The 677,931-nt window shown below is 68.1% G+C and carries 593 protein-coding genes, 1 tRNA gene, 6 pseudogenes and 1 riboswitch (1 of these 601 cut by a window edge); of the genes and pseudogenes, 293 read left to right on the forward strand and 307 right to left on the reverse strand.

Going from position 1 to position 677,931, the window contains the following annotated elements:
• Both AC3A5T_RS00775 and AC3A5T_RS00780 read left to right on the forward strand, forming a co-directional pair.
• Window positions 1-216, forward strand: partial view of a hypothetical protein gene (locus tag AC3A5T_RS00775; protein ID WP_487626915.1) — the 3' portion only. Its footprint begins 120 nt before the window's first position; the window shows 216 of its 336 coding nt (coding positions 121-336); its start codon lies beyond the left edge, outside the window; it ends in the stop codon at window positions 214-216.
• A gap of 6 nt (window positions 217-222) precedes the next feature.
• Window positions 223-477 carry a YkgJ family cysteine cluster protein gene (locus AC3A5T_RS00780; protein WP_487626916.1) on the forward strand — a complete coding sequence of 85 codons (255 nt, stop codon included), beginning with the start codon at window positions 223-225 and terminating at the stop codon, window positions 475-477.
• 266 nt (window positions 478-743) lie between these two features.
• Here AC3A5T_RS00780 and AC3A5T_RS00785 read toward each other — a convergent pair whose 3' ends face one another.
• The 3 genes from AC3A5T_RS00785 to AC3A5T_RS00795 form a co-directional block, all read right to left on the reverse strand.
• Window positions 744-920, reverse strand: coding sequence for a CsbD family protein (locus tag AC3A5T_RS00785; protein ID WP_232133980.1), 177 nt, complete (start codon window positions 918-920; stop codon window positions 744-746).
• Between the two features lie 115 nt (window positions 921-1,035).
• A complete protein-coding gene (locus AC3A5T_RS00790) occupies window positions 1,036-1,875 on the reverse strand; it encodes an SDR family oxidoreductase (RefSeq protein ID WP_487626917.1) in 840 nt (279 codons plus the stop codon).
• Window positions 1,876-2,052: 177 nt separating this feature from the next.
• The gene (locus tag AC3A5T_RS00795; RefSeq protein WP_487626918.1) at window positions 2,053-3,285 is read right to left on the reverse strand and encodes a GAF domain-containing sensor histidine kinase; all 1,233 of its coding nucleotides are present in this window, start codon (window positions 3,283-3,285) and stop codon (window positions 2,053-2,055) included.
• Window positions 3,286-3,418: 133 nt separating this feature from the next.
• Between AC3A5T_RS00795 and AC3A5T_RS00800 the strand changes: the two genes are divergently transcribed.
• Together AC3A5T_RS00800 and AC3A5T_RS00805 are read left to right on the forward strand one after the other, a co-directional pair.
• Complete coding sequence (locus AC3A5T_RS00800; protein ID WP_332079167.1) at window positions 3,419-4,201, forward strand: transglutaminase family protein; 783 nt, start codon at window positions 3,419-3,421, stop codon at window positions 4,199-4,201.
• 166 nt (window positions 4,202-4,367) lie between these two features.
• Complete coding sequence (locus AC3A5T_RS00805) at window positions 4,368-5,087, forward strand: alpha/beta fold hydrolase (RefSeq protein WP_487626919.1); 720 nt, start codon at window positions 4,368-4,370, stop codon at window positions 5,085-5,087.
• Window positions 5,088-5,130: 43 nt separating this feature from the next.
• Here the strand turns inward: AC3A5T_RS00805 and AC3A5T_RS00810 are convergent, their stop codons facing one another.
• From AC3A5T_RS00810 to AC3A5T_RS00820, 3 genes are all read right to left on the reverse strand, one after another.
• Window positions 5,131-6,261: a DNA glycosylase AlkZ-like family protein gene (locus tag AC3A5T_RS00810; RefSeq protein ID WP_487626920.1), complete on the reverse strand. Its 1,131-nt coding sequence runs from the start codon at window positions 6,259-6,261 to the stop codon at window positions 5,131-5,133.
• 50 nt (window positions 6,262-6,311) lie between these two features.
• Window positions 6,312-7,421, reverse strand: a complete 1,110-nt coding sequence (locus AC3A5T_RS00815; RefSeq protein WP_487626921.1) for a catalase family protein — start codon at window positions 7,419-7,421, stop codon at window positions 6,312-6,314.
• Between the two features lie 169 nt (window positions 7,422-7,590).
• The gene (locus tag AC3A5T_RS00820; protein WP_487626922.1) at window positions 7,591-8,415 is read right to left on the reverse strand and encodes an alpha/beta fold hydrolase; all 825 of its coding nucleotides are present in this window, start codon (window positions 8,413-8,415) and stop codon (window positions 7,591-7,593) included.
• Between the two features lie 247 nt (window positions 8,416-8,662).
• Between AC3A5T_RS00820 and AC3A5T_RS00825 the strand changes: the two genes are divergently transcribed.
• Window positions 8,663-10,825, forward strand: coding sequence for a TonB-dependent receptor (locus tag AC3A5T_RS00825; RefSeq protein WP_487626923.1), 2,163 nt, complete (start codon window positions 8,663-8,665; stop codon window positions 10,823-10,825).
• 160 nt (window positions 10,826-10,985) lie between these two features.
• On the opposite strand, the gene AC3A5T_RS00830 is transcribed toward AC3A5T_RS00825, so the two are convergent.
• Window positions 10,986-11,696, reverse strand: a complete 711-nt coding sequence (locus AC3A5T_RS00830) for an outer membrane protein (RefSeq protein ID WP_332079161.1) — start codon at window positions 11,694-11,696, stop codon at window positions 10,986-10,988.
• Between the two features lie 263 nt (window positions 11,697-11,959).
• Window positions 11,960-13,054 (reverse strand): ABC transporter substrate-binding protein, encoded by a 1,095-nt coding sequence (locus AC3A5T_RS00835; protein ID WP_487626924.1) that lies wholly within the window; start codon window positions 13,052-13,054, stop codon window positions 11,960-11,962.
• 127 nt (window positions 13,055-13,181) lie between these two features.
• Here AC3A5T_RS00835 and AC3A5T_RS00840 point away from each other — a divergent pair, with 127 nt between their 5' ends.
• Complete coding sequence (locus tag AC3A5T_RS00840; protein WP_487626925.1) at window positions 13,182-14,024, forward strand: class I SAM-dependent methyltransferase; 843 nt, start codon at window positions 13,182-13,184, stop codon at window positions 14,022-14,024.
• Between the two features lie 12 nt (window positions 14,025-14,036).
• Here the strand turns inward: AC3A5T_RS00840 and AC3A5T_RS00845 are convergent, their stop codons facing one another.
• Window positions 14,037-14,360, reverse strand: coding sequence for a DUF3817 domain-containing protein (locus tag AC3A5T_RS00845; RefSeq protein WP_487626926.1), 324 nt, complete (start codon window positions 14,358-14,360; stop codon window positions 14,037-14,039).
• A 120-nt stretch (window positions 14,361-14,480) separates the two neighbouring features.
• Here AC3A5T_RS00845 and AC3A5T_RS00850 point away from each other — a divergent pair, with 120 nt between their 5' ends.
• On the forward strand, window positions 14,481-15,431 hold the full coding sequence (locus AC3A5T_RS00850) for a GAF domain-containing protein (RefSeq protein WP_487626927.1): 951 nt from the start codon (window positions 14,481-14,483) through the stop codon (window positions 15,429-15,431).
• Between the two features lie 15 nt (window positions 15,432-15,446).
• Here AC3A5T_RS00850 and AC3A5T_RS00855 read toward each other — a convergent pair whose 3' ends face one another.
• A complete protein-coding gene (locus AC3A5T_RS00855) occupies window positions 15,447-16,556 on the reverse strand; it encodes an aldo/keto reductase (RefSeq protein WP_487626928.1) in 1,110 nt (369 codons plus the stop codon).
• Between the two features lie 113 nt (window positions 16,557-16,669).
• Between AC3A5T_RS00855 and AC3A5T_RS00860 the strand changes: the two genes are divergently transcribed.
• Window positions 16,670-17,563 carry a LysR family transcriptional regulator gene (locus AC3A5T_RS00860; RefSeq protein WP_487626929.1) on the forward strand — a complete coding sequence of 298 codons (894 nt, stop codon included), beginning with the start codon at window positions 16,670-16,672 and terminating at the stop codon, window positions 17,561-17,563.
• Window positions 17,564-17,692: 129 nt separating this feature from the next.
• Window positions 17,693-17,923, forward strand: coding sequence for a hypothetical protein (locus AC3A5T_RS00865; protein ID WP_487626930.1), 231 nt, complete (start codon window positions 17,693-17,695; stop codon window positions 17,921-17,923).
• Window positions 17,924-17,949: 26 nt separating this feature from the next.
• Here AC3A5T_RS00865 and AC3A5T_RS00870 read toward each other — a convergent pair whose 3' ends face one another.
• From AC3A5T_RS00870 to AC3A5T_RS00885, 4 genes are all read right to left on the reverse strand, one after another.
• Complete coding sequence (locus AC3A5T_RS00870) at window positions 17,950-18,450, reverse strand: hypothetical protein (protein ID WP_487626931.1); 501 nt, start codon at window positions 18,448-18,450, stop codon at window positions 17,950-17,952.
• Window positions 18,451-18,589: 139 nt separating this feature from the next.
• Window positions 18,590-19,687, reverse strand: a complete 1,098-nt coding sequence (locus AC3A5T_RS00875; RefSeq protein ID WP_487626932.1) for a peptidoglycan-binding protein — start codon at window positions 19,685-19,687, stop codon at window positions 18,590-18,592.
• A 63-nt stretch (window positions 19,688-19,750) separates the two neighbouring features.
• Window positions 19,751-20,251, reverse strand: coding sequence for a hypothetical protein (locus tag AC3A5T_RS00880; RefSeq protein ID WP_487626933.1), 501 nt, complete (start codon window positions 20,249-20,251; stop codon window positions 19,751-19,753).
• A gap of 135 nt (window positions 20,252-20,386) precedes the next feature.
• On the reverse strand, window positions 20,387-21,502 hold the full coding sequence (locus AC3A5T_RS00885; RefSeq protein WP_487627426.1) for an MBL fold metallo-hydrolase: 1,116 nt from the start codon (window positions 21,500-21,502) through the stop codon (window positions 20,387-20,389).
• Window positions 21,503-21,622: 120 nt separating this feature from the next.
• Here AC3A5T_RS00885 and AC3A5T_RS00890 point away from each other — a divergent pair, with 120 nt between their 5' ends.
• The gene (locus tag AC3A5T_RS00890) at window positions 21,623-22,240 is read left to right on the forward strand and encodes a TetR/AcrR family transcriptional regulator (RefSeq protein ID WP_487626934.1); all 618 of its coding nucleotides are present in this window, start codon (window positions 21,623-21,625) and stop codon (window positions 22,238-22,240) included.
• 40 nt (window positions 22,241-22,280) lie between these two features.
• Here the strand turns inward: AC3A5T_RS00890 and AC3A5T_RS00895 are convergent, their stop codons facing one another.
• Window positions 22,281-22,661, reverse strand: a complete 381-nt coding sequence (locus tag AC3A5T_RS00895; RefSeq protein WP_332079149.1) for a hypothetical protein — start codon at window positions 22,659-22,661, stop codon at window positions 22,281-22,283.
• A gap of 514 nt (window positions 22,662-23,175) precedes the next feature.
• Between AC3A5T_RS00895 and AC3A5T_RS00900 the strand changes: the two genes are divergently transcribed.
• The 3 genes from AC3A5T_RS00900 (at window position 23,176) to AC3A5T_RS00910 (ending at window position 25,334) form a co-directional block, all read left to right on the forward strand.
• Window positions 23,176-23,379 (forward strand): hypothetical protein, encoded by a 204-nt coding sequence (locus AC3A5T_RS00900; RefSeq protein WP_487626935.1) that lies wholly within the window; start codon window positions 23,176-23,178, stop codon window positions 23,377-23,379.
• A gap of 71 nt (window positions 23,380-23,450) precedes the next feature.
• Window positions 23,451-23,990 carry a pyridoxamine 5'-phosphate oxidase family protein gene (locus AC3A5T_RS00905; protein WP_487626936.1) on the forward strand — a complete coding sequence of 180 codons (540 nt, stop codon included), beginning with the start codon at window positions 23,451-23,453 and terminating at the stop codon, window positions 23,988-23,990.
• A 198-nt stretch (window positions 23,991-24,188) separates the two neighbouring features.
• On the forward strand, window positions 24,189-25,334 hold the full coding sequence (locus AC3A5T_RS00910; RefSeq protein WP_487626937.1) for an extracellular catalytic domain type 1 short-chain-length polyhydroxyalkanoate depolymerase: 1,146 nt from the start codon (window positions 24,189-24,191) through the stop codon (window positions 25,332-25,334).
• Window positions 25,335-25,400: 66 nt separating this feature from the next.
• On the opposite strand, the gene AC3A5T_RS00915 is transcribed toward AC3A5T_RS00910, so the two are convergent.
• Window positions 25,401-26,009 (reverse strand): hypothetical protein, encoded by a 609-nt coding sequence (locus AC3A5T_RS00915; protein ID WP_487626938.1) that lies wholly within the window; start codon window positions 26,007-26,009, stop codon window positions 25,401-25,403.
• Window positions 26,010-26,158: 149 nt separating this feature from the next.
• Here AC3A5T_RS00915 and AC3A5T_RS00920 point away from each other — a divergent pair, with 149 nt between their 5' ends.
• Window positions 26,159-26,494 (forward strand): hypothetical protein, encoded by a 336-nt coding sequence (locus AC3A5T_RS00920; protein WP_487626939.1) that lies wholly within the window; start codon window positions 26,159-26,161, stop codon window positions 26,492-26,494.
• 10 nt (window positions 26,495-26,504) lie between these two features.
• Here AC3A5T_RS00920 and AC3A5T_RS00925 read toward each other — a convergent pair whose 3' ends face one another.
• The 5 genes from AC3A5T_RS00925 to AC3A5T_RS00945 form a co-directional block, all read right to left on the reverse strand.
• Window positions 26,505-27,713: a serine hydrolase domain-containing protein gene (locus AC3A5T_RS00925; protein ID WP_487626940.1), complete on the reverse strand. Its 1,209-nt coding sequence runs from the start codon at window positions 27,711-27,713 to the stop codon at window positions 26,505-26,507.
• A 318-nt stretch (window positions 27,714-28,031) separates the two neighbouring features.
• Entirely contained in the window at window positions 28,032-28,532 is a 501-nt protein-coding gene (locus tag AC3A5T_RS00930; protein ID WP_487626941.1) for a CIA30 family protein, read from the reverse strand.
• Window positions 28,529-29,509, reverse strand: coding sequence for an NAD(P)H-quinone oxidoreductase (locus tag AC3A5T_RS00935; RefSeq protein WP_487626942.1), 981 nt, complete (start codon window positions 29,507-29,509; stop codon window positions 28,529-28,531). The genes AC3A5T_RS00930 and AC3A5T_RS00935 overlap by 4 nt, the downstream gene beginning before the upstream one ends.
• A gap of 90 nt (window positions 29,510-29,599) precedes the next feature.
• On the reverse strand, window positions 29,600-29,929 hold the full coding sequence (locus AC3A5T_RS00940; protein WP_487626943.1) for a hypothetical protein: 330 nt from the start codon (window positions 29,927-29,929) through the stop codon (window positions 29,600-29,602).
• A gap of 189 nt (window positions 29,930-30,118) precedes the next feature.
• The gene (locus tag AC3A5T_RS00945) at window positions 30,119-32,029 is read right to left on the reverse strand and encodes a putative bifunctional diguanylate cyclase/phosphodiesterase (protein WP_487626944.1); all 1,911 of its coding nucleotides are present in this window, start codon (window positions 32,027-32,029) and stop codon (window positions 30,119-30,121) included.
• A gap of 309 nt (window positions 32,030-32,338) precedes the next feature.
• Here AC3A5T_RS00945 and AC3A5T_RS00950 point away from each other — a divergent pair, with 309 nt between their 5' ends.
• The gene (locus tag AC3A5T_RS00950) at window positions 32,339-32,887 is read left to right on the forward strand and encodes a DUF805 domain-containing protein (protein ID WP_487626945.1); all 549 of its coding nucleotides are present in this window, start codon (window positions 32,339-32,341) and stop codon (window positions 32,885-32,887) included.
• Between the two features lie 24 nt (window positions 32,888-32,911).
• Here the strand turns inward: AC3A5T_RS00950 and AC3A5T_RS00955 are convergent, their stop codons facing one another.
• Both AC3A5T_RS00955 and AC3A5T_RS00960 read right to left on the reverse strand, forming a co-directional pair.
• The gene (locus AC3A5T_RS00955; protein WP_487626946.1) at window positions 32,912-33,259 is read right to left on the reverse strand and encodes a hypothetical protein; all 348 of its coding nucleotides are present in this window, start codon (window positions 33,257-33,259) and stop codon (window positions 32,912-32,914) included.
• A 65-nt stretch (window positions 33,260-33,324) separates the two neighbouring features.
• On the reverse strand, window positions 33,325-35,547 hold the full coding sequence (locus tag AC3A5T_RS00960) for a DUF5916 domain-containing protein (protein ID WP_487626947.1): 2,223 nt from the start codon (window positions 35,545-35,547) through the stop codon (window positions 33,325-33,327).
• A gap of 222 nt (window positions 35,548-35,769) precedes the next feature.
• Here AC3A5T_RS00960 and AC3A5T_RS00965 point away from each other — a divergent pair, with 222 nt between their 5' ends.
• The 3 genes from AC3A5T_RS00965 (at window position 35,770) to AC3A5T_RS00975 (ending at window position 37,925) form a co-directional block, all read left to right on the forward strand.
• The gene (locus AC3A5T_RS00965; protein WP_487626948.1) at window positions 35,770-36,966 is read left to right on the forward strand and encodes an FAD-dependent monooxygenase; all 1,197 of its coding nucleotides are present in this window, start codon (window positions 35,770-35,772) and stop codon (window positions 36,964-36,966) included.
• A 159-nt stretch (window positions 36,967-37,125) separates the two neighbouring features.
• Window positions 37,126-37,359, forward strand: a complete 234-nt coding sequence (locus AC3A5T_RS00970; protein ID WP_487626949.1) for a hypothetical protein — start codon at window positions 37,126-37,128, stop codon at window positions 37,357-37,359.
• Between the two features lie 233 nt (window positions 37,360-37,592).
• Window positions 37,593-37,925 carry a hypothetical protein gene (locus AC3A5T_RS00975; protein WP_487626950.1) on the forward strand — a complete coding sequence of 111 codons (333 nt, stop codon included), beginning with the start codon at window positions 37,593-37,595 and terminating at the stop codon, window positions 37,923-37,925.
• Window positions 37,926-38,134: 209 nt separating this feature from the next.
• Here the strand turns inward: AC3A5T_RS00975 and AC3A5T_RS00980 are convergent, their stop codons facing one another.
• Together AC3A5T_RS00980 and AC3A5T_RS00985 are read right to left on the reverse strand one after the other, a co-directional pair.
• A complete protein-coding gene (locus tag AC3A5T_RS00980; RefSeq protein WP_487626951.1) occupies window positions 38,135-38,431 on the reverse strand; it encodes a hypothetical protein in 297 nt (98 codons plus the stop codon).
• A gap of 278 nt (window positions 38,432-38,709) precedes the next feature.
• Window positions 38,710-39,021 (reverse strand): annotated as a pseudogene (locus AC3A5T_RS00985) (NAD(P)H-dependent oxidoreductase); the annotation flags it as partial.
• A gap of 44 nt (window positions 39,022-39,065) precedes the next feature.
• Between AC3A5T_RS00985 and AC3A5T_RS00990 the strand changes: the two are divergent.
• The 3 genes from AC3A5T_RS00990 to arsB are packed head-to-tail and all read left to right on the forward strand — an operon-like array spanning window position 39,066 to window position 40,981.
• Entirely contained in the window at window positions 39,066-39,389 is a 324-nt protein-coding gene (locus AC3A5T_RS00990) for an ArsR/SmtB family transcription factor (RefSeq protein ID WP_487626952.1), read from the forward strand.
• 36 nt (window positions 39,390-39,425) lie between these two features.
• Window positions 39,426-39,917, forward strand: coding sequence for an arsenate reductase ArsC (locus AC3A5T_RS00995; RefSeq protein ID WP_487626953.1), 492 nt, complete (start codon window positions 39,426-39,428; stop codon window positions 39,915-39,917).
• Window positions 39,914-40,981, forward strand: coding sequence for an ACR3 family arsenite efflux transporter (arsB, locus tag AC3A5T_RS01000; protein ID WP_487626954.1), 1,068 nt, complete (start codon window positions 39,914-39,916; stop codon window positions 40,979-40,981). The genes AC3A5T_RS00995 and arsB overlap by 4 nt, the downstream gene beginning before the upstream one ends.
• 8 nt (window positions 40,982-40,989) lie before the next feature.
• Here arsB and AC3A5T_RS01005 read toward each other — a convergent pair whose 3' ends face one another.
• A complete protein-coding gene (locus tag AC3A5T_RS01005; protein ID WP_487626955.1) occupies window positions 40,990-41,166 on the reverse strand; it encodes a hypothetical protein in 177 nt (58 codons plus the stop codon).
• Between the two features lie 350 nt (window positions 41,167-41,516).
• On the opposite strand from AC3A5T_RS01005, the gene AC3A5T_RS01010 reads away from it, so the two are divergent.
• The 3 genes from AC3A5T_RS01010 (at window position 41,517) to AC3A5T_RS01020 (ending at window position 45,851) form a co-directional block, all read left to right on the forward strand.
• Window positions 41,517-41,777 (forward strand): hypothetical protein, encoded by a 261-nt coding sequence (locus AC3A5T_RS01010; RefSeq protein WP_487626956.1) that lies wholly within the window; start codon window positions 41,517-41,519, stop codon window positions 41,775-41,777.
• 488 nt (window positions 41,778-42,265) lie between these two features.
• Window positions 42,266-43,597: a putative bifunctional diguanylate cyclase/phosphodiesterase gene (locus AC3A5T_RS01015; protein WP_487626957.1), complete on the forward strand. Its 1,332-nt coding sequence runs from the start codon at window positions 42,266-42,268 to the stop codon at window positions 43,595-43,597.
• A 166-nt stretch (window positions 43,598-43,763) separates the two neighbouring features.
• Window positions 43,764-45,851, forward strand: a complete 2,088-nt coding sequence (locus tag AC3A5T_RS01020; protein WP_487626958.1) for a hypothetical protein — start codon at window positions 43,764-43,766, stop codon at window positions 45,849-45,851.
• A 281-nt stretch (window positions 45,852-46,132) separates the two neighbouring features.
• On the opposite strand, the gene AC3A5T_RS01025 is transcribed toward AC3A5T_RS01020, so the two are convergent.
• From AC3A5T_RS01025 to AC3A5T_RS01040, 4 genes are all read right to left on the reverse strand, one after another.
• A complete protein-coding gene (locus tag AC3A5T_RS01025) occupies window positions 46,133-46,279 on the reverse strand; it encodes a hypothetical protein (protein ID WP_487626959.1) in 147 nt (48 codons plus the stop codon).
• 735 nt (window positions 46,280-47,014) lie between these two features.
• The gene (locus tag AC3A5T_RS01030; RefSeq protein ID WP_487626960.1) at window positions 47,015-48,403 is read right to left on the reverse strand and encodes a serine hydrolase domain-containing protein; all 1,389 of its coding nucleotides are present in this window, start codon (window positions 48,401-48,403) and stop codon (window positions 47,015-47,017) included.
• Between the two features lie 103 nt (window positions 48,404-48,506).
• Window positions 48,507-48,902, reverse strand: a complete 396-nt coding sequence (locus tag AC3A5T_RS01035) for a hypothetical protein (RefSeq protein ID WP_487626961.1) — start codon at window positions 48,900-48,902, stop codon at window positions 48,507-48,509.
• A gap of 55 nt (window positions 48,903-48,957) precedes the next feature.
• Entirely contained in the window at window positions 48,958-49,695 is a 738-nt protein-coding gene (locus tag AC3A5T_RS01040) for a PIN domain-containing protein (protein WP_487626962.1), read from the reverse strand.
• Between the two features lie 339 nt (window positions 49,696-50,034).
• Between AC3A5T_RS01040 and AC3A5T_RS01045 the strand changes: the two genes are divergently transcribed.
• Window positions 50,035-51,399, forward strand: coding sequence for a sensor histidine kinase (locus tag AC3A5T_RS01045; RefSeq protein ID WP_487626963.1), 1,365 nt, complete (start codon window positions 50,035-50,037; stop codon window positions 51,397-51,399).
• Window positions 51,400-51,495: 96 nt separating this feature from the next.
• Here AC3A5T_RS01045 and AC3A5T_RS01050 read toward each other — a convergent pair whose 3' ends face one another.
• The 3 genes from AC3A5T_RS01050 to AC3A5T_RS01060 all read right to left on the reverse strand — a co-directional run bounded on the left by AC3A5T_RS01050 (window position 51,496) and on the right by AC3A5T_RS01060 (window position 64,178).
• The gene (locus AC3A5T_RS01050) at window positions 51,496-55,188 is read right to left on the reverse strand and encodes a hypothetical protein (RefSeq protein ID WP_487626964.1); all 3,693 of its coding nucleotides are present in this window, start codon (window positions 55,186-55,188) and stop codon (window positions 51,496-51,498) included.
• Window positions 55,189-55,202: 14 nt separating this feature from the next.
• Window positions 55,203-63,095: a DUF7507 domain-containing protein gene (locus AC3A5T_RS01055; RefSeq protein ID WP_487626965.1), complete on the reverse strand. Its 7,893-nt coding sequence runs from the start codon at window positions 63,093-63,095 to the stop codon at window positions 55,203-55,205.
• Between the two features lie 426 nt (window positions 63,096-63,521).
• Complete coding sequence (locus AC3A5T_RS01060; protein ID WP_487626966.1) at window positions 63,522-64,178, reverse strand: response regulator transcription factor; 657 nt, start codon at window positions 64,176-64,178, stop codon at window positions 63,522-63,524.
• A gap of 350 nt (window positions 64,179-64,528) precedes the next feature.
• Here AC3A5T_RS01060 and AC3A5T_RS01065 point away from each other — a divergent pair, with 350 nt between their 5' ends.
• From AC3A5T_RS01065 to AC3A5T_RS01080, 4 genes are all read left to right on the forward strand, one after another.
• The gene (locus AC3A5T_RS01065; RefSeq protein ID WP_487626967.1) at window positions 64,529-65,158 is read left to right on the forward strand and encodes a GntR family transcriptional regulator; all 630 of its coding nucleotides are present in this window, start codon (window positions 64,529-64,531) and stop codon (window positions 65,156-65,158) included.
• Window positions 65,159-65,400: 242 nt separating this feature from the next.
• Entirely contained in the window at window positions 65,401-65,541 is a 141-nt protein-coding gene (locus AC3A5T_RS01070; protein WP_487626968.1) for a hypothetical protein, read from the forward strand.
• Between the two features lie 26 nt (window positions 65,542-65,567).
• Complete coding sequence (locus AC3A5T_RS01075; protein WP_487626969.1) at window positions 65,568-66,275, forward strand: lasso peptide biosynthesis B2 protein; 708 nt, start codon at window positions 65,568-65,570, stop codon at window positions 66,273-66,275.
• The gene (locus AC3A5T_RS01080) at window positions 66,275-68,026 is read left to right on the forward strand and encodes an asparagine synthase-related protein (RefSeq protein ID WP_487626970.1); all 1,752 of its coding nucleotides are present in this window, start codon (window positions 66,275-66,277) and stop codon (window positions 68,024-68,026) included. Before AC3A5T_RS01075 ends, AC3A5T_RS01080 begins: the two co-directional genes overlap by 1 nt.
• Here the strand turns inward: AC3A5T_RS01080 and AC3A5T_RS01085 are convergent.
• Window positions 68,023-70,125 carry an Atxe2 family lasso peptide isopeptidase gene (locus AC3A5T_RS01085; protein WP_487626971.1) on the reverse strand — a complete coding sequence of 701 codons (2,103 nt, stop codon included), beginning with the start codon at window positions 70,123-70,125 and terminating at the stop codon, window positions 68,023-68,025. The two genes, AC3A5T_RS01080 and AC3A5T_RS01085, sit on opposite strands and share 4 nt — an antisense overlap.
• Before the next feature lie 70 nt (window positions 70,126-70,195).
• Window positions 70,196-72,532 (reverse strand): TonB-dependent receptor plug domain-containing protein, encoded by a 2,337-nt coding sequence (locus AC3A5T_RS01090; protein ID WP_487626972.1) that lies wholly within the window; start codon window positions 72,530-72,532, stop codon window positions 70,196-70,198.
• A 327-nt stretch (window positions 72,533-72,859) separates the two neighbouring features.
• Here AC3A5T_RS01090 and AC3A5T_RS01095 point away from each other — a divergent pair, with 327 nt between their 5' ends.
• The 4 genes from AC3A5T_RS01095 to AC3A5T_RS01110 all read left to right on the forward strand — a co-directional run bounded on the left by AC3A5T_RS01095 (window position 72,860) and on the right by AC3A5T_RS01110 (window position 74,528).
• Window positions 72,860-73,273 (forward strand): helix-turn-helix domain-containing protein, encoded by a 414-nt coding sequence (locus AC3A5T_RS01095; RefSeq protein WP_487626973.1) that lies wholly within the window; start codon window positions 72,860-72,862, stop codon window positions 73,271-73,273.
• Window positions 73,274-73,377: 104 nt separating this feature from the next.
• The gene (locus tag AC3A5T_RS01100) at window positions 73,378-73,662 is read left to right on the forward strand and encodes a helix-turn-helix domain-containing protein (protein WP_487626974.1); all 285 of its coding nucleotides are present in this window, start codon (window positions 73,378-73,380) and stop codon (window positions 73,660-73,662) included.
• Window positions 73,663-73,870: 208 nt separating this feature from the next.
• On the forward strand, window positions 73,871-74,068 hold the full coding sequence (locus tag AC3A5T_RS01105) for a hypothetical protein (protein ID WP_487626975.1): 198 nt from the start codon (window positions 73,871-73,873) through the stop codon (window positions 74,066-74,068).
• A gap of 223 nt (window positions 74,069-74,291) precedes the next feature.
• Window positions 74,292-74,528, forward strand: a complete 237-nt coding sequence (locus AC3A5T_RS01110) for a hypothetical protein (RefSeq protein ID WP_487626976.1) — start codon at window positions 74,292-74,294, stop codon at window positions 74,526-74,528.
• 69 nt (window positions 74,529-74,597) lie between these two features.
• On the opposite strand, the gene AC3A5T_RS01115 is transcribed toward AC3A5T_RS01110, so the two are convergent.
• From AC3A5T_RS01115 to aceE, 5 genes are all read right to left on the reverse strand, one after another.
• Complete coding sequence (locus AC3A5T_RS01115; RefSeq protein WP_487626977.1) at window positions 74,598-75,638, reverse strand: ComEC/Rec2 family competence protein; 1,041 nt, start codon at window positions 75,636-75,638, stop codon at window positions 74,598-74,600.
• Window positions 75,616-76,302: a hypothetical protein gene (locus AC3A5T_RS01120; RefSeq protein ID WP_487626978.1), complete on the reverse strand. Its 687-nt coding sequence runs from the start codon at window positions 76,300-76,302 to the stop codon at window positions 75,616-75,618. The genes AC3A5T_RS01115 and AC3A5T_RS01120 overlap by 23 nt, the downstream gene beginning before the upstream one ends.
• 6 nt (window positions 76,303-76,308) lie before the next feature.
• The gene (locus tag AC3A5T_RS01125) at window positions 76,309-78,393 is read right to left on the reverse strand and encodes a sensor histidine kinase (protein ID WP_487626979.1); all 2,085 of its coding nucleotides are present in this window, start codon (window positions 78,391-78,393) and stop codon (window positions 76,309-76,311) included.
• A 3-nt stretch (window positions 78,394-78,396) separates the two neighbouring features.
• Window positions 78,397-79,692 (reverse strand): hypothetical protein, encoded by a 1,296-nt coding sequence (locus AC3A5T_RS01130; protein WP_487626980.1) that lies wholly within the window; start codon window positions 79,690-79,692, stop codon window positions 78,397-78,399.
• Window positions 79,693-79,827: 135 nt separating this feature from the next.
• The gene (aceE, locus tag AC3A5T_RS01135) at window positions 79,828-82,518 is read right to left on the reverse strand and encodes a pyruvate dehydrogenase (acetyl-transferring), homodimeric type (RefSeq protein WP_487626981.1); all 2,691 of its coding nucleotides are present in this window, start codon (window positions 82,516-82,518) and stop codon (window positions 79,828-79,830) included.
• Between the two features lie 201 nt (window positions 82,519-82,719).
• Between aceE and AC3A5T_RS01140 the strand changes: the two genes are divergently transcribed.
• Genes AC3A5T_RS01140 through AC3A5T_RS01150 form a run of 3 tightly spaced genes read left to right on the forward strand, consistent with a single transcriptional unit; the run spans window position 82,720 to window position 85,347 of the window.
• Window positions 82,720-84,534, forward strand: coding sequence for a sensor histidine kinase (locus tag AC3A5T_RS01140; protein ID WP_487626982.1), 1,815 nt, complete (start codon window positions 82,720-82,722; stop codon window positions 84,532-84,534).
• A 1-nt stretch (window position 84,535) separates the two neighbouring features.
• Complete coding sequence (locus tag AC3A5T_RS01145; protein ID WP_332079108.1) at window positions 84,536-84,976, forward strand: response regulator; 441 nt, start codon at window positions 84,536-84,538, stop codon at window positions 84,974-84,976.
• A 5-nt stretch (window positions 84,977-84,981) separates the two neighbouring features.
• Window positions 84,982-85,347, forward strand: a complete 366-nt coding sequence (locus tag AC3A5T_RS01150; protein ID WP_487626983.1) for a response regulator — start codon at window positions 84,982-84,984, stop codon at window positions 85,345-85,347.
• A gap of 363 nt (window positions 85,348-85,710) precedes the next feature.
• Here AC3A5T_RS01150 and AC3A5T_RS01155 read toward each other — a convergent pair whose 3' ends face one another.
• The 7 genes from AC3A5T_RS01155 to AC3A5T_RS01185 form a co-directional block, all read right to left on the reverse strand.
• Complete coding sequence (locus AC3A5T_RS01155) at window positions 85,711-87,369, reverse strand: phosphoethanolamine transferase (RefSeq protein WP_487626984.1); 1,659 nt, start codon at window positions 87,367-87,369, stop codon at window positions 85,711-85,713.
• The gene (locus tag AC3A5T_RS01160) at window positions 87,366-88,121 is read right to left on the reverse strand and encodes a phosphatase PAP2 family protein (protein ID WP_487626985.1); all 756 of its coding nucleotides are present in this window, start codon (window positions 88,119-88,121) and stop codon (window positions 87,366-87,368) included. The genes AC3A5T_RS01155 and AC3A5T_RS01160 overlap by 4 nt, the downstream gene beginning before the upstream one ends.
• Window positions 88,118-88,474: a diacylglycerol kinase gene (locus tag AC3A5T_RS01165; protein ID WP_487626986.1), complete on the reverse strand. Its 357-nt coding sequence runs from the start codon at window positions 88,472-88,474 to the stop codon at window positions 88,118-88,120. The genes AC3A5T_RS01160 and AC3A5T_RS01165 overlap by 4 nt, the downstream gene beginning before the upstream one ends.
• Before the next feature lie 492 nt (window positions 88,475-88,966).
• Window positions 88,967-91,252 carry an NADP-dependent malic enzyme gene (locus tag AC3A5T_RS01170; RefSeq protein WP_487626987.1) on the reverse strand — a complete coding sequence of 762 codons (2,286 nt, stop codon included), beginning with the start codon at window positions 91,250-91,252 and terminating at the stop codon, window positions 88,967-88,969.
• A gap of 114 nt (window positions 91,253-91,366) precedes the next feature.
• Window positions 91,367-92,848 carry an OprO/OprP family phosphate-selective porin gene (locus AC3A5T_RS01175; RefSeq protein WP_487626988.1) on the reverse strand — a complete coding sequence of 494 codons (1,482 nt, stop codon included), beginning with the start codon at window positions 92,846-92,848 and terminating at the stop codon, window positions 91,367-91,369.
• Between the two features lie 43 nt (window positions 92,849-92,891).
• Window positions 92,892-93,914: an alpha/beta hydrolase gene (locus tag AC3A5T_RS01180; protein ID WP_487626989.1), complete on the reverse strand. Its 1,023-nt coding sequence runs from the start codon at window positions 93,912-93,914 to the stop codon at window positions 92,892-92,894.
• A 51-nt stretch (window positions 93,915-93,965) separates the two neighbouring features.
• Window positions 93,966-95,321, reverse strand: a complete 1,356-nt coding sequence (locus tag AC3A5T_RS01185; protein WP_487626990.1) for a dicarboxylate/amino acid:cation symporter — start codon at window positions 95,319-95,321, stop codon at window positions 93,966-93,968.
• Window positions 95,322-95,562: 241 nt separating this feature from the next.
• Between AC3A5T_RS01185 and AC3A5T_RS01190 the strand changes: the two genes are divergently transcribed.
• Together AC3A5T_RS01190 and AC3A5T_RS01195 are read left to right on the forward strand one after the other, a co-directional pair.
• Window positions 95,563-96,738, forward strand: coding sequence for an OprO/OprP family phosphate-selective porin (locus AC3A5T_RS01190; protein WP_487626991.1), 1,176 nt, complete (start codon window positions 95,563-95,565; stop codon window positions 96,736-96,738).
• 59 nt (window positions 96,739-96,797) lie between these two features.
• Entirely contained in the window at window positions 96,798-99,443 is a 2,646-nt protein-coding gene (locus tag AC3A5T_RS01195) for a hybrid sensor histidine kinase/response regulator (RefSeq protein WP_487626992.1), read from the forward strand.
• Between the two features lie 172 nt (window positions 99,444-99,615).
• Here AC3A5T_RS01195 and AC3A5T_RS01200 read toward each other — a convergent pair whose 3' ends face one another.
• On the reverse strand, window positions 99,616-100,257 hold the full coding sequence (locus tag AC3A5T_RS01200) for a response regulator transcription factor (RefSeq protein ID WP_332079097.1): 642 nt from the start codon (window positions 100,255-100,257) through the stop codon (window positions 99,616-99,618).
• A gap of 134 nt (window positions 100,258-100,391) precedes the next feature.
• Here AC3A5T_RS01200 and AC3A5T_RS01205 point away from each other — a divergent pair, with 134 nt between their 5' ends.
• Window positions 100,392-103,532, forward strand: a complete 3,141-nt coding sequence (locus tag AC3A5T_RS01205; protein WP_487626993.1) for a diguanylate cyclase domain-containing protein — start codon at window positions 100,392-100,394, stop codon at window positions 103,530-103,532.
• 134 nt (window positions 103,533-103,666) lie between these two features.
• Here AC3A5T_RS01205 and AC3A5T_RS01210 read toward each other — a convergent pair whose 3' ends face one another.
• Window positions 103,667-104,911 (reverse strand): peptidase MATCAP family protein, encoded by a 1,245-nt coding sequence (locus AC3A5T_RS01210; protein ID WP_487626994.1) that lies wholly within the window; start codon window positions 104,909-104,911, stop codon window positions 103,667-103,669.
• A 293-nt stretch (window positions 104,912-105,204) separates the two neighbouring features.
• Window positions 105,205-106,362 (reverse strand): ribosome small subunit-dependent GTPase A, encoded by a 1,158-nt coding sequence (gene rsgA, locus AC3A5T_RS01215; protein ID WP_487626995.1) that lies wholly within the window; start codon window positions 106,360-106,362, stop codon window positions 105,205-105,207.
• A gap of 150 nt (window positions 106,363-106,512) precedes the next feature.
• On the opposite strand from rsgA, the gene AC3A5T_RS01220 reads away from it, so the two are divergent.
• From AC3A5T_RS01220 to AC3A5T_RS01235, 4 genes are read left to right on the forward strand one after another with little or no spacing between them, the layout of a single operon-like run.
• Window positions 106,513-107,781, forward strand: a complete 1,269-nt coding sequence (locus tag AC3A5T_RS01220; protein ID WP_487626996.1) for an aminotransferase class I/II-fold pyridoxal phosphate-dependent enzyme — start codon at window positions 106,513-106,515, stop codon at window positions 107,779-107,781.
• The gene (locus AC3A5T_RS01225; RefSeq protein WP_487626997.1) at window positions 107,778-108,398 is read left to right on the forward strand and encodes an SGNH/GDSL hydrolase family protein; all 621 of its coding nucleotides are present in this window, start codon (window positions 107,778-107,780) and stop codon (window positions 108,396-108,398) included. The genes AC3A5T_RS01220 and AC3A5T_RS01225 overlap by 4 nt, the downstream gene beginning before the upstream one ends.
• Window positions 108,395-109,111 carry a class I SAM-dependent methyltransferase gene (locus tag AC3A5T_RS01230; RefSeq protein ID WP_332079090.1) on the forward strand — a complete coding sequence of 239 codons (717 nt, stop codon included), beginning with the start codon at window positions 108,395-108,397 and terminating at the stop codon, window positions 109,109-109,111. The genes AC3A5T_RS01225 and AC3A5T_RS01230 overlap by 4 nt, the downstream gene beginning before the upstream one ends.
• The gene (locus tag AC3A5T_RS01235; RefSeq protein ID WP_487626998.1) at window positions 109,108-109,644 is read left to right on the forward strand and encodes a hypothetical protein; all 537 of its coding nucleotides are present in this window, start codon (window positions 109,108-109,110) and stop codon (window positions 109,642-109,644) included. Before AC3A5T_RS01230 ends, AC3A5T_RS01235 begins: the two co-directional genes overlap by 4 nt.
• Before the next feature lie 69 nt (window positions 109,645-109,713).
• Here AC3A5T_RS01235 and AC3A5T_RS01240 read toward each other — a convergent pair whose 3' ends face one another.
• On the reverse strand, window positions 109,714-110,490 hold the full coding sequence (locus AC3A5T_RS01240) for a polysaccharide deacetylase family protein (RefSeq protein ID WP_487626999.1): 777 nt from the start codon (window positions 110,488-110,490) through the stop codon (window positions 109,714-109,716).
• Between the two features lie 117 nt (window positions 110,491-110,607).
• On the opposite strand from AC3A5T_RS01240, the gene grxD reads away from it, so the two are divergent.
• The 7 genes from grxD (at window position 110,608) to AC3A5T_RS01275 (ending at window position 119,181) form a co-directional block, all read left to right on the forward strand.
• Window positions 110,608-111,537, forward strand: coding sequence for a Grx4 family monothiol glutaredoxin (gene grxD, locus AC3A5T_RS01245; RefSeq protein ID WP_487627000.1), 930 nt, complete (start codon window positions 110,608-110,610; stop codon window positions 111,535-111,537).
• Window positions 111,538-112,619: 1,082 nt separating this feature from the next.
• Window positions 112,620-116,072, forward strand: a complete 3,453-nt coding sequence (locus tag AC3A5T_RS01250; protein ID WP_332079084.1) for a hybrid sensor histidine kinase/response regulator — start codon at window positions 112,620-112,622, stop codon at window positions 116,070-116,072.
• Between the two features lie 95 nt (window positions 116,073-116,167).
• The gene (locus AC3A5T_RS01255; RefSeq protein ID WP_332079083.1) at window positions 116,168-116,308 is read left to right on the forward strand and encodes a hypothetical protein; all 141 of its coding nucleotides are present in this window, start codon (window positions 116,168-116,170) and stop codon (window positions 116,306-116,308) included.
• 43 nt (window positions 116,309-116,351) lie between these two features.
• Window positions 116,352-116,972, forward strand: coding sequence for a DsbA family protein (locus AC3A5T_RS01260; protein ID WP_487627001.1), 621 nt, complete (start codon window positions 116,352-116,354; stop codon window positions 116,970-116,972).
• A gap of 113 nt (window positions 116,973-117,085) precedes the next feature.
• Entirely contained in the window at window positions 117,086-118,024 is a 939-nt protein-coding gene (locus AC3A5T_RS01265; protein WP_487627002.1) for a DegV family protein, read from the forward strand.
• A 127-nt stretch (window positions 118,025-118,151) separates the two neighbouring features.
• Window positions 118,152-118,493 carry a hypothetical protein gene (locus tag AC3A5T_RS01270; RefSeq protein WP_332079080.1) on the forward strand — a complete coding sequence of 114 codons (342 nt, stop codon included), beginning with the start codon at window positions 118,152-118,154 and terminating at the stop codon, window positions 118,491-118,493.
• Window positions 118,494-118,515: 22 nt separating this feature from the next.
• The gene (locus tag AC3A5T_RS01275) at window positions 118,516-119,181 is read left to right on the forward strand and encodes a Dph6-related ATP pyrophosphatase (protein WP_487627003.1); all 666 of its coding nucleotides are present in this window, start codon (window positions 118,516-118,518) and stop codon (window positions 119,179-119,181) included.
• 24 nt (window positions 119,182-119,205) lie between these two features.
• Here AC3A5T_RS01275 and AC3A5T_RS01280 read toward each other — a convergent pair whose 3' ends face one another.
• The 11 genes from AC3A5T_RS01280 to yihA all read right to left on the reverse strand — a co-directional run bounded on the left by AC3A5T_RS01280 (window position 119,206) and on the right by yihA (window position 131,098).
• Window positions 119,206-120,261, reverse strand: a complete 1,056-nt coding sequence (locus AC3A5T_RS01280; protein ID WP_487627004.1) for a L,D-transpeptidase — start codon at window positions 120,259-120,261, stop codon at window positions 119,206-119,208.
• Between the two features lie 78 nt (window positions 120,262-120,339).
• Window positions 120,340-120,867: a GNAT family N-acetyltransferase gene (locus AC3A5T_RS01285; RefSeq protein ID WP_487627005.1), complete on the reverse strand. Its 528-nt coding sequence runs from the start codon at window positions 120,865-120,867 to the stop codon at window positions 120,340-120,342.
• Between the two features lie 2 nt (window positions 120,868-120,869).
• Window positions 120,870-121,706 (reverse strand): S-formylglutathione hydrolase, encoded by an 837-nt coding sequence (gene fghA, locus AC3A5T_RS01290; protein ID WP_487627006.1) that lies wholly within the window; start codon window positions 121,704-121,706, stop codon window positions 120,870-120,872.
• Window position 121,707: 1 nt separating this feature from the next.
• Window positions 121,708-122,040, reverse strand: coding sequence for a DUF3658 domain-containing protein (locus AC3A5T_RS01295; protein ID WP_487627007.1), 333 nt, complete (start codon window positions 122,038-122,040; stop codon window positions 121,708-121,710).
• Window positions 122,040-123,149 (reverse strand): S-(hydroxymethyl)glutathione dehydrogenase/class III alcohol dehydrogenase, encoded by a 1,110-nt coding sequence (locus AC3A5T_RS01300; RefSeq protein ID WP_487627008.1) that lies wholly within the window; start codon window positions 123,147-123,149, stop codon window positions 122,040-122,042. The genes AC3A5T_RS01295 and AC3A5T_RS01300 overlap by 1 nt, the downstream gene beginning before the upstream one ends.
• 23 nt (window positions 123,150-123,172) lie before the next feature.
• Complete coding sequence (frmR, locus tag AC3A5T_RS01305; protein ID WP_487627009.1) at window positions 123,173-123,448, reverse strand: formaldehyde-responsive transcriptional repressor FrmR; 276 nt, start codon at window positions 123,446-123,448, stop codon at window positions 123,173-123,175.
• 52 nt (window positions 123,449-123,500) lie between these two features.
• Window positions 123,501-125,252, reverse strand: a complete 1,752-nt coding sequence (locus tag AC3A5T_RS01310) for a GGDEF domain-containing protein (protein ID WP_487627010.1) — start codon at window positions 125,250-125,252, stop codon at window positions 123,501-123,503.
• 197 nt (window positions 125,253-125,449) lie between these two features.
• Window positions 125,450-126,082 carry a glutathione S-transferase family protein gene (locus AC3A5T_RS01315; RefSeq protein ID WP_487627011.1) on the reverse strand — a complete coding sequence of 211 codons (633 nt, stop codon included), beginning with the start codon at window positions 126,080-126,082 and terminating at the stop codon, window positions 125,450-125,452.
• Window positions 126,083-126,154: 72 nt separating this feature from the next.
• Window positions 126,155-128,878 carry a phosphoenolpyruvate carboxylase gene (gene ppc / locus AC3A5T_RS01320; RefSeq protein ID WP_487627012.1) on the reverse strand — a complete coding sequence of 908 codons (2,724 nt, stop codon included), beginning with the start codon at window positions 128,876-128,878 and terminating at the stop codon, window positions 126,155-126,157.
• Window positions 128,879-128,925: 47 nt separating this feature from the next.
• Window positions 128,926-130,290, reverse strand: coding sequence for a glutamate--cysteine ligase (locus tag AC3A5T_RS01325; RefSeq protein ID WP_487627013.1), 1,365 nt, complete (start codon window positions 130,288-130,290; stop codon window positions 128,926-128,928).
• 175 nt (window positions 130,291-130,465) lie between these two features.
• Window positions 130,466-131,098, reverse strand: a complete 633-nt coding sequence (yihA, locus tag AC3A5T_RS01330; protein ID WP_332079067.1) for a ribosome biogenesis GTP-binding protein YihA/YsxC — start codon at window positions 131,096-131,098, stop codon at window positions 130,466-130,468.
• A 129-nt stretch (window positions 131,099-131,227) separates the two neighbouring features.
• Here yihA and AC3A5T_RS01335 point away from each other — a divergent pair, with 129 nt between their 5' ends.
• The 4 genes from AC3A5T_RS01335 (at window position 131,228) to AC3A5T_RS01350 (ending at window position 134,593) form a co-directional block, all read left to right on the forward strand.
• The gene (locus AC3A5T_RS01335; protein WP_487627014.1) at window positions 131,228-132,163 is read left to right on the forward strand and encodes a c-type cytochrome; all 936 of its coding nucleotides are present in this window, start codon (window positions 131,228-131,230) and stop codon (window positions 132,161-132,163) included.
• Window positions 132,164-132,305: 142 nt separating this feature from the next.
• Window positions 132,306-132,959, forward strand: coding sequence for a thiol:disulfide interchange protein DsbA/DsbL (locus tag AC3A5T_RS01340; RefSeq protein ID WP_487627015.1), 654 nt, complete (start codon window positions 132,306-132,308; stop codon window positions 132,957-132,959).
• Between the two features lie 41 nt (window positions 132,960-133,000).
• Window positions 133,001-133,795, forward strand: coding sequence for a thiol:disulfide interchange protein DsbA/DsbL (locus tag AC3A5T_RS01345; RefSeq protein WP_332079065.1), 795 nt, complete (start codon window positions 133,001-133,003; stop codon window positions 133,793-133,795).
• Between the two features lie 12 nt (window positions 133,796-133,807).
• On the forward strand, window positions 133,808-134,593 hold the full coding sequence (locus tag AC3A5T_RS01350) for an endonuclease/exonuclease/phosphatase family protein (RefSeq protein WP_487627016.1): 786 nt from the start codon (window positions 133,808-133,810) through the stop codon (window positions 134,591-134,593).
• A gap of 341 nt (window positions 134,594-134,934) precedes the next feature.
• Here the strand turns inward: AC3A5T_RS01350 and AC3A5T_RS01355 are convergent, their stop codons facing one another.
• The 5 genes from AC3A5T_RS01355 to purT all read right to left on the reverse strand — a co-directional run bounded on the left by AC3A5T_RS01355 (window position 134,935) and on the right by purT (window position 142,566).
• Window positions 134,935-137,808 carry a TonB-dependent receptor plug domain-containing protein gene (locus AC3A5T_RS01355; RefSeq protein WP_487627017.1) on the reverse strand — a complete coding sequence of 958 codons (2,874 nt, stop codon included), beginning with the start codon at window positions 137,806-137,808 and terminating at the stop codon, window positions 134,935-134,937.
• Between the two features lie 117 nt (window positions 137,809-137,925).
• The gene (locus AC3A5T_RS01360; protein ID WP_487627018.1) at window positions 137,926-139,041 is read right to left on the reverse strand and encodes a PLP-dependent cysteine synthase family protein; all 1,116 of its coding nucleotides are present in this window, start codon (window positions 139,039-139,041) and stop codon (window positions 137,926-137,928) included.
• An 85-nt stretch (window positions 139,042-139,126) separates the two neighbouring features.
• A complete protein-coding gene (locus tag AC3A5T_RS01365) occupies window positions 139,127-140,305 on the reverse strand; it encodes an amidohydrolase (RefSeq protein ID WP_487627019.1) in 1,179 nt (392 codons plus the stop codon).
• Window positions 140,306-140,333: 28 nt separating this feature from the next.
• Complete coding sequence (locus AC3A5T_RS01370) at window positions 140,334-141,131, reverse strand: sulfite exporter TauE/SafE family protein (protein WP_487627020.1); 798 nt, start codon at window positions 141,129-141,131, stop codon at window positions 140,334-140,336.
• 241 nt (window positions 141,132-141,372) lie between these two features.
• Window positions 141,373-142,566: a formate-dependent phosphoribosylglycinamide formyltransferase gene (gene purT, locus AC3A5T_RS01375; protein ID WP_487627021.1), complete on the reverse strand. Its 1,194-nt coding sequence runs from the start codon at window positions 142,564-142,566 to the stop codon at window positions 141,373-141,375.
• A 180-nt stretch (window positions 142,567-142,746) separates the two neighbouring features.
• Here purT and AC3A5T_RS01380 point away from each other — a divergent pair, with 180 nt between their 5' ends.
• Both AC3A5T_RS01380 and AC3A5T_RS01385 read left to right on the forward strand, forming a co-directional pair.
• The gene (locus tag AC3A5T_RS01380) at window positions 142,747-144,717 is read left to right on the forward strand and encodes a lytic transglycosylase domain-containing protein (protein ID WP_487627022.1); all 1,971 of its coding nucleotides are present in this window, start codon (window positions 142,747-142,749) and stop codon (window positions 144,715-144,717) included.
• Between the two features lie 5 nt (window positions 144,718-144,722).
• Window positions 144,723-145,946 (forward strand): multifunctional CCA addition/repair protein, encoded by a 1,224-nt coding sequence (locus tag AC3A5T_RS01385; RefSeq protein WP_487627023.1) that lies wholly within the window; start codon window positions 144,723-144,725, stop codon window positions 145,944-145,946.
• 17 nt (window positions 145,947-145,963) lie between these two features.
• On the opposite strand, the gene AC3A5T_RS01390 is transcribed toward AC3A5T_RS01385, so the two are convergent.
• The 5 genes from AC3A5T_RS01390 to AC3A5T_RS01410 are packed head-to-tail and all read right to left on the reverse strand — an operon-like array spanning window position 145,964 to window position 149,900.
• Window positions 145,964-146,800 (reverse strand): DUF72 domain-containing protein, encoded by an 837-nt coding sequence (locus tag AC3A5T_RS01390; protein ID WP_487627024.1) that lies wholly within the window; start codon window positions 146,798-146,800, stop codon window positions 145,964-145,966.
• Window positions 146,801-146,828: 28 nt separating this feature from the next.
• A complete protein-coding gene (locus AC3A5T_RS01395) occupies window positions 146,829-147,182 on the reverse strand; it encodes a bleomycin resistance protein (RefSeq protein ID WP_487627025.1) in 354 nt (117 codons plus the stop codon).
• 18 nt (window positions 147,183-147,200) lie between these two features.
• The gene (locus tag AC3A5T_RS01400; protein ID WP_487627026.1) at window positions 147,201-148,229 is read right to left on the reverse strand and encodes an aminoglycoside phosphotransferase family protein; all 1,029 of its coding nucleotides are present in this window, start codon (window positions 148,227-148,229) and stop codon (window positions 147,201-147,203) included.
• 50 nt (window positions 148,230-148,279) lie between these two features.
• Window positions 148,280-148,705 carry a VanZ family protein gene (locus AC3A5T_RS01405; protein ID WP_487627027.1) on the reverse strand — a complete coding sequence of 142 codons (426 nt, stop codon included), beginning with the start codon at window positions 148,703-148,705 and terminating at the stop codon, window positions 148,280-148,282.
• Window positions 148,706-148,715: 10 nt separating this feature from the next.
• The gene (locus AC3A5T_RS01410) at window positions 148,716-149,900 is read right to left on the reverse strand and encodes a class I SAM-dependent methyltransferase (protein WP_487627028.1); all 1,185 of its coding nucleotides are present in this window, start codon (window positions 149,898-149,900) and stop codon (window positions 148,716-148,718) included.
• Between the two features lie 237 nt (window positions 149,901-150,137).
• On the opposite strand from AC3A5T_RS01410, the gene AC3A5T_RS01415 reads away from it, so the two are divergent.
• On the forward strand, window positions 150,138-150,869 hold the full coding sequence (locus tag AC3A5T_RS01415) for a pteridine reductase (protein ID WP_487627029.1): 732 nt from the start codon (window positions 150,138-150,140) through the stop codon (window positions 150,867-150,869).
• 43 nt (window positions 150,870-150,912) lie between these two features.
• Here the strand turns inward: AC3A5T_RS01415 and AC3A5T_RS01420 are convergent, their stop codons facing one another.
• The 11 genes from AC3A5T_RS01420 to tsaD all read right to left on the reverse strand — a co-directional run bounded on the left by AC3A5T_RS01420 (window position 150,913) and on the right by tsaD (window position 161,047).
• On the reverse strand, window positions 150,913-151,746 hold the full coding sequence (locus AC3A5T_RS01420) for a DUF6159 family protein (protein WP_487627030.1): 834 nt from the start codon (window positions 151,744-151,746) through the stop codon (window positions 150,913-150,915).
• A 109-nt stretch (window positions 151,747-151,855) separates the two neighbouring features.
• Window positions 151,856-153,118, reverse strand: coding sequence for a glycosyltransferase (locus AC3A5T_RS01425; RefSeq protein ID WP_487627031.1), 1,263 nt, complete (start codon window positions 153,116-153,118; stop codon window positions 151,856-151,858).
• Window positions 153,103-153,684 carry a hypothetical protein gene (locus tag AC3A5T_RS01430; protein ID WP_487627032.1) on the reverse strand — a complete coding sequence of 194 codons (582 nt, stop codon included), beginning with the start codon at window positions 153,682-153,684 and terminating at the stop codon, window positions 153,103-153,105. The genes AC3A5T_RS01425 and AC3A5T_RS01430 overlap by 16 nt, the downstream gene beginning before the upstream one ends.
• On the reverse strand, window positions 153,674-154,828 hold the full coding sequence (locus AC3A5T_RS01435) for a glycosyltransferase family 2 protein (RefSeq protein ID WP_487627427.1): 1,155 nt from the start codon (window positions 154,826-154,828) through the stop codon (window positions 153,674-153,676). The genes AC3A5T_RS01430 and AC3A5T_RS01435 overlap by 11 nt, the downstream gene beginning before the upstream one ends.
• On the reverse strand, window positions 154,825-155,787 hold the full coding sequence (locus tag AC3A5T_RS01440) for an NAD-dependent epimerase/dehydratase family protein (RefSeq protein ID WP_487627033.1): 963 nt from the start codon (window positions 155,785-155,787) through the stop codon (window positions 154,825-154,827). The genes AC3A5T_RS01435 and AC3A5T_RS01440 overlap by 4 nt, the downstream gene beginning before the upstream one ends.
• Entirely contained in the window at window positions 155,766-156,632 is an 867-nt protein-coding gene (locus AC3A5T_RS01445; RefSeq protein WP_487627034.1) for an MBL fold metallo-hydrolase, read from the reverse strand. The genes AC3A5T_RS01440 and AC3A5T_RS01445 overlap by 22 nt, the downstream gene beginning before the upstream one ends.
• A 1-nt stretch (window position 156,633) precedes the next feature.
• Window positions 156,634-157,638, reverse strand: coding sequence for a 3-oxoacyl-[acyl-carrier-protein] synthase III C-terminal domain-containing protein (locus tag AC3A5T_RS01450; protein WP_487627035.1), 1,005 nt, complete (start codon window positions 157,636-157,638; stop codon window positions 156,634-156,636).
• Window positions 157,638-158,141, reverse strand: coding sequence for a 2-amino-4-hydroxy-6-hydroxymethyldihydropteridine diphosphokinase (gene folK / locus AC3A5T_RS01455; protein ID WP_487627036.1), 504 nt, complete (start codon window positions 158,139-158,141; stop codon window positions 157,638-157,640). The genes AC3A5T_RS01450 and folK overlap by 1 nt, the downstream gene beginning before the upstream one ends.
• Before the next feature lie 67 nt (window positions 158,142-158,208).
• Window positions 158,209-159,531: a mechanosensitive ion channel family protein gene (locus AC3A5T_RS01460; protein ID WP_487627037.1), complete on the reverse strand. Its 1,323-nt coding sequence runs from the start codon at window positions 159,529-159,531 to the stop codon at window positions 158,209-158,211.
• Window positions 159,532-159,587: 56 nt separating this feature from the next.
• A complete protein-coding gene (folB, locus tag AC3A5T_RS01465; protein WP_232136250.1) occupies window positions 159,588-159,944 on the reverse strand; it encodes a dihydroneopterin aldolase in 357 nt (118 codons plus the stop codon).
• A 68-nt stretch (window positions 159,945-160,012) separates the two neighbouring features.
• Window positions 160,013-161,047, reverse strand: a complete 1,035-nt coding sequence (gene tsaD, locus AC3A5T_RS01470) for a tRNA (adenosine(37)-N6)-threonylcarbamoyltransferase complex transferase subunit TsaD (protein ID WP_487627038.1) — start codon at window positions 161,045-161,047, stop codon at window positions 160,013-160,015.
• A gap of 183 nt (window positions 161,048-161,230) precedes the next feature.
• Here tsaD and rpsU point away from each other — a divergent pair, with 183 nt between their 5' ends.
• The 6 genes from rpsU to AC3A5T_RS01500 all read left to right on the forward strand — a co-directional run bounded on the left by rpsU (window position 161,231) and on the right by AC3A5T_RS01500 (window position 166,336).
• The gene (gene rpsU / locus AC3A5T_RS01475; protein WP_101926061.1) at window positions 161,231-161,446 is read left to right on the forward strand and encodes a 30S ribosomal protein S21; all 216 of its coding nucleotides are present in this window, start codon (window positions 161,231-161,233) and stop codon (window positions 161,444-161,446) included.
• A gap of 144 nt (window positions 161,447-161,590) precedes the next feature.
• The gene (locus AC3A5T_RS01480; protein ID WP_487627039.1) at window positions 161,591-162,037 is read left to right on the forward strand and encodes a GatB/YqeY domain-containing protein; all 447 of its coding nucleotides are present in this window, start codon (window positions 161,591-161,593) and stop codon (window positions 162,035-162,037) included.
• On the forward strand, window positions 162,034-162,531 hold the full coding sequence (locus tag AC3A5T_RS01485; RefSeq protein ID WP_487627040.1) for an N-acetyltransferase family protein: 498 nt from the start codon (window positions 162,034-162,036) through the stop codon (window positions 162,529-162,531). Before AC3A5T_RS01480 ends, AC3A5T_RS01485 begins: the two co-directional genes overlap by 4 nt.
• Before the next feature lie 105 nt (window positions 162,532-162,636).
• Window positions 162,637-163,620, forward strand: a complete 984-nt coding sequence (locus AC3A5T_RS01490) for a YihY/virulence factor BrkB family protein (protein WP_332079038.1) — start codon at window positions 162,637-162,639, stop codon at window positions 163,618-163,620.
• Window positions 163,621-163,755: 135 nt separating this feature from the next.
• Window positions 163,756-165,483 carry a DNA primase gene (gene dnaG / locus AC3A5T_RS01495; RefSeq protein WP_487627041.1) on the forward strand — a complete coding sequence of 576 codons (1,728 nt, stop codon included), beginning with the start codon at window positions 163,756-163,758 and terminating at the stop codon, window positions 165,481-165,483.
• Window positions 165,484-165,700: 217 nt separating this feature from the next.
• A complete protein-coding gene (locus AC3A5T_RS01500) occupies window positions 165,701-166,336 on the forward strand; it encodes a hypothetical protein (RefSeq protein ID WP_332079036.1) in 636 nt (211 codons plus the stop codon).
• A 385-nt stretch (window positions 166,337-166,721) separates the two neighbouring features.
• Here AC3A5T_RS01500 and cyoE read toward each other — a convergent pair whose 3' ends face one another.
• Genes cyoE through AC3A5T_RS01520 form a run of 4 tightly spaced genes read right to left on the reverse strand, consistent with a single transcriptional unit; the run spans window position 166,722 to window position 170,182 of the window.
• Entirely contained in the window at window positions 166,722-167,654 is a 933-nt protein-coding gene (gene cyoE / locus AC3A5T_RS01505; RefSeq protein ID WP_487627042.1) for a heme o synthase, read from the reverse strand.
• Between the two features lies 1 nt (window position 167,655).
• Window positions 167,656-168,855: a COX15/CtaA family protein gene (locus AC3A5T_RS01510; protein ID WP_487627043.1), complete on the reverse strand. Its 1,200-nt coding sequence runs from the start codon at window positions 168,853-168,855 to the stop codon at window positions 167,656-167,658.
• Complete coding sequence (locus AC3A5T_RS01515; protein ID WP_487627044.1) at window positions 168,855-169,451, reverse strand: hypothetical protein; 597 nt, start codon at window positions 169,449-169,451, stop codon at window positions 168,855-168,857. Before AC3A5T_RS01515 ends, AC3A5T_RS01510 begins: the two co-directional genes overlap by 1 nt.
• Window positions 169,448-170,182 (reverse strand): SURF1 family protein, encoded by a 735-nt coding sequence (locus tag AC3A5T_RS01520; RefSeq protein WP_487627045.1) that lies wholly within the window; start codon window positions 170,180-170,182, stop codon window positions 169,448-169,450. Before AC3A5T_RS01520 ends, AC3A5T_RS01515 begins: the two co-directional genes overlap by 4 nt.
• 65 nt (window positions 170,183-170,247) lie before the next feature.
• Here AC3A5T_RS01520 and AC3A5T_RS01525 point away from each other — a divergent pair, with 65 nt between their 5' ends.
• Window positions 170,248-170,466, forward strand: a complete 219-nt coding sequence (locus tag AC3A5T_RS01525; RefSeq protein WP_159681651.1) for a twin transmembrane helix small protein — start codon at window positions 170,248-170,250, stop codon at window positions 170,464-170,466.
• 54 nt (window positions 170,467-170,520) lie between these two features.
• Here the strand turns inward: AC3A5T_RS01525 and AC3A5T_RS01530 are convergent, their stop codons facing one another.
• The 5 genes from AC3A5T_RS01530 to coxB are packed head-to-tail and all read right to left on the reverse strand — an operon-like array spanning window position 170,521 to window position 174,793.
• Complete coding sequence (locus tag AC3A5T_RS01530; RefSeq protein ID WP_332079031.1) at window positions 170,521-171,402, reverse strand: cytochrome c oxidase subunit 3; 882 nt, start codon at window positions 171,400-171,402, stop codon at window positions 170,521-170,523.
• 49 nt (window positions 171,403-171,451) lie between these two features.
• Window positions 171,452-172,066: a cytochrome c oxidase assembly protein gene (locus AC3A5T_RS01535; protein WP_487627046.1), complete on the reverse strand. Its 615-nt coding sequence runs from the start codon at window positions 172,064-172,066 to the stop codon at window positions 171,452-171,454.
• A gap of 8 nt (window positions 172,067-172,074) precedes the next feature.
• Entirely contained in the window at window positions 172,075-172,218 is a 144-nt protein-coding gene (locus tag AC3A5T_RS01540) for a hypothetical protein (RefSeq protein WP_487627047.1), read from the reverse strand.
• The gene (gene ctaD / locus AC3A5T_RS01545) at window positions 172,218-173,843 is read right to left on the reverse strand and encodes a cytochrome c oxidase subunit I (protein WP_487627048.1); all 1,626 of its coding nucleotides are present in this window, start codon (window positions 173,841-173,843) and stop codon (window positions 172,218-172,220) included. The genes AC3A5T_RS01540 and ctaD overlap by 1 nt, the downstream gene beginning before the upstream one ends.
• A 20-nt stretch (window positions 173,844-173,863) precedes the next feature.
• On the reverse strand, window positions 173,864-174,793 hold the full coding sequence (gene coxB / locus AC3A5T_RS01550; protein WP_487627049.1) for a cytochrome c oxidase subunit II: 930 nt from the start codon (window positions 174,791-174,793) through the stop codon (window positions 173,864-173,866).
• Between the two features lie 290 nt (window positions 174,794-175,083).
• On the opposite strand from coxB, the gene AC3A5T_RS01555 reads away from it, so the two are divergent.
• The 3 genes from AC3A5T_RS01555 (at window position 175,084) to AC3A5T_RS01565 (ending at window position 180,012) form a co-directional block, all read left to right on the forward strand.
• On the forward strand, window positions 175,084-175,710 hold the full coding sequence (locus AC3A5T_RS01555; protein WP_487627050.1) for a hypothetical protein: 627 nt from the start codon (window positions 175,084-175,086) through the stop codon (window positions 175,708-175,710).
• A gap of 91 nt (window positions 175,711-175,801) precedes the next feature.
• Entirely contained in the window at window positions 175,802-178,978 is a 3,177-nt protein-coding gene (gene putA / locus AC3A5T_RS01560; protein ID WP_487627051.1) for a bifunctional proline dehydrogenase/L-glutamate gamma-semialdehyde dehydrogenase PutA, read from the forward strand.
• Window positions 178,979-179,097: 119 nt separating this feature from the next.
• Window positions 179,098-180,012 carry an AEC family transporter gene (locus AC3A5T_RS01565; protein WP_487627428.1) on the forward strand — a complete coding sequence of 305 codons (915 nt, stop codon included), beginning with the start codon at window positions 179,098-179,100 and terminating at the stop codon, window positions 180,010-180,012.
• A 142-nt stretch (window positions 180,013-180,154) separates the two neighbouring features.
• Here AC3A5T_RS01565 and AC3A5T_RS01570 read toward each other — a convergent pair whose 3' ends face one another.
• Window positions 180,155-181,501, reverse strand: a complete 1,347-nt coding sequence (locus AC3A5T_RS01570) for an OmpP1/FadL family transporter (RefSeq protein WP_332079023.1) — start codon at window positions 181,499-181,501, stop codon at window positions 180,155-180,157.
• A 226-nt stretch (window positions 181,502-181,727) separates the two neighbouring features.
• Here AC3A5T_RS01570 and AC3A5T_RS01575 point away from each other — a divergent pair, with 226 nt between their 5' ends.
• The 11 genes from AC3A5T_RS01575 (at window position 181,728) to AC3A5T_RS01625 (ending at window position 198,569) form a co-directional block, all read left to right on the forward strand.
• Window positions 181,728-182,426: a rhomboid family intramembrane serine protease gene (locus AC3A5T_RS01575; protein ID WP_487627052.1), complete on the forward strand. Its 699-nt coding sequence runs from the start codon at window positions 181,728-181,730 to the stop codon at window positions 182,424-182,426.
• 21 nt (window positions 182,427-182,447) lie between these two features.
• Window positions 182,448-182,771 (forward strand): DUF1820 family protein, encoded by a 324-nt coding sequence (locus tag AC3A5T_RS01580; protein WP_332079022.1) that lies wholly within the window; start codon window positions 182,448-182,450, stop codon window positions 182,769-182,771.
• Window positions 182,772-182,893: 122 nt separating this feature from the next.
• Entirely contained in the window at window positions 182,894-184,579 is a 1,686-nt protein-coding gene (locus tag AC3A5T_RS01585) for an electron transfer flavoprotein-ubiquinone oxidoreductase (protein ID WP_487627053.1), read from the forward strand.
• A gap of 100 nt (window positions 184,580-184,679) precedes the next feature.
• Entirely contained in the window at window positions 184,680-185,195 is a 516-nt protein-coding gene (locus AC3A5T_RS01590; protein ID WP_332079020.1) for a c-type cytochrome, read from the forward strand.
• A gap of 84 nt (window positions 185,196-185,279) precedes the next feature.
• Window positions 185,280-186,986, forward strand: a complete 1,707-nt coding sequence (locus AC3A5T_RS01595; RefSeq protein WP_487627054.1) for an ExeM/NucH family extracellular endonuclease — start codon at window positions 185,280-185,282, stop codon at window positions 186,984-186,986.
• Window positions 186,987-187,055: 69 nt separating this feature from the next.
• Window positions 187,056-187,724, forward strand: coding sequence for an alpha/beta hydrolase (locus tag AC3A5T_RS01600; protein WP_487627055.1), 669 nt, complete (start codon window positions 187,056-187,058; stop codon window positions 187,722-187,724).
• A 46-nt stretch (window positions 187,725-187,770) separates the two neighbouring features.
• On the forward strand, window positions 187,771-188,964 hold the full coding sequence (gene zapE, locus AC3A5T_RS01605) for a cell division protein ZapE (RefSeq protein ID WP_487627056.1): 1,194 nt from the start codon (window positions 187,771-187,773) through the stop codon (window positions 188,962-188,964).
• Between the two features lie 294 nt (window positions 188,965-189,258).
• Window positions 189,259-191,889: a TonB-dependent receptor plug domain-containing protein gene (locus AC3A5T_RS01610; protein WP_487627057.1), complete on the forward strand. Its 2,631-nt coding sequence runs from the start codon at window positions 189,259-189,261 to the stop codon at window positions 191,887-191,889.
• Between the two features lie 101 nt (window positions 191,890-191,990).
• A complete protein-coding gene (locus AC3A5T_RS01615; protein ID WP_487627058.1) occupies window positions 191,991-194,573 on the forward strand; it encodes a M14 family zinc carboxypeptidase in 2,583 nt (860 codons plus the stop codon).
• A 443-nt stretch (window positions 194,574-195,016) separates the two neighbouring features.
• Entirely contained in the window at window positions 195,017-196,036 is a 1,020-nt protein-coding gene (locus tag AC3A5T_RS01620) for a LysR substrate-binding domain-containing protein (protein WP_487627059.1), read from the forward strand.
• Window positions 196,037-196,103: 67 nt separating this feature from the next.
• On the forward strand, window positions 196,104-198,569 hold the full coding sequence (locus AC3A5T_RS01625; protein WP_487627060.1) for a mechanosensitive ion channel family protein: 2,466 nt from the start codon (window positions 196,104-196,106) through the stop codon (window positions 198,567-198,569).
• Window positions 198,570-198,582: 13 nt separating this feature from the next.
• On the opposite strand, the gene AC3A5T_RS01630 is transcribed toward AC3A5T_RS01625, so the two are convergent.
• Window positions 198,583-199,377, reverse strand: a complete 795-nt coding sequence (locus AC3A5T_RS01630; RefSeq protein ID WP_487627061.1) for a hypothetical protein — start codon at window positions 199,375-199,377, stop codon at window positions 198,583-198,585.
• Between the two features lie 392 nt (window positions 199,378-199,769).
• Window positions 199,770-199,983, forward strand: a riboswitch (cobalamin riboswitch).
• A gap of 188 nt (window positions 199,984-200,171) precedes the next feature.
• Between AC3A5T_RS01630 and AC3A5T_RS01635 the strand changes: the two genes are divergently transcribed.
• The 7 genes from AC3A5T_RS01635 to mntR all read left to right on the forward strand — a co-directional run bounded on the left by AC3A5T_RS01635 (window position 200,172) and on the right by mntR (window position 206,602).
• Complete coding sequence (locus AC3A5T_RS01635; protein WP_487627062.1) at window positions 200,172-202,676, forward strand: ribonucleoside-diphosphate reductase subunit alpha; 2,505 nt, start codon at window positions 200,172-200,174, stop codon at window positions 202,674-202,676.
• Window positions 202,677-202,863: 187 nt separating this feature from the next.
• Window positions 202,864-203,913: a ribonucleotide-diphosphate reductase subunit beta gene (locus AC3A5T_RS01640; protein WP_487627063.1), complete on the forward strand. Its 1,050-nt coding sequence runs from the start codon at window positions 202,864-202,866 to the stop codon at window positions 203,911-203,913.
• Window positions 203,914-203,958: 45 nt separating this feature from the next.
• A complete protein-coding gene (locus AC3A5T_RS01645; protein ID WP_487627064.1) occupies window positions 203,959-204,759 on the forward strand; it encodes a hypothetical protein in 801 nt (266 codons plus the stop codon).
• A 7-nt stretch (window positions 204,760-204,766) separates the two neighbouring features.
• Window positions 204,767-205,261 (forward strand): flavodoxin, encoded by a 495-nt coding sequence (locus AC3A5T_RS01650; protein WP_487627065.1) that lies wholly within the window; start codon window positions 204,767-204,769, stop codon window positions 205,259-205,261.
• Window positions 205,233-205,577 carry a thioredoxin family protein gene (locus AC3A5T_RS01655; protein ID WP_159680995.1) on the forward strand — a complete coding sequence of 115 codons (345 nt, stop codon included), beginning with the start codon at window positions 205,233-205,235 and terminating at the stop codon, window positions 205,575-205,577. The genes AC3A5T_RS01650 and AC3A5T_RS01655 overlap by 29 nt, the downstream gene beginning before the upstream one ends.
• Window positions 205,577-205,990 (forward strand): acyl-CoA thioesterase, encoded by a 414-nt coding sequence (locus AC3A5T_RS01660; protein WP_487627066.1) that lies wholly within the window; start codon window positions 205,577-205,579, stop codon window positions 205,988-205,990. The genes AC3A5T_RS01655 and AC3A5T_RS01660 overlap by 1 nt, the downstream gene beginning before the upstream one ends.
• 144 nt (window positions 205,991-206,134) lie before the next feature.
• On the forward strand, window positions 206,135-206,602 hold the full coding sequence (gene mntR / locus AC3A5T_RS01665) for a manganese-binding transcriptional regulator MntR (protein WP_487627067.1): 468 nt from the start codon (window positions 206,135-206,137) through the stop codon (window positions 206,600-206,602).
• 430 nt (window positions 206,603-207,032) lie between these two features.
• Here the strand turns inward: mntR and AC3A5T_RS01670 are convergent, their stop codons facing one another.
• Together AC3A5T_RS01670 and AC3A5T_RS01675 are read right to left on the reverse strand one after the other, a co-directional pair.
• Window positions 207,033-207,824, reverse strand: coding sequence for a MipA/OmpV family protein (locus AC3A5T_RS01670; RefSeq protein WP_487627068.1), 792 nt, complete (start codon window positions 207,822-207,824; stop codon window positions 207,033-207,035).
• 657 nt (window positions 207,825-208,481) lie between these two features.
• Window positions 208,482-209,375, reverse strand: coding sequence for a fructose bisphosphate aldolase (locus AC3A5T_RS01675; RefSeq protein WP_487627069.1), 894 nt, complete (start codon window positions 209,373-209,375; stop codon window positions 208,482-208,484).
• A gap of 175 nt (window positions 209,376-209,550) precedes the next feature.
• Between AC3A5T_RS01675 and AC3A5T_RS01680 the strand changes: the two genes are divergently transcribed.
• From AC3A5T_RS01680 to AC3A5T_RS01715, 8 genes and pseudogenes are all read left to right on the forward strand, one after another.
• On the forward strand, window positions 209,551-210,558 hold the full coding sequence (locus tag AC3A5T_RS01680; protein ID WP_487627070.1) for a methionine ABC transporter ATP-binding protein: 1,008 nt from the start codon (window positions 209,551-209,553) through the stop codon (window positions 210,556-210,558).
• Complete coding sequence (locus tag AC3A5T_RS01685) at window positions 210,555-211,232, forward strand: methionine ABC transporter permease (protein ID WP_487627071.1); 678 nt, start codon at window positions 210,555-210,557, stop codon at window positions 211,230-211,232. Before AC3A5T_RS01680 ends, AC3A5T_RS01685 begins: the two co-directional genes overlap by 4 nt.
• Window positions 211,233-211,443: 211 nt before the next feature.
• Window positions 211,444-212,247, forward strand: coding sequence for a MetQ/NlpA family ABC transporter substrate-binding protein (locus AC3A5T_RS01690; RefSeq protein WP_487627072.1), 804 nt, complete (start codon window positions 211,444-211,446; stop codon window positions 212,245-212,247).
• A gap of 17 nt (window positions 212,248-212,264) precedes the next feature.
• Window positions 212,265-212,618: a hypothetical protein gene (locus AC3A5T_RS01695; protein WP_487627073.1), complete on the forward strand. Its 354-nt coding sequence runs from the start codon at window positions 212,265-212,267 to the stop codon at window positions 212,616-212,618.
• Window positions 212,619-212,733: 115 nt separating this feature from the next.
• Window positions 212,734-213,138, forward strand: a complete 405-nt coding sequence (locus tag AC3A5T_RS01700; RefSeq protein WP_487627074.1) for a DUF2946 family protein — start codon at window positions 212,734-212,736, stop codon at window positions 213,136-213,138.
• A 112-nt stretch (window positions 213,139-213,250) separates the two neighbouring features.
• Window positions 213,251-215,482: a TonB-dependent receptor gene (locus AC3A5T_RS01705; protein WP_487627075.1), complete on the forward strand. Its 2,232-nt coding sequence runs from the start codon at window positions 213,251-213,253 to the stop codon at window positions 215,480-215,482.
• Window positions 215,483-215,484: 2 nt separating this feature from the next.
• A pseudogene (locus tag AC3A5T_RS01710) lies at window positions 215,485-216,126 on the forward strand (PepSY-associated TM helix domain-containing protein); the annotation flags it as partial.
• Window positions 216,127-216,260: 134 nt separating this feature from the next.
• Window positions 216,261-216,884: a PepSY domain-containing protein gene (locus AC3A5T_RS01715; RefSeq protein WP_487627076.1), complete on the forward strand. Its 624-nt coding sequence runs from the start codon at window positions 216,261-216,263 to the stop codon at window positions 216,882-216,884.
• Window positions 216,885-216,900: 16 nt separating this feature from the next.
• Here AC3A5T_RS01715 and AC3A5T_RS01720 read toward each other — a convergent pair whose 3' ends face one another.
• The 12 genes from AC3A5T_RS01720 to AC3A5T_RS01775 form a co-directional block, all read right to left on the reverse strand.
• On the reverse strand, window positions 216,901-217,074 hold the full coding sequence (locus tag AC3A5T_RS01720) for an oxidoreductase-like domain-containing protein (protein ID WP_487627077.1): 174 nt from the start codon (window positions 217,072-217,074) through the stop codon (window positions 216,901-216,903).
• 2 nt (window positions 217,075-217,076) lie between these two features.
• Window positions 217,077-217,943, reverse strand: coding sequence for an acid phosphatase (locus AC3A5T_RS01725; protein WP_487627078.1), 867 nt, complete (start codon window positions 217,941-217,943; stop codon window positions 217,077-217,079).
• Between the two features lies 1 nt (window position 217,944).
• Window positions 217,945-218,919, reverse strand: a complete 975-nt coding sequence (locus tag AC3A5T_RS01730; RefSeq protein WP_487627079.1) for a transaldolase — start codon at window positions 218,917-218,919, stop codon at window positions 217,945-217,947.
• Between the two features lie 33 nt (window positions 218,920-218,952).
• On the reverse strand, window positions 218,953-220,143 hold the full coding sequence (locus tag AC3A5T_RS01735) for a CaiB/BaiF CoA transferase family protein (RefSeq protein WP_487627080.1): 1,191 nt from the start codon (window positions 220,141-220,143) through the stop codon (window positions 218,953-218,955).
• Window positions 220,144-220,269: 126 nt separating this feature from the next.
• Window positions 220,270-222,174 (reverse strand): glycoside hydrolase family 127 protein, encoded by a 1,905-nt coding sequence (locus AC3A5T_RS01740; protein ID WP_487627081.1) that lies wholly within the window; start codon window positions 222,172-222,174, stop codon window positions 220,270-220,272.
• On the reverse strand, window positions 222,171-224,393 hold the full coding sequence (locus tag AC3A5T_RS01745) for a formylglycine-generating enzyme family protein (protein ID WP_487627082.1): 2,223 nt from the start codon (window positions 224,391-224,393) through the stop codon (window positions 222,171-222,173). Before AC3A5T_RS01745 ends, AC3A5T_RS01740 begins: the two co-directional genes overlap by 4 nt.
• Before the next feature lie 25 nt (window positions 224,394-224,418).
• A complete protein-coding gene (locus AC3A5T_RS01750) occupies window positions 224,419-225,363 on the reverse strand; it encodes a ribokinase (RefSeq protein WP_487627083.1) in 945 nt (314 codons plus the stop codon).
• The gene (locus AC3A5T_RS01755; protein WP_487627084.1) at window positions 225,360-226,592 is read right to left on the reverse strand and encodes a serine hydrolase domain-containing protein; all 1,233 of its coding nucleotides are present in this window, start codon (window positions 226,590-226,592) and stop codon (window positions 225,360-225,362) included. Before AC3A5T_RS01755 ends, AC3A5T_RS01750 begins: the two co-directional genes overlap by 4 nt.
• A 123-nt stretch (window positions 226,593-226,715) precedes the next feature.
• On the reverse strand, window positions 226,716-228,941 hold the full coding sequence (locus AC3A5T_RS01760) for a TonB-dependent receptor (protein WP_487627085.1): 2,226 nt from the start codon (window positions 228,939-228,941) through the stop codon (window positions 226,716-226,718).
• Between the two features lie 258 nt (window positions 228,942-229,199).
• Window positions 229,200-230,099, reverse strand: a complete 900-nt coding sequence (locus tag AC3A5T_RS01765) for a LysR family transcriptional regulator (RefSeq protein ID WP_332078982.1) — start codon at window positions 230,097-230,099, stop codon at window positions 229,200-229,202.
• Between the two features lie 146 nt (window positions 230,100-230,245).
• Window positions 230,246-232,723, reverse strand: a complete 2,478-nt coding sequence (locus AC3A5T_RS01770) for a sodium:solute symporter family transporter (protein WP_487627086.1) — start codon at window positions 232,721-232,723, stop codon at window positions 230,246-230,248.
• Entirely contained in the window at window positions 232,720-233,598 is an 879-nt protein-coding gene (locus AC3A5T_RS01775; protein WP_487627087.1) for an HpcH/HpaI aldolase/citrate lyase family protein, read from the reverse strand. Before AC3A5T_RS01775 ends, AC3A5T_RS01770 begins: the two co-directional genes overlap by 4 nt.
• Window positions 233,599-233,861: 263 nt before the next feature.
• Between AC3A5T_RS01775 and AC3A5T_RS01780 the strand changes: the two genes are divergently transcribed.
• Window positions 233,862-234,593 carry a response regulator transcription factor gene (locus AC3A5T_RS01780; RefSeq protein WP_332078977.1) on the forward strand — a complete coding sequence of 244 codons (732 nt, stop codon included), beginning with the start codon at window positions 233,862-233,864 and terminating at the stop codon, window positions 234,591-234,593.
• Between the two features lie 45 nt (window positions 234,594-234,638).
• Here AC3A5T_RS01780 and AC3A5T_RS01785 read toward each other — a convergent pair whose 3' ends face one another.
• Window positions 234,639-236,003: a sensor histidine kinase gene (locus AC3A5T_RS01785; protein ID WP_487627088.1), complete on the reverse strand. Its 1,365-nt coding sequence runs from the start codon at window positions 236,001-236,003 to the stop codon at window positions 234,639-234,641.
• Window positions 236,004-236,166: 163 nt separating this feature from the next.
• Here AC3A5T_RS01785 and AC3A5T_RS01790 point away from each other — a divergent pair, with 163 nt between their 5' ends.
• From AC3A5T_RS01790 to AC3A5T_RS01810, 5 genes are all read left to right on the forward strand, one after another.
• Window positions 236,167-239,757: a YadA-like family protein gene (locus AC3A5T_RS01790; protein ID WP_487627089.1), complete on the forward strand. Its 3,591-nt coding sequence runs from the start codon at window positions 236,167-236,169 to the stop codon at window positions 239,755-239,757.
• A gap of 47 nt (window positions 239,758-239,804) precedes the next feature.
• A complete protein-coding gene (locus tag AC3A5T_RS01795) occupies window positions 239,805-241,757 on the forward strand; it encodes a S8 family serine peptidase (RefSeq protein WP_487627090.1) in 1,953 nt (650 codons plus the stop codon).
• Between the two features lie 118 nt (window positions 241,758-241,875).
• Window positions 241,876-243,174 (forward strand): amidohydrolase, encoded by a 1,299-nt coding sequence (locus AC3A5T_RS01800; RefSeq protein ID WP_487627091.1) that lies wholly within the window; start codon window positions 241,876-241,878, stop codon window positions 243,172-243,174.
• Between the two features lie 167 nt (window positions 243,175-243,341).
• The gene (locus AC3A5T_RS01805) at window positions 243,342-244,358 is read left to right on the forward strand and encodes a 3-oxoacyl-ACP synthase III (RefSeq protein WP_332078971.1); all 1,017 of its coding nucleotides are present in this window, start codon (window positions 243,342-243,344) and stop codon (window positions 244,356-244,358) included.
• Between the two features lie 42 nt (window positions 244,359-244,400).
• On the forward strand, window positions 244,401-244,652 hold the full coding sequence (locus AC3A5T_RS01810) for a hypothetical protein (protein WP_487627092.1): 252 nt from the start codon (window positions 244,401-244,403) through the stop codon (window positions 244,650-244,652).
• Between the two features lie 72 nt (window positions 244,653-244,724).
• Here the strand turns inward: AC3A5T_RS01810 and AC3A5T_RS01815 are convergent, their stop codons facing one another.
• Together AC3A5T_RS01815 and AC3A5T_RS01820 are read right to left on the reverse strand one after the other, a co-directional pair.
• Window positions 244,725-246,446 carry a GAF domain-containing protein gene (locus AC3A5T_RS01815; protein WP_487627093.1) on the reverse strand — a complete coding sequence of 574 codons (1,722 nt, stop codon included), beginning with the start codon at window positions 246,444-246,446 and terminating at the stop codon, window positions 244,725-244,727.
• Window positions 246,443-247,030: a biliverdin-producing heme oxygenase gene (locus AC3A5T_RS01820; RefSeq protein WP_487627094.1), complete on the reverse strand. Its 588-nt coding sequence runs from the start codon at window positions 247,028-247,030 to the stop codon at window positions 246,443-246,445. Before AC3A5T_RS01820 ends, AC3A5T_RS01815 begins: the two co-directional genes overlap by 4 nt.
• Window positions 247,031-247,253: 223 nt before the next feature.
• Here AC3A5T_RS01820 and AC3A5T_RS01825 point away from each other — a divergent pair, with 223 nt between their 5' ends.
• Complete coding sequence (locus AC3A5T_RS01825; protein ID WP_487627429.1) at window positions 247,254-248,096, forward strand: alpha/beta fold hydrolase; 843 nt, start codon at window positions 247,254-247,256, stop codon at window positions 248,094-248,096.
• Window positions 248,097-248,192: 96 nt separating this feature from the next.
• On the opposite strand, the gene AC3A5T_RS01830 is transcribed toward AC3A5T_RS01825, so the two are convergent.
• Window positions 248,193-248,627, reverse strand: coding sequence for a YkgJ family cysteine cluster protein (locus tag AC3A5T_RS01830; protein ID WP_487627095.1), 435 nt, complete (start codon window positions 248,625-248,627; stop codon window positions 248,193-248,195).
• Between the two features lie 137 nt (window positions 248,628-248,764).
• Complete coding sequence (locus tag AC3A5T_RS01835; protein WP_487627096.1) at window positions 248,765-249,235, reverse strand: YiiD C-terminal domain-containing protein; 471 nt, start codon at window positions 249,233-249,235, stop codon at window positions 248,765-248,767.
• Between the two features lie 66 nt (window positions 249,236-249,301).
• Here AC3A5T_RS01835 and AC3A5T_RS01840 point away from each other — a divergent pair, with 66 nt between their 5' ends.
• A complete protein-coding gene (locus tag AC3A5T_RS01840; protein WP_487627097.1) occupies window positions 249,302-250,078 on the forward strand; it encodes a uroporphyrinogen-III synthase in 777 nt (258 codons plus the stop codon).
• Between the two features lie 85 nt (window positions 250,079-250,163).
• Entirely contained in the window at window positions 250,164-251,450 is a 1,287-nt protein-coding gene (locus AC3A5T_RS01845; RefSeq protein ID WP_487627098.1) for a heme biosynthesis HemY N-terminal domain-containing protein, read from the forward strand.
• A gap of 275 nt (window positions 251,451-251,725) precedes the next feature.
• On the opposite strand, the gene AC3A5T_RS01850 is transcribed toward AC3A5T_RS01845, so the two are convergent.
• Window positions 251,726-252,301 carry a hypothetical protein gene (locus AC3A5T_RS01850; RefSeq protein WP_487627099.1) on the reverse strand — a complete coding sequence of 192 codons (576 nt, stop codon included), beginning with the start codon at window positions 252,299-252,301 and terminating at the stop codon, window positions 251,726-251,728.
• A 17-nt stretch (window positions 252,302-252,318) separates the two neighbouring features.
• Window positions 252,319-253,596, reverse strand: a complete 1,278-nt coding sequence (locus AC3A5T_RS01855; protein WP_487627100.1) for an acetyl-CoA C-acetyltransferase — start codon at window positions 253,594-253,596, stop codon at window positions 252,319-252,321.
• 92 nt (window positions 253,597-253,688) lie between these two features.
• Here AC3A5T_RS01855 and AC3A5T_RS01860 point away from each other — a divergent pair.
• Window positions 253,689-254,406: pseudogene (locus tag AC3A5T_RS01860) on the forward strand (hypothetical protein); the annotation flags it as partial.
• Window positions 254,407-254,899: 493 nt separating this feature from the next.
• On the opposite strand, the gene AC3A5T_RS01865 reads toward AC3A5T_RS01860, so the two are convergent.
• The 5 genes from AC3A5T_RS01865 to AC3A5T_RS01885 all read right to left on the reverse strand — a co-directional run bounded on the left by AC3A5T_RS01865 (window position 254,900) and on the right by AC3A5T_RS01885 (window position 259,806).
• A complete protein-coding gene (locus AC3A5T_RS01865; protein ID WP_487627101.1) occupies window positions 254,900-255,532 on the reverse strand; it encodes a superoxide dismutase family protein in 633 nt (210 codons plus the stop codon).
• A gap of 101 nt (window positions 255,533-255,633) precedes the next feature.
• On the reverse strand, window positions 255,634-256,185 hold the full coding sequence (locus AC3A5T_RS01870; RefSeq protein WP_487627102.1) for a superoxide dismutase family protein: 552 nt from the start codon (window positions 256,183-256,185) through the stop codon (window positions 255,634-255,636).
• A 45-nt stretch (window positions 256,186-256,230) separates the two neighbouring features.
• Window positions 256,231-257,652, reverse strand: a complete 1,422-nt coding sequence (gene ntrC, locus AC3A5T_RS01875) for a nitrogen regulation protein NR(I) (protein ID WP_487627103.1) — start codon at window positions 257,650-257,652, stop codon at window positions 256,231-256,233.
• Window positions 257,649-258,731 (reverse strand): two-component system sensor histidine kinase NtrB, encoded by a 1,083-nt coding sequence (locus AC3A5T_RS01880; RefSeq protein WP_487627430.1) that lies wholly within the window; start codon window positions 258,729-258,731, stop codon window positions 257,649-257,651. The genes ntrC and AC3A5T_RS01880 overlap by 4 nt, the downstream gene beginning before the upstream one ends.
• A gap of 268 nt (window positions 258,732-258,999) precedes the next feature.
• Window positions 259,000-259,806: a rhomboid family intramembrane serine protease gene (locus AC3A5T_RS01885; protein WP_487627104.1), complete on the reverse strand. Its 807-nt coding sequence runs from the start codon at window positions 259,804-259,806 to the stop codon at window positions 259,000-259,002.
• Between the two features lie 134 nt (window positions 259,807-259,940).
• Here AC3A5T_RS01885 and AC3A5T_RS01890 point away from each other — a divergent pair, with 134 nt between their 5' ends.
• Window positions 259,941-261,137, forward strand: coding sequence for a GGDEF domain-containing protein (locus tag AC3A5T_RS01890; RefSeq protein WP_487627105.1), 1,197 nt, complete (start codon window positions 259,941-259,943; stop codon window positions 261,135-261,137).
• A 12-nt stretch (window positions 261,138-261,149) separates the two neighbouring features.
• Here the strand turns inward: AC3A5T_RS01890 and AC3A5T_RS01895 are convergent, their stop codons facing one another.
• Window positions 261,150-262,109, reverse strand: a complete 960-nt coding sequence (locus AC3A5T_RS01895; RefSeq protein ID WP_487627106.1) for a TerC family protein — start codon at window positions 262,107-262,109, stop codon at window positions 261,150-261,152.
• 246 nt (window positions 262,110-262,355) lie between these two features.
• On the opposite strand from AC3A5T_RS01895, the gene AC3A5T_RS01900 reads away from it, so the two are divergent.
• Together AC3A5T_RS01900 and AC3A5T_RS01905 are read left to right on the forward strand one after the other, a co-directional pair.
• Window positions 262,356-263,525, forward strand: coding sequence for a class I SAM-dependent rRNA methyltransferase (locus tag AC3A5T_RS01900; protein ID WP_487627107.1), 1,170 nt, complete (start codon window positions 262,356-262,358; stop codon window positions 263,523-263,525).
• Between the two features lie 9 nt (window positions 263,526-263,534).
• On the forward strand, window positions 263,535-265,640 hold the full coding sequence (locus AC3A5T_RS01905) for an NHL repeat-containing protein (RefSeq protein ID WP_487627108.1): 2,106 nt from the start codon (window positions 263,535-263,537) through the stop codon (window positions 265,638-265,640).
• Window positions 265,641-265,647: 7 nt separating this feature from the next.
• On the opposite strand, the gene AC3A5T_RS01910 is transcribed toward AC3A5T_RS01905, so the two are convergent.
• Window positions 265,648-266,139, reverse strand: a complete 492-nt coding sequence (locus AC3A5T_RS01910) for an Lrp/AsnC family transcriptional regulator (RefSeq protein ID WP_332078949.1) — start codon at window positions 266,137-266,139, stop codon at window positions 265,648-265,650.
• A gap of 300 nt (window positions 266,140-266,439) precedes the next feature.
• On the opposite strand from AC3A5T_RS01910, the gene AC3A5T_RS01915 reads away from it, so the two are divergent.
• The 5 genes from AC3A5T_RS01915 (at window position 266,440) to AC3A5T_RS01935 (ending at window position 273,811) form a co-directional block, all read left to right on the forward strand.
• Window positions 266,440-268,692 (forward strand): TonB-dependent receptor, encoded by a 2,253-nt coding sequence (locus AC3A5T_RS01915; protein WP_487627109.1) that lies wholly within the window; start codon window positions 266,440-266,442, stop codon window positions 268,690-268,692.
• A gap of 76 nt (window positions 268,693-268,768) precedes the next feature.
• Entirely contained in the window at window positions 268,769-270,229 is a 1,461-nt protein-coding gene (locus tag AC3A5T_RS01920; protein WP_487627110.1) for an amidase family protein, read from the forward strand.
• Window positions 270,229-270,861 (forward strand): FMN-binding negative transcriptional regulator, encoded by a 633-nt coding sequence (locus AC3A5T_RS01925; RefSeq protein ID WP_487627111.1) that lies wholly within the window; start codon window positions 270,229-270,231, stop codon window positions 270,859-270,861. The genes AC3A5T_RS01920 and AC3A5T_RS01925 overlap by 1 nt, the downstream gene beginning before the upstream one ends.
• A complete protein-coding gene (locus AC3A5T_RS01930) occupies window positions 270,858-271,841 on the forward strand; it encodes an alpha/beta hydrolase (RefSeq protein WP_487627112.1) in 984 nt (327 codons plus the stop codon). The genes AC3A5T_RS01925 and AC3A5T_RS01930 overlap by 4 nt, the downstream gene beginning before the upstream one ends.
• On the forward strand, window positions 271,838-273,811 hold the full coding sequence (locus tag AC3A5T_RS01935) for an alpha/beta hydrolase family protein (RefSeq protein WP_487627113.1): 1,974 nt from the start codon (window positions 271,838-271,840) through the stop codon (window positions 273,809-273,811). Before AC3A5T_RS01930 ends, AC3A5T_RS01935 begins: the two co-directional genes overlap by 4 nt.
• A 27-nt stretch (window positions 273,812-273,838) precedes the next feature.
• On the opposite strand, the gene AC3A5T_RS01940 is transcribed toward AC3A5T_RS01935, so the two are convergent.
• Window positions 273,839-274,501, reverse strand: a complete 663-nt coding sequence (locus tag AC3A5T_RS01940; protein WP_487627114.1) for a LysE family translocator — start codon at window positions 274,499-274,501, stop codon at window positions 273,839-273,841.
• 148 nt (window positions 274,502-274,649) lie between these two features.
• On the opposite strand from AC3A5T_RS01940, the gene AC3A5T_RS01945 reads away from it, so the two are divergent.
• A complete protein-coding gene (locus AC3A5T_RS01945) occupies window positions 274,650-275,798 on the forward strand; it encodes an aldo/keto reductase (protein WP_487627115.1) in 1,149 nt (382 codons plus the stop codon).
• A 21-nt stretch (window positions 275,799-275,819) separates the two neighbouring features.
• On the opposite strand, the gene AC3A5T_RS01950 is transcribed toward AC3A5T_RS01945, so the two are convergent.
• The 5 genes from AC3A5T_RS01950 to AC3A5T_RS01970 all read right to left on the reverse strand — a co-directional run bounded on the left by AC3A5T_RS01950 (window position 275,820) and on the right by AC3A5T_RS01970 (window position 278,499).
• Window positions 275,820-276,356 carry a nucleoside 2-deoxyribosyltransferase domain-containing protein gene (locus AC3A5T_RS01950; protein WP_487627116.1) on the reverse strand — a complete coding sequence of 179 codons (537 nt, stop codon included), beginning with the start codon at window positions 276,354-276,356 and terminating at the stop codon, window positions 275,820-275,822.
• Window positions 276,357-276,426: 70 nt separating this feature from the next.
• Window positions 276,427-277,551, reverse strand: coding sequence for an alpha/beta hydrolase family protein (locus tag AC3A5T_RS01955; protein ID WP_487627117.1), 1,125 nt, complete (start codon window positions 277,549-277,551; stop codon window positions 276,427-276,429).
• 53 nt (window positions 277,552-277,604) lie between these two features.
• A complete protein-coding gene (locus tag AC3A5T_RS01960) occupies window positions 277,605-278,003 on the reverse strand; it encodes a VOC family protein (RefSeq protein ID WP_487627118.1) in 399 nt (132 codons plus the stop codon).
• Window positions 278,000-278,242, reverse strand: coding sequence for a DUF1653 domain-containing protein (locus AC3A5T_RS01965; RefSeq protein WP_487627119.1), 243 nt, complete (start codon window positions 278,240-278,242; stop codon window positions 278,000-278,002). Before AC3A5T_RS01965 ends, AC3A5T_RS01960 begins: the two co-directional genes overlap by 4 nt.
• Window positions 278,243-278,268: 26 nt before the next feature.
• A complete protein-coding gene (locus AC3A5T_RS01970) occupies window positions 278,269-278,499 on the reverse strand; it encodes a hypothetical protein (RefSeq protein WP_487627120.1) in 231 nt (76 codons plus the stop codon).
• An 82-nt stretch (window positions 278,500-278,581) separates the two neighbouring features.
• Here AC3A5T_RS01970 and AC3A5T_RS01975 point away from each other — a divergent pair, with 82 nt between their 5' ends.
• A complete protein-coding gene (locus AC3A5T_RS01975; protein ID WP_332078936.1) occupies window positions 278,582-280,033 on the forward strand; it encodes a DNA recombination protein RmuC in 1,452 nt (483 codons plus the stop codon).
• 149 nt (window positions 280,034-280,182) lie between these two features.
• Window positions 280,183-280,728 carry a glutathione peroxidase gene (locus tag AC3A5T_RS01980; protein WP_487627121.1) on the forward strand — a complete coding sequence of 182 codons (546 nt, stop codon included), beginning with the start codon at window positions 280,183-280,185 and terminating at the stop codon, window positions 280,726-280,728.
• A gap of 407 nt (window positions 280,729-281,135) precedes the next feature.
• Here AC3A5T_RS01980 and AC3A5T_RS01985 read toward each other — a convergent pair whose 3' ends face one another.
• The 6 genes from AC3A5T_RS01985 to AC3A5T_RS02010 form a co-directional block, all read right to left on the reverse strand.
• On the reverse strand, window positions 281,136-282,218 hold the full coding sequence (locus AC3A5T_RS01985) for an MlaA family lipoprotein (protein ID WP_487627122.1): 1,083 nt from the start codon (window positions 282,216-282,218) through the stop codon (window positions 281,136-281,138).
• A gap of 38 nt (window positions 282,219-282,256) precedes the next feature.
• Window positions 282,257-282,544 (reverse strand): STAS domain-containing protein, encoded by a 288-nt coding sequence (locus AC3A5T_RS01990; protein ID WP_487627123.1) that lies wholly within the window; start codon window positions 282,542-282,544, stop codon window positions 282,257-282,259.
• Window positions 282,544-283,206: an MlaC/ttg2D family ABC transporter substrate-binding protein gene (locus AC3A5T_RS01995; RefSeq protein WP_332079681.1), complete on the reverse strand. Its 663-nt coding sequence runs from the start codon at window positions 283,204-283,206 to the stop codon at window positions 282,544-282,546. The genes AC3A5T_RS01990 and AC3A5T_RS01995 overlap by 1 nt, the downstream gene beginning before the upstream one ends.
• A 5-nt stretch (window positions 283,207-283,211) precedes the next feature.
• Window positions 283,212-283,766, reverse strand: coding sequence for an outer membrane lipid asymmetry maintenance protein MlaD (mlaD, locus tag AC3A5T_RS02000; protein ID WP_332078933.1), 555 nt, complete (start codon window positions 283,764-283,766; stop codon window positions 283,212-283,214).
• A 69-nt stretch (window positions 283,767-283,835) separates the two neighbouring features.
• The gene (locus AC3A5T_RS02005; protein WP_487627124.1) at window positions 283,836-284,579 is read right to left on the reverse strand and encodes an MlaE family lipid ABC transporter permease subunit; all 744 of its coding nucleotides are present in this window, start codon (window positions 284,577-284,579) and stop codon (window positions 283,836-283,838) included.
• Window positions 284,576-285,373, reverse strand: coding sequence for an ABC transporter ATP-binding protein (locus AC3A5T_RS02010; RefSeq protein WP_332078931.1), 798 nt, complete (start codon window positions 285,371-285,373; stop codon window positions 284,576-284,578). Before AC3A5T_RS02010 ends, AC3A5T_RS02005 begins: the two co-directional genes overlap by 4 nt.
• A 285-nt stretch (window positions 285,374-285,658) precedes the next feature.
• Here AC3A5T_RS02010 and AC3A5T_RS02015 point away from each other — a divergent pair, with 285 nt between their 5' ends.
• The 4 genes from AC3A5T_RS02015 (at window position 285,659) to recD (ending at window position 297,585) form a co-directional block, all read left to right on the forward strand.
• Entirely contained in the window at window positions 285,659-288,247 is a 2,589-nt protein-coding gene (locus AC3A5T_RS02015) for a hypothetical protein (protein ID WP_487627125.1), read from the forward strand.
• Between the two features lie 98 nt (window positions 288,248-288,345).
• Complete coding sequence (gene recC, locus AC3A5T_RS02020) at window positions 288,346-291,741, forward strand: exodeoxyribonuclease V subunit gamma (protein ID WP_487627126.1); 3,396 nt, start codon at window positions 288,346-288,348, stop codon at window positions 291,739-291,741.
• On the forward strand, window positions 291,738-295,355 hold the full coding sequence (locus AC3A5T_RS02025; protein ID WP_487627127.1) for a UvrD-helicase domain-containing protein: 3,618 nt from the start codon (window positions 291,738-291,740) through the stop codon (window positions 295,353-295,355). The genes recC and AC3A5T_RS02025 overlap by 4 nt, the downstream gene beginning before the upstream one ends.
• A gap of 292 nt (window positions 295,356-295,647) precedes the next feature.
• The gene (gene recD / locus AC3A5T_RS02030) at window positions 295,648-297,585 is read left to right on the forward strand and encodes an exodeoxyribonuclease V subunit alpha (protein ID WP_487627128.1); all 1,938 of its coding nucleotides are present in this window, start codon (window positions 295,648-295,650) and stop codon (window positions 297,583-297,585) included.
• Between the two features lie 72 nt (window positions 297,586-297,657).
• Here recD and AC3A5T_RS02035 read toward each other — a convergent pair whose 3' ends face one another.
• Window positions 297,658-299,451 carry a hypothetical protein gene (locus tag AC3A5T_RS02035; protein WP_487627129.1) on the reverse strand — a complete coding sequence of 598 codons (1,794 nt, stop codon included), beginning with the start codon at window positions 299,449-299,451 and terminating at the stop codon, window positions 297,658-297,660.
• 231 nt (window positions 299,452-299,682) lie between these two features.
• On the opposite strand from AC3A5T_RS02035, the gene AC3A5T_RS02040 reads away from it, so the two are divergent.
• From AC3A5T_RS02040 to AC3A5T_RS02075, 8 genes are all read left to right on the forward strand, one after another.
• Window positions 299,683-300,561, forward strand: a complete 879-nt coding sequence (locus AC3A5T_RS02040) for a hypothetical protein (RefSeq protein WP_487627130.1) — start codon at window positions 299,683-299,685, stop codon at window positions 300,559-300,561.
• Window positions 300,562-300,643: 82 nt separating this feature from the next.
• Window positions 300,644-300,937, forward strand: coding sequence for an excalibur calcium-binding domain-containing protein (locus tag AC3A5T_RS02045; protein WP_487627131.1), 294 nt, complete (start codon window positions 300,644-300,646; stop codon window positions 300,935-300,937).
• A 75-nt stretch (window positions 300,938-301,012) separates the two neighbouring features.
• A complete protein-coding gene (locus AC3A5T_RS02050; RefSeq protein ID WP_487627132.1) occupies window positions 301,013-302,056 on the forward strand; it encodes an N-acetyltransferase in 1,044 nt (347 codons plus the stop codon).
• The gene (locus AC3A5T_RS02055; protein WP_487627133.1) at window positions 302,028-302,420 is read left to right on the forward strand and encodes an ASCH domain-containing protein; all 393 of its coding nucleotides are present in this window, start codon (window positions 302,028-302,030) and stop codon (window positions 302,418-302,420) included. The genes AC3A5T_RS02050 and AC3A5T_RS02055 overlap by 29 nt, the downstream gene beginning before the upstream one ends.
• A gap of 227 nt (window positions 302,421-302,647) precedes the next feature.
• On the forward strand, window positions 302,648-302,911 hold the full coding sequence (locus AC3A5T_RS02060; protein WP_487627134.1) for a hypothetical protein: 264 nt from the start codon (window positions 302,648-302,650) through the stop codon (window positions 302,909-302,911).
• 91 nt (window positions 302,912-303,002) lie between these two features.
• Window positions 303,003-303,368: a hypothetical protein gene (locus AC3A5T_RS02065; protein ID WP_487627135.1), complete on the forward strand. Its 366-nt coding sequence runs from the start codon at window positions 303,003-303,005 to the stop codon at window positions 303,366-303,368.
• 52 nt (window positions 303,369-303,420) lie between these two features.
• Window positions 303,421-305,241 (forward strand): HEAT repeat domain-containing protein, encoded by a 1,821-nt coding sequence (locus AC3A5T_RS02070; RefSeq protein WP_487627136.1) that lies wholly within the window; start codon window positions 303,421-303,423, stop codon window positions 305,239-305,241.
• Window positions 305,242-305,384: 143 nt separating this feature from the next.
• Window positions 305,385-305,921 carry a hypothetical protein gene (locus AC3A5T_RS02075; protein WP_487627137.1) on the forward strand — a complete coding sequence of 179 codons (537 nt, stop codon included), beginning with the start codon at window positions 305,385-305,387 and terminating at the stop codon, window positions 305,919-305,921.
• A gap of 38 nt (window positions 305,922-305,959) precedes the next feature.
• On the opposite strand, the gene AC3A5T_RS02080 is transcribed toward AC3A5T_RS02075, so the two are convergent.
• The 4 genes from AC3A5T_RS02080 to AC3A5T_RS02095 all read right to left on the reverse strand — a co-directional run bounded on the left by AC3A5T_RS02080 (window position 305,960) and on the right by AC3A5T_RS02095 (window position 309,654).
• On the reverse strand, window positions 305,960-306,217 hold the full coding sequence (locus tag AC3A5T_RS02080) for a hypothetical protein (protein WP_487627138.1): 258 nt from the start codon (window positions 306,215-306,217) through the stop codon (window positions 305,960-305,962).
• 128 nt (window positions 306,218-306,345) lie between these two features.
• A complete protein-coding gene (locus tag AC3A5T_RS02085) occupies window positions 306,346-307,428 on the reverse strand; it encodes a DUF1615 domain-containing protein (protein ID WP_487627139.1) in 1,083 nt (360 codons plus the stop codon).
• Window positions 307,429-307,521: 93 nt separating this feature from the next.
• The gene (locus AC3A5T_RS02090) at window positions 307,522-308,712 is read right to left on the reverse strand and encodes a vWA domain-containing protein (RefSeq protein WP_487627140.1); all 1,191 of its coding nucleotides are present in this window, start codon (window positions 308,710-308,712) and stop codon (window positions 307,522-307,524) included.
• A gap of 72 nt (window positions 308,713-308,784) precedes the next feature.
• Window positions 308,785-309,654: a type II toxin-antitoxin system RelE/ParE family toxin gene (locus AC3A5T_RS02095; protein ID WP_487627141.1), complete on the reverse strand. Its 870-nt coding sequence runs from the start codon at window positions 309,652-309,654 to the stop codon at window positions 308,785-308,787.
• Window positions 309,655-309,933: 279 nt separating this feature from the next.
• Here AC3A5T_RS02095 and AC3A5T_RS02100 point away from each other — a divergent pair, with 279 nt between their 5' ends.
• Complete coding sequence (locus AC3A5T_RS02100) at window positions 309,934-311,604, forward strand: hypothetical protein (RefSeq protein ID WP_487627142.1); 1,671 nt, start codon at window positions 309,934-309,936, stop codon at window positions 311,602-311,604.
• Window positions 311,597-312,229 carry a hypothetical protein gene (locus tag AC3A5T_RS02105; RefSeq protein WP_487627143.1) on the forward strand — a complete coding sequence of 211 codons (633 nt, stop codon included), beginning with the start codon at window positions 311,597-311,599 and terminating at the stop codon, window positions 312,227-312,229. The genes AC3A5T_RS02100 and AC3A5T_RS02105 overlap by 8 nt, the downstream gene beginning before the upstream one ends.
• An 88-nt stretch (window positions 312,230-312,317) precedes the next feature.
• Here AC3A5T_RS02105 and AC3A5T_RS02110 read toward each other — a convergent pair whose 3' ends face one another.
• Window positions 312,318-312,764, reverse strand: a complete 447-nt coding sequence (locus AC3A5T_RS02110; protein ID WP_487627144.1) for a DUF3597 domain-containing protein — start codon at window positions 312,762-312,764, stop codon at window positions 312,318-312,320.
• Window positions 312,765-312,937: 173 nt separating this feature from the next.
• Between AC3A5T_RS02110 and AC3A5T_RS02115 the strand changes: the two genes are divergently transcribed.
• Window positions 312,938-313,189 (forward strand): hypothetical protein, encoded by a 252-nt coding sequence (locus AC3A5T_RS02115; RefSeq protein WP_487627145.1) that lies wholly within the window; start codon window positions 312,938-312,940, stop codon window positions 313,187-313,189.
• Window positions 313,190-313,230: 41 nt separating this feature from the next.
• On the opposite strand, the gene tam is transcribed toward AC3A5T_RS02115, so the two are convergent.
• Both tam and AC3A5T_RS02125 read right to left on the reverse strand, forming a co-directional pair.
• Entirely contained in the window at window positions 313,231-313,992 is a 762-nt protein-coding gene (gene tam / locus AC3A5T_RS02120; RefSeq protein WP_487627146.1) for a trans-aconitate 2-methyltransferase, read from the reverse strand.
• Window positions 313,993-314,379: 387 nt separating this feature from the next.
• Window positions 314,380-314,520 (reverse strand): hypothetical protein, encoded by a 141-nt coding sequence (locus tag AC3A5T_RS02125; RefSeq protein ID WP_487627147.1) that lies wholly within the window; start codon window positions 314,518-314,520, stop codon window positions 314,380-314,382.
• A 277-nt stretch (window positions 314,521-314,797) separates the two neighbouring features.
• Here AC3A5T_RS02125 and AC3A5T_RS02130 point away from each other — a divergent pair, with 277 nt between their 5' ends.
• The 3 genes from AC3A5T_RS02130 to AC3A5T_RS02140 all read left to right on the forward strand — a co-directional run bounded on the left by AC3A5T_RS02130 (window position 314,798) and on the right by AC3A5T_RS02140 (window position 316,635).
• Window positions 314,798-315,346 (forward strand): YdeI/OmpD-associated family protein, encoded by a 549-nt coding sequence (locus AC3A5T_RS02130; protein WP_487627431.1) that lies wholly within the window; start codon window positions 314,798-314,800, stop codon window positions 315,344-315,346.
• 141 nt (window positions 315,347-315,487) lie between these two features.
• A complete protein-coding gene (locus AC3A5T_RS02135) occupies window positions 315,488-316,132 on the forward strand; it encodes a hypothetical protein (RefSeq protein WP_487627148.1) in 645 nt (214 codons plus the stop codon).
• A 110-nt stretch (window positions 316,133-316,242) separates the two neighbouring features.
• Entirely contained in the window at window positions 316,243-316,635 is a 393-nt protein-coding gene (locus tag AC3A5T_RS02140) for a barstar family protein (protein ID WP_487627149.1), read from the forward strand.
• A 4-nt stretch (window positions 316,636-316,639) separates the two neighbouring features.
• On the opposite strand, the gene AC3A5T_RS02145 is transcribed toward AC3A5T_RS02140, so the two are convergent.
• Genes AC3A5T_RS02145 through AC3A5T_RS02155 form a run of 3 tightly spaced genes read right to left on the reverse strand, consistent with a single transcriptional unit; the run spans window position 316,640 to window position 319,336 of the window.
• Window positions 316,640-318,040, reverse strand: coding sequence for a hypothetical protein (locus tag AC3A5T_RS02145; RefSeq protein ID WP_487627150.1), 1,401 nt, complete (start codon window positions 318,038-318,040; stop codon window positions 316,640-316,642).
• Window positions 318,041-318,092: 52 nt separating this feature from the next.
• The gene (locus tag AC3A5T_RS02150; protein WP_487627151.1) at window positions 318,093-318,599 is read right to left on the reverse strand and encodes a nuclear transport factor 2 family protein; all 507 of its coding nucleotides are present in this window, start codon (window positions 318,597-318,599) and stop codon (window positions 318,093-318,095) included.
• The gene (locus AC3A5T_RS02155; protein ID WP_487627152.1) at window positions 318,599-319,336 is read right to left on the reverse strand and encodes an SDR family oxidoreductase; all 738 of its coding nucleotides are present in this window, start codon (window positions 319,334-319,336) and stop codon (window positions 318,599-318,601) included. The genes AC3A5T_RS02150 and AC3A5T_RS02155 overlap by 1 nt, the downstream gene beginning before the upstream one ends.
• 109 nt (window positions 319,337-319,445) lie before the next feature.
• Between AC3A5T_RS02155 and AC3A5T_RS02160 the strand changes: the two genes are divergently transcribed.
• Window positions 319,446-320,342, forward strand: a complete 897-nt coding sequence (locus tag AC3A5T_RS02160) for a LysR family transcriptional regulator (protein ID WP_487627153.1) — start codon at window positions 319,446-319,448, stop codon at window positions 320,340-320,342.
• Window positions 320,343-320,517: 175 nt separating this feature from the next.
• On the opposite strand, the gene AC3A5T_RS02165 is transcribed toward AC3A5T_RS02160, so the two are convergent.
• The 4 genes from AC3A5T_RS02165 to dbpA all read right to left on the reverse strand — a co-directional run bounded on the left by AC3A5T_RS02165 (window position 320,518) and on the right by dbpA (window position 324,307).
• Window positions 320,518-320,991, reverse strand: a complete 474-nt coding sequence (locus tag AC3A5T_RS02165) for a hypothetical protein (RefSeq protein WP_487627154.1) — start codon at window positions 320,989-320,991, stop codon at window positions 320,518-320,520.
• A 94-nt stretch (window positions 320,992-321,085) separates the two neighbouring features.
• Window positions 321,086-321,661, reverse strand: coding sequence for a hypothetical protein (locus AC3A5T_RS02170; protein WP_487627155.1), 576 nt, complete (start codon window positions 321,659-321,661; stop codon window positions 321,086-321,088).
• A gap of 26 nt (window positions 321,662-321,687) precedes the next feature.
• On the reverse strand, window positions 321,688-322,884 hold the full coding sequence (locus AC3A5T_RS02175) for a glycosyltransferase (RefSeq protein WP_487627156.1): 1,197 nt from the start codon (window positions 322,882-322,884) through the stop codon (window positions 321,688-321,690).
• A gap of 31 nt (window positions 322,885-322,915) precedes the next feature.
• Window positions 322,916-324,307: an ATP-dependent RNA helicase DbpA gene (gene dbpA / locus AC3A5T_RS02180; RefSeq protein WP_487627157.1), complete on the reverse strand. Its 1,392-nt coding sequence runs from the start codon at window positions 324,305-324,307 to the stop codon at window positions 322,916-322,918.
• 384 nt (window positions 324,308-324,691) lie between these two features.
• Here dbpA and AC3A5T_RS02185 point away from each other — a divergent pair, with 384 nt between their 5' ends.
• Window positions 324,692-325,048 carry an endonuclease domain-containing protein gene (locus AC3A5T_RS02185; RefSeq protein ID WP_487627158.1) on the forward strand — a complete coding sequence of 119 codons (357 nt, stop codon included), beginning with the start codon at window positions 324,692-324,694 and terminating at the stop codon, window positions 325,046-325,048.
• 175 nt (window positions 325,049-325,223) lie between these two features.
• On the opposite strand, the gene AC3A5T_RS02190 is transcribed toward AC3A5T_RS02185, so the two are convergent.
• Both AC3A5T_RS02190 and AC3A5T_RS02195 read right to left on the reverse strand, forming a co-directional pair.
• Window positions 325,224-326,405, reverse strand: coding sequence for a glutathionylspermidine synthase family protein (locus AC3A5T_RS02190; RefSeq protein ID WP_487627159.1), 1,182 nt, complete (start codon window positions 326,403-326,405; stop codon window positions 325,224-325,226).
• A gap of 1 nt (window position 326,406) precedes the next feature.
• Window positions 326,407-326,940 (reverse strand): DUF1190 domain-containing protein, encoded by a 534-nt coding sequence (locus tag AC3A5T_RS02195; RefSeq protein ID WP_487627432.1) that lies wholly within the window; start codon window positions 326,938-326,940, stop codon window positions 326,407-326,409.
• 136 nt (window positions 326,941-327,076) lie between these two features.
• Between AC3A5T_RS02195 and AC3A5T_RS02200 the strand changes: the two genes are divergently transcribed.
• The 3 genes from AC3A5T_RS02200 (at window position 327,077) to folE (ending at window position 329,664) form a co-directional block, all read left to right on the forward strand.
• The gene (locus AC3A5T_RS02200) at window positions 327,077-328,480 is read left to right on the forward strand and encodes a serine hydrolase domain-containing protein (protein ID WP_487627160.1); all 1,404 of its coding nucleotides are present in this window, start codon (window positions 327,077-327,079) and stop codon (window positions 328,478-328,480) included.
• Window positions 328,481-328,611: 131 nt separating this feature from the next.
• Entirely contained in the window at window positions 328,612-328,986 is a 375-nt protein-coding gene (locus AC3A5T_RS02205; protein ID WP_487627161.1) for a hypothetical protein, read from the forward strand.
• Between the two features lie 66 nt (window positions 328,987-329,052).
• Window positions 329,053-329,664, forward strand: a complete 612-nt coding sequence (gene folE, locus AC3A5T_RS02210; protein WP_232148388.1) for a GTP cyclohydrolase I FolE — start codon at window positions 329,053-329,055, stop codon at window positions 329,662-329,664.
• 19 nt (window positions 329,665-329,683) lie between these two features.
• Here folE and AC3A5T_RS02215 read toward each other — a convergent pair whose 3' ends face one another.
• A complete protein-coding gene (locus AC3A5T_RS02215; protein ID WP_487627162.1) occupies window positions 329,684-330,475 on the reverse strand; it encodes a sulfite exporter TauE/SafE family protein in 792 nt (263 codons plus the stop codon).
• Window positions 330,476-330,762: 287 nt separating this feature from the next.
• On the opposite strand from AC3A5T_RS02215, the gene argS reads away from it, so the two are divergent.
• The 6 genes from argS (at window position 330,763) to AC3A5T_RS02245 (ending at window position 336,217) form a co-directional block, all read left to right on the forward strand.
• The gene (argS, locus tag AC3A5T_RS02220; RefSeq protein WP_487627163.1) at window positions 330,763-332,463 is read left to right on the forward strand and encodes an arginine--tRNA ligase; all 1,701 of its coding nucleotides are present in this window, start codon (window positions 330,763-330,765) and stop codon (window positions 332,461-332,463) included.
• A complete protein-coding gene (locus AC3A5T_RS02225; RefSeq protein WP_487627164.1) occupies window positions 332,463-333,248 on the forward strand; it encodes an SPOR domain-containing protein in 786 nt (261 codons plus the stop codon). The genes argS and AC3A5T_RS02225 overlap by 1 nt, the downstream gene beginning before the upstream one ends.
• Window positions 333,249-333,562: 314 nt before the next feature.
• Entirely contained in the window at window positions 333,563-333,934 is a 372-nt protein-coding gene (locus tag AC3A5T_RS02230; RefSeq protein WP_487627165.1) for a hypothetical protein, read from the forward strand.
• Window positions 333,935-333,973: 39 nt separating this feature from the next.
• Entirely contained in the window at window positions 333,974-334,537 is a 564-nt protein-coding gene (locus AC3A5T_RS02235) for a methyltransferase family protein (protein WP_487627166.1), read from the forward strand.
• A gap of 57 nt (window positions 334,538-334,594) precedes the next feature.
• A complete protein-coding gene (locus AC3A5T_RS02240; RefSeq protein ID WP_487627167.1) occupies window positions 334,595-335,368 on the forward strand; it encodes a UPF0149 family protein in 774 nt (257 codons plus the stop codon).
• A 96-nt stretch (window positions 335,369-335,464) separates the two neighbouring features.
• Entirely contained in the window at window positions 335,465-336,217 is a 753-nt protein-coding gene (locus AC3A5T_RS02245) for an SDR family NAD(P)-dependent oxidoreductase (RefSeq protein WP_487627168.1), read from the forward strand.
• 324 nt (window positions 336,218-336,541) lie between these two features.
• On the opposite strand, the gene AC3A5T_RS02250 is transcribed toward AC3A5T_RS02245, so the two are convergent.
• A complete protein-coding gene (locus AC3A5T_RS02250) occupies window positions 336,542-337,498 on the reverse strand; it encodes an MBL fold metallo-hydrolase (protein WP_487627169.1) in 957 nt (318 codons plus the stop codon).
• Window positions 337,499-337,616: 118 nt separating this feature from the next.
• Between AC3A5T_RS02250 and AC3A5T_RS02255 the strand changes: the two genes are divergently transcribed.
• Window positions 337,617-338,162, forward strand: a complete 546-nt coding sequence (locus AC3A5T_RS02255) for an EF-hand domain-containing protein (RefSeq protein ID WP_487627170.1) — start codon at window positions 337,617-337,619, stop codon at window positions 338,160-338,162.
• 12 nt (window positions 338,163-338,174) lie between these two features.
• Here the strand turns inward: AC3A5T_RS02255 and speA are convergent, their stop codons facing one another.
• Both speA and AC3A5T_RS02265 read right to left on the reverse strand, forming a co-directional pair.
• Window positions 338,175-340,064, reverse strand: coding sequence for an arginine decarboxylase (gene speA / locus AC3A5T_RS02260; RefSeq protein ID WP_487627171.1), 1,890 nt, complete (start codon window positions 340,062-340,064; stop codon window positions 338,175-338,177).
• Between the two features lie 82 nt (window positions 340,065-340,146).
• A complete protein-coding gene (locus tag AC3A5T_RS02265) occupies window positions 340,147-342,024 on the reverse strand; it encodes a M48 family metalloprotease (protein WP_487627172.1) in 1,878 nt (625 codons plus the stop codon).
• A 156-nt stretch (window positions 342,025-342,180) separates the two neighbouring features.
• Between AC3A5T_RS02265 and speE the strand changes: the two genes are divergently transcribed.
• A complete protein-coding gene (speE, locus tag AC3A5T_RS02270; RefSeq protein WP_487627173.1) occupies window positions 342,181-343,032 on the forward strand; it encodes a polyamine aminopropyltransferase in 852 nt (283 codons plus the stop codon).
• A gap of 79 nt (window positions 343,033-343,111) precedes the next feature.
• Here the strand turns inward: speE and AC3A5T_RS02275 are convergent, their stop codons facing one another.
• Window positions 343,112-343,450 (reverse strand): P-II family nitrogen regulator, encoded by a 339-nt coding sequence (locus tag AC3A5T_RS02275; RefSeq protein ID WP_232136472.1) that lies wholly within the window; start codon window positions 343,448-343,450, stop codon window positions 343,112-343,114.
• A 217-nt stretch (window positions 343,451-343,667) separates the two neighbouring features.
• Between AC3A5T_RS02275 and ubiK the strand changes: the two genes are divergently transcribed.
• The gene (gene ubiK, locus AC3A5T_RS02280; protein WP_332078869.1) at window positions 343,668-343,958 is read left to right on the forward strand and encodes a ubiquinone biosynthesis accessory factor UbiK; all 291 of its coding nucleotides are present in this window, start codon (window positions 343,668-343,670) and stop codon (window positions 343,956-343,958) included.
• A 10-nt stretch (window positions 343,959-343,968) separates the two neighbouring features.
• On the forward strand, window positions 343,969-345,468 hold the full coding sequence (locus AC3A5T_RS02285) for a YifB family Mg chelatase-like AAA ATPase (RefSeq protein WP_487627174.1): 1,500 nt from the start codon (window positions 343,969-343,971) through the stop codon (window positions 345,466-345,468).
• Here AC3A5T_RS02285 and AC3A5T_RS02290 read toward each other — a convergent pair whose 3' ends face one another.
• Entirely contained in the window at window positions 345,469-345,954 is a 486-nt protein-coding gene (locus AC3A5T_RS02290; protein WP_487627175.1) for a hypothetical protein, read from the reverse strand.
• 165 nt (window positions 345,955-346,119) lie between these two features.
• Between AC3A5T_RS02290 and AC3A5T_RS02295 the strand changes: the two genes are divergently transcribed.
• The gene (locus AC3A5T_RS02295; protein ID WP_487627176.1) at window positions 346,120-348,213 is read left to right on the forward strand and encodes a S9 family peptidase; all 2,094 of its coding nucleotides are present in this window, start codon (window positions 346,120-346,122) and stop codon (window positions 348,211-348,213) included.
• A gap of 56 nt (window positions 348,214-348,269) precedes the next feature.
• Here the strand turns inward: AC3A5T_RS02295 and AC3A5T_RS02300 are convergent, their stop codons facing one another.
• The 3 genes from AC3A5T_RS02300 to aceB all read right to left on the reverse strand — a co-directional run bounded on the left by AC3A5T_RS02300 (window position 348,270) and on the right by aceB (window position 351,795).
• A complete protein-coding gene (locus tag AC3A5T_RS02300) occupies window positions 348,270-348,581 on the reverse strand; it encodes a hypothetical protein (RefSeq protein WP_487627177.1) in 312 nt (103 codons plus the stop codon).
• Window positions 348,582-348,741: 160 nt separating this feature from the next.
• Window positions 348,742-350,073: an isocitrate lyase gene (gene aceA, locus AC3A5T_RS02305; protein WP_487627178.1), complete on the reverse strand. Its 1,332-nt coding sequence runs from the start codon at window positions 350,071-350,073 to the stop codon at window positions 348,742-348,744.
• Between the two features lie 102 nt (window positions 350,074-350,175).
• Entirely contained in the window at window positions 350,176-351,795 is a 1,620-nt protein-coding gene (aceB, locus tag AC3A5T_RS02310) for a malate synthase A (protein ID WP_487627179.1), read from the reverse strand.
• Between the two features lie 123 nt (window positions 351,796-351,918).
• Here aceB and AC3A5T_RS02315 point away from each other — a divergent pair, with 123 nt between their 5' ends.
• Window positions 351,919-352,887 carry a LysR family transcriptional regulator gene (locus AC3A5T_RS02315; protein WP_487627180.1) on the forward strand — a complete coding sequence of 323 codons (969 nt, stop codon included), beginning with the start codon at window positions 351,919-351,921 and terminating at the stop codon, window positions 352,885-352,887.
• A 610-nt stretch (window positions 352,888-353,497) separates the two neighbouring features.
• Here the strand turns inward: AC3A5T_RS02315 and AC3A5T_RS02320 are convergent.
• The 3 genes from AC3A5T_RS02320 to AC3A5T_RS02330 all read right to left on the reverse strand — a co-directional run bounded on the left by AC3A5T_RS02320 (window position 353,498) and on the right by AC3A5T_RS02330 (window position 356,685).
• Window positions 353,498-354,061 carry an alpha/beta fold hydrolase gene (locus AC3A5T_RS02320; RefSeq protein WP_487627181.1) on the reverse strand — a complete coding sequence of 188 codons (564 nt, stop codon included), beginning with the start codon at window positions 354,059-354,061 and terminating at the stop codon, window positions 353,498-353,500.
• A 156-nt stretch (window positions 354,062-354,217) separates the two neighbouring features.
• A complete protein-coding gene (locus tag AC3A5T_RS02325) occupies window positions 354,218-356,395 on the reverse strand; it encodes a glycoside hydrolase family 3 N-terminal domain-containing protein (RefSeq protein ID WP_487627182.1) in 2,178 nt (725 codons plus the stop codon).
• A 104-nt stretch (window positions 356,396-356,499) separates the two neighbouring features.
• A complete protein-coding gene (locus tag AC3A5T_RS02330) occupies window positions 356,500-356,685 on the reverse strand; it encodes a hypothetical protein (RefSeq protein ID WP_487627183.1) in 186 nt (61 codons plus the stop codon).
• A 148-nt stretch (window positions 356,686-356,833) separates the two neighbouring features.
• Between AC3A5T_RS02330 and ku the strand changes: the two genes are divergently transcribed.
• The 3 genes from ku to AC3A5T_RS02345 all read left to right on the forward strand — a co-directional run bounded on the left by ku (window position 356,834) and on the right by AC3A5T_RS02345 (window position 361,057).
• Complete coding sequence (gene ku / locus AC3A5T_RS02335) at window positions 356,834-357,769, forward strand: non-homologous end joining protein Ku (RefSeq protein ID WP_487627184.1); 936 nt, start codon at window positions 356,834-356,836, stop codon at window positions 357,767-357,769.
• A gap of 1 nt (window position 357,770) precedes the next feature.
• Window positions 357,771-360,386 carry a DNA ligase D gene (gene ligD, locus AC3A5T_RS02340; RefSeq protein WP_487627185.1) on the forward strand — a complete coding sequence of 872 codons (2,616 nt, stop codon included), beginning with the start codon at window positions 357,771-357,773 and terminating at the stop codon, window positions 360,384-360,386.
• Window positions 360,387-360,448: 62 nt separating this feature from the next.
• A complete protein-coding gene (locus AC3A5T_RS02345) occupies window positions 360,449-361,057 on the forward strand; it encodes a hypothetical protein (RefSeq protein ID WP_487627186.1) in 609 nt (202 codons plus the stop codon).
• 6 nt (window positions 361,058-361,063) lie between these two features.
• On the opposite strand, the gene AC3A5T_RS02350 is transcribed toward AC3A5T_RS02345, so the two are convergent.
• Together AC3A5T_RS02350 and AC3A5T_RS02355 are read right to left on the reverse strand one after the other, a co-directional pair.
• Window positions 361,064-362,500 carry an ABC transporter permease/substrate-binding protein gene (locus AC3A5T_RS02350; RefSeq protein WP_487627433.1) on the reverse strand — a complete coding sequence of 479 codons (1,437 nt, stop codon included), beginning with the start codon at window positions 362,498-362,500 and terminating at the stop codon, window positions 361,064-361,066.
• A 35-nt stretch (window positions 362,501-362,535) separates the two neighbouring features.
• Complete coding sequence (locus AC3A5T_RS02355) at window positions 362,536-363,273, reverse strand: ATP-binding cassette domain-containing protein (protein ID WP_487627187.1); 738 nt, start codon at window positions 363,271-363,273, stop codon at window positions 362,536-362,538.
• Between the two features lie 107 nt (window positions 363,274-363,380).
• Here AC3A5T_RS02355 and AC3A5T_RS02360 point away from each other — a divergent pair, with 107 nt between their 5' ends.
• The 3 genes from AC3A5T_RS02360 to AC3A5T_RS02370 all read left to right on the forward strand — a co-directional run bounded on the left by AC3A5T_RS02360 (window position 363,381) and on the right by AC3A5T_RS02370 (window position 366,871).
• Window positions 363,381-363,986 (forward strand): hypothetical protein, encoded by a 606-nt coding sequence (locus AC3A5T_RS02360; RefSeq protein ID WP_487627188.1) that lies wholly within the window; start codon window positions 363,381-363,383, stop codon window positions 363,984-363,986.
• A gap of 50 nt (window positions 363,987-364,036) precedes the next feature.
• Complete coding sequence (locus AC3A5T_RS02365; protein WP_487627189.1) at window positions 364,037-365,731, forward strand: M28 family peptidase; 1,695 nt, start codon at window positions 364,037-364,039, stop codon at window positions 365,729-365,731.
• Between the two features lie 99 nt (window positions 365,732-365,830).
• A complete protein-coding gene (locus AC3A5T_RS02370; protein WP_487627190.1) occupies window positions 365,831-366,871 on the forward strand; it encodes a patatin-like phospholipase family protein in 1,041 nt (346 codons plus the stop codon).
• Between the two features lie 431 nt (window positions 366,872-367,302).
• Here AC3A5T_RS02370 and AC3A5T_RS02375 read toward each other — a convergent pair whose 3' ends face one another.
• From AC3A5T_RS02375 to coaBC, 4 genes and pseudogenes are all read right to left on the reverse strand, one after another.
• Window positions 367,303-368,175: a DNA ligase gene (locus tag AC3A5T_RS02375; protein ID WP_487627191.1), complete on the reverse strand. Its 873-nt coding sequence runs from the start codon at window positions 368,173-368,175 to the stop codon at window positions 367,303-367,305.
• Window positions 368,176-368,507: 332 nt separating this feature from the next.
• On the reverse strand, window positions 368,508-370,844 hold the full coding sequence (locus tag AC3A5T_RS02380; protein WP_487627192.1) for a phosphomannomutase/phosphoglucomutase: 2,337 nt from the start codon (window positions 370,842-370,844) through the stop codon (window positions 368,508-368,510).
• Window positions 370,845-370,856: 12 nt separating this feature from the next.
• Window positions 370,857-371,330: a dUTP diphosphatase gene (dut, locus tag AC3A5T_RS02385; protein ID WP_232136500.1), complete on the reverse strand. Its 474-nt coding sequence runs from the start codon at window positions 371,328-371,330 to the stop codon at window positions 370,857-370,859.
• Window positions 371,327-372,543: pseudogene (gene coaBC, locus AC3A5T_RS02390) on the reverse strand (bifunctional phosphopantothenoylcysteine decarboxylase/phosphopantothenate--cysteine ligase CoaBC). The gene dut and the pseudogene coaBC overlap by 4 nt, the downstream one beginning before the upstream one ends.
• Before the next feature lie 173 nt (window positions 372,544-372,716).
• On the opposite strand from coaBC, the gene radC reads away from it, so the two are divergent.
• The 4 genes from radC (at window position 372,717) to AC3A5T_RS02410 (ending at window position 375,720) form a co-directional block, all read left to right on the forward strand.
• Entirely contained in the window at window positions 372,717-373,391 is a 675-nt protein-coding gene (gene radC, locus AC3A5T_RS02395; RefSeq protein ID WP_332078844.1) for a RadC family protein, read from the forward strand.
• A gap of 100 nt (window positions 373,392-373,491) precedes the next feature.
• Window positions 373,492-373,890, forward strand: coding sequence for a YchJ family protein (locus AC3A5T_RS02400; protein WP_487627193.1), 399 nt, complete (start codon window positions 373,492-373,494; stop codon window positions 373,888-373,890).
• Window positions 373,891-373,978: 88 nt separating this feature from the next.
• Window positions 373,979-375,244: a lytic murein transglycosylase gene (locus AC3A5T_RS02405; protein ID WP_487627194.1), complete on the forward strand. Its 1,266-nt coding sequence runs from the start codon at window positions 373,979-373,981 to the stop codon at window positions 375,242-375,244.
• 248 nt (window positions 375,245-375,492) lie between these two features.
• The gene (locus AC3A5T_RS02410) at window positions 375,493-375,720 is read left to right on the forward strand and encodes a hypothetical protein (RefSeq protein ID WP_487627195.1); all 228 of its coding nucleotides are present in this window, start codon (window positions 375,493-375,495) and stop codon (window positions 375,718-375,720) included.
• An 86-nt stretch (window positions 375,721-375,806) separates the two neighbouring features.
• On the opposite strand, the gene AC3A5T_RS02415 is transcribed toward AC3A5T_RS02410, so the two are convergent.
• Window positions 375,807-376,247: an I78 family peptidase inhibitor gene (locus tag AC3A5T_RS02415; protein WP_487627196.1), complete on the reverse strand. Its 441-nt coding sequence runs from the start codon at window positions 376,245-376,247 to the stop codon at window positions 375,807-375,809.
• A gap of 102 nt (window positions 376,248-376,349) precedes the next feature.
• Here AC3A5T_RS02415 and AC3A5T_RS02420 point away from each other — a divergent pair, with 102 nt between their 5' ends.
• Window positions 376,350-378,065: a M28 family metallopeptidase gene (locus tag AC3A5T_RS02420; RefSeq protein ID WP_487627197.1), complete on the forward strand. Its 1,716-nt coding sequence runs from the start codon at window positions 376,350-376,352 to the stop codon at window positions 378,063-378,065.
• 237 nt (window positions 378,066-378,302) lie between these two features.
• Here the strand turns inward: AC3A5T_RS02420 and tyrS are convergent, their stop codons facing one another.
• Window positions 378,303-379,520, reverse strand: coding sequence for a tyrosine--tRNA ligase (tyrS, locus tag AC3A5T_RS02425; RefSeq protein WP_487627198.1), 1,218 nt, complete (start codon window positions 379,518-379,520; stop codon window positions 378,303-378,305).
• A gap of 174 nt (window positions 379,521-379,694) precedes the next feature.
• Between tyrS and AC3A5T_RS02430 the strand changes: the two genes are divergently transcribed.
• Both AC3A5T_RS02430 and AC3A5T_RS02435 read left to right on the forward strand, forming a co-directional pair.
• Window positions 379,695-381,161 (forward strand): M23 family metallopeptidase, encoded by a 1,467-nt coding sequence (locus AC3A5T_RS02430; RefSeq protein ID WP_332078835.1) that lies wholly within the window; start codon window positions 379,695-379,697, stop codon window positions 381,159-381,161.
• Window positions 381,162-381,230: 69 nt separating this feature from the next.
• Window positions 381,231-382,364: an anhydro-N-acetylmuramic acid kinase gene (locus AC3A5T_RS02435; protein WP_487627199.1), complete on the forward strand. Its 1,134-nt coding sequence runs from the start codon at window positions 381,231-381,233 to the stop codon at window positions 382,362-382,364.
• A gap of 58 nt (window positions 382,365-382,422) precedes the next feature.
• Here the strand turns inward: AC3A5T_RS02435 and AC3A5T_RS02440 are convergent, their stop codons facing one another.
• Genes AC3A5T_RS02440 through AC3A5T_RS02450 form a run of 3 tightly spaced genes read right to left on the reverse strand, consistent with a single transcriptional unit; the run spans window position 382,423 to window position 384,826 of the window.
• Window positions 382,423-382,689 (reverse strand): hypothetical protein, encoded by a 267-nt coding sequence (locus tag AC3A5T_RS02440; protein WP_487627200.1) that lies wholly within the window; start codon window positions 382,687-382,689, stop codon window positions 382,423-382,425.
• Window positions 382,686-384,011 (reverse strand): AmpG family muropeptide MFS transporter, encoded by a 1,326-nt coding sequence (locus tag AC3A5T_RS02445; RefSeq protein WP_425497260.1) that lies wholly within the window; start codon window positions 384,009-384,011, stop codon window positions 382,686-382,688. The genes AC3A5T_RS02440 and AC3A5T_RS02445 overlap by 4 nt, the downstream gene beginning before the upstream one ends.
• Window positions 384,008-384,826, reverse strand: a complete 819-nt coding sequence (locus tag AC3A5T_RS02450) for an exodeoxyribonuclease III (protein ID WP_487627201.1) — start codon at window positions 384,824-384,826, stop codon at window positions 384,008-384,010. Before AC3A5T_RS02450 ends, AC3A5T_RS02445 begins: the two co-directional genes overlap by 4 nt.
• Before the next feature lie 83 nt (window positions 384,827-384,909).
• Here AC3A5T_RS02450 and AC3A5T_RS02455 point away from each other — a divergent pair, with 83 nt between their 5' ends.
• The 4 genes from AC3A5T_RS02455 (at window position 384,910) to AC3A5T_RS02470 (ending at window position 387,636) form a co-directional block, all read left to right on the forward strand.
• Entirely contained in the window at window positions 384,910-385,422 is a 513-nt protein-coding gene (locus tag AC3A5T_RS02455; RefSeq protein WP_487627202.1) for a GNAT family N-acetyltransferase, read from the forward strand.
• The gene (gene pyrE, locus AC3A5T_RS02460; protein WP_487627203.1) at window positions 385,419-386,078 is read left to right on the forward strand and encodes an orotate phosphoribosyltransferase; all 660 of its coding nucleotides are present in this window, start codon (window positions 385,419-385,421) and stop codon (window positions 386,076-386,078) included. Before AC3A5T_RS02455 ends, pyrE begins: the two co-directional genes overlap by 4 nt.
• Before the next feature lie 34 nt (window positions 386,079-386,112).
• Window positions 386,113-386,763 carry a hypothetical protein gene (locus tag AC3A5T_RS02465; RefSeq protein ID WP_487627204.1) on the forward strand — a complete coding sequence of 217 codons (651 nt, stop codon included), beginning with the start codon at window positions 386,113-386,115 and terminating at the stop codon, window positions 386,761-386,763.
• A 78-nt stretch (window positions 386,764-386,841) separates the two neighbouring features.
• Window positions 386,842-387,636, forward strand: a complete 795-nt coding sequence (locus AC3A5T_RS02470) for an undecaprenyl-diphosphate phosphatase (RefSeq protein ID WP_332078828.1) — start codon at window positions 386,842-386,844, stop codon at window positions 387,634-387,636.
• 4 nt (window positions 387,637-387,640) lie between these two features.
• Here AC3A5T_RS02470 and AC3A5T_RS02475 read toward each other — a convergent pair whose 3' ends face one another.
• Window positions 387,641-388,429, reverse strand: a complete 789-nt coding sequence (locus AC3A5T_RS02475; RefSeq protein ID WP_487627205.1) for a TatD family hydrolase — start codon at window positions 388,427-388,429, stop codon at window positions 387,641-387,643.
• Between the two features lie 146 nt (window positions 388,430-388,575).
• Window positions 388,576-390,336: an endonuclease gene (locus tag AC3A5T_RS02480; protein ID WP_487627206.1), complete on the reverse strand. Its 1,761-nt coding sequence runs from the start codon at window positions 390,334-390,336 to the stop codon at window positions 388,576-388,578.
• Window positions 390,337-390,428: 92 nt separating this feature from the next.
• On the opposite strand from AC3A5T_RS02480, the gene hrpB reads away from it, so the two are divergent.
• Both hrpB and AC3A5T_RS02490 read left to right on the forward strand, forming a co-directional pair.
• Complete coding sequence (hrpB, locus tag AC3A5T_RS02485; protein WP_487627207.1) at window positions 390,429-392,981, forward strand: ATP-dependent helicase HrpB; 2,553 nt, start codon at window positions 390,429-390,431, stop codon at window positions 392,979-392,981.
• 355 nt (window positions 392,982-393,336) lie between these two features.
• Complete coding sequence (locus tag AC3A5T_RS02490) at window positions 393,337-393,693, forward strand: hypothetical protein (protein ID WP_487627208.1); 357 nt, start codon at window positions 393,337-393,339, stop codon at window positions 393,691-393,693.
• 77 nt (window positions 393,694-393,770) lie between these two features.
• On the opposite strand, the gene AC3A5T_RS02495 is transcribed toward AC3A5T_RS02490, so the two are convergent.
• From AC3A5T_RS02495 to AC3A5T_RS02505, 3 genes are all read right to left on the reverse strand, one after another.
• Window positions 393,771-394,916 (reverse strand): hybrid sensor histidine kinase/response regulator, encoded by a 1,146-nt coding sequence (locus AC3A5T_RS02495; RefSeq protein ID WP_332078821.1) that lies wholly within the window; start codon window positions 394,914-394,916, stop codon window positions 393,771-393,773.
• A 118-nt stretch (window positions 394,917-395,034) separates the two neighbouring features.
• Window positions 395,035-395,571 (reverse strand): pseudouridine synthase, encoded by a 537-nt coding sequence (locus tag AC3A5T_RS02500; protein ID WP_487627209.1) that lies wholly within the window; start codon window positions 395,569-395,571, stop codon window positions 395,035-395,037.
• A gap of 101 nt (window positions 395,572-395,672) precedes the next feature.
• On the reverse strand, window positions 395,673-396,527 hold the full coding sequence (locus tag AC3A5T_RS02505; RefSeq protein WP_487627210.1) for a class I SAM-dependent methyltransferase: 855 nt from the start codon (window positions 396,525-396,527) through the stop codon (window positions 395,673-395,675).
• A gap of 181 nt (window positions 396,528-396,708) precedes the next feature.
• Here AC3A5T_RS02505 and AC3A5T_RS02510 point away from each other — a divergent pair, with 181 nt between their 5' ends.
• Together AC3A5T_RS02510 and AC3A5T_RS02515 are read left to right on the forward strand one after the other, a co-directional pair.
• Window positions 396,709-397,659, forward strand: a complete 951-nt coding sequence (locus AC3A5T_RS02510; protein WP_487627211.1) for an aldo/keto reductase — start codon at window positions 396,709-396,711, stop codon at window positions 397,657-397,659.
• Window positions 397,660-397,741: 82 nt separating this feature from the next.
• Window positions 397,742-398,764: an NADP-dependent oxidoreductase gene (locus AC3A5T_RS02515; RefSeq protein ID WP_487627212.1), complete on the forward strand. Its 1,023-nt coding sequence runs from the start codon at window positions 397,742-397,744 to the stop codon at window positions 398,762-398,764.
• 673 nt (window positions 398,765-399,437) lie between these two features.
• On the opposite strand, the gene AC3A5T_RS02520 is transcribed toward AC3A5T_RS02515, so the two are convergent.
• Window positions 399,438-400,490 (reverse strand): LysR family transcriptional regulator, encoded by a 1,053-nt coding sequence (locus tag AC3A5T_RS02520; protein ID WP_487627213.1) that lies wholly within the window; start codon window positions 400,488-400,490, stop codon window positions 399,438-399,440.
• A gap of 381 nt (window positions 400,491-400,871) precedes the next feature.
• On the opposite strand from AC3A5T_RS02520, the gene AC3A5T_RS02525 reads away from it, so the two are divergent.
• From AC3A5T_RS02525 to AC3A5T_RS02545, 5 genes are all read left to right on the forward strand, one after another.
• Window positions 400,872-401,702 (forward strand): SDR family NAD(P)-dependent oxidoreductase, encoded by an 831-nt coding sequence (locus tag AC3A5T_RS02525; protein WP_487627214.1) that lies wholly within the window; start codon window positions 400,872-400,874, stop codon window positions 401,700-401,702.
• Window positions 401,699-402,883 carry an efflux RND transporter periplasmic adaptor subunit gene (locus tag AC3A5T_RS02530; protein WP_487627215.1) on the forward strand — a complete coding sequence of 395 codons (1,185 nt, stop codon included), beginning with the start codon at window positions 401,699-401,701 and terminating at the stop codon, window positions 402,881-402,883. The genes AC3A5T_RS02525 and AC3A5T_RS02530 overlap by 4 nt, the downstream gene beginning before the upstream one ends.
• 167 nt (window positions 402,884-403,050) lie before the next feature.
• The gene (locus AC3A5T_RS02535) at window positions 403,051-406,230 is read left to right on the forward strand and encodes an efflux RND transporter permease subunit (RefSeq protein WP_487627216.1); all 3,180 of its coding nucleotides are present in this window, start codon (window positions 403,051-403,053) and stop codon (window positions 406,228-406,230) included.
• An 85-nt stretch (window positions 406,231-406,315) separates the two neighbouring features.
• On the forward strand, window positions 406,316-407,065 hold the full coding sequence (locus AC3A5T_RS02540) for an SDR family oxidoreductase (protein ID WP_487627217.1): 750 nt from the start codon (window positions 406,316-406,318) through the stop codon (window positions 407,063-407,065).
• Window positions 407,065-408,531, forward strand: a complete 1,467-nt coding sequence (locus AC3A5T_RS02545; RefSeq protein WP_487627434.1) for an efflux transporter outer membrane subunit — start codon at window positions 407,065-407,067, stop codon at window positions 408,529-408,531. The genes AC3A5T_RS02540 and AC3A5T_RS02545 overlap by 1 nt, the downstream gene beginning before the upstream one ends.
• Window positions 408,532-408,829: 298 nt before the next feature.
• Here AC3A5T_RS02545 and AC3A5T_RS02550 read toward each other — a convergent pair whose 3' ends face one another.
• From AC3A5T_RS02550 to htpG, 3 genes are all read right to left on the reverse strand, one after another.
• Complete coding sequence (locus AC3A5T_RS02550; RefSeq protein WP_487627218.1) at window positions 408,830-410,218, reverse strand: phospholipase effector Tle1 domain-containing protein; 1,389 nt, start codon at window positions 410,216-410,218, stop codon at window positions 408,830-408,832.
• Window positions 410,219-410,242: 24 nt separating this feature from the next.
• Window positions 410,243-410,872 (reverse strand): hypothetical protein, encoded by a 630-nt coding sequence (locus AC3A5T_RS02555; RefSeq protein ID WP_487627219.1) that lies wholly within the window; start codon window positions 410,870-410,872, stop codon window positions 410,243-410,245.
• Window positions 410,873-411,473: 601 nt separating this feature from the next.
• Window positions 411,474-413,375 carry a molecular chaperone HtpG gene (htpG, locus tag AC3A5T_RS02560; protein ID WP_487627220.1) on the reverse strand — a complete coding sequence of 634 codons (1,902 nt, stop codon included), beginning with the start codon at window positions 413,373-413,375 and terminating at the stop codon, window positions 411,474-411,476.
• A gap of 554 nt (window positions 413,376-413,929) precedes the next feature.
• Here htpG and AC3A5T_RS02565 point away from each other — a divergent pair.
• Entirely contained in the window at window positions 413,930-416,719 is a 2,790-nt protein-coding gene (locus tag AC3A5T_RS02565; RefSeq protein ID WP_487627221.1) for a TonB-dependent receptor, read from the forward strand.
• A gap of 73 nt (window positions 416,720-416,792) precedes the next feature.
• Here AC3A5T_RS02565 and AC3A5T_RS02570 read toward each other — a convergent pair whose 3' ends face one another.
• The 9 genes from AC3A5T_RS02570 to AC3A5T_RS02610 form a co-directional block, all read right to left on the reverse strand.
• A complete protein-coding gene (locus AC3A5T_RS02570; protein ID WP_487627222.1) occupies window positions 416,793-417,212 on the reverse strand; it encodes a DUF1801 domain-containing protein in 420 nt (139 codons plus the stop codon).
• 54 nt (window positions 417,213-417,266) lie between these two features.
• Complete coding sequence (locus AC3A5T_RS02575) at window positions 417,267-417,854, reverse strand: cytochrome b (protein ID WP_487627223.1); 588 nt, start codon at window positions 417,852-417,854, stop codon at window positions 417,267-417,269.
• Window positions 417,851-418,933 (reverse strand): catalase family peroxidase, encoded by a 1,083-nt coding sequence (locus AC3A5T_RS02580; RefSeq protein ID WP_487627224.1) that lies wholly within the window; start codon window positions 418,931-418,933, stop codon window positions 417,851-417,853. The genes AC3A5T_RS02575 and AC3A5T_RS02580 overlap by 4 nt, the downstream gene beginning before the upstream one ends.
• A 93-nt stretch (window positions 418,934-419,026) precedes the next feature.
• A complete protein-coding gene (locus AC3A5T_RS02585) occupies window positions 419,027-419,476 on the reverse strand; it encodes a hypothetical protein (RefSeq protein ID WP_487627225.1) in 450 nt (149 codons plus the stop codon).
• An 83-nt stretch (window positions 419,477-419,559) separates the two neighbouring features.
• Window positions 419,560-419,889, reverse strand: a complete 330-nt coding sequence (locus tag AC3A5T_RS02590) for an energy transducer TonB (protein ID WP_487627226.1) — start codon at window positions 419,887-419,889, stop codon at window positions 419,560-419,562.
• Between the two features lie 96 nt (window positions 419,890-419,985).
• Window positions 419,986-420,390 carry a hypothetical protein gene (locus AC3A5T_RS02595; protein ID WP_487627227.1) on the reverse strand — a complete coding sequence of 135 codons (405 nt, stop codon included), beginning with the start codon at window positions 420,388-420,390 and terminating at the stop codon, window positions 419,986-419,988.
• Between the two features lie 112 nt (window positions 420,391-420,502).
• Window positions 420,503-421,165 (reverse strand): hypothetical protein, encoded by a 663-nt coding sequence (locus tag AC3A5T_RS02600; protein ID WP_487627228.1) that lies wholly within the window; start codon window positions 421,163-421,165, stop codon window positions 420,503-420,505.
• A gap of 25 nt (window positions 421,166-421,190) precedes the next feature.
• Window positions 421,191-421,553, reverse strand: coding sequence for a GFA family protein (locus AC3A5T_RS02605; protein WP_487627229.1), 363 nt, complete (start codon window positions 421,551-421,553; stop codon window positions 421,191-421,193).
• Window positions 421,554-421,582: 29 nt separating this feature from the next.
• Window positions 421,583-421,801: a polyprenyl synthetase gene (locus tag AC3A5T_RS02610; protein WP_310147598.1), complete on the reverse strand. Its 219-nt coding sequence runs from the start codon at window positions 421,799-421,801 to the stop codon at window positions 421,583-421,585.
• 256 nt (window positions 421,802-422,057) lie between these two features.
• On the opposite strand from AC3A5T_RS02610, the gene AC3A5T_RS02615 reads away from it, so the two are divergent.
• Window positions 422,058-422,735 (forward strand): hypothetical protein, encoded by a 678-nt coding sequence (locus AC3A5T_RS02615; protein WP_487627230.1) that lies wholly within the window; start codon window positions 422,058-422,060, stop codon window positions 422,733-422,735.
• Between the two features lie 35 nt (window positions 422,736-422,770).
• Here AC3A5T_RS02615 and AC3A5T_RS02620 read toward each other — a convergent pair whose 3' ends face one another.
• The 14 genes from AC3A5T_RS02620 to AC3A5T_RS02685 all read right to left on the reverse strand — a co-directional run bounded on the left by AC3A5T_RS02620 (window position 422,771) and on the right by AC3A5T_RS02685 (window position 434,566).
• Window positions 422,771-423,442, reverse strand: a complete 672-nt coding sequence (locus AC3A5T_RS02620) for a hypothetical protein (RefSeq protein WP_487627231.1) — start codon at window positions 423,440-423,442, stop codon at window positions 422,771-422,773.
• 50 nt (window positions 423,443-423,492) lie between these two features.
• Window positions 423,493-424,032 (reverse strand): DUF1697 domain-containing protein, encoded by a 540-nt coding sequence (locus AC3A5T_RS02625; protein ID WP_487627232.1) that lies wholly within the window; start codon window positions 424,030-424,032, stop codon window positions 423,493-423,495.
• A 69-nt stretch (window positions 424,033-424,101) separates the two neighbouring features.
• Window positions 424,102-424,677: a DUF3833 family protein gene (locus AC3A5T_RS02630; RefSeq protein WP_487627233.1), complete on the reverse strand. Its 576-nt coding sequence runs from the start codon at window positions 424,675-424,677 to the stop codon at window positions 424,102-424,104.
• 183 nt (window positions 424,678-424,860) lie between these two features.
• The gene (locus AC3A5T_RS02635; RefSeq protein WP_487627234.1) at window positions 424,861-425,136 is read right to left on the reverse strand and encodes a hypothetical protein; all 276 of its coding nucleotides are present in this window, start codon (window positions 425,134-425,136) and stop codon (window positions 424,861-424,863) included.
• A 226-nt stretch (window positions 425,137-425,362) separates the two neighbouring features.
• Window positions 425,363-425,704, reverse strand: a complete 342-nt coding sequence (locus AC3A5T_RS02640) for a YciI family protein (protein ID WP_487627235.1) — start codon at window positions 425,702-425,704, stop codon at window positions 425,363-425,365.
• Between the two features lie 103 nt (window positions 425,705-425,807).
• On the reverse strand, window positions 425,808-426,059 hold the full coding sequence (locus AC3A5T_RS02645; protein ID WP_487627236.1) for a hypothetical protein: 252 nt from the start codon (window positions 426,057-426,059) through the stop codon (window positions 425,808-425,810).
• 150 nt (window positions 426,060-426,209) lie between these two features.
• The gene (locus AC3A5T_RS02650; protein ID WP_487627237.1) at window positions 426,210-426,641 is read right to left on the reverse strand and encodes a hypothetical protein; all 432 of its coding nucleotides are present in this window, start codon (window positions 426,639-426,641) and stop codon (window positions 426,210-426,212) included.
• A gap of 93 nt (window positions 426,642-426,734) precedes the next feature.
• Window positions 426,735-427,016: a hypothetical protein gene (locus AC3A5T_RS02655; protein WP_487627238.1), complete on the reverse strand. Its 282-nt coding sequence runs from the start codon at window positions 427,014-427,016 to the stop codon at window positions 426,735-426,737.
• 1,348 nt (window positions 427,017-428,364) lie between these two features.
• Window positions 428,365-428,730 (reverse strand): hypothetical protein, encoded by a 366-nt coding sequence (locus AC3A5T_RS02660; protein ID WP_487627239.1) that lies wholly within the window; start codon window positions 428,728-428,730, stop codon window positions 428,365-428,367.
• 462 nt (window positions 428,731-429,192) lie between these two features.
• Entirely contained in the window at window positions 429,193-429,642 is a 450-nt protein-coding gene (locus AC3A5T_RS02665) for a DUF6794 domain-containing protein (protein WP_487627240.1), read from the reverse strand.
• Window positions 429,643-430,311: 669 nt separating this feature from the next.
• Window positions 430,312-432,465, reverse strand: coding sequence for a peptidyl-dipeptidase Dcp (gene dcp / locus AC3A5T_RS02670; RefSeq protein ID WP_487627241.1), 2,154 nt, complete (start codon window positions 432,463-432,465; stop codon window positions 430,312-430,314).
• A gap of 200 nt (window positions 432,466-432,665) precedes the next feature.
• Complete coding sequence (locus AC3A5T_RS02675) at window positions 432,666-433,274, reverse strand: 1-acyl-sn-glycerol-3-phosphate acyltransferase (protein WP_487627242.1); 609 nt, start codon at window positions 433,272-433,274, stop codon at window positions 432,666-432,668.
• Window positions 433,275-433,306: 32 nt separating this feature from the next.
• Window positions 433,307-433,717, reverse strand: coding sequence for an alternative ribosome rescue aminoacyl-tRNA hydrolase ArfB (gene arfB, locus AC3A5T_RS02680; RefSeq protein WP_487627243.1), 411 nt, complete (start codon window positions 433,715-433,717; stop codon window positions 433,307-433,309).
• A 159-nt stretch (window positions 433,718-433,876) separates the two neighbouring features.
• The gene (locus AC3A5T_RS02685) at window positions 433,877-434,566 is read right to left on the reverse strand and encodes a pseudouridine synthase (RefSeq protein ID WP_487627244.1); all 690 of its coding nucleotides are present in this window, start codon (window positions 434,564-434,566) and stop codon (window positions 433,877-433,879) included.
• A gap of 84 nt (window positions 434,567-434,650) precedes the next feature.
• On the opposite strand from AC3A5T_RS02685, the gene AC3A5T_RS02690 reads away from it, so the two are divergent.
• Window positions 434,651-437,374: a M16 family metallopeptidase gene (locus AC3A5T_RS02690; RefSeq protein WP_487627245.1), complete on the forward strand. Its 2,724-nt coding sequence runs from the start codon at window positions 434,651-434,653 to the stop codon at window positions 437,372-437,374.
• A gap of 287 nt (window positions 437,375-437,661) precedes the next feature.
• Here AC3A5T_RS02690 and AC3A5T_RS02695 read toward each other — a convergent pair whose 3' ends face one another.
• From AC3A5T_RS02695 to AC3A5T_RS02710, 4 genes are all read right to left on the reverse strand, one after another.
• Window positions 437,662-438,159 carry a hypothetical protein gene (locus AC3A5T_RS02695; RefSeq protein WP_487627246.1) on the reverse strand — a complete coding sequence of 166 codons (498 nt, stop codon included), beginning with the start codon at window positions 438,157-438,159 and terminating at the stop codon, window positions 437,662-437,664.
• A 66-nt stretch (window positions 438,160-438,225) separates the two neighbouring features.
• A complete protein-coding gene (gene panE, locus AC3A5T_RS02700; RefSeq protein ID WP_487627247.1) occupies window positions 438,226-439,182 on the reverse strand; it encodes a 2-dehydropantoate 2-reductase in 957 nt (318 codons plus the stop codon).
• A 52-nt stretch (window positions 439,183-439,234) separates the two neighbouring features.
• Window positions 439,235-440,044 (reverse strand): ABC transporter permease, encoded by an 810-nt coding sequence (locus AC3A5T_RS02705; RefSeq protein WP_332078781.1) that lies wholly within the window; start codon window positions 440,042-440,044, stop codon window positions 439,235-439,237.
• A complete protein-coding gene (locus tag AC3A5T_RS02710) occupies window positions 440,041-441,003 on the reverse strand; it encodes an ABC transporter ATP-binding protein (protein ID WP_487627248.1) in 963 nt (320 codons plus the stop codon). Before AC3A5T_RS02710 ends, AC3A5T_RS02705 begins: the two co-directional genes overlap by 4 nt.
• Window positions 441,004-441,272: 269 nt before the next feature.
• On the opposite strand from AC3A5T_RS02710, the gene AC3A5T_RS02715 reads away from it, so the two are divergent.
• From AC3A5T_RS02715 to AC3A5T_RS02745, 7 genes are all read left to right on the forward strand, one after another.
• Window positions 441,273-441,980 carry a ferredoxin--NADP reductase gene (locus tag AC3A5T_RS02715; protein WP_487627435.1) on the forward strand — a complete coding sequence of 236 codons (708 nt, stop codon included), beginning with the start codon at window positions 441,273-441,275 and terminating at the stop codon, window positions 441,978-441,980.
• 10 nt (window positions 441,981-441,990) lie between these two features.
• Entirely contained in the window at window positions 441,991-443,193 is a 1,203-nt protein-coding gene (locus AC3A5T_RS02720; RefSeq protein ID WP_487627249.1) for a site-2 protease family protein, read from the forward strand.
• An 89-nt stretch (window positions 443,194-443,282) separates the two neighbouring features.
• Window positions 443,283-443,858: a hypothetical protein gene (locus AC3A5T_RS02725; RefSeq protein ID WP_487627250.1), complete on the forward strand. Its 576-nt coding sequence runs from the start codon at window positions 443,283-443,285 to the stop codon at window positions 443,856-443,858.
• Window positions 443,859-443,868: 10 nt separating this feature from the next.
• The gene (locus AC3A5T_RS02730) at window positions 443,869-444,069 is read left to right on the forward strand and encodes a helix-turn-helix transcriptional regulator (RefSeq protein ID WP_096296798.1); all 201 of its coding nucleotides are present in this window, start codon (window positions 443,869-443,871) and stop codon (window positions 444,067-444,069) included.
• Complete coding sequence (locus AC3A5T_RS02735; protein ID WP_487627251.1) at window positions 444,066-445,592, forward strand: alpha/beta fold hydrolase; 1,527 nt, start codon at window positions 444,066-444,068, stop codon at window positions 445,590-445,592. Before AC3A5T_RS02730 ends, AC3A5T_RS02735 begins: the two co-directional genes overlap by 4 nt.
• Window positions 445,593-445,638: 46 nt before the next feature.
• Window positions 445,639-446,385: an ABC transporter ATP-binding protein gene (locus AC3A5T_RS02740; protein ID WP_487627252.1), complete on the forward strand. Its 747-nt coding sequence runs from the start codon at window positions 445,639-445,641 to the stop codon at window positions 446,383-446,385.
• Window positions 446,382-447,563: an ABC transporter permease gene (locus tag AC3A5T_RS02745; RefSeq protein ID WP_487627253.1), complete on the forward strand. Its 1,182-nt coding sequence runs from the start codon at window positions 446,382-446,384 to the stop codon at window positions 447,561-447,563. Before AC3A5T_RS02740 ends, AC3A5T_RS02745 begins: the two co-directional genes overlap by 4 nt.
• 666 nt (window positions 447,564-448,229) lie before the next feature.
• Here the strand turns inward: AC3A5T_RS02745 and AC3A5T_RS02750 are convergent.
• The 5 genes from AC3A5T_RS02750 to rpmH all read right to left on the reverse strand — a co-directional run bounded on the left by AC3A5T_RS02750 (window position 448,230) and on the right by rpmH (window position 453,190).
• Entirely contained in the window at window positions 448,230-449,297 is a 1,068-nt protein-coding gene (locus AC3A5T_RS02750; RefSeq protein WP_487627254.1) for an energy transducer TonB, read from the reverse strand.
• Window positions 449,298-449,441: 144 nt separating this feature from the next.
• Window positions 449,442-450,779, reverse strand: a complete 1,338-nt coding sequence (mnmE, locus tag AC3A5T_RS02755; protein WP_487627255.1) for a tRNA uridine-5-carboxymethylaminomethyl(34) synthesis GTPase MnmE — start codon at window positions 450,777-450,779, stop codon at window positions 449,442-449,444.
• Between the two features lie 66 nt (window positions 450,780-450,845).
• Window positions 450,846-452,558 carry a membrane protein insertase YidC gene (yidC, locus tag AC3A5T_RS02760; RefSeq protein ID WP_487627256.1) on the reverse strand — a complete coding sequence of 571 codons (1,713 nt, stop codon included), beginning with the start codon at window positions 452,556-452,558 and terminating at the stop codon, window positions 450,846-450,848.
• A 13-nt stretch (window positions 452,559-452,571) separates the two neighbouring features.
• Entirely contained in the window at window positions 452,572-452,988 is a 417-nt protein-coding gene (gene rnpA / locus AC3A5T_RS02765; protein ID WP_487627257.1) for a ribonuclease P protein component, read from the reverse strand.
• Between the two features lie 61 nt (window positions 452,989-453,049).
• Complete coding sequence (gene rpmH / locus AC3A5T_RS02770) at window positions 453,050-453,190, reverse strand: 50S ribosomal protein L34 (protein WP_047138036.1); 141 nt, start codon at window positions 453,188-453,190, stop codon at window positions 453,050-453,052.
• A 207-nt stretch (window positions 453,191-453,397) separates the two neighbouring features.
• Between rpmH and dnaA the strand changes: the two genes are divergently transcribed.
• The 10 genes from dnaA (at window position 453,398) to AC3A5T_RS02820 (ending at window position 464,801) form a co-directional block, all read left to right on the forward strand.
• Window positions 453,398-454,735: a chromosomal replication initiator protein DnaA gene (dnaA, locus tag AC3A5T_RS02775; RefSeq protein WP_487627436.1), complete on the forward strand. Its 1,338-nt coding sequence runs from the start codon at window positions 453,398-453,400 to the stop codon at window positions 454,733-454,735.
• 254 nt (window positions 454,736-454,989) lie between these two features.
• Window positions 454,990-456,090: a DNA polymerase III subunit beta gene (dnaN, locus tag AC3A5T_RS02780; RefSeq protein WP_487627258.1), complete on the forward strand. Its 1,101-nt coding sequence runs from the start codon at window positions 454,990-454,992 to the stop codon at window positions 456,088-456,090.
• Between the two features lie 138 nt (window positions 456,091-456,228).
• Entirely contained in the window at window positions 456,229-457,326 is a 1,098-nt protein-coding gene (gene recF / locus AC3A5T_RS02785) for a DNA replication/repair protein RecF (protein WP_487627259.1), read from the forward strand.
• Window positions 457,327-457,547: 221 nt separating this feature from the next.
• The gene (gyrB, locus tag AC3A5T_RS02790) at window positions 457,548-459,986 is read left to right on the forward strand and encodes a DNA topoisomerase (ATP-hydrolyzing) subunit B (protein WP_487627260.1); all 2,439 of its coding nucleotides are present in this window, start codon (window positions 457,548-457,550) and stop codon (window positions 459,984-459,986) included.
• A gap of 108 nt (window positions 459,987-460,094) precedes the next feature.
• Window positions 460,095-460,904, forward strand: coding sequence for a M48 family metallopeptidase (locus AC3A5T_RS02795; protein ID WP_332078767.1), 810 nt, complete (start codon window positions 460,095-460,097; stop codon window positions 460,902-460,904).
• A 109-nt stretch (window positions 460,905-461,013) separates the two neighbouring features.
• Window positions 461,014-462,264, forward strand: coding sequence for a tetratricopeptide repeat protein (locus AC3A5T_RS02800; protein WP_487627261.1), 1,251 nt, complete (start codon window positions 461,014-461,016; stop codon window positions 462,262-462,264).
• A gap of 135 nt (window positions 462,265-462,399) precedes the next feature.
• Window positions 462,400-463,065 carry an energy transducer TonB gene (locus tag AC3A5T_RS02805; protein ID WP_487627262.1) on the forward strand — a complete coding sequence of 222 codons (666 nt, stop codon included), beginning with the start codon at window positions 462,400-462,402 and terminating at the stop codon, window positions 463,063-463,065.
• A gap of 100 nt (window positions 463,066-463,165) precedes the next feature.
• Window positions 463,166-463,915: a MotA/TolQ/ExbB proton channel family protein gene (locus AC3A5T_RS02810; protein WP_425497257.1), complete on the forward strand. Its 750-nt coding sequence runs from the start codon at window positions 463,166-463,168 to the stop codon at window positions 463,913-463,915.
• A 37-nt stretch (window positions 463,916-463,952) separates the two neighbouring features.
• Complete coding sequence (locus tag AC3A5T_RS02815; protein WP_159681207.1) at window positions 463,953-464,375, forward strand: ExbD/TolR family protein; 423 nt, start codon at window positions 463,953-463,955, stop codon at window positions 464,373-464,375.
• 15 nt (window positions 464,376-464,390) lie between these two features.
• Window positions 464,391-464,801, forward strand: a complete 411-nt coding sequence (locus AC3A5T_RS02820) for an ExbD/TolR family protein (protein WP_159681208.1) — start codon at window positions 464,391-464,393, stop codon at window positions 464,799-464,801.
• A 247-nt stretch (window positions 464,802-465,048) separates the two neighbouring features.
• On the opposite strand, the gene AC3A5T_RS02825 is transcribed toward AC3A5T_RS02820, so the two are convergent.
• The 3 genes from AC3A5T_RS02825 to cls all read right to left on the reverse strand — a co-directional run bounded on the left by AC3A5T_RS02825 (window position 465,049) and on the right by cls (window position 467,891).
• Complete coding sequence (locus AC3A5T_RS02825) at window positions 465,049-465,810, reverse strand: pyridoxine 5'-phosphate synthase (RefSeq protein ID WP_487627263.1); 762 nt, start codon at window positions 465,808-465,810, stop codon at window positions 465,049-465,051.
• Window positions 465,807-466,088 (reverse strand): hypothetical protein, encoded by a 282-nt coding sequence (locus AC3A5T_RS02830; RefSeq protein WP_487627264.1) that lies wholly within the window; start codon window positions 466,086-466,088, stop codon window positions 465,807-465,809. Before AC3A5T_RS02830 ends, AC3A5T_RS02825 begins: the two co-directional genes overlap by 4 nt.
• 360 nt (window positions 466,089-466,448) lie before the next feature.
• Window positions 466,449-467,891, reverse strand: a complete 1,443-nt coding sequence (cls, locus tag AC3A5T_RS02835; RefSeq protein ID WP_487627265.1) for a cardiolipin synthase — start codon at window positions 467,889-467,891, stop codon at window positions 466,449-466,451.
• A gap of 299 nt (window positions 467,892-468,190) precedes the next feature.
• On the opposite strand from cls, the gene AC3A5T_RS02840 reads away from it, so the two are divergent.
• The 6 genes from AC3A5T_RS02840 to AC3A5T_RS02865 all read left to right on the forward strand — a co-directional run bounded on the left by AC3A5T_RS02840 (window position 468,191) and on the right by AC3A5T_RS02865 (window position 474,053).
• A complete protein-coding gene (locus AC3A5T_RS02840; RefSeq protein ID WP_487627266.1) occupies window positions 468,191-468,712 on the forward strand; it encodes a hypothetical protein in 522 nt (173 codons plus the stop codon).
• Window positions 468,712-469,329, forward strand: a complete 618-nt coding sequence (locus AC3A5T_RS02845) for a hypothetical protein (RefSeq protein ID WP_487627437.1) — start codon at window positions 468,712-468,714, stop codon at window positions 469,327-469,329. The genes AC3A5T_RS02840 and AC3A5T_RS02845 overlap by 1 nt, the downstream gene beginning before the upstream one ends.
• A gap of 53 nt (window positions 469,330-469,382) precedes the next feature.
• Window positions 469,383-470,975 carry an adhesin gene (locus AC3A5T_RS02850; protein WP_487627267.1) on the forward strand — a complete coding sequence of 531 codons (1,593 nt, stop codon included), beginning with the start codon at window positions 469,383-469,385 and terminating at the stop codon, window positions 470,973-470,975.
• 184 nt (window positions 470,976-471,159) lie between these two features.
• Window positions 471,160-471,855, forward strand: a complete 696-nt coding sequence (locus AC3A5T_RS02855; RefSeq protein WP_487627268.1) for a C39 family peptidase — start codon at window positions 471,160-471,162, stop codon at window positions 471,853-471,855.
• A gap of 13 nt (window positions 471,856-471,868) precedes the next feature.
• Window positions 471,869-472,627 carry a hypothetical protein gene (locus tag AC3A5T_RS02860; RefSeq protein ID WP_487627269.1) on the forward strand — a complete coding sequence of 253 codons (759 nt, stop codon included), beginning with the start codon at window positions 471,869-471,871 and terminating at the stop codon, window positions 472,625-472,627.
• A gap of 37 nt (window positions 472,628-472,664) precedes the next feature.
• Window positions 472,665-474,053 carry a transporter family protein gene (locus tag AC3A5T_RS02865; protein ID WP_487627270.1) on the forward strand — a complete coding sequence of 463 codons (1,389 nt, stop codon included), beginning with the start codon at window positions 472,665-472,667 and terminating at the stop codon, window positions 474,051-474,053.
• A gap of 94 nt (window positions 474,054-474,147) precedes the next feature.
• Here AC3A5T_RS02865 and AC3A5T_RS02870 read toward each other — a convergent pair whose 3' ends face one another.
• The gene (locus AC3A5T_RS02870; RefSeq protein ID WP_487627271.1) at window positions 474,148-475,470 is read right to left on the reverse strand and encodes a sigma-54 interaction domain-containing protein; all 1,323 of its coding nucleotides are present in this window, start codon (window positions 475,468-475,470) and stop codon (window positions 474,148-474,150) included.
• Window positions 475,471-475,668: 198 nt separating this feature from the next.
• Here AC3A5T_RS02870 and AC3A5T_RS02875 point away from each other — a divergent pair, with 198 nt between their 5' ends.
• The 3 genes from AC3A5T_RS02875 to AC3A5T_RS02885 all read left to right on the forward strand — a co-directional run bounded on the left by AC3A5T_RS02875 (window position 475,669) and on the right by AC3A5T_RS02885 (window position 478,341).
• Window positions 475,669-476,763, forward strand: coding sequence for a PA0069 family radical SAM protein (locus AC3A5T_RS02875; protein WP_487627272.1), 1,095 nt, complete (start codon window positions 475,669-475,671; stop codon window positions 476,761-476,763).
• 127 nt (window positions 476,764-476,890) lie between these two features.
• On the forward strand, window positions 476,891-477,910 hold the full coding sequence (locus AC3A5T_RS02880; protein WP_487627273.1) for a sensor histidine kinase: 1,020 nt from the start codon (window positions 476,891-476,893) through the stop codon (window positions 477,908-477,910).
• Window positions 477,907-478,341, forward strand: coding sequence for a response regulator (locus AC3A5T_RS02885; protein ID WP_332078752.1), 435 nt, complete (start codon window positions 477,907-477,909; stop codon window positions 478,339-478,341). Before AC3A5T_RS02880 ends, AC3A5T_RS02885 begins: the two co-directional genes overlap by 4 nt.
• 909 nt (window positions 478,342-479,250) lie before the next feature.
• Here the strand turns inward: AC3A5T_RS02885 and AC3A5T_RS02890 are convergent.
• Window positions 479,251-479,955: a 2OG-Fe(II) oxygenase gene (locus tag AC3A5T_RS02890; RefSeq protein ID WP_487627274.1), complete on the reverse strand. Its 705-nt coding sequence runs from the start codon at window positions 479,953-479,955 to the stop codon at window positions 479,251-479,253.
• A complete protein-coding gene (locus AC3A5T_RS02895; RefSeq protein ID WP_332077732.1) occupies window positions 479,952-480,986 on the reverse strand; it encodes a class 1 fructose-bisphosphatase in 1,035 nt (344 codons plus the stop codon). The genes AC3A5T_RS02890 and AC3A5T_RS02895 overlap by 4 nt, the downstream gene beginning before the upstream one ends.
• 169 nt (window positions 480,987-481,155) lie before the next feature.
• Between AC3A5T_RS02895 and AC3A5T_RS02900 the strand changes: the two genes are divergently transcribed.
• Complete coding sequence (locus tag AC3A5T_RS02900; RefSeq protein WP_487627275.1) at window positions 481,156-482,361, forward strand: amino acid aminotransferase; 1,206 nt, start codon at window positions 481,156-481,158, stop codon at window positions 482,359-482,361.
• Window positions 482,362-482,505: 144 nt separating this feature from the next.
• On the opposite strand, the gene AC3A5T_RS02905 is transcribed toward AC3A5T_RS02900, so the two are convergent.
• The 3 genes from AC3A5T_RS02905 to AC3A5T_RS02915 are packed head-to-tail and all read right to left on the reverse strand — an operon-like array spanning window position 482,506 to window position 484,725.
• Window positions 482,506-482,754 (reverse strand): hypothetical protein, encoded by a 249-nt coding sequence (locus AC3A5T_RS02905; protein WP_487627276.1) that lies wholly within the window; start codon window positions 482,752-482,754, stop codon window positions 482,506-482,508.
• Window positions 482,751-484,268 carry a carotenoid oxygenase family protein gene (locus AC3A5T_RS02910; protein ID WP_487627277.1) on the reverse strand — a complete coding sequence of 506 codons (1,518 nt, stop codon included), beginning with the start codon at window positions 484,266-484,268 and terminating at the stop codon, window positions 482,751-482,753. Before AC3A5T_RS02910 ends, AC3A5T_RS02905 begins: the two co-directional genes overlap by 4 nt.
• A 25-nt stretch (window positions 484,269-484,293) precedes the next feature.
• Window positions 484,294-484,725 (reverse strand): DUF2141 domain-containing protein, encoded by a 432-nt coding sequence (locus tag AC3A5T_RS02915; RefSeq protein ID WP_487627278.1) that lies wholly within the window; start codon window positions 484,723-484,725, stop codon window positions 484,294-484,296.
• Window positions 484,726-484,774: 49 nt separating this feature from the next.
• Here AC3A5T_RS02915 and AC3A5T_RS02920 point away from each other — a divergent pair, with 49 nt between their 5' ends.
• From AC3A5T_RS02920 to AC3A5T_RS02935, 4 genes are all read left to right on the forward strand, one after another.
• Window positions 484,775-485,977: a sensor histidine kinase gene (locus AC3A5T_RS02920; RefSeq protein ID WP_487627438.1), complete on the forward strand. Its 1,203-nt coding sequence runs from the start codon at window positions 484,775-484,777 to the stop codon at window positions 485,975-485,977.
• Window positions 485,974-486,612 carry a response regulator gene (locus AC3A5T_RS02925; protein WP_487627279.1) on the forward strand — a complete coding sequence of 213 codons (639 nt, stop codon included), beginning with the start codon at window positions 485,974-485,976 and terminating at the stop codon, window positions 486,610-486,612. The genes AC3A5T_RS02920 and AC3A5T_RS02925 overlap by 4 nt, the downstream gene beginning before the upstream one ends.
• A gap of 310 nt (window positions 486,613-486,922) precedes the next feature.
• Window positions 486,923-487,378, forward strand: a complete 456-nt coding sequence (gene azu / locus AC3A5T_RS02930; RefSeq protein WP_487627280.1) for an azurin — start codon at window positions 486,923-486,925, stop codon at window positions 487,376-487,378.
• Window positions 487,378-489,504, forward strand: coding sequence for a TonB-dependent receptor family protein (locus tag AC3A5T_RS02935; RefSeq protein ID WP_487627281.1), 2,127 nt, complete (start codon window positions 487,378-487,380; stop codon window positions 489,502-489,504). The genes azu and AC3A5T_RS02935 overlap by 1 nt, the downstream gene beginning before the upstream one ends.
• A gap of 264 nt (window positions 489,505-489,768) precedes the next feature.
• Here the strand turns inward: AC3A5T_RS02935 and phhA are convergent, their stop codons facing one another.
• Window positions 489,769-490,671 (reverse strand): phenylalanine 4-monooxygenase, encoded by a 903-nt coding sequence (gene phhA / locus AC3A5T_RS02940; protein ID WP_487627282.1) that lies wholly within the window; start codon window positions 490,669-490,671, stop codon window positions 489,769-489,771.
• A 128-nt stretch (window positions 490,672-490,799) separates the two neighbouring features.
• On the opposite strand from phhA, the gene AC3A5T_RS02945 reads away from it, so the two are divergent.
• The 6 genes from AC3A5T_RS02945 to AC3A5T_RS02970 all read left to right on the forward strand — a co-directional run bounded on the left by AC3A5T_RS02945 (window position 490,800) and on the right by AC3A5T_RS02970 (window position 496,459).
• Window positions 490,800-491,273, forward strand: a complete 474-nt coding sequence (locus tag AC3A5T_RS02945) for an Lrp/AsnC family transcriptional regulator (RefSeq protein ID WP_487627283.1) — start codon at window positions 490,800-490,802, stop codon at window positions 491,271-491,273.
• Window positions 491,274-491,438: 165 nt separating this feature from the next.
• Entirely contained in the window at window positions 491,439-492,848 is a 1,410-nt protein-coding gene (gene glnA / locus AC3A5T_RS02950; protein WP_487627284.1) for a type I glutamate--ammonia ligase, read from the forward strand.
• A gap of 279 nt (window positions 492,849-493,127) precedes the next feature.
• Window positions 493,128-493,832 carry a TorF family putative porin gene (locus tag AC3A5T_RS02955; protein ID WP_332077750.1) on the forward strand — a complete coding sequence of 235 codons (705 nt, stop codon included), beginning with the start codon at window positions 493,128-493,130 and terminating at the stop codon, window positions 493,830-493,832.
• A gap of 28 nt (window positions 493,833-493,860) precedes the next feature.
• Window positions 493,861-494,199 (forward strand): P-II family nitrogen regulator, encoded by a 339-nt coding sequence (locus AC3A5T_RS02960; protein WP_159681228.1) that lies wholly within the window; start codon window positions 493,861-493,863, stop codon window positions 494,197-494,199.
• A gap of 19 nt (window positions 494,200-494,218) precedes the next feature.
• Window positions 494,219-495,592 (forward strand): ammonium transporter, encoded by a 1,374-nt coding sequence (locus AC3A5T_RS02965; RefSeq protein WP_487627285.1) that lies wholly within the window; start codon window positions 494,219-494,221, stop codon window positions 495,590-495,592.
• Between the two features lie 162 nt (window positions 495,593-495,754).
• Window positions 495,755-496,459 carry a response regulator transcription factor gene (locus AC3A5T_RS02970; RefSeq protein ID WP_487627286.1) on the forward strand — a complete coding sequence of 235 codons (705 nt, stop codon included), beginning with the start codon at window positions 495,755-495,757 and terminating at the stop codon, window positions 496,457-496,459.
• Here the strand turns inward: AC3A5T_RS02970 and AC3A5T_RS02975 are convergent.
• Entirely contained in the window at window positions 496,443-497,795 is a 1,353-nt protein-coding gene (locus AC3A5T_RS02975; RefSeq protein ID WP_487627287.1) for a sensor histidine kinase, read from the reverse strand. The two genes, AC3A5T_RS02970 and AC3A5T_RS02975, sit on opposite strands and share 17 nt — an antisense overlap.
• A gap of 226 nt (window positions 497,796-498,021) precedes the next feature.
• Here AC3A5T_RS02975 and AC3A5T_RS02980 point away from each other — a divergent pair, with 226 nt between their 5' ends.
• From AC3A5T_RS02980 to AC3A5T_RS03000, 5 genes are all read left to right on the forward strand, one after another.
• Window positions 498,022-501,948, forward strand: coding sequence for an ESPR-type extended signal peptide-containing protein (locus AC3A5T_RS02980; RefSeq protein WP_487627288.1), 3,927 nt, complete (start codon window positions 498,022-498,024; stop codon window positions 501,946-501,948).
• Window positions 501,949-502,028: 80 nt separating this feature from the next.
• Entirely contained in the window at window positions 502,029-503,888 is a 1,860-nt protein-coding gene (locus AC3A5T_RS02985; RefSeq protein WP_487627289.1) for a S8 family peptidase, read from the forward strand.
• Window positions 503,889-503,937: 49 nt separating this feature from the next.
• Entirely contained in the window at window positions 503,938-504,240 is a 303-nt protein-coding gene (locus AC3A5T_RS02990; protein WP_487627290.1) for a hypothetical protein, read from the forward strand.
• Window positions 504,241-504,289: 49 nt separating this feature from the next.
• Window positions 504,290-504,550 (forward strand): hypothetical protein, encoded by a 261-nt coding sequence (locus tag AC3A5T_RS02995; RefSeq protein ID WP_487627291.1) that lies wholly within the window; start codon window positions 504,290-504,292, stop codon window positions 504,548-504,550.
• 44 nt (window positions 504,551-504,594) lie between these two features.
• Complete coding sequence (locus tag AC3A5T_RS03000) at window positions 504,595-505,347, forward strand: N-acetylmuramoyl-L-alanine amidase (RefSeq protein ID WP_487627292.1); 753 nt, start codon at window positions 504,595-504,597, stop codon at window positions 505,345-505,347.
• Between the two features lie 216 nt (window positions 505,348-505,563).
• Here AC3A5T_RS03000 and AC3A5T_RS03005 read toward each other — a convergent pair whose 3' ends face one another.
• The 8 genes from AC3A5T_RS03005 to AC3A5T_RS03040 form a co-directional block, all read right to left on the reverse strand.
• Entirely contained in the window at window positions 505,564-505,689 is a 126-nt protein-coding gene (locus AC3A5T_RS03005) for a hypothetical protein (RefSeq protein ID WP_487627293.1), read from the reverse strand.
• Window positions 505,690-506,039: 350 nt separating this feature from the next.
• Entirely contained in the window at window positions 506,040-508,271 is a 2,232-nt protein-coding gene (locus tag AC3A5T_RS03010; RefSeq protein WP_487627294.1) for an NADP-dependent isocitrate dehydrogenase, read from the reverse strand.
• Window positions 508,272-508,546: 275 nt separating this feature from the next.
• Window positions 508,547-509,011 carry a hypothetical protein gene (locus AC3A5T_RS03015; RefSeq protein ID WP_487627295.1) on the reverse strand — a complete coding sequence of 155 codons (465 nt, stop codon included), beginning with the start codon at window positions 509,009-509,011 and terminating at the stop codon, window positions 508,547-508,549.
• A gap of 25 nt (window positions 509,012-509,036) precedes the next feature.
• The gene (locus AC3A5T_RS03020; protein WP_487627296.1) at window positions 509,037-509,201 is read right to left on the reverse strand and encodes a LysM peptidoglycan-binding domain-containing protein; all 165 of its coding nucleotides are present in this window, start codon (window positions 509,199-509,201) and stop codon (window positions 509,037-509,039) included.
• 111 nt (window positions 509,202-509,312) lie between these two features.
• Entirely contained in the window at window positions 509,313-510,146 is an 834-nt protein-coding gene (gene queF, locus AC3A5T_RS03025) for an NADPH-dependent 7-cyano-7-deazaguanine reductase QueF (protein WP_487627297.1), read from the reverse strand.
• A gap of 190 nt (window positions 510,147-510,336) precedes the next feature.
• A complete protein-coding gene (locus AC3A5T_RS03030) occupies window positions 510,337-511,650 on the reverse strand; it encodes a M20 family metallopeptidase (protein WP_487627298.1) in 1,314 nt (437 codons plus the stop codon).
• A 122-nt stretch (window positions 511,651-511,772) separates the two neighbouring features.
• Complete coding sequence (locus AC3A5T_RS03035) at window positions 511,773-512,084, reverse strand: DUF4156 domain-containing protein (RefSeq protein WP_332077763.1); 312 nt, start codon at window positions 512,082-512,084, stop codon at window positions 511,773-511,775.
• A 146-nt stretch (window positions 512,085-512,230) separates the two neighbouring features.
• Complete coding sequence (locus AC3A5T_RS03040) at window positions 512,231-515,101, reverse strand: M16 family metallopeptidase (RefSeq protein ID WP_487627299.1); 2,871 nt, start codon at window positions 515,099-515,101, stop codon at window positions 512,231-512,233.
• 467 nt (window positions 515,102-515,568) lie between these two features.
• Here AC3A5T_RS03040 and AC3A5T_RS03045 point away from each other — a divergent pair, with 467 nt between their 5' ends.
• The 3 genes from AC3A5T_RS03045 (at window position 515,569) to AC3A5T_RS03055 (ending at window position 517,650) form a co-directional block, all read left to right on the forward strand.
• A complete protein-coding gene (locus AC3A5T_RS03045; RefSeq protein ID WP_487627300.1) occupies window positions 515,569-516,273 on the forward strand; it encodes an SDR family oxidoreductase in 705 nt (234 codons plus the stop codon).
• 34 nt (window positions 516,274-516,307) lie between these two features.
• On the forward strand, window positions 516,308-516,772 hold the full coding sequence (locus AC3A5T_RS03050; protein ID WP_487627301.1) for a tRNA (cytidine(34)-2'-O)-methyltransferase: 465 nt from the start codon (window positions 516,308-516,310) through the stop codon (window positions 516,770-516,772).
• 299 nt (window positions 516,773-517,071) lie between these two features.
• A complete protein-coding gene (locus AC3A5T_RS03055) occupies window positions 517,072-517,650 on the forward strand; it encodes an outer membrane beta-barrel protein (RefSeq protein WP_332077767.1) in 579 nt (192 codons plus the stop codon).
• Window positions 517,651-517,919: 269 nt separating this feature from the next.
• On the opposite strand, the gene AC3A5T_RS03060 is transcribed toward AC3A5T_RS03055, so the two are convergent.
• From AC3A5T_RS03060 to AC3A5T_RS03075, 4 genes are all read right to left on the reverse strand, one after another.
• Window positions 517,920-518,930, reverse strand: a complete 1,011-nt coding sequence (locus tag AC3A5T_RS03060) for an NAD(P)H-dependent glycerol-3-phosphate dehydrogenase (protein WP_487627302.1) — start codon at window positions 518,928-518,930, stop codon at window positions 517,920-517,922.
• A gap of 2 nt (window positions 518,931-518,932) precedes the next feature.
• Complete coding sequence (gene secB, locus AC3A5T_RS03065; RefSeq protein WP_487627303.1) at window positions 518,933-519,460, reverse strand: protein-export chaperone SecB; 528 nt, start codon at window positions 519,458-519,460, stop codon at window positions 518,933-518,935.
• Window positions 519,461-519,538: 78 nt separating this feature from the next.
• Window positions 519,539-519,976 (reverse strand): rhodanese-like domain-containing protein, encoded by a 438-nt coding sequence (locus AC3A5T_RS03070; RefSeq protein WP_232136658.1) that lies wholly within the window; start codon window positions 519,974-519,976, stop codon window positions 519,539-519,541.
• 88 nt (window positions 519,977-520,064) lie between these two features.
• Window positions 520,065-520,508 carry a hypothetical protein gene (locus tag AC3A5T_RS03075; RefSeq protein WP_487627304.1) on the reverse strand — a complete coding sequence of 148 codons (444 nt, stop codon included), beginning with the start codon at window positions 520,506-520,508 and terminating at the stop codon, window positions 520,065-520,067.
• 78 nt (window positions 520,509-520,586) lie between these two features.
• Between AC3A5T_RS03075 and oleC the strand changes: the two genes are divergently transcribed.
• The 5 genes from oleC to ubiB all read left to right on the forward strand — a co-directional run bounded on the left by oleC (window position 520,587) and on the right by ubiB (window position 525,951).
• Window positions 520,587-522,260, forward strand: coding sequence for an olefin beta-lactone synthetase (oleC, locus tag AC3A5T_RS03080; protein WP_487627305.1), 1,674 nt, complete (start codon window positions 520,587-520,589; stop codon window positions 522,258-522,260).
• The gene (gene oleD, locus AC3A5T_RS03085) at window positions 522,257-523,252 is read left to right on the forward strand and encodes a 2-alkyl-3-oxoalkanoate reductase (protein WP_487627306.1); all 996 of its coding nucleotides are present in this window, start codon (window positions 522,257-522,259) and stop codon (window positions 523,250-523,252) included. Before oleC ends, oleD begins: the two co-directional genes overlap by 4 nt.
• Before the next feature lie 72 nt (window positions 523,253-523,324).
• Complete coding sequence (locus tag AC3A5T_RS03090; protein ID WP_082387634.1) at window positions 523,325-523,483, forward strand: DUF1328 domain-containing protein; 159 nt, start codon at window positions 523,325-523,327, stop codon at window positions 523,481-523,483.
• A gap of 138 nt (window positions 523,484-523,621) precedes the next feature.
• Window positions 523,622-524,266 carry a ubiquinone biosynthesis accessory factor UbiJ gene (locus AC3A5T_RS03095; protein WP_232136666.1) on the forward strand — a complete coding sequence of 215 codons (645 nt, stop codon included), beginning with the start codon at window positions 523,622-523,624 and terminating at the stop codon, window positions 524,264-524,266.
• On the forward strand, window positions 524,263-525,951 hold the full coding sequence (ubiB, locus tag AC3A5T_RS03100; protein ID WP_487627307.1) for a ubiquinone biosynthesis regulatory protein kinase UbiB: 1,689 nt from the start codon (window positions 524,263-524,265) through the stop codon (window positions 525,949-525,951). The genes AC3A5T_RS03095 and ubiB overlap by 4 nt, the downstream gene beginning before the upstream one ends.
• A 73-nt stretch (window positions 525,952-526,024) precedes the next feature.
• Here ubiB and AC3A5T_RS03105 read toward each other — a convergent pair whose 3' ends face one another.
• From AC3A5T_RS03105 to AC3A5T_RS03115, 3 genes are all read right to left on the reverse strand, one after another.
• Window positions 526,025-527,305: an RNA polymerase sigma factor gene (locus AC3A5T_RS03105; RefSeq protein WP_487627308.1), complete on the reverse strand. Its 1,281-nt coding sequence runs from the start codon at window positions 527,303-527,305 to the stop codon at window positions 526,025-526,027.
• A 104-nt stretch (window positions 527,306-527,409) separates the two neighbouring features.
• Entirely contained in the window at window positions 527,410-527,817 is a 408-nt protein-coding gene (locus AC3A5T_RS03110) for a VOC family protein (protein WP_487627309.1), read from the reverse strand.
• A gap of 34 nt (window positions 527,818-527,851) precedes the next feature.
• Window positions 527,852-528,265 carry a VOC family protein gene (locus tag AC3A5T_RS03115; protein ID WP_487627310.1) on the reverse strand — a complete coding sequence of 138 codons (414 nt, stop codon included), beginning with the start codon at window positions 528,263-528,265 and terminating at the stop codon, window positions 527,852-527,854.
• Between the two features lie 163 nt (window positions 528,266-528,428).
• On the opposite strand from AC3A5T_RS03115, the gene AC3A5T_RS03120 reads away from it, so the two are divergent.
• On the forward strand, window positions 528,429-529,253 hold the full coding sequence (locus AC3A5T_RS03120) for a DUF4377 domain-containing protein (RefSeq protein ID WP_487627311.1): 825 nt from the start codon (window positions 528,429-528,431) through the stop codon (window positions 529,251-529,253).
• A 142-nt stretch (window positions 529,254-529,395) separates the two neighbouring features.
• Here the strand turns inward: AC3A5T_RS03120 and AC3A5T_RS03125 are convergent, their stop codons facing one another.
• The 13 genes from AC3A5T_RS03125 to AC3A5T_RS03185 form a co-directional block, all read right to left on the reverse strand.
• Window positions 529,396-530,013: a YbhB/YbcL family Raf kinase inhibitor-like protein gene (locus AC3A5T_RS03125; protein WP_332077783.1), complete on the reverse strand. Its 618-nt coding sequence runs from the start codon at window positions 530,011-530,013 to the stop codon at window positions 529,396-529,398.
• A 21-nt stretch (window positions 530,014-530,034) separates the two neighbouring features.
• Window positions 530,035-532,107 (reverse strand): tetratricopeptide repeat protein, encoded by a 2,073-nt coding sequence (locus AC3A5T_RS03130; RefSeq protein ID WP_487627312.1) that lies wholly within the window; start codon window positions 532,105-532,107, stop codon window positions 530,035-530,037.
• A gap of 325 nt (window positions 532,108-532,432) precedes the next feature.
• Window positions 532,433-533,494: a YheT family hydrolase gene (locus AC3A5T_RS03135; protein WP_487627439.1), complete on the reverse strand. Its 1,062-nt coding sequence runs from the start codon at window positions 533,492-533,494 to the stop codon at window positions 532,433-532,435.
• Window positions 533,495-533,553: 59 nt separating this feature from the next.
• Window positions 533,554-534,357 carry a lysophospholipid acyltransferase family protein gene (locus AC3A5T_RS03140; RefSeq protein WP_487627313.1) on the reverse strand — a complete coding sequence of 268 codons (804 nt, stop codon included), beginning with the start codon at window positions 534,355-534,357 and terminating at the stop codon, window positions 533,554-533,556.
• An 88-nt stretch (window positions 534,358-534,445) separates the two neighbouring features.
• A complete protein-coding gene (locus tag AC3A5T_RS03145) occupies window positions 534,446-534,862 on the reverse strand; it encodes a hotdog fold thioesterase (RefSeq protein WP_487627314.1) in 417 nt (138 codons plus the stop codon).
• 119 nt (window positions 534,863-534,981) lie between these two features.
• Window positions 534,982-535,155: a hypothetical protein gene (locus tag AC3A5T_RS03150; protein ID WP_487627315.1), complete on the reverse strand. Its 174-nt coding sequence runs from the start codon at window positions 535,153-535,155 to the stop codon at window positions 534,982-534,984.
• 55 nt (window positions 535,156-535,210) lie between these two features.
• Window positions 535,211-535,375 carry a hypothetical protein gene (locus tag AC3A5T_RS03155; RefSeq protein ID WP_332077788.1) on the reverse strand — a complete coding sequence of 55 codons (165 nt, stop codon included), beginning with the start codon at window positions 535,373-535,375 and terminating at the stop codon, window positions 535,211-535,213.
• A 29-nt stretch (window positions 535,376-535,404) separates the two neighbouring features.
• On the reverse strand, window positions 535,405-535,569 hold the full coding sequence (locus AC3A5T_RS03160; protein WP_332077789.1) for a hypothetical protein: 165 nt from the start codon (window positions 535,567-535,569) through the stop codon (window positions 535,405-535,407).
• Between the two features lie 38 nt (window positions 535,570-535,607).
• Entirely contained in the window at window positions 535,608-535,754 is a 147-nt protein-coding gene (locus AC3A5T_RS03165; RefSeq protein WP_332077790.1) for a hypothetical protein, read from the reverse strand.
• A gap of 343 nt (window positions 535,755-536,097) precedes the next feature.
• The gene (locus AC3A5T_RS03170) at window positions 536,098-538,044 is read right to left on the reverse strand and encodes a phospholipase D family protein (RefSeq protein WP_487627316.1); all 1,947 of its coding nucleotides are present in this window, start codon (window positions 538,042-538,044) and stop codon (window positions 536,098-536,100) included.
• Entirely contained in the window at window positions 538,044-538,640 is a 597-nt protein-coding gene (locus AC3A5T_RS03175) for a YceI family protein (RefSeq protein WP_487627317.1), read from the reverse strand. Before AC3A5T_RS03175 ends, AC3A5T_RS03170 begins: the two co-directional genes overlap by 1 nt.
• Window positions 538,641-538,678: 38 nt before the next feature.
• Window positions 538,679-539,155, reverse strand: coding sequence for a SixA phosphatase family protein (locus tag AC3A5T_RS03180; RefSeq protein ID WP_332077793.1), 477 nt, complete (start codon window positions 539,153-539,155; stop codon window positions 538,679-538,681).
• Window positions 539,156-539,231: 76 nt separating this feature from the next.
• The gene (locus tag AC3A5T_RS03185) at window positions 539,232-539,864 is read right to left on the reverse strand and encodes a ParA family protein (protein WP_332077794.1); all 633 of its coding nucleotides are present in this window, start codon (window positions 539,862-539,864) and stop codon (window positions 539,232-539,234) included.
• Between the two features lie 116 nt (window positions 539,865-539,980).
• On the opposite strand from AC3A5T_RS03185, the gene AC3A5T_RS03190 reads away from it, so the two are divergent.
• Entirely contained in the window at window positions 539,981-541,465 is a 1,485-nt protein-coding gene (locus AC3A5T_RS03190) for an AAA family ATPase (RefSeq protein ID WP_487627318.1), read from the forward strand.
• A gap of 79 nt (window positions 541,466-541,544) precedes the next feature.
• Here AC3A5T_RS03190 and AC3A5T_RS03195 read toward each other — a convergent pair whose 3' ends face one another.
• Window positions 541,545-542,366, reverse strand: a complete 822-nt coding sequence (locus tag AC3A5T_RS03195; protein WP_487627319.1) for a hypothetical protein — start codon at window positions 542,364-542,366, stop codon at window positions 541,545-541,547.
• Between the two features lie 119 nt (window positions 542,367-542,485).
• On the opposite strand from AC3A5T_RS03195, the gene AC3A5T_RS03200 reads away from it, so the two are divergent.
• A complete protein-coding gene (locus tag AC3A5T_RS03200; protein ID WP_487627320.1) occupies window positions 542,486-543,268 on the forward strand; it encodes a hypothetical protein in 783 nt (260 codons plus the stop codon).
• 36 nt (window positions 543,269-543,304) lie between these two features.
• On the opposite strand, the gene AC3A5T_RS03205 is transcribed toward AC3A5T_RS03200, so the two are convergent.
• From AC3A5T_RS03205 to AC3A5T_RS03220, 4 genes are all read right to left on the reverse strand, one after another.
• Window positions 543,305-544,348: a hypothetical protein gene (locus tag AC3A5T_RS03205; protein ID WP_487627321.1), complete on the reverse strand. Its 1,044-nt coding sequence runs from the start codon at window positions 544,346-544,348 to the stop codon at window positions 543,305-543,307.
• A gap of 106 nt (window positions 544,349-544,454) precedes the next feature.
• On the reverse strand, window positions 544,455-544,688 hold the full coding sequence (locus AC3A5T_RS03210; RefSeq protein WP_487627322.1) for a hypothetical protein: 234 nt from the start codon (window positions 544,686-544,688) through the stop codon (window positions 544,455-544,457).
• A 53-nt stretch (window positions 544,689-544,741) separates the two neighbouring features.
• Window positions 544,742-546,454 carry a gamma-glutamyltransferase gene (gene ggt, locus AC3A5T_RS03215; RefSeq protein ID WP_487627323.1) on the reverse strand — a complete coding sequence of 571 codons (1,713 nt, stop codon included), beginning with the start codon at window positions 546,452-546,454 and terminating at the stop codon, window positions 544,742-544,744.
• A gap of 160 nt (window positions 546,455-546,614) precedes the next feature.
• Window positions 546,615-547,319 (reverse strand): helix-turn-helix domain-containing protein, encoded by a 705-nt coding sequence (locus AC3A5T_RS03220; protein ID WP_232136699.1) that lies wholly within the window; start codon window positions 547,317-547,319, stop codon window positions 546,615-546,617.
• A 176-nt stretch (window positions 547,320-547,495) separates the two neighbouring features.
• Between AC3A5T_RS03220 and AC3A5T_RS03225 the strand changes: the two genes are divergently transcribed.
• The 17 genes from AC3A5T_RS03225 (at window position 547,496) to AC3A5T_RS03305 (ending at window position 570,230) form a co-directional block, all read left to right on the forward strand.
• The gene (locus tag AC3A5T_RS03225) at window positions 547,496-549,520 is read left to right on the forward strand and encodes a serine hydrolase domain-containing protein (protein WP_487627324.1); all 2,025 of its coding nucleotides are present in this window, start codon (window positions 547,496-547,498) and stop codon (window positions 549,518-549,520) included.
• 64 nt (window positions 549,521-549,584) lie between these two features.
• The gene (locus tag AC3A5T_RS03230) at window positions 549,585-550,595 is read left to right on the forward strand and encodes a dipeptide epimerase (RefSeq protein WP_487627325.1); all 1,011 of its coding nucleotides are present in this window, start codon (window positions 549,585-549,587) and stop codon (window positions 550,593-550,595) included.
• Window positions 550,592-551,854 carry a peptide MFS transporter gene (locus AC3A5T_RS03235; RefSeq protein WP_487627326.1) on the forward strand — a complete coding sequence of 421 codons (1,263 nt, stop codon included), beginning with the start codon at window positions 550,592-550,594 and terminating at the stop codon, window positions 551,852-551,854. The genes AC3A5T_RS03230 and AC3A5T_RS03235 overlap by 4 nt, the downstream gene beginning before the upstream one ends.
• A gap of 31 nt (window positions 551,855-551,885) precedes the next feature.
• The gene (locus tag AC3A5T_RS03240) at window positions 551,886-553,595 is read left to right on the forward strand and encodes an N-acyl-D-amino-acid deacylase family protein (RefSeq protein ID WP_487627327.1); all 1,710 of its coding nucleotides are present in this window, start codon (window positions 551,886-551,888) and stop codon (window positions 553,593-553,595) included.
• A 102-nt stretch (window positions 553,596-553,697) separates the two neighbouring features.
• Window positions 553,698-556,025 (forward strand): TonB-dependent receptor, encoded by a 2,328-nt coding sequence (locus AC3A5T_RS03245; protein WP_487627328.1) that lies wholly within the window; start codon window positions 553,698-553,700, stop codon window positions 556,023-556,025.
• Between the two features lie 20 nt (window positions 556,026-556,045).
• Window positions 556,046-557,086: an N-acetyltransferase DgcN family protein gene (locus AC3A5T_RS03250; RefSeq protein ID WP_487627329.1), complete on the forward strand. Its 1,041-nt coding sequence runs from the start codon at window positions 556,046-556,048 to the stop codon at window positions 557,084-557,086.
• Window positions 557,083-558,198 carry a YkvI family membrane protein gene (locus AC3A5T_RS03255; protein WP_487627330.1) on the forward strand — a complete coding sequence of 372 codons (1,116 nt, stop codon included), beginning with the start codon at window positions 557,083-557,085 and terminating at the stop codon, window positions 558,196-558,198. Before AC3A5T_RS03250 ends, AC3A5T_RS03255 begins: the two co-directional genes overlap by 4 nt.
• A gap of 32 nt (window positions 558,199-558,230) precedes the next feature.
• A complete protein-coding gene (locus AC3A5T_RS03260; RefSeq protein ID WP_487627331.1) occupies window positions 558,231-559,814 on the forward strand; it encodes a serine hydrolase in 1,584 nt (527 codons plus the stop codon).
• Window positions 559,815-560,218: 404 nt separating this feature from the next.
• Entirely contained in the window at window positions 560,219-560,641 is a 423-nt protein-coding gene (locus AC3A5T_RS03265) for a hypothetical protein (RefSeq protein ID WP_487627332.1), read from the forward strand.
• Window positions 560,642-560,689: 48 nt separating this feature from the next.
• Window positions 560,690-561,367: a hypothetical protein gene (locus AC3A5T_RS03270; RefSeq protein ID WP_487627333.1), complete on the forward strand. Its 678-nt coding sequence runs from the start codon at window positions 560,690-560,692 to the stop codon at window positions 561,365-561,367.
• A gap of 82 nt (window positions 561,368-561,449) precedes the next feature.
• Window positions 561,450-563,009 (forward strand): peptidoglycan-binding protein, encoded by a 1,560-nt coding sequence (locus AC3A5T_RS03275; protein ID WP_487627334.1) that lies wholly within the window; start codon window positions 561,450-561,452, stop codon window positions 563,007-563,009.
• 107 nt (window positions 563,010-563,116) lie between these two features.
• Window positions 563,117-564,058 carry a Tle-like phospholipase domain-containing protein gene (locus AC3A5T_RS03280; RefSeq protein ID WP_487627335.1) on the forward strand — a complete coding sequence of 314 codons (942 nt, stop codon included), beginning with the start codon at window positions 563,117-563,119 and terminating at the stop codon, window positions 564,056-564,058.
• Window positions 564,059-564,108: 50 nt separating this feature from the next.
• Window positions 564,109-564,831: an ankyrin repeat domain-containing protein gene (locus AC3A5T_RS03285; RefSeq protein ID WP_487627336.1), complete on the forward strand. Its 723-nt coding sequence runs from the start codon at window positions 564,109-564,111 to the stop codon at window positions 564,829-564,831.
• A gap of 330 nt (window positions 564,832-565,161) precedes the next feature.
• Window positions 565,162-566,826 (forward strand): Tle-like phospholipase domain-containing protein, encoded by a 1,665-nt coding sequence (locus tag AC3A5T_RS03290; RefSeq protein ID WP_487627337.1) that lies wholly within the window; start codon window positions 565,162-565,164, stop codon window positions 566,824-566,826.
• Window positions 566,827-566,940: 114 nt separating this feature from the next.
• Window positions 566,941-567,603, forward strand: a complete 663-nt coding sequence (locus tag AC3A5T_RS03295; RefSeq protein ID WP_232148251.1) for an ankyrin repeat domain-containing protein — start codon at window positions 566,941-566,943, stop codon at window positions 567,601-567,603.
• Window positions 567,604-567,712: 109 nt separating this feature from the next.
• Window positions 567,713-569,362, forward strand: a complete 1,650-nt coding sequence (locus tag AC3A5T_RS03300; protein ID WP_487627338.1) for a Tle-like phospholipase domain-containing protein — start codon at window positions 567,713-567,715, stop codon at window positions 569,360-569,362.
• 109 nt (window positions 569,363-569,471) lie between these two features.
• Window positions 569,472-570,230, forward strand: a complete 759-nt coding sequence (locus tag AC3A5T_RS03305) for an ankyrin repeat domain-containing protein (RefSeq protein WP_487627339.1) — start codon at window positions 569,472-569,474, stop codon at window positions 570,228-570,230.
• Between the two features lie 296 nt (window positions 570,231-570,526).
• On the opposite strand, the gene AC3A5T_RS03310 is transcribed toward AC3A5T_RS03305, so the two are convergent.
• From AC3A5T_RS03310 to egtB, 5 genes are all read right to left on the reverse strand, one after another.
• Window positions 570,527-571,162: a tetratricopeptide repeat protein gene (locus tag AC3A5T_RS03310; RefSeq protein ID WP_487627340.1), complete on the reverse strand. Its 636-nt coding sequence runs from the start codon at window positions 571,160-571,162 to the stop codon at window positions 570,527-570,529.
• A gap of 153 nt (window positions 571,163-571,315) precedes the next feature.
• Entirely contained in the window at window positions 571,316-571,933 is a 618-nt protein-coding gene (locus tag AC3A5T_RS03315; protein ID WP_487627341.1) for a DUF938 domain-containing protein, read from the reverse strand.
• Window positions 571,934-571,969: 36 nt separating this feature from the next.
• The gene (locus tag AC3A5T_RS03320) at window positions 571,970-572,257 is read right to left on the reverse strand and encodes a DUF3253 domain-containing protein (RefSeq protein WP_487627440.1); all 288 of its coding nucleotides are present in this window, start codon (window positions 572,255-572,257) and stop codon (window positions 571,970-571,972) included.
• A gap of 1 nt (window position 572,258) precedes the next feature.
• Window positions 572,259-573,242 (reverse strand): L-histidine N(alpha)-methyltransferase, encoded by a 984-nt coding sequence (gene egtD / locus AC3A5T_RS03325; protein WP_487627342.1) that lies wholly within the window; start codon window positions 573,240-573,242, stop codon window positions 572,259-572,261.
• Window positions 573,239-574,540, reverse strand: a complete 1,302-nt coding sequence (egtB, locus tag AC3A5T_RS03330; RefSeq protein ID WP_487627343.1) for an ergothioneine biosynthesis protein EgtB — start codon at window positions 574,538-574,540, stop codon at window positions 573,239-573,241. Before egtB ends, egtD begins: the two co-directional genes overlap by 4 nt.
• 305 nt (window positions 574,541-574,845) lie before the next feature.
• On the opposite strand from egtB, the gene AC3A5T_RS03335 reads away from it, so the two are divergent.
• On the forward strand, window positions 574,846-575,049 hold the full coding sequence (locus AC3A5T_RS03335) for a hypothetical protein (protein ID WP_487627344.1): 204 nt from the start codon (window positions 574,846-574,848) through the stop codon (window positions 575,047-575,049).
• A gap of 184 nt (window positions 575,050-575,233) precedes the next feature.
• Here the strand turns inward: AC3A5T_RS03335 and AC3A5T_RS03340 are convergent, their stop codons facing one another.
• The 4 genes from AC3A5T_RS03340 to AC3A5T_RS03355 all read right to left on the reverse strand — a co-directional run bounded on the left by AC3A5T_RS03340 (window position 575,234) and on the right by AC3A5T_RS03355 (window position 579,375).
• On the reverse strand, window positions 575,234-575,872 hold the full coding sequence (locus AC3A5T_RS03340; protein WP_487627345.1) for an HAD-IB family hydrolase: 639 nt from the start codon (window positions 575,870-575,872) through the stop codon (window positions 575,234-575,236).
• Window positions 575,869-576,264: an MAPEG family protein gene (locus AC3A5T_RS03345; protein ID WP_487627346.1), complete on the reverse strand. Its 396-nt coding sequence runs from the start codon at window positions 576,262-576,264 to the stop codon at window positions 575,869-575,871. The genes AC3A5T_RS03340 and AC3A5T_RS03345 overlap by 4 nt, the downstream gene beginning before the upstream one ends.
• A 309-nt stretch (window positions 576,265-576,573) precedes the next feature.
• On the reverse strand, window positions 576,574-578,271 hold the full coding sequence (locus AC3A5T_RS03350; RefSeq protein ID WP_487627347.1) for a M28 family metallopeptidase: 1,698 nt from the start codon (window positions 578,269-578,271) through the stop codon (window positions 576,574-576,576).
• Window positions 578,272-578,631: 360 nt separating this feature from the next.
• Complete coding sequence (locus AC3A5T_RS03355; RefSeq protein ID WP_332077828.1) at window positions 578,632-579,375, reverse strand: DUF4097 family beta strand repeat-containing protein; 744 nt, start codon at window positions 579,373-579,375, stop codon at window positions 578,632-578,634.
• Window positions 579,376-579,479: 104 nt separating this feature from the next.
• Between AC3A5T_RS03355 and gpmI the strand changes: the two genes are divergently transcribed.
• From gpmI to AC3A5T_RS03375, 4 genes are all read left to right on the forward strand, one after another.
• Window positions 579,480-581,030 carry a 2,3-bisphosphoglycerate-independent phosphoglycerate mutase gene (gene gpmI, locus AC3A5T_RS03360; protein WP_487627348.1) on the forward strand — a complete coding sequence of 517 codons (1,551 nt, stop codon included), beginning with the start codon at window positions 579,480-579,482 and terminating at the stop codon, window positions 581,028-581,030.
• A gap of 2 nt (window positions 581,031-581,032) precedes the next feature.
• Window positions 581,033-582,280 (forward strand): murein hydrolase activator EnvC family protein, encoded by a 1,248-nt coding sequence (locus AC3A5T_RS03365; protein WP_332077830.1) that lies wholly within the window; start codon window positions 581,033-581,035, stop codon window positions 582,278-582,280.
• A 345-nt stretch (window positions 582,281-582,625) separates the two neighbouring features.
• Window positions 582,626-583,003, forward strand: a complete 378-nt coding sequence (locus AC3A5T_RS03370; protein ID WP_487627349.1) for an endonuclease domain-containing protein — start codon at window positions 582,626-582,628, stop codon at window positions 583,001-583,003.
• A 264-nt stretch (window positions 583,004-583,267) separates the two neighbouring features.
• Window positions 583,268-584,941, forward strand: coding sequence for a S41 family peptidase (locus tag AC3A5T_RS03375; RefSeq protein ID WP_487627350.1), 1,674 nt, complete (start codon window positions 583,268-583,270; stop codon window positions 584,939-584,941).
• Window positions 584,942-585,290: 349 nt separating this feature from the next.
• Here the strand turns inward: AC3A5T_RS03375 and crcB are convergent, their stop codons facing one another.
• Both crcB and AC3A5T_RS03385 read right to left on the reverse strand, forming a co-directional pair.
• Complete coding sequence (gene crcB, locus AC3A5T_RS03380) at window positions 585,291-585,686, reverse strand: fluoride efflux transporter CrcB (protein ID WP_487627351.1); 396 nt, start codon at window positions 585,684-585,686, stop codon at window positions 585,291-585,293.
• Window positions 585,687-585,819: 133 nt separating this feature from the next.
• Window positions 585,820-585,896: transfer RNA gene (locus tag AC3A5T_RS03385), tRNA-Arg, on the reverse strand.
• Between the two features lie 188 nt (window positions 585,897-586,084).
• On the opposite strand from AC3A5T_RS03385, the gene AC3A5T_RS03390 reads away from it, so the two are divergent.
• Entirely contained in the window at window positions 586,085-586,708 is a 624-nt protein-coding gene (locus AC3A5T_RS03390; protein ID WP_487627352.1) for a phosphatase PAP2 family protein, read from the forward strand.
• A gap of 62 nt (window positions 586,709-586,770) precedes the next feature.
• Here AC3A5T_RS03390 and AC3A5T_RS03395 read toward each other — a convergent pair whose 3' ends face one another.
• The 13 genes from AC3A5T_RS03395 to AC3A5T_RS03455 form a co-directional block, all read right to left on the reverse strand.
• On the reverse strand, window positions 586,771-587,886 hold the full coding sequence (locus tag AC3A5T_RS03395) for a DUF1972 domain-containing protein (RefSeq protein ID WP_487627353.1): 1,116 nt from the start codon (window positions 587,884-587,886) through the stop codon (window positions 586,771-586,773).
• A gap of 10 nt (window positions 587,887-587,896) precedes the next feature.
• Window positions 587,897-588,985 carry a glycosyltransferase gene (locus AC3A5T_RS03400; RefSeq protein WP_487627354.1) on the reverse strand — a complete coding sequence of 363 codons (1,089 nt, stop codon included), beginning with the start codon at window positions 588,983-588,985 and terminating at the stop codon, window positions 587,897-587,899.
• Window positions 588,986-589,669 carry an acyltransferase gene (locus tag AC3A5T_RS03405; RefSeq protein ID WP_487627355.1) on the reverse strand — a complete coding sequence of 228 codons (684 nt, stop codon included), beginning with the start codon at window positions 589,667-589,669 and terminating at the stop codon, window positions 588,986-588,988. It lies immediately after the preceding gene.
• A gap of 11 nt (window positions 589,670-589,680) precedes the next feature.
• Window positions 589,681-590,445, reverse strand: a complete 765-nt coding sequence (locus tag AC3A5T_RS03410; protein WP_487627356.1) for a glycosyltransferase — start codon at window positions 590,443-590,445, stop codon at window positions 589,681-589,683.
• 83 nt (window positions 590,446-590,528) lie between these two features.
• Window positions 590,529-591,554 (reverse strand): O-antigen ligase family protein, encoded by a 1,026-nt coding sequence (locus AC3A5T_RS03415; RefSeq protein WP_487627357.1) that lies wholly within the window; start codon window positions 591,552-591,554, stop codon window positions 590,529-590,531.
• Window positions 591,555-591,882: 328 nt separating this feature from the next.
• Window positions 591,883-593,196, reverse strand: coding sequence for an oligosaccharide flippase family protein (locus tag AC3A5T_RS03420; RefSeq protein ID WP_487627358.1), 1,314 nt, complete (start codon window positions 593,194-593,196; stop codon window positions 591,883-591,885).
• Window positions 593,197-593,234: 38 nt separating this feature from the next.
• Window positions 593,235-594,401, reverse strand: coding sequence for a nucleotide sugar dehydrogenase (locus tag AC3A5T_RS03425; RefSeq protein WP_487627359.1), 1,167 nt, complete (start codon window positions 594,399-594,401; stop codon window positions 593,235-593,237).
• A 102-nt stretch (window positions 594,402-594,503) separates the two neighbouring features.
• Window positions 594,504-595,889, reverse strand: coding sequence for an undecaprenyl-phosphate glucose phosphotransferase (locus tag AC3A5T_RS03430; protein WP_487627360.1), 1,386 nt, complete (start codon window positions 595,887-595,889; stop codon window positions 594,504-594,506).
• A gap of 270 nt (window positions 595,890-596,159) precedes the next feature.
• Window positions 596,160-598,298, reverse strand: a complete 2,139-nt coding sequence (locus AC3A5T_RS03435) for a YjbH domain-containing protein (protein WP_487627361.1) — start codon at window positions 598,296-598,298, stop codon at window positions 596,160-596,162.
• Window positions 598,295-599,068 (reverse strand): capsule biosynthesis GfcC family protein, encoded by a 774-nt coding sequence (locus tag AC3A5T_RS03440; RefSeq protein ID WP_487627362.1) that lies wholly within the window; start codon window positions 599,066-599,068, stop codon window positions 598,295-598,297. The genes AC3A5T_RS03435 and AC3A5T_RS03440 overlap by 4 nt, the downstream gene beginning before the upstream one ends.
• Window positions 599,069-599,073: 5 nt before the next feature.
• On the reverse strand, window positions 599,074-599,748 hold the full coding sequence (locus AC3A5T_RS03445) for a YjbF family lipoprotein (protein ID WP_487627363.1): 675 nt from the start codon (window positions 599,746-599,748) through the stop codon (window positions 599,074-599,076).
• A 9-nt stretch (window positions 599,749-599,757) separates the two neighbouring features.
• On the reverse strand, window positions 599,758-600,855 hold the full coding sequence (locus AC3A5T_RS03450) for a polysaccharide biosynthesis/export family protein (protein WP_487627364.1): 1,098 nt from the start codon (window positions 600,853-600,855) through the stop codon (window positions 599,758-599,760).
• 96 nt (window positions 600,856-600,951) lie between these two features.
• Window positions 600,952-601,404 carry a hypothetical protein gene (locus tag AC3A5T_RS03455; protein ID WP_487627365.1) on the reverse strand — a complete coding sequence of 151 codons (453 nt, stop codon included), beginning with the start codon at window positions 601,402-601,404 and terminating at the stop codon, window positions 600,952-600,954.
• A 197-nt stretch (window positions 601,405-601,601) separates the two neighbouring features.
• Between AC3A5T_RS03455 and AC3A5T_RS03460 the strand changes: the two genes are divergently transcribed.
• The 4 genes from AC3A5T_RS03460 (at window position 601,602) to AC3A5T_RS03475 (ending at window position 607,628) form a co-directional block, all read left to right on the forward strand.
• Window positions 601,602-602,039, forward strand: coding sequence for a low molecular weight protein-tyrosine-phosphatase (locus AC3A5T_RS03460; protein WP_487627366.1), 438 nt, complete (start codon window positions 601,602-601,604; stop codon window positions 602,037-602,039).
• Window positions 602,040-602,084: 45 nt separating this feature from the next.
• A complete protein-coding gene (locus AC3A5T_RS03465) occupies window positions 602,085-604,328 on the forward strand; it encodes a polysaccharide biosynthesis tyrosine autokinase (RefSeq protein WP_487627367.1) in 2,244 nt (747 codons plus the stop codon).
• A 201-nt stretch (window positions 604,329-604,529) separates the two neighbouring features.
• Window positions 604,530-605,450 (forward strand): 4-hydroxybenzoate octaprenyltransferase, encoded by a 921-nt coding sequence (gene ubiA, locus AC3A5T_RS03470; RefSeq protein WP_487627368.1) that lies wholly within the window; start codon window positions 604,530-604,532, stop codon window positions 605,448-605,450.
• A 408-nt stretch (window positions 605,451-605,858) separates the two neighbouring features.
• Entirely contained in the window at window positions 605,859-607,628 is a 1,770-nt protein-coding gene (locus AC3A5T_RS03475) for a putative bifunctional diguanylate cyclase/phosphodiesterase (protein ID WP_487627369.1), read from the forward strand.
• Window positions 607,629-607,631: 3 nt separating this feature from the next.
• Here the strand turns inward: AC3A5T_RS03475 and AC3A5T_RS03480 are convergent, their stop codons facing one another.
• Window positions 607,632-608,372 carry a ComF family protein gene (locus AC3A5T_RS03480; protein WP_487627370.1) on the reverse strand — a complete coding sequence of 247 codons (741 nt, stop codon included), beginning with the start codon at window positions 608,370-608,372 and terminating at the stop codon, window positions 607,632-607,634.
• Between the two features lie 49 nt (window positions 608,373-608,421).
• Between AC3A5T_RS03480 and bioB the strand changes: the two genes are divergently transcribed.
• Genes bioB through bioC form a run of 6 tightly spaced genes read left to right on the forward strand, consistent with a single transcriptional unit; the run spans window position 608,422 to window position 613,767 of the window.
• A complete protein-coding gene (gene bioB, locus AC3A5T_RS03485; protein WP_332077857.1) occupies window positions 608,422-609,498 on the forward strand; it encodes a biotin synthase BioB in 1,077 nt (358 codons plus the stop codon).
• Complete coding sequence (locus tag AC3A5T_RS03490; RefSeq protein WP_487627371.1) at window positions 609,495-609,857, forward strand: hypothetical protein; 363 nt, start codon at window positions 609,495-609,497, stop codon at window positions 609,855-609,857. The genes bioB and AC3A5T_RS03490 overlap by 4 nt, the downstream gene beginning before the upstream one ends.
• Entirely contained in the window at window positions 609,847-611,082 is a 1,236-nt protein-coding gene (gene bioF / locus AC3A5T_RS03495; RefSeq protein ID WP_487627372.1) for an 8-amino-7-oxononanoate synthase, read from the forward strand. Before AC3A5T_RS03490 ends, bioF begins: the two co-directional genes overlap by 11 nt.
• Window positions 611,079-612,083: a multidrug resistance efflux transporter family protein gene (locus AC3A5T_RS03500; protein WP_487627373.1), complete on the forward strand. Its 1,005-nt coding sequence runs from the start codon at window positions 611,079-611,081 to the stop codon at window positions 612,081-612,083. Before bioF ends, AC3A5T_RS03500 begins: the two co-directional genes overlap by 4 nt.
• Window positions 612,084-612,106: 23 nt before the next feature.
• A complete protein-coding gene (bioH, locus tag AC3A5T_RS03505) occupies window positions 612,107-612,868 on the forward strand; it encodes a pimeloyl-ACP methyl ester esterase BioH (RefSeq protein ID WP_332078710.1) in 762 nt (253 codons plus the stop codon).
• Window positions 612,865-613,767, forward strand: coding sequence for a malonyl-ACP O-methyltransferase BioC (gene bioC, locus AC3A5T_RS03510; RefSeq protein ID WP_487627374.1), 903 nt, complete (start codon window positions 612,865-612,867; stop codon window positions 613,765-613,767). Before bioH ends, bioC begins: the two co-directional genes overlap by 4 nt.
• Window positions 613,768-613,788: 21 nt before the next feature.
• Here bioC and AC3A5T_RS03515 read toward each other — a convergent pair whose 3' ends face one another.
• The 3 genes from AC3A5T_RS03515 to AC3A5T_RS03525 form a co-directional block, all read right to left on the reverse strand.
• A complete protein-coding gene (locus AC3A5T_RS03515; protein ID WP_487627375.1) occupies window positions 613,789-615,228 on the reverse strand; it encodes an amino acid permease in 1,440 nt (479 codons plus the stop codon).
• Between the two features lie 146 nt (window positions 615,229-615,374).
• The gene (locus AC3A5T_RS03520) at window positions 615,375-616,166 is read right to left on the reverse strand and encodes an IclR family transcriptional regulator (protein ID WP_487627376.1); all 792 of its coding nucleotides are present in this window, start codon (window positions 616,164-616,166) and stop codon (window positions 615,375-615,377) included.
• A gap of 67 nt (window positions 616,167-616,233) precedes the next feature.
• Window positions 616,234-616,908 carry a hypothetical protein gene (locus AC3A5T_RS03525; protein WP_487627377.1) on the reverse strand — a complete coding sequence of 225 codons (675 nt, stop codon included), beginning with the start codon at window positions 616,906-616,908 and terminating at the stop codon, window positions 616,234-616,236.
• Window positions 616,909-617,105: 197 nt separating this feature from the next.
• On the opposite strand from AC3A5T_RS03525, the gene AC3A5T_RS03530 reads away from it, so the two are divergent.
• The 7 genes from AC3A5T_RS03530 (at window position 617,106) to AC3A5T_RS03560 (ending at window position 623,640) form a co-directional block, all read left to right on the forward strand.
• Window positions 617,106-618,347, forward strand: a complete 1,242-nt coding sequence (locus AC3A5T_RS03530) for an MFS transporter (protein ID WP_487627378.1) — start codon at window positions 617,106-617,108, stop codon at window positions 618,345-618,347.
• 23 nt (window positions 618,348-618,370) lie between these two features.
• Window positions 618,371-618,574, forward strand: a complete 204-nt coding sequence (locus AC3A5T_RS03535) for a tautomerase family protein (protein WP_332077866.1) — start codon at window positions 618,371-618,373, stop codon at window positions 618,572-618,574.
• Window positions 618,571-619,350, forward strand: coding sequence for a fumarylacetoacetate hydrolase family protein (locus AC3A5T_RS03540; RefSeq protein ID WP_332077867.1), 780 nt, complete (start codon window positions 618,571-618,573; stop codon window positions 619,348-619,350). Before AC3A5T_RS03535 ends, AC3A5T_RS03540 begins: the two co-directional genes overlap by 4 nt.
• A gap of 69 nt (window positions 619,351-619,419) precedes the next feature.
• Window positions 619,420-620,364, forward strand: coding sequence for an acetaldehyde dehydrogenase (acetylating) (locus AC3A5T_RS03545; RefSeq protein ID WP_487627379.1), 945 nt, complete (start codon window positions 619,420-619,422; stop codon window positions 620,362-620,364).
• Complete coding sequence (dmpG, locus tag AC3A5T_RS03550) at window positions 620,361-621,407, forward strand: 4-hydroxy-2-oxovalerate aldolase (protein ID WP_487627380.1); 1,047 nt, start codon at window positions 620,361-620,363, stop codon at window positions 621,405-621,407. The genes AC3A5T_RS03545 and dmpG overlap by 4 nt, the downstream gene beginning before the upstream one ends.
• On the forward strand, window positions 621,404-622,192 hold the full coding sequence (dmpH, locus tag AC3A5T_RS03555; protein ID WP_487627381.1) for a 2-oxo-3-hexenedioate decarboxylase: 789 nt from the start codon (window positions 621,404-621,406) through the stop codon (window positions 622,190-622,192). Before dmpG ends, dmpH begins: the two co-directional genes overlap by 4 nt.
• Before the next feature lie 65 nt (window positions 622,193-622,257).
• On the forward strand, window positions 622,258-623,640 hold the full coding sequence (locus tag AC3A5T_RS03560) for a DcaP family trimeric outer membrane transporter (RefSeq protein ID WP_487627382.1): 1,383 nt from the start codon (window positions 622,258-622,260) through the stop codon (window positions 623,638-623,640).
• A 70-nt stretch (window positions 623,641-623,710) separates the two neighbouring features.
• Here the strand turns inward: AC3A5T_RS03560 and AC3A5T_RS03565 are convergent, their stop codons facing one another.
• The 4 genes from AC3A5T_RS03565 to AC3A5T_RS03580 form a co-directional block, all read right to left on the reverse strand.
• Window positions 623,711-625,753 carry a TonB-dependent receptor gene (locus tag AC3A5T_RS03565; protein WP_487627383.1) on the reverse strand — a complete coding sequence of 681 codons (2,043 nt, stop codon included), beginning with the start codon at window positions 625,751-625,753 and terminating at the stop codon, window positions 623,711-623,713.
• Window positions 625,754-625,817: 64 nt separating this feature from the next.
• Window positions 625,818-627,077, reverse strand: a complete 1,260-nt coding sequence (locus AC3A5T_RS03570) for an ABC transporter permease (RefSeq protein ID WP_487627384.1) — start codon at window positions 627,075-627,077, stop codon at window positions 625,818-625,820.
• On the reverse strand, window positions 627,074-628,513 hold the full coding sequence (locus AC3A5T_RS03575; RefSeq protein ID WP_487627385.1) for a DUF3526 domain-containing protein: 1,440 nt from the start codon (window positions 628,511-628,513) through the stop codon (window positions 627,074-627,076). The genes AC3A5T_RS03570 and AC3A5T_RS03575 overlap by 4 nt, the downstream gene beginning before the upstream one ends.
• A complete protein-coding gene (locus AC3A5T_RS03580) occupies window positions 628,510-629,232 on the reverse strand; it encodes an ABC transporter ATP-binding protein (protein WP_487627386.1) in 723 nt (240 codons plus the stop codon). The genes AC3A5T_RS03575 and AC3A5T_RS03580 overlap by 4 nt, the downstream gene beginning before the upstream one ends.
• Before the next feature lie 205 nt (window positions 629,233-629,437).
• Between AC3A5T_RS03580 and AC3A5T_RS03585 the strand changes: the two genes are divergently transcribed.
• The 3 genes from AC3A5T_RS03585 (at window position 629,438) to AC3A5T_RS03595 (ending at window position 631,360) form a co-directional block, all read left to right on the forward strand.
• Window positions 629,438-630,124 carry a YitT family protein gene (locus tag AC3A5T_RS03585; protein ID WP_425497221.1) on the forward strand — a complete coding sequence of 229 codons (687 nt, stop codon included), beginning with the start codon at window positions 629,438-629,440 and terminating at the stop codon, window positions 630,122-630,124.
• A 107-nt stretch (window positions 630,125-630,231) separates the two neighbouring features.
• Window positions 630,232-630,843, forward strand: coding sequence for a hypothetical protein (locus tag AC3A5T_RS03590; protein ID WP_332077873.1), 612 nt, complete (start codon window positions 630,232-630,234; stop codon window positions 630,841-630,843).
• 199 nt (window positions 630,844-631,042) lie between these two features.
• Entirely contained in the window at window positions 631,043-631,360 is a 318-nt protein-coding gene (locus AC3A5T_RS03595) for a hypothetical protein (RefSeq protein WP_487627387.1), read from the forward strand.
• 18 nt (window positions 631,361-631,378) lie between these two features.
• Here AC3A5T_RS03595 and AC3A5T_RS03600 read toward each other — a convergent pair whose 3' ends face one another.
• The 3 genes from AC3A5T_RS03600 to AC3A5T_RS03610 are packed head-to-tail and all read right to left on the reverse strand — an operon-like array spanning window position 631,379 to window position 633,412.
• Window positions 631,379-631,795 (reverse strand): ketosteroid isomerase-related protein, encoded by a 417-nt coding sequence (locus AC3A5T_RS03600; RefSeq protein ID WP_487627388.1) that lies wholly within the window; start codon window positions 631,793-631,795, stop codon window positions 631,379-631,381.
• Window positions 631,792-632,415 (reverse strand): YdcF family protein, encoded by a 624-nt coding sequence (locus AC3A5T_RS03605; protein WP_487627389.1) that lies wholly within the window; start codon window positions 632,413-632,415, stop codon window positions 631,792-631,794. Before AC3A5T_RS03605 ends, AC3A5T_RS03600 begins: the two co-directional genes overlap by 4 nt.
• Before the next feature lie 16 nt (window positions 632,416-632,431).
• Window positions 632,432-633,412: a threonine ammonia-lyase gene (locus AC3A5T_RS03610; protein ID WP_487627390.1), complete on the reverse strand. Its 981-nt coding sequence runs from the start codon at window positions 633,410-633,412 to the stop codon at window positions 632,432-632,434.
• 140 nt (window positions 633,413-633,552) lie between these two features.
• On the opposite strand from AC3A5T_RS03610, the gene AC3A5T_RS03615 reads away from it, so the two are divergent.
• From AC3A5T_RS03615 to AC3A5T_RS03625, 3 genes are all read left to right on the forward strand, one after another.
• Complete coding sequence (locus AC3A5T_RS03615; RefSeq protein ID WP_487627391.1) at window positions 633,553-634,320, forward strand: hypothetical protein; 768 nt, start codon at window positions 633,553-633,555, stop codon at window positions 634,318-634,320.
• A gap of 383 nt (window positions 634,321-634,703) precedes the next feature.
• Window positions 634,704-636,593, forward strand: coding sequence for a tRNA uridine-5-carboxymethylaminomethyl(34) synthesis enzyme MnmG (gene mnmG, locus AC3A5T_RS03620; RefSeq protein WP_487627392.1), 1,890 nt, complete (start codon window positions 634,704-634,706; stop codon window positions 636,591-636,593).
• Window positions 636,594-636,747: 154 nt separating this feature from the next.
• On the forward strand, window positions 636,748-637,113 hold the full coding sequence (locus AC3A5T_RS03625) for a hypothetical protein (RefSeq protein WP_487627393.1): 366 nt from the start codon (window positions 636,748-636,750) through the stop codon (window positions 637,111-637,113).
• A 24-nt stretch (window positions 637,114-637,137) separates the two neighbouring features.
• Here AC3A5T_RS03625 and AC3A5T_RS03630 read toward each other — a convergent pair whose 3' ends face one another.
• The gene (locus tag AC3A5T_RS03630) at window positions 637,138-638,379 is read right to left on the reverse strand and encodes an acyltransferase family protein (RefSeq protein WP_487627394.1); all 1,242 of its coding nucleotides are present in this window, start codon (window positions 638,377-638,379) and stop codon (window positions 637,138-637,140) included.
• Window positions 638,380-638,532: 153 nt separating this feature from the next.
• Here AC3A5T_RS03630 and AC3A5T_RS03635 point away from each other — a divergent pair, with 153 nt between their 5' ends.
• Entirely contained in the window at window positions 638,533-639,408 is an 876-nt protein-coding gene (locus tag AC3A5T_RS03635) for a LytTR family DNA-binding domain-containing protein (RefSeq protein WP_487627395.1), read from the forward strand.
• A 6-nt stretch (window positions 639,409-639,414) separates the two neighbouring features.
• Here AC3A5T_RS03635 and AC3A5T_RS03640 read toward each other — a convergent pair whose 3' ends face one another.
• A complete protein-coding gene (locus AC3A5T_RS03640) occupies window positions 639,415-641,379 on the reverse strand; it encodes an esterase/lipase family protein (protein ID WP_487627396.1) in 1,965 nt (654 codons plus the stop codon).
• Window positions 641,376-642,398 carry an Lnb N-terminal periplasmic domain-containing protein gene (locus AC3A5T_RS03645; RefSeq protein ID WP_487627397.1) on the reverse strand — a complete coding sequence of 341 codons (1,023 nt, stop codon included), beginning with the start codon at window positions 642,396-642,398 and terminating at the stop codon, window positions 641,376-641,378. Before AC3A5T_RS03645 ends, AC3A5T_RS03640 begins: the two co-directional genes overlap by 4 nt.
• Window positions 642,399-642,563: 165 nt before the next feature.
• Here AC3A5T_RS03645 and xth point away from each other — a divergent pair, with 165 nt between their 5' ends.
• From xth to AC3A5T_RS03660, 3 genes are all read left to right on the forward strand, one after another.
• Entirely contained in the window at window positions 642,564-643,355 is a 792-nt protein-coding gene (gene xth / locus AC3A5T_RS03650; RefSeq protein ID WP_487627398.1) for an exodeoxyribonuclease III, read from the forward strand.
• A gap of 168 nt (window positions 643,356-643,523) precedes the next feature.
• Complete coding sequence (locus tag AC3A5T_RS03655) at window positions 643,524-644,246, forward strand: response regulator transcription factor (RefSeq protein ID WP_487627441.1); 723 nt, start codon at window positions 643,524-643,526, stop codon at window positions 644,244-644,246.
• A gap of 94 nt (window positions 644,247-644,340) precedes the next feature.
• Window positions 644,341-644,838 (forward strand): YciE/YciF ferroxidase family protein, encoded by a 498-nt coding sequence (locus AC3A5T_RS03660; RefSeq protein ID WP_332077889.1) that lies wholly within the window; start codon window positions 644,341-644,343, stop codon window positions 644,836-644,838.
• Window positions 644,839-644,953: 115 nt separating this feature from the next.
• On the opposite strand, the gene AC3A5T_RS03665 is transcribed toward AC3A5T_RS03660, so the two are convergent.
• A complete protein-coding gene (locus AC3A5T_RS03665) occupies window positions 644,954-647,302 on the reverse strand; it encodes a Tex family protein (RefSeq protein WP_487627399.1) in 2,349 nt (782 codons plus the stop codon).
• Window positions 647,303-647,403: 101 nt separating this feature from the next.
• A complete protein-coding gene (locus tag AC3A5T_RS03670) occupies window positions 647,404-647,757 on the reverse strand; it encodes a putative signal transducing protein (protein ID WP_487627400.1) in 354 nt (117 codons plus the stop codon).
• An 80-nt stretch (window positions 647,758-647,837) separates the two neighbouring features.
• Here AC3A5T_RS03670 and AC3A5T_RS03675 point away from each other — a divergent pair, with 80 nt between their 5' ends.
• From AC3A5T_RS03675 to AC3A5T_RS03705, 7 genes are all read left to right on the forward strand, one after another.
• Entirely contained in the window at window positions 647,838-649,172 is a 1,335-nt protein-coding gene (locus AC3A5T_RS03675; RefSeq protein WP_487627401.1) for a hypothetical protein, read from the forward strand.
• 194 nt (window positions 649,173-649,366) lie between these two features.
• Window positions 649,367-650,368, forward strand: coding sequence for an acyl-CoA dehydrogenase family protein (locus tag AC3A5T_RS03680; RefSeq protein ID WP_487627402.1), 1,002 nt, complete (start codon window positions 649,367-649,369; stop codon window positions 650,366-650,368).
• On the forward strand, window positions 650,356-651,135 hold the full coding sequence (locus tag AC3A5T_RS03685; RefSeq protein WP_487627403.1) for a PIG-L deacetylase family protein: 780 nt from the start codon (window positions 650,356-650,358) through the stop codon (window positions 651,133-651,135). The genes AC3A5T_RS03680 and AC3A5T_RS03685 overlap by 13 nt, the downstream gene beginning before the upstream one ends.
• Entirely contained in the window at window positions 651,132-651,734 is a 603-nt protein-coding gene (locus tag AC3A5T_RS03690) for a class I SAM-dependent DNA methyltransferase (protein ID WP_487627404.1), read from the forward strand. The genes AC3A5T_RS03685 and AC3A5T_RS03690 overlap by 4 nt, the downstream gene beginning before the upstream one ends.
• The gene (locus tag AC3A5T_RS03695; RefSeq protein ID WP_487627405.1) at window positions 651,731-652,459 is read left to right on the forward strand and encodes a glycosyltransferase family 2 protein; all 729 of its coding nucleotides are present in this window, start codon (window positions 651,731-651,733) and stop codon (window positions 652,457-652,459) included. The genes AC3A5T_RS03690 and AC3A5T_RS03695 overlap by 4 nt, the downstream gene beginning before the upstream one ends.
• Entirely contained in the window at window positions 652,449-652,718 is a 270-nt protein-coding gene (locus AC3A5T_RS03700; RefSeq protein WP_487627406.1) for a hypothetical protein, read from the forward strand. The genes AC3A5T_RS03695 and AC3A5T_RS03700 overlap by 11 nt, the downstream gene beginning before the upstream one ends.
• Before the next feature lie 153 nt (window positions 652,719-652,871).
• Window positions 652,872-653,138 (forward strand): hypothetical protein, encoded by a 267-nt coding sequence (locus tag AC3A5T_RS03705; RefSeq protein ID WP_487627407.1) that lies wholly within the window; start codon window positions 652,872-652,874, stop codon window positions 653,136-653,138.
• A 115-nt stretch (window positions 653,139-653,253) separates the two neighbouring features.
• On the opposite strand, the gene AC3A5T_RS03710 is transcribed toward AC3A5T_RS03705, so the two are convergent.
• On the reverse strand, window positions 653,254-655,377 hold the full coding sequence (locus AC3A5T_RS03710; protein ID WP_487627408.1) for a catalase: 2,124 nt from the start codon (window positions 655,375-655,377) through the stop codon (window positions 653,254-653,256).
• A gap of 119 nt (window positions 655,378-655,496) precedes the next feature.
• On the opposite strand from AC3A5T_RS03710, the gene AC3A5T_RS03715 reads away from it, so the two are divergent.
• Complete coding sequence (locus AC3A5T_RS03715) at window positions 655,497-658,025, forward strand: excinuclease ABC subunit UvrA (protein WP_487627409.1); 2,529 nt, start codon at window positions 655,497-655,499, stop codon at window positions 658,023-658,025.
• Window positions 658,026-658,210: 185 nt separating this feature from the next.
• On the opposite strand, the gene AC3A5T_RS03720 is transcribed toward AC3A5T_RS03715, so the two are convergent.
• The 3 genes from AC3A5T_RS03720 to AC3A5T_RS03730 form a co-directional block, all read right to left on the reverse strand.
• Entirely contained in the window at window positions 658,211-661,264 is a 3,054-nt protein-coding gene (locus AC3A5T_RS03720; protein ID WP_487627410.1) for a TonB-dependent receptor domain-containing protein, read from the reverse strand.
• Window positions 661,265-661,842: 578 nt separating this feature from the next.
• Window positions 661,843-662,892, reverse strand: coding sequence for a FecR family protein (locus tag AC3A5T_RS03725; RefSeq protein WP_487627411.1), 1,050 nt, complete (start codon window positions 662,890-662,892; stop codon window positions 661,843-661,845).
• The gene (locus AC3A5T_RS03730; protein WP_487627412.1) at window positions 662,870-663,454 is read right to left on the reverse strand and encodes an RNA polymerase sigma factor; all 585 of its coding nucleotides are present in this window, start codon (window positions 663,452-663,454) and stop codon (window positions 662,870-662,872) included. The genes AC3A5T_RS03725 and AC3A5T_RS03730 overlap by 23 nt, the downstream gene beginning before the upstream one ends.
• A 260-nt stretch (window positions 663,455-663,714) precedes the next feature.
• Here AC3A5T_RS03730 and AC3A5T_RS03735 point away from each other — a divergent pair.
• Together AC3A5T_RS03735 and AC3A5T_RS03740 are read left to right on the forward strand one after the other, a co-directional pair.
• Window positions 663,715-664,077: pseudogene (locus AC3A5T_RS03735) on the forward strand (cyanophycinase); the annotation flags it as partial.
• A gap of 462 nt (window positions 664,078-664,539) precedes the next feature.
• Window positions 664,540-665,529, forward strand: coding sequence for an isoaspartyl peptidase/L-asparaginase family protein (locus AC3A5T_RS03740; protein ID WP_487627442.1), 990 nt, complete (start codon window positions 664,540-664,542; stop codon window positions 665,527-665,529).
• Between the two features lie 272 nt (window positions 665,530-665,801).
• Here the strand turns inward: AC3A5T_RS03740 and AC3A5T_RS03745 are convergent, their stop codons facing one another.
• The 4 genes from AC3A5T_RS03745 to glyQ form a co-directional block, all read right to left on the reverse strand.
• Window positions 665,802-669,749, reverse strand: coding sequence for a translocation/assembly module TamB domain-containing protein (locus tag AC3A5T_RS03745; protein ID WP_487627413.1), 3,948 nt, complete (start codon window positions 669,747-669,749; stop codon window positions 665,802-665,804).
• A 1-nt stretch (window position 669,750) separates the two neighbouring features.
• Window positions 669,751-671,565 carry an autotransporter assembly complex protein TamA gene (locus AC3A5T_RS03750; protein WP_487627414.1) on the reverse strand — a complete coding sequence of 605 codons (1,815 nt, stop codon included), beginning with the start codon at window positions 671,563-671,565 and terminating at the stop codon, window positions 669,751-669,753.
• A 133-nt stretch (window positions 671,566-671,698) separates the two neighbouring features.
• Window positions 671,699-673,816: a glycine--tRNA ligase subunit beta gene (glyS, locus tag AC3A5T_RS03755; RefSeq protein WP_487627415.1), complete on the reverse strand. Its 2,118-nt coding sequence runs from the start codon at window positions 673,814-673,816 to the stop codon at window positions 671,699-671,701.
• 158 nt (window positions 673,817-673,974) lie between these two features.
• The gene (gene glyQ, locus AC3A5T_RS03760) at window positions 673,975-674,883 is read right to left on the reverse strand and encodes a glycine--tRNA ligase subunit alpha (protein WP_332077909.1); all 909 of its coding nucleotides are present in this window, start codon (window positions 674,881-674,883) and stop codon (window positions 673,975-673,977) included.
• Window positions 674,884-675,157: 274 nt separating this feature from the next.
• Here glyQ and AC3A5T_RS03765 point away from each other — a divergent pair.
• Together AC3A5T_RS03765 and AC3A5T_RS03770 are read left to right on the forward strand one after the other, a co-directional pair.
• A pseudogene (locus tag AC3A5T_RS03765) lies at window positions 675,158-676,795 on the forward strand (GspE/PulE family protein); the annotation flags it as partial.
• A gap of 192 nt (window positions 676,796-676,987) precedes the next feature.
• Entirely contained in the window at window positions 676,988-677,719 is a 732-nt protein-coding gene (locus AC3A5T_RS03770) for a glutamine amidotransferase (protein ID WP_487627416.1), read from the forward strand.
• The last annotated feature ends 212 nt before the right edge of the window (window positions 677,720-677,931 follow it).

Raw genomic sequence — 677,931 nt, forward strand, 5'->3', positions numbered from 1 at the left:
TCGCGCCGCGCGGGCCTGCTCCGCTTCACGTTGCTGCTGCTCTCCAATCTTCTGGGCATGTTCGGCTGGCCGTTGTTGCAGATGCACGTCGTCAACGCCGCGATGTCGGCGGCGCAGGCGCAGATGACCTTCGCGCTGCTGACGGTGCCGCTGGCGCTGCTGGATGCGGCGGGCCTGGTGCTGCTGGCGATCGCGATCGTGCGCGGCGCGCGTTGATCCCTCGTGGAATGCCGGGACGGCTGCGCGGCCTGCTGCATCGCGCCTTCGATCACCTCGCCGATTCCGGGCATGCCCGATGGCAAGCCGGCCGGCGTGGCATGCGTGCAGCTCGATGATCGTCTGCGGTGTCGTCTATTCGGGCGACCGGAGCGGCCAGCGTTCTGCGGATCGCTGCGGCCTGCGATCGAGATGTGCGGGCGTTCGCGCGTTGCGGCGTTCGCGATGCTGGAAGAACTCGAGCGGGTGACGGCGCCTTGAGCGCGGACAGGCACGTCTAACGACGCACACGCTTTCTCGGGATCGTTTTGCACGGTTGACGGACCCTCACCCGACGCGCTTCGCGCGTCGACCCCGGATCAGGTCCGGGGCAGGCTCTCTTCCTCAGGGAGAGGTGCTCAAATCTCGCGATCTGAACAGTGACGCCCGTATCGAGCGGTGGTTGGTCATCCCGAAACAGCGGCACTCCAGACCGCACACACGAAAAGGGCGGCCGAAGCCGCCCGTCCGTGGCACCTGCCGGTGCTTCAACGGCCCTTGCGGGCGTCGTCGTTGGCCTTGCCGACTGCGCTCTGGACCTTGCCGGCGGTCTTCTGTGCCTTGCCGGCCACTTCCTTGGAGGTGTTGCCCGTGACCTTGCCGACGACTTCCTTCGCGGTGCCCTTGACCTGGTTCTTGATGCCTTCGCTGCGATTCTTGTCCACGTGATGTCTCCGGCCTGCTGGATTGCAGGGTGGGAACGATATGCACCGCAATCCGCAATGCCCGGGTGAAGAAATCGCGCGTGGCGCGGCGCCGTTTCGGAAACGCTCAGCTGGATCAGAGGATCGGCGCGCCACCCGTCACTGCATAGCGGCCGCCGCTCATGTAGCTCGCCTCGTCCGATGCGAGCAGCACGTAGATCGGCGCGCATTCGGCCGGCTGACCGGGACGCTGGAGCGGCACCTGCGATCCGAACGATGCCACGTCGTCCGGCGGCATCGTCGATGGAATCAGCGGCGTCCAGATCGGACCGGGCGCGACCGAGTTCACCCGGATGCCCTTGTCGGCCAGCAGCTGCGCGAGGCCCGCGCTGAAGTTCGCGATCGCGCCCTTCGTCGCCGCATACGGCAGCAGCGTCGCCTTGGGCTTGTCGGAATTGATCGAGCTGGTGTTGATGATCGAGGCGCCGGGCCGCATGTGCGGCACCGCAGCCTTGCACAGATGGAACATCGCGCTCACGTTGACCTGGAAGGTGTAGTCCCACATGTCGTCGGGAATCTCGTCGAGCGCGTCGTAGCTCATCTGGTAGGCGGCATTGTTGACGAGGATGTCGATGCGGCCGAACACGTCGACGGTCTTCTGCACGATCGCGCGGCAATGCGCGGGATCGGCGATGTCGCCGGGCATCAGGGTGCAGCGCTGTCCAGCGTCTTCGACCAGGCGCTGCGTCTCGCGCGCGTCCTCGTCTTCGTTGAGATAACTCACCAGCACGTCGGCGCCTTCGCGCGCGTAGGCGAGTGCGACCGCGCGGCCGATGCCACTGTCGCCACCGGTGATGATCGCGACCTTGCCCTGCAGTCGGCCACTGCCGCGATAGCTGTGTTCACCGTGGTCGGCGGGCGGATCGAGTTTCGTCTCGACGCCGGGGACGTCCTGCTGCTGCGCGGGCTGGCTCATCGGGATCTTCCTGTGTGCGGGGGAGCTCCACGCTCGCGCCTGCATCGTCGCCCGGCCGTGAATCCATGGACCTCGCTGGGATGCGTGATGCCGTCCGGCCGATTCTCTCGCGCCGACGCCGACGCCGACGCCGCATTCGGCTAATGCCTGCTTACGCGCGACGCGCGATGCTGGCTTTCAAACCGCCGCGATGGCGTTCGACGTCGCGACAGGCATCACGTCCTGCAACGCCTGCAAAGGCATCGCGAACGACAGCCGGGTGCCGCCCGGCGCCGGGACGACCGAGATACCGCCCGAATGCGCGCGCGCGATCTCGCCGGCGATGAAGAAATCCCACGCACGCGGCTCGCGCACCATGCCGGGGCGGCGCGTGATGGGGCCCGCGACGCTGTCGAGCGCGTCATCCGGCAGCGCCAGACCGGGCGCTTCGACGGCGAGCCGCAGCTCGCCGGCCGTCGTCGAGGCGTCCAGCGATATCGTCACGTCCGACGCCACGTGCCGCAGCACGTTGATCGCCAGGTTCACCATCAGTTGGCCGAGGCGCGCCGGGTCGCAATCGACATCGGCGTCGATCCGTACGTGCGTCACCAGTGCGCGTTGCGGATATGCACTCACGACCTGCGTCAGCACGCGCTGCAGTTCGCCGGCCAGGGTGGCGGCCGGGGTGCGCGCCAGCGGCGCACCCGTGACCAGCTTGTCGTGGGCGAAATCCACGATGCCGCCGACCAGCGCCGCCATGCGCCAGAGATTGGTTTCCATGTCGGCGACGCGCGCACGGGTCTGGGCGTCGAGCCCCGGTGTCGTCTTAATGAGATAGGCGTCCATGACCAGCGCCTGGATCGGTTCCTTGAGATCGTCGCTGACCTCGTTGATGAAACGCTCGCGCATCTTGGCGACGTTCAGCGCGGTGTGCAGCGCAGCCTGGCTCAGCGCGTGGCGTTCGTCGCTTTCGAGCTGGGCGCCGATGAGTTCGGCGAACAGCTCCATCATCTGCAGCGTTTCCGGCGATTCGACCCGCGACGGCAGGGGATCGATCGCACACAGCGTGCCGAAGAACTCGCCGCTGGACCGATGGATCGGCACCGAGATGTAACTCTCCAGCCCGTAAAGCCGGGGCGTCTGGTGATCGGCGAACTGCGGATTTTCGCTGGCATGACCGAACACGACCGGCTGGCGGTGCTGACGGACCTCGTTGCAGATGGTCGTGCGCAGTTCCAGTTCGCCGCCCGGCTGCAGACCGAATGCGATCTCGTCGCGTACCGCGCAGGCCGTCCACCGGTTATCGGTCACGCGCGCGACGGCGGCGAAACGCAGGCCGGTGGTGCGGGTGATGACCTCGAGGATCTTGGGGACCGCGGCGATGCAGGCGACGGCTTCGACGTCACGCTGCGCCTGGTTCGAATCGTGCATGGACGCATGTAGCCGACTGGAATGCGCGTCAGCCTACGCCCATGGGCCGGGGGCCGCCAGCGCGCAGGTCCGCCGCGACACCCGCTACACGCCGCGACGCCCACGCTGCGTCTTTCCCTCTCCTGGATGCACGATGCGCCTGCTGGCCGGTTGCGAACTCGTCGTCGAAGCGGAGGTGGACTGCGCGGTCGTGGCCATGCTCCGTCCCCGCAGCGGCGAGGCCCAGTGGCTGGTCAGCGAGCACTACGCGTTCGATCCCGATGTGCGGCCCACGGAATTCGTCGATTCCTTCGGCAATCTGTGCCAGCGCTTCGTCGTGCACAGCGGACGCATGCGCATCCGCACCGAACTGGAAGTGGAGACCGAACGCGACATCGCGGTCGCGCCGTGGACCGCACCGATGCCACCGGCCGCCCTGCCCGACCACACGCTGCAATATCTGCTGCCGAGCCGTTACTGCCCGAGCGACCGCACATTCGAGCGTGCGCTGGAGATCGTCGACGAGGCGGGCCCGCGTGCCGGTCAGGTCGGCGCGATCGTCGCGTGGATCCGGCGCCATATCGAATACCGCTACGGCGTCAGCGATGCGACCACCGATGCGCTCGACACGATGGGGCACGGCGCCGGCGTCTGCCGCGACTACGCGCACGTGGGCATCACCCTGTGTCGCAGCCTGCGGATTCCCGCGCGCATGGTGGTCGGCTATCTGCATGGTCTGGAACCGATGGACCTGCACGCCTGGTTCGAGGCCTATCTCGACGGCCGCTGGTACACCTTCGACGCGACGCAGTCGGCGCCGCGCGGCGGACGCATCGTCGTCGCCTACGGACGCGACGCGGCCGATGTGGCGTTCCTGACCAACTACGGCCTGCTGCAGACGGTCGAGATGCAGGTCTGGGTCGGCGAGAAGCCCTGACGCCGCAAACGCGCACGCCGTCACGACTGGCCGAAGGTCCAATGCCGCGCGTGGCGCGTGCGTGCTGACATCCGGCCACTGGCCCTCTCCCCCACACGGCCGGTGCGCGACCGGCGCCGTCGGCCGCGCCACCCGAGTGCGGCCTGCGGGCCGTGGGAAATGTCCGATGCTCCGATCCTCCGATCGCCGCGACACGCGGCTGCTGCGACTGCTGCTGATCCTGTTGGTCGCCTTCTTCGCCTCGGCCGCGCAAGCCGCATGCCGCGACGCCGTGGTGCTGGTGCACGGCAATGCCGGCACGCCCCCGCATTTCGACAACACCTACGTGGAACTGCGCGCCCGCGGGTGGACCGATTTCGAAATCCTGCGTCCGAACTGGGGCAGCAAGACCTGCGCCGCGTGCAACGACCACAGCGGCAGCGAGGAGACGCCGGTCCTCGACGCGCTGGTCGAGGCGATCGCGCGCTCGTGCACCGGCAGGATCGACGTCATCGGCCACTCGATGGGCGTCACCCTGGCGGCCAAGCAGATCGTCAACTACGGCCTCGCCAACGATGTCGCGACCTTCGTCGGCATCGCCGGTGCGTATCGCGGCCTGTGGAGCTGCGGCACGTATCCGTGGAATGTCGTCACCTCGACCTGCGGCGCGCAGGGTCTGTCGATCAACAGTCCGCTGCTGGCATCGCTGGCCGGCAAGCCGCTGGGCATGAAGACGTACTCGATCAAATCCTGGATCGACCAGATCGTCTGCTACGGCGGCGTCTGCACCGTCGCCGGCGTGCACAGCTCGACGCTGCCGGGCGAGACCGGGAGCCACACCCTCGCGACCGGACACTTCGGCCTGCTGACCGACACCGCAGTGCTGCAGGTGAACCTGATCCAGTAAACCGTTGCGTGCGTGCGACGCGCCACGGGCTGCGTCGCACGCGTCACGCCAGACCGAGAAACACCCGCATGCGTTCGAGTTCGGCGTCGAGTCCTTCGCGGAACGCCGCGTCGCGCGGCGCCGTGCCGTCGACGTAGCCGAAGCGCGCGTGCAAGGCGCCACCGACCACCGACACATTGCCCCAGCCGATCACGCGATCGCCCCACAGCAGCGGCAACGCGTAATAGCCGAGCTGGCGTTTCGGCGCCGGTGTGTAGGCCTCGAAGCGGTAGCGCCAGTGCCACAGCAGTTCGAAACGGCGCCGGTCCCAGACCACGGGATCGAACGGTGTCAGCAGCCGGACACCGGCATCGGGACGCCAGCGTCGGCTCTGCGGCGATTCGTCGGCGGGCCAGATCCAGTCGACACCCTCGATGCGCGCGCCACCGAGGCGTGTCCGCGCACGTGCGAGCGTCGCCGCGCGCTCGGCATGCCATTGCGGCACGCCGCGTCCGAGATACGACATCAACTGGCGCAGGCTGGCGTCGGGCAATGGCGCGTACTTGTGCACCAGCAGATCGAGCATGCGATCCAGGCGGCGGTCGATTTCGTCGGCATCCGGTGTCGCGGCGTCCGGCTCGCGCAGCGCATACACCCGCGTGCCGCCATCGCGTCGTGCGACCCGCAGCAGGCCGCGATAGTGCATGCCGTCGAGCAGCTGGGTGCTGGCATTCGACGAGCCGCCGAACCAGTTGGTGACCTTGCCGTGGGCGAAATGCGCGTCGACCTCGCGCGGATGCACGGCGCCGCGTTCGGCGATGAAATCGCGCACGGCCTGCGCCTGTCGCCAGCGCGCAGGCGTCCAGCTCTCACGCGCGATGCGCGGATGCATCAGCGCCTGTGTCTCGCGCGGCAGGAAGCCGTAGTTGACGAAGAAATCCTCTTCCAGCGCCAGTCGCGGATAGCGGCGCTCCAGATCACCGGCGCGATAGTCGATGACGCGATGGCGCAGCGTCAGATCCTGCGCGCGCGCCGGTGCGCGGATCGGATCGGCCTGCACGAAGCCGAGCCGTGCGACCGCGCGCATCAGCGTGGTCGGCTTGAACAGCGAACGCGCCACCGCGTGGTGGCGCAGATGGTCGATCGTCAGCGGCGGCATCGCCGCATGATGCCAGCGGGCGGCCGGCATCGACATCGGGTCATACGGAACAGAATGCGATGTCGCTCAGGCGCCACACCGACACGTCACGCCCGCGAACCCGCGCCGGCGAACGGACATCCGCGCTGCAGCGGCTGTCCGTTGTGCTGCGCGCGGAACCGGTGCGAGGCCTCGTACGCCGGCTTGCGCAGACGCATGATCTCGCCCAGCGGACGATGCGCGGCCAAGCCGTGCCACGGACTGAAGCCCACGCCATCGTCGATCTCGCGGCTCAGGGCCTGCGTCCAGGCCGCCTGCGGTCCGGCCACCAGACGCGCCACGGTGCGGAACGGGCTGCGCGCCTCGTCCCATTCCGCCGATGCATCGTCGACCGGCATGTCGGCCAGCGACGTCGACAGCTGCGCGCGCAGTTCCCACTCGGCGGTGTTGGCGCCGAAGAACGCGACCACCGCATCGCGGATCGCGTCGTCGTCCTTGAGGTCGAGGCGCACGTCGGTCAGCGCGCGCAGCGACGTGGATACCGGCACCAGCTGGTATTTGGCGATGTAGTCGCCATGCCGGATCGGCAGCTGGGTGAAGAAGGTCTCGCCGAGAATGTGGTGCGGCGGCTCGCCGCCCATCGCCTTGAGCGTAGTGCTTTCGCCGCCCATCGCTTCGAGGCCGCGCTCGGTGCCGCGCAGGATCGCCGAGATCACGCGTTTGGTGCGGTCCATGCGATCGGTGGTCCTGGCCAGCAGCTTGAGATTGCGCAGGAAGGCCTTGCCGTTGGGCGCGTTGAAGGTCGGCCCGTTGACCAGGATGAATTCCTGCACGGCCATGTCTTCGCTGCCTTCCAGACGCGCACCTTCGACGCCGCAGATCCGCATCGCGACCCCGCGCGGCGTGGACACGCGATCCGACAGCAGATCGCCGGGCGTCGTCGACAGGCGCAGCACCGTGTCGTAACGCCCGGGTTGCGCGAACAGGCCCTGCGCGAGTTCCGGCGCCAGGCCGTCGTCGACGTGCAGCGTGGCCTGCAGCAGGCCGTGGCTCTTGGCATGAACGGCGCGCAGGCCATGGCCTTCGTCCTCCAGGGTGATCTGCTGGATCGACTGCAGCACCTCGACCAGATCGGCCGCCAGCGCCGCTTCCTCGGGGCCGGGGGTGGCGAGGCGCTCGTCGTAACGGGCGAAGGTGTCGGGGGTCGGAACGGACATGGCGTGGCTTCCGGTTCGGGGGCTGGGTGCAAAGTGCGTGCGTTGGCATGACGCGGTCGTCGACGCGGCCGGCCATGGGCCCGCTGGCGAGCGACGATTCAGTGAGCCGGACAGACGAAGGCCGCGTCGGGATGGACGCGGCCTTCGAAGTCGTCTCGGTGTTGAACCCTTACTTCTGCAGGAACGCGATCAATGCACGATTGAACGCATCGGCGTGACTGGCGTTGAAGCCGTGCGGCGCATCCGGCACCACGACGGCCTCGCTGCCGGCGATCGCCGCGTGCGTGCGCTTGCCCGAACCTTCGTACGGCACAGTGCCGTCGCTGTCGCCGTGCAGCACCAGCGTCGGCACGGTGACCTTCTCGAGATCCTGGCGGAAATCGGTGGTGCCGAACGCTTTCATGCAGCCGAGTGCAGCGGTCTGGTCGGACTGCTTGCACAGCGCGATCGCTTCCTGGCGCGTCTTCTCGTCGACCTTCAGTTCGCCGTTGGCGCTGAAGAAGTCCTGGGTGAAGCCGTCGAAGAAGGTGTCGCGGTCCTGCTTGAGGCCGTCTTCCATTTCCTTGGCCTTGTCTTCGGTCAGCGGACCGTCCGGATTGTCGGACGTCTTGAGCATGTACGGCGGCACCGCGGCGGCGAACACGACGCTGTGCAGGCGGTCTTCGCCATGGTTGGCGATGTAGCGCGCGACTTCGCCGCCGCCCATCGAGAAGCCCACGAGGGTGACATCGCGCAGGTCGAGATCCTCGAGCACGCCGGCGAGATCGGCGGCGAGCGTGTCGTACTCATACCCGGTCGGCGGCTTTTCCGAGCGACCGAAACCACGGCGGTCATACGCCACGACGCGATAGCCGGCATCGCGCAAGGGACCGGTCTGCGCCTTCCAGGATTCGGCGGACAGCGGCCAGCCGTGGATCAGCACGACCGGGCGACCATCGCCTCCGGTGTCGTCGATGTGCAGGCGGACGCGGGGCGTGGCGTTGACTGAAGACATGGTGATTCCAGTGCGGGGGTTGGGCGGCCATCAGGCCCGGCGCGCCATGGCGCAGCCGTGAAACCGCCCGGGACAGGCAGGCGTCCGGTCAGCCCCCGTGCTGACACGTGGAGGCGAAGTCACGACGTGACGACACGGCATTTCCTATATCGCGCACGCCCCTTCGGCGCGGTTCTTGTTTTCGAGAATGATTCGCATTAGCATGCGCGCCAATCCGGCCGTCGGCCGTATTCATCCAGGAATCCAAGTGACCGATCTCTCCGGGGGCGCACCGCGCCCCGCACGTCGCGTGCTGTCCGTTTGCCTGTCGCTGGCGATGCTGCCGGCCGCCGCGCAGGTGCCGCCGCCGTCCGCCACCACCCTCGATACCCTCGTGGTGACCGCCGACGTGCTCGACCGCGACGACAGCCGTCCGGGCACCGTGTCGACCGCGACCAAGACCGCGCTAGATCCCAAGGACGTGCCGCAGACGATCAACACGCTGGAGATGAGCAAGTCCAAGGTCTACGGCCTCAACGACCTCAGCGTGCTGCTCGACGGTACGCCCGGCGTGGACACCAGTTACGACATGCGCGGCGATGGCATCCTGCTGCGCGGGTTCGAGGCCGATTCCAACGACATCTACCGCGATGGCGTGCGCTCCGCCGGCCAGGTGCGTCGCAGCACCGCGAACGTCGAGCGCATCGAGATCGTCAAAGGCCCGGCGTCGGTGCTGTACGGTCGCGGCCTCGGCGGCGGCATGGTGAACCTGGTCAGCAAGCAGGCGCGCTTCGATGGCGTGAGCAGCGCCAACATCCGCTTCGGCAGCTGGAACAACCAGGGCGGCACGCTCGACATCAACGAAGTGCTGTCGCCGCAGTGGGCCGTGCGCCTGACGGCCGATTACGAGGAGGCCGACAGCTTCCGTCGCGGCATCGCCAACGACAACCGCATGATTTCGCCGAGCGTGCTGTTCGACAACGGCAACGGCCTGACCTGGCTGGGCCAGTACACCTACGACAAGATCCATCGCATTCCCGACCGCGCACCGGCCTACGACGCGCTACCGGCAGACGTGTCGCACCGCATCGCCTATGCGCATCCGGACGACTTCGTCGAAGACACGATGCGCATGGCGCGCTCGGTGCTCGACTACCGCATCGCCGACGACTGGTCGGTGAAGTGGACCGCCGCGCTGAGCGAGGTCAGCCAGGACTTCGACCATCTCTATGCCGGCACCTACTGCGGTCTCGACGGCCGTCTGCTGAGCACGGGCCGCGCCTGCAACACGCGCGGCCTGATGACCTTCACCCGCGCCTGGCAGGACACCGAAAACCGCACGCTGAGCAACACCGTCGATCTGACCGGCCGCCTGCGCACCGGCGCGATCGAACACGACCTGCTGGTCGGCATCGAGGACAGCCGCGAGCAGCGCAATCCGGATCTGTCGACATCCGCGGCCACCTCCGATCCGTCGCTGGCGTATCCGTTCGGCGTCGATCCCTACAATCCGCAGTGGGTCGCACCGAAGACGCCGCGCGGCGCGGCGCGCACGTCCAACCGTCACCGCGCGGAATCGCAGGCGCTGTACGTGCAGGACCTGATGGCGTTCGGTGATCACTGGAAGGTGCTGGCCGGCGCGCGCTTCGACCGCTTCGACTTCCGCACGACCAACCGCATCACCAATCAGACGCGCAGTTACGACGGCACCACCCTGAGCCCGCGCGTCGGCCTGATCTGGCAACCGGTCGACGCGCACAGCGTCTACGCGTCCTACAGCAAGAACTTCGCGCCCTACGGCGGCCGCGGCCTGATGAGCGTGGCCGTCGCCGAGAACGCGGTGTTCGACGAAGAACCGCAGTACTCGCGCCAGCTCGAAACCGGCCTCAAGAGCGACTGGTTCGATGGACGTCTGTCGTCGCAACTCGCGGTGTACGAGCTCGAGCTCTACAACGTGCGCTACCGGCCGGATCCCGAGAACGATCCCTTCACCTTCGCGGTGCGCGGCAGCGAGCGCTCGCGCGGCGTCGAAGCGAGCCTGACCGGCCGCCTTGCACGCGACTGGTATCTGCGCAGCGGGTTCGGCCTGCAGGAAGCCAAGGTGGTCGAAGACAAGATGACGCCGGCGAACGAGGACAAGTACCGCATCGGCGTGGCGCGCAGGACCGGCAATGCGTTCATCCGTTACGCACCGGACGGCGCGTTCTACGGCGAGGTGGGCGTGACGTATCACGGCCCGGTGTTCAACAACGCCGCCAACACCAGCGAGCGCGCCGGCTACACGCGCTGGGACGCCTCGCTCGGCTGGCGCGTGATGCCGTGGACGGTGACGCTGGCGGTGACCAACCTCACCGACACCGACTACTGGCGTTCGACCAGCATGCCCGGCGCGCCGCGCACCGCGCTGGTCAGCATCAACTACGTGTTCTGAGCCGACGGACCACATCTGTAGGACGGGTAGAGCGCAGCGAAACCCATCGTTGCTGATTTTTCGAGAGATGGCCGCGCTCTACCCAATCTACGAACGCGACGCAAAAAAACGGGCGCCCTTGGGGCGCCCGTTCTCATTGCAGCAGATCAGGACCGCTGGATCAGAACGTGTACTCGGCCTGCAGGCCCAGCAACGCGGTCGAGCGCTTCGGACCTTCGAAGCGCGCGCCCGAGACCGGATCACGCACGTCGCCGGCCTTCGCGCGGTAGTAGTCGTAATGCACGCCGACGCTGAAGTTCTCGGTGGCGTTCCAGCCGGTGCCGACGCCGGCGTACCAGCTGTTGCGGCCATCGCTGCCACCGCTCTCGAGGCCGAGATCCTGGCCGACCGAGTTGTAGTAGTCGACGTTGTTGTCGGAGGCGCGGAAGAAGCCGCCGCGGCCGCTGACGTACCAGGCCGGGGTGACGTTCAGACGCGCATTGCCGCCGACCTGCCAGCCACGCAGTGCATTGCGGTCGGCGCGCTGGTTCACGTCGTCGCCGTTGTTGATGTTGCGCACTTCGATGTTGCCGAGGTCCGCGTAGCCACCCTCGACGCCGAGGCCGAAGTTCTGCGACAGCTTCCAGCGGTAGCCGCCGACCAGGCCATAGCCGGTCTTGCGACCGTCGCGGCTTTCGAACACGTTGAAATCACCGGTGCCGAAACGGCCGGCGGTGCCGCCGTCAGTGCGGCCGACGTTACCGGCCACGAAGGCATTGCCCTGGCCGACCTGCAGGTCGGGACGGTAGGTGTCGCCGCCGGTGCTCTGGGCGAAGGCAGTGGGAGCGCACAGCGCAGCCGCGATTGCGGCGGGAATCAGGAGCTTCTTCATCGGAGCCATCCTTTCTTGGTCTTGGACGCGCTCGATCGATGACTCGATCGCGCGTCTGCGGGGGAAATTCCGCAACGCCAAGGGGGCGTCGCGGGCCGCAGTAAAGACCTTCAAGGCTGAAGCGCACACAAACCTTCACACGTCCTGCACGCATTCGGCACCGGCGCGTTCAAGTTCCGTTTACGGCAATGAGGAACCCGACGCCGTCAAAACGGTCGCGGCATGCGGGTCCACATGCCGCGTCACCGACACATTGCGGAAATTCAGGGTGCAGTCACCGCTTCCACGACCGGCGCGTCGACGCCGTCGATGCGCGCTTCGACTTCGAACATGCCCGATCCGCCGCCCAGGCTTTCGACACGCACCTCGTAGCGTCCCGCAGCGAGCTGCGTCGACAGGCGTGAATTCGTGCCCGAACCGCCATCGTCGTCTTCGAACGTGCCGCCCGGACCGTCGACGTGCAGCACGGTGTCGAACTCGTCGGAACGCGCTTCGAAGCTCACCTGCGCCGCATTCGGCACGTCGAGCACGAAGCGACGTCCGCTGCCGCCCTCGACGCGCGCGACCGCGACCTGGCCCGAGACCAGCGCCGTGCCGTCACGCGTGACCATGCCGCCGGGCAGCGGTGCATAGCGCACGGCGAGATTGAAATCACCGCGACCTGCGTCTTCGAGCGCAGCGGCATTCAAGGTGTAGGTGCCCGGCTCCAGGAACAGGCGCAGCATCGAATCGGTGCCGCCACCGCTGTCGTCGTTCTCGGCCTCGACGTTCGGGCCACGCACGCGCAGCACCGGATCGAACGCGCTCGACGCGAGGGTGATCGTGTACAGCCCCGGGCGCTCGACCTGCAACGTGTAATCCTGCGCACTGCCGGTCAGCCAGTCGATGACTTCGCCCTCGCCCGCCAGCGGCTTGCCGTCGTAAGCGGCAATGGTCTTCGCGCCCAGACGGAACGGGCCGAACGCCTCGGCGCCGCGGCCGCTGACCGCGACCAGATAGTCGCCTGCCGACTTCGCACGGAACGCGAGACCCGGACCTTCGCCCTGCGCGATCAGCTGATCGCCGTCGAACACCGCCAGCGTGCCGGCCAGCGCGCCTTCCAGCGTCAGCGACACGGCCTGACCTTCGGTCAGCGGCAACGAGAAGCGCTGGTAGCGGCTGCCGTCGCTGTAGTTGATGCCACTCGACGAGGTGATCTCGCCGGCCACCTCGCCGTCGAGCGCCAGCGCGGTTGCGCTGTCGTCCGCCCTTGCGGTCGACGCGGCGCCGCCGCCATCGCCGCTTCCCGACACGTTGAATCCACACCCCGACAGCAGCAATCCGGCCGAGACGGCCAGGCTCAAAGCGGCAACGCGCATGCGACGACTTCCGATGAGGGGACGAGATCCGTCCGGAGTCGCGATTCTCGTCGAAGCGCGGCCAATCGGACAGCGGCGCAACGCGGACCGGTTACGATGCCGGCCCGATCCGTCACCCGATCCCGCGATGCCCCACGTCACCGGCCCCCTGCTGACCCGCGACACCGCCGACGCGATGCGGGCCGCGCAACGCGCTGGCGCGGACGACTGGACGGGCTCGCTCGATCTGGGCCGCAACGTCGACACGGTGACCTTCGAAGGCGATCACTGGTCGTGGCGCGGCCGCGCGTATCCGTGGCCGGGCCCGTTGAAGGACCGCACGCTCTATGTACTGGACGGCGACGACTGGACCGCGGTGTCGCGCTACGGGCGCGCGTTGATCAAGCTCGTGCCGACCGACTGGGGTCCGCCGACGTTCGAGATCGACGGCATCAAGATGCTGGTGTCAGCGCGCATCTCGCCGATCGAGGACGCGCGGCAGAAGGTCGCGCTGGTCGCGCCGCGCGGCAAGACCGTGCTCGACACCTGCGGCGGCCTCGGCTACTTCGCCGCATGCTGTCTCGAATCGGGCGTCGCCAAGATTCTCTCGTTCGAGAAGAACGAGGACGTGCTGTGGTTGCGCACGCTCAATCCGTGGTCGCCCGATCCAGACGCGCCGGAAACGGGCGGCCGCCTGCACCTCGCGCACGCTGATGTCTCGCAGGCGATCGTCGACATCCCCGACGCGAGCGTCGACGCGGTGCTGCACGACCCGCCGCGTTTCGGTATCGCCGGCGAACTCTATTCGCAGGTGTTTTACGACCACCTCGCCCGCGTCCTGCGCCGCGGCGGCCGCCTGTTCCATTACACCGGCGCACCGAACCGCCTGACCAGCGGCCGCGACGTCCCGCGCGAAGTCGCGCGGCGCCTGGAGAAATCGGGTTTGAAAACCGAACGCGCGCTCGACGGCGTGCTGGCGGTCAAGCGCTGAGGCTGGCCACGCTCAGTCGCGTGACGCCGACAGCAGTCCGCGGCGCCGGAACCACATCTCCACCGGAATGGTCACCAGCGGCGGGATCGCGGCGAGCAGCGCGACCAGCACCGCCCACAGCGGCCAGCGCAGCCGGATCCACGCGAACAGGCTGACCGCGAGGTAGACCAGGAACGCAACGCCGTGCAGTCGGCCGAAGAACCACACACCAAGGTCGGTGGTCTGCGTGCCGTACTTGAGCAGCATGCCGATCAACAGGCCGGCCCAGGTGAGCGCTTCGAAGAACGCCGCGGCGGCGAAGATGCGACCGGTGGTGGACAACGGACGAGGCGGCATGCGGCGTTCCGTGAGCAGGGCGTCGCAGTGTAAGGGCGCGTCGTCGCGTGATGCTTTTCGATGCTCATTTTTAACGTGCATCTGCCTAGGCATTTTGTCCCGCACCTACGACGCGCGACCATGACGGCCATCGCCACGCCGCCCCTCGACGAAGCCACGCGCCAGCGCGCGCTCGATGGCTATCACGTCCTCGACAGCCTGCCCGACGGCGCTTTCGACGACATCGTGCAACTGGCCGCCACGCTGTGCGGCACACCGACCGCGCTGATCACGCTGATCGATCGCGATCGTCAATGGTTCAAGGCGCGCACGGGATTCGACGAGACCCAGACCGACCGCAGCGCCGCCGTCTGCGATCACGCCATCCGTGCGCCGGACACGCTGATGGAGATTCCGGACCTCGCACGCGATGCGCGCTTCGCCGCGAATCCGTTCGTCAACGGCGAACAGGGCGATGCACGCTTCTACGCCGGCATGCCGCTGGTCACGCCGGACGGCGCGGCGATCGGCACGGTCTGCGTGCTCGACGACATGCCGCGCCATCTGACCGATGCGCAGCGCGCGGCGTTGCAGTCGCTCGCGCGGCTGACGATGACGCTGCTCGATGCCCGCGCCCGCGAACGCACGCTCGAAGTCGAATCTTTCGTCGCGACCGCCGCACCTGCGCCTGCACCCGCCGAGACAGGCGTTGCCGTGGAAGATCCCGGCTACACGCTGGCGCTGATCGAGCTGCAGGACCTCGCCGGCACCGTCGCGCGCGTCGGCGAACGCGGCACCGAGAAACTGTTGCAGGAACTCGACGCTGCGCTCGAATCGGGCCTGCCATCCGGCGGTGCCGATGCGGTAAACCGCAGCAGCGGCAGCGGCGAATATGTCGCGGTGCTGCACGGTGCCGATGCCGCACGCACGCTCGAACGCCTGCAGACCGAGATCGCCACGCGCACCGCTGCGCACGGCCTGCGTTTCCTTACCGGCACCACGCAGGGCGCGGCGAGCGAGCACACCGGCATGGTGTTCCTGCGCGCCGAAGCCGACCTGCTCGACCGCAAGGCGGCGCAGGGCGCGCATTGACGCTGCGATCGAACGTCAGCGCGCGGCCCACCCGCTCGCGTGCTCGACACCGAACAGCATCTGCGGTGGCAACTGGAAGATGAAGTAGGGATTGATCGACGGCGGCACGCTCGCAGCGTCCAGCCGCGCCTGCTGCGCCGCGGTGAACTCGATATCCAGCGATGCGATGTTCTGGTGCAGCTGTTCGACGCGGCTCGCACCGACCAGCACCGACGAGACGCCAGGCCGGCGCGCCGTCCACGCGAGTGCGACCTCGGCCATCGATCGGCCGATCTCCTCGGCGACGTCGCGCACCACATCGACGATGTCGAAGTTGCGTTTGGTGAACAGCATCCCGCCAAACGGATTGTCACCGTCGAGGCGGCCGTCGTCCTCGCTGCGTTGACCGCCGTCGCCGCTCGCATCACCCGGCAACCGGGAGGCACGCGCGGCATCGGCGAGCTTGTCGCGACCGTATTTGCCGGTCAGCAGTCCGCCACCGAGCGGGCTCCACGGCACCAGACCGAGGCCGAGCGCATTGCCGGCCGGCAGGATCTCGAGTTCGACGCCGCGATCGAGCAGCGAATACTGGTACTGCAGGCCGATCGGCACCGGCAGGCCATGGGCCTGCGCCAGCGTCGCCACACGCGCGACGTACCAGGCGGGTGTGTTCGAGAAACCGTAATGCAGGATGCGGCCGGACCGCACCGCATCGGTCATCGTCTGCAGTACTTCCTCGGGCGGCGTCAGCCGGTCCCAGACGTGCATCCAGTACAGGTCGATGTAATCGGTGCGCAAACGCGTCAGCGAACTGTCGAGCGCGGTCCGGATGTTCTTCGCGCCGTTGCCGCCGCCGTGTGCGTTGCCCTGCACGCGCGGGAAACCGGACTTGGTCGCCAGCACGATCCGGTCGCGCAGGCCGGCATCGGCGACGAAGCCGCCCAGCATCTCCTCGCTGCGCCCGGCCGAATACAGATCCGCGGTGTCGACGAAATTGCCGCCGGCCTCGACGTAGGCGTCGAACACGGCGCGCGACGCGGTGGCATCGGTGCCCCAGCGCTCGGTCCCGAAGGTCATCGCGCCCAGCGCGAGCGGGCTCACCAGCAGGCCGGAGCGGCCGAGGCTGCGGTAATGGGTCAGGTCCATGGCGGTCTCCAGTCGTGTCGCCGCGGGGGTGGCGCTCTGCATACAGGCTAGGCGCGATGGCCGCGCAGGATTAGCCGTTGCCGGCCGCATGGGCTTGTGAGCACACTGCAGCAATGCAACGAGGCGAACTCAACGATCTGCTGGCCTTTGCGGCCGTGGCCCGCGCGCGCAGCTTCACGAAGGCGGCCGGCACGCTGGGCATGTCGCCGTCGGCGCTGAGCCATGCGATGCGCGGCCTGGAGACCCGGCTCGGCGTGCGCCTGCTCGCGCGCACCACGCGCAGCGTCGCGCCGACCGAGGCCGGCGAGCGCCTGCTGCGTTCGCTGACCCCGGCGCTCGCGGAGATCGAGCACGGACTGCTGGCGCTGGGCGACTGGCGCGATGCGCCTTCGGGCACGGTCCGCATCACGACGTTCGCCTACGCCGCGCAGATGGTGCTCGAACCGAAACTGCCGGCATTCCTGCTGGCCAATCCTGACGTGCGCGTGGAAGTGAGCATCGACAACGGCCTGACCGATCTCGTCGGCGAAAGCTTCGACGCGGGCATCCGCTTCGGCGAACACGTCGACCGCGACATGATCGCCGTGCGCGTCGGTCCCGACCTGCGCACGATCGTCGTCGGCACGCCGGACTACTTCGCCCGTCATGCGCCGCCGGTCTCGCCCGGGGATCTCGATCGCCACGCCTGCATCGGCTACCGGCTCAAGAGCACCGGCGGCCTGTTGCCCTGGGAGTTCGCACGCGACGGACGCGACTACAACGTGCGCACCCAGGGCCCGCTGGTCGTCGACGAAGTCCCGCTGACGCTGGCCGCGGTGCGCGCCGGCGTGGGCCTGGGGTACGTGATGGACCATGAGGTCGCCGACGATCTCGCCGCCGGGCGCCTGGTGCAGGTGCTCGATGCCTGGTGCCCGACGTTTCCCGGCTACCACCTCTACCACCCGAGCCGTCGCCAGACGCCACCGGCGTTGCGGGCGCTGATCGATGCCTTGCGGCACGTCGACTGACGCGTCGCCGCTGCGCAACGGCGGCATCGCGCGGTGCGCACCGCGTGTTCCCGCGGCATGCGGCAGGTCACGTGCGGCTCACCGCAGCCTCGCCACCCTGTCGATCCCTACCCGATCGATGGAGCCGCCATGAAGATGTTGAGGATCGTTGCCGCTGGCGCGGCGAGCTATTTCGCATTCCGCGCGTGGAAGCGCAAGCGTGACGCGCAGACCGCCCTGCCGCGGCAGGAGGTGCGGTCGTTGCCCGACGACGGTGCACGCACTGCCCCGCACGGCGATCCACTGATCGCCGAAGAAGATCTCGATACGTCCCTGCCGCGCAGCACCTCACATTCGAGCCCGGGCTTCGGCGCGCCCTGAGCCGCGGGTGCGCGCGTGCAGTGGCGTCAGGGCAGGTAGATCCAGTTCTGCGCCTCGCCGCCGTGATCGCGGACCCGCCAGAACGCGCGAGAGAGATGGCCTTTCGCACGCGTGCGTGACAGCAGTCGACCGCCGATCTTCGCGGTCGATGTCGCCTCGACCAACGCCCGGCGACCACCCGGCGCCAGTTCGATCCGGGTGATCTCGTAGGTGATGTCCACCGCCAGCAGTCCGCCGGTATGCGCCGACACCGACTGCAGGGCCGCCAGACCGTCCCGTGCATTGCGGCACGTCTCGTCGCGCCGGGTGTCCCGCCGCTCGTGGGTGCCGGCGACGTAGTACACGCCCTGCAGGCGATAGTCCTTGGCCATGGAATCGCAGAGCGCATCGCCATCGAACCGGCGCGTCGCCTCCAGCTGTGATTGCACGTGCGCACGCACGTCCGATTCGGAAATGCGATGACCGTGCTCGTACGCCAGCACGCCACCGACGACCAGGGCCATGCCCAGCAACAGGATTCTGATCACGTTCGAGTCCTTTCGAAGATCCAGTGTGCGTCCCGCGGGACGCCATTCGCACCGACGTGTTCCGTGTGGTGCCTGGCCGGAATCCTAGATCAACGCTGCGGCGTTTTCCATGGCCCGCACACCGGGACGCGGGGCGCTGTCACAGCCCGCGGGCGCCGCCCTCCGGCGTCTGCTCGGGACCGCAATGCAGCTGCGCCGTCGCGCGGCCCGACGCGTCGTCCATCTGCCGCTGCCACTGCTGACCCACCTTCGATTGCTGCAGGCGCGCCAGCGCCTCGCGAAGCGAATCGCCACCGGTGTGCAACGCATCCAGCAGCGCCTCGACCGGTGCACGCGGCGTTTCCCCGGTGCGGGCCTCCAGCTGCAGTGCGATGGACGCCAGCGTCTTCGGCCCGGCGATACCGTCGACATCGAGCCCCTCGTCGCGCTGATACATGCGCACCGCGTGCGCGGTGTCCGGTCCGAGGCGGCCGTCGACCGCGAGCGGCCGACCGTCCTGCCCGACGTAGTCGAGGCGTGCGAGATCCGCCTGCAGTGCGCGAACGGCCTCCCCTGTTGCGCCCTCGCGGAGCAGCCCGTTCGACCGCAGGCGTTCGCCGTCTGTTCGCGCAGGCGCTGCCGTGGCGTGGATCCGGGTCTCGGAATCGATCATCGTCGCCGCCCGCCAGTCCGCATCGCGCGACAGACCCTGCGCCTGCGCACGTGCATAGGCCTCACGCATCCGGTCGAGTGCGTCGGCACTCTGTTCGAGCGTGATGTGCGCCCGGTTGGCGCCGCCGTAGTGGCTGCGCCCGTCCTTGAACGGATCGCCGAAGCTGGCCCATTCGCGCGCCAGGCCGAGCTGCGCCTGCTCACGTGTCACGTTCGATGCGCCCATGATGTAGTCGCGTACTGCAGGCTGCTTCTCGCGCAGCAGGTAGTCGGTGAAGATGCGGTCCTGCAGTTCGGGTGTGAACGGCGTATCGCGCGTGATGCCGAGGCGAGCCACGGCGGCATCCATCGTCGAGGGAATGATCTGGTATTTGCCGACCGCGAACACGCGGTCCGGATCGTGTCGCGGCAGATGCTGCAGGTCCTGCAGCTCGCCCACCGTGAGCCTGGCGAAGTCGGTCGGCGGTTCGCCGGGGCGGATGCGCTCACGCCCGCCGGCATCGACATAGGCCCCTCGGTTGAAGGCGTTGTAACCGGCGGCGCCGGATTCGCCGCGGTACATCAGCGCATGGATCGGATTGCCCATCGTCGTACTCCCGTCCGTGGAAAGTTCCGGCCGTCCTGGCCGTGCGTGTGATCGCGTGCGATGTCACGGCGTGGGCGCAGGCACGAAGTCCCATGCCGTGATCTGCAGACCGGCGTCATCGCCTGCATCCCGCCAGGCGTCGACCTCCCCATATGCGCGCGCTTCGAGATCCTGCGCGCTGCCCGCGTGGCCGAAGCGCACCAGGCAGCGTGCGTCGCCGCTGCAGGACTGCAGCTCCGGAAGCGCGTCGCAGATGCGACACGCGATGAGCTGCGGGTTGCGCGCGCACACGGCGGCGGCATCGTCGCCGACCATGTCCGCCCGGCACGTCGCGCTGGCGCGGGGCGTCCAGCCGTGCGCGAGCACGCGTTCGCGGAAATCGGCGTAACCCATGCCCGCGTGCAGATGGGCGACGACCGCCTCGACGTTCGCCTCCGATGACAGCGGCGCATCCACAGTCGCGGCCGTCGAAGGCGCGACCGGTGCATCCACGTTGCCGCATGCAGCCAGCAACGCGATGAGTGCGAAGGCGACGACACGGGCCGTCCGGTTGGGTCGATGCATCCCTGCGACTCCCGCGGGCGGAGCGCCCGTTCCATGCGCTCGATCCTCTACCCCGCGCGCGCGTCACTCAAGCCGATAACTCCGAAATCCGTGTCGGTGGCATCGGCCTGGCGCTTTGCACCTATCGATGCGGCATCACTCGCGCCGCATCTCCCGCCACCAGGCGCTGCCCGGCTGCGGCGCGGTCAGGTCGACGCGTTCGCCCATGCGCGGGGTCGCGAGGCGCACGCCCTGCTCGGCCGCGATCGCGCTGACGCGTTCGAACGGGTCGTCCCAGGCATGCATTGCCAGGTCGAAGGTGCCGTTGTGCACCGGCAGCAACACGCGTGCCTGCAGGTCGAGATGCGCCTGCACGGTCTGCTCGGGCTGCATGTGCACGAAGGCCCAGCGACGGTCGTAGGCACCGGTTTCCAGCGCCGCGACATCGAACGGCCCGAAGCGGCGGCCGATCTCGGCGAAGCCGTCGAAGTAGCCGGTGTCGCCGCTGAAGAAGAATTTCAGGCCGGCGTCGTCCGCAGCGTTCGACGGATCCTCGATGACCCAGGACGCCCACAGCGTGCGATCGGAATCGAACAGGCCGCGGCCGGAGAAATGCTGCGCGGGCGTTGCGGTGAAGCGCAGGCCGTCGATCTCCGCCGACTGCCACCAGTCGAACTGCCGCACCTTGGCCTGCGGCACGCCCCATGCGACGAGGCGGTCGCCGACGCCGAGCGGGGCGAGGAAGACCTCGGTGCGCTGCGCCAGGGCGACGACGGTTTCGCGATCGAGATGGTCGTAGTGATCGTGCGACAGCACCACGCCCCGCAGCGGCGGCAGATCCTCAAGCGCGATCGGCGGTGCGTGCCAGCGCTTCGGCCCGGCGAACGACACCGGCGAGGCGCGTTCGGCGAACACCGGATCGGTGATCCAGAACCCGCCGCGCAACTTGATCAGCAGCGTCGAATGGCCGAGGCGATACAGGCTGCGGTCCGGTGCGGCATCGAGCGCGGCGCGCGTCATCGGCAACACCGGCGTGGGCAGCGGCGGCGTGGTGCCGCGCGGCTTGTTGAACATGAAGTCCCACCACAGCTTCGCGCCATTCGCGACGCCCATCGGCGGGCGTGGCGACGGATTGCGGAAGCGCCCCTCGGCCGACTGCGGCGAGGCCGCGTGATCGGGGACGGGCTGGCTGGTACGGACGAACGACAGGGTGCAGGCGCTCACGGTGAGAACTCCAGAGACGAACAGGATCGACAGGGCTAGGCGACGCAGGATCCGGCCGCGTGGCTTGGCGGGGGAGGACGCGGGCATTCGGGATCCATGGGTAGGAACTACACCGTGCAGTGTAGTTATCGGGTCGGAAAAGTAAACCCCCCGGTGTAAACTTGCGTAATGTCCGGATCCAACGACACCCCGACCCGCCTGACCGACCGCAAGCACGCGGCGATCCTCGATGCCGCCGTGGCCGAATTCCGCGCCGCCGGTTTCGAGGCGACCACGATGGACCGCATCGCCGCGGCCGCCGGCGTGTCCAAGCGCACCGTCTACAACCACTTCCCGAGCAAGGACGCGTTGTTCCTGCGCATCCTCGAAGAGATGTTCGCGCGTGGCGTCGGCGGCCCCGATCTCGCCTATCGCGCCGACCGGCCACTGCGCGCGCAGCTGTTCGAACTGGTCGACCAGAAGCTGCGCCTGCTCGACGACCCGCATTTCGTCGATCTCGCCCGTGTCGCCATCGCGGCCGGCCTGCATTCGCCCGAACTCGCGCGGCAGATGCTCGAACGCCTCGGCGATCGCGAGGAAGGCATCACCACCTGGGTACGCGCCGCCGCTGCCGATGCACGTCTGAAGATCGACGATCCCCTGTTCGCTTCGCACCAGCTGCAGTCGCTGGTGAAGGGCTTCGCGTTCTGGCCGCAGATGTCGATGGGCCAACCGGCGCTCGATGCCGCGCAGCAGCGTCAGGTCGCCGAAGGCGCGGTCGACATGTTCCTCGCGCGTTACGGCTGAGGCCGCCGGTGCCGACGCACCGGATACGCGCGATTGATCCCTACGCGTCGACGGGCCCGTAGCGCAGCCAAAGGCTGGCCATGCGCGCGTCCTCGAACACGCGCGCATCCAGACCCGCGCCCATCGCCGACAGCACGCAGTACTCGACGGTGTCGAGGCCGTGCGGCTTCACGTGTGCGATCCGCAGGCGTCCGAGTCGCGGACCGACTTCGCTCACGAGCCGCACCCACTCCCCCGCGGTCAGCGCGGGCCCGATCAGTTCGTCCACCAGCAGCAGGGCGTGCGCGGGTTGCTGCTCGACCGCCTCGGCGATCGCATGCCAGTACGCCATCGTGTGGGCGAACGTCGCGTCGCCGCGCACGTGCACGTGGAGAAGCGATTGCGGCTGACGACGCACTTCGATCTGCAAGTCGTTCTGCATCGGGGCCTCCAGTTGAACATCTGGATCTGCGCTTGCGGGACGCACGAACGGTGAGTCGCGTCCATTAGAGCGCCGACGCGATCGATCGATGTGAAAACGTGGAGACGGCGGAGTCCGCCGCAGGACGTGCGGCCTCGAAACGGCAGCACATGGCAATGCGACGCACGCGCGTCGTTCTCTACAGACACGGCGCATCCGGTCGGAACCGGCCAGTCGCCTGCGTGCCGGGCCATGTCCCACCGCACTGCGCAACGACGCCGCGCCCGTCGCCCCTCGCGCGGTGCTCTACGAGCCGCTTGCTTCGCGACCGCGCCGCCAATGCGTAAGCACACCGGCGACATGAAGCCTGCCTGTCGCTGCATCGCCTCGCAGCGCATGAATGCTGTTGCGTCGCTCGGGATTCACGGCAGCGGGTGCAGCGTCCCGGTTCCACGCAGTCCGCCGGATCCGGACGTCTGCGTGTCTGATGCCACAGACGCTGCCCTTCCCTCACCACTCGATACAGGACACCCCCATGGGACTTCTCAGAATCGCCGCCGCCGGCGCACTCGGTTACTTCGCCTACCAGGCCTGGCAGCGCCGCGCATCCGCCGCGCCCGGGATCGAAGACGAGGCGCCGGTGCGCACGGACCGTCCGCTGGTCACTGATGTCTCCGACGACGCCAAATGCGCGTCCTACGACAACGCGACGGCCACGCCGGGCGTCAGCGCGCACTGACGCGTCCATCTGCCACGCGCCGCGCCCTCCACGGCGACGCGTGACTCGCACTTCATCTTCCGGAGACATCAATGGATTCGATCAACCGCAACCAGCCCGAACACAACCGCGAAGACCTCGCCGGCACCGATGCCGCTGCGCGCATCCGCGACATGACCAAGGACGCAGAGTCGTGCTTCTTCTGCACCACGCCGTTGTCCGGCAGCGAAACCGGCGGCACGCGGCCGATGGCGATCGAAGAGGCCGACGCATCCGGTGCACTGTGGTTTCTCAGCGCGTCCGACAGCCACAAGAACGCCGAGATCGAGGCCGACCCCGCCGTGCGCCTGTACTTCCAGGCCTCGAAGCATTCGGGCTTTCTCGCCCTCGACGGCCACGCGACGATCAGTCGTGATCGTCAGCGCATCGAGGACCTGTGGAATCCGATCATGAAAACCTGGTTCACCGAGGGCAAGGACGACCCGCGCATCACCGTGATCCAGGTCAAGCCGACCGGTGGCTACTACTGGGACAACAAGCACGGCGATTTCGTCGCCGCGTCGAAGATGGTCGTTGGTGCCGCGATCGGCAAGACGCTCGACGATTCGATCGAAGGCCGCGTCTCGCCCTGACCGCCGAGCACGGAGCGGGGTCCAGCCCCGCTCCGTCGCGCTGGCGACTGAACGCCGCAACCCCGATTCAGGACGTGCACCGCGCTACACCATCGCGCTCACACGCCCGGCCGTACGCTGCGCAGGCGGACTCCCCCTCTCCGCCTGGCGCCTCTCTTGAAATCCTTCAGCTCCCTGTTCCGTCGGCATGCGCCGGCGATGGCCACACTGGTCCCGAAATCCGTGCTCGACCGCGGCACTGCCGGTGCGCAGCAGATCCAGACCACGATCCAGGATGCGCTGTCATCGGCGGGTATCCGCGCCGATGGCAATGCGACCGGCGTGCAGAAGACGATCCAGGACGCCCTGCAGCAGGCCGGCCTCCTGTCGCCGGAAGCCGCTTCCGCGCAGGCATCACCTGCGCACGACGAGACCTCGGGCCCCGATCGGCCGAACACGCGCCTGCATGGCGCCGAGCCGACGACACGCACCGCGCGCGGCACGACCACCGAGCACAGTTACAGCAACCACGCCGGCACGCGCAGCTACACCCTGTATGTGCCGCCGGCGCTCGCTGCGGCCGATGCTGCCGCCGCGCCGCTGATGATGATGCTGCACGGCTGCACGCAGACACCCGCGGACTTCGCGGCCGGCACGCGTATGAACGCCCTTGCCGATGCGCACGGTGTGATCGTGGCGTACCCGGCGCAGACCGCGCGCGACAACGGACAGAAATGCTGGAACTGGTTCCGCAGCGAAGACCAGGCGCGTGATGCCGGCGAACCGTCCATCCTGGCCGGCATCGTCGACGACATCGCCAGCCGTCACCGCGTGGACATGCGCCGCGTCTACGTCGCCGGACTGTCCGCCGGCGCGGCCATGGCGGTGATTCTCGGTCGCACGTATCCCGAAAAGTTCGCCGCCGTCGGCGCGCATTCGGGTCTGCCTTTTGCCGCGGCGACCGACGTGCCCGGCGCATTCGCCGCGATGCAGGGCCGCAGCACGCGGCCCGAAACGCGGACCGGGGCAGATGCGCGGCGCGTGCCGACCATCGTCATCCACGGCACGGCCGACCACACCGTGCGGCCCGACAACGGCAGCGCGATCGTGGCCGATGCGACCGCCGGCACCGCGACGGTTCCACCGCTGCGCGCGGAGGTGTCGGACACCACGAAGATCAACGGCCGCGAATGCACGCACACCGCGTTCGTCGACGCCGAAGGCCACGTCCGCGTCGAGCATGTGCTGATCACGGGCGCCGGTCATGCGTGGAGCGGCGGCGATCCGTCAGGCAGCCACACCGATGCCAAGGGCCCTGATGCCTCCGCACTGATCCTCGCGTTCTGCCTGCGTCACAATCATTGACGCCATCCGGGCAGCCGAAGCTGCCCGGATGTGCTGCATGACATTCGCGGTGCTATCACCGCGGCATCAGGGCCCGCACTGCCAGCGACCTTCGAGGGTGCGGCTCGCGCCATCGGCGCGCAGATAGGTCAGCGTGGCCGGACGCGGCGGCGATTCGCCACCGCCGATCGCCGCGCCGGTTTCTTCGATGCGGATCGTCTTGCCCTGACCGGTGAACGTCGGGTTCTGCGTCATCCCGTCGAAGCCGCCAGGCGCACGCACCGGTTCGACATAGCCGGCAACTTTCACGACGCCCTGCGCGGGATCCTGCGACCCGACGACGCCCACCGCGTGCAGCAGCGGCGGCTGGCCGTCTTCGGAGAAACTGCAGGCGAGCTCACCCTGGAGATTCGCGCCGGTCACGTCGGCTTCGGTCAAGGTGTCGAGCACGATCTCCGATCCATCGCCGCCCACGGTGCCGCCCGGGGCCACGGGCGCAGGTGCGGCAGGCTCGGGTGCGACCTCGTCGGCAGCCGTCGGCGTCGGCGCAACTGCAGGCACATCGGCCGCCGGTTCGGCTGCGTCGTCGGCCGGCGAGCACGCGACGAGCAATGCGGTCGAGACGATGGCGATGGCGATGGCCAGCGCCTTCGCGATGGCGGCGGGTGGAAGCGCAGCGGGTGTCGGCTGGGACATGCAGACCTCGTACATGACGGCCGCGCACATCGGCGGCCCGGAACACCGATCCTCGCGGCGCAGACCTTCGCATGCCGTGAAGCGCACATGCGCAGCGCACACGCGACCTGTGTCTAGACTCGCGCGTCACCGCATCACGCACACATCGCATGCCGCAACTGCTCACACCTGACGGCCGCTATCTCATCGTGCGCGGTCGGCTGTGGCGCGCGAGCAATCCCGGGCTGCCGGAGGCGGAACGCCAGCGCCTGGTCGATGCGCTGATGGATGCGCGGCGTGCGGTGAAAGACGCGAAGCAGGCGGATGACGCCACTGCCCTGACGCAGGCGCGTCGCGACGTGGACGTCGCGAAGCACGCACTCGGCGAACGCGGCCCCGTGTGGTGGCGCGATGGCACGCCGGACTACAACCGGCATCTGGCCAAGAATTCGCCGTATGCGGACTGGTACGCAGAACGCAGTGCGCACACGGACGCGTCCGGCTGATCGTGCGCCCTCAGGCTTCAGGCATGTCCGCCTCCACGGCATCCGCGAGACGCAGGATATCGCCGACGAAATCCGCGTAGTCGTCGCCGGGAAACGCATGCGTCTCCCGTCGATGGATGAGCCGCACCGCCACGATGTCCTGGGCAGGCACGATCACCAGGTGCTGGCCCAGATAGCCGTTCGCGGCGTAGGCACGTACCGGCCCACGGGCTTGCGTGAACATGTCGGTGAGGCGAATGCCGCGTCCGGTGATCTCTTCGCCGTATCGCGCCGGCCACGTCGGCCCGAGTCGCTGCGCCAGGAAATCCGTCAGCGCGATCCGACTGCCGAACTGCATGCCGGCGGTGGCGAGCAGTGCATCGCGCACATCCGGCGCGACGGCCTTGTCCGCCAGGAAGGCGCGCGCCTCGTCGTTCAGCGTGTAGCGCTCCCACGCGGCATGTCGCCACCACAGCAGGCCGACCTCAGGTGAACGCGCGCTTTCCGCTGTCAGCATCGCGATGAAATCCTCGCCCAGAATGCGTCGGCCATCAGGCGCGATGCCCTTGTCCAGAATCAGACGCCCGAGTCTGGCGAGATCGCGGGCCGACAGGGCGAGCCCGGCCATGCCCATCGGTGTGCCCGCGGCATCGCGCATCCAGGTGTAATCGGTGATGCCCATTGGTGCGAACATCCGCGCGTCGACGTAGCGGTCGATCGGCTCACCAGCCAGCGCGCCGACGATGCCTGTCAGCAGATTCGTCGCCTTGTTGTTGTAGGCGAAGGTCGTGCCGGGCGCGCTCGTCAGCTCCGCTGCCAACGCGAGCTGCACGAGATCCGGTGCACCTTCGAGCTCGACACCCGCGTTCGGCACGTTCTGCAGGCCAGACGTGTGGTCGAGCAGCATCCGGATCGTGATCCCACGCTTTCGGCCCTGCGCCCATTCGGGATACACGGTGCTGACCGGCTGGTCGATGGAGCCCAGCTTTCCATCCTCGATCAGCAGCCCGATCGCCAGTGCGACGATCGATTTCGTGGCGGACATCAGTGCCACCGGTTCTGCGGCCGCGGATGCTTCGAACAGCACCGTATCGCCACGCAGGACCAGAACCGCGTCCGAGTGCGAGGCCGCCGCTTTCGATTCGATGGTCGCGAGCGCATCGGAGACCTGCGCCGCATTCGCTGCAGGGATGCCCGAGGCGGCAAAACACAGAATCGCGGTCGCAAGAAGGATGCGCATTCGAATTTCCTGTCCGATCAACGACGCGCATGTTGACTACAGATGTAGTCATCATGCAGTGCCGAAGGTCACGGAGGGCTATTCGTGCCCCGGTCGTGCATCACGCGACCGCCTCGGACGCTTGCGATGGCGTCCGGTGCTGGCGCGGAACATCTGCAGCTCTAAAGCCACCGAAATTTCAGCTGGACCGCATCGATGTCGATCGCGTCATGCGCGTCGTCATTCTCTGCACGGCAGGCACGAAACCTTCCGGGTGCGCCCGACGAACGTGACGATCGTCAGCATCAATGCTGCGCCACCGTTGCCAGCGCTGCTCTGCTATCCGGCCACCGGCCTGATCCACGCGACGTCCAGCGCGAAGTCACCGGCCTGGCCATCGCCGATCAGCAATCCGATTTCTTCGACCTTCGACAGATCCAGCGTCGGACCGTCGAGCACGGTGCCGCGATACGTCGGCTGCATGTCGGCGAACGCGACGTCCGCTTCGATCCAGTCGCCGGCGCGGGTCTCGAAGTCGCCACGCCAGGACACGTTCGAACCGCGATGGCGTGCATCGGTGGCGATGCGCAGCTGGTAGGCGCGGCCATCGCCGCGGACGCGCAGCCGCATCGCGGTCGCGCCGTGGAGATCGAACGCGCCGCGGGCGCGGGTCGAGGCGAAGCCGCCGTTGTCCTCCAGCGACGTGGCGCCGCTGAAGTGCAGCACGCCCGCACGTACCTCGACGCGGCTGCGGGAGTGGCCGCCCATCACGTCGTCGTCGAGCGTGACCCAGTGCGCGTCGATCGCGCCGACGGGAAACCCGGCGAGCGTCGCGCTCATGCGACCTCCAGCACGACCTTGCCGAAGTGCTCGCCGCTTTCGAGATACGCGTGCGCGGCGGCAGCTTCGGTCAGCGGGAACCTGCGATCGATGATCGCATTGACGCGTCCGTCGGCGATCCACGGCCAGACGATGCGCTCGACGGCGACGGCCAGGCGCGCTTTCTCGTCGGCGCTGCGCGGACGCAAGGTGGAGCCGGTGAGCACGGCCTGCTTCTGCATGATCTTCATCACCGGCACCTGCAGCACGGGACCGCCGAGCGCCGCGATGTAGACGATGCGGCCTTTCGGATTCAGCGCGTCCAGCGTGGCGTCGAACGTCGGCGCGCCGACCATGTCCAGCGCCACGTCGATGCCGCCGTGCTCCTTCGCGATCGCACCGAACTCCATCGTCGAGGTATCGACGGACACGTCCGCGCCGAGTGCACGGGTCCGCGCCGCCTTGTCGGCGCCGCGGCTGCTCGCCAGCACGTGTGCGCCGGCGGCCTTGGCCATCTGGATCGCGGCCACGCCGATGCCCGAGGTCGCGCCATGCACCAGCAGCCATTCGCCCGGCTGCAGCGCGCCGTGTTCGAACACGTTGGCGTAGACGGTGAACACCGTTTCCGGCAGCGCCGCGGCATGCGCCCAGTCGAGGCCGTCCGGGATCGGCAGCACGTGGCGCGCATCGGCCACGGCGTACTCGGCATAGCCGCCCCCGCCCAGCAGCGCGCAGACGCGATCGCCTTCCTGCCAACGCCCAGCGCCACGCACGATTTCACCCGAGACTTCCAGCCCCAGCGTGTCGGGTGCGCCGGGTGGGGGCGGATAGGTGCCGCCGCGCTGGGCGATGTCCGGGCGATTGACGCCTGCCGCGCGCACGCGGATGAGCACTTCGCCGTCTGCGGGCACCGGCCGTGGCCGCCGCACCGGATGCAACGCGGCGGCGTCCCCCGTGCCACCCCGGATGGCGATGGCGGTCATGGTCGGCTCTGGCATGGCGGGATCCTGCGATCGCGAGCGGGGCTCGCAGAGGGCGCCACCGTAAACGCGCAGGCGTTGCGATCAGGTGTTGTCTGATCTCCGACCTCAGTTGATCGACTGCCCCGGGCTGGGCGTGTGGTTCGCCCGGTAGCGCGTGACGATCAGCATCTCCACCCCATGCACCCGGCCGATCGAGCGTGCCTCGTAAAGTTCCAGGGTGTCGGCGCGTCGCAGACAACACCAGCGCCTGAAATGCGCCGCCCAGGCCCGACCCGGGGGCCGATTGCTCCGCGCCAGAAAGTCCTCCAGTGCGAACGTCTTCGACTCGCGGCCCATGGGGCTCGCTTCCCAGAACGGGATGTCCAGCAGCCAGTTGTATGTATCAGGCACGTCATCACCCGTTGCTTCCAGCCGGGCGCTCGAGGCGCCCGGCATCGTAGAGCGGCCGTCGTGGCCGCTACGGAGAACACCGCCTTACCGTCGGCTTCGTCTGCCTGGTGTTCCACATTGCGCAATGGATAGGCGCCGGACTGCCTGCACACGGTTCGTCCGACGCGCGTCGATCATGGGTTCATTGACGCCTGGCTTTCGTTACGAATTTCTGCGCGCCGGTCCGCGGCCGCCTCACCGGGACGGCAGCGACTCCGATTCCACGGGGGCCTTCAGCACCTGACACAGCGCCGCATTCGGCATCGCCTTGCCGTACAGCCAGCCCTGCAGGCGATGCACCCCGGCGGCCGCCAGCGAAGCGGCCTGCGCCTGGGTCTCGACACCTTCCGCGATGACCTCGATTTCGAACGCGGCGGCGAGGCCGACCACCGCCCGCACGATGGCCAGATCCGCCGCGCTGTCGGGCATGCCTTCCACGAAGCTGCGGTCGATCTTCAGCGCATCCACGGGCAGGCGCTTGAGGTAGACCAGCGAGGCATACCCCGTCCCGAAATCGTCGATCGCCACCTGCACGCCCATCTCTCGCAAAGGCCGCAGGATGTCGAGTGCATGGTCGATGTCGCGCATGAGCGTGGTTTCGGTGAGTTCCAGACTCAGTCGTGCGGGATCAAGCCCCGACGCGTCCAACGCGGCCTGCACGTCCTCCAGCAGACCGGATTCGTCGAACTGTCGTGCCGACACATTCACCCGCACGCTCGGCGCGGCGCCTGCCGTGTTGGCCGGCCAGGTCGTCGCATCCTGACAGGCCTGACGCAACACCCAGCGTCCGACGTTCACCATCAGGCGGGACGGCTCCAGGACCCCGATGAATTCGCCTGCCACACGCAGCTGCTCTCCCGAGCGCCAGCGCAACAGCGCTTCGGCCGCCACCCACCGGCCGTGTCCTGCGTCGTATTCGGGCTGGTAGTGCAGCTCGAACTCGCCGTTGGCGAATCCGTCACGCAAGGCGCGCTCGAAGCGCAACGCCTCCACCAGCGAGGCATGGTGTTCGGTGTCGTAGATCGCGTAGCCGAACCGACCGGCTGCGCGCGCCTGCGCGGCGGCCTCTTCGCCCTGCTGCAACAGCAGCAGGGCATCCTCGGCAACGGCCTGCTCGGCCACCGCGATGCCGATGCTCGCACCCGGATCGACATCGGCGTGGTGCCAGTCCATCGACTCGAGCGTCGTGAGGATGGACTCGGCCAGACGGATCACGGTCCGCTTCGCCGGGTGGGTGCTGACCAGGAAACTGAATCCCTCGGCGCTGGTCCGCGCGAGCTCGGTGTCGTTGCCCATCAAGGAACGCAGGATCTGCGCGACGCGCCCCATCACCTCGTCCACACTCGGCGCACCTGGCGACCAGGCCACCCCTCGGCTCACGTCCATCTGCACGTGCACGATGGCGAGGATCTCGTTCTTGCGAAGCGGGCCACCCAGAAAGCGCTGCCGGATCAGCTCGGTCATGTAGTCGCGGTTCGGCAGACCGGTCGCGCCGTCATGGAGCCGCAGATGCTCCACCTCGGCCTCGGCCCGTCGGCGCCGGGCGATCTCGAACGCCATCGCCACGTAATCGCCCATGCTCGCGGCGAACGTGGTTTCTTCGGGCGACCAGGTGCGTGCGCCCTCCAGACTTTCATGGCAGATGACGCCCTGCAGCTCGCCACCGACGAAGGCCGGCGCGTCGAGCACACCATGGATGCGGTGGCGTTGCAGGTAATCGCGCAGCGCGAGATGCGAACGCGCCATCTCGGCATCGCGCTGCAATTCGTCTACTTCCAGTGTCCGTACATCCTTGAACGGCGCGATGTAATCGTCCTCGTCGAGCGGCAGCGTTTCCAGCGCGTCGAACGGGGCGCTGAGGCCCGACTTCGCGTCGTAGACGTGCAGGCAGCGCAGGCAGGACGCGGTGGCCTCGTAGTTCCACACGCTCACCCGCTCGATCTGCAGCGCGCTGGCCGCGGTCTGGCAGATCGCGCCGATGGCCGTCTCGAACGTGCACTCGGGGCTCCAGACCTGGCGCGTGAGGGCAACCAGCGCGCGCGTGAACCGCTCGCTCGCATTCTCTGCATCGGGTTGCAGCGCCGACGAGGGGACGGGCTTGAACATCTGCAATGTCACTGGACCACCCCCGCGGGTCGAGGCGCAACGAGTCCATCCGGCGGATGCCCCGAGCGCTCATTCAGCACAGTACGCCTAAAGCAGGCGCATAGTCCCGCGCGCGCGGCGTACCGATCTGCGCGATGCCCGTTCCCACGACACCGCCGCCCTGGGCCCCGCCTGGATGACGCCCGGACTCCACAGCGCCCTGGCCCCGTGGCGGCCGAATGTCGGCCCCGTGTCGCCTCCGGGTCGTAGCGCGATGCCGCGCGGCGGCGGGATGATGGGCGCCATCCGGGATCCACGAGCGAGGCAGCCATGCAGATCGACAGCGTTTACCTCCGCGAGCTGCGGACCGGCCGCCGCTGGTCGCAAGAGCAACTGGCCGAGCTCAGCGGCCTGAACCTGCGGACCATCCAGCGGCTCGAATCCGGGGCGAAGGTGTCGACCGAATCCCTGCGCGCCCTCGCAGCCGTGTTCGAAGTGCCAGCCGAGCGCCTGTTGCTGGGCACGCCCGCACCCGGCCAACCCGCGATCGCGGCGATGCGCGACGGCGTGCTGCGCGGCCTGGAGTTCACCGGCACCACCGGGCGCGCGGACTTCTGGTGGTTCGCGCTCGCGGTGACGATGGTGCTGGCGCTCGCCGGTCTGCTCGGCGAGGCGACCGGCCCGCTGCCGTTGCAGCTCGCATCGCTGGTCGTGCTGCTGCCCTGGATCGCGGCCTGCACCCGGCGCCTGCGCGATGCCGGTTTCAGCCCGTGGTGGCAACTCATCAGCCTGGCGCCGGTCGGCGGCCTGCTCGTGCTGCTGTGGCTGCTGAGTTACCCGACGAAATCCGAGGCACCGCTGGTCGCATCCGCGGGTTGAGGCGGCGCGCCGGCCCGTGCGCGCTCAATACCCGCTCGCCTCGTACTCGCGCAGGAACACCTCCAGCGGCACCAGCGCCTTCGGCGGCAGGTCTTCGTCCAGCAGCGGCGCGGTGTGGCGACGTGCGCCGATCCAGCGGGCCATGAACCGCTTGGCCTGCGCCGGCGACGCCGCGGTGCCGACGTATTCCCTGCGCCGCCACCTGAGCCAGTAGCGCCCGCCCGGATACACCGCGCCCACCGTTTTGCCCTTCCACATCAGCATCGTGACGCCGGCGCACTCGCGCCAGTCGTAGAGCAGCGGAATCGAGCGCGGCACGCGCCGCGCCACGCCGATCTCTTCCCGCAGCAAGGGGTTGGTCTGCCATTCCATGGCCGCAGCGTGGCCGGTGGCCGCCTCAGCGGCTGAGACGCGGCGCGCCCGGCTCGCGATGCGCGCTACAGCTCGAAGCGGTAGCTCAGCTTCACCGCCAGCTGTTCGTCGTCGCGCAGCGACAGGCTGTCGAACAGAGCGTCGCCGACGCCGTCGCTGCCCGGCTGGCGCGCGAAGCCGCCGCGCGCGTAGACCACGTACAGATACGACAGCGGCGCCAGTTCGTAGCGGTAGCGCACCTGGAAGCCGAGATTGCGGACGTTGAAATCGTCGATGGCCTCGGTGCCCGCGATGGCGTTGCCGGCCGGATCGAAACGCCACGCGCCGGTGGCGCGCGCGCCGATGCCGATGGCCTGCAGCTTCACGCGCAGTTCCTGGCGGGCATCGACCGTCCAGTCCAAGCCGGCGCTCAACCGTGTTTCGCGACCGTCGAACGCACCGACCAGTCCGGGTTCGACCGGCCCCTGCCAGATCAGCCAGTCCGGCCGCCGGATCGCGACGACTTCCGCGTTCAGGCGGAACGCATCGCTGACGAAATACGTGCCGCCCAGCCAGCCCGCATAGCCGATCGCGTCGTTGCCGGCGAGGCCACCGCTGAAGACTTCGGCGCCGTACCCGGGCGCCCAGTTGCCTTCGCGCGGGCGCTCGTACTCGTAGGTCGCGCTGAAGCTCTCCGGCAGCTTCACCAGCCCGTTGCCGCGCAGCAGCAGATCGTTGACGCCGGCGCTTTCGATTTCGAGCTGGGCGTCGCCGGTGCCGCCATTGCGCAGCTGGCTCTGGCGGCGCATGCGGAACTGGTCGTTGAGCTTGTCGCCGCGGTCGTTGTGACTGGTGCTGATGCGCCAGCGCCAGTCGACGGACGCATTGCGCGCGGTCTCGGGCAGATCGGTGAAGCGCTTGCGGACTTCCCAGTGCAGGTAGTTGGTGCTGTTGCGCGACAGATAGCCGAAATCGTTGATCTCCAGCGCGTCGCCGAAGTGCATGGCGATCCACTGCTGGCGCCAACCGTCGTCCATCTCGTAGTCGGCCCACAGCGTCGCGCCGACATCCTGCTCGGTGTCACCGGCCTGCTCGATGCGGCTGCCGAGCAGGCGTGTGCGCACGTTCCAGCGCGCGGTCGGGCGCCAGTTGTGATCGACGCCGAGCACGGTCGCTTCGCGTGCGCGGAACGGATCGTCGACGCGGGTCAGCATCGCGCCCAGGTTCTGCGATTTGAAATCGCGCACCAGCCGCAGCGCCTGGTAGGCGCGTCCGGTCGGGCCGTCTTCCTCGGCCACGAACACGCCGTAATTCGCGCGACCCAGGCTGCCGTTGAACTTGACCGCCGCCTGGATGTCGCCGGTGCTGCCCACGCGCCGGGTGTAGAGCTGCTGGCTGAAATCGGACGGCGTGGTCAGCTCGAAGATGCCCTGGTTTTCTGTGAAGAACGGCCGCTTGTCGCTGATGAAGGTTTCGGTGGCGCTGAAGTTCACCACCAGATCGTCGCTCTCGACCTGGCCGAAATCCGGATGCACGGTGGCGGCGAGCTGGAAGCGGCTGCTCGGTTTCCAGAACACGTCCATGCCGGCATTGAAGTCCCGGCCCTTGCGCACGTTGTCGTACAGGCCCGACGCATACGGCGTGACCGCGAGCAGCGACTGGCTGTACTGCTGCACGGTGATCGGCGCGAAGTCGGACAGGAAGCGCGGGCGCTCGAAGCTCGCCACCGGCCAGGCCATGCGTTCGCCGGTGGAGCCGATCACGCGCGCGAGAAACACCTTGAGCGTGCGCTGCCCGTCCGCGCCGTCGCGCATCGGCGCGGTATGCCAGGGAATCAGCAGCTCGACCGACCAGCCGTCGTCGTCCTCGGCCACGGCGTGGCGCCACTGTCCGTCCCAGTCGCTGTTGAAATCGTTCTGGTTGGTGATGATCTCGTCGGCAATGCCACCGCTCGCACTCACGGTGAACGCGTACCCGGTGCGCCCGTCGCCGTCGAAATCGACGAAGACGTTGACCCGGTCCACCTGCTCGTCGAAATCCCGCTGCACCTTCTGCCGCGAGCGCGCCACCTCGGGCGGCTGCACGTTGCGGAACGCCACGGCCAGGCCGTCCGGCGTCGCCAGCACCCAGGCTTCGGTGGGCAGCGAGCCGGGTTCGCCGGTCAGCGGCTGCACCTTGCGGAAGTCGACGATGTGCTGCGCGCCCGTCCATTCGTCGGGGTCGATCCGCCCGTCGATCTCGACCGCGAACGCAGGCGCGCACGCGAGCGCGAGCGCGGCCGTTACGCGGCGGATGAACCCTCGACCCACACCCCTCTCCCTCGATCCCCTTGGAACGACGCGCAGGCTAGCCGCGCGCCCGGCGCGCAGCGCCTGCCATCGGTCATGGCGACTTCCGGGGACAGGGCGTTGCAGCGATGCAGCGCGGCGACCGGCGATTGCCAGACGGTTCCAGGCCGCCGGTCACGCCCTCACCGGGCCTAGCCGAAGCACCGCGGATGCTGGCGCCTCCCGCCTCGGATACGCACCCCCATGACGCGACGCATCCTGATCACCGGCGCCAGCATCGCCGGCAATACCGCGGCGTGGTGGCTGGGCCGGTCCGGCTTCGACGTCACCGTGGTCGAGCGTGCACCGGCCTTCCGCGATGGCGGGCAGAACGTCGACATCCGCGGCGTCGGTCGTGAGGTGCTGCGCCGCATGGATCTGGAACAGGCCGCGCTCGATGCTGGCACCGGCGAGACCGGCACGGCGTGGGTGGATGCACAGGGCCGGATCGTCGCCAAGGTCGTCGCACCGCCCGGCGAAGACGGCCCGACGGCGGAAATGGAAATCCTGCGCGGCGATCTGGCGAAACTGATTCACGCGCCGGCGCAGCAGCACGCCACTTTCCGTTTCGACGACTGGATCACCGCCCTCGACGACAGCGCCGAGGGCGTACGCGTGACCTTCCACAGCGGCACCACCGAACGGTTCGATCACGTGCTCATCGCCGAGGGCGTCGGCTCGGCGACGCGCGAGCTGGTGTTTCCGGGCGAGAACGACCCGCGCTGGATGGACATGCTGTGCGCCTACTTCACGATTCCCGGGCAGGCCGATGACGACCGGCTGTGGCGCTGGTACACCGCGACCGAGCGGCGCAGCGTGAGCCTGCGGCCAGATCCCTACGGCACCGCGCGCGCGACACTCACCGCCCTGCAACCGCCGGGCGGCGAGCAGGACTGGCCGCGCGAACGCCAGCAGGCCTGGCTGCGCGAACGCTTCGCCGATGCCGGCTGGCAGACGCCGCGCGTGCTCGCGCATGTGGCGACCACCGACGACTTCTACTTCGACGTGCTGCGCCAGGTGCGCATGCCGCGCTGGTCAAAAGGACGCGTGGTGCTGCTCGGCGACGCCGCCTGGTGCGTGACCCCGCTCGGCGGTGTCGGCGCCACGCTCGCGGTCACGGGCGCGTACGTGCTGGCCGGCGAGCTGGCCCTGCAAGACGATGCGCGGGCCGCCTACGACGCTTACGAACGCGCCATGCGTCCGATGGTGGACCAGGCCCAGGGCATTCCGAAGTTCGGGCCCCGCCTGCTGCATCCCCGCACGCGCGCCGGCATCACGGTGCTACATCGCGTGCTGGCGGTGGCGACCCGGCCGGCCTTGATCAAACTGTTCTCGCGCGTGTTCGCGTCCAAGCCGAAGACGCCCGACCTGACGCGCTACGGCGCGTTGCCGAAGCGCTGATCACGCGCGTGCCGGATCGCTCGCCATCGGACGGCCAGTCGCGTCTCAGCTTCTGAGACGTACATCCGGACACTGCTCGCCCTGGGCAGTCTGGCGCCGCCCGGGCCCGACGCGACGCCATCATTCGCGCCCCTTTTGGAACTGCGGCAAGGATTCGATTTGAGCCTGCTCACCGACATCGAAGGCCAGATCCTCTTCATGCATTCCCAGGGCAAACGCCCGCGACGCATCCAGGTTCCGCTGCGCCTGCGCCCGGAACTCGAATTCTCCATGCGCCGCTCGCAATCGGCCCGTCGCGATGACGAAATGCCGCTGCACATTATGGGTGTCATGGTCTACTTCGAAGGCGAGTCGGTGGAAATCGAGTCCGACAGCGGGTCCAACTTCGGATAATCCGGCTCGGGCGTGTTCATGAACAACCGCACGCCGAGCGCGTTTGCGGATCGAACTCGGTGCGCGCCCCAAACCGGCTTCGCGCACAATGCCGACACGCGGCACGCAAGGTAGCGGGCCCGCTCACGCTTCCTGGCGCCGCGCAAGCGTCCCACCGGGAAGATGGCGTCACGACACGGATGCAGTGCGCGTGCGCCAATGCGCGGCTTGGCGCAGCCAGATCGGGAGGCATCGTGGAATCGCGAGACTATGCAACCGCGTCGCTGGCCGAGCTGGACGAAGAGCTCGAACGTCTGGCGCGCCTGAGCGCGTCGCCCGAGACCCTGCAAACCACCTTCGACCGATCCGCCGATGCCATGCGGTCTCTGATCTCGTCCGATTCGAAACCTTGGCTCGAGGAACGTCTTGCAGAGGTGGCCGATAAATTCTGCGGGCCCATGCGCCAGACCGGGATCGAAGACAAGGGTGACGAACCGGTCACGTGTGAACTCGTCGAACTGATCGCGGCGCCGCTGGCGAACGTCTTACCCGAAGACCCACCCGACTCGGCGTCGCTTCCGGCTTGACCCCGCCCACTGCGCACGAGGTGCGCACGACGGTCGCGCTGCCGACGCCGATACGGTGGCTGCGCGGCGTTGCATCCATATCGGTCTGGTGGTCCTGGGTGTCCCGCACGTTTCAGAGCGGTCGCCGGCCTCGCGTGTGCGGATCGCGCGTCGTCAACGTCCGTGATCTCGACCTTGGCCTCGAACGCAGAGCTGCCCGGGATCGGTCTTCAGTTGGAATCGTTACTCGCCCGCCGCCGCATCAGCAGCACCATCTCGATGCCGCAGAACGCTGGCAGCGCGCGGGCATCGTAGAGCTCAAGTGCCTCCAGCCGGCGAACGCGGCACCAACGCCGGAAATAGACGTACCACGCCTGCGCGAGCGAGAGATTGCTTCGCTCGAGAAAATCCGAGAGCGCGAATTCGCAGGATTCATGCGTGGCCGACACCTCCCAACAGGAGAGATCGGAAATCCAGTCGAAAGAAGGCGCATTTCGGCTGACTGGAGGCGCGGTGACACTGGCCATCTGGATTACGTCATTCCGGCCGGACATGCGGCCCAGCTGCACCTTACGCTCTATTCAGCTTTTGTTTCTTGCGAGGGCGCACAGAAAGATGGGACCTGACATCCGCTTTCCATAATCCCGGCACGCCTTTTGAAGACCGGCGATCGGGCTGCTCCCGAGCCGGCATCGAGCGCGCCGCGATTGACCGGAATCGAATGTGAGGCAGCGCCTCCGCATTTCCGCCTGCGTATTCCAGAAGCGCCGACGTGTCACGCGCCAGCGAGACAGCAGCGGGAAATCCGCTCCGGGCTCACCCAGACCTGGCCCTCAGACCACAGCGACAGTGCGCGCAACGCCTCCACCTTCGGATGGGTGGCCGGCACCGAATCGAGCATCGGCAGGTCGTGTGGATCGAACAGCCGGGTGTCGGCGCCGAACAGTTCGAGCAGGCGCTGGGCCTCCAGCGCCAGCTTCCGGCTGTAGGACTCGGGGCGCAGCGAGCCGTAGAGGATCAGGATGCGCGGCGGATGGCCGCCGGCCGGCACGCCGAGTGCAGCCGGGTCGATGGGCTTGAACGCGTCGGTATCGAGATTGGGCAGATCGGATGCCATCGGGTGACTTGTGACCGTCATAATTGTTCGACTATTCTAGAAACATGGAACATAAAGCCGCAACCTCCGCACTCGCCGCCCTCGGCCAGGACACGCGCCTGTCGGTCTTCCGGCTGCTGGTGCGGGCCGGTCGCGCCGGCAAGCTGGCCGGCGACATCGCCGAAGCGCTGGCCCTGCCCGGCGCCACCCTGTCCTTCCATCTCAAGGCGCTGACCGCCGCCGGACTGGTGAGCGGCGCGCAGAGCGGCCGGACCATCCGCTACCGCGCCGATTTCGATGCGATGAACGCACTGGTCGGCTACCTCACCGAGAACTGCTGCGCCGACGACGCAGGCGACTGCGCGCCGTCCGCTGCCTGCGGGCCCTGACCCGTTCCGTTACGCAATCCACCCGAGAGCCGACCCATGACCCGACGCGTCCTGTTCCTGTGCACAGGCAACTCTGCCCGCAGCGTGCTGGCCGAAGCCACGCTTCGCGCCTGGGGCGTGGGCCGTTACGAGGCCTACAGCGCCGGCAGCCAGCCGGCCGGCCAGGTGAACCCGTTCGCGATCGCGCAGCTCGAGCGCGAGGGCTTTCCCACCGACAACCTGCGCAGCAAGTCCTGGGACGCGTTCTCGGCCGAGACCGCCGCGCCGATGGACCTGATCGTCACTGTCTGCGACAGCGCGGCCAACGAGAGCTGCCCGATCGTCCATGGCGACTTCGTGCGCGTGCACTGGGGCCTGTTCGATCCCGCCGCGGTGACCGGCAGCGACGCCGACAAGCGCGCCGCATTCGCGCAGGCGCACGCGATCATCCAGAAACGCATGCGCGCGTTTCTCGATATCCGCGATGACGTCTGGGTCGACAAGGCCGCGGTCAAGGTGCTGCTCGAACCGATCGCCGACGTCGGATGAGCACGCTCGCGCCTGCGCCCGGTCGCCTGTCGTTCCTCGATCGCTGGCTCACCCTGTGGATCTTCGCGGCGATGGCCCTGGGCATCGCGCTCGGCACGCTGTTCGACGGCCTGCCGGCCGCGCTCGATGCGCTCAGCTGGGGCAGCACCAACGTGCCCATCGCGATCGGCCTGATCCTGATGATGTATCCACCCTTGGCCAAGGTGCGCTACGCCGAGCTGCCCAACGTCTTCCGCGACAAGCGCGTGCTCGCGTTGTCGCTGGTGCAGAACTGGCTGATCGGGCCGTTCCTGATGTTCGGGCTGGCGGTGCTGTTCTTGCGCGACCACCCGGACTACATGACCGGCCTGATCCTGATCGGCCTGGCGCGTTGCATCGCGATGGTGCTGGTGTGGAACCAGCTGGCCCGCGGCGACAGCCAGTACGTCGCCGGGCTGGTCGCGTTCAATTCCGTGTTCCAGATCCTGTTCTTCAGTGTCTATGCCTGGTTCTTCCTCAGCTGGCTGCCGCCGGTGTTCGGGCTGGAAGGCAGCGTCGTCGACGTCAGCACCTGGACCATTGCGCAGGCGGTGCTGGTGTATCTGGGCATTCCGTTTCTTGCCGGCTACCTGACACGCCGCTGGCTGGTCCGGGCCAAGGGTGAGCGCTGGTACGAGACGCGCTTCCTGCCGAAGATCAGCCCGATCACGCTGGCCGCCCTGCTCTTCACCATCGTTGCGATGTTCAGCCTCAAGGGCGCCGACGTGGTGCGGATTCCGATGGACGTGGTGCGAATCGCGGTGCCGCTGACGCTCTACTTCCTGATCCAGTTCGGCATCAGTTTCTGGATGGGCAAGCTGATCGCCAAGGACTATCCACGCACGACGGCCATCGCGTTCACCGCCGCGGGCAATAATTTCGAGCTGGCGATCGCCGTTGCCATCGCCGCGTTCGGTCTGGCGTCACCGGTGGCGTTCGCAGCCGTGATCGGCCCCCTGGTGGAAGTGCCGGTGCTGATCCTGCTGGTGCACGTGGCACTGCGCCTGCGGGCCCGATCGGCGGCGGCGGTTCCGCGCGAGGCCTGAAGGCGCACTCAGGGTGCGTCGGTCTCGCTCTGTTTCGCATGCTGCGCCTTTTTCGCCTGCGCGTCCTTCTCGTCCTGCGCATCCTTCTTGGCTTGATCGTGATGCCATTTGATGGCGAAGAACATGCCCACGCCGAGCACGACCACCTTGAACACGATGAACACTATCGGGAACCAATCGTACATTTCGATGTCATCCGGGCCGGCACGCGATACCACCGATCGTGAGGCGCATGCTCGCCCTCACGACACCGCTTCAGCAGCATCCAGGTGTGCGTGCCGTCGAGTGGCATCTTAGTCCTCTCCCACGCCCCGCCCGCGCGACCGTTTGTCGCACCGCCCAGCCCTGGAGCTGCCCAACGCTACCCGCGCAATCGCGACCGTGACCGAGCTGTCGCGCATGGCCGCGATTGCGCAAGGTCGGCGGTCCCTGCATCTCCGATCTCCGCACCACTGGCGTTCTCAGGTGCATCCGCGATTCACGGCCCGCCCGTATCTCGCTGTTCAAGCCCGTGCTCACACATTGGAGAGTTGCGATGGCGCGCCCCGACAATGCACACGCTTTCACCGTCACCGCCCAGCCCCGCCGCACGATGCACATCGTCGTTGCCGAACTGAAGGCGCATGTGCGACGGCAGAAAGCGATGGGGCGGCGCGAGCTGGCCTGGAGTGTCAACGTCGGCGGACTCGACGACGCGACGCTCGACGATGCCCTGGCCGCCATGGCGCGTGTCGGCTGCAATGGCGCGTGGGAGCGCGAGTACGGCTTCGTCGCCCATTACACGCTGACCTGGTAACGCCAAGCGGGCTGCACATTCTGCGAGCGCGTGGCCCATCGGCACGCGCCGATGGCTGCGCTTCGAACGAAGCGCCCGGGTGGCCGTCCCGCCGATACGGGCGAGGTGCAACTGCTCACACGCAGGCAGCCTTCCTAGAAGCGAGGCGCCACTGTCGTTCCGGTGCGCCCGACGATTTGCTGGCGAGCGCATGGCGGTCAGAGGATCCGCTGCGCACACAGCGACACATCAGTGCCGAACGCTGTGACAGCGTTCGCAGTTGACGACGCTGGCCGCAAGTTGCGGCCCAAAGATGAATACGGAACAGGCATCATCCGGACCAGATCGGCGCCGCCCTCGACGCCGCGTCGGATGCGCCAGAACGTCCCCCCAGTTGACCTTGCTCAATCAGCCTTTTCACGGGAAGACGAATTGATGTAGCCACGTCGCGCCAGCGCTGAAAGAACGAGCAACACCATGATGGACATCAACGGCGCGAGCAGCACGGAATGCTGAAATTCCAGACCACCGCGCGTCGCGAGAAGGTGGCCGCCATCCTGACGATGACAGGCCTGGCGTGCATGTCGCTCGGGCTGGCGTGGGCGCTGTGCTACTGGTATTTCGACCGCGCGGACCTCTCGGTCCTGTTCGTGGGTGTCATGGTCGTTGGCGTAATGGCATTGGCCCGCAGCAGGCGCAGCGACGGCAGGTCGATCCTGTTCGTCGCCCACGGCATCCTGATCGCGACGTGCGCCATCTCGCTGATCGACGCGCCCATCGAATGGGTGCCGCGCTCGGCGCACATGTTCCTGCTCCCGCTCGCGGCAGGCGCGGCCTTCACCTTCGAAGCGCGCGAGCGCTACGGCTCGCTGATCTTCCCCTTGATCTGCCTGGCAGCATTCGCCGCGTTCGCGGCCGGCGCACTCGATCCACTGGCGCCACAGATCTCGCCGCCAGTCGAAGTGCGGGAGTGGGGTGCACGGTCGAACATTCTCGTGGCCATCGCGCTGCTCGCGGCCATCTTCAGGATCTACCGCGCGGATGTCGGCAAGCGCCTGCAGCTCGAACGCGAACTGGGACGCGCCGTGCGCAACGGCGAGATCGAAGTGCACTACCAGCCGCAGGTGCGCGGCGACGGCGCGGTCACCGGCGTGGAAGCGCTGGCGCGTTGGCGCCACCCATCTGGCACCCTGCTGTCACCGGATGTCTTCATCCCGGTGGCCGAAGAAAGCACGCTGATCAGCGACATCGGTCTGGAAGTCCTGCGCCAGGCCTGCGACAAGCTCGAGGCGTGGTCCGGCGCGGCGCACACCCGGCATCTCCGCATCGCGGTCAACGTCAGCCCGATGCAGCTGATGGACGAACACTTCACGCCGTCCCTCACCGCCGTCATCCGCCAAGCCGGCATCGACCCGACCCTGCTGGAGCTGGAACTCACCGAGTCCGCGCTGTCCACCAACACCGCGGCCATCGTCGACAAGATGCGGGCCATCGAGGCGCTGGGCATCACCTGGGCGCTGGACGACTTCGGCACCGGCTATTCGTCCCTGGCCACGCTGCGCCAGCTACCGGTGCGCAAGCTCAAGATCGACCGCCAGTTCGTCATGGAAGCCTCCACGCAGGACAGCGCGCAGCGCCTGCTGGCCAAGATCATCGAGATCTCCCAGGTGATGCACATGAGCGCATTGGCCGAAGGCGTCGAAACGGTCGCACAGCGCGACCTGCTGATCGGGATGGGCTGCGACCACTTCCAGGGTTATTTGTTCGCGCGGCCCATGTCGGAATCGATGCTGGACGAGTGGCTTGGGCGCACTGAGCAGCCGCGCGTCCACCGCGCGTGAGAAATAAACCTGACACGTTAATTCTCTGAGGGCGACGTTCAGCACGCGCGCCGGCACTTCATGACCGTGCGTGCCAGCCACGCCCATCGCCTAGGGCAGCCCCCAATGCCGGCGCCACGCGCGTCGACCTAGCATGCGGTCTTCCTCCGATTCTCTCGGCCTGCCCATGAGCTCGATCTACGGTATCAACGCACAGACCTACCACCGCCTGCCACCCGAGGATCAGGCTTCCGTCCGCGCCAGCTTCCAGTCGCAACAGGCGCCGGCCGCGCCCGCCGCGCCGCCCGTCGAACCCTTGCCTGCGCCCACGGTGGCCGGGGCAACCACGGCGCAGGATGCCGTCGCGGCATTGCATGCGCTGCCGACGCCCAACCATGCGGACCTGGGGCAGCTGCGATTGCCGCCCGAGGACCGCCAGTCGATCGTCGAGAGCCGCAACAGTGTTTACAACGCCACGCGTGCCGATGCGGCCCAGCAAGCCCTCGATCGTCTGGCGCCGCAGCGCAGCGACTACGACGCGCTGCCGCCCGCCACTGCCAACATGGAATTCCAGCAGGCGCAGCAGGCGTGGGCGCAGAATCCGTACGCGAACGAGCTGCAGCGCATCGTCGACGAGGCGACGGCATCGCCGACGACGATTCCCTCCTATCTCGACAGCGGCGCGAGCACGGCCGACACCGCGCAGTTCACACCCGAACAGATCCGCGGCGCGCTGGCCGCGGTGGGCGTCGACATTCCGGCCGATGCCAGTGGCGAAACCCTGGACGCCGCCCGCGAACTGCTCGCGACATTCCCCGACGACATCCTGTCGCTTGCGATCAATCCCGGCAGCCAGGTGAGCTTCACCCAGGGCGCCGGACTGGGCACACCGAACCTGGTGGGCCCGTCCGCCGGCTACCAGCTGGATGCCGGCGCGGAAATTTCGTTGTCCGATGTCACGACCGGCGTGGACTTCGCGCAGACCCAGCGCTTCGAAGCGTCCGTCACCGTGCAGGGCGGCGTGGGCGTGGACCTGAGCAAGACGCCGCTGCAGCGTCTCTACGGCTGGGCGGACCGTCTCGGCCAACTGCCGGATGCCGCGCGTCAGCTCATCGGCGACTCCCCCGTCCTGCGGCAGGTCATGAAGGGCTTGCCGGTCTCGGGCTCCTACACCGAGTTCACCGGCACGCAGCTGAGTTACGAAGCCACGGTGACCGCGGATCAGGGCACGCAGCTGGCGGACGGCAATGTCGACGGCCTGCCCAATCCCCTCGACCCGATGAACATGGCGGCCGGCACCTCCGTGCTGATGCGCGGCCAGGCGCTGACCGGCAGCGCGTTCGAAGCGAACTACAAAGTGTTCACGATGGGCGGCACGACGGCGGAACTGTCGGGCCTGGGCTTCGGCGTGACGCGCCTGGAAGGCTCGATGGTCGAGATCTACTCCGGGCCGGTGGACACCGTGGAGAACGCCTCGTTCTTCGGCATCGGACGACAGGGCGCGGTTGCGGTGGGCTTCGGTTCGGAGCTGAGCATGGAATCGCGCGAAATGCAGATCGCGCGCCTCGACCTATCGACCGCGGAAGGCCAGGCTGCGTATCAGGCCTTCATCAGCGGCGGCACCATTCCGGACTGGGCGCCGCCGGGTGTGCAGCAGTCGGGCACGACGGAAGTGTTCTCGCACGAGTTCGCGCGCAGCATCGGCGCGGAGCTGGGACCGCTGTCGGTCGGCTTCTCGAGCGAATCCAACGGCACCATCACCCAGACCCGCTGGGCCGACGGCACCGTGGATTACACCAACACCTATACCTCGGCGACCGGCATTACCAGCGAGGTGACCGCGACCGTCAATGCCGACGGCACGCTCAACCACGACGACGCCACCTGGCGCGTCGTCTACGCCGATATCGACCCCGCCTCGGCCAACTACATCGAGAGTGCCTACGACCCCTCGCAGGCCAACGACTTCGCCGACAACAACCAGCACGTCCAGTTGCAGATGACTAGCGCCGAGCTGATGCAGCTGCGGGACCTGGCGCGTACCTACGTCGGCACGCAGATGGACCCGGGCGTACTCGAAGCGCTCGACAGTGGCGTGCAGTCGCCGAACCCGCTGTCGCCGGAGCAGGCGATCGCCGTCGCACAAACGCCTGACGAAGTGTTCGCAGCCCTGACCAACAGCAACCACGGCACCGCGTATGCCGAAGCGCTGCTGGCCATCAGCTTCAATGCCGACGGCATGCCGGGCGACGTGCGGATCGCCTCGGCCGACTAAGCCGGCACACGGCGCGTGCAGCAGCGCGGCTGACCCCGCGCTGCCCTGGTGCCCTCAGAAGCGTCGGCGCTTGCACACCATGCTGCGGATCGAGGGGGCGCCTGGTGCGCCCGCTCGATCCATCGACACACGCTGCGTGGATTTGCGGGCCTACAGACCCACCACGCTGCCTGCATCGAAAACAGGTTCGACCTGCGTCACACGACCCGCGGCGGGCATCGATCCACTCAACACAGGACGTACGGCCGGCACTTACGGCCCGTTGGTCTCGTCTTCTGTCTTCACGCGCCCCGCCTCGCCTGGGCGTCCGTCTTGTCCTGTTCGTCCTTCTTCGCCTGGTCGTGATGCCACTTGATGGCGAAGAACATGCCCGTGCCGAGCACGACCACCTTGAACACGATGAAGACTATGGGGAACCAATCGTACATTTCGATTTCATCCAGGCCGGCACTCGATACCACCGATCGTGAGGTGCACGGTTCACCTCACATCGCGGCTTCAGCAGCATCCAGTTGTGCATGCCGTCAGGCGGCATCTTAGACCTGTCCAGGAGCCCCTCTACGCGACACGTTGTCGCACCTTCCTCGAACCATTTGCTCCTATTCAGCTGAAGGAGATCCAGCGTGTGCGAGGCACAGTGCCGACTGCCAGCCGCATCAACACCTTGCGGCGTAAGCCGGCCTGCTGGTGTCCACGCAGGACTGCTTACCAGGACTCAAATCTGGAGACACCGCCCCTCTTTCAAGAAGTTGCCTGCAGACGTTCCCTGAAGTCTGCATCTGCACCCTGCTTCCCGCACGTACCCATCTCTCCAGGCGACTGCTCACAAGTTGGAGAGTTGCGATGACACGTCTCGCGTATGCCCACGATTTCGCTGTCACCACGCTACCTCGCCGCACGATGCATTCCGTCGTCGCCGAACTAAAGGCGCACGTGCGGAGGCAGAAGGCGATGGGTCGTCGCGAGCTGACCTAGAGCATCAACGTCGGTGGACTGAGCGACGACGCGCTCCACGAAGCGGTGGATGCAATGGGACGAGTCGGTTGCACCGGTATATGGGAGCGCGAGTGTGACTTTATCGCCCACTTCACCCTGACCTGGTGAGATCCGCCTGCCTGGGCGGCTTGCGAAGACGCGACCTGTCGACCCGCGTCGCGAGCGGATCACTCCGCAGCTCCCTCGGTTGACACCGTCGGCGGCGACAGATGCCAATGCAGCCGCGTCAGCAGGCGGTCGCAGACCGGCGGGTCGCGGTTGCTGAGGCAGACCATGGTCATGTCGTTGGTCGGATAGATCGACAAGGCAGCGCTGTTGCCGGGTGCGCCGCCGCCGTGGCCCCAGTGCGGAAACTCGGGTGGGCCTGACGAGATGAAGCCGTAGCCGTACCAGTCGGTCTGCTGCTTGATCGCCTCCTCCAGCAGCGGCAGCGGGATCAGCTTGCCGGCCCTGAGCGCTTCGACGAATCGCACTTCATCATCGGCGGTGGTGACGCCGCCGCCTGCAGGCGTGCCGCGCCATGGCAACTGATCGGCGCTCGGCACCAGCGTGCCGTCGTCGGTCTGCGTGTAGCCACGGGCGACATCACCCATCTGCTCCAGCGTCGGGAAGCGTGTGGCCGTCATGCCGGCCGGCGCGAAGATGTGTTCGGCGACGTAGTCGTAGTAGCTCTGGCCGCTGACCGCCTCGACCACGGCGCCGAGCAGCAGGAAGCCGTAGTTCGAGTACTCGAAGTCCGATCCCGGCGGGAATGCCGGTGCGCGGTCGCCGTTGAGCTTGATCAGATCGGCAATGGAACGCACCAAGGCGCGGTTCGCGCCTTCGTCCGGCTGCAGCACGCCGATGTCGCCGGTGCCACCCTGATGCGACAGCAGCTGCCGGATGGTGACGGCCGTCATCGTCTTGTTGGGGTAGTCCGGCAGGAACTTACCGATGGGATCGTCAAGGCCGACTTTCCCGGCATCGACCAACTGCAGCACCGCCACGGCGGTGAACATCTTGCCTTGCGATGCGAACAGGAACGGCGTGTCCAACTGCACCGGCATGTCGTCTTCGCGATTGGAGAGCCCAAAAGGCTTGGCGTAGAGACGCTGGCCGTTCTGCTCGATGACCAGCACACCCGAGAAGCGATCCGCTGCCGTCAGTTGCGTGGCGAACGCGTCGAACGCTTCCAAAGCTTTCGACTGCGGAATCTGCAGCGGCGCTTGTGTGATGTGTTCGAGACGTCCCGACGCTGCGTCCTCGACCTGCACGGTGATGCGTCGTTGGACGGGAAAGCTGCGCTCCTGCGTCAACGCGACGAACTCCAAGGGCTCGTTGCGTTCGATCGTGACCACATCCAGGCCGCCGGTCTCTTCGCGGCTATCGAGCAGGTACTCGATGTTGTGCTCCGGCTCGCCGAATCGTCGTGCGTTGAACTCTGTCAGCGCAGCACGATCATTGCGGTTGAATGCGTCCAACCACTCGTTGAAGGCTGTCTCAGCGGGTGGCTTCGCTGCGGCTGCGGCTGCGAACATCATCAACAGCGCTGCGATGATCAAAGTACGTGAGCGCATTCGACCCACTCCGTCTGGATCCAACAGGGGATCCGATTGTGGCGAGCATTCGGGGCAGCCACAAATCCGGCCCTGGGTCGCGACCTTCAGCGGTCGGCCCGCTTCAGATGTCGATGAACGTAAACGTCTCGCGGAAGCGCCCTTCGATCTCGGGGCTCCGCATCAATGCCTCCAGCGCTTTCGCTGGCGGCACAGGCCAATCCTCACGTTGATGCCCACGGCGGACCGCAATGCCCAACAGTGCGGCGCGCTCGACCTCCGAGCTCCGCCAAGACCGTACAAATCCGATAGCCCGGTAGATCTCAACAGGCGAGCCGTCACAGTCCGCCAAGTCGAACAGGTAGGAGGGCGCCTCCGCGAGCTCAAGCTCGCCAACCACTTTGAAGCACCACTCTCTCAACTCGTCCCGGACGATGGCAGAGCTGAAGAGGGACGCCAGAACAAAGCCGATGGTTTCACTGCTCTGGCGCGTGAGCCCCTGAAGCGCGTCGGATGCCATCAATGTCGTACCTCGAGAATACGTGAACCTGACCCGTTACTTCGTAGAGCGCCGGTCAGCTTGGCGGGTAAGTAACCTTGGTGCCAACGACCACGATGTGGCGGGCGTCCTTGAGGCTCTGCAGCACGGCGTCGATCGTCTTGTCGTCCAAGGCGGGCTTGAGCCATGACTTGATGGAGGCCCGCAGCCCGGACAGTGTGCCCGGCTTTGTGGACTTCGCCAGAAGCGCGAGCACGGCTTTGGCGTGGGCCGCGCTGGAGAGTCCTGGTGTCTTGCATGTCGAGGTGGATGCCGGGGGATCGACCACGAAACTGATCCGCGACGTCTTCGCGCGCTTCGCAACGACCGGCTTTGCAGCGACAGCTTCCGGCGCTTTGGCAACGGGCGTTACCGCGCTCGGCTTCTTGGGCTCTGTCCCGACCGCAACCGGTTTCGAGACGGGACCGAGTTCCGGGATTCGCGTGCAGTCGACGCCCTTTGCCTTGAGGTGACGCACCAGCGGATCGAAACCTGTGTCCTTCGAGACGATCCGGAACTTCGCGCTCGGCTCCTTCGCGGACAGGCATCCGATGTAGTAGGCGATGTGGAAATCCACTGCATCCGGTCCGCTGCCGGTGATCTGGATGTACTCCGCGTCCGTACCGAACGGCTGCAACGCCTGGACCAGGTCGAGCATCACCTTGGTCTGCTGCGCCCCCAGAAACACTTTGACGCGCGACGTCCCTGGCTTGAGACGATCGAGCGCCTTGGGCTGCACGTTCTCGAAATCGATCAGGTAATACGGCTTGTCCATGCGCCCTCCCCTTGGGCCTGATTCTGCAGTGCGAACGCTATTGCGAGGCGATAAATGAGACGCCCCCATGACACCTTGTCCTTACCTTCCTCTCATTCGACGTGCTTCAGAAATAAAGATTGGGGCCCGAAGAACTACAAGGATTGCAAGAGAAGAAGTCACTCCCTTCAGCGCACCGTGCCCAAAGTAAAAATGCCTCCCTCATGCTTCGATGTAAATGAGACCGGCAGAGATTTTTCGATCGCTTTCCCCGCATTTGCACACCATATTATTAGGGTGCGCAAGTCCCACTGGGATCCCAGTGCTTTTGGTAATAGACCTTGTGAGAGGAGACCGTTGATGCTCAGCCGCGCGCGTGCCGTGTTCGATGTACCAGCCATCGTCGATCCTGTGGATCGCCGCAATGCCCCCATGCTGCAGGCTGTTCTGGGACTGTTAGGCAGTCTCCCGCCAATGCTCTGGGCCTATCGCGTTTTCTTTAGCGATGTGGCTTGGCGTCCGGGCGAAACCGCATCTCTGGCAACCAGCCTTGTCATCAGCGCGTTGGCGATCTGGTCCTTTGTTCTGATTCGTCGAGCGAAGTTCCAGTGGGCCGTCCGACAGATGCTGCTCGTCGTCGCCGTAATGATGCTGGTGTCGTATTCCATGGCGGGTCTGGCGTCGCACACATTCGAGCAGCCTATCCAAGTCATGTGGCTGCTTGTCGCCGGCATGATGGTCGGCCGGGGCGCGTTATGGTCAATCTATGGAGTGCTGATCCTCGCAATGGCGCTGGGAGCCCACACCGACGCCAGCCGGACCGGAGAGCCGCTTTCGGAGGCGCTGGCCGATGTCGGTGTCAGGGCGATCATGTTTCTCTTGATCACGATCGTTGTGGACCGCACGGTGACCGCCTTGCGTGCGAGCCTGCGCGAGGCGACGCGGCAAGCCACTTCGCTCGCCGAAACAAACCTGCGCCTGACCAAGGAGATCGAGGCGCGCGAGCGCGCGCAGGCACAGCTTCTGCATGCGCAGCGGGTCGAGGCCGTCGGCCGCATGGCCAGCGGCGTCGCCCACGATTTCAATCATCTGCTGACATTGATGCTGGGCTACATCGACCGCGGCCGGCATGCGGACACGCCGGGGGAACTCGACGCCGTCCTCAGTGGACTGGAAATGGCCGTCCGCCGCGCGACGGCGATCACCCACAAACTGCTGCACTTCGCCCGCGACGATGACCGGCAGATCGAACGGTTCGATGCCGCCGAAGCCACGCGGGAGATCGTTCCGATGCTGCGACAGACACTGGGTCCGCGGATCCCGCTGTCGCTCGAGATCGCCGACGCGCCCTGCCCGATCCTGTTCGACCGGGCCCAGTTCGCGTTGGCACTGCTCAATCTCACTGCGAACGCGGCCCAGGCGATGCCGGAAGGCGGCCGGTTCACGCTGCGCGTGACGCCGTCCGCAGACGATCATCTGTTGATCGAGGTCAGCGACACCGGCCACGGCATACCGGACGACCTCCATCAGAAGATCTTCGAACCGTTCTTCACCACACGCCCTGTCGGGCAGGGCACCGGACTGGGTCTGGCCGTCGTCGCAGGTCTTGTGACCGACGCGCACGGCACGATCGCGGTGGACAGCCAGCCGGGCGCGGGTACGACGTTCCGGCTCCGCCTCCCCCTCGCGTGGGAGGACGCCGCACGCGAAGACCGCGCCGCCTGAGGTCTGGAGCTGCGTGCAGCAGTGGCGACGCCCGGCACCCGCCGGACATCGCCACCACGTTCCATATCCCGGACGTGTCCAGGCGGTCGGCGTGGCTCAGTAGCTGCCGACGAAGTTGACGTAGAAACCGCGGTGGTCGTAATCGAGATCGGTGAGGTCGTCACTGAAATCGGTGAAGTTGTAGCCCGCACCGACGCGTAGGTTGCGGCCGATGTCGCGATCGACGCCGGCCATCCAGCCCTGCCGGGTGCCGCCGTCGTCGACGTCGAGCCAGCGGTACTCGGCCAGCGCGTGCCACTTGTGCAGCAGTTCGTAGCGCAGCTGGCTGGCGGCGAAGGTCGTCGCCGAGTCGAACCACGCGCCGGTGCCGCGGCCGTAACGCGCTTCGCCTTCGCGGCGTGCGAGCTTGCCGGCGACTTCCCAGCGGTCGTCGATGCGGTACACGCCTTCGAGCGAGAGCACCTGCGACTTCTGGTCGTAATCCGCGCCGCCCAGCTGGCCCAGCGTCGCCAGGTCGTACAGATACGTGTAGCGGCCGAACAGGCCCCAGCGCGATCCGTCCCACGGGCGATACGCGAAGCCGAGGTTGCTCTCGATGAACTTCGCGCTGGCGCGCGGATCGAGATCGTCCTGGGTGTCGGCGTAGTTGAAGCGCGCGGCGACGCGCCAGCTTTCGTTGAGGCGGTGCTGCACGCGGTTGGTGGTGATCCACTGCGTGCGGCGTTCCGCGCCGGTGTCCTCGCGCCATTCGAGCTTGCTCTGCCAGTCGGTTGCACTGGAGGTGCGACCGCCCGACAGGCTGATCGCGCGCCGGTCGACCTGGCCGCCATCGCGGTTGTTCAGCTCGCCATCGGACAGCGTCATACCGAGATTCCAGCCGACGGCCGGATAGAAATCCATGCCGTAGGTGTGCGCCAGTCCCGACTCGTTGCGCGACTTGAGGAACTGGCTCTCGTTGAACACGTTGACCTGGTTCGACAGGCGCCAGCGCTGGCCCAGCGTCCAGCCGTTCTGTTGCGCACGATTGAACAGCGGGTCGTATTCGGTGGTGTCGGTCGAATAGGTGTAGGCGCCGTAGAAGCTGTGCTGCGGGGTCAGGCGGTATTCGCCATTGACCTGCGCGCCGTCGCCGCGATCGCCGGTGGTGACTTCGGCGCCGACGTTCGACAGGTTGGCGAAGTTGTAGCGGCCACCCAGCGTGTAGGCATCGTTGTCGACATAGTCGCCGTCGTTGTCGAGCGTCCACTGCGCGGCGCCGTAGACATCCAGCGCGGTCCCGAAGCGATGCGTGTAGCGCAGCGCGCCGAGCGTGCCGGTGGCGTCACCGCCGAGGCGGCTTTCTTCCACCCGGCGCAGTTCCGCGGCCAGCGCACTGACGTCGGACAGCCGCCATTCGGTGGTCGCCTGCGCCTGGGTCAGTGCTTCGGCGCCACGTTCGGCGCGGCTGTAGCGTGCATAGAAGCCGACATCGCGGCCGAACTCGCCCAGCACTTCGACGCCGTATTCCTCGACGTCGGCGCCGATATCGAAGCGCGCGACCGAGAAGCCGGCGTCGACGCGGCGCCACCATGCGCCCGTGCTCCAGTTCTGCGCGGTCCAGCCGAGCTCGCGGAAGTTCGCGCGCAGTTCGACCGCACTCGCCTCGCCTTCGCGCGGACCGACCGGATTGAGCCGGGTGAAGGTGAAACCGCCGTTGTCGGAGAAGAACACCGGTGCACTCGTGGCCTCGGTGCGGCTGTGTTCGAGCTTGAGGTAGGTGCCCTTGCCGGCCTGCAGCGTGACGTCGGCCGACATCATCGTGTAGTCCTCGCCCGCCCGGCTTTCGTCGACCCAGGTGGCGCCGACGCCGATGTGGTCGCCGATCCAGTGCTTGGCGCGCACGCCGGCGGTGATCTCGTCTGGATCGAAGCCGTTCGGCACCCACTCGTAGTCCACGATCAGGCGCTGCTCGAAACCATCGAGCGGCGCATCACGGGTGATCGTCGGCAGATTCTCGCGGGTGATCCGGGTCAGCGCACGCGTCAGCGTGATGCGGCCCTGCAATTCGTTGATCTCGTAATCGGCACCGCGCAGCAGCACGGTCCGCGCCTCGACACGACCAGTGGTCGGATCGCGGACTTCCACCACGACCTGCTCCGATCCCGGCAGCACGTCGGTGTGGCGCAGGTAGTACAGGCTGGTGCCGGTGCCGACGAACTCGCTGTGGCCGGGCGCGGTCTGCGCTTCGGACACGAAGGCCCGCAGTTCGGTCCCCGGGTCGCCCCAGGCATTGGCCATGCGCGAGCGCCATGCCAGCGCGGCGCCGTAGAGGGCGCGCTGGTACTGGCCGTACTCGGTGCCGGTGAAGCCGGTCGAGAAGTTGCCCCACAGCGCCTGGTTCTTGTCCCAGTCCATGCGCACGTAGAACCGGCCCATGGTGTCGACGTCGCGATAGGTCGTCGAGTCGTCACCATAGGTCGGGTAGTACAGGTCGGGATCGACGCGGCGGAAGATGTCCTGCGGATCGGCCGCGGTGAAGCCGTCGAACAGATCGCTGAGCGGCCGGTTCTGCGTGTCGGCCTGCGCGGTGATCAGGTACTTGCCGCCGATCTTGGCCTTGCCGTAGAACGCCAGGCGGCCATCGCTGAGGATGTCGTTCTCGCGGCCCGCCAGCGCCATCTCGCGGCCCGGACCACTGGCCTTGTTCTGGAACACGGTGACATCGGCGATGCCGACACCGAAGAAATATCGCCCGCTCACGTCGACATCGAGTGCGTGCGTCGACACTTCACCACCGCGTCCACGCAGGCCGATGTCGAAGCGATGCTGGCCGACCGGCATCAGGTATTCGGCGACGAACTTGCGCTCCAGATCGACCGGATAGTGTTCGCCGTTGATCAGCAGCGCCTGCCCTTCGGGCAGATTGCGGCCGGTGATGCGCACGCGCGAGCCGTAGACCGGGATGTTCTGCTGACGCAGGCCACTGCCGGAAAACACGTTGTCGACCAGTGCCTGCGCGGCGGCCTGTTCGGCGCCCAGTGCCATGCCCAGGCCACGCTCGGTGCTCTGGCGCAGGATCTGCGCGCCACGTTCGGCTTCGGCCGGCGTGACCAGCTGCAGGCGCTGGACGAAGGTTTCGTCGAAGTTGCCCGCGGCGTCATAGGCGCGCAGCACGTACACCAGTTCGTCGCCCGGACGGTATTGCCGCCCGGCGGGCAGCGCACCATCCCATTCCGCATCGGCGACCGCGGTACGCGGCAGCGCGAACTGCGCGATCGGTTCGATCAGATCGACGTCGGCCGCGCGATAGAGCGTCACCTCGAACCGGTCGACGAAATCGATGTAGTTGCTGCGCGCGTAGAAGCGCACCGGCTTGAGGATGCGTCCGTCCTCGAACGGCACCATCGTCGGTGCCGACACCGAGAGTTCCGGCAGGCCGAGATTGGGATCTTCGGTCGCCCAGATCGCACCGCCGCCGGGCAGCTGCACCGAGAACTGTCCCAGTGCGGTCGCCCGTCCCGGCTGCTCCAGCGCCACGCTGACCCGACGATCGGGCTGCAGTGCCTGCGACGACGACGCCTCGCTGGTGCCCTGGGTCACCGGCTGGTCGTAGCTGCGCGTACGCAGCCGGAACAGCAGATCGCCAGCGCTGCGACAGCCGTCGGCATCGCAGTCCATGGCCGCGGCCGCGTCATCAGCGCCCGCGTCGGCCGGCGCTGCAGCAGCGACGGCGTCCTGCGCCATCGCGTGGTTCGATGCCATGCCGGCCAGGACGGCCAGCAGTGCTGCGTCGAGCAGCTTCCTCTTCATGATCCGGTTCCCTTTCACTTCCGCGTCTCCCCGACAGAAGCCGCCGGATCCCTGCTTGTTTCCACCCGGGTCTTGGCCCGTACCTGTGGGCTCAATCGCCCGGACAGCGCGTCGAATACCGACTGCGCGCGGCGCAGGCCGAGTTCGACGTTGTAGTCATGCGAACCGCGCACATCGGTATGGCCCACGATGCCGACCATGCCGCCGCCCATGGCCTCGAGGCGACGCGCCACTGCATCGAGCAGCGCTTCGAACTCGGGCCGGATGGCCGCGCGGTCCGTATCGAACAGCACCGTGCCGAGCAGCACGCCGCCGTTGTCGACGCCCGCGACCAGCGCGTGCGGGTCATTGACCCGCGTGCGCAGTTCGACGGTCAGCGCAGCCGCCGCCGTCGGCGTGACACGTGTCTGCAGCGCATCCCGCACCGCGGCCGCGCGGGCGAATGCCAGCGCTTCGTGTTCGCCATCACCGGTCACCACCACGCGACCACCGCGATAGCGGTCGATCTGTCCGGCCATCGCCTCGATCGCCGGCAGATACGCCTCGCGCAGGGCACTGCTCTGCGGGGCGAAGAACACTTCGCCCAGTTCCAGCTCGACCACTTCGCTGCCGCCCTGCAGTTCGATCACCGGCAGACGCACGCCGAAGTCGAACCGCACCGGCAGACCCGGCGTCACGCGCCGGACGAGCGGGTTGGCCGTCGTGAACTCGGTGCCCGGCGGCAGCGTGGACGGATCCACCTTCAGGATGAAGTTGCGGCCGTGCATCGCATTCCCGCCCGGCACATCGACCAGGTGGTAGCGGCCGTACTGGTCGGTCTCGATCAGCAGACCTTCCACCGACGCGATACGCACGCCCGGAATGCCGCGCTCATCGATACCGGCATTGCCGATCACGTACTCCACCAGCACGCCTTCGCCGTCCTGCAACACACGCCGCGTCACCATCGGCTCGGCGGCCGACAGCCCCTTGGCCACATCGCCACTGCGCTCGATGCGCGTGCTGCCGTCAGCGGCCATGCGCAACATCGCGCCATCGCCACTGGTGAGGACGAAGTCCCCGGTGAATGCCGCACTGCGCAGACGCTGCCGGATCACGATCTGGTTCGACTCGACCGGATCGGCCACCGACTGGCGACCGGCGATCGTGCCGAGCGCGACGCCGTGCAGCAGCGGTGCGCTGGCATCGGCCAACGGCTGCGGGCCGTCGCCACGATCGATCGTCGTCGAACCCGCGACGTAGGCGTCCGGGGCAAAGCCGCCCTGTACGCGCACCTCACGCAATGCCGCGTTTGCCTGCCAGCCATCGCCGTTGCGATCGTCGAACACGGTGCCGAACACCAGGCTGTCGTCGAGCATCGGATCGAACGCGGTCTGCACCTGTGCAGTGGCGATGTTCGACAGCGGCACACCCGTGCCGGTCTGCGCCATCGCCTGGTTGATGTGGGTGCCGGCACGGATGCCTGCGCCCACACGCAGCAGATAGCTGATGGACATCGTGTCGCCCGGCGCAAGGTCGAGGCTGGCGATGCGGATCGGGTTGTAGCCCGACACCGACAGCACCCGGCCGTCGCTGCTCACGATCGAACCATCCACGTAGCTGAAGCCCTGCGGCGGGGTATCGATCACCTGCGCACCGGTGACCATCGCGTTGCCCACGTTCTCCACCGTCAGCGTGTAGCGGACCAGGTCGCCGACCTTGACCTCACGCACCGACACCGACTTCGTGATGCGCAGCGGTGCATCGCCCTCGACCCGGACCTTCACCGTCGCGGTGTCGCACACCGGCGTCGGGTAGGACGTGTCGCAGACGCGGTACACGAAGCTGTCCTCACCGCTGAAGCCGAACTCGGGCGTGTAGGTGCAGATGCCGTTCGCGCAGTTGACGATGCCGTGCGCGGGCGGTGTCACCACCGTGACCGAACCCGGATCGAGCGGCGCACCCGTGCTGCTGTCGTTGTCCACTACCACCACCGGTGTCGGCACACCCGGCTCGGCGGTACCCGCGTCGTCGTCGATCGCCTCGACGACGTTCGGACGCACGGTGACCGTCACCGTGGCCGTCGCGCAGTTCTCCGGATTGATGATTTCGCAGATCCGGTACTCGAAGCTGTCATCACCCGAGAAACCGGGGTTGGGCGTATAGACGACCGTGCCATCGGGCTGGATCACGATGCTGCCGTTGGACGGCGGCGTCACTTCCACAACCGTGATGTCGCCGGCATCCACCGGCACGCCGTTGAGCGTGTCGTCGTCCAGTACAGGAATCGTGACCGGGGTGTTCTGATCGGTCGTCGCGCTGTCGTCGACAGCGACGATGTCCGGCGCTTCGACCACCACCGTGACCGTCGCGGTGTCGCAGTTCTCGGGGTTGAGCGTTTCGCAGATCGTGTACTCGAACGTATAGCTGCCGGCCGGCGTACCCGGTTCGACACCCACCACGCCCGTGCTCGGGTCGGCCACGATGCCGGGCGGCAGCGTGCCCAACGTGATCGTCACCGTGCCCGGGGTTGCCGGCACGCCATTGAGGGTGTCGTTGTCGAGAATGTTGCCGACCGACGGATCACCATCGGCGCCGTTGACCGGGCCGTAGCTGTCGTCGTTCGCCACGATCTCCGCGGCTTCGACCACCACTGTCACCGTCGCGGTATCGCAGTTCGACGGATTCAGCACTTCGCAGATCGTGTATTCGAACGTGTACGTGCCGGCCGGTGTACCCGGCTCGACACCCACCACGCCCGTGGTCGGGTCGGCCACGATGCCCGGGGGCAGCGTGCCCACCGTGATCGTCACCGTGCCCGGCGTTGCCGGCACGCCGTTGAGCGTGTCGTTGTCGAGCAGATTGCCGACCGACGGATCACCGTCGGCGCCGTTCACCGGGCCGTAGCTGTCGTCGTTCGCCACGATCTCCGCGGCTTCGACCACCACCGTCACCGTCGCGGTGTCGCAGTTCGACGGGTTCAGCGCTTCGCAGATCGTGTATTCGAACGTGTACGTGCCGGCCGGTGTACCCGGTTCGACACCCACCACGCCCGTGGTCGGATCCACGACGATGCCCGGGGGCAGCGTGCCCACCGTGATCGTCACCGTGCCCGGCGTTGCCGGCACGCCGTTGAGCGTGTCGTTGTCGAGCAGGTTGCCGACCGACGGATCGCCATCAGCGCCGTTGACCGGGCCGTAGCTGTCGTCGTTCGCCACGATCTCCGCGGCTTCGACCACCACCGTCACCGTCGCGGTGTCGCAGTTCGACGGGTTCAGCACTTCGCAGATCGTGTATTCGAACGTGTACGTGCCCGCCGGTGTACCCGGCTCGACACCCACCACGCCCGTGCTCGGGTCGGCCACGATGCCCGGCGGCAGCGTGCCCACCGTGATCGTCACCGTGCCCGGCGTTGCCGGCACGCCGTTGAGCGTGTCGTTGTCGAGCAGGTTACCGACCGCTGGATCGCCATCGGCGCCGTTGACCGGGCCGTAGCTGTCGTCGATGGCCACGATCTCGTACGGGGTCACGCCGATCGTGACGGTCGGCTGGCACGCGGCAGAGGTGCTGCCGGCCGGACATACATCCGGTTCGCCTGTGCTGATCGCCGCGGTATTGATCACCTGCCCGGCATTCACGTCCGCCTGGGCCACCACATAGGTACCGGTCAGCACGCAGTCCGCACCCGGCGCCAGGCTGGCGCAGACGATGCTCGACGGCGTGATGCGATCGTCGCGAATCTCGACGTCGGGCAGAGTGACCGTGCCGGTGTTGGTCGCGGTGATCGTGTAGGTCAGGGTGTCGCCAAGCGTGACGGTGCCGCTGCCATCCTCGTCCGCATTGCCAGCCAGCGCCTTGTTGGTCGACATGCCCGGCGTGCGTTCGATCGTGACGTCTTCTTCGTCCGGCGGGCTCGTCGTCGTACCACCACCCGGCGGGGTGCCGGTCGCGGTCGCAGTGTTGAGCACTTCGCCGGCATCGACTTCAGCCTGCGTGATCGTGTGCGTGCCGGTGCAGGTGGTGCTTGCGCCCGGCGCGAGCGTCGTCACCGGGCACACGGCCGCGGCGTCGAGCTGGCTGTCGTCGATCGCGATGTTGGCGATCGTGACGTTGCCGGTGTTGGTGACCAGGAAGCTGTAGCCGATCGTGCTGCCGGCGACGTTGCCGCTCGGCGTGCCGGCGGTCTTCACGATCGTCAGCGACGGCTCGACATCGAGCGTCACGTCTTCTTCGTCCGGCGGGCTCGTCGTCGTACCACCACCCGGCGGGGTGCCGGTTGCGGTCGCGGTGTTGAGCACTTCGCCGGCGTCGACTTCAGCCTGGGTGATCGTGTGCGTGCCGGTGCAGGTGGTGCTTGCGCCCGGTGCCAGCGTCGTCACCGGGCAGACAGCCGCGGCGTCGAGCTGGCTGTCGTCGATCGCGATGTTGGCGATCGTGACGTTGCCGGTGTTGGTGACCAGGAAGCTGTAGCCGATCGTGCTGCCAGCGACGTTGCCGCTCGGCGTACCGGCGGTCTTCACGATCGTCAGCGACGGCTCGACATCGAGCGTCACGTCTTCTTCGTCCGGCGGGCTCGTCGTCGTGCCGCCACCCGGCGGGGTGCCGGTCGCGGTCGCGGTGTTGAGGACTTCGCCGGCGTCGACTTCAGCCTGGGTGATCGTGTGCGTGCCGGTGCAGGTGGTGCTTGCGCCCGGTGCCAGCGTCGTCACCGGGCAGACAGCCGCGGCGTCGAGCTGGCTGTCGTCGATCGCGATGTTGGTGATCGTGACGTTGCCGGTGTTGGTGACCAGGAAGCTGTAGCCGATCGTGCTGCCGGCGACGTTGCCGCTCGGCGTGCCGGCGGTCTTGACGATCGTCAGCGACGGTTCCGGCGTCTCGGTCGGAACCTCGACGGTCGGCAGACAGATCGCCGAAGTCGAACCGGCCGGACAGACCTCGGGCGTGTCAGGCGTGGTGATGACCGCGGTATTGGCGATGGTGCCCGCATTCGCATCGGCCTGCGTGACCGTGTACGTGCCGACCAAGGTGCAACTCGCGCCTGCCAGCAGTGGCGCGCAGGTAATGGCATCCGGCGTGATGCGTGCGTCGGTGACGGTGACCGTCGGCAGCGTCACGTTGCCGCTGTTGGTGGCCACGACGGTGTAGGTCAGCACGTCGCCCACTGCCACCGGGCCTGCAGGCGCGGCGCCGTTGACGGCGGTCAGCGCCTTGGACGAAGTGAGCGCGGGCTCGACGTTGACCGGGGTGGTCTCGTCGCAATCGTTTCCGGCCGTCGCGCAGTCGATGCCGTTGACCGAGACCGTATTGGCGATCTGGCTGACGGTAGCTGGCAGGGCGGCATCGATCTCGACTACGAAGGAGAACGCGGTGCTCTGGCCCGGCTGGATGTTGCGTGCTTCGGTGTTCCTGCAGGTGCTGCCGGTACAGGTGAAATCGTCCGCGACCGCTCCGTGTGTGGTGTTGGCAGGCGTGGTTTCAACGACATCCCCGGCGAACACGGTGGCCGCCTGGGTGCCGCCGACATGGCGGATTTCGATGTCGTACGTCAGGAGATCGCCAGGTGCTGCGGACTCGCCCGCCGGCACGGTGCCACCATCACGGATGATCGATGCCAGCGTCTTGGAGACCTGCAGCTGCGCCGGCGTGATCGCGGGGAAGCTGCATGAGGCCAGATCACGACCCGCATTGCTGGAAGATGCGCCGACGGCCTCCATCGTGCCTTGCGTCAGATCCATCGCGTAGTACGCGCCGCCGCTGTTGTTGACCACGTACAAACGCCCATCACCGCCGAATGCCGCGCCGGCGTAATTCACGCCGACTGGTGCGCCAGTAAAGTTCTGCTGCCGGGTTGCCGTGCCTGCGTTGACGTCGACGCGGAACAGATCATTGCCGGCCACCAGCCAGCCAACGCCGAGACTGTCGAACGCGATATCGCCGGAGCCGAAGTCGCTTGGTGCCACGTCATAGGTCAGCGTGCTTTGCCCGCCAACGCGATACCCGTAGTCGCCGTCACGTTCGAGTCGATACATCTGTGCAGTCGCACCGCTGCCGGCACGTATGGCGGCGGTGATCAGATAGCCCACACCAGCCGAGGTCATGCCCGCGCGCGGTAGATTCGCGTTGATCGTCGCGCCCGTGCGGTACCAGCCCGGGGTGTCCGGGTGTGTCGGGTCGTAGGCCCAGACCGCGCCGCCCGTTCCCTGATGGAACAGCAGGCGGGTGCGCCCGGTCGGGTCGACCATCAGGCCGTTGAGATTGCCGCCGACCGGAAAATCCAGACCGGCCACGCGGCCGTCTGTCAGCGAGGTAGGCGAGTACTGGTAGATGCCAACGCCGTCGACAATGTTGAAGAAGCCACCATCGACCGGGCAAAAGCCGATGTCATCGGCGGCGGCGACAATCGGACCGATCACATTGGCTTCGGCCTCGCCCTCGACGTCCTGCGGCAACGGCACCGTCTGCGCGTTGTGGCGCATCGACACCACATTGCGGATGAATTCTCCGGCAGGGGCGGTCGTGTTGACGCGCACGCGGAACGACATCGACGCGGACTGACCCGGCGCGAGCATGCCGCCGGTGGCCGGATCCGCATCTGTGCCGATCCGGAAGACGACGCGATTGTTGGTGGCGTCGTAGTCGGCAAGGTCGTCGCCGGATGCATCGGTCATACCGCCGCTGGTCGCGCCGTCGGCGTTGCTGAGCAGAACAAGCGAGCCCGGGACATAACTGGTGTTTGCCGGAATCGGATCGGTCACAACAACGCGTGTGGCGCCATCCTGTCCGTTGTTGGTGAAGGAGACGACGTACTCGATCTCCTCGCCATGCCGGACTTCACTCGTCGGTCCCAGCACTTCACCGGTTGCGGCGCGACGAGCCTGCTTCGACAGCGACGTGACGACATCGGGGAAGAAGATGTCGGTCACGAAGACCAGCGCGTGCGGGAAATAAGCGTCCTGACTGCTGGTGAACTGCAGCGTTGCGCCAGTTGCCCCGTTGTTGAGTCGCGCGCGTGATCCGTTGGCGGCGATGTTGGAAATGTCGACGAGCTTCAGATCCACCGCAAACTGGTTGACGTAGTCGGGATTTTTTGCCGTGAAACGCTGACCGAGGCGGCTGATGCCGCTGTTCCAGAAATTATTGGCCGGGCTCTGCGCGTCGCTGAGCGCGCCGGGGTTGAGCACGCCTGCACCCGTCAGACGGAACTGATCCCCGCTGATGCCACCGTCGCCTTCCCAAACGAGTGCGCCCATGTACGCATTGAATTCCCCGGCAGCCGGGGTGAGCAGGTTGCTGATCGTCACCGACTGCGGATTGGTACCGTTGACGTAACCGGCATCGCCATCGAACACCATCAGGCGCCGATAAGGCTTGCCTTCATGCTCGTAGAGCACGATCAGTGCCCAGCCACCATAGTTGCCAAGACCGCCGCCGTTGTTGTTGCCGCTCACGTCGGATGTCAGTCCGCCGGCCGCATAGGTGCCCGCGCCCGCCGCACCGACCAACGCGGTGACATCGCGGTACGCCGTATAGGGGCGGCTGCCTGCATCGCCCTGATCCGCGAACGTATTGAGATCGCTTGCACTGATCGCCTGGTAACCGCCGGTAGGCGTGCGGAACTGAAGCGTGCCGCGTGCCGGATTGTTTTCACCCGAGCGACCGCCCCAGTAGAGCCCGGCGGAACGTACGCGTGCGCCGCTGGGCAATGCGAGCGTGGCGGTGGACGAGTTCTGCGGTACGCCGGACGGCAGCTGTGCCGCGTCGACATTGACGAACGCCATCGCGATCGCCGAGCCGTTGCTGAGCGCATTGTTGGACTGATCGCAGCTCGCACACGTCAATAGTGCGTTGCCGATCATCTCCACGTCTCCGCGGACGTTGAAGCTGTGGCGCTCAGCAAGCTGTGCGTACGCCATACCCTGCACGAGCATCAGCAGGCAGACGGAAATCAGCCAACGCCCCCATCTCGTGGGTGCACGGCGCATCCGTGTTGCGACTTGAAGATGTGTCTGTCCGCTCAGCTGACTCATGCCGCTTCTTCCTCGTTCCCGTCGTCCCCGGCGCTGCTCGATCGCCCACGCAGCACGCGCATGCACCGTTCCAGGCAAGGGGTCAGAGACCTCTCACCTGAAGCAGCGTCTGCGAAGACAAATAAGGCGCCGACAGCGCGGCGCACCCCTAACAACGGGCGGAATTAGACAGCAGACAATGCGGTGAGGCACGCACCCTTCCTCACCAAACCTTGCAACGGGGAAGCTTCCCAATCGCGGCGTTCAAAAGCAGCACGATCCGGCGTGCATCCAAGCGCCGCCGCAGCGTCGAGAACGAGTGCCGAAGGCTATTGGCCCACTACTTCGTTACCAGGCCAGCACGTAACCGACACCGCGGACAGTGCGAACAGGCAGCTCCTGACCTGTCGCTTGCAGGCATTTCTTGCGTAGCCGATGGATCAGCATTTCAAGCCGATGCGGATCGAAATCGCCGGAATCTTCGGCGAGCGCACCCATCAGCGCCTCACGTGTCACCGGCTCCTTAGGCGTCGCGACGAGCTGTGCCATGAGGCGCCGCTCCGGCAGGCTCAGTTCAATTGAACGACCGTCAGGCAGCAGGATGTTCCAGCCGAGCTCGTCGAGCTCCCAGCCGATCCGGGCAGACGTCCCGCCAGATTCAAGACGGCGCTCTAAATTTCGCAAGGTGGCAACCAGTTCGGCGGGGTCGATCGGCTTGGTCAAGTAGGCATCGACGCCAGCTTCAAGCCCCCGGAGACGATTGGCCGTGGATGCATAGCCGGTCAACATGATCAGCCCGATCTTCGACGACGCTTGACGGAGATGCTGTGCAATTGCGAAGCCATCGTCGTCCGGCAAGCCGACATCCAGCAGGATCAAATCAAACGACGTCGCGACCATGTCCCGGTAGAGAGACAGGGCGCTTTCCAGGCCGACCGCCTCGAATCCTTCGCGGTACAAGAGAGGAAGCAGTACTTGCTCCCGCAACTCATCGTCGTCTTCCACTACCGCAACCCTTGTTCGAACAGCATCTGCGTTCTTCACACGTGGGGCCTCACAGATCTTCTGGTGCGGCTCAACGATACCAAAATATGAATACAGCACCCGGACGCGAAGCTGTGACCCTCGACGCGTGGGTAGTCACAGCCTGGAATGCACTGGCGCGTGTGCTGGCGAGGTGCAATGGAGACAGCAACGGGGACTTCGCCCGCCTCCGCAGACTGTGCAATCTTTGGCGAGTCGCGGCAGAATCAAGTCGCTGTCCTACTTCCCAATGCATCCAGTCCGATGACCTTCATCGCTTCTTGCGATTTACGTTGAATGCGCAAGAAGGCAGAGCAGACATGGAGTCCGCTATGCACGAGAGCTATTCCAAGAGCGCGTTCCTGCACCAGCAGATCAGGCGAGCACTGCAGTCGGGCCGATACCTGCCTGGTGAGCGCGTTGATCCAGGCACGCTGGCCAAGGAGTTCAGGATCAGCACGACCCCTGTTCGGTTGGCCCTGTATCGGCTCGTGGGTGAAGGCCTGCTGGAAGACCATGCGCGCGGCGGGCTGCACGTGCCGCTGCTCAATGAAGTGGCCATGCGAGATCTCTACGACCTGATGCAACGCCTGCTGTTGATGGCCTGCGACATTGGCGTTGCACCACCCGTGTGGCGACGTCAGGAGCGGCCCCCAATGTCCGTCAACGGGGACACGGTCAAGATGACATGGCAACTGTTCGACGCGATTGCCCATGCAACCGGCCAAAGCGCGTTGCACAGCGTGGTGAAACGGACGAACGACCAGCTCGCACCTATCAGGCGCGCCAAGCACGGCATGTTCGAAAGCACCGACGAGGAGCTGGCGACGTTACGCGAGCACTGGCTGCAGCGCGACATGGCAGCACTCAAATGCGGCTTACGCGAGTATCACGAGCGGCGTAAGCGCCTGGTGGCGCGCATCGTTGCAGTCCTTAGCGAGAGCAGCAAACGCTTCAACTGAGGGACGCCTCGCACTGCCTGGCAGCAACGTTACCGACAGGGCAGTTCGCGCGAGCGAGCGCGCATACGGCCAGGCGAGCACCGTCCCGCCATACACCTGAATTCGGCGACTGCAAGACACGCATCACAGTCTGCGTTTGATTATCGATTGATCAAACAAGAACTATTTGAAAACACAAAACTGCGGTTCCTACGCTGCGTGCGTCATGGGATTTCCCCATGACACAACCGTAGGAGACTGCAATGAAGACCAACGACAACATCCCCGCCGACGCGCGGGACGACGTGATCGAACTCGGCGTTGCGAGCATCGAGACCAAGGGTGCGCCGCCGATAGAGTTTGAAGGCGTGGGCCAGACCCTCGGTCACGGTATCACCGAGTAGTTGAGGCCAAGGAGGCGCGCCGCAAGGTGCGCCTCTTTCAGCTTGCAGGGAGCAAAGAAGTGAATTCACAAAGCTACCGCTTGCAAGACGATCTTTCGTTCTGTCGCATTGATGGACGGTCCATCTTTCTAGACACGAGGGAAGATCGATATTTCCGCCTGTCCAGCCACCTGGAGCAGGCGCTCCACGCATGTCTAGAAGGTGCGGATGCGCCGGCTGCAGACATCAAACGTCTTCTCGATCGAGCAATCCTGACTGACGCACCCGTGGCCTCGACAGGGCCGCAGGCAGACGTCGCCGTCGCTACGAACAGCGCTTTGGAGCATGTCGACACCGGCACGCATCGGCATGCCGGGACGGTGGTAGAGACTCTTCTGATAGTTAGCTGGATGCAGCTCCAGCTGAAGACACGCCCACTCAAGACGATTCTGGGCACCGCCACTTCCTATCGTTCGCGGCGTTCAGATCCTGCGCGTCGTAATGACGACTCGAAGCTCACGGACGCCGCACTTCTCTTCCTGAGCGCACGCAAGTTCGTACCGCTTGAGACGTGTTGCCTTCTTGACTCGCTTTCGATGATTAAATTTTTGGCGCGACGCCGCCTTGCCGCACATATCGTCTTTGGCGTTGCGGACAACCCGTTCTCCGCGCACTGCTGGGTGCAAGCCGGAAACCTGATCCTCAACGACGCGCTCGGAAACACGCGAGCCTATTCAACAATCCGGGTGATCTGATGACCTACTGCTACGTGGTCACGATGGGCACTGCAGACTTTTCGGATCGTGGACTGCCCGATCTCAGTGCGTTGGGGATGCAGCGAAAATCAGCTTTCGGTTCGGCCTGCGTCTTCGCTGGCAGCGGCACGCCGACCCTTGACCTGCCGGGCGGTGGCATCGTTATCGGCGATCTCTACACTCGTAGCGGCGTGCGAATTCTTGACGGAAGTCGTGTCGCCGAGCCCGCAAGTGATGCGGCCACGATCGTGCGTCGCGTCCTCCAGGATTACTGGGGTGACTACATCCTGATACTGCCCGATCCAGACGGGTGCACGTTCTGTCTGCTGCGAAACCCATCGCCAGGTAGCGACCTGCGATGTCTCTACTCATTACATGGCGGCGAAGGATTTATCACGTCGGACATCCCTCTCGTAACGCGTCTCGGCCTGTATCGCAGGGAGCTCGACGCCGAACACATCGTGCATCGATTGACCTATCCCAACCTGAAAACGAGTCGCACCGGCCTAAAGGATGTCTGCGAGCTTCTGCCCGGTTGTGCGCTGCGCGTATGCGACGGAGTAACACACGTCAGTCAAGAGTGGTCTCCATGGGATTTCGCCTGCTCGGATGCCCGCTTTCACGATGGGCAGGATGCAATCTCTGCTGTACGTGACAGCACGCGAATGGTCATCAGCACATGGGCTAAGCAGGACAGATCCGTGCTGCTTGAGCTGTCCGGCGGCGTGGATTCTTCAATCATCGGAGCCTGCCTCAAGGACACATCCGCCGAAGTCGCTTGCGCAACACTGAGGTCTGCCGTCCGAGGCGCCGACGAACGCGAATACGCCGGTCTAATCGCGGACATGCTGGGCGTCGAACTTCACGCCACGGAATTGCAGCAGGCCGAAGCCAGGTTCGACGGCCCGCTTGCGCCGCATCTCGCGACCCCTGTGATCGGGCCGCTGCAGTATGCGATCGATGTGATCATGCGCGGAACTGCCAAACGCCTCGGTGCGAACAGCTTTTTTTCAGGCGCCGGTGGCGATACCGCCTTCTGCTACCTGACCAACGCCTCGCCTGCCGCAGACGCATTCCGCAGCGCCGGTTTCCCGACGGGCATGCGGACGCTCCGAGACATCTCCCTGTTTCACCAGTGCACCTACTGGAAGGCCGGCCGGCTCACGGTACAGAAGCTCCTGCATCCGCAGCAGAGGCAATACGACATCGACCGTGTGCTGCTTGCCAAGCACTTGGAAGCACCAGAACCGGAGATCCATCCTTGGATGTCTGCACCTTTCGTACCGCTTGTCGGCGATGCGCAGCGGGTCTTCGAACTCAGCGCAACGCATTTCTATCAGGACGGCTGCCCTCGCAACCTCGACCGCCGTTTCCGGATGCCGCTGCTGTCGCAACCCGTTATCGAAGCCTGCCTGCGCGTTCCCAGCTGGATGTGGTTTACCGGCGGCCAGAATCGCGTGGTTGCCAGGCGGGCGTTTGCCGATGTCCTCCCGCCCCCGATCCTCGCCAGAAAGAGCAAGGGCTCCTTTGCTGGCTACCTGGGCGCAGTGTTTCGACGGAATCGGAACTCGATCTTCGACTTTCTTCTCGAGGGCGAGCTGCAGTCACGCAATCTACTGGCACGCGACGAGCTGCGACGGCTCTCGCGCAGCGAGCAGGAAGACTCGCGAGCGTTCATCATTCGAGCGTTACAGCTCTGCACCCTCGAGAACTGGATGCGCCAGCCTTCCCACTCAGAGCGTGACGCCTAAGGTTTTTGCAGTGAAAGCTGCTGGTCACGCATCCCGCGCCACCGTTCGTATTGCGCCGACTTGCCGGGGTCGGCATCCTCGAAGTCCTGAAGCCAGAAGCGGAACCAATCGAGATTGCGCTCGTAGACGGCCAACTTGTGGCGCGGCTCGAACTTCACGTGTGACTCGTTCGGAAACACATAAGCGTCTGCCTGCTGCGCCTTGACCATCGCAACGAGATAGCCCAGTGCGAGGGCGTACTCTTCCTCCGGCAGCTGCATCAGCACGGGTGCAGTCACTCGATCAGGCTCGAAGGCTGGCGAGATTGCGCTCCAGCGATCAGGCGTCTCCTCGATTGTGCCCAGCTGCCAGTTGCGACGCATGCGCGAGACGTGCGTCTCTCTCCAGAGTCCGAACCAATCGAACAAGGCCGGCGTCATCACTGGGCTGCTCACCGAGACCGCGGCAAGCACCCGTGAATGCATCGCCGTCCACATGCTGACCTCTGCGCCCATGCTGAGACCGCCCATACCGACGCGCGCCGCGTCCACCTCGCCGCGTGACGCCAACAGCTCCACGATGCTTTCGACAGCGTGTCGGCCATTTTCATAGCGTTCGATGGCATCCATCTGGTGAGGCGGCGCGTTGATGCACAAGGCCGAGATGCCATGTCTGGCCAACGTCACGAGCGGCCACTCGTCTCCCACACCGCCCCGCAAGAAGCCTGCGCATGCGTAGTACACGATGAACAGTGGCGGCGGCGCTTTTTCATCGGTGATAGCGGGGAATAGCTGGCCGGTGTATTGCATTCCGCGTGAATCCGCCCAGCTCAACAGCCTTGCGCGTGTCGAACCCGCTAGGTCGGTTGCCAGCGCTTGATTCGGATCAAAAAGCGTCGTCGTGCTTCCGGATTCCAAGTCGACCCTTTCGAGTCGCGGCGGCAGATGGGCGTCCGCCGCAACACAAGCCAACGCATCTTCCGATACCGCACACGGTCCAGGTGCCGTGAGCCAACGGCCACCGCCACCGAGCTGACCTTGCGGTCCTGCGACCGGTCGCACCTGACCGTTGACCACATTCCAGCGGAATAGCGATTGCCCATGGCCCGCCTCCCGATCCGTCACAGTGAAGACGACTTCATCGCGCCCGGGCCGCCACACGATGTCCGTGATGCGCTTGTCCCGGCAAGGCGCGGCATTACATCGGACTACCTTTCGAGCGTCGCGCGCAGGCAGCATTGCCAGTTCGGCCCAAGGGCGCTCGCCGAGGCCATCGTGCGGATCCGACTGCGTCAGCATGGCGACACGCCCGCCTTCGACATCTTCGGCAAGCTTCCACGCACCAGCAAACTCCGCGCTGAGATCCGACGGGGTCAGCCCACGCATAGGGCGCTCGTCGGTGACAACGGCTGCGCTCTCTCTTGGTGGCAGTCCAATCGTCTTCCAGAGATCGGCCCGATCCGACAGCAGCGGCATGTAGTACAGCCCGCCTCGGTTGTACAAGCGCTGCGTCGCCAGCCGTCCCTCATATTGGGCCGCACGGAACAGGCTTTGGCCGAGTGGAACGCTTCGGTCAATGTGGATGCCGCGATCGCGCTCTCTCTCTTCTGCCCGCACGACCTCTTCGCGTGAAGCTCCGACGCTGTAAAGGAGCACCGAGCCATCAGCACTCAGGGTGAAGTCGCGCACGTTCGCTGGATCATGCGTGATCGCCTCCGTGCGGGAACCATCCGCCGCAGCCCTCCAGACGTCGACCCGACCGTCCAAGGCAGCCCGATAGAAAATCCAGCGTCCGTCTGGCGACCACACCGCTTTCGCAGGCAGGGCCAGCCCACCCGCGCGCAAGGGCGCCCCGCCCTCCCCTAGCCGCCGCGGGGGCGATGCGCCATCCAACGGCTGGACATACCAGACCGTGTCGTAGGCGTTGCGCTCGATCGATGCCTGTTCGGTGCGGAATGCAACGAGGCGGCCATCCGGCGACATCGAGGCGACTTCCATATCGACTACCTCCACGAGCTGCCTCAGCGTGGCAGGCTTTGCCTGCGGCACATGGATGCACACAGCCAACAGCCCAGTCAGCACAACCGATCGCGGCCACATCATGGCGATGCTTCTGTACACGATGACCTCCAGTGCGATTCGCGACGCGGCGGCGCCGCGCGCAGCGGCCCCACCCCGCCCGGCCATCGCCTCACCAGTGCTTCGACACCGAAACGCTCACGAACCGGCCGATCGCCGAGTAGTTCGTGGAGTCGTACGGCGGACTGTCGAGCGTCGCGGCCACGTGCAGCGGCGGCTCCCGATTGGTGAGGTTCTGCACGGAAAGCCCGAACGCCACACCCGACAGCGCACCTGCACTGCGAGCCGTTGCGTAGCGCAGCGAGGTGTCCATCGTGGTGAACGACGCGGTCTTTCCGGCGTTCGAGGTGCTCTCGACACCAGAGGTGTAATTGAGAAACGCCGAGGCGAGGAATCCGCCATGGGTCCAGACCGCACCGACGCGGCCGTTGCGCTTGGCCGGGTTAAAGAGCGTGCCTGCGATCTCGTAGGACGCAGCCCCTGCACTAATCTGCTGAGTGCTATCCAGCCAGCTGCCTGCACCTCGCACGGTCAAGCGGCCGGGCCCCAGGTCGAAGCGATACGACGCGGTCAGGTCGACACCGTTGATGCGCTGTCGTGCCACATTGACGTAGTGCTGATAGATGACCGCCACCACGTCATCGGGGTCGTACGGCGCACCCGTCAGGTTGTAGAAGATGTCCGCAGTGGCAAGCAGCTCTTCTTTCGCCTGCATCGTAGGCGCGTAGTCGATGAATTGCGCATAGCCGGGAAAGCCCAGCGCACCGCGTGGATTGGTGATCGGCTGGATCACACGATCGCTGTAGTCGATGTCGAACCAGGACAGCTCCGCCTCCAGGCCCGGCAACGCCTCAGGGTGCAGCGCGAGCGTTGCGGACCATGTGGTGGCACGCTCGGGCCCAAGGTTCGGATTGCCACCTCCAAGTGCCAGGACCGTGGCTTCGGGGCCATACGCCGCACCGCCGAAGTAGCTTGCAGGCCGCAGCACGCCCTCGCGTCGGTAGTAGCGATCCAGCAAGGCCGGCGCCTTGAACGACCTGCCCCACGACGCACGCAGGGTGAGGTCGCTGTTCGGTCCGTAGACCAACCCGAGCTTCGGTGTGGTGACGCTGCCAAATGCGTCGTAGTCCTCACCGCGCAACGCAGCCGTCAGATCCAGCCGACGGACACCCCGAACGTTCGAAGCGGGGCCAACCAGCGGCAGGCTTAGTTCCGCATACGCGAACCGGCTGCGTTGATCGCCCTCGACGGTCAAGACGTCCGTCATGAGGTTCTTTTGCGTGTACTCGTTCTTCCGCTCACCAGCGCCGACCGCAAGCCGCGCCTGGCCTGCAGGCAACTCAAACAGCGGACCTTCCGCGCCTAGTTCGTAGGTCAGGATGTCGTTGCAGTAGCAGTCGTGCACCACCGTGGTGGAAGCGCCCGATGTCGCGGTGACCTGGCGCTGTTGCTGGATATGGGTGTCCCTGCCCCAACTGCCGCCGATCGACAACAGCCAGTCACCTGCAAGCGAGACCTCGATGCCGGGGGACACCAAGGATGTCGTAGTGGAGGATGCAATCCGGTTGTACCAAGGCAGAAGCCCTGTGTTCCATTGATAGATGTCCTGCGCCCTCTCGCTCCTCAGCAGATCGAGGCGAAGCTCTACGGCATCCGTCACTTCGTGATGCAGGCTGACCAATCCACTGCGCAGATCGCTGGCCGGATACAGCGTGTTGGGTTCGGGCATGTGAGCGGTGTAGTCGCGCTGACGCGCGTGAATCGGATCGGTGGACACATCCTTGAAGCTGGCGATCACGCCACCGTCGTCCCAGACAGCCCCCGCAGTCACTGCGTATTCGCGCGTGTCCAGGCCGCCCGAGGTGGCCCCACCATGACGCAGGCCCGCGGTGACGCCCTCGTAGTCGCGCTTGAGGATGACGTTACCCACGCCCCCAACCGCATCGGAACCGTAGATGGCCGACGCTCCATCGGGAACGATCTCCACGCGATCGACCGCCTCGACGGGAATGGCGCCGATGTCGACCGCCTGCACGAAACCTCCGTACGCCAGCCGTCTTCCGTTGAGCAAAGTGAGCGTGGCATCCGGCCCAAGGCCACGGAGGTTCAACGACGAACCGCCGGTGATGTTCTGGTTGGCCCGTCCGCCTGCACCCCCGGTAGCGCCCACCGCGACGCCCGGGTTCTGCCCACCGCTGAAGTTCTGCGGCACGCTGCGGATCACTTCGCCGAGATCGGCGAAGCCCTCTTCGCGGATGCGTTCGCTGCCGAGGGTGATCACCGGCGACGGCGTGGTGCCGCCGCGGATGCGGGTGCCGGTGACGGTGATCGTTTCAAGCTCAGTAGCATCGTTTCCTTGATCGCTTCTTGCTGGCAGCGCGGCGCTGATCGGTGCCGGCGTAGTGGGAGCCCTACTCTTGCTTCCTCCGTCACTCTCCTCAACGATCAACTCCCCAAGCTCTTGAGCGGTAGCTGTGCCCCCTAGCCCGACTGCGAGCAGTAGAGCTGCACACGAGATGTTTGCGCTTACCGTCAAGTGCTTTCCCATTCCAGTGCCTTCCATAGGTCTCTTTCGCCTCTCGCTTCCGGACAGGTTTCAGAGGGCTTCGCGTACTGCCTCTGCGGGCGAAGACGCGTACTGCTCTCTTCTCGGCTATCTAAGAGCAAACCCCCAACTACTACGTTTAACGTAGCTATGAAGACACTACGTATTACGTAGTATCGATGTCAAGCGGCTCGGCAGAGTCTTTGTTGTGTCTGAAACGGATACGGACACATGGCAAAGAAACCTCCCGCCGCCGTCTACGGGCGTCGACTTCGTGAAGCACGTGAGGACCGCGGCATACCTCAGACTGATCTAGGCCTGGCGATTGGCTTAGATGCGTCTGGAGTGAGCACGAGGATTAGCCGTTATGAAACGGGAAAGCATCAGCCGAAGCTGCAGATGCAGCAGCTTTTCGCAGAAGCTTTGGATCTACCGCTTGCCTACTTCTATGCAGACAACGATGAACTAGCGCGCTTGATCGCTAGCTTCGGACGTCGAGACAAACCAGGACAGCGGCGAATCAAGGCGATCAAGTCCAAAAAAGCGAGCAGGGCTGCAAAAACCAGCAAGACCGCAAAAACCAGCAAGAACAGCATGACCGCGAAGACCAGCAAGGCCGGCAAGACAAAGCCTAAGAAGAAGTGAGTTGATCCACCTCAAAATGAGGCAGCAACTACGTTAAACGTAGTATCGCCATGTCACGCGGATCCGGATGCTTCCACGCATGGAAGTACCGGATGTAGGCGAACATGGCTGATCGAGGCGCTCTGCCCGTTTACAGCCGAAGACTGCGAGAAGCTAGAGATGCTCATGGCATCTCTCAACGCGCGTTGGGCATCGAAGCAGGCCTGGACGAGTTTGTCGCTAGCACCAGAGTGAATCGCTACGAGACTGGGGTTCATCAACCTGATCTTCAAACCCTTCAGCGCCTCGCAAAAGTGCTCAAAGTTCCTACAGCTTACTTCTATGCGGAGGATGACGAACTTGCCCATCTGATCGCCAGTTTCAAAGGACGTTCGAAAGGCAAGCGTTAGCACATAGGTTGGCCGTTTCCAGGGTGGGGTAGCAGTGCGCCCGGCACCAAGGAGCAAAGATCCGCGAAAGCTGGCGTAGCCGGCTCTTAAGGCAGCAGGTTTTCCTACAAGCGTATCGGCGTTGCGCTTGCGAATTGCCACTCCTAGCACTTACAGACTCGACCGCATGCAGATCTGAGCATCCCCTTACGACCGTAAGGAGAGCGTCATGATCGAAATCGAAGTAAGAAGGCTAGGCGATGGGCGGTTCGAGGTTGAAGCGCCGGGCCGTCACCACGAAGCATTTGAAGGTCAACTTGGGGCCGTTTGCGCTGCCCACGCATTGGCTGCAGAAGCGCTGCGGCAAGGTGAGCAAGTTCGCCTTGTGCTGCCACAGGGTGTCGATTGGGAGATCCGGCTTAGCTGAGGTCCCTATCTAACTGGCGTGCGCGATGAGCTTCTTGTCGAAGCCATAGCGACACCATGGCACCACTACTCGGGAACAGCCCTCATTCTTGTGCTTACGAAAAATCGCGCGGCACTGAAGTCAGCTACCGCTGACGTCCCCAATAGTGAACGCATTGGCAGCAAGTTTTTAGCGCGGACACGTCACGCTATCCTGGCAGTGGACAGCACGGGAGCTGCAGGGCGTGAGCAATGCCGTTTTCACGGCTTCGGAAAGTAGTGCTTACGACGATCACATCGAAGTTCGCTACCACTTCCCCTCGACGTATCTGAATCAGGTCAGCGCCGCACTGAGCGACTGCATCATCTATTACGAGCCTAGACGTGCGACCGGGCCCAGCAGTGCCACAGGTCGACAGGCGCATTTCGCGATGGCGCGCGTGGTCGACATCGAGCCAGACAACAAGCGCGGCGCTACCTAAAAATCAAATTCACATAAACCGAAAAATTAAATCGCAAGCCTCGGAATCTAATGATCAGAAACTCGGAGTCTACGCATGATCCAGCGCACGTTTGCATAGAGAGCCCTTCACATGCTGGGAAACGAATTTTTCATGGCTCCTTCTAAATCGCCCCATCAATCTAGCTCTAATATGAGGATCAAGAGGAACTACAACCGTCCCTGCACAACAGAAGTTGTTCTTCTCACCGGATGACCTTCTGTCCAAATTTTCTCTGGAGACACCGGGTAGATGCGCAGCGCAATTGACAGAAAGCTGGGTGCAAGCGATGTGAGCTGCAGCACCTACTTGATCGGCCGCCCCCCTTATTCCGTTGACGATTTCTGTTTGCGGATTTCTATGCTTAGCCCTACCTAGAGAAAATAGTACGTACTCTGGAGCTACCGCTTGTGTAAGGGACTTCGCGAAGTCTTGATTCGCCTTACGTTGCTCTGCACCTCGACCACGTCCGCTGTGTCCACCATGGTGAGGAAAAACGAGAACGCTTGCTCTTAGATCGGCACCCTCGGTTAGCATTGAGGTAAGAGATGACCTTTCGGCATCTCCTGCCAAAAGACAGACCGGCTCGCCTTGATACTTAACAAGCACGACGCCAGACATAGAGTTTGGGTTTTGCTGCGCGCCGTCCAAATCCACTCCATCCACGGTCGCCAAACAGTCCCAGCTCAGCGGATGAAGCACGCTGACATCCACGTCCTGAAGCGCTATCGTTCCCGGATCTTGACTGTTTAGGACAGCGTGGACGCGGGTGCCGCGCCGACTTGCATCTCTTACGGCAGCTCTAAATCGGTACCAAGTTGCAGCATTTCGCTTATCCGGATTGACATGCACCGATTGAACCGACCGCCTTTCGTCCATCAGAATCGAGATCGCTCCTGATAAGTGATCACTATCCGCATGCGAAACAATTAGATTCGTAATATTTTCGATCTCCAATTCGTCAAGCATTTTCGCAACTACCGGATCACTGGGCGCGTCTATTACTACCGCTCCTTCGGCAGTTCGAAGAATTGCGCAGTTTCCGTGGCCAACATCGAGAATAAATAGCTCAGGCGAGACCGTCGTCGGCATCAGGCGCCTCCGCGATCTCTACGTTCTCAAAATACAAATCAACTTTCTCTGATGCTCTGATGTTCGTCTCTGCAACTAACAAGCACCCCTCTTTGACTCTATGCCTTTGATCCTCGGAAACCAGTAGAAGTGGAAACCTAACCGCGTCGTCAGAACTGAAACCATCAACGATTGCATCTATAACTTCTTCCCCGTTCACGGCGCTAATCGACAGAACCTGCAGCAAGGTCCTCTGCGCGGTGCGTTCATTTCTGCGACCCTTATCAATCTCTGCTACGCATACTGCAAACGCGTGCCTAAGCTCATCTGGCTCATCAGCTTGCCCTCTACGCAAGACCACAGGCAAGTCAGACCTGAACTTTCTAATTGCTACGTCTGCTTCTTGATCTAGGTACTGAGTAACCAAGATAGTTGGGTGCTTACGCCTAGTTAATCTTGCCGCCAAATCTGCGCCGGACAAGTCTCCAAAGCCGCCGTACCTGAGCCGATGATCGCAAACGGCCGCGTCTGAATTCTGAAGTATTTCTTCGACCAGCGAGTCGAGTGATGCAGATGGCTGCTGTCGATACGCGTCGAATTCACCGTCCTCCAACACGTTGATCATTGTTTGGGCGGTGTCATCGCCATCGTCGACTACGGCGACTTTTTTTATTTTTGCCGTCATCTCAAATCATCCTGATGCGAGTGGAAAGACAAACCTGAAAACTGCTCCGTCAGTAGACGTACTTGCACGGTAGGCGCCGCCCAGATCGATCGTAGAGTCTCTGGCGATTGTCAAACCGAAGCCCGTCCCTTCATTACGCGTTGTTCTACCGGGAAGCCATATATCCTTAAGATCCATAGAAATCCCCGGACCGTTGTCACGCACTTCAATCGCAACTGTCGCCCCCTCGACAATAGCTTTAAGCGTGATTTTTCTTCCGCTTTGGCGAGCTCCAACCTGCTCAAATGCACTGACTGAATTAGTAATACAGTTTGTTATAATCGTCTCCACCAGCGCCTCTGCGCCGTATATGACTGCTCCATCCTCAACATGATGCTCTAGCTCAAGCTTAATCTTTGCATCAGCCAGTACGGGCTGCCATATCTCGTGAATAGAAGTAATTACATCATTAAGATTCACTGCGCCGTGCCTGCGCTTCTCTCTTTTCAAGAACTCAATTTGCATTGACGCAAACCGCATCAGTCGCTCAGACGAACTCAAAATTATATCGAGTGGAGACTTCAGCTTTTCCACGTCTCGCTTAGGTTTTAACTTTTCCGATCTTCGTCTAATAGATTTTTGGCTTCCAACAATCGCGGTGATTGGCTTCCCAATCTCATGCGCGAAAACAGCCGCCGTAGTTCCAGCAGTAGCCAACGAACGATAGAGAACTAGATCCTCCCTTGTCGCCTTAAGCGTACTTTCAAAGCGTTTCTCCAGCATTTGTATTGCGAGCTTGACCCGCTTTTGATCCGCTTCTGGAACAGCCTCTCGGATCACGTCTTCGATTTGCTTCTTAGGTTCTGAGAAACTCTCTTGCTCAGCCCGCTTCTCACTTTCTCGCCTAGCTTCGGCAGAACGAAGCCGCTGGCGAGCAAACCAATCTAATGCGTCCTTAGCAAATCTACGAATCTCTTGAAACTCGTCCGACTCGATAAAGCCGACACGGTCAGTCTTCTGCGTCAGCCTTCCCTCGAGGTCGGCAACGATAACTCGGCCCACGCTTGTATTGGTCGAAGGACGCTCTTCGGGGCTACGAGCTCTGGAGAGATTCATGTCCAGCCAGTCGTGACCGGGATCCCCGTAGGGAGCCACTCGGAAATCCTTATGATAAAAATGGACGCCGCCTACGGTGTTTAGCCAAGATCTGACTTCACTGATCGTCGCGCCACGCCCGGTGAAATTCTCTCTTCTTAATATATATACGTACAGCTCGAATCTCGAAGGCGGAGCAAAGTATAACTTTGAGGACTCCGGCTTTCCTACGACGCCCCAGTCATCACTGTCGGCGGAGTAAAGCTCCTGCCCTTTCCAGTCTTTGACGACTGCCTTGGCTGTACCGTCCGAACTCAAATCTGCGGAAAGGACGAATTCTGCCTCATCCAAATAAGAGTTTCGCACCCTTTTTTCAAGATCTGGGAACTCTTTCGCGGTAAGTTCGACTTTAAACTCACTTCCCTCTTCGAAGGGACTTGTTAGCAGCACTATGCTTCGACCTAACCGATCGACTTCAGCCTTAGTTATTGCTTTTGTCAAACCCGAAATTATGATAGATGTGCCCGGGCTCTCCTTTTGAGTCCTCTTAATATCAAGATTTACATCTTCAACCACTTTAGCTTCGTCGTATCTTGACCAATCAATCTCGATCTCAGTTGCAAACTGGTCACCTTCCTTCATCGTGACCATCGCGACATGGCTACCTGCTCGAAGAGCAGCAATTCGACCGAGACCTTTGTCGCCAACTGTTCGTCTACCTTTTTTAGGGGTAGGAAGATCACCGCGCTTGCGCGAGCCTCCGAGCACGAGCCAGCCATCTACTACATCTGCGCGCCCCATTCCTACGCCGTCATCTGAGATGGTGATGCTGCCGCCTGACATCGAAACGTTCTCAAGAACGACTTCGCACACGCTAGCGTCAGCGTCATATGCATTTCGGACGAGCTCTAATATCGCTTGATCCAGATTTGGTACTAGCTCCTCACCCAGCCTTGTAAGAATCGACGGCGCAAATCGGAATCCGCCGGACCCCTCCCCCTTTCCTTGCTCTCGCATAAATTACTCCCCCCAAACTGGTATACCTTTTAGCGACGAAACCGTGAGGTGGCGACAGCGAATTCTCTCGTTAAGCCACGCGTCTGTTCTTGAGTCAGACAGCAATTTATGCAGTCTCCTGCACTCTTCTAGCGACTGCTTTTTAGGCCGAACTATTATGAGATGATTCTCCACAAGCCACTGATCGGTTCCACGAATAATGCTAGCCCTAGCGCGCCGACGATCACTTGGGCTCGACGTTCGACGAACTACTAGAAACGGAGCTTTTTCTAGTCGAGCGTTAAACCTAGAGAATTCGGGAGGATTCAGAATCTCGGAGTCAACCGGAACGTTCTTAGTCGTGACATATCCTGCGAAAATTCCATCTTCAGTGGCGCGATGGGGAACAACAGGCCCGACGGAAACCGAGGCAATGTCTTGTAGCGACGTCGTCATTGCGTTGGCCATACCCGCATTACTTGGGAGGAAAGCTCCCGCTTTCTCTTTCGTTACTCCTGCGAGGATAGTTACATCCACATCCGCACTCTCTCCAAAGTGCCCTTGCGCTGCGAGCGACTTTATATCCAGCTTCTCATTCAGCCAGTCACGGAATGCGCGATAAGAGCTTCCGCTTCTTATCACGTCAGGAACAAGAGCAAGAATACCTACGCCCTCTGGTGCATTCCTAATGACGTGTTCAATATGCAGCGCAGCGGCGCTGCGCATTCCGGCCCCTGCCGCACTTCCCTTTGGGGCTTTCGCTCGCTGATATGGCGGATTCATGATCACGCAATCGCCGCGCCGCAAGCCCAGATCCAGCAGCAGAAAGTCTGATACCTGAAACGCCCCGGGCAGGTGGGAAGCTGGACTGTCGTAGTCAGAAAATCCAGCTGGATCTGGATTCATCTCGGCGTGCCTGCTCAATGCCACCGCCTTGATCCGAGCCCAAGCGATTTCCAGAAACGAGGAGCGAAGATCTACTGCAACCAGAATCTCAGACCAGCTCCTCAGAGTTTCACGGGGGGTCTCCATCAAGGGTAACTTTTTTGCCAAGGCAAGAAGTAGATCGCCAATCCCAGCACTGGGGTCAATGAATCGGCTCCAACGACTCACTTCGACGAGGCCTGCCATCTTCAGCGCCCAGTCTTCCCCGGAGAAAAAGACACCTTGCTGTCTTCTAGCGTCACGATCCAAGACGCCGTACACCACCGACCTGGGATCGTGCTGTTGCGTGCTAAGGCCATTCTCGTTCAGGAAGTCAGCGGCACGGAGATGCTTAAGAGTTTCTGCAAACGCTCCCAGCTGAACTTCACCATTCATTTATTGGAGTCCTACGCAACCACTTTGAGTCTGCTGCCTTACTCGATCATTCACAAGTCACGAAACCAAATAGCACGCGTAGCTTCTGATCAAAAAAAGGGCGGCCACGTGGCCGCCCTTTCATAGAAGCTCGAATCAGACCCCGACCGGATTCGCCTTCTCCGGATCGATCTTGTACAGCTTGATCGCACGGGCCACATCCTTGCCGGTCATCTTGCCGTCCTTCATCAGCCCCTCGATGGCGGCCTGCGCGATGTAGTAACGGTCCACTTCGAAGTGACGACGCAAATTGGCGCGGGTATCCGAGCGGCCGAAGCCGTCGGTGCCGAGTACGGTGTATGTAGCCGGGACGAAGGCGCGGATCTGGTCAGCGAACGCGCGGACGTAGTCCGTGGCGGCGATGACCGGGCCCTGGCGGCCTTCGAGCAGTTGGGTGACGTAGGCCTTGCGCGGGGTCTTGGCTTCGGGGTTGAAGCGGTTCCAGCGCTCGGCATCCCAGCCATCACGACGCAGCTCGGTGAAGCTGGGGCAGGACCAGATGTCGGCAGTGACGCCGAAGTCCTTGTCCAGCAGCTCGGCGGCGGCGATGGCTTCGCGCAGGATGGTGCCCGAGCCCAGCAGCTGCACGCGCAGCTCGCCCTTCTTGGCCTTGCCGGCATCCTTGAGCAGGTACATGCCCTTGATGACGCCCTCGGCCGCGCCTTCGGGCAGCGCCGGGTGGCTGTAGTTCTCGTTCATCAGGGTGAGATAGAAGAACTCGTCTTCCTGCTGGTCGAGCATGCGCTGCATGCCGTAGTGCAGGATCACCGCCACTTCGCCGGCGAAGGTCGGGTCGTAGGCGCGGCAGTTCGGGATGGCGCCGGCCAGCAGGTGGCTGTGGCCGTCTTCGTGCTGCAGGCCTTCGCCGTTGAGCGTGGTGCGGCCGGCGGTGGCGCCGAGCAGGAAGCCGCGGGCGCGCATGTCGGCAGCCTGCCAGGCCGAGTCGCCGATGCGCTGGAAGCCGAACATCGAGTAGTAGATGTAGAACGGCAGCATCGGCACGTCGTTGGTGCTGTAGCTGGTCGCGGCCGCCATCCAGCTGGAGAACGCGCCGGCCTCGGTGATGCCTTCTTCCAGCACCTGGCCGGCCGCGTCTTCGCGGTAGTACGAGAGCTGGTCACGGTCGACCGGCTTGTACTTCTGGCCCTGCGGGGCGTAGATGCCCAGTTGGCGGAACAGGCCTTCCATGCCGAAGGTGCGGGCTTCGTCGGCGACGATCGGCACCACGCGCGGGCCCACCTGCTTGTCGCGCAGGATGATGGACAGCGACTGCACGAACGCCATGGTGGTGCTGATGGAACGCTCGCCGGTGTCCTGCATCAGGCGGTCGAACACCTTGAGCTCCGGCGCCTTGAGCGTTTCGGTGCTCTTGCGGCGACGCTGCGGCAGGAAGCCGCCCAGCGCCCGACGGCGCTCGAGCATGTACTGCACTTCCTCGGAATCCTTGCCCGGGTGATAGAACGGGATTTCGCCGTCCTTGAGCGCCGCGTCGCTGACCGGAATCTTGAAGCGGTCGCGGAAGGTGCGCACGGCTTCGTCGTCGAGCTTCTTGGTGTTGTGGGTCGGGTTGAGCGCTTCACCGGCGCTGCCGAGGCCATAGCCCTTGACCGTCTTGGCGAGGATGACCGTGGGCTGGCCCTTGGTGTCCATCGCGTTCTGGTAGGCGGCGAAGACCTTGTGCGGATCGTGGCCGCCGCGGTTGAGGCGCCAGATGTCGTCGTCGCTGAGGTTGGCGACGAGGTTCGCGGTTTCGTCGTACTTGCCGAAGAAGTTCTCGCGCGTGTACGCGCCGCCGAACGCCTTGCAGTTCTGGTACTCGCCGTCGACGGTCTCCATCATCAGCTTCTTGAGCATGCCGTCCTTGTCCTTGGCAAGAAGCGGATCCCAGTAGCTGCCCCAGATGGTCTTGACCACGTTCCAGCCGGCGCCGCGGAAGCCGCCTTCCAATTCCTGGATGATCTTGCCGTTGCCGCGCACCGGACCGTCGAGGCGCTGCAGGTTGCAGTTGATGACGAAGACCAGGTTGTCGAGGCCTTCGCGGCCCGCAACCGAGATCGCGCCCAGGCTTTCCGGCTCGTCCGTCTCGCCGTCGCCCATGAAGCACCACACCTTGCGGTCGGACTTGGGCATCAGGCCGCGGGCTTCGAGGTACTTCCAGTAGCGCGCCTGATAGATGGCGGCGATCGGGCCCAGGCCCATCGAGACCGTGGGCACCTGCCAGTAATCGGGCATCAGCCAGGGGTGCGGATAGGACGAGATGCCCTGGCCGTCGACTTCCATGCGGAAGTGGTCGAGCTGGGCCTCGGTGAAGCGGCCTTCGAGGAACGAGCGCGCGTAGATGCCCGGCGAGCTGTGGCCCTGCGTGGCGATGACGTCGCCCGGGTGATCGGCCGACGGCGCGCGGAAGAAGTGGTTGAAGCCCACGTCGTACAGCGTGGCGCTGGAGGCGAAGCTGGCGATGTGGCCGCCGAGGTCGCCCGGCTTGCGGTTCGCGCGCACGACCATCGCCATCGCGTTCCAGCGGATGATGGAGCGGATGCGCCATTCCAGCTCGGAATTGCCCGGCATCTTCGGCTCGAGATGCGTGGGGATGGTGTTGACGTATTCGGTGGTCGGCGCGAACGGCAGATGCGCACCGGCGCGGCGCGTCAGCTCGACCATGTTCTCGAGCAGCTGGTGCGCGCGTTCCGGGCCGCCGACGTCGATGACCGCTTTGAGCGACTCGACCCATTCGCGGGTTTCGGTCGGATCGGGGTCGTTCTGCAGGACGTCGTTCAGCCAGTTCATTCTGTGCTCCAGCGCGGCGCGCATGCCCGCGTCTCATGGGGGTCGTTAGGACCCTGAATTCTAACAGGGGGACGCGACTGACACCGGACGCCAGCGGACGGTCCGCGTTGCCAGCGCCGGGGCCAACCCCCATGATCCCGTGTTCAGGGGTGGATGCGGCATCATGCGCGACCGCTCCGTCCGCGCGAGACGCCCGCCCCGATGCCGCACACCGCCCCCGCCCCCTCCCTGCTGAGCCGCTGGCGCCTGCCCGCGCTGGGCATTGCGATCGCGGCCATCGTGGTGGGACCGTTCCTGATCATGCGGTCGGCGATCAGCGAGGCGGACTTCGCCACGGAGAAGGTGCTGCACACCCGCGAGGTGGAATCGCTGATGCAGACGGTGAACGCCGACGCACGCAGCCTGGAAGCGGCGGCGATGACCCGCGTGCGCGGCATCGACAGCCCGCTGCTGCGCCAGCGCATCGACGAGGCCAACGCGCGCATCCTGCCGAACGTGGATGAAGTGCTGCAGCTGACCCGGGACAACCCGGAACAGCAGGCCCGCCTCGGCGCGCTGCGCAGCAACCTGGAACAGCGCCTGGCGCGGATCGCCGAGGTAACCCGCGCGGCCGAATCGGCGACCGACGACCAGATCGACAACATGGTGGTGCTCAACCCGATCCAGCGGTTGATCATGGACATCGTGGCCGACGAACAGCGTCTGCTGGGCGAACGCGCCGCCCGCGCCGCGCGTGCGGACCGCAATGCCGACATCGCCAGCTGGACGGCGATGCTGGTGCAGCTGGGCCTGCTGCTGGGCGCCACCTATTTCGCCGTGCGCCAGCAGAGCGGACGCCTCGTGGCCGAGGGCCTGGCCGCGCGGGCCAGCAACCGCTCGGCGCTGGTGCTCGACAGCGTGCGCGAGCCGATCGTGCTGATCGACCGCGACCAGCGCGTGGTGATGCACAACGCCGCGTTCGCCGAGTTGTACGGCATCGGCGACGAAATCCGCGGCGAGCGGCTGGCGGAAGTGGGCGAAGGTGCGTGGGATCACGCCGAGACGCTGCGCCGCCTGCACGATGTGCTGGCCCGCGACCGCGAGCTGTGGGACCACCGCCTCAACCAGAGCACGGTCGACGGCATCGAACGCACCATGCTGCTCAACGCGCGGCGCATGCCGCTGCCCGACCGCGAGGATGCGGTGGTGCTGGTGACCGCATCCGACGTGACGGCGCAGACGATCAGCGAACGCCAGATCCGCGAGCTCAACCAGCAGCTCGAAGGCAAGGTGGAGCAGGTCTCGGACGTCAACCGCGAGCTGGAAGCCTTCAGCTATTCGGTCTCCCACGATCTGCGCGCGCCGCTGCGCCACATCGCCGGCTTCGCCGACAAGCTGGGCCGGCATTTGGGCACCGACGTCGACGAGAAGACCACGCATTACCTGGGCGTCATCGGCAGCTCGGCGCGGCGCATGTCGGCGCTGATCGATGATCTGCTGGTGTATTCGCGCCTGGGCCGCAGCGCGCTGCGCCTGCAGAGCGTGGACCTGCAGTCGCTGGTGGCCGACACCCGCGCGATGCTCGATTCGAATGCGGCCTCCGAACATCCCGGCCACCGCATCGAATGGACGATCACGCCGCTGCCGATCATCGTCGGCGACGAGAACATGCTGCGGCAGGTGTGGCTCAACCTGCTGGGCAACGCGGTCAAGTACAGCACCGGCAGCGAGCCGGCGCAGATCGAGGTCGACTGCCGCCGCGGCGCCGATGGCGGCTACCAGTTCAGCGTGCGCGACAATGGCGCCGGCTTCGACATGCAGTACGCCGGCAAGCTGTTCGGCGTGTTCCAGCGCCTGCATTCGGCGACCGAATTCCCGGGCACCGGTGTTGGCCTGGCCAGCGTGCGTCGCGTGCTGGGCCGTCACGGTGGCCGCATCTGGGCCGAAGCCGAGCCCGGCAAGGGCGCCACGTTCCACTTCACCCTGCCTGCTTCGGTTGCCGAGGCGGGTCCGTCTACACCCTCTGGACATGCCTGACATGAGTGAAATCCGCACGATCCTTCTCGCCGAGGACAGCCCGCACGACGCCGAGATGGCGATCGACGCGCTGCGCGACGCCCACCTCGCCAACCCCATCGTGCACGTGGAAGACGGCGTGGAAACGCTGGACTATCTGCTGCGTCGCGGCAAGTTCGCCGACCGCCCCGAAGGCGATCCGGCGGTGCTGCTGCTCGACATCAAGATGCCGCGCATGGACGGCCTGGAAGTGCTCAAGCAGCTGCGCGAGCACCCGACGCTCAAGCGCATGCCGGTGGTGATCCTGTCCTCCTCGCGCGAGGAAAGCGATCTGGCGCGCAGCTGGGATCTCGGCGTGAACGCCTACGTGGTCAAGCCGGTGGACGTGGACCAGTTCTTCGAAGCCGTGCGCACGCTCGGCAAGTTCTGGGCCGTGCTCAACGAAACGCCCGACGAAGAATGACGGTCGTGAGCGCGCCGCTGCGGGTGCTGATCGTCGACGACTCGCGCGACGATGCCGAGCTCACCGAGCTGGCCCTGCGCGACGCGGGTATCGAGGTGGAGGTCCGCCGCGCTTATGGCGAGGCGGGCCTGACCGATCTGCTGCGCGAGTTCAAACCGCAGATGGTGTTGTCGGACGTGAACCTGCCGGGTTTCTCCGGCGCCGAGGCCATGGGCCTGTCGCGCGCGATGCTGCCGGGTGTGCCGGTGGTGTTTCTGACGGGTTCGGCGATCGGTGCGCCGGGGGAGGAATTGCCGGTGGGCGACGGTCTGGTGTTCAAGGACGAGCTGGAACTGCTGCCCGGCGTGGTGCGGGGACTGGTCGCGCCGTAAGTGGCGGGCGGGGCGTGCGCGTGGGTTGCGCGCTTGACGTGTGTGGCGCTGCCGGGTGTTCGCGGCGCGGGTGAGGCGATGGGGTCCGCTTTGCTTGATCCATCCTACGGAAGGCTTGGCGCATGGCTGCGGCTGGATTTGTGCGAGCGTTGGCCCTCACCCCAACCCCTCTCCCATGGGGAGAGGGGCTCGGTCAATCGCGAGCTCCGGCCTTCAAGCCCCCTCCCACTGGGGTGAAGAAGCACGCGTGCGAGCCACTGGCTCGCGTGCTGATGAACGCCCTCGCGATATCGCGAGGGCCGGGGCGCGGAGCGGGCGTTTGGGTGAGGGCAAGCGCGGACCAGACCGGCTCGACGCTCGCCTCTACGCGGTGGTGTGACGACACGGCGCGAACAGATCCAGATCGGGCGCGTAGTCGCGCGTCTGCACGCCGAACACGCCCAGCACCGAATGGAACAGGTTGTCGTGACTCAGCGGCGTGCCGGACCGTGCGCGCAGACAGCGCATGTCCAGATCCATGTCAGCTGCGAGCCCTGACGACACCCACGCGATCATCGGCACATGCAGTTGCTGCGAGGGCGCGATCGCGTACGGCGCGCCGTGCAGGTAGAGGCCGTACTCGCCGAGCGATTCGCCGTGGTCGGACACGTACAGCAGCGCGGCATCGTGGCCCTGTTGCTGCTGCACGAGATCCAGCGCGCGGGCGAGGAAGGCATCGGTGTAGCCGATCGCATTGTCGTAGGCGTTGGCGATCTGCGCCGGCGTGCAGCGGCTCAGCTCCGCGGTGTGGCAGGCGGGCTTGAAGGTCTCGTACGCCGCCGGATAGCGCTCGAAATAGTTCGGTCCGTGGTTGCCGAGCTGGTGCAGCACGATCATCAGGTCGCCGGGCGTGGCGTCGATGCGCTCGCGCAGCCGGGTCAGCAGGATGTCGTCGAGGCAGCGGTCGCCTTCGCACAGCGCGGGGGCGTCGCTGGCCTGCATGTGCTCGAGGCCGGTGCCGTCGCACACGCCCTTGCAGCCGGACTGGTTGTCGCGCCAGCGCACGTCCACGCCGCTGCGCGCGACGACGTCGAGCAGGGACTCGTGGGCACGGATCGCGGCCTTGTCGTAATGCGCGCGGCCCTGCAGCGAGAACATGCACGGCAGCGAGACTTCGGTGCTGGTGCCGCAGGACTGCACGTCGCTGAAGTTCACCACGTCGCGTTTCGCCAGCTGCGGCGTGGTCTGCCGCGCGTAGCCGTTGAGGCCCCAGTTCTGCGCGCGCACGGTTTCGCCGACGACGAGCACCAGCAGTCGCGGCTTCTCGCCGGCCGGCCGCGACACGCGCGCGGCATCGGCGGCGATCGTCAGCCGTTGTCCGGGCGGCGGTTCGGGTGCTTCGGTCAGGGCGCGCACCGTGGACACCACCAGATTGCCGGGCGTGATGCGGTACCGCAGTGCGTGATCGCTGCGCATCAGCGCGAACATCCCCTGCGAGGACAGCAACACGGCGATCGTCGCCAGCACTGCCATCGCCCCGAGGAACACCGCGCGCGCGGCGATCGCCTGACGCAACGGGCGTGGTGTCACCCGCACCCATGCCAGCACGAACAGCGGTGGTCCGGCCTGCAGCAGCACGTGCAGCACCAGCCATGGGGACAGCAATTCGCGGCTCTCGGCGGGATCGGTGTGCAGGACGTTGAGGATCATCTCCACGTCGAACAGCACCGCGTAATGGCGCATGTAGAACGTGGCGAACGCGGTGACGACGATCAGCGTGGCCAGCACCGGCCGCAGCGCACGCCCGATCGCGACCAGGCCGAACAGGAAGGCGTGCAACGCGAAGATCGCCACGCCCAGCGAGGCCAGCAGGCCGGGTGAGGCGCCGTCGTGCACGGCCGCCTGCCAGAAGCCGACGTTGCAGATCGCGACGAAGTACAGGCACGTGCCCGCGAGCAGGGATTCGGACGCGACCTGCGGGCGCGTGAGCCAGCCGCTGCGCTGCGCCTGGACCAGCGGCCCGCGCCAGGGACGCGCACTCATCGCAATGCCCCGTGTGCGATCGGCGTGCGGTGCGATGTGATGCGCGCGGCCGCGGCATCGCGCAGCTGCGCCGGCAGCCAGACGCGCGCCGACAGCGCCGCGACCAGCCAGCACAGCGTCAGCGCCCACAGGTCGTGCGACAGGAAATGCGCGCCGCGCAGCTGCTGCACGGCGCCGAAGACCAGACCCAGCGCGAGTCCGAACGCGAGGCCCAGACGTCGCCACGTCCGCAGCGAAGGACCGGCCGCCGCGCAGGCGAAGTACAGCGCCAGCCACGCATAACCGGCCGCGGCATGCGCCGCGGGAAAACACGCCGCCGGGCCGAGCGCTGCAGGGCGCGGATCGAAGGGCGACAGCCAGGGATGCGTGCCGCCGTAGCGCTGCAGATCCCAGGGGCAATCGATGCCGGTATGCATCTTGAGCACCGCCACCAGCGCGCTCGCGAGCGGAACCGTCAACAGCACGTAGCCCAGCGGTCGACGCCACGCCGCCGGCACGCGCCCGCGCCAGGCCAGGCCCCACGCGACGGCGGTCAGCATCCAGCAGCCGATGCTGAAACGGCGGCCGCCGACGTGCAGGAGTTCCGCGCTCCACCAGGCATCGCGCGCGGCCCAGGTGCCGCCCTGCCAGGCGTAGAGATGATCGGCCCACCAGGCGTCGCCGCCCGTTGCCGCCAGCAGACAGGTGAGCGCCACCGCGCCCGCGATCACGCCGAGCAGCGCCGGCGTCCGCGTGAGGGCGTCGGCGCTCACAGCACGCAGATCCAGACCGCGGCGTGCACCACAAGGCTCACCGTGACCGCCGCCGACCCCGCGTCCTTGGCCTTGCCGCTCAGCGCGTGCCAGTCGGCGCCGACGCGATCGACGACCGCCTCGATCGCGGTGTTGAGCAGTTCGACGACGAGCACGAGGCCGAGCGTGGCGAGCAGCAATGCGCGCGACAGCGGCGCGAGATCGAGCGCGAACACGAGGACCAGCAGCGGGGCACCGAGCAGCAGTTCCTGGCGGAACGCGGCTTCACTGCGCCAGGTGTCGACCAGGCCACGCCAGGAATGCCCGGTCGCACGCAGCAGGCGACCGGCACCGGTGGAGGAAGGGTTGCGCATCGGCAGGCTCTGCCGGGAATCCGTCCCGGCTTGTCGCGGCGCAGGATCGACAGCGCCACGTCGGAGCGGGGTCGGAGAGATGTTCGCTGGGGATTAAGGCGGGGATGCGCCTTCGTTCGAGTGGGATCACTGCGGGCGTCGGCCCTCACCCCAACCCCCGCTCCGCGCCCCTGCCCTCGCGATATCGCGAGGGCGTTCATCAGCACGCGAACCAGTGGCTCGCAAGCGTGCTTCTTCACCCCAGAGGGAGAAGGGCTCGATCATGCGAGCGTGCTGCCTCTAGCCCCTCTCCCCTTGGGAGAGGGGTTGGGGTGAGGGCGCGCGCGTCGCAGCAGCCGATCGAAACGAGATCGATGCAACGGCCCGAATCAGCTCCGCCGCGACCGGACCGTTTGCCCCCATCCCGGCCTTCCACCCGTAAAGGGCGCAATGCCCCGCATGCGGGGGAAGGAGCAGGTCATACGCAGGTCAGAGAGCCCGCGCGAACGACGGTCAACCCTCCGCCAGCTGCGCCTTGCGGATCTGCGCGTCCACCGAGGCGATCGCGGTCATGTTGATGACGCGGCGCGGGGTGGCGGACGGGGTGAGGATGTGGGCGGGCTTGTTGACGCCCATCAGGATCGGGCCGAGCGCGGCGCCGCCGGTCATCACGCGGATCATGTTGTAGGTGATGTTGGCGGCGTCGATGTTCGGGAACACGAACAGGTTCGCGCGCCCGCTGAGCGTGGTGTCGGGCAGCATGCGGCGGCGCAGGGATTCGTCCCAAGCGGTGTCGCCCATCATCTCGCCGTCGAATTCCAGCTTCGGCGCGCGGCGGCGCAGGATGTCGTGAACTTCGCGCATCTTGCGGGCGCTGGGGTCGTCGTGGCTGCCGAAGTTGGAGTGCGACAGCAGCGCGATCTTCGGCTCGATGCCGAACAGCTTCAGACGGAACGCGGCCTGGATGGTGCTCTCGGCGATCTGCTCGGCGCTCGGGTCGGGCTGCACGTGGGTATCGACGAAGAACCACAGGCCCTGGTCGTTGACCACGCCGGTCATCGCCGAGGTGCTCTGCAGGCCCGGGTCGAGACCCAGCACGCTGCGGACGTAACCGAGCTTCTTGTGATAGCGGCCGACGATGCCGGTGATCATCGCGTCGGCTTCGCCGCGGTCGACCATGATCGCGGCGATCAGCGTGGGGCGCGAACGCAGCAGGTTCTTCGCCGAATCCGGGGTAACGCCGCGACGCGCGGTCAACGAGTGATAGTGCTGCCAGTACTCGTTGAAGCGGGGATCGTCGTTGATGTTGGTCAGTTCGAAATCGCGACCCGCGACCAGGCGCAGGCCGAGGCGCTTGATGCGCATGTCGATGACGTCGGGACGGCCGATCAGGATCGGCGTCGCCAGGCCTTCGTCGACCACGGTCTGCACCGCGCGCAGCACCACTTCCTCTTCGCCCTCGGCGTAGACGATGCGCTGGCGGTCGCCGCGCGCACGGTCGTAGACCGGCTTCATCACCAGACCGGTGCGGTGGATGAACTGGCCGAGCTTCTCGCGGTAGGCGCGCATGTCCTCCATCGGACGCAGCGCGATGCCCGACGCCATCGCGGCTTCGGCGACGGCCGGGGCGACGATGGTCAGCAGGCGCGGGTCGAACGGGCGCGGAATGATGTACTCGCGGCCGAAGCTCGGAATCTCTTCGCCGTAGGCGCTGCCCAGATCGCTCGCTTCTTCCTTCGCCAGCTGCGCGATCGCGTGCACGCAGGCAAGCTTCATCGCCTCGTTGATGCCGGTCGCGCCGACGTCGAGCGCGCCGCGGAAGATGTACGGGAAACAGACCGCGTTGTTGACCTGGTTGGGATAGTCGCTGCGCCCGGTCGCGATGATCGCGTCCGGGCGCACGCGCTTGGCGTCCTCCGGCATGATTTCCGGGTACGGATTGGCCAGCGCGAGGATCACCGGGTTCGGGGCCATCGCCTCGACCATTTCCGGCTTCAGGATGCCGCCGGCCGACAGGCCCAGGAACACGTCGGCGCCGACGAGGATCTCGGCCAGCGTGCGCTTGTCGGTGTCGCGCGCGTAACGCGCCTTGTCCGGATCGAGATTGTCGCGGCCGGTGTGGATCACGCCGTCGCGGTCGAAGGCGAGGATGTTCTCGGGCTTGAGGCCCAGCGCGACCAGCATGTCCAGACACGCGATACCCGCGGCGCCCGCGCCGGTGGTGGCGAACTTGACGTCCTCGATGCGCTTGCCGGCGATCTCGAGCGCGTTGACGATCGCCGCGCCGACGATGATCGCGGTGCCGTGCTGGTCGTCGTGGAACACCGGGATCTTCATCCGCTCGCGCAGCTTGCGCTCGACGATGAAGCACTCCGGCGCCTTGATGTCTTCGAGGTTGATGCCGCCGAAGGTCGGCTCGAGGCTGGCGATGATCTCGACCAGCTTGTCGGGATCGGTCTCGTCGACTTCGATGTCGAACACGTCGATGCCGGCGAACTTCTTGAACAGCACGCCCTTGCCTTCCATGACCGGCTTGCCGGCCAACGCGCCGATATTGCCCAGGCCCAGCACCGCGGTGCCGTTGGAGATCACCGCGACCAGATTGCCGCGCGCGGTGAGTTCGCTGGCGGCGTTGGGATCCTTGACGATCTCCTCGCAGGCGTAGGCGACACCCGGCGAGTACGCCAGGGCGAGATCGCGCTGGGTCAGCATCGGCTTGGTCGCGCTGACCGTGATCTTGCCGGGCGGCGACGCGCGGTGATAGTCGAGGGCGGCCTGGCGGAATTCGTCGTTGGACATCGTCGGGGGATCTGCTCTGGGAAAAAATGACGCGGGACAGGATTCTAACCCCGCCCCGCGCAAACCCCTGGACGGGGGCGTGTGGTCCGCTTCAGGACCGGTCGGAACGGCCGGTCAGAACACCACCTGGGTGCGGACGTTGAAGGTGTGGCCCGAATCCCGGCCGGCGTAGGCACCGACCTGGTTGTCGGTGTTCCAGCGCACGACGTTGAACATCACGCGCGACCAGTTGTTGAGGTACCAGTTCAGGCCCAGCGTCCACGAATCGCCCTCGCCGCCGCGCGCGGCGTCGGTGAAGTCGTACTTGTCCCAGCGCGTGGCCAGTTCCCAGGCGCCGATGCCGCCGTCGGTCACCGGGCGCGCGACGCGGGTGGTGCCCCAGACGCCCAAGCGGGCGCTGAAGCCGGGCTTCTCGCCGGTGATCAGCCAGCCGGCGTAGGCCGAATGCGCCTTCTGGTCGACCTCGCCGACCGAGGTGGAGCGCAGCGTGGTTTCGCTGGTCTCGGCGAAGGCCCAGAGGTTGCGCCAGGTCCCGCCCAGCTCCGCGCCCCAGACCTTCTCGCCGGTGACGTCGTTGATGGCGCTGGCCGACACGCGCACGTTGTCGTTGAAGCGCGAGGCCACGCGCGGCGTGCGGTTGATGCGGTTGGTGTCGACGCCGTAGTCCTCGTGCACGTACCAGCCACCGACATGCAGGAAGCCGGACGGGCGCTTGATCGGATTCACGTGGCCGCGGAACGAATAGGTCAGCGAATCGGTCTCGGTGCCGGTGTTGCCGACGTCGTCGCCGGTGATGCCGAAGGTGGTGTGCCAGTTCTGGCCGATCATCTTCATCTGCACGCCGAGGCCGAAGTAACCGCTGGCCGGCATGCCGACGCTGGCGACCGCGTTGCGTTCCATGAAGGGCGTGCGGGTGAGCGTGGTGCTGGAATCGATGGCGCGGTCCTTGAGCTTGTTGCCGACGTAGAACTCGGTCGGGATCGTGCCGAGCATCGTGTCCCAGCTCAGATAGGCATCCGACAGGCTGACGGTGTTGTTCGAGAGTTCGGCGTCGATCTTGTAGCCCAGCGCACCGATGGTGCCCTGCGCGCCCAGTCGCGCCTGGCGCAGATTGGTGCCGGTGATGTTGCGGGTGTCGAAGTCCGAACCGTGGGTGGACGAGAAATCGACCAGCACGCGGCCGCGCGGATTGAAGGTGAAGCTGCGGTCGCTGTTGCGGAACTCGGGGCCGCCGCGGCGCCAGCTGACGTTGCCGCCACCGCCGCCGGTGCCGCCGCTCGCGGCGAGCTGCGCGACCTGGGCCTGCAGGATCGCCATGTCGTCCTGGCGGGTGTCGGCAACAGCGGCGTCGATCTGTGCCTGCACGCCATCGACGAACGCGGTGGCGGGGGCTGCGGCGACGGCGGGTGCGCCCATCGCGTCGAGGCGCTGGTGGAGCGCCTGAAGCTGCGCGGATTGCTGCTGGATCTGTTCGGCCTGCAGGCGGATCAGTTCACGCAGTTCGGTTTCGGTGGCGGTGTCGGCAGCGAGGGCGGGCAGCGTGGCCAGGCCCAGCAGCGCGCCGGCAGCCAGCGCGCGGGGGGGTGTGCGATTCATTCGGTGGTCTCTCCCGTGGAACGGATGCAAAGGCGTGGACGGCTCAGTCGCCGTCTTCTTCGAGATCGGCGTCGGCGTCGTCGACCGGCGGCGGTGCCAGCGGCGCGGTCTCACCGGTCAGCGGCTGCAGGCTGACCGGCGGCGCGGCCATGAAGCCGTGCGCGCGCGCCCAGGTGACGAACAGGCGCGGCCACTGCGCGACCTGCGTGCCGGGTTTCCCCAGTCCCCAGCTGTGACCACCGCGATCGAAGACGTGCAGTTCCACCGGCACGTTCTGCGCGCGCGCGGCCTGGAACATCAGCAGGCTGTGCTGGACGTCGGCGATGCGGTCATCGGCCGCGTGGGCGAGGAACACCGGCGGCATGTCGCTGCGCACGTGACCTTCGACCGAATACGCCTCGACGGCGTCGGGCTGCGTGGCGAGTTCGCGGCGACTGCGCGTGGTGTCGTACGGCGGCTTCAGCGTGACCACCGGGTAGAGCATCGCCAGGAAATCCGGACGCGACGGCAGGCGGTCGCTGGCGTCGAGCGCCGGATAGAAATCGTGGTCGAAGCGCGTCGACAGGATGCCGGCGAGATTCGCACCGGCCGAGGAACCCATGACGCCGATCTTCGTGGGATCGATGCCGAGTGCATCCGCATTCGCGCGCAGCAGGCGCATCGCCCGCTGGCCGTCGGCGAACGGTGCCGACGCCGGCCAGCCGTCGACCGGCATGCGGTAGTACAGCACCGCCGAGGTCACGCCGATCGATGCCAGCCACTGCGCCATCGGCCGCGCCGCGGTGCCGACCTGGATGCGGAAGTAACCACCGCCGCCGAGGATCAGCACGGCGGTGCCGTTGGGATTCGCCGGCCGGTGGATCTCGAGGCGCGGTTGCGAGACACGGGTGACCGCGCCCATCGAACTACCTTCGTTGCCGACCAGTTCCGGGCCGCTGACGATCTGCGGCAGATGGCCGTCGGGCCACAGCGGCAGGGTCTGCGTGCCGGCCTGGGCATGTGCCAGGCCGGTGCAGGTTAGCAGGAGGCCGGCGATCAGGCCGGCCCAGCGGTGTCGTGTCGTCATGGGTCCCCTCCCAGGGCGTTGCGTGAATCGTTTCAAGCCGCGTGCGCGCCCTCAGTCCAGCGCGAGCACGTTGCGGTCGCCCGGGCCTGCGGCCGGATCGGGCGCAGCGGCGACCGGCAGCGGCTTGCCGTCGAGCGCGGCGGCCAGCTGGTCGCGGTCGAGCGCGCCTTCCCAGCGCGCGACGACCACGGTGGCGACGGCATTGCCGATGAAATTGGTGATCGAGCGGCACTCGCTCATGAAGCGGTCGATACCGAGGATCAGCGCCATGCCCGCGACCGGCACCGTCGGCACCACCGACAGCGTGGCGGCCAGCGTGATGAAGCCCGCACCGGTCACGCCGGCCGCGCCCTTGGAGCTGAGCATCGCGACCAGCAGCAGCGTGACTTGCTGCCACAGCGTGAGTTCGGTGTTGGTGGCCTGGGCGATGAACAGCGCGGCCAGCGTCATGTACAGGTTGGTGCCGTCGAGGTTGAACGAGTAACCGGTCGGCACGACCAGACCGACGACCGACTTCTGGCAGCCCGCCTTCTCCATCTTTTCCATCAGCGACGGCAGCGCGGATTCCGACGACGACGTGCCCAGCACCAGCAGCAGTTCGGCCTTCAGATAGCGGATCAACTTGAAGATCGAGAAGCCGCAGGCGCGCGACACCGCGCCCAGGATCACGAGCACGAACAGCGCCGCGCTGACGTAGAACGTGCCGACCAGCCACGCGAGGTTCGCCAGCGACGACAGGCCGTACTTGCCGATAGTGAAGGCGATCGCGCCGAACGCGCCGATCGGTGCGGCCTTCATCAGGATGTGCACCAGCTTGAACACCGGCACGGTCAGCGTTTCCAGGAACGACAGGATCGGCTTGCCCTTCTCGCCCACCAGCGCGAGCGCGATGCCGAACAGCACCGCGATGAAGAGCACCTGCAGGATGTTGCCGTCGACGAAGGCGCCGACCAGCGTGCCAGGAATGATGTCGAGCAGGAAACCGGTGAGCGTCATCTCGTGCGACTTCTGCACGTAGCCTTCGACCGCGGCGGTGTCGAGCGAGGCCGGATCGATGTTCATGCCCACGCCCGGCTGCACGACGTGCGCGACGACCATGCCGATCACCAGCGCCAGCGTGGAGAAGAACAGGAAGTAGGTCATCGCCTTGGCGAACACCCGGCCCACCGTGCGCAGATGGGTCATGCCGGCGATGCCGGTGACGATGGTCAGGAAGATCACCGGCGCGATGATCATCTTGACCAGCTTGATGAAGGCATCGCCGAGCGGCTTGAGCTGTTCGGCGAATGCCGGCTCGAAATGGCCGAGCAAGGCGCCCAGTGCGATCGCGATCAGCACCTGGACGTAGAGCTGGCGGTACCACGGCAGCCGCGGCGCGGCCGGAACATTGGAAGGCATGGCGTGCATGGGTGCGTACCGGGTGTGCGCATCCAGCGGATGTGGATGCAGGCGATGCGTTGTACGCGGGCGCGTCGACGCTGCCGATAGCGCATTGGTGTTAAAGGGCGCATTCCTAATCCTTTCGGATTAGCTCACGTGCCTGCGAGACGCTGCCGTCCTAGACTTCTCCGGTCGCGCGCCCGCGCGCGACCGCCCCCCACCGCAGCCGGCCGCCCCCGCGCCCGCCTGCCGCTTCCCCAAGGATTCCATGCGCAACGTTCTTCCCCCGCTTCTGGTGCTGTGCGCCTGCACCGCCGCCACGCCCGTTCTCGCCGCCGAAGGCGCACAGGCCTGGCCGCCGAAATTCACGTTCGCCGACGAGACCGAAGTCGCGCTCACCGGCAACTTCGCCTGGGACAGCGCGGACTTCGCGGGCCACCCGCGCCTCGAGGACAACGAGGGCCTGCGCCGCCGCGAGTTCGGCGCGACCGTCAAGAAGGCCGGCGTCTGGGACGCGATGGTCTACTTCGACTTCGAGTCCAAGAGCTGGCTCGACGTGTTCGTGCGGTTCGACAGCAAGCATTTCTTCGACCGTGATCTCGGCAAGCTGCGCATCGGCTACATGAAGGTGCCGGTGGGTCTGGAAGGCGTGACCAGCTCGCGCGCGGGCACGTTCATGGAACTGGCGTCGCCGATCCAGGCGATCTACCAGGGCCGCCGCACCGGTGTGGAGTGGACGCTCGAGCAGGACAAGGCGCTGTTCCAGGTCGGCGGCTACGGCGGTCAGGATCTGCAGGGCGACAACCCCGGCCAGACCTACGCCGCACGCGCCGCGTGGACGCCGCGCAAGGCCGCAGGCGACGTGCTGCACCTGGGCATCGCCGCGTCGCGCGAGAACCCGCAGGGCTGGACCGACGGCCGCGGCGTGCAGTTCGATCCGACGGCGCGCCTGCGTGCGCGTCCCGGCACCAACCTCACCGACGTGCGTCTGGTCGACACCGGCAGCCTGGCGCCGGTGAACCACATCCAGCGCACCGGTCTGGAAGGCATCTGGATCAACGGCCCGGTGTCGATGCAGGGCGAACTGCTGCGCGCCGACATTGCCCGCGACAACGGCCTGTCCGACTACACGGCCGAGGGCGGGTATCTCGCCGCGAGCTGGCTGTTGACCGGCGAAAGCCGCGTGTATTCGAGCGGCAACGTGGCCAACCCGAAGCCGGCCAACGGCTACGGCGCGGTGGAACTGGCCGCGCGCTACAGCACGCTCGATCTCGACGACGGCCCGGTCAACGGTGGCCGCCAGCACGACTGGACCTTCGGCGCGAACTGGTACCTCACCCCGTACGTGAAGCTGCAGGCCAACTACGTGCGCGCCAACGCCACCCGCAACGGCGCGACCAGCCGTCCGGAGATCGTGGAAGTGCGCGCACAGGTGCACTTCTGATCGTGCGCGGACGCCGCGCCCCTGCGGCGTCCGCGATGCCTGGCGCCTGAGTCCGCGCGATGCGTACGCAACCGCGCCTGCGACGCCTGCTGCTGACCGTGCTGATCGCCTGCGGCGGGCTCGTGCTCGTCGCCGGCCTCGGCTATCGCGAAGGGTCCCGCCGCGCGCTCGACGCGCAATCGGCGCAGGCCGCACAACAGCTCGACCTGCAGGCGCAGGCGCTCAACCAGCGCATCGAACGCTACCGCGCCCTGCCCCAGGTATTGGCGCTGGATCCCGACCTGCGCGCCGCCGTGGCCGCACCCGTCGATGCCGACACCCAGGCGCGGCTCAACCAGCGCCTCGAAGAAGCCAACCGCACCACGCGCGCGTCGACGCTGACGCTGATCGATGCACGCGGCATCGCGATCGCGGCGAGCAACTGGCGCGATGCCGGCAGCAATGTCGGCGAGGACTACGCGTTCCGCCCCTACGTGCAGCAGGCGCTGCGCGATGGCCGTGGACGCTTCTACGGCATCGGCGTGACCACGTCGGTGCCCGGCTATTTCCTGTCCGAAGCCTTGCGCGACGATGCCGGCCGCGCGGTCGGCGTGATCGCGATCAAGATCGAACTGGCGGCGATCGAACAGACCTGGCCCGACGACGGCGATCTGGTGCTGGCCAGCGATGCGCACGACGTGGTGTTCCTCGCCAGCCGCGCGGCATGGCGCTATCGCGTGCTCGCGCCGCTGGATGCCGAGGCCCGGCAGGAACTCGTGGCCACGCGCCAGTACGAAGGCGAGCAGCTGCGCGCGTATGCCGGCCAGGTGCTGCGCAATGCCGGCGCGCACGGCGCGGTGGTGCGCGTCGACATGCCGGCGATGCCGGGCACGTGGCTGTGGCAGCGCGCGCCGGTCGCCGATACCGACTGGACCCTGCATCTGCTGCACGACGCCGCGCCGATCGCCGCTGCGGGACGCGAGTGGGCGACGATCGCCGGCGTGTCGTGGGCGGCACTGGTGTTCCTCACCCTGTTCCTGCAGCAGCGCGTGCGCTTGGGTGCGCTGCGCCGGCGCAGCCGCGACGAACTCGAAACCCTGGTGCGGCATCACGCCGAAGAACTGCGCAGCGCCCGCGATGGTCTGGTCGCCGCGGCGCAGGAAGCCGACACCGGCCTGAGCCGGCGACTGGCGCATCTGCCGCAGGGCGTGGTGATCATCGACGCGGCGCTGTGCATCGTCGCGTGGAATGCGCGCTACATCGAACTGTTCCGCTTCCCGCCGGATCTGGTGCGCGTGGGCACGCCGATCGAAGAGGTGTTCCGCTACAACGCACGTCGCGGGCTGCTGGGTCCGGGCCCGGTGGAAGAGGCGATCGAACGTCGCCTCGAACATCTGCGCAGCGGCAAGCCGCACATGCGCGAGAGCGAGAAGTACGACGGCACGGTGCTGGAAATCCGCGGCAACCCGCTGCCCGACGGCGGCTTCGTGACCAGCTACGCCGACATCACCACCTACAAGACCACCGCACGCGAACTGCGCACGCTGGCCGACGCGCTGGAACGCCGTATCGCCGAGCGCACCGCCGATCTCGAGCAGGCACGCGCCGAGGCCGAAGCCGCGAACCGCTACAAGGGCCGCTTCGCTGCCGCCGCGGTGCACGACCTGCTGCAGCCGCTCAATGCCGCACGCATGTTCGCCGCCGGCCTGCGCGCACGCCTGCGCGACGACGAGACGCGACGCCTCGCCGACAACATCGACGGCGCGCTGTCGGCGCAGGACGGCATTCTCGCCAGCCTGCTCGACATCTCGCGCCTGGAAACCGGCACGTTGCGCACCGACATCCGCGAAGTCGCGCTCGGTCCGCTGCTCGACGGGCTGGCACGCGAGACCGGCGTGCTCGCGCAGGCACGCGGCCTGCGCTTCGATCACGTGCCCACGCGCGCCTGGGTGCGCAGCGATGCGACGCTGCTGCGGCGGCTGGTGCAGAACTTCCTGTCGAACGCGGTGCGCTACACCGCGCGCGGCCGCATCGTGCTGGGCGTGCGTCGCGATGGTGACCGCCTGTGGATCGAAGTCCACGACACCGGCCCCGGCATTCCGCCGAACCGGCAGCGCGAGATTTTCGAGGAATTCCGCCGTCTTGACGACGGCAATGCCGGTGACCGCGGTGCGGGCCTGGGGCTGGCGATCGTCGATCGCATCGCACGCCTGCTCGGTCACCGCATCGATCTGCGCTCGCGTCCCGGCGCCGGCAGCGTGTTCCGCGTCTGCGTGCCGCTGACCGACGCACCCGCGCAGCCGGTCGTCGAACCCGTGGCACCACGCGTGCCTGCCGAAGACGACGCCCCGCTGCGCGGCTGCCGCGTCTGGGTCGTCGACGACGATCCGCAGACCTGCGCCGCGACGCGGCAGCTGCTGGAGCGCTGGGACTGCGAGGTCCCGCTCGCCGACGGCCCGCACGCCGCGCTGGCCGCGGCCGTGCGCGGCGAGGCGCCGGACCTCGTGCTGCTCGACGTGCGCATGGGCGAACACCACGGCCCGAGCCTGTTCGAAACGCTGTGCGACCGCTGGAGCGCGGTGCCGCTGGCGATCCTGGTCACCGGCGAATCCGACCCCGCCCTGCGCGCGCAGGCGCGCGATGCGGGCCAGGGATTTCTGCCGAAACCGGTGCGGCCGCCGGCGTTGCGGGCGCTGATGATGCAGATGCGGTTGCGGGGGTATTGAGGCAGATCAGCTCCCTCCCCCGCGTGCGGGGGAGGGCTGGGGTGGGGGCGAACCGTCCACTCGCGGAATGTCAGAACTCTCACGGTTGCTTGCGCGCGCGAATCGTCATGCATGCGCACTGACTGATTGCCCCCACCCAACCCTCCCCCGCATGCGGGGGAGGGCTTCAAAACTACGCCTCGTCCTCCCGCTCCAACGCCTTCACCAGCACCGCGGCCTGCGTGCGGCTGTGGCATTCGAGCTTCTTGAGGATCGCAGTGACGTGCACCTTGACGGTGTTCTCGGCCAGGCCGAGCTGATGCGCGATCTGCTTGTTGAGCAGGCCGTCGGCGATGCCCAGCAGCACGCGGAATTGCTGCGGGGTGAGCTGGGCGAGACGCGAGGCGAGCTGCGCGTCCTCTTCGGAACGCTCCGCGGTCAGCGGCGGGAACCAGCTGCCGCCGTCGAGCACGTTCGCCACCGCCTGGCCGATGGACTCGGCCGGCGCCGATTTCGAAATGAAGCCCGAGGCGCCGAACTGCTGCACGCGGCGCACGGTGCGCGGGTGGTCGTTGGACGAGATCACCACGACCGGCAGTTCCGGCCGCTCGCCGCGCAGCCAGACCAATGACGACAGCCCGCGCGCGCCGGGCATCGTCAGATCCAGCAGCACCAGTTCGATGTCCGGGTGCGCGTCGAGCGCGGGTTCGAGGGCCGATGCGGTGGCGGCTTCGATCACGCGGATCTGGCCGAGGCTGTCGCGCAGCGCATGCAGTACGGCGGCGCGCAGCAGCGGGTGATCGTCGGCGACGAGGATGGTGGGAGCGGCGTCCATGGCGTGCAGTCTGGCATGGACGGCGGAATGCGACGCCGGTCACGCTGGCATGGAATTCGCAGGCACACTATGCAAAGGGGGAACACCGATTGCGTAACCGAGCCGTCGCCAGCGCGCGCCGTGCGTGCCAGCCAGTGTGTGTCGATGCGTGCAGCGTCGGCAGGGCGGGCCGTGCGCGCAGTCTGACAACGCGCCTGCTGGGCGCGACGCTGCTGGCGTGCGCGTCGTTCACCGTCTCGGCGCAGGTGCCCGACCCGGTCGACGATCCGCCGCTGAGCCTGGAGATGTACGGGCTCGACGAAGGCCTGTCGCAGCTGACGGTCTCGGCGATGACCGGCGACGACCAGGGCTTCCTGTGGGTCGCCACGCAGGACGGTCTCAACCGCTTCGACGGCCACCGTTTCCGCGCGTACCGCAACCTGCCCGACCAGCCGGTCGGCGGCGCGAATCTGGTCAGCAGCAGCATCGACAGTCTCGCCTTCGAGCCGCAGCGCACGCGCATGTGGCTGGGCACGAACGACGCCGGTCTGGAGGTCGTGCACCTGCCGACGTGGACGCAGCGCCGGCTCGGCGTCGACGACGGGCTGTCGCATGCGCGCGTGGTGCGCATCCTGCTCGATCCCGCGGGCGGTGCGTGGCTGGGGACCGAGGCCGGCGTGGATCACGTCGACGCGGAGATCCGCGGTGCACGCCGGCTGGGCGCGACCGGCGAGATCGTCGGCCTCGCGTGGTCGGTGGCGCGCAAGCGTCCCGTGGCGCTCGATGCCGCGTGCGGCCTGTGGTCGGTCGAGGCAGACGGCCTGGTGCGGTTGCCGGCCTTGCCCGGCGCGAAGCGGTGCGTGTCCCTGCAGGCCGGCCGCGAGGGCCTGTGGGTGCTCGCCGCCGACGCCGGCCTGTTCCGGCTCGATACCGCGGCGCGCCTGCAACGGCACTGGTCGCTGGCCGCGCTCGGCGTGTCCAGCGTCGACGCGACCGCGATGATCCGGCTCGAGGACGGCCGCGTGCTGACCGGTTACGGCAACGGCGCGGTGGTGCAGCTCGCACCCGGCAGCGACCGGCCGCGACGCCTGCGCTTCGACAATCCACCGCGCAGCGCGATCACCAGCTTCCACCAGGGCGAGACCGGTGCGTGGTGGATCGGCACCTATACCTCGGGCCTGTATCGCGTGCGGCCGCTGGCCTCGGTGATCCGTCACGACGGCGCGGGCGTCGGCACGATGGACGACTGGGACAGCCACAGCGTCCGCGCGATCCGCCGCGACGGCGCGCGCATGCTGATCGGCACCGACAGCGGCCTGCGCATGCGCGACGGCCCGCGTGCGGACTGGCGCCCGGTTCCCGGACTCGCGGATCTGTCGGTACGTGCGATCGAACCCGCGCGCGACGGTGGCTGGTGGATCGGCACCCAGGTCGGCCTGCGCCGTCTGCATGCCGACGGCCGCGTCGATGCGCTCGACGGCCTGCCCGATGCACGCATCGACGCCCTGCTCGCCGAAGACGACACGCTGTGGATCGGCACGCGCAGCGGCGTGATGCAGCTGCGCGACGGACGCATCGACGCCGATCCGCGCTTCGCCGCGATCGCCGGCGACGTGGTGACGGTGCTCCACCGCGACCAGGACGGCAGCCTGTGGATCGGCACCAATACGCGCGGGCTGTGGCGGCTGCACGACGGCGTGTTCGCGCAGGTCCAACCCGCCGGCGCGGGCATGCACCGCTCGGTGTGGGCGATCCATGGCGACGCGGACGCGATCTGGGTCGGCGCGTTCGCCGCCGGCCTGTACCGCATCGATCGCGCGACCGGGGTGTCGTCGGTGCTGACCGAGCGCGACGGCCTGACCAACAACGTGATCTACCGGATCCTGCCCGACATCGGCGGGCGCCTGTGGCTGAGCACCAATCTCGGCCTGAGCGTCTACGACCCCGAGAGCGGCATCGTGCAGAACCTCGGCCGCCGCGACGGGCTGCGCAACCAGGAATACAACAGCGGTTCGGCATTCAGCGGCCGCGACGGCCTGCTTTACTTCGGCGGCACGATGGGCGTGGACGTGATCGCGCCGATGCAGCTGCCGCGGCGCAGCGCGCCCGCGCATCCGGTGCTGACCAGCCTGCAGCTGCTGAGCCGCCAGTCCGACACCGACGCGCGCAGCGGCACCGAGACCGACATCGTCTACACGCCCGGTATCGACCTGCGCGAAGAGGACAGCGTCTTCACCATCGGCATGACGGCGATCGATTTCCTGGCCCCGGCCGCCGCGCAGCTGCGCTATCGCGTCGACGGTCTGCACACCGGCTGGATCTATCCGCACCAGGCGCGCACCGAGTTCTCGCTCAACCATCTGCCGGCGGGCCACTACCGGCTGGAAGTGCAGGCCGCGGGTCGCGACGGCCAGTTCGGCGAATCGCGCGTGCTGACGATCGCGATGCCACCGCCGCCGTGGCGGCATCCGCTGGCCTACGTGCTGTACGCGGTGCTGGCGGCGCTGGCGGTGGCGTTCTTCGTGCGGCGCACGCGGCGCGCGGTGCAGCGCGAGCGCGAACGCGTCGAACTGCTCAACCGTACCGTCGCCGAGCGCACCGCGCAGCTGGAGCAGGCCAACCGGCAGCTGCAGCAGAGCAACGCCCAGCTCGACGCGGCCACGCGGCTCGATCCGCTGACCCAGGTGCCCAACCGTCGCGAGCTGCAGGAATGGCTGGCCCGCGAAGCCGTGCACGCGCCCGGCCGGCGCGGCTCGGACACGCTGTTCTTCTTCATGCTCGACATCGATGCGTTCAAGCGCATCAACGACGGCCACGGCCATCAGGCCGGCGACGAAGCGCTGGTGCAGTTCGCCGCGCGCATGCGCGCCCTGACCCGCGACGGCGATCTGCTGCTGCGCTGGGGCGGCGAGGAATTCATGCTCGTCGCACGGCTCGACGATGCCGATGCCGCCGCCGGGCTGGCCGAACGCATCCGCAGCACCGTCGCCGACACGCCGATCGCGCTCGCGCACGGCGCGTCGCTGCGCATGACCTGTTCGATCGGGTTCGCGCCGTGGCCGTTCTCGACCGCGTGGCCGACGCTCGGCGACTGGCAGCAGACCACCGCGATCGCCGACCGTTGCCTCTACGCCGCCAAGGACAGCGGCCGCAATGCCTGGGTGGGCCTGGTGCCGGGTCTCGATGCGGATCGACCGCGCCTGCAGGCCCTGCTGTCGGGCGCCGACCCGGTGACGCTCGGCGATGCGGTGCGGCTGCTGCATTCGACGGTGGCGCCGCCGCGGTTCGAGCGTTGACGCGAAGGCTTCGACGGGTTTCGCGTTGCGCTACCCATCCTGCGGTGCCGTGCGCACCTGCAACCGTTCACCGAATCCGGAGCGCTTCGCAGGCCGGGTAGCGCGCAGCGAAACCCATCACTGCATCCGATCGCCTACAACTGGTCGATCCGGATCCGGTTCGCGAACAGCGAGAACGCGAGCATGCCGGCCAGGCCGCCCGTGCGCTCCAGCCACGGCGGCAACCAGCGCGGCGGTGCGAGCGTGCCGTCGTCGAACAGCGGCGACAGCCGTCGCACGTCGTCGAGCGTCATCTTGCCGGCGAACAGATGCCGGCACAGCGGCAAACGCTGCGCGGCCAGGGCCTGACGGAAGAAGGTGTGCACATCGATCAGGCCGCGCAGATACACCGCATCCTTGGTGAAGGCATGCCCGCCGGTCAGCGGCACGCCGCGGAACACGCGCTGCGCAGACGCGAAGCTTTCCGCCGCCGGTTGTCCCGCGTGGTGGAAGTAGTCGAATACCTGCAGGAAATCCGCGCCGTCGAGTGCACGCGCGATCGCCTCGATGCGCAGGCTCACGCGTTTCATCCGGTCGATGTCGATGCTGCCGGTGATCTGCTCGGCGAACACCGCCAGTCCTTCCTGCGTGCAGGTCGTGCGTGGCGACGACATCGCCAGACTCGGCAGCAGCGGTTGCTCGCGGCCGTTGAGCGCGGTCAGCGAATGCACGAAGGCCTCGTGCTGCAGCAGTTGTTCGCGGTCGTGGATCGAATAGCGCGCGTCGCTGCGCAGTCGCAGGCGATAGGCGCCGGCAGCGGCCTTGGCGATCATGCCCGGATCGAGTTCCACCGCGACCACGCGCGTGCCGAAGTACACGTCGAGATCGGCCTGCAGCTGCGTCTGCAGCGTGGCGGCGTCGAGCGTGGGATGTTCGACATCGGCGAGCAGGCCGGGATCGAGTTCGTCGGCGATGTGGATGAAGTGTCGCGCGGCATCGCAGGTCGTCAGTGCACCGCCGGGCAGCGCCGCATCCGGGCGCCCGTAGAGTGCGATCGCGTGTTCGCCGGCGGCTGCGGTGCCGAGCGATTCCAGCAGCTGCGCGGCCGCGTCCCAGGCCTGCGTCGATTCGACGATGTAGGCGCCGAGCGGATGATCCGGATCGGCAGCCGCGCCGATCGCGGCGAGTTCGCGGCGGGTGTCATCGAACTCCAGCACCGGATACGCGATCTCCGGCATCTCCCGGCGTCCGGCCGCGAACGCGGACAGGAAGCGCTGCTGCGCACCGGACGGCCAGCTCGCCAGACTCAGCACCCGGATCCCGCGCGCAGCCACGACCATGCGCGCATCGAGCGCCGCGTGATGGGCGATGGCAGCGTGATGGGCGATGGCGTCGGGCATCGGAGACTCCGGCAGGCGGTCTGTTCACGCTAGCGGATTGGGGCAGGGGACTCAAAGCTGCGTATGCGCCGGCTTCGAGAGGCACCGCACGCCGGGAACGTTCAAAAGCGCCGCGCTTCGGACGGTTCCTGCGACTGGCCTCCCTCACCCCAACCCCTCTCCCAGAGGGAGAGGGGCTCAAAAAAGCAGGTCGTCGCGCGATCTAGCCCCTCTCCCCATGGGAGAGGGGTTGGGGTGAGGGCCGACGCCGTCGCGATGCTTCAGAAACGAAGCAATCAGAGCGCCGAAACGCCCTACTCCTCCTTCGTCCAATGCGACCCGCGCTTCGCCGGCTTCACCCCCGGACGCCCGCCCGTCTTCGCGCCCGGTTTCTTTCCCGACGGCCGACTCTCCACCTTCTGCGCCATCCGCGTCGCGAGCTGCCCCGCGGCGCCGGCGAGCTCGTCGCGGAGTTTCAGGTAACTGCCCAGGCGCCCCGGATCGAGCGTGCCAGCATCGACAGCGTCCCACACCGCGCAGCCCGGTTCGTCGCCGTGCGTGCAGTCGCGGAAGCGGCATTGGGTCGCGATCGCCTCGACGTCGGCGAATCCGCCTTCCGACAGATCCTCCTCGCCGGTCGGCTTGAGTTCGCGCATGCCGGGCGTATCGATCAGGCAGGCGCCCGACGGCAGCGGAATCAGCGCGCGATGGGTCGTGGTGTGGCGGCCGCGGTCGTCGGTTTCGCGCACGGCGGCGGTCTTCATGCGTTCGACGCCGAGCAGGCTGTTGGTCAGCGTGGACTTGCCCGCGCCGGAACTGCCGACCAGCACCGCGGTCATGCCGGGGCCGAGCCAGCGGTGCAGCACCGCGGCGCTGCCCGGATCGCGCGCATTGACCGGCACCACGGCGACGCCCAGCCCGGCGATCTCGGTCAGCGCAGCCACCGCGGCGGCGATGTCGGCTTCGGGCTTGTCGGCCTTGGTCAGCACGATCACCGGCGTGCCGCCGCCCTGCACCAGCAGCAGATAGCGCTCGATGCGGCGCGGATTGAAGTCGGCATCGAGACCGCAGACCACCAGCACGGTGTCGATGTTCGCGGCAATCAGCTGCTGCTTGTAGTGCTCGCCGGCGGCGGCGCGCTTGATCGCGCTGCGCCGGGGCAGCATCGCGACAATGCGCTGGCCGTCCTCGACCAGCACCCAGTCGCCGACCGCAGCGCGGTCCTCGGGCGCGATCGTGCCCTTGCGGTAACCGCTGCGGCGCAACCAGTCGGGCAGCGATTCGACCGCGATCGCCTCGCCCGGCGCACCGGCGACGAGATAACCGGAGCGGTGCTGCTCGACCACGCGCATCGGCCGGGCCTGTGCATGCGTGGCCATGACCTCGGCCCAAGGACCCGACGGCGTACCGTCGAAGGGCCAGCCGATCGCGCGCAGCGCGGTGTTCGGGGGACTTGGATCGGCGGGGTTCAAGCGCTGCGTCGGGCGGTCGTCATGCCGCGGATTCTACGGGCGCCAGGCGTGCAGGCGCGAACCGGCGGGGCCTGCCACTCATCGGCCCGGGCCGCATTCACCCGGCTTTTCCGCTAGCATCGCGCGACATTCCCGCGCCGAGCGCCGCCGATGTCCGCCCCCCTGAAAACCCGTGAACGCCTGACCGAAGTCCGTTACGAGATCCGTGGCGAGCTCGCGCGGCGCGCGCGGGAGCTCGAAGGCCAGGGCCGCACGCTGATCAAGCTCAACATCGGCAATCCCGGCGCGTTCGGCTTCCGCGCGCCGGATCACCTGCAGCGCGCGATCGCCGAACGCATCCACGACACCGATCCCTACACCCACCAGCAGGGCCTGCCGGCGGCGCGCGAAACGATCGCCGCGTTCCATGCCGCGCGCGGCACGCAGGACGTGTCGGCCGATCGCGTGTTCGTCGGCAACGGGGTGAGCGAGCTGATCGACATCGCGCTGCGCGCGCTGCTCAATCCCGGCGACGAAGTGCTGGTGCCCTCGCCCGACTATCCGCTGTGGTCGGCGGCGACGATCCTCAACGACGGTCGTCCGGTGTTCTACCAGTGCAAGGAGAGCAACGGCTTCCTGCCCGATCCCGACGCACTCGAAGCGCTGGTCTCGCCGCGCACGCGCGCGATCGTGCTGATCAATCCGAACAATCCGACCGGCGCGGTGTATCCGCGCGCCCTGCTCGAGCGCATCGTCGCGATCGCCGCCAAGCACGAGCTGCTGCTGCTGTGCGACGAGATCTACGACGGCATCACCTACGACGACGCGCCGTTCGAGCCGATCGCGCCGATCGCCGGCGACGTGCCCTGCGTGTCGTTCGGTGGCCTGTCGAAGGTGCACCGCGCCTGCGGCTGGCGCGTGGGCTGGGCGGTGCTGTCGGGCGACGAGGCGCGCAGTCGCGACTTCCGCAATGCGATGGACCTGCTCGGTGCGCTGCGCCTGTGCGCGAACGTGCCGGGCCAGTTCGCGATCGAAGCCGCATTGACCGGCATCGACACGATCAGCGCGCTGTGCGCGCCCGGTGGCCGTCTGCACGAGGCACGCCGCGCGGTGGTCGAGGCCTGCGACGCGAGCCCCTACCTGCGCCTCGTCGCGCCGGCCGGTGCGCTGTACGCGTTCCCCGGCATCGCCGAGGAATTCAGCCAGGGCTTCGACGACCACGCATTCGCGCTCGAACTGATGGAAGCCGAAGGTGTGCTGGTGGTGCCGGGCAACAGCTTCAACGTGCCCTATCGCAACCATTTCCGCGTGACCCTGCTGCCCGAGCCCGCCCAGCTGCGCGAGGTGTTCGCGCGCATCCATCGCGTGCTGGAACGGCAGATCACCGACGCCCGCAAGGTCGTGCCGCTGGCCAAGCGCCAGGCCCGCGTCGCCGGATGACCGCGCCGCGCCGCTATCTCGCGCTCGGCGACAGCTACACGATCGGCGAAGGCATCGCCGCCGAAGACCGCTGGCCGGTGCAGCTGGCCGATGCGCTGCGCGGCGACGGCATCGCGCTCGACGCGCCCGAGATCATCGCGACCACCGGCTGGACGACCGACGAACTCGACGCGGCGATCGATGCCGCGGCGCCGGTCGGGCCCTTCGATTTGGTGAGCCTGCTGATCGGCGTCAACGACCAGTACCGCGGCCGCGATGTCGCGCTGTACGGCCCGGCGTTCTCGGCACTGCTGGCACGCGCGATCGGCTACGCCGGCGGCGATGCGGCGCGTGTGTTCGTACTCGCGATTCCGGACTGGGGCGTCACGCCGTTCGGTGCGCATTCGGGGCGCGACGTCGCCGCGATCGCGCGCGAACTCGACGCCTACAACGCGGCGGCTGCCGCGATCTGCGCCGCGCGCGGCGTCGCCTTCGTCGACATCGCAGCGGTCAGCCGCGCGCACGGCGGCGAGGCGGACATGCTCGCCGACGACGGCCTGCATCCCTCGGCTGCGCTGCATACCGAGTGGATGCAGCTGGCGTTGCCGGTCGCGCGCGGCTTATTGTCGCGGGCATGACTGCGACCACTTCCGACACCACGCCGCTCTCCACCGCACCGTATCCGCGCGAGGACGCCCGCAACATCGCGCGCGCGTTCCTGCCCAGGCACGTGCTGGGGAATCGCTACGACTACTACTACACGCTGACCAAGCTGCGCACCGATCCGCTGTATCCGGGCGTGCTGCAGGCGCTGCGCCCGACGACCGCGCCGGTGCTCGATCTGGGCTGCGGCCTGGGCCTGCTCGCGCATGCGCTGCGCGCGGACGGCCAGGCGCTGCCGTTCACCGGCGTCGACATCGACGCGGCCAAGATCCGCCGCGGCCGTGAGGTCGCCGCGCGCGCCGGACTCGCCGACGTGCAGCTCGACGTGCTCGATCTCGGCGTCGGCCTGCCGGCGCACCAGGGCAGCGTCGCCATCCTCGACGTGTTGCAGTACCTGTCGCCCGAACGCCAGCGCGAGCTGCTCGACAACGTGATCGCGATGCTGGTGCCGGGCGCGCGTCTGGTGATCCGCAGCGGCCTCGCCGACGACAGTTCGCGCAGTCGCACCACGCGCATCACCGACCGCCTCGCCAATTTCGCCGGCTGGATGCAGGAGCGGGCGAAGAGTTACCCGACCGCCGACGGCCTGCGCGGCCAGCTCGAAGGTGCCGGCCTGCAGACGACGCTGCGTCCGCTGTACGGCGACACGCCGTTCAACAACTGGTTGATCACCGGCATCCGCACGTGACCGCCCGCGACGGCCTGCCGCATGCGCCGATGCTGGCGCTCGACGATCCGTCGTGGACCACATTGCGTTGCGCGCAGGGCGATGCGCGCGGCATTCCCGCCCTGCTCGCGCAGCTCGACGGCGCGCGCGGAGACGACTGTCTCGGCGAACCGTGGCAATCGCTATGGGAATCGCTGTGCGACGAGGGCCGCGTGTTCTCCGCCTCGTTCGCCGCAGTCCCGCACATCGTCGCGATCCTCGCCGAGGCGCCGGAACGCGCGACGCCGAGTCACTTTCTGCTGCCTGCCAGCATCGAACTCGCCCGCGCCGCGCACGACGCGGAGATTCCGGCGCATCTGATCGACGGCTACGTCACCGCGTTGTCGCGCCTGCCGCTGCTCGCCGGTCTCGTCGCCGCGCCCGACTGGAGCGAACTGATGTGCAGCGCCGCGCTGGCCGCGACGGCAGCGGCCACGGGTCAACATGCGGTGGCGGAACTGCTGCTGGAGGCCGACGACATCGGCGCCGTGCTGGCCTGGTTACGGGCAGAGTGAGCCGGGTTCCGCGCTGATCGATGCCGTGTGCGACACCCATCGCGCATGGTCGCCTGTCTCGACTGATCGTCAGAGCGCCTGATCCGGCAACACCGCCCGCAATCCCTTCGCGTGCATCCGCGCGAGCACGCCTTCGACCATCGCGACATTGCGGCCATGCTTCGCGCCTTCGTGCAGCAGCACGATCGCACCGGGCGCGAGGTCGGCATCGATCCGCGTGACCACGTCCTCCACGTCCGCCTTCACCGCATCGAAGCCGCGCGCATTCCAGCCGACGCGCGCCAGTCCTGCATCCCGCAGCGGCGCGTGCACGAACGGATTGGTGTGACCGACGACCGAACGGAACCACACCGGCGCGTGACCGCTGATGCCGGTCAGCGTGCGCTGGGCGTCGAGAATCTCGCGCCGCATCCGCGCCGGTCCCAGCGCCCAGAACATCGCCTGCGGATGGGTCTGGCTGTGGTTGCCGATGCCGTGGCCGCGCGCGGCGATCGCACGCACGAGGTCCGGTCGCTCGGCAGCACGCGCACCGACCAGGAAGAACGTCGCCTTCGCGTCGTGCGCATCGAGCAGATCGAGCAGCGCGCGGGTGTCGTCGGACGGGCCGTCGTCGATCGTCAGCCACACCCCCTCGCCCGGCAGCCGGGTCAGCACCGGGCCGTACAGGCGCGATGCGGGCGCCAGCACGCCCCACAGGCACAGCCCGTGGCTGGCCAGCAGCAGCGGCAGGCCGATCGTCCAGCCCAGCTGCCACCAGACCAGTGCGATCAGCAGCTGCGAGGCGATCAGCAGCGGCAGCCACAGCTGCGGACGACGGGGCGGGCGATGCACGGACATGGCGCGCATGATGCCATCGGCACCGCCGCGCAACGCGGTGTTCCGGGCCCGCGGGCGGCGCTTGCGGGCTTGCATCGCAGGCCGCGCGGTACCATGTGGGTCGTTCCCGCACACCGGATCCATGCCATGTCCCTCGACCCCGCTCTCCGCACCCGCATCGAAACCCTGCTGCAGGGCAACCGGGCCGTGTTGTTCATGAAGGGCTCGCCGACGACCCCGCAGTGCGGCTTCTCCGCCAAAGCCATCTCCGCGCTGGAAGCGGTGGGCATCGACTACGCGACCGTCAACGTGCTCGAAGACGGCGAAATCCGCGAAGGCATCAAGGTCTACGGCGACTGGCCGACGATCCCGCAGCTCTACGTCGACGGCGAGCTCGTCGGCGGCAGCGACATCATCGAGCAGATGGTCGGCAGCGGTGAGCTGCACGGCCTATTCGGCGTCGCGCCGCCGGACCGCACGCCGCCGTCGATCTCGATCACCCCGGCCGCGCGCGAGATGATCGCCAAGGCCGTCGGCGACGCCGGTGGCGATTACGTGCTGCAGGTCGACATCGACGGCAACTTCCGCACCCGCCTGCAGCTCGCGCCGCGCAGCGCGTCGGCGATCATCGCCCAGGCCGACGGCATCGACGTGCAGTTCGACCTCGCCGGCGCACGCCGCGCCGAGGGCATGACGATCGACTTCGCCGACGACATCCGCGGCCGCGGTCTGGTCATCGACAACCCGAACGCGCCCAAGCCCGTGCAGGACATCAGCCCGGCCGACGCCAACGACCGCCTCGCCGCCGGCACGCTGACCCTCGTCGACGTGCGCCCGCCGGACGAACGCGCCACCGCCAGCGTCGCGCGCCCGTTCGAGGTGATCGACGGCGACGCGATCACCCGTCTGCAGCAGCTGCCCAAGGACACCCCGCTGGCGTTCCTGTGCCACCACGGCGGCCGCAGCCAGCAGGCGGCCGAGCATTTCCGCAACCAGGGCTTCACCCACCTCTACAACGTCGCCGGCGGCATCGATGCCTGGAGCGACAGCGTGGATGGCGGTGTGCCGAAGTACTGAGTCACGCGCTCGCGTGATGCATCGGAAGGCGGCCTGCGGGCCGCCTTTTTTTGTTGGCCGTTTTTGCCCGCTCGATGTCGCGACTGGGGGCTTGGCAGTTCTAGGGCCGCTGGCGCTTGCGGCTTTGTGTTTGCTCCTGGCTTGCTTTTTGGCTTTGTCTTTGTCTTTCGCTTTGGCTTTGGCTTTGGCGTTGGCTTTTTCTTTGGCTTTGGCTTTGGCTTTGGCTTTCAGTCGTTGACTTGAAGCGAGCCGTAGAGCGAGCCGAGCATCGCAGGGCGACGGGGTCGAAGAGCAGCCCATGTCTGAGCGCAGCGAGTTTGGGCCGCGTGCCCCGTCGCTCGAGAAGCGCAGGGGACCGCCGCGGCTGTATCGCGGCGGATCGCGTCCGGCGAAGACGGTTTTGCTTACTTTTGCCAAGACAAAAGTAAGCCGCGCGACAGCGCGGAAGCCCTGTCCTTGATCTTCGCCTCTTGGGCGATCGGGTTTATCGACGCCCAGTCCAACGATCTAAGCAAGGCAAAGCTGAAGGCTCGAAGCGAACAGCAAGTGCAGGGCTTTCGCCCGCTTCGCGTGCGAGTCCCTTTTGGATGGACCCAAAAGGAACCAAAAGGTCCCTTCGCCGGACGCGAGCCGACGCGATGGAGCCGCGTCGGTCCCCTCCGCGCCTCGCCTGACGCGGCACGCAGCCCAAACTCGCTGCGCTCAGACACGGGCTGCTCTTCGGCCACGCCAGGCTCCGGTGCTCGGCTCGCTTTACGGCTCGATTCGAGTCAAAGGCTGAAAGCCAAAGCCAAAGCCGAGTCCAAAGCCGGAGTCAGAGTCGGAGTCGGAGTCGGATCCAAAACAACACAGAAGCAGAATGGATTCCCGCGTTCGCGGGAATGACGGCGGTAAAGAAAACACCAAGGCACAAGCACAAGCAGAGGCAGAGGCAGAGGCAGAAAGCAAAGACAGAGAGAGAGAGAGACAAAGGCAAGAGCGCGACCGACGGCAGCGCCGGGATGACGTCAGCGGAAAGACCTCCGGCCCACGCCCCACCCCTCGCCCCGTACACTCGGCCGCTTCGGATCGAGAGGACGGGCATGCTGCCGGGCTGGGTACTGCTGCTGGTGTCGCTGGGCTATGCCGCGCTGCTGTTCGGCGTGGCCTGGTATGGCGACCGGCGTCCGTTGTCCCCGGATCGGCCGTGGCTGCGCACCGCGGTCTACAGCCTCGGCATGGCGGTGTACTGCTCGTCGTGGACGTTCTACGGCGCGGTGGGCACGGCGGCGCGGCAGGGGTTGGGGTATCTGCCGATCTATCTCGGGCCGCTGCTGTTGCTGCTGTTCGGCTGGCGCATCCTCGAGCGGCTGGCGCTGATCGCGCAGTCGCAGAACACGGTCTCGATCGCCGACTTCATCGCGTCGCGCTACGGCCGCTCGCAGCGGCTGGCGGCGATGGTCGCGCTGATCGCGCTGGTGGCCGCGGTGCCGTATCTGGCGTTGCAGTACAAGGCGGTGGCGATCAGCCTGGGCGTGCTCGGCGGGCCGGACGATCCGGTCACGCCGTTCGGCGATCCGGCGTTCTACGTCGCCGCATTGATGGCGCTGTTCGCGATCCTGTTCGGTACGCGCCAGGTCGATGCCACCGAGCATCGGCCCGGCATGATGCTGGCGGTCGCGCTGGAATCGCTGGTCAAGCTGGTCGCGCTGGTCGCGGTGGGCGTGTTCGCGATCGCGTGGTTCGACAGCAATGACCTGAAGCTCGTCGAGGCGACGCACGCACTGGTCGAGAACGCGCCGCCCAGCAGTTTCGTCGCGCAGTGTCTGCTCGCGTTCGCGGCGCTGATCTGTCTGCCGCGCCAGTTCCATGTGGCGATCGTCGAATGCGGCGACGTGCGCGACATCCGCCGCGCGCGCTGGCTGTTCGGCGGGTATCTGGTGATCATCTGCCTGATGGTGCTGCCGATCGCCAGCGCCGGCGTCGCGTTGTTCGGTCGCGACGGGCCGGTGGCGCCGGACAGCTTCGTGCTCGCGCTGCCGATGGCGATGAATGCCGATTCGCTGGCGCTGTTCGCCTACATCGGCGGCTTCTCGGCGGCGACCGGCATGGTGATCGTGTCCTCGGTCGCGCTGGCGACGATGGTCAGCAACGACCTGGTGATGCCGCTGCTGCTGCGCCGCGGCTATGCCGAACGCCACGGCGGCAACGTCGCGCGCACGGTGCTGTGGATCCGCCGCGTCGCGATCGTCCTGCTCGCCGCGCTCGCCTACGGCTATTACCGCGCCAGCGGCACCGAGACCACGCTGGCGGCATTCGGCCTGATGGCGTTCGCGGCCGTCGCGCAGTTCGCGCCGGCGCTGATCGGCGGTCTGTACTGGCGCGGCGCGAGCCGGCGTGGTGTGGAAGTGGGCCTGCTGATCGGCTTCGGGGTGTGGACCTACACGCTGCTGCTGCCGACGCTCACGCAGTCGGGCTGGCTCGATCCGCAGTGGCTGACGACCGGTCCGTTCGGCATCGACTGGCTGCGACCGCATGCACTGTTCGGACTCGCCGGCTGGGATCCGCTGACCCACGGCACGTTCTGGTCGCTGCTGCTCAACGTCGGCGCGCTGCTGCTGGTGTCGGCGCGCTGGCGGCCGACGCTCGACGAGCGCCTGCGCGCAGCGCCCTTCCTCGATCCGTATGCCGAGCGCCGCACGTTCGCGTCCGAGGACTGGAGCGGCAACGTCGGCATTCCCGACCTGCTGACGCTGACCGGCCGCATCGTCGGCGAACGCACCGCGCGCGCGGCCTTCGACGAACACGCGCAGGTGCAGGGCAAGCCGCTCGCGCTCAATGCGCCGGCCGATCGCACCTGGCTGCAGTTCACCGAACGCCAGCTTGCGGCAGCCGTTGGTGCATCGTCGGCACGCCTGCTGATGACCAGCGCGCTGAAGGGCTCGGGCATGGAGGTCGACGAGGTCGTCGCGATGCTCGACGAGGCCGGCCAGGAACTGCGCTTCAACCGCGAAGTCCTGTCGTCGACGCTGGAGAACATCGATCACGGGGTCAGCGTGGTCGACCGCACGATGCGGCTGGTCGCGTGGAACCGCAGCTACCAGCGCCTGTTCGGCTATCCCGACAACATGCTCTACGTCGGCCGTCCGGTCGCGGACCTGATCCGCTACAACGCCGAGCGCGGCGAGCTCGGGCCGCGCGATGTCATCGACATCGACACCGAGATCGACAAGCGCATCGCCTACATGCGCGCCGGTTCGCCGCACGTGTCCGAGCGCGTGCTCGGCAACGGCCAGGTCATCGAACTGCGCGGCCAGCCGTTACCGGGTGGCGGTTACGCGACCAGCTACAGCGACGTCACCGACTACAAGCGCGTGGAACGCGAACTGCGCGACATCAACGAGACGCTGGAACAGCGCGTCGCCGACCGCACGCGCGAGGCGGAAGCCGCGCAAGAGTCGCGCTCGCGCTTCCTCACCGCGGTCAGCCACGACGTGTTGCAGCCGCTCAATGCCGCGCGGCTGTTCACCTCGGCGCTGCGCGAAACCCAGGACGGCGCCGAGCAGAAGCATCTCGCCGAACGCGTTGACACCTCGCTGCGCGCGGCCGAGGAACTGCTCGACGGTCTGCTCGACGTCTCGCGCCTCGATGCCGGTGCGCTGAAGCCAGAGATCACCGATCTCGACGTGTCCGAACTGCTGCGCCAGCTCGCCGGCCAGTACGCGCCGATGGCCAAGGCCCGCAAGCTCGACATCCGCCTGCACGCACTGCCGATCGCGGTGCGCAGCGATCGCCGGCTGCTGCGCCGCGTGCTGCAGAACTTCCTCGCCAATGCGCTGCGCTACACGCGCACGGGGCGCATCGTGCTGTCGGCGCGGCGTCGCGGCGACCAGGTCGCGCTGCAGGTCTGGGACACGGGGCCGGGCATTCCCGAACACCACATGAGCCAGATCTACGACGAGTTCCATCGCTACGAACAGAACTTCGACTGGGACGGTCGCGGTCTGGGTCTGGGCCTGTCGATCTGCCAGCGCATCTCGCGCCTGCTCGGCCACACGCTCGATGCGCGCTCCAGCGTCGGCCGCGGCAGCATGTTCTCGATCACCGTGCCGCGCAGCGTCATGGCGACGCTGCCGCCGACCGCCGCGCCGGCGCCGCTGCACGACGAATCGCTGCACGGCCTGCGCGTGCTGTGCGTCGACAATGACGACGACATCCTCGCCGGCATGCGCGCATTGCTGCGGCGCTGGGGCGTGGAGCCGCTGTGCGCGAAGACCATCGACGAGGCGATCGCCTGCATGGACGAATCGCCGGACGTGATGCTGGTCGACTACCACCTGCACGACCGGCTCGACGGCCTCGACACGCTCGACGCGCTGCGCGGCATCGCGCCCGACGTGCCCGGCGCGCTGCTGACCGCCGACGGCAGCGACACGCTCAAGCAGACCGCACGCATCCGCGGCTATCGCGTGCTGACCAAGCCGGTCAAGCCGGCCTCGATGCGCGCCTTCCTCGGCGCCCAGCGGATGGCGGCGAGCCGACGCGCGGGCAGCTGACGGGCAGGCTCGCGCAGGCGCCGCCGGGCTGCACGTCACGCGCGTCACATGCCGATGCCTAGGATCGAGCGCTCCCGCCTGCCCGGATCCCCACCATGAGTTCCAACGAGAAGACCCCCAAGCCGCCGATGACCAAACGCCGCCGCGTGTTCCTGTTCGGCGCCGTGGTTGCCATCGTGGTGCTGCCGCTGATCATCTACATGGTGGCGATCGGAATCGGCGGGGGCGTGGAGTAAGCGCCACGCACTGGAACCGGCGCATTCGAAGATGGAGCATGCGATGCATGCGATCTGGTATTTCGACGTTGTCTCACCCTTCGCGTATCTGCAGTGGCGCCGGCTGAGACCACTGCTCGCGACGCACGACATCCGCCCGGTGCCGATCCTGTTCGCGGCGGTGCTGTCGGCGATCGGCAATCGCGGGCCGGCGGAGATTCCGGCCAAGCGCACCTTCACCTATCAGCACGTCGCGTGGCGCGCGCAACGGGACGGCATTGCGCTGGTGTTTCCGCCCGCGCATCCGTTCAACCCGATCGCGGCACTGCGCGCCGCGACCGCCGCCGATGCCGACCCCGATGTGATCGACGCGCTGTTCGCGCACATCTGGGCGCGGGGACAGCCCGGCGACAGCGTCGAAGCACTGGCGCCGGTGCTGGCCGCGGCGCAGCTCTCGCCTGCCGATGTCGAAGCGCCCACGGTCAAGTCACGCCTGCGCGCGAATACCGATGCGGCGATCGCCGTCGGCGTGTTCGGCGTGCCGACGCTGCGCGTCGGTGACGCACTGTTCTGGGGCGAGGACGCGCACGACTTCGCCCTCGCGGCGCTCGCCGATCCCGCCCTGCTCGACACGCCGGAGATGCAGCGCCTCGCGCAGCTGCCCGTCGGCGCCACGCGCGGCTGAGATGCGGGCCACGGCGCCGATCGCGTAAAGTGCCAGCGGGTGCGACGCGCGCCCGACCCGCGAACCGTCGGCACAGACGGGCGCCGGCCACGCGAAAGAAATGGGGAGGGCGCATGCGCATCGGAATCGTCGTCGACTCGGCCTGTGATCTGCCGCCGGAGTGGCTGGCTGCCCACGGCATCCATCTGTTGCCGGTGACGGTGAAGATCGGCCAGTCCGCCTTCGTGGACCTGCGCGACGAACGCGCGACGCTGGACTTCATCGAAAGCCACGTCACCGGCCGGCACACCGCCGAGACCTCGGCGTTTCCCGCCGATCAGATCAAGGCGCTGTTCCTCGAACAGCTGGTCATCGATTACGACTACGTGTTCTGCCTGACGGTCACGCGCCATCGCAGTCAGATCCACGACAACGCGACCCACGCGAGCTTCGCGATCCTCAACGAGTACAAGCCGATCCGCGCGCAGGCCGGTCGCACCACGCCATTCGCGCTGCGTATCGTTGATTCGCAGCAGGTGTTCGCCGGCCAGGGCATCCTGCCGGTCGAAGCCGTGCGCCTGCGCGATGCCGGCGCCAGCGCGCCGGAGATCCGCAGCCGTCTCGAATTCCTCGCCGAACGCAGCTACGCCTACATGGTGCCGCGCGATCTCGGCTACCTGCGTGCGCGCATCAAGCATCGCGGCGACAAGAGCGTGAGCCTGCTGGCCGCGTTGATCGGCGGCGCGCTCGACATCAAGCCGATCCTGCACTGCCACCGTGGTGACACCGGCCCGGTCGGCAAGGTGCGCGGGTTCGAACCCGCCGCCGAGAAACTGTTCGCCTTCGCCGTCGAGCGCGTGCGCGCCGGCCTGCTCACCCCGACGTTGTGCCTGAGCTACGGCGGCGAGCTCGACCAGATGCGCGCCCTGCCCGGCTACGCCGCACTCGTGGCTGCGTGCGAGGAACATCACGTCGAGCGCTTTGAAACGGTGATGAGCCTGACCGGCATGGTCAACGTGGGCTCGGGCTCGCTGACGCTGGGCTTCGCGGCACCGCCGCATACGTTCGCCTGACCCGCTCGTGCGCGGATCGCGCCGCGCGCGACGCGCCGATCGTCGCGCCGTGCGCCCCGCATGACGGATTTCTAACACGCCCGGTTGCTAGGCTGACGGCCTTCCCGTTTCACCGAATGGACGCCGCATGAGCACCCGCTATCTGATCCGACTGCCCGAACCCGAGCAGGCCCGCGCCTCGGGCGAACACGCCTTCCGTGCGCAGGGCGCCGCCGGCATCGCGGCCGAACTGCAGGACGCCCTGCGCGGCGACACGCTGTTCGCCCGCTGGCGCGACCAGCAGCCGGATCCGGACGAGGTCGATCCGTCGCTGGGCATCACCGATCCCGGTGCGCAGGTCAGCGGCGAAGACCGCGATCTCGGCGTCGATCTGGTCGTGAACACCTCGATTTCCAGCACCGTGCTCAAGCACCGCCTGCGCCTGCTCGCCGGCAGCGCCTGGGAACTGCGCGACGTCCGCGCCGGCTGAAGTGGCCGCGATGCCCACGCCGGTGCTCCTGTCCTGGAGCGGCGGCAAGGACGCGGCCTGGACGCTGCACGTCCTGCGACAGCGCCATGACGTCGAAGTCGTGGGGCTGGTCACGACGATCACCGAAGGATTCGAGCGCATCTCGATGCAGGGCATCCGCGTCGACGTGCTGCATGCACAGGCGCGCGCCGCGGGTCTGCCGGTGATCGAGGCGCGGATCCCGCAGGCTGCGGACAACACGATCTACGAGGCCGCATTCGCCGGCGCGCTGCACGCGGCGCGTACGCGCTGGCCTGCACTGCGCACGATCGCGTTCGGCGACCTGTTCCTCGACGACATCCGCGCGTGGCGGCAGGCGCAATGCGCGAAGCTGGACTGGGACGCGCTGTTTCCGCTGTTCGGCAGTGACACATCGACCCTCGCGCGCACGATGCAGCAGCAGGGCCTGTGCGCGGCCCTGTGCTGCGTCGACACCACGCAACTCGACGCGCGTTTCGCCGGCCACGTCTTCGACGGCACCCTGCTCGATGCGCTGCCGCCGCAGATCGACCCCTGCGGCGAGCATGGCGAGTTCCACACCTGTGTCTACGACGGCCCGATGTTCGCGGCGCCCCTTCCGCTGGTGCAGGGCGGGACCGTGCTGCGCGACGCGCGCTTCGCCTATACCGATTTCCGTCTGCGCGACTGAGCCACGGCGATCGGCGATCGGCGATCAGCGCGCCGGCGGCAACGCGTCGAGCACGCGCTGGCCACGGCCGGTGGTTTCCGGCAACAGGTGGGCGTCGGTCGCCACCAGCACGGTGCCGGGACGCAACCGCGGCAGCACGCGTTCGACGAATCCCGGTGGTACCTGCACGCCGGCCAGCAGAGTGGGATCGAGCGTCTGGCCGGCATCGGCCTCGCGGCCCGGGACCGCGATCGACTGCCATGCCGGCAGCTGGCCATCGGGCACGCCGTCCACATGCACCGGCAGCGTGCCGGCGCCCATGACATAGACATGGGTGCCTCGCGGCGCGGCCGCCGCCGGCACGACGATCCGTGCGCGTCCGACCTCGCGCCCGTCGGCGAGTGCGATCAGGCGCTGGTCGCTGCGGCTGAGCACCAGCGACAGCGGACCGGTTGTCGCGTCATCGGCGGTCCAGCGCCAGGGCTGACCGTCGTCGAGCGGCAAGGCGGCGATCGAAGCACCACTCGCGGGATCGACCGGCGCGAGCAGGCCGGGATGCACGGCATCGGCCGATGCGTGTCCGTCCTCGGCGATGACCACCGTCATACCCAGCGTCGTCGCAGCGAACAGACGACGCGCGAACTCGGTCGGCAGATGCACGCAGCCGTGCGATTCCGGATAGCCCGGCAGGCCGCCGGCATGCAACGCGACGCCGTCCCAGGTCAGCCGCTCCTGGTAAGGCATCGCGGCGTTGTTGTACTTGTTCGAGTGGTGGTCGCGATCCTTCTGCAGGATGGTGAACACGCCGGTCGGCGTCGCGTGCCCGGGCTTGCCGGTGCTGACCGTGGTCACCGCGATCCGCAGGCCATTGCGATAGACGTAGCCGCGCTGCTCATCGAGGCTGACGACCATCACCATCGGACCGAGTGCGGGATCGTCGCCCGCCCAGATCCACGCGCCGGGCTTCAGCGCTTCAGGCGGCGTGTCGACCGCGCTCGACTGCGGCGCGCCCCAGGACGGCACCGCGGTCGCAGCGCCTGCCGCGAACGGTGCGCACAGCAGGCAGAGCCAGCACAGCAGCCACATCCTTCGTATCGACATCGTCTTCGCCCCGGAACGCATGTAGCGCGACGCTAGCACGCAGCGTGATGCGCTACGTGGCCGCAGGTGCCAGTCCGCTCACTGCTGCGACCAGTCGGCGCGCGACAGCCACAGCACGCGGCAGTCGTCCTCGCCGAACCGCCACGGCCCCTGATCGACGAAGCCCAGACGCGCGTACAGCGCGCGCGCCCGCACGTTCGACATGAGTGGATCGAGCAGCACGCCGGCGATATCGGGCACCGAGAAGGCGCGCGTCAGCGCCGCCTCGAGCATGCGGGTGCCATGGCCCTGGCCCAGTGCGTCGGCCTCGCCGATCCAGAGGTCGATCGCGCGCGAGACCCGGGCGGGATGGTCGGGATGCGCCGCCAGCCAGTCGGCCCAGTAGGCGTCGTCGGCGCGCACGGGATCGGCGATTTCCATGAAGCCGATCGGACGGCCGTCGACTTCGGCGATCAGCTGCGAGCGCCAGTCGGGCCGGCGCAGCAGTTCCGTCTCCCAGGCCCAGTCGTCATTGGGATCGGCATCGACGACCTGCGGCGCCTCGTCCCAGCGCCGCAGCAGCGCGAGATCGTCGATCGTCGCCTCGCGCAGCTGCAGTGTGGCCATCGTCAGACGTGCAGCGCCTTGGCGTGATGCGCGATGTGCGCGCCGATGAAGCTCTGGATGAAGTAGTAGCTGTGGTCGTAGCCCGGCTGCAGGCGCAGTTCGATCGGATGACCGGCGGCCTCGCACGCGGCCTGCAGCAGCTGCGGCTTGAGCTGGCCATCGAGGAACTCGTCGGCATCGCCCTGATCGATCAGCAACGGCAGGCGCTCGGTCGCATGTGCCACGAGCGCCGTCGCGTCGTAGGCGCGCCACGCGGCGCGGTCGTCGCCGAGGTACGCACCGAAGGCTTTCTCGCCCCACGGCACCTGGCTCGGCGCGACGATCGGCGAGAACGCCGACACGCTGCGATAGCGCCCCGGATTCTTCAGCGCGATCACCAGCGCGCCGTGGCCGCCCATCGAATGACCGCTGATCGCACGCGCGCCGTTCGCCGGCAGTTCGGCCTCGACCAGCGCCGGCAGTTCTTTCACGACGTAGTCGTACATCCGGTAGCGCGTTGCCCAGGGCGACTGCGTCGCATCGACGTAGAAGCCCGCGCCCTTGCCGAGGTCGTAGCCGTCGGCATCGGCGACGTCGTCGCCGCGCGGGCTGGTGTCGGGCGCGACGAGGATCACGCCGTGCTCGGCCGCATAGCGCTGCGCGCCGGCCTTGGTGATGAAGTTCTGCTCGTTGCAGGTCAGGCCCGACAGCCAGTACAGCACCGGCAGCTTCGCGTGCTCGGCCTGCGGCGGCAGATAGACCGCGAAGCGCATCGTGCAGCCGAGCGTCTTCGAGGCGTGCTCGTAGACGTCCTGCCAGCCGCCGAAGCAGGCGCGGTGTTCGACGCGCTCGAGTGCCACGTCAGCGGCCGCCCTGCGGCAGACGGATCTCGAAGGTCTTGAGCACCTGCGGATCGCCCTTGCCTTCGATACGACCGGCCTGCACCAGCGCGCGGATGCGGATCGTGTAGAGCACTTCCGGCAGTTCCTCGTGCTCGTCGGGCGCGGCGATCATCACGCCGGAGGCGATGAAGCCCGCCTTCTTCCAGCTGCTGTCGAGCGCCGACAGGATGGACTGGTCGATCTGTTCGAGATCACCGTCGTCCAGCTGCGCGATCGCATCGCGCTGTTCCTGTTCGAGGTCGAGATGTTCGATCGCCGCTTCGAGCGCGATCATGTCCATGAAATCAGTCATCAGTAGTGCACCACGGAGCGGATGGATTTGCCTTCGTGCATCAGGTCGAAGGCGTCGTTGATGGCGTCGAGACCCATGGTATGGGTGACGAAGGGCGCGAGCTCGATGTCGCCCCTCATCGCGTCTTCGACCATGCCCGGCAGTTGGGTCCGACCCTTGACGCCACCGAACGCGGTGCCGAGCCATTTGCGGCCGGTGACCAGCTGGAACGGGCGTGTGGAGATTTCCTGGCCCGAACCGGCGACGCCGATGATGACCGACTGGCCCCAGCCACGGTGCGCGCATTCGAGCGCGGCGCGCATCACGTTGACGTTGCCGATGCACTCGAAGGAATGGTCGACGCCCCAGGTCGTCATCTCGACGATGACCTGCTGGATCGGCTTGTCGAAATCCTTCGGGTTGATGCAGTCGGTAGCGCCGAATTCCTTCGCCAGCTCGAACTTCGACGGGTTGGTGTCGACGGCGATGATGCGGCCGGCTTTGGCCTGGCGCGCGCCCTGGATCACCGCCAGACCGATGCCGCCCAGACCGAACACGGCGACGCTGTCGCCTGCCTGCACCTTGGCGGTGTTGTGCACCGCGCCGATGCCGGTCGTCACGCCGCACCCGAGCAAACAGACGTGCTCGGGATTCGCCTCCGGGTTGATCTTGGCCAGCGAAACTTCGGCGACCACGGTGTACTCGCTGAAGGTCGAGCAGCCCATGTAGTGATAGACCGGCTCGCCGTTGTACGAGAAGCGCGTGGTGCCGTCGGGCATCACCCCCTTGCCCTGCGTGGCGCGCACGGCGACGCACAGATTGGTCTTGCCGCTCTTGCAGAACAGGCACTCGCCGCATTCGGCGGTGTAGAGCGGGATCACGTGGTCGCCCGGCTTCACCGAGGTCACGCCTTCGCCCACTTCGACGACGATGCCTGCGCCCTCATGGCCCAGCACGGCCGGGAACAGGCCTTCGGGATCGTCGCCCGACAGCGTGAACGCGTCGGTGTGGCAGACGCCGGTATGGGTGATCTTCACCAGCACTTCGCCGGCCTGCGGCGGCGCGACGTCGATCTCGACGATCTTCAGGGGTTCGCCCGCGGCGAACGCAACGGCGGCACGTGACTTCATGATGGACTCCCGGAAAACGAGGCTTACTTGAGATAGGTCCGTACCAGGGCGACGGCATCGTCGACGCTGGCGCGGCGGTGTTCGGGCGAGCCGGCCGGCTGGCCGAGTTCCTCGCGCAGATGGCTTTCGAGTACGCCGGACATCAGCCCGTTGACCGCACCGCGCAGCGCGGCGAGCTGCTGCAGCACGGGGCCGCAGTCGGCGCCGGCTTCGAGCGCACGCTCGAGCGCGTCGAGCTGCCCGCGCATGCGACGCACGCGCAGCAGGACACGCTTCTTCTCTTCGGGCGAATGCGGCATGGCAGCGTCGTCTCGATACTCTGGGGGAGTATACGACGTCTGCACTGAACCGTCAGCGTTCCAGCACGTGCACCGACAGGCCGCGGCGCTTGGCTTCGCGTTTCGCGCGCGCCGCGCTGGACGCGATGTCCTCGGCGCCGCTGCGCTCGCCGGCGGCGACCTGCACGATGCCGATCGTCAGCGTGGTCAACGGGAACGTCGTGTAACGCCCGCTGCGGTCCTCGCCTTCGAGCACGCCGCGCGCACGGTCCTCAGGATCGAACAGCGCCAGCGCCGCGGCATTGAACTCGCCGACTACGCGCCCGCAGCGCAGCGCCCAGTCGTCGCTCTGCATCAGCATGACGAAATCGTCGCCGCCGACATGGCCGACGAAATCCCAGCGTGGATCGGCATGTCGCAGCAGCGTGGATGCGACCAGCTGGATCATGCGGTCGCCGAGGAAGTAGCCGTACTGGTCGTTGTAGGGCTTGAAGTGGTTGAGATCGCAGTAGCAGGCGACGAAGCCCTGCCCGGTCTCGACCAGCCGTCGCACGTGCTCGGTGATCGGGATGTTGCCCGGCAGCTGGGTCAGCGGATTGGCGTACCGCGCCGCGTCGATGCGCAGCTCCGTCACGCGTCGCACCAGCGCCTCGCCCGTGCCCACGCCGCGATAACGGCCGTCGTCCGTAATGATGAACCCGTCGTAGAGATAGCGCTGGTCCTCGCCGAGCAGGATCTGCGACATCTCGTCGACGCTGCGGCGTACGTCGCACAGCACCGGCGATGCGTTCATGTGCGTCGTGCAGGGTTTGCGGCCGAGCAGTTCGCGCGCGAACGGCATCGCCATCTGCTCGTTGAACGCGCGGCGGTTGATCAGGCCGACCGGCAGATCGTCGCGATCGACGACCGGAATCGCGCTGAGTTGCGGGTTCTGCCGGAACAGCACTTCGGCATCGTGGTTGGTCGCCGAATCGCGGATGCTCGGCGCCTCGATCAGCATGTGCTCGGCGAGAACGCGGCGGAACGCGCTGGGCCGGTCGTCGCGCGGCCAGACCTGGATCTTGTCGTCGGCGGTCGCGCGCACCGCATCGGACACCGTGCGCGAGATCGCGGCCGACGGCCGCCCCAGCAGATACCCCTGCACCAAGGGAATGCCGAGATCGCGCAGCACGCGCAGATCCTCGATGCGCTCGACGCCCTCGGCGATCAGTTCGGTGCCGAACCCGTCGGCCACCTGCACCAGCGCCTTGAGGATGTTGAGCCGCCCTGCGCTGTCGGCCAGGCCGTGCACGAGGAAGCGGTCGATCTTGACGAACTCCGGCGACAGCTCGTGCCACAGCTCGAAGTTGGAATGCCCGTTGCCGAAATCGTCGAGCGCGATGCGCACGCCGGCCGCGCGCAGATAGCCGATCGCATGCGCGAGCTGCTGGCAGTCCTCGACGATGTCGCGCTCGGTGATCTCGACGACGTAGTTGCGCAGATCGCGTCCGCCGGCCTGCAGCGCCTCGAGCACCTGCTGCGGCCGCGTGCTGCCACCGAGGATCGCGTGCGCGCTGAGATTGAGCAGCAGCAGGCCGCCGCCGGCGAAGTCGTAACCGGCGGCTGCGCTGCGCACCGCTCGTGTCTCCAGCTCACCGAGCGCGTCTTCGGCGCGGGCGCGGTCGAGCAGCTGCAGCGGCGAACTGCCGTCGTCGGGCCGCATCAGCGCTTCGTGCGCGATCACGCGATGGTCCTGCAGCCGCACGATCGGCTGGTAGACCATCGAGAACCCCGCCATGGCGGCGGATACGACGACGTCGTCGGTGGCGATGGCGACGGCGCTCATGCGCGCAGCCGCTGGAGAGGAGACGCGAACATCCACATGGCAGGTCCCGGGTCGTGAGGCGGCAGAGCTGACTGACCGGGGGACGACAGTGCAGAAACGGGCACGCGGCGACAGCCGTCGCGCGGACCCGTGCCATCCATGGCGGAGGGCATTGCACCGGGACTATGTGACAGCGGCGTTTCGGCGCCGCCGTGGACTCAATCGCGCCTGGGCATCGCCGCGTCGTCGAGCGCACTGGCGCGCTGCCATGCGGGCCGCGCCTGCAGCCGCTCGACGTAGGCGACTAAGGCCGGGCGCGCCGGCAGCGATTTGAACAGCAGGCCCCAGGCGATCTGGCTGCCGACGTAGACATCGGCGGCGGTGAAGCGCGCGCCGGTGATCCAGGGCGCCGCGGATTCGACCGCCTGCTCCAGCACGTCGACCATCTGCTCGAAGCTGCCATAGCCGACCATCATCGAACGCTCGGGCGGCGCCAGCAGACCGAGCGACTTGGCCGTGACCGCGGCCTCGACCGGACCGGCGGCGAAGAACAGCCAGCGGAAATAGGCCGCGCGCGACGCGGGCACGGGATCGGGCAGCAGATCGGCCTGCGGAAACGCGTCCGCGAGGTAGGCGCAGATCGCCGCCGCCTCGGTGACCACGACACCGCCGTGCACCAGCGTCGGCACCTTGCCCATCGGATTGACCGCGAGGAATTCGGGCGAACGGTTGCCGCCATCGAAGCCGACCAGCTCGACGCGGTACGGCTGCCCGGTTTCCTCGAGCATCCAGCGCGCGATGCGGCCGCGGGACATGGGATTGGTGTGGAGGACGAGGTCGTCTGCGGCCATCGGAATGCTCCCGTTGCGGAAAGCGGAGTGTGCGCCGGGCTTCGCGACAGGTGTACGACGCCCGTCGGCACGTCAGCCCGTGTTCTGGATGCCCGCCGCGATGCCGTTGACGGTCGACACCAGCGCGCTGAGCAGGGCCTCGTCTTCGCGATCCGTCGCGCGCCAGCGGCGCAGCAGTTCGACCTGCAGCAGGCTGATCGGATCGACGTAGGGATTGCGCAGGCGGATCGACAGCTGCAGGCGGTAGTCGTCGGCCAGCAGCACGTCCTGTTCCTTGAGCAGCAGGATCGCATCGCGGGTGCGCAGGCATTCGTCGAGGATGCCGGGGAAGAATGCGTCGTGCGCGTCGCCGGCGAGGCGCGAGTAGCGTTCGAAGATCGCGATGTCGGTCTTGGCCAGCAGCATTTCCACGTCGTCGAGCGCGGCGCTGAAGAAGGGCCAGTCGCGCGCCATCTCGGTCATCGCCTGCTGGCCGTAGGTCTGGATGCCGTGCTGCAGGGCGGTGCCGAGGCCGTACCAGCCGGTCAGGCCCGACCGGTTCTGTGCCCAGGCGAACACCCACGGAATCGCGCGCAGGTTCGAGATGCCGCCATCGCGCCGGCGCGACGGGCGCGAGCCGATCTGCAGGCGTTCGATGACGTCGATCGGCGTGGCCGCACGGAAGTAGTCGGGGAAGTCGTCGCGTTCGTGCACCAGCGCGCGGTAGTGCGCGCGCGAGACGGCGGCCAGATCGGTCGCCATCGCGCGCCAGGTGTCCTCGCGCGGATCGGGCGCACGCGGACGCAGCGTCGCCTGCAGCACGGCGGCGGTGGACTGTTCGAGGTTGCGCAGCGCCAGCGCGCGGATGCCGTACTTGCGATGGATCACTTCGCCCTGCTCGGTCACGCGCAGGCTGCCGTCGACGGAGCCGCGCGGCGCGGCGTTGATCGCACGCCCGGTCTTGCCGCCACCGCGGCTCACCGAGCCGCCGCGGCCGTGGAAGAACACGATGCGCACGCCGGCCTCGCGGGCGAGCGCGGTCAGTTCGACCTGGGTGCGTTGCAGCGCCCAGCGCGAGGCCAGCAGGCCGCCGTCCTTCGCGCTGTCGGAATAGCCGAGCATCACCGTCTGGCGCTCGCCACGCGACGCCAGATGCGCGCGATACCGTGGATCGTCGAACAGCGCGCGCATCACCGCCGGCGCGGCCTGCAGATCGTCGACGGTTTCGAACAGCGGCGACACGTCGAGCGGCACCTGGTCGTCCTCGACGCAGCCGGCGATGCGCGCCAGCGCCAGCACCGCGAGCGCATCGGCCGCGCTGCGCGCCATCGAGATGATGTACAGGCCGGTCGCGGATGCGCCATGGCTGCGGCGCAGATCGGTGACCGCATCGAACACGCCGAGCGTCGAGGCGACGGTCTCGTTCGACAGTGCGCCGTTGGCTTTCGGCGGCGCATCGAGCATCGCGTGCAGACGCGTCACGCGCGACTCAACCTCGAGCGCGGCCCAGTCGCTGTCGTCGATGCGGCCGAGCACCTCGTCATGCACGGCCGAGTCCTGGCGCAGATCGAGCGCGGCGAGATGAAAGCCGAACGTACGCGCACGCCACAGCAGGCGTTCGAGCGCGAACAGGCCGGCGTGGTCGCCGCGGTTGGTGCGCAGGCTTGCATCCATCAGCACGAGATCGGCGAGAAACGCATCGGCATCGGCGTAGCCGGCGCGATGGTCGGCATCGGTCAGCCGCAGGCGCAGCTGCATCAGATCGAGCAGGCGCCGGTAGGGCATGTCGGCATGGCGCGGGTTGAGCGTGGCATCGGCGTCGGGCAGGCGACGCCGGTAATCGTCGACGCGCGCGGTGATCGCCTCGTCGATCGTCGCGCGGCCCAGCGTCTGGGTCAGCACGTTGCCGAGCCCGCGCAGATCACGCCGGTACTGCGCCAGCGCCTGGCTGCGCTGCGCGCCGAGGGCGGCGCGCATGGTGTCGGCGTTGACGTTCGGATTGCCGTCCATGTCGCCGCCGACCCAGGTACCGAAGCGCAGCACCTGCGGCAGCGACGGGCGCGCGCCGTAGACGGACTCGATCGCATCGCCGAGCGCCTCGTAGAACACCGGTAGCACGCGGTAGAGCACGTTCGACAGGTAATAGCCGACGTGCTCGACCTCGTCGGCGACGGTGGGCTTGCGCGCCGGCGATTCCGAGGTCTGCCAGGCCGAGGTCAGCGCCAGCACGATGCGGGCATCGTCGGCGCGGCGTTCGGTCGGCGTGCGTTCGCGGTCGATGTCGGCGATCAGGCGCTCGACGATCGTGCGTTCCTTCTCCAGCAGCACGCGGCGCACCGCTTCGGTCGGGTGGGCGGTGAACACCGGTTCGATGTGCAGGCGCGCGAGCGTGGCTTCGAGCTGCGGCAGATCGACGCCGGCGTCCTTGAGTTCGTGCAGTACCGCTTCGAGCCCACCGGGCTGCGGCGCATCGCCGGTGCGCTGGTAATCGCGACGGCGACGGATGCGATGCACGCGCTCGGCAAGATTGATCGCGCCGAAATACGCGGCGAAGGCGCGCACCAGTGCATCGGCATCGTCGAGCGACACATCGGCCAGGCCGTCGGCGAGCATGTCGACCGGCGCGCCGGTTTCGCGACGGGCGATCGCCGCGCGGCGGACCGCTTCCACCTGGTCGAGCAACGCAGGCGACACCTGCTCGGACAGCATGTCGCCGACCATCGCGCCGAGGCGGCGCACGTCGTCGCGGAGCAGGGTGTCGGTCTTCGCGAAACCGACTTCGCGCAGCGGTGGGGGCAGGTCGTCGTGGGCGTTCATCCAGCCACGTTACACAAGCCCCGCGTGACTGTCGTGCAAGGCGTGCGTCAGTACGCGAACTCGCGGAACACGCGGTCGATGTCGCCCTGCCAGGGGCCGTGATACAGCGCGAGCTTGCGCTCGGCGGGCGTCTCGCCCGACTCGGCGATCTCGATCAACGTCTCGAGGAACACGCGCTCGTCCTGTCCGCGCGCATTGGTCCGCGCGCGGCGCTGCAGACCGGCAGCGGAAATCTTCAAGGCCTCGACCGCAAGATCGCGCAGCGTGCCGCCGCGGAACGGCGTCTTCAGCGCGAACTTCGGCACGTCGTCGCGCAGGGCGTTGCGCTCGGCCATCGAGAAGTCGCGCACGAGATCCCAGGCCGCATCGAGGGACGCATCGTCGTACAGCAGGCCGACCCAGAACGCCGGCAGCGCGCACAACCGGCCCCAGGGGCCGCCGTCGGCGCCGCGCATCTCGAGGAACTTCTTCAGACGCACCTCGGGGAACGCGGTGGTCATGTGGTCGTTCCAGTCGCGCAGCGTCGGCAGCTGGCCGGGCAGCACCGGCAGTTCGCCGCGCATGAAGTCGCGGAAGCTCTGGCCGCTGGCGTCGTGGTAGGTCCCGTCGCGGTACGAGAAATACATCGGCACGTCGAGCAGATAGTCGACGTAGCGCTCGTAGCCGAAGCCGTCCTCGAACACGAAATCGAGCATGCCGGTGCGGTCGGCGTCGGTGTCGGTCCAGATCTGCGAGCGGTAGCTCAGGAATCCGTTGGGGCGGCCTTCGGTGAACGGCGAATCGGCGAACAGCGCCGTCGCCACCGGCTGCAGTGCCAGCGACACGCGGAACTTCTTCACCATGTCGGCTTCGGTCGCGTAGTCCAGGTTGACCTGCACCGTGCAGGTGCGGGTCATCATGTCCAGGCCCAGATCGCCGACCTTGGGCATGTAGTCGCGCATGATCCGGTAGCGGCCCTTGGGCATCCACGGCATGTCGGCGCGCGACCACTTGGGCTGGAAGCCCATGCCGAGGAATCCGAGCCCCAGACCGTCGGCCACCGCGCGCACTTCGCGCAGATGGCTTTCGACTTCGCTGCAGGTCTGGTGGATGTGTTCGAGCGGCGCGCCGGAGAGTTCCAGCTGGCCGGCCGGTTCCAGCGTCACCGAGGCGCCGTCCTTGAGCAGGGCGACCGTGCGGCCGCCTTCGTCCACCGGCGCCCAGCCGAAGCGGGTCAGGCCGGTGAGCAGGGCTTCGATCCCGCGCGCGCCGTCGAAGGTCGGCGGGCGCAGGTCGTCCAGACGGAAGCCGAACTTCTCGTGCTCGGTGCCGATGCGCCAGTGGTCGATCGGCTTTTCGCCCGACGCCAGCACCTCGACCAGTTGCGCGCGGCCGGTGATCGGGGTGTCTTCGACGTGACTGGGGCTGGACATGCGATGGACCGCTCTGCGAAAAAGGGGGCGCCCGGCAGACCCGGAATCGCGAGCGCGCACTATAAGCGCGGACCTGCGCAACGGGCGTGCCGCCGGTGCGACGCCAGCGTTCCAGTGATGCGCGATGGGGGGCCGGTCGCCGGCCCGCACTGCGGGCCGTGCACTGCGCTCGACGTCAGGACGCGCGCACGGGCGTGCGCGGACCGATCTCCATCCAGCGCGCGATCACCCCACGCGCCTCGTCGATGCCGATGTTGGTCTCGCCGGAGAACACCTGCACGCTGACCTTGTCGCCGTGCAGCGCCAGCAGTTCCTTTCGCACCGCCTGCAGCGTGTTGCCGGCCGCGCCGCGACCGAGCTTGTCGGCCTTGGTCAGCAGCGCATGCGCCGGCATGCCGTGCTCGACCGCGAACGCGATCATCTGGCGGTCGTAGTCCTTGAGCGGATGACGGATGTCCATCACCACGACCAGGCCCTTGAGCGCCTCGCGCTCGCGGAAGTACTGGGCCAGGAACGCCTGCCAGTGGGCCTTCAGATCCCGCGGCACCTTGGCGTAGCCGTAACCGGGCAGATCGACGAGGAAGCGGTTGTCGTACGGCGGGAAATCGAAGAACACCAGCTGCTGGGTGCGGCCCGGGGTCTTGGACACGCGCGCGAGCGCGTTCTGCTGGCACAGCGCATTGAGCGCGCTGGACTTGCCGGCGTTGGAGCGGCCGGCGAACGCGACCTCGTACCCGCCGTCGGCCGGAAGCTGCTGCGGAGTGTGGGCGGCCAACAGATATTTGGCGCGTGCGAAGGGATTGGACATCGCAATAGCTTGGCACGACCGGCGCCGGCTTGCCCGCGCGGTTTGACCCGCCCGGTGCGGGCCAACATAATCCGGAGACTCGCGGCCGGCACCTGTCGGACCGGCGTTGAAAGATCTCGGAGCCCAGCAATGCGCCACGCTCGCGCCATTGGTATCGCCGGTCTTGTAGTCATTGCCGTGGGCGCCGTCGCGTTCGCGCAGTCCACCGTGCAGCCGTTGCCGGACGCGCCGGCAGTGGAAACACGTGACCTGGACGACAACGCCGTCGCGGAACTCACCAAGACCACGCATGGGGATCCACAGAAGGGTGCCCAGCTCGCCGGCGCCTGCGCCGCGTGCCACGGCCTCGACGGCAACGCCGACGCCGACCCCAGCCTCTACCCGCGCATCGCCGGCCAGAGCGAGCGCTACATGGCCCGCCAGCTCGCGCTGTTCAAGAGCGGCGAGCGCGTCAACGCGATCATGCAGCCCTTCGCGATGCCGCTCAGCGCGCAGGACATGCGCGATCTCGGCGCGCACTTCGCCCAGCAGACCAGCGGCGCCGGCATCGCCGACGACGCGGTGGTCGAGGCCGGTCCCTACAAGGGCATGAAGTTCTTCGAGGTGGGCCAGAAGCTGTTCCGCAGCGGCGACACCGAGCGCGGCATTCCGGCCTGCATGGCCTGCCACGGCCCGGCGGGCAGCGGCAATCCCGGCCCGGCGTATCCGCACGTCGGTGGCCAGCAAGCCTGGTACAGCTCGGGTCGTCTCTACGCCTATCGCGAAGGCCAGACCAGCGAAGACGACAAGCATCTGTTCAACGTCATGGCCGCCGTCGCCAAGTCGCTGACCGACGAAGAGATCGAAGCGGTGTCGAGCTACATGCAGGGTCTGCATGCACGCCCCGACCCGGCGATGCTGGCCGCGATCGAAGCCCAGGCCGCGTCGATGCCGGCGCCGGCGGTGCCCGCCGAAGAACAGGCCGTCCCGGCGACCGACGCGACCGCCGACGAAGCGCTCGAAGCCGCGGAGCCGGCGCCTGGCGCAGAGCCCGCCGCGGCCGCACCGGCGCCCGAAACGCCGTGATGCACGGCCCGGTGCCGGCCTCCGGCACCCTGTCGATTTGAACCCGCACATCCCTTTTCTTCGCCGTGCCGATGGCGGCCCCCGCGCTCCGCGCGCGCGGGCTGACGCCTGCACGGCGTCCGCATTCCGGAGTGACCCGACGATGCCGTCCCCGCCCCGCGCCTGGCGCCACCTGTTCGCGATCGCCGTGCTCGCCGCATCCGCCTGGCTGCCGGCGGCCGCGCAGACCGCCGCCCCGGTCGAAGGCCTCGACTACGCCCTGATCCCCGACGGCCAGCCCTGGCAGCCGCTCGACGGCAAGATCGAGGTCGTCGAGATCTTCTCCTACGGCTGCGTGCACTGCTTCCATTTCCAGAAGCAGGTCGATGCCTGGCGCGCGAAGGCGCCGCGCGACGTGCGCTTCACCTATCTGCCGGCGGCGTTCTCGGCCGGTGACAACTTCGCCCGCGGCTTCTTCGTCGCCCAGTCCCAGCGCATCGATGCGCGCAGCCATCACGCGGTGTTCTCGGCCGTCCACGAAACATCGGTCCTGCCGCGCAGCGGTGCGAGCATCGATGCGATCGCGGCGTTCTACGTCACCCAGGGCGCGCGCTCGCAGGCCCGTTTCGCGGCAGCGATGGCGAGTCCGGCGACCGACGAAAAGCTGAACGCCGCGCGGGCGTTCGCGGTGCGCAGTGGCGTGGAGGGCACGCCCACGCTCATCATCAACGGCCGTTACCGGGTGATGGGACGGCGGCTGGAGGATCTGCTGGTGGTCGCCGACCAGTTGATCGCACGCGAACGCGCCCAGCGCTGACACGCACCGCCCATCGAACGAATTCCTTCGAGAGAGACACCATGAAGATCCGCCACACCCTGCTCCTGATGCTCGCGCCCGTCCTGCTCATGGCCTGCAGCCAGCAGCCCGATCCTGCCGCCGCGCCGGACGCGACGGCCACGACGCCGGCACAGACCGCACCCGCGGCGCCTGCTGCCGATGCCGCGCCGGTCGGCGATGCTGCCGCGCCGACCGATCCGCAGGCCGAGGCGCCCGCCGCCAACAGCAATCCCGTCGTCGCGCCGCAGGGCGCGGCCCCGGTCGCCGGTACCGATTACGTCGAGATCCAAGGCGGCCAGCCGTTCGCCAACGCCTCGGGCGAGATCGAAGTGGCCGAGGTGTTCGCCTACTGGTGCGGTCACTGCGCCGCGTTCGAACCGTTGGTCAACGCGTGGAAGGCGCGCCTGCCGGGCGACGTGAACTTCGTCGCGCTGCCGGCCGTGTTCGACGAGAACGACGCCTTCCCGCGCGCCTTCTTCGCGTCCGAGACGATGGGCACGCTCGCGCGCACCCACGACGCCACGTTCAACGCGATCCACCTCGAGAAGAAGCTGCGCCCGAACGCTGACGCCGCCGCGATCGCCGCGTTCTACGGCACGCTGGGCATCGACCAGCAGCGCTTCACCAGCACGATGCAGAGCTTCGCGGTCAACGCCAACCTCGGCCGCGCCCGCCAGTTCGCCGTCCGCAGCGGCGTCAATGCGACGCCGACGATCATCGTCAACGGCAAGTACCGCGTGATCGGCGGCAAGTCGCTGGAAGACATCCTGCGCATCACCGACCACCTGGTCGCCATGGAGCGCGCGGCGCAGTAAGCGTCCGACGTTGTGAACAACTCCGATCCGCAGCCCGCCGGGGCATCGCGCACGCTCAAGCTGCTGAGCGCGAACATCCAGGCCGGCTCCAGCACGCGTCGCTACAGCGACTACGCGACGCGCAGCTGGTCCCACGTGCTGCCGGCCGGCAAGCGCACGGCGCTCGACGCGATCGCGACGCTCGCCGGCACCCACGACATCGTGGGCCTGCAGGAAGCCGACCCGGGCAGCTGGCGTTCCGGTTTCACCAACCAGACGCACTACCTCGCCGAACGCGGCGGCTTCGAGTACTGGACCCACCAGCCGAACCGGCGCGTGGGTGCGGTCGCATCCAGCGCCAACGGCCTGCTGAGCCGGCTGGAACCGATCGAGGTCGTCAACCACGCCCTGCCCGGCCGCATCTCCGGTCGCGGCGTGCTGCTGAGCCGCTTCGGCGAAGGCGACGAAGGCCTGGTGGTCGCGGTGGCGCATCTGTCGCTGGGCGCGCAGTCGCGGCTGTCGCAACTGTCCTTCATCGCCGAAGTGCTGGCCGATCACCCGCATGCGGTGCTGATGGGCGACTTCAACTGCACCTCCGACCGGCCGGAGATGTCGGTGCTCTACCGCCAGACCGGCCTGCAGCCGCCGGCGTGCGCGGTGCACACCTTCCCCAGCTGGCGCCCGCAGAAGGCGATCGACCACATCCTGGTCACCGGCAATCTCAAGTGCGCCGACATGAAGGCGTTGCCGGCTGCGTTCTCGGATCATCTGGCGCTGTCGACCGAGTTGCACGTGCCTGAGGCCGCGCTGCGGCGTTGAGGGTGCATCGCGCTTCGTAGGATGGGTCGAGCGCAGCGACACCCGTCATTGCCATCGTTCCGCTCTGGATGACACAGAGCGGAATCGAGATCGCGCTGATCGAGAACCTCGCGACCTGCCGCCCTCACCCCAACCGCTCTCCCAGAGGGAGAGGGGCTTCTTGGTCTGCAGCGCGCGACCAGAGCGCGACGGCACCGCATGGCGACGATGGGTTTCGCTGCGCTCGACCCATCCTGTGAATGCAAAAAGCCCTCCCCGGTTGAACCGGGGGAGGGCTTGATGGCGCACTCCGGCAGATCGCGTCGCGCCGGTCTGCCGGAGTCAGCGACGTGCGAACCCGATCAGAAATCGATGCCCAACCGCGCGTAGATGAAGCGGCCCGGCAGGTCGTAGGTCGAGGCGTCGTAGCCGTTGAGGCTGCAGCTCAGGCACACCGGCGGTTCCTTGCCGGTGACGTTGTTGACGCCCAGCGCCAGACGCGTGCCCTTGAGCCAGGCGGTGTTGCGCCAGGACAGCTGCAGGTCGTGGTACGTGGTCGAACCCAGGCCGTTGAGATCGTTGTCGCTGTCGTCGCAGATCGGGAAGCCGTTGGCGCCGCCGCAGGATTCGACGAGGCTGTCGATGTAGCGCACCGTCCACGCCAGCGACCACGGGCCGCGGGTCCAGTCGGTGACCAGGGTGCCGCTCCATTCGGGAATCGCGCTGTTGTTGACCTCGACGCCCGGACGGCGCGGTTCGAGTTCGCCGGTCTCGTTCGCCAGTTCGTAACGCGTGACCCACGTGGTCTTGGCGTCGAAGCGCAGGCGGCCCCAGTCGCGCTCGGGCAGCGTCCACGCGGCGGTGAAATCCCAGCCGTCGGTCTTGATCGTGCCGAGGTTCGCGAGGATGTCGTCGAAGCGGATGATCTGGCCGCGGTCGCTGCGCTCGTAGGACGCGCAGGAGAACGGATCGCGCGTGGCGATGCAGCGCTCGAGGATCGCCTGCGCATCGGGCGCCTGGATCGCATCGTCGATGTGGTGGCGGTAGAAGGTGACGCCGAGATCCAGGCGGTCCGACCACCACACCTCGTCGGCGAACGACGGGCTCCACACCGAGCCGATCATCAGGCTGCGGCTGCGCTCGGGTTCGAGATCGGCATTGCCCGACGTCACCACCGAGATCTGCGAATTGGTCTGCTCGTATCCCGGCGGCACGCCGTCCGCGGCGCAGGCCGGCGACAGGACGGCGGCACCGGAACACGGATCGACCAGGGTCGCGTCGAAGCGGCTCAGCGTGCCGTAGAGCTCGCCGATCGACGGCGCGCGGAAGCCTTCGGCGTAGCTCATGCGGAACAGCAGTTCGTCGACCGGCTGCCAGCGCAGGCCGACCTTGCCGGTGGTCTCGCCGCCGAAGGTCGAATAGTCCGAGTAACGACCGGCGATGCTGAGGTCGAGCGTCTCGCCGAACACCGTGTCGCGCATCAGCGGCACGCTGAACTCGGCATAGGCCTCGTTGACGTCGTAATCGCCGCGGGTGATGCCCGACGGCACGCCGTTGTACTCGCCGGCAACGGTGATCGGATCGGGCGTGTAGCTGCCTTCGTACTTGCGGTATTCGACACCGGCCGCGAAGGCCAGCGGGCCGGCCCACATCTCGAACAGATCGCCGGTGACATTGGCCGAGGCCAGGGTCAGCGTGTTGCTGCTCTCGTCGCGGACGATCGGCTGGATGAAGGCGAGCATCTGCGGGGTGATCGTGCCCGGGCCCCCGAACAGATCCAGCGGCGTGCAGCCGGCGATCGCGGCGCACGCGGCCGGATCGCCCAGCGCTTCGTTGATGCGGCGGATGTTGTAGCTGCCCGAATTGGTCTGCTCGGCGCGGCTCTGGCTGCGCACCAGGTTCACGTCCCAGTTCCAGGTGCGCACGCCGACACCGAACGTGCCTTCGAGGCCACCGGCCGCGTACCAGGTCTTGACGTCCTGCTGGTAGCGACGCGGACCGCCTTCGACCGGACGACGCGCGAGCAGGAACAGGTTCGGGTTGTCGCCCTCGGTGGTGAGGTCGAAGCCGAAGGGGTTGAACGGGTTGAGCGCGGAGATGGTCAGCGTGCTTTCGGCGTAGGGGTTGTACACGCCGGCATCGGTGCCGAGGAAGATCGGCTCGGGCGCGGCCTGGTTGGCCGAGGTGCGCTCGTTGTAGAGCACGCGCGCGTAGGCCGAGACCTGCGGAGTGAACTCGAAGCGCACCTGGCCGAACACCGACTTGCGCTCCGACGGGGTCAGCAGCAGGTTGTTCGGCGCGAAGTTGTAGCGGTCCGCGGTACCGAAACAGTGGAAATCGTCGGTGCGGGTGCAGCCGGTCTGGGACGGGTCGTAGAACGGCGAGGTGGCGCCGTCGTTGGGCGTCAGGTTGAACGACTGCCCGGTGTTCGGATCCTGGAACACGAAGCGGCCCTGCGGCGTCGCCGAGCTGCCGTTCGCGAGCCCGGTGCCGGGCACCGGCACGCTGGCGTTGGCGAACTTCGACGAGGCGATTTCGCGCTGCTTGTAGTACGAGGCGCCGAAGAACCACTGCGCGCGTTCGCTGCTGCCGCCCCAGCCCAGGTCCGCGCCCCAGGTCGCGCCGCCGAGATCGTCGTACTCGCCGTAGTGCAGGTCGAGCGTGCCGCCTTCGGCATCGCGCTTGGTGATGATGTTGACGACGCCTGCGATCGCATCGGAGCCGTAGATCGACGAGGCGCCGTCTTCCAGCACTTCGATGCGGTCGATCAGCGCGAGCGGAATTGTATTGAGATCGACCGCCGAGCCGACGCCCGAGGCCGAGGATTCGTTGACCCAGCGGATGCCGTCGACCAGCACCAGCACGCGCTTGGCGCCGAGATGCCGCAGGTCGACCGTCGCCGCGCCCGCGCCCACGCCGCCACCATCGGGCGGGAAGCCGAAGTTGCCGCTGGAATTGAACTTGGTGTTGAGCGCCGCGCCGCTGGCGGTGAGGTTCTGGACGATGTCGGCGACTGAGGTGAAGCCGCTGCGGTCGATGTCCTCGCGCGTGAGCACCTGCACCGGCACCGCGGTTTCCAGTTCCGCCTTGCGGATGCGCGAGCCGGTGACCTGGACGGTATCGAGCGTGCGCGCCTCGGGCTGCGGCGCGGGGGCCTGGGCATGGGCGGCGGCGGGCAGCGCCAGCAGCAGCGACAGCTGGACTGCGGCGGCCAGGCGGTGGCGAGGCATCGTCATGTGTGCAACTCCGAATGGTGCGGAAGGTCGTGCCGGTGCCCCTGTGCCGCCGGCGATTCGTTGTAACGAATCCTTAACCTCCCCGCACCTGGGGTCAACCCCAGCTTGACGGCGCCCTCAGTCGACCGCGTCGCCGGCGGTCACCATCACAGGCAGGGCCGCGGCCTGCTCGGCCACTGCGCGCACCCGTGTGTCGGCCGCGTCCATGTCGAACCCGTGCGCCGCGTACCAGTCCGGGTTGTAGTAGCTGTGCGCGTAGCGCTCGCCGCCATCGCACAGGATGCTGACGATCGAACCGCTGCGGCCGGCGGCCCGCATCGCGTGCGCGACGTGCAGCACGCCGATGACGTTGGTGCCGGTGGAGCCGCCGACGCGCCGGCCCAGGCGCGTATTGGTCCAGCGCATCGCCGCGAGGCTCAGCGCATCGGGCACCTTGAGCATCGCGTCGACGCAGCCGGGGATGAAACTGGCCTCCGCGCGCGGACGGCCGATGCCTTCGATGCGCGACGACGGCGCGACGGCGTCTGCATCGCCGGACATGTCGCCGTCGATGCAGCGCGCGTAATGGGCGAAGAACGCCGAATGTTCGGGATCTGCGCACAGCACGCGCGTGTCGTAGCCGCGGTAGCTCGCGTAGCGGCCGATCGTCGCGCTGGTGCCGCCGGTGCCGGCGCTGCAGACGATCCAGCGCGGAACGGGATGCGCCTCCTGCGACATCTGCTTGAAGATCGACTCGGCGATGTTGTTGTTCGCGCGCCAGTCGGTCGCCCGCTCGGCGTAGGTGAACTGGTCCATGAAGTGGCCGCCGGTCTCGCGCGCGAGCTGCACCGAGGCCTCGCCGATGCCGCAGGCGCTGGGGACCAGATGGCAGCGACCACCGTGGAATTCGATCGCGGCGATCTTCTCCGGCGAGGTCGAGGCCGGCATCACCGCGACGAAGGGCAGGCCCAGCAGGCGCGCGAAATACGCTTCCGAGACCGCGGTCGAACCGCTCGACGCTTCCACCACCGTGCTGCCCGCATGCAGCCAGCCATTGGCCAGCGCGTAGAGGAACAGCGAGCGCGCGAGCCGGTGCTTGAGGCTGCCGGTCGGATGGCTGGATTCGTCCTTGAGATAGACGTCGATGCCCGGAAAGCCCGGCAGCGCCAGCGGAATCAGATGGGTGTCGGCCGAGCGGTTGAAATCGGCTTCGATCTTGCGGATGGCCTGCGCCACCCAGTCGCGCTGGGACATGGGGCACTCGCGTGGAGATGTCGACGGCCGCGATGGGCCGCGGCGCGGCGCACAGCTTACGCCGGGTGGTGGGCGCCCGGCACGCTCAGCCCAGACGACGCCGCACGATGCGGTCGAACACCGCGGCGGCGACCGGCAGCAGGCCGTCGTCGAATCGGAACGTCGGGTGGTGGCACATCGCGCTGTCCATGCCGAGGAACAGATAGGCGCCGGGCCACTGTTCGAGCATGTACGAGAAATCGTCGGAGAACGGATACGCGCGCAGATCGGTCTTCACGTGGTCCGCGCCGAGCACGTCGGCGATCGCCTCGGCCGCCAGCGCGGCCTGCTCCGGTGCGTTGACGCAAGGCGGGCACGAGTGCGGAATTTCCAGCGCGATGCTGCAGCCGGAGATCTGCGCGTGGCCCTCGCACAGTGCGCGCAGGCGCTTGAGCAGTTCGTCGTGCACATCCTTCGACAGCGAGCGGATCGTGCCGCTGAGCGACGCCGTCGACGGAATGATGTTGTGCGTGGTGCCGGCCTGCAGCGAGCCGACGTTGATCAGCGCCGCTTCCATCGGATCGATGTGGCGGCCGACGATCGCGCCGATGTCCACGGCCAGTCGCGCGGCGACCTGCAGCGGATCGTTCGCGCGATGCGGCGCGGCGGCGTGGCCACCGACGCCTTCGATCGCGATCTCGAACACCGCCAGCGATTGCAGCGTCGCGCCGCTGCGCACGCTGGCCTCACCGGTCTTGAGCGCCGGCATGTTGTGGAAGGCGTAGACCTCGTCGCAGGGCCAGCGCGCGAACAGGCCGTCCTCGATCATCCGGATCGCGCCGCGCCCACCCTCTTCGGCCGGCTGGAAAATGAGCACCACGCGGCCGCTGGCCGGCGGATGCGCGACCAGATGCCGCGCCGTGCCGAGCAACGCGGACGTGTGGCCGTCATGCCCGCAGGTATGCGCCACGCCCGGGCGCTGCGAGCGGTACGGCAGTTCGCCGCGTGCGTCAGCGACTTCTTCCATCGGCAGCGCATCCATGTCCGCGCGCAGGCCGATCGACAGGCCCGGCGTGCCGCTGTCGACCACCGCGACGACGCCGGTGCCGCCCAGGCCCGTGTGCACGTCCAGACCGAGCGCGCGCAGCTCGCGGATGACCAACGCCGAGGTCTTCACTTCTTCGAAGCCGAGTTCCGGCCATGCGTGGATCTCGTGGCGCCATGCGGTCATCTGCGGCGCCAGCGCGGCGATGGAGTCGGGAATGGTCGGTGCGGCAGCAGTCATGGACGGTCCAACGGAAGAAGGAAAAGAATCACAGAAACAGCAGGCTCGCGCCCACGCAGTACAGGAACACGGCGAACACGCGCTTGAGCGCCGCGCCGCTGATCGCATGCGCAAGGCGCGTGCCGTAGGGCGCCACGATGACCGACGCGAGCGCGATGCCGATTGCGCCCGGCAGATACACATAGCCCCAGGACACGCCGGGCAAGACGTCCGCCGGCGCCTGCAGCGCATAGCCCGCAGCCGCCGCCAGTGCGACGAACACGCCGCAGGCCGACGAGGTGCCGACCGCGCGCACCGGCGACACGCCCAGCCACACCAGCAGCGGCACGGTCATGCCACCGCCCCCGATGCCGACGATCGACGACAGCGCACCGATGCCGACACCCGCGCCCGACAGTCCGATGCCGGTCGGCACCACCGCATCGCCACCGGGCGGCGGCGTGCGCGACAGCAGCAACTGCGTGCCCACGACCGCGCAATAACCGACGACGCAGTAGCGCAGCACATCGCCATCGAGCAGCACCGCGAGCCAGCTGCCGATCCAGCCGCCGAGCATCACGCCGGGCACCATCCACGCGACCGTGCGCCACAACACGCTGCGCCGCAGATGATGCGCGCGCGCCGACGACAGCCCGGTCAGGATGATGCTCGCCAGCGCGGTCGCGAGCGCGGTGTGCATCGCCGCGTCCTGCGGCACGCCGTAGAGCGGCAACAGCCAGACCAGCGCGGTCACCAGCACCAGCCCGCCGCCGATGCCGAGCAGCCCGGCGAGTACGCCAGCGACGGCGCCGAGCAGCGGGAAGCAGAGCATCGACCAGGTCAGCATGAGGATGCACCTGACCGAATATGCGGGCGGTGGAGAAGCGAAGCCCTCCCCCGTGCACGGGGGAGGGTTGGGTGGGGGCAAACGATCAGATCGAGGGGGCCATTCGAATCCAGCTGGGAGAGTTGCCCGCAATCAAGCAGCTCTGCACCCGGACCACTTGCCCCCATCCCAACCTTCCCCCGCGAGCGGGGGAAAGAGCTGCATTGCGCTCGGGGATAGAGGGCCAACACCAGGCGGAGAATCAAACCCACTCGATCGCGATCGCACCCGCCGCCTCACGCGCCGTCGCCCGCGCCGCCTCCACATCGGTCCCGCGTGCGAGCGTCACGCCCACACGCCGCTGGCCTTCGACGCGTGGCTTGCCGAACAGGCGCAGCGCGCTGTCGGGCGACTGCAGCGCGGCGTCGATGTTCGAGAACACCGGCACGCCCGTGCCCTGCGCCAACAGCGCGCAGGATGCTGCGGTGCCGTGCTGGACGACGTCGTCGGCATCCACCGGAATCGGCAGGCCGAGGATCGCGCGCGCATGCAGCGCGAACTCGCTCAGGTCCTGCGAGGCCAGCGTCACCAGGCCGGTGTCGTGCGGACGCGGCGAGACTTCCGAGAACCACACGGCGTCGCCCTTGACGAACAGTTCAACGCCGAACACGCCGCGGCCGCCGAGATCATCGGTGACCGCACGCGCGACATCGCGCGCACGCTGCAGGGCGGCCGGCGACATCGGCTGCGGCTGCCAGCTCTCGCGGTAGTCGCCGGCGATCTGCACGTGGCCGATCGGCGCGCAGAACGCGGTGCCGCCGGCATGACGCACGGTCAGCAGTGTGATTTCGTAATCGAAGTCGATGAAGCCTTCGACGATGCAGCGGCCCGCGCCGGCGCGGCCGCCGGTCTGCGCGTAGTCCCACGCGGCGTCGATGTCGTCCTCGCTGCGCACCGTGCTCTGGCCCTTGCCCGACGACGACATCACCGGCTTGACCACGCAGGGCAGGCCGACGGCGTCGATCGCGGCGCGGTATTCCTCGCGCGTGTCGACGAAGCGGTACGGCGACGTCGGCAGGCCCAGCGTTTCGGCGGCGAGGCGGCGAATGCCTTCGCGGTCCATCGTCAGGCGCGTGGCGCGCGCGGTCGGCACGACCTTGAGACCGTCCTGCTCCAGCGCGACCAGCGTGTCGGTGTGGATGGCCTCGATCTCCGGCACTACCAGATGCGGCTGCTCCCGGGCGATCAGCGCGCGCAGCGCGGCGGGATCGAGCATGTCGAGCACATGGCTGCGATGCGCAACTTGCATCGCCGGCGCATCGGCATAGCGGTCGGCAGCGATCACTTCGACGCCGAAGCGCTGCAGCTCGATCGCCACTTCCTTGCCCAGTTCGCCCGAGCCGAGCAGCAGCACGCGGGTGGCGGAGGGAGACAGGGGCGTGCCGAGAGTGATCATGTGCGCGGGCCGGGAAGCGGTTGGGGACGCCAATTCTAAAGCGTTGGCGCCGGCGGCTCCGGCCGTTGTGCATGCTCAGTCGGTGATGCAGACGATTGCTTTCGCGCAAGCGCTGCCTGCGAAGGGCGCTTCAGCCCGCCTCCGCTATAGTCGGCCGCCGCCCTCGACATGCCTGTGCCGATGCCGCAGAACCGCCGCGACACGCTCCCGATCTTCCGTCCGCTGCGCACCCGTGCGCTGCGTGCCCTGCTGCCCGCGCTCGCACTCGCGTTGCCGGGCATGGCCTGCGCGCAGACCGCCGACGACGCCGCCTTCCGCGCCGCGATGCTGGCGGCCGAACGCGGCCAGCCGGTCGCGCCGGCGATGCAGTCGCATCCCGCCAGCGCGTGGCTGGAACTCGCCGCGCTGCGGCGCAATCTCGACACGCTGCCGCTCGCGCAGGGTCGGGATTTCATTGCGCGCCATCAGGGCGCGCCGGTCGCCGAAGTGTTCCGCGAAGGCTGGTTGCGCGCGCTCGCCACACGCCAGGAATGGGCCGCGGTGCGCGAGGCGTGGGCGCCCGGCACGACCAATGCAACGCTGCGCTGCATTGAGCTCGACGCGCGTGCGCGCACCGGCGCCACCGACGCGCAGTGGACCCGCGACGCACAGGCGCTGTGGCGCAGCAGCGGCAGTTCGCTGCCGAACGAATGCGATGCACCGTTCGCGACGCTGGCCGCGCGCGGCGAGCTCGGCGACGACCTGCGCTGGGAACGGTTCGATCTCGCCGTCGCCGAGCAGGACGTCGGCGTCATGCGCAGCGTCGCGCGCGGCCTCACCAGCGGCCAGCAGGCACTCGCCGAGGACTACGCCGCGTACATGACCGCGCCGCACGCGCGGGCGCTGCAGTGGCCGAAGACCGCGCGCAGCCGCCTCGTCGCCTCGCACGGCCTGGCGAAGTTCGCCAAGGCCGATCCGCTGGCCGCCGAACGCCAGCTGCCGGCGCTGGCCGATGCGCTCGGCTTCGGCGAGACCGAGAACGGCCGCGTGCTGTACCAGGCTGCGCTGTGGACGGTCGCGTCGTATCTGCCCGATTCGGCGCGCCTGCTCAACCGCGTGCCCGAGAGCGCCTATGACGACCGCCTGCACGAATGGCGCGTGCGCGAAGCACTCGCGCGCAAGGATTGGGCGGCCGCACTGACTGCGATCAGGAAGATGGGCGCCACACAGCGTGGCCAGTCACGCTGGACCTGGTTCCAGGCGCGCACGACCGAACTCTCCGGCGATCGTGCCGGCGCGACACCGCTGTTCCGCGAGGCGGCGAAGAATTCCGATTTCCACGGCTTTCTCGCCGCCGATCGCATCGACCAGCCCTACGCGCTGTGCCCGCTCGACTTCTCGCCGTCGAACGATGCACGCGCGAAGATCGCCGCCGATCCGGGCCTGACACGTGCGCTCGCGCTGTATCGCATCGACCGGCCCGGCTGGGCCACGCGCGAATGGACCGCCGCGCTGCGCAATTTCGACGACACGCAGCGCCGCATCGCGGTGCAGGTCGCGCAGGAAAGCGGCTGGTACGACCGTGGCGTATTCGGTCTCGGTCGCCAGCCGGAAGAAACGCGCCTGTATACATTGCGCTTTCCGCTGACCCAGCAGGCCTTGATCGAACGCGAATCGCAGCGCCAGGGCCTCGATCCCGCGTGGGTCGCAGCCGAGATCCGCGCCGAGAGCACGTTCAATCCCAATGCGCGTTCGCCCGCGGATGCGCGCGGTCTGATGCAGGTGATGCCGGCCACCGGCGCCGCGGTCGCGCGTCGTCTGGGCATCGCCTACGGCGGCCCGGACAGCCTGTACGACCCGGCGACCAACGTCGCGATCGGCACCGCGTACCTGCGCGAGAAGAAGGACATGTACACGCTGCCCTACGTGGCCATCGCGGCGTACAACGCAGGCCCAACACCGACCGGTCGCTGGCTCGCGCAGCGCCCGGACATGGATCCCGACATCTGGATCGAGACGATCAGCTATCGCGAAACGCGTGAGTACGTTGCGCGCGTGCTCGCCTTCAGCGTGCTCTACGACTGGCGCATGTACGGCCAGGCCGCGCCGCTGGAACCGCGCATGCGCGGCGCCGAGGCGCAGCGCAACAAGCGTTTTGCCTGCCCGGGCTGACGACGGTGGAGATCTACCTCGTCGGCGGCGCGGTCCGCGATCGCCTGCTCGGGCAACCGGCCGGCGACCGCGACCATGTCGTCGTCGGCGAAACCCAGGCCTCGATGGAAGCCGCCGGCTTCCGCGCGATCGGCCGTGATTTCCCGGTGTTCCTGCATCCCAGGACCCAGGAAGAACACGCGCTCGCGCGCACGGAACGCAAGTCCGGTCGCGGCTATCGCGGCTTCGTCGTCGACGCCGATCCGTCGGTGACGCTGGAACAGGATCTCGGCCGCCGCGATTTCACGATCAACGCGATCGCGCAGGCGCCGGACGGCACGCTGGTCGATCCCTACGGCGGCGCGCGCGACATCGAAGCGCGCGTGCTGCGCCATGTCGGTGACGCCTTCTCCGAAGATCCGTTGCGCGTCCTGCGCGCCGCACGCTTCATGGCCCGCTTCGCCCCGCTCGGCTTCACCGTCGCCGACGAGACGATGGCGCTGATGCGCGGCATGGTCGAGGCCGGCGAACTCGAAACGCTGACGCCCGAGCGCGTGTGGCAGGAGCTGTCGCGTGCACTGGCGTCGGCGCGCCCGTCCGCGTTCCTGCGCACGCTGCACGACTGCGGCGCGCTCGCCGTCGTGCTGCCGGAAGTCGATGCGCTCTACGGCGTGCCGCAGCGTGCGGACTTCCATCCCGAAGTCGACACCGGCGTACACATCGAACTGGTCGTCGACATGGCCGCGCGACTCGCGCCCGGCGATGCGGTGATCGGCTTCGCCGCGCTGACCCACGACCTCGGCAAGGCGCTGACGCCGGCGGACAAGCTGCCACGCCACGTCGGCCATGAACACGCCGGCCTCGCGCCGCTCGAGGCCCTGTGCGCGCGTCTCAAGGTGCCCGCCGCGCAGCGCAAACTCGCGATCGTCGCCTGCCGCGAACACCTCAACGTGCACCGCATCGCCGAACTGCGCGACGCCACGCTGCACGACCTGATCGCCCGCTGCGACGGCTTCCGCAAGCCCGCGCGCATCGACCAGCTCGCGCTGGTCTGCGAATGCGACAAGCGCGGCCGGCTCGGCAGTGCCGAGGACGCCTATCCGCAGGCCGATGTCCTGCGCCGTGCCCACGCCGCCGCGCTCGCGGTCAACGCCCGCGATATCGCGGCCGAGGGCATCACCGGCCCCGCGATCGGCGAAGCGCTGCGCAAGGCGCGGATCGCGGCGATCGCGCGGTCGCGCGCAGGCTGAGTGCGCCGACGGCTGAGTTACGCGACGGTCTGCAGCCGCTGCTGCAACGCCATCGCCGCGGCGGGGTTGCGTTCTTTTGCCGCCGAGATGAAGAACACGAAGGTGTCGCGCGGGGTGACCGGCGCGGCGTCGCGCGACCCGGCATACGGCAGGTCGGCCGGCGCTTCGCCCGCGGCCCACTGCAGCGCGCGCTTGGCCCAGGCATCGAGCTGCAGGCCCGGATATCCGGTGGCGCTGGTCTCGCGGCTCGCCATCAGGCGGGCGTAGACGAAATCGCCGGTGATGTCGGCGAAGGACGGGTAATCGTCGGAGTCGGTGAACACCGTCGCCACGCCGCGCGCGCGTGCGAGGCGCAGCCAGGCCTCGCTCTGGAACGAGGGATGCCGCACTTCGACCGCATGGCGCAGCGGCAGACCGTCGACGGCATCGGGCAGCAGGTCGAGGAAGGTTTCGACATCCTCGGCATCGAAACGCCGCTGCGGCGCGAACTGCCACAGAAGGGGCCCCAGATGATCACCGAGTTCGGCGATGCCGCCTTCGACGAAGCCCGCGATCTGCTTCGCGGTGCCGGCCAGCGCACGGGCGCCGACGATGTGGCGCGGCGCCTTGAGCGAGAACACGAAGCCCGTCGGCGTCTCGCTGCCCCACTTCGCATAGGTCGCCGGCTTCTGCGCGCCGTAGAAGGTGCCGTTGATCTCGATCGCGGTCAGCCGGCGGCTGGCATATTCGAGCTCGCGCTTCTGCACGAGACCCTTGGGATAGAAATTGTCGCGCCACGGCGCGAAGGTCCAGCCCCCGATGCCGGTGCGGATGCCGTGGACGGGCACGGGTGCGTCTGCGAACAGGTCGTCCATCGGAATCTCCTCGGGCCGTGCGGCACGATCAGTCAGGGTGCTGCGCGAACCGCAGGCGATTGTGGTCGGGATCGACGAGCACCATCTCACGCGTGCCCCAGTCCGTGTCCCAAGGCGCGGTCACGATCGGCACGCCGGCGGCGGCGAACGCGCGCGCGCAGGCGTCGACGTCGCGCACCTTGAAATACACCGCGCCACCGACCGCGCAATCGCCGGCATGCCCGCTGAGAAAGAGCGTCTGTCCCTCGCGCGTGAGCTGCGCGAACAGCGGCATCCCCGTGGCGAAGCGGTGTTCCCAGTCGACGGTGAAACCGAGCGCCGCGTAGAAGGCCAGGCTGCGCTCGGCGTCGGTCATGCGCAGCTGCGGGATCACGGTCTGCATGGCGATGTGTCCTTGGGGTCAGTCGGCGGCGAGTCGCGGGCGCACGTGGCGATCGAGCAACGCGCCCAGCGGCGCGAGCGCGGGATCGAGCGGCACCGCCGCGTCGAGGTAGGCGAGGAAACGCGGTGCGTCGGCGAGGTACTTCGGCTTGCCGTCGCGATGATGCAGGCGCGCGAAGATGCCCATGACCTTGAGGTGCCGCTGCACACCGGTCAGCGCGGCATCGTGGGCGAACTGCGCGAGCGCCGGCACCGGCAGACCGCTGGCTTGCGCACGCGCGTGGTAGCGCGCCAGCCACGCATCCGCCTGCGCGGCGGGCCAGCTGTGGAACGCGTCGCGCAGCAGGCAGGCCACGTCGTAGGCGACCGGCCCGGTCACCGCGTCCTGGAAATCCAGCACCGCGACGCCGCCTTCGACCGGCATCAGATTGCGCAGCATGAAGTCGCGATGCACCAGCACCTGGGTCTGCGCGAGCATCGCGCCGACCAGATGCGCCTGCACCGAGTCCCAATCGGCGCGCTCCGCGTCCGACAGGGTCACGCCGAGATGCCGGCCGAGGAACCAGTCGTCGAACAACGCGAGTTCGCGCCGCAGCATCGCCGCATCGAAGGCCGGCAGATCGTCCGGCGGCGTGATCGCCTGCAGCCGCAACAGCTGTTCGAACGCCGCATCCATCAACGCGTCGGCATCAAGCGAGTCCAGGGCCTGCAGGCAGGTCTCACCGCCGAGATCCTCGAGCAGCAGGAAACCGGACGCGACATCGCGCGCCCGCACGTGCGGCACGCGCACGCCGTGCAGTTCCAGCAGATCGCGGATGCGCAGCCACGGGCGCACGTCCTCCAGATCCGGCGGCGAATCCATGACGATGCGCGACAGCCCGTTCGCCTCGCCGCGCCAGTAGCTGCGGAAGCCGGCATCCATCGATGCGCGTTCGAGCGTCAGCGCGGCATCGCCGCTGGCCTCGCGGGCCCAGGCCAGCCGCGCATCAGCACGGGCGGCATCGTCGGCGGGCGCGGCGGACGCGTTGGCAGGCAGGACAGCGGACATGCGATGGACCAGGTCGGGGATAAGGGATTATCGGGGAATCGACGCCGCGCTCAGCGTCCGATCCCGTCGAGCCCGCGCGTGTCGAACTGCAGCAGCACGTCGCGGAACGGGGTGAGTCGCGTCGACAGGCCGACGATCACGCCCAGCGTGTTCGCCAGTGCATCGGCGGGATCCTGCATGCGCGTCTGGGTCAATGCGCCCTGCGCGTATTCCAGCCCGATGCCGAGCAGCACCAGGCCGATGCCGGCGCCGAGCAGCGCGGGCCAGCGCGCGTAGAGCTGCACCGCGGCGGCGGCCAGCGCGAAATAGGCGAGGAAGTGGCCGAGCTTGTCGCCATCGGGCACGTCCGGCATCGGCACCGACGGCGCCAGCGACAGCACCACGACGCCTGCGATCGCGGCGATCCACAGCCCGCCCCACAGCAGCGGACGCCGCAGCGGCTTGAACGAACGGCCGAAGCGCGGACGCCGGTTCACGAAAGCTGGCTCACAGACGGTGGCTCATGTCGCCGATCAGGAAGGCGTGGTCGAACTCGACATCCTTCGCGAATCCGATCGCCTGGAAAGCCTCGCCCATTTCGCCCGGCAGCGTGAGCCGCTTGGCCTGCTGGCGCAGCGTGTACCGGCCGGCCTCGTCCGTCGCCAGGGCCTCGTGCGCGGCCAGACGTTGCTCAAGACGATTGCCGAGCAGCAGCGAGGTCTGGTTGCAGTACCCGGCGAACTCGAAGCCGGCATGCGTGCCGGCTTCGGCCAGCGCGGTGAAATCGACCGACGCGGTCAGATCCTGCAAGCCCGGCAGCGCGAACACGTCGCCGGTGACCTGGTGGCGATGGAAGGCGCGCAGCGTGCCGGCGTCGCGATCGTCGCGGTAGAACTCGCGCCGCGCATAGCCGTAGTCGACGAACAGCATCGCGCCGCGGGTCAGCCCGCCGGCCACGGCCTGCACCCAGTACGGCAGCTGCGGCAGCAGTTCGGAACGGTAGCCATCGGGCAGCGGCCCGCCACGCTGGCGCTCGACGTGGCGCACCGCCGAACCGAGCAGCGCATCGGCCGGATGCACGGTGCGGCCGAAGCCGTCGCCGTCACGGGTCACGTATTCCTCGAACACCTCGCCCTCGCCAATCACGAAGCGCGGCGTCGGCAGCGCATCGACGACTTCGTTGGCGAAAAGCACGCCCTGCCAGTCGCCGGGCATCGGACCGTCGACCCACGCGACGCGCGCGAACAGATCGGCCGGCAGCCGCTGCTGCAGATGCGCACGCTGACGCTCACGCAGGTCCGCGCTGGGTTCGAGGATCGCGTAGCGCGCGGGCGTCGCATCCAGCGCCGCCAGATGCGCCAGCGCATCGCCGGCGAACGCACCGCTGCCGCCACCGATCTCGAAGAACTGCGCGTCCGCGCCGATCTCGCGCAGCACCGGCGCGAACGCCTCGGCGATGCATTCGGCGAACAGCGGCCCGAGTTCGGGCGCGGTGACGAAATCGCCGGCAGCGCCGAACTTCGCCGCGCCGGCGCTGTAATAGCCCAGACCCGGCGCGTACAGCGCCAGCTCCATGAATTTCCAGAACGGAATCGCGCCCCCGGCTTCGTCGATCTGGGTGTGGATCAGGGCGCGCAGACGCTCGCTGTGGGCGAGTGCGTCGTCGCTCGGGGCGTGGGGCTGGCTGGACATGCAGGAGTTCCGGAACAGTCGCGGATCAGGATACGCGAGGCCACCTGACGGCCTGCCGTCACGCGCGCGCTTTCGGCACGCAACAGTCGTCAGTGCACGATGCCGGTCGGTCGCGAGGCGTCTCCCCTCACCCAACCCCTCTCCCGGCGGGAGAGGGACTATGGCCGCCTCCGGCCGACGGGACTGCGACCGACCGGTGGCGTAAGGTGACCACCCGTCGCCACCGCATTTACAGGCATGTCCGCATCCGCTCCCGTCGTTCTCGTCACCGGCGCTGCCCGTCGCATCGGCGCGGCGATCGTGCGTCGCCTGCATGCAGATGGCTACGCGGTCGCCCTGCACTGCAACCGCTCGCGCGACGATGCCGATGCGCTGGCTGCCGAGCTGGAGGCGCAGCGGCCGGGCCGCGTGCACGTGCTGCAGGGCGATCTGGCCGACGCGGCCGTGCTGCCGACGCTGGTCGAGGACACCGTCGCGCATTTCGGGCGTCTCGATGCGCTGGTCAACAACGCCGCGGCGTTCGCGCCGACGGCGTTCGAGGCGACCGGCGCCGACGCCTTCGACGCGCTGATGGCGACCAATGCGCGCGCGCCGTTCCTGCTGGCGCAGGCCGCAGCCCCGCATCTGCGCGCGGCGCGCGGCGCGATCGTCAACATCGGCGATCTGTATGCGGAACGCCCGCGCGCCGATCTCGTCGCCTATGCGGCGTCGAAGGCTGCGCTGCTCGGCCTGACCCGCGGCCTCGCCGTCGCGCTGGCGCCGGAGGTGCGGGTCAATGCGGTGTCACCCGGCGCGATCCTGTGGCCGGAAGACGGCGCGGATACCGCGCGGCAGGCCCGCATCCTCGAGGCGACGCCGCTCGCGAGGCTGGGCCATGCGGACGAAATCGCCGACGCCGTCGCTTGGTTGCTGCGCGGCGGCTTCAGCACCGGCGAAGTGTTGCGGCTCGACGGCGGACGTTCGCTCTGAAACGACTGTAGACGCACCCGGGGGCGCTCCCGCAAGGCTGCACTCAGCGCTTCGGCTCGAACGCATGCGCGAGCTGCGCGCCCGAGAACCCGTCCGGCACTTCGTGCGACACGGCGTAGCGGTACAGCGCGGCCGAATAGATGCCGGTCAGCGCCGCCTGGTAGACGCCCAGCAGCAGCACGCCCAGCGCACACACCACGCCCACGCCGATGCCGAGCGGCACCGAGCTCTGCAGCGCGATGAAGGTCAGGCCGACGCCGATCATCGCGACCAGCGTGGTCAGCAGGCCAAAGGCCGCGCCGATGCCGACATTGCCGATCGCGTTCTCGCCCCAAGTGCGCTTGAGCAGGGTCACGCTCTGCTTGAGCGCGTCGATCGGGCCGATGTCGCGGCTGACCAGCACCGGCACCATGAGGAAGGTCGCCAGCGTCCATGCGACGCCGAGACCGCTGCCGATCAGCCGCACCAGGAAATTGTCTTCCTTGTGCTTGAGTGACTGCAGCAGCACGCCGACAGTCGCGGCGATCGCCGCGTAACCGAGGATCGCGGGTAGCCGGCGCTTCGCCGCGGACAGACCATCGGACAGCGTCGGATCGCCACCGTCGAGGCGGATCATCGCCGCGCCCACCAGCGCGCAGTTGAAGAACACGATCACCGCGTACTGGCAGAAGTAGAAGACGAACGCGAGCAGCAGGCCGGCGAAGCCGATGCCGTGCTCGAAGACGCGCAGCGCGAACAGCGGCAGCACGAAGGTCGCCAGCACCGCCAGCGTGGCCAGCCCCGACAGCATCGGGAACAGCATCAGCTCCTTGTCCGAACGCAGCACGGCCGCGCTCGCCTTCACCAGATCCCAGCTCCGCGACAGCTTGTCGAACATGTTCGGTCTCCCCTGTATGTACGCGACGCCGGCATGCGGGCGTCGACTGGATGGTCCCGCCCGACGGGCGCGATGCCCAGTGACAGAGGTCACCTTCTGCGCTCGGGCACTACCACGACGTGTCGTCGGCGACCTCTGTGACCAGGCGTGACCCCGCGGCCGCCGCGCGCACCGCCGCCTGCAGTGCGGGGAGGCCCGCGAACAGCGCCGGCTCGGCGAAGGCACGGCGCACGGCGGCCTCCAGGCCGGCCGGATCGCGCAGCCACAACGCCGCATGGGCGTGCTGCAGGCGCGCGGCGTGGTCGAACTGGTCGTAGTCCTGCGGGCAGACGATCGCCGGTCGCCCCGCCGCCAGGCACTGGTACAGGATGCCGGCGCCGCCGTGATGCACGACGAGATCGTAGCGGCCGATCCAGCGCGCGTAGTCGATGTAGGCCAGACGCTGGTGGTTGCCGGCGTGCGCGTGGTGATCCGCAGCGGCATCGCCGTCGGTGAAGTGGAATTCCACGTCGGGCATCGCCGCGGCCAGCGCGCGCAGACGCGCGTCGAAGCCGTCCTTGGCCCAGCGCAGATGCGTGCCCAGCGTCACCAGCACATGACGGCGGCTTTCGACGAAGCGCGGCGCCGGACGCGGCGCCAGCCAGGGCGTCTCCGTGCCGGACGCCGGCAACTGCGGGCCGACGAAACGCAGCGCCGCCGGCCAGGTGCGCGGAAACTCCAGCGCCTCGACGCCGAGCGCGAGGATGCGCTCGGGCGAGTAGACCGCCTCGCTGCCGTCGTCGCGGTAGAGCTGCGGCAGTCCGAGCGCGGTCATGCGCCGGCGATACGCGCGGTGCACGCCGCGTTTGAAGCCGCGCACCGCCAGCCGCGCCAGCGCGTGCTGGGTGCGCTGGCCTGCATGCGTGGCAGGCAACAGGCCGCCCATATAGGCCGGCGGTCCGTCGGGCGCTTCAAGCACGCAGGGCGACGGCAGGCTGGTCCACCAGCGGATGCCGAGCGACTGCGCAACCGCGCCGGCCGCCGGTACGGTGAAATCGGCAATGACCAGATCGGGTCGCGTCGCCGCATCCGCATACGTGACGCGCAGCGCCTGCGCGAAGCGCGCCATGACATCGAGCGCGGCGCGCAGTTGCCGGTGCATGCGCAGCGGATGGTTGCGCACGGCATGGCGCGGATCGGAAATCGCATCGAGCGTGTGTTCGGCGTCGGCATCGAGCAGCGGCACACCGACCAGACCCGCACGTGCGATCTGCGCCATCGCCGACGGCGTCGACAGCACGCGCACCGCGTGATGTGCAGTCAGCGAGCACGCCATCGCCAGCACGGGATGCAGATGCCCGCTGTAGGGCGGCGCGATCAGGTCGATGCGCATGGCATCGCCGCGATGAAGTCCTCGCACAGCCGCCGCACCTCGGGCTGGCGCAGGTAGTCCATGTGACCGCCGTCGACGCGGTGCACCGGCCCGCGCCAGCCGGCGCGCGAGATCCAGTCGCTGCGGCCCTGCACGCACAGCAGGCGGGCGACGTCCGGTGCCTGTCGCGCGACCGGACCATAGGCGAAGACGTGCAGGCGCGCGCGCAGCGAGGTGTCCAGGTGCAGATTCGCCAGCAGTTCGAGTCCGCAGCTGCCGGCAAGCAGCACGACGGCGCCGTCGCCTTCGAATGCGGCCGCCACCTGCGCGCGGTAGCGCCCCGCGAACGCCGGACGTCGCGCGGCGAGGTAGTCGCCGAAGTTGCGCCACGCCGCCAGCGGCAACGGCACGGCGACGTGGCCGGGCCGGGGCGCGGCATACGGAAAATTGCGATCGACGGTTGCGCGGCCCGGCGCACGCAGGGCGTCGAGAAAGCCCTGCTGCTGTGGACTCAGGCCACAGCGCGCCGGATCGCTGCGCCCGGTCAGGAACGCGATGCGAACCGGCGTGGCGGCGTCAGGCGACATGGAAGCTGCCATCGGCATGCACGCGATAGCGCCGGCTGCGCCAGCGCACTGTGCGCACGCAGACCGCGTGCAGCAGGTGCAGCGGCTGCAACAGCTCGCCCAGCAGCGACAGCAGCGGGCGTTGTGGCGCGAACACGCCGAGCCTGCGCTGCAGCCATGCGGGCACAGCCGCACGCAGCACGAGCACGCCGATCACGCAGAGGGCACCCGTCATCGTGGGCTGCACCGCCAGCGCGATGCCCGTCGCCCACAACAGCAGCGGCGGCAGACCATGCAGCAGCGTGATCATCACGCGCATCCGCATCGGCTGGCGTCGCAGCAGCAGGGTCGCGAACAGCATCCAGCGATGCATCTGGCGCAGGTAGTGCGCCGGGCCATCGATGCTGGTCCGCACGCGCACCGGCGCGATGGTCTGGGCGATGCGGCCGCCGTGCGCGCGCACCTGATCCGCCATCGCCAGATCGTCGGCCAGTGCGTGCAGCAGCGGCGCGAATCCGCCCAGCGCGCGCAGGCGCTCCGTGCGCAGCGCGTAGCACATGCCATTGATCGAGACCGGCGGCGCCCAGGTCAGCGGCGCGAGATAGGTCAGCGCCGCGTTGTCGTTGACGAACTGCGCCAGCAGTCGACCCGGCAGGCGTTCGCCATCGTCGACGTAGCCGGGCAGCGCCGTCGCGATGTCGGCGGTGCCGAGTGCCGCGACCAGACGCGCGAGTGCGTCGGCCGACAAGGTGGCGTCGTCGTCGAGCACCAGGCATACGGGCGCTTCGATCGCTGCGAGCGCGCGGTCGAGCTTGAAGCTCTTGGGATTCATGCCGTCGGGCGCCGGCGGATTCACGTGCACCACGATGCCGGTGTCCGGATGCCCCGCCTGCAACGCTGCGACCACCGACTGCGCGTGCGTGTCGCCGTCATCGATCAGCCAGTGGAAGCGCGCATCAGGCAGTGCATCGAGCGTCCCGCCCAGTACGTCGATCAGCCGCGGATCGCCTCCGAGGATCGGCTGCAACACCGCAATCTCGTGCATCGCGAATGCGGCATCCGCGCGCGGCAACGCTGCCTGCCGGCGGATCTCCCGCGATGCGCAGAGCGCGCGCAAGGCCAACACTGCGCCGTACGCGCAAGCGAGTGCCGCGGCGAGGCTCAGGCCGCCCACTGTGCCCGCTGCGAGGCGATGAAGTCTTCGATACCGGTGTCGATCGACACGCTCGGCGGGCCGAGGTCGGCGAGCATGCGCGCCGGATCGAAGGTCTTCGAATACGCGAACACGCCGACGCCGAAGCGTGTCAGCGGCGGCTCGCCGCGCAGTCGAAGACCGCGCCACAGCCACTCGGCGACGGTCGCCATGCGCAAGGCAGTGCCGATGCGCACGCGGCGAGTCGGCGCGGGCAGCTCCAGACGCGCCAGCACGTCGAGCAGCAGGGCCTGGATGTCGACCGGCTGCGCGTTGGTCAGGTTGTAACTGTCGGCCGGGCCATCCATCGTCGCGACGCGCAGCAGGTAGTCCGACAGCGTGTCGATCTGGATCAGGTCGCCGACCACGGGTCGGTCCTGTCCGGTGAACAGCGGCAACGCGCCGCGGCGCGCGGCTTCGAGGATGCGCGGAAACAGCACCGTGTCGCCGACACCGAACACCGCACGCGGCCGCACGATCACGTGTTGGCCCGAATACTCGCGCACCAGCTGTTCGCCGGCGTATTTGGTTTCGGCATACGTGTTGACGAACGTCGGCCCGACCGGGCTGTTCTCGCGCAGGTCGAACTGGTGCGCCTCGCGATAGAACACCGAACTCGACGACAGATATACCAGGCGCGGATGGCCGTTGCGACGGCAGAAGTCGATGACGTGCCGCGTCGCGTCGACGTTCTGCGCGATGTACTCAGCATGCGTGCCCCAGGGCGACGAGCGTGCGGCGGCATGGATGACGACGTCGGGCCGCACCGGCAGATCGAAGGGCTGGCTGAGATCGCAGCGGATGTAGTCCGGCAGGTCGGTTGCGCGACGCCCGGTGCCGACGAGCTGCAGATCGGCGCGCTCCGCATGACGGCGCAGGAACGCGCCGCCGACGAAGCCGGATGCACCGGTCACGAGAATGCGCATGCGCACCCTCCAAGTGTCGCCGCGCGATACATGTCGAGACTGGCCTGGCAATGCGACGGCAGGATCGCGACATCGGGCGCGGCGAGCGTGAGTGTGTGCAGCCGTTCGACGGTGCGCACGTAGGCCGCCCAGTCGTGGGTTACCAGCCGCGCAGGCCAGGTCGGCAGGCGCCGCTCGCGGAAGGTCAGATGCGACCAGCAGGCATCGGCGCACAGCAGCACCGCGCGGTCCTGCGCATCGCGCAGGCACAGGCCCATCTGCCGCGGCGCGTGGCCCGGCATCGGCACCGCGAACAGGCTGCCGTCGCCGAACAGGTCGACGCCCTCGCCGAGCGTCTCCCAGGGCGCCGGCAGCGCGCGTGCGACGCCATCGCCTGCGTAGCGCACGCGCGCATCGAAACCGGTCGGCAGCAAGGCGGGCAGCCAGCCGTTGCGCAGTCCGCGCACGCGCGACATCGCGCGCATCGACTCCAGATCCTCGCGCATGCAGACGAAGCGCGCGTTCGGCAGATCACGCAGGCCGGCGATGTGGTCGGCGTGGAAATGCGAGACCAGGCACCAGAGGATATCGGCCGGTCGCAGGCCATGCGCGGCGAGCTGCACCTCGAGCCGCTGCGCCTGCGGAAGCTCGACCGGCGTCGCCCAGCGGTACAGGCGCTCCGGGAATCCAGCGGTCGCGTCCATGAAATGCGGCGCGTAGCCGGTGTCGTAGAGGATCGCGCCTTCGGTGGGATGCACGATCAGCGCGACCATCGACGGGAACGTCACGTTGCCCCAGCGCCCACCCGCCAGCGTGACGCGCTCGCAGTGGCGGCACTGGCCGACGTCGAACAGGGTCAGCTCGACGCGCACGTCAGTACCGCAGCACTGCGCCGCCGACCGACAGGCCGGCGCCGGTGCCCAGCAGCAGGCAGATCTGACCGCGCTGCAGGCGGCCGCCGTCGATCGCGTGGTGCAGCGCGTGCGGCAGCGAGGCCGCGACCTGGTTGCCGTGTGCGCCGAGGATGCGCACCGTGCGCGCTTCCGGCAGACGCAGCGCCTGCACCATGCGGTCGAGACCACCGCCCGAAGCCTGATGCGGGACGATGCAGTCGAGCGCGTCAATCGTGAGACCGGCCGATTCGAGCAGGCGCGTCAGCAGGCGCGGCAGACGCCGGCCGGCCATGCGGAACGTCGCCGGGCCGTCCATTTCGAATCGGTAGGCATCGCGGTCGTCATTGCGCGGATCGCCCGGCGCGATGTGCGTGCCGCCGCCGCGGATACGGCAGGCATCCGCTCCGTCGGCGAAGGTCTCCATGCGCCAGGCCAGCAGTGCCGAGTTCTCATCAGGCGCCGCGGCACCGAGCACGACCGCCGCGGCGCCGTCGCCGAACAACGGCGCCGTGACCGGATCGTCGGCGCGCAGGCCGCGCGACGGCACTTCGCTGGCGACGACGAGCACGCGCCGGTAGCGGCCGGCCGCGATCGATGCAGCGATCAGATCCAGCGCGACCAGAAAGCCGAGACAGGTCGCGTTGATGTCGAAGGCCGGAATGCCCGAGCTTCCAAGACCCAGCGCGCGTTGTACCAGCGCGGCCTGACAGGGAATCGGCTGCTCCATGACCGCGCAGGTCGAGACAATCGCATCGAGCGCGCTGCCGTCGATGCCTGCCCCCCGCAGCGCCGCGTCGGCAGCGCGGGCGGCCATCCACGATGCGGTGTCGTCATCGCCCGCGACGCCGCGCATCGCAACACCCGTCGCGGCTTCGCTGCTGCCCGGCGCGAGGCCCAGGCGCGTATCGAACACCGTCGACGCCACGCGCTGCGCCGGGTGGTGGCAGCCGGTGCCGAGGATGCGCAGGCCCGCAGGCGCGTCCATCAGCCGGGCGCGTCCGCGTCGAGTCCGTCCACGCGGTCGAACACCGTGTCGCGATCCGCATGCGCGTCCCACAGCTGCACGAGCGGCGCGCCGTCGACGGGATGGGGCCAGTCGGGCGCGATCTCCGCCGCGGGTCGCAGCACGAATGCATGGCGCAATTCGTCACGCGGGATGCGGAGATTGCCGGCGCCGCTCAGCACCGCGTCGTCGAACAACACGATGTCGATGTCGAGCGTGCGGTCGCTGTAACGCGGACCACTGCGATCGCGGCCGTGCGCGTCTTCGAGTGCGTGCAGCCAGTCGTTCAACGCGGCCGGCGTGAGATCGGTGCGCACCGTCGCCGCGGCATTGAGGAAATCCGGGCCCGTGTAGCCGACCGCCGGGAAGCGGTAGACCGCCGAGACCACCACTTCGTCGAAGCGCGCCCGCAACGCGGCGATCGCCGCGCGCAGATGGGTCTCGGGATCGACATTGCTGCCGAGGCTGAGCAGGGCGATGGGCATGGCGCGCTCCGGTGGGGGCGCCATGATCGCCGATTGCCCCGCGTCCGCGCGAGGCGTAGCGCGTGACTCAGCCGGCTTCGGGCGCAGGCAGCGGCGGTGCGGCGCGGGGCCGCGGGCCACGCGTGTGCGCTGGATCGACCGCGTCGTCGAGCCGGCGCAGATTGACGTCGATCGGCGCGTCGCTGTGCGCCTGGAACACGCGCAGGTCGAACTCCGGCAGGATCGCCAGCATGTGGTCAAAGATGTCCGACTGGATGCCTTCGTAGACACCCCACGCGGTGCTCGACGTGAACGCCCAGATCTCCAGCGGCAGACCCATCTCGGTGGGCTGGTGCTGGCGCACGAGCATCGTCAGGTCCTGGTTGATGCCGGGATGGTTGCGCAGGTAATGCTCGATGTAGGCGCGGAACGTACCCAGATTGGTGACGCGCCGATGGTTGACCGGCTCGGCCCCCTCCGCGGCCAGGCGCGCGTTCCATTCCTGCAGCTCCTGCTCCTTGCGGTCGAGATAGCCGTCGAGCAGGCTGAAACGGCGGAAATGTTCGATCTCCGCCGGTTCCAGGAACCGCACGCTGCGCTGGTCGAGATGCAGCACGCGCTTGATCCGGCGGCCGCCGCCTTCGGACATGTGCCGCCAGTTCTTGAACGAGTCGCTGACCAGCTTCTTGGTCGGCACCGTGGTGACGGTGCGGTCCCAGTTGCGCACGGTGATCGTATGCAGCGCGATGTCGATGACGTCGCCATCGGCGTTCTGGCCCGGCATCTCGATCCAGTCACCGAGGCGCACGCGGCCGTCGTTGCTGATCTGCACGCTGGCGACCAGCGACAGGATGGTGTCCTGGAAGATCAGCATCAGCACCGCGGTCATCGCGCCGAGGCCGGTGACGATGTGCAGGAACTCCGCACCGATCAGCGTCGCGACGACGGAGATGCCGACCAGCACGAACATGATGATCTTCGCGACCTGGAAGTAGCCCTTGATCGGCTTGTTCTGCGCGTCGGGGCGGCGCTCGTAATTGTGGTTGATCGCGTCCAGGGCCTTCGAGATCGCCAGTGCGATGGTCACCACCACGAACACCTGGCACAGCGCCTTGACCACGGTCACCAGCTGCGGCGGCAGGTCGGGCACGATCGAGATGCCGGCCGAGATCACCAGCGCCGGCACCACGTTGGCCAGGCGCGGAATCACCCGCAGCCGCACTTCCTGGTCGTGCTGCGCACCGCCGAGCGGCGACTTCATCAGCAGCTGCCGGAGTCCCCGCAGCAGCACATGCTTGGTGACGAAATTCGCGATCCACGCCAGCAGCAGCAACGTGCACAACACCGTGACGGTATAGGCCCAGGGATACGGCGCAAGGACGTCGCGGAGGCGTTCGAGTTGTGTCTGCATCGTGCGGGGATCTCCGGGTCGCGCGCCACGCAGGCGCTACGCCAGCCCGCGTTGCATCAGGTCTGGCGCGTACGTTCGATATGGACGCCGACCGCGCGCGCACCACGCACCGCACCCGGCTTGCTGAGCTTCAATCGTACCCAATCGACCTTGAACTCCTCGATCACAATCGCCGCGCAGCGCTCGGCGAGCGTCTCGACCAGACCGAATTCCGACGCCGACACGTAGTCGATCAGCCGCTTGCTGACAGCCTTGTAGTTCAACGTGTCGTGGATGTCGTCGCTGGCCGCCGGCACGCGGTTGTCGAACGCCATCTCGACATCGAACACCAGCGGCTGGCGGATGCGCCGTTCCCAGTCGTAGATGCCGATCAGCGCCTCGATCTCGAGGCCTTCGATGAAGACTTTGTCCATGGCGGCGGTTGCGTGCGGCGGAAAGTCCGCAGCTTAGCGGCAGCGATGCGGTGACGTCGCGTGGCCGATCAAGCTGCGGCGAGCGGCGGCAACGTCGCCATGTCCCAGCGCGGCACCACGTGCACCGCGGCATCGCCGTGCTGGCCGGCTTCGAGGCGCAGCGCGCCGGCGAACGCAATCATCGCGCCGTTGTCCGTGCACAACGCCGGACGCGGGAAGCACACGCGACCACCGCGACGCTGCGCGTCGCTCCGCAGCTTCTCGCGCAACCGCGTGTTCGCGCCCACGCCGCCGGCGACGATCAGTGTGTCGAAGCCCGTGGCATCCAGCGCGCGTGCGCATTTGATCGCCAGCGTGTCGACCACCGCGTCTTCGAAACCGCGGGCGATGTCGGCCTTCGTCGTGTCGGCCTGGTCGCTGCCCTGCCAGGCCAGCAGCACCTGGGTCTTGAGCCCGCTGAAGCTGAAATCCAGACCCGGTCGGGTGGTCATCGGCCGCGGGAACCTGAAAACACCGGGCGTGCCGTGTTCCGCCAGCGCCGCCAGCTGCGGGCCGCCCGGATACGGCAGGCCCATCATCTTCGCGGTCTTGTCGAAGGCTTCGCCCGCGGCGTCGTCGAGCGTCTCGCCGAGCAGGCGGTAGCGGCCGATCGCATCGACCGCGACCAGCTGCGTGTGTCCGCCCGACACCAGCAGCGCGACGAAGGGCGCGGCCGGCGGATCGTCTTCCATCAGCGGCGCCAGCAGATGGCCTTCCATGTGATGCACGCCGATCGCCGGCACGTCGAGGCCCCAAGCCAGCGCGCGCGCGACGCCGGCGCCGACCAGCAGCGCGCCCACCAGGCCCGGACCGGCGGTATAGGCCACGCCGTCGATGTCGCCGGTCGACAGCCCCGCCTCGTCCAGCGTCTGCCGCACCAGCGGCAGCAGCTTGCGCACGTGGTCGCGGCTGGCGAGCTCGGGCACCACGCCGCCGTACTCGGCGTGCAGTGCGATCTGGCTGTAGACCGCATGCGCGCGCAGACCGCCGGCGCCGCCGATCGCGGTGTCGTACACGGCGACACCGGTTTCGTCGCAGGAGGTTTCGATGCCGAGGACTTTCATCGGGGGGACTGCCTTCGAAGCGGAACGGAAGGCCGCGCCGGGCGCGGCGGCCCCACGGCTTGCACACCGCGGCGGGGGACGGCTATGATACGCGGCTCGCCGGGCCTGAGCCCGGTGATATCGCATTCGAAATTCGATTCGAACCGGCCGTCAGGACCGGACGATCAGATCCCCGGAGATTCCATGCCAAGCGTCAAAGTCCGCGAAAACGAGCCCTTCGAGTTTGCGCTGCGTCGTTTCAAGCGCACCTGCGAGAAGGCCGGTGTGCTCGCTGAAACCCGCAAGCGCGAGTTTTACGAGAAGCCGACCCAGGAGCGCAAGCGCAAGGCAGCTGCTGCCGTGAAGCGCCAGTCGCGTCGCGTGTCGCGCGACGTCACCAAGCGCCAGCGCCTGTATTGATCGGCCCGGGCCGGGGTCTCCCCGGTTCGACCGTTCGATGATGCAAAAAGCCGGCAGCGCCTTGCGCCGCCGGCTTTTTGTCGTCTCCGCCGGGGACCCATCCGGTTCCGGCGCATCCCGCACCCGTTGCACCCGGAGCCCGCCATGACCCTGAAGCAGCAACTCACCGAAGACATGAAGGCCGCGATGAAGGGCGGCGACAAGCACGCGCTCGGCGTGATCCGTCTGATGCTGGCCGCGATCAAGCAGCGCGAAGTCGACGAGCGCATCGAGCTCGACGACGCCGCCGTGCTGGCCGTGCTCGAGAAGATGGTCAAGCAGCGCCGCGATTCGGTGAGCCAGTTCGAGGCGGCGAGCCGCGAGGATCTGGCCCAGGTCGAGCGCGAGGAGATCGTCGTCATCGAGCGCTACCTGCCGGAGAAGCTCGGCGAAGACGAGATCCTGGCCGCGATCGCCAGTGCCAAGGCCGAAACCGGCGCCGCCAGCCCGGCCGACATCGGCAAGCTGATGGGCGTGCTCAAGCCGATGCTGGCCGGCAAGGCCGACATGGGCGTGGTCTCGCGCCTGGTGAAGCAGTCGCTGGGCGGATGACCGCCGTCGCCGGCACCGTGCTGCGCCCGGCACGTCCCGATGACGTGCCGCTGGTGCTCGCGCTGATCCGCGAGCTGGCGGAGTACGAGCGCCTGTCCGATGCCGTCGTGGCCGACGAGCCGACGCTCGCCGCCTCGCTGTTCGGGGACGCGCCCGCGGCCGAAGTCGTGATCGCCGAAGTGGACGGTGCGCCCGCCGGCTTCGCACTGTTCTTCCACACGTTCTCGACCTTCCTCGGCCGCCGCGGCCTGTATCTGGAAGATCTGTTCGTGCGGCCCGCGTATCGCGGTCACGGCATCGGTGCGCAGCTGATGCGCCATCTCGCCGCGCTCGCGGTCGCGCGCGGCTGTGGACGTTTCGAATGGACCGTGCTCGACTGGAATGCGCCGGCGATCGGCTTCTATCGTGCACTCGGTGCGCAGCCGCAGGACGGTTGGACCGTGCAGCGCGTCGAAGGCGATGCGCTGCACGCGCTCGCGAACACGACGCGCTGAAATCGCCCGATGCTTCACGCGCTGCTACGCGCGCGTGCATAAGGTGACGGCAACGCCGCAGTGGATGCACGCGCTCCATACGTCGGCTTTCAAGAATCGCCACGCATGCGCACGTCGCCACAGGACACCCCGGATACCGATGCACCCGTGCGCCACACCCGCTGGGGTCGTCTGCGCACACGCGTCGACAAGGGCGTCACCCGCTTCGAAGAAAGTCTGCCGGCGGCACTGGTCAAACGCTTCGTCGATGCCGACCTGCTGACCCAGGCCGCGTCGCTGTCGTTCTACACGCTGATCTCGCTGGCGCCGATGCTGGTGCTGGTGCTGTGGATCACCGCGTCGCTGTATCCCTCCGCGCAGGAAGCGCTGCTCGCGCAGATCGGCGCGCTTGCGGGCGACGGCGCACGCGATGTCGCCGGCACCGTGATCCAGAACGCCACCGAGCAACCCGACATCGGCTCGCTCGCCGGCCTGTGGAGCACGCTGCTGCTGTTCGTCGGTGCGACGGTCGTATTCGCCCAGCTGCAGGGCACGTTGAACCTGATCTTCCGCACCGACGGCGACCGCCTGCCGGGCGGCCTGATGGTGTTCCTGCGCAAGCGCGTGTTCTCGGCCGGCGTGGTGTTCGCGCTCGGCTTCTTGGTGCTGGTGTCGACGCTTTTGACGACGGCTGTGGAGTTCATCTTCGCCAACGTACCGTCGATCCTGCCGCTGGTCGGCAACACACTGATGCTGGTGCTGTATTCGTTCGCGTTCGCCGTGCTGTACCACTACCTGCCCGATCGCCGGGTGCGCTGGCGCCAGGCCCTGTTCGGCGGCGTGGTGACGTCCGTGCTGTTCGTCGTCGGGCGCTGGGGCATCGGTATCTACATGACCCACGCCGCACCCGGCAGCGCCTACGGCTCGTTCGGCACGCTGGTGATCCTGCTGGTCTGGATGTACTACGCGGCCACGATCTTCTTCGTCGGCGCGCTGATCACCGCGGTCATCGACGAACGCGTGCGCCGCAGCTCGGTCGATCGCGCCCTGCAGAAGCGCGCCGAGCGCCAGGCGGCCGCGCTGGCGAAGGGGCCACCGCCCGCGGTCTGAAAGACGTACCGGATGCGGCGATGCGCGCCGCGCGTGGCATCCTAGCGTCCGCATGATCCGCGTCGCCCCCACCCCGTCCCGCCTGCCCTGCGTCCGCCCTGCGGTCGAGCGCGGCTGCCTGCACGGGAGGCGCTGATGGCCCGCATCCCCGACGCGTTCATCGACGACCTGCTGGCGCGGACCGACATCGTCGAGGTGATCAACGCGCGCGTGCCGCTGAAGCGACAGGGCAAGGAATATTCGTCGCGCTGCCCGTTTCACGACGAGCGCTCGGCGAGCTTCACCGTGTCGCCGACCAAGCAGTTCTATCACTGCTTCGGCTGCGGCGCGCACGGCACCGCGATCAGTTTCCTCATGAATTACGACCGCCTCGAATTTCTCGATGCGGTCGACGAGCTGGCCAAGCGCGCGGGCATGGAAATCCCGCGCGACACCCAGCAGCGAGAGGCGCGGCCCGACAGCGCGCCGATGTACGACGCGCTCGATGCCGCCTCGCGCTTCTTCGTCCGCGAACTCGCCGGCAACGACACCGCGCGCAGTTATCTCGACGGCCGCGGCGTCGACGCCTCGATCCGCGAGCAGTTCGCGATCGGGTACGCGCCCGATGGTTTCTCCGCGCTGAAAGACGCGCTGGGCAAGGACGATGCGCGCCGCATCGCGGTGCTGGAGAAGGTGGGCCTGCTGTCGAAGAACGACCGCGGCCACAGCTACGACAAGTTCCGCGACCGGGTGATCTTCCCGATCCACGACCGCCGCGGCCGCGTGATCGCGTTCGGCGGCCGCGTGCTCAAGCCCGAGGATTCGCCCAAGTACCTCAACTCGCCCGAGACGCCGCTGTTCCACAAGGGCCGCGAACTCTACGGCCTGTGGCAGGTGCGCCAGGCCAACCAGAAGATCGAGCGGCTGGTGGTGGTCGAGGGCTACATGGACGTGGTCTCGCTGTTCCAGTTCGGCGTGCCGCAGGCGGTCGCGACCCTGGGCACGGCGACGACGCCGGACCACGCCGAGCTGCTGTTCCGCAACGCGCCCGACGTGTTCTTCTGCTTCGACGGCGACGCCGCCGGCCGCCGCGCGGCGACGCGCGCGATGGAATCGGTGCTGCCGCGCATGCGCGATGGCCGCCAGGCGTTCTTCCTGTTCCTGCCCGACGGTGAAGACCCCGACACCATCGTGCGCACCGAGGGCGCGCCGGGTTTCGAGGCACGCCTGGCCCAGGCCACGCCGCTGTCGACATTCTTCTTCGACACCCTGGGCGACGGCATCAACCTGTCGACGCTGGACGGCAAGGCGCGACTGGCCGAACGCGCCAAGCCGATGCTGGCGCAGATTCCCGACGGCGCTTTCGCCGATCTGATGCGCCAGCGCCTCAGCGAGCTCACCGGTCTCGGCGGCGCCTCGCCTGCACAACAGCCGGCGCCCAGTCGCATGCTGCGCGGCGGTCGCGGTGCGCCGCCGCCCAAGCGCAGCGTGGTGCGCCACGCGATCGCCCTGCTGCTGCAGAAGCCCGGCCTGGCCGCGCAGCTGCCACCGCCCTATCCCTTCGTCGCGCTGCGCCAGCCGGGCATCGAGCTGCTGACCGAGCTGATCGCCATCGGCAGCGTCCGCCCGGACATCACCACGGGCGTGCTGCTGTCACAGTTCGAGGAACGCGAGGAAGCGCCGGCGTTGCGCAAGCTCGCGACCCAGGATCTCGCCGGCGACGAAGCCTCGTGGGAACAGGAACTGCGCGACGCCATCGCGCAACTCGACCGCCAGGTGCTGCAGCAGCGCATCGACGACCTGCTGGGCCAGCAGCGCGAGGGCACGCTGGACGCCGCCGGCAAGCAGGCATTGCGGGAACTGCTGCTGCAGCGCGCCCGCTGACAGGGAAATGTAAGCGTTTTCGGATACATAGCGCTTACATCCCGGTGACGATTCCTTAACCTTCGCGCTGGTCTGATCCCGTCAGGGGGATCGACCGGTCGATATGGCGCAGCTGCGTCAGGGCGACCTGTCCGTCCAGCACCGAGTGTCCGCCGAGTCCGCGTAGACGGGTCCGGCGCGGTGCCCCGTCCTTTTCCTTCCCCGACAGGTCGTCACCATGATCCGATCCACCCGCTTCCCGTCCGCCCGCCTCGGCGCCGGTCTCGTGCTTTCCGCTGCGCTGCTGCTCGGCGCCTGCGCCAGGATCGACACCCCGCCCGCGCCCGCCAAACCGCTGCACATCGATCTCGCCGCGCCGGTCGCCGAACAGGTCGATCTGGCCTGGCCGCAGAAAGACGGCACCCTGGCCGCCGAACACACGATCAGCCAGTCGCGCGACGTCACCCTGCGCCTGCCCAATGGCCAGCAGATCGTCGTGCCGGCCGATCGCGTCGCGTTCAAGCAGCAGGGCGGCCTGCTGGTCGGCGTGCACATCCAGCCCGGCGGCGGCGCGCTCGATCACCCCGATGCGCTGGCGCAGACCCGCCAGCTGCTCGAAGCCAACCGCCTGCTCGATCCCGCCCTCGCCCACACGCTCGATGGTTGGGCCGCACGCAACGATGCGCAGCAGACCGCGCGCGTGACCATCCGCGACGTCGACGTACAGGTCGCGCTGACGCCGAACACCAAGGCCGGCTGGCAGGCCACGCTCGATTTCGAACCGCGCGCCTGCGAGATGCCGGCCGGTCTCGACGGCGACCCGGACGCCTGCCTGCAGGCCACGCCGACTTCGACCGTGATCGCGGGCGGCTGATCTCCGGATCCGGATGTCGCTGCATGCCGGCGCCGGCTGCAGCGACCGGCGCACGCACGCGCTTCGCAGGCCGATGACCACTCAGCGCCTCGGAACACGCGCATCGACGACACTTGCGATGGGCGCGTCGAGTGACTCGGCGTAGGATGCGTCGTGATCCGGCGGCTGCATGTCGGGTCAGACCCCGGCACGGAACCCGATTCCGTCGCCGCCCCAGAGATCCCAGCGGAGCGCGACGATGGCCAAGAGCCTCGACAAGAAGAAAGAGACCAAGAAGAAGCCGGTCAAGACCCTGAAGGAAAAGCGGGCCGAGAAGGCCGCGAAGAAGTCCTGATGTCCACTGCGCCGGCGGGCCCTGCGCCCGCCGGAGCGGACGCGGCGGTCGTCAGCGGATGCGCTGGAAATCCAGTCCGCCCGCCGCAGCGCCGGCGCCCGGCAGCCACGGCAGCAGCCAGTGGTCGACCAGCAGGAACGCGAACAGCGCCATCAGGTACACGACGGAATAGTTGAACATCCGCATCGCGAAGAACTCGTCCGGCGGATCCAGCAGCCGCCACGCGTACCAGAGAAACACCAGGCCCAGCACGACGGCGCCGCCCAGATAGAACACGCCGCTCATGCCGATCGCGACCGGCAACAGGGTGATCACGACCAGCAGCACGCTGTAGATCAGGATCTGCCAGCGCGTGTACGCCACGCCGTGCGTAACCGGCAGCATCGGCACCAGCGCGCGCGCGTAATCCTCGCGGCGGAAGATCGCCAGCGCCCAGAAATGCGGCGGCGTCCACACGAAGATGATCAGCACCAGCAGCAGCGCGTGCGCCCAGTCCCACTGGCCCTGCATGTTGGTCACCGCGGCCCAGCCCAGCAGCGGCGGCGCCGCGCCGGCGATGCCGCCGATGACGATGTTCTGCGGCGTCGCGCGCTTGAGCCAGCCGGTGTAGATCACCGCGTAGCCGATCAGCGAGGCGAACGTCAGCAGCGCGGTCAGCACATTGACCAGCGCGACCAGGATCACCATCGACAGCGCACCCAGCGCCAGCGCGAATACCAGCACCTGCACCGGGCGCAGCGCGCCGGTCGCGAGCGGCCGATGCGCGGTGCGCGCCATGACCTTGTCGATGCGCTGGTCGATCAGATGGTTGATCGCTGCCGCCGATGCCGCCGCCAGCCAGATGCCGAGCAGGCCGAACACCGCTTCCTTCCACGGCGGCAGGCCGGGTACGGCGAGGAACATGCCGACCAGCGCGGTGAACACGATCAGTGCCACCACGCGGGGTTTGGTCAGCGCCCAGTAGTCGCGTGCCTGGATCGCCATGTCAGTCCGGGCGCTTCAGGCGCGCGAGCAGCGACACCAGCACGAACAGCAGCAGCGCGGCGCCGCCGTTGTGCATCACCGCGACCGGCAATGGCAGGGCGAGCTTGACGTTGAGAATTCCCAGCGCGACCTGCGCGCAGGTCAGCAGCGCGAGCGCGACCGCCCAGCCGCGCAGGCCCGGCGTGCGCAGCAGGCGCGCGGCGAATGCGATCAGGTACGCGAACACCGCGATCGCCATGACCCGGTGCGCGAGCTGGATCGCCACGCGCGCCGCGCCGTCGAGCACGCCGCCTTCGTAATCCACGCCGACGCCGCGCCACAGCACGAAACCTTCGCGGAAATCGGCCTGCGGCCACCATTCGCCGACGCACTTCGGGAAATCGACGTAATGGTGCGCATCGGTCACCCAGCCGCCCGCGCCGCAGGCGAGCGCCGCGTAGTTCGCGCTGACCCAGCCGCCGAGTGCGATCTGCACGCCGACCAGACCGATCGCGCCGAGCGTCCAGCGCCGCAGCGTCGGCGCATCGACCAGCACGATCGGCTGCACCGTCGCGCGCCACGCCATCCACAGCAGCAGCGAGAACGTCAGCATGCCGCCGAGCAGATGGCCCATGACGATCACCGGCTTGAGCAGCATGGTGACCGTCCATTTGCCGAGCAACGCCTGGAAGATCACCACCGCCAGCGTCAGCGCCGCGGCGCGTGCCAGATCGATGTTCGACCAGCGCAGCGCGGCGATCAGCAGCAGTGCTTCGCCGAGCGCGGCGATGCCCAGCGCGGCCATCACGTGGCCCTGCATATACAGCGGAATCGCGAGCGCGACCAGCGCCGAGGCGCCGATGATCTGCAGCATGCCGAATCGGCGCCGGCGCGCGGCCAGCAGCGCGAGACCGAGCACCAGCACGCCCAGTGATGCGGCCAGGTGGCGGTGCACCTGCTCGCGCCAGGCCTTGTGCGATTCGAACTCGCGGATCGCGCTCGCGGCGTGGTCGACGACCTCGCTGGCCGCCTGCGGCCATGCGGCGCGCCCGTAGCAGGTGGGCCAGTCGGGACAGCTCAGGCCCGCATCAGACAGGCGAACGAAGGCGCCGAACACGATCACGCACAGCGTCAGCGCGGCGGCGAGCCAGGCGATGCGGTGGAAATGCTTGTGGGTCGACGGACGGAACGACGTCGCGCGCGAGGGAGGCGTGTGGGTCATCACTTGAGTTTCAGCAGCTTGGCCATGTCGCTGCGCAGGTCGCCCGGATCGAAGCCCGGGGCGTAGCGCAGGATGACGAACCCGTTGGGGTCCACGACATAGGCGGGGACCCCATTGTCCGCCTCGCCGGGCCCGCCGTCGACGCGCGGTAATGTCGCACGCAGCGCCGGGTCAGCTTCGACGAGCCGCCACGCCGGATTGCGGATCGCGCCGTCGGGCACCGTGCCCGCCCACAGGATGTCGACGTGATCGGCGTTGCGACCGAACAGCTGCCACACCAGATCCAGCTGCCGCGACAGTTCGACGCAGGTCTGCGCGCAATCGCGCGGCGGCGCGACGAGGATGCGCCAGCGCCGCTCGGCCGGGCGCCAGTCGTAGCTGCCGCCGTCGATCAGGTGCAGCGGATGCGTGCGCAGGTCACCCGGCGGATCGAGCAGCTCGCCCTTGTTCTGCATGCCCGACGGCCGCCAGCCCGAGAACCGCAGCGCGCCGGCGACGACGGCGCTGCCGAGGAACAGCACCACGATCAGCACCAGCAGCATTCGGTTGCGGTTGCGCTGCGCGGGCGGCAGCGTGTGCGCGGGAGACGGGGTCATCGGCGGCGGGTCCGGAACGTGAGCACGAAGGCGATGACGAGCACCGCGAGGGCCAGCCCGAACCACTGCACCGCGTAGCCGAGGTGCTTGTCGGGCGTGAGCGTGTTGGGCAGGACGTCGAGATCGCGGAGGTAGCCGATGTCGAGCGCCGGATCGAGCCGCAGCACGCGCGGTGGCAAGGCCGGCACACCGGTTTCGGCGGCGATCGCGGGGATGTCGATGCGGGTCATCAGCACCGCCTCGCCCGGCGTGAGCGCCGGGCCGAGCGCGAGGCCGGGCGACGGCGGCGGTGCGAGCAGGCCGCGCAGCTCGAGATCGCGACCGAGCAGACCGTCGCCGCGCACGATGGCGGCATCAGGCAGGCGCGTCGTGCGGTCGACGAGCGCGGTCCAGCCCAGATCGACCAGCAGCGGCGGCGCGTCGTCGGGCGCGAACAGGCGATACACGCGCAGGCCGGGCACGCCGGCCTGGATCTGGTTGTCGAGCACGAAGGCCGGACGGTCGACGAAACGGCCGCGGCCTGCGCTCCAGTCGTAGTCACGGGCGCGTGCGACGTCGCCGGCGGCCGACAGCGACACGGGCGTGCGGGCCTCGAGCGTCACCGCGACGGCGTCGAGCATCGTCTGCTTCTGGCCCATCCGCGACAGCTGCCACTGGCCCAGCGACACGAAGGCCGCGATCGCCAGCACCGCCAGCGTCCAGCCGATGATGCGGGTCCGGCGCAGACTCACGCGCGGCGCTCCGCGTGCTGCAATAATCGGCGCACACACCCAGTGTTCCGGAGCCTGCGATGGTGATGAACGATTCGCTGAAGTTGCTGCTGATCATCGCCTTCGTGCTGCTGATCCTGTGGAACCTGGGCAGCGCGCTGTACTACATGATGACCGACAAGGGCACGACCGACCGCACGGTGAAGGCGCTCACGCGCCGCATCGGCCTGTCGGTCGGACTGATCCTGCTGGTGCTGCTGGCGATCTGGATGGGCTGGATCAAGCCGCATGGCGTTTACGGCTGAGGCCGGAAGTGGGAAGCGGGCGGCAGCGATGCGCCGCCCGGCGTCGACGCGTCGTCAGACGACGTAGACGAACAGGAACAGGATCAGCCAGACCACGTCCACGAAGTGCCAGTACCAGGCGACCGCTTCGAACGCGAAGTGGTTCTCCTTGGTGAAGTGGCCGCGATAACAGCGCAGCCAGATCACGATCAGCATGATCGTGCCGAGCGTCACGTGCGCGCCGTGGAAGCCGGTGAGCATGAAGAACGTCGAGCCGTAGATGCCCGAGCCCATCGTCAGGTTCAGATCGCGATAGGCGTGGACGTATTCCTCGATCTGGAAGAACAGGAACACGCAGCCGAGCAGGATCGTCGCGCCGAGGAACACCAGCAGCTGGGTGCGGTGCGCGGCGCGCAGCGCGTGGTGGGCGATGGTGATGGTGATGCCCGACGCCAGCAGGATCAGCGTATTGAGCAGCGGCAGGCCCCAGGCCGGAATCGTCTGGAATGCGCCGCCGACATCGCCGGGGCCGGCCGACGGCCATGCCGCGCTGTAGCCGTCCCACAGCACCGCATTGGTCATCGCGCCCGAGCCTTCGCCGCCCAGCCACGGCAGCGACAGCGTGCGCGCGTAGAACAGCGCGCCGAAGAACGCGGCGAAGAACATGATTTCCGAGAAGATGAACCACACCATCCCCATGCGGAACGACAGGTCGACCTGCTTGTTGTAGTAGCCCGACACCGATTCGAGCACGACGTCGGCGAACCACTTGAACAGGATCAGCGCCAGCACCGCGATGCCGACGAAGAACATCGGCCGGCCCCAGGTGTGTTCGTTGAACCAGCTGGCCAGGCCCAGCATCGTGACGAACAACGCCACCGAGGCGAACACCGGCCACTTGCTGTCATGCGGCACGAAATAGAGGTCGGGGTCCTGCTCGGGCTTGGCGTGGGCCATGGCGGTGTCCGGATCGTCGATGCGTGGTTCGGGAAAGTGCGGTGCGGGCTCAGGGCGCCGCGGCCACACCGGGACTGTTGCGTACCGGCGCCGCATGGGCGGTCAGACGCGAGGTGAGGACATCGTTCTTGAAGAAGGTGTAGCTCAGCGTGACCGTGTTGACGTCCTTCGGCAACGACGGGTCGATGATGAAACGCACCGGCATGTCGCGCGTCTCACCGGCCTGCAGGGTCTGCGCGGTGAAACAGAAGCACTCGGTCTTCTGGAAAAATCCCGACGCGCGCGCCGGTGCCACCGACGGCGTGGCGCTGCCGACGACGGCCGCGACGCTGTCGTTGTGCGCGTAGTACGTGGTCTCGTACTGCTCGCCGACGCGCACGCGCATGCGGGTGTCGTTGGGGCGGAAGGACCACGGCAGATGCGAGTTCACCGTCGCGTCGAACTCGACCGTGACCCAGCGCTCGGCCGGCGTCGCGCTCGTCGCCGGCGCGGCGACCGCGCTGTTCTCGAGCCGGATGCCGAACACCTTCTCGCAGGCGATGCGGTACAGCGGCACCAGCGAGAACGTGAACGCGAACGCGGCGATCGAGACGCCGACCAGCTTGCCGATGCCGAATGTCTTCGATTTCGGCCGGGTGTCGATGCGCGCGTCCGTGGGCTGCATGTCGTCGCTCATGACAGCAGCACGCCGCGCGCGATGAAGCCGATGTAGACCAGCGCCGCGATCGCGCCGACGACCACCGCGGTGCGCCGCGCACGACGGCGACGGACAGCGAGATCGGAACCGGGATCGGGCGTGGTCATCACGAGCTGCATCAGTGGCTGATGTCGTCGTGGGCCAGATCGCCCGGCTTGATCACCGGCGGCTTGGCGAAGGTGTGGTGCGGGGCCGGCGACGGCACCGTCCACTCCAGACCGCGCGCGCCTTCCCACGACCGCGCCGCGGCGGGCGCGCCGCGCAGCTTCGAGTGCAGCAGGATCGCGAACATCATGAAGGGCGTGGCGAACATGCCGAACGCGCCGATCGAGCTGATCAGGTTCCAGTCCGCGAACACGACGTTGTAGTCGGGAATGCGGCGCGGCATGCCGGCCAGGCCGAGGAAGTGCTGCGGGAAGAACAACAGGTTGACGAAGATGATCGTCCACCAGAAATGCACCTTCGCCCAGAACTCGCTGTACATGCGTCCGGTCCACTTCGGCCACCAGTAGTACGTGGCCGCGATGATCGAGAACAGCGCCCCGGTCACCAGCACGTAGTGGAAGTGCGCGACGACGAAATAGGTGTCGTGGTACTGGAAGTCGGCCGGCACGATCGCGAGCATCAGGCCCGAGAAGCCGCCGATGGTGAACAGGATCACGAACGCGATCGCCCACAGCATCGGCGCCTCGAACGTCATCGCGCCGCGCCACATCGTCGACACCCAGTTGAACACCTTCACGCCGGTCGGAATCGCGATCAGCATCGTCGCGAACATGAAGTAAATCTCGCCGCCGAGCGGCATGCCGACGGTGAACATGTGGTGCGCCCACACGATGAAGCTCAGGAACGCGATCGACGCGGTCGCGTAGACCATGGCCTGGTAACCGAATAGCGGCTTGCGCGAGAACGTCGGCAGGATCTCCGAGACCACGCCGAACGCCGGCAGGATCATGATGTAGACCTCGGGGTGCCCGAAGAACCAGAAGATGTGCTGGTACATCACCGGGTCGCCGCCGCCGGCCGCGTTGAAGAACGAGGTCATGAAGAACTTGTCGGTCAGCAGCATCGTGACCGCGCCGGCCAGCACCGGCATCACCGCGATCAGCAGGAACGCGGTGATCAGCCAGGTCCAGCAGAAGATCGGCATCTTCAACAGGTCCACGCCCGGGGCGCGCATGTTGAGGATGGTCGCGATGACGTTGATCGCGCCCATGATCGAGCTGATGCCCATCATGTGGATGGCGAAGATCGTCAGCGACACGCTGCTGCCGCCCTGCAGCGACAGCGGCGGATACAGCGTCCAGCCACCGGCTGGGCCACCGCCGGGCAGGAACAGCGTCATCAGCAGCAGCGTGAACGCGAACGGCAGGATCCAGAACGACCAGTTGTTCATGCGCGGCAGCGCCATGTCCGGCGCGCCGATCTGCAGCGGAATCATCCAGTTCGCCAGGCCCACGAAGGCCGGCATCACGCCGCCGAAGATCATCACCAGCGCGTGCATGGTGGTCATCTGGTTGAAGAACGTCGGGCTGACGTGCTGCAGGCCCGGTGCGGCGAGTTCGGTGCGGATGATCACGCTCATCGCCGCGCCGATGATGAACATCATGAAGGAGAACAGCAGATACAGCGTGCCGATGTCCTTGTGGTTCGTGGAGAAGAACCAGCGCTGGACGAACCCCTGCGGATGGGCATGGTGATCGTCGTGGTGCGCGTCAGCGGTGGCGGGGTGCGTCGTCGACATGTGCGGTGTGCCTCGATCGATCAGCCGGCCGCGGGCGCGGCAGGGGCGGACGGGGACTGCGTGGCGGAGGCGGCGGCCTCGGCAGGCGCGGCGTCAGGCGACGGTGCGGGTGCGGCGTCGGGGGGGCCGGATTCGCCCGGCGTCGGGATGGCCGGCGCGTTCTTGGCCTTCTCGGCGGCGAGCCAGGTGTCGAACTCCTCCGGCGACACCGCGCGCACGACGATCGGCATGAAGCCGTGGTCCTTGCCGCACAGCTCCGCGCACTGGCCGCGGTAGACACCCGGCTCGAGGATCTCGGTCCACGCCTCGTTGACGAGGCCCGGAATCGCATCCTGCTTCCAGCCGAAGGCCGGCACCCACCAGGAATGGATCACGTCGTCGGCGGTCACGACGAAGCGGATCTTGGTGTTGGTCGGCAGCACCAGCTGGTTGTCGACGTCGAGCAGGTAGTGCCCGTGCGCGTCGAGCTCGGCGCGCGTGGTGTCGCGGCTCTGGCGCAGGCGGTCGCTCTCGCGGTCGAGGCGGCTGGTCAGCGTGACGTCCTCGCCCATGTACTCGTACTTCCACATCCACTGCACGCCGGTGACCTTGACGGTCATCGTCGCGTCGCGGGTGTCGTACATCGCGATCAGCTTCTGCGTGGCCGGCACCGCCATCAGCACCAGGATGACGATCGGGACGACGGTCCAGATGACTTCGGCGGTGGTGTTGTGGGTGAACTGCGCCGCGGTGACTCCGCGCGACTTGCGGAAGCGGAACATCGCCACCGCCATCGCACCGAACACCAGCACGCCGATCACCACGCAGACCCACAGCGCGAGCATGTGCGCGTCGTAGGCGTGCTGGGCGGAGGTCGTGACACCGCGGCCCATGTTGAGCTGCCACGGCTTGGGGTCTGCGGACTGCGCCAGAACGTTCGTCGATGCCAGAAGCGCGGCAGCGCCCCCCATCCACAGTCTGGACGCGTACCTGTTGTAACAAGCGCCTTGCTTCACATCGGACCCCATACCTGAGCTGGCCTTGGTGCTGGCGGGAACGCGTCCGTCCTCGCCCGGCAATGGGTGCCGGGAGATATCGCAGGAGCGGCGGCGTGCTGCGAATAACGCATGAATGGTAGCTGTCGGCGTTCGACAGGGGCAAGCCGCGGTGCCGCAACCGCTGCGACCCCTCGGGTCGGCCCGGGTGTCGAGAGGCGCCGACGCGGGCTATAGCCTGTCTTACGCAGCCCGAGGATACCCCCATGGCCCACCGTTCTCCCGTTTCTCCGCCGATGCCCGTCGATGGCGGTGTGCGCCGCTCGCAGACCCTGCGCGCCCTGCCGGCCTCGAACACGGCCACGCGCCGGGGTTTCGGGGGCCTGCTGCCCACGCGCCAGCGCTTGCGGCTGGACCTGCGCGATGCCTACGGCCACGGCGGCAGCTTCACCGCCGACGACATCCTCGGCGCCGGTGCGCGGCGGCATGGCGAGCATGGCCCGCGCGTGCGCCTGCCCGACGTGCTGGAGGGCAGCTTCGCCGACGCCGCCGCCCAGTGCCTGGCCGTGGCCGAATCGGTGATCGGCCTGCATCGCACGCGGCTGTATCTCGATCCGCTCGACCGCAGCGGCACCGCGCGCGGCAACGGCCTGTTGATCGAATGGCGGCAGCCGCACGGCGACGCGCCGATGATCGAAAGCGTGACGCTGGAGACCTTCTGCGGTGGCCATTGGCACCCGCGCGCGGGCACGCTGCCGCCGGCGCACGGCGCGGCGATGGTCGAGCTGGCGGCCTGCATGCCGCGGCTGCTGCAGCCGTTGACCGCACTGGCCGCCACCCATGCGCGCGTGCGCTTCGCGATGCGGACCTACGACGCCCCCGTCATCGCCTGAACACGACGCCTGTTTCCGGGCGTGTTTCGCACAGTGATGGAGCCGGCCGGCAGGCTAGAATTCCGCTTCTGTCTCTGCCGGTCGTCACGCCTTGAACGCCAGTCCGTCGCCCGCCGCGCCTGCGGCCTCCCTTCAGCCGCAGCGCGACGCGATCACCGCCGCCTGGACCGGCGATGAAACCGAGCGCGTCCATGCGCTGCTGGCCGAAGCACGCCAGCCCGACGCCGACCGCGCCGCGATCCAGGCCACCGCCGCCGATCTGGTCCGCCGCGTGCGCCTGCGCGCGCAGGACCGCGGCGCGATCGAGGCCTTCATGCAGCAGTACGACCTCGGCAGCGAGGAAGGCGTGCTGCTGATGTGCGTGGCCGAAGCGCTGCTGCGCATTCCGGACGAAGACACCGCCGATGCGCTGATCCGCGACAAGCTGGGCGAAGCCAACTGGCGCAAGCACATGGGCCAGTCCGATTCGGTGCTGGTCAATGCGTCGACCTGGGGCCTGATGCTGACCGGCCGCCTGGTCGATCTGGCCGACGACACCAAGCGCAACGTGCACAACGCCTTCCAGCGCCTGATCGGCCGCGTCGGCGAGCCGGTGATCCGCCTTGCGGTGCGCCAGGCGATGCGGATCATGGGCCACCAGTTCGTCATGGGCCGCACGATCGGCGAAGCGCTGACGCGCTCGCGAAAGGGCGACAACGCTGCGTACCGTTATTCGTTCGACATGCTCGGCGAGGCCGCGCTGACCCAGCACGATGCCGACCGGTATATGACGGCCTATCGCGATGCGATCGATGCGATCGGCCGCACCGGCCCGTTCGAGGACGAAATCACCGCGCCGTCGATCTCGGTCAAGCTGTCCGCGCTGCATCCGCGCTACGAACACGCCAAGCATGACCGCGTCCTCGCCGAACTCGCGCCGCGCCTGCGCGATCTCGCCCAGCGCGCGAAGGGCTATCGCATCGGCCTGACCGTCGACGCCGAGGAAGCCGATCGCCTGGAGCTGTCGCTCGACGTCATCGAAACCGCACTCACCGATGCCTCGCTGGCCGGCTGGCACGGCTTCGGCATCGTCGTGCAGGCCTACCAGAAGCGCGCGCCGTTCGTGATCGACTGGATCGCAGCCCTTGCCCGCGCGCACGGCCGTCGCATTCCGGTGCGCCTGGTCAAGGGCGCGTACTGGGACAGCGAGGTCAAGCGCGCCCAGGTCGAAGGCCATCCGGGCTACCCGGTGTTCACGCGCAAGCCCAACACCGACGTCAGCTACCTCGCCAACGCGCGCCGCCTGCTGTCGGCGACCGATGCGATCTATCCGATGTTCGCCACGCACAACGCGCACACGATCGCGGCGGTGCACCGGCTGGGGATGACGCTGCGCAACGGCACCGGCGCGAAGCCCTACGAATTCCAGAAGCTGCACGGCATGGGTGACGACCTCTACGCCGAAGTGATCCCGGCTGATCGTCTCGACGTGCCCTGCCGCGTGTATGCGCCGGTCGGTTCGCACGAGGACCTGCTGCCGTATCTGGTGCGTCGCCTGCTCGAGAACGGCGCCAACTCCAGCTTCGTCAACCGCATCAGCGACGAGGACGTCGCGATCGACGACCTGATCCGCGACCCGGTCGAGGTCGTCGCCGGTTTCGAATCCATTCCCCATCCCCGCATTCCGCTGCCGGTCGATCTCTTCCGCAGCCAGTTCCAAGACAGGAGCAATTCCATGGGCGTCAACCTCGCCAACGACGCACAGCTCGCCACGCTGGCGGCGCAGATCCAGGCCGCGACCGGTCCGTGGACCGCGGGCCCGCTGGTGCCGGGCGCGACCAGCGCCGGCGCGACCGTCGAGGTCACCAGCCCCGCCGACCGTCGCGTGCGCGTTGGCCAGTGGCAGGCCGCCGACGTCGCGACCGTCGAGCAGGCGCTGCGCAATGCGACCGACGCGCACGCGGACTGGAACGCCGTGCCGGCCGCCTCGCGCGCGGCGATCCTCGAGCACGCCGCCGACCTGCTGGAATCGCGCACGCCCGACTACATCGCGATGTGCACGCGCGAAGCCGGCAAGACGATTCCCGACGGCGTGGCCGAAGTCCGCGAAGCGGTGGATTTCCTGCGCTATTACGCCGCCGAGGCGCGCCGCCTGTTCGTCGTCGAGGCGCTGCCCGGCCCGACCGGCGAGTCCAACAGCCTGCAGCTCTCCGGCCGCGGCGTGTTCGTGTGCATCAGCCCGTGGAACTTCCCGCTGGCGATCTTCGCCGGCCAGATCGCCGCCGCCCTCGCAGCGGGCAATACCGTGATCGCCAAGGCCGCCGAGCAGACCACGCTGGTCGGCCACGCCGCAGTCAAGCTGCTGCATGAAGCCGGCGTGCCGGCGCACGTGCTGCAGTACGTGCCCGGCGATGGCGCCAGCGTCGGCGCGGCGCTCACAGCCGATCCGCGCGTCGCCGGCGTCGTGTTCACCGGCTCCAATGCGACCGCACTGGCGATCAACCGCGCGCTCGCCGCGCGCGACGGCGCGATCGGCACGCTGATCGCCGAGACCGGCGGCCAGAACGCGCTGATCGCCGACTCCTCGGCGCTGCCCGAACAGCTGGTCAAGGACGCACTGGGTTCGGCGTTCACCTCGGCCGGCCAGCGCTGCTCGGCCGCGCGCGTGCTGTTCGTGCAGGACGACATCGCCGACAAGGTGATCGGCATGCTCGCCGGCGCGATGCAGGAACTCACCGTGGGCGATCCCGCGCTGCTGTCGACCGACGTCGGCCCGGTGATCGACGCCGACGCGCTGCGCATGCTCGACGCGCACGCCGAGCGCATGGCCAGCGAAGCGCGCCTGATCGCGACCACGCCGGTCGGCCCCGAGGTCGCCCACGGCACCTTCTTCGCGCCCCGCGCGTGGGAACTGCAGTCGCTGACCCAGCTGCAGCGCGAGAACTTCGGCCCGGCGCTGCACGTGATCCGCTGGAAGGCCGACCAGCTCGACGCCGTGATCGATGCGATCAACAACACCGGCTACGGCCTGACGCTGGGCATCCACTCGCGCATCGACGAGACCGTCGAGAAGATCAGCGCGCGCGCCCGCGTCGGCAACGTCTACGTCAACCGCAACCAGATCGGCGCCGTCGTCGGCGTGCAGCCCTTCGGCGGCCAGCGCCTGTCGGGCACCGGCCCCAAGGCCGGCGGCTCGCACTACCTGCCGCGCTTCACCACCGAGAAGACCGTGACCATCAACACCACGGCGGCGGGTGGCAATGCGTCGCTGCTGACGCTCGGCGAGTAAGCCCCCGGCAAGCGGCCGGCACGCGCCGGCCGCTTCCGACGCAGCGTTCTCCCCGTATGTCCGCGATCGCCGCGCGCGTCCGCTAGGATCATCCGCTCCCCACGTTTCTGATGGCCCCGATGGCCTTCGATGCCTTTGCCCTGATCCTGGCGATGCTCGCGCTGGGCATGCTGTTCGCCCGGCTGCGGGTGATGCCGGCCAATGCCGCCGAGGTGCTCAACCTCGTCGTGCTCTACGTCTGTCTGCCGGCCGCGGTGCTGGTGCACGTGCCGAAGCTGAGCTTCGATGCGACGCTTCTCGGCGTCGCGGCGACGCCGTGGCTGCTCGCGGTCGCGACGCTCGCGCTGGTGCTGCCGCTGGCGCGCGGGCTGAAGTTCCGGCGCGACGAGACCGCGGTACTGCTGCTGTGCGTGGCGCTGTGCAACAGCAGTTTCATCGGCTATCCGATGGTCGCGGCACTGCTGGGCGAGGACGCGGTCGCCTACGCGGTGGTCTACGACCAGTTCGGCACCTTCGTGCTGCTGTCGACGTTCGGCCTGACGATCCTCGCGCGCTACAGCGGCGACACGCCGCCGGGCTGGCGCGACATCGCGCGGCGCATCGTGCGGTTTCCGCCGGTGTGGGCGCTCGCGTTCGGCCTGACCCTGATGCCGGCCGCGCCGCCGGCCTGGATCGCCTCGGCGCTGGAGAATCTGGCCGGCGCGCTGTTGCCGCTGGTGATGCTGGCGGTCGGGCTGTCGATCCAGCTGCGCATGCCCCGCGACGAGATCCGTCCGCTGGCGGCCGGGCTGGTGCTGAAACTGCTGGTGATGCCGGCGATCGCGCTGCCGCTGTCGCTGCTGTTCGGCATGTCAGGAACGATGCTGCAGGCGAACGTGCTGGAGTCGGCGATGCCGAGCATGATCACCGCCGCGGCGCTGGCGATCGCGCAGGGACTGGCGCCGCGGCTCGCGGCAGCACTGGTCGGTTACGGGATCCTGCTGTCGCTGGTGACGTTGCCGGCGTGGGCGTGGGTGCTGGGGCGGTTCGCGTAACCACGACGCCGCCGGTTCGCGGTGATGGGTTTCGCAGTGCGCGATCCGGCCGGCGCGGGAACGCCCTTCGCGCGCGAGCGCGCTCCCACAACGAAAAAGCCCCGCCGGAGCGGGGCTTTTTCTTGTCACGGTGTCGCGTGGATCAGAAGCGGTACTGCGCCGACACGCCGAACAGGTTGGCGTCGCCGTCGAAGTTGCCGGCCACGCGGCTGCCGCCGCTGGTGGTGTCGATCTTCGGATCGCGCGGTGCGATGTGCGTGTACGCGAAGTTGACATCGAACGCGTCGCTCATCGCCCAGGTCGCACCGACCGAGTAGAAGATGCGGTTCGCATCGGGCAGACGCGGAGTGCGGTGCTCGAGGCTGGTCGGGGTTTCGTCGTACGCGACGCCGCCACGCAGCTTCCAGCTGTCGTTGAGCTTGAACTCGGCGCCGACGGCGGCGAAGTACGTGTCCTTCCACTCGAAGGGCTCGACCGAATCCGGATCCGGGTTGTCGAACTGGATGCGGACTTCGCGCAGCGAGGACCAGTCGGTCCGCGCGTACGTGGCCGACAGCTGCAGGGCATCGGTGACCTGCCAGGCGGCGCCGACGTTGAGGATCGACGGGGTGGTCAGCTCGGCGGTGACCGCGCCGTCCTGGAACAGCGGACGGGTGGACGGGTTGGCGCTGAACACGGCGCTGACGTTGCCCGGCACGGTCCAGTCGGCGGTGCCTTCCAGCTCGTAGTCGATCTCGGAGCGGTAGCTGACGCCGATCGACAGGTTGTCGGTCGGACGCAGGTTCGCGCCGAGGATGTAGCCGAAGCCGTTGTCGTCGCCCTGCACTTCGGCCAGGCCGTCGGCGGCCTGCGGACGCGCGAACGGCAGCGGACGGGTCTGCGGGTTGGCGAACAGCAGCGAACCGAAGTCCACGGCCTTCGACAGGGTGACGTCGGCGCGCGAGGCGATGACGCCCAGGCCCACCGAGAAGCGGTCGGTGATGTCGATCGCGCCCGACAGGGTCAGGTCGACGATCTTCACGTCCGAAGTCTGCGCGGCGTAACGGCCGACCCAGCCCGCGTCGTATTCGGTCTTCAGACCGAACGGCGCGCTGATCATCGCGCCGAGCGCGACGCCGTTGTCGAGCTTGTGCACGACCGACAGTGCCGGGATCGGGGTCACGTCGCCGGCGTTGCCGCCGTTGCTGCCCGTGAGCGGACGGCCGAGCGCGTCGGTGCCACTGCCCTGGAACTCGTAGTTGAGGTCGATGACGGTCAGGTCGGCCTGCACCGTGGTGCCGGTGAACTGGGTCATCACCGCCGGGTTGTTGGTCACGACCGAGCTGTCGCCGGTCTTGGCGGCGGTGCCGGCGAAGGCGCTGCCCTGCGACTTGACGCTGTTTTCCTTGAGCTGGAAGCCGGCTGCATTGGCCTGGCCTGCGAGCGCCAGCGCGGCGGCGATGCCGACGGCGAGGACGGTGTTGCGCGTGTAGCGGGGGGTGGTAGCCATGTGTCGTGTTCTCTCCCGAACAGGTGTTGTGGTGATGCTGCGCTTGGCGTGGACGGGTCCCCCTCCGTCCGCCACCACCTGTCGGAATTCCCCTCCCGAACGCGCGTAGCGGGCGCACTATACCGTACGATTGCGTGTGGAAAACTTGCTGCGATGCGGCATTCGCGGGACCTGTTTTCCCGTCCGCTTTACCGGCCCTGCGACGGCCCTCGACAATGGTCGCCCGATGTTCGTCTCGATCCCCAACCGGCATGCGCGCACCCCCTTCCGCTGGGCGGTGCCGATGCTGTGCGCGCTGCTGTGGCTGGCGTTCCTGTGGGCGAGCACGCGTTCGGCCAACGAGCACTACACGCTGCTGCTCGACTGGGGCGCACTGTACGGCGGGCCCGTGGGAACCGACGGCACGCTGGTGAACTGGCTCGACGCCGGGCCGTGGCTGCGCCTGATGACCGCGCTGTTCCTGCATGCGGACTGGGCGCACCTGCTCGGCAACCTGGTGTTCCTGCTGATCTTCGGCCTGCCTGCCGAACGGTTGATGGGCGCCTGGCGGCTGCTGGTGCTCTTCCTCGTTGGCGGCGCGCTGGCGAACCTGTCGGCGGTGCTGGCGATCGGCGCGCCCGACCGGCTGATCATCGGCGCGAGTGGCGCGGTGTCGGCGTTGATCGGCGCGTATCTCGCGCTGTTTCCGCGCGCGCGGCTGGGCGTGGTGGTGCCGCTGGGCCTGTTCCTCGAATTCGTGCGCGCGCCGGCGTCGTTGCTGATCGGCGTGTGGGCGGTGCTGCAGGTGATCTTCGCCTACATCGGCCCCGCGTTCGGCGCCGTGGCCTGGACCGCGCATCTGGCAGGTTTCCTGTTCGGCGTGGTCTTCGCGCTGATCTCGCGGCACGCCATCGGCCAGCGGCTGCGGCGGCTCAAGGGCTATTGAGCGGCGCTCTATAATCGGCGCATGACAGGCAAGACGCTCTACAGGGTCACGTTCCTCAGCCACGGCAAGGTCTACGCGCTGTATGCGCGGCAGGTCGAGAGCGGCCGGCTGTGGGGGTTCGTCGAAGTCTCCGATCTCGTGTTCGATGTCCACGACGGCCTCGTGGTCGATCCGACCGAGGAACGCCTGCGTGACGAGTTCGCCGGCACGCGCACGCTGCACCTGCCGATGCAGAGCGTGCTGCGCGTGGAGGAAGTCGAGAAGAAAGGTCCGTCGGCGATCCGCGACGCGTCCACCGGCGAAACCGTGGTCACGCCGTTTCCGCTGCCTGCGCGGCCGCGCTGACCCCTGCACGACGCGGCCCCGCCGGGGCACCGCGTTACACTCGCCGGCCCACGCGGCCATCGCGTGCCGGCTGCGAAGCTGGCCCCACGCGCCGCCACCCAGGCACACCGCCCAAGGCAACGATGACCACTCCCCAGGCACTGTTCGACACCCACGGCCCACGCGAATCGATGGAGTACGACGTCGTCGTCGTGGGCGCAGGCCCCGGCGGACTGGCGACTGCGATCCGGCTCAAGCAGCTGGCTGCCGAAGCGGGCCGCGAGGTCTCGGTCTGCGTGCTGGAGAAGGGTTCCGAGCCGGGTGCGCACATCCTGTCGGGCGCGATCATCGACCCGCGTGCGCTGACCGAACTGATTCCGGACTGGAAAGAGAAAGGCGCGCCGCTGAAGCAGGCGGTCACCCGCGACGAATTCCTGTTTCTCGACGAGACCGGCCAGAAATCCACGCCGGATTTCTTCCTGCCCGACTGCTTCAAGAACCACGGCAACTACATCATCAGCCTCGGCGCCCTGGTGCGCTGGCTGGCCACGCAGGCCGAAGCGCTGGGCGTGGAGATCTTCCCCGGCTTCGCGGCCGCCGAAGTGCTGTATGCCGAGGACGGCCACGTGCGCGGCGTCGCGACCGGCAACCTCGGCATCGGCAAGGACGGACAGCCGACGGCCGAATTCCAGCTCGGCATGGAGCTGCTCGCGAAGTACACGATCTTCGCCGAAGGCTCGCGCGGCCAGCTCGGCCGCGAGCTGATCGCGAAGTTCGCGCTGGACGAAGGCCGCGATCCGCAGAGCTACGGCCTCGGCATCAAGGAGCTGTGGCAGATCGACCCGGCGAAGCACGAGCCGGGCCTGGTGGTGCACACGGCCGGCTGGCCGTTGACCGACGACACCTACGGCGGCTCGTTCCTGTATCACGCCGAAGACGGCAAGGTCGCGATCGGCCTGGTGGTCGGCCTCGACTACCGCAACCCGTGGCTGAGCCCGTTCGAGGAGTTCCAGCGCTTCAAGACGCATCCGGCGATCCGCAAGTATCTCGAGGGCGGCAAGCGCATCGGCTACGGCGCACGTTCGATCACCGCCGGCGGTCTGCTGTCGATCCCGAAGCTCGTGTTCCCGGGCGGCGCCTTCGTCGGCTGCGAGGCCGGCACGCTCAACGCCAGCCGCATCAAGGGCAGCCACGCCGCGATCAAGACCGGCATGCTCGCCGCCGAGGCCGCGTTCGCCGCGCTCGGCGAGGACCGCAGCGGCGACGAACTGGCCGCGTATCCGGTCGCGTTCGAGGCCAGCTGGCTGCACGCCGAGCTGTCTCAATCGAAGAACTTCAAACAGTGGTTCAAGAAGGGCCGCACGACCGCGACGCTGATGACCGGCATCGAGCAGTGGCTGCTGCCCAAGCTCGGCCTGCGCGTGCCGCCGTGGACGATCCACCGCGACAAGCCCGATCACGCGTGCCTGGAGCCCGCCGCGCAGCACACGAAGATCGAGTACCCGAAGCCCGATGGCGCGCTGACCTTCGACCGCCTGAGCTCGGTGTACCTGTCGAGCACCAATCACGACGAGGACCAGCCGGCGCATCTGACGCTCAAGGACGCCTCGGTGCCGGTCGACGTGAACCTGGCGACCTACGCCGGACCCGAAGCGCGCTACTGCCCGGCGGCGGTCTACGAATTCCTCGACGGTCCCGATGGCCCGTTCCTGCGGATCAACGCGCAGAACTGCGTGCACTGCAAGACCTGCGACATCAAAGATCCGACCCAGAACATCGTCTGGGTCGCGCCGCAGGGCGGTGGTGGTCCGAACTACGCCGGGATGTGAGGCGTTGCGCGGGCCTGCCGGCCGGACGCAGCATTCTTGAAAACCTGCCCGTATACTCGGGCGCAGCTGTGGCCGCGGGCCATGTCGCCAAGGGTGCTTCGTGCGTAATTACGATCTCGAATTCCTCAAGCGCTTCTCGATGGTGTTGGGCTTTCTGACCATCGTGACGCTGGGCCTGATGGTGGGGGCCTGGTATCTGCACAACTCGCTGCCCACGGATGTGCCGCCGAACGTCGCCAAGCGCACCGAGGCGCGCATCGCGCCGGTCGGCGCGGTCTACGCGGGCGCAACCGGCGCCGCGTCGCAGGCAGCGGCCACTGCTGCTGCCGCAGCCGCCGCTGCTGCGCAGGTCGCCTATGGCGGTACCACCGATGGTTCGGTGATCTACCAGAACCTGTGCGCGGGCTGCCACACCTCGGGCGCCGGTGGCGCGCCGACGCTCGATCACCAGCACTGGGATGCCCGCATCGCCCAGGGCACCGAGACGCTGTACCGCCACTCGATCGAAGGCTTCACCGGCGCTGCCGGCGTGATGCCGCCGCGCGGCGGCAATCCGGCGCTCAACGACGAGCAGATGCACGCCGCGGTCGACTGGATGGTCGACAACCTCAAGTAACGCGTGCCGGGTATGTTGCCCGTCCCAGACGCCGCCTCCGGGCGGCGTCGTCGCATCCGGCCTGTCGTGGCCGCTGGAGTTCCGATGTTCCGACCGACCGCCGCCCTGCTCGCCGTCGCGCTGCTCGCCGCTTGCCAATCCACCGCGCCTGCGCCCGCCAGCGCCACCATCGCCATCGGCGAACTGCACCGCGTGCCGATGGCGGGACCTGCGCAGATCGAAGGCCGCGTGACCGCGCGCTTCGGGGGCCTGGGCGGCTTCTTCATGCAGGACGCCGGTGACGGCGATGCGGCGACGCCCGACGCGGTGTTCGTGCAGGTCCCGGCCGGTCTCCCGCTGCCCGCCGTGGGCGCACACGTGCGCGCGCTCGGCCTGCGCGACGACGGCGACGTCGTGCGCATGCAGGGCCAGCGCGTGGATGTGCTGCCGACACCGGCGCCGGCGATCGCGCCGCGTGTGCTCGACGCGCCGCCGGCGGACTGGTCGGCGCTCGCCGGCACGTGGGTGCGGATCGAAGCGCCGCTGACGCTGACCGGCCAGCACGAGCGCGCGCGGCGCGGCACGCTGGCCGCGAGCTTCGACGGCCGACTGTTCACGCCGACCGAGATCGCACGCCCCGGCGCCGATGCCGCGCGCGTCGCGTCCGACAATGCGCGTCGCCGCGTGCTGCTCGACGACGGCCGCGAAGAGGCGACGACTGACGGCCGGCTCTGGTACCTGCCCGAAACGGCGCAGGCCCTGCGCAGCGGCAGCGTGCTGACCGGCGTCGAAGGCGTGGTCGACCATCGTCACGGCGCCTGGCGTCTGCAGCTCACCGCGCCGTTGCAGCCGCAGCCGGCCTCGCGTCCCGAGGCACCGGTGGTCGGCGGCGACGTGCGCATCGCCGCGTTCAATCTGCAGAACCTGTTCAACGGCGACGGCCAGGGCGGCGGCTTCCCGACCCCGCGTGGCGCACGCACGCCCGAGGAGCTGACGCGGCAGCTCGAAGGCCTGGTCGCGACGATCGCAGCGCTCGACGTCGATGTCGCCGCGCTGATGGAACTGGAGAACGACGGCTACGACGCCCGTTCGAGCATCGCGATGCTGGTCGACGCGCTCAATGCCGAAGGCCCCGCGCACGACTGGCGCTTCATCGATGCCGGCAAGGGTCCGGGCACGAACGCGATCCGCGTCGGCCTGATCTACCGCAGCGCGCGCGTACGTCCGAAGGGCCGGCCGGCGACGCTCGACGGCGGCCCGTTCGCTGAACTCAGCCGCGTACCGCTGGCGCAGGCCTTCGTGCCGCTGCGCAACGGTCGCGCGGACGGTCTGGATTTCAGCGTCGTCGCCGTGCACTTCAAGTCCAAGGGCTGCGGCGAAGCCGACGGCCTGAATCTGGATCAGCGCGACGGCCAGGCCTGCTGGAACGCGGCCCGCGTCGAGTCAGCGCAGCGCCTGCGCGACTGGCTGGCCACCGCGCCGACCCGCACCGGCGATCGCGTCGCCGTGGTCGGCGATTTCAACGCGTATGCGATGGAAGACCCGGTGCGCGTGTTCACCGACGCCGGCTGGCGCGACCCGTTCGCCGGCGGCGACGGCGACACGCATTACAGCTTCGTCTTCGACGGCCAGGCCGGTCGCCTCGACCACCTGCTGCTCGGACCGTCCCTCGCCGCACGCGTGGCCGGCGCGGCAAAATGTCACAGCAACGCCGACGAACCGGTCGATACCCGCGAACGCGAAGCGGCGGGCCCGTGGCGCAGTTCGGATCACGACCCGCTGGTGGTGGGATTGCGGCTGCGCGGACGCTGAGCTCGAGCCCGTCCGCTTGCGGGGAGGGCTCAGACAGCCCCATCGCAACCGCCCCGGTATCATGGGCGCATGACGTCCCCCACGTTCCCCACGCAATCCGGGCCGCTGCTGCTGTCCGGCCCCGCCGGCAACCTCGAAGCCGCGATCGATCTGCCCGACGCCGATGTCGCGGCGCTGCCGTTCGTCGCCGTGGTCTGCCATCCGCTGCCCACCGAGGGCGGCACGATGCACAACAAGGTCGTCACGATGGTCGCGCGCACGCTGCGCGAACTCGGCGCGGCGACGGTGCGTTTCAACTTCCGTGGCACCGGCACGTCCGACGGCACTTATGACGACGGCATCGGCGAGATCGACGATCTCACCGCGGTCGTCGAATGGGTCCGTCGCGAGCGGCCCGGCCATGCGCTGTGGCTGGCCGGTTTCAGCTTCGGCGCCTACGTGTCGCTGCGCGCGGCCGATGCGCTGCAGCCCGACGTGCTGATCTCGGTCGCACCGCCGGCCGGGCGCTGGGATTTCGAATCGATCGTCTTGCCGACCTGCCCGTGGCTGGTGATCCAGGGCGAGGCCGACGAGATCGTCGACCCGCAGGCCGTCTACGACTGGCTCGACGACAGCGGCGCGAAGGCCGAACTCGTGCGCATGCCCGAGACCAGCCACTTCTTCCACCGCCGCATGATCGATCTGCGCGGCGTGGTGCGGCACTGGGCCACACCGCACCTGCCGCAGGCCGCGGCTTGATGCGCGCGTGGCCGCTCCGGGCGCAGGTGCGCCGGACGCGCTGCGCATGAGCGCACTGCCGACACCCTCCGAACGCTACGCCGCCGGTGTCGCCCGCGGCGACTGGCAATCCGATCCCGCGCAGCAGCCGGCGCTGGTCGAACTCGATCGCCTGCACGCCGCGCTGATCGAGCCACCGGCGCGACGCGGCATGCTCGGCCGTCTGTTCGGCGGTGGCGATGCGCCGGATGTGCCCGCCGGTCTGTATCTGTGGGGCGGCGTGGGTCGCGGCAAGACCTTCATGATCGATCTGTTCCACGACGGGTTGCCCCTGCAGTCGATGCGCCCCACGCCGGCGGAGGACGCGACGCCCGCACCGCAGATGAAGGACCCCGCGCGCCACGCGACGCCCGATCCGAAACTCGGCCGGAAGCGCCGCACCCATTTCCACCGTTTCATGCGCGAGGTCCACGAATCGCTGCGCGCGCACAGCGGCGAGCGCGATCCGCTCGCGGCGATCGTGCGCGGCTGGCGCGACGCGGGCCTGCGCGTACTGGTGCTCGACGAGTTCTTCGTCAGCGACATCGGTGATGCGATGCTGCTCGCGCGCCTGCTCGACCGCATGTTCGCCGACGGCATCGTGCTGGTGACCAGTTCCAACGTCGATCCCAAAGATCTGTACAAGGACGGCCTGCAGCGCGCGCGGTTCATGCCGGCCATCGAACTGATCCAGCGCCACACCCATGTGGTGTATCTGGAGAGCGACACCGACTACCGCATGCGCGCACTGACGCGTTCGCCGGTCTACCGCGCGCCGCTCGATGCGGACTCCGACGCCTGGCTCGACACGCGCTGGCACGAACTCGGCGGCGACGACGAACACCGCGATGCCGGTGTCGAGATCGACGGCCGCCGCATTTGTGTGCGTGCACGCACGCCGGGCATGGCGTGGTTCGATTTCGACGCGCTGTGCGAAGGCCCGCGCGGCGCGAGCGACTACATCCAGGTCGCGACCGAATTCCACACCGTGCTGCTCGGCGGCATCCCGCACATGGACGCCACCCGCGACGATGCCGCGCGCCGCTTCGTCACCCTGATCGACGAGCTCTACGACCGCCACGTCAATCTCGTCTGCACCGCCGCCGCCGAACCGCCGGCGCTGTATTCGGGCGAACGCTTGACCGGCGCGTTCGAGCGCACCGCTTCGCGCCTGATCGAGATGCGCAGCGCCGAATACCTGGCCCGCGAACACCGCGGCTGAAACCCGCCTCCGCGCAACTGCGGCGCAGATGGGGTCTCCGATGCGTGCTGCCGGGAGATCCGCCGCACGCATCCGTCCATCCGGATCGAACGATCCGGACATGCCGAACCGTCCGCAGGCGATCGCCGGATGGACGCAGCGATGCGGTCACAGCGCGGTTCGACGGCCTTCGCCGCCGCAGGCTTCGAACGGTCGACAGTCCGGATCGGACTGACGCAAGTCCACATCACCATTTTTTGACGTGCCGCGCCCGTGGCGTACTGCCTGCCCCACGGACTTATTGCGGTGCAGCAAATGCTTCGATCCTCGCGTCTCGCCGCCGCCGTTCTGGCGGCCCTCGTTGTTCCCGCTGCGGCGTCGGCGCAAACGCCGGCGACCGGCGATGCGCGCACGCTCAACACGGTCACGGTGACCGGCTCGAACATCCGCCGTGCGGAAGCCGAGGGCAGCAATCCGGTGCAGGTCATCGACGCCGAGGAACTGGTGACCTCGGGCAAGGTCACCGTCGCCGACGTGCTGCGCTCGATCTCGGCCAACACCGGCAACGCGACCAACGAGACCAGCAACAGCGGCTGGGCGTCGGGCTCGGCGGGCATCGGCCTGCGCGGGCTGTCGCAGAAGAACACGCTGGTGCTGCTCAACGGCCGGCGCCTGGCGAACTACGGCTTTCCAGCCGGCGGCCTGTCGGACACCTTCGTCAATCTCAACGCGCTGCCGCTGGTCGCGGTCGAGCGCATCGAGGTGCTGAAGGACGGCGCATCGGCGGTCTACGGGTCGGACGCGGTTGCAGGCGTGGTCAACATCATCACCCGGCAGAATTTCCAGGGCCTGGAAGTCGGCGGCAGTTACGGCACGTCGGACGAAGGCGGCCTCGACACGCGCCGCGCGCGACTGGTCGGCGGCATCGGCGATCTCGACACCGACGGCTACAACCTGCTGGTCAGCGTCGAAGCCTACGACCGCGAACGCCTCGACCAGGACCAGCGCGACCTCACCGCATCCGGCATCTACAGCGATCTGCCCGGCGGGCGCTGGAACGGCTGGTCGGCGAAGGGCGCGCGCTTCCTCGTCGGCGGCCGCTCGGTGCCGTTCCTCGACGCCGCAGGCAATTGCCCCGAAGGCATGACGCTGACGCCGAGCGCGCCGATCGATGGCCTCGCCGGCGACACCTGCGCGATCAACCTCGCGCCCTACACCACGCTGATTCCGTCGACCGAGCGTTATCAGGCGTATCTCAACGGCACCGTGCGCCTGACCGACGACGTCGACCTGTTCGGCGAAGCGCTGGTCAGCCAGATCCGCGGCGCGTCGATCTTCGGTTCCAGCCCGTACTTCACCCTCGAAGGCGGCCGCTTCGCGCTCAACGCGCAGACCGGTCTCGCCGAGCCGGTGTCGAACCTGCTGCCGGCCGGCAATCCCTACAACCCCTACGGCGTGCCGACGCAGATCGAATACACGTTCTTCGATCTCGGCCAGTCGCTGAAGACCAACCGCTCCGATTCCTTCCGCATCCTCGGCGGCGCGCGCGGCCGCGGCGAACGCTTCGACTGGGAATTCACCGGCTTCTTCGCCAAGAGCACCGAAGAAGAAACCGTCGCCGGCGGCTTCGCCAACCGCTGGCCGCTGGCGCAGTCCCTGGCCGATGGTTCCTTGAACCTGCACGAGCCCGGCGCGACCGCGCCGGCGGTGCTCGATGCAATCCGCCTGTCGACGGTGCGCGAGGCGCAGTCGTCACTGCACGGCTTCGATTTCAAGTTCAACGGCGATCTGTTCGAACTGCCGGCCGGTCCGGTCGGGTTCGCCGCCGGCATCGAGGCGCGCACCGAATCGCTGACCTCGCGCAATCCCTGGCAGATCGATGCGGGCCTGCAGGTGCGTCCTGCGATCGCAGCGGTCGACGGCGAGCGTGACGTCGCTGCGCTCTACGCCGAGTTCAACGTGCCGATCGTCAAGGGCCTGGACCTGCAGCTCGCCGGTCGCGGCGACGACTACAGCGACTTCGGCAGCGCGTTCTCGCCCAAGGCCGGCCTCCGCTGGCAGGCGCTCGACACCCTGCTGGTGCGCGCCTCGGCGTCGCGCGGCTTCCGTGCGCCGTCGCTGTCGGAGAACTCGGCCTCGACCAACATTTCCTACGGCAGCGTCGTCGATCCGTATGACCCCGACATCGCCGGCTCGCGCCAGAGCCCGACGTTCTTCACCGTCGGCAATACCGAACTCGATCCCGAGCGCACGAAGTCCTACAACGTCGGCTTCGTCGTTTCGCCCTGGGCCGACACGAGCCTGTCGCTCGACTGGTACCGCATCGAACTCGACAACCTGATCGGCACCAACAATTCGACGACGATCGTGCAGAACAACGATCCCGCCGACGTGATCCGCGACGCGCGCGGCAAGCTGGTCGCGGTCTACAACCGCTACCAGAACCTCACCGCGCTCAAGACCTCGGGCCTGGACGCGGAGTTCAACCAGACCTTCCGCACGGGCGCCGGCGACTTCAAGATCGCAAGTGTCTACACCCACGTGCTCGACTACAGCCGTCCGCAGGTCGTCGGTGGTCCGCTGGTCGATTACGCCGGCAGCAATCTCGGCCCGTCGCTGCCGCGCAACAAGCTGACCTCGCGCTTCGGCTGGTCGACCGGCGATTTCGAGACCGCGCTGACCTGGTACCGCACCGGCGGCTACGACCAGAAGGCGAGCGTCGCGGCAACCGCGGTGCAGTCGCGCGTCGATGCCTTTGATCAGCTCGATCTCTACGCCGGCTGGTCGGGCATCGAAGGCCTGACGCTGTACGCCAAGGTCGACAACATCCTGGATAAAGAACCGCCGCACGACGCGTCGTTCCCCGGGATCCGCGCGCCGTACGACTTCAGCCAGTACGACCTGCGCGGGCGCTATTTCCAGGTCGGATTCGACTACCGGTTCTGACGCTGCAGGGCGCTGATCCGCGCCGCTCCGCTTCATCCGCCCCCGTGCGACGGCGCCCTCTCCAGCGCCGTCGCACGCGGGCATCGACGATGGGAAATCCGATGTCCGTTTCGATCCGCCACACCGCGCGCATGCTGCTGCTCGCACTCGCCTGCTTCGCCCTGCCGGTCGCCGCGCAGACCGCGTACTACTTCCCCGATGCCGCGCCGGGTTCACACGATCCGGCGATCCCGACCCCCGAGCAGTTCCTCGGCTATCCGATCGGCAGCCACTACACGCGCCACGACCGCATCGTCGATTACCTGCGCGAACTCGATCGCCTATCGGACCGCGTGCACGTCGAAGAGATCGGCCGCAGCTACGAGGAACGTCCGCTGCTCAGCGTTCTGGTGACCTCGCCTGCCAACCACGCGCGCCGCGAACAGATCCGCGCCGCCCACGCGACGCTGGCCGATCCCGATGCGCCGGCCGTCGATCCGGCGCAGGTGCCGGTCGTCGTCGGTCTGTACTACAGCGTGCACGGCAACGAGACCTCGAGCGGCGAAGCGATGCTGCTGACCGCTTGGCATCTGGCAGCAAGCCGCGACCCGCAGGTCACGCGCTGGCTCGACAACGCGATCGTGCTGATCGATCCGGCGCAGAACCCCGACGGCCGCGACCGCGCGGCAAACTGGCACAACGCATGGAAGTCGAATCCGGCGATCGCCGATCCGCTCGACAAGGAACACGTCGAACCGTTCCCGAACGGGCGCAGCAACCACTACTTCACCGATCTCAACCGCGACTGGCTGGCGGTGAGCCAGCGCGAGACGCGCGCCAAGCTCGACGTGTTCCATGCGTGGCTGCCGAACATCCAGATCGACTTCCACGAAATGGGCTCGGGCAGCACCTACTACTTCGAACCCTCGCCGAGCAGCATGCACAGCCCGCTGCTGCCGCAGGCGTCCTACGACTGGAACGTTACCCTCGCCCGCTATCACGCGCAGGCGCTCGACAGCCTCGGTTCGCTCTATTACACGAAGGAGAACTTCGACAACTTCTCGCCGGTCTACGGTTCGACCTATCCGGATTTCCACGGCGGCGTCGGCGTGACCGTCGAGCAGGCCAGCTCGCGCGGCCTGGTGCAGGACACCGCGAACGGGCCGCTAAAGTTCCGCTTCACGATCCGCAACCAGCTCGCCGTGGGACTGGCGACGATCCGTGGCGCGGTCGAAGAACACGCGGGCCTGTTCGAGCTGCAGAAGGACTTCTTCCGCTCGGCGCGTGAGCAGGGAAGGCGCAATACGTACTCGGCCTATGTCTTCGGCGATCCGAGGGATGCGACGACCTCGCGACGTCTGCTCGACCTGCTGCTGACCCACCGCATCCAGGTGCATGCGCTCGATGCCGCGATGACGATCGACGGCCGCACCTATGCACCGGGCAGCGCGTGGGTGGTGCCGGCCGCGCAGCCGCAGTTCCGCCTGGTGCATTCGATCTTCGAGGAAACACCCGACACCGGCGGCGGTGTCTACGGCAGTACCTCGTATGCGATCGCGCATGCCTACGGCCTGCGCAACGAGCGCCTGCGGCGCGCACCGCGGCTGGGCGCGGCCGTGACGCAGGTGCCGGCGCTCGACACCGGCGCGCGCGGTGAGACCGCGTATGCCTGGGCGATCGACTGGCGCGATCTCGGCGCGCAGCGCGCGCTCGCCGACCTGCTGACGCAGAACGTACGCGTGCGCACCGCGTTCTCGCCGTTCACCACGCGCACCGCCGCCGGCGAGACCGCCTTCGGCGAAGGCACGCTGGTGATTCCGGTCGCCGGTCAGACGCTGGATGCGGCGGCCCTGCGCGCCGCGGTCGACACGGCCGCGCGCGAGGCGGGCGTCGTCGCGCATGGCCTCGCCAGCGGACAGAGCGTGTCCGGCATCGATCTGGGCAGCGACGGCATCCGCGCCGTGCGCAAGCCTTCAATCGCGCTGGTGATGGGCGAAGGCGTCAACGCGACCGAGATCGGCTCGACCTGGTTCGCGCTCAGCGAACGTCTGCACTACCCGGCGACGCGGCTCGATCCCGCGCAGCTCGGTCGCGTGCCGCTCGGCAGCTACACCAGCATCGTGCTGGCCGGCGGCCGCTACGACGATCTGCCCGAGACCACGGTCACCGCGCTCAAGCGCTGGATCGAGGCTGGCGGTTCGCTGGTCACCTTCGGCAGCGCCGCACGCTGGGCGCAGGCCAAGGGCCTGACCGGCGCAGCGCCTGCCCCCGCACCGAAGGACGCGCCCGCCCCGACGGAACGCCTCGACTTCGCGTCGCGCCGCGACACGCTGGCCGAACAGCGCAGCGCCGGCAATCTGGTCTCGGTGGATGTCGACACCACGCATCCGCTGGCGTTCGGCGTACCGCAGCGCGCGGGCTTCGTGCACAAGGAGACCGACGTGACGCTCGCGCCCTTGCCCGACGCGTTCTCCAACGTCGTGCGCATCGATGACGACCCGCTGGTCAACGGCTACCTCGGCGCCGACCTGCGCGCCGCGCTGGCTGGCACCGTCTGGGCACAGGTCGCGCGCGTGGGCAGCGGCAACGTGGTGCTGTTCGCCGACGACCCGGCGCACCGCAAGTACTGGCTCGGCACCGAACGCATGCTGGTCAATGCGCTGTTCTTCGCCGACCAGCTCAGCCCGGCGCCGCCGCGGCGTTGAAGGACAGGCGCATGCGCAGCACGCGCGGGTTGCTGCGGACGGCAGCGCGCTTGAGCCCTCCCCTGCTACGCGGGGGAGGGTTGGGTGGGGGCGAACGATCCGATTGCGGCGACGTCTGCCGCACGCGGATTCAAAGATGGAATCCTGCCCGATGCAGTGCTGTGGACACGCACAGCTTGCCCCCATCCCAACCTTCCACCCTTGAAGGGAGCAATGCCCCGTCACGCGGGGGAAGGAGCGGAAGCCGTCGCATATCGGCGTCCGGCGCAGCTCGATGAGGCCTTATGCCGTCGCAGACATCTCCGCCCAAGCCGCCTGAATACGTCGTCCCATCCGAGTCCACACAGTGTGGTCCCGCATGGAACATGTCGCCGCCGCATCCGGGCGAGGATCGGACGTATGCACACGCGCTCCTCCCCACGCTTCGTCGCCGGTCCGCCGGCATGACCCTGACCCAGCTGCGCAGCTTCATCGCGATCGTCGACTGCGGCCACAACGTGACCCTCGCCGCGCAACGCCTGCACGCCACGCAGTCGGGCGTGTCGAAGCAACTTGCGCAGCTGGAAGCCGCGCTGGGCATGACCCTGTTCGTGCGCCGCGCGCGGGCGTTGACCGGTCTGACCGAAGCCGGCGCGCAGGTGCTGGCGCATGCGCGCCGGCTGCTGGCGGAGGCGGCCAACATCCAGGCGCTGTCGGACAACCTGCGCCGCGAACGCCACGGCGTGCTGCGCATCGCCACCACGCACACGCAGGCGCGGCACGCGTTGCCGCCGGCACTGCAGGCGCTGGAACGCGACTGGCCCGAGGTCGCGGTGCACGTCGTGCCCGGCGATGACGCCGACGGCCTGCAGGCGCTGATCGACGGCCACGTGGATCTCGCCCTGCTCAGCGGCACCGGCACGCCGCCGGCCGGCTGCATCGCCGTCCCGCTGTACCGCTGGCGTCGCCGCGTGGTGGTGCCGGTCGGACATCCGCTGTCGCAGTTGCAACGCCCCTTGCGGCTCGACGATCTGACCGGACGGCGGCTGGTGAGCTACGCGTCGAGCCAGCTCGCGGATTCGTCGCTGCAGCGCGCGTTCGCGCAGCGCGGGCTGCGGGCCGACGTTGCGGTGACGGCGCGCGATGGCGATCTGATCCAGGCCTATACCCGCGCCGGACTCGGCATCGGCATCGTCGCGGAGATGGCGCTCGATCCGTGCGACGATCTGGTGGTGCCGCCGATCGAAGCCGATCTGCTGCCGCCCTGCACCACATGGCTGCTGCTGCATCCGGCGCGCGTGCTGCGCGACTTCGGTTTCGCTCTGCTCGCCGCGCTGGCGCCGCAACACGCGGTGGTCGATCTGCGACGGCTGATCGCCGACGACCAGCCGCTTCCCGAATCCGCCCCCGACTGGCAGGCCTGGCGCGTCGCGACACGCATCGTGCGACCGGTCGCATCGAAGGTGGCCGCCGCGGCACGCTGACGCCCCGCGCAGTCGACGACGCGGCAGGTAGCATGCGGACATCCGCCGGCTGCTTTCCGGGTGCGTCATGCGTGTCGTTCTCCACGTTGCATGTGTGTTGCTGGCGACCCTCGCGCTGGCGCAGCCGCTCGCCGCGCGCGCGCCGCTGCTGGCCGGCGCCGCCGCGATGACCACGGCGCCGGCACCGGCCGATGCCGCGGCTGCCACTGCGACCGCCACGATCGATGTCGCCGACATTCCCGCGCAGGCCGATGTCGACCAGCGCCTGGCCGAACGCATCCAGGCCGCTGCCACCGAAGCGGGCACCGCATCGCCTGCCGATGCCTACGCCCGACGGCTCGCGGCGATCGAAGCCTCGGTCGAAGACCCGTTCTGGCGGTTCACCTCGGCCGAGATGCGCACGCTGCCGATCCCGCGGCTCGAAAGCCTGTCGCGGCACTGGAGCTTCCAGGCCCGGCGCCTCGCGCAATGGCAGGCCGACCTGCGCCAGACCACCCAGCACCAGGCCGGCGATGCCGCCGGTCTCGCCGCGCGCCGCGCCGCCTGGGAAACCACGGCCGCGGCCAGCCAGGAACTGCCGGCCGCGCTGCGCCAGCGCGTGGACGAAGTGGTCATCGAACTGGCCCAGGCCGAGACCGCCCTGTCCGACCCGCTGGCGCGACTGATCGCGCTCGGTCGTCGCGGCAACGCGGTGGACGCCGGCATCGCGACCGCGCGCAGCCGCGTGAACGACGCGATGGCCGCCTACGACGTCAGCCTGCTGCGGCGCGATGCGCCGCCGCTGTGGCGTCTGGACGCCGCAGGCGCGGCGCCGACGGCCGGCACCGGTGACGTGATCCGCAGCGGTCTGGAGATCGAGTCGCGCTTCGCCACCGAGTACGCCCAGGGCGATGCGATCAGCGGCCTGCGCGCCTTGCAGACGCTGCTGGTCTGTTCGCTGCCACTGCTGCTGTGGCTGGCCTGGCGCAGCCGCAGGCCGATCAAGGCCGGCGAGATCAGCCATACCGAAGCGACGGTGCTGTCGCGCCCGATTTCGTGCTGGCTGCTGCTGGTAGTGATCGGCGTCTTCGCGTTCCAGCCCGACGCGCCGATGCTGACCCATCAGCTCGCGCTGCTGGCCGCGGTGGTGCCGGTGCTGCGCCTGCTGCCGGCGTCGCGGCGGCGCCTGCTGGGCATGGCGCCGTACGTCGCCAGCGCGCTGTTCCTGCTGCTGCGGCTGGGCTTCGTGTTCCTGTCGAGCGCGTCCACCTATCGCCTGTACATGCTCGGCCTGACCTGTATCGGGCTGGTCGCGGCCGGCTGGCTGTTGTGGCGCGCGCATCGCCACCACCACGCCGCGCACACCGGACGCATCGGCCAGGTGCTGCGCGCGGCCGTGGTGGTCGGTGCGTGTCTGCTGGCGGTCTCGCTGGTGGCCAATGTCGTCGGCAACGTGTCGCTGGCCGAGACCCTGACCGGCGGCGTGATCGACAGCCTGTATTTCGCGCTGCTGCTCGGCGCCGGCCTGACCGTCGTCGCGACCTGGATCCAGCTGCTGCTCAAGCGGCCGGGCGTGTCGCGCTTCCGGCTGGCGCGCGACCACGCCGGCCCCGCGGTGCAGATGCTGCTGCACCTGCTGACGGTCGCGGCGATCGTCTGCTGGATCGTCTACGCGCTCGACCGCTTCCGCGTGCTGTCGCCGGTACACGCCTCGCTGTCGGCGCTGCTGGGCTACAGCTGGGCGCTGGGCGATCTGCGCCTGAGCCTGGGCCACGTGCTGCTGTTCGTGCTGACGGTGATCGTCGCGTTCTGGCTGGCGAAGACGGTGCGCCTGATCCTCGACGGCGAAGTGCTGCCGCGGATGTCGCTGCCGCACGGCGTCGCCAACAGCGTCGCCGCGCTGAGCTACTACGCGGTGCTGATGCTGGGCCTGGTCGGCGCGCTGTCGGCGGCCGGCTTCAAGGCCAGCCAGCTGACCTTCGTGCTCGGCGCGCTGGGCGTGGGCGTCGGCCTCGGCCTGCAGAACGTGGTCAACAACTTCGTGTCCGGCCTGGTGCTGATCTTCGAGCGCCCGTTCCAGCCCGGGGACGTGGTCGAGGTGGGCGGCACCACCGGCCGCGTGGTCGACATCGGCATGCGCGCGACGCGCGTCGCGACCTTCGACGGCGCGAACGTCGTCGTACCCAACGGCCAGCTGATCTCGCAGCAGTTGGTCAACTGGACCCTGCGCGACCGCAGCCGCCGGCTGGAGGTGCGCATCGGCGTCGCCTACGGCAGTGCGCCGGGCGATGTGGAAGCGGTGCTGGCGGAGGTCGCCGCGGCCACGCCGGGCGTCGCGTCCTCGCCCGCGCCGGTGGTGCTGTTCGACGGCCTGGGCAGCGTGGCGATGGAATTCGTCGTGCGCGCCTGGACCCACGAGTACGAGGATGCCGGCGCGATCCGCAGCGCCCTCGTCGGCCGCCTCTACGACGCCCTGCTCGCGCGCGGCATCGGCCTGGCGCATGGCGCAGCGACGGTCTACCCGCCGCCACCGCCCGCGCCCGCAGGCCCCTGATCGCAGCGCCGCGTCAGCGGCAGCGGGCGGCGTCCACCGGTCGGATCGATTCGACACGGCCGTCGTAGGTGACGACATCCACGCAGTCGCGCGTGTCCGCGTTCCACCAGGTCACCGTGGGCCGTCCGTTGGACTGCCGCGCGTTGCGATCGACATAGCCGCGCGCCAGCAGTTCGGTCTCCGCGCCTGCCCCGCGCGCGCCCACCAGATCATCCAGCCTGCCCGAACGCAGACCGCTCGACCTGCCGGACTGCCACGGCACCTGCGCCGAACGCTCACGCATGCCGGCGCCGTAGCCGTCGCTGTAGGCGCCGCGGTCGGAATCGGCGCGGTAGCCGTGCAGGCCGTCGCGGTAACCGCGTTCGTAATCGGCCTCGCGGCGCGGATCGTCGTCGTGGTCGCCGTCGTCGTGGTGATGCGACCTGTGCGCGAGCGCGGCGATGCCGAGAATCGCCGCCGCGGCCACGGCCGCCTTGGCGCCGTCGCTCATGCCCTCGCGCGGCGCGGCGCCGGCCTGCTGGCCGCAATCGGGCGCCGGGGTGGTGACCACTGAGGCGATGCGCCCGCCGTCGCTGCGCACCATCACGCAGCGCCGGTCGCGCGCGTTCCACCAGCTGCCGTAGTCGCCGGACCCCGACTGCCGGACGTAGCCGCGCGCGCCCAGCGTGCGCGACGCGGTGCGGTCGGCGAGACCCTGCAGATCGCCCAGGCCGGGCGCGGGGTCCTGCGCGGCGACCAGCGACGGCGCGAACAGGGCGGACAGCGACAACGTGGCAGCGGCCAGCGCGCTGCGGCGGATAACGGACATGGGGCACCTCCGGATGTGCCGGCCGGACTGGCCGCGCTCGGCGCAGCGTGCGCCGGAAATCGTGCAGATTGTGTGGCGGGATTCGAGGTTTTGACGAGGTGGCGCCTGGGCAGGCAGGCCGTGAGAACCCCCCCTTTGGGAGAGGTCGGCGCGCGAAGCGCATCGGGTGAGGGCCGGGGCCCCACAGGGACGTTCAGGAGCGCCCTCATCCGCCCTTCGGGCACCTTCCCCCAAGGGGGAAGGATCAAGAAAATCATCTCGAAGGGCTTGCCCTCCGCACCCCGATCTGCATCGCAGGGCCTGCACGAAGGGCTTGACGAACGACGATTCCCGCCACGACGCGGCCTGCCGCATCTTCACTACATTTAGCGTTGACGCTGCCGACCCACCCCACTATCTTGGGTCCCGTCGGTTCCGCGCCCCCCAAGGGCTGTGGATTAAAACGGGAAGCCGGTGACGCCTCGCGCCACTCCGGCACTGCCCCGCAGCGGTAATTGGGAACGAACCCGCCATCAGCACTGGAGCGATCCGGGAAGCGGCGGGGGAGGAGAAGGCGCCGCCTTCGTGCCCATGAGTCCGAAGACCTGCCGACAGCCGCGTGGACAGCACAACGCGCGGTGCCGGCTGCGGACGTCCCGTGGGGGGCGGGTTTGCGGAGTGGGGGCGATGGCGCTGTGCGCCCGATCGCGATCCCTGCGACGCCGCCCGATCACCCTCGGAATCCTCCAAGGCCGCCGGACCCGACGTGGGTGGGCCGGTCGTGTGCGCGAATGCACTGGACACAGAGAGGACGCATGACCAGCCACGAGACCGTCGCGACCGAGACCCCGGACGCCGCCGCAGACGCCACACCGGACACCGCCACCGCAGCTGCCACATCCCCCATTTCCGTTGCGCCGCCCGCCGTCGAACCCGACGACGTGGTGCCGCCACCCCCGAGTGCCGCCATGAACACCGCAATTGCAGAAGTCTTCGACGCCGAGGCCGGCGTCTCCAACTGGATCACCAAGGAAGCCGGCAACCGCCGCATTCCGTACGACCGCGCGCGCCTGGAGCGCAGCATCGATCGCACGCATGCCGAGTTCCCGCAGCTCGAGATCGCCGACTACAAGCGCAGCGTGTTCGGCTTCGTCGAGCGCAAGGACGCGGTCAACGCCGACGACCTGGTCGACCATCTGATCCGCGAGGCCGAAGCCCGCGTCGACGTCACCGCGCCGGAGTGGGAATTCTTCGCCGCCCGCCTGTACCTGCACCGCCTGTACAAGCGCGCCAGCCGCAACCGCTTCTACGACGCCGAGCAGAAGTACGGCTCCTACGTCGGCCTGCAGGAATCGCTGGCCGATCGCAACATCTACTCGAACGACATCCTGCGCGCCTATTCCAAGGAAGAGCTGCAGGAAGCCGGCCGCATGATCGAGCCCGAGCGCGACAAGCTGTTCGCCTACAACGGCCTGTACCTGCTGGCCACGCGCTACCTCGCCACCGACACCTCGCGCGCCGTGTTCGAGCTGCCGCAGGAGCGCTGGCTGACCATCGCCCTGTACCTGATGCAGAACGAGACCAAGGGCGGCCGCGAGCGTCGCATGCAGCTCGTCGGCGAGGCCTACTGGGCGCTGTCGAACCTGTACATGACCGTGGCGACGCCGACGCTGCAGAACGCCGGCAAGGTCGGCGGCCAGCTGTCGTCGTGCTTCATCGACACCGTCGACGATTCGCTGCAGGGCATCTACGACTCCAACACCGACATCGCCCGCGTCTCCAAGGGCGGCGGCGGCGTGGGCGCGTACATGGGTTACGTGCGTTCCAGCGGTTCGGCGATCCGCGGCGTGCCGAATTCCTCCGGCGGCGTGGTGCCGTGGATCAAGCAGCTCAACAACACCGCCGTGTCGGTGGACCAGCTGGGCCAGCGCAAGGGTGCGGTCGCGGTCTACCTCGACATCTGGCACCGCGACATCGAGAACTTCCTCGACCTGCGCCTCAACAACGGCGACCAGCGCCTGCGCGCGCACGACGTGTTCACCTCGATCTGCATCCCCGACATCTTCATGGAAGCCGTCGAGCGTCGCGGCGACTGGTACCTGTTCGACCCGCACGAGGTCCACAAGATCAAGGGCTGGCACCTGCAGGACTTCTTCGACGAGAAGAAGGGTGATCCGAACGGCAGCTTCCGCCGCAAGTACGAGGAAGTCGTCGCCGACGAGCGCATCTCGCGCAAAACCGTCAAGGCGATCGACATCTTCAAGCGCGTGATGGTGAGCCAGCTCGAGACCGGCAACCCCTTCATGTTCTACCGCGACGAAGTGAACCGGAAGAACCCGAACAAGCACGTCGGCCGCGTGTACTCGTCGAATCTCTGCACCGAGATCCTGCAGAACATGAGCCCGACGAAGATGATGCAGGAGATCATCTCCGGCAATCAGATCGTCACCACCAAGCAGGCCGGCGACTTCGTCGTCTGCAACCTGTCGTCGGTGAACCTGGGCCGCGCGGTCATGCCGCAGGCCGGCCAGAGCGATCTGATCACCGACGTGCTCGAGCGCCTGATCCCGATCCAGGTGCGCATGCTCGACAACGTGATCGATCTCAACATGCTGCCCGTGCCGCAGGCCACGATCACCAACCAGAAGTACCGCGCGATCGGTCTGGGCACCTTCGGCTGGCATCACCTGCTGGCGCAGAAGGGCATCCAGTGGAACGACGCGCAGGCCGAGGACTTCAGCGATTCGCTGTATGAGCGCATCAACTTCCTGACCGTGCAGGCCAGCATGGAACTCGCGAAGGAAAAGGGCGCCTACCCGGTGTTCGCCGGCAGCGACTGGCACACCGGCGCGTACTTCAGCGACCGCAGCTACAACTCGCCCGAGTGGATGGATCTGGCCGCGCAGGTCGGCGTCAACGGCATGCGCAACGGCTGGCTGATGGCGGTCGCCCCGAACATGTCCACCGCGCAGATCGCAGGCTCCACCGCGTCGATCGACCCGATCTACTCCGCGTTCTATTACGAAGAGAAGAAGGACTACCGTCGTCCGGTCGCCGCCCCCGGCCTGTCGCTCGAGACCTGGCCCTACTACGAGAAGGGCGCCTACAAGGTCGACCAGTTCGCCTCGGTGCGCCAGAACGCGCGTCGTCAGCGCCACGTCGACCAGGCGATCAGCTTCAACTTCTACGTGCCCAGCACCATTCCCGCCCGCACCCTGCTCGACCTGCACATGACCGCGTGGAATCTCGGCATGAAGACCACGTACTACGTGCGTTCGAACGACATCGATATCGCGGAATGCGAATGGTGCTCGAGCTGATCGCGACGCGCTCGCATTGATCGAACCCTTCTCCCTCTGGGGGAAGGGCCTGCCCCCGTACTTGATACGGGGTGGCCCGAAGGGCCGGATGAGGGCGCTCTTACGCAGCACGCAAAAAGCCCCGCCCTCACCCCAATCCCTCTCCCACAGGAGAGGGGCTCAAGACCGAATTCCGAGACAGACACACATGGCCGCCACTGCTACCCCGCTCGACCGCATCAAGATCCTCGAGCCGCGTCATCCCAACCGCTCCACCGGCATCATCAACGGCCAGACCAGCGGCATCCTCAACTGGAACGACATTCCGTATCCGTCGTTCTACCGCGCCTACAAGGAACTCTCGACCAACTTCTGGATTCCGGACGAGGTCGACATGAAGGGCGACGCCAAGCAGTACGGCGAGCTCTCGGCGCGCGAGAAGAACGCCTACGATTCGATCATCGGCCTGCTGGCCACGCTGGATTCGCCGCAGACGCGCTACATCTACAACGTCGCCGAATACATCACTGACCCGGCCGCGCATGCGAACGCCGCGATCATCGGCCAGCAGGAAGTGATCCACAACGAGAGCTACAGCTACGTGCTGGCCTCGATCACCGGCCTCGCCGACCAGAACCGCGTGTTCGAACTCGCGCGCACGCATCCCACGATCATCGCGCGCAACCAGCCGATCATGGATTCGTACAACGATTTCATGCGCGAGCGCTCGGCCGAAACGCTGATCCGCTCGCTGGTGCAGTCGTCGATCCTCGAAGGCATCAACTTCTATTCCGGCTTCGCGTACTTCTACAACCTGGTCCGCCAGAACCGGATGACCGGCACCGGCAAGATCATCAGCTTCATCAACCGTGACGAACTGGCGCACAGCAAGTTCATCAGCGAACTGATCCGCGCCATCGTCGGCGAGAACCAGACCCTGCAGGGCGACCAGCTCACCCAGTACGTGCACGACGCGTTCGAACACGCGATCGAACTCGAGACCCGCTGGACCGCCGAGGTGCTCGACGGCATCGACGGCATCGACGTCGACGAGATGGTCCGCTACGTGAAGTACCGCGCCAACAAGATGGCCGGCATGCTCGGCATCGAGAAGCTGTATTCCGACACCACCGACAACGTGATGCCGTGGATCAAGGCCTACGCCGACAACTTCACCGAGACCAAGACCGACTTCTTCGAGATGCGGAACGCGTCGTACAAGAAGACGAATTCGGATAACGGGTTTGATGATCTTTAACGAACTCTTAGAGACCTCACAAGCCCAGACTTCGCCAGGTGCCCGATGGGAAAGCACACCGATCTCTTCAGGCAAAGAAGGAAGGCTTCCGAGTTCCTCGGCAAGCTCTTTAAGCAGGCTGAACACTGCTTAGTTATTCACTACTCGTGCGAGAGCTTCTACAACCGCACCGATGGGCGAACTGCACGCATCACTAGCATTGCGGTTCGTCAACTTGAGTGCGGGCAAACGCGGTCTTTCTCGATCCACAAGATTGCAGAACTGCAGAAGATCGACCTATCCGACATCGCATCTCATTACGATTATCTTGAGCGAGCGATGTTGGATGAGTTCTTCCTTTTCGTTGGAGTAAGAAAGCACTGCACTTGGCTGCACTGGAATATGCGCAACATCAACTTCGGATTTCAGGCTCTTGAGCATCGCTACAGAGTGCTCGGCGGTGTTCCGCACGAGATCGAAGATGGAAAGAAAGCAGATGTCTCACAGATTCTGATCTCTATTTATGGAGAGCGTTACTCGGGACATCCGCGGCTGCAGTCAATCATGCAGCTCAACCAGATCACAGACCGTGACTTCTTAGTTGGCCAAGACGAAGCAGACGCTTGGGAGAAGCAAGAGTACGTAAAGCTTCATCAATCGACACTTCGGAAGGTCGACGTTATGTACAGCATCGCGAACCTAGCTCAAAGCCGTTCGCTGAAGACTCAAGCTCCGCTACAAGACCGTTTTCTTTTTCATCCCGCAGTCGTCGTTGAACTAGCTAAAGAGCATTGGATTACAAGTCTTGCGGGCCTTGCTCTCATGGCGTTTGGTCTGCTGAAGCTCTTGAAGCCGCTTGTGTCGTAGAGAACCCATGCGCATCCTCCTCGCCCACACATCGCTCAGCGGCAACACCCGCGATGTCGCGCGTGCGATCCACGCGCGATGCGAGGCACTGGGCCATGCGGTCACCTGGATCGATGCCGACATCCAGACGCTCGCCAAGGCCTGCCCCGACGGCGCCGCGCATGATCTCTACGTGCTCGGCAGCTGGAGCATCAACGCCGGGCGCACGCCGCCGGAGATGAAGCGTTTCATCGAAGACCTCGTCGCCGCGGTCGGCAAGCCGGCACATGTCGCGGTGTTCGGCACCGGCGAGACGCAGTGGGGCGAAGAGCACTACTGCGGTGCGGCCCGGCGCATGGCCGCGTTCTTCGGTACGCGGTATCCGCGGCTGGAGATCGAACAGATGCCCCACGGCGAACACGACGCCACCAGGATCCGACGCTGGACCGACACCATTCTGGCCCTTGCCGCCACACCGTTCGAGGACATCCCCCATGCAGACGCTCCACGCCACCACGCCTGACGACTACGCCGCCGCCCTTGCCGCGCATCCGCGCCTGCTTGTGGATTACTACAAGGACGATTGTCCGGGCTGCAAGATGCTCGACATGTCGCTGGCGAAGTTCGCCGCGAGCGAGGACGCCGCCGGCGTCGCGCTGCTGAAGGTGAAGATGGAGGTGATCGGCGAGGACTTCTTCCGCGATCTCGGCCTGCGCCAGACGCCGACGCTCGCGCTGTTCAAGGACGGCGCCGAGGCGGCGCGTCTGCCGGGCTTCCAGGCACCCGGGCAGATTGCGCAGGCCGTGGGCCTGCATCTCGCCACGGCGGACGCGTCTTGATGGCGCCGCTGGCCGACACGCCCAAGACCGAAGCCCGCATGCTGGAGATCGTGTTCCCCGATCACACCAACCATCTGGGCACGCTGTTCGGCGGCACCGCGCTGGCGTGGATGGACAAGGCTGCCTTCATCGCCGCCTCGCGCTACTCGCGCCGCACGGTGGTGACGGCGCGCTCGGAGCAGGTCGATTTCAAGCTGCCGATCAAGCAGGGCCAACTGGTCGAGACGATCGCGCGCGTGGTCGAAGTGGGCCGCACGTCGATGCAGGTGGAAGTGGAACTGATCGCCGAAGACCTGCTCAGCGGCGATCGCGAGCTGTGCACGCGCGGCCGCTTCGTGATGATCGCGCTCGATTCGCGCGGACGCCCGGCGCAGGTCGCGCAGTTGCCCACGCACGCGGACGGCGCGGCATGAGCGAGCTGACGCTGTGGCAGTGGATCGGACTGGGCGTGAGCCTGGGCATCCTCTACGCGGCGGTGCGCGCGTGGCGCGGTCCGAAGCGCTGAGCCGCGCCACGCGATCGGCGACACTACGCACGGTGTCCTCGGGACCTCTGCCATGACCGCTCGAAAGACCGCCGCCGCCCAAGCCGCACGCGACGCCGGCCTGCCCGATGCGCAGGTGCACGTCGAGAATTTCCGCCAGGTACGCGAAGCGCGACGCGCCGAACTGGTGGAGGACTACGTCGAGCTGATTTCCGACCTGCTGGCCACGACGGGCCGCGCGCGCCAGGTCGACATCGCCGAACGTCTCGGCGTCGCCCAGCCCACTGTTGCCCGCACGCTGCAGCGTCTGGTGCGCGACGGGCTGGTGCTGCAGAAACCGTATCGCGGCGCGTTCCTGACCGACGCCGGCGAGACCCTCGCCCGCGCCAGTCGCGTGCGGCACCAGACCGTCGAATCCTTCCTCGTCGCCCTCGGCGTGCCGCCCGACATCGCGCGTCGCGATGCCGAAGGCATCGAACATCACGTGAGCCCGGAAACGCTGGCGGTGTTCGAGGCGTTCGTCGAGAAGACGCGCGGCTGAGCATCGGCCTCAGGCATGGCCGAGGCGGTGCATGTTCTAACCGACGAGGTGCTGCCCCGGCGCGGGAAAGCATTCGTCCTGCAGTTCCCGCGGCTGCCAGACATGTTCGGGCTGCGGTGGCGGTAGCGGCGGGTACGGGTATGGATCTCGAAGACCGGACGTCTTCGTCGCAAGTGTCTGCTCGGACATGACTGGCCTCCTCTACGCCATGCAGCCAATGCGCGGACACTAATCTCCGGATCGTGAAGCGGGCGCGTGGCCCGGGCATTCATGCTGAGCGGCTGTCGAACGCAGCGAAGCGATCGCGCAGTCAGGTGCGCCCGGAGACGTGTACAGCGGCGCATCCAGCTCGCAGCTGCCATGTCCCATGCATCTTTCCAGTGCACGCCCGCGCCAGCGCACGACGGCACGGCATCGACGCGCCCTGATTTCAGAAGCGGTAGCTGACCCCACCGAACAGCGAGGGGATGCCGTTCGCATCGCGTTCGAGCAGCGGGCTGTCGGTGAGTTCGTCCGGCAACACGCGGTAGCTGACGCCACCGATGAAACTCCAGCGCTCACCCAGCGGACGCGTCGCAGCGACGCTGATCGACGGCACGACGGCCGAGCCCGGCGTGTAGCGGACGACGCCGCGCGCGACTTCCGAATCCAGCGTGCCGAAGTAGTAGCCGGTCAGGTCTTCCGACATCCAGCGCACGCCGGCGCTGGGCAGCAGGGTCCACGCACCCGAGCGCAGCATGTAGGTGTATTCCACGCCGAATTCGTGACCGCCGCTGGTGTCGGTGACATCGGCCAGCGCATGCACGCGCACCCGGCCGAACGTACCGGACCACGACGCGCCGATGCCGGCGTCGAGACCGTGGTCGCGGTCGTCGAGCAGACGCGCATCGAGGCCGTTGCCGGCGAGCCCGGACGCGCTGAGATCGTCGATGTCGAAACCATCCAGACGCGCGGACACCAGGCCGTCGAGCTGGAACGCACCGGTATCGACGAGATGGACACCGCCGGCAATGCCGCGCAGGAACAAGCGCTCGCCCTCATAGGCGAAGGTGGGGAACGGCAGCACGCGTGCGCCTTCACCCACGTACGGACTGTCGGCCGCGGCGACAGCGACGCCGAGCGACCAGCCCGGCGGCTGTGCGGGCGGGCCGGGACGCGCCTCGCGCGCCTGTGCGAATGCAAGAACCGGGAGCAGGGCGAACAGGGCGAGGGCGGCTTTCATCGGACGGTCCGTGTGGCGACGAGGGAGCCGGCACCATAGCAAGCGTCGATGTCATCGCCTGTGCGCGACGTGGCGATCTGCACCGGGCTACTGACTGCTACGCACCACAATCGGCGCACCTCACCTGGATGCACAGGCCCTACAGCACGCCGCTTACCCCCGGTGCGTCAGCTCGCGCGGCGGACTGCAGACGGGTAGCGGAGCCGCGAAGGCGCCTGTGCATGCAGATCGACCCCATCGCGCGCACCGCGCCCGATACGGGCCTCGCGCGGACGCGAAGATTCGGAATTACCGGCCTTCGGTCTGCGCACCATGTAATGGGTGACGAATGTCGGCTGTGACATCGGATGATCCTCCAGGCGTCTGCCTCGGTGGATCGAACCGTATGACCGCATCGCGCAAGCCGCGGTGTAATCGGTGGCTTTGTGCCGACGGTGTTTATCTTGTCGTCGGGGTTGTCGCGAACGCACGCGTCACAACAAACCGCTTCCTAACATCCGGGGCGGAAGTGTTCACGCGGCCGCGCCGCCCGCTTCACGCGGCACTGATCAAGCGCGCTTAGGCGGATGGAATGAAAGGCTTCACGGCGTGCGTTCCCGACAACGCAAAAGGCCGGCGCAGATGCGCCGGCCTTCATGCGATACCCGCTTCGACGGATCAGGCAACCGATGCGCGGTAGATCGACTCGATCGCCTTGTCGAGCGACGCGTTGAAGTCCTCGTCGCTCTGCTTCGCGCTCAGGCCTTCGGTCAGCGCGCGGCTGAAGCTGGCGACGACGCCGGGGTTCTTCGCCAGACGCGCATTCGCATCGTCGCGTGCGTAACCGCCCGACAGCGCGACGACCTTCAGCACGCTCGGGTGCTCGACCAGTGCCTGGAAAAAGCCGTCGACTTCCGGAAGGGTGAGCTTGAGGATCACCGGCGTCGACGGGGCCACCTTGTCGAGACGCTCGAGCAGGCCCTGCTTCAGCGTGGTCTCGATGTCGGCCTTGTCGGCGGCGTTGATGTCGACTTCCGGTTCGATGATCGGCACCAGGCCGGCGTCGAGCACCTGCTGGCCGAGTTCGAACTGCTGGTCGAGCACCGCGGCGATGCCGGCGGCGTTGTTCTGTTTGATGACCGAGCGTTCCTTGGTGCCGAACACGCCCTTGGCCTTGGCGCGCGCGAGCAGGTCCGACAGGCCCGGGATCGGTTTGAGCAGCTGCACGCCGTTGGCTTCGTCTTCCAGACCCTTGTCGATCTTCAGGAACGGCACGACGCCCTTGGTCTTCCACAGGTATTCCGCGGCGCCCTGGCCTTCGAACGCATCGTCGAGCGTGCGCTCGAACAGGATGGCGCCGAACACGCGCTCGCCGCTGAAGGCGGGGCTGGTGACGATGCGGGTGCGCATCGCGTGGACGAGGCCGAACATTTCCGCGTCGTTCGCGTACTCGGTTTCCTCGATGCCGTAGAGCTTGAGCGCCTTGGGCGTGCTGCCGCCGCTCTGGTCGAGGGCGGCGATGAAGCCCTGACCCGACTTGATCCTGTCCAGCTGTTCCTGATTCACGGCCACGTGCGTAAGTCCTGTGCGATCGGTGGAGACCCGGGCCCGCGATGATACCGCCCCGCTCCCGACGACGCCCCCACGCGCCCGGAACGCCGCTGCCGGGATGCTGAAACCTTGCGGCCGGAACGCTGCGGACACGTCGCCCTGCTAGGCTGCCCGGCCGCCCGCCAGCCCTGTCGCCGTGATCCGTTTCGAAGGCATCCACAAGTCGTTTTCCGCCGCCGGACGCGAGGCCGTCGCCCTGCATCCGCTCGATCTCACGATCGAGGCCGGCGAGGTGTTCGGCATCGTCGGCCATTCGGGCGCAGGAAAATCCACGCTGCTGCGGCTGATCAACGGACTGGAAACGCCCAGCGGCGGACGTCTGACCGTCGACGGCCAGCGCCTGGACACGCTCGACGGCGATGGCCTGCGCGGCTTGCGCCGGCGCGTGGGCATGATCTTCCAGCACTTCAATCTGCTGTCGGCCAAGACCGTCATCGACAACATCGCGTTTCCGCTGCGCCTGGCCGGCGTCTCGAAGACGCAGGCACGCACGCGTGCGCAGGAACTGCTGGTGCGCGTCGGACTCGAAGCGCATCGCGACAAGTTTCCGGCCCAGCTCTCGGGCGGCCAGAAGCAGCGTGTCGGCGTGGCGCGCGCACTCGCGACCGAACCCAGGATCCTGCTCTGCGACGAGGCGACCAGCGCGCTCGATCCGCAGACCACGGCCTCGGTGCTGCAGCTGCTGGACGGCATCAACCGCGAGCTTGGCCTGACCATCGTGCTGATCACCCACGAGATGGACGTCGTGCGCCGGGTCTGCGATCGCGTCGCGGTGCTCGATGCCGGGCATCTGGTCGAGAGCGGCCCGGTGACCGATGTGTTTCTGCATCCGCAGCATCCGACGACGCGTCGCTTCGTCGCCGAATCCGAAGATGTCGACGAAGATGCGCAGCACGATGACATCGCCCACGTCGAAGGCCGTCTGCTGCGCCTGACCTTCACCGGCGATGCGACCTGGCAGCCGTTGCTCGGGCGCGTCGCGCGCGAAACCGGCATCGACTACACGATCCTGTCGGGCCGCATCGACCGCATCAAGCGCCTGCCCTACGGCCAGTTGACGTTGGCGGTCACCGGCGACCGGTTCGACGCCGCCGCGCGCAGCTTCGCCGAGGCCGGTGTGCACGTGCAGGAGCTGCCGCGATGACCACACCGCTGCTGCCCCACGTCGATGCCGGCAAGTGGGTCGAGATCGGCCAGGCCACGGTCGACACGCTGCTGATGCTGGCAGGCTCGCTGCCGCTGACCCTGCTGATCGGCCTGCCGCTCGGCGTGCTGCTCTATCTCACCGGTCCACGCCAGCTGCACGCGCGCCCGGTGCTGTACGGCGGCCTGTCGCTGGTGGTGAACCTGCTGCGCTCGGTGCCTTTCATCATCCTGATGATCGTGCTGATTCCGATCACGCTCAAAGCGATGGGCACATCGCTCGGCGTGCGCGGCGCGATCCTGCCGCTCGTCGTCGGCGCCGCGCCGTTCTACGCGCGGCTGGTCGAAACCGCCTTGCGCGAGATCGACCGCGGCGTGGTCGAGGCCAGCCTCGCGATGGGCGCGACCACGCGCCAACTGGTCACCCGCGTGCTGCTGCCCGAAGCGCTGCCCGGCCTGATCGCCGGCGCCACGGTGACCACGATCGCGCTGATCGGTTTCACCGCGATGGGCGGTGCGATCGGGTCCGGTGGTCTGGGCGACCTGGCGTATCGCGACGGCTATCTGCGCTCGCGCACCGATGTCGCGGTGGTCACTGTCGTCGCGCTGCTGGTGATGGTGCAGGTACTGCAGATGGTCGGCGACCGGCTGGTGGCGCGGTTCACGCGGCGGTAGGGCCTGTCATCCCAGCGGCTTTCAACAGACGCATGTCTGGTCAAGCTGGGATCCATTTTGCGTGTAGCGCCCCGAAGTCAAAATGGGTCCCAGCGTTCGCTGGGACGACGGTGAGTAGCGCCGCCCCGCCACACACTGATTTCCACCCCCGCACTCGATCCCCACGCGCAGACCCCGATACTGGTCGGCCCCTCGCTCGACCGGATCCGACATGGCCCTGCTGCCCCGACTCGCCACTGCCGCCCTGCTGCTCTCCGCCCTCGCCGGTTGCGGCGGTGCCGGATCCGGCGCGGATGGCGAACGCCTGACGATCGCCGCGACCGCAGTGCCGCACGCCGAGATTCTCGAAGTGGTGAAGCCGCTGCTGGCCAAGGACGGCATCGATCTGCAGGTGCGCATCTTCAACGACTACGTGCAGCCCAACGACCAGGTCGTGCAGGGCCAGATCGACGTCAACTACTTCCAGACCGAGCCCTACCTCGACGCGTACAACCGCGATCGCGGCACCGATCTGACGACGCTCGTCGGCGTGCACATCGAACCCTTCGGCGCGTACTCGCGTCGCTACACCTCGCTGGACGCGGTGCCGGACGGCGCCGACGTGGTGATCCCCAACGATCCGAGCAACAACAGCCGTGCGCTGATCCTGCTGCACCACAGCGGCGTGATCACGCTGAAGGATCCGGACGATGCGCTGGCCACGCTGCGCGACATCACCGCGAACCCGAAGCACCTCAAGTTCCGCGAACTCGATGCCGCGATGCTGCCGCGCGTGCTCGACCAGGTGGACCTCGCGCTGATCAACACCAACTACGCGCTCGACGCCGGTCTCGATCCCGGCAAGGACGCGCTGGCGATCGAAGGCAGGGATTCGCCGTACGTGAACTTCCTCGTCGGCCGCCCCGACAAGAAGAGCGACCCGCGCGTGCAGAAGCTGATTACTGCACTGACCGGCGAAGAGGTGCGCAGCTTCATCCAGACGAAGTACCGCGACGCGGTGATTCCGGCGTTCTGATCGACCGCAGCGCACGCATGACCGCACACGAAGCCCCGCTGCAGACGATCACGGTCACGCGCGAGGCGGTGTGCTCGGCGGACGACCAGATGAACCCGCTGACGCTGGCGGTGCCGTTGCCCGATACGGCTCCGCTCTCGGTGCTCGTCGACGCGGTGCTGGCGCAGCCTTTCCTGGAGTTTTCGTCGTCGCATTCGACGATCACCGGCGTGGCATCCGGCGTGGCGATCGTGCGTGTGCGTGCGGGACTCTTCCGCACGCGTGCGGAATTTCTGCTTGCGCCGCATACACCAGTGCGGGAATGCGTGCCGCAGGGTCTGATCGATTTCGCGTGGGTGCGGGGCGGCAGCCGCCCGGGCACGACCGGCTGATCGCCAGCACACGTCGCACCGGCTTGCGCGTCAGGTTTGGGGTGCGACGATCGGTCGCGGCCTAAAGCGTGCGCATCGTCGTCTAGTTGCGTGCAGTCCCGAATAGACTGCTCCGATGATCGCCGGCCACCGGTTCCAGCACGCATTCGCCTGGCTGTCGCTGACGGCCGTGCTGCTGCTCGCGCTGCTGCCGTCGATCGGACGCATCGCGCATGCGCACGACGGCGCGCCGCGCATGATCCTGATGGAGATGTGCACGATGGGCAGCGAGAAGCTGATCAGCATCGTCGATCCCCACAGCCTGCTCGACGATGCGCCGCGCCCGGCGCCGTCGGCGCATGTCGACATGCAGGACTGCGGCTACTGCCCGCTGCTCGCCACCGCACTGCTGGCGGTGTTGTGGTGCGCAATCGCGCGCCTGCTGCACGTCCCGCAGTGCGTGCGCGTCGTGCATGCGTTCCGGCTCATCGAACGCCATCCCTGCGGACTCGGCTCACGCGGTCCACCGCTCGCGGCCTGAGCTGAGCTGCGGCGGCCGCTCCGGTCGCCATTCTTCCTGCGATGACCGCGCGTGCGTGGTCTCGCCCGTGCGCGCGTGTCCATGCCGCGCCGCACCCGCACTGGATGCCCACATGTTCCGTTCCGCAATCGCCCGGCCTGCGCCGGCCGACACCCTGTTCCGTACAACGCCCACAGTTTCCCTGCTCGCCAGCCTGATCGCCGCCGCAGTGGCGGCGCCGGCATTCGCCCAGTCGTCGACGGACGCCACACAGCGGGCGACCACGCTCGACACCCTGCAGGTGCAAGGCCAGCGCCTGCGCACGCGCGACGCGCCGCAGGAGACCGGCAGCCGGCTCGGCCTCTCGCAACGCGAAACCCCTGCATCACTGCAGGTGATCGACCGCGAGGCGATCGCCCGCAAGGGCGCGCGCACCACCCGCGAAGTCTTCCAACTGGCCGATGGCGCGATGGTCGGCAACGTGCCCGGCAATCCGGCGGTGGTGACGTTGCGCGGGTTCAGCGGCAACACCATCTCGGTACTGCACGACGGCGTGCGCATCGGCGCGTCCACCTTCGTCACCCGCGATGTCGACACCTGGGGACTGGAGCGCGTCGAAGTCCTGCGCGGACCGGCGTCGGTGCTCTACGGCGAGGGCACGATGGGCGGCGCGATCAATCTGGTCTCGCGTCGACCGGACACGGACGCGCAGGTGGTCGACGCCATGTTTGGTGTCGGCAGCTTCAACACCCGCCGCGCCGGATTCGGCATCAACCAGCCGCTGTCGGACACGCTGGCGCTGCGATTCGATGCGAGCGGCGTGCGGTCCGACAGTCTCTATGACATCGAACGCAACCGGATCGAGATGTCGACGCTGTCGACCAGCCTGGCGTGGACGCCACACGACGCACTGTCGATGCTGCTGTCCTGGCAACACGCCGAGGACGACAGCACCGGCACCTACCAGGGCTCGCCGATGGTGGCACTCGAGGACGCCATCGCACCGTCGCGCGTGGTGCGCGGTGCGAACGGACTGGTGATCGACGCGGCCACGCGCCACGTCAACTACAACCCGATCGGCGCGCACACCGGTGCACGCAGCGATCTGCTGCGCTGGAACGTGGCGATCGATCTCTCGCCCGAATGGCAACTGCGCAACGATCTGGCCTGGTACCGGGCGGATCGCGACTTCGTCTATTCCGACGACTGGCTCTACGACCGCGGCACCGGCCTGTACGCGCGTGGCGCGCAGCGGGTGTTCCACGATCACCGGTTCTGGAACGAGCGTCTGGCGCTGTCCCATGACGGGCCACTCGGCGGCCGCCGCAACCGGTTCACGGCGGGCGTCGAGCTCAACGGCACCGACTTCGTCAATCCGCGCCAGAGCGGCAGCACGACGCCGGTCGCGCCGGTCGATCCGGATGTGGGCGTGTTTCCCGAAGCGGATTCGCCGGTCTATACCAGCGATCAATTGTTCCGCACCGATATGCGTACGCGCGCGATATTCGCGGAGAACGCGTTCAATCTCACGCCACGCTGGCTGCTGGTCGGCGGCCTGCGCTACGAGCGGATCGATCTCGAGCGCAGCATCGAAAACCGCATCACCGGTGCGACGACCGCCTTCTCGCCGCGTTACTCGCCGCTGTCGTGGCGCCTAGGCAGCGTGTTCGATCTGCGCGACCACGTGCAGCTCTACGGCCAGTTCGCCACCGCGGCCAGTCCGGTGTCGAGCCTGCTCACGATCCAGACCGCGTCGGGCATCTTCGATCTCACCGACGCGACGTCCGCCGAGATCGGCATCAAGGCCGATGCCTGGAACGAGCGCCTGTCGCTGACCGCGGCCGCGTACCGGATCGAGCGCGACGACATCCTGACCCGCGATCCGGCGAATCCATCGATCAGCGTGCAGGGTGGCCGCCAGTCTTCGCAGGGACTCGAACTGTCGGCGGATCTGCAGGCCACGCGCGGCCTGCGACTGGACGCGTCGGCCACATGGGGACGCGCGCGTTTCGACGAGCTGATCGAAGCCGGTGGCGTGGATCGTCGCGGCAACCGTCCAGGCAACGTGCCCAACGGCACCGCGACGCTCGCCGGCACCTACCGGTTCGCGGGCGTGCCGGTGTCGATCGGCGCCAGCGGCCATCACGTCGGCGGCTTCTATACCGACACCGCGAACACGATCTACGTCCGTGGCCGCACCACGTTCGATGCCTGGGCGAGTTACGACTGGCGCCGCACTTCACTGGCGCTGCGCGTGCGCAATGTCGGCGACGCGCTGTACGGTGAGTACTCCGGCTACCCGGCCACCCACGTCTATCTCGGCGCGCCGCGCAGCGTCGAGATGACCCTGCGCACGCGGTTCTGACGATGGCCCGTCTTCCGAAGTCTGCAGATGCAGGCGATCGCTATCGATTGTTCTGGCGCTGGCATCTGTACGCCGGCCTGTTCGTCGCACCGTTCCTGGTCATCCTCGCGATGACCGGCGCGGTGTATCTGTTCAACGACGAACTCGACGACGCGCTCTATCCGCAACTCCGCTTCGCACCGGCGCCGTGGTCGGAGCGCATCGCGCTCGCGGCGATGATCGACACCGCCGAAGCCGCGGTCGATGGTGCGACTGCGACGCGCATCGATGTGCCCAGCGATCGTACGCGCAGCGCGCGCGTGCATCTGGCGACGACCCAGGGCGACACGCGCGTCGCATTCGTCGATCCCGGCAGCGGCGCACTGCTGGGCACGCTGATCCCGGCGCGCACGCTGGTCGGCATCGCGGACCGGCTGCACGGTTCGCTGATGCTCGGCACCTTCGGCCGCTACGTGATGGAGCTCGCCGCGTGCTGGGCCGTGCTGCTGATCGTGTCCGGGCTGTATCTCGGTTGGCCACGCGATGGCCGCCGCGCATGGCGTGCATTGCTGCCGGACCTGCGACAGCGCGGACGCGCATTCTGGAAGTCGCTGCACACCGCGGTCGGTCTGTGGGTCGCGCTGCTGGTGCTGTTCCTGATCTTCACCGGTCTGCCGTGGGCGGCATTCTGGGGCGGCTGGATCCGCGGCGGCGCGGAGCTGATCGGCGAAGGCTATCCGCCGGTGTATCGACGCTACGCCGCGGTCGATGCACCAACGGTCGGCAGTGATTCAACGACGTGCCGTGGACGTTGCAGCAGGCGCCACTTCCACCGGTCTCGCCGGACACGCATCACGGCCATCACGCGCCACCGGCCGCACAGTCGGGCACGCCGCGCGCATGGACACCGGACGGGCTGGAGCGCGCCATCGCGCATGTGCGCAGCGCAGGCACACCGGACGATCTGCGCGTCTTCCTGCCCGCCGACACGCGCGGCGCGCTGATGGCCTACACGTATCCGGATCGTCCGCAGGGGCAGATCACCTATCATTTCGATCGCGACGGCGCGCTACTGGTCAGTGCCGGTTTCGCCGACTACGGCCGCGTGGCGCAGGCGATCGAGCTGGGCGTGCAACTGCACATGGGCAACTACTTCGGCCGCGCGAACCAGCTCGTGATGCTGGCCGCGTGCATCGGTGTCGTGGGTCTGGCGATCAGTGGCCTGGTGATGTGGTGGCGCCGGAGACCCGCCGGACGTCTCGGCGCGCCACGGACCGCACGCCCCACACCGCCACGCGTGCTGCTCGGCCTGATCCTCGCGATGGCATTGCTGTTGCCCCTGCTCGCGGTGTCGATGATCGTCGTGTGCGTCTTCGACCGCTGGCTGCGGCCGCGCATTCCGGCGCTTCGTTGGCTCGATTGAAGCCGGTACGGCGCGATCAGTCTGCGCCCGGATGCCGCGCCCGCCACGCCTTGAGCTGCTCGCGGTAGTACTGGAGCTCTTCGTTGTAGGTGTCGTGCACGCAGACGGCGCAGCCGCTGTCGCAGCAATCGCTGGGCAGCGGCGCTTCGGGCGGCTGCGGGCGCTGGTCGGGATCGGGTAGGTTCGACACGGTCAGTCGCGGTCGTCCGCGGCGGGGATCGGCGACTGCCGCAGGCCGATGGTTTCGGTGTCGCAATGCTGCGGCGTCGCACCGGCGGCGCGTTGCGCGGCGATCTCGACACGCGCCGCCTCGAGGTCGGCGCGGAACGCGGGCGATGCCTGCAGGCGCGCGAAGGTGGCCGCGCCGACGCGTTCGCCTTCGACGATGTCGCTGTGCCAGTGCACGTTGCAGACCAGCCGGCTCTCGCCGAATGCGCGACCACGTTGCAGCAGTGCGTCGCTGCGCTCGGGCGCGAGTTCGACCAGCGCCAGCGTCCACGCCCAGCCGATCGCGGTGTGGCCCGATGGATACGAGGCACTGGTCGTCAGCCGCTCAACGTCTTCGGGCGTGCACACCGGCGCGGCGTTGCGCACGAAGGGACGGCCGCGCTGCCAGTGATCCTTCGCCGCACGACCGGCATTCGACGCATCGGCGAGGCTGCGTCGCAGCAGGCGCACGAGATGCGGCGTGCGTTCGGCGCTGATCTCGACGCCGAGCGCGCAGGCGAACAGCGGCTCGGCGGCCGGGAACGTCAGATCGGCATCGACCGTGGCCTGACGCCAGCGCGCGGTGTCGTGCAGCGCGAGACTGCGCGCGGCGATCGCATCGTCATGTGCCTGCGCAGCCGAACCCGGCGCGGGCGGCGCCGGCAGCAGCGCGCGGCTGTCGAACGCAGGCGCGTCGAGATAGCCGATCGTGACCCCGGGCCGGCTTTCCGGCACGACCACGGCCGCAACGGGCGCGGACGCCTCGCGCGCGGGCAGCGCGCAGGCGACCAGCATCGACAGCAGCGCGCCGCACGCGGCGACGCGCATGCCGTCCCGCACACGCGGGCGCATGTCAGCGGGCCTGCAGGCGCTGGGCGATGGTCGCCCGCAGTGCGTCCAGATCCTTGGCGAACGCGGCGATGCCGTCGCGCAGCTTCTCGGTCGCCATCGGATCGGCAGCGAGGTCGGCGGCGTAGCGCGCGGCATCCACCGGCGGTGCGATCTCGCCGTCGCCCTCGTCCGCGTCGAGCTTGCGCGGCAGCTCGCCATGCTCGGCGTCGAGCTTTTCCAGCAGGTCCGGCGAGATCGTCAGACGGTCGCAACCGGCCAGCGCCTCGATCTGCGCGGTCGAGCGGAACGACGCGCCCATGACCACCGTCGGCGAACCGCGACGCTTGAACTCGGTGTAGACGTCGCGCACGAAGCGCACGCCCGGATCGTCGTCGATCGTCGCCGGCGTGTCGCCGCGCGCAACGTGCCAGTCGAGGATGCGGCCGACGAACGGCGAGATCAGGAACACGCCGGCCTCCGCGCAGGCAATCGCCTGTGTGCGGTTGAAGATCAGCGTCAGGTTGCAGTCGATGTCCTCGCGCTGCAGCTCGCGCGCGGCGCGGATGCCTTCCCAGGTCGCGGCGATCTTGATCAGCACGCGCTCGCGCTGCACGCCGGCGTCCTGGTACATCTCGATGAACTGGCGTGCCTTGGCGATCGTCGCCTCTGTGTCGAACGACAGATCGGCATCGACCTCGGTCGACACACGGCCCGGCACCAGACCGGCGAGCTTGCGGCCCACGCCGATCGTCAGGCGATCGACGACCTTGCGCGCGACGGTGTCGACGTCGCCGTCCAGATCCTCGGCGCGTTCGAGCTCGCGCTCGACGAGATCGGCGTAGATCGGCAGGTCCAGCGCCTTGCGCACCAGCGTCGGGTTGGTGGTGCAGTCGACCGGCTTCAGGCGGGCGATGGCGTCGGCATCGCCGGTGTCGGCGACGACCACGGAGAGCTCGCGCAGCTGTTCGAGTTTGGACGCGGATGTTGCAGCGGACATGGACACCTCAGGGTTCGGGACGCGCGCCGCGTGTCAGGCGGGCCCGTCATTGTCGCGCCCGGCGTCGTCGAGGGCCACCCTGACCGCGTCCGAGTGCTCGCCGAGCCCGGGCGCGGCGAACGGGGCGGGTCCTGGCGTGCGGCCGAAGCGGATCGGCCGGGAAACGCCACGATAGCTGCCCAGGCGCGGGTGATCGATGGTCGCCACGATCTCCTCGGCCAGTACCTGCGGGTGTTCGAACATGTCCTCGACCGCGCGCGCCGCCGCGCAGGGCACGGCGTCGCCGAAACGCGCTTCCCAGTCCAGTGCGTCCCGCGTGGCCAGCGCCGCGTGCAGCTGCGGCAGGATTTCGTCGGCATGCGCGGCGCGCTTGCGCACGCTGTCGTAGCGCGGATCGGCGGCCAGCGCATCGAGACCGGTCAGCGCGCACAGCGCCTGCCAGAACCGCGGCGTGTTGGCCGACACGTACAGCCAGCCCTCGCGCGTGGGATGCAGGCCGGTCACGCCGCCCGAGCGCATGTCGCGGCCGATGTCGAGCGCCTCGCCTTCGGCCCACACCATGCGCGCGGACTGCATGGTCAGCGCGCTGCGCAGCAGCGACACGCCGACGAACTGGCCTTCGCCGCTGCGCTCGCGCTCGAACAGCGCGGACGACACGCCGGCGGCGAGCAATGCGGCCGCGTAGTAGTCGACCACCGAGCCGTAGATGATCTCCGGTGCGCCACCGCGCTTGCCCTGCAGCGTGCACATGCCGGTCATCGTCTGCAGCACCTGGTCGTAGCCGGCCTTGTCCTTCAGCGGACCGGTTTCGCCGTAGCCGGTGACCGCGCAGTAGATCAGCCGCGGATTCAGCGCCGACAGCGTGGTGAAATCGATCGCCAGCCGTTCCGGCACGCCGGGGCGGAAGTTGTGCACCAGCACGTCGGCCTCGCGCACCAGGCGATAGAGCACGGCGCGATCGTCGTGGTCCTTCAGGTTCAGGGTGACGCCGCGCTTGCTGCGGTTCACGCCGAGAAACGCACGGCTTTCGTCGGCGAGCGTCGACGGATAGTTGCGCAGGTTGTCGCCATCCGGCGGCTCGACCTTGATCACGTCGGCGCCCTGGTCGGCGAGCAGCGCGCACCCGTAGGGACCGGCGATGTACGCGCTGAGATCCAGCACGCGCACGCCGCTCAGCGGCCCCGGCGGCCCGCTGCGACCGCTGTCGAAGATGGAACCCGTCATGTCGTCCGACATCCTTTCGTGGCTGCGGCGGTGCCCGCGCGCAGTCTGCGCAAGCCCGGCATCGCAACCCATCCGTCCTGTCTATGTTCTCGCGCCACAGAAACTTGCTTGCGCACGGGCATCATCTCAAAGCGCTCCGCAATCTCCGCTGTCCGCGCCGTCGCCGGCCGGCGCCAGGCCCAGCCAGGTCAGCCGCCAGATGCGGTCGGCACGCGCGCCGAGCCCGTAGTACGGCGCGAAATCGATCGACGCGCGATCGTCGAGATGCAGGCGCAGGCCAACGGCCGGGTCATCGCTCTGCGGCGGCAGGGTTTCTAGGCGGATCTGCGCATCGTCGGCCGGCAGGCGCACGATCTCCGCCGTCCTGTAGCCGTCGATCAGCCCGGTCGCATACGCCAGCGGGCCGCGTCCGAAGGCGATCCACGTGTAGTGCAGCACCTGCTGGCGCACCGGGCTGCCGTCGGGCGCGCGCGAGATCTGCACGTTGCGGTAGCTGCGACGATGCACGCGTGGCGGCATCGGCAGATCGAGCATCACCACGTCGCCATTGCGCCAGGTGCGCGCAAGGCTGGCGTAGTCGCCCGCCACGAGCGCGGCGTCGAAGGGTGCGCCATTGATCGACAGCGTCGCGCCCTGCGCCCATGCCGGAATGCGGATGCGCAACACGAATGCCGCCTCCCGCGCCACGTCGAGCGTGAAACGGACGGCGCCGTCGAACGGGTAGCCCGTGTCCTGCACGATGCGCACGCGACCGGCGTCGCTGCGATCGAACGTCGCCTCACCCGGGCCGAGCAGGTTCACCACGGGGCCATCGTCGCGCTCGGCGTAGGCCACGCCCTGCAGTTCCTCGATCGCCATCGCGCCGCTGGATTTGCAGCAACGCCAGTAGTTCGTGTGGATGCGCTGACCGTTGGCGTAGGAGTAGTAGCACCAGTCCTCGCCGTTGGGCGCCTGCGCGCCGAGCAGATCGTTGTAGGCGGTGCGTTCGATCTCCTCGGCGTGGCGCGCGTGACCGGTGATCGCCAGCAGTTCGCGGTTGAGCTGCAGCCAGGCGAGGATCGAACAGGTTTCGACGTACGCCTGCGGGTCGAACACGAAGGCTGGATTGAACACTTCGCGCGAGCGATGGCCGATGCCGCCAAAGGGACCGCCGCCGAGACTCAGGTGATGGTCGGCGATCGCCTGCCACTGCGCATCGAGTACGGCGCGATGGCGCGGATCGCCGCTGACGCGCGCGAGCTTGGCCAGGCCGACGAGGTTCCAGCACAGCTGGTAGGCCTTGCCGGTCGCGATCTCGGACGGATCGGCGCCATCGAGCGCGCGTTCGATCAGGGCGAGACGCGGATTGGCGTCCATCTGCTCGACGATGCGATGCGCCAGCGCGAGCAGATCCGCATCGCCGGTCAGCGCATGCAGATCCATCACCGGATCGAGCAGCACCGTCGCCGACATGCCGTGGTGGTTGCCGACACTGGTGATGTCGATGCCGTCGACGCAGAACGTGCGCCAGCACAGCGCGCCGATCCTTCGCGCGGCGTCGAGCGCGCCCGAATCCGGAAACGCGCGGTGCACGTCGAGCAGGCCGAGCAGCAGATACGCGTGCGTCCATACGTCCCAGGTGCGCAGCGCCGGCTCGCCGTTCCAGCTTTCGGGCTTCGGCGGCTGCGGCACCATGAAACGCCGGTGCGGCGCGTAGGTTCCGAGATAGCCGTCGGTGTCCTGCACCGCGTGCAGATAGGACACCACCGCGCGCAGATGCGCTTCCAATGCCGCGTCGCCGCTGCGCGCCGCCGCTTTGGCCGCCGCCGACAGCCACTTGCCGGCGTGTTCGCCGTACCAGTCGCCCTCATCGTTGTGCGCGCGATGCGCGGGATCGAAGATCGCGATCGCGGGGCTTTCGGGACCGGTGACGAAGGTCGACAGGCGGCCGCGGCGGTTGGCATCGAGCGCATCGCCGAGCAGGCCGCGCAGGCGCACCTGCGACGGCGCGGGCGGCCGCTGTACGTCGCGCACGGTCACCGGTGTGCTCATTGCGCGTCCCCGCCGGCATCCACCACGCAGCGGAAACCGATCGTGCCCGAACGGTCCTTGCACGGTGCCATCAGCAGGTACTTGCCGTGCTGGTCGAGGCGGTAGGCCTGCGGGAAGTACCAGTGCGAGGTCTGCGGCTGGTAGCTGCTGCCGCCGCGCAGGATGGCTGCGCGCGTGTGGTCGTCGGCGAATTCATCGGTCCACTGCCACACGCTGCCGACCAGGTCCTCGACGCCGAACGGCGATGCACCCTGCGGATGCGCGTCGACGTCGGCGGGCGGCTGCAGGCGGCGTCCGCGATTGACCCGCGGCGCGAAGCTGTCGTGCCAGTCGTTGCCCCAGGGGTAGCGGCGACCGTCGATGCCCTGCGCGGCGTACTGCCACTCCCATTCGCGCGGCAGACGCTTGCCGGCCCACGCGGCGTAGGCACGGGCGTCTTCGAGCGACACCCAGATCACCGGCTTGCGCTCCCAGCCGGCGCGCGGCGCGCCGTCGACCCAGTGCCGCAGGAAGTTGTGCGCGTCACGCGGCGCGTAGCCGCTGTCATCGATGAATCGCTTGAACTGCGCGTTGGTGACCGGATGGCGGTCGATGTGGAATGCCGCCAGATCCATGCGCCGCCGGTGATGGCGACGTGGACTGTCTTCCCACGGGTACTGCACGTCGACGCCGGACCAGTTGAAGCCCTCGATCTCGATGCCGCCGACCTGGAACAGGAAGCTGCCGGCCGGCACGGTGACCATGCCCTCGGGTGCGTCGGCCTGCGGCGTCGTCGACGCCACATCGACCAGCGTCTGCGGGAGCGCACGCCAGGCCGCCGAGTGCGCGCCGAGCGGCTGCGCCGCCTGCGCGGCCACCGTCGCGAGAAAGCCGTCGAGACCTTCGACCGGTGCGCCTTCATCGACTGCGAGCACAGCGCCGAAACCGCGTGTTTCCAGCGACAGTTCGAACAGCGCCTGGCCATCGACGATGCGCGGCGACAGCGCGCGTCCATTCCAGACGTCGTAGTAGCGCGTGCCGTCGACGTGCGGCTGCGCGAGCTGTTCGCCATCGACGGCGTACGCATTGCGATTGACCAGCGTCCACAACGTGCGGTCCGCCCCGGGGAACCGGCTGATGAACACCCCGCGCTGCAGACTGGTCTGGTACGGCGCCCAGTCCATCGATACGACGAGATCGGGGAACTGGCGATAGATCGTGGCGATGCGGCGCAGGACTTCGGCATCTCGCGGGGTGAACTGGTTCCAGATGCCCCAGATGTTCTCCCAGGCGTTGTAGCCGATGCCGTTGAAGAAGCAGTACTGCAGGTCGTGCGTGCGGTCGCGGCCCCAGCGGTTCTCGTAGTTCACCATGTGCCGCGGTTCGAGCCACTTCCACTTCGACACCGGCGGCACCGGCCCGTCGGGCGCCTTCTTGCCCCAACTCTGCACGTTCCAGATCAGCTGTTCTTCCGAACTGATCGTCGATTCGGGCTGGAGCACCACGGTGCGGCCCAGGCGCTGGCAGGCATCGAAGAACGCGCGCGGCACGCCGTTGAAAGTGTCGCCGTTGATGCCGTCCGCGCCGACCGCCGCGACGATCTCCGCGAGGCCTTCCCAGTGACTGACGCCGGGATCGCGCGTGCCGTGATCCCAGGGCTTGGCCGGCAGGAACACGCGCACGCCGCGCGCCTGGAAGGCCTGCACGGCTTCACGCAGACCGTCGAGGCCGCCGGGCATGTCGTGGGCGAGATCGAACTGGTTGCGGTCGTCGACGCCGATGTTCGGATAGACGTACCAGATCAGCACCGAATCGAGGCCGCCGAAACGTTCGACCAGATCGTCGAGATAGCGGTCGACGGTGTAGGTGCGGGTGTCGGGATCGAAGAAGTAGCGGTCCTCGACCATCATCTGCGCGTGCACGAAGTTGCGCTGCGCCCATTGCAGGTCGGGATGGCGGTAGTTCGCGTCGTCGTAGCCGATGCGCACGAGGTGCTCACGCCGCCAGTCGCGCAGTTCGGCCAGCCAGTCCTGTGCGCTGTCGTTGGCGTCGATCATCCAGTCGCCGATGTCGGCGAACGGCCAGCCGGGCGCCTTGCCCGGTGTCGGCAGATACCGTCCGGTGGTGACGTGCGAGAACTTGTACTCGGTGCGGCGCGGCGCCGGGCCGTAATCCGCGTCGACGGGCCTGCCGTCATCGGGCTGGTCCTCGTCGAGCGTGCGGTAGGGGGACGGACTCATGGGGGAACTCTCGAAGAAGAACGGATCAGGCGGCCGACGATGCGCAGCGCGCTGCGAGTGCATCGAGGCCTGCGCTGTCGGCATCGCCACGCAGCAGCGCGTCGACGTCGGCGCGCGCCGGCACGCTCGACTGCGCGCCGAGCGCGGTGCAGGCGAGCGCTGAAGCCGCCGCGGCAGCGCGCAGTCCGGCCACCAGCGTTGCGCCGCGCGCGAGTGTCGCCACCAGCACGCCACAGAAGGTATCGCCCGCAGCCGTGGTGTCCACTGCCGCAACCGGAAATGCGGGTTGCAGATGCAGGTCCGTCCCGTCCCGGGCGATGCAGCCGACTGCGCCGAGGGTGACGACGACGGCCGGCACCGGCACGCATTTCAGGGCGCTGATGAGATCGTCGGCCTGGTGGGCGATCATCGCCAGCTCGCCCTCGTTGACGATCAGCACGTCGACCTGGCCCAGCAGCGCATCGGGCAGGATGCGCGCCGGCGCGGCATTGAGCACCACGCGCACGCCGGCCTCGCGCGCGCGCGTGGCCCACGCGGTGACCGCGTCGATCGGGGTTTCCAGCTGCAGCAGCAGGGTGTCCACACCGGCGAGATCGGGCAGGTCGTCGGCGACGAGCGCGGCGTTGGCGCCCGGCGCGACGGTGATCGCGTTCTCCGCGCCGTCGGACAGGCAGATGAAGGCGACACCCGTCGCGTGCGCGGTCTGCCGGCGGATGTCGAGTGCGACGCCCGCCTCGCGCAGCGAGGCCTCGACCGGCACCGCGTGCGCGTCGTCGCCGAGGGCGAGCAGCATCCGGGTGTCCGCACCGCCCGCGCGCGCGGCGGCAACGGCCTGGTTGGCGCCCTTGCCGCCGGGGAAGGTCTGGAATTCACGGCCCAGCACGGTTTCGCCGGGCGCCGGGATGTGCGCGGCGCGCACCACGAAATCGAGATTCGCCGAGCCGGCGACGAGCACGCGACCGGCGCTCACGGTGCAGCGCCTTGCTGGACGAGGTTGTAGAACGGCGTCGCCAGCCGCGGCGGATCGCCCGCCACGTCGCGCGGCAGATGCTGGGCGAGCAGGATCGCGACGAGGCCGCGCGCCGGATCGATCGTGAAATACGTCGACGCTGCGCCCGACCAGCCGACCTGTCCCGGCGCACCGAGACGCCCGCGCGCGGCAGGATCGAGTTGCACCGAGACACCGAAGCCGAAGCCTTCGAATGGACTGAAGCTCGTGTGTGGCGCGTCGAGAAAGCCGAGCTGGTTGCGCAGCATCATCGCCACCGTGTCCTCGCGCAGATAGCGTGTGCCGTCGAGCGCGCCGCGCCCGAGCAGCATGCGCGCGAACCGCAGATAGTCCGCCGCGGTCGAGTACAGCCCCCCGGCGCCACTGGTGTAGGGATTGAGCGCGGCGCCAGGCGTCGTCGCACTCGGACCGTCGGCGATGCGCAGGTGGCCGTCGTCGCCGGTGGTGGTGATGTCGACCACGCGGGCACGCTGGTCCGCCGGCACCGAGAACCCGGTGTCGACCATGTCCAGCGGCACGAACAGCCGGGCCCGCAGAAACGCGTCCAGAGATTCGCCGGAGACCACCTCGACCAGTCGCGACAGGACATTCGTCGCGGCGCCGTCATAGGCGAACACCGTGCCGGGATCGTGCTGCAGCGGCACGGCAGTAAGGCGTTCGACGTACACGTCCAGATCCGCGGCGTCGTCCAGGCCCGCCGCCTCGCGCAGACGCAATGCCGCGCCCTCGCTGTTGGCGATGCCGGACGTATGCGTGAGCAGATGGCGGATCGTCAGCGCACGCGCGGGTGCGCGCAGTGCGCCGTCATCGCCCAGCACGCGCAGCTGGGCGAACGCCGGTAGGTGCGCCGCGATGTCGTCGTCGAGTCCGAGGCGTCCGCGCTCGACCAGCATCAACACGGCGACCGAGACGATCGGCTTGGTCATCGAGTAGACGCGGAAGATCGCATCGGCGCGCATCGGCGCGGTGCCGGCGAGATCGCGCTTGCCTGCAACGTGCACGTGCGGCGGCTGGCCGTCCTGCCACACCGACGCCACGACGCCGGTGTAGCCGCCCGGGCCGACCGCGTCGTCGACGAACGCATCGAGCGCCTGCCAGCGCGCAGCCGGCGCGACCGGTTCGAGCGCATGCGCGGACATCACCGGCGACAGCCACGCGCAGGCGAGCAGCGCGATCAGCGGCAGTCGCACGCGCCGCCGCCCGTCACCGTTCGCGCGACGCGGTCGCGTCCTGTCTGCTGCCTGCACCGGCATCTCCCGCATCCCGCACGCAGGCCCCGCACCACGCGGGGCCATCTCATCGGAACGCATCGATCAGAACGTGATCGTGTGCGTGAGCGACACCATCCGCCCGCGACCGGCCCAGTAGTTCTGGAAGCCCGGCACCTGCGACCAGCTGAGGATGTACTGCTTGTCGAGCAGGTTCTCGATGCCGACGGTCAGCTTGCCGTAGCGGCCGGTGTCGACGTTCACGCCCAGATCGAACAGCGTATAGCCCTCGGTGTTCTCGACGTAGCTGAAGCTGCGGTTGTCGAAGCTGCGCACGTCGCTGCCGGACAGGTCACGATCGAGCAGCGTGGTCGCGCCCAGCGTGACGTCGGCCGTCGGCACGAACTTCCAGGTGACCGACACGGCGATCTTGTCGGGATTGACGTCGAGCACGCCCAGCGGCTTCTTCAGTTCGCCGGCGTCGTAGTCGCCGTTGGGCGCCGACGACCAGAACGCGGTCTTGCCGCGGATCCGCGAATAGATGCCCGACACCTTCCACTGGTCGTTGAAGCGGAACTCGCCGTTGGCCTCGAAGCCCTTGATCCGCACCGGCGCACGCGCCAGCACGAAGTCGTTGGTGATCGGATCGACCGACAGCGAGGTGCCGAACGGCGAGCGCGAGTCGTAGTACGACGCGCCGAAGGATGCATCGGTGCCGGCCCAGTTGAAGCCCACCTCGCGGTTGGTGACGATGATCGGATCGAGATCGGCGATGCGGTCGACCGACTGGTTCGGCACGCTGATGTTGCGCAGCGGAATGCCGATGTTCGCCAGGCCGAAGCCTTCGCCGTAGCTGACGAACGTGGAGAATTCGTCGGTGATGCGCCAGATCGCGCCGATGTTCTTCATCGTCTCCGAGTATTCCAGGCCGCCGCCCTGCACGAACACGCTGTTGCGGAACGCGGTCGTCGTGTAGCTGTCGACGTCGAGCTTGCCGTCCTCGTGACGCACGCCGCCGCTGACCGTGACCGGACCGACGTCCCAGCTCAGCTGCGCATACGGTGCGACGCTCGAATACTGCATCGGCGGCACCCACAGGCGATTGGTGATCGCAAGCCGCTGCGCGGCTTCGTCCTCGACCAGATCCAGACCGGTGCGCAGCTGCAGACCTTCGACGGCAAACAGGTCACCGCGCGTCCACGACGTGCGCAGGCCGCGCTTCTTCGACACGATCTCGGACTGGTCGAAGATGCGGTCCGCCTCGTCGAAGTTGTCGTCCACCTTGACCAGCTGGCGGTCGTCGCCGTCCTCGGGCAGGTAGCGCATCGCCTGGTCGGCCCAGTAGATGTCGGCATTGAACGTGCCGCCGAACAGATCGCCATGGCTGTAGTTCACGGCCGCCTGGCGGAAATCGTTGATCTCGGCGAGCGCGCCGGCGATCGAACCGCGCTCGGAGGTATTGGTCGTCGGCACCGGGCAATCGACCGGGTCGAAGCGGCAGCCTTCGACCTGGATGTAATTCGCCTTGCCTTCGATCTTGAAGTCGCTGTAGCTGAACTGCAGGCGTTGCGCGAGGCCTTCGCCGAAGTTCATGCCGCCCTTGAAGTACAGATTGCGCGCTTCGGAATCCGACACCGAGCCGCTGGTGTTCATGCCGATGCGGCGACCGTTGCCATCGTAGGAGATGCCGCGGTCGATGTACGACGCGCTGGCCAGCATGTCGAAGGCATCCCCCTTGTAGGCGTGGTTCACGCCGACCTTCCAGCCGCTGCTGTCGGTGCCGAACTGCGTCGAGTAGCGCGTGGTCAGCTGGGTCTCGTGCCCCTCGACCGTCGGCACCTTGGAGATGTAGTTGATGATGCCGCCCGCGGCGCCGATGCCTTCCGACGCCGACGGTCCGTTGATCACTTCGATACGGCCGACCAGACCCATGTCGGTGAACGTGCCGTTGCGGCCGCCCTCGCGCAGCGGCGAGCCCTGCGGGATGCCGTCGAACAGACGCAGTGCGATGCGGCCGCGCAGCGTCTCGCCGGTGTTGCTCATCGCCTGCGAGGATTCGGCGTAGCCCGGCACGGTACGCGCGAGCACGGCGGTGGCGTCTTCGGTGATCGCCAGCGTGTGCGCGACCTGCTCCTGCGAGACCAGACTGATGGCGCCAGGAATCTTGTCGATCGAGGTCGCCACGCGCGTGCCGGTCACGACCATGCGATCGAGTGTCTTGGCATCGCGGCGCGCGGCGTCATCGGTGTCGCTGTCGGCCTGCTGCGCGTGTCCGGCGCCGGCGGCGGCCAGCAGGATGCAACCGATCGCGGCGGAAAGCGGCTTGATCATGGTGTGTTCTCTTCGGGCTGTGCGATGCGTGGGCCCCCGGTGGCGGGGTGCGGACGGCCGGTGGACGTGGCGCTGCGATCGCGCATCGATGCGGCAGGACGGGTTCGCATGGAACGGCGCCTCCCCACGCGCGTTTCCGGTACGTTGCGGCGAAGGTTAGGTGCGCGCAGGGTGCGGATGAACCGCCTGCACCTATGTTCAAACGACAGTTTTTATTGCCTGCGATCGCACAAAATGTTTGCTGCTATGCAGCATCCATCACTCGCGCATCGCGGCCTCGTCGACGTGGCGACGCGCGGTCGCGCGGCACTCCTCGCGCAGGGCGGTCACGAGCCGGCTGCGCACGCTGGCATTCGACCAGACGATGCCGATGCGGCGCGGCTCCGCGGGCTCGGGCAATGGAATGCGCGCGAGCCGCACGCCGGCCGGCCAGGGCTGCGCCCAGTCGGGCACCAGCGACACGCCGAGGCCGCGATCGACCATCACCGCGATCGCGTTGAGCGCGTTGAGTTCGAAGCGCTCGCGCGGCGTGATGCCGACGCGGCGCAGATAGTCGTCGGCCTGGCGGCCCCCCCACTGGTGGCGGTCGTAGCGGATCAGCGGTTCGCTCGACAGCAGCTCGTGCGGATCGCGATGCGCCATGTGCTGCGGCGCCAGCACTACCAGCGGCTCCTCGCGCAGCACTTCCCAGTTGCACGTCTTGGGCAGCGCGAACGGCGCCTGCAGCACGATCGCCGCATCGAGGTTGCCCTGCTCCACCTCGGTGTAGAGCTCGGCCGAGTAACCGGGTTTGATGAAGACGTTGATCTGCGGAAGCGTGGTGACCATGCGCGCGAGCACGTCGGGCAGCATGCCGGCCAGCGCGGTCGGACACGCGCCCAGTCGCAGTTCGCCGGCGACCGCGCGATCGTTGGCGACGCTGCGCAGGTCCGACACGTCGCGCAGCAGGTCGCGCGTGCGCTGCAGGATGCGCGCGCCTTCCTCGGTCACGCAGACGGTGCGCCCGGCGCGCGCGATCAGCCCGACGCCGAGTTCGCGCTCCAGCGTGCGGATCTGCTGGGCGACCGCCGCCGGCGTGATGTTGAGGAAACGGGCCGCGGCGGCCATCGAGCCCCGGTCGACGACGTTGACGAAGGTGTAGAGGAACTGGGTGTCCAAGAATCGTCTCCGTGCCGGCGGCATGCGCTCCTTCGCATGACCTGGCGGTGCGCGCGGGGCCGTCGATGGACGGCCATGGACCGGGCGTGGCGCGACAGTAGCCCGGCCGCCGGCGCTGCGCCCCTGCCGGACGGCAGGGGTCGTGCTCAGACGGCTTCGATCGGGGTCTTGCGGTCGTGGATCGTCAGGCCTTCGAGCGAGCGCTGCGTCGGCGGGAACAGCAGGCTCGCCAGATAGCCGATCACGATGCACAACATGATCGAGATGCCGAGATAGAAGTACGGGTGCACGAGGTCGAACGACCACGCCAGGGTGGTCAGCACGATCGCCGCGCCGATGCCGATCGCCACGCCCTGCGAATTCGCGCGACGGGTGAACATGCCCAGCGTGTACGCACCGGCGAAGCCACCGCCCAGCAGGCCGGCCAGTTCGATCGACACGTCGAACAGCGAGTGGATGTCGAAGCGCGACAGCAGCAGCGCCAGCCCCATGCCGATCAGGCCGACGACGACGGTCATCCATTCGGCGAAGCGCACGCTGCCGCGCTCGGTCGGCGTCTTCGCGAGGCGGTCGTAGAAGTCCACCGACAGCAGCGTCGCAACGCTGTTGATGATGCTCGACAGCGTCGACATCGCGGCGGCGAAGATGCCGGCGATGATCAGGCCGGTCACGCCGACCGGCAGTTCGGCGGCGATGAAGAGCGGGAACGTCGCGTCGATCGGCAGCAGCGGATCGAGCCGTTCGGGATTCTGCCGGTAGTACATCCACAGCGCGGTGCCGATGGAATAGAACACGAAGCCGCCGGGAATCATGATCGCGGCGAACACCCAGATCGAGCGACCGGCCTCCTTGTCGGACTTGGTCGCCAGCGTGCGCTGCATCAGCACCTGGTCCTTGGGGAAGGTCAGCACGACGTCGAACACGACGAGAAAGATGAAGCCCCAGACCGTCGCCTTGGTGAGATCGAAACTGAAGTCGAGCAGCTTGGTCTTGTCCTGCACGACGACCGCTTCGCGCACCGCGTCGAGATCGCCGCCCAGCGACATCAGGATGAAGATGATCGCGAAGATCGCGCCCCCCATCTTCACGAACACCTGCACGAAGTCGGTCCACACCACCGCGCGCATGCCGCCCATCACCGTGTAGATGATGGTGAAGCCGCCCATGATCATGATGCTCCAGACCACATCGATGCCGGTGATCGTGGCGATCGCCAGCGCGGGCAGGAACAGGATCACGCTGAGCCGGCTGCCGATCTGCATCAGGATCGCCAGCGCGCTGGCGAGCATGCGGATCGCCGGATGGAAGCGCGTCTCCAGATACGAGAACACCGACATCAGATCGAGCCGGCGCAGCAGCGGCACGATCCACACCGCGACGAACATCAGGCCCAGCACCGCCACCAGATTGTTGGTCAGGTACTGCCAGTTGGTCTCGTAGGCCTTGGCGGGAATGGCGATGAAGCTGATCGAGCTGGTGTTGGTCGCGTAGAGGCTCACGCCCGCGGCCCAGAACGGGATGCTGCGGCCGCCCATGAAGAACTCGGCTTCCGATCCCTTCTGGCCGCGCAGATAGAAATAGCCGCCGATGCCGAGCATCGCGACCAGATAGACCACGATCACCAGCCAGTCGATCCAGTGCAGCAGATGCTGGCCCGAGCGCAGGGTTTCGCTGTGCAGGCGCAACTGCGCGCCGTCGCCGGCGGCCCACAGCAGGCCGTTGCGCCAGCCGGTGGCCAGACGCGGATCGCCCGACAGCGTCGCCGGCAGCGATGCCCAGGAATCGGTGATGGTGTGGAACAGCCGCAGATCCGCCGCCGCGCCGGGCGCGCCCCGCACGAGGTACAGGATGTGCGCCTGGCCGATGGACCGGGCGACACCCGCCTGCACCGCACCCGGCACGCGGCCACGATCGCTCCAGCCGCCATCGGCGACCCAGCGGCGCATGTGGCCGTCGGCGCTGGTCAGGTACAGGCCCGCGCGTTGCGCGGCCAGCGTCACCGGCGCGGCCCCGCCGGGCCAGACATCCATCGTGCGCCAGGTCGCAGCGTCCGGCGCCGCAGTCAGCGCCAGTGTCACGAGGCGCGCACTGCCGTCGGCGGCAAGGCCGGCGACATAAAGCGTGTCACCGAGGACCGCTGCCTGCGGCTGCTGCAACACTTCGGGCAATTCGGCCAACGGCTGCGCGACCAGTGTGTCGTTGCGCCACGTGAGTGCGACCGGTCGCGCGACGCGTCCATCGGCGCCCGCCAGCACGAACGCACGGCCCGCGCCGGTGGCGCTCGACACGATGGACGCACCCAGGAGCGCGTCGGGCATCGCGAGCGGACGCCAGGCCGTGCCGTCCTGCGCGAGGACCCACGCGCGATCGGCGGCGAGCACCAGCGGCTGGTCATCGAGGACGAACAGCGCCTGCACGTTCGCGGCAGACGGCAGCGCGGGCAGATCGCGACCGTCGACGGTCGTCAAGCTCTGCGCCTGGGCGACCAGCGGCGCGAGCAGCGACAGGCACAGCAGGGTCGCGGTCTGCAGCAGACGGCGCAGGAAGGGATTCGGCATGCGGGTGATTCCGGTGTCGGGCGTGCGCGCGAGCTCGCGGCGCGCGGTCGGGACGCGAAGACTCATGTCGGCGATGCCCCGTCGGCGCGCGCGTCGCGCCGGCTCTGGGCCAGCACGCGTTCGGCGCGGCGCAGATAGGGCGCATCGATCATGCGACCGTCGACGACGCAGACCGCGCGTCCTTCGCGGCGTGCATCGGCGGCGCCGTCGACGATGCGTCGGGCACGGGCCAGCTCGTCGGCATCGACGGCGAACACCGCGTGCGCCAGCGGCACCTGGCGCGGATGGATGCAGCTCTTGCCGACGAAGCCGAGCTGCCGCGCAAGGTGTGCTTCGCGCTCGAAACCGGCGTCGTCGCCGAGATCGGTCCACGCGCCATCGCAGGCGAACACGCCGGCTTCGGCCGCGGCCAGCGCGACCTGCAGCATCACCGCCTGCACGTGCGCCGGCACGCGGTGGATGCCGCCGGGTTCGAACAGATCACCGAGGCCCAGCTGCAGGCCGGCCACGCGCGGATGCGCGGTGGCGATCGCGGCGGCGTTGCGCAACGCACGCGGCGTTTCGATGTTGAGCAGCAGGCCGGCCGACGGCGCGAGGCCGAGCGCGGCTTCCTGGGCTTCGATCCGCGCGACCGCGGCGCGCACGTCGTCGGCGCTGTCGGTCTTGGGCAGGTTGACCAGATCAGGCCTGGCCGGCAGCACGACGGCGAGGTCGGCCTCGTATTCGGGCGAGTCCGGTGCATTGGTCCGCACGATCGCCAATGGCGCGCCCGCGCCGCGCGTCTGCGCCTGCAGGAACGCGGCGACGTTGACGCGCGCTTCGGCCTTGCGCGCGTCGGCGACGGCGTCCTCGAGATCGAACGAGACCGCATCGGCCTGGCCGTTCCAGGCCTTGCCGAACAGGTCCGGGCGCACGCCCGGCACGAACAGTTTGCTGCGCATCGGCCCTCCCGAGTTGCGGGAGGCAGTGTGCGCGAAGGACACCGCGGAAAAAGTCGCCGCTGCGAGTTTCAGACGATAGTTTTCCTGCGGTGTCGAACGACCGATCTCGACACGTGTGCGCGTGTGCATCCCACTGCCGCGTGCGTGCGTACGCTTGCCAGCACGCGGGCGCGGGCACAAGCTGACGGCGTTGCAAGGGCGGCCGATCCGGCCCGCCCGCACTCCGGAACATCGCCATCGCACCGCCCGTCCCACCGCCGTCCATGCCTACCGATCCATCGCCAGACCACGGCGGCGCGGACCGTCCCCTGTGCGTCGCCCTGCTCGAGGACGACGACGTCCTGCGCGATCGCGTGCTGGTGCCCGGGCTGCGCCGGCACGGCCTCGACGTGCGTCCATTGCGCACCGCCGCCGCGCTCGCGGCGCTGTTGCCGCAGGCGCCGGTCGACATCGTGGTGCTCGACATCGGCCTGCCCGACAGCGACGGCTTCACCGTGACCCAGTCGCTGCAGGCCGCGCATCCGGGACTGGGCATCGTGATCCTCAGTGGACGCGGCGAGCCGCCCGACCGGCTGCGCGGCCTGAGCGGCGGCGCGGATGCGTATCTGGTCAAGCCGGTCGAGATCGACATCCTCGCCGCGACGATCTTCAGCCTCGCGCGGCGGCTGTCGCGCACGCCGCAGGTGGCCGACGAGGGCTGGCAACTGCAGCCCGACGGCTGGTGCCTGTTCGCGCCGAACGGCCAGTCGATGGCGCTCACCGGCTCGGAGCGCCACGTGCTGCAGATGCTGTGGGCGCAGCGCGACCGGCTGGTCACGCGCGAGGCCATGCTCGACGCCGCGCCCGGTCGTGCACGCGATGAAAGCGGCGCCGATCCGCACCGGCTTGACGTGCTGCTGCACCGCTTGCGGCGCAAGGTGCTCGACCGCACCGGACTGGCGCTGCCGCTGGACGCGGTGCGCGGCGAAGGCTACGTGCTGCGCCCAGGCGGCTGAGCCCGCCCGGAACCCGGTCGCTCGCGACGGCCCTCGAACAGGCGCTCAGATCACGCGCGGCAGTTGCAGGGTGAAGCGCGTGCCGTGGCCGGGCGTGCTGTCGACCGTCAGCGTGCCGCCTGCTTCCTGCGTCATTTCCCGCGCCACGGCCAGCCCCAGGCCCGTGCCCTCACCGGCGGGCTTGGTGGTGAAGAACGGCTCGAAGGCCTGACGCATCACCTCGGGCGGCATGCCCTGGCCGGTGTCGGTGACGACGATGCGCGCCCAGCCGTCACCGGCATCGCGCAGGGTGACGCCGAAGCGCCCGCCGCCGGGCATCGCATCGCGCGCGTTGGCGGCGAAGTTGAGCATCACCAGATCGAGCTGGCTGCGGTCGAGGAACACCGGCACCGGCGTATCGGGCAGGTCGAGCACGACGTCGACGCGGCCGTCGAACAGCTGCCGCAGCATCGGCACCAGATCGGCGAGTGCCTGCGCCGCGTCGAAGCGCGCCGGCACCGCGAGTTCGCGCCGGCTGAAGCTCAGCAGCTTGCGACTGAGCGCGATGCCGCGCTGCGCGGCGAGTTCGATGCCCTCCAGCGCGTCGCCCATGCGGCGCGCGTCGGGTTCGGGATCGAAATCGAGTTCGTCCAGGCGGTGCCGCTCGGCGGTGTAGCCGACGATCGCGCCCAGCACGTTGTTGAAATCGTGCGACACGCCGCTGGCCAGATGGCCCACCGATTCGATCTTCTGCATGTGCAGCATGCGTTCGCGCATGCGCTCGCGTTCGATCATCTGCTCGCGCAGCTGCTGGGCGCTGCGTTGCGCCTTCCACAGGGTTTCGCGCAGCGCGGCCACGGTGCGGTCGAGCACGATGGCGATCATCAGGTAACTGAAGGCCAGCGACGGCAGGTTCTGGAACGCGCTGCCGCTGCGCGCCGGACCCAGGCCCCACGGGCTGGCCATGCCCAGTGCGAACACGACCGGAATACAGGCGTAGACGATCCACAGTGCGCGGCGCCCGATCACCAGCGCCGCCGTGGTCAGCATCACCATCGGATACGGATCGAAGGCCTGCAGCTGGTAGCCGAACGCGATGTTCGCCGCGACCGCGCAGCTCATCAGGATCGTCAGGAATGCGGCGATGCCCTGGCGCAGGCGACCGCGCCGGATCATCCAGACCGCGAAGAACGCCGCGCCGGCGATCGCGACGTCGGTGCCCAGATCCACGAACAGCCGCGGGCCGGTCATCGACACGTGCCCGCTGAGCAGGTGATAGCCCTTGTTGAGCGGAATCTCGATACCGAGGAACAGCAGCAGCACCTGCAACGCCGGCGCATTGCGGCGGTCGACCGGATCGGAGATCGGCACCCGGCGCAGCCATGCCGCCAGGCGACGGCCGGGGGCGACGAGGGGCGACGCGTGCGACATGCGGCTGACGTGTCCCGGGGCCGATGCCCCGTCTGCAGATGAGAGTCGAGTGTAAGTCGGCGGAGAGTTCCGGTGCATTGAGCGACGGGCATCGCACCGGCTTAGATCGGAAACCCAGCGCCTGTCACGGCGCCGTCATCCCGCCGCAACCGGAAGCCAGACGATGTCCACGCCGCGCACTCCTTCTTCCCGCCCCATCGCCCGGCGCACGTTGCGCCCCGGCCTGCTGTCGGCGGCCCTGCTGCTGGCCCTGTCGGGTCATGCCCTCGCCGCGCCACAGGCAGCGTCCGCGCCCGTCGCGAGCGCCGCATCCGACGCAGTGCCCGCCGACGACGCGCGCGACACCGCAACGTCCGAGGCCACCGATCCCGACGCTGACGCCGACGCCGACGCCGATGTGAATGCAGCCGAGTACGACCGCGTCGTCGCGGCGTACTCGCTGGATGCGGCCGCGTACTACTTCGCCGTCAACGGCGCACAGGACGGCAGCGACGATGCCAGCGCCACCGGCGCGCGCTCCATCGCAGCCGGTCCGCGCGCCGATGCGAGCGGCGGCGATGCCGTCGCGATCGGCAGTCGCGCCCGCTCCACCAGTTCGGCGTCCATCGCCATGGGCGACAGCGCGCTGGCCAGTTCCACCGGCGCGATCGCCATCGGCGGCACGTTCTTCGGCAGCGATTTCGGCGAGTCCGACGGCGCGCAGGCCACCGCTTTCGGTGCGATCGCGCTGGGCGCGGCGACCGAAGCCAGCGGCGGCACGTCGACGGCGCTGGGCTGGTCGTCGCGTGCGACCGCCAACGATGCCGTCGCGGTCGGCGCGACTGCATTTTCGGACGCGGCCGGTGCGATCGCCGTGGGCCGCGCCGCGACTGCGACCGAGATCGAAGCCATCGCCATCGGCTATGGCGCGCAGGCCAGCAATTTCGGCGCAGCCAGCCTGGGCGCCTACGCGAATGCCAGCGGCTTCGCCGCGCTGGCCATCGGCAGCGACGCACGTGCGCCCGGCAATGGCGGCATCGCGATGGGCGACGGCGCACTCGCCGCCGGCCAGCAGAGCGTCGCGATCGGCGCCAGCAACGCCGGCGTGCCGACCCAGGCCAACGGCCTCGGCAGCACCACGGTCGGCGCGGCTTCCTGGGCGCTGTCGGATTACGCAACCGCGATCGGCTTCGACAGCCATGCGGATGCGACCCGCAGCCTTGCGGCGGGCGCCAACGCGCTCGCGCTCGCCACCGATGCGAGCGCGATCGGCTCGGGCAGCTACGCGAGCGCCGAATACGCGACGGCCGTCGGCGCGACCTCGGCCGCGTGGGGCGTCGGCGCCACCGCGCTCGGCAGCGGTGCATTCGCGCTGGAGGAGAACAGCCTCGCGCTCGGCTACAACGCCAGCGCGACCGCGATCAACAGCGTCGCGCTTGGCGCGGCATCCGTCGCCGATCGCGACAATGTCGTCTCCATCGGCAGCGTCGACGGCGAGCGCCAGCTGGTGAATCTCGCCGACGGCGTGGATGCGACCGACGCCGTCAACAAGCGCCAGCTCGACGCGGTGATCGCAGCGGGCAGCGAGGCACAGGCCTACTTCTCCGCCAATGGTGCAGACGACGGCAGCGATGTCGCCAGCGCCGCAGGCGCACGTTCGATCGCAGCCGGTCCACGCGCCGATGCGAGCGGCGGCGATGCCGTCGCCATCGGCAGTCGCGCACGCTCCACCAGTTCGGCGGCCATCGCCATGGGCGACAGCGCGCTGGCCAGTTCCACCGGCGCGATCGCCATCGGCGGCACGTTCTTCGGCAGCGATTTCGGCGAGTCCGACGGCGCGCAGGCCACCGCTTTCGGTGCGATCGCGCTGGGCGCGGCGACCGAAGCCAGCGGCGGCACGTCGACGGCGCTGGGCTGGTCGTCGCGCGCGACCGCCAACGATGCCGTCGCGGTCGGCGCGACTGCATTTTCGGACGCGGCCGGTGCGATCGCCGTGGGCCGCGCTGCGTTCGCGTCCGAGGTCGAAGCCATCGCCATCGGCTACGGCGCGCAGGCTACGGGTTTTGGTGCGATGAGCATGGGCGCGTACGCGAACGCGACCGGATTCGCGGGCATCGCGCTCGGCAGCGATGCGCGCGCACCGGGCAATGGTGGCATCGCGATGGGCGACGGCGCGCTCGCCGCCGGCCAGCAGAGCGTCGCGATCGGCGCCAGCAATGCCGGCGTGCCGACCCAGGCCAACGGCCTCGGCAGCACCACGGTCGGCGCCGCCTCGTGGGCGCTGTCGGACTACGCGACCGCGATCGGCTTCGACAGCCACGCGGACGCGACCCGCAGCCTCGCGGCGGGCGCCAATGCACTCGCGCTGGCCACCGATGCGAGCGCGATCGGCTCGGGCAGCTACGCCAGCGCCGAATACGCGACGGCCGTCGGCGCGACCTCGGCGGCGTGGGGCATCGGTGCGACCGCGCTCGGCAGCGGCGCATTCGCGCTGGAGGAGAACAGTCTGGCGCTCGGTTACAACGCCAGCGCGACCGCGATCAACAGCGTCGCGCTCGGTGCGGCGTCCGTGGCCGATCGCGACAACGTCGTGTCGATCGGCGATGTCGGCAGCGAGCGCCAGCTGGTCAACGTGGCCGACGGCGTGTTCGCGACCGATGCGGTCAACAAGGGCCAGCTCGACACCGCGATCGCGACCGTCGGCGGCGATGTCGGCGCGCTCGACGCCGCGGCGGTGAAGTACGACGACGTCGCCAGCAAGGACACGGTGACGTTCGCCGGCGCAGGCGGCACGACGCTGCGGAACGTCGCCGATGGCGCGCTCGCGAGCGGCAGCCTGGACGCCGTCAACGGTGGCCAGGTGTTCGGCGTCGGCACCGCGTTCGCGCAGGCGCTGGGCGGCGGCGCGGCGATGACAGCGACGGGCTTTGCCGGTCCGTCGTACACGATCCAGGGCAGCAGCTTCGGCTCGGTCGGCGATGCCTTCGGCGCCGTCGACAGCCAGTTCGATGCGATCCGCGCACGTTTCGATGCGATCGGCACCGGCGGCGCCGTGCCCGTCGGCAGCGGTGATGGTCTGGCGATCGGCAGCGGCAGTGTCGCCACCACGGCGAACAGCACCGCGGTCGGCAGCAACGCGCAGGCCGGCAGCGGCGGCACCGCGATCGGCGCCGGCGCGGTCGCGAGCGCCGACGGGTCGGTCGCGATCGGCCAGGGTTCGGTCGCCGATGCGGCGAACACGGTGTCGGTGGGCAGTGCGGGCAACCAGCGCCGCGTGACCCACGTCGCCGACGGCGTGGCCGCGAGCGATGCGGCGACGGTCGGCCAGGTGCAGAGCAGCGCCACCGCCAGCCGCACCTACGCCGATGCCGGCGACACCCGCACGCTCGCCGACGCGAAGGCGCACGCCACCGCCGGCGATACGGCCACGCTCAACAGCGCGCGCAGCTACACCGACGACGTGTTCGCGCGCGCACTCAACCGCAGCGATTTCGACGCCTTCCGCACCAGCGTCGACGACCGCTTCCAGCGGGTCGATCGTCGTGTCGACAAGATCGGCGCGATGGGCACGGCGATGTCGCAGATGGCGGTCAACAGCGCGGGCCTGTCCGGCGCCAACCGCATCGGCGTGGGCGTCGGCCAGCAGGGCGGCGAAGAAGCGCTGGCGATCGGCTACCAGCGTGCGTTCCGCGACAACCGCGCCAGCGTGTCGATCGGCGGCTCGATGTCCGGCTCCGAAAGTTCGGTCGGCGTCGGCGGCGGCTTCAGCTGGTGACGACAGGCTCCTCGTTTCTTCCATCCCATCTTCCAGGAATCGCACCCATGTCCCTGTCTTCCCGTGTTCTCCGCCGTGGCCTGCTGGCCGCCGCGCTCGGCGCCGTCGTCGCACCTGCCCTGGCCGCGTCGCCGGTTGCGCCGCTGTCGGTGATGTCCACCGCCGATCCCGAAGCGCCGCGCGTCGTCTACGACGGCCTGCTGGTGACCTACAAGGCCGGCACCGCCGAACGCCGCAATGCGACCACCGGCGCGGCGACGATGCAGCGCATCCTGCGCGCACCGGCCACGGCGTCGCAGTTCAATGCCACGCATCGCGCCGCCGCGCCGGCACTCGCATCGACGCGTCGTCTCGCGATCGGCGCCGATCTGGTGCGTCCCGACCGCCGCCTGTCCGATGGCGAACTCGACACGCTGATGCGCACGCTCGCGGCCGATCCGTCCGTGGCCCACGTCGAACCCAACCGCTACTGGCAGCGCCTGCGCACCGTACCGGCGGCGACGGCCGCGACGCCGAACGATCCCGGCTTCAACGTGCAGTGGCACTTCCGCGCGCCCGACGGCACGCTCGAAACGCTGGCGCCCGATCCGGGCTACCCGAACCGCGGCGGCATCGACGTCCTCAACGCGTGGCAATACGGCCGCGGCGCAGGCGTGGTGGTGGCGGTGCTCGACACCGGCATCCTGGCCCACCCCGATCTCGACACCTCGCTGGCCGACGCCGGCTACGACTTCATCAGCAACGCCTTGAACTCCGGCCGCGCGATCGACGGCCGTGCGCCCGGCGGCTGGGACACCGGTGACTGGAACACCGAAGACCGCTTCCTCGCCGAGAACGGCGGTTGCGTCTTCCCCGGCGATCAGACCAACAGCAGCTGGCACGGCAGTCATGTCGCCGGCACGATCGCGCAGATCACCGGCAACGGTGTCGGCATGGCCGGCGTCGCACCCGATGCGAAGGTGTTGCCGGTACGCGTGCTCGGCCATTGCGGCGGCACCACGGCCGACATCGCCGATGCGATCGTCTGGGCGTCGGGCGGCAGCGTGCCGGGCGTGCCGGCCAACCAGAATCCCGCCGAGATCATCAACATGAGCCTCGGCGGCTTCGGCGTCTGCGAAGCCGACAGCGCCTATGGCCAGGCGATCGCCTCGGCCCGCCAGCGCGGCACGACCGTCGTCGTCGCGGCCGGCAACAGCAACAGTGATGCGTCCTCGTTCACCCCGGCCAGCTGCCCGGGCGTCATCAACGTGGCCGCGACCGGCATCACCGGCGCGCGTGCGGTGTACTCGAACTTCGGCGCCAACATCGCGCTGTCGGCGCCGGGTGGCGGCGTGTATCCGAACGACGGCACCAGCGGCCCGACGGCGCGCACCGGTTTCGTGTGGTCGGCAGGCAACCGCGGACTGACCACGCCGGGCGAGTCGGCCTACGTCGGCCAGGCCGGCACCTCGATGGCGGCCCCGCACGTGGCCGGTGTCGCGGCGCTGGTGATCAGCGCGGCGATGCAGGCCGGGCGTCCGGTGCCGACGCCGCAGGAGATGCGCGAGATCCTGACCCAGACCTCGCGCGATTTCCCGGTGCGTCCACTGCGCCAGATCGGCGTGGGCATTCTCGATGCCGCCAAGGCCGCCGCGCGCGGTGCCGGCAATGCGGCCGGCGGCGATGAGCCGACGGCGATCCGCATGGCCAAGGCGGTGGCGGTCAACGGCATGTCCGCAGCCCAGGGCGCCGGAACGCTGTACCGCATCGACGTGCCGGCCGGCGCGCGCAACCTGCAGATCCGCACCTACGGCGGTCGCGGCCAGGCCAAGCTGCTCGCGCGTGTCGGACGGTCGCCGGCGCTCGACGGCAGCAACGCCGCACTGACCTCGTCGCGTCCGGGCACCACGCAGAGCGTGCAGGTGACGATCCCGCTCAACGACAGCTACTTCGTGCGCGTCGTCGGCGGCACCGGCGGCTATCAGGGCGTCAGCGTCATCGCGACCTACTCGGGCATCTAAGCCCATCGCGACACGCGCGGCGGCGGGTCCGTCGCGCGTCTTCGCACGTGCAGTGCCGCGCCTGCGGCATCCGTGCCGCAGGCGCTAGCATGTCCAGCTTCCGGTCTGGACAGTTCTCATGCACATCCGATTCCAGTCGCTGCCGCTCGGTCTCGCACTCGCGCTGGCCTGCGCCGCTCCGGCTGCGGCGGCCGCGCCCGATGCAGCACTGACGCAGAAGCTCGTCGACTGGCGCCGCGATCTGCACCAGCACCCCGAACTCGGCAACCAGGAAACGCGCACCGCCGACGTGGTCGCGACGCATCTGCGCAGCCTCGCTCTCTCACCGCGGACCGGCATCGGCCCGACCGGTGTCGTCGCCGTGCTCAAGGGCGCCAGGCCCGGCCCGCGCATCGCGCTGCGCGCCGACATGGACGCGCTGCCGGTCACCGAACAGACCGGCCTGCCGTTCGCGTCCACCGCGCGTGCGACCTATCGCGGGCAGGAAGTCGGTGTGATGCACGCCTGCGGCCACGACATGCACGTCGCGATCCTGATGGGCGTGGCCGAAGCGCTGGCCGGCATGCGCGAGCAGCTCGCCGGCGAAGTGGTCTTCATCTTCCAGCCCGCCGAGGAAGGGCCGCCGGAACCGGGCGAAGTCTTCGGCGCCAAGCGCATGCTTGACGAAGGCGTGTTCGACGATGCGAAGCCGGACGCGATTCTCGGCCTGCACGTGTGGGCGGGCCTGCAGACCGGACAGATCGGTTTCCGCAGCGGACCCTCGCTGGCCAGCGCCGACGAGTGGTCGCTGACGATCACCGGCAAGCAGACGCATGGCTCGCGGCCGTGGGATGGCGTCGACCCGATCACGGTCGGCGCGCAGGTACTGCTGGCGACGCAGAGCATGCTCGCGCGGCAGATCAACACGGTGAACGCGCCGGTGGTGCTGAGCGCGGGACAGTTCCAGAGCGGCGTGCGCTTCAACATCATCCCCGACGACGCGCGTCTGGTCGGCACGCTGCGCACCTACGACGACGCCGTGCGCGCGGATGTCATCACGCGCTTCGACCGGATCGCCACCGACTACGCGCATGCCGCCGGTGCGACCGCGAAGCTCGACGTCGTCAACAACGCACCGGCCACGGTCAACGATCCCGAACTCGCGCGCCGCGTGCTGCCCTCGCTGCAGGCCGCGGTGGGCACGGACAACGTGGTCGAGATGCCGCTGGTGACGGTGGCCGAGGATTTCTCGCAGTTCGCCAACATCGTGCCCGGCGCGTATTTCTTCGTCGGCACCACGCCCGCGGGCCAGGATCCGGCGACGATGCCGATCAACCACTCGCCGCATTACACGCCCGACGAGGCCGCGCTGGCGGTCGGCGTGCGCGCGATGCTGCGCACGACGCTGGATCTGCTGGGCGCCACGCCGCCGGGCTGAGCAGGCGCCGATCCGGTTCCACGCGGACGCCGCGAATGGCGTGGAACCGGCACGAAACCCGTCGCGCTGCGGCGTGCACCGGGTTTTGCGTGATCCCCCCATCATGCGTCACCCCGCCGAAGCGGGTAACCTATGCGGCTCCTTTGCCAGATCCGGCGCCCCAGCCCATGCTCTTCAAGAACGTCGCCATCGCCGGCCTCGCCCATGTCGATGCGCCGAACCGCGTGACCAGCGACGACATCAATGCACGGCTGAAGCCGACCATCGACCGCCTCGGCATCAAGACCGACGTGCTCAAGGACATCGCGGGCATCCATGCCCGTCGTCTGTGGGACGACGAGGTGCAGGCCTCGGACGCCGCGACGATGGCCGGCCGCAAGGCGCTGGACGATGCCGGGATCGAAGTCGGCAAGCTCGGCCTGCTGGTGAACACCTCGGTGAGCCGCGATTACCTCGAGCCGTCCACCGCCAGCATCGTCGGCGGCAACCTCGGCATTCCGGACACCTGCCAGAACTACGACCTGGCGAACGCGTGCCTGGCGTTCGTCAACGGCATGGACGTCGCCAGCCGCATGATCGAGCTGGGCGAGATCGACTACGCACTGATCGTCGACGGTGAAACCGCGAACCTCGCCTACGAGAAGACCATCGAGCGTCTGCTGCGCCCGGAGACGACGGAAGAGGATTTCCGCAACGAGCTGGCCACGCTGACCCTGGGCTGCGGCTCGGCGGCGATGGTGCTCGCACGCGCCGACCTGCTGCCCGACGCCCCGCGCTACAAGGGCGGCGTGACGCGTTCGGCGACCGAGTGGAACACCCTGTGCCGCGGCAATCTCGACCGCATGGTCACCGACACCCGCATGCTGCTGATGGAAGGCATGAAGCTCGCGCAGAAGACCTTCGTCGCCGCGCGCGAGGCGATGGGCTGGGTGGTCGACGAGCTGGACCAGTTCGTGATCCACCAGGTCAGCAAGGTGCACACCGGCGCCTTCATCCAGTCCTTCGGCATCGATCCCACCAAGGTCCACACGATCTTCGGCGAGCACGGCAACATCGGGCCGGCCTCGGTGCCGATCGTGCTGAGCAAGCTCAAGGAACTCGGACGCCTGAAGAAGGGCGACCGCATCGCGCTGCTGGGCATCGGCTCGGGTCTGAACTGCACGATGGCCGAGGTCGAGTGGTAAGCGCTACGCTGCGCTGATCCACCGTCATCGCAAGGACGCCCGATGCCGCACCGACTTCCCGATCACCTGCAGCTGGCACTGGCCGCGATTCCGGCCTTCACCGACGACGGTCGCCTGTCGCTGGACGAACTCGAGCATCTGCTCGGGCTCGCGTTGCGCGACGAGGTGATCGACGCCGAAGAACAGCGCGTGCTCGGCAACATCCTCGACCGCGCAGAGCGCGATGGCGTGGACGCGGACGTACGGGCCCGCATCCAGCAGGTGCGCAGCGCACACGGGCTGACGTCGGCCTGATCGACGACACCGCCGCAACGAAAAAAAGCGCCCGAGGGCGCTTTTTTCGTATTCCGATGCTGGACGCCGCGATCAGTCGGCGTTGGCCACGTTGACCGTGCCGATCATCGACTGCAGATCGCTTTCCAGCTTGTTGATGCGATCGGACAGCTGCGTCGCTTCCTGCGGGCTGACGTGCACCAGGCCTTCGAGCAGTTCCGAGAGCTGCAGCAGACGCGTCTTCTGCTCGCGCACGTCCAGGCGCACGCGGCGCGCACGCATGTCGCCGAGCTCGGCGTGCAGGGCGCCACGGCGGTAGCGCTCGCGCAGCATCATGTGCAGGCGGCCGATGACGCGACGATCGGCGTCGCTCCACGGCGCGCTGCTGCCCCGCACGGTTTCGTGCCACGCGGCGAAGCTCGCGCGCGGACCGATCTTGCCGCCGTCGTGATCGACCAAGAACGGCTCGTCCGGACTGCCGGCCCAGCGCACTTCCTCCACCTGCTCGCAGCGGAAGAAGAACAGCCACTCGTCGCGCGCCAGATCCAGCGGCAGCGCGAGCACACCGGCGATGCCGTCGGCTTCGTCGGCGCTGTTGCTCCAGTCGGCCGCACGCTCGGTGCTGACCGCACCGGTACCGGTATTGGACTGGCGCAGCCAGTCGAGCAGGCCCGGCAGGCGCGACTCGTCCGGGGCGCGGCCGGCGGTGTACCAGTGGCCGGCCTGCACCAGACCGACGCCGTCGCTGTCGACCGCGCGGTTGAGCAGATCCAGCTCGCCCTGCAGCGCGAGGCGTGCATCGGCGGCGTTGTCGAGACGCAACGCCAGCGTGTCGCGCACGCTGCGCGCGCTCTCCTCGAGCATGACCGCGTCCTGCTGCTCGCGAGAGGCGACCCGCATCGACACGAACAGGCCGAACAGGTCCGCTGCGGCGCGCACGCCCGGCGGCACCCGGCGCGGCGTGCGGTGATGGCAGGCGATCAGGCCCCACAGGCGCCCGCCGGCGACGATCGAGATCGACATCGACGCGACCACGCCCATGTTGGCGAGGTATTCCAGATGTACCGGCGACACGCTGCGCAGCGCCATCTGTGCGAGATCGAGTGCACCGCCGCGGCTGTCGCGATCGGGCAGGATCGGCACCGGCGTGTAGGTCGCATCCGGAATCACGCGGATGCGGTTGCGCAGATACAGCGTGCGCGCCTGCACCGGAATGTCGGACTGCGGATAGCGCAGGCCCAGATACGCCGGCAGCGCGGAATCGCGCGACTCGGCGACCACCTCGCCGGCATCGTCGTGACGGAAACGGTAGACCATGACGCGGTCGTAGCCGGTCAACAGGCGCACCTGTTCGGCGACGCGCTGGTTGAAATCGTCGATGTCCTCGCTGCCGGCGACGCGCGCGATCATCGTCTGCGCGACCACGGTCGGCGAGCGCTCGCCCGTGCTGCGCGGCTGCGGCTCGACTTCGATGTGCACCAGGCCGTCGGCGACGTGCACGCTGATGTCGCACAGGTTCGCCAGCGGACCGATGTTGCCCACGGCCGCGCGTTGCGGCGGCGCGCCGGGTTCACCGAAGCCGATCGTCTCGGCGATCGCCTGGATCAGGTCGTCGGTCAGGAACTCGCGCAGCGAATGCCGCAGCATTTCCTCGGGCGTCGCGCCGGTCAGCGCTTCGACGTTGGCCGAGACGTGGCGGATCGTCCAGTCGGGCAACTGGCAACTGATCAGGTAGCCATGCGGCTGGATCGCACCCGACAGATGGATCGGTTCGTTGGCGCAGTCCTGGAGTGCGCGTTCGAGCGCTGGATTCATACAACAGGCTCCTCGAAGGGGGCAGGGGTCGCGTCGAAGCTGCGCTGGAAACACGACTGGACCAGCAGGAAGGCATCGCGCGCCCCCTGCAGCAGATGGGTGCGGGGTTGATCGACATGCGCCGAGCGCGCGTCGAGGCGTTCGAGCACATTGCGCCATTCGTCGCCGGCCGCATGGCGCGAGAGGAACCGGGCACCGGTATCTCCGGTGTGACCCAGCGCCTGCACGCCGCGCAACAGATAGCGTGCGCCCAGGCTGCTGCCGGACATCACGTAGTCCCAGCCCAGGCGCTCGTCGGCTTCGCTGGCGAAGCCGCGCACACCGGACGGCGGCAGCGGCGTCAGTGACAGATCGCGCAGATCGTTCGCGAGCCAGTACGACGCGCGGGGCAGACCGCCGATGACGATCTCGTAATCCGCAGCGAAGCGATGCATGCCGATCAGATACCGCGCATACGCAAGCGGCGTACCGAGACCGTCGGCGAAACATGCATCGACACTTGCATGCAGGTCCGAGGTCCCGGCGCGCAGGAAATGACGCAGGTCGTCGGGACCCGCACCCAGCTTGCGTGCACTCGTATTCATCTTTCCAGCATACGCCGTTGGCGCGCGGCCCACAGTCTCCCAGCGCACACAGTGCACCCCAGCTTCAGCGCTGTGAAGACCCCGGGTCGGCGCGTTTCGGGCCCGTCCGCATCCGTTGACTACAATGTCTCGTATTCATCGCAGCCCCTGGTCCTTGTCGCCCGTGCAGCTTCCCGATTATCCGTTCGACGGTCACCGATTCGAAGCGCGTCCCGGCGTGCAGATGCACTACCTCGACGAGGGCCCGCGCGACGGCGAGATCGTGCTGATGCTGCACGGCAATCCGTCGTGGAGTTACTACTGGCGCCATCTGGTGCTCGGCCTGCGCGACCGCTACCGCTGCATCGTGCCGGACCACGTCGGCATGGGCTGGTCGGACAAGCCCGACGACGCGCCCAATGCGCTGCCGCGCTACGACTACACCCTGGCCTCGCGCGTCGAGGACCTCGGCGCCCTGCTCGCCCATCTCGGCATCGACGGCCCGGTGACGCTGGCGGTGCACGACTGGGGCGGCATGATCGGTTTCGGCTGGGCACTGGAGCACATGCCGCAGGTCAAGCGGCTGGTCATCACCAATACCGCCGCGTTCCCGCTGCCGACCGACAAGCCGATGCCGTGGCAGATCGCGCTGGGGCGCGACTACACCGTCGGCGAGTGGATCATCCGCGGCTTCAATGCGTTCTCCGCGGGTGCCTCGTGGCAAGGCGTGGAGACCCGCATGCCGGCCGACGTGCGCCGCGCCTACGTCGCGCCCTACGACAGCTGGGCGAACCGCATCAGCACCGTGCGTTTCATGCAGGACATCCCGCTCGGCCCGAAGGACCGCGCCTGGCCCTTGCTGGAGGCGGCCGGCCAGCGGCTGCCCGCCTACGCCGACCGTCCGGCCTTCATCGGCTGGGGACTCAAGGATTTCGTGTTCGACCACCACTTCCTCGCCGGTTTCCGCGCAGCGTTGCCGCAGGCCGAGGTCATGGCCTTCGAGGATGCGGGGCATTACGTGCTCGAAGACAAGCACGCGGTGCTGGTGCCGGCGATCCGCACGTTCCTGGATGCCAATCCGGTCTGAGGCGTCGGCGCGTCTCCGCCGGATGCGTGAAGCGCAACACGACCCATCGCCACCGGACAGCAACGCACAGCCGGACGCGGCCTCGCGGGGATGGACCTACACGCCGGGCGCTATGCCTGCCTGTGCAGTCGGGACTCCACCGAACGACGCCGCGGGCGCGTTCGCATCGACCAGCACCATCTCGATCGCAGGCACCCAGTCCGCCGCGCGCAGCACCGGCAAGCCGTGCGCACGTCGCGCGCGATCGCATTGCGGACTGGCCTCGCCGGACTCCCATGACGCCTGCACATCACGGCAGGCCTGCGGCCGCACGGCGTGGATCGTGCAGCGCGAAGACACGCCGATGTCGGCGTCGAGCGCCACGCAGCGCGGCTTCGATTCCCAGGTGCCGCGCATCACGACCTGGTGTGGACCGAAGGTTTCGGTGAGCGCGTGCGGCACGACGCCGCCGGCGGCATCGGTCTCCATCCAGTGCATGGACACCCGGTAATGACTGCAACAGGCCCCACAGGTCATACACGGATGGCGCATGGGACGACCCCGGGGATCGCAGAGACGGACAAGAAGCGCGGAGTCTTGGCAACGGCAGGCCCGCGCGCAAGTGCCGGCGCGCGCGGCGTCAGCAACCGGTCGGCGTCACGTCGGATCCGCCCTCGCGGGCGGCGACCTCAGGCGTTCCCGGTCGGCCGCCGGATCGCCACGTAGCGCGCCTGCATTTCGGTCGCGGTACTGCCGTCGGGCAATGCGATGCGCGCGGTGAGCGCGACGCGCGCGCGGCCCCGGTCGCGCAGCGTGCGCGCAAACGTCGACCAGTCGCCGGCCTCGTCGAGCGTGGCCTCGGCTTCGAGATCGCCGAGCAGCGGCGCGCGATAGCGGACCGTGGAATCGGCCACGTAGACCTCGGCATCGAGACCGGCCTGCTCCACGCGCAACGTCACCAGCCCCCAGGCCGCGAGCGTCATCACCGACACGAGACTGCCGCCGAATGCGGAGCCCTTGTCGTTGACGTGCGAGGACAACGGCGCGTGCAGGCGCAGGGAATCGCCGTCGTAACCGGCGACGGACACGTCCATCGCCGCGACGGGCGGCATCGAACCGTAATACGCCTCGAGGGCGCGGAGCGAATCATCGAGCGTCATGCGGAATCCTGTGGGGGCGGGGTCGTCCGGCTTGCGCCGCACCACCGCAGCCACCAAGCTTGGCGCATGCATGCCGCGCCGGCTTTCCCGCATCTGTCGGGATATTACGTCATCTCGCTACGGCCGGCCGGTGCACATTCAGGCCTGCGCCGCGAAGCCGCGCGTCTCGGCGCGCGCACCTTCGCGCTGTCGCCGTGGCGCATCGAACAGCGCGACGACGCCGGCACGCGCGATGCGTTGCGAGCCGCACTCGCCGCCGATGTCGTGATCTTCACCAGTCCGCCGGCGGTCGCTGCAGCCGCGATGCTGCAGCCACTCGCCGCGCGCGACACGCAGTCCTGGCTCGCGGTCGGTGCAGGAACGGCAACGGCCCTCGAACGTGCCGGCATCGTCGGCGTTCGTGCGCCTGCACGCATGGACAGCGAAGGTGTGCTGGCGCTTCCGGAACTGGCGAACCTGAAAGGACGCAGCGTCGGATTGATCAGCGCACCGGGCGGACGTGGCGTGATCGCGCAGACACTCTCCTATGCAGGCGCGGACCTGCGACGCGCCGATGTCTACGCGCGGGTGCCGACGCCACCATCGCCCTCGCGTATCGCCAAGCTGCTGGCGGTACCGGCGCCGTGGCTGCTGCCGCTCAGCAGTGGCGAAGCGCTGCAGCGCACGCTGGACGCCCTGCCGCCGGACGCTGTCGCACGCCTGCGCGAGGCGCGCGTGCTCGCCGCCAGCGCGCGCCTCGCCGATCTCGCCCGCGACACCGGGTTCGCGCATATCGAACAGGCGACCGATGCCCGCCCGGCCTCGCTGCTGGCGGCAGCCCTGCCGGAGCGCACAGCCAGCTGAATGGACGCGCAGACCCGCGACGGGGCCGTCACGACGGGCTCTGGCACCGTAGCGATCTATCCCCTGCACCATCCGGAATTCCGCCATGTCCTTGCTCCGAGCCCTGCTGGTCTGGATCGTCATCGCCCTTCTCGGCGCGCTGGCCGCGCAACTGCTGATGTCGGGCGATCCCGGCTACGTGCTGGTCCGCCGCGGTGGCGTCGACTACACGACGACGGTCATCAATGCGATCGCGATGCTGCTCGGCGCGATGGTCGTGGTCTGGCTGCTGGTCACGTTGATCCTGCTGCCGTTCCGCAGCTGGGGCCGCTACCGCGAAACCAAGGCGCAGAGCCGCGTCGGCGAAGGCCTCGATGCGCTGCATCAGGGCCACTACGCCCGCGCCGAAAAACTGCTGGCGCAGTCCGCCGACGAGAACCCGCATTACGAGCCCGCCGCACGCATCGCCGCAACCCAGGCCGCGATCGGACGCGGCGACGATGCCGGCGCGCGTGCACATCTCGAAAAGTTCGGTGACCGCCACCCGGCGACGCGCGCGATCGCGCTGGCCGAACTCGCCCTGGTCGACGAACGACCGATCGATGCGCTGACCGCACTCGACGCACCGGCCGCGCAGCCGCTGCCGCCGCGCGGGCTCGCGCTGCGCGCCGATGCCTGGGCGATGACCGGCCATGCCGCCGAAGCCTATGGCCTGCTCGGCGCACTGCGTCGCCAGAACGCGTTGCCGGAAGCGCAGCTGGAACTCCGCGAGATCCGCTGGGCCGCCGCATCGCTTCACGAAGCGGCCGATGCCAACGTGCTCGCCGAGCGCTGGGAAGCGCTGCCGAAACACATCCGCACCGAGACGCCGGTGGTGCTGGCCTATGCCGATCGCGCGGTCGCGCTGGGCTGGCACGACGCTGCGCTCAAGAGCCTGGAAACCTCGCTCGATGCGCGCTGGGATGAGCGTGTCGCCGCGCGCTACGCAGCGCTGGAGGTCGGCGACGCCGCGCATCGCCAGTCGCGCATGGAGCGCTGGCTCAACGCGCATCCGTCGAGCCCGGGCGTGATGCTCGGCCTCGCGCGCCTGCACCACATGCAGCGGGACTGGCCGAACGCGCGTGACTACCTGCAGCGCGCGATCGACCAGGGCGCCGGCAGCGATGCCTGGGTGCAGATGGGCGACGCGTATGCCGCCGAGGGCGACGATCGCAACGCACGTCTGTGTTACGCGAATGCCCTGCGCGCCGCCCGCAACGAGCCGGTGGTAGCGCTTCCGCCGGCAACGCCGCTCGCAGCGCGCGACGATCTGATCGAACCTGAGACGCGTGACGCGCACGGCCTGCCGTACGTGCACGGCGATGCGCCGCCGCATCCGACGGACCGGTTCTGAGTTTGTGTGTCCGGCTGACGCGTGCGTCAGCGGGCACGAACACCACTTCTTGCGGTCGAAAAGCGAACACCCCGGCCCCTGGTCCGGGGTGCTCCGCCAGATGCGGCCGCGACTGATGGGCGCGTCAGCAGATGGCTCGGCTGCGCTGCGTCAGCAGTTCAAGGCAACTGGATCGAGCACGTCCAGCGAGCGCATCTGAAGCAAGCCGAACGCGCAGCAATCGAAAGGCGGCTCACCCGCGACGCCGACGGCACGCCGAAGACCGCGGCCCACCCTCAACGCATCGAACGGTGCACCGCCACCGCGCCATCGACCGCCTGATCCAGCGTGATATCCGCCGCACGTCCGCGCCCGTTGCTCGCCAGCGTGACCGTGACCGGTCCGACGATGACCTGTGGTCCCACGGGGCCGAGCGGCGCATTGCCATCGAGCAGCGCATCGGGAATCGCGACGAAGCCACCCAGCGCGGCCACGCGCGGATCCTCGACGTACATGCCGGCGCGCTGCATGTCCTGCGCCGTCAGCGGCTCGTTGTCGACGATGACGATCGCGCCGATCGCCGCGCCGTCGTCGGCCGACCGCCAAGCGCAGCTGATGCCGTAACTTTCGGGCGTGTCCTGGCGGGTGCCGGCGTCGTCGACGGCCTCGAGACCGGCAACCAGGTCGCCGAGCGTCGATGCCAGGCGCGCGCAATCCGGCAAGGCATCGCGCGGTGGTGGCGCCGAGACTAGCTGCGGACCCGACGCGCTCGGAGGCGGCACTGCGTCCGCGTCGTCCTTGCCGCATGCGGCAAGCGCGCACACGGCGACGGCGAGCAGGCCGAGGCGGCCCGAAGTACGGAAGACGGACATGACGACGCTCCGGGCGATCAGCGTTCGAGGATCGCGACGACGCCCATGCCACCGGCGGTGCAGATCGAGATCAGCGCGCGGCCACCGCCGCGTTCCTTCAGCTGCTTCGCAGCCGTGGCGACGACGCGCGCGCCGGTCGCCGCGAACGGGTGACCCGCGGCGAGCGACGAGCCGACCGGATTGAGCTTCGCCGGATCGATGCGGCCGAGCGGCGCGTCGAGACCGAGGCGCGTGCGGCAGTAGTCCTCGCTCTCCCACGCGCGCAGCGTGCACAGCACCTGCGCAGCGAACGCCTCATGGATCTCGTAGATGTCGAAATCCTGCAGCGTGAGATTGTTGCGCGCGAGCATTTCGGCCACGGCGACGGTCGGCGCCATCAGCAGGCCCTCGCCGTGCACGAAATCGACGGCCGACACGTGTGCGTCGCGGATATGGCACAGCACGTCGTGTCCGTGCGCCGCAGCCCATTCGTCGCTGGCCAGCAGACACGCGGAGGCGCCATCGGTCAGCGGCGTCGAATTCGCGGCGGTCAGCGTGCCGCGGCCGGAGGTCTTGTCGAACGCTGGTTTGAGCGTCGCCAGCTTCGCCAGCGAGGTGTCGGGCCGCAGGATGTTGTCGCGCGAGACGCCGCGGAAACTCACCACCAGATCGTCGAAGAAACCGCGCTCGTAGGCGGCCGCGAGTTTGTGGTGCGAGGCGACGGCGAGTTCGTCCTGCGAATCGCGCGCGATGTTCCACTCCTTCGCCATGTCCTCGCAGTGCTCGCCCATCGACTTGCCGGTGCGCGGCTCGGCGACGCCCGGGAAATCCGGCTTGAGCTCGCGCAGACGGAAGCCCTTGAACGCGGCCAGCTTCTCCTTCGGCGTCTTCGCCGCATTCGCGGCCAGCAGCCGGCGGCGCAGCGCGCGGCCATAGACGATCGGCACGTCGGACGTGGTGTCCGAACCGCCGCCGATGCCCGATTCGATCTGGCCGGTGGCGATCTTGTTGCCGATCGTGATGATCGAATCCAGCGACGTGCCGCAGGCGCGCTGCAGGGTGATGCCCGGCGTCAGCGCCGACAGGCCCGACGACAGCGCGGCCTCGCGGCCCAGATTCCAGTCGCTGGAATGCTTGATCACCGCGCCCATTGCGACTTCGCCGAGCTGCTGGCCGTGCAGGCCGAACTTCTCGACCAGGGCCCCCAGCGTGCGCACCGACATCCCGAGATTTCCGACGTCCGCATAAGCGGTGTTCTGGCGGCAGAACGGAATACGAACGCCGCCGAGCACGGCGACGGGACGACCTAGCAGCATCGGAATGACCTCGACAGAACCTGCGTGAGACTGTCCCTGACGCGGGACGGGCATAATGTGAACGAGTGTATCGCTGCCCATGTGCACGGCCAATGACCGCAGATCCCGACATTTCCCGACAAATTCCCGCCCCGCAGGTGCTCGGCGTGCTCGCCCTCGAGCTGAGCGACGACTCCACGCCCGCGCGCGGCGCGCTCGGCCAGCAGGCCGCGGGCGAGCTCGCGAAGCTGCTGGGCCGCGACCTCGGCGCGCTGGTGCCGGGGGTGCGCGATCTCGACCTGTCTTTCGCCGCCGCCCACTTCGATCCCGCCGAACTGCTACGTCCGGGCTGGCCGGTGCACCGCCGTCTCGACGAGCTGCGCGTGCGCGCGCCGCAGTCCGGACAGGGCCCGCGCATCATCGCCTTCGGCGCCGATGCCAGCGGCGCGGTGCCGCTGCCGTTCCAGTCCGACCCGCAACTCGCGGGCGGGCGTCTGCGCGTGCTGCCGTATCTGTTCGTCGGCGAACCCGCAGCGACCGAAGCCGTCGCGGCGCACATGGAATCGATGTTGCTCGACCTCGGCATGGCCCAGGCCGACACCGCTCTGTGCGCGCAGGAGGCCTTCGGCGCGCGCATCGAACACGCGCGCTATCTCACGCTGCACGACCTGCTGGCGATGACCGCCCTGCAGTACCGCAACCAGGGACTCGACCCGCTGTGGGACGTGCTGGAAACCGCGCTGCTCGCGCCGGAGTCCGAGGCCTGGCTCGACGCGCCGCCGGAGCCGCTGCTGCGGTACGTGGACGGTGAAGTGCGGATCGCGATGCTCGCGCCCGACGACTGGCGTCGCCGGTGTGCGTCAGGCGAGTCGGACGACGACCGGCTGGCGAAGGGCTTCGCGATGTACGAGGCGCGGCAACGTCAGTTGTCCGCGGTGCTGCAGGCGCACGGCGTGCCGGTGGTGTTCGTGCACGTGGCGCCCGGGCAGGATCCGGCGGGGGCGTTGCGCTGAAGTTGGATTCGGTCGGGCGCTCCGTTGCTGTACCGGTTCGCCCTGGTAGGCGGGGCAGTGGTAACGCCCCAGCCCTCACCCTACGCGCAACACGCGTCGGCCTCTCCCGGAGGGAGAGGCGCTTGGGTCGCCTGCTTCTGATTACGCGTTGACCTTTCATCGCGATGTTTTGAGCCCTCTCCCCTTGAGAGAAGGTTGGGTGATGGCCGACGACGCCGCGGCATCCGACGCGCGACGACCCAAATGAAAACGCCCGCCTCCTAGCAGGAGACGGGCGCCGATCTTTCTTTACAGCGCAGGCGCGCCAGCGATTAGCCGGCCTGGATCACACCGCACGCCAGACGGTCGCCGGCATTGCCGGTCGGCTGCGTCTTGTAGTCGTCGGCATCCTTGTGGACGATCACGCCCTTGCCGACGATGTCGTCGGCGCCACCGCCGCCGATCGTCGCGCCTTCGAGCCATCCGCTGACCTGGGCGGTGCCGTCGGTGCCGGCGGTGATGTTGTCGCTGTCACCGGCGTGATGGGCGCCCTGGCCGACGCGGCCGTGATCGGTGCTGCCCGGATTGAAGTGACCACCGGCGCTGCTGCCGTCCGGCGCGCTGCAATCCCCGGTCTCGTGCACGTGGAAACCGTGGGTACCGCCGGCCGGCAGGCCCGTCACGGTGCCGGTGACCTCGATGCGACCGTTGACGACGGCAAAGCGCAGTTCGCCTGCGGTCTGGTTGCCGGCGGTCGGCTGCAGCGTGGCCATGGCGGTCGCAGCGGCCATCGCGTCCGGCGCAGGCGCTGCCGCGGGCGGGGTCGCGGCGGTGTTTTCGGCGGCGCGGTCGGCTTCGGCTGCGGCGTTGTCGCCGGTGTTCGCGTTGTCGGCACCGCCGCCGCAGGCGGCCAGCGCGAGGGCCAGCGCGGCGGGGATCGGCATCAGGAATGTATGGGTGCGCATGGAGCTCTCCTCGAATCGGGTGGGGCGCGGCGGGCGCGCGGTGACGCAGCGGGCAGCATCCCCGCGGCCGGGTCTGGACCGCGTGAGTGCGCCACGGCCGCTCACTGGACCTGGACGGTGCCGCAGGCGACGCGGGCGCTGATCGCGCCGGGTGTCGCACCGAGGATCAGCAGCGCGCGGCCGACGATGTCATTGGCCGCGCCGCCGCCGAGCACGGCGCCGGGCAGCAGCAGATCAAGGGTGGCAACGCCACTGCTGTTGGCGACGATGCGGCCGCGTTCGCCGGAATCCGGTTGCCGCGACGGCACGCCCGCCTGCGCGTCGAACTCGGGACCGGCGCTGATCGCATCGACCGCGCTGCAGTCGCCCCGCGTGTGCAGGCGCAGGTTGTGAGTGCCGTTGCGCACCAGGCCACCGACCTCGCCGCGCACGCGCACGCCGCCGACATCGGGCGACAGCACCACGCGGCCGCTGACCAGCGAGCCGGACGCGGATGCGAGATTGGCGATCGCGCCCTGCGCCGTGCCGGTGCTGGCGATCGCGGTGACGGCGGGTGGCGCGGTCTGCGCGGCGGGACGGGGCCCGCTGGCGCAACCGGCAAGCAGGGTCGCGGCGGCGGCCGCGAGCATCGGAAGTCGGATCGTGCTGTTCATGGCGGCCACCTTAGCCCGCGCACACGGCGCATCGATGAAGGGGATTCAACTGCGACGCCGGCGCGCGCCGAGTTTGCGGGTCAGCGTGTTGCGGCCGACCCCCAGACGCGTGGCGGCCTCGGCGCGGCGGCCGCCGGTGTGCACTAGCGCGGTTTCCAGCAGTGCGCGGTCCAGACGTTCGCGCGCCTGCGCATGGATGTCGTCGTCGCCGGCGCGCAGCCGCGTATCGGCCCAGGCGCGCAGCGCGTCGTCCCAGTCGCCTGCCGCCACCGGTTCGGCAGCATCCAGCACCGACGCGCTCGCGCTCAGCAGGCCGTCGAGATCCTGCGGCGTGACCAGATCGGCTGGCGCGAGTGCGGCGAGACGCCAGCACAGGTTCTGCAGTTCGCGGACGTTGCCCGGCCACGCGTGTTCGCGCAGGCGCTGCAACGCCGCTCGGCCGAGCCGCTTGGGCGGCGCATCGAGCTTTTCGGCTGCGGCCTGCAGGAACCGTTCGGCGAGCTGGCCGACGTCGTCGCGCCGGTCGCGCAGCGGCGGCAGCTTCAGGCGCACGACATCGAGGCGATGCAGCAGATCGGCGCGGAAGCGGCCTTCGGCGACCAGACGCTCGAGGTCCTGATGGGTCGCGGCGATCACGCGCACGTCGACGCGGATCAGTTCGCGTCCGCCGACGCGGAAGAATTCGTCCTCGGCCAGCACGCGCAGCAGGCGCGTCTGCAGCGAGGCGGGCATGTCGCCGATCTCATCGAGGAACAGCGTGCCGCCGTCGGCCTGTTCGAAGCGGCCGATGTAGCGCCGCGACGCGCCGGTGAACGCGCCGGCTTCGTGGCCGAACAGTTCGCTCTCCAGCAGCTCGGCCGGAATGGCCGCGGTGTTGAGCGCGACGAAAGGCTTGCGCGCACGCGGCGATTCTCGGTGCAGCGCGCGCGCGACGAGTTCCTTGCCGGTGCCGGTCTCGCCGGTGACCAGCACCGATACCGGCGCCTGCGCGAGACGGCCGATCGCGCGGAACAGCTGGCGCATTTCGGCGGTGTCGCCGACCAGCGCGTCGCTGTCGCCGGTCGGCTGCGGCGCATCGTCGGGCGCGGTGTCGTGGTCGCCGAGCACGCGCGCAGCGAGTGCGACGGCCTCGTCGAGATCGAAGGGCTTGGACAGGAATTCATGCGCGCCGCCGCGGAAGGCGCCTGCGGTGCTGGCGACATCGGTGTAGGCAGACATCACCACGACCGGCAGCTGCGGGTGCTGCTGCTTCAGGCCATCGAGCAGCTGCAGGCCCGAATCGCCGGGCATGCGCACGTCGGTGAACAGCATGTCCGGCGGCGGCCGCTTGGCCAGCGCGTCGCGCACGGCCTGCGCGCTGTCGAAACCGGACACGTCGTAACCGGCTTCGCTGAGCGCCGTGGCCAGCACGAAGCGGACGGAGCGGTCGTCATCGACGACCCAGATGCGCGGGGCGGGCGTACTCATGCGGCGGGCTCCGGCGCGGTGCTGGCGGCTGCGTCAGGCGCATCGTCCTCGACAGGAAACGGCAGCTGCAAGGTGAAAACGGTATGCCCGGTGCGCGAGCGGTAGACGAGCGCGCCACGGTGTTCGCGCGCGACCTGCTGGGCCATCGCCAGCCCCAGGCCACTGCCGTCGGGACGCCCGGACACCAGCGGCAGGAAGATCTGCTCGACCATGTCCTCCGGCACGCCGCGGCCGTCGTCGACGACTTCCAGCCGCAGCACCATCGCGTGCACTTCGTCGCCGATGCGCACGCCGAGCGCGGCGCGGGTGCGCAGGGTGATGTTGGCGGCGCCGGCCTGGATCGCGTTGCGCACGAGATTCCAGATCGCCTGGGTGAGGCGGTCGGGATCGCCGGAGAGTTCCGGCAGGCTCGGGTCGTAATCGCGCAACATGCGCACCGCCCAGCCGGCGTCGGCTTCGGCGAGGCGCAGCACCTGTTCGAGCACGCCGTGGATGTTGAGCGCGCGGTGCGGCGTCGGCGAACGCGGCGACAGCAACTGGTCGACCAGCGTGCCGAGGCGCGCGACTTCGGTGTCGACGAGGGCGACGAGTTCGCGTGATTCGCCATCGCTGACGCGCCGGGCCAGCAGCTGGGCAGCGCCTTTGAGGCCGGCCAGCGGATTGCGGAGTTCATGGGCGAGACCGCGCAGCGCGGCCGACAGCGCCAAGGGCATCGCGAGCGTCGGATCGGCGCCGGGGAATTCGTCGACCGGATGCGCTTCGAGCAGCAGCCCGCCATCGGCCTCGCGCGACAGCCAGGCATCGGCGAAGCGCGGCTCGCCGCCGAGGAAGGCCAGCACCAGCCGGCGCACCCGCATCGGACCGTCGGCCGGATCGCCCGGCGTGCGCAGCGCCAGCCGCAGCACTTCGCCATCGACCTCCAGCGCCGCCAGCGGCTGGTCGATCAGGCGCTTGCGCCCGACCCCGAGCCAGCGCGCGAACGCCACATTGCAGGTGCGGATGCGCCCGTCGGCGTCGGCCCAGACCAGCGGCGTGACCAGTGCATCGAAAGGTTGCGGCGGTGGGGTTTCGTCGGCCATTGCACCAATGTAGTGCATTGGGGTGAGTGTCGACAGGCTTGCGTGGCGCGTTCTACTGAGCCCTCCCCCGTGCACGGGGGAGGGTTGGGTGGGGGGCGAATCGTCCGGTGTCGGGATGACGACCCCAAGCGAAATGCTTTGCACTTGAAGCCCTCCGCTTTGGAGAGCTTTCCCACCTTTGATCGTTTGCCCCCTCCCAACCCTCCCCCGCACGCGCGGGGGAGGGCTCAAGCGGGAATGTCGCCGCGCGGAAGATCTGCCGCGAAGCTCAACTCTCTTCGCTACGCCCGCCGCGCCGATCCGGAAACCGCAGCACCACGCCGCGCGGCTCTTCCGTCGGTCGCTCCCACAGCACCGGCACATCGTGCGGAGCCGGCGGCTCGAAGGTGTCGCGGCGTTCGAGTTCGGCGCGCGCGGCTTCTTCCTCTTCGATCTCCCAGCTGTAGCGCCGGCGCGGCGGGGCCGGATCGGCGTAGCGGAACCAGAACGCGGCCAGCACGCCGCCGATCGCGCCGCCCATGTGCGACTGCCAGGACACGCCGGGCTCCTGCGGCAGGATCGTCAGCAGCATGCCGCCGTAGAACAGGAAGGCGATCATGCCGGCCGCGATCGACGGCCGGTCGCGGCGCAGCAGGCCGAGCACGAACACCAGGAACATCAGGCCGTGGGTCACGCCGCTGGCGCCGAGATGGTGCGAACCGGGCGTGCCCATCAGCCACGCGCCCAGGCCCGAGCCCAGCCACATCAGCGGCAGGCCGCGCAGCGTGGCGCGTGGATAGACCACCAGCGCCAGCGAGCCGAGCAGCAGCAGCGCGCTGGCATTGGCGATCAGATGTTCGGGCGAGCCGTGCAGCAGCGGTGCGGTGAGCAGGCCGAGCAGGCCGCTCCACTCGCCGGGCTTCACTGCGAGGAAGCGCCAGTCGATCGCCGCCTGCACGCCGAACGCGATGCACAGCAGCAGCACGAACAGCACGCTGGCCTTCAGTGCGTTGGACAGGCGGCGCTTGTCGCGTGCGCGCTGGAGCTCGGAATCGGGGAGGTCGTCGGGACTGTCGAGATGCATGTGTCCCAGCATGGCGACGGATCGCGCGGTTGCAAGGCGACGTGACGCGCGTCGCTTTTCACGGTGCGCACGACACACGTCCGCGATCCACACGCTACCGTATCGCCCGACCCCGGTCCGGGGCGCCCTGTCGGAGCGTGCATCGCATGGATGCCTGGCACGTCACCCTGCTGTCGATGTTCGTGCTGCTGGCGGTCTCGCTGGCGGCGATGACGTGGCTGGTCCTGCGCGAACAGCGCATCCGCGAACGTGCCGGCCTGCGCGAATGGACGGCCGGGCTCGCGTTGCAGACCCTGGCCTGGCCGTTGTTCGCGGTGCCGATTTCGGTGCTCGGCGGCACGGTGCAGGCGATCGCCTGCGCGCTGCTGGTCGCCGGCTATGCGGCGATGCTGCGCGCCCTGTTGCGCAGCCTGCCGTCGACACCCGCGCGCACGTCGTGGTCGTGGGCACTGGTCTATGTGCCGGCGCTGGTGCTGCTGCTGGCGCTGCTGGTGCCCGGCCAAGCGCCGGAACACCGCATCGCGATGTTCTGGATCGCCGCGCTGACGACGGTACTGCTGTCGGTACGCGCGCCGCTGCGTCGCGGCGGGCGGCGGCCCTGGCCGGAACGCGCGCTGGTGGTGCTGTTCGTCGGCGCCGCGCTGGTGTGCGTCTATCGCCTCGCCGAGCAGGGCTGGAACCCGCAGTCCGGTCCGACCTTCGGCGCCGGCATCACCCCCGGGCAGCAACTGGCGCTCGCGTACTTCCTGGTGGCGCCGGTGTTCGCGACGTTCGCATTCCTGCTGCTGCAACTCGAACGCCAGCAGCGCTGGCTCGAAGGCCTCGCGGCCGAGGACGCGCTGACCGGCATCCACAACCGGCGTGCGTTCTTCGAACTCGCGCAGCGGCGCCTGGCGCGCACGCGCGACGACGGGTTGGCCGCGTTGCTGATGATCGACGTCGACGGCTTCAAGGCCGTCAACGACGCGCACGGCCACGCCGCCGGCGACGGTGTGCTGGCGAGCGTCGCCGCGCGTCTGCGTGCCGCGATGCGCGAGGGCGAAGTCGTCGGCCGCTTCGGCGGCGACGAGTTCTGCATGCTGCTGACCGGTGGCGGCATCGGCGATGCGGCCGAGCGCGCAGACCGTCTGCGCGCGCAGATCGCCGCGTATCCGCCGGTGGTCGACGGCGTGGCCACGGCGGTGACGCTGTCGATCGGCATCGCCCATGTGCGCGAGGGCCGGGAGCCGGACCTCGACGCACTGCTGGCGATGGCCGATCGCCGGCTCTATCTGGCCAAGCGCGCGGGCCGCAACCGCGTCATCGATCGCGATGTCGAGGTCGCCCTGCCCGCGCCGGCCTGACGCGGACGCGCCTCAGCCACCGGTCACCGGCTTCGGCGGTCGCGCCAGACTCAGCGCCACCGTTACTGCCAGGATTACCGCCACCACGCCCAGCGACCACAGCACCGGGATCTTGTAGATGTCGATCAGCAGCATCTTGGCGCCGATGAAGACCAGCACCACGGCCAGGCCGTAGGGCAGCAGATGGAAGCGGTCGGCCATGCCGGCGAGCATGAAGAACATCGCACGCAGGCCCAGCACCGCGAAGACGTTGGACGTCAGCACGATGAAGGGATCGGTGGTGATCGCGAAGATCGCCGGGATGCTGTCGACCGCGAAGATCACGTCGATCACGCCGATCAGCACCAGCACCACGAACAGCGGCGTGTAGGCCCAGGCGCCGCCCTCGCGCACGCGCAGCGCCTCGCCGCGGTAGCCGTCGGTGAGCCGCAGATGCCCACGCATCCAGCGCAGCACCACGTTGTTCTCCAGATCCGGTTCCTTGCCGGCGGCGAACCACATCTTGAAGCCGGTCAGCAGCAGGAACGCGCCGAACACGTACAGCAGCCAGTGGAACTGCGCCAGCAACGCCGCGCCGACGAAGATCAGCACCGCGCGCAGCACCAGCGCCAGCAGGATGCCGATGATCAGCACGCGCTGGCGTTGTTCCTCGGGCACGCCGAAGAAGGTGAACAGCAGCAGGAAGACGAAAATATTGTCGACCGCGAGCGACTTCTCGACCAGATAGCCGGTCAGGAATTCCAGGCCCACGCGATTGGCGAGCGCAGCGCCCGCGGTCTCATGCAGGTACCACCACAGGCCGGCGTTGAAGAGCAGCGCCAGGGCCACCCAGCCCAGGCTCCACCACAGCGCTTCCTTGAACGTGACCTTGTGCGCGCCGCCGTGGCGCATCAGCACCAGGTCGACGAGCAGAGCGACCACCACCAGGCCGCCGAAGCCGACCCATAACCAGACATTGCCAATCGTATCCATCGAGATTCCCGAGCATGTGGAGGAGGTCCGCAGGGCGCGGACATCGTCGGGAACCGGGAACCGGAATCCGGGGACGTGCCTTCGCCATTGCGGCGAAGGTCTTGCTCACAGCCCGGCTGGACTGCCGTGCGACCGGAGCATCGCTGCTCGAAATGACGGCCTGCACGCTGGGAGCTACTCCCCTTCGGGGGCGGATTCTGCGGTGACCGCGCGTGACGGGCAAGTGCACGCGGTAAAATCGCAGGGATGAACGCACCCTACCCGACCGTACACCTGAAGAACGCCTGGCGTTCCAGCCATCCCTGGATCTTCCAGCGCCTCGTCGAAAAGCCGGCGCAGCGCCCCAAGCCGGGCAGCATCGTCGACGTCATCGGCGTCGAAGGCGAGTGGATCGGCCGCGGTTTCTACAACGGCCATTCGCGCATCGCCGTGCGCATCCTCGAAACGCATCCCGACGTGCCGGTCGATGCCGGCTGGTTCTCGCGCAAGATCGCCGAGGCCGTGTCGCTGCGCCGCGACGTGCTCAAACTCGATGCCGTGTCCGACGCCTGGCGCGTCGTGCACAGCGAAGGCGACGGCCTGTCGGGTCTGGTCGTGGACCGCTACGGCGATCTGCTGGTCGTGGAATTCTTCAGCGCCGGCATGTTCCGCCATCGCGAATGGATCTACGAAGCGCTGACCGAGCAGTTCCCCGGCTGCCGCTTCCACAGCTTCGCCGACGAGCACGTGCAGAAGCAGGAGAGCTTCGACTACCGCGGCAGCGTGCCGGCCGATCCGGCGATCATCACCGAGTACGGCGTGCGCTTCCGCGCCGATCCTGCCGGCGCGCACAAGACCGGCTTCTTCGCCGACCAGCGCGAGAACCGCGAATGGCTGAGCCGCCAGGTGGAAGGCAAGCGCGTGCTCGACCTGTGCTGCAACACCGGCGGGTTCGGTGTGTACGCGGCCGTGCGCGGCGCCAGCGAAGTAGTCGGCATCGACATCGACGAAGACGTGATCGAGATCGCCAAGGGCAACGCCCGGCTCAACGATGCGCGCATCAGGTTTGTGCAGGCGGACATCTTCCCGTGGCTGCGCGATGCGTCGAATGCGGGCGATGCCTTTGATGTCGTCGTGCTCGACCCGGCCAAGATGACCCGCGACCGCGAGCAAGTGATTCCAGCGCTGAAGAAGTACCTCGACATGAACAAGCTCGCGCTCGGCGTGGTCAAGCCGGGCGGCCTGCTGGCGACGTTCTCGTGCACCGGCCTGGTCAGCGAGGAACAGTTCCTCGACATGCTGCGGCGCGCGGCGTTCTACGCCAACCGCACGATCCAGATCCTCAAGGTCTCGGGCGCGGGCGCCGATCATCCGTTCATGGCGCACGTGCAGGAATCGCGTTACCTCAAGGCGGTGTTCTGCCGCGTCGTGGACTGATCCGGCTGCATGGCGGGGAGGCTGCGGCCCGGCTTGCGCGGCGCGATCTGGGGCGTCGCCGCGCTGACGGCGGCCGCGCTCGCGGCGAGCTTCGTCTGGGACTGGCGGACGCCCGAGCGGCCTGATCCCGGTCCGCCGCCCGCGGGCCTGCCGGCGCGGATCGAATCCGTGGCCGGCGACGGCCATCGCGGCGTGCGCGACGGCGCACGTTCCGAGGCGCGCTTCGACGATCCCTTCGGCATCGCCGTCGCGGCGGACGGCACGGCCTTCATTGCCGATGGCGGCGCGTCGAACCGCATCCGCCGCGTGTCGCCCGACGGCCGCGTCGACACCTTCGCCGGCAGTCTCGAAGGTCTCGAGGATGGGCGCGGCGCCGATGCGCGTTTCCACACGCCGTCCGGTCTCGCGCTCGATGCGGGCGGCGCGTTGTACGTCGCCGACACCGGCAACCACGCGATCCGTCGCATCGCGCCCGACGGCACGGTGACGACGCTCGCCGGCACCGGCGAGGCGGGTTTCGTCGATGGCCCGGCGGCGCAGGCGCGCTTCCACGCGCCGACTGGGGTGGCCGTCGATGCGGCGGGGCGGGTGTACGTTGCCGATGGCTTCAACGACCGCATCCGCGTGATCGAGGCCGGCGCCGTGCGCACGCTGGCCGGCGATGGACGTCCGGGCTTCGTCGACGGCATCGGCGCGCAGGCGCGTTTCGATACGCCAAGCGGACTCGCGCTGGCCGGCGACGGTGCGTTGTGGATCGCCGACACCGGCAATCACGCGATCCGACGCATCACGCCCGACGGCACCACGACCACACCGGCACTGCACGGCGACGAACCCGATGCCGCGCCCGCGTCGCCGGTGGCCATCGCCATCGATGCGCAGCAGCGGCTCTACGTCGGCGAACTCGCGCAGGGCCGCGTGCTGCAGCTCGAAGCCGACGGTCGCGCGCGCGTGCTGACCGGTCGCGACATGGCGCAGCGCCTCGCGCGTCCCGCCGGTCTCGCGTTCGATCGCTTCGGCCGGCTGTGGGTGGCCGATGCCGCGGCGTATCGCGTGCACCGGATCACGCAGGTGCGCCGCGCCGGTGCGAAGCAGAATCTCGCCAACGTCGCGGTCGGGCCTGCGCCTGACGCCGCGCTGCCGGACACACGCGGCCGCTGGCCGCTCGCACCGCAGGACGGCTGGCACGAAGTCGTCGGCACGCTCGGCGAGGTGCGCGGCAATTTCCGCGGTGAATCGCGCAGCCACCTGCACGCCGGCTTCGACGTACGCGGCGATGTCGGCAGTGCGGTGCTGGCGATCGCCGATGCGAAAGTCGCGAGTCCCTTTGCCGCGAGCGGATTCGGCGACCAGGCCGAGAACCTCGCGATCGACGACCTGGCCTACATGCACATGCGCGTCGGCCGCACGCCGCGCGGCGAGGTGCTCGATCCACGCTTCCAGCTGATCGCAGGCGATGACGGCCGGCCGATGCGCGTGCGCATTCCGCGTGGCACGCACATCCGCGCGGGCGATGCGATCGGCACGATCAACGCGCAGGCGCACGTGCATCTGATCCTCGGACCGTCCGGTTACCAGCGCAATGCGGTGACGCTGGGCTTCCGCAATTTCGTCGACACCATCGCGCCGCGCATCGACGATCTCGCGCTGCTCGACGCGCTCGATACGCCGATGACGTCGCGCGAGGACGGTCGCGTGATCCTGCCGCGCGATGGCGGCGGCCTGCAGATCATCGTCGAGGCCTGGGACCAGGTGGACGGCAACCTGCCGCGCCGGCGTCTCGGCCTGCACACGCTGGGCTGGCAGCTGCTGGCCGCCGACGGCCGCCCGATGCCCGGTTTCGAAGTCCCGCGTTTCACGATCGATTTCGACCGCATGCCGCCGCATCGCGACGCGGTGCGTGTCGCCTATTCCGCCGACAGCGGCATCACCGTGCACGGCGCCTCGCGCACGCGCTTCCGCTACGCGGTCAACAACCTCGTCCGCGATGGTCGTCTCGAGCCGATGCTGTGGGATCCGGCAGACCTGCCGGTCGGCGATTACCTGCTGCGCGCCACGGTGCGCGATGCCAGCGGCAACAGCGCGACACGCGAGCTGCCGATCCGGCTGTACTGATCCACGCTCAGCCGCGCGCCGGCTCGTCGTCGGTCAACGGATAGCCGGCGAAGGATTTGACCTCGTCCATCAGGAAATGGGAGACGATCTTCTCCACGCCGTAGTCGCCGCTGAGCAGCGAGCGCGCGATGTCCTTCCAGTGGTGCACGTCGCGCACGATAACCCGCAGCATGTAGTCGTAGGGGCCGGACACGCGGCTGGCTTCGACGATCTCCGGCATCGCCAGGATGCAGCGGTCGAATGCGGTGAACTCCTCCAGCGCGTGCTTCTGGAAACTGATCTGGGCCATGACGATCGTCGCCGAGCGGATGCGGTCGACGGCGACGTGGGCGCGGTAGCTGCGGATCAGGCCGCGCTGCTCCAGCGCGCGCACCCGGGCCAGGCAGGCACTGGGCGACAGCGCCACCCGCTGGGCGAGGGCGTGGTTGGTGATCCGTGCATCCTGCTGCAGCACATCGAGGATCTTCAGGTCGGTGCGGTCGGGCGAACGGGCGGACATGCGGCGCTCCTGGGCGGTTGCGGCGGCCGCGGCGGGCTGCGGCAGCGCTACAACGTATCGAATTCCGGGGCCGGCGACGCAGATCCTGCGTAATTCGAGCCCGCATTCCGTGGCTTCTTCGGCGGCGTGCCCGGCGGGCCTTTTCCGATCAATGGTTTAAGCCATGCACGCCCCCCGTGGAATCTGCTGGACGCGATAGCGCCCGTCTTCTATTACTCGAACGTCAGCGCCGCGCTCCGGCAGCACGCCCGAAGCCGCAGCGGCCTGGTCCCAGTCCAGCCATCGCCCACGGGAATCGCCATGAAGCCGCTCACCACCGCACGTCTGGCCCACGCCATCCGTCTCGTCTGTCTGTGTACGCCGCTGATCGCCGCGCCGGCGATGGCGCAGACCGCAGCGCCCGCCGCGTCGACCACGCCCCCCTCGACCACCGATCTCGACGCGATCGTCGTCACCGCCGGCAAGCGCAACGAATCGGTGCGCGAGATCGCGGGTTCGGTCTCGGCCGTCACCGGCCAGCAGCTGGAGGATCTGGGCGCGCAGTCGCTGGCCGACTACATCCAGCGCACGCCTGGCGTGGTGTTCAACAGTTACCAGCCGGGCGTCTCGCACGTGGTCATGCGCGGCATCGCGACCAGCTCGGGCAACGTGCAGGGCCAGACGACGACCGGCTATTTCCTCAACGAAGTGCCGCTGACCGAGCCGGGCTTCAGCATCGTCATCCCCGACATCGACGCCTTCGACATCAACCGCGTCGAAGTACTGCGCGGGCCGCAGGGCACGCTGTTCGGCTCGGCCTCGATGGGCGGCGCGATCAACTACGTGGCCAACGTCGCCGACCCGACCGGCTTCGACGCCGCCGTGGAAGCCACCGCCAGCCAGACCCGCAACGCCGACATCGGCTTCGGCGGCAAGGCGATGGTCAACCTGCCGATCGCCGACGACATCCTCGCCGTGCGCGCCGTCGCGCAGTACCGCGACGATCCCGGCTATCTGGACAACATCGGCCTCGGCCGCGAAGGCAGCAACGACAGCCAGACCGCGGGTGGCCGCCTGTCGGTGACGCTGACGCCGTCGGAAGCGACCACGCTGAGCTGGCTGAGCCTGTGGCAGAACACCGATGCCGACGACAACAGCTACCGCATCGCCGGTCTCGGCGAGTTCGAACGCGACACCGCGATTCCCGAGTTCACCGATACGAAGGTCGCCGTGCACAGCCTGCGGCTCGATCAGGACCTCGGCTTCGCCACGCTGACCGCGTTGCTGTCGCAGCAGCACAAGCAGCAGGACTGGCAGTTCGATTTCACCCCGATCCGCGTGTTCTACAACGCCGATCTCGACCTCGATCTCGACACGCCGCTGTTCATCGCCTCCGGCGGCGAGAGCACCGGCCGCAGCCTCGAACTGCGTCTGGCCTCGCCGGGCGACCAGCGCCTGGAATGGCTGGTCGGCGGCATGGTGTTCCAGACCGACAAGGATCTCTACGAGACCATCGGCGCCGCGGGCGCTGCCGGTGCGTTCGATCGCTCGTCGCTGTTCGGCCCGGGCAGCGGCGCGATCATCGCGCCCGACGGCTCCACTTTCAACGCGTTCTACAGCCATCTCGACGGTTCCGAACTCGCGGTGTTCGGCGAAGGCACCTTCCACTTCAACGATCAATGGAAGGCCACGGTCGGCGGCCGCTTCTTCCGCACCAGCGTCGAAGCGCAAACCACGCAGGTCGGCTTCTCGACGTATCCCGGCGATCCCATCGTCACCCGCTCGCGCACCGACGAGGACGGCTTCAATCCCAAGGTCTCGCTGACCTGGACGCCGTCCGCGGATCTGATGCTCTACGCGCTGGTGTCGGAAGGCTTCCGCTTCGGCGAGCCGAACACGCCCGGGCTCAGTGCGTTCCCGATTCCCGCCGGCTCCGCCAGCGACAGCCTGATCAACTACGAGCTCGGCACGCGCACCAGCTGGGCCGACGGCCGCTGGCTGGTCGACGCGACGCTGTTCTACGTCGACTGGAGCGACATCCAACTGCGTCTGCAGACACCGGACTTCTTCAACTACGCCAGCAACGGCGGCAAGGCCTACAGCCGCGGCATCGAACTGGCGACCACGTGGCGCCCGGTCGACAGCTTCGACTGGACGCTGGCTGCGACCTGGCAGCAGGCGCGCCTCGACGAGGATCTCGACATCCTGTTCGCCGGCACCGCGCCCGCCGGTTCGCAGTTGCCGGGCTCGGCCGACTGGACCGTCAGCAACGTGCTGAGCTACCGCTTCGACACGCGCTTTTCGCCGACGCTGACGCTGGCCCACCAGTACATCGGCAGCGGCATCAGCGATCTCAATTCCGCTGTCCCGGGCGCGGTGCGCAACGAACAGGGCAACTACAACACCGTCGACCTGCGCTACCGCATGTCGTTCGGCAATACCGATCTGACCCTGTTCGGCAGCAATCTCGGCGACACCCGCGGCATCACCCGCAGTGTGTCCGAGGTCAACGGCATCGGCCAGGGCATCGTGCGGCCGCGCACCGTCGGCGTGACCGTGCACTGGCACTACTGACGATGCGCGATCCCCACGCCGGCCCGCGCCGGTTGTCCGACCACGACCGCCATTGCGGCCGGAGATCTGTTTTCCCATGACCGTGTTCGATTCCCCGGCCGGCCTCGCCGATGCGCTCGCGCTCGGCCGGCTGGACGCCCACGCCCAGGGTGCGCTGCGCGCCCGCGGCGAGCTGGGTGCGCTGGATCTCACCGACGCGGCGATTCTCCGCGCCCGCCATTTCGATCCCGTCCTCGGCGCGCTGAGCCACACCGCGTTCGATGCGGCGCGCCGGCACGCACGCGCACTCGATGCCGCCGGCGTCGATCCCGCCGCGCCGCTGGCCGGCGTGCCGTGGCTGCCGAAGGATTCGCTGCGCGTGCCCGGCATGCCGACGCGTGGCGGATCGCGCAGCCGCACCGGCACGCTGGCGACCGCGGATGAGGCCTCGCCTTTCGTCCGGCGCTTCGAGGCCGCCGGTCTCGTCGCGATCGGCAAGAGCGCGATGCCCGAGTTCGGCCTGATGGGGTCCACCGAGCCCCTGCTCGGCCCGGTCACTGCGAACCCGTGGTCGCTGACGCATTCGCCGGGTGGTTCCAGCGGCGGCGCCGGCGCAGCGCTCGCGGCCGGCATCGTGCCGCTGGCCCATGGTAGCGACGGTGCAGGTTCGATCCGGATTCCCGCATCGGCCTGTGGCGTCGTCGGCCTCAAGCCCGGACGCGGTGCCTGCGTGCCGGTGCGCGGGCGTCATGCGATCGAAGACCTGATCGTCGCCGACAGCCTGATGTCACGCAGCGTGCGCGATACCGCGTGGGCCTTCGCCGCCGCGCATCCGGAGTCGCCCGCCGTGGTGACCGGGCCGGACGCGCGCCGTCTGCGCGTCGGACTGGTCGTCGATGCATTGCCCGGGCTCGCGCCCGATCCCGAGGTCGCCGCCGCGCTCGATGCCACGGCGCGTCTGTGCGAATCGCTGGGCCACCACGTCGAGCCGGTCGCCTGGCCACTGCCGGGCGAGGCGGTGTGGGCCGCGCTGTACACCTTGTGGTCGCGGCTCGGTGCGGACGCGGTCGAACTCGCGGTCGCGCAAGGCGGCATCGCGTTCGCCGAACGTGCGCTGGAGCCGTGGACGCGCGGCCTCGCCCACTGGCACGACACGCACTGCGGAGTGCCCGAACTCGAACAGGCCTGGGCGACCGTCGCCGCCCTGCCTGCGGCGTTCGCCGACTTCCATGCGCACCACGACGTGCTGCTGTGCCCGACACTGCGCACGCCGCCACCGACGCTCGGCACGCTCGCGCCCGATCGCGACTTCGATGCGCTGATGCCGGCGATGTTCGAATGGATCTCCTACACACCGCTTCAGAATCTGGCTGGCACGCCGGCGATCTCGCTACCGCTCGCGCACAGCCGCGACGGCCTGCCGATCGGCCTGCAGTTCGCCGCCGACCGCGGACTCGAAACCATGCTGCTCGCACTCGCCTTCGAGCTGGAATCGGCCGCGCCGTGGTGCGACCGTTGGCCGCCGGTCTCGGTGGCCGCCACACAGGACACACACTGATGGGCCACGCCCGCGATTCCCGATACGCCCCGCGCCACGACGGCGACGTGCGGCGCCTGCTCGACGCGCAGCCGTTCGCATGGCTGGTCTCCGCCGGCGGCGACGATGCCGCGTTCACGCCGCTGCCGCTGCGCACCGAAGTCGATGCCGACGGCCGTCTGGTCGCGCTGCGCGGACACGTCGCGCGTCGCAATCCGCATGTCGCGCGGCTGCGTCGCGATCCCATCGCCTATGCGCTGGTGATCGGGCCGCATGCCTACGTGTCGCCGAGCTGGCTCGACGATCGCACCCAGGCACCGAGCTGGAACTACGCCGCCGCCGCGTTCACCCTGCACGTCGACTGCAGCGAGACCGAAGCCGACATCGCCGACGAACTCGATGCCCTGGTCACGTCGATGGAAGCCGGGCGACCGAACGCGTGGGCGCTGCCGGAAATGGGCGAACGCTACGCGCGCCTCGCGCAGGGCGTCACCGCATTGCGGGGCCGGATCCTCGATACGCGCGCGACGTTCAAGCTCGGCCAGGACGAGGCACCGCACGATTTCGCGCAGCTGATCGCGGGCCTGGTCAGCGGCGGCGAACACGATCTCGTCGCCTGGATGCGCGATTTCGACGCGGACCGCCCTGCATGAGCGCGAGTCTCGACGCATTGGATCCGGCGCTGCGCACGTTCGTGCAGACCGTCTGCAGCGAGGGCGCGCGACTCGCCGGTGGTCAACGACTCGACTGGCCACAGCAACGCGCGATCGCGGAGACCGTGCGCACGCCGTGGCGCGCGGGCGGACCGGAGATGGCAGCGACCACGATGCACCGGATCGCCCACGGCGCCGACGGTTTCGACGTGCGCGTGCACCGACCGCAGGGCGTGACCACACGCGCGCCGGCGCTGGTGTATCTGCACGGCGGCGGCTGGTGTCTCTTCAGTCTCGACACGCACGACCGGCTGATGCGCGAACTCGCCGAACGCGCCGGCGTGGTCGTGATCGGCGTGGACTACGCGCTGGCACCCGAGCATCCATATCCGGTCGCGCTGGAGCAGTGCCTCGCCGCGATCCGGGCATTGCGCGAGCAGCCCGACACGTTCGGGATCGACGCGACGCGCTTGGCGCTGGGCGGCGATTCGGCCGGCGCGAATCTCGCGCTCGCGACCGCCCTGCGCCTGCGCGATGTCGGTGCACTTTGCGGCATCGACACGCTGCTGCTGCTCTACGGCGCCTTCGACACCGCGCTCGACGCCGATTCGGTGCGCACCCTCGGCACCGCTGACGACATGCTCAGTGCCGACGAGATGGCGGCTTACTGGACTGCGTATCTCGGGCCCGACGCAGCCACATGTCGCGATGGCTACGCCGTACCCGCACACGCCGCGCTGCACGACCTGCCGCCGACGCTGCTGCTGTGGGGCGAGCGCGACGTGCTCGCGGCGCAGAGCGCGTCGATGACGGCGCGGCTGCGCGCGGCCGGCGTCGAGGTCGACGCGCATGCCTACCCGCGGACGCCGCACAGTTTCATCGAGGCGATGTCGATTTCGGACATCGCCCGCGATGCACTCGTCCGCGGCGCAGGCTGGCTGCGCACCCATCTCGCCGTGACGCAGGACGCTTCCGCATGATCCGCCACCTGCTGCTGTCCTGCGCCTTGTTGTCGCTGGCGCCGCTCGCGTCCGCGCAGGTGCCCGCAACGCGCGCGCATGTGCCGACGCCGCAGGACATCGCCGCGCTGCTTGCTGTCGACGATCCGCAGATCAGCCCCGATGGCCGCCGGATCGCCTACACCGTCGGCACGCCGCGCGCCGACGGCAAACCGCCGCGCACGCAGCTGTGGCGCGTCGCATTCGACGGCGACGCCGCGCCGCGTGCGATTCCCTTGCCTGCCGAGGCCAGCGACCGGCAGCCGCGCTGGTCGCGTGACGGCACGCAGCTGCTGTTCCTGTCGGACCGGCCGGTATCGGGCGGAACCCCGCTCGGTGCGAACCAGGTCTGGCGCGTCGCTGCCGACGGCACGCAGGCAACGCTGCTGACCCGTGCCGCGACCGATGTCGCCAGCTTCGATCTGTCCGCCGATGGCCGCCGCATCGCATGGCTGGCGACCGACGCGCCCTCGCACGCGGACGCCGCTCGCATCGCGGCCAAGGACGATGCGGTCGTCGTCGAACGGCCCACGCGGTTCTCGCGCGTCTGGGTGCAGGATCTCGCGACCGGTGCCGCGCGCGTGCTGACGCCGACCGGGATGCAGGTCCACGATCTCGCCTGGTCGCCCGATGGCCGCACGCTCGCGCTGCGCCGCTCGACCGGCACCACGCTCAACGACTTCTGGTACGACTCGGCGGTCGTACTGCTGGATGTCGACAGCGGCCGCATCGGCGACGTGCTGGAACCGCACGCGTCCGCGCATCCGCTGCAGTGGTCGCCCGACGGCACGCGTCTGCTGTACGGCCGGCTCGGCGCGCACGGCATGGTCGCGACGCCGATCGTCCACGACATCGCGCGCGACACGCAGGTGGCGCTCGGCGAGAGCTGGCCCGGCACGTTGTGGCTCGCCCGCTGGCAGACCGACACCACGCTGCTCGGCCAGGGCCAGCGCGCCATCCGCGGTGCGCTGCTGCGACTCGATGCGTCGAGCGGTGCGGCCACCGAACTCGCGCAGCCGCAGATTCCGTATCGCAGCTTCACCGCCTCGGCCGATGGCCGCATCGCCTACCTCGGCCTGCGCGACGACAGCCCGGGCAACGTCTGGACCTGGGATGGCACCCGGCTCGCGCAGCGCAGCGATCACCAGCCGCAGGTCGCGGACTGGGCGCTCGGCCGCGTGCGCGAACTCGAATGGGCGTCGTCGCGCGATGGCCGCGCGATCAGCGGCCTGCTGGTCACGCCTTCCGACTGGGACGGCCAGACGCCATTGCCGACGCTGGTGCAGATCCACGGCGGACCGGCGTGGGCGTGGTGGTCGGGCTGGCAGGGTTCGTGGCACGAGTGGGCGCAGCTGCTCGCCTCGCGCGGGTACGCCGTGCTGCTGCCGAATCCGCGCGGCTCCGAAGGCCACGGCACTGCGTTCGCCGAACTCGCCCGCGGCGACTGGGGCGACGGCCCGCTGCAGGACGTGCTCGACGGTGTCGACGTGCTGGAAGCCGAAGGCGTCGTCGACCCGAAGCGCCTCGCGATCGGCGGCTGGAGTTACGGCGGTTATCTGTCGGCGTGGGCGGTCGCGCGCAGTGAGCGGTTCCGCACGGCGATCGTCGGCGCCGGCGTGCTCGATCTCGCCAGCGCGGCGCTGACCAACGACGTGCCGGATTACCTGCCCGGCTATTTCGGCGATCCGCTGCGCGAACGCGACACCTACGACGCGCAGTCGCCGGTGCATCACGCCGCGGACGTGCGCGTGCCGGTGCTGCTGTTGCACGGCGAAGCCGATGCACGCGTGCCGCTGTCGCAGGCGCAGATGTTCCACCGCGCCTTGCGCTTCAATGGCACGCCGGTCGAACTGGTGACCTATCCGCGCGGGCCGCACTGGTTCCACGAGCAGGCGCACGAGATCGACCTGCAGCAACGCGTCGTCGACTGGCTCGATCGCAGCTTGCGTTGAGCGTGTCGCACGACGCGCCGACGCATTTCAGTTGAACGCGAGGCGGACGCCGAAGCCGACCAGGCACGCGCCGGCCACACGCCGCAGCCACGTCGCGATGCGCGGATCGCGTGCCACCCGCGCACGCAGCGCATGGCCGGCGAGGATCAGCAGCGAGCAGTACAGCAGTCCAAGCAGGCAGATCAGCGCCGACATCGTCGCGAACGTCGCGAGGCCGCGGTGCTGCGCCGGATCGATGAACAGCGGAAAGAACGCCATGTAGAACAGCACGGCCTTCGGATTGAGCAACGTGATCAGCAGGCCCTGCCGGAACCAGTGGCCGCTGCCCATCGAGACCATGCCCGCGCCGTCGCCGCGACTGCGCAGCAGCTGCACACCGATCCACACCAGGTACGCCGCGCCGAGCCATTGCACGCCGCGGAACAGCATCGGATTGGCGGCGAGCAATGCGGCCACGCCGCCGGCCGCCAGCCACAACAGGATCTGGTCGCCGAGCGCCAGGCCGAAGAACGCCGCATAGCCGCCGCGCACGCCGCCGCGCGCGGTCGCGGTCAGCAACGCGAATGTGCCGGGCCCCGGAATCGCGAGGAACACGAGCACCGCGACCACGAAGGTCGGCAGATCGGAAATGCCCATCCAGCCCATGTCGTCACCGCCGCGGATCGAGCGCGAATGATACGCAGGCGACACGCGCAATCGGCACCGCGCTGCGCCTTCCAATACTGGTTCACGGTGTCTGGTCGGCGCGGCTGGCACCGTGTGCAGTCGCGGGCATCGACGCAGGGCGGCCAGACGGCCGGGAGGCGATGGTCGCAATTCCCTGCTGCCGGAGATCCCCATGCATTCACGTCGCACCTTCCTGTCCGCCGCCGCGCTCGGCGCTGCCACCCTCGCCGCCGCGCCGCTGATCGCCAGCGCGCAGACCACGCCCGGTGATGTCCTGCCGACGCAGGGCCGTCGTGGCGCAAGTCCATTGCCGACCAATCCCGCAGGCGGCCGCAAGTACCGCCCGACCGCGCGCGTCGGCCTCGGCGGCGCGCCGCTCGGCAACAACTGGGCGGTGGTCACCGAAGACGACGCGCAGGCCACGCTGGAAGCCGCGTGGGATGGCGGCATGCGCCTGTTCGACACGTCGCCCTGGTACGGCCTGGGCCGCTCCGAGCGTCGCTTCGGCCATGTGCTGGGCCAGAAGCCGCGCGAGGAATACGTCATCTCCAGCAAGGTCGGCCGCCTGCTGACCGCGACGAAGGAGACGCCGAAGGTCAGCTGGAAGGAGCCGCCGCCCTTCGCCTACCGCTACGACTACAGCGCCGAGGGCACGCGCCGTTCGGTCGAAGACAGCCTGCAGCGTCTGGGCATCGATTCGCTCGACATCGTGCTCGTGCACGATCTGTCACCCGACAACGGCGACATGGGCGAGCGCTGGCTCGAATACTTCGAGCAGGCGCGCACCGGCGCGTTCCCGGAACTGACGAAGATGCGCGAGGAAGGCCTGATCAAGGCCTGGGGCATGGGCGTGAACACGCCGGACCCGGCGATGCGAGCGATCGAAGTCAGTGATCCGGACATCTTCCTGCTCGCCTGCCAGTACTCGCTGCTCGACCACACGCACGCGCTCGAACACACCTTCCCGAACCTCGCCACGCGCGGCATCTCGGTGATCGTCGGTTCGCCGCTGCTGGCCGGCTTCCTCGCCGGTCGCGATCGCTACCTCTACGGCTCGCAGCCGGTGCCGCCGGACGCACAGCAGAAGCGCGCGAAGGCCGAAGAGATCGTGCGCGCGCACGGCGTCGACCTGCGCACCGTCGCGCTGCAGTTCGCCAATGCACCGGAAGTGGTTTCGGCGATCGTGCCGGGCTCGCGCAATGCCGAACAAGTCGCCGCGAACATCGAATCGATGTCGGTCGCGATTCCGGCGGCGGTGTGGTCGGATCTGCGCGCCGCGAAGATCATCACCGCGAACGCGCCGGTGCCGAACGCGGCTTGAGACCGTTGAACGCGTCCGGCGCTACGGCGCCGGACGTGCCGCGACGCGCGCACGCACCGCGTCGATCAGTGCCGGCAAGGTCTCGTATCTCGGCACCCCGTAGCGCTCGGCGGTGATGTCGAGATTGCCTTTGCGGAAGTAGCCTGCCGGCGCGGCGAGCAGCAGCTTGCCGGAGCGGGCATACAGGCCGAATTCGAGCAGCGTGATCGGGCTCTGCGTGCCGGGTGCGAAATACATCAGCACGAGATCGGCGCGCTCCAGCGCGTCGAGTTCCCATTCCACCTGACGGCGGAACTCGGGTTCGTCAGCCTCCGGTCGCCAGTCGGGATTCCAGTCGGCACGGCGCGGATTGAGCAGCACCACGTCGAGATCGGCCAGTGCGTTCTGCACGTCCTGTTGCCAGTCACCGGCGCGGCCCATTTCGATACTGCCGGCGAGGAACACCTTCGGACGCGCATCGTCCGCGATCGCATCGGGCGAGGTGATCGTCGTGGCGGCGGACGCCGACAGCGGCGCGAGGGCGCACAGACACAGCGCAACGAACAGGCTTCGGGACATCACGGGCACGCGCAGTCAGGGACGCGCCATGATCGCAGACGCCCGCCGTCGTGTCCGTGTCACCGATTGCTCAACGTGGCGGCCGCGCGGTCAGCACATCGAAGGCTTCGTCGATCTGCTCGGGCGGAAAGCCGCAGTGGCCTTCGCCCGCCGGCGGCAGCACCGTCACCTTGTCGGCGTGCCCCGCCGTGGCTGCGAGTGCGGGATAGACGCTCTGCCAACGTGGCGGAATCGTCGGATCGTTGTGGTTGTAGCGCAGCACCACCGGCTTGCCGATGGCGCCGCGCAGCTCGGTGGTGTCGTCCAGATAGGCCATCGCCTGCGGGCTGGCGGTGTAGCGACGCACACCGGCATTGAACGCGGCATCGTCGCCGAATCCGCTGTACACCGTGTCGCGATTGCCGACCGGCAGACCGCCCGCACGCGCGATCATTTCGCGTTGCACCAGCACGTGCAGGCTGAGCGTGCCGGCGAGCGCATCGGGCGCGACTTCCAGCGCGCGTGCGAGCGTGGCGGCGGCATCGGGATTGGCTGCGAGCGCAGTGCCGATCGCCGTCATCAACGCGACCTGGTCGGCGCGCGGATCATCGAGTGGGGGTGCCGCCGGATCGGACAGACTGCCACCCGGCAGGCCGGCATCGGGAAACAGGACGTCGAACGCGACCAGCGAACGCAGCGTCTCGGCGAATACCTGCGTCGCGGGCACGTTGACGCCACACAGCGACAGCGCGCCGTCGTAGGCCGCGCCGTGCTGCTCCAGGCTGGCGAGGGCGACCATTCCACCCATCGACATGCCGACCAGCCAGCTGCGCTTCGGATCGTGGCGCGCGGCGACATGGGCGCGCAGGCGCTCGCTGTCGGCGATCGCATCGGCAACCGCCCAGCCCTGCGAGGCGTACGCGCTCTCGGCGACCGCATAGCCGCGGGCGAGAAAGATCGCCGTCGCCGGATCGGCCGGCCAGGGCGTTTCGCGCGGTACGCCGCGCGACTCGTAGCCGTGCAGCAGCACGACGAGTTCGCCGTTCCAGTCGGCCGGAATCTCGAAGCGCCAGGGCGCGCCGGCGAGCGTGCCGGTCTCGACGACCGGTGCCGCGCGGGTGATCGGCGGCGGCGATTGTGCGGGCGTGCCCGCGCAGCCGGCGAACAGGGCGACGGCGACCGCGAGTGCGGCGCCGCGCAGCAGGTGATGTCGCATCGTCGGAACCTCCCCGGGCCTGCGGCGGAGCATCGCACGACGCCGGTGCGCGGTCAGCCGGTGGCCGTCGGCGCCTCGCGCACTTCTTCCATCAGCCCGACGAGGTTGCCGTCCGGATCGCGCAGGAAGCCGATCCACAGGTCGTGATCGGGAATCCGCGCGGCGAGCGCGGGTGCGCGTTCCGACACCGCGCCCTTCGCGACGCAACCCTCGAAGACGCGCACGATGTCGTGCACGTGGAAGTACAGCACCGAATTGCAACCCGGCGCGCCCGCACCCTGCGGCGTGCTGAGCATCAGGCGTACGCCGCCCGCATCGAGGAACGCGAGCCCGGGCCCGGCGCGGAACAGGAAGTCGAGCGCCAGCACGTCGCGGTAGAAGCCGAGCGCGGTGTCGACGTCGGACACGGTCACGGCCACCTGGCGCAGCGCGATCGCAGGCACGGCGTTCATCGCACGCCCTCCGGCAACGGCGCGAAGCGCGGCACGTCGGTGCCGTCCACATCGACGGTTTCGACGAACATCGCATGCGGCCGTACCCACAACGCGCCTTCGCCGTACAGCGGGCGGTAGACGACCACCGGTTCCAGCGTCTCGCTGTGCCGCGCCACGCCGATGACGTCGTAATCGCGGCCCTTGTAATGGCGGTAGCGGCCCGGCACGAGCGCGGGCAATGCGGGCAGATCGGACATCGGCGTCTCCGGTGAAAGGTCGAGGATCAGCGGCGCGCGCGTGTCGACGCGAACAGGCCGGACACGTAGACGAGCAGCCCGATCACCACCACCGCGCCGCCGACGATCCGGCCGAGATCGCGCGCGCCGGCGTCGGTGGCGAACAGATGGATCGCGACGAGTACGCCCGCGCCGATCAGCAGCAGGCAGCGGCCGAGCATCACCATCGGCCGGGTGAACCGCCGCTTCGCCTCGTCGATCGGCCGGTTGCGCTGCATCGTCGTCGCCTCGTGTTCGATACCGGATGCGAGTTTCGCACGCAGGCGCAGCCGCTGAGACGCCGACCGCTAGAATCACCGGATGAATGCCACGCTCGTCCTGCTCGCCCTGATCCTGCTGCTGGTCGCCATCGCGACCGGCCTCCTCGTCGTTCTCGTGTTGCGCCGGCCCGGCCAGGGCAGCGACACGCTGGAGCGCGTGTTGCGCGAGGAACAGCGTGACGGCCGCGGCGAACTGCGCCAGCAGCTCGATGCCTCCGCGGCCTCGCAGGCGCAGCGCATCGACGCGTTCGGTGCGCAGCTGCAGGCCGTCGCCGCGCGCACCGACCAGCGTCTGGACGAGTTCACCCTGCGCACCGACGCACGGCTCGATGCGTTCACCCGCACCACCGACGAGCGCCTCGGCGTGCTGCGCGCCGCGCTGACCGAGGACGCGCGCAAGACGCGCACCGAAGGCGCCGAGCAGCAGCAGCGGTTTGCCGATGCGCTCGGCGCGCGCCTCAACGAGCTGACCCAGCGCAACGAACAGCGCATCGGCGAGATGCGCACGACGCTCGAGCAGCAGCTGCAGCGTCTGCAGGCCGACAACGCCAGCAAGCTCGACCAGATGCGCGCGACCGTCGACGAGAAACTTCAGACTACGCTCAATACGCGCCTCGATGCCTCGTTCAAAATCGTGTCCGAGCGACTGGAACAGGTGCAGCGCGGCCTCGGCGAAATGCAGCAGCTGGCGACCGGCGTCGGCGATCTCAAGCGCGTGCTGACCAACGTCAAGGACCGTGGCGGCTGGGGCGAAGTGCAGCTGGAGAACATCCTCGAGCAGACGCTGACGATGGAGCAGTACGCGCGCGGCGTGCGGGTGAAACCCGACAGCGCGGAAGCCGTGGATTTCGCGATCCGCCTGCCCGGCCGCGGCGACGACACGGTGGTGTGGTTGCCGGTCGATGCCAAGTTTCCGCGCGAGGATTACGAGCGCCTGATCGACGCCCAGGAGAAGGGCGATCTCGACGCGCTCAAGAGTTCCGCCGCGCAGCTCGAACGCGCGATCCGCGTGCAGGCCAAGTCGATCAGCGACAAGTACGTGTGCCCGCCGCATACGACGGATTTCGCGGTGATGTTCCTGCCGACCGAAGGCCTGTATGCCGAAGTGATCCGCCGCGCCGGACTCGTCGATCTGCTGCAACGCGAACATCGCGTCGTGCTCGCCGGCCCGACCACGTTCACCGCCCTGCTCAACAGTCTGCAGATGGGCTTCCGCACGCTGGCGATCGAGAAGCGTTCCAGCGAGGTCTGGCAGGTGCTGGGCGCGGTGAAGAGCGAGTTCGGCAAGTTCGCCGGCATTCTCGAAAAGGCCGAGAAGCAGATCACCACCGTCGGCAAGAGTCTCGGCGAGGCCAGCCGCAAGACGCGGACGATCGAGCGTCGCCTGCGCGGCGTGGAGTCGCTGCCGGGGCCGGATGCGCAGGCGCTGCTGGGCGAGGCGCTGGACGACGTGGCGGGCGACGAGGACGACGAGGGGTCGCAGGCGCCGTAAGCGCCCTGGCGCTAATTACGGCTTGATCGAGCTGGACGCGTGATGGGTTTCGCCGCGCTCGACCCATCCTACGGTTGTGGCGGGCGGTGAATCCGCGGAAACGCGTGGGCCGCTAACATCAGGCGTCTTCTCTCATCGAGCCCACCGCCATGACCGCACCGCTGACCGACATCCCGCTCAAGACCATCGACGGCGACACGACGACGCTCGGCGCGCATGCCGGCAAGGTGCTGCTGGTGGTCAACGTCGCGTCCAAGTGCGGCCTGACGCCGCAGTACGAAGGGCTCGAAGCGCTGTACCGCGAGAAGCGCGATGCAGGTCTGGAAGTGCTGGGCTTTCCGGCCAACGATTTCGCCGGCCAGGAGCCGGGCAGCGACGCCGAGATCCAGCAGTTCTGCAGCCTGAGCTACGACGTCAGCTTTCCGCTGTTCTCGAAGATCGCGGTGACCGGCGATGCGATGCATCCGCTCTACGCCGCGCTGACGACCGCGCAGCCCGAGGCGACCGGCGAAGGCCCGATGCGCGAGAAGCTGCGCGCCTTCGGCCCGCCGAATCCGGCGCCGGGCGTGCTGTGGAATTTCGAGAAGTTCCTGATCGACCGGCACGGGCATGTGGTCGGCCGGTTCGCACCGGACGTGAAAGCAGACGACCCTCGCCTGCGTGCGGCGGTGGAGGCGGCATTGGCGGGCGAGTGATTGTTGCGGGTGTGGGTTCTGCGGTGACGGGTTCGGGTCGACGCCGCGTCCTGCTTTGAATTTCCTACGGGAAGCGCCCTCACCCCAACCCCTCTCCCAAGGGGAGAGGGGCTCGTGTCATGCACGACCGCGCGCTTCTGAGCCCCTCTCCCTTTGGGAGAGGGGTTGGGGTGAGGGCCGCTTTTCGCAGGCGCGCTCTTCGCAGCGACGCTCTCGAAGCGCCACGTCGCGCGCGCTCGGTTCCAACGGAATGCCCAGACGCGAGATGCACCCGCGCGTCGCCGGATTTGCCGACAACGGGTGCTTCGCGCCCACCCAACCCTCCCCCGTAATCGAGGGAGGGCTACAACAGAAAGCCCCGCTTCCGCGGGGCTTTTTTCGATCACTTCAACGACCCACCCGATCCATCAAGGCGTCGGCGACAGCGGCACCATCGGCATCACGTCGACCGGCACGGTCGGCATCGCGTCGTCGTCGTAGAGGTAATCCGGCAGGCCGGCTTCGTCGTCGTCGCGGTTGGCGCGGCGCACGGATTCGATCTGGTAGGCGCGGCGCTGCATCCAGGCGTCGCGGATCAGCGCGTACTCGTCGGTCGCGCCTTCGCGCATGCTGTCGACGGCGAACAGGCGCGTACGCAGGTCGACCAGCTGCAGGCCCTGCAGGCCGTAGCGCCACGGATCGTCGCCGACCTGGCGCAGCGGCGACAGCGGCGCATCGCCGACCAGACCGAACCCGTCGCGCAGCGTGCGCGGGCCGAACAGCGGCAGTTCGAGGTAACGCGAACTGCGCCAGCCCCAGACGCCCATCGTCTGGCCGAAGTCGGCGCTCTGGTTCGGAATCTCCGCATCCGTCGCCGGATCGAAGATGCCGCCGATGCCCAGCGTGCTGTTGACCAGGAAGCGGCCCAGCGACTGTCCCGCCGCCTTCGGTCGACCCTGCAACAGCGCATTGAGCGCGCTGACCGGCTGGCCGAGGTTGCTGAAGAAGTTGGTCACGCCCAGACGCACCGGACGCGGCACGACCTTGGCGTAGACCTTGGCCAGCGGCTTGGCGAAACCGCGGTCGATCGCGCTGTTGAACGCGAACACCTTGCGGTTGAGCGGCTCCCACGGATCGTAGCTGCGCGGCATCTGCGCGGCTTCGGGGAGGGTGGGATCGTAGATCGGGTCGTAGACCGGCTCGCCGTAGAGCGCGGCGTAGTCGAGTTCGGCATCGGTGGGCGTGCCGTTCGCAGGTGCGGCATCGCCGGCCACGCGCGCGGCATCGTCGAAGGCTTCGATGACCACGCCGCTATCGGGCGCGGCCGGCACGTCGGCGGCAGCGGCATCGGCGGCGGTGGGCACGTCGGCGATCGCCGGTGCGGGCGCACTGACGGTCTCGGCCACCGACGCGGGCGCCGGGTCCCGGGGCGCGCCGTTGCCGGCACAGGCGGCGAGCGCTGCCGACGCGATCAGCGGCAGCAGGAAACGGAAGCGGACAAGGCTCGACATCGTCGGATTCCCGAGGGGGGCCGGGGTGGGCAGAAAGGTCACGCGGACACGTAGGCCAGCGTCGGCGTCAAACGGTATGCACGGCAGAGTTCGGCCAGGCCGGGCGGGGTGCCGTCGACGCGCAGGGCGCCATCGCCGGCGAGCTCGGCCAGCAGGGCGAGCCCGGCGCTGTCGAGCGTGGTGACGGCGGTCAGGTCCAGCCGCGCGGCACCCGCGCGACCGGCCTGCGCCTGCGACCACAGCGCCGGCACCGAAGCGGCCACGACGTCGCCGGCGAACGCCAGCGCATCGCCATCGCGTCGAACCGAAGCTGCGGCCGTGCCCATCACTCGGCGGTCGCCTGGATCTGGCCGCTGCGCAGATCGCGCGCGACTTCCTGGATCGACTTGCGCTGCAGCGGGGTGTCGAACTGCTCGCGGAAGGTGCGCACGAACGACACGCCTTCGACCATCACGTCGAACACCTTCCAGGTGCCGCCGCTCTGGCGCATCAGGTAGTCGACCGGAATCGGCTCGCCGCCGCTGCGCAGCAGTTCGCTCGACACGCGCACGCCCAGGCCACGCGGCAGCGGGGCTTCGGACTTGATGCGCACGCGCAGCTGGGTGTTGAAGTCCAGCAGCGAGGAGCCGTACTTGCGCATCAGGTTCTCGGCCAGCGCATCGCCGAACGCCTTGACGTCCGCATCCGACGCACCGCGGCCGTGGCGACCCAGCACCTGCCGCGCCGCGTAGTCGCGGTCGAACATGGTGTTGAATTCGCTGTTGATGAAGGTCTGCAGCGCACCGCGGTCGCGGGTGAACTCGGCGCGGCGCGATTCCAGCGTCTTGAGCACGCGCTCGGTGTTGGCCAGCACCAGCTGGCTCGGCGAGCCGGCCTGCGCGGTGCTGGCGGCAGGTGCGGCGGCCGGACGGGCCTGCGCGAACGCGGCGGCGGGCAGCACCAGCGCGGCGGCGAGGGCGATCGGCAGGGCGCGACGGATCAGGGGCATACGGATCATGGAAGAACTCCTTCGTCACTGGGGGACGCGTCGGGCGACGCGGTGCCGGCTCCGGGCGCGGCTGGCGTGGCGGCGTCGGCACCTTCGCCGCCGCCACCGAACATGTACTTGCCGACCATCTGCATCAGATCCACCGCCGGCGACGTGAAGGCGATCTCCTCGCCCGGCTGCAGCACTTCGAGATCGCCACCGACCGACAGGCCGATGTAGCTCTCGCCGAGCAGGCCGCCGGTGAGGATCGCCGCCGAGGTGTCGGCCGGGATCTCGTTGAAACGGTCTTCGATCTTCATCGACACGATCGAGTCGAAACGCACCGGATCGAGGTCGATGCCGGTCACGCGCCCGATAGTCACGCCGCCCACCTTGACCGGCGCGTTGGGACGCAGCTGGCCGAGATTGCTGAAGCGGGCAGTGAGGTCGTAGGTGCCGCCGCGGCTGAAACCGAACTGGCCGTTGGTCGAGGCGATCGCCAGCACCAGCAGCGACGCGAGCGCGAGCAGCAGGAATGCGCCGACGGCGAGTTCGAGACGGGGACCACGGGCGCTTGTCATGGGTGTCACCTTTGCAGCGGACCGCCGGGTGCGGCGGTGAAAGAAGGAATCCGGTTCAGGTCGCCGACATCAGCGGAACAGGAAGGCGGACATCACGAAATTGAACATCAGCACCAGCAGCGAGGCATTGACCACCGCGCGCGTCGTCGCGACCGAGGTGCCCTCGATCGTCGGCTCGGCGTGGAACCCGACGTACGAGGCGACCAGCGCGGCGGTGCCGCCGAACACGGCCGACTTCAGGAATGCGGTCAAGAAGTCCTGGCGGAAATCGACCGCGTCCTGCATCGACTGCCAGAACATGCCGTTGTCGATGCCCAGCACCTGCACCGCCTGGAACCAGCTCGCCGACAGCGCCAGGCTGCAGAAGAACGCGGTCAGCAGCGGCACGCAGATCACTGCGGCCCAGAAGCGCGGCGCGACGACCTTGGCCACCGGATCGATCGCCATCAGGCCCAGCGCGGTGATCTGGTCGGTGGCGCGCATCAGGCCCAGTTCGGCGGAGATCGAACTGCCGGCGCGGCCGACGAACAGCAGCGCGGTCAGCACCGGCGCCAGTTCGCGGTACAGGCCCAGACCGATCAGCACGCTGACCTGGTTGCTGGCGCCGTAGGTTTCCAGCGCGCGGTAGCCGAGCAGCGTCAACGACAGGCCGACGAAGGCGCCGCCGACCGCGATGATCGGCAGGCTGCGGCCGCCGATCTTGTAGATCTCCCGAACCAGCTCGGAGAAGAAATCGGCGGTCGGCTTCGACGCGCGCAGCACCGAGAGCGAGAACAGCCCGGCGCGGCCGAGCGAGCGGATCGCGGCGCTCATCGAGCAGCCTCCGTGCGGGCAAGATCGCCGCGGTCGAATGCGATGGGCCCGTCCGGCTCGCCGCGCAGGAACTGGCGCACCAGCGCGTCGTCGCTGGCCTCGAGTTCGGCCGGCGTGCCCTGGAACACGATGCGGCCGTTGGCGATCACGATCGCGTGGTCGGCGACGGGCAGCGTCTCGTGCACGTGGTGGGTGACGATGATGCTGGTCAGCCCGAGCGAGGCGTTGAGGCGGCCGATCAGACTCATGATCACGCCCGAGGCGATCGGGTCCAGCCCGGTCAGCGGCTCGTCGTAGATCATCAGCGGTGGATCCAGCGCCAGCGCGCGCGCCAAGGCGACGCGGCGGGCCATGCCGCCCGACAGCTCGCGCGGATACAGATCGCCTGCGTTGCGCAGGCCCACGGCCTGCAGCTTCATCGCGACCAGACGCGCGATCACCGGCTTGGGCAACTTCGTGTGCAGACGCAGCGGCAGCGCAATGTTCTCGCCCGCGGTCAGATCGGTCAGCAGGCCGTTGCCCTGCAGCAGCACGCCGATGCCCTTGCGCAGTTCCAGCAGCTCGCGCATGCGGGTCGGAACGGGCTCGCCGAAGACTTCGACACTGCCGGCCGCCGGCACCAGCTCGCCGGTCAACGCCGACAGCAGCGTCGACTTGCCACTGCCCGACGGACCCAGCACCGCGGTCACGCTGCCACGCGGAACCGACAGATCGATGCCCGACAGCACGCTGCGACCGCCACGGTCGAGGCGGACATCGCGCAGCAGCACGGCAGGGGCGTTGGTGTCGGGCATTCGGCTCGTGGGCGTGGTGTCGGGGGACGAATCGCGCAGAGAACGCGCGAAACCCGCAGAGGATGGCGTGAACAAACTGAATCTTAACCCAGTCGGTGTACTGACGAGTACAGAAATTGTCCCGGGAGCGGGGCGATGTGTCCCGGGGATCGAACCCGCCCGTCTGCCTGAAGCCCCGCCATCCGTGTGGCGCCGTCTAGGGCGCACCCCAGCTGTGGCCCCGCCCGGCCGGGCGTAGATATGGCGCGCTGCCGCCGCGACGTCCGCGGGGAGGATCCTGTTGCCATGAACATGCCGGTCGAACCCACCCGCGATTACACCCCGCCTCCGCCGCCACCGCCGACCCTGGATGTGCTGCGCCAGGCCGATCCCACGACGACCGGCCCGGCGATCGACGCGATGACGCCCGAGCAGCAGGCCACGCTGACCGACGATGTCGCGAACCTCGGCGTCGGCGAACGCACCGATCTGTTGAACGGACTGGCCGCGCAGCTCGATGCCGGCCAGCTGCAACGCCTCGAACCGGTGTTCGGCGCCGATGCCGTGCTGTCCGCGGTACAGACCCGCAGCCCGGCCGCCGTGCGCGAGACCTACGAGCAGCAGGCCGGCGCCGGCCCTGCCGTCACGACTGCCGAGCCGTCGGGCCGCACCCCGGACCAGCAGCGCGCCGACGCCGCCACCGATTACGCGCAGCGCGTCGAAGGCCAGGCGATCATGTCCCAGCACGCGCTGGGCGATCTGATGGCCGCCAATGCCGGCGACCCGGCCTATCTCGCCGAACTGGTGCGTCTGGCGAACGATGACGGCGTGCTCGAACAGGTGGTCAGCCCGATGTACGGCGGCCTGTACGAGCGCGACGACAGCGGCTATGTGGTGACCAACGCCAATGCCTCCTTCGATGCTGACGCGCGCCGCGAGGCGTTCGCGCTGGCGATCGGCGCGGCGGTCGACCGCGGCGTACTGTCGGAAACCGACGTGCGCGCTCTCGGCAACCAGCAGACCGGCTGGGCCGACGTGGCCGGCCGGGCCGGCATCGGCCAGGTCGGCGCCACGGATGCGACCCGCGCCACGGCCACCGATCTGGGCAGTGTGCTCGAGACCTACACCGACGCGGCCGACGACGTCGCCAAGCTGGACGAGCAGCTCGGCGGACTGCTGGCCCAGGCCGGCCCGATGACGCCCGAGCAGCAGGCAGCCTTCGTCACCGCCTTCCGCACCGATCCCGAGAACGTCGGCACCTATACGCGGCTGACCGAGGCCACCGCCGCACTCGCCGACCACGTCACCCAGAACACCGACGCCGTGCTCGACGCGGCCGTGCGCGACCCCGCCGTCGCCCAGCAGGTCGTCGACGCGATGACCGGGCTGGCGCAGGACGGTCGCGGCGAGGAAGTCATCGCCCTGCTGACCGAGATCAACGCCGGCGGCCCGACGTCGGCGCTGGCGGAAGCCTTCGCCGGATTCGACGAACTGTCGGGCCCGGTGCTCGAGGACGCGGCGTCGTCGGCGATGGCGCAGCTGCTCGAACGCAACAACGGCGACGTGTCGGCGGCCTCGGCGCAGTTCCAGACCGCGCTGCAGAGTCTCGTGCAGGCGTGGCCGGCAAAGGCCGGCGTCGACGATTTCCGCATCGGCTCGCAACTGCTCAACGCCGCCGCAGGTGGCGACGTCAGTGCGATGCAGGGCTATCTCAACCAGTACCAGACCGTCTCGCCGATCATGCGCGCCGTCGCCGGTGCAGGCGTGGTGCTGGGCGCCGTGGGTGCGGTCAATGCCGGCACCAACGAGGACTACGTCAACATGGTCGCCGGCTTCGCCCAGTCGGGCGAGAACGCGGCCCGTCTGGTCGCCGGCACCATGGGCGGCATGGCCGCGGTCGGCGAGGCCGCGCAGGCCGCCGGACGCTTCGCCGGCGCAGCCGGATTCGCCGCCAAGCTCGCGCCGGGCCTGGGCCTGATCGCGAACTCGGCGTCACTGGCCAACAGCTTCAACCATGCCGCGGACGGCAATCCCGGCTACGCGATCGCGATGGTCGGCGACGTGCTCGGCGTGATGGGCAGCGCGCTGGAATTCACCCCAGCCGCGCCCGCAGGTTTCATCCTTTCGGGGATCGGCGCGGTGATTTCGGCGGCAGGTTCGTTCGCCGGCGAAATCATCAACGGCCACGAGCGTCGCGAGACGCTGGAGAAATATCTGACCGCCGCGGGCGTGGATCCGCAGATCGTCGACGAGATGATCAGCGCCTCGTCGCAGCTGTTCGAAATGTCCGAAACCCTCGATCTCACGCCCGAGCAGGTGCAATCCCTGCTGATGGCCTATCCCGACATCGGCGGCGCGCCGGGCCTGGCCGGCACGTTCACCGACGTGGCCGCGGCCGCCGGCATCAGTGGCAGCGACGTGCAGGACTTCGCCGCCGCGCTCGCCGCCGACAATCCCAACTTCGCCTGGGACCTGATCGGCATTGCGTCCTACGTACCGAGCAACCCGGGCGAAGCGGCAACGTTCTATCGCAATTACCTGGAAGGCAGCTATCCGGAGGCGACCACGCTGGCGCAATCGCTGTCGCCGGATCTGTTCGGCGATGCCGCGCAGCAGCGTGACCAGGCGCTGGCCGACTACAACCGCAGCGGCAGTTCGACGATGTGGGAAATGGAGATCGGCAATCTGCTGAAGAACAACGACGACCCGGCCTATCGCGCCGAGGTGCTGCGTCTGCTCGCCGAGGGCGGCGACCAGCGGCTGGAGATGTTCGCGCAGATGACCAGCGGTTATGGCGACACGTGGTCGGGCGCGGTGCGCGATTCGGTGGCCGATGCGGTCGAAGCCGGCACGCTGAGCCAGTCGCAGGCCGACATGGTGCTGGGCTACTTCTGATCGGCGCGCGTCCGGGGGCGTGAGCGCGGGCGACGTCCGATGACGTCGGCCCGCACGCGGTCTCACGCTGCGAGAGCCCGCTCCGGCATCATGGCCCGATGCCTGATGCCGCACCCGACTTCCGCCTCTACCACTCCAATGCGTTGGAGGTGTTGGCGGGCCTGATGGCGCACGCGCTGCGCACGCCGGCGCCCGGGCAGTCCTTGCTGGCGCCTGACGTCGTGCTGATTCCGCAGGTCGCGATGCGGCGCTGGCTGCAGGCCACGCTCGCTGCCGAGCACGGCGTCGCCGCGAATCTCGAGTTCGTGACGCCCGGCGAATTCGTCGGCAGGGCGCTGTCGGCCAATCTCGGTCCACCGACCGACGAACCCGACGCCGCCGCGTTGCGCTGGCATCTGTATGCCGCGCTCACCGATCCGGCGTTTCTCGCCCAACCCGCGCTCGCCGCCTTGCGTGCGCATGTCGACAGCGTCGACCCGCTGCGGCCATGGGCGCTGGCCGGCGAACTCGCCTCGGTGTTCGAGAAGTACCAGGCTTGGCGCCGCGATTGGCTGCTGCGCTGGGAAGCGGGCGCGGACGCCGAAGATCCGCAGGCGATCCTGTGGCGACGCATCGCGCGCGGTCGCCAGCACCGCGCGCGGCGCATCCAGCAGTATCTCGACTGTTTCGAAAGCGCCGACGCGCCGTTGCCCGGCGGCCTGCCACCGCGGCTGTTCGCGTTCGCCACGCTCAACGTCTCGCCCGACGTGCTGCGGGTGTTGGCTACGCAGGCGCGCGTCGGCACGCTGCATTTCTACGTGCCTTCGCCCAGCCGCGATTACTGGGGCGATCTGCAGCGCGTGCGCGCCGGCGGCGCCGAGGCTGCGCGTACCGAGAATCCGTTGCTGCAGGCCTGGGGCCACGCCGGTCGCGATTTCATGGCGGTGCTCGGCAGTTACGAAGTCGTGCATCCCGATGTCGAACTGCGCAGCGATGCCGATCCCGCCGGGGGCGGCGGCGCGCTGCACGGCAGCCTGCTGCGGCGTCTGCAGTCGGATCTGTTCCAGCGCCTGCCGTCACCGCCGCTGACGCCGACCGCCGACGATCCGCGCACGCGTCTGCCCGCGTTGCGCCGCGACGATCCCAGCCTGCAGGTGCACGCCTGCCACACGCGCCTGCGCGAACTGCAGGTGCTGCACGACCAGCTGCGCGCCCTGTTCGAGGATCCGCGCTTCGATCCGCCGCTGCAGCCGCGCGACGTCGCGGTGCTGGCACCGGACATCGATCCCTACATCCCGTATCTCGATGCGGTGTTCGGCGGTCGCGGGCGCGAGGGGCAGGCCGCGCACGAGCACATTCCCTACGCGCTGGCCGATGCCAGCCCGCTCGCCGGCGAGCCGTTGGCCGACGTGTTCCTGCGTCTGCTCGCACTGCCGGTCGCGCGTTTCGGTCTGGAGGAAACGCTGGACCTGCTGGCCAGCCCGCCGCTGGCCGAATCCGCCGGGCTCGATGCCGGTGCGTTCGCACGGCTGCACGCCTGGCTCTTCGCGGCGGGTGCGCGCTGGGGCATCGACGCTGCGCATCGTGCGCGTCTCGATGCGCCGGCCGACGATGCCTACACCTGGGCGTTCGCGCTCGATCGTCTGCTGCTCGGCCATGCCAGCGGCAGCGATGCGCCGATCGCGACCGCATCCGGCCATCTGATCGCGCCGCTGCCGGAACTCGAAGGCAGCGCGCTCGACGCGCTCGACACGCTGATCCGTCTGCTGCGCGTGCTCGCACGTCATGCGCAGGACCTCGGCGATGCGATGCCGCCCGAAGCCTGGCGCGATCGCCTGCTGCGTCTGCTCGACGCGCTGTTGCCGAAACCGCCGTCGACGCCCGCCACCCAGCGCGCGCTCGATCGCCTGCGCAGCCTGATCGACGCGTTCGCCGCCGACGCCACGCGCGCCGGCTTCGATGCGCCGGTGCCGTCGGAGGCGGTTCGCGCGCATTTCGCCGCCGTGCTCGGCGAGGCCGACACGCGCGCGCCGCTGCTGACCGGCGGCGTGAGCATCGGTCGCATGGTGCCGATGCGTCTGCTGCCGTTCCGCGCGATCTGCCTGCTCGGCATGGACGATGGCGACTTTCCGCGTCGCGATGCCGCGGCGGGTCTGAATCGCCTGACCGCCGAACTCGGCACCGATCGCCGCCAGGTCGGCGACCGCAGCACGCGCGACGACGACCGCTTCCTGTTCCTGCAGCTGTTCGCCGCTGCGCAGGACGTGTTCTACGTCAGCTACCAGGGCGCCGACCCGCGCGACGGCAGCGTGCGCGAGCCATCGGTGTTGGTGACCGAACTGCTGGCCGCCGCCGATGCGCAACACGCGCCGGATGCACGTGCGGCCGCCGGTCTCGTCGTGCATCACCCGCTGCAGCCGTTCGCGCCCGCGGCATTCGGCGCCGGCGACGAGCCGCGTCGCTTCTCGTACCGCCAGCAGTGGTGGCAGGCCGCCTCGCAGCCCGTGCAGCGGCGCATCGCATTGCCGGCATGGTTCGACGGCACCGTGCTGCCGCCGATCGAGGACGACGACGCGTCGCTGTCGCTCGATGCGCTGCGCCGGTTCCTGCAGGCCCCGGCCGAGACCTTCCTGCGCCAGCGGCTCGGCATGCGGCTGGCCGACGTCGACACGCTCGAAGGCGATGTCGAGCCGTTGCTCGCGCCCGGCCGCGGTCTCGCCAAACAACAGCTGCAGCGTGCGGTGTTCGAGGCGCGTCTGCGCGGCGACAACGATGCGACCACGCAAGCGCTGCTGCGCGCGCGCGGATTGCTGCCGTCCGGACCGCTGGGGCGTCGCACGCTCGATGCGGTACGCCGCGAGGTCGACGGCTACGCCGAGGCGTTCCGCGACTGGCGTGGCGATGCGGTCCCCGATTCACCACGCATCGAGGTCGACATCGATGGTGTCCCCGTGCACGGGCGACTCGCCGACGTGTATCCGCATGGCATCGCGCGCATCCGATTCGACGCGCCGAACGGCAATTCCTCGATCCGCGATGGCCTCGACTGGCTGCTCGCCAGCGCAGCCGGACTCGACACACCGCTGGTGCAGTTCCACGATGGCGGCGATGCGGGTGCCGGTCCGCACACGCGCGCCACGCTCGCACCGCACGAGGCCCGCGCCCTGCTCGCGCACCTGATCGCGCTGCGCGCACAGGGCCTGCGCGCGCCGCTGCCGTTCGCGCCCTACAGCGGCTGGGAACTGTTCAACGCGCCGACGCTCGAACGCGGTCTCCAGAACGCGGCGAAGAAGTGGCACGGCAGCGACCGCAGCTGGGGCGAAGGCAATACCGAAGCCTTGCGGCTTGCGTTGCGCGGGCGCGATCCCTTCACCGACGCCGCCACGCAGGTCGCGTTCGTCGATCAGGCGCTGACGGTCTTCAACGCGGTCGTCTCGGGACGGGTGTACGGCGGCACCGATCCCGATGCGCTGCGCACGATCGCCGCGGAACTCGACGTGGAGGAATCGGAATGAGTGAATCCGATCCCTACCTGCTGCTGCCGCTCGACGGCGTGCGCGCCATCGAGGCGTCGGCCGGTACCGGCAAGACGTTCACGCTGGCGACGCTGGTCGTGCGCCTCGTCGTCGAAGGTGGCCTGCGCGTCGGCGAGATTCTCGCGGTGACCTTCACCGAAGCCGCCACGCAGGAACTGCGCAGCCGCATCCACACGCGGCTGAAGATGGCCGAGGCGCTGGTCGAGGCCGACATCGGCGACGACGCCTCGCCCGAGACCGCGCTGACCCACACCGTGCTCGCGCAGCATCTCGCGCGCGGCGAGGAAAGCGCCGATGCCTTGCGGCGCCGCCTGCGCACGGCGGCCGACGAGATCGATCTCGCAGCGATCTTCACCATCCACGGCTTCTGCGCGCGCGTGCTGCGCGAACACGCACTGGAAGCCGGGCAGGGTTTTGATGCGCCCGAGCTGATGGCCAGCGACACCGCCTTGCGCGAAGCGATCGCCGCCGATCTGTGGCGCTCGCACGGCGTCGAGCCCGATGCCGCCGACGATCTGCTGAGCCTGTGGTCGGGCGGCCCGCTCGCCCTCGCCGGCGATCTGTCGCCGCTGGTGCGCGAACGCGTGCTGCGGCCTGCACTCACTGAACTGCCCGACGATCCAGCGCCGCGTCTACGCGCTGCCGGTGCCGCGCTCGCGTATGCCTTCCATGTGCACGGCGACGACTTCCGCGCGTCGCTGATCGCGGCCGTCGACAACAAGATCCTGCATGGCGCCAGCTACAAGGCCGACTGGATCACCGCGCTGTTCGCCGATCTGCGCACCTGGTGCGCGGCCGGCAATCACGATGCGCCGTTCCATCACGCCAAGCTGCCGCATCTGCATCGCGAGCGGCTGCTGGAAAAGACCAATAAGGCCGGCGCTGGACGCACGCCCGACTCGCCGATCTGCGATGCGATTCCCGCATATCTCGATGCGCTCGACGAAATCGCCGAATGGCAGGACGCGCGCCGCGTCGAGCTGCTGCATCGCCTGCGTGATGACGCGCGCGCCCGTGTCGATCGCTTCAAGCAGCAACAGCGCGTGCAGACCTACGACGATCTGATCGACCGCGTGGCCGATGCGGTCGACGGTCCGCAGGCCGATGCGCTGGTCGCGCAATTGCGTGCGCAGTACCGGGTCGCGCTGGTCGACGAATTCCAGGACACCGATCCGCGCCAGTGGCGCATCTTCGAACGCGTGTTCGGCGCCGCCAGTGGCGAACCGGCGCTGTTTGTCATCGGCGATCCCAAGCAGGCGATCTACGGTTTCCGCGGCGGCGACGTCGAAACCTATCTCGCCGCGCAGGCCTCGGCCGAACTCGCACCGCCGCTCGCGCTGAACTTCCGCTCACGCCCCGGCGTGCTGCGCGCAGTCGCGGCGCTGTACGCGCAGGCGGAAGGCACAGGCCATCCGCCGTTCGTCGATGCCCGCATCCGGTTCCGCGAAGTCGAACCCGGCGGCGTGCGTCGCGATGACGACTATCTGCGCGATGGCGCACCCGCGCCTGCGCTCACCTTGTGGCAGGCGCCCGATCCGCCGCCCGACCACAAGGGCAAGGTCAAACCCTGGAGCGCCGGCCGTTCGCGCGAACTCGCGACCCAGGCCTGCGTCGCCGAAATCCATCGCGTGCTGTCCGATGCACGCGAAGGCCGCGCGTTGATCGAGGGCAGCCCGGTGCAGCCCGGCGACATCGCGGTGCTGGTGCGCTCGCACAGTGAGGCCACGCGCATCCGTGCCGCGCTGGCAATGGTCGGCATTCCCGCGGTCGCGGCCGGCAAGCAGAGCCTGTTTGCAACCGCCGAGGCGCGCGACGTGCATGCGCTGCTGCTCGCACTGCTGCACGGCGCCGACGATGGCCGCCTGCGCATGGCGCTGTCGACGGTGCTGGTCGGCGAGGACGCGACGCAGGTCGCCGCACTCGACGAGGACGGTGACGCGTTGCGCAGCTGGCAGCTCGCCGCTCTCGGCTGGCGTGACCGTCTGCAACGCGGTGGCCCGCTCGCCCTGATCACCGATCTCTGCGCCGCACACGCAGGCCGCCTGCTCGGCCTGCTCGATGGCGAGCGTCGCCTGACGAACTATCTGCAACTCGCCGAACTGTTGCAGGAAGCGCAGGCGCACGCGCTGGGTCTGCACGGCCTGGTCGACTGGCTGTCGCGCGCGATCGCGTCCGCCAGCAGTGACGACGACAGCCAGCTGCTGCGCCTCGAGTCCGACGCGCGCCGCGTGCAGGTGGTCACGCTGCACAAGAGCAAGGGCCTGGAATATCCGCTGGTGTTCCTGCCGTTCGCCGGCATCGGCGGCAAGCCGCGCGACGCCGGACGTCACGTCACCGTGGCCGACGACGACGGCCGCGCCCTGCACTGGAAACTGCTGCCGTCGCGCTCGGGCTGGAACGACGCGAAGCAGCGCTGGCAGGACAGCCAACGCGCCGAAGATGCGCGCCTGCTCTACGTCGGCCTGACCCGCGCGCGGAACGCGCTGTGGCTCGCGGGCGGGAAGTTCTACGGCCATGACAAGGCCGCGATCGCGCACATGATCGACACGCCGGACGCGCTGGCCGAAGCATTGGGCGCTGCCATCCGCATCGACACGCAGACGCCGCCCACGTCGCTGCCGTGGCTGCCGCCCGACTCCGAAGACGCCGTGCCGCCCGCGCGCGTCGCCACGCGCTCGCTGCTGAGCGACTGGTGGGTCTACAGCTTCACCCAGCTGGCGAATGCCGAGTCCGGCCACGACGCATCGAGCGCGTCCACCCAGGCCGCGCCCGGTGGTCTGGACGAACCGGCCGTCGATCCGGATGCCGCACCGGACGCTGCGGTCGAGACCGATGCCTACGACCCACGCTTCGCCGGCGCGCGCTTCGGCGTGGTGCTGCACGACGTGCTCGAACGCAGCGACTTCGCGCAGTGGTCCAAGTGGACGCCCGGTATGCCTGCACCCGAGGCCGATGCGGACGTCATCAACGAGCGCCTGCGCGCTGCCGGTTATGCAGACGCCGATCTCGAAGACGGCATCGAGGTCCTGACCCCGCTCGTCGGCCAGACGCTGACCGTCACCCTGCCCGAAGGCGTGCGCCTCGCCGACGTGCCGTCCGATGCGCGGCGTCCGGAAATCGAATTCCAGTTCGCCCTCGCACCCACGCGCATCGATGCCCTGCTCGCCCTGCTGCATCGCCACGACGTGCTGTCGGCGCGCAGCGGCTTCGGCACGCGTCGCCAGCTCGAAGGCCTGATGACCGGTCTGATCGATCTGACCTACGTGCATGACGGCCGCTGGTACGTGCTCGACTACAAGACCAACCGTTTGCCCGGCTACGGCCCCGCGCAACTCGACGCCGCGATGGCGCACAGCGAGTACGACCTCCAGGCGCTGATCTACACCGTCGCGCTGCATCGCTGGCTGCGGTTCCGTCTGGGCGAGGGTTACGACTACGCGCGTGACTTCGGCGGCGTGCGCTACCTGTTCTGCCGCGGGCTGGATGCGACGCGCGAAGACGCGCCGGGTGTGCAGGCGTGGCGCTTCGCGCCGGCGCTGGTGAATGCGTTGGACGAATTGTTCGCGGGGCGAGATGCGGAGGTGGTGGCGTGAGCGCCGGACGCGCAATCCATTTTGAACACGCGCAGGAGCAGCGCCCTCCCCCGCGCGCGGGGGAGGGTTGGGTGGGGGCGATCGGTCAGTGCTGTGGAAGATTGAACGCACGTGCTTTTTCGGGCTGGCGAGCGGCTGGCGTTCCGTTCATCGCGAGCGTCTGCCCTCACCCCAACCCCTCTCCCAGAGGGAGAGGGGCTCGAATCGTGCGAGCATTGCGTTGCTTTGAGCCCCTCTCCCTCCGGGAGAGGGGTTGGGGTGAGGGCAACCGGTCGCAGGACAACTACCCCCAATGACCCTCCTCAAAAACCTCCGCGAAGCCGGCGCGCTGCGCACGCTCGACACCGCGCTCGCGCAGTCACTGCGGCGCCTCGATCCCGCCACGCCCGACACCGTGCTCGCTGCGGCCGCGCTCGCCTCGCTCGCCGTCGCCAACGGTCACGCCGGTTTCGATCCCGCGGCGCCGCAGCGCCTGGTCGACGCCGACATCGACTGGCCCGCACCCGATACCTGGCGCGCTGCACTCGAAGCCTCGCCGTGGATTTCGCAGCCCGCCGACGGCGACACCGAATCCGTCGCCGACACGCCGCTGGTGTTCGAACACGGCCTGCTCTACCTGCGCCGCTATCGCGAATACGAACGCCGCCTCGCGCTCGGCCTGCGCCGCATCGGTGCGCACAGGCCCGAAGGCGGCGACCTGGACGCACTCGCGCCCCTGTTCGCGCAGCTGTTTCCCGATGCCCGCACCGGTGACGATCTGCAGGCGCGCGCCGCCGCGGTCGCGCTGCGCGACAACCTGGTTCTCATCACTGGCGGCCCCGGCACCGGCAAGACCACGACGATCACCCGTCTGCTCGCCCTGCTCACCGCGCAGGCGCAACAGGCAGGAAATCCCGCACCGCGCATCGCGCTCGCCGCGCCAACCGGCCGCGCTGCCGAGCGCATGGCCGAGAGCGTGCGCAAGGCTGTGCAGACGCTCGCGGCAGCAGGTGTCGATGTCGCGCTGCTCGACGCGTTGCCCACGGCCGGCACCACGCTGCACCGCCTGCTCGGCACGATTCCCGACAGCCCGCGCTTCCGCCACCACGCCGACAACCCGCTGCCGTTCGATGTCGTCGTTGTCGACGAAGCCTCGATGATCGATCTGCCGCTGATGGCCAAACTGGTCGAAGCCGTCGCCGACGGCGCGCGCCTCGTCCTGCTCGGCGATCCCGACCAGCTGCCCTCGGTCGAAGCCGGCGATGTGCTCAGCGGCATCTTGCGTGCGGCCGGAGACGGCACGGACATCGCTGCTGACGACGCGGATGCGTTGCACGCACTGCTCGACACTTCCGATCGTCGCCCCGGCGCACGCCGGGGCCCAGCGACTTCTGTAACGACCGACGCGCAGACCTTCCCCGGCCGCCGCATCCACCTGCAACGCGGTTACCGCCAGAGCGCTGCCCTCGATCTCGCCCCGCTCGCGACCGCCGTGCGCGAAGGCGATGCGCCTACCGCACTCTCGCTGCTGCGCGCCGGCGAACTCGCCGGCGTGCACTTCCACGAAGGCCAGTCCGATCCGCTTGCCGCACACCGCGCGCATCTGCTCGCGCACTGGACCGCACTCGCCGACACCACCGATCCGGCCGACGCCCTCGCACTCGCCGGCCGACTGCGCGTCCTCACCGCAGTCCGCGAAGGACCGCAGGGCGCACGCGGACTCAATGCGCGCATCGAAGAACTCCTCGGCGGCAGCATGCGTCGCGGCGCGGGGCCGGGCTATTTCCACGGCAGACTGCTGCTGGTCACCGAGAACAGCTACCGCCACCGGCTGTTCAACGGCGACATCGGCATCTGTCTCGCCGATGGCAGCGGTGCGGTCACGGCGTGGTTCCCCGGCGACGACCCGCTGCATCCGCGGCCTTTCCATCCCTCTGCGCTCCCCGCGCACGACAGCGCATTCGCGATGACCGTGCACAAAGCACAGGGCTCGGAGTTCGACGAGGTCTGGCTGGTGCTGCCCGAACGCTTCAACCGCGTGCTGTCGCGTGAACTCGTCTACACCGGCATGACCCGCGCCCGCAGCGCGCTGCACATCGCCGCGCATGCGGATGTCATCACCGAAGCCCTCGCGCGGCATGCCAGCCGCTGGTCGGGGCTGGGCTGGCGGCTGGGCGCGGACCGCCCACCGCAGCCGCTTCCAGTGGACACCGCCGACCCGGAGATTCCGACGCAGGGCGCGCTGTTCTAGAGGCATTGCATCCGCGGGGCACATGGAAACGCCCGGGCATGCCGGGCGCTCCCGTTCCACCGCTGCCCGCTCTTATGCCTTCAACAGCTGCGAGGCTTCCTTCACGATCTCGGCGCGGATGCCGGCCGTGCCCTCGCCGTCCAGACCGCGCAGCAGTTGCGCCTCGATGAACTCGTTGGCGTTGTCGCGGAACGTCGCCAGGTACTGGTCCTGATGATCCGACTTGCTCAAGATCTCGACCATCTTGTCCTTGAACACGTCGACGCTGTTCCCATCGATCACGCCGCTCACGGATTCGGATGCGCTGTCGAAGGCCTTGGTCACGCCGCTGTTTTCGCCGAAGACCTTGGTGATGCCCGACTTGAGGTTGTCGGTCAGCAGGCCACCCGGTGACGGCACCATGCCGACGAAGAAGTTGAGCATCTTCATCATGTCGGCCTGGCGCGCGGCGTCGTCTTCGGCCTTGTCGGCGAAGCCGTTGAGCACGGCCTGCTCGGTCGAGGCCACCGCGTGCGTCAACTGGTGCTCGTAGAGATACATGCGGTCGGTGTTGCCCGCCTCGCGCGCATCCAGGTAGTCCTTGGCCCAGCCATCGGACAGCTTGGTCAGCGAGTTCAGCACGTCGGGCGCGGCCTCGTTGGTCGGCGACAGGCCGGTCAGGCGCGTGAGGTTCGCCATCGTCTGCACGTTGCGCTCGACGTTGCTGACGTTGCTGCCGTCGTGGATGCCGGACTCACCCAGGCCGTTGAACTCGAAGATCTCGCCAGCCTTCTTCATCACCAGCTCGTTCACCGCCTCCTGACGGCCGGTCTTGGGAATGTTCTGGTCGTCGAAGAAGCCGTTCTCGCCCCACGGGTTGTTCTCGGACTGGTCGAGGATCGTCTCCGCCAGATCGGCCGCGTGACTGCGCGAATCGCCGGCGTAGACGCTGGCCGGATCGTTCGCCACGGCGCGGATGATGATCTCCATCGGATCGCGGTTGTAGCCGTCGGGCAGGTGGCTGTCCTCGCGGTCGAGCCATGCGTTCTCGGTGGTGACCTTGCTGAAGTTCTCGCTGACGTCCTGGATCGCCTGTGCACGCTTCTCGCTGTCCACGCCGTGCAGGATATTGTTCACCACCTCGTGATTGTCGCTGGCGTGATCGGCGGCGTTGAGCAGCAGGCCGAGGTGATCGCCGCGGTCATTGCTGTCGGTGTCGGTCGAGCCGACCGTGCCTTCCTGGAGCTGGTCGATGGTGAAGGTCTCGATGAAATCCGCGAACGCCGCACTCTTCGTGTCGCCTTCGCCGAGACCATTGAGGAACCGCGTCATCACCTCGCCCGAGGTGTTCTGGTTCTCGATCTTGCTGATGCCCAGCGACGTCTGTCGCGGCGTCGCCTTGTCCACCACCTCGCCGCTGACGCCGTCCATTTCCATGAAGCGCCACGTGTTCTCGGTGTCGGCCTCGCCGGCGGTGTACGCCTGACCGAAGGCCTCGAGCACCTGCTGCCGCTGCTCGCCCGTCATGCGTCCCTCGTCGACGAGCTTGTCCAGACGCGCGCCCTGCAGCCAAGAGTCGGACTTCGTCGCACCCGCATCGTTCTCGAGGATCGCACCGATGAACCGGCCGCGGTCTTCCACGCTCAGATCAGGCAGGAACTCGCTGGCCAGCGCAGTCAGCCGCGCGTCGTAGTCGTCCTTCTTGCCTTTGATGTCGCCGTGCGAATGCAGTTCCTTGGCCATGTCCAGCAACTGGCCTTTGTCCGGCGATGTGTAGTCATCCGGCAGGTGGGCATCGGGGCTGTTCGCGGCACCGCTGCCGGTACTCGCGGCGAGTTCGCGGATGGCGTTGGTGAGTGCGTGGATATCGAGGGCGACTGCGGACATGTGATGACTCCTTGGAAAGCGAAGGGATCCTGTTGCGTCGCTTCCCGAGTCTCGGTGCGAGTGCCGCCCCCCGATACCGGGACAGCCCTAGGTCGCCTGCCCCGCGTTCGAGTGCGGGCAAGGAAGCTGGCTGGGGGGCATGCAGCGCGCTGGCGCCGTTCCAGCGCATCACAAGCGCTTTCCCGCACGCGGCCTTCACGCTATCGTCCGCGCAGGGGAAGGGGGATTCGCATGGGACGCGGACGTCGTGGGCTCTTCGACGATTTGACCAGACTGCCGTGGCCGGTCGCAGTGGTCGTCGGCGTCATCATTGCCTTACTGCCAGACATCGCTCGGGCGTGTCTGTCGTTGCCGACGCTGCATGGCGCACTGACGATTCCGCAGTGTGATCCACGTGCGCGCGCCGCCAACTGCACGCCGGCAGCGGAGGTGCTGCATCAGCGCCTGGAGGCCTTCGACATCCCCGAAGTCTTCACGATTGGGCTGCAAAGCAGCCCATGGCGGATGTACGACGCCGATGCTCGCATTCTGACTGTGGAGGACGTTGCCAACGGCGTGCGCGCAAGCCGGCCCAGGAGCGACAGGCGCGTACACCTCATCGGCTCCTGGACGGCTGCACGTCCCGACGGCAGTACCGACACCCTCGCACACCGACTTTCCATCGCCCTCGACGGTTTGCCTGTGGATGGTAGCGATGGCTTTTTATGGCTCGATCAGAAAGGGAACATGCGAACAACCAGGCAGGCCGCATCGCTGAGAATTACCGGCCCCTATGCAGTGCGCGAGAACGATGACGTCATGATGGCGCTCATCCCCGGCGCGCTGATCGACTACGAGGCAAGCCTTGACGAACAAGGCAATGCAGAAGGCCTGGTGCACATTGGAATGGGTTACGACGCCTTTCTGCTTTGCCCGGAGCGCGCACTTGCCGCATTCGAGCGCGCGGCTGAACTCGGCAGCGCCATCGGCGCCTACAACGCTGGCCTGATCCATACCGAAGCCGGGCGCCGAGCGGATGCGACCGTGTGGTTGCAGCGGGCAGTTGCACTTGGCGATCAACGCGCGCGGCCAGCCTTGGACCGAATTCTCGAAAGCGTGCGTCGAAAATGAGCTTCCAACCGTTCGCGCTTGCAAAAAGCCCCGCCCGCGGTAATCGCCGCCGCCTTTCGCCACAGACCAGGAAGAACTCGTCATGCGCTTTCTGATCGTGCTGTTGCTCATCGCTGCCGCGTGGGGCGGCTATCGCCACTTCCATGCGGCCGAATCTGTGGCGATCACACCGATCGCCGCGACCGCCACGCCATCACGCGCCGCATCGACGCGTGTATCGCCGACACCGGCCCAGCGCTTTAGCTGCGATGGACGCCAGCACTGCTCGCAGATGCAGTCATGCGAGGAAGCGACGTTCTTCATTCGCAATTGCCCGAATACGAAGATGGATGGGAATAACGATGGGGTGCCGTGTGAGGCTCAGTGGTGTGGGTAGAAGATAATCTGGATCCGTTACTTAACGACTCGCTATTTTCCTGGATGGCAACACCAACAATGAGTGGAATCCCAAATGCTGACAGCTAAGAAATTTGGAGACATCAACTTATCCGATCCGTTCTTTGATTCTCTTAAATTAGATTACGTAGAATTCTCAGAATGGTTCGGCCGCAAAGAGAATGAAGACGCTTACGTATTTGAGTCGGATTCGGGTTCTATCGAAGGGTTCCTGTACTTGAAGTCAGAAGACGGCCCAATAACTGATGTAACTCCGCCCCTGCCCTCCAAGACGCGCATAAAAGTTGGTACATTCAAGATCAACTCTCATGGGACAAAGCTTGGCGAGAGATTTATCAAGAAAATATTTGATCACGCAATCGCCAACCAAGTTGACGAGGTTTACGTTACCGCTTTCGCAAAACACGCGCCTCTTATAAGAATTTTACAGCGATACGGATTTTTTCCCTCCGCAAAAAAAATCACCGAAAATGGCGAGGAAATCGTACTGATTAAGCAGTTTGGCGCTAATCATCCAGACTCACTTCTACGCTACCCTCAGATTGAAAAATCGAGCCGCTCATTCTTGCTCTCACTTTGGCCCCAATGGCACACTCGACTATTGCCCGACTCGATCCTCCGGAATGAATCCGCCAATATCGTGGAGGATGTTTCTCATGCAAACAGCATTCATAAAGTTTATCTAGCCGGCATGGGCGGAATGGAGGTGCTCGCGCCTGGCGACAATATTGTCATCTACCGAACATCAGACGAGCCGGGGCGCGCTCGCTTTAGAGCTGTCGTTACCTCCGTTTGCGTTGTAGAGGAATACAGAAACATCAATTCCTTCTCAGATGAAGCGTCATTCGTTGCATATTGTGATCCATACAGCGTTTTTACGTCTGCGGAGCTCTCCGATCTCTGGCGGACAAAGCGTTACCCACACGTCATTAGATTTACTTACAATATTGCTTTACCGCGCCGACTTACGAGAGGCTATCTGCTGGATACCGTTGGACTCGACGCAAATGCTTATTGGGGATTCATGCAGCTAAACAGCCAACAGCTCGAAACGATCTTGGAGGATTCAGGTGTCAACGAAAATCTTATTGTCGATTAAGCCCGAGTACGCAGAGAAAATCTTGAACGGAACTAAGAAGTTCGAGTTCAGGCGACGCGTTCATGTTCGCACCGAGGTTGAAGCAGTAATAATTTATGCCACCATGCCCGTCGGCCAGGTAGTCGGCGAGTTCTCGATAAAGTGCATTCATTCGGCAGCTCCCGCAATTATTTGGGATCGAACGAGATCACACTCTGGAATTACAAGAGATTTATATCGACGGTATTTCTCGGGCAGGAAGACCGCACACGCGATCGAGGTTCGAGATGTAAAGAGATATAGCCAGCCTCAGCCGCTTAATAAATATCTTCCAAGTGGCGTCGCCCCACAGTCCTACGCTTACATCTCCGCGACTGCCAACTAATGGATAACAGGGGCGGATAAATGGGTCGGGCTTCCGGGCAAAGGGGTCAGGTCCATCGAGGAATAACGGGGGCAGGTTCACTTGCTGCGTGCGGTCGGTGTCAGCGGGACAAGGTGAACAGTTCAGACGTGCGTGGTCATCCACGCGAATGCAGTGGGTCTTAACGACGCCCGAAATGCCGGCGCTCCGTGCCACCAGCTGTCAGCGCCCATCGATAAGGGTTACGCATGCGACGCATCCTGTTCGGCCTGCTTTGGTTTGTGGCGTTCACCATGCCGCTGCTGTTCGTGCTCAGCACGGTGGTCGCCCTCGTCGCCTGCGAGGGTATCGAGACGTTCGATGGGGGCTACGACTGCGGGAAAGCGGCGGTCGAATCGTTCATGGTCCGGTTCCGCCTGCCTGTCGCGGCTGCTTCGCTGCTGTTGACCGCAGTTGCCACATGGGCCGGGGTGCTGCCCGGCACCCGGCCACGCAGTCGGCGGCGGCAATGAGTCCGTTAACAGGGTTCGATCGAGGCGGCCACGCCCACTTACAGAGTCATCCCGGAAAAGGCATGCCGGAAACGGAGGTCCAGTGCGCTACTTGCTTCTGCTGATCGGGCTTCTGGCCCCGCTGCTCTCCAGCGGTCAATCCGGGCGCTATGGCGACGTGTCCTACAGCCAGCCGCAGGACTGCAGTGTCATCACCCGCGATCAGCGCGCGAACCCGTACGCACATCTGTTCCGCAACATGTGCGAGCAAAGTGACGCGCGGACGAAGCAGAGCGTCGCGCGGATCATGGGGCGGCCGCAGCCGTCGACCCGCGTCTTGAGCGTCCCCGCCCACGGCACCGACGATGCGAAGCGCTATGGCGTTGCCTGCATGGGCGGGTTGGTGATGTTGCGGTTGCCGAACGGCTGGCAGCAGGCGCTCGATGCGGAACATCGCTACTACACGTGCCGCAGTTGAACCAGGTTTCCATGCCAGCGAATTTCCAGTTTCAGTTTCGCCCGGATGCCACATGCGCAAGCTGATCCCGGTCTTCTTTCTGGTCGCAATCGCGACGCCTGCTGAAGGCTGGCGCCCCTCCATGGGCGAGCCTTGCCAAAACGTCGAGACCTGTCTGGAAGCGCAACGCGTTGCCGCCACACCGAACCCGGAACGGCGCGTTCCCAATGCAGCATTCGATTCGGCAAAGCGATTGCTGACGGTTGCTGGCGGGGTGGACGCGCTTGTCGAGCTGCTGTCAGATCCCGATCGGAGAGTCGCGAACAGCGCGGCTTACGGCTTGAGCAACGCGACCGTCATCGATGTGCGGCACCTTCCCGCGATCGTGCGCGGTCTCGATCGGGGGCTGGGCTGGTTACCTCGCGCATTGGCGCGAATCGACTCGAATGATGCCGCGCGAGAGGCAGTCGATCGGTATCTCGTCTCCGAGTCCGGACAGCACAGCCAGGAGTACTACGCGGTCACGGAGAGCGGTGCACGCGCGATCCCCTTCATTCTGGAGCGCGCGCGCTGCCGGAAAACCTGTCCCGAGCAAACGCATGACCTGTTGGCATACGCGCTCGAAGAAATGTCGCCTGAGCGACGCGTTGCCGCGCGACCGCTCATGCAGCTGGTACGAAATCAGCAGGATCGACCGGAAGTCGCGAGCGGAGCGCTGTTCATGATCAGAGCGCTCGGCACAGATGGGCTGTCTATCGAGACCGATCTTCTTCGCGAGTCCGCGAACTCTCCGCATTTACGTCTTCAGATCGAAAACGCGCTGATCGGCATCCATTCGATGTCGTCCGGCGACATTTTCGCGAAGCGCATCAGCGAGCAGGGAGATGAGTTCATGCTCCGCGATCTCGCGGAGGTCGGCGTGGCGGGTCGATCTGCGGGACCCAACGTGACCGCCCTGCTCGACGACGTGTCCGATCAGCGGGTCTGGGCGGCCACGACTTTGGGGTTCATCGGCTATCGCGAGGCGATCCCTGCGCTGATCCAAACACTGGATCAGCCCATCGATCCGCTGCTCGTCTGGGCGTCGGCGAATGCGCTCGCCCGTCTGAATGCACGGGAGGCTTCGGAGGCGCTGGCCCACGTCGCCGACACGCATTGGTATCCACCGGTCCGAGATGCGGCGAAGGATGCCGCGCGCGTGGTCGAGGCGGGTGGTGGCGTGCCGCCTCCAGCGTCGCGGAACGAGTTCTTCCAGCAGTACATGGCCTTCATGGACATCGGTGGGAAACTTCCGGAGTGCGACGAGATCCTGGAGTCCTCACGTGTCGACAACCGCATGCAGAAGCTGCTTTCGGACACGTCGGAAGACGCACTGAAGCGACTCGCCTATCCGACAGTCGTCCTGAGCTATGGCGCCTCCGACGCGCAAGAGCAACTTGACGCCGGCAAGGACATCATCACCGTCGATGCCCGCAACATTCGAGAGCATCGGGAGTCCATCGAGCAGATACCGGATGTCGCCCTGCGCCTGGACAACGGATGGCTCGTCGGCGGTAACCGCGGCGAATGGGGTGGCGAGCTTGTGGTGGTTGGCGACGACGGCACGTTCCAGACGCTGCTCGAGAAGAATGTACGCGATCTGCATCTGGTCGGCGACAGGATCGTGGCGATCGTGGGGCTCGCGCATCTGGGTCTCAACGCGGGATCGTTGTACGAGGTGCATCAAGGACCGGACGGCGCATGGACCGCCAGCATCTGGCGCGTCCTGCCGGGTGCGCCGGTTAGGTCTGAGCCCGTCCAGCCAGATGGTTTGATGATCGAGACAGTGCGCAAGGGCAGCGTGGTGGTGACGCCAGGCGGCGAGATGCGGATGGCGCGCTGCAGAAGCTCGTGACCGCCGATGTCAGTCCGAGGTTTCCTTTGACGTGTAACGGTGACGCGTGCACCCCAGGTCGCGACGTCGGGGGCGCGTCCCTCGTCGAAGGCCTCCGGGGCAACTGACGGAAGAATCCACCAGATGACAGGAGCCTGCATACGATGCAGCTGACACCCTTCCTCTCCCGCGTCCTCGCGGCGTTATCTGTGACGGTGCTGCTGGCCGCCTGCAGTACCCGTGGAGACGTTGTCTCCCAGGAATACATGACGCTCGAACTGGACGGGCGGAACCTTGTGCTGCCCGTGTCCATCACCGCGCTTGCGTTCGGCTCCACGCGACGCGTGGACACGCTCACGGTCGGTGCCCGCGAAAGGGAAGACCTGCGATCGCAGGGCTTCTCCTTCCAGCTTGGCGGCGGCAACCTTCGCCCCGGCACCTACACCGCTGGTGACAGCGTGTTGCGTGCGAACTATCACGGCGAAATGGCTGGCGATACAGGACGTGCGGTCTATGCGGCCGATGGATCGGCCGGCACCCGCTTCACGGTGACGCTGACGGCGATCGGCAGGGACGGCGTGCAGGGCACGCTCTCCGGCACGCTCCTGCGTCAAGGTGGCGGCCCCGGTCCCGAGCTGATGACGGTGTCGAACGGTCGGTTCGCCGCGCGCTATCACCAGGATGCAGGCGGCGACCGCTAGCGACGCCGGCCACCGGGTCAGGTTCGCTTACCCGCGAATCAGCGCTGACGGCGCGCCTGGAATTCGGCCTCGGCCTGCGCGATGTCCTTGAGCTTGAGTTCGCGCTGGTGGTCCGCCTTGCGCAGCGATTCGCGCGCTTCCTTGATCACTTCCTGCGCCAGGCTGTGGCTGGTGTGATGGCGCTTCATGTCGATCGCGGTCGCCAGGCGCTGATGGGCCAGCCGGATGTTCCGGTCGACGCGGAACAGGGGCGAGTTGGAGTTCTCGGTCAGCGGCGGGTCGTAGGTCTTCTTCATGGGGTGTCTGCGTGATCAGGACGGCACGATAGCCGGCTTGTCCCGGCGCCGCACGCGTATCGCCTCGATGACGTGATCGAAACGACGTGTGCAATGCGCGCATCCGTATGGGCGCCGCGCGGCGTGCGTCACCGCTGCATGCAGCGTTCCCAGCGTTCCTGGACGCGGTTGGCAAACCACGCGGTGGTCAGGGTGCGGGTGATCTTGGGGCTTTCGAGCACGATGCCGGGCAGCACGGCGCGTGGCAGCGCGCGTCCGGCGGCGGTGTCGGCCAGTGCGAACACGCGGCGGTAGAGATCGGTGTCCTCGAACCCGTGTTCGCCGCCCTGCGCCAGCGCGCGGCGGATCTGCGCGGCGTCCATGCCGATGCGGCCGCCCAGCGCGCGCACGGCGCGTTCGGTGGCGCCGGGGGCGTCGAGATTCGCGCCCGGCAGCAGCAGGTCGCCATCGAGCGCGAGGTCGATGCCGGAGGCTTCGGTGACGGCGTTCTGGAAGGCGGCGTTGCGGCTGGCGTACCAGCCGGCGTTGAAGTCGGCGAAGCGGTACAGCGGCGTGTCGTAGTTCGCGGGATAGCCCAGCAGATGCGTGGTGCCGAAGTACAGGCCGCCGCGCCGGGTGAACACTTCGTGCCGGATGTCGCGCTCCACCGGATACGGGTAGCCGCGCGCGTGGGTCTGCGCGAAGTCGATACGGACCTGCATCGGCCCGCCGGTGCGCACGGGGTTGTGGTCGGCGAACAGACGGCGGCCCAGCGGCACCATGGAGATGAAGTCTTCGTAGAGTTCGCTCAGATCGCGCTCGGTGCGCACGCGTTCGAGCCGCTGCGCGTAGGTGCGGCCATCAGGCGATTCGAGGCGCAGCGCGGCGTTGAGCAGGAAGTCCGGCACGTGCACCGCGGCGGCGCGGCGCTCGATCTCGGTGCGCGCGAGTTTCGGCAGGCCCGGCACCGCGGGATCGGCGGTGTAGGTGCTCTCCTGTTCGGTCACGGCGAGCACGGCGCACAGGTGTTCGCTGGTGGGCGCGATGTCCTGCGCGGTGAGCGCGACATAGACGTCGTTCGCCCAGCCCGCGCGATCGTCGAGGCGGGCCGGCAGCTTGCGCAGGATCTCGGCGCGGACGTCGTCGGGGCTGCGCTGCATCTGCAGCGGCGCCTGGCTGGCGCAGCCGGCGAGCAGGCACAGCGCGGTCAGGGCACACAGGGTCCGGGTCATGGCAGGCGCTTTGCGGCGAACGGTGCGGCATCGTCGCAGACCATCTGCCGTGCGCGTCGATCACGCGCGGCGGCAGTCATGCGACTGACAGGATCACCGCGTCTCGCCGTCGCGCGCGTCCTGCGTGGCCGCTTCGCGATCCGCATTGGCGGCGTCCACGCCGGCTTCGAGCGCATTGCTGGAACGCGACACCGCAGCGTCGTATTCGGCCCTGGCGGGTCCGATGAGGCCCTCGCGCTTTTCGCTGGCCCGACGGATCGCGTAGTCGAACTGTGCTGCTGTCGCGCGGCCGGCGTTGCGGTCGGTCGTGGCGGCGCCGATGACGGCGTTCGACTCGCGGACTGCCTTGCCGACGATGCAGTTCAGGCGCGTGGAGTGCGTGCCGACGGTGCGATTGAACGACGCCGACGCAGCGCCGATACGGCAGTTGAAGCGCGCACTGATCGCAGCAAGGCGGCGGTTGAACAGGGCAGTGAGATCGTCGCGGTTCTGCGCGGCGAGGTATTCGCCGCCGCCAGCTTCGGCGACGCTGCGTAGCTGCTGTTCGGCCTGCGCATCGACGTCGAAGCCGATCACGTTGACGACCACGCCGATGTCGCTGGCCTGCAGCGCACGCGCCGCGGCGACGGGATCGCCGTCGCAGGTTTCGATGCCGTCGGAGACGAGATAGACCACGTTGCCGTCGCTGTTCGCGCCGCCATCGGCGAAGTCGCGTGCGGCGGCCTGCAGGGACGCGGCGATCGGGGTGAAACCGCTGGGCTGGAACGCGCGCACGGCGGTTTCGAACGCGGCCGGGTCGCGCGGTGCGAACGGCTGCACGAGTTCGGTGGCGCGACAGGACTCGGGCTTGTCCTGTTCGCGGTTGCCGCCGCGGTGACCGTAGACGCGCAGCGCGACCTGAGCGTCGCCTTCGATGCGGCGGGCGAAGTCGAGCAGCGCGTCCTGCGCGATCACAAGCTTGGTTTCGCTGCCCTGGCGGCCGGCCATCGAGCCGGACGCATCGAGCATCAGCAGCACGCGACGGGGCGCTGCCGGCATCCCGGCGACGGTGTCGTCGGCGCAGGCCTGCGCATCGGGCGACTCGGCCTGCGGGCAGGTTGCGATGTCTTCGCCGTGCGTGGCGACCAGGCCGTCGTAGTAGCTGCGCAGCGCGGGATCGTCTGTGGCCGCGGCGGCCGGTGCGTCGGGCGTGGCGGAAGACGCGGCGGTGTCGGATCGGCTGCAGCCCGCGGACAGGCAGGCGGCGATCACGAGGGCCAGCAGGTGGCAGGCATTGCGCGGCATGCGGCGTCTCCGGTGTGGACGCGCAGTGTGCGGCCGGGCCGTCGCGACGCGATCAAGACAGCCGCGGGTGGATCAGCGGTACGGCCCCGGCCCGCGCCAGACGACTTCGCCGCGGCGGTAGACGCGGTGGAAGCCGATGACTTCGCGCGAATCGCGGATGTTGGCCATCGCCGGATCTTCCGGGGCGAGCATGCGGCAGTCGCTGGACTCGCGGCGCAGCGCGGTTTCCAGCGGGCAGACCATGTAGTCGCGGGTGCCCGGCAGCGGGATGAAGAGTTCGGTGACGCCTTCGTCGCGCCATTCGCGCAGACGGGTTTCGCTGGTGGTGTCGTAGACCACCTGGTAGCCGCCGACTTCGAGGCTGGGCTGGTCTGACGTGGAATCGCGGCCGAGGCCGCGGCCGATCTGCGCGGTGCGTTCACGACCGGCGTTCACCGGCGCGGTGGCCTCGGGCAGCATGCCGGGCGGCTGGCCCCAGGTGCGCGCGCGACGCTGGGCATCGGGCGGGCTGGCGGCGGCCTGCGACTGTACGGGCTGCGGCGGTGTCGCCGGGGCCGGCGGCGCGGGACGCGGCGGGCGCACTTCGGTGAGCGCTTCGATGGGCGCGGGTTCGTCGGGCGGCACCGGTTCGGCGGCCTCCTCGACGCGCGTGGTCACCACGCGCGAGGTCACGGGCGCGGCCTGCGTGGGCGGCGTCTGCGGCGGCGGGCTCGCGATCGGCGCGGTCACCGGCTGCGGCGGGGTGATGCCGATGTACTGCACCGCCATCGGGCTGCCGGCCGACGAACCCTGCGGCGTCTTGAAGACGATGGGCTGGGAGGTCAGCAACAGATACGCGAACAGCACATGCAGCACCGCGCTGACGCACGCGGCGAACCACGGCTGCAGACGTTCGATGCGGGACGGGGCGCGTCCCTCCGGACGGCGGAACGCCTTGCTCATGCCGCCTGCAATGCGTCGGAGGTGCGGGCCTTCATGCGGAATCTGGAGGTGCGGCGTGGGGACCGGCATCGTAACGCGAGCGGGTGTGCAAACGCGGGCGTGCAGGGGTTGTGATCCAGCGGTGGTGCAGGTCCGAGGGCGCTTCGGCGCGCGTGGCAGCGCGGATGGCGCACGTGGTCACCTGAACACCATGCGTTGCCCCTAGGGGCGGCCCCACTGGGCGACGTGACGGGCAAATTGCACGCTGACGACACGTCCCGCGCGCGCCAGGTTCCGGCCATGACCAATCCCCTGTCTTCCGCCACGAATACGCTACTCACCCACTACGATCGCGCCGCCGCTGCCGACACCGGCTTCTTCAGCGACGCCTCGCGGATCACCACCAGCGATCTCGAGGCCCTGATCGCCGACGGGTCGACGCCGCAGGATCTGCGTGAGGCCGCACAGTTCCTGCTCGACAGCGCGGTCTCGCAGCGCTATCTCGATACCGCCAACGGGTCCGGTGGATTCGATGGGCGCATCAGCCGCGACGATCTGCAGTCGGCCGCGCAGGAGCTGGCGGGACCGGGCGCGTACAACGCCCTGCTCGACACCGCGGCCGGACAGCGGTCTTCGGCCTGGAATCCCTTTTCCGCCGCGCGCGACGGCAACGTGGGTGATGCCGACATCGCCGCCGCCCTCGCCGATCCCGGCGTGCCGCAGGAGGTGAAAGACACCCTGCAGCTGCTGCAGCAGTCCGGCGACACCACGCGTGCGAGCGAACTGCTGCGCAGCCTGACGCCCGAAGGGGCTGCGGCGGCGAGCGCGCTGCAGAACACGCCGGCCTACGCGGCGCTGCCGGATGCGGACCGCGCACTGGTCGCGCAGGCGTTCGTCGATTCAGGGGCGTCGACGTCGGTCGCGCGCGATCTCGCCACGCTGGTCGGCGATCCCTCGTTCCAGGCGATGACGCCGGCGCAGCGCACCGCCGCGCTGAGCGAAGCGGCGCTGTTGCAGACGCCGGAGTTCAAGGCGCTGTCGCCGGCGGACCAGCGCCTGGTGACCGAGGCCCTGGCCAACCGCACGCCGGGCGACACCGGTCTGCCGGCCGCACTCAAGACATTGATCGAAAGCGCGGACTTCCAGTCGAGCGACCAGTTCGGCGCCGACGAGCGCACCGCGCTGCTGAGCCAGGTGCGCAACTATCCCGATTCGCGCTCGGTCGAGAACCTCGGCCAGTTGATCGGCAAGGACTGGTTCCGCGAGTTCGATCTGGGCGACAGCCAGCGCGCGTTGAAGGCGGTGGCCTATCTGTCGCAGAACGATGCCGGCGACATGACCATCATCGACAACACGCTGGATCTGTTCCTGGCCGATGACGCGCCGTACCGCTTCGACTTCGGCGAGACCTCGGCCTACGGCTCGGTGCCACCCGAGCCAGGCGACCTGTTCCAGATGAACCGTGCGTACATCGGCGCCGACAACAATCCGGTCGACATGTCGGCGAACTCCACGCGTTCGGGCGAACTGCGGGTCATCGGCCACACCTTCGTGCACGAGGTGAACCACATGCGCAACTGGGACAAGAGTCTGTCCCTCAACTCGTCGTACGGGTTCCATGAGGAATACCGCGCGTTCTACGTCGGCTCGCAGGCACAGCACGGCCGCACGCCGACGGTCGCGGACGTCATCGACCGCGTGGCCGGCTTCGTCAACGTGGACGGCAGCTACGACCACCTCGCCGCGCTGCTGGATGCGAAGGGCGCGGATGCGCAAGGAATCGTGGATCATCTCAATACGATTCTCGGGCGCAGCGATCTGACGGTCGACAACGCCCGTGCCGAGGTCAACGCGCTGGTGCAGGCGAAGAAGGAGGCCGAAACCAATGGCACACCCTTGCCGCCGGAGCTGTCACAGTCTGCCGGCGTCACCACCGGGCCCGAGGGCACGAACAATCTGACCAATGCGTAAGCTGATCCACGCCGCCGGCTGTTGTCTGTTGATCGTCGCCCCGAGCGGGTGCGCGCAGCAGGCGGCTGCGCCCGCGGCCACCCCAACCGAATCGACGGCGGAGACGATGGACGAGACCAGCAAGCGCGTGGCCGAAGTGGCCGCGGACGCCAATGGATGGCAGGTGGCGGATGTCGTGGTGACCGACGTGCCGGACGGCGCTGCAGGTGCATGCCGTCTGGTGGGCGTGCGCTCGAACAATGTGCTGTCGGCCTCGACCAAGACCTATGCGGTGCTGCACGACGACGAAGTCGTCGGCCGTGGCGACGCGGATGCGCTGACGCGCGTGCTCGACGCCTGCGGCGACGAGGCGAGCCCGACGCTGTGGGCCGAGGCGGTGGCCGCATTCGGCGAGAACGTGCCGCCGGGCCGCGTGCCCAGGACCGAGGCGAACATCTCCAGTGATGCGCACCGCGGCGCGATCGAGCGCGGTGGCTACCGCTTCCATCCGCCGCAGTTCGCGGCCGATGGCGCGGTCGAGTTCTTCATGACCGATGTCGAAGGCGGCCAGCTGTTCGAGGTGCGCGCGGCGCGCGGCGCTGATGGCGCGATCGATGTGGTGGTGAAGCCTGCCGGGCGCGGCTGATCGCGTCACGCGGTCGGGATCGACTGAAACGCAGCGGGCCGGCGCGTGTGCGGCGCCGGCCCGTTCTTCTACATGGCGCTTCGAGCGGTCAGTCCTTCAGATCGTCCGGCACCTTGCCGCCGTTCTCGGCCAGCTTGCGCATCACCGCTTTGTGCAAGGCGATGTTCTGCTCGGCGCTGCCGTGCGCACCGGCGTTGACGTCGAGCTCGGCCGCGAGTTCCTTACGCGCCTCGAGGTTGGAATCGAGATCGAGCAGCTTCAGCAGGTCGACGATCGAACGGCGCCAGTCGCTGGCACCGCCCTTCTCGGCGGCGAGCGCGGTCAGCACCGCTTCGACATCGACCGGCTCGGCCGGCTGCGCGGGCGCAGTCGCGGTGGGCGCCGGGTTGTGCGACGGCGGCGACACCTTGGGATCGTTCTCGCTGCCGGTGAAGATCACGGCCGCCGGCTTCGCAGGCGCGGCAGGCTTGGACGTGGGCGCGGGTGCATCTTTGCGACCGAAGATGCGGTCGGCGATTTTCGAGAACAGGCCCATGCGGGTCACTCCGTTGAAGGGAACAGCGAGTGTGTGGCCGCGTTCGCAAAGGACGCATGAAAGAATCGTGCGGTTGGGATGACGCTTCACCTCAGGCGTTAGTCTGGGGGCTGATTCCTGCGTCGACCGGTCGGTCGCGCAGGCGCGATCCACTTCATCGACAGGAGATTCGAATGGCTCTGGTGCAATGCAAGGAATGCGGACGTGAGATCAGCGACCGGGCGATCGCTTGCCCGCAGTGTGGCGACCCCAAGCGCATGGCGTCGTCATCCCGGGGCATCCGGATCCTGCTGGGCGTCCTCGTATCCGTTCTGGTGCTGATGTTCGCGGCCGGCATCCTGTTCGCGTGGCTCGCGCCGAAAGCGTCGACGCCCGTGGATGTCTATATAGATGATCTGGAACGCACGTCCGCGCCGCCACGTTGAGCGGCGCCTGATTCACGCATGCGTGTACTACGCCTTGTTCGTTAGACCTGCGCGACGACGAACAGACGCGGAAACGGCAGCAGCACGCTGCCATCTGCCTGTGCGGGCATCGCGCGCATGATGCCGTCGAGATAGGCGCTGAGAAATTCATTGCGCTCGACGTCGTCCAGCGGCGCGAGATAGGGGCCGAGTGCGGAGCCCTTGAACCATTCGACGACGGCGGCGTGATCGGCCAGCGGATGGAAGTAGGTCGTGCGCCAGATGTCGACACGGCTGCACAGCGGCGTCAGCAGTGCGTGGTACCACGCGGCGTCGTGGCGTTCGGGATGCTGCACATGGCCGATGCGCGCGGACCAGCGCGACGATGCGGCCAGCGTCTGTGCGACGCGGTGCGGCGGCTCGCCGAGATTGTCCGGCGTCTGCACGGCGAGACAGCCGCCGTCGGCGAGCTGCGCCAGCAACTGCGGGTACAGCTGCGCGTGGTCGGGCAGCCACTGCAACGACGCGTTCGCCAGGATCACGTCGACCGGGCGTTCGGCGCGCCAGCTGGCGATGTCGGCGACTTCGAACGCGACGTCCGGCAGACGTTGGCGTGCGGCGCGGATCATGTCGTCGGCACTGTCGATGCCGAGGATCGTCGCGTCCGAATAGCGCGCGGCCAGCACCTGCGTGGAGTTGCCGGGACCGCAGCCCAGATCGACTGCGTACGCGACGCTGTCGCGCGGAATGGCAGCGACGAGATCGCGAGACGGGCGCGTGCGTTCGTCTTCGAAGCGGCTGTACTGGGTGGCAGACCAGGTCATGCGTGTCTCCGTGCGCGGTGATTGGGCTCCGTCTACAAAACCCGCAGTTCGTCATCCCAGCGCACGCTGGGATCCATTGTGATCTTCACGTCTGCGTTGGATCGTGCGACGACGCAGGACCTAACACAGTGAAGCCGATGGGTTCGCTGCGCTCTACCCATCCTACGGAGGTGCGTGCTGCCTGCCGTCGGCCGCGTCAGCAAGCGTCGAGGGGCGATGCGATCGACAAGTGCTGCAATGGCCCGAACCCTCACCCCAACCCCTCTACCCCGGCGGGCACGTAGTCCCAGAGGGAGAAGGACCGAAGCACGCCTCAAGCCGACCTGATCCGCCCTACAAAAAACGGCGCCATCGGCGCCGTTCTTCCTGACTGCCTGTGCCAGCGCCTCACTTCTTGGACGAAGAGCCCTTGCCGCCACCGGAGGACTTGCCACCGTCCTTCTTCTGCGCGTCTGCGCCCTTGCTGTCACCCGCGCCGGAGCCCGACTTCTGCTGCGGCTTCTTCGCGTCTTTCTGGTCGTTCGCCATCATCTACTCCTGCCGGTGGAATCACCGCCCGGCCAACCTCCTCCCGATGAAGTGACGGCGAGGTCGGTTTGCGCACCAAAATCGCGACCGATGCGCGGCAGGTGTCGGAGCGAACGGGGCACGGCCCGCCAGACCGCTGGCAGAGGGATCGTGCGCGCGTGCCGTCGGGTCTGACGGGCGGGCGGTTGGCGGCCGGCACCAAGTCTCACACGTGGTGCGCGGACGACAGCATCCGTCGCCACATGCGCCGCCCGCGAGGCGGGTTTATCGTCGCGGCATGCCCCCATCCACTCCGATCCGCTGCCAGGTTCGATTGCTGCGACCGGCCACGCCGAAGACCGCGACGTGGACGTTCGTCGTCCTGCCAGCCGCGGCCAGCGCAAGGCTGCCCACGCGCAGCATGGTCACCGTCGACGGCACGCTGGCCGGCCAGCCCCTTCAGGTGACGCTGGCGCCTGACGGCGCCGGCAGCCACTGGTTCAAGGTGGAGAAAAAGCTGCGCGAGGCGGCGGGCGTGGCGGTGGGAGACAGCGTCGAACTCGCGCTGTCACCGGTTGCCGAAGAACCCGAACCGGCCGTGCCCGCCGATGTGCGCAAGGCGCTCGCCGATCATCCGCCCGCGCACACGCAGTGGAAGACACTGACCGCGGTGCAACGTCGCGACTGGATCCACTGGATCACGTCCGGCAAAAAAGCGGAGACCCGGGTGAAGCGCCTGGCGACTGCCTGCGACATGCTGGGCTCGGGCAAGCGGCGTGCGTGCTGCTTCGACCGCTCGGGGATGTACAGCAAAGGGAATATGGGCGCGCCGGCGGCGGCGGATTGAGCGATCAGTGCTGCTGCCGGGTTGGCCGTCGGCGCGTGGCTGGATCAGACGCAGAAATGGATCCCAGCGTGCGCTGGGATGACGCCAAACGCAGTCCCTGCGAACTATCGTCCGTCATCCCAGCGAAGGCTGGGATCCATCTTGATCTTCGAGTCCCAGACGGCGATCCCACGACGGCGCAGCCGGCCGAGGTCCGGCGCTTCGCCGCGCGAGCCGACCGGGTCTCCGCAGCGCATCCACGACACACCTCACCGCCGCCACTGGCCGCATCGCGCCGCAGCCCACGTCTGCTTTCGATGGACGCATTCGAAAACAGGACATCGCATGACCCGCTCGCGGCTTTGCACCCTCGCCCTGTGCTGCGCCCCGTGGCTGGCGTCCTGCATGCCCGCGCCGCCGGTGGTACCGGTCGCGGCCGCTCCGGTTGCGGCGCCTGCTCTCGTCGCGCCGTCCGGCGAGCATGTCGTCTACATTGTGGGGTGCGTGAACTGCCATCACCAGACGCCTAAACAGATCATCAACGCGCCGCCGCTGCTGCTCGCCAAAGGCTATTCGCCGGCCGAGTTCACCACGCTGCTGCGGACCGGCGTCGCGCGCGACGGGCGCGATCTGTATGCGCAGGGCAGTCTGATGGGCATCGTCGCGCGGGAGCAGCTGTCGCATCTGAGCGATGCGGAGATCGGCGCGATCCATGCCTTCCTGCGCAACGACTGGACCGCGGCGCGCGCGGCGGTGGAGGAAGCCAAGATCGCGACGTTCCCGCCGCCGACGTTCCACAAGAACTGAGGCGCGCACCGTCGGATCCGATGCGAGGGCTGCATCGATCGTGCGGGCGGCAATCAGCCGGCGACGGCACCGTCGATGCGATGATCGCCGGCCCCGGACCGACCGCCGCCATGACCCGCATCCTGACCCTCGACGGCAGCCGCATCCACGATCTCGCGTCGTTCTACGACGAGGTCAACCGGGTGTTCATGGCCGGCGTCGACTGGCCGCTGGGCCACAGCCTCGATGCGCTCGACGACATGCTCTACGGCGGTTACGGCGCGCTCGACGGCGATGCACCGGCGACACTGGTCTGGACCGACTTCGCGCACAGCCGCGACGCGCTCGGCATCGACGCCACGCGCGCCTGGCTGCAGGACAAGCTCGACACACCCGGCCGCTACGACAAGGCGCGCCTCCGGCGCGACCTCGATGCGCTCGAGGCCGGCAGTGGTCCGACGTTCTTCGATCTGGTGCGGGAGATCATCGCCGCGCATCCGAACATCACACTCGACGCGCGCTGACGACTCAATCCCGCTGCACGCGCTCGGCGATCTGCGGGATGAACCAGAACGGGATGCGGTACTCGCGGCGCCGCTGTTTGCCGGTGTCGCCGCCGTCGGCGTTCCACACCAGTTCGAGCGTGTGGCGGCCCGGCTGGCGGTCGCCGAGCGGGATGTAACCGACGAGGCCGCGCATGCCGAGATCGCGACGTTCGATCGGCACGAAGTCGGCGAGCGGAATCGCGGTGCCGTCGATGGTGACGGTCCACATCGCGGCCATGCAGTCGATGGCGTTGCGGGTGGCGGCGGCGCCTTCGGCGGTGTTGCGGCCGTCGGTCAGCATCGGACACAGGCGGCGTGCGAGTGCGTTGTCGCGCTGCGGCTGGTGCGGGATGAACAACCGCAGATGCGTTTCGGCGATGCGGTCCGACGGGATCATCGGATAGCGCAGCAGGGCATCGTGTTCGGCGCGCATGTTCTCGTAGTGCGCGCCGAGCATGCCGTGGTCGACGGCGTCGTCGGTCACCACCTCGTAGCCCTGCAGCAAGGTGAACTTCATCGAGTTGATGACCTGCAGACCGCCGATCACCATCGCGCCGCCGATCACGAGCGCGTAGACCGCGAGGAACAGGCGGCCGTTGAGATTGCTCTGCAGCGTGAACTGCATCGGCCCGATCAGGCGCTGCGGCACCAGCACGCCGTAGACGCGCAACAGCCGCAGCAGCAGACGACGCAGGCCGTCGCTGGATCGTCCGGCCGCGTCGCGGCGTGCGATCAGTTTCTCGCACACCGCCATCGCCACCGCGCCGGCGATGAACAGCGCGTACAGCACGCCGCCGGTGATCAGCGCGACGCGATCGGCCATGCCGAACAGCGCGCCGACGAGGCTGCCGAGCACCATCAGCACGATGGCGAACACGCCGACGCCGGCGATGGTCAGCGCCATCAGGATGCTCATTGCGAACAGGATCGACGCCATGCGGTCGGCACGGTCGATCGCCTGTCCGATGTCGCCGACGCGCGCGCGCTGGTAGCCGCGCGACACCGGGCCCATCGAGCTGAGCCGGTCCCAGCGCACGCCGTCGGGGAAGGTCGCCTTCAGACCGATCAGCCCGACCCAGTAGCCGCGGATCGCGATGTGGGTCATGAACGCGGCCGCCAGTGCGTAGCTCACGCCCACGCCGACCGCGAAGCCGAACCAGATCGCGTACTGCGCCATGCCGTCGGCGTGGACGGTGTTGGACACCCACGCGTCGAACAGCCGCCCCGGCACGGTGAACAGACCGAACACCAGCAGGCCGGAAATCAGCAGTTCGAGTTCGTCGCTGCGCTCGCGCAGGCGCTCGAAGCTGATGCGGCCACCTGGCGTGGCCGGCATCGGCGTGCCGTCGACGGGCCGCGGTGCGGCGTCGGTCTCGTGTTGCATGCGCGGTCTCCCCAGATCCGGAGGGCGAGTGTAGCCGCGCGCGGTGACGCGTTCAGCTCGGATCGAGCAACCGCGCGAGCGCCCAGGTGTCGAGGAAGGCGGTCGCGCGCACGATGCGGCCGTCGGCGAGTTCCAGATGCCAGGCGTAGTGATTGCGGTACGTGCTGCCGTCGCGCGCGGTGGCGCTGCCCTGCCACAGCACGACCACATGCGCGCCGTCGGCGACGATGCGCGTGACCTCCGGCACGATCGGCGTCGCGAGTCGCGCGGTGATCGGCGCGACCGCTTCGTCGAGGAACACCTGCTTGGAGCGGTACGTGCCCGAGACCGGACTGTCGCCGGCAACGGTCCACACGACATCGTCAGCGAGCAGGTCGAACACGCTGCCCTGCCCGAGTCGCCAGGCCTCGAATGCGGCGCGGATCTGCGCGGCGTTGTCGTGGATGGCGGTCTGCGCCTGCGCATCCCCGGCGTGCGCGGACACCACCGGCACCGCGAGTCCCATCGCGATCGCGAGGCCGGCGAGCCGGCAGCAACGCGGCACGGTGCGGGCGGCCATCAGTACGGGCTCGCGACGGGACGCACGATCAGCTCGCTGACATCGACGTCGGCGGGCTGGGTCATCGCGAATGCGATCGCGCGGGCGATGGCCTCGGGCTCGATCGTGATGCGGCGGAAATCGCGCATGCCTTCGGCCGCACCGGCGTGGGTGATGGTGTCGGCGAGTTCGGAGGTCGTGGTGCCGGGGCTGACCACGGTGACGCGCAGCGTGGTGGTCTCCTGCCGCAGGCCTTCGGAGATCGCCCACACCGCGTACTTGGTGGCGCAGTAGACGGCCGACGTGGGGAAGACCTGGTGCGCGCCGATCGAGGCGACGTTGATGACGTGGCCGAAGCCCTGCTGTTCCATCGCCGGCAGCACCGCGGCGATGCCGTGCAGCACGCCGCGGATGTTGACGTCGATCATGCGGTCCCACTCGTCGCGCTTGCGCGCCGACAGAGGCGACAGCGGCATGACGCCGGCGTTGTTGACGAGGGCATCGATACGGCCGTGCGCAGCGAGTGCATGGTCGACGAAGGCCTGCATGTCGTCCGCTGACACCACATCCAGCGCACGCGCTTCGGCGCGGCCGCCGGCGGCGGTGATGTCGGCGACCAGAGCGTCGAGACGATCGACGCGACGTGCGCCGAGTACGACGGTGGCGCCACGGGCGGCGAGTTCGCGCGCGGTCGCGGCGCCGATGCCGCTGCTGGCGCCGGTGATCAGCACGATGCGATCGTTGAGGTCCTGCTGCATGGGAGAACTCCTGCATGGGGCGTCTGGGCCCGGTGCAGATACGGTAGACACGGCCCGGTGTCGCGAGAACTCCCTACGCACTGGATGCTGTGGTTAGACTGGCTAACCAATGGATCTCGACCTCAACCTGCTGCGGGTGTTCGTCGCGGTCGCCGAAGGCGACAACTTCCGTGCGGCCGCCGATCGGCTGGGCGTGACCCGCTCGGCGGTCAGCCAGGGCATGCGCAAGCTGGAGGACCGGCTGGGCGTCGCGCTGGTGACGCGCTCCACCCGCAGCGTGCGGCTGACCGAGGCCGGGCACCGCCTGCATCAGCAGATCGCGCAGCCGCTGGCACGGATCGGCGCCGCGCTCGACGACGCACTCGACGACGGTCCGCCGCGCGGCCTGCTGCGTGTCGCGGTGACCTCGATCGCCGAACGTTTCCTGTCAGGTCCGCTGGTCGCGACGTTCGCGCAGGCCTATCCGCAGATCACGCTCGACGTGACCGTGACCGACGACGAATCGGACATCGTCGCCCAGGGCTTCGATGCCGGCGTGCGGCTGGGCGAGGTGATCGAGCAGGACATGATCGCGGTGCCGTTGACCGGACCGGTGCGCCAGGTGGTCGTGGCGACGCGCGGCTATCTGGACGCACACGGCACACCGACGCATCCGCGCGACCTGGTCGCGCACCGTTGCATCGGCTGGCGGCCCGCGCCGGGCGTGGCGCCGTATCGCTGGGAGTTCGTGCAGGACGGGCAGGATTTCGACGTCGCCGTGCAGCCGCAGGTCACAACCAACGACATGCTGCTGATGGTGCGCACCGCACTCGCCGGCGGCGGCCTGACGATCGGCATCGAGGAGACCTTCGCACCGTGGATCGCACGCGGCGAACTGGTGACGCTGCTCGACGACTATCTGCCGCCGTTCCCCGGCTTCTTTCTCTATTACCCCGACCGCCGCAACCTGCCGCCGAAACTATGTGCACTGATCGAGCACGTGCGCATGTTTCGCGGGGAAGATTGAAGCGACGTTGTTTTGGACCGCGCGATCCCCGCATCTCTCCCTCCGGGAGAGATCGACGCGCAACGCGCGTCGAGTGAGGGCGCTGCACGTCAGCGCGCAGCAGACAGCCCCCGACGCCTCATGTCCAGACGCCAAGCGCTTCAGCTGTCCGTATCGAACGAACGCTATTGCTGCGTCAGGACCACATCCCGCCCAGTTGGTTGATCGTCGACAGCGCCAGTCCCTGCGTCGGCGAGGTCGGCGCCTCGGACACGCACGCGCCCAGTCCTTGCGACGCCTGCATGCCGTCGAGCGCACTGCGCGCGGACGCCGCGGCCTCGGTGGCCGCCTGCGCGTAGCTGGCGGCGAATCCCGCCATCGCTTCGGTCGCCGGCGTCGGATTGTTCGCCGCGATGTCGGCCATGGCGGCCGCCGCTTCGACCGCTTCGGCAGCGGCAGCTTCCGCGCGATTGGCCGAGGCTTCGGCCGTGCAGGTGTCGCCTGCAGCGGCGGCGGCCTTGCCGGTCTCGGCTGCGGACACGGCCTCGTTGGATGCGCTGGCGGTGGCGTCCAGACCGTGCTCGGCAGCGGCTTCGGCGGCTGCGCCGCGCGTGTCGTTCGCGCCGTTCGAAGAGTCGGCGCCCGAGACGCCCGATGCGTTGTCGCTCATGTGCTGCGGTCCATGTGCAGTGGGGTCTTCATTTTCTCGACTGCGCGCGGGGCTGGGACCTCGGGTGAACCCGAGGTGCGCCTGTTGCGTTCAGTCATGGTGCGGTGTACGTGCCGCGGTTATGGCCGCCGACGGGTGACGAAACAGCCCACCGTGCGCGCAATGATTCGAGCGTGCGGGCTTCCGCGCGTGCACGCGACATCGATCCGGCGAACGGCACGTTCAACTGCACACGCCCCTCGGGATCCCGCGGAAATCCACCGTGCCGGGACATCAACAGGCGTCGATCCGCTTCCCGCAGATCGACGGTGATCGCAATCGAATGGCCATCTCCGCCATAGCCGCCGTTTGCGTGCGCCGCGATGTCGCCGACCACGCTCCACGCATACTGCAGCCAGTCCGGATCGTCGTTGATCCACAGGCGCCGCGGGATACGGATGCCGTGCGCATCTGCGCCGATCAGGACCCGCTTCGGCCGGCGCCGACAGCGTCTGAACGCCAAGAGAGCCAGACCCAGGACAGCAAGCGAGAAGACAGCCAGCGTGGCCGGCGACAAATCACCTAACGCAGAGGCAACCAGAATGCCTGCGATCCAGATCGCCATCGCGATCGTCGAGACCATCGCAATACACCCACCTGCAGGTTCGCGCACGTCGTAACCGTCGTCCATCGCGCTGCACCTCCATGGCAAGAGGCTCAATCCTGCAGCAGGCGTTCGATCCACGCCACGGCGATCCTGCAGCCATCTTCGTCCCGCATCACGCGCCCCAGTGCGTCGGCCCGGGCACGTATTTCGGGGCGTTCGGCGAAGGCGATCGCTCCCCGTAGGCCGGATGCCGAAGGCCGCCGACCCGACAGCACCCGGTCCGCGATGCCCAGCGCGCGCAGGCGGCCTGCCCAGAACGGCTGGTCACCGGCGAACGGCAGGATCACCGATGGAATCCCGGCGCGGCATGCGGAGTGCGTGGTGCCCGAGCCGCCATGATGGATCGCCAGCGCGCAGCGTGGCAGCAGCCAGTCGTGCGGCACGCTGCCGATGACGTGGACGTTCGCTGGAAGACCGGTGATGTCGATGCCGCTCCAGCCGGGATTGAACAGCACGCGCCGATCGCCGACCGCGTCCAGCAATGCAGCACGCACGCGCGGCACATCGAAGCCGCTCATGCTGCCAAAGCCGGCATAGACCGGCGGCGGACCCGACGCGATCCAGTCGACGAGATCGGCCGGTGGCGTCCAGTCCGTCAACGGCGGCACCCATTGGCCGCAGGCGATCGCGTCATCCGGCCAGTCGTCGATGTCCGGCAGCAGCGCCGGCGAGACGCCATAGAGCACCGGGTGCGCGGTCCACAGCGCCTTGCGGGGCGGCAGCCCGATCGCGACGCGGCCGCGATTCGTCGTCGCGCGGAACGTACGCCAGACCATGTGGTTCACGAAGGCGTGCGAGCTGCGGTTGAGCACGCGCGGCAGACGCAGCGGCGACAGCGGCGAGGTGAACGCAGCGGTCGGACTGATCGGAATCATCATCGCGCCGATCGCAGGCTTGCCCAGCGCCTCGGCCACCGACAGGCCGACGAATGCCGTGAGGCCGGACACGATCACCGCATCGCACCCCGCGCCGAGCGCCATCGCCTGCTGCATCCATTCGGGCGTGCGCGCCTCGACGATACGGATCAGCGCGCGCTCGATCTGGCGCATCGCGCGCATGCGCGACAGCGTGCCGCGGATGTCGCCGGCCAGCGCGGTCGCCGGCACACCGAGCGCGCGGGCGCTGTCGAGCGTGTCGGCATCGCCGAGCAGATGCACCGAGTGCCCGGCGCGCATCAACGCGCAGCCGAGCGCGGCGAGCGGGCGCGCGTCGCCCTCGGTGCCGTAGGTGATGATCAGAAGGCGCATGCGCGCAGTCTCGCGCAGCGCCGGGGGATGATTACGTCGTCTTCAGCGGCTGCACGCGGAAGCGTCGGCCCTTGATCTTACCGTCGCGCAGGTGGTTGACCGCCTGCTGCACCTTGCCGCGCGTGATGGCGACGTAGCTGCGCGTGGCGAAGACATCGATCTTGCCGATCGCGTCCTTGTGCAGCCCGGCCTCGCCGGTCAGCGCGCCGACGATGTCACCGGGGCGCAGCTTGTCGGTGCGGCCGGCATCGATGCGCAGCGTGACCATCGGCGCGGCCGGCACATCGCTGCCCTTGCCGCTGAGCGGCAACAGTTTTTCCCAGCGCAACGGCGCGCCGAACTGCGCTTCGACCAGCGCGGTGCGCGGCAGTTCACGCGGCGTCACCAGGCTCAGCGCCAGGCCCGAGCGGCCCGCACGACCGGTGCGGCCGATGCGGTGCACATAGGTGTCGGCGTCGTGCGGCAGCTCGTAATTCACCACCGCGCCGATGTCCTCGACGTCGAGCCCCCGCGCGGCGACGTCGCTCGCCACCAGCACATTGCAGCTGCGGTTGGCGAAGCGCACCAGCACCTCGTCGCGGTCGCGCTGTTCCATGTCGCCGTGCAGCGCGAGTGCATCGAAGCCGTAGTGGGCGAGCGAACCGGCGACCTCGTTGACGTCGGCGCGGGTGTTGCAGAACACCACCGCCGATTCCGGGCGATGGCGCAGCAGCAGCGCGGCCAGCTGCGGTGCGCGGCGCGACGGTTCGACCTCGTGGAAGATCTGCTCGATCTTCGGCGCCGGCGCGTCACCTTCGACGCCGATCTGCACCGGCTCGCGCAGCATCGCGGTGCCGAGATCGCGGATCCCGTCGGGGAACGTGGCCGAGAACAGCAGGCCCTGTCGCGTCGGCGGCACGCGCTTGACGATGTCGCGGATCGAGTCCTCGAAACCCATGTCGAGCATGCGGTCGGCTTCGTCGAGCACCAGCGTGCGCACGTGGCGCAGATGCAGCGCCTTCTTCTTCGCCAGTTCCTGGATGCGGCCCGGCGTGCCGACGACGACATGCGGCGGATGCGTCAACGTGGCCAGCTGTGGCCCGAGCGGAATGCCGCCGCACAGCAGCGAGAGCTTGAGGTTCGGAATGCCGAGCGCGAGCTTGCGCAGCTGCTTGCCGACCTGGTCGGCGAGCTCGCGCGTCGGGCACAGCACCAGCGCCTGGGTCTCGATGAGGCCGGTGTCGATCTTCTGCAACAGCCCGAGCCCGAACGCCGCGGTCTTGCCACTGCCGGTCGGCGCCTGGGCGATGACATCGCGGCCTTCGAGAATCGGCGGCAGCGATTCGGCCTGGATCGGGGTCATCGACGTGTAGCCGAGGGCATCGACGCCCTGCAACAGGGCGGGCGACAGCGCGAGCGTGGAGAACGGGAGAGGCGTGGTCATACGTACATGATCGCAGGAGTGGGGGTCTTGTATCGGACGAGGTGTGTTGGACGCGGGGTCAGTGCCGGATGGCAGGCCAGTCGCCGGCCTCTTGCCTGCGCGCGTTCAAACCGCTCCGGCGCTGAGGGGCTGCCCCCACCCAACCCTCCCCCGCTGGCGGGGGAGGGCTCCGAGCGCGGCGTCGGGACCATCCAGCACAGCGCGGGACGCGTCCGGGCAATGGTCCGCATGGGCCGACGTACGTCGCGAGCGTCTTGAGCCCTCCCCCGCCAGCGGGGGAGGGTTGGGTGGGGGCAAACCCCACGCTCGCGAGGTCATTGCGCCGCTGGCCTCCGATTCGCGAGAAGCACAGCCTGTCGATCCAGCTTTTGTCGGATATTCGCCATGCGCGCTGGACAACGCAACCTGCTCGCAAAACGCCTGCGACGTGCGATGACGCCTGCCGAGTACGCCCTCTGGCGCCACCTGCGCGGTCGACAGCGCTGCAATCTGAAGTTCCGAAGACAACATCCGATCGGACCGTTCATCGTCGACTTCGCGTGCCTGGAACCCGCGCTGGTGATCGAAGTAGATGGCGGACAACACAACGGCTCGCGATCCGATGCAGCGCGCGATGCATATCTACGTCGATGCGGATTTCATGTGCTGCGCTTCTGGAACGACGAAGTGCTGTCGAATCCGGATGGAGTCTGTCGCGTGGTGGATGCGTGGATCGAAGCGCGGGATGTGCGCATGGATTGAGTCGTGCGTGAGCGGAACGTGTGCCCCCACCCAACCCATCCGGCCCGGCGCAGCGCGCCGGTGGTTCGATCGATCCGCGCGGCATGCCGCGCGAGCGCACCGCTCTTACCCCCGCGCGCGGGGGCGGGCTCTAGCGACACGCCCGCGAGCTCCACTCGCGTTCAGTGCTTCTGCCTCAGGCGTAGAACGTCGCCGGCGCATCCGCTTCGACGATCGCGTGCGGCACGAAGCGCGCACTGTCGCGGGTGATCGGCGAATCGTCTTCGCGGATGCCGATGCCGCAGGCGTGATCGCCGACGATCCAGCTGCCGACCATCGGGTAGTGACCGTCGAACGCCGGCAGCGGATGTGCGGCCTGGCGGATGCCCGGGCCGGCGTAGGGGCCGTCGCTGTGCAGGCGCTGGCCGTCGGCGAGATGCAGTTCGATGTTCGCGCCTTCGCGCGAGTGCAGCGGTTTGCGCACCCAGCCGGCGGGCAGGTCGCCGCCGGTGTCGAACTCGGCCGCGAGCAGGTTCGGATGCCCGCGATGCCGCGCCCACAGCAGCGGCAGCAGGCCCTTGTTGCTGAGCAGGGCCTTCCACGGCGGTTCGATCAGGCGCAGGCCGGACTTGGGCAGCGCGCGGCCGAAGTCGTCGGCGAACAGGTCTTCGAGCGGATACAGCTTGAACAGCGAGCCGATCACCGTGTCGTCGAGATCGGTGTAGCGGCCGTCCTCGGACAGGCCGATGTCTTCGAGCGCGATCGCCGCGCCGTGCAGACCGGCCTGCGATGCGCAGTCGTGCAGGTAGGCGATCGTGCCCTGGTCTTCTTCGGAGTCCCGCACGGCGGCGAACAGCAGCGGCGGCGGCAGGCTCGATGCGAGGTCGGCGAAGCGGTCAACCAGCGCTTCGTGGATCGAATTGAACTGGTCGGCGTCGCGCGGCAGGCGGCCGCTGGCGCGCTGGTCTTCGAGCCACTGCCACTGGAAGAACGCGGCCTCGAACAGCGAGGTCGGCGTGTCGTAATTGAGTTCGTAGAGCTTGGCCGGGCCGGTGCCGTCGTAGGCGAAATCGAGTCGCCCGTAGAGATGCGGCTCGCGGCGGCGCCAGCTCTCGGCGATCCAGTCGCGGTAATGCGCCGGAATCGCCAGTTGTTCCATCAGCGATTCGCTGCCGACGATCTCGTCGACCAGGCCCATCGCCATCTGGTGGATTTCGACGCTGGGGTCTTCGAGGTCGTGCTCGATCTGCGCCATCGAGAACGCGTAGTACGCGCGTTCGTCCCAGTAACGGGCGCCGTCGATGGTGTGGAACCGGAAGCCGCACTCGGCAGCCTGCGCCTGCCAGTCGCCGCGTTCGACGATCGGAATGCGCCGCACCTCAGCCGCCGGTGCTGCGACCGGTGGCCGAGCGACCGAAACCGCCGCGGTTCGCGGTCACCGCGCGGTCCGGCGTCGCCGACACCGGCGCCATGCCGGCGCGGCCGGCGCCCGGTGCGCCGTTCGGACGCAGCCAGCCCTGGCGGTTGTCGCGGAACGCGGGCGAGGCCTGCGGCGTCTGCTGGGCGAGACCGGCGCGGTTGCCGCCCATCATCTGCGACAGGAAGAAACCGGCCATCAGCGGACCGATGAAGGAATGCCCGGTCGAGGTCTTCTGCTCGACGCATTCCTCGGCCGGAAACTCGGCTTCGCAGGCGGCGCGGCTGCTGTACTGCGGCGCGGTGTCGGCCGCCTGCAGCTTGGCCTGCTCGAACGCGATGCGGCACGTGGCGGTGTCGCCGACAGCCTGCGCGCAGCTTTCGACCGAGGTGTAGAGCCCGTCCTGCACTTCCACGGGCGCGGTGCGCTGGCAGGCCGTGAACAGCAATGGCGCGGTGCCCATCAACAGCAGGGCCGTCGTCTTCGAACGCTTGATGCGTCGCGTGCCGGTGGCGTCCGTCATGTCCTGCTCCGTGTGTTGCGTGTGTCCGGCCGGACATGATGCCCGTCGCCGGTCGCGCGGCAAAGCGCGACGCCTACACTGGCGTTCAGTCCCGTTGCCCGGAATGCCGATGCGTCTCGCCCTGTTGCTGCCGCTGCTGCTCGTCACCACGTCCGCCGTCGCGCAGACAGCGATGGAGCGCGAACGCGCGACCCATGCACGCGCGATCGCCGCGGGCTACAAGGCGCTGACGTTGTGCAGCGTGCAGTTCAATGCCGGACGCACGGCGGCGCAGGCACAGGTGCTGGAGCTCGTCGGCATCTATCCCGACTACCAGGACGACGTGCGGGTACTGGACGCGGTGGTCGATACCGATGCGCACACGGTGTCCGTCGCGTTCGACGACGCGCTGCCGCCGCGCATCGCCGCGTGGCGTCCGAACCTCGGCTGCGCGCAGTTGCCGATCGGTGCGGGTGCCGATGCGATCACCGCCTTGCCGCGCTTCGATACCGCGACGCCGGATCTCGACGACCGGCCTTGGCCGCTCGGCGAACGCGACGCGACCGCTGCGCCGCGTGGCGATGCAGCCGCGCTCGAAGCCGCCGTGGCCGCTGCGTTCGACACCCCGGCCTACGGCGAGGGTCATGCGACGACCGGCGTGCTCGTGCTGCAGGACGGGCGCATCGTCGCCGAGCGCTATCGCGATGGCTTCGGCCCGCACACCGCGCAGCGCACCTGGTCGGTGGCCAAGAGCCTGGCCGGCGCGCTGATCGGCGTGGCGCAGGCGGCCGGCGAGCTCGATCCGTCGAAGCCGGCGCCGGTGCCCGAATGGCAGGCGCCCGGGGACCCGCGCGGCGCGATCACCGTCGACCAGCTGCTGCGCATGAGCAGCGGCCTGCACAGCGACACCGCCGGCAACCGCACCGATGCGCTGTATTTCGGCGGCGCCACCGTGGCCGAATCCGCGACCGGCTGGCCGCTGGCGCATCCGCCCGGCGCGCAGTTCCGCTACGCCAACAACGACAGCGTGCTGGCCGTGCACGCGCTGCGTGCGGCCACCGGCGACGAGGCCCGCGCCCTGTCGCGGCCGTTCACCGACCTGTTCTGGCCGCTGGGCATGACCCGCACCGTCGCCGAGACCGACTGGCGCGGCGGCTTCGTGCTGTCGAGCCAGGTCTGGTCGACGGCGCGCGATCTCGCCCGTTTCGGCCTGCTGCTGCAGCAGGGCGGCGGGTTCGACGGCAGGCGCCTGCTGCCCGAGGGCTGGGTGCGCGCCGCGACCACGCCCACCGGTCCGCAGCCCGAAGGCGATCTCGGCTACGGCGCCACCCTGTGGCTGATGCAGCGCGCGCCCGGCGTGCCGGCCGACACCTTCGCCGCGATGGGCAACCGCGGGCAGTACGTCATCGTGGTGCCGTCGCGCGGCGTGGTGCTGGTACGGCGGGGGGAGGATCCGACCGGCAAGCGGTTCGATCCGGCGGCGTTCACGGCGGCGGTGCTGGCCGGTCTGGACCTGGACGTGGCGCCGCGCTGAATCGCAGCTGGCACGGACCGACGACGACGGTCGCGTTTCACCGGCATCAGACAGGGCCGGGTCTAGCGTCGCCCCCAGCAGCACGTCCTCCCATACGCCTTATCGGCGCTGGCGTGCTCGCGGGACCCGCCATGACCAACGACCTCCACAACCGCGCCACTTCTCCAGACCCACACACGCCGGCCGATGCGGCCGCGGAGGGCCAGGACGCGCTCGAGGCCCAGTTCAAGGCCAGCCTGCCCCAGGCGCCGTACTACTCGGCCGGCCGCCACTGGAACGACTATGCCCCGGCCTACCGGTTCGGTCGCGACAGCCGCCAGCGCCACGCCGGCAGCCGGTTCGACCAAGTGGAGCGTGAACTCGAAAAGGAATGGAAGAGCGCGCGCGACACCTCGCGCCTGGGCTGGATCGAAGCCCGCGGCGCCGTCGAGGATGCGTGGTCGATGTCACCCGATGGCGGCGATGTCGATGTCGCGCTGGACTCCCCCGGCCCCAAGGTCGGCTGACCGATCCATCGCCGATGCGGTGAATGCGACGCGGTACCATGGCGGTCTTTGCCGCGGTGCCCGCCCATGACCCGTTCTTCTGATTCCGACGCCCGCCACGGCGTCAGCCGCGACGACGCCGAATCGGCGGTCCGGACCCTGCTGCGCTGGGCCGGTGAGGACCCCGCGCGCGAGGGTCTGCTCGACACGCCGCGCCGCGTGGCCGACGCCTACACCGAGTGGTTCAGCGGCTACGCGACCGATGCCGATGCCTACCTCGCGCGGACGTTCGAGGAAGTTGCCGGCTACGACGAGATGATCGTGCTGCGCGACATCGAATACGAAAGCCATTGCGAACACCACATGGCGCCGATTATCGGCAAGGTCCACGTGGGCTATCTGCCGGCAGGCAAGGTCGTGGGCATCAGCAAGCTGGCGCGCGTCGTCGAGGCCTACGCCAAGCGCTTTCAGGTGCAGGAGAAGATGACGGCGCAGATCGCCGGCTGCATCCAGCGCGCGCTGGCGCCGCTGGGCGTCGGCGTGGTCGTCGAAGGCGCGCACGAGTGCATGACCACCCGCGGCGTGCACAAGCGCGGCGTGAGCATGATCACCTCGACGATGCTCGGCAGCTTCCGCGAGGACGCGCGCACCCGTGCCGAGTTCCTGCGCTTCATCGAAGTCGGCGGCAGCCGCCGCTGAGGTGTGTGTCCGCGGGCGCTCAGGCGCCAGCGAAGGTGTCCCAGCCCATCTTGGCGATCAGCACGACCACCAGGGTCACGAACAGTTTGCGGATCACCGGCGTGCCGCCGCGCAGCGCGAGCCGGGTGCCGGCGAACGCGCCGGCCACGTTCGCCACCGCCATCGGCACCGCGAACGCCAGCAGCACGTGGCCCGACGGCACGAAGAACGACAGCGCGGCCAGATTGGTCGCGATGTTGACGATCTTCGATGCCGCGGTGGCGCGCAGGAAATCGAGTCCGAAGAAGCGGATGAACAGAAAGATCAGGAAGCTGCCGGTGCCGGGGCCGAACAGGCCGTCGTAGAACCCGATCGCAGCACCCATCAGCAGCGCCAGCCCGAGCTCGCGACGCCCGACATCGCGCGGCCGGTGCAGCGCGCCGAAATCCTTCTTGACCAGCGTGTAGGCCAGCATCGCGATCAGCAGCGCGAGGATCAGCGGCCGCACCGCATCGCGCGGCAGCAACGTCACCGCGGTGGCGCCGAGGAACGAGAACACGAACGCGGTCGCCGCGGCGAACAGCACCGGCGCCCACGGAAAGCGGACGTTGCGCGCATAGCGCCAGCCGGCGGCGGCGGTGCCGAAGAACGAACTGAACTTGTTGGTGCCCAACAGCGCCGCCGGCGTGTGCTGCGGCAGCGCGGTGAACAGCCCCGGCAACTGCACCAGCCCGCCGCCGCCGACCGCGGCATCGACCAGCCCGGCCATGAAGGCGACGCAGACCAGCCAGATCAGTTCGGGAAACAGCGCGTCCACGCGAGCGGCCGACATCGGGGGGCGCAAAGCATACGGCTTGAGCGGCGATTGCGGCTGCCCTGAAGTCCTCTCCCGTGTTACGGGGGAGGGTTGGGTGGTGGCGAACCGTCAGTGGGTGCAGTTCAAGACTCGGGCGCAGATTCGCCGCGTGAGTCGGGCTCTCGTCGATCGGTCTGTTTGCCCCCTCCCAACCCTCCCCCCGCGTTGCAGGGGAGGGCTTCGCACGTTCGTCCATCACCGAGCCCGGGGCGCCATCAGCGCTCGCGTACAATGTCGGACCGTTTGTCCGCGATCGAAATTCCGTGAAATCCCAGCTCCGCGCCCTGATCGAGCCGCTGGTCGAGCAGGCCATTGCCGCCCTGCGCGACACCGGCACGTTGCCTGCCGACTTCGCCACGCCCGCCTTCACCGTCGAACGTCCGAAGGACCGTAGCCACGGCGATGCGTCGACGAACGCGGCGATGCTGCTGGCCAAGCCCGCGAAGTCGAACCCGCGTGCGATCGCGCAGGCGCTGGTCGATGCGCTGCCGGTTAACGACTCGATCGCGTCGGTCGAGATCGCCGGCCCGGGGTTCCTCAACTTCCGCCTCACCGCGAACGCGTGGCGCGACCAGCTGGTCGCCGTGCATACGCAGGGTGATGCCTTCGGCCGCAACGACAGTGGCGCCTCGCAGACCGCCGGCGTCGAATACGTGTCGGCGAATCCCACCGGCCCGCTGCACGTCGGCCACGGCCGCGCGGCGGTGATCGGCGACTGCATCGCGCGCGTGCTCGATGCCAACGGCTGGCACGTCAAGCGCGAGTTCTATTACAACGACGCCGGCGTGCAGATCGAGAATCTCGCCCGCTCGACCCAGGCGCGCGCCAAAGGCTTCAAGCCCGGCGACGCGCAGTGGCCGGCCGATGCCTATAACGGCGATTACATCGGCGATGTCGCGCGTGCGTATCTCGATGGCGCGACGGTCGAAGTCGACGGCCACACCGTCGCGGGCGTCAACGACGCCGACGATCTCGACGCGATCCGCCGCTTCGCCGTGGCGTGGCTGCGCCGCGAGCAGAACGAGGACCTCGCCGCGTTCGGCGTCGGCTTCGACGTGTATTTCCTCGAGTCGTCGCTGTACGCCGACGGCAAGGTGGAAGAAACCGTGCGCGAGCTCGTCGCCCACGGCCACACCTACGAGGAAGGCGGTGCGCTGTGGCTGCGCAGCACCGACTACGGCGACGACAAGGACCGCGTGATGCGCAAGTCCGACGGCACCTACACCTACTTCGTGCCGGACGTGGCCTATCACCTGTCGAAGTGGCAGCGCGGCTACACGCGTGCGATCACCGAACTCGGCGCCGACCACCACGGCTCGCTGGCGCGTGTGCGCGCGGGTCTGCAGGCGCTCGACGCCGGCATCCCGCAGGGCTGGCCGGAATACGTGCTGCACCAGATGGTCACGGTGATGCGCGGCGGCGAGGAAGTGAAGCTCAGCAAGCGCGCCGGCAGCTATCTCACGCTGCGCGATCTGATCGACGAGGCCGGCCGCGATGCGACGCGCTGGTTCCTGGTCGCGCGCAAGCCGGATTCGCAGCTGGTGTTCGACATCGACCTGGCGCGCAGCCAGTCGCTCGACAACCCGGTCTACTACGTGCAGCTCTCGCACGCGCGCATCTGCGGCCTGCTGCGCAAGCTCGGCGACGCGGGCCTCGCGTTCGATCTGCAGAACGGCCTGGCGCAGTTGCCGGACATGACCGACGTCGCGCTGCGCGACGTGCTGATCGATCTGTCGCGCTGGCCGGAAATCGTCGCCGTCGCGGGCGCACAGCTTGAACCCCACCTGATCGCGACCTACCTGCTGGAGCTGGCACAGGGCTTCCAGACGTACTACAACGATCACCAGTTCCTGGTCGACGACGCCGACGTGCGCGATGCGCGTCTGGCGCTGGCCACTGCAGTGCGACAGGTACTGCGCAACGGTCTCACGCTGCTCGGCGTGCAGGCCCCGGAGGCGATGTAATGGCGGCACGACGTGGCAAGACCCAGGCCCGACGCAACGGCGGCAGCTCCGGCGGATTGCCGGGCTGGGCGTGGATGATCATCGGTGTGGTGCTCGCACTGGGCATTGTGCTGGCGGTACCGCGCCTGCTCAAACCCGACTCGCAGGACGGCTTCTTCCGGCCGAGCCCGAATCCCGATGCGCAGCCGGCGGTCAGCACCACGGACGCGGACGCCGAACCCGAACTGCCGACGCCGGCCGGCCAGCGCCCGCGCGCTGCCGCGGACTCGCAGGGCACGTCGACCGACTACGATTTCTACACGATGCTGCCCGAGCAGGAAGTCCCGATGACGGACGCCGAACTCGCCGCCAGCACGCGCGCCGAAGCCCAGCGCCAGCAGCGCGCCGAGGCGCAGCAGCAGGCGCTGCAGGCCCAGCATCCCGACGCCGCCGACATGGCCGGCGGCGCGACGACCGGTCCGCAGCCCCTGCCCGAACAGCGCCCGACGCCCGCGCAGCAGGCGACCACCGCGCCGGCCACCGCAGCCAGCGCCACGCCGGCCGCGGCGGGCGATGCCCGTTACATCCTGCAGGCCGGCTCGTTCAGCGCCTCCGGCGACGCCGAGGCCCTGAAAGCCCGCATCGCCCTGCTCGGCCTGACCGCACGCGTCGAATCGGGCGAAGCCGCCGGCCGCACCGTGTATCGCGTCCGCATGGGGCCCTACGGCACTGCGACGGATCTGGCAGAAGCCAAGCAGAAGCTCGGCAACGGCGGCCTGCCGGCGCTGGCGATCAAGGCGCAGTAAGCGCGCGTCTTCCGCGCATGCGGAGTCGTTGAACACCCCTCCCTCCGGGAGAGAGCCTGCCCCGGACCTGATCCGGGGTCGACGCGCAGCGCGCGTCGGGTGAGGGCAGAGCTCCCGCGCCCGCATTCCGCTCACGGCGAGCGCCCGCCCCTCACCCCAACCCCTCTCCCCAAGGAGAGGGGCTTGCAGCTGAGCGCTTCAGCTTTCCGCGACGCCGACGCTCCACCTCCCCATTCCGTGCCCCCCGTCCCATCCGGATCGCAGCCCACGCGATCCGCCTGCGGACAATGGAGGCTCAAGGGAGGAAGGGCGCCATGACCATCGAAGCGGCACTGATCAAACCCGTCGTCGACGTGCTGCTGGCGCTGTTCCAGCAGGGCAGCGATCTCAAGCTGAAGCACAACGCGCAGGCGTCGGTGCGCGAGGCGATCCGCGAACTGTTGCAGGCCAATCCGGACGAGAATCGGGCGGCGGCACGCATCGCGATCGCGCGCGCGGCCGGCATCCTGTCCGAGGACGTGGTGCTGGCCGAGGACATGCTGCAGAAGCATCGCGCGACCAAGGCGCGCACACGCGGCAAGTCGACGACCGGTCGACGACGCGTGCCGAGCGAACCGGTCGACACCGACACGCCGGCACGCAAACCGCCGGCGAAACCCGGTCCCGGCACTCCGACATCACACTGAGCCTGTAACGTTCGACGCTCCCGTCTCCGGAGCGTGGCCATGGCCGGTGTCCTCGTGTTCGCGGCGTTGAGTCTGTTGTGGTGCTGCAGCGAGCTGTGGATCGGACTGCGCCATCGCGCGTCCGATCGCAGTCGCGATGCCGGCACGCTGGCGCGCCTGGTGCTCGTGATCGGCGGCTGCGTGACCGTCGCGCTGGTCGTGTCGATCTGGCCGCCGGGGCGCTTTCCACCCGCGTGGCAACCGCTGCTGCTGTGGAGCGGCTGCACGCTGATGCTCGCGGGCATGCTGTTCCGCTGGTGGGCGATCCGTGTGCTCGCCGAACATTTCACCGTCGATGTCGCCATCGCCGCCGATCACAAACTGATCCGCAGCGGCCCGTACCGGACGCTGCGCCATCCTTCGTACACGGGCCTGCTGATCACCTTTGCGGGATTCCTGTGTGTGCTCGGCAGCTGGCTGGCGCCGCTGGTCGTCGCCGCGCCGTTGTGGTTCGCGCTGCTCGGGCGTATCCGCATCGAGGAAGCCGCGCTGTCGGCGGCGTTCCCGGTCGACTATCCCGAGTACGCACGCACCACGCGTCGGCTGCTGCCCGGCATCTGGTGAGCCGGCGCGGCGACGTCACCGGGTAAGCTGTACCACCCCGCACGTTGCCGAAGCCGCATGACCACCCAGCCCACGACCGCCCTCAGCGACACCGAACTCGACCGGCTGGATGTGCTGCTCGACCGCTGCACCGATCCCGAAACCGGCCTCGGCAATCTGGAAATGCTCGACGGGTTCCTGTCCGCGCTCGCGGTCGGGCCGGTCGACGTCGAACTGCCGACGGTGTTCCCGGCGATCTGGGGCACGGGCGAGGTGCCGCGCCGCGACGAGCGCCAGACCCGCGAAGCCGAGGCGCTGATCACGCGACTGGCTGCCGAAGTCGAACAACGCATCCGCCACGATCCCTCGGAAGCAAGCGATCGCGAATCGCTGATGCCGCTGCTCGGCCTGCCGCCCGAATCCGAGGGCGACGAAGACAAGGCCGACGACGCCGATGCGCTCGACGGCATTCCCGAGGACTTCCCGTTCGCCGCTGCCTGGGCCGCCGGCTTCCTGCGCGGCGCCGCGCAGTTCGAGGAGGACTGGGCGAAGTGGATGGAAGACCACGAGGCGATCGACAACGATCTGGGCGTGATCACGCGCCTGGCGATCGTGGATCCCTCGCAGCTCGCAGATGCCGAAATGACGGCCGAGGAAATGCTGACCCTCGACGAGCGTTTCGACCTGACCTATGACCTGCCGGACATGCTCTACGACATGTACCTGCAGCGTCTGCACGACCGCCGCCCGGCGCCGGCCAAACGCGCCGACGTGCCCGGCCGCAATGATCCCTGCAGCTGCGGCAGCGGCAAGAAGTACAAGAAGTGCTGCGCGGACCAGGCGTCCGAGTAAGCCACAGCTCGGCGCGGACGACTCGCGCCCGCGTTGCCTGATGCCGCATCGATCGCGCGCCGCCCCCCGGCGCGCCGCGTTCCAAGGAGACCCGTCATGACCCGCACCATTCTCATCACCGGCGGCACCTCCGGTTTCGGCGCCGCTGCCGTCGCACGGTTTCTCGCCGGCGGCTGGCGCGTGGTCGCGACCGGTCGTCGCGCCGAGCGCTTGCAGGCGCTGGTCGATGCGCACGGCAGCGAGCGCCTGCACACCGCCGCGTTCGACATCCGCGACGAGGCCGCGATGCATGCCGCGCTCGCGGCGCTGCCGGCGGACTTCCGCACCATCGACGCATTGGTCAACAACGCCGGTCTCGCGCTCGGCACCGCGCCGGCGCAGCGCGCGGACCTCGCGCAGTGGCGGCAGATGATCGACACCAATGTCACCGCACTGGTCACGCTGACGCATGCGTTGCTGCCGACGCTGATCGAACGGCGCGGCGCGATCCTCAACGTCAGCTCGATCGCCGGCAGCTATCCCTATCCCGGCGGCAACACCTATGGCGGTACCAAGGCCTTCGTCACCCAGTTCTCGCTGGGCCTGCGCAGCGACCTGCACGGTACCGGCGTGCGCGTGACCTCGATCGAACCGGGCCTGGCCGAAACCGAGTTCACACTCGTGCGCACCAGCGGCGACCAGAGCGCGTCCGACACGCTGTACACCGGCGCGCAGCCGATCGTCGCCGACGACATCGCCGAAACCCTGTGGTGGGTGGCGAACCTGCCGCCGCACCTCAACATCAACCGGCTCGAAGTGATGCCGGTGAGCCAGTCGTTCGCGGGCTTCCAGATCCATCGCGAGGTTTGATCGGACGTCGCGACTCGCAGGCCTCGGTGAACGCTCGCGTGTATTGGCGGACTCTGCGGGCGCTGTCGCGTGTCGCCGACGGGCCGACGCTACAAACATAGTTGAGCCGAACTCAAACGCCTCGTCATCCCGGCGAAAGCCGGGATCCAGTGACTTTGCGTGCAGCCATCCGGCGCCCAGTGGCGCCGCGACAGTTGCGCTCGATACGCGCTCCAGCACTCAAGACGCTGGATTCCGGCTTTCGCCGGCATGACGAGTTCTGACCGTCATCGCTTGAGTAAGTCGGGTCGCACACAACGCGCGCCCCATTGTCGCGGTTTCCGCTTACTGCAGCGGCGCCCAGACGAAGCTGCCCTCGCGGCGCACGATCCGACCCAGTCCCGGATACGGGAAATGCGGCGAGGCCACGGTGACGCCGCTGTCGGCCGCGCGCGCCAGCAGGGCTTCGCGGCTGGCCTCGGCGGCCGGCGCATCGCCATCGAACGCGATCGTCCACTGCGGCCGCTGCACCGACACCGCGAAGTGGTGCGCGGCGTCGCCGATGTAGAGCAGGCGCGCATCGTCGTCGACGATCTCGTAGGCGCTGTGCCCCGCCGTGTGGCCTTCGACCGCCACCGCAGTGACGCCCGGCACCACCTCAGCGCCCGGTGCGAATGCGTCGACGCGCGGCGAGATCGCCGCCGCCAGCGCGGCATTCGAAGGATCGGCCTGCAACGCCTGCCATTCCGGCGCCGAGAGGTGCACGGTCGCATTCGCGAACACGGCCTGGCCGGCGTCGTCGAGCAGCCCACCGACGTGGTCGGGATGCGCGTGACTGATGAAGATGTCGGTGACCTCCGCCGGCTCGACGCCTGCGGCGCGCAACGACGCCGGCAGACGGCCCGCATCGGCGAAGTCGGCATCGCCGGCGCCGGTGTCGAACAGCAGCACGCGGTCGCCGCTGTGCACCAGCAGGGCCTGCACGCTCAGATGCACGGTGTCGGTGGGTTCGCCGGCCTGCGTCAGCAGCGCATCGACTTCGGCCTTCGGCGCGCCGACACCGAGGGTCTTGCCGTCATTGGGAAACCGGATGTCGCCGTCGCGCAGCACGACTGCATCGAGCGTGCCGATCCTGAAACGATGCACGTCGACGCTGTCGGCGGCGGGCGCGGCGTCGGCGGTCGTCATCGGCGGCGGCGGTGCATCGACGGTGGCCGGCGGCGGCGCGGGCTCGGCGCAGGCGGCGAGCACGGCGGCGAGGGCAATGGCGAGCAGCGCACGGGCAGGACGGACAGAACGCATGGGCAGAACTCCGGAAAAGGGACGCGGCCGTTTTGGGGCCGGACACGATGCCCGGCAAGCATAATCCCGGGGCAGGTTTCGATTGATTGCACCGGCGGCCTGATGCATTCCGTGATCATTGCCGCGATGCCAGCGAAAGAAAATCCGACGCAATGGCACGCCGCTGCTGGACGCATGTGTTGCTATCGTGGTCGCGACACCATGCAAGGAAGCAGGACAGATGAAAGGACACATCGCCGCATTGCTCGCGATATCGCTGCTCAACCTGTCTCCAGCACACGCGGACCCGCGCGCCGCCGCGCACGTTGAGAACATGTTCAGCGTCGTGGATACGAATCGCGACGGCGTCATCACGATTGCCGAGAGTGATGTCGCGATCGAAACCGAATTCCGGAAGCACGATCTCGACGGCGACGGCATCTGGAGCTACGCCGAAGTGAGCAAGCAACAACTTGACGCAGGCGCCTCGCAACTGCCGCCAGACGTGCAGGCGAAGGTCATTGCGGGCGTCTACGCCAACTACGATGTGGACGGCGACCGACGTATCACGCTCGCGAACTACCGGCAGGTCCAGACCGCGATGCTGCTGCAGGCGGACTTCGACAAGGACGGCCAGGTGACACTGCAGGAAGCGCGCCAGCTGCATGGCGTGGTCGCGCCCTGACCGCCCGGCGCGTCACTCCAGCGGCGTGTCGTCCAGATACGTGTAGCCGGTGAGTCCGGCTTCCAGCGCGTCCTTGAGCCGCTGCGATTCGTCCGCGGCCAGCGCGGCATCGTCGACCAGCGTGGTGTAGCGCGCGCGCAGGTCGTCGAGGCGATAGCCCACGTAGTCGAGCATCACATCGGTGGTGTCGCCGCGACGCTGCTGCACGACCGTGATGCCGTCGCCCTCGATCTTCACTTCGACCGCGTCGGTGTCGCCGAACAGGTTGTGGATGTCGCCGAGGATTTCCTGGTAGGCGCCGACCATGAAGAACCCGAGCCGGTACTGCTCGCCCTTGCGCAGCGGATGCAGCGGCAGCGAGGTGTCGAGATCCTCGTTCTCGACGTAGATGTCGATCTTGCCGTCGGAATCGCAGGTCAGATCCGCGATCACGCCGCGACGCTCGGGCAGTTCGTCGAGGCGTTCGATCGGCACGATCGGGAACACCTGGTCGATCGCCCACACATCCGGCATCGATTCGAACACGCTGAAGTTGACGAAGTACTTGTCGACCAGCCGCTCGTTGAGTTCGTCGAGCAGCGGGCGGTGGCTCTTCTCGTCGAAGGTCAGCCGCGCGCGCACCGCGTGCGCGATCGCATAGAACAGATCGTCGATGCGCGCGCGATGCGTCAGGTCCAGCTGGCCCAGTGCGTAGAGCGCCAGACCTTCGGCGTGATGGTGCTGCGCTTCGTGGAACAGCTCGACCGCCGGACGCGAGGTCAGCTCGGTATGGAGCTCGCGCAGGTTCGCGACCACGGCCGGCTCGTCGTCGTGCACATCCGGCACGCGACCCTCGGGCGCGCGTTCGACTTCGGACACGTTGGCGACCAGCACCGCGTGGTGCGCGGTCATCGCGCGACCGCATTCGGTGACGATGCGCGGCGGTGTGAGACCGTGCTCGGCGCAGGCCTGCGCCAGTGGCTGCACGATCGAACCGGCGTACTGGCGGATGCCGTAGTTCACCGAGTTGTAGCTGCGCGAACGCGTGCCTTCGTAATCGACGCCGAGACCGCCACCGACATCGACGTGGCTGATCACTGCGCCCAGCTTGGTCAGTTCGACGAAGTACCGCACCGCCTCGCGCATGCCGTTGGAGATGTCGCGGACGTTGGAGATCTGCGAACCCATGTGGAAATGCAGCAGCTGCAGGCAGTCCGCCATGCCGGCGTCGCGCAGCTTCTTCCACAGGTCGAGCAGCTGGCGCGGGTTGAGACCGAACTTGGCCTTGTCCCCGCCGCTGTTCTGCCACTTGCCGGCGCCCAGAGACGCAAGACGCATGCGCACGCCGAGGCCCGGCTTCACACCGAGCGCGGCGGCTTCCTCCATCACCAGCGCGAGCTCGGACGGCTTCTCGACGACGATGAAGGTCTCGAGGCCCAGCTTGCGGCCGATCAGCGCGAGCCGGATGTACTCGCGGTCCTTGTAGCCGTTGCAGACCACGAGCCCGCCCGGACGCGACAGCGCCAGCACCGCCATCAGTTCCGGCTTGCTGCCCGCTTCCAGACCGAAGCCGTCGCCGTGGTGCGAGGCCAGCGTGCCGGCGACGCCCTGGTGCTGGTTGACCTTGATCGGATACACGGCCGTGTAGCCGCCCGGATAGTCCCACTCGGCCTGCGCCTGCGCAAAGGCGTCCTGCAGCCGCGCGAGGCGGTCACCGAGGATGTCGGGGAAGCGCACCAGCATCGGCAGCTGCGCGCCGTTCGCGCGCGCGGCGTCGACCGCCTCGGGCAGCGCGATCGACGGGCCCTGTTCTCCGCGCGGCGACACCACGATGCGGCCGGCGTCATCGACGTCGAAATACCCCTCGCTCCAGTGCGGGATCGAGTAGGTCTTGCGGGCGAGGTCGGTGGACCAGGCGGTCATCGGCGGCATTCCGGTCGAGCGTGAAGGCCGCATAGTCTAGGGTCTGGCAGCCGAACCTGTGGTGACACGGCCGCAGCGGCGCTCAGAACGCCTGGCCCGTCCCGCGTCGGTAGACGGGCGCGCCGCACAGGCGCCGGACCTGCTTGGCCAGCGCTGCGGCGTCGCTGCCGGTGAACACCGTGTGGCTGCCCGGCAGCTGCAGCGCCTCCGACACCGCGCGCAGTCCGGCGGCTTCGCTGGCGATGGAGCCACGCCATTCGAGCAGCAGCACGTAATGCGCGGACTGTTCGCGCATGGCGACCTCTTTGCACGCCAGCCACGCGCGGACGATGCGCGCGTGGCTGGCGAGCGCGGCGCTCAGCTGCCCCAGCGCGGCCGCGTCGAGATCGTGTGGCTGCAACGCATCACCATCGACGACGGCATCGCGATCGCGCAGGTCGTCGGCGCGCGGGGCGAGTTCGTCGCGTAGCGCGGTTATCTGGCGGGCCGTGTCGGCATCCAAGTCGGGATCGCGCAGCAGCGCCGCCAGCGCGTCGCCAACCGGGCCGACCGCGCCCGCGTCGCGCGCGACCGCCTGACGCAAGCGGGCGATGCCGTCGAGATCACCCGCCTCCAGCTGCCGCAGGCCCAGCCGGAACGCGATCATCGCGCTGTCCGGATGCGCGGCATGCGCGCGCGCCAGTACCGGCAGCGGATCACGGTCGATCTCGACCGTCTCGAACAGCCGCGCATGTTCGACGGCTTCGTCGGCCGAGCGCTCCGGCAGGGCGTCGAGCGCATGGAAACGGGCGCGATCTTGCGCGCCCGCGGCGTGCAATGCCTGCCATTCCGTCTTCAGTTGCGTGCGCCAGTGCTGGTCCAGGTCACGTTCGATGGCGTCCAGCGCGTCGCCGAGCCATACCGATGCAGGTGCGCCGGGCGTGCGCAGGACGGCAGACGCGCCCAGCGCGTCGAGACGCCGCGCCAGCACCGGATGCGTGTCGTCGGGATCGACATCGCGGTCGGCAATCGCGAGCAGACGCGCCGGATCCGGCTGCGGCGCAGCGCGCAGCCCGTCGATCAACGGTGCCAGCAGATGCGCCGGTGGATGTGACTGCACGCGGGCGCGGGCGAGTACGCGCGGCCACAGCGTCGACTGCAGGCGGCCACTGCCGTGTTCGATGCGCAGCAGCGCACTGGCCATCGCGCCCCGGTCGACGACCCGCGCGGCGGTCGCGTCGGCGCGGAACTCGTGCGCCCGCGCGAGCACGAAACTCCATGCGTCGAACAGCGGCGCGTACCAGGCATAGAAACGCGCGATCGGCATCGAGAGCAGGAAACCGCTCCGCGACAGACCGTCGACGGCGCGATACCAGGTGAAGCGCACGCGGTAGAGCCAGCCGGACAGGCGCCCGTGCCGCTCGCCGAAATGCCCGAATTCGTGTGCGATCACCGCGGCGGCCTCGTCGCGATCGAGCAGTTGCAGCAGCGGCAGCCCCAGCACGAGGTAATGCCGATGCCCCGCGAGGCCGAGCAGGCGCGGCAGGCTGGCCGCGGCGGCATTGAGCCGGGTATCGATGACGATGCCCGCCAGCGGCGGTGCGCCGGTCGCCTGGCGCAGACGCTCGACTTCGGCCTGTAGTGCCGGCGCCTCATCCGGTGTCAGCAATCGACCGCCCGGTACCTCGAAGCGCACCCACAGCGCGCGCACCAGCGCGGCGATCCCCGCACCGGCGATCAACAGCACGATCGCCAGCTGCGGCTCGAAACGCACGCCCTGCACGAGCACGCGCCATGCGATCGCCAGCGGCGCGGCCAGGAGCAGCAGCAACAGGCCGATCAGGAAGCCGTAACCGGCCAGCGCCAGCAGCACCACACGCACGAGATACGCGCGCGGCGACGCGGCAGCGAGGGTTTCCAGGCGCTGGACCCGCGCGCGATGTCGGGCGGTGGCGGCCTGCGCCGCGCGGCGATCTTCCATGGGCTCGGCGGTGTCGGCAGCAGGTGCGTCGCAGTATCGCATCGGCCCGGACACGAAGCCGACATCCGGACTTCGCTACAATTTCGCCCCTCGCGCCAGGCGCCGCCCCCGCGTGCCGCCGCCCGATTTCCCTTCATCCGCTTTGCAGGACACCCCATGACCGCGCCCAACTGGCTCTACGAAAACTTCGACACCGCCGGCTCGGCCATCGGCTTCCGCGTCAACGCGAAGCTCGACGAGGTGCAGTCGCCGTTCCAGAAGATCGAGATCTACGAGAGCACCGACTGGGGCAACGTCATGCTCATCGACGGCGCGATGATGGTCACCACGCGCGACAACTTCCTCTATCACGAGATGATGTCGCACCCGGCACTGTTCACCCACGCCGATCCGAAGACCGTCGTGATCATCGGCGGCGGCGACTGCGGCACGCTGCGCGAAGTGCTGCGCCACCCGGGCGTCGAGAAGGCCGTGCAGTGCGACATCGACGAGCAGGTCACACGCATGGCGGAGAAGTACTTCCCCGAGCTGTGCGAATCCAATGGCGACCCGCGTGCCGAGATCCTGTTCGACGACGGCATCGCCTACATGGCGAATTGCGAACCCGGCAGTGTCGACATCGTGATCGTCGATTCGACCGATCCGGTCGGCCCGGCCGAGGGCCTGTTCAACAAGGCGTTCTTCGAAAGCTGCCACCGCGCGCTGAAGGACGACGGGATCCTGGTGCAGCAGTCCGAGTCGCCGCTGGTGCTGCTGGATCTCATCAAGGCCATGCGCGCGGAGATGGGCAAGGCCGGCTTCACCACCTTCCAGACCCTGCCGTTCCCGCAGCCGTGCTATCCCACCGGCTGGTGGAGCTGCACGCTGGCGCGGAAGGGCCAGGGCTTCGACTTCCGCGAAGCCGACGCCCGCGCCAAGCCATTCGAGACGCTGTACTACACCGCCGACATCCACACGGGCGCGCAGTCGCTGCCGCCGTTCGTGGCGAAGGCGCTGGGCGAAGGCTGAGCCACCGCGTCAGCCGCATCCGCTGGATACGACGAGGCCCCGCATTGCGGGGCCTCGTGCGTTGCGGCGCAGCGCAAGCTCAGATCGCGTCGGAATCCAGCTCTCCGGTGCGGATGCGCACCGCGCGTTCCAGGTCGTAGACGAAGATCTTGCCGTCGCCGATCTTGCCCATGCCGGCGGACTTGAGGATCGCCTCGACGACGTTGTCGACGATGTCGTCGGTGATCACGATCTCGAGCTTTACCTTCGGCAGGAAATCGACGACGTACTCGGCGCCGCGATAGAGCTCGGTGTGGCCTTTCTGGCGGCCGAAGCCTTTCACTTCGGTGACGGTGATGCCGTTGACCCCGACGTCGGCGAGCGCTTCGCGCACGTCGTCGAGCTTGAACGGCTTGATGATGGCCATGACCATTTTCATCGCATGGGCCTCCCCGGTGTGGATTCGGGGACAGGATACGCCACGCTCACGCGGCGCCCCACACGATCAGGGCAACCGCGGCTTGTCGCGGCCCCACCCGCATGCTGTAGTGCCGCCCCGCCAGGCGCCGGGATTCTCCTACCGCGCCCCAGGGCCGCTGCCGACGGCATGCACGTACCCGCCGGGCGAGTCTGGCCATGCAATCAAGGACACCGTGATGATCGATCTGAACTCCGTCGACGAACTCGCCCGCCGCCTCAGCAGCCTGGTGCCGCCGGGGCTGCGCGAGAGCCGCGAAGAGATCCAGGAAAACTTCAAGGCCGTGCTGCAGTCGGGCCTGACCAAGCTGGATCTGGTGACCCGCGAGGAATTCGAAGTCCAGCGCGCGGTGCTGCTGCGCACGCGCGAGAAGCTCGAGGCACTGGAAGCGCAGGTGCGTCAGATCGAGGCCCAGTCGTCGCCGGCAAGCGCCGCGTCGACCGGTAACGCGAGCAACACCGCCCACTAGAGGACACACCATGGGACTTGCGCTCGTGCACGGACGTGCGCGCGCAGGCATCCGCGCCCCAGAGGTCAAGGTCGAAGTGCATCTCGGCGGCGGACTGCCGTCGATGTCGATCGTCGGGTTGCCGGAAGCGGCGGTACGCGAAGCCAAGGACCGGGTCCGCGCCGCGATCCAGTGCGCGCAGTACGAATTTCCCGCGCGCCGCATCACCGTCAATCTCGCGCCCGCCGACCTGCCAAAAGGTGGCGGCCGCTTCGACCTGCCGATCGCGCTGGGCATCCTCGCCGCGAGCGGACAGATTCCCGCCGACGCGCTGCGCGACTGGGAATTCGTCGGCGAACTCGGCTTGACCGGCGAACTGCGCGCGATCGATGGCGCGTTGCCGGCCGCACTCGCGGTGGCCGGCACCGGCCGTTCGCTGCTGGTACCGACGGCGAACGGCGCCGAAGCCGCACTCGCCTCCGATGTCGCCGTGCACACTGCGCGCACGCTGCTCGAAGTCTGCGCGATGCTCGGCGGCCAGAAATCGCTGCCGCAGGCCGTCCCGCCGCCGCCGCGGGACGTGCCGACGATCGATCTGCGCGATGTGCGCGGACAGGCGCAGGCTCGGCGCGCGCTGGAGATCGCAGCGGCCGGTGGCCATCACCTTCTTCTAGTCGGGCCGCCGGGATGCGGCAAGACACTGCTGGCCTCGCGCCTGCCCGGCCTGCTGCCGCCTGCAAGCGAAGCCGAAGCACTGGAAACCGCAGCGGTGCTGTCGGTCAGTGGGCGCGGACTGGACCCGAGCGCCTGGCGAACGCGCCCGTTCCGCAATCCGCATCACACGGCCAGCGCCGTGGCGCTCGTCGGTGGCGGCGCCGAGCCGCGGCCCGGTGAGATTTCGCTGGCGCACAACGGGGTGCTGTTCCTCGACGAATTACCGGAATGGCAGCGGCATGCGCTGGAAGTGCTGCGTGAGCCGCTCGAATCGGGCGTCGTCACGATCTCGCGCGCCGCGCGCCAGAGCGAATTCCCGGCGCGCTTCCAGCTGGTCGCGGCGATGAACCCGTGTCCCTGCGGCTGGGCCGGCGACGTCTCCAGCCGGTGCCGGTGCAGCAGCGACGTCATCACCCGCTACCGTGCACGCATCTCCGGACCGCTGCTGGACCGCATCGACCTGCACGTCGACGTGCCACGCCTGCCACCCGCGGCCCTGCGCCCAGATGCGCCGGGCGGCGAGCCCAGCGCCGACGTGGCCGCGCGTGTCGCGTCGGCACGCGATCGGCAACTCGCGCGTGCCGGCACGCTCAACGCCCAGCTCGACCAGAGCGCGACCATGCGCGGCTGCCGGCTCGCCTCGAAGGACCAGGCCCTGCTCGAGCGCGCGATCGAAGCCCTGCATCTCTCGGCCCGCTCGATGCACCGCATCCTGCGCGTCGCACGGACGATCGCCGACCTCGACGGCAGCGAGGCCATTGCCACGGCGCATCTCACCGAGGCTTTGGGCTATCGAGGCGCAGGCGCTGGCTGCTGATCAGTTTCTGCAACCCCCCGGCCCCATGGTGGCCTCGGAACATTCCAGAGTGCGTCGGCCGATATCGCGCTCGATGGATTCCCGCTCGGCCCGCCGCTGTGCAACCGTCTTGCAGATCGTCTGCGGACGGTTGGTGCCAGTCGGACGCTCGCGACGGCAGATCATACGGTCCTCTTCAGCTGCACTGATGATGGCTTGAATCGCTTCGAGATGATTGAACAGCTCGATCTGCTGGTGTTCGTTGAGTTCGGTGGTCCGCGCCCTGTCGCCGATCAATGACAACACGCGATCCTGCTTGTCCAACAAGTCGCGTTTCTTGGCGTCAGGCAGATCCTTGTACGCACCTCGGCCCGCCTCGATCGCAATGCGGATCTCCTGCTGCTGTGTGCGGATGGCACCCGCATCCAGATTGGGATGATCGTTCGCTGCCGCCGCACCCGCAATGCAGAGCACGCTGGCCGCCAATATCGCCAGAAGTCCTTTCATCTCGGTTGTCCTTGGATCCCCGTTGAGTCCCGAAATGTAGGCGCCTCGTTTGGTCGCGTCCAGTGCCACCCTGCCATCGGTCACGCCGCGCTTTTAACGGGTTTCCAACACGCCGCGCAGAGCGTCGCGCTAGCGTCACGCGGCACCACTCACCCGGGGAATCTGATGCGTCAACTCCTGCTCGCGACCGGCATCGCCGTCGCGCTGGCCGCCTGTGGCGGTCGTAACGAACCCGCCGACCCTGCCGCGCAGGCGCCCGCCGCCGCGGCGCCGACGACGCTGGCCGATGTCGAACTCATTCCGCGCGACGCGTTGTTCGGCAATCCCGAACGCGCCGGCGTGCAGCTGAGCCCCGACGGCCAGTATCTGAGCTGGATCGCACCCGTCGACGGCACGATGAATGTCTGGGTCGCGCCGGCCGATGATCCGGGCGCGGCGAAAGCGGTCACCCAGGACACCGCGCGCGGCATCCGCAGCTACTTCTGGACCTACAAGCCGGGCACGCTGCTGTATCTGCGCGACACCGGCGGCGACGAAGACTTCCATCTCTTCGCGGTCGATGTGAACAGCGCGCAGGCGCGCGACCTGACGCCGTTCCCGAAGACCACCGCGCAGGTCGTGGGCGTGAGTCACCGCCAGCCCGATACGTTGCTGGTCGGCATGAACGATCGTGATGCGCAGTGGCACGATCTCTACAAGGTCGATCTCGCCAGCGGCGCGCGCACGCTGGTCGAGCAGAACACCGACCAGATCGCCGGCTACATCGCCGATGCCGATTACGCGCTGCGCTTCGCCTCACGCAGCCGGCCCGACGGCGGCATGGACGTCCTGCGTCGCAACGGCGATGCCTGGGAGGTGCAGGACGACATCCCGTTCGAGGACGTGCTGACCACCGCGCCTGCCGGCCTCACCGAGGACGGCAGGACGCTGTACATGTCCGACTCGCGCGAACGCAACACCGCCGCGCTGTACGCGATCGACACGACCAGCGGCGAGAAGACGCTCGTCCACCAGGATCCGCGCGCCGATGTCGGCGGCAGCCTGACCGATCCGCGCACCGGCGTGCTGCAGGCGGTGTCGGTGAACTATCTGCGCGAGGAGTGGACCACGCTCGACGCTTCGATCAAGGCCGATCTCGCCAAGCTCGACGCGATCGGTCCGGGCGAAGTCTCGATCAACAGCCGCACGCTGGATGACAAGCACTGGCTGGTCGCCTACTCGGCCGCCGAATCGCCGGTGAAGTACTACCGATATGATCGCGGCGAGGCCGGCGCGGAAGGCACGCTGACCGAGCTGTTCTCCGGCCGCCCCGCGCTCGACGGCAAGCCGCTGGTGCCGATGTGGCCGCTGGAACTGAAGTCGCGTGACGGCCTGACCCTCGTCAGCTATCTCACCCTGCCCAAGCACGCCGACGCCGACAACGACGGCAAGGCCGATGCGCCGGTGCCGATGGTGCTGCTGGTGCACGGCGGCCCATGGGCGCGCGACGGCTATGGCTACAGTTCGATGGACCAGTGGCTGGCGAATCGCGGCTACGCGGTGCTGAGCGTCAACTTCCGCGGCTCGACCGGCTTCGGCAAGGCGTTCACCAACGCCGGCAACGGCGAGTGGGCGGCGAAGATGCACGACGATCTGATCGACGCCGTGCAGTGGGCGGTCGACAGCGGCGTCACCACGTCCGACAAGGTCGCGATCATGGGCGGCAGCTACGGCGGTTACGCCACGCTGGTCGGCCTGACGTTCACGCCGGAGACCTTCGCCTGCGGTGTCGACATCGTCGGCCCGGCCAACCTCAACACGCTGCTGTCGACGGTGCCGCCGTACTGGGCGAGCTTCTTCGAGCAGCTGACCCGGCGCATGGGCGATCCGCGTACCGAGGAAGGCAAGGCCTGGTTGACCGAGCGCTCACCGCTGAGCCGCGCCGACGCGATCACCAAACCGCTGCTGATCGGCCAGGGTGCCAACGACCCGCGCGTGAAGCAGGCCGAGAGCGACCAGATCGTCGAGGCGATGACCGCCAAGAACATCCCGGTCACCTACGTGCTGTTCCCCGACGAGGGCCACGGCTTCGCACGGCCCGAGAACAACAAAGCGTTCAACGCGGTCGCCGAAGGCTTCCTCGAAACCTGCCTGGGCGGACGTTCACAGCCGATCGGCGAGGAGTTCAAGGGCTCGAGCATCACCGTGCCGACCGGCGCCGACGGCGTGCCGGGTCTGGCGGATGCGCTGAAAACGCATACCCAGGAAGTGCGCAAGTAAAAACGCACCGGGCGCTGGCGCGTGATCAGCGCCGGCGCCCGGTGCGTGGGACCGGGTCAGTTCTTTTCGAAGAACTGGCCCATCGGCCGCGTGTTGTTGCGGATCGCATCCTGCGTATCGCCGCGCAGCGTCGCCATCTCCGAGGCCTTGCGACACACCTTCTGCACGCGATTGCTGCCGATGGCGCGCTCGCGCGTGCAGACCGTGCGGTCGTCCTGCGCCACAGCCGCTTCCGGTTGGGGCGTTGCCGGATCGCTTACAGCGTCGACTGGAGCGGCCTTCGGGACGTCCGATGCACGCACTGTCGTACCCGCCGCCGCGATGCCCGCGAATGCGATCGAAAGAAGAATCACGTGTGTCATCCGCATGGTCTGCTCCTGCATCAATGTGTTGTCCAGCCTTGCAGAGTACGAGAATCGCAAGGCGTTGCAATTGTCGGAGTTTGGCGTTCTTTGGTGATTCGGCTATTCAGCGGACGCGGTTACATACTCCAGCAGCATCCCGGGTCCCAGCGTCGAAGTCGTCCCCTCAGGCCGCCTTCGTCTCGTAGAACTGCTCCTCTTCGGTCGAGCCGGTCAGCGCGGTGACGCTCGACACGCCGCCCTGGATCACGGTGGTCACGTCGTCGAAGTAGCCGGCACCGACTTCCTGCTGGTGCGAGACGAAGGTGTAGCCCTTGTCGCGCGCGGCGAATTCGCGTTCCTGCACCTGCTCGACGTAGTGCTTCATGCCTTCGCCGCGGGCGTAGTCGTGGGCGAACTGGAAGCTGTTGAACCAGTTGATGTGGATGCCCGCCAGGGTGATGAACTGGAACCTGTAGCCCAGCGCCGCCAGGTCTTCCTGGAAGCTCGCGATCTGGCGGTCGTCGAGGTTCTTCTTCCAGTTGAAGCTCGGCGAGCAGTTGTAGCTGAGCAGCTTGCCGGGGTGCTTCGCGTGCACGGCCTGGGCGAATTCGCGGGCGAAGCCGATGTCGGGCGTGCCGGTCTCGCACCAGACCAGATCCGCATACGGCGCGTAGGCCACGCCGCGGCTGATCGCCTGCTCCAGGCCGTTGCGCACCTTGTAGAAGCCTTCGGACGTGCGCTCGCCGGTGACGAAGGGCGCATCGTTGGCATCGAAGTCGGAGGTCAGCAGGTTCGCGGCTTCGGCGTCGGTACGCGCCAGCACGATCGCGGGCACGCCGAGCACGTCGGCGGCCAGACGCGCGGCGACCAGTTTCTGCACGGCCTCCTGCGTGGGCACCAGCACCTTGCCGCCCATGTGGCCGCACTTCTTGACCGCGGCCAGCTGGTCCTCGAAATGCACGCCCGACGCGCCAGCGACCAGCATGTTCTTCATCAGTTCGTAGGCATTGAGCACGCCGCCGAAACCGGCCTCGCCGTCGGCGACGATCGGCAGGAAGAAATCGATCGCATCACGCTCGTCGAGCTTGCCATCGGCGATGTTCTTCCACTGGATCTCGTCGGCGCGCTGGAAGGTGTTGTTGATGCGGCGCACCATCGTCGGCACCGAGTCGTAGGCGTACAGCGACTGGTCGGGATACATGGTCTCGGAACTGTTGCCGTCGGCGGCGACCTGCCAGCCCGAGAGGTACACCGCTTCCAGACCGGCCTTGGCCTGCTGCATCGCCTGGCCTGCGCTGATCGCGCCGAAGGCGTTGACGTAGCCCTTCTTCGCGTCGCCGTTGACCAGCGCCCACAGTTTCTCGGCGCCGCGCTTGGCCAGCGTGTGCTCGGGCTGCACGCTGCCGCGCAGGCGCACGACGTCGGCGGCGGAATATGGCCGCTGGATGCCGGTCCAGCGCGGGTTGGTGCTCCAGTCCTGTTGCAGGGCGTCGATCTGTTGCTGGCGGGTGGTCATGGCGGATCTCCTACGAAGGCGGATGTGGGATCGGGATGTGTGGGCGCGGCCTCGGCCGTGATTGGATGGCATCGCGGACAAGGCCGCTCCCACAGCAATGGGTCAATCGAGGCGCGCGTACGCCGGCAGCGTGAGGAAGTCCTCAAGCGTCTCGCGATGCGTCAGGTCTTCCAGCAGCGCGATGGCTTCGGGCACGCGCGCCGCGCCCGGGATGTCCTGACCGGCGAGCTTCGACGGCAGTGACAGCAGCACGCGGTCGAGCAGGGCCTCGTCGATCGCGGTGCCGTCGTCGAGATGCAGCGGCGCATGGCCGTCGTCGGCGTAGTGGATCCACTGCCAGAGTTGCGCGCGCGCGATTTCGGCCGTCGCGGCGTCTTCCATCATGTGGTGGATCGGCACGCAGCCGTTGCCGTCGAGCCAGGCGGCGATGTAGCGCACGCAGACCTCGACGTTGCCGTCGAATCCGGCGCGGCTGATCGTGCCGATCGACGGTGCGATCAGATCGTCGCGGTCCACCAGCACGTCGTCGCGCGTCATCGCGTGCTGGTGCGGGCCGCGCATGCGCTCGTCGAAGATCTGTTTCGCCAGTGGGATCAGTGCCGGATGCGCGACCCAGGTGCCGTCGTGCCCGGCCGTGACTTCGCGCAGCTTGTCGGCGCGCACGCGCGCCATCGCCGCATCGTTCGCGGCGGCGTCGCCGGCGATCGGAATCTGCGCCGCCATGCCGCCCATCGCATGCGCGCCGCGGCGGTGACAGGTCTGTACCAGCAGTTCCGAGTACGCCTTCAGGAAAGGCTGCGTCATCGTGACCTGCGCGCGCTCGGGCAGCACGCGGTCGCGGTGGCGGCGGAAGGTCTTGAGGTAGGAAAAGATGTAGTCCCAGCGGCCGCAGTTGAGACCGGCGATGCGGTCCTTGAGTGCGTGCAGGATCTCGTCCATCTCGAAAACGGCCGGCAGGGTTTCGATCAGCACGGTCGCGCGGATCTGCCCGGCCGGCAGCCCCAGCGTGCGCTCGACGTGGGCCAGCACGTCGTCCCACAGCTGCGCCTCTTCCATCGACTGCAGCTTGGGAATGTAGAAGTACGGGCCGCGGTCCTTCGCCGCCAGCGCGTGCGCGTTGTGGAACGCGAACAGGCCGGCATCGAACAGCGCGCCCGACATCGGCGCGCCGTCGATGCGCAGGTGCTTCTCGTCGAGATGCCAGCCACGCGGCCGCACGATCAGCACGGCGCGCTGGTCCTCGGGCTTGAGCGCATAGCGCTTGCCGGCGGGCGAGGTGAACGCCAGCGTGCCGGCGATCGCCTCGCGCAGCGCGCGCTGGCCGGTCAGAAGGTTGTCCCAGGTCGGCGACGTCGAATCCTCGAAGTCGGCCATGTAGCAGTTCGCGCCCGAGTTCAGCGCGTTGATGACCATCTTCGGATCGACCGGGCCCGTGATCTCGACCCGGCGGTCGCGCAGCGCGGCCGGCAGTGGCGCGACCCGCCACTCGGACTCGCGGATGCTGCGCGTCGCTGTGCGGAAGTCCGGCAGCGCGCCGGCATCGAAGGCGGCCTGGCGGTTCCGGCGTTCGGCCAGCAGCGACAGCCGTCGGGTATCGAACCGGTCGTGCAGATCGGTCAGGAATGCGAGGGCGGCTGCGTCCAGCAGGTCGGCCTGGGTGGCGGCAGGCACGGTGATGGGCGGATCTTCGATGGGCGGCGCGGGCTTGATGACGGCATTCACGGGAGCGGTCCTTTCGCGTGCAGCGGCGGTATTGCGGTGCAGCAGACCGTCCTCCCATGCCGATTATTTGACAACCGAGTTCTGTCAATGCCTATCATCAGCTGCGCTTATATGAGCACCCCGATGACCGCCAAGTCCCCGTCAGAGCTCAGATTTCCGTACAAGAGCGACCGGCTCAAACCGCTGCGGGCGTTCTGCCAGACCACGCGTTTGGGTTCGGTCTCACGCGCCGCGGAGGCGCTTTACGTCAGCCAGCCCGCGATCTCGCTGCAGCTGCAGGCGCTGGAACGCGAGCTCGGGGTCAAACTGCTGGAGCGCAGCGGTCGACGGCTGGTGCCCACGCGCGAGGGCGAGGCGCTCTATGCGCTGGCGATGCCCTTGGTCGAGGGACTCGACGGTTTGCCTGCGGCGTTCCGGCGCGAAGTCGGCGGGCTCGACGCCGGCGAACTGACGGTCGCGGCCAACAGCTCGACGATCCTCTATCTGCTGCCGCGCATCGTCGATCTGTTCCGCCGCCAGCACCCGGACGTGCGCCTGACCCTGCAGGACGCGATCACCGCTGACGGCACCGACCTGCTGCGCAGCGACGCCGTCGACCTCGTGGTCGGCTCGATGGTGGACGTGCCCGGCGATCTCAGCTACGCGCCGGTCTACCGCTTCGACCCGATCCTGCTGACCCCGCCCGACCACGCCCTCGCCCGCGCGAAGACGCTCACGCTGGAGGAAATCGGCCGCTACGGCCTGATCCTTCCGCCGAAACGCCAGATCACCTACCGCCTCGTCGACCAGGTCTTCCAGCAGGCCCGCGTGCCCTACACCGTGGCGCTGGAAGTCGGCGGCTGGGAGGTCATCAAGCAATACGTGGCGATGGGCATGGGCATCTCGATCGTCAGCTCGATCTGCCTCGACGACAGCGACAGCGCGCGCCTGGCGACGCGACCGGTGTCGGCGTGGTTTCCGGCGCGCTCCTACGGTGTCGTCGTGCGCAAGGGCAAAGTGCTGTCACCGCAGGCGCGCGCCTTCATCGAACTGATCCAGCCGGATCTGTTCGTGCGGCGGGATCATGAGGATGCAGGGCATTCGGAGCGGTAGCTCGGTCTTTGCTTGCCGTTGTTGCTGTTGCTGTTGCTGTTGATCTCGATCTTCAGGACGCTCCGGGCTTAAACGCAGACCCGGAGGGCGACGGGCATGGATGCCCGTCGTTTTTCGACCGAGCCAGGATGGCGAGTCGAAAAATCTCGGAACGGATGACACGCCGGGTGAGCTTCGTCGGGGCTGGCCCTTTTCTTTGGTTCTGTTTCTTTTGGGCCAGCAAAAGAAATGAACCCGCTCGCCGCAAGGTGAGTGGAAGCGTTTGATTTTGCTTTTCGCCATGAGAGAGCGAAGCGGAATAGCAACGTCAACCGCTTTCGTCCGCTGACGCGGCCGAGTTCATTTCTTTTGGTTGACGCCAAAAGAAACGGAACCAAAGAAAAACGTCTCCCCCGACAAGTCTGCAGCCCGCGGTTTGTAGTCCACCGGGATTTTCCGACTCGGCATCCTGCCTCGGTCGGAAAACGCCGCCCATCCGTGGGCGGCGCCCTCCGGGTATGCAAATGCAAAGTGGCTTTTGAGCTACAGAACATCGACGGCAAGAGCAGAAACAAGTGGCGATTGGACTGGTCGCAAGTACAGAGCGCGCACTCCTCGAGCGGCAACAAGATCAGGGAGCGGCTAGCCAGTTCCGCATCAAGTCTGATGTCTCACCTGCCCGCTCAAGCGGCGGCAAATGCCCGCACACCTCCAACCGATGCAACATCGACCCCGCGATCCCCGCGTGCATCGCCTCCGCCTCGACCGGCGGCGTCAGCCGATCGTCCTCACCGACGACGATCAACGTCGGCACCTCGATACGCGCGAGCAGCGGCTCGGAATCCGGACGACCCAGAATCGCCGCCTGCTGCCGCAGATAGCCGTCGGCGCCAACCTCGCGCGCCATCGACTGCACGATCCCGCCGATCGGCCCATCGACGTGCGATGGATGCACCAGGCTCGGCAGCAACTGGCGGGTCACGCCGACGAAGCGGCCGCGGCCGATCGCGTCGATGCCGCGGCGGCGTTGGGCGGCGCGTTCCGGTGAATCGGGACGCGCGCTGGTTGCGATCAAGGCCAGACGCGTCACGCGCTCCGGCGCACAGCGCAGGATTTCGAAGGCGACGTAGCCGCCCATCGACAGCGCGGCGAGCGCGAAGCGCGGGGGCGCATCGGCGAGGGCGCGTTCGGCCATCGCGCCGACGCTGTCGTCCGCGTGAGATCGACGACGTGCGACTCGGCGACATCGTCGAGCGCGTCGATCTGCGCCTGCCACAAGCGGGCCGTGCACAGCAGTCCCGGCAGCAACAGCAGCGGTGCGCGGTCGCTCACGATGTCGGGCGCAATCGCCTCAGGCCTTGAGCAGGGTGAACTGCGCGGCCGTGCCGGCTTCCGAATCGGGCGCGATCCACACGTCGAACAGCCCCGGCTCGGCAGCGAATGCGCCGCTGCGCGTGGTGAAGGCGAGCTGGTCGCGATGCAGGGTGAACGACACCGTGGTGTGCTCGCCCGGCGCCAGTGCGACCTTGCGGAAACCCTTGAGTTCGCGGATCGGGCGCACGCGGCTGGCGACGCGGTCGTGGACGTAGAGCTGCACGACTTCCTCGCCGAAGCGGCTGCCGTCGTTGCGCAGCGTCACCGACACGGTCAGCGTGCCGTCCCAGTCCAGCACGTCCGTCGACAGTTCGACATCACCGTAGACGAAGCGCGTGTACGACAGGCCATGGCCGAACGGATACAGCGCGCTGTGCGGCATCTCGCGCCAGCGGCTCTTGAACTCCGACATCGTCGGCAGTTCCGGGCGGCCGGTGCGCTGGCGGTTGTAGTACAGCGGCTGCTGGCCCGAATCGCGCGGGAAGCTCACTGGCAAACGCGCGGACGGGTTGTAGTCGCCGAACAGCACTTCGGCAACGGCAGGACCGGTCGCGGTGCCGAGGAACCAGGTCGCCAGGATCGCCTGCGCGTCGTGCACCGCGCCGTGCAGCGCGAGCGCGCGGCCATGACGCAGCAGTACGACGACCGGCGTACCGGTCGCGGCGACGGCCTCGGCCAGCGCCTGCTGCGCGGCGGGAATGACGATCTGGGTGCGTGACTGCGCTTCACCGCTGAAACCCTGCGGTTCGCCGATCGCGAGCAGCACGACGTCGGCATTGCGCGCGGCCTCGACCGCGGCGTCGATGCCACCGTCGATCGCCTCTTCCATGCCGCTGCCGTCGACGACATCGAGCGCATCGCCGTCCTCGAGCGCGGCGCGCAGGCCGTCCTCGAGATTGACGTGCAGGCGCTTGTCGCCGAACAGCGTCCAGCAGCCTTCGATGTTGTCGCGGTCGCGCGCATACGGGCCGATCAGCGCGAGCTTCTGGCCGGACTTCTTCAGCGGCAGCAGATCGCCATCGTTCTTCAGCAGCACGATCGAACGGCGCGCGGCGTCGAGCGCGAGATCGCCGTGCAGGGCTTTCGGATCGAGCGCGGCTTCGACCTCGGGATCGAGCGAGCGGTAGGGGTTGTCGAACAGGCCGATCGCCTGCTTGACCGCGAACACGCGGCGCACGCCCTGGTCGATCACGTCCATCGGGACTTCGCCGCTGGCGACGAGGTCCGGCAGATGCGCGGCGTAGAGCCCGCTCTGCATGCTCATGTCGACGCCGGCGGTGAACGACAGCTTCGTCGCCTCGCGGTCGTCGCCGGCGAAGCCGTGTGCGACGAGTTCGAAATCGGCGGTGTAGTCGGACACCACGAAGCCCTTGAAGCCCCATTCGCCGCGCAGCAGATCGGTCAGCAGGCCGTCGTGGGCGGACGCAGGCACGCCGTTGATGTCGTTGAAGGCGCTCATCACCGTCAGCGCGCCGGCATCCAGCGCCGCCTTGAACGGCGGCAGGTGCACGTCGCGCAGCGTGCCTTCGGCGATCTCGACGCTGTTGTAGTCCAGGCCGCCCATGACCGCGCCGTAGCCGACGAAGTGCTTGGGCGTGGCCAGCATCGAATCGTGTGCGGTCAGATCGCCGCCCTGGAAGCCGCGCACGCGCGCCGCCGAAAACGCATTGCCGAGCACGACGTCTTCGCCGGCGGCTTCGGCCACGCGGCCCCAGCGCTGGTCGCGGGCGATGTCGAGCGTCGGCGCGAACGTCCAGTGCAGGCCACAGGCGGTCGCCTCGATTGCCGCGGCGCGCGCGGTGCGTTCGGCCAGCGCCGGCTCGAAGCTCGCGGCTTCGCCCAGCGGGATCGGAAACACGGTGCGCATGCCGTGGATCACGTCGGCGCCCATCAGCAGCGGAATGCCGAGCCGGCTCTCTTCGACTGCGATGCGCTGCGACTCACGGCCCTGCACCGCGCCCACGCCGTTGAACACTGCGCCCACGCGCCCGGCGCGGATCTGCTCGCGCAGCTCGCCCGCGTTCAGCTCGTTCATCTCGGGATTCACGTCGGCCGCGAACGGCCGCAGCATGTCGGCGAAGATGCCGAGCTGGCCGATCTTCTCCTCGAGGGTCATCCGTGCGAGCAGCGCTTCGAGCCGGTCATCCAGGCGCATCAATTGTTCCCGTGTAAACGATTACAGCCGGCAATTATAGGACGCACGCCAGCAGGCGGGTCCAGTATCGCCGCGCGCGGCGTGCAGGAACAGCCGCAGCGCGCTCAGCCGAGGTCGTCCACGGTGGGCGCGGGCGCGGGCGCAGGCGGTGGCGCTGGGCGGCGGGCCGGCATGAAGGGCGAGACGGGATCGCTGGCCGGGAAAGTCTCGTCCAGCGCTTCGTCCTGGGTCTCTTCCACGTGCTGCCGGTCGGCGTCGGGTTCGTGCGGAGATGTCGGAGGCGTGTGCATGTGGTCACGGTGGCCCCGTGGCCTGCGTGCGCGCGTGAATCCGAACGCCTGCTTCAGCGCCCCGGGTTGACGCGCGATGCACGGCAGCGGTGCGAGCTTCCGGAGTTCATGCGGCCGGCCGCCCCGCGCCGGTGCATCGGAGGCTTCCATGGCACGTCCCATCTGGTCCGGCTCACTGTCCTTCGGCCTGCTCAACATCCCGGTTTCGCTGATGTCGGGCGAACGCCGGACCGATCTCAGCTTCCGCATGCTCGATTCGCGCGACAAGAAGCCGATCCGCTTCGAGCGCGTCAACGCCGACACCGGCGAGGAAGTGCCGTGGAAGGACATCGTCAAGGCCTTCGAGTACGACAAGGGCAGCTATGTCGTCATCGAGAAGGAGGACATCGCGTCCGCCGCGCCGGAATCGCACGAGTCCGTCGACGTCGAAGCCTTCGTCGACGCCGGCAGCATCGGCACGCGCTTCTTCGAGAAGCCCTACATCCTGGTACCGGGCAAGAAGGCCGAGAAGGGCTATGTGCTGCTGCGCGAGACGCTGAAGAAGACCGGCAAGATCGGCATCGCCCGCGTCGTGATCCGCACCCGCGAGTACCTGTGCGCGGTGATGCCCGAGGACGATGCGCTGGTGCTGATGCTGCTGCGCTATCCGCAGGAACTCGTGGACCCGACCGACTACAAGCTGCCCACCGGCAGCGCGTCGAGCTACCGCATCGCCGACAAGGAGGTGCAGATGGCGAAACAGCTGATCGATTCGATGGCCGCCGACTGGGCGCCGGACGCCTATCACGACGAATTCCGCGAGCGCCTGTCGGACATCATCAAGAAGCGCATCAAGGCCAAGGGCATGAAGACCAAGGTCGTCGACGCGCCGGCCCATCACGAGGACGCAGCGACCAATGTCGTCGACTTCGTCGCCCTGCTGCAGAAGAGCCTCAAGGACAACAAGCGCACACCCGCCGGCAGCACCGACAAGGTGCCGGTGAAGAAGTCCACGACCAAGAAGGCCGCGAAGAAGACGACGAAGAAGGCGGCCAAGACGCCTGCAACCAAGACAGCGAAGAAGACCACGCGCAAGGCCTCGTGAGATGTCGCTGACCGAGTACCGGCGCAAGCGCAAGTTCGACGCGACGCGCGAACCGGAACCGGGCAAGCCCGCGCCACACGGACGCCGCGCGATTTTCGTCGTGCAGCTGCACCATGCCAGCCGGCGGCATTACGACTTCCGTCTGCAGGTCGGCGATGCGCTGAAGAGCTGGGCGGTGCCGAAAGGACCGAGCTACGACCCCGACGTGAAGCGCATGGCGATCGAGGTCGAGGACCACCCGCTCGACTACGCCGGATTCGAAGGCGAGATCCCGAAAGGCCATTACGGCGGCGGCCACGTCGCCCAGTTCGATACTGGCGTGTGGGCCGCCGATGGCGATGCCGAAGCCGGCTTGGCCAAAGGCCATCTGCGTTTCGAACTCTTCGGTCGCAAGCTCAAGGGACGCTGGCATCTCGTGCGCTCGGGCAAGCAAGCGAAGCAGCCGCAGTGGCTGCTGTTCAAGGACCGCGACGACTACGCCGGCACGCTGGAAGCCGACGACCTGCTCGCCGACGTGCCCGCGCCGCCGGCCGAAGATGCGAAGCGCGCCGGCACCGGCAAGGCGCGCAAGCGCAAGAAGACCGCAATCGACGTGCCGACCCGGCGCGCCCACGACTGGGCCGCGGAGGCGCGCAAGTTGCCCGGCGCGAAGCGCGGTGCGGTGCCGAGCGGCGCGTTCGAGCCGCAACTCGCGAAACTCGGCGACACCGCGCCTGCTGGCGAGACCTGGTTGCACGAACTCAAGTGGGACGGCTACCGGCTGCTGGCGACCGTCGCGCGTGGTCAGGTGCAGCTGTGGTCGCGCAATGCGCTGGAGTGGACCGGCAAGGTGCCGGAGATCACCGAAGCAGTGTCACGGCTCGGGCTGAAATCGGCGGCGCTCGATGGCGAACTCATCGCCGGCCGCGGCAGCCGCGAGGATTTCAATCTGCTGCAGGGTACGCTGTCGGGCGAGCGTCAGGGCGCGCTGGCGCTGGTGCTGTTCGACCTCCTGCACGTGGACGGCGTCGACATCAGCGCGGTTCCGCTGCTCGCACGCAAGGCGCTGCTGCAGCGCATTCTCGGCGACGCGCCGCCTGCGCATCTCGCCTTCAGCACGCACATCGAGGGCAACGCCGACACCGCGATCGAACTGGCGTCGGAATCGGGCTTTGAAGGCATCATCTCCAAGCGCAGCGATCGCGGCTATCGGCCCGGACGCGGCGACGACTGGCGCAAGACCAAGGAACTGGCCAGCGACGAGTACGCGGTCGTCGGCTACACGCCGCCCAAGGGCAGCCGTAGCGGCTTCGGCGCGCTGCTGCTCGCGCGGCCCGATGCCGAGCACGGCTGGCGTTACGCCGGACGCGTGGGCTCGGGCTTCAGCGACGCACTGCTCGACGAGCTCACCCCGCGGATCGGCCGCGCCGGCCGCAGCGAACCCAGCGTGTACGTGCCGCCGAACGACACCGACCTGCGCGCGGCGAAGTGGTTCGCGCCGCGCTTCGTCGTCGAGGTGTTCTCGCGCGGCACCGGCGGCCACGGCCTGCTGCGCCAGCCGTCATTGAAGGCGGTACGGCCCGACAAGTCGGTGGACGATCTGCACGACAGCGATCGCGACGGAGCGAACGACATGGCCAAGCGAAGCGAACGATCGGCAAGCGCCACAGCACCGGCGAAACGGAAGACTGCCAAGCCGGCCATCAAGGCCGTTCCGAAGGCCGCTGCAAAGGCGCCCGCGAAGAAGCGTACGAAACGCATTACCGACAGCGAACGCGCACCGCCGACCCTGTCGAGCCCGGACAAGGTGCTGTTCCCCGGCGACGCGCTGACCAAACGCGATGTCGCCGACTACTACGCCGCGGCGATGCCGTGGCTGCTGCCGGAGATCGCCGGGCGTCCGCTGTCGGTGATCCGCTGCCCCGGCGGCATCGACGGTCCCTGCTTCTTCCAGAAGCACCACACCGCCGGCATGACGTTGGTCGAGACGGTGCGACTCAAGGACGAGGCCGGCGCCAGCGACTATCTGGTCGCCAACGATGCCGCCGCGGTCATGGAGCTGGTGCAGTTCAACGCGCTGGAATTCCATCCCTGGGGCGCGCATGTCGATGCGCCCGAGACCGCCGACCGCATCGTGTTCGATCTCGATCCGGGCGACGGGGTGAGCTGGGCGGAGATCGTCGCCGCTGCGCGCCAAGTGCGCGGGCTGCTGCAGCAGCTCAAGCTGGAATCCTTCGTGCGCACCACCGGCGGCAAAGGGCTGCACGTGGTGGTGCCGCTGAATCCGGGCAGCGACTGGGATGTGGTCAAGCCGTTCGCGCATGCGTTCGCGCAGGGCATGACCGAACTCGACCCACTCAAGTACGTGGCCACCGCGACCAAGAAATTCCGCAAGCAGAAGATCTTCGTCGACTACCTGCGCAATGGCCGCGGCGCGACCGCCGTCGCATCGTTCTCGCTGCGCGCACGTGCTGGCGCACCGGTGTCGATGCCGTTGCGCTGGGAGGAGTTGGGCAAGCTCAAGTCCGGCGACGCCTGGACGCTGCGCAATGCGCCGGCCCGGCTCAAGCGCCTCAAGGCGCACCCCTGGGGTGATTTCATGGCGCTGCGGCAGTCGCTCGACGGCATCGTCGACTAGACGCACGGGCGGTCCGGTAGCATGCGGCGCGTCCATGACCCATCGCATGCCGATCGACATCCATGAGCATCCCGCACGACCCTTACACACCACCGGCGACCGAAGTCCGAGACACCCCGCCCGAAACGATCCGCGACGCGCCGTTCTACGTGGTGGCGCCGACGAAGTTCGTCGTGCTGTACGTCGCCACGCTCGGCCTCTATCAGCTGTTCTGGTTCTGGATGCACTGGTCGCGCTGGCGCGTGGGACGTCGCGAGACGATCTGGCCGGTGCCGCGTGCGGTGTTCGGTCTGTTCTATGCCCACGCGCTGGCGCGCCGCATCGACCGCACGCTGGTCGAACGCGGCGTCACCCGGCGCTGGTGGCCGATGACGCTGGCCACGCTGTTCGTGGTCATGGAAGTCCTCAACTACGGCAGTGCGATCGCATGGCCGTGGCTGATATTCCACGTGTCGGATGCATGGCTGTGGCTCGAGTGGCTGGGCGTGATCGTGATTCCGGTCAACTGCGCATGCCTGCTGCGCATGCAGTTGGCGGCGAACGCCGCGTGCGGCGATCCCGATGCGCGCCGCAACCGGCGCTTCACGATCTACAACCTCGCCTGGATCCTGCTCGGCATCAGCGCGACCGCGTGGACGGTGTACGACGGTCTGCGCAGCGGCACGCTCTGATCTGCTTCAGCCGCGCGCAGCCAATCGCATTCCCCGCGGCGTGAGCACGCGCTCGGCGATCTCGAACACGCCCTGCACCGCGAGAGCGAGCAGCGCCGCCGGGACGGCACCTTCGAAGATCAGGCCGATGTCGTCGAGGCGGATGCCGGTCAGGATCGGCTGGCCGTAACCGCCCGCGCCGATCAGTGCGCCGAGCGTCGCGGTGCCGACGTTGATCACCGCCGCGGTCTTGATGCCGGCGAGGATCGTGCGCAGCGCCAGCGGCAGCTCCACACGCCACAGACGCGTGCCGGCCGGCAGGCCGATCGCCGCGGCGGTCTCGCGCAGCTCGCGCGGAATCGCGGTCAGTCCCGCATGCGTGTTGCGCACGATCGGCAGCAGGCTGTAGAGGAACAACGCGGCGATTGCCGGGCCGGCGCCGATGCCGAACAGCGGGATCATGAAGACGAACACCGCCAGCGACGGCAAGGTCTGCAACACGCCGGTCAGCGCCAGCACGGCCTGTCCGAGGCGCGGTCGACGCGCGGCGAGGATGCCCAGCGGCAATGCGACCAGCAGCGCGGCGCCGAGCGAGATGCCGACCAGCGCGAGGTGTTCACGCGTGCGCTGCCAGATGCGGGTGACGCGTCCGTCGCTGTCGGGTGCTTCCAGTCCCAGCCAGTCGGCAGCGACTGCGGATTCCGCTTCGCGGTCGAGCTTCACGCGTGCGTTGAGCCGCTGCATCGTCGCCGCATCGATACGCCCCTCGAGCCTTTGCAGTGCGTCGCGCAACGCCGGCGCGCGCTGCGCCAGATCGCTGCGATAGAGATAGACCGCCGCGTAGGACGGGAAGTACCGGCGGTCGTCGCGCAGCACGACGAGGTCGTGATACGGAATCTCGGCATCGGTGCGATAGAGATCGGTCGCGTCGATCGCGCCGTTGGCGAGTGCGCGGTAGGCCAGGTCGTGATCGAGACCATCAGGCGACTGCGGCAGCGCATACGCGTCGCGCAGACCGGGCCAGCCGTCGGCCCGCGACATGAATTCGTTGCTCAGACCAAGCCGCAAGGTGGGATGCGCGCGCAGGTCCGACAGCGTGCGGATGCCGAGTCCGGCCGCGTGCGCGCGGCGCATCCCCAGCGCGTAGCTGTTGTCGAATCCGAGCGGCGCCGTCATCGCCAGGCCTTCGCGCGAGAGCGCCGCCTGCATGGCAACGATATCCGCGCCCGGCATCTGCAGCAGCTCGTCGGCCAGCGTGCCGGTGTACTCGGCGTAGGCGTCGATGCTGCCGTCCTGCAGCGCGCGCCACAGGATGCGGGTGCCGCCGAGCTGGTGCTGGTGGCGCACATCTGCGCCGGCCTCGCGGCCTGCCTGCGTCGCGATCTCGCCGAGCAGCACGCCTTCGGTGAAGTTCTTCGAGCCGACGACGACCGGTGCGGCGAAGGCGCTGCCGCATACGAGCATCAGCAGCACTGCGACGGCGCACCGCACGCCCGGCCTCACGCGGCGTCCTCGACGCTTCGCTGCGCGGTCATGAAGGCGCGCACGAACGGTTCGGCCGGCGCATCGAGCAGGGTCCGCGGCGCGCCCTGCTGGACGATGCGCCCGTCGCGCAGCAGCACGATGGTGTCGGCGAACCACGCGGCCTCGGCGACGTCGTGGGTCACCAGTACGACGGTCTTGCCGAGGCGCGCGAACAGCGCGCGCATCTCGGCCTGGAGTTCGAAGCGGACGATGGGATCGAGCGCGCCCAGTGGCTCGTCAAGCAGCAGCACGTCGGGGTCGAGCATCAAGGCGCGGATCAGGCCCACGCGCTGCCGCTGACCGCCCGACAGCTCGGCCGGATAGCGTCGCAACGCATCCGTCGGCAGACGGCACAGGGCGGCGAGCTCGCTTGCACGCGCGGTAATGCGCGCGGGCGACCAGCCCAGCGTGCGCGGCAGCAGACCGACGTTGCCGATCGCATCGAGATGCGGAAACAGTCCACCTTCCTGGATGACGTAGCCGATGCGCCGGCGGTGCGCGAGCAGCGCGTCGCGGCGCAGCGGTACGCCTTCGAACCGGACCTCGCCGGCATCCGGCCATTCGAGGCCGATCAGCAGCCGCAGCAACGTCGACTTGCCGGCTCCGCTCGGCCCGATCAGCGCCGTCGTCGCGCCGGGCGCGATGCGCAGATCGATACCGTCGAGACCGACGGTCGCGCCGAAGCGGCGCTGCACCTGGTGGAGTTCGAACATGGGCCGACAGTAGCGCAGCCCATGGCGGCGACGTGTCGCGATCGGGCGGCTGTTCGTGGCCGCCGCCCGGACATACGATGCAGGCTTCTCATTGCAAGGACGCAACGATGCAGGACATCCGCCCGGAACCCAATCTCTACGCGCCGCCGGCCAGCGAGATCCGCGCCGAATCACCGACAGACGCGCTGCAGGCGCACACGTTCTACGTCGTGTCCATCCCGAAGTTCTGCGTGCTCTACGTCGCGACCTTCGGGGTCTACGGGCTGTACTGGTTCTACATGCATTGGCAGCGCTATCGCCGCGGACACGGCCAGCACGAGTCGATCTGGCCGGTGCCACGCGCGTTCTTCTCGATCTTCTTCACCCACGCACTCGTCGCGCGCATCGAGACCGTGCTCGGACCGGGCCGTCGTGACGTCCGCTGGTCGCCCGGACTGCTCGCTACAACCTATGTGGTCTTCGAGATCGCCAGCAACATCCTCGGTCGCCTCGACGGCCGTGGCATCGGATCGCCGATGACGGGGATCTTGGCGATCGCGGCCATCGCACCGATCACGCTCGCGCTGCTGCAGATCCAGAGTGCCGCCAACCACGCCTGTGGCGATCCCGATGGCAGCAGCAACCGTCGCGTCACCTGGGCCAATCTGTGTTGGATCGCATTGGGCGTGATGTTCTGGGCGCTGGTGGTGATGGGTCTCTTTATGCCCGCATGAAGCGTCGGGGGCCTGCGTGCTACCGTCGCCCTCCCGCACCGGAGCCGCCCATGTCCCGTCCCGTCCTGACCGTCGCCTGCGCGTTGTGGCTGGTCGCCTGTGGCGGTCGCGACAGTGACGCGGCGGTGCAGGCGCAGACCGCGCCGGGTGCGCCGATGCCGCCTGCGGCGGTGGTCGTCAACGAGACGCCGGCCGGGCAGCGGATCGAGGCCGATGTGCGCGTGCTGGCCGACGATGCGATGGCCGGACGCGAGACCGGCACCCCGGGCTTCGACAGCGCCGCCGAACACGTCGCGCGCCGCTTCGCCGAAAGCGGTCTGCAGCCGGCCGGCGACGACGGCAGCTGGTTCCAGCGCGTGCCGCTGGTGCGCGCGGTGGCGGACCCGGACGCGGCGACGCTGTCGGTGTCGCGCAATGGCCGCACGATCGCGCTGCGGCCGAACGACCAGTTCCTGCCGATGCCGGATTTCAACGCCGTCGAGGGTGAGGTCACCGCGCCGGCGGTGTTCGTCGGACAGGCAATTCACGCGCCGGAACTCGGCCACGACGACTTCGCCGGGGTCGAGCTGCAGGGCCGCATCGCCATCGTGTTCGGCGGCGCACCGCGCGGGTTCGAGCCGAATCCGCACGCCCACTACGCCAGCCTGCGCACCAAGACCGACGCGGTGGTCGCGCGCGGCGCGGTCGGTCTGGTGCTGGTCAACACCGTCGATGACGAAGCCGGCATGCCGTGGGCGCGCAGCGTCGCGCAGGCGGAGCGGCCGGCGATGCGCCTGCGGGATGCCGACGATCGTCCGGTCGATGCGCCTGCGCAGTTGCGCGCAAGCGCGCGCGTCGCCGCGACGGCCGCCGATCTGGTCTTCGCCGACGGCCCGCGCACGGCCGCGCAGCTTTTCGAGGCCGCGCGCGCCGGCACGCTGAAACCCTTCGCGCTGCCCGGCACGCTGACGCTGCGCACGCGCAGCCGCATCGACACGCTCGAATCGCGCAACGTGCTCGGCGTGCTGCCGGGTCGCGGCGCGGCACGCGCCGGCGAGTCGCTCGTGCACACCGCGCATCTCGACCACATCGGTACCGGCACGCCGGTCGACGGCGACGCGATCTACAACGGCGCGCTCGACAATGCGCTGGGCGTGGCGATCCTGATCGAGGCCGCGCGCACGCTGGCCGAGGGTGACACCGCGCCGTCGCGCAGTACGGTCTTCGCTGCGTTGACCGCGGAGGAGCAGGGCCTGCTCGGCGCCGAATGGCTGGCGCGGCATCCGCCGGCCAAGGCCGGCAGGCTGGTCGCCAATCTCAACATCGACATGCCGATCCTGACCGCGCCCACCCGCGACATCGTCGCCATCGGCAGCGAACATTCCACGCTGTCGGCTGCGGTGACGCAGGCCGCCGGCGAAGTCGGCGTCGAGGTGTCGCCCGATCCGTTCCCGGAAGAAGTCGCGTTCGTGCGCAGCGACCAGTACGCCTTCGTGCGCGCCGGCATTCCCGCGCTGTATCTCGATGCCGGCGTCGCGCCGGCCAACGACGACCAGAAGCCGAAGATCGCTGCGACCTGGTTCCTGCGCAACTGCTACCACCAGCCCTGCGACCAGGTGGATCTGCCGATCCAGTACGGCGATGCCGCGCGGATGGCGCAGGTCGTGGTCGCATTGACGCGCATCGTCGGCGATGCCGATGCACCGCCGCGCTGGAACGACGGCGACTTCTTCGGCACACGTTTCGGCAGCCGTCCCGCGCGCTGATCCGCGGTCGAAGGTCCGCAAGCACACGCGCGGTGCTTCAGCCGCCGACAGGCGAGACGCCGGTATCCTCGGCGGCACTCCAGAACCGGCGTCCCTCGCATGCGTCTCCGCACCCCGTTCCGCCAGGCGCGTACCGCGCTGCTCGTCGCCGGCCTGTGCGTGCTCGCGGCCTGTGGTCGTGATGACGTGCGTCCGACACCGCCGGTCGCGGTGCAGCCGACGACACCCGCAGCGGTCACACCGCGCCCGCAGCCGGTGCGGATCGGCCTGGCGCTCGGCGGCGGGGCAGCGAAGGGTTTCGCGCACATCGGCGTGATCAAGATGCTGGAAGCCAACGGCATCAAAGCCGACGTCGTGGCGGGCACCAGCGCCGGCAGCGTGGTCGGGGCGCTGTACGCCAGCGGTATGGATCCGTTCCAGATGCAGGAGCGCGCGGTCGCGCTCGACGAGTCGAGCATCCGCGATGTGCGCCTGTTCTCCGGCGGTCTGGTGCAGGGCGTCGCATTGCAGAACTACGTCAACCAGGAAGTCGGCAACCGCACGCTCGACCGCATGCGCATGCCCTTCGCCGCCGTCGCGACGCGACTGGAAACCGGCGACCGCATCGTATTCGTGCGCGGCAATACCGGTCAGGCGGTGCGCGCGTCGAGCAGCGTGCCGGGCGTGTTCGAACCGGTGAAGATCGGCGACCGGCATTACGTCGACGGCGGCGTCGTCAGTCCGGTGCCGGTCGATGCCGCGAAGCAGCTCGGCGCCGACCTGGTGATCGCGGTCGACATCTCCAGCAAGGCCAGCGGCACGATGCCCGGCAGCATGCTCGGCATCGTCAACCAGTCGATCGCGATCATGGGCCAGAACCTCGGGCGCCAGGAACTCGCGCGCGCCGACGTGGTGATCCGTCCGCAGGTCAACGACATCGGCCCGGCGAGTTTCGAGCAGCGTAACGCGGCGATCCTGCAGGGCGAACGCGCCGCGCTGGCCGCGATGCCGCAGATCCGCGCGAAGATCGCCGAACTCGAGCGCGCCCGCGTCGCTGCACGCACGCCGGTCAAGCCGGTGGAACCGGAACCGGTCGACATCGACTGCGGCGACAGCTGGGTGCGCCGCCTCAATCCGTTCGCGAAGGAACGGGCCTGCTGAGCGGGTGTTGGTTGGTGGTTGGTGGTTGCTGGCTGCGCGTCGGTGACTCTGTACTTCGCGTCGGCGCATGTTTTCTTGCGCGACGCAATGCAACGGATTACGGCTTTAGAGCCCCTCTCCCTCCGGGAGAGGGGTTGGGGTGAGGGCTAACGCTCGCGGCTTACTTCGCTGCCGCAATGTTGCCAGCGTTGTGCCGACGCGTTGCTGGTGACGATTGGTGGAGCTCGGATGCGTCCCCGCGCGGGCTTGGCAGTTGCGGGACGCACTGCCAACCGCGAGTCGTCTGAGAGCGGCAGAACGATCACACGATCAAACGCAGGCATCTCCGCGAGGGGCCGCCCCCTCACCCCACCATTTGCTTTGCAAATGGTCCTCCCCTCTCCCAGCGGGAGAGGGGCCTAGGTTGTCATCCGCTGCGCGGATGACGCTTTCTAGTGGGGCATCTCATCGCGGATGCGCAGGAAGCGCGCGAAGCGCGGCAGGCCCGTCGACGTCAGGCCGTTGTAGCGATACGTGACCCAACTGCCGAGCGGCGGTGGATCGGCGCGTTGCGCATCGGTGAAGCCGGTGCCGATGCGGAACTGGCGGCCGTCGTGATGTTCGACGACGAGCGCGCCGAGCATGCCCGTGTACTTGCCCTTGCCGGGCGCATGCGCGAGCACGCGCGCTTCGGCATCGTCGTGCGGCTTGAATTTGAGCAGCGCGTTGCTGCGGCCGACGCCGTAGCGCGCATCGGCGTGGTGCAACATCAGACCTTCGCCACCGGCTGCAACGACCTGCGCCAGACGCGCATCGAGTGCGGCGCGCGATGCGACGCGGTCCTGTTCGACCATGCGCAGCTGCGGATGCGCGGTCCGCGCGATGAGCGTCCGCATCGTGGCGACACGGTCGGCGAACGGTCCCGGATGCGCGGGCAGGTCGAACACCATGAAGCGCACCGCCTCCCACGCCGCAGGGTCGGGCCGCGTACTGCGTGCGATGCCGCTGACGACGTCGAACCGGTTGCGCGCGATCCACAGTTCGCCGTCCATCGGTGTCGCCGGCCAGCCCTGCACGAAGCCCGGCGGCGCCGCGATGCGATGTCCGCCGCGCGTCCACAGCGCCCGGCCGTCCCATCGGGCGCGCACACCATCGAGTTTCTCGCTGACGAAGTACGCAGGCACGTCGATCGGCATGGTGCCGAGATCGCGCGCGAGCATCAGCGCGGGCGGCGAGGGCGTGGCGGCCTGCAACGCGGTGGAGACCGCACACAGCAGCAGAATCGAGGCGAGCGAGAGGCTTCGAAGTGCATGGCGGAGCGGCATCGGCGGACTCCGGTGGATTCGGGCAGCCAGCATGCGATGCGGATGCGAGGCGTTGGGATCGCCTCAGGAAGTGAAACATCGTCGGCGGGGCCCGCAGTCCGATGTGGGATTCCGGGCACGAGATGCCATGACTGCGTTCGCAGGATGGGTCGAGCGCAGCGAAACCCATCGTCTGTGCTCCACGGATGTAATGCGTCGAAGCGCTTCGTCGCCTGACGCGTTTTTCCGCAAAGGGGCCGCCCTCACCCCACCATCGGCATCCGCCGATGGTTCCCTCGTTCCCGTTGAAGGGAGAGGGGCCAACGTGTCTCCGCCGTAGGCGGAAGACGCGCTTAGAAGGGCAACGCCAGACCGGGATCGATCGCCAGCAGCTGCTGGCGGAAGGTCTGCTGGATGCGCACGAGCGCATCGCGGGTGTCGGCGTCGAAGCGCAGCACCAGCACCGGCGTGGTATTCGACGCACGCACCAGCCCCCAGCCGTCGGGCCAGTCGGCGCGCACGCCGTCGATCGTCGACAGGCGCGCGCCGTCGAATGCGGATTCGGCCTGCACGCGGGCGACGAAGCTGTGCGGATCGTCGTTGGGCGCGGGCACCTTGATCTCGGGCGTCGAGATGCCGTTGGGCAGCGCCTTGAGCACTGCCGACGGGTCATCGTCGAGCGCGAGGATCTCGAGCAGACGCGCGGCGGCGTAGATGCCGTCGTCGAAGCCGTACCAGCGCTCGGCGAAGAAGAAGTGGCCGCTCATCTCGCCGGCCAGTTCGGCGCCGGTCTCGCGCATCTTGGCCTTGATCAGCGAGTGGCCGGTCTTCCACATCAGCGGGCTGCCGCCGTGGCGCAGCACATGGCCGGGCAGGCGGCCGGTGCACTTCACGTCGAAGACGATCATCGCGCCCGGATTGCGTTCCAGCACGTCGGCCGCGAACAGCATCAGCAAGCGGTCGGCGAAGATGTTCTCGCCGTCCTTCGTGACCACGCCGAGGCGGTCGCCGTCGCCGTCGAATGCGATGCCGAGGTCCGCGTCGAAACGCTGCACCGTGCGCACCAGGTCTTCGAGGTTCTGCGGCTCGCTCGGATCGGGATGGTGGTTCGGGAACGTGCCGTCGATGTCGCAGTACAGCGGCACGACTTCGGCGCCGATCGCTTCCAGCACGCGCGGGCCGAGTTCGCCGGCCACACCGTTGCCGGCATCGACGACGATCTTCAGCGGACGCGCGATCTGGATGTCGTCGGCGATGCGCCGCACGTAGTCCTCGCTGATGTCGCGCTCCGACACCGCGCCCGGCTGCGGCGCCGTGTGCAGGCGGTCGTCGGCGACGCGCGTGTGCAGATCGGTGATCGCATCGCCCGACAGTGTCTCGCCACCGACGACGATCTTGAAGCCGTTGTAGTCCGGCGGGTTGTGGCTGCCGGTCACCGAGATGCAGCAGCCGGTGCGCAGGTGATACGCGCCGAAGTAGATCAGCGGCGTCGGCGCCATGCCGATGTCGATGACGTTGCGCCCGGCCTTGCGCAGACCGGCGATCAGGCCGGCGACGAGATCCGGACCCGACAGGCGGCCGTCGCGGCCGACGACGATGTCGGCCAGATCCTGTTCGCGCATCAGCGAGCCGACGGCCTGGCCGATCAGTTCGGCGACGCCCGCATCGAGCGTCGTGCCGACCACGCCGCGGATGTCGTAGGCGCGGAAGATCGACGGGTCGAGGATCACCGACGACGCCGCGGCCTTCTTCTTCGGCGCCTCGCTGCGCACGGGCACAGGCGCCGGCGCGATGCCGTCCTCGCCTTCGACACCTTCTGCCGGCGTGCGCAGCGCCTCGGCGAACGTCGGCGTGGTGTCTTCGGCCTTGGCGACCGACGTGGCGCCGCGCGGCAGTCGGTACACCACCACCGCGAACAGCAGGAACACGCCCGCACCGGCGAGCTGTGGGATCGCACCCAGACCCAGCAACGGCGGGTCGACGCGCGGCACGGCGGCGGCGATGCGCAGCGGCGTGCCGGGGATCGGCTGGGCCATGCGCGCCGCGACGTTGGACAGGCCTTCGTCGCCGCGCGAGAGCAGCGTGTGGTTGCCCTGGCGCAGCGCGAGATAGGTCGCGCCGTCCAGCGGTGCGGCTTCGAGACCGGCGGTCGCGAGCGCCATCGGCAGTTGCGCCAGGGCGACGCCGGCCAGGCGCGTGTCGACACGCGCGGGCGCGGCGATCAGCACGCGCGGCGCGCCGTCGATCTGGGCGATGGCGAGTACGGCGCGGTCCTCGACCAGCGCCGCTTCGAGCGCGGACAGACGACCGAAGCCGCCATCGTCCAGACCCGCGTAGGCGTCCTTGAGATCGGCCGGCACGATCGTGGCGGCTTCGAGCTGCGGCCAGTCGGCGGCGAGCGCGGTGCCGGCCGCGGCGAGGTCGCCCGTCGCCAGCGCGCGCTGCACGGCGGCATCGGCGATGCGCGCGTCGATGCGCTTGAGTTCCGCGCCCAGTGACTGCTGCGTCGCGCCGACCGCGGCATCGCGTCCCTGTTCGGCGGCGGCGGTGCGCTGTTCGCCGCGCAGCTGCTGCCAGCCGTTCCAGGCGAACCACAGCGCCAGCACGGCCAGCAGCACGGCCAGCAATGGTGCGGCCTGGCGCAGCTGCGCCAGTACTGCCGCCGCCTGTCGCGGTTCCTTCTCGCTCATCTGCATTCCCCGTCAGCGCACGCCGGAATGGCCGAACCCCCCGGCCCCGCGCGTGGTTTCGGCGAAAGTATCCACCACATTCAGGGTCGCCCGCACGACCGGAAGCATGACCAGCTGCGCAATCCGGTCGCCCGGCTCGATCGTGAAGGCGTCCTTGCCGCGGTTCCAGATGCTGATCATCAGCGGGCCCTGGTAGTCGGCGTCGATCAGGCCGGTGCCGTTGCCGAGCACGATGCCGTGCTTGTGGCCCAGGCCCGAGCGCGGCAACACCACGGCGCAGAGGCCGGAATCGCCGATGTGGATCGACAGGCCCGACGGCAGCAGCGACACATCGCCCGGCAGCAAGGTCAGCGGTTCGTCGAGCGCGGCGCGCAGGTCGAGACCGGCGCTGCCGTCGGTGGCGTAGGCCGGCAGCGGCCACTGCTGGCCGAAGCGCGCGTCGAGCACGCGGACGTCGAGGACATGGTGCGTGGCGGCAGTACTCATCGCGGATCCTGTGTGAGGCGGGCGGCGACCAGCGCGACCAGACGGTCGGCGATCTCGGCCTTGGAAGCGGGGCCCAATTGCACGTGGCCTGCGGCGTCGTGCACCAGCAGCGTGTTGTCGTCGCCTTCGAACCCGCTGCCGGCGATGCCGACACGGTTGGCGGCGATCAGATCGACGCGCTTGGCGGCGAGCTTGCCGCGCGCGTTGACGTCGACATCGTCGGTCTCGGCAGCGAAACCGACGACCAGCTGTGGGCGCGGGTCGGCGACGGCGACGTCGGCGAGGATGTCGCGGGTGCGCACCAGATGCAGATCGAGGCCGTCCTCGCCCGGACGCTTCTTGATCTTCGACGGGGCGATCTGCGCCGGGGTGAAGTCCGCGACCGCCGCGGCGCCGATGTAGAGGTCGGCCGGCAACGCGTCGAACACGGCGGCATGCATCTGCGCGGCCGAGCGCACGTCGATGCGCTGCACGCCGTCGGGCGTCGGCAGGTGCACCGGGCCGGCGACCAGCACCACGTCGGCGCCGGCACGCTGCGCGGCGGCGGCAATCGCGAAGCCCATCTTGCCGCTGCTGCGGTTACCGAGGAAGCGGACCGGATCGAGGTCTTCGAACGTCGGGCCGGCGGTGACCAGCACACGGCGCCCGGTGAGCAACGTGCTCATACCGGCAGCGCGGCCACGATCGCCTGCGGCTCGGCGAGACGGCCGGGGCCGGATTCGCCCTCGGCCAGCGGACCGTCGTCGGGGCCGATCACCTGCACGCCGCGTTCGCGCAGCAGCGCGATGTTCGCCTGCGTCGCCGGATGCAGCCACATGCGGTGGTTCATCGCCGGGCACACGGTCAGCGGCGCCGTGGTCGCCAGGCACAGCGTGGTCACGAGGTTGTCGGCGAAGCCCTGCGCGAGCTTGGCGAGCGTGTTCGCCGTCGCCGGCGCCACGACCACGCGGGTCGCCCAGCGCGCGAGTTCGATGTGACCCATCGCGGCTTCCGCGCCCGGATCCCACAACGTGGTGCGCACGGCATTGTGCGAGACGGCCTGGAAGGTCGTTGCGGATACGAAATGCTGCGCGCTCTCGGTCATCGCCACGCGGACCTCGGCGCCGGCGTCGCGCAGGCGGCGGACCAGGTCCGCGGCCTTGTACGCGGCGATGCCGCCACACACGCACAGCAGGATGCGCTGCCCGTGCAGCAGGGTCGATGCGGCGCCCATCGTCGGCGTTGTCCTACCGGAAAACCGGCCGACAGCTTACCCGAAGCGATGTCCGCAGCCGCTGCCGGGCCTGCGCCGCGCGCGCTGCAATGGAGGCCTCGCCGGTCCGGGCGCGGCGCGCATCCTTCCCCTGGGACGCGACGCCCCGCACCGGCGTTCCGTCTGGAGACCGCATGCACATCCGCGAATGGCCGGCCGGCGAACGGCCGCGCGAGAAACTGCTGGGACAGGGCGCGGCCGCGCTATCGGATGCCGAACTGCTGGCGATCTTCCTCGGCTCGGGCCTGCGCGGGCAGGATGCAGTGGCGACCGCGCGGCAGCTGCTCGCCGCGCACGGACCGTTGCGCGCGCTGATCGAACGCGGCGCCGCCGGGCTCGCCGCGCTGCCCGGCCTCGGTCCCGCACGCGCCTGCGCACTGACGGCGGCGCTGGAACTCGGCAACCGCGTGCTCGCCGCCGATCTCGCGCGCGGCGAGGCGATGACCGACCCCACCGCCGCCGGCCGCTATTTCTCGCAGCGTCTGCGCGGCTTCGCCCACGAGGTCTTCGCCGTGCTGTTCCTCGACAGCAGGCACCGCGCGCTGGCCTTCGAGGAACTCTTCCGCGGCACGATCGACGGCGCCGAAGTGCATCCGCGCGAGGTCGTGCGTCGCGCACTGGCGCACAACGCCGCGGCGGTGATCGTGGGCCACAACCATCCCAGCGGCAGCCGCGAACCCAGCGCCGCGGATCGCGCGGTGACGGCGCAGCTCAAGCAGGCGCTGTCGCTGGTCGACGTGCGGCTGCTCGATCACTTCGTCGTCGGCGATGGCGCGGCGGTCTCACTGGCGGCGCGCGGATGGGTGTGAGCATCGACCGCGCGCATCGAACGGCACACGCGACGCCGCGTGCGGCGGTTCCGCGTGCACACTGGTTGGCGCGCCGCTGGCGCGGCCGCACACTGGCGCGATGCCGACACTCGACATCACGCCCGCTGCGCCCTGCCCTTGCGGCCGCCCGCGCACCTACGCCGACTGCTGCAAGCCGCTGCACGACGGTGCCGCTTCGCCGGACGCCGAAGCCCTGATGCGTTCGCGCTACGTCGCCTATGTGCAGCGGGATGCGGACTATCTGCGCGCGAGCTGGCACGCGTCGACGCGTCCGGACGATCTCGGCTTCGACGATCCGCAGCCAGTCTGGCTCGGCCTCGACGTCAAGGCGCACGACGTGATCGATGCCGACCATGCCGAAGTCGCGTTCGTCGCGAAGTACCGCATCGGTGGCGGCAGCGTGGTGCGCATGCGCGAGCGCAGCCGCTTCGTGCGCGAGGATGGGCGCTGGGTCTACGTCGATGGCGACGTCGGCTGAGCGCACCGTGAAACCGGCGCCGGCGCGGGGATGCGCCCGCCACGCCGGCTCGTGCACAGTGGTCGCCCCGCCCGCGCAGGCCGCCCGCATGTTCCGTCTTCCGACGCCTCGTCTTCCGATCCCCGCGCGCCTCGCGCTGTCCGGCCTGCTGCTGTGTGCAGGCGGCGCCGCCGCGCAGACACCCGCCACGCCGGCGCCGGCTGCGGCACCGGCTTACGACGCCGCCGCGTTCGCGCGCTGCATCGCCGGCATCCGCGGCGACGCGGCCAAGGCCGGCATTCCGCAGGCGGCGTTCGACCAGCTTGCTGACGTGACGCCTGACATGACGGTGCTGCCGTTGCTCGATTCGCAGCCCGAATTCACCACGCCGCTGTGGGATTACCTCGCTGGTCTCGTCGATGACGAACGCGTCGCCGATGGCCGCGCGCGTCTGGTCGAGCATCGCGCGCTGCTCGATCGCGTGGCCGCGCAGTACGGCGTCGATGCCGAGACCGTGGTCGCGATCTGGGGTGTGGAGAGCGACTACGGCCGCATCTCCGGCAAGCGGCCGCTGCGCGTGTCGCTGGCGACACTGGCCTGCAACGGCCGCCGCCAGCCGTTTTTCCGCAGCGAGTTCGTCGCCCTGCTCAAGCTGATGCACGACGGTGATCTGCGCAACCGCGACACCACCGGCTCCTGGGCCGGCGCGTTCGGGCACACGCAGTTCATGCCGAGCACCTACGCGCGCATCGCGGTCGATTTCGACGGCGACGGCCGCCGCGATCTGGTCGACAGCATTCCCGATGCGCTGGCGTCGACGGCGAACTACCTCAAGCGTTCGCGTGCCGGCTGGAAGACGGGCCAGCCCTGGGGTTACGAGATCAAGCTGCCGGCCGGTTTCGACACCGCGCAGGCCGGCCGCACGAATCGCCGGACCGTCGCCGACTGGACCGCGCGCGGCATCACCCGCGTCGACGGCGGCGCGCTGCCGGCCGGCAATACGCAGGCGGCGATTCTCGTGCCCACCGGCGCCAAAGGCCCGGCCTTCATCGTCTTCAGCAACTACGACGCGATCTTTTCCTACAACGCCGCCGAGAGCTACGCGCTGGCGATCGCCACGCTCGCGGACCGCCTGCGTGGCGGCAGCGGGTTGCAGACGCCGTGGCCGACCGACGATCCGGGCCTGTCACGCGCGCAGCGCCGCGAACTGCAGACGCTGCTGCTCGCGCGGGGCCATGCGATCGGCGAGGTGGACGGCATGATCGGCACCGCGACGCGACGCGCGATCCAGAACGAACAGCGGCGCATCGGCCTGACGCCCGACGACGGCCGCGCCGGCGTGCGGATTCTCGATGCGCTGAAAGCGGGCCGCTGATTCCGCGCGTACCGGCAGGCTTCACAGGATGGGTCGAGCGCAGCGAAACCCATCGTTGCAACGCGGGCGCACCGACAGCGACGATTGAAATCGCAGAATCGAGTGCGCAGCGGGTCAACGGGAAGCTGCTCGAACCAGGCGCGATGGGTTTCGCTGCGCTCGACCCATCCTACGTTCGACCTCGAACCGTATTTGCGGGGCTTCGTACGATCTGCGATCGTCGAATCTCCATCGCATCGAGACACCACATGCGCATTCCCGTCATCGCCGGCGCGGTCCTGCTGCTCGCTGGCTGCGGCTCCTACGAGTACCGCGACAACAGCGCCGCGGTCGACGGCAACCCCTTGTGCATGAGCCGGCCGAGCCAGCCCGGCGAACCGGTGTCGCGCGATTGCGAGCGCGATGCCAGCGGTCGCTGGAGCAGCGAGCGTGACGGCCAGCCTGTGGACTTCAAGCGCACGCGCGACGACCGCTGATCGATCTCCTTCGCGGATGCATGGCCCGCAACGCAGAACGCCCGGCGCGAGCCGGGCGTTCGGGTTGTCGCAGCGGACGAACCGGATCAGCCGCAGCGGAAGCCGGTGATCTTGCCGCTCGCGTCGAGATCGATGTTCAGCCGGTCGGGGCGGAAATCCATCGTCGCCATGTCGGTCGGGCCCAGCGCGCGGTGCGACTTGGCGCCGGAATCCTGCACGGCCTTGGCGTAGACCGTCTCGCTGCCCTGGGTGCCGATCAGGCTCTGCACCGCTTCGGTATCGCAAGGCGTTTCGCCCGGCACTTCGGTCGGCGGCGCCGCGGCCTCGGGCGTATCGCCGATCTCGGCCTGCGCGGTTTCGGTTTCGATCGCGCTGCCGGCGCCGGTGTCGGCATCGGCCGCGGTCGCGGCGGGCTGTTCTTCTTCGAAGCCTTCTTCAGGCGCGGGCGTGCAGGCCGACAGGGCCAGCAGCGGAACGAGGGCAGCGGCCAGCAGAGCCGGCGGCGCAATGCGGAAACGACGGATCATCGAGTGCTCCTGGAGGGGGGAACCGGCGGCCACTGTAGCCAATCGGCGGCGGCCTCGGCCACTTGCGGCATCATGGCCGGCACCTCGTTCACGGATTTTCCGATGTCCCGACCGCGTTGCCTGACCGCCCTCGCCTGCGCGCTGCTGCTCGCTGCCTGCACCCCGTCGACGCCCGCCGCGCCCGATGCGGACGCGTCCAGCGCTGCGCTTGCGGCCGCCGACATTCCCGGCGGCGGCATCCAGTCCGACAACCTCGCGCGGCATCTGTCGGTGCTGGCGTCCGACAAATTCGAAGGCCGCGCGCCGACCACCGAAGGCGAGCGCCTGACCGTCGACTACATCAGCGCGCAGTTCGCGGAAGCAGGCCTCGAGCCCGGCGGCGATGATGGCGGCTGGACCCAGGCGGTCACGCTGGAACGCAGCGTCATCGACGGTCCGGTGACGGCGCAGTTGCACGTCGGCGGCGCCACCCGCGAGCTGGCCAATGGCGACGACATCGCGGTCGAAACCCTGCGCCCGGGCACGGGCGTCGACCTGTCGGGCACGCCGCTGGTGTTCGCCGGCTACGGCATCACCGCGCCGGAACTCGACTGGGACGATTACGCCGGGCTCGATGTCGCCGGCAAGGTCGTCGTCGTGCTGATCAACGATCCGGATTTCGAGGCCGCCGAGCCCGGTCGCTTCGGCGGTCGCGCGCTGACCTGGTATGGCCGCTGGACCTACAAGTACGAAGAGGCCGCGAAGCGCGGCGCAGCCGGCGTGCTGATCGTGCACGAGACCGAGCCGGCCTCGTATCCGTGGGCGACGGTGCGCAACGGCCGCGCCGGACCGCAGTACGACATCGTGCGCGCCGACGCCGAGTCCCATCACCTGCCGATGCGCGGCTGGATTCAGCGCGGCGTGGCCGAGCAGCTGTTCAAGGACGCCGGACTCGATTTCGAGGCCGAGAAGCGCCGCGCGCAGCAGCACGGCTTCAAGGGCGGTGCGCTGGGCGATGCCACGCTGGATCTCGCCTTCGCGGTCAAGCGCGACCGCGTGATCAGCCACAACGTCGTCGGCGTGCTGCCGGGTGCGTCGCGTCCCGACGAGACCGTGATCCTGTCGGGCCACTGGGACAGCTTCGGCGTCGGTGAACCCGACGACAGCGGCGACGCGATCATCAACGGCGCGGTCGACAACGCCACCGCGATCGCCTCGATGATCGAACTCGCCCGCGTCTTCGCCGCCGGCCCGCGCCCGGCGCGCACGCTGCAGTTCATCGCGCTGACGGCGGAAGAGAACGGCCTGCTCGGCGCGACCTACTACGCCGCCAACCCGCTGCGCCCGCTGGAGACCACGGCCGCAGTGCTCAACATGGAAATGTGGAGTCCGGACGGGGAAACGCACGACATCTCGTCCTGGGGCAAGGGCCGCGTATCCCTGGAACGCGATCTCGCCACGGCGGCCGCGGTCGATGGTCGCGGCTGGTCGCCGGATCCGAATCTCGAAGCCGGCCTGTTCTACCGCGCCGACCATTTCGCGTTTGCCCAGGCCGGCGTGCCGGCGATCACGATCGGCCCCGGCATGGACCAGCTCGATGGCGGCGTCGAAGGCGGCAAGGCGGCACGCGCCGATTATTTCGCCCACCGCTATCACCAGCCGGGCGACGCCTTCGACGACAGCTGGGACATGGCCGGCCCGACCGCCGACACGCGCACGGTCTACCGCCTGGCCGAAGCGCTGGCGAACGGCGAGACCTGGCCGGCGTGGGACGCGGACAGCGAGTTCAGCGCGCGCCGGGTGACGAGTGATGCGGCGCGGGCGACGCCGGCGCAGTGATGCTTGAAGCCCTCCTCCGTTTACGGGGGAGGGTTGGGTGGGGGCAAGGCGTCAGGTTGCGGCGAGACAGGGCGCGCAGATGCCGCAGGTCGTCCACGCTCCGTCAATTACCTTGGTACGTCGAGCTTGCCCCCATCCCAACCTTCCCCCGCACGCGGGGGAAGGAGTGGATTACGGCGTGTCCAGAATCAGCTGAGACACGACACTAATCACGCCGCATGCGCGGAGGAGCAGAGCTCAGCCTGCGACGAGTCTGATGCGCGCGAAATTGCGCTTGCCGACCTGCAGCACGCCTTCGAAGCCGGGCTTGAATTCCAGCCCCGCGTCGTCGATCACCGCGCCGTCAACCTTGACCGCGCGCTCTTTCAGCTTGCGGCTGGCTTCCGAATTGCTCGGCGTGATGCCAGCCGCCGTCAGCAGCGCGCCGATGCGCAGACCCTCAGTGGGCACGGTCACGTCCTGCAGCGGCAGCAGCGACACGTCGCCTTCGCCGGAGATCGCGACCTGCCAGCCGCGGATCGCGAGCTCGGCCGCATCGGCGTCGTGGAAGCGCGTCGCGAGTTCGCGCGCCAGGCGCAGCTTCACGTCGCGCGGGTTCAAGGTGCCGGCCTCGACCTGCGCCTTCAGCGCCCTGGCCTCGTCGATGCCGATCTCGAAGCTCAGCAGTTCGATCCAGTCCCACATCAGCGCATCGCCGATCTTCATGGTCTTGTTGACCATGTCGATCGCCGGCTCGGTCACGCCGATGTAGTTGCCGAGCGACTTGCCCATCTTGTTGACGCCGTCGAGCCCGACCAGCAGCGGCATCGTCAGCACGATCTGCGGCGCCTGACCGTGGCTTTCCTGCAGGCCGCGGCCCATCAGCAGGTTGAACTTCTGGTCGGTGCCGCCGCATTCGACGTCGGCCTGCAGCGCGACCGAGTCGTAGCCCTGCACCAGCGGGTAGAGGAATTCGTGGATCGCGATCGGCTGCTGGCCGGCGTAGCGCTTGGCGAAATCGTCGCGCTCGAGCATCCGCGCCACGGTGTGCGAGGACGCGAGGCGGATCATGTCGGCCGCGCCCATCGTGCCGAACCATTCGGAATTGAAGCGGACCTCGGTCTTCGCCTCGTCCAGCACCTTGAACACCTGCGCCTTATAGGTCTCGGCGTTGGCCAGCACGTCCTCGCGGCTCAGCGACTTGCGGGTCGCGCTCTTGCCGGACGGGTCGCCGATCATCCCGGTGAAGTCGCCGATCAGGAAGATCACCTGGTGGCCGAGGTCCTGGAACTGGCGCAGCTTGTTGAGCAGCACCGTGTGGCCCAGATGCAGGTCCGGCGCGGTGGGGTCGAAACCGGCCTTGATCCGCAGCGGGCGGCCGAGCTTCAGGCGCGCTTCGAGGTCGTCACGCTTGAGGATCTCGTCCGTGCCGCGGGCGATTAGATCGAGGGGAGCGGTGGCGGGCTGCAGGGACATCGGTGCGGGGATCTCGTGGATGGCTGAAAAGTGAATGCGGACACGCCAGGTTAAGGCTTCGTTATCCGGTGAACGGGGTAAAAATTCCAGTCCGGTCAGGCATTTGACGCATGGACCTCACGTCTCTATGTTACCCCGCTGACACGCCGTTCACGCCATCCGGACCCGCCCACGATGACGACTCCCGTCCCGCCGCCCCAGGCCGACGCGCACCACCAGCAGGTGCTCCACGACAACCTGCAGGCTGCGGCCCGGAACAGGCAACAGGAACAGGCATCGCGCCTGCGGCTGTATCCCGGTCGCTGGACGCGCCGCGACTGGGGCCACGCCAGCCTCTTCGCCACGCTCGGTGTCCTCGTCGTCGCGCTGGTGCCCGGCGTCTCCCAGGCCATGCGCGGCGATGCGGAGCCGCAGCACGATCTGGTGACGATGTCGCTGGCGCTGCCGCCGCTGACCGCCAAGCAGCGCACCGCACAGCAGACCCACGACAACTGGCAGCTCGTCACCGTCGAGCGCGGCCAGACGCTGGGTTCGATCTTCTCCGAGCTCGACCTGCCGGCTTCGACGATGCACCGCATCCTCGAGCTGCCCGATGCCAAGGCCAAGCTGACGCGCATGCGTCCGGGCACGGAGCTGGGCTTCGACCTCGCCCTCGACGGCACGCTCAACAAGCTGCGCTACGACCGCAGCGACACCGAGCGTGTCGAACTGAGCCTGGCCGGCGACACCGTCCGCGAAGAAGTCGTCGAGCGTCCGGTCGAGATCCGCAATGTCGTCATCAGCGGTGAAGTGGGCCGCTCGCTGTTCCACTCGGCGCGCAAGCTGGGCCTGTCGGGCGCGAACATCAACACACTGACCGACGAAGTCTTCAAGTACGACATCGACTTCAACACCGACGTCACCCAGACCGACCGCTTCAGCGTCGTCGTCGAGCAGGTCTGGCGCGAAGGCGAACTGATCCGCAGCGGCCCGGTGCAGGCGGCGGTGTTCACCGCGAAGGGCAAGCCCTTCAGCGCGTTCCGTTACGAGCAGGACGGCAAGGCCGAGTACTACAACGCCGAAGGCCGCCCGCTGAAGAAGAGCTTCATCCGCATGCCGATCCAGTACGCGCGCCTGAGCTCGCGTTTCGGCAGCCGCCGCCATCCCGTGCTGGGCACGATGCGCATGCACAAGGGCGTCGACTATGCCGCGCCGACCGGCACGCCGATCATGGCCGCCGGCGATGCACGCGTGCAGTTCCGCGGCGTGCAGGGCGGCTACGGCAACACCGTGGTGCTCGACCACGGCCGTGGCCACACCACGCTGTACGCGCACATGTCGCGCTTCGGCAACATCCGCCAGGGCCAGCGCGTCGCGCAGGGCACAGTGATCGGCTACGTCGGCACCACCGGCCTGTCGACCGGCCCGCATCTGCACTACGAATTCCGTGTCAATGGTGCGCACCGCAATCCGCTGCAGCACACGATGCCCGAGCCCGATCCGCTCAGCGGCGCCGCGCTGGCGCAGTTCCGCCAGCAGACCGGCCCCGCGCTCGCCCGCATCCGCGAGGTCGAGAACGTGATCTACGCGCAGGTGCCGGCCAAGCCGGATCCCGACCGGCAGGTCGCGAACGCCGCGCGGCCCGGCAACGGCCGCGGCTGATCCGCCCCGAACGCCCGGCTCCGCGCCGGGCGTTTCGTTTGCACCCTCCTCATCTCCGGCGCTGACGCCATGTCCGAACTGTTCCTCGGCCTGATTTCGGGCACCAGCGCCGACGGGATCGACGCGGCGATCGTCCGCTTCGACGATCGCGCCGACGGCGCGCTGCACGCCGAGCTGCGGTTCGGTGCGACCTATCCCTGGGACGCCGCGCTGCGGGCGCGTCTGGTCGCGCTCGGCCAGCAGGCTGCGTCGCTGACGCTCGACGACGTCGGCGAACTCGATATCTTGATCGCCGATGCGTTCGCCGATGCCGCGCTGGCGGCGATCGCCGATGCCGGACTCACCGCCGCCGACATCGTCGCGCTCGGTTCGCACGGGCAGACGCTGCGCCACCGCCCCTACGGACGCGATGGCGACGGCCGTGCACCGTTCACCCTGCAGCTCGGTGACGGCGCGCGCATCGCCGAGCGCACCGGCGTGGCGACCGTCGCCGATTTCCGCCGGCGCGATGTCGCCGCCGGCGGACACGGCGCACCGCTGCTGCCCGCCTTGCATGCGGCGCTGCTGTCGCGCGCCGGCGAAGACCGCGCGGTGCTGAATCTCGGCGGCATTGCCAATCTGACGTTGTTGCCCGGCGACGGTGGTCCGGTGCGCGGGTTCGACACGGGACCGGCCAACGGGCTGATGGATGCGTGGTGCCTGCGCCACACCGGCGAAGCCTTCGACCGCGATGGTGCGCTGGCCGCGCGTGGCCGCGTCGACGCCGCGCTGCTCGCGCGGTTGCGGGCCGAGCCGTGGTTCGCCGCGCCACCGCCGAAGTCGACCGGGCGCGACCAGTTCCATCTCGACTGGGTCGAGGCCGCGTTGCAGGGCGGCGAGGCCATCGCCGATGTCCAGGCGACGCTGCTCGCGCTCAGCGTGGTGACGATCGCCGACGCGCTGCGTGCGACCCAGCCGGGCACCGCGCGCGTGATCGGCTGCGGCGGCGGCGTGCACAACGGCGCGCTGATGCGCGCGCTGGGCGAGGCGCTACCGGGCGTGGTGGTCGAATCGAGCGCCGCGCACGGACTCGATCCGGATCATGTCGAGGCGATGGGCTTTGCGTGGCTGGCGCGGCAGACCGTGCTCGGCCGGCCGGGCAATCTGCCGTCGGTCACCGGCGCGGCCGGGCCGCGCGTGCTCGGCGTCGTGCATCCGGCCTGAGACGTCCGGCGACACCGGCGACGGGTTCGCTGCGCGCGACCCGTCCTGCGAACGCACGTCAGCTCGCAGCAGCGGGCTGCGCGGGGCCGCGGCCGATCAGGGCGAAGGTGTCGTCGGGAATCTGCTCCAGCGCACCGATCGCCGCCGCCAGCACGCCGTCCTCGGCCGGATCGAAGGTCGAGCGTTCGTCGCCGACACTGGCGCGCAGGCCCTGCTCGAGCAGGAAGCGCAGCGTGCGCGCCTGGCCCCAGCCCTGCGTGTCGGCGTAGGCATTGATGCGCTCGAGCAGCGCGGGGTCGAGATCCCTGAGTACGAGTTCGGTCATTCCGTGATGTCTCCGGTGGCGGCCGCTTCGTCATCGTCGTTGAGACGCACCCGCGGCTTGAGCCAGAAGAAGAGCACAAGTGCGGGCACCGCGACCACGGCGGTGATCACGAAATACGTCGCATACCCTTCGGTTGCTTCGACGATGTGCCCGGAGAAGAACCCCAGCACCTTGCCCGGCAGCATGATCAACGACGAGAACAGCGCGTACTGCGTGGCGGTGTAGCGCATGTTCACCAGCGCCGACAGGTAGGCCACGGCGACGGTGCCGAGGAAGCCCTGGGCCAGGTTCTCGCCGGAGATCACGATGGTCAGGCGGGTCAGATCGCCGTCGGCACCGATCAGCGCGAGATACAGCAGGTTGCTGCAGGCGCCCATCACGATCGCCACGAACAGCGGCCACTGGATGCCCCAGCGCGCGACCGCGATGCCGCCGAGGAACGCGCCGGCGATGCCGATCCAGATGCCGTAGACCTTGGTCACCGCGGCGATCTCGGTCTTGGTGAAACCCTGGTCGAGATAGAACGGACCGATGATGCCGCCGATCAACGCCTGGTCGGAGATCTTCATCGCGAGGATGAAGAGCAGGATGCCGATCGCGACCTTGCCGCCGAAACGGCGGAAGAAATCGGCGAAAGGTTCGACCACGCCTTCGCGCAGGCCCTGGGCGAAGTTCTGCGCGCGCACGCGCACGACGTCGGGCTCGGCGGCGAACAGGATGGTGATGATCGGCACCAGCATGCACGCGGCCATGACCCGGTAGACCGCCGGCCAGGCGACGTGGTCGGCCAGCACCAGCGCCAGCGCGCCGGTGACGATCAGCGCGATCCGGTAACCCAGCGAATACGTCGCGACCAGCGCGCCCTGCGCGTTCTTCGGCGCGATCTCGACGCGGTAGGCATCCACCGCGATGTCGAGCGTGGCGCCGGCGAAGGCGACCAGCAGCGTGATCGCGACGAACAGCGGCAGCGGGCCGGTGCCGACGCTGGCCATCGCCAGCAGGCCGACCATCACCGCGGCCATCGCCAGCAGCAGCCAGCCGCGGCGCTGGCCCAGGCGCCCGAGCAGCGGCAGCCGCCAGCGGTCGACCAGCGGCGCCCACAGGAACTTGAACGAATACGCCATGCCGGCGCTGGCGATCATCGTGATCTCGCGCAGCTCGATGCCGCCCTCGCGCAACCAGTAGGCCAGCGTGCCGGCGACCAGCAGGAACGGCAAACCGGATGCGAAGCCGAAGAAGAACATCGTCCATGCGGCGGGCTGGGTGAACGCGCGCCAGATCGACGGCTTGCCGGCCGGTGTCGCCGGGGCGGCGGCGCTCACGCGCGGTAGTCCACGACCAGCGGGGCGTGATCGGAGAAGCGCGGCTCGGGATGCACGGTGACCGAACGCACCCGGTCACGCAGCGACGGGGTGATGAACTGGTAGTCGATCCGCCACCCGACGTTGTTGGCGCGCGCGGCGCCGCGGTTGCTCCACCAGGTGTATTCGGGCGCATCGGGGCGCAGCACGCGCAGCGCATCGAGCCAGCCGGTCGCGGGCGGCTCGACCAGGCCGTCGCCGCTGGCGTCGCCGATCATCGCGTTGAGCCATGCGCGCTCGGGCGGCGTGCAGCCGGAATTCTTCTGGTTGCTGGTCCAGTTCTTGATGTCGTGGCGCGCGCGCACGATGTTCCAGTCGCCGCACAGCACGTAGTCGCGGCCGCTGGCCAGCCATTCGTCAAGGATCGGCTTGAGCCAGTCCATGACTTCGAACTTGAAGCCTTGGCGCAGATCGCCGGATGAGCCGGACGGAATGTAGAACGACACCACGCTGAGGTTGCCGAAGCGCGCTTCGATGTACCGGCCCTCGTCGTCGAACGGCGCCCAGCCCAGCGCGGTGCGGATCTCGTCGGGCTCGCGCCGCGCGTAGATCGCCACGCCGCTGTAGCCCTTCTTGGTCGACGCGTCGCGGAACCAGGCCTTGTAGCCGGCGGGGAGGAAGTCCGCATGCAGGCCGGACTCGCCAACCAGCTGGTGTTCCTGCGCCTTGGTTTCCTGCATGCACAGCACGTCGGCGTCCTGGGCGACGAACCAGTCGAAGAAGCCCTTTTTCGCGGCGGAGCGCACGCCATTGGCGTTGAAGCTGACGATTTTCATGCAGACCGGATCCACGTGTACCGGCGCCAAGCCTAACGGATTCGTGCTGAGCGGCCGGCCTCCGCGGCGCGTATCCTCCGCCGATGTCGTCGGGCCCGCTGCCGTGTGTCGTCATCGCCTCGACGGCGCAGGCCGAGGCCGCGCGCTGCCTGCTGCTCACCGCGACGCAGGCTGTCTACGCCGGTGACATCGCGTTCAATGTCGACAACGCCATGGCTGCGCCGGACAGCGACGCGATGGCAGTGCTGCTGGGCGACGTCGTCATCGGCTTCTACCGCCTCGACTACCCCACCGCGGCCTTCGCGACGCAGGCCGTCGACCGGCGTCTGGTCACGCTGCGCGCCTTCGCGCTCGGCCTGGCCTGGCAGGGCCGCGGCTTCGGGCTGCCGGTGCTCGCCGCGTGCTGTGCGGATCTGGCGCTGCGGCATCCCGAACGGCTGACGCTGGCGCTGAACGTGCACGCGGCCAACGTCATCGCCGTGCACCTGTACACGCGCGCCGGCTTCGTCGACAGCGGCGAGATCATGCGCGGCGGCCGCGGCGGGCCGCAGCACCTGATGCGGCGCGCACTCGGCGTGGGACAATGGGCGCCATGACCGACCACCGCACCCGTTTCCTGCAGCTCGCCCTCGAGGCCGACGCGCTGCGCTTCGGCGAGTTCACGCTGAAGTCCGGCCGCGTCAGTCCGTATTTCTTCAATGCCGGGCGCTTCGATTCCGGTGTCGCCATCGCCACGCTGGCCGGCTGCTACGCCGATGCGCTGGAGGCTGCCGGGGTCGAGTTCGACCTGCTGTTCGGCCCGGCCTACAAGGGCATCCCGCTGGCGACGGCGCTGGCTTGCGAATACGCGCGTCGCGGCCGCGATCTGCCGGTCGCGTTCAACCGCAAGGAAGCCAAGGCGCACGGCGAAGGCGGCCTGCTGATCGGCGCGCCGCTGGCCGGGCGCCGCGTACTGATCGTCGACGACGTGATCACCGCCGGCACCGCGATCCGCGAAGCGCTGGGCCAGATCGCCGAGGGCGGCGGCACGGTGGCGGGCATCGTCATCGCGCTCGACCGCCAGGAACGCGTGGCCGAGGACAGCCAGGAGTCCGCCGCGCAGCGCGTCGCACGCGAGCAGGACGTGCCCGTGGTGGCCATCGCCGGGCTGTCCGATCTGCTTGCATTTGTCGGACAGAGCGCGACACTGGCGGCAGAACGCGAACGCCTGCTCGCCTACCGGGCTCGACATGGCAGCGACACCACACGCTGATTCAACGCTTCGGGCCGTCAGGGGGACGGACGACATGCACCTTTCGATCCGACTGATGGGCGGCCTGCTGCTGGCCTGCATCGCCACCGGTGCCATGGCGCAACAGCCGGCCGCCGACCGCAAGGTCTATTGCTGGAACGAAGGCGGCCGCCGCGTGTGCGGCGATGCATTGCCGGCATCGGCGGTGGACGCCGAACGCACCGAGATCAGCGCCCGCAGCGGAATGGCCACCGCGCACGTGAGCCGCGCGCTGACCGCCGAGGAACGCAGCGCCGCCGCCGCGGCCGCGCAACAGGCCAAGCTCGACGCCGAAGCCGCGGCCCTGCGCCAGCGCCAGGAACTGGCGATGGTGGAGTCCTACGCGACCGAAGCCGACCTGCGCCGCGCCTACGGCGAGCGCATCGTGCTGGTGGACGAAGCGCTCAAGACCTCGCGCATGGGCGTCGACAATCTGCGCAACAGCCTGCTGTCGCTGCTGCGTCAGGCCGGCGAGCGCGAACTGGCCGGCCAGCCCGTCGCCAAACCGCTGATCGACAACATCCGCAGCCAGCACACGGATCTGCAGCGCCAGCTGGCGATCCTCGACCAGCAGCGGGTCGAACAGGCCGCGCTGGGCGGCGATCTGCAGGCGGCGCTGACCCGCTACCGCGAACTCAAGCAGTCCGCGGCCACCACGCGCGACTGACCGCGGACGCTGCGCGGGTTCGCGCGGGGGTCGACGACCGGTATCCTCGCGGGCTTGCCCCCGCTTCGCATGAACGCCGTGTCCGATCCGATCTCCGCCCTGCTCCTCGGCATCATCGAGGGGCTCACCGAATTCCTGCCCGTGTCCAGCACAGGCCATCTGCTGATCGCCCAGCACTGGCTGGGCGCGCGCTCGGACTTCTTCAACATCGTCATCCAAGCCGGCGCGATCCTCGCGACGCTGCTGGTGTTCCGCCAGCGCATCTGGCAGCTGACGACGGGCCTGCGCGAGCGCGAGCACCGCGACTATTCGGCAAAGCTCTTCGTCGCCTTCGCGGTCACCGCGCTGGTCGGCCTGCCGGTGCGCATGGCCGGCTGGGAACTGCCCGAGACGGTCACGCCGGTCGCTTGGGCGCTGATCATCGGCGGCATCTGGATGCTGGTGGCCGAGTACTTCGCCGAGAAGCGCGGCGACAATGCGCACGTCACGTGGACGGTGGCGATCGCGGTCGGTCTGGCGCAGGTCGTGGCCGGCGTGTTTCCCGGCACCTCGCGTTCGGCGACGACGATCTTCCTCGCGATGCTGCTGGGCCTGAGCCGGCGTTCGGCCGCGGCCGAGTTCGCGTTTCTCGTCGGCATCCCGACGATGTTCGCCGCCAGCGCCTACGCGTTCCTGGAACTGTGGATGGACCAGGGCCTGGGCGAAGAAGCCTGGGGCGATGTCGCGATCGCGTTCGTCGCCGCGATGGTCACCGGTTTCATCGTCGTGAAGTGGCTGCTCGGCTACATCAAGCGGCACCGCTTCACGGGTTTCGCGATCTATCGCATCGCGCTGGGTGCGGGTCTGCTGCTGTTGATGCCGTCCGGCTTCTGAGTCTTTACGGCAGCCGGAAGAACGCTGCCGCCGTCGCGGTCGTGGTTTCCCCGGTGACCGCGACCGCCTCGCCGCGATCGCGTGCGAGTTCCTCGACGATGTGCGGCAGGAACGCCGGCTCGTTGCGGCGGTCTTTCGGCAGCGGCTTGAGCGTTCGCGGCAGCAGATACGGCGCATCGGTCTCGACCATCAGCCGGTTGGCCGGAATGTTCGGCACCAGTTCGCGCAGATGCTGGCCGCGGCGCTCGTCGCACAGCCAGCCGGTGATGCCGATGTGCCAGTCACGATCGAGACACTCGAACAGCTCGCGCTTGCCGGCCGTGAAGCAGTGGACCACCGCGGGGCCGATCCGGCCCTCGAACTCGCGCATGATCGCGACGAAGTCGTCGTGCGCATCGCGCTGGTGCAGGAACAGCGGCTTTCCGGTGTCCACGGCGATCTGCAGCTGACGCTCGAAGGCCTTGCGCTGCGCCGGCCGCGGCGAGAAATCGCGGAAATAATCCAATCCGCATTCGCCGACTGCGACGACCTCCGGATGCGCCAGCAACGCGCGCATCTCCGCATCGCATTCGGCGGTGTACTCGGCCGCATGATGCGGATGCACGCCCGCGGTTGCGTACAGGAACCCGGGATGCGCCTGCGCGAGTTCGAGCGCCTTGGGCGAATGCTCGCGGCTGGCACCTGTGATCACCATGCGCGCCACGCCGGCGTCCCGCGCGCGCTGCAGCACCGCGCCGCGATCGTGATCGAAGCTGTCGTGGGTGAGGTTGGCGCCGATGTCGATCAGCTGCATGGCGGACTGCGGGCAACGTGGGGGCGTGCATTGTAGACGGCGGGCTTTGAAACCCGCCGTGCATGCCCTCGATTCGCCCATGAAGCCCAACCCGCATCCGGCGCGCTTCGCGCGTCGACCTCTCCCGGCGGGAGAGGTGCACATGCCTAGTTCAACAACTGGCAACTCGCTGGCGTCGTGCTCTCGAACAGCGCGCGTGTCGCCCATTGCGGCTGGTCGATGAAGGGATTGCGGTTGCCCTGGAAGCTGTAGACCACTTCATTGCGTTCGCGCTCGCGGGCATCCGGCGGGTCGGCCTGGTGCCAGGCCAGCAGCGTCGACAGCAGGCCCATGTAGGCCGGCGATGCCGAGGTCGACACGATGCGGCTGCGGTCGTCGGTCAGTTCGAGATCGGGCTCGCCCTGGCCGGTCGTGGGATGCACGCCCCCCTCGTAGCGGATCGCCATGTACAGCACCGCGCGTGCGACATCGCCCTTGCGATGGCCCCACACCTGGAAGCCGCTGGCGTTGGTCCAGTTGGAATTGCCCGGGAACAGGCCGATGCCGCCGCCGACGCCCTGGTTCGCTTCGGTCGCGCGTTCGCTGCAATTCGCCGAAGCCGTGCAGTCGGCCAGCGGTTTGTTGCCACGCGCCGAGTTGTGGTCGGTATCGCTGAGATAGAGCATGTGCGCGTCGGTGTGCGGCGCGTTCGGCAGGCCCTTGTCGCCGCTGGTCGACGGGAAGCCGAGCGACTTGGGCCAGGTGTGTTCGCGGTTGTAGGTCAGCCCGCTGCCGGTGCCCGCGCGGCCGCTGCCCTTGGGGTAGCTGCGGTTGCGGTAGACGTCGAGCACCTTGCCGCTGTCGGCCGGATCCTCGTCGGCGATCTCGAGGATCGTCCAGGTGTTCGTGGTGCCGCCGCTGTAGGGATAGGACGTATGGCCGCGGATCGTGGCATGCAGCGAACAGCGCAGTTGCCCCGGGCTGCTAGTGTTGACGCGTGCGTAGTAGTCACCGCTGTCGCCACCGCCGCTGCTGGCGACGTTGAACGCGATGACGGTATTGGCGGCCGGCGACAGACCCGCGGCATCGGTCACCGCGCTCGCGTTGACCGTCAACGTGCACGCCTCGCCGGCATGCAGGGCGGTGCCGGTGCCGATGGCGAACGTACTGCCGCTGTTCGCGTGGTCGAGCGTCACCGCGCCGGACGTCGCGCACTGCAGTGCGAACGCGCCGTTGGCGAGCGTCACCGCCTCGCTGAAGGACACCGACAGATCGCCGGCTGCCGGGAAATCGGATGCACTGCTGACGGGCGTGGTCGCAGTGATCGACGGCGCCGTGGTGTCGCCGCCACCACCACCGAAGGTCTGGCCGGTATTGCAGGCGCCGAAGGTCTGCGTCGCCGACGGCGCCCAGTCGAAGTCGGAGGCCGTGCGGCCATTGCCGGTCAGTTGCAGCGACGTGCCGACCGGCGCGGTCGCGCTCTCCGACACCGGCAGGTTCTGGCTGGTCAGTCCGGCGGCGGGGCCGTTCCCGGCGACGATCGTGCCTTCGTAGCTGATGAACTGCACGACGGTGCCGGCGCCGTCGACCAGCGCGATGCCGTCGTTCGGTCCGTTCTGCAGACCATCGCGCAGCCAGGTGACGGTGGCGATGCCGACGGTTGCGCCGCAGTTGCGCGTCTGCGCGGCCGGCACCGCGACGTTGCCGTAGGTCGTCGCCGCATTCGGCGTGTTGCTGCCGTTGTAGAGCCACACGCGGTAGCCGGACAGGTTCTCGCCTGCGGTCGCGACGATCTCCACCGCTTCACCGACATCCGCGCCCGCGTTGTCGTAATGCAGCTCGTTGATGAAGACCTCGGCGAACGCGGCGGGCGCGGTCGCGGACAGGCCGCAGAGCAGCAGGACGTGCGGAAGACGACGGAGGCGCATGGCGGATCCGGTGACGGTGCAGCGGCCGAATCTAATCGGCCACGATGACCACCGATACCGGGGCAAACCCTTGCATGCGCGCATCGACGCCGATGCGTGACGTCGTTAGCCTGTGCGCCGTGACGCACGCCGCCTCTCCCGTCTTCCCCATCACGTCGTTGTTGCCGGAGATCGTCTCCAGCCTCGCTGCGCATCCGCGTCTGGTGCTCGAAGCGCCACCGGGCGCAGGCAAGACCACGCAGGTGCCGCTGGCGCTGCGCGATGCGCCGTGGCTGGGCGACCGGAAGATCGTGATGCTGGAACCGCGACGTGTCGCCGCGCGTTCGGCGGCGACGTTCATGGCGCGGCAGCTCGGCGAAGACGTCGGCGGCCTCGTCGGCTATCGCATCCGGTTCGAGCAGCGGGCCAGCGCGCGCACGCGGATCGAGGTCGTCACCGAAGGCATCCTGACGCGGATGCTGCAGGACGATCCGGAACTGGGCGACGTCGGCGCGCTGCTGTTCGACGAATTCCACGAGCGCCATCTCGCCGGCGATCTCGGTCTCGCCTTGGCGCGCGACGTGCAGACCGGCCTGCGCGAGGACCTGCGACTGGTCGTGATGTCGGCCACACTCGATGGCGCGCGCATCGCGACGTGGCTCGACGCGCCCCGTCTGTCGAGCGCGGGCCGCAGCTATCCGGTCGATGTCTCGCACGCACCGCCCAAGCGCGACGAGGCGCTGGAACACCAGGTGCGTCGCGTGCTCGTCGACGCACTGGCGACGCAGCCCGGCGATGCGCTGGTGTTCCTGCCCGGCCAGCGCGAGATCGCACGCTGTCGCGCGCAGCTCGAAGCCGCGCTGCCCGGCGATGTCGAGCTGCTGGTGCTGCACGGCGAACTGCCGGTCGATGCGCAGACGCACGTGCTGCAACCGTCCACCGATGGCCGTCGCCGCGTGGTGCTGGCGACCAACGTCGCCGAGAGCAGCGTGACGCTGCCGGGCGTGCGCATCGTCATCGACAGCGGCCAGGCGCGCGAGCCGCGCTTCGATCCCAACAGTGGCTTCTCGCGTCTGGAGATCGTGTCCATCTCGCAGGCGTCCGCGGACCAGCGCGCGGGCCGCGCGGGACGTGTCGCGTCGGGCGTGGCGCTGCGCCTGTGGCCGGAATCGCAGCGCCTGGAGCCGCAGCGGCGCCCCGAGATCGCGCAGGTCGATCTCGCCGCGCTCGCGCTCGAACTCGCCGCGTGGGGCGATCCCGCGCTGGCGTTTCCGGATCCACCACCGGCCGGCGCGATGGGCGCCGCGCACGATCTGCTGCAACGCCTCGATGCGCTGGACACGCGCGGTGCGATCACGCAGACCGGGCGCCGCATGCTCGCGCTGGGCACGCACCCCCGGCTCGCGGCGATGCTGCTGGCCGGCGCGGATGCCGACGAACGCGCATTGGCCTGCGATCTGTGTGCACTGCTGGAAGCGCGCGATCCGCTGCGGCCCTTGTCGGGTGCGCCGCGCTCGGACGGTGTGGCCGCGCGCTGGCAGGCGCTGGCCGCATTCCGCAGCGGACGCACGCCGGTCGATGCGCAGCGCGGCGCGTTGGCCGCGATCGATGCGGCCGCGAAACAATGGCGACGGCGCCTGAAACTCGACATCGCGCCGCCGTCTTCCGCATCGGCGCATCTGCTCGGCGATCTGCTCGCCCATGCGTTTCCCGATCGCATCGGCCACCGCCACGCGCGCGACGCTGCGCGCTACACGCTCAGCAACGGCCGCATGGCGCGTCTGTTCGACGACAGCACGCTGCGCGGCGAACCGTGGATCGTCGCCAGCGAGCTGCGCCACGAGGCCAAGGACGCACTGCTGCTGCGCGGCGCACCGGTCGACGAGGCGCGGCTGCGCCGGCAATGGCCGGACCGCTTCACCGAGGCCGACGAGACGCGCTGGGATGCCGAGCGTCGCGCGCTGGTCGGCGAGCGCGTGTGCCGCTTCGACGGCATCGTGCTCGACGCGCGTGCGAACGGCCGTGTCGATCCGGCGCAAGCCGCGCAGGCGTTGAGCGATGCGGTCGGCGCGCTCGGCCTCGACGTGCTGCCCTGGCGCGACGGTCTGCGGCAATGGCAGGCGCGTGTGCAGGCCGTGCGTGCGTGGATGCCCGAACTCGCACTGCCGGATCTCTCGGACGCGGCGCTGCTGGCGACGCGCGAAACGTGGTTGCGCCCTGCGTTCGCCGGCATCACCCGGCTCGATGCGCTCGGCCCGGACGCACTGGCCGACGCCTTGCAGAACCGGCTGGACTGGTCGCAGCGCCAGCAGCTCGACCGTCTCGCCCCGGTGCGGATCACCGTGCCGTCGGGCATGGCGCGCGCGATCGACTACGCGGTCGAGGCCGACGGCACGCCCGTGCCGCCGGTGCTCGCGGTCAAGCTGCAGGAGCTGTTCGGCCTGGCGAAGACGCCGACCGTCGCCGATGGCCGCGTGCCGCTGACGATCCATCTGCTGTCGCCCGCCGGGCGCCCGCTGCAGGTCACGCGCGACCTCGCCGGCTTCTGGGAACGCACGTATCCGGACGTGCGCAAGGAAATGAAGGGGCGGTATCCCAAGCACCCTTGGCCGGAAGATCCCTGGAATGCACCGGCAACGCATCGCGCGAAACCGCGCGGCACCTGAGGCCCGTCGATCTAGACCCGTGGCGACGGTGCGACATGACCGCAGCGTTGGGTTGTGCGTGGCGCGGCCGGAAAATCCCTGGAATGCACCGGCGACGCATCGCGCGAAACCGCGTGGCACCTGAGGCCCGTCGATCTAGACCCGCGGCGACGGTGCGACATGACCGCTGCGTTGGGTCGTGCGCGGCGCGGCCGGAAGGTCCATGGAGCGCGCTGGCGACGCATCGCGCGAAACCGCGTGGACCTGAAGTGCCGGAAGCCGAACGTCAGCCCAACGACCGCAGCAGCGCTCACGCCGGATCGACAGCCGGTAACGAAGACTCGTCCATCCCACATCGGACATCCGAGGTCATTCCATGAGCAAGTTCGAAGCGTTGTCCGACAAGGCACTGTCGCTGGTCGGCCAAGCAGGCGACAGCCTGCGTCATGCGATTCCCGATTCCGCCGAGAAGTGGCTGCAGACGGGCGTCGCGCTCGGCGCCGCACGCACCGGCACCAAGCTGGCCGGCGGCTTCCTGCGTCGCAATCCGGCGATTCTCGCCGCGTCGGTGATCGGCGCCGGTCTGGTCTGGGTTGCGGCCCGCCAGTACAAGAAGCGCAAGGAAGGCGGCGCCGTCGAAGGCAGCTCGCGCCGCATCGAACCGACCCGTGCACCGGCCCGCAAGCGCACCACCGCGCGTCGCGGCGCACCGGCGGCGAACGGCAACGACTGAGTCGAAAGGATCACCCGTGCGCTGGCCATGCGGCCAGGCGCTGGTCGACCGGACGCGGGCCTCAGGCCCGCGTTTTTTTATGCCGGCGCGTCCTGCGGATCGTCGTTCGCAGCCGGACGCTCCGTCTCCGCGGACATCTGCGGCAGCTCGATGATGAAGCGCGCGCCGCCGCCTTCGCGGTCCTCGTACCAGAGCTGGCCACCGAGGTCGACGATGATCTGCTTGGCCAGCGACAGGCCCAGACCGCTGGAGCGGCCATCGTCCTTGCCGGCGTGGGCGAGCCGCTGGAACGGCCGGAACAGCGCGTGCTGCTGGTCGCGGGCGATGCCGGGGCCGCGGTCTTCGACCAGCAGCTGCCAGAAGCCCACGCCGCCGCCGCGCAGCGAGATGTCCACGTTGCTGTCGGGCGCGTACTTGATCGCGTTGGTGATCAGGTTCTCGGCGACCTGGCGCAGCACCAGCCCGTCGATCGCGACCATCGGCGCGGCATCGGGCGCACGCGCCTGCAGCTGCACGCCGCGATCCTCGAACTGCATGGCGTAGCGCGCGACGATCCAGTCCAGCACGTCGCGCAGGCCGGTCGACTGCGCGGCCTCGGCGGCCTTGCGCGAGGTGTCCTGGGTTTCCAGGTAGCGCCGGATGTAGCCGAGCGCGTCTTCGGCGCTCTCGTGGATCATCTTGTGATAGCGCGGAATACGCTCGGGCTTGGTCTCGTTCTTGACCAGCATGTCGCTGGCGAACCAGATGCTCGACAGCGGATTCTTCAGATCGTGCGCGACCAGGTTCACCAGCTCCTGACGCTCGCGCGCGATGCGCTCGAGGCGATCGCGGGTCTGCTTGAGGCCGACGTGCGCGTTGACGCGCGCGAGCAGCTCCTCGGGCATGAACGGCTTGGTGACGTAGTCGACCGCGCCGGCGTCGAACGCACGCAGCAGCAGTTCGCGATCCTGGGCGACGGTGAGGAACACCACCGGCAGGCGCAACAGATCCGGGTTCTGCTTGATCTCGGCCAGCAGCGCGAAGCCGTCCATGTTCGGCATCAGCATGTCGAGCAGCAGCAGGTCGGGCTGGCGCGCTTCGAGCATCGCCAACGCTTCGGCGCCGTCGGGCGCCGTCTGCACTTCGTAGCCGTGACGGCTCAGCAGCGAACTGACGACACGCAGGTTCGCAGGCTGGTCATCGACGACGAGGATGCGACCGCTGGCGTTTGCAGAGTTCGGCATTGGCTTCCGGGGTGGCCCCGAACGGGGAATGGGCGACACGCGACGCAGACGTGCGATCCGCCCGGCACGTTACCAGAAAGCCGGTCGACTGCGGACCCTGCGCGGACCGCCGGTCCCCTCAGATCGCCCGCCAGGCGCCGGGCGCCAGCGTGTCCAACGACCAGTCGCCGATCGCCACCCGCACCAGCCGCAGGGTCGGCAGGCCCACCGCCGCGGTCATGCGCCGCACCTGGCGGTTGCGGCCTTCGCGGATGGTCAGTTCCAGCCAGGCATCGGGCACGGTCTTGCGGAAGCGCACCGGCGGATCGCGCGGCCACAGCGTCGGTGGCGGGTCGAGCAGCGTGGCCTGCGCCGGACGGGTCGGGCCGTCGTTGAGAGTCACCCCGTCGCGCAGCGCCTGCAGCTGCGCTGGCGACGGTGTGCCTTCCACCTGCACCCGGTAGGTCTTGGGCAGCTTGTGGCGCGGATCGGTAATGCGGTTGGCCAGCGGGCCGTCGTCGGTCAGCAGCAGCAGGCCTTCGCTGTCGTGATCGAGACGGCCGGCGGCGTAGACGCCGGGCGGCAGGCCGAAGCCGGCCAGCGTCGGACGCCGCGGCGTGCTGCGGTCGGTGAACTGGCAGAGCACGCCGTAGGGTTTGTTGAAGGCGACGAGCATGGAATCCGCAGATCGATCGGAACGGCATCGCAACCGACATCCGCACCGGACGACCACGATCGTCCGGCACCGACGTCCGACCGCTTACGCCCTCAGGGCGTTCAGGGCTTCACGAACCGCAGCGTCATCCGGTCGCTCTCGCCGATCGCGGCGTACTTCGCCGCATCTGCGGGGGCGTGCCGGTTGGACGGCGGCAGCATCCACACGCCATCCGGGTGATCGCGGGTGTCCTTCGGGTTCGCATTGACCTCGCTGCTGCCGTCGACGCGGAAACCCGCGGCCTGGGCGAGCGCGATGACCTGCTCGGTGCCGACATAGCCGCTGCGGTCGTCGGCCGGCACGTCGGCCTTGGCGCGGTGTTCGACCACGCCCAGCACGCCGCCCGGGCGCAGCACGTCGTAGAAGCCCTTGAACATGCCTTCGGCCTGACCGGACGAACGCCAGTTGTGCACGTTGCGGAACGTCAGCACGACGTCGGCGGAGTTCGACGGGCCGAAGCGCGGCGCCTTCGGGTCGTAGCTCACCATGCGCGCGCGGTCGAACTGCGCGGGCGCGGCGTCGAAGCGGGCCTGCAGGCCGTCGCGCTGGCTGGTCTGGTAATCGCGGCCGCGGCCTTCGGCGACGCTCGCCGGGTCGACCATCGCGGCGATGTAACGGCCGTTGTCGCGCAGATACGGCGCCAGCACCTCGGCGTACCACGCGCCGCTGCCGGGGGTGATCTCGATGACGGTCTGCTCCGGGCGCACGCCGAAGAAGGCCAGCGTTTCGCGCGGATGGCGGTACTGGTCGCGCGCGCGGTTTTCGGCGCTGCGCCAGTCGCCGGCGAGTGCGGTGTCGAGGCGGGCGACATTGCTGGAATCGAGGTCGGCGGCCGAATCGGCGGGCACCTGCGGCGCGCTGGCGCAACCGGCGAGGGCGATCAGGGCGACGGCGCAGAACGACAAGCTGCGTTGCATGGGCGGAACTCCGGACGCGGACGTGGCGCAAAGGGTGCCACAAGCGGCGTGGCGAACGCGGCCGCCCGTCGCGCGGCCGCGACGGCGCCGTGCCGGAACACTGCTTTGCGCGGTCCCCGGTGTCGGGCGCGCGCGGGGCCTGCCTATGCTGTGGCCATTCTTTTGCAAGCAGGAGCGGCACATGTCGGAACGCGAACTCGGACGCTCGGGCCTCAAGGTCTCGCCACTGGCGTTCGGCGGCAACGTCTTCGGCTGGAGCGCCGACGCGGCGACGACGCACGCGCTGCTCGACGAATGCGTCGCGCTGGGCCTCAATCTCGTCGATACCGCGGACGTGTATTCGGCCTGGGTCGACGGCAACCAGGGTGGCGAGTCGGAAACGCTGATCGGCCGCTGGCTGCAGACGAGCGGCAAGCGCAACCGCGTGGTGATCGCCACCAAGGTCGCCAAGTGGCCGCAGCGCAAGGGACTGTCGCCGGCCAACATCCAGGCCGCATGCGAGGACTCGCTGCGTCGCCTGCGCACCGATGTCATCGATCTCTACCAGGCGCACGAGGACGACCCGTCGGTGCCGCTGGAAGACACGCTGGGCGCGTTCTCGCGCCTGATCGAACAGGGCAAGGTGCGCGCGATCGGCGCGTCGAACTACACCGCGCCGCGTCTGGCCGAAGCGCTGGACGTGGCCAGGCGCCACAACCTGCCGCGTTACGAAACGCTGCAGCCCGAGTACAACCTCGTCGACCGCGCCGGTTACGAGGCCGCGCTGGAACCCCTGGTGCGCGAGCACGGGCTCGGCGTGATCGGCTACTACTCGCTGGCGAGCGGCTTTCTCAGCGGCAAGTACCGCACCGAGGCCGATGCGGCGAAGAGCAGCGCGCGCGGTGCGCAGGTCGTGAAGCAGTACCTCAATGCACGCGGCAAGCGCGTGCTCGCCGCGCTCGACGATGCCGCGTGCCGGCATGCGGCGACCGTGGCCCAGATCGCGCTCGCATGGTTGATCGCACGGCCCGGCGTGACCGCGCCGATCGTCAGCGCGACCAGCATCCCCCAGCTGCGCGAACTGGCTGCAGCGCGCACGCTGCTGCTGACGAAGGCCGACATCGCCGCGCTCGACGGCGCCAGCGCGGGCTGAGGGGTCGCTGCGCAGCCGCAGATTGACGGCGCCGCACGGTCGCGTGCGCTATGAAGGGCGTCCACTCGAACAGGCCGACCCGATGCGCGACTCCACCGCCACCCGCATCGTCCTCGCGGCGCGCCCGACCGGCGCGCCGACGCCGGACGACTTCAGGATCGAAACGTTCCAGATGCCTGCGCCGCGCAACGGCCAGGTGCTGCTGCGCAACCGCTGGCTGTCGCTCGATCCCTACATGCGCGGCCGCATGAACGCCGGCCGCTCCTACGCCGCCCCGGTCGAGATCGGGGAGGTCATGGACGGCGGCACGATCTCGGAAGTCGTGCAGTCGCTGCATCCGGCGTGGTCGCCGGGTGACCTCGTGCTCGCGCATGCCGGCTGGCAGACACACGCCGTCGTCGACGGCGAAAGCCTGCGCCGCAAACTCGATCCTGCCGGCCTGCCGGTGCAGACCGCACTCGGCGTCCACGGCATGCCCGGCTTCACCGCCTACGCCGGCCTGCACGAGATCGGCAAACCGCAGCACGGCGAAACCGTGGTCGTCGCCGCCGCGAGCGGACCGGTCGGCGCGACCGTCGGCCAGATCGCGAAACTCCATGGCGCACGCGCGGTCGGCATCGCCGGTGGCCCGGACAAGGTGGCGCACGTGCGCGACGACCTCGGTTTCGACGTCGCCCTCGACCACCGCGCCGACGACTTCGCCGAACAGCTCGCGGCCGCATGTCCGGACGGCATCGACGTCTACTTCGAGAACGTCGGCGGCAAGGTGTTCGACGCCGTGCTGCCGCTGCTCAACGACTTCGCCCGCATTCCGGTGTGCGGCCTAGTCGCCCACTACAACGACACCGCTCCGCCCGCCGGCCCCGATCGCGTGCCGCAACTGATGGCCGCGATCCTGAGCCGCCACCTGACCGTGCGCGGCTTCATCCAGCGCGATTTCATCGCGCTCTATCCCGAGTTCGTGCGCGAGATGGGGCAGTGGTTGCGGGATGGGCGCGTGCGGTATCGGGAGGATGTCGTGGCGGGACTGGAGAACGCGCCGGCGGCGTTCATCGGGATGTTGGCGGGGCAGAATTTCGGGAAGTTGCTGGTCAAGCTGGACTGATTGTTTTGCGCCTCGCGCGCTGGTGCTCTCGCCTCTGCGTTTCCGCTGTCGCTCTGCGCTTGCCGCTTTCGATCTTCGAAACGCCGTCGTCCACGGGTGCGGACCCGTAGGGCGCCGCATATGGATGTGCGGCGTTTTTCGACCGAGCCAGGATGGCGAGTCGAAAAATCCCGGAACGAATGACTGGCCGGATTTGCTCCGTCGGGGCTGGCCCTTTTCTTTGGTTCCGTTTCTTTGACTCGCATCTTCGATGCTCGCCCCCCCGGGGCCGGCTGCGCCGTTCGCACTACGTGCGTGGGGCCAGCAAAAGAAATGAACCCGCTCGCCGCAAGGCGAGTGGAAGCGTCTGATGCTGCTTTTCTTGCCGAAGGCAAACGCACAGGCACAGGCACAGATCAGACGCTTTCGTCCGCTGACGCGGCCGAGTTCATTTCTTTTGGTTGACGCCAAAAGAAACGGAACCAAAGAAAAACGTCTCCCCGACACGTCCGAAGCCCGCGGCTTCTAGAGCACCGGGATTTTCCGACTCGGCATCCTGCCTCGGTCGGAAAACGCCACCCATCCACGGGCGGCGCCCTCCTGGTTTGAATCGGTTGCGATCCGTTACGCGGATCAAAAGCGCAGAGCGAGCAAAGCAGAGCGGACACGCGGCCGACGGCACGTGCCGACACACTTACCTGCCGACCGGCACAACCTCTTCCTCGACCTCCACCACCGGCGTCACCACCCGCCGCGTGGCCTTCTCCAGCTGCGCCAGCGCCACCTTGCCCGCCGCCTTCGCTTCCAGTGCCTGCTGCTGCACCTGGCAGAGCGTCTGCATGTGGTCGGCGTCGAAATTCAAGCGCTCGATCAGGAAATCGACGAACGCGCGCACCTTCGGCGACACGAGACGACCGCCGGGGAACACGGCGTTGAAGTCGACTTCCGGGCCGGTCCAGCCGGCGAGCACGCGTTGCGCCATGCCGGCTTCGACGAAGGCCTTGGCCATCACGTCGCCGGTGAGCATCAGGCCTTCGCCCTTGATCAGCGCCCAGTTGAGCGCGGCGGGATCGTTCGCGACGAGCTGCGGGTTGACCGGGAAGTCGCGCAGCGCGCGGCCGTCGGTCAGCGACCAGATGAAGCGGTTGTTCGCATTGTGGCTCTTGCGCATCACCAGGGTGCGGTGGTGCTGCAGGTCGTCGGGGTGCAGCGGTTCGCCGTGCTGTTCGATGTAGGACTGGCTGGCGAACACCTGCGTACGCAGGCTGCCGAGCTTGCGGGCGACGAGGTTGGAATCGGGCAGCGTGCCGATGCGCAGGGCGAGGTCGGCTTCGCCTGCGATCAGGTCGAGCTTCTCGTTGCCCATGTGCATGTCGAGCTGGATCTCGGGGTACTGCGCCTGGAAGTCGCCGAGCAGCGGCGCGATCCAGGTGATGCCGATCGAGTACGGCACGGTGAAGCGCAACCAACCGCGCGGACCGCTCTGCAATTGCGCCACGGCGCTCTCGGCATCTTCGAGTCCGCGTGCGATGCGCTGGCAATGCTCGTGATAGATGCTGCCGGCTTCGGTCAGGCCCAGCCGGCGCGTGGTGCGGTTGAGCAGGCGCGCGCCGAGCCGCTGTTCGAGTTCCTGCACCTTGCGGCTGACGGTGGTCTTGGGCAGACCGAGCGCGTTGGCGGCAGCGATGAAGCTGCCCTGCTCGACCACCTTGACGAAGATCAGGGTCTCGTTGAGATCGTGTGCCATGTGGAACTCCGGGAGCGGGGACGCGCAGGGTGCGCGACGGATTGGACCGTGACGGGGATAATTATTCCCTCGAATGGGGACTAATCAAGTCCCCTTTCGAGGCGGATGATCTGCGGCATCCCCCGAGTCGACGCCGCCCATGTCCGCCCCCCGTCCCGCCGCGCCCCCTGCCCCACGCCCCGCGACCGCCCCCGCGCGTCGCCGTGGGCTGCGCATGGAAATCCCGCCGAATCAATCGTCTAGCGCACGGATCGCCACCCCCAAGCGGCTCCAGGCCGGCCATGCCGGCTGGGGCTGGCTGTGGGCGTGGTTGCCGGACAATGCCCGCCGCCACAGTGCCCCCACTTCTATCGAAGACCGGTTTTCGGGAGACAAAATCCCATGAAAGGGACAATCAGGGCGCCGCTGGTGATTGTTGGCGCCACCGGGATGGTCGGAACGCGCGTGGTGGCGCAGGCACTGGCCGCCGGGCGTCGCACGATCGCGGTCGCCAATGACGCCGAAGCGCTCGATCAACTGAAGGCCCAGTACGGCGCGGCGCTGACCACGCTGTTCGCGGATATCCGCAGCGACGGTGACGCGGCCGATCTCGCCACGCGCCTGCGGGCACTGCCCGGCCCGGCGCCGGGTTCGGTGATCGCGGCGATCCGTGGCGCGGCCGGCAGCCAGCGTGTGCTCGATGCGCCCGCGGACTTCCTGCGTCGTCGTCTCGACGAAGACCTGCTGCCGCACCTGTCGATCGCGCGCCATCTGCTGCCGCTGCTCGCCACGCAACCGCGCGCCGGCTATGTGCTGGTCGGCGGCCCCGGCGCGGACCATCCATGGTCGGGTTACGGCCATCACTCGATCGGCGCGTCCGCGCTGCGGATGCTCGCGCGGGTGCTGCACGAGGAAGCTCGCACGCTGCCGGTGCGCGTGCAGATGCTCGCCGTCGATTCGCCGGTGCGCTGCGATGCCAACGCCGCCCATGCACGCGCGCAGTGGCCGGATGTCGATGCGATCGCCGACCACGCGCTGCGTCTGGTCGATGGCGCCGCGAATGCGGACGTCGCCCTCGTGCGCTTCCCGATCGGCGCCGCCGTGCGCCCGCCCGGCCTGTCCGACGACCTCGATGTCGGACCCTGCGTGCCGACCCATTCCCACCAGACCGATGCCAGCGCCCTGCTGCGTCGCCTCGCCACTGCCGCCTCCCCCCAGGAATCACGCTCATGATCCGCTCCCACATCAGCCCGCGCGCGTGGCGCGCACTCACCGCGACCGGTCTCGCCGTCGCCGTTGCACTCGTCGTGGCCGGTTGCGACACCCAGGCCCAGGAACAGACCCAGCCGCCACCGCCGGATGTCGGCGTTGCCGCCGTGCTGTCGGAGCAGGTGCAGGACTGGAACGACGCCACCGGCCGCATCGCCGCGATCGAAAGCGTCGAGCTGCGCCCGCGCGTCAGCGGGTACGTGCAGCGCGTCGCCTACGCCGAGGGCGACGAGGTGAAGCAGGGCGACCTGCTGTTCGTCATCGACCCGCGTCCGTATCGCGCCGCGCTGCAGCGCGCGGAAGCCGAACTCGCCCGTGCCCGCGCCGATGCCCAGCTGGCGACCACGCGTCACACCCGCGCGCAGCAACTGATCGATGCCAGCGCGATCTCGCGCGACGATTTCGAAGCCCGCAGCGCCGGACGCGCCGAAGCCGAAGCCGCCGTACGCGGTGCCCAGGCCGCGGTCGACACCGCACGGCTGGATCTGGCCTTCACCGAGGTGCGTGCGCCGGTCGCTGGACGCGCCGGTCGCGCAATGCTGACCACCGGCAACCTCGCCCAGGCCGATGCGTCGCTGCTGACCACCGTGGTCTCGCAGGATCCGGTGCACGTCTACTTCGAGACTGATGAGCGCACCTATCTGCGCCACCAGGCGATGGCGCGTGCAGGCGAGCGCACCGGCGCCGACAACGCGGTGCGCGTGGGCCTGGCCGACGAGACCGGCTATCCGCACGCCGGCACCGTCGATTTCCTAGACAACCAGATCGATCCCACGACGGGCACCGTACGCGCCCGCGCCGTGCTGCCGAACCCGGACCGGCGTTTCACCCCGGGCCTGTTCGCGCGCGTGCAGCTGGAAGGCGCGGCCGCACGGCCGGCGATCCTGATCGACGACAAGGCCGTGATCACCGACCAGGACCGCAAGTTCGTCTACGTCGTCGGCGAGGACAACACCGCGCAGCGTCGCGACATCGTGCCGGGCCGCATCGTCGAGGGTCTGCGCGTCGTCGAGTCCGGTCTCGCTGCCGGCGACCGCGTGATCGTCAACGGCGTGCAGAAGGTCTTCATGCCGGGCATGCCGGTCGCACCGAAGGCGGTCGCGATGCGTGGTGGCCAGCCGATCGAGGCCGTCGCGAAGCGCTGAGCTTCGCCGCGCCTCGTAAACAACCAACGTCATTCCCGCGAAAGCGGGAATCCAGGGACTTTGATTCCAGCAAGTCCTACGTCCATGGATCCCCGCCTGCGCGGGGATGACGGGATCATGTTTCCCGCTACTTCTGCGGCCACCGCGCCGCCCACAAGGATTTCCCCGTGGACTTCTCCCGCTTCTTCATCGACCGGCCGATCTTCGCCGCGGTGCTGTCGATCCTGATCTTCGCCGGTGGCCTGATCGCCATCCCGCTGTTGCCGATCGGCGAATACCCCGAGGTCGTGCCGCCGTCGGTGGTCGTGCGCACCGTGTATCCGGGCGCCAATCCGAAGGTGATCGCCGAAACGGTGGCGACGCCGCTCGAGGAGGCCATCAACGGCGTCGAGGACATGATGTACATCAAGTCCGTCGCCGGCTCCGACGGCGTGCTGCAGCTCACCGCCACCTTCAAGCCCGGCACGGATGCCGACGAAGCCGCCGTGCGCGTGCAGAACCGCGTCGCGCAGGCGCTCGCGCGCCTGCCGGAGGACGTGCGCCGGCAGGGCGTGACCACGCAGAAGCAGTCGCCGGTGTTCCTGATGGTCGTGCATCTGACCTCGAGCGACGGCCGCTACGATTCGCTGTACCTGCGCAACTACATGCGCCTGCACGTCAAGGACGAGATCGCGAAGATCTCCGGCGTCGGCGATGCGCAGGTGTTCGGCGGCGGCGACTACGCGATGCGTCTGTGGCTGGATCCCGACAGGATCGCCGCGCGCGGCATGACCGCCAGCGACGTGGTGCGCGCGGTGCGCGAGCAGAACGTGCAGGTCTCGGCCGGCCAGCTCGGCGCCGAACCGATGCCCAACGGCAGCGACTTTCTACTGCCGATCAATGCCAAGGGCCGTCTGGAAACCGTCGAGGAGTTCGGCGACATCGTGCTGAAATCCGGCGCCGACGGTGAACTGGTGCGTCTGGCCGACGTCGCCCGCATCGAACTCGCCGCCGGCGACTACACGCTGCGCGCGCGTCTCGACGGCAAGAACGCGGCCGCGATCGGCGTCTTCCAGGCGCCGGGTGCGAATGCGCTCGAGATCCGCGACGGCGTAGTCGCGACCATGGAACAGTTGCGGCCCTCACTGCCGCCGGGCGTCGAGATCCAGTCGATCTACGACACCACGATCTTCGTGCGCGATTCGATCAAATCCGTCGTGGTCACGCTGATCGAAGCCACGCTGCTGGTGGTGCTAGTGGTGATCCTGTTCCTGCAGACCTGGCGCGCATCGATCATTCCGCTGCTGGCGGTGCCGGTCTCGATCGTCGGCACGTTCGCGGTGCTGTACCTGCTCGGCTATTCGATCAACACGTTGACCCTGTTCGGTCTGGTGCTCGCGATCGGCATCGTGGTCGACGACGCGATCGTGGTGGTGGAGAACGTCGAGCGGCACATCGAACTCGGCGCCACGCCATTGGAGGCCGCGCATCTGGCGATGCAGGAAGTCTCCGGCCCGATCATCGCGATCGCGCTCGTGCTGTGCGCGGTGTTCGTGCCGATGGCGTTCCTGACCGGTGTGACCGGCCAGTTCTACAAGCAGTTCGCGGTGACCATCGCGATCTCGACGGTGATCTCGGCGATCAACTCGCTGACCCTGTCGCCGGCGCTCGCCGCCAAGCTGCTGCAGCCGCACGGCGCGCCGAAGGATCGCCTGACACGCATCATCGATCGCCTGTTCGGCTGGCTGTTCCGCCCGTTCAACCGCTTCTTCAACCGCAGCTCGGAGCGCTACGAAGGCGCGGTGTCGCGGTCGCTGGGTCGTCGCGGCGCGGTGTTCCTGGTCTATGCGGTGCTGCTGGTCGGCGCGGGCGTGATGTTCAAGGTGGTGCCGGCCGGCTTCATTCCGGTGCAGGACAAGCTGTACGTGATCGCCGGCGTGAAAATGCCGGAGGGCGCGTCGATCGAACGCACCGACGTGGTGCTCAAGAAGATGGCCGCGCTCGCCAGTGAAGTCGACGGTGTCGCCAGCGAGATCGCGTTCCCCGGCCTCAACCCGCTGCAGTTCACCAACACGCCCAACAACGGCGTGATCTTCTTCACCCTCGATCCCTTCAGCGAGCGCTCGCGCACTGCCGAGGAGATCACCGCCGAGCTCAACCAGAAGTTCGCGACGATCCAGGAAGGCTTCACCTTCGCCTTCATGCCGCCGCCGATCCAGGGCCTGGGCAACGGTTCGGGCTGGTCGCTGTTCGTCCAGGACCGCACGCGTCTGGGCTACGGCGAACTGCAGGCCGCGGTACAGGCGTTCCAGGGTGCGGCGATGCAGACGCCGGGCCTCGGGTATCCGATCAGCAGCTACCAGGCCAACGTGCCGCAGCTCGACGCGGACGTGGATCGGGTCAAGGCGAAGGCGCAGGGCGTGCCGCTGACGGAACTGTTCGACACGCTGCAGACGTATCTCGGTTCGGCCTACGTCAACGACTTCAACATGTTCGGTCGCACCTGGCAGGTCATCGCCCAGGCCGACGGCCAGTTCCGCGACGAGGTGGGCGACATCGCCAACCTGCGCACGCGCAATGCGGCCGGCGAAATGGTGCCGGTGGGTTCGATGGTCAACGTGCGCCAGACCTATGGTCCCGACCCGGTGATCCGCTTCAACGGCTATCCCGCCGCCGACCTGCTGGGCGATGCCGATCCGCGTGTGCTGTCCTCGGGCGAGGCCATGGCCAAGGTCACCGAGCTCGCCGAACAGGTGCTGCCGGCCGGCATGGGCATCGGCTGGAGCGATCTGAGCTATCAGCAGTCGAACCAGAGCGGCGCGGCGATGGTGGTGTTCCCGCTCGCGGTGCTGCTGGCGTTCCTCGTGCTGGCCGCGCTGTACGAGAGCTGGTCGCTGCCGCTGGCGGTGATCCTGATCGTGCCGATGACGCTGCTGTCCGCCCTGTTCGGCGTGTGGCTGGCGGGCGGCGACAACAACGTGTTCGTGCAGGTGGGGCTGGTCGTGCTGATGGGCCTGGCGTGCAAGAACGCGATCCTGATCGTCGAGTTCGCCCGCGAACTGGAAATGCAGGGCAAGGGCATCGTCGAGTCCGCGCTGGAAGCCAGCCGTCTGCGTCTGCGCCCGATCGTCATGACCTCGGTCGCCTTCATCGCCGGCACCGTGCCGCTGGTGCTGTCGACGGGTGCAGGCGCGGAAGTCCGCTCGATCACCGGCGTCACCGTGTTCGCCGGCATGCTGGGCGTGACCCTGTTCGGCCTGTTCCTGACGCCGGTGTTCTACGTCGCGCTGCGCAAGCTCGCGAACACGCCGGTGGTGTCGCACAAGCCGGTGGCGCATCCCGCACCTGTCAGCAGCACGCACGCATGAGCCACGTCGCACACATTTCCTTCTTCGAGCCAGGCCGCGCCCACGCGCGCGGCCGCGGCCCGCATCCCCCCATCAGGAGTCATCCATGAACACGTCGTCCCGCATCGCCCTCGTCACCGGCGCCACCCGCGGCATCGGTCTGGAAACCGTGCGTCAGCTCGCCGAAGCCGGCGTGCACACGCTGCTGGCCGGTCGCAATCGCGAGCGCGCCGTCGAAGCCGCATTGAAGCTGCAGGCCGACGGCCTGCCGGTCGAAGCCATCGCGCTCGATGTCACCGATGCCGCCAGCATCGCCGCGGCAGCGAAGACCATCGAAGACCGGCACGGCCGGCTCGACATCCTGGTCAACAACGCCGGCATCATCGCCGACGATCCGCAGCTCGGCGCCGCCGGCCAGTCGATCGACACCTGGCGCACGACGTTCGAGACCAACGTGTTCGGCCTGATCGCCACCACCCAGGCGCTGCTGCCGCTGCTGCACAAGTCGAAGGGCGGCCGCATCGTCAACGTGTCCAGCCTGCTCGGCTCGATCAGCGAGCATCAGAACCCCGAGTCCTTCATCTACGACTTCAAGGGCGTGCCGGCCTACAACGTGTCCAAGAGCGCGGTGAACGCGTGGACCGTGCATCTGGCGCACGTGCTCAGGGACACCAGCATCAAGGTCAACACGATCCATCCGGGCTACGTGCGCACCGACATGAACAAGGCCGGCGACGAACAGAACGGCGAACTCGAGGTCGCCGATGGTGCGCGCACCAGCGTGCGCCTGGCGCTGATTGACGATGCCGGCCCGACCGGCGGCTACTTCTATCTCGACGAGGTGCTGCCGTGGTGATGCGACCCCTGATCTCGGTGCTGGCGGCGGCCCTGCTCGCCGCCTGCGCCGTCGGCCCCGAGCACATACGGCCGTCGATGGCCGTGCCGCAGAGTTTCGAAGGCACGGCCGCACCGGATGCGACCACGGCGACCGCGAGCGCGGCGAACGCGACCGTCGCGCCCGCCGTCGCCGACACCGCGTTCTGGCAGGCCTTCGGCGATCCGCAGTTGAACGCACTGGTCGACGACACGCTGGTCGCGAACCACGACCTGCGCATCGCGCTCGCCCGCTACGACCGCGCGAATGCGTTGCTGCGCGGCACGCGCTTCGACCAGCTGCCGACGATCGATGCCAGCGGCACCGCGAGCAGCAATCGCGCGAGTGCCGACCAGGCGCCCGGCGTGCCGCGCGCTGCCCGCGACACCGACAGCTTCGACATCGGCATCGGCGCGAGCTGGGAGCTCGACCTGTTCGGCCGCGTGCGTCGCAGCGTCGAAGCCGGGCGCGCCGACGTCGCCGCGAGCGCGGACGATCTGCGCGCGTTGCAGGTCGCGATCGTCGGTGAAGTGGCGACGGCCTACCTCGACCTGCGCGGGCTGCAGGAACGCCTGCGCGTGGCGACCGAGAACGCCGGCAACCAGCAGCACACGCTGGCGCTGGTCGATGCGCGTCGCAATGCCGGACAGGACAGCGACTTCGACAGCGCACGCGCCTCGGCGCAGGCCGCGTCGACGGCCTCGCGCATCCCGATGCTGGAAGCCGAGATCGCCGTCGCCACCCATCGCATCGCCGTGCTGACCGGGCGCACGCCTGATGCGCTGCGTGCCCAGCTGAGCGTCGCGCGGGCGCTGCCCGCAGTACCGCGTGCGATCGATCCCGGCACACCGGCGGACGTGCTGCGGGTGCGTCCGGATGTGTCCGCCGCCGAACACCGCCTGCACTCGGCGACCGCGCGTGTCGGCGTCGCGACGGCGGACCTGTTCCCGCGGCTCACGCTGGGCGGCCTGATCGGCAGCCAGGCCGGCGACATCGACGCCCTGTTCGGACGCGACAGCGAGACGCGACTGGTCGCGCTGGGCATCGACTGGTCGTTCCTCGACATCGGCCGCGTGCGTGCCCGCATCGCCGCGGCCGACGCCGACGCCTCGATGGAACTCGCGCGCTACCAGCAGACCGTGTTGCGCGCGCTCGAAGACACCGGCAACGCCCTGGTGCGATTCGACCGCGCCCACGACGCCGACGTCGAACTCGAACGTGCCGCCCGCGACAGCGCCCGCGCCGCCCAGCTCGCCCGCCTGCGTTTTGACGCCGGCGGCACCAGCCTGCTGGAAGTGCTCGACGCCGAACGCACGCAGCTGCAGGCCGAGGACGCCTTTGCCGCCGGACGTACGCGCACGGCGACGGATGCCGTGGCGCTGTATCGCGCCTTGGCCGGTGGCTGGCCGCAGATATTGCCGGCGCGGGAGACTGCAGGGGTGCGCTGAGGGCCATCGCCTCAGATCATTGATCGGGGCTGCTACTGCTCGGAGCCCGTCATCCCGGCGGTTTCTAACGGACGAATGTCCGGTCAAACCGGGATCCAGTGCCTTCCACTCGCGACGCATACACCCTGTAAGCCAGATTCGGGCGGTGGCTTGATTGGGTAAATCGCGATTCGTGAAGCACCAAAGACACTGGATCCCGGCCTTCGCCGGGATGACAGATGGACAAGCAAAATTGCTCTGCTGAGATCGGTTGTCTCTGATGAGGGTGAGGTCTCTCGCATGCGCAAACCCGAATCGATCAGAGCGCAGGTCCGTCCAACTCATGCGCCGGTGCCAAGACATGCGGGCCACCGCGTCCAGCGACATCGCGCGACTGCCGCTCCAGCGCTTCGAATCCCTGCTGCAGCCACGTCTGTCCCGCGTCACTCGCCAGCTGCTCGCGCAGACGCTCCGAAATCGCATTCCCGTCCTCGCGCGCGGCTGCAGACAGCAGATCACTCGCGAACGCGGAGGTCTCTAGACCTGCATTGCGCGCCGGCACACGGCCCTGCACCGGGCCGATTCCGACACGCTGCCATTCCAGTGCCGCGACCATGGCTTCGTTGCGCGGCATCGCGTCGCGGCAATCGATCTGGCACAGCGATGGCGGTGCCAGGAGTTCCTGCATGCCGCGCACACCCTTCTTGTCGAAGACCGAAGTGCCGTAGAAGAAGAGATGCTCTTCGGATCGATGCACGACATAACGATCCGGATCGTCGGGTAGCGCCCGCTTCTCCAGCGGCGGCGGCCGGATCATGCTGTTGACGTAATCGACACCAAGATTTCCCGCAAGGATTCCCAGCCCATCGCGTCGATAGCCACCACCGATGTCGCTGTGCGCACCCGCGACGCCGACGTTGAGGAAGCGGCCGTCCGACGTCGCGCCGAAATCGGTGATCCATGTGCCCTGGAACAGATTGCGTCGTTCGCTCATCGCGGTGATCTGGAACGCGGACACGACGGACTCCGCGAGGCGCCGGTCATTCTGGCGCGGTGCGCCGGTGCCGACGGGATCGAACAACGTCGCGGCTTGGACCACGGTACCCGGTTCGCGCAGCGGCGGATTGAGATACGACACCTGACCAACGATCAGGCCATCCACATCGCGTTTGACGACCGCGTCTGTCGGATCCTGGACGCCGCGTTCTTCCACAAGTCGGGTAAACCCGGCCGCCTGTTCCGCGCCACGACTGAAGCCGGTGGCCAGGATGCGAATGTCGGAGTCTGGATTCTCGATCAGCCATTTCTGGGCCTGGATCGCGAACTGAAGATACATGTCTTCGATACGCGCTTCGTAGCTACCGCCATACGCGGCATCGATCATGCCGCTGACGCCACCCTGCGTACCTGGCCCCGCAACGTAGCCGGCATGGATCGGCATATAGCCGAGTCGGTCTTCTGCTGCCCGCGCGTAGCTGCGAATCTGCTCATCGACAAGCGCGACATTGGTGAACTTCGCCGGATCGCGCTTGCTGTTTCCGGTGCCATCGAAGGACGCGACGAACAGGCGTTGCTCAGGCTTCTCCTCATCCAGCAGCACTGGTGCAGTCAAACGCTCGAGTGCGCGTTCGGCCTGATCGAAGCTCGCGAGCTGCGCAGCTGTCGCGGCATCCGCCCGCACCCCATCGGGATGTCGATTCCCGCCCATGCTCCACCTCCATGTGGATCCGGATCAGTACGTTCTGCTCCACGCCAGCACGAGGTCGCTTCGTGAGTTGCTGTAGCGATTGCCGGGAATCCGTGGCGCCTTCAACGAGATGAACGCCTTCATGTAGACATTGATCGTGCGGTCGTTGATTTCCATGATGACGTCCGGATTGACCATCGGCGTGTACTCGGACATCTCTTCCCGTGGGGTTTCGTGGACGACCAGTTCATTCTTGAAGATCTCACCGATATCGACTTCAGCCTCCAGCGGCGTGCCGTCGCGGCTCTTCCACTTCACCACTGCGGGCGGCGGAAAATTGCGGATCATGAGGTGGTTCGCGGTTTTGATTTTGAGCGAGTTGGGATGCACGTCCTCGAGCGCGGGACGCGGTCCACTCGTGTGTGGTCGGTCCGCGTAGACGACCAGACACTCCTGCACCGCGTAGGTCGCGATGCCGAAGTTGTGACGCATGAACCTGAGCGGCCAGTCGGCCACGATGCGGGGATCCGCGTCGGCCGGTGGCGCTGTATTGGAGCCCTGTGTTGCCGCCATGCCCTGGCATCCTGTCGTGGTGAGTGCAGCTGCAACGATCGCGGTCGCGATCCCCTGCGCTGGCGTGCCTGGTCGATGCGGACGCCCGATCCTGTGGGCCATCATCGTGCTCCCTGCCGTTGAACGGTTCCGCCCTGCGCCGTGGACCTGGACCGATGCGTCCGGCTGGTACTCACGGATGCGGGATGGCGGTAGACAGGATGGCGCAAGCCGACGCTGCATGGAATCGGGGCATGCCGGGTCACTGTGTGGGGATTGGCGGGCTGGCAGTTCCTGAGCGCATCGACATGCGGTCAGGCGATGAGGTGTCCCTCACGCCAAAGCGCCCTCACCCCAACCCCTCTCCCAAGGGGGAGAGGGCTATGGGACGACGCACGCGTATCGGAATCGCGATGTACACGCGTTGAGCCCTCTCCCTCCGGGACTACGTGCCCGCCAAGGTAGAAGGGTTGGGTTGAGGGCGGACACACGGTGGAACACAACGAAACTGCAGCTCGACCGGACGGTATCCGGCTCATCGTCCACAGCATCAGCGTGCGTCTTGCAGCTGTTGTTTCGCACGCGCAAAAGCGGCACAGCAGCTGCGCGCGCGTCACGCTTCATGCGGACGGAACGTGTGCCCCCATCCAACCCTCCCCCGCGTGCGGGGGAGGGCTCAAAACTTGAGGCCGCAGCTCGGTCGCTTGGGCTGCGGCCGCCTCGATCAACCGCCCAGCAGCACCCGGTTCATCCGCTGCACGAACGCTGCCGGATCCGGCAGCGGCGCACCGGCGGCGATCTCGGCCTGCTCCAGCAGCAGTGTCGCCAGATCGGTCGCCTTCGCATCATCCGCTTCGCTTTCGATCCGCTGCAGCAGCGCGTGCTGCGGGTTGAGTTCGAGCGTCGGCTTGCTCTCGGGCACATCCTGGCCGGCTTCGCGCAGCAGGCGGGCGAGGTGCGGGGCCATTTCGTAGTCGGCGAGCGCGAGGCAGGACGGCGAGTCGGTGAGGCGTGCGGACACGCGCACGTCGCCGACGCGATCGCCGAGCAGACGCTTGATGCGCTCGACCAGTGGAGCGGCAGCGGTCGCGGCTTCGGCCTGTTTCGCCTTGTCGGCCTCGTCGAGCGGCAGCTCGCCCTTGGCGACGTTCTTCATCGACTTGCCGGCGTACTCGTGCAGGCTGCCAAGCATCCATTCGTCGATGCGGTCGAACATCAGCAGCACTTCGATGTCCTTCGCGCGGAAGGCTTCGAGCTGCGGGCTGCCGGCGGCGGCCTTGTGGCCATCGGCGGTGATGTACCAGATGGTGTCCTGGCCGACCGGCATGCGGCCGACGTAGTCGTCCAGCGACACGGTCTGCGCAGCGCCATCGCCCTTCGTCGAGGCGAAGCGCAGCAACTTGGCGATGCGCTCGCGATTGGTCGCGTCCTCGACGATGCCTTCCTTCAGCGTGTTGCCGAAGGCCTTGTAGAACGCGGTGAACTTCTCGGGCTCGTCGCGCGCCAGCTTCTCGATCAGATCGAGCACGCGCTTCACGCAGGCGCCCTTGATGCGGTCGAGCTGGCGGTTGTGCTGCAGCAGTTCGCGGCTGACGTTGAGCGGCAGGTCGTCGGCATCGACGACGCCGCGCACAAAGCGCAGATAGTTTGGCAGCAGCTCTTCGGCGGCATCCATCACGAACACGCGCTTGATGTAGAGCTTCAGACCCTTGCGCTCGTCGCGCCCGCCCATCATCAGGTCGAACGGCGGCTGCGAAGGCAGATACAGCAGCGTGGTGAAGCTCTGGCTGCCTTCGACGCGGTTGTGGGTCCACGCGGCCGCGTCGTTGAAGTCGTGGCCGAGCGCCTTGTAGAAGTTCTGGTAGTCCTCGTCGCTGATGTCGGACTTGGACTTGGTCCACAGTGCGGACGCGTCGTTGGCGGTCTCCCACTCCGGCGCGGCGTCGGCCTTCGGCTCGTCCTCGCTTTCAGCGGCCGACGGCGCGTCCTTGGGCATGCGGATCGGGAATGCGACGTGGTCGGAGTACTTCGTCACCAGCGAGCGCAGCTTCCAGCCGTCGAGGAACTCGTCCTCGTCGGCCTTGAGATGCAGCACGACGGTCGTGCCACGCTCGGGCAGGGTGACGTCTTCGAGCGAGTACTCGCCGCGACCGTCGCTTTCCCACTTCACGCCGGCGTCGGGCGCAGCGCCCGCGTGGCGGGTCAGCACGGTCACGCGATCGGCGACGACAAAGGCCGAGTAGAAGCCGACACCGAACTGGCCGATCAGGCGTGCATCGGCCTTCTGCTCGCCGCTCATCGCTTCGAGGAAGCGGCGCGTGCCGGAGCTGGCGATGGTGCCGATGTTGGCAACCACATCGTCACGATTCATGCCGATGCCGGTGTCGCGGATCGTCACCGTGCGCGCCGCCTTGTCCCAGCTGACATCGATGTGCAGCTCGCCGTCGCCCGCCAGCAGCTCGGGGTTGGCGATCGATTCGAAGCGCAGCTTGTCGCAGGCATCCGATGCGTTGGAGATGAGCTCGCGCAGGAAGATCTCCTTGTGCGAGTACAGCGAGTGCGTGACCAGGTGCAGGACCTGGGCGACTTCGGCTTCGAACTTGCGGGTTTCGGCGGTTGCGGTCATTGCGTGCGGCGTCCGTGTGGATGTGGTGCGAGCGGTCGATATTGGTGTGGTTGCGGGGGAATCAAGGCGCGGCCGGCCGCGGGCCGATCGCTGCCGGCGCGCGCGGCGCCGGAGGCGGGCGCGCCGTTAAGGCGCGGGACCGGTCGGATTACGCGCACGCGTGGCGAGGTGCGTTCGCGTGAGAACCGACGCCCAAGCCGGACTGCTCCGGATAGTCAGAGGATCGCCCGATCCGGAACGTCAGAAACCGGCGTCTGCTCGAAACCTCCGTGCGTCAGCGCACTGCATCTGCAGGCGCGAACGCCTGGCCGTGACGTATCGCCACGGCGTGTGTACACCGGGCCATCAACACGTGTCCCGCCCTATTCCGGATAGTGAATAGATAATCCAAGTAAATCCGCGTTGAATATTCATGTAAATAAACCTAATTAATAGCGTTTCGTCACGTGCCCGGCACGTTAACCAAATATTAACTGGCGCCGAATCGCTCGACATCGGACGTGGATCGATCCCAGCAGTCGTCATCCATGCAAATCCACGCTCGAGGATTCCAGATGAACGCGATCCACAATCGCTTCCGGGTGCGTCGTACCCGGCTCAGCCTCGCCGTTCCCGTTGCGCTCTGTGCGCTCGTATTGCCGCTCGCGGCGTCCGCGCAGAGCAGCGCCGGGCAGGCGACCACGTTCGAGCGGATCACGGTCACCGGCTCGAATATCCCCCGTACCGATACCGAAACCGCATCGCCTGTGCAGGTGATCTCGCGCGACCAGATCGACCGCACCGGCAAGACCACGGTCGGCGAATATCTGCAGAGCCTGTCGGTCGACGGCGCCGGCTCGGTGCCCAAGAGCTTCGGCAATGGTTTCGCCGGCGGTGGCTCGGCGATCTCGCTGCGCGGCCTCGGCGCGGGCTCCACGCTGGTGCTGCTCAACGGGCGGCGCATGGCGCCGTTCGGGCTGGCCGATGACGGACAGAAGGTCTTCACCGACCTCAGCACCATTCCGCTGGATGCGGTCGCGCGCATCGAGATCCTCAAGGACGGCGCGTCGTCGATCTACGGGTCCGATGCGATCGCCGGCGTGGTCAACGTGATCCTGCGCGACGATTTCGAGGGAGCGATCGCCAGCGTGTCCTACGGCTGGTCCGGTGATGGCGGTGGCGATCAGCCCAAGGCCTCGCTGACCGCGGGCACCGGCAGCATGAGCGAGGACGGCTACAACGCGTTCTTCAGCATCGAGGCGGCCAAGACCGATGCGATCCGCGTGCGCGACCGTCGTGACCGCGACTGGATCGGCACCGGCGACACGCGGCCGTGGGGCTACGGCATCGGCACCAATCTGCCCGGCCGTATCACCGGTGGCGGCACCGGCGCCGGCGGCGGGCCGAGCGGCGCGATCGAGAATCCGAACACCGGCCTGTTCGAATCGCTGCCCGGCTGCGCGGCGCTGTCGAACGTGACGCCGCAGGATCCGGCGGGCGGCTGCCTGTGGGATGTCGCGCAGTTCCGCGATCTCTCGCCCGAGGAGGAATACGTGAACTTCTTCTCGCGCGCGGCGTTCGCGGTCGGCGATACCGGCGAGCTGTACATGGAACTGAGCGCGGCGAACAAGAAGACGACGTTCCAGAACACACCCTCGGGCGTCTCCGGTGCGTGGGGGTTCCCCGGCGGTCCGGTCAATGCCAGTGATCCCGGCCCCGGCGCCACTGTGCTCGGACCGGACCATCCGGACAATCCGTACCCGGGCACCGCGAACCGGCTGCGTTACACCGCCTTCGACGTCGGCCCGCGCGTGACCTACAACGACAGCCGCTTCGTGCGCCTGCTGCTGGGCTTCAAGGGCACGGCCGGCGCCTGGGATTACGACGTCGGCTATTTGCACTCGGGCACCGACCTCACCAACGAGCGCACCGGCTTCCTGCAGTACAGCCACGTCAAGACCGCGCTGGAAGATCCCGACAGCCCCGTCGGCTACTGGCGCATCGGTGACAACGGCGGCGAGAACTCGCAAGCGCTCTACGACTACATCTCGCCGCGCATCAGCGCGACCGGCCGCACGCGGCTCGACATCTTCGATGCAAAGGTCACGCGCCCCTTGATGGATCTGCGCGGCGGCGCGCTCGGGCTCGCGCTCGGCGCCGAGTACCGGCGCCAGTCCGTGCTGCTCACCCCGCAGACGTTCACCGACCAGGGCGACATCATCGGTCTCGGCTATTCCGCCTACGGCGGCGTGGAGAAGGTCACCAGCGCCTACGCCGAACTGCAGGCACCAGTGCTCGACAGCCTGGAGCTGACCGGCGCGCTGCGCGTCGACAAGTACGACGGTGGCGAGACCGCGACGACACCCAAGGTCGGCGTGAAGTGGTCGCCGACGGACTGGATCGCGGTGCGCGGCACGTACGCCGAAGGTTTCCGCGCCCCGAACCCGGCCGAAGCCGGTACCGGCGGCCTGGCGGCGTTCAGCACGGCGGTCGATCCGGTGCGCTGCGCCGCACCCGGCAACGAGCCGCAGGATTGCGACGCCGGCCCGATCGCGCTGATCACCTCGCCCAATCCCGATCTCAAGCCCGAAGAGTCGAAGAGCACCACGCTCGGCATCGTGCTGTCGCCGTGGACCGGCGGCTCGCTCGCGGTCGATGCGTTCCGCATCCGGCGCACCGACGAGATCTTCGGCGGCAGCGCCGATGCGGCGATCGCGGCCGGCGGCGACAACGTCGTGCGCGGCACCAACGAGATTCCGGGCACGCCCGGCAGCGGCTCGATCCTCGCGGTACTGGTGGGTTACGAGAACGCGTCGTCCACGACCGTCGAAGGCTTCGACGTCGACATGGAACAGCGCTTCGATCTGGGCGCGGGCAATCTGCGGCTGGACCTGCAGTTCACCCACATCAGTGCGTTCGAACGCGAGGATGTCGACGGCACCGTCTACGAGTTCGCCGGCACGCACGGCAACTGCGACGTGACCAACTGCATCGGCACGCCGAAGAACAAGGCGAACTTCGGCGCGACCTGGGAGATGGATGCGTTCTCGATCAGCAGCGTGGTGAACTGGCGCGACAGCATCCGCAACGTCACCGAAGCCGGCGACACCGAGTGCGCCAACGGCTTCGCCAATGGCGACGACGCGCCCCGCGGCTGCGAGCTGGCCTCGTTCTACACCGTCGATCTGTCGGCGCGCTGGATGCCGACCGAACACTGGGAACTGTTCGGCTCGGTCAACAACGTCATCGATCGCATCGCGCCCCTCGATCCGCTGACCTACGGCGCGATCAACTACAACCCGATGGATTTCAGCGGCGCGATCGGCCGCTATTTCACGGTCGGTGCGAAGTTCAAGTTCGACTGAGATCGCTGCAGCCTGCAGGACCGGACGCCCCGCATGTCGGGGCGTTCGCGTCTTTCCGGTCGCACTGCTTGCCTCAAACGTGCGCGATCCACTGGCGCAGCAGCGCCTGCACGGCGTCGGCGCGGCCGTCGACCGCATCGCGGTCGGCGAACGCCAGCAGTGCGCGGTCCGACGATGGCCAGGTCAGCAATCCGTCGGGATCGTCGATCGCGAGTCCGCCGTCCGGCAGTGCACGCGCTCTCGCGCCCCGGTGCAGCACCAGCCCGATGCCGGACGCCGCGCGCAGGTGCGTGGTCGCGAAGTATTCGGTCGTGCGCCAGCTCGGCGCGTTCCATTTCACGCCTTCCGCGATCGTCGGGTCGACGCCGAGCACCAGCGCGCGCAGGCGTTGCACGGCGTCGGCGTGCGGGTGATCGAGATCGGCCATGAAGGCATCGACGGCGACCGAGGTATCGGCCGGCGTGCTGTGTCGGGGACGGGCGGTCTTCGCCATGGCTGGACTCCTGTCGAAAGGGGCCAGCCTAGCGGGACGGGTGTCGCAGGCGGCTCAAGGCGCGTCGTGTTCCGTGCGCGGCGCGCCTGCGTCGTGCGGGCGCGGCCCCAGCGGCACCGGCGCCATCGTGCGATACACGCCATCGCAACGTACCCACGCGTGGTACAGCGCGGCCGCGACGTGCAGCAGGATCACCGCGAACAGCGCGCGTGCCAGCCACGTGTGCGCGGTGCGCAACACGCTGTAGATCGCCGGATCGTGCGGCGCGATCGGCGGCAGATGCAGATCGCCCCACACCACGACCGGATTGCCGGCCGCAGACACCATCGCCCAGCCGATCAGCGGCATCGCGAACATCAGCGCGTACAGGGCGACGTGCGACGCGTGCGCGGCGGCGCGTTGCCAGGCCGGCAGATCGCGCGGCAGGTCCGGCGTGCGCCGCATCAACCGATGGATCGCGCGCACGATCACCAGCACCAGCAGCGCGATGCCGATCGGCCGGTGCAGCATCAGCAGCGACGGACGTAACGTCATCGACGACACCATCGCCACGCCAACGAACAGCATCGCCAGGATCAGCACCGCCATGCCCCAGTGCAGCACGCGGGCGAAGGCATCGTGGCGATCGGTCGGGGCGTTCATCGCGCGGCCTCCGGCGGCGGGGTGCCATCGACATCGGCGCCGCGCGCGACCTCGCGCTCGCGTCGATCGAAGGACTGCGCATACACGGCCGCGCGCGCGGCGAGGATCGGATCGTCCGACAGCGCGACGCCGCTCGGCACGATGGTCGGATCGAAGTTCAGATCACGGCACGCACCGGTTGCCTGGTCCTGCGCGTCGGTCAGTACGACCGTGCCGACGACGACCTGCTCGCGATCCTCCGGCCAGGGTGTGCTCGGATCGCTGGCATCGTCGCCATCGCCGGCAATCGTGACGACCATGTCCCAACGCAACGGACCCTGCGCAAGCCGCTCGCGCAGCTCGTCCTGCAGATAATTGCCTTCCGCCGCCTCGCGCTGCGCTGCCGTCATCTCGACGAATGGCGCCTGCGGACGCATCGACCAGCGCACCAGCCGTCCGCCGCCCGCGCCGTTGAAGCGATAGGCGTGGATGCCGTTGTACTGCGTGTTGGCGAAGCTGTCCGACCACGGCGCGGACTTCGCCCAGGCGGCGAAGCGCTGCGCTTCGGGATGCTGCGCGGCGAAGGCGGCCATGCGTTCCGGATCGGGCTTGCCGGTCGCGGGGTCGGGCGCCGACGCGCGCGTCTGTTCGAGGAAGGTCTCGATCGACGCCGCACCGAAGAACGGAAAACTGTTCATCGCCATGCGCCATTCGCTGCCGTCGGCGCCTTTGAGCACCAGCGCCATGCTGCGCACGCGCGCCTGTGCATCCAGGCCGTAGGGCGAGCCCCCGCCGATCGACAGGCGGCCGAGCACCGGCGTATCGGTCCGCGAGAACACGCTGGCGCGGCTGAGCGCCGCGCCGTCGGGCGTGCCTTCGAAATGACCGACGACGCAGATGCCCTTGGCGTGCGCGCGCCGGAAGCCGGGATAGGGCGTCGTCGACGTCGCCTCGATCGCATCGGTCATGCGCGCGGACGTGAGCCGGTCGGGGGTGAGCCAGCCTGCGGTCCAGGCGAAGGCGCCGCCGACGGCAGCCACGATCGCCGCGATCGCGACATAGGCACCGGTGCGGCGGCGGGGTGCGGGGACTTGCGACATGGGCGCGGCTCGTGGCGGATCGCCGCGAGCGTACGCCCGGCGCGGGGCCGGGCGGGTGAAGGCGTCAGGTCGCGCCCGGCCGGCGCGCGCGATTTACTGCAGCTGGATCCGCGACGCGTCGGTCACGCGCACATGGGTCTGGTAGTAGTACTTGCCCGTCGGCTGGCCGGCCGTGGTGAAGTCGATCCGCACGCGCCGCGCCTCGCCCTGCACCAGGATGCGCTTGTGCTGCAGTGCGACCGCCAACGGCTCGCCCAGGCGCAGCGCCAGCTGGCGTGCCGCCGCAGGCGTGAGCGCCACCGTCAGATTGCGCTGGTCGCGGTAATCGGTCTCGGAGTTGAGGTAGGTCGCGCCGTCCTGATGGCCGATCGCATTGACCTGCATCGTGAAGGTGCCTGCCGCACCACGTGGCGCGGCGTCGGCGGCCAGCTGGATCGCCTGTGCCGGTTGCAACCATCGCGCCTGGTCGCTCGATAGGCCGCTGCTGACGCAGCCGGTCACGAGGAGTGCGGCCAGCAATGCCGTCATGCCTTTGGAAATCATCTGTCGTCCTTGAGCGTGGAATGTTCTGGCGTCTTCCGATCGTGCCGCACCGGCTGACACGTGCCGGTCAAGACGCCTGGCCGTCAGGTTGAGCCCGCGGCACGCGCCGCTGCGCAGCTCGCGTGGAGATCGCCGCCGGTGACGTCGATGTTCCAGCTGTCGGGTCCCAGCACGTTCACGATCAGATGGCCCGTTTGCCCGAGCGTCACCCCGAGTGGCATGCGCGCGAAATCGAGGACCTCGATGTAACGTTTGGCGCCGCGGTCGTCGCGCCGTTTGCCCGAGCTCTCCACGATCCGCGTATCGCGCGTGCGGCCGCTGTCGGTGATGGTGGTCTCGAGGCACACCGTGGGTGCATCGGTGCCGACAGGCGCGGCGAGTGTCGAAGAAGCAAGCAGAATCAGGGCGTACATGGACAACCTCCGTGTTGGGTCGGGACACATCGCACGGACGGCAGGCCGTCCGTGCGATCGGGCGGAGTACGATCAGATCGCGCTCCGCCTGGGCGGTCAAGGCTGGTAACAGTTGCCGGAGGGATCGGCTTCGATCTGGATCAGTTCGCTGCCACCGCCGCCCCACACGTTGCCGCCCGTGAAGATCAGGCAGCCCTCGTCGCGGAACAGCGCCTGCAAGCGTGTCGCATCGTTGCCGAAGTAGAACGGAATCCAGCGCTTGCCGGATTCGTAGGTGTGGAAGCGATCCGGCGCGCGGTCCAGCAACTCCTGCACATCCTGCATGCTCATGCCGATCTCGAGCTGCGCGAACTTGCTGCCCTCTGCGGGCGTACCGACGATCTCGCCGGTGAACGTGCCGTCCTTCGAATGGACTTCCCGCGCCTGTCCATCCTGCGCGACGACCGACCCCGAAGCCGCCACGGCCAGCGCCAACGCGGCGCCGATTCCCCAATTACGCATTGCAATCCCCTTGCGTGCTGCGTCGCCGGAATGGCGACGGCGTGCGGATGCTAGCAGGCGGGCAGGTCCGGGAGAGCAGCGCTTGTACCCCTCGTGGTCACTCTTCGCTGTTCTAGTCGCGTGCGTCGAAACGATCGATCTCTTTCACGATCTCAAGGAGTTGCTCTGGCTCGTGGCGCCCTCTCAACGCCTCGTCCGCGAATGCCTTCAGCAGCCCTGCCGGTCCATTGCCGGTCGGATGCACCGTGAAGGCGCAACTGTCCTTGTCCCTGCCCAAAAAGTAGAAAGTGCCGTCTGTACCGCCGTAATTGAGGCTGCTCAGCGCGAAGTCAACCGAGCGACCCAAAGCCCTGTTGATTCGGAGCAGCGTCCGTGGATCGACCCGGATTTCGGAAACGGGCGCCAGCGAGCCGTTGAACCAATTGATGACGGGTGGCGCATTCGATGAATCACCGTCTACGCGATAGGATGCGACCGCTCCGTTACCGATCGTTACGATTTCCAGTTTCTGAAACGATGGCGCGACCACGATTAAGAGGTCCTGATTAGGCAGGCCGGCACTCCGGATTTTATTTGCGGCGTATCCCAGAACCTCCCACTCATAAGGTCCGCACGGAGACAGTCCTCGTTGGTTTTGGAACCGGGCAGCCGCACGCTTTTCCAGCATGCTGCCCCGGGCTTCATCAGACAGAGACCGGGCAGAGAGGAACAAGTGGATACCGATGCCGAGCGTAACTATCACGACCACCTGCAGCACGATTGTTCTGACGCGCATGCCCGCCCCCCTTATCGATCAAGGATTACACCAGACTCTGCGCCGCCCCATTGCTGCGCCCGACCTCGCCGAGCGACGTCATGTCCACGCCCTCGATGCACGCTAGATTGAACCCGTACTCGTTCGGTGCGCTGCGACGCTGGTGGTGCGTGTAGATGCCGCAGACGCTGCAGAACCAGTGCCTGGCGATCTTCGTGTTCCACTGGTACAGGCTGAGCACATCGGCGCCGCGGGTCACGCGAAGGCGGTCGAGCGGCACGCCGGCCATCACCGCGCCCCTGCGGCTGCAGAGCGAGCAGTTGCAGCGGCGGATGTTCTCGAAACCGTCGATCAGATCGACCTCGAATTCGACGGCCTTGCAGTGACAGGTGCCAATGACCGTCTGCATTGCGGACTGTCCGATCGTGGATGCGTCCGTCACTTCTTCAGACCCGCGACGACTTCCGACACGTTGAGGCCCAGTTCGAGCTGCAGGCGCACGTACTCGCGCTCCTTGCGCGAGAGGCTGCGGCCCATCTCGATCCGCACGTCCTCCGCCTGCATGATGCGGATGATCCGCGGCATCGCCGAGCCGATGGCGTCCGGGCCGTAGCCGGCTTCGCGCAGGGCTGCGATAAGAAGGGCTTCAAGTTCCATGACGCGTCCGGATCGAATTCGAGACGTGCATTGTGCGCCAGGCGTCGCGCGCCGACACGGCAACGGCGCCCCCTTCGATGTCGCGGGAATCGTCCCGTTGCTCGATGGCGCAAAGCCGATGTCGTACCTGGATGGCCGGGCAGCCGACGCCGTGAGCTGCCTTTCCGATGTGTCCTGCCGAACGCGCCCGGCGCCCGGTTACGCTCTCCCTGCTCCGACAGGGGGCAAACCCGACCCACATCGCGATGCGACACGCATGAAGATCACCCGGCTGCTCGGCATCTACGCACTCGGCATGGGCCTGGTCTTCGTGTTGCTGCTCACGTGGATCGGGGCGGTATACGCGATCAACGTTTACACCACGGCGAAGCTGTCGGCCGAGGCCATCCTCAACGCGATGCTGACCGGCCTGCTGAGCGTCGTCGGCCTGCCGATCGTGCATCGTGCCGTGTACCGGCATCACTGGACCATCAGTCGCAAGCTTGCGGCGGGCGAACTGCAGGTTGGTGACCACATGCCGATCATCGGCGCCGAGCCCAGCCCGCCGGTACCGCGTGTCCGCAAGACGCAGTGGCAGATCGCGCTTTACGTTGCGCTCTACGCGCTCGCGATGGCATCGCTGCTCGCCGCCTACGCGCCCTTCGGGCATCAGGAAGCGTTGAACGCGTTCCTCGCCCGCTTCAGCGCCGGGCGCAGTTCGTTCTCCAGCCTCGCCACGCTGGTGGTGGTGTACGCACCGATGGCGATCGGACTCGGGATCGCGTTGCCGCTGCTGGAGCTCGACCGCAAGCGCATGCAGTCACGCGCTCTGCCTGCGACCGAAGCGCTGCGCCTGCAGCTCCGTCAGGACTGGGTGTTCTCGTTCGTGATGTCGTACGTCACCGTCAGCTTCCTCGCGTTCCTGACGGGCAACCTGATCATCAGCTATCTCTGAGGCTCGATGCGTGCGTTCCGGGGCGTCTTACCGGCTCAGCGCGTCGTCGCCCGTTCCTGCTCGGTGATCGAACGCGCCAGCGCATCAAGTGTCTGCGCCGATGGCGAAGCGGTTCCGAGTGCGTCAAGAATGGCGGCGACCCCGGCCGACGGACCGTCTTCCGTTCGCGGAGACCACGTCCACGCACACGCGTCTCCCCAGCTGAGCACGTAGCTGTTGCCGTCAAAGCCGCCGCGAACCTCGGCGTTCGGATACCGGGCCAGTCGGACCAGGGGTGCTTGCAGGGCGTAACTGGCCTCTGGCGTCAGGGAGACCATGACCGGATCTGCAGACAGTGTCTGAAACCACGTCTCGGCGCTGGAGTACCCGGTCGCTCCGCTGAAGTGCAGGACCTCGATGCGGGTGTCATGAAACCCGGCGGCCATCGCGCCCTCGAAGGTCGGCGTGACGACACCGATCAGCGGCGCGTCGCGCAGCCCGGCCGCCAGGAATGCAGCGCGGGCCCGAGTGACGGTGTCGCGATGGTGGTCCTCACAGGACGACATGCCCCGCATGTGCTCGAACCGGTATGCAGCCGCACGATCCAGATCGCTCTGATCCGCGAAACTTCGATCTTGCTCGGTGAGCACCCAGGCGCCACCGGCCACGAGAAGGCCCGTGAGCATCAGGGTGACGATGAGAACGCGGAACACGCGGGTCTTGAACATGCCACACCTCGATCACGTGCACGGAGCGGTGAAGAATCGTCGTAGTGGATCTAACCGAGCTCGAGCAACGCGCGCAGCTTGAGCACCGTGGCCCAGTTGCGCGTCGTCAGTGCGCGACCTGCCTTGCCCAACAACGCCGGCGCGACCTTGCTCTCCAGCAATCCGGCCGGACACGCCAGGTAGCCCGCGTCGCCGGTCACGACCAGCCGCTCCGGCAGCACTGCCAGTGGCTGCAGATCGTCCAGCAGCCGCAGCGCTTCCGGTGCCTGCGCGAAGATCACCAGACACCGCGAATGCTCTGACTCGGCTGGCAGCATCGGGCTCTCGCTGACGATGTGATTCAGCTCCGCTGCCGACTTGACGATGACCGGCGTCGACACGCCCAGCTGTGCGGACAACGCATCGGCAATGGTTTGCGCGAACTTCGCCGTCGAGCGCGCCGACGCGGTAACCACCGCATTGCCGCTGTTGAGCAGCGTCCGCACCTGCGTGCAGCCCAGGGATTCGAGCAGCTGCTTGAACGCCGCCATCGGCACGCGGTTGCCTTTGCCGACATTGACGCCACGGAGCAGAACGACGAAACGGGGCATGGCGGTCGCCTGGAATGTCAGGGAGGCAGCGAGTGTGCAATGAAGCGGACGGTGCAGCGACTGACGCCGTTACCGGCCCGGATCAACTGGGTCGTCTGAACTAGACGCGGGCACCTTGCGCGTAATTGTCTCCTGCAAACGACCGATCGGTATGCCGAGCAGTCTGACCACGCCCACGTTGTCGATCGTGCGCCCGTCCGCTGACAGCACCAGTTCCTGATGCATGAACACCAGTCCCTTCACCCGGTAGCGCAGCGACAGGCGCGGCCCCGAGATCGTCGCCTCGACCGGGCCTACGGCGTCGCTGAGCGTTGCCGCGTAGTGATGCGCCGCGGTGCGCGTCATGACCCAGAAGCGCGACCGCGGCGGCTCGCCGGCGAAGGTGATGGTCTGATCCAGACGGAACGTCCCGTCGCTCTGTTCGGTGCCGTGGCTGGTGACCTGAAACGCGCGCGGTTTGCGAAACACGAATTTCAGCGTGCCGCGGCCTTGGCTCTCACCCCCGAATCCGGCGATCGGCGTGAACTCGACGGGCGTCTGCGCTATGGCCATCGGACACGCCACGGTCACCGCAGCGAGCAGTGCAAGGCACAGCCATTTCAGTGTTCTCGTCACAATTGAAGCCTGACCGGAACGGACACGCATTGTGGCGGTAAAGCAGCCGCTGATTGCGCTCGGCGTTGCGAGCCCGATGCAATTGCGGCGCAAGAGATCCACACCCGAGCCCAGGTGAGACAAGTTCTTTTAGTGTTGCTCGGCATTTCCAGCGAACCAAGATGCGCCGGCGTCGTGAATCAGCGACAAACCCGCACAGCACACCCGAGCCCGTTACTGGAGCGCCTGTGTCACCCCGATCGCAAGGGCGGCCGACAACAACCAGACCACGCCACGCGTGAGGAAGGCCTTGTCGACAGCGCCTTGACCCACCGTCTGATTGGGCTTGAAGCCCACAACGAACGCGTGCGCCGGCAGGGCAACGGCCAGCAGGAAGGCGACGACCATCAGCATCGTGTCGTCTGCCAGTCGCAACCAGAAAACCGACATCGCGGTGCCTGCGCCGATGCCTGCAAGCGCAGCGGTGATCGGTGTGGGCGTGATTCTCAAGATATCCGGACCATTCGACTCAGTGCCGGAAGTCTAAGCGAATGCGTCTTGTGCATTCACGAGCCGATTTGATGCGCGTCTCGAAGTCTGCGCCTGCGTTCTTCCTCTGTCGCAACGTTGGAAATCGGTGAACCCGGCGCCTTCATTCCTCGCAGCAGAGCGGTGGAAGCCTCGCGCGACGCGCCCATCGCGCCTGCGTGCACCGAGTTCCGTTACGCCGTGCGACTCACGATACGGGGTCGAAGTGGAAGACCCGCAGTTCTTGATCGCACCGGCAGGCGGTGGCGAGACGCGTGGACCATTCCAGCGCCGCATCGCGTGACGCAAGCTCGAGCACCGCGAAGCCACCGTCGAGTTCGGGGCCGAATGGATAGCCGCCTTCAGCGACAGTGCCATCGCCCGACACGCGCACCCTCGGCGCGCCCGCATCGATGCGCCCGCCGAATACATAGACGCCGGCCGCTTTCGCCGCGTCGATGACTGCATGCGAATCGCGGCTGGCGCGTTCCAGCTCGGCGTCGCGCACTACCATCGCGGCGGCCGGGAAGGAGATCAGGTACTTGGCCATTGGGATCATTCTTTCAGGAGATCGGCGCAACCCACGGGACGCGAGCCTGACGCGTCCATCTACTCGGGTCGCAAGCCTTCGGACACCTGCTTCATGCGCTACATCAGAACAGGAGTGTGCCAATGACGAACACGGCTGGAATCGACAGCAAACCGTAAGCAATCCGGGTGGCGCGGTAGGCCGACGTGTTCGGGGCAAGTCTCTTACCCCAGGCCCGCATCGCCAGGGCAACTACCAACAACGTCGGGAGAAAGAGCAGTGCCGACAGGTACCCGGCGTTCCCTTCGAACGTCGATGCGCCCGCGAGGTAGGGGATGAGAAACGCAATCGCACCTGCCATTGTCACCGCGGCCAACACTGCGAAACATCGATGTAGGGCGCTCGTTCTCATGGGGCCCTTAGATATGACATGGCGCCGCGCTCATCGCAGTGGATGCAGAGCGCAACGCCTGCATAGATGTAGACGAACCTGACCCCGTTGATCGGCATCGCCTCGAATGAACGGTCATCCGCCACGCGACTTCTGGCTGAGGTACTTCATGTCGGACATGCTCGAGACGGGACGCTCGTCGATTATGGTTCTGAAGGGCTCAGCGCCGTCCAGGTACAGGAGCTTGATCTCTCTTGCGTGGAGCGCGCCACTGCCGCACGGGGCGCCAGCGGTGTAAGTACCTTGCGTCAGCAGAACGTCTCCGACACCAAATCGGCCTTTCCAACTGACAAGGACCTGCCATTGAATGGTCTGGTCAAATGGACCTTTGAAATCTGGACTGAGCGCATGCGCTGGCGTGTTGAGAACTCCGATCGGGTAGGCAAGCACAACAACCTGGTGCGCGTCGAACTTCTCCGCCGGCGTGAAATAGTCGCGGCTGCAGCCCCATGCAGGACCGGCAAGCAGAATGAGGACTGTCGCGATCGCGGCGCGATAGAGGTTCACGGTGGCTCACCTTTGAAGTGAGCCGCGCTGCGCAGCGGCGTCGGCTGGGATGAATTGTCAGGCAGTTCCAAGTTTGGCCTGCCGGCGGCACTACTACTTGCCAAGCCCGTGCTTCCTTGCCCAGTCATTGGTCCAGCCGTAGATCTTTACGTGATGGATCAGATCGCCGTCGTCTTTCATCACGCGCTCTGAGAGGTCACCGGCCCCCCAAGACTCAGACAAAAGATGCTCATGCGTACAATTGCCATCGAGAAGTGCACCTCTCATCCGGGCAAGCCGGCTGATCAGGACTTCCAAGCCTTTCGCGTCTGCATGCACCGCCAGTTGCCCTTGGCCGTCAGTAGCGAAGCTCAGAACGTGTTCGACTTCTGTCACTCACAGCCCCCTTCTACGCCGCTTGACGACCGGGTCAAACCGACCCGCGATGCGGATTCGGCTCGAACTAATTTCAAGGACGCGGCCCACATGTTGGATCAGCTCCAGTCTCGAATAAATCCGCCGCGGAACCCGACGTACGCTCTGAAACCTCCGAGCTGCACGCGTGGTAACAGCCACCCTTGATCTCTGTTGCGCAGGACTCCCTCATGCACGCGAGGATACATGCGTCCATCGGTTTGCAGACTTGAGCCATCTTATTCAGATGTGCGCGATGTGCGTCATCGTCCACGGCGATTTCATCGAGTGTGCAATGCCGTTGCCACGGCACCGTCCCGTCCCGGGTATCCACTGACTCCTGTTGCGCGGGCTGTGAACACGCTGCTAGCGAGAAGACCGCTACAAGAATTCTAAGTCTCGGTCTGCGCATAGTTTGATTGCGGCTTAGCGTCCGAATTGAGCAGATCCGTGAAGCGGGCTCGGCTCCAATGAACTGTTAGGTCGCAGCCTTTGAAGGAGATCAACTAGCGCTAGCGCGGACTGTCGCGTAAGCGGCCGAGTAAGGACTGGATTTGCCAACTCACTAATTACATCTGCCGCGATCTGCGTTGTTCCAATGTCATCGCGGCCCTCGATGGCATTTGCCCAGCCCTCTACATCATCGACTGAAAGCTCGCCGCAGAGAAATCTATTGAGCACGGCCTCGATGCTGGCTGGCTCTAATGAAACCAGTTCATTGACTGAGTCCCAGCCGAATACAGCGAGGTCTTGAAGCACGTCGGCTACCGATCGCGAGAAGCCGACAAGCTCTTTGACAAGGACGATGCGATCTTGTGTCACTACTATCCAATACCTGAATTAAGTCGCGCCGCTCAGTGGCGTCGGCTTGAATGAATTGTTAGGCGCCGCTACCCGCATTGGATGGTCCGGATGCTCGGCCACGAATGCTGCAACCTCCGATAGCTTCGCGGGAAGCGGCGCGCAAGGATGGCTGCGGTAGCTAGTGAAGCGAACGCCCGCGCTGTAAAGCGCCTGGACCTTGGCCCACTGCTCAGTGTTTTTGGCCGCAGGTGCCTTGAAGGACCGTCCCATTTCGTGAAGCTCACCGCCGCAGTTGGCACAGATGACTGGGGTCTCACGAGGTGCCACCTTGAAGCTCTTGCGGCAGTCGAAGCAAGCATGCGCAACAAGGTATGAGGCACCCGGTTGAGCAACTTTCGACGTAGTAGGCGGACGATTACTTGCACCCCGACGGGGTGCCATGCGCCTGCTCTTCTCGGAACCTGTCATAGGCACCTATCGCCTGAATTGAGCCGCGCCGCGAAGCGGCGTCGGCTTGAGTGAATTGTTAGGCCGCATTTGCGACCTTGGGAAGGTAAAAGTAAGCCAGCAAAAGCGTGGTTACGAAGAACAGGGCAAGGAAGTAGTTGAGTGCGCCAATGAGCAGCGCAATCTGGAGCTTGGCAGAAGCTGATTGACGGCCGCGCCAAAGCAAAACGCCAACTACAGCGCTGGCGGCAGAAGCGACCCAACTCATCATTGGCGCGGCCGGAAGCCACGCCGCATGTGTCTGTGAAATTGCTGGGACCACCGGACCGAAAGAGCTAAGGTGTGGCGCGGGGTAGAGCGCGAGGATTGCTGAGACAAGACCTCCCACTACCAGCAACCCGATGATGCTGCTCAAGAAGACCACTATTGCGATGATTCTGAGCATGCTGCCTAGCGCCTGAATTAAGCCGCGCTGCGAAGCGGCGTCGGCTTGGACGAATTGTTAGGGCGCAACCGGCGAAGCTACGCACGCGTCTCTTACCGCAGCGACGTTGTCGTATGCAGGCCGCATATCGGGCTCTAGCCGGTCGTACCCGTTCTCTTCTTTGGTTCTGGTGACGATCGCAACGTAGTCAGAGAATGACCAAGCAACTGCCAGTTTGCTATCCAAGCACTTGCACAATGGCGGACTACCAACTGCCTTGATGCAGTCGAGCTGCCGTAGGCGCGACGAACTGTTCAGTGCCGTCTCTGCCTGGTTCAACAGGTCAAAGATTTGATCGAACGACTCCTTGGTCTCGAGTTCTTGGAGAGATTGACTGTTTACGGGGCACGCCACGGTACCAAGGACTGCGAAGATCAAAGCAACAGCTCTCATGTCACTCTCCACTGCGCCCTAACACCTGATCTAAGCCGAGCCACGAAGTGGCTTCGGTTTGAACGAATTGTTAGGCTGCCAGCCGGGAGGTGGCGGCGGAGGAGCTGGGGGCATGGACTGTCTGCCTAGCTCACACATGTTGGCTGGACGACCGTTGAGATAAGCGATGAATCCCAGCGTGAGTGGAGTTGACATGTAGTCTGGATGATCGACGCCGCAGGATCTAAAGAAGACCGTGACTTCGTTGTCCTGCCAAAGCCCGAAGTCATTTCGAACGCCCATGCCGAAGTTGAACGAGAGTTCGCGGAGGTCTTGCCGCGTCATTCTTTTGAGCTGGGCCGCGCTCTCGGGTGGCATCGCAGCCTCCCACTTAGCGAAAGGCTCGCAGAAGATCGACGGATCGATCTTGCATTCTCGAGCACCCTCGGCGCCACAAGCGGTCAGGAACATCGTGAATAGCAGTGCCCAGAAGACTTTCATGGCAGCCTAACAGCTGAATTAAGCCGCGCCGCGAAGCGGCGTCGGCTTGAATGAATTGTTAGGCAGCAGCATGGCCATGCCTGTAGCGGCTGACAAGTAGAGCCGCCACCGCAGCGAGAGCTAGAACGAGGAAAAGTACGCCAAATAGGACGGTGGATGGCCCTGAAATTGAAGCGGGCCGCGCAACCCAGACTTGGGTAAAGACGTCGAATGCGAATCCAGCTGCCACCACGAACGTCGCAAGTGAGCCGATTGCAAGCTTGCGCGCTAACAGTGATCCGAAGGAGGGGAAGCGGCGCCAACAGAACAGAACTGCGAGGTTGCCGAGTAACCCGACGCCAACGAGTGCTAAAACAGGCCATGACTGAAGCATATTCTGCTGCCTAACTAGTATTCGACCCCGGATGTGGGGTGTAGCGCCGAGTATGGCGCGCCGCCCGACGCAGGGCTACCAGGAAGAAAACTCTTCGAGATCCGCAGCTTGGCGCAAACCCCCTTACCTCAATGCGCCTGCGTTTGCTGTGTTATGCGACAGCATGGTTTCGCGCCGTGTTATCAGGCGATCTCGTCGCATAACGCGCAATTGCCGCTTCCCAAACGGAACAGGGCGGCCAATGGGCCGCCCTGTTCTACTGCGTGCTTCGCGCACAGCCGTGCGCGTTGCCTAACTCACTTCAACCCACGATGCTCCAGCAACGGCTCCACGCTCGGCTCCTTGCCACGGAACTCGCGGTACGCCACCGCCAGATCACGCGAGTGGCCGATCGACAGAATCTTGTCGCGGAAGATCTGGCCGTTCTCGCGGGTCAGGCCGCCGTTCTCGCGGAACCACTGGAAGGCGTCGTGGTCGAGGACTTCGGCGCCGAAGTAGGCGTAGTAACCGGCCGCATAACCGCCGCCCCAGATGTGGCTGAAGTAACTCGTGCGGTAACGCGGGGGGACGGCGGCGAGGTCGACCTTGTACTTGGTCAAGGCCTGCTTCTCGAATGCATCGACGTCCTGCTTGGCTTCGCCGGCGGGCAGGGTGTGCCAGGCGAGATCGAGCAGGGCGGCCGAGAGGTATTCGGTGGTGGCGTAGCCCTGGTTGAAGGTGCGGGCGGTGACGATCTTGTCGACCAGTTCCTGCGGCATGGCTTCGCCGGTCTGGTAGTGCTTGGCGTAGTTGGCGAAGACCTTGGGGTCGAGCGCCCAGTGCTCGTTGAACTGCGAGGGGAACTCGACGAAGTCACGCGGGGTGTTGGTGCCGGCGACGGACGGGTACTTGGTGTTCGAGAAGAAGCCATGCAGCGCGTGGCCGAACTCGTGGAACAGCGTGGTCACGTCGTCGAAGCTAAGCAGCGCGGGCTGGCCGGCCGCAGGTTTCGTGAAGTTCTCGACGTTGTAGACGACGGGAATCGTGCCGGTCAGGCCGTTTTGCTCGACGAAATTGCCCATCCACGCGCCGCCCTGCTTGCTTTCGCGCTTGAAGGGGTCGAGATAGAACAGGGCGAGCTGCTTGCCGTCGGCATCGAAGATGTCGAACACGCGCACGTCGGGGTGGTAGACGGGGATGTCGGTCCGCTCCTTGGCGGTGATGCCGTAGAGCTGGTTGGCGGCGAAGAACACGCCGTCGTTGAGCACGCGGTCGAGTTCGAAGTAGGGCTTGATCTGCGATTCGTCGAGATCGAACTCGGCCTTGCGGACCTGCTCGGCGTAGAAGTCCCAGTCGGCGGCGCCGGCGGTGAAGCCGCCGTTCTGCGCGTCGACCACGCCCTGGATCTTGGCGAGCTCGGCGCGCGCACGCGCGGTGGCGGCGGGCACGGTGTCGGTGAGCAGCTTCATCGCGGCTTCCGGCGTCTTCGCCATCTGGTCGGCGATGCTGTAGGCGGCGTAGTTCGGGAAGCCGAGCAGCTGCGCCTGGCGCGCGCGCAGTTCGGCGAGGCGCTGGATGGTGGCGCGGGTGTCGTTGGCGTCGCCCTTCTCGGCGCGGCCGGTGGATGCGGCGAGCACGCGCTCGCGCAGGCTCCGGTTCTTCAGCGAGGCGAGTACCGGCTGCTGCGTGGTGTTCTGCAGCGTGAGCAGCCACTGGCCTTCCTTGCCGGCCGCCTTGGCGGCATCGGCGGCGGCGGCGATCGCGCCTTCGTCGAGGCCGTCGAGTTCGGCAACATCGGTGACGAACACGCCGCCGGCATTGCTCGCGGCCAGCAGCTTGTTGCCGAACGCGGTGGACAGCGTGGACGACTCGGCGTTGAGCTTGCGCAGCTCGGCCTTGTCGGCGTCGTTGAGCAGGGCGCCGGCGCGGACGAAGCCGTCGTGGGTGTGTTCGACGACGGTCTTCTGCTCGGGGGTGAGGCCGAGCGTGTCGCGCTGGTCGTAGATGGTCTTGACGCGCGCGAACAGCGCCGGGTCGAGATGGATGGCGTCGCTGTGCTCGGCGAGCTTGGGCGCCAGCGCTTCCTCGGCGGCCTGCAGGGTCTCGTTGGTGTTCGCGCCGGTGAGCATGAAGAAGACGTTGGCCGAACGGGTCAGCAGTTCGCCGCTGCGCTCCATGGCTTCGATGGTGTTCTCGAAGGTGGGCGCTTCGGGGTTGTCGGCGATGGTGCGGATCTCGGCCAGGTGCTGCTTCATGCCTTCTTCGATGGCCGGCTGGTAGTCGGCGTCTTTCAGCTTGTCGAAGGGCGGGGCCTGGAACGGCAACGCGCTGGCGGTGAACAGGGCGTTCTCGGTAGGCGCGGCGGTGGCGGCGGTATCGGTGGCGGGCATCATGGGCTCGGCAGGGGTGCGGTCGCCGCAGGCGGACAGCGCCAGCGCGATCGCGGAAGACAGGAGCAGCGTACGCAACATGGGAGGGAACTCCGGAAAGACAACGCGGGGATAGCGTCGGTCGCGCTGGGCGCGGCCCGCCAGCCGCGCAGCGTGCGCCTGTCGCGGGCCGTTGGGTATGTGCCGTTGGTTGGCCGATTCAGCTTGTGGTGCGGGAGGGCGCGGCCTGGCCGTAGCGGGCGCCGCTAGGTCACGCGGGGCTGGCTCGTGCCGGTGCCCGGTCAGACGGTGCCGCGGTTCTTGCCCATCCAGGGCGCGTACCAGTTGCGGATCATCGCCATGTCGGCGTCGGGATCGTCGCCGGGCTGGAACATCGGACCGAAGCCGATGATCTTGTCCGGGTAATGGAAATACAGCGTCTGGATCGGCACGTTGGCGGCCTTGGCGATCTTCCAGAAGCCGGTCTTCCAGCGCTCGACCCGCTTGCGCGTGCCCTCGGGCGCGAGGCCGTACCAGAAGGCGTCGTGGCCATTGATCGCGGCGGCAGCCTGCTCGATGACGCGCGAGGCGCGGCTGCGGTCGACCGGAATCACGCCGAGCGCGCGCAGTGCCCAGCCGAGCACCGGAATGCGGAACAGCGAATCCTTGCCGAGCACGCGGATATCCAGGCCCAGCGCGGCCTTGGCGGCGAAACCCCAGACGCCGTCCCAGTTGGACGAGTGCGGCGCGCCGATCAGCACCAGGCGCGGGACATCGGGCAGTTCACCGACGACGCGCCAGCCCCCGATCCGCAGGATGCTGCGGCCGATCCAGCGCGCGAGGCGGCTGGGCCTGACACGCGGGGCGCGCGGTGGAACGGGAACCAGGAACGGATACTTCGAAGTGCTCATGCGTCCTCGGCGCAGGGCCAACAGTGACGGGATCAATCCCAGTCGCGTGTGGCGCGACCGCGCTTGATGGTACTGCGTTCGCGTTTCGCCCCCAGGCGCCGCTCCTTCGCGCCGCGCGAGGGCTTGGTCGCCACGCGGGGCTTGGGCACTTCGTAACCGAAGGCGACGAAAGCCGCGAGGCGTTCGCGCGCGTCCTCGCGGTTGCGGTCCTGGGTGCGGAAGCGTTGCGCGTTGATCACCAGCACGCCGGCTTCGGTGATGCGCCGGTCGCGGCGTGCCAGCAGCCGCGTGCGCACGTGTTCGGGCAGCGACGGCGAGCCGGCGATGTCGAAGCGCAGTTCGACCGCGGTTGACACCTTGTTGACGTTCTGGCCACCGGGACCACTCGCGCGCACGAAACGCTCGACGAGTTCGTCTTCTGGAATGGCGGGCGGCGTGGACATCGGCGGCGATTGTAGACGCTGACATGCGACGGCCCCACCGCGAACGATGGGGCCGAAGGGTTTGCGGGTCAGTATGGCGACGGTATCGACAGGTCGCCATTCAATCGGGCGACCCGTGTTCGCCCCCACCCGACCCTCCCCCGTCAACGGGGGAAGGCTTCAGAGCGCGGGCGTTCCGGGAAAGAGCATCAACGCCTTCGCGAACTCGTCGCCCGGCGGTGTATCCACCACCAGGCGTGCGCCCGTCTGCGGATGATCGAAGCCCACGCATTCGGCGTGCAGCAGCATGCGGTGGATGCCGAGCATGCGGAAATTCCGGTTGTGACGGCCGTCGCCGTGGCTGGTGTCGCCGATCAGGTGATGCGACAGGTGCTTGAGATGCCGGCGGATCTGGCGGAAACGGCCGGTCAGCGGCTCGGCGCGCAGCAGTGCGTAGCGAGAAGTCGGAAAACCTGCGGACGGCACCGACAGTTCGGTCGTCGCCAGTCGGGTGAAACGCGTGACCGCAGGTTTCTTCACCGGCTTACCGGGACCGCCGTCGAGCGGGTGATCGACGACGATGTCATCCGGCCAGCCGCGACAGATCGCGAGGTAGTGCTTGTCGACGCTGCGCGCCATCCACTGTGTGCCGAGTGCGGATGCGGTGTCGCGATCGAAGGCGACGAGCAGGCCGCCGCTCGTCGCGCGGTCGAGCCGGTGGATCAGGAACAGCGGGCGGCCGAACTGTTCGCGCAGGCGATCGGCGAGGAAGTCGTGTTCGTCGCGCGCGAGTGCGCTGTCGTGGACCATCAGGCCCGCCGGCTTGTTGACGACGGCCAGCCATTCGTCCGCGTAACGCACCTCGATCATCGTGAATCCACTGGCGTGTCGCCGCCGGTCGGCCGCGACTGATCTGCTATTTTCGTCGATCGTCTTCGCCAACGGGGGATCCGCATGCAACGTCGTCTGCGTGCCTGTGTCGTGGTGTTGTTGCTCGGCACCGCGTGGCCGCTGTGGGCGGCTGCGCCGCAACTCGATGCACCGGTGCACGAAGCCGAAGGCATCCGCGAATACCGATTCGACAACGGCCTGGCGCTGGTGCTGTTTCCCGACGCCAGCAAGCCGGTGACCACGGTCAACGTGACCTACCGCGTGGGCTCACGCCACGAGGGCTACGGCGAAACCGGCATGGCGCATCTGCTCGAACACCTGGTGTTCAAGGGCACGCCGACGCACACCGACATTCCCGGCGACATGCGCCGCCGCGGCGTGCGCTTCAACGGCACCACGTGGCTCGACCGCACCAACTACTTCGCGAGTTTCTCCACCGACGCCGACACGCTGGACTGGGTGCTGCGGATGGAAGCGGACCGCATGGTCAACTCGCGCATCGCGCGCGAGGATCTCGACAGCGAGATGACTGTCGTCCGCAACGAGATGGAATCGGGCGAGAACAATCCGGTGCGCGCGCTGGTGCAGCGCGTGATGGGCGCGGCCTACCAGTGGCACAACTATGGCAACTCGACGATCGGTGCGCGCAGCGACGTGGAGAACGTGCCGATCGACCGGCTGCAGGGGTTCTACAGGACCTGGTACCAGCCCGACAATGCGGTGCTGGTGATCGCCGGCGATTTCGATCCGGCGCAGGCGCTGGCGACCGTGGGCGAGCGCTTCGGCGCGTTGCCCAGACCCACGCGCGCGCTGCCGGTGACCTACACGCGCGAACCCGCGCAGGATGGCGAGCGCCATGTCGTGGTGCGCCGCGTGGGACGCACGCCGTATCTCGTCGCCGGCTATCACATTCCTGCCGGCCGCCATGACGACAGCGCGGCCGTGGCGGTGCTGTCGCAGGTGCTGGGCAGCACGCCGGGCGGGCGTCTGCATCGCAAGCTCGTCGAGCCGGGCCGTGCGACGGGTGCGTCGGCCTCCGCACTCGCGATGGACGAGCCCGGTTATCTGACGTTCGTCGCCGAGGCGCCGGAAGGCAGTGACCTCGATGCGCTTCAGACCGAGCTGCTGGCGCTGGTGGAAGACGCGGCTGCGACACCGTTCACCGAGGCGGAAGTCGACGACGCGAAGCAGCGCATGCTCGCCGGCTACGAGCGCGCGATGCGCGACCCGAACGCGATCGGCGTGGCCTTGTCGGAAGCCATCGCGCAGGGCGACTGGCGTCTGCTGCTGCGCACGCGCGACCGGATCGACACGGTGACGGTGGCCGATGTCACGCGCGTCGCGCAGACCTATCTGCGTCGCGACAACCGCACCACCGGCCAGTTCCTGCCGACCGATGCGGTCGAGCGCGTGACGATCACCGAAGCGCCGACGGCGGAAGCCGCGCTGGAAGACTTCGTACCGCGCGCTGCACTCGACGCTGGCGAAGCCTTCGATCCGTCGTACGCGAACATCGACGCACGCACGAAGCGCTCGACCCTGTCGAACGGCGCGAAGCTCGCGGTGCTCGACAAGGACACGCGCGGCAACTCGGTGCAGATCCGCATGAACCTGCGGCTCGGCGACGCCCAGCGCCTGCACGACCGCGCCACCGCCGGACAGATGGCCGGCGCGCTGCTGATGCGCGGCAGCGCAGGCTACGACCGCGCCGCACTGTCGCGCCAGCTGACGGCGCTGCGTTCGACGCTGAGCGTCGGCGGCACGGCGACCACGGTGACAGTGGCGGCGACGACCGATCGCGAACATGTTGGCGCGTTGCTCGATCTCGTCGCCGACGTGCTGCGCACGCCGACCTTTCCCGACAGCGAATTCACCCAGCTGCGCAGCCAGCAACTGACCGGCATCCGCAGCAGCATGAGCGAACCGGGCGCGGTTGCGAACGAAGCGCTGTCTCAGCACTTCAATGCGTTTCCGAAGGGTCACCCGTATCACGCGACGACGTTCGAAGAACGCATCGCGCTGATCGAAGCATTGCAGCTCGACGACGTGCGCGCGTTCCATCGCGATTTCTACGGCATGGGCGAGGGCGCGACGATCGCCGTGGTCGGCGATGTCGACGCGGACGCGGTGCGCGCGCAGCTCGAAAGCCTGTTCGGTGACTGGACGCTGCCGACGCCTTTCGTGCGCATCGAGACGCCGTACGTGCCGCGCGAGGCGGTGCACGAACAGCTGCGCACGCCCGACAAGGCCAATGCGACGCTGATCGCCCGGCAGTCGCTGCGCATGCATCAGGACCACGCGGATTACCCCGCGCTACTGATCGGCAATTACATCCTCGGCGGCTCGGGGATGAAGTCGCGCCTGGGAGATCGCATCCGCCAGCGCGAAGGCCTGAGCTACGGCGTGGGCTCGAACTTCTCGGCCAGCGTGTTCGACGATGCCGGCATGTTCGGCGTGTCGGCGATCGCCGCGCCGGAGAACATGGCGCAGGTGGAAACCGCGATGCGCGAAGAACTGCAGCGCATCCGCAGCGAAGGGATCACCCAGGCCGAACTGGACGACGCGCTCGACGGCATGCTGCGCGCGCGCCGCACCTCACGCGCGAACGATCCCGAACTCGTCGGCATGCTCGACAGCAATCTCTACATCGGTCGCGACATGGCGTACTCGGCCGCGTTCGAGGAGAAGCTGCGCGCGTTGACGCCGGAAGTCGTGCGCGCTGCGATGGAACGGCATCTGCAGCCGGACGCGTTGTCGGTGTTCATCGGTGGGGATTTCAAGGACTGAGTGGCGTTGGCGCTCTCTCTCTCTCTCTCTCGGAGGCAGGAACGCTGCCTCGTAGGATGGGTTGAGCGAAGCGAAACCCATCGCTGCACAATCCGTACGGTCTTTCAGATTCCGGTATATCCGTTGCCGACGTCGACGTTTGATGGGTTTCGCTGACGCTCTACCCATCCTACGGAGGCATTGACCTCTCTACCCGCCCTCACCCGACGCGCTCTGCGCGTCGACCCCGGATCAGGTCCGGGGCAGGCGCTCTCCCGGAGGGAGAGGTGCTTGACGGCCAGCGGGGCTCAACCCGCCGGCGGCGGCGGTGCCTGCGAGGCCATCGCTTCGAGTTCGTCGCACATCTGCTTCTGCTGCGGCGGCGTGGCCTGGGTGAACTGGGCGTTGGTCTTCTCGTGCGCGGATGCGAACTCGCCGTCGAACGTGGCGACGTCGCCGCCCATCTTGGTGAACTCCTGGCGCAGCTGGTCCTTGGCCTGATTGAGCTGCGCGTCCGAGACGTTCGGATCGCAGAGCTTCGCGGCGGCGTGCATCGCGCCGGCGATGCCGGCGATCTGGGTCAGCATGGTGCTCGCCGCATCGCCGGTCAGCGGGGCATCGACCGGCGGCGTGCCCGATTCGATCTGCGCCTGCGCGGCTTCCGATGGCCGGGTCTGCGTGTCCTCGACCGGCTGGGTCTGCGCTGCATCGTCGCTCGCGGGCTGCGGCGCGGCGCCACAGGCGGCGAGGCCGAACACCGCGGGCACGAGCAGGCAGGCGAAACGTCGGGTGCGGGGAAGCGTCATGCGGCCATCTCCATCAGGGGAGCGGCGAGCCTAGCAAACGCGTTGCGAAGGCCAGGCGGTGTCCCGTCAGGGTGTCTGCGGCGTCGCGCGGCGCGAGCGGTAGGCCTGCAGATGCACCCAGGCCGCGTCGAGATGCGGTACCGCGCGACCGGCTGCATGCGCACGCGCGCGCAGGTCGCCGATGATCTGCAGCGCCTCGACGTCCTGGCCGGATTCGAGATCGCGCAACATGGAGGCGGTGACCGTCGAGCCGGCCTTCGTCAGCAGCGCACGCGCCTGCTGCGCGGCCTCGGCTGGAATCGCATGCCCGTCCGCGGCGGCGACCGCGAGGCATTCGTCGTGCAGCGCCGACAGGAACGCGGATCCGCCGTCGGTGTCGACGATGCGGCCGATGCTGGCGCGCATCAGGCAGGTCGCCGCAGCGAGTGCGGCGAGGAAGGTGAACTTGTTCCAGGCGGCCTGCATGAAGCTGTCGCTGCGCACGGCATCGAAGCCGGATGCCCCCGCGCACAGTGCGTCCAGCGCGCGCGTGCGTGCACTGCCGTTGTGCGCCGCGTCGCGCTCGCCGAAGGTCATCGAGGGCGGCGACGGCAGATGCACGACTTCGCCGTCCTCGCCCTTCATCGCACTGATGAAACACAGGCCGCCGAGTACGCGTTCAGCGCCGAAGCGTGCGTCGAGCGCGGCGTAGTGCAGCAGGCCGTTGAGGATCGGCAGCACGGCGGTGTCCGACGTCACGGCCGGCGCGATCGCGTCGATCGAGCTGTCGAGGTCGTAGGCCTTGCAGCTCAGCAGCACCACATTGAACGGACGCTCCGCAGCAAGCGCGGGCAAGACATCCGCGGTGACGTGCGCCACCGGAAACTGCGCATCGCCCAGGCCACTGCGGATGCGCAGGCCGTCGCGTTCGAGCTGCGCCGCACGTGCGGGACGCACGAGGAAGGTGACGTCGACACCGGCCTGCGCGAGGCGACCGCCGAAGTAACCGCCGGTGCCACCGGCGCCGAGAACGAGAATGCGCATGACCAGTCCTTGTGCAGGGATGCGCGCGGCGCTCGCCGCGCGCAGGTAGACCTCAGCTGCGCAGGCCGATACCGCGCTTGAGCAGCCACAGCGCCAGCGCGCCGAGTGCGATGACGAAGCCGATCATCAGCGCGAACGACACGCCCAGCGACACGTCGCTGACGCCGAGCAGGCCATAGCGGAACGCGTTGACCATGTAGAAGATCGGGTTGGCATGCGTCGCGGTTTCGGCCCAGCCGGGCAGCAGCGAGACCGAATAGAACACGCCGCCCAGGTACGTCAGCGGGGTCAGGATGAAGATCGGCACGATGGCGACGTCGTCGAACTTCTTCGCGTAGACCGCGTTGACGAACCCGGCCAGCGCGAAAATCGTCGCGCCCAGCAGCACGGTGGCGAAGGTCACCAGCGGATGCGGAATACGCACGGTGGTGAACAGCATCGCGATGCACAGCACGATGACGCCGACGGCGAGACCGCGCGCGACCGCGCCGATCACGTAGCCGCCCAGGATCACCCAGCTCGGCATCGGGCTGACCAGCAGTTCCTCGACATGGCGGCCGAACTTCGCGCCGAAGAAACTCGACGAGATGTTGCCGTAGCTGTTCTGGATCACGCTCATCATCACCAGGCCCGGCACGATGAAATCCATGTAGCGGATGCCGTCCATCTCGCCGACGCGCGCACCGATCAGGCCGCCGAAGATCAGGAAGTACAGCGTCATCGTGATCGCGGGCGGCACGAGGGTCTGGCCCCAGATGCGCAGGATGCGGACGATCTCGCGGCGGGCGATCGTGTACAGCGCGACCCAGTGGCGCTGCGCGGTGCCTTCGATGGCGGCGACGTCGGTGCTCTTCGTGCTCATGCCGTCTTCTCCTGCTGCGAGGCGGCATTGGGGCCGGTCATGCGCACGAACAGTTCCTCGAGCCGGTTAAACTTGGTGCGCATCGAGCGGACGCGGATGCCGGCGCCATCGAGCGTGGCGAACACGCGGTTGAGATCCATCGCGCGCGGCATGTCGAGATCCAACGTGTGGTCATCGGTCGCGACCAGGGTGGTGCCTTCGATCGGCGGCAGCGTGGCGGGCAGCGTGCCGTCGATGTCGAAGATGAAACCCTCGACGTCGAGCTTGGACAGCAGCACGCGCATCGGACCCTGCTCGACGATGATGCCGCGATCGATGATCGCCAGGTTCCGGCACAGGCTCTCGGCTTCCTCGAGGTAATGCGTGGTCAGGATGATCGTGGTGCCGGCGGCGTTGATCTCCTTGAGCGTCTGCCACATGCCGCGGCGGATCTCGATGTCGACGCCGGCGGTGGGTTCGTCGAGGATCAGCAGCCGCGGGCGCGTCATCATCGCGCGGGCGATCATCAGGCGACGCTTCATGCCGCCCGACAATGTGCGCGACATCGTCGTCGCCTTGTCCCACAGCTGGGCGCGCTTGAGTTCCTCTTCGGCGCGCACCATCGCCTCGGCGCGCGGGATGCCGTAGAAGCCCGCGTAGTTGACGAGGATGTCGAAGGGCTTTTCGAAGAAATTGAAGTTCAGTTCCTGCGGCACCAGCCCGATCAGGCGCATCGCCGCATCGCGGTCGGCATGCAGATCGGTGCCGAACAGGCGCACGTCGCCCGAGGTCTTGTTGACCAGCGAGGAGATGATGCCGATCAGCGTCGACTTGCCCGCGCCATTGGGGCCGAGCAGGGCGAAGAAATCGCCGGGCGCGACGTCGAGGGAGATGCCCTTGAGCGCCTCGACACCGCCGTCATAGGTCTTGCGCAGATCGCGCACCGAGAGGGCGGCGTCGGCGTGGGAATTCGGGGACATGGTCCATCGCTCGTGCCGCGGACGGCGCGGCGGGGTCCGTAGTATAGGGACGCCCCGACGGACCCGGCCGCAACGGCGCGTTGCATGCGTGGGGCCGTGCAGCTGCGCAACACGGCATTGCGGCGTCTGCACCGGGCGCGCCGCGGCGACCCGCTACCATAGGCGCATGGAGCCCACCGGCCGCGGACCGCGCCGGACGCTCGTCGAATCACGGACAAATCCCCGCAGTGGCCATCACGCAGTTCCCCATCAAGCTCGTCTCGCGGCGCATGGTCGCGCCGACCGTTGCCCACCTGTCCTTCGTCCGCGACGACGGCCAGCCGCTGGACTTCATCCCCGGGCAGTTCATCCAGATCCATTTCGAGTACGCCGACGGCACGCCGACCAAGCGCTCGTATTCGCTGGCGACGATCCACGACCACGCGATCGGCCCGGGCGAGGCGATCGAAGTCGCCGTGAGCTACGTGCCCGGCGGCGCGGCAACGGCGCTGTTCGAGGGTCTGGATCTGGGCAGCACGGTGCAGGCCAGCGGGCCGTTCGGGCGCTTCTGCCTGATGCCGCAGGACACCAACCGCCGCTATCTGCTGGTCGGCACAGGCACCGGCGTCACGCCGTATCGCGCGATGCTGCCGCTGCTGGAGAAGGCGATTGCCGAGCGCGGCGTCGAGGTGGTGCTGCTGATGGGCGCGCGCACGCCGGCCGAACTGCTCTACGGCGACGATTTCCGCGCGTTCGCCGACCGGCATCCGAACTTCCGTTTCGTGCCGTGCTTTTCGCGCGAACTGCCGGACGCGCCGCATGCCGACGTGCGCCACGGCTACGTGCAGCAGTTCCTCGAGGAGTTCGCCCCGGGCGAGGGCGACATCGCCTACCTGTGCGGCAATCCGAACATGGTCGACGCGACGTTCGAGGCGCTGAAGGGCTTCGGCCTGCCGGTGCCGCTGATCCGTCGCGAGAAGTACGTCAGCAGCAAATGACCCGCCGCGGATGACGACGCCCGACAGCGCCCCGCCGCCGCACGCCCCGTTCGCCTCCCTGATGCCGCCCGCGCCCGAAGCGCCGGCGGCGAAACGTGCGCTGTGGCGGCGCGCGCTGCGGCCGATGGCGCTATTTGTCGCCGGCGGTCTGTTCGGCGTGGGCCTCGCGAAGCTCGGCCTGCCGGCGCTGGACGGGCTGCCGCGCGGCACGGGGCTCGCGTTGCTGGTCGGCTTCTTCCTCTCGCTGTGGCCGCACATCGTGCTGCACGAAGCGGGGCATGCGCTCGCAGGCCTGTCGCGCGGCATGCATGCGATCGCGTTCGGGGTCGGGCCGCTCCGGATCGAGCGCGGCAGCGACGACCGCTGGCGCTGGCGTTACGGCGGCGGCGTGCGCGGCATCGGCGGATTCGCCGCCTTGCTGCCCCGCGGCGAACGGGGCCTGTCGCGCCTCGACCAGACGGTCTTCCTGCTGGGCGGGCCGCTGGCCAACCTGCTCACGGCGGCGCTGTGTCTGGCCCTGGTGGCCTGGGTGCCGATGTCGACCTGGTGGATGGCCGCGGGTCTGGGCGTGGCGCTCGGCGCCGCGTGCATGGGCCTGGGCAATCTGGTGCCGCTGCACCGGGAGGGCTGGCGCTCCGATGGCCGCGGCCTGCTCGATCTCGCGCGTCGCACGCCCGATGCCGCGCTGCAGCTGCAGATCAACCAGTTGATGGCGCTGAGCCTGGCCGACGTGCGGCCGCGCGACTGGCCGGCCACGTCGATCCCCGTCGTGGACGCCGGCGTCGCCAGCGACGGCCTGCAGCTGACGGCGCGCCTGTTGCGGCTGTCGCACGCGTCCGATTGCCGCGATGCCGATGCTGCGCGCGAGGAAGCCGAGGCGTTGGCCGCCGCCTTTCCGAAGGCGCCGGCGGTGTTCCAGCCCGCCATCGCCGTCACGCTCGCCAGCCATGCGGCGCTGCTGGTCGGCGACCGCGCCTTGCTCGCCGCCTGGCGCGCACGTTGCGAAGGCGGGCTGATGGACCTGTCGCCGTATCGCGCATGGATCGATGCCGAACTCGCGGCCCTGGACGGCGATGCAGATGCGCTCGCGGCGCATCTGCACCAGGCGTACGCACTCGCGGACCGCCTGCCGGACGCCGCCAGCCGGCGCGTGTTCGAGGAGCGCCTCGCAGCGCTGGCGCAGGCCCGCGACGCCGGGGCTGTCGCGAGCTGACCCGATGGTGCAAACTGTCAAGCACGCTTGACACCGCAATTCGCGCCGCGCATGCTCCGTGTCAAGCCCACTTGACACACGGTCCCGCCATGGACGCACCGTCCGCCCGTTTTCCCCTGCGCGCCGTCGCCGTCCTGCTGCTGGCTGCGGCGGTCGCCCTGCGGCTGCTGGTACCGACTGCGCCGGAATGGGCGAGCGTCCTGATCCTGCTGTCGGCAGTAGGCATCGGCGTCGTGTCGCTGTCGCGGCGCGCGACCGCCTGCGACGACGCGCCTCCGGCGCTGCGCCGCCGCTACACCCGCGATGTGCTCATCGGCATGGGCGCCTACACCGTGCTGCTGTTCGTCTCCCTGCTGCTGTTGCGCAGTGTCGAGGCGGCGGCGTTGCGGGCGCTGATCGCGCTGCTGCCAGTCGCGCCGATCGCGCTGGTGCTGCGGGCGATGGTGCACTTCGTCCGCGGCGTCGACGAACTGCAGCAGCGCATCGAGTTCGAAGCGGTCTGCATCGCCGCCGCACTGGTCGCGTTCGCGTACATGACCGCCGGGTTCCTGCAGGCGGCGCGTGTCATCGACGTGCCCGCGAGCGCGGCGATGCTGTGGGTGTTTCCGCTGCTGTGCGGCACCTACGGCATCGCCAAGGCCGTCATCGCGCGGCGCTACCGGTGAGTGCGCGCGGATGAAGAGCCGGGTGCGCGAACTGCGCGAGGCCTGCGGCTGGTCACAAGCACAGCTCGGCGAACGTCTGGATGTCTCGAGACAGACGATCAACGCGATCGAAACCGGGAAGTACGACCCCAGCCTGCCGCTGGCATTCCGGATCGCACGCGAGTTCGCCGAGCCCATCGAATCCATTTTCCTGTTCGAGGACGTTCCATGAGAGCAACGAGGCTTTCCCTGCTGGCGCTGGCCGCGAGCGCGACGCTCGCCGGCTGCAGCGGCGGTGCACCGGCGCCGGCCGACGGCGACGGCGCACGACCGGCGCGCATGTTCGGCCAGATTCCGTTCCAGGCCTGCACGCTCGACGGCGGCAACGCCGCCACGCGCGTCGAGGCGCAATGCGCGACGTTCGACGTGCCGGAGAACCCCGAAGCACCCGAAGGCCGCAAGATCGGGCTCAACATCGCGTGGCTGCCGGCGGATTCGAACGACGGCGGCACCGCCGATCCGGTGTTCTTTCTCGCCGGCGGCCCCGGACAGGCGGCGACCGAACTGGCTGCGCAGATCAACGCCGGCCTGCGTGAAGTGCGCCGCCAGCGCGACATCGTGCTGGTCGACCAGCGCGGCACCGGCAAGTCCAACCCGCTGACCTGCACCGATGCCGATGGCGAGGCGATGGAACTCGACGCGCTGACCGCGCCCGACGACGCCGCGCTCGACGCTTACGTTGGCCGCTGCTTGGCCGGTCTGGAAGGCCGCGCCGATCCGCGCTTCTACACCACGGCCAATGCGATCCGCGATCTCGACACCGTGCGCGCCGCGCTCGGCGCCGAACAGGTGAACCTGGTCGGCGGCTCCTACGGCACGCGCGTCGCGCAGCAATACGCGATGGCGTTTCCGCAGCACACGCGCAGCATCGTGCTCGACGGCGTGGCGCCGAACGATCTGGTCGTCGGCGGCGAATTCGCACACACCTTCGAGGATGCGCTGTCGCTGCAATCGAAGCAGTGCGCGCAGGACGCCGCTTGCCGCGAACGCTTTCCGACCGATCTGCAGGCACAACTGCGCGGCGTGCTGTCGACATTGCAGAAAACGCCGGCGCCGGTGACCTATCGCGATCCGACCACCGGTGCGCAGCGCGACGGCGTGGTCACGCCCGATACGGTGACCGGTCTGGCGTTCCTGTTTTCGTACGCGCCGCAGACCGCGTCGCTGCTGCCGCTGATCCTCGACGAAGCCGCGCAGGGCCGCTACGGCCCGCTGATGTCGCTGTCGCAACTCATGTACAGCAACGTCGGCGGACAGATGACGCGCGGCATGCAGTGGTCGGTGATCTGCGCCGAAGACGCGGGCCGGTATCGCGAGGACGGCCGCGTCGCCGACACCATCCTCGGTCCGGGCGTGGCGCGCATGTTCTTCGGCGCCTGCCGCACCTGGCCCACCGGCGCGCCGCCTGCGAACCACACCGCGGCGCTGCAGTCCGAGGTGCCCGCGCTGCTGATGTCGGGCGAGCTCGATCCGGTGACGCCGGCCGCCTACGCCGACCGCGTGCTGGCCGGTCTGCCCAACGGTCGCCATCTGGTGTTCAAGGGCCAGGGCCACGGCACGTTCGCGCTCGGCTGCGCGCCCAAGCTGCTCGCGCAGTTCATCGAATCCACCGATGCGAAGGCGCTCGACGCGACGTGCCTGGATGCGATGCGTCCGGTGCCACCGTTCACCAGCTTCAACGGGTGGTCGCCGTGACCGCGCCGCGCCTGCCGACGTCCCTCTTTCTTCCGGAGCTCCGCCGATGATCACGGCCCAGCAACTGCACAAGGCGTTCAAGACCAAGACCGGCACGGTCAAGGCCGTCGACGGCGTCGACTTCGTCGCCGAAGACGGCCGCATCACCGGCCTGCTCGGCCCCAACGGCGCCGGCAAGACCACGACGCTGCGCATGCTCTACACGTTGATGAAGCCCGACAGCGGCCGCGTGCTGGTCGACGGCATCGACGCCGCGCAGGACCCGGCCGCCGTGCGTCGCGTGCTCGGCGTGCTGCCCGATGCGCGCGGCGTCTACAAGCGCCTGACCGCGCGCGAGAACATCCGCTACTTCGGCGAACTGCACGGCCTGTCGAAGGCGGAGATCCTGGAGCGCACGCGCGTGCTCAGCGAGCAGCTCGACATGGGCGAGATTCTCGACCGCCAGACCGAAGGCTTCAGCCAGGGCCAGCGCACCAAGACCGCGATCGCGCGCGCGCTGGTGCACGACCCGCGCAACGTGATCCTCGACGAACCGACCAACGGCCTGGACGTGATGACCACGCGCGCGATGCGCGAGTTCCTGTTCAAGCTGCGCGACGACGGCCGCTGCGTGATCTTCTCCAGCCACATCATGCAGGAGGTCGCCGCGCTGTGTGACCGCATCGTCATCGTCGCCAAGGGCCGCGTCGTCGCCGACGGCACCGCCGACGAACTGCGCGAACGCTTCGGCAAGTCGAACCTGGAAGACGCGTTCGTCAGTGCGATCGGTTCCGAGGAGGGCCTGCTGGCATGAGCAACCTGAAATGGATGTGGTGCGTGGTGCGCAAGGAGCTGCTCGACATCGCGCGCGACCGGCGCACGTTGTTCATGGCGCTGCTGCTCGGCCCGTTGATGTATCCGCTGCTGATGCTGGGCATGAACTTCATGGCCGAGAAGCGCATGAAGACCGAGATGGACCGCGTGCTGGAGGTGCCGGTGATCGGCGCCGAGCACGCGCCCAATCTCGTCGCGCATCTGGCGACGCTCGGCATCCAGGCCGTCGATGCACCGGCGGATCTCGATGCGGCGATCGCCGGCCAGGATATCGACGTGGCGATCGAGATTCCGGCGAGCTTCGCCGAAGACTGGCATGCCGGCCGCCCGGCCACGGTCGAAATCATCAGCGACAGCACGCGTCGCAACGCCGAGACGCCGACGCGTCGCGTGCGGACCGCGATCGCCGCCTACGGCCAGCAGGTCGGCGCCCTGCGCCTGCTCGCCCGCGGCATCGATCCGGGCGTGGTACAGCCGGTCGCAGTCGGCACGCGCGACACGGCGACCGAGGAAGCCAAGCGCGGCATCCTGCTGGCGGTGCTGCTGCCGTACCTGCTGATCCTGTCGAGCTTCATCGGCGGCTCCTACCTGATCCTCGACGCGACCGCCGGCGAACGCGAACGCCAGTCGCTGGAACCGCTGCTGGCCACGCCGGCGTCCCGCGGTGCGATCGTCAGCGGCAAGATCGCCGCCGCCTGCCTGATCGGCATGGCCTCGTTGATCCTGACGATGCTCGCCTTCAAGGTCAGTGCGCAGATGGGCGGCGGGTCGGCCAGGCTGCTCGACGTGAGCTTCATGGCGATCGGCAAGATGCTGCTGGTGCTGCTGCCGATGCTGTTCGTCGGCACCTCGCTGCTGACCTTCCTCGCCGCGACCGCCAAGAGCATGAAGGAAGCCCAGAGCCACATCGTCTGGCTGATGCTGCTGCCGATGGTTCCGAGCTTCGTGCTGATGATCAATCCGATCAAGACCGAGCTGTGGCAGTTCGCGGTGCCGTTCCTCGCGCAGAACCAGCTGCTGCTGAAGATCATCCGTGCCGAGCCGATCGCACCGGAAGTCTGGGGTGTGTATCTGGGCGCGAGCCTGGCGTTGGCTGCAGCGCTGTGGATGCTGGCGGTGTGGCGCTACGGGCAGGAGAAGCTGGCAGTTTCTAGCTGATTCACTTCGCACTTAGGTAAACCAAAAGCCCGGCTTCGGCCGGGCTTTTCTTATTCGGTATTCGAGTTGTCGCGTCTCGCCGCTTTGCTCTTCGTGACGCGTTGACGATGGTGCAAACCCGGAGGGCGCCGCACATGGATGTGCGGCGTTTTTCGACCGAGCCAGGATGGCGAGTCGGAAAATCCCGGAACAGGTGACACGCCGGGTGAGCTTCGTCGGGGCTGGCCCTTTTTTTTGGTTCCGTTTCTTTTGGGCCAGCAAAAGAAATGAACCCGCTCGCCGCAAGGCGAGTGGAAGCGTTTGATGTTGCCTCTCCCCCGGCAAACGCGAAGGCGTAGATCAAATGCTTTCGTCCGCTAACGCGGCCGAGTTCATTTCTTTTGGCTGAGGCCCACGCGCGTAGCGCAGCTAGCCCCAAAGGGGCGGGCATCGAAGATGCGAGTCGAAGAAACGGAACCAAAGAAGAACGTCTCCCCGACACGTCCACAGCCCGCGGCTTCGTGTGCACAGGGATTTTCCGACTCGGCATCCTGCCTCGGTCGGAAAACGCCGCACGTCCTGTGCGGCGCCCTACGGGTCTGCAATCAGCATCGGCACGTATCGCTCATGAAGATGCAGAAGCGGAAAGCAAGAGCTTGAGCCAAGCAGAAGAAGCAAGACCCCGAATCAATTCGCCGTCGGCGAGAACCCGATCGTCCGCCGCGTTGTCACCGGCGCCGGCACCGGCTCGAAACGCCAGCGCCGCACGGCCGCCAAGGCCTCGCGATCGAACGTGCGCGGCGGATCGGCGCGAACCACGCGGGCGTTGCTGACCGAACCGTCGACGCCGACGGTGAACTCGACCATGACTTCGCCGCTCGTGCCGGCGCGCAGGGCGTCGGCGGGATAGCGCGGCGCGGGCGTGCTCAGCGGCCGCAGCTGCGCGGGCGCGGCGGCCGGTGCGGGTGTCGCGGGGGCGGGCGCAGGGCTCTCCTGCGGCGCGGGTTCGGGGCGGGCCGGCTGCGGGCGGGCGGCCTCTTCGCGGGCGGCAGCCTGGCGGGCGGCTTCTTCGCGCGCCGCCTGGTCGGTCGCGCTCTGCTGCTGCGCCAGCTGCTGCGCGGCGGCCGCCTGTTGCTGCTGCTGCTGCGCCGCGCGCTCGCGCTCCAGGGTCTGCGCGCGCTGGGCTTCCTGTTCGGCGGTCAGCTTCTGCTGCTCGACGCGGGCCGCGGCCTGTTCCTCGGACGTGGCGATGCTCGCGCGCAGGCGCTCGAGCGCAGGGTGCTTGCTGTCGGCGCGTTCGATCAGGCCCAGCAGACGACGCGCTTCGGCATAGTCGCCGCGGTCGCGGCTCTGCTCCGTGGCGATGACGCTCATCGGCAGCAGGTCGATCAGCGCGCTGGAGGCCGCGGCGTCACCGGCCTGCTTCTCGCGCAATGCGAGGTAGTACTCCATCGCGTTTTCGCCGGCCGGCGCGTACAGCCGGCTTTCCTGGTAGGCGGCCGCGCCTGCGCTGCGCAGCTCGTCGACCGACAGCCCGGCGATCGCGTCGTCGGCGGCCTGCTGACGCGCGGCGGCCTGCTGGCTGGCCTGCGCGGTGACCGCGCCCGGCGCGGCGGCGACAGGCGCTTCGGCCTCGTCGCTGCGCCCGCAGGCGGCGAGTACACAGGCCAGACCCACGGCGGCGGCCAGCCGCGCGCGGGACGCGCGACGGGTCGTCGGAATCTTCGAGACCATCATCTTTCCCCAAGGATGCATGTCCGCAAGAGTGCGTAGAACGCGTCAGCGGAGACGATTTGTCAATGCTTGCGCGTTCGCCGGGCACGCAGGCTGTCGACGCGATCACGAATCTTGGCGTCCCGATCGCCGTCGATGGCGCCTATTCGGTGCCCGGGCCGCGGGCTACTTGCCGATGCAGAAACTCGAGAAGATGTGCCCGAGCAGATCGTCGGGCAGGATCCGCCCGGTGATCGCGCCGACCGCATCGTGCGCGACGCGCAACGATTCGGCGGCCAGTTCGAGATGCTGCGCCGCCAGGGTGCCGCGCGCGTCGTCGACCGCATCGGCCGCATCGCGCAATGCATCGACATGCCGCTGCCGCGCGGTGAACGCGCCTTCGCCTGCGCGCGTGTCGCCGCCGAGCCGCGAGTACAGCGCGTCGCGCAACGTGTCGAGCCCGGCGCCGGTGCGCGCGGAGACGTGCACGGCATCGCGCGCGATCGACGCGGCGTCGGCGAGCAGGTCGGTCTTGTTGTGCACGACGATGCGGTCGGCGACGCCGGCGATGGCGTCGTCCACCGACGCCCACCCCGCCTCCGGGTCGCGTGCATCGAGCACCACCAGCGCGAGATCGGCGCGCTGCAGTTCGGCGCGCGCGCGGCGCATGCCTTCGCGCTCGATCGCATCACCCTCGCTACGCAGCCCCGCGGTATCGACCAGGGTGAGCTCGACGCCGCCGATGCGCAGCGTCTCGTGCAGCAGATCGCGCGTGGTGCCGGCGATGTCGGTGACGATCGCGCGGTCCACGCCGGCCAGCGCATTGAGCAGCGAACTCTTGCCGGCATTGGGCGGACCGACGATCACCGCATGCAGGCCGTCGCGCAGACGCCGGCCCTGTTCGGCCTCGGCCAGCAGTTGCGACAGCGACACGGCAAGTGCATCGATGCGGCGCGCGACCTCGTCGCCACCGAGCGTGTCGATCGGCTCGTCGGAAAAATCGATCATCGCTTCGACGTAGACGCGCAGATGCAGCAACTCGGCGGCGAGCGCGTCGCAGCGATCGGAGAACACGCCGTCGAGTGCGCGGCGGGCGGCGCGGGCGGCGCGTGCGTCGCCGGCGGCGATCAGATCGGCGACGGCTTCGGCCTGCGCCAGATCGAGGCGGCCGTTGAGGAAGGCGCGCTCGCTGAACTCGCCAGGCCGCGCGAGCCGCGCGCCGAGGCTGCGACAGCGCGCCAGCAACTGCTGTAGCACGACCGGGCTGCCGTGCGCCTGCAGCTCGACGACATCCTCGCCCGTGTAGCTGGCCGGGCCGGGGAATACGAGCGCGAGGCCGTCGTCGAGCACGGCGCCATCGGCGTCCAGGAAACGCACGTGATGCGCATGGCGCGCGCGCAGGGCGCGTCCGCAGATCGTGCGCGCGATCGACAGCGACGCCGGACCCGACAGGCGCACGATGCCGACGCCGCCGGCGCCGGGCGCAGTGGCGATCGCGGCGATGGTCTCGGTGGGTGTCGTCATGTCATTGCTCCTCAACGCACGAGCCCGCCATGCGGCGGGCTCGTGGAGATCGAATCGGCGCGGCCGTCAGGCCTTCGCCGGCGCCTCGCTGTAGCGGCGGATCATCCACCACTGCTGCAGCAGGCCGAGGCCGCCGTTGGTGACCCAGTACAGCACCAGACCGGACGGGAAGAAGATCATGATCGCGCCGAACACCAGCGGCATGAACTGCATGATCTTCTGCTGCATCGGATCCATGCCGACCATCGGCGTGAGCTTCTGCGTCGCCCACATGATCGCGATGTTGAGCACCGGCAGGATGAAGTACGGATCGCGCGCGGTCAGATCCTGGATCCACAGCATCCACGGCGTGTGGCGCAGTTCCACCGACTCGAGCAGCACCCAGTACAGGGCGAAGAACACCGGCATCTGCAGCAGCACGGGCAGACAGCCGCCGATCGGGTTGATCTTCTCCTTCTTGTAGAGCTCCATCATCGCCTGCTGGAACTTCTGCTTGTCGTCGCCGTAGCGCTCCTTGAGCTGGGCGATGCGCGGCTGGAACTTGCGCATCTTCGCCATCGACTTGTACTGCGCGACCGACAGCGGATACAGCGCCAGCTTCACCAGCAGCACCAGGCCGATGATCGACCAGCCCCAGTTGCCGATCAGGCCGTGCAGCTTGGCCAGCACCCAGAACAGGCCTTCGCCGAGCATCGCGAAGATCGAGAAGCGGCTGTAATCGACGACGCGATCGAGACCGCGCACGCCCTGTGCCTGGATCAGATCGACCTGCTTGGGACCCACCCACAGACGCGCGGTGGTCGAGGCCTGCTGGCCGGCGGGCACGGCGATCGGCGCACCGAATTCGCGGATCAGGTACCGCGGCGCACCGGTGCTTCGATCGATCTGCATCGAGATCGTGCCGGTGTCGTCGGGACGCGGGATCCACGCACTGAAGAAGTGGTGCTGGACCATCGCGATCCAGATCTGGCTGTCCTTCGCGTTGAGCGGACCGTCGCTCTCGAAGTCACCCAGCTGGCGGCGGCTGTAGCCGATGTCGCTGCCGAACCAGGTCGCGCCGGTCAGGCTGTAGGACTCGGGATTGGTCATGCCGCGCTTGACCGCCGGTGCGGTGCGGATCAGCTGGCGGTACGGAAAGCCCTGCCACGCGGTCGTACCGGTGTTGACGATTTCGTCGCGGACTTCGATCGCGTAGTCGCCGCGGGTCAGCACGAAGCTGCGGCGGATCGTCACGCCGTCGGCGCCGGTCCACACGAACGGCACGATGACGGTGTTCTCGCCCTGCGCGAGCACGGCCGACGTCGCGGTGCCTTCGGGCACGAACTGGCCCTCGTGGCTCGGCGCGGCATTGCTGCTGCTGACCCAGCCGGTCTGCGCGGCGTAGTAATGCAGCGGATCGGTGTCGAACATCCGCACCGGCAGCGCGCCGTCCTCGCGCGTCTGCGGATAGGCCAGCAGATCGGCTTCGATCACGTTGCCGGCGTCGAGCACCACCCGCAGCACGTCGGTCTGGGCGACGACCTGGCGCGCAGCCGGCGCGGCGGCGGCGGAGACCGGCGCAGCGCCCGGGGCCGGCGGCACCGGCGCAGCATCGGCAGGCGCGGTCGGCACGGCGGCACTGCCGGCAGCGGCGCCCGGCACGGTGACCGACGGCGACGCCTGGGCGGCGCTGGTCTGCGGCTGGGTCGCGGCTGCGGTCTTTTCCTTGCCCCACTCCATCCACAACAACACGGCCACCATCAGCCAGGCGAGGACGAGGAAAGTACGGATCTGGTTCATCAGGCAGGCAGGCTCATGCGCCGGAAGACACCGGCGTGGATGGAATCGGGGAGGCGGGCATTGTGCCGGCCGCAGATGACGGCGGCAACGCGCGGGCGCGCCGCAACACATTGAGGAAGGCGGCGCGCAATGCGGGATTGTCGGCCTGCGCCGCGGCCGGACGGGCCACGACGACATAGCTGCCCGGCGCCAGCTGGGGCTGCATCAGGCGGAAGGCATCGCGCAGCACGCGCTTGATCCGGTTGCGACCGACGGCGCGCTTGTCGACCTTGCGCGACACCGCCAGGCCCAGACGCGCCGGGCCTTCTTCGAGCAACAGATGGACGGCCAGCATCGGCGACGCGGTCCGCGTCGCACTGGCGAAGATTCGATCGAAATCGGCGCGCGCGCGCACACGCACGTGCCGCGGATAGCGGACACCGGCGGTCATGGAAGCTGCGCTGCAGAACGGGTCGGGAGTGCGGAGACGCGACTCACCGACCCGGAGGGCTTTAGGCCGAGAGGACCTTGCGGCCCTTCGCGCGACGACGCGCGAGGATCTTGCGGCCGTCGGCCGTCGCCATGCGGGCACGGAAACCGTGGTCGCGCTTGCGCTTGAGGTTGCTGGGCTGATAGGTGCGCTTGGTAGCCATGGTCGAGCCCTTCGGGCAACGTGACGAATAGAACCGGAAATTCTAGCGGCCCGGTGCCGGACCGGTCAAGCCGGTGCGCGCGTCGGGTCTGCGGAGGCCGCGCGGGGACTGGCCGCGGGTGGCGACATGATAGTCTGCCTGCCCTTCCCCGGCGACCTTGCCGCGCACCTGCGTGGCGGCGCCCGCTTTGTCGAATTCCGCCGCATGATGGATGCCTGGCCCCGCTGCCTTCAACGCCTCGAAGCCGAGTTTCCGGTCGAGGATGTCCACACCTGGCTCAAGCCGCTGCAGGCCCACGCCGACGACCGCTCGACCGTGCTCTACGCGCCCAATGCCTTCGTCCGCGACGAAGTGCAGGCGCGCTACATGCCGCGTATCCGCGAGCTGCTGGCGCATTTCGCCGGCGTCGAGGACGTGAGCCTGCAGGTCGGCTCGCTGCCGCGTGCGGTGGCGCCGCCGTCGGCGACCACGCTGTCGGGAGGCGATGCACGCGCCCAGCCCGCGGCGCCGATCGAAGCCTTCGCCGGCAACATGGACAGTCATTACACCTTCGACAACTTCGTCGAGGGCCGCAGCAACCAGATGGGCCGCGCCGCCGCCTGGCAGGCCGCGCTCAAGCCGGGCGACCGTGCCCACAACCCGCTGCTGCTCTACGGCGGCACGGGCCTGGGCAAGACCCATCTGATGTTCGCCGCCGGCAATGCGATGCGTCAGGCCAATCCCCGTGCGCGCGTGCTGTATCTGCGTTCGGAGGAGTTCTACAGCGCGTTCTTCCGCTCGATCCAGGAAAAGACCTCGGACCAGTTCAAGCGCCAGTTCCGCCAGATCGACGCGCTGCTGATCGACGACATCCAGTTCTTCGCCGGCAAGGACCGCACCCAGGAAGAGTTCTTCCACACCTTCAACACGCTGTTCGACAGCAAGCAGCAGATCATCATGACCTGCGACCGCTATCCGCGTGAGGTGGAAGGCCTTGAGCCGCGGCTCAAGTCGCGCCTGGCCTGGGGCCTGTCGGTGGCGATCGATCCGCCCGATTTCGAGACCCGCGCGGCAATCGTGCTGGCCAAGGCCGCCGAGCGCGGCACCCAGGTGCCCGACGACGTGGCGTTCCTGCTGGCCAAGAAGATGCACTCCAACGTGCGCGACCTCGAGGGCGCGCTCAATACGCTGGCCGCGCGTGCGAACTTCATGGGCCGGGCGATCACCGTCGAGTTCGCCCAGGAGACGCTGCGCGACCTGCTGCGCGCCCAGCAGCAGGCGATCAGCATGTCCAACATCCAGAAGGTCGTGGCCGACTACTACGGCCTGCAGATCAAGGACCTGCTGTCCAAGCGCCGCACGCGCTCACTGGCGCGTCCGCGTCAGGTGGCGATGGCGCTGTCCAAGGAGCTCACCGAGCACAGCCTGCCGGAAATCGGCGAGGCCTTCGCGGGCCGCGACCACACCACCGTGCTGCACGCCTGCCGGCAGATCCGCACGCTGATCGAAAGCGACGGCAAACTCCGCGAGGACTGGGACAAGCTGATCCGTAAACTCAGCGAGTAAGCTGTGCATCGCCGGGCCCTGCACAACACGGGGACCGGAGGTGGAGAGCCTGTGGACAACTTGAGGGGTCGAAAGTTGTCCACAGCTTGATCCACCTCTCCACACTGCACTGTCCACCGGGTTTGAAGGTCGGAAAAACGTAATCGATTCAGCGGCTTGCAGTAGATACCAACTGATTTCGGCCTTACCCAGCACCACCATTTTTAGATTTATATCCTTTTTATAAAAGCACGGGACAAGGGGATAACACCGACATGCGTTTCAGTCTCCAACGCGAAACACTGCTCAAGCCGCTGGCCCAGGTCGTCAACGTCGTCGAGCGCCGCCAGACCCTGCCCGTGCTGGCCAACCTGCTGGTCCAGGTCCAGGGCGGTCAGCTGTCGTTGACCGGTACCGATCTCGAAGTCGAGATGGTGTCGCGTCGTGCGGTCGACGATGCCCAGGACGGCGAGACCACGATTCCGGCCCGCAAGCTGTTCGACATCGTTCGGGCGCTGCCCGACGGCAGCAAGGTCGTCATCTCGCAGTCCGGCGAGAAGATCACGGTGCAGGCCGGCCGCAGCCGCTTCACGCTGTCGAGCCTGCCGGCGGGCGATTTCCCGTCCGTGGACGAGGTCGAAGCCACCGACCGCATCGCGGTCCCGGAAGCGGCGCTCAAGGAGCTCATCGAGCGCACCGCGTTCGCGATGGCGCAGCAGGACGTCCGCTACTACCTCAACGGCCTGCTGTTCGATCTGGGCGATACCCGCCTGCGCTGCGTCGCCACCGACGGCCACCGCCTCGCGCTGTGCGAGACGACGCTGGACACCGCGGTCCAGACCAAGCGCCAGATCATCCTGCCGCGCAAGGGCGTGACCGAACTGCAGCGCCTGCTCGAGGGCGGCGACAAGACGCTGGAGCTGGAACTCGGCCGCAACCACCTGCGGGTCAAGCGCGACGATGTGACCTTCACCAGCAAGCTGATCGACGGCCGCTTCCCGGATTACGAGGCCGTGATTCCGATCGGCGCGGACCGCGAAGTCACGATCGACCGCGAACTGCTGCGCGCCGCGCTGCAGCGCGTGGCGATCCTGTCGAACGAGAAGTACCGCGGCGTGCGGCTGGAAGTCTCCCCGGGCACGGTGCGCATCAACGCGCACAACCCGGAGCAGGAAGAAGCACACGAGGAAGTCGAGGCCGACACCAAGGTCGACGATCTGGCGGTGGGCTTCAACGTGAATTACTTGTTGGACGCCCTGACCGCGCTGCGCGGCGAGCAGGTGATCCTCAAGCTCCGCGATGCGAATTCGTCCGCGCTGGTGCGCGAGGCGACCGACGAGCGCAGCCGTCACGTGGTAATGCCGCTGCGTCTCTGACGCCATCGGTAGACTGGGCGCCCGTCGCCCACACATGTTTCACGTGGAACACGACGCCCGGCTTGCCGGGCGTCTTCCGTTCTGGCCCGATCGCTGCTTTACGGCGGCAGGCGCCGGGATGCCACTTGCAGGACTTCCGTGCAGATCACCCGCCTCGACCTCCACAATTTACGCAATCTGCAGCCGACCTCGCTGCGGCCGGGCCCCGGCTTGAATCTGCTGCTGGGCGACAACGGCGCGGGCAAGACCAGTGTGCTGGAGGGGCTGCATCTGATGGCCTACGGACGCAGCTTTCGCGGGCGGGTGCGCGACGGCCTGGTGCAGCGCGGACGCGAGGCGGTCGAGCTTTACGCCGAATGGCGCGAGGATCCTGCGCAGCCGGACCGCATCCGCCGCGCCGGGTTGCGCCACACCGGTCAGGACTGGAGCGGCCGCCTGGATGGCGAGGACGTCGCGCAGCTCGGGGACCTGTGTGCCGCGTTGATGGTGGTGACATTCGAACCCGGCAGTCACGCCCTGATCTCCGGCAGCAGCGAGGTTCGGCGCCGGTTCCTGGACTGGGGGCTGTTCCACGTGGAACAGGACTTCCTCCAGCAATGGCGCCGGTACGCGCGCGCACTGCGGCAGCGCAACGCGTTGCTGAAGTCCGGCGCCGGTGGCTCGCAGCTCGATGCCTGGGATCACGAGCTCGCCGACGCCGCCTTGCCGCTCGATACCCGGCGCGAGGCCTATCTGCAACGGCTGCAGATCGCGGTACATGCGGTGGCCGCCGAGATCGCACCCGCGCTGGGCGCACCGGAACTGGTGTTTCTGCCCGGCTGGCGCCGCCAGGATCTGTCGCTGGCCGACGCGCTCGTCGTGGCCCGCGATCGCGACCGCGCGGCCGGCCATACCAGCGTGGGGCCGCACCGCGCCGACTGGCGGATCCGATTCGAGGACCGGCCGGAACAGTCGCTGCTGTCGCGCGGTCAGGCCAAGCAATCCGCGCTGTGCTGCCTGCTCGCGCAGGCCCGGGATTGCGCGGATCGCTTCGAAGGGCGCTGGCCGGTGATCGCGCTGGACGACCTGGCCTCCGAACTGGATCGCCATCACCAACGGCAGGTGCTGGCGTATCTGCGGGATGCGGGCGCGCAGGTGCTGATCACCGGGACCGAACGCCCCGACCACTGGCCAGAGGCAGTATTGACGGAGGCCACGACGTTCCACGTGGAACATGGCGTGGTCAGCCAGGGCTGACGGCCTGACCGAGCGCGCCAACCAATGCGCTCATGTTCCACGTGGAACATCCTGAAGCCGGTTCGAACTCCCAGTCGACATGTTGTTCCACGTGGAACACGCGCCGGAGGGCCTGGTCCAAACTGCTATAATTCCGCCCTTGCGGCCCATTCCTGCCGCGTGCGACCGGTGCTCCGGACGCCGCGCACGGACGCCGCGCTCCCGGCCAGACAGCGAACCGAATGAGCGACGAGACGATCTCCAGCGGCGCCCCCGCCAACTCCGATTACGATTCCAGCCGAATCACCGTCCTGCGTGGCCTCGAGGCCGTGCGCAAGCGTCCCGGTATGTACATCGGCGACGTGCACGACGGCACCGGTCTGCATCACATGGTCTTCGAAGTCGTCGACAACTCGATCGACGAAGCGCTGGCCGGCCACGCCGACGATATCGTGGTGACCATCCACGAAGACGGCTCGGTGTCGGTGTCCGACAACGGCCGCGGCATTCCGGTCGACATCCACAAGGAAGAAGGCATCTCGGCGGCCGAGGTCATCATGACCCAGCTGCATGCCGGCGGTAAGTTCGACGACAACAGCTACAAGGTTTCGGGCGGCCTGCACGGCGTCGGTGTTTCGGTGGTCAACGCGCTGAGCGAGAAGCTCACCCTCGACATCTGGCGCGACGGCTTCCACCACCACCAGGAATACGCGATGGGCGAAGCGGTGTCGCCGGTCGAACGCGGCGAGCCGTCGACCAAGCGCGGCACGCTGCTGCGCTTCTGGCCGGCCGTGGCGACGTTCTCCGACGTCACCTTCCACTACGACATCCTGGCCCGCCGCCTGCGCGAGCTGTCGTTCCTGAATTCCGGCGTCAAGATCAACCTCGTCGACCTGCGTGGCGACGGCCGCCGCGACCTGTTCGAGTACGAAGGCGGCATCCGCTCGTTCGTCGAACACCTGGCCCAGCTCAAGACGCCGCTGCACCCGAACGTGATCTCGGTGACCGGCGAACAGAACGGCATCACGGTCGACGTCGCCCTGCAGTGGACCGACGCGTACCAGGAAACGATGTTCTGCTTCACCAACAACATCCCGCAGAAGGATGGCGGCACCCATCTGATCGGCTTCCGCGCCGCGCTGACGCGCACGCTGACCAACTACATCGAGCGCAACGGCATCGCCAAGCAGGCCAAGGTGGCGCTGTCGGGCGACGACATGCGCGAAGGCATGATCGCGGTGCTGTCGGTCAAGGTGCCCGACCCGAGCTTCTCCTCGCAGACCAAGGAAAAGCTTGTGTCTTCCGAGGTCCGCCCGGTGGTCGAGAGCGCCTTCGGCCAGCGGCTGCAGGAATTCCTGGACGAGAATCCGAACGAAGCCCGCGCGATCGCCGGCAAGATCGTCGACGCCGCCCGTGCCCGCGAGGCTGCGCGCAAGGCGCGTGACCTGACGCGCCGCAAGGGCGCACTCGACATCGCCGGCCTGCCGGGCAAGCTGGCCGACTGCCAGGAGAAGGACCCGGCGCTGTCGGAACTGTTCATCGTCGAGGGTGACTCGGCCGGCGGCTCGGCCAAGCAGGGCCGCAACCGCAAGAACCAGGCGGTGTTGCCGCTGCGCGGCAAGATCCTGAATGTGGAGCGCGCCCGCTTCGACCGCATGCTCGCCAGCGCCGAGGTCGGCACGCTGATCACCGCGCTCGGGACCGGCATCGGCAAGGACGAATACAACCCGGACAAGCTGCGCTACCACCGCATCATCATCATGACCGACGCCGACGTGGACGGATCGCACATCCGCACGCTGCTGCTGACGTTCTTCTACCGGCAGATGCCGGAGCTGATCGAGCGCGGCTACGTCTACATCGGCCTGCCGCCGCTGTACAAGATCAAGCAGGGCAAGAACGAGCTCTACCTCAAGGACGATGCCGCGCTCGACGTCTACCTCGCCGGCAATGCCGTCGAAGGCGCCGCGCTGACGCCGGCCGCGGGCGAACCCGCGATCGAAGGCGCCGCGCTGGAGAAGCTGCTGCTGATCTTCGCCGCCGCCAAGGAGACGATCGCCCGCAACGCGCACCGCTACGATCCGGCTGTCATGGAGCTGCTGCTCGACGTCGCGCCGATCGCGTCCGGCACCGATGCCGAAATCGACACCGCATTGCGTGCGCTCGAGGCGCGTCTGAACCAGAAGGGGCTGGGACGTCCGCGCTTCAAGTTCGCGGTGCAGCCGGCCACCGAGGCACGCGGCGCCGTGCTGACCATCGACCGCCAGCACATGGGCCTCGACGTCACCCAGCTGGTGCCGCTGGCCACGCTGGAGAGCGGCGAGCTCCGCACCATCGGCGAGGCGGCGCGCGAACTGCATGGCCTGATCCGCGACGGCGCGCAGATCGTCCGCGGCAACCGCGCCCAGCCGGTGAAGTCCTTCGCCGAAGCGCAGGCCTGGTTGCTCGAGGAGGCCAAGCGCGGCCGTCAGATCCAGCGCTTCAAGGGCCTGGGTGAAATGAATCCCGAACAGCTCTGGGACACCACGGTGAACCCGGAAACCCGCCGCCTGCTGCAGGTGCGGATCGAAGACGCGGTTGCCGCGGACGAGATCTTCAGCACGCTGATGGGCGACGTCGTCGAGCCGCGCCGCGCATTCATCGACGACAACGCGCTCAAGGTCGCCAATCTCGACGTCTGAACCGTCGTGATCCGCCGCACCGTGCGCCTCCGTATGGAGGCCGCGGTTGACGGCGCGTTAATCCGTGCCGTTTTACAACACGGGTTCTTGAACAGGGGAGTCTCGTCCATGAAAACGCCCATCGCGGCGCTCGCTGCGGCTGTGTTGCTGGCCGGCTGCGCGACCACCACGTCCCCGACCGGCCGTACCCAGTACGTCGGCGCGGTCTCGCAGGCCCAGCTCAACCAGATGGGCGAGCAGGCCTTCGCCGAGACCAAGTCCCAGATGCGCGCCTCGACCGATGCGAAGCAACAGGCATACGTGCGCTGCATCGTCACCGACATCGTCCGCGAACTGCCGGCCAACTGGCAGCAGCTCAACTGGGAGTCGGTGGTCTTCGTGGACGACAACCCGAATGCGTTCGCACTGCCCGGCGGCAAGGTCGGCGTGCACACCGGCATCCTCAAGGTCGCGCAGAACCAGGACCAGCTGGCCGCCGTGATCGCGCACGAGATCGGCCACGTCTACGCGAACCATCACGACGAACGCATCACCCGCCAGATGGGCGCGCAGGGCGCGCTCGGCGTGGCGGGTGCACTGCTGGGCTCGCGCTACGGCGAAGGCGCGCAGCAGTCGGCGAACCAGCTCGGCGGCGCCGCGCTGCAGACGACCTTCCTGCTGCCCGGTACGCGCACGCAGGAAACCGAGGCCGATGTCGTCGGTCAGGACCTGATGGCCAAGGCCGGGTTTGATCCGCGCGCGGCGGTCGGCCTGTGGCAGAACATGATCGCGGCCAGCGGCGGCAGCCGTCCGCCGCAGTGGCTGTCGACGCATCCCAATCCCGAGAACCGCATCAGCGAACTGCAGACGCGTGCCGCGAGCCTCGTGCCGACCTACGAACAGGCGCAGGCCGCAGGCAAGCGTCCGCGCTGCGGCTGAGCGCGTTCACCCGCGCCTGCGCGCATCTGCGCAACCATCGGGCGATAATCGCCGTATCCAGACTCCGGCCCCCGGCGTACCGCGGGCCACCTGCCAATCGAGGTGTTCCATGTCGAAGTCCCGCATGTCCCAGCAGGCGCTCGCCGCTGCCCTGACCACCGCCCTGCTCGCGTTCGCCGCGCCGTCGATGGCGTTCGCGCAGGACGAAGGCGGCAACGATCGCAGCGAGCGCAGCAGCCGCTCCGCGCGCAGCGCCGATCGCAGCGCCGATCGCAGCGAACGCCGCAGCTCGCGTCAGGCGTCGCAGAAGGCCGAGGCGCTGTATCCCAACAGCAGCCGCCAGGAGCCGGGCGTGTCGGCCAGCCAGCGTCTGGTCAAGCAGCTCAACACACTCTCCGAAGCGAACAACGCATCCGACGCCGCCAAGGGCCTGCCGGTCGCCGACGAGATCATCGCCAACGGCAGCGCCAACACCTACGACAAGTCGATGGCGGCGCTGCTTGCCGGCCAGCTGCTCCTCAACGAGGACAACGACCGCGCGATCGCCTATCTCAACCAGGCGATCGAGACCGGTGGCCTCGACAACAACAACCACTTCCAGGCGATGCTGATCGTCGCGCAGCTGCAGGCGCAGGACGACAAGTACGCCGAAGCGCTCGCGACGCTCGACCGCTACATCACCGAGTCCGGCTCGACCGATCCCAAGGACCAGGCGCTCAAGGGCAATCTGCTGTATCGCCTCGAGCGCTACCCGGAGGCGATCGCGACGCTCAAGCCGCTGGTCGACGCGGGTGGTGAAGTCGATCCGCAGTGGCAGCAGATCCTGATGGCGTCGTACGCCGAATCGGGCAACAGCGCCGAAGCCACGCGCCTCGCCGAACAGGTCGCGCAGGCGACGCCGGGCGACAAACGTTCGCAGGTCAATCTCGCCGTCTCGTATCTGCAGACCGACCAGAACGACAAGGCGATCGAAGTGTTCGAGCGTCTGCGTGCGGCCGGTCAGCTCACCGAAGAAAGCGAGTACCGCAACCTCTACGCGCTGTATCTCAACAGCGAGAACAAGGAGCGCGAAGCGATCGCGGTGATCAACGAAGGCCTGCAGAAGAACATCCTCAAGGAGGATTACCGCACGATGGCGGCCCTCGGTCAGGCGAATTACTTCAGCGACCAGATCGAGCCGGCGATCGCCGCGTGGCGCAAGGCCGCACCGCTCGCGGAAAACGGCGATACGTACCTCAATCTCGCGCGCGTGCTGCATCAGGAAGGCCGTGCCGACGAAGCGAAGGAAGCGGCGCGTCAGGCGATCGCGAAGGGCCTGAAATCCAACACCGACGCCGAGCGCATCATCTCCGGCCGTTAAGAAAAAGTTGCCGGAATCATGGATGGTGCTGGCCACTTGGATTGGTATAAGCTTTAGGGTTCCTGCCGACCGAACAGGTTGGCAGTTCAACTTTTCCACCGGGGTTTCGACCCCGGCCTCACCAGAGTTCTCCGCATGACGCAACGCTCGACGACGACCGACAGGAACGACGAAGACGAGGGCCTGAACTGGGGCCGCATCGCCGGCTTCACGATGGTGGTCGCGTTCCACGCCGCTGCGATCATGCTGCTGCTCGCGCCCGTCAATCCGCCGAACGCCGCAGCGCAGGAAGAAGCGGCCACGCGTGTGGTGATCATCGAACCGCCGCCGCCGCCCCCGCCGCCGCCGCCGCCGCCGCCGGAGCCGCCGAAGCCGACGCCGATCAAGGAACTGACCCCGCCGCGTCCGACGCCGGTCCCGCCGCCGCCGGAAGCACCGCCGGTCGTGTTCGACGATCCGTCGCCGATGGATACGCCGGCGCCGCCGCCCGCGCCGCCGTCGCCGCCCGCACCGTCCGCCGACATCGGCGCCAGCGTCGACATCTCGTCGAAGAACATGAATCCGCCGCGTTACCCGCCTGCCGCCGCCCGCGCGCAGATCGAGGGCACGGTGATCCTGGTCATCGACGTCGACGCCAACGGCAACGTCACCAACGTGTCGGTCGAGAAGTCCAGCCGCAATCGTGACCTCGATCGCGCCGCGATCGAAGCCGCACGCAAGTGGTCGTTCCAGCCGGCCATGTCGAACGGCCAGCCGGCTGCAGGTCGCGTCCGCGTCCCGGTCGACTTCAACCTCGGCTGATCGATCCAGCTGTATCCGATACACCGGCGTTCTCCGGAACGTCGACACTTTCGCGTCAACGTTCCACTCTTCAAACCACTACATCTAGAAGGTAAGCGTCATGCTGCAGGAAACCACCAACGCCGCTGTGTCCAACGCTGCCGGTCTGGAGTCGATGGGCTTCGCTGACATGATCGAGCACATGGACGCGGTCAACTGGACCGTGCTCATCGTTCTGATCGCAATGTCGGCCATGTCGATCTTCTGGATCATTTTCAACGCCATCAAGGCTGCGCGCCTGAAGGGCAGCACCGATCGCGTGATCAACACGTTCTGGGAAACCCCGAACGCGCAGGACGCGATCCGCTTCATGGAAGAGCAGCCGAAGAGCGAGCCCTTCTCGAAGGTCGCCCTCGATGCCGCCCAGGCCGCCGCGCACCACCAGCGTCATGAAGGTTCGCGTCTGGTCGAGTCGCTGAACCGTTCGGAATTCGTCGATCGCGCCCTGCGTCAGGCCGTGACCCGCGAATCGCTGAAGCTCGAAGACGGTCTGACCGTGCTCGCCACCGTCGGTGCGACCGCGCCGTTCGTGGGTCTGCTCGGTACGGTGTGGGGCATCTACCGCGCCCTGATCCGCATCGGTGCCAGCGGCCAGGCCGACATCGGCGCAGTGGCAGGTCCGGTCGGCGAGGCGCTGATCATGACCGCCATCGGTCTGGGCGTCGCGATCCCGGCAGTGCTGGGCTACAACTTCTTCGTCCGTCTGAACCGCGGCACGAACAACAAGCTCGACACCTTCGCGCACGACCTGCACGACTTCTTCGCCACCGGTTCGCGCGTCGGCGAGACGCCGGTTCCGGCCAAGGTCTAAGAAGCGCGCACGTCAGTAGCGACAACGGAGTTCAGATATGGCTTTCAGCTCAGGTGGTGGCAACGACAAGGTCAACGCCACGATCAACATCGTCCCGCTTGTCGACGTCATGCTGGTGCTGCTGATCATCTTCATGGTCACGGCACCGCTGATGGCGCACAAAGTGCAGGTCGAGTTGCCGGAAGCTAACCTCGACGAGCGGCCGGAAACGGCACCAGGCCCGACGCCGCTGACGGTAGCGGTCACCGAAACCGGTGACATCTACCTCAACGACGAGCCGGTGACGCTCCAGCTGCTGGAGAGCGCTTTCTCGGTCGAGGCCCAGAAGACGCCGCAGCCGCCGGTCAACATCCGTGGCGACTCGACGACGAAGTACCGGACGATCAACGACGTGGTCAACACTGCACAGGCCCAGGGCATGCGCAAGGTCGGCTTCGTCGCGACGGTCGAAAACAGGTAAACCGGAGCAACACGCATGGCATTTTCATCCGGTGGCGAAGGCCCGATGGCCGACATCAACATCATTCCGCTCTGCGACGTGATGTTGGTGCTGCTGATCATCTTCATGGTGACGGCGCCGAAGGCTTCCTATCCAATCGACATCGATCTCCCGCAGCGTTCCACGACGCCGCCGGAGAATCCGGTGGAACCACCGGAGCCGATCCGGCTGCGCATCGACGGTTCGGGCCAGATCTTCTGGAACGACAGCCCGACGCCAGTCTCGGCACTGCGCAACATGATGGAGTCGGAAGTCCAGCGTGACCCGACCAATCAGCCGACGCTCGAGATCGACACCAGTGGCGACGCCGATTACGGCGTGCTGGCCAAGGTGTTGGCGGAAGCGAAGAACGCGCAGATGCAGAAGATCGGCTTCGTGCGCCAGTAATACGCAGCAAGCACCGGTGCGGGCCTGCAGCACGCGCCGGTGATCGATGCAGTGATTTGAACGCCGCCTTCGGGCGGCGTTTTTTTTGTGCGTGCCGGCATGCCGGACGTGGCGTCAACTGCGGACTCGATGGCGCCGGAGCGCGGGACGCGCGTTACATCGCAGCCGTAGCGGGCGGGCGCGCGGATCCGGCGCGCGGGGCTGCGCACAGGACGCCGCGATCAGATGCGCGGATCGAACGTCCGGATCAGACGCGCGCGGCTGCTGCCTCGGTGATCGCGAGATAACGGCGCACCGTCGTGTCCAGACCGTCGTACAGCGCCTCGCCGATCAGCGCGTGGCCGATCGAGACTTCGTCGATCCCGCCGAGCGCTGCGAGCAACGCGCCGAGGTTGGCTTGGCTGAGATCGTGACCGGCATTGACCCCGAGTCCGGCGGCGCGGGCCTGGTGCGCCGTCGTCACGAATGCGGGCAGCGCCGTCTCCGGCGTGCCCGCTTCGAAGGCTTCGGCCCACGGACCGGTGTAGAGCTCGATGCGATCGGCGCCGCTGGCGCGCGCGGCTTCGATGTCGGCGCCGGCATCGGCGAACAGACTGACGCGGCAGCCGAGTGCGTGGAATGCCGCGACCAGCGGAATCAGCGCGTCGCGCTCGCGCGCGAAATCGAAGCCGTGGTCCGACGTCAGCTGCGCATCGCCGTCGGGCACCAGGGTGACCTGTGCCGGCCGCGTTTCCTCGCACAGCGCGAGCAGCCCGGGATACCCGTCGCGCGGTGGCGCGAACGGGTTGCCTTCGATGTTGAACTCGACGGCGCGCGCTGCAGTCAGTCGCGCGAGTGCACGCACGTCGTCGGCACGGATGTGCCGCGCATCGGGTCGCGGGTGCACGGTGATGCCGTGCGCGCCGGCGTCGAGGCAGGCACGCGCCGCGCGCACGACGTCGGGATCGCGACCGCCGCGCGAATTGCGCAGCACCGCGATCTTGTTGACGTTGACGCTGAGCCGGGTCACGGCCCGGTGGGTGGCGTGCGGGCCGGCTCGTCGACCGGCGACGCGGCAGCCGCGCGGCGGGCATCGGCCTGCTCGCGCAGACGACGCAGCTCCGCCGGGTCGACCATCATCGCTTCGCTGCGGCTCTGGTTGCCGACACGCTGCGCCAGCAAGCCCAGCACACCGATCACGACGAACACGAGCGACAGCACCAGCGCGATCGCCGCGAGCGGGACCGACGTGGTGGTGAACGCGATGACGACCGCGCCGAGCGCGAGCAACAGGAACAACCAGGGCATGGGACGGGCTCCGCCTGACGTGTCCGCGAGTCTAAACCAGTCGCCGGCCGGAACCGGCGTCGGGCGCGGCGACGTGTCGACGAACGTGGCATTGGCGCGACGGGCGGCGACTTGCGGTGCGGTGTTCCACGTGGAGGTCGGCGTCGAAGCGGGCTTGCCGACTCGCAGGACGGGTGGAGCGCAACGAAACCATCGCGGATGCGTTCTCCCGTACGTCGAATGCGAGGTCGGGTTTTCCAAATGGCCGGAACACATATCCAACCGGCGTGTACCTGCGCGACACGAGGCTCGGCGAACGATGGCTTTCGCTGCGCTCGACCCATCCTGCGAAGGGCTGTCGTCCGCCCCGGAAGCGCGCGGCTACAGCAGCGGCGAACACAGCCGGGCGAGGGCTTCGGGCAGGCGCGCGCTCAGCAACGGACGGTGCCGGCCGCGCTGGACACGAGGCGCATTGGCGAACTCGCGTTCGATGTACTGGGCGAGCGCGGCGGCCATGCCGGGGTCGTCGAACAGCACCGAGACCTCGAAGTTGAGCCGGAAGCTGCGGTGGTCGAAGTTGGCACTGCCGATCAGCGCGAGATTGTCGTCGACCAGCAACGTCTTGCTGTGCAACAGGCGCGAGCGGTACTCGTAGACCTTCACGCCCGCGACAAGCAGCTGGCCGAAGTACGAGCGGGCGGCCAGTGTCACCAGCGTCGAATCGCTGGTCCTGGGCACCAGCAGGCGTACGTCGAGTCCGGCGAGCGCGGCCGAGGTCAGCGCCATCATCGCGGCCTCGCCGGGCACGAAGTACGGCGTGGTCATCCACACCCGCTGCTTCGCCGCGTGGATCGCGCCGACGTGCGCGCGATGGATGGCTTCCCAGTTGGAATCCGGACCCGAGGTGAGCACCTGGGTGCGGATCGGTCCGGCATCGGCCGGCGGCGTCTGCCGTTCGACGTCGGCGAGAAAATCGCGCCGGCCGGTGGCGTAGGCCCAGTCCTCGGCGAACACCAGCTGCAGCACGCGCACCGACTTGCCGACCAGACGCATGTGCAGATCGCGATAGGCGTCGTCGCGCAGGCGCTCGTCCTGCTCGTCGGTGATGTTCATGCCGCCGGTGTAGCCGATGCGGCCGTCGATCACGACGATCTTGCGATGTGTGCGCAGATTGGTCCACGGCCGCCGCCAGATGCGTCCGAAGCGCATGGGATGGAACCAGGCGAGTTCGCCTCCGGCATCGAGCAGCGGCGCGAAGAACTTGCGCGAGGCCTTCGAGCCGACGAAATCGAGCAGCACGCGCACGTGCACGCCGGCGCGTGCGCGCTCGACCAGTGCATCGCGCAACGCGGCGCCAGTCGTGTCGGGTTCGTAGATGTAGTACTCGAGATGCACGTGGTGTTCGGCGCGCGCGATGTCGGCGAGCAGCGCGGTGTATTTCGCGGCGCCGTCGACCAGCAGCTCGACCTGCGCCGAAGACGTCGCAGGCAATCCTGTCGTCGCCTGTCCCAGTCGCACGAGTTCGGCGGCTTCGCCCTCTTCCGCCTCGATCTGCGCGCTGCGCATCGACGCGCGGCTGTGGCTGCGGCGCAGGCGATTGCGGCGGATCTTCTGCGGCCCGAACACGTGATAGACCAGAAAGCCCACGTAGGGCAGCAGGGCAAGGCCCAGCAGCCAGCTCAGCGTCGCGACCGGCTCGCGCTTCTGCAGCACGATCCACATGCCCAGCACCACCAGATACAGCGCCCAGCCCACGGTCAGCAGCGTCACGAGATGCGGCATGGTCGCGAACCACTCCCAGGCGCGCTGCAGGTTTCCGGACATGGACGACTCGACGACGGCGCCGATCGCGCCGCGCACAGGGTAGCGGCGCCCCATGCAAAAAACGCGCAAGGTCGCAGCGCTGTGACCTGTCACATCCGGGTGTCGCATCCGTGTGACACCCGCGCAGCCGCGTCGTGGCGCGGTTGGAGGCGTTCGACGGTCGATCCACCTGTAACAGGCGGCAACGGCCAGCGACGCGCGCGAACGCGCGAATGATCACAAGTGATTGATCAAAAAGGACAAAAAGACTTGGCACGCGCTCTGCGTTGACTCCCTCGCTGAAGAACCGGGGAGCCGACATGCGCCAGCCAATCCAGACGGGCCTGATCCTGCTGCTGCCGTGCCTCGCACTGGCCGCCGGCCCCGTGCATGCCGCCGGCGCGCGGGCGGGCGTGCAGCCGACGCCCGGCGAGATGGTGTTGCTGCGCGACGTCAGCGCCCGCCATGCGGTGCGCCAGGCGCCTCCGGGCATCGGCCTGATCGTGGACCCGACTCCGAACCGGCAGCTGATGCCGTCGCTGCCGGGCGGTGAACTGAGCGATGCCGACTTCCTCGCGCTCGACACCGGCCACCAGGTGCAGGGCGCGATGCGCGGCAACGGCGGCATCGCCGCGCCGGTGACCCAAGTGTTGACCGGGACGCTGGGCGGCGGCGCGAATGCACGCGACGCCAGTGGCGTGCAGGGGGCCGGTACGCTGGGTGCGGCCACCGGCGGCGTCTCGGGCATGGTCACCGGCGCAACCCGCGGTATCGGCAGCCAGATCACCGGCGCGCTGTCGCAGATGCCCTTCGCCCAGCCGGCGAATGGAGGCGGGCCGTGATCCGCATCGCCGCCTGCCTCGCGCTGGGCCTGCTCGCCGCGGTGCCGGTGTTCGCCGCCGACGACTACCCGGCGATGCTCGGCTACCTCACGCAATCGCGCGTGGACGGCAACGCGTTCACCGGCGCGTCCGGCGCGATCGCGATCAACCTCGCCGCCGGCGATCTCAACCAGCAGGCGAACCTGCGCGCGATCGCGGTCGGCACGCATGCGATCGCCGATGTCGACGCGCGCCAGTCGCGCCGTCGCGACTTCGCCACGACACCCGAGACGGCCACGGCCGTGATTGCCGGCAACGCGCTTGCGGGCGCCTCGGGCATCGCATCGATCAATCAGGCCAGTGGGGCCGGCAACGCGTCGTTCAACGCGGTGTCGCTCGCGCTGGCGCAACAGGGCATACGCGAAAGCGACGACGACAGTTCGCTGTCGGCGGCGTTCGCGTCGGCGGGGCAACAGCACGGTTTCGAACACGGGGGCGCGACATCGAATCGTCGCGTGGCGTCCGTCGAGTCCACTGCGCTGCAGGGCTTCGAAGGTGTGTTGCAGCTCAACCAGGTCGCGGGATCCGGGAACGACACCGGCAACACGCTGGCGATGTCGATCCAGGCGGGGCCGTGACCGGGCACTTCAACGGGAACTCCACGAGAGCAGACGAGAGAGAGATCACAGACATGAAGACCATCAAGACCACCCTGCTGGCGATTGCCGTCAGCGCTGCCGGTGTCGGTACGGCCCAGGCGCAGACCTACTACGACTGGACCGTCATCGATCACGACATCACTGTCGACGACACGCGCAACTACGAGACCAACGTCGACGACACGCGCAATTACGAAACCAACGTCACCAACCGCAACACCGAGGTCAACACCACGGTCAACCAGACGCAGGACTGGACCCAGACTGTCAACCAGACGGTCGACCAGAGCCTGACGGAAACCGTGGACCGCAGCCTCACCGAGTCCTACGACATCAGCGTCAACGACTCGTTCAACCGCGAGGTCAACCAGCAGGTCGACCAGAGCCTCGACGAGGCCCATCGCATCCGCACCAACCAGGTGTACGAGAACATCGATCGCACCGAGAACGTGAGCTCCGACGTCCGTCGCGAGCGCAACGAACACGGCGTGTCGGTGAACCTCGAGAAGGATCTGTCGCTGAGCTCGGACATCGCCTTCACCGGCGACCCGACCATCACCGGCAACATCGATCTCGACTCGGCCGCGATCGCCGTCGTCGACAACCGCCAGTCGGTCAGCGGCAACCTCGGCGCCAACGAAGTGCTCGAGAACACCGCCAGCATCGCAGACGACGTGGGGTCGGAAGCCTCGGGCAACCTGCTGTTCAACGTCGCCGCGGGCGACAACAACGTGCAGGACAACGCCGCGGCGCTGTCGGCTGCCGACGCGGGCTTCGCGTTCGGTCTCGCCGATGCCGAAGTGTTCGTGAACCAGTCCGGTTCGCAGAACATCACGATGAACGAGGGCGTGACCAACGCGGCCAGCCTCGGCGGCAACGCGTTCTCGGCGGCGACCGGCAACATCGGCGTCAACATCGCCTCGGGCAACAACAACGCGCAGAAGAACGCGATGGCCGCCTCGGTCGCCACCGCCGCCTATGCGCAGGCCAGCGTCAGCTCCAACCAGGCGTCGTCGGGCAACATGACCTCGAACGCCGGCAGCTACGAGTCCTTCACCGACAGCACCGAAATGACGATGAGCGGCACGCTCAGCGGCGGCTCGATCGCGGTGGGTTACGGCGGCTACGAAGGTTCGACGAGCGGCACCACCGAGTCGCGCGGCAACGCCTACCAGCAATCGAACTTCTACGCCGACATGTGGCAGGGCGAGGAACATCCGCAGGGTCCGTCGATCGGCCATGCGGACTTCGACAACGACTCGCAGGGTGCGGTCAACAACCCGTACCGCGGTTCGGATGAGTTCGGCGAGATCGGCGGCCTTGCGTTCGATACCGACTCGGAAGGCTCCTACGAGGGTTCCGAGTCCGGCGAACTGGCCTTCATCGAATTGGGCTACACCGAGCTGGAAGCGTCGCTCAGCGGCGAGATCAGCACGACCCAGTGGGTGTCGGTTGCGGCAACCAACGATGCCAGCCTGTCGGGCAGCGCCTTCAGCGCGGCGTCGGGCAACATCGGTGTGAACGTGGCGGCGGGTACCGGCAATCTGCAGGCGAACAGCCTGTCGATGGCGGTCGCGCAGCCTGGCGCAGCGGCCCCGCCTCCGGGCGGTGGTGGCGGCGAGTAAGCGCCCACGAGGTGTGACGTCCGGTCTGCCCCCAGACCGGGCTTCTCCCGGAAGCCCCGCGCCACATGCCCCGTGGCGCGGGGCCTTCCTTACGAAGGTCGTGGCTTCCATTGCCGGAGGCTGGTGTCAGGTCCGGCAATGGAAGACACGCGATGCGCGCAACGCGCATCAGGAGTCCAACGCAATGATCCGCAGTCTCTCCGGCATCGCAGTGGCCTTGCTCGCGATGGCCAGCCCCGTGCGGGCGGCCGACGTGGCCTTCCAGGGCATCCTGCCCAATGGCGCGGTGATGCCGGTCAACGTGGAAAGCATGCGCGAGGCGCGCTACCGCAACATCGTGCGCCAGCACACCGATTACAGCTGTGGCGCTGCCGCACTGGCGACAGTGCTCAAGTTCGCCTACCGGCTCGACGTCGACGAGGCGACGGTCATCGAAGGGATGATGGGCCTGGCCGATCCGGCGGTGGTGCAGTCCCGCGGCTTCTCGTTGCTGGACATCAAGCGCTATGTGGAATCGCTGGGCATGCGCGGCCGCGGCTACCGCATCGAGGAAGACCGCCTGCGCGCCTTGCGCGTGCCGGGCCTGGTGCTGATGGACGTGCGTGGCTTCCGCCACTTCGTCGTGCTCAAGCAGGTCAGTGGCGAGTACGCGGAAGTCGCCGATCCGATCCTCGGCAACCGCAGTGTGCCGATGGCGGAGTTTCTCGAATCGTGGCCGTCGCGGGCCATTTTTATCGTCATAGGCAGTGACTTCGACCGTTCGACCGCGCTGCTGCAGCCGGTCGAGCGCCCGAGCGCGAAGCGGCTGTTCGCGCGTCAGGGACCGGTGACCGATGCCGAGCTGCTGGATTTCGGCTTCAGCCACGCGGACCTGTTCTGAGAGGAGACACGAGATGCGCAACTACACGACATGGCTGGTGGCCATCGCCCTGGGCGCGAGCGTCGCGCCAGCGTGGTCCAGCGACGACACGACGACGCACGCCAGCGGCCTGCGCGAGATTCCCGACAGCGAGCTCGGCGCGATGCGCGGCCGCTACATCGTCGGCGACAACCGCGTCGCCTGGTTCGGCGTGACCATGGTGTCGAACTGGGTCACCAGCGCCGGCCAATCGATCCAGAGCGCGGTGAAACTGGGCTTCGACCTGCGCGGCGCGAAGCCGGAAGTCAGCTTCCAGCCCAGCGTCACTATCACCGAACAGACGCCGGCCTTGGCCGCGGCCGCCGGCACCGGCGACGTGGATGCCTCAGGCCTCGCCAATGTCGGCGGTCTGGTGCAGAGCGTGCAGGTCGCCGGCGACGGCAACATCGCGCGCAACGGCATGTCGCTGCAGGTGCGCGAGGGCGACGTGCCCGTCGCGGCTGCGAATGCCGCCAGCACGACGGTCGCCGACATGACGCTCAATGGCGCGCATGCACGGGCGTCGCTCGAGGACGGCGGCGCAAGGATCCTGCTGCAGGTAGCCGGTCAGGGCGCGGCCGAGCAATGGATCGACGCCCGTTCGATCGGCCAGAGCATCCAGCTCGCCGGCAACGGCCAGGCAGTCGGCAACCAGTTGCAGCTGGATCTCGTGCGCCAGTCGGTGCCGTCCAGCCAGACCATCCACCAGAACCTGGTCCAGGCCATCGGCATGACACGTGCCGGCGGCATCTGAGGCAGGCACACACACGCGTCGATGCGGGAGGGGCACCTTGAAATCGACACCGACACGCACGCGACGGCCATTGGCCATCGCGCTGGGACTGGCACTGCTGTGCCCGTCGATCGGCATAGCGCAGAACGCCGGGCAGATCACTGCCGAGGACCGCGCGCGCATGCAGCAACTGCTGCAGGAACTGCAGTCGCTGAAGCAGGACTACGCGCAGGAAGTGCGCCGGCTGCGCGAACTGGACATGCAGATCCAGGCGCTGCAGTCGCGCGTCGCGGGCGTCGCACCGGCCATCGCAGCGCGTGACGCGCCGCAGATGGCGGCGCAACCAGTCGCACCTGCGCCGGTGTCGTCGACGCCATCGTCCAGTCCGCCGCCGCTGCCTGCCAATGCAGCTGCGGCGCCGGCATCGCGCGGTGACGAAGGCTATGCCAGCACCGCCGAAGATGCGCAGCGCGCCCAGGACACCGATTCGCGCAGCGTCGCCGACGTCAAACAGCAGAGCACGGCGCTGTTCAATCGCCGGCTCACGCTCGAGAACGGCATCAGCTACAACCGCTACGACCGCAGGCAGGTCACGCTCAACGGCTTCCTCGCCCTGGACGCGATCTTTCTCGGCAACATCGCGATCGAGAACGTCGAATCCGACACGGTGAACTACAACTTCGCCGCACGCTGGGGCGTGAGTCCGCGTCTGAGCCTCAATCTCGACGTGCCGTACATCGCACGCAAGACCGTCTATCAGAAGGGCGGCGCCGGCGGCGCGGCGGCCGCGATCGCGCAGGAAGAAACCGACGGCCACGGCCTGGGTGACATCAGCGCAAGCGCGAACTGGAAACTGTTCGGCGAACGCGGCGCGTGGCCGGAAACCGTGCTCAACGTCGGCGTCACCGCGCCAACCGGCCGCGAGCCCTACGGCATTCCGTGGCGCGTGCTCGAACGCGACTCCGACAACTTCATCCGCTTCGCGGTGCCCGAGGAACAACCCACCGGCAACGGCCTGTGGCAGGCGACCGTGGGCCTGTCGGCGGTCAAGACCACCGACCCGGCCATCCTGTTCGGCAACATCGGTTACGTGCGTTCGTTCGCGAAGGATTTCGGCGATCTCGACAACAATCCCGACACGACCAATCCCGGCCGCGTGCGCCTGGGCGATGCCTACTACTTCGGCGCCGGCGTCGCGTTCGCGTTCAACGAGCGCACCAGCCTGAGCATCTCCTTCAGCGATCGCCTCAACGCGCGCGCGCGCACGCGCTACGAGGGCGCCGACTGGATGAAGCTGATCGGCAGTGATGCGAATGCCGCGACGATGAGCCTGGGCGTCACGCACGCGATGACACCCAACGCGACCTTCGTCGGCGTGCTCGGCATCGGCCTGACCCCGGACGCACCGGATTTCAATCTGACGGTGAAGGTGCCCTACGCGCTGTAGCGGCGTCTGTGGGCGCGCGCTTGCGCGCGATGGGGCTTCGGCGGTGGCGCCACATCGCGCGCAAGCGCGCGCCCGAACGACCGCCGCAAGACCCTCAGCGGAACGCCTCGAGCGAGACGCCGTGCTTGCGGCACAGCCGGTAGATCGTCACCCGCGACACGCTGAGCCGGCGCGCGCTGGCGCTGACGTTGCAACCGGTCGCGCGCAAGGCGTCGAGCAGCGCATCGCGTTCGGTACGGTCGCGGTGATGATCGAGCGCGACGACCTGTGCATTCGAGTGTCCGAGCTGCAGATCCGCCGGTTCGATCAGCGTGTGCTCGGCGACCACCGCGGCGCGGCGCACGCGATTGAGCAGTTCGCGCACATTGCCCGGCCATGCGTGCTGGCGCAGGCATTGCCGCGCGGCCGCGCTGAAGCCGCGCGCCTGTACCGCATGGCCCGCGCGGAATTCGTCGAGGAACTGGCGCGCGAGCAGTTCGACATCGGCGCCGCGCGCACGCAGCGGCGGCAGCTGCAGCCGCAACACGTCGAGGCGGTAGTACAGGTCCTGGCGGAACCGCCCCGCGGCGATCGCCGCTTCCAGATCGACGTGCGTCGCGGCGAGCACGCGCACGTCGACGCGGATCGCGTGATTGCTGCCGACGCGTTCGATCGTGCCTTCCTGCAGCACGCGCAGCAGGTTGGTCTGCGCATCGAGCGGCAGATCGCCGATCTCGTCGAGGAACACGGTGCCGCCGTCCGCCGATTCGAACAGGCCCATGCGCCGCGTCGCCGCGCCGGTAAACGCGCCGCGCTCGTGGCCGAACAGCTCCGACTGCACCAGCGTCGGCGAGATCGCGCCGCAGTTCATCGCCACGAACGGGCGCGTGCGCCGCCCGGACAGATCGTGCAATGCGTGCGCCGCGAGTTCTTTGCCGGTACCGGACTCGCCGGTGATCAGCACCGGCAGTTCGACGTCGGCATAGCGGTGCAGCAGGGCGCGCACGCCGAGCATCACCGCGCTCTCGCCGCCCACGCTGGCGATGTCGCGCCGCGGGCTGGCCAGCAGGGTCGCCAGCGCGGCATCGAGGGTCTGCGGGTCGAGCGGCTGCGGCAGGCGGCCGCCACAGCGGGCGAGGATCCGCTGGCAGGCGGGATCGCCCAGGTCGGTGGTGTCGTCGGCGAGCGCGAGGCTCGGCAGGTCGGCGTGCTCGGCCAGGATGGCTTCGAGCGCGGCGAGGTGCGTGACATCGGCACCGCGCAGGTCGACGACCGCGATCACCAGATCGCCACCGCGCATGCCGACCTGCACGCTGGTGTCGGGGCGCGCCACGCGCAGGTGCCAGCCACTGGCCGCGAACACGGCTTCGTCGCGTGCACTGGGTCGTCCGAACCAGACCGCGCAGCGCTGGACGCGCGGCGCCGTCATCGACGCCATGACGCGGCACCGTACGGACGTGCGGACGGACCGGCCAGTGCCGGCACGAAACGGTCAGACATGCCCCCTCTCCATTCGATGCCCCGAGTGTCAGTCCGGACCAACGCCGGGAGCGTCCGCAGGCGGACATCGCGCGCGTGCGCATTCACACGGGGCCGGGTCGCAGGGGCTGAGACGCCCGACGGTCACACTGCCGGCATGAGTTCGCGTGCGCCGCCCCCCGTTCCCGTCGCCCTGAAGGGCCGCGGCAGCGCGTCCTGGGTCGCCGGGCGGTTCGAGAAACGCTCGGCGACCGCCGAGGACGACGGCTGGGACGCCTTGCAACACCTGCAGGACGAGGCGATCTCGCCGGCCACCGTCGTCACCGAGGAGCGCGCGCGCAGCATCGTCAGCCGCAACACTTCGCCCGACATCAGCTTCTCGCAATCGGTGAATCCGTATCGGGGCTGCGAACATGGCTGCGTCTACTGCTTCGCCCGGCCCTCGCACGCCTATCTGGACCTGTCGCCCGGGCTGGATTTCGAGACGCGGCTGTTTGCCAAGACCAATGCCGCCGAGCGCCTGCGCGCCGAGTTCGCCCGCCCCGGCTACGTGTGCTCGCCGATCGCGCTGGGCATCAACACCGACGGCTATCAGCCCATCGAACGCCGTTACGGGCTGACCCGGTCGCTGATCGAGGTCATGGCCGAGGCCCGGCACCCCTTCAGCATCGTCACCAAGAGCGCCAACGTGGTGCGCGACCTCGACCTGCTGGCGCCGATGGCGGCCGACGGCCTGGTGACCGTGCATTTCTCGGTGACTTCGCTGGACAACCGGCTGTCGGCGCGGATGGAACCGCGCGCCGCGGCGCCGCACGCGCGGCTGCGGGCGATGCGCACACTGGCCGAAGCCGGCGTGCCGGTGGGCGTGATCGTCGCCCCGGTGGTGCCGATGATCTCGGACTGCGAACTCGAGGCGATCCTCGAGGCCGCCCGCGAGGCCGGCGCCGCCAGTGCGGGCTATGTGCTGCTGCGGCTGCCGAACGAACTCAAGGCGGTCTGGCGCGAGTGGCTGCAGCTACACTACCCCGAGCGCGCCGCCCACGTCATGAGCCTGTTGCAGCAGCTGCACGGCGGCCGCGACTACGACAGCACCTTCGGCTATCGCATGCGCGGGCAAGGGCCGTTCGCCGATCTGATCGCCGCGCGCTTCGCCCGGGCGCGGCGCACGCTCGGCTTCGCCCGCCTGCCGCCGCTGCGGACCGATCTGTTCGTGCCCCTGCGGGCGGCCTCGCCCCAAGGCGAGCTGTTCTAGGGCGCATTCACCCGGCCTGCACCTCGCATCGACGCCGGCTTCTCCTACACTGCGCGGTCCCTTCGAAGCCTCCATCGCAATGTCCGATGCCGCGCCCCTGCGGAACGCCCCCGACGCGGGCGCCTCCGTGGACCTGATCGACCAGCTGCCGAACGGCCTCGCCGTGCTCGCGGCGGACGGCATCTGGCTGCGAGCGAATGCGGCGCTGGGGGACATCTGGGGCGTCGCGCCCGGCGCACTGGTCGGCCATGCCGCGCATCGCGAGCGCCTGTCCAGTCTCGCCGCGCGCATCGATGCGGCGCTGGCCCGGCTGCCCGCCGCCGACGACACCCTGCGCGATGTCTCCGTTCCCGATGAGGCGACCGGCCGCCATCTGCGACTGACCCTGCGCCCGCTGGCCGATGGCACCGCGCTGCTGCAGCTGCACGACGACACCGCGCTGAAGACGCTCGAAGCCCAGCAGGAGACCCTGGCCTTCGGCATCTCGCACGAACTGCGCGCCCCGGTGCGCGCGATCGAACAGTTCGCGCGCCGCCTGCTGGCCCAGGATGGCACGGCCGATCCGCAGACCGCCCGCGACCACCTGCAACGCATCCAGCACGCCTCCGGCCACGCCGGCGGCCTGATCGACGCCCTGCTCGAGACCATGCGCGCCTCGCGTTCGCCGCGTGCGGCGGCGGCCGTCGACATCAGCCTGCTCGGCGACTGGATCTGCGCCGAACTGCAGGACACCGACCCGGGCCGCGCCGCCGAGATCCACATCGCGCCGGACCTGTGGGCCTGGGGCGACGAACACGCGCTCAAGCAGCTGCTCGGCAAGCTGCTGCACAACGCCTGGAAGTTCTCCGCGCAGCGCAACACCGTACGCATCACGCTCGACGGCGAACGCGTCGGCGACCGCCTGCAGCTGCGCCTGCGCGACGCCGGGCGCGGTTTCGACATGCGCTATGCTGAACGACTGTTCGTGCCGTTCAGGCGCCTGCACAGCGCCGACGACGGGGCCGGACATGGCCTCGGCCTGGCCATCGCCCAGCAGCTGGCGCGGGCGCAGGGCGGACACATCCGCGTGGAATCGGAACCGGACGCCGGCACCACCTTCTTCATCGAACTGCCGGCGGTGCCGGACGAGGACGCCCCCGCGCCATGAGCGACCACACGATCCTGCTGATCGAAGACAACCCCGACGACGCCGAGCTGACCCGCATCGCCTTCGCCGAAGCCGCCATCGACAGCCAGCTGGTCGTGGTCGGCGACGGCGCCGAAGCGCTCGACTACCTGTTCGCACAGGGCAAGTACGCGGCGCGCGACGCGGCCGACCTGCCGTCTATCGTGCTGCTCGATCTCAACCTGCCCAAGCTCGACGGCCGCGAAGTCCTGCAGGCCCTGCGCGCCAACCCCGCGACCCGCGGCCTGCCGGTTGTGGTGCTGACCACCAGCACCGAGCCCTTCGACGTCGAAGCCAGCTACGCGCTGGGCGTCAACAGCTACATCCGCAAGCCGGTGGACTTCCAGAAGTTCGTCGAGGTGGTGAAGCAGATCGGGCTCTACTGGCTGGTGTTGAATCACCCGAGGGGTTGATTGAGGTTCTGGGGTTTTGACCGTTGAGGCGGTCGGCCTCAGCTGAGGTAGGCAACGTATCGCTCTCACTACGTGTTCCGTGCGCCATTGGAGCGTGCGCAGACAGGACGCGATGTCTGCTTTCGCCATGCTTGTGCTTTTCGCCTTGCTTTGGCCTGGCTCTTGATCTCAATCGAGCCGTAGAGCGAGCCGAGCATCGCAGGGCGACGGGGTCGAAGAGCAGCCCATGTCTGAGCGTAGTGAGTTTGGGCTGCGTGCCCCGTCGCCCGAGAAGCGCAGGGGACCGCCGCGGCTGTATCGCGGCGGATCGCGTCCGGCGAAGACGGTTTTGCTTACTTTTGCCAAGACAAAAGTAAGCCGCGCGACAGCGCGGAAGCCCTGTTTTTGATCTTGGCTTTTGACTTTGATTCGTTTCTCTCATGCCGGAGCGACAAGCAAAAAAAGCGCGAGCAAGTGCACGGCTTTCGCCCGCTGCGCGTGCGAGTCCCTTTTGGATGGACCCAAAAGGAACCAAAAGGTCCCTTCGCCGGACGCGAGCCGACGCGATGGAGCCGCGTCGGTGCCCTCCGCTCCTCGCCTGACGCGGCACGCAGCCCAAACTCGCTACGCTCAGACATGGGCTGCTCTTCGGCCACGCCAGGCTCCGGTGCTCGGCTCGCTTTACGGCTCGATTTCAGATCAAGAGCGCAAAAGCAAAAAGCAGAAGCCGAGCAACAGCAACCCTCACCCGATGCGCTGCGCGCATCGACCTCTCCCGGAGGGAGAGGTGCTTGGGTCAGGATCCGTGCGACGCACGCATCGATCCGGAATCAGATCCGGTGCAGGCTCTCCCTCAGTGGGAGAGGTGCTCTGTGCTCGCGGGTAGACAGACACGGCGGCACATGCCTGAAGAACAGGCGCAGAAGCGCCTCAGCCACCCCCGTACAACGCCTCCGCCCGCTGGAACAGAATCCAGCTAGTCGCAATGCACTTGTCGCCGTTCTGCGGCTTGTTGCCGCGATGCGTGTGCGTGAAGGCGGTCGGGGCGATCAGCAGGTCGCCGGTGCGCGGCGTGATCTTGCGTCGCTGGAACAGGAACTCGGTTTCGCCGGCGTCGAAGCCGTCGTTGAGGTAGACCGTCCACAACAGGTGGCGGTGCAGGGTTTCGCCGCTGGCGTCGCGCGGGTACAGCTCGCAGTGCCAGTAGGGATAACCGCCCTCGCCGGCCGCGTACCACTGCAGGTTGATCGTGCCCGGGCGCAGGCAGGTCTGCAGCAGGCCGCCGAGGCGCTGGTCGTCCATCGTCGGGAAGTCGTCGGCTTCGAGGCGACGCAGTGCGCCGTCGGCGCCCGGCTGCTGCAGCATCAGCGGGGCGATCAGGGTCTGCGGGTACTTGCGCAGGTAGGCCATCAGGCCGGCATAGACCGCGACGTTGAGCTGCTGCACCACGTCGGCCCAGTCGGCGCGGTCGTTGATCGACAGGTCGCGACTGCGCTTGAGTTCGGGATACACGCCGCCGCCGATCTCGCCGGCGTGCAGGTCGGGGCTGGCCCGCAGCCGCGCGACGATCGCCGCGCAGGTCTCGGCCGACAGCGCGCCCGGGGTCACTTCGATGAAATCGGCGGGCGCGTTCATGCGGCGGCGCTGTCGTGCTGCAGGTGGTAGCGGGTCGCGGTCTCCACTTCGTCCTTGGAGCCCAGGAACACCGGCACGCGCTGGTGCAGCGAGGTCGGGGCGATGTCGAGGATCCGCGTCCGGCCGTTGGTCGCGGCGCCGCCGGCCTGTTCGACCAGCATCGCCATCGGGTTCGCTTCGTACATCAGGCGCAGCTTGCCGGGCTTGGACGGATCCTTGCGGTCCCAAGGATAGATGAAGATGCCGCCGCGGGTCAGGATGCGGTGCACGTCGCCGACCATCGCCGCGACCCAGCGCATGTTGAAGTCCTGGGCGCGCGGGCCGTCCTGGCCGGCCAACAGGTCATTCACGTAGGCCTGCGTCGGCGCTTCCCAGTGACGCTGGTTGGACATGTTGATCGCGAATTCGCGGGTCTGCGCCGGAATGCGCATGTGACCCGTCGTCAGCACGAACGAACCCTGCTCGCGATCCAGCGTGAACGCATGCGTGCCGTGGCCGATGGTCAGCACCAGCATGGTGCTCGGGCCGTACAGGCAATAGCCGGCGGCGACCTGGGTGCTGCCGGCCTGCAGGAAATCGTGGTCCTGCGCGGCGGTCACGCCTTCGGGGCAGCGCAGCACCGAGAAGATCGTCCCGACGCTGGCGTTGATGTCGATGTTGGAGCTGCCGTCGAGGGGATCGAACACCAGCAGATAGTTGCCGCGCGGGAACGCGTCGGGGATCTGCTGCGAGTGCTCCATCTCTTCTGATGCACACGCCGCCAGATGACCGCCCCAGGCATTGGCCTCGAGCAGGATCTCGTTGCTGATCACGTCGAGCTTCTTCTGCGCCTCGCCCTGCACGTTGATGCTGTCGCCGCCACCGGCGGCCGCGGCCTCGCCCAGCACGTCGCCCAGCGCGCCCTTGCCCACCGCCACCGAGATCCGCTTGCAGGCGCGCGCGACGACTTCCAGCAGCAGCCGCAGATCCGGGGTCACGTGGCCCGAGCGCTGTTCCTCGATCAGATGGCGGGTCAGGGAAATGCTGGGCATGCGCGGGCGGTCCTTGGCGTCGGGGAGACCGGCATTGTCGCGCCAAAGGCCATGGCTGTCCCACGGCCAGGATCGCGCGGGTGGGCGGGGGCCGGTATTCTGGGCGGGTCCGGTCGCAGGCGGCACGCGCGACCGGCGCCCTCCCCTCCGTCGTGCAGGCAGTCTTTACGTGTCCTCCTTTTTCGCGAACGTCGAACTCGTCCCCGGTGATCCCATCCTCGGCCTGACCGAGGCCTACAACGCCGATCCGCGCGCCACCAAGGTCAATCTGGGCGTGGGCATCTACTACGACGAGGCCGGCCGCATTCCCGTGCTCGACGCCGTGCGCGAGGTCGAACAGCGCCTGGCCGCCGAGGCCAAGCCGCGCGGCTACCTGCCGATCGACGGCATGCCCGACTACACGAAGGCGACCCGCGAGCTGCTGTTCGGCGTGGACTCGCCGCTGCTGGCCGCCGGCCGCGTCGCGACCACGCAGACCGTCGGCGGCAGCGGCGCACTGCGCACCGGCGCCGATCTGCTGAAGAAGGTGCTGCCGCACGCGACCATCGCGATCAGCAACCCGAGCTGGGAGAACCACCGCGCGGTGTTCGGCGCTGTCGGTTTCGAGGTCGTCGACTACACCTACTTCGACGCCGCCACGCACGGCATCGACTTCGCCGGCATGCTCGCCGACCTGCGCAAGCTCGACGCCGGCACCGTCGTGCTGCTGCACGCCTGCTGCCACAACCCGACCGGCGCCGACCTCACCGTCGACCAGTGGCGTCAGGTCATCGAGGTGCTGCGCGAGCGCGACCTGTTCCCCTTCATCGACATCGCCTACCAGGGCTTCGACCAGGGCATCGAGCAGGACGCCGCGGCGATCCGTCTGCTGGCCGAGTCGGGCATTGCGACCTTCGTCGTCGCCAGCTCGTACTCCAAGTCGTTCTCGCTCTACGGCGAGCGCGTCGGTGCGCTGACCGTGGTCTCGGGCACTGCCGAAGAAAGCCGCGCGGTGCAGTCGCAGATCAAGCGCATCATCCGTGCGAACTATTCCAGCCCGTCGACGCACGGCGCCGCGCTCGTCGCCGGCGTGCTCGGCAGCCCCGAGCTGCGCGCGCGCTGGGAAGCGGAACTGGGCCAGATGCGCACGCGCATCCACGCCCTGCGTGCGGGCCTGGTCGAGAAACTCGCCGCGAACGGCGCGCCCGAATTCGCTTTCATCCAGGATCAGGCCGGCATGTTCTCGTACTCGGGTCTGAGCCGCGCCCAGGTGGACCGCCTGCGCGACGAGTTCGGCATCTACGCCGTCGGCACCGGCCGCATCTGCGTGGCCGCGTTGAGCCTGAAGAATCTGGATTACGTGGCCGAAGCGGTCGCGGCGGTCAGCCGCAGCTGATTGCTTCAGCGGTCGCGCCGCCAGTCGCGGCGCGTTTATTCGAGCCCTCCCCCGCGCGCGGGAGAGGGCTGTGTGAGGGCGATCCGTCAGAACTTTGAATGCGTCGACGCGCGAGTCATCTGGCGTAATCCTGCGCTGCGCCTGTCAGGTGCTGCGTCCTTTCGTACGGAACCAAGCGCCCAGCTCGCGCACCAGCAGTACGAGCAACACACCGGGCGCGATGAACTGCACCGCGATCTGCACACCGCGTCGGATCGTGAGGCGGATCGCCTCGCGGACATCGTCGCGCGCGATCCAGGGATCGAAGTCGCGCCAGCCGATCCACACGCAGAGCACCAGCGCCGCGACCAGCGCGACGATGCGCCACCAGCGCGTTGGACGAAGCGACGTCATGCCGCCGCCTGCGCGAAATGCCCATGGAAGCCCAGCGGAAACGCATACGGCAGCCACGCGGTCGCGAGCGGCCCGTCGCCGATGCGTTGCGCATCCAGCACCGCGATGCCGCTGCGGTCGCGTGCGTGGTCGAGCAACGTGCCGACCAGCCATCCATCGTCGGGCCGCGTGCTGCCGGGGCGCGGAATGAAGACGTGCTCCTCGGCGAGGATGTCGCGGCCGTAGCGGTGCAGCTCGCGGCGGCCGGTCGCCGGATCGACCATCTGCACGGCGTTGAAGTACGGCGCACTCGCGTCGCCTGCGTTGGTCGGCATGTACAGACGCGCGCCGCGGTTGCTTGGCGATCGCGGGTCGAACATCGGGAACTCGATGCCGCCGATGCCGGTCATGTCCCAGCGCGCATGGCCGCGGCGCATGTCCAGGCGCAGCTCGGCCAGCTGCGCGGGCGCCGCGGGTCCGTGGTGCCCGAACATCGCGGCGCGGTGCGGCGAGCGTGCCTGCGCGACGTCGGCCAGGCGCATCGTGCGCACGACGATCTCGCCATCGCGCTCGAACGCATCGCCGAAGTGGTAGGCCATCGTGAAGTCGACCTCGAAACGGCGCGCGACGCGATCGGGCGCGGCCTTGTCCACCACCATCACCGCGCACGCGCGCTGCGGCGCGAAGGTCATGCTCTCGAAGAACGAGCCGGCCGGCGTGGTGTCGAACGGCGTCAGCAGGAACACCAGATGCCGGTCGGTCTGCACGAAGGCATGCAGATAGCCGGGGGCCTCCATCTCCAGCACGTGCGCACCGAGCAGCGTCGCATCCGCGCCGATGTGCCACAGCAGCAGCCCGGCGCCGCCCATCATCGACAGCGCACCGAAGTTCCACCAGCTGCCGTCGCGGTCGCGCAGCGGATGCGCGGAAAACGGCAACGCCTGCAGGTCCGGGCGCCAGGTCACCGGACCGAGCGTGTCGAGCGCATCGGGATCGAGTTCGAACGCCGAGCCCGCCTCGCTCAGTACGAACAGGCGGCCGCCGATCGTCACCACCGAGGTGTTGGCGGTGTTGGCATCGTCGTTGTTGCGGATCGCCACCGGCTCGGGAACCGTGGTGCCGGCGGCCAACGTGTTGAAACGGCCGGCGCGCTGCTCGCGCTGGAACTTGGGTGTCTGCACCATGCGGCCGCGATGGGTCACCGCGCCGTCGCCGAAGCGCCAGCCGTGCACCATGCCGTCGCCGTCGAACCAGTGTTCGTAACGGAAGCCGTCGCGCTCGAACCAGGCCGGGCCGTTGCGGTACAGCGTGCCGGCGAAGTCGGCCGGCAGGCGGCCTTCGAGCTGCACCGTGGTCGGGCCGAAGGCCTCGGCCGACACCTGGCGCCAGCCGGCCAGATACGGCCGCTCGCGCAGGCCGGCGGCGAACTCGGCCGGATCGCCGGCAAGGGCATCGCCGCCGTGCAGCAGCGCGGGCCCGAGCGCGGCGATCGTGGCGCCGGAGAACAGGTTGCGGAGGAAGCGGCGACGATCCATGGCGGTCTCCCGGAGCGGCTGCGGATCAGCGGATCGCGACGTCGAGCGCCAGCGCATCGGCGCCCACGTCGAACGCCGCTTCATCGAACGTCGGCTTGCGCATCACCCGCGGGTTGTTGCTGAAGCCGTAGCCTTCGACCGGCATGCCGACGAGGTTGGTGTCGAGCGTGCCGTTGCCGTTCTCGTCGTGGATCACCATTAGCGCGTAGCGGCCGGCCGGCACGCCGTCGAACGTCACCCGGGTGACGTCGCCCACCGGCGCCACCAGGCGCGCGGCGATCGGCGCGGCGCTGCCGGCGTAGCCCGCGGCATCGACCAGTGCGACCTGGAACTGCCCGTCCTGGCTGCGCGCCTCGCGGATCGAGATGGCGACGTCGGCGGCGTGCAGCGGCGCGGCACACGCGGCGGCGGCCAGCAGAACGAACGGAGCGGCGAAGGAGGCGGGGATGCGGCGCATGGCGATGTCCTGGTCGGGTGTGGCATCAGTCTCGACGCGCGCCCGGCCGGTGCCAGCTGCCGGTGGTCATCGATCCGCAGTGCCGGAAGTCACTTTCTGCGCCGCGCCCATTGCCGCCACCGGCAACGGCTTGCAGCATGGCGCCATGGTCAAGCCCCGCCGTCTGTTCGAACCGCTCAATCTCGCCGCGTTGCTGACGCTCGGCGCGGTCGCGTTCTCGATGCGCTACTACGATCCCGCGCGACAGGCGACCGCGTGGCTGCTGCTGGGTCTGTTCGCGGCCGGTTTCCTGTCGTTGTCGGTGTGGCCGTCGCGGCTGCGGCGCGTCGAGCATGCGGTGATCGCGATCCTGCCGGTGATCGCGCTGTTGCTGATCGCACTCGATACCAAACCCGGCACCGCGCCCGTGCTGCTGGTGATCTGGATCGCGGTCGCGTTCTCCGACTGGTCGCCGCGCGTGGCCACGGTGGCGCTGGTCGTCGTCGACACCGTCTACTACCTGATCCTCAAGTACATCGCCGGCTTCGGCGCGCCGCTGATGTCGGTGCTGATCTTCGCCGGCTTCCAGGCCTTCGCCGCGCTGTGCATGCACTACGCGCGCAGCGCCGAGCGCACGCGCGATGCGCTCTCGCGCGTCAACGCTGACCTGCTGGCCACGCGCGCGCTGCTCGCCGACAGCGCCCGCGATGCGGAGCGCCTGCGCGTCGCGCGCGAACTGCACGATGTCGCCGGCCACAAGCTCACCGCGATGCGCCTCAACCTGCGCGCGCTGGTCGACGAACCGGCGTTCGCCGGCAACGTGCAACTGCGCATCGCCGAACAGCTGTCGGGCGAACTGCTCGGCGACATCCGCAACGTGGTGCAGGCACTGCGCGACAGCGGCGGCCTCGATCTCGCCACCGCCCTGCGCGCGCTCGCCGCGCCGATGCCGCGCCCGCGACTGCGGCTCACCATCGCCGATGACGTGCGCGTGTCCGATCCCGCGATCGCCGAAGCCGTGCTGCGGCTGGTGCAGGAAGCGCTGACCAATGCCGCGAAACACGCCGATGCCGATGTGCTGGATGTCGCCCTGCATCGCGAAGGCGCCCGCTTGCACGTGACCATCGAAGACGACGGCCGCGTGCGCGACGGCTGGCGGGAGGGCAACGGCATCGCCGGCATGCGCGAACGCCTCGCCGCTCTGCAGGGCCACGTATGCCTGGCGCGCAATCCGCGCGGCGCGATGCGCATCGACGCGGAACTGCCGGCATGAGCGCGGTGCCGGCGCGCGTCGCCCTTGCCGACGACCAGGCGCTGGTGCGTGCCGGGCTCCGCGCGCTGCTCGAACGCCACGGCATCGTGATCGTGTTCGAGGCGGACTCGGGCACGACGCTGCTCCAGCAGCTCGTCTCGTATCCGGTCGACGTGATCCTGAGCGACATCCGCATGCCGGGGCTCGATGGCATCGAGGCGCTGACCGCATTGCGTGCGCGCGGCGATACGACGCCGGTGCTGCTGCTGACCACGTTCGACGACAGCGACCTGCTGCTGCGCGCCACCGACGCCGGTGCGCAGGGCTTCCTGCTCAAGGACGCGGCGCCCGAGGATCTGCGCGACGCGATCGCGCGCGTGGCGGCGGGCGAAACCCTGCTGCAACCGGTCAGCACCGAGCCGGTGCGCGCGCGTTACCGCTTCCACGACGACAACGCTCCACGCGAAACCTTCACCGAGCGCGAGGTCGCGATCCTGCGACTGCTCGCAGGCGGTTATTCGAACAAGGAGATCGCGCGCAGCCTGTTCCTCGCCGAGGGCACGGTGAAGAACTACGTGTCGGCGATCCTCGAAAAGCTCGGCACGCGCGACCGCACGCGTGCGGTGCTGAAGGCGATCACGTTGCAGGTGATCTAGCGCGTGCGTCGCGCCAACGCGGACTTCATTGCTCGTCGTCCCAGCGCACGCTGGAGGCGCTCTACAACAGCCGCAGGCTGGTCACCCATGTTCGCGGTGATCTTCCAAGTCGCATGAAACGCGCAACGTCAAGATGGGCCCCAGCTTTCGCTGGGGCGACAGCGTACAGACCTGAGCCTCTGGAAGACGCGCACAGCTGCTGTCACAAGCCCCACCTGCGACATTCCGTCCCGGGCCGTTCACGCCGCCCTTTGCGACAATGCGCGACGCGATGCGTCGCCTCGCACACCTGCTTTTCCACGGAGATGTCATGCCGAACCGCGCTTTGCGCGGCGCGCTCGCGCTGCTGCTGTTGTTGCCCGCCACCGGCGCGTTCGCGCGCACCTGCGATCTGACGATCGGCAGCAGCGATGCGATGCGCTTCGATCGCAGCGAACTGCGCGTCGCCGCCGACTGCACCCAGGTGCGACTCACGCTGCGTCACACCGGCCGGCAGATGGCCGCGGCGATGGGCCACAACTGGGTGCTGACGCGCACCGCGGATTACCGCCCGGTCGCGATCGCCGGTGGCCGTGGCAGCCTCTCGCACAGTTATCTGCCGCCTGGCGACGCACGCGTCATCGCGCATACGAAAGTCATCGGCGGCGGCGAGTCGACCACGATCACCTTCCCGACCGCGGGCCTCGCGCGCGGCGGCGACTACACCTTCTTCTGCTCCTTCCCCGGCCACTGGAACGTGATGCGCGGCAAGCTGGTGTTCGGTTGATGCGCGCGGCCCCCACCGCGCTGGCAATCGCGCTGTCGCTGATCCTGCTTTCGCCCGGCGTCGCGCAGGCGACGGATGATGCCCCCACCACGCTCGAACGCGTGCGCGTCGATGCCACGCGGCTGCGCGGCGTCAGCGATTTCGATACGCCGGCCTCGGTCGATGCGATCCGCCTCGACGATGGCAACAGCAACCGCGCCGGCACCGTCGCCTCGGAACCGCTGTCGGGCGTGCCCGGCCTGCTCGCGCGCGACCGCCAGAACCACGCGCAGGACACGCAACTGTCGATCCGCGGCTTCGGTGCGCGTTCCACCTTCGGCGTGCGCGGCGTGCGTCTGTTCGCCGACGGCATTCCGGCGTCGATGCCCGACGGCCAGGGCCAGCTCTCGCATTTCAGTCTGGTCGGCGGCGACCGCATCGAGATCATGCGCGGCCCGTTCTCGGCGCTGTACGGCAACTCCTCCGGCGGTGTCGTGCAGCTGTGGAGCGCCGACGGGCAGCCCGGCGATCCCTGGCGGTTCAAGGCCAGCCACGGGCGCGACGACACGACCAGCCTGTCGACGCAGCTGCGCGGCGGCACGGAGACAGTCGGCTACAACGTCGCGCTGTCGCGGTTCGACACCGACGGCTGGCGCGACCACAGCGCCGCGCGTCGCGATTCGGCGAACGCGAAGCTGCGCTTCGACTTCGGCGACCGGCGCCGGCTCGATCTCGTCGTCAACCACGTCGACATCGACGCACAGGACCCGCTCGGCCTGACCGCCGCGCAGGTCCGCGAGAATCCGCGCCAGGTCGCGCCGGTCGCGCTGCAGTTCGACACAAGAAAGACCGTGCGCCAGACCCAGGCCGGCGCGGTCTACGAACACGGCATCGGCGATGCGCAGACGCTGCGCGCGATGGCCTACGGCGGCACGCGTGCGGTTATGCAGGTGCTGCCGCTGCCCGTCGGCGCGCAGGTCAATCCGCTGAACTCGGGCGGCGTCATCGATCTCGACAACACCTACGGCGGCCTCGACCTGCGCTGGAGCTGGCAAGGCACGCTGGCCGGGCGACCGCTCGAAGCGACGGTGGGTGCGAATGCCGATCGCCAGCGCCAGGACCGCCAGGGCTTCGAGAACTTCGTCGGCGACACGCTCGGCGTGCGCGGCCGCCTGCGCCGCGACGAGCGCAATACGGTCGAGAACCGCGACCAGTTCGCGCAGCTCTACTGGACGTTCGCGCCGCGCTGGTCGCTGCTGGCCGGCGTGCGCCACAGCGAGGTCGAGTTCACCTCGCGCGACGCGTACATCACCGCGAGCAATCCCGACGACAGCGGCCGTGTCGCGTTCCGCCAGACCTCACCGGTCGCCGGCGTGACGTTCGCGCCGCGCGAGGATCTGCGCCTCTACGCCTCGGCCGGACGCGGCTTCGAAACACCGACCTTCAACGAACTCGGCTATCGCGCCGACGGCGGCGCCGGGCTCGCGCTCGATCTCGCGCCTGCGGTCAGCGACAACGTCGAAGTCGGCACGAAGTGGCAGGCGCGTTCGGGCACCACGCTCAATGCCGCGCTGTTCCGTGCCGAGACCGACGACGAGCTCGCGGTGGCGCGCAATGTCGGCGGCCGCAGCAGCTTCCAGAACATCGGTCGCGCGCGTCGCCAGGGCGCGGAAGTGTCGCTGCGTCAGCCGCTGGGCGAAGCGCTCGATCTGAGCGTTGCAGCGACCTGGCTCGATGCGACCTTCCGCGACGACTATCGGGTCTGCACCGGCGCCGGTTGCACCGTGCCGTCGACGCCGGTCGCCGCAGGCGCACGCATTCCCGGCGTGCCGGCGCGTCAGCTGTTCGCGCGTCTCGACTGGACGGGCGGCCCGTGGAGCGCGGCACTCGAAGGCGTGGGCGTGGGTGATGTGGTCGTCGACGATCTCGCGACCGGCCGCGCGGCGGGCTATGCACTCGTGCACCTCGAGGGCGCACGCCGCTGGCGTTTCGATGCGGGCGAGCTGCGGACCTTCGTGCGCATCGACAACGTGCTCGACCACGCCTACATCGGCTCGGTGATCGTCAACGAGGGCAACGGCCGGTTCTATGAGCCGGGCCCGGGGCGCGGGGTGATGGTGGGGGCGCAGTGGACGTGGAATCGGTGAGCGATGGGGTTCGCTGCGCTTGCGCCATCCCACGGAAGCGGCGTTTGGCATGCGCTGAGTTGCAAGGTCGCGACCCCTTCGTCAGCTTTCGCCGGGATGACGCAATGTAGGGTCGATGCCCCAGCGAAACTGGGGCCCTTGTTCGCGGTGGTCCGACGGTTCGCGTTGAAACGCGAAATCAGAATGGGCCCCAGCGTGCGCTGGGGCGACGGGTCATGGGGTAGCGCGAGCGTCTGAAGTCAGCACACCCGCTGACCGCAACAATCAAACATCCCCACCCGCCGTCCACCCCTCGCCTGTGCCGCGGTGGAACACGCGATCCTCGTCGCGCACCGTGCCCGCGCCCACCGTGTCCTGCTGTGCCAGGCGCGCATAGATCGGGGTGAAGTCCGGGCCGGTCGCGTCCATCAGCTGCTCGAAACTGTCGATGACGAAGTAGGTCTTCTGGTAGGTGTCGATGCGGTAGCGCGTGCGCATGATGCGTTCGAGATCGAAGCCGATGCGGTTGGGCGCATCGGATTCCAGCGAGTAGATCGATTCGCCCTTCGACGACACGATGCCGGCGCCGAAGATGCGAAGACCGTCCGCCTGCTGGATCAGACCGAACTCGACCGTGTACCAGTACAGCCGCGTCAGGTTCTGCAGCGCGTCCGGGCCGATGCCGTGCGCTTTGACGCCGCCCTTGCCGTAGGCCTCCATGTAATCGGCGAACACCGGATTCATCAGCAGCGGCACGTGGCCGAACAGATCGTGGAAGAGATCGGGTTCCTCGATGTAGTCGATCTGGTCCGGGCGACGGATCCACCACGTCACCGGGAAGCGACGGTTGGCGAGGTGGTCGAAGAAATCGAGTTCCGGCAGCAGGCCTTCGACGCCGAGCAGCGTCCAGCCGGTCGCGGCTTCCATCACGGCGTTGAGTTCGGTGAACTTCGGAATCGCGTCGGGCGTCATGCCCATCGCGTCCTGCGCCTGCAGGAATTCGTCGCAGGCGCGGCCGACCAGCAGCTCGCGCTGGCGCGCGTACAGCGTGGCCCAGGTCGCGTGGTCGTCGGCGCTGTAGGTGTCCCAGGGCTGCTCGACGATGCCGGTGGCGTAGACCGGCACCTTGCCCTTCTCGGTGTGCAGGTTCTCGACGCGACGCGGGGCGTTCGACGGCTGGGCGGACATGACGACTCCGGTGGATTCGGTGATCCACGACGATAGCGCCGAATCCCCGCAACAGGCTTGCGTCATTGCGCGTCTACAGTGGTTAAGCGCAATAATCGTGCGTCGATACGCAATTCAGGACAACGATCATGGCTGCCGCCGACCTTGACCGCACTGACCTGCTGCTGCTGGCCGAACTGCAGCGCAACGGCCGGCTGACCAATGCCGACCTCGCCGAGCGCATCCATCTCTCGCCTTCGGCCTGCCTGCGGCGGGTGCAGCGGTTGGAGCGCGACGGCGTGATCGCCGGTTATCGCGCCGACGTCAGCGCCGAGCGCCTCGGCCTCGGCCTGCAGGCCTTCGTACGCGTGCAGCTCAAGCACCACGACAGCGCCGCGGTCGCCGGCTTCGCCGCGCTGGTCAACGGCTGGGAGGAAGTCATCGCCTGCCATGCGCTGACCGGCGACATGGATTACCTGCTGCAGGTGGTCGTGCGCGACCTCGAACACTTCTCGCGCTTCCTGCTCGACCGCCTGCTCAACCAGCCCGCGGTCGACGACGTGAACTCGAGTTTCGTGCTGCGCACGGTCAAGGCGGACCGCGGTCTGCCGCTGCCGACGTGACGCACCATCGAGGTGCATCTCTAGGAATAACGCACCAATCACGTAGGTGAATTGGCGCCACCGGCCGGTGCGGAATGTGTAAATGATTGATTCGATTGAGCCTGATGAGTTGGCACGGCCATTGCGTTATCCAGGACTCAATCAACACGCAAGGCGGTCGTTCCGATGTCCACCGAAAATCTCGAAAAGCTGATCAAGGACCACAAGATCGAGTTCATCGATCTGCGGTTCACCGATATGCGCGGCGTGCAGCACCACGTCACGTTCCCGAAGTCGATCATCGAACCCGGCCTGTTCGAGGACGGCAAGATGTTCGACGGCTCGTCGATCAGCGGTTGGAAGGGCATCCAGAACTCCGACATGGTGCTGCTGCCCGACGCGTCCACCGCGTTCGTCGATCCCTTCACCGCCGATCCGACGCTGGTGCTGACCTGCGACATTCTCGATCCGACCACGATGCAGTCCTACGAGCGCGATCCGCGCGGCATCGCCAAGCAGGCCGAGGCGTTCCTGAAGTCCAGCGGCATCGCCGACCAGGCGTTCTTCGGCCCCGAGCCCGAGTTCTTCATCTTCGATTCGGTGCGCTACTCGAACGAGATGGGCCACACCTTCTTCCACATCGAATCGGAAGAAGCGCACTGGAACTCGGCCAAGGAATACGAAGGCGGCAACAGCGGCTACCGTCCCGGCATCAAGGGCGGCTACTTCCCGGTGGCCCCGCTCGACTCGCTGCACGACATCCGCGCCGAGATGTGCAAGACGCTGGAACAGGTCGGCATCGAAGTCGAGGTGCACCACCACGAAGTCGCGAACGCGGGCCAGTGCGAGATCGGCACGCGCTTCAACTCGCTGGTCGCCAAGGCCGACGAACTGCAGACGATGAAGTACATCGTCAAGAACGTCGCGTTCCGCAACGGCAAGACCGCGACCTTCATGCCCAAGCCGATCGTCGGTGACAACGGCAGCGGCATGCACGTGCACCAGAGCCTCGCCAAGGGCGGCACCAACCTGTTCACCGGTGACGGCTACGGCGGACTGAGCCAGACCGCGCTGTGGTACATCGGCGGCATCTTCAAGCACGCCCGCGCGATCAACGCGTTCTCCAACGCGTCGACCAACTCCTACAAGCGTCTGGTGCCGGGCTTCGAAGCGCCGGTGATGCTGGCCTACTCGGCGTCGAACCGTTCGGCCTCGTGCCGCATTCCCTACGTCGCCAACCCGAAGGCGCGCCGTATCGAAATGCGCTTCCCCGATCCGATGCAGTCCGGCTATCTGACCTTCGCCGCGCTGATGATGGCGGGTCTGGACGGCATCAAGAACCAGATCGATCCGGGCGGCCCGAGCGACAAGGATCTCTACGACCTGCCACCCGAGGAAGAGAAGAACTTCCCGACCGTGTGCCACTCGCTGGACCAGGCGCTCGACGCGCTCGACAAGGACCGCGACTTCCTCAAGGCCGGCGGCGTGTTCTCCGACGACTTCATCGATGCGTACATCGCGCTGAAGATGAAGGAAGTCACCGCGTTCCGCGGCGCGACGCACCCGCTCGAATACCAGATGTACTACGCGATCTGACGCACTTCCACGGGGTCGGCCATTGGCCGGCCCCGTTGCGTTTCACCGCCCGACGGCGGCGCCTCCCTCCCCCACGGTGGGCGGCTTCGCCGACAGGCGCACGGAGTCCGGGATTCAACCGATGGATTGGACAGCGGCCGCACAGACGCCATAGAGCGTCGGTCGTGGCGACGGCAGCCAGGGGGCGCCGACGTCGAACGTTCCGCCTGCGAAAAGAACAACAACAAACGCAGTACGCACTGACCGGGGAGGGCTTTCCATTCATTTGAGGAGCCTGTCATGTCGTCACGCAAGAACGCACTCGCCACACTGCTGTGCGCAGGTCTGCTGTCCGCCGGTGCCGCGCACGCGGAAGTCTCCGGCTCGATCACGCTGACCAGCGATTACCTGTTCCGCGGCGTCACCCAGACCGACGAAAAACCTGCCCTGCAGGGCGGTGTCGAATGGGCGCACGACAGCGGTTTCTACGTCGGTACCTGGGGCAGCAGCATCAGCTGGCTGTCCGATTCCGATCCCGACATCTCCAGCCAGCTCGAGCTCGACGGCTATGTCGGCTTCCGCGGCGATTTCGGCGACAGCGGCTTCGGCTACGACGTCGGCGCCGTGCACTACTGGTATCCGGGCAGCTATCCGGCGGGCTTCAACAAGGCCGACACCACCGAGCTCTACGCGGGCGTGAGCTGGAACATCCTCAGCGCCAAGTATTCCTACGCCGTCACCGATCTGTTCGGCATTCCCGACTCCGACGGCAGCAGCAATCTCGACGTCGCCGTCGGCTGGGAGTTCGCACCCAGCTGGACGCTCAACGGCGCCGTGGGCAAGCAGTGGGTCGCCGGCAGCGCGGGCACTGCGACGTACGCGTTCTGGTCGGCGGGCGTGGGCAAGTCGTTCGACAACGGCTTCGACATCGCCCTGAACTTCAACGACAACGACCTGATCGGTCCCGACGACACCATCACCCTCGCCGTCACCAAGTCGTTCTGACGCGGCGCGCGCGCATCTGGAGACCCACATGAAACTGATCATCGCGATCATCCGCCCGTTCAAGCTCGACGAGGTCCGCGAGGCACTCGGCGAAGCCGGCGTCACCGGCCTGACCGTCACCGAGGTCAAGGGCTTCGGCCGACAGAAGGGCCACACCGAGCTCTATCGCGGCGCCGAGTACGTCGTCGATTTCCTGCCCAAGCTGAAGATCGAATGCGCGGTCAGCGACGACGTGTTCGAGGCGGCGATCGAGGCGATCACCAAGGCGGCGGGCACCGGCAAGGTCGGCGACGGCAAGGTGTTCGTCCTCGCACTCGAACAGGCCCTGCGTATCCGCACCGGCGAAATCGGCGCCGACGCGCTCTGACCCCACGGAGATTCCTGACATGACAAAGATCGAGTTCCGCGGGTGGAAGACCCGGATGCAGGCGCTGTGCCTGATGCTGGTGTGTGCGTGCGCGCTGTTCGGCGTCGCAGGCGGCGCGTTCGCGCAGGACGTACCGGCCGAGACGGCGGTGGCCGTGGTGGAAACGGCCGAGGCCGTGACGTTCGACAGCGGCAACGTGGCGTGGATGCTCACCTCCACGCTGCTGGTGCTGCTGATGGTGGTGCCGGGCCTGGCGCTGTTCTACGGCGGCATGGTGCGTGCGAAGAACGTGCTGTCGGTGATCATGCAGGTGCTGGTGGTGTTCTCGGTGGTGATCATCCTGTGGGTGGCCTACGGCTACAGCGCAGCGTTCACCGAAGGCAACGCGTTCTTCGGCTCGTTCACCGAAAAAGCCTTCCTGCGCGGCATCACCGCGGAGACGGATGCGGGCGGTCTGCCGGAATTTCTGTTCATCGTGTTCCAGTCGACGTTCGCCGGCATCACCACGGCGTTGGTCGTCGGGTCCTTCGCCGAGCGCATCAAGTTCTCGGCGGTGCTGCTGTTCTCCATCCTGTGGGTGACGTTCGCCTACCTGCCGATGGTGCACATGGTGTGGAGTGGTGAAGCGGGCTTCCTCGCGCACAAGGGCGTGATCGATTTCGCCGGCGGCACGGTGGTGCATATCAATGCCGGCGTCGCCGGTCTCGTGGGCGCGTACTTCCTCGGCAAGCGTCTGGGCTACGGCAAGGAAGCGATCAAGCCGCACAGCGTGCCCTTCACCTTCATCGGCGCGTCGCTGCTGTGGGTGGGCTGGTTCGGCTTCAATGCCGGCTCGGCGCTCGCCGCCGATGCCAGCGCGTCGCTGGCCATGCTCAACACCATGGTCGCCACCTCGGCCGGCGTCGTCGCCTGGAGCATCGTCGAAGCCTTCACCAAGGGCCGTCCGTCGGCACTGGGCGCGGCCTCGGGCGCGATCGCGGGCCTGGTCGGCATCACGCCGGCCGCGGGCACCGTGGGCCCGATGGGCGCACTGGTGATCGGTCTGGCGGCAGGCGCGTTGTGCGTGTGGGGCGTCACCGGTCTCAAGCGCCTGCTGCGCGCCGACGACAGTCTCGACGTGTTCGGCGTGCACGGTATCGGCGGCATCGTCGGCGCGTTGCTGACGGGTGTCTTCAGCGCGCAGTCGCTGGGCGGCACCGAAGTCGATCTCGCGATCGGCGCGCAGGTCTGGGTGCAGTTCGTCAGCGTCGCGTTCACCGTGCTCTGGTGCGCCGTGGTCACTGCGGTGGTGATGCTGATCGCCAAGCTCGTCGTCGGTCTGCGCGTGACCGAGGACGAAGAGCGCGAAGGTCTGGACATCGTCTCGCACGGCGAATCCGCCTACGAGAAGTAAGGCACATCCGGCGTCCGCGCAGTCGCGCGGACGCCGGCAACGCAAGCGGGGCAGCGGGCGACGGCGGGGAAGGCCGGCGCCCGCTTTTTTGCGCACCTGCGTTTGGTACCTCCGCGCCCATGGGGCTAGGATGCCGGCCACGATGACCGGCCTCTCTCCGCCATGACCGCGCCCGCCGCATTGCACGTCGCCGTGCTCGAGGACGAAGCGACGCTGCGCGAGCGCATCCTGATGCCGGGGCTGCAGCGCTTCGGGTTCGACGCGGCGGGATTCGAGACCATCGCCGCCCTGCGTGCGCATCTGGAGACGCAGCCGGTCGATCTGGTGGTGCTGGACGTCGGCCTGCCCGACGGCGACGGTTTCAGCCTGGCGCGCGCGCTGCGCGAGACGCGACCGCAGCTGGGCGTGGTGATGCTGACCAGCCGCGCCGACACCGGCGATCGCGTGCGCGGGTTGGCCGAAGGCGCCGATGCGTACCTGACCAAGCCGGTCGAGATCGACCTGCTCGCGGCCACGCTGCACAGTCTCGCCCGGCGCATCGGCACCGCACCCGCACCCGCGCGCGATCAGGCGCGCGGTTGGCGGATGAGCGCCGACGGCTGGTGCCTGCTGTCGCCGTCCGGCGGCTCGGCGGCCCTGACGCAGAGCGAGCGCCGGCTGTGCAGGCGCCTGTTCGATGCGCCGGGCGAGCTGGTGTCGCGCGAACAGCTGATCGAAGCGTTGACCGAACACGTGCACGACTTCGATGCGCACCGCATCGATTCGATGATCCACCGCCTGCGCAGCAAGGCCCAGGCGCGTTGCGGCGACGCGCTGCCGCTGACCGCGGTCCGCGGCCGCGGCTACATGCTCACGCTGCAGGACTGAGCGGCAACGCGATCCGGAACGTGGTGCCGGCGCCGGGCGCGCTGGTCACCTCGATCGTGCCGCCGGCCTTGGTCACCAGCTCGTGCACCACCGCCAGGCCCAGCCCGGTGCCGCTGTCGGCGGGCTTGGTGCTGAAGAACGGTTCGAACACGCGCGCGGCGACCGCCGCCGGCATGCCTGCACCATCGTCGCGCAGCGCGATGACGACATCGCCGCGCTCGCGACGTGCATCGATCGCGAACGTGCCCGTGCCGCCGATCGCATCGCGCGCGTTGGAGGCGAGGTTGAGCAGCATCAGTTCGAACTGGCTGCGGTCGAACAGGATCGGCAGCGGCGCGTCTTCGCGCGTGCAGGTCAGCACGATGTGCGCGTCCAGCAGCTGGCGCAGCATCGGCTGCAGCGTCTCGATCGCTTCGCCGGCATCGAAGACGTCCGCCTGTGCATCGTCGCGTCGGCTGAAACGCAGCAGTCGACGGCTGATCGCCATGCCACGCCGCGCGGACGCCTCCACCGATTCCAGACTGTTCTCGAGCTGCGCCGCACGCTGCGCATCACTGCCGCCGTCGTCTTCGTGACGCTCGGCCGAGAAGCCGGCGATGACCGAGAAGATGTTGTTGAAGTCATGCGCCATGCCGCTGGCCATGCGCTCGGTGATCTCTTTCTTCTGCGCGTGGATCAGCTGCGCGTGCGTGCGCTCGCGTTCGCGAATCTCCTGCTCAAGCGCTTCGCCGCGTGCGTTCGATTCGCGCAGGCTTTCGCGCAGCGCCTCCGTCGTGCGGTCGGTGAGAATCGCAACCAGGAAGTAGCTGAAGAGCGTCGAGGGCACGTTGTAGAACGCGCGCGCCGGTGTGTCGGCGAACAGCACCATCGCATCGCGCACCGACCCCAGGGCCACCACCGCGAGCAGCGCGCCGAACACGATCCACAGTGAGCGTCGCCCAAGAACGAGACCACTGAGGATCAGCAGCAGCATCTGCGCGAGCTGGTCGGGCAGCTGGCGTTCGAAGCCGTTCGCGAACGCGTTGACGAACAGCATCGTCAGCAGCATGCCGAGCATCGCGCGCACCGCGGGCCGGAACCGGCCTCGCCGGATCATCCACACGCCGATGCCGGCGAGCGCGGCGATCGCGAGGCTGAAGGACAGCGAGACGATCAGGGCGACCGGCAGCGGACCCTGGGTCAGTGTCGACCACGTCACCACCAGTCCGAAGACCACCATCGCCGGCACGGTGACGGCGAGAAACAGCAGCAGCACCTGGATGACGCGCGCATTGCGGCGGTCGACGACGTCGTCGATCGGCACGCGGTCGAGCCACCTGAGAACGGAATTGGGCATGGCGTTCGCGCTGCTGCGCCACGCGGGCGATGGTGAGTTGACGGTGATCTTCCGGCGAGAAAACGCGGGTGACAAGGGGGCCGCGGCGCTCGTACGTTCGCTCTCGGGGACGCCCTACCCGATCGGGATGACAGGGCCAAGACAGACACGGACGCCGGACGTGGCGGGCACATGCCCGTCGCACGACCGCGTGCGCCTTCACGAAACGCCTGCCGGAGACACCAAAATGAACCGCATCTACCGCACCCTCTGGAACGCCGCGCTCGGCCGCATGGTCGTGGCCTCCGAACTGGCGCGTGCGCCCAGTGGTCGCCGACGCGTCGCGCTGCTCGCCAGCGTCGCGCTGGCCCTGCCGATGACCGCGATGGCCCAGGCGACCGCGGTCGGTCTGCAGACGTTCGAAGCACCCGCGGCGGTCGATGCGACCGACGTGGCGCGTTACTTCCAGGCCAGCGGCAGCGCCGACAGCGATGCCGGCGCCTATGTCGAGGGCGACAACGCGCTCGCGGCCGGCGAAGCGGCATCGGCGATCGGCAACGGCGCCACGGCGCTCGGCGGTGGCGCGGTCGCCGTCGCCGATGATGCGACCGCGGTCGGCAAGGACAGCCTGGCGACCGGCAACTCGGCCACGGCGGTCGGCGGCATGCTGCGCCTGGATTACAGCGACATCGGCAGCTTCGGCGTCGTGCTCGACCAGCAGACGTCGGCGAGCGGTCTGGCCGCCACCGCGCTGGGCGCGGGCGCGCAGGCCAACGGCGATTTCAACACCGCGATCGGCGCGCAGACCGAGACCAGCGGCAAGTCGGCGGTCGCGATCGGCGGTATCGCCGACGTGCTCGAAGACCAGCTGGGCGAAGGTTTCGCGGGTGCGGATCTGCAGAACACGCGCGCCTCGGGCCGGATGACGACCGCGATCGGCGCCGGCGCGCAGGCGATCGAATACGCGTCGACCGCCATCGGCGGACTGGCGAATGCGAGCGGCATCCGTTCGATCGCGATCGGCTACGTGACCCAGGCCACCGGCTATGACGCCACCTCGGTCGGCGACCGCGCCGAGGCCACGCAGGACTGGGCCACCGCCTACGGCGCCGGCGCGCGCGCCATGGGCCTGCGCTCGACCGCACTCGGCGCGTTTTCAAACGCGTGGGCCGAAAATTCCACGGCCGTCGGCCAGGCCGCGATGGCCAACAACGTCAACAGCACGGCGATCGGCAACGGCTCGTGGGCGGCCGGTCGCAACAGCGTCGCGATCGGCAAGGCGACGGTGTGGAACGGCTACTTCTGGGGCGATGGCGATCCGATCCTCTACGTCGACAGCATCGCGATGGGCACCGACGCCGAAGTGCACGGCTCGCGTTCGGTGGCGATCGGCCCGAATGCCTTCGTCGGCATCCAGGAAGACAGCGGCCTGTGGGCGGGGATCGACGGCAGTGTCGCGCTGGGCGCCGGCGCGCTGGCGGACCGGGCGAATACGGTGTCGATCGGCCACGCGGGCGCGGAGCGCCAGATCGCCAATGTCGCGGCTGGCACGCAGGACACCGACGCGGTGAACCTCGCCCAGCTCAAGGCCACCGCGGCCGATGCGACGCGTCATTTCCAGGCCACCGGCAGTGCCGACAGCGACGCGGGCGCCTACGCCGAAGGCGACGAGGCGACGGCGGCCGGCGAGGCGGCGTCCGCGATCGGCAACGGCAGCACCGCGCTGGGCGCCGGCGCCGTGGCGACGGCCGATGCCGCCAGTGCGATCGGCCAGGACAGTCTGGCCACCGGCACGTCGGCGACGGCGGTCGGCGGCAGGCTGCAGCTCGACTACAGCAGCATCGGCGACTTCGGTGTGGTGCTGAACCAGCAGACTGCCGCGCAGGGTCTGGCCGCCACTGCACTGGGCGCGGGTGCGCAGGCCAACGGCGATTTCAACACCGCGATCGGCGCGCAGACCGAGACCAGCGGCAAGTCGGCGGTCGCGATCGGCGGTATCGCCGACGTGCTCGAAGACCAGCTGGGCGAAGGCTTTGCGGGCTCGGATCTGCAGAACACGCGCGCCTCGGGCCGCATGGCGACTGCGATCGGCGCCGGCGCGCAGGCGATCGAATACGCGTCGACGGCCATCGGCGGACTGGCCAATGCGAGCGGCATCCGTTCGATCGCGATCGGCTACGTGACCCAGGCCACCGGCTACGACGCCACCTCGGTCGGCGATCGCGCCGAGGCCACGCAGGACTGGGCCACCGCTTACGGCGCCGGTACGCGCGCCATGGGCCTGCGCTCGACGGCGCTGGGCGCGTTCTCGAACGCGTGGGCCGAGAACGCGACCGCGGTCGGCCAGGGCGCATTCGCGTCCGGCGTGAACAGCACCGGCCTGGGCAGCGGGTCCTGGGCGGCGGGTCGCAACAGCATCGCGATCGGCAAGGCGATGGTGTGGAACGGCTACTTCTGGGGCGATGGCGATCCGATCCTCTACGTCGACAGCATCGCGATGGGCACCGACGCCGAAGTGCACGGCTCGCGCTCGGTGGCGATCGGCCCCAACGCCTTCGTCGGCATCCAGGAAGACAGCGGCCTGTGGGCGGGGATCGACGGCAGCGTCGCGCTGGGCGCCGGCGCGCTGGCGGACCGGGCGAATACGGTGTCGATCGGCCGCGCGGGCGCGGAGCGCCAGATCGCCAACGTCGCCGCCGGCACGCAGACCACCGATGCGGTGAACGTCGGACAGCTCACGGCCGTCGCCGACGGCCTCGGCGAACTGTCGGCCAGTGCGGTCGTCTACGACGCTGCCGACCGGCAGACACTCACGCTCGCCGGGGCCGATGGCACGGTCATCCGCAACGTCGCGGCCGGCGCGGTGACGGACGACAGCACCGATGCCGTCAACGGCGCGCAGCTGTTCGAGACCAATACGCGGGTCACGACCGTGGAAGGGCGGGTCGACGACCTCGATGCGCGCCTGGGGGACGTCGCCGGCGTTGCGGAGAACGCGGTTACCTACGAAGACGCGGACAAGGCGCGGATTTCGCTCGGCGGAGACAGCGGCACGGTGATCGCGAATCTGGGCGCGGGCGACGTGTCCGCGACCAGCACCGAGGCGATCAACGGCGCGCAACTGCACGCGGGTCTGCAGAGCATGGCCGATGTCCTGGGCGGTGGCGCCGCGGTCACGGCGTTCGGCACGTTCACTGCGCCGAGCTACGCGATCCAGGGGACGAACCACGCCTCGATCGGCGCATCGTTCGCTGCGCTCGATGTCGAGATCAGCAACCTCAAGCGCCGCGTCGGCGCGGTCGAGACCGTGATCGACTCCAACCAGGGCACGAACGACCGCGTCGCGGTCGGCGGCGACGCGCCGGCGACGGTCGGCGCCGATACGAACGCGGTCGCCGTCGGTGCGGGCGCGGCCGCCAACGGCGACAACGGCGTCGCGCTCGGCGGCAACGCCTACGCGCACGGCCCCAACGACACCGCGATCGGTGGCAATGCGCGGGTGAATGCCGACGGCAGCACGGCGGTCGGCGCGAACAGCCGCATCTCGGCGAACGCCACCAATGCCGTCGCCGTCGGCGAGAGCGCGTCGGTGACGGCCGCCTCCGGCACCGCGATCGGACAGGGCGCCAGCGTCACCGCGCAGGGTGCCGTCGCGCTCGGCCAGGGCGCGGTGGCGGACCGGGCGAATACGGTGTCGGTGGGCAACGCAACGCAACAGCGACAGATCACGAACGTCGCCGCCGGCACGCAGACGACCGACGCCGCCAACGTCGGCCAGGTGCGCGCGGGCGTGACCGAGGCCAAGGCCTACGCCGACACCACCGCCACGCAGGCGGTCGCGACGTCCAAGGCCTACACCGACCAGCGCCTCGCCAGCTGGGGCGACCAGTTCGAGGTCTACCGCGGCGATGTGGAACGTCGTTTCAGCGATACCGAGCGCCGCATCGACAAGCAGGGCGCGATGAGCGCCGCGATGTTGAACATGGCCACGAACGCGGCCGGCACCCAGAGTCCGCGCGGCCGCGTGGCGGTGGGCGCCGGTTTCCAGAGCGGCGAGCAGGCGTTGTCGATCGGCTACGCGAAGAAGGTCGGCGAACGCGCGTCCTTCAGCCTGGGCGGTGCGTTCAGCGGCGACGAGAAATCGGCCGGCATCGGCTTCGGTATCGATCTGTGACATCCCACGGCGGCGTTCCGCGCCGCCGTCTTTCCCGATTCGCCCATCCGGGCACCCTTCCTTCGACGGAGACACGTTCCATGCGCATCCAGACCACACTCGGCGCCGCGATCGCCGCCATCCTGCTGACCGGCGCCGCCCATGCGGCCACGCCCGGCCTCGACCGGACCGTGACCCGCGACCTCGCCGCCCCGGCCGCGGGCATCGGTGGCCAGCGGTTCGTGGTCAAGACCACGGCCGCCGCCGCACCGGGCCGCGCCGCGCTGACCAGCGCGCTGGGCACGTCGGTGCGTCGCGCCGGACTCGCCAGCGCCGTGCAGGCGACCACCACCGCCGCCGCCCGTCCGGCCGCCACCGCGCGCGTGCTGCGCAGCATGGGTGCGCCCGGCTGGCATGTCGTGCAGGCTTCGCGCGCGCTCACGGCCTCGGAGCAGGCGAGCTTCATCCGCGAGCTGTCCGCCGAGCCGGGCGTGCTCAAGGTCGAGCCCGATCGTCTCTACCAGCGCGCCGACGTGGACCGCACCACCCAGGCGCTGCCAGCCGCCGCGCCGAACGATCCCAACTACGCGCGCTTCCAGTGGAACTTCAACAACGCGACCGGTGGCGTGCGGGCCGAGCAGGGCTGGGAGATCTCGACCGGCGAAGGCGTGGTCGTCGCGGTGATCGACACCGGCATCGTGCAGAACCACGTCGATCTGGCGGCCAATGTGCTGCCGGGCTACGACATGATTTCCGACAAGCGCGTGTCGCGCCGCGACACCGACGGCCGCGTCGCCGGCGGTTGGGATGTCGGCGACTGGGTGGAGGCGAACTACTGCACCGCGCTCGGCGGACAGCCGCACGCGCCGTCGGACAGCTCCTGGCACGGCAGCCACGTCGCCGGCACGATTGCGCAGCAGACCAACAACGGCGTCGGCCTCGCCGGTCTGGCACACGGTGCCAAGGTGGTCCCGGTGCGCGTGCTCGGATCCTGCGGCGGCTTCGGCAGCGACATCGCCGACGGCATGCTGTGGGCGGCCGGTGCGCCGGTGGAAGGCCTGCCGGTGAATCCCAATCCCGCCGAAGTGCTCAACATGAGCCTCGGCAGCGGCGGCCCGCAGGCGTGCCCGGCGGTGTACCAGGACGCGATCAACCAGGTGAACAATCTCGGCGCGATCATCGTCGTGGCCGCGGGCAATTCCAACGCCGACGCCGGCACCTACACGATGGGCGCCTGCAGCGGCGTCATCGCGGTCGGCGCGACGCGCGTCACCGGCGGCAAGGCGAGCTACTCGAGCTGGGGCACGCGCGTGGACCTGTCCGCGCCCGGCGGTGGCGGTTCGATCGACGGTGATCCGAACGGCTACATCTTCCAGGCGATCAACGCCGGCACGACGCGCCCGACCGGCGAGTACGTGCTCGGAGGGTACACCGGCACCTCGATGGCCTCGCCGCATGTCGCGGCCGCCGTGGCGATGGTGCAGAGCGTCGTCGACGTGCCGCTGAAGTGGGGCGAAATGCGCGACCTGCTGCGCCGCACGGCGCGTCCGTTCCCGGCTTCCATTCCCGGTTCCACGCCGATGGGCACGGGCATCCTCGATGTCGCGACGCTGCTCAACCGTGCGACCCAGCCGCCCTGCACCGAGAACTGCGTGCCACCCACCGTGGAACTGTCGAACAAGGTGGAGCTGCGCGGACTGTCGAACGGCGCCGAAGATGCGGTCTTCAGCTTCCGCGCCGAAGCCGGCAAGACGCTGAGCTTCATGACCTACAACGGCACCGGCAACGTCTCGATGTACGTGGCCGCCGGCCGCGTGCCGACGCCGACCGATCGCGACGGGTTCTCCACGCGCGCCAACAGCAATACCGAGACCGTGCGCTTCACCGCGCCGGTGGCCGGCACCTACTACGTGCGCCTGACCGGCACCTATGCCGGCATGACCTTGGTCGCACGCCAGTAAGCCGGAGATGCCACCCGCGTCGGTCCGCCGACGCGGGTGGCGATCGCCCATGCCCAGGCCGCCGGACATCCGATTCGACTGGCTGACGCTCCTGCCGTACTGGGGGCCGGCGGACGATGGCTGCGAAACGCTCGAAGTCGCACTCTCCGACTTCATCCACCGCAGCGGCATGACCGGTACGGACTGGCAGTTCGCCTTCGTGTCCTGGGCCAGTGCGCGGCTGATCCGGACCGGCGAGTGGTACGAGATCGCGACACGCGACACCCGCGGCGGCATCGAGGTGCTGCGCATCGTGCGGGATCCCGGCCCGGCACCGTGTCCGCGAACCGGTGGAACCCCGACACCCGATTGACGCTGCAGACCGTCGCGAGGCGCGACGCGCGCGCGATGCGACACGACCGATGCAATCACCGACACGCCCACCCGCGAACTACGACTGGCTGCTGACCTGGACCGACTGGTGCGCGCGCGAAGATCACCGGCTCGAAGCGGTGTTCGAGCTGGCGACATTCCTGCAGCGCAGCCAGGCCGCGCACGGCTCCTGGTCACTCGATTTCCTGTCCTGGAAATGCGAACGCCTGGTCAGCGACGGCTGCTGGTACGAGGCACGCATGGAACACCGGCAGGACCGCATCGACGTGCGCGTGGTGCTCGATCGCTGACTGCGCGGCTTGCGCCGATGCGCGCGAGCGGGTGCAATGCGGACATGCGCACTCCCCTCGTTCTGCTGGCCGCGCTGCTGCTGTCGGCCTGTGCCCACCAGTCGCCCCGCAATCCGCTCGCCACCTGGGTGCCGTCGAGCAACCACGACGCGCGTCGACCGGTGCTGGTGGTGCTGCACTACACCGAGCAGGAATCGGTGCAGCGCAGTCTCGACACGCTGCGCACCGCCAACAGCGGCGGTCGCGTGAGTTCGCATTATCTGATCGGCCAGGATGGCACGCGCTACCAGCTGGTCTCCGACCTCGATCGCGCCTGGCATGCCGGCGCCGGCAGCTGGGGTGCGGTGAGCGACGTGAACTCCGCTTCGATCGGCATCGAACTCGACAACAACGGCCGCGTGCCGTTCACCGAACCACTGGTCGAGAGCCTGCTGGTGCTGCTGGACGATCTGAAGACGCGGTGGCGTATTCCGGCCGAGAACTTCATCGGCCACTCCGATCTTGCGCCCGGCCGCAAGGTCGATCCGGGCGTGCATTTCCCGTGGAAGCGTCTGGCGCAACACGGCTATGGCGTCTGGCCACGCGACGACACGCCGCCGGCGCCGGCGGACTTCGACGTGGTGCAGGCCTTGCGGGTCGTGGGCTATCCGGTTGACGACCTCGATGCGACGTCGCGGGCGTTCCGGTTGCGGTTCCGCGCGTTGGCCGATGGACCGCTGGATGCAGAGGATCAGCGGATCCTCTACGCGCTGGTGCAGGGGTGGACAATTCCCGCGGATGCTGCCGCGCAGCCGTAGCTTTGCAGTTGCAGTTGCAGTTGCAGTTGCAGTTGCTTCGCTCTTCCCAAATCTCGATGCCGTAGTTGCGACTGCAGACCCGTAGGGCGCCGCACAGGACGTGCGGCGTTTTCCGACCGAGGCAGGATGCCGAGTCGGAAAATCCCGGTGCGCATGACGCCGCGGGCTTCGGACTTGTCGGGGAGACGTTTTTCTTTGGTTCCGTTTCTTTTGGCGTCAACCAAAAGAAATGAACTCGGCCGCGTCAGCGGACGAAAGCGTTTGATCTGTGCCTGTGCGTTTGCCTTCGGCAAGAAAAGCAACATCAAACGCTTCCACTCGCCTTGCGGCGAGCGGGTTCATTTCTTTTGCTGCCCCACGCACACAGTGCGAACGGCGCAGCCGGCCCCGAAGGGGCGAGCATCGAAGATGCGAGTCAAAGAAACGGAACCAAAGAAAAGGGCCAGCCCCGACGAAGCTCACCCGGCGTGTCACCTGTTCCGGGATTTTCCGACTCGCCATCCTGGCTCGGTCGGAAAACGCCGCACATCCATGTGCGGCGCCCTACGGGTCTGCGAGCGATGTAAGCACGTCCCGAGAAAGCAAGAGCGCAGCAACCGCAGAACAACCGCGATGGCCAACGCAAAAAGCAAAGCCCACAACGCAACAGGCCCGCCAAAGCGGGCCTGTCGGTCACACATTGAAGCGAACGCTTACTGCTTGAGCGAATCGATCGCCGAATTGAGCGTCTGGCTCGGGCGCATCGCCTCGACCACCTTCGCCAGATCCGGATGGTAGTAGCCGCCGATGTCGACCGGCTTGCCCTGCGCGCCGTTGAGTTCGGACAGGATCGCCGCTTCGCCGTCCGTCAGCGCCTTCGCCACCGGTGCGAACGTCGCCTTCAGATCGGCGTCGTCGGTCTGGTCGGCCAGCGCCTGCGCCCAGTACTGGGCGAGGTAGAAGTGGCTGCCGCGGTTGTCGAGTTCGCCGACCTTGCGCGCCGGCGAGCGGTTCTCGTCGAGGATGCGGCCGTTGGCGACGTCGAGCGCGGCGGCCAGCACCTTGGCCTTCCGGTTGTCGTAGGCGTTGCCGAGATGTTCGAGCGATGCAGCGAGCGCGAGGAATTCGCCGAGCGAATCCCAGCGCAGGTAGTTCTCCTCGACGAACTGCTGCACGTGCTTCGGCGCCGAGCCACCCGCGCCGGTTTCGAACAGGCCGCCACCGGCCATCAGCGGCACGATCGACAGCATCTTGGCGCTGGTGCCCAGCTCCATGATCGGGAACAGGTCGGTCAGGTAATCGCGCAGCACGTTGCCGGTGACCGAGATCGTGTCCTCGCCCTTGCGGATGCGCGCCAGCGAGAACGTCGTCGCCTCGACCGGCGGCAGCACGCGCAGGTCCAGACCGGCGGTGTCGTGATCCTTGAGGTACGTCTCGACCTTGGCGATCACCTGCGCATCGTGCGCGCGGCGCTTGTCGAGCCAGAACACGGCCGGCGTTTCCGACAGGCGCGCGCGGTTCACGGCGAGCTTCACCCAGTCCTGGATCGGCGCGTCCTTGGTCTGGCACATGCGCCAGATGTCGCCGCTCTCGACCGCGTGTTCGAACACCACGTTGCCGTCGCCGTCGGTGACGCGCACGGTCCCGTCGCCGGGGATCTGGAACGTCTTGTCGTGGCTGCCGTATTCCTCGGCCTTCTGCGCCATCAGGCCGACGTTGGGCACCGAGCCCATCGTCGTCGGGTCGAGCGCGCCGTGCGTCTTGCACTCGTCGATGACCGCTTGGAACACGTCGGCATAGCAGCGGTCCGGAATCACGGCCTTGGCATCCTGCAGCTTGCCGTCGGCGTTCCACATGCCGCCCGAGTCGCGGATCATCGCCGGCATCGAGGCGTCGACGATGACGTCGCTAGGCACGTGCAGGTTGGTGATGCCCTTGTCGGAATTGACCATCGCAAGCTTCGGGCGCGTCGCATAGAGCCCGTCGATGTCGGCGCGGATCGCGTCCTGCTGGTCCTGCGGCAGCGACGTGATGCGCGCGTACAGGTCACCGATGCCGTTGTTGGCATCGAAGCCGACCTGGGCCAGTGCGTCGGCGTACTTGGTCAGCACGTCGCGATAGAACGCCTGCACGACGATGCCGAACATGATCGGGTCGGAGACCTTCATCATCGTAGCTTTCAGGTGCAGCGAGAACAGCACGTCCTGCGCCTTCGCGTCTTCGATCTGCGCTTCGATGAAGCTGGCGAGCGCCTTGCGCGACATCACCGCGGCGTCGACGATCTCGCCGGCCTGCACCTTCACCGCATCCTTGAGCACCGTCGTCGCGCCGTCGCTGCCGACGAGTTCGATCTTCAGCGCGCCGGCCTTCTCCAGCGTCGCGGAGCGTTCGCTGCCGTAGAAATCACCTTCGCTCATGTGCGCGACGTGCGACTTCGAATCGCCGGCCCACTTGCCCATGCGGTGCGGATGCTTGCGCGCGAACGCCTTCACCGACTTCGGTGCGCGGCGGTCCGAGTTGCCTTCGCGCAGCACCGGATTCACCGCGCTGCCCTTGGTGCGGTCGAAGCGCGCCTTGATGTCGGTCTCTTCGTCGGTCTTCGGCACGTCCGGGTAATCCGGCAGCGCGAAGCCCTGGCCCTGCAGTTCCTTGATCGCGGCCTTGAGCTGCGGCACCGAGGCGCTGATGTTCGGCAGCTTGATGATGTTGGCTTCGGGCGTGGTCGCCAGCTGGCCGAGTTCGGCGAGGTGATCGCCGATCTTCTGCGCGTCGGTCAGCAGCTCCGGGAACTGCGCCAGGATGCGGCCGGCCAGCGAGATGTCGCGCGTTTCGACCGCGATGCCCGCCGGTTTGGTGAACGCCTCGACGATCGGCAGCAGCGACTGCGTCGCCAGGTACGGGGCTTCGTCGGTGAGCGTGTAGAGGATCTTCGGCGTATCGGACATGCGGGCGTGTCTCGTCTGGAAACGGGGGGGAATTGCGTGGCCGGCGCGCGTCGCGGCATCCAGTGGCCGCGCGTGCCGGCGCGTCCGCGGATCGGCCGTCGAGGGCCGCTGCGTGCGGACGACACAGCCCCTCGATTGTCGCGCGTTTGCGCAGGTCGCGGAAGGCGCGTGCCCGCGCGGAGACATACGGGACAGCATGGTGCGCATGTCACGCACCACGAAAAAAAACGCGGCCGGAGCCGCGTTCGTGTTCGAAGCCGTGCGCGCGCTGCGGTTTACTTCACCGAGAACTCGCGCGTCTCCACCACCGTGCCGTCGAGCGAGATCTCCAGCTTGTAGGTGCCGACCGGCCAGCCTTCGGGATGGTGGATGTCGAAGGCGATGACCTGCGGGCCGGCGGCGACATCCGCCTCGGTGTTGCGGACCAGCTGGCCTTCGCCGAACGTCCAGCGCGCGGCGAGCTTGGCCGCGCTTTCGCCCTCGGTGCCGACCGACGCGTAGATGGTGTCGGTGGTCGCGAACTCCGACGCCGGCGTCGACACGCGGTTCTGGTCGTCGACGGCGTTGCCCAGTTCGACGCTGGTGACCGTGGCCGGTGCAGGCGGCGCGGGCGCCGGCGGCGGTTCGGGCGCGGTGGGTGCCGGCGGCGGCGCCGTGGTGGGCGCATCGCGATTGCAGCCGGCGAGCAGCAGCACGCCACCGAGTGCGGCAGCCAGGGTCAGGACGACGGGTCGGGTCATGGAAACTCCTGGAATCGGGAATCGGTCACGCGGCAGGCAGCTGCAGCACCTGGCCGGCATGGAGGGCATCGGGATCGTCGAGCACGTCGCGGTTGGCGTCGAACAGCTCGCGCCAGCGGTCCCGCGCACCGAGTTCGGATTCGGCGATTCCGGACAGGCTGTCACCCTTGCGCACGACGTACGTGCGCATCGGGTGTGGGTCTGGAATGCGGGAAGGCGTCATGGCCGGGCGTGCGTGGAGGCGACGGCGCAGGCTCCCACGCCCCGCGTTAAGAATCCATCGCGCGGGGCGGGCAATCGCCTACTGCCGTTCGTCGCGCAGGCGCGCGGGCATGGCGTGCCCGGGCGTTGCCCGCCACGGATTGATGTCCAGCCCGCCGCGCCGCGTGTAGCGCGCCTCGACCGACAGCGTCTCCGGCCGGCAACGCGCCAGCAGGTCGACGAACACGCGCTCGACGCATTGCTCGTGGAATTCGGCGTGGTCGCGGAACGACACCAGATACCGCAGCAGCGCGGCGCGATCGATGCGCGGCCCGCGATAGGCGATGTGCAGGCTGGCCCAGTCGGGCTGGCCGGTGACCGGGCAGTTCGACTTCAGCAGCTGCGAGGTCAGCTGTTCTTCGACGATCTCGCCGGCATCGGCCGCGAGCAGCGACGCGTCCGGCGGACCGTAGCTGGCGATCTCGACCTCGAGCGCGTCGATCGATGCGCCGTCGTGCGCGACGTCGGCCATCGCGGGCAGCCCGAACACGACGTCGACGCGCGCACCGGCGGACTGCGACAGGTCGTCGATGACACGCGCGAGAACGGCATCGGCAGTATCGAAGCGCGTGTGATTGAGTGAGTTGAGATAGAGCTTCAGCGACTTCGACTCGACCAGATGCGGCGAATCGCCCGGCACGGTGATCGTCGCCGTCGCCACGACCGGCTTGCCGCGCGTGTCCAGCCAGCTCAGTTCGTAGGCATGCCAGCGGTCGTGACCGACGAAGGGCAGCGCCGCGCCGATGCCGATTTCCGCGCGACCGAGCGTGCGCGCGATCGGGAACAGCAGGCCGGGATCGTAATGACGCGGATAGGCGACCTCGCGGCCGAGCGGAATGGGCGGCGCGGCCGCGATGGGGGTTCGGGGGGACATGCGGGGATTTTAGCGCCGGGGGGATGACGGGCGTTGCGTGGGGGGCGCACGTCAGGGCGTCAGAAGGTCAGGCCGTCAGCCTGTCTGCGTCGGATGCGTCAGCCCTCGATCCGTCGCCCCGGCGGCTTTCAACAGACGCATGTCTGGTCACGCCGGGGCCCAGCGACTTGCGCTCACGTTCGAAAACGCCTCAACCCTCTCCCGCATCCAGATAATCCAGGCTCACCTGCAGCATCGCCCGCAGCCCGAGATCCAGCGCGGATTCGTCGAGATCGAACTGCGGCGAATGGTTGCTCGGCGCGGTCGCCGGGTCCTTGCCAGCCGCCGTCGCGCCGACGAAGAAGAACATCGCGGGGACTTCCTTCGCGTAATACGCGAAATCCTCGGCGCCCATGTTGAGCGGGGTTTCGACGACGTTCTCGGCGCCGGCCACGGCCTGCAGGCTCGGCAGCAGGCGCGCGGTGAGTGCGGGATCGTTGACGGTGACGGGGTTGCCGGTGGCGTCGGGCACCTGCGCCTCGACGGTGGCGCCGTGCGCGGCGGCGACGTGTTCGGCGACGTTCTTCAGGTCGGCGAAGATGTCGCTGCGCACGTCTTCGTCGAAGGTGCGGATCGTGCCGACCAGCTCGACGCTGTCGGGAATGATGTTGTAGCGGATGCCGCCCTTGATCGCGCCGAAGCTGACGACCGCGGGCAACGTGGAGATGTTGGTGCGGCGGCTGACGATGGTCTGCGCGGTGCCGATCAGGTCGGCCGCGGCGACGATCGGATCGACGCCGCCCCAGGGCCGCGAGCCGTGCGTCTGCCGGCCGATGACCTTGATGTTGAACCGGTCGGACGCGGCCATCAGCGGGCCACCGCGCACGCCGAGCTGGCCGGCCTGCAGCGTCGAGAACACATGCAGGCCGAAGATCGCGTCCGGTTTGAAGTCGCTGAAGATGCCTTCGGCCAGCATCATTGACGCGCCGCCGTCCTCGTCGTCGGGCGGGCCTTCCTCGGCCGGCTGGAACACGAACAGCACCTCGCCGGCCAGCTGCTCGCGCATGCCGACCAGCGCTTCGGCCACGCCCATCAGGATCGCGACGTGCGCATCGTGGCCGCAGGCGTGCATGACGCCGGTGGGTTCGCCGCGGTAGGTCGTGGTCGCGGTGGAGGCGAAGGGCAGGCCGGTCTGTTCGGTCACCGGCAACGCGTCCATGTCGGCGCGCAGCGCGATCTTCGGGCCGGGGCGGCCGCCCTTGAGCACGGCGGTCACGCCGGTGTGCGCGATGCCGGTCTTGGGTTCGAGGCCGAGGCTGCGCAGATGCTCCGCGACCAGCGCCGCGGTGCGCGTCTCGCGGTTGCCGAGCTCGGGATGCTGATGGATGTCTCGCCGCCAGTCGACGAGTTTGGCCTGCAGCGCAGTCGCCGCACTGGCGACTTCGGGACGTTGCGCGTCCTGCGCGTGCGACAGAACAGGCAGGGCGGCGCAGGCGCACAGCAGCGCGGTGGCGAGACGATGCATCGGCGGATCCTCGGCGGGTGACCGGTCGATGCTAGTGGATCAGCGGGCCCGCAGGCGCAATGCAGACAGCGCGCTTGCGCGCGCTTTCCTGATCAGGACTCGATCGATCGCGACGTGCGCGGTCAGCGCCCGCACTGCCAGGCGCCGAAGCGCTGGCTGCCGCCGGCCGGCTCGCCCAGCGGGCTGATCGTGTCGGCGTTGAGACCGGGCGCCTCGTTGCGGGCGAGGGTCTCGAGTTCCTCGCGCACGCGCAGCTGGTTGCGTTCGACGAACGCGATGCTGTGCTTGACCGAGACTTCCACCTCGCCGCGCTTCTGGCAGTCGGCAGGCGCCGCACTCGTCACACGCACCGCGCTCGCGCCCGGCGCCATGTGCACCCAGGTGCAGCCGACGGCGGACAGGGACAGCAGCATCACGGTCAGGGACTTGCGCATTCGGAATGCTCCGGGGATGGATGGGGAAGGACGCGATGCCCGCCATTGTGGCGGGCATCGGCTGAGCGGGCGATCACCGTGCGCGGAAGCCGTTCGAGCCTGCTGCGCGCACCAGCCGGCAAGCGCAGCGGGACATTGGACGGGTGTCAGCGTGCGACCGGCTTGCCGTCGGCGTCGAGTACCTGCACCTCGCCCAGGTCGAGCGCGCGGATCGGCGCCTCGATCTGCTTGAGATCGCCGACCACGATCCAGGTCAGTGCCTTGGGATCGATCGTCGTCGCCACGCCGCTGAGGTCGGCCACGGTCATCGACTCGATCTCGGCCTTGCGCTGGAACACGTAGTCGTCCGGACGGCCGAAGCGCACGTTGCCGCCGATCGTCGACATCACCGACCACGCGGTCTCGTAGGCGCCGGGCAGGCTCAGCGTGTTGATCGCCTGGGCACGTGCGAGTTCGGCGGCGGTCGCCGGGCGGTCGCCATCGGCGAAGTCGGTCAGCTCACGCTGGATCTCGGCCATCGCCTCGGCGGTCTTGTCGATCTGCACCGGCGCGGACGCCATCCACGGGCGCTGGCCCAGCGTGCCGCTGGCCGAGCTGCGCGCGCCGTAGGACCAGTGCTTGTCCTCGCGCAGGTTCATGTTCAGACGCGCAGTGAAATCGCCGCCGATCACGGTGTTGGCCATGTCGAAACGGGTCGACGAGGCATCGTTGGTCGGCGGAATCACCTGCGCGGCGAAGATGTTGGCCTGCACCGCGCCGGGCTGGTCGATCAGGAACACCCGCGGGGCGGTCGGGCGTGCGACCTCGGCGACTTCGATGGCCGCCGGTGCCGGACCGGTGCCGCGCCAGTCGCCGAAATGCCGCTCCAGCATCGGCACGATCTCGTCCAGCGTGGTGTCGCCGACGACGATCAGCGTCGCGCCTTCCGGACGCACCCAGTCGCGGTGGAAGGCGACCAGCTCGTCGCGCGTGAGCCTGGAGATCGCGTCTTCGGTGCCGCTGCCGGTGAACGGAATCGCATACGGATGACCGGCGCCGTAGACCAGCGGCGGCAGCACGCGCATCGCCACGCTCGACGGGCGCGCCTTCTCCTGCGCGATGCCGGCGATCCACGTCGCCTTGATGCGGTCGATTTCCTTCTGGTCGAAGTTCGGGCGACGCAGCATGTCGGCGAACAGCGCCAGCGACGGATCGAGGTTTTCCTTCAGCGCCGAGACGTAGGCATTGCTGCCGTCGAGCGAAGCGCCCGCGCCGAGGCTCGCACCCAGGGCTTCGACGCGGTCGGCGAAGTCGAGCGCGCCCAGACCGCCGGCGCCTTCGTCGAGCACGTTCATCGTGAAGCTCGCAGTGCCCGGCGTGCGGCCCAGATCGGCGGTGTAACCGCCCTTGAACTCGTAGCTCAACTGCACGACCGGAATCTCCGGACGGCGCGCCAGGATCACCTGCGTGCCGTTGGACAGCGTGGCGCGCGCCTGCGCGGGGAACTTGAGTTCCGGGAACGACGCGGTCTTCGGCACGCCGGTGCTGCGGTCGACGGTGCTGCGCGTGGTCGTGTATTTGGCATCCGGCGCCGGCGGCGTGAACGGGGCGGGCGTGACCGCGGGTTCTTCGGCCAGCGCCGTGCGCGCGCCCGGCACGACGGTGATGGTGTGGCTGCCGACATCGAGCCACTTGGCGCCGGCCGCCTTGACGTCCTCGGCAGTGGTCGCGGCGACGTTCGCCAAGGACGCGCGGAAGCAGCCCGGATCGCCCTCGTAGACGGTGCATTCGGCCAGCGCGTCGGCCTTGCCGCCGAAGCCGCCGATGCGCTCGATGCCGCGCACGAAGCCGGCGCGAAAGCCGGTCTTGGCGCGCTCGAGTTCCTCGGCGCTCGGCCCTTCGCTGATCAGGCGCTCGAGTTCCTCGTCGATCGCCGCTTCGACGGTCGCCGGGTCCACGCCCTGCTTCACGGTCGCCATCACGACGAAGTTCGAGCCCAGCTGCGAGCCGTAGGCACCGGCGCTGATGTTGTCGACCAGGCGGTCGTCGTGCAGCAGGCGGCGGTCGAGGCGCGACGCCTTCGCGCCGCCGAGAATGCTGCCGAGCACCTGCAGGTGATCGATCTCGGTGGTGCCCAGTTCGGCCACGTTCCACGCGCGGTAGATGCGCACCTGCGGGACCTGGTCTTCCATCGTCTCGCGGGTGTCGGCGCTGCGCTTGGCCACGTCGACGGCGGGCTGCGCCATCGTCGGGCCGGCCGGAATGTCGCCGAAGTATTGCGCCACCTTGCGGCGCGCGGTGGCCACGTCGATGTCGCCGGCCAGCACCAGCACCGCATTGTTCGGGCCGTACCAGGTGCGGAACCACTGCTTGACGTCGTCGAGCGAGGCCGCGTTGAGGTCGTTCATCGAGCCGATGACGCCGTGGTGATACGGATGGCCCTTGGGGTACAGCGCGCGGGTCAGCTTGTCCCAGACCTGACCGTAGGGCTGGTTCTCGCCCTGCCGCTTCTCGTTCTGCACCACGCCGCGCTGCTCGTCGAGCGCCGCCTGGTCGACCGCGCCGAGCAGGTGGCCCATGCGGTCGGATTCCATCCACAGCGCCATGTCGAGCGCGGTGGTGGGCACGTTCTGGAAGTAGTTCGTGCGGTCGGTGTTGGTGGTGCCGTTCTGGTCGGTCACGCCGACCTGCTTGAAGGGGTCGAAGAACTCGCCGTCGTGATTCTCGCTGGCCTGGAACATCAGATGCTCGAACAGGTGCGCGAAGCCGCTGCGGCCGGCCGGTTCGTCCTTGCTGCCCACGTGGTACCAGATGTTGACCGCGACGATCGGCGCCTTGCGATCGGTATGCACCACCACGCGCAGGCCGTTGGGCAGGGTGAAGGTCTCGTACGGAATGTCGACGCCGGCGGCCTGGGCGGGCGGTGCGGCCAGCGCCATCGGCGCCGCGGCGATGCCGGACAGGGCGAGGCCGGTGGCGAGCGCGAGCAGGGCCGCGCGCGGGCGGGTCGGAGCGGTACGGAGACGGTCGACGGACATGCCGGTCCTTGCAGTTCAGGCGGGATTGGACCCGCATCGTAGCCAGCCCCGGTGCCTTCGGCACGGGCCGCAGGTCATGGTGGGTCTCTGCTTGCGGTCGAGGCGATCGTCGCAGCGGATCGAAGCCCTCCCCCGCGCTGCGGGGGAGGGTTGGGTGGGGGCGAACGGCCAGGCTGACGGGTGTCCGGATTCCAGGCATCTGCAACGCGTGCGATCCGTTCCTGCCGTGATCCGGGCGTTCGCCCCCATCCCGGCCTGTCCGGCCCGGCGCAGCGCGCCGGTCGTTCGATCGACTCGCGCGGCGGTGCCGGGCAAGCGAGTCGCTCTCACCCCGCGCGCGCGGGGGAAGGCGCAGATTGCGGACCCGTCTCGGTCTGGCCGCACGCCAGTGCGCTGCGCGGCCTTGCCCGTCTGATTTTCACGACGCGCCCGCTAGCATCGAAGCCCGGTTTCCCCAAGGCACAGCCATGACCCACTGGACCCTCGTCACCGGCGCCAACCGCGGCCTCGGCCTCGAATTCGTCCGCCAGCTGCTGGCCGACGGCGCCCGCGTCGTCGCGACCTGCCGGCATCCCGGCAAGGCCACCGCGCTTAATAATCTCGCTGCCGAACACCCCGGCCATCTGAAGGTGCTGCCGCTGGACGTCGGCGATGCCCGCTCGCGCGACGAGCTGGTCCGCGAATGGCCGCTGGCCGCGGGCGAGGACGCGCGCATCGGCGTGCTGATCAACAACGCGGGCGTGCTGCACAGCGGCGAGCGCTTCGGCACGCTGACCGCCGACACGCTCGACGACAGCCTGCGCACCAACGTCACCGGCCCGCTGCTGCTGACCCAGGCGCTGGCGCCGCTGCTCGTCGACGGCGCGCGCGTCGCCAACCTGTCCTCGCAACTCGGTTCGATCGCCAACACCACACGCTTCGGCACGCCGAGCTATGCGATCAGCAAGGCCGCGCAGAATATGGCGACCGTGCAACTGGCGCATGCCCTGCGCGAGCGCGGCATCGTCGTCGTCGCCCTGCATCCGGGCTGGGTACAGACCGACATGGGCGGCGCCCAGGCCAGCGAAGTGCCCGGAGATTCGGTCGCCGGCCTGCGCAAGGTCATCGACGGTCTGGGGCCGGACGACAGTGGCCGCTTCCTCGACTGGACCGGCGCGACGCTGCCCTGGTGACCGACAATGGCCGGCCCGCAGTCCGGTCCGGCCCATGTTCGACGTCATCCTGCACACGCCCGAGATTCCGCCCAACACCGGCAACGTGATCCGCCTGTGCGCCAACACCGGCGCGCGGCTGCATCTGGTGCGGCCGCTGGGCTTCGACCTCGACGACCGCAACCTGCGCCGCGCCGGCCTCGACTACCACGAGTACGCGACGCTGCAGGTGCACGACGATCTCGATGCCGCACTCGCGGCGATCCAGCCGGCGCGCCTGTTCGCCTTGAGCACGCGCAACAGCGTCCGTTTCGATGCGCCTGCGTTCGCGCCGGGCGACGCCTTCCTGTTCGGCAGCGAGACCCGCGGCCTGCCCGACGAGGTGCTCGGCCGCGTACCCGACGGCCAGCGCCTGCGTCTGCCGATGCGGCCGGGCAACCGCAGCCTCAACCTGTCGAACGCGGTGGCGGTGGTGGTCTTCGAGGCCTGGCGCCAGCACGGGTACGCCGGCGGCCAATAACACGCCAGCGGGGTACGCCCGGCAAAGCCGCCCGGCATCGACTGCAGGCCGAAAGGGGGAAGGTTGGAAACGGTTGCACCGCGACCTGAACACCATGCCAAAAGTTCCTGTACTTGGGAGTTCAATATTCAGCGCGGGTTGCACGCGCAGGTCGAGAATGCGCCATACCGGCCCGGGTGGCCGTGCTTCCCCTCCCCTCGAAGCGCATCCCCTCCCTGTCACCCGGGCCGGCATTTCTTCAAGGCAGCACCCATAAGAGCCGGGCTCCACGCAGGGTCCGGCCGGAGAGAGAACCCCGAATGAAGCGCCTCCTTCCGATCGCAGCCCTCGCCGCTGCGCTCCCCTTCGCCGCCACTGCCGCCGAAGGTCTGTCCTACAACTACGTCGAAGGCGGCTACTCGGCCAGCAAATCCGACATCGCCCCGGTCAACCGCGACGTCGATTCCGACGGCTGGTCGATCCGCGGTTCCGCCGCGTTCCTCCCGAATTTCCACGCCTTCGGCGACTACACCCGCGAGAGCGTCGACAACAGCCCGCTCGACCGTGACCAGTGGCGTCTGGGCGTCGGCTACAACCACGAAGTGACGCCGCGCACCGACCTGCTGACCCGCGTGGCCTACCAGAAGCTCGACTTCGGCCGCGGCATCAACGCCGACGGCTATTCGGTCGAAGTCGGCGCGCGCACCGCGCTGCTGCCGGCGCTCGAAGGCTACGCACTGGCCGGCTACGAGGATCTCGACAGCGGCTTCGACAGCGAGTTCTACGGCCGCCTCGGCGCGCAGTGGAAGTTCAATCCGAACTTCGGCGTCGCCGGCGACATCAAGCTGATCAAGGGTGGCGACACCCAGTGGTTCGTGGGTCCGCGTCTGACCTGGTAAGCGCCACACCGCTCCCCCGCGGTTTCCGGTCCCCAGCGCTTCCCCGGCGCCTCTCTCTCCCGGAAATCGCCAGAACCCGGCCAGTGATGGTCGGGTTCTTTTTTTCGCGATGGCGCCGAGTGGCCGATGTAATCCCTGTCATCCCGGCGGAGACGGGATCCGGTGACTTGAGGCGCTGGTCCGCGCTGCCCGCACCCCACCATCCGCGTTGCGGATGGCCCCCTCTCGCAAGGGGAGAGGAACGCAGGTCGGGCCTTCGGCCCGGCTTCTTATTCGAACTCGGGCTTCTGCTCGCGCGCCATCAATCGCGTCAGACCTTCGGCCGGCGTCATCTCGCCGTGCAGCACGGCGCGGACGTGGCTGGAGATCGGCAGTTCGATGCCGTGCCGCTCGGCCAGACGCATGACCTCGTCGGCGGTCTGCACCGACTCGACCACCTGGCCGATCGCGCGGACCGCGTCTTCGAGCTTCTCGCCGCGGCCCAGCGCCAGACCCAGCCGGCGGTTGCGCGACAGGTCGCCGGAACAGGTCAGCACCAGATCGCCGAGACCGGCGAGGCCCATCAGGGTTTCCGCGCGGCCGCCGATCGCCTGGTTGAGGCGCAGCATTTCGTTGAGGCCGCGGGTGATCAGGCCGGTGCGGGCGTTGAGGCCCAGCTCCATGCCGTCGGCCGCGCCGGTGGCCACGGCCAGCACGTTCTTCATCGCGCCGCCGAGTTCGGCGCCGCGCATGTCGGTGCCGGTGTAGGCGCGGAACGTCGGGCCGTGCAGCACGTCGGCGACGGTCTGGGCGAAATCGGCGTCGTCCGACTGCACGGTAATCGCGGTCGGCAGGCCGGACGCGACTTCCTTGGCGAACGACGGGCCGGTGACGACGGCCAGCGGCACGTCCTCACCCACGAGCGCGCCCGCGACTTCATGCAGGAACCGGCCCGAGCCGGGTTCGAAGCCCTTCGTCGCCCACGACACGCCGACACCCGCCGGGCGCAGCGGCGCCAGCAGTTCCAGCGTCTCGGCGAAGGCATGCGACGGCACGACGACCAGGATCAGGCCGACGCCGTCGAGGGCATGGGCCAGATCGGTGGTCGCGCGCAGGTTGTCCGGCAGCGGGATACCCGGCAGGTAGCGCGGGTTCTCGTGGCGCCGGTCGATCGCCTCGATCTGCGCCGCGTTACGGCCCCACAGCGTGGTGGGGTGCCCGTTGCGTGCGATCAGCGAGGCGAGCGCGGTGCCCCAGGAGCCCGCGCCCAGCACCGCGACCGCGGTCTTGCGATCGGTCACGCTCAGGCGTTGCCGATCTGGTCGGTCGTGGGCTGCTCGTTGCCCTGCGCGCCGCGCTGGCGCAGACCTTCGGCGTAGAGCGCATCGAAGTTGATCGGCTGCAGCAGGAACGGCGGGAACCCACCGGCCTGGATCAGATCGCCGATCAGCTGGCGGGCATACGGGTAGAGCACGTTCGGGCACTGGGTGCCGAGCAGCGCGTCGAGGGTGTTGCCGTCGAAACCGGCCAGACCGAACACGCCGGCCTGCTTCACTTCGGCGACGTACACGGTGTTGCCGTTGTCTTCGCCGGTGGTGCAGGTCAGGGTGATCGCCAGCACGACTTCGAACGCGTTGTCGCCGACGCGCTGCACGCTCTGGTTGAGATTCATGTTGAGCTGCGGCTGGGCCTGCTCGTTGAAGATCGCCGGCGACTTGGGCGACTCGAACGAGACGTCCTTGACGTAGATCTTCTCGACGCTGAACTGCGCGCCCGTCGGCTGCGCCGGGGCTGCGCCATTGGCGCCGTTGGTGGCCTGTTCTTCGGACATGTGAATCGACTCCGGCAAAAAATGTTGGGTGAGACGAATTGCCGATTATGGCATTCCGTCGAGGCGGTACCGCTGCGCTCAGCCGCGGCCCTTGGCCAGCGGCAGATCGGCCTGCAGCCAGCCGCCGATGCCGCCGTCGAGCACGTAGACGTTCTCGAAGCCGGCCTTCTTCAGGCGCTTGGCGGCATCGCTCGCCGTGCTGCCGGTCTTGCAGACCAGCACCACCGGCAGGGCCTTGGCAGGCGCGAGCTGCTTGCTCTCGGGATCGAACTGGCTCATCTGCACGTTCTTCGAGCCCGGGATGTGGCCTTTGCCGAAGTCGGCGGCGGGGCGCAGGTCGACGACCAGCGCGTTGTCGCGGTTGACCAGCACGGTCAGTTCGGCCGGGCGCAGGACCTTGAAGCCGCGGAACAGCCGCGAGATCTCGTTGAAGACGATCGCCACCGTCAATGCGGCGAGGATCAGCGACAGCATCTGGTTGCGGCCCAGGAAGGCCAGAAGTTCTTCGAAATTCACGGACGGATCGCGGTATGGCAGCGGGCGGCGATTGTCGCACACCACCATGACCGCCCGGCGGCGGGCGGCCGACGGCGGCCGGGCGGGGTCATTCGCCGGCCCACAGATCCGGCAGGCCGTCGACGATCCACCAGGTGCCGGCGGCGGCATCCCAGCGCCAGCGCTCGGTGTAGCGCACGGTGCGCTCGGCCATCGTGTGGCGGTTGACCACGCCGATCTGGATCTCGCGGACCGCTTCTTCCTTAGTCGCCGTGGCGCTGGTCTCGCGGTAGCCGGTGACCTGCACCTGCTCGTAGCGGGCGAAATCGAGTTCGCTGGCCGGATGCGCGGTGCGGTACTCCGGGTCGACCAGCTGCCAGGCGGTCTTCATGTCGTTCCAGCGCACCGCGCCGGTCCAGGCGTACTGCGCGCGCTCGAGCGCGGTGCCCTGCTTGCCGGCGCTGGCGCAACCGGGCAATAGCGCCAGCAGCGCGAGCAGCGCCGCGACGACCGACACGCGGTGCAGGGACGAACGGGCGTAAGTCGCGCGCATGGCAGGGTCTCGAAGCGTGAGGCCGCCATCGTAGCCGTCGCGGCCGGCGCACGGGCGGCTGCCGGTATCCTCTTGGCGATGGATGTCGACACTTCTGTCCGGGCCGCCCCGGTCAATATCGCCGCCGCGTTGCCGCGGCTCGCCAACGCCGCGCCCGATCGCATCGCGATGCGCTGCCCCGGCCCGGACGGCCGCTACGCCGATGCGCACGCCCTGACCTACGGCGCGCTCGATGCGCGCAGCGACGCGATCGCCGCCGGACTCGCCGCGCGCGGCATCGTCCGCGGCACGCGCACGGTGCTGATGGTGCGGCCGACGCCCGAGTTCTTCCTGTTGATGTTCGCCCTGTTCAAGGCCGGCGCGGTGCCGGTGCTGGTCGATCCGGGCATCGACAGGCGCGCGCTGAAGCAGTGCCTGGACGAAGCCGGCGCCGAGGCCTTCATCGGCATTCCGCTGGCGCAGTGCGCACGAGTCTTGCTGGGCTGGGCGAAATCGGCGCGCGTACGCATCACCACCGGGCGCTGGGCGGTGCTCAGCGATGCGACGCTGGCGGATGTGGAACGCGCCGGCGCGGGTGCCGGTCCGCAACTCGCCGCGACGGCAGGCGACGACGTCGCCGCGATCCTCTTCACCAGCGGCTCGACCGGCGTGCCCAAGGGCGTGGTCTACCGGCATCGCCATTTCGCCGCGCAAATCGACATGCTGCGCGATGCGTTCGGCATCGGCGCCGGCGGCATCGACCTGCCGACGTTCCCGCCGTTCGCGCTCTTCGATCCCGCGCTCGGCCTGACCTCGATCATTCCGGACATGGATCCGACCCGGCCGGCCAAGGCCGATCCGCGCAAGCTGCATGCGGCGATCGACCGTTTCGGCGTCGACCAGCTGTTCGGCTCCCCCGCATTGATGGGTGTGCTCGCGAAGTACGGCAAGCCGCTGCCGACATTGCGCCGCGTGACCTCGGCCGGTGCGCCGGTGCCGCCGGACACGGTCACGAAGATTCTCGAACTGCTGCCCGACGACGCGCGCTTCTGGACGCCGTACGGCGCGACCGAATGCCTGCCGGTTGCCGTCGTCGAAGGCCGCGAACTGCTGGCGCTGCGCACGCGCACCGAACACGGCGCCGGCACCTGCGTCGGCCGACCGGTACCGCCGAACGAGGTGCGCATCATCCGGGTCGACGACGACGCGATTCCCACGTGGTCCGACGCGCTGTGCGTGCCCGGCGCCCAGGTCGGCGAGATCACCGTTGCCGGACCCAGCGCCACCGACGCCTACTTCAACCGCGATGCGCAGACGCGACTGGCGAAGATCACCGAGACATTGCCCGACGGCAGCACGCGCATCGTCCATCGCATGGGCGACCTCGGTTACTTCGATGCCGAGGGCCGGCTGTGGTTCTGCGGACGCAAGGGCCACCGTGTGGTGACCGCGACCGGCACGCTGTGCACCGAACAGGTCGAACCGGTGTTCAACGTGCACGCCGAGGTGAAGCGCACCGCGCTGGTCGGCATCGGTCCGAAGGGCGCGCAGACGCCGGTGCTGTGCGTGGAGCTGGAGGCCGGTGTCGCGAAGACGGAACAGGCGCGCATCGCCGACGAACTGCGTCACATCGGCGAAGGCTTCGTCCACACCGGGCGCATCACGCGCGTGCTGTTCCATCCCGGCTTCCCGGTCGACATCCGCCACAACGCCAAGATCGGCCGTGAAACGCTGGCGATCTGGGCCGCGACACACGCACAGGACCTCGCATGAAACTTCTCGTCACCGGCGGCGGCGGCTTCCTCGGCCAGGCCCTGTGCCGCGGCCTCGTCGAACGCGGCCATGACGTCACCAGCTTCAATCGCGGGCACTACCCCGAGCTCGATGCGATCGGCGTGGGCCAGGTGCGCGGTGATCTCGCCGATGCAAACGCGGTACGCGCTGCCGCGCAGGGCATGGACGCGATCTTCCACAACGCGGCCAAGGCCGGCGCCTGGGGCAGCTATGAGAGCTATCACCAGGCCAATGTCGTCGGCACGCAGAACGTGCTCGATGCCTGCCGCGCGCACGGCATCGGCCGGCTGGTCTACACGTCGACGCCGAGCGTGACCCACCGGGCGACGCATCCGGTCGAAGGCGGCACCGCGGAAACCGTGCCCTACGGCGAGGACTTCAAGGCGCCGTACGCGACGACGAAGAAGATCGCCGAGCAGGCAGTGCTCGCCGCGAACGGACCGGACCTCGCTACCGTCGCGCTGCGGCCGCGGCTGATCTGGGGACCCGGTGACCAGCAACTGCTGCCGCGACTGGTCGAACGCGCGCGGGCCGGACGCCTGCGTTTCGTCGGCGATGGCGAGAACCGTATCGACACGACGTACATCGACAACGCCGCGCAGGCGCATTTCGATGCCTTCGACCATCTGGCGCCGGGCGCGGCGTGCGCGGGTCGCGCCTACTTCATCAGCAACGGCGAACCCACGACGGTGCGCGAGATTGTCAACGCGCTGCTCGCCGCCGCCGGTGCGCCGCAGGTGACGAAGACGCTGCCGTTCGGCGCAGCGTATGCGATCGGCGCGATCTGCGAATCGGTCTGGCCGCTGCTGCGTCTGCAGGGCGAACCGCCGATGACACGCTTCCTCGCCGAGCAGTTGAGCACGACGCACTGGTACGACATGGCGCCGGCGACGCGCGACTTCGGCTACGTCCCGCGGGTCAGTCTTCACGAAGGACTCACCCGCCTGAAAGATTCGTGGACAGGTACCTGACCGTCACCTGATCGCGACTCCGGCGGGCATAGGGTGACCCCCGAACCGCTCACGGGAATCAGGAGACCACCCATGCTTCGTTATGCAGTCATTTTTCTTGTCGTCGCCATCATTGCCGGTGTCCTCGGCTTCAGTGGTGTCGCCGGCGCCGCCACCAACATCGCCTGGATCCTGTTCGTCGTGTTCCTGATCCTGGCCGTGATCTCGATGCTGCGTGGCCGCGGACCGTAACGTCCCAGCCCGATACGTGATCTGAAACGCCCGCCTTCCGGCGGGCGTTTTCTTTTGGGCGCGCGCCGCCTGTCGCACGCGCTGATGTCCCTTGCGCATTGCGCGTAGCGCCACCGCATCGGCCGCTACAATGCGGCCATGGCCGGATTCCTTCCTTCTCCTTTCGCGGCGCTCAAGCCGATCGCCGGACGCGCGCTGGAAACCGCGCTCAACCAGGCGCTCGCGCTCGATGCCGACACGCGCACCGCGCTCGCCGGACTCGATGGGCAGCGCATCGCGCTGACCCTCGCCTCGCCGCCGATCGCGCTGGAACTGCGCGTCGACGGTGAGCGCCTGCGCGTCGGTCCGGTCGACGACGCGGTCGAACCCGATCTCGCCGTGCGCACGACGATCGCCGGCGTGCTGTCGCAGCTGCCGTTCCTGCGCCGCGACGACGCGCCGCCGATCGGCAAGGTGCGCGTCTCCGGCGATGCCGAACTCGCGCGCCGGCTGCAGAAGCTCGCGGGACGCTTCGATCCCGACTGGCAGAAGCCGTTCGTCGCCGTCTTCGGCGAGGTGATCGGCGTGCAGGTCGCGAACGCATTCGCCAGCGCGCTGCAGCAGGCGCAAGGCCTGGGCCGCACGCTGACCGAAAGCGCGGTGGAGTACGTGACCGAGGAATCGCGCGACGTGCTCGGCCGCGACGAGCTCGAAGCGTTCAATGACGACGTCGACGTGTTGCGCGACGACGTCGAGCGACTCGCGGCGCGCGTCTCGCGTCTGTCGCGCGGGCCGGCTGCATGAAGGGTCTGCTGCGCGCCTCGCGTATCGGCCGTGTGCTGCTGCGCTACCGTCTCGACGATCTGCTCAACGACACGCCGGCCGAGCGCTGGCTCAAGCTCGCGCGTCCGTTCGTGCCGCGCGCCTCGGCCGACATCGCCGCGCAGTCGCGCGGTGCGCGCCTGCGTCTGGCGCTGCAGGAACTCGGACCGATCTTCGTCAAGTTCGGGCAGATCCTGTCGACCCGCCGCGATCTGGTGCCGCCGGACATCGTCGACGATCTCGCCCTGCTGCAGGACCGCGTGCTGCCCTTCGACGGCGCGCAGGCGCAGGCGATCATCGAGCGCGAACTCGGCATGCCGATCGCGCAGGCCTACGAGGCCTTCGACACCGTGCCGCTGGCATCGGCGTCGATCGCCCAGGTGCACGCAGCGACGCTGCCGCCCGACGACCGCAATCCGCGTCGCGAGGTCGTGGTCAAGGTGCTGCGCCCCACCATCGAGAAGCAGATCGCCGCCGACATCGCGCTGCTGAAGAACCTCGCTGCGCTGGTCGACCGTACGCATCCCAATGCCGACAAGATCCGCCCGCGCGAAGTCGTGGCCGAGATCGAGAACACGCTGGCCGCCGAACTCGACCTGCAGCGCGAAGGTGCGAATGCGTCGGTGCTGCGCCGGTTTTGGACCGGTTCGCAGGATCTCTACGTGCCGGCGCCGGTGTGGGAACGCACCACGCAGCGCGTGCTCACGCTCGAACGTGTACACGGCATTCCCAGCGACGATATCGCCGCCCTCGACGCCGCGGGCATCGACCGCAAGGCGCTCGCGGCGAAGGGCGTGCGTGTGTTCTATACGCAGGTGTTCCGCGACAACTTCTTCCACGCCGATGCGCATGCCGGCAACATCTGGGTCGATCCGGACCGCAAGACCAATCCGCGTTTCATCGCGCTGGATTTCGGGATCATGGGCCAGCTCTCGCGCGAGGATCAGTACTACCTCGCCGAGAATTTCATGGCGATCTTCCGCCAGGACTACCGGCGCATCGCCGAGCTGCACATCCAGGCCGGCTGGATGCCGGGCCACATCCGCATCGACGAACTCGAAGCCGCGGTGCGCTCCGTCTGCGAGCCGTATTTCACCCGGCCGCTGTCGGAAATCTCGCTCGGCGAAGTGCTCGGCAAACTGTTCCGCACCGCGCAGCGCTACCAGCTCACCCTGCAGCCGCAGCTGATCCTGTTGCAGAAGACGCTGTTGAGCATCGAGGGCATCGGTCGCCTGCTCGACCCGAAGCTCGACATCTGGGCGGTCGCGCGCCCGGTGCTCGAACGCATCCTCGTCGAGCGCTACAGCCCGCAGCGTCTGGGCCGAGAATTCCGCGACCGCCTGCCGGAACTGATCACCCAGGCGCCCGACATGCCGCGCCTGCTGCACGGCTGGCTCAAGCAGCAGGTCGAAGGCCGCCACGAACTGCGCATGCGCTCCGACGACCTCGCCGCGCTGACCGCGACGATGCAGGGCATGCAGAAACGTATGGTCGCCGCGATCCTCGGCGTCGGTCTGCTGATCGTCGCCGCGGTGCTGTACGCGCTGGAAGCGGGCGGTCCGAGCTTCGTCGGCCTGCCGGTGGCGACGTGGGTTGCCGGTGTCGGCGGGCTGTGGGCGCTGCTCGCGGCATGGCCGCGGCGGTCGCCGGTGCATCTGCGGGACTGAGGTCGTCGACGCAGTGAACTGACTGCTCTCGAGTCCTCCCCCCGCAGGCGGGGGAGGACTCGAGAGCAGCGCATCAGTCGTTGTGTCGCGCACGACATGCCGTCGCACGCGCACCGAGCCAGTCCCGCTCGCGCGGATTGCGCGCCAGCGAGGCCGCGTGTTCGAACGCATCCGCCGCATCTGCATGCCGTCCGAGCTTGGCCAGCAGATCGCCGCGCACGCCCGGCAGCAGGTGGTAATCGGCCAGCGTGGCGTCGCCGGCCAAGGCATCGACCAGCGGCAATGCGGCCGCAGGCCCGGCCGCCATGCCGATCGCGACCGCGCGGTTGAGCGCGACCACAGGCGAGCCCGTCAGCGCGAGCAGCTGTCCATACAGCGCGGCGATGCGCGCCCAGTCGGTGCCGTCCGCGGTCGGCGCCAGCGCATGGCAGGCGGCGATCGCGGCCTGCAGTTCGTAGCCGCCGGGCGACGCGGTCCCGCGCGCGGTCTGCGCCTGCGCCAGTGCCGCGAGCCCCGCATCGATCGAGCCGCGATCCCAGCGCGTGCGGTCCTGGTCGGGCAACAGCACCGGATGCCCGTCGGCGTCTGTGCGTGCATCGAGCCGCGAGGCCTGCAGCGCCATCAACGCGGCGAGCGCGTGCACCTCGGCCTCGCGCGGCATCAGCGCCGCCAGCACGCGCGTCAGCCGCAGCGCTTCTGCGCACAGATCGGGGCGCGCCCAGTCGTCGCCGCTGCTCGCCGCATGGCCTTCGTTGAACACCAGATACAGCACGTGCAGCACCGCCGACAGCCGCGCCGGCAGGTCCGCGCGCTGCGGCACTTCGAACGGCGTGCCGGCGTTCGCGATGGTCTTCTTGGAGCGCACGATGCGCTGCGCGATCGTCGCCTCGGGCACCAGAAACGCGCGTGCGATCTCGTCGGTGGTCAGGCCGCCGATCAGGCGCAGCGTCAACGCGACCTGCGATTCGACGGTCAGCGCGGGATGGCAGGCGACGAACATCAGCCGCAACACGTCGTCGCCGATGACGTCGTCGAGCGCGTCCTGCGCGCGCGCGTCCGATTCGTGCTGCGCCTGCTCGATCTCGCGCGCGAGTTCGGCGTGATGCGCGTCGAGGCGCTGGCCGCGACGCAGGCGGTCGATGCCGCGGTTACGCGCGGTGGTCATCAGCCACGCGCCCGGATTGTCGGGCAGGCCGTCGCGCGGCCAGCGTTCGAGCGCGGCGACCAGCGCGTCCTGCGCCAGCTCCTCGGCGAGATCGAGATCGCGTACCACGCGCATCAGGCCGCCGATGATCTTCGGCACTTCGTCGCGCCAGAGCGTTTCGATCGTGCGGTGCAGGGTGGCCGTGTCCATGGGCGGCGATGACAGCACTGCGCGCGCAACGGGGCAAGCCGCACTGCGGCGCACGGTGCGCCGGACATGGACGGTGGTCGGCGGCGGCGTGCACGTCCGCGCGCTCATTCCGTCGGGAACGCGGCCATGTCCATGTGCATCACCTCCCACAGATGGCCGTCGGGATCGGCGAAGCCGTGCTGGTACATGAAGCCGTGATCGACCGGTTCGGCCGTCACCGTGCCGCCTGCGGCGCGCGCCTTGGCGACGATCGCATCGACCGCGGCGCGGTCGGGCTGCGACAGCGCGATGATCGCGCCGACGTGGCCCGGCGGTGGCAGCGGCAACTTCGTGAAGCTCTGGAAGAACGGCTTGACCAGCAGCATGACGAAGCTGTCTTCGCCGATGATCATCGCGGTCGCGTTGTCGTCGGTGAACTGCGGATTGAACCGGAAACCGAGCGCGGTGAAGAAACGCACGCTGCGGTCGAGGTCTCCGACCGGGAGATTCACGTAGATCTGGGGACGGGTCATGGCGGTGCTCCTGTGATGTGGACGACGTGGAGATTCAGCAGCCCTGCTTGGAGCGCATCACCATCCAGCCGGTGCCGAAACGGTCGACGACCATGCCGAAGCGGTGCGCGAAGAAGGTCTCGCCCATCGGCGCACGCACCTCGCCGCTGTCCGACAGCGCGGCGAAGATGCGTTCGGCCTCCGCGTCGCTGTCCACGCCCAGATTGACGAATGCATGCGGCGCGGCCGGCAATGGCGTGCCCGGCGGCACGTCGGACGCCATCAGGAACTGCGCACCGACGGGGAGATGGGCATACATGATCCGTTCGGGCGCGGTGGCGTCGCTGCCGGGGCAGGGCGGGGCGTCGCCATAGGGCATCAGCACCGGTTCGCCGCCCAGCAGCGCGGCGTAGGCCTTGAACGCGTCGGCGCAGGTGCCGTCGAAATACAGGTAGGGATCGATACGCATCGCAGTGTCCTCGAAGGGCCGCCGGCTGGCGGTGTCGTTGGAACGACGTCTTGGCGCACCGGAAATCGACATCGCCGGACGGATTCGATGCACATCGCGCACACGGGGCGTTCCGGACCCGCCCGTTAAGCTGCCCGGCCCCTTGAGCACCGAGGAGACGCCGATGCGCCGCCCCCTGATGTTGCTGTTGCCACTCGCCCTGGCCGCCTGTGGCGGCTCCACGCCGCCGGAAGGCGCCGCCACGGCGCCCAGCCAGGCCGCTGCCGACGCGATTCCCGATGCCGCGCCCGCCGATCATGCGAAGACGCTCGAGGCCTACCACTGGCGCCTGGTCGACGCGACCAGCAGCGGCGGCGCGCGCATCGACGCCCTGCTCGATGGCGACGGCGAAGCGCTGCAGCTGGACTTCGCCGACGGCGGTCTGCGCGTGTCGAACGCCTGCAACCACATGGGCGCGAATGTCGCGCTCGACGACGACCGCCTGACGGTCGACCAGGTGATCTCCACGATGATGGCCTGCGCCGACGCGCAGCTGACCGCGCGCGAGCGCGAGATCGGCCAGCGCCTGCCCGGCACGCATCGCCTCGCGCTGACCGGCGGCGAGCCGCCGCGGCTGACGCTGCAGCTCGAGAATGGCGACGTGCTCGTGTTCGAGGGCGTGCCCACGCCGGCCACGCGCTACGGCGGTGAAGGCGAGACCGTGTTCCTGGAGATCGCGCCCGAGCGCGTCGCCTGCAGCCATCCGTTGATTCCCGAACAGCGCTGCCTGCAGACGCGCGAGGTGCAGTACGACGACGAAGGCGTGCGCTCGCCGGGCGATGCCGAATGGACACCGCTGTATCAGGACATCGAGGGCTTCACCTTCGAGGACGGCGTGCGCAACGTCGTGCGCGTGCAGCGCTTCGACGTGGCCGATCCGCCGGCCGATGCGCCATCGCAGGCGTACGTGCTGGACATGGTGGTGGAGTCGGAGAGCGTAGGGCGCTGACGCGGTGCGCCCGGCGCGTTGAATCATCTGCTGCGCGCGATGTCGGGATCACGCGATCCGCGGCCCTCACCCCAACCCTCTCCCGGTGGGAGAGGGGCTCTTGAGTGCCGAGCGCGACCCGACCGGTCGCGTCCCGAGACCGTCAGGGCTTCGCAGCCTCCGGATGCAGCGCATAGCTGCCCCAGGTCGTGGTTTCGGCCAGCACGTGGCCCTGCACCGCGCGCAGCACGTCGTTGGCGGTGAAGCGCTCCGGCACGTCGAGCGTGGCGACGTCGAGTGCGAACAGGCGGAAGAAATAGCGGTGCGTGCGCAGGTCGTTCGGTGGCGGGTAGGGGCCGTCGTAGCCGAACCAGTCGCCGGCCAGGTCCGGATCCCCGGCGAACCAGCCGGTGTAGTCGTTGAGGCCCTGGCGCGCGCCGTCCGGGCCCGGCGGATTGCGCTTGCCGCCCTTGGTCACGCCGTCGCTGGCGCTGCCTTCTGCGATCGTGCGCAGGTCGGCCGGCAGATCGACCACCGCCCAATGCACGAAGGTGCCGCGCGGGTGTTCGACCGGAATCTCGACGCCGTCCTTGCCCGCCAGTGACGGATCGGTCGGCGCGTCGGGATCGAGGCACAGCAGGGCGAACGAACGCGTGCCCGCCGGCACGTCGTCCCAGGCGAGATGCGGGTTGCGGTTGCCGCCGAAGCCGTCGGGCGCGCCGACCGCGAACGTCGCCGCGATCGGCTGGCCCTGCTCGAAACTGTCGCTGTGGAGTCGCATGGTGTCTCCGCTCGGAAAGGATCAGTCCTGACGGTAGCCCAGACGTACTGCAACGGGCGTCAGCGCGGCGAACGGGCCGGCCAGCGCCTCGCGGTAGGCGAGCCAGCGCCCGGCCGGAATGCGGTCGGGACCCAGCAGTTCGCGCGGCGGCGTCGGGAACGCGGGCACGCCGAGGGCTTCGGCGAAGCGCGCGGCCAGACGTTCGAGATCCTCGCCCGGCGCATCGGTGCGCACGACGGTGTGCGGGAACAGGTCCTGCTCGATCACGTCGGCGATCTGCGACAGATGCGCGGCCAGCCACTGCGCGGCACTGTCGACATCGGTGATGCGCAACGCCATCGGCGCGCCGTACGCGAACCACTCCAGCAGCATGTCGCGCGGATCGCGCAGCGCGAACAGCAGACGCGCCTGCGGCAGCTGCGGGCGCAGCGCCAGCAGCCAGGCGTTGTCCCAGAACGGAATCCAGTCGATAACCGCCCCGTTGGCGCCGATGCCACGCGCGGGCAGCTGCGACAGCCAACCGGCGGCGACCTGTTCGGCGGTGAACACGCCCTGCGCCAGACGCGCCGGCACGTTGGTGTCCTGAAACGGATCCTGGACCGCGATCGAGAACCGGTCGGCGCGGAATTCGGGCAACGCGCGCTGCAGCACGTTCGCGATGCGATCGACCTGCGCGCCGGGCGCGCCGTAGAGAAACACCGCGGGTGCACGCGGGCCGTCGACGGTCGCGCGCTCGGGCCAGCTCGCCGGCGCGGCGGTGGGCACGGGCGGGTCACCGACCTGCGCCGTTTCCTCGACGTTGAGGCCGAGCCACGTCGCGATCGCGTCGGCCGGACGATCCGCCGCGTCCTGGGCCGTGCCGATCCAGCGGCGCAGCATCAGGCGCGCCTGCGGACTGGCGGCCGGCAGCAGGCCTTCGACGAAAGTGACGGCGGCCGCGGGATCGCGGTCCAGCAACCGGTTGAACAGCAGCTGGTTGGCGTTGCCGTGGCCGGGCTGCAGGGCAGTGATCCTGCGCGCGGTCGCTTCGGATGCCTCGTGCGCGCCGGTGCCCGATTCCAGCGCGAGCTGCGCCTGCAGCGCCGGCAGATGATCAGGACGCGCCGCGTTCCAGCGCGCGATGATCGCGGTCGCCGCTTCGCTGCCGAAGGCTTCCATCGCCAGACGCGCGACCCACAGGTGATCCAGCTCCGGTGATTTTTCGAGCGCGGCGTCGAGCGTGGCCTGCGTCTCTTCGGTGTTGCCGGTCGCTTCCCACAACAGCAGCAGGCCGTTGGTCGCGCGGTGCGAATCGGGATGCGCGGCGAACGCGGCCTGCAGCAACGGCTTGGCGCGATCGAAGCGCTTCGCCTGCAGTTCGAGCTCGCCGGCGAAGGCCTGCAGCGACGGCGTCGCGTGCGCGGGATCGGCCAGCAGCACGGCGAGTTCGTCGGCCGCGTCGGCCGGACGCCCCTGCTGCAGCACGATCTGCGCGAGCAGGCCGCGCAGCTGCACCTGACCGGTCTTCTCGATCAGGCGGCGGAACGATTGCTCGGCGAACGCGAAGTGGCCCTTGGCGAGATACGCGAAGCCGAGCGCACTGATCACCTGCAGATCGTCCGGCGCCCCCTTCGAGGCCGCCGACAGCAGCGTCAGTGCGCGATCGTGGTCGTTGCGGCGCGAGGCCAGCACGCCTTCGAGCATCAGCGTCCACGGATGCTCGGGCGCAACGCGTGCGGCGAGTTTGGTCTGGCGCTCGGCTTCGTCGAGATCGTTGCGGCCGATCGCCATCTGCGCCTGCACGACGTACGCGCCGAACTGGTTGGGATCGAGCGCGACGGTCTGCGCCAGCGCGGCCTGCGCGCCGCCGAGGTCGCGCGTGTCGAGCAGCATGCCGGCGCGCAGGAAATGCAGTTCCGCGTCGTCGGGCATCTGCGCGATGGCGGCGTCGATCGTCGACAGCGCGGTCTCGCGATCACCGGTCGCACGGAACGCGAGCGCGGCGGCGCTCAGCGTGTCGGTGTCCTTGTGTCCCTCGGCCAGCGCCTGGCGGGCGAGCGTGGCGGCTTCTGCATTCGCGCCGCGGCGCAGGGCTTGGTAGATCTGTTGCGACATGCTGGATATCCGGGCGCGAAGCCGACCAAAGGCAAGGCCGGGCATTGTAGCGGGCGGGGTGGGGCGGGTTCGAAGCGCGGATCACAGGTGCCGGACGCAACGACGCGCGCGAGCAACCGCTGATGCGCACGGACACCGCACCCCGTCGCCCCAGCGCAGGCTGGGGCCCATCTCGATCTTCGTTCCAAGACTGGCCGGGACGACGCAACGGCGCCGTGCGCCCGACGGAGACGAAAAGACGACGCGCCCGAAGCCGAGTGTTCTGGACGAAGCGGCGTGATCACAACCCGCAAAGCGCGTAGCCCGCCCAACCGATACGCACAATTCAACCGCTCTGCGCACCCGCACCCGCATGCACCGCCGTCGCCAGCCGCGTGCGCTCCACCGAGGTCCGTGCAGCATCCGCGTGCACATCCAGACGCGCGGCGACCCAGCGTTCGGCGAAGCCGTCGAGATGCCGGTCGAGCAGGAAACCGCAATGCCCGCCCCAACGGCTGATCTCCAGCCGCGCATGCGCCGGCAGCGCGAGGGCGTGGAAGGCGTCGAGCGGAATCACCGGGTCGTCCGCCGCCATCAGGATGTCGACCGGCACCTGCAGCGACGACAGCCGGTCGCCAGCGACCGAGTAGCCGTCGAAGTAGTCGTCGAGCGTGCCGAACTCGGTATGCGTGCGCACCAGCCAGTCGGTGAGGTCGCGCAGGCCCAGGCTCAGCGTGGCGTCGTCGACGTCCAGATGATCGGGGAACAGGTCGCGCTTGCGCCGCAGCGAGGCCCGCCAGGTGCGCTCGAAGTGCCGCAGATACAGCTGGTGGTGCGCCACCTCCATCTGCAGCATCGTGCGCGCCGGGTCGATGACCGGACAGACCGCGGCGACGCCGGCCAGCTGCAGACCGGCGGCCGGCGCGCGCAGCGCGAGCCGCAGCGCGAAGTTGCCGCCCAGCGAGTAGCCGGCCGCGAGCATCGGCCGCGGATCGAAGCGCGCGGCGATGTCGACCGCCGCGTGCACCACCTCGTCGATGCGGTTGGAATGGAAGATCGCTTCGTTGAGGTGGTGGCTGTCGCCGTGGTCGCGGAAATTCAGCCGGAACACCGCATAGCCGAGCGCCAGCATCTGGGCCGCGGTCTGGCGCATGTAGCTCGATTCACTGCTGCCCTCCCAGCCGTGCAGCAGCAGCACGAGGCCGCGCGGCGCGCGGCCTGGCACCACGCTGTGCAGGCCGTGCAGGCGCACGCCTTCGCCGCCGTCGACCAGATGCTCGGTCGTCACCGCACCGGTCGCGGCGAGTGCCTGCGCGCCGCGTCGCCGTCGCCACTGGCTGCTGCCGAGCGCCGTCTGCAGATGCGGATTGCGCAGCCAGAACGGCGGCGCGTACTCGCTGCCGCCCACGCGCATGCCCTCCGCGGCGAGGCCGCCTGCCTCCGTCTCCGGCGACGGACGCAGCCGCTTCAATCGCGTGCGTCCAGCGCCGCGACGATGCGCTCGCGCGAGACCTCGGCCAGATGCCGGCGGCCTTCCGCATTGGCCGGCAGGATCGGTTCGAGAAACGCGACCTCGGCATCGCGCGCGGGCTCGCCGAGCAGGCGGATGAAATTGGCGAAGAAGGATTCGCGCGGGCCGAAGGCGACGATGCGCTGCGCCGATGCGTGCCGCCCGTAACGCAGCGCCACCGGCTGCACGGCCACATTGGTCTCCACCGCCGCCAGGAAGATGCGCGCGTGGAACGGGCCGACCGCATCACCCCCGCGCGTGCGCCCTTCGGGAAACACCGCCACCGGCCGGCCTTCCCGCAGCCGCGTGACCATCTCCTCGAGCACGCCGCCCAGCGATTCGGTGCTGCCGCGCTGGTGGAAGATCGTCTCGCCGCGCGCGGCCAGCCAGCCCACCACCGGCCAGCCGGCGATCTCGCGCTTGGCCACGAAGCCGACCATGCGCTGGCTGTGCAGCGCGACGATGTCGACCCAGCTCACGTGATTGGCGACGAACAGCACCGCACCCGGCAACGGCGTGCCGCTGCGATGCAGGCGGAAACCGAAGATCCACATCAGTCCGCCCTGCCACCAGCGGATCATGCGGTGGTCGACGCGCTCGCCACTGCGCAGCCGGCGTCGGCCGATCGGCGGCAGCATCGACAGCAGCAGGATCGGCAGATGGATGCACAGGTGCCACAACAGCACCGGCACGCGCACGCAGTAACGCAACACGCGCGCCGGCGTGTCGCCGGCGTCGGCGCGAACGGAAGAAGCACTCATCGGTGCACGATACCCAAACATGGGCCTGCGCGGCGTGGAACGCGTTCGAGGAACGCCTGCCACGCGCCGCAGGTTGCAGAATGCGCGCTCACGGTTTCGGCACCACCGCGAGCGTCAGCCGCGAGATGCACACCAGCTTGCCGGCCGCATCTTCGACGCGGATCTCCCACACCTGGGTGCTGCGTCCGACGTGCAGCGAACGCGCGGTGCCGGTCACGATGCCGGCGCGCACGCCGCGCAGATGATTGGCGTTGATCTCGATGCCGACGACGCCGCAACCCTCGGGCACGGACAGGCCGCCGGCGCTGCTGCCGAGGGTCTCGGCCAGCAATGCGGACGCGCCGCCATGCAGAAGTCCGAACGGCTGATGGGTGCGGCTGTCGACGGGCATCGTCGCGCGCAGGAAGTCCGGGCCGATTTCGGTGAAGACGATGCCCAGCGCGGCAATCGCCGTATCGGCGGACATCGCGTTGAGCTGGTCGAGCGAGGTGTCGCTGCGGAACATGCGGGGAAGGCTCCGGGGGAAACCCGGCAGCTTAGGCCGTTGCGGGCCGCCGCGCAGCGCGACCGGCGGAATGGCGCGTCGCGATGGCGCGCGTACCGGTCGCGGGGGATCGATGCGGATCAGACGATGTGGAAACGCGTCGGCATGGCGCTGTCGCGGACTTCGTAGCGGAACGGGCTGTCGGCGTGGCTGCGCGCAGCGCGGACCTGGGCATGGAAGCGCGCAGGCGGGGCGATGCAGGCCGGGACCGGAACGGACGCGTCGGTGGCGCGGAGGGTGTGGATGCGGAACATGGCGGAACTCCTGAGGATCGGGGGAACGCTTCAGGCGCCGGAGCTGATCGGAGGATCAGGCGATGCGGAAGCGCGAAGGACTGGTGTGGGTGACGTAGCTGCGCGGGGCGCCGTAGCTGCTGCTGGCGCCGTAACCGGTGCCGGGTTCGCGGGTGGGGCGCGGTGCAACCGACGGCGCGAGATGGGCGGCGGCGTCGACGATGGCGTGCATGCGGGACATGGCGGAACTCCTGGTGGGTCGAGCGGGGATCAGGCGACGCGGAAGCGGGCGGGGACCGATTCGGCGGCGTAGCTGCGGGGCGTGCCGTAACCGCTGCTGCGGCCGTAGCCGAGGCCGAACAGACGGGCCTGGCGGAAGGCGACGGGCGGCGCGAGGTGGGCGGCGGCGTGGACGATGGCGTGCATACGGGACATGGCGGGATTCCTGGAGAGAGGTGAAGTGGATGGACGGATCAGGCGACGCGGAAGCGGGCGGGCGCCGGTGCGCTGCTGTAGCTGCGCGGGGCGCCGTAGCTGCTGCTGCGGCCGTAGCCGAGGCCGAACGGGCGGACGAGTGCGGCGCTGGCGTTGCGGGCGGCGGGAGTGGTCTGGGTCTGCATGGCGGTGTCCTCGGGGTCGTTGTGCTTCGGTGTGTTGGTAGACTACAACACCACTGTTCGATAACACCACGTGCAAGAAGTCATATCCCGCGAATTCATCGAAACCATTAATCCTGCGTTCACTTTTCTTCGGTTCTATCGTCCGTTGTGACCAAGACGCCTGGACATCGAAGAACGTGACCGTGCAGCGCAGGCGCGCGCCCGCGTGGCCGTCAGGACGTCCGGTCGACAAGGCAGAGGGCGAGGCGCGCTCCCTCATCGAGGCGGCACGCGATTCGTCGGGTGTATGGTGCGCAGCGACCCCGTCGTCGCCGCGCCGACCGTGGGACGCGCCGGGCGCGTCTCAGAGAATCGGTACGAGTCCCGCGCCGAATGCGGTGAAGATCCGCGTCAGCAGGCTGCGGAAGCCGAGGCTCACTTCCGGGAAATCGCCGACCGCGACATAGCACTCGCGGAAACCCGGGGCATCCGGAGGCAACGGCGCCGGGCAGTCGGGCCCGGGCTGGAATTCGAAGCTCGTCGCATAGCGCGTCGGCCACAGATCGAAAATCGGCAAGCGCTCGGAGACTTTGGCCATCGAATAGTCGACGCCCGAGAACACCGGCGGCGGATCGCGCCGCGCGATCGTCCACGAATTCTCCGGCGACATGTCGCGGCGGATGCTCGCGGCCAGCCGCTGCGCGAAGCGCGCGTCGTCGATGACCACGGCGCTCTCGGTATTGAGGTTGTCGCCGCGTGGATCGAAGTTGTGCGTGCCGACCACGCCGATGCGCTCGTCGACCACCAGCGATTTCGCGTGCAGACCCATGCGCAGGCCCGTGCGGTTGAGCGGCACGCGCCGGTTCACGCCGATGCCCGCATACCGCAGCGCCGAATACTCGCGCGTCAGCGGCGCGGCGCTCGCGGGACGCGCGGCGATGACTTCCTCGCGCGTCGTCGCCGCGCCTTCGGTGCCGCTCTCGTCGAGGTTCACGCTGCCGTCGGCGTTCCACGAGATGCCGACGGCGCCGGTGACCTCGAGATCAATCGGCGCGTCTTCCGGGAACGGTTTGTACTCGTAGATCTGGAAACCGAAATCGCGCAGGTGCCGGCGCTTGTACTTGTACGACAGCGCATAGGTGATGAACGAATCGGTCGCGGCCAGGCTGTTGGTCGACACGACGACCTGCGGCGCGTCGGGCTGCGCGTGCAGGTCGAAGAACATCTGCTCGGCCGGTTTCGACAGCACCAGATACGGCGTCTGCAGCAGCACTTCGTCCTGCGCCGACTCGATCAATTCGCGCAGCCGCGGCGTCGCGGCGATCGCGGCCTTGGCCGCCTCGCGATTACGCCGGTGCTTGGCTGGGAGGTCGCCGATGAACTCGACCGGCCCGACCGGCAGCGCGGCATCGACCAGACGCTGGCGCACGAGCGCCCCGTCGCCGGCGTCTTCAAGGATCGCGGCCACGCGCTGCGGGCGCTGGTACTCCTGGAACGACACCGGCGGCACGCCGCTGCGCAGCAGATGCCGGCCGACGTCGCCCAGCTGCTCGACCGGCGTGCTTAACGGCGCGTGCCAGAACGCGACGAAGTTCTCCTCCATCGCCTCGACCACCGGCCCCGCGATCAGGACGTCGCGATCGCGGAAGTTGAAGCTGTCGCTCCAGTCGAAATAGTCGTCCTGGTAGTTGCGGCCGCCGGTGATGCCGACCACGCCGTCGATCAGCAGCGCCTTGCTGTGCATGCGCTGGTTGAGCCGCCGCCAGCAGCAGGCCGCGGCCAGCGCGTACTGCGGATAACTGATGCGCGCCCGGCCCAGCACCGGGTTGTAGATGCGCATCTCGAAGTTGGTGTGCGCGCCGGCCAGCGCCGACAGCGTCTCCACCGTGCGCAATGCCGACAGCTGGTCGACCAGCAGCCGCACCTGTACGCCGCGGCGTGCGGCCGACAGCAGTTCCTCAAGCACCAGATGGCCGGCGTCGTCCTCGTCGAAGATGTAGGTCTGCACGTCGATCGTGCGCTGCGCGCCGCGGATCAGATCCAGGCGCGCGAGCAGCGCGTCCTGGCCGTACTCCAGCAGCAGCGCGTAATGCTGCGGGGCTGCCGGCGTGCTGCGCGCCACCGCCCGGGTGCCCAGATCGCGCAGTGGCGACGGCGCCGCGCAGGCATCGGCGCGATCGCACAGCACTTCGGTGGAGCGCGCTTCGACCGCGATGTGCGCGGCGGCATCGCGTTTGGCCGGCGACAGCGAAGTGCAGGCCGCGGTCGCCAGCGTCAGCGCCAGCAGCAGGATGCGGGTGACGGCGTGCATCAGCGGGATTCCAGCGCGCGGATCCGCAGCGTGAATCGCACCTGGTCGGCCAGCGCGTAGCCCCAGCGGTCCATCGCGTACTGGCTGCGGCGGACATCGCCTTCGCCGATCACATCGCAGTCGAGGCCCGGGCGCGCGCACTGCGACGGGGTGATCCGGAAGGTCTCCCGGCGCTGCACGCCGCGGATGCTCAGGATGCCGGTCATCTCGCCGCCGTCGCGTGCGAGCGTGGACGGGAAGGGATCGGACACGAAGCGCACCTCGGGATAGCGCGCGACGTCGAAGACGCCCGGCCCGCGGGTGATGCGCGTGTAGGCGCGGCTGTCGATGATCTCGACGCTGTCCGCGTCCAGGATCAGCCGCACCTGGTGGCGGCCATCGGCCAGCACGGTGATGTCGCCACGCCAGTCGTCGAAGCGGCCCTCGAGCTGCTGGCCCCAGCGCGTCTTGAGGCTGAAGCCGATTTCCGAGCGCTTGAGATCCATCAGAAGCGTCTGGCCCGGCACGTCGGCCGATGCGAACGCGGGCGCGACGCACGCCGCCGACAGGCACAGGCCTGCCAGCGTACGCAGCGCGGAGCCGGCGGCATGGGCCATGGGCGAAGCAGCGTTGAGCGAAGCGGGCGCCGGTGCGCCTACGGCCACCAGAACGCCGACAGTTCGGCGACGGCGGGTTCGACCGCAGCGCCCGTCGGCAGCGTCAGCACCGCGATGCCGCCCGGCGGCATGCCGCGGTATTCGCCGGTCTGGCCGCTGTGCAGCAATGCGGCCAGGCGCTCCAGTCCGGGATTGTGGCCGACCAGCAACAGGCGGCCGGTGTCGCGATGTTCGTCGAGCAGCGTCGCCAGCGTGCCGGGCGTCGCTTCGTAGATCGAGGGCTCGAGACGTTGGTCGACGTAGCCGATCGCGCCGAGGACCGCTTCGAGCGTTTCGCGGGTGCGACGCGCCGGCGAACACAGCACGCAGTCGGGCACGAGGTGTTTCTCGCGCAGCCAGCGACCCGCTGCCTCCGCTTCGGCCAGACCTTCGGCCGACAGGGGCCGGTCGATGTCGGCTTGCCCGGGCAGGGCGGGATCGGCGTGTGCGTGGCGGAGCAGGATCAGTTCGCGCATGGGCGGTCGGCGGCCTCGTTTTGTGACTTCATGACGGGCGGAGCGTTCGGATGCGGTGAACGCGTCGGCGGACAGCCTACTTCCGGACCCACTTCAGCAGTGGCGCCCAGTCGTCCTGATGGTCGCGCACCTGCGCCGAATGGTAGTCGAACAGGCTCTTGCCCAGCCCGACCAGCATCACGTAAGCCTGGCTGTCGCGCAGCTGCGCGATCACCGGATACGGCCATTGCGCGAGCAGAGCGAGCGCCTGCTGCGAAGCGTTGGTGTGCGGGCGCAGGCGATTGGCGACCAGGCCCACGCGGGTCTGGCCGCGACGGATGCGCGGATGCTTGGCCAGCGTGTTGAGGAACCCCACGGTCGCATCGATGTCGAGCGCCGACGGCAGCACCGGCACGACGATCGCATCGGCGATCTCCAGATACGCATCCAGATCGTCGGCCATCGCGCCCGCGGGCGCATCGACCACCAGCCGGGTCGCGCCATCGGGGATCGATGCCAGCACCTTCTTGTGGCGCGCGCTGCCGTCGACCGGCAACACCGCCGCTTCCATCCCGGCGCGGCGTTCGGCCCAGCGCGTGGACGACTGCTGCGGATCGGCATCGACCAGCACCGTCGACTCGCCCGACAACGCGGCGTGCGCGGCGAGATGGGTGGCGATCGTGGTCTTGCCCACGCCACCCTTGGAACTGGCCACCAGTACCGTCTTCATCGAAGTCTCCGGGTCGGTTCGCGCATCGAGCGTACACCGCCCGTGCGACGCCCGCGACCGCATGCGCGCGCCACCCGTTTAACATCGGCATCCCAGACCGCGAGCGCGCCGCGCCCATGAGTGAACTGCAGGACCTGGCCGCGCTGATCCGGGCCAACACGCCGTTGATCGTCGTCGAGACGCCCGACGAGCCGCGCGCGGTCGAGTTGTTCCGGCAGTCGCTGGTACAGGTCTGGCGCGCGCTGTACCGCTGGACGATCACCGAAGGCCTGCGCCGCGTCGATCTCGACGGCGAGTCGGAGACCGACACCGCCGCCGATGCCAGCAACACGCTGGCCGCGATCCGCGACGCCGACCAGCGCGGCATCTATCTGCTGCTCGATTTCCATCCCTACCTCGGTTACGCGGGCACCCAGCGCCAGCTGCGCGATCTGGTGCAGCGTCGCCACTGCCTGCCGCACGTGATCGTGCTGGTCGGCCACAAGGTGGAACTGCCCGCCGATCTCGAAACCATGGCCGTGCGCTTCCGCCCGCGCCTGCCCGATGCCGATGCGCTGCTGAAGCTGGTGCGCGAGGAAGCGACGGCCTACCAGCAGGAGCATGGTGGACGGCGAGTCGAGGCCGACGCCGATGCGGTGCGCCAGATCGTGCGCAACCTGCAGGGCCTGTCGCTGGGCGATGCGCGCCGGATCACGCGGCAACTGATCCACGCGGATGGTGCGCTCGCGCACGACGACCTGCCGGCGCTGGCCAAGCTCAAGTTCGAACTGCTCAATAAGAGCGGGCATCTGCATTACGAATACGACACCGCCGGCTTCGCCGATGTCGCCGGCGCGCGCCGGCTCAAGCGCTGGGTCGAACAGCGACGTCGCGTGTTCGTCGAAGGCGACGCGCCGCCCGGTCTCGATCCGCCCAAAGGGGTGCTGCTGCTCGGCGTGCAGGGCTGCGGCAAGTCGCTGCTCGCGAAAGCCATCGCCGGCGGCTTCGGCGTGCCGCTGGTGCGGCTGGATTTCGGCACGCTCTACGACAAGTACCACGGCGAAACCGAGCGCAATCTGCGCGACGCGATCGCCTCGACTGAACAGCTCGCGCCCTGCGTGCTGTGGATCGACGAGATCGAGAAAGGCCTGGCCTCGAGCGGCGACAGCGACGGCGGCGTCTCGCGCCGCGTGCTCGGTTTCCTGCTGACCTGGATGGCGGAGCGCAAGTCGAAGGTGTTCCTGGTCGCGACCGCCAACCAGGTCCACGACCTGCCGCCGGAACTGCTGCGCAAGGGCCGCTTCGACGAGACGTTCTTCGTCGACCTGCCGACCGCCGACGTGCGCGCCGAGGTGTTCGCCGTACATCTGGTGCGGCGCGGCTTCGACGTCGCGGACTTCGACCTGCCGTTGCTCGCGATCGAGGCCGAAGGCTTCTCCGGCGCCGAAATCGAACAGGCCATCGTCGCCGCGCTCTACGCCGCACACGCCGCCGGCGCACCGCTGTCGCAGCCGATGGTCGTCGAATCCCTGCGCGACACGCGCCCGCTGTCGGTGATGATGCGCGAACAGGTCGACGCCCTGCGCAGCTGGGCGCGCGAGCGGACGGTGCCGGCGGATTGAATCGCGGCGGAGAGGCCGCGGCCGTCGACTCGACGCAGCGCTGAAACGCCCGTTCGATCGAACGGCCGCGACGCCCCGCTCAATTCGTCTCGCTGATCTCCAGCCGGTAGGTGCCCGCCTGTCCGAGATGGCCGACGTAGATCTCGTACTCGCCCGGACGGAACGTGTCGACGACGGCGGCATCGAGCGCGCCGGCACCGTCGTCGTCGCACAGCACCTTGCCCGGACCGGTCACGACGAGACTCGAATCGGTGGTGCTGGTGACCGCGAGACGCAGCGCGACCGTCGACGTGATGGTCAGACGATGGTCGGGCGTTGAATCGATCATGCCGGTGCAGTGCGCGCCATAGCGGCTGGCTTCGACGCCGCCGCCGGTCTCGCCGGTTCCGATCTGCGGATCAGGGGTGAAGCCGGCGCCGAGCTGGAAATTTGCGTACTGCCCGCCGTCGCCAGTCGTGGCCACGCCGCTACCCTCGGTGAGGGTCAGCGTGTAGCGGCCGGGCTGCTCGATGTGGCCGACGTAGACGGCGTAGTCGCCGGGGGTCAGGCGGGCATCGACCTGCGCATCGAGTTCGCCGGCGCTGTCGTCGTCGCAGAACACGCCAGCGGGACCGACGACGACCAGCGTGGAATCCGTCGTGCTGTCCACCGACAGGCGCAGGTCGAGCGGCGAGGTCACGCGGATGGTGTGGTCGGGCGTGGCGTCGATGACGCCGCTGCACTGCGGCCCGAAGCGCGAAGCCTGCGTCGCGCCGCCGGTCTCGCCGTTGCCGGTCTGCGGATCGGGCGTGAATCCCGCGCCGAGGGTGAAGCTGTTGTAGGCCTGCGCGGTGGCCGGGCCATTGACGCAGATGGTCAGCGCCGCGGCCAGCAGGCCGCAGGCAAGGTGCATGTGCCGCATCGAATCTCTCCATCCCCGTGCGGCGGCGCGGTGCCGACGCTGGCGGGAGTGTGCGCCTGGCGCTCGCGGGAAGACAGTGGTGACAACGGACGCGGCTGGCTTGCTAGTGTCGAATGTCGATGAACACCACCCGTGGGGTCGCAGGGATGCTTTGGAAATGGATCGCCATGTGCGTGCTGGCAGTGCCGGCGTTGTCGAGCGCGGTCATGGCGGAGAGCCGGGACGCGCCTGCGGCGCATTGCGTCGATGGACGCACCCTGGCCGAGGCCTATCAGGCCGACGACACGACGCTCGCGCTCCGGGTTGGCGATGGGCGACGTCACCTCGTGACGCTGGGCGAGTCCTGCCCCGGCATCCTCGAAGGCGCGGACGCCCAGGTCGTGGGCTGGTCGGGTTGGGTCTGCGGCGCAGCGGGTGAAGTGGTGCGGACCGGGACCCGCAGCTGTCCGATCTCGGGCACCTCGGTGATCGATACGCGCACCTACGCAGCGCTGCTGAAACGGGCGCACGCCGACATGCCGACCCTCGATACCGTCGTGGTGCGCGGTGCCCGGCAACGCGGTTTCCGGGGCACGCCGGACTACTGCGTCGCCAACAGCTGGCTGCGCGGTTGGCACGAAACGCCGGAGGGGATCGTGGTGGAGGTGTCGCCGCGTCGCTCGGGTGGGCACCGCTTCTACCGGATCGAGACGCGCGGCGCCTGCAGCATGCAGTCCGGCTCCGAGTCACTGTCGCTGGCGTCGGCCATGGGCCTGGGCATGGTGTGCGGCAATCCGGGCGACCACGTGGTGTTCAGTCGCAGCAACACGGGCGCGATGACCGGCCTCGACACGTTCCACGGCGCCGTGTCGCCCTTCGGCGCGCGTTGCGAGGTGTCGCAGGTGTACCCGCTGGAGCGCTGAGGCGTTGCGTGCGTCTGGCGACCGCGGCACCGGGTTTCAGCGCAGCGGCTGCCAACCCGCCGGTGGCTGGAGTGGAATGCCGGCGTCCTGCAGCGCGCGGGAGATGAGATCGGCTTCGGTGCGGATCGACGGATCGGCGAGGAAGCGCACGAACTGACCGGCGCCGTCGCGGGGCAGGGCGGCATTGGCGCGGCCCCATTCGAGCATCCGCCAGTCGAACGCGCGGCGGCGTGCCTGCACAGCGGTACGTTCGGCCTGCGTGGTGGGGAGGCGTTCGAGCAGGACCAGGCCGAGCATTGCGCCGAGCTGCGTATCCGAACCGTTGGCCATGATGTCGGCCACGTGGCGGCAATCGCGCGCGCGGGTGGGATTCGCGCCCAGCGCGTCGGTGTCGCAGTCCTGCATCAGCGGGTCGAGGCCCGGAAATGCGACCGCGGACCACAGGCCCATCGCGGTGACCGCGGCATGTTCGCTCGGCACAAACTCGCCCGTGTCGGCGAGCGCGGCGCGCTCTGCCGGCGTCGGCGGCGTGCGCAGCAATGCGGCCTGCATCCAGCGCACCTGCTCGAGCATGCCGAGTTCGAATCGCGTCGCGACGCGCGCATCGGCGAGCAAGGCTTCGACGCCGCCGCCACGCACCAGCAGCGGCGCGAGATTCTGCGGATCGGCGCCGAGCCAGCGTTGCGCCGCCCGCAGCCGAGTCGCTTCGTCGGCGGCGCCGTAGGCGAGCAACGCATTGGCGAGCACATCATTGCCCGCGCGCGCGGCAGCGTCGCGACGCCAGGCGCTGGCCTGTGCGTCCGGCGCCGCCGGCTGCGACGGCGCGTCGGTGTCGGGGTGTTCCGGAGGCGTATCGGCGAGTCCGCGCAGCACGGCCGCGAACGCCAGCTCGCGCGGCTGGCCGGTGGCGGCCAGTGCGGCGGCGCTGCGCTGCGACCAGCTGCGCCAGGCAGCCTGGTCGGCTGCCGTATCTGGCTGCGCGACAGGCGCTTCGTCGAGGCGCGCGTAGGGCGCCTGCGCTTGGGCGACGGGGACGAGCAGCGCAAAGGCACACGCAGCCGCGAGAAAGGGACGGATCATGCGACGGCCCGGCAGGAACGAGGTGACCAGCATACCGGCGCCGGTCGCGTTCTCGATTCCATGATGCGGAAATCCCGAGGCGTCCATACAGGCGCGTCGCGTGGGATCAGTGCGCGCCTTGCGCCGCCGTGTCCGTCGAGGCCGTCGCGGTGTCGTCCACGCCTTGCGTCATCTGCGGCGACGCGCCCACTTCGACACGCATCTGACGCAGTCGCATCTGCTCGGCGCGCGACACCGCATCCGACGCATGCGTCATGTCGTCGGACGCATCGCCGTCGGACTGCACGCCCACGCTCGACACCGCGAGCACCACCAGTCCCGCCACGATCCATCCGCGCATGCCGTCCAGTCCCTTGAATGAGGCGGCGAGAATACCTGCGCGCAGGCGATGCGTCAGTAGCCCGCGGCCTGTCCGTCCTTGCGCGATTCGCTGGCGCCGGTCCAGCCGCCATGGGGGTTCTTCATGATCGCCTGGTAGCCGCCATAGGGGCCGTGCGAGAAGCGCACCGAATGCCCCTTCTGCATCAGCGCGCGCACGGTTTCATACGGAAAGCCGGTTTCCAGATCCACTTCGCCGCCATCGGTCATCGCGGTGTTCTGGCCGGTGGGTTCGGTCGATCCGTCGTGCTGGATGCGCGGCGCGTCGCCGGCTTCCTGCAGGTTCATGCCGAAGTCAAGCATGTTGATCAGGATCTGCACATGGCCTTGCGGCTGCATCGCGCCGCCCATCACGCCGAAGCTCAGCCACGGCTCGCCATCCTTCGTCGCGAACGCGGGAATGATGGTGTGGAACGGGCGCTTGCCGGGTGCATAGCCGTTCGGGTGGTCCTCGCGCAGCACGAACTGCTCGCCGCGATCCTGCAGGATGAACCCCAGGCCCGGGGGTGCCATGCCGCTGCCCATGCCGCGGTAGTTGGACTGGATCAGCGACACCATCATGCCGTCGGCGTCGGCGGTGGTCAGATAGATCGTGTCGCCTTCGTCGAGCTGCTTCGGCGTGCCCGGCTGCACTTCGCGCAACGCGGTGTCCATCGAGATCAGCGCGCCGCGCTCGCGGGCGTAGTCCTTGGAGATCAGCCGTTCGACGGGCGCGGGATGGAACGCCGGATCGGCATACCAGCGCGCGCGGTCGGCGAACGCGAGCTTCTTCGCCTCGACGAACAGATGCACATGCTCAGGGCTGCCGAAGCCGTAGGACTTGAGGTCGTAGGGTTCGAGCAGGTTGAGGATCTGCAACGCGGCGATGCCCTGTCCGCTCGGCGGCAGTTCCCACAGCTCGACGCCGCGATACGTCGTCGACACGGGTTCGACCCAGTTGCCGGTGTGCGCGGCCAGATCCTCATAGGCAAGGAAGCCGTCGTTGGCGGCGAAGTAATCGCCGATCGTGCGCGCGATGTCGCCCTTGTAGAACGCGTCACGCCCCCCGTCGGCGATCGCCTGCAGCGTGTTCGCGAGATTCGGATTGCGCCAGGTTTCACCGGTGCGCGGCGCGCGGCCGTCGATCGTGAACTGCTCGGTGAATCCCGGCCACTTGCCCAGACGCGGCACGGAGCGATCCCAGTAATAGGCGATGACCTCGTGCACCGGATGGCCCTCGCGCGCGTAGCGGATCGTCGGCGCGAGGTTTTCGGCCATCGCACGCTTGCCGAAGCGGCCGTGCAGTGCGAACCAGCCGTCGACCGCACCGGGCACCGTCACCGGCAACGGGCCGTGCGACGGAATATCGGTCAGGCCGCGGCGCTGGAACTCGGCCAGCGTCAACGACTGCGGCGAACGCCCCGAGCCGTCGTAGCCGTACAGGCGCTTCGTCTTCGGATCCCACACGATCGCGAACAGATCGCCGCCGATGCCGTTGCCGGTCGGTTCCATTAGCCCGAGCGCCGCGTTGGCGGCAATCGCGGCATCGACCGCGCTGCCGCCCGCCTTCATCGTGTCGAGCGCGATCTGCGTCGCCAGCGGATGCGACGTCGCGGCCATCGCGTGCGGCGCATGCACCTCGCTGCGGGTCGCGAACGGCTGGCCGGTGATGCGGTCGGCGGCGAGGGCAGGCAGCGCCGGCATGGCGACCAGCAACAGGACGGACAGCAGGTGAGCGTGACGGGGCATCTGGATTTCCGCTACAGGATCAGGCGGATACGATACCGCCTGTCCAACCGGGCGGGATGCGCAATCGCATCCGGAAGAAGGCCGCAGCCCGGAACCGGCATTGATCAGGGCAACTTCCGGTGTGCGCGGATCCGCAGAAACCAGCGCGCGCAGCGACGCGTCAACGCGTCGCCGGCTTCTTCGCCGCGCGCCTGGCCGGCTTCGCGGCCGGTGCGAGTTGTCGAACCTTGGTGGCGACGGCGCCTTCCTCGCCATGCAGCGTCAGCAGCGATTCCATCAGCTGTTCGTCGGCGCTCGAGCACACGCCGAGCAGCAGCACCTCGTCGCAGCCTTCGGCGGCGATGTAGGCGTGCCCCATGTTCGAGTCGATGTACACGCCTTCGCCGGTGTCGAGCACGATCGGATCGTAGAACTCGGTGTGCACTTCCATGCGGCCTTCGAGCACGTGGATGTACTCCTCGCCGGAGTGGTGCACCAGCGCGCCGAACTCGGCGATGGTCTTGGCACGCACGCGGGTCAGCACCGGAATCATGCGTTTGCGTCGCAGTTCCGGGCACAGGTAGTAGTAGTCGTAATTCGGCGTGGTGATGCGGATCGCGTCATCGACGCGGCCGATGCTCCGGCGCGCGGTGACCGGCGGCTCGGGCGCCTCGTCCTGTTCGGCGAACAGTTCCGACATGCGCAATTGCAGGCGCTGGCTGAGTTGCAGCAACTTGTCGTAGGTCAGCGTCAGCCGGTCGTGCTCGACCTTCGACAACGTCGACAGCGGAATGCCGGAATGCTCGCTCATCTGCTTGAGCGTCCAGCCTTTCCGCGCGCGCAGCGAGCGCAGCAGTCGGCCGATGGTGGGGTGTTGCGCTGTCATCCGTACCGGGTCCGTTCGTGTCGTTTCGGGATCATCATCGCCCCAGCGGGCGATCGGTGAAAGTCGCTGCGGTACTCGCAGCGGTGTCATCGACCGCGTTATGAGGACTTCCGGCACGGTTGACAATTCTCTGATTGGGATCAATATCGCCAATCAGGACAAACCGGGGCAGTGCGATGCGCGTGATTCCAACCTTCCTGTTCGCCGGGTTGCTTGCGGCTGGCGTGGCACTCGCGGCCGCCCAGGATCCGGCGATCCCACCAGCGCCTGTCGCCGCTCCGCTGACGCCGGCCACGCCGGTCGACACGCCGCCGCTGGATGCGCAGACGCCGGTCGCGCCTGGCAGCGCGCCCGCGCTGAACGCCGCGGACGCCGAAGCCTGGCTGGACGGCTTCGTGCCCTATGCGCTGGCCGCTGGCGACATTGCGGGCGCCGTCGTCGTGGTGGTCAAGGACGGCGAGGTGCTGCTGCAGAAGGGCTACGGCTATGCCGACCTCGCCGCGCGCACGCCGGTCGACCCGGCCGCCACGCTCTTCCGTCCGGGCTCGGTGTCCAAGCTCTTCACCTGGACAGCAGTGATGCAACTGGTCGAGCAGGGCAAGCTCGACCTCGACGCCGACGTGAACCAGTACCTCGACTTCGAGATCCCGGCCCGCGACGGTGTACCGGTGACGCTGCGCCAGGCGATGACCCATACCACCGGTTTCGAGGAGCAGGTCCGCGCGCTGATCACGGCCGATCCCGACGAGATCACGCCGCTGGGCGCCGCGCTGAAGCACTGGGTGCCCGAACGCATCCATGTGCCGGGCGCCACGCCAGCCTATTCAAACTACGCGACCGCGTTGGCCGGTTACATCGTCGAGCGCGTGTCGGGCGAGTCGTTCGACGACTACATCGAACGCCATATCTTCCAGCCGCTCGGCATGGCCCATTCGAGCTTCCGCCAGCCACTGCCCGCGCCGCTGCTGGCGAACATGTCGATGGGCTATTCGAAGGCCTCCGACGGCGAAGCCAAGCCCTACGAGTTCATCAGCCTGGCGCCAGCCGGCAGCCTGGCTGCCACCGGCGCCGACATGGGGCGTTTCATGATCGCGCATCTGCAGGACGGCGCCCTCGGGGACGCACGCATCCTCGGCGCGGACACCGCGCGCCAGATGCATTCCACCGGCCAGGCGTCGATCGGACCGCTCAACCGCATGATGCTCGGCTTCTACGAAACCTCGGTCAACGGTCACCGCGCGATCTCGCATGGCGGCGACACGCAGTGGTTCCACAGCGACCTGCAACTGTTCCTCGACGACGGCATCGGCCTGTTCGTATCGATGAACAGTTCGGGACGCGACGGCGCGACCGGTCATATCCGCTACGCGCTGTCGCGCGGCTTCGCCGACCGCTACCTGCCGGGCACGCCCGCACAGACGCCCGGCGTGCCGGAGGCCGACGCCAAGGCGCACGCCGAGCAGATCGCCGGCACCTATACCAGCAGCCGCCGTCCGGACCGCAATTTCCTGTCGCTGGCCAACGTGCTGGGACCGGTCAAGGTCGCCGCCAACGAGGACGGCACGATCACCGTGGCGATGGCGACGGGCGCCGCCGGCGCACCGAAGCAGTGGCGCGAAGTGGCGCCGTACGTGTGGCAGGACCGCGACAGCACGGATCGCCTCGCGGCGGATGTCGTCGACGGCCGAGTCGTGCGGTTCACGATGGAGCCGTATGCGCCGATCATGGTGTTCGAGCGCGTCTCGACCTGGCGCGCACTGGCGATGCCGCTGCTGGTCGCGAGCCTCGTCGTGCTGCTGCTGACCGTGGTGGCGTGGCCGGTCTCGGCGCTGGTGCGGCGCTACTACGGCGCGCCCTACCGGTTGACCGGCACCGACGCACGCGCGCATCGCCTGGTGCGGATCGCCGCGCTGCTGGTGCTGCTGGCGATGGGCGGGGCTCTCGCGCTCGTCGTCGGCATGCTGAGCAATCTCGCGATGACCAGCCCGGATACCGATGTCCTGATCATCGCCGTGCGGCTGTTCGCCACCGTGGTGCTGCCGCTCGGCGCGGCGGTCGCGGTCTGGAATGCGTGGCAGGTGCTGCGCGGCCGGCGCCGCGTGCTGGCCAAGCTGTGGGCCGTGCTGCTGGCGCTGGCCTGCCTGTTCCTGCTGTGGATCGGCATCGCCCAGCACGTCATCGGCTTCGGCGCGAACTACTGACGACCCGACGCACCGGCGGCATCAGCCGCCGGTGCGTTCGCCCCTGTCCCGACGAGGAACGCGCGTGACTGCCCAGCCGGTCGAACTCGAGCTGCACAACGAACCCTTGCCGCTGTCGGCGCCCTTCCGGATCGCCGGACACGTGTTCTCGGCGATGCCGGCGACGGTCGTGACCCTGCGCGCCGGCGCGCATGTCGGACGCGGCGAAGCCGCCGGCGTCTACTACACGCACGATCATCCCGACACGATGCTGGCCACGCTGGAGGCGATGCGGCCCCGCATCGAGGCGGGACTCGATCGCGAGACGTTGCGCACCCTGCTGCCTGCCGGCGGTGCCCGCAATGCACTCGATGCCGCGTTGTGGGAGCTCGAATCGCAGCAGGCGGGCATGCCGGTCTGGCAGCTTGCAGGTCTCGACGGCGTGCGCCCGCTGCTCACCACCTTCACCGTCGGCGCCGACGATCCAGCCGTCATGGCCGATCGCGCCGCGGCCTACACGCAGGCGCGCGCGCTGAAGTTGAAGCTGACCGGCGACGCGGACCTCGACACGGTGCGCGTCCGCGCGGTACGAGCGCGCTGCCCGGAGGTGTGGATCGGTGTCGACGCCAACCAGGGCTATGACGGCGCCTCGCTGCCGGCCCTGCTGCCGGCCCTGCTGGAGGCGCGCGTGTCGCTGCTGGAGCAGCCCTGCGTCCGCGACCGCGAACACGAACTCGACGGCATCGCGCGCGCACTGCCGTTCGCCGCCGACGAAAGCATCCTCGATCTGGCCGAACTCGAAGCGCGCCACCAGTACTTCGACGTCATCAATATCAAGCTCGACAAGTGCGGCGGCCTGACCGAGGGGCTGCTGATGGCGCGCCGCGCGCGCGCGCTCGGCAAGCAGGTCATGGTCGGCAACATGTGCGGCACCAGCCTGGCGGCGGCGCCCGCGTTCGTGCTCGGCCAGTTCTGCGATGTGGTGGATCTGGACGGGCCGATCTTCCTCAGGCAGGACCGTACGCCGTCGGTGCGCTACACCGATGGCCACATCTGGTGCGGCGACGAGGTCTGGGGGCCGTCGGCGACGGCATGAGCAGCGTTGCCGACAAGACCTGGTTCGGTCAGCCACGCGGGCTGACGATCCTGTTCCTGACCAATATGTGGGAGCTGTTCTCCTACTACGGAATGCGCACGCTGCTGGTCTATTACATGACCAAGCAGCTGCTGTTCGCGCAGGAAAAGGCGTCCTTCATCTATGGCGCGTACACGGCGATGGCGTACTTCACCCCGATCCTCGGCGGCGCCATCGCCGACCGCTGGCTGGGCAAGCGCAATGCCGTGATTCTCGGCGGCAGCATCATGGCCTTCGGGCACTTCGTGATGGCGTTCGAGCCGATGTTCTACGTCGCGCTGGCGACCATCGCGCTCGGCAACGGCCTGTTCCTGCCGAGCCTGCCGAGCCAGATCAACGATCTCTACGCCGCCGACGATCCCCGCCGCGGCCGCGCCTACAACGTCTACTACGTTGGGCTGAACATCGGCGGTTTCATGGCGCCACTGGTGTGCGGCACGCTGGGCGAGGTCTACGGCTGGCACTACGGCTTCGGCGCTGCCGGCATCGGCATGTTCATCGGTCTGCTGATCTACGTGTTCGGCCGCCGCTACCTGCCGCCCGAGCCGGCGCGCGGCGTGGCGCGCGTGGTGGACGCGCAGGCGGTGCGCGGCAACCATCGCAAGGTGTGGCTGTTGTTGCTGGGCGTCGGGATTGCCGCGACCATCTTCCGCGGTGCCTACGAGCAGGTCGGCAACACGCTGCCGCTGCTGATCGACACCGGCGTGGACCGGGTCGTCGCAGGCTTCACCATTCCGATGACGTGGTTCCAGTCGCTCAACCCGCTGCTGGTGATCAGCATGACGCCGTTGCTGCTGCTGCACTGGCGGCGCCGCGCCGAGGCCGGACACGAGACCGCGCCTGCGCTGCGCATGGCGATCGGCGCGCTGATCGTGGCGGGTGCCTACGTGCTGCTGGCCGCGGTGACCGCCGTCGCCGGCGACACCCGCATCGGCTGGCTGTGGCTGGTCGCGTTCTTCGTGATCCTGACGCTCGGCGAGCTCTACATTCTGCCGACCGGCCTCGGCCTGTTCGCCAGGCTCGCGCCGCCGAGATTGGGTGCGACCACGGTGGCCTCTTGGTTCCTCGCGGTCTTCAGCGGCAGTCTGCTGGCGGGCCTGGTCGGCGCGCTGTGGTCGAAAGCCAGCCATTCCGGCTTCTTTCTGCTGCTCGCCGGCCTGGCCGTCGTGGCCGCCGCCTTGCTGTGGCGCCTGGATCGCCCGATCCGCGCGCTGCGATGATCCGCTTCAACCCGCACAGGAGTTTTCCGCCATGCCGCGTCTGACGCTCGCCCTGCTGCCGCTCGCCCTTGCCGCCTGCAGCACCGCGCCGGTGGTCGACACGCCCGCGCAGTACGACCTGCTGATCCGCAACGGCCTTGTCTACGACGGCAGTGGCGCACCGCCGCAGCGCGTCGACGTGGCGGTGCGTGGCGACCGCATCGCGGCGTTGCTGCCGCCGGGCAGCGGCGCGACCGCCGACACGACGCTCGACGCGCAGGGTCGCGCGGTCTCCCCGGGCTTCATCAACACCCTGAGCTGGGCGACCGAATCGCTGATCGTCGACGGCCGCGGCATGAGCGACACAAAACAGGGCATCACGCTGGAAATCTTCGGCGAAGGCTGGTCGATGGGACCGGTCAACGCGCGCATGAAGGCCGACGCGCTCAAGCAGCAGGGCGACCTCCGCTACGACATGCCGTGGACCTCGTTCGGCGGCTACCTCGAGTTCCTCGAGCAGCGCGGCATCACGCCGAACGTTGCCTCGTTCGTCGGCGCGACCACGGTACGCATCCACGAACTCGGCGAAGACGACATCACCCCGACGCCCACGCAGCTCGCCGGCATGCAGGACGTGGTGCGCGAGGCAATGCGCGAGGGCGCGCTCGGCGTTGGCAGCTCCCTGATCTATCCACCGGCGACATTCGCCGACACCGCCGAACTGGTCGCCCTGGCACAGGCCGCCGCGGAATCCGGCGGCGGCTATGTCTCGCACATGCGCAGCGAGGCCGACCGCTTTCTCGAGGCGCTCGACGAGACCATCGCCATCGCGCGCGCCACCGGGCAACGCGCCGGGGTGTACCACCTCAAGGCCGCGGGCGAACAGAACTGGCCGAAGATGGCGCAGGCCATCGCCCGGATCGAAGCCGCGCGCGCCGAAGGCCTGCAGGTCAGCGCCGACATGTATGCCTATACCGCCGGCGGCACCGGCCTGACCGCGAGCCTGCCGCCCTGGGTCCAGGCGGGTGGTCACGACGCGATGATCGCGCGGCTGCGCGACCCCGCGATCCGCGCACGCGTACTCGCCGATATGCGCGATCCGGACGTCGACTGGGAAAACCTGCGGCTGCTGGCCGGCTCCGACGACCGCCTGCTGCTGCTCGACTTCCACAATCCGGCGCTCAAGCCCTTGAGCGGGCGCAGCCTCGCCGACGTCGCGCGCGAGCGCGGCACCTCGCCCGAGGACACCGCGATCGATCTGATCATCGAGGACGATTCCCGGATCGGCACGGCCTACTTCCTGATGAGCGAAGCGAACGTCGAGCTCGGTCTGAAGCAGCCGTGGGTCAGCCTGGGATCGGACGCGGAATCCTCGGCGCCCGAAGGCGTGTTCCTGAAATCCAGCACCCATCCCCGCGCCTACGGCAACGTCGCGCGCTTCCTGGGGCACTACGTGCGCGACCGGGGACTCATGTCACTGGAAGAAGGCATCCACCGCCTGACCGGACTGCCGGCCGCCAACTGGAAGCTCGCCGACCGCGGGTGCCTGCGTGCCGGCTGCTACGCCGACATCGTGGTGTTCGATCCAGACACGATCATCGACCACGCCACCTACGACACGCCGCAGCGCTATGCGACCGGCGTGGGCGACGTATTCGTCAACGGGGAGCAGGTGCTGCGCGATGGCGAGCACACCGGCGCCACGCCGGGGCGCGTGGTGCGCGGGCCGGGCTGGCGTGACGGGGCGTCCGTCAGCCAGTGACCGGCCCGCAAGGGCGGATCCACCATCTTCTCCAACCGTGTTGACAATTCTCTGATTGGGATCATGATCCCTGATCAGGATAATCGTCTGGGGAGACAACCGATGCACGCGTTCCGATCCGCACGTCCGTGGTTCCGCTCACCGTTGTCTCTCGCCATCGCCAGCACGCTGGCTTGCGCGGCCGTACCCGTGCTGGCCCAGGAACGCGCCACGACGGCTGCCGAAGAGGCGGTCACGCTCGACTCGGTGGTGGTGACCGCCAACAAGCGCGTCGAGAACGTCCGCGACGTCGGCGCGTCGATCAGCGTGATCGGCGAACGCCAGCTGGAGAACATGGCCGCGAGTTCGCTGACCGACTACGCGGCGCTGATTCCCGGCATGCAGGTGCAGAGCAGCGGCACCCCCGGCCTGACCTCGGTCTCGCTGCGCGGCATCTCGACGCTGTCGTCGGGCGCGACGGTGGCGACCTACATCGACGAGGTGCCGGTCGGCTCGAGCGGCATCTACCAGAGCGCCGGCTCGCTGATGCTGGACCTGCTGCCCTACGACATCAGCCGCGTCGAAGTGCTGCGCGGACCGCAGGGCACGCTGTACGGCGCGGGCGCGATCGGCGGCCTGCTCAAATACGTGACCCGCGCGCCGGACCTGGTCAATGAAGAGTTCCGCGCCGGCGTCGGCCTGCGCTCGGTATCGGACGGCGGGCAGGACTGGAACGGCCGCGTCGGCGTCAGCCTGCCGCTGCAGGAAGATCGCCTGGGCCTGCGCATGAGCGTCGCGCGCAACGGATTGCCGGGCTATACCGACAACGCGATCGATGGCCGTCGCGACATCAACGACAGCGAGCAGATCGGGGGACGCGCGGCGCTGTCGTGGGACGGCGACATGGTCGATGTCGACCTGGGCGTGCTGCACCAGCGCATCGACGCCAGCGACCGGGCCGTGGTTGCCCTCGAGCCGGACACCTACGCGCCGCTCGGCGGGGAATTCGAGGGCAGGAACTGGCAGCGCCAACCGTTCTCCAAGGAGCTGACGCTGACCTCGCTCAGCGTGAACTGGGATCTGGGCTGGGCCGATCTCGTCTCCGCGACCGGCTGGTCGAAGACCAAGACGCTGGACCAGATCGATACCACGGTGCAGTTCGGCGAAGTCGCCGATCTGCTGCTGGGACTGCCCGAGCCGGGCAGCTCGAACGTGCGCTACACCTTCGACCTTGACAAGATCACCCAGGAGTTCCGCTTCAGTTCCAAGACCGGCGGCCGCTTCGAGTGGATGGCGGGCGTGTTCTACACCAAGGAAGACGCACAGCAGAACCAGGTCGCGTGGCTGGGCCAGCGCGATGGCTCGCCGCTGCCGGCGCCGTTCGACGCGGCATTCGGCACCCTGGCGGTGATCGGCCTGCCGAGCACGTACGAGGAAGTCGCGCTGTTCGCCAACGCATCGTGGCGGTTCGGTGAGCGCTTCAAGATCGACGCCGGCCTGCGCCAGGCGCGCAACGACCAGTGGTTCAGCCAGAACGTCAGCGAGGGCATCCTCGCGCCGATCGGCGATGCGCCCGGCGAATCGACCGAAGACGTGTTCACCTGGAGCCTGAGCCCGCAGTTCAAGCTCGCCGAGGACACGATGCTGTACGCACGCGTCGCCACCGGCTACCAGCCCGGCGGCCCGAACGTGGCGCTCCCGGGGATTCCGCCGAGCGTGGACTCGTCGATGCTCGCCAGCTACGAACTGGGACTGAAATCGCAGACCGCCGATCGCCGCGTGCAGGTCGACGTGTCCGCGTTCCGCATCGAATGGGACGACATCCAGGTGGCGTCGTCGTTCAACGGCATCGGCGGCCTGGTCAACGGCGGCGAGGCGAGCAGCGAAGGCCTGGAGCTGGCTTCGCAGTTCCGCGCCACCGAGGCCCTGTCGCTCGGCATCAATGCGGCCTACACCAAGGCGCGGGTGAAGAACGATTTCGAAGCCACGGTCATTCCGCAGGGCGCGTTCGACGTCGTGCTCAACACCGGCCTGGCCGGCGACCGCATGCCGTACGTGCCGACGCTGTCGTGGGCGGCGAACGCCGAGTACGCGTTCATGACCGCGCAGGGCCTGTCCGGCCAGGTAGGCGGCGTGCTGCGCTTCACCGGAGAGCGCTTGAGCGACACCACCGAGCGCCAGCGCGTCACCGCGCCGGGCGACCCGTCCACGGTGTTGCAGGAAGAGGTGACCGCGCCGCTGCGGCTCGACAGCTACCGCGCGCTCGATCTCTACGCCGGCATCGGCCGGGAGCGCTGGGAGCTGCGTGCCTACGTCAGCAACGTCACCGGCGAAGGCGGCTACTCGTCGATGACGCCGGCGGCCGGCGCGCTCAGCGGCACGCTGGCCTACCTGGCTGCAGTACCGATCCAGCCGCGGACGTTCGGCGTCGAACTCGACGTCCGGTTCTGAGCCTGAAGGACCCGGCCCCCATGTCCACTGCCGCCGCCGTGCCGCACGCTCCCGAGGCGTTGCCGCAGCCGTACCTGCTGTTTCTCGGAGACATCGTCGAACCCGGCTACGCGAAGACCGCGTTCGGTCTGCGCGACTGGGCGCCCGAGCGATGTCTCGGCGAGTTCGCCTGCCCGGGCGCAACGGTCACCACCGGCCTGCCGCGGCTGACCCCCGCCCAGGCCCGCGCGCTGGGCGCGCGCGCGATGGTCATCGGCGTCGCCAACCCGGGCGGGCGGATCCCGCCTGCGTGGGTACCTGCGTTGCTCGATGCCTTGCAGGCCGGGCTCGACCTCGTCGGCGGCATGCATGCCCGGCTGGCCGGCATCGACGCGCTGCGCAACGCGGCCATCGCGCACGGGCGGCGCCTGATCGATGTGCGCGAGCCGCCGTCGGACCTGCCCGTCGCCAGCGGCCGAAAACGCACCGGCAAGCGTCTGCTCACCGTGGGCACCGACTGCGCCCTGGGCAAGAAATACACCGCCCTGTCGCTGGCGCGCGCGTTCCGCGAACGCGGCCTCGACGCCACGTTCCGCGCCAGCGGGCAGACCGGCATCCTGATCGCCGGCGCGGGTGTGCCGATGGACGCGGTGATCGCGGACTTCGCGGCCGGCGCGGCGGAATTCCTGTCACCCGATGCCGATCCGGCGCACTGGGATGTCGTCGAGGGTCAGGGCTCGCTGTCGCATCCGGCCTATGCGGGCGTGTCGCTGTCGCTGTTGCACGGCAGCCAGCCGGACGTCATCGTCGTCTGCCACGCAGTCGGACGCGACCGCATGCTCGGCCATGCGCATTACCTGGTGCCGTCGATCGAGGAGACCATCGACCTCGCGCTGCGACTGGGCGCCCGCACCAATCCCGCGATCCGCTGCGCGGGCGTCAGCCTCAACACCGCGGCGCTCGACGATGCGGACGCGCAGGACGCGATCGTATCCACCGCTGCCCGCCTGGGCCTGCCGGTCGCGGATCCGGTCCGCGGCGGCGCGGCGTTTGGTCGGCTGGTCGACGCCTGCCTCGCATGACGTCCCGGGCCAGCTGGTTCCAGCGTTACCTGTTGCCGGGCTTCGTGTTCCAGGCTGCGGTGATCGCCGGCGGGTATGCGACCGGGCGTGAACTGGTCGAGTTCTTCCTGCCGGCCGGTCCCTGGGGCGGCCTGCTCGGCATGACGGTCAGCATGCTGGTGTGGAGCGGCGTGCTGATGGTCAGCTTCGAGCTGGCCCGCGTCGCCCGCGCCTGGGATTACCGCGCGTTCTTCAAGGTGCTGCTGGGCCGCGGCTGGTTCGCGTTCGAGATCGGCTACGTGCTGTTGATGCTGGTGATCCTGGCGGTCATGGGCGCGGCCGCCGGCGAAATCGCCTTCAGCCTGTTCGGCCTGCCGAAGGTGGCGGGCTCGCTGGCGATGATCGCCGCCACGGGCGCGCTGCTGTTCTGCGGCAGCGCCGCGATCGAAAAATTCCTGGTCGCCTCGGTCGGCTATCTGTATCTGGTCTACGTGGTGTTCGTGATCTGGGCGGTGGTGGCATTCGGCGACCGCATCGGGACGAACTTCGCGTCGGTGCCGGTCGAGGCCGGGTGGTTCAAGGCCGGCGTGACCTACGCCGGCTACAACGTCGCCACCATTCCCGCGGTGCTGTTCTGCGTGCGCCACTTCGGCCGTCGCCGCGAGGCACTCGCCGCCGGCGCGCTGGCAGGACCACTGGGCATGCTGCCGGGCGTGGTGTTCTACATCGCGATGATGGGCTACTACCGGGAGATCGGCGCCGAGGCCCTGCCGTCGGCGTTCCTGCTGGCGAAATTGCAGGCACCGTGGTTCGAGTGGGTGTTCCAGATCGCGGTGATGCTGACGCTGGTGGACACCGGCGTCGCGCTGCTGCACGCCCTCAACGAGCGTGTCGCCAACACATGGGCGGAGCGGCAGCGTCCGATGCCGCGCGCGCTGCGTCCGGCGCTTGCGGTCGGCGTCATGCTGGTCGCGGTGTATGCCGCCACGGCCGTCGGCCTGGTCGAACTGATCGCCAAGGGCTACGGCACGCTGACCTGGTATTTCCTGGCGATTTACGTACTGCCGCTGATGACCTGGGGCGTATGGCTGCTGTGGCGCCGCAGGTCGATCGACGTGACCCCCCTGCCTTGAACGACACGTCCGCGAGGACGGGAGACGCTGTCATGCCGAACCCTCTGCCGGCCATCGCCGGAGTGCTTCTATCGCTGTGCGTCCTCACCGCCGCTGCGGCGCCGCCTGCCGGTTTCGATGCGCGGGTCGAGGCCGCGATGCAATCCCGCGACGTGCCGGGCATGGCGATCGCGATCGTCGAGGACGGCGAGATCGTGCACGCCAAAGGCTATGGCGTGCGCCGGCTCGGCGCGCCGGAGCGCGTGGACGCCGACACCATCTTCCCGACCGGTTCGACCGGCAAGGCGGTGACGGCGGCGGCGCTCGCGATCCTCGTCGACGACGGCAAGCTCGGCTGGGACGACCGGGTCATCGACCATCTGCCCGATTTCCGCATGTACGACCCCTGGGTCACGCGCGAGATGACGGTGCGCGATCTGCTGCTGCATCGCAGTGGCCTGGGCCTCGGCGCGGGCGACCTGCTGTTCATTCCCCGCACCTCGCGCAGCCGCGCCGACATCGTGCGCGCACTGCGGCACATCCGGCCGGCCACGAGTTTCCGCAGCGGTTACGCCTACGACAACATCCTCTACATCGTCGCCGGCGAAGTGGTGGCAGCGGTCAGCGGACAGGACTGGGAAACCTTCGTGCGCGAGCGCATCTTCGCGCCGTTGCAGATGCGCACCGCGACCAGTCACGAGGACGATCGCTTCGCGACCGAGAATCGCGCGCAGCCGCATGCGCGTTTGGATCCGCGCCTGCGCGGCCTCGGCCCGCAGCAGCTGCTGCCGGAACGCGAAGGTCTGGGCCAGGTCGGCGCCGCCGCGGGCGGCTTGTCCTGGAGCGCGCAGGACTTCGCGCGCTGGCTGCAGGTGCAGCTCGCGCTCGGCGCGCTGCCGGACGATCGCGGCCGGCTGTACAGCGAAGCTTCGGCGCACGAGATGTGGACGCCGCAGGTACCTGTGCCGATCCGCCCTTACCCGGCACCGATCACCGACATCACCCCCCAGTTCTCCGGCTATGCGCTGGGCTGGAACGTGCAGGACTACCGCGGCATCAAAGTCATCCAGCACGGCGGCGCGGTGTTCGGCGTACTGGCCTTCACCGTGCTGGTGCCCGAGCGGAACCTCGGCATCTCGCTGCAGATCAATTCCGAAGACGTCGACGTCCTGCGGGGGCTGGGTTTCGAGCTGCTCGACCATTACCTCGGCTTCGAGCCGCGCGACTGGGTCGGGGCATTCGCCACCTGGAACCAGGCGCGCCTCGCCGACGGCCTGGCCGCGCTGGACGCGACCGGCGCGCAGATCCGCAGGTCATCACGGCCGTCGCTGTCGCCAGCCGGTTATGCCGGGACCTACGCCGATGCTTGGTACGGCCCGATCACCATCACCGAGACAGGCGGCAAGTTGCGCATCGACTTCCGCCAGACGCCCGGCATGCAGGGCACGCTGACCCACTGGCAGTACGACACCTTCCGGGTGGCCTGGGACGACGCGGCGATCGAGCCGGCGTCGGTCGCCTTCTCGCTGGACGCGGAAGGCAAGATCGCGCAGATCCGGATGCAGGCGATTTCGCCGACTGCGGATTTCAGCTACGACTACCAGGACCTGCTGTTCGAACCCCAGACAATGAAGTAGCGCTGCACATCTGCATGACACGGCCGCGTCCGGGTTTGCCGGACACGCCAGCGCGTTGACCGCCGACACGCGCGTTTGTAGAACCGGGAACATCCGCACGCGTTTCGACGGCAGAAATCGTCGATGCTCAACGCCCCGGGCGTCGATGTCGCGCTTGCGGTTGTGACGACGCCAGAACAGTGCAGAAAATGGACAGTAGAAATCCAGTGGCAGAAATCCTCGCAGACGCCCTGAACGTCCGGGCGTGGTGCACGACTGCTGTACGCGGCCAGCAACGCGCATGTGGCAGCGACGATTCAAGGTGCAGGACCGGTGCCCGTCTGGGTTCAACACGCAGCGCCGGTACGATCTCGAGCACTTTGCGTATGCACCGTGGTGTCGCCGTCATTCTTTCAGTCGTCCTTGTGGCATGCGCCCCCACATCGAACTCCGCGGCGGCGCAAACGGCGGCGCAACCGGCGGCGACTGCGACAGCATCCGCGTGTCCGATCGATTCGTTCGATGTCTTCATCGAGCGCTTCGGTCGCGAAATCGCGTTCCAGGAACTGACGACCGCCGATCCGCTCATCGTCGAGCGTTACGACACCGATGCCGAGCCCGAGCCCCGCCGCGTCGTGGCGGATGTCGCGCTCGCGGACGTGGTCTGGCCGGTGATGCCGCGTCTCGACCTCGTCGGCGGCAGCGGCCGCACCTACGACATCGCGGCGGTCGCGGATGGCCGCATGGAAGTGCAGGTCCGGACGCCCAACACCAGCGACCAGCAACGCTACGTCTTCGGAAAATCGCCGTGCTGGCAGCTGCAGCGCGTGGTCGACGAGTCGATCTGACATCCCTCGCGCGCAATGTGCAGCGCGATCCGTCTCAAGGAGTGATCGATGCACCTGACATGGAGGTTCGCGCCGCTCTGTTCCGCGCTGCTGCTCGGCTGCGTCGCCCAGGAGGAACCGGTCGCGATACCGTCCGGACACGACATCGCAACGACCGCGGATGCTTCGCAGATGCCCGCGTCGCACGAACCGCCGACCGCGACGCCGCCAGATGTGGATGATCCGGCCGCCTTCGTGCCGCAGGGCGCGACCCTGGTCGATACCGTGCCCGGCGATCTGACCGGGCGTGGCAGCGCCGACGCATTGATCGTGTTCTCGCCGGCCACGACGGACGGACGCGCATTCGGCGATGGCCCGGCGCGCACGGTCGTCCTGCTGGCCCGGGATGCGACGGGCACTCTGCAGAACGTGGCCGAGAACGCGCGCATCGTGCCGTGCGCGCGCTGCGGCGGCATGGCGGGCGATCCCTATGCGGGCGCCCGGATCGAGGCAGGCACCGTGACCTTGGCGGTGGCCGGCGGATCGCGCCAACGCTGGTTCCACGACTACGTCTTCCGATACGCGCCAGAGCGCGCGACCTGGCGGCTCGCGAACGTGACCCGCGGCGTGACGGACACGCAGACGGATCTGCAGAAACACGAGGCACTGACCGCGGCGGACTTCGGCGACATCGATTTCGTGGACTTCGACCCGGCACGCCTTCCACCGGCGCCGGTGCTGGATTGACGCGTCGAGGCATTGCCGACCAATCGAGGCATGACGAACCCGGACGCTTCGTCGAAATGCACCCAGCAGAAGGAACTGCACGATGACCACGGAACGGGAAGCACAGCTCTTGCGTGATGCCTATGCAGCCGGCATCACCCGGCCGCGCGAACTGGCGAACTTCATGGCCCAGGTCGGTCATGAATCGGGTGGGCTCGAACGCCTCGAAGAAGGTTTCCGCTACACGCGCAGCGCCGAGCAGATCAGCGGCAACGTGCGCTCTGCCCTGCGCCAGGGTCGCGATGCGCTCGAGGCCGCTCGACTGGAGGCGTTGGCGGGCCGGCCCGAAGCACTCGCCGAACTGATGTACGGCGGGCGCATGGGCAACAGCGAGCCGGGCGATGGCTATCTGTATCGCGGGCGCGGCTATATGCAACTGACCGGCAAGGACCAGTACGCCGCTGCCGGCGAGGCGCTGGCACTGGACCTGGTCGGCAATCCGGATCTCGCGGCGCGGCCCGAACACGCGTCGCGCATCGCCACCTGGTACTGGCAGCAGAACGTGTCGCCGGGCTCGCGTGAGGATGCACGCGCGGCGGGTGCATCGATCAACGGGACCGATCCGCCGAACGGGCTGGACGACCGGATGCAACGCTTCGAACGCTGGGCGCGCGAGCTCACGCCGGACCGTATCCAGACGTTGTCGGACGCGCGCGCGGTCGGAGCCGACATCGAAACGCCGGCGGCGGCCGGATTCGCGCAGACGATGCGGGTCATGCTGCCGCCGCAGGCCGGGATCGCGCCGCACGTGACCGGGCATTACGGCGAACAGCGGGGCGCGCATGCGCACGGCGGCACCGACTTCAACTATGTCGGCGGGCAGACCGGGGTCAATCTGGCGCATCCGGTCGTGCACAGCCCGGTCGCGGGCGTGGTCACGTTCTCCGGTGGCGCGTTCGGCACCGTGAAGATCCGCGATGCGCAGGGGTACTCGCACGAGATCCTGCATCTCGATGCCCGCCAGGTCGAAGCGGGCCAGGCGCTCGCGGCTGGCGATCCGATCGGCACCATGGGCGGCCGTGGCCCGGAAGGCCAGGCGCAGTACGCACGTCACGTGCACTACCAGTTGCGGGATCCCCAGGGCGCACTGCTCAGCCCGGAAAACTTCTGGAACCGCGCCCCCGTTCCGGTGCAAGGAGAAGCGCACGCCGATGCATTGCTGCGCGAAAGCAGCCGCGGCAACGACGTCCGTCACCTGCAGACCGCGCTGGCCGGACTCGGTTTCACGGATGCGCGTGATCGCGCGCTGCAGGTCGACGGTGTGTTCGGCGCCCGGACCATCGAAGCCGTGCGCGCGTTCCAGCAGGCGCAGGGTCTGGACGTCGATGGCATCGTGGGACCGGCCACGCGCGGCGCCCTCGAACAGGTGTCGCGACGCCAGCCGGCCGAGCCGTCGACTGCGGTGCCTGCGCCGGGCGCAGCGGCGTCGCCACTCGACGCACTGCTCGCAGCCGCGCGGTCCGGCGACCCAGCCATGCTCAAGGGCGCGTTGGATGATTTCTCGGAGACCGCATTCGGTCGGACCTTCGCCGTCCAGGTTGCACGTGCACACGCAACGCCAGACGCGCCTGAAGCCGCACCCGAGCAGGGCTGCGCGCGCTGATCGTCTGCATCGATGAATGGGATGGCGCCGCGAACTGGGGTCCACCCCAGCTGTCGACGCGCGCCGTGTATGCCTAGGGTCGGTCCATCGGTTCTGTGGAGATGGTCATGAGCTTCAGCGTCCAGTCGTCCAGCGTCACGCCGTCGAGCCTGCAGGCGATGCCGCCGCCGGATGTCCTGCGTGCGCAGTCGCAGGGCGCGCCGCCGCTGCCCACGGGCAGCTACCAGCTCGAACCCGGCTATCACCCGCAGCTCGGCGCCCTGTTCGCGTCGGGCGGGACTGCCGCGAACGCGGCGTCGTTCGACAGCCAAGTGCGCGGTCAGGAATCGCGGGCGATCGATCTGGACCTCATGCAGATCTCGGCCGCGGTCTACGATCCTGCCGTACAGCAAGTCGGCGACTGGAGCCGGGTCAGCGATGCGGACCTGATGGCCGCCGGTATCGACCCCGCACTGCTGGAGAATCCGCAGAGCGGATTCCGCGCCGGCATCTACACCGACGGCGACGGCAACCACGTGCTGGCGTTCGCCGGATCGAACGATCTGAAGGACTGGACCGGCGCGAATTTCCGCCAGGGCGTGGGCTGGCAGTCCGAGCAGTACGACGAAGCCGTGCAGCTGGCGCAGCTGGCCTCCGCCGCCTATGGCGACGATCTGGCCATCACCGGGCATTCGCTCGGCGGCGGGCTGGCCGCGACGGCCGCGATGGCCGTCGATGGCGCTGCGGTGACGTTCAACGCCGCCGGCGTGCACGACCGCACCATCGAGGGCCTGGGTCTCGATCCCGCAACCGCCAGGGCCGACGCTGCCGACGGTCAGATCCGCCGGTACAACGTCGACGGCGAAGCGCTGACCAAGGCCCAGCAGGACATCTGGGTGGTGAACAACATTCCTGATGCACCCGGCTACGAGATCGTGCTCGACGATCCTGCGCCGCTGACCGGCTTCGACCGCTTCAATCCGATTTCGATCGTCTCCCACAGCATCGCCAAGCACATGCAGGACGTGGTGATTGAAGCCTTGTCGCAGCAGCAGCCCTGGGCGAACTGATCGGATCCGTGTCGACGGGATGGCCGCTGCGGCTGTGTGAGAATGCAGGCATGCGCGCCGCAGTCCTGAGCCTGTTGCTGATGTTGTCCGGCGCCGCCTGCAGTGGAGACGCAATGGACGCTCGAGCCGCTTTCACCGATGCCAGCGCGGCTGCGCTGGCCGATGCCGTCGCCGACGACGATGCTGCTGCCGTACGTGCGCAGGTGCAGGCCGGCGCCGACCCGAATGCCCGCGGCGATCAAGGCGTGAACCTGCTGCAGATCGCGATGCTGGCCCAGGCCAAGGACGCGTTGACCGCATTGCTCGATGCCGGCGCCGATCCGAACGCGCCGGGACTCGCTGGCGCAACGGCGGTGCATGGCGCCGCGATCGCCGACGATCCCGAGTATCTGAAGATCGTGCTAGACCGCCGCGGCGATCCCGATGCGCGACATGGCGAAACGCATGCCACGCCGCTGGCCGGCGCGACGGGGCCGCGCACCGATGCGCAGTTCCGCATGCTGCTCGCGGCTGGCGCCGATCCGGGCGCCGCCGATCGCACCGGCAACACGCCGCTGCACAAGGCCGCGATGATCAACGCTGGCGACCACGTGCTGGCCCTGCTGGATGCGGGCGCCGATCCGCTGGCGAAGAACGGGCAGGGCGCGACCTTCCAGCGCTTCTTCTTCAAGACGCCCAATGCCCGTCTCAACGACGCGGCCCGCGCGAAGCGCGAGGCCGTCGTGGCGTGGCTGCAGGCGCATCAGGTGCGACTCGAGGCCGGCGCCGACTGAAGGTGGCGCCCGTTGTTGATGCTGGCGTGCCGTCGAGCCGCTTGGCCACTTGAAGTCGCAGGCGGGCTGGACTGATTGAAGGGTGCCTCGAGCGCATCCGAATCGACGCGCATCGTGTTTGGGTCGACGTGCGTGCCGGGGCATCACGTACGAAGACGTCCCGGCCCCCGTTTCTTGTGCGTGCACGGAATCGAATTGCCCACTGCGCGTCGCGGCCGCAGTGTCTCCAAGGCGAACCGGCGCAACCGCCGCCCTAGGACCCGCCCTAGATGGCAGCCGCCGACGCCCGCGTTAGCGTGGAGTCCTCGAAAGCCCGGGTGGAGCGCGGTCATGTCCCTGACCATTGGCGATGGCATCGGTAGCGTCCAGGACACCTGGCGTCCGCAACAGACGCCGCTCCAGTCGTACGGCCCGCCGCTGCCGCCGCCGCAGAGTGGCGTCTACCGCCCCGACACCAGTTACCACCCGCAGGTCCAGGCGCCGGGCACCGGGCCTGCGCAGAGCCAGGGGCAGGGCGGCACCAGCCCGTATGCGATCCCCGCAGGCAGCACGCTCGACGAGGTCGCCAGCGGCACGCAGGCGCAGCCCTTCGACGTCACGCTGTCGCAGCTCGCCACCGCCGTCTACGGCACGCGCGGCGCGCCACCGCCGGGCTGGGAGGCGGTCAGCGACCAGCAGCTGATGGACCAGGGCGTCGCCGATCCGCAGGCCTGGCGGCTGCAGTATCTCGGCGCCAACGATGCGGTGCCGAGCAACGCCCAGGAATTCCGCGCCGAGGTCTACACCGACGGCGCCGGCAACTACGTGCTGTCCTACCGCGGCACCGCCGAGGGCGGCCCGGACTGGGAGAACAACTTCCGCCAGGGCCTCGGCTACGAGACCAATGACGGCGACAAGTTCAGCGTCACCGCGGTCAACACCGCCCGCGAGTTCGCGAACGTGTTCGGCGACAACGGCGCCAACTCCTCGAACCTCGCGATCACCGGTCATTCGCAGGGCGGTGGTCTCGCCAGCGTCGGCGCGTTGGCCAGCGGCATTTCCGCCGTCACGTTCGACGCGTCGGGCATCCATCCCAACACCCTCGACCGCATCGGGATCGATCCGCAGGCCGCGCGCGACAGCGCCGAAGGCGGCCAGATCCGCGCCTATTCGCTGTCCAGCGATGCGCTGACCAATGCGCAGGACAGCTGGATAACCGGCGTCGTCGCGCCGGATGCGCTGGGCACGCAGATCGTCGTCGACCCGGCGGCTGCGGACGTCAACAACATGTTCTCCAACTACGGGCCGATCGAAGGTTTCTCGCAGTCGCAGAGCAACGCGCTCAACACGGTGGTCGAAGCCGCGCGCGATCCGGTGACCGGGCTGTTGATGACGACCGCGATCGCGCCGGCGACCACGGCCGGTGGCGCGCTCGTCGGCAGCCTGTTCGGCAATCCGCTCGGCGGCGCCGCAGCCGGTGCGCTGGCCGCACCCGCGCTCGTGTTCGGCGGCGGCGAAATCGCCTACGCCGCGATCAGCCACAGCCCCAACGCACTGACCGCCGGCATGATCGAAGCGCAGCCGTGGCAGGCGGGCTACCAGAACCCGTCCTCCACCGGCCGCGATCTGCAGAACCTGCTGCCCGATGCGACCAAGGACGACTACGCGCGCAACGTGCATGACTTCGCCACCGACGTCGACACCGTGGTTGCCAACGAATTCGCCAATGGCCAGTACCTGCAGGGCGGTATCAGCCTGGCCGGTGACTTCGCGGAAGGCGCGTTCAATTCCGCCGGTGACACCATCGACGGCTATGCCGACCAGCTGGCCGGTGTGGTCGACCGCAACATCGGCGGCTGGGGTGGCAGCGCGCTGTCGACCGTGATCGACGGGGCGGGTGACGTCGCCGAGTTCACCACCGACGTGGCCGGCCAGGTGACCGAAACCCTGGCCGACGGCGCGGGCTGGGTGGCCCAGGGCGCGACGAACTTCGTCGGTGGCCTGTTCGGTCGCTGAGACTCACGGACCGCGCATGTGCCGTGCGTATGATCGGGCGCTGACATGACCCGCCTCCGCGCCCTGTCCTCGATCGTCCTTCTCCTCTGCGCCGCAGGGTGTGCACAGCCGTCCATGAGCAACGACGCATTCAATTCGCCGACGACGGCGCAACTGGCCGACGCCGTCCGTCGCGGCGATGCCGCCGAGATCCGCCGACAGCTCGAACATGTCGCCCCCGACACGCCGGGCAGTGACGGCGAAACGTTGCTGATGGAAGCGATCCGCCAGCGCCGTGCGGCCAGCGTGGATGCGCTGCTCGAAGGCGGCGCCGACCCGAACCGCGTCAATGCGCGCGGCGACACGCCGGTGCATGCGGCCGCGTTCTCAGGCGATCCGGCGATCCTGCGCGCGGTGATCGCCAAGGGCGGCGATGTCGACGTGGCCAACCCGCACACCGGCGCGACGCCGCTGGTGCAGGCATTGCTGTCGCCGACCGCCGGCCAGGCCGAGGTCTTGCTGGATGCGGGCGCCGATCCCAATCTGGCCGACCGCAATGGCGACACGCCGTTGCACGTCGCCGGCCGGACCAATGGCGGCGCGGCGATCCTCGCGCTGCTGCGCAAGGGCGCCCGGCCGCAGACGGAAAACTCGCGCGGCGTGACCTTCCAGCACGAGTACTTCGGCTTCCCCGCGAACCTGCTCAACGACCGTGCCCGCGCCGAGCGGCGCGAGATCGTCGCCTGGCTCAAGGCCAACGGCGTGCCGCTGGAAGCGAACGTCGCCGCGACCTACTGAGCCGCTGCCGTCCTGAACGGGCGCGCCGCGACCTAGGGTCCGCACCAGCTGTCCGGCGTCGCCCTGGCCCCCTATCGTCGGAGCTATCGTTTCCGTAGGTGCGCGCGCCATGAGCCTGTCCCCGGTATCCGGCAACAACTCGCCCGTCGATCCGTTCCGCGATTTCGCGCTCGATCCGGCGCTGCAGGCCTCGTCCGCGCTGCAACCGCGCACGCCCGCGAACGTCGACACCAGTGCCGGCTTCCCGCGCGGCGACGGCAGCTTCGCCGATTCGGTCCGCGGCACCGCGCCGCAGCCCGATCAGGACCTGCAGTTCGCCCTGATGGCGAACGACAGCTACACGCTGACCGGCCCCGACGGCGTCACCGGCACCGCGGCCGAGGCCGATCTGCAGGCCGCCGGCTGGAACCGTCTCGAACCCAGCGCCGACGGCACGCATCTCGTCGATGCGCAGGGCAACCAGATTCCGATCTCGCCCGACGCGCTGCACGACGCGCAGACCGGCTTCGACGCGGCGATCTACCAGAATGCCGAGGGCCAGTACGTCGTCGCCTATCGCGGCACCGACAGCTGGGGCCTGGGCGCCGGCGGCGATTCGCGCGCAAACGGCGGCCAGGGTCTCGGCATGCAGACCGCGCAGTATTCGCAGGCGATGGAGCTGGCGAATATCGCGGTGGATACCTTCGGCAACGGCAACGTCGCGATCACCGGCCACTCGCTGGGTGGCGGCCTCGCCTCGGCCGCGATGCTGGCAACCGACGTGCCGGGCGTGACCTTCAACGCTTCGGGTCTGAGCAACAACACGCTGACCAGCCTGGGCTTCAATCCCAATGCCGCGCGCGGCGAGATCGCCGACAGCGGCCAGATCCGCCGTTACGTCGTCGATGGCGATCCGCTGACGCTCGCGCAGCAGGACATCCCGATGATTCCGGTGCTGAGCATGTCGCCGCCGAACGCGGTGGGCACCGAGTTGCGCGTCGCGCCGCCCGAGGGCATGGGCCGCTTCGACATGCTCGGCCTGCACGGCGGTGGTGGCGACAATCCGTCCTATGTCGAAGCCCTGCGCCAGAACGAAGCGCAGGCACCGGTCGACCGCTCGGGCACCAATCTGGGGCTGGCGCTCGGCACGCTCGAGAACATCGGTGAGCACAACCTCAATCAGCTGGGCTCGCTGGCCAACGGCATCGGCGGTCTGTATTCCGATGGCCGCTCCACGGTGACCGAGGCCGTCAGCGGCATCACCGATGCGGTGCAGAACGACTACGGCAACGGCCGCTATGTCGGCGGCACCTTCAGCATCGCCGGTGACGTGGTCGACGGCGTGGTGGGTCTCGGTGGCGACGCGATTTCCAATACCCTGGGCACCGCGGGTGACGTGGTCGAAAACATCACCAATCTCGGCGGCAGCGTGCTGCGCGATCTCGGCGACCGCACCGGCTTCGATGCACCGTTCGATGCCGTCGCCAGTGGCGTCGAATGGACCGGCCGCGCGGTCGACACCGTGGCCGACACCGTCGGCGACGGCGCGCAGTGGGGGTTGGACAAGGTCGGTGACGGCGCCGAGTGGGTCATCGATCGCGCCGGTGACGGCGCCCAGTGGGTCGGCGACCGCGTGGTCGACGGCGTGACCTGGACCGGCAACCGCATCGCCGACGGCGCACGCGCGGTGGGCGATGCCGCCAGCTGGACCGGCGACCGTCTGGCCGATGGCGCGCGCTGGGCCGGTGAAAACCTCAACCCGGTCAACTGGTTCCGTTGAGTGCCGCGATTCCCGGCTGTCTCTGCGCCCGGGATGCCCGCACCCTGTCACGACGCCCGACTGCCGGTCGGGCTAGGCTGATGGCTTGTACCGCTTCGGAGGCCTCGCCATGATGGGTGTCGCTTCGATCGCGCCATTTCCGCAGTGGCGGATCATCGCCTGCATCGTGTTGGCGCTCGCTGCCAGCGGCGCCTGCGCCAGACAAGGAACGAGCATGACCCAGGACCACGCCACCGATCCCGCCGCCTCCGCGCTGTCGCGCGCCGCGAGTGCGGGCGATGCCGCCGAGATCCGGCGCCTGATCGCCGATGGCGCCAATCCCAATGCCAAGGACACCCAGGGCTCTCCGCTGCTGCAGGCGGCGATCCTCCGAGGCGACCGCCGCGCGTTCCAGGCGCTGCTCGATGCCGGCGCCGACGCGACCACCGGCGCGGCCAACGGCAACACCGCCGTGCATCTGGCGGCCATGCAGGATGACGCCAGCTATCTGAAGACCTTGCTGGCCGGCGGCGCGTCCGCCGATACGCCGAACACCAAGAACGGCGAAACGCCGCTGTTCAATGCACTCGAAGCGCGCAACGACGAGAACATCCGCTTGCTGCTCGACGCCGGCGCGCGCGCGGACGCGACCGACGCGTTCGGCGCGACCCTGCTGCACAAGGCCGCACGCATCAACGCGACCGGCTGGGTGGTGCGCTTCCTCGAGGCCGGCGCCGATCCGACCGCCCGCGACCGCGTCGGCGTGACCTTCCAGCCCTCGTTCTTCCGCGCGCGCGACGCAGTCTTGTCGGCCGATGCCAAGCGCGACCGCGAGACCGTGCGCGAGTGGCTGGTCGCGCGGCAGATTCCGGTCGAAGACAAGCACTGATCGACGCGTCGCCCTGCGCGTGCAGACGCGTTCGGCAAATGCGCTCGCTGGCGTGCGCGCGCTCGCGATGTCTCACGGAACGCCAGCACCGTCATCCCGGCGTAAGCCGGGAACCAGTGACTTCGAGCAGGACAGCCGGAAAGCCGTGAGTCCGGCGCAAGGCGTGCGCACGCTCAGGTGAAAGGCTGGATGATCAGCGCTTCGCGCGGTTGAAGCCCGTGCCGGCCTACGCCTTGCGGACGACGAGTCGCACGTTTCGCCAGGTCAGCCGCCAGCCCCGTGCAACACCTGCCCGATTACGGCCAGGCCGGCGGCGCCGCCCGCCACGCTGCAAACACCTCGGCCAACGTCGCGCGTTCCGCAGCCGTCCAGTCGGGCAGCAGGGTCGGATAGCGCGCCGGATCGCTCCACAGGGTCGGCTCGGTACGCACTGCGGCGGCGTACCAGCGCACGGCCTCGTCGCGGCGGTCGGTCGACCACAGTCCGAGGGCCAGCGTGGGCGGCGCCCACGAGGGCCGCAGCAGTCGACCGTCCAGCGCCTGTCGCCACTGCTCCAGCGCGTCCTGGTGATGGCCGGCGCGATACAGGTCCCAGCCGTAGTTCCACTGCACCGCGCTGCGCAAGGGCGCGCGCGTCGACAGCGATGCGAGCGCCTGCGCGTACATCGCGCGGCCGGTGTCCTCGCGACCGCTGCGCATCAGCGCCTGCGCCAGCTGCGCCCGCGCCTGGTCGGCATTGCGACCGTTGCGTTCGATCAACTGCAACAGCCGCGCATGGGTCTGGTCGTCGTCGCCGGCGATCGCAATGATCGGCGAGGCCGTCCGCGCGTCGTCGTCGAAATAGAACTCGGCCGGCGCCGGCAACGTCTGTGCGCCGACAGTCGACGCGAACAGCAGCCCGAGCGCGCACAGGCCGGCACGCAGATATCCCATCACCCTCTCCCCCGTGTGTCCGTTCCGTGTCGTGCGGATGACCATGACATCCCCGGCCCGATTGTAGCCATGGCGCGCGGGCAGGCGCCGCGACCGGGTTCACGGATGCCGCGCTGACGCGGTGCGGTCACATGCCGGAAGAACGCCGCGCGCTCAGCGCCGCCACACCAGGCAGCGGTTGTTCGACGGCATTGCGATGTCGCCGTGCAGATACAGACCGATCTGCAACGCGAGCGCATCCACCGCTTCGAGATCGCGGATGCCCGACCGCGGATCGCGCGCTTTGAGCCAGCCGTCGAAATCGCGGTTGCTGTCGCTGGTGTACGTGCCGCCCACGTTGAACGGCCCGTAGACCACCAGCGTCGCATCGTCGGCGAGCACGCGGTCGAGGCCGGCGAAACAGGCTTCGACCTCGGGCCAGCCCATGATGTGCAGCGTGTTCGCGGTGAACACCGCATCGAAGCGGCCGTCGGCGGCCGTTGACGCAGGCCAGTCGGGCTGCGCGACATCGAGCGCGACCGGTGCGGGCGTGTTCGGCAGCGCGACCTCGTCGAGCCAGGCCGCGATGCCCGACAGATGCGCCGCGCGTTCCGAGGTCTGCCAGCGCAGCCAAGGCATCCCCGCGGCGAAATGCACAGCGTGCTGGCCGGTGCCGCTGCCGATCTCGAGCACCTGCCGACGGTGTTCGAACTGCGCGCGCAGGACGTCGAGAATCGGCGCGCGATTGCGATCGCAGGACGGCGAGAAGGGTTTGTCGGGGGACATCGTCATGCGCGACACGATACGGCACGCGATCGCGGAGGCCGGTCAGCGCCTGGACGGATCGTCGGGCCAGCGCGGGCCGCGCCGCAGGCGGACCGGGCCGGAGATCGCCGCGCCGGGATCGAGCACCGCGTCGCCCTGCGTGATCCGGATGGCACCCTCCGCCGCGAGCGCCTGCGCCACGCGGCGCACGCCCGGCATCGCGTTTCGCCAGGCTTCTTCGGGATACAGACGCCGTGCGACCTCGGACGGGCAGATGGACGCATCGGACGCGCGCGCCGCCAGCAGCGCGTGGATCTCCGCTGCGATGCGCGCATCGTCAGGGGTCACCAGCTCAGGCCGGCTGCAGCAACCGCAGGCCGAAACTCTCACCCTCGTCGTTCCAGCCATGCGTCACGCGCAGCCCGGCCTGCGCGGCCAGCGCGGAGAACGAGGCGTCGGTGTATTTCTGGCTGATCTCGACGTGCATAGCTTCGCCGGCGGCGAAATCGAAGGCGTGATCGGCGATGCGCACGGTCTGTGCGCGTTCGCTGACCAGGCTCGTTTCGATCCGCATGCGTTCGCGCGCGTAGTGCGCGCGATGGCGGAAGCCGTCGGTGTCGAAATCACTGTCGATCTCGCGGTTGAGCCGCGTCAGCAGGTTCACGGTGAACGCCGCGGTGACGCCCGCCAGATCGTTGTAGGCGGCCTCGATGATCGCCGGGTCCTTGTCCAGATCGATGCCGATCAGCGCGCAGCCGGCATCGCCCATCGTGCCGCGCATCGAGCGCAGCAGACGCACGGCATCCTCGTCGGAGAAGTTGCCGAGCGTCGATCCCGGGAAGAACACCAGCGTGCGGTGCGCACGTCGGTCGGCGCGCGGCAGCGGCACAGGGCGTGTGAAATCCGCGCAGACCGGCAGCATCTGCACATCGGGAAAGGACTGGCCGAGACGAGTCACGCTGTCCATCAGCGCGGTGCGCGAGATTTCGATCGGTGTGTAGGCAACCGGCGCCGCGAGACCTTCGAGCAGCAGCTCGGTCTTGCGTCCGCTGCCGCTGCCGAACTCGACCACGTGCACACCGTCGCCGATCGCCTGCGCGATCGACGGCATCTGCGCTTCCATCAGCGCCAGCTCGACACGGGTGAGGTAGTACTCGGGTTGACGCGTGATCGCCTCGAACAGGCGCGAACCTTCCGCGTCGTAGAAGTACTTCGACGGCAATGTCTTGGGCGTGCGCGACAAGCCGGCGATCGCATCGGCGGCGATGTCGTCGGGTTGCGGGCGCAGATCAGTCAGCGCGGCCTGCGCTCGGGCGCGGGCGATGGCGGCATTCATGCGGAATCCTTGGCCAGGCGCAGACCGGCGAACTGCCACCGCGCATCGGAGGGAAAGAAGTTGCGGTAGCTGGCGCGCACGTGGTCGGCGGAGGTCGCGCAGCTGCCGCCGCGGAGGACCCACTGCGCATCCATGAACTTGCCGTTGTATTCGCCCAGCGTGCCCGGCCAGGGCCGATAGCCGGGATAGGCGGTGTAGGCGCTGGATGTCCATTCCCAGACATCGCCGAACATCTGCTGCAGACCGGTCGCGGCAGTCGACGGCGCGCTGGGATGCAGCCGGCCGGAGTCGACGAAGTTGCCGTCCACCGGCAGCGAGGCGGCCGCCTGTTCCCATTCGAATTCGGTCGGCAGACGCGCGCCGGCCCAGCGCGCGAACGCATCCGCCTCGTAGTAGCTCAGATGGCACACCGGCGCTGCGGGATCGAGCGCGCGCCAGCCGCCCAGCGTGAACTCGGCTTCGCAGGCCTCGTTCCAGTACAGCGGTCGCGTCCAGCCACGGGCGCTGACGGTGTCCCAGCCCGCACTGAGCCACGCGCCCGCGGCGCGATAGCCGCCGTCCTCGATGAAGGCGAGAAACTCGGCGTTGCTGACCGGCCGGCTCGCCAGCGCATGCGCGGGCACCAGCACGCGATGGCGCGGCGATTCGTTGTCGTACGCGAAACCGGCATCGCCGGGCCATGCGGCATGGCCGACCTCGACGATCGATTCCTGTCGTGCGATCCAGCCGAGCGCTGCCGAGCTGCCGCCGACCTGCGGCAGATCGTCGCGATAGGCGGGGTGGAGCGGATTGCTGAAGAACGCATGCTTGATGTCGGTCAGCAGCAATTCCTGATGCTGTTGCTCGTGCTGCAGGCCGAGTTCGACGATGTCGAGCAGCCGTGCATCGAGAGCGCCGCGCTGCAGTCGCGCGCGCATGCGTGTTTCGATTGCGTCGCGGTAATCGGAGACCTGCGCGAGCGTTGGCCGCGACAACACGCCGCGCTGCGGCCGCGCGTGCATCGGTCCAGCGCTCTGGTAATAACTGTTGAACAGGTAATCCCAGGCGGGATCGAAGGGCGTGTATGGACCACCGTCGGCCAGCACGAAGCGTTCGAAGAACCAGGTCGTGTGGGCGAGGTGCCATTTGGTGGGGCTGGCATCCGCCATGCTCTGCACCATGGCGTCTTCCGCGCCGATGGGCGCGGCGAGCGCCGCACTGCGGCCACGCACGGCATCGAAGCGCTGCGCGAGCCGGTGGCAACGCGCGTCGACATCGCCGACTCCGGAGAGGGGCGGAACAGGGGCATGCAGCGACATCGGTGAAGTTTTCGTGTGGCTGCGTGACGGTGCCGTCGTCGGCACGCTTTCAGGAATTGCAGTGCCGATCACACGCGGCATGACCTTGAACGAAAATCGGCAATGCGCTGTGGATAACGGAATTTCTACGGCACGGACCACGCCGGCACTACACGCAGGCGCCGATAGTGCACGGCAACATCCACATGAGGAGTCATCCGATGCGACGTATTGCGCTTCCGCTAGCAGCCGCCATGGCCTTCGCGTTCACGGCCTGCAGCAACGATCCGCCGCCGCCGGATGTCCCGCCGACGGATCCGGCCCCGATGAACGACACGGCGACGCCGCCGGTCGATCCCGCGACGGATCCGATGAACCCGCCACCGACCGATCCCGCATCGCCGACGCCGACCGATCCGACCATGCCGCCGCCGACGGATCCGATGACGCAGCCGCCGACCGATCCGACCACGACGCCGCCGGCGACGCCGCCGGTCGAGGGTGAAGGCACTCCGACCAGCACCAGCTGATCCGCGCGTGCATACGAAACATGCCGTGCCCATGAGACCGGTCTGACGTCGCTGACGTCAGCGCCCCCCGGCGTAACTCTCTCTCCGACCGGTCCCAGTTGCCGTCCGCCCCTCCCCGGGCGGGCGGCTTTTTCTTGTCGGATTCCCGCGCTCTCGCATCGCATCGATCAAGCCACGCGCGCGATCAGGCGGGTGCGTGCGCCGGCCACGCCGCACCGCGGTATGTGGCCACGTGGGCGAGCGCGAGCAGCGCATGATCCTCGTGCGTGTCGCCGTGCGCATGGACTTCGCGGTAGGCGGCGAGGTCGTAGCGCTCCCGCACCCGCCGCACCTTTTCGCCTGCCACGCATTGCGCGCCGGCGTAACGACCGGTCAGGCGTGCACCATCGCTTTCAAGCGCCGAGCAGATGAGGTCGAGCCCCTGCGCCTCGCACCACGGTGCGAGATAGACATCGAAGCCACCGGACACGACGACGATGGTGTCGCCTTGTGCGCGATGGGCATCGAGACGCGCCTGCATCTCCGGCCGCACCAGTGCCGGCAATACCGTGGCCGCAAAGCGGCGGCCGGCGTCTTCGACGGCGCTGCGCGGCAGCCCGCGGAAGGCATAGCCGACCAGCAGGCTGCGCAGCGCGTGCACCGGCAGCAGCTTGAGCTTGTAGGCCAGCACCGGCAGCGCGAACAGCAGCCTGCCGACGTGCAGGCGTCGCGGCGGCGTGGCGAAGCGCAGGAAATCCGGCAGCGTCTCGCGCGTGGTGAGCGTGCCGTCGAGATCGAACAGGGCCAGCACCGGACGCGCGTCGTGCGTGTCGTGCACGCTCATACGATCGACAGCGCCGCCTGCGCGATCAAGGTGACCACGCAGCCGAGCGCCGCGAACCACGCGAGACTGCGCAGCCAGGCGATATCCGCGACGTAGGCGACGCCGTGCAGCAGCCGCAGCGTGACGAATGCGACGGCCAGCATCGCGATGCGGTCATGCGCCACGCCGGCGAGCTGCGACAGCACCACGCCCGCCGCGAACGGGGCGAAGGCCTCCAGCGCATTGAGATGCGCGTTGTAGGCGCGCCGCAGCCGCGGATGCTCTTGGCGCGCGATCCAGCCGCGCGGATCGCGATTGTCGTAGCGCGGCGCCGAAGCCTTGGCGAGCGCGACCCAGCAGTAGGGCAGCAGCGCGGCGATCAGCACGCACCAGTAGGCAGTGGAGAGCGTCATCGGAAGATCTCTCAGGTAGGAACTGCTGGCTTATCGCACGACGGCATGTGCCATGTCGCCAGAGAAATGTGCAAATCCCTTCCCGGCAAAAGCGGAGACGATTGGGAGAGGGGGCTCGACGCCCTCCCCCGCAAGGCGGGGGAGGGTTGGGAGGGGGCAAACGTGCCGATCAAGACTTGACGTCTCTCAAGAGCGGAAGCGAGCTCTTGATCTTCGCGTCTTCCGGGGGCTCACGGACAACTCTGCTCTCAAAAAAAAGCGGCGACATCACTGTCGCCGCTTTCGTCATGCGTGCCTGCAGGCGTTGCCTTACGGCGCGCCACCCGCTTCGCTGCGCATCTGGTCGCGCGCGGCCTTGAAGGGGTTGCCCTCGTACCAGTTCGGCCACTGGCCGTCGTCGGCCAGCGTGCGGCCCACGCCGTACAGCGCTTCGAGGTCCTGCACCACGCCGTCGAGGTTCCAGTCCGGGTTGTACTCGTCGCTGGGCTGGTGATAGCGCTTGGCGTAGTCGTCGGTCGCGGCCTTGCCACCGGCGGTGCCGCCGTCGACGAGATCGTTGCCGCCCTTCGCATACAGCGCCGGCACGCCGGCCTTGGCGAAGTTGAAGTGATCGGAGCGGAAGTAGAAGCCACCGGCCGTATTGCCTTCCTCCACCAGCGTGCGGCTCTGCTGGTCGGCGTAGGTCTTGAGGATGTCCTCGAGTTCCGAGTTGCCCTTGCCGGTGACGACGAAGTCACGCGACGGACCGGCGACGCTCATCGCATCGAGGTTGATCACGCCGACCGTCTGCGCCAGGCCGATGCTCGGCTGCGCCACGTAGTACTTGCTGCCCAGCAGGCCCGATTCCTCGAGCGTGACCGCCAGGAACACCAGCGAGCGCTTCGGCTTGGGTTCGGTGGTGGCGAACTTCTCGGCGATCTCGATGATGCCGGCCACGCCGGTCGCGTTGTCGATCGCGCCGTTGTAGATCGTGTCGCCTTCACCCTCGTGCTTGCCGAGGTGATCCCAATGCGCGAGATAGAGAATTGCCTCTTCCGGCGCCTCGGTGCCCGGCAGGATGCCGATCACGTTGCGCGAGCTCTTCTCGGCGATCGTGCTCTTGAGATCGAAACCGATCTTCGCGTTGAGCGGCACCGGCTTGAAGCCGCGCGTGTTCGCGGCCTTGATCTGTTCGTCGAGATCGAGACCGGCTTCGGCGAACAGCTGCTTGGCGACGTCGCCGGTGATCCAGCCCTGCGCCGGCAGGCGCGGTTCCGGATCGTCCTCTGCACGCAGGTCGAACTGCGCGCCCGACCAGGAATTCTTCACCACGTCCCAGCCGTACGAGGCGCCGGGCGTGTCGTGGATGATCAGCGCGGCCACCGCACCCTTGCGCGCGGCTTCCTCGAACTTGTACGTCCAGCGACCGTAATAGGTCATCTTCTCGCCGTCGAACAGCGTCGCGTCGTTGGCGTGGAAGCCGGGGTCGTTGACCAGCATCACGACGGTCTTGCCCTTGAGGTCGAGACCGGCGTAATCGTTCCAGTTCTGCTCCGGCGCATCGACGCCGTAACCGACGAACACCAGCTCGCTGTCCGCGACGTTGATCTCGGCTTGGCCGGTGCGCGTGCCGATCACCATCTCGTCGCCGAACTTCAGATCGCGCGTGCCGGCGCTGTTGCTCAGGCGCAGTACGGTCGACGGATCGGCTGTGGTCTCGACCATCGGCACCGTCTGGTACCAGTCGTTGTTGTCGCCGCCCGGCTGCAGGCCGATGCGCTCGAACTGGGCCTTGATGTACTCGACCGTCTTGTCTTCGCCGGCGGTACCGGGCGCGCGTCCCTCGAACTCGTCGGACGCCAGCATGCGCACCATCTCGCCGAAATCGCCGGCGGTGATGTCGGGCGAAAACGTATGGGCGGCCTGGGCATCGGGCGGCGTGGCCGTATCCGGCGCGGCGGTCTTGTCGCCACACGCGGCGAGCACCAGCGCAGCCGGCAACGCCAGCAGCAGAAGGGGTTTGCGCATCCTGGAATCTCCGGAAAATCGTGGAGGCCGCACTATACGTGCGTTCAGGGGGCGATGCTTTTTGAAGGCTCTAGCTGTTGGTTTCGAGCCCCTCTCCCTCTGGGGTGAGGCGGAACGCTTGCGAGCCATTGGCTCGCGTGTCGACGAACGCCCTCGCACCAGTGCGAGGGCCGGGGCGCGGAGCGGGGGTTGGGGTGAGGGCGCTTTTCGAGCTCCGCGTGTAGAACTCAACCCTCACCCGAAGCGCTGTGCGCTTCGACCTCTCCCAGAGGGAGAGGTGTCTGTTTCCTGCCATCTGCAACGCGCCGCGACATCGATCGAGCGCGCGGAAAGTCGATAGGCGATGCGTCGGTATGCCCCTTATTCCTGCGGCGCCCGCGCGCTGTCGTACGGCACTGCGGTCGCGCCGCTGATCGCGCCGGTCTTCGCGCTCGTGTGCACGTACAGCGTGACTTCGCGCTTGAACTCCAGCGGACCGTCGACGACCGCATCGGGTCCGATGATCACGCGCGGGTTGCGGCGGCTGATCGTCACCGGGAACCAGTTCGACGACGGCTTGTCGATCACCAGCTTGCCGCGCACGTGCGAGCCGGTGCCGATGGTGACGTCGCCATTGACCGTCTTCACGTCGCCGGTGACCTCGGTGCCGACCATGCCGATCGCACCATTGACCGTCGAGACGTTGCCGTCGATGCGGCCGCCGCGGTCGACGAACACGCCGCCGCTGACGCTCTCAACGTTGCCGCCCAGCTGCGCGTCGGTGCCGACGCGGATCGCGCCGTTGACCGTGGTCAGCGATTTGGCCTGCGCACGCGCGCCCACCGTGATGCCGCCGTTGACGGTTTCCATGTCCTCGACCGCGATGCCGTCACCGGCACGGATGCCGCCGTTGACGGTCTCCACGTCACGCGCCTTGGCGCCGTCGCCGATGCGGATGCCGCCGTTGACCGTGCTCAGGTCGCGATAGGTCTGGCCGGCCTCGGCTTCGACACCGCCGTTGACCTTGGAGATGTCCTCCTGCGCGAACGCGGCGCCGGTGGCCAGCGCAAGGGCGGCGGCGAGCAGCAGGGGGGCGGAGCGCAAGCGCGCAGGGGCAGGGGACATGGCCGTGACCTCGTGAATGGATGGGCGGGCCGAAGCCCGTCGACAGGTAGCTTGCCCCCGCTTCGCTACAATCGCATCTGTCTTTCGTCACTGGGTCGATCGTCGTGCCGCACGCCGCCAGCTCTCCCCGTCCGCGCCCCGTCGTCCTGCTGATCCTCGACGGCTGGGGCCACCGCGACGACCCGCGCGACAACGCCTTGGCGCTTGCCGACATCCCCAACTGGCGCCGGCTGCTGGCCGAGCATCCGTCCACGTTGATCCACACCGAAGGCCGCCACGTCGGCCTGCCGGACGGGCAGATGGGCAATTCCGAAGTCGGCCACATGAACATCGGCGCCGGCCGCATCGTCTATCAGGACCTGACCCGCATCGACGCGGCGATCGAGGACGGCAGCTTCTTCGACAACGCCGAACTGCTGGCCGCCTGCGACGCGGTGCGCGGCAACGGCGGCACGCTGCACGTCATGGGGTTGCTGTCGCCGGGCGGCGTGCACAGCCACGAAGCGCATCTGGCGGCGATGCTCGACCTCGCCGCGAAGCGCGGCGTCGCTCGCGTCGCCGTGCATGCCTTCACCGACGGCCGCGACATGCCGCCGCGTTCGGCCGAACCGAGCCTGCGCGCGCTGCAGGACCACTGCGCCGCGCTCGGCAATGCGCACGTCGCCAGCGTGTCCGGCCGTTACTACGCGATGGACCGCGACAATCGCTGGGCCCGCGTGCGCCTGGCCTGGGATGCGATCGTCGACGCGACATCGCCGCACCACGCGCCCGATGCGGTTGCCGCCTTGCAGGCCGCGTATGCGCGCGACGAGAACGACGAGTTCGTGCTGCCGACCGTCATCGATGGCGCCACGCCGATGGCCGATGGCGACGCGGTCGTCTTCATGAACTTCCGCGCCGACCGCGCGCGCCAGCTGACGGCCGCGTTCGTCGACCCGGCGTTCAATGGCTTCGAGGCACGTCGTCCGCAGCTCGCGCGTTTCGTCTGCCTGACCGAGTACGACGCGCGCCTGCCGGCGCCGCTCGCATTCGCGCCCGACAACCTGCCGAACACGCTGGGCGAAGTGCTCGGCGCGAACGGCCTGACCCAGTTGCGTATCGCCGAGACCGAGAAGTACGCGCACGTGACGTTCTTTATGAGCGGCGGTCGCGAAGATCCCTACCCGGGCGAGGACCGCATCCTGGTGCCGAGCCCCAAGGTCGCCACCTACGACCTGCAGCCGGAAATGAGCGCGCCCGAGGTCTGCGACAAGCTCGTGCAGGCCGTGCGCGACCAGCGCTTCGACGTGGTGATCTGCAACTTCGCCAATCCCGACATGGTCGGCCACACCGGCGTACTGGCGGCGGCGATCAAGGCCGTGGAAACGGTGGACACCGCGGTCGGCAGGATCGTCGCGGCCGTGCGCGCGCAGGGTGGCGAGCTGCTGGTCACCGCCGACCACGGCAACGTCGAAATGATGCGCGACCCGGAAACCGGCGAGCCGCATACCTCGCACACCGTCGGCCCGGTGGATCTGATCTACGTCGGCAGTCGTGACGTGCCCCTGCGCGGCGGCGGTGCACTGCGCGATCTCGCGCCGACGATCCTCGATCTGATCGGCGTCGAACAACCGGCCGAGATGACCGGCCGCAGCCTGCTGCAGGCCGCCGGCTGAACATGTCCCGCGGCCGCGCGCTGCTGCTGGTCGCGCTGCTCGTCGCGGCGCTGCCTGCGCTTGACGCCGCCGCGCAGAACAGCCGCGAAACCGAGCGCCGCCTCGAGCGCGTGCGCAAGGAGCTGCGCGATGTCGCCGCCGAGCGCCGCCGCCTCGAAGGCCAACGCGGCGCAGCGGCGCGCGATCTGCGCGCGGCCGACGAACAGGTCTCGACCTCGGCGCGCGCGTTACGCGACACGCGCATCAAACTGGCCGAGGAACAGATCGCGCTGGAGAAACTGCAGGCGCGCCGGGTGGAACTCGAATCCACGGTCGAGACGCGCCGCGCGGAACTCGCCGCGCTGGTGCGCGCCGCCTACACCGTCGGCGACGAAGCTGCGTTGAAACTGATGCTCGCGCAGGACCGCGTCGCCGATGCCGGACGCCTGCTGACCTACCACCGCTACCTGCAGCAGCAGCGCAGTACGCGCATCCATGAACTGCGCGCGGAAATGGACGAACTCGACGGCATCGAAGCCGCGATCCAGGATCGCCGCGCTGCGCTCGAAGCCGCGCAGGTCGAGCAACGCGCGCAGCTGGCCAAGGTCGAAAGCGATCGCAGCCAGCGTGCCGAGGCAATGAAGGGTATCGAGTCGCGGTTCAGCGATCGCAGTGCCCGCGAAAAAGCCCTCGGCCGCGATGCCCGCTCGCTGGAGCGCGTGCTCGCCCAGCTGCGCGAAGCGGCGCGTCGTGCCGAAGCCGAGCGCCGCGCCGCAGCCGCCGCTGCGCGCGAACGCGAAGCGCGCGAAGCCCGTGAAGCAGCCGCGTCAGGCCGTCCGCGGCCACCGCCGCGTCCACCGACCCAGGTGGCCCGCACCAACGCTCCGCAGGTCGGCGGCTTGGGCTGGCCGGTCAGCGGCAGCCTGCTCACCGCCTACGGCGGCAAGCTGCCCGACGGCCGCAGCAGCACCGGCATCCTGATCGGCGCGCCCGCCGGCACCGCGGTGAAGGCCGTCGCCGACGGCACCGTGGTCTTCGCCGAATGGATGACCGGCTACGGCATGCTGCTGATCGTCGATCACGGCAACGGCTACATGAGCCTCTACGCGCACAACGACGGCCTGCTCAAGAGCGTCGGCAACACCGTGCGCCGCGGCGATACCGTCTCCAGCGTCGGCAGTTCCGGCGGCCAGGGCCGCAGCGGCCTGTACTTCGAACTGCGCCAGAACGGCACGCCGGTGAATCCGACGACGTGGTTGCAGCGGCGGTGAGTGGTACTGGCTGAGCGCTGCTCGCCGCCTGCCTAAGCCACCCCTCACCCCAACCCCGCTCCCGGTGGGAGACGGGCCAAGGCCCAGACGCTCGCAACGTACGAGCCCCTCTCCCCTTGGGGTGAGGCGGCACGCTGGCGAGCCATTGGCTCGCGTGTCGACGAACGCCCTCGCGTCAGCGCGAGGGCTGGGCGCGGAGCGGGGGGTGAGGGCAGACGCACGCGATGCACTGCTGTTGAGGGGATACGCCGCGGCAATCCCCCACGTCCCCATTCCGCCTCCCCCGAGCGAACCCACCGCCCACGCACCACAACACTGCATCCGGATCCCCCCGGAGTCCGGCGCATGCAGTGCACATCCGCCCAACTTCAGTTCGCGCGCCAACTCCGCCGCGAATCGACCGACGCCGAACGCCTGCTGTGGTTCCACCTGCGCGACCGGCGCCTCGGCATGAAGTTCAGACGTCAGCAACCCGTCGGCCCCTTCATCGTCGACTTTCTCAGTCTAGAAGCCGCAGTGATCGTCGAGGTTGACGGCTCACAGCATCAGGAAACGGTCGATGCAAGCCGCACGCGCTTTCTGGAACGTCGCGGCTTCCGCGTGTTGCGCTTCTGGAATCACGATGCCCTCGTGCGCACGGAATCGGTGCTCGAAGTCATCCTCGCGAGCGTCGCCCTCACCCCAACCCCTCTCCCAGAGGGAGAGGGGCTCAAGCTGCGTTGACCGGCTTTGTTCGGTTGATTGGACTGGGCAAAACGCTTGCGCAGACGCAAGCCCCTCTCCTTCCGGGAGAGGGGTTGTGGTGAGGGCTGTCGACCGCACTTCTCCCATAGTGGGCGACAACAGAACCGCTCGCCTACGCATCCCTACCCACCCCACCCACAGAACTGAACATCCCCGCCCGCCTTTAACGCATTCACACACCCTGCCCGCATAATCGATCGACGCGCGACCGCGCGTGTCGCCCGCCTTTCCCCGGAGTCCTGCATGCGCGTGAGTTCACTGACGCTGGCCTTGTCCCTGCTGTTGTCGCCAGCCGCGTTCGCGCAGACCCCGCCGCCTGCCGAGACACCAGTGCAGGCGCCCGGCGAGGCGTCCGAGCCCACGCCGCCCACGCCGCCTGAAACGGCGCCCACTGACACGCCGTCGGCCGCGGACGACGCCGAGATCCCCGTCGCCGCCAGCGATGATCCCGGCGCGATGGAGCAGGCCTCCAACCGCGTTCCGTTGCAGGAGATCCGCCGCTACGTCGGCGTCTTCAACGCCGTGCGTGAGGCCTATGTAGAGCCCGTCGAAGACAGCAAGCTGATGTCCTCGGCGATCCGCGGCCTGCTGCTCGATCTCGATCCGCACAGCGTGTACATGCAGAAGGAAACCGCCACGGCCTTCGACGAGGGCACCGAGGGCGCGTACGACGGCATCGGCGTCGAGGTGATGTACCTGGGCGACGGCAGCATGCGCGTCATCGCGCCGATCGACGGCACGCCTGCCGCGAAGGCCGGCATCCGCGCCGGCGACGTGATCGTCAGCGTCGACGGCCGCACGCTGACGCCGTCCGACAACGATGGCGCCGGCCCGCTGCGTGGCGCGCCCGGGACCTCGGTCACCGTCGGCGTCCTGCGCGATGGCGAAACCGCACCGCTGGAAATCCGTGTCGACCGCGAAACCATCCGCGTCGTCAGTGTGCGCAGTCGCATGCTCGAACCGGGTTACGGCTACGTGCGCGTGAGCCAGTTCCAGGTCGAGACCGCCGCCGACTTCGCGCGCAACATCGACGAACTCAAGCAGCAGGCCGGCGGCAAACTGCGTGGCCTGGTCATCGACCTGCGCAGCAATCCCGGCGGCCTGCTGACTTCGGCGGTGCAGATCGCCGACGACTTGCTCGACAGCGGCAAGATCGTCAGCACCCGCGGTCGCATCCCGATCAGCGATGCCGAGTTCAGTGCCACGCCGGGCGACCTGCTCGACGGCGCCCCGGTGATCGTGCTCGTCGACGTCGGCTCGGCCAGCGCCTCCGAAGTGCTGGCCGGCGCCCTGCGCGACAACAACCGCGCGCGCGTCATCGGCAGCCGCACCTTTGGCAAGGGCTCGGTGCAGACCGTCCTGCCGCTCGACAATGGCGATTCGGTCAAGCTCACCACCGCGCGTTACTACACGCCGAGCGGCCGCTCGATCCAGGCCCGCGGCATCGACCCCGACACCACCCTTCGCCCCGAAGGCGCGGAGACCGCCGACCCCAACGCCCCGCGCGCCGCCACCGTCTACACCGAAGCCAACCTGCCGGGCCACCTGCAGGGCGACGAAGAAGACGGCTCCACCGGCGGCGAAGCCCTGCCCGGCGACGGCCCGATCAACGCCGCGCTCGCCGAACTGAAGAAGCCCTGGGTGCCCACCGCCCAGGTCCACGCCGAAGACACGCCCCTCGCCGTTGCCCCCGCAACCGCAACGCCTGCACCTGCAGCCGAGCCGACGTCCGCGACGGACGCAGCGCCGGAAACCACGCCGGCTCCGACAACCGAACCCGTTCCTGCAGCAGAGCCTGTTCCCGCAGTGGAACAGGCGGAGACACCTGGGACCTCGACGGAGTCTTCGACCTCCGAAGACCAGACGGATCCCGACGCGACGCCCGAGACGTCCGAGCCCGCACCGCCGACACCCTGATCGACGACAGGCGACAGGCAAAAGACGACAGGCGACAGGCCACGCGCGGAGAGCGATGGGCCACTGGTCATTGCCAACTGACGCATTTGTCGCCCCGGCGCAGGCCGGGGCCCAGCGACTCGGCTTGCAATCTGTTCTGCAAGAGCGACTACAGACGGCGCGGCTCTCAGAGCCCGTCGCCCCAGCGCACGCTGGGGCCCATTCTGACGTTGCTTGAACGTCAGCCGCCTCACTCGCCCAGCGCACACATCAGAACCCTCCAACAACGCAGCACTCAGCGCCGCCGCGCCGCCGTCGCCCGCTGCGCGCCGGGGCCAAGCGACTGTACTGAGAGCAACGCGCGCACGATCTAACTCCCCCGCGCCACCACCCACCACCCCAACCCCGCCAGCAGCACCCCAAGCACCACGCTCGCAATCACGTAGACCGCTGCCATCGCCACATCCCCACGGCGCAGCAACGCCAGCGTCTCCAGCCCGAACGCCGAAAACGTCGTGAATCCCCCCATGACGCCGACGATCAGCATCGCCCGCACATCCGGCGTGAACCAGCCATGCCGCGCGATCCCACCTGCCAGCAGCCCGGCGACCAGGCACCCCAGCAGGTTCACCACGAACGTGCCCACCGGAAACCGCGGCGGCACGTCCGCGCTCGCGCCCGCAAACTGCAGCACCCACACCGACAACTGGTACCGGCACACCGAACCGAACGCACCGCCGAGCGCGATCAACAACAGCCGGTTCAAAGCCGCAGCTCCACAACCCACGCGCGGATACTGAGCACCGGCCAAGCGGTGGGAGCCAACACGTAAGAAAGGGAACAGGCCTGCGGCATCGGTCCTCGCACGCGGCCGGGACCGCACGGAACATCGCAGAAAATGGCGCGCCTGGAGGGATTCGAACCCCCGACCAATGGCTTCGGAAGCCACTACTCTATCCGGCTGAGCTACAGGCGCGTCGTCCACGCCAAGCCGAGATAACGGGCAGGGCGGTCGCGCATTGTATCGAAACCGTGCACCCGCAGACAGCCCGCCCATCTCCGCTGGAACATGGTCCGTGGAATGGGTCGCGCAACGCGAAACCCATCGCATCCGCACTCCACAATCGTCATCACCCGACCCACAGCCCCGAGCCGCATACCCACGTGAACTGGTCCCACATCACCCACCTCGGCGACGCCGCCCTCGTGCTGCCGCTGCTCGTCGTGGCCATCGTGGGATTGGCCATCCAAGGCCCTACGCAACGCCGCGCTGCGCTCCGGTGGGCGCTGGTCATCACGGCCAGCCTCGCGCTCGTCGCTGCCAGCAAGATCGCCTTCTACGGCTGGGGCACAGGCATACGCCTTTGGAATCTCACCTGCTTCAGCGGCCACACCGTATCCGCGTGGCTTGCATGGCCGGCGTTGCTGATGCTCATGGCGCCAGCGCGGTTGCGCGCGCTGCGCATCGCATTGCTCGTGGCTGGAATTGCCATTGCCGCATGTGTCGGCTGGTCCCGCGTACCGATCGGCGCGCATCCCGTCAGCGAGGTCATCGCCGGCACGCTGCTGGGCGCAGCCGCTGCCGGGTGGATCGTCCGCGCGCTGTGGCAGCAAGCGCTCGATAAACGCAGTTTCGGCATGCTGACCGCACTGCTGCTCGCTTTGGCCCTACTCACACAGGCAGGGCTGGAACGCCCGCACAGCGAGCGCTGGTTTCAGAAGATCAGCACGTCACTCTCGGGCACCGATCAACCTGTAGATCGCTCGCAATGGCGAAAGGATTTCTAAGAGGTGGTTTAAGAAACCAAGGCGATCGGATCTGCCGAACCAGCGCATCCGATTCGTAGCTGCTACCGCGTTTGATGACGAGAAAGAAGATCCTCGTATGCACGCAGAATGCTGTCCCAGGTGAAACCATCTTCAAATCGCGCGACGCTGCCGTTCCGCATCGTTGCGAGCAGTTCTCCGCTCTGAAGTAATTCAAGCAAGCGCGTTTCGAAGCCGTCGGCGCCGTTGAAGTAAAGCGAAGCAGATCCGGCGACCCAGCGGTTGTACTTGTTGTCGTGCGCAATGATGGCGTTACCTGCACCGAGCGCCTCCACAAGGGAGGGATTGGTCCCACCGACTTGATGCCCGTGGACGTAGGCAAGGCTGTGGTAGCGCAGAGATTGGACAATCTCCTTATCGTAGATCGCGCCGGCAAACACCACTTCCTCGCTTGCGGCCTCCAGGACCGAACGCTGGTAGGCGTGCGCCCGGTCGTAGTTTCCAAGCACGACCAGCTTGATGCCGCGCGGGCTTCTCGAAAAGCCATCGACGATCTCAAGAATCGAATTCTCTGGCTCAGCCCGCGCGACGACCGTCAGGTACTTGCCCGGTTCAAGACCCATCGCACGCACCGGCAATTCCGAAGCATCCGCGACTCTCGGCGCGCCGTACGCAATGGTCGTGATCTTCTCCGACGAAACGCGTGTGGAAAGGTGACGCTTGATCTCCGGGTGATCTGCCACCAGATGATCAGCCAGCCAGCATCCTGCCCAATCGTTGAGCCAGAACCATGTCTTTGCCGCGCGCCCCCATTTGGCTCTCGACCACTCGATTCCGTCCATGTTGATGATGTTCGGTATTCTCCGAACTCGTAGAAGTGCAGTAAAAACCGCCGTGTTGTAGCCAAGCGTCAGACAAAGGGATTCATGCTTCGCTGCGTGACACACCGACAACCAGTCGAACTGGATCGTACCTACGGGCCCGGACCGCGACACTGGAATATGGATGCGTTCCACTCCCCGCCACTCGTCGGTCCAGATCTCGCCTTCTCCATCGTCCTGGCAATACACGATGACCCGCCATCCTTCGGCGACCAAGTGAAGCGCCAAGTACTCTGCAAACGTTTCGAAGCCGCCGTGGGCAGCGGGAAGCCCCCTGATTCCAAGAATTCGAATTGTTCCTGAACTTGCATACTTCATATAACTAATCTCAACCCAGGATAATTTTTCGGATGGCTACTTGGTACGCTTGCAACGAAAAATTACTAACGTAGGCGCTCCGCGCGCAGGCGGACAACAAACAATATGAACTGTCGTTTCGATGCGGAATCTGATCAAGCAAGCTTGCAAGGGAATCTGCAGATCCTGGTTTGAACAGGAAGCCATTTTCATTATTGGATATGATCTCTACGAGGCCACCATGCCGGGCTCCAATCACTGGCTTCGCATACGAAAAGCCCTCGATGGCTACACGGCCAAAAGGCTCGGGTTTCGTGGACGGGACGACGACATAATCCGCCCACTGGATGTGCTCGCCAGGAGAACTTGAAAAGGGAATGAAGACTATATTTTTGTCAGCTGCCAGCAGGCCCGAGGCCTTGCTGAGTTCGTCTACAAGATGGTGCTGGCTCGCAACGGGCGAGCCCACGATACGCACATCGAAGGCTCGGCTACATCGGGAGAGTGCCGAGATCAGAAGGTCTTGGCCTTTCCAGTTGCTGATGCGACCGAGCAACAGCAAACGCACTGGGGAATCGGATTTGCCATGCGCACGTGAATAAGTCGGAAGCGGGCTTTCGACCCCGTTGTGGACCACCTTTCCTGGGAGGCCAAAAGCCTCGGCGGTTGCCCTTGAGTTGTAGATTAGTCCTGCCCCCGATGCTTTGAGCAGAAGCCGGAAGCAATGCATATCGAAGCCAACGGGCAACTCTCGCACGTGGACAATCTTTCGACCGCCGAAAAAGACGAGTGCGACTATCGCGGCAAAGCAAACCACCGTATTGACGTAAACAACATCACTCGACTTGATCAGTCGGCGAATTCTACGGAACGCCCCAACTGAGCTCCAAAGGAAGCGAAGTGGCCGCTTTATCGATTCGCGTCGAAGATAGCCCCGTGGTTCGTACAGCACCTCGATTCCTGCGTGGACAAGTTCTGTTGCGAGCGGCCCCGGCTCCGGGAGAACCACAGTGGCTTCGACGTTGATTGACTCGTGCGATGCCAAAGCAGCAAGGGCTGCCAGGAAGCTTCGATCAGAGCCGTACAACTCCGCACTCTGATGTATACCGATAATTCTCATTCAATAGCTTCTCAGAACTCTGGCGGGCACACCGCCGATGACGGAGTGCGGAGGAAATGAGCCATTCACTACGCTACCTGCAGCGATGACACAGGAATGACCAATTTCCGAACCTGCTAGGACGGTAACCTTTGCACCGATCCAGCAGTTTGGGCCAATGCTTATCGCCGACCTGGTGGTTCCCTGGTCTTTGATCAGAACATTCTTGTCAAGATAATTATGATTCTCTGGGTGGACGCTTAAGTACTGCCCTGCAATTGTGTTGTCCCCTACTTCGACACCCCCTGAGCCGCCAATTCTGCTGAACTCTCCGATTCCGACGTTCCGGCCAATTCGAATATAGGACCCTATGCTAGACAGGGTTCCACTACAGATTAATCGGGAAAAGTCCCCGATCTTAGAATTATCACCCAGTTGAATACCTTCACGTCCAAGGCCATCTATGCAGACATAGCGGCCAATCCTCACATTCCTCCCGAGCTTGATTCTTCGCTTACAGCGAAGCGTCGAGCCCCTTGCACGAAAAATAAGCTTAGAGCTTCCCGACGCCAAGCCTAAAGTCAGACCGCCGCGGAGAAGATGGACAAAATAATCAAAGTAAACCGCCAGTCTGTAGCCTAGAGGTACGTCGGAAGAAATCCTGTCTTCTTTAAGCAGCGTGAATAAGAATAGTCTAATGTTCATATTGCTTCCGCTTACGGTCGTTTCATGTTCAAAAACCTAAGGTCTTTGAACTTTATAGCCATCTTCGCTGCTAGAGCCAGTGCGTACGCTTTCGATAGAGTTCTAAGAAAAAAACTATCTTCAAATATAATGGGCCACGTGCTTAGAAGGTTGCGGTAGCGGGGAAGTATTAGGTCCGGGTCCGTCTCATTCCAGAGCGCAGTATCGTGCTTGATGCACGTATCCACAATAATCAGTTCCGGATTATTCTTCGCAAAATCGATCATAAAGCGCGTATCTACGCCGTAAAGCGACAGCCGCTCGTCGAAAGAGTAGTTCCTCAGATAATCGGCAGAGACAAGCATCCCGCTGCTGATAGCAAGAGTATTCTTCGACGGGCGAGGGCCTGCTTCGATAATCTTGAGGTGTCTGCCCTTGAATAGCACTAGCTCTCCAGGACTGACAAGCTTTCCGCCGGAGAACACTGACGGCAGAAAAAGCTTCGATGTCGAATGCATTTGCGCTGCAGAGAGCATACGGTGAACGAAATCCGGCGGCAGCTCGGAGTCTTGGTCAAGAATCAGCATGAAATCGTGACGACTTTGACTCCGCCCAGCCGAATTGTAGACAGCTGAAAGTGGCGTATTCTCAGGATGCCATTCATAGGTGGCGTTTATACTATCTAAATAAAAATCCTTGAATTCCTCTTCATTTCCGGAGTCTGGACTGTTATCCCAGATCAGTACGATGCTAGAACTACCGCATAAACTGAAATCATTAGAGCGCAACGTCCTCAAGCTCTTCGACTCAGTCAGCGACTGTCTATAAAGGACCACTACAATAAGTAGACTCGAGGTGTGACTTGACGTCTTTGGCTGGATCATAATGTGCGCGCACCATTCGTGCTAAGCAGGCCGCGCATTCTATTACGCTCAGCAAATATGAGAAGAAGAGAAACGTAGGTGAAGAATGGAAGCGTATCCATAACGCCAGTTGCAACTATAAATATTAGGTAGCCCGCAAGAAATCCTGGGTACAAACTCTTGAGTCGGGGAGATGCTTTAGCAGCAGCAGCAGACAACGACACGAAGAGAACTGCGTTAGCTATTAGTCCGAGCACTCCGATATTGATGAGCCAATCGAACACGGCACTTTCCGTATTCTGCAAATCCTCATATCCTGAAGTACCAACGAGATCGCGAGAATAGGTTATCCCGTTGCCGAATATAGGATTGTTCGAAAATACTTCGAGCGCCACGGAAAGTTGCGCTAATCTCATCCCGAGGGTGCTTCCCGAATTGTCATCTGAAGCTGCAGTATTGACGAACGAGCTAAAAAAGCTGATTGCATCCGACGTCATGGTTTGCTTGGTGCTGAAAGAAGCTATGGCAACTACAGTTAACGCTGTGAGTCCTACGACTTTCTTTGCGGGGCTCATCGATAAGAAGAAAGTGATAAGAGCCACAGCAATTGGCAGAATTGGCGATCTGGAGTTCGTCAGAACTGCCGCTGTTAGCAGGGCTGCGGCTACTAGAAGAAGAGCCACTCTCTTCTCCGTCGACAAAGCGTCGTCCTTGAGGTAAACCAACAAGGCAAAGAATACTATGGCAATGTGGCCACCGAAAGTAATGGGGTGGCTGAATGTTCCTGTTGCCCTCAGGCCGCGAAGAGTCTCGGAGTAATCTGTGGCGAGCACTCGTCCGGTGCTGGATGTCGACTTTATAAAGTCAAAGTAAGGATTCTCGCGCATAAGGTAGGACCCTATACCATATAACGCGACGGCTGCCGCTAGCGCGATTAACTTGTTTAGGGTGTCTCTGCAGAATCGATTTTCGGAGTATAGCCATATCAAATAGCTCGGAAGGAATATCTCAATTATCATCATGACGGCAGTTATGCCGTCCATCGGTCTGTCTTGAATGTGCGCTAAGGTCGCTGCTCCATAAGACAAGATAAACAAGAACAGAGGCGCTCGGAGCGGGAAGGATCGTGCAGATAGTTGTACCCGACCAGCGTACATTGACTTAACAGCAATTCCGATCCCAAGTGCAGCGATCAGCGCGCGATTCAGCGAAAGGTATGGCAGCCCGGGAGAATCGACAAGCGCAAACGCTTTGGGTGTTAGAAGGCAGGCCAAGACAAATACTGATGTCGCATGCCTTAGCCGAGTCAAGGCGAGTGCGAAGAATCCTGCGAAAATCAGAAGCGGTAATAGCGTCGAAGGCATTTCTTGTTCAGTGTTCTGAAATGAGCAAGTGGTACACCGACAGCGTAATGACTGTTAGCACGAAAGGCGTCATCCGTTTAAGAAATCGGAGATAGCCTGATCCAAATGCAAAAGTATGAAGAATAAAATAAACAATTAGAAAATTTAGGTGGAACGAGATCACTAGCGCCCAGCAGAGACTGCTCAATGTCCCTTCTATAACTCCAGTGATGATCGCGGTAACGTTAACTGAAGCGGTAATAAGTCCACACAGAAACAGCAGATCTGTACGTCTAATTGTTTGGAAGAACCCTCCGCTGGTAGACATTATCACCTGAGCTGGGATAGTCAGCGCAAGAAGCTTGATCACTGGTACAGATCCTAGCCATTGGTCGCCAAACGCTAGGATGACAATCCATTCAGCAAAAAAGTAGAAGCAAACGGCGCAGAGGGTCCCAATAACGGAGAGCTTAAATGTCAGATCTCTATGCACATGCTGGATGTAATCGATGTCGTTTGCGTGCTTCCTGAGAGCTGGCTGGATGGCGGGGGTCATTGCAAATCCGAGCAAAAGCAGGGGATAGCGCATCAGTTGGTATGAGCGATCGTACAGGCCAAGCTGAGACGCGCCTAAATATTTTCCGACTAGCAGACTATCTAGGTTTCGCGAGAGGAAATTGAGGATGTTGAATGCCAGCTGGTATCCGGAAGTTCCAAGCAGAGGATATATCGCTTTGAATTTAACTCCTACCCTGGGCCGTCTAAACTCTGTTGCATCGCTGAGTATGTATAGGCCTAAGAAGTTAACGACTGAGAAGATGGGGAGTCGCAATGATAGGGCCTGCAGCTGGTCCAAGTGGTTTCTAGCTACGACCACACATGCGAGTGCGGCTATTTCCGCAATTACTGCAGAAAATGCTATTCGCAAAAATCCTTGTTCACGTTGTAATAAAGCGGTCGGTAGGATCGTCCACGCGCTGAAAATTATGCTCGCAGCAATAAAAGGTGTGGCTGCCTCCAGAGCAGGTATTCCATAGAAACTTACTATTAAGGGGGTGAGCAAGAAGAACGAAATTCCGAGAACTAAACCAAGTGCCACGGTTAATCCGAAAATACCGTCGCGTTCACGATTCGGCAACTTATCCAGCGCGATTACGGCCGGCCCTAGGCCCGCTTCCGATACAAGCTGAAAGAATACGTAAAACACCTGTACTGCAGCAACGAGGCCGAAGGTCTCGGGTTCGAACAGTCGCGCGAGTAACATCAGAGAGGCGAACTGAACTGCATAGGCGAGGTACTTACCGCCCATGCTCAGCGAAATTGCTCGGTAGAGTCCACCCATCTATTCTGCCCGCGAAAGTTGCATATGCGATTGCATGTTCAGTCGGCGCGAAACAAGTCTCGGCTGAAAACCTTAACCATCACATCACATATATCATCTGTGATTCGATTTGCAATAATGATATCAGCTTTAAGTTTGAATTCAGAAAGATCCTTAATAACTCGGGATCTGAAAAATTCGGTGTCCTCTAGAGCCGGCTCATAAACTATTACTTCCACTCCCTTGGATTTAATTCGTTTCATAATGCCTTGGATGGCAGACGACCGAAAGTTATCCGATCCTGCTTTCATAACGAGGCGGTAAATCCCAACAACACTTGGATTGCGTCGCAGGACCTCCTCGGCGATGAAGTCCTTGCGGGTGGTGTTAGCGGAGACGATGGCCTGGATCAGGTTTTGCGGCACGGCGTCGTAGTTAGCAAGCAACTGCCGGGTGTCCTTCGGCAGGCAATAGCCGCCGTAACCGAACGACGGATTGTTGTAATGGCTGCCGATCCGCGGGTCCAAGCACACGCCTTCGATGATCTGGCGCGTGTCCAGCCCATGCGTGGCCGCATACGTGTCGAGTTCGTTGAAGTACGCGACGCGCATCGCGAGGTAGGTATTGGCGAACAGTTTGATCGCCTCGGCCTCGGTCGCGTCGGTGTACAGCACCGGGACGTCGCTCTTGATCGCGCCTTCGCTGAGCAGACTCGCGAACACTTGAGCACGTTCGGAGCGTTCGCCTACGACGATGCGACTGGGGTGCAGATTGTCGTAGAGCGCGCGGCCTTCGCGCAGGAACTCAGGCGAGAAAAGGATGTTGTCGGTGGCGAACTTTTCGCGCACCGATGCCGTATAGCCGACCGGCACGGTCGATTTGATGACCATTACCGCGTCCGGGTTGATTGCCAGGACGTTGGCGATCACCGCTTCGACGGAGCGCGTGTTGAAGGTATTGGTGGTGGTGTCGTAATTGGTCGGGGTGGCGATGACAACGTAGTCGGCATCTGCGAACGCCTCGGACGGCACGAGTGTCGCCGTGAAGTCGAGTTCGGGCTTGGCCAGGTACTCACGGATCTCCACGTCGTCCAACGGCGACTCGCGGCGGTTGAGCATCTCGACCTTGGCCGCGTCGATGTCCAAGGCGACCACGGTGTGGTGCTGTGCGAGGAGCAGCGCGTTGGAGAGGCCAACGTAGCCGGTGCCGGCAATGGCGATTTTCATGGATGAGTTCGTCAGAGGGTTGGCAACAGGGATGATGGCTTTGGACTGCTACAGCCCTCACCCGCCCCGTCGGGGCGACCTCTCCCGGAAGGAGAGGTGTTCTCAGTACGCATTGCGATTGATGAAGCCCTTGAAGATCGTCAGGAACACGATCCGCAGGTCGAAAGCCAGCGACCAGTGCTGCAGGTAGTACAGGTCGTACTCAACGCGGCTCACCATCTTGTCGAGGGTGTCGGTTTCGCCACGAAAACCGTTGACCTGAGCCCAACCTGTGATACCTGGCTTCACCCGATGACGCTGCATGTATTCGTCCACCTGATCGCGATACAGGTGGTTGTGCGCGATCGCATGGGGACGTGGTCCGACCACCGACATTTCGCCGGTCAGCACATTGAAGAACTGCGGCAGTTCATCGAGGCTGGTGCGCCGCAGAAATGCACCGAACCGTGTGATGCGGGCATCGCCTTTGATGGCCTGCGTCACCGTGCCGTGTTCGGCGTGCATGCGCATGCTGCGGAACTTGAGGACCTCGATCTCGCGTCCATTGATGCCGTGACGCTTCTGCCGGAACAGCACCGGCCCGGGCGAGGTCAGCTTCACGCCCAATGCGATCAGGAGCATCAGAGGCGCGATAAGGATCAGGATCAATGTCGCGAGCACCCTGTCCTCGATCGCTTTGGCGACGCGCGCGCCGCTGTGCAGTGGACTGCTTCGCAGACTGATCACCGGCACGCCGGCCATCTGCTCGACGGAGTGGTTGAGCAGTTGCAGTCCGAAGAGGTCAGGCACCAGCTTGATGTCTGCAGTTGAGTGGGACAGCCGGCGCAGGACATCCTGGATTTCTGTTTCGGCACTCATTGGCAGGGCAATCCAGACCTGATCGATCCGGTTCGACTCCACGTACTCCGCCAGCTTGTCGAGCGCGCCGAGCAACGGTGCGTCGTCGAGATACTTGTGCGAGGCAGGCGTGCTGAACCAGCCTTTGATCTCGATGCCGGTCCAGGGCTGGGCAGCGAAGCCCTGTGCGATACGTCGCGCATCGCGGCCACCACCCACGATGACAGCCGTCCGCTGATCCATCCCGCGGGCGCGCAGATGATCCGCCATGCGCCGCAAGACAACTCGAGCGGCAATCGTGCCTGCCAGCGTCAGCGCGAACCAGGTCAGCCACCACAGTCGCGAAAAGTCTTCAGCCAGCTGCAGCGCGACGGTGTAGACGATGCCCGCAGCGAAGACCATCGACCACAGGGTGACGAGCTTGAAGGCCTCTTTGCTGACGCTGCTGCCGCGCCAGCTGCGATAGAGCGACGAGCCGTTGAGCGCGAGCAACGCGAACAACACACTGCGCGCGAGACTACGGACGTAATCGATTGGCATCTCGAAGGTGTCGAAGCGCAATCGATACGCCAGCAGACCGGCGCCGACGACGATCGCCAGATCGGACAGCCGCAGTCCCCACGCGAAGAACGCAGTGAATTTGCTGGCCATACGCCAGTCGGATTCGGCTTGTTGCCGAATCGGTGAGAACAACATGCCCCGACCCTCGCGCTCGAGCACGGCGCTACGGCAGCCAGACCGGTGCCGCGCATGCCCATGCGCACTAACCTATTGATTCCATTCGGTGTCCCCTGCGCCGAGCTGTTGTTTCAGTTCGTCACACCAACATCACGAACTGTGACAGATGCACTGCTGCACCGCAACGCAGATTTACGGATCTGCTATCAAAAGTCCGGCCGAAATGAGACCTCGTAGCAAAGCTTAGCGATCGATCCAGTCGAGGTTGTCGAGCAGAAATTCGCCATCGCGTTCCCCAGTCAGGCTGTAAAGGCCGTAACGACGGATCAGGCGGGCACCGCCATCTCGTGTGAGCGGTTGCCAGATGATGTTGGCGCGCGCGCGCGTGGGGCGTGGTAGCAGAAAGTCCATCGGGATCGAGAAGTAGATGCCCTTGTCGAAACTGCCTTCGCCGAACGTGCGCGAGGACACGTTGGTCTTGGTCGCCCACGCGCCCATGGTCACGCCATTGTCGAAGCGACGCGCCACGTTGACGGTCGCACCGATATCGCCGGCAAGATAGCGGCCGACGCTGATGTTGGCCTGCACGCGATGCGCATCGCCGAGACCGATGTAGGCGGTCGCATGGCCGGTGGTGACTTGGTAGTCGCGGAAGCCGGCATGCTGGTCGAAGTTGCGCTGACGTACCTGGTTAAGGTCGACGCCCAGGGCCCAGCGCTCGCCGAACGGCCGGTACAGCAGTTCGCCGCCGGCGCCGCCGTACATCGACTCCAGATAGCCGGCGTAGGCCATGCCATACAGATCGCCGCCGAGGTGATGCGCGGTCGTCAGTTGCAGGTTTGGCACGGTGACCGTCGACGTGGTCAGGAACTGACGCTGCCAAGTACGCACACGTGGCATGCGGCTCGGTGCGTCGTAGCGGAACTTGTCGAAATTGTTGAGCAGATCGACGCTGACGGTGCCGGTCAGCCAGGTATGCCGGCCGAACCAGTAGGTCGCGTTCGCGTCCGCTGACAGCTGATAGAGGATGAAGCCATCCGGGCCGCCGAGGACTTGCTTGTAGCCGGGGCCGACGCCCGCCTGGAAGCGGTCGAACGGTGCCTGGTACAGCACTTCGCGACGCTGCGATGCGGGTGGCGCGACCTCGACGCTGCGGGCGAGAGTTCGAATATCGATGCGACGGTCGACGTAATCGGCGAATGCGCTGCGCGACACGCTGGTCTCGGCGATCGGCATGTCCACGCGCTCGTGCGCGAAGGTGAACCATTCGATGCCGGCAGGCGCAACGGTGTCGAGCACGCGTGCGCTGCGGCCAACGCCTTGGGCGGAATAGAAATAGCGCCGCTGCTCGCCGCCGACGATCAGTTCGGGGCCCCGCCGGGAGATGGTGGACACCTTGAGGCCGGCCTCGCGGTGCAGCCGTGCGGCAACCTTCGACCAATCTTCAGCAGTCGATGGACTATTGATGGAAGACGTATGCGCAATCTGATCGCGGATCGGCGGCGCAGGGTGGTCCAGCAGAGGCGCTAGGCTACGCGTTTGCTTGAGATTGCCAGTCAGGGCAACGCCGAGGAGCAAGGTGTTACCGCGCTCGAATCCAGCGCTGATCTGCACAGACTCATTTAACGAATACAGAAGTCCAACATTGATCGGCAATGACTGATTCTGATCGTTCTGTCCCCTTCTCCATGGATCGGGCTCCTTTTCATAATCGTTTCCGTCGAGCTCCACCTTGAGAAGAAGTTCATCGACTGGAGATTTCCACGTGAGGCCACCAAAAATTCCTACCGGGCCCCTGAAAGCGCCTGTCCCGAATCTGCCCGCCTGCGTGAGGGCAGAGTTGGGCGGTGGGCGAGTCTCGAATCTGTCGTCGATCACACGCAAGGGATTCGGGAAGTCTCCTCGGTTTCCCATATAGCCGGTTGCAAGTCCGACGCTGAGGTCAAAATTTCCAAATCTCTTATTGGCGACCAGATACTCGGACGAAAATAACCCCGTTCCACCGATATCTCGCATTCCGAAAGCAACTTCCGGAAATTTCCGGCTTTCACTGAGTAACTTCAGCTTGAAGTCGATGGATTTGTCTTTGATGTGCTGATCGCCGCTTAGATCCTCCAAACCGTAACGGATATTGTTCAGCGACGCGTATCGGAAGGTGCCCTCTAGCCAAGGGAATGGCTGCATCGACAGGTTGTAGCGTGCGTAAGGCGACGTATAGTTTGCGCTGAGGCTTAACTGCCCCTCGTCCTCCATTCTTGCGACCGGCGTTTGCAACAGCCCGGCTCCGCCCCAGTCGCCCTGGGTCACACGATCCTGCGCCTGCAATGCCGAGGAGACGGCCAGCGCAAGCGCGCCGACAGCCAGGGCCGACCGGTGCTTCATCGGCGTGCCTCACCGGCGGCTGTCGTCGGATGGTCGTCCGCAGGCTGCGTTGCGAGAAACTCTGCAAGCTCGGCATTGAAGTCGCCATCGAGCCTGCGCGTTGCACGATCGGGCAGTGGGACGTAGACCACCGCGCCTGGCGCGAGCGCTTGTGGTTCGCTGCGGTTCCACAGCGCGATGCCGAGGCGCTGAACGCCGCCATCGGGTTGGATCACGAACAGCCAGTCGCGGCTGGCCGCGCGCAGCGAGCAGCCCGTTGCGTAAGCCAGAGCATCCTGCAAGGCGACATGCGCCATCGTGCAGGCATCGACGACTGCGCCCACAACGCGAACATGGTTGGGGCGTTGCGGGTAATGCACCCGGTCGCCATCGATCAACGGCAGATTGGCAGCGGGCGTGCTTTCCAATCTTCGGGGCGACAGCTCGGTGCGGACGCGGCCGGTCACCGGCAATCGGTCGATCCAGTCCGCAAGATCACGCGCGACTGCAGCGATTTCGCGATCGTCCGACGACTCGAGCACGCCGAGATCGTGCATCAGGCCGGCTTTGAGGCGCAGCTGCGCCTGCTCCGCAGGCCTTCGCATCAGCATCGCCGCGATGGGATATGCGGTGTCGGTCGGCGCGGCTGCGATCACCGCCTCGGCGAGTCGAGCATCGGCAGGGTGAGTCTGCACGCCGGGTGTTGCGACCTCGCCATCGATGCGGACTTGCAGGGTCTGCGCATTGGCAGTCGCGGCCGACATCAACAAGGCTGCGATCGCGAGCGTCATCCGCCTCATCGCGCTGGGCCTGCGGCGTATGGCTTGAGCACGGTGATCTCGAGTTCCACGCCGGGCGCCACGAACTCGCGGCTGCGCACGATGGCGCCGGTACCCGGGTCGGCCCAGTACCGGTTGTGGGCACGTATGCCGGCACCTTCCAGCGATTCGTCGAAGCGTTGCAGACGGCGCGTTGTGCCGAGAATCTCGATGGACTCGACGTTGCCGCGCTGCAGGTTGCCCCGCAGCTCCACGCCGTAGCGATAGCCGGGCATCCAGTCGTAGCGGCGTACGGTGGTGGCAGACGTGATCGATGCGAGCCGCTCGAACGGGTTGTCGCCCACGATGCGGATGTCGACAGCGTCTACGGTCAGACCCGACGTACCGGCGAGTACGCCATTGCGGAGAAAGATGATGCGGCGATCCGGGCTGTACCACGAGGTCAAGCCCGCATCGTCGTTGCCGAGCACCATCAAGGCCTCGCCATCGGGACCGTCGACCAGAATCTGCGCGAACGGGCTCGCGGCCACCTGTTCGGCTGTGACATCGACCGAACTGCCGGTAATCGCGAGTCGCGCGGCGTCCAGACTGCCGCGCGGCAGTCCGGTGCAGCCGGTGATGGCGAGCAGACTGACGATCAGGAACGACCACGCTGCCGCGCGCGTCCACGAAATGGCGCGAGTACCTGACACGAACTCGACTCAGCGCAAGTCGTTGCCGACGCTGGCAGCGTTGGTGATGATTCCCGCGAACGGCAGCAGCTGGCCGACGAAGCGGCTCCAGCGGGTAATACCGGCAGCGCCGACGAACACCACATCGCCCGGCAGCAGCTCGAACTGGCTGGCGACGGCGAACGCAGCCGGCGACTTCGCTTCGAGCTGGTAGACCGTCGACGGCATCTCGTCCAGGCCCTTGTTGCCGCGGATCACGTACACCGCATTGCCGTTGGACGTGGTCTGGGCCAGTCCGCGTGCGCGTCCGAGCGCCTGGCTCAGGCTGATGGTGCCGGTCCGGAAACTCTGCGCGCCGGGCAGGGTCACTTCGCCGACGACGAAGACTTCCTTGGTATCGAGGTACGGGATGTAGATGTGGTCGTTCGCCCTGAGGTACACGGCGCCGCGCGCCTGTGCATCGAGATCGAGCGTCCAGGTCACACCGTCACGAGTGAGGCGAATGCCCGACAGATCGGCGACTGTCGGATTGAGGCCGGCCTGGCTGATGGCGTCGTTGAGCGTCATCGACACCACGGTCAGCGGTACCGCCGTCGCATTGGCGGCAGCGCCTGTCACCCAGACGCGCTGGCTGGCATAGGTCAGGATCGAGACGTCGACCTGAGGCGCTTCGATGTAGCGCGCCAGTTTCGTGGTGATCAGCGAGCGCAGTGCGCCGGGCGTCAGTCCTGCCGCGTCGAGCGTGCCGATGTAGGGGTAGAACAGCGTGCCATCGGCCTGCACGAGACGGCCCGCGGCATTGAGTTGCTGCTGCGGACCCGCCGGCACCGTCAGTTCAGGATGGTCCCAGACGGTGATGTAGAGCACGTCACCCGCGCCGATCGTGTACGCCTCGGGCTGGTAATCGGCCAACGCGCTCGGCAGCGCCCCGGATTCTGCGCGCGCTGCACGGTCCATCGCGATGAGCTTCGGCGTGATCGGCACCAGATCGAGCTGGTCGTTGCCGATCGTGCGGATGCCTTCGGCACCTTTCGAGCTTCCGCCCATGTGTTGACCCGGCGCCCACAGACAACCGGACAGCAGGCCGGCCACCGCAATGGCGGCGGCGAACGGACGCAACGACTTCATGCCCCACTTCCCTCGGTTTGAACCGGGCGGCTTTATACCCGCCCATGAAAAACCCGCCGGGCAGGGCCCGGCGGGCTGGAATTCACAGATACCGACTTAGCCGCCGGTGCCGGTGCCGCCGGTGCCACCCGTGCCGCCGGTGCCACCCGTACCGCCGCCACCGTCACCACCGCCGCCCGCGTCGTTGCCGGCGCTGTCGCTGCCCGAGTTAAGGGCAGTTGCGGCAAGTGCGGCGCCTGCGGCGACGATGCCGACGGTCGCTGCAGCGCTGAGGCCTGCGCCGGTCGCAGCAGCGGTGCCGGCCGCGGTGCCCGCGCCTGCGGCCGCACTGGCTTCTGCAGCAGCAGCGGCTTCAGCGGCGGTTGCAGCCTCGGTCGTGGTGCCGACCTGGACGCTGGTGGCCTCGGAAGCATCGACCGTTGCCTGCGAAGCCGTTTCGGCCGACTGCGCACCGACCGCGGTGGCGTTCTGTGCCTGCGGCGCTGCGAAGGCGACGCTGGTCATGCCGACGAGGGCAAGGGTGCCGATGAGGCGAGCGGTCTGGCGCATGGTGGTCTCCGATCCTGGAAACGCGATCTGGTTCGCGTCCTACAACAGGCAACGCTATGAGGCGGCAGGAGCACTGTCAAGGAAAAGAATGCTGCAGTGCGAAAAAAGCCGGACTGCGTCCGGTTTTGAGTGGCGTAGCCGGGTATCCTGTGCGCCGCGCGCTGGATGTGCGGCTGTGAAGCAAGGGAACAAACCGGGTGTTTCGCAAGATCCTGATCGTCTGCATCGGAAACATCTGTCGCAGTCCGACCGCTGAAATCGTGCTGCGCCATGCGCTGGACCACACGGACATCGAGGTGTCTTCGGCAGGACTGCAGGCGCTGGTCGATCGTCCTGTCGATCCGACCGCAGCGGAGCTGCTGCGTGAAAGGGGGCTGGATCCGGATGCACACCGTGCCCGTCAGGTCACGCCCGATCTGCTCGGCAGCGTGGACCTGGTGCTGGTGATGGAGCGTGCCCACCAGGCGCGCATCGTGCGCGATGCCCCGCAGGCCAGCGGCAAGACCCTGCTGCTGGGCAAATGGCGCGGCGATCTGGAAATTCCGGATCCCTATCGCCAGCAGCGACCTGCCTTCGAGCACGTGCTGCGCTTGATCGACGAGAGCGTGGCCAGCTGGCGGCCATACCTTCGCTGACGTTTTTACTGGCGCTTTGCGCCGCTTGATATGACCGGAAATGAGATGAACAAGGATTCGCAGAACCCGTCCAGGGATGAGGACGAAATCGACCTGCGCGAGCTGGCCGGCATGCTGATCGACCGCAAGTGGTGGATCGCGGGCATCACGGCACTGTTCTTCGTGGTCAGTGTGGCCTACGCGCTGCTCGCGACACCGGTCTACCAGGCGCAATCGATGGTGCAGGTGGAATCGAAGATGCCGTCGATTCCCGGTCTGTCGGATCTTTCGTCGCTGGGCATGGGCGGCAACAGCTCCGCTTCCACGACCGAAGTTGCGCTCATTACATCGCGTGCCGTGATCGGCGAGGCCGTCGATGCGTTGCAGGCCGACATCGTGGTGGAGCCGAAGCGCTTCCCGCTGATCGGAGACTTTTTTGCACGTCGCTTCCGCGCTGATGCAGCAGACGCTGTGGCACCCGCGAAGTTCGGCGCGTCCAGCTACGGCTGGGGCGGGGAATCGCTGCAAGTCGTGGGTCTGGATGTGCCGGCGTTTCTTGTCGACGAGCCGCTGACCCTGGTCGTCGGCGACGATACGTCGCGCTTCGTGCTGCAGGGCCCGGACGGCGAAACGCTGCTTGAAGGCACGGTCGGCACCGAGGCGGAAGGCAATGGCGTGAAGCTGCAGGTCGCCGCGCTGCGCGCGAACCCGGGCACACGTTTCGAGGTCACACGCCTGCGCCGCCTCGATGTCGTGGCCGGCTATCAGCAGGAAGTGCGAGCGTCGGAGCAGGGCAAGGACTCAGGCATCCTGCGACTCAATTTCGAAGACAAGGATCCGGTCTTCGCCGAAGCGTTCCTGCAACAGGTTGCTGCCGCGTACGTGCGTCAGAACGTCGAGCGCAACTCGGCAGAAGCCTCCTCGCAGTTGACCTTCGTGCGCGAGCAGTTGCCGACGATCCGTCTGCAGGTGGAAGCCGCGCAGTCGGCGATGAGCCAGTACCAGACGACGGCCAACTCGGTCGACATCACGATGCAGACCCAGGGTCTGCTGCAGCAGGAAGTCGCGGTCGAGACCAGCATCCAGCAGCTCAAGATGAAGCAGGCCGAGATGGACCGTAGCTTCACCCGGGAGCATCCGGCTTACCGCGCGCTGATGAGCCAGCTCGGCGAACTCGAAGGCCGCAAGGCCGGTTTCCGCCGCCAGGTCAGCAATCTGCCCGACACCCAGCAGGAACTGCTGCGCCTGACCCGCGATCTTCAGGTCAGCAACGAGCTCTACACCGGCCTCCTCAACCAGGCCCAGCAACTCGACGTCGCACGCGCGGGCACGGTGGGCAACGTCCGCATCGTCGATCCAGCCGTCGTCGATACCGCCAAGCCGGTCAAGCCGCGCAAGTCGCTGATCGTGCTGGTCGGCACGCTGCTCGGTGGCTTCCTCGCTGTCGGCCTGGTGTTCCTGCAGCGGATCATGAATCCCGGTATCGAAGACCCTGCGCAGATCGAGGAGCTCGGCCTGCCGGTCTATGCCGCGATCCCGCTGAGTGCGTCCAAGGATCTGCTGATCACCGACCGCATCCGCAACCGGAGTGGGCGCGTGCGCCGCGATGCCGGCTTCGACAAACGCCAGCACCTGCTCGCAGTCAACGCGCCGGCCGATCTCGCCGTCGAGGCGATCCGCAGCCTGCGCACGAGCCTGCACTTCGCGATGCTCGAAGCGAAGAACAATATCCTGACGATCTCCGGTCCGTGTCCGGCGGTCGGCAAGACGTTCGTGTCCGCGAATCTGGCAGCCGTGATCGCGCAGGCGGGGCAGAAGGTGCTGGTCATCGACGCCGACATGCGCAAGGGCACGCTGCACAAGGTGCTCGGCACGACGCAGACCGATGGTCTGTCCGACGTGCTGGCCGGCAAGGTGCAGGTGGACGACGCGATCAAGCAGGCGCCGGGCGTCGAAGGGATGGATTACCTCGTGCGTGGCGACGTGCCGCCGAATCCGTCAGAACTGCTGATGCATCCACGCTTCGGCGAACTGCTCGCAAGCCTGTCGCCCCGCTACGATCTGATCATCATCGACACCCCGCCGATCCTCGCCGTGACCGACGCCGCCATCGTCGCGCATCACGCGGGGTCCAGCCTGCTGGTGACCCGTTTCGGCGTGAACCAGCCGAAGGAAATCCTGCTGACGAAGAAGCGCTTCGAGCAGAACGGGGTGACGATCAAGGGCGCGATCTTCAACGCGGTCGAGAAGCGCGCGACGGGTTACTACAGCTACGGCTACTACGAGTACAAGGCGGACGCGAAGGCGTGAGGCGGGTCGCGCGTTGATGCGTCACTTACCCACCCTCTTTGCCGGAGAGGGCTAGAAGCCGAAGCTCGCGCGAACTAAGCCCCTCTCCCCCCGGGAGAGGGGGCGGGGTGAGGGGATTCGTTCGCGGCTGACCTGCACGCGCCGCTCTTCCGGGCACAACGCATCTCGACATATCAGCGCCGCTGATATCCTCCCATCGCCATGCACGACTACGAACGCTTCTCCGAACCCGCCGTCCCTCGCTGGCGCGAGCGCCTGCGGCAGTACTGGGCGCTGGTGCGTGGGGATCGGCCGATCGGGTGGTTGCTGCTTCTCTGGCCGACGTGGTGGGCGCTGTGGATCGCGGCCGAGGGCGTGCCGCCCCTATGGACGCTTTTCGTGTTCAGTGCTGGCGTCTGGCTGACGCGCTCGGCGGGCTGCGTGATCAACGACTACGCCGACCGCTGGCTCGATCCGCATGTCGAACGCACCAAGGAACGGCCACTCGCCAGCGGCGCGGTGCGTGGTCGCGAGGCGTTGCTGTTGTTCGCAGTGCTGATGCTGGTCGCGTTCGCGCTGGTGCTGACGATGAACTGGCTGACGGTCGCGATGAGCGTCGTCGGCATTTTTCTCGCGGCGAGTTATCCCTATCTCAAGCGCCACACCTACCTGCCGCAGGTGTATCTGGGCATCTCGTTCGGCTGGGCGATTCCGATGGCGTTCGCGGCCGTGCAGGGCACGGTGCCGCCGATCGGGTGGGTGCTGTTCTTGGCCAACATCTTCTGGACCACGGGCTACGACACCTGGTACGCGATGGTCGATCGCGAGGACGACATCCGCGCCGGTTCGAAGTCGACGGCGATCCTGTTCGGCGATCTCGATCTGGTCGCGCAGGGCGTGCTCTACGCGCTGGCCTTCGCAGCGCTCGCGCTCGTGGGGCGTGAGGCGGGGCTTGGGCCGAACTACTGGCTCGGTCTTGCGTTCGCCGCACTGCTCGTCGTCTGGGAATTCTTCGTCGCGCGATACCGAGATCGCGACGCCTGCTTCCGCGTGTTCCTGCACAACCACTGGGTCGGCATGGCGATCTTTGTGGGCATTGCGGCGCATTACGCGTTGCCGCCGGCGACGGGGTTGATGCACTGAGCGTCGGCGCGAAGGTGCGACGCATCCTTTCAGGAAGGCGAGTCGGGCGATGAGATACGCTCGATCGACGCGATTGCCGGGCTGACGGATGCGCGTCCGCCCAGCCGGTTCCCCATGGCCGGGCGCAACGGCGCCACGACGCTTGAGGAGCATGCTCACGCTCGACGGTCGCTGTCGTGGCAAGCTCCGCAGGCGAGTCAGGGCTAGGGGACAGCGGCCTTCGATGGACGTGGTGAACTGGCCGGGAGATTAGCGGCCGCCGGGTATCCTCGGGGTGCCGCGTCCGGTTCCGCCGCTGGATTCCGTGGCTGAGTCTGTGGACTCGCGTACCGCGCGAGTCCTCGTGCCCGTCATCTCGTCACGACAGACGGGTGCGCAGATTCGACGTCAGGACAGGGAAGTGGGCGGATGGCACACATCGAACACGAGGCGGACCGACTGGCACTGATCCGCAGCCTCGATCTGCTGGGGTTGCAGGGCACGCCGGATCTCGATCGCATCACCCGGCTCGCCGCGCAGGCGCTGGATGCGCCGATGGCGCTGATCACGGTGGTCGAGGAGTTCGAACAGCATTTCATCTCGACCGTCGGCACGGACCTCAAGGCGACGGAACGCGAGATTTCCGTGTGCGCGGTGGCGATCGGATCCAAGGGCGTCTTCGAGGTCGAGGACCTCTCGCAGGACGCGCGTTTCGCACGCTTCCGCACCGTCACCGAAGACGGCATGCGTTTCTACGCGGGTGCGCCACTCACACTCTCGTCCGGCGTGAACGTCGGCACTTTGTGTGTCGTGGATTTCGAACCGCGGCGCCTGTCGAACGCGCAGCACATCGCGCTGCGCACGTTTGCGGATCTCGCCGTGAACCAGATCCAGCTGTTGCGGATGATCGGTCGACGCGATCCGGTCACCGGCCTGCCGAACCGGCAGCAGCTGTCGGCAGACGTCGCGATCCGCAAGCGCCAGTCGATGTTCGGCACGATGCAACTGGTCGTCATCGACGTGCTGGAGTCCGGGGCATCGAGTCGTCTGACCCAGGCGCTGGGGCAGGGGCCTGCGGAGTCCATCATCCGGCAGGCGGCCTTCCGCATCCTGGACCTGCTAAACGACGACGCGCCGCTCTATCACGTGGACACGGCGCGCTTCGCGTTCCTGCTGCCCGACGAGGGCGGCGACGGCCTGCTCGGATTGCTGTCGGGCATGCGCAAACACGTGATGCAGCCGGTGCACACGCACGGGCTCGACATGTCGGCGAGTTTCCACGCCGGTCTGGCGCCGTTCCACGGCGACGGCGAGGACGACGCCATGCGCATGGCGGTGACCGCCCTGCACGCCGCGGTCGAACGGGGTGTGCCGTGGTCGCACTACGATGCCGCGCGCGACGCCAGCCTGCGTCGACAGCACACGCTCGCGACGCAGGTCGACGCGGCGTTGCGCGAGCAGCAGTTCCATCTCGCGTACCAGCCCCGGCTGGACCTGGCGACCGGGCAGGTGGCGTGGGTCGAGGCGTTGCTGCGCTGGGAGCATCCGACGCTCGGAACCGTCGGGCCGAACGAGTTCCTGCCGATCATCGAGACCACCCCGCTGATGCCGCGCGTCACCCAGTGGGTGATCCAGCAGGCGCTGCGGCAACTGGCGGACTGGGATGCGCTCGGCCACCGCATCGGCGTGTCGATCAATCTCGCCGGCGCCGACCTGGAAGACGGTCGCATCGTCGAACGCGCATTCGCGCTGACCGAGCAGTACGGCGTGGAGCCGAACCGGATCGAGTTCGAGATCACCGAAGGCCACTGGTTGCAGGGCGAGGCCGTGGTGTCGCAGTTGCAGACGCTGCGCACCCTGGGCTTTTCGATCGCGCTCGACGATTTCGGTTCCGGCTACAGCAACTTCGCCTATCTCAATGCCTTGCCTGCGACGGCGATCAAGATCGACCGGTCGCTGGTCGACGGCATGGAAGCCGACGGGCGTCGCGCGCGCCTGGTGCGCACGCTGGTGAGGCTCGGCGCCGAGCTGGGTCTGCGCACCGTGGGCGAAGGCGTGGAGACAGAGGCGCAGCTGGAGCTGCTGCGTCGCTGGAAATGCGATGAAGCGCAGGGCTATCTGATCAGCCGGCCGTGCAGTCCGCAGGACCTGCGGACGTTCCTGATCGAGCGCGTGTCGACGCCGGCCAGCACGTTGTAGCGGTCACCGCACGCGCGCGCAGACCCAGGCCTCGATGCGCTGCGCGCCCGCACGTCTGAGTGCAATCGCGGCCGCGTGCAGCGTCGCGCCCGTGGTCATGACGTCGTCGATCAGCACGACGTGTGCCGGCATTCCGGCAGGGCGCTGGACCGCGAACGCACTGCGCAGATTCCGTCGCCGCGCCTTTGCATCGAGTCGCGACTGCGGCGCAGTCTCACGCACGCGGCGCAGCAGATCGGTGCGCAGTGGCAGGCCGTGGCGACGGGCGAGTAGGCGCGCGAGCTCCAGCGCCTGGTCGTAGCCGCGCTCGCGCAGTCGCGCGGTGTGTAACGGAATCGGCACCAGCGCGGCGGCGCGTGCCGCGTGGGACGTCGCCTGCGCCAGACAGTCGCCGAGTAGCGCGCCGGCGGCAAGATCGCGATGGAACTTGAAGCGCGGCAGCAGCCGGTCGACGGGGAATCCGTAATCGAACGCGGCGATCACCGCGTCCAAAGGCGGCGGCCGACGCAGGCAGGCGCCGCAGACCGGATCGGGCGTGGGCAGCGGCTGCGCGCAGCGCGCGCAGGCATGCGGCATCCAGGGCAGCGCGGCGGTGCAGGCGGGGCAGAGATCGCGCCCGTTTGCGCCGGGCTCGCGGCACACCAGACAGCGGCCGGGCAGCGCGGTATGCAGCAGGCCGCGGAGCCACTGGCGCCAACGCCCGTCAACCGGGGCGGGTGGATTCTGGTTGACAGCGCCGGGCATGCTTTCCAGACTGCCGGGCTTGTCCCGCCGTCACCGTCGGTAGATCGCCATGTCCGTTGTCAGCCACGCCCGCGAAGCCGCCGGCCAGCCCACCCCCCTTCGTCACGACTGGTCGCGCAGCGAGATCGAAGCGTTGTTCGCGCTGCCGATGCCCGAACTGCTGTTCCGCGCCGCCAGCGTGCACCGCCAGCATTTCGATCCGGCCGAGGTCCAGGTCAGCACGCTGCTGTCGGTCAAGACCGGCGGGTGCCCCGAGGACTGCAGCTACTGCCCGCAGGCGCAGCGCTATCACACCGGCGTGCAGGCGACGAAGCTGATGGAGACCGACGCGGTGCTGGAGAAGGCCCGCCAGGCCAAGGCCGCCGGTGCCACGCGATTCTGCATGGGCGCGGCCTGGCGTTCCCCGAAGGACCGCGACGTGCCGAAGGTCGCGGCGATGATCCGCGAGGTCAAGGCGCTCGGTCTGGAGACCTGCGCGACGCTCGGCATGTTGACCGGCGAGCAGGCGCGCGCGCTCAAGGACGCGGGCCTCGACTACTACAACCACAATCTGGATACCGATCCGGAGTTCTACGATTCGATCATCCAGACCCGCGAGATCCAGGACCGCCTGACCACGCTCGAACACGTGCGCGACGCGGGCCTCAAGACCTGCTGCGGCGGCATCGTCGGCATGGGCGAGACCGGGCGCCAGCGCGCCGGCCTGCTGCGCACGCTGGCGAATCTGCCCTCGCATCCGGACTCGGTACCGATCAACCGGCTGGTGCAGGTCGAAGGCACGCCGCTGCACGGCACGGAAGAGATCGATCCCTTCGATTTCGTCCGCACGATCGCGGTCGCGCGCATCCTGATGCCGCGCTCGATGGTGCGGTTGTCGGCCGGACGTCAGGACATGAGCGACGAACTGCAGGCGATGTGCTTCCTCGCCGGCGCCAACTCGATCTTCTACGGCGAGCAGCTGCTGACCACCGGCAACCCGGACACCGAACGCGACATGGCGCTGTTCGCGCGTCTGGGCCTGCGGCCGATGCAGGTGCACGTGGATGCCGAGCACCACGATCACCCCGGCACCGCCCACGTCGACATCATCGAGCTGCCGCAGCACCCGCGGAGTTTCGCCGCATGATTCCGTGGTTCGCCTGGGCCTATCTGGTGCTGCTGGCGCTGGTGGGTCTGAGCGGATTCGCGCTGACCGTGCGCGATGGACAGTCGAAGCTGCTGGCGATCGCACGTCTGGCTGCAGTCGGTGTGCTGGTCTGGGGCGTCGTGCTGTATTTCCGCGATGCAGGTGCGCATGTGCTGTTCGCCGGCGCGCTGTTCGTTGCGGTGCTGCTGCTCGCGCACAAGAGCGTGTCCGATGCGCAGGACGCCACGCGCATGAAGCTCGACCGTTCGGCTCGCGCTGGCGTGGCCATCAATGGTCTCGTCGTGCTGCCTGCGATCGCGATGGGTGCCCTGGCGATCTGGGCCGGCCGTGGCGCCTGAGCGGCCCGATCTGCGTACGCGTGCGCGTGATGCGCGCGATGCTCGCACGGAGGCGCAGGCACGTCGCGTGCGGCGCACGGTCACGCGTCGCGACGGCATGCGCTGCGAAGTGCTCGATAACGGCCGCGATGCGCGCTGGCTGCTGAACTTCTGTAGCAACGATTACCTCGGCCTCGCCTCGCACTACCAGGTGTCCGGCGCGCTGCAGGATGCCGCGGCGCTGCATGGCGCGGGCAGTGGCGGCTCGCATCTGGTCAGCGGCCACCACGCGCTGCACGACGCGCTGGAACGCGAGATCGCCGACTGGCTGCAGGTGCCGGCGGCGTTGCTGTTCGGCAGCGGGTTCGCTGCGAATCTCGCGGTGTTGCAGGGGCTGCTCGGAGAAGGCGATGCCTGCGTGCAGGACCGTCTGAACCACGCCAGCCTGATCGATGCCGCGCGACTCGCCGGCTGTCGTCTACGCCGCTATCCGCATGCCGATGCGCAGGGCGCATTGCGCCAGCTGCGCACCGTGCCGGAGGGTGCGGCCGTGCTCGCGACCGACGGCGTCTTCAGCATGGACGGCGATGTCGCGCCGCTGCGCGAGCTGGCGATCGTCGCGCGCGTGCAGCAGGCGCTGCTGTACGTCGACGATGCCCACGGCGTGGGCGTGCTCGGCCCCGATGGCCGCGGCAGCGTCGCCGATGCACGGCTCGACATCGAGGCGGTGCCGCTGCAGCTGGTCACGCTGGGCAAGGCGCTCGGTGGGTGCGGCGCGGTGCTGGCGGGTGACGCGGATCTGATCGGCCATCTCGCCGAAACCGCACGCCCCTACATCTACACGACCGCGCTTCCCCCCGCGGTCGCAGGCGCCGCGCTGACGGCGGTGCGGATCGCGCGCCAGGAGCATTGGCGTCGCGAGCGGTTGACTGCACTGGTGCAGCGCTTCCGCGCACGTGCGCAGCGTCGGGGGCTCGACCTGATGCCGTCCGACACGCCGATCCAGCCGCTACGCTGCGGCGACAACGCGACCGCGCTGGCACTGTCGCGCGCGCTGGACGCGGCCGGTTTCTGGGTCGCCGCCATCCGCCCGCCTACCGTGCCCGAGGGCCAGGCGCGTCTGCGCGTCACGCTCAGCGCTGCGCATGCCGATGCCGATGTCGATGCGCTGGTCGATGCACTCGCCGCCGCACGCGATGCGCTGCCACCGGCGACTGCAGCCGCACCTGCCGTTCCGACACCATGACCGATCCGCAACACGACGCCCGCCGCGCCCTGCTCGCGGTCGGGATCGCACTCGCATCCGCGTTGTTCTTCACCATGACCTACGTGCTCAACCGCGCGAGCGCGAGCGGCGGCGGCCACTGGGCGTGGACTGCGTGTCTGCGTTACTTCATCACCCTGCCGTTGCTGCTGCCGCTGATGCCGTTGCAGGGCGGCACGAAACCGGTGCTGCGCGCGATCGCCGCGCATCCGTGGGCGTGGCTGCGCTGCAGTGCGATCGGCTTCCTGCTGTTCTATTGCATGCTCTCGTTCGCGGCATCGAGCGGGCCGGCATGGCTGGTCGCCGGCAGTTTCCAGTTCACCGTGATCGCCGGCATGTTGTGCGCGCCGCTGCTGTATCGCGATGCGCGCCGGCGCGTGCCGCCCGCTGCGCTCGGCATCGCCGCAGCGATCCTCGTCGGCGTGTTGCTGATGCAGTTTGGTCACGGTGGTCCCGGGCTCGATCGCGCCGGATGGATCGCACTGCTCTGCGTGCTGACCGCGGCGGTCGCGTATCCGCTCGGCAATCGCCTGTTGCTGCTGCATCTCGAGCGCACCGGCGAAGACCTCAATGCCACCCAGCGCGTGTTCGGGCTCACGCTCGCCAGCCAGCCGTTGTGGCTGCTGGTGGCGGCGTTCGCCTGGAACGAAGCCGGCACGCCGTCGATGTCACAGGTGTGGCTGGCGGCAGGCGTGGCGCTGAGCGCCGGCGTGATCGCGACCATCCTGTTCTTCCAGGCGACCGGCATGGTCCGCGACAACCCGGTCGCGCTGGGCGCGGCCGAGGCGATGCAGGCGGCCGAGTTGCTGTTCGCGGCGTTCCTCGGTGCGCTGTTCCTGCAGGAGGCGTGGCCGCAGGGCCGTGCATTGATCGGCGCGGTGGTGGTGACGCTGGGCATCGTGGCATTCGCGATCGTCGTCGCACGTCCCGCGGCCGGCAGCGCGCGTCGCACGAAAGCGTTGCGTGGAGACAAAGGCGCGTGAACACATTGGACAATCCTCACGGCCTGCACATCGAAGTGGCAGGCACGGGCGCACCGCTGGTGCTGCTGCACGGCTGGGCGATGCACGGCGGCGTATTCGCCGCGTTGCGCGAGCGCCTCGAATCGCAGCGCACGCTGTATCTCGTCGACCTGCCGGGCCACGGCCTGAGCCGCGACAGCACGCTGCCACTGGCGATCGATCCCGTCGTCGATGCGCTGGTCGATGCGCTGCCGCCCGCGCCGTGGCTGGGCTGGTCACTCGGTGGCCTGATCGCATTGCAGGCCGCGGCGCTGCATCCCGATCGCGTACCCGCACTGGTCATGCTGTGCGCCAGCCCGCGTTTCGTGCGCGGTCCCGACTGGACGCATGGCATGTCGCCGGAGATCTTCCGCGATTTCGCCAAGGGTCTGCGCAGCGACTACCGCGGCACGCTGGACCGCTTCATCGCGCTGGAGGCTTTCGGGTCCGACGATGCGCGCAGCGAACTGCGCGCGCTGCGCGCCGAAGTGTTCGCACGCGGCGAGCCGGCTGCGCATGTGCTCGCAGACGGACTCGGCCTGCTGGAAAAGACCGATCTGCGCGCACACCTGCCGGCGCTTTCGGTGCCCAGCCTGTGGATGTCCGGTCGTCGCGACCGCCTCGTCGATCCGCGCGCGATGGAAGCTTCGGCTGCCCTCGCAAGCGGCGCCGTCGCCCACACCGTCGCGCATGCCGGGCACGCGCCCTTCCTGACCCACGCCGACGCGGTCGCCGCGCGTCTGCTCGAATTCCTCGACGCCGCATGAAACCGATTTTCGATCCCCGCCAGGTCCGCCGCGCGTTTTCGCGCGCGTCGACGAGCTACGCCGGCGCCGCCGCCTTGCAACATGGCGTGGAAGCGCAGCTGCTCGAATCGCTCGAGTATCTCGACGACCGCGTGCCGGGCGTCGTGCTCGATGTCGGCAGTGGCCCGGCGCATGCCGCGCTGGCGATGCGGCAGCGGTGGCCGAAGTCGCGCATCGTCGCGGTCGATCTCTCGCTGTCGATGCTGCAGCAGGCGCCGGTCCGCACCGGTTGGCGCGATCGTCTCGGCCTGCAGAAGCCCGTCGACCGCGTGTGCGCCGATCTGCGCCTGCTGCCCTTCGCCGACAACAGCGTCGACGTGCTGTTCTCCAACCTGTGCCTGCAGTGGGTGGAAGACCTGCCGTCCGCGTTCGCCGGTTTCCGTCGCGTGCTCAAGCCCGACGGCCTGCTGCTGGTGTCGACCTTCGGCCCGCAGACCCTGATCGAACTGCGCGAATCCTTCGGCGTCGCGGATGCCCAGCCGCACGTCAGCCCGTTCGCCTCGATCGCCGAATTCGGTGATGCCCTGATGCGCGCCGGCTTCCGCAATCCCGTCGTCGACCGCGATGTCGCCGTGCACTGGCATCCGGACATGACGGCGCTCATGCGCGAGCAACGCGCGATCGGCGCGACCAATGCACTCGCCGATCGTCGTCGCGCCCTGACCGGCCGCGCCCGCTTCGCCGCCGCCGCCGCGCACTACGAACAGTTCCGAACGGCCGAGGGTCTGCCGGCGAGCTGGGAGTGGATCACCGCGATGGCGTGGTCGCCGCCGCATGGCGCGCCGATCCGCGAGGGTGCGGAAGAACTGGCGCGTTTCGATGCCGGTGCGATTCCGGTGCGGCGACGCAAGGCCGACTGAGTCGCCGCACGTGGTGACGCGTTACGCCACGCCGCCCTTCGCCAGCACGCTGTTGCGGCGCGAGTAGACCAGATACACCACGACGCCGAGCACGTTCCACGCCAGGAACCACAGCTGCGTGCGCGACGGCAGGCTCCAGAACAGATACAGGCAGCCGAGGATCGCGACCGGTCCGACCACCCACGCCAGCGGCGTGCGGAACACGCGCGGACGTTCGGGATCGCGGTGGCGCAGCACCAGCAGGCAGACGGCCACTGCAGTGAACGCGGCCAGCGTGCCGGCGTTGGCGAGCGCGGCGATCTCGTCCAGCCGCGCCACGCCTGCGAGCGCGGCGACCAGCACGGCGGTGAACAGCGTGATCGCCACCGGCGTGCCGGTGCGCGGATTGACCTTCGACAGGCCGCGCGGCAGCAGGCCGTCGCGCGACATGACGAAGAAGATGCGGCTCTGGCCGTAGAAGAACGCCAGCAGCACGGTCGGCAGCGCGATGATCGCGACCACGCCGATCGCGAGTGCAGCGGTGGGATGGCCCAGCTCGCGCATGATCAGCGCCAGCGGTTCGGCACTCTTGCCGAACACCGCGAAGCTCATCGCACCCACCGCGGCCAGCGCGACCAGCATGTAGATGATCGTGCAGCCGACCATCGAGCCGACGATGCCGATCGACAGGTCGCGTCCGGGATTCCTGGTTTCCTCGGCCGCGGTGGAGATCGCATCGAACCCGTAGAACGCGAAGAAGATGATCGCGGCCGCGGCCATGACGCCGCGTTCGACGCCGTCGGCGCCAAGCGACTTCGGAAAGCCGAACGGCATGAAGGGTTCGAGGTTGGCCGCATCGAACGCCGGCAGCGCAACCGCAATGAACACGCCGAGCGCGATCAGCTTGAACACCACCAGCACCGCATTGAGCGTGGCGCTTTCGCGCGTGCCCGCGATCAGCAGGCCGGCGACCGCGAACGTGATGACGATGGCCGGCACGTTGAGTACGCCGCCGGCATGCGGCCCGGCCGCCAGCGCGGCGGGCAGGGTGACGTTCCAGCCGAAGTTCGTCTGCAGCCACTCGAGGAAGCCGACGAAGTAGCCCGACCACCCGACCGCGACCGTGCTCACCACCAGCGAGTACTCGAGAATCAGGCTCCAGCCCACGACCCAGGCGATCGCCTCGCCGAGCACCGCGTAGCTGTAGGTGTAGGCACTGCCGGCCGCCGGCATCATCGTCGACAGCTCGGCGTAGGCCAGCGCGGCGCAGGCGCAGACCACGCCCGCGATCATGAAGGACAGCAGCACCGCGGGCCCGGCCTTGTCCGCGCCGACGCCGATCAAGGTGTAGATGCCCGTACCGACAATGGCGCCGATGCCCAGCGCGATCAGGTGCGGCCAGCCGAGCGTGCGGACCAGGCGACGGCCCTCCTCATGCTCGGTGATCCGGTTGATGTCCTTGCGTCGCAGCCAGGCCTGCATGTCGATCAACCGGTCGAGGTGAGGCGCGTAGTCTGTGCCATCGCCGGGGGCTTGGCGAGATGCGGCGCGGCATGCAGGCGGCGGTCATTCCGACGGCCTGGATCGATTCGCCACGGCCGGTTCGACCCGCGCTCGCGGACAGTGCTTCAGTCCGTCTGGAACCCCAGCATCGCGGAGATTTCGCGCGAGGTCCGCAGCAGGGATTCGACGTGCTGCGGATCGGCCGATGCCGGCAGGTAGTGGATCGAGCCCACGATCGCGAGCGTGCCGAACAGCGAGCCGTCGGCCTGCAGCAACGGCGCGGCGAGCGCGTTGATGCCGGTGAACAACTGCTCGGGTGCATCGGACCAGCCGCGTGCGCGGACGGTGTCGATCTCCGCGCGCAGTGCGTTCGCATCGGTGATCGACAGCGGGGTGCTCTGCGCCAGTGGCGCGGACAGGAAGCCGTCGCGCACCTCGTCGGGGCCGAACGCGAGGACCACCTTGCCCTGCGCGCTGGTGTTGTGCGGAAAGCGGCTGCCGGGTCGCAGCGTGATCTCGATCGGCGAGGTGCCGCGCAGGAAGTCGATGACGATCACCGAGTCGTCCGCGTACGAGGCGATGACGATGGTCTGTCCGACCTCGTCGCGCAGGCGCTGCAGCGCGGGCTTGGCCAGCGTCATCAGATCGAAGCGGCCCACGCACGCGCGGCCCAGCAGATACAGCTGCCAGCCGACCCGGTAGTGGTTGCTGGTCGCGTCCTGGGTCACGTAGCCATGCTCGCGCAGCGCGCTCAGATGCCGGTGCGCGCGCGCCTTCGGCATGCCGAGCAGGTTCGACAGCTGGGTCACGCCCAGACCGTGCGGCGCATTGGCCAGTGCCTCGATGACCTTCAGCGAAACGACGGCGGTCGGCAGTGCGGCATCGCCGAGATCGGTGGAGGGATCTGCGTTCTGCATGGGTCGGTGATGTGTCTCAGGAAGCCGTTCGCGCGACGTGCGCCGTCGGAGGGTAACCCGCGCACCTTCAGGCGGGGAGGTCGATGTCGCGCTCGGCGAACACGCGATACGTCTGCACCTTCGGTGCGTCCGCGTCTTCGGGGCGTACGTAGCGGATCGAGCTGCGGCTTCGCACCGCGCGCGGCAGCAGGAAGCAGCGCACGAACCGTGTCGAGGTGTTTTCGGTGGTCGGCGCGAGCACCGGCGCAGGGCCGAGTTCGAACCAGGCCTCGCCCGGTGCGTGCGTGTGTCGCGCGCCCTGGGTCTCGATTGAGATCTCGCCGCTCGCGCAGATGCGGATGCCCGGGCCCTGGTGCACGTGGGTCAGGGCGACGCCACCGGGCGGAAAGCCCACCTCGTCGCAACGCATCAGCCAGTCGAAGCGCGGGTCGAGTGCGACGTCGGCTTCCAGCTTCAATGTGGTCGACGTCGAAGGCGCCGACGGCAGCACAGGCGCCGCAGGTGTCGATGCGTCCGTCAGCTCCCAGCGCCAGATCCGCGTATCCGTCTGGTCGCCAATGAGCGTGGTGCAGTCCTGGGAGACGCGCGCGGTGCCGGCGGTCAGCCACTGCCCATCGTCCGGACCTTCCAGCGTCAGGCCGCCGTCCACCACATACAGCGCACGCGGCGTCGCCGGCAGAAAGACGGGCGGGCAGCCCGCAGGCAACAGGTCTTCGTAGAGACGCAGGGTCAGCGCGCGCATGCAGGAACTCCTCGTGAGACTCATTTGTATCGACTGTCGATACGAAATGAATGATGTGGATCATTGATCGAGACTTATTGTATATTGATACACGAGTATCGATCAACGATACAAACGTGACAGACCAGTCATGCAGGCACAGACCTGCTGCAACTCGCTCGGGAGGGCGTGCGATGTCTCAAGACAGCAGTGCGGAGATGGGAAGCAACGCCCGCGACGAGCGTTGGTGGAAGGGCGCCAGCAAGCAGCAGTGGCGCGCGTTCAATTCGGCCTATCTCGGCTGGATGCTCGACATCATGGATCTGATGTTGTTCGCGATGGTCATCAAGTACGTGATCGTCGATCTGGGCATGGACAAGTCTTCGGCCGGTCTGGTGATGTCGGCCACGTTGATGGCGACGGCCGCGGGCGGGCTGGTGTTCGGCTTCCTCGCCGACCGTCTCGGACGCGCACGGTCGATGATGCTCAGCATCATCTGTTACTCGGTCGGCACCGCGCTGTGCGGTCTGGCCGACACGCTCGGCCAGCTGATGCTGTTCCGCATCATCGTCGGCCTCGGCGTGGGCGGCGAATGGTCGGCGGGCTCGGCGCTGGTCAGCGAGACCTGGCCGGCGAAGCATCGCGGCAAGGTCATGGCGTGGGTGCAGAGCGCATTCGCAGCCGGTTACGCGGCCGCCGCCGTGGTCGCGGCGCTGGTGATCCCGGTCGCCGGCTGGCGCTGGGTGTTCGCGGTCGGTCTGCTGCCGGCGCTGCTGGCGTTCTATGTGCGCCGCCACGTCAAGGAGCCGGACATCTGGCTCAGCCAGACCAAGCGACTGACGTTCGGCGAAACGGTGCGCGAGCTGTTCGGCGGGCCCTACGCGCGCAACACCTGGATCGGCCTGGCGTTCACCACGGCCGCGATGTGCGGTTACTGGGGACTGTTCACCTGGATCCCGACGTACCTGGCCACGCCGGTCGCCGAGGGCGGCCCCGGCCTGGATCTGGTCAAGTCGACGATCTGGATCGTGATCATGCAGGTCGGCGCGGCCGCGGGCTTCATCACCTTCGGCTACATCGCCGACCGGATCGGTCGCAAGAAAGCCTTCCTGTTGTTCTTCCTCGCCTCGGCGCTCGTCGTGCCGATCTTCGCGACCATCCGGTCGCCCGAGATGCTGATGGTCTTCGGCGTGGTCGTCGCCTACTTCGGCACCGGCTTCTACAGCGGATTCGCCCCGACGTTCGCCGAGTTGTTCCCGACGACGATCCGCGCCACCGCGCAGGGCTTCGTCTACAACGGCGGCCGCGCGATCGCCGCCGTCGCGCCGTTCCTCATCGGCTTCATCTCCACGCGCTACGGCGTCACCAGCGGACTGGTGACAACGGCCGCGTTCTTCGCGCTGGCCGGCCTGATCGTCTGGGTGTGCCTGCCCGAGACCAAGGGCCGTGAGCTCGCCTGACCCGACACCGATTGGAGAACCCCATGCCCGTCATCCAGATCACCGTGGTCGAAGGCCGCGATTCCGAACGCATCGAAGCCTGCATCCGCGAAGTCGCGCGCGTCGTCAGCGCGACCCTCGATGCACCGCTGCCGTCGATCCGCGTCATGGTCCACGAAGTCCCGGCGAACCGCTTCGCCGTCGGCGCGCGGCTCAAGAGCGATCCGGCGCCGGAGACGGCAGCATGACCGTAGCGATCTCGACGCATGCCGATGCCTTGCACGCGGCGCTGCGCAGTGGCCAGCCGATCGATCCGCTGACCGGTCGCGTGGACGGACTCGATCTCGCCGGCGCCTACGCGATCGCGCAGGCCGGCATCGCCCATCGGCTCGCCGAAGGCGAGACCGTCGTGGGTCGCAAGATCGGTCTGACCAGCGTGGCCGTGCAGCGGATGCTCGGCGTCGACCAGCCCGACTTCGGCGTGCTGACCGATCGCATGGACCATTCGCGCAGTGGCGCCATTCCCGTCGACGGCATGATCGCGCCGCGCGCAGAAGGCGAGATCGCCTTCCATCTCAAGCGCGATCTTGCCGGTCCCGGCGTCACGCTGCACGACGTGCTGCTGGCGACCGAATCGGTGTCGGCGTGTTTCGAGATCGTCGACTCGCGGATCCGCGACTGGAAGATCGGCATTCTCGACACCGTGGCCGATAACGCCTCCGCCGCGGCCTTCGTCACCGGTGAGGCGCGCGTGTCGCCGATCGGACTCGATCTGGGGACCTGCGGCATGGCGCTGGAGAAGAACGGCGCGCTGCTCTCGACCGGCGCCGGCGCCGCCGCGCTCGGCTCGCCATTGAACTGCGTGGTGTGGCTGGCGAACCAGCTGGGCCGGCTGGGCAGTGGCCTCAAGGCCGGCGACACGATTCTCTCGGGTGCACTCGTGCCGCTGACGCCTGTCGTCCGCGGCGACCACCTGCGCCTGCGCGTCGGCGGCATCGGCGCGGTGGACCTGCACTTCGTCTGATCGCACGGCGTCCCCTTCTTATCGGGCGCGGTCGCGCGTCCGGTTCTTCATCGTTTCGAGGAGTCACACATGCCCGTCAAGGCTGCCGTGATCGGTTCCGGCAACATCGGCACCGATCTGATGATCAAGATCCTGCGCCACGGCCAGGCACTGTCCATGGGCCCGATGGTGGGCATCGATCCTGCTTCCGACGGTCTGGCGCGCGCCCGCGCGATGGGCGTCGAGACCTGCGATGCCGGCGTCTACGGATTGACGATGTCGCCGGCGTTCGACGACGTGCAGATCGTGTTCGATGCGACGTCCGCGGCGGCGCACGTCCACAACGACGCGGTGCTGCGCGCGGCGCGGCCGGACATCCGCGTGGTCGATCTGACGCCCGCGGCGATCGGCCCTTACTGCGTGCCGTCGGTCAATCTCGATGCGCATCTCGATGCCGGCAACGTCAACATGGTGACCTGCGGCGGCCAGGCGACGATTCCGATCGTCGCCGCGGTGGCGAGCGTGGCCACCGTGCATTACGCGGAGATCGTCGCGTCGATTTCGAGCCGCTCGGCCGGCCCGGGCACGCGCGCGAACATCGACGAATTCACCGAAACGACCTCGCGTGCGATCGAGGCGGTCGGCGGCGCGCGCAAGGGCAAGGCGATCATCGTGCTCAATCCGGCCGAGCCGCCGCTGCTGATGCGCGACACGGTCTACGTGCTGTCCGACGACGTGGACACCGCGCGCGTCGAAGCGGCGATCGAAGCGATGGTGGCGCGCGTCGCGCGCGACGTGCCGGGCTATCGCCTCAAGCAGACCGTGCAGTTCGAGCGCATCGAACAGCCGGTCAACGTGCCCGGACTCGGTCCGGTGACGGGCCTCAAGACGTCGGTGTTTCTCGAGGTGGAAGGCGCCGCGCATTACCTGCCGGCCTACGCCGGCAACCTCGACATCATGACCTCGGCCGCGCTCGCGACCGGCGAACGCATCGCCGCGACGCTGCAGGCCGCACCGCAGGAGACGCAGGCATGAGCGGCAAGACGCTCTACATCTCGGACGTCACCCTGCGCGATGGCTCGCATGCAGTGCGCCATCAATACACGGTCGCGCAGATGCGGCAGATCGCCGCGGCCCTCGACAAGGCCGGCGTGGACTCGATCGAGGTCGCGCACGGCGACGGCCTGCAGGGCGCCTCGTTCAACTACGGCTTCGGCGCGCACTCCGATCTGGAGTGGATCGAGGCCGTCGCCGAGACCGTGCAGCACGCCCGGGTCGCGACATTGCTGCTGCCCGGCATCGGCACCGTGCAAGATCTGAAGGATGCCTACGCCGCCGGCGCGCGCGTGGTGCGCGTGGCCACGCATTGCACCGAGGCCGATGTCGCGCGCCAGCACATCGAAGCGGCCAACACGCTGGGCATGGATGCGGTGGGCTTCCTGATGATGAGCCATATGGCCGAGCCGGCCGCGCTCGCCGCGCAGGCGAAGAAGATGGAGTCCTACGGCGCCTCGTGCGTGTACGTGGTCGACTCCGGCGGCGCGATGGGCATGACCGAGATCCGCGAACGTTTCCGCGCGTTCAAGGACGTGCTCGACAGTGCCACGCAGACCGGCATGCACGCGCATCACAACCTGTCGCTGGGCGTGGCGAATTCGATCGTCGCCGTCGAGGAAGGCTGCGACCGCATCGACGCCAGTCTCGCTGGCATGGGTGCCGGCGCGGGCAACGCGCCGCTGGAAGTCTTCATCGCCGCCGCTTCGAAGCTCGGCTGGCAGCACGGCTGCGATCTGTATGCGCTGATGGACGCCGCCGACGACATCGTGCGTCCGTTGCAGGAACGTCCGGTGCGCGTCGACCGCGAAACCCTGGCGCTCGGCTATGCCGGCGTCTATTCGAGTTTCCTGCGACATGCGGAAGCCGCGGCGCAGCGCTTCGGCATCAGCGCCGTCGACATCCTCGTCGAGCTCGGCAAGCGGCGCATGGTCGGTGGTCAGGAGGACATGATCGTTGACGTGGCCCTGGACGTGGCGCGCGCACGCGGCACCGCGGCCGCGCAGCCGGAGGTGGCCGCATGAGCCTGTCGCCCGCCACCATCGAAGAGATCGCCACGCTGCTGCACGACGCCGAGCGCGACGTGCGCGACGTTGTCAAGGTCACCGACGCGCAGCCGGATCTCGATACCGAAGCGGCCTACCGCGTGCAGGACGCGTTGCGTGCGCTCAAGCTCGCGCGCGGCGTGCGACTGGTCGGCATGAAGATGGGTCTGACGTCCTTCGCCAAGATGGAACAGATGGGCGTCGACACGCCGATCTACGGCTTCCTCGGCAGCGACAGCGCGGTCGACGACGGTGCGGCGGTCGAGACCGCGGCGCTGATCCATCCCAAGGTCGAAGCCGAGATCGCCTTCGTCATGCGCGACGCCCTGCAGGGCCCGGAGTGCACGGTCGAGCAGGTGCTGGCGGCGACCGCGTGCCTGCTGCCGGCCATCGAAGTTATCGATTCCCGCTACGAAAATTTCCGCTTCGACCTGCCGAGCGTCATCGCCGACAACACGTCGGCCTCGCGTTACGTGATCGGCTCGAAGGCCGCGTCCGCGGACGGGCGCGATCTGGAATCGATCGGCGTGGTGCTCGAGAAGAACGGCCAGGTGGTCGAGGTCGGTGCGGGCGCCGCGGTGCTCGGCAATCCCGCGCGCGCGGTCGCGATGCTGGTCGACATGCTGCATGCGCGCGGGCAGTCGCTGCCCGCCGGCAGCGTGGTGCTGTCGGGCGCGATCACGGCCGCGGTCGCGGTGGAGGCCGGCGACCACGTCCAGGTCCGCATCGACGGCCTCGGCTCGACCGGGCTGCGCTTCGTCTGAATCCACGACACATGTTCCGTCCGGCGCCATTCCGGCGCCGGCTGTCGCCCTGGGAGGGGAGCTTCATGTTGAGATCGAACCGGAAGGGCGCGCGCCTGTCGCTCGCCCTGGCCCTCGCGGCCGCCTGCGCGGCGCCCGTCGCGGCGCAGGACATCGACGTCGCCGCTGTCGAAGCGCGTCTGGGCCAGATGGAGCAGGAGATGCGCGAGCTGCGCGCGCTGCTCGAAGCGCACGGCGGCACCGCCGAGTCGCCGGCGGTCGCACAGTCGTCGGCACCTGTCGCAACGGCGCCCGCCACAGCAGCCGCATCCGTCGCAGCAGCGCCGGCGCAGAAGACCGTGGCGATGCCGGGCGCAGCGCCTGACACCACGTTCTCGTTCGGGGGCTTCATCAAACTCGATGCGATGACGACCAGCACCAGCGACGGCAAGATCGCCGACGGCTCGGCCGGTCGCCTGTTCTACTTCCCGGGCGCGACGCCGGTCGCCGCGGACGGACAGGGCGCGCGCAGCACCTATAGCGATCTGCACGCGCAGTTCTCGCGCTTCTCGTTCGGCGCCGACACGCTGACCGACAGCGGCAACACAATCAAGGCGTACATCGAGGCCGACATGTACGGCGGCGGCAGCAACGCATTCGCCGGCAACGAGACCATCACCAACACCTATGCGCTGACGCTGCGGCAGGCCTACGTCAGCTACAACGGCTGGCTCGCGGGCCAGACCTGGTCGAATTTCCAGGACGTCGCTGCGCTGCCCGATACCGTCGATTTCACCGGTCCCTCCGAAGGCACGGTGTTCAACCGCCAGGCGCAGGTGCGCTACACGCGCGGGCCGTGGTCGGTGTCGATCGAGAATCCGCAGACGACGGTCACGCCGTACCTGTCGCAAGCCGCGCGTTTCAACAGTGGCGACAATCGTGCGCCCGACGTGACTGCGCGCTGGATCACCCGCGGCGACTGGGGACACTTCACCGTCGCCGGTCTGGCACGCAGCTTCCGCAACGGTGATGCGACCGCATCAGGGGCGGCGCTCAGTGTGTCGGGCCGCTTCAACCTCGGCGCCAGCGACGACATCCGCTACATGGTCAGCGGCGGCGACGGCATCGGTCGCTATCTCGGCTTCGCGCTCGGCAGCGACACCGTGCTCGACGCCGACGGCGGCCTGCACAGCCAGAGCGGTTACGGCGGATTCGCCGCGTGGCGGCATGCGTTCAACGCCAAGCTGCGCGGCAACGTCGTCTACTCGATCGCCGCGCTCGACAACGACGCACTGCTCACCGGCGGCTTCGTCACCGAGCGCGCGCAGTCGTTTCGCGTGAACATGATCTATTCGCCGGCGCCGAAGCTCGACATCGGCGGCGAGATCAGCTGGGCCGACCGGCGCCTCGAGAACGGCCTCGAAGGCGATCTGCAGCGCGTGCACACCCACGTCAAATACAGCTTCTGAGAGGCAGGCTTGCAGCGGGCCGTGCATCCCATCCGGATGCACGGCGTCCCGTGCGTGGTCGATCTGATCGCTACAACCGCAGGCTGAGCGACACGAAGGCGCTGCGGCCCGGCGCCGGCGAGAACATTGGCCGCGCCGTGTCCCAGAAGAAGCTGTCGTACCAGGCGTAGGCGTACTCGCGGTCGGTCAGATTCTTGACCTGGACATCGACGCTCAGGCGTGGATTGATCTGGTACTTCGCGCTCAGGTCGAGCACGGCGAACTTGCCGAACTTCTCCGTCACATTGCGCTCTTCGAGGTAGTAATCGCCCTGCGCGCGTGCCTGCAGGCCGAACGCGAGCGCATCGCTGGCGCGATAGTCCACACCGAGATTGCTGATCGTGCGTGGCGTTGCCGCGACCTCGTTGCCTTCGATCGACAGACCGGCGGCGCGGCCGTCGCGTTCGATCTTCGCTTCCTGGTAGGCGTGCGAAGCGCGTAGCGTCCAGCGCTCGCCGAGCTGCGCATCGATCTGTGCATCCACGCCGCGGCGGCGGGTCTTGCCCAGCACCACGGTCGTGCCGGTGGCGGGCATGTTGGAGACCTCGTTCTCGGCGTCCTGCTGCCACACCGCGATGCGCGCCTGGCTGCCGGCGAACGGCGCGAAGCGCAGACCCGCTTCCATGCCGGTGTTGGTCGAAGGCTGCATCGCCATCTGGCCGGGCGTCAGGTACGCGGGCGGCGTGGAGCCGGTCAGCACCTGGAAGGTGCGGCCCCAGTTCGCGTAGAGATTGGTGTCCGGCGACAGGGCATAGACCACGCTGAGCTTGGGCTGGCCGATGGTGCCGTAGTCCTGCAGCGGCGCACGCACGCCACCGGACAACTGCGTCGCGCCATCGAAGCGGTCGACGCGATAGGCGGGCACGATCTTCAGGGCGTCGACCGGCTGCCAGATCGCCTGCGCGTAGGCGCCGGTGTTGTCGAAGCTGTGGAAGTCGTCGTTCTGCACGCGCGCGGGTGGCGCGTCGAAGTCGGTCGGCTCGGCGTAGTTGAAACGCTGTCGCGTGTAGCCGTTTCGCTGTTGCTCGTAGTTCGCGCCGCTCTCGAACGTGAGCGTGTCGCTGGCGACCCAGGTCAGCGTGGCGAGCATGCCGGTCTGCTTCTCGTCCCAGATGCGGCGCTGCCGCGGCGCATTGCCGGTGGGCAGATCGCTGAAGGTGACGCGGCGGTCGTCCTCGTAGCGGTTGTAATAGAGCTTGCTGCCGAGCACCAGATTCTCGGCAAGCTTCAGATCCGTGTGCACGCCGATCTGGCGCATCTCTCGGTCGTCGCCATCGTTGGCATTGCGGCGGTCGGAACTGCGCCGGTTGGCGGCCAGTTCTTCGGCGGTCATGAAGCCGGGTTCTTCGGCCTCCTGACGGTAGGCGCGCGCGGTCAGGCCGATGCGCATGCCGTCGTCGAGGCTGCCGTAGAACCACTTGCCGCCCAGCGAATATTTCTCCGATGCATCGTGGTCGCGATAGCCGTCCGAGGCCTGCGCGCCGATGAAATAGTTCTGCGCGAAGCCGCCGCTTTCGCGGCCCACCGCGATCTGCGCTTCGCGCGTGTCGAAGCTGCCGTAGGTCAGGCGCGCATCGGTGTACTCGCCGCCCTGGCGCGTGCCGAAATTGATGTTTCCGCCGATGTTGTGCAGGCCGTAACGCGGATCGTTGGTGCCGCGCACGATTTCGACGTAGTCGATCTCCAGCGGAAACAGCATGTCGATGAAGCGCTGGTTGCCGCTGTTGACGTTGCTCGGAATGCCGTCGATCAGCGTCTTGATCGCATTGAGATAGCCCTCGCCATTGAACGCGCGGAAGCTCACCTTGCCGGACTCCGCGCCCTGGCGCGTTTCGGTCAGCTGCATGCCCGGCATCTGCCCGAGCAGTTCCCAGCTCTGCGTCACCGTCTTGTCTTCGATCTGCTCGGCGCCCAGCACGTCGACCGACGTCAGCACTTCGTGCGCGGTCAGCTGGCCACGCGCCTGGTGTACGTGCACCGGCCCCATCGTGGTGGTGGCGCCCTGCGATTGGGCATGGGCGACGGGCGCGGTCAGGACCGCGGCAACGGCGGCGGCGAGCAGATGGACGTTCATGGCGTGCGGGGACTCGTGCAGGTGCCGGCGGCGTGCCGGTCAGAAGATGGAAAGACGTCGTGGGTCAGCGCTGATCCAGCGCGAAATCGGGCGCGCGCGGATAGTCGTCCGCAGTGAACGGCACATCGCGGAACAGATAGCCGTAATAGAAGTGGCGCAGGCGGGCGTGATACGCGCGGATGCGGTCCTGATAGGCGAGGTGGGCGCGCATGTCGGTACCCGCCCATCGCGTCAGCACGGCCTGCATGCCGACCGGTGGCAGCGCCCAGCCGACACGCGCGGCCGCATCCGAGCGTCGTTCGATGCCGTGCCGGTAAGCGGCCGCCCGCTCGGCTACGCCGTCGTCGCCGTTCTGGTGGAAGGCGAGATACCACTTGTAGTGGAAGCCGTCGCCGAGCGGCGGCGAGTCCTGCCACTCGGGATAGCGCGCGTAGAAGCGCTGCATCGTGATGTCGCGTGGTATGTCCCAGGCGTGATTCACGGCTTCGCGTTGCGCGCGCGCGATTTCCGCACCCTGGTCGACGCGGATCGCGCGTTCGATCGCCACATGCGACAGCGCAGGCAACACGAGCGCGATCGCCGCCCACACCGTCACCAGCATCGCCGCGTTCGTCGAGGACGACCGGCCGTGTTGTCCGACGAGCAGCGCGATCGCGATCCAGAACACGGTATAAGCGACCGTCAGCGCGACCACCGCGGCAATCAGTCCGGCTGACACGCCCTGGTGCAGCGCGAATCCCACGAACAGCGGCACGACACACGCGAGCAGTGCGACGCCGCGGACCACCGCACGGCGCGCGTAGATCCGCGACACCGGATGTGGCAGCGCACGCAGCATCCGTTCGCGCCCGGACTCGGCCTCGGCCGAACGCAGGTCGTGAAACAGCACGATCACGAACACCGGCAGCAGGAACGTCAGCAGGAAGGCGAAGTCGAAGCGGCCTGCCAGTGCGAGTTCGGGGTTGAACGTGTCGCCATCGTGGATTTGCGCCTCCAGACCGAGCGCGCGGACGCGCAGGATGTAGGGCGCGACGTCGCGCATGCCCACCGCTGCGAATGCGAGCGGCGCGGGCGCATTCCAGGTGGGATGGAAGGTGTAGTACGCGGCATGGCCCGCATCGGTGGAATCGCCGTGTCCGTCGATCACCGCCGCCAGATCGGTCTGCTGCAGCGCCGGAATCCTTTCGATCGCCGCGCGCTGGCTGTCCATGCGCTGCACGCCCGAGACGAGGCTCGCGCACGTGAGCACGGCCAGCAGCGCGAGTCCGGCGACGGCAACACGTGCGCGCAGCAGCAACGTCCATTCGTAGCGCCAGAGGGTCATCGGGCGGCTCCCAGTCGACGCGTCGCCAGCGCCAGCAGCAGGGCGGCGACCAGCAGCCAGCCCAGCAGCACCGCGGCCGCAGGCAGCATCGCCTGCAGCAGGCGCCCGGCCGGTTCGGGCACGAACGCGAATTCGGGAATGGCCTGCCAGTGCGCGCTGTCCACCCGCTTGCGGCGGTCGGCGTCGGCATCGCGGGCCGTGTCGTCGGCGTAGTCCACGGCGTCGGCCTGCAGCTGGTTGAGCTGCTGCACCATCGCGTAGCGATGCGCTTCGGCCTGCGCGAGGAAGCGCAGATGCGCGGACAGGTCGGTCGCAGCCGCGGCCATCGACAGCTGTCGTAACGGGATGGCCGGACTCAGTGCGCCGAACAGTGCGACGCGCGTGTTCTGGCGATCCTGGATCGCAGCGCTGCGCGCGGCGTAGGTATCGAACAGCCCCGAGGTCAGGCGTTCGCCTTCGACCGCGACCAGGCCGCGGTAATTCACCGGCAGGTCTTCGATGCGGTCGACGCCGTAGCGCTCGAGCACGCCGCGCCTGAAGTCGCCGAAGTAGGGATCGTCGGGATCGTGGCTGTCGCCGATCGCGCGCAGATCGGCGGCGATGCCGACATCGGTCTGCAAGCGGTCGGGCAGCGGGAACGCGGCATATGCCGCATCGGTGGCCAGGCGCGGCACCAGCAACGCCATTACCGCCCAGATGCCGACCAGCCCGAGCAGCGCATCGCGGCGTCGACCGGCCAGCGCCGACAGCGCCGCGATCAGCACGCACCAGATGCCCAGATACGCGGCATACGCCAGCATCAGCGCGACGGCCACGGTGACCGACGCGCCAGGTCTGGCGGCCATGATCGCCAGACCTGCGAAGGCGGGCAGCATGAAAATCGTCGCGACCACGGACAGGGCCGCGAGCTTGCCGGCGACGATGTCGCGCAGGCGCGCGCCCTGCAGCATCAGCTGCCGCAAGGTGCCGCGCTCGCGTTCCTGTGCCAGCACGCCGTGGCCGAGAAAGATCAGCACCAGCGGCGCAAGGATCTGCAGCACGAAGGCGGGCGTGAGCTGGCCGAAGCGGGTCAGCACCGAGCCCTGCATCACGTCGCCGAAGTTCGCGGTGTTCTGGCGGTGCCCTTCCAGGAACATGCTGCTGCCAGTGAACGGGTCGACGCCGGCGTCGAAGGCCGCGAGTGCCGAAGGCAGGCGATAGACGAAGTGGCCGTAATGGACCACGCGATGCGGATGGCGGTCCGGCTGCGCATCGAAGTCCGCCTGCGCGGCTGCCTGTTGCCGTTCGCGATAGTCCGCGGCGTCCGCCATGTGGTGCAGCGACACCACGGTGGCGACGGTGGCCAGCATCGCCAGCAGAACGATGCCGGCGACCGCGGTCCGGGTCCGCGCCATCGCGCGCAGTTCGTTGCGCATCACCGCGATTACGACACTCATGCAGCGCGGGCCCGTCCGGAGAAGTGGGCGTGCAGCGCCGGCAGATCGAATCGCGCGCGCGCGGCCTCGTGCACGATGCGGCCGTGGTCGAGCACGCCGATGCGATCGGCCACTTCGACCGCGCCGAACAGATCGTGGGTGACCATCAGTACCGTCGTGCCGCGCGCGCGGACCGATTCGAGCAGCGTGTGGAAATCGGCGCTCGCGCCCGGATCGAGGCCCGACGTCGGTTCGTCGAGCAGCAGCAGCGGCACTTCGCGCATCGACGCGATCGCGATCGCGACCTTCTGGCGCATGCCTTTGGAGAATCCGGCCAGCCGCTGCGTCCACGCCGCCTCCTGCAGGCCGGCCGCGCGCAAGGCATCGCGGATCGCCGCGGCCCCTGCGCGCCGGCCTGCCAGCGACAGCAGATAGTCGGCGTTCTCGAGGGCGGAGAGATGCTCGTAGAGCGCCACGTTCTCCGGCAGATAGGCCAGCTGCGCGCGCGCCGCGTCGGGGGCCTGCGCCGGGTCCACACCGGCAACGCGCACCGTGCCCGCGTCGGGTTTCAAAAAGCCGAGCAGGACCGACAGCGTGGTGGACTTGCCGGCGCCGTTGCCGCCCAGCAGGGCGTAGATGTCGCCACGCTGGACCTGGAGTTCGAGGTCAGTGAGGACCGGGCGGCCCGCGAACGCAACGCAGAGCGCATGGATGTCGACGACGGCGGTGGGAGGCGTCACGGCAGGCCCTTCGATGAACGGGGCCGCACTCTATCATGTAATAACATTACATTTAAGGCGCGCCGGGCGTGTCTTCAGCAGGGCGCCATCGATCAGGCGCGATCAAGACGACGCGGTGCAAGGGCCCGCACGGCTCCAGAGCGGCCCGACGACCGCTTCTGCGGCAGTCGGTTATGCTGCAACGCAACATCCACCGTTCGCGCCCGTGTCCGCCATCCACGCCAAACCGTCCCAGCCCGATCCGCACGACGCCGCCGAAGCCGAAGCGGCCGTCGCCGTGGCCGCGCCCGAGCCGTCGGCGCAGCGGCACACGCTGGTCGAGGACGTGCAGGGCTTGGTGCTGGCCAGTCTGGTCGGCGCGCTCGGCATGTCGATCCTCGCCACCGGCGGCCTGCTGGTCGGCGGCATCGCCGGCGTGTCGCTGCTGGTGCACTACGCCAGCGGCTGGAACTTCGGCCTGCTGTTCGTGCTGATCAACCTGCCGTTCTACTGGATCGCGGTGCGGCGCATGGGCTGGGAATTCACCCTCAAGACCTTTCTCGCAGTCGGCGTGACCGGCTTCGTCGCCGACGCGATTCCGCGCTGGGCGCCGTTCGAATCGATGAGCCCCGCGTTCTCGGCGATCTTCGGCGGCGCCCTGGTGGGCATGGGCATCCTGTCCTTCATCCGCCATCGCGCGAGTCTCGGCGGCGTGGGCATCGTCGTGGTCTGGCTGCAGCGCAGCCGCGGCTGGAGCGCCGGCAAACTGCAGATGGGATTCGACACCGTGCTGATGCTGGTCGCGCTGACGATCGTGCCGCCCGCGCAGGTGCTGTACTCCGCGCTCGGGGTGCTGGTGCTCAATCTGGTGCTGCTGTTCAACCACCGGCCCGGGCGCTACATGGGCGCCTGAGCGCGACGCTTCTGCGGCACGACGACGATGCGCCGCCACCTCGGACATTCAGCCTGCGCTGCATAGACTCGGAGCCATCGGCCCGTCGGGCCCACGGGAAGTCTTCGATGCGCCGGATCGTCCTCGCACCTCTGCTGTGTCTCGCACTCGCCGCGCCGGGCATCGCGTCCGCGCAGCAGTACGAAATCGACCTGTCGCGTCTCGACCCGGCCGCGGTGCTGTCGACCGGTGGCGATGTGTTGCGTCGCGCCTCGGCGCAATCGGTCGACGACCTGTTCCAGGCCGTGCTGCAGTCCTCGCGCGAGCCGAAGGAATCGCGCGCGCTGTGCGCCCTGTTCGAGCCCGATGCGCGTCGCGATCTCGCCGCGTTCCAGCGCACCGTCGACACGCTCGGCCCGGCCAGCCGCAACCGCTTCGCGAATGCGTTCACCAATGTCGCGATGAGCGGTCTGCAGGGACAGCCGCAGACCTACGATCCCGCCGTGGCGCAACAGGTGCTGCGGTCCGCGGCGATCACCGCGACCTTGCTGCACGACGGTTTCATGCTCGGCCTGACGTCGACCGGTACCGACGATGCGAGTCGGCAGGCGCGCTGCCGTTCGTTCCGCCAGATGGTCGACGTGCTCAAGGACCAGCCGCAACCGCAACGCGTGCTCGCGACGCGCTGGCTGCTCAACGAAGGTCTGACCCTTGTCGCCGACGCGCAACCGGCCGGTTGATTCGATACGTGTGTGACGCGCCGGGCGATCGCGTGACGCGTCGTCCGTTCGTCATATCGGGATCGATGTGGCTCGCGTACACTGAACGCTCTTCACACGCCGGCCATCCGGCGCACTGCGCTCGGAGTGCGACGGGAGCGCGGCCTGCGTGTATTTCACGCCTGATCCAGCCCGACTGTTCGTTGTCCGTCCAGTCCGATTGATCGTGCTCGCCGACCGCGGGCATTCGCGTCCGTGCACGATCACGAAAGGCAGTGGCCTCATGCAAGACGCGACGGTTCCTCCGGCGCCCCCCGGGCGCGTGCGCACGCCACGTCAGGTGGTGCGCGATCTGCTCAAGCAGTTGCAGAGTCGCCCCTTCAGCGGCGCGCGGACGTTCGAATGGACCGTCGACGTGCGCGGCATGACCGACGCGGGCTTCGAGGAGACCGTGACGATGCTGGCGTCGCGTGGGTACCGGGCAGAGTACACGCCCAACGACATCCCCGGATTCGCGCACTTCATCCTGCGCTGGTGAGCGCATGCGCCGGTGCGATCAGCCGACCTGCGCGATCCAGTCCTCGAGATTGTAGTAATTCGTGACGCGCGCGATGCGCCCGTCGCGGATGTCGAAGAACGCGCCGCCCGGCAGCACGTAGCGCTGGCCGTTCGCGGCCGGCAGGCCGGCGTCGTCGGCGATGTAGGCGCCGTGCACCACGTACTCGGCAGCGGCGCGTGCGCCGTCCAGCGACGCCATGACGACGACGTCCTCCAGCCGCTCGCGATAGCTCGTGTCCATGCGCTGCATGAAGTCGACGAATGCAGCGCGCCCGGTTTCGCGTGCGCCCTGGTTGAGATCGTGCGCGACGTCGTCGGTCAGCAGCGCGAGCATCGCGTCGCGATCATCGGCATTGAAGGCGGCGTAGTAGGCCTGTACCAGCTGCAGCGTGGTGGTTTGTGAGGTCTCGGTCATCTGAGCGTCTCCTGGGCCGCGTCCCACAGGTCGCGATGGAAGAAGTACACCTCGCGCAGCAGGAATTCGCGCTGGGTGCGGAAGGTGCGGAAGCGGGTGGACGGCGTCGGCGAACCGAGCGCGTCGATGCCCAGCCGTTCGCTGGCACGCAGCGCGCGCGCCATGTGCAGCGGATCGCTGACGATGATCACGCGATGCAGGCGATGGTCCTGCAGCAGACGCCGGGTCTCGACAAGGTTTTCCAGCGTCGTGCGCGAACGCGATTCGATCAGGATCGCCGATTCGGGAATGTCCCGGCGCAACGCATACCGTCGCGCGACCTGCGATTCGGAGAAGCGCGCCTTCGCGCCGCCGTAGCCCCCGGTGAAGATCAGCGTCTTCGCATGGCCGGCGCGATAGAGATCGAGGCCGTGATCGATGCGGGCTTCGAACACCGGCGACGGTTGCGCGTCGTAGGCGGCCGCGCCAAGCACGACGATGGCATCGGCCGGCCCCGCCTCGTCGCGATTGCCCACGTGCACGATCCACGCGGCCACGCCCAGCAGCCAGATGGCCAGCAGCAGCACCAGCCAGACGACGCAACGGAAGAAGCGGCGCATGGGGCCGCGCTTGCGCTTCATGGACGGCGCGCGCCGGTCATGACAGCCACGGCAGGCGGTCGGGATCGACGTTGCCCCCGCTGAGCACCAGGCCCACGCGCAGACCGGCGAAGCGCGAGCGGTTGGCGAGCACGGCGGCCAGCGCGATGGCCGACGACGGTTCGACCAGCTGCTTGGTGTGCACCGCGATCCGGCGCATCGCCGCGACGGTGTCCGCATCGTCCACCGCGATCACCTCGACCGCCGTGCCGTCGCTGCTGCGATGCGCCTGCAGGATCTCGAAGTTCGGCGCGCCCAGCAGGCCGCGCAGTCCGTCGCAGACGGTGTCCGGCACGAGCGTGTCGACGCGCGCACCGGCCTGCAGCGAACGCAGCGTGTCGTCGGCGCCGCGCGGTTCGGCCAGCACCAGGTGCGTGGCCGGCGACGCGTATTGCAGCGCCAGCGCCGTGCCCGAGGCCAGCCCGCCGCCGCCGACCGGCACCACCAGCAAGTCGAGCGGCCCGGCCGCGTGCAGCAGTTCCAGCGCGGCCGTGCCCTGGCCGGCAATGACGTCGTGGTGGGTGTAGGGATGGATCAGCGTCGCGCCGGTCTGCACGCGCAGGCGTTCGCAGGCTGCCTCGCGCGCGGCGAGCGTCGGCGCGCAGTGGTGCAGCACGGCGCCATAGCCGGCGATCGCCGCGAGCTTCGCCGCCACCGCGCCTTCCGGCACGACGACGTGGCAGACCAGGCCGCGCGACGCGGCCGCCAGTGCCAGCGCCGCACCGTGGTTGCCGGAGGAGTGCGTCACCACGCCGTGCGCGGCCGCGTCCGTGCCCAGCGACCACACCGCATTGGTGGCCCCGCGGAACTTGAACGCACCCGCGCGCTGCAGATGTTCGGCCTTGAACTGCAGCGTGCAGCCGGCCGCATCGTCCAGGGTGCGGGCCCGCAGCACCGGCGTGAGATGCGCGTGGCCGGCGATGCGCGCGGCCGCGGCCAGCACATCGTCCGGCGTCGGCAGGGAAATCGTGTCCGTCATGGCGCAAGCGTAACGGAGCGACCCCGGCGAATCACAGGCCGGACGCGGGATGAAGCGACCCGCACGTGGTCGAAACGCTTAAGGGCGGATTCAATGCGGCGGGCGGATTCTGGCTGCCTGATCGACAGGGGTGGACCGACATGATCCGCAAGGCTTTTCTGCTCGTTGCCTGCATGACGCTCGCCGGCTGTGCGACCTACGGCTACCGCGGCGGCAGTGGCGATTACTACTACGGCTCGCCCGGCACCACCTACCGTCACTACGGCGCGCCTTACGGCAGCCTCGGTTACGGCCGCGGCTACGGCTGGTACGGCGGCGCGGGTTACGGCGTGCCCTACGGGCGCTACGACGCGTGGAACCGCTACCCGTACGGCTACGGCGGCGGCTATTACCGGCCGCCGCCGGTGATCGTGCGTCCGGTGTATCCCGGTCGTCCGGGCGGGCATCGTCCCGATCGTCCGCCGTACGGGCACGGGCGCCCGGACCGGCCCGACCGTCCGGGCTGGGGCGACGGTCGTCCCAACCGCCCCGATCGTCCCGGCTGGGGGGATGGCCGACCGGACCGTCCCGATCGTCCCGGCATGGGGCGCCCGGACCGCCCTGATCGCCCATGGGCCGGTCGTCCCGACCGGCCGGATCGTCCAGGCTTCGGCGGTCGTCCGCCCAGCGGTGGCGAGGCCGGTGGTCCGGGTCGTCCCGGCGGTGGCTGGAGTGGTCGTCCGCCGCGTGGGGATGGACCGGGGCGGCCGGAAGGTCAGCGACCCGAGCGACCGTCGCGTCCGGAATTCCAGCGTCCGCCGCAGGCCGCGCCCGTGAGCCGCCCGCCGCCGGCGCGCACCGAATCGCGTCCGAGCCCGCGCGGCGAAAGGCGGACCACGATCACACCCCGGGAAGTCGAGCCGATTTAGGGCTTGCGCTGGCTGGAGCGGCGGAGGAAGCTTGCGCTCGAGTGACCGGCTGCGTCGGTTTCCGACGAAATGGTCACACCAGCTGTCGACTCCCGGCGGGGGAATACCGGATCCCCCCTGTTCCGCCTCCGCCGGGTGTCGGCTCTTGATCCGCGCGTCTCCCCCGATGCACCGGTCACGAGCCCCAAAAAGATGGGGCCGGATGTCCCCCGACATCCGGCCCCGTGCTTCCCCGCAGCGTACTTGGCCAGCCCTGTTCCAATTCCGGCCGCGCCCCCCTTTCAGACGCTTGCCGCTGCGGGTGCGCCCACAACCACGCAGAAACTGTGCCAACTGTGGCGCGGTGTCTGACGTGCGCCGCCGAACTCGCGGATAATCGCCCCATGTCCAACGACTTCCACAGCTACGACGTCATCGTCGTCGGCGGCGGCCATGCCGGCACCGAGGCCGCGCTCGCGTCCGCGCGCGCCGGCGCCCGCACGCTGCTGCTCACCCACAACGTCGAAACCATCGGCGTCATGAGCTGCAACCCGGCGATCGGCGGCATCGGCAAGGGCCATCTGGTGCGCGAGATCGACGCGCTCGGCGGCGTGATGGCGCGCGCCGCGGACGCGGCCGGGATCCAGTGGCGTCGGCTCAATGCATCGAAGGGCCCAGCGGTGCGCGCGACGCGTTGCCAGGCCGACCGCAATCTCTATCGCGCGTTCGTGCGCCGCGCCGTGGAAGCGCAGCCGAATCTGACGGTCTTCCAGTCGGCGGTCGATGACGTCGTCATCGACGGCGACGCCGTCCGCGGCGCGATCACCCAGACCGGCCTGCGCTTCGACGCACCGGCGGTGGTGCTGACCGCCGGCACGTTCCTCGCCGGGCGCATCCACATCGGCGAGGCGCAATCGGCCGGCGGCCGCGCGGGCGATCCGCCTGCCGCCACGCTCGCCGCGCGCCTGCGTGAGCGCCCGTTCGTCGTCGACCGTCTGAAGACCGGCACCCCGCCGCGGATCGACGGCCGCACGCTCGACTACGCCGCGATGACCATCCAGCCGGGCGACGATCCGCGTCCGGTGTTCTCCTTCATGGGCACACGCGACGACCATCCGCGGCAGGTGCCGTGCTGGATCACGCACACCACCGAACGCACCCACGAGATCATCCGCGGCGCGCTGCACCGCTCGCCGATGTACTCGGGCCAGATCGAAGGCATCGGCCCGCGCTACTGCCCGTCGATCGAAGACAAGGTGGTGCGTTTCGCCGACAAGGCCAGCCACCAGATCTTCGTCGAGCCCGAAGGCCTCGACGTCGCCGAGATCTATCCCAACGGCATCTCGACCTCGCTGCCGTTCGACGTGCAGCTCGCGCTCGTGCGCAGCATCATCGGCTTCGAGCACGCGCACATCACCCGCGCCGGCTACGCGATCGAATACGACTTCTTCGATCCACGCGGGCTCAAGGCGACGTTGGAGACGCGCGCGGTCTCGGGCCTGTACTTCGCCGGCCAGATCAACGGCACCACCGGTTACGAGGAAGCCGCCGCGCAGGGCCTGCTCGCCGGCGTCAATGCCGCGCGCCAGGTGCGCGGTCTCGATGTCTGGAGCCCGCGCCGCGACCAGGCCTACATCGGCGTGCTGGTCGACGATCTGATCACGCATGGCACCAAGGAGCCGTACCGCATGTTCACCAGCCGCGCCGAATACCGGCTGCAGCTGCGCGAGGACAATGCGGACCTGCGCCTGACCGAGGCGGGCCGCAGCCTCGGTCTCGTCGACGACGCGCGCTGGGCGCGCTTCGACGCCAAGCGCGAGGCCGTCGAACGCGAGACCGCGCGTCTGCGCGGCCTGTGGGCGTCGCCGCGGAACACGATCGGCCACGATGTCGTCGCGACACTGGGCATCGAACTGCGCCGCGAGACCAACGGGATCGACCTGCTGCGTCGTCCCGAACTCGGTTACGCCGATCTCATGCGTGTGCAGGCGATCGGTCCGGGCGTGGAAGACGCGGACGTCGCCGAGCAGGTCGAGATCGAAGCCAAGTACTCCGGCTATCTGGACCGGCAGCGTGTGGAGATCGAACGCCAGCAGCGCCAGGAAACCACGGCGATCGCCGAGAGTTTCGATTACGCGCAGGTGCGCGGACTGTCGGCCGAACTCGCGCAGAAGCTCGTGCAGGTGCGACCGCTCACCGTCGGTCAGGCGCAGCGCATTCCCGGCATGACACCGGCGGCGATCTCGCTGCTGCTGGTGCATCTGGAACGCGCACGGCGTACGCAGGCGGCCTGATCACGCGTCGCGGCATCGCGGTGTGTCGTTGCACCGCGATGCGCGCGCCTCGAAGACCGCATGCGCGGTCGACGCCGCACTCGCATCTGTCGATCATCCGGCGTTCCGCTCTTCTGTGGTCTGGTACGGACTTCGATCGAGGAGGACCACAGGCATGACGAAGAGACCCGTACTTGTCGGCGCGTGCATCGCGGCCGTCGCCGGTATCGCGTACTGGGCCGCGGTGTCCGGCGCGCTGCGCGGGGGGGAACCCTGGGATGCCGACGCGTTCTGGACGCTGGTGTATCCGGGCGCGCTGCTGCTGTCCGCCGTCCTCGGATTCGCGATGCCGACGCGGGCCTGGCTCTGGGGTCTGATCGTGGTGTTCGTCCAGGTGCCGGTGGTGATCGCGGTATCGGGCGCCGGGCCGCTGCTGCTGGCGGGTGTGCTCTACGCGGCGGCGCTCTCCATTCCGGCTGCGCTCGTGTCCGCTGTGGCGGGATGGCTCCGGCGCCGCATGCGCGGCGCGGCACACGCCTGACCCGACGCGCGTCTGCATCGATGCTCAGGGCGCGCGGAGCGCCGGCAACGTCGTGTCCTCGGGGCGCGCCGTCGTCGGCGCACGCGGGCGCATCGGCAGTCCGAACAGCGGGCGCAGCCAGCCGATGCGGCGGATCAGCAGTTCGTGGATCGACACGCAGCCGGCCACGGTGATCGCGAGCACCAGCAGCGGTTCCCACACCGGTCCGAGGCGCAGCGGAATCAGCCAGTACGCGGCGAGCACGATCAGGCTCTGGTGCAGGATGTAGCAGGGATACACGGCCTCGCTGGCGTAGCGTAGTCCCGGCCACGGCCGGTTCAACAGACGGGCGCCCCAGGCGAGCAGTGCGAGCAGCGCGGCCCACCAGTAGATCGCGTGCGCCACGGTCGACAGGAAATCCCAGGCGACCAACGGCATCAGGCGCAGGAACGGCTCGGACGACACGAGACCGGCTTCGATCAGCCGCCCGAGCGCACGCAGGCCGATGTGGACACCCCCGCCCAGCAGCGCATACGTCGTCAGCGTCCAGCGTCGTAGCACCAGTGCGTCCCACATGGGCGCCTGCCGGGCGATCAGGAGTCCGAACGCGAACACGACGCCATAGTGCGCATGGTTGAACCAGTCGCCGATCAGGGCATGCGTGGATTCGAAGCGTGGCGCCAGCACGACCATGGCGAACAGCATCCACAGCGGCGGCACCGTCCACAGTAGCCAGCGACCCCTCGTGGTCAGCCATCCGGCGATGCGTATACCACCGATCGCGCGCAGCACCGGCAAGGCGATCAACGCGAGCAGCGTGTAGACCCACAGATACGGCAGATACCAGAGATGGTTCCAGGTGAAGCCGTACTCGGCGCCGGTGAACGTGCCGGCCGGCCAGGGCCGCAGCTGCAGATAACGCAGCAGGAAGGTGCCGAAGCCGGCGTCATACGTCCCGAGCATCCGCGCCTCGCACCAGGCCTGCACCGGCACGATGGCGACGATGCCGAACGCCAGCGGCAACAACAGGCGCCAGCTGCGATCGCCGATCAGCCGCGCCGGTGACGTCCGCGCCAGCACCAGCCCCAGCGCGATACCCGACAGCAGGAACAGCAGCGACATCCGCCAGCGGTTGACCAGCACCATCGGCCACTCGACCCAGCCGAGCAATGTCGGGCTCTTGATGTGGAAGCCCCAGTCGACCACGTAGACCATGCCCACGTGATAGAGGATCAGCAGGGCGAGGGCGATCACGCGCAGCGTGTCGATGTCGTGGCGTCGGTCCATGGCGGGCTGCGATGCGGAAGAGGCCACAACCGTGCCGGGTCGCAGTGACGCGCGTCCCGCCGAGGGCTTCATGGCGCGACTCCAGGGACGAACCGTGGGCCGGTAGGGACGAATGGGACGGGCCGATGCGCGGGGGCTGCCTAGAATGCGCGCATGTCCGCACGCCCCCATGCGCCACCCACCGGTGCCGAGCGCTATCTCGCCATCCGCCGACCGGTCGAGGTCGGCTACTGGTTCATCACCTACCTGCTGTCCGGGCTGGGCAACAGCATGACCACCTGGATGGACGTGGAGCGCCTCGGGCTGGACTACGCCGCGTGGGAGGTGGCGAGCTGGGAAGGCAGCAGCGCCGTCGCGCTGCTGATGCTGGTGCCGGCGATGGTGTGGTTCACCGCGCGCTGGCCGGTGCATCTGGACAACTGGCGACGGCGGCTGCCGCTGTACGCGTTGGCGAGCGTGGTCTGGTCGGTGCTGCACGTCGGCCTGATGGTGGCCATCCGCAAGCTGGTCTACGCCTGGCACGGCAGCAGCTATGTCTTCGGCGATGCCTTCGTCTATGAATACCTGAAGGATGCACGCACCTTCCTCGGCATCGTGGTCGTGCTGCATGGCTACCGCCTGCTGGTGCGTCGCCTGCAGGGCGAAGCTTCGCTGCTGGCAGCGCCCGACGACGACAGCGCGCCGGTGGAGCCGGTCGAGCGGCCTTCGCGGTTTCTGGTCCGCAAGCTCGGCCGCGAATTCCTGGTGGCCGCCGACGACATCGAGTGGGTGCAGGCCGCGGGCAACTACGCCAACCTGCACGTGCGCGGCAAGGTCTATCCGCTGCGCAGCACGCTGGCCGAACTCGAATCCCGTCTCGATGCCGCGCGGTTTCTGCGCGTGCATCGCAGCCATCTGGTCAACGTCGACCGGATCGCGTCGATCGAACCGCTCGACAGCGGCGATGCACGCATCCACCTGCACGACGGCACCGTCGTGCCCTGCAGCCGACGCCATCGCGAGCCGCTGCGTCTGGTGATGGCGCGCTAGAGACGATCAGTCCAGCGGGTGCGCCGCGACGTCCTCGTGCAGGATGCGGCGCAGTTCCAGGATCGCGGGCGCGGTCTCCTGCACGCTGTGACCGGAGGCGATGACCTTCTCCGACACCGCGTCGTCGAGGTGCGCGCTGGCGTAGGGCACGAGGCCGTCGTTCGACTGCGCCAACGGGATCGCGGGATCGCGCTGGGCGATGATCGTGTGCAGCGTCACGCCCGTCGCGCGCGGTAGATCGGCGGCGGCGCGGACGAAGGGATCGCTGGCGCTGAGGTTGTCGATGCTGTTGGGGATGCGGCCGGTGCTGCCGTCGGGGGTCTGCGCGCTGCCGGCAAGCGTCTGCAGCACGTCGTCGAAGTTCTCCAGAAACGTCAGCGGCAGGCGTACGAGGCGTGAGATCCAGCGGCCGGCGCGCGTGCCGGCGATGTCGGTGCCGCGATGTGGCGCGGCGATGAAGACCGCGCGCTCGATCTGCGGCATCGGCTCGAAGCGCAGGAACGGCGACAGCCGCCGTTGCACGCGGCGCAGATTGCCGGGCGCGATCTCGCGATTCGCCGTCACTGCGTCCCACAGCGCATCGCCCGACGACGACACCATCAGCCGCGCGATCACGCCACCCATGCTGTGGCCGACGACGACCATGTCCTGCGACGCGCGTGCGCGGCGGTCGGGATCGAAGTGCGTGAGCGCGTCGTCGACCGTACGACGGATCTGCGCATGGTTGAGCGCGATCGGCATGTTGGTCGGGTAGTAGATCTGCCAGATCTGGAAGTTCTGCCGCAGCGTCTCGTCGCCCAGCACCTCATTGGCGACATTGACCCAGGCTTCGGGACTGCTCGCCAGCCCGTGCAGCATCAGCAGGATCCGGCGGTCCGGATCGTAGGGCTGCATCATGTACAGATGCGGCCGGTCGATGCCGTGGTCGCGGCCGAACAGCGTGCGCAGAGACTGCGTGGCGAAACCGGAACGCGCGAGCCACAGGCCGTAGCCGGCGGTGAAGTTCGCCGCCAGCGGCACCTGCTGGCCATGCATCTGCGCGACGCTGTCGACGTAGGGATCGTGCACGCTCAACGCGACCTCGCGCGTGGCCATCAGCTGCGCGAGATCGTCCGCCGGAAAGCGCAGCAGCACGGTCAACGCGGGTGACGGCATCTCGCTGAAATCGCGACGCTGCGGGCGCTGGCGACGGTGCGGCGTGTCCGCGGTGACCTCCGCATCGGGCACGACGATCGTGGTCACCGGATCGGGCTGCATCACCGCGACGAGTTCGGCACCGAACCCGTCGCGCCGGTACACGCTGCGCAGGCCGGCGAACTGCAGCGACGAGGCCGGGATGAGTTCTTCCGGCAGGTCCACACCATCGGGCAGGCGCACGCCCTCGAGCGTGGTGCGGATCGTCCAGCCGGCCTGCTGCAGCGCTTCGCCCTCGGCGCCGGGCGCGCCGGCGTAGCGGGCGAACAGCGCGGTCGCCGCTTCCTGCGTGGCGAGGTTGTAGTAGTCGCGGACCTGCGTCTGCCGGTCTTCGAAGGCGCGCTCGCCGGGCGTGCGCGCGCTGAAGAACAGGTAGGCGTAGGCGTGCCGCGCGACTTCGAACCACGCATCGAGCTGCGCGTCGGACGGCGCTGCGTCGCGCCTGGGCGCGAGCGACAGGGCGCGTTGCACCCACAGTTCGGTCAACGCGGCCATGCGCCGCTCGTCGTCGACGTCGTGCACGGCCGTCAGCGCCTGCAGGCAATCGTGTTGCGGGCGCGCGCAGGCGCGATCGTCGAGACCGGCCACGCGCAGCATCTCGCGCGTCGCGGCGCTGAGTTCGCCGGTGGTGAGAATGTCGCCGCGCTTGATCGCGATGTACTCGCCCGGCGGGATCGACTTCACGTCGACCATCGCCAGCGAACAGCCGGCCAGCGACAGCACGAGCAGCAGGCTCATCGCGCTGTGGATCCATCGCGGTGCGTCGTGCGAAGTCATCGGGTCTCGGCCTCCGGAATGCCGGGCACGCCGCGGCGGATGACGCGGGAGAAATCGGGGTCGCGATCCGCGGCGCGCGCCCGGTCGGTGATGCGTCCCGCCGCTTCCAGCTGGTCGAACGAGCCCTGGCCGGCGAGTCCGCCGTGCGCATGCGCGTACTGCCCGAAGTAACCCGACAGCAGCAGGCGGATGTCGAGCGGCAGGCCCGGCGCGATGTGGCGGGCGACATCGAAGACGATCGTGGTGCAGTTGCTGGTCACCGTGTTGTAGAAGCGCGGCGCCTGCTGCAGCGTGCCGGCCTCGTCGACGTAGGCGAGGAACAGCGTGCGCAACTGTGCGCGCGGAATCGCCAGCCGGTACAGATAGACGTCCTCGTCGCGCACATTGCTGCGCACCCGCACGATGTCGCGCTCGTCGGCCGCGATCAGCACCGCCTCGAACTGCTTGAAGAAGCCGCCGATCGCCGAGAACGATTCGTGGCGTTCCTTGCGGATCTCCAGCGAGAACACCACGCGGCTGCCGTCATCGAAGCCGAACGACACCAGGGTGTGCGCGATCGCCGGGCCCATCCAGTACGACATCACCAGATCGGCGGAGGCCAGTCCGTCGAGATCGTAGGTGCGCGTCTCCCAGCGCGGCGCCGGATCGCCGTCGCGGGTCCAGTCGAAGTTGCGGACGTTGTGCAGCGTCACCCGGCTGCCGTCGACGTCGGCATCGAGCAGGCGCGCGACGTCGTCTGCCCAGTCGCGGTCGTGCATCGGCAGCACGGTCTGCCACCAGCCCAGCAGCGCCAGCGTGGCGACCAGTCCGGCGCCTAGCACGCGCCGGCGTCGCGGTCGCGTCATGCGGCCTGCCATTGCCAGCAGAGTCGCGATACCGAGCGCGCTCCACGGCAGCAGCCACAGCCAGCGCATCGGCGCCTGGTACCACAGCGCGCCGATGCCCCACAGCACGCACACGGCGATGGCGATGCACAGCAGCACGCGCAGGGCCCGGCGCCACAGCGAACGCCGCGCCATCAGCGCACGTCGTCCGGCCCGGTCAGGGCGATGGGGTCCAGCGACGTGCAGGGGCGATGGGATGGCATGCGGCAATTGTGGTGCAGGACGGCATTGCCCCGGTAGCAGCGCCCGTCACCTGCCGCGCGGTAGAACGGCAGCCACGCTGTCGACCGGATGCTCCGCATGGCCAGGAACAAGACCCTCAAGCTCGCGACGTTCAACGTCAACGGCATCGGCACGCGCCTGCCGAACCTGCTCGGCTGGCTGGCGCACGAGGCGCCTGACATCGTCGCGCTGCAGGAACTCAAGGCGACCGACGCGGCCTTTCCGGCTGCCGAACTCGAAGCCGCCGGCTACGGCGCCATCTGGCACGGGCAACGCGCTTGGAACGGCGTCGCGCTGCTCGGGCGCGGCGTGGAACCGGTGGAAAGCCGGCGCGGCCTGCCGGGCGATCCGGACGACGCGCAGAGCCGCTACATCGAGGCCGCGGTGCACGGCATCATCGTCGGCGCGCTGTACCTGCCCAACGGCAATCCGCAGCCGGGGCCGAAGTTCGACTACAAGCTCGCGTGGATGCAGCGCCTGCACAGGCACGCGAAGTCGCTGGTCGATCTGGCACATCCGGCTGCGCTGGTCGGCGACTTCAATGTCATTCCCACCGACGCCGACGTCTACGACGCGAAGGCCTGGAAGAAGGACGCGCTGATCCAGCCCGAGGTCCGCGAGGCGTACGTCGCGCTGTTGAAGCAGGGCTGGACCGACGCGCTGGCGGAAGTCTTCGGCGACGAACCGGTCTTCACCTTCTGGGACCACTTCCGCCAGCATGCCGAACGCGATCGCGGCCTGCGCATCGACCATCTGCTGCTCAATCCCGTGCTGGCCGAGCGCATCGAATCGGTGGGTGTCGACCGCTGGGTGCGACTGGAACCGCGCGCCAGCGATCACGCGCCGACGTGGGTCGAACTCCGCGTCTGATCGATGCGGCTGCGCGCACGACACCGCACGGACGGCGCGCGCCGGTGGGGCGGACGTCATTCCGATGAATGGCGTGCTTCGTGTATGCGCAAGCGTCACGGCCCAGCGGGCGCCGGCGCGTATCACTGGAACGTCGCCATCTCCGGCACATCCAGAGTCCCAGGGAACATGCACACGTCCAGGAACGACAACGGTCTCATCCTCATCGTCGAGGATGACGCCAACCTCGCCTCGTTGACCGGCGAATGGCTGGTCCGTCGCGGCTTCGCCGTCGATTACGCCCGCGACGGCATCGAAGCGCTCAATCTCGTCGGCGCACAACGCTACGACGCGATCCTGCTGGACGTCACGCTGCCGCGGATGAACGGCGTGGAGGTATGCAGGCAGTTGCGCGCGGCGGCGCATCCGGTCGCCCCGATCCTGATGCTGTCGGCGTTGAACACATTGGACGCCAAGCTGGCAGGACTCGGCGCAGGCGCTGACGACTACCTCATCAAACCCTTCGCGCCCGCCGAACTCGGTGCACGCATCGATGCGCTGCTGCGTCGCAGCCGTGCCGAAGTCGCGAAGGAAATCATTGCGCTCGACGACCTGCGGGTCGATCCCGGCACCGGGCGCGTGACTCGCGCAGGCCGTGAACTGCCGGTGCTGCCGGTCGGCCTGAAGATTCTCGCGACCCTGATGCGGCATCACCCGCGGGTGGTGACGCGCGCGGAACTGCAGTCCGCGATCTGGGGCTCGCGACTGCCGCGCTCCGACTCGCTCCGCAGCCACATGTACCAGCTGCGCCGCACCCTCAACGACGGCTTCGACGAGCACCTGATCGTGACGATGCCCGGCACCGGGTTCCGGTTCCGCGCGCCACGACCGGACGAGCCGCTGTCGGGCTGACGTCGCAACGCAATACCTCCATCACGCACAACCGCACTGCACGTGGCCACCACGCGCGGCGTTCACCCGCACCCTCCACACCGGACAACCCGCCATGACGATCAAGACGCTCGAAGACCTCTTCATCCACGAACTCTCGGACACGCACTCCGCCGAGCGACAGATGGCCAAGGCGCTGCCGAAACTTGCACGCGCGACGCACAACCCCGATCTCGCCGCCGCGTTCGAGCTGCATCTCGAGCAGACCAACGTCCAGATCGAACGGCTCGATCAAGTGGTCGAACTGCTGGGCGCACGCCTGAAGCGCATCAAATGCGCGGCGATGGAGGGCCTCGTCGAAGAGAGCAAGGACGTCATCGAATCGATGGACAAGGGGCCGCTGCGCGATGCCGCACTGATCGGCGGCGCGCAGAAGGTCGAGCATTACGAGATCGCGTCCTACGGCACGCTGTGCGCGCTGGCCAAGCAACTCGGCCACACGGATGCGGTGAAGTTGCTCAAGGCGACGCTCGATGAAGAGAAGGCGACCGACGAGAAACTGACGCTGCTCGCGGAAGCCGGCGGCAACCAGATGGCCGCCGAGGCCGGATGATCCACCGCGTTCCAGTGCGGGGTGTCTGGGTTGCAGACATCGGCACGGATCGGAACATCGAGTGACCCGATCGCAGCGTCCGGGCGTGTCACATGCCCGGACGCCGTGGGTTTAATCAGCGCCCGCGTGCGCGGGCGAACGCGTCGGCCAGTGCGTTGTTGCCCGGCGCAGCCGTGGTCTGCGGCTTGCCTGCAGGACGTCCGCCCCGCGGACCGCCGGGACCGCGGGATGCAGTGCGATCTTCGCGCGACTCACGGGCCGGCTTCTCGCCCGGCACGTCATCGAGTCGGCGCGTCAGCGCGATGCGCTTGCGCAGCACATCGACCTCCATCACTTTCACCTTGACGATGTCGCCGGCCTTGACCACGTCGCGCGGATCCTTGACGAAGGTGTCCGACAGCGCCGAGATGTGCACCAAGCCGTCCTGGTGCACGCCGATATCGACGAACGCGCCGAACGCGGCGACATTGCTGACCACGCCTTCGAGGATCATGCCGACCTGCAGGTCCTTGATGTCCTCGACACCGTCGGCGAACACCGCGGCCTTGAACTCCGGGCGCGGATCGCGGCCCGGCTTCTCGAGTTCCTTCAGGATGTCGCGCACCGTCGGCACGCCGAACTTCTCGTCGGTGAACTGTTCGGCCTTGAGTCCGCGCACGAACGCACCATCGCCGATGATCTGCTTCACGTCGCGGCCGCTGCTGCCGGCGATGCGCTCGACGACCGGATAGGCTTCCGGGTGCACGGACGAGGCATCCAGCGGCTCGTCGCCGTCGGCGATGCGCAGGAAGCCCGCGCACTGCTCGAAGGTCTTCTCGCCCAGGCGCGGCACCTTCAACAGATCCTTTCGGCGCTTGAACGGTCCGTTCGCATCGCGGTGCAGGACGATGTTCTCGGCCACACCGCTCGACAGGCCGGCGACGCGCGCGAGCAGGGCGCCGGACGCGGTATTGACGTGCACGCCGACCGCGTTGACGCAGTCCTCGACGCGCGCGTCCAGCGCACGCGCCAGACGGTACTGGTCGACATCGTGCTGGTACTGGCCGACGCCGATCGCTTTCGGCTCGATCTTCACCAGCTCGGCCAGCGGATCCTGCAGGCGCCGCGCGATCGACACCGCGCCGCGGATCGACACGTCGAGATTCGGGAACTCCTTGGCCGCGGTTTCGGACGCCGAATACACCGACGCGCCGGCTTCGCTGACCACGATCTTCTGCAGCTTGAGCTCCGGCGCGAGCTTGATGACCTCGGCGGCGAGACGATCGGTCTCGCGCGAGGCCGTGCCGTTGCCGATCGCGATCAGCTGCACGCCGTGTTCGGCGCACAGCTTGCGCAGCGTGTGCACCGACTGGTCCCATTGCTTGCGCGGTTCGTGCGGATAGATCGTGTCGGTCGCGACCAGCTTGCCGGTCGCATCGACCACCGCGATCTTGCAGCCGGTGCGGATGCCCGGATCGAGACCGAGCACGGCCTTCGGGCCGGCGGGCGCCGCGAGCAGCAGGTCCTTGAGGTTGTCGCCGAAGACGTTGATCGCCTCGGCTTCGGCCTTCTCGCGCGCCTTGCCGAACAGATCGATCATCAGATGCAGGTGGATCTTCGCGCGCCATGCGAGTCGGCAGGCGTTGAGCAGCCAGGTGTCGGCGGCGCGCGACTGCGCGGCGATGCCGGCGTGTAGTGCGATGCGGCCTTCGGCGTAGGCATTGCCCTGATCGGGATCGTTGCCGGGTTCGAGTTCGAGGGTCAGGAACTCCTCGCGCCGGCCGCGGAACAGCGCGAGCAGGCGATGCGAAGGAATCTTCGCCAGCGGTTCGGCGTGGTCGAAGTAGTCGCGGAATTTCTCGCCCGCGCTTTCCTTGCCGGGGCTGACCTTGGCGCGGATCACGCCGTTGGCTTCGAGCCAGTTGCGCAGCTCGCCGAGCAGCGTCGCGTCCTCGCCCCAGCGCTCCATCAGGATCGCGCGCGCGCCTTCGAGCGCGGCCTTGGCATCGGCGACGCCTTTGTCGGCATCGACGAAGCCGGCAGCGAAGGTCTCGGGCACCAATGTGGGATCGGCCAGCAGGCCGTCGGCCAGCGGCTCCAGTCCAGCCTCGCGGGCGATCTGCGCGCGCGTGCGGCGCTTCTGCTTGTAGGGGAGATACAGATCTTCGAGGCGCGCCTTGCTGTCGGCGGCTTCGATGTCGGCGCGCAGTTCCGGCGTCAATTTGCCCTGCTCGTCGATGCTAGAGAGGATCGCCGTGCGGCGGTCTTCGAGTTCGCGCAGGTAGGACAGGCGCACTTCGAGATCGCGCAGCTGGGTGTCGTCGAGCCCGCCGGTGACTTCCTTGCGATAGCGCGCGATGAACGGCACGGTTGCGCCTTCGTCGAGCAGCGCGATCGCGGCGATCGCCTGCGCGGGCTGGGCGCCGATCTCGGCGGCGATGGTGTCGGCGATTCGACGGGCGAGGGCGGCATCAGGCTTGGACATCGGTTCCACATCGGGTCGCGGCAGCAGCGCCGCGCGGCGATTGTGGCAACCCGGTCCTGTCGGCGTAACCCGTTGACAAGCGGGTCCAGTCAGCGTGCGACTCAGTCGCGGCGACGGCGCCAGGGCAACGGAATCTGGAACAGCATCAGCGCGATCCACGCCAGGCGGCTGGAGCCGCTTTCGCGCGTGGCCGGCAGCGGCGCGTCCGCGTCGGGATCGTCTTCGGCGCCGAGCTGGAATTCGCCGGCGTCGAGGCGCCGGATGAGGTCCTGCGCCTGTTCGAACTGGTCGTCGCGCACGTGCAGCTTCACGCCGCCGATCGCGAGCCGCCATTCCCAGTTCGCCAGCGCCATGTTCGCGTCGCCCAGATGCACGTCGATGCCCTCGGCCTGCAGCAGACCGCAGGCGATCTGCGCTTCGATCGGGTCCGCGTAGCGGGCGACGATGACGCTCATGGGCGGGTGTGTGGACGCGCGTACATGCGTGGGAGGGTAACCTTGCGCCCTGAATCCGACGCTCACTTGGAGCCTGGCGCATGTCTGCTTTCGATCGTCCCGCACGCCTCTCGCGCCTGCACAACGTCATCGCGGTGTCGACCGCTGCATTGCTGCTCGCGGCCTGTGGCAGCGATGCGCCCGAGCAGACGGCCGCGCGCACCGCGACCAGCGATGTCACCGCGCCCAGCGAGATCGTCGACTGGGCCTTGCCGGAGACCGGCGCCGGTTCCGCGTCGCCCGATCTCGTCGCCGGCCCGGACGGCGTGCTGATGCTGAGCTGGGTGAATTCGCGCGAAGGCCGCCGCCACGTGTTCCAGTTCTCGCGTTTCGATCCCGCGCAGCAGCGCTGGCGCAATGCGCCGACGACGATCGCGATCGGCAACCGCATGTTCGTCAACTGGGCCGACACGCCGCACGTGCAGGCCACCGCCGACGGCGCGCTGTGGGCGCACTGGCTGCAGAAGAACGGCGAGGCGCCGTATGCCTACGACGTCGCGCTGGTGCGTTCGCGCGACGGCGGCGCGAACTGGGGCGCCTACACCGTGCCGCACGACGACGGCACGCAGACCGAACACGGCTTCGTGTCGATGTGGCCGCAGGGCGACGGGATCGGCATCGCCTGGCTCGACGGGCGCAACACCGTCGGCGCGAGCCATGCGGGCCACGACTCGCCGGAAGGGCATGCGTCGCCCGGCGAGGGCCGGCCGATGACGCTGCGTGCCGCGAACTTCGACGCGACGCTGCGCAAGACCGGCGAGGCGGAAATCGACGCCAGCGTCTGCGACTGCTGCCAGACCGCCGCCGCGGTCACCACGCAAGGGCCGGTACTCGTCTATCGCGGACGCAGCGACGGCGAAGTGCGCGACATCATGGTCACGCGCCGCGAGGGCGATGCCTGGACGACGCCGACGGCCGTGCACGCCGACAACTGGGTGATGCCGGCCTGTCCGGTCAACGGCCCCGATGTGGCGGCCGTGGACAGCGCCGTGGTCGTCGCGTGGTACAGCGCGCAGACCGGCACGCCGCAGGTGCAGATCGCACGCAGCGACGATGCCGGCACGACGTTCGCGGCGCCGGTCGTGCTCGACAGCGATGCGGCGGTACAGGGCCGCGTCGCCGTCGCACTCGATGGGCAACAGGCCTGGGCGCTGTGGCTGCGCGAGGACGCCGCCGGCGCGCAGTCGCTGTGGCTGTCGCGTCGAAGCCCGGATCTGGCGACCGAGTACGAACGCATCGAAGTCGCGCGTCCGCAGGGCCGCGGTCGCGGCACCGGCTTTCCGCAGCTGCAGGCGGTCGCTGGACAGGCCTATATCGTTTGGACCGACGTCGTCGACGGCGCGCCGACGCTGCGCGGCGTGCGCGTGGTGCGCTGACCGGCGATCCGCTTCGGCGCGGTGCGTGGAGTGCGCCGCGCACCGCGTCGGCATGTTCGCCAGCGCACATAGCGGGCGTGATGGACGGGAATCGAACACGCACGGTGTCGCACTGACGCCATGAACGCGCCCGACTCGCGCGCCTGTCACCTGCGAAGGCGCAACGTGGCCGCAAGACCTCTTCTGGATCTTCCGTGCCCCCTCTCTCTTCAACGCCGCCGTCTGCGGCGTCGGTCGCGTGCGCGCCTGCGCTGCCCGCCTTCGTCCGCGACGCGATGGCGCGCCACGCCTCGCTGCCGCTGCCCGGCCACGGCGACACGCTGACGCGCTGGCGCCAGCTGTCGGACATCGCCGCCGAAGACGTCTGCGGCATCAAGGTGCTGGAAGCGCATTACGACGCGCTGGCGATCTTGAGCGAACTCGGCGCGCCGGAACGCGCACTCGATGGCGCGCTGCTGCATGCGGTCTGGGCCGCCGAGCCGCCAGATGCGCGTCTGGAATTTACGCCGGGTGTGGACGGGATCGGCAGCTTGAACGGCATCAAGGCTTGGTGCTCGGGCGCGGATCTCGTCGATGCGGCGCTGGTCACCGCGCACATCGGCGAGTCGCGCGTGCTGGTGCAGGTGATGCGCGCCGCGCCGGGAATCGAAGTGCTTTCGGGTCACTGGCAGGCGGTCGGCATGTCGCGTGTCGAAAGCGGACGCCTGCAGTTCCGTGATGTCGCCGCGGTGCAGGTCGGCGCGGCCGGCGACTATCTCGCGCGACCCGGTTTCTGGCATGGCGGTGGCGGCATCGCCGCGTGCTGGTTCGGCGCAGCGACTGCGATCGCCGAGACCCTGCGTCGCCATCCGCGTGCCGCGCACAATCCGCACGCGATGGCCCACCTCGGCGCGATCGACATGGCGCTGTCCGCGGCCGCGAGTCTGCTGCGCGAGACCGCCGCCGCGATCGATCACGATCCCGATGCGCCCCACGCGACCGCGATCACCCGCGTGCGCAGCGTGGTGGAACGCGCGGCCACCGAAGTCATCGATCGTGTCGGGCGCGCGCTCGGCCCCGGCCCGCTGTGCGAAGACGGCGCCCATGCGCTGCGGTGCGCCGACCTGACGACCTTCCTGCGCCAGAGTCATGCCGAGCGCGACTGGGCGGAACTCGGCGCCGCCGCGCAGGCGCGGGAGATCACATGGCAGCTGTGAGCATGGACGCGGCGGAGGACACGCCGCGGATCGCGGGCGCGGGCATTTCGGAATCCGCATGGCAGCGCTCGCGCTGGCTGGCCGCATTGCCCTCCATCGCCGCACAGGATTGGCTCGACGGCATCGCACGAGTGGTCGTGGTATCGCCGCATCCCGATGACGAAGCGCTGGGGTGTGGTGGCCTGATCGCCACCGCGCGCGCGATCGGTTTGCCGGTGCGCGTGGTGTCGGTGACCGATGGCGAAGCCTGCTATCCCGACGCACCCGCGTGGCCGCCGGCGCATCTGCGCGCGGTGCGTCGGCAGGAACTCGAACGCGCCCTGGCGTTGCTCGGCGTCGACGCGGACGCGATCGACACGCTCGACATCGGCGACGGCCGCGTCGCCGAGCACGAAGACGCGCTCGTCGCGGCGCTCGCGCCGCTGCTGCGCACGGGCGACCGCGTGCTGACGACCTGGCGCGGCGACGCACATCCCGATCACGAAGCCACGGCGCGCGCGGTCGAACGTGCCGCCGTGCGCGGCGGCGCGGAGGTCGCACAGTTTCCGGTCTGGGCGTGGCACTGGCTCTCGCCGGATGCGCCGGCATCGCCATTGCCGGACGCGCAGCGCCTCGTGCTGACACCGGCCGCGTGCCGCGCCAAGGCGGCGGCGCTGGCGTGCTTCGCGTCGCAGTTGCAGGACGACGCGCCCGGCATGCCGGCGCCGATCCTGCCGCCGCATGTGCTCGCACGGTTCGATCGTGATTTCGAAGTCGTGTTGCCATGAGCGCCGCGACGCCCAGCGAATATTTCGATGCGATCTACGCGCAGGACGATCCCTTCGGTTACCGCGAGCGCTGGTACGAGGCGCGCAAGCGCGCGCTGCTGCTCGCGAGTCTGCCGGCGCAGACCTTCGGTCGCGTCTGGGAAATCGGCTGCTCGAACGGCGAACTCACAGCCGACCTCGCGACGCGCTGCGACAGCCTGATCGCCACCGACCTCAGCGCACGCGCCGTCGCACTCGCCACCGAACGCACCCAGGCGCACGCCCACGTCGACGTGCGCCGGGCGCGGCATCCCGACACCTGGCCCGATGGCCTGTTCGATCTGATCGTCTTCAGCGAGGTGGGCTACTACCTCGATGCCGACACGCTGACGCGCATGGCACATCGGCTGAAGTCCAGCCTGCGCGGCGATGGCGTGCTGGTCGCCTGCCACTGGCTGGCGCCATTCGCGCAGGCGCCGCAGTCGGGCCGCGAGGTACACCGCCTGCTGCGCCGCACACTCGGCATGCAACGCGTGTTCGGCTATGGCGATGCCGATGTGCGCCTCGACGGCTGGGCGTTGAACGCCGCTTCGGTCGCGCAACGGGCGGGCCTGCGATGATCGGCGTCGTCATTCCGGCGCACGACGAGGAAGCCTGCATCGCCGCGTGCCTGGCGTCGGTACAGATGGCCGCACACAGCGATGCGCTCGGCGGCGAAGAAGTCGTCATCGTGGTCGCGCTGGACCGCTGCAGCGATCGCACGGCCGCGATCGTCGCCGCGTGCGGCGTGCGCGCCGTGGTCGTGCACGACGGCAACGTCGGCCTCGCCCGCGCGGCCGGCGCGGCGTTCGTGATCGGTCTGGGCGCGCGCTGGGTGGCATGTACCGATGCCGATTCGCGCGTGCCGCGCGACTGGCTGGCCTGCCAGCTCGCCTGCGCTGCCGATGCGTTCTGCGGAATCGTCACCGTCGACGACTGGCTCGACTACGACGACACCGTGCGCACGCAGTTCGGCACGCCCGAAGAACAGCGCGACGGCCATCCGCACGTGCACGGCGCGAACATGGGATTCAGTGCGGCGATGTATCTGCGCTGCGGCGGCTTCCCGCCGCTGTCCGCGCACGAGGATGTGGCCATGGTCGATGCGCTGCATCGCGCCGGCGCGCTGATCGCCCGGCGTGCGACCCCCGTCGTGATCACCAGTGCGCGACGCGTCGCGCGCGCACAGGGCGGATTCGCCGATTATCTGCTCGCGCTGGAGGCGCGGACGCGTCTGCTGGCGGCGCCGGTGCTCGAAGCCGCTGCGGTCGACTTCGGCGCCGCGCCGGATGCCCATGCCGCCTGAGGTCATCGGCTGGGCCGCCTCCGCGGTGCTGCTGGCGACGCTGATCCGTCAGATCGCGACGCAGCTCCGGGATGGCAGCGCGCAAGGCGTGTCGCACTGGCTGTTCGTCGGCCAGATCACCGCTTCCGTCGGCTTCGTGACCTACAGCGCACTGGTCGGCGACCGGGTCTTCATCGTCACCAATGCCTGCATTCTGCTGACCGCGATCGCCGGCCAGGTGCTGACGTCACGACGCAGGCGCGCGGCAGCCGCGCACTGACACACCGCGAGGCCGCCTGGCGACGGGCGTTTCGATGAACGACATGCGCAGGCGCACGTGTCGTGCGCATGCGATCGAAGATGACCCCGCCGGATTCACGCCTGATCGATCCAGCGCACCCGAAGATCGACGCTGATGATCGCGGAGACACGGATGAGTACCTACACGCTGCAATACGACATGGGCCTGCGCTTCTGGGTGCTCACCGATACGCAGGGCCAGACGCTGGCGACGTATCTGAGCCGCGCGACCGCGCTGCGCGATGAAGTGGTACGGGGGGTGATCGAACGCGGCTGCATCCTGCGGGTGCGCAATGCGGATGGCAGTTACGAGCCCGTCGATGCGCCGGCGGCGCCGACGCCCGAGGCAGTCGCGGCGGCGAACGCGCCCGCACTGGTGACGGGCGCTGCGGCGGCCTGATCGCATACCCACCGCATGTCCACGAAAAAGGGTGCCGGAAGGCACCCTTTTTTTGTCTCGTATCGAGCGGAAGGGGCGCGCCGCTCGGCGACGCCCCACCACCCCGCACGCCGGCTCAGGCCAGCATGCGCACCTTCTTTTCGCGATCCCACTGACGCGTCTTCGCCTGGGTGATGAAACCCTTGGTGTCGGCCGCGTCGAGCACGCCTGCATCCTTGGCGATGCCACCGGCCTTGAGCACGGCCTGCGCACCGTCATCGGCGGCGATCGCCTTCAGATGTCCGAACGCATCGCGTGCCCAGTCGACCGCGGCTGCTTCGCGCGACAGCAGCTTGCCGGCGTCGGCCGAGAGCACGATGGCGACGGCGTCGAACACCGTCGACGGCGTGCCGGCGAGCTGGCCATCGGCCGGCAGACGCTTGCCGTCGGAGAGCTTGGCGCCGCCGAGCTTGGGCGCGACGATCTTGACCATCGCGCCCGCGCTTTCCGCGGCCTTGCGCAGCGCCTTGACCGTGGCGGCATCGGAGCCGTCGTGGACCAGGATGCCGACGCAGCGGCCCTGCAGCGTGTCGCGCATGCGATCGATGATGCGCAGCGCGGGCGAGACCGCCATGTCCTGCGGCTGCACCCGCGCCTCGGGCGCCGGCGGCAGCGCATCCATGCCGAGACCGTCGGCCACGCGCTGGGCGAGCGTCGGATCGACATGACGCAGATGGCCGACGATGGCCTCGCGCACGTGCGCCGTCTCGACTTTCGACAGTTCGAACACCAGCGCGCTCGCCATGTGCGCCTGCTCGATCTCGCTTTGGCTGCGGAAGAACAGGCGCGCCTGGCTGTAGTGGTCGGCGAAGCTGTCCGGCCGCACGCGACCCTTGACGCCGTCGTCGACGGTCGCGTGATGGCGGTAGCCGGCCTCGCGCGAGGCACGCGGGCTGTCGGCCTGCAGCGAGCTGGGCTCGTAGTTCACCCGGCCCTTGGGCACCTGCATCTGCATGTGGCCGTCGCGCTGGTTGTTGGCGAACGGACACTTCGGCGCATTGACCGGAATCTGGTGGAAGTTCGGTCCGCCCAGGCGCGAGAGCTGCGTGTCGAGGTACGAGAACAGCCGGCCCTGCAGCAGCGGGTCGTTGCTGAAGTCGATGCCGGGCACGATGTTCGCCGGGCAGTACGCCACCTGTTCGGTCTCGGCGAAGAAGTTGTCCGGCCAGCGGTCGAGGGTCATGCGGCCGATGACCTGCAGCGGCACCAATTCCTCGGGAATCAGCTTGGTCGCATCGAGATGGTCGAACGGGAACGCGTCGGCCTCTTCTTCGGTGAACAGCTGCACCGCGAGATCCCAGGCGGGGAAATCGCCGGCCTGGATCGCCTCGAACAGATCACGGCGGTGGAAGTCGTTGTCGGCCGCCTGCAGCTTCAATGCCTCGTCCCACACCGTCGACTGGATGCCCAGCGTCGGGCGCCAGTGGAACTTCACGAAGGTGCTGTTGCCGTCCGCGTCGAGCAGACGGAAGGAATGCACGCCGAAGCCTTCGATCGTGCGCAGCGAGCGCGGGATCGTGCGGTCGCTCATCGCCCACATGATCATGTGCATCGATTCGGGGGTCAGCGAGATGAAATCCCAGAACGTGTCGTGCGCACTGGCCGCCTGCGGGAAGCCGCGGTCGGGCTCCATCTTCACCGAGTGCACCACGTCCGGAAACTTCATCGCGTCCTGGATGAAGAACACCGGGATGTTGTTGCCGACCAGATCCCAGTTGCCTTCCTGGGTGTAGAACTTCACCGAAAAACCGCGCACGTCGCGCGGCGTGTCGACCGAACCGGCGCCACCGGCCACGGTCGAGAAGCGCGTGAACACCGGCGTCTTCGTGCCGACCTCGGTGAGGATGCGCGCGGTGGTGTACTGCGACAGCGACTTGGTCAGCTCGAAGGTGCCGTGCGCCGCGGTGCCACGGGCGTGCACGATGCGCTCGGGAATGCGCTCGTGATCGAAGTGGGTGATCTTCTCTCGGAGGATGAAATCCTCCAGCAGCGTCGGGCCGCGCGGCCCCCCGGACTTGAGCGAATTCTGGTTGTCGGCGACCGGGATGCCCTGGTTCGTCGTCAGCTGCGGATGCGTGCCGCCGGCCTGCTGCTGCAGTTCGTCGCCTTCGCCGCGCAGATCGGTGGCCTCGCGTACGGGTGTCTTGCCGGTGGACGGCGGTTTGCGGGACGTGGCGGGGGCTGGCGTCTTGCTGGCCATGGGGGTGGGCTCCGGGGGATGAGCCGCGAGGGTGGGCGCGCCGTCGTGAGCGCACCGTGCAGTGCGCCCATTCGGAATCGACGACGGGCACGCAACGCGCGCCGCGGATAATCATCGCCATGACTGCCAAGACTCCAGATCCCATCGCGCACGCCATCGCCGACTGCGTGCGCGTGCGAGGCGCGCGCGAACACAATCTCAAGGACGTCGATGTCGACATCCCGCGCGATGCGCTGGTGGTGTTCACCGGCGTATCCGGCTCGGGCAAATCCTCGCTGGCCTTCGGCACGCTGTTCGCCGAGGCGCAGCGGCGCTATCTCGATTCGATCTCGCCCTACGCGCGCCGGTTGATCGATCAGGCCGGTGTGCCGCAGGTGGATTCGATCGAGGGCCTGCCGCCTGCTGTCGCCCTGCAGCAGGCGCGCGGCACGCCGACCGCGCGCTCGTCGGTCGGCAGCCTGACCACGATCTCCAATTCCCTGCGCATGCTGTACTCGCGCGCCGGCGACTATCCGCGCGGCCAGGCCATCATCTACGCCGACGGTTTCTCGCCGAACACGCCGGCAGGCGCCTGCCCGACCTGCCATGGCCTGGGCCGCATCTACGACGCCACCGAAGCCTCGATGGTCCCCGACCGCTCGCTGACCATCCGCGAGCGCGCCGTCGCCGCGTGGCCGGGCGCGTGGCACGGACAGAACCAGCGCGACATCCTGACCACGCGCGGCATCGACATCGACGTGCCGTGGTCGAAACTGCCGAGGAAGACCCGCGACTGGATCCTGTTCACCGACGAGCAGCCGGTGGAACCGGTCTATCCCGGTTTCGATCTCGACGAGGTCAAGGACGCACTCAAGCGCAAGACCGAACCGGCCTACATGGGCACGTTCACCAGTGCGCGCCGGCATGTGCTGCACACCTTCGCCAACACCCAGAGCCCGCAGCAGAAGAAGCGCGCCGCGCAGTATCTGGTCAGCGCCGCGTGCCCGGAGTGCGACGGCAAGCGGCTGCGGCGCGAGGCGCTCTCGGTGACCTTCGCCGGGCTCGACATCGCCGCGTTCTCGCAGCGGCCGCTCGACGAACTCGCCGACCTGCTGGCACCGGCCGCGGCCGGCAAGACCCACGCGAAGGCGCATCCGGAACAGGCACTGGCCGCGCAGCGCATCGCGCAGGATCTGCTCGCGCGACTCAAGGTGCTGCAGGATCTCGGCCTCGGCTATCTGACGCTCGCCCGCGCGACGCCGACGCTGTCACCCGGCGAACTGCAACGCCTGCGCCTGGGCACGCAGATCCGTTCGCAGCTGTTCGGCGTGGTCTACGTCATGGACGAACCCTCCGCTGGCCTGCATCCGGCCGACACCCAGGCGCTGCTGCGCGCGCTCGACCAGTTGCGTGCCGCCGGCAATTCGCTGTTCGTCGTCGAGCACGAGATCGAAGTGATCCGCCATGCCGACTGGATCGTCGATGTCGGTCCGGCGGCCGGCCAGCACGGCGGGCAGGTGCTCTACAGCGGCCCGCTCGCCGGGCTGTCGAAGATCGAGGCCTCGTCGACGCGGCGCTATCTCGACGATGACGGCGCATCGATCGCACACACCCCGCGCGCGCCGGACGGCTGGCTGCAGCTGCGCGGCATCCATCGCCACAACGTGCGCGATCTCGACGTCGACATTCCGCTCGGTGTGTTCACCACCGTCACCGGCGTCAGCGGTTCGGGCAAATCCTCGCTGGTCAGCCAGGCGCTGGTCGAACTGCTGGGCGCGCATCTGGGCCAGGGGAGCGGCGACGACGACACGCCGCTGGATCCGCTCGAGCGTGGTGTCGAGGTGCCGCTGGACGGACGGATCGCAGGCGGCGCAGAGGCGATCAGACGTCTGGTGCGTGTCGACCAGAAACCGATCGGCCGTACCCCGCGCTCGAATCTCGCGACCTATACCGGCCTGTTCGACCACGTGCGCAAGCGCTTCGCCGATACGCCGGCAGCGCAACGTCGTCGTTACGACGCCGGGCGGTTCTCGTTCAACGTCGCCAAGGGCCGCTGCGCGACCTGCGACGGGGAAGGCTTCGTCAGCGTGGAACTGCTGTTCATGCCCAGCGTCTATGCGCCATGCCCGACCTGTCATGGCAGCCGCTACGACGCGAAGACACTCGAAGTCACGTTGCGCGGCAAGCACATCGCCGACGTGCTCGCGATGACGGTGGCCGAGGCCGCCGAGTTCTTCGCCGACGACGCGGCGATCGTGCGTCCGCTGCAGGTGCTGCTGGAAGTCGGACTCGGCTATCTGCGGCTCGGCCAGCCGGCGACCGAACTGTCGGGCGGCGAAGCGCAACGCATCAAGCTCGCCAGCGAACTGCAACGCGCGCAGCGCCGCGGCACGGTCTACGTGCTCGACGAACCGACGACCGGCCTGCATCCCAAGGATGTCGACACACTGATGCGGCAATTGAGTGGGCTGGTGGATGCGGGCAGCACCGTGGTCGTCGTCGAACACGATATGCGTGTGGCCGCGGCCAGCGACTGGCTGATCGACATGGGCCCGGGCGCGGGCGATGCCGGTGGGCATGTCGTGGCGGCGGGTGTGCCGGCGGAGGTGGCGAAGTCGAAGACGAGCAAGACTGCGCCGTTCCTGAGACAGGCGCTGGGCGGCGGTTGATTGGGTGAAGTAGACCCCTTCCCCCGTTTGCGGAGGAAGGTTGGGATGGGGGCAAGGGTTAGGCGCGCTTTGATAGTGGGCGCCATTTGCCGCTCAACGCTTGCGTTGCTTTTCGCTCGGCGCTGATGGTTTGCCCCCTCCCAACCCTCCCCCGCTTGCGGGGGAGGGCTTGGCGACGTCACATCTCAACGCGCCGCCACGCCCCCGAACTTGTGCGTGTACTGCACGTAGAACGTCCGGCCCTCGGTGTCGAACCACGCGATGTCGTAGTACGGATATCCGGTCGAGGTCGGATCGTAGGGCGGCGCCTTGTCGAACAGATTGACGACCGTCAGAGACAGCTGCGCGGCGTCGGTGAAGTTGAACTGCACGTTCGCGTTGTAGCGGTAGGTCGCACCGATCCACGGATCGTTGCCCGAGTCCGCATCCCAGATTTCGAAGTAGGAATCGTCGTTGGGCAGACGGCCCAGACGGCGCCCCTGGATCGACGCCTGCCACGCGTCGCGTTCCCATGACAGGCGCAGCGTCGCCTTCGTGCGCGGGATGTCGTAGCCGCTGTTGATCGCGAACATGTCGACGACCGGCTCGTCCGGGTACTGCTGGATGTCGTGCGTGCGCACCCAGGTGTAGCCGCCGTTGAGCCGGAACAGACCGATGCCGGTTTCGAAGCGCAGGTTGCCGCTGACGTCGAGACCGCTGGTGCGTTCGCGGGCGATGTTGATCGGGTTGACGAACACGCTGTAGAGACTGTCGTCGGACAGGCGGGTGATGCGCGAGAGCGTGTCCACGCACAGCGGCGAGCCGATCGGCTGCACGCCGAGACGGCAGTCGGCCTCGTTGCGCAGCACGGTGTTCACGCGCAGGTCCTGTACCTGGTCGCGCATGTCGATGTCGAACCAGTCCACCGACAGGTCCGCGTTCGACAGTGGCGACCAGACGAAGCCGGCCGTCCATGAAGTGCTGGTTTCGGGTCTGAGGTCCGGACTGCCGCTGCGGCCGCGGATGATGCCTTCGTCGGAGTAGCTGCAGTCGTCACTGGGATCGGTGTCCGGCTCCTCGACCGCGCAGCGCCAGAAATCCACGCCCGAGGTTTCGTCGTTGCCGGGACCGGCGAACACGTAGTGCAGGTCGGGCGCGCGGAACGCGGTGCCGTAGGACGCGCGCGCCAGCAGGCTGTCGATCGGCCGCCATTCCAGACCAGTGCTCCAGGTGAACTTGCCCGGGTCGCGCCCGGCGAACCGGTACTGATCGTAGCGGCCGGCGACGCTGAGATTCAGGCGTTCGAAGACCGGCATGCGCAGCTCGCCGGCCAGCGCCCAGCGGTTGCGGCTGCCGGCGCCGTCGGAGTCCTTCCAGCTGTAGTAGTAGTACTGCGTCGCCAGCGGATCGGGCTTGAGATCGTAGGACTGGCGGCCGATTTCCGCGGTCGCAGCGAAGCCGGCCGCGCCGCCGGGCAGGGTGAACAGCTCGCCCTGGGTCAGCGTCATCGCCAGCGTCTGGCTTTCCGATTCCGGGTGATAGGTGGTGCGCGCGAAGATGCTGTCGTACTCGGCGCGCGACAGCGGCTGGTACATGCGCGCGGGGTCGGCGTCGTAGATCGGGTAGTCATCCTCGTCGTAACCCAGCAGCGGGCCGAGGAACAGCGCGTTCGCACGTTCGGCGACGATCTGCGGCCAGCTGATCCGCGCGGTGTACTGCGAATGCGACAGCGCGAGCTCGTAGTCCCAGTCGCCGGGCCAGCGGCCGCGCAGGCCGGTCGTCACGCCGAGCGTCTTCTGCGTCGTCTCGACCATGCCGGTGCGCAGCCCACCCATCTCCTCGAGCGTGAACTGGCGCTGCCAGTACTCCAGCTGTTCGGTGTTCTGGTTGTAGAAGTAGTCGTGCTCCACGCCGTCGGGCGTCATCAGCGCCCAGCTGCGCGGCGCGCGGAACAGCGAGACTTCATGGCGGCCGGCCTGCAGATCGGCGAACCATTGGCTGCCGTTGTCGAACGCGTAGGTCAGCGAGGCGTAGCCGTTGATGCCGTCGCGCTTGCTGAGGACGGTGCGGTAGGCGACGGAGCGGTCGCTGCCGCAGTAGTAGCCGTATCGCGGACGGAAGGCGTACTGCACCGTGCCCTCGTTGAGGTTCGACAACGCGTCGCAGGTGTCCTCGCCCGGATCGAGGTAGTCGTCGTAGTAATCGGTGATCAGGAACGTGCGCTGCGGCAGACGCGAGCTTTCGGTCGGGCCGTCGAACGTCGAATCCTGCTGCGCGCGGTCGAAGCCCCAGAGCGGTTCCTGTCGGCGGTATTCGAAGCCGGCGACGACATCGAGCGCGCCGCGCGAGAAGCCGCCCGACAGGTTGAGACGATGCGATTCCGCATCGCCGCGTTCGGTCTGGCCATAGCGGTAGTCGAGCGTGGTGCCATCGACCTTGCGCTTGAGAATGAAATTGACGACACCGGAAATCGCATCCGACCCGTAGATCGCCGACGCGCTGCCGGTCAGCACTTCGATGCGTTCGATCATGCCCAGCGGCAGGCTGGAGACGTCGGTGAAGTTGCTGCGGCCGCCGAACGGCAACGGGAAGTCGGCGATGCGGCGTCCGTTGACCAGCACCAGTGTGTGGTTGGGGCCGAGGCCACGCAGGTCGACCTGCTGCGCGCCGGGCGCGAAGTCCGCGCCGCCGGCCGACTGCTGGCTCTGCGTCTGGCCGCCGTTCTGGGTCAGCGCCTGCATCACGTCGGGCACGGAGGTGAACCCCCCGGCGGCGATGTCGTCGGCGGTGATGACGGTGATCGGCGCCGGACCTTCGATCTCGGCGCGGGGAATGCGCGAACCGGTGACCTGCAGGGTCTGCAGCTCGGTGACGGGTGCAGGTGCGGGCGGCGTCGGCGGTGGCGGCGCAGCAGCGGGTCGAGGCGGCGATGCGCGGCCGGTCTGCGCGAGCAACGGCTGCGGCACGACCAGCACAGCGCCGTCTGCATCGCGTTGCGCGACGAATCCGCTGCCCTGGAGCAGCCGGTCCAGCGCCTGTTGCGGCGACAGGCCGGCATCGATACCTCGCGTGCGCGCACCGCGCAACTGATCAGCGCGATACACGAGCTGCACGCCGGACTGGCGCGCGAAGGCGTCGAGGGCCGTGGCGAGATCACCGGCCGGTACGGCGGTGACCGGAGCGGTCTGGGCCTGCGCCGACAGCGCGGTGGCGCAGGCAAGCGCGAGCAGGACCGCGCGCAATGGACGTGAGCGATGCAAGACCTTCCCCTTCGTGGCGCCCGGACGGCGCCTCCCCAATCCAACTCGACGAACGAGGCGGAGAAATCCCCCCGCGGTGTTGAGTGCTTGGTGCTTCGGGGCGCGATTCGCGTCGTGTCGCAGCGCAAGAATCGGAAGCACCTCTTCCTCCGGGAGGAGCCTGCCCCTGACTCGATCCGCGGTCGACGCGCAAGGCAAGTCCAGATGGCTTTGCTTGCGCTTGAACGACTGTGTCGCGATCGTCGCCCTCACCCCAACCCCGCTCCGCGCCCCGGCCCTCGCGTCGACGCGAGGGCGTTCATCGGCACGCGAGCCAGTGGCTCGCAAGCGTGCCGCTTCACCCCAAAGGGAGAGGGGCTCGATGTCTCAGCCGAGGTCAGAGACAGCGCGTGGCAGTGCACTTGCGGGAGAAACAGCACCTCTCCCTCCGGGAGAGGTCGACGCGCGCAGCGCGTCGGGTGAGGGCAGCGAGCACCCGCGGATATCATCACGCGCTCTGGATTCGCTGCACTGCCGTCGTCCGGAATGGGTGTGCAGCCCTTACGTCCTCACACACTTACTTCCTTACCCCTCGCCCCTCAAGGCGCCCGCAACACGATCCGCTCCCGCCCGTACTCCGCCTCCACCGGAAACCCGCGCTCGAGCAGCCGCACGAAACCTTCCGCGTTTTCCCAGCGGAAACTCCCGCCGATGCGCAACGCGCCGACGGTGGCGTCGGCGATCACGATCTGGCGCGTGTTGAAGCGGTTGAACTCGGCCACGGCGTCGGTGAGTGCGGTATCGCGGAACACCAGGCGCCCGCTGCGCCAGTCCACCAGTTCCTCCACTTCCGCCAGCGACAGGCTGCGCACCAGCACGGCGTCACGACGCACGGTGGCGACGCTGCCGGCGGGCAGCAGGGTCGTCGGCTGACCGATGGCGTCGCCCAGCGGTTCCAGCCGGACCGTCCCTTCGGTGACCACGACGCGCAGGGCGTCGGCATCGCGCCGGACGGAGAACCGCGTGCCGACCGCGACGACGCGGCGGTCGCCGGCCTCGACGACGAAGGGCCGCTGCGGATCCTTGGCCGCCTCGAAGAAGGCTTCGCCCGCGGTCAGCGCGATGTGGCGCTCGCGCCGCGACATGCGCACCTCGATGGCCGTGTCGCTGGCGAGCGTGGTCTGCGATCCATCCACAAGCGCAACCGTGCGGGTGATGCCGGTCGTGGTGCGGACATCGACCGGATCGATCGGGACGGTGACGAACCACGCGCCGCCGGCGACGAGCGCGAGGCAGGCGGCAAGCGCGGCGCTGATCCACACGCCATGCCGACGCCGCGGCAGCGGTGCCGCACGCGGTGCGAAGCGCAGCGCGGCGGGATCGTCGAACGTGTGCCCGGCTTCGCCACGCAGGCCGCGCGGCGGAATGCCCGCACCGACATGGCCGGCGCCCAGCGCCTGCAGCCGCGCGGTCTCCGCCCACACCGCCTGCAGCCGCAGGAATGCGACGCGGTGCGCGACGTCCGCGTCCAGCCACGCCGTCAGCACCACATCGTCGTCGGCCGTCCAGGCGCCGCCATCGCGACGGGCGAGCCAGTCGGCGGCGGCGGCTTCGATCGCGCCGGCGTCAGTCGACTTGGCGTGCGTCATCGTCCGCATCCCTGTGATGGACACCGGCGTCCCTGCGCGTGCGCGGTGCGTCGTCGCTGCCGAGGAACCGGTCGGCGAGCAGCCGCATGCCCTTGGCGATGTGTTTTTCCACGGTCTTCTCCGTGATGCCCAGCCGTTCGGCCACTTCGCGCTGCGAGAGCTCTTCGACCCGTCGCAGCCACACGACCTCGCGGCAGCGGGCGGGCAGACGGTCGAACGCATCCGACAGACGCGCCAGCACCTGTCGCCCGCCGCACCAGCGTTCCGGCGAGACCTCGTCTACCAGGACGTGCAAGGGCTCCAGATCACCCATCGGTTCGATCGACACCACCCGCCCGCGCCGCGCGCGGTCGACGACCAGATGCCGCGCGGTAGTCAGCAGGAAGGCCTTGGGATGTCGCGGGAGTTCTTGGGCGGCCGACTGGTAGACACGCGTGTAGACCTCCTGGCGCAGATCGTGACGCTCTTCCGCGTTCGGCCAGTGGCGCGCGAGATAATGACGCAGCGCGCCCTCGTGGACGAGGATCTCTTCGACGAACCAGGCATCGAGGGCGGCGGTCATGTAGCGGCAACATAGCCGAACAGATGGCATCAACGCAGCGGGGGGATCGCACGCCTCCGTTCGTCATGGAATCGGACACGCGTGGCGATCGCCGCGCCGGACTCACGGGGAGCAGGGCAATGCGCAAGACGGGGATGAAGTGGACGCTGGCCTTGTGGCTCGGCATCGCGGGCGTCGCATCGGCGGCCGGCGTGGAGCGCCACGTGATCGGCGACACCGCGCTGCCCACGCCGTCGGCGCCGACGCCGGGGTTGTTGCTGATGGGCGGCGGCGACCGCAACTACGAGGCGATCCGCTGGTTCCTCGGCAAGGCCGGACACGGCCATGTCGTCGTGCTGCGCGCGTCCTATGCCGGCGAGATCGGCGAGGAGTTCCACAACGATGTCGGCGGCGTCGCGTCGGTGGAGACCTTCGTGTTCTCCAGCCGCGAGGCCTCGACCGATCCGGCCGTGCTCGCGAGTCTGGCCAAGGCAGACGGCATCTTCATCGCCGGCGGCGACCAGTCCAACTACGTGAACTTCTGGAAGGGCACGCCGGTCGAGGACGCGCTCAACGCGCATATCGCGGCCGGCAAGCCGATCGGCGGCACCAGCGCGGGCCTGGCGATCCTCGGCGAGTTCCTTTACGGCGCGATGGACGGCGGCAGCCTGCGCAGCCCGCAGGCGCTGTCGAACCCGCTCGGCGATGCCAACACCATCGAGCGCGATTTCCTGCGCGTGCCGCTGCTGCGCGGCGTGGTCACCGACACGCACTTCCGCGAGCGCGACCGGCTCGGCCGGCTGCTCGCCTTCATCGCCAAAGCGGAGACGCTGAGCGACGGACGCGTGGTGATCGGTCTGGGCGTCGACGAGGACGCGGCCGTCGCGGTCGAAGGCGATGGCACCTCGCGCATCTTCGCGACCACGCCGCAGAGCGGCGCACTCGTGGTGCGCGGTGGCTTCACCGATGTGCAGCAGCGTGGCAAGCCGCTGCGCATCGCGCGCGTGGACACCGTCGGCGCCGGCACCGGTTCGGTGCTGCATCTGCCGACGGGCCGGGTCGAGCATGCGGTGTCGCGCCAGAGCTATGCGGTCGAACGCGGCCGCCTGCGCGAACTGCCGGCATCGGCCGGTGTGCCGGTGGTGCTGGCGATCCACGGCGGCGCGGGCGTCGAACGCGGCGATCTCGACGAAGCAGGTCTGGCCGAAGCGCGCGCTGCGCTCGAAACCGCGCTGCGCGCGGGCCACGCGAAGCTGCAGGCGGGCGCACCGGCGATGGACGCGGTCAAGGCGGCGATCACCGTGCTCGAAGACGCACCGATGTTCAACGCGGGCAAGGGCGCGGTGTTCACCCACGACGGCCGCAACGAACTCGATGCCGCGGTGATGGACGGCGCGAGCGGCCAGGCCGGTGCGATCGCCGGCGTGTCGCGCGTGCGCAATCCGATCCTGCTCGCCGATGCGGTGATGACGTCCTCGCCGCACGTGATGATGGTGGGCGAGGGCGCCGAAGCGTTTGCGAAGACGCAGGACATCGCACTCGTCGATCCGGCGTATTTCCGCACCGAGCGTCGCTGGCAGCAGCTGCAGCGCGCGCTGGAGGCAGAACGCAAGGCGCAGCCGCAGGCCTCGGTGCTGACCGGTGATGCGCGGCCGTACTTCGGTACCGTCGGCGCGGTCGCGCTCGACGTCGATGGCCTGCTGGCCGCGGGCACCTCGACCGGCGGCATGACCAACAAGCGCTACGGCCGTGTCGGCGATGCGCCGATCATCGGCGCCGGCACCTGGGCCGACGCGCGCTGCGCGGTGTCGGGCACCGGCTGGGGCGAGTACTACATCCGCACCGCCGCCGCGCACGAGATCTGCGCGCGCGTGCGTCTGCGCGGCGACGACATCCGCGTGGCGTCGGACGCGGTCATCGACCAGCTGATTCCGGGTGCCGGCGGTGATGGTGGCGCGATCGCCCTCGACGCCGATGGCCGCGTCGCGTTCCCGTTCAACACGCCGGGCATGTACCGCGGCTGGATCGGCGCCGATGGCGTGCCGCACGTCGCGGTGTTCCGTGAGGACACGATCGCGTTGCCGGATGGGCGTTGATGCTTCGAGTTGCAAGGATCCGTTGAAGTCGCCTTGACGGACACCCGAGCAAGTCCCCGTCATTCCGGCGAAAGCCGGAATCCAGCGTCTTCAGCGTTTCGTCGAAGCTCCAAGTCACTGGATTCCGGCCTTCGCCGGAATGACGGGGTTGAGGAGCGTTAACGCAGCCTGGCGGCGTTCGGGGTGGTCGAAGAATCGATGGCGCACTCCTTTCGACCGTCGCCCCAGCGTCAGCGGGGACGACGCGCCAAGCGGAATCGTTCGCTAGATTCCTACCGCTCGTGTCGCCAGTTCACCGAACCGCGGTTCTCCAGCGTGCTCGATTCGATCTCCACGTCGAAGCCTGCACGCAGCAGATACTTCAGTGTCAGCACCTGACCGGTGCCGAGCAGCGACACGCCGAAGCCGACGTAGAGTTTCGGCGAAAGCTGCTTGCCGAAGCCCAGCACGCTGCCGCCTAGTGCACGCGACTGGCTGATGCCCGCGTTGTCGAGGCCGATCTTGCTGCCGAGCTGGCCGGCGACGAGGTTGCCGCCGGCGTTGAGCGCGGCCGCGGCGGCATCGATCTGCTGGCCTTCGTCGCTGGTCAGGCTGGAGGCCGAGCGGCCCAGCGCGAGATACGACAGCGCCTGCGAATCGTCGCTCGACGGATTCGTCCACACGTTGACCTGCGGCGCCGACGCGCGGCCGCTGACGTCGATGCCGGCGGTGATGTCCTCGGCATCGATCCGGCGCTCGGCGCGCACGTCGAGCATCGGGTCCGACACCGGGCCGTTGTTGAAGACCAGATTGCCACGCGTGACCCGCAACTCCTGGCCGTAGGCCTTGTAGCGGCCGTCGACCGCGAGGCGGCCGTTGCCGGTCATCTCGCGGCCCGGCACCGCGCGCACGCGCAACTGGCCCTTCATGCGGCCGTCGAAGCCGAAGCCGCGCAGGCCGACGTTGTCGCCGACGGTGAGCGTCAGATCGAGTTCCAGCGCCGACGCGGTGCTGTTCTCTTCCGGGTCGACCGGATCGAGCACGACCACGTCGGGCGACACCGACACGCCTTCGCTCAAGCGCTCCAGATCGAGCAGCGCGACATCGACGAACACCTTGCCGGTGACGTTGAGCGGCTGCAGCGCGGTGTAGCGCACCGTGATGTCCGGAGACGCGATGATGTGCATGTCGCTGGTGTCGGCCACCAGGACGTCGGTGCCGCTGACGGTCAGCACCACCGGCGTGCCTTCGCCCTGCCAGCCGATGCCGCCGCCGATGTTCAGCGTGCCGGTGCCCGAGCGCACGCTGCCGGCGATGCGCGCGGTGCCGTCGGGCAGCGCGTCGAGATTGATGTTGCCGTCTTCGAGCGCGATCGCCAGCGATGGAATCTCGGTCGAGAAATCAGCCAGACGCGCCTGGCCACCGATCGTCGGCTGTGAACGCGTGCCACCGATCGTGACGTCCGCGGTGAGGCGGCCGGTGGGCTCGACGATATCGGGCGAGAACAGTTCGACGAAGGTCAGGTCTTCGACGTTGGCGACCAGCGAACCCGACAGCGGCGAATACGCATCCCAGCCGTTGGTCACCTGCGCCTGCACGCGGCCGACTTCGTTGAGCGTCGTCGACAGCGTCGCGCTGAGGCGGTTGGCATCGAACTCCGCGTCGAGGCGGAAATCGTCGTAGGTGACCACATCGTTGCGCGCGCGCTCGGACGTGCGCACGCCGCCACTGGCCGAGCGGATGCTCGCACTGCCGACGAAGCCGTTGCCGACCGGACGCGCGCTGCCTTCGAGCGCGATTTCGCCGCGCAGCACGAACGGACGGCCGCCGTCCTGCTCGGGCAGATAAGGCGTGGCGAGCGCAAGCGGCAGGCCCGTGCCGGTGATCGAGACGCCCTGACGCGGCCAGTCCGCGCTCGCGCACAGCGAGCCGCCGCTGCTGGAGGCGAAGCAGCTCTCGGTCAAGGTGTAGCGCGTGCCGATCTGCTGGAATTGCGCCGGCGACTGCAGCGCCCAGCTCGCGCCGGTGGCCGGTGCGAGGCGCAGATTGGCGAGCGTGCCCTGCCAGTTGCCGTTGCGGCTTTCGGCGTTGCCCGACAGGTCCACCGTGCCGATCTCGCCACGCGCGCTGGCGTCGAGCTGGAGTCTCTCGATCGCACCGCGCGCCGCGAGGCGCACTTCGTCGAGGGCGATGCCGGCATTGACGCCGGTCGCGACGACATCGAGCGAACCGGTATCGCCGCGCCACGGCAGATTGCCCTGGATGCGCGCGCTCGTGGCCGCGTAGTCGCCGTAGCGCAGAGCGCTGCCGGTGAGGTCGGCGGCGATGTCGGGCGCGGTGCGCGCGCCGGTCACGCGCACGGTGCCGCGCAGCACGCCGCCGGTGTCGGGCAGGAAATCGGCGAGCTGCAGCGGTGCCAGCGTCGCGTCGATGTCGAGGCGGTCGCTCACGGTCGCGGTCGCATCGACGCGGCTGCCGCCGAGCGACAGCGCGACCTCGCCTTCGAAATCGGTGCGGCCGGCGTCGCCGGCAGCGGTGGCCGGGCCGTGCATCGCGAACGTCGCACGGCCATCGAGTCGGCGCCCGCGCAACGTGCCGCCCAGATCACTGGCGTCCACCGCCACTTCCAGGCCGCCGTCGTCGCGGGTGTTACCGGTCGTGGCGAACGTGCCGTTGACCGCACCCTTCCAGTCGCGCGCGAAGTAGCCGGGATCAAAGCCGGCCAGCGTCGCGTCGAGATCCCACTGCAGCGCCGGCGCCCAGGCGACGTCGCCGCTGGCATCGAGCGTGCCGGTCGGCATGGTCACGCGCGCGGTCTGCAGGCGCATGCGTTCCGCGTCGCCGCGGCCGTCGAAGTCCACATTCGCGCGCAGCCCGTCGCGTTCGACGGTGGCCTTGCCGATCGCGGCCCACGCAGCGGTGCTGCCGGCGATGCCCAGATCGGCGTCGGCGGTGATCGGCGGCGCGGGTTCGGCCGCATCGGGATCGGCGCCGAACTGCAGGCCGCGCGCATTGGTCGCGAAGCGGAAACGCACGTCGCCCGGCTCGGTGACGTCGGCGAAGCCGCGCAGCGTGACCCGGCCGTCGAAGATGTCGACGACCAGCGGGTCGAGATCGAGGCGCTGGTCTTCCAGCTTCGCCTTGGACGGCTGCAGCACGACGCGGATCGGATTCGCGTCGGCTTCGCCGTACGTGGCGGTGCCCTGCAGTTCGGCGGCGCCGCCCTGGCCATCGGCGCGGATGTCGAACGCCAGCGGCGTGCCGGGTGTGCCGCCGCCCATCAGCAGCGCGGGATCGAGGCGCGTGCTGTCGGCGCGCAGCGCCCAGCCCGGATTCTCGCGGCCCCGCAGCGTCACCACGGCCTTCAATGGCGCCGGCACGTGGCCGACGACGGCGATGTCCAGACGCGACAGATCGCCACGCGCGACCAGACCGATGCGCGGACGCGTGCGCGCCGGCGGCGCGGGCATCAGCGCGCTGGCGGTGACGTCCATGCGGTAGTCGTCGTCGGGTGCGTAGACGCCGTTCGCGGTGAACAGGCCGCGGTCGCTGTCGACGACGACGTTGGCGAGATTCAGCTCACCCTGCTGCGCGTCGAGGCCGCCGCGCACGCTGCGGATGTCGATCAGCGATTCGCCGGCCTGTTCGACGCGGAAGCCGTCGATGCGGATCGTCTCGGCCTGCAGCGACAGAGGCAGGTCGATGCGTGGCAGCGAGTCGGGCCAGCGCGGCAGTTCGAACGGCGTGTCGACCGGCGGCGGCATCGACAGCACGGCGTTGTCGATGTCGAGCACGTCGAGCCGCAGGCGTCGGCCGACCAGCGGCATCACTGCCGGATCCACCGTCACGCGCTCGGCTTCGAACACCAGCACGCGCGGTTCATCGCATTCGCCGTAGGGGACCGGCTGTTCTTCGACATCCGGGCAGCTGCGCTGCACGTAGCGCACGTCGTACATCGTCAACGGGCCGGAGGCCGGGCCTTCGGCCGCGCGCCAGGTCAGTTCGGTGCCGGCGGGCAGGCGCGAGGCGACCTGGTTGAGCAGGAAATCGCGGCCGCCGAAGGTGGTCAGCAGCCACCACACGACGATGATCAGCAGCACGATCAGTGCGGCGATGCCGATCGCGCTGCGGATCGCGAGCTTGCGCGCCCGCGCGCGGCGACGCGCACGCAGTTCGGCGATGCGCGCCTCGCGCTCTTCTGGGGTCAGATCGTTGGGCAGACGGTGACGACCGAACACCATGTCAGAACTCCGCGCCGATCGACAGGCCGATCGTGAACGACGAATCGGGGTTGTCGAGACCACGTGCGATGTCGAGTTTCAGCGGTCCCACCGGCGATTTGTAGCGTGCGCCGATGCCGACGCCGGTGCGCCATTCCGGCGAGGTGCCGTCGAAGGCGTCGCCGCTGTCGACGAATACCGCCGCGCCGATCGTGTCGGTGAAATAGCGTTCGAACTCGACGCTCGCGGTGACCACGTTCTTGGCGCCGATCGCGAATGCGCGGCGGCCGTCGCGCGCCGGAATCCGCGGGCCGACCTCGCGCCAGTCGTACCCGCGGATGCTGCGGTCACCGCCGGCGTAGAAACGCAGGCTGGGCGGAATGCCGACCAGCACGTCGGTGAAGGTATGACCAAGCTCGCCGCGCACGATCAGGCGGTTGCGCTCGCCGATCCCCTTGAACCAGCTCGCGCGCACGTGGACCTGTCCGAACGAAGCGTCCGAGCCCACGCCTTCGAGTCCGCCGCGCAGCATCACCGAACCGCCGATGCCGCTGGTCGGGAACAGGCGATCGTCGACGTCGATGTATTCGGCGCGCAGCGAGGGATAGGCGAAGGTGGCGTAGCGGTACAGCGCGCCGGCGAACTCGTCGTCATCGACGACCGGATTGTCCGGATCTTCTTCGGGCGCGTAGGCCCAGCGCTCGCGCAGCACGTGCAGGGAGGCGACGAGATTGAGGAACTCGTTGTACTGGCCGTTGCGGCTGCCCACCAGTTCAACCCGTCGCGAATCGATGTAGTCGGTCTGTTCGTCGGCCATCTGCAGGCTGGCCGTGTACCAGCCGTCGAGCCAGGCGAACGCCGGCACGCGGTACTGCAGGGTGAGCGTCTTGCGGCGTTGCGCGTAGTCGAGCTGCGCGAGCGCCTTGTGGCCGCGCATGTTGACGTAGCGGCGCTCCACGCCGAGGCGGATGCCCGCGCCGCTGTCGGTGCCGTAGCTCACGCCCGAGGTGTAGATGCTGCGCTTGGCCGGGGTGAGCGTGACCTTGACCGGCACTTCGCGGCGTTCGTTGGCCTGGTCGACCTGCGGCTCGATGTCGATGTCGGAGAAGTAGTCCAGCCGGCCGAGCGACGACCGCAGGCGGTCGATACGGCCTTGGTGGTAGTAACTGCCTTCTTCCCAGTAGACGAGGCGCTCGAGCAGATCGTCGTTGATGATCTGCTCGGGCGTCTGCTCGAACGTGGTCGCGCCCATGTTGTAGCGATCGCCGCTGTTCCAGACCACGTCGATGTCGGCGGCGAAATCCGCGCGCGTGACCTCGACGCGGCGCGAGGCGAACTCTGCATCGAAGTAACCGCGCTCGGTGAGGCGGCGGCTGAGCTGGTTGCGGCTCGCGTCGTATTCGGGATGGTTGAACACCGCGCCTTCGCTCGGCACGAAGCGGGCGATGTCGCGGGCCAGGTACCGGTCCTGACCACCCTCGCCGATGATCGCGATGTCGCTGTTGCGCACGCGCACCGGCTGGCCCGGATCGACGACCACCCGCACCGAGAGCACGTCGCCTTCGCGGCTGCGCTGCACGTCGATGGTGGGCGAGTAATACCCGAACGGTTCGAGCGCCTTGCGCGTCTCGCGCTCGGCCTCGCGCAGCAGATAGCCCATGCGCCGGCCGGAGATGTCGCGGCCCACCGCGTCCCGCAGACCGAGCGAGACGCGGACGTTCTCGGTCATCTCCTCGTCGAGGCCCACGATGTCGACGCGTTCGACACGCGCAGCGTGCGCCGCGGCCGACGAACACAAGAGAAGGACGGCGGCGAGACACGCATGAACACGAGGCATCGCGCGAGGATACCGGAGGCGCGTCAAGAGACGATTAACGGGCAAGCCTCGATATCCCGTGGGAGCGCGCTTGCGCGCGATTGACTCGGTGCAAAAGCCCCGCGCGCAAGCGCGCTCCCACGACGGCCCCCTGTCAGCTCGACAGATGCTCGATCGCAGCCACGCTGCCCAGGCGCTCGGACAGGCGCTTGAGCAGGGCGAGACGATTGGCGCGCAGCGCGGCATCGTCGACATTGACCATCACGCTGTCGAAGAACGCATCGACCTGCGGCCGCAGTCGTGCCAGATGCGTCAGCACCGACACGTAATCGCCGTGCGCGAGCGCGTGCCCCGTTTCGCCGTGCACCGCTTCCACGGCTTCCGCCAGCGCGGCCTCGGCCGGCTCGCGCAGCAGCGCGGGATCGACGTCGGCCGGAATCGCGATGTCCGCCTTGCGCAGGATGTTGCGGATGCGCTTGTCGGCCGCGGCCAGTGCGTCGGCTTCGGGCAATGCGGCGAAGGTGCCGATGGCATCGATGCGACGGTCGAGGTCGTAGAGCGACTTCGGCTGCAGCGCGGCGACCGCGTTGAACTGCTGCACGGTGGCGCCCTTGTCGGCGTAGTAGCCCTTCAGGCGGTCGAGGATGAAGTCGTAGAGTTCGCCGCGATCGGCGAGTGCGCTCGCGCCGTCCTTGCCGGTGGGCAACGCGCCGACACGCTCGATCGCGCTGCGCAGCAGCGCTTGAAGATCGAGATCGAACCCGCTCTCGATCAAGGTCCGCGCCAACCCCAGCGCATTGCGCCGCAGCGCGAATGCATCCTTGTTGCCGGTCGGCTTGAGACCCGCCGCGAAACCACCGGCCAAGGTGTCGAGACGCTCGGCGATCGCCAGCACCTTGCCCAGCGGGGACAGCGCGATGTCATCGCCGGCGAAGCGCGGCTGCCAGGCCTCGTCGAGGGCGTTCGCCAGCGACGCGCGATCGTCATCGGACAGGCCGGCGAGTGCCGAATCCTGCTTGGCGTAATAGCGCCCCGCGATGCCCTGCAGTTCCGGAAACTCGTTGACCATGCGCGACTGCAGATCGGCCTTCGACAGCAGCGCGGCCTGCTTCGCGAGGGCGGCATCCACATCGACCTGCGGCGCGATGACTTCGGCCAGCGCGGCGACGCGCAGGGTCTTGTCGGCCACGCTGCCCAGCTTGGCCTGGTAGGTCACGGTGCTCAGGCCGTCGTTCATCGCCGACAGGCCCTGCTTGAGGTCTTCGTCGAAGAAGAACTTGGCGTCGGCGAAGCGCGGACGGATCACGCGTTCGTAGCCCTTGGCGACTTCGATCGGATCGCGCGATTCGATGTTCGCGATGCCGATGAAGTGTTCGGTCAGCCGCCCGTCCTGCAGCACCGGGAAGAACTTCTGGTTCGCTTCCATCGTCGCGATCAAGGCTTCCTGCGGGACCGCCAGGAATTCGTGCTCGAACGTGCACGCGACGGCCTTCGGCCATTCGACCAGGCAGTTCACCTGCTCGAGATTGTCTGCCTCGATGCGCGCATCGCCACCGAGCGCGCGGGCGACGCCGTCGACTTCCTGGACGATCCGGCTGCGACGCGCATCGGCGTCCACGAGCACCTTCGCGCTGCGCATCGCCTCGACGTAATCGCCGGGCGCCGCGATCTCGACCGCGGCGTCGTGCATGAAACGATGGCCGCGACTCGTGCGACCGCTGCGCACGCCGAACAGCCCGGCGTCGACGACGGCGTCGCCGTGCAGCAGCACCAGCCAGTGCACCGGCCGCGCGAAGGCATAGGCGTGCGCGCCCCAGCGCATCGGCTTGGGAATCGGCATCGCCGCGATCGCGTCGTGCAGCACGTCCGGCAGCAGCGCCGCCGTCGCGGCGCCCGGCGTCACCGCGCGATGCACGAAACGCTCGCCCTTGGCGTCGCTGGTCTTCTCGAGCGCCGTCCAGTCGAGACCGGTCTTCGCCGCGAAACCCTGCAGCGCCTTGGTCGGCTGGCCATCGGCATCGAGCGCGATGCTCAGATACGGCCCCAGCACATCGGAGCGCTGCTCGGGCTGCTCGCGCGCGACACCCGGCAGCAGCACCGCGAGACGGCGCGGCGTGTACAGCGGCTTCGCATCGCCGCGATCGACCGCGACGCCGCGCTTGTCCAGCGCCGCGATCACGCCGTCGAAGAACGCCTGCGCCAGGCCGGGCAGGGCCTTGACCGGCAGTTCTTCGGTGCCGAGTTCGATGAGGAGGGGATGCATGTCAGTCATGGCGATTCGATCCAGAAGAAATTCTCTTTTCCCTCTGGGAGAAGAGCTTGCCCCGTAGTTGATACGGGGTGGCGCGCAGCGCCGAATGAGGGCGCTTTAATGGCAGAGCGCGAAAAGCGCCCTCACCCCAACCCCTCTCCCGCGGGCGGGAGAGGGGCTCAAGCAGTTTCGGTCCCGCGCTTCAGCCCCGGAAATCCCAGTGCTTCGCGCTGTGCGTAGTAGGCCTTGGCCACGCCCTGCGCCAGCGTGCGCACGCGCAGGATGTAGCGCTGGCGTTCGGTCACGCTGATCGCGCGGCGCGCATCGAGCAGGTTGAAGCTGTGGCTGGCCTTGGTGACCTGCTCGTAGGCCGGCAGCGGCAGGCCCAGCTCGACCAGTTTCAGCGCCTCGGCCTCGCATTCGTCGAAGCGGCGGAACAGGACTTCCACGTTCGCATGTTCGAAGTTGTAGGCGCTCTGCTCGACTTCGTTCTGGTGATACACGTCGCCGTAGGTGACCGGCGTGCCGTCGGGGCCGTGCGTCCACACCAGGTCGTAGACGTTGTCGCAGTTCTGCAGATACATGCACAGGCGCTCGAGACCATAGGTGATCTCGCCCAGCACCGGCTTGCACTCGATGCCGCCGGCCTGCTGGAAATACGTGAACTGCGTGACCTCCATGCCGTTGAGCCAGACCTCCCAGCCCAGGCCCCAGGCGCCGAGCGTCGGCGATTCCCAGTTGTCCTCGACCAGGCGCAGGTCGTGCACCTGCGGATCGATGCCGAGCGCCTTCAACGAGTCGAAATACAGCTCGACGATGTTGTCCGGATTCGGCTTCATCGCCACCTGGTACTGGTAGTAGCGCTGCAGACGGTTCGGGTTGTCGCCGTAGCGGCCGTCGGTCGGGCGGCGGCTCGGCTGCACGTAGGCGGCATTCCACGGCTCGGGGCCGAGCGCGCGCAGGAACGTGGCCGGATGGAAGGTGCCCGCGCCCACCTCGAGGTCCAGCGGCTGGATCAGCACGCAGCCCTGCTTGGCCCAGTAGGTGTTGAGCGTGAGGATCAGCTCCTGGAACGTCGGTCCGGTCATCGGGAAAATCGCGTCTGCGGCGGCGCGCTAGTATAGCGGGCCGCATCAAAGCGCCCGACGCACCGTGCGCCCTGGAGGACCCGGCTTGAACGATCCGCGCGCTCCGCAGCATTCGACCGGCACCCGTGCGCCCGCTGTCTTCGGTGGCCGTCTGCCGGCGGGCCGCCTGACGCTCGACCCCGTGATCGACGCGCTGCTGTCCGACGGCCTGCTGACGCCGGCCGATGCCGATCGCGCACGCGCGAGTGGCCGCAACACGCGCGGACTCGATACCGTGCATCCGCTGGTGCTGCTGGCCAATCTCAAGCTGCCGTCGGCGCGTCGGCCCGGCACCGAACTGGGCCTCGAAGCGCTGACCGAATGGCTGGCGCAGGCCACCGGCCACATCTACCTGCGCATCGATCCGACCAAGATCGCGGTCGGCGACGTCACCGATCTGTTCTCGCACGCCTACGCCAAGCGCCACCGCATCCTGCCGGTGGAGGTCACGCCCGATCGCGCGCGCATCGCCACCAGCGAACCGCTGGCGCTCGACTGGCTGACCGACATCCAGCGCCTGCTGCGGCGCGAGATCGATCTGGTCGTCGCCAATCCGCTGGATCTGCACCGCTACACGATGGAATTCTTCGGCGTCACGCGCTCGATCCGCGGCGCCAAGGATGGACGCGAGACCAGCAGCAACGCGCCGACGTTCGAGCAGCTGGTCGAGCTGGGCCGCTCGGGCGACGTCAACGCCGACGACCACCACATCGTCCACATCGTCGACTGGCTGCTGCAGTATGCCTACGAGCAGCGCGCCTCCGACATCCATCTCGAACCGCGCCGCGACGTGGGCCGCGTGCGGTTCCGCATCGACGGCGTGCTGCACAAGGTCTTCGAAATGCCGCCGCCGGTGATGACCGCGGCCGTGAGCCGCATCAAGGTGCTGGGCCGCATGGATCTCGCCGAGCGCCGGCGTCCGCAGGACGGCCGCATCAAGACGCGTTCGCCCGGCGGGCGCGAGGTCGAGATGCGTCTGTCGACGATGCCGACCGCCTTCGGCGAGAAGGTCGTGATGCGCATCTTCGATCCCGACACCGCGTTCAAGCCGATCGAACACCTCGGCTTCGATGCCGGCGAGGCGGCGGCGTGGAACGATCTCGTGGCGCGTCCGCACGGCATCGTGCTGGTCACCGGCCCGACCGGTTCGGGCAAGACGACGACGCTGTACTCGACGCTGAAGAAACTGGCCTCCGACGACGTCAACGTCTGCACCGTCGAAGACCCGATCGAGATGGTCTCGGTCGAGCTCAACCAGATGCAGGTCCACAACGCGATCGACCTGACCTTCGCGCAGGGCGTGCGCACCCTGCTGCGCCAGGACCCCGACATCATCATGATCGGCGAGATCCGCGATCTCGACACCGCGCAGATAGCGGTGCAGGCCTCGCTGACCGGCCACCTGGTGCTGTCGACGCTGCACACCAACGACGCGCCGTCGGCGATCACCCGCCTGCTCGATCTCGGGCTGCCGCATTACCTGATCGCCTCCACGCTCAATGGCGTGCTCGCCCAGCGCCTGGTGCGCACGCTGTGCCGGCATTGCAAGCAGCCGCAGCCGGTCGATCCCGAAGGCTGGCGCGCGCTGCTCGGCCCCGACAGCGACGTGCCGCCGCCGGAGACCGCCTGCGGACCGGTCGGGTGTCTGGAATGCCGCAACACCGGTTACTTCGGCCGCGTGGGCATCTACGAACTGATGCCAATCACGCCCGCGCTGCGCGCGAAGATCCAGCCGGACATGGCGCTGTCGGGCTTCAGCCGGACCGCCGTCGGCGAAGGCCTGCGCACGCTGCGCATGGCCGGGGCCGAGAAGGTCGCGCAAGGCGTGACCACGGTGGAAGAAGTGATGACGGTGCTGCCGCCGCGGGAGTAGGAAGCGCGTGCGTCGTGGCGCGGACTTGTTGCGAGCGCGATACGCGACGGTCTGCGCACCTCTCCCTCCGGGAGAGGTCGACGCGCTAGGCGCGTCGGGTGAGGGCAGGGGCATCGAGGCGCGATCCCAGACCAACGCCCACCCGTCCCGATCCGCTACGCTGCGCCGTCTTCCTGTTCCGGCTGCCTCCCGATGTCGTCCGACCGCCGCTTCCTGATCGTCGAAACCGGCCAGCCCGTGCCCTCGATGCGCCGCTATGGCGGCTTTCCGCACTGGATCCGCGTCGCCGCCGGCCTGTCGGAACGTGACGCGGTGGTGGTTGACGTCGAACACGGCGCCGCGCTGCCCGATGCGCACGACTTCGCCGGTGTCATCGTCACTGGATCCGGCGCAATGGTCACCGACCGCGCCGACTGGAGCGAGCGCAGCGCCGCCTGGCTGCGCGACGCGGCGCATGCCGGCGTCCCGCTGTTCGGCATCTGCTACGGCCACCAGCTGATCGCCCACGCGCTCGGCGGCGAAGTCGGACCCAACCCGCACGGCCGCGAGATGGGCACGCTCGACATCGACACGCACGCGGCGGCGTCCGACGACCCGCTGTTCGCCGCCGCCGGCCCGCGGTTCCTCGCCCAGACCACGCACCTGCAGAGCGTCCTGCGCCTGCCAGACGGTGCGACCCTGCTCGCCCATTCCGCACTCGAACCGCACCACGCCTTCCGCTGGGGCGAGCGCGTCTGGGGCGTGCAGTTCCACCCGGAGTTCAGTGCCACCCACATGCGCGGCTACATCCGCGCGCGCTCGGGGCCGCTGTACCAAGAGGGTCTCGATCCGGTTGCGCTGGTCGCGGGTGTGCGGGCGGCGCCGGCGGCGCGGGCGGTACTGCAGCGGTTCGTACGCTTTGCGGGCGCGTTGCCGCGCGACTGATTTTTTTCTCCGCCATGCCCGCGCAGGCGGGGTTTCAACGGGCGCATGTTCGGTAATTCAGGGACAGTGCTCGGCTTTGCAGTTGCTCTGCCGTGCCGTTGCCTTTGCTTTCGCTTTGGCTCCGCTGTTGATCTGATCGAGCCGTAAAGCGAGCCGAGCATCGCAGGGCGACGGGGTCGAAGAGCAGCCCATGTCTGAGCGCAGCGAGTTTG

It is taken from the genome of Luteimonas sp. Soil_C_16, from assembly GCF_057657295.1.

Coding starts and splice junctions, on each gene's coding strand:
- AC3A5T_RS00790 (WP_487626917.1), bottom strand. CDS start 1,875: ATGAGCCAGCCCGCGCAGCAGCAGGACGTCCCCGGCGTCGAGACGAAA.
- AC3A5T_RS00795 (WP_487626918.1), bottom strand. CDS start 3,285: ATGCACGATTCGAACCAGGCGCAGCGTGACGTCGAAGCCGTCGCCTGC.
- AC3A5T_RS00800 (WP_332079167.1), top strand. CDS start 3,419: ATGCGCCTGCTGGCCGGTTGCGAACTCGTCGTCGAAGCGGAGGTGGAC.
- AC3A5T_RS00805 (WP_487626919.1), top strand. CDS start 4,368: ATGCTCCGATCCTCCGATCGCCGCGACACGCGGCTGCTGCGACTGCTG.
- AC3A5T_RS00810 (WP_487626920.1), bottom strand. CDS start 6,261: ATGTCGATGCCGGCCGCCCGCTGGCATCATGCGGCGATGCCGCCGCTG.
- AC3A5T_RS00815 (WP_487626921.1), bottom strand. CDS start 7,421: ATGTCCGTTCCGACCCCCGACACCTTCGCCCGTTACGACGAGCGCCTC.
- AC3A5T_RS00820 (WP_487626922.1), bottom strand. CDS start 8,415: ATGTCTTCAGTCAACGCCACGCCCCGCGTCCGCCTGCACATCGACGAC.
- AC3A5T_RS00830 (WP_332079161.1), bottom strand. CDS start 11,696: ATGAAGAAGCTCCTGATTCCCGCCGCAATCGCGGCTGCGCTGTGCGCT.
- AC3A5T_RS00835 (WP_487626924.1), bottom strand. CDS start 13,054: ATGCGCGTTGCCGCTTTGAGCCTGGCCGTCTCGGCCGGATTGCTGCTG.
- AC3A5T_RS00840 (WP_487626925.1), top strand. CDS start 13,182: ATGCCCCACGTCACCGGCCCCCTGCTGACCCGCGACACCGCCGACGCG.
- AC3A5T_RS00845 (WP_487626926.1), bottom strand. CDS start 14,360: ATGCCGCCTCGTCCGTTGTCCACCACCGGTCGCATCTTCGCCGCCGCG.
- AC3A5T_RS00850 (WP_487626927.1), top strand. CDS start 14,481: ATGACGGCCATCGCCACGCCGCCCCTCGACGAAGCCACGCGCCAGCGC.
- AC3A5T_RS00855 (WP_487626928.1), bottom strand. CDS start 16,556: ATGGACCTGACCCATTACCGCAGCCTCGGCCGCTCCGGCCTGCTGGTG.
- AC3A5T_RS00860 (WP_487626929.1), top strand. CDS start 16,670: ATGCAACGAGGCGAACTCAACGATCTGCTGGCCTTTGCGGCCGTGGCC.
- AC3A5T_RS00865 (WP_487626930.1), top strand. CDS start 17,693: ATGAAGATGTTGAGGATCGTTGCCGCTGGCGCGGCGAGCTATTTCGCA.
- AC3A5T_RS00875 (WP_487626932.1), bottom strand. CDS start 19,687: ATGGGCAATCCGATCCATGCGCTGATGTACCGCGGCGAATCCGGCGCC.
- AC3A5T_RS00880 (WP_487626933.1), bottom strand. CDS start 20,251: ATGCATCGACCCAACCGGACGGCCCGTGTCGTCGCCTTCGCACTCATC.
- AC3A5T_RS00890 (WP_487626934.1), top strand. CDS start 21,623: ATGTCCGGATCCAACGACACCCCGACCCGCCTGACCGACCGCAAGCAC.
- AC3A5T_RS00895 (WP_332079149.1), bottom strand. CDS start 22,661: ATGCAGAACGACTTGCAGATCGAAGTGCGTCGTCAGCCGCAATCGCTT.
- AC3A5T_RS00900 (WP_487626935.1), top strand. CDS start 23,176: ATGGGACTTCTCAGAATCGCCGCCGCCGGCGCACTCGGTTACTTCGCC.
- AC3A5T_RS00905 (WP_487626936.1), top strand. CDS start 23,451: ATGGATTCGATCAACCGCAACCAGCCCGAACACAACCGCGAAGACCTC.
- AC3A5T_RS00910 (WP_487626937.1), top strand. CDS start 24,189: ATGGCCACACTGGTCCCGAAATCCGTGCTCGACCGCGGCACTGCCGGT.
- AC3A5T_RS00915 (WP_487626938.1), bottom strand. CDS start 26,009: ATGTCCCAGCCGACACCCGCTGCGCTTCCACCCGCCGCCATCGCGAAG.
- AC3A5T_RS00920 (WP_487626939.1), top strand. CDS start 26,159: ATGCCGCAACTGCTCACACCTGACGGCCGCTATCTCATCGTGCGCGGT.
- AC3A5T_RS00925 (WP_487626940.1), bottom strand. CDS start 27,713: ATGCGCATCCTTCTTGCGACCGCGATTCTGTGTTTTGCCGCCTCGGGC.
- AC3A5T_RS00930 (WP_487626941.1), bottom strand. CDS start 28,532: ATGAGCGCGACGCTCGCCGGGTTTCCCGTCGGCGCGATCGACGCGCAC.
- AC3A5T_RS00935 (WP_487626942.1), bottom strand. CDS start 29,509: ATGCCAGAGCCGACCATGACCGCCATCGCCATCCGGGGTGGCACGGGG.
- AC3A5T_RS00940 (WP_487626943.1), bottom strand. CDS start 29,929: ATGCCGGGCGCCTCGAGCGCCCGGCTGGAAGCAACGGGTGATGACGTG.
- AC3A5T_RS00945 (WP_487626944.1), bottom strand. CDS start 32,029: ATGTTCAAGCCCGTCCCCTCGTCGGCGCTGCAACCCGATGCAGAGAAT.
- AC3A5T_RS00950 (WP_487626945.1), top strand. CDS start 32,339: ATGCAGATCGACAGCGTTTACCTCCGCGAGCTGCGGACCGGCCGCCGC.
- AC3A5T_RS00955 (WP_487626946.1), bottom strand. CDS start 33,259: ATGGAATGGCAGACCAACCCCTTGCTGCGGGAAGAGATCGGCGTGGCG.
- AC3A5T_RS00965 (WP_487626948.1), top strand. CDS start 35,770: ATGACGCGACGCATCCTGATCACCGGCGCCAGCATCGCCGGCAATACC.
- AC3A5T_RS00980 (WP_487626951.1), bottom strand. CDS start 38,431: ATGGCCAGTGTCACCGCGCCTCCAGTCAGCCGAAATGCGCCTTCTTTC.
- AC3A5T_RS00990 (WP_487626952.1), top strand. CDS start 39,066: ATGGAACATAAAGCCGCAACCTCCGCACTCGCCGCCCTCGGCCAGGAC.
- AC3A5T_RS00995 (WP_487626953.1), top strand. CDS start 39,426: ATGACCCGACGCGTCCTGTTCCTGTGCACAGGCAACTCTGCCCGCAGC.
- arsB (WP_487626954.1), top strand. CDS start 39,914: ATGAGCACGCTCGCGCCTGCGCCCGGTCGCCTGTCGTTCCTCGATCGC.
- AC3A5T_RS01005 (WP_487626955.1), bottom strand. CDS start 41,166: ATGTACGATTGGTTCCCGATAGTGTTCATCGTGTTCAAGGTGGTCGTG.
- AC3A5T_RS01010 (WP_487626956.1), top strand. CDS start 41,517: ATGGCGCGCCCCGACAATGCACACGCTTTCACCGTCACCGCCCAGCCC.
- AC3A5T_RS01015 (WP_487626957.1), top strand. CDS start 42,266: ATGCTGAAATTCCAGACCACCGCGCGTCGCGAGAAGGTGGCCGCCATC.
- AC3A5T_RS01020 (WP_487626958.1), top strand. CDS start 43,764: ATGAGCTCGATCTACGGTATCAACGCACAGACCTACCACCGCCTGCCA.
- AC3A5T_RS01025 (WP_487626959.1), bottom strand. CDS start 46,279: ATGTACGATTGGTTCCCCATAGTCTTCATCGTGTTCAAGGTGGTCGTG.
- AC3A5T_RS01030 (WP_487626960.1), bottom strand. CDS start 48,403: ATGCGCTCACGTACTTTGATCATCGCAGCGCTGTTGATGATGTTCGCA.
- AC3A5T_RS01035 (WP_487626961.1), bottom strand. CDS start 48,902: ATGGCATCCGACGCGCTTCAGGGGCTCACGCGCCAGAGCAGTGAAACC.
- AC3A5T_RS01040 (WP_487626962.1), bottom strand. CDS start 49,695: ATGGACAAGCCGTATTACCTGATCGATTTCGAGAACGTGCAGCCCAAG.
- AC3A5T_RS01045 (WP_487626963.1), top strand. CDS start 50,035: ATGCTCAGCCGCGCGCGTGCCGTGTTCGATGTACCAGCCATCGTCGAT.
- AC3A5T_RS01050 (WP_487626964.1), bottom strand. CDS start 55,188: ATGAAGAGGAAGCTGCTCGACGCAGCACTGCTGGCCGTCCTGGCCGGC.
- AC3A5T_RS01055 (WP_487626965.1), bottom strand. CDS start 63,095: ATGCTCGTGCAGGGTATGGCGTACGCACAGCTTGCTGAGCGCCACAGC.
- AC3A5T_RS01065 (WP_487626967.1), top strand. CDS start 64,529: ATGCACGAGAGCTATTCCAAGAGCGCGTTCCTGCACCAGCAGATCAGG.
- AC3A5T_RS01070 (WP_487626968.1), top strand. CDS start 65,401: ATGAAGACCAACGACAACATCCCCGCCGACGCGCGGGACGACGTGATC.
- AC3A5T_RS01080 (WP_487626970.1), top strand. CDS start 66,275: ATGACCTACTGCTACGTGGTCACGATGGGCACTGCAGACTTTTCGGAT.
- AC3A5T_RS01095 (WP_487626973.1), top strand. CDS start 72,860: ATGGCAAAGAAACCTCCCGCCGCCGTCTACGGGCGTCGACTTCGTGAA.
- AC3A5T_RS01100 (WP_487626974.1), top strand. CDS start 73,378: ATGGCTGATCGAGGCGCTCTGCCCGTTTACAGCCGAAGACTGCGAGAA.
- AC3A5T_RS01105 (WP_487626975.1), top strand. CDS start 73,871: ATGATCGAAATCGAAGTAAGAAGGCTAGGCGATGGGCGGTTCGAGGTT.
- AC3A5T_RS01115 (WP_487626977.1), bottom strand. CDS start 75,638: ATGCCGACGACGGTCTCGCCTGAGCTATTTATTCTCGATGTTGGCCAC.
- AC3A5T_RS01120 (WP_487626978.1), bottom strand. CDS start 76,302: ATGACGGCAAAAATAAAAAAAGTCGCCGTAGTCGACGATGGCGATGAC.
- AC3A5T_RS01125 (WP_487626979.1), bottom strand. CDS start 78,393: ATGCGAGAGCAAGGAAAGGGGGAGGGGTCCGGCGGATTCCGATTTGCG.
- AC3A5T_RS01130 (WP_487626980.1), bottom strand. CDS start 79,692: ATGAATGGTGAAGTTCAGCTGGGAGCGTTTGCAGAAACTCTTAAGCAT.
- aceE (WP_487626981.1), bottom strand. CDS start 82,518: ATGAACTGGCTGAACGACGTCCTGCAGAACGACCCCGATCCGACCGAA.
- AC3A5T_RS01140 (WP_487626982.1), top strand. CDS start 82,720: ATGCCGCACACCGCCCCCGCCCCCTCCCTGCTGAGCCGCTGGCGCCTG.
- AC3A5T_RS01145 (WP_332079108.1), top strand. CDS start 84,536: ATGAGTGAAATCCGCACGATCCTTCTCGCCGAGGACAGCCCGCACGAC.
- AC3A5T_RS01155 (WP_487626984.1), bottom strand. CDS start 87,369: ATGAGTGCGCGTCCCTGGCGCGGGCCGCTGGTCCAGGCGCAGCGCAGC.
- AC3A5T_RS01165 (WP_487626986.1), bottom strand. CDS start 88,474: ATGCGCAACCCTTCCTCCACCGGTGCCGGTCGCCTGCTGCGTGCGACC.
- AC3A5T_RS01170 (WP_487626987.1), bottom strand. CDS start 91,252: ATGTCCAACGACGAATTCCGCCAGGCCGCCCTCGACTATCACCGCGCG.
- AC3A5T_RS01175 (WP_487626988.1), bottom strand. CDS start 92,848: ATGAATCGCACACCCCCCCGCGCGCTGGCTGCCGGCGCGCTGCTGGGC.
- AC3A5T_RS01180 (WP_487626989.1), bottom strand. CDS start 93,914: ATGACGACACGACACCGCTGGGCCGGCCTGATCGCCGGCCTCCTGCTA.
- AC3A5T_RS01185 (WP_487626990.1), bottom strand. CDS start 95,321: ATGCACGCCATGCCTTCCAATGTTCCGGCCGCGCCGCGGCTGCCGTGG.
- AC3A5T_RS01190 (WP_487626991.1), top strand. CDS start 95,563: ATGCGCAACGTTCTTCCCCCGCTTCTGGTGCTGTGCGCCTGCACCGCC.
- AC3A5T_RS01195 (WP_487626992.1), top strand. CDS start 96,798: ATGCGTACGCAACCGCGCCTGCGACGCCTGCTGCTGACCGTGCTGATC.
- AC3A5T_RS01200 (WP_332079097.1), bottom strand. CDS start 100,257: ATGGACGCCGCTCCCACCATCCTCGTCGCCGACGATCACCCGCTGCTG.
- AC3A5T_RS01210 (WP_487626994.1), bottom strand. CDS start 104,911: ATGCCCGACGCCATCGCCCATCACGCTGCCATCGCCCATCACGCGGCG.
- AC3A5T_RS01220 (WP_487626996.1), top strand. CDS start 106,513: ATGTCCGCCCCCCTGAAAACCCGTGAACGCCTGACCGAAGTCCGTTAC.
- AC3A5T_RS01225 (WP_487626997.1), top strand. CDS start 107,778: ATGACCGCGCCGCGCCGCTATCTCGCGCTCGGCGACAGCTACACGATC.
- AC3A5T_RS01230 (WP_332079090.1), top strand. CDS start 108,395: ATGACTGCGACCACTTCCGACACCACGCCGCTCTCCACCGCACCGTAT.
- AC3A5T_RS01240 (WP_487626999.1), bottom strand. CDS start 110,490: ATGCGCGCCATGTCCGTGCATCGCCCGCCCCGTCGTCCGCAGCTGTGG.
- grxD (WP_487627000.1), top strand. CDS start 110,608: ATGTCCCTCGACCCCGCTCTCCGCACCCGCATCGAAACCCTGCTGCAG.
- AC3A5T_RS01250 (WP_332079084.1), top strand. CDS start 112,620: ATGCTGCCGGGCTGGGTACTGCTGCTGGTGTCGCTGGGCTATGCCGCG.
- AC3A5T_RS01255 (WP_332079083.1), top strand. CDS start 116,168: ATGAGTTCCAACGAGAAGACCCCCAAGCCGCCGATGACCAAACGCCGC.
- AC3A5T_RS01260 (WP_487627001.1), top strand. CDS start 116,352: ATGCATGCGATCTGGTATTTCGACGTTGTCTCACCCTTCGCGTATCTG.
- AC3A5T_RS01265 (WP_487627002.1), top strand. CDS start 117,086: ATGCGCATCGGAATCGTCGTCGACTCGGCCTGTGATCTGCCGCCGGAG.
- AC3A5T_RS01270 (WP_332079080.1), top strand. CDS start 118,152: ATGAGCACCCGCTATCTGATCCGACTGCCCGAACCCGAGCAGGCCCGC.
- AC3A5T_RS01280 (WP_487627004.1), bottom strand. CDS start 120,261: ATGTCGATACGAAGGATGTGGCTGCTGTGCTGGCTCTGCCTGCTGTGC.
- AC3A5T_RS01285 (WP_487627005.1), bottom strand. CDS start 120,867: ATGGCCACACTGCAGCTGCGCGAGGCGACGATCGACGATCTCGCGCTG.
- AC3A5T_RS01295 (WP_487627007.1), bottom strand. CDS start 122,040: ATGACTGATTTCATGGACATGATCGCGCTCGAAGCGGCGATCGAACAT.
- AC3A5T_RS01300 (WP_487627008.1), bottom strand. CDS start 123,149: ATGAAGTCACGTGCCGCCGTTGCGTTCGCCGCGGGCGAACCCCTGAAG.
- frmR (WP_487627009.1), bottom strand. CDS start 123,448: ATGCCGCATTCGCCCGAAGAGAAGAAGCGTGTCCTGCTGCGCGTGCGT.
- AC3A5T_RS01310 (WP_487627010.1), bottom strand. CDS start 125,252: ATGAGCGCCGTCGCCATCGCCACCGACGACGTCGTCGTATCCGCCGCC.
- AC3A5T_RS01315 (WP_487627011.1), bottom strand. CDS start 126,082: ATGGCCGCAGACGACCTCGTCCTCCACACCAATCCCATGTCCCGCGGC.
- ppc (WP_487627012.1), bottom strand. CDS start 128,878: ATGAACGCCCACGACGACCTGCCCCCACCGCTGCGCGAAGTCGGTTTC.
- AC3A5T_RS01325 (WP_487627013.1), bottom strand. CDS start 130,290: ATGTCCAGCCCCAGTCACGTCGAAGACACCCCGATCACCGGCCGCGCG.
- yihA (WP_332079067.1), bottom strand. CDS start 131,098: ATGTCCAATCCCTTCGCACGCGCCAAATATCTGTTGGCCGCCCACACT.
- AC3A5T_RS01335 (WP_487627014.1), top strand. CDS start 131,228: ATGCGCCACGCTCGCGCCATTGGTATCGCCGGTCTTGTAGTCATTGCC.
- AC3A5T_RS01340 (WP_487627015.1), top strand. CDS start 132,306: ATGCCGTCCCCGCCCCGCGCCTGGCGCCACCTGTTCGCGATCGCCGTG.
- AC3A5T_RS01345 (WP_332079065.1), top strand. CDS start 133,001: ATGAAGATCCGCCACACCCTGCTCCTGATGCTCGCGCCCGTCCTGCTC.
- AC3A5T_RS01355 (WP_487627017.1), bottom strand. CDS start 137,808: ATGACGATGCCTCGCCACCGCCTGGCCGCCGCAGTCCAGCTGTCGCTG.
- AC3A5T_RS01360 (WP_487627018.1), bottom strand. CDS start 139,041: ATGTCCCAGCGCGACTGGGTGGCGCAGGCCATCCGCAAGATCGAAGCC.
- AC3A5T_RS01365 (WP_487627019.1), bottom strand. CDS start 140,305: ATGACTGCTGCCGCACCGACCATTCCCGACTCCATCGCCGCGCTGGCG.
- AC3A5T_RS01370 (WP_487627020.1), bottom strand. CDS start 141,131: ATGCTGACCTGGTCGATGCTCTGCTTCCCGCTGCTCGGCGCCGTCGCT.
- purT (WP_487627021.1), bottom strand. CDS start 142,566: ATGATCACTCTCGGCACGCCCCTGTCTCCCTCCGCCACCCGCGTGCTG.
- AC3A5T_RS01380 (WP_487627022.1), top strand. CDS start 142,747: ATGCCGCAGAACCGCCGCGACACGCTCCCGATCTTCCGTCCGCTGCGC.
- AC3A5T_RS01390 (WP_487627024.1), bottom strand. CDS start 146,800: ATGGACGACCTGTTCGCAGACGCACCCGTGCCCGTCCACGGCATCCGC.
- AC3A5T_RS01395 (WP_487627025.1), bottom strand. CDS start 147,182: ATGCAGACCGTGATCCCGCAGCTGCGCATGACCGACGCCGAGCGCAGC.
- AC3A5T_RS01400 (WP_487627026.1), bottom strand. CDS start 148,229: ATGTCCGCTGTCCTGCCTGCCAACGCGTCCGCCGCGCCCGCCGACGAT.
- AC3A5T_RS01410 (WP_487627028.1), bottom strand. CDS start 149,900: ATGTCCAGCCAGCCCCACGCCCCGAGCGACGACGCACTCGCCCACAGC.
- AC3A5T_RS01415 (WP_487627029.1), top strand. CDS start 150,138: ATGTCCGCATCCGCTCCCGTCGTTCTCGTCACCGGCGCTGCCCGTCGC.
- AC3A5T_RS01420 (WP_487627030.1), bottom strand. CDS start 151,746: ATGTTCGACAAGCTGTCGCGGAGCTGGGATCTGGTGAAGGCGAGCGCG.
- AC3A5T_RS01425 (WP_487627031.1), bottom strand. CDS start 153,118: ATGCGCATCGACCTGATCGCGCCGCCCTACAGCGGGCATCTGCATCCC.
- AC3A5T_RS01430 (WP_487627032.1), bottom strand. CDS start 153,684: ATGTCGCCTGACGCCGCCACGCCGGTTCGCATCGCGTTCCTGACCGGG.
- AC3A5T_RS01450 (WP_487627035.1), bottom strand. CDS start 157,638: ATGGACGCGCCTGCGGGCCTGCGCATCCTCGGCACCGGCTGCCACCAC.
- folK (WP_487627036.1), bottom strand. CDS start 158,141: ATGCCCATCGCCCTGCTCAGCCTCGGCAGCAATGTCGATCCCGAGACC.
- AC3A5T_RS01460 (WP_487627037.1), bottom strand. CDS start 159,531: ATGCAGACACAACTCGAACGCCTCCGCGACGTCCTTGCGCCGTATCCC.
- folB (WP_232136250.1), bottom strand. CDS start 159,944: ATGGACAAAGTCTTCATCGAAGGCCTCGAGATCGAGGCGCTGATCGGC.
- tsaD (WP_487627038.1), bottom strand. CDS start 161,047: ATGAAAGTCCTCGGCATCGAAACCTCCTGCGACGAAACCGGTGTCGCC.
- rpsU (WP_101926061.1), top strand. CDS start 161,231: ATGCCAAGCGTCAAAGTCCGCGAAAACGAGCCCTTCGAGTTTGCGCTG.
- AC3A5T_RS01480 (WP_487627039.1), top strand. CDS start 161,591: ATGACCCTGAAGCAGCAACTCACCGAAGACATGAAGGCCGCGATGAAG.
- AC3A5T_RS01485 (WP_487627040.1), top strand. CDS start 162,034: ATGACCGCCGTCGCCGGCACCGTGCTGCGCCCGGCACGTCCCGATGAC.
- AC3A5T_RS01490 (WP_332079038.1), top strand. CDS start 162,637: ATGCGCACGTCGCCACAGGACACCCCGGATACCGATGCACCCGTGCGC.
- dnaG (WP_487627041.1), top strand. CDS start 163,756: ATGGCCCGCATCCCCGACGCGTTCATCGACGACCTGCTGGCGCGGACC.
- AC3A5T_RS01500 (WP_332079036.1), top strand. CDS start 165,701: ATGATCCGATCCACCCGCTTCCCGTCCGCCCGCCTCGGCGCCGGTCTC.
- cyoE (WP_487627042.1), bottom strand. CDS start 167,654: ATGGCGATCCAGGCACGCGACTACTGGGCGCTGACCAAACCCCGCGTG.
- AC3A5T_RS01510 (WP_487627043.1), bottom strand. CDS start 168,855: ATGACCCACACGCCTCCCTCGCGCGCGACGTCGTTCCGTCCGTCGACC.
- AC3A5T_RS01515 (WP_487627044.1), bottom strand. CDS start 169,451: ATGACCCCGTCTCCCGCGCACACGCTGCCGCCCGCGCAGCGCAACCGC.
- AC3A5T_RS01525 (WP_159681651.1), top strand. CDS start 170,248: ATGAACGATTCGCTGAAGTTGCTGCTGATCATCGCCTTCGTGCTGCTG.
- AC3A5T_RS01530 (WP_332079031.1), bottom strand. CDS start 171,402: ATGGCCCACGCCAAGCCCGAGCAGGACCCCGACCTCTATTTCGTGCCG.
- AC3A5T_RS01535 (WP_487627046.1), bottom strand. CDS start 172,066: ATGCAGCCCACGGACGCGCGCATCGACACCCGGCCGAAATCGAAGACA.
- AC3A5T_RS01540 (WP_487627047.1), bottom strand. CDS start 172,218: ATGCAGCTCGTGATGACCACGCCCGATCCCGGTTCCGATCTCGCTGTC.
- ctaD (WP_487627048.1), bottom strand. CDS start 173,843: ATGTCGACGACGCACCCCGCCACCGCTGACGCGCACCACGACGATCAC.
- coxB (WP_487627049.1), bottom strand. CDS start 174,793: ATGGGGGGCGCTGCCGCGCTTCTGGCATCGACGAACGTTCTGGCGCAG.
- AC3A5T_RS01555 (WP_487627050.1), top strand. CDS start 175,084: ATGGCCCACCGTTCTCCCGTTTCTCCGCCGATGCCCGTCGATGGCGGT.
- AC3A5T_RS01565 (WP_487627428.1), top strand. CDS start 179,098: ATGGCCTTCGATGCCTTTGCCCTGATCCTGGCGATGCTCGCGCTGGGC.
- AC3A5T_RS01570 (WP_332079023.1), bottom strand. CDS start 181,501: ATGGCTACCACCCCCCGCTACACGCGCAACACCGTCCTCGCCGTCGGC.
- AC3A5T_RS01575 (WP_487627052.1), top strand. CDS start 181,728: ATGTTCGTCTCGATCCCCAACCGGCATGCGCGCACCCCCTTCCGCTGG.
- AC3A5T_RS01580 (WP_332079022.1), top strand. CDS start 182,448: ATGACAGGCAAGACGCTCTACAGGGTCACGTTCCTCAGCCACGGCAAG.
- AC3A5T_RS01585 (WP_487627053.1), top strand. CDS start 182,894: ATGACCACTCCCCAGGCACTGTTCGACACCCACGGCCCACGCGAATCG.
- AC3A5T_RS01595 (WP_487627054.1), top strand. CDS start 185,280: ATGTTCCGACCGACCGCCGCCCTGCTCGCCGTCGCGCTGCTCGCCGCT.
- AC3A5T_RS01600 (WP_487627055.1), top strand. CDS start 187,056: ATGACGTCCCCCACGTTCCCCACGCAATCCGGGCCGCTGCTGCTGTCC.
- zapE (WP_487627056.1), top strand. CDS start 187,771: ATGAGCGCACTGCCGACACCCTCCGAACGCTACGCCGCCGGTGTCGCC.
- AC3A5T_RS01610 (WP_487627057.1), top strand. CDS start 189,259: ATGCTTCGATCCTCGCGTCTCGCCGCCGCCGTTCTGGCGGCCCTCGTT.
- AC3A5T_RS01615 (WP_487627058.1), top strand. CDS start 191,991: ATGTCCGTTTCGATCCGCCACACCGCGCGCATGCTGCTGCTCGCACTC.
- AC3A5T_RS01620 (WP_487627059.1), top strand. CDS start 195,017: ATGACCCTGACCCAGCTGCGCAGCTTCATCGCGATCGTCGACTGCGGC.
- AC3A5T_RS01625 (WP_487627060.1), top strand. CDS start 196,104: ATGCGTGTCGTTCTCCACGTTGCATGTGTGTTGCTGGCGACCCTCGCG.
- AC3A5T_RS01630 (WP_487627061.1), bottom strand. CDS start 199,377: ATGTCCGTTATCCGCCGCAGCGCGCTGGCCGCTGCCACGTTGTCGCTG.
- AC3A5T_RS01635 (WP_487627062.1), top strand. CDS start 200,172: ATGACCAGCCACGAGACCGTCGCGACCGAGACCCCGGACGCCGCCGCA.
- AC3A5T_RS01640 (WP_487627063.1), top strand. CDS start 202,864: ATGGCCGCCACTGCTACCCCGCTCGACCGCATCAAGATCCTCGAGCCG.
- AC3A5T_RS01645 (WP_487627064.1), top strand. CDS start 203,959: ATGGGAAAGCACACCGATCTCTTCAGGCAAAGAAGGAAGGCTTCCGAG.
- AC3A5T_RS01650 (WP_487627065.1), top strand. CDS start 204,767: ATGCGCATCCTCCTCGCCCACACATCGCTCAGCGGCAACACCCGCGAT.
- AC3A5T_RS01655 (WP_159680995.1), top strand. CDS start 205,233: ATGCAGACGCTCCACGCCACCACGCCTGACGACTACGCCGCCGCCCTT.
- AC3A5T_RS01660 (WP_487627066.1), top strand. CDS start 205,577: ATGGCGCCGCTGGCCGACACGCCCAAGACCGAAGCCCGCATGCTGGAG.
- mntR (WP_487627067.1), top strand. CDS start 206,135: ATGACCGCTCGAAAGACCGCCGCCGCCCAAGCCGCACGCGACGCCGGC.
- AC3A5T_RS01670 (WP_487627068.1), bottom strand. CDS start 207,824: ATGAAAGCCGCCCTCGCCCTGTTCGCCCTGCTCCCGGTTCTTGCATTC.
- AC3A5T_RS01685 (WP_487627071.1), top strand. CDS start 210,555: ATGACCACACCGCTGCTGCCCCACGTCGATGCCGGCAAGTGGGTCGAG.
- AC3A5T_RS01690 (WP_487627072.1), top strand. CDS start 211,444: ATGGCCCTGCTGCCCCGACTCGCCACTGCCGCCCTGCTGCTCTCCGCC.
- AC3A5T_RS01695 (WP_487627073.1), top strand. CDS start 212,265: ATGACCGCACACGAAGCCCCGCTGCAGACGATCACGGTCACGCGCGAG.
- AC3A5T_RS01700 (WP_487627074.1), top strand. CDS start 212,734: ATGATCGCCGGCCACCGGTTCCAGCACGCATTCGCCTGGCTGTCGCTG.
- AC3A5T_RS01705 (WP_487627075.1), top strand. CDS start 213,251: ATGTTCCGTTCCGCAATCGCCCGGCCTGCGCCGGCCGACACCCTGTTC.
- AC3A5T_RS01725 (WP_487627078.1), bottom strand. CDS start 217,943: ATGCGCCCGCGTGTGCGGGACGGCATGCGCGTCGCCGCGTGCGGCGCG.
- AC3A5T_RS01730 (WP_487627079.1), bottom strand. CDS start 218,919: ATGTCCGCTGCAACATCCGCGTCCAAACTCGAACAGCTGCGCGAGCTC.
- AC3A5T_RS01735 (WP_487627080.1), bottom strand. CDS start 220,143: ATGACGGGTTCCATCTTCGACAGCGGTCGCAGCGGGCCGCCGGGGCCG.
- AC3A5T_RS01740 (WP_487627081.1), bottom strand. CDS start 222,174: ATGAGCACACCGGTGACCGTGCGCGACGTACAGCGGCCGCCCGCGCCG.
- AC3A5T_RS01745 (WP_487627082.1), bottom strand. CDS start 224,393: ATGAGTCCGTCCCCCTACCGCACGCTCGACGAGGACCAGCCCGATGAC.
- AC3A5T_RS01760 (WP_487627085.1), bottom strand. CDS start 228,941: ATGATCAAGCCGCTTTCCGCCGCGATCGGTTGCATCCTGCTGGCCGCC.
- AC3A5T_RS01770 (WP_487627086.1), bottom strand. CDS start 232,723: ATGAGTCTTCGCGTCCCGACCGCGCGCCGCGAGCTCGCGCGCACGCCC.
- AC3A5T_RS01775 (WP_487627087.1), bottom strand. CDS start 233,598: ATGCGCAGCAAACTGTTCGTGCCGGGCGTGCGCCCGGACCTGTTCGGC.
- AC3A5T_RS01780 (WP_332078977.1), top strand. CDS start 233,862: ATGCCTACCGATCCATCGCCAGACCACGGCGGCGCGGACCGTCCCCTG.
- AC3A5T_RS01785 (WP_487627088.1), bottom strand. CDS start 236,003: ATGTCGCACGCGTCGCCCCTCGTCGCCCCCGGCCGTCGCCTGGCGGCA.
- AC3A5T_RS01790 (WP_487627089.1), top strand. CDS start 236,167: ATGTCCACGCCGCGCACTCCTTCTTCCCGCCCCATCGCCCGGCGCACG.
- AC3A5T_RS01795 (WP_487627090.1), top strand. CDS start 239,805: ATGTCCCTGTCTTCCCGTGTTCTCCGCCGTGGCCTGCTGGCCGCCGCG.
- AC3A5T_RS01800 (WP_487627091.1), top strand. CDS start 241,876: ATGCACATCCGATTCCAGTCGCTGCCGCTCGGTCTCGCACTCGCGCTG.
- AC3A5T_RS01805 (WP_332078971.1), top strand. CDS start 243,342: ATGCTCTTCAAGAACGTCGCCATCGCCGGCCTCGCCCATGTCGATGCG.
- AC3A5T_RS01810 (WP_487627092.1), top strand. CDS start 244,401: ATGCCGCACCGACTTCCCGATCACCTGCAGCTGGCACTGGCCGCGATT.
- AC3A5T_RS01815 (WP_487627093.1), bottom strand. CDS start 246,446: ATGAATCCAGCGCTCGAACGCGCACTCCAGGACTGCGCCAACGAACCG.
- AC3A5T_RS01820 (WP_487627094.1), bottom strand. CDS start 247,030: ATGAATACGAGTGCACGCAAGCTGGGTGCGGGTCCCGACGACCTGCGT.
- AC3A5T_RS01825 (WP_487627429.1), top strand. CDS start 247,254: ATGCACTACCTCGACGAGGGCCCGCGCGACGGCGAGATCGTGCTGATG.
- AC3A5T_RS01830 (WP_487627095.1), bottom strand. CDS start 248,627: ATGCGCCATCCGTGTATGACCTGTGGGGCCTGTTGCAGTCATTACCGG.
- AC3A5T_RS01835 (WP_487627096.1), bottom strand. CDS start 249,235: ATGACGCTCGATGATTCGCTCCGCGCCCTCGAGGCGTATTACGGTTCG.
- AC3A5T_RS01840 (WP_487627097.1), top strand. CDS start 249,302: ATGCATGCCGCGCCGGCTTTCCCGCATCTGTCGGGATATTACGTCATC.
- AC3A5T_RS01845 (WP_487627098.1), top strand. CDS start 250,164: ATGTCCTTGCTCCGAGCCCTGCTGGTCTGGATCGTCATCGCCCTTCTC.
- AC3A5T_RS01850 (WP_487627099.1), bottom strand. CDS start 252,301: ATGTCCGTCTTCCGTACTTCGGGCCGCCTCGGCCTGCTCGCCGTCGCC.
- AC3A5T_RS01855 (WP_487627100.1), bottom strand. CDS start 253,596: ATGCTGCTAGGTCGTCCCGTCGCCGTGCTCGGCGGCGTTCGTATTCCG.
- AC3A5T_RS01865 (WP_487627101.1), bottom strand. CDS start 255,532: ATGCGCACCCATACATTCCTGATGCCGATCCCCGCCGCGCTGGCCCTC.
- AC3A5T_RS01870 (WP_487627102.1), bottom strand. CDS start 256,185: ATGAACAGCACGATCCGACTTCCGATGCTCGCGGCCGCCGCCGCGACC.
- ntrC (WP_487627103.1), bottom strand. CDS start 257,652: ATGAGTACGCCCGCCCCGCGCATCTGGGTCGTCGATGACGACCGCTCC.
- AC3A5T_RS01880 (WP_487627430.1), bottom strand. CDS start 258,731: ATGGCCGACGAAACCCCACCGCCGCAACCTTTCGATGCACTGGTCACG.
- AC3A5T_RS01885 (WP_487627104.1), bottom strand. CDS start 259,806: ATGCTGGGACACATGCATCTCGACAGTCCCGACGACCTCCCCGATTCC.
- AC3A5T_RS01890 (WP_487627105.1), top strand. CDS start 259,941: ATGGATGCCTGGCACGTCACCCTGCTGTCGATGTTCGTGCTGCTGGCG.
- AC3A5T_RS01895 (WP_487627106.1), bottom strand. CDS start 262,109: ATGGATACGATTGGCAATGTCTGGTTATGGGTCGGCTTCGGCGGCCTG.
- AC3A5T_RS01900 (WP_487627107.1), top strand. CDS start 262,356: ATGAACGCACCCTACCCGACCGTACACCTGAAGAACGCCTGGCGTTCC.
- AC3A5T_RS01905 (WP_487627108.1), top strand. CDS start 263,535: ATGGCGGGGAGGCTGCGGCCCGGCTTGCGCGGCGCGATCTGGGGCGTC.
- AC3A5T_RS01910 (WP_332078949.1), bottom strand. CDS start 266,139: ATGTCCGCCCGTTCGCCCGACCGCACCGACCTGAAGATCCTCGATGTG.
- AC3A5T_RS01915 (WP_487627109.1), top strand. CDS start 266,440: ATGAAGCCGCTCACCACCGCACGTCTGGCCCACGCCATCCGTCTCGTC.
- AC3A5T_RS01920 (WP_487627110.1), top strand. CDS start 268,769: ATGACCGTGTTCGATTCCCCGGCCGGCCTCGCCGATGCGCTCGCGCTC.
- AC3A5T_RS01925 (WP_487627111.1), top strand. CDS start 270,229: ATGGGCCACGCCCGCGATTCCCGATACGCCCCGCGCCACGACGGCGAC.
- AC3A5T_RS01930 (WP_487627112.1), top strand. CDS start 270,858: ATGAGCGCGAGTCTCGACGCATTGGATCCGGCGCTGCGCACGTTCGTG.
- AC3A5T_RS01935 (WP_487627113.1), top strand. CDS start 271,838: ATGATCCGCCACCTGCTGCTGTCCTGCGCCTTGTTGTCGCTGGCGCCG.
- AC3A5T_RS01945 (WP_487627115.1), top strand. CDS start 274,650: ATGCATTCACGTCGCACCTTCCTGTCCGCCGCCGCGCTCGGCGCTGCC.
- AC3A5T_RS01950 (WP_487627116.1), bottom strand. CDS start 276,356: ATGTCCCGAAGCCTGTTCGTTGCGCTGTGTCTGTGCGCCCTCGCGCCG.
- AC3A5T_RS01955 (WP_487627117.1), bottom strand. CDS start 277,551: ATGCGACATCACCTGCTGCGCGGCGCCGCACTCGCGGTCGCCGTCGCC.
- AC3A5T_RS01960 (WP_487627118.1), bottom strand. CDS start 278,003: ATGAACGCCGTGCCTGCGATCGCGCTGCGCCAGGTGGCCGTGACCGTG.
- AC3A5T_RS01965 (WP_487627119.1), bottom strand. CDS start 278,242: ATGTCCGATCTGCCCGCATTGCCCGCGCTCGTGCCGGGCCGCTACCGC.
- AC3A5T_RS01970 (WP_487627120.1), bottom strand. CDS start 278,499: ATGCAGCGCAACCGGCCGATCGACGAGGCGAAGCGGCGGTTCACCCGG.
- AC3A5T_RS01975 (WP_332078936.1), top strand. CDS start 278,582: ATGAATGCCACGCTCGTCCTGCTCGCCCTGATCCTGCTGCTGGTCGCC.
- AC3A5T_RS01980 (WP_487627121.1), top strand. CDS start 280,183: ATGACCGCACCGCTGACCGACATCCCGCTCAAGACCATCGACGGCGAC.
- AC3A5T_RS01985 (WP_487627122.1), bottom strand. CDS start 282,218: ATGTCGAGCCTTGTCCGCTTCCGTTTCCTGCTGCCGCTGATCGCGTCG.
- AC3A5T_RS01990 (WP_487627123.1), bottom strand. CDS start 282,544: ATGGGCACGGCCGCAGCTTCGGTTCGACGCGATGGCGATGCGCTGGCG.
- AC3A5T_RS01995 (WP_332079681.1), bottom strand. CDS start 283,206: ATGCCCCTGATCCGTCGCGCCCTGCCGATCGCCCTCGCCGCCGCGCTG.
- mlaD (WP_332078933.1), bottom strand. CDS start 283,766: ATGACAAGCGCCCGTGGTCCCCGTCTCGAACTCGCCGTCGGCGCATTC.
- AC3A5T_RS02005 (WP_487627124.1), bottom strand. CDS start 284,579: ATGAGCGCCGCGATCCGCTCGCTCGGCCGCGCCGGGCTGTTCTCGCTC.
- AC3A5T_RS02010 (WP_332078931.1), bottom strand. CDS start 285,373: ATGCCCGACACCAACGCCCCTGCCGTGCTGCTGCGCGATGTCCGCCTC.
- AC3A5T_RS02015 (WP_487627125.1), top strand. CDS start 285,659: ATGAACATGCCGGTCGAACCCACCCGCGATTACACCCCGCCTCCGCCG.
- recC (WP_487627126.1), top strand. CDS start 288,346: ATGCCTGATGCCGCACCCGACTTCCGCCTCTACCACTCCAATGCGTTG.
- AC3A5T_RS02025 (WP_487627127.1), top strand. CDS start 291,738: ATGAGTGAATCCGATCCCTACCTGCTGCTGCCGCTCGACGGCGTGCGC.
- recD (WP_487627128.1), top strand. CDS start 295,648: ATGACCCTCCTCAAAAACCTCCGCGAAGCCGGCGCGCTGCGCACGCTC.
- AC3A5T_RS02035 (WP_487627129.1), bottom strand. CDS start 299,451: ATGTCCGCAGTCGCCCTCGATATCCACGCACTCACCAACGCCATCCGC.
- AC3A5T_RS02040 (WP_487627130.1), top strand. CDS start 299,683: ATGGGACGCGGACGTCGTGGGCTCTTCGACGATTTGACCAGACTGCCG.
- AC3A5T_RS02045 (WP_487627131.1), top strand. CDS start 300,644: ATGCGCTTTCTGATCGTGCTGTTGCTCATCGCTGCCGCGTGGGGCGGC.
- AC3A5T_RS02050 (WP_487627132.1), top strand. CDS start 301,013: ATGCTGACAGCTAAGAAATTTGGAGACATCAACTTATCCGATCCGTTC.
- AC3A5T_RS02060 (WP_487627134.1), top strand. CDS start 302,648: ATGCGACGCATCCTGTTCGGCCTGCTTTGGTTTGTGGCGTTCACCATG.
- AC3A5T_RS02070 (WP_487627136.1), top strand. CDS start 303,421: ATGCGCAAGCTGATCCCGGTCTTCTTTCTGGTCGCAATCGCGACGCCT.
- AC3A5T_RS02075 (WP_487627137.1), top strand. CDS start 305,385: ATGCAGCTGACACCCTTCCTCTCCCGCGTCCTCGCGGCGTTATCTGTG.
- AC3A5T_RS02080 (WP_487627138.1), bottom strand. CDS start 306,217: ATGAAGAAGACCTACGACCCGCCGCTGACCGAGAACTCCAACTCGCCC.
- AC3A5T_RS02085 (WP_487627139.1), bottom strand. CDS start 307,428: ATGACCCGGACCCTGTGTGCCCTGACCGCGCTGTGCCTGCTCGCCGGC.
- AC3A5T_RS02090 (WP_487627140.1), bottom strand. CDS start 308,712: ATGCCGCGCAATGCCTGCCACCTGCTGGCCCTCGTGATCGCCGCCTGC.
- AC3A5T_RS02095 (WP_487627141.1), bottom strand. CDS start 309,654: ATGAGCAAGGCGTTCCGCCGTCCGGAGGGACGCGCCCCGTCCCGCATC.
- AC3A5T_RS02100 (WP_487627142.1), top strand. CDS start 309,934: ATGACCAATCCCCTGTCTTCCGCCACGAATACGCTACTCACCCACTAC.
- AC3A5T_RS02105 (WP_487627143.1), top strand. CDS start 311,597: ATGCGTAAGCTGATCCACGCCGCCGGCTGTTGTCTGTTGATCGTCGCC.
- AC3A5T_RS02110 (WP_487627144.1), bottom strand. CDS start 312,764: ATGGGCCTGTTCTCGAAAATCGCCGACCGCATCTTCGGTCGCAAAGAT.
- AC3A5T_RS02115 (WP_487627145.1), top strand. CDS start 312,938: ATGGCTCTGGTGCAATGCAAGGAATGCGGACGTGAGATCAGCGACCGG.
- tam (WP_487627146.1), bottom strand. CDS start 313,992: ATGACCTGGTCTGCCACCCAGTACAGCCGCTTCGAAGACGAACGCACG.
- AC3A5T_RS02125 (WP_487627147.1), bottom strand. CDS start 314,520: ATGGCGAACGACCAGAAAGACGCGAAGAAGCCGCAGCAGAAGTCGGGC.
- AC3A5T_RS02130 (WP_487627431.1), top strand. CDS start 314,798: ATGCCCCCATCCACTCCGATCCGCTGCCAGGTTCGATTGCTGCGACCG.
- AC3A5T_RS02140 (WP_487627149.1), top strand. CDS start 316,243: ATGACCCGCATCCTGACCCTCGACGGCAGCCGCATCCACGATCTCGCG.
- AC3A5T_RS02145 (WP_487627150.1), bottom strand. CDS start 318,040: ATGCAACACGAGACCGACGCCGCACCGCGGCCCGTCGACGGCACGCCG.
- AC3A5T_RS02150 (WP_487627151.1), bottom strand. CDS start 318,599: ATGGCCGCCCGCACCGTGCCGCGTTGCTGCCGGCTCGCCGGCCTCGCG.
- AC3A5T_RS02155 (WP_487627152.1), bottom strand. CDS start 319,336: ATGCAGCAGGACCTCAACGATCGCATCGTGCTGATCACCGGCGCCAGC.
- AC3A5T_RS02160 (WP_487627153.1), top strand. CDS start 319,446: ATGGATCTCGACCTCAACCTGCTGCGGGTGTTCGTCGCGGTCGCCGAA.
- AC3A5T_RS02165 (WP_487627154.1), bottom strand. CDS start 320,991: ATGAGCGACAACGCATCGGGCGTCTCGGGCGCCGACTCTTCGAACGGC.
- AC3A5T_RS02170 (WP_487627155.1), bottom strand. CDS start 321,661: ATGGACGACGGTTACGACGTGCGCGAACCTGCAGGTGGGTGTATTGCG.
- AC3A5T_RS02175 (WP_487627156.1), bottom strand. CDS start 322,884: ATGCGCCTTCTGATCATCACCTACGGCACCGAGGGCGACGCGCGCCCG.
- dbpA (WP_487627157.1), bottom strand. CDS start 324,307: ATGACCACGCCTCTCCCGTTCTCCACGCTCGCGCTGTCGCCCGCCCTG.
- AC3A5T_RS02185 (WP_487627158.1), top strand. CDS start 324,692: ATGCGCGCTGGACAACGCAACCTGCTCGCAAAACGCCTGCGACGTGCG.
- AC3A5T_RS02200 (WP_487627160.1), top strand. CDS start 327,077: ATGCGTCTCGCCCTGTTGCTGCCGCTGCTGCTCGTCACCACGTCCGCC.
- AC3A5T_RS02205 (WP_487627161.1), top strand. CDS start 328,612: ATGACCAACGACCTCCACAACCGCGCCACTTCTCCAGACCCACACACG.
- folE (WP_232148388.1), top strand. CDS start 329,053: ATGACCCGTTCTTCTGATTCCGACGCCCGCCACGGCGTCAGCCGCGAC.
- AC3A5T_RS02215 (WP_487627162.1), bottom strand. CDS start 330,475: ATGTCGGCCGCTCGCGTGGACGCGCTGTTTCCCGAACTGATCTGGCTG.
- AC3A5T_RS02225 (WP_487627164.1), top strand. CDS start 332,463: ATGGCGGCACGACGTGGCAAGACCCAGGCCCGACGCAACGGCGGCAGC.
- AC3A5T_RS02230 (WP_487627165.1), top strand. CDS start 333,563: ATGACCATCGAAGCGGCACTGATCAAACCCGTCGTCGACGTGCTGCTG.
- AC3A5T_RS02235 (WP_487627166.1), top strand. CDS start 333,974: ATGGCCGGTGTCCTCGTGTTCGCGGCGTTGAGTCTGTTGTGGTGCTGC.
- AC3A5T_RS02240 (WP_487627167.1), top strand. CDS start 334,595: ATGACCACCCAGCCCACGACCGCCCTCAGCGACACCGAACTCGACCGG.
- AC3A5T_RS02245 (WP_487627168.1), top strand. CDS start 335,465: ATGACCCGCACCATTCTCATCACCGGCGGCACCTCCGGTTTCGGCGCC.
- AC3A5T_RS02250 (WP_487627169.1), bottom strand. CDS start 337,498: ATGCGTTCTGTCCGTCCTGCCCGTGCGCTGCTCGCCATTGCCCTCGCC.
- speA (WP_487627171.1), bottom strand. CDS start 340,064: ATGACCGCCTGGTCCACCGACCTCGCCCGCAAGACCTACTCGATCCCG.
- AC3A5T_RS02265 (WP_487627172.1), bottom strand. CDS start 342,024: ATGGAAGATCGCCGCGCGGCGCAGGCCGCCACCGCCCGACATCGCGCG.
- speE (WP_487627173.1), top strand. CDS start 342,181: ATGACCGCGCCCAACTGGCTCTACGAAAACTTCGACACCGCCGGCTCG.
- AC3A5T_RS02275 (WP_232136472.1), bottom strand. CDS start 343,450: ATGAAAATGGTCATGGCCATCATCAAGCCGTTCAAGCTCGACGACGTG.
- ubiK (WP_332078869.1), top strand. CDS start 343,668: ATGATCGATCTGAACTCCGTCGACGAACTCGCCCGCCGCCTCAGCAGC.
- AC3A5T_RS02285 (WP_487627174.1), top strand. CDS start 343,969: ATGGGACTTGCGCTCGTGCACGGACGTGCGCGCGCAGGCATCCGCGCC.
- AC3A5T_RS02290 (WP_487627175.1), bottom strand. CDS start 345,954: ATGAAAGGACTTCTGGCGATATTGGCGGCCAGCGTGCTCTGCATTGCG.
- AC3A5T_RS02295 (WP_487627176.1), top strand. CDS start 346,120: ATGCGTCAACTCCTGCTCGCGACCGGCATCGCCGTCGCGCTGGCCGCC.
- AC3A5T_RS02300 (WP_487627177.1), bottom strand. CDS start 348,581: ATGCGGATGACACACGTGATTCTTCTTTCGATCGCATTCGCGGGCATC.
- aceA (WP_487627178.1), bottom strand. CDS start 350,073: ATGACCACCCGCCAGCAACAGATCGACGCCCTGCAACAGGACTGGAGC.
- AC3A5T_RS02315 (WP_487627180.1), top strand. CDS start 351,919: ATGACCGCCAAGTCCCCGTCAGAGCTCAGATTTCCGTACAAGAGCGAC.
- AC3A5T_RS02320 (WP_487627181.1), bottom strand. CDS start 354,061: ATGGCCGAACGCGCCCTCGCCGATGCGCCCCCGCGCTTCGCGCTCGCC.
- AC3A5T_RS02325 (WP_487627182.1), bottom strand. CDS start 356,395: ATGCGCCTGGATGACCGGCTCGAAGCGCTGCTCGCACGGATGACCCTC.
- AC3A5T_RS02330 (WP_487627183.1), bottom strand. CDS start 356,685: ATGCACACGCCTCCGACATCTCCGCACGAACCCGACGCCGACCGGCAG.
- ku (WP_487627184.1), top strand. CDS start 356,834: ATGGCACGTCCCATCTGGTCCGGCTCACTGTCCTTCGGCCTGCTCAAC.
- ligD (WP_487627185.1), top strand. CDS start 357,771: ATGTCGCTGACCGAGTACCGGCGCAAGCGCAAGTTCGACGCGACGCGC.
- AC3A5T_RS02345 (WP_487627186.1), top strand. CDS start 360,449: ATGAGCATCCCGCACGACCCTTACACACCACCGGCGACCGAAGTCCGA.
- AC3A5T_RS02350 (WP_487627433.1), bottom strand. CDS start 362,500: ATGCTCGTATGCGGCAGCGCCTTCGCCGCACCGGTCGTCGTCGGCTCG.
- AC3A5T_RS02355 (WP_487627187.1), bottom strand. CDS start 363,273: ATGTTCGAACTCCACCAGGTGCAGCGCCGCTTCGGCGCGACCGTCGGT.
- AC3A5T_RS02360 (WP_487627188.1), top strand. CDS start 363,381: ATGCAGGACATCCGCCCGGAACCCAATCTCTACGCGCCGCCGGCCAGC.
- AC3A5T_RS02365 (WP_487627189.1), top strand. CDS start 364,037: ATGTCCCGTCCCGTCCTGACCGTCGCCTGCGCGTTGTGGCTGGTCGCC.
- AC3A5T_RS02370 (WP_487627190.1), top strand. CDS start 365,831: ATGCGTCTCCGCACCCCGTTCCGCCAGGCGCGTACCGCGCTGCTCGTC.
- AC3A5T_RS02375 (WP_487627191.1), bottom strand. CDS start 368,175: ATGCCGCTCCGCCATGCACTTCGAAGCCTCTCGCTCGCCTCGATTCTG.
- AC3A5T_RS02380 (WP_487627192.1), bottom strand. CDS start 370,844: ATGAGCGAGAAGGAACCGCGACAGGCGGCGGCAGTACTGGCGCAGCTG.
- dut (WP_232136500.1), bottom strand. CDS start 371,330: ATGAGTACTGCCGCCACGCACCATGTCCTCGACGTCCGCGTGCTCGAC.
- radC (WP_332078844.1), top strand. CDS start 372,717: ATGCACATCCGCGAATGGCCGGCCGGCGAACGGCCGCGCGAGAAACTG.
- AC3A5T_RS02400 (WP_487627193.1), top strand. CDS start 373,492: ATGCCGACACTCGACATCACGCCCGCTGCGCCCTGCCCTTGCGGCCGC.
- AC3A5T_RS02405 (WP_487627194.1), top strand. CDS start 373,979: ATGTTCCGTCTTCCGACGCCTCGTCTTCCGATCCCCGCGCGCCTCGCG.
- AC3A5T_RS02410 (WP_487627195.1), top strand. CDS start 375,493: ATGCGCATTCCCGTCATCGCCGGCGCGGTCCTGCTGCTCGCTGGCTGC.
- AC3A5T_RS02415 (WP_487627196.1), bottom strand. CDS start 376,247: ATGATCCGTCGTTTCCGCATTGCGCCGCCGGCTCTGCTGGCCGCTGCC.
- AC3A5T_RS02420 (WP_487627197.1), top strand. CDS start 376,350: ATGTCCCGACCGCGTTGCCTGACCGCCCTCGCCTGCGCGCTGCTGCTC.
- tyrS (WP_487627198.1), bottom strand. CDS start 379,520: ATGTCCCTGCAGCCCGCCACCGCTCCCCTCGATCTAATCGCCCGCGGC.
- AC3A5T_RS02430 (WP_332078835.1), top strand. CDS start 379,695: ATGACGACTCCCGTCCCGCCGCCCCAGGCCGACGCGCACCACCAGCAG.
- AC3A5T_RS02435 (WP_487627199.1), top strand. CDS start 381,231: ATGTCCGAACTGTTCCTCGGCCTGATTTCGGGCACCAGCGCCGACGGG.
- AC3A5T_RS02440 (WP_487627200.1), bottom strand. CDS start 382,689: ATGACCGAACTCGTACTCAGGGATCTCGACCCCGCGCTGCTCGAGCGC.
- AC3A5T_RS02450 (WP_487627201.1), bottom strand. CDS start 384,826: ATGAAAATCGTCAGCTTCAACGCCAATGGCGTGCGCTCCGCCGCGAAA.
- AC3A5T_RS02455 (WP_487627202.1), top strand. CDS start 384,910: ATGTCGTCGGGCCCGCTGCCGTGTGTCGTCATCGCCTCGACGGCGCAG.
- pyrE (WP_487627203.1), top strand. CDS start 385,419: ATGACCGACCACCGCACCCGTTTCCTGCAGCTCGCCCTCGAGGCCGAC.
- AC3A5T_RS02465 (WP_487627204.1), top strand. CDS start 386,113: ATGCACCTTTCGATCCGACTGATGGGCGGCCTGCTGCTGGCCTGCATC.
- AC3A5T_RS02475 (WP_487627205.1), bottom strand. CDS start 388,429: ATGCAGCTGATCGACATCGGCGCCAACCTCACCCACGACAGCTTCGAT.
- AC3A5T_RS02480 (WP_487627206.1), bottom strand. CDS start 390,336: ATGCGCCTCCGTCGTCTTCCGCACGTCCTGCTGCTCTGCGGCCTGTCC.
- hrpB (WP_487627207.1), top strand. CDS start 390,429: ATGCGTGACGTCGTTAGCCTGTGCGCCGTGACGCACGCCGCCTCTCCC.
- AC3A5T_RS02490 (WP_487627208.1), top strand. CDS start 393,337: ATGAGCAAGTTCGAAGCGTTGTCCGACAAGGCACTGTCGCTGGTCGGC.
- AC3A5T_RS02495 (WP_332078821.1), bottom strand. CDS start 394,916: ATGCCGAACTCTGCAAACGCCAGCGGTCGCATCCTCGTCGTCGATGAC.
- AC3A5T_RS02500 (WP_487627209.1), bottom strand. CDS start 395,571: ATGCTCGTCGCCTTCAACAAACCCTACGGCGTGCTCTGCCAGTTCACC.
- AC3A5T_RS02505 (WP_487627210.1), bottom strand. CDS start 396,527: ATGCAACGCAGCTTGTCGTTCTGCGCCGTCGCCCTGATCGCCCTCGCC.
- AC3A5T_RS02510 (WP_487627211.1), top strand. CDS start 396,709: ATGTCGGAACGCGAACTCGGACGCTCGGGCCTCAAGGTCTCGCCACTG.
- AC3A5T_RS02515 (WP_487627212.1), top strand. CDS start 397,742: ATGCGCGACTCCACCGCCACCCGCATCGTCCTCGCGGCGCGCCCGACC.
- AC3A5T_RS02520 (WP_487627213.1), bottom strand. CDS start 400,490: ATGGCACACGATCTCAACGAGACCCTGATCTTCGTCAAGGTGGTCGAG.
- AC3A5T_RS02525 (WP_487627214.1), top strand. CDS start 400,872: ATGAAAGGGACAATCAGGGCGCCGCTGGTGATTGTTGGCGCCACCGGG.
- AC3A5T_RS02530 (WP_487627215.1), top strand. CDS start 401,699: ATGATCCGCTCCCACATCAGCCCGCGCGCGTGGCGCGCACTCACCGCG.
- AC3A5T_RS02540 (WP_487627217.1), top strand. CDS start 406,316: ATGAACACGTCGTCCCGCATCGCCCTCGTCACCGGCGCCACCCGCGGC.
- AC3A5T_RS02545 (WP_487627434.1), top strand. CDS start 407,065: ATGCGACCCCTGATCTCGGTGCTGGCGGCGGCCCTGCTCGCCGCCTGC.
- AC3A5T_RS02550 (WP_487627218.1), bottom strand. CDS start 410,218: ATGGGCGGGAATCGACATCCCGATGGGGTGCGGGCGGATGCCGCGACA.
- AC3A5T_RS02555 (WP_487627219.1), bottom strand. CDS start 410,872: ATGGCCCACAGGATCGGGCGTCCGCATCGACCAGGCACGCCAGCGCAG.
- htpG (WP_487627220.1), bottom strand. CDS start 413,375: ATGACCGCAACCGCCGAAACCCGCAAGTTCGAAGCCGAAGTCGCCCAG.
- AC3A5T_RS02565 (WP_487627221.1), top strand. CDS start 413,930: ATGAACGCGATCCACAATCGCTTCCGGGTGCGTCGTACCCGGCTCAGC.
- AC3A5T_RS02570 (WP_487627222.1), bottom strand. CDS start 417,212: ATGGCGAAGACCGCCCGTCCCCGACACAGCACGCCGGCCGATACCTCG.
- AC3A5T_RS02575 (WP_487627223.1), bottom strand. CDS start 417,854: ATGAACGCCCCGACCGATCGCCACGATGCCTTCGCCCGCGTGCTGCAC.
- AC3A5T_RS02580 (WP_487627224.1), bottom strand. CDS start 418,933: ATGTCGCAAGTCCCCGCACCCCGCCGCCGCACCGGTGCCTATGTCGCG.
- AC3A5T_RS02585 (WP_487627225.1), bottom strand. CDS start 419,476: ATGATTTCCAAAGGCATGACGGCATTGCTGGCCGCACTCCTCGTGACC.
- AC3A5T_RS02590 (WP_487627226.1), bottom strand. CDS start 419,889: ATGTACGCCCTGATTCTGCTTGCTTCTTCGACACTCGCCGCGCCTGTC.
- AC3A5T_RS02595 (WP_487627227.1), bottom strand. CDS start 420,390: ATGCGTAATTGGGGAATCGGCGCCGCGTTGGCGCTGGCCGTGGCGGCT.
- AC3A5T_RS02600 (WP_487627228.1), bottom strand. CDS start 421,165: ATGCGCGTCAGAACAATCGTGCTGCAGGTGGTCGTGATAGTTACGCTC.
- AC3A5T_RS02605 (WP_487627229.1), bottom strand. CDS start 421,553: ATGCAGACGGTCATTGGCACCTGTCACTGCAAGGCCGTCGAATTCGAG.
- AC3A5T_RS02610 (WP_310147598.1), bottom strand. CDS start 421,801: ATGGAACTTGAAGCCCTTCTTATCGCAGCCCTGCGCGAAGCCGGCTAC.
- AC3A5T_RS02615 (WP_487627230.1), top strand. CDS start 422,058: ATGAAGATCACCCGGCTGCTCGGCATCTACGCACTCGGCATGGGCCTG.
- AC3A5T_RS02620 (WP_487627231.1), bottom strand. CDS start 423,442: ATGTTCAAGACCCGCGTGTTCCGCGTTCTCATCGTCACCCTGATGCTC.
- AC3A5T_RS02625 (WP_487627232.1), bottom strand. CDS start 424,032: ATGCCCCGTTTCGTCGTTCTGCTCCGTGGCGTCAATGTCGGCAAAGGC.
- AC3A5T_RS02630 (WP_487627233.1), bottom strand. CDS start 424,677: ATGCGTGTCCGTTCCGGTCAGGCTTCAATTGTGACGAGAACACTGAAA.
- AC3A5T_RS02640 (WP_487627235.1), bottom strand. CDS start 425,704: ATGGCCAAGTACCTGATCTCCTTCCCGGCCGCCGCGATGGTAGTGCGC.
- AC3A5T_RS02660 (WP_487627239.1), bottom strand. CDS start 428,730: ATGCTCAGAATCATCGCAATAGTGGTCTTCTTGAGCAGCATCATCGGG.
- AC3A5T_RS02665 (WP_487627240.1), bottom strand. CDS start 429,642: ATGAAAGTCTTCTGGGCACTGCTATTCACGATGTTCCTGACCGCTTGT.
- dcp (WP_487627241.1), bottom strand. CDS start 432,465: ATGTTGCGTACGCTGCTCCTGTCTTCCGCGATCGCGCTGGCGCTGTCC.
- AC3A5T_RS02675 (WP_487627242.1), bottom strand. CDS start 433,274: ATGAGCACTTCGAAGTATCCGTTCCTGGTTCCCGTTCCACCGCGCGCC.
- arfB (WP_487627243.1), bottom strand. CDS start 433,717: ATGTCCACGCCGCCCGCCATTCCAGAAGACGAACTCGTCGAGCGTTTC.
- AC3A5T_RS02685 (WP_487627244.1), bottom strand. CDS start 434,566: ATGATCGAGGTGCGTTACGCGGACGAATGGCTGGCCGTCGTCAACAAG.
- AC3A5T_RS02690 (WP_487627245.1), top strand. CDS start 434,651: ATGCAACGTCGTCTGCGTGCCTGTGTCGTGGTGTTGTTGCTCGGCACC.
- AC3A5T_RS02695 (WP_487627246.1), bottom strand. CDS start 438,159: ATGACGCTTCCCCGCACCCGACGTTTCGCCTGCCTGCTCGTGCCCGCG.
- panE (WP_487627247.1), bottom strand. CDS start 439,182: ATGCGCATTCTCGTTCTCGGCGCCGGTGGCACCGGCGGTTACTTCGGC.
- AC3A5T_RS02705 (WP_332078781.1), bottom strand. CDS start 440,044: ATGAGCACGAAGAGCACCGACGTCGCCGCCATCGAAGGCACCGCGCAG.
- AC3A5T_RS02710 (WP_487627248.1), bottom strand. CDS start 441,003: ATGTCCCCGAATTCCCACGCCGACGCCGCCCTCTCGGTGCGCGATCTG.
- AC3A5T_RS02715 (WP_487627435.1), top strand. CDS start 441,273: ATGGTCGCGCCGACCGTTGCCCACCTGTCCTTCGTCCGCGACGACGGC.
- AC3A5T_RS02720 (WP_487627249.1), top strand. CDS start 441,991: ATGACGACGCCCGACAGCGCCCCGCCGCCGCACGCCCCGTTCGCCTCC.
- AC3A5T_RS02725 (WP_487627250.1), top strand. CDS start 443,283: ATGGACGCACCGTCCGCCCGTTTTCCCCTGCGCGCCGTCGCCGTCCTG.
- AC3A5T_RS02730 (WP_096296798.1), top strand. CDS start 443,869: ATGAAGAGCCGGGTGCGCGAACTGCGCGAGGCCTGCGGCTGGTCACAA.
- AC3A5T_RS02735 (WP_487627251.1), top strand. CDS start 444,066: ATGAGAGCAACGAGGCTTTCCCTGCTGGCGCTGGCCGCGAGCGCGACG.
- AC3A5T_RS02740 (WP_487627252.1), top strand. CDS start 445,639: ATGATCACGGCCCAGCAACTGCACAAGGCGTTCAAGACCAAGACCGGC.
- AC3A5T_RS02745 (WP_487627253.1), top strand. CDS start 446,382: ATGAGCAACCTGAAATGGATGTGGTGCGTGGTGCGCAAGGAGCTGCTC.
- AC3A5T_RS02750 (WP_487627254.1), bottom strand. CDS start 449,297: ATGCATCCTTGGGGAAAGATGATGGTCTCGAAGATTCCGACGACCCGT.
- mnmE (WP_487627255.1), bottom strand. CDS start 450,779: ATGACGACACCCACCGAGACCATCGCCGCGATCGCCACTGCGCCCGGC.
- yidC (WP_487627256.1), bottom strand. CDS start 452,558: ATGAACCAGATCCGTACTTTCCTCGTCCTCGCCTGGCTGATGGTGGCC.
- rnpA (WP_487627257.1), bottom strand. CDS start 452,988: ATGACCGCCGGTGTCCGCTATCCGCGGCACGTGCGTGTGCGCGCGCGC.
- rpmH (WP_047138036.1), bottom strand. CDS start 453,190: ATGGCTACCAAGCGCACCTATCAGCCCAGCAACCTCAAGCGCAAGCGC.
- dnaA (WP_487627436.1), top strand. CDS start 453,398: ATGGATGCCTGGCCCCGCTGCCTTCAACGCCTCGAAGCCGAGTTTCCG.
- dnaN (WP_487627258.1), top strand. CDS start 454,990: ATGCGTTTCAGTCTCCAACGCGAAACACTGCTCAAGCCGCTGGCCCAG.
- gyrB (WP_487627260.1), top strand. CDS start 457,548: ATGAGCGACGAGACGATCTCCAGCGGCGCCCCCGCCAACTCCGATTAC.
- AC3A5T_RS02795 (WP_332078767.1), top strand. CDS start 460,095: ATGAAAACGCCCATCGCGGCGCTCGCTGCGGCTGTGTTGCTGGCCGGC.
- AC3A5T_RS02800 (WP_487627261.1), top strand. CDS start 461,014: ATGTCGAAGTCCCGCATGTCCCAGCAGGCGCTCGCCGCTGCCCTGACC.
- AC3A5T_RS02805 (WP_487627262.1), top strand. CDS start 462,400: ATGACGCAACGCTCGACGACGACCGACAGGAACGACGAAGACGAGGGC.
- AC3A5T_RS02810 (WP_425497257.1), top strand. CDS start 463,166: ATGCTGCAGGAAACCACCAACGCCGCTGTGTCCAACGCTGCCGGTCTG.
- AC3A5T_RS02815 (WP_159681207.1), top strand. CDS start 463,953: ATGGCTTTCAGCTCAGGTGGTGGCAACGACAAGGTCAACGCCACGATC.
- AC3A5T_RS02820 (WP_159681208.1), top strand. CDS start 464,391: ATGGCATTTTCATCCGGTGGCGAAGGCCCGATGGCCGACATCAACATC.
- AC3A5T_RS02830 (WP_487627264.1), bottom strand. CDS start 466,088: ATGCCCTGGTTGTTCCTGTTGCTCGCGCTCGGCGCGGTCGTCATCGCG.
- cls (WP_487627265.1), bottom strand. CDS start 467,891: ATGTCCGGAAACCTGCAGCGCGCCTGGGAGTGGTTCGCGACCATGCCG.
- AC3A5T_RS02840 (WP_487627266.1), top strand. CDS start 468,191: ATGCGCCAGCCAATCCAGACGGGCCTGATCCTGCTGCTGCCGTGCCTC.
- AC3A5T_RS02850 (WP_487627267.1), top strand. CDS start 469,383: ATGAAGACCATCAAGACCACCCTGCTGGCGATTGCCGTCAGCGCTGCC.
- AC3A5T_RS02855 (WP_487627268.1), top strand. CDS start 471,160: ATGATCCGCAGTCTCTCCGGCATCGCAGTGGCCTTGCTCGCGATGGCC.
- AC3A5T_RS02860 (WP_487627269.1), top strand. CDS start 471,869: ATGCGCAACTACACGACATGGCTGGTGGCCATCGCCCTGGGCGCGAGC.
- AC3A5T_RS02870 (WP_487627271.1), bottom strand. CDS start 475,470: ATGGCGTCGATGACGGCGCCGCGCGTCCAGCGCTGCGCGGTCTGGTTC.
- AC3A5T_RS02875 (WP_487627272.1), top strand. CDS start 475,669: ATGAGTTCGCGTGCGCCGCCCCCCGTTCCCGTCGCCCTGAAGGGCCGC.
- AC3A5T_RS02885 (WP_332078752.1), top strand. CDS start 477,907: ATGAGCGACCACACGATCCTGCTGATCGAAGACAACCCCGACGACGCC.
- AC3A5T_RS02890 (WP_487627274.1), bottom strand. CDS start 479,955: ATGAACGCGCCCGCCGATTTCATCGAAGTGACCCCGGGCGCGCTGTCG.
- AC3A5T_RS02895 (WP_332077732.1), bottom strand. CDS start 480,986: ATGCCCAGCATTTCCCTGACCCGCCATCTGATCGAGGAACAGCGCTCG.
- AC3A5T_RS02905 (WP_487627276.1), bottom strand. CDS start 482,754: ATGACGTCGCTTCGTCCAACGCGCTGGTGGCGCATCGTCGCGCTGGTC.
- AC3A5T_RS02910 (WP_487627277.1), bottom strand. CDS start 484,268: ATGGATCGTCGCCGCTTCCTCCGCAACCTGTTCTCCGGCGCCACGATC.
- AC3A5T_RS02915 (WP_487627278.1), bottom strand. CDS start 484,725: ATGCGCCGCATCCCCGCCTCCTTCGCCGCTCCGTTCGTTCTGCTGGCC.
- AC3A5T_RS02925 (WP_487627279.1), top strand. CDS start 485,974: ATGAGCGCGGTGCCGGCGCGCGTCGCCCTTGCCGACGACCAGGCGCTG.
- azu (WP_487627280.1), top strand. CDS start 486,923: ATGCCGAACCGCGCTTTGCGCGGCGCGCTCGCGCTGCTGCTGTTGTTG.
- AC3A5T_RS02935 (WP_487627281.1), top strand. CDS start 487,378: ATGCGCGCGGCCCCCACCGCGCTGGCAATCGCGCTGTCGCTGATCCTG.
- phhA (WP_487627282.1), bottom strand. CDS start 490,671: ATGTCCGCCCAGCCGTCGAACGCCCCGCGTCGCGTCGAGAACCTGCAC.
- AC3A5T_RS02945 (WP_487627283.1), top strand. CDS start 490,800: ATGGCTGCCGCCGACCTTGACCGCACTGACCTGCTGCTGCTGGCCGAA.
- glnA (WP_487627284.1), top strand. CDS start 491,439: ATGTCCACCGAAAATCTCGAAAAGCTGATCAAGGACCACAAGATCGAG.
- AC3A5T_RS02955 (WP_332077750.1), top strand. CDS start 493,128: ATGTCGTCACGCAAGAACGCACTCGCCACACTGCTGTGCGCAGGTCTG.
- AC3A5T_RS02960 (WP_159681228.1), top strand. CDS start 493,861: ATGAAACTGATCATCGCGATCATCCGCCCGTTCAAGCTCGACGAGGTC.
- AC3A5T_RS02965 (WP_487627285.1), top strand. CDS start 494,219: ATGACAAAGATCGAGTTCCGCGGGTGGAAGACCCGGATGCAGGCGCTG.
- AC3A5T_RS02970 (WP_487627286.1), top strand. CDS start 495,755: ATGACCGCGCCCGCCGCATTGCACGTCGCCGTGCTCGAGGACGAAGCG.
- AC3A5T_RS02975 (WP_487627287.1), bottom strand. CDS start 497,795: ATGCCCAATTCCGTTCTCAGGTGGCTCGACCGCGTGCCGATCGACGAC.
- AC3A5T_RS02980 (WP_487627288.1), top strand. CDS start 498,022: ATGAACCGCATCTACCGCACCCTCTGGAACGCCGCGCTCGGCCGCATG.
- AC3A5T_RS02985 (WP_487627289.1), top strand. CDS start 502,029: ATGCGCATCCAGACCACACTCGGCGCCGCGATCGCCGCCATCCTGCTG.
- AC3A5T_RS02990 (WP_487627290.1), top strand. CDS start 503,938: ATGCCCAGGCCGCCGGACATCCGATTCGACTGGCTGACGCTCCTGCCG.
- AC3A5T_RS02995 (WP_487627291.1), top strand. CDS start 504,290: ATGCAATCACCGACACGCCCACCCGCGAACTACGACTGGCTGCTGACC.
- AC3A5T_RS03000 (WP_487627292.1), top strand. CDS start 504,595: ATGCGCACTCCCCTCGTTCTGCTGGCCGCGCTGCTGCTGTCGGCCTGT.
- AC3A5T_RS03005 (WP_487627293.1), bottom strand. CDS start 505,689: ATGAACCCGCTCGCCGCAAGGCGAGTGGAAGCGTTTGATGTTGCTTTT.
- AC3A5T_RS03010 (WP_487627294.1), bottom strand. CDS start 508,271: ATGTCCGATACGCCGAAGATCCTCTACACGCTCACCGACGAAGCCCCG.
- AC3A5T_RS03015 (WP_487627295.1), bottom strand. CDS start 509,011: ATGACCCGACCCGTCGTCCTGACCCTGGCTGCCGCACTCGGTGGCGTG.
- AC3A5T_RS03020 (WP_487627296.1), bottom strand. CDS start 509,201: ATGCGCACGTACGTCGTGCGCAAGGGTGACAGCCTGTCCGGAATCGCC.
- queF (WP_487627297.1), bottom strand. CDS start 510,146: ATGTCCCCCCGAACCCCCATCGCGGCCGCGCCGCCCATTCCGCTCGGC.
- AC3A5T_RS03030 (WP_487627298.1), bottom strand. CDS start 511,650: ATGCATCGTCTCGCCACCGCGCTGCTGTGCGCCTGCGCCGCCCTGCCT.
- AC3A5T_RS03035 (WP_332077763.1), bottom strand. CDS start 512,084: ATGCGCAAGTCCCTGACCGTGATGCTGCTGTCCCTGTCCGCCGTCGGC.
- AC3A5T_RS03040 (WP_487627299.1), bottom strand. CDS start 515,101: ATGTCCGTCGACCGTCTCCGTACCGCTCCGACCCGCCCGCGCGCGGCC.
- AC3A5T_RS03045 (WP_487627300.1), top strand. CDS start 515,569: ATGACCCACTGGACCCTCGTCACCGGCGCCAACCGCGGCCTCGGCCTC.
- AC3A5T_RS03050 (WP_487627301.1), top strand. CDS start 516,308: ATGTTCGACGTCATCCTGCACACGCCCGAGATTCCGCCCAACACCGGC.
- AC3A5T_RS03055 (WP_332077767.1), top strand. CDS start 517,072: ATGAAGCGCCTCCTTCCGATCGCAGCCCTCGCCGCTGCGCTCCCCTTC.
- secB (WP_487627303.1), bottom strand. CDS start 519,460: ATGTCCGAAGAACAGGCCACCAACGGCGCCAATGGCGCAGCCCCGGCG.
- AC3A5T_RS03075 (WP_487627304.1), bottom strand. CDS start 520,508: ATGCGCGCGACTTACGCCCGTTCGTCCCTGCACCGCGTGTCGGTCGTC.
- oleC (WP_487627305.1), top strand. CDS start 520,587: ATGGATGTCGACACTTCTGTCCGGGCCGCCCCGGTCAATATCGCCGCC.
- oleD (WP_487627306.1), top strand. CDS start 522,257: ATGAAACTTCTCGTCACCGGCGGCGGCGGCTTCCTCGGCCAGGCCCTG.
- AC3A5T_RS03090 (WP_082387634.1), top strand. CDS start 523,325: ATGCTTCGTTATGCAGTCATTTTTCTTGTCGTCGCCATCATTGCCGGT.
- AC3A5T_RS03095 (WP_232136666.1), top strand. CDS start 523,622: ATGGCCGGATTCCTTCCTTCTCCTTTCGCGGCGCTCAAGCCGATCGCC.
- ubiB (WP_487627307.1), top strand. CDS start 524,263: ATGAAGGGTCTGCTGCGCGCCTCGCGTATCGGCCGTGTGCTGCTGCGC.
- AC3A5T_RS03105 (WP_487627308.1), bottom strand. CDS start 527,305: ATGGACACGGCCACCCTGCACCGCACGATCGAAACGCTCTGGCGCGAC.
- AC3A5T_RS03110 (WP_487627309.1), bottom strand. CDS start 527,817: ATGACCCGTCCCCAGATCTACGTGAATCTCCCGGTCGGAGACCTCGAC.
- AC3A5T_RS03115 (WP_487627310.1), bottom strand. CDS start 528,265: ATGCGTATCGATCCCTACCTGTATTTCGACGGCACCTGCGCCGACGCG.
- AC3A5T_RS03120 (WP_487627311.1), top strand. CDS start 528,429: ATGCGCCGCCCCCTGATGTTGCTGTTGCCACTCGCCCTGGCCGCCTGT.
- AC3A5T_RS03125 (WP_332077783.1), bottom strand. CDS start 530,013: ATGCGACTCCACAGCGACAGTTTCGAGCAGGGCCAGCCGATCGCGGCG.
- AC3A5T_RS03130 (WP_487627312.1), bottom strand. CDS start 532,107: ATGTCGCAACAGATCTACCAAGCCCTGCGCCGCGGCGCGAATGCAGAA.
- AC3A5T_RS03140 (WP_487627313.1), bottom strand. CDS start 534,357: ATGAGTGCTTCTTCCGTTCGCGCCGACGCCGGCGACACGCCGGCGCGC.
- AC3A5T_RS03145 (WP_487627314.1), bottom strand. CDS start 534,862: ATGTTCCGCAGCGACACCTCGCTCGACCAGCTCAACGCGATGTCCGCC.
- AC3A5T_RS03150 (WP_487627315.1), bottom strand. CDS start 535,155: ATGTTCCGCATCCACACCCTCCGCGCCACCGACGCGTCCGTTCCGGTC.
- AC3A5T_RS03155 (WP_332077788.1), bottom strand. CDS start 535,375: ATGTCCCGCATGCACGCCATCGTCGACGCCGCCGCCCATCTCGCGCCG.
- AC3A5T_RS03160 (WP_332077789.1), bottom strand. CDS start 535,569: ATGTCCCGTATGCACGCCATCGTCCACGCCGCCGCCCACCTCGCGCCG.
- AC3A5T_RS03165 (WP_332077790.1), bottom strand. CDS start 535,754: ATGCAGACCCAGACCACTCCCGCCGCCCGCAACGCCAGCGCCGCACTC.
- AC3A5T_RS03170 (WP_487627316.1), bottom strand. CDS start 538,044: ATGCACGCCGTCACCCGCATCCTGCTGCTGGCGCTGACGCTGGCGACC.
- AC3A5T_RS03175 (WP_487627317.1), bottom strand. CDS start 538,640: ATGGCCCATGCCGCCGGCTCCGCGCTGCGTACGCTGGCAGGCCTGTGC.
- AC3A5T_RS03180 (WP_332077793.1), bottom strand. CDS start 539,155: ATGCGCGAACTGATCCTGCTCCGCCACGCACACGCCGATCCCGCCCTG.
- AC3A5T_RS03185 (WP_332077794.1), bottom strand. CDS start 539,864: ATGAAGACGGTACTGGTGGCCAGTTCCAAGGGTGGCGTGGGCAAGACC.
- AC3A5T_RS03190 (WP_487627318.1), top strand. CDS start 539,981: ATGAGTGAACTGCAGGACCTGGCCGCGCTGATCCGGGCCAACACGCCG.
- AC3A5T_RS03195 (WP_487627319.1), bottom strand. CDS start 542,366: ATGCGGCACATGCACCTTGCCTGCGGCCTGCTGGCCGCGGCGCTGACC.
- AC3A5T_RS03200 (WP_487627320.1), top strand. CDS start 542,486: ATGAACACCACCCGTGGGGTCGCAGGGATGCTTTGGAAATGGATCGCC.
- AC3A5T_RS03205 (WP_487627321.1), bottom strand. CDS start 544,348: ATGATCCGTCCCTTTCTCGCGGCTGCGTGTGCCTTTGCGCTGCTCGTC.
- AC3A5T_RS03210 (WP_487627322.1), bottom strand. CDS start 544,688: ATGCGCGGATGGATCGTGGCGGGACTGGTGGTGCTCGCGGTGTCGAGC.
- ggt (WP_487627323.1), bottom strand. CDS start 546,454: ATGCCCCGTCACGCTCACCTGCTGTCCGTCCTGTTGCTGGTCGCCATG.
- AC3A5T_RS03220 (WP_232136699.1), bottom strand. CDS start 547,319: ATGACAGCGCAACACCCCACCATCGGCCGACTGCTGCGCTCGCTGCGC.
- AC3A5T_RS03225 (WP_487627324.1), top strand. CDS start 547,496: ATGCGCGTGATTCCAACCTTCCTGTTCGCCGGGTTGCTTGCGGCTGGC.
- AC3A5T_RS03235 (WP_487627326.1), top strand. CDS start 550,592: ATGAGCAGCGTTGCCGACAAGACCTGGTTCGGTCAGCCACGCGGGCTG.
- AC3A5T_RS03240 (WP_487627327.1), top strand. CDS start 551,886: ATGCCGCGTCTGACGCTCGCCCTGCTGCCGCTCGCCCTTGCCGCCTGC.
- AC3A5T_RS03245 (WP_487627328.1), top strand. CDS start 553,698: ATGCACGCGTTCCGATCCGCACGTCCGTGGTTCCGCTCACCGTTGTCT.
- AC3A5T_RS03250 (WP_487627329.1), top strand. CDS start 556,046: ATGTCCACTGCCGCCGCCGTGCCGCACGCTCCCGAGGCGTTGCCGCAG.
- AC3A5T_RS03255 (WP_487627330.1), top strand. CDS start 557,083: ATGACGTCCCGGGCCAGCTGGTTCCAGCGTTACCTGTTGCCGGGCTTC.
- AC3A5T_RS03260 (WP_487627331.1), top strand. CDS start 558,231: ATGCCGAACCCTCTGCCGGCCATCGCCGGAGTGCTTCTATCGCTGTGC.
- AC3A5T_RS03270 (WP_487627333.1), top strand. CDS start 560,690: ATGCACCTGACATGGAGGTTCGCGCCGCTCTGTTCCGCGCTGCTGCTC.
- AC3A5T_RS03275 (WP_487627334.1), top strand. CDS start 561,450: ATGACCACGGAACGGGAAGCACAGCTCTTGCGTGATGCCTATGCAGCC.
- AC3A5T_RS03280 (WP_487627335.1), top strand. CDS start 563,117: ATGAGCTTCAGCGTCCAGTCGTCCAGCGTCACGCCGTCGAGCCTGCAG.
- AC3A5T_RS03285 (WP_487627336.1), top strand. CDS start 564,109: ATGCGCGCCGCAGTCCTGAGCCTGTTGCTGATGTTGTCCGGCGCCGCC.
- AC3A5T_RS03290 (WP_487627337.1), top strand. CDS start 565,162: ATGTCCCTGACCATTGGCGATGGCATCGGTAGCGTCCAGGACACCTGG.
- AC3A5T_RS03295 (WP_232148251.1), top strand. CDS start 566,941: ATGAGCAACGACGCATTCAATTCGCCGACGACGGCGCAACTGGCCGAC.
- AC3A5T_RS03300 (WP_487627338.1), top strand. CDS start 567,713: ATGAGCCTGTCCCCGGTATCCGGCAACAACTCGCCCGTCGATCCGTTC.
- AC3A5T_RS03305 (WP_487627339.1), top strand. CDS start 569,472: ATGATGGGTGTCGCTTCGATCGCGCCATTTCCGCAGTGGCGGATCATC.
- AC3A5T_RS03310 (WP_487627340.1), bottom strand. CDS start 571,162: ATGGGATATCTGCGTGCCGGCCTGTGCGCGCTCGGGCTGCTGTTCGCG.
- AC3A5T_RS03315 (WP_487627341.1), bottom strand. CDS start 571,933: ATGACGATGTCCCCCGACAAACCCTTCTCGCCGTCCTGCGATCGCAAT.
- egtD (WP_487627342.1), bottom strand. CDS start 573,242: ATGAATGCCGCCATCGCCCGCGCCCGAGCGCAGGCCGCGCTGACTGAT.
- egtB (WP_487627343.1), bottom strand. CDS start 574,540: ATGTCGCTGCATGCCCCTGTTCCGCCCCTCTCCGGAGTCGGCGATGTC.
- AC3A5T_RS03335 (WP_487627344.1), top strand. CDS start 574,846: ATGAACGACACGGCGACGCCGCCGGTCGATCCCGCGACGGATCCGATG.
- AC3A5T_RS03340 (WP_487627345.1), bottom strand. CDS start 575,872: ATGAGCGTGCACGACACGCACGACGCGCGTCCGGTGCTGGCCCTGTTC.
- AC3A5T_RS03345 (WP_487627346.1), bottom strand. CDS start 576,264: ATGACGCTCTCCACTGCCTACTGGTGCGTGCTGATCGCCGCGCTGCTG.
- AC3A5T_RS03350 (WP_487627347.1), bottom strand. CDS start 578,271: ATGCGCAAACCCCTTCTGCTGCTGGCGTTGCCGGCTGCGCTGGTGCTC.
- AC3A5T_RS03355 (WP_332077828.1), bottom strand. CDS start 579,375: ATGTCCCCTGCCCCTGCGCGCTTGCGCTCCGCCCCCCTGCTGCTCGCC.
- AC3A5T_RS03365 (WP_332077830.1), top strand. CDS start 581,033: ATGTCCCGCGGCCGCGCGCTGCTGCTGGTCGCGCTGCTCGTCGCGGCG.
- AC3A5T_RS03370 (WP_487627349.1), top strand. CDS start 582,626: ATGCAGTGCACATCCGCCCAACTTCAGTTCGCGCGCCAACTCCGCCGC.
- AC3A5T_RS03375 (WP_487627350.1), top strand. CDS start 583,268: ATGCGCGTGAGTTCACTGACGCTGGCCTTGTCCCTGCTGTTGTCGCCA.
- AC3A5T_RS03395 (WP_487627353.1), bottom strand. CDS start 587,886: ATGAAGTATGCAAGTTCAGGAACAATTCGAATTCTTGGAATCAGGGGG.
- AC3A5T_RS03400 (WP_487627354.1), bottom strand. CDS start 588,985: ATGAGAATTATCGGTATACATCAGAGTGCGGAGTTGTACGGCTCTGAT.
- AC3A5T_RS03405 (WP_487627355.1), bottom strand. CDS start 589,669: ATGAACATTAGACTATTCTTATTCACGCTGCTTAAAGAAGACAGGATT.
- AC3A5T_RS03415 (WP_487627357.1), bottom strand. CDS start 591,554: ATGGACGGCATAACTGCCGTCATGATGATAATTGAGATATTCCTTCCG.
- AC3A5T_RS03420 (WP_487627358.1), bottom strand. CDS start 593,196: ATGGGTGGACTCTACCGAGCAATTTCGCTGAGCATGGGCGGTAAGTAC.
- AC3A5T_RS03425 (WP_487627359.1), bottom strand. CDS start 594,401: ATGAAAATCGCCATTGCCGGCACCGGCTACGTTGGCCTCTCCAACGCG.
- AC3A5T_RS03430 (WP_487627360.1), bottom strand. CDS start 595,889: ATGGCCAGCAAATTCACTGCGTTCTTCGCGTGGGGACTGCGGCTGTCC.
- AC3A5T_RS03435 (WP_487627361.1), bottom strand. CDS start 598,298: ATGAAGCACCGGTCGGCCCTGGCTGTCGGCGCGCTTGCGCTGGCCGTC.
- AC3A5T_RS03440 (WP_487627362.1), bottom strand. CDS start 599,068: ATGACGCTCGCGATCGCAGCCTTGTTGATGTCGGCCGCGACTGCCAAT.
- AC3A5T_RS03450 (WP_487627364.1), bottom strand. CDS start 600,855: ATGAAGTCGTTGCGTCCGTTCGCCGCCGCCATTGCGGTGGCCGGCCTG.
- AC3A5T_RS03455 (WP_487627365.1), bottom strand. CDS start 601,404: ATGCGCCAGACCGCTCGCCTCATCGGCACCCTTGCCCTCGTCGGCATG.
- AC3A5T_RS03465 (WP_487627367.1), top strand. CDS start 602,085: ATGAACAAGGATTCGCAGAACCCGTCCAGGGATGAGGACGAAATCGAC.
- ubiA (WP_487627368.1), top strand. CDS start 604,530: ATGCACGACTACGAACGCTTCTCCGAACCCGCCGTCCCTCGCTGGCGC.
- AC3A5T_RS03475 (WP_487627369.1), top strand. CDS start 605,859: ATGGCACACATCGAACACGAGGCGGACCGACTGGCACTGATCCGCAGC.
- AC3A5T_RS03480 (WP_487627370.1), bottom strand. CDS start 608,372: ATGCCCGGCGCTGTCAACCAGAATCCACCCGCCCCGGTTGACGGGCGT.
- bioB (WP_332077857.1), top strand. CDS start 608,422: ATGTCCGTTGTCAGCCACGCCCGCGAAGCCGCCGGCCAGCCCACCCCC.
- AC3A5T_RS03490 (WP_487627371.1), top strand. CDS start 609,495: ATGATTCCGTGGTTCGCCTGGGCCTATCTGGTGCTGCTGGCGCTGGTG.
- AC3A5T_RS03500 (WP_487627373.1), top strand. CDS start 611,079: ATGACCGATCCGCAACACGACGCCCGCCGCGCCCTGCTCGCGGTCGGG.
- bioC (WP_487627374.1), top strand. CDS start 612,865: ATGAAACCGATTTTCGATCCCCGCCAGGTCCGCCGCGCGTTTTCGCGC.
- AC3A5T_RS03515 (WP_487627375.1), bottom strand. CDS start 615,228: ATGCAGGCCTGGCTGCGACGCAAGGACATCAACCGGATCACCGAGCAT.
- AC3A5T_RS03520 (WP_487627376.1), bottom strand. CDS start 616,166: ATGCAGAACGCAGATCCCTCCACCGATCTCGGCGATGCCGCACTGCCG.
- AC3A5T_RS03525 (WP_487627377.1), bottom strand. CDS start 616,908: ATGCGCGCGCTGACCCTGCGTCTCTACGAAGACCTGTTGCCTGCGGGC.
- AC3A5T_RS03530 (WP_487627378.1), top strand. CDS start 617,106: ATGGGAAGCAACGCCCGCGACGAGCGTTGGTGGAAGGGCGCCAGCAAG.
- AC3A5T_RS03535 (WP_332077866.1), top strand. CDS start 618,371: ATGCCCGTCATCCAGATCACCGTGGTCGAAGGCCGCGATTCCGAACGC.
- AC3A5T_RS03540 (WP_332077867.1), top strand. CDS start 618,571: ATGACCGTAGCGATCTCGACGCATGCCGATGCCTTGCACGCGGCGCTG.
- AC3A5T_RS03545 (WP_487627379.1), top strand. CDS start 619,420: ATGCCCGTCAAGGCTGCCGTGATCGGTTCCGGCAACATCGGCACCGAT.
- dmpG (WP_487627380.1), top strand. CDS start 620,361: ATGAGCGGCAAGACGCTCTACATCTCGGACGTCACCCTGCGCGATGGC.
- dmpH (WP_487627381.1), top strand. CDS start 621,404: ATGAGCCTGTCGCCCGCCACCATCGAAGAGATCGCCACGCTGCTGCAC.
- AC3A5T_RS03560 (WP_487627382.1), top strand. CDS start 622,258: ATGTTGAGATCGAACCGGAAGGGCGCGCGCCTGTCGCTCGCCCTGGCC.
- AC3A5T_RS03565 (WP_487627383.1), bottom strand. CDS start 625,753: ATGAACGTCCATCTGCTCGCCGCCGCCGTTGCCGCGGTCCTGACCGCG.
- AC3A5T_RS03570 (WP_487627384.1), bottom strand. CDS start 627,077: ATGACCCTCTGGCGCTACGAATGGACGTTGCTGCTGCGCGCACGTGTT.
- AC3A5T_RS03575 (WP_487627385.1), bottom strand. CDS start 628,513: ATGAGTGTCGTAATCGCGGTGATGCGCAACGAACTGCGCGCGATGGCG.
- AC3A5T_RS03590 (WP_332077873.1), top strand. CDS start 630,232: ATGCGCCGGATCGTCCTCGCACCTCTGCTGTGTCTCGCACTCGCCGCG.
- AC3A5T_RS03600 (WP_487627388.1), bottom strand. CDS start 631,795: ATGACCGAGACCTCACAAACCACCACGCTGCAGCTGGTACAGGCCTAC.
- AC3A5T_RS03605 (WP_487627389.1), bottom strand. CDS start 632,415: ATGAAGCGCAAGCGCGGCCCCATGCGCCGCTTCTTCCGTTGCGTCGTC.
- AC3A5T_RS03610 (WP_487627390.1), bottom strand. CDS start 633,412: ATGACGGACACGATTTCCCTGCCGACGCCGGACGATGTGCTGGCCGCG.
- AC3A5T_RS03615 (WP_487627391.1), top strand. CDS start 633,553: ATGATCCGCAAGGCTTTTCTGCTCGTTGCCTGCATGACGCTCGCCGGC.
- mnmG (WP_487627392.1), top strand. CDS start 634,704: ATGTCCAACGACTTCCACAGCTACGACGTCATCGTCGTCGGCGGCGGC.
- AC3A5T_RS03625 (WP_487627393.1), top strand. CDS start 636,748: ATGACGAAGAGACCCGTACTTGTCGGCGCGTGCATCGCGGCCGTCGCC.
- AC3A5T_RS03630 (WP_487627394.1), bottom strand. CDS start 638,379: ATGGACCGACGCCACGACATCGACACGCTGCGCGTGATCGCCCTCGCC.
- AC3A5T_RS03635 (WP_487627395.1), top strand. CDS start 638,533: ATGTCCGCACGCCCCCATGCGCCACCCACCGGTGCCGAGCGCTATCTC.
- AC3A5T_RS03640 (WP_487627396.1), bottom strand. CDS start 641,379: ATGACTTCGCACGACGCACCGCGATGGATCCACAGCGCGATGAGCCTG.
- AC3A5T_RS03645 (WP_487627397.1), bottom strand. CDS start 642,398: ATGGCGCGGCGTTCGCTGTGGCGCCGGGCCCTGCGCGTGCTGCTGTGC.
- xth (WP_487627398.1), top strand. CDS start 642,564: ATGGCCAGGAACAAGACCCTCAAGCTCGCGACGTTCAACGTCAACGGC.
- AC3A5T_RS03655 (WP_487627441.1), top strand. CDS start 643,524: ATGCACACGTCCAGGAACGACAACGGTCTCATCCTCATCGTCGAGGAT.
- AC3A5T_RS03660 (WP_332077889.1), top strand. CDS start 644,341: ATGACGATCAAGACGCTCGAAGACCTCTTCATCCACGAACTCTCGGAC.
- AC3A5T_RS03665 (WP_487627399.1), bottom strand. CDS start 647,302: ATGTCCAAGCCTGATGCCGCCCTCGCCCGTCGAATCGCCGACACCATC.
- AC3A5T_RS03670 (WP_487627400.1), bottom strand. CDS start 647,757: ATGAGCGTCATCGTCGCCCGCTACGCGGACCCGATCGAAGCGCAGATC.
- AC3A5T_RS03675 (WP_487627401.1), top strand. CDS start 647,838: ATGTCTGCTTTCGATCGTCCCGCACGCCTCTCGCGCCTGCACAACGTC.
- AC3A5T_RS03685 (WP_487627403.1), top strand. CDS start 650,356: ATGGCAGCTGTGAGCATGGACGCGGCGGAGGACACGCCGCGGATCGCG.
- AC3A5T_RS03690 (WP_487627404.1), top strand. CDS start 651,132: ATGAGCGCCGCGACGCCCAGCGAATATTTCGATGCGATCTACGCGCAG.
- AC3A5T_RS03695 (WP_487627405.1), top strand. CDS start 651,731: ATGATCGGCGTCGTCATTCCGGCGCACGACGAGGAAGCCTGCATCGCC.
- AC3A5T_RS03700 (WP_487627406.1), top strand. CDS start 652,449: ATGCCGCCTGAGGTCATCGGCTGGGCCGCCTCCGCGGTGCTGCTGGCG.
- AC3A5T_RS03705 (WP_487627407.1), top strand. CDS start 652,872: ATGAGTACCTACACGCTGCAATACGACATGGGCCTGCGCTTCTGGGTG.
- AC3A5T_RS03710 (WP_487627408.1), bottom strand. CDS start 655,377: ATGGCCAGCAAGACGCCAGCCCCCGCCACGTCCCGCAAACCGCCGTCC.
- AC3A5T_RS03715 (WP_487627409.1), top strand. CDS start 655,497: ATGACTGCCAAGACTCCAGATCCCATCGCGCACGCCATCGCCGACTGC.
- AC3A5T_RS03725 (WP_487627411.1), bottom strand. CDS start 662,892: ATGACGCACGCCAAGTCGACTGACGCCGGCGCGATCGAAGCCGCCGCC.
- AC3A5T_RS03730 (WP_487627412.1), bottom strand. CDS start 663,454: ATGACCGCCGCCCTCGATGCCTGGTTCGTCGAAGAGATCCTCGTCCAC.
- AC3A5T_RS03745 (WP_487627413.1), bottom strand. CDS start 669,749: ATGGTGTTCGGTCGTCACCGTCTGCCCAACGATCTGACCCCAGAAGAG.
- AC3A5T_RS03750 (WP_487627414.1), bottom strand. CDS start 671,565: ATGCCTCGTGTTCATGCGTGTCTCGCCGCCGTCCTTCTCTTGTGTTCG.
- glyS (WP_487627415.1), bottom strand. CDS start 673,816: ATGACTGACATGCATCCCCTCCTCATCGAACTCGGCACCGAAGAACTG.
- glyQ (WP_332077909.1), bottom strand. CDS start 674,883: ATGACCGGACCGACGTTCCAGGAGCTGATCCTCACGCTCAACACCTAC.
- AC3A5T_RS03770 (WP_487627416.1), top strand. CDS start 676,988: ATGTCGTCCGACCGCCGCTTCCTGATCGTCGAAACCGGCCAGCCCGTG.